At 56.5% G+C, this 820667-nt stretch carries 723 protein-coding genes, 3 tRNA genes, 9 pseudogenes and 3 riboswitches (1 of these 738 cut by a window edge); of the genes and pseudogenes, 400 read left to right on the top strand and 335 right to left on the bottom strand.

Going from position 1 to position 820667, the window contains the following annotated elements; all coding sequences use genetic code 11:
- From ACR0KG_RS11380 to pedF, 4 genes and pseudogenes are all read right to left on the bottom strand, one after another.
- Positions 1-106, bottom strand: a pseudogene (locus ACR0KG_RS11380) ((2Fe-2S)-binding protein); the annotation flags it as partial.
- A 24-nt stretch (positions 107-130) separates the two neighbouring features.
- The gene (locus tag ACR0KG_RS11375) at positions 131-670 is read right to left on the bottom strand and encodes an SRPBCC family protein (protein WP_480827312.1); all 540 of its coding nucleotides are present in this window, start codon (positions 668-670) and stop codon (positions 131-133) included.
- Between the two features lie 70 nt (positions 671-740).
- Positions 741-1637: a substrate-binding periplasmic protein gene (locus tag ACR0KG_RS11370; RefSeq protein ID WP_480827311.1), complete on the bottom strand. Its 897-nt coding sequence runs from the start codon at positions 1635-1637 to the stop codon at positions 741-743.
- 18 nt (positions 1638-1655) lie between these two features.
- On the bottom strand, positions 1656-2336 hold the full coding sequence (pedF, locus tag ACR0KG_RS11365; protein WP_480827310.1) for a cytochrome c-550 PedF: 681 nt from the start codon (positions 2334-2336) through the stop codon (positions 1656-1658).
- Positions 2337-2494: 158 nt separating this feature from the next.
- Here pedF and ACR0KG_RS11360 point away from each other — a divergent pair, with 158 nt between their 5' ends.
- From ACR0KG_RS11360 to ACR0KG_RS11335, 6 genes are all read left to right on the top strand, one after another.
- Entirely contained in the window at positions 2495-3661 is a 1167-nt protein-coding gene (locus ACR0KG_RS11360) for an ABC transporter substrate-binding protein (RefSeq protein WP_480827309.1), read from the top strand.
- A 5-nt stretch (positions 3662-3666) separates the two neighbouring features.
- Positions 3667-4629 carry a YVTN family beta-propeller repeat protein gene (locus ACR0KG_RS11355; RefSeq protein WP_480549878.1) on the top strand — a complete coding sequence of 321 codons (963 nt, stop codon included), beginning with the start codon at positions 3667-3669 and terminating at the stop codon, positions 4627-4629.
- A gap of 20 nt (positions 4630-4649) precedes the next feature.
- Complete coding sequence (locus ACR0KG_RS11350; RefSeq protein ID WP_480549876.1) at positions 4650-5102, top strand: cupredoxin domain-containing protein; 453 nt, start codon at positions 4650-4652, stop codon at positions 5100-5102.
- Entirely contained in the window at positions 5099-5818 is a 720-nt protein-coding gene (locus ACR0KG_RS11345) for an ABC transporter ATP-binding protein (RefSeq protein ID WP_480827308.1), read from the top strand. Before ACR0KG_RS11350 ends, ACR0KG_RS11345 begins: the two co-directional genes overlap by 4 nt.
- Positions 5815-6606, top strand: coding sequence for an ABC transporter permease (locus ACR0KG_RS11340; RefSeq protein ID WP_480827307.1), 792 nt, complete (start codon positions 5815-5817; stop codon positions 6604-6606). Before ACR0KG_RS11345 ends, ACR0KG_RS11340 begins: the two co-directional genes overlap by 4 nt.
- Before the next feature lie 75 nt (positions 6607-6681).
- Positions 6682-7221 (top strand): SEL1-like repeat protein, encoded by a 540-nt coding sequence (locus tag ACR0KG_RS11335; protein WP_480549870.1) that lies wholly within the window; start codon positions 6682-6684, stop codon positions 7219-7221.
- A gap of 3 nt (positions 7222-7224) precedes the next feature.
- Here the strand turns inward: ACR0KG_RS11335 and ACR0KG_RS11330 are convergent, their stop codons facing one another.
- Entirely contained in the window at positions 7225-7779 is a 555-nt protein-coding gene (locus tag ACR0KG_RS11330) for a hypothetical protein (protein ID WP_480549868.1), read from the bottom strand.
- A gap of 173 nt (positions 7780-7952) precedes the next feature.
- Between ACR0KG_RS11330 and ACR0KG_RS11325 the strand changes: the two genes are divergently transcribed.
- The 4 genes from ACR0KG_RS11325 to ACR0KG_RS11310 all read left to right on the top strand — a co-directional run bounded on the left by ACR0KG_RS11325 (position 7953) and on the right by ACR0KG_RS11310 (position 13985).
- Positions 7953-9719, top strand: a complete 1767-nt coding sequence (locus tag ACR0KG_RS11325; RefSeq protein ID WP_480544508.1) for a PQQ-dependent methanol/ethanol family dehydrogenase — start codon at positions 7953-7955, stop codon at positions 9717-9719.
- Positions 9720-9864: 145 nt separating this feature from the next.
- The gene (locus tag ACR0KG_RS11320) at positions 9865-10542 is read left to right on the top strand and encodes a response regulator (protein ID WP_480827306.1); all 678 of its coding nucleotides are present in this window, start codon (positions 9865-9867) and stop codon (positions 10540-10542) included.
- A gap of 53 nt (positions 10543-10595) precedes the next feature.
- Entirely contained in the window at positions 10596-11765 is a 1170-nt protein-coding gene (locus ACR0KG_RS11315; protein ID WP_480549865.1) for an FIST N-terminal domain-containing protein, read from the top strand.
- 3 nt (positions 11766-11768) lie between these two features.
- Complete coding sequence (locus tag ACR0KG_RS11310) at positions 11769-13985, top strand: hybrid sensor histidine kinase/response regulator (protein WP_480827305.1); 2217 nt, start codon at positions 11769-11771, stop codon at positions 13983-13985.
- 25 nt (positions 13986-14010) lie between these two features.
- On the opposite strand, the gene ACR0KG_RS11305 is transcribed toward ACR0KG_RS11310, so the two are convergent.
- Positions 14011-14568, bottom strand: coding sequence for a tetratricopeptide repeat protein (locus tag ACR0KG_RS11305; RefSeq protein ID WP_480544512.1), 558 nt, complete (start codon positions 14566-14568; stop codon positions 14011-14013).
- A gap of 276 nt (positions 14569-14844) precedes the next feature.
- Complete coding sequence (locus ACR0KG_RS11300) at positions 14845-15240, bottom strand: RidA family protein (protein ID WP_480827304.1); 396 nt, start codon at positions 15238-15240, stop codon at positions 14845-14847.
- 86 nt (positions 15241-15326) lie between these two features.
- Between ACR0KG_RS11300 and ACR0KG_RS11295 the strand changes: the two genes are divergently transcribed.
- Both ACR0KG_RS11295 and ACR0KG_RS11290 read left to right on the top strand, forming a co-directional pair.
- Positions 15327-16046, top strand: coding sequence for a helix-turn-helix transcriptional regulator (locus ACR0KG_RS11295; protein WP_480827303.1), 720 nt, complete (start codon positions 15327-15329; stop codon positions 16044-16046).
- Positions 16047-16264: 218 nt separating this feature from the next.
- Positions 16265-19216, top strand: a complete 2952-nt coding sequence (locus ACR0KG_RS11290; protein WP_480827302.1) for an NAD(P)-dependent oxidoreductase — start codon at positions 16265-16267, stop codon at positions 19214-19216.
- A gap of 166 nt (positions 19217-19382) precedes the next feature.
- On the opposite strand, the gene ACR0KG_RS11285 is transcribed toward ACR0KG_RS11290, so the two are convergent.
- From ACR0KG_RS11285 to ACR0KG_RS11275, 3 genes are read right to left on the bottom strand one after another with little or no spacing between them, the layout of a single operon-like run.
- Positions 19383-19583 (bottom strand): DUF2783 domain-containing protein, encoded by a 201-nt coding sequence (locus tag ACR0KG_RS11285; RefSeq protein WP_480544516.1) that lies wholly within the window; start codon positions 19581-19583, stop codon positions 19383-19385.
- Between the two features lie 3 nt (positions 19584-19586).
- Complete coding sequence (locus ACR0KG_RS11280; RefSeq protein ID WP_480827301.1) at positions 19587-21203, bottom strand: FAD-dependent oxidoreductase; 1617 nt, start codon at positions 21201-21203, stop codon at positions 19587-19589.
- Positions 21204-21209: 6 nt separating this feature from the next.
- Complete coding sequence (locus ACR0KG_RS11275) at positions 21210-22160, bottom strand: MBL fold metallo-hydrolase (protein WP_480549853.1); 951 nt, start codon at positions 22158-22160, stop codon at positions 21210-21212.
- A 137-nt stretch (positions 22161-22297) separates the two neighbouring features.
- Between ACR0KG_RS11275 and ACR0KG_RS11270 the strand changes: the two genes are divergently transcribed.
- Positions 22298-22786 carry a MarR family winged helix-turn-helix transcriptional regulator gene (locus ACR0KG_RS11270; RefSeq protein ID WP_480827300.1) on the top strand — a complete coding sequence of 163 codons (489 nt, stop codon included), beginning with the start codon at positions 22298-22300 and terminating at the stop codon, positions 22784-22786.
- A 15-nt stretch (positions 22787-22801) separates the two neighbouring features.
- Here the strand turns inward: ACR0KG_RS11270 and ACR0KG_RS11265 are convergent, their stop codons facing one another.
- From ACR0KG_RS11265 to ACR0KG_RS11200, 14 genes are all read right to left on the bottom strand, one after another.
- A complete protein-coding gene (locus ACR0KG_RS11265; RefSeq protein ID WP_480827299.1) occupies positions 22802-23563 on the bottom strand; it encodes a Phenylacetic acid catabolic protein in 762 nt (253 codons plus the stop codon).
- A gap of 13 nt (positions 23564-23576) precedes the next feature.
- Positions 23577-24650, bottom strand: coding sequence for a 2Fe-2S iron-sulfur cluster-binding protein (locus tag ACR0KG_RS11260; protein WP_480549847.1), 1074 nt, complete (start codon positions 24648-24650; stop codon positions 23577-23579).
- A 13-nt stretch (positions 24651-24663) separates the two neighbouring features.
- Positions 24664-25125, bottom strand: coding sequence for a 1,2-phenylacetyl-CoA epoxidase subunit PaaD (gene paaD / locus ACR0KG_RS11255; RefSeq protein WP_480544525.1), 462 nt, complete (start codon positions 25123-25125; stop codon positions 24664-24666).
- A gap of 6 nt (positions 25126-25131) precedes the next feature.
- Positions 25132-25890 (bottom strand): 1,2-phenylacetyl-CoA epoxidase subunit PaaC, encoded by a 759-nt coding sequence (paaC, locus tag ACR0KG_RS11250; protein ID WP_480544527.1) that lies wholly within the window; start codon positions 25888-25890, stop codon positions 25132-25134.
- Entirely contained in the window at positions 25890-26174 is a 285-nt protein-coding gene (gene paaB / locus ACR0KG_RS11245; RefSeq protein WP_480544528.1) for a 1,2-phenylacetyl-CoA epoxidase subunit PaaB, read from the bottom strand. The genes paaC and paaB overlap by 1 nt, the downstream gene beginning before the upstream one ends.
- A gap of 23 nt (positions 26175-26197) precedes the next feature.
- Positions 26198-27175 carry a 1,2-phenylacetyl-CoA epoxidase subunit PaaA gene (paaA, locus tag ACR0KG_RS11240; RefSeq protein WP_480544530.1) on the bottom strand — a complete coding sequence of 326 codons (978 nt, stop codon included), beginning with the start codon at positions 27173-27175 and terminating at the stop codon, positions 26198-26200.
- A 68-nt stretch (positions 27176-27243) separates the two neighbouring features.
- Entirely contained in the window at positions 27244-28446 is a 1203-nt protein-coding gene (pcaF, locus tag ACR0KG_RS11235; RefSeq protein WP_480549845.1) for a 3-oxoadipyl-CoA thiolase, read from the bottom strand.
- Positions 28447-28616: 170 nt separating this feature from the next.
- Entirely contained in the window at positions 28617-29432 is an 816-nt protein-coding gene (locus ACR0KG_RS11230; RefSeq protein WP_480549843.1) for a PaaX family transcriptional regulator C-terminal domain-containing protein, read from the bottom strand.
- Positions 29433-29481: 49 nt separating this feature from the next.
- Entirely contained in the window at positions 29482-31512 is a 2031-nt protein-coding gene (gene paaZ, locus ACR0KG_RS11225) for a phenylacetic acid degradation bifunctional protein PaaZ (RefSeq protein ID WP_480549841.1), read from the bottom strand.
- Positions 31513-31630: 118 nt separating this feature from the next.
- Positions 31631-32818 (bottom strand): cytochrome P450, encoded by a 1188-nt coding sequence (locus ACR0KG_RS11220; RefSeq protein ID WP_480827298.1) that lies wholly within the window; start codon positions 32816-32818, stop codon positions 31631-31633.
- Positions 32818-34170, bottom strand: a complete 1353-nt coding sequence (locus ACR0KG_RS11215; RefSeq protein ID WP_480827297.1) for a TRAP transporter large permease — start codon at positions 34168-34170, stop codon at positions 32818-32820. Before ACR0KG_RS11215 ends, ACR0KG_RS11220 begins: the two co-directional genes overlap by 1 nt.
- A complete protein-coding gene (locus tag ACR0KG_RS11210; RefSeq protein ID WP_480549835.1) occupies positions 34167-34673 on the bottom strand; it encodes a TRAP transporter small permease in 507 nt (168 codons plus the stop codon). Before ACR0KG_RS11210 ends, ACR0KG_RS11215 begins: the two co-directional genes overlap by 4 nt.
- A 57-nt stretch (positions 34674-34730) precedes the next feature.
- On the bottom strand, positions 34731-35750 hold the full coding sequence (locus ACR0KG_RS11205) for a TRAP transporter substrate-binding protein (RefSeq protein ID WP_480827296.1): 1020 nt from the start codon (positions 35748-35750) through the stop codon (positions 34731-34733).
- Between the two features lie 68 nt (positions 35751-35818).
- A complete protein-coding gene (locus ACR0KG_RS11200) occupies positions 35819-37852 on the bottom strand; it encodes an FAD-dependent oxidoreductase (protein ID WP_480827295.1) in 2034 nt (677 codons plus the stop codon).
- Positions 37853-37955: 103 nt separating this feature from the next.
- Here ACR0KG_RS11200 and paaG point away from each other — a divergent pair, with 103 nt between their 5' ends.
- From paaG to ACR0KG_RS11175, 5 genes are all read left to right on the top strand, one after another.
- The gene (gene paaG / locus ACR0KG_RS11195; protein WP_480549829.1) at positions 37956-38741 is read left to right on the top strand and encodes a 2-(1,2-epoxy-1,2-dihydrophenyl)acetyl-CoA isomerase PaaG; all 786 of its coding nucleotides are present in this window, start codon (positions 37956-37958) and stop codon (positions 38739-38741) included.
- 2 nt (positions 38742-38743) lie between these two features.
- A complete protein-coding gene (gene paaI, locus ACR0KG_RS11190) occupies positions 38744-39169 on the top strand; it encodes a hydroxyphenylacetyl-CoA thioesterase PaaI (RefSeq protein ID WP_480549827.1) in 426 nt (141 codons plus the stop codon).
- Positions 39170-39192: 23 nt separating this feature from the next.
- The gene (gene paaK / locus ACR0KG_RS11185; protein WP_480549825.1) at positions 39193-40503 is read left to right on the top strand and encodes a phenylacetate--CoA ligase PaaK; all 1311 of its coding nucleotides are present in this window, start codon (positions 39193-39195) and stop codon (positions 40501-40503) included.
- Between the two features lie 3 nt (positions 40504-40506).
- Positions 40507-41103, top strand: coding sequence for a TetR/AcrR family transcriptional regulator (locus tag ACR0KG_RS11180; RefSeq protein WP_480827294.1), 597 nt, complete (start codon positions 40507-40509; stop codon positions 41101-41103).
- Between the two features lie 135 nt (positions 41104-41238).
- Positions 41239-41877 carry a DsbA family protein gene (locus tag ACR0KG_RS11175; protein WP_480549821.1) on the top strand — a complete coding sequence of 213 codons (639 nt, stop codon included), beginning with the start codon at positions 41239-41241 and terminating at the stop codon, positions 41875-41877.
- Positions 41878-41896: 19 nt separating this feature from the next.
- Here the strand turns inward: ACR0KG_RS11175 and ACR0KG_RS11170 are convergent, their stop codons facing one another.
- From ACR0KG_RS11170 to ACR0KG_RS11155, 4 genes are all read right to left on the bottom strand, one after another.
- A complete protein-coding gene (locus ACR0KG_RS11170) occupies positions 41897-42850 on the bottom strand; it encodes an NAD(P)-dependent oxidoreductase (protein ID WP_480544545.1) in 954 nt (317 codons plus the stop codon).
- The gene (locus ACR0KG_RS11165) at positions 42847-43299 is read right to left on the bottom strand and encodes a cupin domain-containing protein (protein ID WP_480827293.1); all 453 of its coding nucleotides are present in this window, start codon (positions 43297-43299) and stop codon (positions 42847-42849) included. Before ACR0KG_RS11165 ends, ACR0KG_RS11170 begins: the two co-directional genes overlap by 4 nt.
- 117 nt (positions 43300-43416) lie before the next feature.
- Entirely contained in the window at positions 43417-44859 is a 1443-nt protein-coding gene (locus tag ACR0KG_RS11160) for an aldehyde dehydrogenase family protein (RefSeq protein ID WP_480544772.1), read from the bottom strand.
- Between the two features lie 62 nt (positions 44860-44921).
- Complete coding sequence (locus tag ACR0KG_RS11155) at positions 44922-46541, bottom strand: GMC family oxidoreductase (protein WP_480827292.1); 1620 nt, start codon at positions 46539-46541, stop codon at positions 44922-44924.
- Positions 46542-46677: 136 nt separating this feature from the next.
- Here ACR0KG_RS11155 and ACR0KG_RS11150 point away from each other — a divergent pair, with 136 nt between their 5' ends.
- From ACR0KG_RS11150 to ACR0KG_RS11115, 8 genes and pseudogenes are all read left to right on the top strand, one after another.
- A complete protein-coding gene (locus ACR0KG_RS11150; protein ID WP_480827291.1) occupies positions 46678-47562 on the top strand; it encodes a LysR substrate-binding domain-containing protein in 885 nt (294 codons plus the stop codon).
- Between the two features lie 263 nt (positions 47563-47825).
- Positions 47826-48182, top strand: a pseudogene (locus tag ACR0KG_RS11145) (ATP-binding cassette domain-containing protein); the annotation flags it as partial.
- 38 nt (positions 48183-48220) lie between these two features.
- Entirely contained in the window at positions 48221-49180 is a 960-nt protein-coding gene (locus tag ACR0KG_RS11140) for a dihydrodipicolinate synthase family protein (RefSeq protein ID WP_480827290.1), read from the top strand.
- On the top strand, positions 49171-50103 hold the full coding sequence (locus ACR0KG_RS11135; protein WP_480549813.1) for a 4-hydroxyproline epimerase: 933 nt from the start codon (positions 49171-49173) through the stop codon (positions 50101-50103). The genes ACR0KG_RS11140 and ACR0KG_RS11135 overlap by 10 nt, the downstream gene beginning before the upstream one ends.
- A gap of 62 nt (positions 50104-50165) precedes the next feature.
- On the top strand, positions 50166-51416 hold the full coding sequence (locus tag ACR0KG_RS11130) for an NAD(P)/FAD-dependent oxidoreductase (RefSeq protein WP_480827289.1): 1251 nt from the start codon (positions 50166-50168) through the stop codon (positions 51414-51416).
- A gap of 63 nt (positions 51417-51479) precedes the next feature.
- Positions 51480-52505, top strand: coding sequence for a trans-3-hydroxy-L-proline dehydratase (locus tag ACR0KG_RS11125; protein WP_480827288.1), 1026 nt, complete (start codon positions 51480-51482; stop codon positions 52503-52505).
- A 177-nt stretch (positions 52506-52682) separates the two neighbouring features.
- The gene (locus ACR0KG_RS11120; protein WP_480544553.1) at positions 52683-53366 is read left to right on the top strand and encodes a GntR family transcriptional regulator; all 684 of its coding nucleotides are present in this window, start codon (positions 52683-52685) and stop codon (positions 53364-53366) included.
- 230 nt (positions 53367-53596) lie between these two features.
- Positions 53597-53794 carry a TRAP transporter large permease subunit gene (locus tag ACR0KG_RS11115; protein ID WP_480544773.1) on the top strand — a complete coding sequence of 66 codons (198 nt, stop codon included), beginning with the start codon at positions 53597-53599 and terminating at the stop codon, positions 53792-53794.
- An 85-nt stretch (positions 53795-53879) separates the two neighbouring features.
- Here the strand turns inward: ACR0KG_RS11115 and ACR0KG_RS11110 are convergent, their stop codons facing one another.
- Both ACR0KG_RS11110 and ACR0KG_RS11105 read right to left on the bottom strand, forming a co-directional pair.
- Complete coding sequence (locus ACR0KG_RS11110) at positions 53880-54752, bottom strand: isocitrate lyase/PEP mutase family protein (RefSeq protein WP_480827287.1); 873 nt, start codon at positions 54750-54752, stop codon at positions 53880-53882.
- Positions 54753-54851: 99 nt separating this feature from the next.
- Positions 54852-55523, bottom strand: coding sequence for an IclR family transcriptional regulator (locus ACR0KG_RS11105; RefSeq protein ID WP_480827286.1), 672 nt, complete (start codon positions 55521-55523; stop codon positions 54852-54854).
- A gap of 87 nt (positions 55524-55610) precedes the next feature.
- On the opposite strand from ACR0KG_RS11105, the gene acnA reads away from it, so the two are divergent.
- The 6 genes from acnA to ACR0KG_RS11075 all read left to right on the top strand — a co-directional run bounded on the left by acnA (position 55611) and on the right by ACR0KG_RS11075 (position 62963).
- On the top strand, positions 55611-58199 hold the full coding sequence (gene acnA / locus ACR0KG_RS11100) for an aconitate hydratase AcnA (RefSeq protein WP_480827285.1): 2589 nt from the start codon (positions 55611-55613) through the stop codon (positions 58197-58199).
- A complete protein-coding gene (locus ACR0KG_RS11095; RefSeq protein ID WP_480827284.1) occupies positions 58199-59353 on the top strand; it encodes a PrpF domain-containing protein in 1155 nt (384 codons plus the stop codon). Before acnA ends, ACR0KG_RS11095 begins: the two co-directional genes overlap by 1 nt.
- Positions 59350-59841, top strand: a complete 492-nt coding sequence (gene rraA / locus ACR0KG_RS11090) for a ribonuclease E activity regulator RraA (protein WP_480827283.1) — start codon at positions 59350-59352, stop codon at positions 59839-59841. The genes ACR0KG_RS11095 and rraA overlap by 4 nt, the downstream gene beginning before the upstream one ends.
- A gap of 36 nt (positions 59842-59877) precedes the next feature.
- Positions 59878-60864: a tripartite tricarboxylate transporter substrate binding protein gene (locus ACR0KG_RS11085; RefSeq protein WP_480827282.1), complete on the top strand. Its 987-nt coding sequence runs from the start codon at positions 59878-59880 to the stop codon at positions 60862-60864.
- Between the two features lie 73 nt (positions 60865-60937).
- Positions 60938-61441 carry a tripartite tricarboxylate transporter TctB family protein gene (locus tag ACR0KG_RS11080; protein ID WP_480827281.1) on the top strand — a complete coding sequence of 168 codons (504 nt, stop codon included), beginning with the start codon at positions 60938-60940 and terminating at the stop codon, positions 61439-61441.
- A gap of 1 nt (position 61442) precedes the next feature.
- The gene (locus ACR0KG_RS11075) at positions 61443-62963 is read left to right on the top strand and encodes a tripartite tricarboxylate transporter permease (RefSeq protein WP_480827280.1); all 1521 of its coding nucleotides are present in this window, start codon (positions 61443-61445) and stop codon (positions 62961-62963) included.
- 122 nt (positions 62964-63085) lie between these two features.
- Here ACR0KG_RS11075 and putA read toward each other — a convergent pair whose 3' ends face one another.
- Positions 63086-66559 carry a bifunctional proline dehydrogenase/L-glutamate gamma-semialdehyde dehydrogenase PutA gene (gene putA, locus ACR0KG_RS11070; protein WP_480827279.1) on the bottom strand — a complete coding sequence of 1158 codons (3474 nt, stop codon included), beginning with the start codon at positions 66557-66559 and terminating at the stop codon, positions 63086-63088.
- Positions 66560-66701: 142 nt separating this feature from the next.
- Between putA and ACR0KG_RS11065 the strand changes: the two genes are divergently transcribed.
- Entirely contained in the window at positions 66702-67166 is a 465-nt protein-coding gene (locus ACR0KG_RS11065; protein WP_480827278.1) for an Lrp/AsnC family transcriptional regulator, read from the top strand.
- A gap of 234 nt (positions 67167-67400) precedes the next feature.
- Here the strand turns inward: ACR0KG_RS11065 and ACR0KG_RS11060 are convergent, their stop codons facing one another.
- From ACR0KG_RS11060 to ACR0KG_RS11045, 4 genes are all read right to left on the bottom strand, one after another.
- Positions 67401-68180, bottom strand: a complete 780-nt coding sequence (locus ACR0KG_RS11060) for an IclR family transcriptional regulator (RefSeq protein ID WP_480827277.1) — start codon at positions 68178-68180, stop codon at positions 67401-67403.
- 11 nt (positions 68181-68191) lie between these two features.
- Positions 68192-69550 carry a TRAP transporter large permease gene (locus ACR0KG_RS11055; protein ID WP_353009741.1) on the bottom strand — a complete coding sequence of 453 codons (1359 nt, stop codon included), beginning with the start codon at positions 69548-69550 and terminating at the stop codon, positions 68192-68194.
- Positions 69550-70215 (bottom strand): TRAP transporter small permease, encoded by a 666-nt coding sequence (locus ACR0KG_RS11050; RefSeq protein WP_480827276.1) that lies wholly within the window; start codon positions 70213-70215, stop codon positions 69550-69552. The genes ACR0KG_RS11055 and ACR0KG_RS11050 overlap by 1 nt, the downstream gene beginning before the upstream one ends.
- Positions 70216-70283: 68 nt before the next feature.
- Complete coding sequence (locus tag ACR0KG_RS11045; RefSeq protein WP_480549788.1) at positions 70284-71522, bottom strand: TRAP transporter substrate-binding protein; 1239 nt, start codon at positions 71520-71522, stop codon at positions 70284-70286.
- A 109-nt stretch (positions 71523-71631) separates the two neighbouring features.
- Between ACR0KG_RS11045 and ACR0KG_RS11040 the strand changes: the two genes are divergently transcribed.
- The gene (locus tag ACR0KG_RS11040; protein ID WP_480827275.1) at positions 71632-73227 is read left to right on the top strand and encodes a GMC family oxidoreductase; all 1596 of its coding nucleotides are present in this window, start codon (positions 71632-71634) and stop codon (positions 73225-73227) included.
- A 52-nt stretch (positions 73228-73279) separates the two neighbouring features.
- Here ACR0KG_RS11040 and ACR0KG_RS11035 read toward each other — a convergent pair whose 3' ends face one another.
- Both ACR0KG_RS11035 and ACR0KG_RS11030 read right to left on the bottom strand, forming a co-directional pair.
- Positions 73280-76000, bottom strand: a complete 2721-nt coding sequence (locus tag ACR0KG_RS11035; RefSeq protein ID WP_480827274.1) for an ATP-binding protein — start codon at positions 75998-76000, stop codon at positions 73280-73282.
- Between the two features lie 36 nt (positions 76001-76036).
- A complete protein-coding gene (locus ACR0KG_RS11030) occupies positions 76037-76429 on the bottom strand; it encodes an adenylate/guanylate cyclase domain-containing protein (protein ID WP_480827273.1) in 393 nt (130 codons plus the stop codon).
- Positions 76430-77251: 822 nt separating this feature from the next.
- Between ACR0KG_RS11030 and ACR0KG_RS11025 the strand changes: the two genes are divergently transcribed.
- The 6 genes from ACR0KG_RS11025 to ACR0KG_RS11000 all read left to right on the top strand — a co-directional run bounded on the left by ACR0KG_RS11025 (position 77252) and on the right by ACR0KG_RS11000 (position 85549).
- Positions 77252-78073, top strand: a complete 822-nt coding sequence (locus ACR0KG_RS11025; protein WP_480827272.1) for an FHA domain-containing protein — start codon at positions 77252-77254, stop codon at positions 78071-78073.
- A 250-nt stretch (positions 78074-78323) separates the two neighbouring features.
- Entirely contained in the window at positions 78324-79223 is a 900-nt protein-coding gene (locus ACR0KG_RS11020) for a type IV pili methyl-accepting chemotaxis transducer N-terminal domain-containing protein (RefSeq protein WP_480827271.1), read from the top strand.
- A 141-nt stretch (positions 79224-79364) separates the two neighbouring features.
- Positions 79365-80981, top strand: a complete 1617-nt coding sequence (locus tag ACR0KG_RS11015; RefSeq protein WP_480827270.1) for a phosphate ABC transporter substrate-binding/OmpA family protein — start codon at positions 79365-79367, stop codon at positions 80979-80981.
- Between the two features lie 157 nt (positions 80982-81138).
- Positions 81139-82707, top strand: a complete 1569-nt coding sequence (locus ACR0KG_RS11010) for a phosphate ABC transporter substrate-binding/OmpA family protein (protein WP_480827269.1) — start codon at positions 81139-81141, stop codon at positions 82705-82707.
- A gap of 101 nt (positions 82708-82808) precedes the next feature.
- Positions 82809-84650: a serine/threonine protein kinase gene (locus ACR0KG_RS11005; protein ID WP_480827268.1), complete on the top strand. Its 1842-nt coding sequence runs from the start codon at positions 82809-82811 to the stop codon at positions 84648-84650.
- A gap of 80 nt (positions 84651-84730) precedes the next feature.
- On the top strand, positions 84731-85549 hold the full coding sequence (locus tag ACR0KG_RS11000; protein WP_480827267.1) for a PP2C family protein-serine/threonine phosphatase: 819 nt from the start codon (positions 84731-84733) through the stop codon (positions 85547-85549).
- A gap of 192 nt (positions 85550-85741) precedes the next feature.
- Here ACR0KG_RS11000 and ACR0KG_RS10995 read toward each other — a convergent pair whose 3' ends face one another.
- Positions 85742-86362 carry an HD domain-containing protein gene (locus ACR0KG_RS10995; RefSeq protein ID WP_480549770.1) on the bottom strand — a complete coding sequence of 207 codons (621 nt, stop codon included), beginning with the start codon at positions 86360-86362 and terminating at the stop codon, positions 85742-85744.
- A 189-nt stretch (positions 86363-86551) separates the two neighbouring features.
- Complete coding sequence (locus ACR0KG_RS10990) at positions 86552-86863, bottom strand: hypothetical protein (protein ID WP_170535406.1); 312 nt, start codon at positions 86861-86863, stop codon at positions 86552-86554.
- A 126-nt stretch (positions 86864-86989) separates the two neighbouring features.
- A riboswitch (cobalamin riboswitch) is annotated at positions 86990-87195 on the bottom strand.
- A gap of 168 nt (positions 87196-87363) precedes the next feature.
- Here ACR0KG_RS10990 and speB point away from each other — a divergent pair.
- The 3 genes from speB (at position 87364) to ACR0KG_RS10975 (ending at position 90186) form a co-directional block, all read left to right on the top strand.
- Positions 87364-88326: an agmatinase gene (gene speB, locus ACR0KG_RS10985; RefSeq protein WP_480827347.1), complete on the top strand. Its 963-nt coding sequence runs from the start codon at positions 87364-87366 to the stop codon at positions 88324-88326.
- Between the two features lie 111 nt (positions 88327-88437).
- Positions 88438-89856, top strand: coding sequence for a tyrosinase family protein (locus ACR0KG_RS10980; RefSeq protein ID WP_480827266.1), 1419 nt, complete (start codon positions 88438-88440; stop codon positions 89854-89856).
- Between the two features lie 18 nt (positions 89857-89874).
- A complete protein-coding gene (locus tag ACR0KG_RS10975; protein WP_480549766.1) occupies positions 89875-90186 on the top strand; it encodes a hypothetical protein in 312 nt (103 codons plus the stop codon).
- A gap of 19 nt (positions 90187-90205) precedes the next feature.
- Here ACR0KG_RS10975 and ACR0KG_RS10970 read toward each other — a convergent pair whose 3' ends face one another.
- A complete protein-coding gene (locus ACR0KG_RS10970; RefSeq protein WP_480827265.1) occupies positions 90206-91000 on the bottom strand; it encodes a maleate cis-trans isomerase family protein in 795 nt (264 codons plus the stop codon).
- Positions 91000-92142 carry a M24 family metallopeptidase gene (locus tag ACR0KG_RS10965; protein ID WP_480827264.1) on the bottom strand — a complete coding sequence of 381 codons (1143 nt, stop codon included), beginning with the start codon at positions 92140-92142 and terminating at the stop codon, positions 91000-91002. The genes ACR0KG_RS10970 and ACR0KG_RS10965 overlap by 1 nt, the downstream gene beginning before the upstream one ends.
- Before the next feature lie 360 nt (positions 92143-92502).
- On the opposite strand from ACR0KG_RS10965, the gene ACR0KG_RS10960 reads away from it, so the two are divergent.
- Positions 92503-92952 (top strand): Lrp/AsnC family transcriptional regulator, encoded by a 450-nt coding sequence (locus tag ACR0KG_RS10960; RefSeq protein ID WP_353009789.1) that lies wholly within the window; start codon positions 92503-92505, stop codon positions 92950-92952.
- Positions 92953-93007: 55 nt separating this feature from the next.
- Here the strand turns inward: ACR0KG_RS10960 and ACR0KG_RS10955 are convergent, their stop codons facing one another.
- Genes ACR0KG_RS10955 through ACR0KG_RS10945 form a run of 3 tightly spaced genes read right to left on the bottom strand, consistent with a single transcriptional unit; the run spans position 93008 to position 96508 of the window.
- Positions 93008-94177 carry a M24 family metallopeptidase gene (locus ACR0KG_RS10955; protein ID WP_480549759.1) on the bottom strand — a complete coding sequence of 390 codons (1170 nt, stop codon included), beginning with the start codon at positions 94175-94177 and terminating at the stop codon, positions 93008-93010.
- A complete protein-coding gene (locus ACR0KG_RS10950; RefSeq protein ID WP_480549757.1) occupies positions 94167-95360 on the bottom strand; it encodes a diaminopropionate ammonia-lyase in 1194 nt (397 codons plus the stop codon). Before ACR0KG_RS10950 ends, ACR0KG_RS10955 begins: the two co-directional genes overlap by 11 nt.
- Positions 95357-96508, bottom strand: a complete 1152-nt coding sequence (locus ACR0KG_RS10945) for an amidohydrolase (protein ID WP_480827263.1) — start codon at positions 96506-96508, stop codon at positions 95357-95359. Before ACR0KG_RS10945 ends, ACR0KG_RS10950 begins: the two co-directional genes overlap by 4 nt.
- A gap of 519 nt (positions 96509-97027) precedes the next feature.
- Here ACR0KG_RS10945 and ACR0KG_RS10940 point away from each other — a divergent pair.
- A complete protein-coding gene (locus tag ACR0KG_RS10940) occupies positions 97028-98191 on the top strand; it encodes an iron-containing alcohol dehydrogenase (protein ID WP_480827262.1) in 1164 nt (387 codons plus the stop codon).
- 28 nt (positions 98192-98219) lie between these two features.
- Here the strand turns inward: ACR0KG_RS10940 and phnX are convergent, their stop codons facing one another.
- The 3 genes from phnX to ACR0KG_RS10925 form a co-directional block, all read right to left on the bottom strand.
- Positions 98220-99005 carry a phosphonoacetaldehyde hydrolase gene (phnX, locus tag ACR0KG_RS10935; protein ID WP_480827261.1) on the bottom strand — a complete coding sequence of 262 codons (786 nt, stop codon included), beginning with the start codon at positions 99003-99005 and terminating at the stop codon, positions 98220-98222.
- Between the two features lie 256 nt (positions 99006-99261).
- Positions 99262-100152 (bottom strand): amidohydrolase family protein, encoded by an 891-nt coding sequence (locus ACR0KG_RS10930; protein WP_480827260.1) that lies wholly within the window; start codon positions 100150-100152, stop codon positions 99262-99264.
- On the bottom strand, positions 100149-101150 hold the full coding sequence (locus ACR0KG_RS10925; protein ID WP_480827259.1) for a nuclear transport factor 2 family protein: 1002 nt from the start codon (positions 101148-101150) through the stop codon (positions 100149-100151). The genes ACR0KG_RS10930 and ACR0KG_RS10925 overlap by 4 nt, the downstream gene beginning before the upstream one ends.
- Positions 101151-101296: 146 nt before the next feature.
- Here ACR0KG_RS10925 and ACR0KG_RS10920 point away from each other — a divergent pair, with 146 nt between their 5' ends.
- From ACR0KG_RS10920 to ACR0KG_RS10850, 15 genes are all read left to right on the top strand, one after another.
- A complete protein-coding gene (locus ACR0KG_RS10920; RefSeq protein ID WP_170535381.1) occupies positions 101297-102346 on the top strand; it encodes an ABC transporter ATP-binding protein in 1050 nt (349 codons plus the stop codon).
- 84 nt (positions 102347-102430) lie between these two features.
- Positions 102431-103657, top strand: a complete 1227-nt coding sequence (locus tag ACR0KG_RS10915; protein WP_480549745.1) for an ABC transporter substrate-binding protein — start codon at positions 102431-102433, stop codon at positions 103655-103657.
- Between the two features lie 65 nt (positions 103658-103722).
- A complete protein-coding gene (locus ACR0KG_RS10910; protein WP_480549743.1) occupies positions 103723-104751 on the top strand; it encodes a carbohydrate ABC transporter permease in 1029 nt (342 codons plus the stop codon).
- Between the two features lies 1 nt (position 104752).
- The gene (locus ACR0KG_RS10905) at positions 104753-105634 is read left to right on the top strand and encodes a carbohydrate ABC transporter permease (RefSeq protein WP_170535375.1); all 882 of its coding nucleotides are present in this window, start codon (positions 104753-104755) and stop codon (positions 105632-105634) included.
- Between the two features lie 135 nt (positions 105635-105769).
- On the top strand, positions 105770-106300 hold the full coding sequence (locus ACR0KG_RS10900) for an ester cyclase (RefSeq protein ID WP_480827258.1): 531 nt from the start codon (positions 105770-105772) through the stop codon (positions 106298-106300).
- 11 nt (positions 106301-106311) lie between these two features.
- A complete protein-coding gene (gene hisD / locus ACR0KG_RS10895) occupies positions 106312-107643 on the top strand; it encodes a histidinol dehydrogenase (protein WP_480827257.1) in 1332 nt (443 codons plus the stop codon).
- Positions 107640-108692, top strand: coding sequence for an ester cyclase (locus tag ACR0KG_RS10890; RefSeq protein WP_480827256.1), 1053 nt, complete (start codon positions 107640-107642; stop codon positions 108690-108692). Before hisD ends, ACR0KG_RS10890 begins: the two co-directional genes overlap by 4 nt.
- 1 nt (position 108693) lies before the next feature.
- The gene (locus ACR0KG_RS10885; protein ID WP_480549735.1) at positions 108694-109461 is read left to right on the top strand and encodes an SDR family NAD(P)-dependent oxidoreductase; all 768 of its coding nucleotides are present in this window, start codon (positions 108694-108696) and stop codon (positions 109459-109461) included.
- On the top strand, positions 109461-110480 hold the full coding sequence (locus tag ACR0KG_RS10880) for a LacI family DNA-binding transcriptional regulator (protein WP_480544596.1): 1020 nt from the start codon (positions 109461-109463) through the stop codon (positions 110478-110480). The genes ACR0KG_RS10885 and ACR0KG_RS10880 overlap by 1 nt, the downstream gene beginning before the upstream one ends.
- On the top strand, positions 110477-111451 hold the full coding sequence (locus ACR0KG_RS10875; RefSeq protein ID WP_480544597.1) for a nuclear transport factor 2 family protein: 975 nt from the start codon (positions 110477-110479) through the stop codon (positions 111449-111451). The genes ACR0KG_RS10880 and ACR0KG_RS10875 overlap by 4 nt, the downstream gene beginning before the upstream one ends.
- A gap of 150 nt (positions 111452-111601) precedes the next feature.
- Positions 111602-112561 (top strand): cupin domain-containing protein, encoded by a 960-nt coding sequence (locus ACR0KG_RS10870; protein ID WP_480549733.1) that lies wholly within the window; start codon positions 111602-111604, stop codon positions 112559-112561.
- Complete coding sequence (locus ACR0KG_RS10865; protein ID WP_480827255.1) at positions 112558-113160, top strand: class I SAM-dependent DNA methyltransferase; 603 nt, start codon at positions 112558-112560, stop codon at positions 113158-113160. The genes ACR0KG_RS10870 and ACR0KG_RS10865 overlap by 4 nt, the downstream gene beginning before the upstream one ends.
- 9 nt (positions 113161-113169) lie before the next feature.
- Positions 113170-114291 (top strand): cobalamin-independent methionine synthase II family protein, encoded by a 1122-nt coding sequence (locus tag ACR0KG_RS10860; protein ID WP_480827254.1) that lies wholly within the window; start codon positions 113170-113172, stop codon positions 114289-114291.
- Positions 114288-114983: an alpha/beta fold hydrolase gene (locus ACR0KG_RS10855; RefSeq protein ID WP_480549727.1), complete on the top strand. Its 696-nt coding sequence runs from the start codon at positions 114288-114290 to the stop codon at positions 114981-114983. The genes ACR0KG_RS10860 and ACR0KG_RS10855 overlap by 4 nt, the downstream gene beginning before the upstream one ends.
- Positions 114980-115675 carry an RraA family protein gene (locus ACR0KG_RS10850; RefSeq protein WP_480544605.1) on the top strand — a complete coding sequence of 232 codons (696 nt, stop codon included), beginning with the start codon at positions 114980-114982 and terminating at the stop codon, positions 115673-115675. The genes ACR0KG_RS10855 and ACR0KG_RS10850 overlap by 4 nt, the downstream gene beginning before the upstream one ends.
- Before the next feature lie 83 nt (positions 115676-115758).
- Here the strand turns inward: ACR0KG_RS10850 and ACR0KG_RS10845 are convergent, their stop codons facing one another.
- Positions 115759-116781 carry an AraC family transcriptional regulator gene (locus ACR0KG_RS10845; RefSeq protein WP_480549725.1) on the bottom strand — a complete coding sequence of 341 codons (1023 nt, stop codon included), beginning with the start codon at positions 116779-116781 and terminating at the stop codon, positions 115759-115761.
- Positions 116782-116895: 114 nt separating this feature from the next.
- On the opposite strand from ACR0KG_RS10845, the gene ACR0KG_RS10840 reads away from it, so the two are divergent.
- The 10 genes from ACR0KG_RS10840 to ACR0KG_RS10795 all read left to right on the top strand — a co-directional run bounded on the left by ACR0KG_RS10840 (position 116896) and on the right by ACR0KG_RS10795 (position 127389).
- A complete protein-coding gene (locus ACR0KG_RS10840) occupies positions 116896-118659 on the top strand; it encodes an acyl-CoA dehydrogenase family protein (protein ID WP_480827253.1) in 1764 nt (587 codons plus the stop codon).
- 22 nt (positions 118660-118681) lie between these two features.
- Positions 118682-119491 (top strand): methylthioacryloyl-CoA hydratase, encoded by an 810-nt coding sequence (gene dmdD / locus ACR0KG_RS10835; protein ID WP_480827252.1) that lies wholly within the window; start codon positions 118682-118684, stop codon positions 119489-119491.
- A gap of 16 nt (positions 119492-119507) precedes the next feature.
- Complete coding sequence (locus ACR0KG_RS10830) at positions 119508-121121, top strand: AMP-binding protein (protein WP_480827251.1); 1614 nt, start codon at positions 119508-119510, stop codon at positions 121119-121121.
- A gap of 397 nt (positions 121122-121518) precedes the next feature.
- Complete coding sequence (locus ACR0KG_RS10825; protein WP_480549717.1) at positions 121519-121980, top strand: hypothetical protein; 462 nt, start codon at positions 121519-121521, stop codon at positions 121978-121980.
- Positions 121977-122645: an ABC transporter ATP-binding protein gene (locus ACR0KG_RS10820; protein WP_480827250.1), complete on the top strand. Its 669-nt coding sequence runs from the start codon at positions 121977-121979 to the stop codon at positions 122643-122645. Before ACR0KG_RS10825 ends, ACR0KG_RS10820 begins: the two co-directional genes overlap by 4 nt.
- A complete protein-coding gene (locus tag ACR0KG_RS10815) occupies positions 122642-123811 on the top strand; it encodes an ABC transporter permease (protein ID WP_480827249.1) in 1170 nt (389 codons plus the stop codon). Before ACR0KG_RS10820 ends, ACR0KG_RS10815 begins: the two co-directional genes overlap by 4 nt.
- A gap of 16 nt (positions 123812-123827) precedes the next feature.
- The gene (locus ACR0KG_RS10810; protein ID WP_480827248.1) at positions 123828-124598 is read left to right on the top strand and encodes a DUF4198 domain-containing protein; all 771 of its coding nucleotides are present in this window, start codon (positions 123828-123830) and stop codon (positions 124596-124598) included.
- Positions 124595-124930: a hypothetical protein gene (locus tag ACR0KG_RS10805; RefSeq protein ID WP_480827247.1), complete on the top strand. Its 336-nt coding sequence runs from the start codon at positions 124595-124597 to the stop codon at positions 124928-124930. The genes ACR0KG_RS10810 and ACR0KG_RS10805 overlap by 4 nt, the downstream gene beginning before the upstream one ends.
- A gap of 2 nt (positions 124931-124932) precedes the next feature.
- Positions 124933-125826 (top strand): metal ABC transporter substrate-binding protein, encoded by an 894-nt coding sequence (locus ACR0KG_RS10800; RefSeq protein ID WP_480827246.1) that lies wholly within the window; start codon positions 124933-124935, stop codon positions 125824-125826.
- A 69-nt stretch (positions 125827-125895) separates the two neighbouring features.
- The gene (locus ACR0KG_RS10795; RefSeq protein WP_480827245.1) at positions 125896-127389 is read left to right on the top strand and encodes a cryptochrome/photolyase family protein; all 1494 of its coding nucleotides are present in this window, start codon (positions 125896-125898) and stop codon (positions 127387-127389) included.
- A gap of 66 nt (positions 127390-127455) precedes the next feature.
- On the opposite strand, the gene betA is transcribed toward ACR0KG_RS10795, so the two are convergent.
- From betA to choX, 5 genes are all read right to left on the bottom strand, one after another.
- The gene (gene betA / locus ACR0KG_RS10790) at positions 127456-129099 is read right to left on the bottom strand and encodes a choline dehydrogenase (RefSeq protein ID WP_480827346.1); all 1644 of its coding nucleotides are present in this window, start codon (positions 129097-129099) and stop codon (positions 127456-127458) included.
- An 11-nt stretch (positions 129100-129110) separates the two neighbouring features.
- Positions 129111-130562, bottom strand: a complete 1452-nt coding sequence (gene betB / locus ACR0KG_RS10785) for a betaine-aldehyde dehydrogenase (RefSeq protein WP_480549703.1) — start codon at positions 130560-130562, stop codon at positions 129111-129113.
- A 33-nt stretch (positions 130563-130595) separates the two neighbouring features.
- Entirely contained in the window at positions 130596-131618 is a 1023-nt protein-coding gene (gene choV / locus ACR0KG_RS10780) for a choline ABC transporter ATP-binding protein (protein ID WP_480549701.1), read from the bottom strand.
- A 2-nt stretch (positions 131619-131620) separates the two neighbouring features.
- Positions 131621-132451 carry a choline ABC transporter permease subunit gene (gene choW / locus ACR0KG_RS10775; RefSeq protein WP_170535328.1) on the bottom strand — a complete coding sequence of 277 codons (831 nt, stop codon included), beginning with the start codon at positions 132449-132451 and terminating at the stop codon, positions 131621-131623.
- 81 nt (positions 132452-132532) lie between these two features.
- A complete protein-coding gene (gene choX / locus ACR0KG_RS10770) occupies positions 132533-133450 on the bottom strand; it encodes a choline ABC transporter substrate-binding protein (protein ID WP_170535326.1) in 918 nt (305 codons plus the stop codon).
- Positions 133451-133563: 113 nt separating this feature from the next.
- Here choX and betI point away from each other — a divergent pair, with 113 nt between their 5' ends.
- Both betI and ACR0KG_RS10760 read left to right on the top strand, forming a co-directional pair.
- Positions 133564-134148 carry a choline-binding transcriptional repressor BetI gene (betI, locus tag ACR0KG_RS10765; RefSeq protein WP_480544621.1) on the top strand — a complete coding sequence of 195 codons (585 nt, stop codon included), beginning with the start codon at positions 133564-133566 and terminating at the stop codon, positions 134146-134148.
- A gap of 184 nt (positions 134149-134332) precedes the next feature.
- The gene (locus tag ACR0KG_RS10760) at positions 134333-136132 is read left to right on the top strand and encodes a vanadium-dependent haloperoxidase (RefSeq protein ID WP_480827244.1); all 1800 of its coding nucleotides are present in this window, start codon (positions 134333-134335) and stop codon (positions 136130-136132) included.
- A 39-nt stretch (positions 136133-136171) separates the two neighbouring features.
- On the opposite strand, the gene ACR0KG_RS10755 is transcribed toward ACR0KG_RS10760, so the two are convergent.
- Entirely contained in the window at positions 136172-136597 is a 426-nt protein-coding gene (locus ACR0KG_RS10755; protein ID WP_480827243.1) for a VOC family protein, read from the bottom strand.
- Between the two features lie 108 nt (positions 136598-136705).
- Here ACR0KG_RS10755 and ACR0KG_RS10750 point away from each other — a divergent pair, with 108 nt between their 5' ends.
- The gene (locus ACR0KG_RS10750) at positions 136706-137416 is read left to right on the top strand and encodes a helix-turn-helix transcriptional regulator (protein WP_480827242.1); all 711 of its coding nucleotides are present in this window, start codon (positions 136706-136708) and stop codon (positions 137414-137416) included.
- Here the strand turns inward: ACR0KG_RS10750 and ACR0KG_RS10745 are convergent.
- From ACR0KG_RS10745 to ACR0KG_RS10730, 4 genes are all read right to left on the bottom strand, one after another.
- A complete protein-coding gene (locus tag ACR0KG_RS10745) occupies positions 137413-137877 on the bottom strand; it encodes a GFA family protein (RefSeq protein WP_480544625.1) in 465 nt (154 codons plus the stop codon). The genes ACR0KG_RS10750 and ACR0KG_RS10745 overlap by 4 nt on opposite strands.
- 36 nt (positions 137878-137913) lie before the next feature.
- The gene (locus ACR0KG_RS10740) at positions 137914-138285 is read right to left on the bottom strand and encodes a VOC family protein (RefSeq protein ID WP_480549688.1); all 372 of its coding nucleotides are present in this window, start codon (positions 138283-138285) and stop codon (positions 137914-137916) included.
- Between the two features lie 71 nt (positions 138286-138356).
- The gene (locus ACR0KG_RS10735) at positions 138357-138650 is read right to left on the bottom strand and encodes a DUF1330 domain-containing protein (protein ID WP_480544627.1); all 294 of its coding nucleotides are present in this window, start codon (positions 138648-138650) and stop codon (positions 138357-138359) included.
- 1 nt (position 138651) lies between these two features.
- A complete protein-coding gene (locus tag ACR0KG_RS10730; RefSeq protein WP_480827241.1) occupies positions 138652-139755 on the bottom strand; it encodes an NmrA family NAD(P)-binding protein in 1104 nt (367 codons plus the stop codon).
- Positions 139756-139838: 83 nt separating this feature from the next.
- Here ACR0KG_RS10730 and ACR0KG_RS10725 point away from each other — a divergent pair, with 83 nt between their 5' ends.
- Positions 139839-140507, top strand: a complete 669-nt coding sequence (locus ACR0KG_RS10725; RefSeq protein WP_480549686.1) for a winged helix-turn-helix transcriptional regulator — start codon at positions 139839-139841, stop codon at positions 140505-140507.
- A gap of 25 nt (positions 140508-140532) precedes the next feature.
- On the opposite strand, the gene ACR0KG_RS10720 is transcribed toward ACR0KG_RS10725, so the two are convergent.
- Positions 140533-141303: a helix-turn-helix domain-containing protein gene (locus ACR0KG_RS10720; protein ID WP_480549684.1), complete on the bottom strand. Its 771-nt coding sequence runs from the start codon at positions 141301-141303 to the stop codon at positions 140533-140535.
- 121 nt (positions 141304-141424) lie between these two features.
- Here ACR0KG_RS10720 and ACR0KG_RS10715 point away from each other — a divergent pair, with 121 nt between their 5' ends.
- Entirely contained in the window at positions 141425-141865 is a 441-nt protein-coding gene (locus ACR0KG_RS10715; protein ID WP_480827240.1) for a hypothetical protein, read from the top strand.
- A gap of 37 nt (positions 141866-141902) precedes the next feature.
- Here ACR0KG_RS10715 and ACR0KG_RS10710 read toward each other — a convergent pair whose 3' ends face one another.
- Positions 141903-142475: a hypothetical protein gene (locus tag ACR0KG_RS10710; RefSeq protein WP_480827239.1), complete on the bottom strand. Its 573-nt coding sequence runs from the start codon at positions 142473-142475 to the stop codon at positions 141903-141905.
- Positions 142476-142763: 288 nt separating this feature from the next.
- On the opposite strand from ACR0KG_RS10710, the gene ACR0KG_RS10705 reads away from it, so the two are divergent.
- Complete coding sequence (locus ACR0KG_RS10705; protein WP_480549678.1) at positions 142764-143615, top strand: MipA/OmpV family protein; 852 nt, start codon at positions 142764-142766, stop codon at positions 143613-143615.
- Positions 143616-143683: 68 nt separating this feature from the next.
- Here the strand turns inward: ACR0KG_RS10705 and ACR0KG_RS10700 are convergent, their stop codons facing one another.
- Together ACR0KG_RS10700 and ACR0KG_RS10695 are read right to left on the bottom strand one after the other, a co-directional pair.
- The gene (locus ACR0KG_RS10700) at positions 143684-144847 is read right to left on the bottom strand and encodes a helix-turn-helix domain-containing protein (protein ID WP_480827238.1); all 1164 of its coding nucleotides are present in this window, start codon (positions 144845-144847) and stop codon (positions 143684-143686) included.
- Between the two features lie 183 nt (positions 144848-145030).
- Positions 145031-146158, bottom strand: coding sequence for an aminotransferase (locus tag ACR0KG_RS10695; RefSeq protein WP_480549674.1), 1128 nt, complete (start codon positions 146156-146158; stop codon positions 145031-145033).
- Positions 146159-146379: 221 nt separating this feature from the next.
- Positions 146380-146583: riboswitch (cobalamin riboswitch) on the top strand.
- Positions 146584-146695: 112 nt separating this feature from the next.
- Here ACR0KG_RS10695 and ACR0KG_RS10690 point away from each other — a divergent pair.
- Positions 146696-147919 (top strand): aromatic ring-hydroxylating oxygenase subunit alpha, encoded by a 1224-nt coding sequence (locus tag ACR0KG_RS10690; protein ID WP_480827237.1) that lies wholly within the window; start codon positions 146696-146698, stop codon positions 147917-147919.
- Positions 147920-147924: 5 nt separating this feature from the next.
- The gene (locus tag ACR0KG_RS10685) at positions 147925-149004 is read left to right on the top strand and encodes an FAD-binding oxidoreductase (protein WP_480827236.1); all 1080 of its coding nucleotides are present in this window, start codon (positions 147925-147927) and stop codon (positions 149002-149004) included.
- A gap of 48 nt (positions 149005-149052) precedes the next feature.
- Here the strand turns inward: ACR0KG_RS10685 and ACR0KG_RS10680 are convergent, their stop codons facing one another.
- Positions 149053-150522 (bottom strand): multicopper oxidase domain-containing protein, encoded by a 1470-nt coding sequence (locus tag ACR0KG_RS10680; protein ID WP_480827235.1) that lies wholly within the window; start codon positions 150520-150522, stop codon positions 149053-149055.
- Positions 150523-150584: 62 nt separating this feature from the next.
- Between ACR0KG_RS10680 and ACR0KG_RS10675 the strand changes: the two genes are divergently transcribed.
- On the top strand, positions 150585-151034 hold the full coding sequence (locus ACR0KG_RS10675) for a MarR family winged helix-turn-helix transcriptional regulator (protein ID WP_480549666.1): 450 nt from the start codon (positions 150585-150587) through the stop codon (positions 151032-151034).
- A gap of 30 nt (positions 151035-151064) precedes the next feature.
- On the opposite strand, the gene ACR0KG_RS10670 is transcribed toward ACR0KG_RS10675, so the two are convergent.
- The 7 genes from ACR0KG_RS10670 to ACR0KG_RS10640 are packed head-to-tail and all read right to left on the bottom strand — an operon-like array spanning position 151065 to position 158752.
- Complete coding sequence (locus ACR0KG_RS10670; RefSeq protein WP_480827234.1) at positions 151065-152210, bottom strand: iron-containing alcohol dehydrogenase; 1146 nt, start codon at positions 152208-152210, stop codon at positions 151065-151067.
- Positions 152207-153586 (bottom strand): aldehyde dehydrogenase family protein, encoded by a 1380-nt coding sequence (locus ACR0KG_RS10665; RefSeq protein ID WP_480544642.1) that lies wholly within the window; start codon positions 153584-153586, stop codon positions 152207-152209. The genes ACR0KG_RS10670 and ACR0KG_RS10665 overlap by 4 nt, the downstream gene beginning before the upstream one ends.
- Positions 153587-153589: 3 nt before the next feature.
- Positions 153590-154951 carry a glutamine synthetase family protein gene (locus ACR0KG_RS10660; RefSeq protein WP_480827233.1) on the bottom strand — a complete coding sequence of 454 codons (1362 nt, stop codon included), beginning with the start codon at positions 154949-154951 and terminating at the stop codon, positions 153590-153592.
- A 57-nt stretch (positions 154952-155008) separates the two neighbouring features.
- Positions 155009-156040, bottom strand: a complete 1032-nt coding sequence (locus ACR0KG_RS10655) for a TRAP transporter substrate-binding protein (protein ID WP_480827232.1) — start codon at positions 156038-156040, stop codon at positions 155009-155011.
- A gap of 53 nt (positions 156041-156093) precedes the next feature.
- Positions 156094-157419 carry a TRAP transporter large permease gene (locus ACR0KG_RS10650; RefSeq protein ID WP_480549660.1) on the bottom strand — a complete coding sequence of 442 codons (1326 nt, stop codon included), beginning with the start codon at positions 157417-157419 and terminating at the stop codon, positions 156094-156096.
- Positions 157416-157985 carry a TRAP transporter small permease subunit gene (locus ACR0KG_RS10645; RefSeq protein WP_480827231.1) on the bottom strand — a complete coding sequence of 190 codons (570 nt, stop codon included), beginning with the start codon at positions 157983-157985 and terminating at the stop codon, positions 157416-157418. Before ACR0KG_RS10645 ends, ACR0KG_RS10650 begins: the two co-directional genes overlap by 4 nt.
- Entirely contained in the window at positions 157982-158752 is a 771-nt protein-coding gene (locus ACR0KG_RS10640; protein ID WP_480549656.1) for an N-formylglutamate amidohydrolase, read from the bottom strand. The genes ACR0KG_RS10645 and ACR0KG_RS10640 overlap by 4 nt, the downstream gene beginning before the upstream one ends.
- Before the next feature lie 155 nt (positions 158753-158907).
- Here ACR0KG_RS10640 and ACR0KG_RS10635 point away from each other — a divergent pair, with 155 nt between their 5' ends.
- Complete coding sequence (locus tag ACR0KG_RS10635) at positions 158908-159765, top strand: MurR/RpiR family transcriptional regulator (RefSeq protein WP_480549654.1); 858 nt, start codon at positions 158908-158910, stop codon at positions 159763-159765.
- 325 nt (positions 159766-160090) lie between these two features.
- Entirely contained in the window at positions 160091-160504 is a 414-nt protein-coding gene (locus ACR0KG_RS10630) for a CHAP domain-containing protein (RefSeq protein WP_480827230.1), read from the top strand.
- A 101-nt stretch (positions 160505-160605) separates the two neighbouring features.
- On the opposite strand, the gene ACR0KG_RS10625 is transcribed toward ACR0KG_RS10630, so the two are convergent.
- The 4 genes from ACR0KG_RS10625 to ACR0KG_RS10610 all read right to left on the bottom strand — a co-directional run bounded on the left by ACR0KG_RS10625 (position 160606) and on the right by ACR0KG_RS10610 (position 164846).
- Complete coding sequence (locus tag ACR0KG_RS10625; RefSeq protein ID WP_480827229.1) at positions 160606-161739, bottom strand: CobW family GTP-binding protein; 1134 nt, start codon at positions 161737-161739, stop codon at positions 160606-160608.
- A 157-nt stretch (positions 161740-161896) separates the two neighbouring features.
- Positions 161897-162574, bottom strand: coding sequence for a hypothetical protein (locus ACR0KG_RS10620; protein WP_480544649.1), 678 nt, complete (start codon positions 162572-162574; stop codon positions 161897-161899).
- A gap of 6 nt (positions 162575-162580) precedes the next feature.
- Positions 162581-163981 (bottom strand): selenium-binding protein SBP56-related protein, encoded by a 1401-nt coding sequence (locus ACR0KG_RS10615; RefSeq protein WP_480499126.1) that lies wholly within the window; start codon positions 163979-163981, stop codon positions 162581-162583.
- A 67-nt stretch (positions 163982-164048) separates the two neighbouring features.
- Positions 164049-164846: an IclR family transcriptional regulator gene (locus tag ACR0KG_RS10610; protein WP_480544651.1), complete on the bottom strand. Its 798-nt coding sequence runs from the start codon at positions 164844-164846 to the stop codon at positions 164049-164051.
- 229 nt (positions 164847-165075) lie between these two features.
- Between ACR0KG_RS10610 and xylB (ACR0KG_RS10605) the strand changes: the two genes are divergently transcribed.
- From xylB (ACR0KG_RS10605) to ACR0KG_RS10595, 3 genes are read left to right on the top strand one after another with little or no spacing between them, the layout of a single operon-like run.
- On the top strand, positions 165076-166533 hold the full coding sequence (gene xylB / locus ACR0KG_RS10605; RefSeq protein WP_480827228.1) for a xylulokinase: 1458 nt from the start codon (positions 165076-165078) through the stop codon (positions 166531-166533).
- Complete coding sequence (locus tag ACR0KG_RS10600; protein WP_480827227.1) at positions 166530-167462, top strand: aldose epimerase family protein; 933 nt, start codon at positions 166530-166532, stop codon at positions 167460-167462. Before xylB (ACR0KG_RS10605) ends, ACR0KG_RS10600 begins: the two co-directional genes overlap by 4 nt.
- Complete coding sequence (locus tag ACR0KG_RS10595) at positions 167459-168760, top strand: cytochrome-c peroxidase (protein ID WP_480549646.1); 1302 nt, start codon at positions 167459-167461, stop codon at positions 168758-168760. Before ACR0KG_RS10600 ends, ACR0KG_RS10595 begins: the two co-directional genes overlap by 4 nt.
- On the opposite strand, the gene ACR0KG_RS10590 is transcribed toward ACR0KG_RS10595, so the two are convergent.
- On the bottom strand, positions 168761-170272 hold the full coding sequence (locus ACR0KG_RS10590; RefSeq protein ID WP_480544655.1) for a CRTAC1 family protein: 1512 nt from the start codon (positions 170270-170272) through the stop codon (positions 168761-168763).
- Positions 170262-171479, bottom strand: a complete 1218-nt coding sequence (locus ACR0KG_RS10585; RefSeq protein ID WP_480549644.1) for an ROK family protein — start codon at positions 171477-171479, stop codon at positions 170262-170264. Before ACR0KG_RS10585 ends, ACR0KG_RS10590 begins: the two co-directional genes overlap by 11 nt.
- Before the next feature lie 153 nt (positions 171480-171632).
- On the opposite strand from ACR0KG_RS10585, the gene xylF reads away from it, so the two are divergent.
- The 4 genes from xylF to xylA all read left to right on the top strand — a co-directional run bounded on the left by xylF (position 171633) and on the right by xylA (position 176134).
- The gene (gene xylF, locus ACR0KG_RS10580) at positions 171633-172652 is read left to right on the top strand and encodes a D-xylose ABC transporter substrate-binding protein (protein WP_353009964.1); all 1020 of its coding nucleotides are present in this window, start codon (positions 171633-171635) and stop codon (positions 172650-172652) included.
- A 62-nt stretch (positions 172653-172714) separates the two neighbouring features.
- Positions 172715-174013, top strand: a complete 1299-nt coding sequence (locus ACR0KG_RS10575) for a sugar ABC transporter permease (protein WP_480544657.1) — start codon at positions 172715-172717, stop codon at positions 174011-174013.
- Positions 174013-174816, top strand: coding sequence for an ATP-binding cassette domain-containing protein (locus tag ACR0KG_RS10570; protein ID WP_480549642.1), 804 nt, complete (start codon positions 174013-174015; stop codon positions 174814-174816). Before ACR0KG_RS10575 ends, ACR0KG_RS10570 begins: the two co-directional genes overlap by 1 nt.
- Before the next feature lie 10 nt (positions 174817-174826).
- Entirely contained in the window at positions 174827-176134 is a 1308-nt protein-coding gene (gene xylA, locus ACR0KG_RS10565) for a xylose isomerase (protein ID WP_480827226.1), read from the top strand.
- Between the two features lie 17 nt (positions 176135-176151).
- Here the strand turns inward: xylA and ACR0KG_RS10560 are convergent, their stop codons facing one another.
- The 6 genes from ACR0KG_RS10560 to ACR0KG_RS10535 form a co-directional block, all read right to left on the bottom strand.
- Complete coding sequence (locus ACR0KG_RS10560) at positions 176152-177147, bottom strand: ABC transporter ATP-binding protein (protein WP_480827225.1); 996 nt, start codon at positions 177145-177147, stop codon at positions 176152-176154.
- Positions 177144-178178 (bottom strand): Gfo/Idh/MocA family protein, encoded by a 1035-nt coding sequence (locus ACR0KG_RS10555; protein WP_480827224.1) that lies wholly within the window; start codon positions 178176-178178, stop codon positions 177144-177146. The genes ACR0KG_RS10560 and ACR0KG_RS10555 overlap by 4 nt, the downstream gene beginning before the upstream one ends.
- Positions 178175-179014 (bottom strand): carbohydrate ABC transporter permease, encoded by an 840-nt coding sequence (locus ACR0KG_RS10550; protein WP_170393445.1) that lies wholly within the window; start codon positions 179012-179014, stop codon positions 178175-178177. Before ACR0KG_RS10550 ends, ACR0KG_RS10555 begins: the two co-directional genes overlap by 4 nt.
- Positions 179015-179024: 10 nt before the next feature.
- Complete coding sequence (locus ACR0KG_RS10545) at positions 179025-179939, bottom strand: carbohydrate ABC transporter permease (RefSeq protein ID WP_480827223.1); 915 nt, start codon at positions 179937-179939, stop codon at positions 179025-179027.
- A gap of 67 nt (positions 179940-180006) precedes the next feature.
- Positions 180007-181260 carry an ABC transporter substrate-binding protein gene (locus tag ACR0KG_RS10540; RefSeq protein ID WP_480827222.1) on the bottom strand — a complete coding sequence of 418 codons (1254 nt, stop codon included), beginning with the start codon at positions 181258-181260 and terminating at the stop codon, positions 180007-180009.
- Entirely contained in the window at positions 181257-182180 is a 924-nt protein-coding gene (locus ACR0KG_RS10535; RefSeq protein ID WP_480827221.1) for an N-acetylmuramic acid 6-phosphate etherase, read from the bottom strand. Before ACR0KG_RS10535 ends, ACR0KG_RS10540 begins: the two co-directional genes overlap by 4 nt.
- 159 nt (positions 182181-182339) lie before the next feature.
- Here ACR0KG_RS10535 and ACR0KG_RS10530 point away from each other — a divergent pair, with 159 nt between their 5' ends.
- From ACR0KG_RS10530 to nagA, 4 genes are read left to right on the top strand one after another with little or no spacing between them, the layout of a single operon-like run.
- Entirely contained in the window at positions 182340-183227 is an 888-nt protein-coding gene (locus ACR0KG_RS10530; protein WP_480827220.1) for a glucosamine kinase nucleotide-binding domain-containing protein, read from the top strand.
- Positions 183214-183969, top strand: coding sequence for a GntR family transcriptional regulator (locus tag ACR0KG_RS10525; protein WP_170535234.1), 756 nt, complete (start codon positions 183214-183216; stop codon positions 183967-183969). Before ACR0KG_RS10530 ends, ACR0KG_RS10525 begins: the two co-directional genes overlap by 14 nt.
- Before the next feature lie 12 nt (positions 183970-183981).
- Complete coding sequence (locus ACR0KG_RS10520; RefSeq protein WP_480549626.1) at positions 183982-185010, top strand: SIS domain-containing protein; 1029 nt, start codon at positions 183982-183984, stop codon at positions 185008-185010.
- The gene (gene nagA, locus ACR0KG_RS10515) at positions 185007-186137 is read left to right on the top strand and encodes an N-acetylglucosamine-6-phosphate deacetylase (protein ID WP_480827219.1); all 1131 of its coding nucleotides are present in this window, start codon (positions 185007-185009) and stop codon (positions 186135-186137) included. The genes ACR0KG_RS10520 and nagA overlap by 4 nt, the downstream gene beginning before the upstream one ends.
- Before the next feature lie 42 nt (positions 186138-186179).
- Here the strand turns inward: nagA and ACR0KG_RS10510 are convergent, their stop codons facing one another.
- From ACR0KG_RS10510 to ACR0KG_RS10490, 5 genes are all read right to left on the bottom strand, one after another.
- The gene (locus ACR0KG_RS10510; RefSeq protein ID WP_480549622.1) at positions 186180-187004 is read right to left on the bottom strand and encodes a metallophosphoesterase; all 825 of its coding nucleotides are present in this window, start codon (positions 187002-187004) and stop codon (positions 186180-186182) included.
- Positions 187005-187074: 70 nt separating this feature from the next.
- Entirely contained in the window at positions 187075-188334 is a 1260-nt protein-coding gene (locus ACR0KG_RS10505; RefSeq protein ID WP_480544672.1) for an extracellular solute-binding protein, read from the bottom strand.
- 102 nt (positions 188335-188436) lie between these two features.
- A complete protein-coding gene (locus ACR0KG_RS10500; protein ID WP_480544674.1) occupies positions 188437-189372 on the bottom strand; it encodes a carbohydrate ABC transporter permease in 936 nt (311 codons plus the stop codon).
- Positions 189365-190285, bottom strand: a complete 921-nt coding sequence (locus ACR0KG_RS10495) for a carbohydrate ABC transporter permease (protein ID WP_480544675.1) — start codon at positions 190283-190285, stop codon at positions 189365-189367. Before ACR0KG_RS10495 ends, ACR0KG_RS10500 begins: the two co-directional genes overlap by 8 nt.
- Entirely contained in the window at positions 190285-191406 is a 1122-nt protein-coding gene (locus tag ACR0KG_RS10490; RefSeq protein WP_480549620.1) for an ABC transporter ATP-binding protein, read from the bottom strand. Before ACR0KG_RS10490 ends, ACR0KG_RS10495 begins: the two co-directional genes overlap by 1 nt.
- A gap of 78 nt (positions 191407-191484) precedes the next feature.
- On the opposite strand from ACR0KG_RS10490, the gene ACR0KG_RS10485 reads away from it, so the two are divergent.
- A complete protein-coding gene (locus tag ACR0KG_RS10485) occupies positions 191485-192378 on the top strand; it encodes a LysR family transcriptional regulator (protein WP_480544677.1) in 894 nt (297 codons plus the stop codon).
- Here the strand turns inward: ACR0KG_RS10485 and ACR0KG_RS10480 are convergent.
- The 4 genes from ACR0KG_RS10480 to ACR0KG_RS10465 form a co-directional block, all read right to left on the bottom strand.
- A complete protein-coding gene (locus tag ACR0KG_RS10480; RefSeq protein WP_480549618.1) occupies positions 192369-193187 on the bottom strand; it encodes a sulfotransferase domain-containing protein in 819 nt (272 codons plus the stop codon). The two genes, ACR0KG_RS10485 and ACR0KG_RS10480, sit on opposite strands and share 10 nt — an antisense overlap.
- Positions 193188-193397: 210 nt before the next feature.
- Positions 193398-193991 carry a GNAT family N-acetyltransferase gene (locus tag ACR0KG_RS10475; protein WP_480827218.1) on the bottom strand — a complete coding sequence of 198 codons (594 nt, stop codon included), beginning with the start codon at positions 193989-193991 and terminating at the stop codon, positions 193398-193400.
- Between the two features lie 70 nt (positions 193992-194061).
- Positions 194062-194727, bottom strand: coding sequence for a hypothetical protein (locus ACR0KG_RS10470; protein ID WP_480827217.1), 666 nt, complete (start codon positions 194725-194727; stop codon positions 194062-194064).
- A 35-nt stretch (positions 194728-194762) separates the two neighbouring features.
- Positions 194763-195707, bottom strand: a complete 945-nt coding sequence (locus ACR0KG_RS10465; RefSeq protein ID WP_480827216.1) for a homocysteine S-methyltransferase family protein — start codon at positions 195705-195707, stop codon at positions 194763-194765.
- Positions 195708-195895: 188 nt separating this feature from the next.
- On the opposite strand from ACR0KG_RS10465, the gene ACR0KG_RS10460 reads away from it, so the two are divergent.
- Positions 195896-196507 carry a TetR/AcrR family transcriptional regulator gene (locus tag ACR0KG_RS10460; RefSeq protein WP_480549610.1) on the top strand — a complete coding sequence of 204 codons (612 nt, stop codon included), beginning with the start codon at positions 195896-195898 and terminating at the stop codon, positions 196505-196507.
- Between the two features lie 42 nt (positions 196508-196549).
- Here the strand turns inward: ACR0KG_RS10460 and ACR0KG_RS10455 are convergent, their stop codons facing one another.
- Genes ACR0KG_RS10455 through ACR0KG_RS10435 form a run of 5 tightly spaced genes read right to left on the bottom strand, consistent with a single transcriptional unit; the run spans position 196550 to position 202365 of the window.
- Complete coding sequence (locus ACR0KG_RS10455) at positions 196550-197560, bottom strand: Ldh family oxidoreductase (protein ID WP_480549608.1); 1011 nt, start codon at positions 197558-197560, stop codon at positions 196550-196552.
- 12 nt (positions 197561-197572) lie between these two features.
- Positions 197573-198202 carry a DUF3726 domain-containing protein gene (locus tag ACR0KG_RS10450; RefSeq protein ID WP_480827215.1) on the bottom strand — a complete coding sequence of 210 codons (630 nt, stop codon included), beginning with the start codon at positions 198200-198202 and terminating at the stop codon, positions 197573-197575.
- Positions 198199-199887 carry a hypothetical protein gene (locus tag ACR0KG_RS10445; RefSeq protein ID WP_480827214.1) on the bottom strand — a complete coding sequence of 563 codons (1689 nt, stop codon included), beginning with the start codon at positions 199885-199887 and terminating at the stop codon, positions 198199-198201. The genes ACR0KG_RS10450 and ACR0KG_RS10445 overlap by 4 nt, the downstream gene beginning before the upstream one ends.
- A gap of 4 nt (positions 199888-199891) precedes the next feature.
- The gene (locus ACR0KG_RS10440; RefSeq protein ID WP_480544778.1) at positions 199892-200866 is read right to left on the bottom strand and encodes a membrane dipeptidase; all 975 of its coding nucleotides are present in this window, start codon (positions 200864-200866) and stop codon (positions 199892-199894) included.
- Complete coding sequence (locus ACR0KG_RS10435; RefSeq protein WP_480827213.1) at positions 200866-202365, bottom strand: aldehyde dehydrogenase family protein; 1500 nt, start codon at positions 202363-202365, stop codon at positions 200866-200868. Before ACR0KG_RS10435 ends, ACR0KG_RS10440 begins: the two co-directional genes overlap by 1 nt.
- A 45-nt stretch (positions 202366-202410) precedes the next feature.
- On the opposite strand from ACR0KG_RS10435, the gene ACR0KG_RS10430 reads away from it, so the two are divergent.
- The 5 genes from ACR0KG_RS10430 to ACR0KG_RS10410 all read left to right on the top strand — a co-directional run bounded on the left by ACR0KG_RS10430 (position 202411) and on the right by ACR0KG_RS10410 (position 208472).
- The gene (locus ACR0KG_RS10430) at positions 202411-203283 is read left to right on the top strand and encodes a LysR family transcriptional regulator (RefSeq protein WP_170535202.1); all 873 of its coding nucleotides are present in this window, start codon (positions 202411-202413) and stop codon (positions 203281-203283) included.
- Between the two features lie 116 nt (positions 203284-203399).
- On the top strand, positions 203400-204650 hold the full coding sequence (locus ACR0KG_RS10425) for a sarcosine oxidase subunit beta family protein (RefSeq protein ID WP_480827212.1): 1251 nt from the start codon (positions 203400-203402) through the stop codon (positions 204648-204650).
- A 12-nt stretch (positions 204651-204662) separates the two neighbouring features.
- Positions 204663-204950: a sarcosine oxidase subunit delta gene (locus ACR0KG_RS10420; RefSeq protein WP_480827211.1), complete on the top strand. Its 288-nt coding sequence runs from the start codon at positions 204663-204665 to the stop codon at positions 204948-204950.
- Complete coding sequence (locus ACR0KG_RS10415; RefSeq protein WP_480827210.1) at positions 204947-207907, top strand: sarcosine oxidase subunit alpha family protein; 2961 nt, start codon at positions 204947-204949, stop codon at positions 207905-207907. Before ACR0KG_RS10420 ends, ACR0KG_RS10415 begins: the two co-directional genes overlap by 4 nt.
- Positions 207900-208472 carry a sarcosine oxidase subunit gamma gene (locus ACR0KG_RS10410; protein WP_480827209.1) on the top strand — a complete coding sequence of 191 codons (573 nt, stop codon included), beginning with the start codon at positions 207900-207902 and terminating at the stop codon, positions 208470-208472. Before ACR0KG_RS10415 ends, ACR0KG_RS10410 begins: the two co-directional genes overlap by 8 nt.
- 7 nt (positions 208473-208479) lie before the next feature.
- On the opposite strand, the gene ACR0KG_RS10405 is transcribed toward ACR0KG_RS10410, so the two are convergent.
- Complete coding sequence (locus ACR0KG_RS10405) at positions 208480-209514, bottom strand: GlxA family transcriptional regulator (protein WP_480827208.1); 1035 nt, start codon at positions 209512-209514, stop codon at positions 208480-208482.
- A gap of 165 nt (positions 209515-209679) precedes the next feature.
- Here ACR0KG_RS10405 and ACR0KG_RS10400 point away from each other — a divergent pair, with 165 nt between their 5' ends.
- The 5 genes from ACR0KG_RS10400 (at position 209680) to glnT (ending at position 214803) form a co-directional block, all read left to right on the top strand.
- The gene (locus tag ACR0KG_RS10400; protein ID WP_480549592.1) at positions 209680-210324 is read left to right on the top strand and encodes a helix-turn-helix domain-containing protein; all 645 of its coding nucleotides are present in this window, start codon (positions 209680-209682) and stop codon (positions 210322-210324) included.
- A 149-nt stretch (positions 210325-210473) separates the two neighbouring features.
- Positions 210474-211370, top strand: coding sequence for a class II glutamine amidotransferase (locus ACR0KG_RS10395; RefSeq protein WP_480827207.1), 897 nt, complete (start codon positions 210474-210476; stop codon positions 211368-211370).
- Between the two features lies 1 nt (position 211371).
- Positions 211372-212049 carry a protein GlxC gene (locus ACR0KG_RS10390; RefSeq protein ID WP_480827206.1) on the top strand — a complete coding sequence of 226 codons (678 nt, stop codon included), beginning with the start codon at positions 211372-211374 and terminating at the stop codon, positions 212047-212049.
- Between the two features lie 10 nt (positions 212050-212059).
- Positions 212060-213397, top strand: coding sequence for an FMN-binding glutamate synthase family protein (locus tag ACR0KG_RS10385; protein WP_480827205.1), 1338 nt, complete (start codon positions 212060-212062; stop codon positions 213395-213397).
- A 77-nt stretch (positions 213398-213474) separates the two neighbouring features.
- A complete protein-coding gene (glnT, locus tag ACR0KG_RS10380) occupies positions 213475-214803 on the top strand; it encodes a type III glutamate--ammonia ligase (RefSeq protein ID WP_480549584.1) in 1329 nt (442 codons plus the stop codon).
- A 43-nt stretch (positions 214804-214846) separates the two neighbouring features.
- On the opposite strand, the gene ACR0KG_RS10375 is transcribed toward glnT, so the two are convergent.
- The gene (locus tag ACR0KG_RS10375) at positions 214847-215524 is read right to left on the bottom strand and encodes a GntR family transcriptional regulator (protein WP_480544698.1); all 678 of its coding nucleotides are present in this window, start codon (positions 215522-215524) and stop codon (positions 214847-214849) included.
- A 103-nt stretch (positions 215525-215627) separates the two neighbouring features.
- Here ACR0KG_RS10375 and ACR0KG_RS10370 point away from each other — a divergent pair, with 103 nt between their 5' ends.
- The 5 genes from ACR0KG_RS10370 to ACR0KG_RS10350 are packed head-to-tail and all read left to right on the top strand — an operon-like array spanning position 215628 to position 220483.
- Positions 215628-216230, top strand: coding sequence for an amino acid synthesis family protein (locus tag ACR0KG_RS10370; RefSeq protein ID WP_480544699.1), 603 nt, complete (start codon positions 215628-215630; stop codon positions 216228-216230).
- Complete coding sequence (locus tag ACR0KG_RS10365) at positions 216202-217029, top strand: alpha/beta fold hydrolase (protein WP_480827204.1); 828 nt, start codon at positions 216202-216204, stop codon at positions 217027-217029. The genes ACR0KG_RS10370 and ACR0KG_RS10365 overlap by 29 nt, the downstream gene beginning before the upstream one ends.
- Positions 217026-217961 carry a flavin reductase family protein gene (locus tag ACR0KG_RS10360; RefSeq protein WP_480827203.1) on the top strand — a complete coding sequence of 312 codons (936 nt, stop codon included), beginning with the start codon at positions 217026-217028 and terminating at the stop codon, positions 217959-217961. Before ACR0KG_RS10365 ends, ACR0KG_RS10360 begins: the two co-directional genes overlap by 4 nt.
- A 6-nt stretch (positions 217962-217967) precedes the next feature.
- The gene (locus ACR0KG_RS10355; protein ID WP_480549574.1) at positions 217968-219005 is read left to right on the top strand and encodes an LLM class flavin-dependent oxidoreductase; all 1038 of its coding nucleotides are present in this window, start codon (positions 217968-217970) and stop codon (positions 219003-219005) included.
- Positions 219006-219019: 14 nt separating this feature from the next.
- A complete protein-coding gene (locus ACR0KG_RS10350; protein WP_480549572.1) occupies positions 219020-220483 on the top strand; it encodes an aldehyde dehydrogenase in 1464 nt (487 codons plus the stop codon).
- 31 nt (positions 220484-220514) lie between these two features.
- Here the strand turns inward: ACR0KG_RS10350 and ACR0KG_RS10345 are convergent, their stop codons facing one another.
- From ACR0KG_RS10345 to ACR0KG_RS10335, 3 genes are read right to left on the bottom strand one after another with little or no spacing between them, the layout of a single operon-like run.
- Positions 220515-222047: a sensor histidine kinase gene (locus ACR0KG_RS10345; RefSeq protein ID WP_480827202.1), complete on the bottom strand. Its 1533-nt coding sequence runs from the start codon at positions 222045-222047 to the stop codon at positions 220515-220517.
- The gene (locus ACR0KG_RS10340; RefSeq protein ID WP_480827201.1) at positions 222032-222724 is read right to left on the bottom strand and encodes a response regulator transcription factor; all 693 of its coding nucleotides are present in this window, start codon (positions 222722-222724) and stop codon (positions 222032-222034) included. Before ACR0KG_RS10340 ends, ACR0KG_RS10345 begins: the two co-directional genes overlap by 16 nt.
- A gap of 13 nt (positions 222725-222737) precedes the next feature.
- On the bottom strand, positions 222738-224261 hold the full coding sequence (locus tag ACR0KG_RS10335) for a DUF4153 domain-containing protein (protein WP_480827200.1): 1524 nt from the start codon (positions 224259-224261) through the stop codon (positions 222738-222740).
- Positions 224262-224663: 402 nt separating this feature from the next.
- On the opposite strand from ACR0KG_RS10335, the gene ACR0KG_RS10330 reads away from it, so the two are divergent.
- Genes ACR0KG_RS10330 through ACR0KG_RS10310 form a run of 5 tightly spaced genes read left to right on the top strand, consistent with a single transcriptional unit; the run spans position 224664 to position 232833 of the window.
- A complete protein-coding gene (locus ACR0KG_RS10330) occupies positions 224664-227894 on the top strand; it encodes an adenylate/guanylate cyclase domain-containing protein (protein ID WP_480549564.1) in 3231 nt (1076 codons plus the stop codon).
- 25 nt (positions 227895-227919) lie between these two features.
- A complete protein-coding gene (locus tag ACR0KG_RS10325; RefSeq protein ID WP_480549562.1) occupies positions 227920-228798 on the top strand; it encodes an encapsulin in 879 nt (292 codons plus the stop codon).
- Positions 228799-228811: 13 nt separating this feature from the next.
- Positions 228812-229642: a DUF3237 domain-containing protein gene (locus ACR0KG_RS10320; protein WP_480549560.1), complete on the top strand. Its 831-nt coding sequence runs from the start codon at positions 228812-228814 to the stop codon at positions 229640-229642.
- Positions 229635-231758: a hydroxysqualene dehydroxylase gene (locus ACR0KG_RS10315; protein ID WP_480549558.1), complete on the top strand. Its 2124-nt coding sequence runs from the start codon at positions 229635-229637 to the stop codon at positions 231756-231758. Before ACR0KG_RS10320 ends, ACR0KG_RS10315 begins: the two co-directional genes overlap by 8 nt.
- A 4-nt stretch (positions 231759-231762) precedes the next feature.
- The gene (locus ACR0KG_RS10310; protein WP_480827199.1) at positions 231763-232833 is read left to right on the top strand and encodes a polyprenyl synthetase family protein; all 1071 of its coding nucleotides are present in this window, start codon (positions 231763-231765) and stop codon (positions 232831-232833) included.
- 9 nt (positions 232834-232842) lie between these two features.
- On the opposite strand, the gene ACR0KG_RS10305 is transcribed toward ACR0KG_RS10310, so the two are convergent.
- The 3 genes from ACR0KG_RS10305 to ACR0KG_RS10295 all read right to left on the bottom strand — a co-directional run bounded on the left by ACR0KG_RS10305 (position 232843) and on the right by ACR0KG_RS10295 (position 234610).
- Positions 232843-233307, bottom strand: coding sequence for a hypothetical protein (locus tag ACR0KG_RS10305; RefSeq protein WP_170535157.1), 465 nt, complete (start codon positions 233305-233307; stop codon positions 232843-232845).
- Between the two features lie 107 nt (positions 233308-233414).
- Entirely contained in the window at positions 233415-234104 is a 690-nt protein-coding gene (locus tag ACR0KG_RS10300; protein WP_480827198.1) for an RES family NAD+ phosphorylase, read from the bottom strand.
- Positions 234101-234610 (bottom strand): antitoxin Xre/MbcA/ParS toxin-binding domain-containing protein, encoded by a 510-nt coding sequence (locus tag ACR0KG_RS10295; RefSeq protein WP_480544713.1) that lies wholly within the window; start codon positions 234608-234610, stop codon positions 234101-234103. Before ACR0KG_RS10295 ends, ACR0KG_RS10300 begins: the two co-directional genes overlap by 4 nt.
- Before the next feature lie 143 nt (positions 234611-234753).
- Here ACR0KG_RS10295 and ACR0KG_RS10290 point away from each other — a divergent pair, with 143 nt between their 5' ends.
- Positions 234754-235539 (top strand): ABC transporter permease subunit, encoded by a 786-nt coding sequence (locus ACR0KG_RS10290; RefSeq protein ID WP_480827197.1) that lies wholly within the window; start codon positions 234754-234756, stop codon positions 235537-235539.
- An 11-nt stretch (positions 235540-235550) separates the two neighbouring features.
- Here ACR0KG_RS10290 and ACR0KG_RS10285 read toward each other — a convergent pair whose 3' ends face one another.
- The 4 genes from ACR0KG_RS10285 to ACR0KG_RS10270 form a co-directional block, all read right to left on the bottom strand.
- Complete coding sequence (locus tag ACR0KG_RS10285) at positions 235551-236189, bottom strand: nucleoside/nucleotide kinase family protein (RefSeq protein ID WP_480544715.1); 639 nt, start codon at positions 236187-236189, stop codon at positions 235551-235553.
- Complete coding sequence (locus ACR0KG_RS10280; protein ID WP_480827345.1) at positions 236186-236962, bottom strand: ATP-binding cassette domain-containing protein; 777 nt, start codon at positions 236960-236962, stop codon at positions 236186-236188. The genes ACR0KG_RS10285 and ACR0KG_RS10280 overlap by 4 nt, the downstream gene beginning before the upstream one ends.
- The gene (locus ACR0KG_RS10275) at positions 236962-238035 is read right to left on the bottom strand and encodes an ABC transporter permease (protein ID WP_480499063.1); all 1074 of its coding nucleotides are present in this window, start codon (positions 238033-238035) and stop codon (positions 236962-236964) included. The genes ACR0KG_RS10280 and ACR0KG_RS10275 overlap by 1 nt, the downstream gene beginning before the upstream one ends.
- Positions 238036-238147: 112 nt before the next feature.
- On the bottom strand, positions 238148-239164 hold the full coding sequence (locus ACR0KG_RS10270) for a substrate-binding domain-containing protein (protein ID WP_480549545.1): 1017 nt from the start codon (positions 239162-239164) through the stop codon (positions 238148-238150).
- Between the two features lie 254 nt (positions 239165-239418).
- On the opposite strand from ACR0KG_RS10270, the gene ACR0KG_RS10265 reads away from it, so the two are divergent.
- The 16 genes from ACR0KG_RS10265 to ACR0KG_RS10190 all read left to right on the top strand — a co-directional run bounded on the left by ACR0KG_RS10265 (position 239419) and on the right by ACR0KG_RS10190 (position 258332).
- Complete coding sequence (locus tag ACR0KG_RS10265) at positions 239419-240543, top strand: ROK family transcriptional regulator (RefSeq protein WP_480549891.1); 1125 nt, start codon at positions 239419-239421, stop codon at positions 240541-240543.
- A 133-nt stretch (positions 240544-240676) separates the two neighbouring features.
- Positions 240677-241678, top strand: a complete 1002-nt coding sequence (locus tag ACR0KG_RS10260; protein WP_480827196.1) for a Gfo/Idh/MocA family protein — start codon at positions 240677-240679, stop codon at positions 241676-241678.
- Positions 241678-243249: an acyl CoA:acetate/3-ketoacid CoA transferase gene (locus ACR0KG_RS10255; RefSeq protein ID WP_480549542.1), complete on the top strand. Its 1572-nt coding sequence runs from the start codon at positions 241678-241680 to the stop codon at positions 243247-243249. Before ACR0KG_RS10260 ends, ACR0KG_RS10255 begins: the two co-directional genes overlap by 1 nt.
- Positions 243246-244013 (top strand): enoyl-CoA hydratase/isomerase family protein, encoded by a 768-nt coding sequence (locus tag ACR0KG_RS10250; RefSeq protein WP_480544720.1) that lies wholly within the window; start codon positions 243246-243248, stop codon positions 244011-244013. Before ACR0KG_RS10255 ends, ACR0KG_RS10250 begins: the two co-directional genes overlap by 4 nt.
- Positions 244014-244018: 5 nt before the next feature.
- The gene (locus ACR0KG_RS10245; RefSeq protein ID WP_480827195.1) at positions 244019-245542 is read left to right on the top strand and encodes an aldehyde dehydrogenase family protein; all 1524 of its coding nucleotides are present in this window, start codon (positions 244019-244021) and stop codon (positions 245540-245542) included.
- A gap of 65 nt (positions 245543-245607) precedes the next feature.
- Entirely contained in the window at positions 245608-246849 is a 1242-nt protein-coding gene (locus tag ACR0KG_RS10240; RefSeq protein ID WP_480827344.1) for an ABC transporter substrate-binding protein, read from the top strand.
- A gap of 98 nt (positions 246850-246947) precedes the next feature.
- Positions 246948-247841 (top strand): carbohydrate ABC transporter permease, encoded by an 894-nt coding sequence (locus ACR0KG_RS10235; protein ID WP_480499057.1) that lies wholly within the window; start codon positions 246948-246950, stop codon positions 247839-247841.
- Positions 247841-248722: a carbohydrate ABC transporter permease gene (locus ACR0KG_RS10230; protein WP_480827194.1), complete on the top strand. Its 882-nt coding sequence runs from the start codon at positions 247841-247843 to the stop codon at positions 248720-248722. Before ACR0KG_RS10235 ends, ACR0KG_RS10230 begins: the two co-directional genes overlap by 1 nt.
- A 6-nt stretch (positions 248723-248728) precedes the next feature.
- Complete coding sequence (locus tag ACR0KG_RS10225) at positions 248729-249841, top strand: ABC transporter ATP-binding protein (protein WP_480827193.1); 1113 nt, start codon at positions 248729-248731, stop codon at positions 249839-249841.
- A complete protein-coding gene (locus tag ACR0KG_RS10220; protein WP_480549536.1) occupies positions 249838-251328 on the top strand; it encodes a GMC oxidoreductase in 1491 nt (496 codons plus the stop codon). The genes ACR0KG_RS10225 and ACR0KG_RS10220 overlap by 4 nt, the downstream gene beginning before the upstream one ends.
- Positions 251325-252083, top strand: coding sequence for a 3-ketoacyl-ACP reductase (locus ACR0KG_RS10215; RefSeq protein WP_480549534.1), 759 nt, complete (start codon positions 251325-251327; stop codon positions 252081-252083). The genes ACR0KG_RS10220 and ACR0KG_RS10215 overlap by 4 nt, the downstream gene beginning before the upstream one ends.
- 17 nt (positions 252084-252100) lie before the next feature.
- On the top strand, positions 252101-253693 hold the full coding sequence (locus ACR0KG_RS10210) for a GMC family oxidoreductase (protein WP_480827192.1): 1593 nt from the start codon (positions 252101-252103) through the stop codon (positions 253691-253693).
- Positions 253690-253998, top strand: a complete 309-nt coding sequence (locus tag ACR0KG_RS10205) for a Dabb family protein (protein ID WP_480827191.1) — start codon at positions 253690-253692, stop codon at positions 253996-253998. The genes ACR0KG_RS10210 and ACR0KG_RS10205 overlap by 4 nt, the downstream gene beginning before the upstream one ends.
- 4 nt (positions 253999-254002) lie before the next feature.
- Positions 254003-255172, top strand: a complete 1170-nt coding sequence (locus ACR0KG_RS10200) for a dihydrodipicolinate synthase family protein (protein ID WP_480827190.1) — start codon at positions 254003-254005, stop codon at positions 255170-255172.
- 5 nt (positions 255173-255177) lie between these two features.
- Positions 255178-256185 (top strand): LacI family DNA-binding transcriptional regulator, encoded by a 1008-nt coding sequence (locus ACR0KG_RS10195; protein WP_480827189.1) that lies wholly within the window; start codon positions 255178-255180, stop codon positions 256183-256185.
- Positions 256186-256313: 128 nt separating this feature from the next.
- On the top strand, positions 256314-258332 hold the full coding sequence (locus ACR0KG_RS10190; RefSeq protein ID WP_480827188.1) for a CocE/NonD family hydrolase: 2019 nt from the start codon (positions 256314-256316) through the stop codon (positions 258330-258332).
- Between the two features lie 15 nt (positions 258333-258347).
- Here ACR0KG_RS10190 and ACR0KG_RS10185 read toward each other — a convergent pair whose 3' ends face one another.
- Entirely contained in the window at positions 258348-258731 is a 384-nt protein-coding gene (locus ACR0KG_RS10185; protein ID WP_480827187.1) for a carboxymuconolactone decarboxylase family protein, read from the bottom strand.
- A gap of 79 nt (positions 258732-258810) precedes the next feature.
- Positions 258811-259899 carry an aromatic ring-hydroxylating oxygenase subunit alpha gene (locus ACR0KG_RS10180; RefSeq protein WP_480827186.1) on the bottom strand — a complete coding sequence of 363 codons (1089 nt, stop codon included), beginning with the start codon at positions 259897-259899 and terminating at the stop codon, positions 258811-258813.
- 154 nt (positions 259900-260053) lie between these two features.
- Here ACR0KG_RS10180 and ACR0KG_RS10175 point away from each other — a divergent pair, with 154 nt between their 5' ends.
- The 3 genes from ACR0KG_RS10175 to ACR0KG_RS10165 all read left to right on the top strand — a co-directional run bounded on the left by ACR0KG_RS10175 (position 260054) and on the right by ACR0KG_RS10165 (position 264578).
- Positions 260054-262540, top strand: coding sequence for an FAD-dependent oxidoreductase (locus ACR0KG_RS10175; protein WP_480827185.1), 2487 nt, complete (start codon positions 260054-260056; stop codon positions 262538-262540).
- Position 262541: 1 nt separating this feature from the next.
- Positions 262542-263645 (top strand): mandelate racemase/muconate lactonizing enzyme family protein, encoded by a 1104-nt coding sequence (locus tag ACR0KG_RS10170; RefSeq protein WP_480827184.1) that lies wholly within the window; start codon positions 262542-262544, stop codon positions 263643-263645.
- A gap of 99 nt (positions 263646-263744) precedes the next feature.
- Entirely contained in the window at positions 263745-264578 is an 834-nt protein-coding gene (locus tag ACR0KG_RS10165; protein ID WP_480827183.1) for an HTD2 family dehydratase, read from the top strand.
- Positions 264579-264598: 20 nt separating this feature from the next.
- On the opposite strand, the gene ACR0KG_RS10160 is transcribed toward ACR0KG_RS10165, so the two are convergent.
- From ACR0KG_RS10160 to ACR0KG_RS10145, 4 genes are all read right to left on the bottom strand, one after another.
- Positions 264599-265159 carry a TetR/AcrR family transcriptional regulator gene (locus ACR0KG_RS10160; RefSeq protein WP_480549516.1) on the bottom strand — a complete coding sequence of 187 codons (561 nt, stop codon included), beginning with the start codon at positions 265157-265159 and terminating at the stop codon, positions 264599-264601.
- Complete coding sequence (locus ACR0KG_RS10155; RefSeq protein ID WP_480827182.1) at positions 265159-266247, bottom strand: flavin monoamine oxidase family protein; 1089 nt, start codon at positions 266245-266247, stop codon at positions 265159-265161. The genes ACR0KG_RS10160 and ACR0KG_RS10155 overlap by 1 nt, the downstream gene beginning before the upstream one ends.
- A 13-nt stretch (positions 266248-266260) precedes the next feature.
- Positions 266261-266929 carry a cupin domain-containing protein gene (locus tag ACR0KG_RS10150; RefSeq protein WP_480827181.1) on the bottom strand — a complete coding sequence of 223 codons (669 nt, stop codon included), beginning with the start codon at positions 266927-266929 and terminating at the stop codon, positions 266261-266263.
- Between the two features lie 139 nt (positions 266930-267068).
- Entirely contained in the window at positions 267069-267956 is an 888-nt protein-coding gene (locus ACR0KG_RS10145) for a LysR family transcriptional regulator (protein ID WP_480827180.1), read from the bottom strand.
- A 104-nt stretch (positions 267957-268060) separates the two neighbouring features.
- Here ACR0KG_RS10145 and ACR0KG_RS10140 point away from each other — a divergent pair, with 104 nt between their 5' ends.
- From ACR0KG_RS10140 to ACR0KG_RS10105, 8 genes are all read left to right on the top strand, one after another.
- A complete protein-coding gene (locus ACR0KG_RS10140) occupies positions 268061-268684 on the top strand; it encodes a glutathione S-transferase family protein (RefSeq protein WP_480544741.1) in 624 nt (207 codons plus the stop codon).
- 38 nt (positions 268685-268722) lie between these two features.
- Entirely contained in the window at positions 268723-269694 is a 972-nt protein-coding gene (locus tag ACR0KG_RS10135) for a pyridoxamine 5'-phosphate oxidase family protein (protein WP_480827179.1), read from the top strand.
- 217 nt (positions 269695-269911) lie between these two features.
- Positions 269912-272005 (top strand): hydantoinase/oxoprolinase family protein, encoded by a 2094-nt coding sequence (locus ACR0KG_RS10130; RefSeq protein WP_480827178.1) that lies wholly within the window; start codon positions 269912-269914, stop codon positions 272003-272005.
- Positions 272005-273657, top strand: coding sequence for a hydantoinase B/oxoprolinase family protein (locus ACR0KG_RS10125; RefSeq protein ID WP_480827177.1), 1653 nt, complete (start codon positions 272005-272007; stop codon positions 273655-273657). The genes ACR0KG_RS10130 and ACR0KG_RS10125 overlap by 1 nt, the downstream gene beginning before the upstream one ends.
- Positions 273654-274721, top strand: a complete 1068-nt coding sequence (locus ACR0KG_RS10120) for a pyridoxal phosphate-dependent aminotransferase (protein ID WP_480549500.1) — start codon at positions 273654-273656, stop codon at positions 274719-274721. Before ACR0KG_RS10125 ends, ACR0KG_RS10120 begins: the two co-directional genes overlap by 4 nt.
- Complete coding sequence (locus ACR0KG_RS10115; protein ID WP_480544746.1) at positions 274718-275458, top strand: maleate cis-trans isomerase family protein; 741 nt, start codon at positions 274718-274720, stop codon at positions 275456-275458. The genes ACR0KG_RS10120 and ACR0KG_RS10115 overlap by 4 nt, the downstream gene beginning before the upstream one ends.
- A gap of 134 nt (positions 275459-275592) precedes the next feature.
- Positions 275593-276012 carry a hypothetical protein gene (locus tag ACR0KG_RS10110; RefSeq protein ID WP_480827176.1) on the top strand — a complete coding sequence of 140 codons (420 nt, stop codon included), beginning with the start codon at positions 275593-275595 and terminating at the stop codon, positions 276010-276012.
- A 119-nt stretch (positions 276013-276131) separates the two neighbouring features.
- The gene (locus ACR0KG_RS10105) at positions 276132-276602 is read left to right on the top strand and encodes a Dps family protein (RefSeq protein ID WP_480549496.1); all 471 of its coding nucleotides are present in this window, start codon (positions 276132-276134) and stop codon (positions 276600-276602) included.
- Between the two features lies 1 nt (position 276603).
- Here ACR0KG_RS10105 and ACR0KG_RS10100 read toward each other — a convergent pair whose 3' ends face one another.
- Positions 276604-276858 (bottom strand): DUF1289 domain-containing protein, encoded by a 255-nt coding sequence (locus ACR0KG_RS10100; protein ID WP_480549494.1) that lies wholly within the window; start codon positions 276856-276858, stop codon positions 276604-276606.
- Positions 276859-277121: 263 nt separating this feature from the next.
- Here ACR0KG_RS10100 and ACR0KG_RS10095 point away from each other — a divergent pair, with 263 nt between their 5' ends.
- Positions 277122-278375, top strand: coding sequence for an aminotransferase class V-fold PLP-dependent enzyme (locus ACR0KG_RS10095; RefSeq protein ID WP_480544750.1), 1254 nt, complete (start codon positions 277122-277124; stop codon positions 278373-278375).
- Between the two features lie 56 nt (positions 278376-278431).
- On the opposite strand, the gene ACR0KG_RS10090 is transcribed toward ACR0KG_RS10095, so the two are convergent.
- From ACR0KG_RS10090 to ACR0KG_RS10080, 3 genes are all read right to left on the bottom strand, one after another.
- Entirely contained in the window at positions 278432-281221 is a 2790-nt protein-coding gene (locus ACR0KG_RS10090) for a bifunctional aconitate hydratase 2/2-methylisocitrate dehydratase (protein WP_480544751.1), read from the bottom strand.
- A gap of 134 nt (positions 281222-281355) precedes the next feature.
- Complete coding sequence (locus tag ACR0KG_RS10085; RefSeq protein ID WP_480827175.1) at positions 281356-282099, bottom strand: FHA domain-containing protein; 744 nt, start codon at positions 282097-282099, stop codon at positions 281356-281358.
- Entirely contained in the window at positions 282099-282647 is a 549-nt protein-coding gene (locus tag ACR0KG_RS10080) for a hypothetical protein (protein WP_480544753.1), read from the bottom strand. Before ACR0KG_RS10080 ends, ACR0KG_RS10085 begins: the two co-directional genes overlap by 1 nt.
- A 162-nt stretch (positions 282648-282809) precedes the next feature.
- On the opposite strand from ACR0KG_RS10080, the gene ACR0KG_RS10075 reads away from it, so the two are divergent.
- The 13 genes from ACR0KG_RS10075 to ACR0KG_RS10015 all read left to right on the top strand — a co-directional run bounded on the left by ACR0KG_RS10075 (position 282810) and on the right by ACR0KG_RS10015 (position 296985).
- On the top strand, positions 282810-283514 hold the full coding sequence (locus ACR0KG_RS10075) for a hypothetical protein (RefSeq protein ID WP_170535074.1): 705 nt from the start codon (positions 282810-282812) through the stop codon (positions 283512-283514).
- A 58-nt stretch (positions 283515-283572) separates the two neighbouring features.
- On the top strand, positions 283573-284040 hold the full coding sequence (locus ACR0KG_RS10070) for a hypothetical protein (RefSeq protein WP_353010189.1): 468 nt from the start codon (positions 283573-283575) through the stop codon (positions 284038-284040).
- A 76-nt stretch (positions 284041-284116) separates the two neighbouring features.
- Positions 284117-285634 (top strand): FHA domain-containing protein, encoded by a 1518-nt coding sequence (locus ACR0KG_RS10065; protein WP_480827174.1) that lies wholly within the window; start codon positions 284117-284119, stop codon positions 285632-285634.
- A 32-nt stretch (positions 285635-285666) separates the two neighbouring features.
- Positions 285667-286287: an FHA domain-containing protein gene (locus ACR0KG_RS10060; protein WP_480499025.1), complete on the top strand. Its 621-nt coding sequence runs from the start codon at positions 285667-285669 to the stop codon at positions 286285-286287.
- Between the two features lie 5 nt (positions 286288-286292).
- Complete coding sequence (locus ACR0KG_RS10055; RefSeq protein WP_480827173.1) at positions 286293-287522, top strand: PP2C family protein-serine/threonine phosphatase; 1230 nt, start codon at positions 286293-286295, stop codon at positions 287520-287522.
- 14 nt (positions 287523-287536) lie between these two features.
- Positions 287537-288625, top strand: a complete 1089-nt coding sequence (locus tag ACR0KG_RS10050) for a serine/threonine protein kinase (protein WP_480827172.1) — start codon at positions 287537-287539, stop codon at positions 288623-288625.
- 53 nt (positions 288626-288678) lie between these two features.
- The gene (locus ACR0KG_RS10045; protein ID WP_480827171.1) at positions 288679-289881 is read left to right on the top strand and encodes a trypsin-like peptidase domain-containing protein; all 1203 of its coding nucleotides are present in this window, start codon (positions 288679-288681) and stop codon (positions 289879-289881) included.
- The gene (locus tag ACR0KG_RS10040; protein ID WP_480544761.1) at positions 289862-290593 is read left to right on the top strand and encodes an ATP-binding cassette domain-containing protein; all 732 of its coding nucleotides are present in this window, start codon (positions 289862-289864) and stop codon (positions 290591-290593) included. The genes ACR0KG_RS10045 and ACR0KG_RS10040 overlap by 20 nt, the downstream gene beginning before the upstream one ends.
- Positions 290593-291783, top strand: coding sequence for an ABC transporter permease family protein (locus ACR0KG_RS10035; RefSeq protein WP_480544762.1), 1191 nt, complete (start codon positions 290593-290595; stop codon positions 291781-291783). The genes ACR0KG_RS10040 and ACR0KG_RS10035 overlap by 1 nt, the downstream gene beginning before the upstream one ends.
- A complete protein-coding gene (locus tag ACR0KG_RS10030) occupies positions 291776-293407 on the top strand; it encodes a formylglycine-generating enzyme family protein (protein ID WP_480827170.1) in 1632 nt (543 codons plus the stop codon). Before ACR0KG_RS10035 ends, ACR0KG_RS10030 begins: the two co-directional genes overlap by 8 nt.
- A gap of 17 nt (positions 293408-293424) precedes the next feature.
- Positions 293425-293685 carry a hypothetical protein gene (locus ACR0KG_RS10025; RefSeq protein WP_170535048.1) on the top strand — a complete coding sequence of 87 codons (261 nt, stop codon included), beginning with the start codon at positions 293425-293427 and terminating at the stop codon, positions 293683-293685.
- A gap of 8 nt (positions 293686-293693) precedes the next feature.
- The gene (locus ACR0KG_RS10020) at positions 293694-295031 is read left to right on the top strand and encodes a serine/threonine-protein kinase (RefSeq protein WP_480544764.1); all 1338 of its coding nucleotides are present in this window, start codon (positions 293694-293696) and stop codon (positions 295029-295031) included.
- A 10-nt stretch (positions 295032-295041) separates the two neighbouring features.
- Positions 295042-296985 carry a vWA domain-containing protein gene (locus ACR0KG_RS10015; protein WP_480827169.1) on the top strand — a complete coding sequence of 648 codons (1944 nt, stop codon included), beginning with the start codon at positions 295042-295044 and terminating at the stop codon, positions 296983-296985.
- A gap of 58 nt (positions 296986-297043) precedes the next feature.
- Here the strand turns inward: ACR0KG_RS10015 and ACR0KG_RS10010 are convergent, their stop codons facing one another.
- Positions 297044-298828, bottom strand: coding sequence for an ABC transporter ATP-binding protein (locus ACR0KG_RS10010; protein WP_480827168.1), 1785 nt, complete (start codon positions 298826-298828; stop codon positions 297044-297046).
- A gap of 386 nt (positions 298829-299214) precedes the next feature.
- On the opposite strand from ACR0KG_RS10010, the gene ACR0KG_RS10005 reads away from it, so the two are divergent.
- Positions 299215-300015 (top strand): glycosyltransferase family 25 protein, encoded by an 801-nt coding sequence (locus ACR0KG_RS10005; RefSeq protein ID WP_480549464.1) that lies wholly within the window; start codon positions 299215-299217, stop codon positions 300013-300015.
- Positions 300012-300899, top strand: coding sequence for a hypothetical protein (locus ACR0KG_RS10000; RefSeq protein WP_480827167.1), 888 nt, complete (start codon positions 300012-300014; stop codon positions 300897-300899). Before ACR0KG_RS10005 ends, ACR0KG_RS10000 begins: the two co-directional genes overlap by 4 nt.
- Before the next feature lie 14 nt (positions 300900-300913).
- Here ACR0KG_RS10000 and ACR0KG_RS09995 read toward each other — a convergent pair whose 3' ends face one another.
- On the bottom strand, positions 300914-301756 hold the full coding sequence (locus ACR0KG_RS09995) for a 6-hydroxymethylpterin diphosphokinase MptE-like protein (protein ID WP_480544769.1): 843 nt from the start codon (positions 301754-301756) through the stop codon (positions 300914-300916).
- Positions 301757-302430: 674 nt separating this feature from the next.
- On the opposite strand from ACR0KG_RS09995, the gene glf reads away from it, so the two are divergent.
- Together glf and ACR0KG_RS09985 are read left to right on the top strand one after the other, a co-directional pair.
- Positions 302431-303600, top strand: coding sequence for a UDP-galactopyranose mutase (glf, locus tag ACR0KG_RS09990; protein ID WP_480544770.1), 1170 nt, complete (start codon positions 302431-302433; stop codon positions 303598-303600).
- A 78-nt stretch (positions 303601-303678) separates the two neighbouring features.
- Positions 303679-307245: a glycosyltransferase gene (locus ACR0KG_RS09985; RefSeq protein ID WP_480827166.1), complete on the top strand. Its 3567-nt coding sequence runs from the start codon at positions 303679-303681 to the stop codon at positions 307243-307245.
- Between the two features lie 31 nt (positions 307246-307276).
- Here the strand turns inward: ACR0KG_RS09985 and ACR0KG_RS09980 are convergent.
- The 9 genes and pseudogenes from ACR0KG_RS09980 to ACR0KG_RS09940 form a co-directional block, all read right to left on the bottom strand.
- A pseudogene (locus ACR0KG_RS09980) lies at positions 307277-308119 on the bottom strand (integrase core domain-containing protein).
- A 203-nt stretch (positions 308120-308322) separates the two neighbouring features.
- Positions 308323-309081: a TylF/MycF/NovP-related O-methyltransferase gene (locus ACR0KG_RS09975; RefSeq protein WP_480547922.1), complete on the bottom strand. Its 759-nt coding sequence runs from the start codon at positions 309079-309081 to the stop codon at positions 308323-308325.
- A gap of 100 nt (positions 309082-309181) precedes the next feature.
- Positions 309182-310081, bottom strand: a complete 900-nt coding sequence (locus ACR0KG_RS09970) for an SMP-30/gluconolactonase/LRE family protein (protein WP_480545504.1) — start codon at positions 310079-310081, stop codon at positions 309182-309184.
- Positions 310082-310141: 60 nt separating this feature from the next.
- Positions 310142-311062: a phosphoglycerate dehydrogenase gene (locus ACR0KG_RS09965; RefSeq protein WP_480545502.1), complete on the bottom strand. Its 921-nt coding sequence runs from the start codon at positions 311060-311062 to the stop codon at positions 310142-310144.
- 10 nt (positions 311063-311072) lie between these two features.
- A complete protein-coding gene (locus ACR0KG_RS09960) occupies positions 311073-311750 on the bottom strand; it encodes an acylneuraminate cytidylyltransferase family protein (protein WP_480545500.1) in 678 nt (225 codons plus the stop codon).
- A gap of 14 nt (positions 311751-311764) precedes the next feature.
- Positions 311765-312562 (bottom strand): inositol monophosphatase family protein, encoded by a 798-nt coding sequence (locus ACR0KG_RS09955; RefSeq protein ID WP_480545498.1) that lies wholly within the window; start codon positions 312560-312562, stop codon positions 311765-311767.
- Between the two features lie 2 nt (positions 312563-312564).
- Entirely contained in the window at positions 312565-313191 is a 627-nt protein-coding gene (locus ACR0KG_RS09950; protein ID WP_480545496.1) for an SIS domain-containing protein, read from the bottom strand.
- Positions 313192-313218: 27 nt separating this feature from the next.
- The gene (locus tag ACR0KG_RS09945) at positions 313219-314202 is read right to left on the bottom strand and encodes a class I SAM-dependent methyltransferase (RefSeq protein ID WP_480545494.1); all 984 of its coding nucleotides are present in this window, start codon (positions 314200-314202) and stop codon (positions 313219-313221) included.
- Positions 314199-315245: a Gfo/Idh/MocA family protein gene (locus ACR0KG_RS09940; protein WP_480545492.1), complete on the bottom strand. Its 1047-nt coding sequence runs from the start codon at positions 315243-315245 to the stop codon at positions 314199-314201. The genes ACR0KG_RS09945 and ACR0KG_RS09940 overlap by 4 nt, the downstream gene beginning before the upstream one ends.
- A gap of 233 nt (positions 315246-315478) precedes the next feature.
- Here ACR0KG_RS09940 and ACR0KG_RS09935 point away from each other — a divergent pair, with 233 nt between their 5' ends.
- Positions 315479-316201: a hypothetical protein gene (locus tag ACR0KG_RS09935; RefSeq protein ID WP_480827165.1), complete on the top strand. Its 723-nt coding sequence runs from the start codon at positions 315479-315481 to the stop codon at positions 316199-316201.
- Between the two features lie 157 nt (positions 316202-316358).
- On the opposite strand, the gene ACR0KG_RS09930 is transcribed toward ACR0KG_RS09935, so the two are convergent.
- The gene (locus tag ACR0KG_RS09930) at positions 316359-319844 is read right to left on the bottom strand and encodes a M10 family metallopeptidase C-terminal domain-containing protein (RefSeq protein WP_480827164.1); all 3486 of its coding nucleotides are present in this window, start codon (positions 319842-319844) and stop codon (positions 316359-316361) included.
- Between the two features lie 407 nt (positions 319845-320251).
- Positions 320252-321196, bottom strand: a complete 945-nt coding sequence (locus ACR0KG_RS09925; protein WP_480547926.1) for a c-type cytochrome — start codon at positions 321194-321196, stop codon at positions 320252-320254.
- A gap of 54 nt (positions 321197-321250) precedes the next feature.
- Here ACR0KG_RS09925 and ACR0KG_RS09920 point away from each other — a divergent pair, with 54 nt between their 5' ends.
- The 4 genes from ACR0KG_RS09920 (at position 321251) to ACR0KG_RS09905 (ending at position 324762) form a co-directional block, all read left to right on the top strand.
- Positions 321251-321817, top strand: a complete 567-nt coding sequence (locus ACR0KG_RS09920) for an RNA polymerase sigma factor (RefSeq protein ID WP_480544112.1) — start codon at positions 321251-321253, stop codon at positions 321815-321817.
- Positions 321814-322560, top strand: a complete 747-nt coding sequence (locus tag ACR0KG_RS09915) for an anti-sigma factor family protein (RefSeq protein WP_480827163.1) — start codon at positions 321814-321816, stop codon at positions 322558-322560. The genes ACR0KG_RS09920 and ACR0KG_RS09915 overlap by 4 nt, the downstream gene beginning before the upstream one ends.
- 45 nt (positions 322561-322605) lie before the next feature.
- Positions 322606-323685, top strand: coding sequence for a helix-turn-helix domain-containing protein (locus ACR0KG_RS09910; RefSeq protein WP_480827162.1), 1080 nt, complete (start codon positions 322606-322608; stop codon positions 323683-323685).
- A 207-nt stretch (positions 323686-323892) separates the two neighbouring features.
- On the top strand, positions 323893-324762 hold the full coding sequence (locus ACR0KG_RS09905; RefSeq protein ID WP_480827161.1) for a phytanoyl-CoA dioxygenase family protein: 870 nt from the start codon (positions 323893-323895) through the stop codon (positions 324760-324762).
- Positions 324763-324780: 18 nt separating this feature from the next.
- On the opposite strand, the gene ACR0KG_RS09900 is transcribed toward ACR0KG_RS09905, so the two are convergent.
- The 5 genes from ACR0KG_RS09900 to ACR0KG_RS09880 all read right to left on the bottom strand — a co-directional run bounded on the left by ACR0KG_RS09900 (position 324781) and on the right by ACR0KG_RS09880 (position 331710).
- Complete coding sequence (locus ACR0KG_RS09900; protein WP_480827160.1) at positions 324781-326085, bottom strand: UDP-glucose dehydrogenase family protein; 1305 nt, start codon at positions 326083-326085, stop codon at positions 324781-324783.
- 497 nt (positions 326086-326582) lie between these two features.
- The gene (locus ACR0KG_RS09895) at positions 326583-327662 is read right to left on the bottom strand and encodes a DUF2793 domain-containing protein (protein ID WP_480827159.1); all 1080 of its coding nucleotides are present in this window, start codon (positions 327660-327662) and stop codon (positions 326583-326585) included.
- Between the two features lie 204 nt (positions 327663-327866).
- Positions 327867-329303, bottom strand: coding sequence for a mannose-1-phosphate guanylyltransferase/mannose-6-phosphate isomerase (locus ACR0KG_RS09890; protein ID WP_480827158.1), 1437 nt, complete (start codon positions 329301-329303; stop codon positions 327867-327869).
- Between the two features lie 72 nt (positions 329304-329375).
- Positions 329376-330269, bottom strand: a complete 894-nt coding sequence (gene galU, locus ACR0KG_RS09885) for a UTP--glucose-1-phosphate uridylyltransferase GalU (RefSeq protein WP_480827157.1) — start codon at positions 330267-330269, stop codon at positions 329376-329378.
- Positions 330270-330480: 211 nt separating this feature from the next.
- Positions 330481-331710: a lytic murein transglycosylase gene (locus ACR0KG_RS09880; RefSeq protein WP_480827156.1), complete on the bottom strand. Its 1230-nt coding sequence runs from the start codon at positions 331708-331710 to the stop codon at positions 330481-330483.
- 189 nt (positions 331711-331899) lie between these two features.
- Here ACR0KG_RS09880 and ACR0KG_RS09875 point away from each other — a divergent pair, with 189 nt between their 5' ends.
- From ACR0KG_RS09875 to ACR0KG_RS09860, 4 genes are read left to right on the top strand one after another with little or no spacing between them, the layout of a single operon-like run.
- A complete protein-coding gene (locus ACR0KG_RS09875) occupies positions 331900-332862 on the top strand; it encodes a cytochrome ubiquinol oxidase subunit II (RefSeq protein WP_480827155.1) in 963 nt (320 codons plus the stop codon).
- Positions 332859-334946, top strand: coding sequence for a cbb3-type cytochrome c oxidase subunit I (locus ACR0KG_RS09870; RefSeq protein ID WP_480827154.1), 2088 nt, complete (start codon positions 332859-332861; stop codon positions 334944-334946). Before ACR0KG_RS09875 ends, ACR0KG_RS09870 begins: the two co-directional genes overlap by 4 nt.
- Entirely contained in the window at positions 334943-335575 is a 633-nt protein-coding gene (locus ACR0KG_RS09865) for a cytochrome c oxidase subunit 3 (protein ID WP_480547936.1), read from the top strand. Before ACR0KG_RS09870 ends, ACR0KG_RS09865 begins: the two co-directional genes overlap by 4 nt.
- Positions 335568-335894 carry a cytochrome o ubiquinol oxidase subunit IV gene (locus ACR0KG_RS09860; protein ID WP_353011352.1) on the top strand — a complete coding sequence of 109 codons (327 nt, stop codon included), beginning with the start codon at positions 335568-335570 and terminating at the stop codon, positions 335892-335894. The genes ACR0KG_RS09865 and ACR0KG_RS09860 overlap by 8 nt, the downstream gene beginning before the upstream one ends.
- Before the next feature lie 18 nt (positions 335895-335912).
- Here ACR0KG_RS09860 and crcB read toward each other — a convergent pair whose 3' ends face one another.
- Both crcB and ACR0KG_RS09850 read right to left on the bottom strand, forming a co-directional pair.
- Positions 335913-336275 carry a fluoride efflux transporter CrcB gene (gene crcB, locus ACR0KG_RS09855; protein WP_480547937.1) on the bottom strand — a complete coding sequence of 121 codons (363 nt, stop codon included), beginning with the start codon at positions 336273-336275 and terminating at the stop codon, positions 335913-335915.
- On the bottom strand, positions 336268-336639 hold the full coding sequence (locus ACR0KG_RS09850; RefSeq protein WP_480547938.1) for a FluC/FEX family fluoride channel: 372 nt from the start codon (positions 336637-336639) through the stop codon (positions 336268-336270). Before ACR0KG_RS09850 ends, crcB begins: the two co-directional genes overlap by 8 nt.
- Before the next feature lie 235 nt (positions 336640-336874).
- Here ACR0KG_RS09850 and ACR0KG_RS09845 point away from each other — a divergent pair, with 235 nt between their 5' ends.
- Positions 336875-338455 (top strand): FMN-binding glutamate synthase family protein, encoded by a 1581-nt coding sequence (locus ACR0KG_RS09845; RefSeq protein ID WP_480827153.1) that lies wholly within the window; start codon positions 336875-336877, stop codon positions 338453-338455.
- 5 nt (positions 338456-338460) lie between these two features.
- On the opposite strand, the gene ACR0KG_RS09840 is transcribed toward ACR0KG_RS09845, so the two are convergent.
- The 4 genes from ACR0KG_RS09840 to ACR0KG_RS09825 are packed head-to-tail and all read right to left on the bottom strand — an operon-like array spanning position 338461 to position 342377.
- The gene (locus tag ACR0KG_RS09840; protein ID WP_480827152.1) at positions 338461-339117 is read right to left on the bottom strand and encodes an ABC-type transport auxiliary lipoprotein family protein; all 657 of its coding nucleotides are present in this window, start codon (positions 339115-339117) and stop codon (positions 338461-338463) included.
- Complete coding sequence (locus ACR0KG_RS09835; protein WP_480827151.1) at positions 339114-340430, bottom strand: MlaD family protein; 1317 nt, start codon at positions 340428-340430, stop codon at positions 339114-339116. The genes ACR0KG_RS09840 and ACR0KG_RS09835 overlap by 4 nt, the downstream gene beginning before the upstream one ends.
- 5 nt (positions 340431-340435) lie before the next feature.
- Positions 340436-341251, bottom strand: coding sequence for an ABC transporter ATP-binding protein (locus tag ACR0KG_RS09830; RefSeq protein WP_480544096.1), 816 nt, complete (start codon positions 341249-341251; stop codon positions 340436-340438).
- A 1-nt stretch (position 341252) separates the two neighbouring features.
- Positions 341253-342377, bottom strand: coding sequence for an ABC transporter permease (locus tag ACR0KG_RS09825; RefSeq protein ID WP_480827150.1), 1125 nt, complete (start codon positions 342375-342377; stop codon positions 341253-341255).
- A gap of 206 nt (positions 342378-342583) precedes the next feature.
- On the opposite strand from ACR0KG_RS09825, the gene ACR0KG_RS09820 reads away from it, so the two are divergent.
- The 6 genes from ACR0KG_RS09820 to ACR0KG_RS09795 all read left to right on the top strand — a co-directional run bounded on the left by ACR0KG_RS09820 (position 342584) and on the right by ACR0KG_RS09795 (position 349253).
- Positions 342584-342988 carry an SxtJ family membrane protein gene (locus ACR0KG_RS09820; RefSeq protein WP_353011338.1) on the top strand — a complete coding sequence of 135 codons (405 nt, stop codon included), beginning with the start codon at positions 342584-342586 and terminating at the stop codon, positions 342986-342988.
- Positions 342989-343005: 17 nt separating this feature from the next.
- The gene (locus ACR0KG_RS09815; RefSeq protein WP_353011336.1) at positions 343006-343155 is read left to right on the top strand and encodes a DUF5989 family protein; all 150 of its coding nucleotides are present in this window, start codon (positions 343006-343008) and stop codon (positions 343153-343155) included.
- A 4-nt stretch (positions 343156-343159) separates the two neighbouring features.
- Complete coding sequence (locus ACR0KG_RS09810; RefSeq protein WP_480544094.1) at positions 343160-344995, top strand: carbamoyltransferase family protein; 1836 nt, start codon at positions 343160-343162, stop codon at positions 344993-344995.
- 72 nt (positions 344996-345067) lie between these two features.
- Positions 345068-346600, top strand: coding sequence for a sulfatase-like hydrolase/transferase (locus tag ACR0KG_RS09805; protein ID WP_480827149.1), 1533 nt, complete (start codon positions 345068-345070; stop codon positions 346598-346600).
- A 56-nt stretch (positions 346601-346656) separates the two neighbouring features.
- Positions 346657-348552, top strand: coding sequence for a hybrid sensor histidine kinase/response regulator (locus ACR0KG_RS09800; protein ID WP_480827148.1), 1896 nt, complete (start codon positions 346657-346659; stop codon positions 348550-348552).
- The gene (locus ACR0KG_RS09795; protein ID WP_480827147.1) at positions 348552-349253 is read left to right on the top strand and encodes a response regulator transcription factor; all 702 of its coding nucleotides are present in this window, start codon (positions 348552-348554) and stop codon (positions 349251-349253) included. Before ACR0KG_RS09800 ends, ACR0KG_RS09795 begins: the two co-directional genes overlap by 1 nt.
- Positions 349254-349287: 34 nt before the next feature.
- On the opposite strand, the gene ACR0KG_RS09790 is transcribed toward ACR0KG_RS09795, so the two are convergent.
- From ACR0KG_RS09790 to ACR0KG_RS09770, 5 genes are all read right to left on the bottom strand, one after another.
- Positions 349288-350598, bottom strand: a complete 1311-nt coding sequence (locus tag ACR0KG_RS09790) for an HlyD family type I secretion periplasmic adaptor subunit (RefSeq protein ID WP_480827146.1) — start codon at positions 350596-350598, stop codon at positions 349288-349290.
- On the bottom strand, positions 350582-352726 hold the full coding sequence (locus tag ACR0KG_RS09785; protein ID WP_480827145.1) for a type I secretion system permease/ATPase: 2145 nt from the start codon (positions 352724-352726) through the stop codon (positions 350582-350584). Before ACR0KG_RS09785 ends, ACR0KG_RS09790 begins: the two co-directional genes overlap by 17 nt.
- Positions 352723-354051, bottom strand: coding sequence for a TolC family protein (locus ACR0KG_RS09780; RefSeq protein ID WP_480827343.1), 1329 nt, complete (start codon positions 354049-354051; stop codon positions 352723-352725). The genes ACR0KG_RS09785 and ACR0KG_RS09780 overlap by 4 nt, the downstream gene beginning before the upstream one ends.
- Positions 354044-354868, bottom strand: a complete 825-nt coding sequence (locus ACR0KG_RS09775; protein WP_480547947.1) for a SapC family protein — start codon at positions 354866-354868, stop codon at positions 354044-354046. The genes ACR0KG_RS09780 and ACR0KG_RS09775 overlap by 8 nt, the downstream gene beginning before the upstream one ends.
- A gap of 61 nt (positions 354869-354929) precedes the next feature.
- On the bottom strand, positions 354930-358832 hold the full coding sequence (locus ACR0KG_RS09770; protein WP_480827144.1) for an Ig-like domain-containing protein: 3903 nt from the start codon (positions 358830-358832) through the stop codon (positions 354930-354932).
- A gap of 157 nt (positions 358833-358989) precedes the next feature.
- On the opposite strand from ACR0KG_RS09770, the gene ACR0KG_RS09765 reads away from it, so the two are divergent.
- Positions 358990-361041 (top strand): dockerin type I domain-containing protein, encoded by a 2052-nt coding sequence (locus ACR0KG_RS09765; protein WP_480827142.1) that lies wholly within the window; start codon positions 358990-358992, stop codon positions 361039-361041.
- A gap of 32 nt (positions 361042-361073) precedes the next feature.
- On the opposite strand, the gene ACR0KG_RS09760 is transcribed toward ACR0KG_RS09765, so the two are convergent.
- Positions 361074-361158, bottom strand: a tRNA-Leu gene (locus ACR0KG_RS09760).
- A gap of 749 nt (positions 361159-361907) precedes the next feature.
- On the opposite strand from ACR0KG_RS09760, the gene ACR0KG_RS09755 reads away from it, so the two are divergent.
- The 12 genes from ACR0KG_RS09755 to ACR0KG_RS09700 all read left to right on the top strand — a co-directional run bounded on the left by ACR0KG_RS09755 (position 361908) and on the right by ACR0KG_RS09700 (position 377753).
- Positions 361908-362321: a hypothetical protein gene (locus ACR0KG_RS09755; RefSeq protein WP_480544083.1), complete on the top strand. Its 414-nt coding sequence runs from the start codon at positions 361908-361910 to the stop codon at positions 362319-362321.
- Positions 362322-362324: 3 nt separating this feature from the next.
- Positions 362325-364337: a dynamin family protein gene (locus ACR0KG_RS09750; RefSeq protein WP_480544082.1), complete on the top strand. Its 2013-nt coding sequence runs from the start codon at positions 362325-362327 to the stop codon at positions 364335-364337.
- 8 nt (positions 364338-364345) lie between these two features.
- Complete coding sequence (locus ACR0KG_RS09745; RefSeq protein ID WP_480827141.1) at positions 364346-366094, top strand: dynamin family protein; 1749 nt, start codon at positions 364346-364348, stop codon at positions 366092-366094.
- 52 nt (positions 366095-366146) lie between these two features.
- Positions 366147-366545 (top strand): NUDIX hydrolase, encoded by a 399-nt coding sequence (locus ACR0KG_RS09740; RefSeq protein WP_480547955.1) that lies wholly within the window; start codon positions 366147-366149, stop codon positions 366543-366545.
- Between the two features lie 23 nt (positions 366546-366568).
- The gene (locus ACR0KG_RS09735) at positions 366569-367441 is read left to right on the top strand and encodes a hypothetical protein (RefSeq protein ID WP_480827140.1); all 873 of its coding nucleotides are present in this window, start codon (positions 366569-366571) and stop codon (positions 367439-367441) included.
- Positions 367442-367502: 61 nt separating this feature from the next.
- Positions 367503-369542 (top strand): dynamin family protein, encoded by a 2040-nt coding sequence (locus tag ACR0KG_RS09730; RefSeq protein ID WP_480827139.1) that lies wholly within the window; start codon positions 367503-367505, stop codon positions 369540-369542.
- Positions 369539-370825 carry a dynamin family protein gene (locus tag ACR0KG_RS09725; RefSeq protein WP_480547958.1) on the top strand — a complete coding sequence of 429 codons (1287 nt, stop codon included), beginning with the start codon at positions 369539-369541 and terminating at the stop codon, positions 370823-370825. The genes ACR0KG_RS09730 and ACR0KG_RS09725 overlap by 4 nt, the downstream gene beginning before the upstream one ends.
- Positions 370826-371163: 338 nt before the next feature.
- Complete coding sequence (locus ACR0KG_RS09720) at positions 371164-373341, top strand: serine/threonine-protein kinase (RefSeq protein ID WP_480547959.1); 2178 nt, start codon at positions 371164-371166, stop codon at positions 373339-373341.
- Positions 373342-373552: 211 nt separating this feature from the next.
- Positions 373553-374530: an FHA domain-containing protein gene (locus ACR0KG_RS09715; protein ID WP_480827138.1), complete on the top strand. Its 978-nt coding sequence runs from the start codon at positions 373553-373555 to the stop codon at positions 374528-374530.
- A 3-nt stretch (positions 374531-374533) separates the two neighbouring features.
- Entirely contained in the window at positions 374534-375319 is a 786-nt protein-coding gene (locus ACR0KG_RS09710) for a PP2C family protein-serine/threonine phosphatase (protein ID WP_480547961.1), read from the top strand.
- Between the two features lie 19 nt (positions 375320-375338).
- Positions 375339-376601: a substrate-binding periplasmic protein gene (locus ACR0KG_RS09705; protein WP_480547962.1), complete on the top strand. Its 1263-nt coding sequence runs from the start codon at positions 375339-375341 to the stop codon at positions 376599-376601.
- 45 nt (positions 376602-376646) lie between these two features.
- Positions 376647-377753 carry a peptidoglycan-binding protein LysM gene (locus ACR0KG_RS09700; protein WP_480544071.1) on the top strand — a complete coding sequence of 369 codons (1107 nt, stop codon included), beginning with the start codon at positions 376647-376649 and terminating at the stop codon, positions 377751-377753.
- 49 nt (positions 377754-377802) lie between these two features.
- On the opposite strand, the gene ACR0KG_RS09695 is transcribed toward ACR0KG_RS09700, so the two are convergent.
- Positions 377803-378657, bottom strand: a complete 855-nt coding sequence (locus ACR0KG_RS09695) for a polysaccharide deacetylase family protein (RefSeq protein ID WP_480547963.1) — start codon at positions 378655-378657, stop codon at positions 377803-377805.
- 4 nt (positions 378658-378661) lie between these two features.
- Positions 378662-380434, bottom strand: a complete 1773-nt coding sequence (locus ACR0KG_RS09690; RefSeq protein ID WP_480547964.1) for a carbamoyltransferase family protein — start codon at positions 380432-380434, stop codon at positions 378662-378664.
- A 536-nt stretch (positions 380435-380970) separates the two neighbouring features.
- Here ACR0KG_RS09690 and ACR0KG_RS09685 point away from each other — a divergent pair.
- The 3 genes from ACR0KG_RS09685 to ACR0KG_RS09675 all read left to right on the top strand — a co-directional run bounded on the left by ACR0KG_RS09685 (position 380971) and on the right by ACR0KG_RS09675 (position 385229).
- The gene (locus tag ACR0KG_RS09685; RefSeq protein WP_480827137.1) at positions 380971-382542 is read left to right on the top strand and encodes a carbamoyltransferase C-terminal domain-containing protein; all 1572 of its coding nucleotides are present in this window, start codon (positions 380971-380973) and stop codon (positions 382540-382542) included.
- Between the two features lie 99 nt (positions 382543-382641).
- On the top strand, positions 382642-384168 hold the full coding sequence (locus ACR0KG_RS09680; RefSeq protein WP_480827136.1) for a hypothetical protein: 1527 nt from the start codon (positions 382642-382644) through the stop codon (positions 384166-384168).
- Positions 384169-384233: 65 nt separating this feature from the next.
- On the top strand, positions 384234-385229 hold the full coding sequence (locus ACR0KG_RS09675; RefSeq protein ID WP_480547967.1) for a glycosyltransferase family 2 protein: 996 nt from the start codon (positions 384234-384236) through the stop codon (positions 385227-385229).
- Between the two features lie 19 nt (positions 385230-385248).
- On the opposite strand, the gene ACR0KG_RS09670 is transcribed toward ACR0KG_RS09675, so the two are convergent.
- Together ACR0KG_RS09670 and ACR0KG_RS09665 are read right to left on the bottom strand one after the other, a co-directional pair.
- Positions 385249-386409 (bottom strand): glycosyltransferase family 4 protein, encoded by a 1161-nt coding sequence (locus ACR0KG_RS09670; protein ID WP_480827135.1) that lies wholly within the window; start codon positions 386407-386409, stop codon positions 385249-385251.
- A 76-nt stretch (positions 386410-386485) separates the two neighbouring features.
- Positions 386486-387793, bottom strand: coding sequence for a lipopolysaccharide biosynthesis protein (locus ACR0KG_RS09665; protein ID WP_480544064.1), 1308 nt, complete (start codon positions 387791-387793; stop codon positions 386486-386488).
- A 584-nt stretch (positions 387794-388377) separates the two neighbouring features.
- Here ACR0KG_RS09665 and ACR0KG_RS09660 point away from each other — a divergent pair.
- A complete protein-coding gene (locus tag ACR0KG_RS09660) occupies positions 388378-389088 on the top strand; it encodes a sulfotransferase (RefSeq protein WP_480547970.1) in 711 nt (236 codons plus the stop codon).
- Between the two features lie 256 nt (positions 389089-389344).
- Here ACR0KG_RS09660 and ACR0KG_RS09655 read toward each other — a convergent pair whose 3' ends face one another.
- From ACR0KG_RS09655 to ACR0KG_RS09595, 13 genes are all read right to left on the bottom strand, one after another.
- Positions 389345-390526, bottom strand: a complete 1182-nt coding sequence (locus ACR0KG_RS09655) for a glycosyltransferase family 4 protein (RefSeq protein WP_480547971.1) — start codon at positions 390524-390526, stop codon at positions 389345-389347.
- A gap of 128 nt (positions 390527-390654) precedes the next feature.
- Positions 390655-391713 carry a glycosyltransferase family 4 protein gene (locus ACR0KG_RS09650; RefSeq protein WP_480547972.1) on the bottom strand — a complete coding sequence of 353 codons (1059 nt, stop codon included), beginning with the start codon at positions 391711-391713 and terminating at the stop codon, positions 390655-390657.
- A 6-nt stretch (positions 391714-391719) separates the two neighbouring features.
- On the bottom strand, positions 391720-392721 hold the full coding sequence (locus ACR0KG_RS09645) for a glycosyltransferase family 2 protein (protein ID WP_480544060.1): 1002 nt from the start codon (positions 392719-392721) through the stop codon (positions 391720-391722).
- The gene (locus ACR0KG_RS09640) at positions 392718-393674 is read right to left on the bottom strand and encodes an NAD-dependent epimerase/dehydratase family protein (RefSeq protein ID WP_480547973.1); all 957 of its coding nucleotides are present in this window, start codon (positions 393672-393674) and stop codon (positions 392718-392720) included. Before ACR0KG_RS09640 ends, ACR0KG_RS09645 begins: the two co-directional genes overlap by 4 nt.
- Positions 393675-393676: 2 nt before the next feature.
- A complete protein-coding gene (locus tag ACR0KG_RS09635) occupies positions 393677-394573 on the bottom strand; it encodes a class I SAM-dependent methyltransferase (RefSeq protein WP_480827134.1) in 897 nt (298 codons plus the stop codon).
- Positions 394573-395787, bottom strand: coding sequence for a DegT/DnrJ/EryC1/StrS family aminotransferase (locus ACR0KG_RS09630; RefSeq protein ID WP_480827133.1), 1215 nt, complete (start codon positions 395785-395787; stop codon positions 394573-394575). The genes ACR0KG_RS09635 and ACR0KG_RS09630 overlap by 1 nt, the downstream gene beginning before the upstream one ends.
- Before the next feature lie 27 nt (positions 395788-395814).
- Positions 395815-396942, bottom strand: a complete 1128-nt coding sequence (gene rfbG / locus ACR0KG_RS09625; RefSeq protein ID WP_480827132.1) for a CDP-glucose 4,6-dehydratase — start codon at positions 396940-396942, stop codon at positions 395815-395817.
- Positions 396943-396949: 7 nt separating this feature from the next.
- Positions 396950-397756 (bottom strand): glucose-1-phosphate cytidylyltransferase, encoded by an 807-nt coding sequence (gene rfbF, locus ACR0KG_RS09620; RefSeq protein WP_480547977.1) that lies wholly within the window; start codon positions 397754-397756, stop codon positions 396950-396952.
- Positions 397757-397858: 102 nt separating this feature from the next.
- Complete coding sequence (locus tag ACR0KG_RS09615) at positions 397859-399490, bottom strand: hypothetical protein (protein ID WP_480827131.1); 1632 nt, start codon at positions 399488-399490, stop codon at positions 397859-397861.
- Complete coding sequence (locus ACR0KG_RS09610) at positions 399487-399909, bottom strand: GtrA family protein (RefSeq protein WP_480827129.1); 423 nt, start codon at positions 399907-399909, stop codon at positions 399487-399489. Before ACR0KG_RS09610 ends, ACR0KG_RS09615 begins: the two co-directional genes overlap by 4 nt.
- Before the next feature lie 89 nt (positions 399910-399998).
- Positions 399999-402110 carry a polysaccharide biosynthesis protein gene (locus ACR0KG_RS09605; RefSeq protein ID WP_480827128.1) on the bottom strand — a complete coding sequence of 704 codons (2112 nt, stop codon included), beginning with the start codon at positions 402108-402110 and terminating at the stop codon, positions 399999-400001.
- A gap of 472 nt (positions 402111-402582) precedes the next feature.
- The gene (locus tag ACR0KG_RS09600; RefSeq protein WP_480547980.1) at positions 402583-403440 is read right to left on the bottom strand and encodes a sulfotransferase family protein; all 858 of its coding nucleotides are present in this window, start codon (positions 403438-403440) and stop codon (positions 402583-402585) included.
- A 54-nt stretch (positions 403441-403494) separates the two neighbouring features.
- Positions 403495-404700 carry a polysaccharide biosynthesis/export family protein gene (locus ACR0KG_RS09595; RefSeq protein ID WP_480544050.1) on the bottom strand — a complete coding sequence of 402 codons (1206 nt, stop codon included), beginning with the start codon at positions 404698-404700 and terminating at the stop codon, positions 403495-403497.
- Between the two features lie 476 nt (positions 404701-405176).
- Between ACR0KG_RS09595 and ACR0KG_RS09590 the strand changes: the two genes are divergently transcribed.
- The 6 genes from ACR0KG_RS09590 to asnB are packed head-to-tail and all read left to right on the top strand — an operon-like array spanning position 405177 to position 411668.
- Positions 405177-405803 carry a sugar transferase gene (locus ACR0KG_RS09590; RefSeq protein ID WP_480544049.1) on the top strand — a complete coding sequence of 209 codons (627 nt, stop codon included), beginning with the start codon at positions 405177-405179 and terminating at the stop codon, positions 405801-405803.
- Positions 405800-406714 carry a methionyl-tRNA formyltransferase gene (locus tag ACR0KG_RS09585; protein ID WP_480827127.1) on the top strand — a complete coding sequence of 305 codons (915 nt, stop codon included), beginning with the start codon at positions 405800-405802 and terminating at the stop codon, positions 406712-406714. The genes ACR0KG_RS09590 and ACR0KG_RS09585 overlap by 4 nt, the downstream gene beginning before the upstream one ends.
- A complete protein-coding gene (locus ACR0KG_RS09580; protein ID WP_480827126.1) occupies positions 406711-407406 on the top strand; it encodes a PIG-L deacetylase family protein in 696 nt (231 codons plus the stop codon). Before ACR0KG_RS09585 ends, ACR0KG_RS09580 begins: the two co-directional genes overlap by 4 nt.
- A gap of 14 nt (positions 407407-407420) precedes the next feature.
- Positions 407421-408599 (top strand): DegT/DnrJ/EryC1/StrS family aminotransferase, encoded by a 1179-nt coding sequence (locus tag ACR0KG_RS09575; RefSeq protein WP_480827125.1) that lies wholly within the window; start codon positions 407421-407423, stop codon positions 408597-408599.
- Positions 408600-409721, top strand: a complete 1122-nt coding sequence (locus ACR0KG_RS09570; RefSeq protein ID WP_480827124.1) for a glycosyltransferase — start codon at positions 408600-408602, stop codon at positions 409719-409721.
- Between the two features lie 12 nt (positions 409722-409733).
- Positions 409734-411668, top strand: coding sequence for an asparagine synthase (glutamine-hydrolyzing) (asnB, locus tag ACR0KG_RS09565; protein WP_480827123.1), 1935 nt, complete (start codon positions 409734-409736; stop codon positions 411666-411668).
- 97 nt (positions 411669-411765) lie between these two features.
- Here asnB and ACR0KG_RS09560 read toward each other — a convergent pair whose 3' ends face one another.
- The gene (locus ACR0KG_RS09560; RefSeq protein ID WP_480547985.1) at positions 411766-413193 is read right to left on the bottom strand and encodes a pectate lyase family protein; all 1428 of its coding nucleotides are present in this window, start codon (positions 413191-413193) and stop codon (positions 411766-411768) included.
- Positions 413194-413440: 247 nt separating this feature from the next.
- Between ACR0KG_RS09560 and ACR0KG_RS09555 the strand changes: the two genes are divergently transcribed.
- Together ACR0KG_RS09555 and ACR0KG_RS09550 are read left to right on the top strand one after the other, a co-directional pair.
- A complete protein-coding gene (locus ACR0KG_RS09555) occupies positions 413441-413863 on the top strand; it encodes a GtrA family protein (protein ID WP_480547986.1) in 423 nt (140 codons plus the stop codon).
- 104 nt (positions 413864-413967) lie between these two features.
- Complete coding sequence (locus tag ACR0KG_RS09550) at positions 413968-415101, top strand: alginate O-acetyltransferase AlgX-related protein (RefSeq protein WP_480827122.1); 1134 nt, start codon at positions 413968-413970, stop codon at positions 415099-415101.
- Here ACR0KG_RS09550 and ACR0KG_RS09545 read toward each other — a convergent pair.
- The 4 genes from ACR0KG_RS09545 to ACR0KG_RS09530 all read right to left on the bottom strand — a co-directional run bounded on the left by ACR0KG_RS09545 (position 415098) and on the right by ACR0KG_RS09530 (position 420263).
- Positions 415098-415826 (bottom strand): formyltransferase family protein, encoded by a 729-nt coding sequence (locus ACR0KG_RS09545; RefSeq protein ID WP_480544040.1) that lies wholly within the window; start codon positions 415824-415826, stop codon positions 415098-415100. The genes ACR0KG_RS09550 and ACR0KG_RS09545 overlap by 4 nt on opposite strands.
- A gap of 130 nt (positions 415827-415956) precedes the next feature.
- Positions 415957-418170, bottom strand: a complete 2214-nt coding sequence (locus tag ACR0KG_RS09540; protein WP_480827121.1) for an NADP-dependent isocitrate dehydrogenase — start codon at positions 418168-418170, stop codon at positions 415957-415959.
- 231 nt (positions 418171-418401) lie between these two features.
- On the bottom strand, positions 418402-419460 hold the full coding sequence (locus ACR0KG_RS09535) for an ABC transporter ATP-binding protein (protein ID WP_480547989.1): 1059 nt from the start codon (positions 419458-419460) through the stop codon (positions 418402-418404).
- Positions 419457-420263 carry an IclR family transcriptional regulator gene (locus ACR0KG_RS09530; RefSeq protein WP_480547990.1) on the bottom strand — a complete coding sequence of 269 codons (807 nt, stop codon included), beginning with the start codon at positions 420261-420263 and terminating at the stop codon, positions 419457-419459. The genes ACR0KG_RS09535 and ACR0KG_RS09530 overlap by 4 nt, the downstream gene beginning before the upstream one ends.
- A 140-nt stretch (positions 420264-420403) precedes the next feature.
- Here ACR0KG_RS09530 and ACR0KG_RS09525 point away from each other — a divergent pair, with 140 nt between their 5' ends.
- From ACR0KG_RS09525 to ACR0KG_RS09480, 10 genes are all read left to right on the top strand, one after another.
- A complete protein-coding gene (locus ACR0KG_RS09525) occupies positions 420404-421663 on the top strand; it encodes an ABC transporter substrate-binding protein (RefSeq protein WP_170534866.1) in 1260 nt (419 codons plus the stop codon).
- A gap of 94 nt (positions 421664-421757) precedes the next feature.
- Entirely contained in the window at positions 421758-422684 is a 927-nt protein-coding gene (locus tag ACR0KG_RS09520) for a carbohydrate ABC transporter permease (protein WP_170736103.1), read from the top strand.
- 1 nt (position 422685) lies between these two features.
- Positions 422686-423534: a carbohydrate ABC transporter permease gene (locus tag ACR0KG_RS09515; RefSeq protein ID WP_480547991.1), complete on the top strand. Its 849-nt coding sequence runs from the start codon at positions 422686-422688 to the stop codon at positions 423532-423534.
- 23 nt (positions 423535-423557) lie between these two features.
- On the top strand, positions 423558-424898 hold the full coding sequence (gene melA / locus ACR0KG_RS09510) for an alpha-galactosidase (RefSeq protein WP_480827120.1): 1341 nt from the start codon (positions 423558-423560) through the stop codon (positions 424896-424898).
- Positions 424899-424910: 12 nt separating this feature from the next.
- Positions 424911-426620, top strand: a complete 1710-nt coding sequence (locus ACR0KG_RS09505; RefSeq protein WP_480827118.1) for an IlvD/Edd family dehydratase — start codon at positions 424911-424913, stop codon at positions 426618-426620.
- The gene (locus ACR0KG_RS09500; protein WP_480827117.1) at positions 426620-427387 is read left to right on the top strand and encodes an SDR family NAD(P)-dependent oxidoreductase; all 768 of its coding nucleotides are present in this window, start codon (positions 426620-426622) and stop codon (positions 427385-427387) included. The genes ACR0KG_RS09505 and ACR0KG_RS09500 overlap by 1 nt, the downstream gene beginning before the upstream one ends.
- 4 nt (positions 427388-427391) lie before the next feature.
- The gene (locus ACR0KG_RS09495; protein WP_480827116.1) at positions 427392-428285 is read left to right on the top strand and encodes a 2-dehydro-3-deoxygalactonokinase; all 894 of its coding nucleotides are present in this window, start codon (positions 427392-427394) and stop codon (positions 428283-428285) included.
- The gene (locus ACR0KG_RS09490; RefSeq protein ID WP_480827115.1) at positions 428282-428887 is read left to right on the top strand and encodes a 2-dehydro-3-deoxy-6-phosphogalactonate aldolase; all 606 of its coding nucleotides are present in this window, start codon (positions 428282-428284) and stop codon (positions 428885-428887) included. Before ACR0KG_RS09495 ends, ACR0KG_RS09490 begins: the two co-directional genes overlap by 4 nt.
- Positions 428884-429744 carry an SMP-30/gluconolactonase/LRE family protein gene (locus ACR0KG_RS09485; protein WP_480827114.1) on the top strand — a complete coding sequence of 287 codons (861 nt, stop codon included), beginning with the start codon at positions 428884-428886 and terminating at the stop codon, positions 429742-429744. The genes ACR0KG_RS09490 and ACR0KG_RS09485 overlap by 4 nt, the downstream gene beginning before the upstream one ends.
- On the top strand, positions 429741-431657 hold the full coding sequence (locus ACR0KG_RS09480) for a beta-galactosidase (protein ID WP_480827113.1): 1917 nt from the start codon (positions 429741-429743) through the stop codon (positions 431655-431657). The genes ACR0KG_RS09485 and ACR0KG_RS09480 overlap by 4 nt, the downstream gene beginning before the upstream one ends.
- A 38-nt stretch (positions 431658-431695) precedes the next feature.
- On the opposite strand, the gene ACR0KG_RS09475 is transcribed toward ACR0KG_RS09480, so the two are convergent.
- From ACR0KG_RS09475 to ACR0KG_RS09435, 9 genes are all read right to left on the bottom strand, one after another.
- Positions 431696-432964, bottom strand: a complete 1269-nt coding sequence (locus tag ACR0KG_RS09475; RefSeq protein ID WP_480827112.1) for an ABC transporter permease — start codon at positions 432962-432964, stop codon at positions 431696-431698.
- The gene (locus tag ACR0KG_RS09470) at positions 432961-433881 is read right to left on the bottom strand and encodes an ABC transporter permease (RefSeq protein ID WP_170534845.1); all 921 of its coding nucleotides are present in this window, start codon (positions 433879-433881) and stop codon (positions 432961-432963) included. Before ACR0KG_RS09470 ends, ACR0KG_RS09475 begins: the two co-directional genes overlap by 4 nt.
- A 12-nt stretch (positions 433882-433893) precedes the next feature.
- On the bottom strand, positions 433894-435006 hold the full coding sequence (locus ACR0KG_RS09465) for an ABC transporter ATP-binding protein (RefSeq protein WP_480548000.1): 1113 nt from the start codon (positions 435004-435006) through the stop codon (positions 433894-433896).
- Between the two features lie 116 nt (positions 435007-435122).
- A complete protein-coding gene (locus ACR0KG_RS09460; protein WP_480544024.1) occupies positions 435123-436247 on the bottom strand; it encodes an extracellular solute-binding protein in 1125 nt (374 codons plus the stop codon).
- A 561-nt stretch (positions 436248-436808) separates the two neighbouring features.
- On the bottom strand, positions 436809-437900 hold the full coding sequence (locus tag ACR0KG_RS09455) for a sn-glycerol-3-phosphate ABC transporter ATP-binding protein UgpC (protein WP_170534840.1): 1092 nt from the start codon (positions 437898-437900) through the stop codon (positions 436809-436811).
- Positions 437901-437903: 3 nt separating this feature from the next.
- Positions 437904-439559, bottom strand: a complete 1656-nt coding sequence (locus tag ACR0KG_RS09450) for an alpha-glucosidase (RefSeq protein ID WP_480827111.1) — start codon at positions 439557-439559, stop codon at positions 437904-437906.
- Positions 439560-439568: 9 nt separating this feature from the next.
- On the bottom strand, positions 439569-440717 hold the full coding sequence (locus tag ACR0KG_RS09445) for a carbohydrate ABC transporter permease (protein WP_480827110.1): 1149 nt from the start codon (positions 440715-440717) through the stop codon (positions 439569-439571).
- A gap of 12 nt (positions 440718-440729) precedes the next feature.
- Complete coding sequence (locus tag ACR0KG_RS09440) at positions 440730-441737, bottom strand: carbohydrate ABC transporter permease (RefSeq protein ID WP_480499858.1); 1008 nt, start codon at positions 441735-441737, stop codon at positions 440730-440732.
- A gap of 66 nt (positions 441738-441803) precedes the next feature.
- Positions 441804-443162 carry an ABC transporter substrate-binding protein gene (locus tag ACR0KG_RS09435; protein WP_480827109.1) on the bottom strand — a complete coding sequence of 453 codons (1359 nt, stop codon included), beginning with the start codon at positions 443160-443162 and terminating at the stop codon, positions 441804-441806.
- A 290-nt stretch (positions 443163-443452) separates the two neighbouring features.
- Between ACR0KG_RS09435 and ACR0KG_RS09430 the strand changes: the two genes are divergently transcribed.
- From ACR0KG_RS09430 to ACR0KG_RS09390, 9 genes and pseudogenes are all read left to right on the top strand, one after another.
- Entirely contained in the window at positions 443453-444484 is a 1032-nt protein-coding gene (locus ACR0KG_RS09430; RefSeq protein WP_480827108.1) for a LacI family DNA-binding transcriptional regulator, read from the top strand.
- A 2-nt stretch (positions 444485-444486) separates the two neighbouring features.
- Positions 444487-445791 (top strand): annotated as a pseudogene (locus tag ACR0KG_RS09425) (GH1 family beta-glucosidase); the annotation flags it as partial.
- Positions 445792-445854: 63 nt separating this feature from the next.
- Positions 445855-446814: a glucokinase gene (locus ACR0KG_RS09420; protein ID WP_480827342.1), complete on the top strand. Its 960-nt coding sequence runs from the start codon at positions 445855-445857 to the stop codon at positions 446812-446814.
- A gap of 34 nt (positions 446815-446848) precedes the next feature.
- Entirely contained in the window at positions 446849-447775 is a 927-nt protein-coding gene (locus tag ACR0KG_RS09415) for a carbohydrate kinase family protein (protein ID WP_480548363.1), read from the top strand.
- Between the two features lie 19 nt (positions 447776-447794).
- Positions 447795-448460, top strand: a complete 666-nt coding sequence (locus tag ACR0KG_RS09410) for a D-lyxose/D-mannose family sugar isomerase (protein ID WP_480544020.1) — start codon at positions 447795-447797, stop codon at positions 448458-448460.
- A 58-nt stretch (positions 448461-448518) separates the two neighbouring features.
- A riboswitch (cobalamin riboswitch) is annotated at positions 448519-448735 on the top strand.
- Between the two features lie 98 nt (positions 448736-448833).
- Positions 448834-449190, top strand: coding sequence for a DUF1636 family protein (locus ACR0KG_RS09405; protein WP_480827107.1), 357 nt, complete (start codon positions 448834-448836; stop codon positions 449188-449190).
- Entirely contained in the window at positions 449187-449963 is a 777-nt protein-coding gene (locus tag ACR0KG_RS09400; protein WP_480827106.1) for an ABC transporter ATP-binding protein, read from the top strand. The genes ACR0KG_RS09405 and ACR0KG_RS09400 overlap by 4 nt, the downstream gene beginning before the upstream one ends.
- A gap of 12 nt (positions 449964-449975) precedes the next feature.
- Positions 449976-450929 carry an ABC transporter substrate-binding protein gene (locus tag ACR0KG_RS09395; protein WP_480827105.1) on the top strand — a complete coding sequence of 318 codons (954 nt, stop codon included), beginning with the start codon at positions 449976-449978 and terminating at the stop codon, positions 450927-450929.
- Position 450930: 1 nt separating this feature from the next.
- Positions 450931-451941 (top strand): iron ABC transporter permease, encoded by a 1011-nt coding sequence (locus ACR0KG_RS09390; RefSeq protein ID WP_170534819.1) that lies wholly within the window; start codon positions 450931-450933, stop codon positions 451939-451941.
- Position 451942: 1 nt separating this feature from the next.
- Here ACR0KG_RS09390 and ACR0KG_RS09385 read toward each other — a convergent pair whose 3' ends face one another.
- Positions 451943-452962 (bottom strand): LacI family DNA-binding transcriptional regulator, encoded by a 1020-nt coding sequence (locus tag ACR0KG_RS09385; protein ID WP_480827104.1) that lies wholly within the window; start codon positions 452960-452962, stop codon positions 451943-451945.
- Between the two features lie 227 nt (positions 452963-453189).
- Between ACR0KG_RS09385 and ACR0KG_RS09380 the strand changes: the two genes are divergently transcribed.
- The 5 genes from ACR0KG_RS09380 (at position 453190) to ACR0KG_RS09360 (ending at position 458418) form a co-directional block, all read left to right on the top strand.
- Entirely contained in the window at positions 453190-454494 is a 1305-nt protein-coding gene (locus tag ACR0KG_RS09380; RefSeq protein WP_480548012.1) for an extracellular solute-binding protein, read from the top strand.
- A gap of 72 nt (positions 454495-454566) precedes the next feature.
- Entirely contained in the window at positions 454567-455448 is an 882-nt protein-coding gene (locus ACR0KG_RS09375) for an ABC transporter permease subunit (protein WP_170534813.1), read from the top strand.
- Positions 455449-455459: 11 nt separating this feature from the next.
- A complete protein-coding gene (locus ACR0KG_RS09370; RefSeq protein WP_480827103.1) occupies positions 455460-456353 on the top strand; it encodes an ABC transporter permease subunit in 894 nt (297 codons plus the stop codon).
- 11 nt (positions 456354-456364) lie between these two features.
- Positions 456365-457411 carry an ABC transporter ATP-binding protein gene (locus tag ACR0KG_RS09365; RefSeq protein WP_353011176.1) on the top strand — a complete coding sequence of 349 codons (1047 nt, stop codon included), beginning with the start codon at positions 456365-456367 and terminating at the stop codon, positions 457409-457411.
- On the top strand, positions 457411-458418 hold the full coding sequence (locus ACR0KG_RS09360) for an endonuclease/exonuclease/phosphatase family protein (RefSeq protein WP_480827341.1): 1008 nt from the start codon (positions 457411-457413) through the stop codon (positions 458416-458418). The genes ACR0KG_RS09365 and ACR0KG_RS09360 overlap by 1 nt, the downstream gene beginning before the upstream one ends.
- Positions 458419-458462: 44 nt before the next feature.
- Here ACR0KG_RS09360 and hutU read toward each other — a convergent pair whose 3' ends face one another.
- From hutU to hutI, 4 genes are read right to left on the bottom strand one after another with little or no spacing between them, the layout of a single operon-like run.
- Positions 458463-460145: a urocanate hydratase gene (gene hutU / locus ACR0KG_RS09355; protein ID WP_480827102.1), complete on the bottom strand. Its 1683-nt coding sequence runs from the start codon at positions 460143-460145 to the stop codon at positions 458463-458465.
- Positions 460142-460936 carry an N-formylglutamate deformylase gene (gene hutG / locus ACR0KG_RS09350; protein WP_480548016.1) on the bottom strand — a complete coding sequence of 265 codons (795 nt, stop codon included), beginning with the start codon at positions 460934-460936 and terminating at the stop codon, positions 460142-460144. Before hutG ends, hutU begins: the two co-directional genes overlap by 4 nt.
- Positions 460933-462471, bottom strand: coding sequence for a histidine ammonia-lyase (gene hutH, locus ACR0KG_RS09345; protein ID WP_480827101.1), 1539 nt, complete (start codon positions 462469-462471; stop codon positions 460933-460935). Before hutH ends, hutG begins: the two co-directional genes overlap by 4 nt.
- Positions 462468-463676 (bottom strand): imidazolonepropionase, encoded by a 1209-nt coding sequence (gene hutI, locus ACR0KG_RS09340; RefSeq protein ID WP_480827100.1) that lies wholly within the window; start codon positions 463674-463676, stop codon positions 462468-462470. The genes hutH and hutI overlap by 4 nt, the downstream gene beginning before the upstream one ends.
- A gap of 79 nt (positions 463677-463755) precedes the next feature.
- On the opposite strand from hutI, the gene ACR0KG_RS09335 reads away from it, so the two are divergent.
- Entirely contained in the window at positions 463756-465120 is a 1365-nt protein-coding gene (locus ACR0KG_RS09335) for a formimidoylglutamate deiminase (protein ID WP_480548019.1), read from the top strand.
- 81 nt (positions 465121-465201) lie between these two features.
- The gene (locus ACR0KG_RS09330) at positions 465202-465903 is read left to right on the top strand and encodes a UTRA domain-containing protein (RefSeq protein ID WP_480548020.1); all 702 of its coding nucleotides are present in this window, start codon (positions 465202-465204) and stop codon (positions 465901-465903) included.
- A 14-nt stretch (positions 465904-465917) separates the two neighbouring features.
- Here ACR0KG_RS09330 and ACR0KG_RS09325 read toward each other — a convergent pair whose 3' ends face one another.
- A complete protein-coding gene (locus ACR0KG_RS09325; protein WP_170534794.1) occupies positions 465918-466535 on the bottom strand; it encodes a TetR/AcrR family transcriptional regulator in 618 nt (205 codons plus the stop codon).
- Positions 466536-466722: 187 nt separating this feature from the next.
- On the opposite strand from ACR0KG_RS09325, the gene ACR0KG_RS09320 reads away from it, so the two are divergent.
- From ACR0KG_RS09320 to ACR0KG_RS09300, 5 genes are all read left to right on the top strand, one after another.
- On the top strand, positions 466723-467652 hold the full coding sequence (locus ACR0KG_RS09320; RefSeq protein WP_480544005.1) for an AEC family transporter: 930 nt from the start codon (positions 466723-466725) through the stop codon (positions 467650-467652).
- 102 nt (positions 467653-467754) lie between these two features.
- Complete coding sequence (fghA, locus tag ACR0KG_RS09315) at positions 467755-468588, top strand: S-formylglutathione hydrolase (RefSeq protein WP_480548021.1); 834 nt, start codon at positions 467755-467757, stop codon at positions 468586-468588.
- A gap of 3 nt (positions 468589-468591) precedes the next feature.
- Positions 468592-470040 (top strand): Si-specific NAD(P)(+) transhydrogenase, encoded by a 1449-nt coding sequence (gene sthA, locus ACR0KG_RS09310; protein ID WP_480827099.1) that lies wholly within the window; start codon positions 468592-468594, stop codon positions 470038-470040.
- On the top strand, positions 470037-470492 hold the full coding sequence (locus tag ACR0KG_RS09305) for a YaiI/YqxD family protein (protein ID WP_480827098.1): 456 nt from the start codon (positions 470037-470039) through the stop codon (positions 470490-470492). Before sthA ends, ACR0KG_RS09305 begins: the two co-directional genes overlap by 4 nt.
- Positions 470493-470634: 142 nt before the next feature.
- Entirely contained in the window at positions 470635-471255 is a 621-nt protein-coding gene (locus ACR0KG_RS09300; protein WP_480827097.1) for an HAD family hydrolase, read from the top strand.
- On the opposite strand, the gene ACR0KG_RS09295 is transcribed toward ACR0KG_RS09300, so the two are convergent.
- Positions 471252-472493 (bottom strand): MFS transporter, encoded by a 1242-nt coding sequence (locus ACR0KG_RS09295; RefSeq protein WP_480827096.1) that lies wholly within the window; start codon positions 472491-472493, stop codon positions 471252-471254. The two genes, ACR0KG_RS09300 and ACR0KG_RS09295, sit on opposite strands and share 4 nt — an antisense overlap.
- A gap of 151 nt (positions 472494-472644) precedes the next feature.
- On the opposite strand from ACR0KG_RS09295, the gene zapE reads away from it, so the two are divergent.
- The gene (gene zapE / locus ACR0KG_RS09290; protein ID WP_480827095.1) at positions 472645-473703 is read left to right on the top strand and encodes a cell division protein ZapE; all 1059 of its coding nucleotides are present in this window, start codon (positions 472645-472647) and stop codon (positions 473701-473703) included.
- Positions 473704-473779: 76 nt separating this feature from the next.
- Here zapE and ACR0KG_RS09285 read toward each other — a convergent pair whose 3' ends face one another.
- The 4 genes from ACR0KG_RS09285 to ACR0KG_RS09270 are packed head-to-tail and all read right to left on the bottom strand — an operon-like array spanning position 473780 to position 480034.
- Positions 473780-475054: a bifunctional folylpolyglutamate synthase/dihydrofolate synthase gene (locus ACR0KG_RS09285; protein WP_480827094.1), complete on the bottom strand. Its 1275-nt coding sequence runs from the start codon at positions 475052-475054 to the stop codon at positions 473780-473782.
- On the bottom strand, positions 475051-475983 hold the full coding sequence (gene accD / locus ACR0KG_RS09280; RefSeq protein WP_480827092.1) for an acetyl-CoA carboxylase, carboxyltransferase subunit beta: 933 nt from the start codon (positions 475981-475983) through the stop codon (positions 475051-475053). Before accD ends, ACR0KG_RS09285 begins: the two co-directional genes overlap by 4 nt.
- Positions 475984-476043: 60 nt before the next feature.
- Positions 476044-476937 (bottom strand): CPBP family intramembrane glutamic endopeptidase, encoded by an 894-nt coding sequence (locus ACR0KG_RS09275; protein WP_480827091.1) that lies wholly within the window; start codon positions 476935-476937, stop codon positions 476044-476046.
- A complete protein-coding gene (locus tag ACR0KG_RS09270) occupies positions 476927-480034 on the bottom strand; it encodes an ABC transporter transmembrane domain-containing protein (RefSeq protein ID WP_480827090.1) in 3108 nt (1035 codons plus the stop codon). Before ACR0KG_RS09270 ends, ACR0KG_RS09275 begins: the two co-directional genes overlap by 11 nt.
- Before the next feature lie 248 nt (positions 480035-480282).
- On the opposite strand from ACR0KG_RS09270, the gene ACR0KG_RS09265 reads away from it, so the two are divergent.
- From ACR0KG_RS09265 to ACR0KG_RS09255, 3 genes are all read left to right on the top strand, one after another.
- Positions 480283-481044 (top strand): DUF6478 family protein, encoded by a 762-nt coding sequence (locus tag ACR0KG_RS09265; RefSeq protein ID WP_480543994.1) that lies wholly within the window; start codon positions 480283-480285, stop codon positions 481042-481044.
- A gap of 11 nt (positions 481045-481055) precedes the next feature.
- Positions 481056-481415 (top strand): hypothetical protein, encoded by a 360-nt coding sequence (locus tag ACR0KG_RS09260; protein ID WP_480543993.1) that lies wholly within the window; start codon positions 481056-481058, stop codon positions 481413-481415.
- Between the two features lie 78 nt (positions 481416-481493).
- Complete coding sequence (locus ACR0KG_RS09255; RefSeq protein ID WP_480548034.1) at positions 481494-483020, top strand: MFS transporter; 1527 nt, start codon at positions 481494-481496, stop codon at positions 483018-483020.
- A gap of 48 nt (positions 483021-483068) precedes the next feature.
- Here ACR0KG_RS09255 and ACR0KG_RS09250 read toward each other — a convergent pair whose 3' ends face one another.
- The 3 genes from ACR0KG_RS09250 to gpmI are packed head-to-tail and all read right to left on the bottom strand — an operon-like array spanning position 483069 to position 487054.
- The gene (locus ACR0KG_RS09250; RefSeq protein ID WP_353011140.1) at positions 483069-484409 is read right to left on the bottom strand and encodes a S41 family peptidase; all 1341 of its coding nucleotides are present in this window, start codon (positions 484407-484409) and stop codon (positions 483069-483071) included.
- 6 nt (positions 484410-484415) lie between these two features.
- The gene (locus tag ACR0KG_RS09245; RefSeq protein ID WP_480827089.1) at positions 484416-485543 is read right to left on the bottom strand and encodes a murein hydrolase activator EnvC family protein; all 1128 of its coding nucleotides are present in this window, start codon (positions 485541-485543) and stop codon (positions 484416-484418) included.
- Positions 485540-487054 (bottom strand): 2,3-bisphosphoglycerate-independent phosphoglycerate mutase, encoded by a 1515-nt coding sequence (gene gpmI / locus ACR0KG_RS09240; RefSeq protein ID WP_480827088.1) that lies wholly within the window; start codon positions 487052-487054, stop codon positions 485540-485542. Before gpmI ends, ACR0KG_RS09245 begins: the two co-directional genes overlap by 4 nt.
- Before the next feature lie 182 nt (positions 487055-487236).
- Between gpmI and ACR0KG_RS09235 the strand changes: the two genes are divergently transcribed.
- Together ACR0KG_RS09235 and ACR0KG_RS09230 are read left to right on the top strand one after the other, a co-directional pair.
- Positions 487237-488370, top strand: coding sequence for a DUF819 family protein (locus ACR0KG_RS09235; RefSeq protein ID WP_480827087.1), 1134 nt, complete (start codon positions 487237-487239; stop codon positions 488368-488370).
- Positions 488371-488373: 3 nt separating this feature from the next.
- Complete coding sequence (locus tag ACR0KG_RS09230) at positions 488374-489795, top strand: pyridoxal phosphate-dependent decarboxylase family protein (RefSeq protein WP_480548042.1); 1422 nt, start codon at positions 488374-488376, stop codon at positions 489793-489795.
- Positions 489796-489805: 10 nt separating this feature from the next.
- Here ACR0KG_RS09230 and nqrM read toward each other — a convergent pair whose 3' ends face one another.
- From nqrM to ACR0KG_RS09215, 3 genes are all read right to left on the bottom strand, one after another.
- Entirely contained in the window at positions 489806-490042 is a 237-nt protein-coding gene (gene nqrM, locus ACR0KG_RS09225) for a (Na+)-NQR maturation NqrM (protein ID WP_170534755.1), read from the bottom strand.
- 14 nt (positions 490043-490056) lie between these two features.
- Positions 490057-491082, bottom strand: coding sequence for an FAD:protein FMN transferase (locus tag ACR0KG_RS09220; RefSeq protein ID WP_480543985.1), 1026 nt, complete (start codon positions 491080-491082; stop codon positions 490057-490059).
- A gap of 66 nt (positions 491083-491148) precedes the next feature.
- Positions 491149-491334: a hypothetical protein gene (locus tag ACR0KG_RS09215; RefSeq protein ID WP_480543984.1), complete on the bottom strand. Its 186-nt coding sequence runs from the start codon at positions 491332-491334 to the stop codon at positions 491149-491151.
- Between the two features lie 123 nt (positions 491335-491457).
- On the opposite strand from ACR0KG_RS09215, the gene ACR0KG_RS09210 reads away from it, so the two are divergent.
- Complete coding sequence (locus tag ACR0KG_RS09210; protein ID WP_170534749.1) at positions 491458-491982, top strand: CBS domain-containing protein; 525 nt, start codon at positions 491458-491460, stop codon at positions 491980-491982.
- 6 nt (positions 491983-491988) lie between these two features.
- Here ACR0KG_RS09210 and ACR0KG_RS09205 read toward each other — a convergent pair whose 3' ends face one another.
- Positions 491989-492750 (bottom strand): metallophosphoesterase, encoded by a 762-nt coding sequence (locus ACR0KG_RS09205; protein ID WP_480543983.1) that lies wholly within the window; start codon positions 492748-492750, stop codon positions 491989-491991.
- Between the two features lie 178 nt (positions 492751-492928).
- On the opposite strand from ACR0KG_RS09205, the gene ACR0KG_RS09200 reads away from it, so the two are divergent.
- Entirely contained in the window at positions 492929-493942 is a 1014-nt protein-coding gene (locus ACR0KG_RS09200; protein ID WP_480543982.1) for an SDR family NAD(P)-dependent oxidoreductase, read from the top strand.
- A gap of 14 nt (positions 493943-493956) precedes the next feature.
- Positions 493957-495240 carry a Vi polysaccharide biosynthesis UDP-N-acetylglucosamine C-6 dehydrogenase TviB gene (tviB, locus tag ACR0KG_RS09195; protein WP_480827086.1) on the top strand — a complete coding sequence of 428 codons (1284 nt, stop codon included), beginning with the start codon at positions 493957-493959 and terminating at the stop codon, positions 495238-495240.
- Positions 495241-495292: 52 nt separating this feature from the next.
- Here the strand turns inward: tviB and nqrF are convergent, their stop codons facing one another.
- The 6 genes from nqrF to ACR0KG_RS09165 are packed head-to-tail and all read right to left on the bottom strand — an operon-like array spanning position 495293 to position 501153.
- Entirely contained in the window at positions 495293-496516 is a 1224-nt protein-coding gene (gene nqrF, locus ACR0KG_RS09190) for an NADH:ubiquinone reductase (Na(+)-transporting) subunit F (protein WP_480827085.1), read from the bottom strand.
- Positions 496517-496526: 10 nt separating this feature from the next.
- The gene (gene nqrE / locus ACR0KG_RS09185) at positions 496527-497135 is read right to left on the bottom strand and encodes an NADH:ubiquinone reductase (Na(+)-transporting) subunit E (RefSeq protein WP_039526851.1); all 609 of its coding nucleotides are present in this window, start codon (positions 497133-497135) and stop codon (positions 496527-496529) included.
- On the bottom strand, positions 497135-497788 hold the full coding sequence (locus tag ACR0KG_RS09180) for an NADH:ubiquinone reductase (Na(+)-transporting) subunit D (protein ID WP_152460184.1): 654 nt from the start codon (positions 497786-497788) through the stop codon (positions 497135-497137). The genes nqrE and ACR0KG_RS09180 overlap by 1 nt, the downstream gene beginning before the upstream one ends.
- A complete protein-coding gene (locus ACR0KG_RS09175; RefSeq protein ID WP_480827084.1) occupies positions 497788-498603 on the bottom strand; it encodes a Na(+)-translocating NADH-quinone reductase subunit C in 816 nt (271 codons plus the stop codon). The genes ACR0KG_RS09180 and ACR0KG_RS09175 overlap by 1 nt, the downstream gene beginning before the upstream one ends.
- Positions 498596-499804, bottom strand: a complete 1209-nt coding sequence (locus tag ACR0KG_RS09170) for an NADH:ubiquinone reductase (Na(+)-transporting) subunit B (RefSeq protein ID WP_480548052.1) — start codon at positions 499802-499804, stop codon at positions 498596-498598. The genes ACR0KG_RS09175 and ACR0KG_RS09170 overlap by 8 nt, the downstream gene beginning before the upstream one ends.
- Positions 499805-499809: 5 nt before the next feature.
- Complete coding sequence (locus ACR0KG_RS09165) at positions 499810-501153, bottom strand: Na(+)-translocating NADH-quinone reductase subunit A (protein ID WP_480544124.1); 1344 nt, start codon at positions 501151-501153, stop codon at positions 499810-499812.
- 297 nt (positions 501154-501450) lie between these two features.
- Here ACR0KG_RS09165 and ACR0KG_RS09160 point away from each other — a divergent pair, with 297 nt between their 5' ends.
- Together ACR0KG_RS09160 and ACR0KG_RS09155 are read left to right on the top strand one after the other, a co-directional pair.
- Entirely contained in the window at positions 501451-502566 is a 1116-nt protein-coding gene (locus tag ACR0KG_RS09160; protein WP_480827083.1) for a THUMP domain-containing class I SAM-dependent RNA methyltransferase, read from the top strand.
- A gap of 73 nt (positions 502567-502639) precedes the next feature.
- Positions 502640-502716: transfer RNA gene (locus tag ACR0KG_RS09155), tRNA-Pro, on the top strand.
- Between the two features lie 71 nt (positions 502717-502787).
- Here the strand turns inward: ACR0KG_RS09155 and ACR0KG_RS09150 are convergent.
- From ACR0KG_RS09150 to ACR0KG_RS09140, 3 genes and pseudogenes are all read right to left on the bottom strand, one after another.
- A complete protein-coding gene (locus ACR0KG_RS09150; protein ID WP_480827082.1) occupies positions 502788-503771 on the bottom strand; it encodes a tyrosine-type recombinase/integrase in 984 nt (327 codons plus the stop codon).
- A 17-nt stretch (positions 503772-503788) separates the two neighbouring features.
- Positions 503789-503938, bottom strand: a pseudogene (locus tag ACR0KG_RS09145) (MerR family transcriptional regulator); the annotation flags it as partial.
- A gap of 338 nt (positions 503939-504276) precedes the next feature.
- Positions 504277-504741 (bottom strand): very short patch repair endonuclease, encoded by a 465-nt coding sequence (locus ACR0KG_RS09140; RefSeq protein WP_480827080.1) that lies wholly within the window; start codon positions 504739-504741, stop codon positions 504277-504279.
- A 57-nt stretch (positions 504742-504798) separates the two neighbouring features.
- On the opposite strand from ACR0KG_RS09140, the gene ACR0KG_RS09135 reads away from it, so the two are divergent.
- The 5 genes from ACR0KG_RS09135 to ACR0KG_RS09115 are packed head-to-tail and all read left to right on the top strand — an operon-like array spanning position 504799 to position 513639.
- Complete coding sequence (locus ACR0KG_RS09135; protein WP_480827079.1) at positions 504799-506397, top strand: DNA cytosine methyltransferase; 1599 nt, start codon at positions 504799-504801, stop codon at positions 506395-506397.
- Entirely contained in the window at positions 506394-507878 is a 1485-nt protein-coding gene (locus tag ACR0KG_RS09130) for an ATP-binding protein (RefSeq protein ID WP_480827077.1), read from the top strand. Before ACR0KG_RS09135 ends, ACR0KG_RS09130 begins: the two co-directional genes overlap by 4 nt.
- Positions 507875-510583, top strand: coding sequence for a Z1 domain-containing protein (locus ACR0KG_RS09125; protein WP_480827076.1), 2709 nt, complete (start codon positions 507875-507877; stop codon positions 510581-510583). Before ACR0KG_RS09130 ends, ACR0KG_RS09125 begins: the two co-directional genes overlap by 4 nt.
- On the top strand, positions 510567-511562 hold the full coding sequence (locus ACR0KG_RS09120) for a PD-(D/E)XK motif protein (protein WP_480827075.1): 996 nt from the start codon (positions 510567-510569) through the stop codon (positions 511560-511562). The genes ACR0KG_RS09125 and ACR0KG_RS09120 overlap by 17 nt, the downstream gene beginning before the upstream one ends.
- 4 nt (positions 511563-511566) lie before the next feature.
- Positions 511567-513639, top strand: a complete 2073-nt coding sequence (locus ACR0KG_RS09115; RefSeq protein WP_480577281.1) for an AIPR family protein — start codon at positions 511567-511569, stop codon at positions 513637-513639.
- 546 nt (positions 513640-514185) lie between these two features.
- Here the strand turns inward: ACR0KG_RS09115 and ACR0KG_RS09110 are convergent.
- The 6 genes from ACR0KG_RS09110 to ACR0KG_RS09085 form a co-directional block, all read right to left on the bottom strand.
- Positions 514186-514701, bottom strand: coding sequence for a hypothetical protein (locus ACR0KG_RS09110; RefSeq protein ID WP_480577278.1), 516 nt, complete (start codon positions 514699-514701; stop codon positions 514186-514188).
- A 504-nt stretch (positions 514702-515205) separates the two neighbouring features.
- The gene (locus tag ACR0KG_RS09105; RefSeq protein ID WP_480827074.1) at positions 515206-516102 is read right to left on the bottom strand and encodes an EamA family transporter; all 897 of its coding nucleotides are present in this window, start codon (positions 516100-516102) and stop codon (positions 515206-515208) included.
- Between the two features lie 58 nt (positions 516103-516160).
- Positions 516161-516784: an NAD(P)H:quinone oxidoreductase gene (gene wrbA, locus ACR0KG_RS09100; RefSeq protein WP_480827073.1), complete on the bottom strand. Its 624-nt coding sequence runs from the start codon at positions 516782-516784 to the stop codon at positions 516161-516163.
- A 106-nt stretch (positions 516785-516890) separates the two neighbouring features.
- Entirely contained in the window at positions 516891-517778 is an 888-nt protein-coding gene (locus ACR0KG_RS09095) for a LysR family transcriptional regulator (protein WP_480827072.1), read from the bottom strand.
- Positions 517779-519112: 1334 nt separating this feature from the next.
- A complete protein-coding gene (locus ACR0KG_RS09090; protein WP_480827071.1) occupies positions 519113-519514 on the bottom strand; it encodes a helix-turn-helix domain-containing protein in 402 nt (133 codons plus the stop codon).
- A gap of 139 nt (positions 519515-519653) precedes the next feature.
- Positions 519654-520109, bottom strand: a complete 456-nt coding sequence (locus ACR0KG_RS09085) for an Lrp/AsnC family transcriptional regulator (protein ID WP_170554944.1) — start codon at positions 520107-520109, stop codon at positions 519654-519656.
- Between the two features lie 115 nt (positions 520110-520224).
- Between ACR0KG_RS09085 and ACR0KG_RS09080 the strand changes: the two genes are divergently transcribed.
- The 6 genes from ACR0KG_RS09080 (at position 520225) to ACR0KG_RS09055 (ending at position 528330) form a co-directional block, all read left to right on the top strand.
- Positions 520225-521424, top strand: a complete 1200-nt coding sequence (locus ACR0KG_RS09080; protein ID WP_480827070.1) for a methionine gamma-lyase — start codon at positions 520225-520227, stop codon at positions 521422-521424.
- 14 nt (positions 521425-521438) lie between these two features.
- Positions 521439-523811: a 1-deoxy-D-xylulose-5-phosphate synthase N-terminal domain-containing protein gene (locus tag ACR0KG_RS09075; protein ID WP_480827069.1), complete on the top strand. Its 2373-nt coding sequence runs from the start codon at positions 521439-521441 to the stop codon at positions 523809-523811.
- 612 nt (positions 523812-524423) lie between these two features.
- Positions 524424-525842, top strand: coding sequence for a circularly permuted type 2 ATP-grasp protein (locus ACR0KG_RS09070; protein ID WP_480548056.1), 1419 nt, complete (start codon positions 524424-524426; stop codon positions 525840-525842).
- 2 nt (positions 525843-525844) lie between these two features.
- Positions 525845-526786 (top strand): alpha-E domain-containing protein, encoded by a 942-nt coding sequence (locus tag ACR0KG_RS09065; RefSeq protein ID WP_480543940.1) that lies wholly within the window; start codon positions 525845-525847, stop codon positions 526784-526786.
- 3 nt (positions 526787-526789) lie between these two features.
- Positions 526790-527587, top strand: a complete 798-nt coding sequence (locus ACR0KG_RS09060) for a transglutaminase family protein (RefSeq protein ID WP_480548058.1) — start codon at positions 526790-526792, stop codon at positions 527585-527587.
- 11 nt (positions 527588-527598) lie between these two features.
- Complete coding sequence (locus ACR0KG_RS09055) at positions 527599-528330, top strand: proteasome-type protease (RefSeq protein ID WP_480543938.1); 732 nt, start codon at positions 527599-527601, stop codon at positions 528328-528330.
- 295 nt (positions 528331-528625) lie between these two features.
- Here ACR0KG_RS09055 and ACR0KG_RS09050 read toward each other — a convergent pair whose 3' ends face one another.
- The 10 genes from ACR0KG_RS09050 to ACR0KG_RS09005 form a co-directional block, all read right to left on the bottom strand.
- A complete protein-coding gene (locus tag ACR0KG_RS09050; RefSeq protein ID WP_480543937.1) occupies positions 528626-529012 on the bottom strand; it encodes a hypothetical protein in 387 nt (128 codons plus the stop codon).
- Complete coding sequence (locus ACR0KG_RS09045) at positions 529013-529387, bottom strand: hypothetical protein (RefSeq protein ID WP_480543936.1); 375 nt, start codon at positions 529385-529387, stop codon at positions 529013-529015. It abuts the gene before it with no gap.
- Between the two features lie 13 nt (positions 529388-529400).
- The gene (locus ACR0KG_RS09040; RefSeq protein WP_480543935.1) at positions 529401-529835 is read right to left on the bottom strand and encodes a DUF3995 domain-containing protein; all 435 of its coding nucleotides are present in this window, start codon (positions 529833-529835) and stop codon (positions 529401-529403) included.
- A gap of 476 nt (positions 529836-530311) precedes the next feature.
- On the bottom strand, positions 530312-530602 hold the full coding sequence (locus tag ACR0KG_RS09035) for a putative quinol monooxygenase (protein WP_480543934.1): 291 nt from the start codon (positions 530600-530602) through the stop codon (positions 530312-530314).
- Between the two features lie 105 nt (positions 530603-530707).
- Positions 530708-531604 carry a helix-turn-helix domain-containing protein gene (locus ACR0KG_RS09030; RefSeq protein WP_480543933.1) on the bottom strand — a complete coding sequence of 299 codons (897 nt, stop codon included), beginning with the start codon at positions 531602-531604 and terminating at the stop codon, positions 530708-530710.
- A 326-nt stretch (positions 531605-531930) separates the two neighbouring features.
- Positions 531931-532395, bottom strand: a complete 465-nt coding sequence (locus tag ACR0KG_RS09025; protein WP_480543932.1) for a GNAT family N-acetyltransferase — start codon at positions 532393-532395, stop codon at positions 531931-531933.
- A 431-nt stretch (positions 532396-532826) separates the two neighbouring features.
- A complete protein-coding gene (locus ACR0KG_RS09020; RefSeq protein WP_480548073.1) occupies positions 532827-533483 on the bottom strand; it encodes an SDR family NAD(P)-dependent oxidoreductase in 657 nt (218 codons plus the stop codon).
- A 92-nt stretch (positions 533484-533575) separates the two neighbouring features.
- Positions 533576-534118 carry a nuclear transport factor 2 family protein gene (locus ACR0KG_RS09015; protein WP_480827067.1) on the bottom strand — a complete coding sequence of 181 codons (543 nt, stop codon included), beginning with the start codon at positions 534116-534118 and terminating at the stop codon, positions 533576-533578.
- Between the two features lie 16 nt (positions 534119-534134).
- Positions 534135-534581, bottom strand: a complete 447-nt coding sequence (locus tag ACR0KG_RS09010; RefSeq protein ID WP_480827066.1) for a nuclear transport factor 2 family protein — start codon at positions 534579-534581, stop codon at positions 534135-534137.
- 11 nt (positions 534582-534592) lie between these two features.
- A complete protein-coding gene (locus ACR0KG_RS09005; protein WP_480827065.1) occupies positions 534593-535492 on the bottom strand; it encodes an alpha/beta hydrolase in 900 nt (299 codons plus the stop codon).
- 102 nt (positions 535493-535594) lie between these two features.
- Between ACR0KG_RS09005 and ACR0KG_RS09000 the strand changes: the two genes are divergently transcribed.
- Positions 535595-536497, top strand: a complete 903-nt coding sequence (locus ACR0KG_RS09000) for a LysR family transcriptional regulator (protein WP_480548081.1) — start codon at positions 535595-535597, stop codon at positions 536495-536497.
- A gap of 1 nt (position 536498) precedes the next feature.
- On the opposite strand, the gene ACR0KG_RS08995 is transcribed toward ACR0KG_RS09000, so the two are convergent.
- Genes ACR0KG_RS08995 through ACR0KG_RS08980 form a run of 4 tightly spaced genes read right to left on the bottom strand, consistent with a single transcriptional unit; the run spans position 536499 to position 540258 of the window.
- Positions 536499-537278, bottom strand: coding sequence for a heme ABC transporter ATP-binding protein (locus ACR0KG_RS08995; RefSeq protein ID WP_480827064.1), 780 nt, complete (start codon positions 537276-537278; stop codon positions 536499-536501).
- A 3-nt stretch (positions 537279-537281) separates the two neighbouring features.
- On the bottom strand, positions 537282-538358 hold the full coding sequence (locus tag ACR0KG_RS08990) for a FecCD family ABC transporter permease (RefSeq protein WP_480827063.1): 1077 nt from the start codon (positions 538356-538358) through the stop codon (positions 537282-537284).
- On the bottom strand, positions 538355-539206 hold the full coding sequence (locus ACR0KG_RS08985) for a heme/hemin ABC transporter substrate-binding protein (RefSeq protein ID WP_480827062.1): 852 nt from the start codon (positions 539204-539206) through the stop codon (positions 538355-538357). Before ACR0KG_RS08985 ends, ACR0KG_RS08990 begins: the two co-directional genes overlap by 4 nt.
- Positions 539203-540258 (bottom strand): hemin-degrading factor, encoded by a 1056-nt coding sequence (locus tag ACR0KG_RS08980; RefSeq protein WP_480827061.1) that lies wholly within the window; start codon positions 540256-540258, stop codon positions 539203-539205. The genes ACR0KG_RS08985 and ACR0KG_RS08980 overlap by 4 nt, the downstream gene beginning before the upstream one ends.
- 236 nt (positions 540259-540494) lie before the next feature.
- Between ACR0KG_RS08980 and ACR0KG_RS08975 the strand changes: the two genes are divergently transcribed.
- From ACR0KG_RS08975 to ACR0KG_RS08930, 10 genes are all read left to right on the top strand, one after another.
- The gene (locus ACR0KG_RS08975; protein WP_480827060.1) at positions 540495-542507 is read left to right on the top strand and encodes a TonB-dependent receptor domain-containing protein; all 2013 of its coding nucleotides are present in this window, start codon (positions 540495-540497) and stop codon (positions 542505-542507) included.
- A gap of 28 nt (positions 542508-542535) precedes the next feature.
- Positions 542536-542976 (top strand): hypothetical protein, encoded by a 441-nt coding sequence (locus ACR0KG_RS08970; protein ID WP_480548093.1) that lies wholly within the window; start codon positions 542536-542538, stop codon positions 542974-542976.
- Between the two features lie 4 nt (positions 542977-542980).
- A complete protein-coding gene (locus ACR0KG_RS08965) occupies positions 542981-543646 on the top strand; it encodes a MotA/TolQ/ExbB proton channel family protein (RefSeq protein ID WP_480548095.1) in 666 nt (221 codons plus the stop codon).
- Positions 543636-544007, top strand: coding sequence for a biopolymer transporter ExbD (locus ACR0KG_RS08960; protein ID WP_480548097.1), 372 nt, complete (start codon positions 543636-543638; stop codon positions 544005-544007). The genes ACR0KG_RS08965 and ACR0KG_RS08960 overlap by 11 nt, the downstream gene beginning before the upstream one ends.
- Positions 544004-544399 (top strand): ExbD/TolR family protein, encoded by a 396-nt coding sequence (locus tag ACR0KG_RS08955; protein ID WP_480827059.1) that lies wholly within the window; start codon positions 544004-544006, stop codon positions 544397-544399. Before ACR0KG_RS08960 ends, ACR0KG_RS08955 begins: the two co-directional genes overlap by 4 nt.
- Complete coding sequence (locus ACR0KG_RS08950) at positions 544396-545211, top strand: energy transducer TonB (protein ID WP_480827058.1); 816 nt, start codon at positions 544396-544398, stop codon at positions 545209-545211. The genes ACR0KG_RS08955 and ACR0KG_RS08950 overlap by 4 nt, the downstream gene beginning before the upstream one ends.
- A gap of 105 nt (positions 545212-545316) precedes the next feature.
- Positions 545317-545532, top strand: coding sequence for a hypothetical protein (locus ACR0KG_RS08945; protein WP_480543918.1), 216 nt, complete (start codon positions 545317-545319; stop codon positions 545530-545532).
- Between the two features lie 91 nt (positions 545533-545623).
- Positions 545624-546637, top strand: coding sequence for an Ldh family oxidoreductase (locus ACR0KG_RS08940; RefSeq protein WP_480548103.1), 1014 nt, complete (start codon positions 545624-545626; stop codon positions 546635-546637).
- A 228-nt stretch (positions 546638-546865) separates the two neighbouring features.
- Complete coding sequence (locus ACR0KG_RS08935) at positions 546866-548590, top strand: type I secretion system permease/ATPase (protein ID WP_480827057.1); 1725 nt, start codon at positions 546866-546868, stop codon at positions 548588-548590.
- On the top strand, positions 548587-549903 hold the full coding sequence (locus ACR0KG_RS08930; RefSeq protein ID WP_480827056.1) for an HlyD family type I secretion periplasmic adaptor subunit: 1317 nt from the start codon (positions 548587-548589) through the stop codon (positions 549901-549903). The genes ACR0KG_RS08935 and ACR0KG_RS08930 overlap by 4 nt, the downstream gene beginning before the upstream one ends.
- A gap of 8 nt (positions 549904-549911) precedes the next feature.
- Here the strand turns inward: ACR0KG_RS08930 and ACR0KG_RS08925 are convergent, their stop codons facing one another.
- Positions 549912-551603, bottom strand: a complete 1692-nt coding sequence (locus tag ACR0KG_RS08925) for a thiamine pyrophosphate-binding protein (protein ID WP_480827055.1) — start codon at positions 551601-551603, stop codon at positions 549912-549914.
- 240 nt (positions 551604-551843) lie between these two features.
- On the opposite strand from ACR0KG_RS08925, the gene ACR0KG_RS08920 reads away from it, so the two are divergent.
- Positions 551844-553490 (top strand): sulfatase-like hydrolase/transferase, encoded by a 1647-nt coding sequence (locus tag ACR0KG_RS08920; RefSeq protein ID WP_480827054.1) that lies wholly within the window; start codon positions 551844-551846, stop codon positions 553488-553490.
- A 12-nt stretch (positions 553491-553502) separates the two neighbouring features.
- On the opposite strand, the gene ACR0KG_RS08915 is transcribed toward ACR0KG_RS08920, so the two are convergent.
- Entirely contained in the window at positions 553503-554693 is a 1191-nt protein-coding gene (locus ACR0KG_RS08915; protein ID WP_480827053.1) for a sterol desaturase family protein, read from the bottom strand.
- Positions 554694-554956: 263 nt separating this feature from the next.
- On the opposite strand from ACR0KG_RS08915, the gene ACR0KG_RS08910 reads away from it, so the two are divergent.
- From ACR0KG_RS08910 to ACR0KG_RS08860, 11 genes are all read left to right on the top strand, one after another.
- Positions 554957-555907 carry a helix-turn-helix domain-containing protein gene (locus ACR0KG_RS08910; protein ID WP_480548117.1) on the top strand — a complete coding sequence of 317 codons (951 nt, stop codon included), beginning with the start codon at positions 554957-554959 and terminating at the stop codon, positions 555905-555907.
- A 234-nt stretch (positions 555908-556141) separates the two neighbouring features.
- Positions 556142-557230 (top strand): ABC transporter ATP-binding protein, encoded by a 1089-nt coding sequence (locus ACR0KG_RS08905; protein ID WP_480827340.1) that lies wholly within the window; start codon positions 556142-556144, stop codon positions 557228-557230.
- Positions 557231-557332: 102 nt separating this feature from the next.
- A complete protein-coding gene (locus tag ACR0KG_RS08900) occupies positions 557333-558424 on the top strand; it encodes an extracellular solute-binding protein (protein WP_480827052.1) in 1092 nt (363 codons plus the stop codon).
- A gap of 72 nt (positions 558425-558496) precedes the next feature.
- Positions 558497-559771 carry an ABC transporter permease gene (locus tag ACR0KG_RS08895; protein WP_480827051.1) on the top strand — a complete coding sequence of 425 codons (1275 nt, stop codon included), beginning with the start codon at positions 558497-558499 and terminating at the stop codon, positions 559769-559771.
- Between the two features lie 5 nt (positions 559772-559776).
- Positions 559777-560988, top strand: coding sequence for an ABC transporter permease (locus ACR0KG_RS08890; protein ID WP_480543907.1), 1212 nt, complete (start codon positions 559777-559779; stop codon positions 560986-560988).
- Positions 560989-561153: 165 nt separating this feature from the next.
- The gene (locus tag ACR0KG_RS08885; protein WP_480827339.1) at positions 561154-562374 is read left to right on the top strand and encodes an aminopeptidase P family protein; all 1221 of its coding nucleotides are present in this window, start codon (positions 561154-561156) and stop codon (positions 562372-562374) included.
- Between the two features lie 315 nt (positions 562375-562689).
- The gene (bhcA, locus tag ACR0KG_RS08880; RefSeq protein ID WP_480548123.1) at positions 562690-563880 is read left to right on the top strand and encodes an L-aspartate--glyoxylate aminotransferase BhcA; all 1191 of its coding nucleotides are present in this window, start codon (positions 562690-562692) and stop codon (positions 563878-563880) included.
- 11 nt (positions 563881-563891) lie between these two features.
- Positions 563892-564866: a beta-hydroxyaspartate dehydratase BhcB gene (bhcB, locus tag ACR0KG_RS08875; protein WP_480827050.1), complete on the top strand. Its 975-nt coding sequence runs from the start codon at positions 563892-563894 to the stop codon at positions 564864-564866.
- Between the two features lie 10 nt (positions 564867-564876).
- A complete protein-coding gene (gene bhcC, locus ACR0KG_RS08870; protein ID WP_480548127.1) occupies positions 564877-566040 on the top strand; it encodes a 3-hydroxy-D-aspartate aldolase BhcC in 1164 nt (387 codons plus the stop codon).
- 15 nt (positions 566041-566055) lie between these two features.
- Positions 566056-567045, top strand: coding sequence for an iminosuccinate reductase BhcD (bhcD, locus tag ACR0KG_RS08865; protein WP_480548129.1), 990 nt, complete (start codon positions 566056-566058; stop codon positions 567043-567045).
- 62 nt (positions 567046-567107) lie between these two features.
- A complete protein-coding gene (locus tag ACR0KG_RS08860; RefSeq protein ID WP_480827049.1) occupies positions 567108-567746 on the top strand; it encodes a LysR family transcriptional regulator in 639 nt (212 codons plus the stop codon).
- Positions 567747-567780: 34 nt separating this feature from the next.
- Here ACR0KG_RS08860 and ACR0KG_RS08855 read toward each other — a convergent pair.
- Positions 567781-568443, bottom strand: a pseudogene (locus tag ACR0KG_RS08855) (IS6 family transposase); the annotation flags it as partial.
- A gap of 145 nt (positions 568444-568588) precedes the next feature.
- Between ACR0KG_RS08855 and ACR0KG_RS08850 the strand changes: the two are divergent.
- From ACR0KG_RS08850 to ACR0KG_RS08835, 4 genes are all read left to right on the top strand, one after another.
- Positions 568589-570085 (top strand): glycosyltransferase, encoded by a 1497-nt coding sequence (locus tag ACR0KG_RS08850; RefSeq protein ID WP_480827048.1) that lies wholly within the window; start codon positions 568589-568591, stop codon positions 570083-570085.
- 219 nt (positions 570086-570304) lie between these two features.
- Complete coding sequence (locus ACR0KG_RS08845; RefSeq protein WP_480827047.1) at positions 570305-571597, top strand: glycosyltransferase family 4 protein; 1293 nt, start codon at positions 570305-570307, stop codon at positions 571595-571597.
- A 16-nt stretch (positions 571598-571613) separates the two neighbouring features.
- Positions 571614-573092: a glycosyltransferase gene (locus ACR0KG_RS08840; protein WP_480548135.1), complete on the top strand. Its 1479-nt coding sequence runs from the start codon at positions 571614-571616 to the stop codon at positions 573090-573092.
- A 61-nt stretch (positions 573093-573153) separates the two neighbouring features.
- The gene (locus ACR0KG_RS08835) at positions 573154-573951 is read left to right on the top strand and encodes an FkbM family methyltransferase (protein WP_480548137.1); all 798 of its coding nucleotides are present in this window, start codon (positions 573154-573156) and stop codon (positions 573949-573951) included.
- 2 nt (positions 573952-573953) lie between these two features.
- Here the strand turns inward: ACR0KG_RS08835 and ACR0KG_RS08830 are convergent, their stop codons facing one another.
- Positions 573954-575255: a hypothetical protein gene (locus ACR0KG_RS08830; RefSeq protein WP_480827046.1), complete on the bottom strand. Its 1302-nt coding sequence runs from the start codon at positions 575253-575255 to the stop codon at positions 573954-573956.
- Positions 575256-575330: 75 nt separating this feature from the next.
- On the opposite strand from ACR0KG_RS08830, the gene ACR0KG_RS08825 reads away from it, so the two are divergent.
- Positions 575331-576767 (top strand): hypothetical protein, encoded by a 1437-nt coding sequence (locus ACR0KG_RS08825; protein WP_480827045.1) that lies wholly within the window; start codon positions 575331-575333, stop codon positions 576765-576767.
- A 13-nt stretch (positions 576768-576780) separates the two neighbouring features.
- On the opposite strand, the gene ACR0KG_RS08820 is transcribed toward ACR0KG_RS08825, so the two are convergent.
- Positions 576781-577761 (bottom strand): NAD-dependent epimerase/dehydratase family protein, encoded by a 981-nt coding sequence (locus ACR0KG_RS08820; RefSeq protein ID WP_480543895.1) that lies wholly within the window; start codon positions 577759-577761, stop codon positions 576781-576783.
- Between the two features lie 118 nt (positions 577762-577879).
- Positions 577880-578527, bottom strand: a complete 648-nt coding sequence (locus tag ACR0KG_RS08815; RefSeq protein WP_480543894.1) for an IS6 family transposase — start codon at positions 578525-578527, stop codon at positions 577880-577882.
- Positions 578528-578723: 196 nt separating this feature from the next.
- On the opposite strand from ACR0KG_RS08815, the pseudogene ACR0KG_RS08810 reads away from it, so the two are divergent.
- A pseudogene (locus ACR0KG_RS08810) lies at positions 578724-579710 on the top strand (aldehyde dehydrogenase family protein); the annotation flags it as partial.
- A 440-nt stretch (positions 579711-580150) separates the two neighbouring features.
- On the opposite strand, the gene ACR0KG_RS08805 reads toward ACR0KG_RS08810, so the two are convergent.
- The 4 genes from ACR0KG_RS08805 to ACR0KG_RS08790 form a co-directional block, all read right to left on the bottom strand.
- Entirely contained in the window at positions 580151-582007 is a 1857-nt protein-coding gene (locus ACR0KG_RS08805; RefSeq protein ID WP_480827044.1) for a CHASE2 domain-containing protein, read from the bottom strand.
- Entirely contained in the window at positions 582001-582615 is a 615-nt protein-coding gene (locus ACR0KG_RS08800) for a FecR domain-containing protein (protein ID WP_480827043.1), read from the bottom strand. The genes ACR0KG_RS08805 and ACR0KG_RS08800 overlap by 7 nt, the downstream gene beginning before the upstream one ends.
- Positions 582616-583486: 871 nt before the next feature.
- Entirely contained in the window at positions 583487-584593 is a 1107-nt protein-coding gene (locus ACR0KG_RS08795) for a ParB/RepB/Spo0J family partition protein (RefSeq protein ID WP_480827042.1), read from the bottom strand.
- The gene (locus tag ACR0KG_RS08790; RefSeq protein ID WP_480501703.1) at positions 584590-585897 is read right to left on the bottom strand and encodes an AAA family ATPase; all 1308 of its coding nucleotides are present in this window, start codon (positions 585895-585897) and stop codon (positions 584590-584592) included. The genes ACR0KG_RS08795 and ACR0KG_RS08790 overlap by 4 nt, the downstream gene beginning before the upstream one ends.
- Before the next feature lie 467 nt (positions 585898-586364).
- Here ACR0KG_RS08790 and ACR0KG_RS08785 point away from each other — a divergent pair, with 467 nt between their 5' ends.
- On the top strand, positions 586365-587048 hold the full coding sequence (locus tag ACR0KG_RS08785; RefSeq protein ID WP_480548163.1) for a DnaA N-terminal domain-containing protein: 684 nt from the start codon (positions 586365-586367) through the stop codon (positions 587046-587048).
- A gap of 96 nt (positions 587049-587144) precedes the next feature.
- Here the strand turns inward: ACR0KG_RS08785 and ACR0KG_RS08780 are convergent, their stop codons facing one another.
- Together ACR0KG_RS08780 and ACR0KG_RS08775 are read right to left on the bottom strand one after the other, a co-directional pair.
- Entirely contained in the window at positions 587145-588611 is a 1467-nt protein-coding gene (locus ACR0KG_RS08780) for a uracil-xanthine permease family protein (protein ID WP_480548165.1), read from the bottom strand.
- A 240-nt stretch (positions 588612-588851) separates the two neighbouring features.
- Positions 588852-590483: an alpha-D-glucose phosphate-specific phosphoglucomutase gene (locus ACR0KG_RS08775; protein ID WP_480548167.1), complete on the bottom strand. Its 1632-nt coding sequence runs from the start codon at positions 590481-590483 to the stop codon at positions 588852-588854.
- A gap of 355 nt (positions 590484-590838) precedes the next feature.
- On the opposite strand from ACR0KG_RS08775, the pseudogene ACR0KG_RS08770 reads away from it, so the two are divergent.
- Positions 590839-591254, top strand: a pseudogene (locus tag ACR0KG_RS08770) (DDE-type integrase/transposase/recombinase); the annotation flags it as partial.
- A 76-nt stretch (positions 591255-591330) separates the two neighbouring features.
- Here ACR0KG_RS08770 and ACR0KG_RS08765 read toward each other — a convergent pair.
- The 10 genes from ACR0KG_RS08765 to ACR0KG_RS08720 are packed head-to-tail and all read right to left on the bottom strand — an operon-like array spanning position 591331 to position 601214.
- On the bottom strand, positions 591331-592152 hold the full coding sequence (locus ACR0KG_RS08765; protein WP_480827041.1) for a 3-oxoadipate:acetyl-CoA acetyltransferase: 822 nt from the start codon (positions 592150-592152) through the stop codon (positions 591331-591333).
- Between the two features lies 1 nt (position 592153).
- Entirely contained in the window at positions 592154-593038 is an 885-nt protein-coding gene (locus ACR0KG_RS08760; RefSeq protein ID WP_480827040.1) for an intradiol ring-cleavage dioxygenase, read from the bottom strand.
- A gap of 39 nt (positions 593039-593077) precedes the next feature.
- A complete protein-coding gene (locus ACR0KG_RS08755) occupies positions 593078-594835 on the bottom strand; it encodes an FAD-dependent oxidoreductase (protein WP_480827039.1) in 1758 nt (585 codons plus the stop codon).
- A 26-nt stretch (positions 594836-594861) separates the two neighbouring features.
- Positions 594862-595443 (bottom strand): VOC family protein, encoded by a 582-nt coding sequence (locus ACR0KG_RS08750; RefSeq protein WP_480543871.1) that lies wholly within the window; start codon positions 595441-595443, stop codon positions 594862-594864.
- A gap of 3 nt (positions 595444-595446) precedes the next feature.
- The gene (locus ACR0KG_RS08745; protein WP_480827038.1) at positions 595447-596514 is read right to left on the bottom strand and encodes a branched-chain amino acid ABC transporter permease; all 1068 of its coding nucleotides are present in this window, start codon (positions 596512-596514) and stop codon (positions 595447-595449) included.
- Positions 596514-597377: a branched-chain amino acid ABC transporter permease gene (locus ACR0KG_RS08740; RefSeq protein WP_480827037.1), complete on the bottom strand. Its 864-nt coding sequence runs from the start codon at positions 597375-597377 to the stop codon at positions 596514-596516. Before ACR0KG_RS08740 ends, ACR0KG_RS08745 begins: the two co-directional genes overlap by 1 nt.
- A complete protein-coding gene (locus tag ACR0KG_RS08735; protein ID WP_480548179.1) occupies positions 597374-598084 on the bottom strand; it encodes an ABC transporter ATP-binding protein in 711 nt (236 codons plus the stop codon). The genes ACR0KG_RS08740 and ACR0KG_RS08735 overlap by 4 nt, the downstream gene beginning before the upstream one ends.
- On the bottom strand, positions 598084-598803 hold the full coding sequence (locus ACR0KG_RS08730; RefSeq protein WP_480548181.1) for an ABC transporter ATP-binding protein: 720 nt from the start codon (positions 598801-598803) through the stop codon (positions 598084-598086). The genes ACR0KG_RS08735 and ACR0KG_RS08730 overlap by 1 nt, the downstream gene beginning before the upstream one ends.
- 49 nt (positions 598804-598852) lie before the next feature.
- Entirely contained in the window at positions 598853-600127 is a 1275-nt protein-coding gene (locus ACR0KG_RS08725) for an ABC transporter substrate-binding protein (protein WP_480543866.1), read from the bottom strand.
- Positions 600128-600152: 25 nt separating this feature from the next.
- On the bottom strand, positions 600153-601214 hold the full coding sequence (locus ACR0KG_RS08720) for a maleylacetate reductase (protein WP_480548183.1): 1062 nt from the start codon (positions 601212-601214) through the stop codon (positions 600153-600155).
- A gap of 105 nt (positions 601215-601319) precedes the next feature.
- Between ACR0KG_RS08720 and ACR0KG_RS08715 the strand changes: the two genes are divergently transcribed.
- Positions 601320-602249: a LysR family transcriptional regulator gene (locus ACR0KG_RS08715; protein ID WP_480827036.1), complete on the top strand. Its 930-nt coding sequence runs from the start codon at positions 601320-601322 to the stop codon at positions 602247-602249.
- 642 nt (positions 602250-602891) lie between these two features.
- Here the strand turns inward: ACR0KG_RS08715 and xylB (ACR0KG_RS08710) are convergent.
- The 3 genes from xylB (ACR0KG_RS08710) to ACR0KG_RS08700 are packed head-to-tail and all read right to left on the bottom strand — an operon-like array spanning position 602892 to position 606159.
- The gene (gene xylB, locus ACR0KG_RS08710; protein WP_480548185.1) at positions 602892-604355 is read right to left on the bottom strand and encodes a xylulokinase; all 1464 of its coding nucleotides are present in this window, start codon (positions 604353-604355) and stop codon (positions 602892-602894) included.
- Positions 604356-604405: 50 nt separating this feature from the next.
- Positions 604406-605131, bottom strand: a complete 726-nt coding sequence (locus tag ACR0KG_RS08705; RefSeq protein WP_480827035.1) for an HAD family hydrolase — start codon at positions 605129-605131, stop codon at positions 604406-604408.
- Between the two features lie 11 nt (positions 605132-605142).
- A complete protein-coding gene (locus ACR0KG_RS08700; protein ID WP_480548189.1) occupies positions 605143-606159 on the bottom strand; it encodes an ABC transporter ATP-binding protein in 1017 nt (338 codons plus the stop codon).
- 147 nt (positions 606160-606306) lie between these two features.
- Between ACR0KG_RS08700 and ACR0KG_RS08695 the strand changes: the two genes are divergently transcribed.
- From ACR0KG_RS08695 to ACR0KG_RS08655, 9 genes are all read left to right on the top strand, one after another.
- On the top strand, positions 606307-607650 hold the full coding sequence (locus ACR0KG_RS08695) for an ABC transporter substrate-binding protein (RefSeq protein WP_480548191.1): 1344 nt from the start codon (positions 606307-606309) through the stop codon (positions 607648-607650).
- A gap of 69 nt (positions 607651-607719) precedes the next feature.
- Positions 607720-608586, top strand: coding sequence for a carbohydrate ABC transporter permease (locus ACR0KG_RS08690; protein WP_480543859.1), 867 nt, complete (start codon positions 607720-607722; stop codon positions 608584-608586).
- 3 nt (positions 608587-608589) lie between these two features.
- Positions 608590-609408 carry a carbohydrate ABC transporter permease gene (locus ACR0KG_RS08685; protein ID WP_152460809.1) on the top strand — a complete coding sequence of 273 codons (819 nt, stop codon included), beginning with the start codon at positions 608590-608592 and terminating at the stop codon, positions 609406-609408.
- A 64-nt stretch (positions 609409-609472) separates the two neighbouring features.
- Positions 609473-610444 carry a sugar-binding transcriptional regulator gene (locus tag ACR0KG_RS08680; RefSeq protein ID WP_480827033.1) on the top strand — a complete coding sequence of 324 codons (972 nt, stop codon included), beginning with the start codon at positions 609473-609475 and terminating at the stop codon, positions 610442-610444.
- A 12-nt stretch (positions 610445-610456) separates the two neighbouring features.
- Positions 610457-611500 carry an NAD(P)-dependent alcohol dehydrogenase gene (locus ACR0KG_RS08675; protein ID WP_480543857.1) on the top strand — a complete coding sequence of 348 codons (1044 nt, stop codon included), beginning with the start codon at positions 610457-610459 and terminating at the stop codon, positions 611498-611500.
- Positions 611497-612063 carry an SIS domain-containing protein gene (locus ACR0KG_RS08670; RefSeq protein WP_480548195.1) on the top strand — a complete coding sequence of 189 codons (567 nt, stop codon included), beginning with the start codon at positions 611497-611499 and terminating at the stop codon, positions 612061-612063. The genes ACR0KG_RS08675 and ACR0KG_RS08670 overlap by 4 nt, the downstream gene beginning before the upstream one ends.
- A 3-nt stretch (positions 612064-612066) precedes the next feature.
- On the top strand, positions 612067-612834 hold the full coding sequence (locus ACR0KG_RS08665; protein ID WP_480548197.1) for an SDR family NAD(P)-dependent oxidoreductase: 768 nt from the start codon (positions 612067-612069) through the stop codon (positions 612832-612834).
- 120 nt (positions 612835-612954) lie between these two features.
- On the top strand, positions 612955-613680 hold the full coding sequence (locus ACR0KG_RS08660) for an SDR family oxidoreductase (RefSeq protein ID WP_480543854.1): 726 nt from the start codon (positions 612955-612957) through the stop codon (positions 613678-613680).
- Complete coding sequence (locus ACR0KG_RS08655; protein ID WP_480827031.1) at positions 613677-615296, top strand: FGGY-family carbohydrate kinase; 1620 nt, start codon at positions 613677-613679, stop codon at positions 615294-615296. Before ACR0KG_RS08660 ends, ACR0KG_RS08655 begins: the two co-directional genes overlap by 4 nt.
- 85 nt (positions 615297-615381) lie before the next feature.
- Here ACR0KG_RS08655 and ACR0KG_RS08650 read toward each other — a convergent pair whose 3' ends face one another.
- Complete coding sequence (locus tag ACR0KG_RS08650; RefSeq protein ID WP_480543852.1) at positions 615382-616440, bottom strand: LacI family DNA-binding transcriptional regulator; 1059 nt, start codon at positions 616438-616440, stop codon at positions 615382-615384.
- Between the two features lie 139 nt (positions 616441-616579).
- On the opposite strand from ACR0KG_RS08650, the gene ACR0KG_RS08645 reads away from it, so the two are divergent.
- The 7 genes from ACR0KG_RS08645 to ACR0KG_RS08615 all read left to right on the top strand — a co-directional run bounded on the left by ACR0KG_RS08645 (position 616580) and on the right by ACR0KG_RS08615 (position 624137).
- The gene (locus ACR0KG_RS08645) at positions 616580-617566 is read left to right on the top strand and encodes a substrate-binding domain-containing protein (protein WP_480548201.1); all 987 of its coding nucleotides are present in this window, start codon (positions 616580-616582) and stop codon (positions 617564-617566) included.
- 63 nt (positions 617567-617629) lie between these two features.
- Positions 617630-619135 (top strand): sugar ABC transporter ATP-binding protein, encoded by a 1506-nt coding sequence (locus ACR0KG_RS08640; protein WP_480543850.1) that lies wholly within the window; start codon positions 617630-617632, stop codon positions 619133-619135.
- A complete protein-coding gene (locus tag ACR0KG_RS08635) occupies positions 619128-620135 on the top strand; it encodes an ABC transporter permease (protein ID WP_480827030.1) in 1008 nt (335 codons plus the stop codon). Before ACR0KG_RS08640 ends, ACR0KG_RS08635 begins: the two co-directional genes overlap by 8 nt.
- Positions 620132-621124, top strand: a complete 993-nt coding sequence (locus ACR0KG_RS08630; RefSeq protein ID WP_480548207.1) for an ABC transporter permease — start codon at positions 620132-620134, stop codon at positions 621122-621124. Before ACR0KG_RS08635 ends, ACR0KG_RS08630 begins: the two co-directional genes overlap by 4 nt.
- Positions 621121-621975: a sugar phosphate isomerase/epimerase family protein gene (locus tag ACR0KG_RS08625; RefSeq protein WP_480827029.1), complete on the top strand. Its 855-nt coding sequence runs from the start codon at positions 621121-621123 to the stop codon at positions 621973-621975. Before ACR0KG_RS08630 ends, ACR0KG_RS08625 begins: the two co-directional genes overlap by 4 nt.
- 61 nt (positions 621976-622036) lie before the next feature.
- A complete protein-coding gene (locus ACR0KG_RS08620) occupies positions 622037-623464 on the top strand; it encodes an FGGY family carbohydrate kinase (RefSeq protein ID WP_480827027.1) in 1428 nt (475 codons plus the stop codon).
- Complete coding sequence (locus ACR0KG_RS08615; RefSeq protein ID WP_480543844.1) at positions 623457-624137, top strand: class II aldolase/adducin family protein; 681 nt, start codon at positions 623457-623459, stop codon at positions 624135-624137. The genes ACR0KG_RS08620 and ACR0KG_RS08615 overlap by 8 nt, the downstream gene beginning before the upstream one ends.
- A 489-nt stretch (positions 624138-624626) precedes the next feature.
- Here the strand turns inward: ACR0KG_RS08615 and ACR0KG_RS08610 are convergent, their stop codons facing one another.
- The gene (locus ACR0KG_RS08610; protein ID WP_480544118.1) at positions 624627-624827 is read right to left on the bottom strand and encodes a TRAP transporter large permease subunit; all 201 of its coding nucleotides are present in this window, start codon (positions 624825-624827) and stop codon (positions 624627-624629) included.
- Positions 624828-625030: 203 nt separating this feature from the next.
- On the opposite strand from ACR0KG_RS08610, the gene ACR0KG_RS08605 reads away from it, so the two are divergent.
- From ACR0KG_RS08605 to ACR0KG_RS08575, 7 genes are all read left to right on the top strand, one after another.
- Entirely contained in the window at positions 625031-625402 is a 372-nt protein-coding gene (locus ACR0KG_RS08605) for a YciI family protein (RefSeq protein WP_480543843.1), read from the top strand.
- A gap of 3 nt (positions 625403-625405) precedes the next feature.
- Positions 625406-626641, top strand: a complete 1236-nt coding sequence (locus ACR0KG_RS08600) for an RNA polymerase sigma factor (RefSeq protein WP_480827025.1) — start codon at positions 625406-625408, stop codon at positions 626639-626641.
- A 68-nt stretch (positions 626642-626709) separates the two neighbouring features.
- Positions 626710-627096 carry a VOC family protein gene (locus ACR0KG_RS08595; protein WP_480543841.1) on the top strand — a complete coding sequence of 129 codons (387 nt, stop codon included), beginning with the start codon at positions 626710-626712 and terminating at the stop codon, positions 627094-627096.
- 24 nt (positions 627097-627120) lie between these two features.
- Entirely contained in the window at positions 627121-627519 is a 399-nt protein-coding gene (locus ACR0KG_RS08590) for an MAPEG family protein (protein ID WP_480548217.1), read from the top strand.
- Positions 627519-627863 carry a TfoX/Sxy family protein gene (locus ACR0KG_RS08585; RefSeq protein ID WP_480827024.1) on the top strand — a complete coding sequence of 115 codons (345 nt, stop codon included), beginning with the start codon at positions 627519-627521 and terminating at the stop codon, positions 627861-627863. Before ACR0KG_RS08590 ends, ACR0KG_RS08585 begins: the two co-directional genes overlap by 1 nt.
- Positions 627864-627875: 12 nt before the next feature.
- The gene (locus ACR0KG_RS08580; RefSeq protein WP_480827023.1) at positions 627876-628535 is read left to right on the top strand and encodes a DUF2461 domain-containing protein; all 660 of its coding nucleotides are present in this window, start codon (positions 627876-627878) and stop codon (positions 628533-628535) included.
- 274 nt (positions 628536-628809) lie between these two features.
- Positions 628810-629187, top strand: a complete 378-nt coding sequence (locus ACR0KG_RS08575; RefSeq protein ID WP_480548223.1) for an AAC(3) family N-acetyltransferase — start codon at positions 628810-628812, stop codon at positions 629185-629187.
- A gap of 81 nt (positions 629188-629268) precedes the next feature.
- Here the strand turns inward: ACR0KG_RS08575 and ACR0KG_RS08570 are convergent, their stop codons facing one another.
- A complete protein-coding gene (locus tag ACR0KG_RS08570; RefSeq protein WP_480827022.1) occupies positions 629269-630255 on the bottom strand; it encodes an aldo/keto reductase in 987 nt (328 codons plus the stop codon).
- An 81-nt stretch (positions 630256-630336) separates the two neighbouring features.
- Here ACR0KG_RS08570 and ACR0KG_RS08565 point away from each other — a divergent pair, with 81 nt between their 5' ends.
- Positions 630337-631164: a LysR family transcriptional regulator gene (locus tag ACR0KG_RS08565; protein WP_480827021.1), complete on the top strand. Its 828-nt coding sequence runs from the start codon at positions 630337-630339 to the stop codon at positions 631162-631164.
- Positions 631165-631184: 20 nt separating this feature from the next.
- Here the strand turns inward: ACR0KG_RS08565 and ACR0KG_RS08560 are convergent, their stop codons facing one another.
- The gene (locus tag ACR0KG_RS08560; protein WP_480548229.1) at positions 631185-632552 is read right to left on the bottom strand and encodes a dipeptidase; all 1368 of its coding nucleotides are present in this window, start codon (positions 632550-632552) and stop codon (positions 631185-631187) included.
- Positions 632553-632937: 385 nt separating this feature from the next.
- On the opposite strand from ACR0KG_RS08560, the gene ACR0KG_RS08555 reads away from it, so the two are divergent.
- Positions 632938-633270 (top strand): hypothetical protein, encoded by a 333-nt coding sequence (locus ACR0KG_RS08555; RefSeq protein WP_480827020.1) that lies wholly within the window; start codon positions 632938-632940, stop codon positions 633268-633270.
- 127 nt (positions 633271-633397) lie between these two features.
- On the opposite strand, the gene ACR0KG_RS08550 is transcribed toward ACR0KG_RS08555, so the two are convergent.
- The 5 genes from ACR0KG_RS08550 to ACR0KG_RS08530 all read right to left on the bottom strand — a co-directional run bounded on the left by ACR0KG_RS08550 (position 633398) and on the right by ACR0KG_RS08530 (position 638471).
- The gene (locus tag ACR0KG_RS08550; protein ID WP_480827019.1) at positions 633398-633793 is read right to left on the bottom strand and encodes a sulfotransferase; all 396 of its coding nucleotides are present in this window, start codon (positions 633791-633793) and stop codon (positions 633398-633400) included.
- Positions 633793-634995 carry a glycosyltransferase gene (locus ACR0KG_RS08545; RefSeq protein WP_480827018.1) on the bottom strand — a complete coding sequence of 401 codons (1203 nt, stop codon included), beginning with the start codon at positions 634993-634995 and terminating at the stop codon, positions 633793-633795. Before ACR0KG_RS08545 ends, ACR0KG_RS08550 begins: the two co-directional genes overlap by 1 nt.
- Positions 634996-635028: 33 nt before the next feature.
- Positions 635029-636117, bottom strand: a complete 1089-nt coding sequence (locus ACR0KG_RS08540) for a glycosyltransferase (RefSeq protein WP_480548235.1) — start codon at positions 636115-636117, stop codon at positions 635029-635031.
- Between the two features lie 58 nt (positions 636118-636175).
- On the bottom strand, positions 636176-636883 hold the full coding sequence (locus ACR0KG_RS08535; RefSeq protein WP_480548237.1) for a sulfotransferase family protein: 708 nt from the start codon (positions 636881-636883) through the stop codon (positions 636176-636178).
- 67 nt (positions 636884-636950) lie between these two features.
- Entirely contained in the window at positions 636951-638471 is a 1521-nt protein-coding gene (locus ACR0KG_RS08530) for a lipopolysaccharide biosynthesis protein (RefSeq protein WP_480548239.1), read from the bottom strand.
- Positions 638472-638830: 359 nt separating this feature from the next.
- Between ACR0KG_RS08530 and ACR0KG_RS08525 the strand changes: the two genes are divergently transcribed.
- The 3 genes from ACR0KG_RS08525 to ACR0KG_RS08515 all read left to right on the top strand — a co-directional run bounded on the left by ACR0KG_RS08525 (position 638831) and on the right by ACR0KG_RS08515 (position 643661).
- Positions 638831-642016, top strand: coding sequence for a glycosyltransferase (locus tag ACR0KG_RS08525; protein ID WP_480548241.1), 3186 nt, complete (start codon positions 638831-638833; stop codon positions 642014-642016).
- A gap of 208 nt (positions 642017-642224) precedes the next feature.
- Positions 642225-642473: a hypothetical protein gene (locus tag ACR0KG_RS08520; RefSeq protein ID WP_480548243.1), complete on the top strand. Its 249-nt coding sequence runs from the start codon at positions 642225-642227 to the stop codon at positions 642471-642473.
- A 180-nt stretch (positions 642474-642653) separates the two neighbouring features.
- Positions 642654-643661: a glycosyltransferase family 2 protein gene (locus ACR0KG_RS08515; protein WP_480548245.1), complete on the top strand. Its 1008-nt coding sequence runs from the start codon at positions 642654-642656 to the stop codon at positions 643659-643661.
- On the opposite strand, the gene ACR0KG_RS08510 is transcribed toward ACR0KG_RS08515, so the two are convergent.
- A complete protein-coding gene (locus ACR0KG_RS08510; RefSeq protein ID WP_480827017.1) occupies positions 643620-644963 on the bottom strand; it encodes a glycosyltransferase family 2 protein in 1344 nt (447 codons plus the stop codon). The two genes, ACR0KG_RS08515 and ACR0KG_RS08510, sit on opposite strands and share 42 nt — an antisense overlap.
- 70 nt (positions 644964-645033) lie before the next feature.
- Positions 645034-645750, bottom strand: coding sequence for a sugar transferase (locus tag ACR0KG_RS08505; RefSeq protein WP_480548249.1), 717 nt, complete (start codon positions 645748-645750; stop codon positions 645034-645036).
- A 639-nt stretch (positions 645751-646389) separates the two neighbouring features.
- Here ACR0KG_RS08505 and ACR0KG_RS08500 point away from each other — a divergent pair.
- Positions 646390-647511 carry a glycosyltransferase gene (locus ACR0KG_RS08500; protein ID WP_480827016.1) on the top strand — a complete coding sequence of 374 codons (1122 nt, stop codon included), beginning with the start codon at positions 646390-646392 and terminating at the stop codon, positions 647509-647511.
- Here ACR0KG_RS08500 and ACR0KG_RS08495 read toward each other — a convergent pair.
- The 4 genes from ACR0KG_RS08495 to ACR0KG_RS08480 all read right to left on the bottom strand — a co-directional run bounded on the left by ACR0KG_RS08495 (position 647466) and on the right by ACR0KG_RS08480 (position 653318).
- The gene (locus ACR0KG_RS08495; RefSeq protein WP_480827015.1) at positions 647466-648815 is read right to left on the bottom strand and encodes a polysaccharide biosynthesis/export family protein; all 1350 of its coding nucleotides are present in this window, start codon (positions 648813-648815) and stop codon (positions 647466-647468) included. The two genes, ACR0KG_RS08500 and ACR0KG_RS08495, sit on opposite strands and share 46 nt — an antisense overlap.
- Positions 648816-648831: 16 nt before the next feature.
- Positions 648832-651048 carry a Wzz/FepE/Etk N-terminal domain-containing protein gene (locus ACR0KG_RS08490; RefSeq protein ID WP_480827014.1) on the bottom strand — a complete coding sequence of 739 codons (2217 nt, stop codon included), beginning with the start codon at positions 651046-651048 and terminating at the stop codon, positions 648832-648834.
- Positions 651045-652325, bottom strand: coding sequence for an O-antigen ligase family protein (locus tag ACR0KG_RS08485; protein WP_480827013.1), 1281 nt, complete (start codon positions 652323-652325; stop codon positions 651045-651047). Before ACR0KG_RS08485 ends, ACR0KG_RS08490 begins: the two co-directional genes overlap by 4 nt.
- Positions 652326-652544: 219 nt before the next feature.
- The gene (locus ACR0KG_RS08480) at positions 652545-653318 is read right to left on the bottom strand and encodes a family 16 glycosylhydrolase (protein WP_480827012.1); all 774 of its coding nucleotides are present in this window, start codon (positions 653316-653318) and stop codon (positions 652545-652547) included.
- 292 nt (positions 653319-653610) lie between these two features.
- Here ACR0KG_RS08480 and ACR0KG_RS08475 point away from each other — a divergent pair.
- A pseudogene (locus ACR0KG_RS08475) lies at positions 653611-654293 on the top strand (IS6 family transposase).
- Between the two features lie 153 nt (positions 654294-654446).
- Here the strand turns inward: ACR0KG_RS08475 and ACR0KG_RS08470 are convergent.
- Positions 654447-655088: a TetR/AcrR family transcriptional regulator gene (locus ACR0KG_RS08470; RefSeq protein WP_480548258.1), complete on the bottom strand. Its 642-nt coding sequence runs from the start codon at positions 655086-655088 to the stop codon at positions 654447-654449.
- Between the two features lie 87 nt (positions 655089-655175).
- Here ACR0KG_RS08470 and ACR0KG_RS08465 point away from each other — a divergent pair, with 87 nt between their 5' ends.
- The 16 genes from ACR0KG_RS08465 to ACR0KG_RS08390 all read left to right on the top strand — a co-directional run bounded on the left by ACR0KG_RS08465 (position 655176) and on the right by ACR0KG_RS08390 (position 672923).
- Positions 655176-656336 (top strand): efflux RND transporter periplasmic adaptor subunit, encoded by a 1161-nt coding sequence (locus ACR0KG_RS08465; RefSeq protein WP_480827011.1) that lies wholly within the window; start codon positions 655176-655178, stop codon positions 656334-656336.
- A gap of 12 nt (positions 656337-656348) precedes the next feature.
- Positions 656349-659492 carry an efflux RND transporter permease subunit gene (locus tag ACR0KG_RS08460; protein WP_480548262.1) on the top strand — a complete coding sequence of 1048 codons (3144 nt, stop codon included), beginning with the start codon at positions 656349-656351 and terminating at the stop codon, positions 659490-659492.
- 358 nt (positions 659493-659850) lie between these two features.
- Positions 659851-662145 carry a bifunctional salicylyl-CoA 5-hydroxylase/oxidoreductase gene (locus ACR0KG_RS08455; RefSeq protein ID WP_480548264.1) on the top strand — a complete coding sequence of 765 codons (2295 nt, stop codon included), beginning with the start codon at positions 659851-659853 and terminating at the stop codon, positions 662143-662145.
- Positions 662142-662861 carry an SDR family NAD(P)-dependent oxidoreductase gene (locus tag ACR0KG_RS08450; protein ID WP_480827010.1) on the top strand — a complete coding sequence of 240 codons (720 nt, stop codon included), beginning with the start codon at positions 662142-662144 and terminating at the stop codon, positions 662859-662861. Before ACR0KG_RS08455 ends, ACR0KG_RS08450 begins: the two co-directional genes overlap by 4 nt.
- Positions 662858-663322 carry a MarR family winged helix-turn-helix transcriptional regulator gene (locus ACR0KG_RS08445; protein ID WP_480827009.1) on the top strand — a complete coding sequence of 155 codons (465 nt, stop codon included), beginning with the start codon at positions 662858-662860 and terminating at the stop codon, positions 663320-663322. The genes ACR0KG_RS08450 and ACR0KG_RS08445 overlap by 4 nt, the downstream gene beginning before the upstream one ends.
- Entirely contained in the window at positions 663322-664125 is an 804-nt protein-coding gene (locus ACR0KG_RS08440; RefSeq protein ID WP_480827008.1) for an enoyl-CoA hydratase family protein, read from the top strand. Before ACR0KG_RS08445 ends, ACR0KG_RS08440 begins: the two co-directional genes overlap by 1 nt.
- Positions 664125-665276: an acyl-CoA dehydrogenase family protein gene (locus ACR0KG_RS08435; RefSeq protein WP_480827007.1), complete on the top strand. Its 1152-nt coding sequence runs from the start codon at positions 664125-664127 to the stop codon at positions 665274-665276. The genes ACR0KG_RS08440 and ACR0KG_RS08435 overlap by 1 nt, the downstream gene beginning before the upstream one ends.
- On the top strand, positions 665276-666910 hold the full coding sequence (locus tag ACR0KG_RS08430; RefSeq protein WP_480827005.1) for an AMP-binding protein: 1635 nt from the start codon (positions 665276-665278) through the stop codon (positions 666908-666910). The genes ACR0KG_RS08435 and ACR0KG_RS08430 overlap by 1 nt, the downstream gene beginning before the upstream one ends.
- 111 nt (positions 666911-667021) lie before the next feature.
- The gene (locus tag ACR0KG_RS08425; protein ID WP_480827004.1) at positions 667022-668152 is read left to right on the top strand and encodes an ABC transporter substrate-binding protein; all 1131 of its coding nucleotides are present in this window, start codon (positions 667022-667024) and stop codon (positions 668150-668152) included.
- A gap of 64 nt (positions 668153-668216) precedes the next feature.
- Positions 668217-669137, top strand: a complete 921-nt coding sequence (locus ACR0KG_RS08420) for a branched-chain amino acid ABC transporter permease (RefSeq protein ID WP_480548276.1) — start codon at positions 668217-668219, stop codon at positions 669135-669137.
- The gene (locus ACR0KG_RS08415) at positions 669134-670117 is read left to right on the top strand and encodes a branched-chain amino acid ABC transporter permease (protein WP_480827003.1); all 984 of its coding nucleotides are present in this window, start codon (positions 669134-669136) and stop codon (positions 670115-670117) included. Before ACR0KG_RS08420 ends, ACR0KG_RS08415 begins: the two co-directional genes overlap by 4 nt.
- Entirely contained in the window at positions 670110-670859 is a 750-nt protein-coding gene (locus ACR0KG_RS08410) for an ABC transporter ATP-binding protein (RefSeq protein WP_480827001.1), read from the top strand. Before ACR0KG_RS08415 ends, ACR0KG_RS08410 begins: the two co-directional genes overlap by 8 nt.
- Positions 670856-671542, top strand: a complete 687-nt coding sequence (locus ACR0KG_RS08405; RefSeq protein ID WP_480827000.1) for an ABC transporter ATP-binding protein — start codon at positions 670856-670858, stop codon at positions 671540-671542. Before ACR0KG_RS08410 ends, ACR0KG_RS08405 begins: the two co-directional genes overlap by 4 nt.
- A complete protein-coding gene (locus ACR0KG_RS08400; RefSeq protein WP_480548284.1) occupies positions 671542-671955 on the top strand; it encodes an acyl-CoA thioesterase in 414 nt (137 codons plus the stop codon). Before ACR0KG_RS08405 ends, ACR0KG_RS08400 begins: the two co-directional genes overlap by 1 nt.
- Entirely contained in the window at positions 671945-672337 is a 393-nt protein-coding gene (locus ACR0KG_RS08395; RefSeq protein WP_170537414.1) for a RidA family protein, read from the top strand. The genes ACR0KG_RS08400 and ACR0KG_RS08395 overlap by 11 nt, the downstream gene beginning before the upstream one ends.
- A gap of 295 nt (positions 672338-672632) precedes the next feature.
- Positions 672633-672923 carry a TFIIB-type zinc ribbon-containing protein gene (locus ACR0KG_RS08390; protein ID WP_480548286.1) on the top strand — a complete coding sequence of 97 codons (291 nt, stop codon included), beginning with the start codon at positions 672633-672635 and terminating at the stop codon, positions 672921-672923.
- Positions 672924-673280: 357 nt separating this feature from the next.
- Here the strand turns inward: ACR0KG_RS08390 and ACR0KG_RS08385 are convergent, their stop codons facing one another.
- Positions 673281-673544, bottom strand: a complete 264-nt coding sequence (locus ACR0KG_RS08385; RefSeq protein ID WP_480826998.1) for an ATP-binding protein — start codon at positions 673542-673544, stop codon at positions 673281-673283.
- 248 nt (positions 673545-673792) lie between these two features.
- On the opposite strand from ACR0KG_RS08385, the gene ACR0KG_RS08380 reads away from it, so the two are divergent.
- From ACR0KG_RS08380 to ACR0KG_RS08350, 7 genes are all read left to right on the top strand, one after another.
- Positions 673793-674953 carry a LacI family DNA-binding transcriptional regulator gene (locus ACR0KG_RS08380; protein WP_480548290.1) on the top strand — a complete coding sequence of 387 codons (1161 nt, stop codon included), beginning with the start codon at positions 673793-673795 and terminating at the stop codon, positions 674951-674953.
- Positions 674950-676305, top strand: a complete 1356-nt coding sequence (locus ACR0KG_RS08375) for an extracellular solute-binding protein (protein ID WP_170537420.1) — start codon at positions 674950-674952, stop codon at positions 676303-676305. The genes ACR0KG_RS08380 and ACR0KG_RS08375 overlap by 4 nt, the downstream gene beginning before the upstream one ends.
- Positions 676306-676370: 65 nt before the next feature.
- A complete protein-coding gene (locus ACR0KG_RS08370; protein WP_480543800.1) occupies positions 676371-677603 on the top strand; it encodes a carbohydrate ABC transporter permease in 1233 nt (410 codons plus the stop codon).
- Positions 677603-678811: a carbohydrate ABC transporter permease gene (locus ACR0KG_RS08365; RefSeq protein WP_480543799.1), complete on the top strand. Its 1209-nt coding sequence runs from the start codon at positions 677603-677605 to the stop codon at positions 678809-678811. Before ACR0KG_RS08370 ends, ACR0KG_RS08365 begins: the two co-directional genes overlap by 1 nt.
- Before the next feature lie 5 nt (positions 678812-678816).
- On the top strand, positions 678817-680064 hold the full coding sequence (locus ACR0KG_RS08360; protein ID WP_480826997.1) for an MGH1-like glycoside hydrolase domain-containing protein: 1248 nt from the start codon (positions 678817-678819) through the stop codon (positions 680062-680064).
- Positions 680064-681131 carry an ABC transporter ATP-binding protein gene (locus ACR0KG_RS08355; RefSeq protein ID WP_480826996.1) on the top strand — a complete coding sequence of 356 codons (1068 nt, stop codon included), beginning with the start codon at positions 680064-680066 and terminating at the stop codon, positions 681129-681131. Before ACR0KG_RS08360 ends, ACR0KG_RS08355 begins: the two co-directional genes overlap by 1 nt.
- 143 nt (positions 681132-681274) lie before the next feature.
- A complete protein-coding gene (locus ACR0KG_RS08350; protein ID WP_480826995.1) occupies positions 681275-682321 on the top strand; it encodes a GlxA family transcriptional regulator in 1047 nt (348 codons plus the stop codon).
- Here the strand turns inward: ACR0KG_RS08350 and ACR0KG_RS08345 are convergent.
- Genes ACR0KG_RS08345 through ACR0KG_RS08315 form a run of 7 tightly spaced genes read right to left on the bottom strand, consistent with a single transcriptional unit; the run spans position 682281 to position 689755 of the window.
- On the bottom strand, positions 682281-683213 hold the full coding sequence (locus ACR0KG_RS08345; protein ID WP_480543795.1) for a 3-hydroxyacyl-CoA dehydrogenase NAD-binding domain-containing protein: 933 nt from the start codon (positions 683211-683213) through the stop codon (positions 682281-682283). The genes ACR0KG_RS08350 and ACR0KG_RS08345 overlap by 41 nt on opposite strands.
- On the bottom strand, positions 683213-683953 hold the full coding sequence (locus tag ACR0KG_RS08340; RefSeq protein ID WP_480826994.1) for an SDR family NAD(P)-dependent oxidoreductase: 741 nt from the start codon (positions 683951-683953) through the stop codon (positions 683213-683215). Before ACR0KG_RS08340 ends, ACR0KG_RS08345 begins: the two co-directional genes overlap by 1 nt.
- The gene (locus ACR0KG_RS08335; protein ID WP_480826993.1) at positions 683953-685371 is read right to left on the bottom strand and encodes an aminobutyraldehyde dehydrogenase; all 1419 of its coding nucleotides are present in this window, start codon (positions 685369-685371) and stop codon (positions 683953-683955) included. Before ACR0KG_RS08335 ends, ACR0KG_RS08340 begins: the two co-directional genes overlap by 1 nt.
- 10 nt (positions 685372-685381) lie before the next feature.
- Complete coding sequence (gene kce / locus ACR0KG_RS08330) at positions 685382-686314, bottom strand: 3,5-dioxohexanoate:acetyl-CoA acetone transferase (protein WP_480826991.1); 933 nt, start codon at positions 686312-686314, stop codon at positions 685382-685384.
- Positions 686314-687108 carry an SDR family NAD(P)-dependent oxidoreductase gene (locus ACR0KG_RS08325; RefSeq protein ID WP_480826990.1) on the bottom strand — a complete coding sequence of 265 codons (795 nt, stop codon included), beginning with the start codon at positions 687106-687108 and terminating at the stop codon, positions 686314-686316. Before ACR0KG_RS08325 ends, kce begins: the two co-directional genes overlap by 1 nt.
- Positions 687105-688640, bottom strand: a complete 1536-nt coding sequence (betC, locus tag ACR0KG_RS08320) for a choline-sulfatase (protein WP_480826989.1) — start codon at positions 688638-688640, stop codon at positions 687105-687107. The genes ACR0KG_RS08325 and betC overlap by 4 nt, the downstream gene beginning before the upstream one ends.
- Entirely contained in the window at positions 688637-689755 is a 1119-nt protein-coding gene (locus ACR0KG_RS08315) for an aromatic ring-hydroxylating oxygenase subunit alpha (RefSeq protein ID WP_480826988.1), read from the bottom strand. The genes betC and ACR0KG_RS08315 overlap by 4 nt, the downstream gene beginning before the upstream one ends.
- A 282-nt stretch (positions 689756-690037) precedes the next feature.
- On the opposite strand from ACR0KG_RS08315, the gene ACR0KG_RS08310 reads away from it, so the two are divergent.
- The 9 genes from ACR0KG_RS08310 to nadC all read left to right on the top strand — a co-directional run bounded on the left by ACR0KG_RS08310 (position 690038) and on the right by nadC (position 700001).
- Positions 690038-691084 (top strand): helix-turn-helix domain-containing protein, encoded by a 1047-nt coding sequence (locus ACR0KG_RS08310; protein ID WP_480548313.1) that lies wholly within the window; start codon positions 690038-690040, stop codon positions 691082-691084.
- 369 nt (positions 691085-691453) lie between these two features.
- A complete protein-coding gene (locus tag ACR0KG_RS08305) occupies positions 691454-692272 on the top strand; it encodes an efflux RND transporter periplasmic adaptor subunit (RefSeq protein ID WP_480548315.1) in 819 nt (272 codons plus the stop codon).
- Positions 692269-692982, top strand: a complete 714-nt coding sequence (locus ACR0KG_RS08300) for an ABC transporter ATP-binding protein (protein WP_480826986.1) — start codon at positions 692269-692271, stop codon at positions 692980-692982. The genes ACR0KG_RS08305 and ACR0KG_RS08300 overlap by 4 nt, the downstream gene beginning before the upstream one ends.
- A complete protein-coding gene (locus tag ACR0KG_RS08295; protein WP_480826984.1) occupies positions 692979-694121 on the top strand; it encodes an ABC transporter permease in 1143 nt (380 codons plus the stop codon). Before ACR0KG_RS08300 ends, ACR0KG_RS08295 begins: the two co-directional genes overlap by 4 nt.
- Positions 694122-694156: 35 nt before the next feature.
- Positions 694157-695329: an ABC transporter permease gene (locus ACR0KG_RS08290; protein ID WP_480826983.1), complete on the top strand. Its 1173-nt coding sequence runs from the start codon at positions 694157-694159 to the stop codon at positions 695327-695329.
- A gap of 303 nt (positions 695330-695632) precedes the next feature.
- Positions 695633-696517: an NUDIX hydrolase gene (locus ACR0KG_RS08285; protein WP_480826982.1), complete on the top strand. Its 885-nt coding sequence runs from the start codon at positions 695633-695635 to the stop codon at positions 696515-696517.
- 77 nt (positions 696518-696594) lie between these two features.
- Positions 696595-697566 (top strand): quinolinate synthase NadA, encoded by a 972-nt coding sequence (gene nadA / locus ACR0KG_RS08280; protein WP_480826981.1) that lies wholly within the window; start codon positions 696595-696597, stop codon positions 697564-697566.
- Positions 697563-699101, top strand: coding sequence for an L-aspartate oxidase (locus tag ACR0KG_RS08275; RefSeq protein WP_480826979.1), 1539 nt, complete (start codon positions 697563-697565; stop codon positions 699099-699101). The genes nadA and ACR0KG_RS08275 overlap by 4 nt, the downstream gene beginning before the upstream one ends.
- A 3-nt stretch (positions 699102-699104) precedes the next feature.
- Positions 699105-700001 (top strand): carboxylating nicotinate-nucleotide diphosphorylase, encoded by an 897-nt coding sequence (nadC, locus tag ACR0KG_RS08270; RefSeq protein ID WP_480826978.1) that lies wholly within the window; start codon positions 699105-699107, stop codon positions 699999-700001.
- Between the two features lie 14 nt (positions 700002-700015).
- Here the strand turns inward: nadC and ACR0KG_RS08265 are convergent, their stop codons facing one another.
- The 11 genes from ACR0KG_RS08265 to ACR0KG_RS08215 all read right to left on the bottom strand — a co-directional run bounded on the left by ACR0KG_RS08265 (position 700016) and on the right by ACR0KG_RS08215 (position 710882).
- The gene (locus ACR0KG_RS08265; RefSeq protein WP_480826976.1) at positions 700016-701749 is read right to left on the bottom strand and encodes a SulP family inorganic anion transporter; all 1734 of its coding nucleotides are present in this window, start codon (positions 701747-701749) and stop codon (positions 700016-700018) included.
- 105 nt (positions 701750-701854) lie between these two features.
- A complete protein-coding gene (locus ACR0KG_RS08260) occupies positions 701855-703534 on the bottom strand; it encodes a bifunctional protein tyrosine phosphatase family protein/NAD(P)/FAD-dependent oxidoreductase (protein WP_480826975.1) in 1680 nt (559 codons plus the stop codon).
- 10 nt (positions 703535-703544) lie between these two features.
- Complete coding sequence (locus tag ACR0KG_RS08255) at positions 703545-704426, bottom strand: MBL fold metallo-hydrolase (protein ID WP_480826974.1); 882 nt, start codon at positions 704424-704426, stop codon at positions 703545-703547.
- A gap of 22 nt (positions 704427-704448) precedes the next feature.
- Positions 704449-704877, bottom strand: coding sequence for a DUF6691 family protein (locus tag ACR0KG_RS08250; protein ID WP_480826973.1), 429 nt, complete (start codon positions 704875-704877; stop codon positions 704449-704451).
- 1 nt (position 704878) lies between these two features.
- A complete protein-coding gene (locus ACR0KG_RS08245; RefSeq protein WP_480826972.1) occupies positions 704879-705310 on the bottom strand; it encodes a YeeE/YedE family protein in 432 nt (143 codons plus the stop codon).
- A gap of 4 nt (positions 705311-705314) precedes the next feature.
- Positions 705315-705527 (bottom strand): YgaP family membrane protein, encoded by a 213-nt coding sequence (locus ACR0KG_RS08240; protein WP_480548339.1) that lies wholly within the window; start codon positions 705525-705527, stop codon positions 705315-705317.
- Between the two features lie 90 nt (positions 705528-705617).
- Entirely contained in the window at positions 705618-706280 is a 663-nt protein-coding gene (locus tag ACR0KG_RS08235; RefSeq protein WP_480826971.1) for a Crp/Fnr family transcriptional regulator, read from the bottom strand.
- Between the two features lie 377 nt (positions 706281-706657).
- Entirely contained in the window at positions 706658-707440 is a 783-nt protein-coding gene (locus ACR0KG_RS08230) for a dimethylarginine dimethylaminohydrolase family protein (RefSeq protein WP_480826969.1), read from the bottom strand.
- A 3-nt stretch (positions 707441-707443) separates the two neighbouring features.
- On the bottom strand, positions 707444-709048 hold the full coding sequence (locus ACR0KG_RS08225; RefSeq protein WP_480826968.1) for a 5-guanidino-2-oxopentanoate decarboxylase: 1605 nt from the start codon (positions 709046-709048) through the stop codon (positions 707444-707446).
- A complete protein-coding gene (locus ACR0KG_RS08220; protein WP_480548345.1) occupies positions 709045-710229 on the bottom strand; it encodes a pyridoxal phosphate-dependent aminotransferase in 1185 nt (394 codons plus the stop codon). Before ACR0KG_RS08220 ends, ACR0KG_RS08225 begins: the two co-directional genes overlap by 4 nt.
- Positions 710226-710882: a TetR family transcriptional regulator C-terminal domain-containing protein gene (locus ACR0KG_RS08215; RefSeq protein ID WP_480543769.1), complete on the bottom strand. Its 657-nt coding sequence runs from the start codon at positions 710880-710882 to the stop codon at positions 710226-710228. Before ACR0KG_RS08215 ends, ACR0KG_RS08220 begins: the two co-directional genes overlap by 4 nt.
- A gap of 77 nt (positions 710883-710959) precedes the next feature.
- Here ACR0KG_RS08215 and ACR0KG_RS08210 point away from each other — a divergent pair, with 77 nt between their 5' ends.
- The 4 genes from ACR0KG_RS08210 to ACR0KG_RS08195 are packed head-to-tail and all read left to right on the top strand — an operon-like array spanning position 710960 to position 714113.
- Positions 710960-711757, top strand: a complete 798-nt coding sequence (locus ACR0KG_RS08210) for an ABC transporter ATP-binding protein (RefSeq protein ID WP_480548347.1) — start codon at positions 710960-710962, stop codon at positions 711755-711757.
- Positions 711758-711798: 41 nt separating this feature from the next.
- A complete protein-coding gene (locus tag ACR0KG_RS08205; protein WP_480543767.1) occupies positions 711799-712563 on the top strand; it encodes a transporter substrate-binding domain-containing protein in 765 nt (254 codons plus the stop codon).
- Between the two features lie 9 nt (positions 712564-712572).
- Positions 712573-713325, top strand: coding sequence for an ABC transporter permease (locus ACR0KG_RS08200; RefSeq protein WP_480826966.1), 753 nt, complete (start codon positions 712573-712575; stop codon positions 713323-713325).
- Entirely contained in the window at positions 713322-714113 is a 792-nt protein-coding gene (locus ACR0KG_RS08195) for an ABC transporter permease (protein ID WP_480826965.1), read from the top strand. The genes ACR0KG_RS08200 and ACR0KG_RS08195 overlap by 4 nt, the downstream gene beginning before the upstream one ends.
- Positions 714114-714486: 373 nt before the next feature.
- Here the strand turns inward: ACR0KG_RS08195 and pqqE are convergent, their stop codons facing one another.
- Genes pqqE through pqqA form a run of 5 tightly spaced genes read right to left on the bottom strand, consistent with a single transcriptional unit; the run spans position 714487 to position 717593 of the window.
- On the bottom strand, positions 714487-715566 hold the full coding sequence (gene pqqE, locus ACR0KG_RS08190) for a pyrroloquinoline quinone biosynthesis protein PqqE (RefSeq protein WP_480548353.1): 1080 nt from the start codon (positions 715564-715566) through the stop codon (positions 714487-714489).
- Positions 715563-715850 carry a pyrroloquinoline quinone biosynthesis peptide chaperone PqqD gene (gene pqqD, locus ACR0KG_RS08185; RefSeq protein ID WP_480548355.1) on the bottom strand — a complete coding sequence of 96 codons (288 nt, stop codon included), beginning with the start codon at positions 715848-715850 and terminating at the stop codon, positions 715563-715565. Before pqqD ends, pqqE begins: the two co-directional genes overlap by 4 nt.
- Positions 715847-716575 (bottom strand): pyrroloquinoline-quinone synthase PqqC, encoded by a 729-nt coding sequence (gene pqqC / locus ACR0KG_RS08180; RefSeq protein ID WP_480548357.1) that lies wholly within the window; start codon positions 716573-716575, stop codon positions 715847-715849. Before pqqC ends, pqqD begins: the two co-directional genes overlap by 4 nt.
- Positions 716572-717459, bottom strand: coding sequence for a pyrroloquinoline quinone biosynthesis protein PqqB (gene pqqB / locus ACR0KG_RS08175; protein ID WP_480543761.1), 888 nt, complete (start codon positions 717457-717459; stop codon positions 716572-716574). Before pqqB ends, pqqC begins: the two co-directional genes overlap by 4 nt.
- Before the next feature lie 26 nt (positions 717460-717485).
- Positions 717486-717593: a pyrroloquinoline quinone precursor peptide PqqA gene (gene pqqA / locus ACR0KG_RS08170; RefSeq protein WP_170537497.1), complete on the bottom strand. Its 108-nt coding sequence runs from the start codon at positions 717591-717593 to the stop codon at positions 717486-717488.
- A 200-nt stretch (positions 717594-717793) separates the two neighbouring features.
- On the opposite strand from pqqA, the gene ACR0KG_RS08165 reads away from it, so the two are divergent.
- Positions 717794-719857, top strand: coding sequence for a 4Fe-4S binding protein (locus tag ACR0KG_RS08165; RefSeq protein ID WP_480826964.1), 2064 nt, complete (start codon positions 717794-717796; stop codon positions 719855-719857).
- Positions 719854-720741 (top strand): FAD:protein FMN transferase, encoded by an 888-nt coding sequence (locus ACR0KG_RS08160; protein ID WP_480826963.1) that lies wholly within the window; start codon positions 719854-719856, stop codon positions 720739-720741. Before ACR0KG_RS08165 ends, ACR0KG_RS08160 begins: the two co-directional genes overlap by 4 nt.
- Before the next feature lie 49 nt (positions 720742-720790).
- On the opposite strand, the gene ACR0KG_RS08155 is transcribed toward ACR0KG_RS08160, so the two are convergent.
- From ACR0KG_RS08155 to ACR0KG_RS08135, 5 genes are all read right to left on the bottom strand, one after another.
- The gene (locus ACR0KG_RS08155) at positions 720791-721582 is read right to left on the bottom strand and encodes an FAD binding domain-containing protein (protein ID WP_480826962.1); all 792 of its coding nucleotides are present in this window, start codon (positions 721580-721582) and stop codon (positions 720791-720793) included.
- Between the two features lie 99 nt (positions 721583-721681).
- A complete protein-coding gene (locus ACR0KG_RS08150) occupies positions 721682-724042 on the bottom strand; it encodes a xanthine dehydrogenase family protein molybdopterin-binding subunit (protein ID WP_480826960.1) in 2361 nt (786 codons plus the stop codon).
- 25 nt (positions 724043-724067) lie between these two features.
- Positions 724068-724553 carry a (2Fe-2S)-binding protein gene (locus ACR0KG_RS08145; RefSeq protein WP_480826959.1) on the bottom strand — a complete coding sequence of 162 codons (486 nt, stop codon included), beginning with the start codon at positions 724551-724553 and terminating at the stop codon, positions 724068-724070.
- A 152-nt stretch (positions 724554-724705) separates the two neighbouring features.
- The gene (locus ACR0KG_RS08140; RefSeq protein ID WP_480542962.1) at positions 724706-725707 is read right to left on the bottom strand and encodes a molybdopterin-binding protein; all 1002 of its coding nucleotides are present in this window, start codon (positions 725705-725707) and stop codon (positions 724706-724708) included.
- Positions 725704-726672 (bottom strand): XdhC family protein, encoded by a 969-nt coding sequence (locus tag ACR0KG_RS08135; protein ID WP_480826958.1) that lies wholly within the window; start codon positions 726670-726672, stop codon positions 725704-725706. The genes ACR0KG_RS08140 and ACR0KG_RS08135 overlap by 4 nt, the downstream gene beginning before the upstream one ends.
- Positions 726673-726842: 170 nt before the next feature.
- On the opposite strand from ACR0KG_RS08135, the gene ACR0KG_RS08130 reads away from it, so the two are divergent.
- Positions 726843-727343: a hypothetical protein gene (locus tag ACR0KG_RS08130; RefSeq protein ID WP_353007241.1), complete on the top strand. Its 501-nt coding sequence runs from the start codon at positions 726843-726845 to the stop codon at positions 727341-727343.
- Positions 727344-727346: 3 nt separating this feature from the next.
- On the opposite strand, the gene ACR0KG_RS08125 is transcribed toward ACR0KG_RS08130, so the two are convergent.
- Together ACR0KG_RS08125 and ACR0KG_RS08120 are read right to left on the bottom strand one after the other, a co-directional pair.
- Positions 727347-728603, bottom strand: coding sequence for a vWA domain-containing protein (locus ACR0KG_RS08125; protein WP_480826957.1), 1257 nt, complete (start codon positions 728601-728603; stop codon positions 727347-727349).
- Positions 728604-728661: 58 nt separating this feature from the next.
- A complete protein-coding gene (locus ACR0KG_RS08120) occupies positions 728662-729570 on the bottom strand; it encodes an AAA family ATPase (RefSeq protein ID WP_480826956.1) in 909 nt (302 codons plus the stop codon).
- A 121-nt stretch (positions 729571-729691) separates the two neighbouring features.
- On the opposite strand from ACR0KG_RS08120, the gene pyrC reads away from it, so the two are divergent.
- A complete protein-coding gene (pyrC, locus tag ACR0KG_RS08115) occupies positions 729692-730729 on the top strand; it encodes a dihydroorotase (RefSeq protein ID WP_480826955.1) in 1038 nt (345 codons plus the stop codon).
- On the opposite strand, the gene ACR0KG_RS08110 is transcribed toward pyrC, so the two are convergent.
- Both ACR0KG_RS08110 and ACR0KG_RS08105 read right to left on the bottom strand, forming a co-directional pair.
- A complete protein-coding gene (locus ACR0KG_RS08110) occupies positions 730726-732021 on the bottom strand; it encodes an MmgE/PrpD family protein (RefSeq protein WP_480826954.1) in 1296 nt (431 codons plus the stop codon). The genes pyrC and ACR0KG_RS08110 overlap by 4 nt on opposite strands.
- A 38-nt stretch (positions 732022-732059) precedes the next feature.
- Positions 732060-732506: a type II toxin-antitoxin system RatA family toxin gene (locus tag ACR0KG_RS08105; RefSeq protein ID WP_480826953.1), complete on the bottom strand. Its 447-nt coding sequence runs from the start codon at positions 732504-732506 to the stop codon at positions 732060-732062.
- Positions 732507-732579: 73 nt separating this feature from the next.
- Here ACR0KG_RS08105 and hpt point away from each other — a divergent pair, with 73 nt between their 5' ends.
- Positions 732580-733125 (top strand): hypoxanthine phosphoribosyltransferase, encoded by a 546-nt coding sequence (gene hpt, locus ACR0KG_RS08100; protein ID WP_480826952.1) that lies wholly within the window; start codon positions 732580-732582, stop codon positions 733123-733125.
- 9 nt (positions 733126-733134) lie between these two features.
- Here the strand turns inward: hpt and ACR0KG_RS08095 are convergent, their stop codons facing one another.
- Positions 733135-734277 (bottom strand): amidohydrolase, encoded by a 1143-nt coding sequence (locus ACR0KG_RS08095; protein ID WP_480826951.1) that lies wholly within the window; start codon positions 734275-734277, stop codon positions 733135-733137.
- Entirely contained in the window at positions 734274-735224 is a 951-nt protein-coding gene (gene lipA, locus ACR0KG_RS08090) for a lipoyl synthase (RefSeq protein ID WP_170530077.1), read from the bottom strand. Before lipA ends, ACR0KG_RS08095 begins: the two co-directional genes overlap by 4 nt.
- Positions 735225-735487: 263 nt before the next feature.
- Between lipA and ACR0KG_RS08085 the strand changes: the two genes are divergently transcribed.
- Positions 735488-736036 (top strand): redoxin family protein, encoded by a 549-nt coding sequence (locus ACR0KG_RS08085; protein ID WP_480826950.1) that lies wholly within the window; start codon positions 735488-735490, stop codon positions 736034-736036.
- A gap of 46 nt (positions 736037-736082) precedes the next feature.
- Here ACR0KG_RS08085 and ACR0KG_RS08080 read toward each other — a convergent pair whose 3' ends face one another.
- Both ACR0KG_RS08080 and ACR0KG_RS08075 read right to left on the bottom strand, forming a co-directional pair.
- Entirely contained in the window at positions 736083-737006 is a 924-nt protein-coding gene (locus ACR0KG_RS08080; RefSeq protein ID WP_480547257.1) for a LysR substrate-binding domain-containing protein, read from the bottom strand.
- 50 nt (positions 737007-737056) lie between these two features.
- Positions 737057-738127 (bottom strand): DUF6456 domain-containing protein, encoded by a 1071-nt coding sequence (locus ACR0KG_RS08075; protein ID WP_480827338.1) that lies wholly within the window; start codon positions 738125-738127, stop codon positions 737057-737059.
- Positions 738128-738369: 242 nt separating this feature from the next.
- Between ACR0KG_RS08075 and ACR0KG_RS08070 the strand changes: the two genes are divergently transcribed.
- On the top strand, positions 738370-738669 hold the full coding sequence (locus ACR0KG_RS08070) for a DUF6477 family protein (RefSeq protein WP_480826949.1): 300 nt from the start codon (positions 738370-738372) through the stop codon (positions 738667-738669).
- On the opposite strand, the gene ACR0KG_RS08065 is transcribed toward ACR0KG_RS08070, so the two are convergent.
- Together ACR0KG_RS08065 and ACR0KG_RS08060 are read right to left on the bottom strand one after the other, a co-directional pair.
- Positions 738670-740214 carry a trimethylamine methyltransferase family protein gene (locus tag ACR0KG_RS08065; RefSeq protein WP_480826948.1) on the bottom strand — a complete coding sequence of 515 codons (1545 nt, stop codon included), beginning with the start codon at positions 740212-740214 and terminating at the stop codon, positions 738670-738672. It abuts the gene before it with no gap.
- A gap of 142 nt (positions 740215-740356) precedes the next feature.
- Positions 740357-741079: an MgtC/SapB family protein gene (locus ACR0KG_RS08060; RefSeq protein ID WP_480826947.1), complete on the bottom strand. Its 723-nt coding sequence runs from the start codon at positions 741077-741079 to the stop codon at positions 740357-740359.
- Positions 741080-741210: 131 nt separating this feature from the next.
- Here ACR0KG_RS08060 and guaA point away from each other — a divergent pair, with 131 nt between their 5' ends.
- From guaA to ACR0KG_RS08010, 10 genes are all read left to right on the top strand, one after another.
- On the top strand, positions 741211-742785 hold the full coding sequence (gene guaA / locus ACR0KG_RS08055) for a glutamine-hydrolyzing GMP synthase (protein WP_480826946.1): 1575 nt from the start codon (positions 741211-741213) through the stop codon (positions 742783-742785).
- A gap of 229 nt (positions 742786-743014) precedes the next feature.
- Positions 743015-744031 (top strand): hypothetical protein, encoded by a 1017-nt coding sequence (locus ACR0KG_RS08050; RefSeq protein ID WP_480826945.1) that lies wholly within the window; start codon positions 743015-743017, stop codon positions 744029-744031.
- Between the two features lie 99 nt (positions 744032-744130).
- On the top strand, positions 744131-745036 hold the full coding sequence (locus ACR0KG_RS08045; RefSeq protein ID WP_480547247.1) for a DMT family transporter: 906 nt from the start codon (positions 744131-744133) through the stop codon (positions 745034-745036).
- Between the two features lie 126 nt (positions 745037-745162).
- Positions 745163-746269, top strand: a complete 1107-nt coding sequence (locus ACR0KG_RS08040) for an OmpP1/FadL family transporter (RefSeq protein WP_480547245.1) — start codon at positions 745163-745165, stop codon at positions 746267-746269.
- A gap of 102 nt (positions 746270-746371) precedes the next feature.
- Positions 746372-747268, top strand: a complete 897-nt coding sequence (locus tag ACR0KG_RS08035; protein ID WP_480547243.1) for a DMT family transporter — start codon at positions 746372-746374, stop codon at positions 747266-747268.
- A 50-nt stretch (positions 747269-747318) separates the two neighbouring features.
- The gene (locus ACR0KG_RS08030) at positions 747319-748191 is read left to right on the top strand and encodes an ATPase (protein ID WP_480826944.1); all 873 of its coding nucleotides are present in this window, start codon (positions 747319-747321) and stop codon (positions 748189-748191) included.
- Positions 748192-748228: 37 nt separating this feature from the next.
- Positions 748229-749146: a homoserine O-acetyltransferase MetA gene (gene metA, locus ACR0KG_RS08025; protein ID WP_480542924.1), complete on the top strand. Its 918-nt coding sequence runs from the start codon at positions 748229-748231 to the stop codon at positions 749144-749146.
- Positions 749136-750089 carry an alpha/beta fold hydrolase gene (locus ACR0KG_RS08020; RefSeq protein WP_480542922.1) on the top strand — a complete coding sequence of 318 codons (954 nt, stop codon included), beginning with the start codon at positions 749136-749138 and terminating at the stop codon, positions 750087-750089. The genes metA and ACR0KG_RS08020 overlap by 11 nt, the downstream gene beginning before the upstream one ends.
- Positions 750090-750137: 48 nt before the next feature.
- On the top strand, positions 750138-751007 hold the full coding sequence (ppk2, locus tag ACR0KG_RS08015; RefSeq protein ID WP_480826943.1) for a polyphosphate kinase 2: 870 nt from the start codon (positions 750138-750140) through the stop codon (positions 751005-751007).
- Positions 751008-751119: 112 nt separating this feature from the next.
- Positions 751120-751734, top strand: a complete 615-nt coding sequence (locus ACR0KG_RS08010) for a TetR/AcrR family transcriptional regulator (RefSeq protein WP_170530110.1) — start codon at positions 751120-751122, stop codon at positions 751732-751734.
- A 5-nt stretch (positions 751735-751739) separates the two neighbouring features.
- On the opposite strand, the gene ACR0KG_RS08005 is transcribed toward ACR0KG_RS08010, so the two are convergent.
- The 12 genes from ACR0KG_RS08005 to pyrH all read right to left on the bottom strand — a co-directional run bounded on the left by ACR0KG_RS08005 (position 751740) and on the right by pyrH (position 764381).
- On the bottom strand, positions 751740-752798 hold the full coding sequence (locus tag ACR0KG_RS08005; protein ID WP_480826942.1) for an adenylate/guanylate cyclase domain-containing protein: 1059 nt from the start codon (positions 752796-752798) through the stop codon (positions 751740-751742).
- Positions 752795-753163 carry a group I truncated hemoglobin gene (locus ACR0KG_RS08000; protein ID WP_480542917.1) on the bottom strand — a complete coding sequence of 123 codons (369 nt, stop codon included), beginning with the start codon at positions 753161-753163 and terminating at the stop codon, positions 752795-752797. The genes ACR0KG_RS08005 and ACR0KG_RS08000 overlap by 4 nt, the downstream gene beginning before the upstream one ends.
- A 137-nt stretch (positions 753164-753300) precedes the next feature.
- Positions 753301-754167, bottom strand: coding sequence for an urea carboxylase-associated family protein (locus tag ACR0KG_RS07995; protein WP_480547235.1), 867 nt, complete (start codon positions 754165-754167; stop codon positions 753301-753303).
- A 147-nt stretch (positions 754168-754314) separates the two neighbouring features.
- Positions 754315-754404, bottom strand: a tRNA-Ser gene (locus ACR0KG_RS07990).
- A 90-nt stretch (positions 754405-754494) separates the two neighbouring features.
- Positions 754495-756915, bottom strand: coding sequence for a DUF3772 domain-containing protein (locus tag ACR0KG_RS07985; protein WP_480826941.1), 2421 nt, complete (start codon positions 756913-756915; stop codon positions 754495-754497).
- Complete coding sequence (locus ACR0KG_RS07980; RefSeq protein WP_170530120.1) at positions 756915-757949, bottom strand: cysteine synthase A; 1035 nt, start codon at positions 757947-757949, stop codon at positions 756915-756917. Before ACR0KG_RS07980 ends, ACR0KG_RS07985 begins: the two co-directional genes overlap by 1 nt.
- A gap of 68 nt (positions 757950-758017) precedes the next feature.
- Positions 758018-759133, bottom strand: coding sequence for an NUDIX domain-containing protein (locus ACR0KG_RS07975; protein WP_480826940.1), 1116 nt, complete (start codon positions 759131-759133; stop codon positions 758018-758020).
- 28 nt (positions 759134-759161) lie between these two features.
- Positions 759162-759602: a TrgA family protein gene (locus tag ACR0KG_RS07970; protein ID WP_480542910.1), complete on the bottom strand. Its 441-nt coding sequence runs from the start codon at positions 759600-759602 to the stop codon at positions 759162-759164.
- Positions 759603-759617: 15 nt separating this feature from the next.
- The gene (locus ACR0KG_RS07965; protein ID WP_480542908.1) at positions 759618-760826 is read right to left on the bottom strand and encodes a class I SAM-dependent methyltransferase; all 1209 of its coding nucleotides are present in this window, start codon (positions 760824-760826) and stop codon (positions 759618-759620) included.
- A gap of 69 nt (positions 760827-760895) precedes the next feature.
- The gene (locus ACR0KG_RS07960) at positions 760896-762320 is read right to left on the bottom strand and encodes a cryptochrome/photolyase family protein (RefSeq protein WP_480826939.1); all 1425 of its coding nucleotides are present in this window, start codon (positions 762318-762320) and stop codon (positions 760896-760898) included.
- A gap of 48 nt (positions 762321-762368) precedes the next feature.
- Entirely contained in the window at positions 762369-763595 is a 1227-nt protein-coding gene (locus ACR0KG_RS07955; RefSeq protein WP_480547223.1) for an aminotransferase class V-fold PLP-dependent enzyme, read from the bottom strand.
- 42 nt (positions 763596-763637) lie between these two features.
- Entirely contained in the window at positions 763638-764381 is a 744-nt protein-coding gene (pyrH, locus tag ACR0KG_RS07950) for a UMP kinase (RefSeq protein WP_353007164.1), read from the bottom strand.
- A gap of 97 nt (positions 764382-764478) precedes the next feature.
- Here pyrH and miaA point away from each other — a divergent pair, with 97 nt between their 5' ends.
- The 5 genes from miaA to ACR0KG_RS07925 all read left to right on the top strand — a co-directional run bounded on the left by miaA (position 764479) and on the right by ACR0KG_RS07925 (position 772243).
- Positions 764479-765372 (top strand): tRNA (adenosine(37)-N6)-dimethylallyltransferase MiaA, encoded by an 894-nt coding sequence (gene miaA / locus ACR0KG_RS07945; RefSeq protein ID WP_480547221.1) that lies wholly within the window; start codon positions 764479-764481, stop codon positions 765370-765372.
- A 369-nt stretch (positions 765373-765741) separates the two neighbouring features.
- The gene (locus ACR0KG_RS07940; RefSeq protein ID WP_480826938.1) at positions 765742-767412 is read left to right on the top strand and encodes an ABC transporter substrate-binding protein; all 1671 of its coding nucleotides are present in this window, start codon (positions 765742-765744) and stop codon (positions 767410-767412) included.
- A gap of 124 nt (positions 767413-767536) precedes the next feature.
- Positions 767537-768583: an ABC transporter permease gene (locus ACR0KG_RS07935; protein WP_480826937.1), complete on the top strand. Its 1047-nt coding sequence runs from the start codon at positions 767537-767539 to the stop codon at positions 768581-768583.
- Between the two features lie 13 nt (positions 768584-768596).
- On the top strand, positions 768597-770060 hold the full coding sequence (locus tag ACR0KG_RS07930; RefSeq protein ID WP_480826936.1) for an ABC transporter permease: 1464 nt from the start codon (positions 768597-768599) through the stop codon (positions 770058-770060).
- 95 nt (positions 770061-770155) lie between these two features.
- The gene (locus ACR0KG_RS07925; protein ID WP_170530142.1) at positions 770156-772243 is read left to right on the top strand and encodes an ABC transporter ATP-binding protein; all 2088 of its coding nucleotides are present in this window, start codon (positions 770156-770158) and stop codon (positions 772241-772243) included.
- A 123-nt stretch (positions 772244-772366) separates the two neighbouring features.
- On the opposite strand, the gene ACR0KG_RS07920 is transcribed toward ACR0KG_RS07925, so the two are convergent.
- The 3 genes from ACR0KG_RS07920 to ACR0KG_RS07910 form a co-directional block, all read right to left on the bottom strand.
- Complete coding sequence (locus tag ACR0KG_RS07920; RefSeq protein ID WP_480826935.1) at positions 772367-773353, bottom strand: MBL fold metallo-hydrolase; 987 nt, start codon at positions 773351-773353, stop codon at positions 772367-772369.
- A gap of 130 nt (positions 773354-773483) precedes the next feature.
- Positions 773484-774446, bottom strand: a complete 963-nt coding sequence (locus ACR0KG_RS07915; protein ID WP_480547213.1) for a LuxR C-terminal-related transcriptional regulator — start codon at positions 774444-774446, stop codon at positions 773484-773486.
- Between the two features lie 99 nt (positions 774447-774545).
- Positions 774546-775124 carry a lytic transglycosylase domain-containing protein gene (locus ACR0KG_RS07910; protein ID WP_480547211.1) on the bottom strand — a complete coding sequence of 193 codons (579 nt, stop codon included), beginning with the start codon at positions 775122-775124 and terminating at the stop codon, positions 774546-774548.
- Between the two features lie 205 nt (positions 775125-775329).
- On the opposite strand from ACR0KG_RS07910, the gene ssb reads away from it, so the two are divergent.
- Positions 775330-775821, top strand: a complete 492-nt coding sequence (gene ssb / locus ACR0KG_RS07905) for a single-stranded DNA-binding protein (RefSeq protein WP_480542891.1) — start codon at positions 775330-775332, stop codon at positions 775819-775821.
- 18 nt (positions 775822-775839) lie between these two features.
- On the top strand, positions 775840-776910 hold the full coding sequence (locus ACR0KG_RS07900; protein WP_480547209.1) for a site-2 protease family protein: 1071 nt from the start codon (positions 775840-775842) through the stop codon (positions 776908-776910).
- 8 nt (positions 776911-776918) lie between these two features.
- On the opposite strand, the gene aroB is transcribed toward ACR0KG_RS07900, so the two are convergent.
- Positions 776919-778031, bottom strand: a complete 1113-nt coding sequence (gene aroB / locus ACR0KG_RS07895; RefSeq protein WP_480547207.1) for a 3-dehydroquinate synthase — start codon at positions 778029-778031, stop codon at positions 776919-776921.
- Positions 778032-778619 (bottom strand): shikimate kinase, encoded by a 588-nt coding sequence (locus tag ACR0KG_RS07890; protein ID WP_480542885.1) that lies wholly within the window; start codon positions 778617-778619, stop codon positions 778032-778034. It abuts the gene before it with no gap.
- A 79-nt stretch (positions 778620-778698) separates the two neighbouring features.
- On the opposite strand from ACR0KG_RS07890, the gene ACR0KG_RS07885 reads away from it, so the two are divergent.
- From ACR0KG_RS07885 to ACR0KG_RS07845, 9 genes are all read left to right on the top strand, one after another.
- Positions 778699-778848, top strand: coding sequence for a hypothetical protein (locus ACR0KG_RS07885; protein ID WP_170530159.1), 150 nt, complete (start codon positions 778699-778701; stop codon positions 778846-778848).
- Positions 778838-780355, top strand: a complete 1518-nt coding sequence (locus ACR0KG_RS07880; protein ID WP_480826934.1) for a hypothetical protein — start codon at positions 778838-778840, stop codon at positions 780353-780355. Before ACR0KG_RS07885 ends, ACR0KG_RS07880 begins: the two co-directional genes overlap by 11 nt.
- Before the next feature lie 5 nt (positions 780356-780360).
- Positions 780361-781314, top strand: a complete 954-nt coding sequence (locus ACR0KG_RS07875; RefSeq protein ID WP_480547203.1) for a site-specific tyrosine recombinase XerD — start codon at positions 780361-780363, stop codon at positions 781312-781314.
- A gap of 63 nt (positions 781315-781377) precedes the next feature.
- Positions 781378-782694 (top strand): HlyC/CorC family transporter, encoded by a 1317-nt coding sequence (locus tag ACR0KG_RS07870; protein ID WP_480542879.1) that lies wholly within the window; start codon positions 781378-781380, stop codon positions 782692-782694.
- A 122-nt stretch (positions 782695-782816) separates the two neighbouring features.
- A complete protein-coding gene (locus ACR0KG_RS07865) occupies positions 782817-785234 on the top strand; it encodes a GcvT family protein (protein WP_480826933.1) in 2418 nt (805 codons plus the stop codon).
- Between the two features lie 31 nt (positions 785235-785265).
- A complete protein-coding gene (locus ACR0KG_RS07860) occupies positions 785266-785883 on the top strand; it encodes a nucleotidyltransferase family protein (protein WP_480547200.1) in 618 nt (205 codons plus the stop codon).
- Between the two features lie 742 nt (positions 785884-786625).
- Positions 786626-788062, top strand: coding sequence for a Do family serine endopeptidase (locus tag ACR0KG_RS07855; protein WP_480826932.1), 1437 nt, complete (start codon positions 786626-786628; stop codon positions 788060-788062).
- A gap of 193 nt (positions 788063-788255) precedes the next feature.
- Positions 788256-788936 carry a response regulator transcription factor gene (locus ACR0KG_RS07850; protein WP_170530173.1) on the top strand — a complete coding sequence of 227 codons (681 nt, stop codon included), beginning with the start codon at positions 788256-788258 and terminating at the stop codon, positions 788934-788936.
- Positions 788929-790299, top strand: a complete 1371-nt coding sequence (locus tag ACR0KG_RS07845) for an ATP-binding protein (protein WP_480826931.1) — start codon at positions 788929-788931, stop codon at positions 790297-790299. The genes ACR0KG_RS07850 and ACR0KG_RS07845 overlap by 8 nt, the downstream gene beginning before the upstream one ends.
- Here ACR0KG_RS07845 and ACR0KG_RS07840 read toward each other — a convergent pair.
- The 3 genes from ACR0KG_RS07840 to ACR0KG_RS07830 are packed head-to-tail and all read right to left on the bottom strand — an operon-like array spanning position 790296 to position 793027.
- Positions 790296-790763, bottom strand: coding sequence for a CYTH domain-containing protein (locus tag ACR0KG_RS07840; protein WP_480826930.1), 468 nt, complete (start codon positions 790761-790763; stop codon positions 790296-790298). The two genes, ACR0KG_RS07845 and ACR0KG_RS07840, sit on opposite strands and share 4 nt — an antisense overlap.
- Positions 790760-791515, bottom strand: a complete 756-nt coding sequence (locus ACR0KG_RS07835) for a ParA family protein (RefSeq protein WP_480826929.1) — start codon at positions 791513-791515, stop codon at positions 790760-790762. The genes ACR0KG_RS07840 and ACR0KG_RS07835 overlap by 4 nt, the downstream gene beginning before the upstream one ends.
- A gap of 3 nt (positions 791516-791518) precedes the next feature.
- Positions 791519-793027, bottom strand: coding sequence for a CHAD domain-containing protein (locus ACR0KG_RS07830; RefSeq protein WP_480547188.1), 1509 nt, complete (start codon positions 793025-793027; stop codon positions 791519-791521).
- A gap of 97 nt (positions 793028-793124) precedes the next feature.
- Between ACR0KG_RS07830 and ACR0KG_RS07825 the strand changes: the two genes are divergently transcribed.
- Positions 793125-793472 carry a TfoX/Sxy family protein gene (locus tag ACR0KG_RS07825; RefSeq protein WP_480826928.1) on the top strand — a complete coding sequence of 116 codons (348 nt, stop codon included), beginning with the start codon at positions 793125-793127 and terminating at the stop codon, positions 793470-793472.
- Between the two features lie 53 nt (positions 793473-793525).
- Here ACR0KG_RS07825 and ndk read toward each other — a convergent pair whose 3' ends face one another.
- Together ndk and ACR0KG_RS07815 are read right to left on the bottom strand one after the other, a co-directional pair.
- Positions 793526-793948, bottom strand: coding sequence for a nucleoside-diphosphate kinase (gene ndk, locus ACR0KG_RS07820; protein WP_008757405.1), 423 nt, complete (start codon positions 793946-793948; stop codon positions 793526-793528).
- Positions 793949-794051: 103 nt separating this feature from the next.
- Positions 794052-795254 carry a multidrug effflux MFS transporter gene (locus ACR0KG_RS07815; RefSeq protein WP_480826927.1) on the bottom strand — a complete coding sequence of 401 codons (1203 nt, stop codon included), beginning with the start codon at positions 795252-795254 and terminating at the stop codon, positions 794052-794054.
- 109 nt (positions 795255-795363) lie between these two features.
- Between ACR0KG_RS07815 and ACR0KG_RS07810 the strand changes: the two genes are divergently transcribed.
- The 6 genes from ACR0KG_RS07810 to ACR0KG_RS07785 all read left to right on the top strand — a co-directional run bounded on the left by ACR0KG_RS07810 (position 795364) and on the right by ACR0KG_RS07785 (position 801268).
- Entirely contained in the window at positions 795364-797217 is a 1854-nt protein-coding gene (locus ACR0KG_RS07810) for an ABC-F family ATP-binding cassette domain-containing protein (RefSeq protein WP_480826926.1), read from the top strand.
- A complete protein-coding gene (locus tag ACR0KG_RS07805; protein WP_170530189.1) occupies positions 797214-797834 on the top strand; it encodes a MarC family protein in 621 nt (206 codons plus the stop codon). Before ACR0KG_RS07810 ends, ACR0KG_RS07805 begins: the two co-directional genes overlap by 4 nt.
- A 41-nt stretch (positions 797835-797875) precedes the next feature.
- A complete protein-coding gene (locus ACR0KG_RS07800; RefSeq protein ID WP_170530191.1) occupies positions 797876-798457 on the top strand; it encodes a TIGR02281 family clan AA aspartic protease in 582 nt (193 codons plus the stop codon).
- A gap of 48 nt (positions 798458-798505) precedes the next feature.
- Complete coding sequence (locus tag ACR0KG_RS07795) at positions 798506-799132, top strand: ImuA family protein (protein WP_480826925.1); 627 nt, start codon at positions 798506-798508, stop codon at positions 799130-799132.
- 230 nt (positions 799133-799362) lie between these two features.
- Entirely contained in the window at positions 799363-799959 is a 597-nt protein-coding gene (locus ACR0KG_RS07790) for a YceI family protein (protein ID WP_480497953.1), read from the top strand.
- An 82-nt stretch (positions 799960-800041) separates the two neighbouring features.
- Positions 800042-801268 (top strand): MFS transporter, encoded by a 1227-nt coding sequence (locus ACR0KG_RS07785; RefSeq protein ID WP_170530197.1) that lies wholly within the window; start codon positions 800042-800044, stop codon positions 801266-801268.
- A 14-nt stretch (positions 801269-801282) separates the two neighbouring features.
- Here ACR0KG_RS07785 and ACR0KG_RS07780 read toward each other — a convergent pair whose 3' ends face one another.
- Positions 801283-801726, bottom strand: coding sequence for a MarR family winged helix-turn-helix transcriptional regulator (locus tag ACR0KG_RS07780; RefSeq protein WP_480826924.1), 444 nt, complete (start codon positions 801724-801726; stop codon positions 801283-801285).
- A 102-nt stretch (positions 801727-801828) separates the two neighbouring features.
- On the opposite strand from ACR0KG_RS07780, the gene ACR0KG_RS07775 reads away from it, so the two are divergent.
- Positions 801829-802050, top strand: a complete 222-nt coding sequence (locus tag ACR0KG_RS07775) for a hexameric tyrosine-coordinated heme protein (RefSeq protein ID WP_480542849.1) — start codon at positions 801829-801831, stop codon at positions 802048-802050.
- A gap of 45 nt (positions 802051-802095) precedes the next feature.
- On the opposite strand, the gene ACR0KG_RS07770 is transcribed toward ACR0KG_RS07775, so the two are convergent.
- A complete protein-coding gene (locus tag ACR0KG_RS07770) occupies positions 802096-803778 on the bottom strand; it encodes a flotillin family protein (RefSeq protein ID WP_480826923.1) in 1683 nt (560 codons plus the stop codon).
- A gap of 32 nt (positions 803779-803810) precedes the next feature.
- On the bottom strand, positions 803811-804527 hold the full coding sequence (locus ACR0KG_RS07765; protein WP_480826922.1) for an OB-fold-containig protein: 717 nt from the start codon (positions 804525-804527) through the stop codon (positions 803811-803813).
- A gap of 256 nt (positions 804528-804783) precedes the next feature.
- Here ACR0KG_RS07765 and metG point away from each other — a divergent pair, with 256 nt between their 5' ends.
- The 3 genes from metG (at position 804784) to ACR0KG_RS07750 (ending at position 811094) form a co-directional block, all read left to right on the top strand.
- On the top strand, positions 804784-806502 hold the full coding sequence (metG, locus tag ACR0KG_RS07760; protein ID WP_480826921.1) for a methionine--tRNA ligase: 1719 nt from the start codon (positions 804784-804786) through the stop codon (positions 806500-806502).
- Between the two features lie 284 nt (positions 806503-806786).
- Entirely contained in the window at positions 806787-807953 is a 1167-nt protein-coding gene (locus ACR0KG_RS07755) for an efflux RND transporter periplasmic adaptor subunit (protein WP_480826920.1), read from the top strand.
- Positions 807954-807956: 3 nt separating this feature from the next.
- Positions 807957-811094, top strand: a complete 3138-nt coding sequence (locus ACR0KG_RS07750) for an efflux RND transporter permease subunit (RefSeq protein WP_480826919.1) — start codon at positions 807957-807959, stop codon at positions 811092-811094.
- A gap of 61 nt (positions 811095-811155) precedes the next feature.
- On the opposite strand, the gene ACR0KG_RS07745 is transcribed toward ACR0KG_RS07750, so the two are convergent.
- Entirely contained in the window at positions 811156-811713 is a 558-nt protein-coding gene (locus ACR0KG_RS07745) for a DUF2087 domain-containing protein (protein ID WP_480826918.1), read from the bottom strand.
- Between the two features lie 192 nt (positions 811714-811905).
- Positions 811906-813483, bottom strand: coding sequence for a glycerol-3-phosphate dehydrogenase (gene glpD / locus ACR0KG_RS07740; RefSeq protein WP_480826917.1), 1578 nt, complete (start codon positions 813481-813483; stop codon positions 811906-811908).
- 179 nt (positions 813484-813662) lie between these two features.
- On the opposite strand from glpD, the gene ACR0KG_RS07735 reads away from it, so the two are divergent.
- The 4 genes from ACR0KG_RS07735 to ACR0KG_RS07720 all read left to right on the top strand — a co-directional run bounded on the left by ACR0KG_RS07735 (position 813663) and on the right by ACR0KG_RS07720 (position 817613).
- Positions 813663-814430, top strand: a complete 768-nt coding sequence (locus tag ACR0KG_RS07735) for a DeoR/GlpR family DNA-binding transcription regulator (protein WP_480826916.1) — start codon at positions 813663-813665, stop codon at positions 814428-814430.
- A gap of 88 nt (positions 814431-814518) precedes the next feature.
- On the top strand, positions 814519-814875 hold the full coding sequence (locus tag ACR0KG_RS07730) for a DUF3302 domain-containing protein (RefSeq protein ID WP_480826915.1): 357 nt from the start codon (positions 814519-814521) through the stop codon (positions 814873-814875).
- A 21-nt stretch (positions 814876-814896) separates the two neighbouring features.
- Positions 814897-816042 carry an HlyD family secretion protein gene (locus ACR0KG_RS07725; protein ID WP_480826914.1) on the top strand — a complete coding sequence of 382 codons (1146 nt, stop codon included), beginning with the start codon at positions 814897-814899 and terminating at the stop codon, positions 816040-816042.
- A gap of 11 nt (positions 816043-816053) precedes the next feature.
- Positions 816054-817613 (top strand): efflux transporter outer membrane subunit, encoded by a 1560-nt coding sequence (locus ACR0KG_RS07720; protein WP_480826913.1) that lies wholly within the window; start codon positions 816054-816056, stop codon positions 817611-817613.
- A 3-nt stretch (positions 817614-817616) separates the two neighbouring features.
- On the opposite strand, the gene mprF is transcribed toward ACR0KG_RS07720, so the two are convergent.
- Together mprF and ACR0KG_RS07710 are read right to left on the bottom strand one after the other, a co-directional pair.
- A complete protein-coding gene (gene mprF, locus ACR0KG_RS07715) occupies positions 817617-820226 on the bottom strand; it encodes a bifunctional lysylphosphatidylglycerol flippase/synthetase MprF (RefSeq protein ID WP_480826912.1) in 2610 nt (869 codons plus the stop codon).
- Positions 820227-820316: 90 nt separating this feature from the next.
- A protein-coding gene (locus ACR0KG_RS07710) for an Lrp/AsnC family transcriptional regulator (protein ID WP_480826911.1) crosses the window boundary here: on the bottom strand, positions 820317-820667 show its 3' portion. 78 nt of this gene lie beyond the right edge of the window; only the last 351 of its 429 coding nucleotides appear in the window; the start codon falls outside the window, past its right edge; it ends in the stop codon at positions 820317-820319.

Genomic DNA, 820667 nt, shown 5'->3' with positions numbered 1-820667 from the left:
TCCCAGTCAAACTCAAATGATCCCGCAAAAAACCAGACAATAACGTCCGACCCTCTACATCGCCACTCACAGCCTTACCGTTCACAGTCATTGAAATCTCGGCCATAACATCCTCCCTAAAACTCTCTGCTCAAACGCCCAGAACGCGTTTGAGCCAGCCTTTCTTTTCTTCTGTCTCTTGAACTGGCTCAATCGGCTCTGCCGTGGCCTCATCTTTCGCAGCAACCGGTTCGACTTCGACCGCGCCCTGGAAATTCTCGAAGAACTGGTCGGCCATCTTCTTGGCCACACCGTCGATGATCCGGCCACCCAGTTGCGCCAGCTTGCCACCCACCCGGGCATCAACACTATAGGCCAACAACGTCCCTTCCGGTGTGTCGGACAGGGTGACATCGGCAGAACCCTTGGCGAACCCCGCCGCACCGCCCTTGCCTTCACCTGTTAGTTTGACGCTTTGCTGATCGACCATGTCAGACAATGTGACCGAGCCTTTGAACGTGGCTTTGACAGGACCGACCTTCTGCACAACTGTGGCCTCAAATCCGTCTGCGGCCGTGCCCGACATTTCTTTGCAGCCCGGTACACAGTCTCTCAATACTTCTGCAGATAACAACGCATCCCAGACCTTGGACCTTGGTGCCGCTATGACGCGGCTATCCTGTAGCTCCATGTCATTCCCTCCAAATTTCTTGCTACGCTACGCGGTGAATACCGTGCTGCCTATTCGACCTTGGGAGTAGTCAGCGAAGTTTCGGAGGGGTGTGGGTCAGGCCGTAGGTTTCAAAGATCTTTTGAATCCGCCCATCTTGCAAAGCAGCATATATGGCGTCATCGACCGCGTAGCTGAGACCCCGATAGGCAAAATGAACGGCGACGCCGCTGGTCCAGGTGCTGACGGCAAAACCCGGCAGCGGCGGAGTATGAATGTCCAGATCCTGAGTGAGACCGGCCTCCAACTGCGCGCGGGGGGCCATGGCTGCCATCGTTTCCCCTTCGGCCAGCGCGGTCATCGCCTGTTCGGCGGACGGGAACCTGTGTAAATTTTGCGAAAGCTGGCCGCCCGGAAAGGAAGACAGGTAGAAATCTGCGATCGAGTCGTTTTCCACGGCCACCGTATCGAACCGGAAATAAGCTGGGACCGGGGGGTCTTCGGGGTAGGCGTCGCGGCGATAAGCGATGGCGATCTCTTCATCGTGATATTGTCCGGTAAAGACAACCTGCTCGACGCGGCAGGCGAATTCACTGTCATAGGGAATATGCAGCATCACATTTGCCACGCGACCATTGATCAGCGGGCCTTTCCAGATCCAGTTGCGCAAATCTGCTTCTAGGTTCTCTCCTGCGGCGACCAGTTTGAACCTAGGTTCGACCCCCAGATCCTCGGCGATCAGCTTGCCGATTTCGATATCTACGCCCTGTATCTTGCCATCTTTTTCGAACGACCAGGGTGGGAAGTCCTCGTAGGCGGCAAAGTCGATATAGCCGCGCTCGACAATGGTATCGAGATCGGCGCCGACAATATCCCGACTGGCATTTTGAGGTTTAGGTTGAGGCACATGATCTTCGCATCTAGCCAGAGCCGACCCGGACGTAAGGGCGGCAACCAACAAGGAGAGTAAAAAGAGCGATCTGATCATGCGCCTCAGTCTGCCGCGCTATTGCGCTGCAGACAATCCGATAGTTAGTTGTTCGGCGGCTTCTGCGAAATCCGGGCTATCACCCGATATCAAGACAGCCGCGCGCAGGGCGACACTGTCTGCGACCGGCGCGCCCGATCCTGTCTCGATCGAGCTGGCAATCTCGTCTAGCTCTGCCTGCAAAGCGCTTGCATCCCCATCGCCACCATCTGCCATTCCCGCGAGTGTATCTCTGATCTCTTTCAGTCTCTCGGAATGATCATCCAGGGCACCGTCATCGGGACGGGTTTCGATATAGGTCCTGATCGCCCAGGCCGCTTTTTGACCCAGCAGGTCTCCGAAAGCGGGCATTTTGGTGATCCCATTCTGAGTATAGCCTTCGCGGAAGCGCTCGATATACCATTCATCGCCGTACTCTTCGGCTTCCAGGTAACGTAGGTCTGGGGCCAACCCGCCCGAGACACCGCCCAGCCCGTGGCACCGGGCGCAGTTCTGGTTGTAGCCCGAGTCTCCGATTTCGATGGCCGCTTGCCAAACCTCTTCCCCCTGACTGCGATAGGGGTTTTCGATCAGCCACTCTTCGCTCACGTCGGGCAGAACATCCGTGTTCACCGGTTGCGGTGCGACGTCGCCATGGGCCAGCGCTATGCCCCCGGCGGTAACGGCGCCCAGCACTGCACTATAAAAACCAAGACGCATCTTCTCCTCCTTATGATGCTTTCCTCGGTCATAGCCCAAGCATAATCACCGCGAAATTCGACCTTGGTTGCACATCCGCCTCGATTTTCGACTAAGGTCTAATAGGTGTTCGCAAGCGCCACCTGCTTTAGTCTGAGCCAGAGGGAGGAGGCCAATACATGTTCAGGATTTTCCGTGTTTTTGCGGTGTTAACCCTGCTACCCGGTATGGCCATGGCCGAACTGGAGATCTCAGTTACGTATCTGCAGCTTCAGACAGCCAGACCGCCGGTTCTGTCCAATCTGGACCCGGTGCCAGAGGATCTGGGTATTGCCGGGGCCGAGCTGGGGCTTGCAGACAATCTGACAACGGCGAAGTTTTTGGGGCATAAGTATTCCCTGACGATCCAATCGGTGCCTGAGGATGGCGATTGGTTGGCCGCCGCGCGGCAGGCGCTGGTCGAAACGCCCTACCTTATACTAGATGCGCCTGCACAGGCGCAGCTTGATGTGGCGGATTTACCCGAGGCGGCAGGGGCTGTTCTGTTTAATGCCTCTGCTTCTGGAATTTCAATCCGGGATGAAGCTTGTCGGGCGAATTTGCTGCATACGTTGCCGTCAAACGTCATGAGAACGGATGCGCTTGCGCAATTTCTGGTCAAGCGCCGGTGGCAGAGGTTGGTTTTGGTGTCGGGGGATCATCCAGGCGATCAGGCATTTGCAAACTCGATCAAACGTTCGCTTGAGAAATTCCGACTGGAACTGAAAGCAGAGAAGACCTGGGCTTTTGATGCTGACCTTCGCCGCAACGCCGCGCAGGAAGTGCCGCTATTCACGCAGGACTTCGGCGACTATGATGTTTTGCTGGTCGCGGATGAGTTGGACGATTTTGGACGCTATATCCCGTTCAACACATGGGAAGCACGGCCCGTGGCCGGATCCGAAGGCTTGCAGCCCGTCACCTGGTCTCGGGTGGTTGAGCAATGGGGTGCGGTGCAGATGCAGAACCGCTTCTTTGAACAGTCCGGTCGGGCAATGATGCCGAAAGACTACGCCGCATGGGCTGCGTACCGGTCCTTGGGCGAAGCCGTCACGCGCACCAATTCTGCGGATCCGGCAACACTGCGGGCGTATATCCTATCGGACGATTTCGAACTGGCAGGTTTCAAAGGGCGCGCAATGAATTTTCGCCATTGGAATGGTCAGTTGCGCCAACCGATCCCTCTGGTGACGGATCGGGCGGTAGTGGCGATGGCCCCGCTTGAAGGATTTTTGCACCAACGTACCGAGTTGGACACGTTGGGAATCGATCAAGCCGAAAGCCAATGCCAGGCATTCAAGGAGTGACACGGATGAGACTAGCAGCACTTTTGGCAGCAACCGCGCTTTGCGCTCCGGCGGCTGCGGATGAGATTTGGATAAGCAACGAGAAAGACGACACGCTGAGTGTAATCGATATTGAAACACTTGAGGTGATCAGAACCATCGAGACGGGAGAGCGCCCGCGGGGCATTACGTTCTCAAAGGATTACTCGGTCCTCTATATCTGCGCATCCGACAGCGATGCCGTGCAGGTTATGGACCCTGAGACCGGCGAAATCTTGCATGATTTACCATCGGGTGAAGACCCGGAACAATTCGTGCTGCATCCCAATGATCGGCATTTGTACATTGCTAACGAAGATGACGCGATAACAACTGTTGTTGACACCGAGTCGCGCGAAGTGATCGCCCAGATTGATGTTGGGATTGAGCCAGAGGGTATGGCCGTCTCACCGGATGGGAAGATTGCCATTACCACGTCCGAGACGACGAATATGGCACATTGGATCGACACGGAAACGCGTGAGTTGTTTGCCAACACGTTGGTCGATTCGCGCCCGCGCCACGCGGAATTCCTGAAGGATGGCGCCGAGCTGTGGGTGAGTTCCGAGATCGGAGGCACGATCACAGTGTTTGATGTCGCCTCGCAGACGGAAAAAGCCAAGATCGAGTTTGAGGTTGAAGGTGTACACCCTGACAGGGTGCAACCCGTCGGATTCGAGCTGTCGAACGATGATGAGATCGCCTTTGTCGCCCTTGGGCCGTCGAACCACGTGGCGGCGGTGAATGCCGAAACCTACGAAGTGGAAGACTACATTCTGGTCGGGCGCAGGGTTTGGCATATGGATTTCAACGCGGACAAATCGCTGTTGTTCACCACCAACGGCGTGTCAGGCGACGTGACTGTGATCGACGTTGCCAAACGCGAACCGATCAAGACGATCAAGGTCGGCCGGTTCCCGTGGGGCGCGGCTTTCCGCCCAACCAATTGAGCAAAACAGGGAGATGTAAGATGGTTCGACTAACAACGCTGGTCGCGATGTTGGCTTTGGCTGTGCCGACGGCGGCTTTGGCGGATGATGACGACGATGATGATGGGTTTGGCCTCGCGGGTTTGCTGTCAGCCAAAAATAAAGAGGACCTGCCGCCAATCACCTTGTCTGCTGGCGTCCCATTGTCTGAAGCGCCTTGGGAGTTGAAATCTGGCACCTATTATGAGTTCGAAATTCAAGGCGATGGCAGTCAGGAACTTGCCATTGTCGGGCCAGAGTTTTTTCGCGCAATCTGGGTGGATGAGATTGTGGTCGAAGGGCTGGAAATCCGACCACTTGGTGTCGATTCAATCGAGTTCGATGAGGCGGGCGAGATGGAAATAGGCTTTGTCGCCATCAAACCAGGCAGTTACTATCTGAAGGTGCCGGGTAGCACTGGCGAAACACAAAGGCTGGAGATTACCATTAAGTGACAGGGCTTTCAGTCCGGAATGTCAGCTATGACTATGGCGAAAAGCGTGCCCTTGACGACGTGAGTTTTCACGTTCCACAGGGCGCGTTTTGCGCGCTTTTGGGGCCTAATGGCGCAGGTAAATCCACACTTTTTTCCCTGCTGACCCGTTTGTTTACCACTGCAAAAGGCGTCATTGAGATTGCCGGGTTCGATATGTCCCGACGGCCTCGCGAAGCCCTTGCGCAGATCGGTGTGGTGTTTCAACAGCCTACCTTGGATCTGGATCTGACCGTCCATAGAAACCTCAGTTACTTTGCTGCGCTTCATGGGCTTTCAGGCCACAAGGCTCAGGCGCGGATCATTGATGCTCTGGAACGGCTGGATATGCGCGAACGTATGGATGAACGGGCGCGCGACCTGAACGGTGGGCATCGCCGACGCTTGGAAATTGCCCGGTGCCTGATACATGAGCCCTCGGTCCTGTTACTGGACGAGCCAACCGTGGGTCTGGATGCGGCGGCACGCAGTTCGATTACGTCGCAGGTTCATGAGCTGTCGGCGCGTAGTGGTCTGACCGTGCTCTGGGCCACCCATTTAACCGATGAGATCGAACCCGATGATCAGATCGCGGTGCTTCACCGGGGGCAGTTGTTGCATCAGGGGATCTGTCGGGATGTGACAGGGGCAAAGCCATTGCAACAGGTGTTTCTGTCCATGACTGGATCAACCGAATGAAAGGCGCCTTTGTTGCTTTGCACGCGATATTGATCCGCGAGGCGTTGCGTTTCGTGAGGCAACGCAGTCGGTTCATTGCAGCTTTGGTCCGCCCATTGGTCTGGCTGATCGTATTCGCAGCCGGGTTCCGCGCGGCTTTGGGTTTGTCGATCACGCCGCCTTATCAGACATATATTACTTATGAGATCTACATCGTACCAGGCCTGTGCGGGATGATCATGTTGTTCAACGGGATGCAAAGCTCACTCAGCCTTGTCTACGATCGTGAGATGGGTTCGATGCGGTTGCTATTGACCAGCCCCTTGCCTCGGTGGTGGCTATTATTCTGCCGTTTGCTGGCCAGCACATCAATTTCCATTCTGCAGGTTTACACCTTTCTCGCTGTTGCAGCGATATATGGAATCGACATGCCGATTATCGGGTATTTCTATGTGTTGCCTGCGCTTATCATCGCCGGGCTTATGCTGGGTGCGTTGGGGATGGCATTATCTTCGACCATCCGGCAGCTTGAGAATTTTGCGGGAGTGATGAATTTTGTCATCTTCCCGATGTTCTTCCTGTCTTCGGCTCTGTATCCATTGTGGAAGATGGCGGAAAGTTCGCGTCTGCTGAGAGATATCTGTTCCCTCAATCCGTTTACTCATGCGGTAGAGCTAATTCGTTTCGCGCTTTACGGGCAGCTCAATCTTGCCGCTTTGGGTTGGACGATCCTCGCTGGCATTGTCTTTTTGGGCTTCGCACTTTGGGGTTACGACCCGGCACGTGGAATGAAACGACCGGGGCGATAACCCATATACGACCATAGCAGGGATGAAATACACCACCCAATGCGATAGTCTTATCTTCAATCGGAGGGTTTGATCATGATCCGCATTGCTTACTGCCTGCTGTTTTTCGGCACGTCTGTCACGGCGCAGACCGTCGAGGATGAATTTGGGACACTTAATCCCCAAGACACCGGCTTTGGCCGTGTTATGAGTAATATTGAAAACGGTGTGACAGACATGACCACCTGCGCCACCGGCTATTACATCACCAAGTCTGGTCGGCATGAAATGGCCCGCACACTTTTTAGAAGCTGTGCCGAAGCGGGATATACAGGCGCGATGACTTGGATGAGCCAATTGGACAACAACGGTCTTGGTGCGGAATACGACCCGGACGCGGCCGCCGCGTGGGATAAGCGCGCCGCAGATCTTGGAGATCCGGTTGGCAAGTTCAACTACGGGCTCAATCTACTGCGCGGGCACGGTGTGCCACAGGATGAACGGTTGGGCCGTGACTATGTAGATAGCGCAGCGCAGGACGGGCTTAAAATTGCAAAGCGTCTTCAGGAGTCGGGCTATGATCCAAACGAGGTCACGCCTGATGCGGATGAATGGAAGTATGCACCGCTGTTCTAAACGTCATTCGATTATTAGCTGGGGCAGCCAATGACTATCCGCATCGGATACGTGAATATCCTGTTCTGAAACAGGTCTTAGATTTCCGTCTTCGGGTGGCGCTGACAGCAGGCCCATATCCATTTCATGCAGGGTGCCGACAAGGTGGTCGCCGTCAATGCGCAGTTGGTAGTAGACACCGTTCCACATATCGATCCCGTACTCGGTGGCCCCCTTGTGGATGAACAGAAGATCGTATTCCAGATCTGTCAGATCGTTTTGCGACACCTGACGTCGCAAGGTGTAGGGGTAGGGGACGTGACACCAGTGCTTTTCTGGCCCCTCCAGACATCGAAACGGGCGCATCGATAAGAAGTGCTCGGCAAAAGGGCCGGAACTCAAATCGATCGTGTATGAAACAGCCCCTTCAGACTCCATGAAATTTAGGCGACCGATCAGTATCTTATGATCTGAGCTGTCCAGCGCGTAGATTTGTTTTTGTCCGTCCAACGGCGCGGCGGACGCACTTGTTTCAAATCCCAAAACGCTGATCAGTATGAACGGAATGAACCTCGACACTGTAGCCTCCTGACAAAAAAGTTGCGTCAATCTAGTTGAAATCCGGCGGTTGCCCCCTACGACCATTGTGCAATTTCGCTCATGGTCCGGTCCGCGAATAATACACTCGCCAACAATTCCGACGCGTCGGAGATTCGGCGTGGAGGAAAGACACAAGTCTAGGGAGGATACCGATGAGCCGGTTTATCATGGCGGCGGTTGCAAGCGTCATCGCGACGAGCGCAGCCTATGCAGAAGTTACCGAAGACGATCTGGCCAATGACCAAACGATTACCAATCAAATCGTTACGAATGGCATGGGACGTCACCTACAGCGCTACAGCCCGCTGGACATGCTGAACAAGGACAACGTCAAGAACCTGCTTCCGGCTTGGGCCTTCAGTCTTGGCGGAGAAAAGCAGCGCGGTCAGGAAACCCAGCCGCTGATCTATGACGGGATGATGTACATCACCGGGTCCTATTCACGCCTCTATGCGATTGATCTGGAGACCGGCAAAGAGGTCTGGCAATACGATGCGCGCCTGCCCGAAGGCATTCTGCCCTGCTGTGACGTGGTCAACCGGGGTGCTGCCATCTATGGCGACAAGGTCATTTTCGGCACGCTGGACGCACGGATCGTAGCGCTGAACAAGGACACGGGCGACGTGGTCTGGCGCGACAAGATTGCCGACTATAAGGCAGGCTATTCTTATACCGCTGCTCCGCTGATCGTTGATGGTCTGGTCATCACCGGCAACTCGGGCGGTGAGTTCGGCATCGTTGGTGCGGTCCAGGCGCGGGACGTCAATACTGGCGATCTGGTCTGGGAACGCCCGGTGATCGAAGGCCACATGGGCACGCTGAATGGCGAAGAAAGCACCATGACGGGTGAGCTGAACGCAACCTGGCCTGGTGACATGTGGAAAACCGGGGGCGGCGCGACATGGCTTGGCGGGTCTTATGACGCCGACACCGATACGCTGGTCTTTGGTGCCGGTAACCCGGCCCCCTGGAACAGCTGGTTGCGCGATGCGGGTACCCCGACTGAAGGCAACAAGGGCGACAACCTCTATGCCGCCAGCCGCATCGGGATCGACCCGAAAACCGGCGAGATCAAGTGGCATTTCCAGACTACCCCGCGTGAAGGCTGGGACTATGACGGTGTGAACGAAGTAGTTGCCTATACCGATCGCGAGGGAAACAAGCGGTTCGCAACCGCCGACCGGAACGGGTACTTCTATGTTTTGAACCGTGAAGATGGCGCCTTTGTCTCGGCTACACCTTTCGTCAAGGACATCTCATGGGCCGACGGTATTGATGAAACGGGTCGACCAATCTTTGTCGAAAACAACCGCCCTGGTGATCCGGCCGCGGCCGCTGATGGCAAAAAGGGTGAGGTGATCTTTGCCTCGCCGTCCTTCCTGGGCGGCAAGAACTGGATGCCGATGGCCTTCTCGCAGAACACCGGCAATTTCTATGTGCCTTCGAACGAATGGGGCATGGATATCTGGAATGAGCCGATCACCTACAAGAAGGGTGCCGCCTATCTGGGTGCGGGCTTTACCATCAAGCCGAACTACGAAGATCACATCGGCTCGCTCAAGGCCATCGACCCCGATACCGGTGAGTGGAAGTGGGAATACAAGAACGACGCTCCGCTGTGGTCGGGCGTGATGACCACGGCTGGTGGGCTTGTCTTCTTCGGCACCCCCGAGGGCGAATTCATCGCGCTGGATGACGAGACCGGCGAGAAACTGTGGTCGTTCCAGACCGGTTCCGGCATCGTCGGTCAGCCTGTGACCTGGGAACAGGATGGCGAGCAGTATGTCTCGATCATCTCCGGCTGGGGCGGTGCGGTTCCGCTTTGGGGCGGTGAAGTAGCCAAGAAGGTCAACTACCTGAACCAGGGCGGTACCTTGTGGACGTTCCGTCTGCCGAAGGAACTTGCCTCAGCAAACTGAACTGCTGGCCAAGTGGAAGAAAAACGCGCGTCAGGTTTGGCGCGCGTTTTTTAACGCATGTACGACTTTCCGACAGTAGGCGGGGTCCGGTCGACTTGCTAGGATTGGTCAGGTTGGGGCAATTTGATTGCAGAGGCCAGAATACATGCTTGCTGAAGCGACTAGAGAAAACGATTTTGAGAAGGTTCTAATCGTAGACGACCATCCGCTGTTTTGCGACGCGTTGTCCATGACGTTGCAAAGTGTTGCGCGGATTGGCGAAATCCACACAGCAGATCGGCTTGAAGACGCAATCGAGCTGATCGCGAAAGGGTTTAGGCCTGACGCGGTGATGCTGGATCTGAACTTGCCGGATGTAGATGGGCTTGAAGGGCTGATACGCCTCAAATCTGTCGCGAATGCCCCGGTTATCGTGGTGTCTTCGCTCTCAGAGAATCGGGTTGTCAGTCAGGTCATAAATGCCGGAGCGTCGGGCTACGTTCCCAAGCACAGTCAGCGAGAAATCTTTCGCGCCGCAATTGAAACCGTCCAAACCGGAGGCGTCTTCGTTCCCGATGGATGTGTGCTGATTAACGCGGATGAAGATAGCGAACACAGCGCTGCAGTAAGCAAGTTGATGACCTTAACGAACCAGCAGTCTCGGATACTGCAGTTGATCTGCGAAGGCAAACTGAACAAGCAGATCGCATACGATCTTTCGATTGCTGAAACGACTGTAAAGGCACATGTTACTGCAATAATGCGCAAACTTGGCGTCCAAAGCCGGACCCAGGCCGTGCTGATCGCCAACAAGGCCTCGTTTGCCAGCGTCTTGCAAGAATAGGGTCTAACAGCATACTTTCATAGAAAGTCGCGCCTTTTAGGGAGGATGGCTCGATGAACCAAGCTGTCGGGTGGGCAACGGCCCAGACCCGTTCGCCAGGTATTGTGAGAACAGAATTCGTCCACTGCGACACAGATGATGCAGCGTCTGTGTTGGCGGGCGCGTTTGATGGTGACCCTTTTGCGCTGGTTATCCTTTTTGTAAGCGCCAACGCCGATGCTGGTGCAGTGATCTCGGATGCGCGCGCCGTGTTTGCGCCGGCACCTGTCGTTGGCTGCACCACAGCAGGTGAGCTTGCCGACTGTGGATATAGTGAAGATCTGATTGTCGCGATTGGATTTCCGCAAAGTCATTTCGAAGCCCGTACAGTGTTGGTGCCCGATCTTGATGATTTTTCGTCCAAAGACATCATCAATGAGATGATCGACAACCGAAATCAGATGATGACTGCTGCACCGGATTGGCGACATGAGTTCACGTTTTTGATGATAGATGGTTTGTCCACCAAAGAAGATGCGCTGACTTCAGAGCTTGCCGTTGGCTTAGGCCCTGTGCCGCTGTTTGGTGGGTCCGCCGGAGACGGAACGCGTTTTGATAGCACCTTTGTGCTGTCGGATGGGCAGGCCTTGCAAAATGCGGCCGTCCTTTGCCAACTGCGCACGCGGTGTCCGATCAAGGTGTTCAAAACCGATCACTTTATCCCCAGCGCCCAACGCATGGTTGTGACAAAGGCCGACCCCGTCAAACGCATCGTTCAGGAAATCAACGCCGAGCCCGCTGCGCGCGAATATGCCCGCATCCTTGGTAAAGACCCTGAACAACTGACAACCTTCACCTTTGCGGCCCATCCTGTAGTGGTACAGATAGGCGGGCAGCATCACGTAAGATCCATTCAAAGGGTCGATGAAAACGGTGATTTGGTGTTTTTTTCCGCGATTGACGAAGGTTTGGTTCTGACCTTGGCGGAACCCAGAGATATGGTGGAACATCTCAAGGAAGAGATTGGGCTGTTAACGCGGGATCAGGTGCCAGATACCATTTTGGGTTGTGATTGTATTTTGCGCCGTCTGGAGGCTCAGGAGAAGCAAAAGACAGGGGCGATCTCTCGAGTTTTACGCGAGAACCACGTTGTTGGGTTCTCAACATATGGCGAACAATACAACTCGATCCATGTAAATCAGACACTGACCGGAGTTGCGATTTATCCCCCGGACAAAGGATAAGCGATGATTGAGGCCCTCATCAATCCAGCTGACACGCTCACGCGTCAAAACGAAAAACTCTTGAAGATCGTGGCCGCGTTGATGAAGCGGGTGGAAGAGTCCACGGACGAATCCGGAGCAGCATATGCACAGTTTCAAAGGGCCGCGATGCTGGAGCAGGAGGTGCGCGCCCGCACAGACGACTTGGAACGGGCGCTAGAGCTGCTGAACGATTCGAATGCCCGCCTGGCCACCGCAAATCAAGAAACCGAGGCTGCACGGGCAAACCTAGCCAATGCGATTGAAACCGTGCAAGAAGGATTTGCTCTGTTCAACATCGAAGAAGAGCTGGTTTTGTGCAACAGCCGTTTCGGACTTCATATGCCGGACATCCAGGATCAGTTGCTTCCTGGATTGCGTTTCACTGAATATGTCGATTTGGTCAGCAGATCGAAATACCTGTCTCTTCCGGAAACGGTCACGACTGAAGAATGGGCACAGCGCAGGTTGGCGCGCCATGCGGATGATCACGTTGTATTCAACGTCCGGCTTAGCGGAAATCGCTGGTCACAGGTTTCAGAACACCGCACACCGGATGGTGGGACTGTTGTTCTGCAAACCGATGTCACAGATATCATGCGGATTGAGCGCAAAGAGCGGGACCGCATTTTGGATGACAAAGCGCGCCTGATCCGTGCCACTTTGGAACATATCGATCAGGGTGTCTGTATATTCGATAACAAACTGCGACTGGTTGGCTGGAATAATCGCGCCAGCGAGTTGTTGGCCATTCCTATATTTCAGTTTCAGATGGGTGCAAGGTTCAAATCCCTTTTCGACCGTCTGAGCACGACAATCAGCCTGGAAGGTGGTGTGGCAGACACCGACTTGCTGGCCTGGGTCAATCGTCCGACCAACCGGCCTCCGCTAAAGTTTCAGATGCAAAGCGGCGGGTCAAAAATCCTTTCCGTGTTTGCCCAGGAAATGCCGGACCGGGGCTTTGTGATTTCGTTTACGGATGTAACCGCCGAACGACAGTCCGCGCAGGCTTTGTACGAGGCTAAGGAGCTGTTGGAGCAGCGCGTTGCCTCACGAACGATGGAACTTGCGGATGCGTTGAACGATGCAGAGCGTGCAAATGCATCGAAATCCCGGTTTGTTGCTGCGGCAAGCCACGATCTGCTGCAACCTTTGTCGGCTGCAAAGCTATATGTCGCTGCATTGGGCGGTGGATTGGAACCGTCCGAGGCTGGTATCGTCGCGTCTAAGGCCGAAAGCGCGCTAAACAGCGTCGAGCATATTCTCGAAGCCTTGCTCGATATTTCCAAGCTGGATTCTGGTCGCGCATCGGTACACATGTCGACTGTTTCAATCAAAGAGCTTTTCTCGCAGATGGAAGACGCATTCGGGCCGGTGGCCCAAGCCAAAGGGCTGGATCTACGTTTCGTCGCGACCGATGCGTTGGTCAGAAGCGACGCCACCTATTTGCGTCGAATTCTGCAGAATTTGTTGTCAAATGCGATCCGTTACACTGAAACCGGCAAAGTACTTGTAGGTGTACGGCGGCAGAGGAATAGTTTTTCGATCGAAGTTTGGGATACCGGTATCGGGATCGCGACCGATCAGCAAAATATTGTTTTTCAGGAGTTTCGGCGCTTGAACTCCGACGCGAGTGCGGCCGAAGGAATGGGCTTGGGGCTTGCCATTGTAGAACGCGCCTGCGGATTGCTTAAACATCCTATTCAGCTTCGCTCTGAGCTTGACCGTGGAACTGGTTTTTCAATTGGCGTACCGTCGGCCAAGGTCATAACTCAACAACAACCAGATCCGGCGGATGTCGGCGCACCAGAATCCAATATACTGGCCTCGAAAATCGCATTGCTGATCGAAAACGACGAGAGTCTGCGTGGAGCCCTCAGCATGACCATGGAAGCATGGGGTCTACACGTTCTGGAATGCGATAGCGAAAGTCAAGCTTTCCACCTGTTGCAAGAGATTGATATTTTGCCTGATGTGATCGTTGCGGATTTTCAATTGAGTGACGGAAAGACAGGAACCGATGCGGTCGTCGCGTTGACCGGAAGGTTCGGTAACTTACCCGCCTGCATTGTTTCAGCCAATCGTTCAGCGGAGCTGACAGAGCTATGTAAATCGGCAAACCTGCCACTGCTTCACAAACCAATCGATGCGCAGCTGTTCAGGACGACGCTAGAGACCATCATGGGCTCATCGCGATCTTGAGAGAGATGAGCCCTGTTTCCCGACTTTAGAACAGGGGCTTGTACTTCCACTCGTCAGCATCGGGCGTTACTTCGTCCAGATCATAGTCGGCGCTCTGTAACCTTTTCGCAATTGCCAAGCCGTCCTTTGCTGCCTGATCTATGTAGCTGCGCCCCAATGCCTCATCCTGTTTGATGCCGTGACCTCGCATGAGGTTTAGGCCGTGGTTGAACCTGCCGACCGGATCCCCGAGTTCAGCGGCACGACGGTCCCATTCGGCAGATGCATCCGGGTTATAGTCGCCTCCAAGACCGTTGTTCTCCAATTGGCTCATCCACGTCATGGCTTTGGTGTAACCAGCCTCTGCGCATTTGCGGGTTAGCTTTCTTGCAAGCTCATGGTTGTCGTTTTTTGTAACATTAATGCCCAAGGAGCAGGTTACCGAGTCGATTACACCCATTTCGATTTTGCGGGTCAGCATCTCACGGCCTGTATCCTGTGGGTTTAGAACACCAAGTTCATCTTCTTTGAACACAGGCGGTTCTTCCGCATGCGCACCGAACGACAGGGCAAGGATTAGGATTGGATACGTAAAGTGTTTCACGAAGCTATCCTCCGATCCAAAGACTATCACGCGATACTAGCTCGTGTCACTTGGACTTTGGTGGTGGAATGGTTCAGTTTGGTCCAGACAACGACCAGTGTCCAATTGGATAGTGTCGGGGCGATCACTCTGCCACCAATAAGCAAACGACGACCAGCCTATCTGTGATCCGATGGGGATGATTTGTCTGGTGATCAATAATTCACAAGCTGAGAAAATTTGTGGGATTCGTAATTGAAACGACCACAGGGCGTAGCACCATAGCCGTTTTAGAATTCACGCTGCCGCTGTTGCTTCGATTTCGAACAACAATCCGGGGATAGCGAGGCGCGTTACACCCAAGAGCGACATTGGCGGAGCCACTTGATGCGAACCGAACCGCATTCCCAGCAAGTCAAAATTCTTGAGCGCCTCGTCAACGTCGGTCGCATAGATCCCAAGCTTGATGACATTGCTCAGGTTCATGTCTGCCGCGCTGAGAACGGCTTCCAAATTATCGAGTGCAAGATTTATCTGCGCGCGCATGTCGCCAAGGTGCTGGGGATTGCCATCCCCGTCCACTGCCGTTTGTCCCGCACATATTACCTGACGTGACACCCCGTCAATGATCTCAGCCTGGTTATAGCCAAGCTTGATCGACCAGTCCCAAGGGTTCACAGCTCTCCGTTTCATATCACTATCTCCTCAGTTTTGTTTCCAAAGCCTTGGTAAGATGAAACGGTGACAAAATTTGTCACTATTGATGTTAGAATGCTCCTATGAACATTCGAAGCAGACATGACGCCATCGTGCGAAACCTTCGTCGGAATGGTACATCTACCGTCGACGCGCTTGCCAAACAGGTCGGAGCTTCGCGCCGAACAATATTGCGCGATATTTCTGCACTGCGGGATGAAGGCTATGTAATCTACTCTGATGTAGGGCGGGGTGGGGGGCTGCAGCTTGATCCACGCTCTATACAGACAACAGCAAAGCTATCGGTGTCCGAGGTTTTTGCGTTGTTAATTAGCGTCGCAACAACACGTGCCGCCGGAAGCTTACCCTTTTCAGCTCTTGCCGATGCGGGCCTTGCGAAAATCGAAAAGGCGCTACCGGCAGAAAAAGTGAAAGACCTACGCAGGTTTTTGGACTGTCTCCATATTGGGCAGCTTTCACCGTTGCAGGACTCGTCAGATGTAAGAAAAACCGAGCCTGAACTTCTTCCTGCATTCGAAGCCGCGTTTCTTCAGCGACAGTTCGTCCGATTTGTTTATTATGACGCCAAAGGTCAGAAAACGCAGCGCGAAGTCGAACCTCAAGCCATGCTCATACTACCGCCATTGTGGTATCTGGTGGGCTGGGACCGGTTGCGCAAAGACTTTCGTCACTTCAGAATGGACCGGATTGCTGATCCTACGGTCGTTCCTGATACTCAATTCCGCCGGCGCCATGTTCCGTTTGAGGATGATGTCTGTCCTTATCGTGAAATGATCCGCTGAACTTAAACCCGCGTCGCAAAATAGGCTTCGAGCCCGCAGATGTTATGCTTTTATCGATGCAATAGCTCCGCCTCATTCCTCAACAAATACGGAAAGTTCATGTTGGCGCGAACTTGACGTTTGGCAGCGCCAAAACTTCGCAATTTGATGTTTCCTATAGTGAGCAAGGGCGTACGATGTGCGCAAATCGGATGAAGTTGAAATGAGACAGATAGACCATGAGCGAACTTGAAGCGCAGCGCAAAATCTCCATCGAAGCGACACAGAGCGGACCTCCGCCTCGGACAATCAACCCGTTCTTTGGCGTGGGGCCCATCACCGACGTGATTCAAGATGAGGCTGAAGGGCGCAAAAACCGTTTCGACTTTGACCGTTGGTTAGAAGCCACCTATCGCAAGCTTGACGACAACGGTAACGATCTGGGGCCGTTCACCACCGCAGAAATAGGCCGTTCGATGCACCGTGGCTATCCTGCGGATGCAATCCTGCGGGACATGATGTTCCATATCCATCGGTATTTTGGCTTCCCCAAATCAAACCCAATGGCTGTGGGTCTTGGCGGCGGCCATAGTGGATTTACCGTCGCCATCATGCATTTGATGAACCCAAATCTGGATGGTCAGAAACTGTTTGTCGACACCCCGCGGCCGGAATCGGATGAAGCCACCAAGGGTGGGTTCTTCCGTCAAAGCTGGGGCACGCAGATCCTGGAGCTGCAACAGTTTGCCGTCAATGGGTACGAAGACAAAGTGGTCTTCGCGGACGCCGAAGGCACGATCCCGTCAGTGGACGAGCTGGAGGCTATGGGTATCACCCTGTTTGTCGGCGTTGGGCACGAAACCACCGGGGCGACCACATATACCACCGAAGAAGTCACCTCGCTTCTGGACTGGTTGGACCGCGACCCGGCGAACCGCCATGCGATGATCGATGCGACCTCGATGCTGGGCGGGATGCCCTGGCCGCAAGACGTGGTCGAGGCCTTCATGGCGAAATGCAACATCTTCACCCCGTTTCAGAAAGCCATCGGTGGGATTTCGGGCTACTTCCTGGCGTCGTTCACCCCAGCAGCAATGCAGCTGATCGAAGACAACCAGAAGAACCCGGCCTGGGCGATTGCGCGCCAGTTGAAGCTGGTTGTTCCGACCGATACCAAAAAGCCGCTGACCGGTGAAAAGACAGTGGGTCTTGGCCCGTTCTATGATGCTGCAGCGGATAAGATGACGGGTGGAGTGATCAATACATTCTCGTCGCTGGCTTTCGCTGAAACGACCTATGGCCTGCTACGTGTCGAAAAGATGTTTGGCTCGGTTGGGGTGATGAACCAGCGCTCGGCCGCCAATCGCGCGCAGATCGATACGTGGCTGGCCGGCCAGGACCTGCTGGTTGCCGGTGTTAGCGATGCTCAGAAACGGGGCGCGGCGGTGACCCTGCTGGCGGTCAACGATCCCGGCATCACCGATCCTGCCATTCACGCGCGCATCATTGCCCGGTCGAAGCAGCTGCTGGGTTACGAAGGGCTGACTCATCCAAATGGCGACTATGAACCTGGCCTGGATGCGGCCCGCTACGTAAATGCCTTCCCCGGCACCCCCGGTGACTATCGCGCCTGGATCGGCGGCATTCGCGAGCCCGAGGATATCGTGCGTCTGCTGGACAACATCTCTTACGCCTATCACCGTGCCAAGGTTGTGGTGCTGGAAGAGGAACTGGCCGCGCAAGGCACCACTTTTGAAGCCGCAGCAACAGGCGGCGCGGACCAGCGTAAAGATGACCCGAACCGCGCCTATCGCATTCTGGTCGCGGATCTGGTCGGCCTGAAGTTTGGCGCGGACGGGCAGCCGGATGCTTCGGCGGTTAAGGCCTATGTCGAGGAACAGGGCGCAACCTTCACTTATGGTGGCTGGGATGGGTCCGATCTGCCTGCTGGTCAGCATTTCTTCTATCTGCCAGACCTATCCACGCACGAAGAACTGACGGCAGCGTGCTGCGGCAACCAATATGATGCGGTCATCGCGGCGGCGACCTTCTTCCCCGAGAATGCAACGTTCCCCGAAGGCGGCGTGCGTATCGGTGCCGGAACCGGCAACATGGCTTGTGCCTGCTGGGGCGGCGGTGATGGCGTGGGCGGTTCTGCCCCGCTGATGAACACCCCCAGCTTCAACAGCCGCGCGACGGCGCAGACCGCGATGAAGGCTTTGTTGCGTGTTTTGCCTGATCTGAAGGTTGATGAGATGCACAAGCGTGTTGTTGACGGCGACTTTGACACCGGCAAGCACCTGCGCGATTACCCGACCGAAAAGCTAGAAGGCAAAAGACTGGGCGTGATCGGCTACGGCAATATCGGCCGCGAAGTAGCGAAGCTGGGCAAAGCCTTTGGAATGACCGTCGCCATACATGCGCGCGCGCGGCACCGTCAGTGGATTGAAAGCGAAGGTTTCATCTACGCTGCAACTCCGGAAGAGGCTGCCGCAGGCGCTGATGTGTTGTCGCCTCATACCGGCCTTGGTGCCAGGGGTGCGGATGGTGTCTTTGCCAATGCGGGGCTTGTTGGCGCGTCGGTTCTGAATGCCCTGAATGACGGCGCGGTTCTGGTCAACTACGACCGTGGCGAGGTTGTCGATGCAGACGCGCTGAACGATGCGATGGCATCAGGCAAGGTGGCCTATGCAGCGATCGATGCCGATCTGTTCATCGCAGAGGATGGCAGCCTATTTGGCCCGATGGTGCCTTACCGTCCGCTGATCGACGCCTATCCGGGGCGATTGGAGCTGCTCCCCCATGCGGCAGCGGATACCGAGCACACCTCACGCGTTGAAGGGGCCAAGCAAGCGGTCGATCAGATCCTGTCGGCTATTCGCTATCGCAAAGTGATCAACTGCAAGGGTGATATCCCCGAGGGCTATACCAGCGGCGGCGCACATACTGTCGCCGGGGTCGGAAAAGTATCCGCCTCTGCGATCGTATCGGCAGCAGCAGATGCGGACACGTTGACCCGTCTGCGTGATGCGGCTGAAACACTGGCTGCGATCTGGGGCGCAATTGAAACAACCCGCGACCCGGCCCGCCGGACGGAATTGATCGAACGTCACGGAGAAGCGTTGACGCTGGCGTCGAACACGCTGCACCGAGACTTTGACGCCTGGGGTCTGGTCGGCGGTTACGACTGATTTGGCTCGGAAAGTCGACAGGCTGTGCGCAATGCAATAGCCGTGGATCTATTGAAACGTATCAAGCAAACCATCCAATGGGTGGTTTGCTTCCCGGTGCAGGATGATCTTTCAAGCAAAGCGCCTTTCTGTGCGTCCGGACATTGCGCAGTTTGCGTCTGAGCACCTATCTACTAGTAGCTTTTTGGGCCGCAAGCAATGCAGCCTCCAGTGTCGACTGATCGCCAATGTGATTGGCCAGAATCAGGATCAATCGGGCGTTCAGTGCGTGGACGCCAGCCTCGTCTAGCCCGTCATGGGCATTCAGCAGCGCCTCATAGAAATCGTCGCCATTGTCGAAGTTTGGGGTCAGGATCAGGTGTGACATGTCTCAGCTCCTCCCCAAGGCTTTGTGCATTGCTGCTTCAAGGGCAATTGGATCAAACTGTGGCCAACGGCCGGCGACATGCTGATCGGGGCGGATCAACAAAACGGCTGATTGAGCCTCGCCCAAATAGCGTTCAGCCAAATGGCCCGTGACGTTCTGAAGGGTAAGACAATCCAGCGACTGCTCAGCTACATCTATCCGCGTGGGCAGATCGCAGTTCAGTGCGAGGATCGAAAATGCACCAGTGTTAAGGCGATCCAGTAGAAACTCGTTTTCCAAAGGCGCATCAGGTAGCGGGCTGCCGGGTCGTGTGCAAGCTGGCCCATCGGGCATCCCGTCGTCACTATTTAGCGGCGAAAGATCATAGGTGCAGGGCACCGACAGGCGACCCGAATTCACCAAAGGGCGCGCGAAATCAAAATCGGTTACCAGATCAAGCACCGCATCGCGGAACAGCGCGTGTGCAGGGTTCCGAGGCGTCAGAAAATCAGCGCTGCGGCTGGAATTTTTGATGTTCTCCATCGCGCCATGCTTGCGTTCGGTATGGTAGCTGTCGAGCAGCGCATCTGGTGCATCGCCTTGGATCACTGCGGTCAGTTTCCACCCAAGATTGTCGATATCCTGAATACCGCCGTTGCAGCCGCGGGCACCAAAGGGGCTGACCTGATGGGCGCTGTCGCCTGCGAAGAATATCCGACCATGGCGATACTCTTTCATCGTGCAACAGCGGAACGTGTAGATTGATGACCAGACCGGCTCGAACTCTACGTCTTCCCCGATCATCGCTGATACTCGGGTGGCGACCTTATCAGGGTCCAGTTCGGCCTTGCGATCAATGTCCCATCCAAGCTGGAAATCAAGTCTCCAGACATTATCAGGCTGCTTGTGCATTAGGGCGGTTTCACCGCGATTGAACGGCGGATCGAACCAGAACCGACGCTCAACTGGGAAATCCGCCTTCATCTTGATATCCGCGATCAGGAAGTTGTCTTCGAACACGCGGCCTTCGAAACCAAGCCCAAGCATCTCGCGCGTGGGCGAGCTCGCGCCGTCACAGGCTACAAGGTAGTCGGCTTCGACTTGATAGGGTCCACCCGGCGTATCGACGTCCAAAAGGACGTGATCTTGGTTTTGTGTCAGCGCTGTAAGTTGGTTCTGTCCACGAATCTCAATCGGCGCGCCCAAAGCTTGCTGGCGGCGAATTTCCTCGACGATGAATTGTTCGAAATAGGGTTGTTGCAGGTTGATGAAGGCCGGGCGCTTGTGGCCTTCCTCTGGCAGCAGGTTGAACGAGTATATCTCTTCCGTGTCACGGTAGACCCGGCCCAGATTCCAGACCACGCCTTTCTCGACCATGGGTTCCCCGCAGCCTAGACGGTCGCAAATTTCCAGTGTTCGTTTGGAAAAGCAAATCGCGCGGCTACCCATGCCCACGCCGTCATGGTCATCCAGCACAAGGCACCCAACGCCTTTCTTACCAAGATCCAGTGCAAGCGCCATTCCAACGGGACCACCACCCACGATAACAACCGGATGGCGGCTGGGTCTGGTTGCATCCTGATCGGGGACCCTTTCATAAGGATAAAGCTGAAATGCCGTTTGATATCGTGCTGTAACCATGGCGGTTTACCCCTGCAGGGCCTCCCACATGTCCAAATCGCGCTGAGCGGTCCAGATCCGGGGTGTGTCGATGCCGCGGGCCTCGTCATAGGCGCGTGCCACATTGAAGGGCAGGCAGTGTTCATAGATGGCGTAGTCTTTGAACTTGGGATCGCATTCTGCGCGGACCGCGTCCCATGCATCTTTGAGGGAGCCGCCCTTGGCGGCAATAGGTTTCACCGCATTATAGGTGCTATCCACAAAGTCGCGCGTATTGGCCAAGGCTGCGTCGACCATCTGACGCCCGACAAGCGCATCCCCACGTCCGGGGGCAATGCTTTGCGGATCGTAAGACTTGACTGCATCCAGTGTTGCGCCCCAATCTTCGAAATGGCCATCACCGCAGTAGCAGGCTGAATGATATTCGACGATATCACCGGTGAACATCGTCTGGCTATCGGGAACCCAGATGACGCTGTCACCCGCCGTATGCGCGCGCCCGATCTGCTTGATCACAACCTTACGATTGCCCAGATAGACGGTCATCTGATCGTCGAAGGTTGTTGTGGGCCAGGTCAAACCGGGGATGCTTTCATGCCCTTCAAACAGGCGCGGAAAACGCTGAAACTCGCTGTCCCAGTCTTCCTGTCCGCGCTCCACCACCATGGCGCGCGCCGTATCGGACATGATGATCTGATCTGCGCCAAAGGCTGAGGCCCCCAACACACGCACAGCATGATAATGGGTCAGAACCACATGAGAGATTGGCTTGTCGGTCACGCCGCGCACGCAGTCGATCACCTTTTGTGCAAGGCGCGGGGTGGCCTGAGCCTCAATGATCATGACACTATCGTCACCAATGATCACGCCCGAGTTCGGATCGCCCTCGGCGGTGAATGCGTAAAGCCCTTCGCCGATCTCGGTGAATGAGATATTCTTTTCAGACATATCCCCTTGGCTTGCGAATGCTTTGGCCATGATCGGCTTCTCCCTGATACGGCCGCCCGTTTGCATGCGAAGCGACAGTTTGTTTCATCTGCAACGAGCTGTTTGTCTTTGCAAATGAGGCAAAAGTCAATATCGTTCTAGATGCAACGACCTTGGATATTGCCTATATGTCTGACGAATTTAACCTGTCTTCCTTCTTGCCATACCGGCTAGCGATATTGTCCGAGCGGGTCAGCCGCCGCTTGTCGGTCGAATATGACCGGACACATGGGCTGGTTGCTGCAGAATGGCGGGTGTTGGTGCATCTTCAGCGCTGTGTAACTGCATCGGTCCGCGATATCCGAACCTATGTGAACCTTGAAAAGCCACGGGTCAGTCGCGCGGTTTCCAAACTCGAGGCGGACGGGCTTGTCACAAAGGTGCCGGGTGATACGGATGCGCGGCTTGTTTCGATTTCGCTGACCGATGCAGGGCACCAAGCTCTCGCCGAGATATTGCCCGCCGCCCGAGAGATCGAAGACCGTTTGCTGGCGGTTGCAAGCCCCTACGAATTGGCAACATTTTATACAGTCATGGAGCGCATGCATCATGTTCTGGACAAGGACCCGCAGGCCAAGGCGCGCTCGGCCATGGATCTGGACGGTGTTGAGACCTGAAGCCATCCCCCTGATTTAGGAAGGTGCCGACAATCCCAGCGTTTTCAGGGTCTCAGCCGTCGTCTTGTGCCAACGGTCGCGCAACGAAGCGTTTGTGGTTCGCCGCAGCCCAAGTGATTTCAAAAGCGCGAACCGCCTTTCATCGTCACCACCGAATGAGCCAGCAACGCGGGGCCACCAGTAGGTGACTGAAGCTTGCATAAGCTCAGCCTCGCCTTGTTCAATCAGTTTGATCGCCCCCTCCTTCGCCAATTCACCATGATGCGCTTCGATTGGAGCGATTGCGCGAAAAGCTTCGGCCAGCGGCTGATATGAAATTGTTGAGTATTCGGCAAGTTGTTCGGCCACAGCACCGCTCATGAGCAGGTTCATGATCACCGCGTCCGACCAGCCCGAAAACGGATAGTTGAACACAGCCAGACGCATGTCATGTTCGGACCGGGTGGCCCCGATATCAGCATCCCGGTTCAGCCGCGCTGTCCAGGGGTGATGATTGGCATAACGGTCCGTATCGACGCCAAACTCGCCCATGATGTTCAAAACGCGATCTGCATGATCCGTTTTTTCAAGCACGATCTTTGAGGCGGCGATGCGTTCCTTGATACCCGGTCCAAGGTTGATCACATCTGCAAAACCTGCTGCCCCTGCCAGCTCACTGTCGACAAATGTTGCCATCAGTTTCAACAGCTCCGCGCGATAGCGTGGCGGAACGTTTGACGGGTTGGTCAGCACACCGCCCGAGGCAAGATAGGTGTCGAGGGTCATGGCGTCGTTCATATCGGGTTCCTCGCTACTGATCGTAATCCACGACCACGCGGTCTGTCAGCGGATAGGCCTGACAGCTGAGCACGTAGCCCTTCGCAACCTCGTAATCCTCAAGCGCGTGGTTGGCGAGCATCTCAACCTCGCCTTCCAGCACCTTGCAGCGACAGGTTGAACACACGCCGGCCTTGCAGGCGTAAGGGGCGTCCATCGCGTTTTCCAGGGCGGCATCAAGCACGGACATGTCCTTGGGAATGGTCAGAGTCTGGGTCGAGCCGTCTAATGTAATGGACGCACTGGTCTGATTGTCCGTCCGGCTGGCATCCGCCGCTCTTGCCTTGCGCTTTGCGCGACCGGGCTGCGCGCTGGCGAACAACTCGAACTTGATCTGGCTTTCATCCAGCCCGTGGTCGCGCAGGGCGGCGGCAATGCCCAGCATCATCGGTTCCGGCCCGCAGATGAACGCCGTATCGACGTTTTCGATGTCGACCCAGTGCTTGAAAAGGTCCGCGCATTTTTCCTGCGTGACCAACCCGGTGAACAGGTCGATTTCCTGAGAATCCGTTTCCAGAATATGAATCACATTCAAACGGCCCATATAGAGGTTCTTGAGGTCCTCCAACTCCTCGCGGAACATGATCGTGTTGATGCCTTTGTTGGCATAGATCAGCGTGAACCGCGATTGAGGTTCACGGGCGAGGGTGGTTTTGAGGATCGACAGAACCGGTGTCACGCCAGAACCACCCGCAAAGCCGAGATAATGCTTTTCAGCATTTTCATTGATCGGAGCGTGGAAGCTGCCCATGGGCGGCATGGCCTGCACAATGTCACCGACACTCAGCTCAGCGTTGGCCCAGCCTGAGAACGCGCCGCCATCAACACGTTTGATGCCAACCTGCAGAACGCCATCGTCTTTGCCTGCACAGATCGAATAAGACCGGCGCAGTTCTTCGCCCTCAAAATCGCGCCGGAATGTCAGGTACTGACCGGCGATAAAGTCGAATTCTTCCGTTGCACCATTCATAGGTTCGAGCGTCACAACCACCGCATCGCGGATCGTTTTGTGGATATCGGTAACTTTCAGATCGTGGAAACGTGCCATCCGGTGCTTCTCCTCAGATGCACTTGAAATAGTCGAAGGGTTCCAGACAGTCGGTACAACGCCAATGCGCCTTGCACGGGGTCGAGCCAAACTGGCTGACTTTTTCAACTGCCTTGCTGCCGCAGTGTGGGCAACGCTCGGGGCCGCCTGCCGGTTGCGGCGGGGCGATCCCGTATTCTTCCAGCCGGGCGCGGCCTTTGTCGCTGAGCCAATCCGTGGTCCAGGCGGGCGCGATGGTGGTTTCGATCTTCAGATCCTTGATCCCCTGATCCCGCAGCGCCGTTTCGATGTCCATGCTGATGACTGAGGTCGCAGGGCAACCGGAATAGGTTGGGGTAACCGTCACAGTCAGTGTGCCCGCATCCCAGTGCACATCGCGCACGATCCCAAGATCGACCACTGAAATCACAGGGATTTCGGGGTCAGGAACAGCATCCAGCCATTCCCAAATCTGGTCCGTTGGCACCCGTTCCATGTGGGCCTACCAGCTAGCGCCGGGATAGGCGCGTTGCAGCCATTGCATCTGAGTCAGCAGATGCCCCAGATGTTCCGTATGCATCTGCCCGTTGCGTCCGCCCTTATGCGCAAATGCGCTGTCGGGGATGGTCAGCGTCGCATCTGCCAAAACCCGCTGGACCAATGTGTCATACTCGGCGCGCAGATCAGCGGGATTGGGCGCGATACCTGCTGCCACCATCTCGGCATCCACCTCATCGCTGGCGAACATCTCACCCACATAGGGCCACAGATAGTCCAGCGCCGCCTGCATCCGGTCATGACTTTCGGTTGTTCCGTCGCCCAATCCAACAACCGTGTCGCTTGAGCGTTCCAGGTGATAAGCGACCTCTTTGCTGGCCTTCGCAGCGATGGCCGCAACACGGTCGTCTGAAGACTTAATCAGGCGCCCCAGCATGATCGAATGCCACGAATCGAACAGGAATTGGCGCATCAGGGTCCGGCCGAAATCTTCATTCGGAACCTCGACCATAAGAACATTGCGGAAATCCCAAGCATCACGCAGAAAAGCCATGTCATCAGCGCTCTTATTGCCATCGATTTCGCCAGCAAGGCCCAGCCACATCTGGGTTTGGCCGATCAGGTCCAACGCGGTATTGGCCAGCGCGATATCTTCTTCCAGCACGGGTGCATGACCGCACCATTCGCTGACGCGATGACCCAGGATGAGTGTATTGTCACCCATTCTGAGCAGAAACTGCAGGAAGGCTTCGTCGCGACTCATTACATCGCCCCCACTTCATCGGGAATGTCGAAGAATGTCGGGTGACGGTAAACCTTGCTTTCGCTGGGCTCATATAGCGGGCCTTTGTCACTGGGGGATGAGGCCGCAATGTTGTTCGCCTCGACCACCCAGATCGACACGCCCTCGTTGCGGCGCGTATAGACATCGCGTGCGTTCTTGATTGCCATTTCCGCGTCAGCCGCGTGCAGCGAGCCGACATGGCGATGGCTCATCCCGTGTTGACCGCGGATAAAGACTTCCCAAAGGGGCCATTCGTTTTTCATCGGGTTTCCTCCTCAGGTCAGGCTTATTCAGCGGCCACTTGACCGGCGCGTTTCTTCTTTGCGTGCGCCAGCAGGCCGTCCCGCACCCATTGCCCGTCGTCCCAGGCCTTATTGCGGGCGGCCAGACGGTCGGTGTTGCAAGGGCCGTTGCCTTTGATGACGTCAAAGAACTCGGACCAGTCGGGTTCCGAGAAATCGTAGTGGCCGCGTTCTTCGTTCCATTTCAGGTCCGGGTCGGGGACGGTCAGGCCCAGGAATTCGGCCTGCGGCACGGTCTGGTCGACGAATTTCTGACGCAGCTCGTCATTTGTGTTCATCTTGATCTTCCAGGCCATCGATTGGGTCGAATGAACCGAGTCCTTATCCGATGGCCCGAACATCATCAGCGATGGGTACCAGAACCGGTTCAGGGCATCCTGTGCCATCTTCTTCTGCTCGGGCGTGCCTTCAGCCATCTTGCGAATGGCGTCGTATCCCTGACGCTGGTGAAAGCTTTCTTCCTTGCAGATGCGGATCATGGCGCGCGAATACGGCCCGTAAGACGTGCGCTGCAACGGCACCTGGTTCATGATCGCGGCACCATCGACTAACCAACCAACCGCGCCGATATCGGCCCAGTTCAGCGTGGGATAGTTGAAGATCGATGAGTATTTCATGCGGCCGTCCAGCAGCATTTCGGTCAACTCGTCCCGGCTGACGCCCAGTGTTTCTGCCGCGCAATACAGGTACAGCCCGTGCCCGGCCTCGTCCTGCACCTTAGCCAGCAGGATCGCCTTGCGTTCCAGCGTCGGCGCTCGGGTGATCCAGTTGCCTTCGGGCAGTTGTCCAACAATCTCAGAGTGGGCGTGCTGACCAATCTGGCGGATCAGAGTTTTGCGATAGCCTTGCGGCATCCAATCCTTCGGCTCGATCTTGATGTCCGCGTCGATTTTTGCCTGAAATTCGGCAAGCTTTTCGGGGTCATCATTTGTGGCCTCGGATTTAACCATTTGTGCGTACATCTTGTGTCCTCCGTTCAGGTTGACCCAGACTTGAACCGATCAGCACGGTTCGTTCTGTGATCTGCCCGTCAAACCCGTTCCAAAATCAAAGCGGCACCCTGTCCGACGCCCACGCACATAGTGCATAGCGCGTAACGACCGCCTGTCCGGCGCAGTTGATACGCAGCCGTTAGCACCAATCGCGCGCCAGACATGCCAAGCGGGTGACCCAAGGCAATTGCGCCTCCATTTGGGTTCACATGCGCTGCGTCGTCGGGCAGGCCCAACTCTCTGAGCGACGCCAATCCCTGGGAGGCAAAGGCCTCGTTCAACTCTATCACATCCATCTGTTCGATGGTTAGCCCGGCCCGGGCCAGCACCTTGCGACTGGCCGGTACTGGGCCAATCCCCATGATGCGCGGTTCAACCCCGGCAACAGACATGCCCACGACGCGCGCGATTGGGGTGAGGCCGTTCTTTGCGGCCGCTCCCTCATTCGCCATCAATATGGCTGCGGCGCCGTCGTTGACGCCCGATGCATTGCCCGCCGTTACTGTATTGTCTGGTGCATTCACCCCTTTAAGGCCCGACAGTTTTTCTGCCGTTGTGCCCGGGCGTGGGTGCTCATCGGTATCGATCACAACCGGATCGCCTTTGCGCTGTGGAACCGAGACCGGGGTGATCTCATCCGCGAACAGACCTGCTTTGTGTGCGGCGGCCCACCGGGCCTGACTGCGCGCGGCGAAACTGTCCTGATCTGCGCGGCTGATACCGTAGTCTTCCGCCACGTTGTCAGCGGTTTGCGGCATTGAATCAATGCCATAGGCTTGCTTCATCTTTGGATTTACAAAGCGCCAGCCAATCGTTGTGTCATAAACCGCATTGCTGCGCGTAAACGCGGATGTCGCTTTGGGCATCACAAAAGGCGCGCGGGACATGCTTTCGACCCCGCCCGCGATTGCCAGGTCATAGTCTCCTGCCTTGATCCCGCGAGCCACCATCCCAACCGCATCCATCCCGCTGGCGCACAGACGGTTCAATGTGGTTCCTGGCACCTCGACCGGCAATCCGGCCAACAAGGCAGCCATCCGCGCTACGTTCCGGTTGCTTTCACCAGCCTGATTGGCATCCCCATAGATGACGTCATCCACGCTGGGCCAGTCCACTTGCAGGTTCCGCTCTTTCAAAGCAGCCAGCGGAATGGCCGCCAGATCATCCGTGCGGATCGAGGACAACGCACCTCCATACCGCCCGATCGGAGTGCGCGTCGCATCGCAAATGAATGCATCCATCCGTGAGGTCTCCTAGGTGTTCACGTTATTCATAGACCGTATGGTCGGTTTATAGGGTTTCTACCGATTCGAGGCAAGTATCATGTTACCAAAAAATATCGATTTCGGACATATCGGTAACATATCGAAGCGTCACCACCGATGCTTGGCACGGTTGGCCGTGATCCAGCTTAGCTGCTCAATTCAGCTTCCAACGCAGAGAGCTTTGGCCGGGGCAACCGGTCCAGAAGGTCAGAAACGGCCGCTCGGCATTCTGACCCTTTCCAATCGAAGGGAAGGAAATCTGATGGAAACACCGGGTGGCGCAGTACGATGCGGCGCCAATTGTGTACGACGAGGACGCGTAACATCGCGGTTTCCATCGGATCGTCCACACCGGTTCTAGGTAGAAGGCCATCGACGATATGAACAGATTCTAGGAAATCAGCATATGCTGTTTTCAACGGCTGCGGCCCGAACAGGTCTTGCAACCAGTCAGGAACAGAAATGGCGCTGGTCTCATAGCCCAGCAATTCCTCCAGACCATCCGGCATAGGTCCCGAAGCCATAGCTGTTGCCGGATTGAGTGACACATAATCCCCGGTCAGCAATAGGTCAGCCAGTTCTTTTCGGGATGTGTCGGAGTTGTTTGCAATCAGCACGTGCCAGATATCCGGCATACTGACTTCACGCCCATAAATGCGCGGTGCGGCTGCAGCGCTTTGATTGCGCCCATAGTCCGTGAGGTGATGGGTGCTTGCGCGCCCGATGCGGGTGCTTTCGATCCACCCGTCTTTGCGCAACCGATGCAAGGCAACCCTTGTTGCCTCAGCCTTGATGCCAACGCGACCCGTCAACGCCGTAATAAGTGAGCCGCTGATCTGGTCCGATCTGTTTTGCGCAAGATCGCCAAAAATTGTCACCAAAACCGACCACACCCGCAGGGAGTCGGTGGATGTCAGTCGACCGATACAGGAGTCAAACCAGTCGTTGGGCGCGTCTTTCATGACCGCAGTATAGGCGGGCCGGGCTGAATTGCCATCCGGCCCGAAGCCTTTAGTAGGCCACCATGGTCAGCAGCTCGTATTCAGCGACAAGTTCATCATCCTGCTGAGTCAGCGTGACGTGCCAGCGAACCTCGCCATACTGATCATTGCGTTTCGTCTTTGACTTGACGGTCAAGCGCACCTTGATGGTGTCCCCCGGCACAACCGGCTTCATAAAGCGCAACCCGTCAAGACCGGTATTGGCCAGGACAGGGCCCTCGTTCGGTTCGACAAACAACCCGGCGGCGAAGGACAACAGCAGGTATCCGTGCGCGACGCGACCGGGGAAGAACGGGTTCCTCTCCGCCGCGGCCTGATCCATGTGCGCATAGAACGTATCGCCCGTGAATTCGGCGAAATGTTCGATATCATCCATCGTTACAACGCGCGGCGCAGTGTGGAGTGTCTCGCCGATTTCAAGATCGTTATAGCGTCGGGTGAAGGGGTGGGCGGGTCCTTTGATTTCGGTTGCGCCCGGAACCCATTTGGACCCGATCGCGGCCAGGATGTCCGGAGACCCTTGAATGGCCGTGCGCTGCATATAGTGTTTCACGCCCCGCACGCCGCCCATTTCCTCGCCACCACCCGCGCGGCCGGGACCTCCATGCACCATATGGGGCAGAGGGGAACCATGGCCGGTAGATTCTTTCATCGAGTCGCGGTTGTTGAAGTAAAGCCGCCCGTGATAGGCCCCGGCGCCCATGGCGAATTTGCAAGCGACATCCGTGTCATGCGTGATGACCGACGCAACCAAAGAGCCCTGTCCCTTATTCGCCAGCTCAATCGCGTGATCGGTATCGCGGTATCCCATTATGGTGCTGACCGGGCCGAAGGCCTCGGTGTCATGGACGCGCGTTGCCGCATCCGGATTGGCGCAATGGAACAGCATCGGCGGCAGGAATGCCCCTTTTTCGGCATCTGCACCGTCAAGGGCAAAGTCATTCGGATCGCCAAACACACGCTCGGCTTCTTGCCCAATGACCGCGGCTTTTTCCAGCACATCCCGTTTTTGACCATTCGAGACCAGCGCTCCCATGCGCGTGGTTTCAAGTTTCGGGTCCCCGATGACCGTTTTGGACAGGCGTGCGGAAAGGGCTTCGATCACCGCCTGGACCTGTGGTTCAGGCGCGATGATCCGGCGGATTGCAGTACATTTCTGACCCGCCTTTGTTGTCATCTCCCGCTGAACTTCTTTGATGAACAGATCAAATTCCAGCGTTCCCGGTTCTGCATCGGGGCCCAGAACCGAACAATTCAGGCTGTCTTGTTCAGCAACAAACCGCACCGAATTCCCAAGAATGACAGGGTTGGAGCGCAGTTTTAATGCCGTGTCTGCCGAACCAGTAAAACTGACCACATCCTGTAAGGTCAGACGATCCAGCATATCCCCCATACCGCCTGAAACAAGCTGCAGTGCCCCGGCTGGCAGAATGCCCGAGTCCAGGATCAGCCGCACGCACAGTTCAGTGACATAGCAGGAGTTTGTCGCCGGTTTGACGATCGCTGGAACACCAGCAAGCAGAGTCGGGGCGAGCTTTTCCAGCATGCCCCAAACCGGAAAGTTGAACGCATTGATGTGGACCGCCACGCCTTGCAGTGGGGTGCAGATGTGCTGGCCCAGAAACGTGCCGTTGCGCGATAGCTGCTCGACGTCACCGTCCAGATATACATGTCCGTCCGGCATCTCGCGGCGGCCCTTTGATGCGAAAACGAACATGGTGCCGATCCCGCCATCGATATCGATCAGGTGATCTGATTGCGTGGCGCCCGTATTAAACGACAGGTCATACATGGCCTGCTTATGCTGCCCCAGATGCAGAGACAGCGCCTTGAGCATCTTGGCGCGTTCGTGAAAGGTCAGCTTACGCAGCGCAGGCCCGCCAACTTTTCGGGCATAGTCCAGCATGCCCTGCACATCCAAGCTGTTGTTGCCAGCGGTTGCGATCACCTCGCCCGTTACGGCGCTGGCAATAGTGCGGGCCCCGTCGCCCGGGGCAATCCATTCGCCCGCTGCGAAACTTGAAATCTGCTGGATTGTCATGAGCCACTCCTCAGTCCTGAGATGATCTGCGCGGGCTTGCGCGCGATGAAGACAAGCATATTATTAACCGTATGGTCGGTCAATGTTTAACGGCTGCCTATTTGTTGTTCTGGTCAATTCAAACCTCTGCCGGTAATTGGGCGAAGCCGCGAAAACGGATACGCCCGCCGCGTATTGCGCCGTCTTTGATCTGATAGTTTGGAAAACGGTTCAAAAAACGGCTGACCGCGATCTTGCCCTCCATCCGGGCAAGTGTCAGGCCGACGCAGGTATGTGGACCACCGGCAAACGCATGATGTTTGTTGGGCCTGCGGTCCAGCTGCATGTCATCAGGCCGGTCAAACTGCCTTGGGTCCCGGTTGGCGGCCCCGATGCATAGATGAATATCGGTACCCGCCGGGATGGCATGACCATGAAACGTGACCTCTTCGGTCGTCAGGCGGTTACCAAACTGGTTTGGGCTTTCCAGTCGCAGGAACTCGTCCACGGCTGGGGTGATGAGGTTAGGGGAGGTTAGCAACTCGGCCCGTTTATCCGGGTGTTGGTGCAGCAGCTCCAGCGCGTTGCCGATCAGGTTTGTCGTGGTTTCGTGCCCTGCGTTCAGGATGAAAATGCAGTTCTGATACAGCTCAATGTCGGTCAGGCCACCTTCCGCGTCGTCCTCCATCAACCGGGTCAGAACATCCGTGTCCGGGTTGCCGGGATTGCGTCTTCGGTCGTCAACGACATGGCGCAGGAATTCTTTGAACTCGGTAACCGCACGATTACCCCAGTTTTCCTGTTCGGGTGTCAATTGGGGCTCTAGCGCACCAAGGATGGCCAGAGACCAATCGCGCAAGGGTCCGCGTTCGGATCGGGGAATGCCCAGCAGGTTGCCTATGATTTCAATCGGGATTGCCCCGGCAAAATCCTGGATTAACTCGACGCTGCCCTTGGCCTGCATCTGATCCAGCAGAGCATCGACCAGCTCGATCAAACCCGGCTCCATCTGCGCCAAAGCGCGCGGGTTCATCGCCCCGACTATCACCTTGCGGACACGGGTATGCAAGGGTGGATCATTGAACACCAGGCTGGTGGTGTGGTGTTCGTATAGGGGGCTGTCGACCCCATATTTTGGGCCAAACACCGCCTTCTTGTCCGAGATGAACCGCGTTGTATCCCGATAGACCAGATCCAGATCCTCGTACCGCGACAGGATCACTGAGCCGTCGGGTTGAGGGCAAACCGGCATGTCCTCGCGCAATGTTGCATAGGCTGGGTAGGGGTCCCGGTGAAACCCGTCAGGAAGCGCGGTCAGGGAAAACATCAGTGACCCATCGCCCCCATATGCTCGGGCAGGACCAGTACAAGCCACGGCACCAGAACGATCAGGGCCAGACGGAAGATATCGGCGATCCAGAAAGGCGTTACACCTTTGAAAATCGTTGCGGTCGAGACATCTCCGACCACGCCTTTCAGTATGAACACGTTCAGGCCAACTGGCGGGGTGATCAGGCTGATCTCGGTCACGACAACAACCACGATGCCGAACCAGATCGGATCATAGCCCAGCGATGTCACAAGCGGGAAAAAGATCGGCACGGTCAGCAGGAGCATCGACAGCGATTCAAACACGCAGCCTAAGATGATGTAGATGCCTAGGATCATTAGGATCACAACAAAGGGTTCTACATCATATGCGGTGACCAACGCGATCAATGCTTCGGGCAAACCGGCGAGGTTGATGAAGTTCGAAAATATCTGCGCCCCGATCAGGACCGAGAACAAGGCCGCAGCGGTAAACGTGGTTTCCTTCAGGACTTCAAATGTGGAACTGAGGCTCAACCCGCCACGCGACAGGGCAATCAGGAAGGCACCCATGGCCCCCATACCTGCGGCCTCGGTCGGGCTGAATGTCAGGTTTAGTGGGTGAAAATCAAAGGCACCATAGAGGCCGCCAATGACCAGAAAGAACAGCAGTAACACGGCCCAGACCGAGCGCAGGGCATTCAATCGCTCCCCCCAGCCATGCTTTTCACCGGCCGGTCCCGACTCTGGCTTGCGCCAGACGGTCCAGCGGACTGCAAACAGGTATAAAAGGATGCCCAATACACCTGGGATGATCCCGGCGACGAACAGTTTGCCGATAGATGTTTCGGTCAACAAACCGTAGATCACAAGGATCACAGAGGGCGGGATCAGGATACCCAGCGTGCCGCCTGCCGCGATTGAGGCAGTCGACAGCTCATCTGAATAGCGATAGCGGCGCATTTCCGGCATGGCGACCTTGGACATCGTCGCGGCCGTTGCCAAAGACGACCCGCAGATCGCGGAAAACCCACCACAGGCCGCGACCGTAGCCATTGCGATCCCACCTTTGAAATGGCCAAGAAACGCATTTGATACGGCGTAGAGCTCACGCGCCAGACCGCCTTTGTTCACGAACAGTCCCATCAGGATAAAAAGTGGGATAACTGACAGGCCGTAATCCTGTGCTGTGTCGGTGATCTGACGACCGACCATCGACATGGCCGCTTTCAAACCGCGTTCGGACAGGATGCTGCCACCACGCTCATATGCAAAGCCCAACGTTCCGACCAAGCCCATCGCGAACACGATGGGCAGGCGCAGAAGCACAAGAACAAGAACAAGGCCAAAACCGATCAGCGCAGCAGTCATTGCTGGTTCTCCGTCAGAACTTGGGGCGCGAAGATGTACAGCAAACCGGTTGTGATCATTGCAACGGCAGTGACCGCAGTGGATGCAGCGATAAACCAGCCGATGTAGAAAACGGGGATCGACAGGTACTCGGTCACATCTCCATAGTCCCGTGCCCGTTCGGCAAGGATCCAGACTCGCTGAATCGGCCAGAACAGCATGATGCCCGAGATCAGATAGACAATCGCATCCCTGGCGCGGCTAAGCCGGAATCGTGAAAACAGCCCGTCGGTCAGATCAACGGCAATCTGGCCCTTTCCTGCGGACACCATTGGCAGGACCGAAAAAACGAGGATGGCCATCAGAATGCGCGTCAGTTCGGTTGCCGCCTCAATCGGTGCATTGAAGATTGATCGCAACAAGACGTCGAAGAACGTCATCACCATCAGCACGAATAGCGCCAGACAGGCAAGTATCGTCGGGGCGACGCTGACGCGACGCGCGAAGGTCACAAAGGATTGCATGTATAGTTCCCGCAGGCTGAGGGTGGCTGGCGGTTCGTTCCCGCCAGCCAGGCTTGGTTACTGCGACGCCATTTCGTTGACGATCATGTCATACGCGGCTTGTGCGTCGACACCTGCACCATTGACTTCGTCAATGACCTTGGCGCGGACATCGACAGCAATCGCGTTGAACTTTTCCAGGTCTTCGGCAGATGCGGTGTTGATCGCGTTGCCGTCGGTGCCCTCGGTGGCTTCGCGCCCGATGGCATCAATCTCATCCCAGATTTTACCGATTTCACGGCTCAGCGGTTCACCAAATACCTGCTCTTCCAGCGCTTGCTGCAGCTCAGCAGGCAGATCAGCAAATGTGTCTTCATTCATGATGAACGCGAAGGATCCACGGTACAGACCGCCAGGAACTTCATAGACGTTCTGCGCGACTTCGGTCAGCTTAAAGCCTTTGCGAGATTCAAACGGCATCACAACGCCATCGGCCGCTTTGGATGCCAGTGTCTCGTACACTTTCGGGGCTGGCACCTGGATGCCGGTTGCGCCAAGTGCTGCACCGACATCGCCGCCAACACCGCCCGGGATGCGAACCTTAAGGCCCGAAACCTCGTCCAGCGAGGTAACTGGGTTGCTGGAATGCAGCTGCGCCGGTCCGTGGGTGTGCAGGGCAATCACTTTTACGCCGCGATGTTCGTCTGCGGCTTTCAGGTGCGTGTCATAGGCGCGCCAATAGGCAACCGATGCGGCCTCGGCTGAGCCCTCATAGCCGGGCAGTTCGATCATTTTGGTGGTGACAAAGCGACCGGGCTGATAGCCGTGGAAGATGATCGACGCATCCGCCGCCCCGTCCATGATCAGGTCCATTTGGGCGGGTGGGGGCGCAATGCCCAGCTTCAGTTCCGCTGTGACCTGGCCGTCTGTCGCTTCTTCAACCATCTCAACGAATTTTGGCCACATCTTGGCGTTGATGCCGTGGGTCGGCGGCGCCCAGCTGGAAATCGTCAGCGTATAATCTGCGGCCAGTGCCACGGTGCCTGAAACGGCCAAAGCGGCCGATGCCAGCAAGGTGCTTAACTTGGTGAGTTTCATGTTCAGTGCCTCCCTTTGAAACATGCATTCAGAATGCGCTAATGGTTACTTTTGTAACTATCAACATGTTATTGGCGTTTTGCTTCGGTCGCTAAGACCCAAGACGCGGGGCTTTCTTCCGCCACAACCCGCATGGTCGCCGCTGACGTGCGGCTTCCGATTTCATTGCGATAGTTCATGGGTCCTCCGCGCCAGCGCGGGAAGCCATAGCCGTGGATTTGAACCATATCGACGGCCTCGGCGTTTTCGGCGATGCCTTCTTCAATGATCCGCTCGCCCTCATTCGCCAACACGGCCAGAAGACGCGAAGAAATATCCTGAGCGCTATAGCTACGCCGGGTAATGCCTTCGGCGGCAGAGTATGCTTCGATCAGTGTCTCTACTTCGGGGTCGCGGATCGGTTTGCGATCCCCGGCATCGTATCGATACCAACCTTTTCCCGAGCGCTGGCCAAGCCGCTCCATCTCGCAGAGTTGATCGGCGATGGTCACATAGCGTTCGTTCGGATCGCGCGTTGCCGCATTGCGTTTTCGATTGGCCCACGCGATCTGTAGACCGGTCAGATCCTGCAGCTCATATGGGCCCATGGGCATTCCGAACCCACGCATCGCCTCATCCACCTGATAGGGCAGGGCGCCATCTGCCAGCAGATAGTCGGCTGCGCGGCGATAGGCTGCCAGCATACGGTTGCCGATGAACCCGTCGCAAATGCCTGACAGGACGGAAATCTTGCGCAGCTTCTTACCCAGCGCGAACCCTGTGGCGACAACCTCTGGTGCCGTTTGAGGTGTATGCACAATTTCGAGCAGTTTCATCACATGAGCCGGGCTGAAAAAATGCAAGCCAATGCAACGCGCCGGGTTTTCGATGCCTGTGAAGATTTCAACCGGGTCAAGATACGAGGTGTTGGTGGCCAGAATGGCTTCGACGCTCATGTGCTGCACCAATTCGGCAAAGACCTGTTGTTTGACCCTGATATCCTCGAACACAGCCTCAATTGCCAGTTGCGCGTCGGCCGCCTCAGCATAGCTGTCAACGGCGCGAAACCGGGACAGGGCGTTCTGGAATTGAGCCTCGGTCATCTTTCCGCGTTTGACAGCACCGTTCAACAGACCGTTAACCCGGTCATGAGCGGCTTTTGCAGCCTCGGTATCCTGCTCAATCAACGTAACGGATAGTCCACTGCTGAGCGCGGCAGTTGCGATCCCAGCCCCCATCAATCCGCCGCCGACAACCGCAATGCGATGAATTTCGCGTGCCTCGACACCCTTGATCATGGCGGGTTTTGAGACTGCGCGTTCAGCAAAGAATGCGTGGCGTAAGGCACGGCTTTCCGCACTTTGTCGCAGCGCCATATGAAGTGCGCGTTCTTTCTGTTGCCCCGCCGAAAATGGTTCTGTCGCCCAGCCTAGTGCGGTCAGGTTTTCCATTGGTGATTGCTGCCCCTTGGCGCGCTTCTCCAATTTACTGCGCAAGGCCTCGATTAGGTCAGGCGCAAAATCAGCAACAGGGCGCTGGCTGACGGGTACGGGGCGTTCTGGCAAATCAGAGACAAAGCGATCAACTGCATCTTCCAAAGGATCTGCCACCAGATCGATGGCACCGTGCTGTTGCATAACCTCGGCTTTCAGGATCTTGCCCGAACAGGCCAGGTCAATCGCCAGGTCCATCCCCACAAGGCGCGGCAGACGCTGCGTGCCGCCCGCGCCGGGGATCAGCCCGACATTGACCTCGGGCAGTCCGAAGCCCGTGCCGGGTGCCGCAATGCGCCACGCGCAGGCCATCGCAATCTCAAACCCACCGCCCAGAACATTGCCATGCATGCAGGCGATGAACGGAACCTCGCTGTCTTCAATCATCTGAATGACATCGGGCAGATGTGGCTCGACGGGCGGCCTGTCGAACTCGGACATGTCGCCACCTGCGACAAAGGTTCTGCCAGCGCATCGCAGCACTGCAACCCGTGCGCCTTTGACTGCGGCAACGGCATCGACCAGCCCCTGACGAACGCCGACCGAGGTCGCATTCACAGGCGGATTGTCAATGGTGATCCATGCGACATCGCCCCTTAGTTCAACGCTCACAGTTGACGAATGCGGCATGTCTGCGCCCTTCAGATGGTTCGGATTCGAAATTGAATCATATATTGACCAACCGTTCGGTTAATGCAATGCTTTAATTCAACGGGCACCAGACGGGACAGTCATGAGCGATACGATTCTAGTGGGAAATCACGGGCATTGGGTGGAAATCACACTGAATCGGCCCGACAAGCTGAATGCGTTCAATGACGAGATGCATGAGGCGTTACAGAATGCTCTGAAGTCCGCCCGCGACGGCGGCGCGCGCGCGATCCTGCTGACAGGCGCGGGTCGTGGGTTTTGCGCCGGCCAGGACCTTGGAGATCGCGATCCGTCGAAAATGGATGGTCCCCCTGATCTGAGCGTGAGCGTCCGGACATACTACGCCCCGTTGGTGCGTTTGATCCGCTCGCTGAATTTTCCCGTTGTCTGTGCAGTGAACGGGGTCGCCGCCGGGGCCGGGGCCAATCTGGCACTGGCCTGCGATATTGTCCTCGCCAGTGAAAGTGCCAAGTTCATTCAAAGCTTTGCCAAGGTCGGTCTGATCCCTGACACGGGTGGCAGTTGGCATTTGCCACACCTAGTCGGAGAAGCGAGAGCCAAAGGCCTGGCGCTAACCGCTCAACCCTTGTCCGCACGCCAAGCGGAGGAATGGGGTCTGATATGGAAGGCGCTTCCTGATGAGGAGTTGCTGAGCGAAGCGCGTTCCTTGACCAGCCAATTGGCCAATGGCCCAACCGTTGGGTTGGGCAAAACCAAACAATGCATTCAGGCTGCTGCAACAACCACGCTTTCGGATCATCTTGAAATCGAAGCAGATGCCATGAAAATCTGTGGGGAAAGCGCGGATTATGCCGAAGGAGTATCCAGTTTCCTCGAAAAGCGTGCTCCGCGGTTTTTGGGCAAATGACAATGACCCCTCAAGAACGCGCAGCCAAATCCGCTGCCGCCATGTGGGCCCATGATGCGGCCAGCAAGTGGTTTGGCATGGAGCTTGTCGAAGTTGACGAAGGCCGCGCCGTTCTGGCGTTGACCGTCGCGCCGCATCATTGCAACGGGCATGGGATTTGCCATGGTGGCGTGACCCACGCTTTGGCAGACAGCGCGTTTGCATTTGCGTGCAACAGCCGCAATGCGACGACGGTCGGACAGCACACCATGATGAGCTATCTGGCGCCAGGGCAATTGGGTGACCGGTTGACCGCAACGGCCACCGAAACCACGATTGCGGGTCGTAGCGGTGTGTATGACGTGCGCGTCACCAACCAGGATGACACCATAATCGCCGAGTTCCGGGGTATGTCCCGTGCAATTGGCGGGCAGAATTTTGAAGAATAGAACGACGTCGGAGGAGCAACACCATGGATGACCTCTCACCGAGCAAAGCGGATTTGGATCCGATAGAAATTGCCTCGATTGATGAAATCCGTGCAACACAACTTGAACGCCTGAAATGGTCCGTTCGACATGCCTATGACAACGTCGCGATGTACAAGCAGCGTTTTGACGAGGCGGGCGTGCATCCCGATGATCTGCGGCACCTCTCGGACCTGTCGAAATTCCCGTTCACCTATAAGAACGATCTGCGCGACAACTACCCGTTTGGTCTTTTTGCGGTGCCACGTTCAGACGTGATCCGGCTGCATGCGTCATCCGGCACGACCGGAAAACCAACTGTCGTGGGCTATACCCAACGGGATATCGACAATTGGGCGGATCTGGTTGCGCGTTCGCTGCGCGCCGCAGGTTTGCGAAAAGGCGATATGATCCATAACGCCTATGGCTATGGCCTGTTTACCGGTGGTCTGGGGGCCCATTATGGGATCGAACGGCTGGGCGCGACCGTTGTGCCGATGAGCGGCGGGCAAACCGAAAAACAGGTCGGCTTGATCACCGATTTCCAACCCGACGCGATCATGGTGACCCCGTCATACATGCTCAATATCCTTGAACAGTTTCACAAAGCGGGGCTCGACCCCCGGCAAAGCTCTCTCAAGGTTGGTATCTTCGGCGCGGAACCCTGGACCGATGCCATGCGCGCTGAGGTCGAAGCCGCATTCGATATGCATGCAGTGGACATCTATGGCCTGTCCGAAATCATGGGGCCTGGCGTGGCCAGCGAATGTGTTGAAACAAAGGATGGCCCGGTGATCTGGGAAGATCACTTCCTGCCCGAGATCATCGACCCTGCGACTGGAGAGGTGCTGCCAGATGGCGAAACGGGCGAACTGGTCTTTACCACATTGACCAAAGAAGGGCTGCCGATGATCCGCTATCGCACGCGCGATCTGACCTGTCTTTTGCCCGGAACAGCACGTTCAATGCGGCGGATGGCCAAGATCACCGGGCGCAGTGATGACATGATGATCCTGCGGGGTGTCAACGTGTTCCCCAGCCAGATCGAAGAGCAAGTCATGGCGACAGGCGGTCTGGCCCCTCACTATCAGATCGAGCTGTACAAATCCGGTCGCATGGATGCGATGCGGGTGTTTGTCGAGGCAACTGAGGGGTCGACAGATGAAATGTCCAAAACGGCAGCGGCCCGTATGCTGACAAAGCGCATCAAGGACATGGTTGGTGTCTCAACAGAAATTGTTGTAGGTGATCCCGGCGAGGTCGAACGCTCTCAGGGCAAGGCAAAGCGCATCATCGACAACCGCGACAAGGAATAGGCCATGGCCCGAACAATCGCCAAAGACCATGACCAGAAGCGGGAACAGATCCTGAAACGCGCTGCAAAGATTTTTGCGGATCAGGGATTTGACCGCGCCTCCATGACTTTGTTGGCAAAAGAATGCGGGATATCAAAGGCGAATATATACCACTACTATGATAGCAAGGATGCCATTCTCTATGACATCCTTGAAACCTATCTTCGCGAGCTACGTGATCGCATCTGCAGTGTCGAGCTAGGCGGGCTTACCCCCGAGGAAAAACTCCGCAAGGCGGTGCGCGAAATCCTGTATGCCTATCAAGGGGCCGATGACGAACATCGCGTGCAGATCAGCGGCATGGGGTCCTTGACCCAAGACCAGCAGAAAACACTGCGTGCCTACCAGCTGGATATGGTGAGCTTTATCCGCGAGCTCCTGACGGAGCTTTCCCCAGAGACCTTGCGTGATGACAAAGACAAACTGCGCGGCGCCACCATGTCGGTCTTCGGGATGCTCAACTGGTACTACATGTGGAACACCGGGGCCGGAACCAAGGCGCGTACCGAATATGCTGACCTCGTCTGCACCCTGACAGTCCACGGTATTCGAAAGCTTTAGGCGCAAGTCTAATGGGGGCCAATATTCGGGTTTCGTCTAACTATAGCAGCCTCATCTTTAGATCTGCGCGTCCGCGTAGAAACGCCACGCGCAATCGCGCTATACATTTCCGTGGGCTTTCCACATAAAAGCGATATGTCAGTAATCGAATATGTCTATTCCGCACATTCCGCCTTTGCCTATCTGGGCTCTGCCGAACTTGCCCGAATATGCGCCAAGTACGATGTCACTCTAATCCACAAGCCGGTCCTGTTGTCACCAGTAGTTGAGGCGCAGGGAAGTTTGCCTTTCCATGCGCGCACGCAGGCTCATGTGGATTACTTCTTCGGGCGTGAAATCGAACGCTGGGCCGAGTATCGCGATGTCCCGGTTATCCGGTTCAGGCCGACATATCACGATGCGGACTACAGCTTGGCATCTGGTATAATCATCGCGCTGGGTGAGACAGGGCCGGAGACTGACGCCATGGCTCATAGACTGCTCGAGGCCCATTGGCGCGACGACGCAGACCTTTCCGATGCCGGGACGCTTGCGGCCGTGGCGGCAGAGTTGGGTCACAATCCAACCACGCTGCTGGATCAGGCCGGATCGGAGCAGGTCCAACAAAAACTGCGCGATAACTCGGCCTGGGCGCGAGCTTGCTACGTCTTTGGGTCACCAACCTATATCGTGGAAGGCGACCCGTTTTATGGGCAGGACCACCTGAGCCTTGTGGAACGCGCTCTTGAGCGACCGTTTCAGCCATCGACATGGACCAATCCATCGGTTGATTGAACCAAGCTCCTGCTCGTTTTTAACGTCCCAGTCCGGTTGGCGTGACCTCGTAGCCGGGTTCCTCAGGCTCATCATCTGTCATCTCGGCTGGGAAGCCAGGGGCGCGGATGTCCAGGCTAGTTGCGTCTTCCAAACGGCGGATAATGTTTGGCGAAAGCTCTCGGTCGCCGTAGCGCGCGATGCCATCGTCGAAGATTTTGCAGATCAGCGGCGAGATTTCCAGTGGCACATTGTTGCGCTCGGCAATCTCCTGAAACAGCCCGATATCCTTTTTCACAAGGTCCATAGTGAATGAGATATCACGCGACCCGTTCAGGATGACCTGGCTCTCGGTTACGTGACTAAAGGAGTTGCCAGACGATATCGCGATGGCCTCATAGGCGGTGTTGAGGTTCATCCCGGCGGCTTTGGCCACGACCAGCGCCTCGGCATTGGCCACCAGATGAACGGTGGCCAGATAGTTGGTCAGCACCTTAAGCATCGAGGCCGAACCCAACTCTCCCGTGTGCAGCACGCGGCGACCAAGGGTTGTCAGCAAGGGCAGAACCCTTTCGAACGTGACGCGATCACAGCCCGCAAAGATCGAGATATTGCCTGTATCTGCGCGATGGCAGCCACCCGAAACCGGGCAGTCCACCGCAGCCCCTCCGGCTGCGATGACAAGATTTCCCAGACGAACAGCCTCGGCCTGATCGGTGGTGGACATCTCCATCCAGATCTTTCCTTCGCGTACCTCGGGCAGCATCTGTTGCAGCACGGTTTCGCAGGCCGCAGGCGATGGCAGGCACGTGATGACCACGTCACACTCCCGCATCATCTGAGCCGGGTTGGCCCCGGCTGTCGCGCCCTGCGCAACTTTTTTAGCTACGAATTCGGCGTTCAGGTCGTGGACCATCACATCGTGCCCATTGCGGATCAGGCTGCCGCTCAGCTTGCCACCGACATTGCCAAGGCCGATAAATCCGATTTTCATTGTTTTGCGTCCTGTTGTTCTGAGAAGTTGTAGACCACATCGCCAAAACGATGCTGGGCGAAGCCATAGACAAACTCAAGGCTTTCATCGCTGGCGGTCACGCCATGTTCGGCCCCAGCGGGAACGAATACCGCCATGCCCGGGTATACAGCGGTTGCTTTGCCTTCGATGGTAACTTCGCCGTGGCCCGAAATGAAATAGTAGAACTCGGCCGGATCGTGACGATGAAGCGGCAAGCGACCGAACGCCGGAAGATGGGCTGTGCCCAGCACGATATCGTCCGAGCTCATTCGATCTTTGCAGATCAGTGTTCTCCAGGTGACATCTCCGAATTTGGGGTCGAAACCGCCCTCAATCGGGGCATCATCACGAAACGCAAACCAAGGGTTTTGCGGCGTGTCACTTGCGGGGCTTGGCTCTAGAGCCAGGTTGAGGTCCATGTCGGACATATTGCTTCCTCCCAAGCAAAAAAGTTTCTTTGACCGAAGTTGCCCGCAAGCTGTGTTCGGCGATTTAAGCCAGCCCCCTAAGCGGAAAGTGCCGGGGGCTGGCCTGTTGCGTATGGGTTAGACAGGCAGGCCAAGCCCACCCCGGACCTTCAGTTCCAGATAGTCTTCAAGCCCGAAGGTCCCGCCTTCACGTCCGTTTCCGGATTGTTTGTACCCACCGAATGGCGAGCCATAGTTTGTGCTTTGTCCGTTTATGGTGACAGTACCTGCCTGCAATGCGGCACAGACACGTTCGGCACGTTCGGCGTCGCCCGTCTGAACGTAAGCCGCCAGGCCATAGACAGTGTCATTGGCAATCTGAATGGCCTCGTCCTCGGTCTCGAACGGGATCAGGACGAGAACCGGGCCAAAAATCTCTTCTCGCGCGATGGCCATCTGGTTTGTCACATCTGCGAAAATCGTGGGCTGCGCATACCAACCGCTTTCAAATCCATCCGGTTTGCCGAGGCCACCGGAAATCAGGCGCGCGCCTTCGTCAATGCCGATCTGGATCATCCGCTGCACGCGGTCATATTGGATCTGATCAAAAAGCGGACCGATATGATCGCCGGGCTGGGCCGGGTCCCCCACCGTCTGCGCCTGTGCCGCCGCAGCGGCGATGTTAACGACCTCATCATAGCAGATGCGTTCGACAATCATCCGTGTTGGGGCGTTGCAGGATTGGCCAGTGTTATGGAAGCAGCTGATAACAGACGCTTCGACGCGCGCTTTCAGATCGGCGCCATTGTCAGCAAAGACCAGATTGGGGGATTTGCCTCCCAGTTCCAGCGCCACGCGTTTGACTGTATCTGCGGCGTCTTTCGACACCAGGATGCCCGCGCGGGTCGAGCCGGTGAAGGACATCATTGCGATGTCCGGATGCCGCGACATTGCAGAGCCGACTTCGGCCCCATCGCCAAACACAAGATTGAAAACGCCCGCAGGGTAACCGGCCTCATGAACGATCTCGGCAAAGATCGCGGCGGATAGGGGCGTGTGTTCCGAAGGTTTCAACACGCAGGTGGCCCCGACGGCAAGCGCAGGCAGGACCTTAAGGGCGATCTGGCTGATCGGCCAGTTCCAGGGCGTGATCAGACCACAAACGCCAATCGGCTCTCGATACAGTACATCACCACTGGGCAGAGTTTCGCGCGCGTCGTGGTCTTTGAGCACACGGATGAAATCCTTGATGTGCTCGATCCCGCAGCCTGCCTGCTCTTGGCGTGACATATCGATAGGTGCGCCCATCTCGCTTGTGATGGCCCAAGACATGTCCTCAAGACGTGCGGTGTAGACCTCTAGCAAACGCTCCAGCAAGGCAAGCCTTTCGGCCTTGGAGGTTCTCGAGAAGGTTGCAAAGGCACGCGACGCGGCGGCTACAGCGCGGTCTACATCCGCAGCCGATCCCAGCGCAACCGTGCCGATCACAGAGTCATTTGCCGGGTTCCTGATCGGGAAGCCTGTGCTCGACAGGGGTGCGACCCAGGCACCGTCGATATAGTGGGTGTTCAGGTTTTTCATATTGATTTTGCCTTTCGAAAGACCTTGGTCCTGCGTTGGTGCGCCTGTCGGCCGATCGCGTTTCATGCCGGGCGCCTGTGCACGCCCGAGATTTTTGCATCTGCCAGGATCATCTCGGCCCCGCGCGCGGCCAGCATCATGACAGGCGCGTTGGTGTTGCCAGAGGTGATGTTTGGAAACGAAGACGCATCGATCACGCGCAGCCCGGTCATGCCATGGACCCGCAGGCGCGAGTCGAGAACTGAATCTGCGGCCGAGTTCCCCATCCGGCAGGTGCAACTGGCGTGATACACCGAATTGGCGCGTGCTTGGAAATCCTTTAGCAACGCGTCATCGGAACATTCCGTGAGTTCGGCCCGGTCGCGGATTACAGCACGGATCGCAGGCGTGTTCGCGAGCTTCTGGATATTGCGCCCTGCGGCGATTGCCATGACGCAATCTTCATTCGTCGACAGCGAGTGTGGCCGGATTTCGGGCGCTTTATTCGGGTCCGCTGATGTGATCAGAACCGCGCCACGGCTCGTGGGGCGGCAGGGCTGCGCGCAGATCAAAAAGCCGGCCTTCTTGTCCACATCGGGCTTTCCGGCGGCATTCACGCGATAGGACATCGGATTGCAATACATCTGCAAATCGGCGTGCCTGTTGCGCCCGGACCGCACAAAGCCGCTGACCTGATTGATGGGTACGGCCAGGGGGCCTTGCCGCATCAAAGCATATTGCGCCCCGGCAATGATCTTGCCTGGCCAGTTGCCCAAGCGATTGTTCAGTGTCGGCTCAGTGGCCTGAAACTGATAAGAGACTGCCAGATGATCCTGCAAACCCTGACCCACCTGCTCAAGTTGATGCTGCACATCGATACCGTGCTTTTTCAGCAATGCTACAGGGCCGATGCCCGACCGCTGCAGGATCTGCGGCGAGTTCACGGCCCCGGCGCAGACGATTACTTCACACGCGGCGTGCGCCACGATGCTGCAGTCGCCCTGTCGATACGTGACCCCTGTTGCGGTACCGTTTTTGATGGCTATCCGTTCGACCAGAGCGTCAGTGACAATGTGCAGATTGGTTCGGCCTCGGGCCTTATGCAAAAACGCGTCTGCTGCCGACCAGCGCCTGCCGTTTCTGACGGTGCTGCGTAGGCGCGCCATGCCCTCGCGCGCTGACCCGTTCAGATGATCCAGAATGGGCCAGCCCGCCTGTCGCGACGCGGCCAGAAAGTGGTTCGAAAACGGATGCATCTTTTGGCTCAGATCAGAGACGTGAATTGGGCCGTTTCCGGTATCACCCGTCTCGGTATGCTGCGTTTCGAGCGCGGCAAAGGTTTCTGAAACAGCGGCCCAATTCCATCCCTTAGCACCTGCATATTCCCAATCGTCATAGTCATGCGGCAAGCCCTGAACATAGGCCATTGCATTGATCGAGCTTGACCCGCCGATCACACGCCCGCGCGGCCAAAAGGCCCGTCGCTGGTTCAAGCCCGGATCAGATGCGGCTGTGTAGCACCAGTTAACCTTTGGGTCGTCATAGGTTTTGCCATAGCCCAAAGGCATTTTGATCCAGAAACGACGATCCGATCCGCCCGCTTCGATCAGCAAGACCTTGTGACCTCCGCAAGCTGTTAGTTTATCAGCCAAAACGCAGCCCGCAGACCCGGCGCCGATAATGATGAAATCATAGCCGCCCATCGCGACAACCTGCCTCCCTTTCGTGGCGTGCAACAGGCATCCACGATCCTTGGGGGCATCTTTCTGGCAGAAGTATTGTTAAATCAAACAATGGATTTTAGGATATAGGCTAAAATTTACTTAACGGTTATGTGACATGGACCTGCCTCATCCAACTTGGCTGCGAACCTTCGAGGCTGCCGCTCGGCTTGCCAGTTTTTCTGCTGCGGCTGACGAGCTGGGCCTGACCCCTGCCGCTGTCAGCCAGCAGATGCGTTTGTTGGAAGATCACCTGAAGACCACTCTGTTCGAACGCTTGCCGCGTGGTGTTGCACTCACCGATATGGGCGAAGCCTATGCGCAACCGGTGCGTCAAAGCCTTGCCGACATGCGCACCGCTACAGCCGGGTTGTTTGGTGCTGCCAGGAAGCGACAGATCAAGGTCAGGGCCTCGATCTCATATGCCACCCTCGTCATTGCGCCCCGCCTGAACGAATTTCTAGCCGAACATCCAGACATTGATGTTGAGCTTTCAACCTTTGTCTGGGCAGGCCGTTTTCAGCAGGGTTTAGGGGATGTCGACATCCGGTTCGGCCATGGCGATTGGGCAGACGGTCACGTTACGCATCTAGGCCATGAATATGCCATACCCGTCTGCCACAGCGACCATCTTGCGCGGTTTGGAAACGCGCCCACCTTTGATCAGCTTGCAGCCGATCACATCACAACCATCCATGGCTCCGAAACAGATTGGCCGCAGCTGATGGAACAGTTGGGCTTAACCTCGCCGGTTCCGCAAAAGGTGACGCGCTTTGATTCGTCGTTGATGGCTTTGCAATTTGTAAGTGCCGGGTACGGGACGGCCATTGTTGTCGAAAGCTTTGCCAGCGCGTTTCTTGATCGCGGCGCCGTCGTAAGGCCGATTCCAGAAAAGCTTGCGATCCGACCGGCTCATTTCATTGTCGAACGTGAGGGGGCGGAAAAGCGCGACGAGGTGCGTGCGTTTTCGGATTGGGTGAAGTCAATCCACAACTGGTCCTAAGCTGAACAGTGCGCATCGTTGATGACACTATCTCAGGTCAAGTTGATCTGAGCGATCATCGGTGCGGCTCTGAGTTCGGTTCCTGCTTTTGAGCAGTATTGGTGTATCTGAGCCATTCTTTTCCGCTTCTTTGCTTTCCCAAGTTTAGCGCCCGCACAAAGGTATTTGCCTGTCTGATGCGCCAAAATCCGATAATGCCATTCCCTGTTGACAGTTAGAAATGTATAATGGATACATTATTCAAGATAAAACTGCCGCGCTGGCATAATGAGGCAGGCGAAAAGCTCAACGTTTACCCGTCGGCCCTATCAAGCGGTCAGCAGCGGCGCCTGGCCATCGCGCGGGCCTTAGCGATGGAGCCGGAATACATGCTGTTTGACGAGGCGACCTCGGCCCTTGATCCTGAATTGGTGGGTGAGGTTCTCGATACCATACGTCTTTTGGCCGAAGAAGGTATGACGATGATCTGTGTAACACATGAGATGGGTTTCGCACGGGATGTGTCGGGCAAGGTTGCTTTTTTTCATCAGGGCGTAATGGAAGAGATTGGCCCACCCGGTCAGATCTTTGCTAATGCACAGTCCGAGAATACACGCAAATTACTGGCCAATGTACGCTAAACAGTTGGCCAAACGACACGTTAAGGAAGGTTACGTTCATGTCCCAGAACATTTTTACCGGCACGATGCCGGCCCTGATGACCCCGTGCGAACCGGATCGGACACCGGATTTTGATGCGCTGGTGAAAAAGGGCAAGGAAATGATCGCGGCTGGAATGTCGGCTGTTGTGTATTGCGGTTCGATGGGCGATTGGCCGTTGCTGTCTGATGCCGAGCGCATGGAAGGGGTTGAGCGTTTGATCGACGCCGGGCTGCCCGTTGTCGTCGGAACTGGTGCGATCAATTCCAAATCTGCGGTTGCTCTGGCGGCACATGCGCAAAAAGTCGGGGCGGCCGGGCTTATGGTGATCCCGCGCGTGCTGTCGCGCGGCTTGTCGATTGCGGCACAGAGGAACCATTTTAAGGCGATCCTGTCAGCGGCTCCGGATATACCTGCAATTATCTACAACAGCCCGGTCTATGGCTTTGCAACCCGTGCCGATCTGTTTCTGGAACTGCGCTCTGAACACCCCAGCCTTGTGGGATTCAAGGAATTCGGCGGCAAATGCGATCTGCGTTATGCAGCAGAACACATCACATCCAAAGATGATCAGGTCACTTTGATGGTTGGTGTGGACACCGAGGTTTACCATGGCTTCGTCAATTGCGGTGCAACCGGTTCGATTACAGGCATTGGCACAGCCTTACCGCGCGAGGCGCTGTTGCTGGCGGCGCTATGCCAAAAGGCAGCCGTAGGTCATGCCGAGGCGCGTCAGCGTGCGCTGGAACTGGAAGAGGCTTTTGGAGTGCTGGCCAGCTTTGACGAAGGCACAGATCTGGTGCTCTACTACAAATACCTTCTGGTGCTAAACGGTGAAGAGGAATACCGCTTGCATTTCAATGAAACAGACGAACTGACGGACGCGCAACGCAACTATTGCGAACAGCAATATGCCCTGTTCCGCGCTTGGTTCAAAGATTGGTCCAAACAGGGCGGGATCATCGCTGAATGCATGTGATCGACAGCCACACAGGCGGGATGCCCACACGTGTAATCCTGGATGGTGGCCCTGATCTGGGTTCAGGGTCTCTGGCTGAACGTGCCCACCGTCTGGCGACCGAGCATGAGGCGTTCTACAAATCCGTTCTCCTGGAGCCGCGCGGTCAGCCTGGGATGGTTGGGGCGCTGCTGGTTGATCCGCAGGACCCGGGTAGTGAAACAGGTGTGATCTATTTCGACTCTGATGCGGTTCTGGGCATGTGCGGCCATGGCACTATTGGGCTGGCTGTTACGCTGGCCTATCAGGGCCGGATCGCCCCAGGCAGGCACATTCTTGAAACCCCGGCCGGTCTGATTTCGGTTGACCTGTTAGATGCAAATACCGTGCGTGTCACCAATGTTGAAAGTGGCCGGGTGCGGGCCTCTGTTGCGGTTGAAGTTGCGGGCCATGGGCAGGTGACTGGTGATTTGGCCTATGGCGGGAACTGGTTCTTTATCGTTGACCCAAGTCCAGTCGCTGTGGAGCCGCGCAACATCCGTGACCTGAGCGATCTGGCGATCGCCATTCGTAAAGCGTGCATCGCGCAAGGTGTGACGGGCGAAAAAGGTGAGCTTGTGGACCATGTGGTGTTGCAGGGACAATCCGATATCGCAGGTATCCACAGCCGTAATTTTGTGCTGTGTCCCGATGATGAATATGACCGTTCGCCCTGTGGAACTGGCAGTTCCGCCCGCCTGGCTTGCCTTGCGGCCGATGGGGTATTGGCGCCGGGTGAAGAGATCGTGCAGGAAAGCGTTATCGGCAGCCCTTATCGGCTGAGCTATCAACCGGGCGCAAATGGCGGCGTCATTCCCAGCCTGACCGGGCAGGCCCATGTCATGGGGGAAGGTAAGTTGATTTTCGCGCAAGAAGACCCGTTTCGGGCAGGCATATCCTTTTGATAGGCTCTTTCGGGGCAGAGCAATCTGGCCCTATGGGAAACGCAATGTGAAAGCACTCAATCATGCAGTCTAGTACTCCACCGGATATCGTTGTGATCGGAGCAGGCCTGATCGGGATCAGCACGGCACTGGTATTGCAAAAACGCGGCAAACAGGTGTTGGTGCTGGATCGGGAAGGGGTTGGGGCGGGGGCCTCGAAAGGCAATGCCGGGGCGTTTGCCTTTACTGAAATCGAACCGCTGGCCACGCCAGGGATTATGCGCAAAGCGCCGAAGTGGCTGATTGACCCGCTTGGGCCATTGTCGATCCCGCCTTCCTACGCGCTGAACATAGTTCCATGGATGCTGCGGTTTTGGCGGGCCAGCTGGCGGGATCGTTATATCGCGTCGCTAAATGCGCAGGCAGAGCTGATGAACCACTGTCGTGCCGCTTTGGAGCGTCAGGTTGCAGATGTAGGCGGAGAGGCATTCATCCAGCGCGATGGTCAGTTGCAGCTGTTCGAAAGCGAGGCCGAGTTTCGGTCCAGTCTGCCCACATGGGAGCTGCGCAAAGAACACGGTATTCCTTTTGACCTGCTTGAGAACCCGGAGGCGATCGCGGAGATTCAGCCGGGTCTGGATCGCAGATTCACCCATGCAGGGTTCACGCCAACCTGGTTGAACACCATAGACCCGGCCCTCTGGACCAGCCATTTGGCCAAACAGTTCACATCGCGCGGAGGGCAGATCGAGATTGCGGGTGTTTCTGCGCTGACACCCATTGAAGCCGGAGTAAGGGTGACAGCCAGCACGGGGGAGCTGACAGCGGGGCAAGTCGTTGTCTGTGCAGGCGCATGGTCGCACCGATTGGCCGCAACCCTGGGAGATCGCATCCCGTTGGAGACCGAGCGCGGATACAACACGACTCTACCCGAAGGGGCCTTTGATCTGCGGACGCATCTGACTTTTGGCGGGCATGGCTTTGTCGTGTCACGTATCAATGGCGGTGTGCGCGTTGGTGGCGCGGTCGAGCTGGGGGGGCTGCAACTGGCGCCCAACTTCAAACGGGCTGATACGTTGCTGAACAAGGCAAAGCGCTTCATACCTGGCTTGAACACAGACGGTGGCACGCAATGGATGGGTTTTCGCCCGTCGCTGCCTGACAGCCTTCCGGTCATTGATCGTTCGGCCCATGTTCCGCAGGTTCTTTACGCTTTTGGCCATGGTCATCTGGGGCTGACCCAATCGGCAGGCACAGCTGAGCTGGTCGCCGATCTGGCGATGGGCAGTGAACCGATGATTGATATGCAGCCTTACGCGTCGACGCGTTTCTAATCCGAAGGACGCCTCGATTTGCGACACTTTAGGTCAACCCGTCGCTTGGTAATTGAGGGACAGATGCGCAGCAGCAAAACGATTCACGTTATTTCTGCCCATGCAGAAGGAGAGGTGGGGGATGTCATCGTAGGCGGCGTGGCCCCGCCGCCGGGCGAGACACTCTGGGATCAGCGCAGATTTATTTCTCTGGACCAAACCCTTCGCAATTTCGTGCTGAACGAGCCCCGTGGCGGTGTGTTCCGGCACGTCAATTTACTGGTGCCGCCCAAGCATCCCGAGGCTGATGCCGCCTGGATTATCATGGAGCCGGAAGACACGCCGCCGATGTCTGGATCAAACTCGATCTGTGTTGCAACGGTGTTGTTGGATGGGGGGATCATTCCCATGCGCGAACCCGAAACCCGAATGGTGCTTGAAGCGCCTGGAGGGTTGGTGCGAGTGCGGGCAGAATGTCGTGAAGGCAAGGCACAACGTATCTTTGTGCAGAACTTGCCTAGCTTTGCGGATAAACTCTCGGTCCCGCTGGAGGTTCCGGGCCTGGGCACACTCACAGTCGACACGGCATATGGGGGCGACAGTTTCGTCGTGGTCGATGCCCAGGCGCTGGGTTTTGAGATCGCCGCACACGAAGCGCGCGACATTGCCCGGACGGGCGTGCGCATAACCAATGCGGCCAACGAACAACTTGGGTTCTCGCATCCCGAAAACCCGGATTGGAACCATATCTCGTTCTGCGCATTTTGTGGCCCTCTGTCGTCTACAGAGACCGGGTTGACCAGCAAATCTGCCGTCGCCATCCAGCCGGGCAAGGTGGATCGCTCGCCGACAGGTACGGCAGTTTCCGCACGCATGGCGTTGATGGCGGCCAAAGGGATAATGGCGCCCGGTCAAACCTTCGAGGCAACTTCGATCATCGGGTCCAGCTTTACCGGTCGCATTCTGGGCAAGGCTACGGTCGGTGGTCGTGACGCGATCATCCCTGAAATCGGTGGCCGAGGTTGGATCACAGGTATCCACCAACATATGTTAGACCCCGATGACCCATGGCCCGGGGGCTACCGTCTGTCCGACACCTGGGGCGTCTGAGGAATGCCGGTCCGATTGTGCCGGTGCATTGATCACTTGATCTGCTAAGATGTTGGATACAAAATAAAAGCTAGAATATTCAAAGCTATGCGAGGATACCGGATATGCGGCTTTGCTTGGAAAAACCACCACTAGTCGCTACGCGTATCTTCAGAGCGTAACTGGGCAAGGGCGGAAATGGCGGGAAAACGCGCGATCACAAGGCAAAGCCTTCCAGACGTCATCGCAAATGACCTGCGTGAACGTATCCTCAGCGGCGAGCTGGCAGAAGGCGAAACAATTCGACAAGAGGCGCTGGCCGAAGACTATGACGTGTCCCGGATGCCGATCCGAGAGGCGTTGAAACGCCTGAATGCTGAAGGTCTTGTTCAGTGGACCAACAATCGTGGCGGGTCGGTCACCAAACATTCCCTCAGTGAAATCGGAGAGATATTCGATCTGCGCAGCCTGATTGAAGTCGACCTTTTTCGCCGATCCATCCCCAAAATGGATGCCAGCGACTTCGCCCGCTGTGAAGAAATTCTTAAGCAGATGGAAACATCTTACGACGACAACGACGTCAGTAGATGGGGAATTTTGAACCACGAATATCACTCGGCGCTTTATACAGCCTCGGATCGCAAGCTCACCCAAGAGCTGCTGGACCGCATAAATATGCAATCAGACCGCTATGTTAGGATGCATCTGAGTGTCATGAAACAGCGTGAACCGGCAAAGATGGAACACCGCGACCTTCTGCAATTGGCCCGGGACGGCAAGGTGGAAGACGCCTGCGAGCTTTTGACCTCGCATATCCGGCGGACCAAGGAACAGTTGCTTGAGATGATTGCCTCAAAGCGTGCTGTTGAGGCCCAAAGATGAATTGAAGGGGTACACACCCCGCTATTTCCAGATGGCAGTACAAGCCGTTTCGGCCCAGTCCAAACCCTCAGGTGACAATTCTGAACGCAGCCCGTTCAAAATGCCGGCGTGTGCCTGGCCCAAGCCAATCCTGCTAATCTGTTCCAGAGACGCCTTCAAACTGTGTTGTTTGCAAATTCATAGCGGCACATCGAGGCCAGTAAGGGCATTTACCTTCAGAAACGGTCTTTATCCAGAACTCATATCTGACACCGCCCATGGCCCTTTTGATATTTTATCTACGCTCAATCGCGCCACGTGACATGACCTATGGCCAAATGTATCGCGGGGTATTGCCTTTTGTCGAGGCGCAGATGTTGGTGCTGGTGGCGATCATTCTGTTCCCCGAAGTCGTAACCTGGTTGCCCGATATGCTTGTAGGTCTGTAATTTGGCGTGCAGCAACTGGTGATTCAGGACGACACTTGCAGCTCGGTGCAGTTAAATACGTGGTCAGCAACCGGAGTGCGAGATGTCATTCCGTGTATCGCTTTTCCATTTCGTCATAATAGGCTTTCTGAACTGCGCCCTGCCGTACCTCGAAGCTCGCCACCGGTCCGTTTTCGTCCATCCGACCATCTGATTTCAGCAGGGACAGCGCATCATGCATGCCTTTCAATGCACCCTGCAACGCGACATTGGCATATAGCACAAGGCCGTAGCCCATCTCATCCAGTGCCGAAAAGTCGACGATTGGGGTTTTGCCGCCAACGACTAGATTGATCAATTGCGGAGTGCCATTCAAGCGCATTGGGATGCTGCGAATATCTTCCATGCTTTGGGGCGCTTCGACAAATGTGATGTCGGCGCCATCTTCGATGAACGCCTCAGCGCGTTCGATCGCGGCATCGAACCCTTGCGTGGCGCAGGCATCCGTGCGGCCAACCACAAGGAAATTTGGATCCTGACGTGCGTCCACGGCGGCCTTGATCCGGTTGCGCGCTTCGACCATATCGACAACATCCTTGCCCGCGAAATGGCCGCATCGTTTTGGATTGATCTGATCTTCCAGCTGAATTGCGCTGGCGCCTGCACGCTCCAATGTGCGCACAGTGTGATGAACGTTCAGGGCATTGCCGAACCCGGTATCTGCATCGACCACGATAGGCAGTTCCGTGATGTTGCGAATGGCCGATGTATGCTGCGCAAGTTCGGGGAGTGAGATAAAGCCCAGATCTGGCATGCCCAGATTGGTGTTAGTCAAGCCCGCACCTGAAATATACACTGCCTCAAATCCCAACTGATCAATGACGCGTGCGGCCAGGGCGTTGGCTGCACCGGGCATCAGAACCGCTTTGCCTGTGTTTAGGCGTTCGCGGAATGCTTTGTTGATCTCATGGTTCATCATCGGCGCGCCCTCCGGCTTGTGGCGTTACCCAAATGCCTATCGAAGCCCGGTTAGTGTGGCAAGTTGAGCGACCTTGCGTTCTGTCTGGTGAAATATCCGTCAACTTGTGGTCAGACTACGCGCCAGACTTTCAAGCAAAGGGATCGTGTTTGCCCTTGTTTCGGCGTCGAACCTATTGGCCAGACCCGAGACCGTCAGCGCGCCTATGAGGTGCCCTTCGGCATCGAAGACTGGAGTGGCCACCGATGAGATGTTTGGATTGGTTTGGCCTTCGGAACTGGCTGTGCCGTTTTTGTTGAACTTCGCCAGGTCACCAACATCCTCGCCCGAGAAGTGTCGCAGCACCAGCCCTGAGGCCCCGGTCGACAATTGCAGGCGCATGCCTTCTTCGACGTGAAAGCGCAGCAGGTTGGGTGAGTTTTCTCTGTATAAACAAATGCGTTCATTGCCAGAGCGCACATAGAACGAGGCCGTTTCCCCCGTCGCTTCAGCCAGGATTTTCAGCGACGGGGCGACATGTTCGCGCTTGGTAAAATCACGCCGGAAAATCAATCCAAGCCGCCAGACACTGGGCCCCACACTGAACCGGCCGTCCTCGTCACGCTGGATGAAACCATAGATGCTCATGGAATTCGTTAGGCGCAGGATGGTGCTTTTGTGCAGCCCGGTTTCCTCGGCCAACTCGGCAAGAGACATGATGGGGTTCTGTGTCGAAAATGCGCTGAGGATTGACATGGCACGCTCGACGGATTCCGTTCTGTTCGATGGCATGGCGTTCTATCAGATGAAACAATACTGGATCAACCTTGCTGTATCTCTTTGCTATTGTCTAGCTTGGTGGCAATTCTGGAGGCCACCGTGACAGACGCTATACACAAACCAATCGCCAATACGTCGTTCCGGGCCGTGGATTATTGTGCCTTGCTGGGGCGCGACTATCGGACGCTTCCCTATTCGTTGCGGGTTTTGGCGGAGAATGCAGCGCGTCATTCCGAGGGTGGTTCAGCGGCGCTGGACGTACTCGCGCGGGCCGGGGATGCGGTTCCGTTTCGCCCTGCACGCATGTTGCTGCATGACATGCTGGGTATTCCCGCGCTGATCGATATCATGGCGATGCGCAACCGTTTGGAAGAGGTGGGTGGCGACCCGAACGTGGTTGATATGAGTTTGCCGGTCGATTTGGTGATCGATCATTCCATGTCCATCAATCATTGGGCTGAAAAGCTTGCGCTGACCAAGAACATGGATCGCGAGTTTGAGGTGAACCGCGAACGCTTTGCGTTTCTGAAAGCCTGTGAGGCGAGGTTCCCAAAGCTGCGGGTTATCCCACCCGGAGGGGGCATTTGCCACCAGGTCAACCTTGAATATCTTGGGCAGACGGTTCTGCCGTCCAATGAGAACCCGGATATACTGATCCCGGATTCTAGCTTGGGCACTGACAGCCATACCCCAATGATAAACGCGCTTGGGATCATGGGCTGGGGTATTGGCGGGCTCGAGGCCGAGGCGTTGCTGTTCGGTGAAACCACGCCGGTCAACGTGCCTCGCGTAGTCGGGCTTGAGGTCACGGGTAAGCTGTCAGACCATGTAACCGCAACGGATATTGCGCTGGTCATCGCCGAGAAGCTGCGTGCGATTGGGGTTGTCGACACTTTCGTTGAGCTGTTCGGCAGCGGCTATGCTGAACTGAGTGTGGCCGACCGCGCCACCATTGCCAATATGGCCCCAGAATATGGCTCGACCATGGTATTTTGCCCGGTGGATGAGCGTACAATCGGATATCTGCGTCAGACCGGTCGCAACGGCAGTGCCAAACTGGCCGAGCTGTATTGCCAAGAGCAGAACCTGTGGGTCGAGGGTATGGATGCTTCGGTTGACTATGAACAGGTTGTCGAACTCAATCTCGATCAGATTGGCCGCTCGGTTTCAGGCCCGTCGCGCCCCGAACAGCGGATCGACCTCTCGGCGGCAACGGACCGCCTGAGTTTCGAAGGTGAGGTTGAGCGCAGAGTGCCCGTGCCTAATGCGGCACATGACATTGGCGATGGTGATGTGATCATTGCGGCTATTACCAGCTGCACTAACACAGCGAACCCCCGCAACATGGTTTTGGCTGGCCTTGTCGCCCGCAACGCAGTTGCGCGTGGGTTGACTGTCAAACCGCATGTCAAAACCTCGTTGGCGCCGGGCTCGCGCGTAGTGGCCAAATACCTGTCTGAAAGCGGCCTGCAAGATCCGTTGGATGCGCTTGGCTTTGAGGTTGCCGCGTTTTCCTGCTCGACCTGCAACGGAATGTCCGGCCCACTCGACCCCGCGCATGAAGAGGCGATCAAGGCACATAATGTCAGAGGCATTGCGGTCTTGTCAGGAAACCGGAATTTTGCCGGGCGGATTCATCCGCTCGCATCGCGAAACATGATCGCCTCGCCGCCTCTGGTTGTGGCCTTTGCCTTGATGGGAACGATCCTGAAAGACATAACAACCGAACCGCTGGGAACCGATCAAGATGGCAACCCCGTGATGCTGGATGATTTGTGGCCCTCGGCGGATGAGGTGACGCGGATTGTTGAGACCTACGTGACGCCTGACGAATTCCGCGACAATTACGCGGCCATCGGGGATGTCAACGATCGGTGGAATGCCATGGATGTTGGGACAGGGACCTATGCATGGGAGCCTTCGACCTATGTCTCTTTCCCGCCTTTCGTAAAAGACATCAGCCCCAACAAGATTGGGCTTGAACCCCTGCGGGATCTGCGCCCGTTGGCCATTCTGGGCGATAGCGTGACAACCGACCATATTTCGCCTTCGGGTATCATCACACCCGAGTCAGAAGCGGGCCAGTTTTTGGAGGCACAAGGCGTCGCGCAACGCGACTTTAATTCTTTCGGAACCCGACGCGGTTGTTCTGACGTTGTTATTCGCTCGACATTCGCGAACTATCGCCTGCGCAATGAAATGACCCCCGACAAAGAAGGGTCCTGGACCAGGGTGGAGCCCGGGGGGCAGGTAACATCGATTTTCAAGGCGATCGAAACCTATCTGGACCGGGATCAGAAACTCGTCGTTATCGGGGGCAAGGAATATGGCTGCGGCTCCTCCCGGGACACAGCGGCCAAAGCCCCTTGGTTGGCTGGCATTCGTGCCGTCATCGCAGAAAGTTTCGAACGTATTCACCGCTCGAATCTTGTGAATATGGGGATCGCGCCGCTGTGTTTCCCGGATGGTGTAGACCGCAAAAGCCTGCAACTGGACGGGTCCGAGACCTTTGATATCGATTTCAGTGAGGACCTGAACACAGCCTCTCTGACCATCCATCGAAAGGATGGTCGTACCCAAACCACGCCGCTGGACCTTCGGCTGTATAATGACGGCGAACGCGCGACCTTTGCCGAGGGCGGGTTGTTGCCGCGCGCGTTTCGCGGTTTTCTGGCGGGGGCGGCCTGATGGCGGAGCGGTTGCGGGCGGCATTCTATCGGGGCGGGACCTCGAAGGCGGTTGTGTTCAACGGTGCAGATTTGCCCAAGGATCAGTCGGTGCGTGATCGCATATTCCTGCACGTCCTGGGTAGCCCGGACCCCTATGGCCGACAGTTGAACGGAATGGGCGGGGGGCTTTCTTCGCTGTCCAAAGTGGTGATTGTTGAACCGTCGAGCCGGAACGATGCGGATGTGGAGTACACCTTCGTACAAATTGCGGTGGATGAGCCGGTTGCCGATTACGGCTCGGCCTGCGGAAACATGTCATCCTGTGTAGGGCCCTTCGCTGTCGAGGAAGGGATAATTCCGGTTGCATCGGATCAAAACGAAGCACTTGTTCGCATCTACAGCACCAATACCGACAGTATTTATCACGCGCGTTTTCCCGTGTGCGATGGTCACCCAGTGGAAGAAGGCTCGTTTGAGATTCCCGGTGTGTCCGGGGCTGGGGCAAAGGTAACAATAGACTTTCTGGCCCCCGGTGGTGCGGGCACCGGGATGCTGCTGCCAACAGGTAATGTTGTTGATGTTCTTCAGATCGACGGGTTCGGGGCGCTTGAGGTCTCCTTGATCGATGCTGCCAATCCGGTGGTGTTTTGCCGTGCTGCGGATCTGAACAAAACGGCCACCGAACCTCCGCAGGATTTGGATGGTGATCCTGAATTCATGGCGCTGGTTGAACAGATCCGTGCAACAGGGGCCGTTGCGATGGGGATGGCGTCATCCATTGGCGACGTGAGACGCTCAAGCCCGAAGGTCGCCATGCTTGGTGACTCCAAGGAATTCACGGCCCTTGATGGACGTGTGCATGGAGCGGAAAGCCATGACGTGAATGTACGGCTTGTCTCGATGGGGAATTTTCATCGTGCCATTACACTGACTGGAGCAATGTGCACTGCAGTTGCTGCCCAGATACCGGGCACGCTGGTGCAAAAGATCGCGCAACCCACAACTCGGGACCTGCGCATCGGCAACCCGTCGGGCAATTTGCCGACAATCGCCAATGTCGAAACCGGCCCCACTGGACTCGAGGCGATATCTGCCGGAACGTTTCGAACCCAAAGGCGCCTTATGGAGGGTGCGGTGCTGTATCCGGCCGAATTGGCGGAGGGTGCGCTTTGATCAATGCGAATGATAAACCCACAGCAGACCTGAGCGATGCACATCCCAACAAGCTCTGGCCGGTGCGGCAACAGTTCACGGATTATGGAGCAAAACGAAGCTTTGCGGGGCGTATCCACACCGCAGTCACGGCTGAAGATTCCAAGCTGGTTCAAGAGAAACTCTTTACTTTGCAGGGAAATGGCGGTGTCATTGTTCTGGATGGCGGCGGATCACTGCGCACGGCATTGCTGGGAGATATGATGGCAGAACGGCTGATTGCCAACGGCTGGTCTGGGATCGTCATAAACGGGGCGGTTCGTGACAGTGAATGTCTTGCGCGTCTTGACCTTGGGATCAAAGCGCTTGGGACGACGCCGGTTCGATCAGGCAAAAGCGGCATTGGGGCAATTAATGTTCCTGTCGCCTTCGGAGGAACGCTGTTTGAGCCGGGGCAATACATCTACTGTGATCAAGACGGAATTCTGGTGGCACAGAATCCGATCTAATAAAAATAACGAAATGCCAACCAATGGGAGGAAACAATGGCAAAATTTCAACTTACACGCCGGACCTTTGCGGCTGCTGCGGTGGCAGCGATGTCGCTGGGGTCGCCGACGCTTGCTCAAGCGCAGGAAGTCGTGGATAGCATTCACTTTCTCATTCCTGGCGGCGCTGGCGGCGGCTGGGACGGCACAGCCCGCGGTACTGGCGAGGCACTGACAAAGTCGGGGTTGGTCGGAACTGCGAGCTACGAGAACATGTCGGGCGGTGGTGGCGGTAAGGCCATCGGCTATCTGATTGAGAACGCAGAAAGCAATCACGGCACCTTGATGGTCAACTCAACGCCCATCGTGATCCGGTCGCTGACAGGCGTGTTCCCACAGAACTTCCGCGATCTAACGCTTGTGGCCGGAACGATCGGTGACTATGCGGCGCTGGTGGTTGCTGCGGACGGGCCAATTCAGGACCTGAACGGGCTGATCGAAGCGTTCAATGCTGATCCAAATTCGACAGCCGTTGGTGGCGGATCAGTTCCCGGCGGGATGGACCATCTGGTTGCAGCCATGGTTTTCCAGGCGGCGGGCGCTGATCCCGTGGCCATGAAATACGTCCCTTATGATGGCGGTGGTGCCACTATGGCAGGCCTGCTGTCGGGCGAAGTTCAGGCAGTCTCAACCGGCTTCTCTGAGGCGGTCGAACTGGCCAAGGCCGGTGAGGTGCGCATCATTGGCGTGACCTCGGATGATCGAGTGGACGCCTATCCAGATGCTCCAACTATGAAAGAGCAGGGCAATGACACTGCGTTCGTCAACTGGCGTGGGTTCTTCGCGGCCCCTGGTCTGCCTGACGACAAGCTGGCGGCTTATCAGGACGCTTTGACCCAGATGTACGGTACGCCGGAGTGGGTGGAAGTTCGTGATCGCAACGGCTGGGTCGACATCCACAACAACGGTGATGACTTCCGTACCTTCCTGGAACAGCAGGAACAGGAAATCGGCGATCTGATGAAGAAGCTTGGCTTCCTCTAAGTCGACTGTTCACAGCTAAGAAAGGCGCCCGGCCCTAAGCCGGGCGCCTCAAGCAATTTGGGGAGGGGATGAAATGGCACTGGATCGCTGGATTGCGCTTGTCATTCTTTTGATCTGTTTGGCCTATGGCTACGCGGCTTTTTTTACGATGGATGATTTGCTGCCGCCAATCATGCGGCGCAGCCCGATATGGCCTTCGAGCTTTCCCAAAGTGCTGGTTATTGGCGCCATTCTGATGGCCCTTTCGATCATTCTGGGTTTGGAAAAGACGCCCGAGAAAGAAAAACCGGCAGATATCAATCTTGCGAAACTGCATGAATACAAGGTCGGCCAGGCTGTGATGTTACTGGCGCTGATGGTAGCCTATGCGCTGCTGTTGCGCCCTCTGGGATTTCTGGCGTCGACCTTCCTGTTTCTAAGCATTGGCAGTTTCATACTGGGGGAACGGCGATACGTCCTGATGGCTGTTGTAGGTGGTATTGCTGCCGGTGTTGTCTGGTATCTTGTTGATGTAGTGCTTGGGATTTTCCTAAGCCCGTTCCCCGGATTTCTGACCGCTATGGCAAACGGAGGCTGATATGCTTGAGGGACTTATGACAGGCCTCGCAACGGCCTTTACACTCACAAACATCCTGATGGTGATCGGTGGGTGTTTGATCGGAACCTTCATTGGCATGTTGCCGGGTTTGGGGCCGATGTCGATCATTGCGATCATGATCCCGGTCGCAATCACGATCGGCGACCCGTCGGCGGCACTGATCCTTCTGGCAGGGGTTTATTACGGCGCAGTCTTTGGTGGCTCGACTTCTTCAATCTTGATCAACGCGCCGGGGGTGGCATCGACAGTGGCCACCAGTTTCGATGGCTATCCGCTGGCTCGTTCGGGCCAAGCGGGTAAGGCGCTGACCGTTGCCGCGATCTCATCCTTTGCGGGTGGTACGATTGGGGCGATGTTGTTGATGGTCTTTGCCCCGGCTTTGGCCTCGGTGGCGTTGCTGTTCCATTCCTCAGAGTATTTTGCGCTAATGGTCGTCGGCTTGTCCGCCATTGCAGCATTTGCAGGTACAGGACAGGTTGGCAAAGCGCTGTTGATGACGTTTTTAGGTCTGATCATGGCCACGGTGGGCGAAGGCGTTCTGTTCAATGCGCCGCGTTTCACCATGGGGATCATGGACCTGCAATCAGGGTTTGGCTTTATTACGCTTGCGATGGCCATGTTTGCCTTGCCCGAGGCGATTTACCTGGTGCTTGATCCCGATCGTTCCAAAACCGGCGATGGTGACAGCGGAAAGATCAGCAATCTGCGCATCGACCGGGAAGAGGCCAAAAAGATTGCACCGGTGATTGGACGCCAATCAATTCAAGGCTTCTTTATTGGCGTTTTGCCAGGGGCAGGCGCGACCATTGCCTCGTTTCTTGGGTATGCGGTCGAACGGAATATTGCACCGAAGGAAGAACAAGAACGCTTTGGCAAGGGTGAGATCAAAGGCATTGCCGCACCGGAAAGTGCCAACAATGCCGCCTGTACCGGATCGTTTGTGCCTTTGTTGACGCTGGGTATTCCCGGGTCGGGCACGACCGCTATTCTGCTTGGGGCTTTGATCGCCCTGAATGTCAGCCCGGGCCCACGGCTGATGATCGATGAGCCGCAGATTTTCTGGGCCGTGATCATTTCGATGTATCTGGGCAATCTGGTTCTGCTGATCCTGAACCTGCCGCTGATCCCTTACATCGCCAAGGTTTTGGCGGTGCCGCGCAATTTCCTGATCCCGTTCATTTTGTTCTTTACGCTGATGGGGGCGTATATCGGGCAGAACAACGCGACAGAGCTGCTGATGCTGGTCGGCTTCGGCGTCTGCGCGACGATCTTGCGCTTTGCAGACTATCCGCTGGCGCCGCTGCTGATCGGGTTCATCCTTGGGCCGCTGCTTGAAAACAATTTTTCGCGGGCGATGCAGCTTTATGATGGCATGAGCTTTATTTGGGAGCGGCCGATGACTTTAGGCCTTCTGGCGATCGCCGTCATACTGGTTTTGCTTCCAAGCTACCGTCAGCGTCGGGCCGTCGCGCGCGCCAAAGGGGTTGCTGACGGCGACTGATTTTCAACCTTGGTGTTGTGGGTATCGCGGATCACGCGCCAGACAGAGTTAAGTCTGGCGCGTGATTATCTATCGTCTTTGTTAAGCATTGCCGTAGCTTTAGCCGCCTGAGAACACAAACATCAGCTGGCCTCTGCAAGTAGGCTTGCATTACCGCCTGCGGCCGTGGTGTCAACACAGACGTGGCGCTCCACTACGCAGCGTTCGCCGAAATCGCTTTCAGTAGCCAACGGGATAAGGGCGCCGTCGCGATCTGCCAGCGCTTTTCTTATGGCACGCTGTTCAACCTCTGATCCCCAGTAAACGACGAGGTCAAAGCCACGGAGCGCGGTCAGAGAAGCCGGATCCAAAACGCCGTCTATTGCTCCGGTGCCTTGTGCCCCGGGTGCGACCGTTATTGGAGCGCAGCCATGTGCGCGTACAATCGACGCCTGCTGCTGCGCTGCAACAAGATTTGGCCCCAAGCACAGAACCTTACCACGACCATAGGTCGACAGAACGTTGGATTCTCCGGTTGGTCCTGGCAACTCAGAAGTACTGAGCGCCAGTCGTTCAGGGGCCGCTGTTGCGTCAATCACCTTCTGAACATCGGCTAGTGTCGCCATGGTTCCGATTTCGGCTGGAAGCTGGCTGGAGGTGCCTTGGGTAAAGCGTTTGACATAAGAGGGGCCACCTGCTTTTGGCCCGGTTCCCGAAAGACCCTCGCCCCCGAACGGTTGCGATCCAACGATCGCGCCAATCTGATTGCGGTTGATGTACATGTTGCCTGCGTTCACACGCGATGTGACCTGCTCGATCCGATCATCAATCCGCGAATGCATGCCAAAGGTCAGACCGAACCCGGTTTGGTTGATCGCATCGACAACCTGGTCCAGCTCGGAGGCTTTGAAGGCCGCGACATGCATGACCGGGCCAAAGACCTCTTTTTCCATGTCGCCGATACCCGAAACGCGCAGAACGGTGGGCGGCACAAATGTGCCTGTGTTGGGAACAGCAAGCTGTTTGAGGACACGGCCCTGAACGCGTGCAACCTCGATATAGTCCAGGATTTCTTTCTGAGCACCACTTTCGATGACCGGGCCGACATCTGTGCGTAGATCCCACGGGTTGCCGATGACCAATTCGTCCATCGCGCCATAGAGCATTTCCAGAACCGTATCTGCGACATCTTCCTGAACATAGAGGATACGCAGGGCCGAACAGCGCTGACCAGCGGACTGGAACGCCGATGCGACAATGTCCTTGATCGCTTGCTCGGGCAGCGCCGTGGAGTCGACGATCATGGCGTTCAACCCGCCAGTTTCTGCGATCAGCGGGGCACCGGGTTCGATCTTTTGGCTCATTGCGCGGTTGATGGTCTGGGCTGTGAAGGTCGAGCCTGTGAAGCACACACCGTTGACGCGGGGGTCAGACGTCATTTTGGCGCCGACAACGGAACCACGGCCGGGGATCAATTGCAGATTGCTGATAGGCACACCCGCCTGATGCATCAAGCGAACTCCGATTGAGGCGATGATTGCCGTCGGTTCGGCGGGTTTTGCAATCACGCCGTTACCTGCTGCAAGTGCCGCCGCGATTTGGCCCGAGAAAATCGCCAGAGGGAAGTTCCAGGGCGAAATACACGCGATCACCCCGCGCGCCGGGCGGTTCAGCTCCAATGCGCGCGCTGCGTAGTAGCGTAGGAAATCGACGGCCTCGCGCAGCTCGGCAATGGCGTCCATCGGGGTTTTACCGGCTTCTCGGGTCAGGGCTGCGAAGATTTCGCCGAAGTTCTCCTCGTACAGATCCGCAGTCTTATTCAGAACCTCTGCGCGCGTTTGGGCATCCGCGCTCCAGGCCTTTGCCGCGCTCAGCGCTGTTTCCATGTCTTCTGCAGCGGCCTGCTTTGCAGTTCCCAGCTTGTCCGCGTGATCAGCCGGGTTGATTACGTCAAGAACGCGGTCACCGGTGACCTCACCTTCGATGATCGGGCCGACATTCCAAACGGTGTTTCGGAAGGGGGTGCGGGCCTGTTCAATCTCTGCCAGATCGGTTGTGTCATGCAAATCCCAACCGCGCGAGTTCGGGCGTTCGGTCCCGTACAAGGCATTCGGCATCAGCACAGATGAGTTGCGGTCGGGGGTGGCAATTGTTTCGAACGGATCGGTGGCGATGGCTTCGGCCGGAACAGCCTCATCTACGATCTGGTTTACGAAGGAAGAGTTTGCGCCGTTTTCCAGCAACCTGCGGACCAGATAGGCCAGAAGATCGCGATGCGCGCCAACCGGAGCATAGATACGGCAGCGGGTGCCTTCGCCTTCCAGCACCAGATCGTGCAGTGAATCCCCCATGCCATGCAGGCGCTGGAATTCAAACGCGCGCTTGTCATCAGCCATTTCCAGAATGGCCGCGACCGAATGTGCATTGTGCGTGGCAAATTGCGGATAGATGCGATCCGTCATCTCAAGCAGTTTTTTGGCGCAACAGATATAGGAGACATCGGTTGCTGCTTTTCGGGTGAACAGGGGGAACCCGCCAAGCCCTTCGACCTGTGCCCGTTTGATTTCGGTGTCCCAATAGGCGCCTTTGACCAGACGCACCATGATCTTGCGATCAAGTTCGGTGGCCAGCGCGTTCAGCCAGTCCAGCACATGAGACGCACGTTTTCCGTAGGCCTGAACCACAACCCCAAAGCCATCCCAGCCTGCCAGCGATGGATCACGCAGAACGGCTTCGATCACGTCAAGCGAAAGGTCGAGCCGGTCAGCCTCTTCCGCGTCAATATTCAGGCCCATGCCGGCGTATTTCGCTTGCTGTGCAAGTTTCAGTGTCAACGGCACCAGCTCGGCCATGACCCGGTCTTTCTGACCAACTTCATAGCGGGGATGCAGCGCTGACAGCTTGATCGAGATGCCCGGGTTTTCGCGAATATCCTTGGAGCGGCATTCCCGTGCCAGAGCGGCAATGGCGTCCTGATAGGCGATAAAGAACCCCTTTGCATCTGCTGCCGTCAGTGCAGCCTCACCCAGCATGTCGTAAGAATAGGTGTAACCCTGCGCTTCTTTCTTCTCGCCGCGCTTAACCGCCTCTTCGATGGTTTGACCCAGAACGAATTGAGCCCCCATTTCTTTCATCGCACGTCCGACAGCCGCGCGGATCACCGGCTCACCCAAGCGTTTTACGGCGCCTTTCAGGGTCGCAACAAGGCCGCTGCCTTCCTGAAGAACCTTGCCGGTCAGCATCAGCGCCCATGTCGACGCGTTGACCAGTGAGGAAGAGGAGTTGCCAAGGTGCTGGCCCCAGGCCGAAGGTGCAATTTTGTCTTCGATCAGGGCGTCGATCGTATCTGCATCCGGCACGCGTAACAGCGCCTCGGCCAGACACATCAGGGCAACGCCTTCGCTGGTGGACAGGCCGTATTCGGCCAGAAAAACCTCCATCAAGCCGGGTTTGTCGTCGGCCCGGATCGATTTCACCAGAGCAATTGCACGGTTGCGCGCTGCTGCACGATCAGATGCCGTCAGTTCAGCCGCTTGGGTGAGTTCTCTCAGAACCTCGGATTCGTCACGCAAATGGTTCTGGCGAATTCGGTTCCTGATTGTAGCCAACTCTGACATTGCAGCTCTCCTGAGTTCTTTGCGCTTTGACGCTTGCCGCGTAGGATATCAGAGTTCCAGAATTCGTGTTGCCTAAAGAAGGGTATGGAGGTAAAAAAAAGTACTGAAATTACTGAAATATGCAGGCATAACGGCGGCAATAGTGGACAAGAATAGGCAATTAGATCGCCATGATCGCGCAATCATTGCGATTCTTGCGCGGGAAGGTCGAATACCTGTTACAGAGTTGTCTGTGCGGGTTGGTTTATCAAAAACCCCATGCCAGATCAGGCTGAAACGCTTGCAGGAGGATGACATCATCCTTGGTTTTCAGGCCGTCATCAATCCGGCCAAGATGGACCTGGAGCAAGTGGCCTTTGTCGAGGTCAAGCTGTCCGACACGACCGAGCCCGCTTTGTCCGCGTTCAATGCTGCGGTGCGCAAGGTGCCAGAGGTTGAACAGTGCCACATGATTGCGGGGGCATTCGATTACTTGATCAAGATCCGTACATCGAACATGCGGACATTTCGCGAAGTCCTGGGAAAAACCATCTCGTCCCTGCCTAACGTCGCCAGCACGTCGACCCATGTCTCAATGCAATCTGTCAAAGACAGCGAAACATTTTAGGCACAGCTGTAAACGCGACACTGGTATACGTGATATGTGGCTTTGAAATTTTCCGATTTGCTGGCGTTTGAGTCGGTTTGTCAAAAGATGATGAAACCAAAACTGATGGCCTTTCGCTCATCGATTGCGGCGATTGATCTGCACCGTATCAGATCGGTGGATCAGGCCCATCAGCGGTTCACGTTGACAAATCAGTAGATCAACTGGCGTCGTGATGGGTGTTTATGAAATGGATCATTCTGCCAGAAGCGCCGAAAGATCAGCCGCGCCTTTCTGCAAAGTCTGCAAGAAAGACATCAGGCTTTCTACGTCATGACGCTGAGTTGGCGCATGAACGGAAAGTGTTGCAACCAACCTGTCCTGCCCATCCTGAACAGGCACCGCAAGAGCAGTCATCCCGGTCATGAACTCTTCATCATCGGTGGAATACCTGTTGTCGGCGATACGTTGGATTTCAGAGCGTAAAGCGTCGGGGTCCGTCAAAGAGCGTTCGGTTTGCGGTTGAAGATTGCCGGCGGAAAGAAAGCCATCCAGCGTTTTTTGCCGCAATGTAGACAGGTACATCTTGCCGCTGGCGGTGCAATGAAAGGGTACTTGTGTACCGACGGGCAATTGAATGCGCAAAGGCCATTTGGTTTCGATCCGGTCGAGATAGATCATGCCTTCGCGGTCCGGGGTGGCGAGATTGCAGGTTTCACCCACTTGTTCGGCCACGCTGCGCAAGATCGCCAGACGCGCCGTACGCAGGTGCTCGGAAGACATCGTATTGACTGAAAGCAACCTTAGCCGGTGGCCGGGGCCGTATGAGCGGCCATCCAGATCGCGTTGTAGAAACCCTTCGGCCTCGGCGGTTTGAAGCAGGCGGTGGACCGTTGGTTTTGCCAATCCCAATGCGTCGATAAGATCAGATGGTTTTACGGCAACCCCGCGCCGCGCCACCTCCTCTAGTATGAGGAGAAGGCGCAAGTTGGTCGGGATCTGAGTTTCTTTTTCTTGTGTTTCCGTCAGGGCCATCCCGCAACAGTCTAGTTATTTGGCAGCAGGATCAAGGCCAGATCGGGCACAAGTGAAACCAAAATCCATACTGACAGCAAAGATACCAGATAAGGCACGGTGTATCTGAGCAGCCGGAAATAGGGCACTCCGGTCACACCTGAAGCGACATACAGGTTCAACCCGTAAGGGGGTGTGATGAAGCCGATGGACGCGCCGACCAGGAAGATCACCGAGAAGTGGATCGGATCAATGCCAACCGAGGCCGCGATGGGGGCCAAGATTGGGGCCAAGATAATCGTGACCGGCAGGCTTTCCAGCACCATACCCGAGAAGAAGACGATTACCATTGAGGTGAACAGAACTGCGTAATAGCCACCCATTGAGGTTACGAAATTGCCGATAGTCTCCTGTGCGCCAAGCAAAGACAGGATTTGCTGCATCACGACTGAAATTGCGATCAGTGGTGCCAGGATACCTGTGATCTGAGCCGATCGGATCACGATCGAAGGGATTTCTGGAATCGTGAACCCTTCGACCACGAACATCTCGGCAAAGGTTTTTTCGGTGGGTGAAATGTCGTTCCGTGCACCCATGATGCGGTTGATCGGATAGCTGACGAGGCCCGCAATGACGCAGAAACCTACGGTCACGCCCGCCGCCTCAGTAGGGGAAAATTTGCCAGTGTAGATGCCCCACAGCACCAGGCCAATGGCGAAGAAGCCAAGCCAAGCTCCGAACGCGGTTTTTAGCACCCGGTTCAGTTGCAGCGGGATCAAGTGGCCCCAGCCATTCATGCGGCAGATGATCCAGCAGGCAAACTGCATGCCAAAGACCATCAGCGCGCCGGGCAGGATACCTGCGACGAACAGCTCAGAAATCGGCAGGTTCATCAGGAATCCGTAGACGATGAAGATAATCGAGGGAGGAATGATAATCCCCACCGTGCCGCCCGCCGCAGCGGTTGCCGCGCTGAACCGTTCGTCATAACCACCCTTGACCATCTCCGGGTGCAACATGGAACCAATCGTAGCGGTGGTTGCGGAATTTGATCCTGAGATTGCAGCGAACAATCCGCAAGCGCCCAGTGACGCCATCGCAAGCCCGCCACGTATCCATCCGAGACAGGCATAGGCGAAGTCGCTAAGCCTTCGGGCGATACCAGACTTGTTAATCAGGTCACCGGTCAGAATGAAGAGGGGCATCGCCAGAAGGGCAAAGCCTTTATTGAAAACATTCAGAAGCTCTGCGCCCATGTTGTCCAGCGTCAGGCCAAGGACAAAGGAACAGCCGATGACCCAGTAGCCGATGACCAGCAGAACGGGCACGCCCAGCATGAAAAGGAAGGTGACCCCCAGCGAGATCAGTGTAACCATGGTTCCATCTGTCATCAGTCTGCTCCGATCACGGCTTGCTTGATCAGCGGCTCGCCTGTTTTCCAATTGTTCAGATCGTCGGCGAGGTTTTGAAACACCCGTCCAACCATCAGAAAGAACGAAAGCGGTGCGGCCAGAAGGAACCACCACTGCATAATGTTGTCAGTCCCCAGGACAATCTGGAAGTTCGAAGCCGACAGCGCCACCAACCGCGTGGTGGTCACGATGACGATCACTGCGAAGATGAACCAAAGGACCGCATCCAGGATCAAACAGGCCAGTTGACCGGCGCGGGGCATGGAGGTGCGGAATTCACTAAAGCTCAGATGTGTACGCAGGCGAACATTGTAGGAGGCACCGAACCATGCCATCACCATGAACAGCAGGGGCGGAATGGTCGTTGACCAAGGTTCTTGATCGTTGAACACAAATCGATCAATCACGCCCCAGAAGATGATGAAGGCAATCGCCAGGTAGGAATAGACCATCACGGACCGTTCAAAATGGCGTTCGACAAAGGGAACTTTCTGGTAAATCCACATGATGAGAAGCCCACCCAAGGCCGCGACGATTGCGCCCAAAACCCATGTCGCGTCGGATTCCAGTGCAGATTGTATCTCGAATGAATCAAAGGTGAGAAGAGCGCTAAAGATAGCGCCTATGTCTGCCCAAAATGACATGAGCCCCGTCCTCCCAGTCGGTGTTTTGTGGAACCGGCCCAAACGGGCCGGTTCTTGAAGAGCTTAAATTAGGCTTGGCCCATCCACCAACGGCGTGGCTCGACATTTTCGGGCAGAGTGTCAGCCGGAATTTCACGCGCGATGTCGTAGATTTCCTGATACGTATCGATGCCACCAGCCCATTTATTCAGACGTTCACGCCACTGCGCCCAAGGCTCAGGGTTGTAGTTGGGCGCGCACATCTCTTCGGCCAGTTTGATCTGGTCGTCTGGCAGGAAAGCCGGGCGGACGCCGTTCTCGGCGAAGATCGTATTCGGCAATTGCGGCTCTGAGAAGCCAACCGTGTTCAACAATGCAGCTTCATTGGCGCCCTGAATCAGAGCCTGCGTAAAATACGAGGACTCCATGACTGCGTCCTGCAAATCACCACCCAGGCTGTCGAACACCTTGGCCGACATCGAGGTATGCTCGGTACCGCAGAAGAACTTCAGGTTCACCGACTGTGAAACCACCGGTGCCATGTTGGCGTAGGCCACGGCTGAGGCCCATGTCTCGGCCCCGTCAATTAGGCCGGTCTTCAACGCGTCCAGGGTTTCTTCCCAAGCGACAGGCACAGGGTTCAGATTCAGCAATTGCATGGCAATCCGGCCCAGCTGTGTACCTGTTACACGGTTTTTTGTGCCAAACAGTTCTTCCAGCTTGGTAACGGTTGGCTTGTCGGCAAAGTTCGAACCCATTTGCAGACCACGCAACTCGCAATGGGTGAACAGGAATTTCAGCCCATGCCGTTTCTCAAGCGGATCGCGCAGGATGCGCTGGCTCGCGGGGCTGTAGAAGAAGTGATACTGCGCTGCGCGGCTTGGGAACATATAGGCATAGTCCAACACGTTCAGATAGGGTGCGCCACCTGCAGAGTTCTGAGTTGAGGCTGCATAGATGTCGACGATACCCTGCTGAGTCTTCTCGACACAGCTCAGCTGACCGCAGATTTGGTTATCGCCGATGAACTCAATGCGAATCTCACCGTCCGTACGCTCTTCCAGATCACGCGCAAACTCGATGGCTCCGGCGCGTTCGATCAGAAGGTTGCGGGTGTTGAAGCCAGAAGCGCCGAATTTCAGCGTGTGCTTCGGCTCTTTTGAAAAGCGCTTTTCATAGGTTGACTCAGCGGCTTGCGCCAAATTCGCCAGGCTCATCGCGCCGCCGAACCCGCCTGCTGCTAGCAGCGTCGAGCTCATGCCATAGCGTCCGGCCACACGGAAGAAATCCCGCCGCGAAATACCACTTAGTTTCTGACCAATCTCCATTGCTTACCTCCCTGATCGCAAATAATGAGACTATTTGTATCAAAAAATGCTAGTATAATTCTTGCATCTTGCATAGAGTTTTTTTCAGCGACTTTGGGAGGAGGCAGTCATGGAAGTGGATTATGCGGTTGTTGGCGCGGGGTCTGCGGGCTGCGTTATTGCCAATCGGCTCAGCGCTGATCCCAAGAGCACAGTTGCTCTGCTAGAGGCCGGCGGGCGCGATACAAACCCGTGGATTCACATTCCTGTTGGGTACTTCAAAACGATGCACAATCCGTCAGTCGACTGGTGTTATCGCACCGAACCCGACCCCGGCCTGAACGGTCGGTCCATCGACTGGCCGCGCGGCAAAGTCTTAGGTGGCTCATCTTCGCTGAACGGGCTACTATATGTCCGCGGACAAAAAGAAGACTATGACCGTTGGCGCCAGATGGGCAATGAAGGCTGGGGCTGGGACGATGTGTTGCCCTTGTTCAAACGCAGCGAAGATCAGGAACGGGGCGTGGATGAGTTCCACGGTGTTGGCGGGCCATTGTCTGTGTCGAACATGCGCATTCAGCGCCCAATCTGTGACGCATGGGTCGCCGCCGCGCAGGCCGAAGGCTACCCCTTTAATCCCGACTATAACGGCGCCGAACAAGAGGGCGTTGGGTATTTTCAGCTGACCACGCGCAATGGTCGCCGTTGTAGTGCTGCTGTCGCCTATCTGAAGCCCATTCGCGATCGCCAAAACCTGAACATCATCACCAAAGCTTTGGTATCGCGCGTGATCCTGGACGGCAAGAAGGCCGTCGGGTTAGTGTACCGTGATAGATCTGGGGTGGAGCACACTCTGAAAGTGCGACGCGAGATTGTCCTGTCGGGTGGTGCGATCAACTCGCCCCAGATTTTGATGTTGTCAGGGATCGGAGACCCGGATCACCTCAAGGAAAACGGCGTTGAACCGCTGCACGCGCTGCCGGGTGTTGGCAAAGGTCTTCAGGATCATCTTCAGGCTCGGCTGGTCTTCAAATGCAATGAACCTACACTGAATGATGAGGTGCGCAGTCTATTCAATCAAGCGCGTATCGCCTTGAAATACGCCCTTTTCCGCGCGGGCCCGATGACCATGGCGGCCAGCCTGGCCACAGGTTTCATAAAGACCCGCCCAGATGTCGAAACGCCGGATATTCAGTTCCATGTCCAACCCTGGTCCGCCGATAGCCCGGGGGAGGGCGTGCACCCGTTTTCAGCCTTCACAATGTCTGTTTGCCAGTTGCGCCCGGAAAGCCGTGGGGAGCTTAAGTTAAACGGCCCTGATCCATCCACGCACGTAAAAATCATTCCGAACTACCTATCAACAGAAACCGATTGCCGTACCATGGTCGATGCGGTGAACATCGCCCGGCGGATCGCCAAACAGAATCCACTTGCCTCGAAAATCTCTGAGGAGTTTCGACCATCGGCAGAGCTGAGCCTTGACGACTATGAAGGTACATTGGATTGGGCCAGATCGAACACCGCATCAATCTATCACCCTACCGGTACCTGCGCGATGGGACAGGCCGAGACATCGGTTGTTGATGCCAAACTGAAGGTCCATGGAATATCGAACCTGCGCGTCGCGGATTGCTCGATCATGCCCGAAATCGTCAGTGGCAACACCAATGCACCGGCGATTATGATCGGTGAAAAAGCAAGCGATCTGGTAATGGCTGATGCCTGAGATACGGGCTGACCGGAGTTGGAGTTTGCCCCAACAGCCGGGCAGTTCAAAACTACTCCAGAAGTAGCTTGAATGAAGGATGGCGTTCCGCGCCACTTGGCATAATCTCATGGATCGCTGATAGAACTTCATCGGATGAAGACAGCTGCAGGCGTCTGCGGCTGTCCAGAATATGGGCCAACCAGGCAAGTGCCCTGATATCTCGGGCCATTTGTTCTGCGTGGTCCAAATCTCTCACCAGTACATCTGCAGGCGCTTTTGCCAGATAGCGAGATTCCGCGCGCAGCCGCAGAATTTCGGGCCAGATCATTGTGTTACCTTGGGCGTTTTCGGGCGTGTCAATCGTTGCCCACAATCCTTCGGCGTCTTCATGTCGCCCCACGCACGCATAGGCATGCGCGAGCAATGCTTCGTGGTATCTGGTCAAAAATCGAATGCCCAGAGCCTCAGCCCCCGCGATGGCGGCTTCCAAGTCAGCCAGCGCCGCGGCGGGGTTTTCGTTGTGATAGCATGCGGCAGCCATCCAGAGATTTGCGCCGACAATCCAAAAGGGCTGCCCAAATGTTTCAGCCAGCGACTTGGCCTGTTCCAGTTCGTCGCGGATCGGTAGGCCGCTTGGCGCGTAACAACGTGCTGCTGTGCGGAAAACGCGAATATATGGGACAAGTGGCGCAACATCCAACCGTTCCCCATGCGCGCGGGCCGAGGCCAACGCTTGCTCCCAGCCATCAGCATCACCCGCGATAAAGCGCCCGTGCGCCCGGAATAGATGGACCAGTTCCAGACAATCCATCGAATAGGTCATTACATGCAGCTTATGTTGATCAAAGTCATACAGTTCGGCGGTGCGCTGATAGGATGCTTCTTGCTCGGCGAATTCACCAAGGCTGAAGCTCGTAACCGATCGTGCGCAGTTAGAAACAACGCCCAGCTTGGGATCGACTTTGGCGATGTGTTCCATGCGCTCAACCATCCGCACGGTGCCCGACACATCTGACAAGGTGTAAGCGTGAGTCCATATGCCCCACGCAATCTGGAATTCAAGCTCACCACCCCCGGCGATAGCTTCGCACAGTGCCAGTGCATTCCCATAGGCCGCTGCCGCACGAGGGGATCCAAACCCCCCCTGCTGGACCAGCGCGTTGCCAAGTACAAATTCGGTCGACATTTCCAGGCGATTGCGCAGATCCTGATCTTCGATTTTCTCTAGTAGCCCCTTGGCAATTTTCGCGACACGCACGCTTTCGGCGATCTCACCGCGCATGGTTGCGACCTGAGCGGCCTCGGCCAGTTTAGGGATGGCTTGCGCATAGTCTTCGCACCCAATCAAGTGCTTTGCTTCGATGATAGGATTGGCCTTCAGAGATTCAGGTGCGATCGCCCGATAGGCCTGCAGCGCGTCCCCGTGCAGCTTGCGGGCGCGCGTGTTCAACATAGATGTGACCACCGCATCGCGCAGCAGTGCATGATCGAACGCAAGCTCGTTGGTACCCCTTTGCCGAAGCAAACTGCGATAGACAAGCGTGTCCGTAGTCTTTTGGACCTCGTGCACTGGTTTGTTCATCATGGCAGCAGCCACGTCCGTTGTTGCATAGTCTTGCAGGACGGCGACGACCTCGACCAACTGCCTTTCATCCTCATCGACATCCAGCCGTTGCTGCAGTGCTTCTATCAGGGTTTGTGGTATGGCTGCCTCGATACTCGCTTGCGGCTGCTCTAGCAGGGTCATCGTGTAATGGTACACATAAAGCGGTATGCCATTCGCGCGTTCGATTATTTTTTCGCGCGTCGATTGGTTGAGCCGGTTATCTGGGTCGAGAAATCCTATCAGTCTACCCGCATCGTGATCTGCAAGTGGGGTCAGATCGATACGCAAGTCTGCTTCTACCTGCAGATTTCGCCCTTCCAGCCTGTGTGTCGCCAACAAAAACAGCGGCTGGTTGCGAAAAACCTGCGAAAGCACGGTAAGGAATGCAACAGAATCCTCATCAAGCCATTGGGCATCGTCGATGAACAGTATGAGTGGTCCCTTGGCAAGCTCGCGTTCGAGTATTGCTTGTAATGCTTCTGTAATCCGGCCTTGGCGGACGATTGGCGCGACAGGTATTTGCGACATATTCAAGAGGCGCTGAAGACCGTCTAGCATACCTTCCGGGGCCCATTCCTCGAGGGAAGCGGCGGGGTCCTTTCCGTTCTGCTCTTGAGCGATCAACGTACGTATCGCGGCGTTGAAACATGCAAAACTTTGCTCGCTGCGGTGAAGGGATCCCACGACGCGTATGACGTTTGCATTCGGAACTGACGTTAGGAATTGCTCTGCCAGCATTGTCTTGCCATAGCCTCCGGGGGCCATAACGTCTGCAAATGCAAATCGGCCCGAAACAGCGTCTGCATAACAGGTGCTGATCTGGCTTATCAGGTCAGAGCGGCACAGCAATGGCTGTCCGACCGGGTTCAATTCCACTTGCCCGTCCCATAGCGCGGGTTGATCCTGAAAACCTTGTTGGTCATTCAGGATATTGCCTGTCGTCAGCATGGCCTGATCACCTGTCAGGTGCGGAACGTCAATCGCCCAAACATCAATGGGATTGCGAAAGCCTTTGAGCGCTGTCTCGCCAACCTCTCTAAGGTTAAGCGCCGCCTGATCAATGGACCGCCTGACTTCGGATGAAAAGAAGATGCTGCTTGGGCTCGCCAGTGATTGCAGCCGCGCAGCGCGGTTCACCGCGTTACCGATAGCCAATGCTTCCTGAGCCGCCTCGCCAGCGCGCACAGTGTTTACAACGCTCCATCCTGTTGCGACGCCACATCAGGCTTGCAGAAGCTTTCCTTTTATCTTCAGGGCAGAGGCGATTTCGATGATCTTAATTGCGCACGCAACTGCAGTGGCGGCGCTGTTTTTGATCGACCTTGGATAACCAAAATATGCCATGGCGCCGTCGCCCATATATTTCGCAACAAAGCCACCCGCATTCTGGATTTCCTGCTGGCACTGGCTTTGAAAGCTCTGGATCACCTCGAACATGGCTTCATTACCAAAATGCTGTGTTGCATCCGTAGAACCAACGAGATCAACGAAGAGAACGGTCATGTATTGTGATCTTGCTTCGCTGGTTTCTCCGATACGGGCACCGCAGCTTGAACAGAAATTCCCACCAGCCTCGGAAGGAACTCCGCACCGCTTACATACAACTTCACTCATCTGGCCAGCTTCCTCAGGGTCTTTTTGACTCTGCACACAGGGAAACAAGTATTGGTTACAGCGGCGTCGTTCTGAAAAGCATCAAAACCAAGACATTTAGGTATCTAATCCCAATTCGGGGCCAGAATCCGGGAATGAGATATCTGATTGCACGTTCCCCCATTTGTGCGATCTTCCAGATATGCACGGCTCAATCATCGAGGCCAAAGCATAGCGTATTACGATATAATGCTTTAAATTTGATAGATTGTCGACAAATTCGAAACACTGATGAAGGCGATTGTTCGGCCAGTGTATCTATGGTTGCTGTGATCCGATCCGTATCGTGTTTAGAGAACCCGCAACTGAGATTCGAATGTGACACCACGCATTTGGTCAAAACTGTTTCGCCAATAGTAAAGTTTTTTCAAGGATTGCGGACGACGATCCCGCATTTGCAACACCCCAAACCCGCAATGCTGCAGTAGCGCGCAAAGCGCTGCCGGAGCCGAAACATAAGAGGGCGGGTCGTCTGTCATGCTGAAATCAAAAAAAGTGAGAATGCAGACCGTTCTCATTCAGTCTGCTCACCCGCTCCATGGGCGAAAACGGTGATTTCGCGTCGCTTTTTCTATCTTAATCAATTCCGCAATGAAGGCAGGAAGAAAACAAACTTTGGGCACATTGAAAGGATTCTTTGGGTTGGCGCCGGATTCTGGGGTGATTGTTGTACTCGCTAGCTCGTCTGAACTTGGACCTGATGCGAGTTTGCTCCTACGTCCATGCGCGTTTGGCCATCATAGGATTGGCTCAAAAGTTGTGAAAAGTTAGATGGTGAAACAGATGTTCAAATACAAAAGTCCGCTCAGCCGTATTCTTGATGGAACCAATATGCCCAGCGTCGCTGAAGACGAACCGGTCGATTTTGGTGTCATCGTTGCCGAAGATTCAGAATTGACGACTGAACCTACAGAACCTGAAACGCCCGAGGCGGAAGCGGCCCTTCAATCCGAAATACAGTTGGCCGGATCGGATGCGATTGCATCTTTGGCGTTTGCGGAAAGACTGGAGGCGCTGAATACGCCTAACGTGGAAGATGCCCTCGACGCCGCAGCACCTCAGATAGTTGAACCGGCTCCGATGCCCGATCCTCATCCGGGACCCGGCGAAAGTGTCGAAGCCCCTGAAGCTGATGCTTCGAATGCTAAACGCGGCCGGCGCGTCAAAACAACTTTCCTGGGCTTTGGGAACCAGGCGGATCCGATCGAAGATATTCTAAAAACCGCGGAGCCAGTGAAAAACAACTCCCAACAACACGAAGCCTATCCGGTCGGTTGGTTGGTTGTGACCAAAGGCCCCGGTCGCGGTACAAGTGTGATGCTCACAGGTGGATTGATGCAGATCGGTCGGAATGACGATCAAGCCATCCAACTCGATTTTGGCGACAACGGTATCTCTCGCAGTAATCATGCAGTGATCGCTTATGACCCAGAAGCCCGAAAGTGCTATTTGGGTCATGGGGGTAAAGCGAATTTGGTTCGCCTAAATTCGGGGCCTGTGCTTAGCACGGTTCCATTGTCGAGTGGTGACGATATTCGCATCAGTGACACCACAATGCGCTTTACCGCATTTTGCGATGATGAGTTCGACTGGCAGGCCGATTGAGTTGATCTGAAGTAAACTCTCCTTAAAGAAGAGCGCTTCGCATAAATGTGGAGCGCTCTTCTTCTTTACGTGTATCAGTTTGATAGCAACAGTCGAAGAATATTGAATAATTTCAACGCTTAGTTCGATTTTGAAGTTAGTCAAGAAATCAACACAAACTTTTCTTGGGCCAACCACAATACAGCTCGATTTATTGCCATTGTTAACACAATCGGTGGGTAAAAAGTGAGAGAAGGTAAGGTTAGCCACTATGAAAATGAACCGACGAGTATTTCTTAATAGCGCATCGTTGGCGGCCTGTGTCGCTATGGTGCCGGTCGGCGGGCGTGCGCTGGCAATGGCGGCCGGGCAGGTTGCGCATCGGATACTGGCCGCAGACAAGCTGAGTTTCTTGACAGAGAAGGTTGCGAAGGCAGTTGTACTGCTAAGCCTGGGTGCCGAAGTCGAAAAGGATCTGGCTGAACTGCAAGAAGCCCATGATGAGTTTGACGACATTCTGTTGGGCTTTCGCGAGGGTAAGGGATCTTCGGGCGTTGACCGTGAGCGGTTTGTTTCCGTGAACAACGCGCTGAAAGAGGTCGAAAAGCTTTGGATGCCTTACCGCAAGGCGATCGAAGAGATTATCGAGGCAGGAAAGGTGGATGATGAGCATCTGCACCTAATTGTCGGCAATGATGAGGTTCTGGAAAAAACCTGCCACGAAGTCGTTCGTAAGCTGGAAGAGGCCTATGGCGACGTGGATATCGATCTGGCACTGGCATTGGCACTGGACTTTGCAGGACGTCAGAGAATGCTGACACAGAAGATCTGCAAGGAAATCGCGCTGGCAGCAGCAGGTCAGGACACCGAAGAGCACCACAAGAAATTCAAGAAGAACGCCAAGAAGTTCGGCAAGATTGTCGACGTTCTGATTGAAGGTGGAAGCAGTTCGATCACGATGGCCAAACCGCCAAGCAACGCGGCGCTTGAGGCCTTGACCGAAGTTCAGACCCATTGGGCAAAACTGCAGCCGGTTGTCGAGCAACTTGACAGCGTAGACGTGCCAAACGTCGATGACGTAGCTCACTTCTGTGCCGAGATGGATGTGCTTGAGATTGAGTCCGAAAAGGCCGCGCTTCTCTATGAAGAGGCCATCAAGCTGGATTCCTGAACGCCAACCCATGTCTCACGTGATTTGGCCCCAAACTACAGCACCTGAACGGAACTCGTAGCAAAACCAAATTGCGACTACTTTGATGCCTAAAACATGCATCGGAAAAATACTAAATGAGTGCTAACTCGAGGAGTTAAAATGTTAAATTCACCATTCACGCGGCTTTGTGTTGCCGCATCGATCATCTCAGGCGCTGTCACCACCGCGTCATTTGCACAAGAGGTTCGCCTGGTCGGGAAGGACAGCAATATCGACGTGATCGGCAATCTTCTGTCGTCAAAAGACGGGAAGTATCTGGTCGAAACGGATATCGGCGAGTTTGTGATCAATCAGGATCTGGTGACCTGCGAAGGTGAGGCTTGTCCGACCGAGCAGACCTATGTCTACGACCTTGAAATTTCCGCCCCCGATGAGATCGCAGAGGTTCTGGTTCCGATCATCGCAGAAGGATATGCCGCTGCCGCTTTGGAAGCAGAGGCCCAGCTTTATGACGAAAACGGAGAGCCGGTAGATACCGAAACCGTTGACGTGGGCGACCACAAATACGGCGAGGAGCATGACTTTGCATTGCTGCTGACCGATCTGGAAGGCGATGATGTTGCAACATTCGGCATCCATACAGCCAATGGCGCACGCCTGTTCGAGCGTCTTGCCAAGAAAGATGCCTCGATCATCTTTACCGAAACCTCTGCACGTAAGGCTGATCGCTCGATCGTGTCCGAAAGCAGTGGCGGCAATCTGCGCGACTTTGATCAGGAGCGTGTTATCGCGGTGGACGGTTTTGCACTGATTGTGAACCCGCTGAACCAGATCCCTGATCTGAGCGTCAAGCAGGCTCGTGACATCATGTCCGGTGATATCGTGAACTGGTCTGAAGTTGGCGGTTCGGATGCACCCATCCATGTCTACTCGTTCGACCCTGATACCGAAGCGTATCATCACATCGAAAAGCTTCTGTTCAAGAAGTCCGACAAGACGCTGACGAACGAGTCGAGCATTGTGCACGACCGCACGGAGTTGACGACCGCGATCATGGAAGATGTGGCCGGCTTCGGTATCGTCAACTACGCTGCTAAGCGCGATGCACGTGCCGTTCCGCTGCGCACAACCTGCGGGATTGTTCAGGACCCCAGCCTCTTCAATCTGAAGACCGAGGAATACTATCTTCAGGAACGTGTTGTGGCCTATAACCGCTCGGATATCGACGGCTATGCCCGTGAACTGGTTGATTTCCTGGATGATGGCAGCCTGGACGGCCTTGTCGCTAAAGCGGGCTATATCGACCTGTCGATCACTTCGGACAGCCAGGAGCGCGCCGCAGAACGTCTGGTCGCCGAGCTGGAGGAGGGTGAGAATGAGTATGAGGCAGAGCTTGTCGAAGACCTGCTGAAAAACATGAACACCCACGCACGTCTGTCGACAACGTTCCGTTTCGCGCCTGGCTCGAAGCGTTTCGATAACAAAGCCGAGCGCGACCTGATGCGTATGGTGAACTATCTGGCCGAAACCAAGCCGAGCGAAGTTGTGATCGTCGGGTTTACTGACAACAAGGGCCCCTTCGACTCGAACCTGCTGATTTCACAGGAACGTGCTCAGGCTGCGTTGGACCATCTGGTCGAGGTTGCCACCGGTGGCGAACTGGACGGGATCACCCTGAAGGCAGTTGGTTATGGCGAACTTGAGCCTGTCGCCTGCAATGACAGCCCACGTGGCCGCGCGATCAACCGTCGCGTCGAAGTATGGATCGCTGGTTAAGGTGAGTACAGGCAAGCCGCGGCGATCTCGTCGCGGCTTGCGCATCACTGGTGTAGTTTCTTCAGGGTTCGAGGCGAGTATGAAAAGTTGGTCAAAATATGCTGCAGCAATAGCGTTTAGTTGCATCGCGTCTTCGGGGCTTGCGCAGGAAGTAACGTTGACTGCGAAAGACGGCTCTAGGTCAGTGACTGGTGAGCTGGTTACGATCCAACCCGGCAAGTTCATCGTACGATCGAATGTCGGGGTTCTATCCCTCAATACAGCAGAGTTTCACTGCAGTGGCGCGGCTTGCCCAGCAAGCCTGCCAACAGACACCGATCTCGTTGTGGCTGGTGGCGCCGGTTTGGCCGACATCCTTCTTCCGTTGCTTGCCGAAGGTTTTGCCGCTGAACAGGAGCTCTTCTCGGATGTTTTTGATCTGCAAGGCGTCCCCCTGGGCGAACAACATGCGTTTGGGCAAGACGATACAGTTTCTGACGCGATCGGATCTGAGGCTTTCGACATTCTGATCATGGATGAAGAGGCCAGCCCAGTTCATAGCATTCTTGTGAAAGAGGCTTCGGGTCAGAACCTTTTTGAATCCTTGATGACGCGTGAAAGCGATCTGATCGTCAGCGAAGAACCGGTTTCACCCCGGAACTATACGCAGGCCAAAAAAAGTGGTCTGGGCGAGCTGACCTCATTTCAGCAGGAACATGTTCTGGCGGTTGATGGCTATACGGCTACTGTCAATCCTGAGAACGATCTGTTGTCCCTGACAATCGAGCAGATATCGCAAATTCTGTCGGGTGAGATTGTAAATTGGACTCAGTTTGGTGGGCCCGATCACAAGATCAACGTCTACACGTTACCACAAAATTCAGAAGCGTTTCACAGGGTCGATGGGCTTATCCTTTCGCCCTTCGAACGCGATTTTCTGACCGATAGCAACATCGTAAACTCGAACCGAGAGCTTTCCCGAGCGATTGAAACTGACCCATATGGCTTCGCCGTCATGCGGTTTTCGAATATTCGTGACTCACGCCCGGTGCCGTTGCGCAGTGAATGCGGAATCATTCATCAGCCCAACCAGTTTTCAATGAAGACCGAAGAATATGGGCTGCAGAACCGGGTGACCGTCTACAACGGCAGCGATCTTTCGGGTGTGGGTACGGCATTGGTCGAATTTCTGGACAGCCCAAGAATAGATGGGTTTGTGTCCAAATCCGGTATCACCAGCCTTTCGGTTATCGCTCAGAGTGAAGACGAGAAGTTTGCCAGACTAAAATCAGACGTTGCTGAGATGACAGTCTCGGCCAATGCGTCCGAACTCCGCTCGTATGTGAGTGACAAGCTGACAACCACACGTCTGTCGACAACATTCCGCTTCTCGCCCGGGTCTTCGTTTCTGGACAACAAGGCAAAACGGGATATCGAACGGATTGCTGAATACATCCGCGATGTCGAACCCCACAAAATCGTCTTGGCGGGATTTGCGGATGCTGGCGGCAGCTACGGGAAGAATCGTCAGCTCTCGCTCGCCCGCGCCAAGCAGGTCCTGAGGGAGCTTTCATCAAGCATGAAAGCCAATGGTCCTGTTAACACAGTGATCGAAGTGCGCGGTTATGGGGAAATGGCCCCTGTTGCATGCAATACCAACCCAGTGGGTCGCGCAAAGAACCGCCGTGTCGAAGTCTGGAGTGAAGTGAGCAGCCCTGATGCGGAGATACGCGCATGGGGTGGATAATGAAAAGAACTGCGGTTTCTGAGGTCAGTTTCCCTCAAGCTTCGGTCGCAAAAAAAGCACGGGCGCGTCTGCATCCGGCTACAGCAAGGTAAGTGTTTCTTATGGTACAATCAGCCCACACAAACGATCAGTTCCCGGACGAGCTTGCTCCGGGTACCAAATTGCTGTCCGGTCAATACACGATCATGCGGTTTCTCAACAGCGGTGGCTTTGGCATCACCTACCTTGCCAAGGACAGCCTTGAGCGCACGATCGTGATCAAGGAATGCTTCCCCGAGGCGATCTGCCGTCGCAGCCAGACAGCGGTTCGCCCGCGGTCCCAGTCGCATACATCTTCGTACGAAGCGCTGGTGAAATCCTTTGAAAAAGAAGCGCGCAATCAGTCAAAACTTGTGCATCCGAACATTGCCGGTGTCCACCAGGTGTTCAGAGACAATGAGACCGCCTATATGGCGATCGATTTCATCGAGGGCAAAGATCTTCTGGACACGATCGAAGAACGTAAGACGATACCGCCCGAAGAGGTTGAACAGCTGTTGCGCACCACGCTGGAAGCCGTCGGTTTCATTCATAGCGAAGGCATGCTGCACCGGGACATCTCGCCAGATAACATCCTGATCAACCAAGACGGCGAACCGATGATTATTGATTTTGGTGCCGCCCGTGAAAGCGCCGCCAAATCTGACCGTGCAATGTCTATGCTGAGGGTCGTAAAGGAAGGGTATTCGCCGCAAGAGTTTTATCTGCAAGGCGCGGAACAGGATCAGTCGAGCGATCTTTATGCGCTGGCGGCTACGTTTTATCATGTCATCAAAGGGGCTGCCCCGCAGGACAGCCAGACCCGGCTGGCGGCTTTGGCTCAGAATGGCAAAGATTGCTACGAACCACTTGAGGGTGCGGTCGAGGGTTATCCTGTCAGTTTCTTGCGAGCGATTGATCGTGCCCTGAGTGTTCCGCCCGAAGACAGGTTCCAATCTGTTCAGGAATGGCAGGATGCGATTGAAGAGAGGATGCCGATCGAAGCGAAGCCCGAACCGGTCGCTGCGGTCGACTTCAACGATAAGGTCGCGGTCAACAGCAAAGCGCCGCGCAAACGTTCAAACTCTATGCTGATGATAGCGCTGATCGTCGCCGGAGTAATCGGTGGAGCAGGGTACTATTTTAGCCAGGGTGGTGAAGCGGATCAGGATGTGGTCGCGATTGCTGCTACCCAGCAGGCGGCTCCGCAACCAGCCACCGATGAAGAGCCTGAAAGCAGCGGCGCGACGGCACAGGAATCGGAACCGGAACCCCGGCCTGCAGCCGCAGAGCCAGAAGTGGAGAGTGTTGCTTCGGAACCAGCGACGACAGATTCAAACTGGATAGCGTGGACTGGTCCCGCTGTGGATCTGCCGTTTGCGACCGTTACAACATCGCAGCCGCAGGGCAGGTTCTCGATGGTATCGCTGGTGCGATCTGACCTTGATCCCGCGACAACGGATTGGTTGAAATCCGGCACGATCATCTATTCCGTAAATGGTCATTTGGTGGTGGATGACAACTCGATCATTCGCGCAATCCAATCGCGTGAGGCCAATCCCGAAAGTGGTGAAATTCTGGTGGATATGCGGGTCAGAACCGAAGAAGATAGCCCGGTTTCTGAAAAGAACCTGACCCTTCAAACGGGTAAGGTGGTTGAGCTCACAAATGGAGTTCAGTTCATTACGGTCACCAACGGCAATGGGAAATGGATCAGTAAGGTATTGCGTGCTCCGGCGTCGGCCAAATCAGTTCGCGTGGGCGATATTGTCGTATCAGAAACCGCTTCGCAGATTTCCATCGAGGGTGAGAACGGTATTACCCAGTTGTTCGAAGAGCTTAGCAATACAGGTGCAGAGCTTGCGTTGTTGACCATCGCGCGGAATGGCGAACTGCAATCGGTGGATCTGCCACTTACGCATTAATGCTTTGGCGGCTTTTATAGTTAAGAGCCGCCTACATTGCCTTGAAGGAAATTCAAGTGTCTCATTCTGAAAGATCTCTGATGCAAGTTCACGAGCCCAGATTTCAACAGGCGGAGGAACGCCTGCGTGAAGTCTTCGATATTTCAACCGTGCTTAACCAGGGTGCCCGCGAGTATCAGGAAGATGCCATTCTTTCTGAAAAGCCGATCGGATCGGAGTTAGGGTTCGTGGTTCTGGCAGATGGTATGGGTGGCCACGCGGCAGGGGATGTTGCCTCTAACCTGATCGTTTGTGAGGTGATGAAAGGTTGGTTGGCCGCCGGGCTGAACAAAGACTCGTCAAATTCGGAAGTTGTCGCATTCTTACATGACAGTGCCGAGCGCGCGAACAAGCAGATTTTCGAAGCCAGCCGCAACGATCTGAATGTAAAGGGAATGGGAGCTACGCTTCTCATACTGATCTGCATCGAAGATCGCGCGTATTGGTTTTCCGTCGGGGACTCGCCGCTCTATCTCTGGCGGTCTGGCGAGCTAATACAGCTGAACGAGGATCATTCAATGGCGCCTCAAATCGATATGATGGCGAAACTTGGCATGTTGGATCCCGATTTGGCCCGAAATCACCCCGATAGAAACATACTTACGTCTGTCATACATGGTGGCGACATCGCGAAGATCGATTGCCCTTCAGACCCGTTTAAGCTTCTGCCAGATGATATTCTCATTGCAGCTTCGGATGGGCTTCAGTTTCTAGAAGACAAGGACATTCAAGAGGTTGTCACGCGCAATCATGAAGTGAGTTGCGACGCTATTGCGGATAAGTTGATCAGAGCCTTGATTAGCCTTGATGATCCAGATCAGGACAACATAGCTTTCTCTGTTGCAAAGGTTTGTTCTTAGGCGTTGATAGCTGGCGTTGAACTGATGTCGTGGCGCATCTGCACTTATTGTAAGCTGCCTTGTCGCAACTGATTTCTTCGATTTTCGTAGTGGCGATTGGCCCGTTTTTGTGCTGAACGAGTATCAAATCACCTCTACCAACTCCGCATGTTTGAACAAAGCAGGCCGTGATTTGACTAGATCGAATACATCCTACGCCCATCGCATTTCAGCAACGGCGTCATCGGTGAGCGGAACCCGGACGCCAGGTTGAACAACAGCCGGATCATAGGGTGTGCGATCAAACACCTCACGCACCATATCTGCAAAGAAAGACAGTGGTTTGCTGGGATAAGCGGGATCAAAACTCGATTGATCCCAGCGTTCACAGAACTCGGCACAGTCATCGAAATAGATGCTGTCACGATGAGCTTGGCGTTTTTCGGGGTTCGCGCCTACGTGCTCTCCGAAGTAAACAAGCTGAAAATCCCCATGGGTATGCACGCACCACGTGACCTGTTCGCGTAGGAAGGGTTTGAGGATTGAGGCCGCATATTCATCGTGATTATGCGGCGCATAGATGTCACCGATATCATGCAGCAAGGCGCCAACGATCCAATCTATGTCTGCCCCGTCAAACCAGGCGCGGGTTGCTGACTGCACCGAATGGCCAAGACGTGTGACTTGATAGCCGGACAGGCTTTTGTCGAGCCTCTCCATAGCCTCCAGCAAACGATCTGCCGTTCCTTTGCAGTACTCACGCTCCAGAGTATCGAGGAAGGTGTAGTCCTCTTTGTCCCCGTCCTTCATCTGCGTGAATTTCACCTGATCCATAGCATGTCCTTTGGCGTTTAAGTGTGGGTCAGCGGGCGCAAGCAAGCGTGTAATTCCGGACTATCCACGCAAACACCGGACTCGGCAAATGAAACCTGTTGTGCCGGTGAAATTTGTAGTCGCCGGAGGTGGGTATCGACGTCTTTTAAGAGCACAAAGCCGTGCGATAATCCAGCAGCCCGTTCTATGTCACAGCGGCATGCGAAAAGATCGGCGGGCCTGCGCGCCGCCACGCCTTTCACGTTTTGGCATGGCAAGCGGCAAAGGTCTGAATGGTTGCTCCAGCGAAGTCAAAAGCAAGTCGCAGAACGCTGCAACGGCAGGTGAGTGATCTTTAAATGGTGCAGCTGTTTCGTAAGCATGCCTCGCAGCTACTTCATAGCAGGCATTGCCAGGAACACCCGCGATCCATTGCATATAGCCAAGCTGTCCCATCTGACGTGCTTCATCCGCAGGCATGGGGCCTGTATCGAGTTGAATAATCGTCCGTTCCAATAACATCGCGCCCTCCGCGCAAGGGGAGGAGTGTGGCTGGTCACGGTGATGTGCCGGGGACGCTTGGTCCTTCGGTCGTCTCTGCCGTTCCCAAGGCACCCCGCCCGGGTTCAAGTTGACTGCGGCGCATGGCATCACACACCGTAGATGGCAGGTCTCCTGACTTGCGGGTCAACGCTTTCCCGTTCCTTCCCGAACCCTAGGGCTCAGTGGTTTCCAACGGGGTCGCTCGCCGCTTACAGTTGCGGGGGCAGTCACGGAATTGGGTATGAACCCGCACCGTGTTCCCTTTTCAGCCGACTCGAACCGAGCCGGACACCATCGCGTTCACTGTCTCATACGCGATTCACTATGTCCACTGGGTTTGGCGCAATCTGACTACGCTAAAATGTCCGCCAAAGCTGAAACGGCAGTGAGTTCAATCCATGCAAAGACTTTACAGGGCGTGGCATTCGGGTGCCTTAATGTTCACAGAAATTGACGATCTGAACAGAAAGAACACGTATATGTCGAACCATGGCTACGACTCCGGCCGATTGAACCTGCCTTTCGTTGGTATCTGTACCTTTGGCAAGTATCCCTATGTCGAGGATTGGGACGCGATTGACGCCGACGTTGCGGTTCTTGGCGCCCCGTATGATTTTGGCTGTCAATGGCGGTCCGGGGCGCGGATGGGGCCACGCGCGATCCGTGAGGCGTCGACGCTGTTCTCATTCGGCCATGCAGGAGCCTATGATCACGAAGATGATGTCACCTATCTGGATCCGTCCAAAGTAACCATTGTTGATATCGGCGATGCAGACATCGTGCATACCGACACAATGAAAAGCCATGCAAATATCGAGTTTGGGGTGCGCAAAATACTGGAGGCGGGGGCGCTACCGGTCGTCTTGGGCGGCGATCATTCGATCAATATCCCCTGCATCAATGCCTTTGATGATCAAGAACCAATTCATGTGGTGCAAATCGACGCGCACCTGGATTTTGTCGATGAACGGCATGGGGTGCGCTATGGCCACGGAAACCCAATGCGCCGTGCCGCCGAAAAACCCTATGTCACCGGCCTCAGTCAGATCGGCATTCGCAATGTGTCGTCCACCGCTAAGGATGGCTATGCGGATGCCCGCGCCATGGGATCAGACATCCAATCTGTCCGGCAATTCCGCAAAATGGGGGTCGATGGGATGCTGGCCCGCATTCCAGGAGGCGCGCGGTATTATGTGACTATAGACATTGATGCCTTCGACCCATCCATCGCCCCAGGTACAGGTACACCAAGCCATGGCGGATTCATTTACTACGAAGTGCTAGAGCTCATGGCAGGTCTGGCCAAGCGGGGCGACATTGTCGGTCTCGATCTGGTTGAAGTTGCCCCGGATTATGACGCCACCAGCTCCACCCAAATCCTTGCGGCCCAGTTGCTAATGAACATCATTGGGCGCGTGCTGCATGAGAAAGAGCAGCGTTAGATCTGCCAATCGTCATCTAGTTGTGCCGAGCGTTTGAGCGTGCCACCGCCATCGGCGGCGGTTTTATGCTATACTGGGCGCATTGAAGCACTCCTTAAGGGGGATTTTTAGATGACAACGATTGCCAAACTGAACTTTCTAAGAAAACAAGCCGGGTTGCCGCTGATCCGTTTCGACCTGATCAGATTGCGCGAGGAGGATATTCAGGACCTGCGCGACGCCTATGCTGCGATGTACGAAATCTCGGACATCGCGATGGGTGATCGGCGCGGATATTTCGCATTGGCGCGCGGCCACGGTTATGATCAGGACCTTTGTCACGATGATGACCGTACGTTTCTGACCTGGCACCGGTCCTATGTCTATTCATTCGAAAAAGCGCTCAACAGCGCGCTTCAGTGGAAGCGCGGGGACGACGAACTCGAACTTACGCTTCCTTATTGGGATTGGACGCAGTTTGCTACCGCGACGCACGCCACGAACGGGCTGCCGAAAGTAGTGGACGATGCGACCTACACAAACAGTGCCGGGGACGAAGTTCCCAACCCGCTGGCCCGCGCGCGCAGTCTCTATCGCAGCATTGCCCTGGGTCTGACCGGCGATGAGGTCTTTACACGCAGATACACGACGCGCCTGCGTAGCAATATCCCGTTGCTGGAGGATGAGGTTGAGCGCTATTTGACCAACCCAAACTTTGAAGCCTTCCAAGCCGATTTCAACTTCGCGGCTCATGGCGGTATCCACGTCCTGACGGGGGGCACGGATACATCGTCGCCCTTGCCCCGCTCGATTGGAGATATGGGTAGCACAGTGTCTGCCTCATATGACCCGGTATTCTGGCTGCACCATGCGATGTGCGACAAGGTTTGGGCAGATTGGCAGGCGCTATGGCCCGGGGCCAATGTTCCACAGCATGTTCTCGACACAGTCGTATATGACGGTCGGGTGGGCCGCGATTTGATCGACGCGGAAACCTCGCTCAGATACATCTATTCCGAGGATTCCGTTGAAGCCGCGATTGGTGCTTTGGGAACCTCGGACAGCGCACCCGTGGCCACATTGTCAGCGGCAGCAAGTCATGTCACCGAGGTTCGGCTGGGCACAGTGAAAGCCGGATTTGTCAGGGCCGAACTTGAATTCCATCGCATGCGACCGCCGACCGAAAGCTTTGAGCTGCGTGCCTATGTCGACAACGCCAATTGCGATGCCTCAACTGGGTACAAAGACAAAAGCTATGCGGGGCGCCTTGTGTTTTTTGGCCATGGCACCTGTCCGGGCGCGCCGGGTCACTGTAACCCTGCCTTAGCCGTCCGTGATGACTATGATCAAAGATACAAGCATCCGCTTAGATATGAACACACGCGGTATCGGCTGGACATCACACGCGGTTTGCGGCGCTTTATTGGTCGAAAGAAGACGGTAAAAAACCTGAAGATTTACCTTGTGACGCTGGATGACAAAGGTGAGTCCGTCGCGCCCGAGACGCTGGTCTATGATCAATGTTCGCTAAGAACCTATGCCAAAACCTAAACTGCTGGGGTCGGATCCTTGGACGTTAGACTTACGGATAAAGCTGTCAAAGACAGGGTTCTAAGGATCTGGCTGCGCCGTGTCCCAGAAGCGGGTGGTTTTCTTCAGGCCTGGCATATTGATGCAAACGAGAATGAGCGGCAGATCGGCAGCGCAACTTTGTATGGCAGAGGGGTCGGATCGACGGCGCAGGAACGCGCAATGCTGTTGTTTCGCCTGCCTCCGGATACCGATGATCTGAAGCTTTCAGTTGGGGATCGCGTTCAAGTTCGTATTGAAGAAGGAAGCGACTTCAAAGAGCTGAATCTCGATGTATCTGAGGTCGAGTAGTGTTTGGAATTTGAAGAACTTAGCCAGTTTTGCTTAGATGCCTACCAGGGTGTTCGAAGATTTGTCCGAATCCTTCAAGCTTATCCATAATTCCTGCGCGGCGTAGACAGGACCAGAATTGCGCCTGGTTCGATGTGATGACCGGTTTGCCTGCTGCCTGTTCAATCTCATCCACCACTTCCAATGATCTGATACCCCCACAGGACAAGAAGATTGCATCGGCTTCGGGCCGGTCGATCTCTAGGGCAAATTCTTTCCAATAAGATGGCTCGACCTTGCCGAACTCAATACCGGTTGCAAGACACAGGCCTTGAATGTCCAGAACATCGAACCCTGCGGCCAATAGATATTCGGCCTCGGCGGTGTTAACGTCATCCAGATAAGGTGTGCCAACGACGATCTGTTTGGCACCAACCTCACGCAGGGCGTCCATGACGCCAGTGACAATGCACATCGGTTGCGCATATGGCGCGCCTTTGCGGATTTCTCGAAAGACGTTCTCTTCGCGGCAAACAATCGACCCCGACGTGCAGCTGTAGCTGATAACGGATGGTTTCACATCGGGCTGTAGGCGCGAAGCGGCGTCGGCCATGTGATCGATGTGGCGGGCCAGAGTTTCATTTGTTGTATAGTCGTCAGTCTTCAGGCGGGTGATATGAATGCCGACGCCTTCGGGGGCCATCGCATTCAAATCCGCCTCGCTGGCAAGATCGGTCGACATCAAAATGAATCCCAAGCTGCCACGATGAGCGATACCGCCACCCATAAGCGGCGTGCGAGGTATCGAGTGCACAATATCTCCGGTCTTAAACATCAGACGATGACCTCCTCAATTGCCTTGGGGTGATGTGTAACCTGTTCCCAGCCGGTTTCGGTAACGATGAACGTATCGCCAACCTGTGCGCGAAAGTCATTGGTCGCAACCGCGCCATCGACGGCAAAGACCATACCGGGCTGAATGACGGTTTTGTCCCCGGTTACCAGCTGCGGTGCCTCAAGAAAGCTGAAACCTGTAGCCCGGCCGCAGCGAAACGGATATTCAAACCCGGCGTCCTGAATGACTTCGGCATAGGTGGCATGCACAGTTTCTGCGGTCACACCGGGTTTGAGCGCATCCAGCGCAGCTTGTTGGCTTGCGACGGCGACCTCGTAGATTGCGACCTGCTTTGGGTCGGGATCGCCGATCCAGAACATGCGGTCAAAGCCAACCTTGAACCGGTGAAAATTGGTCAACCCGCAGAAGCACAAGAACACCGGCTCGCCATGGCGCATGATACGGTTGGTCGCGCGATGATGGGTCTTGGTCAGTTGATCGCCTGAGGCCAAAATCTGCAGGAAATGCATGTTGGGTGACATGTCGCTGTCTTCATAATGCGCCGCCAAAAGTTCTGCTGCTTTGCGGGTTCCTGCTTGCGAGGTGGCAATCGCAACCTCATATTCGGGCACCCCATCCCCAATGGCTGCACGACCCGCCGCCACCATGGTCGAAGCGACCTCACCCGCGTGACGGGCCAGTTGCAGCTCGTAAGGTGATTTGATCATTCGCATATCGGTCAGGATCGGGGTCGCACTGGCCAATCGGTCTGTTCCGACAAGCTCATCCACGTATGCGCGTACAATGGGCGGCATATGGTCCGGTTCAATCCCAACCTTGGTGGCGCTTTTGACTGCGTTGGGCAGTTCCGCGCGCCATTCTTCGCCCATCCCATCATTCCAGGCTGCGATCCGGTCCACACGCGCAGAATACCTGGCCGCATTCAGATCAATCGTCGGTGTGATCAGTAGCGAAGGACCATCTTTTGGAACTGCCAATATGGTTGGACGGCCAAACTCCATATGCAGATAGTCATAATATCCAGTCAGGTAGTAGACATTGTCGTCATCGGTGATCAGCGCGATGTCGATTCCCGCCTTGGCCAGTTTGGTTTGAAACCGGGACAGCCTTTCGTCAAACATATATGGCTTCCTTGCGTGTTTGGTTTTTTGGCATCGTTCCACAGATGGTTCGGCGACGTGCATGTCTCATGAGCCAGCATACAATTCGCAAAGCAACCTTTGATATGAATTCATCATGGTGGTGGAGTTGGAAACACGCTTTTTGTTCAGGACAAAACCGTCCCTCAGATGCAAAGACGTAACTGCATTTTTTGGGTTTGTTTCTGCCAACATGGCTTCCGTGGTGCGCTGGATTGAGCATTTATTCAAGAAACATTCTGTCGTCATCTTAGACAATGATGGCGAGGTTTGACGTCGAACACTATTCGTTAGGTGAGGTTTCGCGTTGCTAGTGGCGCCAAGTAAGAGCATTGTGATCGTATGGATGACAAAGACTTAGAGCTGCTCGCGCTGGTGCAGAAAAACGCACGTCAAACCGCCGAATCCTTGGGTTTGGAAATCGGTTTGTCGACCCCGGCGGTTCAGAAACGTTTAAAAAAGCTACGCGAAACGGGCGTGATCGAGAAAGAGATTGCGGTTCTCTCGCCGCCCAAGCTTGGGCGGGAACTGACGGTTATCGTCGAAGTTAAATTGGTTCGGGAAAGCCGTTTGCATCTGGACAATTTCAAGCGGTTGATGCGGAACAGCCCGGCGGTCCAGCAATGCTACTATACGACAGGTGAGGCAGATTTTGTTGTGATCGTCGTTGTAGCGGACATTAAGGAATATGAGGCGTTTACACAGGAATATTTCTTTGACGATTCCAATGTGAACGGGTTCACCTCTTCCATTGTTATGGATCGTGTAAAAGTATCGCTTGATATCCTGTGACGGCGCGATTGCGCCCCCAGACGTTGAAGTCGGGAAGCGCGTCGATAGTAAATCTCTAGATCACGATTAGGCTCTGCGGTGCGCGGGTGGTCAAAAGCTCTGCGCCGTGTTTGCGGATAACGATGTTTTCTTCATGCACCATCATCAAGCCGGACCCGTAAGACAGCGATGGCTCAAGCGTCAGCACCATGTCGTCTTCAAGAACTGTTTCATCGAAGGCCGCGTGCGAAGGTTGTTCAGTCAGTTGCAGTCCCAACCCATGTCCCAGGCGGCCAATATCGCCGCCCGAGGGGTCGATTTCAGCGATCACCTCTGACATGGCCCGAAACAGATCTTTGCAAGTGTTTCCGGGTATTGCGGCCTCTAACCCGGCTTCGGTCGCGCGCCAGAGCGTATCATAGGCCTGGCGGGTCGCATCATCGGCGTGACCGATGGCCCAGTTGCGGTCAAAGTCGCAGAAATATCCATCCCAGACGCAGCCGGTATCCAGCATCACCACATCACCCGCCTGAAGCGGGCGGCGAGAAGGAGGCGAGATGACATCTGCATATCCGCCAGATGCGGCTGCCCCCACGAGATAGGGCGCATTATCTGCACCCTGTGCCAGCGCTTCGCGGCGAAAGGCGCGGAATACATCTTCCAGCGGCATGCCCTCGGACACGAGTTCGGGCACCCGTGCAAAGGTGGCTGAGCCGATGGCGCAAATATGGGCGAGTTTTTCGATCTCGGCCTCGGATTTCACCATGCGCAGATGTTGCATCAGGCGGGTTGCGTCGGCGATGTGCAAGCCGGGCAGGGCGGCAACCAGCCGCTCCCAATCCCCAAGAGGCATGCGCAGCTGCGTCTCATGCCCTTTCAGGACACCGATCCTGTCACCAGCTTTTGCCAGCGGCGCAAGAAGATCGGTTAGCAGGCTGATGCCATCATCTTCGGGGCAGGGTGCGCTCCATGTGCGGATATCATCCAGCCAGGTTTGACGCATCAGCTCTGCCCCAATCTCGGGGATGATCGCGATAGGTTTGCCCGCAGCGGGGACGAATAGAAACCAGGGGCGCGTTGGGCTTTGCCAAAACAATGTCTGGAAGCCGGTAAAGTAGGCGACTTCGGGTTCCGTCATCAAAAGAAGACCGGCAAGGCCGTCTTGGATCATTCGGTCCTGGGCTTTTGCGGTGCGCGCCGCGAATTCTGCTTCGGGGAAGCCGCGTTCGGGGGCGCTAGGCTGCATCGCGGCCCTCCATAATCATCTGGAAAATGGCCGGATCTGTCACACCTTCGGACCCGATCAGCAACACGCGAGACTCGCCGTCCAGACCCAACTGCGCCGATACATCGTCATCCGTGCGTGCCATGATCAAAGCCGCCAGACCGGCAACCGCGCTCTCACCTGCTTCAAGCGCTGTGTCTCCGGGCAACGGCCGCGCCAACAGCCGTACTGCCGGTGCAACAACGCTTTCCGGGATCGTCAGGAAATCGGTGGCTTCCTCGGCGAGGATCTCCCACGCCAGAGGCGAAGGTTCGCCGCAGGACAGACCCGCCATGATCGTCTCTTCAGCGATCGCGACAGAGGTGGCGGCACCCGCCTTTGCGCTTTCGAACAGGCAGGCCGCCAGTTCTGGTTCAACGATGATCACGCGCGGAGAGCTCTCGCCCCAATATTGGCGCAACGCGGCGGCAACACCTGCTGCAAGCCCGCCAACACCACCCTGCAAGAAAACATGGGTCGGTGCCTGATCCAATGCCTCACAGATTTCGCGAGTCATTACCCCGTAGCCCGCCATGACATCGCGTGGCGGTAGGGAATAGCCGGGCCACGAGGTGTCGGAGACCACAAACCACCCGTTCTCGTGGGCCTCGGATTTCGCCAGAACGACCGATTCATCATAATCGCCCGCGATCCGGATCACGTCCGCCCCCAAATCGCGCATGGCTTCGGCACGGCCTTCGCTGACCTCCGCGTGAATATAGATGCGGCAGGGCGCGCCAAAGCGCTGACACCCCCAGGCAAGCGAGCGTCCGTGATTGCCGTCGGTGGCCGAAACCAGCGTGATTTTGGCCACTTCATCGCTGTATTTACCCTGACGGATGTCCGACAGGCTAGCCTCGGCTCCAAGGCGCTTTGAAATCTCGCGCTGCAGCACACGCAGGGCCGCATAGGCCCCGCCAAGGGCCTTGAAGCTACCAAGGCCAAAGCGCGGGCCCTCATGCTTGTACAAAACCTCGCCAACACCGATCTGCTTGGCCAGGGTTTTCAGGGACACAAGGGGCGTCGGCGCATAGCTGTCCCAGGCCATGATCTCGGATTGGGCTGTGGCGAAATCTGCGGCGGTAAGGACTCTGTCTGATGCATCACCGGTTTTGCGGGTCACAGCGACATGGCCCAGATGGGCTTTGGGAAGAAGGTCGGTCACGGTTTGTCCTCTTTGGCAGGTAGGCGATCCCGCACCAGCGCGGCCCAGAAGGCTGCGCCGATTGGCAGAAGTGCGTCGTTAAAGTCATAATCCGCGGCATGCAGCGGTTGGCCATGCGCACCCTCGGTGCCATTGCCAAGCAACAGAAAGCAGCCCGGCACAGTGGCAGAAAAATGCGCGAAATCTTCCGAAAAGCTCATCGGTGGGCGCTGACCATCGGCTTCAAGCCCGGCAGCCTGCGCGGCGCGCAGAACCGCATTGACGGGTTCGGGCGCGTTTATCGTTTCGATGAATTCCGTGTTGAATTGCAGCGTCGCCGTCACGCCATGTGTGGCCGCCACACCATCGACGATCTGGCGCATGAAGCGTTCGACGGCTTCACGATCCTCGGGCAGACGTGCCCGAACATCGCCTTTCAAAACTGCGTTCCCCGGCAGGACATTTCTTTGCCCATCGGTCGTGAACTCGGTCACCGACACCACGGCGCCCGCACTGGGGGCCAGTTTGCGCGAGACGATTGTCTGAAGGGCCAACACCATTTCAGCACCCACTGTGATCGAATCCACACCCACCTGCGGCATGGATGCATGACCGCCTTTACCAGTGATCTGAATTTCGAACAGGCTTTCCGAGGCGCATATTTGACCTGGACGGGTTGAAACCTGCCCCACAGGGGCACCGGGCAGATTGTGGATGGCGTAGACCTCTTGAATCGGGAACCGCTCCAGCAGCCCTTCTTCAATCATCGCTTGCGCCCCCAGCCCGTGTTCTTCGTTTGGTTGGAAGATGAACACGACCGTGCCGTTGAAATCCTTGTCACTGACCAGCATCTCTGCGGCCCCCAACAGCATCGCCATATGGCCATCGTGACCACAGGCATGCATGACGCCGGGATTGGCGGATACATAGTCATGAGTGCTTTGTTCCGCGATTGGGAGGGCATCGATATCGGCCCGTAACCCGATGGCGCGGTTTCCGGTTCCGGCCTTTAGAGTTCCCACGACCCCAATACCTTCGTGCACTTCGAGCCCCAACTCGCGCAAACGAGCAGCAATGACCGCCTTAGTGCGGTGTTCATCAAAACCAAGCTCTGGGTCCCGATGGAATGCTTGTCTGAGCCTGATGAGATTCTGTAGATGCACGTTCAAAATGACTCCTGTAAACCGCTACTCAGACGATAGCCTGGGCGATGAATTCTTGGCGTCGATCATTCGACAATGTGTGATTAAAATTGTCACAAACCTCGCAAATCATGAGGCTTTCCCGAGAGTATGGCAAGTTGTGCCAGCGAATAGGTGGCGAATCGGATTGCTGATATTGAGCCGTTTCCAACAGTTCAGACTCGTGGGGTTGCTTCCTGCGCTTTTCTACGATGAAGCCACTGATATTGGCAGGCAGGTTGCGTGCTCTCGGTAGGGGGATGGCGAGGTGTTTAAGGGTTAGAGTTTGATGCTCAAGCCGGTCCAAAAAATGAATCGATGACTTCAAAACAGCAAGATACCGCCGTGGTTTTGCAGAGGTCAGGCCCGGACATTTAGGCTCCGATGCGCATTTACACTGGTTGAATAAAAAATTTGTCGGTTCAGGTACATCTGTGTCGTTTCTTTCTACCCAGATGAAGGTGCGTCGTTACACTCTGTTGGAAACACAGACGGCAGGAGATGCATATGCCACCATTCAACGTAGGCCGGGTTCCTCCGGCAACTTTCGGTGCGGGCAGGATTGCGAAAGTACCCAAAATCGTCAGCGAGTTGGGTGGCGGTCCGGTGCTGATTGTATGCGACGCCTTTCTTGCTGAAATCGGGGCTACCGAAAAGCTGACCAAAGGGTTGTCTGCCGAGGGCATTGCCTTTGATTTGGCAGCCAATGTGTCCGGTGAGCCAAAAGAAGCGTTGGTGGATAGTCTGAGTGCGCGTGCACGCGATATTGAGGCCGGTGTGGTTGTTGGCCTCGGCGGCGGTGCGGCGATGGATGCAGCCAAACTGGTGGCTGCGATAGCCCGGTCCGGTCGAACTGCTGCCGAGTTTGCGCTGGCGGCTCAGCCGTTGCCCGCAGGTGGCATCCCGGCAATAGCGATCCCGACGACCGCCGGTACCGGTTCAGAGGTGACTAGAACGTCGGTTATATCGCAGGCAGATGGCAGCAAGACTTGGTTCTGGGGCGAAGAACTTATGTTCGCGCAGGCCGTGCTGGATCCTGAACTGACGCTTAGCTTGCCAGCGACCCTCACAGCTTGGACTGGCATAGATGCTGTTGCGCATGCGCTTGAGGGTGCAACAGCGCGCAACACCAGCCCGGCAGGCCAGCTTTACGGTTTGGAAGCGCTTCGTATTCTAACCGATGCCTTGCCGCGGGTCGTGGCAGACGGCACCGACCTTGAGGCACGCGGACGTGTTCTTTGGGCCAGTATGGTTGCGGGTCTTGCGCTGCACAACTGCAACACGCATATGGGCCACAATATCAGCCACGCTCTGGGGTCTTTGGTGCGTATCCATCATGGGCTGGCGACGGGTCTGGCGTTAGAGGCCAGCCTGCCGTGGCTGGTTGCACATCCTGAAGGTGCTGAAAACTATGCGCGCACAGCGAAGGCGATGGGAGCAGCAGAAAGCGCCGAGGCTTTGCCAGAGGCTTTATCGAACCTGATGCGCAGGTGCCAGATATCGCCAGATCTGCCAGCAGAATGCGCCAGCGTGACAGTGGAGGCCTTGGCGACCGAAATGCGGAACCCTGCCAATATTGGTATGGCCCAAAACGCGGCCTGCGCGGTCAACGACGATGATCTGGATCAGATGGCCTCACTGATGCTGCGTAAAACAGTAGTGAACGCATGACAGTGGGGCCGCACCGATTGACTTCATGCTAAGCGGAGCTGCTTAGCTGCCTGACCAATGCTGGCAAATCAGCAACTGTGTCGATGACATAGTTGGCCCCGGCGTCCGTGAGGATCTTGGTCGCCTGAACGCGAAGATGATCGACTTCTGCATCGGATAGCGCATTCAACTCTTCCGCCGTTTTGCCGACAGCATTGCCCGAAAGGGATACTCCGACAGTGACACAACCGGCTGCAACGCCTTCCTTGATACCCGGTTCGGTATCGTCAACTTTGATGATCGCCGAAGGTGGGTAGGCCACCAGATCAACCATGCATTTGTACATGCCCAGAGGGCCGGGGCGACCTTCGGGTAAGTCGTCTGAACACACCAGATTGTCGGGTGAGTACCCCTGACGTGCCGCAACAGGGAGCACGTGCTCCATGATGGAGCGCGTATAGCCTGTGGTCGAGCCGATCTTCAGGCCCATGGCACGTAGCTCATCAATTGCAGTTTTTCCGCCCGGTACAAGATCAGCGTAATCTGCAGCGACCTTTTCATTCATGGGCACAAAAACCTCATAAACTTTGTCGACATCTATATCAGAGGGCGCAGCACCATATTGACTTTCCCACTGAGCAGCGATGTCGGGCATGTCCATCATCTGACGAATGTGATCCCATTTCGGTGCGCCCATCGGTGCGCGGGCCTGTTCAATTGTTGCCTCGATACCGAATTGAGCGAATGCTTTGACAAATACACCCATGGGCGCGAAGGAGCCAAAATCGACCATGGTTCCTGCCCAATCAAAAACAACAGCTTTGAAGGTGTTCATTAGAATTCCTTGTGTTCGAGGAGTTGGCCGTTTTGTGGCATAGAACGACTATAGTTGCACTGTTTGAATGGGATGTGACGGCTGGTGGTGTTGCAGAAGCAGAGAACCCCTAAAATCCCAGGTTCAGAAGACAAATGAAACCCGACTGCTTTCTAACTCACATCCATTGTGAAACTTAAGCTTGGATCGTGCTGGGCATCGTGCATAGGCCCCTTAAAGTCGGCCCATTCTGACCCCGTTGTTTCATACAGGAAGTTCATTTGGCCGACGTATCAAGACCATAGAAGTGCGCGGCTGTGTCCCGAAATACGGGCGCATGCGCGTCGACTGGGATCAGCTTCTGATATGCCCGCATCAACGTGGCGTAGTCGCCGTAAAGCTTATCGACGGGGAAGTTCGACCCGAACATGACCCGCTTGGGTCCGAATTGATCCAGACATTCTTCAACAATCGGACGAATGCCATCAACGGTGCAGCCATGATCGAACATTCCCAATCCAGATAGTTTGCAGGTGACATGGGGTAGCTCGGACAGGCTGCGCAGTCTCTGGGCCCAGTCCTTCAGACCGGCCGAGCTTCGGTCATGGGGTGATCCTGCGTGGCAAAGGGCGACAGGTGTGTCAGGCGCTTGTTCCAACACGCGGGCGGTCTTGTCCATCAGCTCGGGAATAAGCTGCAGGTCAAAGCTGAGGTCACGCTGACCGGCCTCTGTCAGGCCACTCAAAAAGCCAGGGTGATCCAGCAGAGTGTTGGTGCCGGTCTGCGCATCCTCTCCTGGCGCGCGTCCAATGATTTGGCGAACACCCCGGACCGTCGGCAAGGTCTGAAACGTATCCAGTTGCGTAGACAAATCCGCTGAGATGAGATCACAAAACACCACCTGCGCCATGGGCCAGTCGGGATTGGCATCAGCGACGGATTGCACCCACCGGGCTTCCTGTAACCCGCTTTCAGCGCCCACCTGAATATGAACCGAGGCGCGAATACCGCAATCTGCGGCCTCCGACCGGAATTCGGATAACAGATAGTCGCGCTGAATAGGTGTCGGGTCGCCAAAGAACCGTTTCACCCCGCGCGCCATAAGCCAGGGATAGTGGACAGCGCTCAGGTCCCAAAGATGATGATGGGCGTCGATCCAATCGGTCATGTTCTGGGCACCTCGGCCATTCGGGCCAGAATATCGACCCCTTGTTGCTTCCAGAAGTGAAGAAGGTCGATGAATATCCAGTTTTCGGCCAGTTTATCCCCGGAGCGCCGATAGATGTCGATCACCCGGAACTCACCCGCCTTATCGGTCGCAGGCATGCCCATGAAACCGCCGGTGGGACGTGCAGTGAAGTTCGGCCAGCCAAAGAACCCACCATAGTGCCCTTCAGCCATACGGCAGATGTGATTGGTCTTGGAACGCTCAGCGAACGATGCCCGGAACGGTCCTGCATGTTGTTTCGCATAGCGTTCGATCGTGTAAGTCGCGCCGATGCCAGAGGGGCCCCACCAGATCATATCCTCACACCATGTGCGGCGCAGCTCGTCCTCAAGGCTCAGGCCGCTGTCCCAACGGCCAAGATCGGAGATCATTGCGTTGATTATGGCAAGGGTCCGGTTGCCTTCTTCGGTGGGCTGCGGGCCGAACATCAGGCCATCATGTGTCATCGGTCCCGGCTGAACCAATTGGGCGGCGGTTTGCGGCGGGAAGGGGTGCAGACCGGCCTGCATCATCAGATGAGGGATGTCGAAATACATCGCTGTTTCGGTGATTTTGCCGTTCTCAACCCTGTTGAACTCGCAATATCGCAGAAAGGCCATCTTGCCGGTGGGCGGGATGCCCAGCCAGCTTGTGTCGAACAAGCCCATCAGATGACCCATTGAGACGACCCAAACCGAGTTGAACCCGTCGATCTCGTTTGCGCCTGCCATGAACACATCCATTCGGCGCTGTAAACCGGTCAGGCTGGCGCTGAGTGGTTGCCAGAATGCACGGGCGACTTCATCGATTCCCTGTAGTTCGTTGAAGGGGTGGAATCCCCGCCAAACAAGCCCGTCAGCGCAGTATCTTGAGAGTGTTCCCACGACGGTTGCGTCCTCGCATCGACTCAGCGCTTCGTAAAAACCGAGGACGAGTTTCTTCTCGGATTCATATGGCATTCTGTTATCTTTCAATGTGTTAATGAGGGCTTGGTGGTGCTGTCCACAGAGTTTGCATTCGCATGCAAAAAAAGCTTGCCATAGGCTTTTCTGAATGTCTATGCTTCTGCAAGCGTATGCACAATGAATGCGCAAGGGAGGACAGAATGGCCGAAATCCAACTTCGCAATGTCGGTAAACGTTGGGGATCATTTGTCGGCGTGGACAATTTTGATCTGACAATTGCCGACAAGGAGTTTCTGGTTCTTCTTGGCCCGTCAGGATGTGGCAAAACCACGACCATGCGCATGATTGCAGGGCTTGAAGATGCCAGCGAAGGTGACATTCTGATTGACGGTGCACGCGTCAATGACATGGAGCCCAAGGACCGTGATGTCGCCATGGTGTTCCAGTCTTATGCGCTCTATCCGAACATGAATGTCTATGAGAACATTCGCTTTCCGCTGAAAGTTCGCGGCATTGACCCCGCCACCCATGATGAAAAGGTGCGTCGCGCTTCGGCGATGGTTGAGTTGGACGATTTCCTGCACCGCAAACCGGCCGAACTGTCCGGTGGTCAGCGTCAACGGGTTGCCCTGGCGCGTGCTATTGTGCGGGAGCCGAACGTGTTCCTGATGGATGAGCCGCTGTCGAACCTTGACGCCAAGCTGCGCGTTTCGACGCGCGCTCAGATCAAGAACCTGAGCCATGAGCTTGCAGTCACCACCATCTACGTGACCCACGACCAGATTGAGGCGATGACGCTGGCGGATCGCGTGGTGATCATGAAGCAGGGTGTGGTTCAGCAGGTTGGCTCACCCACCGATATCTACGATGAACCCGCCAACACATTTGTGGCCAGCTTTATCGGCAACCCGGCGATGAACCTTGTCGATGGTGAGGTTCAGGGCGGCGTGTTCCGCGCCCAAAGCACCGAGGTGCACGGGCTGAACGCGCCTGATGGCCCCATCACACTGGGTTTTCGCGCCGAAGACGCAAATGTTGTGGAAAGCGGCGGTGAGATCAACGCGCCAATCTACACGCAAGAGCTTTTGGGCGACAGCACCATGGTCTCGGTTCGGATCGGTGGTGCGCTGGTCTCGGTCAAGGCTGACAAGACCTATCGGGCTGAAATCGACGATCAGGTTTCGATCCACATCCATACCGATCACTGCCATCTGTTCGATGCACAAACAGGTGCGCGCCTGACCGGCTAAACGGTGAAATCAAGCCCGCAACGACGGGTCAAACCCGGGTGCAGACTTCGAAGATGCACCCATTCCATCTAGGGAGGAATACTCATGTTTCTAAAGAGAATTGCATTGGCTGGCTCAGTCGCCGCCTTTGCCGCAAGCGCAGGATATGCCTGCGAAATCGGCGGTCGGGTCAACATTGTTGGCAACGAATTTGCGGCCATTCAGGCGGTTGCGGCCGGTGCCAAGGAATGTACCGGCGCGTCGGTTGAATCCAACCTGACATCCGAGCACCAGACGATCAACGTGGCTGGTCTTTCGGGCAACCCGTCGGAATACACAAGCGCCATTATCGCCAACAGCTCGATTGTGGCTTTGATGAACGAAGATGTCATTCGTCCGCTGAACGATCTGGTGGAAAAGCATGGTCAGGATCTGCAGCCGGGACAGCTGATCAAGATCGGCGATGACATCATGGCCGTCGCCTTCATGGCGAACGCGCAGCACCTGATGTACCGCAAGGACGTGCTGGAGCAAGCGGGTGTCGAAGTGCCGACGACCTATGAGGAACTGCTTGAGGTGGCCGAGGCCATTCGTGAGCAGGGCATCATGCAGAACCCTGTTGGCGGTGCTTACCAATCCGGTTGGAACCTGGCGCAGGAATTCAACAACATGTTCCTTGGCTATGGCGGTCAGCACTTCCAGCCCGGCACAGCCGAGCCCAATGTGAATTCTGAGGCTGGTGTGAATGCGCTGAACATGATGAAGGCGCTGTCGGAATACATGAATCCCGACTTCCTGACCCATGATTCCAACGCCACCAACGCTGAATACCGCGCCGGCAACGTTGCGATCATGAACATGTGGGGATCGCGTGCCTCGCAGCAGACCACCACCGAAGGCGTGCTGCAAGAGGTGATCGATGGTCACGCAATTGGTGCACCGCTGACAGTGGGCGGCGGGGAAACCCCGGCATCGACCCTATGGTGGGATGGCTGGACCGTCGGCAAGAACATCTCGGATGAAGAGGCCGAGGCCACCTTCATCGCCATGAAACACGGCATCCGTCCGGACATGCTGAATGATGAGACCACGCCGCTGGCGGTTTGGCTGATCGAAGGCTACGAGCCCGCTGCTGATGCAGAAGGCGTGTTTGCAGCGGCTAAAATGGGCACACCCGCCTATCCGATGCTGCCGTACATGGGTCTGATGCACAGTGCGCTTGGCAACGAACTGGCCGACTTCATGCAGGGCAAGGAAAGCGCTGAACAGGCCCTCGCCGATGTCGAGGCCGCCTATCGCGCCGCAGCCATCGAGCAAGGCTACCTGCAGTAAAACGCAGCTTGTGCGGGCGCCTCTGGTAGCCGCCCGCACAAACACACCGATGCAAGGATTGCGACATGCGCCATAAGACATTCCTTTGGTTCTTCCTGCCCACAGGACTTGCGATGTTGCTGTTCATCGCGATGCCCATCGTGTCGGTCGTGATCCAATCGATCTTTGCACCACATCCCGCCGTTCTGTTGGAAGTAGAAAACTGTACACCGCTGATCGGCTGCACAACAGAAACGACCATCGACCAAGAGGCCACTGCCGCCCTGCGGGAGGCTCAACCTTTGGGTCGGTTTGTTGGGCTGGGCATCTATTTTGACCGCGGTCACCTGGCGATCCAGGAAATCAGCCAGATGTGGGCGGCCAATGAGACTTTTGGCGGCTTTTTCTCGGACCTAGGTAACCTGCCATTCTATCGTGCAATGGCGTTTACGCTGACGTTTACCTTCATTGTAACGCCGCTGACGATCCTGCTGGGTCTGGTCATTGCACTGGCTGTGAATTCGTTGCATCGGCACCTCAAAGGGCTGATGATCTTCTTCTCTCTTCTGCCCATGATCGTCACTCCGCTGATCGGTTCGCTGATCCTGTTCTGGATGATCGACAGTCGCGGTGTCATCGGAAACGCCCTTGTGTACATGGCAGGAGACCCGAATTTCAGCCTCAAGGCCTCGACCGGGCTGATGTGGGTGGCCTTGATGGTTTATGGCGTCTGGAGCTCGGCCCCATTTGCCTTCGTCGTGTTCTATGCCGGGCTGCAAACGCTGCCACAGGATCAGATCGAAGCTGCACAGATTGATGGCGCAACCCGCTGGCAACAGGTCAAGTTCGTGGTCGTCCCGCACCTGATGCCTCTGGTCACGTTTGTGGCTCTGATCCAGCTGATGGATAACTTCAAGGTGTTTGAACCAATCATCGGCTTCAGCGCTCAGGCACACGCGCAATCTCTCAGTACCTTCATATTTGATGACCTTGGCGGTGAAACCCGCCAGCTCTCATCTGCCGCCGCAACCTCTGTGATGACGATAATCGGCGTCGCCATTCTTCTGTCGCCCGTGCTTGTCCGCACCTGGCGCGACTTTAAAGGAGCACGATAACATGGCCAGTCGCGCACAAAGAATGCCAACAAGCCTTCGGGTCGCCTCGTCCCTGTTCGTGCTCCTTTGGTTTGTCCTAGCGGCCTTTCCGTTCCTGTGGACGGTATGGGGGTCGTTTAAGGTTGAGCTTGATTTCTTCTCAATCGCAGATTGGACCAATGCCCTAACCGGTGCCCGGACTGAGGCTGTCTATGGCTCGCCCTTTACCACCACCGGGTACGAGGGCGCGTGGATCCAAGAGGAGTTCTGGCGCAATGTTCTGAACACAGGGATCGTCTGTTTCTTTGTGGTAACCATCTCGCTGACGATTGGCACGCTGGGAGGTTATGCCCTGTCGCGGTCGTCCTACAATTACACCTTCTGGTTGCTGATTACCGCGCTAATCTTCCGTGCCATGCCGCCGATCACGCTGGTTTCAGGGTATCTGCTGCCGTTCTTTGAATGGAACATCTGGGGCATTCTACCGACCACGATCATCGTACTGGTGGCGATCAACCAGCCGTTCACCCTGTGGATGTTGCATTCCTTCTTCAAGAACATTCCAAGCGAGTTGGACGAAAGTGCCAAGGTTGATGGCTGCAACCAATTCCAGGCGTTCCGCCGCGTGATCATTCCGGTGATGTGGCCGGGTGTGATTACCACGGGGCTGTTCTCATTCCTGCTGGCCTATAACGACTTTGCCGTCGGCGCGATGCTGCTGTCTGAAAGCAACCGCACCATGGTGCCCGCCATCGCGGCGTTCCTCGGGACCACGCAAACCGAAGGCAATGTGATGTTTGCGGTCGCCGCAGTGGTTTCAGCCACCGTGCCTCTGTTCATCCTGGTCATGTTCTTCCAGCGCCAGATTGTCGGCGGCCTGACCGCCGGGGCGGTCAAGGGCTGATGAGCGCGAGTGCAAGACATACCGCCGTTGCGCGCCACCCGGCACTCAACCGGATGCCCAGGGATTTTCTGCTAGCCCATTGACCCTCCCATTTGACGCAGAAAACCTCTTGGCAACCAAATAAGGAATAGAAACATGAAGGGTTCGCGCCCCGAACAAGCCGTGCTGACCAAAAACACGGATATGAGCAAAACCGAAGAAACCCGCGCTGTCATCGAAGGCATGGTTGACGGGCTGAACGATCACCGCATCGACGACATCGGCGAATTCTTCGCCCAAGGCTTCCGCTGGATGGGCAATCAGGGCTGCGGCACCAAGATCGGCCTGCAGGAATTTCAGAACAACTGGCAGCGCCCGTTTCAGGCCGCGTTCTCGGACAAGACCTGCATTGATGAGGCGCGTCTTTACATGGGGGAATGGGCGGCCGCCTTTGGCCGTCAGGAAGCCACCCATTCCGGTGAGTTTCTGGGAATCGCCCCCACAGGGAAAAGAGTTGAAATCCGGTACATGGATTTCTGGAAAGTCGTCGACGGCAAGATCGTCGACAATTGGGTGAATGTCGATTTCGCCCATGTTGCTGCTCAGCTTGGCGTTGATTTGTTCAACGGGCAGGGCTGGGAAACATTCGACCGGGGAGAGAGAATTCCGCCCCGGCCCGACAACTGAGGATCAGGACAATGGCTATCGAATATCTCAAACGCGGCAAACCCGAAGCTGACAGAGCAGAGGATGACGCCAAAACACGCGCAGTCGTCGAGGCAACGTTGAAGGATATCGAAACGCGCGGCGATGCGGCCGTGCGCGAGTTGTCCGAGAAGTTCGACAATTACTCGCCGGAAAGCTATCGCCTGAGTCAGCAGCAGATCGATGACCTGATCGCCTCGCTGTCTGATCGCGAGCTGGCGGATATCAGGTTTGCGCAAGAGCAGGTGACGAACTTTGCGCAAGCGCAGCGGGATTCGATGCTGGATATCGAGGTTGAGACGCTACCGGGTGTGATCCTTGGCCATAAGAACATCCCGGTTCAATCCGTGGGTTGCTATGTGCCTGGCGGCAAGTTCCCGATGGTGGCCTCGGCGCATATGTCGGTGGCCACAGCCAAGGTGGCAGGTGTGCCACGGATTATCGCCTGCACCCCGCCGTTCAATGGCAAACCAAATGCAGCCGTGATCGCGGCAATGCATCTGGGTGGCGCGCATGAGATCTATGTGATGGGCGGTATCCAGGCCGTCGGTGCAATGGCGATCGGGACTGAGACGATCGAGCCTGTGCATATGCTGGTGGGCCCCGGCAACGCATTTGTCGCCGAAGCCAAACGTCAGCTCTTTGGCCGTGTGGGTATCGACCTGTTCGCAGGGCCGACCGAGACTATGGTCATCGCCGATGAAACTGCCGCCGATGCGGAACTTTGCGCGACCGATCTGCTGGGTCAGGCTGAGCACGGATATAACAGCCCCTGTGTATTGCTCACCAATTCGCGCAAGCTGGCCGAAGATACGCTGGCCGAGGTTGAGCGCATTCTGGGTATCCTGCCAACCTCGGGCACCGCGCGGGTCAGCTGGGATGAGTATGGCGAGGTGATCGTCTGCGACACGTATGACGAGATGCTGCAAGTGGCAGATGACATCGCGTCCGAGCACGTGCAGGTGATGACAGACCGTGATGACTGGTTCCTGGAGAACATGACCTGCTATGGCGCGCTGTTCCTCGGGCCGCGCACCAATGTGGCAAATGGCGATAAGGTAATCGGCACCAACCATACCCTGCCTACCAAGAAAGCCGGGCGCTATACCGGTGGTCTCTGGGTCGGTAAGTTCATGAAAACTCACAGCTATCAGAAGGTCACAACCGATGAGGCCGCGACCATGATTGGCGAATTCGGCTCGCGCCTGTGTATGCTCGAAGGCTTTGTGGGTCATGCCGAGCAATGCAACATCCGGGTACGCCGCTATGGCGGGATCAATGTGCCCTATGGCGAAGGCGCACCCTATCGCGAGGCCGCAGAATGAGTGATGTGCATTCAGCGAACAAAGCGCTGATTGCGCCGCTTCGTGCGGCGATGCACGATTTTGATGATGTGCGGGTGCAGGCAACGCTAAACGGCGCGTTTGCCCCGGACGCCATGGTTCACATGCCGCATCCTTTCGGGGATCTTAAGGGGCCGCAGGCGCTGTATCAGATCTGCCATGCGCCACTGTTGAAGGCGATGCCTGATCTGGAACGGCGCGATTGGATCGTAGTTGGCGGGTGCACCGAACATGGCGATGACTGGATCGGGTGCGGGGGCCACTACTACGGCACTTTTGTCGCCCCTTGGCTGGACATTCCGCCAACAGGTCACTTGACCCATATGCGGTTCCACGAATTCTACCGGATCGTCGATGGTCAGGTGGTCGAGCTTCAGGCGATCTGGGACATTCCCGAGGTCATGATGCAGGCCAGGGCCTGGCCGATGGCTCCATCTTTGGGGCTGGAATTCTGCGTGCCGGGCCCGGCAACTCAGGATGGTATCGTACCGGGCCCGTGGAATGAGGCGCAGTCGAAGTCCTCCTGTAATCACATTATCGACATGCTGGACCATCTCAAGAAACATCCAAGCCAGGGTGGGCCAGAAGTGATGGAGATGCAGCGGTTCTGGCATCCACGCATGAATTGGTACGGCCCCGCCGGAATCGGCACCGGGCGCGGGATCGCCGGGTTCCGCTACTGGCATCAGATACCGTTTCTCAACGGCATGCCGGATCGCGGAAAATACGTCGACGACATCACGTATCATTTCTTTGGAGATGCGGATTACGCCGCCGTGACAGGTTGGCCAAACATGATCCAGACCGTCACCCATGATGGGTGGATGGGTATCGCGCCGTCGAATAGGCGGATCAGTCTGCGATCGCTTGATTTCTGGCGGCTTGAGAATGGCTTGATCCGCGAAAATTGGGTATTGGTCGACCTGTTGGATGCCTATCGGCAGCTGGGTGTTGACGTCTTTGCGCGTCTGCGCGAATTCAACAAGGCCCGCGTTCCGGGTGAAATACCATTCCCGGTTGGCGAGGTTTAAAATGGCTCAATTCCCCACGACACCCAGTTTCAAGTTGACCGGCAAACACGCACTGGTCGCCGGGGCCTCATCCGGCATAGGCCTAGCCTGCGCCGTGGCACTGGCCGAACACGGGGCCGAGGTGACCCTTGCTGCGCGCCGCACAGATGCCCTGAAAGAGATCGCCGCAGATATGACCGCGCGCGGGTGGTCTGCCAAAGTGCTCGAACTGGATGTAACCGATATCGAGGCGACAACTGCGGCCGTGGCCGAACATGGCCCCTTTGACATCCTTCTGAACTCTGCCGGTTCGGCGCGCCACAGCAAGGCGGTCGACACACATGCCGAAGATTTCGATGCGGTGATGAACATCAACGTCAAAGGCGCTTATTTTCTGACGCAAGCCGTGGCCAAAGGGCTGTTGGCCGCAGGGCGTCCCGGTTCCCTGATCAACATATCCAGCCAGATGGGCCATGTCGGCGGGCGCGAGCGGGCGGTCTATTGCGCATCGAAATTCGCGGTCGAGGGGTTCAGCAAGGCGATGGCGTTGGAATTCGCACCCGCAAAGATACGCGTCAACACAATCTGCCCGACCTTCATTCTGACCGATCTGACGCGCCCGACTTTCGATGACCCGGACAAGCGCGCCTGGATCCTCGACAAGATCAAACTGGGCCGTCCGGGCGAAATCGAAGATATCATGGGCGCGGTTGTCTATCTGGCCTCGGATGCATCGGGGCTGGTGACCGGAACATCTATGATGGTGGATGGAGGTTGGACAGCGGATTGATGGCAGTGCAAAAAGTCACATCGATGGATGTCGCGCGACTGGCCGGTGTAAGCCAGTCCGCCGTCAGTCGTGTGTTCACGCCAGGTGCGTCCGCATCCGCAAAAACCATTGCGAAAGTCCGCAAAGCTGCGGACCAATTGGGGTATCGACCCAATGTTTTAGCCCGCGCGGTGGTCTCGGGCAAAAGCCGCATCATCGGGCTTGTTGTCGCGTATCTGAACAATCAGTTCTATCCTGAAGCGCTTGAGAAGCTAACCAACACGTTGCAGGAGCGCGGCTATCATGCGTTGGTGTTCATGGCCTCGAACTCGGCTCAGAACATAGACAAGGTTGTCGGAGAAATTCTGGATTTTCAGGTTGACGGGATCATCGCCGCCTCGGTTGCGCTTTCATCCGATCTGTCTGCGCGCTGCCAGTCAGCCGGGGTGCCCATGGTTCTGTTCAACCGGGGGCAGGACGATCCGTCCATGTCGTCAGTGACATCGGACAATCTGGCCGGAGGTCGGAAAGTGGCCGAGTTCTTGTTGGCTGCCGGACACAAGAAAATCAGCTACATCGCCGGGTGGGAAGGCGCTTCGACCCAGCGAGATCGTGAGACAGGGTTTGTCGCGGCTCTGAACGAGGCACGCGTGACACTACACAGCCGCGAGATCGGCAACTTTGGTACAGAAGAGTCCAAAGAAGCCGCCCGCCGAATGTTCGCCTCAGACCCACCCGATGCTGTCTTTGTGGCCAATGACCATATGGCGATTGCCGTGATGGACACGCTGAGGTTCGAGTTGGGTTTGAAGATCCCTGAAGACGTTTCCGTAGTGGGGTATGACGATGTCGCCGTCGCGGCCTGGCCCAGCTATGACCTGACAACGGTCCGGCAGCCCGCCAACCGCATGGTGGCTGAAACCGTGGACATATTGCTCAGCAAAATCGACGACCCGGAGATAGAACCCAGGCAGCTTGAGATTGACGGACCGCTGATCATTCGCGGGTCTGCCCGCATACCTGAAGGATGGAAGACATGAAGGGATTTGATCCCAAATTCAAAGACTTTCCCGACTATATTATCGGGATCACCAAAGAGATCTGGGAAGATCGCGGCATTGCCACGCTGCATGACTACTACGGTGCGGATATCGTTGTGCGCACCCCCGGTTCTGTGGTCGTCGGCAATCAGGGCGTGATTGCGGCCACGATGGCAACGCTGGCCGAATTTCCCGACCGCACGCTGCTGGGCGAAGATGTCATCTGGTCGGGTACGCCGGAACAAGGGATGTTGTCGTCGCATCGCATCATTTCGACGGCGACCCATTTGGGCAATGGTGTCTATGGCAATGCAACAGGCAAGAAACTGGTCTATCGTATCCTGGCTGATTGTCACGCGATCAACAATAAGATCGACGATGAATGGCTGATCCGGGATCAGAGCGCCATCGTGCAGCAAATGGGTTGGGACCCCAAGGACTATGCCCGCGACTTGATCATGCGTGAGGGCGGCCCCGAGGCCTGTGTGCAGCCCTATACCCCTTTAAATGAGCAGCCGGGACCGTACAAAGGCAGCGGCAATGACAACGAATGGGGTGAGAAATACGCCGATATCCTGAACCGGATCATGAACGCAGATATGGCCGCAGTTGAGGCCGAATACGACCGGGCCGTTCAGTCGGAATATCCCGGTGGTGTAACTGGACACAGCTGGGGCCCGGTAGATCGGTTCTGGATGGGACTGCGCGCCTCATTCCCAAATGCCGAATTCGCCATTCAGCATCAGATCGGTCGAGAGGACCCGATGATGCCTCCGCGTGCGGCGATCCGCTGGACCTTGCACGGCACGCATGACGGCTGGGGCGTGTTTGGCAAACCAACCGGTGCCGAGGTCTTTATCCTTGGCATCAGCCATGCAGAGTTCGGCCCCTGGGGCCTGCGCCGCGAATACACTCTGTTCGACGAAACATCTGTCTGGAAGCAAATTCTTTTGAAAACCGGCGATCTGTAACATGCGACATCTGATGTCAAATCTGGACGCACGACAGTCGATGCGGCGCTACCACGCCCATCGGGCCAGTCTGCGCGCGCGGCGGTTAAATAACCGCCCGCCCGGATTTGGGGTTTTGAACCAGAAACCCCAAACAAAAGGAAGACAGAGATGAGTACAATTCAAAGCCGCATTGTTCGCTATGGCGAGTTGCAACCCTGCAAAACCGCGTTCATTGACGCACATACGCCGGGCTCGGACCAGAAAGAGAACTTTACCATTGTGGGCGGTGGTGTTTCAGAAAGCCCGGACCAGCATGTCCACATCACCGACAAGATCGGGTTCAATATCGGCGCGGCGGGGCAACCGCCGAAATGCCGCAACTCGCTGCACAGCCACACGACGGCCGAGGTGTTCTTTGTCGCCAAAGGCCGTTGGCGGTTCTTCTGGGGCCGCTATGGCACGGCGGGTGAGTTCATCGCAGAGGAAGGCGACATCTTCAACATCCCAACGGGCATCTTCCGTGGGTTTGAAAATGTGGGTCAGGATTATGGAATGATCATGTCGATCCTTGGCGGCGACGATGCGGGCGGAGGCGTAACATGGGCCCCTCAGGTTATCGAGGATGCGCAAGCCCATGGTTTGATGCTGGGCAACAACGGGGTTCTGTACGACAGCAAGAAAGGCGAGGAACTTCCTCATAACGTGCAGCCTATGCCGTTGCTGACCGAAGAGGAACTGAAGGCTTACCCGGAGGTTCCGGTTGGGGAAGTGATCGGCAAATATGTCGCCCGGTATTGGGACCTGATGGCTTTGGCGGCCAATGAACCTGCGGTGGTGATTGGCGAAAACGGTCTGATCAAAGATAAGCCGGGTTTTGAGGTCGATTTCCTGACCCGTGGATCGGCAGTGAACGGCCCGTTGAAAGCTGAAAAACCTGTGGTTCTGATGCCCGCAAGCGGTCATTGGCGGATAGCGATCAACGATGTTGAGACCACATTGTCCAACGGTGATACCGCGCTGGTCTTACCCGGCGAAACCTATAGCGTCGCACCGTCCATGACCGGGCAGGCGGGCCTGTACCGGATCACAGCCACCGACGATCCGGCCGGTGCCACCTGGGTCGGATGACGGTAAACCCCGACGATACCCATGCCGTCTATGAACGGCAGGCCAGGGCCTATGACGAGCAACGCTCGCGGGCCCTGTTCGAAGCGCGCTGGCTGGCGCGCTTCACCGCCAACCTGAAACCCGGTGGTCATGTGCTGGACCTGGGGTGTGGTGCGGGCGAGCCAATTGCGCGTTGGTTCATGGCCGAGGGGTTTAACGTCACGGGTGTTGATTTTTCTGAGGCTATGCTTGAAATCGCCCGCAGCCGTTGGCCCAAAGGGGATTGGCTACAGGCCGATATGCGGGATTTTGAGCTGAGCCAAAGGTTCGACGGGATTATTGCCTGGAACAGCTTTTTCCACCTAACCGCGGACGAACAAAAAGCCTGCATTGCGCGAATGGCGCGCCATCTGCGCAGCGGCGGTATGTTGATGCTGACTGTGGGGCATAGCGCGGGTGAGGCGCAAGGGACCGTTGGCGATGAACTCGTTTACCACGCCTCGCTTTCTCCGGCTGGCTATGCCGCCTGTCTGGAAGATAACGGGATGATCCTAAGCGGATTTCTGGCGAAAGATCCCGAAACCCAAAGCCATACGGTGCTGATGGCACACAAGATTTAAGGAGGTTTCATGACCGTCAAAACAACACATGTCGGGTCTCTGCCGCGATCTCAGGAGGTTGTGGATTTCATTTTCGCACGAGAGAATACAAAAGAGTTTGACCAAGCCGAATTTGATGCGTGCATGACGTCAGCGGTGGCTGAAACCGTCCGCAAGCAGGTCGAGGCTGGGGTCGACATCGTGTCGGATGGCGAAACCTCGAAGATTTCATACGCGACCTATGTCAAAGACCGCTACACCGGATTTGCGGGGGATAGCCCTCGCAACGCACCAGCGGATCTGAAGATGTTCCCAGGATTTTTGAAACGTCTGGCCGATGATGGCGGCACCCCTCAATATGCGCGCCCTATGTGTGTGGGCGAGGTGCGCTCGAAAGGGCAGGGAGAGTTGCAGAAAGATATAGCGAACCTTAAGGCGGCAATGGCGCAGCATGGAGTTGATCGCGGGTTCATGAATGCAGCGAGCCCCGGCGTGATCTCGCTATTCCTGCAAAATGATTTCTACCCCACGCGCGAGGCCTATCTGTCCGCGCTCGCCGATGCGATGAAGGACGAGTACGAGACCATTGTCGCTGCCGGTTTGGACCTGCAGCTGGACTGCCCCGATTTGGCCCTGTCTCGCCACATGCTGTTCACCGAGCTTTCTGATGAAGAGTTCGTCAAGGTTGCCGATATGCATGTCGAAGCCCTGAACCATGCGCTGCAGAACGTGCCCGCAGACAAGGTGCGCGTGCATATTTGCTGGGGGAATTACGAAGGGCCGCATTGCTGTGACATCGGCATGGACAAGGTGTTCACAACGCTGATGAACACCAAATCGCGATATGTGCTGTTTGAAACCTCGAACCCGCGCCACGCGCATGAATGGACCGTGTTCCGTGACCGCAAGGATGAGATACCGGACGACAAGGTGCTGGTGCCTGGCGTGGTCGATACCACGACCAATTTCGTCGAACACCCCGAAGTGGTCGCCCAACGTACCCAACGCTTTGTTGATATCGTTGGCGCTGATCGTGTGGTGGCCGGCTCGGATTGCGGCTTTGGGACCTTCGCCGGGTTCGGCGCGGTTGATCCCGACATCGCCTATGCCAAGCTGGGGGCGCTGTCCGAAGGGGTTTCCCTGCTCAAATGACCCCGCTTGTTCTATTGCCGGGTATGATGTGCGATGCACGCCTGTTTGCGCCACAGATCGCGGCGTTGTCAGGACACAGGCCAATCATAACCGCCCCAATTGGCGCGAGCGACACGGTGGAGGCGCTGGCTGCCGAAGTACTGTCCTTCGCCCCCCCGCGCTTTGCCATAGCAGGGCTGTCCATGGGCGGGATCGTTGCGATGGAGGTTCTGCGTCAGGCTCCCGACCGCATTTGTGGGCTGGCCCTATTGGACACCAACCCTTTGGCAGAAAAAGACGAGGTCAAAGCCAGACGCCAACCTCAGATCGACGTCGTCTTGGGTGGCCAGTTGCGCGCGGTAATGGCCGAGGAGATGAAGCCCAACTATCTGACTGACGGGCCAAATCGCAGCGCTATTCTGGACCTTTGCATGGAGATGGCAACCGACCTCGGGCCTGAGGTTTTTGTCAATCAGTCCAAGGCACTCCGAGATCGTCCGGATCAAAGCGCGACCTTGCGGGCCTATGACGGCGCTGCGCTGGTGCTATGCGGGCGAGAGGACACTCTGTGCCCAGTATCACGCCACGAGCTGATGCATAGTCTGATGCCCCAAAGCCGGTTTGAGATCATCGAAGATGCGGGCCACCTGCCCACATTGGAACAACCCGAGAGAACAACAGCGGCGTTGACCCGCTGGTTGGAGGCGATATGAAACAAACCCTTTTGGACCTGCTCAGATCGGTCGATACCCCGACAGTCTGCAACGCAATCGAAGTGGCGCAAGGCAAGCGTGGCTTCAACGCATTTACCCGCGGGACCATGCAGTGTTCTGACCCTGAAGCGAAACCCATGGTCGGATATGCCCGCACCGCAAAGATTGCCGCCGTGAACCCACCTACGGAATCGCCCGAGGTGATCCGAAAACGCCGGATGGAGTATTATCGGCATATGGCAACCGGGACCGGCCCGGCTGTTACTGTGGTGGAGGATCTGGACTATCCCGATTGCATTGGCGCCTATTGGGGCGAGATCAACACCACCGTCCATAAGGGGTTCGGCATCAGCGGCGCGCTGACCAATGGCGTGATGCGTGATCTTGGCGATCTGCCCGATGATTTCCCGGTTGTTGCTGGGTCAATCGGACCCAGCCATGGGTTCGTGCATGTGTGCGAAATCGGTACTCCGGTGTCCATATTCGGCCTTGAGATTCAGAACGGCGATCTTGTTCACGCCGACCGCCACGGCGCTTTGGTGATCCCGCCCGAGGTTGTGGACCGGCTCGAACAGGCAATCCTCAAATTGCTTGAAACCGAAAAACTGATCCTTGCCCCTGCACGCGCAGCAGGATTTGATTTTGAAGCCTTTGAAACAGCCTGGGCTGCGTTCGAGGCGTCGCGCACTTAGCGTCGCGACCGTGTGGTTCCGATCAGGACGTGTGTTGCAAAGCCTTTGGTTCTGGGCCAGATGGGTAAAGAAAGTTAGCGCATTTATGGAGTGTGCTTCTTGTAGGACCCAGGGGTCCGGTTTGTCCATTTCCGAAAAGCCCGGTAAAAATTCGCTGGGGCGGAAAAGCCGGTCTCATAGGCGATCTGCTCGATGCTATCTTGTCCCTGTAGCAAGGCACGTATGGCGATGTCGCGGCGCAAAGCGTCTTTGATATCCTGAAAGGATGTGCCTTCCTCGTTCAATCGCCGGTTCAGTGTGCGGGGTGTCATCTGAAGGGCAAGGGCAGCATCCGGCAGCTGACAGGTTTGCCAGGACGCGCTGTATAGAAAGGCGCGGACCCGCAGGCTGCAGGTATGCGCGCGTGAACCGGTGAAAATCCAATCAAGCGGCGCGCGCAGAAGAAAAACCGAAGCTTCGGTAGAACTGCGTGCAATCGGACGGCTGAATTTGCTGGGATCAAATAAAATGCTTGTATACGGTGCGTCAAATTCGACGGGGCAGGGGAAGACCACGGCATAGTCGGCTGCAAAATCGGGACGGGGAAAGGCAAAGTTCACAGCTTTGACCGGTGTCTCCACCCCGCTGAGCCAAGATAAAAGTCCATGCGCCAGTTTCAGCAATAGCATATGACCAAAGCGTTGCGGTCGGGTATGATCCAGATAGGGGATCAGCTTCAACTCCACCTGATCGGATGCGGTATCCAGGACCAGCCGGAAATCATCAAGCAACAGGTTCCAGAATGTCGTAAACCGATACAGGGCCGAAGTCAGACTGCCCGCCTCACGCTGCACGGTCACCAGATGTTGCAGCGCGCGGGGGCGGATTGGGCGGCTCCACAATCCCATCATCTCGTCGCCGGTCTCGGGCGCGGCTAACTGATAGAGCTGTGCGATCTCGTCGAGCGTAACGCGCTGGGTCGATGCCATTGGGCCGGGTTGCAGGCCCGAGCGCCGTAGCAGAGAGGACATCTCCGGCGGGGTGCAACACGATGTCAGAGCGTCCAGCCAATCTTGGATAAAACCCGCCGATACGGTGGTCAGAGAGATGGGGTCGGGACGAGTCATAGCAACTATAGTTTGGCGCAATCGGATACAAGCTTGTCAAGATATGAGCTTATCTGCAAGTCTTGGCACAGATATATGACGTGAAACCATAGTTGCCGAGAGGAGGAGGCAGTCATGTCCTATCAACCGCCCGTGCAGGACTTGATGTTTTGTATTGAACACCTCTCGCATTGGGATCAGGTGTCCTCTTTGGCGGTGTATTCGGACTATGATCTGGCGGACATTGGGGCTGCTTTGGATGGTTACGCCCGGTTCTGCAGTGAACAAATCGCGCCTTTATCTCATATCGGAGATACATTGGGTGCCCAGTTCGACAACGGGCGGGTAACGATGCCTGAAGGGGATGCGCAAGCTTATGCACAATTCGTCGAAATGGGTTGGCAGGCCCTGACCCATCCTGTGGAATACGGCGGCATGGGGCTTCCGAAAACAGTTGGCGCAGCGGCAGTCGAGATGCTGAACGCTGCCGACATGAGCTTTGGCCTGTGTCCCTTGCTGACCGATGGCGCGATCGAAGCGCTGCTGCTGACAGGCTCGGACGCGCAGAAAGCTATTTATTTAGAGCCTTTAATTGCTGGGCGCTGGTCGGGCACGATGAACCTGACCGAACCGCAGGCGGGCAGCGATCTGGGTCGTGTCTCGACCAAGGCGGTGCGGCGCGAAGATGGCAGTTATGGCGTGTCCGGCACCAAGATCTTCATCACATATGGCGCGCATGACCTGACTGAGAACATCATCCATCTGGTTCTGGCGCGCACCCCTGACGCGCCCGCCGGACCGAAGGGTCTGAGCCTGTTCATCGTCCCGCAAAAGATGGTGGCAGAGGATGGCTCGGTCGGGGCTGAGAATTCAGTCAACTGTGTCAGCATCGAACACAAGCTGGGCGTGCGCGCCAGCCCAACGGCGGTGTTGGAATACAAAGACGCCACGGGCTTCCTGATCGGTGAGGAAAACCGCGGGTTGGAATATATGTTCATCATGATGAACGCCGCGCGCTTTTCGGTTGGTGTTCAGGGCATCGCGACATCAGAACGCGCCTATCAGCGCGCCTTGGCTTATGCGCGGGACAGGGTCCAGAGCCGCCCTGTGAATGGTCAAGTCAAGGAGGCGGTGGCGATCATCGAACACCCCGACGTGCGCCGCATGTTGATGCGGATGCGCAGCCTCACCGAAGGCGGGCGTGCCATGGCGGCGGCCACAGCCGGGTTGCTGGACATTGCACATCATCAGGATGATCCGGACGTGGCCGCCCTGGCCGAGTTCATGGTTCCGCTGGTCAAGGGCTTCTGCTCGGAACGCGCGGTCGAGGTCGCCTCTCTGGGTGTTCAAATCCACGGCGGCATGGGCTTCATCGAAGAAACCGGAGCCGCTCAGCACTATCGTGACGCTCGCATTCTGCCGATTTACGAGGGCACCACCGCCATTCAGGCCAACGACCTTCTGGGCCGCAAAGTCATGCGCGACGGGGGCGGGACCGCCCATCGGTTCGCCGCCCGCATTGCGGCAACCGAGGCCGAGCTGGCAGAAGGCGATGCCACCGCGCAAGCCATCGGCGCAAGCCTTGCGCAGGCACGCGCCGCGTTTGAAGCCGCCTTGGAATGGCTATTGGAACACAGCCGCAAAGATATCGACGCCGCTTTTGCGGGCTCGGTCCCGTTCCTGATGTTGGCAGGTACGCTTGCGGCGGGTTGGAAACTGGCAAAAGGTGTCACCCCGGCGCAAGCGGCGTTGAACGATGGGCAGAACACGCAGTTCATGACCCAAAAGATCGCCACCGCGCTGTTCTTTGCCCAGCATATCCTGCCGGAATGCAGTGCCGAACACGCCCGCATCTTACACGGCGCGCGCAGCCTGCTTGACGCGGCCTTCCCCGAATAACGCCTTTAAAAGGATCCGCAAAATGAATGATGTCGTGAACCCCGCCACCTATGAGAACCTCGCGATTTCCGAGCGTGACAATGGCCTCTATGTCGTGACCCTGAACCGCCCGACCAAGCGCAATGCCTTGGACGTGGCCACGATCGAAGAACTAATCCGCTTTTTCAGCGGCGCACGCATGGCCGGCGTTCGGGCTGTTGTGCTGACCGGCGAAGGCGACCACTTCTGCGCAGGTCTGGATCTGGTGGAACACTGGAAAGCCGACCGCAGCCCCGATGACTTCATGCATGTCTGCCTGCGCTGGCATGAGGCGTTCAACAAGATGGAATATGGTGGTGTGCCGATCATCGCCGCCCTGAAAGGCGCGGTGGTTGGCGGCGGGCTGGAGCTTGCCAGCGCCGCCCATATCCGCGTCATCGATCCCGGCACCTATTTCGCCTTGCCCGAGGGACAGCGCGGGATTTTCACGGGCGGAGGCGCAACCATCCGTGTCTCGGACATGATCGGCAAATACCGCATGATCGACATGATCCTGACCGGCCGCGTCTATCAGGGGCAAGAGGCCGTCGATCTGGGGCTGGCGCAGTACATCACCGAAGACCGTGGTAGCATGGCCAAGGCAATGGAACTGGCAGACCAAATCGCGCAGAACCTGCCTTTGACCAATTTTGCGATCTGTTCGGCGATCAGCCATTTGAACAACATGTCCGGCATGGATGCAGCTTATGCCGAAGCCGTGGTCGGCGGCGTGGTTAACACCCAGCCCGCCGCCCGCGAACGGCTGGAAGCTTTTGCCAATAAGACCGCCGCCCGCGTGCGGCCCAACAGCTAAGACAGGCGGGACCCGGATGCGTCACCATTTCGAAGCTCTTCAGAAGACACAGGCCAATCATGTGCCTTTGTCCCCTTTGTCCTTCCTGCGTCGCGCCGAATCGCTGCATGGCGCGCGCACCGCTGTTATCTATGGTGACATCCGACGAAGCTGGGCGGAAACCGCCGCCCGCATTCGCGCGGTGGCCAGCGGGTTGGCCGCGCTTGGCGTGCAGAAAGGCGATACGGTCTCGGTCCTCAGCCCGAACATCCCGGAACTGTTCGAGTTGCATTTTGCCCTGCCCCTGACCGGAGGCGTGCTGAATACGCTCAACACCCGGCTCGAGCCCGAAACCATCGCCTATATTCTGGATCATGCGGACACCAAACTGGTGATCGTGGACCGGGAACTGGTGCCGCTTTTGTCCAAAGCCTTTGATCTGCTGGGCCGCACAATAGCTGTGGTCGAAATCGCCGATCCCGCTGCCACTGGTCAAAGCCTCGGCGGCCAGACCTATGAGGCACTGACCACAGCTCCGCCCCTGCCGGTCGATCTGCCCGATGATGAGTGGGACGCGATTGCGCTGAACTACACTTCGGGCACCTCGGGCCGCCCCAAGGGCGTTGTCTATCACCACCGTGGAGCGTACCTGATGGCGTTAGGTACGGGCACCGCGTGGCAGATGCCGCCCTATCCGGTCTATCTGTCCGTCGTACCGATGTTCCACTGCAATGGCTGGGGGCATCCCTGGTTGATGGCGATGCTTGGTGGGACGGTTGTCTTTACACGCATCCCCGCCGCAGACCCTATTCTGGAGGCGATCCGCACCCATGGCGTGACCCATTTCGGTGCCGCCCCCATCGTGCTGCAAATGCTGGCAGAGGCCGAAAGCGACGCTGGCCCCTTTGATCCCGCAATCCGCGTGTTGACCGCCGGCGCGCCTCCGCCTCCTTCGGTTTTGGAAAAGACCCGCGCGATGGGGTTTGACGTCATGCAGGTCTATGGTCTGACCGAGACTTACGGCCACATCTCGCAATGCCTCTGGCAGGAAGAGTGGAACGATCTCAGCCCAGCGGAACAGGCTGAATTGCAGGCACAACAGGGCATCGCCTTCCCGATGGTCGAAGAGGTCACGGTGATCGACCGTGACAGCGGCGCACCGGTACAGCGCGATGGTGCCACACAAGGTGAGATCGCCATTCGGGGCAACACGGTCATGGCCGGGTATTACAAAGACGCCGAGGCGACCTCGAACGCCTTCGAGGACGGCTGGTTCTGGTCCGGCGACGGAGCTGTGATGCATGAGAATGGATACATTCAGATCCGCGACCGCCTGAAGGACGTGATCATCTCGGGCGGCGAAAACATCTCATCCGTCGAGGTCGAAGCGGTGCTGTATCGCCATGACGCGATTCAGGCCGCCGCCGTGGTCGCAATGCCGCATGAGAAATGGGGCGAGGTCCCCTGCGCCTTTATCGAATTACGCGACGGGGCCGAGGTAACCGCTGAGGATATCATCGCTTTCTGTCGCGATCATCTGGCCGGGTTCAAAGCCCCAAAAGCAGTTGTTTTCGAGGCACTTCCGAAGACCTCGACCGGTAAAATCCAGAAATTCCAACTGCGCGGCCGCGTCAAGACACTCGGTCTTTGAGGCCGGTTACGTGCAGCAGCTAATGATCGCAGTCCAACGAGAGATGGAATCTTTGATCAGCGGCGAAGGTCGCTGATCAGAACCACTTGACCCCAGCCCTAGCTTTGCCAATGACTGGTTTCAGCCATAGATGCGCGCCGCTTCGATGGTCGCTGGGCAGCGCGGTCGATAAGAAAGCCAAGCTGTGCAATACCCGATACGGGTCAGGGCTTTTATTATCGATCCAATCGATGTTCTGGAACGTAATTGGATTAAGCTGGGATTTGGATACATGGGTCAGAACGTTCTGTTAACCATAGTTTTTGCATTGGGCGTTGGCGGAATTGCTGGCTTTATTTTTCTATCGTCCGAAAGATCGGCAGATGCATTGCCTCCCGGGGCTTATTCGGTACCAAACATGCCCGGAATGACGGTTCCGGTCGCCTATGAGCTATCAGATGAGTTGATTCCGGCGTTATTGATCGTGATCTACGAGGCCTTCGCGCAGACCCAAGAAGATACCATTTATGACCAGTTGGCAAAGGTCACGCATGGCGACGCGCTGGAGTATCTTTACCTCGAACGGGTTGGTGCGATGGAAGGGAATGGGCTGGATCAAGCGGATCAGACCATCCACGAAATCAGCCTATTGGACAGCCTCGTGACGCAAAGCGATGAGACGCTTGAGGTCGATGCAACATGGCAGGTTATTGGGACGGTCGGTCACGCTGAACACCTTCATGTACGAGGTAATACCTATTATGCCGCCTTGTCGATCTCTCCGATTGAGGGTGCATGGCGGATTACAGATTTCGACTTGCTTGAGGTCAGCCGGGACAGCGCAGGTGAGGTTTTTCAGGTTTCGGAAGAAAATCAATGATCCGCGTCGAAGACCTTAGCTTTAGTTACAGTTCCGGCGCGTTTCGCTTGCGGGTGCCGCAGCTATCCCTGAGGGAGGGCGAACGTCTGGCCATCGTTGGGCCAAGCGGAAGTGGAAAGACAACCCTGCTGAACCTGATCGCGGGTATTCTGACACCTGAAACAGGGTGTATCGAGGTGGCCGGAACAAATGTCTCGGGATTGCCAAATGCGGCGCGTCGTCGGTTTCGCGCCAGTCATATCGGTTTCGTTTTTCAGGATTTTGCTCTGCTGGATTACCTGAGCGCACGGCAAAACATCCTGTATCCCCATCGCATTACACCCGCGCTCAAACTCGATTTCGCGGCGCGGAGCCGGGCAGAGGCTTTGGCGGAGGCCTGTGGTATTGGTGATAAGCTGGACAGGCATCCCGAGGCCCTTAGCCAGGGGGAACAGCAACGCGTTGCCATCTGCCGTGCTTTGGTGACCCAACCCAAGCTTATCCTGTCTGACGAGGCGACCGGCAATCTGGATCCGGAAAGCAAAGGACGCATCCTGGATTTGCTGTTCGAGCAAGCCGCAAGCGCGGGGGCGACGGTTCTGGCCGTGACCCATGATCACGAACTTTTGCCGCGTTTTGAGCGAGTTATCGACTTTGCGCAATATCGCGAGGCGGCCGAGCTATGAATGCGCTCTACCTCGCCTTTTCCTATCTGCGTTATCATTGGGCGCGCAGTCTTATATTAGTGATCGCGACGGCGCTGATCTTGTTTGTGCCGGTTGCCACACAGATCTTGCTTTCCACAAGCCAGACCGCCTTGGTCGCGCGGGGTGAGGCGACGCCACTGCTGTTGGGCAATCGTGGATCGCGGTTGGATCTGACAATGGCTGCCCTGTATTTCTCAGATGAACGCCCTGATCCCATCGCGATGCGAGAGGTGGATGTGATCTGGGACAGCAATTTGGCTCTTCCCATCCCGGTTCATACTGCGTTTTCGTCTGGCGGGTTCCGGATCGTAGGAACGACACTCGATTATTTTGAGTTCAGGGATTTGGCACTCGCAGATGGGCGGGGCCTGTCCTTTCTGGGTGAAGCGGTGATCGGGGCGCAAGTGGCCCAAGACCTGGGGAAGGGCGTAGGCGATGTGTTAGTCTCCGCGCCCGAGAATCTGTTCGACCTTGATGGCGTTTACCCTCTAGAGATGCCAATCGTCGGGGTGTTGGCTCCGACCAACACGCCAGACGATCAAGCGATTTTTGTTGATATCAAAACGGCTTGGGTGATCCAAGGGATTGGGCATGGCCACGAGGATGTGGTGACCGCCGCGGATATTGCAGCTGGGACTGATGCGCTGGCGAATGCAGCTGTGGTGCAATATCAGCGTATCACGCCGGACAATATCGATAGCTTTCATTTTCATGGGGCACAGGCTGAGTTTCCAGCCACTGCTGTGATCTTAGTCCCGAATGACCGGCGGTCGGCCACGATCCTGAAAGGGCGGTATCTGGACAGCGAAAATCCCAGCCAATTGTTTGAACCGGCGCAGGTCATACAAGGGCTGGTCGATCGGATATTTCGGATCAAATCATTATTGGACGTGGTGACGGCGATCATCGCAGTGGCGGCTGTTGCCGCCGTTGGGCTTGCCGTTTTCCTAAGCTATCGGCTGCGCGCAAAAGAGATTGCGACAGCCGTCAAGTTGGGGGCCAGGCAGGGCATGGTTTTGCGTCTGCTGGCAGCCGAAACAGTCACTCTGCTGTTCATTTCAGGGTGTATCGCAGCCTTTGGTGCTGCGTTGGTGTCACGACATGCTGAGACTTGGGTGGGCTGGCTGCTCTCGCTCGGCACATGATCAGAAAGGAATGACTATGAAAAAGCATATTCTTCTGGCGGCATTGGCAGGCAGCGTTTCTGTCACACCTGCGCTTGCCCACTACGGAATGATCATCCCGAATGATCCGATGATCAGTCAGGAAGATGGCCGCAGCTTATCCTTGACCATGTCCTTCTCACATCCGTTTGAACTGGACGGGATGACACTGGAAAAACCTGCAGCCTTTACCGTCACACATGAAGGGCAAACAACAGACATCCTGAGCAGCCTTGAGGGTGCCACTGTTATGGATGAACAGGGATATACGCTCGATTTTCCGCTTGAACGCCCGGGCACTTACATCTTTGCGATGGAGCCCAAACCTTACTGGGAACCCGCTGAAGATGCTTTCATTATTCACTACACCAAAACCTATGTAACGGCTTACGGAGATGATGAGGGTTGGGATGCCGAGCTTGGTCTCAAGACCGAGATTGTGCCCTTGTCTAAACCGTTTGGTTTGTGGGAGCACAATGTCTTTCAGGGTATTGTCAAGATGGATGGGACACCCGTACCTTATGCCGAAGTTGAAGTAGAGTTCTTTAACAATGGCGCCGGTGCAACCGCGCCGGATGAGTTGATGATCACGCAAACAGTGAAGGCAGACGCCGATGGTGTCTTTACCTATGCGGCGCCATCCGACGGTTGGTGGGGTTTTGCTGCGCTTAATACGGCGGACTATACCTTGCCTCAGGATGGTGAAGACAAGGCTGTCGAACTGGGCGCAGTTCTGTGGGTGCATTTCGAGGAATGGACAGGTCAGTGATCCGAACACTTGGTTTAGCCGCCCTATGCGCCGCTGCCCCCTTGGCTGCGGCTGCACACAAACTTGTCGTTTTCGCCTCGGTCGATTGCAAAATGGTGACGGTTGAAGCGAAGTTTTCGAACGGCAAACCCGCCCAAAAAGGTGAGGTGCGCGTACTGGATGGGCAGAATGCTTTGCTGCAAACCCTCTCGGTTGACAGCGATGGCATGGCGTATATCCCCCTCAGCAGTGTTGATCATTCAACCGGTCTGGTGATTGAGGTTGATACCGGAGACCACGATAACTACTGGATTGTCACGCCCGAAGATATCGCGCGGAAATGCGGGAGTTGATCATGAAAAGGATGCTCACGTGTGGTGCGCTGATGGTTCTGGGTCTGCTCGTGGCCACGTTTGCGACCGCACAAGAACGGTCAAAAATTGTAGCAGTTAACTACCCGTTGCAGTATTTCGCCGAACGCCTTTTAGGGGATGCCGCAGATGTGGTGTTTCCCGTACCCGCGGATGTCGATCCTTCGTTTTGGCGGCCCTCTATCGCTGATATCAGCATGATCCAATCGGCAGACCTGATCCTGCTGAACGGTGCCGCCTTTGCCACTTGGATTGATCGCGTGTCTCTGCCGCGATCCCGGTTGGTCAACACCTCTGCCGCGCTTGAGGACCGATACATCGCTACCGAAAGTATCACCCACAGCCATGGTGAGGGTGGAGAACACTCGCATGAGGGATTAGCATCCTACATCTGGCTTGACCCAACTTTGGCGATTAAGCAGGCGGAGGCAATTGCGAAGGCCGCAACTCAGCGTGCGCTTGCCCCGCCTGAAGAGATTGCTGCCCGGCTCGATACACTCCGCGCTGAATTGCTGGCGTTGGATCAAACAGCCCAATCGCTGCTTGTGGGCGGCACAAATGTCACTCTGATCGCGACGCATCCAAGGTATCAGTATTTCGGTCGCCGCTACGGTCTGGAAATCGCATCGCTTGAGTGGGAGGCTGGGGCCGCTCCAAATTCGGAGCAATTGGCCGAATTGCTTGATCTCAAACAACAGACAAGTGCAGAGGTATTGATCTGGGAAGCAGATCCACCAATGGCAGCGTTGCGAGCTGTGGAAGAGCTGGGGATGCAGAATGTGGTCTTCCCACCTCTTGTCCATAGGCCGGAGGGTGCAGATTTCGTAAACAGCTACGAAGATTCGGTTCTTGCCCTATCGACGGCATTGGCGAACTGACACGCCTTTCTGCGCCTGTGCAGATGTGCGCGAGCTAGGCCTAATGACTTTCTAGCTTGGAGATATGGATTGACCGCGGCGACACTCATTCTTCCCAATCAGCTTTATGCCGATCACCCCGGATTAGTCGACGCTTCGACGCGTGTGATCTTGTTTGAGGATCCTCTGTTCTTTGGCGACGCGCAGTACCCGGCAAAGATGCACAAGCAAAAGCTTTGGTTGCATCGTGCAAGCATGTCCCGATACCACCGCAACCTGCTGGATAAAGGCCTGAATGCCGAAATCTTTTCTTATGAAATGCGAACAGATGCGTGCGGTCTCTTGTTCCAGGGGCTGTCACAGGACGGTGTCAGTTCGGTTGTGATGGCTGACCCGGTAGATTTCATTGCAGAGAAGCGCCTGCAAAAGGCCGCGCTTCATGCGGGTATCGCGCTTGAAATTCGTCCATCTCCCGGTTTTCTGAATACTAAGGCAGACAATGAAATTTGGCGAAGTGGTCACAAACGCTGGTTCATGGCCGACTTCTATAAGCATCAGCGGCGCCGGCTGGGTGTTTTGATGGACGGCGATGAACCAATCGGTGGACAATGGAGCTTTGATCACGACAACCGCAAGAAAGTTCCCAAAGCTCTTCTGGGATGTTTGCCTTGGATCGACTGGCCGGAACATGGCGCGCTGGATTACGCTGCAAGAGAGAGTATAAATACAGATTTCCCAAATGCTTACGGCTCACTGGACAGGCTGTATTACCCGACATCTCATAAGGCCGCCGAGATTTGGTTGAACCAATTTCTCGAGCGCCGTTTTGATCGGTTCGGCGACTATGAAGATGCAATTGTAGAAGGCGAAAACTGGCTCTGGCACGCGGTCCTGACGCCCGCGCTGAACATCGGGTTGTTAACTCCAAGACAAGTAATCGACGCAACTGTTGATTATGCGCAGTCCCGAGACGTTCCGCTCAATTCCATAGAAGGTTTTGTCCGCCAGATCATTGGTTGGCGAGAGTTTATGCGCGCCACGTATGAAGACCTTGGCGTACCTATGCGGACGACTAACCATTGGGGACACAGCCGAAGGATGCCGACAGCGTTTTATGATGGCACAACAGGGATAGGCCCAATCGACGATACCATCACGAGGGTTCTTCAGACCGGATATTGCCATCACATTGAACGGCTGATGGTTTTGGGTGGGTTCATGTTTCTGTGTGAAATTGATCCAGACGACGTGTACCGCTGGTTCATGGAGATGTTCGTGGACAGCTACGATTGGGTCATGGTTCCAAATACGTATGCCATGAGCCAGCACGCAGATGGCGGGCTTATCACGACCAAACCTTATTTCTGTGGCTCAAACTACATCCGCAAAATGAGCCATTGGGCCAAAGGGCCTTGGTCAGAGGTCTGGGATGCCTTGTATTGGCGGTTCATAGTCAAGCATCAGGACAATCTCGGGCGAAATCCACGCTGGGCCATGATGTGCCGAACTGCGGCCCGAATGAAGCCAGAGAGAAGAGATCGATACGTTGCGACTGCGGATGCCTTTCTTGCGCGTCTATCCTGATCCAGTAGTAACCTTGCTTCTACCAATCAATTCTATGCGTACCGATGCCGGCGCGCATTCTGACTTTCAACTCGTGTGCAACCATGGCTTAGCATTTGAGGGCGGCAGGGGCGTCTGACCCAGGATATGGTCAGACGCTTTTTCCCCCACCATGATCGATGGCGCATTCAGGTTCCCGTTGGTAATGCGCGGGAAGATCGAACTGTCAGCAACGCGCAGCCCGTCCACTCCGATCACGCGGCATTCCGGGTCAACTACGGCTGTTTTGTCGTCGGCTCGGCCCATTTTGCAGGTCCCGCAGGGGTGATAGGCGCTCTCGGCATGTTCGCGGATGAAACCGTCCAGATCGTCATCGGATTGCAGCGCCGAACCGGGCTGGATTTCAGATTTCACATAAGGTTTGAACGCGTCCTGCGCGAAAATCTCGCGTGTCATGCGGATGCACCTGCGGAAATCGATCCAGTCTTGTTCGGTGCTCATGTAGTTGAACCGGATTTCCGGCGCAGCCAACGGATCCGCAGACCGTAGTTGGATCGACCCGCGCGAAGGCGATCGCATTGGGCCGACATGTGCCTGAAACCCATGGCCTTCGGCAGCGGCTTTGCCGTCATATCGCACCGCCATGGGCAAGAAGTGATATTGCACATCTGGATAGGTTTTTGAAGGGTCAGACCGCAAAAACGCAGCCGATTCAAACTGGTTCGACGCCCCAAGACCCTTTTTGAAAAACAGCCATTGCGCCCCGATCACTGCCTTGGAGAACAGGTTCCAGTGTTTGTACAGTGTGATCGGCTGCTTGCTGGCCATCTGGATATAGAGTTCGAGATGATCCTGCAGGTTCTGCCCAACCCCAGGTCGGTCGGCGACGACCTCGATCCCATGCTGTTTCAGATGCGCGGCTGGCCCAATGCCGGACAGCATCAGCAGTTTCGGAGAGTTGATGGACGAGGCCGCAACAATCACCTCTCGGTTTGCATGCAGAACCTCGGTTTTTGATCCGTTGATCACTTCGACGCCGGTCGCGCGTCCGTTTTCGATCACGATCCGCTTGGCAAAGGCGCGCACAAGCTGGCAGTTCTCGCGTTTCAAAGCCGGTCGCAGATAGGCGTTCGCAGCAGACCAGCGCCGACCTTTGTAGACGGTCTGCTCCATCGGGCCAAAGCCCTCTTGCTTTTCGCCGTTATAGTCCTCGGTTAACTCGTATCCGGCCTGATGACCAGCCTCGACAAAGGCGTGAAACAGCGGGTTTTTTCGTGGGCCGCGCGTTACATGAAGCGGCCCGTCCGTACCCCGCCACATCGGGTCGCCCCCGTGCCCGGCGCTGTTCCAGGTTTCCATCCGCTTGAAATAGGGAAGAACGTTCTTGTAGGCCCAGCCATCAGCACCGGCATCTTGCCAATGGTCATAGTCAAGCGCATGGCCACGCACATAAACCATCCCGTTGATCGACGATGATCCACCGATGACCTTGCCGCGTGGCGTCGCCAAACGTCGGTTGTTCAACTGTGGTTCCGGTTCGCTTTGGAACCCCCAATCGTATAGGGGCATGTTCATCGGGTAGGACAGCGCCGCGGGCATTTGAATAAATGGCCCAACATCCGAGCCGCCAAATTCGATCACCAGAACCGAATGTTTGCCATTTTCTGACAGCCGATAGGCCATCGCACACCCGGCAGAGCCTGCGCCGACGATGATGTAATCTGCATTCAGCTTGGTCATGATCAGTACGGAGCCTCAACCGGTGTCATGCGCACGAAAACCGTCTTGAGTTGGCTGTAGTGCTCGATTGCAGCCTTCGAGTTCTCGCGCCCAACGCCCGATTTCTTCATTCCGCCAAAGGGTATCTCGACGGGTGCGTCGTTGTAGGAGTTGATGAAACAGGTGCCCGCATCCAAGCGGTCAATCACCCGATGCGCGCGCGTCAGGTCCGAAGTGAACACACCCGCTGCCAGCCCCAATTCGGTGTCGTTAGCACGGGTGATCACCTCGTCTTCGGTTTCGAATTCAAGGATCGACATGACCGGGCCGAAAATCTCTTCCCGCGCGATGGTCATGTCATCGTGCACATCCGAGAAGATGACCGGTTCAATAAAGAACCCATCTCTGTCGATCTGCGCGCCGCCATAGGCGAGGGTTGCGCCTTCTGCTTTGCCTTTGGCGATGTAGCCTTCGACGATCTCAAGCTGGCGGGCCGATACCATTGGACCCATCTGGGTTTCTTCGTCCCTGGGATCGCCGATGATGATCTTAGATGTCCGCTCGATCAGGCACTCCAAAAAACGGTCCTTGATCCCGGATTGTACAAAGACACGTGTTCCATTCGAACAGACCTGGCCGGTCGAATAGAAGTTGCCCAGCAGCGCGCCGCCAACCGCGTCTTCAAGCGACGCGTCGTCGAAGACGATCAGAGGAGATTTTCCTCCCAGTTCCATCGTCACATGTTTCATGCCCGCTGCCGCAGAGGCATAGACCTTGGCCCCGGTCGCAGCCGACCCGGTCAGCGAGACCTTGTCGATATCAGGATGCTGGGTCAGCGCCGCGCCGACATCTCCATAACCCTGTATGACATTGAACAACCCTGCCGGTGCACCGGCCTCGATCAGAATCTCGGCAATTTTCAAGGCGCTCAGTGGCGTGAATTCGGACGGCTTAAAAACCATCGCGTTTCCGCAGGCCAAGGCAGGAGCCCCTTTCCAGCACGCGATCTGAGTGGGGTAGTTCCACGCCCCGATACCGGCACACACGCCCAGAGGGACGCGTTTTGTATAGGCCCAATCTTCACCCAGCGGGATATGTTCGCCGGTCAGGCTAGCGGCAAGCCCGCCGAAATACTCCAGTGCATCCGCGCCCGAGGTTGCATCGGCGCAGATTGTCTCCTGCAGCGGTTTGCCCGTGTCATGGGTCTCCAACCAGGACAGATCATGATTGCGCGCGCGGATCAGATCTGCGGCGCGTCGCAGAACCCGGCCCCGCTCGGTTCCGGTTTGTTTGGCCCACTGGATTTGCGCTGCGCGCGCCGTTTTGACGGCAAGTTCAACAATCTCGGCTGTGGCTGAATGCAGGCGGGCGATCTCTTCGCCATTTGCCGGGAAGACACAGGAAATCGGGGTTCCGTTTGCATCCTCGATATAGGCGCCATTCACGAAATGGCTGGCCTTTGGTTGAAAGTCCATCTTGATATTCCGTTATGTCACCGGGGCTAATGCTCAGCACCGCTCGGACAGGTTTTTGACCAGTGAGGTGTTCGAAATCTCGCCCAGGCGCGATCCGTCGCGCATGACGATCAAAGGCGTTCCGTCATCGGGCAGAATTGACATGACGTCTTTGACGGCCATTTCTGCCGGAATCTCGCGCCCTTCCGCCTGACCGGGTGGCCCCATGACATCTTCGGCAGTCAGTACGCCCAGAGGATTCATGTGATTGACAAATTCCGTCACATACTCGTTCGCGGGGTCCGTATAGATTTCCTTTGGTGTCCCGCTTTGCACGATGCGCCCGCCTTCGAGGATGGCGATTTTGTCGCCCAGCTTGAAGGCTTCATCCAGATCGTGGCTGACAAAAACGATCGTGCGTTTGAGTTTGCGCTGAAGCTCCAGCAACTCATTTTGCAGATGGTTGCGGATTAGCGGGTCCAAGGCCGAAAACGGCTCGTCCATCAACAGGATCGGCGCCTCGGTGACAAAGGCACGCGCCAGCCCAACGCGTTGCTGCATGCCGCCTGACAGTTCTGAAACCTTCAGATCGGCCCATTCGGACAGACCAACAAGCTCCAGTTGTCGGTCCACGCGCTCCATGGTTTCTTTTTGCGGCGTGCCGCTCAGTTCCAGCCCAAGGCCAACATTTTCACGGACGCTGCGCCAGGGCAGCAGGCCGAATTGCTGAAACACCATCGCAACGCTGCTTTGGCGGATGGAGCGCAGGGTGGACGCATCTGCGCGGTTTACGTTGACCAGTGATCCTTGATGGCGCAATTGCACATCGCCGCGCACCACGGGGTTCAGGCCATTCACACTGCGCAGCAGGGTTGATTTACCGGATCCGGACAGGCCCATTAAGACTAGGATTTCGCCCTCATCCACCGTCAGCGAGCAATCATGGACCCCCAGAACCTGACCGGTCAGATCGCGGATTTCAGCGCGATCCTTTCCCTGATCCATCTCGGGCAGGGCGCGCTTTGGGTTGTCCCCAAACACAATCGAAACATTGTCGAACTTGACTGCGGTTGTCATGGTCAGCGCTCCATTCTCAGCATGCGGTCAAGCGCGATGGCGATGACCACGATGACCAAGCCGCTTTCGAACCCAAGCGCCGTGTTGACCTGGTTCAGGGCACGCACAACCGGAACACCCAGACCGCTGGCCCCGACCAGAGCCGCGATCACCACCATCGACAGCGACAGCATAATGGTCTGGTTCAAACCAGCCATGATCTGCGGAAAGGCCCACGGGATTTCAACTTTGACCAGCTTCTGAAACGGGGTCGCGCCAAAGGCATCCACAGCCTCGAGCAGAGACTCGGGCGTCGAAGACACGCCCAAATGGGTCAGGCGGATCGGGGCGGGCAGAACGAAGATAACCGTCGCTATCAGTCCGGGCACCATTCCGATGCCAAAGAAGACGATTGCCGGGATCAGATAGACAAAGGTTGGTAAGGTCTGCATCAGGTCCAGCACCGGTCGCAAAAAGCTGAAAAATCGCGGACGATGGGCTGCAGCAATGCCAATTGGCACGCCGATTGACATACAAACCACACAGGCCGACAAAACCAGCGTCAGGCTTTCGGTGGTTTCTTCCCAATAGCCTTGGTTGATCACAAACAGGAAGGACAGAAACACCAACAAACTGGTCTTCCAATTGCGCTGCAAAAGATAGGATATTGCGGTAAATGCAAGCACCGTAATCAGCGGGTTGGGGGTTTGAAGAACCCACAAAATACCGTCAATCAGCGCCTCAAGGCCTGTTGCCAGGGCATCAAAGAAGAATGCACCCTTGTTCTGCACCCATAGGAAAATCTGTTCGAGAAACTTCCCGACCGGGATTTTCGAACCCTCTAGCCAATCCATGGTTTCCCTTTCGCATCACAAAAAATCTCCGACCCCCACGGAGAAATAAGGGCCGGAGACAGAGTTGGTTTTTAGCTGAGATCAGAGACCCAGAGCGCTTTTGACAGCGGCATTCGCGTCACCGCCATCCAGCGTTGTGACCCCGTCCAGCCAAACCTCGACAGTGTCCATATTGCCTGCGAGCCAAGCCTTGGCCGCATCTGCTGGATCCTGACCATCTTCCAGAATGGCAGCCATGATTTCGTTTTCCATCGGCAGCGTGAACTCAAGATTGGTCAGTAACGCGCCAACGTTGGGGCATTCGGTGACATAGCCACTGCGGGTGTTGGTATAGACGTCGCCCTCGGCGCCGAACCATTCCTCACCGCCCGTTAGGTAGGTTAGCTCCATATTCGAGTTCATCGGGTGTGGTGCCCAGCCCAGGAACACCACGGGTTTGCCGCGGCCGTCGATGCGCGATGCTTGCGCCAGCATGCCCTGTTCCGAGCTTTCGACCAGGTTCATCGCGGACAAGCCAAACTTATCTTCGGCAATCAGGTCCAGAACAATGCGGTTACCGTCATTGCCCGGTTCGATCCCGTAAATTGTACCATCCAGAGCATCTGCGTGGGTGGCGATATCGGCAAAAGTGGCAATGCCCAGATCACGGCCCGCCGCGTTGGTGGCCAGCGTGTACTGAGTGCCCTTCAGGTTGGCGCGAACCGTGTCGACGGTGCCCGCTTCGCGGTAGGGGGCGATGTCGGCTTCCATCGTGGGCATCCAATTGCCCAGGAAGACATCCACATCCCCAAGTTCGAGCGATTTGTAAGTCACCGGCACGGACAGGACTTTGACATCCGTTTCATAGCCCAGCGCTTCAAGAATGGTTGTGGTCGTCGCTGTGGTCGCGGTGATGTCTGTCCATCCCACATCCGAAAATGTAACCTTGTCGCAGGCGGCATAAGCTGCGTTTGCGCTCAGAAGCGCCGCCAGCGCCGTTGCAGTCACTTTAAAAGACATCATGTTCTCCCGTTGGTTTCTTGTATATTTGTTGACGTATAATCAAAAAATTGATTCATTAGTCAATAATCAATTTATTTGACCCTGTTTCTATGATGAACTAGGCGCTGGATATGCCAAGAACAAAAATCAAAGACATACGCAAAAACGAGATCATCGAAGCCGCCATTGCCGAGATTGGTCGGACCGGATCAACCGATATTACGGTTGCAAAGATCGCGGATGTTGCCGGAGTGTCCAGCGGGTTGGCGCATCATTATTTTGGCAGCAAGGAACAGATCTTGATCTCGGCCATGCGGCGTATTCTGACGATCTTTGGGGCCGATGTACGCAAAGGGTTAGCGCGATCACAGTCGCCTGAACAGCGCCTGGAAGCCATTGTTATATCGTGTTTTTCCAGCCAGAACTTCCGTCCGGGGATCACCAATGCCTGGCTGAGCTTCTATGTGCAGGCGCAATATTCCAAAGACACTGAACGCCTGTTGCATATCTACTATCACAGGCTGCAATCCAATCTGAAAAGCAATCTGAAACCACTTGTCGGCACGCGGGCTGAAGAGGTTGCGGTGGCGCTGGCATCGTTGATTGATGGGCTCTACATTCGATTGTCGTTCAAGGGCGGCAACCTCAGCCCGGATGACGCAACCGATATTGCCTTAGGCTTTCTGCGTCAGAGCCTTTCAGCCACTTCCGCATAACATCATCTGTGCCTGATACGGTTATTTCCCGGTAGGTGAACTGCCAATCTATAGGCGAATGTGATCTGTTTCACGGCGTACAAAAGCGCTCTGTGATAAAGACCGGCACGCGGTGACGTTATTTTCGCGTCAGCGTTCTAAGACCAATTCAATTTAAAATTTTTGTTTTAAAGGAGTGTTAGACATGGCAGTCAACCGCCGAGAGGCCGCATTTGAAGGCCGGGTTTCCGCTGCACGCATGGCGCGTGACCGGGTGCATCCAGACCATACCGCCAATGGCGACGAGCAGAGATACGCCACTGCACATTATCCGATGAGTTTTACCAAAGGGCTTAATCATAACTCTGCGACCGGGCTTGTCGATGACAAAGGGCATTTCGAAGCGTTTCGTCAGGCCATTGATGAAGGCTGGATCGAGCCGTTCACATCCCGGGTTCCTGTACCGACCCCGCCTAGGGGAAAGGGGCGCAGAAAGTGGGAAGCACCGACCGCCGGAGTGGTCTACGACCTTGAAGGACCCGATGCGCAGGCCGTAACTATGCCGCCGGCGCCCGAACTCTGTAGCGACGAGCTGACCTTTGAGATGGCCGAAGTCTACGAGTTGGCCATTTTGCGCGATGTGTCATTTTCACAGTTTCAAACTGGTGGTGCTCAGCTGTCCAACTCCGTTGCGCGGCTGAATGCGCTTGGTTTTGCCCAAGCCGGTTTCCCAGGTGGCAGAGGTCGCACGAGTGCGACAACAACTACGCTGGATGCTCAAACTGCCTTCAGAGGCTCGTCCCCGGGCTGTGATAAGGGACCGTACCTGTCACAGCTCATGTTGATTGGTACCCGCGATCAGGCTGGATCCGTTGATCTAGAGGACGGGTTGATCAGCTTTGGTGCTCAGCAGGTAGACCAGCGTGTTTTGGTTGCCGCGAAAGGCGATGACTACATGAAGACATGGAAAGAGTGGCTTGATGTTCAACAGGGCTATGACGTCAATATGTGTGGCGCTGGTCAGGATTTTAGCGAGAAGAAGCGCTGCTTCATAAAAACACCGCGCGATCTGGCTACGTATGTGCACTACGACGCGCTCTATCAGGCCTATCTCAATGCTTGTCTAATCCTACTGGGCATGGGCACGCCGTTTGATCCGGGGTTTGCAAATCTCTCGGGCATGCGCGATGTCTACGATCCTAGCTCGGGTCAGCCACAGAATGCTGGCGGGTTTGCCCTTTATGGTGGTCCACATATTCTGACTCTGGTGACCGAAGTGGCGACACGCGCGCTGAAGGCGGTTCGGTTCCAAAAGTTCAATAACCATCTGCGTCTGCGTCCTGAAGCATTGGCCGCGCGGCTCGCAAAGGCCGACGTGATCGAGCAATATCACCCCAGTCTTTGCGGGGCTTTCAGCAAGATGTGTGATGATCTGATGTCGAACAAAGGGCGCGATGGTAAATCGACCCTCGACAAGATCGCGCACGGCAACCCAAGGCAGCCAAAGCAATTCAACAAAGGTAACTTTTTGCTGCCTATGGCATTCGGTGAAGGTTCTCCGATGCATCCAGCTTATGGTGCCGGGCATGCGACCGTTGCGGGTGCCTGTGTAACGGTGTTGAAAGCCTATTTTGACACCAGCACAGTTCTGGGCAAAAACGCTGATCGCGATAGCTGCAATTGTGGCAAGGACGGGTTCTACCGTTCTATTTCTGAGTCGAGCGAATATACAGCGCCAAAGAAAGGCTGCGACAAGCTTGACCGCAAGGTCGTCAAGTGCCCACTGACCCTGGAAGGTGAGCTGAACAAGCTTGCCGCTAATATCTCAATCGGGCGCAATATGGCCGGTGTGCATTATTACTCTGACTACTATGACAGCCTGCGCATGGGTGAAGAAATCGCGATTGCCATGCTCGAGGAACAGGCGATCTGCTACCCGACTGATCCCTTTGTCCTGTCGGTTCCCACGTTCGACGGTCCGGTGCGCCGGATTGGAAACCGGTAACCAGAAGAAGGTGCCCCCGTTTTTTTCGGGGGCACTGTTTCATTGGCCGATAAGTTGAAAAAACTCAACAAGTTGGCCGTTTGGGTCAGTGATCTTGAGCAAATGTATGCCTGGTTCTTCAATAATCTCGGGTGCCTCAGCGCCTGTGTTTTGAATGCGGGTACGTAGCGTGCTTAAGTTGCCTGAACGAATATACGGGACCGCGCCGGTGCCTGCTTGGGCGTCAGGCGCGTATTTATTGCGTGACACGATCGCAAACCAACCGCCCGATATATCGAAGGCGACAAACCCCTCTAGTTGGATCATCGGATCCCGCGCGAATAGCGTGCGATAGAACGTTTCGGATTTTTGCATGTCATCGGTGTGCACATAAACACCCATGGCCAAGAGCGCCACGTCTTGTGCAGCTGAACCACCGCTGCCCGCACAGAGCATTGCAAGTGTCATAGATAGGATGTGCTTCATTCATTTATCTCCTGTATCAGGTCTGATCTGATATCTACACACCCTCTGCTGACAGCATATTGTCACCATGGTGTCAGCATGGATATCTTACCCCACAAGGAGAGTGGAATGAGACGCGGTGACAGGCTGTTTGAGATCATTGAAATTCTGCGACGAGCTAAGGTTCCGATCTCGGGTCAGGCGATTGGCGCTGAGCTTGGCGTGACCAAAAGAACCATCTATCGCGACATCGCTGCCCTGATGGCCCAGGGCGTACCAATTCAAGGCGAAGCAGGCGTTGGCTATGTGCTGGAGGCGGGCTTTCACATGCCGCCTCTAATGCTGACTTCGGACGAGATCGAAGCGGCAATTCTTGGCGCGCAATGGGTGCGAACGCGTGGCGAGCCAGAGCTGGCGCTGGCTGCGGAAAAGTTGTTGTCAAAGATCGAAACGGTCAGCCCGGCACGGTTCGAGGCGTCGTTTGCTGCCCCCATCCTAAGCGTCGCGCCCGTTGATCCTGTGTCAGAGGTCTTGTCAGCGGCTGACATTCGCAAGGCCATTCGGCAACGAGCGAAGATTTCGCTGACCTATCGTGACAGCAAGAATACTCTGACGGACCGGGTGATCTGGCCGATCCTACTGGGCTATCGGGACGCGGGCCGGATCATTGCAGCTTGGTGCGAACTTCGAGAGAGGTTTCGATACTTCAGAACCGAACTGATCGTTCAAGGACAGATTTTGTCGGACAAAGTCCCTCGTCGGATGGACCTCTTGCGGGCCGAATGGCGCGCAGTGATGGAGGCTGAGCGCAAGCGGTACACCCTGGGGTCAAGCAGTTAGCCACCGGGTGTGCACCAGGTCGAGTATGCTGACATCAATGCCTGCAACTCTTCGGGGCTGGTCGGATACCTGTCGTAGCGATGGACAGAGGGAGTGTTGGACCATTCCAACTTGTCTTCGCGCATAACCTCAAGAAAAGGTTCAAACTTGTCTGCCTCGTCCAACACGGATGTGCGCAGGTTGATCCGGTCTGTTTGGCCGACCTCGGAATAGACAAAGCAAAGGCAGGAACGGCAGTAGAAATGCCGTCGCTCAGCCGAGTGTCGCCCGCCTGTTACCAGCGCGCCGGTGCATTCAAAGCTGTCGCGCGGAAACATCGTGGTCAACGAAAATGCGCTGGCGGTGAGTTTCTGGCAGTCGGCGCAATGGCAAGCCACTGTCAGCAGGGGCGGGGCCGTGATGTTTACACGCACTGCGCCGCAAAGACACTGGCCAGTATATGGGGGTTTTGGAATGCCCATATCAAACGGTTCCTTTTTCTAGGGTGAGGGTGCCCGCTAGCGAATGGGAGAGCTGATATCCACGGCTGTTCCGGTGGGGTCGCGCAACATCAGGCGTCGCTGGCCGTAGAACAGATCGGTCGGGGGCTGGATAATCTCGGCCCCGTTTGCAATGGCTTTGCGATACAACTCCTCGACGTCGTCGACGACGAAGGTGAGGATCGCACCAGCGGGCGGCCACGCCAGAATATCTGGAACCGACTCGTGATCTTTGTCAAGAATGCCCAGCTCGAATCCGGGCAGACCATCATCGGACAAAATGATGAACCATCCAAAATCACCGCTGCGTGTCAGGCCAAGCAGATCTTCGTAGAACGCGGCCGTCGCAGCGACATCATGGGTCAGGATGTTGGTAAAAGCTCGTTTCATCAAAAGGACCTTATGCAAATAGTTCAATCTAAATGGATTTGATCCCACCCATTAAAGGGTGGGACCGTGTATCATTCAAAAGCACTATAGGCCGTCATCACCTGACTGGAACTGGTATCTCGCAGGGCTACGATCTTCTTGTACTCGTCCGAGGTATTCCACCGTTCCAAGGTTTCGATGTCAGGGAAGCTAACAACAACGACCATGTCACCCTCGGTATCCGTACCGTTGAGTGTGGCACTCCGCATCCCTTTGAACAGGGCTTTGGCGCCGTATGGGCGGGCGATCTCTTGAGTCTTGGCCATATAGTCCCGAAATCCGGCAGGATCGGTTACTTTGATGGTCGATATCATTAGTGCAGTCATGTCAGGCGACCTCTCTGGAGCTTAGAACATTGGAAACGGCATGGGTGCGGCGCCAGGCGGGGTCGTCCTGACTGAATTTAGGGATTGCGATCGAAACAAAATCACGGTCATTCGCAACCTGGTCCAGATCGGGTGGCTGGGTGAGCAACATTCTGACAAAGCCGCCCATTGCCGCGATTGTACGTGATGTGCTGCGGAGCAAATCCGGGCGTGCAGCGACTGTTCGCTTTGCGATGGTCAAAAAACTCTCAGGCTCTCGTCCACCTAACCGTGCGACAGCGTCCGTTGGCGCGTTCACAGCAAAAGTTCCTCGCCTGTATTCTTCGCAATAAAGAGCGAGCTGCGAGGCCGCGGCTTCGGAGTAATTTGACGGGGGCATCGCTTTGAGCGCTTTCAGCATCATTCGTTCCGAGATATCCATGTACCGCACGCGACGCCCAAGTGCTTCACCAATGTCATTAGCAATCTGGTTTGGAGAGATCAGCTCGGGCCCCGTGGGTCGATAGGTTTGACCACTATGTGTTTCTGGATCCAACAAGGCAGCAACAGCGACACGCGCAATATCCTCGTTCGAGGGTGGGGCGTTTTTGCAGGTCTCTCCGTCGCCCAACGGCATCGCGAGTATCCCGAGATAGGCTGCCAGCCCAACACCCATAAGATAGTTGTCCGCAAACCAGCCCGGATTGATCGTGGTCACGCTCATTTCTGGGCGCATGCCAATCAGTATGTCGCTGATATACACCTCGCGCGTGAACAGAGATGGATGATCAACGCTTGAAAGCCATTGCCCAAGTGTGACCACATGCTCGATCTTGGCTTCAAAGGCTGCCGCAGTGAAGGCAGCATTGAAGTGTAATCCGTTAGGAGCGGTCGGGGCACATTGATAGGCGCGTTGCACACCTTGCATGGCTGTGCGCAAATCGCTCATATCATACTGATTACCAACGAAAACCTCAGCGCCAGCCGCTTTCAGACGATCTGCGCGATGATCTCTGGAACGCACAAAGGCTCGGACGCGGACACCCTTGGTAAGCAATTGAAGGGCTACGGGCAGGCCGGTTTTTCCAGCAGCACTTGTCACCAAAATCCTGGGCTGTGTTGACATTGCATCGACTCCATTCCATTCGATAGTTAAGGGAATAAAGCTGTTACTTTAAAAAATAAAGTAACGAAATCGTGAGGTGTGCAATGGCTAAGCCACGCTCATATAAACTGCTCTGTCCAATCGCACGCGGTTTGGATCGCGTGGGTGACAGATGGACGTTGTTGATCTTGCGAGACCTGCATGCCGGACCAGCGCGATTTACCGACCTGCAAAGCGGGCTCAGCGGGATCGCTGCAAACCTGCTGACCGATCGGCTTGCAAAGCTGGTCGCAGATGGGCTGGTTGCCAGACGCGATGGCCCCCATGGTGCGATGCTGTATGAACTGACAGATTTAGGGCGCCGGACAGGCAACCTGATTTTTGAGCTGGCGATGTTTGGTGCACTGTTTCCCAATACGGGCGAAATTGTCCGACCCGGAAACCTGCGTACAGTCGCGGTAACGCTCAACGCTGCCGCACAACGTGTTCACACTGGGGATTTGAGTGTGGTGGCAAGCCTTGTCGTGGATGGCGAAGCGTTTGAACTGAAGGCCTCAGACGGATCTGCAAGTGTATCTTATGCAGAAGCAACAAACCCTGATGTCGAGCTGCGTACCAACTATGCCTCTTTGCTGGCGCTGTCAGAAGGTGAAATGACCCGGCAATCCTTTCTAACCGACCATTCCGCGATTGAAGTAAACACAACCGGAAAGGATCAGGCTTTGCTAGAGCTTATGAGTTTGATTCTGGGCGTGTTTCAGCAACATGCTTAGTCCGCTAGTAGATCGTACCCCGCAGTCAGCTGACAGAAGCGAATGCATTCAAGGTGCCGCGCGTTTCTTCATCTGCGGGAAACAACAGCTCGATATTCAGATCGGCGACCACAATGTCTTCTGCGGTGCGAAACTGGGAAAAGGTGGAAAACAGGCTGAGGCGCAAGCCACCAGCTCGATATATTGTGGGGATCACAGGTGGCAAAGGTCCGGTAGGTCGCCAAGCTGCAATGGCCGGATCGGCGGCCAACCGCGCAACAGCTTCGTCCAGTTCGGATACTCCGCCAGCTTGTAAACTCTCGGATCGTAGACGGACCATCGTATGATGGCCAACCTCTCCCCAGTTTTCGATAATACTGGGTCCCCAATTAGGGTCGCAAATTGCTTTAAGCAAGCTATCGCCCTCGGACAGTCCAGCAACCTTCAACAACGCTCTTGCCGCTGTATTGAGATGTCGCAATCGCCAAAGCCCATCCAGAACTATCGCGGGGTAGGGATCGTGTCTGAACAGAAGATGTGTGATTGCATCATTGATGGGTTTCAGCAAGGCGCTGTCGGGGGATTCCTGCCTATAGAGGGCGGCAAATCCGGCCCCGTACAACAGGCGATTTCGCTCGGGTCTGGGGACATCCAGAACCTCGGACAGATGCAGAACCATATCGCGGCTGGGTCGGGCGCGACCGGTTTCCAGAAACGAAATATGACGCGCTGAAACATCCGCAAGACCTGCCAGTTGCAGCTGGCTTAGTCCACGGGTGCCGCGCCAGCCTTTCAGCAGCGAACCGAACTGTGCCAAAAACTGTCCTCCTTCGCTGTTATGCGCCGACTAAATCACAACCCTTACCTAACAGGTAATTGCTTACATTACCTGTGCGGACTTAGATCTCAATCATCGATTTAGAAAGAAAGGACATGCCATGGACCTGCAAGAGAAGCTTTTGAAAACCGGGGCCGGGTTGGTGATTTTGTTCGGCGGCGTCATCTGGATGGGGGCACATCCCGCTATGGATGCTGTGCCAACCTTTTTTGGCGATCTGATCTTTTGGCCGCTCGATGGCGCGCAGAGACTTACGTCCGAGGGGGCAAGACTGCTCAGCGCGATCGGCGGGGGGATCATGGTCGGTTGGGGTATCCTGCTCTGGGTGCTCGCGGGCGAGGGGATGCGCATTGCGCCTGCATTCTCAAAACGGGTCATCCTTCTATCGATCTGGACATGGTTCTGCGTCGACAGCCTGGGGTCTGTGCTGGCGGGCGCGCCGTTCAATCTGATCGGCAACCTGGTGTTCCTGGGGATGTTCACCATTCCGTTTCTGGACCGTTTCGCCTCAAAGGGTGCATCGACAGCAAAAGTCAGCTAAGGGCGTTTCCAGCCGAGGGCCTCATGAACGTTCTGTTTCATGGGCCCAGATGCCGGTGGGTGATATCGATATCAACGACGCACGGCGCAGAAACCCCAAGTTTTTCTGCCAGCCGGCGCGAAAATGAAACGGTCATGACGGCAGTTTGATTGATCCGCGTGTCACTGGCGACAAGGGTCTTCAGCTCAGTGGTACTGGTTACTGCGCCGAACATAGTACGCTCGGTTTCGACCACTTTGCCGTGCCACTGATTTGGGCCTTGTTTGGTCCAGCTCACATCTGCATCCAGCACGCGGTTAAACTGTTTGAAATCGAACGGGGCCTTAAAGGTCATCGAGTCGTGATACAGGATTTCGGTCTGGGGCCCGCTTTTGATCTCTTGCTGAATCTCAGGTGTGCAGCCGTTGACCTGACGAACGGTTGTTGCGCCTTGCCAGACACCATCTTTGGGCCGGATATCAGCAGCTAAGGCCTTTTGTGCCGAGGCGATGCCAAAAGCCAGCAGCATTGCAAGCAACAGCAGCAGGGCTTTTTTGGTGTCCGTATCCAGAACACGACCGGATTTGTAACGTCTTTGAATGAAAATGCGTTTTCTGTGCTTATGTTGCACGTTTCTACTCCTTTGTTTCATGGCCCCTGCGTAATCACGCAGTGGTGGGGAAACGCTAAGCCGAACAACATGTTTTAAGCGTCTCGACCCATCGGCGAGAACAGTTCGGGATGTCCCGTTCGACCGGACGGGACGGCAATCATTCGGATGAAGGATAGTTTGATGCTGCGTCTGATCAGGGCGTTTTGCCGATGCGCCTGCGATGGGGTGCATTTCGAAACGCTTTATCAGTCACAAGCCCGACGGTGCCTGACCGTCATCAAAACAGTAAGAAGATTGAGGAAATTCATGACATTGAATTCTCGTAGTTGCGGAAGGTTTGCCGCAATTGGATTTGGCGTTGTGCTGAGCAGCACGCCACTTTCCGCCCAGGTCGCCAACACTCTATCGGCTTCGGACAAAGACTGGGCATTTTACATCGGCGCAGGCGGTGGATTGGTCCCCGAATATCAAGGATCGGATGAATACGAACTGGCACCGCTGGTCACCTTTGAAGGCGTCTGGCGAGATAGGATTGTAATCTCGGATCAGGGGCTGGGCGCCTTTCTGTACGATCAGAATGGGTTTCGTGTGTCTGCGGCTGTTGGCTATGGCGGCGGACGGGACGAAGACGATAGCAACGATCTGAAAGGATTGGGCGATATCGACAATAGCGCTGTGCTGTCGCTGGGTACTCAGTTCGATCTGGGTCAAAGCCTGACCGCGACGGCGGATGTCAGGAAGTTTCTGGGTGGCTCGGAAGGTACTGTTGTGTCACTGGGTCTGCAAACGCAGGTGCCGTTTGGCGTGATCCGTGGTGCGCTGGCCCCCACAGGCCGACCCTATAGCGACGAAACCAGCCAAAACGGCGTTGTTCTGATCGGCGGGGTCTCTGTCGATTGGGCGGATGAGGACTACAACCAAAGCTTCTTTGGCGTGACCTCAGCGCAATCTGCCCGTTCAAGTCTGCGCCAATACAGGGCGGAGTCTGGTGTAAATGCGCTGAATGTCGAACTTGGCGTCAGCAAACAGATCGGCAGAAGCTGGGGTGTTACCGGCCTATTGGCCTATTCGCGCCTGCTGGGAGACGCGGCGGACAGCCCGATTGTGAAATCCAAAGGAAACTATGCAGCCGTCGTGTCAGTCGCCTACCAGTTCTAAGACCTGATAAACGATACCTCGTCGACTGAGCCAGCGCGGTGATCGTGCTGGTTCAGTTGCTTCCCAGACTAGTTGCGTACGTCAGAAGGCGTTTTCCCAGTCTCGCGCTTAAAAGCCTTGTAAAAGGCTGAGCGCGAATTGAAGCCAACATCATACGCGATGTTCAGAATAGTCTCGTCGGTCGAGGTCAATTGCTCGATTGCGTCATTTATCCGCCACCGGTTTATATAGTCGAAGAACGTGCTGTTCAGGTTTGCGTTCAACGTTTGCGAAACATAATGTGATGTGACGCCGATTTGTTTGGCCAGATCCCACAAGCTGAGGTTCGGTTCGCGATAGAGCAGGTCCTGTCTCATCGCCGTTTCGATTTTTTTCGCAATCCGTGCAGCGCGTTCTTCGTCAAGGGCAGATTTCTTGTATTTGCGCTCGGATGGCTCATCCGGGTCCGGCGGGTCGGAGACAGGTGTTCGGGTCAGGCCGGGACGTTGGCGTAGGCCCCATATGCCAATGACCCAGAATAGAAACAGCAGGGCAAGGCTTTCTAGGAAATCAAGCAGCTCGTCTTGCACCTCGAACCCGACGGCCTCGGACACTGTAAGTATGCTGACAGCAGCCGACAGAAACCAAAATGACATCGCTGCCAAAGTGATCACCCAAACCCAAGTCAGCTCTCGGTTTTCGGTGCTTGCAAACACTTCGCGCAACCGTTTTCGGTAGGTCATCAACATGCGGATGATCAGGATCAGGTAAACGGCCATTATGATCCGAAACAGTACGTCAGCGGTCAAAACCGCCAAGGCGATCAACACAAACCGCAACAACCGGGGATCGTCCTCAGGTAGGTCAACATCGCTCAGATCCGTTGGCAGAAACATCAGCGATGACATGAGCAGCCCGGATATGATGATCGGGGGTAGGTGATACCGCAGCCTAGGCTTGGGCGCTTCATCCGCTTCGCTGGTCAAGGCGCGGACATAAAGCCAGAAAAGAAAGGGGCTTGCGAAATCAAACAGGACGACAAGCACGCTAACGCGCATCACAAGATTGAACTCGTCCTCACTTCCCGACGCGTCGGCGATCAAAGCGCCAATAGAGGACAGGCCTTGTATAAGAAACAGTGCGGCCAGTGGCATGAACACACCGGTATCGCGCTTTCGTAGAAACAGCAGGTTAGCACAAAACAGGCAGAGCCCGATAAAGGCGGTATCAACGAATTGGGTGGCGGATTCCAATATTACTTACTCTCTGAAAATCGACCACGGATGGTCTTGCGCTGCAGCCTCTTCATGCCCTCTAAAGCATGCGATCTGACATCTACCAATTTCATGGGATTTGTCGTCTCTTTTGATCGGACAGGACGTTTGAGACTGCGTTAGACAGGTTTAATCTAAATTCTTGCGCGGCCGTTCGGCGCGCTACGACTTGGCGTGGCGTGCCAGAAACTGCGAGAACCGGGCCAGCCCGGCTTTCAAATCTTCGGTTGGGTTGGTGTATCCAAGCCGCAGCCAGCCCTCCATGTCCATTGCGCTGCCCGGCGTCAGCATCACACCTTCTTCTTGCAACAGCGTCACGCATAGATCGCGCGAAGACATTGGTAGTTCGTATTTCAACAAGGCCGTAGTGCCGGATTTTGGCGGCACCCAGCTAAGCAGCGGTTCGTTTACGATCCAATCCTGAACGATCCGCAAGTTTTGGCGAGTGATCCGGTGCGCCCGCGCCAGTATCTTGTCGCGATGTTCCAGCGCCATGGCGGCTAGCATTTCGTCGATCTTGCCGACCGATATCGTGTTGTAGTCCCGGTGGATCATCACGTCATGCAGCATCTCTTTGGGTCCGGCGATCCAGCCAACCCGTAACCCGGCCAGCGAATAGGCCTTGGACATGCCTGCCGTGCTGATCCCTTTTTCGTACAGGTCTGCGACTGCGGCGGTGAAGCCGTCGCCTGTCTGATCTGTTCCGCGATAGACCTCGTCACAAAGCAACCAGGCATCGACACCACGTGCGATTTCGACGATTTGTTCCAGCAATGTGCGATCCATCAGCGCCCCTGTCGGGTTATTGGGATTGTTGATCACAATCAGGCGCGTATCGGGTCGCACCATCGCCCGCAACTCGTCCAGTTCGGGCAAAAAGGCGTTTTCGGACCGCAGATGCAGCAGTTCGATTTCGGCACCAATGCTTTCGGGAATGGAGTAGTGCTGCTGATAGGTGGGTATCACGGAAACCACGTGATCACCACGCGATACCAGCGTCTGATGCACCAGAGAGTTCGCGCCGATGGTCCCATGCGTTGTTAGGATGTTATCCCGGCCCTGTCTGTCATACAGGCCACAGATCGCATCGCGCAGGCGTTCTGACCCTTCAATTGCGCCATAGGTCATCTTCATGGATGACAGATCGTTCAGAATGCTGTTGTGCTGACCCGCCATGTCGAACAGTTCGCCCAGCGTGATGGACTGGACGCAGGTCTCAGCCAGATTGAGTTCGCAGGTCGTCTCGAACTCATTCATCCACATCTCAACACCAAAGGGTCTGATTTCCATTGGGGCTCTCCTACTTTTAGCATTTGGGGCGATGGCACGTAACGGACGCACGGTTATGAAGATGTCTTATACCGCCAAACCAGCCAAGCGGAAGATTGCGGGTTTGTGCCTGAAATGTATCCCGGGGTTTTACTTCACAAACCCGGATCCGACCCGGACATCGAGATGTCTGTTTTGAAACTGAAAATGTCGCAAGTCTCTCAGCATATGAACTGCGCGACTCTATCCTGTGCATGTGAGGTGCCGCTGTTTGAGTCTCAGACAGCGGAGAATTGGGAAGCCGGTGAAATTCCGGCACTGCCCCCGCAACGGTAAGGAAGGTCAGGTTCGGCAATCAACCACTGGGACGAGGATCCCGGGAAGGTGTCGCAACCGGGCGCAAGCCCCTTTCAAGTCCGGAAACCAGCCTTGCAGATATGTCAAACCGCGGGTGGCGGTGGGGGCACATGTTTCGGACGTGATCCTCGCGCGCCTCCGGACGGTTCCTCCTTGTCATCTGCCCAAGCAATGCCGCGGGGCGCGGCAGGAGAGCCAGAAATGAACAGCATTCAAAGCCTGTTGGCACGTCGCATCCCTGATCACGCGCTCGAGCAGGCGTTTTATACAGACCCCCAGGTATTTCAGGCCGATCTTGAAGCCATCCACTATCGCGATTGGCTGTTTGCCATTCCGGCCTGCGAGCTGGTGAAAGCAGGGGACTACGTAACCTATACTGTGGGTGCCTACCGCGTTGTCATTGTGCGTGGTGCCGACAACCAAATCAGGGCATTTCACAACACCTGCCGCCACCGTGGTTCGATCATCTGCAAGGCTGCAAAAGGCAATGCGCCTAAGCTGGTTTGCCCCTATCACCAATGGACCTACGAGCTCGATGGTTCATTGCTGTGGGCGCGCGATATGGGGCCGGATTTCGATCCGAAACAGCATGGGTTGAAGACCGTCCATTGCCGTGAGCTTGCCGGGTTGGTTTACATCTGTCTTGCGGACAACGCCCCAGATTTCGACATGTTTGCCAATACCGCGCGCCCTTATCTGGAGCCGCATGATCTGGGCAACGCCAAAGTGGCTTTTGAAAGTTCGATTGTTGAGAAAGGCAACTGGAAGCTGGTTTGGGAAAATAACCGCGAGTGTTACCACTGCGGTGGCAACCATCCCGCGCTATGCCGCACATTCCCTGATGATCCTGCAGTCACAGGGATCGAAGGGGGTGAGACGCCGCTGCATATGCAAGCGCATTTTGACAGGTGCGAAGCCGCCGGGATGCCCTCGCAATTCTACCTGCATGATGACGGACAATTCCGTATGGCTCGGATGCCTCTGAAAGAAGGAGCGCAAAGCTATACGATGGATGGAAAATCCGCCGTGCGGCGCTGGCTTGGCCGATCGCCTTTTGCGGATGCAGGTGCGTTGTTGAAATTTCACTATCCAACTACCTGGAACCACTTTCTGGCTGATCATTCCATCGTGTTCCGCGTAACACCAATCAGCCCGACTGAAACCGAGGTCACAACCAAATGGCTGGTTCACAAGGATGCCGTTGAAGGGGTCGATTACGATCTGAAACGTCTGACCGAGGTCTGGATTGCCACCAATGACGAAGACCGTCAGGTGGTCGAGGATAATCAGCTGGGTATCAACAGCCCGGCCTATCTGCCTGGCCCGTATTCGCCGACGCAGGAATCCGGTGTGCTGCAATTCGTGGATTGGTATTGCAACACGTTGGCCGGTCGGTTGGCCCCCGAAACAATGGCGGCGGAGTAACGGTGATGAAAGATCTCAACGCGGTTGTGAATATCTGGCAGGACAGCGAAACACTGGAATGCGTCTCGGTCGTGCCCGAGATGGCAAATACGGCCAGTTTCACCTTTCGCGCTCCGTCTGGGTCGATGTTTGCGTACCATCCAGGGCAGTTTCTGACTTTGGAAATCCCGGCTCCTGGACAGCCGGGTGGGGTTGTGCATCGCACCTATACGATTTCTTCTTCTCCCTCGCGGCCACGGTCGATCACCATCACTGCCAAGGCCCAGCCCGACAGTATTGGAACGCGCTGGATGCTGGACAACCTGCAACCCGGCATGCGGATCAAAGCCATCGGACCAGCCGGGCTGTTTTCGAATGTTGAAAGCACGGCTGGCAAATATCTATTCATCTCTGCTGGGTCCGGGATCACCCCGATGATGTCGATGACCACCTGCATGTGGGACGAGGGGCGTGATCTGGATATTGTCTTTATCAACTGCGCAAAGCGACCGTCCGAGATCATCTTTCGCCAGCGGCTGGAACACATGGCCAGCCGAACCCCTGGCCTAGATCTGAAATTCGTTGTTGAAGAGCCCGACCGCTATCGCCCTTGGACGGGGTATCAGGGGCAGTTCAACCAGTTGATGCTGGGCCTGATGGCGCCTGACTATCTGGAGCGTGAAGTCTATTGCTGCGGCCCGGAACCTTTCATGCAGGCGGTACGCGATGCTCTGGTCGGGCTGGGCTATGATATGGACAACTATCATCAGGAAAGCTTTGGCGCCCCGGTTGAAACCAAGGCCGATCAGCCAGAGCTGGACGATGTTATCCCCGATGATGACAGCAAAGCTGAGATTGTGTTTGCAAGCTCCGGCGTGACTGCCAAAGTTGCCGAAACCGACACGGTTCTGGCAGCCGCGCGGTCGGTTGGGTTGAACATCCCCTCGGGCTGTACGTTCGGCGTTTGCGGGACCTGCAAGGTTAGAAAAACAGCGGGTGAGGTGCATATGGTTCACAATGGCGGGATATCCGAAGACGATATCGAAGCCGGTTACATTCTTGCCTGCTGTTCCAACCCGATCGGTAAGGTAGAAGTAGAGGTTTAGTCTCAAAACCGCCCCGGGATGCGCCCCGGGGCGGTTTGTTTATTCGGTCTATGACACGGTGAACTGCCCCATCATGCCGCAATCTTCATGTTCCAGGATGTGGCAGTGATACATATAGGGCGCGTCAGAAGGCGCATTATGGTCGAACCGCACCAGAACTTCGGACCAGCCATCCTCGACATGGACCATATCTTTCCAGCCTTGCGCATAGGCGGGGGCGGGGCCTCCGTTTTGTGCGAGAATGCGGAAGGAACAACCGTGGATGTGAAAGGGGTGAAGTTGATCATCAACTGAGATACGCCAGATTTCGGTATAGCCTTTTCTGACCGTCTCATCAATCCGGTCCATTTTCATTGGTAGCCCGTTTATGGCCATCGCTCCGGCATCGCCGCAGAAATTGTCCCAAGCCAGCGCAAGTGCGGCAAGATCGGCCCCGACATTCATGTTCAACTCAAAGGATCGCGTGACTGTCGCCTCAGAGGGTTGGGCAGGGGAGAGATTGGCAAGTTTGGTCGGCATTGACCCGGTGAAACCGGTCTGTGCGGTTCTCGCCAACCGCAAAGCAGTCACTGTTTGGTTCCCTCCAAAAAGGTTGGCAAAGAACCCACCACCGTTCCCGTTCAGATTGACATTCAAGGCGTTCGCCTCAAGCGCGCTCATATCCACGAGCACCTCATACCTTTCACCAGGCGACATCAGGATGCTCTCCGCCTCGACCGGTGCGGGCAGAAACCCTCCGTCCGATGCGATCACAGTGATTGGCCCGGTTTCCATCGACAATCCAAGGAAACGCGCGTTACAGGCATTCAGAATGCGAAGCCGCACAAGGCCGGTCGGAACCGCTTGCGCAACGGGTGCGACGGCGCCGTTGACGATAAGGGTATCGCCTTCAAAGCCATCCTCAAAAACGGCAGCAGATACACTGTAGCTCAAGCGCCCTTCTGCATCGAACATCTTATCCTGAAGGATCAGCGTGAAATCATCCACGCCATAGGTCTGCGGTAAATCGGCTGAAAGGCTGCCGTCGTCTTCGACCAACAGGACACCAGCAAGCCCTTGATAGGTCTGGCGCGCGGTTTTGCCATGCATATGCGAATGAAACCAGTTCATCGAAGCGTGTTGAACAATCGGCACATCCGGCGACCAGACGCTGCCATGCGCGATCTCTTGATGCGGCCCGCCATCCACATCGCCCGGAATGTGCAGCCCGTGCCAATGAAGGGTCGAGGTGTCACCTATGTTGTTAACTACGTCAAAGGGCAGCGTTTGGCCTTGTTTAACCTTAAGAACCGGACCGAGATAGCTGTTATTTATCCCGAAAGTCGCGCTTTGTGCACCTGTGCCAAAGTCATGCGTCGATGGGTTCAGCGTCAGCGCAATACGCTCTTCGATCCCATTTGTAAGGTCCGTCATTGGAATTAGTGGCAGGGCGCGCAGGACAGATTGGGCCCAGGCCATGCCATCGCCTGCAGCCAAGGCAGTCGCCCCAGACGTTTTCAGAAATGTTCTGCGATCCATTGAAGTCACCAATCAATATCAACTAAGATTGATGAAATAGGTGCGAAGGCAAATTGTCAACCGTGATTGATAAACATGACAATGACTTTCTGGGCCAGAACATCAAAGGCATGATGATGACTTTGATCGCCCATTGGAACGCGCGTATGGATGATGCGCGGGCACAGACAGAGTTTGCCGCGATACGGCCCGCAGATATGCAGGTCTTTGCCCAGCTGCGCGGGCGCACGGTCAAACTCTCTGTCATTCATCGAGAGATGGGGTTTTCCCGTCAGGCTGCACAGCAGGCGGTTGACCGGTTGGTCGTGCAGGGCATGGTTAGGGTTGATGCGGGGCCTGACAGTAAGCGCGACAAAGTAGTAACGATAACTGAAAAAGGTCACCGCTGGCGCAAATGCGCCGCAGATCAGATCAGAGAGATTGAGGCGGAAATCGCCGAGACCTTGGGGGCCGATAGCAAAGAGCATTTGCGCACTTTGCTAAAGGAGCTTGTCGCAACCACCCAAGCTTAGGGGCGGCCATTCCGGGCAATAGCTAGCGCCTTATCTGGTCGCTTCGAACAAGCCTCGGATATCTTGTGCCGTGAGCGGGACTGGATTGCCGCCTACGCTTGGGTCGCGCAAAGCGGCCTCGGTCAGCGCATCGAAATCCGGGTCTTTGACACCCAGTTCGGTCAGCGTAAGCGGAATGTTGAATGACGCATTGAAGTCGTCGACAAAAGCACAGAACCCGTCAAACCCGCCGTCAATCCCCAGATAGGCGGCCGCCTGATCAAACCTCGTGCGGATGGCGTCGGCGTTGAACTTCAAAACAGCGGGCATAAACACGGCATTGGTCGTGCCGTGGTGAGTATGATGAACTGCGCCAACGGGATGGCTGAGCGCGTGGATCGCTCCCAAGCCTTTCTGAAACGCCGTCGCGCCCATAGCCGCCGCGCTCATCATCTGGCCGCGTGCTTCCAGATCGCTACCGTCTGCATAGGCACGGGGCAGATACTCTTTGACCAGACGCATCCCCTCCAGCGCGATGCCTTGGCTCATGGGATGATAGTGCGGGCTGGAATAGGCCTCGACACAATGGGCGAAGGCATCCAGCCCCGTCCCGGCGGTGATGAATTTTGGCATGCCAACGGTCAATTCCGGGTCCATGATGACCTGAGCAGGCAGCATCTTGGGGTGGAAGATGATCTTCTTTTCATGGCTTTCTGAATTGGTGATCACGCTGGCACGCCCAACCTCTGATCCGGTTCCTGCCGTGGTGGGCACAGCCACAACGGGCGCGATCGCATCTTCATCCGCGCGAGTCCACCAATCGCCGATATCTTCGAAATCCCAGATGGGTCGTGTCTGACCTGCCATGAAGGCAACGGTTTTGGCCAGATCAAGGCCGGATCCACCGCCAAAAGCGATCACCCCGTCATAGCCGCCCGCATTATAGGCTGCCACACCGGCTTCGGCATTTAGATCCGTGGGGTTGGCGTCAACTTCGGCGAAAAGCCCAGTGCCCAAACCGGCGCTTTCCATCAGCGTCAGGGTTCGCTTGGTGATCTCATTCTCGGCCAGGCCCCGATCTGTGATCAGCAGGGGTTTCATAATGCCAGCCGCCGCGCAGGCCTCGCCAATCTCGGCGATGCGGCCAGCACCAAAGCGGATGGGATTAGGATAGCTCCAATTGGCGGTTTGGGTCATGATTTCAGCTTCTTCAAGTGGTAGGATTTGGGGCGGGTGACAGCGTGAAAGCCGAGAGCTGACAGGCCTGCACCGCGCCCGGTGTCTTTGCATCCGGTCCAGCACAAAGCAGGGTCCAGATAATCGCAACGGTTCATGAACACGGTGCCGGTTTCCAACTGGCGACCAATCGCCTCTGCTGCGTCGGCATCGCGGGTCCAGAGCGAGCAGGTCAGGCCAAACTGACTGTTATTCATCAGTTCAATGGCTTCGGCGTCATTTTGCACGGGCATGATACCCACTGCAGGTCCAAAGGTCTCATCCCACATGATCCGCATCTCGTGGGTCACGTCCGTTAGGATTTGCGGGGTCAGATAGGCGCCGCCATCATCGGCGGGCATGGTTGGGATATGGGCCGTTGCACCTGCTGCGATTGCCTCATCAATCTGGGCGCGCGCCTCCTGGGCGAACCGTATGTTGGCCATTGGGCCCAGTGTGGTTTCCGGGTTGCGCGGATCACCCAGCACATAGGTTTTCACCAACGCAACCGCCTTTTCGACGAAAGCATCAAACAGGCTGTGATGCACATATATCCGTTCAATCCCGCAGCAGCACTGACCCGAGTTGAACATCGCCCCGTCGATCAGCGTCTCAACCGCTGCATCGAGGTCCGCATCGGCACGCACATATCCGGGGTCCTTGCCGCCGAGTTCAGTTGCAACTGCCGTGAACGTTCCCGCTGCAGCGCGTTCCATGGCGCGGCCCCCGCCGACTGAACCGGTGAAGTTGACCAATCCGAAATGGCCTTCGGCAATCAGGGTCGAGGTTGTATCATGATCCAACACCACATTCGTAAACACGCCTTCGGGCAGACCAGCGACCGCGAAGGCCTCGGACAGATGTTCCCCAACCAAAATGGTTTGCGACGCGTGTTTCAGAACCACCGCATTGCCAGCAATCAGCGCGGGTGCAATCGTGTTGATTGCGGTCATGTAGGGATAGTTCCAAGGGGCCACGACGAAGACAACACCCTGCGGTTCCCGCTCGATCTTGCGCAGGAACTCATCCGAGTCTTCGATCACAACTGGGGCCAGCGCATCTGTGGCAATCGACGCCATGTAATAGGCGCGTTCTTCGAACCCGCCGAACTCACCACCATAGCGTACCGGGCGGCCCATTTGATGCGCAAGCTCAGTCACCATGCGATCGGTGGTTTCACCGATGTAAGCAACGGCTTTGTTCACAAAGGCGATGCGATCCTGCAAAGGCAACGCGGCCCAATCCCGCTGCGCCGCCTTCGCGCGCGCAATGGCATCCCGTGCGGCGTCTGCGGATAAGCATTCCCGTTCAGCATAGACCGAGCCGTCGATGGGAGAAGTACAAGTGATCTTGCTCATCTGTCAGGCCTTCTCAAAACCACGGGCGATTTCCCAGTCGGTGACAATACGGTCAAATTCTTCCTGCTCCCATTCGGCCGCGCGGGTGTAGTGATCGATCACATCATCCCCCATTGACGCGCGTAGCATGGATGAGTTGCGCAGAGTTTCGGTGGCTGCTCGCAAGGTGCGTGGGATTTCGGGAACGCTGTCATCCTCGTACATGTCACCTGTCGCGGCATCGGCTAGGGTCAGCTTGTCCTCGACCCCTTTCAGCCCGGCGGCCAGCAATGCGGCTTGGGTCAGATAGGGGTTAATGTCCGATCCTGGGATGCGACATTCAACCCGAACGGCCTTGGTATCTGCCCCACAGAGCCGGAAACCGGCAGTGCGATTGTCCACGGACCAGGCGGTTTTGGTCGGCGCAAAGGTGCCTTTTGCGAAGCGCTTGTACGAGTTGATGTAGGGCGCGAAGAAATAGGTACAGTCTGGCGCATAGGCGATCAGCCCGGCCATGAACTGCCGCATCAGGTCAGACATCCCATGAGCGCCATCGCCTTGGAACGCGTTCTCCGCGCCTTGCCAAAGCGACATATGCACATGCGAGGCGCTTCCGACGCGATCTTGATGCCATTTGGGCAGGAAACTGGCGGAATGACCCTGTTGCCAGGCGATCTCTTTCGTGGCGTGTTTTGCAATCGTGTGGTGATCAGCGCAGAGCAGCGCCTCGGCATATTTGATGTTCAGTTCTTCTTGACCAACCTCGGCCTCACCTTTGGAGTTTTCGATAGGAATTCCAGCGGCATACAAGTGATTGCGAAGGGGGCGCATCACATGTTCTTCCTTGGTGGTCTGAAGGATATGGTAGTCCTCATTATACGGCCCCAGAGTGGTCAGGTCGCGGTAGCCTTCGGCGCGCATCTCATCAAGCGGTTTTTTGAAGATAAAAAACTCCAGCTCGGTGGCCATTTTGGGGGTCAGGCCCATACTTTCCGCACGGGCGATTTGTTGTTTCAAAACCTGTCGGGGTGCGTGTGACACTGGTGCGTGGCTGTGGTGATCCAGAATATCACACAGAACCATTGCCGTTCCCTCCAGCCACGGCACAGGCCGTAGAGTCTTCAGGTCAGGCTTCATCACATAATCGCCATACCCCTGGCTCCAACTGGTCGAGGCGTAGCCATCCGGTGTCGCCATCTCAAGATCAGTGGCCAGAAGGTAGTTGCAGCAATGTGTTTCCTCATGGCCGCTTTCAAGGAAGTTCGACACATGGAACCGTTTACCCATAAGCCGGCCTTGCATGTCGACAAAGCACACCAGAACAGTGTCAATCGCGCCAGAAGCGGCCTGTTCTTTCAGTGCATCAAAGGTGAGCGGAGAGGTCATTTGGCAATCCTTGAATAGGGCAGGCAGCGCCCCGAACCTGTCGGGGCGCCGGTTGGTTTAGCCGTAGCGATAGGGACGTCCGGCTTTTTGCATATCCGCGTTATACTTGCGGAAAATGTCAACGATCTTGGCCTTGGTCGGGCTTTCGGCTGCAATCTCATCCCAGAACTCGACGGCAGAGTTTTCGACCTGCGCCCATTCCTCATCGGGGATTGAGGTCAGCTCCATCTTGGTGCCGTTGACCCGTAGGTTGGCTTCGCCGCCCCAATACCACCATTGACGGTAATAATGGCTTTGCTCCATGCAGACCGCAAGCAGGGCTTGCAGGTCTTCGGGCAACTCGTTCCAGCGATCCATATTGGCGAAGAAGTGGCCGATCCACGCGCCCGAGATGTTGTTGGTCAGGAAGTAGTTGGTCACATCAGCCCAGCCAACTGTGTAGTCCTCGGTGATGCCGGACCACGCGATACCATCCAACTCACCGGTTTGCACTGCAACTTCGATATCTTCCCAAGGCAGCGTCACGGGGACCACGCCAAACTGGCTTAGGAACCGACCCGCAGTTGGGAAGGTAAAGACCCGCTTGCCCTTGAGATCTTCGAGCGAGCGGATCGGGTCTTTTGTGGCAAAGTGGCACGGATCCCAAGCCCCAGCCGAGATATGTTTGACGCCGACTTTGGAGTATTCCTCGTCCCAGATCTCTTTCAAACCATACTGGTTGAACAGAACCGGCACATCCAGTGAATAGCGCGAGCCAAACGGGAAATAGCCGCCAAACACGGTCACTTCGGTGGGTGACGCCATCGAGTCATCATCGGACTGCACAGCATCGATTGTACCGCGCTGCATCGCCTGGAACAGCTCACCTGTAGGGACCAGCTGATCTGCAAAGAACAGCTCGATCTGCATGCGGTCGCCTGCGATTTTGTTAAAGGTCTCGATTGCCGGAACCACCACCTCGGCCGCCAGTGCAGCGCCCGCATAGGTCTGCATCCGCCATGTGATCGTCGATTGCGCCAGAGCCGGAGCAGCCAGCGCGGCAGGTGCGGCAACGGCGGCACCTTTGATAAACTTGCGTCTTGTGGTCATGTGAACCTCCTTGTTCAGTTGCACTCGATCTTGCAGTGCGCTCTTGTCGGCGCTTAATTTCCGTAAACTGTTTGTGGCAGCCAAAGGGCGATCTGGGGGAAGATCATGATGATCGTCAGCGCCCCCACCATCACCGCCACAAAAGGTATGATGGATCGATAGATATCATTCAGCGTGATGCCCGGGGGCGACATCGCCCGCATCAGGAACAGGTTATAGCCAAAGGGCGGTGTCATATAGGCGATCTGCGTAGTGATCGTGTACAGCACGCCGTACCATATCAGATCGAACCCAAGCGCACCCACCAGCGGGATATACAGTGGCGCTACAATCACCAGCATCGCTGTGTCGTCCAGAAACGTGCCCATCAGAATAAAGCTGAGCTGCATCAGGATCAGGATCATCCACGGGGACAAGCCCAGACGTTCGGTAAACAGGCTTTCGATGGCCTTGACTGCGCCCAACCCGTCGAACACGGCCCCGAAGGCCAGGGCGGCAAGGATGATCCACATGAACATGCAGGTGATCCCAAGCGTGTTACGCACCGAAGTTTCAAACACCGTCCAGTTCATACGCCCTTTCAGAACTGCAGCGACAAAGGCAGTGATTGCCCCAATGGCAGAGCTTTCGACCAGAGAAGTCCAGCCATTCACAAAGGGGATCATCATGGCGAAGAAAATCCCGAACGGTAGAAGACCGGATAGCAACAAGCGATACTTCTCGGCCTGCGGCATCGCACGCTCTTCTTCCGATAGGACCGGTCCAAGATCAGGGTTCATGCGGCACCGCACGGCGATGTAGATCACAAACATAGCGGCCATCATCAGGCCGGGGATCACACCTGCCAGCCAAAGCTGGCCAACCGGCTGCCGTGCGATCATCGCATAAAGGACCAAAACGACCGAAGGCGGTACTAGAATCCCGAGGCTCGAACCAGCCTGAACAACGCCCGTGACCATACGTTTGTCATACCCGCGACGCAAAAGCTCGGGCAGGGCGATGGTGGCTCCGATGGCCATGCCCGCAACCGACAGCCCGTTCATCGCCGAAATCAAAACCATCAGACCGATGGTTCCGATGGCCAGACCACCGCGCAGACCGCCCATCCAGACATGGAACATCCGATACAGATCGTCGGCGATGCGGCTTTCCGACAGGATATAGCCCATGAACACAAACATCGGCACGGTCAAAAGCGGATACCAGCGCATCAGCTTGATGGATTGCGAAAAGGCGATATCGAACCCGCCCCGATCCCCCCACAACATCAACGCGGCAATCACCGCGACAAATCCGATTGCCCCAAAGACACGCTGACCGCTGAACAGCAGCACCATCATCGAGGCAAACATCATCAGGGCAATGAACTCGTAACTCATGCTGTTTCTTCGCCCTTAAGTCGCAAGATATCCTTGGCCAGTTCCGACAGTGCCTGCAGCAGCATCAGAATGATCCCGGCACACATCACAGTCTTGATGGGCCACAGATACGGGCGCCAGATCGTGCGGCTGCGTTCAAGTGTTCCAACCTCTTCCGAGCCGGTCACAAGACCCGCGAAGAAAGCGAGGGGTTCGGTGCCCCAATAACCTAGTGAATACGCGGTCGAACTGATCCCACCCCACAGCAGAACCAGCAGATACGCGATCAGGCAAAGCACCATGATCGCATCGGTTGCGGCCTTTCGGCGAAGCGACCAGTTGTCATAAAACAAGTCCATCCGCACATGGCTGCCCATCTGGATGGCGTAAGGCCCGCCCAGAAAAAAATAGGCAATCATGGCGAATTGAGCGACTTCGAGTGTCCAGAGTGATGGCTGGTCAGAAAACTTGCTGATGGTCGACCACAAAAGGACGGCCATCATGGCAAAGATGCCAAACATGATCACACGGCCGATACCGTAGTTCAGCCGGTCGATCACTGCGATATAGGCCTTTAGAAGCTTCATCGCGAGGCACTCTCGACCGAGGATTCCGAGCAGATTTTCATCACTTCGCGCAGCCAATCCGCCAACACATTGCCCATCTGTTCGCATTGTTCAGGTGTTGCGATCAGATCATTTCGGATTTCGATCATGACGTTCAGCAGACCCCGGGGCAATGCATGATGCCGCAGCGTATGTGTGACGCCATCCGCCGGTCCGTAAGGCGCATTGCGCTGAACATCATACCCAGTTGCCACGTCGAGCATCGCATCCGCCAATCGGCTGTCTGTGTCGTGCAGGATTCCGATTTCAACTGATCTGCTCTGGCCCCTGTAGACCGGTGTGAAACTGTGGATGGTCACAATCGCCGTGTGATGATCACGAGCATTCAAGGTTCTGGTCAACAACGCCTCGAAGGGGCGATAGAACTGAGCGGTACGCGCCTGTTTTTGCGCCGCAGTCAATCCCTTGTTCCCTGGTACTAACGTATCTTCGCTACGTTCGGGCATCGCGCTTGCTGCCTCAGGCGGACGATTGCAATCGTAGATCAGTCGCGAGACGGTGCTGTAAACCAAAGACGCGTCCAGACGCTCTGACATTGATCGCGCGGTCTGCAAGGCACCGGGATCCCAGGCGATGTGGCTTTGCAGCGCATTCTTATCCAGCCCGAGGGAGTGAAACTCAGATGGCATGTGCGCGCTGGCATGTTCACACACCAATAGGACAGATGACGACCCTTCGGGTTTTTCGACCCGCGGTGCAAACTCAGCATCTGTGGTGCGCTGTTCCAATCAGAATCCCCCGTTCTTTGTAAAGTTTTCTTCAACAGCGTTTCCTCTGTCAACAAATTTATGTAAATATTCGTACAGGATGAGGATGAGTGGTAATATTTTGACTATGTCGAATGCTGTAGATACGATGGACAGAAGAACCAGTCAGGGTGACCATGCAGACCATCGCTGAACGATTGCAGGATAAAACCGGCGACCTGACCCGGTCGGAGCTTCAATTGAGGGATGTGATCCTCAGAAACTATCCGGCGTCCGGGCTTGGAACTATCACCTCACTGGCGGAGGAGGCCAAGGTTTCCACCCCCACAGTTGCGCGCTTGGTGCAGAAGCTTGGTTTCGCGGGCTTTCCCGAGTTTCAGCGCGGGTTGCGGGATGAGCTGAACGAAAAGATTTCCAGCCCGCTTACTAAGCGTGAAAAATGGGTTGATGACGCGCCTGACGCGCATTTGTTGAACCGGTTCACCAAGGCCATCATCGACAATATCGGCCAATCCATGGCCAAGATTGACCCCGCTGCGTTTGACACCGCCTGCGATATGCTAAGCGATACGAAGCGAAAGGTCTTTATCGTCGGCGGTCGGATTACACGTACACTGGCAGACTACTTCTTTCTGCATTTTCAGGTCATCCGGCCCGATGTGACCCTGATTGCGTCAAACTCAAATGCCTGGCCGCACTATGCGCTGGAATTTGACGAAGATGATGTGGTCGTCATCTTTGATGTGCGGCGATACGAAAACAGCACGCTGAAACTGGCCGAGCTTGCCCGTGAGCGGGGGGCACAGATTATCCTGTTCACGGACCAATGGATGTCACCAATTTCGGACTTGGCACATGTTGCGTTTAGCAATCAGATTGCAGCGCCGTCAGCCTGGGATAGCAACCTGACAACCATGTTGATATCCGAGATCGTGATCGCCGAAGTGCAGGAGCGTAACTGGGACACCACCCGCGCCCGTATGGAAGAGCTCGAGGAAATGTTCGATCGAACAAAGTTCTTCCGTAAGTTTTGAAGGCCAGAGCATTGTGTTGGGCCACTTACAGGCCACATCACGCGTATCAAACGGGCTATATGTGCGTCTTTTGTGCAAGCCATTGGCAGATTTTCGCCAGAGGGTTTGCAGAGCTCTTTTCTTTACAGCTCGGATCGCCCAGAAATCTTAAGGGATTCTAAACAGGTGATGAAGTTTCGTGCAGGACAACGCCCGGAATATGAATGCGATCTGGCAGTATATTTCCGTTCCCACTCGGGCAATTGCAGCGCTCGGGCTTGTTGTCCTGGTCTCAGCCTGTTCTCAAAACTCACCTTATAGCGGTCTCAATCCTGAACGTCAGTTCATGGCACTCCAAGAAGTCGAACGAAAACAGGCTCTGGGGCACAGAGTTTGGTGCGTTCCCTATGCACGAAACCTGAGTGGTATCCAGATTCGCGGCAACGCCAAGGACTGGTGGGGTAAGGCGCACAAGACTTACGATCGGGGTGCAGACCCGACTGTGGGTGCGGTAATGTCATTTCGGGCGACGCGCGGAATGTCTTTGGGCCATGTCGCGGTTGTGTCAGAGATCGTTGATGATCGGCAAGTTATTATAAATCACGCCAATTGGCACCGCAACAAAGTGTCGTTGAAAATGGGTGTGCGGGACGTGTCTAAGAATAACGACTGGACACTGGTCCGTGTCGAAAGCCAGCCCGGTCGCTACGGCAAACCATATCCGGTGAACGGATTCATATATCCGAAAGCTGACGAGTAGTTTAACCTACACTGATTTTGAAACTGCGGGCAGCCTTTGCTGTATTTGCCCTGGGCGTCAGTCGCTCATAGCCAGTCGAAAATCTGAGACGTTGAAATCAATCAATCCGACATCTCGGTGACGTGGGTCATCATGCCGTCTAGGCGCGTATCAAGGCTCTGAGAATGCAATCGCAGCATTTCCAGGCTGGCTTTTAGATCGCCCTTTTCGATATCACGTGCGATCACGACAATGCGGCTTGTCGTGTCGCCTCCGGTCCATGATTTTAGCGGCACCGGAGCGTCGAAAATGTGCTGCACCCCATGAAAAACAAAGGGCCATTCCATGCCTTGAACATGAATGATGCCTTTCATGCGCAGAATGTCTGGGCCTTTGAGTTCGACCAGCGTTTCCAGCCAAAGATCAAAAACACGTGCGGGTATAGGATCGGCGACCTCGATTGAAGCTGAACCTATACGACTGTCATGGTGGAAATGAGTGCCCGAGGGGGGCAGGGGTATGGGCTCAGATGTGATCACCTTTGGTGCAAACCCTGACAACCCAGCCAACGGGTCGGGCTTTGGTTTTTCTGACCCAAGCCAATCCGAAAGATCATCCGGTGTGGCGCTGCCGCGCATCGCAGATAAGCCGAACAGCGCGCCGATCGGAACCTGCCCATGCCGGGCGGTTATGCGTTGGGCGGTTCCGTTGATCCCTCTCAACCTAGCTGTGAACCGTTTGAGGTCGGTCGGGGTTACAAGATCGGTTTTGGTCAGGACGATCAGATCGGCCATCGCGATCTGGCTGACCGCTTCAAACTGCGCATCAAGGGTGCGAGGGCCGGTTGCTGAGTCAGCTAATGAGACGACGCCATCCAAGCGGAAGTTTGGTGCGATTAAGTCGTCGATAACCATTGTATGCAAAATCGGACCCGGATCAGCGATCCCGGTGGTTTCGATGACCACGCGATCAAAGCTGAGTTCGCCCCGTTCTCGGCGGACGAACAGGCGGGCGAACGTATTCGCCAAATCGCCCCGGATCGAACAACACAGGCAACCGGATTGCATCAACACCACGTCCTCGGTCGATTCCTCGATTAGATCATGGTCCAGTCCCGCATCGCCAAACTCATTCATGATCACCGCTATGCGACCGGCTTCTGGGTCGCGTATAAGATGGTTCAACACTGTCGTTTTGCCCGCGCCCAGAAAGCCGGTGAGCAAGGTGACTGGTATGCGATTGTCAGGGGTCGCCATCTGAGATGTTCCAATTGTCAACGGATGCGGATTCTGCAATTGACAGATATGAAATATTATAACGTTCGACAAGCGGCGTGATCATAAAACGCGCCGGTCACATGCGGCTCAAGAGGCTAGAAAACGGGTGGCTAAACAGGGGTGCATACATATCATCTCAATGTCCTGCATAGGCCGACCAGATGCCGAATGCGCCCACTATGATCAGGCTGATCGCCCAGGCAACATCCAGATTAAACCAGCTTTTCGAGATGAATTTGAGGCCGAGCCAATGATAGACGAACACAGCGATCAACGCTCCGGCTGACGTCATGGCAAGGGTATGAACCGCAGCCACTGTGAAGGCCGTAAAGACATCATTGCTCATCAGGGTTTGCGCTGCAGCATGGCCCGTCGTGGCCACATTGCCCGGCTCAAGCAAACCACAAATTCCCAGATATATCGGAACCAGCATCAGCCCTGCGCCGTGTGCCATCGCGGCCAGAAATGACCAAAGCGCCAAACGCGCCGGATGAACACGGGCCAATATCTTGGGGTGTTTTCGATTGATCAACAGGTAAATACCCATAGCAATCACGATCACGCCGGCACCCAGGCGGATTTCGGTTTCGCGCTCGACGAGAATGATCATCAGCGAGAACGGCAGCAGAATACCGATCATCGCCAGGAAATGCCCCAGCGCTAGCATCAAAAGCGCCTTGGCCATGGCCGTGGGCTTACGCTCCATCAACGCAGCGGACACTGCTAAGGGCCAGCCCATGCCGGGGTTTATTCCATGATATAAGCCAGAGAAAATGACGGCCCACCAAAGGGCCGTCAAAGTCAGATCTTCCATCCGAACTTACACGGAAGGATAGCAGAAGCTGTCAGTCGAGCAGTCGCCGCCTTCCAGACGAATCTGGTGCGCGCGCGTGTTCTCGGGGAAGTTGATGTAGAAATCTGGATCCAACGCAAAGCTGCCATCGTCTCCCACGTTGGCCATCACCATCTGGCCGCCTTCCTGATGCGGATAGAACTGGTTATCCCAAGTTGAATAGAGCGAGTTGGTCCAATACACACGTTTGCCGTCCCGGCTGATCTCAACCATTTGCGGGCCGTAGATAAAGTCTTTGCCATTGGGATGCTTGGTCTCGCGCGCGATCCCACCCAGTTCGACCTTGCCGTTTAGAACTGGATTGAACGGATCAGAGACATCGTATTGGTGCATCTCACCCAGACCCCAGCACGCGACATAGAGGTATTTGTCATCCAGGCTGAGGTCGATATCGGTGACCAGAGGCGGCACAGCACTGAACCCTTTCAGTAGTTCGGGCAGATTGTCCGGGTCTTCGGGGCGGGGATCAATGGTGATCACCTTCTTCGAGTTCCAGGTCCCGTCATCTTCGCGCCACCATGTAAAGATCGCCCCTTGCAGATTGGTGGTATCCACCACAACACCGCAGAACCCATAAGACTTTGTCGGATCATGGGCCGGGCGGATTTCCAGAGCCATCTGGTAGTTCTCGCCAAAGTCGATGGTCTGGATGTTCTTGCGTGCCCGCAGGTCCCAGAAATGGATCGAATGCCCGTATTTGTTACTCAGCAAATCCTCGGGTACAACGCCGCCTTCAAACTGTGGCGGCAAGCCCCATTCTGAACTGACCATGTAGTCTTGCGGCAGGTTCCACCAGAAATCATAGTGCTTATCTTGCTTGCCACGATCCATCTCGTAGCGCCCGATGATATCGAAGGTTTCGCAGTCCATGATGAAAATGCCCGGAGGTCCATCTATGCCATCGGGGCCAGCGCCACCCAAGGTTGAGACATAAATCCCCTCAGGACCACAATGGATCGTGTGGGGCCGCGAGTAGCCGGTTTTGGCAAAGACTTCCTCGGGCTCTATGATTTTGTGAATTTTGGCCTTCAGCGGCTCTTTGACGTCGAAGATGTAGATGCGGCTTGATCTGATACCTGGCACGATCAGATAGCGCCGCTCCAGAAAGGCATGACCTGAGAGCGGGGACAAGGACGAAGAACAGGCGTTCCAGCCGAAATGATGAAACTCGTCTCCGGTCGTGGGCGTCATGACCGTATGCACAATTTGTCCATAAGTGTCCGAGCCATTTCGAAGATCGATCACGGCCAGCCCATCGTGATGGCTGGCGTCTTTGCCCAGCATAATGGTGAAGGCAAAATTTTCGACCGGCGCTTCCATCGCCAGTTTGGGTGACGCGTGAAACGTCGGATCTGGTCGTAAGTTCATGGTAGTCCTCCCTTTTGTTTACCCCACCTCACTGGGGTTCGCCTGTAGGTCTTGATGAATCTCTGCTCTAGACACCTCCAACATTGCACAGTTGGATCGCGCCGCTGACCTTTGTGGCTAGGTCTTTGAGTTGCTCCCCAATTTCTTGTCTGTAGTCAGTTCCAAATCGTCGTACCGGCCCAACGGCGCCGACGCTGAATGTGACCCCGATCCGGCCAACAGCCACTGGGGCCGCAACGCTGGCGATGCCAATATCAATTTCCTGGTCGCAATCGGCAAAACCCTGTTGCTGGATCACCTTGAACGCCTCAATCAGCTCTTCGCGCGTCGTTTTGGTATGATCTGTAAAGGCCCTGAGCGCGCCGTTCAGGATGGTGTCCTGAAAACCCGGCTCGGCAAAGGCCGCTATCGCCATCGAGCAGGAACACGCATGCAAAGGGCGTTCCCCGAGGCCAGGATGCACAAATGCACGGGCCGGGTCTTCTGGGGTTTCGACATGGATGATTTCGATCTTGCTGTCTCGAAATCGGGCCAGAAAAACCGTTTCGTTGAAGGTCGTAGCCGCCGCGCGCAATGCCGGGGCGGACACGCGGCGCACATCGATATCGGACTTGCCGAGCAACGCGATGCGGATCAGGCGATCACCAATCACATAGCGCCCATCTCCGATTGGATCCTCAATCAGGCCCTGGTCTAAAAGCGATTGTACCTGCCGGTAGCATGTTGGTTTGGGAAGGCCGCTGGCCATCTGCACCTCAGCAACCGAAACAGGCCGACCGATGACGGCGATAGTTTCTAGCAAGCTGATCAAACGCTCTAGGTGCATATAGTCGGGATACCATCGAATGGTGAGACTCGTTCTCATTTAACGAGACATCACCCACCGAGATCAAGCTTTGTTTGCCATATGATCAAAAACCGGTTTGTGAATGTTCGAACCGAACGCCCTGAAACCGGTTGATGCTAGTTGATACGCAACAAAAGCTTAGGCTTGTCGTAGTCGGCATGCGATATAGCATCTGTCAAAGACCGATGTTGACAACGCGCGCATAGGTAATAATTTTAGTTAATAAAATAATAAGGGGGAGATCGCCGTGTATCTCGGTCTGGACTTGGGCACCTCAGGGCTCAGGGGTGTTCTTATTGAGGAGGCTGGCACCGTCATCGGCAGTGCCGAACACGAGATTGCTACCTCCTATCCGCAATCCGGATGGTCCGAGCAGGCGCCTGAGGATTGGATCGATGCCTGCAGAGCGGTGATTGCCCAGATCTGGGCAGAGCATGAAACTGAGTTTTCCAAGCTGCGCGGGATTGGCCTAAGCGGTCATATGCATGGGGCAACCTTGTTGGATAACGATCTGAATGTGTTGCGCCCCTGTATTATGTGGAACGACACGCGTGCCGCGCAGGAAGCAGCCAAGTTGGACCAGATCGCAGACATGCGGGCCATATCCGGCAACATTGTCTTTCCGGGCTTTACGGCGCCCAAGCTGGACTGGGTGCGGACGCATGAGCCGGATGTCTATGCCAGAGTAGCTAAGGTGCTCCTGCCCAAAGACTATCTAAGGCTTTGGCTGACTGGTGAGTGCATCAGTGACATGTCTGATAGCGCCGGCACGTCATGGCTGGATGTCAGCACCCGCACCTGGTCAGAAACCGCACTGCGGCTAAGCCATATGCGTTTGGACCAGATGCCCCGGCTGGTTGAAGGCAGCGAAGCGGGCGGAGAACTCAGGTCAGAGCTGAGGCAAGACTGGGGTCTTTCGGGGCAGGTGGTTGTTGCCGGTGGGGCAGGAGACAATGCGGCCGCGGCCTGCGGGATTGGCAGCGTTGAAGATGGGGCGGGTTTTCTGTCGCTTGGCACTTCGGGCGTTTTGTTGGTGGCCCGCGACAGATACGCGCCCAAGCCCGAGACGGCGGTCCATTGCTTCTGCCACGCAGTGCCCGACCGGTGGATTCAGATGGGGGTCATTCTGTCTGCGACCAACTGCATGAACTGGTTATCTCGAAATCTTGGGCAATCCGTAACTGACCTGGCCGGCGCGTTGCCCAAGTCCCCGGAAGGGCCATCCGCGACGCGTTTCTTGCCCTATCTGTCCGGAGAGCGAACGCCCCACAATGACAGCGCCATCCGAGGCGCTTTTCTGGGCCTTGATGTCTCCTCGGGACCCGTTGATCTGACACAGGCGGTTATGGAAGGCGTCGGTTTTGCTATGCGGGATTGCCTTGAAGCGCTCAGAAGCACGGGAACCGAGCCCAGCAGCCTGATGGCCGTTGGCGGCGGGGCGCAATCCCCGTATTGGCTGGAAACACTGGCGACCGTGTTGCAAATACCCCTGGCTCTGCCACGTGGGGGCGAATTCGGCGCGGCAATTGGGGCTGCACGCCTTGCAATTTGTGCAGCCAGTGGTTCTGAACCCACCGATGTTATGTCGCCGCCCGAGGTGGGCAGCACTATCGAACCACGCGCCGATCTATTTGCCGCATACGAGCAGGCGTATCAAAGCTATCGCCAATATTATGCAGCGCTGGCTCCGCTTGCGCAAAGATGACCGGACAAGTGATCCAGCAAGTCACTCTCGAAAGTGGTGAAATGCGCGCATGCCTGCTGAGCTATGGGGCGATCACCCAAGGCTGGTGGTACAAGGGCATCCCTATGATCCTGGGCTATGATGATCCGATGGACTACCTGTCGGATCGTAACTATCTGGGCGCCATCGTCGGTCGCGTTGCCAACCGCATCGCAGGCGCGTCATTTGCGTTAGACAAGGGGCTGTTCGCGCTGGATGCGAATGAAGGCCGGAATACTCTGCATGGCGGGCGCTTGGGCCTTTCGCATCAACATTGGACCCTCACTCAGGTTGCCGAGAATGAGGCAGTGTTGTGCCTAAACTCACCTGATGGAGATTGCGGCTTTCCGGGGCAGGTGCAATTCGAACTGCGCGTCACACTCGAATATCCACGTCTGACCTATTCGGTAACCGCTCAGACGGATCGTCCAACACCGATCAGTATCGCGCAGCACAATTACTATTCGTTGGGCAGCACAACTGGCGTTTCCGATCACCTTCTAAAATTGGCCTCAGATCGGTATCTGGACACCGACGATCAGGGAATAGCGTTTGGTCCGGTGTCTAAAACCGTGGGGGGAGCGATGGATTTCAGCTCTGCCAAACCTATCAAGGAAGCGGGGGTAGATTTGGATCATTTCTTTGTGTTCGGAACGGGCGCCAAACAACCTGTCGCCGAAGTCACCGCGCCGAATGGTTTGAAACTGAAGCTCTGGTCCGATCAGCCCGGTGCTCAGATTTACACCGGCGGAGGTCTGTCTGACCCTTTCGCTCCCAGAACGGGCCTGTGTATCGAGCCATCGGGATACCCCAATGCGCCGAACGTTACGGCCTTTCCGTCAATCCTATGTACTCCAGAACGCCCCTATCGACAGACCCTGACCTTAGAAATCACCGAGGGCGCAGCATGAGATTGATCGCAACACTGGCTGTCGGGGGTTTTGTCTTCGCATCAGCCGCAAACGCAACATCGCTCGATTTGGGTCCGCGCCCAGTATTTGTTGAACCCGGTCTCGAAGCCGTCGAATTGGGCCAACTACTGTTCTACGACCCGATCCTGTCGGGCAATAGAAACATAAGCTGTGCGACCTGTCATCATCCTGACCTCGGAACATCCGATGGTTTGTCGCTGGGGATCGGCGAAGGGGGTGTGGGTCTAGGGCCCGAACGCGCGCTTGATCCGAACAACTTACCCGAACAGCGCATTCCACGAAATTCGCCCGCGCTTTGGAACCTCGGCGCGGCCGAATTCAAGACGTTCTTTCATGATGGTCGGCTTGAGGCTGATCTGACTCAGCCAAACGGCATCCGCACTCCACTGGGCACGAATATGCGACCCGGGTTCCAATCGGCATTGGCTGCGCAGGCGATGTTTCCTGTGCTGTCACCGGATGAGATGGCAGGTCACTATTCTGAGAATGATGTCAGTCAGGCTGTGCGTCTTGGCCTGATAACTCAGGAAGGCGGGGCGTGGGACCTGATCGCAGCCCGCGTTGCGGCGATACCAGAATATCAGGCGCGGTTTGATCGGGTGTCGCCCGGAGAGGAAATCACCTTCACCGCCATCGCCAATGTGATCGCGAATTTCATCGCCTTCGAATGGCGCGCTGACAACAGCCCCTTTGACCGGGCCATGCGTGGTGAGGAACCTCTGACACCAGATGCGCAACTGGGGGCCGATCTTTTCTACGGTCAGGCAGGATGCAGCACCTGCCACGCGGGCTGGTTTCAAACGGATCACAGCTTTCATGCTATTGCCATGCCTCAGATCGGGCCTGGAAAAAGCGCGCGATTTGAAAGCCATGTCCGCGATGACGGTCGGTTACGTGTCACAGGGGGCGAAAGTGATGCCTTCGCCTTTCGCACGCCGTCGCTGCGCAATGTGACACTGACGGCACCTTATGGTCATAGCGGTGCCTATGCGCGACTCGAAGATGTGGTGCGTCACCACCTTGATCCGGAAAGAGCCTTGCGCAGTTACTCGGCTGATATGGCTCTGCTGCCGACGTTTCCCGGGGCGTCTGATCAAAAGGCTTTGCTGGACCCGGACCACGTAGACGCGATAGCCAGCGCAAATGAATTGGCAGAGGTCAGCCTGACGGATGAGGAGCTCAATGCAATTCTGGCCTTCCTGACCAGTCTTGAGGACCCTGCGGTGCGGCTCGGTATCCCGGATCAGGTACCCAGCGGGTTGCCAGTCGACCGCTGACTAACGTTCGATCCGAATGCTCTGGTTGGCTTCAAACGCTTGCCAGTCTCCGATCTGCCCATCTGGCCAGATAACTCGCGCTTTGACTGTGTTGGTCGCGCCCAGACCAAAGTGATGCGGTCCGGCGATACCGCTGGCATGCCCGCCGCCGACGGTAATTTCACGGGTCTGTAGGCCTGCAGGCGTCTTTATCTCGATAAACCCCCCCACAGCAAACCGGTTTGAACGGTCCTGAGAAACCTCGACCAATAGCCAATTTCCGTTCTGGGTTTGGCTCTCATACAGCTCAAGCGCCGAGCCTCGATTGACAACCACCAGATCTAGCCAGCCGTCCATGTTGAGATCCGCCAAAGCCGCACCGCGCGACTTTGCCATCGAGGCGATGCCTGCCGCCACCGACGCTTCTGCGAACTGACCCTGCGGTTCCTGCAGAAGCAGGTTGTTTGGGTCGTTCAGAGCCGCATCGGGCATCTGTTCCACATTGCCTTTGGCCACGAAAATATCATCCCGTCCGTCGTTGTTGACGTCCCCGAATTGTGCGTGCCATCCGGTTGAAGGGCGACCATCCCCACCCGTATGGGGCCGATGGGCCGTTGTGCCTCGATCATAGGTCGCGTCGCTCCAGGTCGGCCCCTTGGCTTCGGGGTCGAACATCTGCAATTTCTGATCACCCATTGAGGTGAGATAGACTTCTGGGAAGCCGTCTCCGGTCAGATCACGCGACGCGATGCCCATGCCCCAGATTGAATAGGGCAACCACCCATCCTCGGCAGAGTAGAGTGTGGGGTCTGGTTCCATTGCCCATAGCTGCTCCTGACCTCCCTTTACATAGTAGTGGCGATCATTGCTGACACGCAGGTCCGCGCGTCCGGCCCGAGACCAGTCGGAGAACAGAACTGATAGAGAACAATAGCCCGGCTCCAGATGCGCCGGTGGCAGATAGCTGTCGCCCTGTGGTCGGTACAAAACCGTTGGGCCGCAGGCTTCGAACGGACCATCTGGATTGCTGCGGTCGACATATGTGCCAAAGGCAAGGGTTGGTAGGCTTTGCCCATCCTCCCAAGTCGCTGAAAACCCGGTTGTCCAATGATCGTCTGATTGGAACCCAAGCGTGGTGAAAGGGCTGAATCGACAATCCGCCGCGCCCTTCAACAGCAGATCGGGGCCGACTCGCAGTATGGCGAGGTCCAGAATGCCATCGCTGTCGATATCCAGCGGATAGGCGCCAGTTACACCCGTTAGTTTCAGTTCTTCGGGCGTATTGGCATCGTATGAAATGCTGCCTGATGAAATATTTCGAAACAGCTGCGACGGGTTCTCGCCCCCTGCTGCGAACAGCTCAGGAAGTTGATCCCCATCGCAGTCAACGACGGCCACTCCGCCACCTACAAAATGCTCCCACCCGCCATCGTAGATATGGTTTGCAATCTCGACCGGTGTGAAATGCGGGGTTTGCACCTCCGCCTCTAGTGCCGAGGGCAACATCAGAAGGACAAACAGCTCAGGACGCATGTGCAGGGATGTCCTTGACCTTGAGAATCGAGACCTGCTCGATCGCATAGGCCGCTGCGCCCTTGGCCCACATCTGATCACCCCAATGGTGTACTTTGATCTCGGGCAGAGGGGTATCCACATTCACAACGCCGCTGCGGATACGGGCCATCACCTCATCCGAATAGAGATGCTCCAGCCCTTTTTGACCGCCAGACAGAATGATGCATTCGGGGTCAAACAGATTGATCAGATTGGAAATCCCCAGGCCAAACATCTGGCCCGCACGTCCAAGAACCGAAGCGGCCATTACATCACCGCTTCGCGCTTTGTCGTAGATATCGGCAACAGTCTTTGGGCTTTGGTTTTGATCCACAACTGTCATCTCGCGGATCAGTGCGTAGTCGCCTACATAGGCCTCAAGGCACCCGCGCTGGCCGCATTGGCATAGCGCACCGTCTAGCTGCACTTTGGCATGCCCGAATTCCGCCCCGCAGCCCCTTTCTCCGCGATAGAGCTTGCCATCTAGAACGATGCCAAGACCCACACCATGTTCGATGGTTACGACAAGGAAGTTCCTTAAGCCTTTGCCGTAGCCAAAATGCTGTTCGGCCTTGGCGACAAGATTGGCGTCGTTTTCGATAAAGGCTGGGCAGGGGATCTCCTTTGGGAGGATCTGACTGAAATCGATGTTTCTTTCCGTCAGGGATGACGACCAATGGACAAAGTTGTTTTCTGCATCAACAAGCCCAGCAACGCCAATTGAGACCCCGGACAAATCCTCTAGCGTTTTGCCAATTTGTGCGCTGGCTTCTTGCAGTGCGTCGCGAATAGTCCTGACAAAAACCTCGGGCGCCATCTGTGCGTCGGCCAGCGGATGGTTGTACGAAGCCAAAGGCGTGCCCTGAAAATCAACCAGGATCACCGACATCGCATGACGCGCAACCTTGAGCCCCGCCACAAGGTAAGATCCTCCATCCAGTTGCAGCAAAACCCGCGGGCGGCCCCGCTTGGACGATTTCAAGGGTGGATCGCCTGGAACCTCTTTGATCAAACCGGCTGAAATCAAGTCTGCAGTGGCTGATGTAACCGTGGCAGGGCTGGTCTGAAGCGCACTGGCAATATCGATGCGCGAGACTGAATCCCGGCTTCGGATATGGTCGAGAACCCGCATGCGGGTCGTGTTTCGCTGTTCTATCGAAGTTTGAGAAGCTTTGCTTTTCAGCATCTTGCCCATCCGAATCTGATCTTCCTATCAATTTATGGGCATTTTTGAGTTTCGAACAGACTAAATATTTTACTGACTGAAATAAATATGCTACTCCCGATTCTGAAAGCCACGAATCGACTTCGAGATGGCTTGGAAAAACGGGAGGAAATCATGAAAAAACTTCTCAGCCTTTCGGCTGCGGTTGCATTGATGGGATCGGCGGCCTTCGCTGAACCGGTTGTCGGCGTAAGCTGGTCCAACTTTCAAGAAGAACGTTGGAAGACCGACGAAGCTGCCATCAAGTCGGCGTTGGAAGCCGGTGGTGCTGAATACATCTCGGCTGATGCACAATCGTCTTCGGCAAAACAGTTGTCTGATATCGAAAGCCTGATCGCTCAGGGTGTAGACGCTCTGATCATTCTGGCGCAGGACGCACAGGCCATCGGCCCCGCCGTTCAGGCCGCCGCCGATGAAGGTATTCCTGTGATCGCCTATGACCGACTGATCGAAGATGATCGCGCCTTTTATCTAACCTTTGACAATGTCGAAGTGGGTCGGATGCAAGCACGCGCGGTTTTCGAGGCAATGCCCAAGGGCAACTATGTCATGATCAAAGGCTCGCCGACCGATCCAAACGCAGACTTCCTGCGTGGCGGTCAGCAAGAAATCATTGGCGCGGCTGTCGACAGCGGTGACATTGTGATCGTGGGTGAGGCCTATACAGATGGCTGGCTGCCCGCAAACGCGCAGCGGAACATGGAGCAAATCCTGACCGCCAACGAGAACAACGTTGACGCGGTCGTCGCCTCGAATGACGGTACTGCTGGTGGTGTTGTCGCGGCACTGACAGCGCAAGGGATGGAAGGTATCCCTGTCTCAGGTCAAGATGGCGACCACGCTGCGCTAAACCGCGTTGCCTTGGGCACACAAACTGTATCAGTTTGGAAAGACGCCCGTGAGCTGGGTAAAGCAGCCGGTGAAATCGCTGTTGCGCTCAGCAGCGGAACTAGCGCTGGGGATGTCGACGGCGCAGTTAGCTGGACCTCGCCCGGTGGCACCGAAATGACATCTGTCTTTTTGGCCCCGGTTCCGATCACCAAAGACAATCTGAGTGTTGTTGTGGACGCCGGTTGGATCTCGCAGGACGCCCTATGCCAGGGTGTCGAGAACGGACCTGCACCTTGTAACTAAACCTAAATTCCCTGGCCCTTTTGCTTGGGCCAGGGACCTTTGCTGATATTGAAAGATCGGAAATGACCGAAACTTCGTCTCAGCCGGTACCCCAAAAAAACAAGCCCAACCTGTTCCAGCAACTGGAACTGGATATGCGGCTTTTGGGTATGATCGGCGCCTTTGTCATCCTGTGTATCGGGTTCAACATCGTCACGGATGGGCGATTTCTGACACCCCGAAACCTGTTCAACCTGTCGATTCAGACCGTCTCGGTCGCCATCATGGCCTGCGGCATGGTATTCATCATCGTGACCCGCCATATCGATCTATCTGTCGGTGCGCTGCTGGCGACAACTTCGGCTGTAATGGCAATGACCCAGACGGAGCTGTTGCCGCATATGTTGGGGTTGGGGCTGAACAACCCGCTGACATGGGCGATTACGATCGTTGTTGGGCTTCTTGTAGGTACGCTGATCGGTGCTTTTCACGGATGGATGGTTGGCTATCTGACCATACCGGCATTTATCGTAACACTGGGCGGCTTTCTGGTTTGGCGAAACGTGGCTTGGTACATGACCAGTGGCCAGACCATCGGACCGCTGGACAGCACCTTCCTGATGTTTGGCGGAACCAATGGGACCTTGGGCACGACTGTCAGTTGGCTGTTCGGACTGTTTGCAACTGTCATCGCAATTTGGGCCTTGTGGAGCGGGCGTCGCGCCAAAGCAGCGCATGGGTTCCCAGTCAAACCAGTCTGGGCGGAATCAACCCTCGCTGCGATCATTGCCATCGCCATTCTGGGATATGTGTTCATCGTAAACAGCTATGCCATCCCGACCCGCAGGCTGGAGCGTATGTTCGAAGCACGCGGAGAGATCATGCCAGAGGGGCTGGTTGTTGGATATGGCATCCCGATCTCGGTCCTTATTCTGATCATCGTCGCGGTCAGCCTGACTGTAGTAGCGCGCAAAACACGGTTCGGTCGATACATCTTTGCCACCGGCGGCAACCCGGACGCGGCCGAGCTTTCCGGTATCAACACCCGGTTGCTGACTGTCAAAATCTTTGCCCTAATGGGGTTTCTGTGCGCCGTCTCGGCGGTCGTCGCCTCGGCCCGGCTGGCAAACCACTCAAATGATATCGGCACGTTGGATGAACTGCGCGTCATTGCCGCCGCCGTGATCGGAGGTACGGCATTGTCTGGTGGGATCGGTACCATCTATGGCGCCATTCTTGGGGCCTTGATCATGCAGGCGCTTCAGTCTGGCATGGCCATGGTGGGCGTCGATGCGCCTTTCCAAAACATCGTTGTCGGCAGCGTGTTGGTGCTGGCGGTCTATATCGACATCGTCTATCGCAAGCGATTGGGGGCTAAGTGATGCAAGCTCAGGAAACGCAAAAAACGACCCCGAATACCGGTCGTGGATCCGGTGCCGCACCCTTGGTCGAGATGCGGGATATCTCCATCTCGTTCGGTGGGATCAAGGCTGTCGATCAGGTCTCGGTCGATCTTTATCCCGGAGAAGTTGTTGGACTGTTGGGCCATAACGGGGCCGGAAAATCGACTCTGATCAAGGTTTTGTCCGGTGCTTACCAGATGGACCACGGTGAGATTTTGATTGACGGCAATTCCGTCGAGATCGGCAATCCACGGGACGCGCGGGCCAACAATATCGAGACGATCTACCAGACGCTGGCTTTGGCCGACAACCTGGATGCCACCTCAAACCTGTTCCTTGGGCGTGAAATGGTAACGCCTTTGGGTCTGGTCAATGACGCGGCGATGGAAGCAGAATGCCGCAAGATCATGGCGCAGCTCAACCCGAACTTTCAGAAGTTCAACGATCCGGTTTCGGCTCTGTCCGGTGGGCAGCGTCAATCCGTGGCTATCGCGCGCGCTGTATACTTCAATGCTCGTATTTTGATTATGGACGAGCCGACCGCCGCACTGGGTCCGCATGAGACTCAGATGGTGGCCGATCTGATCCACCAGCTCAAGGCCCAGGGGATCGGGATTTTCCTGATTGACCATGATGTGCATGCAGTCATGGACCTGTGCGACCGCGCATCGGTTATGAAGAACGGCAAGCTGGTCGGAACCGTGGATATTGCGGATGTCACCGATGACGATCTGCTGTCGATGATCATTCTGGGCAAGAAACCCGGCGAAAAGGCAGAATGAGGTGAAGGATATGACAAGCGGATTCTTCGACGGGATCGGGCCGGTTGAGTTTGGTGGTCCGGACAGCACAAACCCGCTGGCCTTCCGTCACTACAATCCAGACGAAATTGTCCTGGGCAAGCGGATGGAAGATCACCTTCGCTTTGCGGTCGCCTGGTGGCATTCCTTTGCTTGGGAGGGCGGTGACCCCTTCGGCAGCGCTACCTTCACACGACCCTGGCACCCGCAGGACGATATGGGCCGAGCCCGCCTGAAAGCGGACATCGCATTTGAGATGTTTGATATCCTTGGTCAGCCCTATTTCTGCTGGCACGATGCAGATGTCAGGCCCGAGCAGGGGAATTTCGCCGATAATCTGAGAACGCTTGAAGAGATCACGGACTATATCGGTGAAAAGATGCAGGCGTCGGGCACGAAGCTGCTGTGGGGGACCGCCAATATGTTCAGCCACCGGCGCTGGATGTCGGGGGCAAGCACGAACCCTGATCCTGAGGTGTTTGCCTTTGCCGCAGCCACAGTGAAATCCTGCATCGATGCAACCCACAAACTGGGCGGAGAGAACTATGTGCTGTGGGGGGGACGCGAAGGGTATGAAACCCTGCTGAACACCGACATGGGCACCGAGCTGGACCATATGGGCCGGTTCCTGAACATGGTGGTCGAGTATAAGCACAAGATCGGGTTCAAAGGTGCGATCCTTGTCGAGCCCAAACCTCAGGAACCTTCAAAACATCAGTATGATTACGATGCGGCCACCTGTATCGGGTTCCTAAGGAAATATGGTCTCGAAGATGAGGTGAAGCTTAACCTTGAACAGGGTCATGCCATTCTGGCCGGTCACAGCTTGGAGCACGAGATTGCAGTTGCGACGGCAGAAGGGATGTTGGGCTCCATCGATATGAACCGGAATGATTATCAGTCAGGCTGGGACACGGATCAGTTCCCCAACAACACGCCCGAAGTTGCGTTGGCCTATTACTACATCCTGAAATCAGGCGGGTTCACTTCGGGTGGTACGAATTTCGACGCTAAAATTCGCCGTCAATCTATCGATGCCGATGACCTGATTGCCGCACATGTAGGGGGGATGGACATCTGTGCCCGCGGCCTGAAGGCCGCAGCTGCGATGCTCGAAGATGGCGGGCTGGAGGCGGCCTTGTCCGAAAGATATGCGGGTTGGGACGCACCCGAAGCCCAAGCCATGCTGACCAGTACTCTGGACGACATCACCGCGCGTGTTTTGTCTGATGGCGTTAATCCGGCCCCAAGGTCCGGGCGTCAGGAGAAGTTGGAAAACTACGTCAATCGGTTCGTTTGAAACCGAAACAGTGCGCGTCACATAAGGCGCGCACCATCGGCATCAAAGCGATAAACTCGACCGGGTTCATATCCGAAGCGGATCGTTTGACCTGCACCAACCTGGTGCTGGCCGAACAGGCGCGCGGTGATCTGGTGGTCTTGCATCATCGCGATGACATTGGTGTCGCCGCCCAAATGCTCGACATGGGTGACATCTGCGGTAACCGGGCCGTCATCTGACAAGAAAAGATCCTCAGGCCGGATACCCGTTGTCACATCCGCGCCCTCGCCGATCAGGCTGGCTGGGAAGAAGTTCATCGACGGCGCGCCGAGGAAACCAGCCACAAACTGGTTCGCCGGATTGTTATACAGTTCCATCGGACTGCCAATCTGTTCAACACGCCCGTCGCGCAGGACCACGATCTTGTCGGCCAGCGTCATCGCCTCGGTCTGGTCATGGGTGACGTAGATCATCGAGGCATCGAGTTGTTGGTGCAGGTTGGCGATTTCCAACCTTGTGTTCATGCGCAGGGCGGCATCCAGATTGGATAGCGGCTCGTCAAACAGGAACAGTTTGGGTTCGCGAACGATGGCGCGACCGATGGCCACCCGTTGGCGTTGACCGCCAGACAGCTCGGACGGGTAGCGGTCGATATAGGGTTCAAGGTTGAGCATCTTGCTGGCTTTGGAGACACGCTCTTCGATGACCTGCTTGCTCTGACCTTCCTGTTTCAAAGCCAAAGACATGTTCTTGCGCACATTCAGGTGGGGGTAGAGCGCGTAGCTTTGGAACACCATCGCGATGCCGCGTTTTGAAGGTGGGGTTAGGTTCATCAGCTCTCCGCCGATGCGCACTTCGCCCGAGGTCACATCCTCCAACCCTGCGATCACGCGCAGCAGGGTGGATTTGCCGCAGCCCGATGGGCCGACGAAAACGACAAATTCGCCGTCTTCCACCTCGATATTGATGTCCTTCAAGACCTCAACAGTGCCGAAGGACTTGTTCACGTTTGTAAGCGTCAGGGCGGTCATGGGCGTGCCTCTTTCAGCGAAATAGGTTGGCCGGTGCGGATGCTTTCATCTGCAGCGAGGCAGATGGCCAGCGATTGCACGGCGTCGTTCATGTGGCGGGTCAGGTCGATGTCTTCAGCAATGGCGCGCAGCATATAGGCTTGTTCCGCATCGCAGAGTTCCTGATGGCCGGGTTCATCGGGCATGTTGATTGTCTGGTCGCCCTCGGGGCGGTGGACCAGAAGGCCGCCCACCTTGGTGTGACCGTCTATATCGGCCGATGCGCCCTTATTGCCATCGGTGATCGAGACCGATCCGTTGGGCGACACTATGTCTTTCACGAAGAACGCCGTTTCCGACATCATTGGACCCCAGCCTGCTTCGTACCAGCCGACTGAGCCGTCCTCGAAGACCACCTGAAACTGGCCGTAGTTATACATGTCTTCGGCGATCTCATCGCTAAGGCGCAGGCCCATGCCATGCACGCGCACGGGATCGGAGTCGGTGATCTGGCACATCACGTCGACATAGTGCACACCGCAATCGACGATGGGTGAGGTTGTCTCCATGAGCGCCTTGTGTGTCTCCCACTCAGCGCCTGACGATTGTTGGTTCAGGTTCAGGCGGAACACATATGGTCCGCCAAGGTCGCGCGCCTCGGAGATCAGGCGCATCCACGACGGGTGGTGACGCAGGATGTAGCCGACGACCAGTTTACGTTTGGTTTCAATGGCTTTCGCGACGACGCGTTTGGCATCAGCCACCGTGGTCGCCAGTGGTTTTTCAACAAAGACATGTGCGCCGGCTTCCATTGCGGCGCAAGCAAAATCGGCATGGCTGTTGGAATAGGTGGCGACAACCACCAGATCCGGGTTTGTATCGGCCAGAGCAGCCTGAAAATCCGAATACGCGGGATAACTCGCAAGATCGGGATGGTCCACGTGACCGGAACGGTTCACCAGACCTACGATCTGCGGGTCCGGGTGGTGGTGATGGGCCAGGGCGTGGCTCAGGCCCATATTGCCGAGACCGGCGACCAGAACCCGGGTCATTTGACAGCTCCTGACGTGATGCCCCGGATCAGCTGGCGCGAGAAGATAACGTAGAGCACCAGTACCGGCAGGATCGCCATGGATAGTGCCGACAAAACCGCGTTCCAGTCGGTGACGAATTGGCCAATGAAGACTTGGCTGCCCAGTGTCAGGGTCTTGGTCTCCTCAGCCGGGGCAAGGATCAACGGGAACCACAGGTCATTCCAGATCGGGATCATGTTGAACACGGCGACCGTCGCCATGGCGGGGCGGACAAGCGGCAGGACCAGCCGGAAGAAGATCGTGTATTCCGACAGTCCGTCGACACGGCCCGCGTTTTTCAGGTCGTCCGAGACCTGCCGCATGAACTCGGATAAGATGAACACGGCCAGCGGCAGGCCTTGTGCGGTGTAGACCAAGATCAGCGCCCAAAGCGTGTTCACCAGCCCAGTCGCCACCATCATCTCGAGGATAGCAACGGTGCCAATGCGGATCGGGATCATGATCCCTAGCGCTAGGTATAGGCCCATCAGGGTGTTGCCCTTGAACTTGTACTCGCTCAGCGCAAAGGCGGCCATGGCCCCAAACAGCAGGACAAAGGCAAGCGATACAACGGTGACGATCAGCGAGTTCTGAAAGTAGAGGAAGAAATCCCCCTGTTTCATCACGGTCTGATAACCGATCAGCGAGAAACTCTCAGCGTCGGGCAGGGCGAGAGGCTCGCGAAAGATCGAGCGGCGGGTTTTGAAGCTGTTGATGATGATCACAAAGACCGGGAACAAGGCGATCAACGTGTAGAGGATCAGCGCCCCGTGCATGGCGGCTGTGTTCAGCGGGTTATGGCGTGCTTTGTTCATCCGTTCGCCCTCACAGCTGATACCGGCGCATCCGGGTCTGGATGCCGAAGAGGTAGATACAGACCCCCACAAGGATGATCGCGAACATGGCCCCAGCGATGGCCGATCCCATGTGCGGATCACCCAGTTGCAGCTGGAAGCCAAAGAAGGTGCGGTACATGAAGGTACCAAGGATGTCGGTTGAGAAATCCGGCCCCGCCAGCGCGCCTTGCGAGACGTATATCAGGTCGAATGCATTGAAGTTGCCCACGAAAGTGAGGATCGAGATGATCCCGATCGACGGGATGATCAGCGGTAGCTTGATTTTCCAGAAGGCTGAGGCTCCGGTGATGCCGTCGATTTCTCCGGCCTCGAGGATTTCTTCGGGGATCGAAAGCAGGGCGGCATAGATCAGCATCATCGGGATGCCAACGAATTGCCAGACTGAGACCAGCGCCAACGTGGTGAGGGCGTATTCTTCCTTGCCCAACCATGGCGCAAACAACGACTTAAGGCCAATAGCGTCCAGCATCGAAGGCGCGATACCCCACAGTGGCGACAGGATCAGTTTCCAGGCAAAGCCCACGATCACAAAGCTGAGGATCGTCGGGATGAAAATCGCAGACCGGTAGAGCGCCGCAAACCGCAGGCGGGGATGCGAAAGTAGTGCTGCCAGAGCGATACCGATGGGATTCTGAACCAGCATGTGGATCAGGAAGAACCAGAAATTGTTGCCCAACGCATTCCAGAATTGCTCGGACCAGATCGGGTCAAAGAATAAGGTGCGGAAATTCTGCAGGCCCACGTAGACGCGCGTCTGATCAACCTCGGTGAACAGTGCAAGGCGCAATGTATTGAACAAGGGGAAGATCATCACCGCCGTGTAGACCAGCACCGCAGGGGCGAGGAAAACGGCGATGTGCCAGCGAATGCGGCGGGTTTGCATGAGATTCTCCGGGAAAAGGTCCGGACGCGACGCGGGCCGCGCCCGGTTAGAGTGAGTGGCTTAGAGCTTACTGGTGCGGTGCGTACCAGCTGGCCAAACCGTCCTGCAGTTTCTGACCAAGTGCTTCTGGTGTTTCGGCGCCTTTGATAGCGGCCACGGATGCACCCCAGGTCTCGTTTTCGAGGTTCGGCGTGCCGCGCGACAGGATCTGGTAAGTTGAACGGATGGTGCTTTCACATTCCTCACGCCAACCGACAATTTCCTTTGCCAGCGGATCTTCCAACTCAACCGGAGTGCTGGAGAGTGGGAAGAAACCGGGCAGGGCGTTTCCGAAGATGCTGGCAAATTCAGGGCTTGCGACCCAGGCCAGGAATGTGCGTGCCGCTTCCTGGTTTTCGCTGGCCGCGTTCATACCGATGCCGATATCGGTGTGGTCCGAAATATAGCAGGTGTCGCCTGCATTCTGGACCGGCGGCTTAAATGCACCCATTTCGAAGTCGGCCTGCGTGTTGAAGCCTGAAATTTCCCAGCTGCCCGCAGGATAAACCGCAGCGCGGCCCAGCGTGAACAGGTTCTGGCTGTCGGGATAGGTTTGTGCTTCGTATCCGTCTCCCAGATAGTCGGCCCACTTGGCCAGCGTCGCATAGGGGGCAACCCACTGGGGATCAGTCAGTTTCTGGTCACCCTTGATCAGGGCAAGACGACCTTCTTCACCTTTCCAGTAGTTCGGGCCGATGTTGTTGTAGCCCATGGTGGCGGCTTCCCACTGGTCGTTGGTCCCCATCGCCATTGGGATGTAGGTGCCGTCTTCCTTGATCTTGTTGAGGGCAGCAAAGAACTCGGCCTCGGTGGTCGGGACTTCGATGCCCAGCTCATTGAACGCATCTTTGTTATAGATGAAGCCGTGGATCACCGACGCCATCGGAACACAGAAGCTGGCCGATGCATCATCGGTCTGCCATGCAGATTTCGCCACATCCGAGAAATTGCTCATCGCGTCCAGATCGGACAGATCAGTCAGATGACCCGCTTCGTAAAGCGCCAGCGATGCATCGAACGGGCGACAGGTGATCAGATCACCGGCAGAGCCGGCTTCGAGCTTCGAGTTCAGAACAGCGTTGTATTCCGCGGGGGCCGACGGGGAAAACACGACTTTGATGCCGGGATTGGCGGCTTCAAAAGCTGGGATGATCTTTTCCTGCCACAGGGCAAGGTCATCGTTGCGCCAGCTTTCAATCGTGATTGTTGCATCCTGCGCGAAAGCGCCACTTGCGACAAGCGCGGTGCTCATCAGGGCAAGGCTTAGGGCATTACGTTTCATTTGGATTCTCCCAGGTTGATAGTTTCATCATTTTGCTTCAGTCGGTTCATGGCAGGGCGCAAATGGCCCCCTGTTTCCTCCAACAACGCCTCTGCGGCCTCGATCGATCCGGCTCCGGCAGCAACAAGTGCGGCGCTTTTCAGCGCGCCATCGGTGGATCTGAGGGCCGCACCGGCGCGTTCAGATGTCACGCCCGTCAACTGGCAGACGATCCCATTGGCACGAGCACGCAGCTTGTCATTGTCTGCACGCAGGTTGATCATCATGCCGTCCTGAATATGTCCAAGCTCCACAGCCATCAGTGTCGACAACATGTTCAGCGCGATTTTCTGCGCGGTTCCCGCACCCATTCGGGTTGAGCCGGAGATCAATTCGGGCGGCGTAGACAGCAACACGGCATGATCCGCCAGTTGCAGCAATAGTGATCCCGCATTATTGGCAATCCCGATGACTGGCACGTCTTTGGCCAGCGCCATCTTGGCCGCGGCAATCGTATAGGGTGTCGTTCCGCTGGCCGACACCGCTATCAGAGTGTCATTTTCGTGTAGGTCGGCCAATTCATCTTCAAGCGCATCAACCGCATCCTCGACGTCACCGGGCATTTCAGCCGTTGTCGGCAGGCCGCCGGCCATATGGATGGTGATTTGTGATGCTGGGATTGAGAATGTGCCCCCCAGTTCCAACGCATCTGACGCGGCCATCAGGCCGGAAGACCCCGCCGCAAGATAGCGAAGCTTACCGCCCGACCGGATGGAATTAGCCATCGCCTGTGCGCCACCACACAATGGCGCCAAGGCCTCCAACGGAGCCTTCGCCGCCGATGCCTGCGAAGTTGCCAGCAGATTTGCCACCTCGATCAGCGGACGGGTATCCAGCCCGCGTGCATCCTGATGCAGTTGTTCCGTTACTGGCGTGTTCACGTGATTCTCCCCCAAGAGTTCCCGTAATCATACCTTTTAAATACCATTAGTCTACCATTTATTTTGTTACCCTGTTTGCAAGTATTATTTGGCCATAATTGCGCGTTTGGTTATAATTGGGACTTTGTTTTTGGACATAGGTATTATATAGGTCTTTATATGACTCGATCTTCAAAATCTCTGATTCTGGCTGCCGACGGGGGTGGAACACGCTGTCGCCTTGCCCTTTGCGACGGGGAAACGCGCCACAAGGTCGAGGTTGGCGCGGCTAATGTGTCTACTGATTTCGACGCCGCCCTTGGTGAATTGCGGCGGGGACTAGAGGTCCTGATATCTCAGTCCGGCCTCTCCGTTGATGACATCATGAACGCGCCAACCTATCTGGGCCTGGCCGGGATCACGGGGGATGCGATCGCGCAAAAACTGGCGTCGGCTTTGCCTTGCCGCCACGTGCGTATCGAAGATGACCGCGGCGCCGCCTTGCGCGGGGCACTAGGTCCGGCAGACGGGTTTGTTGCGCATTGCGGAACGGGGTCGTTCATCGCGACTCAACAGGCTGGCACAGTCCGATTGGCCGGAGGGTGGGGGCCGGTGCTGGGTGATCAGGCCTCGGCGCAATGGATCGGAAAACGCGCGCTGTCCAAGGCTTTGGATCATGTCGATGGCGTAAGTACATCTTCGCAGCTGGCGCAGGATTTACTATCTCACCACGGGGGCGCACCGGGGTTGGTCAAAGCAGCGGCTCAGATGACGCCAACCGAATTCGGCGCAATCGCCCCTAAGGTGACGGAACTGGCCAGCCACAAGGATGCGCTTGCGGTCGCACTTTTACAGGACGGCGCCGATTATCTGGCAGGCATGATGAGAAAGATGGGCTGGCGCCCGGGTCTGCCAGTTTGTCTGACCGGGGGCATCGGACCGCACTATGCATCCTATCTGCCTCAGGACATGCAAGCCGCGCTGACCCAGCCTTTGGGCGATCCATTGTCTGGCGCATTGGCTTTGGCGCGTGCCTTTCAGGAGGAGATCGAACATGAATGTAGCTGATTTCCTAAGACCCGAAGGATGGCTGGGCCAAAACGCAGGCCCGCGCTATGTGCAGCTACGCCAACGATTGGAACAAGGTATTCAGGATGGTATCCTAGCGCCTAACAGTTCACTTCCGCCCGAACGAGAGATTGCTGAACTGACCGACCTATCGCGCGTGACCGTGCGCAAGGCCATTCAGGAGCTGGTGCGTAAAGGTGCGGTTGAACAGCGGCAAGGTTCGGGCTCATTCGTGCGCGAACCCGTTGCGCGGGTCGAACAGTCCCTGTCTCATCTGACCTCTTTCACCGAAGACATGGAAAGGCGCGGCCTCAAGACCACCTCGACCTGGCTGGAGCGCGGGATTTTCCTGCCATCGCCCGAAGAGATGATGGCCCTTGGCCTGTCAACCAACGAACAGGTTGCCCGCATCCACCGCCTGCGCGCAGCGGGTGGGCGGCCAATGGCGCTGGAGCGCGCGGCGCTGCCGCTGGACATCCTTCCAAATCCGACCGAGGTGACCGGATCGCTCTATGCTGTTCTCGAACAAACCGGGTTTCGACCGGTGCGCGCGATCCAGAAAATCTCGGCTATCAACCTCGAAGCGCCCGAGGCCGAGCTGCTGGATGTTGCCGAAGGCACCGCCGGGCTTCGGATTCAACGTACCTCTTATCTGGAAAGCGGGCGGGTCGCTGAATTGACTCGCTCAATCTATCGCGGCGACGCCTACGACTTTGTAGCCGAATTGCGCCTGTCTAATTGAAAGCCTGGGATCATGTCTGACAAAACCACTCAAATGCGACGGGAAATCAACGAGATACCCGACGCCGTTGATCGCCTTCTGACCGAAGGCGCAAGCCGGATTGCACAATCGGCTGACGAAATCCGGGCCCGTGATCCACGGTTCCTGATCTCAGTCGCGCGGGGGTCTTCGGATCACGCCTGTAGCTATCTGAAATACGCATCCGAGCTGCTGTTGGGCTTGCCCATGGCCTCGGTCGGGCCATCGGTCAAATCGATCTACGGCGTCGATATGCGTTGCGAGGATTCAGTTTGCATTGCGGTCTCACAATCCGGGCAAAGCCCCGACATCGTACAGCTCACACAATCCGTGACATCCGGCGGTGCCTATTCGGTCGCCATCACCAACAACACGGCCTCCGCTCTGGCCGAAGCGTCCACCGCGACGCTACCGATCCATGCGGGTCCCGAGCTGAGTGTTGCTGCAACCAAGACATTCGTCACTTCTTTGGTCGCAGGCCTGTGGCTGATCGCGCAGGTGAAACGCGACGAGCCATTGTTGCGCGCCATTCATGGCCTGCCGGACAGCCTGTCAGCGGCGATTGCATGTGATTGGAGCGCGGTAGCTGATGCGGTGGATGGCCGTTCGCTGTTTACGCTGGGGCGCGGCCTGTCGCTGGCGATCTCGAACGAAGCTGCTTTGAAATTCAAAGAGACCTGCCAGATTCACGCTGAAAGCTATTCGGCAGCCGAAGTTCTGCATGGCCCTGTTTCCATTGTCGATCAGGGCTTTCCGGTGCTGGCCTTGTCCTCAGGGGATGCGGCTGAATCCAATCTGGCAGAGGTTGCGGATAAGCTTGCCGCTAAAGGGGCGGAAGTTTTCGCCACCACCAGCCGCGTAAAGCAAGCAACGGTGCTTCCGCATGTCAGAACTTCGCATTGGATGACTGACCCGATCCCCACAATTGCGTCTTTCTATGGAATGGTCGAAAGCGTGGCCACCCGGCGTGGGGTCGACCCCGATATGCCACGCCACCTGAAGAAAGTTACGGAAACGGTATGACCGACGCTTCGATCACCTTTTCAGGCGGCCCGATCTTCGACGGAAGCGACCTGCATGTCGGTTACGCTGCGCGGTTCCGCAACGGTGTGTTGGACGCATTGATCCCCGAGGCGCACGCCACCGAAGACCAAATCGAGGATTTGGCAGGGCGCATCCTTAGCCCCGGTTATGTGGATCTGCAGGTCAATGGCGGTGACGGTGTCATGTTCAACGACGATCCATCCGTTGACACACTCAGCCGGATCGCAAAGGCGCATCGTGGATTGGGCGCGACCCGTATCCTGCCTACCCTGATCACGGATACGGCCCAGAAAACGCGGGCTGCAATTGAGGCCGCAATCAAAGCCGTTCAGGCGGGTGTTCCGGGTATCGCTGGCCTGCATCTGGAAGGCCCGCATCTGTCGGAACGGCGCAAAGGGGCGCATGACGCAGCCCTGATCCGCCCGATGGAGCAAACTGATCTTGAAGCCATCGTTTATGCGGCAGGACATTTGCCCGCTTTGATGGTTACGGTTGCCCCCGAAACGACAACGCCTGAACAAGTCAAGGCACTGGCGCAGGCTGGCGTGATTGTCTCGCTCGGCCACAGCGATGCGTCCTTTGACACCTGCATGGCTTATGCCAAAGCAGGCGCGCGCTGTGCCACACATCTGTTCAACGCGATGAGCCAACTTGGCAACCGAGAGCCGGGCCTGGTCGGTGCCGCCCTGGCCAGTGGAGCGATGTCAGCGGGGTTAATTGCGGATGGCGTGCATGTTCATCCCGAAACCATGCGCGCCGCCTGGGCTGCCAAGCAGGGGCCGGGCTGTATTTTTCTTGTCAGCGACGCGATGGCTGTTGCAGGGACAGATCTGACAGAATTCCAGTTGGAAGGCCGCCCGATTCAGCGTAGAGATGGCAGGCTGACCTTGCAGGATGGAACTCTGGCCGGGGCCGACCTGTGTCTGACGCAAGCGGTGAAGGTTCTAACTGAACAGGTCGATATCCCATTGCCACAGGCTTTGGCCGCAGCCACCAGCGTGCCGCATCAGTTCATTGCGAAGCAGGGCGACAGGATATCGATGGACCTATCACACATGATCCTGATCGCGCCGGATTTGTCGGCGGCCCAGCCGGTTCTGGCTTGATCGACCCTTTCAGGGGTCGATCACCGACCGACTATCAGCCCATTACCGCACCATCGTGAGCTTATTCCAATCGGCATAATCGGGGGTGCCTTCGCCCTTGATCTCACCCGCGTATCCGAACTCAACCATATGGGTCATCGTTGTGGTCTCGGTTGCAAAGATCACCGCGTAGCTTTCCGGCAGGTCCGAAGACGACAGAAAACGCGTCGCCGAGAAATCAGCCCATCCGGCGTGATTGGTGCCTCGGGGGGCCGAGAAAGGCACACCCAGCAGGGACCCCGTCAGCGGCAAATGGCAATGCCCGTGGAATATATGCCGGATTTTAGCCTTATGCGGCGCGATCGTTTCCGCAAACAAATCTGCATCCAGCAACATGATCTCATCCATCGGCGCAACTTCGATTGGAACCGGGTTATGATGCATGAAAATCCAGATCGGACCTGGCAAGGTTGCCAACTGACGAGAGAGCCAATCCGCTCGTTTCGCGCAGAAATGACCTGCATGCGTGTTCGGGCCCCAGGTGTCCAAAAGCACCGCGTGGCCCAGGCTCAACGGGACAGTGCGATGCACAAATCCGCCTTCCCCTTCCAGTTCAGGGAAACAGCGTAGAAAGGTCGAACGGTCGTCATGGTTGCCGATCAACAGCTCGACCGGAAGTGGGATGCTTCCTATCCGTTCCTTGAGCAAGGCATAATCAGCGGCTTCGCCCCAATCGGACAGATCACCCGTGATAAACAGCGCCTCTGCATCGCTGTGGCTTTGCATCGCGTGATCCAGCGCTTTGTTCAGATTGGCCAATGGATCGCGGCCGCTGATGGTATCGCCCGGCGTTGTCAGGTGGATATCGGTGAACTGAAGCAGCTTCATAGTTGGCGCCTTTTAAGTGATATTGTAAAAAGAAGTGGCCCGCGCCAGCCTATGGCGCGGGCCTTGAGTTTTAGGACCCGGAGGGCAGCAGATCCTGCACTTCTTCAGTCAGGTCTTGCTGCAACTCTTCCATGTCATCATATTCGCCGGTCACGATGCCTTCGATCCCGTCATAGATGACCTGCGTTGCGGCCAGACCGTTGTCGCCCGGATAGGCCTGCCATTCACGCAGCAGGGGCAGCTGACGTACAGCTGTCGCCTTGGCCGGGTTCTCGGCGTAGAAATCGGCCAGAATGATCTCATTGGCGGCCTGGTTCGGTGGCATGTAACCGGTGGTCCGCGCCACATCGGCGGCACCTTCACCCGATGTGATGAATTTCAGCCATTTCCAAGCGGCTTCCAGCTGGGCTGGGTCTTCAGATGTCGACACCAGCAGGGCCGAGTTTCCGCCCGCGGGCAAACCCATTGGCCCCTCGGCTGTGAAACCCGGATACTCGTTCGTTACCAGAGTGAAATCACCCATCGCGCGCTCAACCGCGCCAACGGCTGATGTGGACCAGTACATCATGCCAATCTCACCGGCCGAGAAAGAAGCTAACGCGCCTTTCCATTCCAGGTTCTGCATTTCGCAGCCCTGAAACAGGTCTTTCATCGTGTTCAAGGCTTGCAGGCCTTCGGGTTCGTCCAGAGTGAAGTCGGTGCCCATGACGGTGGGTTTGTCCTGGCTCCACATCATGGCTTGCAGGAACCAGTTGCCGGTGATGTTCCAGCCCCAGAACATGGGGTTTTCGACACCGGCTTCTTTCAGGCGGCCACAGGCTTCGATCACTTCGGCCCAGGTTGTGGGCAGGTTGGTTTCGTCATAGCCAGCCTTGGCCATGGTCTCCATGTTGTAGTAGCCAACCGGCAGCGAGATCGAGAAGGGCAGGCCGTAGACATCTTCGTTGAAAGTGCCAAGGTCCAGCATCGCCTTGTGATAGCCGTCTTTGGCAAAGTCGGCCTCTTGCGCGATGAAAGGCTCTAGCGATTTTGCGATGCCTTTTTCCACCAGGATCGCCTGACGGTTCAGGCCTTGCATGGTCACGTCTGGCAGCGTGCCGGCAACGGCTTCGCGCAGGATCGTGTTGGTGCCGTCTTCATAGCTTTCGTAAGTAGCCCGCATCTTGATTTCGATGTTCGGGTTTTCAGCATAGAATTTCGGCAGGATTTTTTCGTAAGTGACGTCAAAGAGATGGCTATAGGGATAGGCGAACTCGACGACGATCTTGTCTTCAGCGGTGGCTGCCCCTGCGGCAAGTACCAAAGCCATTGCAGTTGTGAGGGTTTTCATTACTCTCTCCAGTTGAACTGAGGGGTCTGACGGTTTGGCGATTGGCAGCCCCTGGTGGGTATCCCGATTTGGGATGTCGTGGTGGGGCGGGAATTTCCCGCCCTACTTCATTCCGGATAGTGTTATCCCTTCGATAAAGCGGCGCTGCGCCAGTAGGAAAACAACGATCAGCGGGGTTACGATAATGCAGGCCGTGGCCATCATCGGGCCAAAGTTGTCGCCATCCGCATCCCCCTTGAATTCTCGCAGGCCCAGCGGTGGCGTGAACAGCTCGCGATTGCCGGTGATTACGATGCGGGGCCAGAAATAATCATTCCAATGCGCGACAACCGAAAAGATGCCAAAGGCCAACAGGGCCGGGATGGCCGTAGGCAGCATGACGTTCCACACGATGGAATATTCGCTCATCCCGTCCATCCGGGCGGCATCGATCAGATCGTCCGGAACGGTCATAAAGAACTGGCGCATCAGAAAGATCCCGAAGACCGAGATGGTCCAGGGCACAATCAGCGCCGCATAGGTGTTCGTCAGTCCCACCTTGGCCAGCATGATGTACAGCGGCAAGGCGATTGCGTGCACAGGGATCAGAAGGCAGAACAGCACCAGCGCAAACACCGCCTCGCGCCCCCAGAACCGTAGCTTGGCCAAAGCATAGGCGCAGGGCAGGGCGACGATAACCTGGATCAGAAAGATCGACAGGGTCACGAAGATTCCATTGGCCAAATAGCGCAGCAAAGGCGCTTTGGCGAAAGCGGTTGTGTAGTTGTAGATGGTTGGATTGACCATGCAATCCGCCGCAGCATTGCCAAGCTTGACGCAGAAATCATCCCGGAACGGTTGCTGGCTACCTAAGAAACCACCCAGGTTCTGCATGATCTCATGCGGCGCTTTGAACGAGTAGCTGACCATCACGTAGAAGGGCAGCAAGACAACGATTGCACCCAGGATCAGGATGACATGTTTGATCGTCTCGGCGGTGGAAAACCGAAACCCGATCTCGGGTAAGGCGGTGGTGGGGGTGGAAGTTGTATCAGACATAATGGGTCCTCCGGTCCACCAGCCAGCGCTGCACCAGCGTCAGGAACATGACAAAAGCCAGGAACACCACGGTGATGGCAGCGCCGATCCCCATCAGGTTTTGCTGGATCGCTTTTTCGTAGATCGCGAACATCATCACATAGACCGATTTCGACGGCCCACCGCCTTGCGGATAGAACGCCTCGACAGTGTCAAAGACCTGAAAGGATCGGATGAATGAGATTGTGACGACAAACACTGTTGTGGGGCCCAGCATCGGCCAGGTCACCAGTCGGAAACGCTCCCACCCAGTGGGTGCGCCATCCATTTCGGCCGCGTCATAAAGCGATGGCGGGATCGAGCTGAGCCCGGCCAGATACAAGACCATGTTAAAGCCGAAACCCTGCCAAACGCCGATGAACGCAACCGTCCAGATCGCATAATCCCGATCAGTCAGCCAAAGCGGGAAGGTCTTGGCGCAGCCTTGCGCGTACCAGCCCCAGGCCTCAAGCCAGGTGCCGCATCCTTTTTCCAGCGTGGCATTCACAATGCCGATGGTCGGGTGCAGGGCAAATTCCCACACGATGGCCATGGCGATCAGCGCGGCCATGACCGGCAGAAAGTAGATCGTCTTATAGAGGTTCCCAAAGCGGGTGAGCGAATGGATTAGGAGAGCTGCACCCAATCCCAGCAGGACTGTCAGTGGTACAACAACAAAGACGTATCGGAACGTAGCCCCGAACATCTTTTCATAGCTACGCCGGGTGAAGATTTTCTCGAAATTCTCCCATCCAACATAGTCCATGCCTGCATTGCCCAACGAGTAATTGGTAACGCTCAGCACACCCGCGATGCCGATAGGCACAATCAGGATCACGATCATCAAGATCAATGCCGGGGCGATGAACCAAAGATAAGCGCGCGAACCGGGCATCAGGCGACCTCGAGCATTGTCTGCTCAGGCAGTCGTGCACCGCTGCCGTCAAACATCATGATTTTGTCCCGGATCGCAGAAAACCGGAGGGTTTGCCCAATCTCAGCGCGCGTGTCCGGAGCGGCCCGTACCACGATCTTTTGCTCTAGCCCGTTGACACCCAGATGGATGAACAGATCAGAGCCTAAGTTTTCCCGATGGGTCACGACCCCAGAGAACGCGCCTGCGGGATCAATGCTTAGGTGTTCAGGCCGGATACCCAGTGTGACTGGACCTGCCTGGGCGTTGGTGCCCAACAAACTGACATCAAGTGCCCGCAATGCACCGGCGCCGTCGATCTCGGCAGGCATGGTGTTGATTGCGGGTGATCCGACAAAGCGGGCAACGGCTAAGGATTGTGGATTGCGGTAGATATCATCTGGTTTGCCAAGCTGCAGAATATGACCATCCATCATGACGGCCATCCGATCCGACATGGTCAGCGCCTCGGCCTGATCATGGGTGACATAGACAAAGGTTGTTTTCAGACGGCGGTGCAGATCAGACAGTTCTGCCCGCATATGAACCCGCAAGGCTGCGTCCAGATTGGACAGTGGTTCATCCATCAAAAAGGCAACCGGATTGCGCACCATGGCCCGTCCCAAAGCCGCGCGCTGACGTTGACCACCCGACAACTGGCCCGGTTTGCGATCCAACAGGTTTTGGATCTGCAAAGTTTCAGCCGTTTCATTGACCTTGGCCCGAAGCCCGCGGTAAGCCGAGCGGGCAATCAAGGGCCCCAGCACAGGCAATCGCCCGGCTGTCCCGATGTCCCGCAGTTTGAGCGGGGTCATCATGTTTTCCGCAACCGTCAAATGCGGATAGAGCGCATAAGATTGGAACACCATCGCCAGATTACGGCTGGCCGGGCGCATCCGGGTTACCTCCTGCCCGTCAATCATCACCTGGCCCGCCGTTGGAGCCTCGAGCCCCGCAAGAATGCGGAGCAAGGTGGATTTACCGCAGCCGGACGGTCCCACAAGGGTCAGGAACTCACCCTCTTCGATTTCGAGATCGACACCCTGAAGCACAGGTGTTTGCCCGAATGTTTTCTGAATACCTTGAAGGCTAATTTGACCCATAGCGCGGCTACCCCAACTGACCGCGCGCAGCTTAAGAAGTTCATGTCTCGATTCTGTGACGACATATAAGTGTTGCTTATGCAGGCTAAACTGCGCGGCGACATGAACATAAATCCGTATCAGTTCAAAGCCTTCGCCTATGTCGTGCGAGAAGGCAGCCTGACCAACGCGGCGCGCGCGCTGGGTGTGTCGCAATCCGCTGTTTCACAGCATATTGCCAAGCTTGAGGCACATGTGGGTGCACGTCTGCTGGTGCGGGCTCGCGATGGGATCGAGTTAACCGCAACAGGGCAAGAGTTCTTTGATCTCGCCGACAGGTTTGCGACGCTGCACACGATCATAGAAGAAAAGGTTCAGGGCTTTTCGGAACTGGAACGCGGCCATCTGAAGATAATCGCAAACGCTCCGCAACCAGCATTGGGTTTGATCGCCCGCTTCGCCGACACATACCCCAATGTCGATATCGACTTTGCGCTATGCGATTGGAGCAGCGCCATTGAGTTGCTACAGAAACGCAAGGTGGATTTTGGCGTCATCACCGAACCTACAATCAGCACGGAGTGGTATCTTCAACCGCTCTGCACATCTCGCTTTGTGCTATATGTAAGGGAAACGCATGACTGGTCGCGGCGCAAAGTGCTAAGCCTCACCCAGATCGTGGATGAAACGCTTTTGTTACCAGAAAGCGGATCGCTAACGCAAAGGGTCGTAACCAGGGCGTTGGACAAACTGCAACTGGCACCGCGCCGGATTGTCAAAACCACCACATTTCCGGTGATGAAAGAGGCGATCATGGCCGGATTGGGCGTTGGCATCTTTCTGGAAAACAGCGCAGGGTCCGAGGCCGGGCTGACTCAGGTCCCGATCCGGGAGTTGGAGAAGTACTACGAAACCAGCCTGGTCGTGCCACGTCATAGAATGGATTTGAAACTGGTGCGAAGTTTCTGTCAGGTTTCCGAAGATCAGCCTTGACCATTTTCAAGCCAAAACCGGTCTTCCCGGTTCAGGTGTTCGTCCATGATGGCGTCGTAAGCGGCAAGTTCCTGATCCGATAGTTGGCCATGCCATTTACCGCTGGAACCGCTGTGAAAAAACTCTGTATCTGACTTGAAGAAGCCTTTTCCCCCGCTGGGGGCATACCGTTCGGCATTCTCTTTCATATGGTCGAATGTCGCGGCCGCGATGAGCTGTTGCATCACCGAGTTTGAATGCGGCGTATTCAGAAGTTCCGAAAGCCGCGCGAACACACCTGCCAAATCTCGTTTCATATCAGAATAGTGAAACAAAGAGACATTTGGCCGACCAGACATGGCCTTTGCCGCTTTGTAGTGTTGCAGGATATGCGCAAGCGGCATGGCGTCTGTATCGAACCCTTCGGCACCACCATCCAGAAACCGGCGGAATGTGATACCGTCGTCATCATGTTCAGGATACCAGTGATCGAACCACGGTATGGGAATGTTCCGAATGTGATTCCGGAATGAAAAATGCGCGTCCAGCGGATGCCGGAACACGCAGAAATAATGCGCGTGATCATCCAGCGGCAGGCCATCCAGTGGAGTATGGCTTTTCATACTGCGGCGGCAGGTCATTGCCTCAAGCCGTGCGGCAATCTCGGGCATTTCGCGCAGGCGGATGTCGACCCAAGGCATCTTGATCGACAGCTCTGTTTCGACCTCGGAATCGCCCGAAAGCAACAAGGCCACGATGGTCTGCATCCAGGTTGTGCCGCATTTCGGGGGTGTCACAACAAACACATCATCAGGTCGAATATTGACCATATCCCAGCGCCTGTTGTCTGTCAGGGGACCTAGATAAAGCTTTCGATGCGTCAAGCGTGCTACCTCCGCCTAATGACTTGGCTAATAGAACCGGTCTGCGACCCATACCGGTGCGATCAAATGGAGCGTACCAAATCTAGAAGCTCCGATAGGTCCCGGCAACACGTTCGCGGTTTGGGCCCGCCAGGGCAACCAAACACAAGTCATGACCTAGATGTTTTTCATCAACAGCAGAACATCCCCAGAATAGTAAGGCGGGCAGGGGTGCAGACGCACGGGCTCGCGCGCCACCAGCGTATATCCCAGCCTGTCATACAGTCGAACCGCGCCCGTGTTCTGGGCGTAAACCTGAATGCTCATCTTGCTGAACCCTTGCCTCTTCGCCTGGTCTTCGGCTGCGGCCATCAGCTGCGTCCCAATGCTCTGGTTTCGTCCTTCAGGGAAAACCGCCAGCGCATTGATGAACCAGGTATCGATCGATAGCTTTTCAAGCGCCACAAACGGCGCAATCGGGGCAGGTAGGTCGTCTGGGTTGTCGGTTGGCGCCTCGGCAATCGCGTAGCTAAGAACCATGCCTAGGGTCTGTCCCACACGATCCGCAACCAGCGCATTTATATAGGAAAAGCCACCGGTTTTGCGTTTGGCACGTTCGATACCAACTTCTAGCGGTGTTTGCCCTTCGATGCAGGAACGGGTCCACAGCCAATTAGGGATACCTTCGCCCGCAAGGTTGATCAGCTTGGCGAGGTGTTCCGCATCAGAAACATCCGCTTGGCGGATAAGGGTTTGATTTTGAATATTCATCTTAGCGCTCATTGTGAAACAATAGATTAAATCGGGCCGGCATTTGGCCCGATCGTTCTTTTTGGAAAGGCTAGGTCGATGGGCTCAGGCGGTCGTCAAAGATTGGGCCCACGGGCAGGCCTGAGTCCCATTCCAGATGATCCGTTTTATCAATCTGGTCAGTGCCATAGCTGGCATGATCCGGCCCCGATGCGGGATCAGGTGTGCGGTCTTCAAACACATAGGTCGCACTCAGCCCCCAAAAATCGTTGAAACCAAGCGTTGTCTGGATCAACCCACCATCGATGTTGGCGAATTCACCTGTCGCGCCGGTCACAGGCCGCAGGTTGGGCTGCCCTATATCCGCGATCTCGGTGCCTTGGGTCACGACTGTTGCGCCATCATCGAAGGAAAAGGTTTGGCGACTGATGATCCAGACTCCGGTGGTGGCATTGGCACCTTCGCCAACGAAATACCCGTCACATGTCCAAGTGCCCAGAACCAGATCGGGAAAGGCAGGGCTGCCATCTTCAAGAACACCAACAGTGCCTTCGGCAAGCGTGCCCGCAGGATAGATATAGCCCTGGCTGACAAAGGCATTGCCATGTGCAGGCATGCCGTTTTCGTGCAAAGGCGCAGTTGCCATATGGATACGTGTGTGATCCTCGGCCACGTCAAAGGCCATGGGCGCTTCGGCCTTGGCATAGGTGGCCAGCGACAGCATCAGCGCGGTCGAGGTTAGAAATGTCTTAAACATTGGTTTTCCTTTCAGGGAGGTAGATTTGAGAAAGCTCAGGCCGCAGGACGCGATGGATCATGCCCCGCAATGCAACCAACATGCCGGTGGTCGGTGCCACAGCAGCCGCCCAAAACCCGGATGTTCGGAAGTTGCGCCAACAGATCGGCGCTCAGCTGGCCCAGTTCGACCGGATCGCCATCGTCGAGAACCTCTGCCGCGTCGAGCTCCGCGTGACTTTGACGAGAGGCATTGGCGCGAACGCCACCGATCCGAAGCGCCCAGTCTGCACCCGCATCGAGCACGTCGCGAAAATGGTCCGGATGCGCGCAATTAATCATGTAGTAAAGCGGGCCCTCGTTAGTTGCCGCATCCACTTCGGCAATCGCGTCTTGCAGCCTTTGTCCGGATGGCAGCCGGCCATCCGTTTCCAGCGTAAACGCGATGACGACAGGTAGATCGATTTCCTTTGCAGCTTGCACGATCCCGATGGCCTCAGCGGCGTGGGTCAAAGTCATCGCGCTGATCATGTCGACCCCGGCCTTGCCCAAAACCTGAATCTGAGGCGCGTGGATCAGCAGCGCCTCTTGCGCCGAAATCTCGGTATCTGGCGCATAAGCATCGCCTGCTGGCCCAACTAAGCCGTTGATCAGAATGGGGCAACTCTCGGTCTCGTGCCGCGCGCGCAGGTTGGATACGAAGGAAACCGCGCGGGTATTTGTATCCATCACCTGTTTCAGCGTCTGACCCAGCGGTCCGGCCCATGCGGTTCCTGCACGCCAGGTTGGCGCATCCAGAATGAATCCGCGCCCAGTTGATTTCGCAATATCGATGAAACGGGTGAAATATGCGGCCAGATCCGCACGCCCCTGTTCTGTATCCAACAATACGGCAGCAGAAAAACAGGGCAGGTCATAGCCTTTGTCGAAAATCAAAAAAGTCTCCAACCCTCCATCTGAAAGGAAGAAGCGTTGCGTGTCTTTGAAAGCGTTCAGTCGCATCGAAGCAATCCTTGTCCGTTGATGCGAAAGTGGTACTCTTGAACCCGACCGGGCTGATAGTTGCCGCGTGGTTCGGTTGCAGTGGCTAATTTTTTGCTGTCATTTCAGGCAGTAACCCAAAATGTGACCGCCAGGCCAAGCTTGAAGGTCCAGTGAACTGGACTCGCAGTACAGTAGGGAGGGGCGCAATGGATCAAAAACTGGACACACGCAGCCGAATCCTCGACATTGCTGAGGCTTCGGTGCTGGAAAAGGGGTTCGAGGCGACCTCGATCGAAGAAATCGTCGCCGGTGCAGAGATCTCGCGCGGTGGGTTTTTCTATCACTTCAAGGATAAGAACGCTTTGGCGCGGGCCATGCTGGAGCGCTATATCGAAGTCGAGAACAAGCTTTATGATGATCTGTTCGCCCGCGCGCGCGAGTTGAACGACGACCCGCTGCATTGCATGCTGATTGGTCTGAAACTCTTGGCGGAGATGCTGGAAGAAATGCCATCCGGTCACCCTGGATGCGTTATTGCATCAACCGCCTATCAGGATCGACTGTTCGATGAGGGCGTGCGCGAGCTAAACCGTCAGGCCATCCTTGGCTGGCGCAAACGGTTTCGGGCAATGTTCGAAGAGATTGCCGAGATTTACGAGCCGCGTGAAACCGTCAACATGGATGCGCTTGGCGATATGGTCTCTGGCGTGGTCGAGGGAGGGCTTGTGCTGCAACGGGCCTTGCGAGAACACAACAACGCCTCGGAACAAATCATGCTGTTCAGAACTTATCTGAAGCTGCTGTTTGCTCCCAATTAGTGCAGAGGCTAGAGCGTCCAACCTCCGCTCAGCACCATTTGCTCATCCCAGAATTGCTTCGACCTTAGCCAGTGTTGCCGCGTTCACCGCAACACCCTCGGTCTGAGCGACGATACGTTTTGAACCGCGACCGTCCCCTGGCAGATGCGCTCCTTCTTGCGACCGTATCGCCTCGATCAGATTTGAGATCCCGGCATCGAACGCGCCACCTGCGGTTGCGACAGGATCAATCGCTATAAAGAACTGACCGGTTTTTGGCGGGCCGCCTGCGGTTCCTGAAAACGGTGAGGCGTTGATGCCCAGTGTGGCGCCTGTCATTGCGGCGGCCAGAAGCTCGACCATCAGCGCGACGCCAACGCCTTTGTAGCCGCCCGAAGGCGCCATGGACCCCTTGAGGCCGACTTCTGGATCGGTGGTTGGATTGCCGTCGGAATCCAGCGCCCAGCCGACCGGGATCGGCTTGCCTTCGCGTGCGTGTTTCATCACCTCACTTTTGGCGATGGTGCTGGCGCTTTGGTCGATCAATAATGCAGGCTGGCCATCTGGGCCCGGTGCCGCGATTGAGAACGGGTTGGTGCCGACAACGGGTTTTGAGCCTCCTGATGGCGCGATTGATGCCGGGGCGTTGGTAAAGCCCAAACCAACTAGACCAGCCTGAGCCAGACGAAGCGTATGATAGCCCAGAACCCCGCAGTTATAGCTGTTTCGAATGGCCAAGACCGCGACGCCCTGTTCGCGGGCAGCAGGGATCAGCGCCCCGAACCCCGTGTCTATCGCGGAATGCGCAAAGCCGGTGGCGGCATCTACCGCCACAACACCCGGTTTCGGACGCGACAATATCGGCACCGCCATCCCATCGACCTTCCCACATTGCACATGTTCGCAATAGATCGGGATATAGGCCAGCCCGTGACTGGCAACACCATCCGCTTCGGTCGCTGCCGTGGCTTGCGCCAGGGGACGGGCATTCGCCTCAGAGGTCCCGGCTGCCACAAGGGCGCGGAACGACAGGTCTTCGATTTCTGCGAGGGTCAGGGTGCGAGTTTCGGTCACGTGTATCTCTCTTTAGTCATTGTCGGAAAGCCCGGCACCGGCCCCCAGCAAACGGGATTCCTCGGTCGCTGGGGCATAAGTGCGGTGGGCGAAGGTAAGTAGCGTCTCCCAATCCTTTTGGGTCGGAACAGCGCGCGTATGCGGATCGCGGTGTGAAACCGGTTCTGTGCTGCGTTGAACCATAACGCGTTGTGCCGGGGCCGCAGGCATGTCGAGTGCCGATAGAGCAGCGCCATCTGTGATGGAGTGGACCCGATCAATCTCAACCGCGATCACACAATTCAGCGCTCGTGCGGCATAAGACGCAAAAGGCAATATCAAGGCAGGGGCTGCAAGATCATGAATCTCAATCGGGCCTTCGTCCAACATGTGAACACAGTCTGAAAGCAAGGGACCGACTGAAAGCGGACAGAGGGCTGCGTCGCCTGCCCAAACACCCTCGATTTGCTTAGGGCGGTGTAGATCGGGATTGAATGCGTAACCAAGACACAACAAGGTTGCGAGCGATCCGGCCCCATCCAGGCCTTTTTCACAAAGCCATCTTGTCGCCTTAGCCGCTTCCTCGGCCTGACCCCAAGAATAGCCCGCGCCACGGGTGGCGCGTTTGGCGGTCGCCTCCATCTCGTTCAGTGAAAAGCTCATGCAGGTTCCTGCGGATAAACCCAAAGATCAGCGTTTTCAGCCGTCAGCTCTTCGGGATAAGGCGCGCCGGAATACATGCAGATGCGCACCCACCGATCCGAGCGCGGATCGAAATGCGTCGCGCCAAAGAAAGACAGTTTGGCCCGCAACATATCGATGGGCAACACTGCGTCTCCGATCGTATTGTCGCGGATTTCCCCATACGGTGTGGAACGCGCCAGTTGCGCGCGACGGATCGTGTGGCGGTGTTCGGGGTGGCGCAGCAAAAACTCGGCAATGGTCTGGCTGTCATCCCAATCGTTCAGCGCTGCATAAGCCGCAGCGGCATCGCGCGCTGGGGCAAGGGGTTGTTCATACGCCTCGATAGGTTCTTCGAACCGTTCACCCAGTCGGGGTTCCAGCTTTTCTTCGGACACGTACCAGGCGCGGGCACAGTGTTCCCGAGCCGTCCAATCCAGATCAAGCGCCCATCCATATGTTTCTTGGATTAGACCACAGGCTTGGCCGATGGACATTCTGCCATTGATCACAAAAGCCTCGGTCCGGCTGTCCGCCATGCAGGATGTCAACCCGTCAACAAGACCCGGATAGGGTTCGAGGATAAGCGAAGCCACAAACTCCTGCCCTTCCTCACTCAGCGCGGTTTCAGACCAACTGACGAGTCGATCCCACGGACTAACGCCACTCAGGTCATCATCGTCCAGATAGGCCGCAATCGCCTTAAGATCGGCGTTCAAATGCGCGAGTTTTTTGATCTGTATCGGATGTTCAGACTGCCACCATGAAATCGACAGCTGGCTACGACGGAACAGGTTGCGGAACTGATCTACTTCGTCCCGCGTTGCTGTAGCGACCGAGCGGACACGAGCGATCGCCTCTTCCCGTGCCATGATCCAGTTGTTGAACAGAACCGGGTGGTTGACGATGAAGGGGGCCATGCCCAACCCGGTGGAGTTCCCGATCCCCAGCCAACGCGCGATCTCGGGGTCCAGTTGCGCGGCCTGATCGCCGCCTTTGGCATTGGCCATATGCTGTACCAGATCACGCACAAAGGTACGGGTCAGAAACACGGACAGCATCTCAACCTGAAACGGTGCCTGCGCCTCGGGGCGATTGGCGACCCTTTCCCGATCAGCCGCGCCGAATTTGCCCGATCCGTAGACAGCAGTTGTACGCATCAAGTAACCGACCTGATGTATCTGCGACAAATCGGGTTGCTGCCCAGCTGCCAGGGCATCCACAACATGTTTCCACAGCCGGACAGACCGGTTGGCGCGGGACAGGGACAATTCGCTCTCGCTGACGCGTCCGGCCTCTTGCAAGGGCACGTTTCGAGACAAACGGTCGATATCGGCCTGGGTCGGGATGCCATCAAACAGGGTGAAGGTGGCGTCCCAGGCTTCGGCGATTACGCGGTCGGATCGTTGTTCCGGAGGCAGATCATGGGCAAAGGCCACCAGAGAATAGGCCCGTTCCGGCCCCTGCGCTGTATAGACGGCACGGCCAACCCCATTGGCGTCAATGTCAAAAACCGGACGTGTGAAAGACCAATTCTCCTGCGCCAGACGGCGCGTCAGCTGTCGCATGAAGCTTAATCGGCATTGATGCAGCGACCCCAGCCGCGACAGGCGCATGACCGTTGCTGGGTCTCGTCTTTCGATCTGTGTCTCGGTCTGAGTTTCCATCCCATCACCCCTGAGCGACGAAGTTTTCGGCAAAGAACCGGTACCAGTTGCCTCCCATGATCCCGGCCACTTCGTCGCTATTCAAGCCGGTTGCACGCAACCCGTCCTCGATATTGCCAAAGTCACGGTTGTCGTTGAACCAGTGTGGCATCGGGGGGAAACCTGCATTGCTTGCCGACCCTTCGCCATAGTCAATTTCTTTGGTCCAGCGTCCAACGCGCATCCATTCGACCACGCTGTCGGGCTGATCCTGGCACAGGTCCGTGCCGATCCCCAAATGTTCGGCGCCGAACTTCTCAGCCGTCCGTGCGATCATTTCGCAAAAGCTTTCCAGCGTGCAGTCAGACTTGTCTTTCAGGTGATGAGGATAGACCGAAAACCCGAGCATCCCACCATTTTCTGTCACCGCACGGATCACCTCGTCACGCTTGTTGCGCAAAGCGGGTGACCATTCGTGCGGATTAGCGTGAGTGATGGCGATGGGACGCTCGGACAGGTCGGCAGCCTCGATGGTCGACCGATCCGCAGAATGGCTCATGTCGACAACAAGACCTACACGATTCATCTCTTTGATCACCTGCTTGCCCATGCGGGTAATGCCGGTGTCCTCGGCTTCATAGCAACCCGTCGCGAGCAGGGATTGGTTGTTATAGGTCAGCTGCATGAACCGCGCGCCTAGATCATGCAGGATTTCCACCAGGCCGATATCATCTTCGATGGGTGAGGGGTTCTGGAAGCCAAAGAAAACCGCCGTCCTGCCAGTTTCTCGCGCTATGTCGATATCGCTGGCCCAGCGGCCTTTCATGATCAGGTCCGGGTATTGTTCGAACCAGCGGTTCCACTTTTCAAAGTTCAGAACCGTTTCGCGGAAATTCTCATGATAGGCGATGGTGACATGGATCGCGTCCACGCCACCTTCGCGCAACTGCCGAAAGATCTTTTCGGACCAATTGGCGTATTGCAGCCCGTCGATCCGCATCACATCGGCTTTCCAGCGCTGATATAAGCGGTTTTGACCGTGGTGTAGAACTCGGCCGCGGCCTTGCCCTGCTCGCGGGGGCCATACGAGCTATCACCACGGCCACCGAAGGGCACGTGATAATCTGTGCCTGCGGTGGGCAGGTTCACGGTCACCACGCCAGTGAGCGCGTTGCGGCGGAAATGGGTGGCACGCGCCAGGTTCTGCGTGACGATGCCTGAGGTCAGTCCGAAATTGGTGTCATTGACGGTGGCCAGTGCCTCATCATAGCTACCCACCTTGATGACCGATGTCAGCGGCGCAAACATCTCTTCCCGGTTGATGCGTATGTCATTGGTTGTGTTCAGGAACACGCCGGGTGACATGTAATAGCCGTCATGGGGCATGTCCAAACGTTGGCCGCCACAGGCCAGTTCAGCCCCTTCGGCTTTACCCAGATCGACATAAGCCAGGTTTTCTGAGAGCTGCTGTTCGCTGACAACCGGGCCCATCTGGGTGCCATCTTCGAGCGCATGACCAACCTTCATCGCCTGTGTACCAGCGACCAGTTTTTCAACAAAGACATCGTGAATGGCCGAATGCACAATCAGTCGCGACGATGCAGTGCATTTTTGGCCGGTGCCCCCAAAAGCCCCACCCAAAGCCAGCGAGACGGCAAGGTCGAGATCGGCGTCATCCATCACAGCCAGCGCGTTCTTGGACCCCATCTCCATCTGCACTTTGGTAAGGTTCTGAATGGCTGCCGAGGCGATTCCTTTGCCCACCGGAACCGAACCGGTGAACGAGATGGCGTTGACCTTGGGGCTTTCGACCAACCGCTGACCAATCGACCGACCCGAGCCCATCACGAGGCTGAACAGGCCCTTGGGAATGTCCTGACGGTTGATGATTTCGGCCAGGGCGACGGCCGAGGCCGGGGTGATGTTGGCAGGCTTCCAGACCACAGCGTTGCCATAGCACAGCGCCGGGGCGATCTTCCATGACGCGGTTGCGGTCGGGAAGTTCCAGGGGCTGATCACGGCGACGACGCCAACGGCCTCGCGGCGCACATCAATTTCGATATCCGGGCGCACGGAATCGGCGTTCTCACCAATCTGGCGCAGGCATTCGGCGGCATAGTAGGTAAAGAACTGACCGGCCCGGAATACCTCGCCCTTGCCTTCGGCGAGCGGCTTTCCTTCCTCGCGGCTAAGAAGCGTGCCCAATTCTTCGGCGCGGGCCATCAGTTCATTGCCGATATTCATCAGAACGGTCTGCTTGCGCTCCAGCCCATAGGCGGCCCATTCGGCCTGCGCTACACGCGCCTGGTCCAGCGTCGCTTCCAGCTGATCAGCACTGGCCTGTGCGTAGTGTCCGATCACGTCGGACAGATCAGACGGGTTGCGGTTTTCGATTTCGCTTTCGCCGGCCAGCCATTCGCCGGCGATCAGGTTCAGATTGGTCACAATGGGCCCCAGCTCAAAGAAAGTTTGATGCAGAATGGACTCGGCGGGCAACATCAGTCAAACTCAAATAAGTTAACCTGACTTCAGAAAAGCTGAAATATGGCCATAAAAATTGAAATGCTGCGCTGTTTCTGTGCCGTTGCGCAAACCGGCAACCTGTCCGAAGCCGCCGACAGGCTGGGGCGCACGCAATCGGCTGTTTCGATGACCCTCAAGCAATTCGAAAGCCATCTGGGCAAGAAGCTGTTTGTCGGTGAACGTAAAAACCACCTGTCCGCACTGGGTGAGCAGGTATTCGAGATTGCCCAGAAACAGGTGCGCCAGTTCGACCAGACCGTGCAGTCGATCGAGGCCGCGGCAGATGCCTCTCACGGGTTGATCCGCATCGCATCGGTCCCTTCGGTTGCGGCGCTGATCTTCCCTTCGGTCCTCGAACACATGACACAGCGGTTTCCGGGCGTGAAGGTCGAGCTGCGGGATACAGACACGCAACAGGTCCTGGACGCGCTATCGGAAGGCAAAGCCGATATAGGCATAGCATCGGGCTTCCATCCGCTCAAAGGCATCAACGCGATCCCCTTGTTCGAAGACCAGTTTGGTCTGGTCTGCGCCTCGGACCATCCCTTGATGGCGCAACCTGAACTGCCGACTGTTGAGGATGTGATTGCCGCCTCATTCGTTCGCAATGCACTCTGCGATCTGATCCAGACGCCAAAGTTTGTGACGGCCATTGCCGACGCCGAGGTCACCATTCACAACACCCATTCGCTGATCACCATGGTTCGCACTGGCAAATGGGTCACCATATTGCCCCAAACCGTTGCGCGCTTCATCCCGGAAACCACAGCGTTCCGCTTGCTGTCTGACCTGCCGGACAAGCGACAGGTGTATCTGTACAAAAAAGAAAAATCACGGTTCAAACAGCTGACCAACGAATGCAGCGCCTTCATTCTAAGCCAAAAACTGGGCTGAGACGCTAACACGGCGATCCGACATCAGGTCGCAAAAAGACAAGTCTAGACCGCATTTCATCTAAGCCATCCTCTCTCGAATCGCGCATGTTGTTTTCAAACTGACACGAGTGAGCCATGCAATACTCCGGATTTCGGATCATCAAAGAAGCGTTGACTGGGCACAAAGGCTGGCGATCAGCCTGGCGCGATCCCGAGCCCAAAAGCGAATATGACATCATCGTCGTGGGTGGCGGCGGCCACGGGTTGGCCACCGCTTACTATCTGGCCAAGGAATTCGGCGAGGCGCGGATCGCCGTGCTGGAAAAAGGCTGGATCGGCGGCGGCAACGTTGGGCGAAACACAACCATCATCCGCTCGAATTATCTGCTGGATGGGAATGAGCCTTTCTATGAATTCTCGCTGAAACTGTGGGAAGGGTTGGAACAGGATTTCAATTTCAATGCCATGGTCAGCCAGCGCGGTATTCTGAACCTTGTGCATACCGACGCGCAAGTCGATGCGGCGCGGCGGCGGGGCAATGCGATGATCCTGAACGGCTCGGATGCCGAGTTGTTGGACACCGAAGGCGTTCGCGCCATGTACCCGTTCTTGAACTTCAACAACGCGCGGTTCCCGATCAAAGGTGGCCTGCTGCATCGGCGTGGCGGCACAGTGCGCCACGACGCGGTGGCCTGGGGCTATGCGCGCGGCGCAGATATGCGTGGCGTGGATATCATTCAGAACTGCGAGGTCACGGGCTTTCGCATTGAAAATGGCCGGGTATTGGGGGTTGAGACCTCACGCGGGTATATCGGGGCCAAGAAAGTCGGCGTGGCCGTTGCGGGCTCGTCCAGTCGGGTGATGCAGAAGGCGGGGATGCGTTTGCCCATCGAAAGCCATGTGCTGCAGGCGTTTGTGTCCGAAGGGCTGAAACCGATAATCCCGGGTGTGATCACCTATGGTGCCGGGCATTTCTACCTGAGCCAATCCGACAAGGGCGGTCTGGTCTTTGGCGGCGATATCGACATGTACAACACCTATGCACAACGCGGTAACCTTCCGGTGATCGAGCATGTCGTGGAAAGCGGCATCTCACTGATCCCGGCCCTGGGCCGGGTGCGTCTTTTGCGGGCCTGGGGCGGTGTGATGGACATGTCGATGGATGGTTCACCATTCATTGATCGCACCGGGATCGATGGGCTCTATTTCAATGGCGGCTGGTGCTATGGAGGCTTCAAGGCTACGCCAGCCTCGGGCTGGTGCTTTGCGCATTTGCTGTCGACAGACCGCCCGCATGAGGTGGCGACAGCCTATCGTCTGGATCGGTTCCGCACCGGGCACATGATTGATGAACGAGGGGCGGGCGCGCAGCCCAACCTGCATTGAGGGAGCCGACATATGATTATCGAACATCCTCTTCTCGGCCCCCGCGATGCGCAGGAATTCGTGTATCTGGGCGACGCGGCGTTGATCAACCGACCCGACTGGCAGGCCGATAACGCGGACGAAGCGTTTCATGACTATCTCTACTTGCGCGATAACCCGGCGGGTGAGCATCGGGAGCTTTGGTATCATGAACAAGGTGACCGGTCGTGGCTGGTGGTCACGCGCAACACGCTGACTCATGAAATTACCAAAGTTGAACTGGCCCGCGACGTGGCCCGGGCACAGGGGCGCGGCAGATGAGCAGACAGATCAATCGATTGAAGGGTGGTCTGGTCGACCACGGGCAGAGCCTGAGCTTCACTTTTGATGGCAAAAACTATCAGGGGCTTGCAGGCGATACGCTGGCCTCGGCCTTGCTGGCCAATGGCGAGCGCCTGATGGGCCGATCCTTCAAATACCACCGTCCGCGCGGTGTGCTGACCGCCGGGTCAGAAGAACCCAACGCGCTGGTCGAACTGCGCCAAGGCGGGCGGCAGGAGCCAAATACACGCGCGACTGTGGCTGAGCTATATGATGGGCTTGAGGCGCAGTCTCAGAACCGGTGGCCGTCACTGCAACGCGACGTGATGGCGGTCAACGATCTGTTCAGCAACTTCCTGACGGCGGGCTTTTACTACAAAACCTTCATGTGGCCCAAGGCGTTTTGGGAGAAGCTGTACGAGCCCATCATCCGCCACGCCGCCGGGCTGGGCAGCGTGTCGGGCGAAGATGATCCAGACCTATATGACAAAGGCTTCCTTCATTGCGATCTGCTCGTGATCGGCGCAGGTCCTGCGGGTCTATCTGCCGCCCTGACGGCAGGCCGTGCCGGGGCGCGGGTCATTCTGGCGGATGAAGATTTTGCCCTGGGTGGACGGCTGAACTCCGAGAGTTTTGCCATCAGTGACATAGCGGGGTCAGCTTGGGCGGCTCAAACCGTGGCCGAACTCATGTCTATGGACAATGTCCGCTTGTTGCCGCGCACCACGGTGATCGGGGCATTCGACCACGGCATCTACGGCGCAGTTGAACGGATCGCGGACCACAAACCGCAGCCCGGAGCGGCCGAGCCGCGTCAGATCTTCTGGCGGATCTATTCGAAACGGGCGGTTCTGTGTGCAGGTGCTACCGAGCGCCCCATCGCTTTCCCGAACAATGATCGACCAGGCATCATGATGGCGGCTGCTGTGCGCTCGTATGCCAATCGCTGGGCGGTGACGCCGCATGAACGGGTGGCGGTCTTCACCAATAACGATGACGGGCATCGCACCGCTGCGGACCTTATGGCAAAGGGCGTTAATGTTGCCGCGGTGATCGACACGCGAGCCGATGCGCCAGCGGTCACGGGTGCCGAGCTGTTTGCCGGGGCTCAGGTCATTGGCAGCAAAGGGCGGCTCGGCCTTGAGACCATTACGATCCAAACGCAGCAAGGCTTTACCACGGATGTTATCTGCGGTGCGCTTGCTGTTTCGGGCGGCTGGAATCCGAACGTTCATCTGACGTGCCATCAGCGTGGGCGGCCTGAGTGGAACGAGGCTCTGGCTGCGTTTGTGCCGGGTGAATCTCTTCCGGTTGGCCTGTCTGTGGCTGGTGCAGCCGCAGGCGCACTGTCGACCCATGGCGCGCTGGAAACCGGGGCCGCCCGTGCAGTCGAGGCGCTGGCTGATCTGGGCATTCAGACCACGCCGGGCGATCTGCCGGAAGCCGAGGATGCGCCGGTCAACCTGGAGCCCTTCTGGTATGTGAAAGACGGCAAAGGCCGGGCCTGGATCGACCAGCAGAACGACGTGACCGTCAAGGATGTGAAACTGGCGCATCAAGAGAACTATGTCTCGGTCGAGCATCTGAAACGCTATACGACCCTTGGGATGGCAACCGATCAGGGCAAGACCTCGAATATGGGCGGTCTGGCGGTGATGGCCGAGATGACCGGCAAGTCGATCCCCGAGACCGGGACGACGATTTTCCGACCACCCTATACGCCGGTGGCCATGGGGACGCTAGCCGGACGCGCCATTGGCAAGCATTTCCATCCAACCCGCGAGACCCCAAGCCACAAATGGGCAGTCGAGCAGGGCGCGGTATTCACGGAAGCGGGCGACTGGCTGCGTGCGCAGTGGTATCCGCGCAAGGGCGAAACCCATTGGCGGCAGTCGGTGGATCGCGAGGTTCTGGCGACCCGCAACTCGGTCGGCATCTGCGATGTGACCACGCTGGGCAAGATCGACGTGCAAGGTGCGGATGCGGCGGAGTTTCTGAACAAGATCTACTCGAACGGTTTCGCCAAACTGCCTGTCGGCAAGGTGCGTTATGGTCTGATGTTGCGTGAGGATGGGATCGCCTATGACGACGGCACCGCCGCGCGGTTTTCCGAGGATCATTTCGTTGTCACCACAACCACGGCAAACGCAGTTTTGGTCTATCGCCAGATGGAATTTGCGCGGCAATGTCTGTGGCCCGATCTGGATGTTCAACTGATCTCAACCACCGAGGCCTGGGCGCAATATGCTGTTGCCGGGCCAAATTCGCGCAAGCTGCTGCAAAAACTGGTTGATGCCGAGTTCGACATCTCAAACGACGCCTTCCCGTTCATGGCCTGCAGCGAAATCACGGTCTGCGGCGGCTGCCGCGCGCGGCTGTTCCGTATCTCGTTCAGCGGTGAGCTGGCCTATGAGATCGCGGTGCCGACCCGCTATGGTGACGCCCTGATCCGGGCGCTGATGGAGGCAGGAGAAGAGTTTGATGTGACCCCCTATGGCACCGAAGCCCTGGGTGTTATGCGGATCGAAAAAGGTCACGCGACAGGCAATGAGATCAATGGCACGACAACGGCGCTGAACCTCGGCCTTGGGCGGATGGTCAGCAAGAAGAAAGACTGTATCGGCAATACGCTCAGCGAACGGGGCGGGTTGAATGAACCGGACGCGTTGCGATTGGTGGGGCTGAAACCGGTCAATGCCACACAACCCGTCACTGCGGGTGGGCATCTGATGAACAAGGATGGGCCGGTCGATGCAGCTCATGATCAGGGCTATGTCACCTCGGCGGCGTATTCGCCAAACCTGGGTTCCTCGATTGGGCTTGGTTTCCTGAAAAACGGGGCTGACCGGATAGGAGAAGTCATCCGTCTGGTTAATCCTCTGGAAGGGTCCGAGACTGAGGTTGAGGTCGTCAGCGCCCATTTTGTTGATCCGCAAGGGGAGCGTCTTCGTGCATAAACTGAAAGCCATCACCGCACTGGGTGCGCGTGAACCAAAGGTGTCGACCATTGGCGATATCACCCTGAGCGAGGTTGCCGACCGCGCTTTGGCTTCCGTGTCAATGCGATTGGGTCAGGATGCCAAATTCGCCAAACGGGCAAAAGACACGCTAGGGATCGAACTCCCTAACCCTGGGGGCGCAGAGGTCGGTTCGCCGTACTCCGCCTTTTGGATTGGTCCTGACAGTTGGATGATCGACGCGAGCTATGCTTCACATCACGCCATTGCCGCAGACCTCAAATCTGCCTTGCAGGACACGGCCTCGGTGGTTGAACAAACCGATGGCTGGTGCCGGTTTGATGTAGCAGGCGCCTCTGTCTGCGATCTGTACGAGCGGCTGTGCAACGTAGATATTCGCGTTATGCAGGCCCAGAAAGCGACCCGTTGCGCCATTCATCACATTGGCTGCTACCTGTGGTGCATCGAAGCCGGAACACGCTTTGCGGTTTTGGGGCCAAGGTCCTCGGCAGGTTCGCTGTATCACGCATTGGAAGAGGCGGCGCAGTCGATCGGGGGGCGCTAAACCGCATTCAGTGCAGGAAGCTGTCGCGCGTATGCCGGAACTGATTACGCGCCTGACGATCCTGGCGGGGTGAGGCGCCAAATTGCTCGGCATATTGCCGCGACATCGAGGTCGGGTTGGTATAGCCAACCGCCTGCGCGATGGATGTGAGCGAATCCTGCGTATAGATCACCAGTTGCCGTGCCGCGCGCAGGCGCAGCTGCCGATAGTATTCACCAGGGCTTTGGCCCACCGCTTGGCGAAAGCTGCGCTCAAGATGGCGGGCCGATACGCCAACCTGCTGCGCGATTTCGCGCGTTGTCAGCGGAAACTCAAGGTTCTCGGAAAACAGTCGAACCGCATGTGAGACCACGGTTGGTAGATGATCAGCGGTTTCATCGGTCTGAAAGGTCGGGGTTTTCTGGCGGATATTCGGGCTGCGGATCGCGGGATGCTGGAACCAGCACGCAACCTCGGTCATGATTGCATCACCCAAAGTGGTTTCTATCATATGCAACGTGAGATCAAAGGCCGCTGCCGCGCCTGAAGCGGTAAAGCTGCGTTGGTTCACGGCAATCACATCATTGCTGACCTCGATCTGAGGAAAAGCGTGCTCGAACGCGGTGCGATAAAGCCAATGGACCGAACAGGTTTGTCCGTCCAGCACACCGGACTTGGCCAGTGGAAAGACTCCTCCGCTGATTGCGCATAGCCTGGTGCCGTGGCGCGACAGGTAGCGCAGCTTGGCGGACACGTCATTTGGCGCATTAAACTGTCCGTCGGGTTCGGACAAGACAACAAGAAAATCAACGCTTTCTATAGCGTTCAACGCGCCGCCAGCTTGAAACTGAATGCCTGCACTACAATCAACCGACGCGCCATCCTCGGAATACAGTGTCCAAACAAACAGTTTTCTCTGTGCGATTTCATTGGCCGCGCGCAACGGTTCGATCACTGATGACAGACAGGCCATCGGAAAGCTGGGCAGCAGAAGAAAGCCGACGGAAATCTCTTCGCGCCCTTCCAGGCCCAGGTCTTTCAGGGGTGGCGCTGTTTGGGGCATGTCAGCCTCCGTTACTCGTAGTCTGGGCCTAAACGTCACAAGACTGTGTCGGCTTTATACCTAGATGCAAAAAATATTCCCCTCAAGACCATCTACCCAAGGTAGACCACTATGTGACATGGTTGGGCGTGGCTAACAAATAACATCAATGGAGCGGAAATAACTTTGGCTAAGATAAGCGAAGACAACGCGACCCTTTCGCAGAATCCGCACCGGCTGCGCGACAGCGGTGAGAAGAACCTCGAAACCGCGATTGGCCGCGAAATCAAAGCGCTTCGATTGCAACAGGGAACTACGATATCCGAGTTATCTGCCCTGACAGGCTTGTCGATCAGTATGCTGTCCAAGATTGAAAACGGGGCAACGTCGCCTTCTCTGAGCACATTGCAAGCACTGGCAGATGCGCTGAGTGCCCCGATTACGTCGTTCTTTCGCCGCTACGAGGAAACCAGAAACGCCGTGCACACCAAAGCAGGCGAGGGGGCCGAGACCGAGCGGGCCGGAACGCGGGCCGGGCATCAGTATAACCTGCTGGGACATCTGGGCGCGAATGGCAGCGGCGTTGTGGTTGAACCCTATTTGATTACGCTGACCGAGGAATCAGACCGTTTCCCAACCTTTCAGCATGACGGGATCGAGATGCTGTACATGCTGGAGGGTGAGGTCGACTATCGCCATGGCGATGAAATCTACCCACTCAAACCCGGCGATACGTTGTTCTTTGATGCCGATGCACCTCATGGGCCGGAGGTTCTGGTGAAACTACCCGCGAAATATCTGTCGATCATCTCATATCCTCAAACCGGCTAAATCCGGCCTTCAATTTTCGTGGATCGCGTTGAAGCGTCTGAGATTTTAGCAACTCAATTATTCCTGTCAGGAATATTAATTTCTTGGTGTTGCTATTAGTGAGGCGCGCTGCTATCTTCCGTTCGACAGAATTTCGGAGGATCAAGCGGATGTGCGGAATTGTCGGTCTGTTTCTCAAAGACAAAACGCTGGAACCTGAGCTGGGGACAATGCTGACGGATATGCTGGTCACAATGACCGACCGCGGCCCGGACAGTGCCGGTATCGCCATATACGGAACCGAGGCCGATGGGCGCGCAAAGCTGACGGTTCAGTCGGATGTACCTGATCAGGATTTTCCAACCCTGGCCGCCGATCTTGGTACCGCAATCGGCACCGATATCTCGCTGCGGGCGAATGACACTCATGCGGTTCTGAGCCTTGAGAGCGCTAAAGTCGAACAGGCCCGCCAAACCGTGCGAGAGCTGCGTCCGGGCCTGCGCGTCATGTCGGACGGCGAAGCGATTGAGATCTATAAAGAGGTTGGGTTGCCTCAGGATGTTGCGGATCGTTTCGGGCTTACAAAAATGGGCGGCAGCCACGGTATCGGGCATACTCGTATGGCCACCGAATCCGCCGTCACCACGGAAGGGGCCCATCCCTTCAACACGGGCGCAGATCAGTGCCTTGTTCATAACGGCTCACTGTCCAACCACAACGCGCTGCGCCGAAAGCTGAAGCGTGAAGGCGTGCGGGTCGAGTCGATGAACGATACCGAGGTTGGCGCGGCCTACCTGACCTGGAAGATGCAGAACGGGGCAACGCTGGGCGAAGCGCTGGAAAGCAGTCTGCAAGACCTCGATGGGTTCTTCACCTTTGTTGTTGGAACCAAGGACGGGTTTGGTGTCGTCCGCGATCCGATCGCGTGCAAACCTGCAGTGATGGCCGAGACCGATCAATACGTGGCCTTTGGCAGCGAATATCGCGCGCTGGTAAACTTGCCGGGCATCCAAGCCGCCAAGGTCTGGGAGCCTGAACCCGCAACCGTCTATTTCTGGAGCCACTAGCATGCAGGTCTATGATGTCGAAGAAAGCGGTCTGCGCGGCTTGAACGCGGCCTTGCAGGCACAAAGCACTGAGACCAACCAGACCAGCTGGGAGGTGCAGAACCCCAAGGGCAGCCACGCTATTGCGGTGGGTCTGGATGCCCCGATTGAGGTCACGGTCAAAGGGTCCACAGGATATTATTGCGCGGGCATGAACCAGCAGGCGACCATTTTGGTCGAGGGCTCTGTAGGGCCGGGCGTCGCTGAGAATATGATGTCAGGCACCGTGATCATTGACGGCGATGCCAGCCAATATGCGGGCGCAACCGGGCATGGCGGGCTGCTGGTGATCAAGGGCAACGCGAGCTCACGCTGCGGGATCTCGATGAAGGGCATCGACATCGTGGTGCATGGCAATATCGGCCATATGTCGGCCTTCATGGCGCAGGCGGGGAACCTCGTGGTTTGTGGTGATGCGGGCGATGCGCTTGGCGATTCACTCTATGAAGCAAGGCTGTTCGTTCGTGGCTCGGTCAAAAGCCTGGGCGCGGACTGCGTCGAGAAAGAGATGCGTCCTGAACATCTGGAGATTCTGAAGGATTTGCTGGACCGCGCAGGCAGTGACGCCAAGCCCGAAGAGTTCAGGCGCTATGGCTCGGGTCGCAAGCTCTATAACTTTGACCTCGACAACGCCTATTAAGGAGATCGGAATGAAAGACACGGATCAAAACACCCCGCGTACCATGCCGATCCGATCGGCGACGTTTTCAAATGAGGTCAACGCTGAAATCCGGCGTGCAGCAGCCACCGGTATCTATGACATTCGCGGCGGTGGAGCCAAACGCAAGGTGCCGCATTTCGACGATTTGCTGTTTCTGGGCGCATCGGTCAGCCGCTATCCGTTGGAAGGCTATCGCGAACACTGCGATACCTCGGTCACCTTGGGCACGCGCTTTGCCAAGACCCCCATTCAACTGGACATTCCCGTCACCATTGCGGGTATGAGCTTTGGGGCGCTGTCCGGCCCCGCGAAAGAAGCCTTGGGCCGTGGCGCGTCGATGGCAGGCACGTCCACCACGACCGGCGACGGGGGTATGACTCCCGAAGAACGCGGTCATTCCTCGAAACTGGTCTATCAGTATCTGCCCTCGCGCTACGGCATGAATCCCAACGACCTGCGTAAGGCGGATGCGATTGAAATCGTTGTGGGGCAGGGTGCAAAGCCCGGCGGCGGCGGCATGCTATTGGGTCAGAAGATCAGCGACCGCGTCGCCGAGATGCGCACACTGCCCAAGGGGATCGACCAGCGCTCAGCCTGTCGTCACCCGGACTGGACCGGGCCGGATGATCTTGAGATCAAAATCCTTGAACTGCGCGAAATCACCAACTGGCAGGTGCCGATCTACGTCAAGGTCGGCGCGACACGTCCCTACTATGACACCGCACTGGCGGTGAAGGCTGGGGCCGATGTGGTTGTGATGGACGGGATGCAGGGCGGTACCGCTGCCACGCAGGACGTGTTCATCGAACATGTCGGCATCCCGACGCTGGCCTGTATCCGCCCCGCCGTTCAGGCGCTGCAGGATCTGGGCGTGCATCGTGAGGTCCAGCTGGTGATCTCGGGCGGTATTCGCTCGGGTGCAGATGTGGCCAAGGCGATGGCTCTGGGCGCTGATGCGGTGGCCATTGGCACAGCGGCCCTGATCGCTTTGGGCGACAACGATCCCAAATGGGAGGCCGAGTATCAGAAGCTCGGCACTACCACCGGGGCCTATGATGACTGGCATGAAGGGCAGGACCCGGCGGGCATCACCACGCAGGACCCGGACCTCGCCGCACGGCTGGACCCCGTCGAGGCTGGGCGACGGCTGCGCAATTATCTGAACGTCATGACCCTTGAGGCGCAGACCATTGCCCGCGCCTGTGGCCATAACAGCCTGCATAATCTGGAGCCCGAGGACCTCTGCGCCCTGACGATGGAGGCAGCGGCCATGGCAAAGGTGCCGCTGGCGGGCACCGACTGGTACCCCGGAAAGGCCGGGTTCTGATTGAACAAACACCAAGGCGCGGCCCCAACGGGCGGCGCCTTTCTTCTTTTGATCCAACAGGGAAAGGAAAGCCGACCATGACGACAGATCTGGCTGCTTTCGCCGCAAAAAAAGGCGTCAAATATTTTATGATCTCGTTCACCGACCTGTTCGGTGGGCAGCGGGCCAAACTGGTTCCGGCACAGGCCATAGCCGAGATGCAGGAAGAGGGCGCAGGTTTTGCCGGCTTTGCCACTTATCTCGACATGACCCCCGCGCACCCGGATATGCTGGCCGTGCCCGATCCGACCTCAGTGATCCAACTGCCCTGGAAGCCCGAGGTCGCTTGGGTCGCCGCCAATTGCGTCATGGAAGGCGAGGATGTCGCCCAGGCCCCGCGTAACGTGCTGCGCCGCCTAATCAATGAGGCCGCTGCCGAAGGTATGCATGTCAAAACCGGCATCGAGGCTGAGTTCTTCCTGCTGACCCCCGATGGTGAACAAATCAGTGACCCGTTCGATACGGCCGAAAAACCCTGTTACGATCAGCAAGCTGTCATGCGCCGCTATGACGTGGTGCGCGAGATCTGCGACTACATGCTCGACCTCGGTTGGGGCCCGTACCAGAACGACCACGAGGACGCCAATGGCCAGTTCGAGATGAACTGGGAATTTGATGACGTTCTGCGCACAGCCGACAAGCATTCTTTCTTCAAGTTCATGACCAAATCTGTGGCAGAAAAGCACGGCTTCCGCGCCACCTTCATGCCCAAGCCTATCGAAGGGCTGACCGGTAATGGCTGCCATGCTCATATCTCGGTCTGGGACGCGCCGGGGGCAGGTTCGAAAACCAACGTGTTTGCGGGTGAGGGCGACGGTCCGACGGGAGAGGTTGGCCTCAGCGAGAAAGGCAAGCACTTCCTCGGCGGTATCATGAAGCACGCCAGCGCTCTGGCGGCGATCACCAACCCGACGGTGAATTCGTACAAACGCATCAACGCCCCACGCACCATGTCGGGCGCGACCTGGGCCCCCAATACCGTGACCTGGACCGGCAACAACCGCACCCACATGGTCCGGGTGCCCGGTCCGGGCCGGTTCGAACTGCGCCTCGCTGACGGTGCCACCAATCCCTATCTGCTGCAGGCGGTCATCATAGCGGCAGGCTTATCAGGTCTTCGCTCCAAAGCCGATCCGGGACCGCGCTATGACATCGACATGTATGCCGAAGGTCACACAGTCGAGAACGCACCAAGATTGCCACTGAACATGCTGGATGCTCTGCGCGAGTATGACAGGGACGCCGATTTGAAAACCGCGATGGGCGAAGAGTTTTCTGCAGCATACCTGAAGATGAAACATCAGGAATGGACCTCATTCGTCAGCCATTTCTCTCGCTGGGAGAAAGAGCATACGCTGGATATCTGACCAGAAGCGTGCCGCACCAATCATCCAAACCAATGGCTGTGGATCATGGACCTGACGCGAAAAGCCGTTCCGCGATTCTCGTGGTGTCATCCAGATGCCGCTCGACCGCCTTGCGGGCGGCGGCAGGATTGCCCGAGATGATGGCCTCGCAAATCTGTTCCATATGCGCGATACCGGGCTGATCTCGGTCTTTAGACGACAGGGTCATCATGCGTAGGCGGCTGATCCGCCCATTCAGGCGCTGGACGATGTCCCAGGCGATATGATGCCCCGCGCCGTCAAAAATCTCGGAATAAAAATCCGCCGTGGCGCGAAACACGGCGCCAGAGGTTTTGCCCTTGAACCCGCGTCTAAGGCGGTCCAGAGCATGCCTTAGTGCCTTTTCACGATCCGGGGTCATGTTGCGTGCGCAGTTCTCGGCGGCTGCGGTTTCCAGCATGCGGCGGATATCATAGATTTGGCGCGCATCCTCCCAGGTCATGATCGCGACGATCGGTCCGCGTCCCGGCAGAATCTCTACCAGACCTTCCGCTTCGAGATATCGGATGGTCTCGCGAACCACCGTCCGGCTGACACCCAACTGGTCACAAAGCGGACGTTCCACCAGCCGCTCGCCGGGCTCGAACGCACCTTCGATGATCGCCTCGCGCATCCGTTCTTGCACCATGTCGCGCAAGGTGGCCGGAGGGTGATCTATCTTCGTCAGTTTCGATGCTGCCATAGCCAAAGCAGTAGCGGTTTGGTGATTTCTGCACAAGGTATGATTGACAGATTGTATGATGGTATACCATCTTCTTCTATATCGAATCGCAAGGACCTGCCAAATGCCCGCCGAAATCCGCAAAACCCTGCTGCATGTTGAAAACACCCTGATCGAAGGGGGGAAGGTGGCGGAAACTCCGCTTAAGATGATTGCTGCCGTTGCAGTCATCAGAAACCCCTGGGCCGGGCGCGGTTTTGTTGACGACCTAAAGCCCGAAATCCACGATTGCGCGCCGGGTCTAGGCAAGATGCTGACCGACATGGTGCTGGAGGCTGCTGGCGGTGGCGACAAAGTCGAAGGCTATGGCAAAGCCGCCATCGTTGGTGTGAATGGCGAGGTCGAGCACGGCTCGGCCCTGATCCACACGCTGCGGTTTGGCAATTTCTACCGCGAGGCTGTAGGCGCGAAATCCTATCTGGCGTTCACCAACACACGCGGTCCGGCCAATGCGGCGATGCAAATCCCGCTGATGGACAAGAACGATGGCGGGCGGCGTAGTCACTATCTGACCATTCAACTGCAGGTGGCGGATGCCCCCGCACCTGATGAGATCATGATCGCATTAGGGGCCTCCATCGGGGGCCGCCCGCATCACCGCATTGGTGACCGGTATCAGGATCTGAAGGAACTCGGTCATGACGTTGACAACCCTGCAGCTGTCTGAGCCGTTCGGACAGGTCGCATACCGCGAGGCCGGGCAGGCCCATGCGGGGATCCGCGCACCCGTTGTGCTGATCCACGGGGTTGGCATGCAGTCGGCGGCCTGGACCCCGCAGATCCAAGCGCTGTCGAAGACGCACCATGTGGTCGCTCTGGATATGCCGGGACACGGGGGCAGCGACCCGATCCCCGCAGGCTCGGAGCTTCCGGTCTTTGTTGATTGGTTGCGCGCCGTTGTCGATGCGCTTGAGCTAAAGCAGGTGAACCTGACCGGTCACTCGATGGGTGCCCTGATTGCAGGCGGTTTTGCAGTTTGCCACCCCGATCGCGTTGCGCGCGTTGCACTGCTGAACGGCGTATTCTGTCGCGACACAGCGGCCAGTGATTCAGTCGTCGCACGGGCTGAACAGATCAGGGCTGGATCGTTCGATCTGGAAACACCCTTGCAACGCTGGTTTGGGGATACCCCCATGGAAAAACAGGCCCGAAAGGATGTGGCAGGGTGGCTGTCGGAGGTGGATATCGCCGGCTACGCAACAGCCTACGATGCGTTTGCCCGTGGCGATGTGCTTTATGCGGAACGGTTTGACAAGATCACATGCCCTCTGCTGGCTTTGACCGGTGAGAGCGACCCGAACTCCACCCCCGCAATGTCGCATGCGATGGCCAGTGCGGCCCCCAATGGCCGCGCCGTGATCATCAAAAACCACAGACATATGGTAAACCTCACGGCACCGGATGAGGTCAACGCAGCCCTGACCGACTGGTTGCATATGCCCACCGAGCAGGACGTGCTGACATGATTGAATTTAACCCAATCACACTCGATGACCCGCGTGCCTTGCGCAACGCCTTTGGCAGTTTCATGACAGGGGTGACTGTTGTCACCACCCATGACGATGCAGGGGAACCGTTGGGCTTCACCGCGAACTCGTTCACCTCAGTCTCTCTGGATCCGCCCTTGGTTCTGGTCTGTCTGGCCAATACCTCCAGCAACTACGAAACCTTCGCCGCAACCAAGCAATTTGCCATCAACATCCTGTCCGAGGCACAAATCGAGGTGTCCAACACCTTTGCCCGCCCGGTCGAGGATCGGTTTGCAGCCGTTGACTGGCAGCCGGGACCCCATGGTTCGCCCATTCTGAGCGATGTCTCTGCCTGGTTCGACTGCGTCATGCATAAGACCGTTGATGCTGGCGATCACCTGATCCTGATTGGTCAGGTCAAAGCTTTTGATCAGGATATCGCGCCGGGTCTGGGTTATGCGCGTGGCGCCTATGTCACACCAGCGGCCGAGGCGCGGGCACTCAGCAAACGGTCTGACATGGTGGTTTCCGCCTTGATCGAGAGGGATGGCGAAATCCTGTTGCAAGATGATGGCAATGGTCACCTGACCATTCCCAAAACCGATGATGTGGCGGGCGGTGCAAATGCTGCACTCGCGCAGCTGATCCGGGAAAGCGGCATCCACGCCGAGCCCGGGTTCATTTACTCGGTTTTTCAGGATGAAGCGCGCAAACAGCAACATATCTCGTTCTTGTGTCAGGCAGACAGCGGCGACCCGGCAAACGGTGTGTTCACCGAGATCACAGCCTCGACGCTGATGGATGTCTCTGATCCGGCACTCTGTACCATGCTGGAGCGGTTTGCGGCGGAAAGCCCGCTCGGGAACTTTGGGGTGTATTACGGCAACGAGGTCAGCGGTGAGGTCAAGCCGCTGTCCGGCAGGAGGTAAAGGCGCATGAAATTCTCGCTCTTTGCGCATATGGAACGGATCTCGGAAGATCAGGACCAGAAGCAGCTTTATGATGAGTTCATCCAGCTGTGCAAAATCGCTGATGATGGTGGCATGCACGCGGTCTGGACCGGTGAACATCACGGGATGAATTTCACCATCGCGCCGAACCCGTTCCTGAATCTGGTCGATGTGGCGCGCCATACCAAAAACGTGCGGCTTGGTACGGGTACGATCATCGCCCCGTTCTGGCATCCGATCCGACTGGCGGGTGAAGCGGCAATGACGGACATCATCACGGATGGCCGTCTGGATCTGGGTATCGCGCGGGGCGCTTACAGCTTTGAATATGAACGGCTGATGCCCGGTATGGATGCCTGGGAAGCCGGGCAGCGGATGCGCGAGTTGATCCCGACCGTTCAGAACCTTTGGCAAGGGGATTACGCACACAAAGGTGAGTTCTTTGAGTTCCCAAAAACAACCTCAGCCCCGCAGCCGGTGCAACAGGATGGACCCCCGATCTGGGTTGCGGCACGCGATCCGAACAGCCACGAGTTCGCAGTGTCAAATGGCTGCAATGTGCAGGTGACCCCGCTGTGGAACGGCGATGAAGAGGTCACAAGCCTGATGTCCAAATTCAACGACGCCTGCGCCAAATTCCCCGACATTCCGCGCCCGCGTATCATGCTGCTGATGCACACCTATGTGGCCAGCGATGAGGCGGATGTGAAACAGGCGGCGATCGAGTTGAACCGGTTTTACAACTATTTCGGTGCCTGGTTCATGAACAAGCGCGAGATTACACAAGGCCTGATCGATCCGCTGACCGAGGAAGAGATCGCAGCGCATCCGTTTTATTCCCCTGAAAACATCGAGCGCGATCTGGTCATCGGCACGGTTGACAGTGTTATTGACCGTCTGCGCAATTATCAGGCGTTGGGGTATGACGAATACTCGTTCTGGATCGATTCCAGCATGCCGTTCGAGCGCAAGAAAGCCTCGCTTGAGCGGTTTATCAAAGACGTCATGCCGACGTTTCAATAAAGAGGTGCCGAAAAATGCAGCGGTTTCAACAGTATATTGATGGCGCATTATCGGACGGTGCGGCACAGTTTGACAGTCTGGACCCGGCAACCGGCGCGGTTTGGGCAAAAATGCCCGAGGCCAGAGCGGAAGATGTCAATCAGGCTGTCGAAGCCGCAGATCGTGCGTTTTGCGCACCTGACTGGGCGGGGATAACAGCCACTGCTCGGGGTAAATTGCTGTATCGGCTGGCTGATCTGATCGCAGAAAACGCCTCGCGTCTGGCCGAACTGGAGACTCGCGATACCGGCAAGATTATTCGCGAAACCTCGGCCCAGATTGCCTATGTCGCCGATTACTATCGCTACTACGCCGGACTGGCCGACAAGATCGAAGGGGCGCATCTGCCCATCGACAAACCGGATATGGAGGTCTGGCTGCGCCGCGAACCCATCGGCGTGGTGGCGGCTGTGGTGCCCTGGAATTCGCAACTGTTCCTGTCGGCGGTCAAGATCGGCCCTGCCTTGGCGGCAGGCTGCACGGTTGTTCTGAAAGCCTCGGAAGAGGGGCCAGCCCCGATGCTGGAATTTGCCCGCATCTTCGATCAGGCGGGCTTTCCGAAAGGCGTGCTGAACGTCATCACCGGCGGGCCGGTCGTCGGCGCCACCCTGACCGGCCATCCGAAAGTGGCGCATGTTGCCTTTACCGGCGGGCCGGAGACCGCGCGCCATATCGTGCGAAACTCGGCTGAAAACCTGGCCTCGACCTCTCTGGAGCTGGGTGGAAAATCACCGTTCATCGTGTTCGAAGATGCCGATATCGAAAGCGCCGTAAACGCGCAGGTTTCGGGGATTTTCGCGGCAACAGGGCAGAGCTGTGTTGCCGGTTCGCGGCTGGTGGTGCAGGCCTCGATCAAGGACGAATTCCTGTCGCGGCTCAAGGCCAAAGCCGAAGCGGTCGTGATCGGCGCGCCCGATGACATGAGCACAGAGATTGGCCCGCTTTGCACCCTGCGCCAGCGCGATCACGCGGTCGACCTGATCCAGCGCTCAATCGCACAGGGGGCCATGCTGATCACTGGAGGGCACCCGATTGACCGGGATGGGTTCTATTTTCCACCCACTATTCTGGATTGTTCGGACGTGCCGGACGCCGATAGCCTGACAAACGAATTCTTCGGCCCGGTCTTGTCGGTTGTTTCGTTCGAGACCGAGGCCGAAGCCATCAACATTGCCAACGATACACAGTTCGGCCTGGCCTCGGGCCTGTTCACGCAGAACCTGACACGTGCGCATCGCATGATCCGCGCCATTCGTTCGGGCATCGTCTGGGTCAATACCTATCGTGCCGTCAGCCCCATCGCCCCGTTCGGAGGCCACGGCCTGTCCGGTCATGGGCGCGAGGGCGGCCTGCAAGCGGCGCTGGATTATACCAAGATCAAATCCGTCTGGCTGCGCACCAGCGACGACCCGATCCCGGACCCGTTTGTCATGCGCTGATGGCGAATGCGCCCAAATGCCTCTGTCACTTTCAGGCAGATTTCTGATCGAATGTGATCAGGAAACAGGCCCCTTCCTGGCTTGGACCCACGCTCAACTCTGCCTCAACCGCCTCGGCGGTGGCTTTGACGATATTCAGGCCCATGCCGGTGCCGCCACTGTTCCGGCGCGTTGTGAAAAAGGGTTGCAGCACCTTCTCGACATTCCCCTCGCTGATCCCCGGACCATCATCCTCGATTCTAAGACCCGCCTGATTGATACTCAGGCGCACACGGCCTGCGCCATGTTGATGCGCGTTCTGCAACAGGTGGGTCAGCATGATCGACAGGGTGCTTTTATCGACCGGCAGAGACTGAGTGCTGTTTTCAATCTCCAGCGTCAGTTGCGGAAAGGCCTGCCTCAACTCGGCGGCGATATCTTCCAGACAACAGGTTCCGGTCAGGGCGCTCTGATCGGCCAGGCTGAAGGCGCGCATGTTTGACAGCAAATCCTCCATCCGCGTGCTGCTTTTGTCCACAGCATCCAAGAGCCTGTGCTTTTGGGATTTGGGCAAACCGTCGTCGCGCAACAGCTCAGCCGCGCCTTTCAGCGCAGTCAGCGGCGATTTCAGCTCATGGGTCACATGGGCCGTATAGGTTTTCAGCGCATCCTGTTTACTTTGCAGACGCTCAGTCAGAGACTGAAAGCTGCGGCTCAGATCCTCAAGCTCACGCGTGCCCAGTTGATCGGGCGGCTCCCACGGTTGGCCTCCGTACCCGGCGGATTGGCTGCGCTGAATCAACAGCCGAATGGGCTGCGTGATGAAGCGCCAGAAAACATAGCCGATCAGCGCGGTCGACAGCGCGACAAAGGCCGCCGCCTTGATCAGATTGAACCGCTCACCATAGAGGAAACGGAAAATATGGTTCGGTGTCCGGCTGAGATAGACAGCACCAATCAGCGTTTCGCCGTTGAATACCGGCATGGCAACAAACACCCGCACACGCGCGCCGCGGCTCAGAGTATAAAGGGCAGGGGGCCGGTCCTCGCGCAGTCGTGTCCGCGCGACCGAGGCCGTTTCGCCAGACAGGGCAAGCTGCACCTCAGCCACATGGCCCAGTCCCTTGTCGATCTCGGCGGTACCGGCAAAAACATTGCCATCGGTGTCCAGAAACCGATACCCGACCAGCGTGCGCGCCTGTGCCGCGTCAGAGATACGGGTCAGTGGCGCAGCGATCGCCTGATATACCCGTCCGGATGACGCAGAAACCTGCGTCGCATCCGGGCGCGGCGGCAGGATCGTCTCTCGATTGACCGACAGCGACGGGAAGACCGGGTCATAGCTTGCGCCTGGCCCCGTGTCGGACGTTTGCGACCCTGTTTGCTCGGCATAAAGCTCGGCAAAGGTGGCAGACATCACCGCCGCTTGGGACAGCAGGCTTTCCTCGGTTTGTTGTACCAGCTGACTGTCGTAGAACCGGAACAGGATCAACCCGGCAAACGGTAAACACAGGACTATTGCCAGCACCAGCAGAACCACGGTCCAAAGGCGGGGGCGCCATCTGCGCGCTAACCGGAGGTGCATGAACCCATCCTGAGGCCGACACCATGCACCGTCACGATCCCCTCGGCGCATCCGACAGCAGTCAACTTGGCCCGGATGTTGCGGATATGACTGTCGATGGTCCGATCCGAGACGTGAATGTTATAGCCATAAAGCGCGTCCACCAATTGCGCGCGCGACAGAACATGATCGGGACGGGCCATCAACGTCGCCAGCAATCTGAATTCCGACCCGGTCAACGCCACGTCAGTCGCGCCAAACCGACAGAGATGCCGGTCAGGATCAAGCGCCAGATCACCGTGCACCAGCCCCTGTTCCGTCGGAGCGCTGGACGATCCAGTGCGCTTCAGGATGGCCCGGATGCGCGCCACAAGCTCCCGCGGCGAGAATGGTTTGGTCAGATAGTCATCAGCACCAATTTCCAGGCCGACAATCCGGTCAACCTCATCATCACGCGCCGTCAGGAACAGGATCGGCACATCCGAGGTTTTGCGGATTTCGCGACACACTTCTAACCCGTCTTTCTCAGGCAGACCAATGTCCAGAACGATCAGGTCAGGGTTTTCTGTTTGGCTGCTTTGAAGCGCTGTGACGCCATCAGTGGCAAACAGGGTCTCATAACCGGCTTTTTCAACCGCGATCCCGGTCACGTCCAGGATATTGGGGTCGTCATCGACGACAAGAATGCGAGAGGGCATCAAACGCGGTCCTTTAGATGTGTTGCTGATAATAGGCTTGGATTCGCCATCTCCGAAAGCCCCATTCGCGCCATGTGTCGATACGGTTTCGGTTTAGGGCGTAGCGCATAGATCTGCCACACAGCTGTTGGTTGGTCTCAAGCTCGTAGGCGTGGATGACGGGGTAAGCGTCAGTGCCCAGGTTGCAAATGTAGTAACCATCGCGTGAAGCAACATCTCCGTGACGCAGGTTGTAGTTGGCAATGATTTCAGCAAAATTTACAAAGCAACAGGCATATAATGTGACCAGCGTCGCCACAAAGCACCGCCGCAGTAGCCAGACACGGGTTTGACCCAGGTGGATTTGCAACAGGGTCAGAACCAGCCCAATCATCACCAGCGCCATCCAGATGAAGGCGGCGACCCGCAAATGGGTCAGTGCGTAGGCCTCAACATAGAATTGCAATCGAAAGGCTGCGGTCACCACCAGAAACACGTTCTGCGCAAGCCACAAATAGACCAGCGCCCGCAGCGTTGCGTCGGTTCTGATCATGGAGTGGGTTGCCAAGGTGAACAACCCTGCCAGCAAGGCGGTCACGACCAAGGGATAGGCGCCCCGGTGGGCATAGGTCGCATAGCTCATTCCCTCGGGCAGCGCGACGCCACCGGTCAGGATGCCAAGGTCCATGACCGTCTGCGCAAGAAACAGAAGATTGAACAGCATCAACGAATTGCGCACAGACGCCGGGTTGATCAAGAAAGCGGATCGGGCAGGCCCGGCCATCGGAGCAACAGGTTGGCGGGTCCTTGGACCCAGCCACGGGTCGCTGAGGTTCAGGTAAGGCCAGATCAGACAGGCACATATGCCCCAGAACAAGGCGCGAAACCAGAACTCGCTTGCAAGCAGATACCCCGGATCAAGCGCCTCAATCACGTTTTCAAGCACTGGGTTTGCGATGGCCAACAAGGCCAGAAACACCACCCCCATGATCAGCGGCAACAGCAATGACGCTGCGTGGCTTCGCAGACCCGTGCCCAAATTGACATCGTGTTTTTCCGACAGGACGTCTCGGATCAGCATAGCAGCGCCAATAGTCGGCAAGCGGAACGCCAACCGCACTGCTGCGCCTTCATTCGACTTTCCACCATAAACAACCCAAACCGCCAGACAGATAACGCCGCCCAGACTGAACAGCACCGACAGGAATTGAAGATCAATCGCCACCGGCAGATTGCATAACGCAGTAAATCCGATTGCCCAAATCCATTCCGATCTGCTGGGCCGTTCGCGTTTGGCAAACATGATCGCAGCTGACAGAACCACCGCAAACACCGCAATCGAAATGCCCAGTGGCTGCTTCCAAAACAACCAATCCGCTAATGTGATCAGCGCCGCCAACACCGGGATCGCGTGCTGAATACGAACCGCGCTAAGCAATGGGCCGTTTGGTTTTGTGCTGCGAGGGTGATCCTGCTGCGTTGTGGTGATCGTTTCCAACCACCACGCATCACGTTTGATGCGGTCGGGAACGCCTTGGATGATCAGCTCTTGCCTCATGTTCTGCCCCTTGTTTGCCAGTCTGATTGTTGGCAAACCTGCCCATGCCAAATGCAGCTTTACCGATCTGTGCGCGTAGGGATCGGGGGGCTTTCGTGCAGGTTTCGTGCAGGTTGGGAAAGACGGTCCGGCGTAGAACAAACCCTGTCATCCAGAACCGGACTTGCCGAAGAATCGGCATCGATCCCGAAATATCGAGTAACGTCGATACATAAGTCACTAATATTTAGTGAATTGACGTTCGCGTAACTTAAAGTCTGGAAATTTCCTGTAACTTCTGCAAGATACGTCGACACGTTTGGAAATACGCTCTTCCAAAAATATGGATTCGGTGGGGTATTGCCGATATTCTGGCGCAAAGAGCGAGCGTCAGCAGGGGGACACTAACATGGGCGAGGGGTCATGACAAAACTTGTCACCCATTCAACCCGTCTTGGCAAAGTCCTTGCCCAGGCTGGGCTGGAAGAGTTTTTACCCCGATTTGCCGAAGAAGAAGTCTCGGATGATATTATCGATGATCTGACCGACCCTGATCTGCGCGATCTGGGCCTGACGGTTGGTCAGCGAAAGCGCTTTCGCCAAGCTCAGATCGCATTGAAAACATTGGATATTGCGGATGACCCGCAGGTTTCTCGCGTGGCCGAACGGCGCCAGTTGACGCTGGTATTTTGCGATCTGGTGGGGTCAACCCAACTGGCTCAGCGTTATGATCCAGAAGAACTGATGCAAATCATGACGCTGTATCTGGATACGGCCATCGGTACGATGAAACGGCATGGTTGCCATCTGGCGTATCGCCAGGGCGATGGGATCATGATGTATTTCGGCTACCCCAAAGCGATGGAAGATGATGCCGAACGCGCGGTTCGGGCCGTCCTGGAAACCATCGAAGCTGTGCAGAATCTGGATACGAAGTTTGGCGAAAACCTGAATCTGCGCGCCGGGATTGCCACGGGCCTTGTCGTTGTGGGTGTCGTCACCTCAAAAAGCCTGGGTACAGAGGATTTTCTTGTCGGTGAAACTGCAAACCTGGCCTCGCGCCTACAAGGGCTTGCGAATCCGGGCGAGGTAATCGTTTCTTCGGAAACGCAGCAGCTGACCAAAGGCACGTTCGAATTCGAGCCGCGCGGCAGTCACGAACTCAAAGGGTTTCAGAACGAACGCACCGTGTATCGCGTGGTATCCGAGACACTGTCATCCAGCCGCTTTGATGCGCGTTCAGGGCCATCGGCTGTGACGCTTGTTTCTCGACAGAACCATCTGTCGACACTGACGGACCTGTGGGAGCGCGCCAAGGCTGGCACCGGTCAATTGGCCTTTGTTGGCGGTGCGCCAGGAATTGGCAAGTCGCGTTTGATAAAGTCACTGTCCGAGACGCTGGGCACTGAACCCATTACGTTGCAATGTGTGCCCCATCTGGCCAGTTTGCCGCTACATCCGCTTCAGGGAAAGCTGCGCAGCCTGTCACGCCATGGGTCTGACGAAACAGACGTTCGCGCTGCGATCTCGAAGTTTGCTGAACGCTCGTCCCGGCTGACCGAAGCAGATGTTCCCCTGTTGGTGGACCTTGCGGGACTTACTACGGAAACACCAATCGAATCCGACCCGATGAAAAAGGCGCGCATGTCGTTGGACATGTTGATCCGATGCACGGCCAGCATCTGCGACTACAACGGCTCGATGCTGCTGGTATTGGAAGATGTGCATTGGGCGGACGCCACAACACTAGACGCGCTGGATGCGCTGTTCGGCGTTTTGGAACAATTCCCGATCCTTGTGGTCATGTCACACCGCCCGGAATACCAACCGCCCGAGCATTTCACTGGTCGGGCAGAGTTCATTGACTTGACCCCGCTGGGCAAAACCGAAGCATCTGAACTGGTGCGCCGCGTAGCGGAACCGCGCAGCCTGCCGGTGATCCTGATCAGGCAGATCATCGAGAAGGCGGATGGCGTTCCGCTCTATATCGAGGAAATGACCAAGGCCGTTCTGGATCAGCTGCCACAGGACGCGCCGATCGATACCGCTGTTCTGGATGCACTGAGCATCCCGACGACCCTGCAAGATTCGCTGATGTCACGTCTTGACCGCATGGAAAATGCGAAACCGATTGCACAGCTTGGGTCGGTGATCGGCCGCAGCTTCACCGCGCCGATGATCCGTGCTGTTGCACCGGATGATACCGATGTGGATGCGGCTCTGATCCAGTTGATGGCCGCCGGGCTGGTGCTGGCCACAAGCAAGGCAGGCACCGCCACATATACATTTAATCACGCGCTTGTTCAGGATACCGCCTATAGCTCGTTGCTGCGTGATGACCGCGAGAAGATCCATCTGAAGATTGCTCGGGCTCTGTTGGACGGTAACAAGGCCTTTGGCACACCCGCCCCCGATACGGTTGCCCACCACTGCGATCTTGGCGGGCTGAATGATGAAGCGGTGACGCATTGGGTCACCGCCGGGGAACAGGCGCTGTCGCGGCTTGCGAACCTACCTGCCATATCGGCCTTCCGGGCCGCACTGCGGAACATCGAAACGCTGCCCGGCGCCGCCGAACGGGATGGGCTGGAATTGCGCGTTCAGATGAACGTACTGCCTGCCTATATGGCGATCTACGGCTGGTCCTCGGATCAGGTTGCCCAAACCGCCGCACGCGCCATGGAACTAGCGCAGGCGCTTGGCGACGGCGAAACGCTGTTTGCGGCCACCTTCTGCCGCTGGACCCATTTCTTCGTGGCTGGCGAAATGAATCGCGCGATGGAAATGGGGCAGGCGCTTGATGGGATGGCAAGCGTGGCAAAGGACCCCGTTACCAACGTTCTTGCGGCGCGCGCACTGAGTTTCACACACTACTTTCAAGGTGATTTCGAAGCGTGCCAGGCTCAGGTCGCACGGGGGCTTGATCTGATCTCGCCGGAACTGGATGCTGCGACGCTTCCAATGACGCAGTCCTCGACCGCCGCGTCCCTGCATGCGATCCGGGGCTGCCTGTTGTGGCAATTGGGCCAGTTTGACGAGGCCGAAGCCGCCCGTCTGGAATCTATCGAGATTAGCCGATCCCTGAAACACGCGCCCAATCTGGTTTACATCATGGGCGCTTGTTCGATGTTCCTGCCTTATGCGGGTGAATGGGAACGGATGGACAAAACGATGAAAGAAGCCCGTCAGATAGCGGATGAAGAAGGGTTTCTGTATCTGCACGCGATGCAGGACATCTATATGGGCCTTGCGCAGGCGGGAATGGGCGATGTCGACGGCGGTGCAGCGCGGGTTGAGACCTATATGGACATGGTCTCGAACGCGGGTGGCAATTTTACCTTCCCGCAAAACCAGATCGTTTTGTCAGAACTGCAAATCGATCAGGGCAATATCGAACAGGCGCTGGACCGGCTTGAACGTGTTTGCCAGCCCGGATGGACCCGTGGTGAGCTGTTGAACAAGCCTGAATATCACCGCGTCCGGGCCAAGGCCTTTGCCGCTCTGGGCGATATAGACAAAGCTATGTCCGAAGCGGAAACTGCGCTACAATTGGCCCAAGATACTGGTGCCATTGTATTAGAAGATCGTGCCCGGCGGCTGTTGGAAACGCTGAGCGCTGAAACAACAATTGATAAAGCTGCCAATATTAGTTGAGCAGTCCCAACAGGAGGGATTTTTGATGACCGAAGCACTTGATTGGAGTCAAGAGCAGTGGAGCACTGTTAGTCAGGTTGTTCACGATGAAGCGCTGCGCGCGCGTGTTGCGGCCAGCTTCCTGCCGCTCTATGGGCCTCTGCCTGCCGACACTCAAGCTGTTCCCTTGAACAGTCTTGAACTTGCCGCATCGCCGGGTGGGGCGGCGAAGCGCTTTGTCGTGAATGACTACGACACAACCCGACTGTCGACAGTGTCAGTTAATGTTTATCTTAAAAACGCCCAGATGTCGGATCCTGAATTGTCGGCAGCTCAGATCATGTTCCGCCGCGCTGCCGCAGTAGTTGCCCGCGTAGAAGATCAGATTGTTTTCAACGGCCAACCCGGCACCGGTAAAGGCCCGACCCCGGCAGGTCCCGAAAAGCTGCCCGAAGTTTATACGGTCAGCGGTGGCGGCAAGTATGATGGCCTGCTGCAGGAAGGGGTAAAAAACCCGACCACAGGCACCAAAGCCGGGGCCACCCCGACTGGGGACGAAGTCTTTCAGGCGGTTGTTGCCGGGATCAACAAGCTGGAGACCGAAGGGCATCTGGGGCCATTTGCCTGTGTGATGGGCAACACTCTGTTCCGGGCGGTCACGACGCCTTTGCCAAACTCGATGGTTTTGCCGCGCGACAGCATTCTGCCGTTCCTGGATGGTCCACTGCTGCGCTCGGGCGCTATTCCAGAGGACAAGGCCATTCTGGTCTCGCTGCAAGGTGCACCGATTGAGATCGTCGTGCCATCGGATATCTCGGTGAAGTATCTGCAAACTTCGGCCGATGGTGACAATATCTTCCGTGTCCAGCAGAAGTTCCGCCTGAGGGTCAAAGAAGGCGAGGCCGTCACCACAATCTCGTTCTGATCTGGACATGGTCATGCGCGAGTTCACCGATAAAGGGGTTACTCTGCGTTGGTCCGAGGCGGTCACGCAGGTGGCCAGTGGTGTACAACGGGTTCTGGTTGAGGCCGGACCCGCCGTGTCATCGCATGACACGCTGCGTCTGATCTTCTCAGAAAACGGCGGGACTGAACGCGCGGTCCGGGGGTGGCCTGTAGGCTGTGATCCGCAGACTGGAATGCAGCAATTTGCGGCAGCTTTGCCAATGGCTATGAAAGGGCACCCTTTGGCGTGGCGACCGGTTCTAACCGCGAGTGGACGAGAGATCGACCCGGGCCAACAAACGATGACGAAGCCTGAACCTGCCAAGATAACAAAGGTCGATCAGCCGTCACCGTCTCTGGAACATATTGCGCATTTCGTTGTGCCCTTTGAGGCGAATTTCCATGCAACGGGCGAAACTCCGGATGGCATTTGGCTGCATTTTGCCATCCGCGAAGGGGGCACCGTAACAGGCCTAAAGCTGAACGGCACAATAGAACCCGTTGGCGGTGATTGGATGCAGGTCCGACCAGACGGTGTTGGGAGCCTGCATGCCAAAGCGATGATCAAACCCTCAGATGGTGGCGCGCCGATCATGTTCGATGACAGCGGCATCTGTGATTTTGGGCAATCTGGGTTCGCTGCGCTTTGCAAGGGGCAGTTGCCCGCCACCGCCCCCGTGCGCATCGCCTCACGATATCTGACGTCAAACGCGCGCTATACCTGGTTGAACCGGGTGCAGGGATTTGGGATTGGACAGGCCAGCCTGTCTGATGTGACTCTACGTTTTGACGTCTATTCCGCGAAAGGAACATCCGATGACTAAGAAGGTCGTCATACTGGGCGGAGGCGTGGGCGGGATGAGCGCCGCGCATGAGCTGATCGAACGTGGCTTTGAAGTTGAGGTTCACGAACGTCAGCTGATTGCAGGCGGCAAGGCTCGCAGCATTCCCGTGATGAAAAGCGAAGATGATCGCGGATCAAAGGCCAAGCATATCAAAGCGCTGCAGCAATGGGTTGATATGGATGGCGCTGATTTCCCGCCCGGCGTCAAACGACCATGGCTACCTGGGGAGCACGGGTTCCGGTTCTTTCCAAATTTCTACCGGCATATCACCGATACGATGGCGCGCACGCCCTACTACGACAAGGGGACCTGTTACGACAATCTAATGCCGACAACCCAAGTTCTTGTCTGCCAGTTTGACAAGCCCGGCATCATCGTACCCGAGCGGTTTCCACGATCTTTGAAAGAATTCGCCGACGCGCTTAAGACGTTCGCCTACACGATCTCGCCTCGAGACCAGATTGGTTTCGAAGATGTCGAGCATTTCCTTAGCTGCATGTGGCGGATCGCCACTTCGTGCAAAGAGCGCCGCGATGACGAATATGAGCGCACCGGCTGGTGGGATTTCATAGGGGCCGAGGAACGGTCAGAGGCGTATCAGAAATTCCTGGCCATCGGCCTGACGCGATCACTGGTGGCGGCCAAGGCGAACACGGCCAGCACAAAGACCGTCGGTGATATCGCCATCCAATTGCAGATGGGCATTGCCACACCCGAGCCTCATTGTAACAGGCTGCTGAATGGGCCGACCAATCTAGTCTGGATACAACCCTGGCTCAACTACCTTGAAAGCAAAGGGGTGGTCTACAAGTTCGACTCGAAAGTAACTGGGATCGAATGCCAAGACGGGCGCGTTGTCAGCGCAACGGTCGAACGCGATGGGCGGCAGGAAACCGTGACCGGAGACTGGTTCATTAGCGCCTTGCCGATCGAACGGATCGCCCCACTTGTGACCCCTGCCATGACAGCCATTGATCCCGCCTTGGCCAAGTTGAAATTGCTGGCCGAAAACGTGCAGTGGATGAATGGCATCCAGTATTACCTGACAAAAGATGTCGAACTGACTCATGGTCATGTGATCTTTATCGACAGTCCTTGGGCTTTGACCGCCGTGTCGCAAAAACAGTTCTGGCCCGATATCAACTTCGAGAATTGGGCCGAAGGTAAAACCAAGGGCTTGCTGTCCATCGATATCTCGGAGTGGGATAGGCCCGGGATGAACGGCAAGACCGCGCGCAACTGTACCCGCGACGAAATTGCGGATGAGGTCTGGGCCCAACTCAAGCGCAGCCTCAATGTGGATGGCCAGACCATTCTGCGGGACGAGGATATGCACTATTGGTTCCTCGATCCCGATATTGTGGCCGACCCGGAACATCCCTCTCGCATGACCAATGTCGAGCCATTACTGGTCAACCGTATCAATACATGGCGCCTACGCCCGAACGCGGCCACGCTGATCCAGAATTTCTTTTTGGCGTCAGACTATGTGCGTACCTATACCGATCTCGCCACTATGGAAGGCGCGAACGAGGCAGCTCGGCGGGCGGTCAACGGCATATTGCGGCGCAGCGGTTCGGATGCCGAACGCTGCAAAATTTGGGATCTGCATGAACCTGACATCCTGCGCCCGTTGCGTGCCTATGACTACGCGCGGTATCAGGCCGGCTTACCGTGGGATGAGAGGTTTTCAGAGGCAGTTCAAGCCTCGTTGCGGTCTGCACAGGATACTACCGGCACGACCGGCGGTGGCGAGGGACCGTTGGCTGCGGTGGGACCAGCGGCCGGTGAGTACTCGAAACCTGGTGGAATTGTCGAAGAACCTGCCGTGGCAGACGCGCTGCGTATGGTCTGCCCACCAGAAGCACTATACGATCTGATGGCGTCTTATGTGCCCGGCGTCGACATTCCGATACCCGGTGCTGAACAGGCTGAAACAGCGGCCCTGGATGTCGTCGGAAATAGTGCCGAACCCTCGTCTTTGCCCGGGGTCAATCGCGTTATGGGAACGTCTTTGAACTCAAAGTCTAACCCGAAGGGCGGCCGCGCAGGTGGCACCTCAGGTCGCAAAGTCACTATTACGCAGAAGGGTTGAACCCGTGGGCGCATCAACCGCGCAATTGGATCCGGCAGCAACGCAGGGCTTTCTGGAACAGCTGACCCAATATGGGGTTCAGGCACGTCAGGCATTGCTGGCGCGGTTGCCCATGACCGAGCCGCAGGATTATCTTTACGGCCCGATGCGCGACTATATCGAGACCTCGGGCAAAGGCTTGCGCCCCGCGTTGCTGCTGGCGACATGCGAGGCGTTTGGCGGTAAAACCGACGACGCTATGGTCTCGGCTGCGGTGATCGAGCTGCTGCACAACGCCTTTCTGATCCATGACGACATCGAAGATGTCAGCGACTTTCGGCGGGGCAGGGAGTGCATGCATAAACGCCTTGGCGTACCGATGGCCATCAATACCGGCGACGGTATGCAGGCGATGGCCTTACGCCTGCTGCGCGACAATCTTGACCCCCTAGGCCCCGAAACCTCGGCTCGGGTTCTGGACGAATTCGACCACCTGTTGATGCAATCCATTGAGGGTCAGGCGATTGAACTGGGCTGGATCCGCGACAACCGGCTGGATGTGACCCCGGCCGACTATCTGAATATGTGTTTGAAAAAGACCTGCTGGTACAGCTTCATTCACCCAATGCGGATTGGGGCGCTGATCGCACGACCGGAAGATGTCGCCTCGGGCAAGCTCAATCTGGACGATTTCAACGCGTTTGGCTTCTTTCTGGGTGCTGCCTTTCAGATACAGGATGATGTTCTGAACCTTGTCGGCAGTCAGGACAAATATGGTAAGGAAATCGGCGGCGATATCTATGAAGGCAAACGGACCTTGATGCTGAGCCAGTTGAGCCAGCATGGTGAAACGCGCGAGAAAGACCGGCTGACTCAATTCCTGTCCAACCCCAGGCAAAACAGGTCACCCCATGATGTAGACTGGGTACTGGATCGGATGCATCACTATGGATGCGTCGAATATGCGCAACGTGGCGCAGATGATCTGTTACAATCCGCCCGTCAGGAATTCGAACATGTCTTTGATGGAGCTGAGGGCGGGCCGCGCGCATTCCTGGGTCAGTTCATGGACTACCTTGTCGCAAGACAGGTCTAGCGGGCAAGATCACCCGTCAACAATCTCGAAGATCACCACCATGGCAGACGTCTCTGACCCGAAGCTGTGAACACGCCCGTGATAGCGGCCCGGTTCGGCCAGATCATGCACCGTCAGTATGACGCGCACTTCACCCACTTCGCCCGGTGCAATCCGCACCGCTGGTGGGTCGACACGCAGCCGGTCTGCAGGGATCACAGCTCCTTCCTCATTGGTCAGGTCACCGGGTTCAAACCGCAACTCCACCGTTTCACCATCAGCAGGGGCGGCAACCGACAAAACAATTGTTCCTTTGCTGCCGGGAGTGCAAACTGTGCGGCATTGAAACGGCCCGTCCAGCGGCAGTTTCTGACCACTTTCAGCATCCAATACGCGCCGGGCCAGTTCAGATATCGGTGTCTGATCCAACACAGGCGCAGTCGGGGCGACGGCGTCAATCATGCTGGCATAGGGTTTTCGCTCAAAATAAGGCATGCCTAAATGTGCACCGGCCGCGACGCTCAGTAAATAGGATTCTCGCTGAATTTACATGGGAATTGCGGTTTTCAAACGTGCTCGATCAGTCCAGTCTGACGTGACAATTACCGCAGTTCTTCAACGGTGACTTTACCGCTTGGCCGCACATCGATCTCAAAATGGCGGGCTTGCACAACATCCTGCACGGCGGGCGGCACAAAACAAACCCAGTTCTCATGGCCCGGTCGGCGTACACTTTCGTACCGGATACCCACGCGCTCGATTGTGGGCCCTGTCTGGCGGACATATTCGCCAAAACGTTGAGGGGTAGGATAGGTCGCATCATCGGGGTCATGAAACTCGGGGTGTCGACCGAAAACATTGACAAAGGTTCCAACCAACCGTGCCTCATACTCCCGATAGGCTTCGCGCTTGTGTGTCAGACCAGACAAGGCGATTTCCTTGCGCAGACCATTGGCAACCTCGAGCACCGCGGTCATCAGATCAGTTGCAGCATACCATGCCCCCAAAACCGCTGAGGTAAAGCGCATGCCCGTGACCGACCCGTGCAGAAACGAGGACATGACAATGCTGGCATTCGGTCGACCATAGACCCATTGTGACCGATCCAGCCGCGATAGTCGCGTGGCCACCAGCCGGTCATTGGTCCAACCTTCAAGCTCAAAGATATCCGCCAGATCGTCCTCGCTGGTCACGGCCTCGAAGGCTGGAACAGGGGGAAACCGGGTTGGGATGATACGACGGGTTGATGTTGGGGCTTGCGCGCCGGGATAGGCGGTCAAATCCCAACTCACAGAAAGACCACATCGTCTTCGGTAACCGGCTCGAAACTGCCCTCGGGCGCACCATGACCCATTTCACCCCCGCGCCAGGCATCCAGATACCGGCGCACATTCATCATTCCGTCCTGCCCGCCGCCGACGATCAGGTCCAGCGGCGAGGACCCGGCAAAGATCGTGCCCTGATGCGGGCTGCTCAGCCATTTCACGGCCTGATCCTGATCTAGAAACAAGATCGCCAGGGCCTTGTAGATTCCTAGAACAGCTGAAACGCGCACCAGAGTGTCAAAGGGCAAAGAAATCGGTTTGTGATCCACAGCTTTCTTGATCCACGCATGATAGGTCGACCGACCAGGATGCCCCAGCGCCGCGATCCTTTGTGCCTCGCTCAGCCCCCAAGCATCGGCGATGTTACGAAATGTACGCAGCCCTGGCCCGCTGAGACGCGCGCGATCAGCCGTGCCAACCGGGATCAGTAGCGGGGCTGTTGCAATATCTTGCGGTAGGGTTGCGATTTCCATGGCTCAGTGTCCAATCTTGGATATATTGTCTATATATAGACAATTTGTTTGGAAATCAACCATCGCGCGCGTTGACCACGCAGGCCGGTTTGTCTATCCCGTCTAGGCCGAAGGACGCAAATACAAAGAAATTGGGCGATCGCTTGAACAAAATCAGCCTTCTGGACCATGCAATCCTGATGATCGGCGCGGTTGTGATGACTGGTCCAATTGTGGTTTTGGGCTGGCAACTGGTGGCCAGCGTCGGTGTGGAACAGCTGGGCGTGTTATTCACGAATCTGTGGGTCAACGGCGTCAGTAGCAATGCGATCAGCGCCGGCGCAATGCTGTGGAACTCGTTGGTTGTGGCCATTGGCGTTGCCATTCTGAAATGCGTTGTTTCCATGCTGGCGGCCTATGCTTTGGTGTTTTTTCGCCTGAGGTGGAGCAACCTGATCTTCGGAGCAATCCTGTTGGCTATGTTCTTTCCAATCGAAAGCCGTATGCTACCTACTTTTGCGGTGGCCAACGATTTGGGACTTCTTAACTCCTACGCCGGGATGATCCTGCCCGTCACCGCCAGCGGGCTGGGCGTGTTGGTTCTGAACCAGTTCCTGCGGCAGATTCCTGTGGAATTGATGGAGGCTGCCCGAATGGACGGTGCAGGGCCAATGCGCTTTTTTCGCGATACGGTTCTGCCCCTGTCCCTGCCTATGATTGCTGCTCTGTTTGCGATCCTGTTTGTATTCGGCTGGAACCAATACGCCTGGCCAATCATCATCACGACCACCAGCCTGACACATAGCACTCTGGTCAGCGGGATGACCTATGCCGGGGTGGGCAGCCCATCCGGAATGGCACTGGCCTTGATGGCCTTGGGGCCACCGGCCATTATCCTGCTACTGGTTCAGCGCCAGCTCGTGCGGACCCTAACCGCCGGAATTCACTGACATAAGGCGACCTAGCTTAGAACCAGATCAGCGCGGCGCGAGTTTGATAGAATGCGTTTTGCATTCGGGATGTCATTGGCGAATGCCCGATCTCTGGCCGCGTCTGGCGGCAGACCATGATCCAGCCAACGCTGTTGCAGTCGCATTTCGAGAGTTTCGAGATCAATATCGAGGAAAACACTCAGCGCCCAGTGCTCGGACAGATCGGACCAGCCGGGTTCTTGCAGCAACAAATAATTGCCTTCGACCAGAATAAGCTGCTGACCAGGTGTCACCAATGCACGGGCGGCGATGGATTTGTCGATCTCGCGGTCGAACTCCGGGACGGCGACCTCGCCCTCGGCCAGCAATCGCTGCAACAAGGCTTTAAACCCCGCAACATCAAATGTCTCAGGCGCCCCTTTGCGAGGAAGCAGATCGCGAGCAGAAAGAATGGCGTTGTCATAGTGAAACCCGTCCATCGACACGAGGCCTGTGGCGATCCCTTGTTGTTGCAAAAGGTCACGCGTCAACGCAGCGACAGTTGACTTCCCTGCCCCTGGCGGACCGGCGATGGCGACCAGATCTCGTGTCTGAGACCGTGGTAGCGCCCGGACCGCTTCGGCAATACGATGCGCAAGTGTTAGCGCGCTAGAGCTGCCGTTGCTCACGCCGCCATGCCTTCACGCGGGGGTTCTTTGGCACCGGTCATGAAGGCCACCGCGTCCGACATGGTGTGGTCTTTGGGATCAATAACACAAAGCCGTTTGCCCAGACGATGAACATGAATGCGGTCGGCGACCTCGAACACATGGGGCATATTGTGGCTGATCAGAATGATCGGAATGCCGCGCGATTTCACATCCTGGATCAGTTCCAGAACCCGGCGACTTTCTTTGACGCCAAGTGCCGCTGTCGGCTCGTCCAGAATGATGACCTTCGATCCAAAGGCTGCGGCCCGTGCTACGGCGACGCCCTGACGCTGGCCGCCCGACAGCGTCTCAACCGCCTGATTGATGTTCTGGATGGTCATCAGGCCCAATTCGCTCAGCTTGTCGCGTGCGAATTTCTCCATCGCGGGCCGATCGAGCATGCGAAAGAGCGACCCCATCGGGCCCTTGCGCCGAATTTCGCGCCCCATGAACATGTTGTCCGCAATCGACAGGGCAGGGGACATGGCCAGCGTCTGATAAACCGTTTCAATCCCGGCTTCGCGCGCGTCAATGGGCGAGTGAAACTGGACCTTCTGCCCATCCAACCAAACATCGCCTTCATCTGGAGTGACCGCACCCGAAACCGCCTTGATCAGCGTGGATTTACCTGCGCCGTTATCCCCGATCACCGCCAGGATCTCACCCGGCATCAGGTCAAAGTCACAATGGTCCAGCGCGGTGACCTTGCCGTAGCGTTTGACAAGGTTGCGTCCTTTGAGAATGGGTTCCATCAGGCTGATACCTTTCTGATCCATTGGTCGACCGCGACCGCTGCAATGATGAGGATACCGATCAACAGGAAGGTCCATTGCGCATCTGCCCCTAGCAGGCGCAGACCCAGCGTGAACACCCCAACGATGAGCGCCCCAAATAGCGACCCCAAGATCGAGCCACGTCCGCCGAACAGAGAGATGCCACCAATTACGACCGCTGTTATGCTTTCGATATTCGCGAGTTGGCCCGAGGTCGGCGATACGGAACCGATGCGACCAATCAAGGCCCAGCCCGCGAAGGCGCAGATCAAACCGGATAGCATATAGACGGACATCAGGGTGCGATGCACATTCACGCCAGAAAGCTCAGCCGCTTCAGGATCATCGCCCACTGCGTAAACATGTCTCCCCCACGCCGTATGCCTGAGCGCGTAGGCCAGCACCAATATAAGCACCAACATGAAGACCACGCCGACCGTAAAGACGGCACCGCCTATGTTGAACTTTTCGCCAAATATTTGAAGGATTGGCGCGTTTGCCTCAATCTCTTGCGAGCGGATTGTCTCGTTTTGAGAATACAGAAAATTTGCTGCCAATACGATCTGCCACATGCCCAGCGTTACAATGAAAGGCGGCAGTTTGATCCGGCTGACCAGATAGCCATTGATCGCGCCGATCATCGTCCCTACCGCCAGGCCACAAACAATCGCGACTGTGGGTGGCAGTCCATAGCGAAAGGTGAATTGCCCCATCACCACCGATGACATGACCATGATCGCACCCACGCTCAGGTCAATGCCGGCGGTCAGGATGACAAGGCTTTGCGCAGCGGCGACGATGCCAACGATTTGAACCTGCTGCAGGATCAGTGTCAGCGCGAAGGGTGAGAAGAACTTCGACCCCAAAAGCAACCCGAATATGATAATGGCAACCACAAGGACGATCAGCGGAACAAGTGACGGGTTCACGTGCAGGAAATGCTGGACCGTCCCCACAAAACCCCGGTGATGATCTTCAAACTCAGCAACCTGCTCCGGGCTGCCCTGCGCGGCAGATTCGAAATCATCGGAGTGTCGTGGCGTATCGGACATAAATGGTTCCCCCAAGCGTCAAGAGCCCCTCTGCGGACCACTTTAGCAAGTTTTTGGGTAAGAGTGTGATGAGATGGCAGGAGGCCACGGTACGGCCTCCTGCTTGGTCAAGTTAACCCCAGCAGAGGTTCATGCCTTCTTCGATCGTGATGGACTCAACCCCATCCGCGGCTTCGCCTGTTACAAGCGCCACGCCGGTGTCAAAAAAGTCCTTGCCCGGTGTGTTTTCAGGTTTCACGCCCTCATCGGCCCATTTCTTGACAGCCTCGACACCAAGCGAGGCCATCAGCAGCGGGTATTGCTGCGATGTTGCGCCGATCACGCCATCCGCCACGTTCTGAACGCCAGGGCAACCGCCATCGACAGAAACGATCAGCACGTCATTCTCACGTCCAATGGCTTTGAGCGCTTCATACGCGCCCGCGGCAGCTGGCTCGTTGATCGTATGGACCACATTAATCGTCGGATCTTTGGCCAACAGGTTCTCCATCGCGCGGCGACCGCCTTCTTCGTTACCAGCTGTCACGTCGCTGCCAACCAGACGCGGATCATCCTCATCGCCAATCACATTGGGATCGGCCAGATCAACACCAAACCCCTGCAGGAAACCCTGATTGCGCAACACGTCCACAGTAGGCTGGCTTACAGCCAAATCCAATGTGGCGATCTTGGCGTCATTTGCGGCATCGCCCAGCGTTGCTTTGGCCCATTGACCAATCAGAAGCCCGGCCAGGAAGTTATCAGTAGCAAAGGTCGCATCCGCTGAATCAATAGGCTCCAGCGGGGTATCCAGTGCAATTACCAGAACACCCGCATCCCGCGCTTGTTGTACGGCGGGAACGATCGATGAGGTATCAGAGGCCGTCAGAAGAATGCCTTTGGCGCCGTCCAGAATGCAGGTCTCAATCGCCTGAACCTGGGTCTCGTGGTCGCCATCCACCTTGCCGGCAAAGGCTTTGAGCGTCATGCCAAGTTCTTCCGCTTTGGCAGTTGCACCCTCTTTCATCTTCACAAAGAAGGGGTTGGTATCGGTCTTGGTGATCAAACATACGGTGGTGTCTGCAAACGCACCGCCCGCCGTAACGGTCAACGCCAAAGCTGTCGCGCCTGCGAAAGTCGCAAGTTTCATGAAATATCCTCCCAGTTTCTCCCATGCCGTGTTGGCATATGCGCAATCGGCCGGGTCGGGCCTGATCGTGCCCCAAAACCATCACAAGAATCTCAAAATGAGTCAATAAATAAATCACTCTTATTTATTATTGACAGAATGACCACCTATTCTCATCCTTTGGCAGGGGAGGAATAGCCGTGTCAGTCGAGGTGTCACAAAGCAGCACGCCTTCGGATCGGGTTTCCGAAGTGCGTGGGACCAACCAAAGCGGGATGCGGGCTCGTAATGAGCGTTTGGTCCTGACCCTGGTGCGCAGGCATGAGGCCTTGGCCAAAGCTGAAATCGCGCGCATGACGGGCTTATCCGCACAAACCGTCTCGGTGATCATGCGGCAGCTTGAAAAAGACGGGCTCTTGCTGCGGGGCGAGCCTTTGCGGGGCAAGGTAGGCCAGCCATCAATCCCGATGCGACTCAACCCGGATGGGGCTCTGTTTTTCGGGCTGAAAATCGGGCGACGCAGCACTGAGCTGGTATTGATCGACTTTCTGGGCCGGGTGCTCATGCATGAGCGGCAAACCTATGAATACCCGCAACCACAGGCAACGTTGAGCTTTGCCAAAAAGGCCTTGGACCAGATGATGTCCGCGCTGACAAGCGAAGCCCAAGACCGCATCGCCGGGCTGGGAATCGCCATGCCGTTTTATCTGTGGGATTGGGCCCAGACGTTGCAGGTGCCGCAAGAAGAAATGGACCCTTGGCGCACAGCCGACATCCAGTTGGAACTGGCGGATATCTATGATTTTCCGGTGTTTCTACAAAACGACGCCACTGCCGCTTGCGGGGCCGAGCTTGTATTTGGGCCAACGGGTGGCCCACGTGATTTTCTGTATTTCTATGTCGGATACTTCATTGGCGGCGGCATAGTCTTGAATGGCGCTATCTATTCGGGCCGTGGAAATGCGGGTGCTTTGGGTCCGATGCCAGTTTCAATCGGGACCGGTGACGTGAAGCCTTTGATCGACCTCGCCAGCCTCTATACCCTTGAACGCACCATTGCGGGTGCGGGTCAAGCAGCCGGACTGATTTGGGAGACAACCGATCACTGGGACATCCCAAAGGAAGAGCTGAACAGCTGGCTCCACAATGCGGCGATTGGGCTGGCCCATGCCATTGTGTCATCGTGCAGTCTGATCGATTTTGAATGTGTCAAAATCGATGGCTGGATGCCCGCCGATGTCAAAGAGCAGCTGATTGCAAAGGTCGAATCACAAATCCTGCGCCTCAACCTTACTGGTTTAGAGCGGCCTGTGATTGCAGCTGGTACCGTGGGTCCGAATGCGCGATCGCTCGGTGCGGCCAGTTTACCTTTGTCCGAGCGGTATTTGGTAGAAGCATAGACCTACCAACAAGAAACCAGACTGCAAGCGACACGAAACTTACACCAAAAGAGCCGGATTCAAGATTCAACTTGATCATTATGGAACGTTCCAGTAGACATATTACTGGAACGTTCCAGTGATGAGGATTGCAATGAACTGGGCTTTTGTGGGGGCGAGCACGATTGCGTCACAGCATATGTTGAACGCGGTGAGAAAGCAGCCTGGCAATGATGTCACTTGGGTTGTCAGCACATCACCTGATCGGGTGGGGGGCTGGGCCAAGGATCACAGCATTGCAAACGCCACGACCAGTCTAACCGAAGCGCTCGCTGACCCGGGCATAAAGGCGGTCTACATCTCATCAACCAATGAAAAGCACCATGCCCAGGCTATGGCTGCGATTGCCGCCGGCAAGCATGTTCTATGTGAAAAACCTCTTGGCATGACACAGGCTGAAGCTGTCGAAATGGTCCGTGCGGCAGAAGCCGCTGGTGTCACTTTTGGCACCAACCACCACCTGCGCTGCTCGGGCACCCACCGCGCCATCCGTGATCTCATCGCAGATGGCCGGGTTGGTAAGGTACTTTCACTGCGCATTCATCACGCGGTTCACCTCCCGGGTCATCTTCAGGGCTGGCGGATAAACGACGCAGGTGCTGGCGGCGGAGTAATTCCTGATATCGTCGTGCATGACGCGGACGTAACCCGGTTCTTGCTACAGGAAGACCCGGCGAGCGTTGTGGCGCAAATGATCAGTTCTGGCATGGGGCAGGGGGTCGAGGATTCCTGCATGTCGGTCTGGACCATGCCCTCCGGCGCTATGGTAATGAGCCATGAGAGCTTTACCCATCCCTTCGCGGGATCGGGGCTTGAGGTACACGGCACCGAAGGATCGATCTTTGCCAAAGGTGTCATGACGCAGCAGCCGGTTGGTGAAATAACCCTCGTCACGGAAGCAGGCAGCGAGGGTATCCAATACTCCAACCATGACCTTTACGTGCAGGGCGTTTCCGAATTTGTCGCCGCCTCCGCAGGGAAAGGACGCCCTGCCGCGGATGGCCCGGATGGGGTCAAATCCCTGTCCGTCGCGCTGAGCGTGCGCGAAGCGGCGGCAACCGGTCAGCGCGTTTACGTCAACTATGGTGGCTTCTGATGACCAAGCTTGTTTCTGCATCCGACGCCGTATCCCGCATCCCGGATGAGGCGATTGTTACCGTCTCATCCTCGTCAGCTTTGGGGTGCCCCGATCTGGTTCTGAAAGCCGTGGGTGAGAGGTTTCGGGCCGAGGGGCATCCGCGCAATATCACAACGATGCACCCGATTGCCGCGGGGGATATGTATGGCGTCAAGGGCATGGAATATCTGGCGCAGGACGGGTTGCTGACCCGTGTGCTGGCCGGATCATACCCATCGGGGCCATCCAGCCTTGATATGCCCGAGATCTGGAAGATGATCGTCGAAGATCGCGTGGCCGCCTACAACGTGCCCTCGGGGATCATGTTCGACATGCATCGCGAGGCTGCGGCCCGGCGTCCGGGCGTTCTGACTCAGGTCGGGCTGGATACGTTCGTGGACCCGATCCGCGAGGGTTGCGCGATGAATGCGCGCGGGGCCGCTTCGCCCATCGTCGCGCGCGCCGAGTTTGGCGGCCAGACCTGGCTGCACTTCCCGAACATCATCCCAAATGTTTGCATCCTGCGCGCCACGACGGCGGATGAATTCGGCAACCTGACCTATGAGCATGAAGGAGCCTATCTGGGCGGGCTGGAACAGGCCATCTGCGTGCGCAACCACGGCGGTCTGGTGATCGCTCAGGTTCAGCGGGTGACCGCTGAAGGCAGCCTGCGTCCGCATGACGTGCGCGTGCCGGGCCATCTGGTGGATCTGATCGTCGAGGACCCGGATCAGAAACAGACCACCGAAACGCCCTATGACCCCGCCATCTCGGGCCAGATAATGCGCCCGTGGGACAGTTTCTCATTGGCCGAACACGGGGTTGAGAAGGTAATTGCGCGCCGGTCTGCGATGGAATTGCGCGCGGGGATGAGCGCAAATCTGGGCTTTGGCATCAGCGCCATGGTGCCCCGCGTTCTGCTGGAGGAAGGGCATCCCAAGGCCGTCACATGGGCCATCGAACAAGGGGCCGTCGGGGGTGTTCCGCTGACCGGTTTCGCCTTTGGCTGTGCGTCCAACGCGCATGCCTATGTACCCTCGCCGCAGCAGTTCATCTACTTTCAGGGCGGCGGGTTCGACATGTCCTTCCTGTCCTTCCTTGAGGTTGACGTGGACGGCAATGTGAATGTCTCGAAACTGGGCAAGAAGCCTTATTTGACCGCCGGGTGCGGTGGGTTTGTCGATATCACCGCAGGCGCGAAAAAAATCGTGTTTTCGGGCTGGTTCGAGGCTGGCGCCAAGATCGACCTGGGTTCGGACGGGATCAGCGTCGCGGCCCCTGGCAAGTTCACCAAGATGGTGGATCAGGTGGAACACGTCACCTTCTCGGGCCGCCGGGCGCGCGAGCTTGGGCAGGATGTTATCTACGTGACCGAGCGCTGTGTCATCCGCCTGACCGATCAGGGGTTGGTCGCGACCGAGATCATGCCGGGCATCAACGCGCAGCAGGATATCGTGGCAGCGTCTGAGGGTCGTGTGACAGTCGCCGAGAACGCGACGTTGATGCCAAAGTCGCTGTTTAGCGAAGGCCCAATGGGACTGACGGTATGAGCGGGATAGGCTTTCATATCGACGGGGCGACGGCTGTCCTGACGCTGAACAACCCGTCCAAGCTGAATGCGCTGACCATCGACATGCTGGATGCGCTTGAGGCGCATGTGCAGCAGGTTGAGCGGGACAATTCGATCCGGTCTCTGGTGCTGACAGGGGCCGGGGACAAGGCATTCTGCTGCGGCGCGGATATCGGTGCCTGGGGGGGTCTTAGCCCAGCAGAGTTTGCACGCCATTGGGTGCGGGACGGGCACCGGATTTTCGACCGCCTCGCACGGCTTGGTAAACCAACAATTGCCGCGATCAACGGCCATGCCTTTGGCGGTGGGCTCGAGCTGGCCAGTTGTTGCGACCTGCGCCTGATGGCCCCTCGTGCAACTCTGGCCTTACCTGAAGCACGGATCGGGATCGTTCCGGGTTGGTCAGGGACGCAGCGTCTGGCGCGGTTGATGCCGGAAGGGGCCGTAAAGGAGATGGCTTTGTTTGGTCGTCGCCTTGGTGCCGACCGCGCGGTTGCCCTGGGCTATGCCGCCGAAATGGCCGACGATGTCCTGGCCCGCGCTCTTGAGATCGCAACCGAGGCGCAGGCCCTGTCCCCGCGTGCAACCGAGATAGCCAAGAACATGATTCATGCACCGGTCGGCGAAGACTCGGCTGCGGCAATCGAGGCGCTTGGCAGTGCCGCCGCTGCCGCCTCTGCCGACCGTGACGAAGGCGTCGCGGCCTTCATGGAAAAACGTAACCCTCAGTTTTCAGGGCTTTGACGCATATGAAAGACCTCACGATCAACCCTGCGATCCCCTTCGATCTGCCCCAATTGTTTGAGGGCCGCCACCTGATCAATGGTGAATGGCAGGACAGCGCGTCGGGCGAAACGTTCGAGCGGATATCGCCGTCGCACAGACATGTGGTTAGCCGCTCGGCCTCGGGCAGTCAGGCCGAAGCAGAAGCGGCGATCCTGTCCGCCCGCGCAGCGTTTGACAGCGGCGTCTGGAGCCGCGCTTCGGGCAAAGACCGTGCCGAGGTGCTGCTGAAAGTGGCCGATCTGATCGAACAAAACGTCGACCGCATCGCCCTGATCGAGACACTGGAAAGCGGCAAGCCGATCAGCCAGTCCAAGGGTGAGGTAGGAGGTGCAGCCGATCTATGGCGCTATGCAGCGTCGCTGGCCCGCAGCATCCATGGTGACAGCCACAATACGCTGGGCGCAGATATCATGGGCGTTGTACTGAAAGAACCCATCGGTGTCGTGTCTATCATCACGCCGTGGAACTTCCCATTTTGGATTCTCAGCCAGAAACTGCCCTTCGCGCTGGCGGCAGGGTGCACAGCGGTGGTGAAACCCTCCGAGATGACGCCCTCGACCACCTTGATGCTAGGTGAACTGTTGATCGAAGCCGGCTTACCAGCAGGTGTTTGCAACATTGTTCTGGGCTATGGCCAACCGGTCGGCAGTACACTGTCCAGCCATGAGGCCGTAGACATGGTCAGCTTCACTGGTTCAACCACAGTGGGCAAAACCATCAGCAAGACCGCCTCGGATACTCTGAAGAAAGTTGCGCTGGAGCTGGGTGGCAAGAACCCACAGGTGATCTTTCCCGATGCCAAACTGGATGCAGCCGCGGATGCAGTGGTGTTTGGCGTCTATTTCAATGTCGGTCAGTGCTGCAACTCCAGCAGTCGCATCATCGTGCATGAGGATATCGCGCAAGCCTTTACCGACAAGGTGATCGCGCTGTCGCGGAAGGTGAAATTTGGCGACCCGCTGGACCCGAGCACGCAGGTCGGGGCGATTGTCACGCCCGAACACAACGCCAAGATCGATGCTTATGTCAAAGAGGCTCGATCCGCAGGCGCAACAATTGCCTTGGGCGGCGATCCATTGAACGTTGAGGGGTTGGGCAACCAATTCTATCAGCCGACCATTATCACCGATGTTCAACCTGATATGCCCATCGCACGCGACGAAGTCTTTGGCCCCGTGCTGTCTGTACTGACGTTCAAAACGCTGGACGAAGCCATTGAGATCATGAATGATAGCGCTCTCGGTCTTTCGGCAGGGATCTGGAGCGAGAATGTCCATACTTGCCTCGACTTTGCCCGTCGCGCCCAGGCGGGGACGTTCTGGACCAATACTTGGATGGATGGGTTCCCCGAGGTCGCCTTCGGTGGCTACAAACAATCCGGCCAGGGCAGGGAGATCGGGCAATATGGGTTCGAGGAGTTTTTTGAGGTCAAATCCGTGGTGATGCGCATCGGCGACAGCCGGGCGCCCTGGGTGCCACAGGATTGAAATACGCGCCACGCGGCGCAGGAATAACAAAGATCGCATTAAGGGAGGAAACGAAAATGCGTAACATGCTGAAAACAAAGTCGGTCATTGTGGTCGGGCTTCTGTGCACGTCCAGCCTGGCACAGGCGGAAGAGGTTGAGGTTTTGCACTGGTGGACCTCGGGTGGTGAAGCTGCCGCGCTGAACGTCCTTAAAGATGACCTGTCCGGTCAGGGCGTTGGCTGGACTGACATGCCGGTTGCCGGTGGTGGCGGTGAGCAGGCGATGACCGTTCTGCGCGCCCGTGTGACTGCTGGAAACGCTCCAACCGCCGTTCAGGGTCTGGGTTTTGACATTCAGGACTGGGCCGCACAGGGGGCCTTGGCCGACCTGAACGATGTGGCCGCCAAGGAAGGCTGGGACGCGGTCGTGCCGGATGCGCTGAAGGCCTTTGCCAAGCATGACGGCAAATGGGTCTCGGCCCCTGTGAACGTGCATTCAACCAACTGGGTCTGGGCCAACAAAGCGGTTCTGGATGCAAACGGCATCGCGCAGCCCACCAACTGGGAAGAGTTCGTGGCTGCTGTTGAAGCGCTGAAGGCCGCCGGCGTGACACCGATTGCCCATGGCGGTCAGGCCTGGCAGGACGCGACTGTGTTTGATGCCGTGGCCATGTCGACGCTGGGCCCGGATGGCTACAAAGCGGCCTTCATCGATCTGGATGAAGACACGCTGGGCGGCGATGCCATGAAAGAGGCGTTCGACCGCATGGCATTCATTCGCGACAACGTTGATGAAAACTTCTCGGGCCGCGACTGGAACCTGGCAACTGCGATGGTCATCAATGGTGAGGCCGGTTTCCAGATGATGGGCGACTGGGCCAAGGGTGAGTTTCTGAACGCCGGAAAGGTCCCGGGTCAGGATTTCCTGTGCTTCCGCTTCCCCGGTACGGCTGATCAGGTCACCTTCAACGCCGACCAGTTCATGATGTTCGATCAGGGCGGTTCGGTTTCGGCGGAACAAGCAGCGCTGGCCAGCGCGATCCTGTCCCCGTCGTTCCAGTCGGCCTTTAACGTGGTGAAGGGCTCGGTTCCTGCGCGGACCGATGTCAGCGATGCCGACTTTGATGACTGCGGCAAACAGGGCATGAAGGATCTGGCGGCGGCCGCATCCTCGGGCAACCTGTTCGGATCAATGGCCCATGGCCACGCAGCGCCTGCATCGGTCAAGAACGCGGTCTATGACGTCGTAACGGCGCATTTCAACGGCGAATACGACAGCGAAACCGCTGTAGTCGAGTTGGTCGACGCCGTGTCCATCGCCAAGTGATCACCTGATCCTCCCGACGGGGCGGCGACCGTGCCGCCCTGTCACCAGCGGGCATACCCCGCGCCTCAGACACTTCCCCACTTGCAGGAGGGCGCGCCATGGCTGGTTCAGCCGACGCGGATTTCAAGACACGCCTTCAGAACTGGATCCCTAAACTGGTCCTGTCGCCGTCGCTGGCGATGATGCTGGTCTTTGTGTACGGGTTCATCCTGTTCTCGGTGTACCTGTCCTTTACCGACAGCCGCATTCTTCCAAGCTTTGGCTGGGTCGGCTGGGAAAACTACGACAAGCTCTGGCGGCTCAGCCATTGGGAGACCTCGCTGATCAATATGGGGATCTTCGCAGGACTCTATATCGTGATCTGCACCTGTATCGGGCTGGGTCTGGCGATCTTCCTGGATCAGAAAATTCGGGGTGAGGGGCTTTTGCGCCCGATCTACCTGTATCCAATGGCGCTGAGTTTCATTGTCACCGGGACCGCGTGGAAATGGTTCCTCGACCCGGGCATCGGGCTGGAAAACGTCATGCATACATGGGGTTGGACCAGTTTCGAGTTCGACTGGATCAAAAATCGAGACTACGCGATCTACACCGTCGTTCTGGCGGCTGTCTGGCAGACCAGTGGATTTGTCATGGCGATGTTTCTGGCCGGTCTACGCGGCATCGACAACGAAATCCTGCGGGCGGCGCAGATGGACGGGGCCTCGAACTGGAACCTCTATCGCCGGATCATCATTCCGCAACTGCGCCCGGCCTTCCTGTCGGCCTTCGTGATCCTCAGCCACCTTGCGATCAAGACGTTTGACCTTGTGATCGCCCTGACCGGAGGAGGACCGGGTCGGGCCACGGAACTACCGGCGACCTTCATGTATTCCTACACCTTCACCCGGAACCAGATGGGGATCGGTGCGGCCTCGGCCACGATCATGCTGATGACCATAGCAGCGATCATGATCCCTTATCTGTACGCTGAATTGCGGGAGAAACGCTGATGGCGCAGGCAACTCAGGATACCGCAATTCGAACAGGCCGGATCACGCGTGCGCTGATTTATGTCGTGCTGATCCTCTTCTCATTGTTCTACCTGCTGCCGCTCTACGTCATGCTGTCAAACTCGGTGAAACCGTTGGAGGAGATCACTGGCGGCGGCATGATGAATCTGCCGCAGGTCTTCACCTTGGAACCTTGGATCAAAGCATGGTCCTCGGCTCAGATCGGGGTCGAGCCAACAGGGCTGCGACCCTATTTCTGGAACTCGATCAAGATGGTGGTTCCGGCCGTCATCGTCTCGACCGTTCTAGGCGCGCTGAACGGCTATGTGCTGACCAAATGGCGCTTCAAATACGACACGATCCTGTTTGGTCTGATGCTGTTTGCCTGTTTCATTCCGTTCCAGATCGTTCTGATCCCGATGGCCCGGATGCTGGGCCTGATGGGTCTGGCGGGCACCACCTGGGGTTTGGCGCTGGTGCATGTGGTCTACGGGGTTGGCTTCACAACGCTTTACTTCCGGAACTACTATGCCGTTTTCCCGACCGAGCTGATCCGGGCCGCCCAAATCGACGGGGCCGGGTTCTTCCAGATCTTCTGGCGCATCCTTCTGCCCAGTTCGGGGCCGATCGCGGTGGTGTCGATCATCTGGCAATTCACCAACATATGGAATGACTTCCTGTTTGGTGCCTCCTTCGCCGATGCCAACAGCCAGCCGATGACCGTAGCGCTGAACAACCTTGTTCAGTCGTCAACAGGCGTGAAGGAATACAACGTTCATTTCGCAGGTGCCATTCTGGCCGCCATGCCAACTCTGCTCGTCTACATCGTGGCCGGACGTTATTTCGTTCGCGGCCTGATGGCGGGTTCCGTGAAAGGATAAAGCCTTATGGGTTTTCTGGACATAGATAACGCGACCAAATCCTATGGGTCGGTCGAGGTTCTGCACAAGGTCGATATCTCGGTGCAGGAGGGAGAGTTCCTTGTACTCGTCGGCCCGTCGGGCTGTGGCAAATCCACTCTACTAAACATGATCGCGGGGCTGGAAGAGATCACCAGCGGCGAGATCCGCATCCGGGAGAAGGTGATGAATGGGGTGCATCCGTCGAACCGAAACATCGCCATGGTGTTCCAAAGCTATGCGCTCTACCCGAACATGACGGTCGGGCAGAACATCACCTTCGGGCTTGAGATGCACGGAGTGCCCAAACCCGAGCGCGACAAGGCGATGCACGAGGTCGCCACGCTTTTGCAGATCGAGCAGTTGTTGGACCGCAAGCCCGGTCAATTGTCCGGTGGTCAACGTCAACGTGTTGCCATGGGCCGGGCACTGGTACGGGAACCGGATGTGTTCCTGTTTGACGAGCCTCTGTCCAACCTCGACGCCAAGCTGCGCGTCGATATGCGGACCGAGATCAAAAAACTGCACCAGAACCTTGGCACCACCATCGTCTATGTCACCCACGATCAGATCGAGGCGATGACCCTGTCCAGCCGGATCGCAGTGATGAACGGCGGGTATGTGCAGCAACTGGGAACCCCGCAGGAAATCTACGACACCCCGGCCAATATCTTCGTCGCAACCTTCATGGGCTCACCCGCGATGAACGTGATGCCTGCGAAAGTGGCCGTGCTGAACGGTCGTCCTCATGCCGAGGTTGCCACCCATGACGGAACGATGGCGCAACTGCCGTTCAGCCAGGACAATCTGGCCGAATGGGATGGGCGCGACATCTTGCTCGGCATCCGTCCGGAAACCATCACCGATATGGATGGTGCAGACCGGAAATCCACGAACATCGCGCAGATGACCAACCGGATTGTTGTTACCGAACCCGCCGGGTCGGACACCTTTGTCTCGATGCAATTGGGGGGCCGCGATGTGATTGCCCGGATGCGCTCTGACGCTGAGGTTGCGGCGGGACAGGATTTCGACTTTGCCGTCAATATGGAAAAGGCCGTGGCCTTTGACCCGGAAAGCGAGATGCGGATTGTTCCGTGACAAACCCGGATGTCATAATCATCGGATCTGGGATCGGAGGGGCGACGCTAGCCGCAGCACTTGCCCCCACGGGCCGTCGCATTCTGATCCTAGAACGCGGCGACTATCTGCGCCCTTCGCCCGTGGACCGGGACACCAATGCGATCTTTGCGGATGGGCGCTTCCGCCCCGATGAAACATGGCTGGATGGCGAAGGGCAGCCCTTCAATCCGGGGAACTACTACTGCGTCGGTGGCAACTCGAAATTCTACGGTGCTGCGCTGATCCGTTACCGGGCCGAGGATTTTGAACCGCGACAGCACATGGGGGGTCGCTCTCCCGGCTGGCCTCTCCGTTACGACGATCTGGAACCGGACTACACGGCAGCCGAGCAGCTGTACACGGTGCGTGGGACTGCTGATGAGGACCCAACCGAGCCGCCGCATAGCGGCGCTTACCCGCATCCTCCTGTGGCCGATGAGCCTGACATCGCGGATCTGCGCGCGCGCTTGCGTGGGGCGGGCCTGTCGCCTGCATCGGTCCCTTTGGGGGTGGATATCGATCGCTGGCTCTTGGCCGGGCAAACCACGTGGGATGCATTTCCGAACACCTGCGGTGGCAAAATGGATGCCGAAACCTGCGCTCTGGCGGACGCCCTGAAGCACGAGAATGTCGAACTATTGACGAACGCACCTGCCGAAAAACTGCTGAGCGACAATGACGGGCAAATCACAGGCGTTGAGGTCAAGGGGCATGGTACCCTGCACGCGCCGGTGATCGTGTTATCTGCTGGGGCGGTTCAGTCCGCTGCGCTGTTGTTGAAATCCGCCAATGACAATTGCCCCGCCGGATTGGCGAACCGATCCGATCAGGTTGGGCGCAACTTCATGAACCACAATTGCTCGGCGGTTCTGGCTTTGCATCCGCTGCGCCGTAACCGCTCGGTCTATCAGAAGACATTGATGTTCAACGACTATTACAACACTGACGGGCAGGGCGGCGCGCCTTTGGGCAATATTCAAATGCTGGGCAAGATCACTGGTCCGATCCTGGCGTCTCAGACCGGGCTGCCCGGCTCAATAGCTGCGCTGATCGCAAACCGCAGCTTCGATTTCTACGCCATGTCCGAGGACCTGCCCAACCCCGACAGCCGGGTAACGATCGAAGGTGATCAGATCCGGCTGGACTGGAAACGCTCGAACTGGCAGGCGCATGAGGCACTGGTGGCCAAGCTGAAACAGCACCTGCGACGGGCCGGGTTTCCAATTGTCCTGTCCCGGCCCTTCGACCGGCGCACCCCCTCGCACCAATGCGGAACCGCGCGGATGGGGCAGGACCCGGCCAGCAGTGTTGTGGACCCGTTCTGCCGCAGCCATGACCACCGGAACCTGTTCATCGTTGACGCCTCGGTCCTGCCGACCTCGGCTGCCGTCAATCCCGCCCTGACTATCGCGGCGCTGGCCTTGCGCGCCGGTCGTCACATTATTGAAACGGAGTTAGCGGCATGAGCCGAGTCGCTTTGGTCACCGGAGGGCAGCAGGGCATTGGCCTCGGCATCGCACGCGCATTGATCGCCGCCGGGCACAGAGTTGCGCTTGCCTCGGATGTGAACCCAGAAGACCCGGTCGTGCAAAAGGCACTGGCGGATCTGGGCCCGAATGCAATCTACCTGCAGCATGATGTCTCTGACATCAAATACGTGCCCGCACTTCTGGATCAGGTCGAGGCACAGCTAGGCCCGGTCACCGCGCTGATCAACAATGCAGGCGTCGGCGCGCCGGTCCGCGGCGATATGCTGGAACTGACGCCCGAGAACTGGGATTTCGTGCAAAACATCAATCTACGCGGCGCATTCTTTCTGACGCAAGAGGTCGCGCGGCGCATGTTGGCCGACCCGCAGGACAGCTATCGCTCTATCACATTCATTACATCGGTCAGCGCCGAGATGGTGTCCGTTGAGCGGGCCGAATACTGCGTGTCCAAGGCCGCCGCCGCAATGATGGCGCAGCTGTTTGCGGTGCGGATGGCCCCGCATGGGATTGGCGTGTTCGAACTGCGCCCCGGCATCATCGCCACGGAAATGACGGCGGGCGTGCGTGACACATACACCGCCCGGATCGAAGGCGGGCTGGTCCCTGCCGCGCGATGGGGTGAGCCGCAAGATATCGGCACGGTCATCGTTCCCATCGTGGACGGCCAGATGCAATTCGCCACCGGTGCCGCGATCCCCGTGGATGGCGGGCTTTCGATCTCGCGCCTGTAAGGAACTCAGAGGACAAGATGTCTGAAGGATATGATTTCATCGTGATCGGCGGCGGCTCGGCAGGTTCGGTCATTGCGGCGCGCCTCTCCGAGGAACCCGAGGCCAAGGTATTGCTGCTTGAGGCCGGGTCTTCGGACCGGCATCCGTTTTTCCACCTGCCTGCAGGCTTTGCCAAGATGACCAAAGGCATTGGCAGCTGGGGTTGGTCGACGGTGCCGCAGAAGCACATGCAGAACAAGGTGTTCAACTACACACAAGCCAAGGTGATTGGCGGCGGGTCGGCCATAAATGCCCAGATCTACACGCGCGGCGCGGCGCAGGACTATGACGACTGGCGGCAGATGGGGTGCGAGGGCTGGGGCTATGACGATATCCTGCCCTATTTCAAGAAGTCCGAGGATAACGACAGCTACGACAATGAGTTCCACGGCAAAGGCGGCCCGCTGGGCGTGTCGATGCCGGCCGCGCCTTTGCCGATCTGCGATGCCTATATCAAGGCCGCCGGGCAGGTTGGCATCCCCGAAACGCGCGATGTGAATGGCGCAAAACAGGACGGGGCAGGGTACTACCAGCTGACCCAACGCAACGCACGCCGATCCTCGGCCGCGATGGCGTTTCTGGCACCCAACCGGACCCGTCCGAACCTTACCGTGCGTATGGGCGCACAGGTCCACCGGATCACAGTCGAAAAGGGTCGGGCAACCGGTATTGAGATGATGAGTGGCGAAAAGATCACTGCCGCGCGCGAGGTGATATTGTCCTCCGGTGCAATCGGCTCACCCCGCCTGCTGCAACTGTCCGGGATCGGACCGGCGGATAATCTGGAAAGCCTCGGGATCAAGGCAGTCTATGACCAGCCGCAGGTTGGTGAGAACCTGCAGGACCACCTCGATCTCTATTCGATTTGCGAGGTCACCGGCCCGCACACTTACGACCGCTTCGCCAAGCTGCACCTGTCGGCTTGGGCCGGGCTACAATATCTGCTCACCCGCAAGGGGCCGGTGGCGTCCAGCCTGTTTGAAACCGGCGGCTTTTGGTACGCCGACCCCGACGCCCGTTCGCCCGACATTCAGATGCATCTGGGGCTGGGTACGGGGATCGAGGCCGGGGTCGAAGCGATGCCCAATGGCGGCGTCACCCTGAACGCCTGTTTCCTGCGGCCCCGGTCTCGGGGGACGGTGCGGTTGCAAAGTTCCGATCCGACGGCAATGCCTTTGATCGATCCGAACTATCTGGCCGATCCCTATGACCGAGAGATGTCGATCCGGGGTCTGAAACTGGTGCAGAACATCCTCGCGCAGGATGCGTTGAAGCCATATGTTCTGGCGGAACGTCTGCCCGGTCCGACTGTAAAGACCGAGCAGGAGTATTTCGACTTCATCTGCGTGCATTCCAAAACCTCGCACCACTGCGCGGGCACCTGCCGCATGGGCAATGATGCCGAGGCCGTTCTGGACCCGCGCCTGCGCTTCAACGGGATAGAGGGGCTGCGCGTGGCCGATGCCTCGATCATGCCAACAGTTAATTCTTCGAACACCAACGCGCCCACGATCATGATCGGCGAGAAAGCCGCCGACATGATCAAGCAAGATCAAGGATTTACGCAATGATCCGTCATATCGTTCTGACGAAATTCCGCCCGGATGTGACCGAGGAGACGGTCGCCCAAATCTACAGCGGGCTGGCCAAGGTGGCCGAAGCTCTGCCCGGTGCCAAAGGTTTCACCGGGGGCCGCAGCCAAAGCCCTGAACAGATCGAGCGCGGCTATATGCATGGGTTTGTGATCGATTTCGACGATTGGGACGCTTTGGCGACCTATCAGGACAATGAAGATCACAAAGCCTGTGGTGCGCAACTGGTCGCAAACGCCGTGGGTGGGATCGACGGCATTCTGGTTCTGGATCTGGAGGTCTGAGACAATGACTTTGATATTGCCCAACCGCGACGGTCAGTTGGAACCTTATGCTCTGACCGGAACGCCCTTGATCCCCCGCGCGCCGCAGGTGCCGTTGACGCGCACGGCATTTGCCGCCGCACATGTGGTCTCGGACCCGCTGGCCGAGCGAAACCCGTGGGATGGCCGACCGGCGGTAGATTGGGACGCGACCCTGAACTTCCGCCAGGGTCTGTGGGATCAGGGCCTTGGGCTGGCCGAGGCGATGGACACCGCCCAACGCGGCATGGGCGTGGATTGGGAGACGGCGCTGGAACTGATCCAGCGCACGATGGTGGCCGCCAAAACGCACCCCCTGTCGCCACGCGTTGCCTGCGGGGCCGGGACGGATCATGTGCCGATGAGCGCGCTAAACACGGCAGGGGAAATCCTGTCCGCTTATGAACATCAAGCTGAGGCGATCGAGGCCGCCGGTGGTCAATTGATCCTGATGGCCTCACGCGCCTTCCCTTCCATCAACGCAGGACCCGACACCTATCACGATGTCTACCACGCACTGATCGACGGGGCGGCGGAACCGGTGATCCTGCATTGGCTGGGCGATATGTTCGACCCGGCCCTGACCGGCTATTGGGGCAGCACGGATGTGGATCAGGCCAGCGAGTTTGTGCTGTCTCTGATCTCTGAAAACCCCTACAAGGTCGATGGCATCAAAATCTCACTGCTCGATCAGGCGCATGAAGAGGCGTTTCGCAAGCGCCTGCCGGACGGTGTGCGCCTTTATACCGGGGATGATTTCAACTATGCCGATCTGATTGCCGGGGACGAGGACCATTACTCCCACGCCTTGCTGGGCATCTTTGCGGCGATTGCTCCGGCGGCCTCTCAGGCGCTTGAGGCCCTGGCGCAGGACGACATGGATCGTTACCACGCGCTGTTTGCCCCGACCGTGCCGCTCAGCCGCGAGATCTTTCGTGCCCCGACGCGGTTCTACAAGGCCGGGATCGCCTATCTGGCCTGGCTGAACGGGGCGCAGTCCCATTTCATCATGCCCGGCGGGTTCCAATCCAGCCGCGACATCTGTCATTACGCCGAAGTGTTCCGGCTTGCAGATCAGGCAGGTTTGCTCTCGGACCCGGATCGGGCTACAGCGCGGATGACAACATTGCTGAACCTGCATGGGGTAGATCAATAGACTGAATGCGCAGACCGACGATCATAGATGTCGCCAACAAGGCGGGCGTGTCGAAATCCACGGTCAGCCTTGTGTTGCAGGGAAGCGCGCAGGTCAAAGCGGAAACCCGAACGCTGGTTCACGCAGCGATGAAAGAGATCGGTTATGTTTATAACCGATCCGCGGCCAATCTGAGGTCAACCGGGAACGCGTTGATCGGGTTGGTGATCAACGATCTGACCAACCCGTTTTTCACCGAATTCGCCACCTCCCTGCAAATGGCTTTGGGGTCGCGGGGCTATGCGGTGGTGGTCGCAAACACCAATGAAGACCCCAGTATTCAGGACCAGGTGGTCACCGCGATGTTGGAGCACGGTGTTTCAGCCCTGATCCTGTCCCCTGCTTATGGGGATGTCTCAAAAACACTTGAGGCTGTTGAGCGTGCTGGTATCCCGATGATGCAGGTCCTGCGTCAGGTCGAAAACGAGACGGATAAACACCCCTTCATCGCCCCTGACTACCGCGCAGGCGGGCAGGCCGCGGCCCAGCACCTATTGAACGCCGGCGCACGCCGGGTTGCCTTTGTGGGCGGGCTCGAGGGGCGGCAAGTCACTCAGGAACGCTTCTCAGGCTATCTCGAGGTTATACAGGAAAACGGTTTGGACCCGATTGTCATGACGGGCAAAACCAGTCGCGCGTTTGGGCATTCAGCAGCGATTGACCTGTTCAGGGACCACCCCGATTGCGATGCGGCACTGTGTTTCAACGATTTGGTGGCCTTCGGAATGATAAACGCCTGCCACGAGGCCCGCGTTGAGATCGGAAATTCCTTTCAGATCATCGGGTTCGACGATATTCGCGAGGCATCTGAGTGTTGGCCCGCGTTATCCTCGGTTCACTGCGGCGTCGAGGCCTTTGGGCGACAAGTGGCAGATACGATCTTATGTTGGCTGCAAAAGGACGAGATGCCCGAGGCCGAAACCCGAACAGATGTCCGCCTGATACAACGACAAACGACAAAAGCGCTCGGCTGACAGCACTACGAAGGCGTTTGGCCAGAACCCGGCACAGGTTTTGGGATGACATGCCAACGTATATCGGATTGTAATGAATCAACCGGGGCTATGCTGCCTCTGTCATCCACGGATAGGCTGGTTCAAACATGAAGATTGTCTCGCAATTCCCCAATTCTGTTGAAGAAATCTATCACGTCGAGATTCCAATGTCGGATGGCTGCCGACTGGGTGCGCGCATCTGGATGCCCCAAAGCGCTCCGTCACAGCCAGTGCCTGCGATCTTCGAGTTTCAGCCCTATCGCAAGAATGACATCATGGCCGAGCGGGATGTGACGCTTTACCCCTATCTCGCGGGGCACGGCTATGCGGTTGTCCGTGTCGATTTGCGTGGCAGCGGCGATTCCGAAGGCGTACTAACCGATGAATATACCCCTCAGGAGCTGCAAGACGGGTGCGAAGTGATCGCCTGGATCGCTGAACAAGACTGGTGCGACGGCAAGGTCGGGATCACCGGCAAATCGTGGTCCGGGTTCAATGGGTTGCAGATCGCAGCTCTGCAACCGCCTGCGTTGAAGGCCGTCCTGACCCTGTGTTCAACCGATGATCGCTATGCCGATGATATCCACTACTCTGGTGGCTGCGTGCTGGGCGAGCAATTGACGTGGTCCTCGATCATGTTTGGCAAGAACACCATGCCGCCAGACCCGGCAAATGTGGGTGAACGCTGGCGCGAAATGTGGTTGGACCGCCTGCGTGGCTCGGGGCTTTGGCTGAAAACCTGGATGCAGCACCAAACCCGCGATGCGTTCTGGAAACACGGATCGGTATGTGAAGACTTCTCACGCATCAAAATCCCGGTTTTTGCAGTCTCAGGTTGGGCCGACGGCTATTATCCGGCGGTGTTTCGCATGATGGAACATCTGCAAGGACCGCGCAAAGGGCTGATCGGGCCTTGGGCACATCTGATGCCAAATGCTGGCTTGCCCGGTCCTCAGATGGGGTTCCTGCAAGAGGTTCTGCGTTGGTGGGATCATTGGCTGAAAGGGCATGACACCGGCATCATGGATGAGCCAATGCTGCGCCTTTACATGCAGCACAGCGCCGAGCCGAAGGAGGCGATGACCCATCGCGACGGGCATTGGGTGGCGGAAAGCAACTGGCCATCGCCAACCATAGGATCATCTGACTGGTACCCAAGCGCCGAAGGTACCTTGGCGACCGATGCCCCCGGATCGGGAACCGTATCGGTTAACTCACCTGTCATGTCGGGTGGCTATGCTGGGTTCTGGTGCGCCTTTGCCAGCGATGGCGACTTGCCCGGCGATCAGCGGCGTGACGACGCGCTGTCGGCCTGCTTTGACAGCGCACCGCTCTCGGATTCATTCGACATTGTCGGCCAACCGGTGCTGCGACTGGCCTTTTCATCCGACAAGCCCGTTGCACAAATCGCCGTGCGCTTGAACGAAGTTTTACCCAGCGGGTCATCATCTCGCGTGACCTATGCCGTTTTGAACCTGACCCACCGCAATAGCCACGAAACGCCCGAGGTTTTGGTGCCAGGACAGAACTATGAGATCGAGGTTCCATTACGCGCCATCGCCCACCGGTTCTGCGTCGGCAATCGCATCCGTGTTGCGCTTTCCACCAGCTATTTCCCATTGATCTGGCCCACACCCGAAGCCGCGACCCTGACGCTCAATCTGGATCGTTGTTGTTTGACGTTGCCAGACCGGCAACCAAGTCCGCTAGATGAAACGCTTCACGCCTATCCTGGGCCCGTGCAAGCCGCACCGCTTGAAACAGTGACGTTGGCGGAAGGTGCAGGCGGCCGAAGCATCACCCATGATGTGGTCCGCGATATTGTGACCGTCGACACAAAACATGAGACGGGCCGCTACAGGATCGTGCAAAATGGCCTTGAGATCGAGGTGCAAGGCCGCGAAGTCTTTAGCGCTTCCGCCCAAAACCCGGCAGGCGCAGAAGGCAAGACGCGTTGGGTCTACCAGATGTCACGCGGCGATTGGTCGATCCGAACCGAGACCGAAGTTTGCATGATTGCTTCGCCGCAAAACTGGCAGATCACCGCAACCTTGCGCGCTTTTGAAGGCACCGAATCTGTCCATGAACAACATTGGTCTGAGGAGCTGCCGCGCAATCTGAACTGAACTGATGGCAGCAGGTCAGAGTAGACCGCGCTCCTCCAGCACTTTCCGGGCAACGCGGAAGCACTCCAGCGATTGCGGCACGCCGCAATAGATGCCAATCACGTGGATGATGGCCTGAATTTCTTCTTTGGTGACACCATTGTTCAAAGCGCCTTTGCAGTGAATTTCCCACTCATGCATCTTTCCCAGCGCGCCGATCATGGACAGGTTCATCATCGACCGGGTCTTGGCATCAATCGTGTCATCACCCCAGCCAAAACCCCAGCACCAGGCGGTCATCGCCTCTTGAAACGGGCGGGTAAAGTTATCGGCGGCGGCCAGGTTCTTTTCGACATAATCTGCCCCCAGTGTCGCCTTGCGCTGCTCTAACCCTTTTTCGAACAGATCTTCATCCATCATTTCTCTCCTGTTTCAATGCTTTGATGATGGCGCGACCCTATGCCCGCAACCAGATCACAATTCCAGATTTTCACATAGATCAATCGACTGCGTCGCGCATCCATTGCTGTAGCCGAGCGATTGAATGCTCGCTCATCACCCCGCCATCAGGGTCCAGAACCAGAGGCCCGGGAACATATCCTTTGGATTTCAGGCCGCGATACACGGATTCGACCAGGCGGATATCTTCGGCCACGGTTGTCTCGCGATCCTGAACCGCCAGCCCGCGGATCACATCGCTTTCATGCCCGCCGGTCGTGTACCAGCCGCGCCAGACCGTACAGGTATCAACGGATTCAGCGCGCCAGTGATAGGTGTTCAATACATTGCCTGGATAACACTGGAACGAGAACATCGGCCACAGGAACCAAGACTGGTAGTCGCTCGCATGTGGCACTGACATGTCGATGGGATAAGTCATCTTTTCGAGGCTCTGACACTCGGTCGTGTGGCGCAAAACATAGCCACCGCCCATATCGGGCTGAATATCGTAGGTTTCGGGTTTCACTACGCCTTCCGCAAATGTCGGGTGGTTGGTCGGGCAATGGTAGCATTCCGAATAATTCTCGACCGAGACTTTCCAATTGCAATGCTCCGGGATTTCAACCCATTCCAACGGTGCCAACTCATCAATCTGGGGAACAAACGCGGCAATCTCTTCCCGCACACCGGGATACCAGTGGTCCATTGGCGCGGCATCCTTGTCCAAATTTACAAAGATAAAGCCCAGAAAAATTTCAGTCCGAACCTCGGTCAGGCAGATTTTCTCACGATCAAATCCGGGAACCTTTTTGATGTTCGGCCCCGCGCGCAATCCGCCGGTTAGCTCATAGGTCCATTGGTGATAGGGGCACACGACCACGCGAGTGTTGCCTGTACCAGTTACCATCTCATGCGCGCGATGCTGACAGACGTTGTAGAACGTGCGGATCACCTCATCCCGGCCACGAATGGCAAACAGGTTCTGACCGGCGATCTGAAAGGCAAAATAGTCGCCCACATTTGGAATATCTGCCGCATGCCCTGCAAATTGCCAGGTACGAGACAACAGCCCGTTCATCTCATTCTGGAAGACGGCTGGATCGGTGTAATAGCTGGCCTCCAGCGAATGGGTGAGCGGTTTACTCATTCTCTGACCTCGTAACAAAGCCTTAGCGATAGGCGGCAAGTTTGGTCTCAAAAACCCATGCCGCAATCATTTGTATCATTTATCATTGACCGTGGTACATTTGTTTGAATATCAAATCCACAGAAATCTGCGACTCTCGAACAGGAATTTTGTGATGTCCAAAACAGAACTGCCGCAGCGTGCGAAGGTCGTCATTGTTGGCGGTGGCGTCATGGGTTGCGGCCTGGCCTATCATCTGGGGCATGAAGGCTGGGGCGAAGACACAATCCTGCTGGAAAAGGCTGAACTGACCAGCGGATCGACATGGCACGCAGCCGGGCAGATCACCCATTCGACCAGCTCCTACGGGCTGGGGCGGATGGTCGATTACAATATTGGCCTGTATTCTAAAACACTTGAGGAAGAGACCGGGCAAGCCGTCACCTGGCATGGCTGCGGCTCGTTCCGTTTGGCCTATACCGAGGATGAGATGGACTGGTTGCGCCACACCTTGTCCGTGGGTCGTTCGCTGGGGTTTAACATCGAGCTGGTCGGGCCTGACTTCATCGCAGAAAAGCACCCGTTTTACAATCTGGATGGCGTTCTGGGCGCGCTTTACACCCCGGACGATGGCCACGTGGACCCCTCGAACGTGACCATGGCGATGGCAATCGGCGCGCGTCAGAAAGGGGTGCGTATCTTCCGCCACTGCCGCGCCACCAACATCACTCAGAACGATGTGGGCGAGTGGGTGGTTGAGACCGAAAAGGGCACAATCACCTGTGAGCATGTGGTCAATGCAGGCGGCACCTACGCGCGCCAGATGGGCGAATGGTCGGGACTGCAGCTGCCCATGACCTCGATGACACACCACTATTTCGTCACCGAAAACGTGCCCGAATTTCAGAATCTGGACACTGAACTGCCGGTGATCCGCGATGACAAGATGGTCTCGGGCTATATCCGGATGGAGCAGAAAAAGGGCCTGATCGGGATTTACGAGAAAGAGAACTCGAACTCGGTTTGGCACGACGAATGCCCGTGGGAGTACGAAAACTGGCTGTTCGAGGCTGATTATGACCGCGTCATGCCCTGGCTGGAGAACTCGCTGGTACGTATGCCGATCTTTGCTGAACTGGGCATCACACGCGAAGTACATGGTGCCATCAGCCATCCGCCCGATGGCAACCCAATGGTTGGTCCTGCGCCGGGCGTCAAGAACTACTGGTGCTGCTGTGGGACCCAGATTGGTATCGGTTGGGGGCCCGGCCTGACCCGCGAACTGGCCAAGTGGATGGTCCACGGAGCGGCTGACATTTCGATGCGCGACTACGACCCGCGCCGCTTTGGCAGCTACGCCAAGAAGGACTGGCAGGTCATCAAGGCGCATGAGGATTACAAACTGCGCCATGAAATTCCGTTCCCGCATTTCAACCGCTTGGAGGGGCGCCCGATAAAGCCTTCTCCGCTCTATGAAATTCTCAAGGACAAGGGCGCGGTGTATGAAGAGGTCTACGGGTTCGAGCGCCCCCGCTGGTTTGCGCCGGACGGCGTCGAGCAGCGCGACCACTACAGCTTCCGCCGCAACGTTGTGCATGATGTGATCGGGGCCGAGGTCAAAGCCGTGCGCCAAGGCGTCGGCATCATGGATGTCACCGCCTTTACCAAGGTCGAGGTTTCGGGCCCGGACGCTTACGCATTGCTGGACCGTCTGACCGCCAACAAGATGCCGCAGAAAACCGGCTCGATCACGCTGACCCATATGCTGAACCGCCGGGGTCGGGTCGAGTTGGAAACCACGCTGGTGCGCATGGCGGATGATCGGTTCTATCTGGTCTGTGCCGCCTTCTTCGAACAGCGCCTGCTGGACCATTTGAACCACAACCGCGCCGATGAGGATGTAACCATCACGGCGCTGTCTGCCGAATGGTCGGCCCTGTCGTTGAACGGCCCAAAATCGCGCGATGTTCTGGCGCAATGCACCGATGCGGATCTGTCGAATGCCGGTTTCCGCTGGCTGTCGGCGCAGGAAATCACCGTTGCAGGCCACAAGGTCTGGGCGTTCCGGATGTCCTATGCGGGCGAATTGGGTTGGGAGCTACACATGCCCGACGCGGCTTGTGTTGACGTCTATTCCGCGCTATGGGCTGCGGGTGAGGCGTACGGCATCGTCAATTACGGGTCCTTCGCGATGAACGCGATGCGGATGGAGAAGGCCTTCCCCGGTGCGGGCGAATTGACCAACGAGGTCACGCTGCCCGAGGCCAATGTAGGCCGCTTCATGAAGCTGAACAAAGACTATTTGGGCGTCGAAGCCACGCGTGTCAGTGCGAAACAGGCCGAGACGGGCGAAATGCCGTGGATCTGTGCCTATCTGGAGATCGAACCGGATGGGGTTGAGGACGGCCATGGCGGCGAAGCTGTTGTTGTGGATGGTGAAATTGTCGGCGCAACGGCCTCGGTCGCCTATGGCCACACGGTCGGCAAGATCTTGGCCTTTGCTTATATCAAGCCGCACGCCCATGTGCCGGGCACCGAAATCGAGGTCATCATTGCGGGCACGCCGCGCAAAGGGTGCATCCTGGCTGAACCAGCCTATGACCCGGCCAGCCTTCTGCCGCGCACCGACGCCCCACAGCTTGAGCAAGTAGAGGAAGCCTGACGTGAAGATCACGCGCATCGCGCTGTGGGAAGTTCCCCTGACCAGCCATGAGACCTACTATATGGCTGATGGAAAAACCTGCGACACCACCACCTCTGTGGTTCTGCGAATCGATACGGATGCCGGGCTGCAAGGATGGGGTGAGGTCTGCCCCATTCCCCACTACTTGCCGGCCTATGCCAAGGGCGTCATCCCTGCCGTCATGGAATTGGCCCCGGTTCTGATCGGGGCCGACCCGGTTGGCCCCGAGGCATTGATGGAACGTGCGAACGCCTACCTGCACGGCCATGGCTATGCCAAATCGGCCGTCGATATGGCCCTGTGGGATCTGACTGCGCAGGCGGCGGACCTGCCGCTGCATCGCCTGTTGGGCGGGCGGCAAGTCAAGGACATGCCGCTCTATCACTCGATCACCTGCGTCGCGCCGGATGAAATGGCCCGAATGGCACGCGACGCTTATGACAACGGTATGCGCCAGTTTCAAGTGAAGCTGGGTGCGGACGACGACTGGCAAGCGGATGTGGAACGTCTGGCAAGGGTGCGCGAAGCCGTTGGGTCAGGTCCCCTGGTTTACGGCGATTGGAACTGCGGCTGCGATGCGCTGACGGCCATCCGGGTCGGGCGGGCCGCATCTCATCTGGACGTAATGCTGGAACAGCCCTGCGCCACTTTGCATGAATGCGCCCATGTCCAGCGTACAACCGGCCTGCCGATGAAAATCGACGAAAACGCCCATGACATCACCTCGTTGCTTGAGGCGCATCAATTGGGCTGCATGCAAGCGGCAGCGTTGAAACTGTCGAAAATGGGTGGCCTATCCGCCATGCGGCAAATCCGCGACCTTTGTCTGACGCTGGGCACCCAGATGTGTATCGAAGACACTTGGGGCAGTGATATCACAACAGCGGCCGTGCTGCATCTGGCAGCATCGACACCCGCGCGTGGCATCCTGAACACTTGCGACCTGAGCCACTATGTCGGGCCCCGATTGGCTCCGGATTGCCCCGTGCGTCAGAATGGTAGCATCACTCCGCCCGAGGGGCCCGGTTTGGGTATCACGCCCGATGCTGACACGCTGGGCCAGCCAATTTCTATTGTTGATTGATCCAAATCTTCGCGCGGTTCGGCTTGTCGTTGGCACTGAGCAATCCTAGGCTGCCCCGAACTGCCACGGATCGTAAGTGGCGTAAACTTCGGGCGTAGTATGCCAAATACTTTCGACAATTGGATCGGGCGCAGCGAAAGCCACGGTGACATCCTGCGCCCCGAACCAGCGCGGTTCATGCAGGCCACGCTGGGGCAAGAGCCCGGCTTGGGCATTGGCGATCCGCTCCCCCCGCTATGGCATTGGCTCTACTTTCTCGATGCCAAACCTCTGGATCAGTTGGGGCGGGACGGGCACCCGAAGAAGGGCGGTTTTTTGCCGCCTGTTGCATTGCCTCGGCGCATGTGGGCAGGGGGTCGATTTACGTTTCATACACCCTTGCCGCTGGGGGCGCGTATCAAGAAACGCTCGACCATCAAAGCCATCACTGAAAAAAGCGGGCGCAGCGGGGAGCTTTGCTTTGTCACGGTGGTGCATGAGGTTCTGGCCGAAGATGGCACGCTTGCCCTGACCGAAGAACATGACATCGTTTATCGCGAAGATCCAAAGCCCAACGCATCAAAACCCGCGCAACCTATCGCGCCTGCCGACGCAGAGGTTTCGGAAATGGTTACGCCGTCCGAGGTCATGCTGTTCCGCTATTCGGCCCTGACATTCAATGGCCACCGCATCCACTACGACGTGGACTATGCCCGCACCGTCGAAGGGTACAGTGGGCTGGTTTTTCACGGCCCTTTGACAGCGACACTATTGGCCGCTCTGGCCAGTCGGAGCGTCAACAAACCGCTGAAAACATTCGCATTCAAAGGCCTGTCTCCCATCACAGGGATGGCACCATTTCAACTTCAAGGCAGGGCGAGTGAAGATGGTTTGGACCTTTGGGCCCGCCGCCATGATGGGGTCAACGCGATGCAGGCCCGCGCGACGTTCTGATCCTCAGCTGTTAACCGCACTCAACACCGCGCCTCAAGCAATTCAACAGCCTGATTGAAGCTCGAGGTGTTTTCTTCGGCCCGTGCGGTCAAATGTGCCCCTTCCAACAGGGCAAGGGCCGCGCGGGCCTCGGCTGGGGCGGCACCCAAAGATGAAATGGACCCATCCTGCGCCGCCAGTTCGAACACTCGGATCAGCCAGTTCACCATCATAGCTCGGAACTCAGATATCTTTTGGATCACCTCATCCGACAAGCTTTCGCGGCTGCCGATCAAGGCCACGCACAGACACAACGTTTTGCCACCGCCTAGCGCATCCCGGTAGATATCGATCAGCGCTAGCAGACGCTGGCCCGCAGTTGGCCAGGCGGCATCGATCCGATCACAATCGGCCTTCAGAGCGTCATGGTATCGATCCATCAACGCGGCAGTTAGTGCTGCCTTGGTCGGAAAATGATAGTGGATCGATGCTTTGCGAATGCCGACCGCATCGGCCAGATCTGCATAGCTGAACCCATCAAACCCACGGGTGCGCGCGGCTTGCTCGGCGACGTTCAGAAGGGCTATTTTCGTATCGGTCATCATAACAACTCAATCTTTTGGTAAATGATAAGCCTTGCGGCCTGTTCCGCGGCTTCCAATGCACCTTCAACGTATCCACCGAACTGGGGGGCAACCTCGGTCCCAGCGAAAATCAGCGCCTGGTCCCAAAGACCCTTCAGGGGTGAGGGCAGGCCATAGGTTGGGTGACTGAACAGCGGTTGCTGATCTTCCAATGTTGCCGTGAACGGGTCATTGGCCCAGTCTTTGACAAACAGGTCCAGCGGCTGTGCAGCCTCTGGCCCGAACAGCCGCTTGAGTTGATCCAAGACCAATTGGCGCAGACGCACCCGATCTTTACGCGCCTGCGGCGGCAATCCGACAAAGCCGAATAGCGCATAGGGCCCGTCTTGGGCGGGCGAGGCATCGTGGATTTCAACCATCGGTCCCCGACGGCTCATCGCGTCGCCGGACAGTCCGGCGTCGCGCCAGAAGGGTGATGCGTAGATTGCAACGGCCTTGGCCTGACCCGCCATCCAAGTGGGAACCGCAAGCATCGAACTCAGCGAGTTGTCAGGCAACGCGGGCACAAAAGACAACTGCGCAGCAACCCGCGGTGGCAGGGCGAGCACAACCCTGTCAGCATGAACGCTCCGGCCGTCGGCAGCTGTTGCAATCACACCATTTTCGCCACGCGCAATCTGTTGTATTGGCATTGACAGCTGAACCCGGTCCGGGTGGACGCTTGCCGCCAAAGCGTCGATCAGCACACCAAAGCCGCCGTCCAATCGCAGTGATCCCCGCATGGATGAAAACCCAAGGCCCCGCGACATGCGGCCTTGTTTGTCCTCATAGGTCAGCTCGCCTGCATAATGCTGTTCGAACCAGGATAGACCAAGCTGGCCGATCAAGTCTGCAATCCTTGGCTGACCGGGCCAGAACCAGGCCGGACCCAGATCGTAGCCGTTATCGCCATGATGCCGGGTCAGAATACGACCGCCTAGGCGATCCCGAGCCTCAACCAAAACAAAGTCATGCCCTTGTCGCGTGAGCTCTGCCGCAAGGCTCAGGCCCGAAAGACCGCCCCCGATGATCAGGGTCTGCGTCCGTTGTCTGGGTCGAGAGCTCATGTGCACGGCGCGATCAAGCCGTAGGCGCTTTGGCATAGGGCAGATGGCCAGTCTTTATCCAGACCTTTGCACCATCAGGACCTGCCACAGCTGTCAGGTTTTCACCGTCAGGCAACCGTAGCCATGCATTCTTAGCCAGCGCATCCCCGCCCGCAGTGATCTGGCCACCTATGACCAACAGCTCATGCCCACCAGCTGCATCCGAGGTCAGTTCCGCACCCGGATCAAGATGGCTATAGGTGACGCGTTCGCGGGGATCTTCGTACAGTAGCGCTGTCGCAACGCCCTTCACTGGTGCGCTAAGCTCCTCCGCCATGGTTTTGCGAAACTGCGTTCGATCCTCCATGTCAAACTGCCAGAGTTTGACAAAGATCGTACATCCCGGCTCTGAACCGGGTGTGTGAGACGAGGTTGGTGGATTGCGCACATAGGTACCTTCAGGGAAATCGCCGTGTTCGTCTTGAAATACCCCGTCCAGTACGATGAATTCTTCGCCTCCGGTATGGGTGTGGGCCGAGAACGAACTGCCCGGTGCATAACGCACAATGGTGGTGGCACGGGCCACTTCGCCTCCGATCCGGTCCAGCATCCGACGGTCAACGCCCTTCATTGGCGAGGGCAACCAGTCTAACTGATCCGAGTGGACAACGACGCGGGCGGAGAAATCAGAGTTCAGTTCCATAGGACGTTCCTTCTCGGGAAAGGTAGATTGGCATACAAGTTTCGCAATAACTATCTACTACTAGGTAGGCGGATTTCAACACCAAGTTTTGAACAACGATTTTTTTGTTGTACTTTAGGCATTTAACCGATCAAAACCGCTATGAATGCGCCAGAGCAGTGACCAGATAGTCGATCAACGCGCGAATTCTAGCGGTCAGGTGCCGGTTGGGCGGGTAAGTGGCGTAAAGGCCCAAAATCCGGGCCTCGTATGCCTCAAGGATCAACTTTAGCCGTCCTTCCGCCAAGAACGGCTTCGCAGTGTACAAAGGCACCCGCCCGATCCCCAACCCATCAGCGGCCATGTTCGCGACCGCGCGAGGCGAATTGGCGCGGAAGTTGCCCGAGACTGGTACAAACAGTTTTCCATCCGAGATTTTGAAATCCCAACTGTCGATCAGATTGCCCGTCGTTTGCAGCAGGCAGTTGTGCCATGACAGATCTTCTGGCGTTTTGGGGGCTCCCATTCGGCCCAGGTAATCCGGTGCAGCACAGCAAACGATACGCATATCGGTCAACTTACGCGCCACCAGCGAGGAGTCTTTCTGCGCCCCAAAGCGAATGGCCAGATCAAACCCTTCATCCACCAAGGACACATGGTGATCAGACAAATGCAGTTCGATCAAAACGGCTGGATGTTCATCCTGAAAGGGTTTGAGCAGGTGAACTAACTCGGCCGATCCATAACCAGTCGGGGCTGTGATCCGGATGCGTCCGGCCAGCTCGGTCTGACGTTGCTGGACCAGCCCTTCCAACTCATCGAATTGTTCCAAGAGCGGCAAGCAGCGTTCGAAATAGGCCTTGCCGGTGTCGGTCAGGGTGACACTGCGGGTGGTGCGATGAAGAAGCTGAGCGTTCAGACGCTGCTCAAGTTGCCCTATGTATTTGCTGGCCAGTTTCGTGCTGATGCCGACCTGTCGGGCACCGTCAGTAAACGATGCGTGGCTTGCGACAGCCACAAAAACCCGCATTCCTGCGATGGTGTCCATTATCTACGCCACGTTCATAGTCATTCAATAAGTGAGTATATTATCGCCTGACTGTAAGCAAGTTATCTCTGGCTCCAATGCAATCGAAAAGAAGGAGCCATCTGATGACATATCCCCTCCGCATTCACAGCTTTCCACTGTCTGGCCACGCTCACCGGGCAGTTTTGTTCGCCAGCCTGGCCGATATCCCTTATGACATTGTTGATGTGGATTTGGCGGGCGGGGCGCACAAACAGGATGCATTTCTGGCCTTGAACCCTGCAGGGCAAGTACCGGTTTTAGAGGACGGCGATGTTGTCGTGTGCGACAGCAACGCAATCCTTGTTTACCTTGCCCGCAAATACGCCCCAGACTATCTGCCCAATGATCCGGTGCTTGAGGCTGAGGTTCAGAAATTCCTGACCCTTGCCGCAGGCGAGATCGCCTTTGGCCCCGCAGCCGCCCGGTTGATCAATGTGTTCAACGCGCCTTTGGACATGGCGTTTACCCACGCAACAGCAGCCAAAGTTTTGGGCAAGCTCGATGCACATCTGGACGGGCGTAATTGGCTTGTCGGTGATCGGCCCACAATCGCTGATGTGGCCATCTACAGCTACACCGCCCACGCTCCCGAAGGCGATGTTTCGTTGGAACCCTACCCGAATGTGCGGCGCCTGCTAGCCAATATCGAAGCTTTGGAAGGGTTTGTACCAATGCCCAAAACCGCAGCCGGGCTAAACGCCGCCTAAAGCAGCATCTGAACCCAAAAGACACCGCGAGGTCCGCCATGAACGCGCCCCTTCAAACCGAGCATTCTCCGTTTCACCGCGGCGAGCGCGAAATGCAGCGCCGCATCGGAAAACAAGACAGAATGGAGAAGATAGGTCGGACGGTGATCCGCCCGTTCATGCCGGACCAGCATCGTGAATTCTTTGCACAGTTGCCCTTTGTTTTTCTGGGCAGTGTCGATCAGGATGGCTGGCCCTGGGCATCGATCCTGGCCGGCAAGCCTGGATTTTTGTCCTCACCAAATGAAAGACAGTTGAGGGTACAGGCCAGGCCTCATCCCAACGATCCATTGGCTGACGCTCTGGTACACAACACGCCACTGGGTTTGCTGGGGCTCGAACTATCTACGCGGCGACGAAATCGTCTGAATGCAACAATTGGCGAAGTATCAGAAACCGACATACTGTTGGATGTGACCCAGTCTTTCGGGAATTGTCCGAAATACATTCAAACGCATGTCGTTGACTTCATCCGAGAGCCAGGCAGCGAAGCGAAGCGCTCAAAAATCGAGCGGTTCAATGAACTGGACACTGCCGCGCGTGACATGGTCGCCTCAGCCAACGCATTCTATGTCGCAAGCTATGCAGACACCAATACGGGTCGCAGCGTTGACGTTTCGCATCGCGGTGGGCGGTCGGGGTTTGTGAAGGTGCAAGGCAACAGCCTTCTGGTGCCGGACTTTCAAGGAAACAACTTCTTCAACACGCTGGGCAACTTTCTTGTCACGCCGCGTGCAGGTTTACTATTTCCTGACTATCAAACCGGCGATGCACTGATGCTGACAGGAACGGTCAGAGTTCTGGCGGAACAGCACCCGGAAATCGCGGGGTTTGATGGTGCACAACGTGGCTGGCGGTTTGAGTTGGTCAGCGGCATTCGGATACATGACGCGTTGCCGTTTCGTGCGGAATTGACCGAATATTCACCGAACAGCCTCAGCACGGGGAGTTGGTCGACAGCAGCAAGGTAAGTGGTGGATACCCCGTTGGGTATGTCGTTCCGGGTCATATGTGTCGCAAATGCGCTAGTTCTGGCAGTTATCCAGCGCAACAAATGGCCATGCGCTATGTTTTGACAACCAACCCATTGGATCGCCGGGCAACCGGCTGTGATCTCGTTGTGATGTGCCAATAGAAGCCCGAGGGGCGTTCTGATTGGTCGAAGTCACATGCAAAACGAGATGAAACATGACATATGCGCTGCGCCTGGCCATAGATATTGGCGGCACCTTTACCGACACGGTTCTGGTTGAAGGCGATGAGACCATATTGGCCTCGGACAAAACCCTGACGACCCATCAGAACCCGGCAGATGGGGCGATGGAGGGCGCGCGGCGGGTGATGGCCGCAAGCGGGCGATCTCTGCCGCAGGTGACGGGGTTCATCCATGGCACCACGCTGGCAACAAATGCGCTAATCGAACGGCGCGGGGCCGTGGTGGCGACGATCTGCACCGAGGGGTTCCGTGATATCCTCGATATCGGGTATGAGAGGCGCTATTCCCAATACGATATCAATCTGGAAAAGCCTGATCTTCTTGTCCCGCGAGAGCGGTCTTTTGTGATCCGCGAACGTATGTCCGCCGAAGGCGCTGTGCTGATCCCATTGGATGAGGCGCAGGTCGATGACTTGCTGGCCGAACTGGACGCAAGTGGGGCCGGGGCGGTGGCGATCTGCCTGATGCACGCCTATGCCAACCCGGCGCATGAACGGCGCCTGCGGGATCTGCTGGCTGAGCGCCGTCCAGACCTAACCGTCTCGATCTCATCCGATGTTAGCCCCGAAGCCCGAGAGTTCGACCGGCTCTGCACCACGGTCGCAAACGCTTACATCCAACCCCTGATGCAAAGCTATCTGGCCCGGTTCGCCAAGAAATTCGCAGCCGAAGGTGTGACATGCCCGATCTTGATGATGACGGCAGGCGGAGGCATGTGTACGGTCGAAACCGCAGCCCGCTTTCCAATCCGTCTGGTCGAATCCGGCCCGGCAGGAGGGGCCATTCTGGCCGCACGCATCGCCGCGCAAGCGGGACTCGATCAAGTTCTATCCTTTGACATGGGCGGCACGACCGCCAAGCTGTGCCTGATAGACGATGCACGGCCGCAGACTTCACGTTCTTTCGAAATCGCGCGCGCCGCGCGTTTCATCAAAGGCTCGGGTATGCCGGTGCGAATTCCGGTGATCGAGATGATCGAGATTGGCGCGGGCGGCGGCTCGATTGCCGGGGTGGATCGTCTGGGCCGCCTGACTGTTGGGCCGCAATCTGCAGGGTCAGAGCCCGGGCCGGTGGCTTTTATGCGTGGTGGAACGGAACCGACGGTAACCGACAGTGATATTACATTGGGTTACATAGTGCCGGATACCTTTGCCGAAGGGCATATCCAGTTAGACGCGATTAGCGCCAAGGCAGCGTTGGCCCGTACAATTGGGGAGCGATTGGACTTGGATGCGGTCGGTTCCGCGGATGGGGTTAGCCGCATTGTCGATGAAAGCATGGCCAGCGCCGGGCGAATGCATGCGGTCGAGTCGGGGAAAGACCTCGGCCCACGCACGATGATAGCCTTTGGTGGAAACGGCCCGTTGCACGCCGGTCGCGTCGCCCGTTCTGCCGGCGTGTCTCGCATCGTGATCCCACCCAATCCGGGCGTTGGGTCGGCAGTGGGCTTCCTGTTCGCGCCGGTCTCGTTCGAGATTGTGCGCTCACACTATTCGCTGCTGAACAGCATGGACCTGGATGGGGTGAATGCCTTGTTTGATGCGATGATTTCCGAGGCGGAAGAGGTCGTGGCCAAAGGGGCGGGCGATGCGCGAACTCAAACCCGGTGCACAGCATTCATGCGCTATCACGGGCAAGGGCATGAGATCGAAATTCCTCTGCCGGACCGTGCGGTGACGCTCGAAGACATTGCCCCGCTGACCAACGCGTTTGAGGAGGAGTACCGCAAGCAATTCTCGCGCCCCGTACCTGGGATGCAGATCGAGATCTTGAACTGGGCCGTTAGGGTAGAGACGTTGGACAACACAGTTGCACCTGTGCTCGATACGCCCGAACGCACCATGTTCAACGCAACCGAGACACGCCCGATCACCTGCGATGTGGACGGCACGACAAAAGACGCGGCATTCATCGCGCGTGCCGATCTGGAACCCGGTGACTACGTATCCGGCCCGGCGTTGATCCATGAGCCTCAGACCACCACGCTCGTATCCGCAGATTTCTCAGCCCATATGGATGCAATTGGCAATCTAGTGCTGATCCAAGATCAGAAAGGAGGCGTATGATGAAACCCGAGCTTTCTCCCGCTCGCCTGCAAGTCATGTGGAACCGACTGCTGGCCGTCGTCGAGGAACAAGGACAGACCCTGATCCGCGCTGCCTTTTCGCCCATTGTAAGAGAATGCGGCGACATCTCTGCCGGGATCTTCGACGTCAATGGTCGGATGCTGGCCCAAGCCGTGACTGGAACGCCCGGACATATCAACACCATGGCCGAGGCGGTGCTGCATTTGCGCCAACGCTTTGCCGTTCAGGACATGAGACCCGGTGACATCTACATGACCAACGACCCGTGGCTGGCTTCCGGGCATTTGAACGACTTCTTACTGATGATGCCCGCGTTCAAGGATGGCAAGGTGGTTGGCTTTACCTCCTGCACCTCTCATCTGGTCGATCTGGGGGGATTGGGCATGGGGCCGGAAGGGTCGGATATTTACGACGAGGGCCTGCTGATCCCGCCCTGCAAACTGGTTGAAGAAGGCACACCAAACGCGCTGCTGATGGACATCATCCGCGCCAACTCGCGCGAGCCGATAGTGAATGAGGGCGACATCTACGCCCTGATTGCCTGTTGTGAGGCCGGGGTGAACCGATTGGTGGCGATGATGGATGAGTTCGGGATCGACGATCTGGACCGTTTGGGCAGCTATATCATCGAGACCTCGCGCCAAGGCGCGCTGGAGGCCATCGCTGAGGTGCCAGAGGGTGTTTTCAAGAACGTGCTGCGTATGGATGGCTATGAAAATGAACTGGAATTGCATGCCACCCTGTCCGTCACCAAGGACGGGATGCATGTGGATTTCGCCGGCACATCGGGCTGTTCGAAAAAGGGCATCAACGTACCGCTGAACTATGCCACGGCCTATACGGTCTTTGCCCTGCGTTGCATCGTCGGGCCGGATATTCCCAACAATGCGGGCTCGCTGGGACCGTTCACGGTTGATGGTCCCAAGGGCTGTATCCTCAATGCGCAGCGCCCGGTGCCGGTGGCGATGCGCCATACGCTGGGGCAGGTGACGCCTGATCTGGTATTGGGGTGCCTGCATCAGGCGCTGCCCGATAAGGTTCCGGCCGAGGGTGCAAGCTGCATGTTTGATCTGCCCATGCGCCACGCGCCTGAGGTTACGGCCAATGGCGGGCGTGAGTTTGCCATCGAGCCCGTGCACAACGGCGGCACCGGCGCGCGACCCCATGCGGACGGGCTGTCGGCCACGGCCTACCCCTCGGGTGTCTTCGGCTCTCAGGTCGAGATCACCGAAAGCGTTGCGCCAGTGATCATATGGCGGCGCGAATTGCTGCCGGATTCGGGCGGTGCGGGCAAATATCGCGGCGGGCTGGGCCAGAGGATCGAGATGACCTCGTCCAATGGTGCGCCGTTCATAGTGTTCCTGTCGGTTGAGCGGCTGAAATTCCCCGCCTTGGGCCGGATGGGCGGCCAACCCGGCGCGCCGGGGCGTATCCGGTTTCGGGACGGGGTCAGCGACATTCCCGGCAAGGGTGAGCTAAGGGTCGAAGGCGGAGACCGTCTGATCTTCGACACGCCCGGGGGTGGCGGGTTCGGCGATCCGGCAGATCGGGACCCGGACGCGCTGGCGCTGGATCTAAAGCGCGGATTGATAACACCCGAAGGGGCCAAGGCCTACGGTGTTAAGCCATGATCCGGGCAGTCGATCATATCCGTGCGATGGCTCCTTACGCTTTGGCCGATCTCGGAGACGCAGGCACCGTTTCTCTGGCACAGAATGAAAGCGCCTTTCCGCCCAGCCCAATGGCTGTTGCAGCGGGTCAGGCGGTATTGGATCAGATGCCGCTTTATCCTGATCCGGACTGGTCTGATTTGCGTGCACCGATTGCCGAGGTGCATAACCTCGACCCTGAAATGGTCCTGTGTGGGGCAGGGTCGATGGAGTTGATCGGTTGCCTGATCCGAACCTATGCCGGGTCGGGGGACCGGGTGTTGGGCACGGATTACGGCTATGCCTATGTGGCGTCTGCCACCGCGCAGGTGCAGGCGGATTATGTGCAGGCGCGTGAGGTCGATCTGACCGTTTCGGTAGATGATGTCTTGGCCGCTGTCACACCCAAAACGCGGATTGTTTTTGTCTGCAACCCAGGCAATCCGACAGGCACTCTGATCCCGAATCCTGAAATCATCCGTCTTCGCGACGCCCTGCGAAACGATGTGCTGCTGGTGATCGATCAGGCCTATGCGGAGTTTGCGGATGCAGACCACAACCCGGCTGAAATTTTCGCCTTGGCGAAACGTGGTGATACGGTGGTTTTGCGCACGTTCTCAAAAGCATATGGGTTAGCGGGCGCACGTGTGGGTTGGGGTGTCTTTCCCCCAGAGATTGCATCTGAGGTGCGGAAGGTCCTGAACCCGAACAACGTATCGATTCCCTCTCAGACCATGGCAGCGGCAGCGATGCGGGATCAGGCGCATATGCAGGAAACGGTGAACCGAACGGCTGCGATCCGAGATCGCTTTGCCAATGAGTGCAGGGCGCTCGGCCTGGCTGTGCCACACAGCCATACGAATTTTGTGCTGATCAGGTTCGCGGATGTCGAAACCGCTCAGAAAGTTGATCACGCCCTACTGGCCGAAGGTTTGCTAATGCGGGGCATGGGCGGCTATGGGCTGGGCGATTGTCTACGGGCAACGATCTGCCCGCAGGAGATAATGGATCGCTGTTTGGCCGTGCTCAGAAAGATAACGTCATGACCCACGAGACCCGCACACGAGCAAAGATCGGTGTCTTGGTGCCCTTCACCAACACCAATCTGGAAGCTGACATGATGCTGATGCGGTGCCCGAATACGACAGTGCATTTTCAGCGCATGGGGGGGTATGACGTGGACGAAATCCCCGGCTCTGATCAGATGGCGGGGCTGGGGGCCTCGGATATAAGCCATGACCTGAGAATGATCGCTGGCGTTCGGCCTGATGTGGTTCTGTACGGTTGCACCTCGGCCACGCTGACCCATGGGCCATCTTTTGACGCGCAACTGGTGCGCGATATCAAGGCCGCGTCTGGTGCTATCACCTTCACCGCAGCCGGGGCACTGGTACAGGCGATCAAAGCACTGGGTGTGGGCAAAGTCGGGTTCGCCTCACCCTATTTGGGTGAGATCAACGCGCAGGCTGCAGATTTTCTGGCGCAGAATGACATCACGACGGTGCATTCTGCAGATATCGGGCGGGCGTTGGGAAACTATGGGCAGGGTGAACTGACACCAGATGAGGTGTTTGATCTTGCCTGTCGCGCAGATCACCCCGAAGCAGAAGCCATCGTGCTCAGCTGCACCGACATGCGCGCGGTTGAGGCGGTTGAGCGGATCGAAGACCGACTGGGCAAACCAGTGGTCACATCGAACCAGGCGATGATGTTTGCGCTTGTCAGGGCATTGGATTTGCCACGGCATCACGGCCTTCCCGGTCGTTTGTTCGATCTCATCTGATTGGAAACGCGACGACTCTGACGCAGATGTGGCAAAAAGTCAGTGTCGGACCTCTTGTGATCGGCAATCCTTATTACTATTGTCAGGTTTAAATCTGCAACTCACTCACGCAGACGAACAGGTTTCAGGCAACTATGCACGCAGTCGTTTACAATGCGGTTGAAGAACAGCACCTTGCGCCAGCCCAGCAAATGGCGGATCGGCCCTTGGCGATCATCAACCACTTGCGAATGGTTGCGCTGCGCTGCCGTTCTGCTGAGCGGGTCGATCTGGATCAGGCCTGTGCCTTGCTGTTGTCTGATCCCGCAGATGCACAGATGCGGCATGCGGAAACTTTGATGCGCGGCTTCCGTCAGGCGGTTGAAAAACGCCCCATCTTTCATCGTCCGGGTTCGTCCGAACTGTCCTTTGATGAGGCCTGGCTAGCGCAGTTGTTCGATGCCATCGAGCGCGAGGATGATGACAGTTTCCGGTTTCTGATCCAGTCCCGCGTTTCACGTTGGCGGCAACGAAACTTGGCTTTTCTGGTTCGGGCTGTCTCGGACCAGTTTTAGCTTCTTTAGAATAATTCTAAAAAGGTCTTGGAATCTCTGCCTGATCCTTTAGATAGAGGTAAGATCCCTGTTCTTGATCGACAAAAACATTTCGAACCCCAGGAAAAAAGGTGACTTCCATGACACAAACAGCCGTTGATCTGACCACCGACGCCCGCACCGCCATCGCAGATGCGTTGAACCAGTCAGTTGCTGAAACAGCCGTAACAACCATGTTGGCGCAGAATTTTCATTGGAATGTAACCGGCATGGCCTTTAGCCCGCTGCATGAACTGTTCCAGAAAATCTACGAAGATCACTTTGTTGCACAAGATGATCTGGCAGAACGTGTAAAGGCGTTGGGTGCCCATGCCGAAGGCACGCTGGCAGGGATGCTCAGGCGCTCGAAAGTTGAAGAACATGACGGCCAGGCCACCGACAAAGAAATGATCAAGCTCATGCTGGACGCTCAGGAAACACTGGCGGCCACTCTGGCCGGTGCAGGCGAACTGGCGGCCGAGCACGGTGACACCTTGACCGAGGATCTGTGCATCGGTCGTGGTCAGACACACGAGAAATTTGCGTGGTTCCTGCGCGCCATGCTGCGCTAAGTTAGTTGGCCAGGGGAATACCAACCTTGGCCTTCTTCTTTTTTAGCTTTTTCAGATAGGCCGGTCCCCAATGGGTGTACCGGCCCATTTTTTCCTGCTGGCAGACAAGCATCTGCACAAAAGCCTCTTGCTGATCCGCTCGTTTAATCGATTTGAACAGCTTCTTCTGGGATTTGGTCATCGAGCAGCCGATGCAATGACCCTCGCGCCGGAATTTGCAGACGTCGATACAGGGCGAAGGGACTTTCTTGCTCATCAAGACTACTCATTGAATAGGGGCCAAGGAATCGCCCCTAGCTGGATTTGTGGTTGTCACGTTCCAAATAAGGCGATCTGCTCCAGATTTCGAGAGATGCAGTTCAAAATTGCGCCTCACGGGCAATCAGCATTGTTGTTAAGGTGGGCCAAGACTGATTGCGGCCCTTTCCCCACGCAAAATGTCGTGGAATAAACCACTGAAACTGGTCGGGTGTGCTAGTACCTTATGGGCCCACCCATGAGCAGCGACAGGAACCCCAAATGATCAAAGACAATCCCGATCTGATCGCGGCCATCCGCGACCGTTTCGCCCATGTCGAGAGTTGCCCGTTTCAGGGAGAGCGTATCTTCTTTGAAAACGCAGGCGGTGCGCTGACTTTGAAAAAAGTGGCTGAGACCTCTGCGTTTTATGCTGCGATCCCTGACAATCCTGGGCGGATCAATCCGGCCGGGCAGGGCACGCAGAATGTGATCAACAAGGCCAAGGCCGATCTGGGCGTATTCATGAATGCCAGCTCGGGTCAGTTCTTTGCGGGGGAAAGCGGGACCGAGCTGTTGTTCCGGCTGATCCGCACCGCCTGTCTTGTTGTGCCGAAAGGGGCAAAGGTCATCGGGTCCTCAATCGAACACCCCGCCACCCGCAGCGCCGCGCGCCGTTGGGCTGGGATTGCCGGGCTGGACTATGTCAACGTTCAGCATGACGATGAAGCCGGGCTGGTCACGGCCAAGGATTATGCCGCGCTGATGACCCCGGACGTGGCAGTGGCCACGATCCTGCACGCCTCACCCGTCACGGGGATGGGGATGGATGTGGCGGCGATTTCCGCCGCGATCCGCGCGGTTTCGCCCAACTGTCTGATCATCGTAGATGGTATCCAGCACGCGGCGCACGGGCAGTTGGATCTGGATGCGTATAATGTCGATGGCTATGCGATCTCACCTTACAAAGTGTTCTCGCGCCACGGCTATGGCATCGCGTGGATCTCCGATAAGCTAAGCGCGCTGCCCCATGACATGCTGATCGACGCGCCCGCGACGGGGTGGGAGTTCGGCACCCGTGATGCCGGTTCTTACGCCACAATGTCTGATGTGATTGAATATTTCGTCTGGCTTGGTGGAGAGGTATCGGACGAGGCAGAACCGCAGAAACGAATCGAGGCGGCAGGCCGCGCCATCCACGCCTATGAGACCCACCTGACCAATGCGATGATCAACGGGGTCGGCAACCTGCCGGGTCTACGCGATATGGATCACATTCGCATTCTGGCCGGAACGGACAACACAGCGCGCGAAGGTCTGGTGTCGGTTGTGGTGGATGGCGTCCCGTCCGAACAAGTCGTCGAAACACTCAACCAGCAGGGCATCCGTACCCATGTGCGCAAAGCGGACCATTATTCGGGCAATGTACTGACGCCGCTGGGGCTGTCGGATTGCATCCGTATCTCACTGTGTCACTACAACACCGAACAGGAAGTGGCGCAATTGCTAGCCGTCTTGAAAGACATGGCAGCTTGAGCGCATGAAAAAAGCCCGACCAATGGGCCGGGCTTATCTACACTCAGATCACATCTTTAGAAATGAGCGGAATTGGTCGTCGCAGGTGCCTTTATCGGTGGCGCGAATTTGGTCAAATCAATGCCATCTACCGCCGTCTTGTATTCCTCAATGGTTGGGGTGCGGCCCAGAATGGCCGACAAGACCACAACAGGGGTCGAGGCCAACAGGCTTTCACCTTTCTTGTCAGGCGCATCCGCCACGACGCGGCCCTGGAACAGGCGGGTCGAGGTGGCCAGAACCGTGTCGCCTTTGGCCGCTTTCTCCTGATTGCCCATGCAGAGGTTACAGCCCGGACGCTCAAGGTACAGGATGTTCTCGTATTCTGTGCGGGCTTGCGTTTTGGGGAACAGATCGTCGAATTCAAACCCGGAATAGCGCTGGAGAATCTCCCAATCGCCTTCCTCTTTCAACTCGTCGATGATGTTGTAGGTCGGTGCGGCCACAACCAGTGGCGCATTAAACTCAACCTTACCCGCGCCCTTTTCGAGATTGCGCAGCATTTGAGCGACAATCTTCATGTCGCCCTTATGCACCATACACGACCCGACAAAACCTAGATCCACATACTTTTCAGCATTGTAATACGAGATCGGGCGGATCGTATCGTGGGTGTAGCGCTTGGACACATCAGCATTGTTGACATCCGGATCGGCGATCATCGGTTCGACGATCTGATCCAGATCGACAACAACTTCTGCGAAGTACTTTGCGTTGTCATCAGGGCGCAGCGCCGGTTTTTCACCCGACTTGATTTCGGCAATGCGTGCATCTGCGATATCGATCAGCTTTTGCAGCATGCCGTTTTCATGCTCCATGCCCTTTTCGATCATGATCTGGATGCGCGACTTGGCCAGCTCCAGCGAACCAATCAGGGTCTCGTCATTTGAGATGCAGACCGAAGCTTTGGCCTTCATCTCAGCCGTCCAGTCGGTGAAGGTAAAGGCCTGATCCGCCAGCAGCGTGCCGATATGCACCTCAATCACGCGGCCCTGGAACACGTTGTCGCCATGCTGTTCCAGCATCTGTGCCTGCGTCGCATGCACCACGTCGCGGAAATCCATATGCTCGGCCATGTTGCCCTTGAAGGTCACCTTGACCGATTCAGGGATCGGCATTGAGGCTTCGCCGGTTGCAAGCGCCAGCGCCACAGTACCCGAATCCGCGCCAAATGCCACGCCTTTGGACATACGGGTGTGGCTGTCGCCGCCGATTATGACCGACCAGTCATCTACGGTGATGTCGTTCAGCACTTTGTGAATCACATCGGTCATCGAATGATAGACGCCCTTAGGGTCACGACCGGTAACGAGGCCGAAATCATTCATGAACTTCATCAGGCGTGGGGTGTTGGCTTGTGCCTTCGCATCCCACACAGAGGCCGTGTGACAGCCCGATTGGTATGCCCCATCCACGCTAGGTGAGACCACTGTCGCAGCCATCGCTTCGAGTTCCTGCATGGTCATCAAACCGGTGGTGTCTTGTGAGCCAACAATGTTGACCCGGACGCGCACATCAGACCCGGCATGCAGGGTCTTGCCCGGCGTGGTGCCCAGAGCGTTTTTGTTGAAAATCTTCTCAACTGCGGTCAGGCCCTGACCGTCATGGCTGATCTCTTTAGACGGCGCAAAAACCAGCGGGGCTTCGACGCCCAGTGTTTCGGCCGCGATGGTCTGCAGCTTTTTGCCAAAGACAATGGCATAGGAGCCACCGGCCTTCATGAATTCGACCTTCTGCGGCGTAAAGGATGCCGGCACATCAACCAGTTCTTCGCCATCTTCGCTCAGCAGCTTGTGGGTTTTGGTGTTGATCTTTAGCACCGTACCTGTGGCAACCGAGTATTTCTCTTCAAGGATCGGATTGCCGTCATTGTTCAGGATCGCGTTGCCGTCTTCGTCGACCTTTTTGACCCAGTTCTTCAGGTCAAGACCAATGCCGCCAGTCACGCCCACGGTTGTCAGGAAGATCGGCGAGATGCCATTGGTGCCCGCCACGACCGGGGCGATGTTGACGAAGGGCACGTAGGGGCTGGCCTGCTTGCCGGTCCATAGCGCCACGTTGTTCACACCTGACATACGGGACGAACCCACACCCATCGTGCCTTTTTCCGCAATCAGCATCACGCGTTTACCGGGGTGTTGCAGCTTCAGCGCCTCGATTTCCTGCTGCGCTGCCTCGGAAATCAGGCATTTGCCATGCAGTTCCCGATCAGCACGCGAATGCGCCTGATTGCCGGGCGACAGCAAATCGGTCGAGATATCACCTTCGGCGGCAACATAGGTGACGACCTCAATCTCATCATCAATTTCGGGAAGCTTGGTAAAAAATTCAGCTTTGGCGTAGCTTTCAAGAATGTCTTTCGCGATCGGATTGCCGGCCTCAAAGGCGGCCTTCAGACGGTCGGTATCGGCGTCATAAAGGAACACTTGCGTCTTAAGAACTTCAGCCGCTTCGCCAGCAATCTTTGTATCTTCGCCCAAGGCCAGATCCAGCAGCACCTCGACTGAGGGGCCGCCTTTCATATGCGACAGCAACTCAAACGCAAATTCCTGCGTTATCTCTTCGACATCCGCCTCGCCAAGAATGATCTCTTTCAGAAAGCGAGCCTTTTCACCGGCGGCACTCGTTGTACCGGGCAGCGTGTTGTAGATGAAATAGTTCAGTGAATCGGCGCGATATTCGTTCTGACGGTCGCGGATCTGATCGATAATCTCTTTCGCCAATGCGCCATCATCAATAGGCTTGGGGCTAAGGCTCTGCTCTTTGCGGGTTTCGATTTCACTCAGGTAATCTGTATAGAGGCTCATGGCATTTTCCGACGATTTGGGCGAGAGCGCGAGGTGTGAATTTTACCTCGCCATTCAATTTGTATGCGGCGGTATACGAAAAGCGCACAAGTTGCAAGAGTAGCAGGTGTGGCGCCATGTCTCGGTTTTGTCGTTTAACGAATGATCGCGATCCAGACATCCCCAACACGGAACTGACTGACAGAGCCAAGCCGGACAGGTTTATCCGGTGCAATTTGCCGCCCGCGCACCCAGGTTCCATTCGAAGAACCCATATCCCGAATTTGAAGCTGGTTGCCCTTGGCAATCTGCAAGATGCAATGTTTGCCCGACGCGCCCTTGCTGCGTGTCAATGCCAGATCGGCCCAGCCGGAATCGCGCCCGATTTTGATCTGCCGCGAGGATTTGAGGCCCTTTACCTGATTGAAGACCAGGCTCTTGCCGCGATCCGGCCCGGATTGCACACGTAGCCGCCAAAGAGTCACCGAACGCGGCGCCATCGGGCTGAACCAGCGGATTTCAGCAGCCCTGTCATATCGTGCGGCGGTGTTTGGGTTCAGACCCATCAGACCCAGCGTCATGATCTTTTTCATGGCGCGTGTGGACCGGCGCACGGGTGAAACCGGCTTGCCGCTTTTGTCACGCATCGTCAGGCGCAGGACAAAGCGGCCAAGGGTTGCGCCGCTCAGCACGCCTTCGCAGATCAGCCAGTAGATGAGGACCATCGCCAGATAAAGCCCCGCCGTCAGGGCAGGGCCTGCACGCAGCAGCCCAAGCTCTTGCCGCAACACGGGTTCGATAGTAGCGCAAACAAATGCCAGAAACATGAAATCGAACAGCGCAGCCGCGCTGAGCAGGCGGGCGGCGTTTTTGTCGTCCAAAGGGCCCCCGATCGCCATCACCGTGCCCCCAGCATCGTCAGAATCATGAACAGCGCTGCTCCGATTGAGCACAGCATGAGCGCATCACAATGAAGCCGCAGCGCATGTTTCCCGGCTGCGTTAGAGTTGCGAAAATGAAACCCGGCGACCCACAAGGCAAGACCCATACCGACAATGGTGAACAGCAAGGTCTCGGACAGGATTTGCCGGTTCATGGCAACCGCCAACCAGTCGGCAGCACCCACAATCAATCCACCCCACAGAATGGCAACAACATAGACAGCAAAGCTCAACGCCTCATTCCGGGAACGGCTGAGCCAAGTTACCAACGCCCCCAAACCCCAGCCCAATGCGGCGGCGATGAGAATCACCAAAATCATACGAACGGGCAGCGAAAGTGTTGCCACCTCAACATTAAAGACCACCCTAGAGGTATTGTTCGCGAAATTGGAACTAACACCCAGAATAGCCAATAACGCGCCAATACCGGCGCCGATATTTCCGGCAAATGCAAAAACCTCATTCGCCAGAACCATCTTGTCCCGTAAACCAAAGGGTAATCTCATCTTAAAACTCATCCTATGATCGAATGTTCAAAAGTATTTGGTCGAATGCCAATCGAATCAGTATTCTATCTTTGCAGGTCATTTGCGAATCGTTGATTGAAAATAAAAAATATGTGAGTTCTTAATCAACTAAGAAGAAAAATTGTTTTACGGAGTAACGAGATGCGTACAGTTGCAGTGTCATTTTTTGCTGCTATTTCCCTTCTACTGACAGCATGTACCGATGAGGCTTTCCAATCTGCGTCATCATCTTCAGTAGCTGGAAAAACCCAACAGGAAAAACAGCTGGAAAAGCAGGTTAAAAGCCTGGATCAGGTGTCCAAGGACATCATTGTTAACAATACGGTTCAGGGTGCGCTGGCTGGCGCAGTTGTCGGTTGTGGTCTCGGCCTGTTGCTGGGCGGCGACGCCGGGGATTGTGCGGCTGGTGCCGCCGCAGGTGGCCTGATCGGTGGTGTCGGCGGCAACCAGGTCGGCCGTCAGGCCGCTGCTAAGAATGTTGAAATCGTCAACAGCAAGCAGGTTCTGGCAAACCTGTCGAATGTCAGCAAACAGCTGAGCTCGGTCGAAGCAAACCTGCGTTCGGTATTGGCCTCGCAAAATGCAGAACTGAAATCGCTGCGCCGTCAGCTGGACGGCGGGCAGCTGTCTCAGTCGGCTTACAATCAGCGCGTCAACGCGATCAAATCCAACCGTCAGGTTGTGTCGAACGAGTTGAAGCGCAGCGAAAAGAACATGGACAACACCATCTCGGAGCTGAAGACAGCGTCAAGCAAAGGCCAACCCGGCTTGGGCGGAGCAACAAATGCTGCGGTCAGCAACAAGAACCGGCTGGCACGGACGCGGGCATCCATCAACCTGCTATAAGTTTCAATAACCCGCGCCTAACCTTGGGCGCGGGTTTTCAATTGGTAAGAGTGAGAAAATGACTTCAGATCTTCTTCGTTTTTCAAGACCTTTCGCCCTTGTCGCCGTTACCGCTGTTGCGGGATGTACTGGTTCAACAGATCCAACAACGGCAACTTTGTTTGACAATATTGCTAACCTGAATTCCGGTGAATACGACCGCCAGATCGCCAATAATAAAGCGCAGGCGGACGCTATTATTGCGCAGAACAAAGCGGCAGAGCAGCGCAATGCGCAATTGGCGGCGCAAAGCAATGCCAACAAAGCCGAAATCGACTCGCTGCGCAGGCAGATTGCTGATGTAAAGGCTCAGGGTGCGAAGGCGCGCGCCGCCTCGGCCTCGGACCCTGTGAAATTGCAGCAGGTTCAGGCGCTGGACAATCAGCTGAACGCGGTCGAGCGTGACGTTAACAGCGGTGCAAGTTCCGCCGCCATCTCGTCGGAACTGAGCCGGATCAAGTCGGCGTATCGCGCGCTGTCCATATAATTCTAATCACGTCAGGTCGGCGCTTGTCGGCACATGCGACGACCGGGACGTCTTGCATGAGGGGGGTCTTGGGATCGTGACCTACGGATTTTCACGCAGAATGGTGGCGCTTGCTGCCGCTTTGGTCATTTCGGGCGTAGCCCACGCGCAAGAGGGGAAAACCCGCGCGCCATCCACCGGGCTGGCAATCTTGGATTGTGCGCCCGCCGATCCCGCACCCGAGGACAGCTGCCTCGTTCGCGTTCCGTCTGGCAATCAGCGTGGCGATATGAGCTTCCGCTCGCTTGGTGACGCGCAAGCCGATTTCGAGTTTGTCAAATCTCTGGACGACATCCCAGGCAACCTGACCCTTTCGGCGACAATGGTTCTGATTGACCTGTCGGTCGGTGAGCGCAGCGCGCGTGTGCGCAGCTGGAACCGCGAGCGTGAGCTGATTTCGCGTGTCGTGACCAACCTACCGACGGATGAAAAAGTCGCAATCTATGGCTTCGGCAATGATATTGTTGAGTTGTCGCCCTTTTCGACCAACCGCACTCAGGCAGAAGACGTGGTTGAGGGTCTTGAGATTAAGGAACAGAACACCCGTCTGGTCGCCAACGCGACCAGAGCGATCGAATTGTTAAGCCAGCAAGACGATGTCCTGCTGAAGAACCTGATCCTGATCACCGATGGGGATGAGGAGGGATTGGCCACGGTTGAAGAAATCACCGAGGCCGCCGAGCGCGAAGGCGTTTCGGTCTCAGCCCTTGGAATGTTCTGGCGGGCACAGGGCAACGCCCGCACCACGCGTGGCATTGACGTACTGAAACGACTGACGGACCCGCAAAATGGCCTGATGGAAGAGGTCTTTTTGCAAAATCAGTCTGACGCCAATACCGTGGTGTCAGATTTCATCCGATCCTATGGAAATTCTGTCAAAGGCTCGGGCCTGATTGTGCCGGTCGGAGATCCAGCACCCGCTCGCATTACCATCGAAATGATCGAACCGGTTGTCGGCCAACCGGGACAAACCCAAACCAAGAGCTATTCCGCCGAGTTCCAGCCAGTGGTTGATCCGACGCCGGAACCGGAACCTGAGCCTAAGCCAGAACCGGAGGACGAGATTTTCGGTTTCCCGGCGCTTTATGTCTACATCGCGGGTGGCGTTCTGTTGCTGCTGCTTCTGCTGCTGGCGGTGCTACTGGCGCGGCGCGGTTCGGGGGGTGAGCCCGAGGATGATCTGGAGGCTGGCGATTTCGACGATGGCGACGCAACAGGTATGCCACCACCGCAAGATGAGACACGTACGGTGGCAACCGCACCTCCCCCGATTGCCTTTCTGGTTCGGGTCGACAACGGGCATCGTTTCCCGGTGCCCGCGGGACGCTCGACCATCGGGCGTAGCAGCACTAACGGGGTGGTCATCCCCGATGGCGGTGTGTCGCGTGTGCACGCGGAACTCAGCGGCGCGCCAGACGGACGATTCACCATCAGCGATCTGGACAGTCTGAACGGAACGCTGATCAATGAGCGCAAGATCAAAGGCGCGCAGAGAGTAAATGTGGGTGACACAGTGGGCCTTGGGTCCGTTCGCCTGAAACTGGTCCGGGCATAATCCGGGACCATACACACAGGAAAGGTGAAGACATGGGCAACGACAACAAGACAAGCTGGCTGTTCGACAAGGACGACGAAGAGCTGAACGACGATCTGGATTTTGGAGCAGATGACGGGTTCACCGAAAGCATCTCGCCCTCGGATGACGAGGCGACGCATGCCATGCCAAGCGGATCATCCTTCAGTGAAGCGCCGACTGAATATGTCGAAGACGAAAAGACACAGATTTACCATGGCGGGATGTCCAAGAATTTCTCGGACAAGGCCGAGTTTGATCCGATGGTCGACCCGATTACCGGCTGGTTGGTTGTGGTCAAAGGGCCGGGGTTGGGCCAGTCGGTCAATCTGGGCTCGGGCATGAACACATTAGGCCGCGACAGCGGTGAGCGTGTTTCGCTGGATTTCGGTGACAAGATGATTTCCGGCAAGGACCATCTGCGGGTGATCTTTGACGATGCCAACCGCGTGTTCTTTGCTGCCCCCGGCACGGGGCGCAATATCAGCCGTATAAACGGTCAGATCGTGGCCACCACCATGCCGTTGGAAAACTACGCACTGATCGAGCTGTCGAAACAGACGCATGTGCGCTTTGTTGCCTTCTGTAACGAGGATTTTGACTGGTCGGAGCTGGCCGAAAGCTCTGACGACTGATCCCGATGACAATCATCAGCGGCAAACAAAGCCTGGGCCAGCGCGAAAATCAGGAAGACGCGTTCGATCTCGTCTATCAAAACGAACGCGACCCGAAATCCGACATCCTGATGCTGGTGGCCGATGGGATGGGCGGCCATGCAGGGGGCGAGGTTGCATCCAACCTGGCCCTGTCGGCGTTCAAGAAGCATTTCATCGGGGGCTCGGAGGCGCCGCGCCCGCGGGACCGGTTGCAGGAGTCGTTGACGGCAGCAAATGATGCTTTACGCCAGCGCATTGCCAGCCAGCCCGACCTGAAAGGCATGGGATGCACTCTGATCGCAGCGCTCAAGCTGGGGGATCGGCTGGTTTGGGTTTCAGTTGGTGACAGCAGCCTATTTCTGTTGCGCGACGGACGCTTGAAAAAGCTGAACGCAGATCACTCGCTTTACGGTGAGTTGTTGCAGATGGTTGCTGCGGGCAAGATCACGCAGGAAGAAGCGGACAGCCACCCGCGTCGCAATGCCTTGCGCTCGGCGTTGATGGGGGATCGGATTTCTCTGACCGATGTCAACGCCATCAGCCTGAAACCCGGCGATGTGGTTCTATCCTGCTCGGACGGGCTGGATACACTGTCGCAGCCTGAAATCCGGGATATCCTGCAAGGTGGCAAAAGCCGCGATATGCGCGGTGTCGCCTCGGATCTGTTGAACGCGGTCGAGGCGAAAGGAAAGCCGAAACAAGACAACACCACCGTCGTCGCCTATGCTCATGTCCAGGACGGCATGAGCAGCATGCTGCGGGGAAGCCAATGGGCGTTTCACAACACCGGCGGCAATGGGAATACGCTTAAATTTGCAGCGATTGGTCTTGGAGCTTTGGCCCTTGTTGCGGCAGCTGGCGCATGGCTGCTGCGGCCTGATCCAGTCGAAGTCACGCCAGAGCCTGAGCCCGTCCAAAATCCGCCATCACAAGAAGAACGCAGTATTGGTGACAGCACTGTCGATGATGACCCAATTGCGTCCGACCCCAATAGCGACGAGGAGCCGTTAACAGAGCCTGAAGGCCAGGTGCCAGAAGTTGAAGAATCGCAGCCAGAAGAACCCCTTGCACCCGAGGAAACGACCCCAGAACCCACCGAACCGTCTGCGCCCGAAGAACCAGAAAGCACAGAGCCGGTGGAGCCGGCAACGCCTGCGCAAACTCCGGAAGAAGATGATGTTTCTGTAGAAAATCCTAGTGGCGAAGGAAGGTAGTTCTGACGGTGTCGGTGCATTTGCCAAAAGGAGAAACCTTTGCCGGTTACGTTCTCGGGGACGTATTGGGGCAGGGGGGCTTTGGCATCACCTACCGTTCGCGCAACCGCGAAACCGGCGAGCGTTTTGCGATCAAGGAGTATTTCCCGGCTGACTATGCAGACCGAGGCCCCAACAACGCTGTCTCGCCCACGTCCGAGGGGCGGCAGCTGTTTCACATGGGGTTAGAGGCCTTTCTGCAAGAAGCCAATCTGTTGCGTGATCTGCCACAGCAGCAGGGCCTAATGCGCGTGCGGGCTGCATTCCGAAAACACGGCACAGCCTATTGCGTGATGGAGTATATTCACGGCGATCCACTGGACCGGATGATGGCGCGCATGATTGATGCCCGCGGATCGGTCCCGCCCGATCTTGTCACCACTTTCCTTCACTCGATGCTGAATGCCCTGGATGCGGTTCATGATGTCGGTGTGGTCCACCGCGATATGAAACCGGCAAATGTCATGATCCGTAAAGACGGGCAGCCCATTCTGATCGATTTTGGCGCTGCTCGCCTGATGGGCAAATCCAGCGGTCTGGCGTCAATGTTCACGCGCAAATACGCGGCGATTGAGCAGTTTCCGGCGGACAAAACCGGATTGACCGGCAGCGTTCAGGAAGGCTCTTGGAGCGATTTGTTTGCCCTTTCGGTCATCCTGTATGAGATGGTTTCGCAAAGCCTTCCGCCCAACGCCGAAGAACGCTGGAAAGAAAAACGGGCGACAGGTCGTGACCCCTACGTCCCGGTACGCCACAACCTGAAGCGCAATCGTGTTCAGGAAAAATATGATGATGCCTTGCTGAATGCTATCGATCTTGGCTGCAGGTTGCTGCCGAGTGATCGCATCCGCACAGCGCGTGACTATGCGCGGCTCGCGGGCATTGATCTGCACGGAGCGGTGCCCGGTCCTGACCGGCCAGAACGAGAGCCTCGCGCGAAACCTGTTAGCCGCCCAAGGCCGCGCCCAAAGAAAAAAACCGGAGGCCGCAAGGCTTCAATATTGGTGTTGCTGTTGATCCTGATCGTGGCAGCGGCCGTCATTGCATATGGAATACTGATGTGAAGATTGTAGCTTTAACTCGTTCCCTTTGTTTTACGGCCGCCTGGCTGTTCGGTATGGCCTGCGCTGCCGCTGCGCAAATCGCGCCGGATATCGTTGCGGAAACGGACAAGGCGGTTGGACGAGCGGTCGTGGACGTCAGCGGCGGGCAAGCAACTGGATCAGGATTCGTCCTGTCAGAACTGCCCGAAGGTGGCGGTTACTACTACATCACCAACCATCATGTGATTAACGGTGGCCTGAACATACAGGTCGGGTTCAAACAGGATGACCGGGTCTTTTTATATGATGCGAAGGTTCTGCATGCCTCGCGCGAACTGGATTTGGCCGTACTGCGCATTGTCCCGCAGGAACCTAGCGGACATAGGCCCGGATTTCTGTCTCTGCGCGAAGGCAAGGCACTGAAGGGTGAACAGGTGGCTGCCATCGGCTATCCCGGTTCCTCGGACCAGATCAATGCCGGGCGGGATATGTTGCCTTTTTTTGAAACGACGTTGACCCAGGGTGCGATCAGTAAGGTTGCTCCGGGATCATTCAATGAAACGGGGCGGACCCTCGAAATTGTGCAGCACACAGCATCGGTCAATCCCGGCAATTCGGGCGGACCATTGATCGACTATTGCGGATCGGTACTGGGTATCAACACCGTCATCTCGGTCTGGAACTCGGATGGTCGCACGCCAACGAACAACACATTCTGGGCCTCGTCAGCGAACCCAATATCCGGTTTTTTGCGGGATGCGGGCATTCCCTTTAACGCGCATCAGCAGGAATGTGATCCAGACAACCCGGACTTTGTAGGCGGTGGTGCGAAAGACAACAGCCTGCTGATCATCCTGGCCGTACTGGCTGGCGCCAGTGCAGCCGTGATCGGCGGCATCTATTTCGTAGTTTCGCAAAGCAAAGCCGATGGCGGATCAAAATCCACGCACGGGGGCGGGTCGGCCAAATCCACAGGTCGGGCCATTCTGGCCGTCAGCATGGACGGAAAATCCGAGCGGTTCAGCGCCGCCCAACTCCAATCGGGTGTCACGATCGGGCGCGCCAGCGAGAACACACTGACGATTACCGATCGCAATCTCAGCCGCCGCCATGCCAGCCTGTCGTTGCAGGGGCGCAAGATGATGCTGACGGATCTGGGCTCGTCCAACGGCACTAAGGTCGATGGCCGCCGTCTGAAACCGAATGATCCGGTGCAGATCAACACCAAATCGAAGGTCGAACTTGGGGGGGTTGCGCTTGTCCTCAGACGTCCCTGATACGGTTCTGTCGATCCGCAACCTTGGGATCGAACGCGCGCCCGGTTTCTTTGTGGTGATCGAAGAGCTGGAACTGAGCGCAGGTGAGACCATCGTTCTGGACGCGGTCAGCGGGGCGGGCAAAAGCACAGCGCTGGGGCTGATTGCCGGGGCGCTGCCGCTGACGGACCTGCCGGATATGCTGCATGTGATCGGCGGGGTGACGGTCACGCCGGACACCCCGAGGGCCGAATTTGCCGGGCCCGACAAGCTGGGCTTTGTACTGCAAACCAATACGCTGGTGCCGTATCTGAGTTTGCAGGAGAATATTGAACTGCCCGTTCGTGTCGCCGGGCAGGTGCCGGATGCAGAATGGCAGGATCACCTGATCCGCGCTATGGGGCTAAGGGACCTGACCGCCCGCAAACCGGGTCAGTTGTCGGTGGGCCAACGCCAACGCGCCTCGGTCGCGCGGGCGTTGCTGGGGCAGCCCGCGTTGCTGTTGCTGGACGAGCCGGTCTCGGCCCTCGACCCCGCCAATGTGGCCGAGGTCGAAGGGTTGATCGTACATCTTGCTGCCGAGGCCGGGTCGGCCGTCGTACTGGCCAGCCATCAGGCGCAAACGGGTGAGTTTGCGGACACCCCCCGTGCCGATCACCGACTTCTGGATCATCAAGGGCAATCCTATTCGATTTTCTCGACAGTAGGCCGCGCGGCGGCGAGGGTGGCGTGATGGTGCGGATACCAGCCATGTTGGCCCTGCGCGAATTGCGCCATGACTGGCAGTCGGCTTTGTGTTTTGTCGCCGCCCTGGCCGGCGTTCTTGGCCCTCTGCTGATCATTCTGGCGCTGAAGAACGGGATCATAGGCACCATGGTCGGCCGGTTGATCGAGGACCCGTCGAACCGCGAAATCCTGGCCATTGGGGCCGAGCAGCATGATGCGGCCTTCTTCGCCGCCCTGGGCGCGCGGCAGGATGTCGGGTTCATCGTTCCCGCCACCCGCTCGATCAACACATCCGCCAACGCGGTGCGGCATGAGGCGCAGCGCAAACTGGAGCGCGCGGTGCCTCTGATCCCATCGGCTGCGGGTGATCCGCTGATCGACGGCGAACCCGTTGCGCCGGGTCGCGTGTGGGTCTCGGACAAACTGGCGCAGGACCTTTCGGTCTCGGCCGGGGATACAGTTGACATGATCATCGGGCGCGAAGTGGATGGGCAACGCGAAAACGCCCGTCGCGATCTGCAGGTGATTGGCGTATTGCCCCCCGAAATTTGGCCGCGTCCTGCCATCTTTCTGTCGCTGCCCGATCTTCTGGCGGTCGAGCGGTTTCGCGACGATCTGACCTCGACCCCCGCAAACTGGACCGATCCGGTGGCCGAGCCCGAGACCTATGCCAGTTTCCGCCTTTATGCGCGCTCGCTGGAGGATATCGGAACCTTGTCTGCCAATCTGGCCGAACAGGGGCTGCAATCGCGTCCTCGAGCTGAAAACGCGGCCCTGTTGCTATCCTTCCGGCGCAATCTGAACATACTGTTCACAGCTATCGCCGCGCTGGCCATGTTTGGCTTCTGGGCCGCGATGTCCGCCAATCTACGCGGAATGGTCGAGCGGCAGCGGGTCATTTTCAGTCTGTTTTCCATGCTGACCATGCCCGACCGGCAGCGCTGTGTAATCCCGGTGGTCCAAAGCCTTGCGTTGGTGCTGGGCGGCGTGATCGCAACGCTGATCATCATACTGCCCTTCCTGCTGGCCATCAACGCCACGTTCGAAACCGCCCCCGGCGAATCTGTTGCGCGCCTTTATGCGGGCGATGTGTTTGCAACACTGGTTCTGGGCGCCGTGACGGCGGTAACCGCAGCGATCTGGGCCGTATTTGCCGTGCGCAATGTCGAACCTCAGGAGGTCTTGACCCATGCCTAAATTGACCCGCCTTGCCCTGGCCCCTCTGATCGGTCTGTTGACCTTCTCCGCAACCGCGCAGGCACAAGACATCAGTTGGCGCGAGAAATACTATAATCCGCAGCCTGCGGATGGGGACCTGTCCCTGCCCATGCCCTGCGGCGGGGCGATGACCTTCCGCAAGGTGGCAACGCCCAACACAGATGGCGTGATCGGCGATGTCTCGGTCGTGCTGGGGCAGGAGGGCAGCGATCAACCCTATCTGAACGGCCTGCGCCGCGCCTTTGTCTCGGGCGCGTTTGCCGATCCCGAAGGTGCGGCCAAGGGCTATTTCTACATGGCCAAGTATGAGCTGGCGCAGGCACAGTGGGATGTGGTCATGGTTGGCTGCCCCGACAAGGAGCCGCGTCGCCGTGGCTTTGTTCCGGCGGTTGGGAATACCAAGCTGGACTATCAGCGCTTTGCAGAGGCCTACACCCTGTGGCTGATGGAGAATGCACCCGACAGCCTGCCCCGCGTCGGCGATACGCGGGCCTATCTGCGCCTGCCCACCGAGGAGGAATGGGAGTATTCCGCCCGTGGTGGTTTAGCGGTGGATCAATCCCTGTTCCGCGCTCCTCTGCCGCCCGTGCCGGAAGGCACGCCACAGGATGAATACATCGCCCATGGCGGCACGGCTTCTGCGGGGGGCAAATTGCAGGTGGTCGGTTCTCTGAAGCCCAACCCGTTGGGTCTGCATGACATGCTGGGCAACGCGGCCGAGATCGTGGGGGATCCGTTTGCTCTGGTCCGTCACGGGCGCTTGCACGGTCAGGCAGGGGGGTTCGTGAAACGCGGTGGCGATGCCCGAACGCCTTTGGCGGACATCACATCCTCGACCCGGTTCGAGGTTCCGCCCTTTGACATCCTGTCAAACACTGCCTCGGCGGATCGCTTCACCGGCACAAGGCTGGTGTTGCAGGGTTTGGCCATAACTTCGGCGGATCAGGATCAGGCATTGAAGGACGGGCTGGACCAACTGGCGCGCCCGGATGAAGGGCTGGCCTCGGCCGCCAGCGAGCAAGAGGCGATGGAACTGCTGGATGAGATTTCAGCGGAAACCCTGTCGGACCGCACCAAGACGCAATTGGCGGTGATCAAGGACACGTTGAACAGGGGTCGGGTTGAGCGCAACGCACAAAGGGATCAGTCGGTCCGCCTGATCCTCACCTCGGGCGTTCTGGTCTGCGGTCAAGCTCTGCGCCGCTACCTGAACGCGCTGATTTCAATGCTGACGATACAACCCGAGCTTGATGCCCTCGAACGCGAGGCGCGGGCCGCCGGGGATCAGGAACTGCTGAAAGAAATCGAGATCGCCCGGCAAGAGGCCGCCGCAAAACTCAGAGAAATCGAAGAGAAAGCAAAGGCAGATGTGGTTGAATATGCCAATTTGATCGAAGGGCTGGTCGACCAATACTCGCCCGTGCTGCTGCGCAAACAGATCGATTTCATCTACCCCACCGAAGAAAGCCGGGGGCGCGAACGGGCAAACTGCCTGGCACTGGTGCAAGATCACATCGGCGCGCGCAGCGTCGCGGGCTATTCGGATTTGGATCAAATCGCGGACGATATTCAGGGGCTGGCTCTATCGTTCATGGAAGACTGACTTGGAAAGGTTGAAGAATGCGGGATGTATTGAACAAATCGCTGGAGGTTCTGGTTTGGATCACCACCGCGCTGTCGATTATCTTTTTCTGTTTCACCGCTGTGACCATGCTGCGCCTGTCGCCGCTGGGTCCGGATACAACCACGATCATCGCCGCTTTCCTGACGGTGGTGTTCGGGATCACATCCTCGCTGGTATTTGCGGGCATCTGCTTTCAAATCATGGATATCCGCACCTTTAGCAAGCACAGCGCCATCAGCCTGAAAAACCGGAGGTAAGGACACCCATGGAACACTCGGTACTTGGCCTGAAACCCGGCAGCGTTCTGCAGGATACGTATGAGATCAAATCCCTGCTGGGCGAGGGCGGCATGGGGGCTACCTTTCGTGGCCTGAACCGCGCCAGCGGGCATGAGGTGGCGATCAAGGTCATGACGCCCAGCTTTGCCAAGAACCAAAAGGCCGTTGATCTGTTCCGGCGCGAGGCGAACCTGCTGCGCACCGTGCGCAGCGATGCCGTGGTACGGTTCGAAACCTCGATGCTGGACAAGGATGGTCGTCTTTTCCTGGTGATGGAATTTGTGCCCGGTCACCCATTGGCGCACTACCTGAAAAAGGGGGCAAGGCTGTCCTCGGATGATGTGTTGAAACTGGGTCTGCGCCTGTCGCAAGGGCTTGAAGCCATTCACAAGCTGGGCATCGTGCACCGCGATGTGGCGCCGGATAATGTGATGATCTCGCATGATGATATCAATCAGGCCAAGTTCATCGATTTTGGGTTGGCCTCAGACAGTGTTGGGACGGACAAGTCCATCATCGGCGACAGTTTTGCAGGTAAGCTGCGCTATTGCGCGCCGGAACAGTTGGGCCTGTTCGGCAATGAGGTGTCTACCGCCACAGACGCCTATGCGCTGGGGCTGGTCTTAATGCGGACCTCGGGGCTGGAGCTACCCGGTGAAGGCAAAGGGTTCGCTGCCGTTGAAGACCGGAAGGCGGATGTCAAAATCACCGATCCCAAGGTTGCACCCGGTTTGAAATGGGCGCTGGAGCAGTTGCTGAAAGCCAACCCAAAAGATCGCCCCTCCGACCTGCCCGGATTGTTCCGTCAAGCGCTGAACGGCGAGGTAAAAAAGAAGCCCTCAGCAGGCGCTGCCCAGCCTAAAGATGCAGTGCCGTCCGAGGAAAGCTCTGGCGGCAACAATATGCCCATGATCGCGGCTGGAATCGTCGCTCTGGCCGTCATAGTAGGCGCTGCGTGGTATTTTCTTGTCGGCCCCGGTGGTCAGTCGGCCAAGGTCAATGAATCCGTTGTCGTTGCACAAGAGGCGGTCGCAGCAGACAATCCCTTGACCGCGGCGCGCGATTTGCTGGCGGCGGGTGGGGCTCAGAATCTGGATGCGGCCCTGGGCGCTTTGATTGCCATCAGCAATGATCAAGAACTGTCGGAACAGGACCGGGCAGACGCCAATATCCTGATTGCTGAAATGTATGACCCTGAAACCCATAGTACAGTGACTTCCCCTTTTCCGCGCCCCAACCCCTCGGCGGCGCGGCGATACTATCAGCGCGCAGCTGATCTGGGATCAGACCCGGCGCGCGAAGCCCTGAACAGATTGGGCGAGTGAGGAGACGGATATGATGTTGAGACGGATACTCCTTCTTGTAACGGCGCTGGTGCTGGCCGGGCCGCTGCTGGCGCAATCGAAATCACCATTGCCTATCGAGGGCAAAACCAGCCTGTTCCAGCGCGTGCTGATCCGGGAACGGATCGAAGCGCGCGCTGAGCCGGAAAGCGAAAGCCCCGGCACGGCCCTGTCTCCGCTACAGGTGTTCTTTGTCTATGACCGCAATGGCGATTGGATGCAGATTGGCGCCACTGATCAGGGAGACGACCTGATGTGGGTGCCTCAGGCCGCGACGGTCGACTGGAACCAAAACATCGTTGCGACGCTAGAAGGCAGTGACAATGTGGGCCGGGTTTTGTTCTTCAACGATATCGACCCGATTTACGACATCATCGAAAGCGAAAATCCCGCGGATCTGGCTGCGGATGCGCGGGATGAAGCGCTGGCGGCTGAGCAGGGGGGAGACCCATCGGAAACCGTGATCGCCCTTGGCCCGCGTGAGACTATTGATCAACGGCAGAACCTCTACGTCATGCCGATCCTATCGACCGAAGAGGCGGTGTTCGACATCGGGCCCTTTGTCAATCTATTGCAAGTCGCCGTCGCCAGCGCCAACGCACCGAACCCACCAGCCGCCCCAAGTGGTCAGGCTGCGGGTGATCTGAAAACCGGGGTGGTTTTTGTCGTCGACACGACCATTTCCATGGAGCCCTACATTCGCGCCACCCGCGATGCGCTGCAGGAAGTGTACCGCGAGGCAGCCTCCTCGGATGCAGCCGATGCGGTCAGCTTTGCCCTTGTGGGCTATCGTGACAGCCTGCAAGCCGCGCCTGATCTGGGTTATGACGTTAAGACCTTTGTGGATTTGCAGCAGGGGCTGGATGTCGAGAATTTTCTGGCCGGGATCGACCAGATGCAGGAAGCGAAGGCCAGCAGTAAGAACTTCCGCGAAGACAGTTATCGCGGGATCGAACATGCCCTGCAGGATATGGATTGGAGCGAGTTTGGCAGCCGCTTTATCGTTCTGGTGACCGATGCGGGCCCGCGCGAATTTGATGATGAATATTCCTCGACCGGTCTAAGCGCAGAAAGCCTGAACCGCCTTATCCGCGAGCGGATCGGGGGCGCCATGGCCGTCATGCATCTGCGGACCGCACGCGGCGCCAAGGATCATCCCTCGGCCGAGGCCGCCTATAAGCAGCTGACCGCATTCCCCAACTCGGCCCCGCTGTATTTCCCGATAGAGAACGGTGACCCCACCATCTACAAGGACACAGCCCGCCAATTGGGACAGTTCGTGGCGCAACAGGCGTCGTCTTATCGCGGCAGCGACGGGGACGCCCTGTTGGATGAAGATGCCATCGTCGATGAGGCCGAAGGCGGGTTGTTCAGCGGGCTCAATACCGCCAGCCGCACCATGCAACTGGCCTATCTGGGCCGGACCGAAGGCGCGCAGGCGCCCGATCTGTTCGAGGCTTATGTGGCCGACCGGGATTTTGATCGCACCGGTTTGAAACCACTGTCTATCCGTCTACTGATCTCCAAAGCCGACCTGAGCAATCTGGAAGAGGCGTTGCGGATCATCGTGGATCAGGCTGAACGGAACGTGGTGAATCCTGATCAGTTCTTTACCCAAGTACTCGGTGTGGCGGCTGATATGAGCCGTCGACCCGACCAGGTGTCACGCCAGTCCGATCCAAGTCTGGCCGAGGCTGTGGCTTTGGACGAGTATCTGGCGGATCTACCTTATAAATCACAGATCATGGCCATTACCGAAGATGATTGGGTACGCCTGCCCATTTCGGAACAGCAGACCATCGTCAACGGCCTTTATGACAAGATTGAACGCTATCGCCGTTACAATGAATCGACGGATCAGTGGGTCGATTATCTGGGTGCCGGGCCACAAGCGGGCAATCTGTTGTATCCCATGTTGCTGGACGATCTGCCCTAGAACAGGTGAACAATCCCCAAAAGATCGGGGCATCGGGATCGTTCCGCTGCCCCGGTTTTTATTCTGCGACTTCAGTTTTTTCAGCACCCTTTTTGAACTGTTGGTCATAAAGTCTGCGGAAGCTGCCGTTGCGGGCGATCAGCTGATCCAGATTGCCTTGTTCGACAACGGCCCCGTCCTGAATCACCATGATATTGTCCGCCTCAAGAATCGTGGACAGACGGTGCGCGATGACAACCACTGTCATGTCCTTTGTCAGCACATCCAGCGCTTCGCGCACCAGGTTTTCGGATTCTGCGTCTAGAGCGCTGGTGGCTTCGTCCAGCAACAGAATCTCAGCCTTTCGCAAAATCGCGCGCGCAATGGCCAGACGCTGTTTCTGACCCCCGGAGAGGAAGGCACCGTTCTCACCAACAAGTGTGTCATACCCATCTGGCAACTCGGAGATGAAATCATGCGCATGTGCGGCTCGGGCCGCGTCATAAATTTCCTCATCCGTTGCATCAGGCGCAGCAAAGCGCAGGTTCTGCATCACTGTGGTCGAGAACAAGAAGGTGTCCTGGCCCACGTAAGAGATTTTCTTGCGCAACGACGCGAAACTCGCCTGGCGTACATCCTGGCCATCGATCTCGACCGACCCTTCGTTGGGATCATAAAACCGCATGATCAACCCAAAAATCGTTGACTTGCCGCCCCCAGACTGGCCGACCAAAGCAGTGGTTTGCCGCGCTGCAAAGGTCAGGTTCATGTCTTCAATCACCGAGATTGAACCCTGATAACCAAAGGTCACATTGCGCAGCGTGATCTCACCCTGACCATCTGGAATATCCTCAGCATCTGGGCTTTCGGTCATCGTGTCTTCCTGGTCCAGCAGACCGAACACCAGGCTTACGCCAACCATCGCTGCTTCGATCTGGACGCGCATTTTCGACAGCCGTTTTGCGGGTTCATATGCCATCAATAGCGCAGTAATGAAAGACATCAACTGGCCTGCCGTTGGTTGCTCGGAGCCGGCAATCCCCAACGTGCTGACCACCAAAACACCCGCGATCGCAAGACCGGCCAGAAACTCCATCAGCGGGCTGGCAATGGCTTGCAGGCGCGCGATATCGTTGGATCGCGCCTCAACTTTCCTGATTGCCACATCCATCCGATTAGTCATCAGTTCTTCGAGCGAGAGGACCTTGATAACTTTGATACCGGCAGAGGTTTCCTGGAGAACACGGATAATCTCGGCAAGCGATGTAAACTCCGCCTGCATGATTTTTCGGACGCTCTTCAACAGGTACCGAACCCCCAGTAGCGCCACGGGGCCGACAACTAAAAACATAACAGACAGAAGCGGTTGCTGGTAAACCATTACCGCTATCAAACCAACAAGCGTTAGCAAATCCCTTACAAAGCCTGTTACCAGCACATCAATCAAGGTGCGGGCAGCTTGCGCACCATGCGTCGTGCGCATCAACAGTTCGGATGACTCGTTCTGGCCAAAAAAGTCGACCCCATGCCGAAGAAGCTTGCGGTAAACCTTGTCCTGTTGTGCAGCGACAATCCGGTTTCCAGCCCGTGCCAAATAGATAGCCTGTATGTAAGTTGCCGCCGCTTTTGCAAGAAACAGGCCTACAACAGATAGCGCGATCAACGGCGCCCAGCCACGCATCTCGGGGCTGGTCATGGCATCGACGATATACTCCATCATATAGGCCGCGCCGGCAGTCGTGGCGGCGACCAGTATCATCGCTACGATTGCGATCCCGTACATCCAGCCTTGTGCATAGAAGCTTTCGCCAATCAGGCGGCCCATATAGCCGGACCGCCAGTTATTCCAGGCGCGCTTAATCATTGCATTCTCCAGATCATGAAACCATGCGCTCGCTCAGATAACCTAAAATCATTTTGGCCAAAAGGGCAGATACCCAAGCGTGACTGAGTGACTTTCAATTGGTCGCGTATTGACGACGGTAATACGCCATCGCTTTAGCGTGCTCAGGTAAGTATGATCCAAGTGTTATACAACAGTAAGCAAGAAGAATGATGGCGATCCGACGCCACGAACCTCCTAGTCCCAACCATTACATCCTTGAGAGCATTCACAGTTTTCTTACCTGAGCGGTTATTTGCCACCAGAGCCCTGCTAGTTATTTGCGCAGGTTTCCCCTGCGTTTATGGCTTGTGATTGTTATACTTGACCCCTAGAACCCTGCCAGATTTCGTTTAGGTAAGCCACCCGTGTCGATTAAAGCCGTCATTCTAAGCCTTCCAAGGGACATTGATCGGCGCAACGCATGTGAAGCGGAATGTACGCAGCTGGGGTTGTCACACTCTTTCTTCAACGCCATCTACGGCGATCAACTGTCAGACGCGGATGTATCGCGCGTTTACGATGCCAAAAGGAACCGGCGCGCGTTCAAAAGACCGCTTAGCCGCAATGAAGTAGCCTGTGCCTTGGGCCATCTGAAAATCTGGCAAGCAATCGCTGAGGCCGAAGATTCCCTGACCCTTGTGCTGGAAGATGATGCGACATTTCTTCAGAATCCGATGCCATTTCTGGATGCATTGTCCAAGTCATCGGAGCGTTATCAAGATGTTATGATCAAACTGGATGGTATGGCGGGCAATGGTGGGCAGGTTTTGGCTTCGGTGACAGATCAAAGCCTGATCCTGACGGATCGACTGCCACCTAGGACAACAGGCTATGTCATTGGTCGCAAAGCGGCGGCGCATCTGGCAGCTGTCCATGCCCCGTTTGCCCGCCCCGTCGATATCGACCTGAAGTTCTACTGGGAACACCAAGTGCCAATTCTGACGTTGGCGCATCAAATGGTTGCAGAACGCGGAACTTTTGACAGTACAATCGAGGCGAACCGCAACCGCAAGAAAGCCGGTTCTTCTCTGGGGCGCTTTCTAAGCAATGCGCTATACCAAATCAGATACAGTTATGGGCGGCTTAGTCATCCGCTCAAACCTGCCGAGATTGCGGGACTAACACCCCTTCTAGACAACCGAAGCGGGGCTCAGGACAGATCATGAAGAAAAACCTAGTTGTTGTCCGGGCAGGCGGAAAATCCTTGCATCCGCGCTGGCAAGAGATTTCGTATGAAGATCGCAACTATGATCTGCTGATCAGCTTTTTCTCGGATGAGGCATTTGCTGCGTTCAAGCCCGAACCTGGGGTCGAGGCCGTTCTGGTCAAGGGCGGGAAATGGGATGGTCTGTTTCTGACACTTTCGGGCCGGGACCTGGATGCGTATGACTATGTTTGGCTGCCAGATGACGATCTGGATATTGCAGCCCAGAATGTGAATGACCTGTTCAACGCTATGGATTCCCATGGGCTAAGGATCGCACAACCGTCACTGACACCCGAAAGCTATTTCTCGCATTTTGTCTTCAGCCAATGCCCCGGGTTTGTGCTGCGATACACCAACTACATCGAGATCATGGCCCCTTGCCTTCATCGCGATGTTCTAAAAAAGGCCTTGCCCTTGTTTCAGTCCACCATGAGTGGTTACGGCCTGGATTACATCTGGTGCCGCTGGCAAGAGGCGGGTGCGTTTCGCACAGCCATTCTGGATGAGATTGCTATGCATCACACCCGCCCGGTCGGCAAGAACCTCAAATCCGCTATGGCCGCAAGCGGCAACCAAAGCTCGGAAGAGGAAGAGGCGGTTCTGAAAGAAATGTTCGATCTTTCACGCCGCACGGTTCCGATTGTATTTGCTGGCGTCTTGAACGGTGGCCAGCCAATCTCGGGCCGGGTGCAGGTTGGCTGGCGTATGTGCCGTGCGTGGTGGGCGATGTTGTCGGATTTCCGAAGCAAAAGCGAGGCCCGCGCAGGAATCTTCAAAATCGCCCGCCGCCAGCTGAGCAAACCGCTTGAGATGGGAGCTATTTCACTTAGTTCACCGAGGTAATAAAGCAGAGCGGGTCACGGCATTCTCGCGCCTTTTGACCCACGCGCCAAAACACTCTCGAGGCTTTCACGCCGGAACGTGTTCAACGCAGTTTTTCTAGAACAATTGATAATCTGCACGCCCAAAGCCTGCGTTTCGGCTTGAGCCTTCGCGTACGAGACATCCAGCACGTGAAGGTTTGGCGAATGCCATTTTTCACCTGGTTTCCTGTACTTTGGATGAAAGTGGTTTTGTTCACCATCATGAACCATTACACCCTGTTCACCCTCCACTGTACGACCCAGCGTATATGAATGGTCTAGACCCAATACGCAGACCTCTTTGAAACCCATGGCTATCGCCATTTGTATTTGCGTATAAACGATTGTCGATCCCCACGCGATTCCGGTTTCAAAGCTGGGGCTGAAACTGGGGAAGTCCGGATCTTCTAATGGAGTGTCCCAGTTGTTAGGTGGCAATATTGGGAACTGCACCACATTTGATAAGGGTTCACGATTGTGAAACATCTGTACGGGAAAGAGCTTTTGGCTGCCTTGCAGTTCTTTGATTTCGTCGAGGCATTGCTCAAATACCAACCTGTCTTCAACAGAATAGAAATTCGGGCGCCAATCTGTTTCGTCATAAATTAGAAATATCTTGTTGGAAGCAAATGAGACTTCGCCCTTAATTAGTTCAAGATCCGCAACAGTCAGGCTTGGCCCATTCCCAATAACAAAACACCTCTCGCCATCGTACTTGTTTGCAAGCTGCGCTAGTATTTTCCTATCGGTTTTCCCAATCTCGCTGAAAATTTGTTCCCGGTAATTTGATGAAAACGCCCTTTTGATCTCTCGTTTTATTTTCCAAAGAGGAATCATGCTTCTTGCAGTCCTTAATGTACTTGATCATACGGTCTTAAATTTGTCGCAAGATCATCGGGTGGCGAAACCGACCGTTGTAGTGTGGGCCTACCGACTGACTTACAACAAGACTTGAACACTTGTCCACGCGCCTAAAACGAGAGACTTTGTGCGTGACCGCCGATGGGCTTCGATCGAAGCCTGCACAACACTTGTGCATTTGTCTCAACTTACACGGAATAGATGAGCGAGTTCTTGCTCGTCTATCGTTTGGCTTTCCCAGAACCGCTCATGGAACCGAAACCGTCGAACCATCTGCATTTGGCGAAGGCGGTGAAGATTTGCGCCAAACTGGGTCCGTCCGGCAGGTTATGTGGCCTCGCAAATCGATGCTGGATCGGTAAGCAGTCACAATGAAGACCTTTTGAGACAGCGGTGTTTGTCTTTGAGAACATTAGAGGATTAATGCAGAGTTTGTTGTGTCGCGACGACCGCGGACATGCGACGCGAAAACCGGGGCGACAGTGCTTGCTCTAGGTCGGCCGAACCGCTGCGACATGTGACCTATTCGATCAAAAATGGGGGCGCGCGCCTTTCACATCCGTGTATCGACATGAAACAAAGCCGTGTTGCAACGGGTTAGGCAATCCGATAGTGCTTTGCCGAATTTATGCAGGTAACCTAGGCTAAGAATGTCTGACAAATATTTGATGGTGGGGGCCGGTCTGTCCGGCGCTGTGATTGGACGTCATCTGGCCGAAGCAGGTCACGATGTTGTTGTTGTCGACACCCGTGAACATATTGGTGGCAACTGCCACACTGAACGTGATGAAAACACGGGCGTTATGGTTCACACCTACGGTCCACACATCTTTCACACCGATGATCAAGAAGTATGGGATTATGTCAATCGCTTCGAGACGTTTTTGCCTTATAAAAACCGAGTAAAGACAACGTCGCAATACCCAGATGGGTCGCGCGGCGTGTTTTCTCTGCCAATCAATCTACACACGATTAACCAGTTCTTCGGTAAAACAATGGGGCCAGATGAGGCCAAGCAGTTTGTGTCTGAACAGCAGGCCGACACTACAATTGACAACCCGCAAACCTTCGAAGAACAAGCCATGCGCTTTGTGGGGAAGGACCTATATGAGGCCTTCTTCAAGGGATATACGATAAAGCAGTGGGGCCTGCATCCATCGGAATTGCCCGCGTCGATTTTGAAGCGCTTACCCGTAAGATTCAATTACGACGACAACTATTTCTTTCACAATTATCAGGGAATGCCTGAAAATGGCTACAGCAACATGATTGCAGCCATTTTGGAGCATCCCAATATCACTGTTAAGTTGAATACCCGTTTTACGCGTGAAATGGGATCTGGCTATGATCATGTTTTTTATTCCGGCCCTCTGGATGGGTATTTTGACTACGAGTTGGGGCGCTTGGGATACCGCACCCTGGATTTTGAGCGGTTTGAGTATGAGGGCGACTACCAGGGTTGCGCCGTTATGAATTATGGCGAAAAAGATGTGCCCTATACACGGATAACCGAGCACAAGCATTTTTCTCCCTGGGAACAACACGACAGGTCTGTGTGCTACCGCGAGTATTCGCGCGCAGCCGATGTTGATGACATCCCCTACTATCCGATCCGACAAGTTAAGGAAAAGGAACTGTTGAGTGCGTATGTCGATTTAGCTAACGCGACCAACGGCGTCACGTTTGTAGGTCGACTGGGTACTTATCGATACTTAGACATGGATGTCACCATCCGAGAGGCTTTGGATACTGCTCGTAGTTTTGAAGGTATCGCCGAGAAGGGCGAGCGTGCTCCAGCCTTTTTTGTCGCGCCTCTCTGATCCTAGACAAGGACATAGAATTCCTTTTGCAAGAGGTCCCTCATAGCAAACGGCGCCGCCCATACAAAGGTATATTGAATGACTAGAAATGCGATCGTCTTCACTGCGAACACCATGCACGTGGCGCAGGCAAACTTGATGATTGATTCCCTTTTTGACCCAGAAAGAGGGAACTTCCAGGGCGATTTGTGGGTGATCTCAACGCATTTGAGCGCCCAGTGCCAACGATACTTGGACAGCCGTGGCATTCGCTATCTGATCAACCCTCTAATGAGTTTTCAGCAGTGGAACTACCGCACTGAGATCGCGCGTTCACAACCTGAGTTTCGGGATGGAAGCCTGAACGAGGATGACGCATTCCTGCTCTACCGCAACAAACGTATGAGCAAGCTGATTATCTGTGATTGGGTTGAGAAGTTCGGGCAAAACTACGATGGGCTAGCGCTATGCGACAACGACCTTTACTTCCAGCGAGATGTGAACGAGCTGTTTGAAAAATCGGCACAGGTCGACTCGGACGTGCTGTGGTACTGGCAGGAAGAAAACAAGAACCTACCCGGCACCAATCTTTGGAAGAAAAACTTTCACTACACACGCTTGCACGACACTGACGGAATGGATTTCGGCGAACACGAAATCAACATCGGATTTGTGATTTCTTCGCCAAATCTGATGCGACACGTATTTCAGAGAGTTAACAGCCTCTTTTCAAGCTGCAACATTGAACTTTTTCGGGACTGCAAATGGCACGATCAGGATCTCGTGAGAGTCATTCGTGCTCAGGATCCGCAGATCTTCCGCCTTTTCGAAGAAGGCGATGTATTGCATCTGTGCAATGGCGGCCAAACACTGGTCAGCGAATATTGTCCGCAAGAGTTCTATCACAAGAAAACCGGCGAAAAACCCTACATAGTGCATTTCGCCGGAGGGGCTTGGAAGCCGTTCCAATCAATTTCTGCATCGTACAACGTCGATCATGAAAACTATTTCTTCATGGAAGAACAATCGGAAAGGTTCGATGCGATACGCAGCCTGACTGATTTCGACCCTTTTGATACAGAATCCGAGTACATTTCTGCACACAATATCGCTACCAAAGAAACGGCGCGAAAGCACTGGATGACGCAAACGAACGGCAGCGATAAGAAACGCATGCTGTTTTTCACTTGGCTCGATACAGGCAGCCACCAGCCATTGCGTGAAACGCTTTCAGATTTTCTTAGTAGTGAAGATTTTGATCTTGCTGTCGTCGATGGCAACGTTAAAGCATTGGACCACAGCGGGTTGCAGTTTGAGGATTTGCCTGATCTGCTTTCCAAGGTTTCAAGCACAGTCCACGACAATTATTTTGGCCGCAGCTTTGGATACAAACACGATGATGTGCCCGAGCAGGCCATAGGCAGTGCTATTGCGGCGCTTGTCAAAGAGTATGGGTGTTCGCAGAGAAACGCGCGCGCTGTGGCCAACGCGGCATATATCTACCTTAACAAAACCGTCTCTTTCTACAAACCGGACGTAATCGTCGCATGGGGTACATATCTGCTGTGCTCGCGGATCCTCAAGCAGATCTGTAAGGAACAGGGTATTCCATTCCTGACCATGGAACTTGGTGTGTTACCTCAAACCCTTGCGTTCGATTGCTTGGGACATATGGGGGAAAGCTGGGTTTCTCAAAAATCCGAAGACTTTAATCAGCTTCCGCTGACCCAGACCGACAAGGAAATGGCGGCCCAGTATCTGGAAAACGCACGTCGAGAGAAACCATCCCGCAACAAGAAACTAAAGGTGTCTGCTTCCGCGCGCACTCAACTCGACCGTATCAAGGCATCCGGTAAGAAAGTTGTTGTCTATATTGGAAGCAATTGCGCGTTTTCGGGTCATGTCCCTTACGATGAGGCTGCGCAGAAGTTTCATTCACCATTCTATGTCGACAATGATGAGGTCGTCAGAAATCTATCCCAAGCGTTTGCCAATGACCCGGATATTCAGCTGATCTACAAGCCCCACCCAATCACTATAACACGCGGTCTTGATTTGTGGACAGAGTATCCTGGCGTAACCGTACTAAGCGACGTAAACCTTGGCGACTGCCTCGACATCGCCGATCTCGCGGTGGTGAAGGTTTCGCAAGGGAACTACGAATCTCTCCTGCGCGATATCCCAGTACTGATGCTTGGAAGAAATCAGCTTAATGGGTCTGGAGCTGTCTACGAGTTGAGTAGCAAAGACGATTTGAGGTCTGACATATTCAAAGCGCTCGAGAGCGGCCTCACGGTTGAGCAGAAGGTCGCTTTCCAAGACCACGTTGCCCGGCTGCTGAAGTACTATCTGTATGGCGTGTCTGGCAAGACGCTCGGACGGCCACAAGCACAGGTCACTAAAGATATCTTGTCATTGCTGAACTCTGATGCCGCTAAGCACCTGGAAGTTGAACAAAATGCGTTAGCAAATTATCAGAAACAAAAGCAGACGTTGAGTGCGCAGCCCAAGCTTTCCGTAGTGATGCCTGTCTACAACGGCGCCCAGTATCTGGCCGATTGTATCAGCTCTATTCTCGCGCAAACATTTAGTGATTTTGAGTTGATATGTGTCAACAATGGTTCGACTGACGGATCGCAGGAGATAATCGACTATTTTGCGCGGCAAGATGCGCGGGTGAAACCGCTTTATCAGACCGAAGCAAATCAACGATCCGCCCGCAATCTCGGAGTACAGGAAGCCAAAGGCGAATACCTGCATTTCATGGATTGCGATGATCTGCTAGTCGCCGATGCATATGCTCAACTCATTTCGGCAATGAAACAGACTGATGCTGATGTTGTCTATTTCTTCTTCAATGAACTGCGCAGCGTTCCGCAAACGGCCAAACCTCGGCATTGTGAGTTTAAGAACTATCTGCCTGAACAAGAACTTTTTGCTATGGAAGAAAAGCATAAGCACCTGTTTGCGCAGTACCCCTTCCCATGGGCCAAGTTTTTCAGAACAGATATTGTTCGGAAAAACGAACTATACTTTGATTTGGACTGCTCAAATTTTGATGACAACCCACACAACCTAAGAGCTTTGTTGTCCTGTCAAAACATTCAAGTTTTGAACAAAGCGCTGTATCGGTTCCGGATTAATCAGAATTCGATGACGCAATCGGTGAACGCGCGTGCAACTGGGATGATCGATGCTGTTCGATTGATGAACGAAATTTACAACAAATTCGGTCGCTATGAAGAGTTTCAGAGCAGCTACGTGCCCTACAAGATGCACCTGTTGCATTTTGCCTGGACCCGTTTGCCCGAAGAGCTGAAACAAGACTATTTGGCAAAGGTATCCTCGTTATTCTTGCAAGACGACACGGAATATTTTGAGCGCGATGAGCTAGCCTCAATGTTTTCTTACATGTCACCTGAAAAGGTCGATTTTGCGAGGTCCGCGCTAAACGGTGAGATACCGCAGCCCCCTCTTCAGGCATACAATCCGGAGCCGCGCGTCGAAACGATCAATAAAGACTGGAGCAAAGGCAAGAAGCTGCGAAAGCGTACCTCTAGGTTCTTCAAGAAGAAGGCTCCGGGATTGGTTCGTTCTGTGCATGACTTGCGCGACACACTGCGTTTAGTAAAGAAACGCTTCAAGAAATCAAAGCAGAGCCTATGATCAGCCCCACTTGAGTGGTCCAATTTGATTGTTAGTGCATGATCGGCCTTTGGTCCATCTGGACGATGGTTTCAGGCACCGGCGGCCGGTAGCCTAGAGCACTGTGTGGTCGTTTGGTGTTGTAGTGTTTCCTCCATTCCTCAATCAGGATTTGTGCTTCGCGCAGGCTGTAGAAGATTTCGCCGTTCAGGAACTCATCTCGGAACCGGGCATTGAAGCTTTCGCAGTATCCGTTTTCCCAAGGTGACCCTGGTTCGATGTAGGCGGTCTTCGCGCCAACGGCCTTGATCCAATCTTGGACGGCCTGAGCAACAAACTCCGGGCCATTGTCTGAGCGAATGAATGACGGGATGCCGCGCAGGATGAACAGATCACTCAAGACGTCGATGACATTGCCTGAGTTGAGCTTAGCCGTACCGCCCATATTGCCGAACCAGCTCGATCATATCTGCGATAAGACGCTCTTCGTCAGAACGCCCCACGGGCATTTTGCGTTGCGTGGATCGGTGTTGTCTTAGAACGCGGCAAGCGCGACGCTCCGAGACATTCAGCTCAGCACGAACACGGTCAATGCAAGCTCGGCGGCGAGCGGGGCTTAAAAGTTTCCCTTTGCTGCCTCCGCCAAGATCAGTTTGTCCAGCGTCAGATCCGATACGGCTCTTCTTAGCCGCTCGTTCTCTTTCTGCAGGCGCTTCAGTTCCTTCAATTGGTCCGTGCCCATTCCACCGTATTTCTTCTTCCAGCGGTAGAATGTTTGTTCAGTCACACCAATCTGGCGGATCGCATCCAGACGCGGCATCCCTTGCCCCGTCAGAACCTCAACCTGCCGTAACTTCGTGACAATCTCTTCCGGCTTTGGTCGCTTGTTGGCCATGTGTCTCCTCCGTTTTCCTAAACATAGCGGAAGACCACTTCAGTGGGGGAGGATCACCTAACCTGACTGACTAATCTATGCTCTCGTAGCTAGCCCAGCCGGATACTGATCGAGTTCTCGCTGGGCTAGCGAATATTTTTTGGTTCGAGTTGGAGAACGAGCTAGCTTAATGTCGTGGTCCTTTCAGGGGAGCAGGTCACAAACTAGCTGATTATACATGCAGCTCGCTGTCCGCATACTGCAATCCAGTTTGCCTTGTAACCAGTGTCATCCAAAAACTCTGAAAACGCGAGCCTCTCATGTTTTTCAAAGTTTGGGTAACAGAAGTATTCATCAAAAACGATGACGCAACCAGGTCGGATCTGCTTCTTCAACGTATCAAAAATTGTCTTCGTCGAGCTGTAGATATCGCAATCAACATGCATAAAGCTCAACGCATCGATTTTCGCTGCATAGTCTGGAAGTGTTTCCGAGAACCACCCTTTATGAAGTTTTACATTGTGCTCAACCTCGGGGAACGAGCCCTTGCGATCAAAGTCAAATGGCTGCCATCCAACCCACTCTTCAGGTAGTCCTTCGAAGCTATCAAAACCGTCGAAAACTACGTCGGGACGTTCTTTTGCGAACAGATTAATTGTACGCCCTGAATACACACCAAATTCAGCATGGGCGCCCTGAAGATCTGCTTTTTCAAGCGTGTATTTCAAAAAATCATCTGTCTCAATGAAAACCATCGCATCAGGCATTTCTTTTTGAACGATCGCTACAGTACGTTCTAAGGCCTTCTCGGATATGGCTTTAAATAGTGCCAGATTACTGTTTGGGGGTGTGTCAAGCCAACCACTTACTTTTGGGGGTGGAGGGGTAACAGGATAAGGTCGGGATGTGTTTTGAGTTATGCTTGACAGTTTTTGGATCGTTACATCCAGTTTCTTTTCAATTTTTCTTAGCCTTCTGAACATGAACTCTTTGTTCCTTCCAAATTCCAAACTACCGCCCGTTAGATTGCATGACTCTAAAGCACTAATTCATGCAAAGAGCTATAGTGTTCCTGTTCATTGCTTAGACAAGTTTGATCCTAGGTTCTTTACGCCCAACCACTTTTGCAGTTGTACAAAAAGTACATCCAGCCGTTTCAAACCAGTCTGGTCGTGTTTCGGGTAGTTTCTGACGTGCAGTCGTCACAAAAAGGGTTTGCGCTTCCGCACCCCCAAAAGCCGGGCACGATGTATGTCCGGTTGGAAAGGTCACAGAAGACAGAAATTCACCATCCGGGCTGTAGCGTGCGACGCGCGCTGAGCCCCATTGGGCAACCCATACGCACCCTTCGATGTCAGTAACAGCCCCATCTGGCTTGTATTCCGGAGTGGTTTCGGTCGCATTAAGATCGACAAAAACAGTTTTCGCTCCAAGCGGCCACCCAGAGTTTGGATCGACGGCCATTTTCCAGATTCTCCGCTCTTTTGTATCAGCATAATAGGCCAGATTGCGGTCTGGATCGAAGCAAATTGCGTTGGGTGTGGTCATCCCCTGTTCCAACACGCGCAACTCGTTTTGGCCGTCGGCGCCCGGCATCCATCGATACAACGCGCCCTGATATAGCTCCCCGGTTTTGCTCATGGTTCCAACCCAAAACCCCCCCCAAGGGTCTGCGCGGCCATCATTCGATCGCGTCGCCATGTTGTCCGCTTCGATTGGACACAACATGATTTCTAAACCCGTCTCAAGGTTGAACCGGCTCAAGCCCGTTTCACTTGCGATCAGAAGACTATCCTGATCAATCCAACCCGCTGCGCTGACATTCCTATCAAATTGCCAAGATAAAACTGTTTCACCATCACGCGACAAAAGTTGGCAGTTTAAGATATCAAACCAATACAGCTGTTGGCGTTCAGGATGCCAGAACGGGCCTTCGCCCAATAAACAGACGCGATCGTCAAATATCTGAGCTGTCTTTTGCATGATATCATAGCCTCAGATCACAGGGTGTCAGGTAAAGTAACTCGAATACAAAGCCAGGCGTCACACACCCAAGTGTTGGAAGAGGTTCTTTAGAGTGTTGTCGTGCACATATTCTATCGCCTGAACAGTGCTGTTTGCGTTGTGACTGGAAACGGCGACATTTTCAAAGCCAAGGAGCGGATGATCAACTGGCAGGGGTTCTTTTTCAAAGACATCCAAAGCGGCAGCTGCAACCTTGCCGCTATTCAGAGCATCGATCAAAGCCTGTTCATCGACAAGACCTCCCCGAGCCACGTTGCATATGATCACCTGGTCGCGGGCTTTCTGCAGCGTTTCCGCATTAATCAGGTGATAGTTCTGAGGCGTTTGGTTGCAACAGAGACAGATCACATCAGCTTGATCCAAAAGGTCAGCGAACGAAATAATCTGAGTCCCATCTGGCGACTCTTTTATGTTTGGGTCATGCGCAACGACAGCCATCCCAAGGCCGCGAGCCCGTTGACCCACTCCTTGTCCAATCGCACCATAGCCTACAATTCCCATTGTCTTGCCAGTCATGCCCGGAAAGCGTCCCTTGGGCCATTCGCCCTTACGTATCATGCGATCAGTACGGGCTAGGCGACGTGTCGCTGCCAAAAGCAAGCCAATTGCATACTCGCTTACCGCATCCCGGAATGCACCTGGGGAGTTGCAGATAGGCACACCCAGACGCTCAGCAGCCATCAGATCGATACTGTCAACTCCAGTACCCCATTTCGAGATCACCTTGAGCCGTGGCAAGCAGGCCAAAAGAACTGCTTCAGTTATCTGGTCATCGCCAGCAAGCCATCCATCAATCTGCCCAGCAAAATCCAGGCACTGAGACTCTGACATAAACTGGTTTACTTTGGGCCAGATTGGGACCAGGCCGTTTTGCTTCAACACCGCATCAAATCGATCTTTTTCATTGATCATCATGATATTGGATACCAGTACCTGCATCGTCAGACCCCTAGACAGTTTTGTGCTTGCTCAGAACACCCAACAGCGCCTCAGCGATATCAAGGTCTTCCTGAGTTTTGATCACATGGCCTGATATTGCCCCGACTGGATAGAATTGAATCTTGCCGTTGTAGGTTCCAATTCGGCCAGCTTCGACCGCATCTACATATGGTTTTGCGCGCCAACCGGTGATCGACCATGTCACACGCTGGGTCGGCACGAGATCCTGCGAGTTGGTCTTTTCAGTAAATGTAAAGTTGATCGGTTGATCCTTGTAGGCGACCTCAATCTGGTCCTCGATACAAGACAACATCACATCTGCATCTGACGCTATAAACGCCTCGGCAAAATCCTTGACCTCGCCTGCTGTCAAAAGCGGTGCGATAGAATGTACCTGGATCAATAGATCACAGTCTACGTTTCGCAGAAAATCGTAGACAAATTGTTCGGATGTAGCGACCGAGTTCCCTAACTCTGCCGGACGTTGGTAGAATTTGGCACCATACTCATCGGCGATCTGGGCAAACTCGACATTTTCTGAGTTGACATAAACCGCATCAAAGCAGCCTGCTGCCTTACATTTTTCTATTGCATGCGTGATCAAGGGTTGCCCAGCGAGTGGTGCAAGGTTCTTTTTCTTTAGGCGCTGACTGCCCATGCGGGCCGGGATCATGGCAACTGTTTTCATATTCGTGTCCTGTTCTAGTCCAATACAGGCAGGCTGCGGGCAAAAAGAGATTGGTAGGTGTGAAAAAGCTCCGGCGCGCAGCAGAGGCTTCTTTGGTCCTGATCGAACGCTGCAGCTTCACTCTGTGTCTGGTAGCTACCGTATTGTAGCCCTGCTTCGTTTGCGATCAGCGCACCAGCCATGTCATCCCAAGCTTTAGCTTCGCGACTGGCTACAAGACATACTTTACCTGAAGCCGCATAACATAGGTGAAGCGCCTGACTGCCAAAATTTCGAAGCTTATGTTGAGAAAGTAACTCACCCAACACCTCGGGGCAGGTTTCGGAAAGATCTCTTATCAGGCCCGACGACACGATAGCCAGCTTCGCTTTGTGCGAATGCGGCATCAGCGATGTTCCATTCAGAAAGGCGCCATTGCCTTTCTGTGCGGAAAATGTATCGCCATGTGGGATATCATGTACTGCGGCCAGAATGGGAACACCGTCAATTAACAGAATAACAGCAACGCTGAAAACCGGCAGATTGGCTACAAAATTGACTGTCCCGTCTAGGGGGTCTACCAGCCAAACTGGTCCAGAGTTGCTGTGTGGTTTATAGTCTTCTTCTCCCACCACGGTGGACCCTGGCAGCAAAGCTTGAAGTTCGCGCTCAAGCTTGGCTTGCATCTCGAAATCCAGGCTTGTCACAAGGTCCAACCCATCGTTCCCCTTTGCTCGAACATCCGCCTGTCGAGTAAATACATCGCTCACCCAAACAGGTAAGGCAGAACACAGGCTAGCGCGAAGTTCAGAAGGGAAGGACGCAGCTTCCATAATTAGAATTTACGATTTCTAATCAGGGATTTGTCCATATTTGACATGCGCAAATACTGAGTCAGAATGTGGATGAAGGCCATGTGGATATCTTCTACGATACCGTAGTTATTCGCATTCACATGAGCGTTGATGTCCGCCAGCGATCTTGATCGTCCACCAGAAAATCCTGTGAAGGAAATGGTTTTTAAACCAATCGATTTAGCCGCCTCTAGGGCCTGCACAATGTTCTCGCTGTCACCAGATGAGCTTACCGTCCAGAGTAGGTCGCCGGGGCGGGCCATAGACTGCAACTGATAGGCAAAGACCTGATCATATGAAATGTCATTCGCCAGGGCCGAGTTCATTTCGGTATGCGCCGATAAAGACATAAAACGCGGCATCAGATCAGTATCCGTGCGCACGCATTTTAGGAAATCGCACAACGAATGATTAGCGATACCTGCCGATCCGCCATTTCCGCAGATATAGATAAACTTACCTGCGTTTATCGTATCTGTCAGAGCCAGCGCAACTTCGTCTAGTGCGCTCAGGTTACTCGATTTGGTAGCTTCGGCGAACGTCGCAAAATATGCGCCGGCAAAACCCTCGCATGATTCAAAATCTGTACTGGGGAAATGGTCTTGCATAGATAGTTCATCCTTAGAAGAGGGTGTTCAAGCTTCCAGAACAAATCTCAGAACGCCGGACTTTAGGCTGCGCTGTAACAGAATCTGAAGGTCGCGCAGCCTATTTTTGTCTGCCTCACGGAAAAAACTGGACCAGAATGGCATATCCGCGTTCTCAGTTGTTGTGAAGTATCGATCCAAGATCACCGCATCCAATCGCCCTGGGGTTGAGACTTCGAGCACGTCAAAACCGAGACGCTCGCACAAAAGCTGAAATCCCTTGATCGAAAACACAGTCAGCCGGTCAAGAGGAATGAAGCTAGGAGAGTCCGCACCCAGTATTTCATACTCTAGCCCATCAGCACAGGAACTAGCGATGAAAATGATTGTGCCTGGGGCCACTGATTGCTTGATGGTTTTCATCAGGGCCTCTGGATCAGCCACACGATCAAGTTCAGCAGGAATGAGAACGGCCTTCGGTGCGATCCGAACCAGTTGTTGCCGAATGTGATCAAAATCGATTGTCTCAGGCGTCAGGGGTAGAAACTCCCACCGTCGGTTGTGGCTTAGTCGTTCTGTTGTCTCCGGCCAGTCCAATGCCTGTGACGCAAATCTGATATCAGTCACAACATCGAGCTTTTTCTTCAGACGCGCTTCCGTGAGGCTGACCCAATTCAACAAAGAAGTGAATTCAAATTCTCGGTCCGGGTTCAGCTTCTCATTGTTTTGCGTTTCAATCACTTCAAGCCTTAGAGTGTCCAACACATGCTGTTCCGGCACACGTTGAGCATAAATCGTATTGCATTCCGTACAGCGCAGAGACCCGAGAAGCGTCTGAGAAAAGTTGCGGCTTTTACAAGCTGCAGATCCGCAAGCTGGGCAACTTGTACGGTTAGTCCATATCGCTCTATCGTCCAGCATCAGATCAAGCAGTGCCTTGTTTCGAACAAGGCGGTATCTGGCAGGCTTTTCGCCGGCAATTGAATCGATATCGGGTAAGTGATCAAGAAATACTGGTGTTTGCATGGTCATGAGACCTGATCTGATTGAAAGGCGCGCCCCTTGAGTTCCTGCAACCAATCAGAATCAGCAGCATAGATTTCTTCAACCAATTCCATGACATCCAGCGCTTGCTGCGAAGTGCCGCACTGCAGTGGCTTGCCTTCGACGATTGTATCGTAGAACTCGGCAATCTCTTTGTCCCAGGACCGGTCTTCGGTAAAGCGCAATTCCTGGCTCTCGGGGTTCGGGATAGGGTTACCGCCTTTGTCCAGTCGGTTGAGTGCAACGGTCAAGACTTCGGTTCCATAACTGCCGGAGGCGGAAAGAATACCGTCAACCGAGATAAAACCGTTGCGCAGATAGAGCTCCAGGCGAAACGTATGCTGCCATTGTGTCGCCGAGGAATGGACAGATGCCACCACACCGCTTTGCGTTTTCATTAGTGCAAAAGCGTTGTCTTCAACTGGCGTATCAGTCCAAAAATTACGCTGGACAAAGCTGCGCACATCGCGAAACTTTCCAGCAAACATCAGGAACAGATCAAGCATATGAATGCCTTGATCGATCAAGATTCCTCCACCCGACAAGGCAGGATCATTCCGCCAGTTTTGCGCGTAGTCAGGACCTCCAGCTTTGCCGTAGACACCCCTCATAAAGTAGAGTTCACCCATGGTCCCTGCATCAATCAGCGTTTTGGCTTCTTCAATTGCATCATGCGTACGATGGTTGAAACCGAACTTTAGCACACGGTCCATCGAGGCTTTCTCAGCGGCAATCATACGCTGCACATCGCCTGAATTGCGCCCTGGTGGTTTCTCAGAGAACACGTGCTTGCCTCGGGATAGGGCCTCACAGACGACGTCTGGGATCATGAGATTGGGGACGCTACACACGATGACATCCGGGTTATGATCGTACACCGCCAATGGATCTGTGACCATCGGAATACTTGCAGCAGGATCTATTGCTGTATCACAGGCAACTACGACGTCGAAGCCGCCATGGCGGTTCATCGCCTCGTGGCGAATCCTGCCCATCTTCCCATATCCGATAATGGCCACGCGCAGAGTCATAGTCTGTTTTCTCTTTTCTGGTCAGCATGCTGTCTGCATGACCGTCAGACGGCGCAATAGCCTAGAGTCTCAAGTTCTCGGTAACATAGCTATCACCGTTTTGGGTGCAAGCCGATACTATTCCTCTAGGCCAGAATTCGCGTGCCATTGGATTCTGCATTTTAACAAAACGCTGCCAGCGCTAATGAGAGATAGAGTTTGGTACACATCTTAGGGACTAAAAAAATAGCGCGATGATACTACTAGAGAAACTGGCGCAAGCCAGGGACGAAGGTCGAGCGGCCGACCTGAATAGCGACGATTTACCGACCAAAATCACAAAGGCCTATGAAATAGGTTTGTCGCAAGTCCCCAACGTGGCCGCATGGAAGATCGGAGGAGCCAACCCTTGGTCGCGGAATGTATTCAAAAACACCGAGAGCTTTTTTGGGCCGCTAGGCCAGAACGAAGTCCATTTCGGCGATAATGCTATCCCATTGAATCGGCTGAACGCACCACTCGCCGAGCCCGAAATCATGCTTGAGCTGGTGGTTCCGGATCGATCCGATCAGCAGATCTCATTTTCTCGTATGGGCATTGGCTTTGAAATCCCGGCGAGTGTGCTTCCAGAGGCATTGAAACCAAGCCTTTTTGGCCAGATCGTGGATCGAGCAGGGGCAGGGGCGCTTTGGATAGCGGGCGTTGAAGAATTCAATAAGGCAGCTTTGGAACAGGAGTTCACCTCTGAGGCATCACTGAACAGTAGTCAAATTGTTCAAGGGGGATCGCACAATCTAGTCGGTGGGCCATTGGGGGCGGCGGATGAGTTTTTACGTCTTGCACTTCGCTATGGCGTGTCGCTCAAATCCGGCCAATGGATTGCCACCGGGGGGCTGAGCCCGGCGGTTCCAGTCGGACCCGATGATGTTGTGCGGGTTAAGGCGCGATCATGGGATGTGAGCGTCCGCTTCGAATAGATGTCTGTTTCTTAGTCTCACCTGATGCATTGCCACACCCACTTGAGTGCATAGAGACTTCTTAGTGTTGTCCAGTTTGGGGCAGGGTGTATTCAACCAAAGAACACTCCGGTCCCTTAGAGGGGAACGAGGTATTTTGTACTGATTGAGCTTTTGCCTAGAGCATGAATACGTCATCTTCCAGAAGTGATTGCAAAGCGATCTCGGTGTCTAGCTCCTGCACCACAGCTGAATTCTCTCCGACGACCGAGTCTGATGCGTCTCGGGTTCCCAACAGGTTATACTGATGATCTTCGAAACTGCTGCCCGCTACCAGAGCAATATCTGCTGAAAAGGCAAAGTCATCTTCACTCAATGCGAGTGCAAACGTCTGGGCGAACTCAGGTGCTGGATTCTGATTTGCTGACAGCGACAAAGGGATATTATTTATAACCGGGCCAATATAGGTATCTTCATCAATATCAGCGCCATAGAAGGTCTCGACGGTTTTGACATCGTTGATCAGCGCTCCGCTCAGTTGAGCGCCCTGGCTGTCCAAGACCCATTCAAAATACCTGCCGTCGTCGTGTTTCCAAAGCAGACGGTAACCACCACCGCTTGCTTCGACATGGACGGCACTCCAGCCAGCCAGAGAGTCTGGTCCCATCGCCTCACCCCGAAGAGTAATCTCGGTAGTTCCGTTAATGAGATAGACGCCACGCGTCGACAGCTCGAGATTGGTCGATCCGTCTGTTTCGATCGAAGAGGTCGTATGCCCAACAGTCGCATCATTGTTCAGATCGGCATCATAGAACTGTTCAAGATCCACAACGTTGTCGACAAGAGAGCCGCTGATTTGCTCGCCCCGACTATCAAGCACCCATTCGAAATACCGGCCATCGTCATGCTTCCATAGTACGCGATAGCCACCACCAACGGCCTCGGCTTGGACTGCACTCCAGCCCGCCAACGATTCTGGCCCCATGGCTTCACCCCGAAGAGTGATTTCGGTAGCGCCATTGATTAGATAAGTCAGGCCAGGCGAGCCCTGTGTCGAAATCGACAGCGTCGTCGATCCGTCCGCTTCGACTGAAGATGTCGTATGACCCACGCTAGCGTCATCGTTCAGGTCAGCATCATAGAACTGCTCAACGTCGACAACATTGTCGATAGCAGAACCGCTGATTTGCTCACCCTGACTATCAAGCACCCATTCAAAATAGCGCCCATCATCGTGTTTCCAAAGTACACGATATCCGCCGCCATCGGCTTCAGCCTGAACTGCATTCCAGCCAGCCAAAGAACCTGGCCCCATGGCTTCGCCCCGAAGGGTAATTTCGGTAGTTCCGTTGATCAGATAAACACCGCGCGTCGATAGCTCGAGATTGGTCGATCCGTCTGTTTCGATTGCAGATGTCGTATGACCAACAGTGCTGTCATTGTTCAGATCGACACCATAGAACTGTTCAATATCCACAATATTTTCGACTAGCACGCCGCTGATTTGTTCGCCCTGGCCATTTAGAACCCATTCGAAGTAGCGACCATCGTCATGTTTCCACAGAACGCGATATCCGCCGCCATCTGCTTCCGCGTGGATCGCACTCCAGCCCGCCAGAGAATCAGGCCCCATGGCCTCGCCATTCAGGAATATCTCTGTTGTCCCATCGATTAGATACGTTACGCCCGACGACCCCTGAGTCGAAGTCGCCAGCGTGGTTGATCCGGTGCTTTCTACTGAATTAGTGATGTGTCCAATTGTGCCATCATTGTTCAGGTCGAACCCGTAGAACTGCTCAAGGTCGACAACGTTGTCGACGAGCGTGCCGCCAGTTTGTTCACCTTGGCTGTCGAGAATCCATTCGAAGTAGCTTCCATCAACATTTTCCCACAACACGCGATATCCGCCGCCATCGGCTTCGGCATGTATTGCGCTCCAGTCGCTAAGAGAGTCCGGCCCCATCGCTATGTTGTTAAGTTTGATTTGTGTCGAACCATCAATCAGATAAATCGTACCATTAGGGCCTTCTGTCGTCGTTGTAAGCGTGTTGCTACCTGTGTTTTCGACGACACTTGTTGTATGCCCAATTGTACCATCGCCGTTAAAGTCAGCACCATAGTACTCTTCGCTATCCACAATATTCGTGACCAGCGCACCATTGATTTGCGCACCTTGGCTGTCGAGTATCCATTCGAAGAACTCTCCGTCGTCATTCTTCCACATCAGACGGTAACCACCAAAGATCTGCGCTTGAACGTTGATCGCAGTCCAGCCGTCGATAGTGTCTTCACCTACAACATTCCCATTCAGGGTAACGGCGATATTGGTCGTTGGACCTCCAACCAGATAGAAGCCCTGCTCTGCATGTTGAAGGATCGTGCCCGCGGACTCGATTGTCGTGATCTGCGTGGCCGAAGTCAGTTGCGAAAGGTTGTATCGATAGGCACCATTCAGAAACCAAAACAGTTCCACATCATTCATTACAGTGAATGTCTGGCGTGTAAGAACGTTCAGGAACTCGTATTGACCACCGTTGTTCAAGAACAGGTACTTTTCCAAACCGCTGATGAAGCGGACTGTATCTGTGCCAGATCCACCCGAAAACGAGCCAGAGTTGTTGGTCACGATGGCCATGTCATTGCCCGCATCACCGTAGACCGTATCTTCACCTTGGCCATTAGCGACATGAATGACATCATTGCCGCTGCCACCGAAGATCTTGTTGTTGTTGGACCCGTTAGAGGACGAGCGGATGGTATCGTTCCCGCCATTCCCGCTAATGGTGTTCTGCGCAGTGTTGCCAATGATGGTGTCGTTTCCACTACCCGCGATATACTGTTCGATAATCGTATCGCGCATAATCGCCATATTGCCGATCAGCCCATAAACGTTCGAATAGGTCTCTGCGTTCAGGTTGACGTATTGGTTTCTTGTATCATTAGCGAAGTTGACTATGTCCCAGCCACCATCATCGACAATGTTGAAGGCGACGCGGTAGCCGAGGGAAGCGATCTGATCGTAAACTCCGCCAGCATTCGACCCCACGCCATAAGTAGTGTTACTGGTCCTTAGATCGTTGGGCTTGCCGTAAAGCTCCCACATGGCCAGCACATCCGCGATCATCGGAGTGATCACAAGCGCGTCTGACGCGTTTACATTCGGATTCTCGCCTTGAGAAAAATATGACATGACAGAGGCCTGCCAGCTGTCATTTGGGAAGATCGCACTGTTTCCAAAAGTTACACCAGCGCCGTTATAGGGACCGGGGTGGCCAAGCCCTATGGCATGTCCAATTTCGTGCAAGTAGGTCTGAAACGAATATGTGTCGACACCGATCCCGTAGTTTGCGATCCAATTCGTACTTACGTTCACATCAGCATAGGCCATATCGCGCAATGTGCTGCTATTGTACCAGCCATATTGCGAATAAGCCCCACTGAAATCGTCGTAAAATAGAATATCAGGCCTGGAGCTGCTGCTTAGCTGAAAGTCGATCCCTGTGACAGATTCCCAAGTATCCAGTGCCAGTTGAACCATCCATTGGACACTGGGGTCGACACGCGAATAGTTGACCGTGATTGTATTGGAATCCCACTTTCGAGGCCGACTGTCCTCGCCATATACCAAATAGTCGGCGATCTGATTGTGTGCGCTTGCTGACATTCCGCAGTGACCCTTGATAAAATCGAAAATTAATTCTGTTTTCCAATGATTAACTTCTGGACCCTACATGGTCCATTCGCAACAACCAGAATACGGATACGCGTGTACGAGATGTTGCACGCACGCACCGGTTGCTTTGGACTGCCCAGATCAATGCAAATGAGTGGGTCCTAAAGTTGACTAAATTATGACAATATGAGGCGATGCGTCCTGAGGAAAGCTAATCCCCATCACAATCCGCGACGAACCGAAGCAATGCGCAATATTCTGTCGCAAAATAACTATTATGATTGATTTATTCGTTCAGCCTGAGGCCTAGAACGGGTTTAATTCCCGCTCCGACACGCACATTTCGCAGGCTCGTCAGCAAAGTTTAGCCAACCGATTGATGGTTGGCCCGAGAGCACTCAGCCTTGCGCTTCTTCCAGCAAATAGGCCAGCAGGTTCACGATGTCTTCGTCCTTCTTTAGGCCCGGGAATTGCATCTTGTTGCCTGGAACCGTGCCGCGTGGATCGGCAAGGAACCCAGAGAGCGTTTGGATGTCCCATGTGATACCAGAGTCCTTAAGTGCCGCCGAATATTTGAATCCTTCGACCTGTCCTGCCTGCGCCCCCAGAATACCAAACAGTGTCGGACCAACACCGTTGCGCCCTTCTTTCAACTTGTGGCAGGCGCTGCATTTACGAAAGACTTTCTTACCAGCCTTAGCATCTCCGTCCACGGCCACTGCGGCTACCTCGGTTGCAGCCTCGGGTGCCACACTCGCCTGTTCACCCTCCAGTTCGAACATAAGCCGCGCGGTGACAGGGACGGTGCGGGTGATACCTGGCAGCTCGGCCAGTTCCATCAACTTGTCGACCCCGGCATTCACACCAGCATCTTCGGTGCTGATAAAGACCATATCATTGGTTGTAACCAAAACCGACTTTTCCGACAGGCGAGCCACGAACAGTTCAGCGTCAAATTCAACATCTGCACCAGCCAGGGAAAGCACCGCTTCGCTATCAACCGTTGCGGTTTGCCCGACCTCAAGCGCGCTCAATTCGCTTATGTCGATCTCAGCCGTCAATGTCGCAGTGCCCGCTTTGCGGAAGACGTATTCGAACATGCGTTCATTGCGGATATCGATATTGGTCTCGACCGAAGACAGATCAATTTCAATCATTGCCTGGCCGTCTGGGTTAACCGTCCCACTCAGTGAGGTGAAACTGTTGACCTCACCCACGCTGTCTTTCTTGATGCTACCATAAGCGAGGTGCGAGCCGTCTGGAACCAAAGTCCAGCCTTCGGCCAGGGCAGGGCCTGCAATAATTGCCGACGCGATCGTGACCGCATGTATCAGATGTTTCATTTCATTCCTCCTCGGGTTATGCCAGTCCTGAGCGCGCGGGCCCGGTCCGTGAACATGAAACACACACAGGTCGTATTTTATTCGATGGCGGGTGAAATAAGCTCGGAACAGGCGGTCAGAACCGCAGTGCAGACGCATTCCAAACGCGTCTGGCGTTTTGCTTTGGCGCTGTCGGGTGCGTCGGACGTGGCCGATGATCTGGTTCAAGCCACATGCCTGCGCGCGCTTGAGCGTCATCATCAGGTGACATCGCACGATCGACTGGATTCGTGGCTAATGACAATCTGCCGATCAATCTGGTTGAACGAGATCCGATCTCGCGCTGTACGCAAGGCACAGGCGCTGTCGGTAACGCCCGAATCCGAACTGGTTGCAACAGGTCCGGATTCAGAAACGAATATTTTCGCCACTGAAGTGTTTACCCAAGTGATGCAACTGCCAGAAGCGCAGCGGGAAACGGTCATGCTGGTGTTTGTCGAAGGCTACAGCTACCGCGAGGCCGCCGCGTTGCTGGAGGTTCCCATCGGCACAATCATGAGTCGGCTGTCCAGCGCCCGGCAAAAACTGAAAACCGTAATGCAGCAAGATGCGGCAAACGCCGCACAACGGAGTGGCAAATGACGTTTTCCGACGAGACGCTTCTGGCGTATCTGGAAGGCAATTTGGAAGAGGCCGAGGCCCGTCAGATCGAGCAGGCGGTCGAGGCGGACCCAGAGCTTGAACAGCGTGTGATGGCGCTGGACCCGTTTGCCAGTATGGTGCAGGGGGTTTTCGAAGCCATTCCCGCGCAAGCGCCCGAAGTTGTTCTTCCTGAGCTCGCCGCTCAAACCTCCGGGCCTGCTGGCATAGGTTTGATGCGGCTTGCCGCTGTAGCAGCCAGTGTTGCGGTTATCGCCGCGTCTGCGACCTGGTGGACCATGCGACCCGCACCTTTGGGCTGGGCGCAACAGGCCGCGATTTATCAGTCACTCTATGTGCCAGACACAATCGCCCCGCTGGATGCGTCGACCGAAACACTGGACAAGCAGTTTGCGATGGCCGAAGAACAGCTGGGCCGTTCCTTGAACCGAGATGCGTTGGAGGCATTGCCGGGGCTTGAGCTGAGGCGGGCGCAGGTGTTGTCGTTCAAAGGTAAGCCGCTGATCCAGATCGTCTTTGCAGATGAACAAGGGCAACCCTTGGCCTTTTGCGTGATCCGTCAAGGACCTGATGCCCCGAATAAACCAGCCAAATCGGCGGTTCTAAGCGGTTTGGCCACAGTAACATGGGCTCAGGATGGGTTTGGCTACATGCTTTTGGGCAGCAATCCAAAAACCGATCTGAGTGGTGAACTGGACGCTCTGTCCCAGACATTTACGGGTTAGAAAAATCCACTTGTGAACCGCCCGAAATGTCCAAAGAATACGGGCATGAAGTCCAAGTCTGTCATACCGCTGCCCGAGGATGAGGCCGAAGAGGCCACACCGCCAAGCATCTATGACTCTGATCCATCCGACGAAGATGACCTTTGGTTTCTGTCTCCTGACGACGAGGACGCAGCAGAGGATTTTCTGCCGCCCGGCCCCCGGCAGGACAATCGGGTTTTGTTCGACCCGCGCGACTGGCGGGCGGCGCAGGCGGCACTCTCCGCTGAGCTGGCCGATCTGGCCCTAACCTTTGGCGCGCTGGATGAACGCTTGCGGGCGGGACCCGATGGGTGGACCCACCGTCTGGCATTGATGGACGTCTCGGATCTGGGCTGGTGGACGGGCGACCGGATCGGTGTCGACCGACTGGCCCTGTGGACAGGCTTGCGCATTGGGGCGACCAGCGATGACGCACAAGCCCTGTACCGGGCGGGGTGGGCCGTGCGCCGCCTGACTTCGGGCGCGGGTCCGTCGGTTGGTGGATGGCAGGCCGGGTTAGGCGCATTTCTGGACCGAATGGCCCAGGGGATCGAAGAGGTACCCGAGGCCGTGGCCGATTTGGCCGAGGTCATGGGCAATGTGGAAGGCTTGCATCCGGTGACACAGGCCGCGATTGCCTTTCACGCCTGGCGCGCCGTCTCGGACGGGATCGGACAGGATACCGAAGCTGCGATTATCGCCGCACGGCATGCCGCATCAATGGGTCGTGGCGGGGCCATGTTCATGCCGCTGGCCTTATCCGGGCCCGGCGCGCTGCGCGGGATGGGCGAACCCGAAGAGAAACTCGCGGCATGGATCACCGGGGCAGGGCAGGCGGCCCTAGCCGCATTGCTGCATCTTGATCGGGTCAATGCATGGGAGGTGCGGGCCCGCGAAGCAACAGAAGGTTTATCAGGTCGCACCCCGCCTCTGCTGATTGATGTCCTGACTGCATGGCCTATGGTTTCGGCCCCGTTGGCCGAGGAACTCACAAAAGCGTCGCGTGCTACAGTACAACGCAATATCGACCGGTTCAGTCGCCGCGGCTTGCTGCGCGAAGTGACAGGGCAGGGGCGGTATCGCGTCTGGACAGCGGCTCTGTGATCCAACAGCCACTCCTGCCGGAAAGCGGCCACTGCGCGCCGTGACAAAGACAGTTTCGGTTCTAAGCGCGTGGTTGTTACAGGCAACATAATGTCGCTGAAGCGCTAGGCATAAGGGCCGAACCAAACTTAGCCTTACAGTCAAGAAGCACTGTTTCGGGCCATGCCCCAGCGTGGCTTCTTTCGAAACACAGCGACAGGTGCCTAGATGTCAAATGCGCATGAACTGACCCAAGAACAGTCTGACCGGTATTGGCAGGATGGATTTCTGTTCCCTCTTTCTGTCTTTTCCGAAGACGAAGCTGCGGAGTTCCGTGCTGAACTGGAACAGGTCGAAAAAGACTGGCTGGCGGCAGACCTGCCATTGCCGCTGAACACCTACAAACGGGTCAACGCCCATCTGGTGATCCCCCTTGCAGCCCGGATCGCTCAAGACAAGCGTATTCTGGACGCGGTCGAAGGTGTTCTGGGTCCAGATATCATGATCTGGTCCGCCGAGTTTTTTATCAAGGAACCACGAACACAGCACACGGTTGGGATGCATCAGGATCTAACCTATTGGGGCATGGGCGAGACGCCTGATCAGGTGACGGCCTGGATCGCACTGTCACCGGCCACGGTTCAAAGTGGATGCATGGATTTTGTACGTGGAAGCCACAAGAACCCGATCCTGCCGCATATCGACACCTATTCCGAGACAAACCTGTTGTCGCGCGGTCAGGAGGTGGCCGTCGACGTTTCTGAGGACGATAAAACTCATATCGAACTGAAACCCGGCCAGATGTCACTGCATCACGGGCTGACAATCCATGGCTCTGGCCCGAACGCATCAAATGATCGGCGGATCGGGTTGGCGATCCGCTATCTCAGCCCCGGGGCACAGCAACTGGTGGCAGATCGTGATTATGCCATGTTGGCGCGGGGATCGGATGCGCACAGCAACTTCGTACCCGTCCAGGCCCCAGTCGCACTGTTTTCGCCCGAAGCTCTGGCGCTGTACGAACAAGTGCGGTTGGACCAAAGCAAAGCGTTGGCCGAAGGGGCGGACAGCTCCGTTCCGCTTTATACCAAGATGTAAGCTAGAAGGGTCAGGCGCTTAGCGCCCGACACCTACATAGGTCTCAAAGCCAGATTTCAGCGCTTTGCTTTCAGTGTAGATATTGCGCAAATCGACCATGCGGGGTGTGTTCATCGCTTCTGCCAGATCCGTTAGATTCAGCGCCCGGAATTCATTCCATTCCGTCAGCAGTACGACCACATCGGCGCCTTTAGCTGCGGCATAGGGATCATCAGACCATTCAACGCCGGGCAACAGCGCTTCACCTTCGGATTTGCCCTGAGGGTCCACCACACGCACTTTGGCCCCACCGCCGATCAGGGCAGGGACGATGGTCAGCGATGGCGCATCGCGCATGTCATCGGTGTTAGGCTTGAACGTCACACCCAGCATCGCGACGGTTTTACCGTTGAAACTGTCGCTACAGGCTTCGCGGATTTTTTCGATCATGCGCTTTTTGATCTCGTCATTCACGCGAATGACGGTTTCGGTGATCTGCATCGGATACGCGTGCTCTTGCCCGATCCGCGCCAGCGCGGCAGTATCTTTGGGAAAGCACGACCCACCGTAGCCTGGACCGGCATGCAGGAACTTGTTGCCGATACGACCGTCTAGACCAATGCCGCGTGCGACCTCTTTCACGTCGCCGCCGACCCGCTCGCACAATCCTGCGATTTCGTTGATGAAAGTGATCTTGGTCGCCAAAAACGCGTTGGCTGCGTATTTGATCATTTCAGCGCTTTCCAGATCGGTGGTAAGGATCGGGAAGTCACGCAGATAGAGCGGGCGGTAAATTTCGGCCATGACCTCAGCCGCGCGGTCACTTTCAACGCCAACCACGACGCGGTCAGGGCGCATGAAATCGTCGATTGCGGCCCCTTCGCGCAGGAATTCCGGGTTCGAGGCGACATCGAAATCCGCATCGGGATTGGCTGCGGAAACAACCGAATGCACTTTGCGATTGGTGCCCACGGGCACGGTCGATTTGGTGACAACGACGGTGTAACCAGTCACCGCCTGAGCGATCTCTTCCGCTGCGGCCATCACATAGGTCAGATCCGCATGACCATCGCCACGCCGCGTCGGCGTACCCACCGCGATGAACACGGCATCCGCACCGTCTACGGCGGCCACCAGATCGGTGGTAAAGCTCAGTCGCCCAGCGGCCACGTTCTTGGCCATCAGCACATCAAGGCCCGGCTCATAAATCGGAACGTCGCCAGCCTTTAACATGTCGATCTTTGCTTCGGCCTTATCCACGCAGATCACGTCATGGCCAAAATCTGAGAAACACACGCCCGACACCAGGCCCACATAGCCAGTGCCGATCATCGCAATACGCATTCTAAAAAATCCTTCTCACCAATTACCGCCTGCGGCGCGCATACAATCAAAGAAACTGCGAAGGGATTCAATGCCTGACTCAGGACTGCCCCTGCATTACACAGTTTCTTGCTGATTTTTGAGACGGAATCAGACGATGCGACCCCGTAGGCCACACCCAACAGTCCGCGCTGATGAGCGGAAACATGGAAAGAGTGGGGCCAATCTGGCCGAATTCCTATTGGATCAGAAGCATGAGTTCATGGTTTCAAGCAGCGCGCGCCTTCGTTTGGCACGAACCGCTTGCGCTAGATATCTTGGGAAGCACGCGAAACAAACCCAAATCTCCGCATGCATTATCGCAATCTGGCGGACATTGCTGACCTGCAGCGAATCGATCTGCTACGGCTACCGGACAAGGCGCAGCCCGGCAGCGGTGCCTTGTCCGTTTGATCTTAGACGGGCCAATACACTGGCGTTTGCGCTTGCTTATCTGGCCTGCGCGCGAGCTACTTCAATCAGAACCAGCGGCCTATGGCGGTAACCGTCGGTGATAGTGTCGAAGCGTCAGAGGCGACCGACAGCACCTTGTAGCTGACCTGAGATGCGGACGGCGCATCAAACCCGACAAAGCGCGCTGTGGCCCCGCCGCTACCGCTGAGGGCAGGGGTATCTGCGAATGTGGCAGGAAAGGCCCAGGTGGCAACGGCACTTGAAAACAGCGCACCTTCGGCAGTTGTGCAATCCGTTGCGGGTAAGGCGGCGGTACAGATTTGCGTGCCATCTGCAAAGCGGATGTAGTCGTCATTTGCGGTGCTGCCCCGTTCGATCACGGCCCCTGTCGGGGTGCCCGAAACCTCGGAAACAGTCCCCAACAAATTGCCCGGACTATAGCCATAATCGGCGCGCATCAGGCGTCCGGCGGTTGTGTCGTCCGCACTGATCTGGACCGCCGCGCCTGTGGCGGTACCGGTGGCTGGATCAATGCTCAGCGCATCCGTCCAGCTGCCGCCATCCGGGGAAACCTTGATCGAGAAACCCGTGCTACCGTTCAATCCCATCTCGGCATGGCCGGTCCAGTTGGACTGAAACAGCAGCGACGCGGTGTCCGAAGCATCGGATTTATTGATTTTCAACTGATGACCACCACCATCGTGGCTTAGCAATGTGGCCGGGCTGCGGACGGACAGGCGGTTGGTAGCATCTGAGCTGGTGCCCACACCAACCCCATCCAGATTATGCGTCGGGATCGGAGGTGTGATCCAAGCCTGACCATCCCAGACCTTCTGCAGGTTAGCCGCCAAGTCCCAGGCGCGCCAACCCGTATCTGGCGCGACGAAATGCCAGCTATTGTCCAGCCAGGCTGCTAACTCTCCGCCGTGACCAGCCCAATCGCCTGTTGGGGTTGCGCCCAAGGCGTGTATCTCACCCTGTTCCGGCACCGCCGGAGGCGTGGTTGCATCGGTCGAGGCGACAGTCAGTTGCACCACAAGATCCAGACGGCGCAGTGCCTCGTTATGGGTGACGTGTTTCTGCGCCTGAGAGGGTTGCAGGAAAGGAAGGTTCAATCGGGGTGAGTTTTGTGACACGGGGCGCATCCTCCTATGGCTGTCGGTCAGACATTTCTGTTGCGCGCCACCCTGCCGTATTGCGCATGAATCCCGTCTGACCGGGCAGATCGCCCGATTTACCCAATGTTAGGTCTTTGTTTCCAAAACATGGACAATAGTACGATATGGCGCAGCACGTTCACAAAACAGAGGTTGCAGGCGTGATTCCCCGCCCCGTGCAACGAGCTATGTTCAATTGCGCGCGTAGATATCTTCGTACCGGACGATGTCATCTTCACCCAGATAGCTGCCGGTCTGTACCTCGATCAAAACCATGGGCATTTTGCCCGGATTCTCCATCCGGTGAACCGCACCTAGCGGGATATAAACCGACTGGTTTTCCGAGACCAACTGAACCTCATCATCAATCGTGACTTTGGCCGTGCCCTTGACAACGATCCAATGTTCCGAGCGATGGTGATGAGACTGCAGGCTCAGCGCTGCACCAGGGTTTACATGGATACGCTTGACCTGAAACCGGTCATCAATCACCAGGCTTTCAAACCACCCCCACGGCCGGTGGTCGACAGGCAGAGATTCTGCTTGCCGCGCACCCTTAGCCTTCAGCGCACTTACCGCCTGTTTGACATCCTGCGCCCGGTCCATGCTTGTCACCAAAACCGCATCGGGCATGGCGACTGCGATGATGTTTTCCAAACCCATGGCAACCACCTCTTGCGCCGGAGATTCCGAACGGATCAGAACGTTCTGGCAATCGATGGTTGTAACTTCTCCGGTCGTGGCCACACCGCCTGCGTCGGGAGCGCTCAGCTCATGCACGGCGGTCCAGCTGCCCACATCGGACCAGCCATCGGCATAAGGGACAACACTCAGGTTTGCCGCCTTTTCCATCACCGCATAGTCAATCGAGATATCATCGACCTCGGCCCAGGCGCTGGCATCCAGGCGCAAAAAGCCCAGATCGCTTTGGGCCAGCTCCACCGCTTGCCGGACCGGCTCGATCAGTTCGGCCGCGTGCTGTTCGAAGGCCCCGATGATGTCTCGCACGGCAAACAGGAAGATGCCCGAATTCCACAGATAGCTGCCATCCGCCAGCATCGCCTCAGCGCGGTCCAGATCAGGTTTTTCGACAAACCGGTCCAATGGAATGGCCGCACCAGAGGCGTCTGGCGTCTGGCTGAGTTTCAAATAGCCATACCCGGTTTCAGGTCGGTCGGGCGTGATGCCAAACGTGACGAGATCACTCCGTGCAGAAATCGCTTCGATCCCGCGTGAAACTGCTGCGTGAAAGGCGGTTGTGTCGGGAACCACATGATCAGACGGGGCCACTAGCATGATGGCCTCTGGGTCACTGTCTGACAGCTGCAGGGCGGCGGCCAGAACGGCAGGCGCGGTATTGCGCCCTTCGGGTTCGATTAGGATCGGGCCAGGATCAACACCCACGCCCATCAACTGTTCAGGCACCACAAAGCGGAAGGCTTCATTGGTTAGTATCAAGGGGTTAGCATAGGGTGCAGCCTTCGGCCCGCGAAGCCGCACCGCGCAATCCTGCAGCAAACTGGTCTCACCCACCAAAGGCACAAACTGCTTGGGATAGCTTTTGCGGGACAGCGGCCACAAACGGGTTCCTGACCCACCGCAGAGAATGACGGGATAGACGGTATTCATGATGCGCATGCCTTTGAGCTTCAGCTATCTGAATGTATCGCCTTATTCGCCGTTAAGGGGAAGGGCCAGCGCCTACTGAGCCGCTTTTCCCGTGGCAACGATGTCATTCAGATACTGGCTCAGATCGCCGCGCAAATCGTCACGCGCCAGTGCAAAGGCTACAGTTGCCTGCAGGAACCCGGCTTTTGAGCCGCAGTCAAAGCGCTGACCATCGAATTTGTAACCAAATACCGGGACACCGTTCCGAATGTCTTCGGCGATCGCGTCGGTCAGCTGAATCTCGCCACCGCTGCCGGATTTCATCGAGTTCAGATTATAAAGCACCGACGGACCCAAAACATAGCGCCCAATGACGGCAAGGTTAGAGGGTGCCTCATCCGCTTTGGGCTTTTCCACCATACCACGCGTGCGCACCACGGTGCCCACGTTGTCACCCACGTCCAGCACACCATAGGAACTTGTTTTTTCCTGCGGAACTTCCATCGCGGCAACCATGTTACCGCCGGTTTCCTCATAAGCTTCGATCATCTGCTGCAGGCAGGGTTTGTCGGCTGCGATCACGTCGTCTGGCAGCATCACGGCAAAGGGCTCGTCTCCGATCAGACGACGCGCACACCAGACAGCGTGCCCCAGTCCCAGCGCCTTGTGCTGACGGATATAGGCAATTGCTCCGCTTTCCATATTGGTCGCGTTCAGCGTTGCTAAAAGTTCATCTTTGCCTTTGTTCTTCAACTCTTGTTCCAGAACCAGGTTGTGATCGAAATAATCCTCAAGCGCAGATTTCCCGCGCGAGGTAACAAAGATGAATTCCTTGATCCCGGCGGCGCGCGCCTCGTCGATGGCATATTGCACCAAGGGCCGGTCAACCAAGGTCATGATTTCCTTGGGAACAGATTTCGTCGCAGGCAGGAATCGTGTGCCCAGTCCGGCAACGGGAAAAATCGCTTTGGTGACCTTGCGTGTCATGGTGCCTCTCAAATCGTAACTTAACCGGAGGATTGCAGCCTGACCGGTGTGTCCTCATATGCTGCGAAACCGGATCAATCAATAACGCCCAACAATTCGGGTACTAATAGGTCAAATCGTGCCATCTTGTGGAGGCAGAGTCAAAATCCGATCTATTATCTGGCTGAATTGTCACGCACTGTTCACCGAATGGGCGAAATCCCGATCACTGTCAGTTTTTCAGACGCGATTTCATAGTTTTCTCGGGGAAACAGGTAGGGTCTTGGCCCGTGGCCTCCTGCCATCGCCCGATTGATCGGCGGGTTTTGAACCCCGGCAGCCCGTCGGCCCCGCCGACATCGTGCCCCTGTTGTTCCAGCGCTCGCTGCATTGCTACGATGTCTGATCGATAAAGGCCCCCGACCGCGCCCCAACGGCCCTGGAAGTCTCCGACACCATACTGAATCCGGTCTCCGACATGGCCCACAAACAGGGCATAAAGATCGCTTTTATTGTATTCCTTCAGAACGTAGAAATTTGGTGTCACAAGAAACGCTGGACCGTTGCGACCAGCTGGCATCATCAGATAACCCTCACCTTTGAGCTCATGGTTCGGGAAGGGTTTGCCCGAAACGCGACTGACACCTAGTGCGGCCCAATCCTGTATGGGACGCCCTTGGTCTGGTCCTTCAAGCGCACAGGATAGCGAGGTTGGCACCGTCACCTCGAACCCCCAGTCCCGGCCCGCGACCCAGCCGTGCCGGTCCAAATAGTTGGCAATCGACGCGATCGTGTCATCGGCGGAGCCCCAGATATCAGCCCGCCCATCTCCATTTCCATCTGCTGCATAAGTCAGGAAGTTGGTCGGCATAAATTGTGGCTGCCCCAAAGCACCAGCCCAAGAGCTTTTCATTTCGCGCACATGACCCGCCTCGGCGATTTGCAGCGCAGCGATCAACTCGGTTGTGAAGTACTCAGATCGGGTGCTCATGAACCCTTTGGTCGCCAGAACCTGAAACGCATCATGCCGAATTGGAACCTGACCATACCCGCTTTCGCGGCCCCAGATCGCCAAGATGATGCGGGCTGGGACCCCTGTTTGCGCCTCGAAACGAGACAGGGTAGCCGCATGGCGGCGCGCCATTTGCCGACCCACGGATGTGGCCCCCTGAACGGACCCCACATTAAAGTACCTCCCGGGAGAGCCAAACTCTGCCTGCCTTTGGGCTTTGGGTGTCTTTGCTTTGCTTCCTGGCGGGACAAGATCGGGCAGGTCCCAATTCAATGTTACACCGTGAAAGGCCGCGTTCATAGTTTTGCGCGACACACCCTTAGCGCGAGCCTGTGGCCGAACGGTCTGATCTAGCCAGGATTGGAACTGCCGTTCGATTGATGCGCGATCCTGTGCGGCCACGCCGCTGGCCAAACTTAGGCAAAATAGAAGAAAAAGCACCCTGCGCATCTGAAATCACCTGCTCTGAGCCTGTTTGGGTAATTCGTTGTCATTGAATCTGAGGATGACCGAAACCCGAATCAAAATCCATCGGATTGAATCGCCTCTGCGACATGTCGCCTTGCGGTCGAAAAACCTTGAGAAATGCGCGGTCTCTGCCGATAGTTGTGACCAATGCAGCAGCAAAAGAGGGCAGGCATGACCACGAACAAAATGTCCCTTGCGACAAATGTGGTTCTGGTAGCCCTCGGAATTCTGGTCGCGTCGACGCAATTGGCAGGGGCCAGTGACAGCTTCATGGACCCTCAGGGCCCTATCGCGGCAGTGCAGAAAACGCATTTGCTGCGGGCGACAGGGCTGATCCTTATTGCCGTTATCCCTGTTCTGATTTTGGTTCCGTTGATCGCGCTGCGCTATCGACGTCGAAAAGGAGGGAACGCGGTGTACAGGCCCGATTGGGATTTTTCCGCCCGTCTTGAGATGCTGATGTGGGGCGTCCCGGTGGCCATCGTCGCAATCCTGTCTTTCTATCTGTGGAAAACCACGTATCGGCTCGACCCGTATTCAGCCCCGTTCGGTGACGAGCCTGCCGTGCAAGTGCAGGTTGTTGGCCTCGACTGGAAATGGTTGTTCATCTATCCCGATCTTGGCATCGCCACAGTCGGAGAGCTTGGCATTCCCACCAAACAACAGATCGCCATGACACTGACCACCGATACGGTGATGCAATCTTTCATGATCCCAGCTTTGGCGGGGCAGATTTATGCAATGCCAGGCATGACAACCAAGCTGCATCTGGTTGCGGACCAACCCAAGGTAATGCAAGGCGAAAACACCCAGTATAACGGGCGCGGGTTTACCAAGCAGAAGTTCGAAACGCTTGCGATGGACCCTGAGGATTTCGAGGCCTGGGTCAACAAGGTCCGTCAGGGCGGTATCGTGCTTGACGCGGAAACGTATAAAACCCTTGCCATGCGCACCGACCGGGATGAGGTTCAGGCCGCGCTTGGCACGCCCGAGATGCCAGACCGTGCCGTGTATTTCAAACTGGATGACGGGGATCTGTTCCATACCATTCTCCACCGATACCATGGCGGCAAAGCACTGCCACTGGATCAACAACCCGGAACAGTTGCATATGGGCAGGAGGTCGACCAATGACATCAGAAAGTGGTTTTTTTGGTCGCCTAAGCTGGGATGCATTGCCGATCACCGGCCTGATTCAGGACCCCAACGCTAATGAGATTGTAGCCAATGCCGCCGCAGGTATTGTCATCGTAGGGGCAGTCGCCGTGGTTGGTCTGCTAACCTGGTTTCGGCTTTGGGGGCCCTTGTGGCGCGATTGGCTAACAAGCGCTGATCACAAGAAAATCGGCATCATGTACATCGTCTTCGCCATCGTGATGCTCGCGCGGGGCGTTCTGGAGGGCGTTGTTATGCGCGCCCAGCAAGCCGCCGGACCGGGCGACGGTTTCCTCGAGGCCGAACACTTTGCCGAACTGTTCAGCACCCATGGCACGATCATGATCTTCTTCGTCGCCGTACCTTTTGTGTTCGGAATCGCCAACTATGTTATTCCGCTGATGATCGGCGCGCGGGATGTGGCCTTTCCGGTGATGAACCAGATCAGCCTCGGCCTGACGGTATCGTCCGGTATGATGCTGATGGTCTCGCTGGTGGTCGGAGAGTTCTCGACTGGGGGCTGGACGGCCTATCCGCCCTACACGGGGGCTGCGTTCAACCCTGGCGTGGGGCCGGACTACTGGATCTGGGCCATCGTTGTCTCAGGGATCGGGACAACGCTGACGGGGATTAACTTCGCCGTCACGATCTACAAGCTGCGCGCGCCGGGTATGACCTTTATGCGGCTGCCGATGTATTGCTGGACGATCATCTGCAGTTCTATCCTGATCGTCTTCGCCATGCCGCCCTTGGGCGTTGCAGCGCTGTTGCTTGCAGCGGATCGCTATCTCGACTTCCACTTCTTCACCAACGACCTTGGCGGCAATATGATGAACTACGCCAACCTGTTCTGGCTTTTCGGCCACCCCGAGGTCTATCTGCTGGTTCTGCCCGCCTATGGCATCTATTCCGAAATCTTCGCGACCTTCTCGGCCAAACGGCTTTACGGCTACACCTCGCTGGTCATTGCAACCATGTCGATTGCAGTGCTGTCTTTCACCGTCTGGCTCCATCACTTTTTCACCATGGGCCAAAGCGCTCTGATCAATGCTGTATTCGGCATCGCAACAATGCTGATCGCCATCCCGACGGGCGTGAAAGTCTATGATTGGATGGCGACGCTGTGGCGGGGACGCATCCGCTTCTCAGTTCCCATGCTGTACGGTCTCGCCTTCCTTATGCTGTTTGTTATCGGTGGCCTAAGCGGCGTGATCCTAGCCAATCCAACCATTGACTACCAAGTGCATAACACTCTGTTTCTAGTGGCGCATTTCCACAACGTGCTTCTGCCTGGGGTCCTGTTTGGCCTGCTGGCCGCCTATAACTACTGGTTCCCCAAAGCCTTCGGGTTCCGCTTGCATGAAGGCTGGGGCAGGATAACAGTCGCGCTTTGGACAGTTGGCTTTATGCTGACTTTCATGCCGCTTTACTTTGTCGGCCTGATGGGTATGCCCCGGCGATCCTTCAGCTGGGAGGACCCGAGCTTTCACCCCTACATGATTGTCGCCGTCATCGGTGCGTTGGTCATCACGGCGGCGCTGTTTTCAGTTCTGGTGCAGCTATGGGTCAGCATCCGCAACCGCGATAAAACCCGTGTTCCCGTTGGTGATCCATGGGATGCGCGCACGCTGGAATGGTCTATCCCAGCACCACCGCCACCTTATAACTTCGCCATCATCCCGCAGGTCACTGACCGCGACGACTTCGCCGCCGCCAAGGAACGCGGCGCGGCTTATCCAGCCCCTGATGCCTATGAGGATATCGAGATGCCACGCAACACCGGTATCGGATTTATCCTGTGTGTGGCCAGTGGCATCTGGATGTTTGCATTGGTCTGGTGGGTCTGGTGGCTGGCCGCGCTGATGACCGTTGTTATGATCTTGGCCTTCATCCTCTGGACCTTCGACACCAGTACCGAAATCACCATCCCGGCAGAAGAAGTCCAGCGCGATCATGAGGCTTGGCTGGCATTGGTACGTAGCGAATCCGCCGTGGACCGCGAACATGAGACAGCCCCGGAAAACCGCGGCCTCGCGCGCCCAGACATGGAGGTGGTGACATGAAACGCGCACCAACCCACAGCTATCCGGGCATCAATCTCGGTGACCGCCATGCCAGCGCCCATAAGGCTTCTGAGGTCGTAACTTTCGGCTTCTGGGTCTTTTTGATGAGCGATCTGGTCTATTTCGGCCTGATGTTCGCCATCTATATCACCATGATCGACGCTCAGGCCGGCGGGCCAGGGCCACATGCGCTGTTCGACCTGACCAGCATCTTTGCGCAAACCATGATCCTGCTGACCAGCAGCCTGACCGTTGGATTGGCGATGCTGGCCCTGAAATACAATCTGCCGCGACCACGGATCATCCTTTGGTTTGGGGTGACTCTCTTGCTGGGGATCAGTTTCCTTGTATTGGAGATCCGAGACTTCATGGCCATGGCCGAAAAGGGCGGCATCCCGCAGCGCAGCGGGTTCCTCTCGGCCTTCTACGGCCTTGTGCCGCTACACGGTCTACATGTTGCTGCGGGATGCGTGTGGTTGATTGTGCTGGGTATCCAACTGCGGGTTATGGGCATGACCGATGTCGTCAAATCACGTGTGGTCAGGCTGGCGCTGTTCTGGCACTTCCTTGACCTGATCTGGATCGGCATCATCACGATCGTCTATTTCGGAGGGCTAACCTATGGATAAACGCTCTGAAATGCACCGGCGCGAGCGGCGGCGTTACGTGATCGGCTATGGCGGTTCGTTACTGCTGACTTTCGCGATGTTCGGAGTGGCCTATCGCTGGGGGATAGAAACAACCGGTGTTTATCTAACCATTGGCCTGCTTGGGCTCGCTCAGCTGATCTTTCAACTGGTCTATTTCTTACATATCGACCGCAGACGCAGCAGCCGAGAGGATTTGGACCTGATCCTGTTCTCAACTCTTGTCTTATTGATCATCATCCTCGGCACGGTCTGGATTTTGGGCAACCTCGCGGTTCGCATGCACATGCATCCGATGTAGGAAACGTGGCCCGTTCGGCTATCGGATCAGCTCCAACCCCAGCCACAAAGCACCCCAGCACAGAACAAGACTGACCATGATATTGCCAGCCGCCAGTGCAAGCGTGCGTTCGCGGCGCAATTCCAGCGTTTGATAGGCAAAGCTTGAGAATGTTGTGAACCCACCACAAAAGCCAAAAACCAGGCGCCTCTGCTCTTCCCCCATCTCAACAGGACCGCCCAAATAGCCGATCCAGAGGCCCAGTAACAGGCTGCCGATTACATTCACCATCAGGGTCGACAGTGGCAACGCATGCGTAACCCGCAATGCAAGCCAATGGCGCAACACTGCGCCCAGACCACCACCCAGGCCAAACATTGCGTGCAGGTAGAGATCAGTCACTACCGCTCCTTCCTGCATGAAACCGTCGGCCGAGCGCTTCGCCTGCTAAGGCTGCGGCCAGACCAAATGCAATCTCCAGCCCAGCAGCGGCAGGTGCAGTCCAAAACGTGGTTTCGGCTAAACGCTCTAGCTCGGCCACGAAAGAAGAAAAGGTCGAAAGGCCACCACAAAACCCTACCGCGCCCAGATGTAGAACATGGGCATGAACCCGATGGCGGATCGCGTAGAGCCAGCCCAACACGAAACACGCAAACACATTTATGCCAAATGTTGCGGTCAGCACAGGCGCGCCAGAGACCTCGAATGCGAACGCCTCACGCAGTAACGACCCCAGCGCGCCGCCAACAAACACAGAAAAAAACATCAGGGCTTGTTCGTGTAGTCCGCGTTTGGTGTCTGGTCTCGTCAAGTTAGCTGCCTTTTGCTTTGGCATGATCCGAATACCGCCTGCGAAACGCGGGATCAATCAACGCCTTAACAAGGTTTCACATTCGCGTCCGGTTTGATTTCAATGGGCCGAAGGGCTTGCAATCAAAGGCCAAGCTGTTTCACTTTGGCTTCAACACCTTTGGCACATACTTCACCCACGGAGATCAGAAATGGTTGTACGCAGGCTATATTACTTTCTGAGTTTCGTCTGTCTGCCTTTGGTGGCCGTCTGGGGCTTTTTCTGGTCTCCCGCGCATTGGCTTCTGGTTCTGCTAATCCCTTACGCCGTGGTTGGGATGTATGACATGCTGACCACTAAGCACAACGTACTGAACAACTACCCCGTGCTGGGGCATTTTCGCTATATGCTGGAATTTGTCAGCCCCGAAATCCGCCAGTATTTCGTCGAAACCAACGAAAGCGGGCGGCCGTATAATCGGATCATTCGCAGCCTTGTCTATTCCCGTGCCAAGGGCCAGGTCGACACACAGGCGTTTGGCACTCAATACGATATCACGACCGTAGGTTATCATCGCTCCAACCACTCTCTGGCCCCAAAAGAAGTGGACAAGAGCGAAGAAAGGGTGATGCTGGGCGGCCCGCAATGCGAAAAGCCCTATAACGCATCGCGCTTGAATGTTTCGGCCATGAGCTTCGGTGCGCTCAGCGCCAATGCAATCCGAGCGCTGAACGGCGGAGCCAAGGACGGCGGTTTTGCGCATAACACAGGTGAGGGCGGATTGTCCCCACATCACCTCGCCGAGGGTGGAGATATTATCTGGCAGATCGGTACCGGCTATTTCGGCTGTCGTACACCCGACGGAGGCTTTGACAAAGACCTGTTCGCCGAGAAGGCCAAGAAGGATGTGGTTAAGGCGATTGAGATTAAGCTGTCCCAAGGGGCGAAACCTTCGCATGGCGGCGTTTTGCCCGCCGCAAAGGTCGACAAAGAAATCGCCGAAATCCGTGGCGTGCCAGAGCATCAGGATGTGATCTCACCACCCATTCATTCGGCTTTCGACGGTCCAACCGGGCTGATGGAGTTTGTGCAGCACTTGCGCGAAATGTCAGGTGGTAAGCCCATTGGCTTCAAACTGTGCATCGGCCACCCATCCGAATTCATGGCGATCTGCAAAGCAATGCTGGAAACCGGTATTCTACCCGACTTCATTACCATCGATGGCGCCGAAGGCGGCACCGGCGCCGCCCCGGTCGAGTTCACCAACCGCCTGGGCTTACCCGTAAATGAGGCAGTGGTCTTCGTGAATAACTGCCTTCTGGGGGTTGGGCTACGTGACAAAATACGGATCATCTGCGCAGGCAAAGTGGCCACAGGCTACGACATGATCGAAAAGTTCGCCCTTGGTGCGGATATGTGCAATGCCGCCCGGGCGATGATGTTTGCCGTTGGCTGTATTCAGGCCTTGCACTGCAACACAAACCGATGCCCGTCAGGCGTGGCCACCCAGGACCCGATCCGGGGCAGGGCGGTCAACGTACCGCAAAAACGTCAGCGGGTGCACCGGTATCACGATGCCACACTCGAAAGCTTCCGGGAACTGCTGGGCGCAATGGGCAAAGCCACAGTCTCGGATCTGCATCCCGGCGATATCCGCCGTCGCATGGCAGATGAGACTGAGCGTTCCTATGCCGAAATCTACACTTTCGTCGACGAAGGCGCAATTTTGTCTGGCAAAGCGCCGGACAACTACACAGCAGAATGGGATCGCGCGTCAGCCGCGCATTTCTAGTGGCATCAATTGATCGTCGATCTGGGCTGACTATTGGCATGCGTATTGATCCGACGCACGCTCCATTCCACTGAATCCCGCATTGCTCGACCCAGGGCAAGGTCAAACGCATTGACCAGATCCGGTGTCTGATCGCTGGCTGAAACCACGTTTTCCTGGAACGAACTGGAGGCGATGATCTTGTCCTCGAACGCATCGACGATCTTGATGTTCATCCGAACGTCAACACGCACGGTTTTCGAGTTCTCGGTCTCGGCTGTCACGATGCCCTGAAACTCACGCAAATCCGGCACGATGATATAGTCTGCGCGCAGGCCTACGGTCGACCGCCCGACTGCGGCCACCTTGCCTGAGTTCTCATAGCTTTCGACCAACAGAGCCTGCACAATCAGCGGTGCGCGATCAACCCAGCGGGCGCGGGGCAGATACTGAACCTGCAATGGGGTGGGCTGAACCGCGATCTGGTCGGTATTCACGGCAGCGGTTGCAGTGGGTTCTTCCACCACGATTTGCATCTGGATACGCGGTAGCGAGGAGGCGAATGTACTTTTGGGTGTCAAAAGATACAGGTCATTGGGTTTCGAGGCTTGCTGCAACGTGCCCAAACCCGCGCAACCGCCAAGGGCCACAGCGATCAGAGTAAGAAAGGAAGGCCTGATCATTGACGGAACTCCGATGCTTGGGTGCCCAGCAAAAAGCGTGCCGGGTCGCGTTCGACCTTGTCGACAAGGCGGTCAAGGCTGATGACCAGACGCTGGGATTCTTCAACAAACCGAACGAACTGCGGCAACCCGACCCGCAGGAAATCTGAAACCTGCCGGCGATTGTCCTGAACGATGCTGTCGATGGTTCCCAGAAGTTCTTTCGCAGAATTCGATGCGCTTAGCACATCATCCGAAATCTGGTCGATCTTGACGGTGATGCGCGAGACGGTTTCGGTCACCTGATTGGCGGCGCGGCTGATATCCTGGGCAACCGGGCCGACTTGCGTTTCAATAATACGGTTGGCCGAGTCAAAGGCGCGCTCGGCCGAGGCCAAAGCCCCTTTGGTCGAATCCATCGCTGCGGTGATCGAACCCAACGTCGTATTGGCATTCACAACCGTTTCCGTAATCACGCCCAGTGACACGCTGGCTTCTTCCGACAACCGTGTCAGATGATCCGCAAGGTTCGACCCGCGCTGTATAAATGGGCGCACATCTTCTTCGATGGTCCGGTTCGTGGTTGCCAATGTCACCTTCGCCTCTTCCAGCGCTTCTTTGGCGGTGTCGGACGCTGATTTGACGGATTTCAGCGTCTCACTACCCGTCTGCAACGTGGATTCCGCAGCGCTGATTAGCGGATCCAGCTTTGTGGTAAAATCACCGATTTGCTTGGCGGCCTCTCCAATATTGCCTGAGACGGATTCAAAGTCTGAAAGTGTCTTGTCCAGTCGTCCCGTGGCCGAAGCCAGATTGGCCAAAATGTCAGACACAGCCTTTTGGTTCTTCTCATCAACGATAGAGTTCAGCTCCTGCAACAGGCTGACGGCCTCGTCCAGAACTTTGGGGGCCCCTTCGAACAGGGATTGAATGGTGCTGCGTTTGCTTTTGATCACACTGTCATTGGGTAACCGCTCAGCCGTGCTGGACCCGCCCGTCAATTCCACGTAGCCAACGCCGGTCACGCCCAGAGACTGCAGCTGAGCGATGGTTTCCTTTGTGACAGGGATGTCGGCGTCGACCTCAATCCGGACCCGAACTTTCGATGGATCATCTTCATCAAGATTCAACGAGATCACTTGCCCGACCGGAAGGCCATTATAGCTGACACCACCCGCCGCAGACAGGCCCGAAACGTTGTCGAACAACACGTCATAATATGCGTACTGGCGGGTCACTTCGAACTTCGCGAGCCAAAGAAAAAAGCCAAAAGCACCCAATATCCCCGCGAGAGTGAACGCGCCGATCAGAATGTAATTCGCTCGGGTTTCCATCGCCTCTACCTGTCCTGCCCTTTATCCTGCGCCGCGCGGGCGCGGGGACCTGTGAAATACTCCTGCACCCAAGGATGATCGACCTTGGTCATCTCTTCTATCGGACCTTCAACCAGCACGCGCTTTTCTGCAAGCACAGCGATCCGGTCGCAAATCGCATAAAGACTGTCCAAATCATGGGTCACCATGAAAACGGTCAATCCCAGCGCCTGCTGCAATTCGCGGATCAGATCATCATAGGCGGCGGCCCCGATCGGGTCCAATCCGGCCGTGGGTTCGTCCAGAAACACAATTTCGGGGTCCAGCGCCAAGGCGCGCGCCAAAGCAGCTCGCTTGCGCATGCCCCCTGACAATTCCGATGGGAACTTACCGCAACTCAACTGCGGCAACCCCACAAGACTGATCTTGAGGCCACCCAGCGACTCCATCAGTTTTTCGCTGATCCCCGTATGCTCGCGCAACGGGGCCATCACGTTCTGCAAGACGGTCAGAGATGAAAACAGCGCCCCATCCTGAAACGCCACGCCCCAATGGCGTTCGATGCGCCGACGATCCTGTTCAGGGCCGTTCAAGACATCAACGCCCAGAACCTCGATACTGCCAGCAGCCGGTTTGTTCAGACCCACGATAGTCCGCAACAATACAGATTTGCCGGTACCCGAGCCGCCAACAATGCCCAGAACCTCGCCGCGCCAAACATCGAGGTTTAGGTCGTCATGCACCACCTGTGGGCCAAACTGATTGCGCAATCCGCGCACTCGGATCACGGCCTCTCGCTGCGTGTCTGCCGGGGCTGATTGATGCTGTACCGTGCCGTCCATCTCAGATCCCCATCTGCGAGAAGAAGATCGAGAACAGGGCGTCAATGGCGATCACCATGAAGATCGATTGAACCACCGAGGCGGTTGTGCGCTGCCCGACACTTTGGGCCGATCCCTTGACCTGCATGGCTTGCCAACAGGCTATCACACCAATGACCAGAGCAAAGAACGGCGCCTTGATCAGGCCGATGGCCAGTTGCCAGACGCTGGTGCTTTCGTTCAGGCGGGTCAGGAACATGCCCGGGCTGATGCCCAGATCAATCCAGCTCATCAACGCGCCACCGAACAACCCGGCCATATCGGCCACAAAGCCCAGAATGGGCAGCATGATCAGCAGGGCCAAAACGCGCGGAATGACCAGAACCTCGATCGGGTCCAGGCCAAGGGTGCGCATGGCGTCGATCTCTTCCTGCACCTTCATCGAGCCGATCGACGCGGTAAAGGCCGACCCGGACCGGCCTGCAACGATAATGGCAGTCAGCAGGATGCCCAGTTCGCGCAGGACCGAGATCGAGATCAACTCGACCACAAAAATCTCAGCCCCGAACTGTTTCAATTGCGTGGCCCCCTGAAAGGCCAACACAACGCCGATCAGAAAACCCATCAGCGCCACAATCGGGAGCGCCTTGAAACCGGTTTCCTCCATATGCGTCACAAGCGCGGCGCGGCGCAGCCTCCAGGGCATAACGACGGTTCGGGCCAGACGGTGCAGGGTCAGCCCTAGGAACCCAAGGATCGACATTGTGTCCTGCCACGCCCCGAATGTGCCGCGACCCACACTTTCGACCCAATCTGCAAAGGTTCTGGGCGGGTCCAGCCGACCGGGCTGTTCGGGGATGCTATGCGACACAGTATCAATCAAGGCGGCATGCGCAGGCTTAAGGCCCAGAAACTGGAGCTGCGCGCCCTGAGCGGTGAACCGCTGTGACAAGTCTGCCACGAGCCACGCGCCGCTGGTATCCAGCGCTTCCATCTCGGTCAGGTCGAACGTCACATCGCCGCCAACGGGCTGAATGGCGCTAAAGCCGCGCTCAACGTGTTCCACTGACTGCGTGAGCAATGCGCCCGAGATATGCACAACCGTACGGTCGCTTTCCTGCGAAGACGATATCTGAGGCGGAGTCATGCCTGCATGTGACGGAAAAAGAAGATCGGCTGCAACGGGTTTGTGTATTTGCGCCCTGATTTGACCGGTCGGAATGGCACCCGTGTGACACTGGTTAGCGCCAATGGGCGAATTTCCCGAAGGTGAGTGACCTAATTCACTTGTTTCAACCAAAGGTAATGGTATCTTTATGGACGTAATTGTTTGTTGTTATTCGGTTGTGTTTCATGTCTGACCATCAAGCCAATGTTGATGTCGAAATCGGGTCTGAACGAGGGTTCGGTTTTGTCTTCACGGCAGTCTTTCTGATCATCGCACTCTGGCCCCTTTGGGGCGGCGGTTCTGTGCGGTGGATACCCCTGGCAATCGCGGGGGCCATTCTTGCGGTAACCTTCCTTGCGCCGCAGGTTCTGACCAAGCCCAATCGGCTTTGGTTCAAATTTGGAATGTTGCTGGGGGCCATCGTAGCACCCATCGTCATGTTTCTGGTTTTCATCACGACATTCGTGCCCTTCGGACTGGTGGCGCGCCTGTTGGGAAAAGACCTTTTGTCTGAGAAATTAGACAGTTCCGCAGAAAGCTATTGGGTTGTTCGCAAGGATCAGCCCGGCAGCATGAAACAACAGTTTTAAAGAAGGGAGTACCAGACGTGACATTCGTTTCCGAGCTCTGGTCATTTATGAGGGTCAGAAAAAAGTTCTGGCTACTGCCCATCCTTGTGGTGCTGGGCATCTTCGGTGGCCTGATCGTTCTCAGCCAAGGTTCGGCAATCGCGCCGTTCATCTATACGCTGTTCTGATCACATGACCTACATTTTGGGCATTTCCGCGCTGTATCATGACAGCGCAGCAGCACTGCTGTGCGACGGCAAGATCATTGCCGCCGCGCAGGAAGAACGCTTTACCCGCAAGAAACATGACCCTGGATTCCCGGAAAAGGCGATTGAATACGTACTGGCCGAATCAGGGATCACCCTGGCGGACGTGGACAATGTTGTCTTCTATGACAAACCGTTTCTAAAATTCGAACGCCTGATCGAAACCTACATCGCCGTTGCTCCACGCGGTTTCAACTCGTTCCGAATGGCGATGCCGGTCTGGCTGCGGGAAAAGCTGTTTCTGAAGGATTTGCTGAACAAACAGCTTCGTAGGATTGATCCCGATTTCACCGTCGACAAGATTTTGTTTTCGGAACACCACGTCAGCCATGCCGCCAGCGCTTATTATCCCTCGCCCTTCGACGAAGCGATTGTTCTAACCGTAGACGGTGTTGGCGAATGGGCCACCACAACCGTCGGGATTGGGCGCGGCAACGAACTGACGATGGTGAAAGAGCTGCACTTCCCACACTCGCTGGGGCTGCTTTATTCTGCTTTCACCTACTACACCGGCTTCAAGGTGAATTCCGGTGAATACAAGGTCATGGGTTTGGCACCTTATGGCGTGCCGCAATTTAAGGACCTGATCCTTGAACATCTGGTCGACCTGAAAGAGGACGGCTCATTCCGCCTCAATCAGAAATACTTCAACTATACAGCCGGTCTGACCATGACCAACAAAGCGCTGGAGGACCTGTTCGGCCATCCCGTGCGCAAACCTGAAACCGATCAGCTGACACAGTTCCATATGGACATCGCCGCATCCGTGCAGGCCGTGACCGAAGAAATCATGCTGCGCATCACCCGCAATCTGGCGCAAGAACACGGCATCCGTAATCTGTGCATGGCGGGCGGCGTAGCACTGAACTGCGTGGCCAATGGCAAAATCCTGCGCGATGGTGCGTTTGACAATGTCTGGGTGCAGCCTGCTGCCGGTGATGCAGGCGGGGCACTGGGGGCGGCCTATGCCGCCTGGCACCAGGAGCTGGGCAATCCGCGTCAGGTCACCCCTGGCGATCAGATGCAGGGGTCATATCTTGGCCCGCGTTACGAAGATGGCGCAATCGCCGATGAACTGACCCGTGTCGGAGCCAAATTCACCACTTACGAAAACGGTGAGTTGGTTAACCAAACCGCGCAGGCATTGGCGGACGGTAAGGCTGTTGGTTGGTTCCAAGGCCGGATGGAGTTTGGACCACGCGCCTTGGGCGCGCGCTCAATCCTAGGCGATCCACGATCCGAGTCGATGCAGAAGACCTTGAACCTGAAGGTCAAATACCGCGAAAGCTTCCGCCCATTTGCACCATCTGTTCTGCGCGAAGACGTAGCCGACTGGTTCGAGCTGGATGGCGACAGCCCCTATATGCTGATCGTGGCCGATGTTCAGGACAAAATCCGCCGCAAGATGACGGATGAGGAAAATGCCCTGTTTGGCATCGACAAGCTGAACGTCAAACGGTCGGATATTCCGGCTGTGACGCACGTGGACTATTCTGCCCGTATCCAAACAGTGCATGAAGACACGAACCCGGCCTATCACGCGCTGATCTCGAAGTTCAAAGACCTGACCGGATGCTCGCTGGTGGTGAACACCTCGTTCAACGTGCGGGGTGAGCCAATTGTCTGCACGCCCACGGATGCGTTCCGCTGTTTCATGGGCACCGATATCGAGGTCCTGTCGATCGGCAACTGCCTGTTGCGCAAAGAAGATCAGGACCCCGCGCTCAAGGAAAACTACGAGACCAAGTACGAACTGGACTAAACCCTTGCGAGGGTAGCCGTTCCGCGACACAGTCCGCACCTGAAACTCGGGTGCGGATTCGGAGTGCGCGACATGGGCCAGGCCGGAAAAGTTCTGTTCATTATCATCGATCAGCTACGGGCAGATTGCTTGTTCGGCGCGTTGGCAGATCATGTTGATCTACCGCATCTGTGCGCGTTCATGAACGAATCTGTCTCGTTCAAACGTCACTACTCTGTGACAAATCCCTGCGGTCCTTCGCGCGCTTCATTGCTGACCGGCCAATATGCGATGAACCACCGATCCGTCCGCAATGGCACGCCGTTGCGCCATGACATTCCCAATATCGCCTCCGAGATGCGCAAAGCAGGTTATATGCCAATGCTGTTTGGCTACACCGACACCTCGGCAGACCCGCGTGTTCACGATTTGAATGACCCCGTGCTAACATCCTATGAGCAATCAATGGATGGATTTCTTGAGGTCATCGAGATGCGGCTGGAGGAATCCTATCCTTGGCGGGCGCATCTGATGAAACAGGGCTATGCGTTCGACACCTATATGGATGTCTATAAACCGGTTTCACCCTCTGGGGAGGCGCCAAAGCTGAACGACCCAGCGCTCTATCGCGCTGAGGACAGCGACACCGCCTTTCTGACCGACGCGTTTCTCGACGGCATCGCGCCTTACCAAGATCAGAACTGGTTTGCGCATCTAACCTATATCCGCCCGCATCCACCGCTTGTTGCACCGGCACCCTACAATCGGATGTATGACCCCGTCACTTTGCCTTTGCCGCGGCGATTGGGGACACCCGAGGCCGAAAAAGCGCAGCACCCGTTTTTTGATCCGAATCTCGACCTCTACAAAGCAGTTGATTTTGTTCACGGTTTCGATGAGGTCGAGTCGACAGACGAGAATATTCAGATCCTGCGCTCGATCTATTTTGGGTTGGCGACCGAGGTCGACCATCACATCGGCCGCGTCGTTCAGTTTCTGAAAGACAGCGGGCAGTATGACGACACTCTGATCGTTGTCACCGCCGATCACGGCGAAATGCTGGGCGACCGTCACAGTTGGGGCAAGATGACTGTCTATGATGCGGCTTATCATACGCCGCTGATGATCCGGGTGCCCGGCAATAAAGCGCAGGCCGGGGCCGAAATCACCGTGCCGACGGAATCCATCGATATCGCTCCGACGATCCTGCATTGGGCTGGGCAGTCGATCCCAAATGAGATGGATGGCCGGTCTCTGATCCCCCTGTTGCAGGGCGAAGTGCCCAAAGATTGGAGGGGTTACTCTTTCAGCGAACTGGATTTTGCTGAGCCGGAAAACCCGACCCTATGGCAACAACGTCTTGGCACCAAAAACAGCGAGTCCTGTCTGGGTATCCTGCGCGATGACCGCTTCACCCTGGTTGAATTTGCCGCCGATTTGCCGCCGCTTTTGTTCGATCATCAAGGGAAAGGTGAATTCGAGAACGTCGCAGAAAATCCCACCTTTGCGGCTGACCTTGCGCGCCTGTGTAGGCAGATGTTGCGCCATCGAATGCGGAACATGGACCACACACTGTCACTGCATTCCAATACGCCCGATGGGCCCAAGATGCGCATGCGGCATTGATCCCCTCTACACCTGCTGGTCGTCAGGTGCTACGGGTAGAATAGGGGAGGGTGAATTTGCGCATCACCGAACAACGGATCAAGGCGATGACAACCGCCGGGCTGAACCTGATCGGCCAGGCGCTTTCCATCTATGACAGCCAGTTGCGCCTAGTCCTTAGCAACCGACGGTTTCAAGAAATGTTTGACCTTCCCGATGCACTGGTGCAACCTGGCGCGTTGTTTCGGGACACGATCCACTTTCTGGCGAGCCGTGGAGAGTACGGTGACGAGGGAAGTGTCGATGACATGGTCGAAGTGCGTGTCGAACAGGCGCTGGCGTTCGAGCCACATTACATGGAGCGCGAGCGTGCAAATGGTCAGGTGATCTCGATCGAAGGCGCACCGCTGCCTCAGGGTGGTTGGGTGGCAGTCTATACAGACATAACCAGCGCAAAACGCGCCGAAAACCTGCTGCGCGCGCGGTCCGAGGAATTGTCAGGCCAGCTGCTTACCCATGCCGAAGAGCTTTCGGCCACCAACCGGAAACTGGCAGCAACCATCACCGCGTTGGAAGAGGCCAAGCGCGAGCTGACCGAGATCGAAGCCCGGACCCGTCTGACAACCGAGATGATGCCGGCCCATATCGCGCATCTGAACAGCGAGGGGCGATACGATTATTCGAACCGGCGGCTCAGTTCTGTCATGCCGGGGCGACCATCTGAGATTTTGGGCCTGCACATATCTGAAGCGCTGGGGTCAAACGCCTTTGCCCGGGTCAGTGCTCATCTGCAAAACGCCTATAGTGGCAAAACATCGGTGTTCGAGTTCACCGAAGATCAAGACTCGCGCCGCATCCGCGTGTCTTTCACACCTGACGGGGCAGGGGGCGTTTATGTGATGTCGGTAGATATCACCGAAGAAACCCAAGCCCGTGTCGCCCTGCAACAAACCCGCCGCCGTGAAATGGCTGCACAGATGACAAATGGCCTGGCGCATGACTTTTCCAACCTGCTGACAATCATCCTGGGCATGCAATCCCAGCTCGACAAGATGGCGTTGCCAGAAGACGCACATGCGCTGATCGCGGCAACCCAAAAAACAGCGCGGCGTGGTGGTCAGTTGTTGAACCGGATTGCGGATATGACCGGCCATCGCACACCTCAGCCGAAAGCCACCGATCTGCGCCGCTTGCTCGAGGATTTGCGGATAGTGGCCACCCCGTCTTTGCCACGCGGTGTTGGGCTGTCTGTCGTGAATACTTTGCCGGATCAGGCGCTTATGCTCGATCCAGGGATGCTTCAGGATGCGCTGTTGAACCTTGTTCTGAACGCACGCGATGCTTGTGGCACAACCGGGCAGGTGACGATCAGTGCACATGCAATCGGCGATATCTGGATCGAAATCACAGTTTCCGATACCGGTTCTGGCTTTTCGTCTGAGGCACTGGAGAAGGCTTTGAACCCCTTTTTCACAACGAAAGGCAGTGATGGATCGGGCCTTGGTTTGCCGATGGTTTATGACACCGTAAAGCTGGCGGGCGGTGACCTGAACCTGCGCAATACGCCCTCAGGCGCATCGGTGATCTTGCGCTTGCCCTATCGCCCCGCGCCCCCCGCACAAGAAGGGCTTGTGCTATTGGTCGAAGACAGCGACGATCTGCGCGGCCAATTTCGGGATATGCTGATCGACCTTGGCTTTTCGGTGATCGAGGCGACCTCGACAGATGAAGCACTGGCTCTGACTGAGAACGTTGAAGGGATTGTCATGGTGCTGTCCGATATTCGACTTGAGGGCACGGCGACCGGGCTTGATCTGTTATCGCAACTCAAATCTCGCTTGCCCTGCATACTCATGACATCATTACCATATACCGATCCTCTGCACCGACAGGCATTGGCCATGGCGCCTGTGCTGAGCAAACCCTTTTCCAAGGCACAGTTATCCGCCCTTGTCCGAACCGAGGCCGCCTGATGACCCAGCCATTGGTAACCATATTGGATGATGAACCCGAGATTCGGCATATCCTGACAGATGCTTTGGAAGAGGCTGGGTTTCGAACCCAAAGCTATTCCCGGGCCCGCGAGTTCGAGGCCGCACTGAACCAGATCACACCTGACGTCTGCTTGGTGGATTTATCCCTGCCGGATACGGATGGCCTGGCCCTGGTACACCGACTGGCGCTGGAACAAGGTGCGGCCGTGATCATTGTGTCGGGCCGCGCGCAAGTTCAGGATCGCGTGGCCGGGCTGGAATTGGGAGCGGATGACTACATCACCAAACCCTTTGATCCAACCGAGGTTGTGGCGCGTATTCGTGCTCGGCTACGCGCGCCGCGCGGTCAAACCTCGAACACCAATATCGCCGAGTTCAACGGGTGGACGGCATATTTTGATCGGTATCTTCTGAAGGACAAATCGGGGGCCGAAACACCGTTCAGCCACGCCGAAGGAGAGGTTTTACGCCTGTTTCTGGAAAGCCCCAAACGCCTGATCAGCCGCGCACAAATGCAGGATTCTCTGGGTGGCGCAGCGGGGGACAGCTTCGACCGCGCCATGGATGTGCGCATCTCAAGGCTACGAACCAAGCTTGGTGAAGACCCCAAGAACCCGCGCTTGATCAAGACGATATACGGGGCGGGCTACATCTTTCTCGGCGATGTCGCTTGGAAATAGGCTGCGTACAGGTTGGCCGATCGGGTAGCCCCCGCTACTCTCGTAAGGCCTGGTCTTTGATCTTCACAACGGGCTGCAAGATATAGTCCAGCACCGATTTCTTGCCGGATAAGATATCCACCTCTGCGATCATGCCTGGAATGATTTCAACTGCAATTCCTTGCCCATCGAGCATGGTATTGCTGGTGCGAATTTCAACGACGAACACCTCTTCATCATTTCTTTCGGACCGGGTGATGGTATCTGCGCCGATGCGCAGGATTTCTCCGTCCAACCCACCATAGCGAGCAAAGTCGTAGGCTGTGATCTTCACCTTTACCGGCTGGCCCGCACGCAGGAACGCGATATCCTCGGGTTTGACATAGGCTTCGACCAGCAAGCTATCGTCCAATGGCACAATCTCAATCAGGTCCTCGCCACTTCGGGCCAGCCCGCCAATTGTTGTCCGGTGTATCCGATTCACTATCCCTCGGACCGGCGATTTCACCTGCGCGCGCAGGGCACGGTCGCGTAAAGCGGGCAGGGCAGGCTCAAGTGCCGCAAGCTCGGCGGTCGCAAGGGCCAAATCCGTCAATGCTGCGGTCCGAAAACGGTTGCGTGTGGCCTTTATACGGTCATCGATTTCCTCGAGGCCCGTCTTTATGCGGTTGGTCACGGCCTCGGCACGTACCTTGTGGCCTTGCCACTCAGCCTCGCTACGGCGCAAGGCCAACAGTGTGGTCGCGGGTTCCATGCGCTGTTCAACCAACGGAGCCATAATGGCCCGCTCTTCAGCGAGAACCTTCAGAGTTTCATCAGCGGTAACCTGATCAACCAACCCCTCTTCGTATTCCCGCTGCCGTTGCTGTCTCTGCCGCTCCAGAATGGCAATCTCGGCGCTCAGTTCAGCTTGCCGCCCCTGATAGAGCGCAGTTTCCGAACGCACGACATTTGGCGCGCCTTTGATCAGAGTTGTGTCAAAGCTCAGCTCCGTTCCATCAATTTCAGCCTGCAAGCGCTGAACGCGCGACATGAGACCGTAGGCCCTTTGTTGTTCCTGGCTCAATTGGCTGTCAATCTGGGTGGTATCCAGCTCCATCAACACAGCACCCTGATCAACCAACTCACCCTCGCGTACATGCAAAACCTGCAAAACTCCAGGTTCCGTCGCTTCGATCACCTGCACATCCCCCGACGGCACAATCCGGCCTTCCACGCGGGTGACATCATCCAGTTCTGTAAGGTAGGCCCAAGCACCCGCGCTTAACAAACAGGCCAATATAACAAACAACAACAGCGAACCTTGCAGCGGTGCCCGCCCCTGCATCTCACGCGCAAGTTGGCTCAGATCAGGATGCCGCGACATTCAGATGCCTTCCTGATCTGCGCGCGTGTTGGGTCAACAGGCTTTTGGGGCCATCCGCACCAATCTTCCCGCCTTCGATTACAATCACACGATCGACCAGTTCCAACAGGCTGGTTCTATGGGTCACCACCACGACCGTGGTGTCTGTCGTTGCCTCTTTCAAACGCCGGATCACCTGCGCTTCGGTTTTGACATCCATCGCGCTGGTTGGCTCATCCAGCAATAAAACCGGAGGCCGACCAATCAGGGCCCGCGCCAACGCTATCGCCTGTTTTTGACCACCCGACAGCCCTTCGCCTCGTTCAGCCAATTGTTGATCGTAGCCACTGGGATGTCGGGCAACAAAATCTTCAACGCCTGCGGCGCGCCCAGCCTCAATCAGATCTTCGTCGCGTGGCCTTATCGCACCGCTGAGAATATTATCCCGAACAGTGCCTGAAAACAGCCAGATATCCTGAAGGACTGAGCCGATATTGCGCCGCAGATCACCCGGATCAATCTGACGAATATCCAGCCCATCCAGCATGACCGATCCGACCCGCGGCGAATAGAGCCCCAACAACAGCCTGGCGATTGTGCTTTTGCCCGATCCGATTTGACCCAGGATGGCCACCTTTTCACCTGGTTTGATCGTAAAAGATACACCGTTCAGAGTGTCTTCATTCTGATCTGGATAGGCGAAGTGCACGTTGCTGAACGAAATGGCCCCCTTGAAACCCGCCCTCGTGATCCAGCTTCGGCCTTCAGGACGCTCACTTTCAGCTTGCATCAAGGCGTCCAAATTGCGATAGGCGCTGCGTGCCTGATTGACGCGGGTCAGGGTCTGGGCCAGCTGTCCTAACGGGGCCAAAGCACGCCCCGTCAGCATGACCGAAGCCACAAGCGCACCCATGCTGGCCTGACCTTCGGTGATCAGAAACACGCCATAGAATACAATCAGAACCTGCGCTGCCTGCTGCGTAAAGCCTGTCAAATTCAAGGCAAACTGGGTCACGGCGCGACTGCGCGCGCCATGGGCGGATTGTCGTTCGATCGCCTGCTCCCACCGATTGCGCATTTGTCGACCGGCAGAGGTTGTTTTGATCGTCTCGAGGCCCGAAACCGCCTCAACCAACACCGATTGTTTGGATTGACCATCAGCCAGGCTTTTCTCGGCCATACGCGACAGGATCGGCTGAACCACAAGACCAGCCAGCAAAACAACCGGTACAGCAAGGGCCGGGACCAGAGCCAAATCGCCGCCGACCAGATAGATCACGAAGATGAACAGCGCGATAAAGGGTAAATCTACGACGGCAACCAATGTTGCCGAGGTAAAGAACTCTCGGAGGGTTTCAAATTCACGTACCGTGCTGGTCATCGCACCGGTCGAGCCGGTGCGCGATTTCATCTGAATATTCAGCAACTGATCGAAGACACGGCGCCCCATGAACATATCAGCGTTTTGACCCGCGCGATCGATAAAGCCAGCCCTCAGAAGCTTGAGTATAAAATCGAAGACAAGAGCAATACCAACGCCAAAAGTCAGAGCGATTAAAGACTCGGTTGCTTCGTTCGGAAGGACGCGGTCATAAACCACCATAATGAACACGGATGTCGCAAGGCCCAGCAGGTTGGCAAGCGCGGCGGCCAGTGCCACTTGGACATAGGACCAGCGGTTGGCGGATAGCGCAGACCAAAACCAGTGGCCGCTTCGAACTTGCCCATCATTAGTGACTTCGGCCTTATGATCTCGGCGAAACAGGATCGCAAAGCCCGCATAGACGTCGCTGAGTTCTGTTTCAGACATCTCGCAAAGCCCACCGCCGATCTCGGGATCAAAGATCAACATCTCTCCATCGGGTGCGCGCCCGTGGTAAGTGACGGCCTTACTACCATCCAGCAAAAGCATCGCGGGAACCAGAGCATCGTCAAAATCTTTCAACGGTCGTGCGCCATATCCGGCCCGCAACCCCGTGTGTTGGGCCAACGCAAGAATGTCCCGAACGGTCAAATCTCCATCCACACCCGACTGAGCAGACTGCAAAGTGGCGAGCGTAACGGGCCGTTCAAGACTGCTGGCGATGTTCAAAAAACAGGCTTCATAGGCCGAGATTTGAATATCGGAAGATGGGGAACCTGCCGTCATTGCTGGGCGCTCCAGGTGCCGACCGACAAGCCAAGCAGATCAAGGATATCACCTGTCAGGCTCAATGCGGCATAGTTGGTCAGAAAAAAGCTCTGTTCAGCCAAGATTAACCTCTCCTGCGCGTTCACAAAGTCCCGTTGAGCGTCCAGAATTTCAATCAGGCTGCGCCGCCCGATAGTAAATTGTGCACGAGCGGCTTCGACACTTTCAGCGTTGGCCTGCACTGCCAATTTTGCGGCCCGAAGTCTTTCAGCACCGGCTTTTTGATCAGAACGGATAAACCCAAGCTCTCGGGTTATTTCGCGGATCAGCGCCTCGCGGGAGAATTGGGCGTCCTTCACCCGCGCGTGTGCGGCGGCGATTGCCGCGCGTCTTTGGCCGGTACTGTCAAGTTCGTAATTAAACGACAAGTCCACACCGAAATTGGCATCCCGATCAGTATCTTGATTGGCGAAAGCCGCCACTCGGATATCAGGCTGCCTGCGGGCCTGAGCTGCGCTCCATTCAGCCTTTGCAGCCACCAGGCTTGCATCAGCGCGACGCACCTGAGGGCTGCTCATGACGATTTGGGCATCACTTCGGGTCAGGTTCGGAGCAGGGATTGGTTGCGGAAGGGCGTCTGGTGCGGAATCAAACACTTCGCGATAGCGCGCTTCGGCGCGGTCGACCTGCGCAATCGCATCGGCGTAACGGGTTTGAGCATCCGCCATGCGTGAGCGTGCAGTCAGCAGATCGGCATTTGAGCCTGCCCCGCTGGCAGTTCGATCCGATATCTGCCGTACCAGCTTTTCATGCGCTGCTACGTTCTGCGCGTTGATCCCTTGGATCTTGCGTCTGTCCAACACAACGACATAAGCTTCGATCGCGGATAATGCAGTTGCGGCCGCAGTCTGCAATTGATCCCCTCGGCTTTCATAAACACGGGCTTCGGCGGCAGCCAGTTCACCTGATGCCGCACCGCCATCGTAGACCAGTTGCGAAACGCGAAGGTAGGGCGACACATCTGAGACATCGGAGTCTACGCGCTCAGACCGGGCGTTGATGCCCAGGGAGACCTGCGGCAGAAAAGCGCCTTTGGCAGCATCCTGGTCTGCCGCTGCAGCCTCCAATCTTGTTTCACTCTGAGCAAGGTTCGGACTTGTTTCAACGGCCTGACGGATCTTGCGGCCGAATGCACTTTGTGTCAGCGTTTGAGCAGGCGGCGCTGCGCCGGCACCAGCTGTTCCGCTGGAGAATGAAACCTGGATTCCGGACAACCCGGGCGGTTGCTGACACCCTGAAACCAGGAGCACGAACACCAAAATGCATGCGAAAGCCTTAAGCATATGCATAAGCGCCCCCTTGCTTATCATAGTTGAATGGTAATTCTTCAAGCTGCGCGTTCACGACAGCATCCAGAAACCCGGAGACCTCGGAGGAGGTTTGGAGCTGCGATCTATCGGCCAGTTGATCCTGTATTTGTCTCAACCACTGCACGTGCGACAGTGAAACCTGATGCGCATGAATCAGGCGCATGCCTCGGCTATTGTTCAAAAGCGCCCGGTGAGTGGACCGCAGACCATGTATCGCCTGAAGATGAATGCCAAAAAGACCATGCGGGCCATCAGCCTTCAAAACCTCGCCCAGCGGCGAGAGTAGATTCAAATCACGGATCAGGCGACACAGCTCCGACGTTTCATGCTCAGCTGCTGCGCGCTGAAAGAGAAACGATTTTACTTTGATGAGATCGCAGTTCAGCCTCTTTGCATCATCAAAGAAACGAACATCATCGGGGTTATCGGTGACCAGCCCCATGGTTTCATCAACAAGCAAATGAAACTGTTGCCCTGAGGTTGAAGAGGCAGGGCCCGCACCAAAGGGTGGGCATCGTAGCGCAGTTGGCAAATATCGCGCCAACCAAGTGCCATTTGAGGCGACAAAAGGAGTGGTGGAATCGACCTGCATCGACAACAGAGCAACGGGTTGGCAACCCACCGGGGTCATTCGGAAAGCGATCGGAAACATGGCGGCGACCTGCAGGATTTCCGCTTCTACAACAGCGCACTCCGTCAGATGTCGAGCAAACTCGAAAGATGTGAACCGCCGCCAAAAGCGATGTCCATGCCGTTCGAAAGAGACCGGTGTCAGGCCGTTCTGTAGCATAGCTTTCCCCTCACGCTGTCTGATTAAAAAGTCGAATCCAAATGCATGACTGCGAGTCGGGTTACGCCGTCGCACCTGTTGGATCGGTATGCAGGATGTTGTCGGTGGACAGCGCGCTTAGATCATCAAGCCCGTCAAAAATGGCCACGGTTTCAACATTCGCGTCACTCGATCCTGAATAGTCCACCCTGATCAACGCACTGTCTGTACCGTCAGTCGCCAGTACATAGACCGCATCACCAGATTGTGCGCCCGTGAGACTTTCGACAGCCGTTTCAAGCGACGCTGCCGTGAGATCGGTCAGTACTGTCGTCAGACCGACAAAGCCAGTGTCGAGACCCAACGCGTCACCAACTGCCAGGGTTTCAAATCCGGTTCCGTCGCCTCGCAATGTGCTGACATCTAACCCGCTGAACATCAACGCATCCGTCACGTCTGTTGCCGGACCGAGTGTAAAGCCGGTGATCGTATCAACGCCGTTTATTGTCGGGTCAGCTTCGAAGACAACAACATCGCGCCCGGCTGTGTTCAGGTCAATCGTGTCATCCCCTTCGCCGCCACGCACCAGCGTATCGACATCAGACGCCGTCAGCGTGTCATCACCATCCGTTCCCAGGTGCAGCACCATTGGCCCTCCGTCCGGTGTCTTGATCGTCAAAACAATGGGCTGGTTGGAATCCTGTACAGTCATAGTGAACGTAACCAAAGGTTGGGACAGGTCTGTGAAGGTCGTCGCCGCACCCGCAAAACTGACGACATCGCCAGGTCCGGTGTTGGCTAAGAACAGATCGAATTCGCCATTTTCTGTGTCAGAATTCACATCGAACGTGACCACGGAGGAGTCGTATTCCAACTCAGCTGTCATGGCCAAACCAGATGAGATATCCCGATCAGAATCGGCGTGGATTGCGAAGGTGATCGTCGAGCCGGATTGCGCAATCTCGGAAATCACATAGGCTGCAGGCACATAGGCTGCTGTTTCTGTTGTGACAGGCAGCGGATCTGGCCCACCCGAGACGGTGGCTTGCGCAGTGAAGTCGAGATCATCACCCGCTTCGGCACCCGCAAATTCAGACGCCGAAACTGTCAACGACCATGTTCCATCCGGGCCAACAGTTGCAGTACCGACCGAGTTGCCGTTCAACAGAACATCAACGGCTTGGCCTGTGCTAAGACCCGCTGAGCTGCCACTGACAACCACGCCAGAGCTTTGCGCATCGCTTAGGGCTATCGCTTCATTCGTTCCAATTGCGCGCATGCTCAGCGTGGGCCGGAAATCTGTCGTAACCGAAGTGGTTGCCGCAGGAGAAATGTTTCCAGCGCTGTCCGGAACGGTGGCCGAGATTGGATAGCTGGTCATGTCTGACAATGCGGCCAGATCAGATGTCGGGACAGTGACTGTCCAAGTCCCACCTGAGGCAGTGGCGACATAGGTCTGCCCGCCGAATGTGACGGATACGGTTTGCCCATCCCCGGCGGTTGTGGTTCCAGAGATTGCAAGGTCGCTGTCACGTTCGGTGACATCTAGAACCACTCCCACAGGCAAGGCATCGATTGTGATGGATGGTGCGGAGAAGTCGGTGTCAAAGCTGGTATTTGTTTGACCTCTATTGCCAGCGCTGTCGATTACGGATGCACTGACATCATATGTGATGTCAGGCTGTAGCCCGCTCAGATCAGACGATGGTGCGGTAAGGGTCCAATTGCCACCGGACACGGTTGCGGTTCCAGTGACATCCACCGTTCCATCGGGCCGCGCAATCTCGACCGTTACAACCGTCCCGTCTGGTGCATCTGAAGTGCCTGAAATGGTCAGATCCGTAACCTGTTCAGCCGCATTCATCACCGCACCGTCCGATAGATTGGTAATAGCGACACTGGGTGCGGTGAAATCGGTATCAAAGCTGTTCGTTGCCTGAATAGCCGGGTTGCCTGCAGCGTCTGACACGTCAGCTGTCACCGATATGGTGGACGCATCTGACAATGCTGCCAGATCGCCAGTGGGGACAGTGACGCTCCAGCCGCCGCCGCTGGCGGTTCCGGTATAGGTTTGACCATTCACCTCAACCGTAACAACCTGCCCATCCTCAGCCGACGTTGCGCCGGTAATCGTCAGATCAGTCGCTTGCTCAGCAGCGTTCATGACTGCGCCATCCGAGAAGCTATCGATGCTGAGTGTGGGTGCGCTGGCATCTTTGGTGAGGGGCGTATCTGCTTGAGGAGCAGCAAGCCCATCAACATCTGAAACGTCCGCCGTGATAGAGAAGCTGCCTCCATCTGCAAGGGCCGCAAGATCACCGGCTGGAACAGTGACGCTCCAACTATCGCCCGAGACGGTCCCAGTGTAGGTTTGCCCATCGAGCGTGACGGTGACAGTTTGACCGTCCTGCACATTTCCAGTGGTGCCGGAAATGGTCAAATCCGACCCTGCCTCGGCCGCATTCAGTATCGAACCTATTGTAGGAGGTGCAATGCTGATCGAAGGGCCTGTCAGATCGACAGGTACCGCAGACGTCGCGGCAATAGCCGGGTTTCCTGCCGCATCATCAACGGTGACGCTGATCACCGCAGGCGTCCCGGTTGTCAGACCCGAAAGATCAGCGTTTGGGACTGTCACGCTCCAGCTGCCACCCGAAGCGGTGCCGGTAAAGGTTTGGCCATCCATCGTAACCGTAACGGTCTGCCCATCTTCGGCACTGGTGTTGCCGGTCAGGATCAAATCGCCGCTGACATCAATAAGCTCGATCGAACCGCCAGCGACCGGGTCCAATGAAATGGACGGAGCGCCGAAATCGGTATCGAAACTGCTACCTGCTTGGGGGGCAGGGTTGCCGGCCCCATCCGAAACATCGGCAGTAACCGATATAGTTGTGCCATCCGGCAATGAGGCAAGATCAGCAGCCGGGACAGTCACGCTCCAATTGCCGCCCGAGACAGTGCCTGTATAGGTCTGACCATTGAGCGATACGGTGACAGTTTGCCCGTTCTCGGCATCGGTTGTTCCGGTGACGATCAAATCTGTTGCTTGTTCGGCAGTGTTCATCACCGCCCCATCCGAGAAGCTGGTGATAGCCAGGGTCGGGGGTACTGTATCAATGTCGAATGTAACAGTTTCAACCGACAGCTCATCCCCCATGTCATCGAGATGTCGAATGGTGATGTCCGTCACGCCCTGAGGCACGCCGCTGGCCTCTGACGGGGTCAAAGAGACACTCCAGTTCCCATCTGAGTCTGGGGTCACGGTTTTGACCACTGATCCAATGGTGATCTCGACACTGTCGGTGCCCGCTGGGGCGACGGAATTGATGGTCGAACTGCTGAGCGTTGTTCCCTGTAACTGAGCCAGGTTCAGGCTTGGATGGCTTGGAGCAGGTGGAGGTGTTGGGGTCGGCGCAGGGCTGGCATCATCGCCACCACCACCACCGCCACCAGCAGCGGCGGCGGCCCCCGCCAGGCCCAAACCGCCCAAGGCCGCTCCAGCCCCACTGACACCGCCTGCAGCAGCAGCGCCCGCTTCAGCCAGGCTGAACTGCGCGATCTCGGCAACCGCCGCTTCGGCGATCATGATGGCGCCGCTGTCCAGAACCTGAATATTCTCGGCCGCGACAATCATGCTGCGCCCATCGGTCATCTTGAGAAGAACATCTCCATTTTTCAGAAGCTTGGCCGATTGCACGCCGGGAATAGTTTCAGCGAACTGGTAGGCATACAGCTCTTCAATCGTGGCCTGAGCAAACGCGGGCAGCGCCAACAGAGATGACCCCAGCCCACCTGCCAAACCACGCCCGGCCCAGCGGCCCATTTTGCGATCTATCCACTGGCGAATGCGGCGCGAGCGGTCCGTTTCTGATTGATCCGCTGCAGGATTCGTATTGGTCTCAGGTGCTTTGGTCATCTTACCCTCACATGTATTGCCGGCGATCTTGGAATGGGGACAATCCGCACCGTTTAGGCTTTTGCTCATCTGTCTTACCCTTTGACTGCGTCGGCGATCGGACCCGAAAAAATTGAACTAAACTCAAGCCGAACTCCTCGTTTTCACCACATTCTTGCTATGGTTTCGGTCTGGGCATCGGATCATCTTTGAGCTCAACGCCAGGGGTGGCGGTGGGGTAATGACTATGATGCTGCAATTCGAAACATTGGTTGCAACGGGAAGCACGGCGCTCGATTCAGGTATCGGCGATACGGCTTTAAAAACGTTTAACGGGGACACGTATCTCTACACATTGACCGGCCCAACCGGGGGCATCGCGGTATGGAGGCTGGTTGACGGCGCAATCCCGCAACTGGTGGATACCCAGTATTACAGCGGGTCGATCATGTTTCAGGTGGGCGACACGGGAACGCCTGTTTCGCTGGCGGGCACAGATCATCTGGTACTTGATATCGATACGGCCACTGGACTTGTCAGTTATGATCTGAACACCGACGGCACGGTCGGAGATTTGCGGGAAACCGGAACGCTGAGCGGCGGTGGCGATCTGTCTGCCGTGACCCAGTTTTCTGTCGCATCGACCAACTATCTGGCGCTCGCGCATGAAGATACCGGCCAAATCGGAACCTATATCGTCAACGGTGACGGCAGCTTGTCGCTAGCCGGGCTCATCACCGGAACAGCCGATTCGATGCAGGCAATTCAGTCTGGTGCCGGGCAGTTTATTGTTGGAACAGATGCAGCAGGCGACGGCATCACTGTGTATCACATCGATCCGGCAAACGGGACGCTCAGTGCGGTCGACAACAGCGACGCCATTGCAACCCTTGGCATTTCGACTCCAACTGCGGTTGAAACTGTCGAGGCGTATGGCGAATCCTGGATCGTGGTCGCCGGATCGGGCAGCAACTCGCTCAGCGTTATGCGAGTGAACAGTAATGGTACACTTTCTCCGTCCGATCATGTGCTGGATACGTTGGACACCCGGTTCCAAGACGTACAGGACATCGCGGTTATAGAAGTCGACGGGCGGGTCTTTGTGGTCGCTGGCGGTGGCGATGATGGCATCACGCTTTTCACCATGAGCCCGAACGGACAACTGATCCATATGGATAGTTTCGCGGACACGGTGCTGAGCGGGTTGCAAAATGTCGAAAACCTGAGCGTGGCCCAAATCGGCGATGAGCTGCAGATTTTGGCGACCAGCCAGATTGATGCAGGCGTGAACCTTCTGACCGTCGACGTTGCAGATCTGGGGGATGTCAGGGAAGGCTTCGGCACCGTCACGGGCACCGCTTTGGATGATATGCTCAGTGGTGGCGTGTTGAATTCAAACCTGCTGGGCGGGGCAGGGGATGACATCCTGATTGCCGGGGCAGGGGCCACCACGATGACGGGGGGGGCAGGGGCGGATATATTCGTGATGCAATCCGGCAGCGGCGTTACAACCATCACAGATTTTGAGGCAGGAACAGACCGGCTTGATCTGTTTGACTACTTGCTGCTGCGATCGCCAACCCAGCTGACCGTTACCAGCACGGCAGACGGTGCGGATATCACCTATCGAGACGAAGTCATCCACATCACCTCTGCAACCGGAGGACCACTGACCAACACCGAGATCTTTGGCGCAGGATTTGGCGGCGCCGACCATATTCCTGTTGATTTCAGTGATTTTGGTGTGTCCGAACCACCCAGTTCAGGTGGGATACAAGGCGATATCTCGATCAGCTCCGAGACCGGTAATCCGGGTCTAGGGGATGCTGAAATCCAATTCACACCAGACGGTAACAGCCCGATTACCACAACCGCAGACGAAGACGGAAATTTCGATCTCGGCCTGCCCTCGGGGACTTACTCCGGGCATCTGGACATCACCAAATCCTATTCGACGGTAAGTGCCGAGATCACCGCACTTGACGCACTGCAAGTGTTGCGGATCGCGGTTGGGTTGGACCCGACCTTCGGGCCCGCTGCGCCGGAAAACCTCATCGCTGCGGACATCACGCAAGACGGTACAATCAACGCACTAGACGCATTGGCAATCTTGCAAGTGGCCGTTGGGCAGACACCTACGCACGAAGCCGAATGGGTTTTTCTGGACGCTAATGCAGATTTGTCAGGGATCACCGCGTCCAATGTCGATTATGATACGGGAATTGATGTTGTCGCAATCGACGGCGTGATCGAAGCGGACATGACATCCATCCTGTTGGGCAACCTCGAGGCTGTGTAAATACTCATAATGATGATTATGTTAAATATAATTGGTGCGGGTGGAGGGACTTGAACCCCCACGCCTTGCGGCGCCAGAACCTAAATCTGGTGCGTCTACCAATTTCGCCACACCCGCAACCGGGCACCTATGTGCCGGACTGGAGCGCTCCATAACAAAGCTTTACTCGGGACGCGAGAGGTAAAATTCACCCCGGCTCAAGATTTTGATCGGCAGGTTTCGCGCGATTTCCCTACCCTTGGGCAAAGTCGCTGGCAAAACACCAGCGTCGGGATGTCTCGGCTCATATAGTATGAGTGCTGGAAGGCTGATTTTTCGGGATTAGACTTACACGATCCGAGACCCGGATATTGGGTACCAATTCGCTCGATGAGACAGAGATTTCTCGGCCAGCAAGAAAAACGCGCTTACGTTGTATCGGTTGGACCGCGAAGTTCAAAACGTGTCGAGCTGGCTTTGTCAGTTCGACCTTTTCTGCAATCGGGCCATTGGCAAAAAATCCAGATCGCTCACAGAACAGCACCAGCGGTACCGGAAATAATATGGCAAATACAAAGTGTTAACGCGATCTCAAAAACCGCAACAGACAGTCTGTGAAATGCGCTCAATGCGACACTCGCTCAATCTTCAAACCCAAAAACACTGCGCACCTGTTAATCATACACCTCAAGGTTGAGGCATTCCTATGCACGCCACTTCATATTTACGCCACAATTCAAGCACCAAAATATCTTATTCGCGTCAAAATAACACCGCCTTGGCCGGGCTTCTTGGTCATAGGAGTTAATGAGTCCTTTTTCGCCGTTTTGGCACCTGTACGAGTCTTCCGCTCAACTCCAGTAACAAGGGTCTTTGATGTGACCAGCATGAACAACTCCGCCGCTGCCGAGCAAGAGGCTGTCTTCTTCGCTCGCGAAAGCTTCATAGGTGAGCTGAAGTCTTTGAACCGGGACTATCCTGATACAGGCTTTGGTATCTCTCTTCGCACCCACTCGGGTGAACATTACCTGCTGGCAAACGCACGTATGCCCCTGCCAGCAGCTAAATCGGACGGGTTTCCAACAGGTCGGCGTTTGGCCTGCCTCGAAAATGGGGATCGCTTCAGCGCAATTGAGGTGCTGGCTGATTCCCACGCATATGAAACCATCTCTCCTCGGGACGAGGCAGAAATTCTGGGTAATGCTCTGGATCTGATCGCCCGTATCGACACCCTGACCAACATGCCCGCAGGCTGCGTTTCGCAGGCCCAGCAAATCGCTGCGACTGGCACCGGAGGCTAACACATGGCGCGCAACGACCACCTTTTGTCTGTCGGAAACGAGGCGCTTGCCCCGATGACGTCGGCAATGTCGTCATTAACGACTCAGATCGACCAATTGACAGAAGTGGCCGATGCGCGGTCAACGGCCCGGCTTGCGACGCTGAAAACGCGGATCGAGAACTTTTCTGCAAGCATCACCATGGTTGGGCAGGTCAAAGCGGGCAAATCCTCGCTTGTGAATATCCTAGCCGCTCGCCCTGCCCTGTTGCCCTCGGATGTGAACCCATGGACTTCGGTTGTGACCACGCTGAACATCAACACCCGGACACCGGGCGATACGCGGTCCAAGTTCACCTTCTTCGAGCAAGAAGAATGGGACAACCTGATGGTTGGCGGTGGACGTCTTGGTGAGTTGGCCAATCGCGCCGGCGCGGATGATGAGATGGAAGACATCCGCCGTCAGGTCGCAGAAATGAAAGCCAAATCAGAGGAGCGGCTGGGCAAGCATTTCGATCTGATCCTGGGACAAAGCCACCAATATGACTATTTCGATGAAGAGCTGATTCAGCGCTATGTCTGTCTGGGCGACGAAGACGACCCGGATATCGACCCAAAAACCGGCCGTTTTGCAGATGTGACGAAATCCGCGGAACTATTCATGGATATTCCGCAATATCCGATCTCGCTGAAGCTGTGTGACACACCTGGTGTAAACGATACCTTCATGGTGCGTGAGCAGATCACCCTGCGCAGTCTGCGCGGGTCCGAGGTCTGTGTGGTGGTTCTGGCGGCAAGCCAAGCATTGACCACGATGGATATGGCGCTGATGCGGATCATTGCGCAGTTCGAAAACCGGCAGATCGTTTTGTTCGTGAACCGGATTGATGAACTGGCTGATCCGGTCAATCAGGTCCCAGAAATACGCGATCGCATCCAAGAAACTCTGAAGCAGAACAATATCGATGCTAATACGAGCATCGTGTTTGGCAGCGCACTCTGGGCCGAGGCCGCTCTGACAGGCAATCCAGACATCCTGACCGATGAATCCCGCAAGGTTTTGAACACCTTCTATCTGGCGGCGGGCTTTGGCGATCAGGCCGCCTCTTTGGACAAAATCTGGGCGCTGTCCGGGCTTCCTGATTTGCTGCTGGCGATGAACGAACGGATAGCAGATGGCGCAGGCGCACGTTTATTAGATCGCGTCCGCCACCGTGCACGCAATATTGCTAGCCAAATTCGCGCAACGGCCGTTGCCAAAACCCTATCCGGCAACGAAGGCGTTGTCCGAGATCTAGGTGGCGCGTCGCCGGAAGAAGCGATTTCGACTGTTTCAGACGAATACGAGAAGAAGGCCGCCGAACTGACCGCTGCTCTGCGCGACAAGGTAATCGAGCGTTTGAATTCAGCCGAGGCAAACTTTGTCAAACGCGCCACCGACTCGTTGATTGCTCATCTCGAGGAGAATGGCGAAGAGGGCACTTGGCACTATGATCCGGCGGGTTTGCGAACCCTCCAAAAGGCAGCCTATTTCAGCTTTGCCCGGTCGATGAAGAAAGAGGCGGGCGCGCTCTATACCACTGCTGCAGCTGACGTGGAAGCGCTCTATCACAAGCTGTTAGGTAACCATCTTGGCGAATTCAGCATCGAAGCCCCCATCGTTCCGCGTGTCCCGCCGCCCTTGGGGATCGGGCGCACCATTGCGCTGGACCTACAAAGCACATGGTGGCGCAGGTGGTGGCAAAAGCGCAAAGGCTTCGAAGCCTATGCGGCGGATTACACAAGATTGATCGCATCCGAAGCGAATTCGATCACCAAGGATATCGAGGAAAATCAGGTCGCAGCGGTTCTGGAAAACGTCCGAGCCGGGCTGACCGATTTCATGCGCGAGCAGAAAGAGACGCTGCTGAATATTTCGGCCTCAGCGGAGAATGGCAACAAACAGGCCCCCGCTCTGGCGGCGAATCTGCAGTTGCAGAAGTCGCGCGATGAGATTCTGGGCGACATCCTGAAAAACCTTAGCAACGAAGCGGCGTGAGAAGAAAAATGGCAAAAGACACACAGAACCGTTTCGTTTCCCCCAAGGCATGGGAGCGTATCGAGCAATGGTCACGCCGGAAGCCCGTTTTCGCCCTTATGGGTGAATTCAGCGCCGGGAAATCCACCCTGATGAACTTTCTGCTGCGCACCCATACGCTGCCAACGCAGGTTACAGCAACGCAATTGCCACCCGTCTGGTTCAGCTGGGGAAATCAGTCAGCCTATGTGAAGCGCCATGATGGCAGCAAAGATCTAATCGAATTGGATCAGCTTGAAACAGTAGGTGTGAATGATGCGCAGTTCATTCGCATCTTTCTGGAAGCGGATATTCTAGAAGCGGTCGATCTGATCGATACACCGGGTATTTCCGATCCGAAAATTTCGACCGATGTCTGGCAACGCGCAGTTGGTCAGGCCAATGGCGTTTTGTGGTGCACCCATGCCACGCAAGCCTGGCGTGAAACCGAGCGTGCAACCTGGGTCTCTTTGCCGGAACGGCTGCAACACAACTCTTTGCTGCTGGTCACCCGAGCTGATGCGCTGGGTCAAAAAGACCGGCAAAAAGTGCTGCGTCGCGTGAACCGCGAAGCCGGTCATCTGTTTAATCGCTCAATCTTGTTTTCGGCCCGTGATGCGATTGAGGCCCGCGACAAGACCGGTGATGCCGAGATGTGGTCGCGCAGCGGTGGCGGCAAGATGATCGACAGCTTCCTGGAGATCACTGAAAACATCATGGACCGACGAGCAGATCAACTTGCGCGGTATCAGATCGACAAAGGCCTTTCAAACGGGCCTAAGGTTCAGCCGTTGCGGCCTTCAAGAAACACCGAGTCCCCCACGGCGACCCGACCAGATGCCGAGACACCGGCACCTCTGAAACTGGTAAATCCTGTGGACGCATCGGACGGCGACACCTCTGTGGTAACCAGCTTCCCCGTCCGTCCAGCGCGTGTTGAAAGACGTGCTGAAGAGGACGAGCGCCCCCGTATCGACTCTGCCGAAGCAGATCGCTTACGGGCCGAGATGACACATGAATCTGAGGAACGCCCCCAGGATGCAGAGACAAAAGAGGACGAACTGCGCGCGTATTTCCGTGATACCGCCAAAGATCCAATGGAATTTGATGCGGTTTCGGATCGGACATCTGAGATCGACGAATACGACCTTCTGGATGATGAAGACACTGATGATGAAGTCGAAAACATCCTTATCGTCTCTGATGCTGAGGTTGGATCGTCAGATCCAACAGACGAACCTGATTCTGACGATGTGCTAACATCGCTGAGCACTTCGCTTCATGAGACGCAAGACACGTCTGAAGAAATTGAAGTTGAACAACCTCTGGAAGCCGAAGGTCACGTAAGCGAGGCAACGACCTCTTCCATTGCAGCGTTGATGGCTGAGCAGCACGAGGCAACGTCAGATGAGTATGAACCCGAGCCCGAAACGAACGGGTTGGTCGAACTGTCTTCTGCCACTACCCCTCAAGAAACCGCCGAGCCGCAAGTTGTTGAGCTGGACGCGCTTTCAGAAGGCCATCCTGGCACATCGCTGAGCGCTTTGGCGATGTGGACTGAAGTCACCAAAAACGAAGTTCTGCCCGATGACCCGCGCGAGTTGATGAGAGTGTTCGATGCATTCCTCAAGGAATTCGATCAGATATCTTCCGAGCATAGTGAAAAACAGACCAACGAAGCGTTGCGTTCGATCCCTAAATCCAACGAAAACAGCGGGATGGAATGGCATGTCTTGTAATCGAAACCAAATCCGGATAACCGGCTATTAGCGAAGCAAAACAGTTAGTTACATGTCGATACATGATGCGTTGAACGCTGCTATTGAAACAATACCCGACTGCCTTGCAGCCGGGTATATCGACATGGAAACGGGGATGTTGCTGGGAACCGGCATCAAAGAGTCAGACGACGCGATTGATCTGGATGAACTGGCCATTGCGGTGGCCAACCTGTTCCAGGGGCGCGGCGTTTCCGCCTTTGAAGCGTTGTTGCGCGAAACGGATGCAGATTCTGACGCTGATGGGTTCGGCGAGATCGCGGTGTTTTCGAACGACCGAATGAACATCTTTCTGCGCACGCGTGAATTTCCCGATCACGTGGTTTGCTATGTCTGCCGCAACAGCGCAAATGTGGGTCTTGCCCTCACAAAGTCACACCTCAGCCTTACGTCGATCACGGCTGCGGTCTGAACCAGAGCAATGAGGGTCACGGTATGATGGATACAGACATACTCGAGATGCTTGATGAAATCGGGCGCAAGTCTGTCGCTCGGTTGTCTCCGGTTGTAGTGATTGCAGGCGACACGCCCGAACTGCGTCGGACCGAGGTTCTGCGTGTGATTCGCAATACGATATTGCCTCGCCGACTGGAATTCACCGCAGCCAATGGGGATTGTCTGGCGCTTGAAGTGAACAGCTCACGCGTGACGGATGTGTTCCGCGTTGTATCCGGTGCCGTCCCGGATTTCGAAACTGCCCCGCGTGAGGAATTGATCGACAATCTGGCACAGCTTGTCTCTGATATCGCCCTTGCCCCTGCCCCGCTGGAATTGCTGTCTCTGAAACCCGACAACGTGCTCGAAGCGGATGACGTGGGTGTCACCCTGCGTGAGATCAGAACCGCATGTGCCGCAATTGAACTGACCGCTGAACCCACAATTTCGGTTGTGCCGGAACCACAAGAGCCTGCGCCGGAAACACCTGAAATCGCGCCAAGAACCGATGCCAATGCTTCGCTGGCACAAGCTTTCTTTGACGGTGCAGATCGCTTTGCACAGGGGCGCGTTCTGGCCGCCGCACAGGATGGGGCACTGGCACAGGCCGCTGAGGAGTGCGCGCCAGATGCCAAACTGCATCCCAATCAGGATTTGCTGACTCGCTTTGCGGCTGATCTGGCTGGCTGGTACAAAGATACAAAGACAGGGTTGGGCTTGCCCCAACTGATCGTAATGCGCCCTTCTGGTGGAAAGGGCGCAGGACTGGCCGTTGTAAATGACGGCCAAAGCATCGCCTTCGCTGTACACGAGGCGCGCAAACTGGGGGCCGTGGTCAACTTGTGGACCACGTTGCAGGAGGCAGAAGAATGACTGCCTTCTATGTTGTTAAACCACCGAATTGTTTGAGTAGAGAGTTGTTAGGATACCCAGTATGAGTGAGTCCAATCGTCGTGAGTTAATCCGCATAGCCGAGGACATGAATGAGACGAGCAATGACGAAACCCGTCAGTTCATCTCGCGCATTGTCGGCGATCTTTCAAATCTGAAACCATCCATTGCCTTTGTCGGGCAGATCAAGGCCGGCAAATCCCGCCTTATCAATGGCTTCACCGGTCAGGCAGAATACCTGCCATCCGATGTGAACCCGTGGACAACGGTGATCACCGACATGCATTTCGGGCATCCTTCAGGGCGGACCGAAGGGGCAGAGTTTCATTTCTTCGACAACCACCAATGGCAGTCGCTGATCGCCGAAGGTGAAGAGTTGCGCAATATGTTCCCTGATGATGAGGACAGCTATAAGCGCGAGATGATCGAAGAGCAGGTCGAGGCGATGAAAACGCGCGCGCAGCGGCGTCTGGGCGACAGCTATGAACAATTGCTGGGGCAGCATCACGATCTGGAACAACTGAATTCGGACGATCTGGCCCGCTACGTCTGTGCTGGCGACGACCCAACCGAAGATGGCCCGTTGGACCCCGGCAGCGACCGGGGGCTTTACAGCGACATCACCCGCAAGGCTGAGGTCTATTTTGACATCGGCCATTTCCCGTTCCCATTGACGGTGACAGACACGCCGGGAGTTAACGACCCTCTGTTGATCCGCGAAGAAATCTCGCGCCAGTACCTGAAAGAATCCGATTTCTTTGTGGTGGTTCTGTCGGCGCATCAGGCGCTTTCTCGTGCTGACCTGAAACTGTTCCGACTAATGCAAGCGCTCGAGCTTGGACAGATCGTGGTTTTCATCAACCGCGTGGACGAACTCAGCGATGGTGCAGAGGACGCGACAAAAGTGCGCGCCGATGTTCTGAATGGGTTGGAACAGGCCCTGGGCAACTCGAATATCGACGTGCTAATGGGCAGTGCGCAATGGGCACATTATGCGCTGACGGGCGATGAAACAGGTGTGAATCACGACCATGTGTTGTCCTGGCTGCGGGCGCATCCGGAACAAATGCGGCAGTATCTGGACGGTGTGAAAGAAATCAAGCAGGGCCCCGGCCCTATCAGCCGCGAGGCTGTGCTGCGGTTCGCCGCCATGATCGCCTCAGGCTTGCCTGACCTGCGCCGTCATGTGACGCAGGCCCTGATCGAAGGGCCGCATGACGAACAATTGCGCATGGCTTGGCAGCACCTGAACAGCTTTGCCCAGGCTGAACTGGAACGGTCGCAGGCTGATCTGCGAGTCCTCGAGGCTGATGCAGAAGAAACAGCTGTCAGCGTCGAGAAAAACGACAAGACGCTTGAGGATCTGCGTGCGCTGATTGCCGAGAAGAAACAGACTATTACCCATGAAATGGACGAGGTTTTGTCCAATCTACGCGGGGTGATGGATGACACCGTTTCCGAGGCCGTCTCGGCTGTTGTGCGCGGTCCTGAAGGAAAGTCTCCCTTGCTGGCCAAGGGGGATACCGAACTAAACTTCACGCCTCTGCGGGATCGCATGCGGGAACTGGTTCAAGGCGCCTCGCAAGTGGTGCGGCAACGGGTTCTGAGCGAGCTTTACACAATCGACATGCAAAGCAACGCAGCGTTGCGGGCCCTACCCGGCTGGCAGGAACCGGTGGATAATCGCATGAACACCAGTGCCGTGCGCTGGTTCCGCCCGGACACCACGGCGCTAACCCGTGGCATCACGGTCGAACTGCGTGTAAACTGGTTGTCGAGGCTGATCTCGCGCAACAGCGTTGTCTCGCGCGCGGAACGGATGATCACGCAGGAATTCGAGCTGATGGGTGACGATCTGATCGACACTGCGCGTGACGATCTGCTGGAACGGCTGAACACCGTGTTGGATCATTATCTGGCTTTGCTGGCAGGCCATCTGCAGCATCGCGCAGGTACAGATGATACCAACGCAAAGGCGATAGCACAGGACGCGCTCGACCGTGCACGCCGTATCAGTGATGATCTTGGGGCTATCTTTGGCACCGGACATCAGGAAGACAGACTGGCAGAGGCTGCTGAATGATTGAATTTCCAGGGACCGAGCAGGAAGTGCGTCAACTCGAACGCTTCCTGACCGCGACAGAGAAGATGGAGGCGGACGCCGCGCTAGAGGATCTGCGCGCGCGCGCATTGGCCCATGCCGAACGTCTTTCGAACGCGGTGAACATCGGTTTCGCAGGGGAATTTGGCGCGGGCAAATCTAGCCTTGCCAATATGCTGGCTGGTGCAGACATCCTGCCCACTGGCCCACAACATCTAAAATTGCCTTTGGTGATAGTTGCTTATGCCGAAACGCCCGAAACCACAGTGGGCTGGTGGAACAAAGAGCCCAAGACCTACTCGGGTATCGCACTGGAAAAAGCAGCCGCTGATGAGCCCGATTTCATCTCGGTTGGATTGAACACCCCAGCGCTCAAAGAAATCTCGCTGTTCGATCTGCCCGGATCGGGGGCGCTAGACGATACATATAAGCAGACCCTGGACCTGCTCAAATTCGTGGATTGTGCGATCTGGTGCACCAACGGCACAAACGCCTGGCGCGAAACAGAACGCCATTTGTGGGCGCAGGTACCCGCTGAGCTGCGCCAGAATAGCCTGCTTGCGGTGACCCATGCAGATTTGCCGCCTGTTGAAGAGGCAATCGACCGCGTTCTGGCACGTTTGAAAAAAGAAAAAGACGGGATGTTCCGTGCTGTTGTCCCGATTGGCACACCCGTGGCTGTTCGCGCGATGGCGCAAGAGCCCGAGCCGGACTTTGCTCTGTGGGAAACCTGTGGTGGCCAAACGCTAGCTGAACACGTGCTGAAAGTTGCGTCAAGCCGCCGTCAAAGTGATCTGGACGCCGCGCGAAAGGATATCGAACAAGAGTTTCTGCCTTTCCTTGAAGCTCTGAAAGGGTCTGAACCGAAAGCATCCGGAACAGAAAACGCGGATATGCAATCGACTTTGGGCGCGGTTCTACCCCCGTTGAACAATCCCATCCTCGAAGACTGGCTTGCCGCAATCGCGAGTATCTATGAGGATCTGCGAGAAAACGCGGATATGGAACCAGCGACGTTCCTGCAAAGCTGCCAGGAAATTGTCGAGGATTTTGCCGAGCGTCTGGAACAGGGCGGCGAAATCGACCCCGAGGCCGACTGGATTCCGGCTGAATTCGAGAAAGCCACAGACCTTCTGTTGTTGCTGCAATTCGAAAGCGGCGACGCACCGCTGAAAGATGCTATCAGCATCCTGGCTCAGTTGAGCGACAACCTGGCCTGGGCAGGTAGCACTGTAGTCACGGCGCAGACAAAAACCGGCACCTAAACGACTCCCGCGAAGATTGAGCTGCATCGCAGCGATTCGTTGTCGCCCAAATCCGATTCTTAACAGTTTCGGAATCGTCGACCAGAACGCTCCAATCCGGGTAAGAAGCTTTGGATTGACGATCTTAAAAATCAATATGTTGATCTCTGATATCCTAGTAATCAATATGTTGATAAACGTCCGAAACGATCCATAGTGAAGCCATCGGGCGGCCCCAATAAAGTCTAATTTGAAACGTCTAACCGTTCTCAAGTGACCTGCGGTTGTTTTGGGTTGTCAGTTTCGGGCGCTTTGCCCGGTTGTTTTACCGCAAAAATGTGTAGAACGGGCGGATTGAAATGAGCCACAACCAGGCAGTCGGTGCATCGCACGACGAACCACATATCGAAGGATTGGAACCCGGCGCAAAGCTGTTGCGCGGACAGTACGAAATCCTTCGCTTTCTCAGCAATGGTGGGTTTGGCATTACCTACCTTGCGCGGGATAGCCTTGAACGGGATGTGGTGATCAAGGAGTGCTTCCCGGGCGCCTTGTGCCGCCGCAACGGTGACCTGGTTGAGCCAAACGATCCCGCACTCAAAGAAGACCTGCGCGCTATTATTGACCTGTTCATTCAGGAAGCCCGCAACCATGCCCGCCTTGTGCACCCCAACATTGTCGATGTGCATCAGGTCTTCGAGGACAACGATACAGCCTACATCGCAATGGATCTTATCCGTGGATGCGACCTGCTGGACTATGTAGAAAATCCCGACACCGAAAGCGGCCCTGACTTCATCGTTCAGGTGACCGAAAAGATGCTGTCGGCGGTATCATTCATTCACCAAAGCGGCATGCTGCACCGGGATATTTCGCCCGACAATATCCTGATCGACGAAAACGGTGATCCGGTCCTGATCGACTTTGGCGCCGCCCGCGAACAAGCGGCAAACAAATCCGCAGCCCTGTTGACCCTGCGGGTGATCAAAGACGGGTATTCACCGCATGAATTCTACGTGCGCGGGGCCGAGCAAGACCCAAGCAGTGACCTCTACGTTCTGGCTGCCACGCTCTACCACGCGATCAGCGGGGAACGCCCGGTCGACGGTCAATCTCGGCTGAGCGCATTCAACAATGGTCAGGACGACCCCTATGAACCACTGACCGGTCGCTTCGAAGGTTATCCCGAAGGCTTTTTGGAAGCGATCGACAAGGCGATGGAAGTCCACGCAACGGATCGCTTGCAAACCGCCCTGGATTGGTTGCGGATGTTCCGTGGCCCAGGTGTTATGTTTGACACATTTGCCTATCGCCCAGTTTCAGTGATCGTGGGCATGGATCGCAAGGACAAAGAAGAAGAGAAAGAGCGGATCAAAGCAGAGACCGAGAACGCCGAAGCCGTTGTGACCGCGCTGCTGGCTGGCAACTCTGACATCGCACTTGGCAATGAAGACAAAAAAGAAGACGAACTGGCCAAGTTTACTACAAAGGAAGACGCTCCGGTCGCCGTGGATACCGTTGTGCAAAGCGGGTCGGGCAGCAACGGCAAACTGCTTGCAGGTGTAGCAGTTGTGGCCCTGGCGATTGCCGCGGGTGGTTACTTCGTAATGTCCGGTGGCGACAAAGCGGCCGAAACGACGGCAACAGCCTCGGTGGCAGAGCCCGAGACGCAAGCGGAAGAGACCGCCGTTGTTGCACCGGAAACCACCGCTGAGCCATCAGTGGAAGAGACTTCAGAGGCGCCTGTCGAGCAGGCAACCTCCGTTCCTGCGGGACCGGCTGCCACAGAAGCAGCCGCCGCAGAACCGAATACCGACGTGGCAGAAGAGGTTACAGTCACTGCTGACGCGACTGACACCGAGGTGGCGACCGTTGAACCTGAAGCTTCGGCCGAAGTTTCAGCCTCGGCAGAGCCGACGATTCCTGGTGTGCTTGCTGAGGATCAGGTTGCCTTCGCGCATTGGGATGTTGACATCCCGTTCTCGGTTTCGCGCCGTCGTGCGGTTACCGGAGACACGTTTGCTGTAACCGCCGTAAATCCGGGTCAGGACATGTCGGTTATTGGTGACTGGATCCAGCGTGGCGCAACGATGTTCACACTGAACGGTGACCAAATCCGCTCTGACGCATCTTTTGCGGGCCAGGTTCTGGACGGCTTCAATGTTGATCCCGACGGATACATCCGCGTCGCAGCACGGTATCGCCTGCGGGGTGAAACCCGTGTCCAGAATGGCTTGATGGCTCTGCCCGCAATCCGTGCCCTCGGGCTGCAGAATGGGTATGAATTCACTGTGCGTAGCGATGGAGCGGACGGATGGCAAACCGTTGTATCCAACGTGCCCTCAGATTCGGCGGGCGATCTACGCGACGGAGATGTGTTGCTGAGCGAAGCCCAGACCGAAGCAAATCTGAATACCGCAGAAAGCTTGGATGAAACGCTTGCTACGCTTGTGTCCGAAAACAAACCCATAGCGCGCTTCACTGTGTTGCGCGGCGGGGTTGAAACAGCTGCAACGATGCAGCTTGAACAGGAGTGATCAGACCGGTTCCCAAGTGATCTGCCAGTGTTGTGTTTGCTGAGGATGGCATTTGAGAAAGTCCATTCTGACGGGGGCCGGACCGTCGCAGAGAGTTACAAGTTCCAGTGGTTTTCCAAAATGATAAGTGCCGATGTGCCCACCGCGCAGAGGTAAGTTGTGGTCCCAAGGCGCATAAGTTGTGTGCCGTTCAAATGAAGGTGTCGACGCCATGTTCAAATACAAAAGCCCTCTGAGCCGGCTTCTAGAAGGCGCGGGCAAAACAGAAGAAAAAGACGCTGCCGAAAGCGTTGCACCTGCCGAGGAGACTGCGGAACCCATCGCCGATTTCAACGCACTGCGCCAAGCTTTGGCTGGCGGCAACGCGACATCCGAAACCTACGAGGATTCGGATGAATTGATGCCGGAAGAAAAGATGCCGGACTTCGCCGAAGAGGCTGCAGTTGGAACGCCTGAAGACGTGGTCGAAGAACCTGTCGAGCAACCGCTTCAAGAAGACCATCATAGTGGCACGCAGAACGACGAGGTGTCCCCAGAAGCCCCTGCCGAAGGCGATCCGGTTGTAACAATACGCCTTGGCACCGAGGACAGTGTGGGCGTGGTCGATGAGACGCCCGAAGCACCCACCGCAGAGGTCGAAGAACCGGCTCCAGCAGCGCCAATCGAAGACACGGCGCCAGCAGAAGAGGTTGCAGGGTCTGCACAGACACCCGCTGCTGCGCCTGCCACGGATCGCCGAGCGCGTGTGAAAACAACCTTCCTGGGTTTCGAGCGCGCAGATACCCATGTTCAGGACATGATGGAATCTGCCGATCCCGTCACCAAGACGGAAACCGCGCAGGAAACCTTCCCGGTTGGCTGGTTGGTCGTCACTGCCGGACCTGGTCGCGGGGCCAGCATAACTCTGACCGAAGGCCTGATGCAAATCGGCCGGAACGACGATCAGGCGATCCAGTTAGATTTCGGCGACACTGGCATCTCTCGCGAAAACCACGCGGTGATCGCCTATGACCCGGAGGATCGCAAATGCTATCTGGGTCACGGTGGCAAGGCGAACCTGGTGCGTTTGAACGGCAAACCCGTGCTTAGCACCATCGCCCTGACCAACGGTGATCTGATCCGTATCAGCGAAACCTCGATCCGCTTCATGTCCTTCTGTGATGACGGCTTTGACTGGCGGGATTCGTAACTGATGTTGGCGACTCCGGCATATGACATTGCCCTGATCCTGAATCAGGGTCAGCGCGACTCGCAGGAAGATGCCGTCGCCGCGCGGACCTTCGATGCAGTCGATGCGGGCTATATTGCAGTCGCCGATGGCATGGGCGGTCACGAGGCGGGTGAGGTTGCCTCGGAGCTGGTGATCAATGCCTGGCGCGATGCGCTGGATGATGAGCTGGATGTCGAAACGCTGTCAGAACGCTCACTTGTTGATGCGCTGCCGCTTGCTGCGATGCAGGCCAATGCATCCATTGCCAGCCACAACGAAGAACAGGGCTTGGGCTTTAACATGGGCTCAACGCTACTGGGTGTGCTTTTGCTGGGCCATCGCGTCTACTGGATTTCGATCGGTGACAGCCCGTTCTATCTGTTCCGGGACGGCGCGCTATCACAGATGAACGAAGATCATTCGATGGCACCTGCGATTGACGCACAAGTTGCGCAGGGGACCCTGACCGAAGAACAGGCCCGTGCGCATCCGGATCGAAATCAGCTGACATCGGTTGTTATGGGCGGTGCAATCCCAAAGGTCGATTGCCCCGAAGAGCCGCTGAACCTATCCGCGGCTGACATCGTTGTCCTCGGCAGCGATGGGTTGCAGACCCTTTCAGACAGCGAAATCCAGGATGTGCTGGCTGAACACCAGAACGCATTGGCGCAGGAGATCGCCGATGCCTTGCTGCAGGCCGTTTTGGCCAAGGCAAAACCCGATCAGGACAACCTGACAATCGCGGTCGCGAAACCAAACAAATCATAACAGGCAAAGCAACCAGATCATGAGAAAGCACCTTATAATATCAAGCCTTGCACTTGCCGCTGCCACCGGCGCGGCCTGGGCGCAAGAAGCGTGTTCAACCTATGAAATCCAGCGCGGCGACAGCCTGCGTGAGTTGTCTATTCAGGTCTATTCAACCGAGGATTTCCGCGTCATCTATGATGCCAACCGTGATGTAATCGGATCCAACCCCAACATCATCCGTGTTGGTGATGTGCTGACAATGCCCTGCCTTGAAGATATCGGCCGCACCTCAGTCCTTGTGGACACCGAAGAAGGGCGTCTGGCGACTGAAATGGCGGCTGAGCTTGTAAAAGCGGCGGAGGAACGTGCCGCAAAAGCGATTGCAGAAGCCGAGGCACGGGTGGCCGCCGCTGAAGCCGAAGCCCAAAAAGCCAGTGAAGATGCAGTGATTGCCGCAAAGGCTGCGGCCAAAGATGAGATCGAAGCGGCGCGCGCCGAAGGTGCGGCGTTGATCCGTCAGGCACAAACCGGTGAACGGCCCGAGATCCGCGACCGGCAGCTTCTGCTGATCACGGGCGGTGGTTTCATGCCCTTCACTGATGAATCGCTGCCGAACCGCGGGCTGTACACCCACCTGGTAGAAACCGCGATGCTGCGCGCCGCACCTGAACAGGGTTACAAAATCCAGTTCGTGAACGACTGGTCCTCTCATCTGGACCTTTTGATGCCGACGCTGGCGTTTGATGGCACGTTCCCATGGTCGCGCCCAAATTGCGAACAGGCAGAAGCCTTGTCTGAAAGCGATCGGAACCGGTGCGAAACCTACAACTTCTCGAACCCGTTTTATGAAGTTGTGGATTCATTCTTCGCACGCGAAGGCTCGGGCTATGAACAAACACTGAGCTATGCGGATTTCGCCGGGACAACGATTTGCCGCCCCGAAGGCTGGTCGCTATCGCATATGGATGCCGTCAGCCTATACGAGCCGGTTGTCACCCTGTTGCGCCCGGTCGACCCCGATGATTGCTTTCACGCCGTGATCGAAGGCCGCGCCGATATCGTTGCCATCGAGGCCCATCTCGCGGTCGAGGCGATCTCGCGTCTAGGCTACCAGCACCGCATTATCGAGAACCCCAACCTAGCGGCGGTAAAGTCGCTTAACGTCATGACCCATAAAGATAACCCTGATGGGGAAGCGATCCTTGAGACGCTAAATCAGGGACTGGCAATCATGCAGCAATCCGGAGAGTGGCGCGATATCGTGTCGACCGCTCTGCGACATCAAATGGAAAATGGATAAGGCCCAGCACGGCCTAAGAAACCTACAAGTCTGGAGGAAGTGGACATGTTTGAACTCAATATTAAGAAAGTGGTGATGTCGGCCACTGCCGTCACTGCACTAAGCGCTGGTGCAGCAGCCGCGCAGCAGGCCTGTACGAACTATACCGTTTCGGATGGCGACACGATGGCGACCATCGCGATCGCGGCATATGGCACGTCAAACTACCAGCCAATCTTCAACGCGAACCGCAACATCATCAGCAACCCAAACGATCTTGAGCCCGGCATTGTTCTGGCCCTGCCTTGTGAAGATGGTAGCCTGCCGAACGGCCAGTCCGCGCAGGACATCATCGCAGCAGAAGAACAGCGTGCTGCCAGCGTAAAACGCTCGAATGTCTATGCCCCACCGATCAAGATGGTCGCGGGTAACGGCTGGGAGCCGTTCACCACTGAAAACCTGAGCGGCGGCGGCATCATGACCCGTCTGGCCACCACCAGCCTGCAGCGTGCAGGGAACAGCCGTGAATATTCGGTCAGCTTCGTAGATGATTGGTCCTCGCACCTGGACACACTGTTGCCTCTTGGCGCGTTTGACATTTCTATTGCCTGGACCGTACCCGACTGTACCAACCGCACCTATGAATGGTCGGCGGCCACCGAGGCCCGCTGCACGCAGTTTGTCGCATCGGTTCCGGTATATGACATCGTTGGCGGTTTCTTCACCCTGCCTGATAGCGAATATGCAAGTGCGACGGATTTCAAAGATCTAGAGGGCGCAACGCTCTGCCGTATGGCGGGCTGGAGCATGGTCGTTCTGGAAGAAGTTGGTCTGAACAGCGACAACTTGACTTTGGTCCATCCCAATTCGGCGCGTGAGTGTCTGGATGCGGTCTTGACCGGTTCCGCAGATGTGGCCGCGTTTGAGGTCGACCTGTTCGCATCTACCATGAACGACATGGGTCTTGGCTCGAATGACATTGTCGAAAACCCGTTCGTTTCGACACTGTCGTCTATGGCCTTCCTGGCGCATCGCAGCAACCCGTTTGCCCGTGAATACATCGCGATGATGAACAAAGGTCTGAACGAAATGCGTCAGTCCGGCGAATGGTATGCGATTATTTCGGATTCTCTGCGCGAGCAGAACGAGAAGCTGAATTCAGCTTCGAACTAACCCTCGGTTCATCCGAACAAACTGGGCCGATCCTTTGATCGGCCCTTTTTTATTGAGGGATCAGTTGATCCAATCGACCGGATAGCCCTTCGGGAGGCAACAGCCGGGCAATCTTGCGCAACAACCGCTTGCCACCCAACCGCAGCCACTGATTTTGCCGAAGTCCCCAATAGGCAGCAGTTTTCGCCCCCAAGGCGGCCAGTTCCTGTCGTGATACGCGAAACGCCTGATGGCCTGATATCTCATACGGATGCAGATAGATATGTGGGGCCAACCCGTTGGATTTAGCCTGTTCAATCAGATCCCTGGCCACATTATCTGGTGCGAGTTTCAGGTAAGTTCCGCCCAGACGTATCTGCGGCCCCCTTCCCCTGTATTGCGAGGAAAACAGCGGCAACACATGCAGCGTTGACAGTCGCATCTTATCCGCAAAGTCCCGACATTGATCCGGGGACCCAAAGAAAGACGAACTGTCATAGTCGAAATACTGTTGGATTAACTGGTATTGCTCGGGCGTTTCGCGATTCACATGAAACTTCGGTGCGCGAAAACCTTTAACAGGAGTATTCGCCACCGTTTGTAATTGATCTTTCGCACGCGCCAGCATGGCGTCGACGGTTTGCACCGACTGCCGGTTCATACTGTCATGATAGTGATAGTGGCAGGCGATTTCATGCCCCTGCCCTGCAATATGTGCAATCAGGTCCGGGGCGCGCTCCGCGATCACGCCTGTACAGAAGAAGGTAGCCTTGCTTCCGTCGAGGCCACCGTTTTCCTGTAAAAAGCCATCAATCAGTTCATAGCTCTGCCACAGGGCCTCTGCGCGCAATGGACCGGTTTCCCAGATACCAAGATCGCGCTTCAGGTCGTGGGCGAAATCCTCGAAATCAATGCTCAGATACACGTGGTCACGCCACTGCTTTGCTAGGGCTTTCCTCTTTCAACGCCTCACGCAGCACAACGAAATCCCCGATGACCAGCGCATCTACACCCGAGGCCGCGAAGGTCGCGCAGGCATTGAGTGGCGAATAGACAATCGGTTCCTGAATGTTGAACGAAGTGTTCAGCAGAACCGGCACCCCGGTCTTTTCACCGAACTTCGTCAGCAAAGCGTGGTAGATCGGGTTGGCCGTTGGCGAAACCGAATGCACGCGCGCTGTCTGATCCGTATGGGTGATGGCCGGGATGTCTTTTGCCCGGTCATCGCGCACGCGGGCCACGATGTTCATGTAAGGGCTGGTTTGGTCGATCTCAAAAAAGTCCGCGGCAGCCTCTTCCGCGACGCTGGGTGCGAAGGGGCGGAAATGCTCACGCTTTTTGATCTTGGCGTTGATATCATCACGGATACTGTCCTGCCGAGGATCCGCCAAAAACGACCGCGTGCCCAAAGCTCGTGGCCCAAACTCGGCCCGCCCCTGGAACCAGGCGATGATCTTGCCATCGGCAAGCAGTTTCGAGACCTGTTCGATCAACTCATCCTGCGGCAGCGCGGTTTGAGGCTGCGCGCAATAGTCGTTAAGCGCCATGGTAATCGACGCTTCATCCCATTCGGCACCCAGATAGGGATTGCGGACTGACGCCATGTCGACCTGATCATGCGGGATACAAGCCAGTGCCGCGCCAACGGCACAACCCGCATCATGCGGTGCGGGTGGGATGATGATCTCGTCAAACGTCCCTTTCGAAATCAATGTGCCATTTGCCGTCACGTTCAGCGCACAGCCGCCGGAGATAACCAGTTTGCGCAGGTCGGGATTGGCTTTGCGGACCGGCTCTAGCACGTGGTGCAGCGCGTCTTCAAATGCTGCCTGAACCGAAGCGGCCAGATCGATATGACGCTCATTTGGCACAGTTCCGGGCTCGCGCGCCTTGCCGAACAGTTCTTCCAAACGGGGGTGGAACACACCGCGCAGCGCCGAGTGATAGTCGCACAGCGTTGTGTTCACCCGGTAGCCGCCGTTGTCTTCCAACAGCAGGATCTCTTTCAAGATCGCGTCTCGATAGATGGGTTTGCCATAGGGGGCCAGCCCCATCATCTTGTATTCGCCTTCCAGCATCTTAAAGCCCAGAAAGCCGGTGAAAGCGGAATAGAAGTGACCAAGAGAATTTGGCCAGCGGTGATCGGCGATCTGCTCACGCTTGCCATGGCGCATCGTAGTGACAATGGTCGAGCTTTCTTCGCCACCGCCGTCATAAGACAACGATACAAAACTGTCCCAATCACGCATCGCTTCGGCGTACAACTGATGGGTCAGGTGGTGATTAATGTAATGCAATTTGAAATCGCAAGGCCCGTGTTCCGAGGTCAGAATCTTGCGGATTTTGAACAGGTCCATCCAGCCGCTGTCCTGCGGCGTTTCTCCGCCACTGCCTGACGAGAACAACGCGCCGATTCGCGTTGTCACGCCTTTGGCCGCCGATGGGCTTTGCAAAATCTTGCGCACCGTGCCCATTCCGCGCCCGGCCATGCGCCAGGGCTGCCAATACACGGCGACCTCGTCGATATCTGCGAATTTCAAACCGCCGATCCGAAGCACTTCCGAGATTGCATGATGGGGAAAAGCACCGTCGTTCTTGACCCGAGTCAGACGCTCTTCTTCAACTGCGGCAACCAGTTTTCCGTCTACAAACAACGCCGCTGCGCTGTTGTTCATCGTTGCCAAACCCAAAATTACTGACATAACCTAAAACACCCTTGGCCAAATAAACTGCCGTCAACGCGCACACCGTAACGGCCTTCGTATTCGCTGTGCAAGGATGTAGATCACACAAGCGCCACAGAAATTACGCAAGTCTACGTAAACTGGCTGAACGGTCTGAAAATCAACGTATTTGTCTGAGGTATTGTGCAATCCGCTGCAGATGTCTCTTTGCGCTGACTGGTTTTGAACTGCGAACAATCCCCTGGTTTTGTCGAATCCGTTTACGATTTCCACCCTCACAGGATCAAACACCACGCCCTCGGAAAAGAGTGTTTACAACACCCCTGTTCGGTCTGTTAGGTTGCAGCCGTTGAGTTTGGCATTTGGTTTGGTTTTCGATTTTCAGGTTTGCGTATGTTCCAATCTCGCCAATGTTTCAGCCCGTTCGATTTTGCGGGATCATGGCAAGAGCGCAGCAAGAACAAACTGTTATGACGGGGATAGCCCGAATACTGCCTGTAAAGGCGGCGCATCCTGATGAATGAGATACCGACCCGATTTACGAGGTGCAAGGGATGAAGATTCTGTCGTTCAAATCTGGCCATGACGGCACCGTGGCGGGAATCGATTGTACGAACAAAAGCCTGTTGTTCTCGTATGAGGCCGAAAAGAACAGCTTTCCCCGATACACGCCGGTGACCCCGGATACGTTCATTGATGCGGGGCTGTGGTTCAAGGATCTGCCAGAGATTTTGGCTCTCAGTGGCTGGTCCAGCAGCGGAATGGATCATGTCACCACCTCTGGTGCGGGGTACTTCGGCATAGGCCAGGGCTCGGAAAGCGTGGGCAAACGTACCTTCTTTGGTAAAACGGTCGACTACTACTCATCCACGCATGAACGGGCTCATATCTGGTGCAGCTATGCGCTGTCACCCTTTGCACAGGGTGAGCCCTGCTACGTGCTTTTGTGGGAAGGCGCCTTAGGCGATTTCTATGAAATCGACCGCAATCTGAACATTCATCATCGGGGCCAAGTGATGACCGCACCAGGCAGCCGGTTCGCGTTCCTCTATGCTCTCGCCGATCCCGAGTTTCCGATTTCGGGCGGTGAGATGCGCCCGTCGGACCCAGGTCGCCTGATGGCCGCTTGCGCCTTTGGCGCGGCTGGTCCGGTGGACGAAGATGAACAGGCGTTGATCGATCAGATCCTGTCAGTCGACCTAACCACGCACCCGTTGCGCAAAAGCTCATTCGTAAACTCGCCGTTTTTTAATATTGGCACCGACAGCCAGCGGCTCAAGAATCTGGCAACCAAATTGTCAGACGCCATATTCTCGCGTTTTCATCAGTTCGCGGAAGAGAACCTGAAAGAGGGTTTGCCACTATTGATCGCCGGCGGCTGCGGCCTGAACGGAAATTGGAACGCACAATGGGAGAACAGCGGCTTGTTCCGGGAGGTGTTTGTGCCGCCCACCACAGGGGATTCCGGCTGTGCAATTGGTACGGCTGTCGATGCAATGCGGCACTATACGGGGCAAGCCAAACTGGATTGGTCGGTCTATGCTGGTCAGTCTTTCACTGACGACAAGGTTGAGTTGGAGGGGCTAAAGGCCTCGGAACTCAACCTGAAGACCGTCGCGCAAGCGCTTTACGACGGAAAAATCATTGGATGGACGCGCGGCAATTGTGAAATCGGCCCACGCGCGTTGGGCAATCGGTCGATACTCGCTGCCCCGTTCAACGCAGAGACTCGCGCCAGGCTGAACCGGATCAAGGGACGCGCAGAAAACAGCCCCGTTGCCCCGTCTTGCCTGGAAGAAGACGCCGCGCTGCATTTCGCGATGAAAGGCCCTTCGCCCTATATGCTTAGCTTTCATCAGGTGACCGATCCGAATTTGGCAGCTGTAACACATGTGGACGGCTCGGCCCGCGTGCAGACCGTTCGGCGTGACCAGAACGCGTTTTTCTATGACCTGCTGGCCGAGTTCAAATCGATCTCGGGCACCGGAGTTCTGTGCAATACTTCACTGAACTTCCGAAACTCCGGGTTTATCAACACCTCCAGCGATCTGGCGCATTATGCGCGGCAGGTCGGGCTGGATGGTTTTGTAGCAGGAAACACGTTTTACGAGATTATCGACGGTTGAAGGTATCTAAGTTCGGGCATCCGGACAAACAGTTCAATTCCGAGTATTGTGATGAAGAGTAATGAGTCTGTGTTCAGCACGTATCAAGGGAGGCCGGCAATGAGAACGGCCGATACTATTCATGTAGAAAAACCCGATCTCATGTGGTGCGCAGTGATAGTGCTGCTTGCGGTGGTATTGTTCTTTGCCGCGACCCCGTGGGGTATCGGAGTCCGTCCGGATTCGGCCTCATACCTTGGCTTTCCATTCTATTTTCAGGGGCATTCGCCAGGATACATCTGGGCAATCGATATCGTCGAAAGCCTTGGAATGGGCCCGCTGACTGCGGCCACCGTGGTCAACCTGTCTTTCCTATGCCTGAACGCCTTGATGACGTTTGCACTGGCGCGCGGGCTGGGAACATCCCGTCTGATCGCCGGTTTTGCGGCGCTTTTGATCGTAACGTCTCCTTTGGTGTTTGAACTACATGTGACCGTCCTGTCCGAAGGGATGTTCATCTTTCTGATGCTGCTGACACTGGCACTGCTGAGCGTCTATGTTGGCACGGGTGCTGTGCGGTTTCTAATACTGGCCGGGCTTGTGTCGGTTCTGGTGTTCCTGACCCGTTTCAATGGCGCGCCTATTTGGGTCGTGGGGGTTTTGACACCCCTTTTTCTGGGACCACAGGGTATAAAAACCCGCTTGCTGCATGCCGGAGCCTTTCTGGCCGCGGTGATCGCCCCGCTGATGCTGTGGTCATACATCGAAGCCGCAGCCGGTGGATCGGGACTTGGGCGAGAGTTTGCGTTTCTGGGCAACGCAACATGGGCCATTCTGATACAGGGCGCAAACTCGATCTGGGTGTCGTTCTTCCCGAATGTGGTGCCCGATATCCTGAAGATCGCTGTCAGCCTGGTTCTGATCGGTCTGCTGATCTGGATTGTCTGGCACGAAACCATGACCCGTGTGGTCAGGCGCGCGCCGGATGCGGATGACCGGTTTGCCACGTTCCCGCTGTTGGCGACTGTCTATATATTTGGTCATTTCGCGCTGCTGCTGTTGTCGATCCTGATCGAGCCAAATCTACCTTTGAAACCCTCGTATTTTGCGCCGGTCTATGTGCTGCTGATTATCATGGGATCCCACTACTGCGCACACTTTGTGGCGGGCGACGGCTTGCAGCGCTGGACCGGGCTGGCCCTGTTAGGGCTCGGCGCGTTGGTTCTGATCTCAAATATAGCCAGAACCGGAAATCTGATTACCGAGTTTCGGGAAGAGGGCATCTTTTTCGCAGGTCCAAAATGGTATCAATCGCCGCTGGCGGCTGAGATTAGCAAACTGGACCCCGAAACATTTGTGTATTCCAATGCCCCGGACGTGGTTCATCTGGTCACAGGGTACAAAACCACCTGGTTACCAATGAAATTCAACCGACGCACGGGGTTCGAAATCCCCGAGCGGCCCTATGCCAAAACGCTAGGTGAAATGCGGGAAGGTTTGGCAAATGGAACAGCTGTCGTTGCCTATTTCGATGATGTGACATGGCGGTTCTACCTGCCCACTCAGGACGAGTTAACGCAAGAACTGAACCTGACCGAGGTCATCCGTACAACAGATGGAACTCTTTTGAACACGTTGGGCAATTAACGACGTGCCGACCGGCCTGCCCTGCGGTTACACTTCCTCAACTTAACTAAGCTGAGGGGCGCGTCATGCTTATGACGAAAGCCGAACATGAAGTTGGCACCGGCGAAGCGCTCTGGCTGCAAGAGCTTGAGATTGCGGTGATCCTGCCCTGCTATAACGAGGCAGTTGCCATTGGCGAAACCATCGCGCAGTTTCGGGCAGCGCTGCCCGGCGCGACCATCTATGTTTTTGACAATAACTCGACCGACAACACCTCGCAGGTCGCGGGCGAGGCGGGTGCCGTGGTTCGCACCGAAAATCTGCAAGGCAAAGGCAATGTCGTCCGCCGGATGTTCGCGGATGTCGAGGCTGATGTTTATGTGATGGCGGATGGGGATGCGACCTATGACAGCGCCGCCGCGCCCCAGCTTGTTCAGCTGCTTGTGTCGCAGAACCTGGATATGGTGAACGGCGCACGTGTGAACAAAGAGACCGAGGCCTATCGGCGGGGACACAAGTTCGGCAACGCGCTGTTTACTGGCTTGGTCAAGTTCTTCTTCAGCGACAAGATCAACGATTTGCTGTCGGGCTATCGCGTGTTCAGCCGTCGCTTTGTGAAAAGCTTCCCCGCCCTATCGAACGGATTTGAGATCGAAACGGAACTGACGGTCCATGCCATGCAGATGCGCATGCCCATCGGCGAAGTTCAAACGAGCTATTTCTCGCGCCTGCCGGAATCAACCTCGAAGCTTTCGACTTTCAAGGATGGCTGGCGCATTCTCAAGATGATCAGTCTGTTGATCAAAGAAGAAAAACCTATGGTCTTCTTCATGTCGCTGGCTCTGATCTTCTTTCTTCCATCGTTGTCAGTGTTCCTATCGGTCTTGAACGAGTTCCTGCAAACCGGGATCGTCAGCAGGTTCCCATCTCTGATTGTGGCGGTTGCAGGGTTTGTGGCTGCTATGTTGTCGGTTGTCTGCGCCTTGATCCTGGATTCCTTGGCGCGCGGACGGCGCGAGATTCGGCGCCTGTCCTATCTGCAGTTCCCGGGTGTCACTCAGACAAACGCACCCAAAGAGTGACTTTGGGTGCAGTGCAGGTTCAGCCCAGAAGCTGGTTATAGATCTTGCACACCCCGTCAATGTGAATGGCCATCCCGAAATTCTCTCTGGCATAGCGCTGACCGGCGTCGATGATCCGCTCCTTAAACGCTGTGTCACTGTGCATCTGTTTAACAGGTTCGACAAACGCCTCGGCGTCGAAGGGATCAACAAGAAACCCGTTCTCGCCCTCCACAATCGCCTCGACGTTGCCGCCGTGCCGCGTGGCCACCACAGGGGTGCCTAGATACATGGTTTCAATCAATGTGCGTCCAAAGGGTTCATCCAATGCGGTGACCAGATTGGCGTCCATCGCGGCCATGTAACCGTCGATCGGCTGGCGGAAGCCCATGAAGTGAATCTGGCTATCCATCCAAGCCTCGGATGCCAGGTCTTTACAGGTTTTCTCCAGTTCACCGCCCCGCTCGCCGACGCTGCCAAACAGCAGGCCGTGCACCGGCACATCGGGCATGGCCTTTTGAATTGCAGCGACCGCTTTGACAAAATGATCAGGGCGTTTGCGCGGAACGTAATTTCCGAAATACCCCAGCAATAGCGCCTCGGACGGGAGGTTCAGTTCGGCCAACACGTCCTGCCGTGCTTGCGCGGGATCGGGCGGGTTGGGATTAAAATCGAACGGGCTGCGGATCACGGTGAACTTCTTATCCACCGACCGTACCGGCTTGCTGGGTTTCGAAAAATGAGAAACGCTGATGATATGGTCCGACAGGACCGGGGCCAGCTTGTTGATCCCAAAAGCGGTCGGGTCCTGCCGGTGATGCCAGATATGCTTACGACCGGACAGTTTCGTCGGCAGCGCCCAGTTTGAATGCATCCGACCTTCGTTCGTATGGACGATATCCGGTTTGATCCGCTTCAGAACCGAGATGAACCCCGGGACGCTGGACATCAAATACTTCACGGGCCCGCAATCCCCGTCATATTTGATCTGCCCGGGTGACATTAGAGCAGGCTGTTTAAGTACCTCATAGTCCAGTCCCAGTGATTTGGCGTACTCCCCCGCCAGACCATCCTGATAGTGCACAATAATATAAGGTTCGTATTTTGATCGGTCCAAGCCTGCGGCCAGCTTCATGGCCGAGACATGGCTTCCACCGATGACGGTGTCCCCTTCAAAAGGAAACAGGATTCGTTTGGGCATTTGTCTTCTCGTTAATCTTAAATCACTGGTAAATGCGGGGTTTTCAAACGTGGTTTCTTAGTATGTTGGCGATCCCCTATTGCCGCGCCAGATGTGACCGGATGGCAAAGATGCATCCCGTCGTCCAGACGATGTTGAAAACCACATGGGACAGGGCAACACCCTCGATCCCCAAGACATAAAGCAACGGTATGAACGACAGCGCAAATATGCCGGTCGCCACCATTGTTGTCCGCACCAAAGCCCGATCTAGCCCCATGCTCAGCATGGTTGGATTTAACGACAACCCGCCCAGATAGATCACCGCCGCAAACATCAGAATTGTCATAACCGGAGCAGCGCCCGCAAATTCGGCCCCGAACAGCAAGACCGCGAGATCAGACATTTTCCATGCCAGCGGGATCGAAATCACCAGCGACACGCTCAACATCACCAGCGAGACATAGCGCACAAGTTTCCAGAACTTGGTGAACTCCTCCGCGGACCATAGCCGCGTCATCTCAGGGTACAGGACCTGTCGGATCGGGCCGCCGATACGCACGATATTCGTCATGATACGTTTGCCTACTTGATAGAAACCAACCGAGGTAACATCCAGCAGCGCCCCCACGACAAGCACGTCAAGCCGTTGGGTTGATTGCCGCAGCACCACGTTGAAGTTCGAATTCCACAAAAACCGCAGGAACCGGGGGTTCTGCTTTAGCGCAGTTCTGAGGCTCAACCGCATAAAGCTGTGTACCCCCCGCCGTTTCAGTTCGCGCAGCGCAAGGCAGAAGGCAACAAGGCCAGTCAAAACCTGATGCATCAGCATCAGAGCCAGAAACGCCCAAAGTCCCAGATCCAGCAGGAACACAATGATCGTGCCCACAAGGCGCAAACCGGCGACCACCATGTCTGACACAGCTAGCAGATCAAACCGGTCATGAACGCGCAACACTGCAATACCGGTGGGCCGCAGCGACAGGAACAATCCCAAGGCTACAAGAACGATATAGGTTGAACCGCCGTCTTCGGGCAGGCCGATCAGCGGGGCGAGAAACGGCGCTAGCAAGATGGCGATTGCGCCTGCCAGAAGGCCTCCCAGAATATCTATGACAACCGACAGTTTGATCAGATGCGCAAAGCGGTTTGTATCCTCCTCGGTCAGCGCGTCGCTGCCGTACTTGATCACGGCCTGCCACGGTTCCAGCCGACACAGCCGGTCAAGAACCTGCACATAAGCATCAACCAAAGCCAAAATCCCCACTGCAGCAGGGCCGACCGCACGCGCGGTGATGATCAGAGTCAGCAGCCCAAACACCGCGATGAGTATCTGGGACAAGAACAACCAGGACATGTTCTTTGCAAGCCGCCCGATCAGGGATTTGGCGTCAAAACGGATCATGGTCTTGATGGATGTTCCTTCCGGGTGTTGCCCCGGGCACCTGAACTTAACATGGTGCAAAACAACCTTGGCACTCGTCTCAGGTCAAATACCTTTCATCACTCATTAAATTTCAAATTTTGGCGATTCCAAACTGTTACTTGTTCTATCATTTTGTTTTTTGGACTTGTATCCTTTTACAAAAGCGAAGTTTGATAACGAAATCCAGTCCTGTTTTTGGAATCCTGTTTTCCACAAAGAGAGCTTACAATAGGGGCCGGTGAATGCAGAGGGGAAAAGTCGTGAAGACTTGCCTTTTTGGTGCGAACGCGTTTGGTTGCGATTTGAATTTGGGTATTGATTAACACCATATGGAACAAGCAAAAGTTCTCATACACATTGGGTACCACAAGACCGCGACATCTGCATTGCAAAAGCAGTTGTTTTCGGCAGCTGATGGGCCATTTACCACCCCGCCGGGTGAGCCAAAATATGTCTTGTCGAATAGATTCGTATTACCGCAACCTTTAACATTTGATCCTGACGCGGTTCGTGAACAATACGCTGATTTTCTGGATACTGCCCACGGATCAGGAAAAGTCGCCGTGTTCTCGCACGAACGATTTTCTGGCTATCCGGCGACCGGCGGATTCGACAGCCCGATGATCGCTGAACGCCTGAAGAAGACATTCCCGGATGCGCATGTGCTGATCGTCTTCCGCGAACAACTCTCCAGCATCCTGTCGATGTACAGCCAGTACATCACCGATGGCGGGCATAAATCGTTCAAACGATACATCGCTCAGGTCGAACCAATGATGCGCCGCGTGCCCATGTTCAGCCCGGAATTCTATCACTACCATCGCCTGTTCAAATACTATCAAACGCTGTTCGGAGAAGACCGTGTGCATGGGCTGACATATGAACAGTTCGTCCGGGATTCAGACGCGTTTGTTGCGCAGCTTTGCGGCGGATTGGGTGTTGAAGCCCCAAAACAGCAGTTCGACCGTACCAACACCAAACGATCGCAAAGCTTTCAGGTGCTTCAGCGGGTGGTTAATCGGACGCTTAGCCGAAACCAGCTCAGCGCCGGAGCATTCGTTCCTTTGCCGAACGCATCCCGTAGATTCGGCAAGCTCAGTGGCCCACTCAGCCGGATTTTCCCAACCGCTCTGGATACTATGATCGAACGGCGCACGGCCAAATATGCTGCTGAACAGTTTGATGGGGCCTTCGCCGAGTCCAACGCTGCTTTGCAAGAACTGACAGGGCTGGGCCTTGGCCAATACGGGTATCAGATGCCCGATCGCCAGTAGACCTAACCCTATCCAACCCCTGATAAAGCAAATGACCAGCACCCCAAATGCTGGTCATTTTTTCGAGTGAGTGATAGTGCCCGAAGGCGCCACCGGTATTTATCTCAGGTTGAACCTAACTTACCAAAGCTTGTGGGCCGCGGATATTAGGGGAATCCCGTAGGTTTGATGATTTTCCCCAAAAAAACCGATTATCATGCTGTAAATAGTCAACTATTTACAGCACTCCGTATGACTTTACGCGCAGGTCAGATGTTCACTCGGAAGATGAGTAAAGCTGTTGATCCGGTCGCAGCAGACCCATTTTGCGCAGCAGAATGGTGTTGATACGCCGGACATCAAAAACGGCCTCAGCCCGGCTGCGGGAGGCCTGCCCCATCTGCGGAATCAACTCGGGGCTTTTCAAAAAACGTGCCATGGCTTGGCTCAACGATTGCGGATCACGCATCGGAACCACAAAACCGGTCTCGGCTTCAATCACCGGGTCGGCACATCCAGGCGCGTTTGTTGTTACAACCGCACGCCCTGTCGACATCGCTTCGAGGATCGTGCGTGGTATTCCTTCGCGATAGGCCGATGGCAGCACAAAGACCGAACAATTGCGCAGGTAAGGTCTGACGTCATCTGTTTCGCCCAGATATTCGATCACGCCTTCCCGTTCCCATTGATCGATTTCTTTCTGCCCAACAGAATCCGGATTGGCATCCTTAGGGCCCAGCAACTGGAACCGCGCCTGCGGATAGTCGCGTTTCAAAAGCCGGGCAGCTTCGACGTAGTCAAAAACGCCCTTTTCCTTCAGCAGGCGCGAAATCATAAGAAAGACTGGCGGGCCATCTGGTGGATCAGATGCCGCGTATTTATCAAGATTGACGCCCGACCCTGGCACAACGCTCAGCCGTGTGCCCTGCCCGACCATGCGACGATCTTTGAACTCCTGCTCGTCAACGGTGTTATAGACCAACAGCTCATCCACACCCCGTAAGGACAGTCGGTACATATTGGCAGACAAGGCACGGACGGCACGACGTTTCAAGCTGGTGTTCTGCGCGTTGAACACATAGCCCAAGCCTGTGCACATCGCGTATTTCTGCGGAACCCCAGCCAGGCGCGCGGCCAGACAGCCATAGATGATCGGCTTCATGGTATAGGCAAAAACGGTATCTGGCGCGAAATCGGCAAAGATCTGGCGCAAGCTGCGCAGCGTTTTCAGATCAGCTATCGGGTTCATCCCGGTTCGTGCCAGCGGGAAATGTACGAATTTCACTCCGATCTCGTGCAACGCTTCTTCACTGGGCGCGTGACGTTCCGGGCCGCAGGCGATCACTTCGGCGCGCATCGACAACTCGCGCAGCAGATCATAGCGAAAATTGATCAGCGACGAGGTCAGATTGGCCACAACCGCGATCTTGCGCATCGGAGCGTCTTGTTCAGCTGTCATTGTATTCACAGTTTGCAACACGGCACACTCCGATCCGCCAATGTGACGATCAGGCTGGTCTTGGTTGATTTGGTGCTGAAATAACTCACCCGGAGAAGCCTTCGCTGTGTCAGTGCGCAGAATTGGCCTTAGGCCACATCGTCAATTGTTTCGTCCCACTCTGCAAGGATGTTGTCGGGGGCCAACCAGACCCTGCTTTCCAAATCCGCATCGCGCATCTTCTTCAACAGCTCAGGCGATGAGGACAGGCGCAAAACGGCTTGCGCCAGACCATCCACATCCTCGGGCGGAACCAGCAATCCGTTTTCCTCGGGCCGTATCAACTCGCGCGGGCCATATGGGCAATCGAACGAAACTAGCGGCAAGCCCGTGACTGTGGCTTCGGCCAGCACATTGGGGAACCCTTCATAACGCGATGAGAAAACCAGAATGTCGGCATTGTCCATCCATTCACCCGGCGCAGCACTGGAGCCTGGCATTGAGACGACATCTCCAAGCTGCAGCCTATCCCGCTGCGCCTCCAGCGCTTTGCGCGCGGGGCCTTCGCCATAGATGGTCAGTCTTGCACCGGGATTGCCCGCCAGGATTTGCGGCATGGCATCAAGTAGCAGATCAAATCCTTTTTGGTGATCCAGACGCCCCACCGCGACAAGATTTGACGATCCTGTGCCAAGATGTTCGCGCGCGCCGGTGGGCAATGCGCACGGGTTTGCGATAATCCGCGCCTTGCGCTGTATCGCGCGGGGCAAATCCTCGCTGGCGCGCTGTGTTTGCATTACAACCGCGCGGGCCCGCCGCGCCAGCAGGTTCTGAGCATGACGCCAGACCGGATTGGCGGTCTGCGCGCGCGGGTTGTTTCGTTCGGATATGATTACCGGGGTCGCACGATCCAGCGTTGCAATCAAGGTCAGCACGTTGATCTTGGTCAGGAAGCTAATGATGACATCTGGGGCAACCTGTTGGACCACTGATCGGATGTGGCGCAACCGATCCAATTGCCCGCCACCCGCTTGTGCGACGTGAAGCGTAACCTCGTCGGGAAACGGGAAATACGACCCACCTGGTGGCATGGTCAGCCCAGCCACGTGAACCTCATCCCCACGCTCAGCACGATGCGCGGCCAAAATGGATACGATCTTCTCCGCTCCGCCGGCGCCGAAACCACCCTGAATGATTAGGATCTTCACGCGGTGTTATCCTGACATCTTCTTGCGCGGTTCTTCGGTCTCGCGCAGGGGCTGTGTCAGAGGCTGATCGCTGGGTCCGGGTCTGTTGAGTTCATGTTCGACAATAGGGCGATTCAGATCTTTGGATTGCAGGAAGATACGACCGATGTATTCCCCCAAAATACCCAGGAACATGGCGTTCAACGTCATCGATAACAGCAGCAAGATCGTGGTGGTCGCAAAACCAGCTGGCCATTCGGCACCAAAAACCAGCTTGGCAATCAGATAACCCACCATCAGCAGGAACATCGAAAGACCGACCGTCAGGCTGATCATCGACGCCAGCCGCAGGGGCAACAACGAGTGGTTGATCAACCCATCAACGGCCAAGGACAGCATCGCTCGGAACGGAAATTTGGATTCTCCGGCGGTACGCGCCACGCGATCATATTCAAATCCGACCTGATTAAAACCCATACCGCTGATCAGACCCCGGACATAGGGTGAGCGGTCATCGACCCGGCGTAGCTCATCCAGAATGCGGCGGTCGGTCAGGCGAAACTCACCCGCATTGCGCGGTAGATCATCATCGCTGATCATGTCGATCAACGCATAAAAGGCGCGCCGGGCCCAGGCCACCAATGGGCCATCCGGCAGGCTGCGGCGAATGCCGTAAACCACGTGATTGCCCTGCCGCCAAAGGTCCAGCATCTGCGGGATCAACTCGGGCGGATCCTGCATGTCACAGTCCAGCTGCACCGCACAAGCTCCGTTGGCCGAGCGATAGGCGGTCAGGACCGACGCCTGATACCCCATGTTTCGCGCAAATCGGATGACACGAACGCGCGGGTCCTCTTTGGCGATCTCGGACAGGATCTCGAATGTACGATCTTCCGAATGGTTGTCGGTAAAGATGATCTCGGGCTCATACCCGTCGAGCCCGTCAAACACCTGAATGACTCGGTCATAGGCCGTCCGCACGTTGTCTTCTTCGTTATAGGCCGGGATGAGTATAGAAACGAGTGTCATGAAACCGATCCTGTCAGTGTCGCCTGCGCGCGCATAGCCCATTCGACCGTCTGCTTCAGCCCATCCTGCACATTGGTTTCGGGCCCCCAGTCATAGCTGGATTGCATCAGACCGGGATGGTTGATCAAATCGATTGGCGCACCAGTGGGAGAACCAAACTGTAGCAAATCCTTAGGCGCGTTCGAGAGGCCCTGCACCATCTTGGCCACATCCCGTACCTTTGTCGCCACACCTGTACTGATATTGACGACCGGGCCGGCGGCCTTCGGGTCAGACCCCAGCATCAACAACCCACGCACGGCGTCATCGACATAGAGCAAATCGCGCGCATCGTCGGGGCGGCCGATCTGGGCTGGTTTGTTGGTTAGCAAGCTTTCAATCAGGTAAGGCACCAGCTGCTGCCCGGTTTGACCTGGGCCATAAGTCAGGGACAAGCGCGCCGTCACTGCCGGGAATGGCAGGCGGGGCTGCAACATCTCAAGATATTTTGTGCCGGTCAGCATCGAAGTGCCATAGCTGTCACGAGGCTTTTCACACTGTGTTTCGAGATAGGGAACCGGGTTGTCCCCATATTCTGCAATCGTGCCCAAACGTACAAATGCACCCGGGGGTGATTCACATTCCGCTGCAGCACTCAAAACTGACAGAATGCTGTCGACATTTTCCCTCAGGCTAGCGGACGCATCACTCAGATCCGGAGTATTCGGAATGCGGGTTTTTGCAGCCGCGTGAAACACCAGATCTGGCTGGGCCTCGTGAAACGCTCGCGCGACTGCGGCAGTGTCGGTCAACGCTACCCGAGCCAAATGGATATTCGCAGCCACATCAGCCAACCGATCAATGCCTGATCCCGGGCGGACCAATGTGGTCACCTCATCCCCACGAGCAACGCAGGCCCGCACCAGATGCGAACCGATAAAGCCGTTTGCGCCGGTGATGAGCACACGCATCATGACTACTGTGCGCCTCGGTAATGCGAGACCGCCTCTTTCGGTTGCAGGATCGCATCGGACTTACGCCCAAGGAAAAACACGCCACTGGCCCCGTCAACACGATAGGGTTCAGGGATCAAGCGATCCAGATATTGCGCCCAGAAGACACAAAGCTTGGCAATCTTGCCCGCCGTACGTGACCGGAACAGGCCGCGGAACAGATAATCGACGGACCACATAAACTGCACACCGGGCCCCGCGCTGGCACCCGAGTCGATCCGATCGAATGCGCGGAACAGATAGCGGTGGCCGCTTTCGGTGAAGCGGGTAAAGTCATAGGCTCCTTCGTGGACCTGCTGCAGAAACGGGGTTTCCGCATAGATCAACCCACCTGGCTTGAGCACGCGATGAATCTCGGCCGCGACCTGGCGTGGGTCCAGCACATGTTCCAAAACAGCCTGAACGATCACGCCATCAAACACGTCATCCTGCATCGGGATGTCATGGGCATCGGCAACGAACTGGATGTTCGGCGACTGGTAGATGTCGAAGGCAAAGATCTGAACGTTGGGGTCTTCGTAGAGTTTCCCCATCCCCTGCCCGACACTGCCACCACCCACGATCAGAACGCGCGGGTTTGGGTTCAGTGACTTAATTTCGGACAAGAACCGATCCACATTGCGCAATGTCACCTGTTTGATAGGCGACGCCAGCCGTTTCAACAGCTTCACCGGCCCGCGATAGCTGCGCCGGTGAATCTGCGATTCCACTTCGATATCCGTGGGCTTGGGCGGCTCGATGACCGAGGTTTCATAGTTCACAAAGACCGGCACAGCGCCATTAACAGCGCAAGGGCCGGTGCCCTGTTTGAAATCATCCCGGATCAGATCCCGGATCGCCTCAGTCGGGGCCAGTGGCATCAGGACGCCTCCCGCGAGAGCCCGGCAACATGAGGCTGCAGGAATTCTGTCAGCTTTTCATGCATGTAGTCGATATGCGCTTGCGTCAAACCATGGTGACAGGCAAGCAGAACACCCCCGCGCATCACTTCGTCTGAGACCGCGTAACCCGCAGGATCGGTGCGGTATTCAACACCTTTCATGGCTGGTTGCCGCAGAATGTTTCCGGTGAAGACCGGGCGGGTCTGGATATCGGCGGTTTCCAGGAAGATCTGCATCTCGCGCCGGGTAAAGGGCGCGCCATCGCGGATCGTAACCGGGAAGGACAGCCAGCCTGTACGCGACCCCGGCAGTTGATTGGGCAGGATGAACCATTCTTCATATCGCTTGAAGAATTCCAGATGTGCAGCAAACGCTTCTTCACGCAGACGGATATTGTTGTCCAATTTACCCAACTGCACCAAGCCAAATGCGGCGCTGATTTCCGATGGCTCAAGATTAAAGCCCAGAGCTTCGAACAGGAACTTGGCATCATAATCAATGCCGTCCAGCTGCACGTTGAACCGGTTCTCAATCGCCTCAGATTCAACAAACAGGGATGAGCTACGCCCCCAAGACCGCATCAGCAGCGCCTTGCGCGCCAGTTCGTCATCATTGACACACAGCATTCCGCCATTGCCGGCCCCGTTGATCACGTGGCTGCCATAGAAGCTGGTGGTCGAGACGTCGGAATACACGCCTGTGCTGGCGCCATCCATCTGCGCGTCCAACGTATCGGCACTGTCTTCGATCACTTTCAGTCCATGCGCATCCGCCAACTCGCGGATTTTGCGCCAGTCCGGCAGGTTGCCGATCAGCGATGGGATCATCATGGCCGACGTGTTCGGCGTGATCATCCGTTCGATCTGATCCACATCGATGTTGTAGGTGCCCACTGCGGCATCCACGAATGCCGGGATCAGACCCTTGCGCACCAACGGCGCCACGGTCGTCGCAAATGTCAGGGCGGGCGTAATGACTTCACTGCCTTCCGGCAGGTCCAGAATCTCAACCGCCAGATAATTTGCGGACGAGCCCGAGTTTGTCATGATGCCGTGGTTCTTGGCAAAAAGCTTGGCAACCTTAGCCTGCATCTCGCGCACCTTGGGGCCCATTTGGGTCGATGTTTTCAGAACCTCGACAACGGCGTCGATCTCTTCCTGGCCATGGACGGTTTGCCCGTAGTTCACTCTCATAAAAGGCACTCCTCAAAAATACGCAGTTTACTGTGCGGCGACTGGGGTCGCGTCATGTGTTTCAGATGTTGTCAGGGTTTCGAAGTATTCGATCTGTGTCGCGGTGACCTGTGCCATGTTCTTCCCCGCAGCATGGGCTTTGTACCAATCTGCGGTCAGGTTGATGGCCCCTTGTAGCGTCAACTGAGGACGCCAGTTCAGGCGCGTTTGAGCCTTGGTGCTGTCCAGTCGCAGGATACCGGCCTCGTGCGGCGCATCGGTGATCTGATCGGGGAAGCTGAACATAGGTGCTCCATCACCCCAGGCGCGCTGGATCATGTCAGCCAACTGGCGCACATCTACGGTGCTTGAGACATCCGGGCCGAAATTCCACGCCCCGGCATAGGGCGCACCGTCTGTCAGCATCTTTTCGGCGACGCGCAGATAGCCTGAAACAGGCTCCAGAACATGCTGCCACGGGCGCACGCTGGCGGGGTTGCGGATGACAACTGGCTCGCCGTTGGCCCAGGCGCGAATGATATCGGGGACCAGGCGATCCTCGCCCCAATCACCGCCACCAAACACGTTCCCGGCTCGCACGGTCGCCAGTTGCGGGCCGCTCGGATCGGAAAAGAAGGAATGCGCATAGGACTGGGCAACAAGCTCGGTTGCGGCCTTGGAGGCGCTATAGGGATCCTTGCCGCCCAGCGGGTCGTTTTCACGATAGCCCCAGACCCACTCGCGATTATCATAGCATTTGTCGCTGGTGATCACGATCACTGCCTTAAGCGACGGCATCTTGCGCGCAAGCTCCAGCACATTGGCCGTGCCCTGCACGTTGGTGGCAAAGGTCTCTGCCGGTTCCCGATAGGATTTGCGCACCAGCGGTTGTGCCGCCATGTGGAACAGGACCTCGGCATCGACCCCGTCCAGCGTGCTGGACAGAGCATCAGGCTCGCGAATATCGGCAAACCGGCTGTCGGTGGCCTGAGCCAGATCGCAGCTGTCATAGAAGCATGGGCCGGGCTCGGGCGGCAGCGACAATCCCGTCACCTGCGCGCCCAATCGCTGCAGCCACAACGACATCCAGCCGCCCTTGAACCCGCTATGGCCGGTCACAAGGACACGGCGGCCATTGAACTGGCCGCCGAACATCTGATGCTGATGTGCAGTCATTTTGCCCTCAGATTGCAACCGGGTATTCGGCTGAAGATTGATCGCCGAACTGCATCCAGGGTGGCGTTTCCTCTTCGCTGAGCGCGTTCAGCGCGTTGCGATCACGGATCGTGTCCATCGGATGCCAGAACCCATCATGACGATACGCCATAAGCTCTCCGTCCCGGGCCATTTGCGACAGAGGCGACTGTTCCAGCGGCTCATTGTCGTCGACCATGTAGTCCATCACACCCGGTTCGAACACAAAATACCCGCCATTGATCCAGGTCTCGCGGCGGCGCACTTTTTCGGTGAACGCATCCACCCGGTCACCTTTAAGTTCGATGTTGCCGAACCGCGCAGGCGGCTGCACTGCTGTGACGGTTGCCAGCTTCCCGTGAGATTTGTGGAAGTCAATCAAGGCGTTGATATCGATATTACCCAGACCGTCCGAATAGGTGCACATGAATGTCTCACCGGGGTCCAGCCATTCTTTCAGGCGACGAATACGCCCGCTGGTCATGGTGTGCGCGCCGGTGTCAACAACCGACACATTCCAACCCCCCGGTGCCGACGGCACCAGTTTCAGCTCACCTGTATCCAAAGCAACCGAAATGTTGTTTGCGATCAGGTGATAATTGGCAAAAAACTGTTTCAACAGAAGGGCTTTGTACCCTGCGGCAACAACAAAATCACGGTGGCCGAAATGGCTGTAGATATCCATGACGCGCGCGATGATCGGGCGGCCTCCAACCTCAACCATTGGCTTCGGAATCGCGACCGTTTCTTCGGCCAAACGCGATCCCAATCCTCCTGCCAGAAGTACTGTTTTCATCTGTGCTACTCCCTCAAAATACCTTTAACTAAATTTCAATGTTACGTCGGGGTTAAGGCGGATTGCCCATTGTTGCTCGGGCGGGGTGGGTGGTGCATGCGTTCAATCGGCCACTCCCGCGTGCTTGGAGTATATCACACCTTTTCCGTAACGGTTATTTAACCCGTCTTTTGGCACCGCGGCGTAGCCATTTGTTTGCGCATATCGCAACAATGGTGCCTCAAGTGTGGAATCATATCCCAAAAGGAAAGCGGAGGGCGGATTGGAATCAAACAGGGCGATCAGATCATCTGCACCAGCCATGACATAGTGCTGCGCCAGTTCCGGGTCTGTGTAGGGCGCGATACGATAAGCGAAGGGGCCAGTGGCCAGTTCAGCATAGACCGGCAGGTGGGCTTCCAGTGGATAAAGCGGCATCAGCGTCGCGACCGGACCATCCGGGATCGCACTGTCTGCGACCACGTCCTGCAAGGCTTTAGCGCCTTTTTCAATGCGCGCGGCCGTAAAGCTGTCTGGTTTCGCAAGATTCAGCAGCCCCGGTGCCAATCTCGGTGCTCCCAGCAGTACCATCAATGCGAAACCCGCCGCACAGAGAGGTGCAATAGCCGTACGTTTTTCAGCGGGAACAAGGCGATAGACTAAAGCCCCCAAAAGGGGAACAGCAATCAGCGGCTGGATATAATATTGAGGAAAACCGGGAGTCGGCACAAAGCTGAACAGCGCCGTTATGCCCAGCAGGGCCAGAACCAGTATGATCTGACCAGTTCCATGCCCCAGACGCACTGCATTGGCGCCAGCCAATGCGGCAACGAAGAACACGGCCATCAATCCGACCAACGCCGCACCTCCGAACCAGGTGGCATAGGCCAACAGGACCTTGCCACCGATCCCCATGGCCAGCCCAGGCTCGGACGCGACGTTGGCTTGCCAATAGGCCACGTGCGGGCCGGTGTGAAATTTCAGTATATGCGCCAGAAAATCCGAAGGGTCAGAGGCCAGATACCAGAACAAGGGAATGGCCCCGATCAAACCGCCGATCAGCACCGGCAGAACGACCCCGCGTAGACGAGCTGCTAACGGCAGATGCCAGGGCAGCAAGAACGCGGCGATTGCAACCGGTGGGATGAACATCGCAGCACTAACCTTCATGCCCGCCGCAATTGACAAGCAGAGACCAGACAATACCAACCAATGGAATCCTGGACGATCCTTTAGAGTCTGAACAATGAACAGGCCCAGCCCCCAAGCGGCAAAGGGCAAGGGCAACAAGTTGTTGCTGGCGGCCATCCCGGCCTGAGCTTGCAGCGTTTCGTTCACCATGAGGGCCACAACAAAGAAAACCGCCAGAAGGCGCGAGCCGGAAATCCTCCAGGTCGCCCAGCCGATGCCCGAGGCCAGTAGCAACCAGGCAAAGAACTGTCCGAAACGAGCCGAGGCCAGAAGGCCTTCGCCCCCGAACAACAGGTAGAACCCCCTGTAATACCAAGCAGAATTGGGAACATGGTTATAGAAGAAATCGCTGTAGAGGCTCCAATAGCCCAAAAGTTCAGCTGGGGGCACGAACATCAGTTCGTCCCGGCGCAGGCCATACCCCATGATACGCCCGTAGAGTGCCGCAATTAGGACGACCAAAACGCCAATGGTTACAACCCGCATCAACAGGCTACCACCAGAGCGCACCGTTGCATGGATGTCCGAATCTACGCTCAGGCCTGGGTCAACGGAATGGGTCATTGCTCATCTTTCTGCGGGTTAGGACGCAAAGCACGTGAGATCAGACCATATGACAAAACAACCGTCGGCCCCAGCGCAATGGCCTGCGCCAGATAAGCATCAAACCCGAACTGTAGCAAAGCCCACAGCAGCGCTGCGTTAAACGCATAGACGATGACATAGGACACCGCGTAATGCGGCAGCCGCCCATAGCCCTGTACGTAGAACACGAAGCGACCATGGACCTGAAAGTTCCAAAGAACCCCGACTATGAACTGGATGGCAAGCGCCACCTGAGGGTGAGCGCCAAACCAGACCAGTATCGAAAATACGGCATATCCAAACAGCGTATTGATCACACCGGCCCCGATAAACCGCAGAATCCGGTCCCACCCGTGCTGGGTGGGAGTGATCACGCCAGATTGACTCAGTTCTGACATCTTATGAAACGCTCGTAAGAGCCCTTAGTTACTCGTAACACACACGGCTTGGGTCAAAGCCGACACAACAATAAATTCAAACAATATCTTTAGCGGCCACCGACGGTTTCCAAAGCATCGGAGTTTGCAAAGGCACCGACCATCTTCTCGGTCGGGATCGCGGTGATCTTCGACTTGGTCCGAGGTTTGATCAGATCTTTTGTTTCAATCGGACGCAGACCGTTGACGCCATAACCTGGCACCAGCTCTTTCAGCAGCTTTTTGACGCCCAGATCATCACCATCCAGTGCAGCCTGTTCCAGCTTGAGGATCATAGCACGCAGACGCGCAACCGAGACACCTTCGGGGATCGCTGAAGCCACACCCGGGATGCCGCTTTCGCGATGCTCTTCGGTCACATCAAACAACTCCTCATACAGCTTTTCGCCTTTGCGAATACCGATGAACTTGATGTCGATGTCCTTGTAAGGAACCAGCCCCGCCAGACGGATCATACGCTCGGCCAGATCAACGATTTTCACCGGGCGCCCCATGTCCAGAACAAAGATTTCGCCGTGGCTGTTTTCCAGATTCAATCCTTTGGCCGCCGCAACCAGCGTCAACTGCACGGCCTCACGAATGGTCATGAAATAGCGTTCCATTTTCGGATCAGTGACCGTCAGCGGGCCGCCTTCCGAAATCTGGCGCTGGAACAGTGGGATCAGCGAACCCGACGAGCCCAGAACGTTACCAAACCGGACCGAGAAGAAGCGCGTGGCCTCATCAGTGCCGTTGGTTACACGATCCTGCGCCTGAGCGTAGAATTCCGCAACACGCTTGGTTGCGCCCATGACGCTGGTGCTGTTCACGGCCTTATCGGTCGAAACCTGCACCATCGCAATGGCACCTACGTTGCGCGCAGCATCGGCGACGTTACGCGTACCGATCACGTTGGTCAGAACACCTTCGCACGGATTCAGCTCGACCATCGGTACGTGCTTCAATGCAGCCGCGTTGAAGACCAACTCGGGACGGTGACGTTCGAAGATCTTGTTCACACGGTCAGCGCTTCGAATATCGGCAACATAGATGCGGCGCGAAACTTCGGGGAAGTTCTGGCTCAGGTCCATGTCGATCGAGTAAGCATTGTATTCCGTGTTTTCGATCATGACGATTTCCGCCGGCTCGAACGAGGCGATCTGACGGGTCAGTTCGCTGCCGATCGATCCGCCAGCACCGGTGATCAGAACACGGCGATCCTTAAACATCTCGCGCAGCATAGAACGCTCGACCGCCTTTTGTGGGCGATCCAAGATGTCTTCGGGGTTCACGGTCCGGATACCGTTGCTTTCGGTGCCCAACTCTTCCAAACCGGTCAAGCGCGACACAGGAATGCTGTTGGCTTCGGCCCAACGGGTCAGTTTGCGGATACCATCGCTTTCGAAATGGGTAACCGGCTCAGTCAATAGAATACGCTGAGGCAAGTTGTCATCAAACTTCAGCCGCTCGATCACGGCGTCTGCATCCAGCAGCGAGCCGATGATCTTTACGTCGTGAAAGTACAGGCCTTGCGTGTTGCGGGCGTCATCAATGATGCCAACGGGTTCATATTTTGATTCCGTGTTGCGCAGCGAACGAACAAACAGGTCACTGCTGGCACCGGTGCCAACAAGGATCACCGGGATTTTGCCATTGTCACTTGCGGTGCAGCCCTGAACCTTGCGCTTGAACTCGGTGCTGCGGGCAATGATGCGCAGGCTGCCCAGTGCAGGCACGATCAGGAAGAATTGAATGACATAGACTGCAAGCGGAACTTGGGATGTGACTGCAGCCGCCATGCCAAACAGGGCCAGCGTTGCAACACAGAAGAACGACGCGCGCACGATCAGTACCACATCACGTAGCGACGTGGACCGGGTGTGACGCTTATAAATGCCTGACATCGGCAGGATCGCCAACGCGATCAGGCAGGACATCAATACCAAAGGAATCAGTGCCGCAGACGCTGCCGCAGGCAACGTGCCCCCGTTGGCCAACACCACAGCCATCACAACGGAAATGGCCGAGGCTACAACATCACCAATCACCAAGCGACGGTTTGCGCTCAGCTCAATAAGTTTTTGCTTCAATGTGGATCCGATGTCGCCCAATTTCAGATCGGGTTCGATCGCAGTATCTTTAACAGATCCATTCTTGAGCTTAACCAACTCACGCTCATACATACTCAGTACTCCGGCGTATAAATTGCCCACTACTACCCGACCCAGCAGGACAGATCGAAAACAGCCGATCAGCCGTCAAAGCCGCACTCACACGCCAGCAGAAACCACTTGCCGGCAAGTTCGATTATTTTTGTAAGGTCCCCCTAGACCGGCTCAGGTTTGAAAATCATCAGACCCTTTGCCACAACCCTTTCTCACTCGTACGAACCAAACTACAATATTCAGCAGCCAACATGGCCACTAAGGTTTCAATATGATTAAAATCTAACATAGCCAACACCAGAGCAAAACGCTTTTTTCACGTTTCCGGCATCGTTTGACCAAAGAAATGCCCTATTTCCCAATGTTCGCACAGCATTCGGTCTGTTTGAGAACTTTTTGTAAACATCTGATCGGACAAGACGCGCCCCACGAATTGGCGTCTTTGTTTCCAGACCGGAAACGTAGTGTGACTTATGGCACATAACAAAGCTCAATTGATTCGAGCCATTTCAAGCGGTTTGGCACTGCCCCAGGCCTCAGTGATTCCGGGTTCAATCTCGTCGATCTTGGTCATGTCCTCGCTATAGAACTCAGCAAGGCGGCGCGACAGATCTTCTGACAGCGGCGGATACTGTACCTGACGGGCAACCGCATTGCGCAAAGACCGAACCGGCCAGGTGTGACGAACAGGATCAATGACAGAACGAACCGGTCCAAGGATCTTGCGCAACGGCAAAGGCACCATAGCAGCATTCTTGTCCTTTACCTTTTTCTTAACCGGCGCTTCCAGCTTGCCGGTCAAATTAAGATGCGCGCGTACCTTTTCCAGGTTCCCAATTGGATTGCGGCGAATATCCTCATAGGCCAGCAATAGGATTTGCTCGGCCGGGAACAGATCATAGAACCGTGCCAAATGATGCGCATAACGCCCATCGGACAGGAATCGTTGGTCCGCCGCATACGCGGGATTCAGATAGTCTTCGATACGGTCCGTAACCTCTCCACGACGGAACAGCATGCAATAATCCGAATATGCGCGCTGCACCGGATCACGCATTTGCAGGATCAGCCGCGCATTCGGAGCGAAATCCCGAATGCGCTGCGCGGCCTCGGGCACTGTCAGATAAGAGTTCGACTTCTCGCCGATCAGCGGCGCCTGTTCACATCCATCGAACTGATCCCGATACCAAGCCAATCCTTTGTCGTATTCTCTTGAAAAGAAATGCAGCTCGGGCCCTGGCATATAGATAGCCGGGGTTTGTGTCAGCGAATGCTGCAACCACGTGGTCGCACATTTCGCAGCACCTATGATCAGAAAATCGACCGGTCTGTCAGCGGGCAATGTCATGATGAAACTCGTTAACTAAATTCCCTGGGACCGAGGCCCACTTAGTTTCTATACTCAATTCGACGTAATAACCGTTTTCCTGACAACCTCGATTGTATCCCCCGGTTGCACCGGATCGGTTCCCTTTACACGCTGCGTTTGCGTATTACCCCCACGGGTAACAATAAACTCAATGGTTGTCTCGCTGGCGATGTCATCCTCGCTCAGATACCCGGCGGCAGCCAGTTCACCATGCAGGGTCGACGCGGTTTGCAACCGGGTCTTCAGCGACGCGAGTTGGCTTTCAACCTCATTCAGTTTCACCAATGCATCTGAACGCGCCGTGTCATCCAGTTGTAACTCATCTCGCTGCGCACGGTTGAGGTCCTGCCGCGCGACCAGCAACGCAACCTCCTGATCCAGACGCTTCGACTCCAGGTCGTTCAGCGCATTGGTCATCGCGGTAACTCGGTTCGACGCAGTCAGCCCCTTTTCCCTAAGAGAGTTGAGATTCTCCAGCTCTTTCGAGACGTTAGCGATCTGCGTGTCGCGCAATTCAAGCTGCTGTGTCAGGCTTTCGATTTGTTCTTTAAGAAGGGCTTGCAGGTCCCTGATCCGTTCACCCTGCCCTTCACGTGCGGCCAATGTTGCCTCAAGGATTTCGCCTTCCAGCCCTTCGGGCGCGTTTGCCAGATCAGCGCCTTTGTCATCGCTTTCCAGAACGGTCAGATCCGCGATCAGCCGCTGGCGCTGTTGTTCCAGCTCATCAATCTGCGTGGCCAACAGGCGAATCTCGCCACCCATGCGCAGCACCTGAATGTCATTGCCGGTTGCCAGTTGAATCGGTGGGCGGATAGGCCCTCCGGCCAGCGCTAGAATCTGCTGTGCTGTCATACCCACGTGGAAATCGTAGGCGCCCGGGGAATTCACGTCGCCCAGCACATAAACCGGCAGATGGCCAATCACCTCCAGCGCGATGCGCGGTGGTTCGACCATGCCGATTTGGCGGCGGAATTTCAGCTCTAGCGCCGCTGCCAGCTCAGCCGGGGTGTGACCCTCTGCTTCGACCTGGCCGACAAGTGGAATCATCAGATCACCGTCACCGGTGATGGTGTATTCGCCGGTTACACCTGTCCAGCTTAGGTAAGTTGTTGAATCCGCATCCCAGCGCATCGCTTTCAAAGACAGCCGATCCTGCGGCAGCAGGCGATATCCCTCGGCCCAAACGGCGCTTGCCGCCAGAGTGAACATCACCAACATCACTTTGAAACAGGTTTTCAAACCTCTGTCTCCCAACTCACTAACTCTACGATCTGTACTACAAACCAAACTGGTGGTTCTGTGATCTTCGATACACAAGAAACGCAAGCTTTATTAGCTGTACGTCAAAAAATCTTCGGGCCCGGTTCAAACCTGCACAAGCCCGCGCAATCAAGCTAAGCACTCCTGTATTGCGTGACAAGAGAAACGGCCCATCGTTGCGGCAATCCTATTCCTCGCCCCAAATCCGAAACAATGCTCCACTAGCAGCCAAACCGTTGACGAAACCAGCTGCGATGTCGGCGTTAAATTCCCAGCATTCTGCACAAGCGGCACGATTCGATCAAAGCGCCGCAGACTTCTTGCAAAACACATCCAATTCGAACAGATTGAGGCGGTCTCTGCCCAGGCGATTTAGCTATTGCCTCTGGCGTGTGATTTGTTTGTTGATTTCAAGTGTTGCGGCGCGCCGCGTGTGTTCTGAGTTGGATTGAACTGTGAATAGAGTACCCGAAATTCTACTCTGCATCCTGTTGGGTCTTATCTCTCTGCCCTTCTTTCTTGTCGCGTGTCTGATTGTTGCAACCTCTGTCGGGTTGCCATTGATGTTTTCACAGCGCCGCTGTGGTCTGGGTGGGCGCGAATTCAATCTGTTCAAACTCCGCTCGATGTCAGAAGCACGTGGCCCGGATGGCGCGTTGTTGCCAGATGATCAAAGACAGACCCGCGCGACGGCCCTGATCCGTCGCTTGCGTCTGGATGAAATCCCGCAATTGCTGCTGATCCTGCGCGGTCACATGGCTCTGGTAGGTCCGCGCCCCCTGCTGCCCGAGACGATTGAAAGTTTTGGTCCCGAAGGGCAGTACCGCTGTTCGGTTCGGCCCGGCCTGACCGGTTGGGCGCAGGTCAGTGGCAACACCAATCTCAGCAATTCCGAAAAGCTCAGCCTTGATCTGTGGTATGTGGCACATCGGTCATTGGCGTTGGATTTGCAGATCATGTCAGAAACCGTCGGTGTTGCGCTGCGCGGCGAGAATCGTCGCACAGACCGGATTAAGACCGCCGCGGATTGGTTGCAGCAACATCCGCCACAAAAATCTTCGTTTCAGGGGTCGCCCGCATGAAAACAGTATTTGTCGGGGCTGTCGAAACCTCCCACGCCGCGTTGGTCTCAATTTGTGCCGCCGGGCATGCACCCGATTTGGTCATGACATTGCCGCCTCACCTGTCGCATCGGCATTCCGACTTTGTCGATCTCAGCGTCGTGGCCAATCGCTATGGCGTACCCGTTGAGTATATTGAGAAAACCAACGCACCCGAGACCATCGCGCAGATCGAGGCCCTGAAGCCCGACCTGACTATGGTTATCGGTTGGTCGCAGATCTGCGGCCCGGCCTTTCGCGCCATCCCCAAGCTGGGGTGCATCGGCTTTCACCCCTCGGCCTTGCCGAAGCTGCGCGGACGTGGCGTAATACCCTGGACTGTGCTGTTGCGGGAAAGAAATGTCGGATCGTCTCTGTTCTGGCTCGGCGAAGGTGCTGATGATGGCCCGATTGCGGCCCAGGCGCGCTATGCGGTTGATCCGAACAGCGTCACCGCGCGCGAGCTTTATGATCGCTCGTTGCGTGCCATCTCGGGACTGTTGCCCCCGCTGCTGGAGCAGATCGCTGTCGGGGACATCCCCCGCGAACCTCAACCCACCACCGGGATCAGCATGTGCGCACGCCGCAGGCCCGAAGACGGGCTGATCGACTGGACATGTTCAGCCGAGGATATCGAATGCCTGATCCGTGCCTCGGGCCCGCCCTATCCGGGGGCGTTCACGCATGGGTCGGACGGTCGGCAGATCGTGATCACACAAGCCAAATTCTCGGAACCTGACGGGTACTACATCGGCCTGCCCGGTCAGGTGCAGGACATTGATGGCCAAAACTTTACCGTCGCCTGCGGGGATGGGCGGTGCCTTGATATTCTGGAATGGTCCGGGGCGGATATCCCCCCGGCCATGCATTCGAAATTAGGAAAGACATCATGATAACCACCGATCTCATCAGCGCCGGGGCCGGACCTGCCCTGGTCATCGCCCCTCACCCAGATGATGAGGTGCTGGGCGCGGGTGGTACGATCGCCCGGCTTGCCGATGCGGGCCGCGACGTGCACGTGGTTGTGGTGACGCGTGCAAAGCCGCCGAAATTCCGGGATGAGGATACCGAGGTCACCAGGGCCGAGGCGCGCAAATCTCATGACTATCTAGGCGTGACACAGACGCACTGGATGGATTTCACCGCGGCTGAGCTATCGGAACAACCGCATTCGGATCTGAATGGCGCGTTGGGCAAGCTGGTGCGTGATCTTGGAGCCGATCTGATCCTTGCGCCGCATCCGGGCGATATTCACATGGATCACCAGCTGACATTTCTGTCAAGCCTTGTGGCGAGCCGTCCGCATCAGGACAAGTACCCGGCGACTATCGCAGCCTATGAGACATTGTCCGAGACCAACTGGAACGCGCCGTATCTGACGCCGCCCTTTGTTCCGAATATCTTTGTCGATATCTCGGACACGCTGGAACGCAAGTTGACGGCCTTTGCGATGTTCGAAAGCCAGGCAAAGCAAGCCCCGCACGAACGCTCGGTCGAGAGCTTGCGCGCGTTGGCGACCCTGCGCGGTGCAACCGTCCACCGGCACGCGGCCGAGGGGTTTGTTCTGGTCCGAACTGTGGTCTGACAGGAGAGTTCGAAATGGCATCTTGGCCCATATACGATCAGGAACAGATAGATGCGGTCAGCCGGGTTCTGGCGTCGGGCAAAGTCAACGCCTGGACCGGACCGGATGTACGCGCGTTCGAAAACGAATACCGCGCCTATACCGGTTCTGCGCATGCCATTGCGATGGCCAACGGCACCGTGACACTGGACGCGGCCCTGCACGTGCTGGATCTTGAACCCGGGGACGAAGTGATTGTCACCCCGCGCAGTTTTATCGCCTCGGCCAGTTCCGTGATGCTGGAGGGTGGAGTACCGGTCTTCGCGGATGTCGATCCGGTCACCCAGAACATCACCGCCGAAACCATCGCGCCGCTGATCACGTCGCGCACGCGCGGGATCATACCGGTACATCTGGGCGGCTGGCCTTGCGATATGGATGCGATCATGGATCTGGCGCAAGCGCATGATCTATGGGTGATCGAAGATTGCGCGCAGGCCCATGGTGCGATGATCGGCGACCGCCACGTGGGCACCATCGGCACGTTCGGATCGTTCTCGTTCTGCCAAGACAAGATCATGACCACGGGCGGTGAAGGTGGTTTGTTGACCACGAATGACCACGAACTCTGGTCTCGGGTCTGGAGCTACAAGGATCATGGCAAGGGTTACGATACGGTGTTTAACACCGATCATCCCCCGGGGTTCCGCTGGTTGCACGATTCCGGGCCCGGCACAAACCTGCGTATGACTGGTCCATCGGCGGCTTTGGGCCGCGTTCAATTGCAACGTCTGAACGATTGGCGCGCCCATCGCACGGCCAATGCCCGGATACTGGGCGAAGCTTTGGCCACCTGCCCTGCGTTCATGGTGCCAAGCCCACAGGACAACGTGACCCATGCCTATTACCGGTTCTACGCCTTCGTACGCCCGCAGGCCCTGGCCGCGGGCTGGTCGCGCGACCGCATCATTGCCGAGATCTCGGAGGCGGGGTTCCCCGCCTTCTCTGGCAGTTGTTCTGAAATCTACCTTGAAGATACGTTCCGCAAACATGGGCTCGGCCCGGCAGAACGCCTGCCGGTGGCGCGCGAGTTGGGTGAGACAAGTCTGGCGTTTCTTGTTGATCCGGGCTGGTCGCAAGAAGACATCGCGCGTCTTGCACAGGTCATCGTTGACGTAGGCAACCAGGCCCTGGCTGGGCAGAAGGCGGGATAGATGATCCTGCACGTGGTCACGGATTTCTCGACCCAGGGCGGCGCGCAGGCAATGCTGGCGCGACTGCTGTCACATTCCGGCGAACGCGCAGTTGTGGTGGCGCTGACTGAAGTGTCCGAACGGTGCCGCGCGATGGCAGGGAATGAAAAGGTCGAGTATATCTCGCTGCGGGCCCGGTCGCCTTTGTCTTTTCCCCGCGCCATCTGGCAGATTGCGCGTTTAATCCGGACCAACAAACCCGATGTGGTGCTGTGCTGGATGTATCACGCCATGGTTGTTGGCCTGATCGCGCAGGCTTTGTCACTGCGCCATGTGCCGGTGATCTGGACCGTTCGGCAGGCTTTGGACGACCCGGCGGCCTTTACCCGCAGCACCCGGATCGCCGTGCGCCTTTCCCAAAAACTGTCACGGTATTGCGATGGGATCATCTACAACTCGACCCGCGCGTTGGAACAACACGGCAAGTACGGATTTGCACAAAGCAATGCCTCGGTCGTGCCGAACGGTTTTCTTTTGCCCGACGCGCCGACCCCCAGACCTGGCCCCGCACGCGTGGTTGGACTGGCGGCCCGGTTTCATCCACAAAAGGATTTTGAGACATTTTTCCGCGCTTTCGCCATCGCGCGTCAAACCATCCCAGACCTGACCGCGCGGTTGGCCGGGGATGGTGTGACCAGCGAGAACGAAGCGCTACGCGCGCTGATGGCCCAGGCGGGTATACCCGAAGACAGCGTAACGTTGTGCGGCGATCTGCACGACATGACCGCGTTTTATAACAGCATTGATCTTCTCGTCCTGTCCTCGCGCACCGAAGGTTTCCCGAATGTCATAGCCGAAGCAATGAGCTATGGTCGCCCGGTTGTGACCACTGACGTCGGAGACGCGGCAAAGGTCACAGGCGATATAGGCTATGTCGTAGCAGCCCGTGATGCCGAAGGGCTTGGACAGGCCCTGACAGATGCCGCGAACTGGAGCGCCGACACTTACGCGCAGCGCAGTGTGGCGGCCCGGGATCGCATCGCCTCTCAATACTCTCTCGCCGCGATCGCTGCGTCTTATGATGCGGTTTTGTTTGGCACCACACCAAAGGCCGGGACGTCGACCGCCCCGCATACCGGATAGGAAAACAGGGCCATGTGCGGCATTGCCGGATATCTTGCATTCAAACCAATCGGTCGTGACGCGGGCACTGCTGCGTTGAAGCAGATGTGTGACAGCATCGCGCATCGTGGCCCAGACGCGGATGGCATGTTCGTAGACCCTGAAACGGGCGTGGCCCTGGGGCATCGCCGTCTGGCCATTGTCGACCTGTCCGAGACCGGCGCGCAACCCATGAGTTCGCCCAGCGGGCGCTACTGCATTGTATACAATGGGGAAATCTATGGGTTCCTCGACCTGCGCCAGAAGCTGATTGATCTGGACGTTACGTTCCGGGGCACCTCGGACACCGAAGTTTTGCTGGCCTCGATGGATCAGTGGGGCATACGTAGAACTCTGGAACTGGCCCACGGCATGTTCGCTTTTGCGGTGTTCGACCGGCAACAAAACCGGGTTGTCTTTGCACGGGATCGGCTGGGTAAGAAGCCGCTCTATCTGGGCGTGAAGGGCGGCCATCTGCTGTTCGGCTCAGAACTCAAAGCCCTGCGCGCCCATGCGGCTTTTGGAACACCCGAGGTCGACCGCCGCGCGCAAGAACAATATGCGCGCTATGCCTTTATCCCGGCCCCTTTGACGATCTACCGCGACGTGATGAAACTGCCAGCGGGTACGCTGGTCGAGGTTCAGCTGGATGCACCCCCATCCTCGGCCGAGGATCTGGTGACAGGGCTGCACAGGTTCTGGAACCTGCGGGAACGGGTCGAAACCTCTCAGGCCAATCGATACACGGATGAGGCGCAAGCATTGGAAGGCATCGAAGACGCGCTGATGTCGGCAGTAGGCGAGCGTATGGTGGCTGATGTGACCGTCGGCACGTTCTTATCCGGCGGCATCGATTCCAGCCTGATCACTGCGATGATGCAGCAGCAATCCGAGCGCAAAGTCACCAGCTTCACCGTCCGTTTCGATCATGACGCGACGAACGAGGCCGATTACGCTGCCGCCATTGCCAAGCATCTGGGCACGGACCATCACGAGGTCACCGCGACGCCCGAGATGGCGTTTGATCTGCTGCAGACCCTGCCACAAGTCTATGACGAGCCCTTTGCCGACCCGTCTGCCTTCCCGACGCTATTGGTATCGCAACTGGCCAGTAAAAAGCTGAAAGTGGTGATGTCAGGCGACGGTGGAGACGAGTCGTTCGGCGGTTATGAACGCTATGCCCGCATGATGGCGATGGAGCGGATCAGTGCGAAACTACCCGGTCCAGCAGCCTCGGTTTTGGCGGCCTCACCTGCAGCTGTGACGCAGGCAGCGGCGACGCTGCTGAAACCGCTGGCCCCGGCCTCGATGCGGGATCAGATCACACCGGATCGGCTGTCCAAGGTTGCTGCAATTGCGCGCCACCCGGATTTCCGCAGCCGCTATGATGCGCTGTTCACCCTCTGGACGCCGCCATCTGCGTCCGAACAAGGCCTTTTCCAGTCACATTCCCTGCCGCATGGGCTTGGTCCGGTCGATACAATGATGCTGTTGGATTCCGAGCTCTATCTACCCGAGAGCATTCTGGTCAAAGCCGACCGCGCTTCGATGTCAGTCGGGCTTGAGATCCGTGCACCCCTGTTGGATTACCGCGTGGTCGAGGCCGCATGGCGCGCGCCGGATACGCTCCGATATGACGGTAAATCAGGCAAAGTCGCCCTGCGCCGCATGTTGGACAAACGTGTGCCTAAGGCGTTGTATGACCGGCCAAAACAGGGCTTTGGCATCCCGCTTAACGATTGGTTGCGGGGGCCGTTGAAATCCGTTGCCAGTGATGTCTTTGCGTCAAACAATGGTACTTTCGATGCGGTAGACCGGGCGCAGCTGAAAAAACGCTGGTCCGAGCATCTGTCAGGCAGCCGCAACTGGGGCCCGCATTTGTGGGTGGTTCTGATGTACCATTTTTGGCAGCGGGAATGGATGGCCTAAGGCACTTCCAGTTTTTTGAAGCATCACGTTATCACCAATGTCCCGAGAGCGCGAAGTGCGGCAGGGTATTGGTGATTCAATATGAACTGGAAGGGCTTCAAGGCAGCGGATCGCCTGCCAGAACGCTCAGATATTCCTCAAGGTTTGACCAGCCATCACCATCGCGGTCTTTCCAGCCGTCACTGCGGTCATCCGGATCCAAGCCTTCACGAGCCTCTTCCCAGTCATCCGGCAACCCGTCCAGATCACGGTCATTAAGTGCGGATATCTCGGGCAGGTCTGGCCAGCCTCCGGCCTCATCCGGGTGATTGATCCTGTGCCCGTCACAGCCCCTCACGTTTTCAATGATCGACCGGTCCAGACTGTCCAATTCCCGATCCGGCCCCGTACGTGCGCCAACATTGCTCAACACATGTTCCAAAACACCCGAGACAGGTTCGGGAGTGACCGACAACGGGAACGCGGGGTTTGAGACAATATTGGGACGGGCCGCAACATCCACCACACGACCCTGTTTCGACCTATCACACAGGATGTCCAGTCGATTGTCCAGATAGAGGTTATCGTCGGCAAAAACCTCGAGCTTGTTGTTGGGCTCAACCGGAAACACCTCGATCGCAGCGGGGCGCGGGCGATTTCGTGTACTCGGTCCGGGCAGGATCACGTTGCCCACATAGTTGATCCATGTGTCGCCATAGAGGTTCCGAAACTCGCCAAATTGCGAGGATGCATCATAAAACACGTTATTCACAATATCGACGGGGCCCAGAGCGGTTGAAGATACATCAGGATTGCGGTCGCGGTTATGGGCAAACAGGTTCCCCGTCAGCGTAATCCGCCCACAGTCCGAGACCGCCCCATCCTTCGAGCAAATCAAGGCGCCTTTGGAATGGCGCCGCTCTGTATGGCTCGATTTGTCCAGACCATAGGCCAGGATGGTGTTGGCGATGGTGATATCATGGCTGGCATAGCGCTCGCTGCCGATCCCAAGGTTTTCATCCACACCAAATGAGACCGAGACATGGTCGACATAAACATCCGTGCTGCTTTCAATGCCCAGCCCGTCAACACTCGGCGAGGGTTTCTTGCTAGGACCCGGACGGAATTTCATGAAGCGCAGCAAGACATTATGTGAATCATACACCATCAACGGTGATGATTGCACGTTCCCAACGCGCAGCTGTATCCCCTGTCCTGGCGCAGTTTGCCCGGCGATATAGGTATTGGGCGAAACACGGAGTTGTTTGTCGACAACGATGGTGCCAGAGACAGCAAACACACAGACACGCCCGACACCGGGATGCTGCACGCATTCCCTCAGGCTGCCGCGTCCGGAGTCGGCCAAAGTGGTCACGTAGTACACGCTGCCGCCGCGCCATCCGTTGGCGTATTTTCCGTATCCGATGGCACCGGGAAACGCGATCTGCCCCTTGTCGGCATCATCTGCTATCGCGCCGGGTGCAATCGGCAATATCACTACAAGCAAACTCAGAAACTTAAGGTGGAAACTGCGGAAAATATGCATGCTGGACCTAATCATGTCGAAACCGAAATATGAAACACAAAGGATTGTTCAACCCTCCGGAACAGACCCTAGCGTAGCTTGTCAGGTTTAACACCCCAAACCTATTACATCGGCACTTTCCAGCAAAGAATTGATCGGATTGAGAAACTCCCGCCCCCTCGCTTTGAACTCACTGCGTTTCCAAACCAACCAGGACGCAAGTTCGAGGATTCCGGGCTTTCCCTTTCACCTCGTATCGGTGCAGGATATGGACAAGAATTTTGGGCGGAGCCAGCACGTGATTTCGAATGAGACCTACCGGCATATGCTGACCTTCGCGATCGTAGGGTCACTGGCCTTCGTCGTAGACGCAGGGGTGTTTACGGCCTTGGATACGCTTGGCGCTGGCACGTTTTTGTCGCGCTGCATGTCCATCCTGACGTCTGTGACCTTCACCTGGTATTTGAACCGGACGTTCACGTTTAAAACCCAAACCCCGCCCAGTTTCATTGAATTTCTCAGCTATCTGGGCGGCATGCAGTTGGGCCTGATCACCAACTTCACCACGTTCTTTATAGTGCTCTATATCTCAGAGTTTGCGAATACCTATCCGATCATCGCGCTGGCGATTGCGACACTTGCCGGGATGACGATCAACTTTCTGATTTCGAGAAAGATTTTGCAGAAATAGTCTCACCGCTATAAAACTCAGATATTGCCACGCGAGTACGCTTAATCCACTTGAATACGCCGTTTGTCAGTTGAACTAAATTAATCAGTTGGGGAAACCCGTTCGTGTTTAAAAACTTCTTCCTCATTTGCCTTAGTACGCTGATCAGTCTGGCGGTGCTTGAAGTGGCACTGCGCCTTTTTGACCCCTTGGGTTTTCAACCGCATGTCAGCCGCGATCTGGCAAATGTTCCTCTGGTCAATGACGAGAATTATTTCTGCACAGGTGGGCCAAAGCGTCTGATCCCGCATCCGGTGGTGTACTCACGCGAAACGCCCAACCAGTCCTATTTTGAGTTCCGCAACGAAATCGCCACATTCGTCAAGATCAACGAACAGGGCTTTCGCGGTGTGTTCGACCCAGGTGATGGGCAAGAGCGTGTGATCGTGCTTGGGGATTCCTTCATTCGCGGCAGCTTATCTGACGAGACGGAAACCATCCCTGCCCTATTGTCCGAATGGTCTGCAGATACACATTTTGTCAATCTGGGCACCGGCGGCCACGGCACGCTGCAACACGCGCTGACCTATGATGAGTTCAAAAGCCAAATACAGCATGAAACGGTGCTATTGTTCATCTTCAATCGCAATGATCTGGTCGACAACATACGGTTCCAAAAGTGGCAGCAAAACCCAAAGCCGATCTCGCGTGAGCCGACGGCTACACAGAGACTGAAGCGGGCCTTTGCAAAGCTATACGTCGGCAAACTGGTACTGAGTTTCAAAAACGCGCTGTTTGATCAGAACCTGTACCCGTCGGTACCGAACGAGATGGAAGAGACGCTTTTGCTTCAATCCCTTGCGGACCTTTCGCAGTCCGTCGCAGATCAAGGCGCAGAGTTGATTGTATTTTCACTGCCCGATATCTCGGAATTCCTGGGCAAGGATACAATCACCTTCCGGGATGACCCGGTTGGCTATTCTGACGCGGTGCGTCACCTGATAGCGGAGGCGGCTGAACAGAACGGATTTGCCTATCTGAACCTGAAACCGGGCCTTATAGAGATATCCGAAGATCTGAACCTACCTACAGCAGAGCTGTACGGCACACCGGACCACCATCTGCGGGAAATTGGCAGTTTTGCAGTGGCAAATCTGGTAGCCCAATTCCTTCAGGACAGCAACGTTGCCGCGTTTACCCCGGATGCTGAATTTGTGGATCGCATGCATGTCGATCCAGCCAATGTCGCCTGCCCTTAGGCCTCATCAGCTTCACCCTGCAGCGCAAATTTGCGCCCATGCAAAACGATATGCAGCGGGTATTCCGGCAGATGCATAGAATGCAGGCGGCGCTCGAACTCCTCGGCGTCAATATCCACCGGCAATTGCTGCATGGCTGAAAGCTCTTTCATCCTGCGCGCCTCACCGCGCCAGGCTTCGTTGACCGAGGCTTTGATCTGATCCGCGAGGTAAGTTTCGCCACCGGCTGCGACCCCACCAATCACCTCTTGCAGCAGGTGGTAGAGATAGAGATGCGTACGCGCCAGAACAGATCGCAGCCCATCCTTTGGCAATAACGGAAACCGCAACGCTTTTATGATCGTACCGTTATCGACCTTGGTGTTGATCAGATGGGCCGTCACACCATACTGATCCGCCCCTTCATACAGCGCGAAGTTGATACAACCGCTGCCGGGGTATTCCGGCGGGCCCGGATGGAAGTTTATCGCAGCGACCGAGGCCGCCTCGATCATCGCCTGATCCAGAATAAAGTAGCTGCGAAAACAAAAGATATACTCACCCCGCCAGTCACGCACCCAGGTCGGCAGGCCCTGCCCCAGACCTTTGGATTCAACATAGCTGACGTCAAAGCCTGCAAAGTTCAGAAATTCCAGCGCCTTTTGGGTGCCTTCACAATTCTCGCGGCCAAAGAACAGGACTTTGGCGCCATTGGTATGGGTCTTTTGCTGAGTTTCGTTCGTCATCACGTCCACGCGTCCAAATCACGCCCCGCCTTTGTTGGGGTCTTGTTGGTCGGGACTATGACATACAAAAATCGCCTGCTCTAGGGCAGGTTTGGAAAGGCCCGCACCGGTTTGGCGCGGGCCTGTTTGTTTAGTCAATGATAGCGTTCAGCGTGGCGCTGGGGCGCATTACAGCTGCCGCCGTTGCCGGGTCGGTGTGATAATACCCACCCAGATCAGCCGCAGCACCTTGGGCCGCTGCCAGTTCGGCCAGAATCTGCTCTTCCTTGGCCGCCAGTTCTCTGGCAACCGGTGCAAATTCTGCGGCCAGATCGGCATCGTCACTTTGCGCTGCCAGCGCTTCGGCCCAATAGCGGGCGAACCAGTAATGGCTGTCGCGGTTGTCAGGCTGGCCAACTTTGCGGCTGGGCGACTTGTTGTTATCCAGAATGCCCTGGGTTGCAGCCTCGGCCGCTGCGCCCAACACGCCGGCCTTGGCGTTGCCTTTGCTATCAGCCAGGAAGTTTAGCGATTCACCCAAGGCGCAGAATTCACCCATCGAATCCCAGCGTAGGTGATTTTCCTCGACCAACTGTTGCACGTGTTTCGGGGCCGAGCCGCCGGCGCCTGTTTCGAACAGACCGCCGCCATTCATCAGTTTGACGATCGACAGCATCTTGGCCGAAGTGCCCAGTTCCAAAATCGGGAACAGGTCGGTCAGGTAGTCGCGCAGCACGTTGCCTGTGATGGCAATCGAGTCTTTGCCCGCAGTAATGGTCTCCAGCGACTGACGGGTCGCTTCGCGCGGGGCCATGATCTGGAACTTGTCAGCCACGCCTGCCGCCTCAAGCGCGGGTTTGACGTATTTGATCAGCTCGGCGTCGTGGGCGCGGTTGGCGTCCAGCCAGAAAATAGCTTCGGACCCCGTCAGGCGCTGACGGTCCATGGCCAGCTGGATCCAGTTCTCGATCGGGGCTTTCTTGACAGTGCAGGACCGCCAGATATCGCCCTGCTCGACGTCGTGCGAATGCAGCGTCTCGCCATTTGCCAGAACGATGCGGATGGTGCCATCAGCAGGGGCTTGGAATGTGGTCGGGTGCGAGCCATATTCTTCGGCCTTCTGCGCCATCAGGCCCACGTTGGCCACGGCTCCGGCAGTTGCCGGGTTCAGCGCGCCGTTGGCTTTGAAGAACTTGATGGATTCATCATAAACCGGCGCATAGCAGCGGTCGGGGATCACGCAATTGGTGTCGCCCTTGGCACCGGTCTCGTCCCAGCCCTTGCCGCCCGCGCGGATCACGGCGGGCATCGAGGCGTCGATGATCACGTCCGACGGGACGTGCAGGTTGGTGATGCCTTTGTCGCTGTCGACCATATACATCGATGGCCGGTCGCCCTTGATCGCGTCAATGGCGGCCATGATGTCGGCGTTGCCTTGAACACGCTCCAGCAGATCACCAAGGCCTGAGTTTGGGTTCACGCCCAACGCGTCCAGCTCGGCACCGAATTTCTCGAACACCGGGGCCAGCCAAGCCTTGACCGCATAGCCAAAGATGATCGGGTCGCTGACCTTCATCATCGTGGCCTTCATATGCAGCGAGAACATGGTGCCGTCTGTCTTGGTGTCCTCGATAGCGTCAGCCAGGAACGCGGACAAGGCCTTGACCGACATGAAGGTCGCGTCGGACACGGTGCCCTCAGCCAGCGGCCAGCCGTCTTTCAGAACGGTCACGCTGCCATCCTTGCCGACAAATTCGATCTTCGCATCGCCGGCTTGAGCGGCAGTGATGGTGGCCGATTTCTCGTTTGCATAGAAATCGTTGCCCGGCATGGACGACACTTTGGTTTTACTGTCCGAGGACCACTCGCCCATCGAATGCGGGTTCTTCTGGGCATAGTTCTTCACCGCCCGCGCCGCGCGGCGGTCGCTGTTGCCTTCGCGCAGAACCGGGTTCACGGCCGAGCCCTTGATCGCGTCATAGCGCGCACGGATCGCCTTTTCCTCGTCGGTTGAGGGTTCTTCGGGGTAGTTCGGAATGTCATAGCCCTGCGACTGCAGTTCCTCGATGGCCGCCACCAGCTGAGGGACCGAAGCCGAGATGTTGGGCAGTTTGATCACATTCGCATCCGGCGTCGTCACCAGCTCGCCCAAAGCGGCCAAATCATCGGTGATGCGCTGCGCGTCTGTCAGGTTCTCGGGAAACGTCGCTAGAATACGGCCCGCCAGCGAAATATCCTTGGTGCCAACGCTGACACCCGCCGCCGAGGCAAACTTGCGAATGATGGGCAGAAACGACGCGCTGGCCAATTCGGGCGCTTCGTCTACAATGGTATACAATATGTCGAAGTTCGATTTATCTGCCATATTCTTTTACCTTTTTTAAGCCTTTCGGGGCGTGCGATCCAAGAGTTGTGGCCACATCATCGCGGCGCGAGAGGGGCAGATCAATGCTATCGCCCCTGGGTGACTCTGTTTTGACAGGGCCTCCCATAAATGAGGTTTGGATTGGAATCAATCACCCATGGGCGCGCGTTTTGCCACGGGTGGCAGGATCACGTCGCGGAGGATGTCGGATGCAGGCAACGGGCCGGCTGCTTACCTAAACCGAAGCCCCGTCTCAGGATCAAACACCATAACCCGCTCGGGATCGACCGTGATGCCAACCTGCTCACCGGTGGAGCTGCGCTGGTCGTCGCGTTCTTCGACGATCAGTTTGTCGCCATTTGGCGTCAGCAAATAGGAATAAGAGACCCCACCCAGCGCCTCGGTCAGATCAACCGTACAGGTTTCGGCTGAACGGTCGATCTGGATATGTTCAGGCCGCATACCCAATGTCACCTTGGACAGACCAGCGGGAACCGATGCGGAGACCGGCAAAGGCTGGCTAAGTGCGGGGTGCGTGACATGGCCATCGGCATAGTCGCATACTAGGAAGTTCATTGCGGGCGAGCCAATGAAACCGGCAACAAAGCGGTTATCGGGATCGCGGTATAGGTCCATGGGGGCTCCTACCTGCTCGATCCGGCCGTCGCGCAGAACGACGATCTTGTCGGCCATGGTCATCGCTTCGACCTGATCATGGGTCACATAGATCATCGTGGCCCCGATTTCCTGATGCAGACGGGCAATTTCCACGCGCATTTCAACCCGCAATTCGGCGTCTAGGTTTGAGAGTGGTTCGTCAAACAGAAACACCTCGGGGCCGCGCACGATCGCGCGTCCGATGGCCACGCGCTGACGCTGACCGCCGGACAGGGCCTTGGGTTTGCGTTTCAGGTATTGATCCAGCTTCAGGATGTTCGAGGCTTCCTGAACCTTCTTGTCGATCTCACCCTTGGCCACACCGTTCATGCGCAGGCCAAACCCCATATTCTCGGCCACGGTCATGTGCGGGTAAAGCGCATAGGTTTGAAACACCATTGCCACGCCGCGCTTGGCCGGATCCATATGGGTCACCTCACGCGCACCGATATGGATTTGACCTTCGGACGTTTCTTCAAGCCCCGCAATCATCCGCAACAAAGTGGACTTGCCACAGCCCGAGGGGCCGACAAACACACAGAACTCTCCATCTTCGATCTGCAGATCAATGCCGTGAATGACCTGAGTCTGGCCATATCGTTTGATCGTTTGGTTCAGAGTTACACCTGTCATGTCCCTTGCATCCTGTCGTCCAGAGTGTTCGGGCGGGTCTCGGGGAACCGCCACGCCTGTGCCTCGGCCCCGATCTGTTCGGCAACGCGCCGAACCCGGGGAACCCAGGCTTCCAATTGTTCGAAATTCATACGGTCGGTTGAGCCGGTCACAGAAATCGCACCCAACATCCGCCCACCGGTCGTGAGAATCGGGCAAGCGATACAGATGATGCCAGGCTCATGTTCTTCGTCATCGACGGCAAAACCGCGCGCGCGAATACGGTCGAGATCAGCGCGCAGGGCCGCTTCGGACGTCAACGTCTTGTCGGTGAAACGGTGATAGCTTTGCTGGGACACCGCCTTGTTCAGCGCTTCTTCTCCTAGAAAGGCCATCATCGCTTTACCGACACCTGTGCAATAGGCTGGTCCGACCTTGCCGGCCTGCGAATACATCTCGACCGGCTGCGCGGCGTTGCGTTTGTCGACATACAAAACCTGGCTGGAATCGAGCTGTGCCAGATGAACTGTTTCGCCTGTTTCCCGGCTCAGCGAATCCAGGAATGGCCGCGCGATCGGGGCCAGAGAGCTTTGCGTCCAGGCCACATGGGCCAGACGCACCAGCCGCAAACCGGGCGTGTAGGTCTGCCGATCCGGGTCATAAGACAGCATGCCCTGATTGGTGAGGCTTTGCAGAAACCTGTACAGCGTCGCCTTGGGGAAATCGCTGCGGTCCAGCAGTTCCGCAAACCGAACCGGGCGTTCGAACGACGCCACCTGATCCAGCACATCACATGCTTTGCCTATTGTTCCGTCACCTGCCACGGGTGCGTGATCTCCTCCGTTTGACCCTCTCCATCCTCACGAGGGTCTTGACAAGACTAGCCGAGTCGATGTGTAGTTTTCAATATATAAAACTAGGTTTCAATATATGAAACCAAAATGGAAGCTTAAGGGAGGAAACCATGCATTCCATGTTCAAGCGCACTGCGGCTGCTCTAGCGGCTAGTGTGGCACTTGCTGCGCCCGTAGCGGCCGAGCTGACCGGCGAGCTGCGGATTTTCCTCGATACATCGAACCCGGCGCCTCGCGCGACCATGGAAGCGATGATCGAGCGGTTTGCGGCCGAGCACCCGGGGCTTGAGATCGAGACCACCGTGATCGACCGCGAAGCCTACAAGACCCAAATCCGCAACTTCTTGACGGCGGACACGCCTGATGTGGCAACATGGTACGCGGCCAACCGCATGAAGCCTTACGTCGAAGCTGGTCTGTTCGAAGACGTCTCGGACCTTTGGGCCGAGCCTGAAATTGCTGATAACCTTGCCTCGACCAAAGGCGCGATGACCATCGACGGCAAGCAATGGGGCGTACCCTATACCTACTACCAGTGGGGTGTTTACTACCGCAAAGATATCTTTGATGAGCTGGGCCTGAGCGAGCCGACCACCTGGGAAGAAGAACTGGCGAACTGCCAGAAGATCGTCGACTCCGGCCGTGCCTGCTATACCATTGGCACCAAGTTCCTGTGGACCGCCGGTGGTTGGTTCGACTACCTGAACATGCGCACCAATGGCTATGACTTCCACAATCAGCTGGCCAATGGCGAAATCAGCTGGGAAGACGACCGGGTCAAGCAGACCTTCGCCAACTGGAAGCAGTTGATCGACATGGGTGCTTTCATCGACAACCACCAGACTTATAGCTGGCAAGAGGCCCTGCCCTTCATGGTCAACGGCGAAGCCACTGCGTACCTGATGGGCAACTTTGCTGTAGCGCCGCTGCGCGAAGCAGGTCTGACCGATGATCAACTGGACTTCTATCAGTTCGTTGCCATCAACCCCGATGTCGAATTGGCAGAAGACGCACCGACCGACACCTTCCACATTCCGGCCAACGCCTCGAACAAGGAAGCCGCGCGCGAGTTCCTGCGCTTCGTTGTTTCGGCCGATGAACAGACCGAGATCAACAATGGTGCAAACCTGGGTCAGCTGCCTGTGAATGCGCAATCCTCGGTGGATGACGACAAGTTCCTGCAGCAGGGCTTCACCATGCTGTCGTCGAACAGCCCAGGCGGCGTTGCTCAGTTCTGGGATCGTGACGCGCCTGCGGAAATGGCCAAAGTGTCGATGGAAGGTTTCCAGGAGTTCATGGTCAAGCCGGACGATGCTGACCGTGTTCTGGCCAAACTGGAACGAGCGCGCCAGCGCATCTACGACAACTAAACGGATCAGGCCGGGCTGAAGCCCGGCCTACCCAAAATGCTATCGCAAGGCGGGCGTCGGCCCGCCTTCACCACAACAAGCCCGGAATGCCGACATGACCATCGCCGCAGACGCTCCAGAACAGGAAAGCTGGTTCCACCGCAACCAACAGCGCATCGCGCCGTGGCTGTTTCTGGCCCCGGGTCTGCTGTTCTTTATGGTCTATGTGATCATCCCGGTTTTCCAGTCCTTCAACCTGTCGCTTTATGAATGGGACGGGCTGGGCGCGGCGGAATATGTGGGCTTCCGCAACTACGAGGACCTCTATTGGGAATGGGTTGATCGGGATGCATTCTATATCTCGCTGAAAAACAACCTGATCTGGCTGCTCCTTTACTTGCTGGCAATCCCGGCGGGCCTGTTCATTGCCCTGTTCCTGAACCAGACGGTCTGGGGCATCCGTCTGTATAAATCGTTGTTCTTCTTCCCCTTCGTGATTTCTCAGGTCGTTGTCGGCCTCGTTTTCACATGGTTCTACGACCCAACCTTCGGTCTGCTGAACGAGTTCCTTGGCTTCTTTGGCATGGGCCCGCTCAACGTACTGGGCGATGAGAGGTTTGTGACATACGGCATCATCTTTGCAGGTCTTTGGCCGCAGACGGCCTATTGTATGATCCTCTACCTGACCGGTCTGAATGCCGTCGACCCTGAACAGATCGAGGCCGGACGGCTGGACGGTGCGAAAGGCGGCAGGATGCTGTGGCATATCATCCTTCCGCAACTGCGCCCTGCGACCTTCATCGCCTTTGTTGTCACCATCATCGGCGCATTGCGGTCTTTCGACCTGATCTCGATCATGACCCAGGGCGGTCCCTTTGGATCGTCTCGCGTGCTGGCCTACTACATGTTCGAAGTCGCCCTATCCGAATATGGCTTCCGCATGGGATATGGCGCTGCCATCGCGGTGATCCTGTTCCTGATCATGCTCTGCTTCATCGCCTACTTCCTCTGGTCGATGTACCGCGAAGAAAAGGGGCACTGAGATGTTTCCCAAACCCATCGAAAAACAACCCCGAGCGGCGCAGATTACCTATCAGGCCATGCTGCCATTGGCGTTGCTACTGTGGCTAGGGCCACTTTTGGCGGTTGCCCTGTTCTCGGTCAAACCCGCCGCGGATTTCACCAACGCAAACTACTGGGGTATGCCCTCCAGCTTTGAAGGCGCGTTCAACTACGGGCAGGTTTTCTTCAACTCGGACATGCCACGCTATCTGATGAACTCGTTCCTGATCACCGTTCCAACAGTGATCGGATGTGTCGCGCTCAGCAGCATGACCGGCTTTGCGCTGGGGATCTACAAGTTCAAATCGAACCTCTGGATCTTCTTCATGTTTGTTGCGGGCAACTTCGTGCCCTTCCAGATTCTGATGGTACCTGTGCGCGACCTGACGCTGGAGCTGGGTCTCTACAACACAAAAACCGGGCTTGTGCTTTTCCACATCGCCTTCCAGACCGGGTTCTGTACCCTCTTTATGCGCAACTTCATCCGCGCCCTGCCCTTTGAACTGATCGAGGCCGCACGGGTCGAGGGCATCAGCGAATGGCGCATTTTCTGGTACGTTGTGCTGCCGCTGATGAAGCCTGCAATTGCCGCGCTTAGCGTGCTGATTTTCACCTTCATCTGGAACGATTACTTCTGGGCTGTCGTGCTGACCCAAGGGGCAGAAAGCCAACCTGTCACCGCAGGCATCACCAGTTTCAACGCGCAATTCCGCGCCGCCTATCAATTGATGAGTGCCGGTTCTATCGTAGCGGCCCTGCCGCCGGTAGCCATGTTCTTCCTGATGCAGAAACACTTCATCGCGGGTTTGACCCTCGGTGCCGTAAAATAACGTCAAACCAAAGGTTTGCCTCAATGACAAAGATCGCCTTCATTGGTGCGGGCTCCACGATCTTCATGCAGAATATCGTGGGCGACGCGCTGCTCACCCCTGCGCTGGCCGACAGCCATTTCGCGCTGATGGACATCAATCCAGAACGTCTGGCCGAAAGCGAATCCGTGGCCCGCGCTATGATCCGCTCGGTCGGCACGGGTGCGACCGTTTCCACACACACCGACCGCCGCGCGGCGCTGGACGGGGCGGATTTTGTGATCACCGCCTTCCAGATTGGCGGGTACACGCCTTGCACGGTCGCCGATTTCGAGATCCCAAAACAATACGGTTTGCGCCAGACTATCGCTGATACGCTGGGTATTGGTGGCATCATGCGCGGATTGCGCACGGTTCCGGTTCTGTGGGACGTCGCGCGCGACATGATGCAGCTCTGCCCCAACGCGACACTGCTGCAATATGTAAACCCGATGGCGATCAATACATGGGCGCTGGCTGAACGTTTCCCGACCCTGAAGCATGTTGGCCTCTGCCACTCGGTCCAGAATACCGTCGAAGAACTGGCCCATGACCTGGACCTGCCCAAGGATGAATTCCGCTACAAGGTCGCGGGCGTCAATCACGTCGCGTTCTTCCTGAAACTGGAACATCAGGGCCGCGACCTTTACCCGGCTCTGCGACAAGGATATGCCAGCGGGCGCTTGCCCAAAGCTCCACTGTTGATGCCCCGCTGCCCCAACAAGGTGCGGTACGAGGTAATGGATCATCTTGGCTACTTTTGCACCGAAAGCTCAGAACATCTTGCCGAATACGTTCCGTGGTTCATCAAGGACGGACGCGAAGATCTGATCGAGCAGTTCTCGATCCCGCTGGACGAATACCCCACCCGCTGCATCGAGCAGGTTGCAAGCTGGAAAGAACAAGCCAAGACATTGACCGATGGTCGGGATATCGAAGTCTGCCGCAGCCATGAGTTCGCCGCCGACCTGATGAACGCCATCGTCACCGACGCGCCCTATGTGGCCTATGGCAACTTGCCCAACACTGGCCAAATCCCACAATTGCCCTTGGGTGCCGCGGTCGAAACCCCCTGTCTGGTAGACAGCAACGGCGTGCAGCCTTCAGTGGTTACCGATATCCCGCCTCAATTGATTGCCCTGATGCGGACCCAGATCAATGTGCAGGAACTGACGGTGCGCGCACTGGTTGAGCAAAACCCAGAACACATCTATCACGCCGCAATGATGGACCCGCACACCGCCGCCGAACTGGACTTGCGGCAAATCCGCAGCCTTGTCACCGACCTGCTGACAGCTCATGCCGACTGGTTGCCTGATTGGTGCCGCCCGGCCCGCGCCGCTTGAAAGGCCCCGCATATGACGAAGAAACGCCGTTCACAGCATTGGTACGGAAAACTCGACAAGGATGGCTTCATCCACCGATCGTGGATGAAGAACCAAGGCTTTCCCGACCACGCCTTTGACGGGCGTCCAGTTATAGGCATCTGCAATACTTGGTCGGAGCTAACCCCCTGCAACTCGGGCCTGCGTGATCTGGCCGAAGGCGTCAAACGCGGTGTATGGGAGGCCGGAGGCTTTCCGGTCGAATTCCCGGTCATGTCGCTAGGCGAAACCCAGATGAAGCCCACCGCCATGCTGTTTCGTAACCTGCTGGCGATGGATGTCGAGGAATCGATCCGCGCCTATGGGATCGACGGTGTGGTTCTGCTGGGCGGGTGTGACAAGACCACACCGGGGCAGTTGATGGGCGCGGCGTCAGTCGATCTGCCATCGATTGTTGTCAGTTCAGGACCGATGCTGAACGGCAAATATCGTGGGCAAGATATAGGCTCCGGCACCGATGTCTGGAAGTTTTCCGAGGCCGTCCGGGCCGGAGAGATGACCCTCCAGGACTTCATGAATGCCGAATCCGGGATGTCCCGCAGTGCAGGTGTCTGCATGACCATGGGCACAGCCAGCACCATGGCCTCGCTGGTCGAGGCGATGGGCATGTCCCTGCCCACCAACGCCGCCCTGCCCGCCGTCGATGCGCGCCGTATGGCGCTGGCGCATCTGACCGGCAAACGGATTGTCGAGATGGTGGACGAAGACCTCAAACCGTCGGACATTTTGACGAAGGAAGCATTCGAGAACGCCATTCTGGCGAACGCTGCTGTGGGCGGTTCGACCAACGCTGTGGTCCACTTGTTGGCTTTGGCGGGTCGTGTCGGTGTGGATCTAACCCTGAAAGACTTTGAAATTGGGTCGGAAATCCCACTGCTGGTCAACTGCATGCCTTCGGGAAAATACCTGATGGAGGATTTCTGCTATGCAGGCGGTGTGCCAGTTGTTCTGAACGAGCTCAAATCCTTCCTGCGACCGGCCAAGACAGTTTTGAATAGGGACATCTCGGCCCATTACGATGGGGCTGAATGCTTCAACACCGACGTCATCCGCGCCTTCAACGATCCGGTAAAACCTGCAGCAGGCTTGCGTGTTCTACGCGGCAACCTTGCACCCAACGGGGCCATCGTGAAGCCTTCGGCAGCCACTGACGAACTGCTCGAAACAGAGGCCGAGGCCTATGTGTTTGAGAACATCGAAGACCTCAAAGCCAATATCGACCGCGACGATCTACCGGTGACACCCGAGACCATTCTGGTCCTAAAAGGCTGCGGCCCAAAGGGCTATCCCGGCATGCCTGAGGTCGGCAACATGCCGATCCCGGCAAAGCTGGTGAAAGAAGGCGTGCGCGACATGATCCGCATATCCGATGCGCGCATGTCGGGCACTGCCTATGGCACCGTCATCCTGCATGTCAGCCCCGAAGCGCAGGCGGGCGGCACCTTGGCGCTGGTCAAAACCGGTGACCGCATCCGTATCTCGGCCAGCAAGGGCGAGATGGAACTGCTGGTCGATGAAAAGGAACTGGACGCCCGCCGCGCCGCGTGGCAACCGGACGAACCTCACTATACCCGCGGTTATGCGAAACTTTATGTCGACCACGTTCTGCAAGCCGATCAGGGCGCTGATCTTGATTTCCTTGTCGGCAAAGACACCCGCCTTGTGACCAGAGAGAGCCACTGATGACCCAACCCGCTACATTCCACGATCTGAACGGGGTCTCGGTCTATATCACTGGCGGCGGCTCGGGCGTTGGTGCGGCGCTGACCGATGGGTTTCTTGCGCAAGGTGCAAACGTGGCCTTTATCGGCCGCTCGGATGCCAGCGCCTTTGTTGAGGAGATGCGCGAGAAACACGGGCGCGCGCCGCTGTTTATGCAGGGTGATATGACCGACACAGAACTGCTGCATGCCACGATGCAAAAGGCAGCCGAGGCGCATGGCCCCTTGGACGTTCTGATCAACAACGCCGCCAACGACAAACGTCATTCGCTAGACGAATCCACAACCGAGTTCTGGGACTGGATGATCGAGGTGAACCTCAAAGCCTATTACTTTGCCTGCCAGGAAGCCGCACGCCAGATGCAGGACAAAGGCGGTGCGATCGTCAATTTCAGCTCGATCAGCTATATCATGGGCAATGCGGGCTATCCGATCTACACAACCTCGAATGCGGGCATCACGGGCATGACACGGTCGCTGGCGCGCGAATTGGGCCCGCAAAACATCCGCGTGAACGCGCTGGCCCCCGGTTGGGTCCTGACGCAGAAACAGCTGGATATGTGGGCCACGCCCGAGGATCTGGCCGCCCATCTGGACCGCCAGTGCCTGAAAGAACATCTGACACCAGAGGACATTATTGCACCAACGCTGTTTTTGGCCTCAAACGCAAGCCGCGCCATGACCGGTCAGTGTATGGCCGTTGATGGTGGCGTGGTCGTATCGGGGTGAGGATATGAAGGCTGAATGGATTGCTGTCGATTGGGGAACCTCTCACCTGCGGGCCTGGGCCATGCAGGGCGACAGAGCAGTGGATCAGGCGCAGTCCGATCAGGGCATGTCGCGCGTGGCCAACGGAGGGTTTCAGGCTGCACTTCTGTCTCTAGTCGAGCCATGGCTGGGCGATGCTCCGGTGGACGTCATCGCCTGCGGCATGGTCGGCGCGCGGCAAGGTTGGGTCGAGGCACCTTATGCCGCCGTACCGTCAGAACCGGTGGCCAATGTTCCAGTGCGGGTGCCGGACACGGATCCCCGCATTCGCGCCTTTGTTGTACCCGGCCTGAAACAGACGGAACCGCCAGATGTCATGCGCGGCGAAGAGACACAAATCGTCGGTTTTGTGGCTGCGCGACCCAATTGGGATGGGGTTTTGTGCCTGCCCGGCACGCACACCAAATGGGTACAACTCAGCGCGGGTGAGGTTGTCAGCTTTCGCACCTTCATGACAGGAGAGATGTTTGAACTGCTGCGCGGGCAATCCGTTCTGAGGCACTCAGTCGGTGAAGGGTGGGATGATGCCGCCTTCGCCGAAGCGCTGGCGGACACCCTGTCTAAGCCCGAAAACCTTGCGGGTCGCCTGTTTGGGTTGCGTGCTGCGGATCTGCTGCAAGGGCAAGACGGGGCAATCGCAAGAGCGCGGTTGTCAGGCTTGCTGATCGGCGCTGAACTGGCTGCCACACGAGCCTATTGGCTGGGGCAACAAATGGCCATTATCGGCGCCGATCATATCGCCAATATCTATGCACAAGCCCTGAACCAACAGGGCGCGTTTGTGGAAACCGCCGATGCCACAGAGGTCACCCTGGCCGGGTTGGCTCTGGCCCGCAACCTGACGAGGCAAACCGCATGAGCCGCCCTATCATCGCCATTCTGCGCGGATTGCAACCGTCCGAGGCCGAAGCGGTTGGCCGCGTTATCATCGATGCGGGTATCGACCAGATCGAGGTACCGTTGAATTCGCCCGACCCGCTTGAAAGCATCGGCCAATTGGCATCAGCCTTCGGAGACACAGCGCTGGTTGGCGCCGGGACAGTCCTGACTGTCGAACAGGCCGAAGACGTTGCCCGTGTGGGCGGCAAACTGATTGTTTCACCAAACTACGATGCCGAAGTGATTGCGCGTAGCGTAGAATTGAACATGCAAAGCTGGCCGGGCGTCTTCACCCCCACCGAAGCTTTTGCGGCGCTGAAGGCAGGTGCGACCGGGCTGAAACTGTTCCCCGGCGTGATGGCCGGGACAACGGGCCTGGCCGCATTGCGCCCTGTTTTGCCAAAAGGCACGCTGGTCTACGCTGTCGGCGGTGCGGGTCCTGAGAACTTCGGCGACTGGATCGCCGCTGGTGCGGATGGGTTTGGCATCGGCTCGGCGCTCTATAAACCGGGGATGAGTATCTCAGAAATTGCCGACCGCGCGCAGCAGATCGTCAGCGCCTATGACACGGCCATCGGATGAGTCAGGTATTTGACAACCGCCCCTGTGATTTGGGGGAAGGGCCTTTATGGCACCCGGAACGGCAGCAGCTTTTCTGGTTTGATATCAACAACAAACGTCTGATGACCCGCGAGGCGGACGAACAAAACAGCTGGGATTTCGCGGAACATGTGTCGGCAGCGGGTTGGATAGACAAAGATACTCTGCTGATCGCATCCGAGACCGGTTTATGGCGATTTGCGCTAACCAGCGGCGAGAAGAAACCCGTCTGCCCGCTGGAAGCTGACAACCCGGCGACCCGATCCAATGACGGGCGTGCTGATCCGTGGGGCGGGTTCTGGATCGGGACCATGGGCAAGCAGGCCGAACCACATGCCGGATCAATCTATCGGTTCTGGCGGGGCGAGCTGCGCCGTCTGGTTCCAAACGTCACGATCTCAAACGCGATCTGCTTCGCGCCCGACCGCTCTTGCGCATACTATACCGATACGACGACACAGCAGGTCATGCGTTGGGGGCTAGACACTGAAACCGGTTGGCCTGAGGGTGAGGCTTCGGTTTTTCTGGATCTCCGTAGTGAAGCCCTGAACCCGGATGGCGCAGTTGTCGACGCAGCGGGCCATATCTGGATCGCACAATGGGGCGCGGCGCGGGTTGCGTGCTATGATCCTTCGGGGCGGTTTCAGCACGCGGTGACATTTGACGCCGCGCATACTTCGTGCCCCGCCTTTGGCGGCGATGATTTGAGCACGCTTTTCTGCACAACGGCCCGCGAGGGGCTGAGTGCCGAGGCGCTTCGAGACCAACCCAGAAACGGAATGACCTTCGTTGCGCCGAATGCAGGGCGAGGTCAGACAGAGCACAGAGTCCTTTTATGAAACCCGAACTTGGCGTTTGCTATTACCCCGAACACTGGCCCGAGGCTGTTTGGGCCGAAGATGCCGCGCGCATGGTTGAGACCGGCCTGCGCTGGGTCCGGATCGGAGAATTCGCCTGGAGCCGGATGGAGTCGCAGCCCGGCAATCTTCAGTTCGACTGGCTGGACCGCGCAATCGAAACACTGGGCGCGGCAGGGTTGAAGGTGGTTCTTGGCACACCGACGGCCACGCCACCCCGCTGGATGTTGGACAAACATCCCGACATGCTTGCGGTCGATGTACAAGGTCAGCCACGTAAATTTGGGTCGCGCAGACATTATTGTTTCAGCCATGCGGGCTATATCGACGAATGCGCCCGCATTGCCCAGATCATGGGTGAACGCTACGGGCAAAATCCGCATATCGCGGCCTGGCAGATCGACAATGAATATGGCTGCCATGACACAACGCTCAGCTACAGCGCGTCTGCTCTGGGTGCGTTTCAGCGATGGCTGGCAGATCAGTACGGCACAATCGAAGCGCTGAACGAGGCGTGGGGCAATGTGTTCTGGTCGATGGAGTATAACCACTTCAACCAGATCGACCTGCCCAACCTGACCGTGACCGACCCAAATCCGGCTCATGTGCTCGCCTTCCGCCGTTTCAGCTCGGATCAGGTTGTGGCCTTCAACAAGGCTCAGGTGGATGTGCTTAGGCCGCTAACGGATGCATCTTTGCTGCACAATTACATGGGCCGCGTGTTGGAGTTTGATCATTTTGATGTCGGGGCTGATTTGGATATCGCCACATGGGACAGCTACCCGATTGGGTTCCTTTCGGATCGGCTGGAGGATGATCTGGACCACAAGACCAGATATCTGCAACAGGGTGATCCCGATATGCAAGCGTTTCACCATGACCTGTATCGCACAGTCGGGCACGGGCGCTGGTGGGTGATGGAACAACAGCCCGGCCCTGTGAATTGGGCCCCCTACAACCCCGCGCCCTTGCCCGGAATGGTCCGCCTATGGTCGCTTGAGGCTGTGGCGCACGGGGCCGAGGTGGTCAGCTATTTCCGCTGGCGGCAGGCCCCCTTTGCGCAGGAACAGATGCATGCGGGCCTGTTAACCTCAAACAATGCGGATGCGCCTGCGATGGCCGAAGCGCGCCAAACAGCCGATGATCTCACGGCGTTGGGTGCGCTGGAACAGCAACAGGCGCAGGTTGCCATCCTGTTCGACTATGCCTCGGACTGGGCCTGGACAACACAACCTCAGGGGGCTGGGTTTGATTACTTCCGGCTTGTGTTCTCGGCTTATCGTGCGCTGCGGCGTGCAGGGCTGTCGGTGGATATTGTGTCGGCAAAAGCCATTCCACATGGCTACAAACTGATCCTGGCACCGGGTCTGGCGACAGTGGAAGGTGATCTGGAACAGCGCCTGACCAATGCCTGTGAGTTGGCCATTCTTGGCCCGCGCAGCGGCGCGATTACCCATGATTTTCAGATCCCAACAACCGGACGACCCGGACTGGCCGGTCTGAATTGCGACGTCGCACTGGTCGAAACTCTTCCGCCCAACATCAACCGCCCCGTGACCGGAAGCGGCACCGCGCAGCATTGGATCGACCGGATGACAGGCAGCGCCCCTGATGTGCTGAGTTTCGAGGATGGGACACCCGCCATAAAGGGTGAAGGTGGTCTGTGGTATTTGGCCGGGTTCCCTGATCCAGAGCTCTGGGACCGCATCTTAGCAATGGCCGCTGAGCAGACCGGCCTGATCCTAACGCCCATGCCGGAAGGGCTGCGCCGCCGCGACACGTCGGAACACACGTTCCTGATCAACTACAATTCCGATGCGGTGGAATGGGACGGGCACAAAATCGCGGGTTGCGACGTGGCGATCCTGAAACGCATACCGCCCGAGCAGAGCTAAATCCGTTCGGGCGGCAGCAAGTTTTCTTAGGCGAAAACCTAGTCGTTTTGCAGACTGTTGGGGTCAAAGACCCCACCAAACCCACTGTTGTTCGACGGCTGGCTTTCAGTGTCCGAGCTTTCGTCACCGCTCGCCTCATCATCCCCACCCAGCGTGTTGGGGGCAAAGACATTCCCAAAACCGCTGTTGTTTGACGGCTTCGGTGCGGTTTGAATGCCGCCTTGCTCGGCCTCTTCCGCCTCGCGCTGTTTGCGACGCTCTTCGCGTTCCTGACGCAGCTGCTGGATACGCTGTTCGGCCTCCAACTGCTTCTGCGCGCGCACATCCGCGATACACTGGCCCGGATCATAGGCGGTGGCGGTGCCAACCACAGTGATCGTCGCCACCGCAAACACCACAACCAGGACCGCAGCCATATTCCCCGAGAAGAAGCCGGGCAATTTGATCTTGCCTGCCAGTTCTTCCACCGTGGCCTTTTTGCGCGCTGCTGCCACCAGTTCCTGACGTTTCAGCTTGGCTTCGTTCAGCAAGGCGAAGAACACGGTCAGCGCCACGATGATAAAGGCCAAGGCCGAGATCGAGGGCGTGATGCCATACCGCACCTTCTGAGCCAGCTCGATAGTCAGCGTCGGATATTCACCAAAGGTGAATGTGGTGGTGTTGTAGTTCTCGAACGAAGCGAGGAACGCCAGCACCGCCGCCGATGCAATCGCCGGGCGCATGAAAGGCAATAGGATCTTGCGAAACGCCTGCGCATGGCTGGCTCCCAGGTCCAGGGCCGCCTCGGTCAGCGCGATGTCATAACGCTGCAGCCGCGCCACCAGCACCAGCATGCAATAGCTGGCGATAAAGGTGGATTGGCCAATCACCGTCAGGAAGATGCCATTGGACAGGAAGCTATCCGCCCCAAGCCCCAGCATCCGGTTGATCCGGTCCCAAAAGACCAGTGTCGAGATACCCAAGACAACGCCCGGTATCAGGATCGGTGCGATGATAACCGTGTAATAGGTCGCGCGCAGCTTGGGCCAAATCTGCGTCAACATCAACGCGCCCGCCAGACCCATCGCCACCGACAGAACAACTGTCCCGGCCCCAATGATCAGCGAGTTCTTGATACCGTTCAGGATACGTTGATCCTGAAACAGTTCACTGAACCACTGGAAGGTCAGGCATTCCCACGGGGTCATCCTTGGAAAGCTGGGAGAGTTGAAGGCTGTGATCGACATGATCACCAGCGGACCCAGCAGGTACAGGAAGAAGATGGCCAGATAGACCCAGATGCTTATGCGGAGGAAGGAATTGTTCATTTCCCGATATCCCCCATATTCACCTTGAACAGGCGCATCACAGCCAGCACGAACAGGATACAGGTCACCAGCAGCACGATGGCGTAGGCGGCCCCTTGCGGCCAGTCATTGTTGTCGTTGAACTGCTGATAGATCAGTTGCGTGAACCACAGACTGGACGGCCCGCCCAAGATTTGTGGTGCGGCCAGCGCACCGGCGCTTAGCATGAAGACCATCGTACAGCCCGAACTGATCCCTGGCTTGGCATAAGGAATGACTACACGCCAATGTATCCGCCACCAGGGTGCACCCAGATCGCGCGCAGCCTCGATCTGGTTACCATCGAGGCTTTCGATCACATTATACATCGGGAAGATCATCAGCAGGATGTATGCATAGCCAAGGCCTGCATAGAGCGCGATGTCATTGCGGATGAAATCAAACGGCAAATCCCAAATGCCCAGACCCATGAACAGAGTGTTCAACACGCCGGTTTCACCAAAGATGATACGCAGAGCAAAGGCCCGCAGGATCTCGTTGATCCAATAGGGAATGATCAGCATGATCGCAAATATGCGGATGTGATTACCTTTGGATTGACCCAGATAATAGGCAATCGGATAGCAGATGATCAGGTTAAAGATCGTCACGCAAACCGCCGCCAGCAGCGTGCGGAAAAACACCCTTAGGTCGACTGCGTTGTAATCCTGGCTGCCACCTTCTGGCCCGTAGATCAGGTACTTGTAGTTCTCCAGCGTATAAACGTCCTTGGGCCCACCGATCTCGGGCGGGGGCAGGTTTGGACGGAATGAAAAGTCCAGCATCGATAGCTGAGGCAGAATGATCAGGCCGATGGTCCAAAAGAGGACAAGGCCCAGGATCAACAACCCCATGCCGGTGCCATTTCGGTTGAAGAATTCTTTCAGAAACTGGGGCATCTGTCTGACCCCTTACTCTGCTGCCAATTCACCCGCTGGAACCAGAACCGCGTTGCGGGTCTCGTATTCCAGCGTGATCATCTGGCCGGTGTGATCTTCGAAGGACTGGCCGAGGTTGGGCAGCGAGACTTTGATCTCTTTACCACCATCGCCTTCGGTGAAGATGTTGAAGACATTGCCTTCAAATTCTTCATGCTTCACTTGCGCGGTCACGAAATGATTGCCGGTGCTTCCTTCAGGAGCGATAGCAAACGCCTCGGGCCGGACGAACATCATTGCCTCGTCACCCTCTTTCAGCTTGCCCTGATTGGCGGTCGAGATGCGGGCCACCAGATCGCCGGACCGGTTGGTTGCGATCATCGCCTCATTGCCCATGACCTGCTTGATCTTACCACGGAACACATTGTTTTCGCCCACAAAAGAGGCCGCAAAAGCCGTGTTGGGATCGTTGTAGATGGTCTTGCCATCTGCGATCTGGTCGATCACTCCGGCACGCATGACGGCGATATTGTCAGACATGGTCAGCGCTTCACCTTGGTCATGAGTGATATAGATAAAGGTAATGCCGACGCGCTGCTGAATTTCGCGCAACTCCGTCCGCATATGTTGGCGCAGCTTCAGGTCCAGCGCAGAAAGCGGTTCGTCCAACAGCAGAACATCAGGTTCCGCGCACAGCGCGCGCGCGATGGCAACCCGTTGGCGCTGACCACCGGAAAGCTCACTTGGCAGCTTGTCGCCCTGCCCCGGCAGAGCAATCATGTCCAGCAGCTCATCCGCGCGCTTGCGGCGTTCGGCGGCGCTGGCGCCATTGATCTCCATCGAAAAGGTGATGTTCTCCCAGACTTTCATCAAGGGAAACAGCGCGAGGTTCTGAAAGATCAGAGCGGTCGGGCGCTTGTTTGGCCCGATACCGCGCATGTCATTGCCACCGATCAGAACCTTGCCTTCGCTGGGGTCCAAAAACCCCGAAACCGCGCGCAGGATCGTGGTCTTGCCACAACCCGAGGGGCCAAGGAACGAAAAGAAATCGCCCCCGTTGATATTCACATTGGCATCACGTACGGCGACAAAATCACCGAAACGGATCCACAGGTTTTCCAGATCTACTCCGACCCCTGCACTCATCTTAGATATCTCCGACTGGCGCGCGTCGTGCTGGCACGCGGATAGGGCCTGAGGCGACATTGCGACGCTCAGGGGTTAGTCCCTCGCCCAATGGCGAGGGACCAGATGTTACGCAATCAGGCGCTTTTGAACTTGTTGACGAACTCGGTCCGCGTTTCTGCGTACCAGGGTGCTTCGGCCGGCCACGGGTTAAGGTTAGCAAGTGAGTCACCCGGATAGGCTTCTGCAAAGTTCTTCTTGTAGGTGTCACCCGAATACTGGTCGGCACCCAGAACAGGCGAGTTGTAGCCGTGGCTATCAATCGCAACGCCTGCTGGTTTCGCCTGATAGGCAAAATCGATGAAGGCATAAACCTGTTCGACATTCTGTGCACCGGTCGGCATCGAGATACCATCGACCCAGGCCATTGCACCTTCGACCGGTGCCTGATAATGCACAGGCTCACCTGCGGATTTCAACGCCAGCGGCGGTCCGTCCCAGGTCTGGCCAACGACCACACCTTCGTTCAGTAGGCCGTTCTTTTGGGTATCGGCGTCGTTCCAGATCAGTTTGATGCGATCCTTGCGGGCAACGCACCAGTCCGTGATCTGACCCCAGACCTTGCGCATGGTGTCTTCGTCACCATAAGCCGCCCAGACCGAACCAGGCTCCATCTCGCCCGCGCGCTCCATGTAAAGACCAGCGCCCAGCATCATCGAATGCGCGCGGCCCATGGTTTTGCCCGCATTCGCTTCGGACCAGACATCGCCATAAGATGGCGCATCACCTTCCGGCAGCCACAGGTCGGTGCGGTAAGCGATACCTTCCGTTCCCCAGATATGCGGCAGCCAATGCGCACCGCTGTCGCCGAAGTTCCACGCATCCGTACCAATTTGCGCCATCGCCGGGTTCACCAGATCAACCGGCACCTTATTCATGTCGAATGGCTGCAGCAGCTCCAGCGGCTCCCACTGAAGCGAGCGGTTGTTGGTGGGCGACACGATGTCAAAGCCCTGACCTTTGGTGGCCTTCATCTTGTTGATGATTTCTTCGTTCGATCCGATACCGGTATAGTTCACCTTGATTCCGGTCAGCGTTTCAAACTCTTGAATGAAGCTGGGCGGCAGGTAGTCCGACCACATCAGAATGTTGATTTCGCCCGACGATGCAAGCGCAGATTTGCTGTAAAGCGGGGCAGCCAAAGCAGCAGCGCCTGCGCCTTTCAGCACCGTACGTCTGGAAAGATTTTTCCGATCGACCATTTTGTATCTCCCATGGTTAGTCGTTAGATTTTTTTGTTTTGATTGCAGGCCAGAACTTCGCGGCAGAGCTGTCTACTCAAAAGTGACAGTTGGAAATTTTAATAAGTCCAGTTTGCAACCCCGTCCTGCTTCTTTCGCTTCCGAGTATGAAAATACACCGGACGGCCTCACCTTAGGCTGTGATTGTGAAAGCACCAACAAGATACTTATGTGTTGTAAAAAATGAGGGGTATTGCAGCCTTGATAAAGGTCTGGCACTCGCGCGGGCCATCCCACCATCAAGCTGCCCCGACATATAAACCATTGAAAATAAATGGGTAAATACTATAGTCTGATAGCGCTGCGGCCAGATGCCTCAATCTGCACCGATTTTTCGAATCGATTCACGCGAAAAGCGCTCAAGTGTGGTGGCTCACCATATATTGGTAGCTTTAGTGGGCACATGCTTGAAATCGACCGTGAAGTCTCGTGCCAACAGCTCGCTCCCATGCGCTCGATCTGGCACTATAAAAAAGCGTCGGCACCCCACAAATCAGCGCGCCATCGCGATGCGTTACAAGATCAGGCTGAATGCCGGCGCATCGACACGCCATTGTGGAACAGATGCACCTTGTCCGGTGCCGCTGTTACCGAAACGGACTGCCCACGCAGATTACGCTGCACGCCGGGAAGCTTTGCGATGACAGACTCGACCCCCTCGGATTTCTCGAAATAAAGCAATGTCACCTCACCCAACGCTTCGGTGAAGTCTACGGTACCAGTCAGAATCGGAGACTCTTCGGTCAGCACAAAATCTTCGGGACGTACGCCGATATTCACTTCTCGCCCTTCATCACTGGCCTCAGTCGGGATCGACGAAACCGCAGTGCCGCCGGATGCCAGAGCGATGGTGGTGGTTGCCCCGGTGCCGGTAATCCTACCCGGAAGCAGGTTCATCGAGGGCGATCCAATGAACTGCGCGACGAATTCATTGTCCGGTGTCTCATAAAGCTCCAGCGGCGTACCGACCTGTGCGATACCCTTGTTAGCCAGCACAACGATGCGGCTGGCCAACGTCATCGCCTCAACCTGATCGTGGGTCACGTAGATCATGGTACTGTCGGGCATCGCCTCCTTCAGGCGCGCGATCTCGATCCGGGTGGCTACGCGCAGCGCGGCATCAAGGTTCGAAAGCGGCTCGTCAAACAGATAGACCTTTGGGTCGCGCACAATCGCACGGCCAATGGCAACACGTTGGCGCTGACCACCCGACAGGGCCTTGGGCAGACGATCCAGGAACGGTTCAAGCTGCAAGATCTGCGCGGCACGCTCGACCGAGGCATCAATTTCCGACGCGGGCATCTTGGCGATCTTCAGGGCAAAGGCCATGTTTTCGCGCACCGTCATATGCGGATAAAGCGCGTAGCTTTGAAACACCATGGCAATGCCGCGCTGCGCGGGCGGGACATCGTTCATGACCTGCCCTTCAATTTCCAGCGTGCCGCCAGTGATCTTTTCCAGCCCGGCGATCATCCGTAGCAACGTGGATTTCCCGCAACCCGAGGGACCGACAAAAACGATCAGCTCGCCTTGATCGATATCCAGATCGATATGTTTCAGGACATCAATGGGGCCATAGGATTTGGCAACATCCGTCAGTTTGAGTTCAGACATGGTTTACCCCTTTTCCTTGACCATCAGGCAGAATTGCGCTGCATCCAGTGTGATCTGACCTTCGCCCTCGACCGCGCCCAGATCCTGACCAATGGCGTGCCATTGGCCCTGAGGCAGCGAGATTTCCGCAGCCTCCGATCCCAGATTGAAGGCGCAAAACACCTGTTCAGTCTCATTTTCGCGCAGGAAGGTCAGAACCGTTCCGGTCTGCTCCATCTGTGTCTGTGCGCCGGTCGCCAGGGCCGGATGCGCGTGGCGCAAAGCAATGGCACGGCGATAATGGTTGAGCATCGAGTGCGGATCAGCTTCTAACCGGTCAACAGCCTGTTCGGCCTGTGCAGCGCTGACCGGCAACCAAGGCTCGCCTGCGCTGAACCCGGATTGCTCATCCTGTGACACCCAGACCATCGGTGTGCGGCAGCCGTCACGTCCTTTGTATTCAGGCCAAAATTCGATTCCATAAGGGTCTTGCAGCTTCTCGAATGGAACATCTGCTTCGTGCAGGCCCAGCTCCTCGCCCTGATACAGGCAGGCCGAACCGCGCAGGCACATCATCAGCACCGCATATTGCCGGGCCGCAGCCTCACTGAGGTCCCAGCGCGACGCATGGCGCGCAACATCGTGGTTCGAAAACGCCCAGCAGGGCCAGGCATCCCGCGCCTTTGCGGATAATTGGTCAAAAACCTGCTTGGCATAGCTTGCGGTCAGTGCCCGCTTTTCGAGAAACTCGAACGCGTAGCACATGTGCATCCGCTTATCGCCGGTGGTGTATTCTCCCATAATCTCAAGCCCACGCTGCGCGTCGCCGATCTCACCCAGACAGGCACGGCCCTCGTATTCATTCGTCAAGGCGCGCAGGCGTTCCAGAAACGCGATGTTTTCCGGCTGGCTTTTGGAATACAGATGGTTTTGGTGATTATAGGGGTTTACGGCTGGCGCGATCGAGGCATTGCGTTGCTCGATCGAAAGGGCTGGGTTGTCCCGCAGCTCTTTGTCGTGAAAGTAAAAGTTGATCGTATCCAGACGGAAGCCATCAACCCCCAGTTCCAACCAGAACCGTGCCATATCCAGCAGGGCATCCTGTACCTCACGGCAATGAAAATTCAAATCGGGCTGTGAGGTCAGGAAGTTATGCAGGTAATACTGCAGACGGCGAGAATCCCATTGCCAGGCCGAACCGCCAAAGATCGACAGCCAATTGTTCGGCGGCGTCCCATCAGGCTTGGGATCGGCCCAGACGAACCAATCGGATTTCGGATTGTCTCGGCTGGCACGGCTTTCACTGAACCAAGGGTGTTGATCCGACGTATGCGACAGGACCAGATCGATCATGACCTTCAGTCCCTTGGCATGCGCCTTGTCCAAAAGCTCCTGAAAATCAGCCAAGGTGCCGAACATCGGGTCCACGTCCCGATAGTCACTGACATCATAGCCAAAATCCTTCATCGGAGATTTAAAGAACGGCGATATCCAGATCGCATCCACGCCAAGCGACGCGATATAATCGAGCCGTTGCGTGATGCCTTTCAGGTCGCCAATACCATCGCCATTGCTGTCCTGAAAGCTGCGCGGGTAGATCTGATAGATCACCCCACCGCGCCACCACTCGGACGACACTTTGGTAGCTTTGGAAAGTTCTGTGGTGTTCTGCACGTTCATCAGACGCCTCTATTTGACAGATCCGGCCAGCAGGCCCCGGACCAGGTATTTTTGCATTGCGAAGAAGACAGCCAGCGGAACGGCAATCGAAACAAAGGCCGCCGTGGCAAGAATTTCCCAATTACCGCCGCGTGTGCCCAGCAGCTCGACGATGCGGTTGGTCATCACCGTTGTCTGACCGGATGAGTCGATCAGGAATACCTTGGCAACCAGCAGATCGTTCCATGTCCACAGGAATTGGAAGATCGCAAAGGACGCCAGCGCCGGAAAGCTGAGCGGCAGGATGAGTTTGGTGAAAATCTGGAACTCAGTCGCCCCATCTACCCGCGCATTTTCGATCAGATCGCGTGGCAATCCGGCCATGTAGTTGCGCAACAGGTAGATCGCCAATGGCATCCCAAAACCGGTATGGGCCATCCAAACCCCCAGATATCCTTTGCCGATCCCGATATTGAGGTGCAGTTTCAGCAGCGGGATCAAAGCCAGCTGCAACGGCACCACCAACAGACCAACAACGGCAGCGATCAACAATGCCCGCCCCGGGAAATCCATCCAAGCCAGCGCGTAAGCCGCAAAGGCCGCAACTAGGATTGGGATGATCGTCGCCGGTATCGTCACCGTCAACGTATTGAAAAACGCCTTAGCCATGCTGTCGGAACTGTTCGCGTTGAACAGCACATGAGCGTAATTCTCGGTCGTGAACTCGGGCGGCAGGGTGGTGGTCACAAACACTCGAGGACCGCGACTACCTTCAAACGCTTCGGTGTTTTCCATACGGTAGTCGCCGTTGGCCTGAACCGTTATTGTCCCACCGCGGCGCAGCTCGGCCGTTTCGCCGGGGGCAAAGGCATCGATGGCCCGAGAGTTGACCCCCCATCTGCTGATGTCCGAGGCCTTCTCACCGTCAAAAACATTGCCTTCGATGACATACATCCCGTCGGTTGAGACCTGCGTGTCTGGCCCGGCGGCGCGTAGGGTCAGGTTCTGTTCTGACGGAAACAAAGCCCGCCACCAGCCGCTGCTGGCAATCTGATCCCCCGTTCGGAAAGACGAGATCAGCAAGCCCAGCGTTGGGAACACCCAAAGCACGACAAGAAACACCACCGAGGCATGTACAACCCAGCGAAGGGCTGGCCGGGTTCCCGCAATATCGCTCATATCCCGAACCTCCTACTGCATTTCTTTGCGCGCATTGCGCACGTTCCAGACCAGGATCGGAGTGACCAGCAACATGATCACCATTGCCGAGGCCGACCCCACGCCCCAGTCATTGGCACGGAACATCTTGTCGTACATGTAATTGGCCAGAACCTGCGTCTCCCACTGACCGTTGGTCATGGCAAAGACGATGTCAAAGACCTTGAGAACGACGATTGTGATTGTGGTCCAGACAACCATGATCGTGGTTTTGATCTGCGGCACTTTGATCTTGAAGAAGATCTGGAAAGGGTTGGCCCCGTCCAGAATGGCGGCCTCGATGGTCTCTTCCGGGATACCGCGCAGGGCGGCAGACAGGATCACCATGGCAAAGCCGGTTTGAATCCAGACCAGAACGACCATCAAGAAGAAATTGTTCCAGAACGGAAGCGTCAGCCAGGTGTGCGTCTCGGTGCCACCGAAGAAGATATAAATCGCGTTCAGGACGCCGATCTGATCCTGATCGATGGGCCGCGCATCGTAGACCAGTTTCCAGATCACCGAGGCACCGACGAATGAAATTGCCATCGGCATGAAGATCAGCGATTTGGCGACGTTGCCCCAGCGGATGCGGTCGGTCAGCTGTGCAACCAGCAAACCAAATGCTGTGGACATGGCCGGAACCACAATCAGCCATAGCATATTGTTGCGCATCGCCTCCCAGAACTTGGGTTCGGCAACCATTTGCACGTAATTGTCGAATCCGGCCCATACATAGCCGCCACCCGCAACGCGGTCTGTCAGCGACAGGCGTAGGGTTTCAACAACCGGATAGGCCAGGTACACACCCAGTGCGAGCAAGGCGGGCAACAGAAACAGCCAGGGCCGGATCATGTTGGCGCGGTTGATATTGCGCCCTGCATTTGGGCCACGCGCTGGAAACAGAAATTTATCCAGAACTTGGTTGGATAGGTAGAAGTAGCCCACACATCCCGACACACCAATGGCGATCGTCAGCAGGCCTTGTATTGCCGGATGCATGCTATCCTCCCTCGCGGCGACAGGCATGGGCACCCCGGCGTGCGGGATGCCCAAAGGGTTGTCAGATTATTTGATGGCGTCCCAGGATGACTGGATCTCACCCGTGACCTCTTCGGCGGATTTGCCACCGGTATAATCAACCATGCCAGTCCAGAACGTGCCTGCACCGACAGCACCTGGCATCAGGTCCGACCCGTCAAAACGGAATGTGGTCGCGCCCAGCAGGATGTCGCCGAGACCGCGCAGCGTGTCATCCTTGTAAGCTTCGGTGTTGACGCCCTTGTGCGGTGTCAGGAAGCCGGTCTGCGCCATCATGATCTCATGCGCGATAGGTTGTTTGAGGAACTCCATGAACGCGGTTGTCGCGTCGGAGGGGTTGCTCACAGCCATCAATGTCCCGCCACCCAGAACCGGGTTGCCCAAGTCCTTGTCAGCAAAGGCCGGCATATAGAAGAAATCTGCATCCAGACCAAACTCGACATCTTCCGGGAAGAAGGCCGGAACGAAGGACGCTTGACGATGCATGTAGCATTCAGGCGGTGAGGCAAACATGCCCTTGGGACTGTCGCGGAAATCGGTGGAGGCAACTGCACCTGCACCGCCGGAGACTTTGGCATCATCGCGCGCGAACCAACCGAATTCGTCGATTGCAGCGATAACGCGTGGGTCGTTGAACGGAATCTCGTTGGTAACCCATTGGTCATAGACTTCCGGCGGCTGGGTGCGCAGCATCATATCCTCGACCCAGTCGGTCGCAGGCCAACCGGTTGCGGCACCGGACCCCAGACCGATACACCACGGCGTTTCACCATCGGCGACGATCTGTTCAGTCAGAGCCTTAAGCTCTTCCATGGTCGTCGGCACTTCATATCCGGCGTCTTCGAAGTTCTCGGGGTTGTACCAAACCAGAGACTTGACGTTCACATTGTAGAAGAAGCCGTACATCTTGTCGTTGCCATCAGCGTCTTTATAGGTGCCCAGATCGACCCAGGAATCACCTGCAGCGTAGTTGTCACCAACCCAGGCAGCCATGTCGTCGCCCAGCGGGGACAGCTGTCCTTTGGACGCCATGATCGAGGCCAGACCAGGCTGCGGGAATACTGCAACATTGGGGGCCGAACCTGCCTCGGCATCGATAACGATCTGCTGCTCGAAACTGTCCGAGCCGGTGTAGATCACATCCGCGCCAGTGGCTGCTTCGAAATAGGCGGTCATGTTGTTGAAGTAGCCATCTTCCGGTGTAAGCCAGGGCCCCGCAACAGTAACGGTCTGGCCGCTCAGATCCGGCGCGCTTTCTGCCCAGGCATTGTAGCTGTCCCAATTGAACGGGCCTTCGCCCGGCGTGAATGCCAGATCAGCCTGCGCCAATCCCGTCCCCGCACTCAGCGCCAATGCCGCAGCACTGGCGTAAAACGACTTCTTCATGATGTCCTCCCACAGCTTATCAAGCTTTTAGTTGTTCGGGCCCGACCCGATCCGCGACTTACCTGCCACGCGTTCCGACACGAGAATCACGGCAATATAGCTTACTACCGCAATCCAAAGCGCTTTGGATAGATGTAAAGTTGCGCGTTTACGCATCAAAGTCAACGATTCCGAATACTCTTGGATTTATCACTCAATAACCTTTACTTTTATGGCTCTTTTTATGAGTATGGCAAAACGCAACAGACGAATTCAAAGAATTCAAAGCGCTTGCAGTATATGAGCACCTTATGACGCTAAAAGAACTTTCGGATATGCTTGGGTTGTCGCCGACCACTGTCAGTCGCGCCCTAAACGGCTATCCGGAAGTGAATGAGACCACGCGCGCGCGCGTTCAGGCAGCAGCTGCTAAACATGGCTATCGTCCAAACAGCCGCGCCAAAGGGTTGGCGACAGGCAAATCCATGGTCATCGGTCATGTGATCCCCAGCTCGTCTCAGCACGAGATGGTGAACCCCATCTTTGGAGATTTCGTCGCCGGGGCCGTAAAAACATATGCCGAGCATGGCTACGACATGATGTTCACCAATGCCGATGACACCTCGATCGAAGAGGCCTATCGCAGCCTGTTCCAGCGCGGTGCAGTTGATGGCGTGGTGCTCCAGGGCCCAAAGGTGAATGAGCACCGTATTGCCGTTCTCAGCAAAATGTCAGTTCCGTTCATTGTACATGGCCGCTCGACCGGTGTTGACCTGCCCTATGACTGGATTGATGTGAACAACAAAAGCTCATTCCTGCGGGCGACCCAATTCCTGCTGGATCTGGGCCATCGGCGCATCGCATTGATCAACGGCCTTGAAGACATGGATTTCGCCCAGCGCCGCCGTGATGGCTATCTTGCTGCACTGGCGCAGGCAGGGATCGCACCTGAACCTAATCTGATGCGCAGCGCCGAGATGACCGAAGTCTATGGTCACCACGAAACACGCACGATGCTTGCCCTTGATGATCCGCCAACCGCAATCCTGATTTCTTCGATGATTTCTGCTATCGGCGTTCGGCGCGCGATTGACGAAGCGGGCTTGCAAATGGGGCGCGATATATCCGTCATCGCCCATGACGATGACCTGTCCTATCTCAAGAACGGGCAAGATGTTCCGATCTTCACCGCCACCCGCTCCTCTGTTCGCAAGGCCGGGGAGATAGCGGCCAATATGCTGATCGAACGTATCAAATCCCCGGATGCGCCGACCAAAACTAGATTGCTGGAAGCTGAACTGGTAGTAGGCAGATCAACAGGCCCGGCGCCCAACAGGTACTAGCAATGAAATATACTCGTTCTGACTTTCCCAAAGACTTCCTCTTTGGTGTGGCAACCTCTGCTTATCAGATAGAAGGTCACGCCCAAGGTGGGGCTGGTCAGACCCATTGGGATACCTTCGCCGCCTCGCCCGGTAATGTCGTGCGGCAGGAAAACGGTGATCTGGCCTGTGATCATCTGAACAGGTTTCCGGAAGATTTCGATCTGGTGCGCGAGGCTGGTTTCGATTGCTACCGCTTTTCCACCAGCTGGGCTCGGGTGCTGCCCGATGGACGCGGCTCGGTGAACCAATCCGGGCTGGACTATTACGACCGCCTCACCGATGCCTTGCTAGAGCGCAATATCCGCCCCTGTGCCACGCTTTATCACTGGGAATTGCCCTCGGCCCTTGCTGATCTGGGTGGCTGGCGCAACCGTGATATCGCCGGGTGGTTTGCAGATTTCACCGAGATCATCATGGGCCGGATCGGGGATCGCATGTATAGCGTCGCCCCCATCAACGAGCCCTGGTGCGTCAGCTGGCTGAGCCATTTCGAAGGCCACCACGCCCCCGGCATGCGCGATATCCGAGCTGCTGCGCGGGCCATGCATCACGTGCTGCTGGCACATGGTCGCGCCATTCAGGCGATGCGCGGGCTTGGAATGTCCAATCTAGGTGCGGTGTTCAATCTGGAATGGGCCGAACCCGCCGATGACAGCCCCGAGGCTCGCAAGGCCGCGGATCTGTATGATGGGATTTATAACCGGTTCTTTCTGGGCGGTGCGTTCAAGAAAGCTTATCCAGCGAATGTTCTAGAGGGGCTCGCGCCTCATTTGCCCACGGGTTGGCAGGACGACTTTGACACCATCGGCGCACCTGTCGATTGGTGCGGGCTGAACTATTACACACGTAAGCTGATTGCCCCGTCTGATACCGCCTGGCCCAGCCTGAAAGAGGTTCCCGGACCTTTGCCCAAAACCCAGATGGACTGGGAGATCGAACCAGCCGCCCTCACCCGCTTTTTGACCCGAACGGCGCAGGAATACACTGGCGACCTTCCCCTATTTGTGACCGAAAACGGCATGGCCAGTCCTAAACGGGATCAGGACGATGATCGGATCGACTACCTAAACCAGCATCTTGCGGCCGTTCAGGATGCATTGGATCAGGGCGCCCCAGTCAAAGGCTATTTTGCCTGGTCTCTGCTCGACAACTACGAATGGGCCTTTGGGTATGAGAAGCGGTTCGGTCTGGTCGATGTGGACTTCGAGACGCTGGAGCGTAAACCCAAAGCCTCATATCTCGCCCTAAAAGCCTCGCTGGCCAAAGGGAACCCTGTTGCCCTGCCACTCGCGCAGCCAGCAGGGTCAGTCCACGAGCATTGGAACCTAGTGGCCGATGTCGGTGGCACCAATACCCGGCTTGGGGTTGTCGAGAACGGTGCGCTGACAGAATTGCGCAAACATCCAACCGGCTCCTTGTCCGACTTACTTAACGCATTTCACAGTTTGCGAGATGACGTCGGAACTGATCCTCAGGCAGTTGTTGCCGCAGGTGCAGGCCCGGTTCAGGCTGGCGTGATTCAACTCACAAACGCAAATCTGGACTTGTCCGAGGCTGAGCTGGCCGAAGCCACCGGTGCCCGGCACACTTATGTCATCAACGACTTCACCGCCGCTGCATGGTCGGTGGCCGAGGTTACGTCCGATGATGTTACCGTCTTGCAGGGGGCGCCCACGCCTCCACTCGGCACGCGGCTGGTGGTCGGACCCGGAACTGGGCTGGGCGTCGGGGCGTTGCTGTATTCCGAAGGGCATTATCACACCGTCTCGGGCGAAGGAGGCCATGTCGGCCTTGCGCCGCGCCACCGGGATGAGGTTGATATCTTTGACGCGGCCCGGCGTATTGCACCCGAATGCTTCTTTGGTGACAGCCTGAGTTTGGAAGCTGAGATGTTCCTCAGCGGCACCGGATTACCGATCTTGTATCGAGCAGTGGCAATGGCGGCGGGTCAAACCAATATCTCCGCGCGCCCGGCGCGGGATATCCTGCAGGATGCGCGATCCGGCACTGATCGGCACGCGGTTCAAACCGCATCGCTGTTCACAACGCATCTGGGCGCTTTGCTAGGGGATATGGCCGTCACATTGATGCCAATAGGCGGCGTCTTTCTGGTCGGTGGCGTGGCGGAAAAAAACCGCTGGCTGTTCGGAGACAGTTTTCTGGATGCCTTCAACAATGGTGGCCGGTTCAGCGAGCTGCGGCGCGGAATGGATCTCTATATCTCAGAACAGGTCGAATTTGGCATTGTTGGCGCTAACAACTTCTGCAAAAATGCCCTCATGCGGTAGAACCGCCTGACAATTCTCAATGAAGGAACGCGGGATGATCCTGTGCTGCGGAGAAGCGCTGATCGATATGATCACCGAGCCTACAGTCTCGGGTGCCCAAGGGTATGTACCCCATTCTGGAGGTGCAATTTTCAACACGGCGATCGCGTTGGGGAGATTGGGCGCGCCTGTTGGCATGTTGACCGGCCTGTCGTCCGATATGTTTGGTGAACAATTGGCGGATACGCTGAAAGCGAGCCATGTGGATACCTCCCATGTGATCACCAGCGACCGCCCAACCACTTTGGCGTTTGTGAAACTGGTCGATGGTCATGCATCGTACAACTTCGTTGACGAGAACACCGCCGGGCGCATGCTTCAGCCCGAGGATCTGCCCGACCAACTGCCCGCCATCTCGACCCTGTATCTAGGCGGTATCAGTCTTGCCTGCGAACCCTGCGCCGATGCTTATGCTGCCTTGCTAAGCCATCACGGGACGGATCGAGCGGTGATGTTGGACCCCAACATCCGACCGGGGTTTATCCAGGATCAGACCAGATACCGCACCCGTTTGAATGCCATGATTGCGCAGACCGATATCCTCAAAGTCTCGGATGAAGATCTGGACTGGATCATTCCGGGGCCCGAAACCCATGCCGAGAAAGTGCCTTTGTTGCTGCAAGCCGGTCCCGCGGTTGTGATTGTTACACGTGGGAGCCAGGGGGCTTCGGGTTATCTACGCGATGGCTCGGAAACCACGATACCGGTTAAAGCGGTTCAGGTTGTCGATACGGTGGGGGCGGGCGATACGTTCAACGCTGGCGTGCTGGCGGAACTTCACCGTTCCGGACATCTGACCAAAGCCGGGCTGCGCGATCTGACAAAAGAAAGCCTGCGTGCAGCTTTAGCGTTGGGTGCAGATGTTGCAGCAGTCACCGTATCGCGTGCCGGGGCCAACCCGCCCTGGGCGCACGAGCTCTAGTCCCAAAAAGGGAAGTCACATGAAACGTTCCGACATCAACCACATCAAGACCGATGCACAGGCCTTTATCCAGTCTTTCGGTTTCATCCTGCCCCCCTTTGCCGACTGGTCTCCGGATCAGATGCGCAGCGCCAAGGCCGACACGATCCGCGCCCGGGGACTGGGATGGGACATCACCGACTACGGGCAAGGCAAATTTGATGAGCTTGGCCTGTTCCTGTTCACCCTGCGCAATGGGGATGAGAACGATCTGAGCCAGGGTCGTGGGATGCTTTATGCAGAAAAACTGCTGATCTCGCGCGACAAGCAGCTGTCGCCGATGCATCGTCATATCGTCAAAGCCGAGGATATCATCAACCGGGGCGGCGGCGATCTGGTGATGGAGATCTATGCCTCGAACCCCGATGGCAGCGTAGACCGCGACACACCGGTTGTGGTGCCCAGCGACGGATGCGATATCACCATCACTCCGGGCGAATTGCTGCGCCTGAAACCCGGCGAAAGTGTAACCCTTATGCCCGGAATCTGGCACGCCTTCTGGGCCGAGCGCGGGGATTGCCTGATCGGCGAGGTCTCAACCGTAAACGACGACCGCACCGATAACGTGTTCGAACAACCCATCCCCCGCTTTGCCACGATCGAAGAAGATACCGAGGCCGAATTCCTGTTGGTTGCGGATTACTGATCTACCCCGAGATTGACCCGAGCCTCTCAGCGATTGCTTGACAAGCGTGTCTTGTCCAGAATAGCTGACCTGTGATGGTTCCCGCAGCTTTGGGTGCGGGATGAAAATGGGAATACGGTGCGGCCCCCGGAATATCGGAACAGGCCAAGTCCGTAACTGCCCCCGCAACTGTAAGCGGAGAGCGACGCCAAATCACCACTGGCCCGAGAAGGCCGGGAAGGTTGGCCAAGCAACGACCCGCAAGTCAGGAGACCTGCCATCACCTGTGAAACCAACCCGGGACGGGGCGTCCTGGAAGGAGGATTGATGGCATATTTGCGCCCTTTGGGGACTGGCACTTTCGACACGGGCGTTCTGCGCGTTGAGGGTGGCAATGAACCGCAACGCTGATCACTTTGTGCTGATCTGCTCGACCTGCCAGGGTGAGATCGAAGCCAGCGCCGCCCAAATTCTGCTGGACGCGTCGCTGCCAGACGGGTTCGCTACGCGACTGATCCCGTGCATGGCAGGATGCGAACGTCCCATGGCCATCGGTCTGCAAGCCGAAGGCAAGGCGCAATACCTGTTTGGCGATATTCAAAGCACCGCCGATCTGGATGCGATCGCCACCTTCGCCCATCAGTACCGCGACAGCGAGAGCGGTTGGACCAGCGCAACGGATCGCCCCCCCGCCTTGCTGTTCAAAACTCTAGCACGTCTGCCTCGTCTTCCAAAGGCGGGTAAGGCATGAGCTTTCTGGTCGCGGAGAATCTGGAATACTACGCCCTGAATGGCGATGTGTTGCTACAAGGCGTCTCGTTCTCTTTGGAAGAAGGGGCGATCCTTGCCATCGCCGGTCCGAACGGTGCCGGCAAAACAACGCTGCTGAACCTGCTCTGTGGGGTCGAGCGTCTGGCGCTGGGGGACGTACGGATCAACGGTCAAAGCCTGCGCAGCCTGTCTGCGCAGGAACGCGCCCGGACCATTGCGGTTGTTGGTCAGCAGGAACTGCCCGATGGCCGCCTAAAGCTGCGCGACTACATTGCGCTGGGCCAGATTCCCATTCAAAGCAACCGCTCGGCAGAAGACCACAAGATGGATCTTGCGCGCGTTCTACGCACGACCGAGCTAACCCATCTGGCGGACAAGCCGATGCAGCGGCTCTCGGGCGGCGAACGCCAACGCGCTCATATCGCGCGTGCATTGGCGCAGAACCCCTCGTTGTTGTTTCTCGACGAGCCCACCAATCATCTGGACCCCGATGCCAAAGGGCACATGCTGTCGCTGGTGGCCGAACTGGGCGTGACGGTGGTGATGATCGTGCACGACCTTGTCATGATCCCGGAATTCGCCAGCCATGTCGCGCTGATGAAATCCACACGCATGACGGGCTTTGGGCCAGTCGACCAGATACTAACGCCGGATCATGTGCGCGACACGTTTGGTGTTGACTACCTGTGCTTCCAGCACGAAGGGCGCGTGATCCCGGCGCTGGATATCCGAAAACGAACGCTTTCATCTTAACAGGAGACATTGATGAAACAGAAAATTTGGTCAGCTTTGATGATCACCGGCTTGGCCAGCGGCGCGGCGGCCCATGAAGTAACCGTGGACAATTGCGGCGAACCGCTGGTGTTCGACGCCAAGCCGGAACGGCTGGTTGTGCATGACATGAACATGACAGACATGGCCTTTGCGCTGGGCCTGCAAGAACACATCGTTGGCCTGACCGGTATCACAGGTTGGTATAAGACCAGCCCTGATTTCGATAAGCTGCGCGGTGACATCCCGGAACTGGCGCCGAAATACCCAACCGTCGAAAACCTGGTTGCGGCCGAGCCCGATCTGTTCTTCGCGGGCTGGTATTATGGCATGAAGCCCGGCGGCGACGTGACCCCGGACACTCTGGCCCCGTTCGGCATCAAGACAATGATCCTGACCGAAAGCTGCGTGCATCTAGACAAGGACCGCCCTGAGGCCAGCATGGACCTGCTGTTCAACGATGTGCTGCGTCTGGGTCAGGTCATGCATGTCAAGGAAAAGGCCGAGGAACTGGTAGCAGGCTGGAAAGAACAGCTGTCTGCCATCGAAGCCAAGACCGCCGATCTGGCCAAACCCCGTGTATTCTTACTGGACGGCCCGGCAGATGCGCCCTTTACCGCTGGCAAATTCGCCATCCCCGATGCGATGATCGCAGCGGCTGGCGGCGAAAACGTCACCCATGATATGGACACTAGCTGGGGCCGCACCTCGTGGGAAGCGGTTGCTGCATCGAACCCGGAATTTCTGGTGCTGCTTGACTATCAGACCGGCAACGGGGCAGAGGACACGTTCAAGTTCCTGCAAGAGCACCCAGTGATGTCCCAAACAGATGCGGTCAAAAATGAACGCTGGATCGGTCTGCGTTACGAAGAGTTGACACCGGGACCGGCAAATATCGACGCGATCCAGAAGATGGCGGATGCGATGCACCCGACGGCGACCAACTGATATGGTCCAGACGGGCCGGATAGTTGTGCTGGGGGCGGTCGTTCTGACCGCCCTTTTGCTGCTGTCGACAGTCTACGGTACAACCCCGATCCCGGTGGCGGATGTCATTGCCGCCATCGGCCTGGGCACAGGTCTGTCAGAAGGCGAGATGTCGCCGCTGCATCGGATCGTGTTTGATCTGCGCCTGCCGCGTGCGCTGTTCGCCGCTGTCATCGGTGCGGGGCTTGGTGTTGTGGGGGTGGTTCTGCAAACCACCACGCGCAACGACTTGGCCGACCCATTTCTGTTCGGTCTCTCGTCGGGCGCGGCTGCGGGCGCTGTTCTGGTCATCACGGTCACCGGCGATGTGCTGGGCATATGGACCCTACCGCTGGCTGCGTTTTGCGGCGGCCTGATCGCATCAGGCATCGTGCTGGCCTTGGTCCAGGGGTTGCGCACAAGTGCACCGGAAAAACTGATCCTGGCGGGGCTTGCCGTGTCTTTCCTGTTCTCCGCCATCACCAACTATCTGATCTTTTCCGGAGACAACCGCGCCGCCCATTCGGTGATCTTCTGGATGCTGGGCGGACTGGGCCTTGCCCGGTGGGAGACGTTTCCACTGGTCTTGATCGGGCTGGCCCTGATCCTGGGCTATGCACTCTATCGCAGCCGCTGGCTTGACGCCCTTCTGACCGGAGATTTCACCGCCGCCACGTTGGGTATCCCGGTGCAGGGCCTGCGCTTTCGTATGTTCTTTGTTGCAGCCCTCGCCACGGCAAGCTTCGTGTCAGTCGCGGGTGTCATCGGTTTTGTCGGTCTGATGGTCCCTCATATCGCGCGTGGAATAGCGGGAACGCTCCATCGCAACCTGTTGATCACCTCGGCCATTGTGGGGGCCATCCTGCTGACCGCCTCTGACATTGTGTCCCGACTGTTGCTGGCCCCTCAGGAGTTACCAGTCGGCATCGTGACCACATCGATCGGGTCGCTTTTCGTATTCCTGTACCTGTTCAAATCGGCGCGAAACGTTTGACCTAATGCGTTCCACGCGGGACGAAAAACGGATCGATCATAATGGTTTCGCTTTGCTTGCCCGGCTCTGCCAGCCTGCGTTCAAGCAACGCAATAACTTGATCAACCGCATCATCAATGGGGTTGTTGACGGTACTGAGATCGAAATTTGGCCATCTGGCCATTTCGATATCGTCAAACCCGATCAGTGAAAGATCACCCGGAACGTCCAAACCTAACTCACGCGCGGCGGTCAGCGCGCCGATCGCACTGGCGTCGTTGGCACAGACCAACGCGTCCAACTTGTGCTCGGCAAACAGTTTCAGCGCTATCTCGTGCCCAGTCTCGACAGTGAAATCCCCTGTGGCTTCGGCAATCAGCTTTAACCCCGCTTTGTCCAAAACACCGATCACACCCAATCTACGCTCGGCCGATGACGAGAAACTGGGGGCGCCACCCAGATACCCAAACCGTGTGCGCCCCTTGTCGACCAGCACCTGGGCCGCAAGCCCCGTACCGTCGGCATTGCGGCAACAGACATTGTCGACACCCGGTGCCTGGACGATTCGGCCTGTGGAAATCATCGGCACACCGAACTTGGTGCACCGCGTGACCAATGCGCGCGGCATGCTGCCACCGCGCAGGATCAAGGCGTCCAAAGGATAACGCAAAACCTGTTCGATCGCGTCTTCTGCACGCTGATCCCCGCCATCGATGAGAATCGGCCATTTGTTCAAAGCGTTCAGTTTTCCGACCAAGGCGCTCACGAATTCGGAATCATATGTACTGCGCATATTGCCGACAAAGACGGCCACCAGATGCGAGCGCCCGTCCTTCAACCCGGCAGCCAATGCATTTGGCTGATAGCCCATTTGATGGGCCACTTTCTCGATGATTTTTCTTTTGCTTTCATCAAGATACGCACCTGGCGTAAAAGCGCGTGAAACCGCTGAACGCGACACACCAGCCGCATCTGCAACGGCTTGCGCGGTCACCCGGCGGCGCCTATCGGCAGGTTTATCATGATCCTGAGCCACGCCCATCCTGTCCTTCGATTTGGTAGAATTTGTCAATATTGCTAGAAATCTTTCACTGAACTGTCATACGTTAACAGTATGTGACCACGTGTGCAGAATCCACGCGTGACACGTGATGCGGGTCGGAGGCTGCGCGTGAGACACGCCGCAGGGGGGCCCTGCAAAACAACCTGGCAGAAACCTGCCATCGGGTGCTTCGCTGCAAGTGCCCGAGACCGAACCGGAGGATCAAAATGACCAACCTTAAGTTCTGCGCAACTGCTGCCGCCGTCGCCTTTACCGCGACTGCAGCCTTTGCCGAAACCGAAATCACCTGGTGGCACGCAATGGGCGGCCAGCTGGGCGAGACCGTCAACAAAATTGCAGAGGATTTCAACGCCTCGCAGGACGAATACAAAATCACTCCGGTCTACAAGGGCAGCTACGAAGAAACGCTGACCGCCGGTATCGCTGCATTCCGCGCGGGCGAACAACCCAACGTCATGCAGGTGTTTGACGCCGGTGCCGCCACAGTGATCGGTGCCAAGGGTGCGACCATCCCAGTTCAGGACCTGCTGGCCAACAATGGCGTTGATTTCGACATCAATGACTATATCGCTGGCGTGCGCTACTTCTACGCAGACAGCGATGGCAAGATGATCGGCATGCCGTTCAACTCGTCAACACCTATCATGTACTACAACGTAGACGCACTGGAAGCCGCAGGCGTTACACCCCCGAAGACATGGGAAGAGTTCCAGTCCACCACCGCTCCGGCGCTGAAAGAAGCAGGCTATATCCCGCTCAGCCAGTCGCACCTGCCCTGGATCTTCACCGAAAACTTCATGTCGCGTCATAACCTGCCGTTTGCGACCAACAACAACGGCTATGACGGCACCGACACCGAAATCCTGATCAACAACGACGCCATCAAGGCCCATTTCCAGGCTGTGAGCGACTGGAAAGAAAACGGGTTGTTTGAATGGTACGGCACCGGCTGGGGCGACAATGCCAAGCCGTTCGAAGAAGGCAAAGTTGCCATGTGGCTTGGGTCTTCGGGCTCGTTTGGCGGCCTGCTGCAGAAAGACCTGCCATTTGAGTTCAGCGCGACCGAGCTGCCCTATTGGGAAGCCGTGACAGCCGAGCCGACACAGACCTTCATCGGTGGTGCGGCCCTGTTCGCCATGGCAGGCAAGTCGGATGAAGAAAACAAGGCAACGGCCGAGTTCTTCAACTTCCTGACCGCGCCTGAAACCCAGTATTTCTGGCATCAAGAAACCGGTTATGTGCCGATCACCGAAGCTGCATACGAAGTCGCCAAGAAAGACGGCCACTATGACCGCTTCCCGGCAGCCGAAGTTGGCGTCAACCAACTGTCCGCTAAGGCTGGCGACAACACCAAAGGCTACCGCATGGGCTTTTACGTCCAGATCCGCGACATCATGAACCGCGAATATGGCCGTATCCTGACCGGTGAAACCGACGTGGAAACCGCGTTCCAGAACATCGAAGCAGAAGCCAACGAATTGCTGGCCCGCTTTGCAAAGACTCAGGGTTAATCCCTGGGATCACCCCCAGGATGGTCGCGCCTTCGGGTGCGGCCATCCCCCATTTCTGCAACTGGAAGACCTATGAAACGCGCGGGTTTTGATAATATCTGGCTTCCTGTGGCTTTGCTGCTGCCACAGTTGATGATCATCGCCATCTTCTTTTACTGGCCTGCTGGATGGGCGCTGCAATCGTCCTTCTTTCTGCAAGACCCTTTCGGATTTGGGTCAACCTTTGTCGGGGCCGACAACTATACGTCGTTAATTGGCAATGATCAGTATAAGCGCATTGCCTGGTTCACGATTGTCTTCTCGGTTCTGGTTACTTTCTTCTCACTGGCCATCGCGCTGCTGCTGGCGGTCAAGGCCGATAAGGTTCTGCGCGGCGCCAAGACCTATCGAACCCTGCTGATGTGGGTCTACGCGATTGCGCCGCCGGTTGCCGGGTTTCTGGGCATCCTGTTCTTTGACCAAAGCACCGGTCCAATGACCAAGTTCTTCCAGATGTTTGGCTGGGATTTCAAACTGGGCGTGGACTATAACGCCACCGCGACCGCGATGATCATCGTATCGGTCTGGAAGCAAATCCCGGTCAATTTTATCTTCTTCCTTTCGGGCCTGCAATCGATCCCGCGCTCGGTGCGCGAGGCAGCAATGATCGACAACCGCTCGGCCACGGGGCGATTCTGGCAGGTCACCTTCCCTTTGCTCGCCCCCACCGCGTTCTTCCTGCTGATCATCAATATCACCTATGCGCTGTTCGACACGTTCGGCGTGATTGACGCGCTGATGAAGGGTGAGCCGGGCAATAATCCGATGACTCTGGTTTACAAGGTCTATCTGGACGGGTTCCGAGGCAATGATCTGGGCGGCTCTTCTGCGCAATCCGTCATTCTTATGGGTCTGGTTCTAATCCTGACCGTCTTTCAGTTCCGGCTCGTTGAACGCCGGATTCACTATACGTGAGGGGGCGAACCATGGCTGATACCACTCTTGAGACGACCGAAACCGCCCGCCGCCCCCGCAAAATCCGCTGGGAAACCATCGGCGATCACTTTGTGCTGATCCTGGGATCATTGTTGATGATCCTGCCGCCCCTGCTGGCGCTGACCACAGCCAGCCATGATGCTGTGACCATCCACCGACAGGGCATTCAGGCGGGCCTTGGCGACGATCTGGGCAAGAACTTCCACGCCGCCATGTTCGAGAAAGGCGGATTTACTCAAACCGTTGACGGCACATTGATGCTGATGAACTCGTTTATCCTGGGCATCGGCTTTGCAGTCGGCAAGATCATCATCTCGATGATGGCCGCCTATGCCATCGTCTATTTCCGTCTGCGCTTTGCCACGCTGGCCTTCTGGGTCATCTTTACCACCCTCCTGCTCCCGCTTGAGGTACGAATTCTGCCGTCGTATGAGGCGATCCAGAAGCTGGGCCTGACCAACACCTACACCGGCCTGATCGTTCCCCTGATCGCGTCGGCCACCGGTACATTCTTCTTCCGACAGTTCTTTATGTCCGTCCCCGAGGAATTGGCCGAGGCTGCGCGGATCGATGGTGCAGGTCCGTGGAAGTTCTTTGTCGACATCCTCGTTCCACTCAGCCGGACGATGATCGCGGCGATCTTCATCATCATGTTTGTCTTTGGCTGGAATCAGTATCTGTGGCCAACGCTGATCACCACAGATGAAAGCTTCTTCACGCTGGTCCGGGGCATCAAACAGATCGTGCTGACCTATACTGACAGTCAGATCCCCGAGCATGGACAGGCGCTTGCGCTGGCTATCGTTGCGATGATCCCGCCGGTGGCGATCGTCATCTTCTTCCAGAATTGGTTCGTCAAGGGCCTCACAGAATCCGATAAATAAGGAATACGGGCATGGCTCAGGTATCATTAGAGGGCATCCGCAAGGTCTATCCCAATGGCTTCAAAGCGGTTGAGACCACCAGTTTCACCATTCAGGATGGCGAGTTTGTCGTTCTGGTCGGCCCTTCTGGGTGTGGGAAATCCACCCTGCTGAGGATGATCGCTGGGCTGGAGGATATCACCGAGGGCACGCTGAAAATCGGCGACCGGGTGGTTAACAACGTGGACCCGGCGGACCGGGACATCGCGATGGTGTTCCAGAACTACGCGTTGTATCCGCATATGACGGTCCGCAAGAATATAGGCTACGGGCTGAAGAACCGCGGCACGCCCGCGTCCGAGATCGCAGCCAAGGTCGAAGACGCCGCCAAGATGCTGAACCTGACCGAATATCTGGACCGTAAACCAGCGCAATTGTCGGGTGGCCAGCGTCAGCGCGTCGCCATGGGCCGCGCGGTTGTGCGCGATCCGGCGTTGTTCCTGTTTGACGAACCGCTGTCCAACCTCGACGCCAAGTTGCGCAACCAGATGCGGATCGAAATCAAGGCCCTGCAACGCCGCCTTGGCACGACGGCCGTCTATGTGACCCACGATCAGGTCGAAGCCATGACCATGGCAGACCGCATCATCGTGCTGAACGCCGGCCGGATCGAACAGATCGGCACGCCTTCGGAAATCTATCACAACCCGGCCTCGACCTTTGTTGCCTCATTCATGGGTGCGCCGCCGATGAATTTGATTGAGGCACAGGTCGATCAAGGCCAGGTGCGGATCAACGGCTATGACGGGATCATGACCGCGCCAACATCTGCCAATGGGCCGGTGACACTCGGTATCCGACCCGAAGATATCGAACTGGATGGTCAGGGTTCCGTGCCGTTTCAGGTGGATATCCTTGAAGAACTGGGGGCGCATCGGTTGCTGCACGGTCAGCTTGGTGGCCAGCCCTTCACCGTTCTGGTCAGCAAAGATCACGCGGCCCAAACAGGCGAGACCCAGATCACCCTGAAACCCGACGCGCTGCGTCTGTTTGATGTGGAAACAGGAAAAGTCATTTGATCACAGACGTTTTGGATGTGCTTCCCGCTGTGACACCGGATCAGCGGGCAAGCATCCTGTCCGCCCCGCGAACCGCTGCGGCGCATCGGAAGTTGCTGCACGATATTCCGGCAATGAACGCGCTGCAGCTTGGCGGGCGGGCACAGACCACCATGCTGCCTGCACGGTTCACCGTGGCCGCATGGAATGTGGAGCGCTGCTTGTTCCCCGAGGCAACCGCCGCACATCTTGGTCAGATCAGCCCCGATGTTGTTCTACTGTCCGAGGTCGACCACGGCATGGCGCGTACATCGCAACGGCACACGACCGAGGCGATGGCAGATGCCCTTGGAATGGTCTACGCCTTTGGGGTCGAGTTTCATGAGCTTGATCTGGGCGGCCCGACCGAGCGCCATTTCTGCAAAGACGACTTCAATACACTGGGATGGCACGGCAACGCGATCCTGTCTTCGGTGCCATTTGAACGCACCGCTCTGATCCGGCTGGACGATCATGGCCACTGGTTTTCCTGCGACGAAGGTGCCGCAGATCCCGACCAGCCGCGCGTTGGTGGCCGAATGGCCATTGCTGCTGTTTTGCCAACGGAAAGTGGCCCCGTTTGCGTCGTTTCCACCCATCTGGAAAGCAACGCCGACGCAGCGCATCGCCACACGCAGTTCGATGTCTTGCTAGGTGCTATCGACAGCTTCGCGCCGGGACTGCCGGTTCTGATCGGTGGGGATTTGAACACCGGTAACCACCTGCCGCCGGATTTTAACTGGCAGAACGAGAGTCTTTTTGGTCTGGCCGAAACACGCGGTTATAATTGGGGTTTCACAATCGACGGAACGACCACGCGCCCCAGCCTGATCACCCCACATCCTCAGCGTGTGATGAAGCTGGATTGGCTGGCAGGTCGCGATCTGCGATGTGAAGAGAAGGGGCTTTTGACCTCGATCTCGGATGAGGGAACACCGCTTTCCGACCACGATTGCGTCTGGTGCCGCGCGGCGCTGTCGTCGGTCTGATCACTTGAGCCGGGCCTGGCTCAGCCCGGCTCTCTTGCATGTGATCAATCCAGAATACCCGGCAAACGCAGCCCATGTTCGCGGGCGCACTCCTTGGCGATGTCATACCCCGCATCCGCATGGCGCCACACGCCGGATGCCGGGTCATTCCACAGCACCCGCTTAAGACGTTTTGCTGCTGCGTCGGTGCCGTCAGCACAGATCACTACGCCCGCATGCTGGCTAAAGCCCATACCGACCCCTCCGCCATGGTGCAGGCTGACCCAGGTCGCGCCCGAGGCCGTATTGACCAGTGCGTTCAGCAACGGCCAATCCGACACTGCGTCCGAGCCATCTTTCATCGCCTCAGTCTCGCGGTTGGGCGAGGCGACTGAGCCACTGTCCAAATGGTCCCGACCAATCACCACGGGTGCTTTTAATTCCCCGTTCCGAACCATTTCATTGAAGGCCAATCCGGCCTTGTGACGATCACCCAATCCGATCCAGCAGATACGCGCTGGCAGGCCCTGGAAGGCGATCCGCTCCTGCGCCATATCCAGCCAGTTGTGCAGATGGGTGTTCTCGGGGAACAGCTCCTTCATCTTGGCGTCGGTTTTGTAGATATCCTCCAGATCACCCGACAGCGCGCACCAGCGGAACGGACCGATGCCTCGGCAGAACAAAGGGCGGATATAGGCGGGCACGAAACCGGGGAAGGCAAAGGCGTTCTCCAGACCTTCATCCTGCGCCACTTGCCGGATGTTGTTGCCGTAATCCAAAGTCGGAACGCCTGCATTCCAGAAATCGACCATGGCGGCGACATGTCGCTTCATCGACGCGCGTGAGGCTTTCTCGACAGCCTTTGGATCGCTTTCGCGCTTGTCCTTCCACTGCGCCATGGACCAGCCGATGGGCAGATAACCGTTGACCGGGTCATGTGCGCTGGTCTGGTCGGTGACGATATCGGGACGCATGCCACCGGCACGCATCCGCGCGTAGATCTCGGGGAATATCTCGGCGGCATTGCCCAGCAGGCCAACCGATTTGGCCTCACTCGCCTTGGTCCAGCGGTCGATCATCTCAAGCGCCTCGTCCAGCGTCTCGGCCTTTTCATCCAGGTATTTGGTGCGCAGACGGAAATCGATACTGTCCGGGTTGCACTCGACCGCCAGACAGCAGGCACCGGCGAATACAGCGGCCAGCGGCTGCGCGCCCCCCATGCCGCCCAGACCCCCCGTTAGAATCCACTTGCCGGTCAGGTCGCCGTCATAATGCTGACGCCCGGCCTCGGCAAAGGTCTCATAGGTGCCCTGAACGATGCCCTGCGTGCCAATGTAAATCCACGAGCCAGCGGTCATCTGGCCGTACATCATCAAACCCTTCTTATCGAGCTCGTTGAAATGATCCCAGTTGGCCCAATGCGGCACGAGGTTTGAATTGGCGATCAGCACCCGAGGCGCATCCGTATGCGTCCGCACAATGGCCACCGGTTTGCCGGATTGCACCACCAGCGTCTCATCTTCCTCAAGATCCTTGAGACTGGCGACGATGGTGTCAAAATCCTTCCACGTCCGTGCCGCGCGGCCAATGCCACCGTAGACCACCAGCTCATGTGGGTTCTCGGCCACATCCGGGTGCAGGTTGTTCATCATCATCCGCAGGGGCGCCTCGGTCATCCAGCTTTTGGCGTTCAGCTCAGACCCGGTGGGCGGATAGATATCACGGGTGTTTTTGCGAGGGTCGGTCATCGGGCAAGCTCCAATGCAGTGTCGTGGATAGCGTCGAGTAGGTCTTTGAGCCAACGTCGCAGACGGTCGGCTTTTTGGGTGTCATAGCTCCATGGTGCCGTTTCGGCGCGCAGATAAGTGGACTGGGCCAGTTCCATCTGGATGGCGTGCAGCCCCTCGGCAGGGCGGCCATAATGCCGGGTGGTCCACCCGCCTTTGAAACGTTCGTTCAGGACGGTGCCATAGGGGGACGAGGCGGCAAATTCATGGGCAATGGCCTCAATCTGCGGCGCGCATGTGACGCCGCCATTTGTGCCGAGATTCATGTCTGGCAGAGTGCCGTGGAACAGGAACGGGATGTGGCTGCGGATCGAATGGCAGTCATACAATACCGCCACCCCGTGGATCGCCTTGACCCGCGCCAGCTCAGCCTCAAGGGCGGCGTGATACGGCGCGTGGAACATCGCCCTGCGTTCGGCGATTTCAGGCTCGGACGGCGGCTGATCCCAGATGCCGTGGCCGTCAAAATCCGTAAGCGGCACCAGCGTTGTGGTATTCTGACCGGGATAGAGCGACACGCCCGCCGGATCGCGATTGGCATCGATCACATAGCGATGGAATGTGGCACGCACGATCGTGGCATCGGGGATCAGCCCATCATAGAGCCGGTCAATATGCCAGTCGGTGTCTGCCAGCCCCCTGCCCTGGTTGTTCAGCTTGGCTTCGATCTGAGGCGGCACATAAGTGCCAGTATGAGGCAGGCCCAGCACGATGGGGCTGTCGCCTTGAGTGACCGCAACTGGATCAATCATGCGCCCAGTTCCGGCATATCGACGCCTGTGTTGTGTGCAATCTCACCACTGGCAATCAGTCTATAGGCTACCTCGATATCGGGCGCGGTATAGCGGTCCTCACCAAGCGGCGGCACTAAGGCGCGCAGCCGCGCCATCACGCCCTGCAAGGTCTGGCTGGTGGGCAAAGGCGCGCGGAACTCGACCCCTTGCGTGGCGCATAACAATTCGACACCCAGAATACGTTCCAGATTGGTCACCATCTGCCCCAGGCGCCGCGCGCCATGGGCCGCCATGCTGACATGGTCCTCCTGATTGGCCGAGGTCGGTGTGCTATCCGTCACACAGGGGTTGGCCAGATGTTTGTTTTCACTCATCAGGGCCGCCGTGGTGACCTCGGCGATCATCAGGCCCGAGTTCAGACCCGGATTGGGTGTCAGGAAGGGCGGCAGATCAAAGCTGAGTACCGGATCGACGATCAGCGCGATACGGCGTTGGGCAATCGCCCCGATCTCGGCCACGGCCAGCGCGATCATGTCAGCAGCAAAACCCACCGGTTCCGCATGGAAGTTACCACCTGAAACGATCAGACCAGCCTCGGACAGGACCAGAGGGTTATCGGTGGCTGCATTCGCCTCAATCTCAAGCGTCACAGAGGCCTGACGCAGCACATCCATCGCCGCGCCGACGACCTGTGGTTGACAGCGAATGCAATACGGGTCCTGAACGCGCGTATCGCCCTCGCGGTGGCTTTCGCGGATCACCGATCCAGCCAATAGTGCGCGCATGGTTGCCCCTGCTTCGATCTGGCCGCGATGGCCGCGCAGAGTATGAATCTCGGGCTGCAAAGGCGCCGTCGAGCCCATGATGCCATCGGTGGTGAGCGCCGACGTGACCAACGCGCTTTGCGCCGCCTGCCATGCTCCAAACAAACCCGCCAGTGCAAACGCGGTCGAAAACTGGGTGCCATTGATCAGCGCCAGACCTTCTTTCGGGCCCAGTTCCACCGGCGTCAGACCGGCAGCCGCCAATGCCGGACCGCCCGCCATGACCTGACCGTCAAACTCTGCCTCACCCGCACCCATCATGACCGCCGCCATATGCGACAACGGGGCGAGATCGCCCGAAGCACCGACCGACCCCTGCGCGGGAATCACCGGGGTCACGCCTTTGTCCAGCATCGCCTCCAGCAGATCGATCAGCTCCAGCCGCACGCCAGATGCGCCGCGCCCAAGACTGAGCAGTTTCAGTGCCATCATCAACCGCGCATGCGCCCGCGGGATGGCAGGCCCAACGCCACAGCAATGCGACAGGATCAGGTTGCGCTGGAGGGTCGCCGTGTCCTCGGCCGCGATCTTGACGCTGGCCAGTTTGCCAAAGCCGGTATTGACCCCGTAAACCGCCGCCTCACCCGCCGCCGCATCGGCAATGCGGGCATGGGCGGCTTTGATATCAGGCCGGCACGCCGGGTCCAGCCTGACAGCGCATTCTTCGCGATAGACCTGTTCCAGCTGCGCCAGTGAAACAGCGCCGGGCGTGAGTGTCAGGGTGGTCAAACTGCACCTCCGATGATGCGGGCATGAAGCGGGTTAAATCCGATGCGATAGGCCAGCTCGGCCGGGTGGGCCACATCCCAAACGGCCAGATCTGCGCGCAAGCCGGGGGCAATCTGGCCGCAGTCCTTTAGCCCCAAGGCACGGGCGGCATGGGTGGTTACACCCCGCAATGCCTCTTCGGGTGTCATGCGGAACAGGGTGCAACCCATATTCATGGTCAACAGCAACGAGGTCATCGGAGCCGAGCCAGGATTGCAATCCGTTGCCAGGGCCATCAGCACATTGTGTTTGCGCAGCAAGTCGATGGGTGGGGCCTGCGTCTCGCGCAGGGTGTAGAAGGCGCCGGGCAGGATCACACCGACGGTGCCCGCCTGGGCCATGGCGAGCGCCCCGTCTTCGTCCAGATATTCAATGTGATCCGCCGACAGAGCACCATTTGAGGCTGCCAGCTTAGCCCCGCCTAGATTGGACAACTGCTCGGCATGGAGTTTGATCGGCAGGCCAAGCTCCTGCGCCGCATCGAATAAAGGCACCAGCTGGTAAGGTTGAAAGGCAATGCCCTCACAGAACGCATCCACCGCATCCACCAGCCCTTCGGCTTGGGCCGCACGCAGCGTCGGGATACAGACCTCGGCAATATAGGCGTCGGGGCGTCCGTTATACTCTGCTGGCACAGCATGTGCACCCAGAAAACTGGTCACAACCCTCACTGGACGATGCTGCGGCAATGCACGGGCGGCGCGCAGCATGTTCAGTTCGGTGTCTCGATCCAGCCCATAGCCTGATTTAACCTCGATTACCGCCACACCTTCGCCCATCATGGCGTCCACGCGCGGCAAGGCCTGCGCGATTAGATCGGCAACGCTGGCGGTATGGGTTGCAGTCACGGTCGAAATGATACCGCCACCCGCGCGCGCAACCTCTTCATAGCTGGCCCCGTTCAGGCGCATCTCAAACTCAACCGCGCGATGGCCGCCATGCACCACATGAGTGTGACAATCGATCAGCGCAGGGGTTACCAATCGACCTTCGAGCGCGCGCTGAGGCAGTGCCGCATAGGCATCTGGCACATCCGCTCGCGGACCAACCCAAGCGATTTTTCCCGCCTGAACGGCAATCGCGGCATCGTCAATCAACCCATAGGCATCCGCGCCTGACATCGTCGCGGCACGCAAATCAATCAAAAGATGATCCTGGGGCTGCATGGGACTCTCACATCACAATTTCTCTCTTTTCCAGTATATGCATTTATGTTTATTGTCTATCCATATTTAGGAGAGTCTCATGACTGCCGTTTTCGCACAGAACGCCTTGCTGGGTTCGGGCTGGGTCCGAAATCTGAGGGTGCAGATCAAGGATGGAAGGATCAGAACGCTAACGCAGGACACCACGCCGCAAGCTGGCGACTCGTGTGTCGACACTCTGCTGCCTGCGCTTTCCAACCTGCACAGCCATGCGTTTCAACGCGCCATGGCCGGGATGACCGAATACCGGCTCGCAGGGCGCGACAGCTTCTGGACGTGGCGCGATCTGATGTATCGCTTTACTGCACATTTGAACCCGGATCAGGTTCAGGCGATCGCAGCACTTGTCTATCTGGAGATGCAAGAGGCCGGTTATGCGGCAGTCGGCGAATTCCACTACTTGCATCATCAGCCGGATGGCCAACCCTATGATCACCTGGCTGAGCTAAGCGACCGCATCATGGCTGCCGCCGAAGAAACAGGCATCGGCCTGACTCATCTGCCCGTGCTCTATACCTATGCAGGCGTCGGAGGGCACCCTTTGGAGCAAGGCCAGAAACGGTTTGGCAATGATGTTAATCGGTTCTGCGCACTGGTCGATCAGGCGCACGCGGCGGCCACGAACCTGCCCGGTGATTGCCGGGTTGGCATCGCCCCACACTCTTTGCGCGCCACCAGCCCGCGCGATCTGGCAGAAGTCCTGCAGGCGCAGGGCCAGGGCCCAATCCATATTCATATAGCTGAACAGCCCAAAGAAGTGGCCGAAGTACAGGCCGGGCTAGGCGCCCGCCCGGTCGAATGGTTGCTGGCCAATGCTCCGGTTGATGCCAACTGGTGCTTGATCCACGCCACCCATATGACCGATGCCGAAACACAGGCCATGGCCCGGTCCGGCGCTGTGGCCGGGCTGTGCCCGGTGACAGAGGCCAATTTGGGCGACGGGCCTTTCAATGGCCCAAGCTTTCTGGCAGCGGATGGTGCATTTGGCGTTGGCTCGGATTCGAATGTGCTGATCTCATTGACCGAGGAATTAAGGACACTGGAGTACTCGCAACGCTTGCGCGATCTGTCACGCAATGTGTTGGTGACGGGCGAAGGATCGGTCGGGCAGTCGCTGTATTCCAAAGCCGCTTTAGGCGGGGCGCAAGCGCTTGCCCGTGATGCAGGGCAGATCGCACCGGGTAATCTGGCTGATCTGGTCGCCATTGACAGCCAGCATCCGTCGCTTTGCGCGCTGCGGCCTGATCAACTGTTGGATGGTTTGGTATTTGCCGCCAAAGATCATGTTGTCACTGACCTGTGGTCCGCAGGTCGACATCAGGTTCAAAGCGGGTGGCATGTTCAACGTGACAGGATCATCGCGAACTACCGCAACGCGATGCGCACCCTTTTGGCTGCGCTTTAGGCAATTGACGGCCAAATTCTCTGCCTATGCAAATACACAGACATAAATTACTTATGAATATCACTAAGGACCGAACAAGCTGTGAGCGCACAAAAGAACATGGGATTTCAGGATATTCGGGATGAGGTGCTGAACCGCATTCAAACACGCATCTGGCCACAGGGCAGTCTGTTACCAACCGAACTGGAACTCGCGGCCGAGTTTGGCTGTGCCCGCGCCACTGTCAACCGTGCCCTGCGCGAACTGGCCAATGAGGGCATCATCACGCGTCGGCGCAAAGGTGGTACCCGTGTTGTGACCACCCCAGTCAAACAGGCAAAACTGCCGATCACCGTGGTACGCCAGACCATCGAGGATATGAATGCGGAATACCGCTATGCTCTGGTCAGTCGCAATATGATCAACTGCCCACCCTGGCTGCAGGCCAAGCTGGGGCTGCAAGAGGGGGCACAGGTGTTGCATCTGAACTGCATGCATCACGCGGACAACCGCCCTTTTCAGTTCGAAGAACGCTGGATCAACACGGATACGGTGCCCCATGTGGTCGATCAGGATTTTCTGACTGTCGGCCCGAACGAATGGCTTTTATCCGAAATTCCGTTCTCAAACGCAGAAATCGCATTCTCTGCGGTACCTGCCGCGGGCCAGCTACAGGAGTTTCTGTCAGTGCCGCACGGAACGCCTCTGTTTCAGTTGGAACGCACCACTTGGTTTCAGAACAAACCCGTGACCTTTGTCAGGATGACATTTCATCAGGGCTATCAGATGCGGACAAAATATTGATGCCGGTTTAGCTTTCAGGCTCCGTAGCGCGCAAGGAACATATCGACCGCGTGCAATGCAACCTCATCAATCTCGTCCTGACTGAACTCTTTCTGGATCCCGAAAGCGGCACGCAGCCACAAGCGTACCTTACATAGTTCAGCAAACTGTTCTGCGGCAATCTGAATATCCTCGATCGCCAGCTCGCCCTTGGCCACAGCCTTATCCAGATACTCGGCCATCCTGCGTTGCCCGTTTTGTGGCCCGGCCTCATAAAACGCCCGGCCCAATTCAGGGAAACGATCACGTTCAGCAACGCAGACCCGGAAGACCTGTTGGTTGAAATCGGAAACAAAAAAGCTGACCAACTGAGTTGCCGCAATCGTCAGAACCTCACGTACGGGTTTGGTCTCATCGACCATGGCGATAACGCGCTCTGCCATCCGGCTGCACTCGGTCTGCGCCACTTCGACAAACAGCAGGCGCTTATCGGGAAAATAGCTGTACAGCGTTGCCTTTGATACGCCCGCCGCCCGAGCGATATCATCCACACTGGCCCCTTCAAACCCATCCGCCATAAAAACCTCTCGGGCCCCGCTCAGAACCTGTTCAAATTTTCGGCCTGTGCGCAGGATCGTAGCGGTCTGGGTCATGTCGTCTCCTAGTCTGATGTGCTCCGAGTTTATAAACCGTTCAGTTTAGATACAAGGATTCTCGGCATGCTCAAGTGAATTGACCTCACAATTCTGTTGAAACACTTCCTTGCACGACCCGCTTCACTAAGGGCGGCAAACCAAATGTCCGTACTTGCGACGGGCCGAAACCATGTTAGGACAGGCCATGGTCGAGATCTTTCTGCGCACCCTGCCCTTCTTTGCGATCATCGGCCTGGGCTATTGGGCCGGACGCAGCCGGTTTTTCAGCGCCGAAGCCACGGCTTATCTGACCAAATTTGTGTTCTTCTTTGCCCTCTCGGCGATGCTGTTTCGCTTTGCCGCGACCCTGCCATTTGCTGAGATCTTCAATGGTCGCCTGATCATTGGCTATCTGATCGGGACGCTGGCCGTTTATCTGATTGCGACCTTGATCGCCTGGTTCCGAGGGTTGGACATCCCCACAGCAGCGGTCGAGGCACAATGCGCCGCAATCGGCAATGTCGGGTTTCTGGGCCTGCCGATGCTGGCGTTACTGCTGACCGAAGCTGCTATTGGACCGGTAATGTTGGTTCTGGCCGTTGATCTTGTGGTGTTTTCCTCGCTCATCGTGATCCTGATCAATGGGGGGCGAGATGGTAAACTGACCCCAGCCACTCTGCACCTGATTGGAGTAGGGCTGCTCAAGAATCCCATGATCGTGTCGATTTCCGCCGGTCTGATATGGTCCGCCTTTCAGGTACCAGTCCCAGGTCCGTTGAACGATTTTCTAACCATTCTGGGCGGCGCGGCAACGCCCGGCGCGCTGTTTGCAATCGGGGCGTCTCTGGCTGGCAAATCTGCCGAGCGCATTCAGGTCGCTGCCTGGTTGAGCTTTTGTAAACTGGTAGTCCACCCGGCCTGCGTCGCGATTGCGGTACTCTGGCTGGTGCCCATCGACACGTTCCCGGCTGCCGTAGCAATTGCCGCCGCCGCCCTGCCAGTGGCGGGCAATGTCTACATGCTGGCCGCCCATTATGGCGTCGCACCCCATCGCGCCTCGGCAGCGATCCTGTTGTCGACCGTAGCCAGCATCCTGACCGTACCGCTTGTAATTGCTTGGGTCACTGCGCTCTGATTTTCATCCTTTAAAAAATACGTGCGCCGAACGCACCCGGGCTTTACGTGAAGCCCTTGGATCGTTAGCCCTTAGCCGACCCTAATGCGAGGATAAGACCAGATGGAAACCGTTTCGGAGAACGCCTGTTTCGGTGGCGTGCAAGGCGTCTATCGCCATGCGTCAACAGCTTGCCAATGTGATATGACCTTTGGCCTGTTCCTTCCAGCCGAGGCAAAGGACGGCCCGGTTCCGATCCTGTGGTATCTATCCGGCCTGACCTGCACCCATGAAAACGCGATGACCAAAGCCGGGGCACAGGCCTGGGCAGCCGAGCAAGGGATTGCAGTTATCTTCCCTGACACCTCGCCCCGTGGCGAAGCCGTGGCCGATCACGAAGACTACGATCTGGGTCAGGGCGCCGGGTTCTATGTGAATGCAACGCAATCCCCATGGGCCCCGCATTTCAACATGTGGGACTACGTAGCCGAGGAACTGCCCGCCCTTCTGGCCGAGAACTTCGCCATCGACATGGATCGTCAGGCCATCACCGGTCACTCAATGGGTGGCCATGGTGCCCTGACGCTGGCGATGAACCTTCCGGGACGGTTCCGCTCGGTTTCAGCCTTTGCACCGATCTCGAACCCAACCGGTGCGGATTGGGGTCGCAAACAGCTGGCTGCTTATCTGGGTGAGGATGAAGGGCTTTGGAAAAAGCACGATGCATCCCTGATGATGAAAGAGGTTGGGTTTGACGGCCCGATCCTGATCGACACAGGCGCAAATGACCAATTCATTGATCTGCTGCGCCCCGAAGCTTTGGCCACTGCGATTGCAGAACGCCGCCAGCAGGCCACCTATCGCCTGCAAGCGGGCTATGATCATTCCTATTTCTTTGTCTCTACCTTTATGGAAGACCACATTACCTTCCACGCCGAAGCGCTGTACGGAGAGTAACGCATGAGCAAATATGACTACGACCTGATCATCATTGGGTCGGGCCCTTCGGGGCGGTCTGCGGCAATCCAGGCAGGTAAGCTGAAGCGTCGTGTGCTGGTGATCGACCGCAAAGACCGGCTTGGTGGTGTTTCGGTCCACACGGGCACGATCCCATCCAAGACCCTGCGCGAAACCGTGCTGAACCTCTCTGGTTGGCGTGAACGCAGTTTCTACGGTCGTTCCTACCGGGTCAAAGACCAGATCCGCGCCGAGGACCTTAAGGCGCGTCTGCACATGACACTGGATCATGAAGTTGACGTGTTGGAACATCAGTTCAACCGCAACCATGTGGAAACCCTGAACGGGCTGGCAACATTCACTGGCCCGCACGAGATCGAAGTCGCGACGGATGCGGGCGAAAAAACCCGCCTGACTGCAGCCAAATTCCTGATCGCGACCGGAACCAAGACCTATCGCCCCGACTATGTACCGTTCAACGGCAAGACCGTTGTGGATGGCGATGATTTTCTGGAAATGGCAGAGATTCCACGCTCACTGATCGTGATCGGTGCCGGGGTGATCGGCGTGGAATACGCGACCATGTTCTCGGCCCTGGACGTACGGGTCACGTTGATCGAACCACGCGACAGTTTCCTGGATTTCATTGACAGCCGCCTGATCCATGAATTCACCCATCAGATACGCGAAAACGGTGTCGATCTGCGCCTCGGCTCTGCTGTTGAGACAATCGAGGATGCGGGTGAACATGTCGAGGTCACGCTGGACAACGGTCGCCATGTTCGGGCCGAAATGCTGCTGTTTGCCGCCGGTCGCATGGGCGCAACTTCTGCCCTGAATCTGGACGCGGTCGGGCTGGAGACAGATCATCGCAACCGGATCAACGTGGATCGCAAGACCTATCAGACCGACGTGCCGCATATCTATGCGACAGGTGACGTGATCGGGCATCCGTCACTCGCCTCAACATCGCTGCAGCAGGGCCGTGTCGCTGCTTGCCACGCGCTGGAAACGCCGACACTGCCGGAAAGCCCCTGGTACCCTTATGGCATCTACTCGGTGCCCGAGATCTCCACCTGTGGCATGTCCGAAGAGGAATTACAGGAGCGCGGCATTCCCTACGAGGTTGGCGTGGCGCGATTCCGCGAAACTTCGCGTGGGCATATCATGGGGTTGGAACATGGCATGCTGAAGATGCTGTTCTCGCTGAAAACCCGCCGGGTTCTGGGGGTGCAGATTGTGGGTGAAGGGGCAACAGAGTTGATCCATATCGCTCAGGCTGTGCTGAACCTGAAAGGCACAGTTGACTACTTTGTCCAGAACACCTTCAACTACCCAACGCTGGCCGAAGCCTACAAGATCGCCGGTCTGGACGCGTTCAACCGGATGCCGATCCCGGAAGAATTCAAGGTAAAGAAAAAGCCAACAGCCAAAGAGGCCAAGAAAGCGTGACCACGCTCTATGTCGATGGCGACGCCTGCCCTGTGAAGGCCGAGGCCGAGCGGGTCGCAACCCGCCACAAAGTACCAATAGCGTTGGTCTCGAATGGCGGGCTGCGGCCTTCGGCAAACCCGTTGGTGCAGGTGGTCATCGTCTCGGAAGGGGCCGATGAAGCCGACAAATGGATTGCCGAGCGTTGCGGGCCGGGCGATGTGGTGGTGACCTCCGACATCCCGCTGGCCGCAAAATGTGTTGACGCCGGGGCCCGCGTGCTACGCCCCAATGGTGAGGCCTTCACAGCCGCCAATATTGGCCAGCAATTGGCCATGCGCGACCTGATGGCCGATCTGCGCGCGGCCAACCCTTTGGGCGCAGGTGGTGGCGGTAAACCATTTGGCAAAGCCGATCGGTCCCGGTTTCTGGATACGTTGGAACGGGAACTCAGGGCTGCAAAACGGGCATAAGGCTCCCGCCCGGCGGCGACGCATCACAGATGCATCTTCTCCGGTTGGGCCAGGCAGCGCTGCGCGCTACGTTTGCGCTTGAACCTACGCGCTTGGCTTGGTTCAGTTGTCGCGCAGAACGAATTCAGCGCAGGGTCACGACATGTCCATTCAAGCAGTCATCTTTGATATCGGCAATGTCCTGATCGAATGGCAGCCCGAGCGCTATTATGATCGCGTGATCGGCGAAGATCGCCGTCGAGCCATGTTCGAAGAGGTTGATTTGCATGGCATGAACGATCTGGTGGATCAGGGTCATCACTTCACAGATACGATCTACGACTGGGCCGAGAAATACCCCGAATGGCGCAATGAGATCCGTATGTGGCACGACAAATGGATCGAGCTTGCTGCGCCTGAGATTCCACATTCGGTCCGGTTGCAGCGGACGTTGCGTGCCAAAGGCGTGCCGGTGTTCGCATTAACGAATTTCGGGGTGCAAAATTTCGATTATGCCACCACCGTCTACCCATTTCTAAACGAGTTTGACCGGCAATATGTCTCGGGCCGGATGAAGATGGTGAAGCCTCATGTTCCGATCTATGAGCAGGTCGAAGCGGATTGTGGCCTGCCGCCCGCGTCACTTTTGTTTGCAGATGATCGGATCGACAATATCGAAACGGCACGCGGGCGTGGATGGCAGACGCATCACTTCAAAGGCCCGCAAGGCTGGGCTGATCGACTGGTGGCCGAGAGGTTGCTGACCTCTGACGAAGCCCGCTAGGCTGGAGCGGGTGTCGCGCCTCGATTCTCGCGAATTGGCAAATGAACAATGGCGCTGAAGGCTCCGACCGCGACGCCGATCCACCAGACCATTGTGTAGTCACCATAGACATCGTACATCCGTCCGCCCAACCAGACGCCGAGGAACCCTCCGATCTGGTGGCTGAGGAAGATGAAACCGTAAAGCGTGCCCATGTAGCGCAAGCCGTAGAGGTGTGCGACAAGGCCCGAGGTTAGAGGCACCGTGGCAAGCCACAGCGACCCCATGACAATCGAGAAGACGATCACGGATGTTGGTGTAATCGGCATGAGAATGAACGCCGCCGCCGCGAGGGTTCGGGCCGTGTAGATGGCGGCCAGCAGGTATTTCTTGGGGAAATGATTGCCCGCCCAACCGGCCAGTAGCGTGCCGCCGATATTGGCTAAACCTACCAACGAAATCGCAACCGCACCCAAGGCGGACGTGGTGGTGATACCCAGGGAGTGCAGGACGCCTCCGGGTTGAATCGGGCCGCACATCTCGGTCACGAAGGCAGGAAAATGGGCGGTGATGAACGCCAGTTGATAACCGCAGCTGAAAAAGCCCAGAAAGATCAGCGCATAAGACGGATCTCGGAACGCTTTTCCAAGAATCTGTCTCATGCTTTCTTCCAACTCGGCTTTGCTGACCGGCTGCGGGGCACGCATGAAGGGCAGTGTCAGCACAAGGGCAAGGATTGCGATGGCGAAAACGATGAAGACCTGTTGCCAAGGCAAGAAGGTGAGAAGCCATTCGGCGGTTGGTGCGCCGATCACTTGGCCGAAGCTGCCAGCCGCAGTTACAATCGCCAAAGACATGGACCGGTTCTTGTCTGATGAGGCCCGACCAACCACCGCAAGGACCACGCCGAACCCGGTTCCCGCGATGCCAAACCCCACCAGCCAAGCATACATCTGATGCCCAAACGGGGTGATAGACCAGGCCGACAAAACCATGCCTGCCGCATAGGTCAGCGCCCCAAGAATGATTGCCTTACGATCCCCAATCTTTTCGGCGATCGCGGCGAAGATGGGTTGCCCGATGCCCCAGGCCAGATTTTGAATCGCAATCGCAAGCGAGAAATCCGTGCGCAGCCAGCCGAACTCATCCGCGATCGGGATCTGGAATACCCCGAACGAGGCACGCACAGCGAAACTGACCGTGATGATGATACATCCTACGATCAGGATTGGATTTATTAGGCGGGCAGAATGCTGCATTGGGGCCTCAGTCCAATAAGTGTTTGCCGACGGTACCGGATTCACTCTGCCCGTCAATTCAACAGATTTGCGGTCGAGGATAAGGAATTTTGATGTATCGGCAGAACTGCTTGCTTTTCAAGTCGCCGTCTCATCGGTAAGGCTCTGACTTATGACGGATTTGATCTCGCTTTATGACACTCGCATCGACGCCGGCGAACTGACCCGCGACGATGCGCAAGAGGCCGTGCTGCCGCATTTCGAACGGATCCGTGCAGCGCTGGCAGCCCCTGTAAAGCGTGGTTTGTTTCGCAAAGCACCGCCCGCGCCCAAAGGGTTATACCTGTGGGGCGGTGTTGGGCGTGGAAAATCCATGTTGATGGATATGTTCGTCGACAGTTTGCAGGGCATTCCCGCGCGCCGCGTTCACTTTCATGCCTTCATGCAGGAAATCCACGCAGGTATGCACAAAGCGCGCAAGGACGGTGTTGAGGATGCGCTGGCACCGGTGGCGGAAGATGTGGTCAAATCCGTCCGGTTGCTGGCCTTTGATGAGATGCAGATCACCGACATCACCGATGCGATGATCGTTGGGCGTTTGTTCGACATGTTGCATGCAGGCGGTGTGGTGGTCGTAACGACATCGAACCGGCATCCGGATGATCTGTATGAGGACGGGCTGAACCGGCAGCTGTTCCTGCCCTTTATCGCGCATATCAAAGAGCAGCTGCAGGTGTGGGAACTGGTCTCGCCCACCGATTATCGGCAGAACCGGTTGGAGGGCGCGCCGGTCTATTTCACCCCGATTGGCCCCGAAGCCCGCCAGAGTATTCGCGCGGTCTGGACCGATTTGGCCGGTGGTTCGGCTGATCCGCTGGTGCTGCAGGTCAATGGGCGCGCGGTTGAGCTGCCTCAGTTCCGCAACGGTATTGCCAGGGCGACCTTTTATGATCTGTGCGGCCGGATGCTGGGACCTGCGGATTATCTGTCGATTGCCGAAACGGTTAAGGTTTTGGTGCTGGAAGACATCCCGCGTCTGTCGCGGAACAATTTCAACGAAGCCAAGCGCTTTGTTACTCTGATCGATGCGCTCTATGAAGCGCGGGTGCGGTTGATCTGTTCTGCCGCAGCAGAGCCAGAGATGCTGTATGTCGAAGGTGAAGGGACGTTTGAATTCGAGCGCACCGCCTCGCGCCTGCGGGAGATGCAGGCGGAAGACTGGGGCGTTTAGGGGGCTCTGCCCCCACCGCCTTTGGCGGTTCCCCCGGGATATTTTTGGCCAGATGAAGCCCTGCGGGCGGATGCCCTTAGCCGTTTTCGCGCAGGATATGGCCAGCAAGGTAGAGCGACCCACAGATCAGCACGCGGGCCTGTGGGTCCTGAGCTAAGATGGAACTGAGTGCATCACCAACGTTAGCGGCGGTTGTGGCGTGCAGATTGACCTTCGCGGCGGCAGCGGCGGTGTCTTCCGCGCTGAGAGTTGCCGTTTCACCGGGAATCGACACGGCGGTCAGGCTGTTCGCCTGGGTGGCCAGCGGCGCAAGGTATCCGGTGACATCCTTGGTGTTCAGCATGCCGCAGATCATATGGGTCGGCCGCTTTGGCAGGTTCGACAGCACATCAGCCAGTGCGATACCAGCAGCGGCGTTGTGGCCGCCATCCAGCCACAGCTCGGCTTGCGGCGCGGCCTGAACCAGAGGGCCCGTTTTCAGCCGCTGCATGCGCGCGGGCCATTCGGCGCGGGTGACAGCGGCCTCGTAGGCGGCATCGCCCAGGTTGAGGTCCCGCAGAACGGCCAGCGCCGCGCCAGCGTTCTGAATCTGATGCGCACCCAGAAGGTTGGGCAGCGGCAGGTCACGCAGGCCGGTTTCGTCCTGATAGATCAGGCGTCCGTTTTCTTCGGCCACATGCCAGTGCTGGCCATAGGCGATCAGCGGCGCGCCGAGGCGGGCAGCGGTCTGTTCAATGACCTCCATCGCTTCTTCCGGTTGCGGACCAACGACGCAAGGCACACCGCGTTTGATGATTCCGGCCTTTTCAGCCGCGATCTTGGCCAGCGTGTTGCCCAGAAACTGTTCGTGGTCGATGGAAACCGGCGTGATCACCGTTATCGCCGGAGTATTGATCACATTGGTGGCATCAAGACGTCCACCCAGTCCGACCTCAAGCAACGTGTAGTCGGCCTGCGCGCGTGCAAAAGCCAAAAGGGCCGCGCAGGTGGTAATTTCGAAATAGGTGATATTCTCACCGCTATTGGCGGCGTAGCATTCATCCAGCACTGCCGTCAGATCGGATTCCGAGATAAGTTCGCCCGCCAAACGGATCCGTTCGTGAAACCGCGCCAGATGCGGCGAGGTATAGGCATGGACCAACAGCCCGACCCCTTCGAGGCCGGCGCGGATCATGGCCTGGGTTGATCCCTTGCCGTTGGTGCCCGCGATATGGATCACGGGTGGCAGTTTGGCTTGCGGATTGTCCAGCGCACCCAGCAGACGCCAGACACGATCCAAGGTCAGGTCGATGATCTTGGGGTGAAGCGCCATCATCCGGTCGAGGATGGCGTCGGATGTTTGGGGGGTCATTTCTGATCCGTATCGTCAGCTGTCGCGTCTGCCTTGGCCTCGTCCGGTTCCGGCGCTGGCAGATCGCCCCGTATCGCCGGGGGTTGGTTCATCAGCATCCGGGTAATGGTGATCAGCTCATCCCGCATTTCGGTTCGTTTGGTCACGCGGTCCAGCATACCGTGGTCCAGAAGGTATTCAGCGCGCTGGAAGCCTTCGGGCAGTTTTTCACGGATCGTTTGCTCGATCACACGCGGCCCGGCGAAACAGATCAGCGCGTTGGGTTCCGAGATATGCACATCGCCCAGCATCGCATAAGACGCGGTCACCCCGCCGGTTGTGGGATGGGTCAGCACAACGATATAGGGCAGGTTCGCCTCTTTCAGCATTTCGACCGCAACTGTGGTGCGGGGCATCTGCATCAGGCTCAGGATACCCTCCTGCATCCGCGCGCCGCCTGCGGCGGAAAACAGGACCAGCGGGCGTTTCAGTTTCACTGCCTCTTGCGCGGCGGCGATGATGGCATTGCCAACATACATACCCATCGACCCGCCCATGAATGAGAAATCTTGCGCTGCCGCCACAATCGGGGTGCGCCCGATCTCGCCAACCGCAACCAACATCGCCTCTTTCTCGCCCGTCTTTTTCTGCGCCGCTTTCATGCGATCGGGATATTTCTTCTGATCACGGAAATGCAGCGGATCGTCCTTAGGCGCAGGCACGTCGACCTCAGTGAAAATGCCACCGTCAAACAGATGCTTGAATCGGTCGCGCGGGGTGATCGCCATGTGATGGCCGCACTGAGTGCAGACATTCTGGTTTTCTGCCAACTCGCGATGGAACAGCATGGTTCCGCATTCCGAACACTTGTGCCATAGGTTTTCGGGCACCTCGCGGCGCGAGAAGATCGAGTTGATCCGGGGACGGACGTAATTTGTGATCCAGTTCATATCGGAACCTTGGCTTGTGCGGCTTTGACGTCAAATAAGACGCAACGGAAGGAAATGCAATCAACGCCTGAGTGCAATCCGCGCGGTTAGCCAGCAGACCAGCATCGTTGCGAAATCCACGAACAGCCATTGGCGCAGCGTATCGGTCTCTGACATCTCAAAAGGCAGCAGGTAGAGCGCCAAACCGCTCAGCGAATCCGGCAACGAGATAAACACGAGCGCGATGAGATTGTTGAAAAAATGCAAGGCGATGGCCGGACCCAATGTGCCAGATCGCGCTGTCAGGTCTGAGGCCAGAAGGCCAAACACACAGGACCAGACAGCCACGATGAGTGCGTTGTCCCCGGCCAATTCGGGGGCATAGTGGCCTGCTGCAAACAGGGCCGAGGGCACGCCCATCCAGATAAGGGGCGATTGGAATCTGGCCGCCAGCGATTGCTGAATGTAGCCGCGAAACAGGATCTCTTCGGCGCTGGTTTGAATTAAAACTGCACACGCAGCGAGGGGCAGCAGGATCAGCCAGACTGGCAGTGCCAGGTTTTGGATCAGCGGCTCGCCCATCCCATAGGGTGGCAAAGCAAACATCACCAACCCCAATATCAATAGGGCCAGAAACACACGCCCAAACTGCTGTAGGGCCAAATTGCGTGACCCAAGGATGTGACCTAGAGATCGGTGCTGCATCACCCGCGCCGCCGCCGCGACACCCACGATCAAAAACCCGAAGCTGACCAGCAATAACAACGTGCCTGCCGCAGTCGATCCGCGAAAGAACCCTTCGGCCTGCGCAGGCGGGATCAGGCCGGCGATGAGTGCAAAGATCACCGAATTCAGCGCCATATAAAGCACAGCGACGATGACCAGACCAGCCAAAAACCGCCATAGCTCAGGCCGGGCACGTGCATCAGCGATCAGTGCCTCATGGGCTGCATACGCGCCGGGCTCAGGCGTCATTGGCAACGCTTTTGTCCGAAATTGCCTGAGGCACCTCCGGGAAGATTTCCGAAGGGGTCTGGGCTGTGTTGATCCGCGTCGCCAACGTGGTCAGATAGCCCGCAACCGTTTGCAACAATTGAACTGCAACGGTTGCATCGTTTTCAATGACTGCGCGCAGTTCCTCGGCGCCGATACGCAGGAACGTACAGTCTGACACCGCAGTCAGGTCCAGCTGACGGGGTTCGCCGGTGATAATGGATAAGTCCCCGATCAGGCGCCCGGATTCAACGACCGAAATGGTACGACTGCCGCCCTCGTCATCGACCCAGTTCAGATTGGCCGTGCCTTTGATGCACAGATAGGCCGCATCAGCGGCCTGCCCGCGCGAGAATATCTGCTGCCCCGCCGCCACATCAAACCATTGCGCGGAAAACGCCAACAAGCGCTGGTTACGCGCATCGATGCCAGAAAACAGCTCGGTCGAAGAAATGATCTCGAGCTTGCGGCTTAGATCCGCCGAGGTACTTTCCTCATGCTTTGTTTGTGTGCGTGAGACGCCATCAATCCGGCCATCTTTGATCTCGATGAACAGGTCATAGGCTTCGGGATGCGCGAAGTGATCTTCCATGAAGATCATTATCGAGTCGGGCAGCAACTCGCGCAGTTTCAACCGTGTCCGCAGGCGGCTTTCTGAATCGTGGCTGGCCAGCGCCTTGTCCAGGATCAGAACATCCGGCCGCTTGATGCCAGCCCGGGAAAAAGCCGCGCGTTCCTGAAAGACCGTGGCCAGATTGTTGCCGCCCAGACCGGCTGGCAGATCATAGATGATCGCAGCAGCTCGGCGTCTGAGACCCGCCTCGTTCATGGCTTCTGCAACTACATCCTCAATCTCATCCAGATGCGCGCCCGCCGTTACCGAGACCCGGCCGTATAGCGCATTCACCAACACGGGTAGTATCGGGAAATATGTGTCAGGGGACAGCGGGACAAACATTCCGTTCATCGCCCCACGTAGCTGTTCGGCCTGACCCTGCCGAATTGCAAGAATCTTGTCCTTGTACTCATCCGGGAAATCCGAGCCAATTTGTTCGGCGGTCAACAGGAAGGGAACGGTCAGCAGCAGGGCCTGTTCTTCATCGCTGAGCCCCGCGTCGCCCTTGGCCTTGCGCCGCTCATCTATGTCCAACCAGCGGTGATACATTTCCTTGCTCATACCCAACCGCAGGAACAACGGGTGATCCGTGCCATCCCGGCCGAAGGTCCGGCTGAGCGTATCCAGCACAGCGTTCGATATATTCAGCGCTTCCTCTGCCAGATCATGCGCCCGAAGCATCGACAGAAAATGCCCGTCATTGGCTAGACTTTCGGGTGAAATCTGGCGGGTCGGCGCGGCATAGAGCAGGTTTCCACCCAGCGGAACGGTTGGGTTGAACTGTTCCGGATCAAACCGGTGGACATACTTGTCCAAGCCTTTTTCGCGCAGACGCTTCGCAATCGTATCCCGCAGATTTACAATGTCCTGCGCCAAGTTCGGATGCAGTTTCGGGTCAAAAGACGATCCTAGCGTTCGGCGGAACATGAACTCGTCAATACCCATCGCCTCGACCAGTTGGAACCACCAGTCGCGGATATCGTCGATATCGTCCAGCCCTGCCAAACCGGGATCAATCCACTCATCGCTCAGCAGATCTGTCGGATTGCCCGAGCGCGCAGATTCGATCTGTCGGCGGGTCGGGGCCTTTACACCAGCCTCATCAATCTGCGGATGCGTTCGCAGCGGCATCATCAGGTTGTCGCCCAACGTGCCATCAAACAGATAGGGCCGCGAATAGGCATAGCCGATGCGCGCGGCAATCACCGCCTGATGCAGATTGCGCAGATCATGCCCGGCCATGATCACCTCGCCCTGAACCGGCAGCACCTCTCGCGTCAGCAATTGGCCAAGCGCTGTACGCTCCGCCGAATTGGTCGACTGAATCGCCACTCGCGCGCCTTTCGGGATCTTCAGGTCAAGGTCTTCAAGAATGGTCTTGCCGTCACCATCCCGCACAGTCACATTGCGCAACTCAATATCGCCATTCAAATGCGGGACCGTCTCGGGTTCACCGTCGAATAGCTCCTCTGGGATCATGTTGTCCGGGGCAAAGCGCTCGGTCACGATTTCCCAGCGCAGCGACATATCCTGCACCTGGTTGTAATAGGTCAACAGATCCTTCCACGGGCCGCTCAGGTCTTTGTACGCCCCGAGTGCCGCGACCAGGGCACCTACCGTGATCTCGCCTTTGATCGCCAGATAGCCACCGACCGAATAAAACAAAAACGGCGTCATCTGAGTGATCAGATTGTTGAGGAACTTCATAAAGAATTTCTTGTTGTAAATCTTGAACCGGATCTCGAACAAGGTGCCCAACCGATGGCTGAATTGCGCCAGACGATAGCGCCAGCCGCCATTGGTCCGCAGATCACTGATGCCGGCGGCACTTTCGCCGATCTCAGAGCTTAGGCTGCGCACTTCCTGAATGCGGTCCTTGTTCAGCAGGTTGATCTGGCGTTGCAGCTTGGGGATCAGCCACGCCTGCAACGGGATCAGCGCAATGCTGGCCAGCCCGAACCAGACGCTTTGCATGAACAGGAATGTCACGATGGTCATCATCTGACCAAACTGGAACACGGGCTGGGCAATGGCATCGCCCATCAGTCCGCCCATCGGTTCGGCCTCGGATGTGATCATCGACACCAGCTCTCCCTGGCTGGTGGTCGCGAAATACGATTTGGGAAAGCGCATCGACCTGTTGATCAGAGTGAATCGCAGGCGTCGCAGCATCCGTTCGGCCAGAACCCCCTTCATCGTGTTGATCCGCATTTTCATCACACCGCTGGCGATGACTGTGGCCAGAAAGGCGAAACACAGGATCAGCAGATACTGCACCTGGGTGAATGTGATGCCCCAGACGGCAACCGTATCGCCAGGCGCACCGATGGCATCGTTGATGATCTGCTTGGGCAGCTCAAGCGAAGCATAGAGAAACGGAAAAGACAGAACCGTCAAACCCAACAGCACAAGCTGCTGCTTTTTCGAATATTTCCATATGAATGAAAACAGAGTGGGTTCCATGAACTGGCCTTATCTGTGCTTAATCTGTTGCGCGGAGGTTCCGAGGAAAACCCACCCTCAGCCCGGTGCCAGACGGTAAGCATTGACCCGGCTGATTACAAGAATGCAACGGGTCTTTGTCACGCCGAATTCAGATCCGCACCAACGGGTCTTCAGGATTTTGTGACTATTCACCCCCATACTGCCATTCCGGGTTTGTCCCCTACACCGTCTTTGACTAAAGAGGTGCAACTTGGGACGATAGGACAATGGGCAGGATTCTGGATCGCTACATACACCGCAAGACGTTGCAGCGATGGCGCAAAGTGGCGGAACAGGCGCAAGATGCCCCGCAATCGGCGTTGCGCCTGCAACGCGATCAGGCGCGCGGCTTACGGGCCAGTCTGAACAAGTTGATCCATATTGCAGATAGCCGCCTGACCCGACCTCAGATCGGATCGGCCCAGTTTCCAAAACCCGTTGGCACGGATTGGGCCTGGCGGCCCGATTTGTGGCGTGGACCACTGGCGCAACCCGGGCTTGCCTCAGCTCCGCGCAAGGCGGGTATCGATGGGCAGGTGACCCTGTTTCACGATTGTCCGCGCGCCCAGATCGCCGTGCGCCAAATCCGCAACCGCGACGAAGCCGATCTTGCGCCGTTCAGCCTGTCGGTTGAGGCATTCAGTTTTGCAGGGACCTTCCTGTCCCTGTCGATCGAATTGCCAGCCGACGCCGCGCGCGATCTGACCCTACAGCACCTGCTGCGGCTGGATGCGCTGGTAAACAGCGAGCAGGACACCGGAATTTTCGCGCGACTCAATATCCAGCACGGACCCAACACCGAACAGGTGTTGCGGCAGATCGATCTGTCGAAAACGCCCAGCGCTGTTGATTTTGATCTGGCGCATCTGCCGCTGAATGAACAGCGGATCGAAAAGATCTGGCTGGATGTGATATTTGAAAACCCGCGCATGAACCGCATTCTTCTGCGCGATCTGACCCTGTGCCGCCGCCATCGCGCCGATTTGTGAGACGCCAGACCATGACGCACCCCAGATTGATCCCCCTTCGGTTCGAAAACGGCCTGTGGCAAGGCCATCTTGAGGCCGAAACAAAACCAAATGTTGAGGTGCGCTATCTGGGCAAGCCCCTGCCCCAGGTCACATTGACAGAAGCCCAGGATGGGTGGGCCTTGGCCGTTCCTGTGCCTGCTGCGGCGCTATCCGAAGGCGTACACTGTTTTGTCATCGTTGATACGACGACTACACAAAAACTGGGGAATTTCACCGTGATCGCAGGCGAACCCGCCGCAGATGATCTGCGAACCGAGGTCGAATTGTTGCGCGCTGAGCTGGAGATGCTCAAACGCGCTTTTCGCCAGATTTGCCGGGGCGACGACTGACCGCCAATAGTCCGTCAACCTATCTTTTTGGCTTCATTCATGCATCATTGACCCATTTGGATCACGAAGGATGCGGATATGGATCGCAGCAGCATTGTAAAAGTTGCCGCATTGATGGTGACGGGTTTTGGCATCGGTATCGATTTCACCGGTGCCCTGATGCTGGTGCCCGCAATCGAAAACAGTTTCGACGCTGACATTACCAGCACCCAATGGGTGCTGAACATCTACGCCCTGTTTTTTGCCATGACCATGGTCGCTGGAGGCCGCCTGGGCGATATGTACGGTCATCGAAAGATCATGATAATCGGCCTGACGATCTTTCTGTTTGCATCCGTGATGTGCTTTGTCGCCCCCAGCCTGGACTTTCTGATTGGCGCGCGGGCCCTGCAGGGGATCGGCGCGGGCTGTGTATGGCCCTGCACGCTGGCGTTTGGGGCCACCAAAGTCTCACGCCCGGAACACCGCGCATTGGTGATGGGCCTGATCCTGGCCGGTGTGACCACGGGCAATGTCTTTGGCCCCATGATCAGCGGGCTGGCGGTTAGCTTCGGAGAATGGCGGTATTTCTTTCTGGCGAACATCGTCTTTTCCTGCATCTCCATGGCAACCGCGCTGCTGCTGATGCAACGCGAGACCCAGCACAAACAGGGTGAACATATCGACTACGCAGGCATGGCTATCTTGTCTTTTGCCGTGCTGCTGTTGCTATACGGGTTGGATGTTGGTGCCGATTGGGGCTGGACCTCAGTCCCCCTGCTGCTTTTGTTCTTCGTCAGCGCGGTTTTGTTCTTTCTCTTCCCCAAGGTCGAAAAACGCGTGGTCGAACCGCTGCTGCTGCCTCAGATGATGCAGAACAAACAGTTTCGGATCACGCTGGGGCTGAACATGTTCAATGTGTCTGCCGCCTTTGTCGGCCTGCTGTATTTCCCGCAATACATGCAAAAGGTTTTGGGGTGGTCGACCTTTGAATCTGCGCTGGGGCTGGCACCGCTTACCCTGTTGCTGGCTGTTGGGTCAGTGGTCTCGGGCACGCTCTACAATGATTTCGGCCCCAAACGGCTGCTGTTCTGGGGCTATTTGATCGCCACGATTGGCGCGGCCAGTATCGTGGTTCTTCCCGCCAGTTTCGGATATTTTCAAATCCTGCCCGGCATGGCGATGATCGGGCTGGGTGCAACGCTAACGGTTGGCCCATCGGGCACCGCTGCGGTCTGTGCCGTTAAACCCGAACGCGCCGGACTTGTGGGCGGGCTAAGCTTTATGACCCATCTCGTGTATGGCGCCATCTCGGTCGCCTGCGCTACAGCGATCATGTATGTGGTGTCTTTGTCCAGCCTGCGCGACAAGCTGGCGGCGGCCAACATCCCCCTGACTGACGCCGATCAGCGGGCCATCAACGGCGGAACGCTCAACACCGAATCCGCCCACGCCGTATTGGCCAAACTGAATACCGATCAAGTCGAAACCCTGAAATCCGCGATTGCCAGCGCGTTTGACAGCGGAATGAACATGGCCTTTATCTTTTCCACAGTCTCGGTATCCGTGGGCATCCTGCTGGCGTTGATGCTGGACGAAAGCAAGCTGCATAAGATCGAGGAATAAAAAAAGGGTCGCGCCCTGCGCGACCCTCGTTTCCTTTGGGCAAGCGCCTTACTGAGACGGCCCGTTCGGATTGAAGGCGGACAGGCCCTTGAGGATATCGATGGCATAGGCCAGCTGATAGTCCTCTTCCCGCAGCTCGGCTGTTTCTTCGGCCTTGGCGCGATCTTCTTCAATCTGGCGGATTTCATCCTCGCTCAGGCTGTCATTGTCCAGGCTGCCGCGCAGCTGGGCCTCGGACCGAGTGAAGGGGTTCTCCTCGTCCTCCTCGGCTTCGGGCTGCGGGCGCGGTTGTTCCACGATGATGTCCGGGCTGACGCCCAGCGCCTGGATCGAACGACCCGAAGGCGTGTAATAGCGCGATGTGGTCAGTCGCATCGCCCCGTCGCCACGCAGCGGCATCACGGTCTGGACCGAGCCTTTGCCAAAGCTCTTGGTGCCCACAACGATCGCACGACGATGATCCTGCAAGGCACCCGCAACGATTTCCGAGGCCGAGGCCGAACCACCATTGATCAGCACCACGATGGGCTTGCCTTCGGCCAGATCGCCGGGGGTGGCGTTGAACCGCTCACCATCTTGTGGATCACGGCCTCGGGTCGAGACAATCTCGCCTTCGTTCAGGAACGCATCCGACACGCGGATCGCCTGAGTGAGCAAACCGCCAGGGTTGTTCCGCAGATCCAGCACAACGCCGTTGACCTTATCGATCCCGCCCGCTTCGGCGATCTGTTCCTCAAGACCCGCTTGCAGGTTCGGGAAGGTCTGATCATTGAACGTGGTTACACGCAACACAACGCTGGTGCCTTCGGTACGTGCGCGCACAGCGGTCAGTTTAATCGTGTCACGGATTATGGTGACATCAAAAGGCTCAGGCTCGCCTTCGCGAACAACCGTGATGATGATCTCGGAGCCCACAGGCCCGCGCATCAAGTCAACCGCCTTGTCCAGCGTCAGGCCCAGAATGCTTTCACCATCCACATGCGTGATGAAATCCCCGGCTTCGATCCCGGCTGCCGCGGCGGGCGTATCATCGATGGGCGAGACGACTTTGACAAAGCCTTCCTCTTGCGTCACCTCGATGCCGAGGCCGCCAAATTCACCGCGTGTCTGCACGCGCATCTGCTCAGCGTCATCGGGCGACAGATAGCTGGAATGCGGATCAAGCGATGTGAGCATGCCGTCAATCGCAGCCTCGATCAGCTCCTCGGGCTCAACCTCTTCGACATATTGCGCGCGAATGCGTTCGAAAATGTCACCGAACAGGTCCAGTTGCTGATACACATCGGCCTTTTTCTCGGCTTCCTGCGCCAGTAGCGGGCCTGCAATCTGGGTGGTTGCGATAATCCCTGCCACGGTTCCGGCCAGACCGGCCATCACAAATCTCTTCATACTCGTCTATCCATCCTTGTTGGTCCAAAACCACGATTCCGGGTCCACGGGGCTATTGTCTTCTCTTACCTCTATATAGAGCGTTTCTGACCGGTCAGTTCCAGTGCCATCACCACTTGTTGACAAAATAGCGCCGATTTCGGGCGCCGCACCGGGCATTAGCCCAACTGGTGTGCCTTCGGGGATCACCTGTCCGATATCGCCGTATACCTCCTGCAAACCTGAGAAAACGAATAGAAGTCCGGGCTGGGGTTCCAGAATGATCAGGTTCCCAAGCTCAAGCAAAGGCCCGCGATAGCGGATCGTCGCCGCGGTGGGCGCGGTGACCAAGGCGCGGGGCCGTGTGCCCAAAACCAGTCCGGGGCGCGTCACCCCCGCCGCATCGGTTTCTCCTGCACGGTGCAGCAAGATACCCTGTACCGGAAGCTGTACGTCTCCCTTGCGGCTGGCCACGCTAGCATCGGTCGAAGCAATTTCGCCTTCCGAGATTTCGGACAATCCGCTGGCGAACCCATCCAGCGTCTCCGTGGATGAGATCAGGATTGCTGTCTTGATCGGGTCTTCGACGAAACGCTTGGGCAGATCGGTTCGATCAGCAATTGCCTCACTCAGGCGGGTTCGGGCGGATTGCACAGCGCTCTGTCCCTCGGTCAGAGTCTCAGCAGCGTCCTGTTGCAGCAGACGCAGGGTTTGAACCTCTTGCAGGTCACGTGCCAGATCTTCGGCCTTGGCGTTCAGGCCCGGCGTGACTTCGGACAGCATCATGCCCGTCCGTGCCGCGCCCAGCGGGCCTGAAGGATGCAGCATCAGAACCGGTGGCGCAGTGGTTTCGATTGTCTGCAAAACCCCCAAGAGCTGCGCCACATCCTTTTCCCGTGTTCGTAATTCTGCCGATAGCTGAGCCTCACGCGTTGCGGCCATGCGCAGGCCATCGCGCATCGCAGACAGGCCCGCCTCATAGGCCTGAATGGTCTGGGTCAAAGCCCGTACCCGATCCCGCGCGCTGTCCGCTTCGGTCAGCGAGATCGAGGCCTGCTCCAGCATCTCCGCTGCGTCAAGCGCCGCCCGCGACGGGTTCTGTGCTATGGCCTGACCAGCCAAAGACAGAGCTATGGCAGCGGCCATTACTCTCATGAGATCAAGCTCTCGCCCGTCATTTCAGGCGGCTTAGGCAGGTTCATTAGGTCTAGCAGGGTTGGTGCCAGATCGGACAAGCGCCCGCTGCGCAGCACGGCCCCTTCGGGACCCCCAACCAAAGCCACCGGAACCGGGTTCAGCGTATGCGCGGTATGCGGCCCGCCGGTTTCCGGGTCGACCATCACCTCGCAATTGCCATGATCGGCTGTGACGATCATCGCGCCACCGACGGTGTTCAACGCCTCAACAACTTGCGCCAAGCCCTGATCCACCGCCTCACAGGCTTTGATCGCGGCCTGCAGGTCGCCGGTGTGACCCACCATGTCCGGGTTGGCATAATTGGTGACGATCAGGTCATACCCCGCTTCGATGGCCTCAACAAATTTTTCAGTCACCTCGGCCGAGGACATTTCGGGCTGCAAATCATAGGTCGCCACTTTGGGCGACTTGGGCATGAAACGATCCTCGCCTGCCTCCGACACCTCTTTGCCGCCATTCAGGAAGAAGGTCACATGCGGGTATTTCTCGGTCTCGGCCAGCCGGAACTGGCGCAAGCCCTGTTTGGCCACCCATTCGCCCAGCGTGTTTATGATAGCGCGTTTCGGGAACACTGTGGTCATATAGGCGTTGTGGCTATCCGAGTACTCGACCATCCCCAACAGCGCCGACAAAATCGGGCGCGGACCGGTATCGAAATCAGCAAAGCCCAGCTCGCCAATGGCGCGCAGGATTTCCCGCGCACGGTCGGCGCGGAAGTTCAGGCAAAAGAACCCGTCGCCATCTTTGACGCCCTCATACCCATCCAGAACCGTCGGGATGATGAATTCATCCGTTTCAGATTGGGTATAGGCCTCATCCACCGCCCCATGCGCCGTGCCGGCCGCGCGGCCTTGCCCTTTGATCACGGCATCATACGCCTGTGAGACCCGCTCCCACCGGTTGTCGCGGTCCATGGCAAAATAGCGCCCGCTGACGGAGACTATACGAGCCCCTTCAGGCAGGCGATCCTCCAGCTCTGCGATATAGGTCGGGGCCGATTTCGGGGCCACGTCGCGCCCGTCGGTCACAGCGTGCAGCGCCACAGGAACACCGGCATCTGTGATCGCCTTGGCCGCTGCTAAGATATGGTTCACATGCCCATGTACGCCGCCATCCGAGGCCAGACCCATCAGATGCGCCGTGCCGCCTGCGGCTTTCACCTTGGCGACAAAGGCCTGCAACGCGTCATTGTCGAAGAAGGATCCATCCTCAATCGCCAAATCAATCTGCCCCAGGTCCATCGCGACAACGCGACCGGCACCGATATTGGTGTGCCCGACCTCGGAATTACCCATTTGCCCGCTGGGCAGGCCCACATCCGGGCCGTGGGTGATCAGCGTAGCATGAGGACCTTTCATAATCGCATCAAAGGTCGGCGTCTCAGCCAGATAAGGCGCATTCGCCTGCGTGTCTTCGGACAATCCCCAACCATCCAGAATGCACAAGACTACGGGTTTGGGCGTGGCCATTTCGATCTCCGGTAACTGCTCTTGCCCCATCTTCTAGCCTCTGGTCGCCGGGGGGTGAACCGCCTTTGCAGGAATTGGTGCAGATTTAATCAAACCGTCAGCGCAGAAGAACCTTACGTCAGGTCCTCTTGTGTGATCAGGGCCGGGCCGCCTAGTCTCGGGTCCTGAGGAAGAGGACAGTCATGCAAACAGGACTTTCGGGTTTTGCCCTGATCTATGTGTTGGCGCCCGCCGCACTGATGCTATTGGCCCGGCACTGGGCGTTGGCTGGGCGTATCGGGCCGATTGTTCTGTGTTACATGGCCGGGCTAGCCTTGGGGGTTTCCGGGCTGCAACCCGAAGCCGCACAGCAACTTAGGGAATCCGTGATTGAAGCAAGCCTGGGACTGGCCCTACCCCTGCTGCTGTTTGGCGTCAACCTGCGAGCCTGGGGCCGCGTGGCCGGGTCTGCGTTGCTGTCCATGGCACTGGCTGTTCTTGCGGTTGGGCTTGTCGCCACAGGGCTGTTCTTTGCCTTCAGCGCCACAGGCACCGAACAGGCCGAGCAGCTTTCGGGTATGGCAGTCGGTATGTATTCCGGCGGTCTGGCGAACATGGGCGCGATCAAATTGGCGCTAGATATCCCCGAAGGCCGCTATCTGCTGTTTGCAACCGTCGACACGGTCGTCGGCGCGGCCTATCTGTTGTTTGTCCTGACCCTAGCACCTGTGGTCTTTGGTCTGTTCCTGAAACCCTTCATGGGCGACCGTGACGCAGACCTCCCGCCTGAGTGCGAGGCGACAAAGCCAAACTTATATCTGCACGGCATCATCGCGTTCCTTGCAGCGTCGCTTTGTGTTGCGGCCGCGTTGATCTTTGCGCCGACCTTCAGCTTTGCCGCTCAGCCCGTAGTCATCGTGATCTTGCTGACAACACTTGGCCTTTTGGGATCACTGACGCCGTCGCTGCACCAAAACAGAGCCGCGCCTGAAATGGGCATGTTCCTACTTTACATATTCTCATTCAGTGTTGCCGCTTCGATGGATTTGGCCAAGTTGCAGGACATGGACCTGACGGTGCTGGGCTTTGTCCTGATCGCCACATTCGGCAGTTTCGCCCTGCACGCGCTGTTCGCCCGGCTCGCAGGGATCGACCGGGACACATTCCTGATCACCTCGGTCGCCGCCGTCATGTCGCCCGCCTTTGTCCCCATGATCTCGCGCAGTCTGCGCAACCCCGCGATCTTGATGTCGGGCATGGCTACCGGCATTCTGGGATTTGCGATCGGGAACTATCTGGGCATTTCACTGGCGCTGCTGCTGACCAGAGGGGGATAGGATATGGATCATCAGAAACTGCCTGCGGCGGGTCGTCCCGAGGATGAGATACTGGATCAGCTCAAATCCTTTGCCGAGGATGACCCGAACTATCGAGAGGGCCGCACGTGGAGCCTTGTCTACCACCTGGATGACGCGCACGACGCCTTCACCGCCAAGGCCTACAGTGCGTTTTCTTCGGCCAACGGGCTGAACCCTGCCGCGTTTCAAAGCCTGAAACGGATGGAGACCCAGATCATCTCGACCATGGCAGGGTTGCTGCATGGCGGGCCGGACACGTGCGGCGTGGTCACGGCTGGCGGGACGGAAAGCTGCCTGATGGCGGTCAAAACCTACCGGGATATGGCGCGCAAAAAACGCAAGGTGACGCGGCCCAATATGATCTTGCCAAAGACCGCTCATGTGGCCTGGTTCAAGGCTGCTGAGTATTTCGGGGTCAAAGCGCGCCTGCTGCCGATGACACCGGATCATGCGACAGACATTTCCCGGCTGAAACGCATGATCAACGCGGGCACGGTGATGATCCTAGGGTCGGCCCCCGAGTACCCGCACGGCACCATCGACCCCATTGCCCAGATGGGGGCGATTGCACAATCCAAAGGTATTCCCCTGCATATCGACGCGTGCGTCGGCGGGCTGATCCTGCCGTTTATGGAACGCAACGGCGTTGACCTGCCCGACTGGGATTTCCGCGTTCCGGGGGTCACTTCGATCTCAGCCGATCTGCACAAATACGGCTATGCGGCCAAAGGGGCCTCGACCATCCTCTACCGCAATCTCGACCTGCTTAAGCATCAGATGTTCATCTGTCAGGACTGGCCCGGAGGCGTCTTTGCCTCACCCGCCCTGCTAGGCACCCGGCCAGGTGGGGCCTATGCCGCTGCCTGGGCGGTCATGCAGAAACTGGGGGTCGAAGGTTATTGCCAACTTGCCAAAGACACAACTGAAGCCGTCGAAAAGCTGAAATCCGGCATCGCGGCAATCGATGGCCTGCGCATCCTGGGCAACCCGCAGGGGCCCTTGCTGGCCTATGGTTCGACCGACCCGAAACTCAACATCTATGCGGTGGCGGATCAGCTGGAACGCGCGGGTTGGAGCATCAATCGCGTCCAGAATCCCGATGGCATTCACTGTATGGTCACCGCCAAACATCTGCATGTGGCTGATGAATATCTGGCTGATGTGGCACAGGCGGTTGCCACCGTGCGGGCAAATCCCGATCTGGCCAAGACCGGCGGCGCCGCGACTTATGGCATGATGGCGCATGTCCCACTGCGCGGGATGGTCAAATCTAAAGTGCTGGATGTATTCGCCGAAATGTATCGCGCAGGGGGCGGGGGTTTGCATCTGGATAGTGGCAAAGCGCCAAACCTGCTGGAACGCGGCATGGCCCGGTATGTGCAGTGGAAAGCGCGGCGTAGTTAGAGCCTGACAATCAGGATTGCCGCTCCATCTGCTCCAGCATCTTCTTTGCGCGTTTGCACTGCAGTTGATCCCGCAGCGGGCTGTTCGGGTCGACATCTTTCTGGCAAACCACGCATTTATCCGCACCCGAGATTGCGTTCAGACCACCGCAGCTGCCTTTGATGGTCTTGCCCATCAGCATCACACCCAGTGACATGCCAATCATGACAAGTGCCAGAAGAACAAAAGCCAGAATGAAAGTGCTCATCTCAGTTCCTACCGTCAGTCGGTTCCCAACGCGTCTTTGAAGGCGCTGCTGTGAACCGTAATATAGGCATCATCGCCGCCTGTCACATCCCGCGAGATGAAATACACGGCAAGTTTATGCTCTTCCGCCAGCGCCAACCCTTTTTCCTGCCCCAAGGCCAGCATCGCGGTCGCCCAGGCATCGGCCATCATCGCGTTTTCCGCCAGAACGGTGACCGAGGTTGTCCGATGGGTGATCGGACGGCCCGTGACCGGATCGATGATATGCGAATAGCGCACGCCATCTTGCTCGAAGAAGTTTTTGTAGTCGCCCGAGCTGGCCATGCCACGATCGTTCAGCGGCACGATCAGTTGCACGGTTTGCGATCCGGCTTCGGGCTTTTCGATACCGATCTGCCAGGCCTCACCTTTGTCATTTTGCCCCTTGGCGACCAGATCACCACCAATCTCGACCAGATAGTCCTCAATCCCTGCTTCACGCAGGGTCCCAGCCACCGCGTCGATGCCATAACCTTTTGCGATTGCGGACAGGTTGATCCCCACGGCTGGATCGGATTTCGCCAAAGTACCGGCAGCGCCGTCCAATGTCAGCAACCGGGCCTGACCAACACCGCTTAGCGCTGTCTCAATATCTTCATCCGATGGCACCGGATCTTCGGGTTTCCGTGGGCCAAAGCCCCAAAGCTCAATCAGCGGGCCGAGCGTGACATCAAACGTCCCGCCTGTTTTCGCGTGCACATCGTTGGCCGCGGCCAGTACCAATGCGAACTCTTCCGACACCGCCATAGGGTCCGTGCTGGTCGAGGCCGAGAAAGTTGAAACCTCGGAATTGGGATCCCAGTTCGACATCTTGGCATTGACCTGAGCTAGAGTCTCTTCGACCGCTGTGGCCAGCGCCGCCTCGTCCAAATCCTCACCAATCGCAGTGATGTTGAAGGTTGTGCCCATTGTCTCGCCAGACAGGCGAACAACTTCGGGTTCCTTGTCGAACAGGCAACCGGTCAGAGCGGTCAAAAGGGCCAATGCAGGCAGCAGACGCATGGGGTAGTCTCCGGGAAAATCAGTGCCCGGCATATGCCAGCCACCATTGGCGGAGTCAAACCAGCATCACAGCTTTAGCGGCAAAAAGCCCAGCATCAAAAGGCCAACACCCGCAGGTACGCCAAACAACCAAGCCCGCTTTTGCCATCCTTCGGCCTGTTGTTTCCAAGCCAGGCGAAAATTATGCCCGCAAACGACCACAGCAAAGAAAATCAACGCAGCAACTGGCGGTGTCAGGTAAAGATCGCTCACGTCTTTGGGCTCCTGTTCGGGGTCCGGTTTTTTGCCGATCGGGACAATTGGACCCTATACAGGTCGTTTAGCTGCGCTAAGGTGAAAGGGAAAGACACACAATACCCCGGAAGGAGAATGCCTATGGCTCCAACCTCGTATCAGTCCCCCTCGCGCGGCGATAAGGCTGACAAGTCGACCTACAGCCAGTCTGCGGAATCGAACCTGTCGCATGCACAGACAACAGTGGCAAAACTGTTGACGGGTAAAGGAGATGATGTGTTTTCCGTGCGCCCGAACGAGACCATTCATTCCGTAGTCAACACGCTCAAGGAAAAGCGGATCGGGGCAGTTCTGGTGACGGATCAGAACGGGGCGCTACAGGGTATTCTATCGGAACGCGACATTGTGCGCCGCATGGCAGATACGCCTGGCCAGACCCTGCCACAATCGGTCGAAGACTTGATGACACGCGATGTCAAAACTTGCTCACCTGACGATTATCTGAATGACGTTCTGAAAACGATGACCGAAGGCAAATTTCGCCATATGCCCGTCTTGCGCGACGGTAATCTGTGCGGCGTGATCACTATTGGCGATGTGGTGCATTTCCGGTTACAGGAACTGGAATACGAAGCGCTGCGCATGAAGCAGATGATCGTAGGCTGATCGCGTTCAGGTCGAGGTGAAGCGCACACCGCCATGAAACACCTCTGCCGCCGTGAGGCGATTGGTGACAAACGCGCCGGTGTCTATTGAGATAACTCCGTTCTCTGCCCGCGCCTGATCAACAATGGTATGGCCGTGCAGGACCCATTGACCATCCTCTCTGGGCTCGCGCGTTAGCATCGGATGCCCCCACAGGCAGATATCGCGTGGTTGCGCATTAACAGGATGGCGTGGGTCCAGTGCCGCGTGCACAACAGTGATATTGCCGCTGGTCCAGGTCAGGGGACGATCCCTGAGCCAGCTCAATAGGTCTTCCCCCATAACCCGCTGCAATTTTTCAGCAATCTCGACCGCCGGTTCGCCTAAAATGGCCTCGGCCACACCGGTGATGCCAAACGAGGCGAGCGTTTGAACGCCACCGTTTTGCAGCCACAGGCGGCTGACCCGTTTTGGATCGTCAACGAAGCGCAAAAGCATCTCTTCGTGATTGCCCAGCAGGCAGGTGACCCGTCCGCCCGAAGATTCGCTGAGATGCCGCAACTGATGCAAGACCTGAGCGCTGTAGGCACCGCGATCTACATAGTCGCCAACAAAAACCCAAGGGCAACTGTCGTCCAACCGGGGCAGCAAATCCTGCAACAGATCCAGCCGCCCATGAATGTCGCCAATGGCGATGAACGGTTGATCGGGCGCGATCTCGGGCATTATGGGCGACGGCGCTTGCGCGTCGTGTTTACCGAACAGCCCTTTGATCCAATCCCTAACCATCACGTGCCCTCCCTACCCCGGCTCAGCCTTGGCGACAATCGGCAATTCCCAGTGGCGTTTTCGGCGTGTGCCTAATCGACCAGCTTGGCCGAATAGCCGCAAAACGGGAAAATCTGCTTGACCTCGAAGCGGGGAAAGTATCCCTGATGCGCAGAGTTTTATTGTGTTCGAGGGTTTTATGAAACGTGTTTTGATCACCGGGACCGCAGGGTTCATCGGCTTCCATCTGGCAAAGCTCCTGCTGTCAGAAGGGTTCCGGGTGCATGGCTATGACGGGATGACAGACTATTACGATGTCACCCTGAAACAGCGCCGCCATCAGATGCTGATGCAGACCCCAGGTTTCACCGCGACCGAGGCGATGCTGGAAGATCACGAACAGCTGATGAAAGTCGCTGATGAGTTTCAGCCCGAGATTATCGTTCACCTCGCAGCACAAGCCGGGGTCCGATACAGCCTGGAAGAGCCGCGCAGCTACATAAACTCCAATGTTGTCGGTACGTTCAACGTGATGGAGGCCGCGCGCATCCACAAGGTCGAACACCTGCTGATGGCTTCGACCTCATCGGTCTACGGTGCCAATGAAGAGATGCCCTTTACCGAGGTCGAAAAGGCCGACACCCAGCTGACCATCTATTCGGCCACCAAAAAGGCCAATGAGGCGATGGGCCACTCCTACGCGCATCTTTGGGACTTGCCGACAACGATGTTCCGGTTTTTCACCGTCTATGGCACCTGGGGACGGCCTGATCTGGCGCTGTACAAATTCGTGGATGCGATTCTGGATGACCGGCCCATCGACATCTACAATCACGGTGACATGTATCGCGATTTCACAAACGTGGACGATCTGGTCCGTGGCATCCGATTGTTGATCGATGTGCCGCCCGTGCGCCCCGAAAGCGCTGACCAGATTGAAGAGGGTGACAGCCTGTCCCCCGTTGCGCCCTATCGCGTGGTCAATATCGGCAATGGCGACAAGGTGCGCCTGATGGATTTTGTCGAAGCCATCGAAGAAGCGATAGGCAAAGAGGCCATCCGAAACTATATGCCCATGCAGATGGGCGACGTCCCCGCCACATGGGCCAATACTGATCTGCTGCAACGGCTAACTGGTTACCGCCCGCAAACCGATTTCAAAGATGGGATCGCCCGGTTTGTCGCGTGGTTCCGGGACTATCACGGCAAATAAAGACTGAGACCTGAATGCTGCAAACGAACCCCGATGCCCGCAAGATCGCTGTCATTGGATTGGGCTATGTGGGCCTGCCTTTGGCGGTGGCCTTTGGCAAGATCAGCCCGGTCATCGGGTTCGACATCAACCCGGCCCGCATCGACGCCCTGCGCGCCGGCCAAGATGCCACGCACGAGGTTGAACCGGAAGATCTAGCCGCCGCAACGGGTCTGACCTTCACCACCGATGTCGCAGATCTTGCGGCCTGTGACACCTATATCGTCACCGTGCCCACCCCGATCACGGCTGGCAAACAGCCTGACCTTTCGCCCCTGCTTGCGGCATCGGAAACAGTCGGCGGTGTTCTGAAACCCGGCGATCTGGTGATTTACGAATCCACCGTCTATCCCGGCGCGACCGAGGAAGATTGCGTTCCGGTGCTGGAACGCGCTTCGGACCTGAAATTCAACACGGATTTCTTTGCAGGCTACAGCCCGGAACGCATTAATCCTGGCGACAAGACCCATCGGATTGCGGATATTTGCAAGGTGACCTCTGGCTCGACCTCCGAAGTGGCCGATCTGGTCGATGCGCTATATGCCCGGATCATCACCGCCGGAACCCACAAGGCCGAAAGCATCCGCGTGGCCGAGGCGGCAAAGGTCATCGAAAACACCCAACGCGATCTGAACATCGCGCTGGTCAATGAACTGGCGATGATCTTCGGACGCATGGGCATCGATACCGAGGCCGTCCTGCGCGCCGCAGGCACCAAATGGAATTTCCTGCCCTTCCGCCCGGGCCTGGTTGGTGGTCACTGTATTGGCGTTGACCCGTACTACCTGACCCACAAGGCCGAGGCCGTGGGCCATCACCCCCAGATCATTCTGGCCGGGCGGCGGCTGAACGATCGGATGGGCAGCTACGTGGTATCTCAACTGGTCAAACGCATGACCCGCAACGGCATCAATGTCGGTGCGGCACGGGTCCTAGTTCTGGGCCTTACCTTCAAGGAAAACTGTCCCGACTTACGCAATACGCGCGTCGCTGATATCATTGAGGAATTGCAGAGCTATGGCATCAGCGTTGATGTCCACGATCCCCATGCCGACCCCGCCGCAGCCGAGGCTGAATACGGTCTCTCGCTTTTAGAGGTCCCTCAGGACGGGACCTATGACGCGGTCGTTCTGGCAGTCGCGCATCAGAAATACAAAGACCTCGACCCTGCCACATTCCGCGCCTACGGCAAAGCCAACAGCGTGGTGTTCGACATCAAGTCCTGCCTGCCAAGAGACGCAAGCGACTTGAGGCTTTGACTCAGTTCCGCAAATGAAAACCGGCGCATGTTGCGCCGGTTTTTTTGGTCTCTTACCCGCCGAAATCGTCGAGCATGATGTCTTCGCGGTCCACACCCAAATCCAACAGCATGTTGATGACCGACTGGTTCATGATTGGAGGACCACACATGTAGAACTCGCAATCCTCGGGCGCAGGGTGGTTCTTGAGGTATTCTTCGAACAGAACGTTATGGATAAAGCCAGTATAGCCTTTCCAATCATCCTCGGGCTGTGCGTCCGACAGGGCAACGTGCCAATCGAAATTGTCGAACTCTTCGGCCAGTTGATCGAAATCCTCGACAAAGAACATCTCTTTCTTAGACCGCGCACCGTACCAGAAACTGATCTTGCGATCGCGGTTTTCCAGACGCTTAAGCTGGTCAAAGATGTGGCTGCGCATCGGCGCCATGCCCGCGCCACCGCCGATGAAGACCATCTCTTTTTGGGTATCGCGGGCGAAGAACTCACCAAACGGACCCGAGATCGTCACCTTGTCACCCGGTTTCAGGTTGAAGATGTAAGACGACATCTGACCCGCCGGAATACCCTCGGACCCCGGAGGCGGTGAGGCAACCCGGACGTTCAGCATGATCATGCCTTTTTCATCCGGATAGTTGGCCATCGAATAGGCGCGTTCAATCGGCTCGTTCACAACCGACTCGTACTGCCACAGATTGAAGCGATCCCAGTCTTCGCGATATTCCTCTTCCACGTCGAAATCGGTGTATTTCAGTGCATGCGCAGGGGCTTCGATCTGGATGTAGCCACCAGCGCGGAAGTTCACGTCCTCACCTTCGGGAAGGTCCAGGGTCAGAGCCTTGATGAAGGTCGCCACGTTCTCGTTCGAACGCACGGTGCATTCCCATTTCTTTACGCCAAAGACCTCTTCGGGGACTTCGATATCCATGTCCTGCTTGACCGCAACCTGACAGGACAGGCGGTCACCACAGGCGGCCTCACGTTTTGTGATATGGCTTTCTTCGGTCGGCAGGATCGAGCCGCCACCAGAATGCACGCGCACACGGCATTGCGCGCAGGTGCCACCGCCGCCACAGGCCGACGGGACGAACAGCTTTTCAGCCGCCAGGGTTTGCAGCAGTTTGCCACCCGCCGGGACCGAAACGGTTTTCTCACCGTTGATGGTGATGTTGACATTGCCGGTCGACACAAGGCGCGACCGCGCTGCCATGATGACGGCCACCAGACCCAGAACGATAACGGTGAAAAGGGCTACACCTAAGCCAAAGGTTTCCATTGCGCCCTCCTTACAGTTTCACGCCCGAGAAGGACATGAAGGCCATCGCCATCAGTCCTGCGGTGATGAAAGTGATGCCCAGACCCTGCAAGCCGTCGGGGATGTCCGAGTATTTCAGCTTTTCCCGAACACCCGCCATCGCGGTGATCGCCAGTGCCCAACCAAAGCCTGAAGACAGGCCATAGGTGGTCGCCTCGGCAAAGTTATAGTCGCGTTCCACCATGAACAGCGAACCACCCAAGATGGCGCAGTTCACCGTGATCAGCGGCAAGAAGATCCCCAGCGCGTTGTAGAGCGGCGGGAAATACTTATCCAAAACCATCTCGAGGATCTGAACCATCGCCGCGATCACGCCGATATACGAGATCAGACCAAGGAAAGTCAGGTCCACATCCGGGAACCCGGCCCAGGCCAGCGCGCCCGGTTTCAGCAGGTAGTTCAGCAGCAGGTTATTGGCGGGCACGGTGATGGCCTGCACGACCATGACCGAAATCCCCAGACCCAGCGCGGTCGAGATCTTCTTGGATACGGCGATGAAGGTACACATCCCCAGAAAGAAGCTGAGCGCAAGGTTTTCGACAAAGATGGCCTTTACGGCCAGTGAGATCAGACCTTCCATCAGTGGGCCTCTACCTGCTGAATTTTGTATTCACGCTCTTCCACCTGGTTCGGCTTCCATGTGCGGAAGGCCCAGATGATCAGACCGATGATGAAGAACGCCGACGGGGGCAGCAGCAACATGCCGTTGGGCACGTACCAGCCGCCGTTGTTGACGGTCTCCAGAATGGTGACACCGAACAGCGATCCGGCACCGAACAGCTCACGAATGAAGCCCACCAGCAGCAGGATCAGGCCATAGCCCATGCCGTTGCCCATGCCGTCGATGAAGGACGCAACCGGGGGGTTCTTCATCGCAAACGCCTCGGCGCGGCCCATAACGATACAGTTGGTGATGATCAGGCCCACAAAGACCGACAGGGTTTTTGAAATCTCAAATGCGTAGGCTTTCAGGATCTGGTCCACCAGGATCACCAGCGAGGCGATGATCACCATCTGCACGATGATCCGGATCGAGCCGGGAATCTGATTGCGCAGGCATGAGATGAAGAAGGACGAGAATGAGGTCACGAAGATCACCGCCAGCGCCATCACCATCGACACCTGCAGCGACGAGGTCACCGCCAGCGCCGAACAGATGCCCAGCACCTGCAAGGTGATCGGGTTGTTGTCGACAAGTGGGTCGACCAGCATCTCTTTCTTGGTCTGGGACATCAGAGCTCTCCTGCTTGCAGTTTGGCCAGAAACGGTGCGTAACCCGCATCGCCCATCCAGAATTTCACCAGGTTATCGACACCCACCGAGGTCAGAGTCGCCCCCGCCAGCGCGTCGATATAGAAGTCGGGTCCGGCAGCAGGCTGGGATTTCGACACGGTGATTTGCAGATCACCATTGTCATCGCGCAGCTTCTTACCGTTCCACAGAGCCTTCCAGCGTGGGTTGTCCACCTCGGCCCCAAGGCCGGGGGTCTCACCGTGCTGATAGAATTGCAGGCCGTAGATATCGTTGCCGTTATTCTCCAACGCGATAAAGCCATAGAGCGTAGACCACAGACCATAGCCGTGCAGCGGCAAAATCACCTTGTCCAGACCGCCCGCGTCGTCGCGCAGCAGATAGATTACGCGATACTTCGACTTGCGGCCAATGCCTGCCGGGTCATCGTCCAGCGCGACGCTCAGCTCAGGATCGCTGCCGGCGGCGATGTCGTCGAAGGTGGCCGGATCGAACTGGTCATCGACGAAATCGCCTGTGGACAGTTCCAAAACATGAGGTTCAAACGCGGCGAAGGCTTCTGTCACGTCGATGCCGGGCTCGAACACTCCCGCCACTTGCAAAACGTTGACCTGCTTGTCCTTCAGACGGTTGGTTTCCTGCACCGGGCGCAGGCTGACGGCTGCGGCGGATACGACCATCGAGGCGACCAGACAAACCGCGACTGCGATAAAGATCGTCTTGCCAACTGAGTCTGGCGAAGCAGCCAGGAACCGGGCAATCGCGCCTTTGGGTTCTTGAGGTTGCGGATCAGACATGGCGACGCGCCCTCCGTTTGATGTTGGCTTGCACGACGAAATAGTCGATCAGCGGAGCAAAGACATTGCCGAACAGGATGGCCAGCATCATGCCTTCGGGGAAGGCCGGGTTGATGACACGGATCATCACAACCATGACACCGATCAGAGCACCGTAAATGTAGCGACCCATGTTGGTGTGGCTGGCGGAAACAGGCTCGGTCACCATGAAGGCCAAGCCGAAGGCATACCCACCAATGACCACATGCCAGTACCAAGGCATCGCAAACATCGGGTTGGTGTCCGACCCGATCAGGTTCAACAGCAGGGTAAAGCCGATGGTCCCCGCCAGACAGCCGACGATAAGCCGGTAGTTGGCGATCCGCGTAGCCAACAGGAAGGCCAGACCGATCATACACGCAAGCGTCGAGGTCTCGCCAAAGCTGCCCTGGATCGAGCCGAAGAACGCATTCCACCAGGTGATGCCATCAGCTGCCAGCGCCTGAAAGCCCTGCGACGCGGAGACGGACAGCGCGGTTGCGCCCGAGAAGCCATCAACCGGTGTCCAGACCGTGTCACCGGACATGCTCGCCGGATAGGCGAAATACAGGAACGCACGACCAACCAAAGCCGGGTTCAGGAAGTTCTTGCCGGTGCCACCAAATACTTCTTTCCCGATCACGACGCCGAAGATGATGCCCAAGGCCACCTGCCACAACGGCGCAGTTGCCGGCATAATCAGCGTGTAAAGCATAGATGTCACAAGGAAACCCTCGTTTACTTCATGCCCTCGCACGGTGGCAAAGATGACCTCGAAGATACCGCCTGCAACCAGCGTCACGATGTAGATCGGCAGGAAATACATCAGCCCGTGCATCACATTGGCAAAGATGCTGTTGGGGTCCAGCGAAATCCCAAACATCTGCAACAGCGCAATCCGCCAACCGGTCGCCGAGTCAGGCCCCAATGTGGTGATGGCCGAGTTCGCCTGATAACCGGTGTTATACATCCCCCACAGGATACAAGGGATCGTCGCGATCACGACGTAGGTCATGATCCGCTTCATATCGATGTAGGACCGTGCATGCGGTGCGACGGTGGTTACAGTTTTCGGAGTGTAGATGAAGCTTTCCACCATCTCGTAGATGGGGAAGTACTTCTCGTACTTGCCGCCCTTGGTAAAGTTCGGCTCGATCCGGTCAAAGAAGCTGCGCAAACCCATGTGGCTCAGCCCTCCTTTTCAATCTTTGCAAGGCAGTCGCGCAGCGCCAGCCCGTATTCATATTTCGCCGGGCAGGCAAAGCCCACAAGGCCAAGATCCTCTTCGTCCAGCTCCAGTGCGCCCAATGCCTGAGCGGTGTCGGTGTCCATCACCAGCAAGGCCCGCAACAACTGCGTTGGCAGGTAGTCCTGCGGCATCAGCCGTTCGAACACGCCGGTCGGCACCATCGCGCGACGGCCCCCATTCAGGTTCGACGTCAACGGAAACAGTTTCTTAGACAAAGCGGACCCGAGCACGGGCTGGACCGAATACTTCGATGGCATCGGACGAATCCATCCCAACGGAATCTGGTCGTGATCCTCGCGAATGATCGAAAGCTGCCGCGCGAACCGACCCAGATAGGCAGTCGGCCCATCGGCCTGCATACCCGACAGGATCGAGCCTGAGATAATTCGGGGCGTGCCGTCGACATTGACCTCATCCCGGGTCAGATCGTCGGTCGAGGCACCCATGACGGTACGGATAAGACGCGGCTGACGCGCGCCGGGGCCGCTGATCGCGATCACGATGTTCGGGTCCAGATGTCCAGTCTGCACCAGACGACCGATGGCGATCACGTCCAGATAGCCGATCGTCCAGACCTGTTTGTCGCCTGCCAGAGGTTCCAGGAAGTGGATATGCGTACCGGCCAGACCTGCCGGGTGCGGGCCTGCAAAAGCGGCCGCTTCGACACCGGCTACATCCGCACCGGGAACGCTGTCACCTTCCTTGTGGCACAGATACGTCTTGCCCTCAGTCAGCTTTGCGATGGCTGCAAGACCCGCAGCAAACGCATCCCCTGCATCTGCAATGATCAAAGCGGCATCCCCGGCCAACGGCTCGGACTCCATCGCGGTGACAAAGATGGCTGCCGGCTTTGTACCCGGTGCAGGCATCTTGGAATAGGGCCGCGTGCGGAACGCGGTCCACAGACCGGCGGCACACAGCTTCTCGGTCACGCCTTCTGCGCTGTCGGCATCGCCAATGCCCGAGAAATCGACACCCGTATCATTGGCGTCCGACACCTCGATCACGACGCTTTGCAGCACGCGGCGCGCACCACGGTTGATCGCCACGATCTTGCCGGTCAACGGCGCCACCATCATCGCCTCGGGCGCATCCTTGTGGCAGAACAAGGGCGTGCCGCGTTGAACCGCATCGCCTTCCTGTACCAGCATCTTTGGCTTGAGGCCCAGATAGTCTGCGCCCAGCGCGGCCACGGTTTTGAACTCCGGCCCTGGATGGATTTTCTGCTCAGGTGCACCCTGAACCGGCAATTCCATCCCTTTTTTCAGTTTGAAAGTTTGCATGTCGCTACGGTCTTCCAAGCCTCTTTTCCTGCGCCGACTATCCTGCCCGCTCGTTCGGAGCCAAGATAACACGAACCACGTCACCTGAGGGAGAACGATTGCGCCAAATCCCCAATGCAATCCGCCAGCGTGCTTTCGATCAGGGACCCTTTACGCGCGCCGAGCACGAAACGCAAACCTGTTACCGCCGAAAAACCCGACAACCGCTTCACTTTCTGCTCAGTCCACCAATTCAAGGGCAATCTAGCACAAAAAAACCGTATCGCGCCCGATTTGTATCCGGTGTAAGCAACCCCCATGAAAACACCCGGTATGTTCGAAATTTTCCTAGTGGCCACCCCAGGCCTGGAGGCACCGCTTTGCGAAGAAGCGGTCGAGAATGGATTCGAGAATGCCCATCGCGTTGCGGGTGGTGTCAGCTGCAGGGGAGACTGGGCCGAGGTCTGGCGCGCCAATCTTTCCTTACGCGGGGCCAACAAGGTTCTAGTGCGCATCGGCAGTTTCCCAGCGGTTCATCTTGCACAGCTAGACAAACGGGCACGCAAATTTCCCTGGGCCGATTTCCTGCGTCCCGACATCCCCGTGAAGGTCGAGGCCACCAGCCGAAAGTCTCGTATCTATCACGCCGGGGCCGCGCGCCAACGGATCGAACGCGCAATCACCGAGACATTGGGCGCACCCGTCGCCTCGGACGCTGATCTACGCGTCATGCTACGGATCGAGAAAGATGTTTGCACCCTGTCACTGGACACCTCCGGAGAGCCTTTGCACAAACGCGGACACAAACCCGCAATCGCCAAGGCTCCGATGCGCGAAACCATGGCCGCAATGTTTCTGCGATCCTGCGGTTTTGACGGATCCGAGCCAGTGCTGGACCCGATGTGCGGTTCGGGCACGTTTGTAATCGAAGCGGCAGAAATCGCCCTTGGTCTGCAGCCCGGTCGATCTCGGCGGTTCGCATTCGAGTATCTGGCAGGCTTTGATGCCGCTGCATTTGAAGCGCTGTGTCAAGGCGGGCCCACCACCGAGACATCTCTGATCTTTCGCGGCTCGGACCGCAATGCCGGCGCGGTTGAGGCTGCCAGTGCCAACGCGGCTCAGGCAGGGGTCTCAGATGTCACTCGGTTCGCCCACCGCACTGTCAGCGACATAAAGCCCATCGGCGATCAGCCCGGCCTTGTGATCGTAAACCCACCTTACGGTGCCCGCATAGGTGATGAGAAACGCCTGCGCGCGCTTCACGGCAGCCTGGGCAAAACCCTGATGTCCCGCTTTCAGGGCTGGCGCGTCGGGATCGTCACCAGCAACCCCTCTCTTGCTCGCGCTACACGCCTGCCCGAGTTGTCAGCCGGCCCCGTGGTCGATCATGGCGGCACCAAAGTGAAGCTCTACCAAACCGGTCCCCTGCCCTGAACATACGTCCTGCGCATGTCTCACAATGCCCCTTGCACATCCACCTCACCGCGTATAGACCCCGCGCCACGGTCGGAGTGTAGCTCAGCCTGGTAGAGCACTGTCTTCGGGAGGCAGGGGTCGGAGGTTCGAATCCTCTCACTCCGACCAAATAAAAAAGGCGCCCAAGGGCGCCTTTGCTGTTTGCAAGACAGTGATCCGAGGTTCATTGAACCTGAACGTTAATCGAACTCCAACGCATTGGCAGCCTTACGCAAGTGATCCGGGCTGTAGCGCGCATAGACGGACGCGGTAATACGTGAGTCTGAATGGCCGAGAAACTGGGCGATCTCATCCATCGAGGCGCCAGCCTCAGCCATATGAACTGCAGCTGTGTGCCGCAGCACATGCGGTGACACATCAGGTAGGTCCGCAGCGACTGCGGCCGCCTTGAAGCCTTTCTTGATCGACTTTATCGATCCTCCTGCCCATTCTACGACATAGTCAGACAAGGCCGCTTTCTGAGCGTTCAAAAGCACAGCATACAGGCTCTCTGTCATGGGGACGATGGCCCTGCCCTTCCTCTGTCCTTCGCCATTGCGGAGGTTGATCTGACGGCGATGGAAATCCACCCGATCCCATGTAAGTTCTAACACAGCCGTTACCCTAGCCGCCGTAGATAACATCAGCCAAATAGCGAGCTTGATGTGCGGTGCACATTCGACAGCCAAGAGCCGTGAAATCTCCTGACGCGTCAGAAATCTTTCCTTGGGCGCCGGTTTGCTGGGGCGCTCAATATAGGGTGCCCTATCAATGAGACCGGTTTTCTCAGCCCAATTCAAACAGGTCCTCAGTTTACTGAGCTGAGTCCAGATTGTGCCATCCTGGATACCTGCCTTCCGCCGATCGACGATGTAAGCTTTACAATCCTGCACGCTAATCTGATCCGGACGAAAGGCTCCAAACCAAGGCAGCACAGAACGGCCGGTGTATTTCATGCTTTCATGCGCCGGTCGACCCTCGACTGTTGCACTATACGCCTTCCAAATCGTCGCCACGGTCAGCTCATCCTTTCCTGCTGTCTGGGCAAGGAGGACATCACGAGCTTCGGCCTCCGCGCGTTCGAGGGTGTCCGCGTCAAGACGATACCGGCGTCTGCGTCCATCTTCCTCATACCAGACAACGACGAAGCGGTCGTTGAGCCGACCAATACTATATTCCTGCACTGCTCATATTCCTCAACCTTGTGTGCCGGGATGCGAAACTGGCGTTGAACTCTGAAATATCCGAGCTGGCCGGATTTGCAGAGCTGACGCACAGTCTCAGAACTGCAGCTCCAACGCTCTGCGAGAGTTTTGGGGGTATACGGCGGGGACAAATTGCGCTCCTTCATTTTGGCAAAACTTCTTACCCTATAGCGTTCTCGACGTGGGATGCGTTTGGGATTTCCAAAAATCTTCTAACCCATTGCTAAAAAACAAAAGAAAATTGCGTCTAGTGCACACGAAATTCGAACATCGGCATGGGAGAAACCGTTCCGCTGAACGATTAACCCCGTCTGATCCCGCTAAATACTCTTGTGATTTTCTGCCAATGAACGGGCAATAACCAGCAGGCTACTTGCATCTTCGTTGATAGCCTAAGGATTGATATTCAAGAACCGGGCTAAGCAGCAATTGAAATGTCGACCAATCATTCACGCTTGATCACGCTATTCTGCGCATAGTGTCTCTACTCCAAATCCACAGCGCCTGCATTGGGCAATTCCAGCACAGTTTTGCCGGACCGGACCCAAGACGCTAGGCAAGACAAGTTGTCAGCGAGCATTTTTTTCGCAAGTGCACATTCCCAGACGATCGCTACACGCCAGCCTAAGTCGAGCAGATCAACCTTCGCCCGGCCATCGCGCTCGACGTTTCTATCAAATTTTTTCTGCCAGAACTCGGTATTGCTCTTCGGGATCGTTGCGAACCGGCATCCGTGGTGTCGGTGCCAGTAACAACCGTGGACGAAGATCACCACTTGATGGCGGGCTAGGACGATGTCAGGGCTGCCCGGCAACTTGCGGACATCAAGGCGGAAGCGGAAGCCTTGTGCATGGAGAAATCGGCGGACCAGTAGTTCGGGTTTCGTATCCCTTCTTCTGTTCGCGGCCATCATCTTAGACCTGACATCCGGACTGACGATATCTGCCACGAAACTACCTCCTTTCCCATCTTTCCTTTTGCGATCATGTGGTCCAGTAATTGGAAAATGAAAGAGATATTCGGAATTGTCGATCTGTTCTCGGGGCCCGGCGGCCTTGGAGAGGGCTTTTGCGCCTATAGAAGCCATGGCTGCCGGCAGTTCGAAATTGACGTTTCCGTAGAGAAGGACCCGGTAGCACACGCAACATTACGGTTGCGGGCTTTCCTGCGTCAGTTCGATGGGGGCTTCCCGCCCGAATACACTGACTTTATGAACCAAAGTGGCACTGAGCCGGACTGGGCGGACCTCTACCCGCGGGAATGGGCGCTGGCCGAACGGGAGACATTAAATCTCACGCTGGGGGACGCGGAAACCACCGTCGCACTGGACCAACGTATCGACGAAATACGAAAACGACGCGGTGATCGCATTGTGCTGATCGGTGGCCCGCCTTGCCAAGCCTATTCTCTCGCCGGCAGGGGCAGGAAGCCGAGTGATCTGGGTTACGTCGCGCATGATGAGAATCGCCATCTTCTCTACCAAGAATACATCAACGTGCTCAGGAAGCTGCGCCCGGCAGCTTTTGTGATGGAAAATGTCAAGGGCATGCTTTCGTCCAGCATCGAGAAGCGCAAGGTCTTTGACCTGGTGACCGACGACCTGAGGTCAGGTGGCGGTGCGGCGGAATATCAGTTGTTCCCATTGTCCGGGAGCGCGGACCGGCATGGACATGTGCAGCCGAAGGATTTCGTTGTCGCGGCGGAGGACCACGGCGTTCCGCAGGCGCGTCATCGGGTCATCATCGTCGGCCTAAGGCGTGACCTTATCTCGGGTATGGATGAGTTCGAAGCGCCTAGGCTGGACGGCGTTCCACGGCGAACCTCAGTTCGCGATGTCCTCTCTGAAATGCCACCCCTCCGAAGCGGGATAAGCACTCGGGGCGGATACGTAGATGATCTCATGGGTTGGAAGCGGACAGTCGCGCGAAGTGCGACGAAGATCGCCACCATGTCGCACGGTTTGGAAGGAGATTCCGCAGAAAAATTTGTGAGGGCTCTGGGTGCCGTTGACAGATTGCAAAAGATAACCGTCGAGAAACGCAAGGGAACGAAAGGCGGAACGCTGTTGCCGGAAACCTGCCCTGACGATCTGCGATCGTGGCTGGAGGACAGTCGCTTAACCCGCCTTTCACTTCATGAGACCCGAGGACACATGGTTAATGACATAGAGCGATATCTTTTTGCCTCTTCATGGGCCATGGCGACGGGTATTTCGCCGAAGGCACGGGATTTCCCGGATGAACTTGCCCCGAAGCATAACAATTGGAAATCGGGCAAGTTTAACGACCGATTCCGGGTGCAGCCGTGGGACCTTCCATCGTCCACGGTGACCTGTCACCTGTCGAAGGATGGGCACTATTTCATTCATCCCGACCCAGCTCAGTGTCGGAGCATGACCGTCCGCGAGGCGGCAAGGTTACAGACCTTCCCGGACAATTATCACTTCAAGGGGAACCGGACTCAGCAATATGTCCAAGTCGGCAACGCCGTGCCGCCGTTCCTCGCGCGGAAGATCGCGGCGGCGTTGCACCCAGTATTGGCAAAGGTTTTCGACGCGCCCGCGCAGCCTACCCGGGAATTAGGGAAAGTGACGATACCTGCATGACCGATCGGTTTGGTGACGGAGATGCCTCATATCACGAGGTTCGCCCGAACGCCGGGGCGCTGATCGAGAGCCTTCGAGACATCGGCTACACAATGTCGAGTGCGCTGGCTGACATCGTTGATAATTCGCTAACCGCCAAAGCGACCGAAATTTCGATCCGGGTTCACTCCGACCCGGAGGATGCCGCAATAGGCATCGTCGACAATGGGAACGGCATGTCGCGAGCGGAACTCCTCGAGGCGATGCGTCCGGGGTCCCGATCGCCCACGGAAACGCGGAATACCGAGGATCTGGGGCGGTTTGGGCTCGGTCTAAAGACAGCGTCATTCTCCCAGTGTCGTCGCCTGACGGTGGTGACCCGCTGTGAAGATACCGTTTCAGTGGCTATCTGGGATTTAGACCTTGTCGTCGCCCGAAATGCGTGGGTTGTCGAAACACGCGCGTCGGCTGAGACCATTCGCTTTGCCAACTTGCTGACAAACGACGGCACGCTCATCCTATGGGAGAAGCTCGACAGGGTCGGTTTGGAACTGGGAAGTCAGAACTTCTTACGTATAATGGACGAGGCTTCGAAGCACCTTGAGCTAGTGTTCCATCGGTTCATGAAATCCGAAGATGGGCGAAAAGCCGTTTGCATCAACATGAACGGACGAAAACTGGTGCCTGTCGACCCGTTTGCGGAATGGCATGATGCGACGATCAGGCAGGCGGAGGACCGTCGGATCGCAGGCGGCACGGTCACGATCCAGCCGTTTATACTGCCGCACAGAAACAAGGTTTCCTCAGAAGCGGAATGGAAGAGAATGGGCCTTTCAGAAGGCCACATGAAGTCGCAGGGCTTCTACCTATACAGGAACAAGCGCCTGATCCGCCATGCGACTTGGTTCCGGATGGCGCCACAACACCGGTTGACCCAGCTCGCGCGCGTCCGGGTCGACATTGGAAATGAGAGCGACGCGGCTTGGAAGATCGATGTGCTCAAGGCCTCCGCGTCACCACCACCGGCGCTACGGGATTATCTCAGAAGACTGATCGAGGGTCTCGGCGGAAAGTCCAAGCGAGTTTATCGCAAGCGAGGCGCAAAGCTGACAGATGAGAATCCGCTTCCACTCTGGCAACGGACGAAGACAGACAATCGGATCAGCTATGCGTTGAATGGCGATCATCCTTCAATGGCGGCATTCGCAGATAGCCTGACGGAAGCGCAGGAGAACGCATTTGGAGAAATATTGCGGCTTATCGCGGCGGGATTGCCGATCGAGGCGCTCTATCACGACATGGCCGAGCACTTTTCGGATATCAAACAGGAAATTCTCGATGAGAACGAGCTTCGGTCAAGTGGCCGACAATTGATCGATCAGCTGAGGGAAATGGGACATGGAAACAAAGATATCGCAGCAATGTTGAAGGTTGTCCCGCCCTATGCGGGAAACGAGCAGATAATAACTGAACTACTCGAGCAAGAGAAACTAGCACCATGAACATCCTGACGCTGGACAATATCCGCGGTCTAGTCCGAGATTTTATGATCGAGGCTTACCGGACCCAAGAGGAATTGAGGACCGAGATCGAGAAATATGCTCCGCTCGCGCGTGACGAGGTGAAACGCGAGGATCTTGACGAACTCTACGATGAAATGCGTATTCGTCATGGCGTTCTCGTCGAAACGGGAGCGGCACTTGTGGCTCCGGGTTTCACGCCATGGTTCGACGCAAAGCGGCGTCAGAATACAGACTGGTTCTACTGGGAACGTTACCGGACACAGCTCGCACAATCCGGCTTTCCAGGACCGGTTCTTGAAGCCATGAACGAGAAAACCAACCGGGTCATCGAGCTCTGCGGCGATCCGCAAGGGGACGCTCCCTTTGATCGCCGCGGCATGGTGATGGGCGATGTGCAGGCCGGAAAGACTGGAAATTACACGGCGCTTGTCAGTAAAGCCGCCGATGTAGGCTATAAGGTAATCATCATTATCGCTGGGATTCATGAGAATCTGCGAAGTCAGACCCAGACGCGCATCGACGAAGGCCTAATTGGGCGAAATAGCGATGTCTCGAGGTTGGAGAACATCCGGGACGACGGCCGTGTGGGAGTCGGGTTGATCAATCCCTCTCGGGAACCGAGTGCCATGACTACGCGACAAGCGGATTTCCGGAAGGGACAGGCCGATCAGCGTATTCCGCTTGTGAACATGGAAAAGGAGCCAATCGTCTTCGTCATCAAGAAGAATGCCAGCGTCCTTAAGAACTTCCTAACTTGGCTGAAGGCATTCAACCTTTCCCACGGCGGTGAGACGATCAATCAACCCATGATCTTGATCGACGATGAGGCCGACAATGCCTCGATAAACGTCGCGAAAGGGCCGGAGGCAGTCTCGCGGATCAACGGCCAGATCCGCGCCCTATTAAATCTCTTCAGCAAAAGTTCCTATGTCGCATTTACCGCGACGCCTTTTGCCAACATCTTCATTGATCCTGACCTTCAGCACGAAAAGGCTGGACGCGACCTTTTCCCGGAACACTTCCTCATAGCGCTTGACCGACCCGGAAACTATTACGGTGCAGAAAAGGTCTTCCTAGGCGACCCCGAGGATGAAATTGATCGCCCGACACGCGACATCGAGGATAACGAACCGCATCTACCTTTGAAAATGCCTAAAGGACATCAAGTCCGTGATCTTCCCGAAAGCCTGATGACGGCTATCCGAACATTTATAGTTGTTGGCGCAATACGCGATCTCCGCAAGCAACGCGACAAGCATCATTCGATGCTGGTGAACGTTTCGCATTTGACGGCAGTTCAAACTGACGTTGCGAATCTCATCCGTCATCGCCTCAACGAGATCATTCGCCCGGCACTGAATCTGCATTGTTCGCTTTCAACTAAGGAAGCCGAGGCGAATGCCGAGGTGGCCGCTATGCGAAAGATCTTCGATGAGGAATACGCAAATGCAGAGGTGAAGTGGGACGACGTCCTGCCACTCCTTGATCGGGTTGCCGGACGGGCCGCGGTCTATGAGGTCAATAGCAAATCGGGCGAAAAGCTGGAGTATCCGGATATAAAGGACCCGGAAAACGATCAAGTCACCGCTATCGCGGTGGGAGGGTATTCTCTATCGCGTGGTCTGACGCTCGAAGGGTTGACCATCAGCTATTTCCTTAGAAATTCCAAGGCCTACGATACGCTTCTGCAGATGGCACGCTGGTTCGGCTACCGCCCCGGCTATGAGGATCTTTGCCGCATTTGGATCAAGGATGAGGCCCGGCGCTGGTATTCCCATATTGCTGAGGCTTCCGAAGAGCTGCGTCAGGATCTGCGTTACATGGCGGCATCAGGAGCAAGTCCGCGAGACTTCGGTCTGCGCGTTCAGCGTCATCCGTCGGCCTTGGAGGTAACGGCGCGCAACAAGGCAGGTAGCGGCCAAGAAGTCATTGTTGATGTCAGTTTATCGCGGAGCCGCATCGAGACTACCGTGATCCATGACAACCACCCCGGTGACGAAGCCGAAGAAAACCGGAAAGCGGCGATCCGACTTCATGATCGCCTTGCTGATCGTCCCTCAAGGATGGACGGCGAGAGCAGGGTTTTCGAGGCAGTCCCCTCGGATATCGTGAAGGACTACCTTCAGGATTTCCGAAATCATTCAGATGCCGAACGAACACAGACAGAACCGGTCATCCGATACATCGAGGAGCGAGAGGACGAAAATCTCGATAAATGGGACGTCGTCTTTGTAGGTAGTGAAAAGCCGGATGCGGCTACATGGCACGGTTTTGGCTACCCCATGCGCACGCAGCGCCGGACGCCGGCCTCCCGCGAGGACGGCAAGGTGGTCGCGACCAGTCGCCGCTTCTCCTCGCGCGGGGTGGTCCGGTTCGGTATGAACAAAGAAGTATTGGCCACCGTGCGCGAGGAAGCGAAGAATGAAAATACCAAGAACATCGCGGACAGCGCATATCTCGCCAAACGGTCGCGACCGATTCTCGCGGTTCATATCATTGCACTTCAGGACAAGGATACCGGGAAGTTGCTTGAAGAACCACCTGTGACGGCGTGGACCATCGGCTTCCCGACATCGAGTAAGAAGGGAAAGACTGTGAGTTATCAAGTTAATACGATCTGGTGGCAGCAGAACCGCGGCGAGATCGACGAGGAAGTTGGAGAGGCGCTTGACCGAGAAGAGTGACGATCCGTGGTCGGAAATTCCGACTTCGCCAGCCGGCACGCGTCTGAATGGGCGATTAGTAGCGGAAAGTAGACCTTGGGAGGTTTTTCGTGCGCTCGACCATCGCGGGCGGCGCATCTTATTTCTTGTTCACGAACCGGCCGCGACCTCTGGTATCGCTCTCCCGAAAATTGCCGGGCTGGATATCGAGGCACGGCTGCGCTCTGAAGACGACAAGGTAATTCTCTCGGTCGCCCTGGAAAGCCCGGACGACGCGGACATCTTCACACGCCTTTCGGCTGACATCATCGAAACGGTCGCCAAGGCGGGTGACGAGTCGACAGCGGTCCAGTCTTTCATCGGAAGGATGTGGAAATGGCATGCGCTTTTGAAAGGCGCGCGGAAAACTTTGTTGAGCCGAGAAGCGCAACTCGGCTTGATTGGTGAGCTTTGGACGATCTTGAATGTCATTGTGCCAGTAAGGGGGTTGGACGCGGCAGTTGAAGGATGGCGAGGCTCGCAACGAGCCCCGAAGGACTTCGAGCTCTCCGATCTATGCATAGAATGCAAGGCGCGTGGTGCAGCCGCGCGCAACAAGATCCGGATCACGTCGGAACATCAACTAGCCGATGTGCCCGGTCACAGTTTGATCCTACTCGTTCACACCTTTGCCTCTGCAGCTGAGGATGACGTTGGCGCGATCGATCTGCACGAGATCGTTCGGCAAGTCCGAGCCACCATTGCTTCCAACGCCCCCCAGGTTTCGAAGACATTCGAAATGTCCCTCGAAGAAGCAGGCTACGACGGCACACACGAATACGAAATGAGGGTGCTACATCGCGCAGTAGACGCCTACATGGTCGAGCACGGCTTTCCGCGCATCGTGCCCGGTGTATACCCCAACGGCCCGATCGAGGTAGCCTACGACCTCCCGTTGGCGGACTTGGGTCCATTCCTTTTGGGCGAAGCAGATTTCGCCCGTCTTATAGCGGGAGCATGACAACATGAGCGATGTCGATCAATATCCCGATATGCTACGAGAAGACGTCCGGCTTCTGTCCGAAGCAAACGGGACGTCGATGGAAGAGGCATTTTTCGCACGGGTTACCGATACGATAACCGGTTCAGGCGAGGTCGATACCCTAGAGTATTTTCACCATCGGGGCACACCGCAATCCGGTATCCGGGTGGACGGTTGGGGTGGCGACCCGCGCAAATCGAAGCAATTGACTCTTCTCGTTGTTGATCATGCTGACGATCCGAATGCGCCGACGTTGACTGGCACAGAATTGAACAACCAGTTCAAGCGGCCTCTCCGATATTTGAAGGCGGCCCTGGACGAGGATTGGCGAGATCGGCTCGAGGAGACATCGCCGGGATTCGAGTTAGCCGACATGATCGCAGCGCGTTGGTCAACGGTAAAGAAGATCCGGCTTCTCCTCCTCACCGACCGCAAACTCAGCAGCCGCGTCGATGGTCGTGAGATGACGGAGTTCTTAGAACGTCCGGTCAGTTACAGCGTTTGGGATGTGACCCGCCTCGAGCGTATCGAGAGTTCCGCGATGGGGCGCGAGGACATTATCGTGGAACTCGACCAGCATGGAGGCGCGATCCCTGTGCTTCCCGCTCATATGCCGGACTCCCCCTACGAGGCATATCTCGCCGCACTTCCCGGATCGGTTCTCGCCTCGATTTATGATCGATGGGAAGCTCGCCTTCTCGAACAGAACGTGCGCGTGTTTCTGCAAGCGCGCGGCAACGTAAACAAGGGCATTCGAAAGACGATCGAGGAAGATCCTTCCATGTTTTTCGCCTACAATAACGGGATCACGGCGACAGCCGAGGCTGTCGAGATCGAACATCGCAACGGCGTCCCATTAATGACCCGCCTGACGAATCTGCAGATTGTGAATGGAGGGCAGACCAGCGCATCCATCCACGCCGCTCTACGCGCCGGGACAGATCTGTCAAAGACGTTTGTCCAGATGAAGTTGTCCATCGTCGATGCGGAAAAGGCCGAAAAGATCGTGCCGGACATTTCCCGATATGCAAACAGTCAAAATCGGATCGCGGCAGCGGACTTCTTTTCCAATCACCCCTTCCACGTCCGAATCGAGGAAATATCGCGCCGGCTCTACGCCCCTGCGAAAGACGGCAATTTCACGCAGAGCCGATGGTTCTATGAACGCGCGCGCGGCCAGTTCGCAGACCGCCGCTCCCGCCTGACACCGGCTCAGCGGCGTAAGTTCGACCTCGAACATCCTAGGGCACAACTCTTCACTAAGACCGATCTCGCCAAGGCCGAAATGGCATGGCGTGGCCGCCCTGAAATCGTGAGCCTCGGCGCGCAGAAGAACTTCGCCCATTTCGCGCACGCGATCGGCAAGGAATGGGACAAGAGCGATGAGGCTTTCTCGGAAGAGTGGTTCCGCAACGCGGTATCGAAGTTGATTTTCTTTCGCAAGACCGAACGGATCGTCTCGGATGCAGCCGGTTCATGGTATACCGGTGGCCTCCGCGCGAACACGGTTTGCTACGCGATATCGAAGCTTGTCCGTGACATCGAACAGCAGAAACAGTCGATCGACTTAAAGAAGATCTGGAATGCACAGGACCTACCCGACCCGCTGATCGATATTCTCGATCAATACGGAGAAGCCATGCACATGCATCTCCTGTCTCCTCCGACTGGTGGCAGTAATCCGACGGAATGGGCCAAACGGAAGGCGTGTGTCGAGGCCGCGATGGAAATCGAACTCGATTTCCGCAGCGACATTTCGGACTTTCTGATAGGCACTGCGGAACGTCGCGAAAGAGCTTCGGAAGGCCGTCGCGATCAACGCATGGTTGACGGAATTCAAGCGCAGGCAACAGTTGCAGAAATTGGATCACATGAATGGGCTTCTTTGCGGGACTGGGCACGCAGTTCCAGCATGCGTCTCACTCCCACCGAGAATGGTATCCTAGAGGCGGCTACACAGCTTCGGCTGCGACCTTTGTCAGAAGCGCAGTCGGTCAAGGCGATGGCAGTTATGGAGCGGGCGCGAGAGCAGGGATACGCACCCTCAAGAAAATGACGAAATGTGCAACGCTTGGTAGTTGAATCGCCGGGATGTATTGTTCCCTAGTCAGATGGTGCATCAAAGAGTGCATGCTTCTTAACCGGACTGAGTTTGTCCCGAACAAGTTCCTTATTAGTTGTTCATTGACCCGTTGATTGAGGCGCGGGATTTGCCGAAACGCGTTTCAGATATTGCTAGGACAATTGTTAGTTTGGCCGGTTAGTTTCTTGTGGACGACCTCCGAGTTGCGCCCCTCAAACGACGCAAAGGCGAACCTAAACAGATTGTAGACGCGGATCTCTCATTCTTAGCAGCCTCCTTCCTTCCGATCGCGTTCTCCCTCGCGTGGCCTTCGGCCTCTCTCGGTCCGATGAGCACCTCCCTTCGGTCGGCGCTCAGCCAAGTCACTTTCCTAGCTATAGAGTTCTGATTGCTGGCAACTCGTTCCCTTCCTCCAAGCGATAGAAAAGCATTACGACCCAAGTGCAGGTCGCATTAAGATGGCTTGAAAGGGAAGTAGCTGGTCACCTGCAGCGTTGCAGACAGGCCCCTGGCGGTTACCTAGATGTTCATGAACTCCCGAAACACAACGAATTTTTCGAAGTGCGTCTCCTCTGCGTTCATTTTCGTAATATACCGGATAACTCCAGCAGATTCAATGCTCTGGCAGTCAAAAGACCCCTGACGCACTAGGCTCAGCCAATGCATATTCCCGATCTCGGGCAAGCGCTCGGTGCGAGCGGCTCGTGCGGAAGACTCGATGTCTGGATCCACTTGCACAATCATGTGCCAGTGGGGGTTCACATCCAACTTTTCCGGGAAGGCAAACCATACCAGTCGCTCGTCCGGGCGCTTGCCCCACTTTGGCCCATTAATCTCGCGGTTTACACGTGCATCCCACTCTTTCAGCAACACACGCATTTGCGTATACCCCAAGGGTTGGTAATTAGATGCTAGCGTGATGAAGTGGGTGAAATCGTAGTCGAGCAATTTGGTGCGCAGCTCCCGGCGCATGCGCTGATGCAGGGAATGGCACCTGCTGCGGCCATTTTCGTCCCAAACTGCCCAGTCCTTCATGTATTTGGCTCCTTGGATGATTTTGTTCTATATAAAATTATAGCAAGCTCGTTCTCGGGATGCGCAACCTCAGACAAAAAGTTTCCACATCCCGAGGTGCCGGAACTGACCGAGCAATCGGGAAACTCGCCAGACCTACTGAAGGGCTTTCTAGAAAGCACATTAGGTTACCGTCTGCAGTCACAGGTAGCAATCGTCCCCATGGACCAGACAACTGTCATGCTTTCGCAATCAAATTGGGTCACCTGAATTTTGCCAATCACAGAATGATACATGCACGCTGAGCGTGTTCAGCGTTTGGTTTGTTGTTCCAAAATGCCAAATCGCTAATGGGAGTTTTGGACCATCCAAACGCTGTGGCGCCAGAACCCATCCCCTTTATCATGCGCCGGGAAACCTAGGACATCGATATTGTTGGGCTCTGGCGAACGGTCTAAAGCGAAGCGCTGAACCATTCCTCACTCACTTGAGTGATCGGGCCCATTGTTTGCGAGTCAGCACCCATCAGACAGATCCAGCTGTTGCTGGTGTCCATTTTTTCAAACCCGAATTGCCCCTTCGACTCACGCTCTGGCCGACCACAACAGAGCCAATAACTATGGCTGCTCCTATAGACTGAGTGAGGCTAAGCGTTTGTCCCAAGTATAACCAGCCGAGCACGACAGCTGTTACAGGACTCATCATGCCGAGCATCGAGACTGCACTGGGCTCCAGGCGCGCAATGCCACGAAACCAAAGAGCATAGGTTGCTGCAGCACCAATCAAGCCAAGCCAAATAAGGCCGGCGACATTTGTCGCGCTGAGCGCAGGGAGAGGCGGCTCAAGGAACAGTGCGACTGGCAGCAGTATCAAACCACCGGCTGTTAATTGCCACGCTGTGAAACTCAGCGCCGAGACCGGAGGTTGCCATTTCCGACTGAGAACAGTGCCAGCAGCCATTGACGCGGCTCCTCCCAAACCCGCTGCTATACCGATCCAATCAAGTTGTGCTTCTGGTCCGATCAGCAGCAGGGAAACGCCCATTACGCCAGTCGCGGCGGCGCCGAGAGCACCAAGTCGGATTGGGGTTCCCAGCCAACCCCACGCCATTAAAATCACGATCATCGCTTGCAACGATCCTAGGGTGGCGGCCACACCACCGGGTAACCTATACGCAGCAACGAAGAGGAGCACCCAGAACAGAGCGAAATTGAGGCTGCCTAAGACGAAAACTCGACCAAGCCATTCGCGTGGTGGAACGCGGCGCGTCACTACAAGCAACAACAAGCCAGCAGGCAGTGCTCGTAACGCAGCTAGGGTAATCGGATAGCCAGCCGGGAGCGCTTCGGTAGTTACCAGATAAGTGCTTCCCCATACCGCTGGGGCGAGTGAGGTGAGAAGAACATCGGTTGAGCGTGACATAGTATGTCTCCCGGCTAAGGCGTTTGAGAATTTGAGTGAGACGTCAGAGGCGCGCGGGTTACGCTGCTTCCGCTTGGAGGTTTGATCCAACGAGGCACGCTGCAATCCTTGCAACATGAGCGCCCTGGAACCGCGCTCCGGCCAGGTCAATTTCGGTAGGTGTGCGGGAACCATCAGCACCGGCGATCGTTCCGGCACCATACGGTGCGCCGCCAATGATATCTTCTGATGTAGTCTGGCCAGCAAATGTGTAGGGCATTCCGGCAATCAGCATCCCAAAGTGTTGAAGAGGGACTTGCGTTGTCAGAAGGGTGGCCTCGTGCCCGCCATGTTGCGAACCTGTTGATGCAAAGACCGCTCCGACCTTACCAACCAGTGCATTCCTGGCCCAAAGCCCTCCCGCCTGGTCAAGGAAGGACTTCATTTGGCCAGCCATCATGCCAAATCGGGTCGGTGTTCCAATGATGATTGCATCGTAGTGTTCTAGATCAGCCGGCAAGGCGACAGGCGTATCATCCACGACATAGCCAGCCTGCTGGCGGACTTCCTCAGGGACAGTTTCGGGCACACGCCGAACGTCAACTTCGGTGCCGGGAACACTTCTGGCACCGTCAGCTTCGGCATCGGCCAATGTGCGGACGTGGCCATAGCTTGAATAGTAGAGAACGAGAATACGTGACATAAGGAACCTCTCAGGGCTGTGACTTGTTCCCTAAGAGAATGGAATTTGTTCCGCCGCCAGTTAAGTCGCGCTCTTTGACATCACTCTTAACCTGGATTGAATAATGTCACGACCTGAGCGCCCGACGCAGATGATCAAGAAAGGCTGTGACCTTTGCATCCATTCCCAAGCGAGATGCTGTAACAGCGAATACTTCCGGCGCAGGCAGTTCGTGGTCAGGAAGAACTCTCACCAAGGCCCCGCTGGCTTCAGGAGCATCAGAAACGAACTCGGGCAGAGTTCCGATACCCTGTCCCGCTATCAGCAGATCGCGCAATACGAGGCTGTTGCCGACCCGCACGCGCGGATCAAGCTCTAGTGCTGTGACACCTTCAGCGGCCGAGAGCTTCCAGCTCGTCAAATGATCTGCAAGCAAAAAGCCGATGATTGCGTGGTTTTTCAGATCCGCCGGCTGGGTCGGCGTCCCGCATCGCTCCAAATAGTCAGGAGATGCAAATATTCTTTGCCGCATCACGCCGATCCGTCGAGCAACAAGTGCCGAATCCGGCATGGCAGCGCGGATACGTATCGATAAATCGAACCCGCCCTCGACCATATCGATCACCTTGTCGTCCATCGAAAGAGTAAATCGCAGATCTGGATAGGTTTCCAAGAACTCTGGAAGCATTGGTGCGATAACAGTTTGGCCGAAGGAACTTGACGCATTCACCCGAAGGTGCCCACGCATCGCTTTTGAACCTTCCCTAATGGTTTGCTCCGTTTTTTCGACTGCGTCGAGGATTCCAATTGCGTCCTGGTAATAAAGGCTGCCGGTGTCGGTCAGTGACATGGATCGGGTCGTTCTGGTCAGTAGGACGGTTCCCAGACTTTCTTCCAGAAGCTTGATTTCTCTGCTGAGAAGCGCAGGAGAAACACCAAGGTCTTCCGCCGCACGGGTAAAGCTACCGCGTTCAACGATACGGCGAAAAGCTTGCATGACTGACAGTTTGTCCAACTCCAGGCCCCCGAGCAGTTTTTTGAGCCGCCCAGTTGGGCGTAACGAACTGCAAGTTATACGACTGCGTCACTGGTGCGAAGGGGCGACGCGCCTGTGGTGCTGGCGTTGATCTCCGGGCGGTTGTCAGGAAACAATCATCGGTCTATTTTCGTCGAGGCTAGGAGTTAGTGGCAATGGCAAAATCTAAGAATCCGCATACACCGAAAAACGTTCCAAGCCGGTCGAACAATGAAAAGTCGGATCGCCCTGTCGAGAGCAGGCCCATACCAGTTAGCGACGCTGTTAGTGAGCCAACTCTACAGGAAAGACTCATGGCGATTGCAAAAGATGCGGAACGACGCCTCAAGGGTTCAATGAAGCTGCTCTCCTGAAGTCGCAATAGGATCTTCCAAAGGAATAACAGCACATACAATCGAAGCACTGCCTTCTTTACGCTGCACCGCAAGTTACCGGCTCTCCAATGAGCGCATAGAAGCAACGGAGCATACAAGAGGTCTGGTAAACACAAGCGCAAATTGGGTGCCGCCGCTGAGCACTACATCCTACGATTACCCCTCTACACACGCGCATCTCTTCTCTCTAGGCACACACGCACCTCTTACACGCATTCTCTCTATCGGTCGCTCTTTAGGGTGCTCTTACGTGTGTCCGTTCTCTTAGGGTGTTTCTCTCTAGGTGCATCTATTTCCTGTCTATGAGCAATCGTCGGTATTTCGTCTCCGGAGTAGCTCGAAATACTGCCTGGCCTGATCGGGTGTGTTTGCTCTCTATGAGGTTTTGTCTCAGGAGCTCTCTACGCTGGCCTGAGCTCTATCCTTTCTCTTACGTGTGTCTGGTGTCGTCTGGCCTGTGTTTCGCTCTCTGGTGAGCTTTTCTGGCCTTGGTTCGGATGTGTTGTTTTCAGAGAGCCATGTTTTATTGGGTTTCTCTGGTTCAAAGGTTTACATTTTGGTCTGAAAAACCTGATTCCGGTCCAGATTTGTCAACTTAATGTAAACTTAGTGTAAACCTTTTGGCCTGATTTGAGGTGTTTTTTAGGTCGAAAGGTTTACATTCCGTCGATCCCGGGAAGGCGAATGTAAACCTTTGTCAACCTTGTGCAACCTCAGTTCAATCAGCGAGGGACCCGGCGAGGCAGGGTTCACCAGCCATTCCTCGCCGCAATCTCGAAAACCCATTCCATTTTTCTTTGTGAGGTCGACAAAGGCGCCTCAATAGCTGCACTCTCTGTAAGGTAGGTTCAGGATCTCTGCCGTTGCTAACGTCGCGCAGGAACCGCAACCAGGCGCGCTCATTCAATGTCAGGACATCTTTCTGGTCATACATGGCTCCTACCTCCCGAAGATAGTCTTGATCGCCGTCTCTGACCGGCTGGTCAACCGAGGATCGGTGTTGTTGGAGGCCTTGCGTATTGCTTTCAGCCAGCCAAGTTCATTCGACGTGATAGGTTCTCCGAACACCTCGACGACTGCCTCGGCTGCAGTCAGGCCGATCGACTGCTCAATTGCGAGGCGCATAAGGTAGGCAGCGTCGCATTCCAGAGCTTTCGCCAAAGCCGGGACGCGATCCAATGCTACCTTGGAACCACCCTGCTTGATCATCGTGATCATGTTCGGGTTGACGTATCCCACCTGCGCCGCGATCTCGGCTTGGCTCTTGGTAGGTTTCAGTTCGAGCACCCTCCGTTCGACATACTTCGCCATCCGGGTGTCTCCATACGGTTTGTTTTTCATCGCTATCCTCTCATAAGTGATGCAGCACGCGCTGCATGTCTTTGATATAGCGACGGTGAGAATGGGAAATTGCGGAGGAAAAAATCAATCAACTAAAATGTTTAGCCGATTGGCAACGACTCATTCTAACTCGGCCCATCTATCCGGGCGGAAAAACAGCGGTCTTTTTCACTGTTCCATAGACAAAGCTGGTATCGATCGAAGCTATCCCACCGATCGGATGAATTCGGTGACGAATAAATTCCTCGTAGGCCTCGAGATCCGATACCAAAACCCGCAACTGATAGTCCATCGCCCCGGTCAACACGTGGCATTCAAGAACTTCATCAATCATCCGAACACGCTTTTCGAAGTTCTGAACGTCCGTTTCATTGTGTCGCTCTAACCGGATACGAACGAAGACGGTAATGGCCATCCCATACGCGGCAGCGTCAACGTCGGCGCTGTATCCCTTTATCACTCCGTTGGCTTCAAGGTTTTTGACCCGACGCAAACACGGTGAGGGAGACAGGTTCACTTCGTCGGCAAGATCCTGGTTCGTCATGCGCCCGTCCCGCTGCAGCGCTCGAATAATCTGCCTATCCTTAGCGTCCATTTCACCCTCTTTCTTGGCAGATTATGCCAATATTGCCGATCAAGTTGGCATATTTAGCAACCATTAGCTCAATGTAAAGGCGCAAACTGGCTCCAACATGATTCAGGAGCTTGCAATGACTCGTTCAACCGGATTTGCCACCCGCGCCATTCACCACGCTTACAACCCACTGGAAAATGATGGTGCGCTGACACCACCGCTGCATTTGACGTCCACGTTTACCTTTGAAACCGCAGAGGCTGGTGGAGAGATGTTCGCCGGCGAGCGTGAAGGTCATATCTACAGCCGCATTTCGAACCCCACATGCGACCTTCTTGAACAACGCATTGCCGTGCTTGAGAGGGCCGAGGCCGGGTTAGCTCTATCAAGCGGCATGGGGGCGATCACGGCAGTGCTCTGGACGCTGCTGTCGCCAGGTGACGAAGTTATCGTGGACAAAACGCTCTATGGCTGCACCTTCGCCTTCATGCGCCACGGTTTGGCGAAATGGGGTGTTACGATCACGCATGTCGACATGACAGATCCTGAGAACTTGAAAGCGGCCGTTTCTGACAAAACCCGCGTTGTCTATTTCGAAACACCGGCCAATCCGAACATGCGCTTGGTGGACATCGCCGCCAGCGCAGAGATTGCGCATTCGGTCGGTGCGACGGTTGTCGTCGACAACACTTATGCCAGCCCGTATCTGACCCGCCCGATCGAGCATGGTGCAGATATCGTTCTGCACTCCGCTACCAAATACCTGGGCGGACATGGCGATGTTGTCGCCGGTCTGGTTGTCGGAACTGCCGAACAGATTGCTGAAATCCGCCTTGTTGGGATGAAGGACATGACAGGTGCAGTGATGGCTCCTTTCAACGCAATGTTGATCCTGCGAGGGCTGAAAACACTAAACCTACGTCTGGATCGTCACTGTGCGTCCGCCAAGGTCGTCGCGGAATTCCTCGAAGCGCACCCCGCCGTCGGTGAGGTTTATTTCCCCGGTCTTGAGAGTTTCGCCCAGCATGATGTCGCACAGCGCCAGATGTCCCAACCCGGCGCTATGATTGCATTTGAAATTAAGTCCGGCCTGTCCGGTGGGATTGAGTTCATGAACCGCCTGAACATGATTCAGCGCGCAGTGTCCTTGGGCGACGCGGAAACACTGATCCAGCACCCTGCATCTATGACGCATTCGACGTATACCCCAGAAGAGCGGGCCGAGCATGGGATCAGCGATGGCCTGATCCGCCTGTCCGTCGGGCTGGAGGATGTCGAAGATATCCTTGCAGACCTAGAACAGGCTTTGCCCTACCCTGCTCGCAGCGCCGCCTGAACCCGGAGACCGCCATGCACATTGATCCCACCCAACTGAAGATCGTCGAACAGCGCCTGCTGTGGTTGTCTCATTGGATGATCCACCATGCCAACCATGTCCGACCAAAGGTGGATGGGATCAAGATCGGTGGCCATCAGGCTTCGTCTGCTTCGATGGTGTCGATCATGACCGCGCTCTATTTCTCGGCCTTGCGTCCAGAAGACCGGGTTGCAGTCAAACCCCATGCCTCGCCAGTTTTTCACGCGATGCAATATCTCATGGGCAATCAAACGCGCGAGAAGATGGAGAATTTTCGCGGGTTCGGGGGTGTGCAAAGTTATCCCAGCCGGACCAAGGATATCGACGATGTTGATTTCTCGACCGGGTCAGTGGGTCTGGGTGTCGCGATCACCTCGTTTGCCTCAATCATTCAGGATTACATCAGGGTCAAAAGCTGGGGTTCAGATGCGCCAATGGGTCGTATGGTAGCCCTAGTAGGCGACGCCGAGCTGGATGAAGGCAACGTCTATGAGGCATTACAAGAAGGCTGGAAAAACGACCTACGAAACACGTGGTGGATCATCGATTACAACCGACAGTCGCTGGACGGTATCGTCCGGGAAGGACTGTTTGAACGGATCGAGAAAATCTTCGATGCGTTCAGTTGGGATGTCGTTCGTGTCAAATATGGGGTTCTTCAACGCGCGGCCTTTGAAGAGCCCGGCGGCGACCGACTGTGCGACTGGATTGATGCTTGCCCCAACCAGGATTACTCCGCTTTGACTTTCATGGGTGGTGCGAATTGGCGACAGCGTCTCATGGACGATCTGGGGGATCAGGGGGATGTGACCGCTCTGATCGAAAGGCGCACGGACGCGGAGCTCGCGGCCCTTATGGAGAACCTCGGCGGCAACTGCGTCGAGACCATGGCCCAGACATTTGCCGCCATCGATCATGATCGCCCAACGTGCTTCCTAGCCTACACCGTCAAAGGATGGGGCACCCCCATTGCGGGCCACAAGGACAATCACGGCGGGCTGATGAACAATAGCCAGTTTGCCGCGTGGCAGTCGCATATGGGTGTGCCGAAGGGCGAAGAATGGGAGCCGCTTGCAACAGTGCAGGACCCAGAAAAGCTCAAGGATTTCCTTGCAAATACGCCTTTCTTTGCCAAGGGTCCGCGCCGCTATTTTGATGGCAAGCTGGAAGTGCCGCCAATCGAAATCGACACCAGCCGCGAAATCTCGACCCAGATGGCGTTTGGCAAGATCCTTGACGATCTGTCCAAAGGCGACGGCCCAATGGCCGAACGCATAGTGACGACCTCCCCAGATGTGACAGGCACGACAAGCCTTGGTCCTTGGGTGAACAGGCGCAAGCTATTTGCCCGATCCGAACAATCCGACGCCTTCATAGAACACCGTATCCCTTCGACGGCGAAATGGGAATTCACGCCCGAAGGGCAGCATATCGAGCTTGGTATCGCCGAAATGAACCTCATGTTGCTTCTGGGAGCGGCGGGTCTGTCGCATTCCCTGTTCGGTAAGCGGCTGATCCCAATTGGCACCGTCTATGATCCATTTGTCAGCCGCGGCCTCGATGCGCTGAATTACGCCTGTTATCAGGACGCGCGCTTCATGCTGGTTGGCACACCATCGGGCGTTACATTGGCCCCCGAAGGCGGAGCGCACCAATCCGTTGGAACACCGCTGATCGGGATGAGCCAAGACGGGCTGGCCGCTTTCGAACCCGCCTTTGCCGACGAATTGGCAGTGATCATGGAGTGGGCCTTTGATTACATGCAGCGCGACGGCGAAGGACAGCCCGACGAACGCACATGGCTGCGCGATGAAACTGGAGGGTCTGTTTACCTGCGCCTGACCACCAACCCGATTGAACAGCCCGGCAAACGTGTCGACGGTGAGTTCCGCCATGGCGCCATCGATGGGGCCTATTGGCTACGAAAACCCGGGCCCAATTGCGAAGTTGTAATTGCCTATCAAGGAGCAGTCGCGCCGGAGGCAATTAAGGCCGCCGGTATGATTGGCGAAGGCCGTCGCGACATAGGTGTATTGGCCGTGACATCGGCAGATCGCCTGAATGCCGGATGGACCGCCGCTCAACGAGCACGTTCGCGTGGTAATCGAGCGGCACGCTCTCACATCGAAACCCTGATGTCCGACCTTCCGCCACACTGCAAGCTTGTCACCGTTATCGATGGTCATCCTGCAACTCTATCCTGGCTCGGGGCAGTGCTTGGACATCAGACTATTCCCATGGGCGTCGAGCATTTTGGTCAGACCGGAACAATCGGCGATCTATATCGCCACCACTGCATTGACGCAGACGCTATTCTGGAGAAAGTGAATGGGCTGACCCATGGCAGGGCTCTTCACCGTGCATAAGTGGGCTGGACCTGGGCAATAATGTAGAGAACAAACTAGCACTGAGCATAGACCAAGAAAACTAGCGGACCATGTAGACAGTGCTCTTAGGTTCAATGAACCTGCCGAACCTGAACTTGGCTGGTTTGATTGGCGATAACGCGCGGAAAACAGGGCTCCTTTGACTAAAAATCAATAACTTGGCCCTCTGCACCGGTCTTCGGGAGGCAGGGGTCGGAGGTTCGAATCCTCTCACTCCGACCAATGGAACTGGATCGTTACCCTGCTATCTAAGTGATGCTGTCCTCACTTTGCCCGCAGTTTTGGTTCGCAGTAGGAGGCAAAACGATAGCCCGGTATTCAAGTTGTTCTTCGACCTTGATCAGCTACAGGTACGCGGAAACGCCTAAGTGCGACACAAGGTGAAACGCAGCCTGCCCAGCAAACCCTTTAAATGGCTCCGAACCTGAAAAGGTTCGGAGCTTTGCGATTGCCCCAAGCACTTCCAACTAATGCGTTTCTAAGAACTTCACGTCATTCAACCAGCCCGAAAATTAGACGTTCCGATTGAGCGGATCAATCAAACGCGTGTGAATAGCTTGAACATTCTGGCTAGATCGTGAAACTTCTCTCATGAGTGAATATTTTGATGAGATGTTCAACGGCGACGGATCGCTGAGAGGTCCGTATGAAGAAATCGGCCGTTGGTTCAACGCTGAAGACGCATCAAGATTGCGGGCTAAACAGCGCGAAGCCGAAGAAGTTTTCAGGCTGACAGGGATCACTTTTAACGTTTACGGCAAAGCCGAAGCTGAGGAACGGTTGATCCCATTTGATATCGTGCCACGGGTCATTTCCGCGCGGGAATGGCAACGGCTGGAACGCGGCATCGAACAGCGGGTCCGCGCGATCAACGCTTTTCTCCACGACATTTACCACCGTCAGGAAATTGTCCGGGCCGGGCGCGTACCGGCTGAGATGATTGCCGGAAACGAAGCGTTCCTCCCGCAGATGCTTGGCGTCTCACCACCCGGTCAGGTCTATACGCATATTGTTGGTGTCGATTTGGTGCGAACCGGTCCGGATGAGTTCTTCGTGCTGGAAGATAACGCGCGCACACCGTCCGGGGTGAGCTACATGCTCGAGAACCGGGAAACGATGCTGAAGATGTTTCCCGAACTCTTTAGCGCCACAAATGTTCGGAACGTTTCCGACTATCCACGTAGTCTCAGGCGGTCTTTGGCGGCCTGCGCTCCAACTTGCGCAGAGGGTGAACCCACTGTCGCGGTCCTGACACCCGGCATATATAACTCGGCCTATTACGAGCACGCGTTTCTCGCGGATCAGATGGCTGTCGAGTTGGTCGAAGGGCATGACCTGCGCGTTGTCGACGGGCGCGTCTGTATGCGCACTACGAAAGGCTACAAGCCTATCGATGTTCTCTATCGTAGGGTCGATGACGATTTCCTGGATCCGCTGAACTTCAACCCCGATAGCGCCTTGGGCGTGCCGGGTATTCTGGACGTTTATCGCGCAGGCGGTATCACAATCGCCAACGCGCCTGGAACAGGCATTGCCGATGATAAGGCGATCTATTCCTACATGCCCGAGATCGTAGAGTTCTACACAGGCGAAAAGCCTCTGCTTCAAAATGTTCCCACCTGGCGCTGCAGCGAGCCCCAGTCTCTGTCCTACGTGCTAGACAATCTGTCCGATTTGGTCGTGAAAGAAGTGCACGGGTCTGGCGGCTACGGAATGTTGATCGGTCCAACGGCCAGCAAAAAAGAGATTTCGGCTTTCCGTGACAAACTCAAATCGCGGCCAGCAAACTATATCGCCCAACCGACATTGTCGCTTTCGACGGTTCCGATTTTCGCACGCTCTGGGCTGGCGCCCAGACATGTCGATCTGCGACCGTTCGTCTTAGTGTCTCCCGAGGGGATCAAAATAACGCCTGGCGGTTTGACCCGCGTGGCGCTCAAGAAGGGATCGTTGGTCGTGAACTCAAGCCAGGGCGGCGGGACCAAAGACACCTGGGTTCTGGAGGACTGACCATGCTGGGAAAAACTGCCGGTGGGCTGTTCTGGATGGCTCGATATCTGGAGCGTGCTGAAAATACGGCCAGACTGCTTGAAACAGGGCAAAGGATGGCTTTGACCCGCACCAAGAACTCAGCCGAGGAATGGGGCTCGGTTCTGAAAACAGCCGGAGTTCTGGATGGGTACCATGCGAAATACGAAGACATCTCAAAAGACAATGCTGTGGATTGGATGCTACGCGATGCGGATAACCCATCTTCGATCAAGTCGGTGATTAAACAGGCACGGAACAATGCACGCCTCGTTCGAACTGCCCTGACACATGATGTCTGGAGTGCGGTAAACTCGACCTGGATGCAATTGGATGAGGCTATGAAGCGGCGCGTGAATGAAAGGGATTTGCCTGCGACGCTGGAACTTATTCGGCATCAGGCGGCCTTGGTCCGCGGGGCAATACTGGGGACTATGTTGCGCAACGACATGTTCGACTTCGTTCGCCTCGGAACGTTTGTCGAGCGCGCCGATAACACAGGGCGCATTCTGGATGTGAAGTATTACGTACTTCTGCCTACCGCCTTCTCGGTCGGTTCATCACTGGACAACATCCAATGGGAAAGCATCTTGCGCTCGGTAGGTGCTGGCGGCGGGTACCGAATGACCCATGGCGACAAAACACGGCCTTCTGATATAGCGCAGTTTCTGATCCTGGACCAACGTATGCCACGCAGCCTTCATTTTTGTTGCAGGAAACTGCAAGAGAACCTGTCCTATCTGAAGAAGGACTATGGCTTTGCCGGACCTTCGTGTGAGGCATCAAATGCTCTCTACGAAAAATACCTAGATCAGAAAATCTCCGATATCTTTGAGCTTGGCCTCCATGAGTACATTCAAGATTTTCTTAACGATCTCGTTGGCTTAAGCCGTCAGATCGAGATTGATTACCGGTTTTACGAGTAGCCAATGAAACTGCACATTCGACACGAGACACGATACGATTTTGACGCGCCAGTTCCCTTTGGTCTGCAACAGCTGAGGAAGACACCAAAGTCATTCCGAAATCAGAACATTGAAAGCTGGAACACCGAAATCACAGGCGGGCGCAAAGAACTGACATTTGAAGATTGCCACCGCAACACTGTGGAATTGATCAGCTTCGAAGCCAATACCCAAAGCATTTCGTTGATTTCCGAAGGCGTTGTCGAGGTGGAAGACACCCATGGCGTGCTGGGGCGTCACGAAGGATCCACACCATTATGGCTTTTCGAAAGAAGCACCCCGCAGACGACGCCAGGCAAAGGCGTTACCGACTTGATCAGAGCGTTGCCCGAAGGTGAACCGCTAGAACAGATGCATGCCCTGTCTGAAGGTATTCGAACTCGGGTCGCGTACGAGATTGGAAGCTCGCATCCGGGCTGGAGTGCGGAGGATGCCCTCGATGCTGGACGCGGTGTGTGTCAGGATCACACGCATATTTTCATTACCTGCGCGCGACAGATCGGTCTGCCAGCACGGTATGTATCAGGCTACCTGATGATGAACGAGACGGAACTGCAGGACGCGACCCACGCCTGGGCCGAAGTGTATCTGAACGGGCTGGGTTGGGTCGGGTTTGACGTTTCAAACGGAATATCCCCTGATGATCGTTACGTACGTGTCGCAACCGGTCTGGACTATGCACAAGCCGCACCGGTAATAGGGAACAGAATAGGGACAGCAGGCGAGCAATTGACAGTGCAATTGCAAGTCGCACAGCAGTAACGGAGAAATTGATGACCTATGCTGTGGGCATGCGGCTGAATCGCGGGCTGGTGTTCATGTCCGACACACGCACGAATGCAGGCGTCGACAATGTTTCCACCTTTAACAAGATGTTCAACTGGACAGTCGAAGGGGACCGGTCGATCACAATTCTGACGGCCGGAAACCTGGCGACCACTCAGGCGACCATAAGCCTGCTGGAAGAACGCACAAAAGCACCGGCAGATCGTTCACCGTCGATCCTGGAAGCACCGACAATGTTCCAAGTCGCACAATTGGTGGCCGCCACGCTGAACGACGTTATCGAAGAGCACGCCCGATCCGGTCAGGAAGCCGACAGCGCCTTTCACGCGACACTCATCCTTGGAGGACAGATCAACGGCGGCCCGTCTCGCCTGTTTCTGATTTACCCTGAAGGTAACTTTATCGAGGCCGGAGAAGACACCCCATTCTTCCAGATCGGAGAGACAAAGTATGGTCGCCCAATTCTGGTACGCGCCTATGATCCAGAAATGAACTTTCCAGAAGCTGTTAAACTCTTGCTTGTGAGTTTCGACTCTACAATCAAGGCAAACCTATCAGTCGGGGCTCCGCTTGACCTGCTTCTCTACGATGAAGACAGTCTTGCAGGTGGTACACGATCCAGGTTCGAACCTGACGATCACTACTTTCGCACAATTTCCGAGGGATGGGGTGACGCGCTGAAATCAGCCTTATCTAAATTGCCTGAGTATGACTCGTAAGAAATCTGAACGATTGAATGCCTGATCCGCACAGTGAGCCACGCGGTTCAGTTTGATGATATACGCGACTAGGTTGCATGTTGTTCTAGTCCCAACAATCGAACTGGCACAATTAGATGAGGCGGCCCGCTAAGGCTGCCTAACAATTGCTATTTTAGCTTACGCCCAATTTATGCCGGGATGAGGTCCGAACAAGGTTCTAAATCCAGATGTTGAAAGCCGCATGACCAATTCGAGGCGACCCAATTGTGGGCCCTGATGTTGTGCAACAGAGCAAGAAACACTTGGTTCAGGATTACCTTTTTCTCGCATTCTCAGCGCGCCAAAGAAGCAGCGCCACCAAAGTTTCCGTGGTTATCGCCAGCCACACCCCAGGACCAATCTCACCTCGTGCAAACTCGATAGCACCAAGAATAGCCAGACCAATCAGCAGGAATACAATCGCCAACACGATGCTTCGTCGTGTCGGGCTTGGTGGATGTGTTGCGATTGCCAGCATCAGGAAGGCTAAACCTCCAAACATGATGCCAGCGCGCCGAGCGATCACCGCTGACCCTTGTGAAGCGCCAAGTTCAAACAGTTCAAGGACAACACCTGGTGCAAAGATGAGTGCCAAACTCAGCGCTGTGAATAAGCCCCCGCAAATCTTGCATTGATGCGTGAACGAAAGCGCCTGGATCATTTAGGTCAAACCTTGATAGGCCGCGTAGAATAGCCATCCTATCGTCAGGAAGAACACCCACGACAGATGGCGCCCCCGCCCGGCGATAAGGGCGATCAAACCAATCAGCACAAATAGCCCAACGCCACCCAGCAGGAAGGCGGGAATAAACAGCTCGGGCCTCGTCTCGAGTATAACCAACAAAACGGCAAGTGCGAGCCAAAACAGCGACAAGGCATGCCACCCAAACTGCAATGTTAGAACGGTGTTTCGGCGGCTGCCCAAGATGATTGGCAGATCACTGCGGCGGCAGATTGGGTTGATCAAGCTGATCCCACCCAGCACCGAGTGCATCAGCGAAACACCAACAAGAAGTACGGCTGCGATAACAAGCATCTAAAGCCTCACGTCATAGAAACAGGATCAACGCGCACATTGCCCCCAAAGTCAGGATCAGAGGGCTATAGTAGCGGCGGTTGTTGGTGCGAAATGGCTCATAGATGCCGGCGGGTGCGAGATCTGTATACCCAAGAGCTCCGCGAAGTAGAAACACGATGGTTTGCAAGACCAGAAGCCAGAAAGTGATCGGGGCAGGAAAGGGTGAAGGCAACACTTCGGTTTTCACTAAGGGCAAGAGCCCAGCCGCCGCGATAGCACCGGCTGCCATTATGGTGATGACAAATTTTGCACCCTGACTGATCTTAGGATCCAATGCTGGGCCGCCTACCGCGCGCGCGAGCTGATCCTCGGTTGCGAAGGGCCATGGCTTACCGAAAGCCCAAACCAAGTGTAAACATGCGATCGGAAAAAGGATTCCCGCAACGGCAAGAGCCAATACTGTCATAGCATCATGCTCCCGCAGCTACATTCATTCTGCGTTTTGCCCACAATCTTGATTTGTCGCTGGATTTCAGGTGCCACACGCCAAGGGTAGCGCACAGGTACGCCACAGCCGCGACCAAAGGGAATGACATGTGGCATCCGATCAGAACTCAAGCCTTGTGTATACATTCGCTGCGGGCTTTGGCTCGGACGCTCGCCAGAAACGTGCGCTTGCCTCTTTTGAAACCCATTGCTGAAAGACAGAGACTCCTCCATCGGTTTGCTGAAGAACGTCCACCTTCATACAACCCGGTGTCTGACGAAGTTTGCCGACAAGATCTGCGGCTTGTAGCGCAGTACGAACCTGTACGATTTGCAAAACTGGCACAGCCAAGACGCTTGTGGCGGGGCCCGGCCATGCGGCAAGCTGATTTGCCAGACACAAAGCCGGAACCGCGGCAATCACAGAACGCCGTGTCACAGAAACAGTTTCCGCCATTACATCACCATGCGGTCATAGTAAGTGACCTTAGGCGAGCCTTCCATGAACCCCAGCAAGGCAGCCATCACACCGCGTTCTTCGATGAATGCGATATATGCCTGATGATGATCCCGGCTCATCCACTCTTCGTGAATTAAGAAAGCGCGCGAGGCGGGATCGTAATAAAGTGTAACGCTTAGCGCGCCATCAAAGCCGCGCACGTTCGGCAAGTTTTCCGCAAGGAATGAAGACAGTAAGTCAAACTCACCTTCTTTCACTGTCATTTCTAGCGTGACCCAGGTTGTCATAGTTGATCTCCTTCAATGATGCGGAGATGCTGACACCAAACCCCTTAGCCGCGATAGAAAACGCGCCAAGGAAATCGGGATTACAGGTCAATTTCGACGACTGGATCACGCGATATGCAGTCGATGCTGTTTGGGTGTTTCGTGAAACAGGCCTTTGTACGCTTTGATAAAATGCGAGGTATCCGAAAACCCCGCCTGCAGAGCGATATCTGCTATCGTATCCCGGCTGTTGACAACTTTGTCACGGGCATGCTCAAGCCGTGCACGTCTAAGCCAGACACTTGGAGTTTCACCAAACTCACGCTTGAAATCCCGCTGAAAGGTCGAAACCGAACGTCCCGACAAAGTCGCGTAGTCTGCAATCGACAAATCGGTCAACGCATGCGCGCGCATGATCTGCTTGATATTGCGGCGGGCACGATTGGCATTCTCATGTACCAGAAAGCTATAAAGCTGCCCATCATCATGCAAATGCAGCAGCAAAAGTAGCTCCAGAAGCTTTGCCTTTATAAGCGCGGGTGGGACAGTCAGATCATCATATACTTTTGGTAACGCATCCACATATCCCTGCAGCGAAGGCGAACCTGCAAATAGTGCTGTCTTGCTTTTGGGCGCGGGTGTCAGACCTTTGGACGTTGCCGCGAGATAGTCGGCAATCACCGCGTCGCTAAAGAAAAATAGATAAGCTTCCAACGGGCCATGCGCATCTGAGAAGTCTGAAATCATATGATGATGCCTGGGAACCAATAACGTGTCTCCAGGTTTGACCGTCGTCTCCTCGCCATCCGGGTCAAAGAACGTCTCTTGCCCCTTTAGCACATAGGCAAGGCAGGGTGCGTTCGAAAAAAATTCTGTACCGAAGGCATTTTGGTGCAGAAGCTTGTGAAAGATTCCAGCCCGACCGCTTGCCATAACGGTCTGCGCGCCTGCGAATTGATACAAGCCTTCGGGGATAAGAAGGACATCACTGTTTGATGTCGCGATCGAATTCAGTTGAGCCATTAAGAAGTGCCTCTGCGCGCGGGTGAGCGTAACCTTCGCTGTGTTTTGAGGCAACGGAACACGCGGCGACAGATGGGCGCAGGTGAAAAAGTGAGGAAGCGGCCGGAGGCGCTCAACCGACCACAGCTTTCTTGCCGGATTACATCACGCGTCTCGACCTTGCCTGAGAAACACCGAAAGTCAGAGGCATGCGCACCCTTCCTGCGTATGAAAGCAGCAAACCATCCATCAGTTGAACCAAATGCTGTGCACGGGGCGTTGAAAAACCCCGTGCACTGTTTTCAACCACCAGCGATCTTATGCTGGCCGATGGTAGGGGTATTGTTTCAAAGCGCCTTTCTGAAGATCACTTTGTCGTCCCCTTCAGCCCAGAAATCGCGTATCCGCGCCTCCTTCTCGTAGCCATTTTTTGCGTAGAACCTGCGCGTGGCTGCGAAGTCATCGGTTCCCGAGGTTTCGACGATCAGCATACGTTGTTCCATTTTGATCAAATGCTGCTCCGCGGCTTTGACCAGATGGGTGCCCAACTGATGACCCTGATGCTGCGGATGCACCGCTAAGGCAAGCATGTTCCATGTACCGTCCGCAAGTTCTTCGGGGACGGTATAGCATAGACCAACAGCCTTGCCATTCAGGTGACAGGTCAACCAGAAAGCGCTGGTTTGTTGTGCTAGAAAAGGGGCCAGCATGTCGGGCAGCAGTTCAGCTGGGAACAGCTCTGTCGCGTCCAACACCTGTTGAAGCGCCGGGATCTCTTCGTCTTGTGTTTCTTTGATGACTACATTTTCCATTGTGTGTTTGTCCTATCGATTATCATGGTCAGAACACAGGCCACTGGCAGCGTCTCGATGTGCTGCGGTGTCTGTTTCCGGATCTGTTGAGTGATTGTCTTTCGCCTATCCCTGCAGGGTGAATTGCCGTCCGGCATATTCCCAGACTGGATCGCTCCACTTAAGGTCCGAACAGGCAAAACACTCTGCGGGTGTTTTGAGGTTCTCAACAAAGTCTCTCTTGGGTTTATGGCAACACAAAAGGCTTCCAGCATCGCACTTGGAAGTCCTTTGGTTCAAATTGGCCCAATCCAGTGGGCCTTAGCAGCGGACCGCAATCGTAGACATAAAATCTCCATCACCCGTCGATGCTTGCGGGTGTATCTCTCACCTAGCGTCGTAAACCCAGTCAGGCAAGTAGATATGCGTAAATGGTCAGAAACTGTTCACGCCTACCAGTCAATGTTCTTTCGATCCCGAAAGAACCCACCTGTCGGACCAGCTTCAGGTAGTGTGGCAAGCCAAATTGCCGTGTCTGCGCCGTCCTCGGGGGATCGGTTTGCACCGGCTCCACCCATTCGCGTCCGCACCCAGCCAGGACACATGGCGTTGACCTTGACCGTCTCAGGCAAGGTTCTGGCACTTGCCAGTGTGATGGCATTCAATGCTGCTTTGGCCACCCCATAAGCAGCGGGCCCGGCCAAGCCTTCAGAAAACGCGCCCCAACCTGATGAGACATTTACAACCCGGCCATACCCGCTTGCCACCATATGCGGGGTCAAGTGATGCATCAGCAGGTACGGCCCATGAACCATTGCCGCCATCGACATGTCAAAATCGGTAGGATCGTTCAAAAGATTGCCAGACCCGAGGATACCAGCGTTGTTCACAAGCACATCTACTGGGCCGGCCTGCTCGACCGCGGCGGCAATACTCGCTGGGTTTGCCACATCAAGCAGAAGAGCCGTCGCGCCGACCTGTTGTGCTGCGGCCTGACCAGCATTCAGATCCCGGCATCCAATCAGCACCTCCATCCCCTTGGCTTTCAGACCTTTTGCGATCGCAAGACCAATCCCGCGATTGGCCCCGGTAACAAGTGCACGCTTCATCCCAACCTCCTGCATGACATCGTTTAAGTGCGTGTTATATTTCGGACGTCCAAAAGGTCACTCACGAGATCTGAAACCAACTTAGGCAAAGATCAGTTCTGATTGCTGGCAACGCGTTCCGCCGCAAGTGCAGGCAGGTTCTCATTTCCCAGTTGTGCACGCAGATTCGCGCGCATGAATGTGATTTTCCAGCCAACTTCGGTTTTTACCAACTCATGCTGGTAGTCACCGATAAAAACCCATGTATCCTCGCCATCATTTTCCAGAATGTGCGTGGCATAGATATTGGCCGTTGTTGTTGCAGTATCACCATCGATTTCCACAGATTCCGTGCCCATCAGGTGATGTGTACGATCATATCCCGGCAAGACCGTCTGCCACGCGCCTACAATCTCGGATGGCAACAACTTAGGCAAATCGGCGGAGGTGCCCGCCGAGGCGTTGGCATAGGAGGTATAGTCGAGAACTGTACCCTCGGGATGAAATTGTGCTGCGACCTGATCCCAATCGCCCTGATCGGCATAGTAACCTACGTTGTTGATGGCATTCAGGACCTGCTGTTCGTCCGTCAGGTCTGCAAAAGCAGCCGAAGTAAGCGTCATAGCGGCGAATGCGGCAACGATTGATTTCAACATAAGTCTCCTCCTGAGTTTAAGCTGCGGCCCGGCGTTTTGCCTCGGCGGCAAGGTCCGGGTTTCCCGACGCGTATTTGAAATTGAAGCGCATGGATGACAGCCGCCAGCTTTGCTGTTCGCGGATCAGATCAAACGCGTAGGTCCCAACGATGAACTGCAGATCACCGCCTGGATGGTCAGCGATGAAATGCGTCGCCATACCATGACACTGAACCTCAGCATGGTGCCCATTCTGCTCAATGATCAGATTTCCAATCTGATGATGAACGTGATCGAAGAAAGGTAGCAGCCCTGCCCAGGCCTCTGTCAGCGCTTCGGGTGCTACGTCCGATGCCGGTCCTCCGCCATAAGCCGAATAGTCGACATGAAATGGATCGGTCATCAGCTCTTGCACTGCGGCCCAATCACCACGGTCGACCGCAGCAAAGAACCGCGAAACGGTATTGGCAATATCCGTCATCATTGCTCTGCCCTTCATGCTTTGAAGAAATCTGCCACGGCATCTGCCGAAGCGTTGACCACATCGCCACGGTCGTAGAAGTCGAACTGGGTGACGTCCTCGGCCAACCAAAGCTTCTCTAACGGTGCCTTCGTGCGTGCCTCATAGGTTGCGGCACCGGCAGGCAGTGCGATTGAAGGCGAGCCAACCATGAGGATCGGCTTGGTCAATCGATCTGCCGAGGTCTGAGCATCATAAGTCAGCCAAGGTTTCCAGCTGAGGGCAGAAAACTTGTTGTCGTAAGCGGGGATCAGGCCACGATCTTCTTCGGTATAGTATGGCGCCTGATACATCACTGCGGTCTCATCGGTCGAGCTGGCACCCAACAAAATGGTGTCGGCTGCATCCGCCGCCTCACTGGCAGAAATCAGCGCCATGGCCGCATCTGCGCCACCATAGATACCCTCGGCCATTTTGGGATCGTGCAGCCAAGGCGCGACCAGAGCGAGTTTCGAAAGCCGAGTATCGTCGGCGACCGCCTCGGCCATGTAGCCAGACGACGCACAAATTCCTAAGCCTGAAACGCTGCCAATGTCATCCCGACTGGCCATGAACGTGACCGCAGCTTTGATATCGGCTGTCTTTACCACCGGATCTTCGACATAACGCGGCGCGCCTTCGCTTTCGCCCCAACCGGTAAAGTCGAACGCCAGCGCCGCGACACCGCGCGCCGCCAATTCACGGGCATAGGTGCCTGGCATCTGTTCCTTTACCGTGGTCCAGGCCCCCGTAACGATCGCCCCGGGTAGCGTGCCCACCTTTTCAGCGGGTTGGTACAAAATGCCTTTAAGCGTCGCACCATTGCTGTCAAAGCTGACTGCTTGGGATGTCACGCCTTTTCGATCAGGTTGGTTTTGTAGGTTGATCGTCGCCATTGGGTCTCTCCATCAAGGCCGTTGTTGATGAGAGATGTAACTGTTCACATGAACTGTGATAATATAGCTATCAACCACCACTATAGTGTATGAAATCGAATAATGAGACTGCCTCTTCCGACCTTGGAAATCTTTGATGCCATCGCCCGCGAAGGCTCGTTCAAGGGCGCCGCCAACCGGCTTGGGCTGCAACCTTCGACGGTCAGCCATCAGCTCAAAACGCTCGAGGCGCAACTGGGTACAGCGCTGATAATCCGCACCACGCGGTCGCTAAGTCTGACAGAAGCTGGCCGAGCCTTGCTGCGCGGCGCTGGCCCGGCGTTTGATCAATTGGCGGACGCGGTCGAGACGGCCCGCTCTGTCGGTCATGCCCCGCGCGGTGCGTTGCGCCTGGCGATGACCGATTTCGTCTACGAGCTCTATGTCAGCCATGCGCTGGAAAGCTTTCGAAGCACCTATCCTGACATCGAAATCGAGATGGCGTTTACCGACGCTCTGACCGATCTGTTGTCAGAAGAACTGCATGCGGGTTTCCGTTTAGGAGACCGCATCGCCCCCGACATGGTCGCGGTCCGGCTCAGCCAGTCTGAACCGCTCGCCGTTTTGGCCAGTCCGACATATCTAGAGCGATGCGGAATTCCAAATACACCAGCCGAACTGCTCAAACATGATTGTATTCGCTATCGTTTTCCCACCTCGCGTCAAATCGCACCGTGGACATTCATTGACCAATCTCAGGACTACACAGTCGAGGTCACAGGGCCGTTGATCGTCAATACACTACCAGCAGTCGTTGATCTGGCGCTGAAGGGTCATGGGCTGATATTCACCTTCAGGGATTATTGTGCAGATCAGATCAAACAAGGGACATTGGTGCCCGTGTTGCAGGATCACTTGGGCAATACGCCCGGCACCTACATTTATTTCCCCCGAGAATACCGCAACATGGTTCCGCTACGATTGTTCATCGATCACCTGAAATCTTCGGTTCTGGACCGGCCATAGATCAGCCCGATAGCGCCTGCGGTAACACGAAAGGAATATCTGTTGGCGGCAGAGTGTTGATGGGTAGATCGATGCCATAGACCTGCTTCATGGTTTCAGTGTTCAGAACCTCAGACACTGTGCCCGACATCCACATGTGACCTTCGGACAAGATATAAACCAGATCGGCAAACAGCGCCGTCAGGTTAAGATCGTGCATTACAACAACAACGCCGCCGCCTTTGGCCGCGAAGTCGCGCGCGATACCCAGGACGGTGAACTGATGCGCGATGTCCAGGCTGGCGACAGGTTCGTCTAACAGCAACCAACGGGGTTGGTCCTGATCCCTTGCCTCCCAGACCTGGGTCAACACGCGGGCCAGTTGGACACGCTGCTGCTCGCCGCCCGACAAGTTCTGATAGGATCGGTTTTCAAACCCGGCAAGATCGACATGTGCCAAGGCCTGCGATGGCAAATCCTCTTCCGCAGCGGCCAAGCCATTGGACAGCCCAAGCCGCACAATTTCGTGTACGGTAAAAGGGAAAGCCACCGTCGTTTGCTGCGGCAGCACACCCCGCATCGCCGCCAACTCCCAAGGGCGTAGCTCTGCAATGTCGTGGCCATTCAGCAAAACGGTTCCAGTGCCCACCAGCTCACCGCTCAGTGTCTTCAGCAGGGTTGATTTGCCCGACCCATTCGGACCGATGATTGCCGTGACCTGCCCGGGTTGGGCTGTAAATTCCACGCCGTGCAGAACCTCTTTGCGTCCCAGACAGACACGAATGTTCTTCGCCTTCATCATGGTTTACATCCCCATCTGCCCGTGGCGTCGCAATAAAATCCAGAAAAAGACCGGCGCGCCCAGTATCGCCGTGACGATTCCGATGGGCAGCTCTGCCGGGGCGACGATAACCCGACTGATCATGTCGGCACATAGCAGCAGCGTTGCCCCCAACAGGGCCGAGTTCATCAATAGCCGGTGGTGATTAGGTCCGGTGCTGAGCCGCAGCAGATGCGGCACAACAATACCGATAAACCCAATACCCCCCGACACAGCAACCGCAGCCCCGATGGCCCCCGCAACCGTCAAAACAGCGATGTTTTTGCTGCGCTGCACCGGGATGCCCATGTGATGGGCAATCGCCTCACCCATCGCCAGACCATTCAACGCCCGCGCCAAGAACTGTGTGCAAATGATGGATGCCAGAATGATCGGGGCTGCCGTTGCAACCTTGGCCCAGGTCGCCCCGGCAAGCGACCCCATACCCCAGAAAGTCAGGTCCCTAAGTTGCTGGTCGTCGGCCAGATAAACCATGACGCCTGTCACTGCTCCGAACAATGCAGCCAGCGCGATCCCTGCCAGCAACATTGTTGCGACCGAAGTCTGCCCCTGCCGGGTTGAGACATGATAAAGGATCAGGACAGATGCCCAACCGCCCATGAACGCGGCAAGTGCGATCAGCCCGTCCCCGACCCAGGCCAGCAATGTGACAGGAAGCAAGCCGCCAAAGACAATGGCCGTGATCGCACCCAGCCCAGCCCCCGCGCTGACACCTACTATACCAGGGTCCGCCAGCGGGTTGCGGAACAATCCCTGCATCACCACCCCGGAGACAGCTAGGGCCGCTCCGACCAAGACGCCCATTGCGAGGCGTGGCAGGCGCACATCCCACAGGACGACCCTGTTGAGATCGGATAGGGGACGCCCCTGGATCAAGTCCGAAACGGCCGTGATCAAAGAGGCTTGGGATGCGCCGACAGAAACACTGATCGCACTGGTCGCGATCAGCACCGCTATCAGACCCAGGGTGATACGTCTGGCGCGAACATGGCGATCCTGAAACTCGGCACGCGCTGGCGCGCCATCCAGAGCCAAGGTCATGATCCGTTCACATCCCGCAACGCAGCTGAAAGATCTGCAATTGCCTCGGCAGTGCGCGGACCAAAGCCCAACAGATACGCGCCCGGCATCCGGATCAAAGAGGTGGATCGACCTGCCGGTGTCAACTGGATCGCAGGCAGGGAAAACAGGTCTTCGTCCGAAACCGCATGATTTCCCTGACGCTCCATCATCAGGATCACATCCGGGGCGGTGACGGCAAGCGCCTCGGGCGTGATGGGTTTGAACCCCTCAACCGCGGCGGCGGCATTGATACCACCGGCCATCTTTATGATGCTGTCCGCCTGCGTGCCTGCACCGCCGACAGTTATGTCTCCGTCGCGTGCGTTCAATATGAACAGGACACGTTGCCGATCCTGCCCGGCCAGGTTCTGCGCATTGTTTTCTGCCAGCGCCATCTGCCTAGACGCTTGGGCGGCCAGCGCCTCGGCCTCAGCCTCAACCCCCAAAGCGGCGCCAATGGTCAGGATTTTCTCGACAACCCCACCACGCGAAAAGGTGTCGGCTACCGTGACATAATCCACCCCTGCCTCTTGCAAGACTTTGATCGCATCCGGCGGGCCGGACCCCTCGAGCGCCAAGATCAGATCGGGCTCAACCGACAGCACGCCTTCGGGCGACAAAGCGCGGCGATAGCCCACGTCCGGCAATTCAAGCGCGGCTTTCGGATAAGTCGAAGTTCGATCACGGCCGACAAGCCTGTCTTGCTGGCCCAGCGCATAGATGATTTCCGTGACCGAGCTACCGATGGCAATCACGCGCCGGTCCTCGGCCAGTGTGGTACCGGCAGACAGGATCAGCGCCGCGATAAAGGCGATCAGGGTTCTCATTTCGTGACCTCTTGTTCCGACAAAGTAGGCAGCCCATCAACCAAAGCGTTCCAGGCCGGGCGGTGATCGGTTTCACCCGAGCGACGCCCGAAGATCTGGAAGATGAGCCCGCCTTCGGCATCGAACACCTCGACCGATACGGCCGGGCCACGCTGCGTGGGCTTGTTCACGGCCCAAACCTCGGCAATATGGTCGGTGCGCAGGTGTAGATTGAACTGCGGATCAAGCACGTTGAACCACGGACCCATCTGTTTCAGCGTTTCAACCGGACCACCGTGAATTTCGATGCATCCCCGATTGCCGACAAAAACCATCACCTCAAGACCCTGATCGCGCACCTGCTCGAACATGCCGGCGACAATATCGGTTTGCAGTGGCCGCGTCAGCGGTGCGCCTGCGATCCGATAAGCCCCCAGCCGGTTCATCTTGAGCTTTGAGGTCAGGCGCATGAACTGATGCGTATCCGTCATCTTGGCCCATTCGCCGCGCAGGATATCAGCTTTCTCGGGGTTGGCCTTAGGTGTCTCGGTCGCTTTGCGCGGCTCGACCGATAAAGTTTGCGATTGATCCTCTGACGCCAAAGCCCGCGTCAGATGGGCCCAGTGATCCACATCCGATCCTTCACGCAGGAATATCTTGTGCACGGCATCGCCCGCCGCATCAAACACCTGGATCGAGCGACGCGTTCCCGTGTCGGTCTCGCGCTCAACCGCAAAGGCATGTTTCCAGTGGCTGGGGAACATCCGCAAATCAATTGCTTCGGTCAGCACCATCGCAGCATGAGAACCCGAATGGTAGTTGTCGTATTGACCAACTTTTTCAATGACACAAGACGGATTGCGCGTTAGCGCCATGACCTCGCCCAAACCGTTCAACTGACCAAACAAATCATCCAGATTGGCCGATATCCGGGTCGCCCCCTGCCCCACAAAAGCTGCAACCAGCTGTCCTTCGGTCAAGCCGAGCGATTCCGCCAAGTCCCGATCCCGCTTACCCGCCTTGTTGACATAGGCCTCGCGGATATCCTGAGGGGCCATAAGCACCTGTTCCATAGTCGGTTTCCCATCTTTTGGTGGTTTTGAAGATGCTGGCCCGGTCACTGACGCCGTCAGTGACCCGCTGGCAAAGACTGCATAAACAGTCACGAAATTTGTTGACTGTTTTAGTAAGCTTTATTAACGAGCACAAGTCATCGCCGAATGACGATTCTGAAAGACACTAAAAAAGACTGACTAAGCCAGCGGCTTGCAAGCATTTCCAGTCCTTACACATGCATAGGGGGACAGATATGCGTGCACGAATCTATATGGCAGGCCTGATGGGCACTGCCTCTTGCCTCAGTTTGATGACAGCCGCCGCCTGGGCGCAGGAAGAGGATGACGGTTTCCTGGGCACGCTGGAGCTGGGCGAAAGTAAGCGGGAAATCCAGACTGACACGGCGGTGCCGGTCACCAATATCGATCAGGAAGAGATCAATGACCGTCAGGCCAACACAGTCGCCGAACTGATCGATACCGTACCCGGCGTGACACTGGTGAACGGCTCGACCCCGCAAGGGTCTGGTATAAACATCCGGGGTTTTGGGGCCAACGGAACCTTCGGCACAGATCAGAAAGTTCTGATCCTTGTCGACGGCGCCACCACCGGCGCGGAAGAGCTGTATCGGATCGGCAACCAGTTGTTCACTGATCCGCAGCTTTACAAAAGCGTATCCGTGATCCGCGGTACCGTTGGATCGTTCGAGTTCGGCTCGGGCGTTGTCGGCGGTGTGGTTCAGCTGGAAACTAAGGATGCATCCGACTTCACAGGCGGCGTTCCCGGCGTCAAACTGCGCCAACTGCTCGAAGCGTCTACGAGCGGAAATGGTTTTGTCTCGTCCTCGATCCTGGCCTGGCAACCAAATGAACAAACCGAGTTCCTGTTGAGCTACACCTATCGGGATCAGGACGATCAGGAAGATGGTAACGGCGATACCATCGGCAATAGTGAATTCACGCTTCCGTCCTATCTGATCAAAGGTAAGTACAGTTTTGGCGACAATCTGGAACACTCGATCACCGCGTCCTGGAACAACTCGACCTCGGACGAGAAAGACGTGCCTTACGACTCGTTCAGCGTCACGGCAGACGCCTTTGGCAATGTGGATCGACGGATTGAAAACCGGGTTGCCATACTGCGGTATCAATATCAACCGGCTGGAAATGATCTGGTCGATCTGGATGTGAACCTTAGCTATTCCGACCAGAGGATCGACAACACCTACATCGCGGGTTCATCCCCTCTGGAAGGGTCTCCGTTTTTCCCATCGCTTCTGGACCTTGCCGAGGCCGAACAGCGGTACGAGACGACGAAACTCACAATCAAGAACACGGCCTATTTCCAAACCGGTATCGCGTCACATGATCTGCGCGCCGGGATCGAGTTCATTGATCGCGATCGCTTGGATGGCGGTGATGCTGCCCCCGGCGGGACAGATCGTCGTTTCGCACTGTTTGCGGTTGATGACATCGGGATCGGCGACAGCCTGACCCTCACCCCGGCCATACGCTACGAGAAACAAGATATCTCTGGCGACTCAGATGCGACACCACCGCTGAGCGCAAGCTATGACAACGATGCACTGATGGGCGGCCTGTCTGCGCGGTATGAGTTCAGCAATGGCTTTGCGATCTTTGGCGGCGGAGCCTACACAGAAAACCTTCCGATCATCGATGACCTTGGCACGCCGTTGCTGATGAATCAGTCCGAAAAGGCGCGGACATGGGAAGCGGGCTTTTCTTATAATGCGGGTGATGTATTTGCCACGGGCGATGTCGTGCGCGCCAAGGTAAATGCCTATGAGACGACCTTGTGGGACATCACATCCTACCGCGACGTGGACAATGTCAAAGCTCGCGGCGTGGAAGTTGAGGCCTCATACGCAAATGCCGGTGGTTTCTACATGGATTTCAATACCAACATCGTCCACGCAACCGAGTCGGATGCCGGTGTCGAAACCCGGTGGAGGAACGAACCTGCCGACACGGCTCGTCTGACTGTCGGCCAGCGCTTTGGTGAAACGCTGGATGTCAGCTGGGAAATCCTTGGATCCCGTGCCGGGTTCGATTCGTCAGGCGATCCTTTGGGTGGGTTCGGCGTGAACACGCTCCGCGCCAGCTACTTCCCGCAAGAAGGGGCTTTCAAAGGCTTTGAATTCTATGCCGGGATCGAAAACATCCTGGACAAAGATTATCAGGGCAGCCTTTCGTCGCGCCGCGCACCCGGCCGGAACTTCAAGTTCACCGTCGCCAAAACCTTCTGATCTGACAAACGAAAGGACCATCATGAAAATGGCATCATATAGAAATGCTCGGCTGGTCCTGCTGACCCTGCTCCCAATTCTGGGGGCAGGGTTTGCCAGTGCTGAAGAGCCGGAAAAGCCCAAGGGCATCTCGATCGAGCTCAGCTCGGCCGAAGACAAGGACCAAAGCTGCATGGTCAGCTTTCTGGTCGAAAACTCCTACGACATAGATATCGACGGCGCGGTCTATGAGACTGTGCTGTTCGGTGCTGACGGCAAAGTTGCCTTGCTGACCCTGTTGGATTTCCAAGACCTGCCCGCCGGTCGCCCGCGCGTGCGTCAGTTTCAGTTTGCCGAAATGGCCTGCAACCAGATCAGCCGCATTCTGATCAACGGGGCGCAGGACTGCACCCATCAGGGAGATATGCCAGACGCCTGTATGTCGGGCCTGATGCTAAAAAGCCGCCTCGAAACCGAGATGATTGGATAGGCAAATGGATGCGATCTTGCAGAACCTGAAAGGTATTCTGGCACTCGGCGGACCCGTTGTTGCGATCTTGATCGTCACATCAATCGCGACGCTGTCGTTGATCCTCTACAAGCTATGGCAATATCGGGCAGCCGGGGTGGGCCGACATATCGAACTGTCCCGCGCCATTCTGGCCTGGGATCGTCAGGATCGTGCCAACGCGATGGCGCATCTGAATAAAAGCCGCAGCTATCTGGCCCCGGTGATTGCCATGTCTCTCGGCGGCGATGGAACCGCCTTGTCGGATCGCGTCGATGCCGAGTCTGAGGCGCGGTTTGCCCAGCTTGAACGGGGCTTGAACGTGCTGGACATGGTCGCGCAACTTGCGCCACTTCTGGGCCTGTTCGGCACCGTCCTGGGCATGATCGAGGCGTTCCAAACCTTGCAAGGTGCGGGTAATGCAGTTGACCCTGCGCTTCTGGCCGGTGGTATCTGGGTGGCCCTGCTGACCACCGCCGCAGGGCTTGCAGTCGCCATGCCAACCTCGCTTGTGCTCACCTGGTTCGAAGCGCGGATGACCCGTGAACGCATCTTTGCCAATCAGGCGTTGCGCACGGTCTTTGCCCCTGGCCATGCAGCCCAGGAACATACCGGCACCCTGCCTGAGGTCACCGCAGCGCATGTCGCTTGAGACCCGCCGAAAACGGCGCAGACGCCTGTCGATGACATCCCTGATTGATGTCATTTTCCTGCTGTTGTTGTTCTTCATGCTCACCTCAACCTTCTCGAAATTCGGAGAGATTGAGTTCGCCACCACCTCGCCTGGCGGGTCAGCTTCAGACGCGCCCATGCGATTTGTGAAACTTGAAAGGGATCGCATTCTGGTCGATGGGTCCGAGGTTCAGCTTGGTGCAGTTGCCGCCTTGTTCGACGGCGAGGCCGAGCAATTGGCGCTGATCAGCCTGAGTCAGGATGCAACGGCGCAGCAGTTGATCGACCTTCTGACAGCGCTGCGCCCCGTTGCACAGCTACGCACGCAGGTCATCGGATGATGCAGCTGAAACCCAAAGCCAAGCAGATGCGAGAACCGACGATTGCCCTGATCAACGTCGTCTTTCTGATGCTGGTTTTCTTCATGATCGCGGGAACGCTCGCCCCGCCGCTGAACGGTTCGGTTCAATTGGTCGAAACGCAGGAACTTGAGGGGCGAGAGCCCCCGGATGCTCTGGTCATTCGCGCAGATGGAGTGCTTGAATATCGCGGGGCCGAGCTGACAGATGCCGAGGCCTATGTTGAACGCGCCTCCATCGACTTTCCGCTCGATGACGTGCGCCTCGTGCCCGACAGATCGGTCCCTGCAATCCGCTTGAAAGAGGTCAGCGATGCCCTGCGCACCTTGGGAGCCACGAAAATCTACGTCGTGACAAAGCGAGGTTTGCCATGATCCCCAGATCCCGCGCCATTGCCGCGCTCGCAATTCTGTTGGCCGCCGCTACGCATAGCCTTGCGCTGCATGAGTTTCGCACGGACGAGCCCGTTTTGGTAGAAGGCGGTGGATCTGTTGAAACAGCCGCGCTTGGATCCTCCTTCAAGGATTTCGTCGCCGGAACCGCCCCCTCGGCATCGGCTGAGACGCAGCAACAACCGGTCGAGCCAGACCGGCAAGCTCAAAAAGCAGTGCCTGAGACGCTATCTGTAAGCAGCGCGGCACCATCCGTCACAGCGGCAGTTCCGGCTAAGCCGAACCTAGCAATTGCACAAACCCCACGCTCTCTCGAGAAACCTTTGGTCCAGAAGCCCATCGCCGAACCAGTGACAGCCCCGAAAACGCCACCCGTCCAAAAGCCTGAACCTGAGAAAACAAAAACCGCCGAAACTCCAGCGAAGGCTGGATACGCCGAGCAAGACCGGAAGAAGGGAGCGGCAACGGGCAAGACAGCAAAGGGTGCAGCTACGGCGCAAAGCGCAACGCGACCCACCTCGATCCAGGGCAATGCAGAGGCCAGCAACTACGCCGGTCAGGTCAAGCGCAGAATCCTCCGGGCGCGACGCAAAAGCGTGAACATCAAAGGATCGGTCCTGATCACGTTCCACATTGCAGACAACGGTACGCTTCAATCCGCGCAGGTTTCGCGCAGTTCGGGGTCAAAAAAGCTCGATCAGGTCGCATTAGCCCAAATCCGTGCTGCGGCCCCGTTCCCAGTCCCGCCACCTTCGGCACGACGCCAATACACCTTGGAGATCAAGGGAAAATAGCGCGGCAAGGTGTCCGAAAGCCCCATCACTTTTCCAACGGCTTGATATTGAAGCTTGGCATGCGCCCACCAAAAAGTGTTCAATCGGGGCAGCAAGGGGATCGGCATGCACAAACCGGAGCGTTTCGAAAAGTTTTATTTCGCCAAGGTGGGCATGGGTGAGGCCTGTGGCTGCGCCGAGCGTGTTATCGACGTCTATGAGTTCAATCGCAAAGGTGGAACCCAGTCGAAGCAAGCCCTGAAGAAAGACAAGCGCAAACGTCGGTCATTTCGATCATGGGCAATGAAATACGGGTTGCTCAGCCGGAAGCCTCGGGCTTAAACCTACACCAGAAAAGTCAGGCGCAAACCCAACCGGAGCCCCGTCGATTGGGACCGGATCACCCCGCGCATCAGACCAAAAGGACATGCCCGTGACAGACCCGTCCATGCAAACCCTCTCACTCGCCGATGTGCGGTCGCTTGCAAAATCGACGCTACAAGGGGTGGGGGTGGATGAGGTTGGAAGCGATATTCTGGCCGATATCATCATGCGGTCGGAACGGGATGGGCCGCGCAGCCACGGTTTACGCAATCTGCCAATTTATGCGCAAAGTTTCACCTCCGGCTACGCCAACCCGACGGCCAACCCGGTCATTCGCCGCATTGCCCCCGGCGTTCTGCGCGGGGATGCGGATAATGGTTATTACCAGATCGCGGCCCATGCGGCGCGCGACGAACTGATCGACATGACCCGTGAAAACGGCATCGCCGCCTTCACCTGTGCCAATTGTCACCATTTAGGTGCGTTGCGTTTTGACACCGAACCATTGGCCGAGGCCGGGCTGGTCGCCATCGCCGTTATCAACTCACTGTCACTTGTGGTGCCACAAGGCGGTGTGCGCCCAGTCTTTGGCACCAACCCGATGTCCTTTGCCTGCCCTCGCGACGGGGCCGCGCCCCTGGTGTGGGATCAGGCCTCGTCCGCCGTGGCGTTTATGGACATCAAGATGGCCGCTGCAGAAGGGCATGATTTGCGGCAACCCGCCGGGCTGGATCGCGATGGGACCCCCACAGCAGATCCGGACGCCATTCTGGAAACCCGCAGCCTATTGCCGTTTGGAGGTCACAAAGGTGCGGGAATTGCCCTTTTGGTCGAGGTTCTGGGCGCAGCTTTGGCTGGCGGCACCCTATCCGTCGACAATGCTGAACGTGAAGCACATGGCGCGCTGAACATCAAAGGCGGGGCGACGCTGATTGCCCTGGATCCTGCCCGCTTTGGCAACGACGCCTTCGCCGGTTACATCACCCGCATCTGCGCTGAGATTAAGGATAATGGTGATGCCCGCGTGCCTGGCGACGGTCGGCTTAAAAATCGCGCCGAAGCCGAGGCCAATGGCATCACCGCCAGCCAAGAGGTTTTGGATCAGATCGCAGCCCTGACCTGAGCGCATAGTCGAAGGCTGAACCCCAGCCAAAGACCCACAATACGGTCACTACGATAGACACGCTCAGGACACGTATGGCTGAAAACTGCCTCGTGTCTGCCTTGTTATTCGCGGTTTCTTGCTGGAAAAGAGAAGCATTCTTGGCAATGCAGGCCCGGCTTTCTAAGTCAGAGGCCCGCACCGCCGGACCTGATTGATGTGGAATGCAGCTTGAGACCCGAACACAGAATGTCGCCCGCCCCACGCCATGAATTGCGCATCGTGCGCAATCAGGGGATAACTTTTCTGGCTTTGGCCTTCCTGTTCAGCATCTTCGTCAATCTTCTGATGCTGACCGGACCGTTGTTCATGTTGCAGGTCTATGACCGGGTGCTGAGTTCGCGTGCGGTTGAGACGCTGACAGCCCTGTTTATCCTTGTTGCGCTGCTTTATGCGCTGATGGCGATGCTGGATTTTGCCCGCGGTCGCATCGTGGCGCGTTTTGGCGCGCGGTTTCAATCCAAGCTGGATGAACGGGTGTTCGATGCCACGTTGCGACGGTCACTTAACCCGCAGGCACGCTCGGCCCCAGCCACTGCATTGCGCGATCTTGAGTCGATCCAGAACCTGTGCTCGTCGCCTGTGCTGCTTGCAGTTATGGACATCCCGTGGACCCCGGTGTTCCTGGCAGCGATTTTCATATTCCACCCGCTTCTGGGGTGGCTGGCCGTTGCAGGTGGCGGGCTTCTGATTGTCATTGCCTTGCTGAACCAGGGCTTGACCCGCCGCAAGGTGGCCGAGGCGCAGGCTGCATCGGCGCGGGCCAACTCCTTCTCGGAACATGCCCGACAAGCGGCCGAGGTTGTTCGATCCCAGGGGATGCAACAGGATGTCACCCTGCGCTGGATGAACCAGCGCACTGATGCGCTGCGTCAGACAATTGCGGCCAGTGACTGGACAGGCAGCTTCACCTCACTGACCAAATCGCTGCGGCTGTTTTTGCAATCGGCCATGTTGGCGCTTGGCGCTTGGCTGGTGTTGCAGAACGAGTTGTCGCCCGGTGCGATGATCGCCGGGTCGATCCTGCTGGGTCGGGCGCTGGCCCCTGTCGAACAGGCAGTTGGGCAATGGTCTATGATCGAAAAGGCACGCACCGCCTGGACCTCACTCAACCTGTTTCTGGATCAAACCCCGCCCGAACCCAACCGCACCAAGCTGCCCACGCCTGAGGCACGCCTGGCTGCCAAGGCGCTGACAGTGATCCCACCGGGCGCGGCGGCACCGACCTTGCGCAATGTGACATTGAATCTGGAACCCGGAACGGCGCTTGGGGTGATCGGCAAAAGCGGATCAGGCAAGACCACGCTGGCCAAGGCGTTGCTGGGCCTTTGGCACCCTGCCGCCGGGGAAATTCGGCTGGGCGGCGCGACACTGGATCAATATGACCCCACCGATCTGGGTCAGCATATTGGTTATCTGCCACAGCAGGTGACGCTGTTTAACGGCTCGGTCGCGGAAAACATCGCCCGCATGTCACAAAACCCCGATCCGCAGGCTGTGGTCGAGGCGGCCAAAAAGGCCAACGCGCATGAGCTGATCCTGACTTTGGAGAAGGGATATGACACGTTTCTGGAAGGCAATGACAGCCAGCTGTCGGGCGGTCAGAAACAGCGCATCGCACTGGCGCGGGCCTTGTATGGCGACCCGGTGCTGTTGATCCTGGACGAGCCGAACTCTGCCCTTGATGCGGATGGGACCGAAGCGCTGAACGCTGCAGTGCGCGGGCTGAAAGAGGCGGGAAAAGCAGCCATCATCATGACCCATCGACCGCAGGCCATCTCGGAATGTGATACTTTGGCGGTTGTCGAACAGGGACAGCTGGTCAAGTTCGGCACCCGTGACGAGGTGTTGAACGCGATGGTCCAAAACGCAGGTGCCATCAAACGCAACCTCAATCAGGTGAACGTCGGATGACCGAGCAGACGAAAACCAACGGGCGCACACCCTGGCGGATTACCGTGCCCGCATTAGTGGGTTTCTTGGCCCTTGCCATTCTGGTCGGCGGTCTTGGTATCTGGTCGGTATACACCCAACTGGCGGGTGCAATTGTGTCCTCAGGCTCGATCGAGGTGCAAAGCAACCGTCAGGTGGTGCAGCACCCGGATGGCGGCGTCGTAGGCGAGATTTTTGTGCGCGACGGTGCGGTCGTGTCCAGCGGCGATCTGCTTTTGCGGCTGGACGATACCTTCCTGTCTTCGGAAAAAACCATCGTCGAGGCGCAGCTGTTCGAACTTCTCGCCCGCCGTGCCCGGCTGGAAGCAGAACGGGACAGCGCCACCCCCGAAGACCTGGCCATTCAATTGGACGGCGTTCAGCACGAACATGGCATCCAGCGCGACCTGATCGAAGGTCAACAACGCCTGTTCGAGGCGCGGTTGAATACAATGACTCAGCAAACCGATCAGCTGAAAAAACAGCTGGTTCAAACCGAAAGTGAGATTGACGGCACCGAGGCGCAGCTGGTCTCGCTCCGCCTGCAGGTCGAGCTGATCCGCGAGGAGCTTGAAGATCAACAAAGCCTGCTGAGCCGCGGCCTGACACAGGCCAGCCGGGTCCTGGCCCTGCAACGGGAAGAGGCCAGCCTGAGCGGTGAGATCGGGCGTCTTGAGGCATCCATCGCCCGGCTCAAAGGCCAAATCGCCGCGACCGAAATTCGGATCGTTGAGCTGGACGCCACCCGACGGGAAGAGGCGATTACCACCCTTCGCGACGTGCAATCGCAGGTCGCGGAACTGTCAGAACGGCGGTTGTCTCTGACGGAACGCCTGTCCCGTCTAGACATTCGTGCCCCGGTTTCGGGCACGGTCTATGGCAGTCAGGTTTTTGCCCTGCAATCGGTAATCCAGCCGGCTGAGCCGATGATGTATGTGGTGCCGCAGGACACGCCATTGCTGGTCGCCGCACGGGTAGATGCGATCCATGTGGACCAACTGCATGTGGGTCAGCCCGTCGCCCTGCGCTTTCCCGCCTTCAACCAGCGCGAAACGCCTGAACTTGACGGCCATGTGATCAACGTCTCGGCCGATACATTCACCGACGAACAAACCGGTTTCACTTTCTACCGGGCCGAGCTGGTCCCCGATGAAGGACAGGTCGAGCGGCTGAACGGTCAGGTTCTTCTGCCCGGCATGCCGGTTGAGGCCATGATTAAGACCGATGAACGCACGCCCCTGTCCTATCTGGTCAAACCGATGGCCGACTATTTCAACCGTGCCTTTCGCGAGTGAAACAAGCCCTACGACCCCGCCTTCTGCGCCCCTTCGCGCATCTGGCTGAGTGTCTGCCTTGGGGTCAGCGCCTCAGGCGAAATGTTCAGGTCCAGAACAGCCCCTGTATCCGACGCCAACGCCCTTTCGAACGCGGCCTCGAAATCCTCGGTCCGCTCAACTCGCTCGCCATGATAGCCATAAGACCGGGCGAGTGCTGCGAAATCGGGGTTATCCAGCGTGGTCCCTGAAACGCGGGCGGGATAGGTTTTTTCCTGATGCATTCGAATGGTGCCGTAGGTGCCATTGTTCAGGATCAGCACGATGGGTTGCGCACCCGCCTGCATGGCGGTCCCAAGCTCCTGACAATTCATCTGAAAATCCCCGTCCCCGGCAAAGCAAACAACGGTTCGCTCTGGATGCGCGACTTTGGCGGCAACGGCTGCGGGTAGGCCATACCCCATCGCACCGGATTGCGGGGCCAACAGGCGTTGTTGAGGGCCGTATTTGAAAAACTTGTTTGGCCAGACGGTGAAGTTCCCTGCGCCATTGGTCAGGATTGCATCATCGGGCAGTCGATTCCGCAAATAGGCCGAGACCTTGCCCATATCCACCGGGCTGGGCAGGTCGGGCAGGTCGAAACCAGCCTCATAATCCGCACGAGCCTGTGCGCGCCAATCTGCCCATCCTCCACTCGCCACATGCTCGGACAGCGCGGTTGCAAAGGCATTCGGACCGGATTGAATACCCAGATCGGGAATGTAGACCTTGCCAAGCTCTCGGTCCGAGGCGTGGACATGGATCAGCTTCTGTTCCGGCTTGGGCACGCTCAGCAAAGTGTAGCCTTCGGTTGTCATCTCTCCGAACCGCACGCCGATGGCCAGGATCACATCCGCGCCTTGTATCTGCGCCCGCGTGGCCGGTGTCATCCCGGTTCCGGCATCGCCGACATAGCTGGGGGAATGGTTGTCAAACAGGTCCTGAAACCGGAACGCGGCCACAACGGGGATGTCAGAGCGTTCGGCAAAACGCTGCAACGCGGCACTGCCTTCGGCGCGCCAACCCCCGCCGCCAATCAGGATCAACGGGCGATCCGCACCGGACAGGGCCGACATCACACCATCGATGGCCTCGGGCGTCGGGCCGGGCTCATGTACGACCGCCGGGCCTGTCAGAGCGGGCACATCGGTGACGGCAGTCAGCATATCCTCTGGCAAGGCAACGACGACCGGACCGGGGCGGCCCGAGATAGCCGTGGTCCAGGCGCGGGCGATGATTTCTGGGATACGATCTACCCCCTCGATCTCGGTCACCCATTTGGCGACGGTCCCGAAATAAGCGCGATAGTCGATCTCCTGAAACGCTTCGCGCCCTTTCATATCCGTGCCCACCTGACCCACAAACAGGATCATCGGCGCACTGTCCTGCATCGCCGTATGCACACCGATCGACGCGTTGGTCGCTCCCGGGCCGCGTGTGACGAAACAGATACCGGGCTGTCCGGTCAGTTTGCCATAGGCTGCTGCCATAAAGGCCGCGCCACCCTCGTTCCGGCACAGGATGAAATCCAGCGCACCATTTGCCCCTGCCCGTGCGCTGCCGGTATCATGCAGCGCATCCAGCACCGCCAGATAGCTTTCACCCGGCACACCAAAACTGTGCTGGGCGCCCAGCGCCTGCAAGCATTCCACCAGCACAACGCCACCGTTCCGTTCTGTCATCTCGGGCTTTTCCTTCGAACCGTCTTGTGAAACGCTCGCGTCAGTCCGACATCGAGGGCGTTCCTATCGCGGCCAACTTGGCCGAAGAAGGCGTTGAAGGTAAATCCAGAAATCCATGAAATGGGAAAATTATTCGACTGACCAGGCCAGGATCATCTGATAACCCGCTTATCACCCCTCATTGCAAAGACCAGCCCCCTGATCTGGCAGGATTTAAGGAGAGGATCATTGAAGGCTGCCATGAATATCCTGTTCATCATGTATGACCAGCTGCGGTTCGACTATCTCAGCTGCGCCGGGCACCCTCATCTGGACACACCGAACTTTGACCGGGTTGCACGGATGGGCGTGCGTTTCACCAACACATATGTGCAATCGCCGATCTGCGGGGCCAGCCGGATGAGCTGTTACACCGGGCGCTATGCCTCGTCCCATGGTGCGCAATGGAACGGGTATCCGCTGCGCGTCGGCGAGGTCACGCTGGGCGATCACTTAAGGGGCGCGGGTATGGGGTGCTGGCTGATCGGCAAGACCCATATGAAAGCCGACGCTGCCGGAATGGCGCGTTTGGGCTTGTCGCCCGACAGCATCATTGGCGCACGGCAGGCTGAATGCGGATTTGACGTCTGGGTCCGCGATGACGGGCTTTGGGCCGAGGGGCCCGACGGGTTCTATGACAAAAAACACGCGCCCTATAACGACTATCTCAAATCCAAAGGCTATGACGCCCAAAACCCTTGGGCCAATCATGCCAATGCAGGGGTCGAAGATGGTGAGATCGCCAGCGGCTGGTTGTTCCAAAACGCCGACAAAGCCGCCAATATCCGCGAGGAAGACAGCGAAACCCCCTGGCTGACCGACCGGGCGATTGACTTCATCGATCAAGCCGAGGGGCCCTGGTGCGCCCATGTCAGCTATATCAAACCGCATTGGCCCTATATCGTACCCGCACCCTATCATGACATGTACGGACCGGCCCACGTGCCACCGGCCAAGCGGGCCAAGGTCGAGCGGGACGACCCCCATCCCGTCTACGCCGCGTTCATGAACAACAAAATCGCCGCCGCCTTCCAAAAGGAAGAGACCCGGCAAAAGGTCATCCCGGCCTATATGGGTTTGATCAAGCAATGCGACGATCACCTTGGCCGTCTGCTGGACCACCTAGAAGCCACGGGCCAGATGCAGAACACGATGATCGTGCTGACATCGGATCATGGCGACTATCTTGGCGATCACTGGCTGGGTGAGAAAGATCTGTTCCACGAGCAATCCGTGAAAGTGCCTCTGATCCTCTACGATCCGCGTCCCGAAGCAGACGGAACGCGCGACACCATCTGTGATGCGCTGGTCGAACAGATTGATCTGGCCCCCACCTTCCTTGAGGTCGCAGGTGGGGAACCGGCGGGTCACATTCTCGAAGGCCGCAGCCTGATGCCGTGGGTGCGTGGGGAAGCACCTGACTGGCGCGGCTTTGTGATCAGCGAATATGACTATTGCCTCACACCGATGCGTCAGGCGCTTGGTCTTTCGAACCCGGATGCGCGGTTGTTCATGGTCTTTGACGGACGTTTCAAGATGGTCCATGCCGAAGGCGGGTTCCGCCCGATGCTGTTCGATCTGCAAAACGATCCGGACGAGTTCAACGACCTTGCCAAAACAGACAGCCACACAGATCAGATCGACCGCCTGTATGACATGCTGGCGACATGGGGGCGGCGCATGGCGCAGCGGGTCACCCGGTCCGACGCCGATCTAGATGCGATGCGCGGTCGCTCGCTGCGCCGAGGCATTCTGCCGTTTCTGGTCGATGGGACCGAAGTTCCAGATGAGCTGATGGAAAAGTATCGCGGGCCGGTGTCTCAGGACTTCACCCCAAAAGACAGCTAATCAAGGCTCAGGTCAGGGATCGAGGCGACCCAATACACTTTGAAGATGTCGCGTCGAGTGCCATGTCTGACTGTCGCAGAAGATGCCCGCGCAGCCGCGCAGCTTCAGGCTGACAGCCGAGGCGCTTTGAATCGTTCCCCGATACACACGCCCGGTTTCCGGGTCGCGCAACTGACCCTCCCAGACATCACCGTTGAACTTCAAACCGGTTAGGATCAGATCACCGATCCGCGCATGCGGCGTATCGGCCTGATCCCAGACCCAAAGCAACCGACCACAGGTCGCAGCCGAATCTGAGGGGCAGTTCTCAAACCGGACCACCACGCCCAAACCCGGCGAGGCATAGCTACCGCTCAGGTCAAAGGCTTGCGCCCGGCTGGCCAGGAAACCCGCAATCAGCGCAACGATCAGACCAACCATGCCCAGCCGTACCCGCGACAAACGCGGCGCAGTTTGGGCGAACCACTCGTGATATTGCGGGTGCTCGGTCCCCACCAAGCGATCCCACCATGAGAAGTACAGGCCCAGATTGTACCGCGCATGAGCGTGGTGCAGATCGTGATGCGTGACGGTGGTCAGCCAGCCAAAAACTGGCCGCCCGTCGGGCCGGGCCGGGAATACCTCGACCCCGCAATGCCCCAACGCATTACGCAGCATCATATGGGTCACAAAGATGAACAACGCGACGGGATGCGCGGGCAATATGATCAACACAAGCGGAAGGTAGATCGCGTTCACGACAGCCTCGCCCACGTCAAAACTGTACGAGGTGAAAGGCGTCGGCTGATGCGACCTGTGATGCAACCGGTGAAACCGCCGGAACAGGGGCGGATGGTGCAGCAGGCGATGGCTCCAGTAAAACCATGCGTCGTGCAAGATGATCAGCGCGGCCACGCTGAACAGAAAATACCACCACCCGCGATCTGCGACCTCGGGATATATCGTCATCAAACCAGCCCGCGCGCCCAACGCGATCGACGTCCCGGCAGCCGCGAAGATCAGAACCGTGCGCAGGCTGGCCAGCAATTCGCGCCTGATTTGCCCCTTGGGCGGGTCCGTGGGCCTGATCTTTTGCTGACTTAACCGGCGTGACAGCAACAGATTGATCAGCAGATAAGTGCCCCCAGCACCGATGACATAGCGCAGAAGGTCTGCACCAAACACCTCGGCATAAAGGGTCATGATGTTCGAAAGGGTCAACATAATACGCTCCGTCGTCTGAATAGATACGAGCGAAGGTTTGGCACCCGCCACTGCACATGACCTGCCGATTTCAAAATCCGGCGGGTTTTCTTCAGAATCGGCGAGGGTTTTCTGAAATCGACCAGCCCAAACCGTTGACCCGGGCAGGAAACGCCCGTTCTGTTGGGATCAGAATGCCCGATCTTGCGCTGATTGATATCTTTCTCAGAGGTGCCGCCCTAGGCGCCCTTGTTTTATGCGCCTGTATTTTCGTCAGCAGTCGCGTGAACAGAAAAAGCCTCTCTGTGGCAGCGCTCTGCTTGTGCCTCTGCCCCTATCTGATCGTATCCACACCAGATATCCCGCTGCACCCGATGGCGCAGGCCGCGCTAATCTGGGTGGCCGCGTTGGTGCCGGTTCTGCTGTATTGGGCTGCGCTTGAGCTTTTTCAGGATCATGTAAATGTAAAGCCCTGGCAGATCGGGCTTGCGGTGCTGATTGTCACCTCGGCCTGGTTTTCGCATTTGCATGTCTGGGTCGCAGCACTGCGTGGACTCGCTGCGCTTTTGCTATTTTCACACATGCTCAGTGTGGTGATACGCGGGGATGCGGATGACCTGATCGCCCAGCGCCGCCAGTTCAGGCGGTGGTTCTTGGTCTGGGTTCTGGGTCTTGCCAGCGTCATCACTGCCGTTGAGATCCTGCAACTGGACCGCACAATGCCGCGCGGGCTATTTGCCCTGCAAGCGGGCATCATGTTTCTGTCCGCGGCGGCGTTTCTTGGATGGTCGGTAGACTTGCGCCCGGATATTTGGCGCACCGCACCACGCAACGCTTCGGAAAACATACCGGCCAACCCGGCCCAAGCAGCTTTGGCACAACGTATTCAACACGCCATGGAACAAGGGTTGTGGCGTCAGGAGGGGCTGACCGTGGCTCAGCTTGCGGCGCATCTGCACACGCCAGAGCACCGCATCCGGGCCGCGATCAATCAGGGCATGGGGCACCGGAACTTTCCAGGCTACGTCAACACGTTCCGCATTATCGAAGCGCAGAAACTGCTGATCGAACCCGAAATGGAGGGCCGCACCGTGCTCAGCATCGCCTTTGATGTGGGCTTTTCCTCACTCGGCCCGTTTAACCGTGCTTTTCGGGATCAAACTGGAACAACACCAACTACATTTAGAAAACAACACTTAGAAAGAACAAGAACGTTGGACGCGAACAGTGCCTAGACTGCCACCGCAATAAGCAGTACTCGACTCACCAAGCGTAGTAATTATTCGCAAAAGAAAAGATTTTTGACTAAATTGTTCGCGAGGTCGACATTTGTCGATCACGCCCATTCAATCCAAGATTTGTTGTTGCATTACGTAACCGCCTTGGTCTTAAATCTTTCGGACAGATCAATGAAATCCGCAAAACGCGGATAATCATTTGACGCTACAGGGGGTCTTGTGACCGAATCTATGAACGACGCCGCGTTTGTCGAATTCCAACGCGTTCAAAAATCTTATGATGGCGAAAACCTCGTCGTCAAAGATCTTAACCTCGCCATGCCAAAAGGTGAATTTCTGACCATGCTGGGCCCCTCGGGTTCGGGCAAGACAACATGTCTGATGATGCTGGCCGGGTTTGAAACCGCCACCCATGGTGAAATTCTTCTGGACGGCAAGCCGATCAACAACATCCCGCCGCACAAGCGTGGCATCGGCATGGTCTTTCAGAACTACGCCCTGTTCCCGCATATGACCGTGGCCGAGAACCTCTCGTTCCCGCTTGAGGTGCGCAAACTGGGCAAGTCCGAGCGCGAGGAAAAGGTCAAACGCGCGCTGGATATGGTTCAGATGGGAGCCTTTGGCGGCCGCCGTCCGGCGCAGCTTTCCGGGGGTCAGCAACAGCGGATCGCACTGGCGCGTGCGCTGGTGTTTGAGCCTGAGTTGGTCTTGATGGACGAACCGCTGGGCGCGTTGGACAAACAGCTGCGCGAGCATATGCAGTTCGAAATCACCCGCCTTGCACATGAGCTGGGCATCACGACGGTCTACGTAACCCACGACCAGACCGAAGCGCTGACCATGTCAGATCGCGTCGCAGTGTTCGATGATGGCCGCATTCAGCAGCTGGCCCCGCCGGATCAGCTGTATGAGGAACCCGAAAACAGCTTCGTTGCGCAGTTTATTGGTGAAAACAATACAATGGAAGGCGTGATCAAATCGATTGATGGCGACACCTGCGTTGTGCAATTGGATGACGGGTCCGAGATTGATGCGGTTCCAATCAATGTGAACGCTCCGGGTGATCGGACCAAAGTGTCTATCCGGCCCGAACGCGTCGAATTCAACAAGGACCGCCTGCATGCCGATGCACATACGCTGAAGGCAACGGTCAAGGAGTTCATCTATATGGGTGATGTGTTCCGCTTCCGCATGTCGGTTGCCGGGAATGACGAGTTCATCGTCAAGACGCGCAACGCCCCCGATGCCATTCGCCTTCAGCCCGGCCAAGAGATCGACATTGGCTGGCTGGCAAAGGATTGTCGTGCGCTTGACGCATAGACCAAACCGCGCAGTACAAGCGCGGTTTCACCGAGGGACCGGCTGGCGAAAACCCGTGCGCCAGCTGACACTACAACAAACGGGACTTACTGGGAGTATCATATGAAACCGACAAAGACACTACTGACTGTGGCCGCGCTTGCGACGGCTGCTGGTGCCGTTTCAGCTCAAGAGATGACAATCGTCTCGTGGGGCGGTGCTTATTCGAAGTCTCAGCTAAAAGCGTATCACGAGCCCTATTCGGAAAAGACCGGCGTCACCATCCTGAATGATGACAGCTCGGCCGAAGCGGTCGCGAAACTGCGCGCCATGAACGAAGCGGGCAACATCACATGGGATGTGGTGGACGTGGTTGCCGCTGACGCGATCCGCCTGTGCGACGAAGGTCTGGCATTGGAAATCGACCCCGACACAATGCTGGCACCGGCACCCGATGGCACACCTGCTTCGGAAGACTTCGGTGACCTGCTGGTCAGCGACTGCTTTATCCCACAGATCGTTTACTCGACGACCTTCGGCTATCGCACCGACCTGGTTGGCGACACTCCGCCCACTGATGTCTGCGCGGTTTTCGATCTGGAAACTTATCCGGGCAAGCGTTCGCTTGAGAAGCGTCCGATCAACAACATGGAATGGGCTCTGATCTGTGACGGCGTCGCCAAGGATGACGTCTATGACGTTCTGGCCACCGAAGAAGGTCAGAACCAGGCGCTGGCCAAGCTGGGCACCATCAAAGATAGCGTTGTCTGGTGGTCTGCCGGTGCTGATACACCGCAGCTGCTGGCCGATGGCGAGGTTGTGATGGGTTCGACCTATAACGGTCGTCTGTTCAGCGTCATCGAAGAGCAGAACCAGCCCGTCGCCATGCTGTGGGACGCGCAGGTGTTCGATCTGGACGGCTGGATCATTCCCGCCGGTCTAAGCGAAGAGCGTCAGCAACAGGCTCTGGACTACATCATGTTCGCGACCGATACGCAGCGTCTGGCAGATCAGGCCAAATACATCTCGTATGGCCCGGCCCGCGCCTCCTCGGCGCCGCTGGTTGGTCAGCATGCCGATCTGGGCATCGACATGGCACCGCATATGCCGACCGATCCGGAAAACGCCAAGAACACGTTCCTCTATAACTACGAGTTCTGGGCTGACTACCGTGATGACATCGACGCCAAATTCCAGGCGTGGCTGGCACAATAAGCCGGGCTTGACGTCATAAAATCGTCGGGGGCGGTGCGCCGCCCCCAGACCAAGACAAAACAGGGTACAATGATGACGGACGCAAGCGAAAACGCAGGGCCAATGCTGGCTGCAGACGGTACGCCGCTGAAACAGTCACTGGCGCGGTCATTGCGACGGCAAAAGCTCAGGGCTTTGATGCTGATCGCCCCGCTGCTTCTGTTTGTCATGTTCTCCTTCATCGTTCCTATCGCTTCGATGCTGTTTCGTTCGGTCGAAAACAGCATTGTCGCCGAAACCCTGCCGCTGACGGTTCAGGCCCTGAACGAGTGGGATGAAAAATCCGGTGAATTGCCGGACGAGGCCGTCTATGACGCCTTTGTCCGCGACATGGTTGTCGCCATCGACAACAAAACGCATACCCGTCTGGGCTCGCGTCTGAACTACGAAGAAACAGGCATGTCTTCGATGTTCCGCCGGTCCGGTCGTCAAATCAAAAAGCTGGACCCCGAAACAGACGGGCCGTTCAAAGATCAGATTATTGAAATCCACGACGGCTGGGGAGAGCCCAACACCTGGGCGGTCATCAAGACGCACTCGCCTGCAGTGACGAATGGCTATTTTCTGAATGCGGTTGATATGCGCCGCACGCCCGAGGGCGCGCAATCCCAGCCCGAAGACAAGCAGATCTTGATCAAGCTGTTCGGCCGGACCCTGTTCATGTCGCTGGTGATCACCGCCTCGTGCATCCTGTTGGCCTACCCGGTTAGCTATTTGCTGGCGACCCTGCCGATGCGCGTTTCGAACATATTGATGATATTGGTTCTCCTGCCGTTTTGGACGTCGCTCTTGGTGCGAACCTCAGCGTGGAAGGTCATGCTGCAACAACAGGGGGTGATCAACGAAACCCTTGTCTGGCTTGGTCTGGTGGCCGATGACGCACGGCTGGTGATCATCAACAACCAAATCGGAACGATCATCGCGATGACGCATATCCTGTTGCCGTTCATGATCCTGCCAATGTATTCGGTGATGCAGACCATTCCGCACTCTTACACCCGCGCCGCGAAATCCATGGGGGCCACCAACTGGACAACCTTCTGGCGCATCTATTTCCCGCAATCCATTCCGGGCATTGGCGCGGGCTCGATCCTCGTGTTTATTCTGGCCATCGGCTACTACATCACGCCGGAAATCGTGGGCGGCACCAAGGGCGTGTTCATCTCGAACCGGATCGCCTACCATATCTCGTCCTCGCTGAACTGGGGACTGGCCGCGGCACTTGGGACCATCCTTCTCGCGGTCGTGCTGCTGCTCTACTGGTGCTACGACAAGATCGTGGGCATTGATAACGTGAAGCTGGGATAATCAAGATGGCCGCACTTACTCCGATATCCCGCAAACCGCTTTCGATGGTCCTGCCCAGCTTGGCATTGGCCGGGGCTTTTGCCGGCGTCTTTGTCGGCGCAGGCAATGGGTCAATTTTCCTGGGTATTTTGATCGGCGCCGCCCTGATCGCCGCGCTGGCCTGGGTCTACATCACTGTCCTAAAAAACGAACAACTGGCCCGCTGGATCAACATCCTGGGCTTCGGGATCGGAGGGTTCCTGCTTGCCGGACCCCTTGGCGGCGTCCTGGGCCTGCTGGGCGGGTGGTTTTTTGCCTGGTTCACCTATTGGCTGTATGAAGGCCGGTATCGCCAGAAGTTGCTGCCATACCTGACCGCGAAACAGGTGTTCTATCACTACCTGTTCCGTGTGATCTGTGGTGCGATCTTCGTCTTCCTGATCACACCTATCCTTGTGGTTCTGCCGCTGTCGTTCAACGCCCAGGACTTCTTTACCTTCACGCCGGAGATGCTGCGGCTCGACCCCGAGGGGTATTCGCTCAAGCATTACCGCGATTTCTTCACCAACAATGAATGGCAGCGCAGCTTCAAGAACTCACTGATCATCGCGCCGATTGCGACGGTTCTGTCCGTGACGCTGGGCACGTTGGCTGCCATCGGTCTCAGCCAATCCCACGTGCCGGGACGACGCGCCATCATGGGTATCCTGATTTCCCCCATGATCGTGCCACTGATCATCTCGGCCACAGGCATGTTCTTCTTTTACAGCGACATTGGCCGCTTTCTGGAAGGCACGCTGGGCATGAACAAGAACTTCGTGGGCTATTTGAAGGTCATTCTAGCCCATGCCGTACTTGGCATTCCTTTTGTCATCATCACCGTGACCGCAACACTGGTGGGCTTTGACCGTTCGCTGACCCGTGCGGCGGCAAATATGGGTGCGGGCCCGGTACGGACGTTCTTCAAGATCCAGATGCCGCTGATCCTGCCGGGCGTGATCTCGGGCGGGCTGTTCGCCTTCATAACCTCGTTTGACGAGGTTGTGGTGGTCCTGTTCGTCGGCTCCGCCAGCCAGAAAACCCTGCCCTGGCAGATGTTCACCGGCCTGCGCGAACAGATCAGCCCGACCATCCTGGCGGTCGCCACGATCCTTGTGGTGCTGTCCATCGCGTTGCTGACCACGGTCGAATTGCTGCGCCGTCGTTCGGAACGTCTGCGGGGGCTTTCCCCCGCTTGACGGATCGCATGGTCTGATCTAACGATTTTCCTGTTCACCCCCGCTGCGATGGCGTCGCGGCACTTACGGGGGTGATCGGCTCTCGGACCCCGAGACCGCCTGTCCTGAACGCCGGGACATGTGGCCGGGTTCTTGCGTTTCCCGGCATAGATGAGAGACCGTATGATGAAAGACCTATCCAATCGCCCCGAATTCTTCACCTGCCACAATGGTGAAAAGGCCCCCCTGCCCTTTAGCCAAGGTGAATACGACCGCCGCCTGTCCAAGCTGCGGGCCGTCATGGCACAACGGGACATTCCCGCCGTGCTGCTGACCTCGATGCAGAATATCGCCTATTACTCGGGCTTTCTGTATTGCGCCTTTGGCCGCCCCTATGGCTGCGTCGTCACGCAGGATGCCTGCACAACCGTGTCGGCCAATATCGATGCGGGTCAGCCCTGGCGCCGTTCGGTCGATGAAAATGTGATCTACACCGACTGGCAGCGCGACAATTACTGGCGCGCGGTGGCCAGCCTGATCGGTGGCGCGAAACGCGTCGGCATCGAAGGCGATCACATGACGCTGGCCGCTCGCGATACCGCCCTGCGCATGCTGGATGCGCCTGAACTGGTGGATATCGCACCCGACACCATGGCCGCCCGCATGGTCAAATCCGCCGAAGAGATCGAGCTGATCAAAGGCGGCGCGCGCACCGCCGATGTGGGCGGCGCCGCCATCCACGCCGCGATCCGCGAAGGTGCAACCGAGATCGAGATTGCCATGGCAGGCCGCGACGCAATGGAAGAGGAAATCGCCCGCGCCTATCCGCAGGCCGAATACCGCGACACCTGGGTCTGGTTCCAGTCAGGTCTGAACACCGACGGCGCCCACAATCCGGTCACCAAACGCGCGCTGCAAAAGGGCGATATTCTATCGCTGAACACCTTCCCGATGATCTCGGGCTACTACACCGCACTGGAACGCACCCTGTTCTTGGGCGAGCCCGACGCCGAAAGCCTGCGCCTGTGGCAGGCCAACGTGGCCGCGCATGAGCTTGGCCTCAGCCTGATCAAACCCGGCGCAACTTGTTCTGGCATCACCGCCGAGATCAACCGCTTCTTCGCTCAGGAAGGCCTGCTGGACTACCGCTCCTTCGGCTACGGCCACTCGTTCGGCATCCTCAGCCACTACTACGGGCGCGAGGCCGGTTTGGAACTGCGCGAGGATATCGACACAGTGCTGGAACCCGGCATGGTCGTCTCGATCGAGCCGATGCTGTGGATCCCCGAAGGCCAACCCGGCGCGGGCGGCTATCGCGAACATGACATTCTGATCGTGGGCGACGATGGCGCCGAAAACATCACCGGCTTCCCGTATGGCCCCGGCCACAACATCATCGGTGCCTAAAGCGCTTAGGCGGGGCCCCGGCCCCGCCTATCTTCCCTAACTGCTCTTGCGCAAAAAAGACATTGGACGCGACAGCTATCAAACCACAAACATCACGAACGAATCCGAGATCAATCTCGCGCAGACTTTCTAAAATTTGCTCGCCTCACACGCATTTTTTAATTCACTCAATTTTATCCCATCAAAATGAAAAATTAAGCTTTCTTTCATTTCCAGTGATTTACGCGACTTCCTATCCTCCCAAAAAACATTTTCGAGAAAATTGCAGTTCTGACCACCGGATAGGACACTCTTCTCAAAGCGGAGGAAGCGACAATGTCCAACCAGAACCCGGTCTTTATTCCCGGCCCCACCAACATCCCCGACCGTTTGCGCCTGGCGATGCAGGTACAGACTCAGGACCACCGCGCTCCGGATTTCGTTGAGACCTTCGCGCCGGTTCTGGAAGACACCAAAACAGTCTTCGGCACCACGACCGGACAGATCATTACCTTCCCTGCCAGCGGAACTGGCGGGTGGGAGGCCGCAGTGACCAACACGCTCAGCCCCGGCGATACGGTTCTGGTCGCCCGCTATGGCATGTTTAGCCACCGCTGGATCGACCTGTGCCAACGTCATGGGCTGGATGTTCGGATCATAGAATGCGCCTGGGGTAGCGGCGCGCCGGCGGATAAGTTTGCCGAGGCTTTGGCCGTCGACAAAGCCAATGAGATCAAGGCCGTTCTGGTCACCCATAACGAAACCGCCACCGGTGTGCGATCGGATATCGCCGCCGTACGCAAGGCATTGGACGGCTGCAGTCACCCCGCGATGCTGTTTGTGGATTGCGTCAGCTCTCTGGCCTCAATGCCATTCGCGTTTGATGATTGGGGCGTTGATATCGCAGTGTCAGGCTCGCAAAAGGGCTTCATGCTGGCCACCGGCATGGCGATCCTGTGTGTCAGCCCCAAGGCGCTGGCGGCGATCGAGACCGCGCAACTGCCGCGCACCTTCTTTGATTTCCGCGACATGATGAAGGCCAACTCCTCGGGCGGCTTTCCCTACACCCCACCACTGCAACTGATCTATGGCTTGCGCGAAAGCCTGAAGATGCTGTTCGAAGAAGGGCTCGACAATGTTTATGCCCGCCATTTCCGCCTGGCCGAAGGCGTGCGCAAAGCCATCTCAGCCTGGGGGTTGGATCTGGTGGCGCAGTCACCTGATCTCTACTCAGACACCGTCAGCGCGATTTATGTGCCCGAGGGCTTCGACAGCAATGCGCTGACCGATCATGCCTTCAACGCCTATGGCGTCAGCTTCGGCATCGGTCTGGGTGAGATGAACGGCAAATCCTTCCGTATCGGCCATCTAGGCAGCCTGACAGATGTGATGGTTCTGTCCGGTCTGGCCACAATCGAAATGGCCATGGCCGATCTGGACTATCCGATCAAGCTGGGCAGCGGTGTTGCGGCGGCACAGGAATACTTCCGTGCAAGCCACGCAGCCCCAATGAAATCCGCAGCGTAAGGAGGGCCCCGATGCTTGACGCGATGACCACTGCCGATTGCCTGACCATCGCCGATATGCGCGAGGCGCATGAGCGGATCAGGCCGCATATCAACCGCACACCGCTGCTGCGCTCGGCCTATCTGGACGATCTGACAGGCGCGCAGCTGTTCTTCAAATGCGAAAACTTTCAGGAGGCCGGGGCCTTCAAAGTGCGCGGCGCCTGCAACGCGGTCTTTGGCCTGAATGATGAGGCCGCCCAGCGCGGTGTCTGCACGCATTCCAGCGGCAACCATGCGCTCAGCCTATCTTATGCCGCTGGCCGCCGGGGCATCCCCTGCAACGTGGTGATGCCGCGCACAGCGCCGCAAGCCAAAAAAGACGCGGTACGCCGCTATGGCGGCATCATCGCCGAATGCGAGCCTTCAACCACCTCGCGCGAGGCGGTATTTGCCGAAGTGCAGGCCCGTACGGGTGGTGAGTTCGTGCACCCCTATAACGATCCTCGCGTGATCGCGGGGCAAGCGACGTGCTCGGCAGAACTGCTGGAACAAACCGACAGTCTGGACGCGGTGGTTGCGCCCATCGGCGGCGGAGGCATGATCTCGGGCACCTGCCTGACCCTGTCGAACCTGGCGCCTGAGGTGCAGATCTATGCCTCGGAACCGGAACAGGCCGATGACGCCTATCGCAGCTTCAAGGCGGGTCACATCATCGCCGATGACGCGCCGGTCACCATCGCCGATGGGCTGAAAGTGCCACTGAAGGAAAACACCTGGCACTTCGTGTCGAACTTCGTCAGCGACATCCACACCGCCAGCGAGGACGAGATTATCGCGGCGATGAAGATCACCTGGACATACCTGCGCATCGTGATGGAGCCCAGCTGCGCCTTGCCGCTGGCCACCATCCTGAAACACCCCGAGGTCTTCAAAGGCAAACGTGTCGGCGTGATCATCACCGGCGGCAATGTGGATCTGGACAAACTGCCCTGGATCAAGGGTTGAGGAGGACATCATGAACAAGCCTGTAAACATCGACCAGCTTGAGGTCGGCTTTGACATCCCCGCCGCCATCGGCATGGACGCATCCGACATCCAGACCCCGGCTCTGGTGCTGGATCTGGACGCGCTAGAGCGCAACATCAAGAAAATGGGCGATTACGCCAAAGCCCACGGCATGCGCCACCGGGTGCATGGCAAGATGCACAAATCCGTCGACGTGGCGCGGCTGCAGGTCGAGATGGGCGGCGCCTGCGGTGTCTGTTGCCAAAAAGTGTCCGAGGCCGAAGTCTTTGCCCGTGGCGGCATCAAGGACGTGCTTGTGTCCAATCAGGTGCGTGACCCGGCCAAGATCGACCGGTTGGCGCGGATGCCCAAGCTGGGTGCGCGGACCATCTGCTGCGTCGACGATATCGACAATGTCGCCGACCTGTCCGAGGCCGCGCAGCGCCACGGCACCCAGATCGAATGCCTGGTCGAGATCGATTGCGGCGCAGGCCGGTGCGGCGTGACCACCACGCCCGAGGTCATCGCTATCGCCAAAGCCATCGACGCAGCCCCGGGTCTCAAGTTTGCTGGCATCCAGGCCTATCAGGGTGCGATGCAGCACATGGACCTCTACGAGGATCGCAAAGCCAAGATCGACATCGCCGTGGCACAGGTCAAAGACGCCGTAGACGGGCTCAAGGCCGAAGGGCTGGACTGCGACATCGTCGGCGGCGGCGGCACCGGGTCTTACTACTTCGAAAGCACCTCGGGCGTGTATAACGAACTGCAATGCGGCTCCTACGCCTTCATGGATGCCGACTATGGCCGCATCCTCGATGAACAGGGCAACCGCATCGACCGGGGCGAGTGGGAGAACGCCTTCTTCATCCTGACCAGCGTCATGAGCCATGCCAAGGCCGACAAGGCCATCGTAGATGCCGGTCTCAAAGCCCAGTCCGTCGACAGCGGCTTGCCGGTGATCTTTGGTCGCTCGGATGTGGAATACATCAAATGCTCGGACGAACACGGCGTCGTGTCGGACCCGGACGGGATTCTGAAAGTCAATGACAAGCTGCATTTGGTACCCGGTCACTGCGACCCGACCGCCAATGTGCATGATTGGTATGTGGGTGTTCGGAACGGCAAAGTTGAAGCGCTTTGGCCGGTCTCCGCGCGCGGCAAAGCCTTCTGAACCGGGGAAAGGATCATGAAAGATATGACTGACAAACCCCTGCTGATCGTCGGAGAAGACCTCTGCCAGCAACTGGTTGGCCGCGCTGAGGCATTCGAAGCTGTGCAAGACGTCTTCGCTGCCATGGCGCGCGGCGACGCCTATAACTTCCCGGTCATCCGCGAGGCCATCGGCTATGCCGACGCGCTTTACGGCTTTAAATCCGGCTTCGACCGCGCCGGTCAGGTGCTGGGCGTCAAATCCGGCGGCTACTGGCCGGGTAACATGGACAAGGGGTTGACCAACCACCAGTCCACCGTCTTTCTGTTCGATCCCGATACCGGGCGGCTCTCGGCGCTGGTCGGCGGCAATTACCTGACCGCCGTGCGCACCGCCGCGTCCTCAGCTGTCTCCATCGCCCATCTGGCGCGCAAAGATGCCAAGGTTCTGGGAATGGTTGGCGCAGGCCATCAATCCACCTTCCAGCTGCGCGCAGCCGCCGAACAGCGCGACTTTGAAAAAGTCGTCGCCTGGAACCCGCACCCCGAGATGCTGCCCCGCCTAGGCGCAGTCGCGACCGAGCTGGGGCTGGGTTTCGAGGCGGTCAGTCAAGAAGACCTGGGCGCACAGGCAGATGTGATCATCACCATCACCTCGGCCTTTGAACCGCTTTTGATGAAAGACTGGATCAAACCCGGCACGCATCTGGCCTGCATGGGCACTGACACCAAAGGCAAGCAGGAGGTCGACCCCGCTCTGGTCGCTTCGGCCAGCGTCTTCACCGACGAGGTCGCACAGTCCATCACCATTGGCGAGGCGCAACATGCCATCGCAAACGGCACATTGACCGAGGATCAGATCACGCCCGTCGGGGCCGTCATCAACGGCGATCATCTGGGACGCAGCAGCGATGACGAGATCACGCTGTTCGACGGCACCGGCGTGGGCCTTCAAGACCTGGCCGTCGCCTCGGTCGCAGCGCGGATGGCCGACGAGGCCGGGCTGGCGGAACGCGCCATTCTCTAGATACAAGCCTTTTCAAAACGGCCCCAAAACAGGTTAACCTGTTGGCACCTCTCAGTTCAAAGATGCCGACTGTGACCATCCGAATGCTGCGCACACTTGTGGCGATTGCAGATACCAAAACCTTCAGCGCGGCGGCAGATGTGGTGCATGTCACCCACGCCGCTGTCAGCCAACAGATGCAAGTGCTTGAGGCTGATCTTGGGGTCACCCTGTTTGATCGCAGCACCCGCACGCCCGAGCTGACCCCGATCGCGCATCAAGTGGTCGAAAAAGCCCGCAAGATCATCGCGGATTACGACAGTTTGGTGCCCTCACTTCATGAACAAGGCGAGCTAGCCAGTACCATACGGCTTGGCGTCCTGCGCACCACGCTGACAGGTCTGGCCCCGCAGGCCATGGCCCGACTGAAGGCGCAACAACCTAAACTGGGTTTGCATCTGAAACCCGGCCTCACCGGTACGCTATTGGCGGAACTCGCGCGCGGAAATTTGGATGCAGCTCTGGTTACCAGACCCTCGGTGATGCCTCAGGGCGTCATCTTTCGAACGCTGGTCGAGGAACCGATGCAACTGATCACGGCCCATTCTGTCGCAAACTTTGCTCCCAACTGTCATTCCGACTGCGGTTTTGATAACGCGCGCTCGGATAAGACAGGGGCAAACCGGGATCTGTTGCGAAGTTTTGACTGGCGGCAGCGATAGCATTGTACCGGCGGGCTAAGCGGCCAGCTCTTGCAAATTGCCGAAACGGACAGACTCCGGGCGTGATTTGACCTTTGCGGATCATGTGTGCCACTTCGATTCCGTCGAGGGTTGCCGCCGCTGCAGCGAACGCCTTGAACCCTAGCATTGGCCGGACGCGTCTTTTGATGAAACGATGGTCCTGTTCCAAGATGTTGTTCAGGTATTTCCACCTCACCATCTCAATCGAGATCGGGCAGCCAAAGCCTTTCAGCATATTGTTGATCGCCTTGATACCAGCTGTTTTGGCTCCGCTTTTGTCAACGACAATTTTTTGCAGTAGACCAATGAGCTCCAACATCCGGGTGAAGAATTTGGTGGCGGCAGGCTTGCTCCGACGGTGTGAAAGCATGAAATCGAAAGTTTTGCCGTGTTTGTCGACCCCTCGGTAGAGGTAAACCCATGATCCCTTTACTATAGTATACGTTTCGTCCATTCGCCAGGAGCGGTTGCATTTGCCTTTGCGGCGGCGTGCCGTTTCAGCGATTGCGCAAGAGTACCGTGTCACCCAGCGGTTCAGCGTTGTGTGATCGACGGAAACACCTCGCTCTGCCATGATCTCTTCCAGATCGCGGTAGGAAACGCCGTATCGAACGTAGAAGAATACCGCGAATAGGATCACATCTTTCGGATACTGTGCACCTTTGAAGGAAATCATGAGCGGGCTTTCGACTTGATACGACAGACAGTCATTCACTCGTCAATGGCCGAAAGTTTGCGACGGAACCCCTCGGGGAACCGATTGTCACTGCAGGGTCAAATGTGTTTAGTGGCAGCAGCTTTGGTTTCGATGCAGGTTGTCTATGTCCGAGCGTGGAAAAACACGTGAACTCGCCGCCAATATGTCGTCAGGGCCGCCCATAAAGTTCTTCTTTGATGTTTCAGGTTTGGTCGACTTTTTGCAGCGCAACGCGCATTATTCTGGGATTCAGAGAGCCCTGACCGAAATTGTCAGCGGATTTTCGACTATAGCGCCGTCGCATCAAGTTTATCTAACCTATTGTGAAGGTAAAAGCGGCGCGTTGAAGTGTATGCCTTTTAACGCTCTGACTGCAAATACCTTCACGAATCCAATTAAGGCGCGCCGGTTCTTTCATCCGCACCGTACGTCGATTGAACCCGTAGCACCGTTACGGAAGTACCGCCGGAATAGAGCACGATACCTGTTTCATCGCACGCGATTGGACGTGTTGGGGTGGCTCGGAAAAGACGACAAGCTCCGAAAATACGGGATAACGGCCGCCGACTGGCGAAGCATCAGAACTCGGCAAAAAACTGCGGGTGTCTCAGCGGCCGGAACCGAGAGATTGCAAGACATTGCGACTCCGGACGATCGTTTCATCGTGCTGGATTTCTCAAACCACCCCCGGCACGTTCAGGCCTATGGCGAGGCAAAGAGACTCGGGTTAAAAATCTCTGTTTTCGTCCATGATCTGATACCGCTGGTCCGGCCGCAGCTTTGCTTTGATCACGCGCCCACCTTGTTTTTTGACTGGCTCGAAGGTGCCGCGAGAATCAGTGATCAGTTTCTGGTCAATTCCGAGGCGACATTTAGGGACCTCAGCACTTTTGTTGATCGTCATGAGGTGTCGGTACCAGTCGGGATTGTTCCTCTGGCGCAAACTAAACTGAGTATTCCCAACCAGGCAGATCCGTTGCCCCAGCCCTCAAAACTCGTGGGCACCTATCCAGACGCATATGACTGCCGCGACTTGGCGGATGAAGTCCGCACCATTTTGGCAGGGCCGTTTGTTTTGTGCGTTGGCACGATTGAAGCCCGTAAGAACAACTGGCGTATTCTGATGGCATGGAAATCGCTGTTGGACAGTGGATGTTGCAACCTACCTAAGATCGTTTTTGCTGGCAAACCGGGGATCATGCGGGATGATTTTGAGCAGGCCATGCAGGCGACAGGTCATCTTTATGGCTATGCACAGATTGTCGAAACACCGGATGATGTGCTGCTCGATCTGCTATATCGGCGATGTATGTTCACGGTTATGGCCTCGCTTTATGAGGGCTGGGGGCTGCCCGTCGGCGAGGCGCTGGCTTACGGCAAGACGGCGGTTGTCTCAAACGTCAGTTCTCTGCCGGAGGTAGGCCGGGAGATGGTGGAGTATTGCGATCCGGAGGACATCGCCAGTATTGCCAGCGCTATTGCAAAGATGTTGAATCCGGATCATCGCGCCAGTCTGGAGCGCAAGATAAGCGATTACAACTTACGCAACTGGGGTGATGTTGCTGCAGACTTGCTGAAGGCCGTGGGCACAAACAACTCTCAGGCGCAAAAGTTGCATTGATGTGTCACAAAACCTGGAATTCCGAGACACAACTAACAGGCTTTGAATTCGACATGAAGTTAGGCTTATACTCAACCTGCGCAGCAACGCTCAAAACTGCTTCAAAACCTGCAGGCTTGAACAACGAACCAGTGCTGAAATCTAGATGGATACCATAGGCAATCTGAATCTAGATATTCGCAGAATGCGGACCGCATCTTTAGGAATAGCGTATAATTGATGAGTGGACTGGTGTTTGATCTGACCGAGGTGTTTCGCGCCTCAACCGGGCGATTCCGCATGTATGGAATTTTACGCGTGGTTGAGGAGATTGCTCAGGTCCTGGCTCGACGCAATGACCCTGTTCAATTCGCGGTTTTTTCCTATGCTCATCAAGGATTTATCGAGATACAACCCCAGACGGACCAAAATGGGCAGGTCGATCTAGCGGTGCCCTTGGGGATTTCCGAGTACCGCATTCGGTCAACCCATGATCAATACGGATCTGTGACCCGGAAGCTACTGAAAGCATTGCGGCCCCTGATGCAACAGCGCAACCAGGCAAACTGGCGGCGGGCCAAATTTGCGCCGGACACGATCGATATGACCGACAAAACCCTTGTGTCAGCGTCTCGTCCCAAGATCATTTCGGATGCGATCCAAACCTTGCGGCGAAAAGGTGTTATGCTAGCGGTGGTTCCATTGCTGCATGACCTGATCCCGTTGCACAAAAAGTTCGGTCACAAGACGGCGTATTTTCCAGGCAAGTTTCTGGACGACAACCGAACCATCCTTGCCTGCTCCAGTCTGGTATTGGCGAATTCCGAGTTCACCAAATCCGAGATACTGCACTTTACACAACAGGGCCTGTTGCCCAATGGCCCGGATATTCGCACCGTCCAACTGGCGCATGAATGCAAGGACTATACCGGTGAAAACGTTAAAACTCTGCCCAAGCAGGGTTACTTGCTGACCGTCGGGCTGACGATGGGCCGCAAAAACCTCGAGGTAGTCTTCGAAGCGTTGTTGCAGATGCAGAGCCAGGGCAAACCGGTACCTCGCTTGGTGCTGGCCGGAAGCTTGCGGCGTACCACCCGAAAAACTCTAAAAAGCCCGCGCTTGGCCTCGCTCCGTCCGTTCATTGAGATCTGCAATGAGCCAACGCAGGCTGAATTGATTGCGCTGTACCGGGGTGCTTGTGCCCTCGTTCTGCCGTCGCGGATGGAAGGCTGGGGGTTGCCGGCTGGGGAAGCGCTCTGGTGCGGTACGCCCGTCATCTGCACGGATGTCCCGGCGTTGACGGAGGTTTGCGGCGACCTCGCGCTGTATTTCGATCCTGACGATCCCAGTACTCTGGCCACCCACATCACAGGGTTGACGCAGAACAAGGCCCACAGCCTGGGTTTGCGAGCTCGTATCACTGCGGAAAAGCCGCGATTGCGATCTTGGGAGGATGTGACAGATGACCTGTTGGAACATCTGATCACAGCAGAAAAACCGACCCAGCTCCAACAGGGGCGTGCGGGAAAGTGACCAGAGCAGTCTGCCAATGACCTCCATACCGCAGAGCCAATCCGCCGATGATGGGTCTACCTATTTTCTCGATATCTCGGGGACGGTGGAACATGTTGCAACCCATGATGCACTGTCCGGCATTCAAAGGGTCGTTCTAACTCTCGCGGCTGAGATGGCCGGGAAACTGCCGACGGATCGGTTGTATCTTTCTTGGTGCGACAGGGCTCGAAACGCTTATCGATGCGCGCCGTATGAGGCTATTGCCCAGAGAAGGCCACTGGATACGCGGACCCTGTGGCGGTTGTTTCATACGGATGCCTTCGATGGCCCGATTGGCGCGGTGCTCGGAAGATATCAGCGTAGCCCGGTCAAGTACCTGTTTCATCGCGCGCGCTATGATCTGGCCGCAATGCTGGGGTTTGAGGCCAGATTTAGAAAAGTGAATATAGACTGTGCTCAGTGGAAAAGGCTACGGCGCCGCAGCCCCGAGCAATTGAGGGGTCGCGACTTTAGGGATGTATGCCGTCCCGGGGATCATCTGATCCAATTGGATATGGTGACGCAGGAATGGCAAAAGAACATTCTGAACGCTTTGCGTGATCTGCCGGTGACGAAATACCATCTGATCCATGATCTGATACCGCTTGAGACCCCGGAATTTGTGTCTGGTGAAACCGCCAGAAGCTTCTGGAACTGGATGAACTGGGCAGCCGACTATTCCGATTTCTTTCTGACCAATTCCAATTTCACACATGAAATACTGTCTCACTTTACCAAGTTGATTGGCCATCGGTTACCGATCAGAACACTGCCGCTTGCTCAGGCCCCGCTACCGCTTGGGACGCAGGTTTCTTTGGAACACGACCCGGCAGGGCGAAACCTTGCGATCAACTATCCGGCCGCCTTTGATCTGGACGGACAGGACCGGGTCTTTACCGAGGTGTTCTGCCAGCCTTTTGTTCTGTGCGTCGGCACGATCGAGGCCCGCAAAAACGTCCGGCGCATCGCGATGGCTTGGAAGGCACTGTTCGATGCCGGGCATCGCAATCTGCCTACTTTGGTTTTTGCAGGTCACAGCGGTCACATGCCCTATGATTTTGTCCGCTTTCTGGAAGGAACCGGAGATTGCTACGGGCTTGTCAAGATCATTTCCAGCCCTTCTGACAAGGCGCTTGATCTGCTGTATCGAAGATGTCTGTTCACGGTTCAAGTCAGCCTGTCCGAAGGGTGGGGGCTGTCGGTTGGCGAATCCCTTGCCTATGGAAAGACGGCTGTTGTGTCTCGCGCATCGTCTTTGCCCGAGGTTGGAGGTGATCTTGTCACCTATTGCGCGCCCGAGGATGTGGACAGTATTGCGGACTCGATTCAGAAGCTCCTTAACCAGCAGCACCGGCAAGCGCTGGAACAAAAGATCGCAGAGACCTCGTTGCGCAGCTGGTCCGATGTGGCAGATGACCTTCTGTTTGCGATCTCAAATCAGTCCCGACATAGTGGGCCAGCCCACCCGGAATAAGATCAATCACCACCGCATCGATCCGGACGCGTAACGCGCCGCAGAAGATAGAGGTCACAGCATGAACCGCTCGCATTATCTGGGTGACTATACGGCCCTGACCTACACTTATTTTGATCGGAAGATCTTTGTTGATACGCGCGATATCAGCATCACACCGCATCTGCTAACCGATGGCCGGTGGGAGCCGTGGGTCAGCGCGTATCTGGAGACCGTTCTTACACCCGGCTCAGTGTTTTTCGACATTGGTGCAAACTGCGGCTTCTACAGCCTTCTGGCGGCGCATCATGCCGGGCCAGACGGATATGTTCTGGCTTTCGAGCCACAGGCGCGCATGGTCGATCTATTGCGCAAATCCGCCAACGTGAACGGCTTTGACAGCCATCTGCATATCGTTCCCAAAGGTCTGTCAAACCGCGACGAGAACTTGAGGCTCTATCACAAAGATGAGTTCATGGGTGACGCGTCCTTTTCCGAGCCGACGGACTGGTTCGAAGACGTGTCGGTGGTGGCCGCTCATAGTGAAGTTGCAAAACTGGAAAAGACGCTGGGACGCCGACTGACGCCTGACATCATCAAGATGGATGTCGAAGGTTTTGAGCCTCAGGTCTGGGAAGGTCTGCGCCCCTTGCTGGACCGTTCGGATCAATGTGTTGTGGTAATGGAGTTTTCACCAGCGCGTTATGAAAACCAGCCTATCGATGCGCGCGCCTTTATCGACATGATCGAAGAGGCCGGGTTTGCCATTTATAAACTGAAGCATGACGGATCGGTTGTGCCGATTTGGAATGCTGACCTACTGGACGGATCGGTCCGAGGTTTTGTCGATCTTGTGTTGCTTAAAGGGCGGAGTATCTGATCCTACAGCTCGGACAACCGGATGTTGAGGATGAACAGCTGCGGACCAAAGGTGCAGATGCTCAGTTTTCGCTCAGTCCCCTCATCTGCGGTGAACTCGATAATTGCTGTGGCCTCGCCATCGGCTGTCTGATGCAGTTCGGTGATATGTGGCGGATACATAAGCCTCGCTCCTGAATATCCGCTCAGCCGCACAAACCCGACCTTGGGATCTGGAGCCCCGGGGCAACGATAGGTGACCTCAAGCCGATACGTACGACCGGCGCTGGTCTCAAGAACATCCCGACTCATTAGTGCAAAACCCGGTTCACCCAGACTGTGCCTCGATCCCAGATGATCCTCGACCGGGCAATCGAAGTCCTGATCTGCCGGCAAAATCGTCTGAACGCGCTTCGTGTCACGCAGACTTAGCCCATCATCGATCCAGATATCGGGGTTTTCGAACATATTGGCAAAATCATCTTCCGAGATCCGCAGCAACAAATTCACCATGCGCTGCGCATGAAACCAGTCGCGCTCACTGAGCGACAGACCCAGATAGGCGTGTCCCTCATGGATGAAGAACGAGGTGACATCGTGCAGATGAAAACCCTGTTTGCGAAACGTCGGGAACATCATGGCGTCGCCACACTGAACCTTGCCATCTTGTGTCAGTAGCCATGGGAACGGGGCGTGGCAATAGTTGGAATAGGTGAAATGACCAAAGCCATAGACATCCCCATCGGGTCCGGCCTGACCGTTTGATCCGCCCCGATAGATGGAATAGCCATCATGCGGCGCGGGTTGGTCATAGTTGGTTTGAAGTTCGGTCACAGGTTCGATGCGCCCGTCCCGACACAGTTCGATCACCCGCGCCGGAGCAAAGCTGTGCAAAACAAACAATCGGCCATCTCGCAAAAACGGCTGCCAGTTCTTGCCCATCGGGAAGTCGGTATGTTCATAGACCTGGCTTTGGCGAGAGGGCAGTTCGACCACGCGGAACACCCCGCGAAATCCGTCATCACTCAAGTAGTCGGCATATACCACAAAAGCACGGCTACGATCCGACACAATTCGGGGATCGATGCCCTGTCCCAGCACTTCTTCTCGCGCAGGCTTGAACCAGCCTGATCTCAACACACGCCGGGTTAGGACAACTTCGCTGTCCAGGGATCCACCCTGAAACAACTGATCGGTTCTGTGCAGTCGAAATCGGCGATGCACAGAGATTACCTCATCGCCAAGCACCGCAAAGGCACGAAAGGCCTCGGCCTGCTCACCCAGTGCCGAGAACCGAGCCTGCTGATAGATGATCTCAACGCCCATAGCTTGGCCTGATTTACCTTCGCCACCTATTTCTGCTAAATGCCGGGCAGACGCAACAGCGCGAAGGCCTGGACCTTGAACGATCTTGTAGGACATCTCGGCTGCAGCGCGCTGCAATCCCTGTCTGCCATTGCCCGGCACATGCGCAACACACCAGCGCAGCTGGTATGGCACTACGACCGCGTGGCGAAGTTCGGCGCTTATAACGACTATTTCTATTCCTTCGCATTCTGGCGCGATACGCTCTATTCGCTGAACGCAAGGGATATGACTGCAACACTTGACAGGATCGGGCAGCCCGACTTTCACGACGATCAGATCATACTGACCCAGTACACCCGGTCAGAAGACGGATATCAGATTGTCGAACAGCGTGATCTTGGTTTTGGCGGCGATCCCCGCGTGGTCAGCGACGGGGAAAAGGCCTTTGCCCTGATTTTAGGCACCTATTTCTCCGCAGCCAAAGTCTATTTGTATGATTTCGCAGCGGATCGCCGTGTTCCGATCACGGTGGATGACGACGACTTTGACTTTGGCAAAAACTGGCAGCCTTTCCTGAGAGGCGGTGAGCTGTTTGCTGTTCATCAGCTGGCCCCCATACGGGTGCTGAAGATTGATACCACGTCCGGCCACGCGATCTGTGTTGCCGAGCGTGAGCTCGATTTCAAACTCACTGCATCCTATCAACCGTTCCCGTTGTTTCGTGGCGGCGCCAACGCAATGGCTCTGGGCAATGACATTGTGGGGCTGGGCCGCACCACTGCAAACCGGGTCCATCATACACCGTTTTTTTGGTCACTGGATGATGATCTGCATATCGACATCATCTTCACTGAACTATTCCAGTCTTTTGTCGAGCTGGGATATGGCATCATAGATCCAACCTGTTTTTTCATCCATAACGGTGACCTTTATGTCGGGCTGGCTTGCTCCGAGCGGAACTGGGCTCATACCCAGATAGTCTCCGATTATCTTCTGGTGTTCCCGAGTTCGAGTCAGACACAACATCCATTGTGGTCGGATTATCTGCAGACCCGGCAAAAAGTGGTGCTGGCGGGTAAACCTGATCTGCGACGGCATATGTTTCAATGCACGGACATGCCGCAGACCCGGGATTTCAGACACGATCTGGGTGGGGTAATTTCCGACGGGCAGCCGGGTCACATGATCTATGGGCCTTATGTGCCCATCGACGCTCCCGGCCCCTATGCGGTGGAGTTTTCCTATCTCACCCTGCCCGAGCAGAAAGGGCAGATCGGCATCTTTGAAGCCTCGGTTTTTGATGGCGATGTACTGGGGCAATGCGCGATTCTAGCTCAACCGGAAACAATCGGCACCGCCCGCATTGACTTCGATGTGCCCGAGTCAGGGTCGGGGCGTCTTGAAACTCGGATCGGGCTGGATGCGGGTGCGTTGATCTCGGCCTATCACGTGCGCATCTGGCGCCGGGATCTGGCAGCCAAGGGCGATCCGGATCACCCTTGGGCCGATATTTTCTGGACCCGGATCTGACCGTCGGCTGTGGTCAGGCGGTGACGGCCATGGCGTGCTCTAGCTGACTGCGCACCCACGGGTATGTTCGGGCCAGACCGGCGGCAAGATCCGTCACCGGTTCCCAATTCAGCTCTTTCCGGATCAGTTCATTGTGGGAATTGCGGCCGCGCACGCCCTCGGGCCCGGGCACGTTGCGGATATGCAGGGTCTTGCCGGCAATTCCGGCAACCATCTTCGCCAGATCATTTATCGAGACCATCTGTTCCGAACCAATATTGACCGGCCCGGCAAATGTATCACTGCGGGTCAGACGGACAGTGGCTTCAACACAGTCGTCTACATACAGGAACGAGCGCGTCTGTTTGCCATCACCCCAGATTTCGATCGTGCCACCATCCTCGGCTTCAGCCACCTTGCGGCACATCGCGGCGGGGGCTTTCTCTTTCCCCCCGGTCCAGGTGCCTTCCGGGCCAAATATGTTGTGATATCGGGCGATCCGGCATTCCATGCCGTGATTGCGGCTAAAGCTCAGGAACAGGCGCTCGGAAAACAGTTTCTCCCACCCATATTCACTGTCCGGCAAGGCTGGGTAGACACTGTCTTCTCGAGTGACCGGGGCGGCTGTATCTTCCTGATTGTATTCGGGATAAACACAGGCCGACGAACTGTAGAACACGCGTCCGGCATCGGCTCGCCTGCATGCATCAAGAACGTTCAGATTGATGGCTGCGGAATTGTGCATGATATCGGCGTCGTTGTCGCCGGTGAACAGGTATCCGGCCCCGCCCATATCCGCAGCCAACTGATACACTTCGTCGAATTTGCAGTCGAACAACGCTTGGCATTCCGCCCGCCCGCGCAGGTCATAAATAACGAAGTCGTCTGCATGTGATTCCCCGAACTCAGGATACTTCAGATCCACTCCCCGGACCCAGAAACCGTCCCGTTTCAGCCGTTTAACAAGGTGCGATCCGATGAACCCACCTGCACCACAAACAAGGGCCGTTTTCATGCTATCCGTCTTTCTGCAATCAAGTATCTCGGTTCAGATTGCTATTGCAGGTTGCGATCCGCCGGGCAAGGGTGATGATGCGCGGGTCGCTTCTGATTTGATTGGACAAAGAGATGACCTAGTTCGCGCGCGTGAATTGGCCCTTGCGGATCATGTTCGCGACTTCGATTCCAGCGAGGGTTGCTGTAGCAGATTCGAAAGCTTTGAACCCCAGCATTGGTCGAGTGCGTCTCTTGATGAACCGATGATCCTGTTCGACGATGTTGTTTAGGAACTTCTGCCTCACCATCTCGATTGGAATCGGACATCCAAAGCCCTTCAGCATTTTGTTGATGGCTTTGATACCTGCTGTGTTTGCGCCGCTTTTGTCGATGACAATCTTTCGCGGAAGGCCGTTGATCTCCAACATTCGAGCAAAGAAGTTTGTGGCTGCAGGTTTGTTACGACGTCGAGAAAGCATGAAATCAGGGGTTTTGCAGTGTTTGTCCACGGCCCGGTAGAGGTAAACCCACGCACCTTTCACTTTGATATAAGTTTCGTCCATTCTCCAGTAACGATCACATGACCCTTTTCGGCGACGCGCTGCTTCAGCGATCGCGCCGGAATACCGTGTTACCCATCGGTTCAGTGTGGTGTGGTCCACCGAAACACCGCGCTCGGCCATGATTTCTTCTAGATCCCGATAGGAAACACCGTAGCGGACATAAAAGAAGACCGCGAACAAGATCACGTCTTTCGGATACTGAGCGCTTTTGAAAGAAATCATGGACCAACCTTTAATTGGATAGTGCCGTTCGCCACACAGGCGCTGACGCTACAAAAGTCAATGGTCAAAAGTTTGCAACACAACCTCAAACTCGCATGCGATAGGGGCAGATACTTCGAGGTGCGGAGTTTTTGGATGAGGCCTTTGGTCATTCCGCATTTGGGCGAACGCGAGTGCTACATATTTGAGGATATTCTGGAATTATCCCGCCGCCATGGGCACGCGCAAGATCGCCCCGGCCCTAGCGGCCGGTTGTGCCGTCACTATCAAACCCGCCTCGGAAACCCCGCTGACCATGCTGGCATTGATGCCTTTGTTGGAAGAGGCCGGCGTTCCACCCGGTTTGGTCAACGTGCTACCATCACGGCGCACTGGCGCCTTGGTGGATCACATGATGCATGATCCGCGCGTGCGCGTTGTGAGTTTTACCGGCTCTACTGGTGTGGGCCGAAAGCTTTTGAAAGGCGCGGCAGATCAAGTGCTGAAACCCGCGATGGAGCTTGGCGGCAACGCCCCGGTCATCGTTCTGGAAGATGCCGACATGGAAACTGCAATCGAAGGCACGATGTTGGCCAAGATGCGCAATCTGGGTGAGGCATGCACGGCCGCCAACCGCATTTATGTCCACGTCTCCCGCGCCGAGGAGTTTACGAAGCGCCTATCTGATGAAATGTCCGCCTTGAAAGTCGGCGATGGCACCGACCCTTCCGTTGATGTCGGCCCATTGGTCAACTCTGACACGCGTGACAAGGTGGCCGGGTTTGTCGCCGATGCGGTCGCAAAAGGGGCCCGTGTTGAATGTGGTGGTGCCACGCCTGACGGGACCGGGTTCTTTTACCCGCCGACCGTCCTCTCCAACGTGCCGGAAAGCGCCGATTGCGTGCATGATGAGATTTTCGGGCCAGTCGCCGCCATACAGACCTTCACTGACCAAGAGGATGTGATCCGCCGGGCAAACAACACGGAATACGGCCTTGTGGCCTATGTGTTCTCGGATGACTTCAAACGCGCATTACAGGTGTGTGAACGACTGGAATACGGCATGGTTGGCCTGAACCGAGGACTGGTAAGCGATCCGGCAGCACCGTTTGGCGGTGTTAAACAATCAGGCCTCGGACGCGAAGGCGGCCACGAGGGTATGCTGGAATTCATGGAAACTCAGTATATCTCGGCAAGTTGGTGATTTTGGAATTTTCAAGCTGAGTAAAGCCCGGAAATCGAAACCACCGAGCGTGACCCACCCTTGGAATAACAGGCTAGGGTGAGATCCAGATCCCAGACGCTTGCGATCATGGAAATATCACAATCGCTGCCACTGTATCCTAATATACCAGAATCTGCGGATTCAGAGCGATTTGGGGCAAAGTTGTACCCTTAATTGCAATATTTCCACAGGACTTTCTGCAGGGTGCCACTCAACGTTTCGCCTACCCTGGAAGGCCTGCGTCCGTTTGCGCGCCACAAAAGGCGCCTATGTCTTCCACAGTTTTGACCGTCCGGCAATTAAGGGTGCAGTACTGGAATTAACGGTACGGTATGAAAATTAAAGGTACAAAACACCATTGAAATCGCGAGAAAATTTCAGACGAGAATCTGATTCATTAGGGTACAGTGACAGCTGGGCTAGGTTTGGATTGTACCTGGAGGCAGTCCTGTCCAGATGTCAATCGGCTCCACCCGACCACGAAGCGTATGTTGGCCGGCTGGGTGCAATCCCATTTTCTCTGCTCGTTCGCGCGTTCGCGGATCTGGCTCCAGAAGTGCGCTGGACAGGGCAATGGCGGCGTTTTGAGATTTGGCGAACTCCTGCAGGCGACTAGCTGTGTTGACCACGTCACCGCTCACGGCAAGTTGTTTGTGACGCTTTCCACCGATGATGCTGGTCTGAACCGGGCCCGCATGCCCACCGACCCGTATCCCGAGACCAGGCCAGTCCGGACTTGTGCCAACCGCCGCATACAGCGCCTCGATGAAGCACAGCGCGCGCATAGCATCGTCCGGACTGGGTTCTGGCAGCCCAAAGACGATCATCGCGCCATCTCCTGCAAAATGTGCGATGATCCCGTGCTGCGGCTCCACGGATTGTTCGACAAGCCCGTGGAACAGCCGCAAAAAATCGGCGGTGCCCTCGGGGCCAAGCCTCTCGGAATGTGTCGTGAAGCTAGCGACATCGACAAACAAGACAACGGCAGGTCTTGCCGAGGCTTCGAAGCGAGGGTTGGTTGCATCTGCCAACCGCTCAACAAGCAGGGGCGACTGATAGAGCGCGAGATTCGCCGCGCGTCGACGATGTTGTACAAGCCGTAGCCCGGCGCCGGCACAAGCGCCCAATAGAAGCGAAAAAACCGCCGTGACCCCATCCAGCCACCAACCGACGACGAATGCGGCTTGCAGTACAAGAGCCACAACACTGAATACCGCTGTGGTCGCGAGAACCCCAAGCCAGGGCCGGTCCATTCTTGCCGCGAAGAATCCGAGCGTAGTCGCCATTAGTGCCACTGCGATGTCCAATGACCATGACAGCGCGTTACGACGCAGAAAACGCTGCTCGATAACGTTTGCAGCCAAAGTTGCATGCAGCTCAACGCCGGGAAAGGTGGCATCGTAGGACGTCGCGTGCCGGTCTCCGAACCCGGTTGCGGTGGCCCCGACAAACACGATCTTGCCCCGCAGGTTTGCCTCCCCAAGCTTTGCGAAAGAATAGGTCGGGATCGTCCCTTCATGCCCGTAAAAGTTCAGGGGGATAGCGCCCTGCCTGTCCAGCGCGACCAAGGTGTCCCCAACTGTCAGGTGCCCGCCTGTTTCGGATGACCGCAACTGTAGGTCCAGCTTATCATCCGCCGCCTTGAGGACCGCAAGGGCGAGCGGCGGATACCATGCGTTGCCGTCTTTAGTTGCCAGATACTGCGCAGCAATAAGCCGACGTGCTGCTCCATCGGGATCATGGCGCAGGTTCACATGTCCGATCGATACCACACCGCGCAGAGTTTCAGCCGGTCCCAACGCGGGCAGCGGGTTGTCGAACTCAGGGGCAATCACAACTAAAAAATCGCCGCTCTGGAGATCTTGCAGAGATGCATCAGCGGGCGCCTCGGCTACCCCAAGTACTGCGTCTGCACCTGCCAATGCCTCAGCAAGACCTTCGTCACCCGCACGCGGATCAATCAACAGAAAGTCCAAAGCAATTGCTGCGGCATCCGCCTCTGAGGCAATCGTCACCGCCTCTGCCAAGGCTGATCGAGACGGCGGAAACGTTTCAAGCTGTGCCATGGCAGCATCGTCAAATGCAATGATTGCGACACCATCCGGGGGTGTCACCGGGCCGCGCCAAAAGAATCTGGCGTCGAGCAGTCTGCCTTCAACTCCCTGCCAAAACGTACTTCGGTCTCCTGGGTGCCAGATCGCGATCAACAGGCTCAACAGCAGCACGATCACCCCGGTAATGCGTCGTGCGCGTCGAAACCCGTCGCGTGCTACCATTCCGCCCCGAGAAGTACGTCGAATTCCTCTATGCGCGCCGATCCCCAATCCGTGACCGACCCAAGCTCGCCAGAGGAGGATACATCAATGCCTTTGCCCGGGCTTAGTTGCGCAACGATGTCATCTGCAGAAACAAACACCGTGCCTTCACGTGTGAAGATGGCGCTTGCCCTGTTTTCGACTCGCATCGCCCACTCGGTGGAACGGACCGCGGCGACAGCAGAAGGGGTTCTGACCTGGACGCCATTCCCCTCTTCCGAGGAAAAAAGGAACCCGGCGACGCCATCGATCAGACGCAGTCCAAAGGGGCGCGTTTCATGATCCAATAGACCAAGCACGTCGATCTCGCTTTCCGGGCCTATAACAACTTCAAGCCCAACATAGCAGGCAATGGTAACCCTTGCATCGGCTTCCGTGCGCAGCTTGGCATTCAACCCCAAACCCAAACCAATGACTGCAGGTTGGGCACCTGCTCCTCGGGCAGAAACGACCGCCTGCCCTTCCATACGCGTTATGACACATGTTCCTTGTGTTTGAGCGGCGACCGAACCGGGCAACCCGATCCAGGAATAAATAAGAAGGATAACAAGCAAGCTTTTTTGAATCATTGCGGCCTCGCGGCTGAAGATACTCACAAGAGTGAAGAGTATGACACGAGAGGTCAACCAAAGGCGGCCTTACGTTTCTGTCGCATGGGTGGGAAACTGCTCGTTTCAATCAACGCCCGCCCTCGTCCCCGATTCAGATTGGACACGCAAAACTCAAGAACTGGGGAATGTCTGCGTTCGCGTAGGAATTGATGAAAGAGTTTACAGCAGACTCTTTGATTTCGGGTTTAATAGAAACCACCCTACCCACTTTGTGCTCATAATTTGGCAGTAATGATCGTTACTTTTGCCGCAGCATCAAACCCTCATCATACCCGATAAGTATCCCTTATTCGGTCTAATACGAACTCCGTCAGGAGTTGAAGGCAGAATCGGCGTTTAAGCCGAAGCACCTTAGCTCCCTGCCCTGCCCCCCCTTCCCTCTCACAATAAGTTCGTGGAATGGTCTTTGATCTGTGTACACCTACAATGGCCGCTGGGCCCGTGAACAAGGCGATGGCGTTGGACTTGATTGCCTCCGGCCCTCGCGGCCTCGGCGGCATCTCAAACAAGAACAACGGCGCCAGACAACAATGTTCTCAGTCGCGCAAAGCCTGCGCAAGACACTGGCCTGCCCGTCCGGGCTCGACTTGGACCGGAGCGTAACATCCTGGCGGGAGCTTGCTGGACAAAGTAGCTCGCCTTGCAAGCGGGCACGCCCTAGTTGAAACAAACCAGCGCCTGGATCCAGTTACAGATCCAACGGGTTTGCGTAGATCTTGCAGATGGCCTTGTGATGAATGTGTTGACACTCGCTCTATACGCAAACGCTCTATACGCAAAACACCGGGCTGATAGCCCGGTGCTTGGTCTGGTCTAAGATGTCAGTTTCTTACCCGTGGGTAAGATCATCCTCTTCCTGAAGATTATCAAGCAGCACCGCAACAGCCTGTTCCAGCTTGCTGCGATCTACACGCGTGAAATCCAGATCATATTTCAGCTCTATGCGCCCGTTCGAAGCCGAGCATCGGGCGACCCCTGCCCTTCCCGACACTTGAAACGTCGTTTTCGCGCGGCGCGTTTTTCCTGAACTGCTGGGTGCCGGTTTCTTTTCGGCTCCTGTCTGAACCTCTATAAACGACCGCAAGATCGCCATCTCGCGCGCGCTGTCCCGCTCCGGTTCGCTCATCACGGCGGTGCTCACCTGACGTACCAAACCAGGATCAGCATCGAGCTTGCGTTTCAGCGTGACCCCCAGATTACGCGGGATGTCATTTGGGTGCATCAGCACCTTGTCCAACATCATCAACAAACTGGCAAACGCGCGGATATAACTGCGCTTTGTGTAACTGGCAGATTTGAACAGGATTGCCACCGCCTTATCTACATCTGCACAATCATTTGCCGGATCTTCTGCGTAGGCGCGCGCCAGGGTAGCCATTTCCGCAAATGAGATATCCTTGCGGATGAGGTTTTCATCCACCATGCGCCGGTAGCTGTCGTTGATATCCGCGGCGTCAGATATGCCTGCCGGAATCTCGGAATAAATCTCATCGCCGGTTTCCTCATACAAGGCGCGATAAGCAGACAAGCGCCGCATGCCCTGAATCAGATCAAATCGACCATCCGAGCGACGTTCCAACCGAATTGGGTTCGACAGGCCAATGTCGCGGATCGAATCCTTCAATTCATCCAACTCGTCATCCGGACCAGCCTTCCGATCGCGTGTCAGCTTTTCGGTGACGACATTCGAAAGCGCCACACGCTCGGTCACCAAACCTTCAGACCGTAGCCGCACCAGTTCATGCGCCAATCGGTCATTTTCGGCGCGGATCGTATCTTCGGTTGATTGCTGGTCGCGCAGGGCATCTGCGTTCTCTGAGATCGCTGCAGCCATCGGACCGCGCCTTTTCTCCAGCACCTTGTCTGGAACTTTACCGACGGGGATGTCCTCCATTGCCGGCATATCGATGTCAAACATTCTGCGTTTACGGCTCATGCGTCATCCTCCAGCTTATCCCAGGCCGTCAGCATGACATCCCGGAATTCCTCATAGACGTTATCAAAGGTCGATCGTGCGCGCCGCCAGGTCTCGCGCGTCATCTCTCGGTAATCCATCTCGTAGACGGAACTTAGGAAACGGCCCGATTGCTCTACGGCACGGGTCATTTCCACCGGGTGCTGCGCAACGTTGTCGCCGAAGACTTTGCGGAACGCTTCGAACATCGCAAGGTGCAGAGCGTTGCCCGGCTCGTATCGCGTCAGCAGGAAACGAAGTTCGCAGAAGGTTTTGGGAAGACCGATCTTACCCGTGGGTAAGGTCTTGTCGAACCCATAGGCCAAATCCTCGAGCGCTTCGGCCAGCTGACCAATGAAAGAGGTGGTCGAGTCGTATTCCCAATATCCTGGCCCGGAGGGGATATAGAGCATGTCCGCCGCAAAGACCGCATTCATGGACTGATAGCCAATCGCGGGCGGGCAATCGAAGAGGATCAGATCATAGGCATCGTCGGGGATCTGATCCAGGTAGCGCGATACCGCTGCAAAAAACGACCATTCGGGATTTAGGTGTCGGTACTGGGCCGACGCAAACTCAACAAAAGCAGCGTTCGCACAGGACGGAATCACATCGATCGTCGACCAGGAGGTCTGCCGAATAAAGTCAGCGACCCGCAGATCACCCAGGCCCATACCGGTGATCGACGGTGGCAGCTCGCGGCGGGGCAGGGCGGTGCCGGATTCGGCAGCGGCAGGGCGGTTGTTCATCCGCTCTGTTTCTCGGATAAGATCGCGCGCCATGATACCCCAAACGGTGAAATCTTCGGCCACGTCCGTCAGGCCCATCGAATGGCTCAGGGTCGCCTGCGGGTCGAAATCCACTACTAGTACACGATAGCCATCCAGCGCAGCCGCGTGCGCCAGATGTAAAGCAACGGTCGACTTCCCGGCACCCCCTTTGAAATTGGCAACAGCCGCGCGCATGGCGCGTTTGCCGGCGGGGCGGGGCGGCATCAGGGATTTGCGGTTCACCTTGAGCCTGCGGCGCAGCTCGTTCACCTCTTCGAGGCTGAACCAGCGCTGTCGGCCATCTGGCTCGACCTCACCACCCGGCAGCGAAGGATCAGCGGCAAGCTTACCGCGGAAGGTCGACTGGTTGATCCGAAAGATCAGCTCGGACACTTCCCAACTAGAGAAGCGGCGGAGCGTCTTCTCCATCTCGGGGCTGAAGGTCTGCTGCCGTATCCAGCCCTGCAGTTTCAGCGATTGATTGCGCAATGCGTTTAGATCTTCGTGCGTATACATGCCTCAGCTCTCGTTCCTTCGGACGCTATTTGTTATCTTTTTTCTATTTACGCCCGATTTGCACTTTACGCAAAAGAAAATATCATGAAGATGAAACTTACCCGTGGGTAAGAAAACAAGGGCCAGCGCAACGCTGAGCGATTCGGAGACAAGGGTACTGAAATCCGCGGTAGCGCATCGCTGCTCCGCCCACATTTAGGGGGCCACCAATAGGCGACCAACCCCATTTAGGGGGACAGAATGGCCAAATAGGGGGTCATCCTGTGTGTCCCCCATCACCATTACTTCACCAAATTTCTTTTATTGAATTGATCTGAACCCAAGCCCAAACTGGCCTGAAATGAGACTCTGCTTGACAGAATCGAAGCTTTGGACGCTAATCACTGCAAGATGATGAAAAGCGTTGGCAAACAGCGTGACACGGCGGTAAGAACCGCATGAGGCAGACCAGAGCGGTGAGAACGAGGATGCAGCTTGCAAAACCGGTCGGGCGAAATGCACCGGCCCTCAAGTACGATATTCTATCGGCGCTGACAGTGCATGCGCTGTCGGGCGACAAGCATCGTCAGCGCAGTATTCTACGCATCTTAGCCCTGATCACCACGCGGTATAACTGGCGCAGCAATGAGCTTTCGATTGGACGAGAAGAAATCTCGCGGCTGTGGTCGGTGAATGAACGCACGGTGAAACGAGAAATGGCTAAATTTCGTGCGATGGGCTGGGTTGTGGTCAAACGACCGGCTGCCCGAGGGCGCGTGGCGGTATACGAGCTGGATCTAAAGCAGCTGATGTTGGATACCTCAGAGGTCTGGCCTGTGATTGGCACGGATTTCCAGGCGCGTATGACCAATGAACCCGAAGCGGTTACAAATATTGTGCCATTCAAGGTCAAAGCGGCGTTCCCTGACGGGGCCGAAGATGATGTCTGGACGCAAGTACAGGCCATTTTGCATGGCCGGGACCCTGAGCTTTGGGCAAGTTGGTTCCAACATCTAAGCGAGGCCGACAGGGCAGGGGGCGTGGCCACGTTGATCGCCCCCTCGCGCTTTATGGCTGATTACATTGCCCAGAAATGGAGCGCACGGTTGCTGGCAGCTTACAGCCGGGTTGATCCGGACATACGCAGGCTGCGCTTTGAAACATCGGAATAGTCCGGAGATGCTCGGGGAATGGGCCCTCGATCAAGCTCTATTGTGTAGTCTTGATCGAAGGCAGAGATGCGGTAGTCTCCCGCCGCATCGATTTGCTTAGACGTGATCGTCTTTCACCAGCTCGCCCCGGCCATGTCCTGCCAGACCGCCTGAGACTTCTTCGGTTGCCTCATCGGCCAGTGTTTCGGGCAAGATAAGGTTCAAAACAATTGCAATCAGCGCGGCCGGCAAGATCCCCGAGGCCCCCAGGATGCGCAGCGTATCCGGTAAATGCTGCAGCGCATTGGCTGAGCCCGGTGCGACGTTCATGACTTCAAGCTGAAGACCCAGACCTATGGACAGGGACACCGCAAAGATAACCATATTCCGGCGGTTCCAGACCACGTCTGACAGCATGGAGACACCTGCCGCGACAACCATACCGAACATGACGATCACGCCACCGCCCAGAACCTCAATCGGGACGGTACGGATCAGGCCGCCGACCTTGGGGACAAGCCCGCAAATGATCAGGAAAATAGCGCCAATGGTGACGACATGGCGGCTCATTACGCCCGTCATCGCGATCAGGCCCACGTTTTGGCTGAACGAAGTATTCGGAAAGCCTCCAAAGATACCGGCAAGCGCTGTGCCGAAACCGTCAGCATAGGTTGCGCCCTGAATCTCTTTGTCGGTGGCTTCGCGCCCGGCACCACCCTTGGTGATGCCTGAGACGTCGCCAACGGTCTCGATCGCCGATACAAAGGCCATGAGGCAGAAGCCGATCACAGCGGCCAAAGAGAACTCGAACCCGTATTTGAAAGGCTGCGGCAAGGCGAAGGCGGCAGAGCGTTCCCACGAGCCAGAAATCGCATCGAGTGGCAGTTTTCCAACCAGGATGCAATAGACGTAACCCACTAGAATACCAATCAAAACCGCCGAGATCGACAGCATCCCGCGAGCAAAGAACTTCAGCCCTAGCGTGACAATGATCACGATCAGGGCAGGGGCCCAGCTGGACAAAGAGCCATAGCTTTCCGCGCCCGACGCCTTGGCCGGAACACCACCAGCTGCGTATTCGATACCAACTTTGACCAGCGCCAGACCGATCATGGTAACGACGAGGCCGGTCACCAGCGGCGGCAAAGCAAAGCGTATCCGGCCGATTACCGTGCCCAGAAGCGCATGGAACAGGCCGCCAATGAGTACGCCGCCAAACAAAGCGGCCAGCCCATCCACGCCTTTCCCGGCGACCAACGGGATCATGATGGGAATAAATGCAAACGACGTGCCCTGAACGATGGGCAACGCGGCCCCGACAGGCCCGAGAGTGACGGTTTGCAATAGCGTGGCCACACCCGCAAACAACATCGACATCTGAATCAGATACAGCAGTTCGGGAAAATCAGGGCTGTTCGAACCAAAGCCAAACCCGGCTGCGCCCGCAACGATGATGGCCGGGGTCACGTTTGATACGAACATGGCCAGCACGTGCTGAATACCCAAGGGTACCGCGCGATAGATGGCAGGAAAGTAATTCGGGTCTCGAAGTTGTTCCGGTGTCCCGATTGGTGACGTCGTCATGAGGTTCCTCCTGTAGGACCAATGGAGTCGTCTCTGAGCGGGTGCCGGTTCTGTTTATTCGTGTGTTTGATCTGCAGCCGTTCAAAGTAAGCTATTGATAGTCCACCACGGTGGTGGCGATTATCAAAAATACCCGAAAGGTTCTGCGCGCCCCTTGCAATCTGGGGTGCAAGGGCGCTCTGGCTAAAAACGGAGCAGATCTGGTTGTTGCTGCGGGTTTTGGCAGCGGCAACCGGACGGTCAGGTCACCACATCCGGAGAGGTTCTGCCGCAAATCTCCTGCAATCTGGTGATGGCGGCGATAGCGTCGGCAACCTCACTCAGGGCGCTTTGCGGATCAGCACCCAGGTCGCCGTCCTTTGGCGTGAAACTTTCCAGATAGACCCGGATTGTGGCGTTGTCCGTTCCTGTGCCAGAGAGGCGGATCACACCGCGGCTGCCGTTTTCAAAGACGATGCGAATGCCCTGATTGTGGCTCATCGATCCATCGACCGGATCGTGATAGGAGAACTGATCTGCGGTCTTGACCACGAGCTCTCCCATACCGCTGCCGGGGAGGGTTGGTAGCCGTGCGATAAGCTCTGACATCATCTGATCGGCCTTGGCACTGTCCACGGTCTCGTAGTCATGGCGCGAGTAATAGTTGCGCCCATAGGTTTGCCAGTGGTCTTCCATTATCTGCCGGACGGAAACCCGACGTTTTGCGAGAATATTCAGCCACAGGAGTACTGCCCATAATCCGTCTTTTTCGCGCACGTGATCTGATCCGGTCCCTGCACTCTCTTCTCCGCACAAGGTGATCCGACCGGCGTCGAGCAGGTTGCCAAAGAACTTCCAGCCCGTTGGGGTTTCATAGCAGTCAAGGCCCAGATGGCTGGCCACGCGGTCTACAGCGGTGCTTGTGGGCATGGATCGGGCCACGCCGGACAACCCCTTTGCATAGGCCGGAGCGAGGTGCGCATTGGCGGCTAGTACCGCCAGACTGTCCGATGGGGTAACGTAGATGCCTTTGCCCAGGATCATGTTGCGGTCGCCATCGCCGTCGGAGGCTGCGGCAAAATCCGGGCCATCAGGGGACATGACCAGATCGACCAGAGGCTTGGCCCAGATCGGGTTGGGGTCGGGATGACCTTTGCCAAAATCAACCGAGGGAATTGCGTTCAGCACCGAACCTGTTGGCGCGCCCAATTCCTGTTCAAGGATCGCAGTTGCATAAGGTCCCGTCACCGCATGCATCGCGTCAAAGCGTAAGGAGAAGCCCTCGGACAGAAGCGATCTGATCGCGTCAAAATCAAACAGCTCGCGCATCAGCTCTGCATAATCGGCGACCGGGTCGACGATTTCGACCTGCATCCCCTCAAGCACAGATGTGCCAATCTGGCTAAGGTCGACATCGTCTTTTGTCAGCGTGTGATACTGGGTGATGGTCTGCGACTGCGCATAGAATTTTTCGGTCAGACTTTCCGAGGCCGGGCCGCCATTGCTGCCGTTGAACTTCAGACCGAAATCCGCGTCGATGCCACCGGGATTGTGACTGGCCGAAAGGATGAAGCCTCCTTCGGCCTTTCGCTTTCGGATCAGGTTCGACACGGCCGGTGTCGACAGAAGACCATTCTGGCCGACGATAACACGGGCGATGCCGTTGGCCGCTGACATGCGCAGGATGATCTGGATGGCCTCGGCATTGAAGAACCGACCGTCGCCGCCAATGATCAGCGTTTTGCCCGCGCCACCGTCAATGGCGTTAAAGATCGACTGGACAAAACACTCCAGATAGCCCGGTTCCATAAACACCCGCGTCTTTTTGCGCAGTCCCGAGGTTCCGGGCTTTTGGCCCGCAAAGGCGGTGCAGGGCTGTGTCACGATCGGCATATTTCAAATTCCTTGTTCTGAACAATGACGCAGGTGGTGCGCGCCGGGTCCCAAAATGTGCAAGCCCCACACGGGTCAGGTATCGGGCTTTGATGGAGAAGTGATAGGGCAGGGGGGCTGTAGGTCACAAGCCTGTTGGTTAAAGTTGGGCCATCTGTCTTGATGCGTCTCACCAGGGCCATGCTTCGCCGAGCGTGGCCTGCGTTGCATGACTTGTCGTTGCCAACCATCGTCTTTGCCTAGGTAAGGATGAATCCCTGCACGCGGATGTAGTCGCCGAAGGTCTCGCGTTCCGCGTGGCTGTATTGCCGCGTCCTGTCGTCAATCCAGGCCCAAAGTTTGCGACACATCATCGGTTTATTTTTACCGTGCCGTCGACAAGCACGGCAAAACTCTTGAATTCATGCTGTCGGAGCGCCGAAATAAATCGGCTGCTACAAGATTTTTAGCTCGGACACTGGAGGTCAACGGTCTGCCGCAAAATAGATCGTTGTCGACATAAGCGGAGCCAGCACTGCTGGCACTAAGGCGATCAACAAAATGCTGAAAGGCGTTGGCTGCCTGATCCCGATTGAGATGTTGAGGCGCAAATATCTGAACAACATCGTCGAACAAGACTATCGTTTCATCAAAAGACGAACGCGCCCGATGCTCGGTTTCAAGAGCTTTGCCTGGGCTGCAGCAACACTTACTGGCATCGAGGTGTTACATGAGCCGAAAGGGCCAATTCGGCCCGGACTCTGCCCGTATAAGCAATTAGCTGAACTGTGAGCCTAGCTTCGTCGCGTTCGCCAAGACAGTCCGGCTAGCTCATGACTTTGCAACAAGGCCGGTGCGCAAACCCCGTCTAGAGGCCCAAAATACTTCGTGCCTGGTCGGCTGTCGCAACCGGGCGATTGTACTGGTCACAGATTTCAGCTGTCCGGGTCACTAGAGCCGCGTTTGATGGTGCAAGCGTATTGCGATCCAGTCGCACGTTGTCTTCCAAACCCGTACGCGCATGGCCACCTGACAAAATTGCCCAATGGTTAAGAACCTCCTGCTGCGCACCAATGCCTGCGGCGCACCAGGGCGCACCGGGAAACAGTCGATCAATAGTCTTCACGTAGAAATCGAATACGTCCCGATCCGCAGGCATTGCGTTTTTCACACCCATGACAAATTGCACATAAGGCGTTTCTTTGATTTGACCCTTCTTGTGCATCTCGGCCGCCTTCAGGATATGGCTCAGATCGAAGGCTTCGATCTCTGGCTTGACGTCATATGTTGCCATCTCAGCCGCGAGCCAGTCGACAAGATCGGGTGGATTTTCGTAGACGCGCGTGGGGAAGTTGTTCGACCCTACCGACAACGAAGCCATATCCGGTCGCAACGGCAACATGCCGCCGCGCGTCTTACCCGCCCCCGATCGCCCTCCCGTCGAAAACTGGATGATCATGCCAGGGCAGTGTTTCTCGAGCCCCTCTTTCAACCTTGCGAACTTTTCCGGGTCGCTCGAAGGCGTTTCATCATCGTTTCGAACATGGGCATGGCAGATGGACGCGCCCGCCTCAAAAGCAGCCTGTGTACTTTCGACTTGTTCTTCGACTGTTATGGGCACAGCCGGATTGTTGGCCTTGGTTGGCAAGGACCCGGTTATTGCAACGCAGATGATGCAGGGGTCGGACATTTCAGGTCTCTTTCGGTGCGAGGACAAAGTCGAATTCGACATCCCAATAGGGACCTTCAAAGCCAACTTCCGCAGATCGCGCCGGATCATCAACCCGGTTGAATTCGGCGATCAGGCTTTCTTTGACGCCAAATACAGCATCCGAGTTGATGTACTGATCATCGGGATCAAAGATATGCGTGGTCAGGTCGTCGTAGCCGTCTTTCGAGACAATGTAGTGTAGGTGCGCCGGTCGGTACGGGTGTCGACCAAGACGCTTCAACAGATCGCCAACCGGCCCGTCATCCGGGATTGGATAGTTCTTTGGCCGCACCGCACGGAACCAATACATCCCGTCAGCACCGGTCGTGAAGACGCCGCGCAGGTTAAAATCAGGCTGAATGCCTTTCTGTTGTACATCGTAAAACCCGTCATCATTGGCTTGCCAGACATCAATCTTGACGCCTTCCAACGGGTTGCCGTCCACATCGGTGACACGACCCCGCACCACCATGTCCTCGCCCTTTTGGTCGAGACAAATATTGTGTCCCATCTCGTATTCCGGGGCACCTCCCACATGGAAAGGTCCCAGAACAGTGTTCTCAGAAGCCCCGGTGGGGCGGCGTGAGTTCACGGCATCCACCAGCATCGACACGCCCAGAACATCGGACAGAAGAATGTACTCCTGCCGCCAGTCATCGCACATGTGCCCAACCTTGGTCAGGAACATGATCGCCTCGAACCATTCCTGTTGCGTCGGTTCAATCTCCTTCACGGCCTCATGGAGCTTTCGCGTGATGACCTCCATCACCTGCTTAAGCCGTTCGCTTTCTGCGTTTTTGTTGCGTGCAGTGACAACCTCGGCCGAGTTTTCCTCGGTGAAGTATCCCATCTCATGCGAGTCCATTTTGGCCTCCTGACTTGTGTAAGTTTGCTCCAGATTGGCTCATCGCGAAAGGACTGTGGTCAGCGCGCGACGCAGTTCGGCTTCGGCATCCGCAGCCATATCGGCTGAGCGCCACGCCACATGTTGATCGGGACGGACCAACAAACAGCCCGTATCCGAAATCTCCGACGCGCGCGCCCAATCCCCGTTGTGGTCAACATAAGTCTGGCGCGGACCGATGACGTGACAGCGAATGGGCATGCCCAGTTCGCGAGAAACGGTCTCGGCCGCCGTCAACCAAGCCTCGCCACCAATTCCGGTCAGCAAGGTGAATTCTCCGCGACCGCACAAATCCAGAGTGGAATGTTTGTTCCCAGTATCATGATCAAACACCCAAACATGTGGGATGCGCGCGCCGGGCCAAGTCGTGGGCTGGTAATGCAGCTCAGCATCCTGATCAAAACTGGGATTGGGTTGACCATCCGGTTCAATCGCACAGGAGTCGTAGCGTTGGTTCATTTCAACGCCATGCGCATCGAACTCATATTTCTTGAAGGCAATCGCCTCGCGAATGGCCTGCCTTTGTGCCGCAGCTTCAGGCGTTGATCCCGAGCGTGCCTCAAGGTTGCTTTGCATGACCTCTGGGTCGACACCTTCTGCCATTCCGAGAGATTCAAAGATAGGACCGAATTCACCGATGGATTGATTGGCTCGTGTGACGATCTGCTTTGCTACCGGCGCGCGCTCTTCGCTATAGCTGTCCAGCAGGTTCTCTCCGGCGTGGCCTTTCAGGACTGCCGCCAGTTTCCAAGCGAGGTTAAAGCTATCCTGAATCGAGGTGTTCGAACCCAGCCCGTTTGACGGAGGGTGTCGGTGCGCTGCGTCGCCCATGATGAACACGCGGTCCTTTTGCATATGGGTCGCGTACATATTGTTGACGGTCCAGGTGTTGGCGCTGATCAATTCGATCTCAAGTTCGGGGTCGCCAACAAGTTGGCGCGCCACCTGCGTGGCCATGGCCTCGTCAACTTCGGGGGCGGGTTGGTTTATGTCATAGCCCCAGACAATGAGCCATTCGTTCCAAGGGCGGACCATGCGGACTAGACCCATGCCAATGCCACCGACATTCGCACCCGGTTGCATCACCCAATAGAGGACCGATGGCCGATGCGCCACGTACTTGCTGAGATCGGCCCGGAACAGGATGTTCATGGACCCGCCGACGCCCATCTGACCTTCGAATGGCAGACCGGCATGTTCGGCAACTAGTGAATTGCCCCCATCCGCACCGACCAGGTATTTTGAACGGATCGTGATTTCTTCGCCCGACAAGCGATCCAAACACGTCGTCGTCACACCATCTGCGTCTTGCTCATGTCGCAAGTATTCGGTGCTCATACGTGCTTGAGTCCCACGGCGACAAGCGGTGCCGAACAGGATCGGCTCCATGAATGTCTGCGGAAGGTCGTTCATCATGGTCGGGCTGGACAGCAGGTGCTCGGCTTTGGATAGAGGATGATTGCCCCAGCTTTTCATGCGCCCGATTTCCTCACCGGCCAGGCTTTCGCAGAACACGTTCTCGCCCATCAGATCCTGATGCGCGGCGTGCATGTAGGCTTCGGCCTCGACCTCGTGACCAAGGTCGCGCAAAACCTCCATCGTGCGTTGGTTGGTGATGTGTGCCCGTGGCGTATTGGCCAGCCAGCGATAGCGGTTGATGACCATGTTCTCGACGCCGTAGCTCGACAGCAAAGCCGCCGTTGCAGACCCCGCCGGGCCGGTCCCGATGATCAGGACATCCGTTGTGATGGTGGCCATAAGCTCTCTCCCTTGTTCTTTGATTGTTAGGACCGCGGATCCCAGAGGCGACCGTCATATTCGGCCTCATAGGCTTTGCCGTCCGGGTAGCTGACCAGTTCAAGCTGCATGCCCCAGGGGGCGAGGAAATAGACCCAGGTTTCCCCAGCGCTTGGGCCTTCGGTCATGGTTGTCGGGTTGCCCAGGACCTTAATGCCCTTGTCCTGCAAATAGCTGACGGCACCGTCCATATCGGTGGTATAGAACGCGATGTGATGCCCGCCGATATCCGAGTTACGCGGCAGCTTCGTATCCTGATCCGGCGCGGTGTATTCGAAGATTTCAAAATTGGCGCCGTTGCCACAGCGGACCAGTCGCATCGTCGGGATCTCGGCCTTGGCGTCCACGTTTAGATGGTCCGCCATCCAGGTGCTGTCACCGCCCGAGAACGGGCCCAACGGGTAAAACACATTGCAGCCGATAACGTCCTGAAAGAAGGTGACAGCCTCATCGACACTCGGGACTGTAAATCCCACATGGTCTGTACCCGTCATTCCCGGCAGGGAGTTGCCAGCGAATGCTCCAGTTCCTAATGCTGCGACGGCGGTCGTAAATGCGAGTGCTCTCATGGTTCAATCCTCCTTGTTCGACTGCGCGCCAATCACCAGACGACGGCGCACGGGGAATATTTGAAGCCCGGTTTTTTCAGAGATCAGCCCCCAGATGCCGCGCGGTGCGAAGAGCATGACGGCGATCCCGATCAGCCCAAGCACCATGAGGTACCAGGAGCCGTAGTCGGCCAGCAGGCTTTGCAAGATGAAGAAGATCAGCACGCCCAGGATTGGGCCTTCGATGGTACCGATGCCCCCGATCACCACAATGAAGATCACATAAGCCGTCCAGTCGGTGACCGAGAATGCGGCATCGGGTGAAATCCGAAGCTTTTGAACGTAAATCAGAGCGCCGGTCAGCCCGGTCCCGGCGGCTGAGACGAGGTAGACCAACCACTTCATCCGCACCGCATCGACGCCGATGGATTTCGCTGCTTCGACATTGTCCCGTACCGCAGCCAGTGCCAGCCCACGCTTTGTTCTGAGCAGCCAGTAGATGCCTGCAACCGTTGCGATCACCAGCGCCAAGGCCAGCCAGTAGGTCAGGATATCGCGTGCCGCCGCACCGCGAACATCAAACGTGGTTTGGATCCACTCGGTCGCCCACATCTCGCGCGTTGCTGTGCGCGGCAAAGAGGTGCCGGTGCCGCCGCCGAGCACTTTCCATTGGGCTACCAGCAGGCGCATGACCTCGGCGATGACCCATGTTCCGATGGCGAAGTAAGCTCCTTGCAGCCGGAAGGCGAAGAAAGCCGTGGGTATGGCGACAATCAGGGCTGCAACGCCGCCCAGCAGGATCGCCGGAACCGGGTCCATACCCCAAAGGATGACACCGCCGAACATGGCGTAGGCGCCCATGCCCACGAAGGCTTGCTGGCCGACGGACACAAGGCCACCATACCCCGCCAGCAAGTTCCAGAATTGCGCCAGCACCAGCATGGTGAAGATGAAGAACAGGTCTTGAATCAACCCCCTGCTGGCAAATGTCGGCAGCAGGATGAACAGGATAATCAGAGCGATATAGACGGCTCCGGCACTATAGGACGCGCGGGTCTGCGTTTGGACGCGGTAAATCGAAGTATCTGTCATCAGTCCACCGCCCTTGGAAACAGGCCTCTGGGTTTGATCAGAAGCACGATGAGAAACGCCAGGTGACCGGCCAGGATTTGCCATTCGGGGTTGATTGCTGCGCCGACAGTCTGAGCGACGCCGATGATGACGCCTCCGATCAGAGTGCCCCACAGACTGCCGAGGCCACCAATGATCACAGCCTCAAAAGCGTAGATCAGGCGCGCTGGGCCGATGTTCGGGTCAAAATTCGCCCGCATTCCCAGATAGAGCGCCGCCAAGGTCACGACCAGCATTGCGATCGCGGTCGCAGTGGCGAAGATACGTTCTGGCCGGATACCCATCAGACCCGCTGTCACCGCATCATCCGAGGTCGCGCGGAACGCCCGGCCCAGCTCCGTGCGGTAGAAAAGCTGATTCAGACCGACGATGACAAGGATTGCTGAGGCAAAGGTCAGCAACGGCAGAACGCCGAGGTTCAGCCCGCCCATTTGAACGGACGCAGTTGCGATTTCGCCCGCAGGCAAACGTTGGCTATCGGCTGAGAACCCTTCGAGCAGAGCGTTTTGCAAGACGACCGACAGACCGAATGTCACAAGCAAAGGCGGCAGTATATCTGGACCGAGTACGCGGTTCAGCACATGTCTCTGCAAAGCCCAACCCACGCCGAACATGATCGGTGCGGCAATGATTGCAGCCAGAAACGGTGAAAGCCCAAGCAGCGAGACCAGCAGAAGGATCAGATAGGCGGCAAAGACGATGAGATCGCCATGGGCCAGATTGACCAAACGCATGATCCCGAACACAAGGCTAAGTCCTGCGGCGAACAGCGCGTAGAGCCCGCCCAAAAGAACGCCCTGAATGATGGTGTCGATCCAGATCATGCGGCGGCTCCTCCGAAATAGGCGTCGTGAATGGCCTCGCGGCTGAGCGTGTCTGCGGTGCCTTCCAGCGTGACGCGGCCTTCCATCATGCAGTAGACGCGGTCTGCGACTTTCATCGCTTGACCAATGTCCTGCTCCACCACGATCAGGCTGGCTCCTGCCTCCTGAATGCGGGGGACGGCATCGTAGATGTCTTTGATGACCACTGGCGCGAGACCAAGGCTGATCTCGTCACAGAGCAGAACACGGGGGTTGCTCATCAGCGCACGACCGATTGCAACCATCTGCTGTTGTCCGCCAGACAGGGCCGTGCCCGGGTGGTTGCGGCGCTCTTTCAGGATCGGGAACAGGTCGTAGATTGTTTGCAATGACCAATGGCCAGATACCTTGCGGCCATAGGTTCCGATCAGCAAGTTTTCCTCGACGCTTAGGGAAGGAAACAGTCGACGCCCCTCTGGCACCATGGCCACTCCGCGCGCCATAATTTCGTCGGCGGCCAGGCTTCCTATAGGTTGCCCATCAAAGCGCACTTGGTCGGACCCGTTGGTCAGAACGCCCGAGATTGAGCGCATGAGGGTCGATTTCCCGGCTCCGTTTGCCCCGATGATGGCAACCGTTTCGCCTTCCTCTAGCCGAATATCCACGCCGAACAGGGCTTGGAAATCGCCATAGTGGGCGGTCAGTGAATGGGTCTCTAACAGGCTCATCAGACTTCGATCCCCAGGTAGATTTCTTTGACTTCCCGGCTGTTCATGATCTCATCCGGATCACCGAGGCCGATGACCTTGCCGAAATCCAGAACCAGCAGCCGTTCGACGACCGAGGTGAGCGCATGCAGGACGTGTTCGATCCAGATGATCGTGACGCCGCTGCTATGCAGCCCTTTGATCGTGTCAATCAGCGCGGTGCATTCCGCGTCGGTCAGGCCTCCGGCGATCTCGTCCAGCAGCAACAGCTTTGGATTGGTTGCCATAGCGCGGGCCAACTCCAACCGCTTGCGTTGCAACAGCCGCAAACCACCGGCCGTGTCATTGGCCACGTCCAGCAATTCCGTTTGCTCAAGAATGCGGGCGCAGTCCTGTTCGACCTCATGTTCCGATTTGCTCTGCCCATGGGTCGCGGCCACAAGCAGGTTTTCGAACACCGTCAGATGATCAAACGGCTGAGGGATCTGGAACGAGCGCCCAATACCCGACAAGCAGCGCTGCATGGGCGGCACGCGCGTCACGTCAGCCCCGTCGAAATGGATCGACCCCGCGTCAGAGGTCAGATTGCCTGTTATCAGATTGAACAGCGTCGACTTGCCCGCCCCATTTGGACCAATGATTCCAAGGGCCTGCCCTTGCGCGACATCAAAACTGACATCGTCAGTGACGGTGAGCGCGCCGAAGCTTTTCGAGACGTTTTTGAGAGAAAGAATGGTCATACCGGTGTTCCTGCCCCGGACCGGGTCCGGGACGCTGGTTTCATTGCGATCAGGAGATTTCTTCCATCACACCTGCGGTCGGGATTTCGGGTGCTGAAGAGTTGTCGACGATCACGAGGTCATAGCTGCCATTGTCGAGCAGCCGCCACTGCCCTCCGACCAAGGGTGTTTTCGCAACGTTCTGCGCGGCGAAGGGTGGCAGGCCTGCTCCATCAAAGGCGATCCGGCCAACGATCGAGTCCAGCTGCGTCGCTGCGATAGCCTCGGCTACGGCATCGCCATCACCTGCGTCATCAACACGTCCCATGACGTTGGCGGCCATTTCAAACAGCGCGTGCACAAAGCCGATGGGCTGGGTCCATTGGCGGCTGGTGGCGGCCATGTAACCCTGAGCCAGTTCCGCTGAGCTCGCACCGGTGAGCGACGATGAGAACGGATGCGTCGGTGACCACCACACTTCGGAACTCAGGTTGTTGCCTGCGTTGCCCAAAGCTTCGACGGCCTGCGGGAATAGGATGGCTTTGCCGATGCTCGCCGCCTTAGGGGTGAAGCCTTGCTGCTTGGCTTGGCTCCAGAAGGTGGTGAAGTCAGGCGGGATCGGAACGCCGGTTACAATTTCGACATTTGCCTGGCGGAACGCATTGATCTGGGCCGAGAAATCGTCGGTCAGGTTCTGGTACCGTCCGGGATCTGTCAGGCTATATCCCAACTTGGATAGAACCGGCGGGAAACCTACATTCGGATCGCCCCAGGCATTGCCATCACCGTCATTCGGGAACAGAGCACCGACCTGCTTGTTGGTCTCCAACTGGCCCCACATCGCCGTGAAGACCGAGATCACATCCTCAAGGCCCCAGAAGAAGTGATAGGCGTAGTAGAACGGTTCCCAACTTGCTGGATCGCCGGGGTTGCCCTGCTGGCCGATGAACCACGGCTGCCATGGCGCAACAGTGGAAATACACGGTATTTCCTCCGCCTCACAGGTGGAGGCAACGGGGTTGGTCGTTTCTGGCGTCGAAGCGACCAGCATCAGGTCGATCTCATCGTCCACAATCAGCTCGCCCGCCACGTCTGCTGCACGGTTCGGGTTAGACTGGCTGTCTTTGACGATGACTTCAAAATTCGCACCGGCGTCGGACGCGGCGAAATTGTCGAGAATAAACTTGTCGGCCTCAGAGAACGCGGCCAGAGGACCTGATTGCGGGCTGACATAGCCCAGCTTGATCTTGGCGCCCTGAGCGATAGCGGGCGCAGCGAGCGTGCCGGCGGCTAGGCCGAGGCCGGTTGCAGCGCTGGATTGCAGCAATTTGCGTCGTGTGATCATGTGTCCCTCCCTTGACACGGTGAAGTCAAACGCTTGGGGCGTTGCCCGCCCACGCGTTTTGAAGAAGCGCCCGCAGCCCATCAGCAGTGACCGGTTGCGGGTTCCAATACGGGTTTCTAAGTGCGATTTCGGTGGCACGATCCAGATCGGTCTCCGAGAGGCCAAAGTCTCTAAGAGCCATTGGGGCGCCCATGTTTTTGGCAAAATCCCAAAGGGCTTGCCCGGGTCCAGAACCGCCGAGAACATCTGACACCGGGGCCAGCAGCTCCGGTACACCCGCCGCGTTGTAGGCAATGGCATGGGGCAGAACGACTGCGTGGGTTTCCGCGTGCGGCAGATTGAAGGATCCACCCAGCGTATGGCAGAGCTTGTGGTGCAGGGCCATTCCGACCAGACCAAGTACCGTGCCGCAGGCCCAAGCACCGCGCTGTGTTTCTTCTCTGGCTTTCAGATCGTCGGGGTTTGCCACAACGGTCGGCAGGCCTTCTGCAAACGCCTTCAGGCCGTCGATCGCCAATTCCGTGGTCTGATCCGTGCGATCCTTGGCATAAAGCGCCTCAGTTGCATGAGCCATTGCGTTCAAGGCGCTTGTTACGGTCATTGCAGGCGGCAATGACGCCACAAGTTCGGGATCGTACAGAATGACCTGCGGCAGAACCTTCGGGTCTGTCAGGGTAGTTTTGATGCCATCCTCAGTCTGGCCCAGGATCGGAGTAGCCTCGCTGCCGGCATATGTTGTCGGGATGGCGATTTGTGGCAAACCGGTCCGAAGGGCAATCGCCTTGCCTAAGCCAATCGTCGAACCTCCACCGATAGAAACAATGCTATCGGCATGGACTGACAAAGCGTGTTCAACCGCTTCTTCGGTCACGCCGACCGGAGTGTGCATTGTTGCCCGAGTGAACACGCCTGCAGCACGATCCCCAACGGTTGTCGCAAGCTCCATTGCCATATCGACTTGCTGAGGCGTCGATAGGATCAGCGCCTTATTCGATCCCAGCTCCGCCAACTCCGCGCAGATGTCGTTGCGCAAACCTGCGCCGAACCGGACTTTCTGACCATTGATGCTGGTGGTTCTAAGAGCCATTGGGCGCGTTCCTGACAAGCGATGGATTGCGGGTCTGGATGAAACGCTAGCAGGCAAAGACAGCCCTCTTGATCGAATTATCGACCATCAATATAACTTTGGGTTATGAAGCTTGATCCTAGATATCTCGAGATCCTCGCGGCCATTGTTGAGGCCGGAGGATTGACCGAAGGCGCTGCTTTACTTGGGAAATCTCAACCCAGTGTCTCCAGAAGCGTCTCTCTCTTGGAGGACAGGGTGGGTGAGCCCCTATTCCTGCCGACCCGAAGACCTTTGCAGCCTACTGAGCTTGGTCTTGCGCTTGCTCAGGAAGGTCAAAGAATCCTAAGCGCAGGTCGCCATGCAAGTCGTGTTGTGGACGAGCACCGTCAAGGCATTGCTGGTGCTGTGCGGGTTGCGGGTACGCCGATCTTCATGGACGGTGTCATCTCAAACGTGATTGCGGAGTTTCAGGCCGAGTACCCCAATATTCGGATCGACCAATCCTATGGGTACCCCACTGAACTTTTGTCCCAGTTGTCCGCTGAAACTCTGGACTTGGCCATTCTTCCTATGCGCCCGGCAGACGTGTCTGATGAGTACGAATTTCGTCAAATCCTGCCTGGCCGAAACGTCATTGCGTGCCGCATTGGTCACCCATTGGCGCGCAAAAAAGAGGTTAAGCTGGAAGATATCACCGAGTTTTCCTGGATCGCGCCACCTGCAAACAGCCCGCTGTTTCGTGACTTGCGAAACACGCTGGACGGTATCGGTATGCGAGATCTCAAAATCAGTTTCACAGGCGGGTCTTTGAGTGCGGTTGTGAACGTTCTAACGGGTTCAGATTCCCTTACCGTTTTGCCTTTTTCTGTGGTCTTTATGATGCAACGGCAAAAAACTCTGACAGCACTGCCGATAAAAATCGGTGATCCCGACCGGCACTTGGGTTGCGTTACACTAAGCGCCCGAAGCATGCCGGCTTCGTCAAACCGCGTGCTTGAGTTTATAAAGCAGAAGTTCGAAATGCTTGATCGGTTGATTTGTAGCGCGGGATGACTTCTCTGACCGGTCTAGCCTGTAAAAACACAAGAGATTGAATTGCTTTGTGAAGCCCGTACGAAGTTTGGGGCGGACGTTGTTCAATGCGTGCTGCCTCAGGGGACCTTTCGGTTTGTTGGTCATCTGTATGTTTCAATTGTTCTGGGTCAGAATTGCTTGACGTTTGGGTCAGAAATGAATGACGTAGTTGACCGATTTATCGAGGTTTTGATCGTCGATTGAGTCAACGATGTGTAACGTTCCACAGGGTTTTTATGTGGCGACAAATAGTTTTGCCGTTTGCGACAGAACTTTTCCTTTGCGCCGCATAGCTTGGCCTTCTGCCAAACGGTTACGTTGTGCACTTTTCCCCCTAAAAGCTGGATTTGAGTGAAGCCCTTCAGGGTGCCCGCCTCCAAAACCTGCTCCCGAAGAGAGTAGGGGGATAGCAAGTGCAACACAATTCGACAGGGTGGTGCGGCCCACAGGCGTTCGCCGAGGACACGGCCCTGTCTAGTTGTATTTCGGGTGGGGGACGACTTCCCCTAGTTCCGCTGCCTTTTCCGAGTGGCGCGAAGTATATGCGGCACATAGGAACGCACTATTGGCGTAATTGGAACTGGTCTGAGTTTGTCTTACAGAACTATTTGCCAAGCACGTCTATCGCCGCCTAGACGATATTTCCTGAAGATGTTCGTATGCCGCGCGGAAACGGATTTTTGCCGCGTTGAAAGCCTCTGTCATATTACTGTCCTGAAGCACCCGCTCACCGATTCTGGGAGGTTTGAGGATGTCCTCTGGCGACGCTCCGGATCCAGCGATCATTGCAAGTCGGGCTGCCCCAAGTGCGGCACCGAACTCACTATCCTGCGGCAACTCTATGGGCACATCCAGAACGGTTGCGATCAGTTTTACCCAGTACCGCGATTGCGTTCCACCGCCGATGCCGATCAGACGGTCTATGCGGGCTCCAGTCTGCGCCAGTGCATCATACGAGTCGCTCAATCCGTAGGCGACGCCTTCGAGCACCGCACAGGTAAGGTCGCTCTGGTCGGTATCCTTTCCCAGCCCGGTAAAGCTGCCGCGAATGCTGGCGTCGTTATGGGGTGTGCGTTCTCCGGACAGGTAGGGGTAGAACTGCACGCGACCGGGCGTACACAAAGTGTCGCCCAGATTGCGCGTCAGGTCGGATGGAGTCTTGCCAGTGATCTGACCCAGCCAGTTTAGGCTGTCTGTTGCCGACAACATGACTCCCATCTGGTACCAGCGATCAGGAACTGCGTGGCAGAACGTGTGCAGTGCGGAATCAGGGGCAGGGTAGTAACCATCCCGCGCAGCCAAAAGAACGCCTGAGGTTCCGAGAGACAGAAAGCCATCAGCCTCATTCAAAGCCCCTAGGCCACAGGCAGCTGCCGCATTATCTCCCGCACCACCCGCAACAACGACGCTGCCACTGACGCCCCAGTTTGCCGCTAAATCGGGCCGTAAGGTGCCTGCTGGCTGGCATCCTTCGACAAGCCGCGGCATCTGTGTTTCGCTCATCTGCCCGGCGGTCAACAAGGTGTCGGACCACGCGCGGCCCGACACGTCCAGCCAGGATGTTCCGGCACTGTCCGACATATCGGCGACATAGTCGCCGGTCAGGTAGTAGTTCAAATAAGCCGCAGGAAGCAGGACCTTGGCCACGCGGGCGAAACTTTCAGGCTCATGAGCCTTGACCCAGAGCAGTTTGGGCGCCGTGAAACCGGGAAACACGATGTTGCCTGAAATCTCACGAACGCCGGGCATGGCATCCAGATGCTGTGCCTCAATATCCGAGCGCGTATCATTCCACAGAATGCAAGGCCGGATCACGTCGCCTGCAGAATCCAGCAGAGTTGCGCCATGCATATGTCCTGCGACGCTGACAGCGCGGAGGTCGGTAAACTCGGAGTGACTACCGCGCAATTCGCCAACCGCCATTTCAAGCGCCGTGATCCAATCCGCCGGGTTCTGTTCGCTCCAACCGGGGTGTTTGTGTTCGGATGAGTAAGACTGCTCGGCCGATCCGATCACGCTGCCATCTTCTGCCAGTAGCAGGGCGCGAAGCCCGGATGTTCCCAGATCAATGCCAAGGTAGCTCATGCCACGTTGCCCCCCATTGGTGCCTGTAAATCGTTTACTTTTTTTGCCCGCTACCTGAATAGGGCGGGCGCAAGTGATTCATAGGATGATATGATCAGATCAGCTCCTTGCTGACTAAGAAACTCGCCATGCTGGTCTTCAATACCACGTAGATGCGCCCCACCCACAAATCCGGCACAATACATGTTAGCCGTCTTGGCAGCGCGCACGCCATAAGGTGAGTCTTCGATCACAAGGCAGTTTCTGGGGGGAACACCGACCTGAGCAGCGGCGTATAGAAACAAGTCTGGTGCTGGTTTGCCGTGCTCAACCTGCTCGGCGCTGAAGACGTTATCAAACAACGCGGTCATCTGCATCGCCGTCAGGGCAACACTGATCCGTTCGAACGTCCCGCTGGAGGCGATGCAATACGGAAGGTTCAACGTCGTCAACACCCCCAAAAAATCTTTGACTTCAGCAATAGGTGAGAGTTCCCGCTTGAAACGTCGGAACAACTTGGCCTGCCATGTATGCGCAAAGCCTTTGGCAGAGGTTGTGCTGTGCTCAGCAACAAAAGCTTCAATTGTCGAGAGAGATTTGCCCAGAAATAGGCTTCGGACCTCTTGTGCCTGCAGGTCGATACCATACTCTGTCAGAGTTTCTTTTAATGTGGACAGCGAGATGATCTCGCTATCGGCAATAACTCCATCAAAATCAAAAATAATCAGATCGAACGCCTCAAGCGATATAGGAGGCTGCGCATCCGGCTTGGAACCCTTGGCGTTGTCGCCTGCCATCGCGCGCACCGTTACAATGCGCGCCCGTCGGCACTAAATTGATGCAGTCGATTTTCGGGGACTCGAACACCTACGGTTTGACCAACAGGTGTATCGTCGTCACCGCCGACGCGCGCTACGATCTCGCTATTGTCAGGGAGTGTGAGGTATAGCAAGCTCTCGCCTCCCAGCTGTTCCTTGACCCTGACCATGGCGTCGGTATTGCCCGCGTCTTGTTGCACCAGCTCAAGATGTTCGGGGCGGCAGCCGACGAAAGCCGCCTCCGGCTTGATGGTCAATCCGCTCACTGTGTTACTGGGCGCAAACACATTCATGGCCGGGGAACCGATAAACTCGGCAACAAAGCGTGACCGGGGTGAATGATACAATTCCATCGGAGTTCCAACCTGCTCGACGCGTCCGCCATTCAAAACAACGATTTTGTCGGCCATTGTCATGGCTTCAACCTGGTCATGGGTCACATAGATCATCGTTGCGGCGAGTTGTTTGTGCAGGCCTTCCAGCTCGACCCGCATCTGCACCCGCAGTTTTGCGTCCAGATTGGACAGCGGCTCGTCAAACAGGAAGACCTTTGGATTTTTGACGATGGCCCGACCAATGGCCACACGCTGGCGCTGACCACCCGACAGCTGTGAGGGCTTGCGATCAAGATAATCTTCCAGCTGTAGGATACGGGCTGCTTCGGCGATCCGTTCCTGCCGCAGGGCAGGCGCAAATCCGTTGACTTTCATGCCGAAATCCATGTTTTCGCGCACGCTCATATGCGGGTAGAGGGCATAGGACTGGAACACCATTGCTAGCTCGCGGTCGGCAGGTTCAGCATGCGTCACGTCCCGCCCGTCAATCTCGATATGCCCCGAGTCAGCACCCTCCAATCCGGCCAGTGTTCGCAAAAGGGTTGATTTGCCACAACCCGATGGCCCAACGAACACAACAAACTCTCCGTCCTTGATGTCCAGACCGACATCGAAGAGCGCTTGTGTTTCACCATAAAATTTGTTGAGTCCTTCAATCCTGATGCCAGCCAAGGCAACCCCTCCCCAACGGCGAACGCTGCGGTCCGCAAATTATCTTTTGTTTATCAGTAGAAACAAATGTATTGACTTTCAAGTCGGAAAAATACTTTTGTATTAACTAATATGCAAAAGAATTTTGAACTGGGAGGAGACCTGAGAATGAAAACTCTTAGAAACTTGCTGAGTACCGCAGCCGTCGCCAGCATCATCGCGACCGGTGCGGCCGTTGCAGATGATGACTGGAGCCTGAAAAAGGCTGCCGAACCCTATGCGGGCACAACCATTGACGTCGTATTCCTGCTGCGCCCGGGCTATGAGGCGATCGAAGCCATGCTGCCCGAGTTTGAAGCGGAAACGGGAATTAAGGTAAACGTCATAAAGCATCCCTATGAGAACGCTCTGGGTGAACAGGTGCGGGATTTTGTGGCTGGCGGTGATCTGGATATCGCACTGATTGACCTTGTTTGGATAGGCAACTTTGCAGAGAACGATTGGATCATTCCGCTGGCGGATGTGCAGGCAAAGTTCCCTGACGCAGTTGATCCAGATCTGGACATCGATGACTTTTTTCCGCTGGTGCTGAACGCCTTTGGTGGATGGAATGACACGCTGTATGGCCTGCCGTTCGACAACTATTCCGGCCTGATGTTCTATAATCGCTGCATGCTGGAAGAAGCCGGGTTCGACGGCCCACCGGAAACTTGGCAAGAGCTGAAGGACACATATGGCCCGGCGCTGACAAAAGACGGAAAATACGCCTTTGCGCTGCAGTCCAAGCGGAATGAAACCCAGTCTGCCGACAGCTTTGCAAGGATGCTTTGGCCCTTTGGCGGTTCGTTCCTAGACGATGAATTCAAGTCCAATCTGATGAGTGACGAAAGCCAGGCAGGACTAAAGTTCCGTCAGGAACTGATGGAATACATGCCTGACGGTATCGTGGCTTATGACCATGCCGAAACCGTGAATGGGTTCAGTCAAGGCGACATCGCAATGATCACCGAATGGTCGGCCTTCTATTCGTCGGTCGTCTCGCCCGAGACATCGAAAGTGGCGGATTGCGTTGAAATCGCACCCGAGCCCACAGGCCCTGCGGGCCGTAAGCCAGCACTTGGTGGGTTCTCTCTGGCAGTAGCTTCGCAAGCAGACGAAGCCGAACAAGCGGCAGCCTATTTGTTCATCCAGTGGGCAACCTCGAAAGCCAACGCACGGGAATACCTTGAGCGCGGTGGTGTTCCGGCCCGACAGTCTGTTTATCAGGAAGACGGTCTGGAAGACTTCAAGTTTGTGCCCGCGCTGGTCGAGAGCTGGCAAGACGGCGTGCCGGAATTCCGCCCCCGTTTCGCGGAATGGCCCGAGATCACCGAGATCGTTCAGGAATGGGGCACAAAAATGATGCTGGGTGAGGTCTCGACCGAGGAAGGTGCGCAAGAAATCGGCACCCGGATGGAGGCTGTACTGGACGCAGCCGGATACTATTCTGGCGACAAGCCGCTGGCTCAGTAAAACATAGATTCAGGGGCGCATATTTGGCGCCCCTGTACCCGGTTCGAGAGGGTCAGCTGGAGGACGGATATGCGCGGCCAAGTACCCCGCAGAACAATATTTGCATTCATCGGTCCAGCGGTCATTGGTCTTGCCGCGGTGGGCATCGCGCCATTGCTTTACGCGGCTTGGACTTCAGCGCATTTCTACAACCTTACAAAGCTGAAACGGGTCGAGTTCATAGGTTTCGAAAATTATTGGACCGTACTGACGGATGAAGTGTTCTGGCAGGCGATGGGCCGCACGTTTTTCCTGCTGGGTACGGCCCTGCCGCTGCAAATCGCACTCGGTCTGGGCATTGCGTTGGTGTTGCATCAACCTGGTCTGACACTGGTAAAAACATTGGCGCGCCTAAGCCTCGTTCTGCCGATGGCCACGACCTACGCGGTTGTGGGTCTGCTGGGTCAGGTGATGTTCAACCAGAAATTTGGCGTAGTGAACCAGCTTTTGGGCGGGGCCGACATAAACTGGATCGGTGATCCCCAGAACGCTTTTGCCATGATAGTCTTCTGGGACGTCTGGCAATGGACACCGTTTGTAGCGCTGGTTCTTCTAGCAGGTCTGACCATGGTGCCGGGCGAAGTGGAAGAGGCCGCGCGCCTGGAAACCAAGTCCAAATGGATTGTTCTGCGCCATGTGCAACTGCCCTTTCTGGTGCCGGGTCTGGTTGCGGTGTTGATCCTGCGGACAGCGGACACGTTGAAGCTGTTCGACATGGTGTTCACGCTGACACGTGGCGGTCCGGGATCGTCGACCGAGTTCATTTCGCTGATGATCCAACGGGTCGGGTTTCGCGGCTTCGATCAGGGGCTGGCCTCGGCGCAGGCAATCATCCTGCTGATCATCACCATTATACTGGCGCAAATCTATATCCGCGTCTTCTACAAAGAGGTCTGAGCCATGATGACGACCCGCTCATACTGGTCTCAGATTGCCTTGCTGGCTTTGATCATTCTGGTCTGCGTCTTCCCGTTTTACTGGATGGTCACGACTTCCTTAAAAACGCAGGTGGTAGCGCTTGAATCGCCCCCCGTGTGGCTATTCGAACCGACACTGGCCAACTATCGTGAGGCCCTGTTCGAAGACGGGGTACTACGGACACTGATCAATTCGCTGATCATTGCAATCTCTACGACGCTGCTGGCGCTAGTTCTGGGCGTTCCTGCCGCCTTTGCGCTGGCCAGGTTCGAGTTTCGCGGAAAAAAAGACCTTTGGTTCTGGTTCATCACCAATCGGATGGTTTCCCCCATTGTTCTGGCTCTTCCATTCTTTCTGATCGCCCGTAACCTGTCGCTGCTGGATAAACACATCACGCTGATCCTGATATACCTGACCTTCAACTTGCCGATCGTCATCTGGATCGTGACAGATCAATTCAGAGGCATACCCTATGATCTGGACGAGGCCGCACGGCTGGAAGGGGCCTCGCAGTTTACCATCATGCGTAAAATCTGCCTGCCATTGGCCATGCCTGGTGTAGCCGTATCGGCGATCTTTTCTTTCATCTTTTCGTGGAACGAACTGATGTTCGGTCTGATCCTGACCAGGACCGAAGCCAAAACGGCCCCCGCAATGGCCGTGTCTTTCATGGAAGGCTACAACTTGCCGTATGGTAAGATCATGGCCACATCGACGCTGATCGTGATACCGGTTCTGATCTTCGCGCTCATCGCCTCCAAGCAATTGGTGCGTGGCCTGACGATGGGAGCCGTGAAATGAAGTCTTCGACCACTCCCTTTCCCGTTTCGTTGCGGTAGAACGGAACCAAAAGGAAAGGACATCCATGTCACGCTATATCAAACTCGACCAGATCGACCCGGAAGAACAGCTATTGGTGCGGCTGTGCTGGGCCTGTGAGGTCGAGGGCATGACACAGGCCGACGCGGCCGAGCGGTTTGGAACAACGCGGCTGCGTGTCAACAAAGCGCTCAGCGAGGCGCGGCGGCGTGGCATTTTGCGTGTCAGTGTGGATTCCGTTTTTGCGGCAGCGGCGCAATTTGAATGGGAGCTTGAGCGGCAGTTCAAACTGACCCGCGCAGTTGTGGTGCCTTCGCCTGAGGACCGTGTGTCAGTCACCCCGCTGGTTGCTGCGGGGCTAGGTGCGCATTTGGGCGAAGTCTTGTGCGACCCGAAACTGACTCATTTTGGCATGTCCTGGGGCAACACTTTGAACCTTGCGACGCGCCACATGCAGCCGCTCGACCGTCCTGATCTTGAGATCGTGTCGATCATGGGCGGTGTCTCGCGCGGATCAGACGTGAACGGGTACGAGATCACCACGCGGCTGGCTGATTTATGCAACGCCGAGCACAGCTTTTTCACCGCGCCGCTTTATGCGGGTAGCCCGGAGAGTCAGGCACTGTTCATGGATCAGGACGTGATCCGGGATATGCTGGAAAAGATCCGCTCTTGCGGTGCAATTGCGCTGGCTACGGGGGATCTGGAGAGTTCGCTGCTGGTGCGTGATGCCTTGCCCAACGGGGTCGATCCGGCCGATCTGGTCGCCAAAGGCGGCGTAGGCGATATCACCGGGCACATCTTGAATGCGGATGGTGAGCTGATTGATCATCCGTTGAACCAGTGCGTCATTGGCCTGTCGCTGGATGAGATGGCCGAAATAGACAATGTCATTCTGGCCGCTGGTGGCCTTCATAAAACGCCGATCATTGCTGCGGCCCTGAAGCGCGGTTTTGTCGACACACTTGTTACGGATGAGAACACGGCAGCCGCTTTGCTTGAAACCAACAGAACATAAGGGAGGTGTAGGATGGCCAAAGCTCTGGTTCTGGAAAAAGCCCGCAGCCTTGCGCTGCGCGAGATTGAGCTGGCCAAGACATTGGGCCCTGAGGATGTCCGCGTCGCGATAGATACGGTTGGGGTGTGCGGCAGCGATGTTCACTACTACACCCATGGCAAGATTGGGCCCTTTGTCGTGAACGCGCCTATGGTGCTAGGACACGAGGCTGCAGGTGTGATCACCGAGGTTGGGTCAGACGTAACGGACCTGGGTGTCGGTGATCGGGTCTGTATGGAGCCAGGCATACCCAACACCCGGTCCAAGGCCGCAAAGCTTGGTGCCTACAATGTGGACCCATCTGTGCAGTTTTGGGCCACGCCTCCGGTGCATGGCTGCCTGACCTCCTCGGTCGTACATCCTGCGGCGTTCACCTATCGCTTGCCCGACCACATCAGCTTTGCCGAAGGGGCAATGGTCGAACCCTTTGCAATTGGCATGCAGGCAGCAACCAAAGCGCAGATCAAACCGGGTGATGTGGCGCTTGTCACCGGTGCAGGGCCAATTGGCATAATGGTGGCTCTGGCCGCGCTGGCCGGTGGTTGCGCCAAGGTCTATATCTCTGACCTGGTTGAGGAAAAGCTGTCGGTTGCTGCGCAATATGACAATATCGAACCTGTTCTGATCGGACGCGATGACCCCTCAGCCGTTGTGCGCGACGCGACCGAAGGATGGGGCGCGGATGTGGTTTTCGAATGCGCCGGCGCGGCCACCTCAATTCAAACCGCTCTCGATGCCGTAGCCCCTGCGGGCTGTGTAGTCTGGGTAGGCATGCCGGTCGATCCAGTGCCGGTCGACATTGTTCTGGCTCAGTCCAAGGAAATCAGGATGGAGACGGTGTTTCGCTATGCCAATATGTATGACCGGGCCATAGCATTGCTTGGGTCGGGTAAAGTGGATGTGAAACCTCTAATCTCTAAAACATTTGACTTTGAGAACAGCATCGAAGCGTTCGAGCGTGCAGTTGAGGCGCGACCAACAGATGTCAAAATCCAGATTCGGTTGGACCGAACATGACCGACGTTTTGGACAATTTGGCCGAACAGGTCCTGTCTGAACTACGACCGGGCTTGTCCGGTCACGTTTTGAAACAGATCGCGCCTTTATCTGAGGCTCTTGCCAATTCGCGGCAGATCCTTTGCTACGGTGTCGGTCGCGAGGGCCTGATGATGAAAGCGCTGGCGATGCGGCTGTTTCACTTGGGGTGTGACGCCCATGTGGTCGGCGACATGACGGCGCCACCGGTCGGGGCATCGGACATCCTGCTTGTCAGCGCAGGACCAGGGCATTTTTCGACTGTGGCGGCGTTGGTGGGCGTTGCGCGGGAGGCCGGTGCCAAAGTTGTCTGCATCACTGCAGAACCCGAGGGTGCCGTGCCACAGGCTGTGGATCTGACCGTTCACCTTCCCGCGCAAACCATGGCCGCAGACCAAGGTCCCGATGCCACGTCTGTGCTGCCGATGGGGTCGCTCTATGAGGTGCTCATGTTCCTGTTCTTCGAGCTTCTTGTGCTGGACCTGCGCGACAGGATGGCCGTCACGCCCGAGGATATGCGCGCCAATCACACGAATTTGGAATAGCTCATGCCCTGGGAAACCCGTTTCAGTTTGAAGGGAAAGAAAGCGCTGATCACCGGTGCATCTTCAGGGATTGGAACCTCAATTGCACAGGTTTTTGCGGATGCAGGAGCGGACATCGCGGCGCATGGCCGCGACAAGGACCGGCTTGCGCAATTGGGAACTGAGGTTCAAGCTTTGGGGCGAGATTTTGCAGCAATAACCGGAGACTTGGCTGATGCCGAAGAAACGGCCTTGGTCGCAGCCAGGGCATTGGAGGTTTTTGGGCGGGTCGATATTCTCGTTAACTCTGCCGGAATTGCCCTGACCGGGCCGGTTGTTGACTATGATCTGGCGGATTGGCAGCGCACTTTGGCGGTAAATCTAACAGCGCCCTTTATCCTATCCCGCGCGGTACTGCCTGGCATGATGGAACGCCGACAGGGCAAGATCATCAACATTTCATCGCAGACGGGCGTTATTGCCCTAGCCGATCACGCGGCCTACGCCACCTCCAAGGGGGCGCTCAATTCTCTGACGAAATCGCTCATGACCGAAGCTGCGCCGTACAACGTACAGGTCAACGCGATCTGCCCAACCGTCGTGCTAACCGAAATGGGGAAAGAGCTATGGTCGGCGCCGGAAAAGAAAGATCCGTTTATCGAGCGAACGCCTTTGGGCCGCTTTGGCGAACCTGTCGAGATCGCAGATATGGCCCTGTATCTGGCTGCCCCCGCATCCGATCTGGTGAACGGTGCGATCATGATGATCGAAGGGGGGTATTCAAGCATATGACGCGTTTTGCAAACCAACCCTCTGGGTTTGGGATTGGCCCGTCGATCTGTTTTCGGCACTGCGGAGACTTCCCGGAAGGTGAGGAAAAACGGTACGGTTTGATGTAGAGGAGGCAACTGAATGGTTGATCTGGCGGGCAAGGTGATCGCGATAACGGGCGCTGCGTCGGGGATTGGGCTGGCTTGTGCCAAAGAGTGTATCGCGGCAGGGGCCACGGTTGCTTTGGTCGATCGGAACGAAGCGGCACTAAAGACAGTTTGCGATGACTTGGGGGACGACGCTTTTTCAATCGTTACAGACGTTGCGAGTCCTGACAGCGTGGACCAGATGCTGCCAGAAATCCTCGGAAAAGCGGGGCGTCTGGACGCGTTCCACGCCAATGCTGGCGCTTACATTGGTGGGGACGTTCTGGAAGGCGATCCGGATGCGTGGGATCGTGTTTTGAACCTCAACATAAATGCGGCGTTTCGCTCGGTGCAGGCGGTTTTGCCATATCTGGCCAAACAGGGGTCGGGTGATATCATCATGACCAGTTCCATCGCAGGTGTCATTCCCGTCGTGTGGGAGCCCATCTATACAGCCTCAAAACATGCGGTGCAGGCCTTCACCCACTCTGTCAGACGGCAGGTTGCCAAGCATGGTGTGCGGGTTGGCGCTGTTTTGCCGGGTCCTGTAGTGACCGCTTTGCTGGATGACTGGCCGAAGGAAAAAATGGAACAAGCATTGGCCGAGGGGAGTCTGATGCAACCCAAAGAAGTGGCCGATTGCGTGGTTTTCATGCTCAGCCGCCCCGCGAATGTCACGATCCGGGATCTTGTCATCCTGCCAAACGCGGTGGACCTATGAGCTGTTTCGTAGGCGTAGACGTTGGGACCGGCAGTGCCAGGGCGGGTGTTTTCGACAGCAACGGCACATTGTTTGCCAGCCGAAAGCAAGACATTCAAATGTGGCGCGACACCGGCGATATAGCCGAGCAGTCTTCGACAGACATCTGGCAGGCTGTGTGTGCCTGTGTTCGAGGCGCGGTTGAGGAGAGTGGAATCGAGGCCTCGCAGGTCAAAGGTGTTGGTTTCGATGCGGCGTGTTCAATGGTCGTCCTGGACCAAACCATGCAACCGCTGAGCATCAGCGCCTCGGGTAAGGCCGAGCGCAACGTAATCGTTTGGATGGACCACCGGGCCAAGGATCAGGCCGAGCGTATCAATGGACTGGGCCACCCCGTTTTGGACTATGTTGGCGGGCGGATTTCTCCTGAGATGCAGACGCCCAAGCTGCTGTGGATTAAAGAGAATATGCCGGACTCCTTCCGCAACGCCGGCCAATTCTTTGACCTGCCGGATTATTTGACATGGGCCGCAACTGGGTCACTGGATCGCTCCGCTTGTACGGTGACATGTAAATGGACTTACCTGGCACATGAACGTCGGTGGGATGACAGTTATTTCAACCAGATTGGTCTGTCAGAATTGCCATCTGAGGAGTATGCCCGTATCGGGCAGAAGATCGTGGCCCCCGGGACACCTCTGGCACAGGGATTGACCGCTCAAGCCGCATCGAGCATGGGGTTGCTTGAAGGTACACCCGTTGGCGCAGGTTTGATTGATGCTCATGCCGGGGGTATCGGCACCGTAGGCGCTAATCCCGAAACAGGACCCGAGTCGACGATGGCCTATGTATTCGGAACGTCCGCCTGCACGATGTCGACTTCAAAGACTGCGCACAAGGTTCCGGGTGTGTGGGGGCCATACTATTCGGCCATGGTGCCGGGAATGTGGTTGTCAGAAGGGGGGCAATCCACGGCCGGGGAAGCGATCGCGCACCTAATCACGAGCCATCCATCAAGCAGCGACGCAACCTCCCTCGCGCAAGCAAAGGGGATGTCACTGCAATCGTTTCTTCTGCGCGAGGTCGAACGGCGCGTGTCAGATGCAAGCGATGCGGTCCGACTGGCAGGGTCCCGGATAATTGTCCCGGATTTTCTGGGCAACCGGGCACCTTATGCCGACCCGGACGCAACCGGAATCGTTTCTGGCCTAACGCTGGCAAATGATAGCGATGACCTCATTGCAACCTATGTCGCTGCAGTACTTGGGGTAGGTTATGGGATGCGCCAGATTATGGAGGCGCAAGCCGCACATGGTGTTCATCCTTCGACCGTCGCGATTAGTGGTGGGGCAGGGGAAAGCGCCACGATCAAGCAACTTTTGGCAGATGCTAGCGGCGCTCCTGTTCTATCGACAACCTCACCTGAGCCGGTTCTGTTGGGTGCAGCCATGCTAGGTGCTGTGGCAAGCCAGCCAGAAACGTCTCTTGAGGAGGCAATGGCGAGGATGTCGTCAGAAAAGGAGCGGTTCTCACCAAAATCTGGCGTGACCGCACAACTACATGATGCCCGTTACGAGGCTTTTAAGGGTCTGCAAGACGTTGAACGGCGTCTACGTCAGGAATTGGCAGCACCTTAAGGGCTACGTACATCGCGTTCCGGAAATAGTTTTGAACTTCTTCGGCACAGCATTTGAGCCCAAACGGCGAACTGGGAACTATTCGCTAAATCTGTGACGAGGAGGCGGTGTCGCAGCCTGTTTTGTCAGATATGACAATTGGCGCAATCTGGATGATTTCAGGCTCATGGGGTGGTTCACCATCAATAATCCTGAACATCGTGTCCACCATCGCCGAGACATCCTGTCGAACGGAGAACAGATTCTGCGCCATATACTGAGCAAACGGATCCCAATCAAAGCTTCCAAACAGAATTGTGTCTAGTGCGGCCCTGTCATTCTGCGCCAACCAATCAAATACACCCTCCAACGATATCGTCGAGTTTACGAACATCGCAGTCGGCATTCGGCCCGTTTCTTTCAACTTTGCGGCAAATGCGGCCTTAGACTTGGCGGCTGCGTAGCCGCAGGCCAGTATGTTCTCGTCCAAAGGTCTAGCCCCTGCGTCCGAGACCGCATCACGGAAACCGCGTATTCTTTCGCTTGTGTTGTGATCGGTCGGGCGGCCGCCCAGGAACAGAAACTCGTTCTGCCAATCCCGACCTTTTGCTTGCGCATGTTTTATCAGGGCTGCAGTCAATCTATATGCGCCTGTGTAGTTGTCGGAAATGATGGAAGTCGCTACTGTACCGGGCAGATCAAGGTTGATCGTTGGAACGCCCTGCGCCTTGCAAATCCGGGCGATGGTATCGGGGTCAGAGGCACCGGCACAGACGATCCGGTCTACATTGTACGACAGCATCTGCTTGACCGTCGCAAGTTCCAGCTCTGGTTCACGATGTGTGCAAGAGGTCATGGGCAAAAGCCCTCTGGCACGGGCCGCCATTTCGAAACGTTCGGCGATCGCGCCGAAGTAACGGTTGTCGTACATCGGAATAATCATGCCAATCATGCTTGACCTGACGCTGCGAAGGGCGCGGGCCTGCATATTGGGTGCATAGCCCATTTCGTTTGCGATTTGCTGAATCGTCTTGGCGCGCTTTTCACTGATGCGTCGATTGCGCCATGAGCCGTTCAGAACAGCACCAACAGTACTGGCCGAGGTGCCAGCCCGGTCGGCGATGTCGTAAATCGTGACCTGTTTCTTAGTCTCGGTTGTCGACACCGAAGATTCCCCTTTGACAAGATTAGTGTGTTCCATATAGCCTTTGCACCATCGATTGCGCAACAAAGAACAACCGATGGTGCAGTTTGATTTCTGCTGTGCGCTGTCTTTTCGGCGCTGGCCAACCTGGGAGGAAACTATGAAACTTAGACCGATACTCGCAGCCTCAGTCTGCGCTTTTGCTCTTGGTGCAACCAATGTCGCTGCTGAGACTACTATGGGAATCGTCGTCAAAATTGGAGGGATCCCTTGGTTCAACGCTATGGAAGAAGGAATCAAGGAACGTGCCGGTGAGCTGGGTGTCAGCGCCGAGATGATCGGACCGACCTCAGCCGACCCGGCCCTTCAGGTTCGTGCGATTGAAGATCTCATTGCGAAGGGTGTGGATGTCATCGGCGTGGTGCCCAACGATGAGGCGGCGCTTGAACCCGTGTTGCAGAAGGCCATGGACGCCGGGATCAAAGTGATCGCGCACGAAGGGCCCGGTTTGAACAACGTGGATTGGAACTTCGAACTGGCTTCTGCAGATGGATTCGGTGAAGCGCATGCCAAGCTTCTTTGTGAGAAAACCGAAGAGCCGGGTACCTATGCCGTTTATGTGGGTTCACTGACTGTACCGCTTCACAACGCTTGGGCGGATGCTGGCATCGCCTGGCTGGCTGAGAACTGCTCCGACAAGTTGCAGCCGGTGGGTGATCGTTATGGCGTTGCAGAAAGTGTTGATGACAGCCGTTCGACCGCACTTGACTTGATCGCAGCCAATCCTGATTTGCGTGGCTTCCTTGCGTTTGGCAGCCAAGGTCCGATCGGGGCAGGGCGCGCGATCGAGGAACGTCGCTTGGGCGGCAAGGTCCATGTGCTTGGGCCATTCTCACCCGGTCAGGGCCAGAAGCTGCTGAAAGAAGATGTCATTTCTGGCGGGTTCATGTGGAACCCAGCTGAGGCGGGCCGCGTGTTTGTCACTTTAGGCGACATGCTGGTGAACGGCGAAGAAATCTCGGAAGGAACCGAGATCGAGGGATTGGGTGTTGTCAGTCCGGATGCCGCAACCCGCAACATCATCACCGATAACCTCTTGGAGATTAACAAGAGCACTGTTGACGAGCTGGCTGCCAAGGGGCTCTGATACGATTTAATGTTGATTTGGAGCTCCGCGCATCGCGGATCTCCATTCAGACTAAGAACACACATGAAAACTGATCCAGACAAAGCCCCGGCGCTGAGGCTTCGAAACGTCTCGAAAACCTTCGGTGGCGTAAAGGCGCTGCAATCCGTTGATTTCGAAGTGCGTTCGGGAGAGGTGCATTGCCTTGCCGGAGAAAACGGTTGTGGCAAGTCCACACTGATCAAGCTTGTTACTGGTGTGTATACAGCTGACCCTGGCGCGGAATTGCAACTGTTTGGTCAGCCAGTTGACACGATTTCCCCGACAAAAGCCCGAGCGTTGGGGATCGCGGTTATTTGGCAGGATCTTGCGCTATTTCCGCATATGACCGTCGCGGAAAACATTGCTTTTGATGAGATGGTTGGACTGGTGCCGCGCCTGACGTTCGGACGTCGCTATAAGACCCGCGTACAGGCAGTGCTTGATCGCCTGAAGGTGCCGTTGAACCTGGATACACGACTGGGTGATTTGCCAATTGCGCAACGTCAGATCGTTGCGATTGCGCGGGCGTTAATGGGCGACGCACGTCTGGTGTTTATGGATGAGCCGACGGCGTCGCTAACCCAAAGCGAAACGGATTCATTGCTAGAGGTCGTTCGCACGCTGTCCTCACAAGGTATTGCTGTCGTCTTCGTCAGCCACCGATTGGCAGAAGTGATCGACATTTCAGAGCGGGTCACAGTCCTGCGCGATGGCAAGCTTGTCGGCGTCTATCCGACCGAGGGTATGACGCAATCCCGTCTTGGCGAGCTTATGACCGGGGCGCTTTTGGAGAACACGGTCAGCGCTCAGGACCGTTCTCAGGCGGAACCGGTTCTGGAAACCGTTGGGTTAAGTCGGCACGAAGAGTTCTACGATGTTTCCCTTACCATCCGGCGTGGTGAAGTTCTGGGTTTGACGGGCTTGATCGGAGCCGGCCGCACGGAACTGGCCCTTGCACTAATTGGTATGAAACCACCCGATGCGGGTGAAATCCGGATGGAAGGGTCGTCTGTTCGATTTGCCTCGATCCGCGACTCTATCGCGCGCGGTGTCGCTTATGTGTCGGAAGACAGACTGTCCCTGGGGCTTATTCAGCCGCAATCAATCGCGGATAACACGTCTATTTCAGTGCTTGATCGCATTCTCAATGGGATCGGATTGTTATCCGCCAAACGCCAAGCCGATCTTGTTTGTCACTGGATCAATGAACTTGCAGTCAAGATTGGGCAGCCTAAGGATGCTGTCTCGACGCTGTCAGGCGGCAACCAGCAAAGGGTTGTACTGGCAAAATGGCTGGCAACCGAGCCGCGGCTGTTGATCCTCGACAGCCCAACCGTGGGTGTGGATGTCGGGGCTCGTGCGGGCATCTTTCGCATCGTTAGGCATTTGGCCGAAGAAGGGCTGGCGATCCTTTTGATTTCGGACGAGGTGACCGAAGCGATGTTCAATGCGGACCGTGTGCTGCATATGGCGGATGGGCGTATTGTGGGCGAGTACGATCCACGGGCGACCAGCGTTCCCGAACTTGAGGCACGTATCTATGCGTGACTTGTTTCGTACTTATCCCGTCGAGGCGCGCCTCAGCGTTGTGCTGCTGTTGATGGTCCTTGGTTTGTCGCTTGGTACGGACACGTTCCTGACATTGGGCAACATCACGTCGTTGCTGAACAATAACGCGGTGAACCTGATCTGGGCGGTGGGCCTTCTGGCCGTCCTGATTGCTGGCGGCATCGATATTTCTTTCGCGGTCGCGGCTTCGGTCGTTCAGTATGTGGCCGCGCAGGTTTTCATGGGCATAGGGGGCGGAAACTGGGCGGTGGGGTTTTTGGTCGCGGGTCTGCTTGGGATCGGTCTTGGAATGATCAATGCTCTTTTGATCCACGGGTTTCGGGTGATTTCTATTGTTATCACCATTGCCACCTTCAACGCGTTCTTTGGGTTGCTGATGTTCTTCACGAAAGGTCGAAACATCTACAACCTGCCAGATTGGTGGACTGATCGTATTTTCATTTTTGAACGACAAGCCTCGGATGGAACCTGGTCGGAACTGAATCTTTCAGTTGCCGTCATGATCGTCTGCGTCGTCGCGACTTGGGGCCTCATCCGTCTGACCACTCTGGGCCGCCAGCTTTATGCCTTTGGCGACAACCCCGAGGGAGCAATGCGTGCGGGCGTGAATATCTGGCAGATGCAAATTGTCGCCTTTGGTTGGTGCGGGATGATGGCCGGCATAGGGGGGCTGATGCAGGTGAACATTGCCCAAGAGGTTGTTCCAAATGCGCTATACGGTCGGGAACTGGACGTGCTGGCTGCGGTGGTCCTCGGTGGGGCTCGACTTGGTGGTGGGCGAGGCACTGTTCTTGGATGCATCCTTGGGGTGATGTTTGTTGCGATCACGCAGAACGGTTTGAACCTTCTTGGAATCTCGCCCTTTGCATTCCAAATGATCATCGGCGCGGCGATCCTGCTGGCCATCTCATCATCAAACCTGAGTTTTGGGCGGCTCCCACGCGGCGCTACAGCTGTCGCAAAGGTGGGCACAACATGAGCTTGCGTGACAAACTCAACACGGCAGTTGGTGCGGAAACCCTGCCATTACTTGTCTTTCTTGGCCTGGTCTTTCTGGCGTTTTCCTTTGCGACCCCTTTGTTCCTGACCGGTGCCAACCTGCGCTCGATGGCGTTTCAGATGCCGGTCTTGGGGTTGCTGACACTGGCAATGCTTGTTCCGATTCTTTCGGGTGGGCTGAACCTTGCCATCATCTTTCAAGCCAACATTTCGGGTCTCGCACTTGCTTGGGTTTTGATACAATTCGGGGGGCCTGATGCCGGACTGGGGGCTTTTGTGCTAGGTGTGGTGCTTGCATTACTGGCGGGTGCTGCTTCGGGCGCTGTCATGGGCGTCGTCGTGGCTTATGTCGGTGCACATCCCATTCTGGTATCGCTTGCCATGATGATCTTCCTGCGAGGGTTGGGTGAGTTCCTGACGCGTGGAGGGGACATATCGGGATTTCCAGAGTACATGAACGTACTGGGCCACGGCAGCGTTATGGGCGTTCCAGTTCCGATGATAGTCTTTCTGGTGGCCGCGCTCATTTGGCATATCATGCTAAGACGATCACGACACGGGTTCTCGGTCTACATGATCGGTTCGAATATCCAGGCGTCTGAATATTCCGGCCTGCATACGCGCCGGACACTTGTCTTGATCTACGCGATTTCGGGCGTGATATGCGCCGTTGCCGGGATTTTGATGGCGGCGCGTTTCAATTCTGTCCGAGTTGGCCATGGCGAGGCCCTACTGCTGGTGACAGTGCTGGCTTGTTTCCTGGGCGGTATCGATCCATTTGGCGGGTTTGGGCGTGTTCTACCGGTGGTTCTGGCCTTGACTATCCTGCAAGCACTTTCATCGGGTCTGAACCTGATCGGTGCCAACCAGCATTTGTCGACCGCTGTCTGGGGGTTGTTTCTGATTGGCGTGATGGCGCTGCGCTGGGTTGGTGAACGGTGGCGAGACAAACGACGAAGAGGGACATGATCATGGAAGGTTTCGGCGTACATACCAGCATGTGGACCATGCATTGGGATCGTGATGGGGCCGAGCGGACGATACCCGCTGCGGCGGCCTACCAGATGGATTTCATAGAAATTGCCTTGCTGGACACCGGCGTTGTGGATGCGACTCACACGCGCGACTTGCTCGAAAAACACGAAATGCGAGCAGTCTGCTCGCTCGGACTGCCTGAAAAAAACTGGGCGTCAGTCAATCCAGATGGCGCAATCGAGCACCTTGTCGACGCTATGAACATGGCCAGTAAGATGGGTGCCGAGGCCCTTTCCGGCGTCACATATGGCGGCATCGGTGAACGCACAGGCGTCCCACCCACGCAGGCGGAATACGATAATATTGCTCGGGCTTTGGAGGGGGCCGCGAAACATGCCAAGACCCTTGGGATCGCCTTTGGTATCGAGCCGGTAAATCGCTACGAGAACCATTTGATCAATACAGGTTGGCAGGCGGTCGACATGATCGAAAAGGTCGGAGCCGACAACATCTTCATCCATCTCGATACGTATCACATGAATATCGAAGAAAAGGGCGCGGGCAACGGTATCCTCGATGCACGAGATCACTTGCGTTACATTCATTTGTCGGAAAGCGACCGTGGCACACCAGGCGAGGGGACCTGTGACTGGGACGAAATCTACTCCACGCTGGCCGCGATCGGCTTCAAGGGGGGGCTTGCGATGGAAAGTTTCATCAACATGCCCCCTCAGATTGGGTACGGTCTTGCTGTGTGGCGGCCTGTTGCCCCTTCATTCGAAGACGTTATGGACAAGGGGTTGCCGTTCCTCAGGAACAAAGCGGCCCAGTACCGCCTCATATGAGTGCGGCAGCCGGTTCAATTGGGGATGATAGGGGCGGTGTAAAAGCTGACGTGCCAAGCGTTTGACTGGAAAAGGTGATATCGCTGTTATCGATGTTGGCAAAACCAACATCGAGCTTTGGGTTGCCAGCAAAGACGGCACTTTGCTTGAGAGTCGGTCGACCCCCAACACGGTTCTGGACGGTCAGACCTGGCGATACCATGACCTGGAAGGCACTTCGATCTGGCTGATCACAACGCTTGCAGAGCTTTGCAAGCGGCATCCAATCCGGACGATTATTCCGGTCGGGCATGGGTCAGGCGGGGTACTTGTGGGCTCGGACCCAGACGGCGCCGGTGCGGGACAAGCCTTGCCGATGATCGATTATGAGCAGGCATGCCCTGCTGACATTGATGCAGAATATCGCAAAAAAGCGGGAACGTTCGAGGATCGCGGTAGCCCGGTGATGATGGCATCCACGCATGCGGCGCGTCAGTTGCTTTGGATGGAACGCAAAAACCCGGTACAGTTTGGCAAGGCAAGGCACTTTTTGAACATCGCGCAATTCTGGGGTTGGTGGCTGACCGGAGTCGCGGCCTCTGAATACTCGGCAATGGGGGCGCAGTCGCATCTGTGGAATGTACCGCAGCGACGGTGGACGCCGATTGTTCTGGAGCAAGGTTGGGAAACACTTATGCCAGAATTCAAGGCGGCCTGGAACCCTCTCGGACCGGTACGCGAGGACCTTGTGCAGCGATTTGACTTACCTCAGGACATGGTGGTGTTGACAGGAGCACATGACTCAACGGCCAACTTTTTTCGCTATCTGGCCGCGCAGGTTAAGGATTTTACACTGGTTTCTACCGGAACCTGGGTTGTCGCTTTGTCGCGTGACGTTGAAACCGGAAAACTTGATCAGTCACGTGGCACCACGATTAACGCAGATATGGATGGCAACCCGATCGGTGGGGCACTGACGATGGGTGGGCGAGAGTTTTCGGCCATTGCCGGAGCAGATACAATCAATGAAGTTGCCGAGCAAAAGGTCGTGGCGCGTCTGATCGCACGGGGTACGATGGCCATGCCGAGTTTTGGTGACAATGACGGGCAGTTTCCCGGCTCAGCCAGACGAGGTTATATTGTTGGCGCTTCTCCCGAAAACCAAGCTGAGCGCGCGGCGCTTGCGGTTCTGCATTCGGCATTGCTGACAGTCACCTGCACTGATGTCTTGAACGGAGGCTCAACGCTCATCTTGGATGGCACGTTTCTGAAGGACCCAATGTACGCGCAAATCGTCGCGGCCTTGCGTCCGGGCCTTCGCACAGAAGCGTCGCATGAAACTCATGGTGTTGTCGCAGGTGCGTTGCAACTTGCATGCAGGGCGTCGGGTAGCCCATCGACGCCTCTGACGCTTGAACCGGTCGTACCTATTGTACTGCCGGGTCTGACGGAATACGCGACGCAATGGTGCGAGGCCGCAAATCGACAAGGAGGCCAATCTTATGACTGAACAAGATCTACGCGAGCGTATGGTTGAGACATGTCTGAAAATGAACTCCACGGGGATCAATCAGGGCACGGCCGGAAATCTGTCGGTCCGTTTCGAGGATGGGTTCCTGATAACACCGTCGTCTTTGCCCTATGACAAGATGATCCCCGACGATTTGGTAGAAATGGATTTCGAAGGCACCTATGTCGGGCGCAGGCCATCATCTGAATGGCGTTTCCATCGCGATATTCTGAAAGCCCGTCCGGATATCGATGTCGTGTTGCATTGCCATTCGGTTTACGCAACGACGCTTGCCTGCCATCACCGCCAGATCCCGGCTTTCCACTATATGGTCGGAGTGGCTGGCGGAACGACCATCCCCTGTGCCGAATATGCTACATTTGGGACGCAGGAGCTATCTGAGGCGGTGCTGGCGGTGCTCAAAGGCAGAACAGCGTGTCTGTTGGCTCAACACGGGCAGATCGCGATCGGCAAGACACTGGACAAGGCTCTTTGGTTGGCGACAGAGGTCGAGACTTTGTCGCGACTTTATGTGCAGGCGCTACCGCTTGGGGAACCGCCGGTTTTGTCGAATGAAGAAATGTCACGTGTGATCGATCAGATGCACCGAATGGACTATGGCCTTGGACCAGAGCCTGAAGGCAGCAACGACATCGCACTACCCCGCGGCTAGTGTTTGCGGAGCTCATTGTAGAGCTCTTGTCAGAAGGACTTTCTTTTTGACGTGCAGGAGGCTTTCTCAGCCTGCGTATGTAAGAAAACCATCGGCACCAAAGATATCGATACCAGGTCAGCCTGTCCGTGGCTTAAAAGCGGCGCGCCCATTGGGGTTCTGTTCGACCTGCTTGGGCGGCACTGAGTAGAACCCAACAACGCCACTGCCCGCGTGCCGATCAACAGGCCGCATACATATGAGCGACTTCCGAGAACATGCGAGAAAGCAATTGCCAACAGCAGCTGGCACATACAATTGGGCCGCGTGCGCAAAAGTCATCGGCTTGAAGAAGCAATGTTAGAATGTCCAGCATTGGCAATGTGAAAGCGTCACACATTCGTTTTGAGCACGCCCGATTCTTGGGGGCGATCGTCTTGTTTTCATTTAGCAGTTTATGTGGCATACGTACGCCAATTCGCGACTACCTTCGAGGTAAGCGACGAGTATTTAGCCTCCAATAAGGTTTGGCACAGCCAGCGCTACCGCCGGGATCATCAGGATCAGACCAACGCGAATGATCTCGGCTCCGAGGAAGGGTATCACACCACGAAAGACTGTCGACATAGGTGTGTCGCGCGTCAGGGATGAGATGATGAAAACATTGAGTCCAACGGGTGGCGTGATCAACCCTAGCTCCACAACGACCAGTGCTAGAATTTCAAATCATATCCTGAGGCCATCGTTGTCCATCCGGAATGCGGCTGTTTCTGCGGTCACGAAACCCGCCTAGCATTCGATTAGCGTCCCGGTGTTCTAAGTGGCCATCTTGCGATCTCGTATTGTGGATCAGTTGTCGGATTTGCATATCCTCCCGCGTCCTTGCACCATGCGAATGAAGCATGGAGGCGAAAATGATATACGCAATCACGATTTATGGGGAGCCGGGCGTGTTCGAAGCGCTGCCTAAAGATCGCCAGAACGAAGTGATGTCAGGCCACGGCGCGTTGCAAACGGCGCTATCTGAGCGCGGGGAGTTCGTATCGATGAAGTTGATGCCGCCGACCTCTGCCGTGATGGTCGAGCCCGCTCCAACCGAAGGCACAGCGCCATTGATCACCGACGGCCCATTTGCCGAGACCAAGGAGAACTTCCTCGGGTTTTATGCTGCCGAATTCAAAGACCTTGATGAGGCGTTGGAATACGCAAAAATGATCTCATCCCCTGTAGCAAGGCTTGAGGTGCGACCAGTGGCCTGGGCTGGCGGTGTGATCTCGTCGGAATAGGACATGTCGGACTGGCTCGAGGCCACTTTCACTCTGCACCGACCGCGTGCGCTTGCAGCCCTGACCCGTTTGTTTCGGGATATCGATATGGCGGAAGAAGCATTTGCCGACGCCTGCCTAAAAGCTCTGACGGTTTGGCCCAAAGACGGAGCACCTCGTGACCCGTTGGCGTGGTTGCTGACGACGGCGCGCAACGCGGGTCTTGATGATTTGCGCAAATCGCAGCGCCGCGCGGCAATCCTGTCGCGCCACGGTGAGGAGTTTCAGCCGATGCCTGCCGAAACCCCAGACCCGGACGAATTGCGCGACGATGTTTTGCGGCTTCTGTTCATCTGCTGCCATCCCGAACTGGAACATCGAGATCAGATAGCCATTGCCTTGCGGGTCGTCCTGGGGTTGAGCGTCGATGAAATCGCGAGCGGTTTTCTAATCAAGCCCAAGACCATGGAACAGCGGATTACCCGAGCCAAAAAAAAGATCGCGAGCAACCCGGTTGCTTTCGAAACACCCAGCCCAGCAGAACGGGGTGCGCGATTGGGTGAGGTCTCTCTGATGGTTTACTTGATGTTCAATGAAGGATGGTCAACCTCGGCCGGTCCAACGCAAATCAAGCTTACCTTGTGTGAAGAGGCGATCCGTTTGGCACGTCTGCTTGCGGCACTGTTTCCGGCGATGGGGGAACAGGCCGCCTTGCTGGCACTATTGCTGTTTCAACACGCGCGGCGACATGCGCGCATTGATCCAGAAGGCAAGCTTGTCGCATTGGATGATCAGGATCGCAGTCTTTGGGATCGCGCGAACATCGCCGAAGCGACGGGTCTTTTGCAAAAGGCCCAGCGGATAGGACATCATGGTGTCTATATCATTCAGACTGCAATCGCAGCGACCCATGCCCATTCGGCCTCGGTTGATGACACCGACTGGTCATTGATTGAAAGTCACTACGCTGCGCTTTACGCATTGCAACCAACGCCTGTCGTCCGACTTAACCAGATTGCAGCGCAGGCCAGGCTGCATGGCCCGCATTACGCGCTGAAAGCGATGGAGCCTCTGAAACAGGATTTGTCTGCGTATCGCTGGTTCCACGCAATGCGCGGTGGCTTGTTGCAGGAAACGGGTGATCACCGCGCGGCGATTTCTGCGTTTGAAACCGTTATTGCACTTGGCCCTACGGCTCTCGAACGTGATGCAATTGCAGAGAAAATTGCAATCAGCGAAGAAAGTTTACGCAGCGTGTAGGGATCGCGGTGCGTTGTGCGTCCTTGGATCAGACCCGTATTTGGCGGGCGCAACCAAGGGAGAAGCACATGAGTATTCTTGAGATGACCACTGTCGGGAATTCCGGTTGGATCGGACATTCCGGTCCCGACCAGGGCAAAGCCAAGGCCTTCTATCAAGAGGTGCTAGGCTGGACGATCAACGACATGCCCATGCAGGATGGGTCAAGCTATTCCGCCGCCGTCGTGGAAGAAACCGCGATTGGCGGATTTTCCCCGATGCCGGAAGATCACGGCAGTTGGACGATCTTTTTTACGGTTGCCGACGTGGAGGCCAGTGTCGCCAAGGCTGAGGCCAAAGGGGCCGTAGTTGTTCAGCCGGCGATGGATATGCCGGGGGTCGGCCGCATGGCCACTCTGACTGACCCGCAAGGGGCTCGGTTTGCGCTCATCACATATGAGAGCATGGCGTCTTAAGCGCGATCAAAGAGGAGGCATCACATGGAACAGTTTCCGCAGATCGCGCTGGCCGTTACGGCAGTGTTTGTTTTGATGAGCATTCCGATGGCGATTGCCGTTGGTGTACGTCGCACCAAGACGGGAATTTCTTTGCTTCACGGTGAAGATGAAAGCCTCCTGCGGCTGATGCGGGCGCATGGAAACTTCATCGAATACGTGCCGCTTGCGCTGCTGGCTCTTGCAGGGGCTGAGATTGCGGGAACTGCACCCTGGCTGGTCGCTACCTGCGGTGGCGTGTTGCTGCTTGCCCGTCTTATCCACTATTTCAGCCTCAGCACTTCGGTGAATGGCAAGGGGCGCGCGATTGGCGCAGCGCTCACCACTATGGCAATGCTGGTGCTTGCGCTGGCAATCCTCTGGCAGCTTTGGACCGGCATCTGATGCCCGTGGATGAAACACTCAACGCCCGCATGCGAGACGCTCGGGCCGCGCATGTGGGCATTTCCGAAAAACGAATGATGGGTGGTACGTGCTTCTTCTTGAACGGCAACATGCTTTGTGGTGCGCGCAGACATCAGGATGGCGTGGGTCGGTTCATGTTCAGGGTGGGAAAGGTGAACGAGCCCACGGCATTGCAAGACCCCACGGCCCGCGCTGTGATTCATGGCATCCGCAAGCTGGGCGGTTTTGTTCGCGTTGACGCATCAGATTGCGATGACGCAGTCTTGCAACGGTGGCTGCACTTCTGCCTCGAACATGCCGCGGTGTTGCCCAAGAAAGACTGAACGGAGGATCTTATGGCCCAATTCGATTGTTTTGCTGCCGAGGCAGTAGGCTTCCTGCAAGAACTGAAGGCCAACAATACCAAGGACTGGTTTGCAGCGAACAAGGCGACGTATGAGACTCACATTAAAGCACCCAGCAAGCTTTTCGCCGAAGATATGGAGTTGGCGCTACGCGACTTGACCGGGCAGGATCATAGCAGCAAAATCTTTCGGATTCATCGCGATGTTCGGTTTTCCAAAGACAAGACACCCTATAACGCGCATCTGCACCTTGCGTTCCTACCGACAGGACAGGCGGTTCAGCCGCCAATGTGGTTCTTTGGCTTTTCCCCAGAAAGGCTATCGCTCGGTTGTGGGGTGTTCCAGTACGAAAAAGGGGCTTTGGGCGTTTTCCGCGATGCGATGGCGGGCCCTCTGGGCGCAGAGTTGACCCAGACCACCATAGAGATGCGAAAACAGGGTTTCCGGGTCGGTGACCCGGAGTTGAAGCGCATCCCGCCTGGTTTTGACAAAAATCATCCTTATGAGGAAGCGTTGCGGCGCAAAGGCTTTGCGGTTTGGATGGATGCCATGTCTTCTAACTTTGCCCACGAACCAAACCTAACGGAACGAACAGCAACCAAGCTGGCTGAACTAATGCCGGTGTTTCAACTGCTTTCCCGGATCAAGTGACCCCACTATCGCGAACGCAGCAAATGGCGGATTTGACGAGCACACCGCAACTTGGCTCTGGTTGGATGAACGGCAGGGAAGGGCCGATTACTGCAGCGCGCGACGGTCCCTTGCTGACAATGCTACACTGGCTCTGAGGTCGGCGGTGAGCCCAAAGTTACCGATTTCATTCCCAGAATTGGTTTTAGTCAACAGCATGGATGCAAAATTTCACACACTAGAGAGCCTCGTCGGTGATCTCTTTTCACTTGACGTTCAATAAGGTAACGGAATCTTGGTACACGGATCAATGAAAGCGGTTGGCCCAGTTGTTAGTGGACCAAGAACAGTCATTGAAGCGCTTGTCAGAGCTGTCGGTGAAACAGGTCTGGTAGGAATGCCTAGCTTTTCCGGAGACGCATACTTTCCGGTTGAAATAGACCAGTCTGCATTGGCGCCAGATGAGATCGCTCAATTCGAGGATTCAGTACTTGGGCCGACGTACGAAATCACCGACATCAGACATGGGTGTTATTGCGGAGACATTCAGAACGGCGGTGCATCCAAGCGCTGCTTTGAACCCAGAGTGCCAAATGCTGCGGTTGGCCTAAATACGTGCGAAGCGTGCGTCGCTGCGGTTGGTCGTGCAAGGACGGCCCATAGCAGACCTTGAACAGAAAACGGAGATGCAGCGTCAGCAGCCCGCGTTGTCGACATTCGCGGCAAGCACACAGTTTTGATACTGTTCTGAATACTACCTAGGGCGGTCTGGTTCGTTGGTGTTGCGCGCAATCAAGCTTTCAATTTCGATCATTACTTCATCCGGCAAAGCACCGAAGGTCAGTGCTGCTGAAATACCCTCAATTTGTTCTTCTGTCCGTGCGCCTGGGATCGGTATGTATGTTTCAGATTGGCCCCATATCCACCCGAGAGCCCCCTGCACAAGCGTTCTGCCATTTGTGGTCAGTAAATCGCGAACCGCATCGAGTTTTCGCATGAAATCTGGATTTACCCTGCCATCCGTATAGTACTCCATCCAGCTTTCGCCGGATGCGCGCACATCATCAGACGCCATAATGGTATTCCGATTGTATTTCCCTGTAAGCAGCCCCATCGCAAGGGGTGAGCGGATAAGGGACAACAATCCTTCCTCTTGGACAACCTGTTGCATGCGAGGCGCATCGAAGAAGACGTTCATCACGTATTCAACCGCCTTGAAACCATCCCTCGACGAGGCTGCTCGAGCGTTTTGGGAATAGTCAGTGCTCCAACCGTAGGCACGTAGTTTTCCGGCCTCTTTTAGCCGATCCAGTTCGTCAAACACCGCCTCGGCCTCGTCAATTGGCATATCGTTCACATGCAACAGCAAGAGATCGATTCGATCCCGTTCCAGCCGCGACAGGCACCCATCTAGAGCAGGGCCAACCTGATCCGGGGTGAAGGGGTCAAATGAAATCTGTCTGCTCGCTTCATCGATCCCAACCCCGATCTTTGTGACAATCAGGGCGTCGGGTCGATGCTTTAGCGCTTTGCCCAACAAACGTTCCGAATGCCCAGCGCCATAGGCGGCGGCAGTGTCAAAAAGTGTGATCCCACCGTCCAGTGCCGCGTGGATCGTACGAATGGAGGCACCGTCGTCCGATCGGGTGTAACCCAACGACTGCTCGCCACAGTACATTTTGCCACCAATCGGCCAGCACCCCATGCCAAGGGGTGAGATTTCGGTTTCGAGAAAGTTCATCTGCGGATCTCCTAGCTGATCCTTCAGAAAAAACGCCATCACAGCCTTTTCATCAACAACACAAAATGTAACCTTTATTTCATGGATGAAAGTGACTTTGACTGGGACAACCTGCGGCTTTTCCTTGCGGTTGCCAGAGCGGGCGGGCTTGGGCCAGCAGCTGAACAGACCGGCAAGAGCGCACCCACCTTGGGTCGGCGCATGATTGAGCTTGAGCGCAACCTCGGAAGCGAGCTGTTTCACCGTAATCCGCGAGGGTATGATCTGACTGAGGACGGACAAGCGCTGTTGAAAAAAGTCGAAAGCATCGAAGCGCGTGTCCTACCTGTCACGGAAAGCAGACTTGCTACTGCACCACCGTTGGTCAAAATTTCGGCCGGGACCTGGGTAACAAGAATTTTGATTGGCGCTCTCGCAAGACTTAAGGGATCAATGCCAGTCCGGCTGCGTTTCATCTCGTCAGAAGACCTATTGAACATCGGACACCGGGAAGCCGCGATCGGCATTCGAAACCACCGGCCAGAAGAGATCGGCTTGGCCGGTCGCAAGATCGGGCGGGTTCGGTTTGCGGTCTATGCTGCGGAAGAAGGCATTTCGACCTGGGTGCGCGTCATGTCCAAAACACCCTCGGCCAGATGGGTGAGAGAACATTCGCAAGAGGACGACGCCATCGAAGTTACGGCGCCACAGAATGCGCTTGAGCTTGCAAATGCAGGTCTTGCCAGAGCGGTTCTGCCAACTTTCATTGGAAACACACAGCCGGGCCTGATACCAGTGTCACCTTTGATCGACGATCTGGAACATGATCAATGGCTCGTCACGCATCATGAAGATCGGTTTCTTGCTGAGGTGCGGCATGTCATAGATCGCACCTATGCAGTGATGTCGGAAGCGTGTGAAAACGGTTGAACCGATGTTGGCTGTTAGCACTATTCGCCCAACCGTTCCATCAACCGGGCGTAAGCCGTTTGGCCACGTCTGAAGGTTGGCAGACGGAAGAACTCGTCCGGGGCGTGTTGGTTTTCATCCTCATGTCCAAAGGCAAACATGACCGCATGCAGACCCAACTCATCCAGCAAGGTCGACATGACAGGGATCGAGCCACCAACGCGGGTTTTGTACGCCGGTTTGCCGTAAACCTCTTCGAGAACCTGTCCCGCGATTGCGGTTGCGTTGTGTCCTGCCGGTACAAGGAACGGGTCCGCGCGCCCAGGGTTGCGCGATACCTCAGCAGTGACACCCGGCGGGCAATGAGCCTCAACATGGGCCGAGATCAGATCAAAGATCTTTTCGGGGTTCTGATTGGCGACCAAGCGACACGTGATCTTGGCCGAAGCGACCGCAGGCAAAACGGTCTTTGTGCCTTCCCCTTGCCAACCACTGGTCAACCCGTTGACCTCAAGCGTCGGACGCGCCCACAGATTTTCACGTGTTGAATATCCCGGCTCACCCAAGGTTGCTGGCGCTCCGGTCTGGACCAGATAGGCCGCCTCGTCCCAGGGAACCCGCGCAATTGCCGCGCGGTCTTCATCTGTCAGCTCGACGACATCGTCGTAGAAACCATCCACCGTGATGCGACCATCGGTCGATTTCATACTGGCAAGCAACTGGGCCAGCGCCATCGCCGGGTTTGCGACACCGCCGCCATGCATACCGGAATGCAAATCGGATTTCGCGCCCTGAACCGAGATCTCAAGCGAAGTGAGCCCTTTCAGACCAAGGACCAGTTGCGGCGTCTCGGTATCCCACTGACTACCATCGGCAGAAAAGATCATATCAGCCTGAAGCCGGTCGAGATTTGCCTCGATAAAGGGCGGAAGGTCGGGCGATCCGATCTCTTCCTGGCCCTCAAAGAAAAACCGCACATTGACTGGCAGTTTCCCGGTTTCCGCCAGCAAAGCCTCAGCCGCAAGGATCGGGATGAACATGGCACCTTTGTCGTCGGTCGCCCCACGCCCATAAATCCGATCTCCGCGGATCGTCGGCTCGAACGGAGGCGAAGACCAGAGCTCAAATGGTTCGGCTGGTTGCACGTCAAAATGGCCATAGATCAGAATCGTAGGCACATCAGGCCCGGCATGCAGCCAATCGGCACAGACCACCGGATGACCGGCAGTCTCCATCATCTGAACGTTTTCCATTCCCGCCGCAACCAACCGATCAACCACCCACTGCCCGGCCTTTCGAACATCGCCCGCGTTTTCGGGTTTGGCTGAAACCGATGGAATACGAATGAAGTCGCACAGCTCTTCAACAAAGCGCGATTGGTGTGTGTCGAGATATTCGGTCCAGCTCATTCCATGCCCTCTCTGATGCTGGCGCCTAACTTACGAAACTGGACGTGGCCCGCAAGCCTGCGGAAGACAACCTAATACTTTTAACAACCCTACATGCTTGAGCGATGTTAGTTCGGCCCAGAACTACTTTTGCAACTAGGTTCTGAGGTAGTTAGGTCACAGGCAATGAAGTTGGCCTGGCGCAATGAATTGAACGCTAACAGAGACCATGCGAGCGATAAAAACTTCGACATCGCAAACTGGCTGTTGAGCTGACCGGGTTTCGCGAGGCCGGCACTGGGGTTCTGACCAACGGCGCGATCGAACTTTATAATCACCTTGTCAGTGATATTGTCCGGCGTGTCCGTGACTGGTGATCCGAACTGCCGCGCGGCAGGTATCACCTTTGCAGGCACTGGTTACCGAGATTTATGGGTTGGTTCAGAACGAGGATCTAACGGGTGATGAGCTTCGTGCAAGTATTGTGGCTTTGATCAAGCCTTTCCGCTCGGAACGTTGGCCGTTCGCACGCGAAATGGCGACCCAGTGGGAGCTCTGCGTTGACATCAATGATCTGTCGCGGCTTCTCGCTGTTGCTGCTGATCTGGAACCTAATCTGTCAGCCAACCACCCATTGGCCGAGGTGTTCGCCGTTCTTGACGTTGCAACCAATAAAGAACTCACCTCTCGGTCAGAGGAACGTCTTAGGACGCGCGTGGCTGGGGTTCGCAGCAGATGAGGATTGGGTGGCGTCACACCGTTCCTGGACGGCGGCAACCGTGTTGCTGATCAAACGAAGCCTGTGCAACGGGTCGGCCAGTATCTCTCACAGTCGTGATCACCGTGATCTCGACAAGCATCTGATATCAAACGATGTATGGAAGAAGAACCCGGGCCGTTACCGCGGGGTCCGCCGCCCCGATACGAAAGGCAGCGACATCAGACATCAGATATGTGGTCGTGTCCTCGCCTATAAGACAGCCGTCAGGGGCTTCTGAGAACCGGCTGTGATACCAATCGCGCAAAGCCGGAGCCTTCGGATCACGCCAGACCAGATCCTCACCGTCCATCTGAAAGAAATCGCGATGCGCAATCGGATCATCGGCATCAAAAAAGTACAATTCGTTTTTGGCCATCCAGACACCAGGGTGCTGATCCAGCACCTGATGCAATGAGGTCGTTCCACATTTCGGTGCCCCTCCGATAATGAAATCCGGTGTTTCCAAAGTCATCGACTCCAAAATGGCCAATCGTTCAGGCATTAAGACAGCTTGATGGGGGTGCGGGTGCTTCTAGGTCCAATTGCCGGCGCTTGTTTCAGCAAGGCCTGACAGCGATCCAGGAACTGGATGTTCTGCTGGTCCTCGTTGAACTCGCTCTCCACCTTTTCCCGTGCTGCCTTGGCAAGGGCTTTGGCCAGATCGGGGTTTTGAGCGAGAAGGACGATGTTTTTGTAGAACCCTTCTGCATGGCGCTCATCCGCCAGCAAACCGGTTTCACCGTGGGTCACAAGCTCGGGGATCCCGGAATGGTACGTGGTGCAAACCGGTGTCCCCAATGCCATTGCTTCCATCAGTGTGACCGGGATGCCTTCCTGATCACCATCCCTGGCCGTCAGGCTTGGCACAAACAAAACATCCGCACCCGCTATCCGATGCAACGCATCCATGTGCGGCAACGAGCCTAGAAATTCTATGCGATCCCCGAGCTCTGCATCTTCCACCTGGTCGCGCAGTCGCTCCATTAGAGGGCCATCGCCGCCTATGTCATAACGCCAATCCAGTTCAGGGTGCCTCTGACGCAGCAGTTTCAGCGCCATGATTGCTGTTTCTAAGCCCTTTTTCTCAACCAGCCGACACACGCTAACAAAGCGTAGTGTTGTTCCGAACGATGGAGAGCAAAATTCGTATTCCGAGATCGGGATACCGAGATGCCGGGTTTCAACATGATCTGACGGTGCGCCGCATTCCACAAGTTGCCGGGCAAACTGCTCATTTACGGTGACGTGCAGATCTCCTTCGGCAAGAAGGTCACGATAGCCCGCCAAAGCATCACGCTGGTATTCAACGCTGACATCGCGACCATGGAAAACGGTCACAAGCGGGGGGCGATGTTTCCAGCCACGTTGTGCCCGAGCGACCGCCCTCCCCCGAAACCCGAAATGCGCAACAACAACATCGGCATCGATCTGACGTCGCCACGCAGCTCGGTCCAGCTGTGCGGCGATCCGGCGAGACCACGAACTCGGTAAAACCTTAAGGATACGTGGCTGTTCGCGTGGCCAGATGATCGTCTTCACATAGCCTAGCAAGCTTTCCTGTTCCTCTGAAAGAGCAACGTCCGTGCCGACCGTCTTGCACGCGACAATCACCTCGTGCCCTTGCCGCAAGGCGTGAAGCACCTGCGAGGTCACAAAGGTTTGCGACAGAACCGGAAAGCTGGTGACACAAAAGCAGATCTTCATAGCCCGCTTCCTTGGGTGATCGAAGTCCGCATATCAGGCTGGAACGCGGGCATCTTGCTCAGACACTGCGCGCTTGAGCACCGAAATAAAAGTGTCATGCTGGCGATGGAAGTTCAGCTCGGGCCGTTGAGCGTAGGCCAACGCTTTTTCGGACAGATCGGCATAAGCGATGTCATCGAACCAGAGTTTGCGCAGCGCGGCGACCCAGTCTTCGGTCGGTGCATCATGGGGCAGGACAATACCGCCAGGTCCAATAGCCTGACCCAGCCCACCACTGTCCGAGCCGACAACAGGGATACCACTACAATGGGCCTCGGACGCGACGCGGCCCCAGGCTTCTTCCCACTGGCTTGGGGCCAACAGGACCTTTGTGCGGCCGTAGACCCTCGACATATCCGAGGTTCGGCTCATGTAAGTTACATTCGGTAACTCGGCGATCTCAGCCATGATCTGTTTGAAAAGCCCGTCCCACAAGGTCCAGGCCTCGACAAACAAGAAAGGAATATCGGGACATGCGCGCGCCATGTCGCGAGCCACCTCATATCCTTTCTTGGGGTGGATGTTGATCAGTGTCGCAAACTCTTTTGTCGAATCGCAGCTGTATTCTTCAAAGTTTATGGTCGGGGTGATAACTGTGCAGTCGATACCATAAGCGTCGCGATATGCTCCGGCCGTAAAGTTAGAATTAGCGATGAAACTAGCACCCGGAATGGCGCTGACATCGCCATCATTCTCATTGAATTCTACATTTCGTAGATAAAGCACAACGGGCAGGCCCATCTTTGCGAACTCATGCCCCAGATGGGCCGAATGGCGTGTCTGGATCACAACGACATCGGGCCGGAAATGCCGGGCAGCTGCGGCGATCCGATGCGGATCGGTCGGCTCCCACGTACGCATCACCTCATAACCTTGCCTTTGGTCGATACTGAACGGTCGGCCTGTCATCTTGCGTTGCACGCGCATTCGAAAACCAAAAACCCCGCGCCCGGAAAAGCCGCAATAAACTGCACAATCGTGGCCCTGTGCTATACTCTGTCTGATCAGGTGATCGGTGCTGTTCTGGGTTCCGCCGCTGGCTTCGGGCAACCAGCTATTCCCGCCGGCAAACAGAATTCGCATTGTCAAAACCTTCCAGATTCGTATGAAAACAGCGGGCTCAGTGACGTCTGAGGAAAACTCATGTGCAGGATTCTTGGCATGATTCCGCCTTCCACATTTGGCAGGTTTGTGTGAACAGAGCGGCGTCCTGCGCATAAATACTGCGCAGATGATCGGCCGCTGATTGCGGCAGCTCCGAGCGCCGCCCGTTTGTTTTATTGGCATGTTTAAGGGCACTAGGGGCCACACCGGCAAATTTCTCCAGCCCCTGCGCTATCCTGTGAAACGGGATCAAATGATCTACCTTGACGACATCACCGTCAGAGATGAAGTCGCTTTGGGGGCGGAAGTGAAAATACCGCATGGAGGTAGCCCGAAACGACAGGTTATTGCAGAACCGGTTCAGGAACGCGTCAATTGAGCGATCCCCGATCATACGCGCACCGAATTGTCTGTCCTGCTCGTTCCGTCCGCCAGATTTGAGATAATCGAATGCCGATAGGAACCGATCCACCGGATCACGTAATATCGCGATCTTGGGAAGAGATTGCCAGGCGCGCGGACAAAGCGCCTGAACCTCGCGCCATGTTCGATGACGAACGTGATAGCCATAGATCGCATCCTCGACCGAGGTGCCCGCGTTCTTGGGAATATGAATCAGAATCAGCCCGCGTTTCATATAGACGTCATCAAGGTTTGGATCAGGTTTGGGATGAGACCGCGCAATCATCAGACCGGGCGCGACCTGCCAGCTGATCCGGATTCCGATCTGTTCTAGATAAGTCAACGCAGTTCCCCCGCCATCCAACGGTGAGTGGCACGCTGTTCGACGAGATATGGAGTTCCTATTCGCATCAGGCGTGCTTTCCCGATCTGGGCCGACGGAGGGTTCTTGCCGCCTGAATGAGCAGCTGCTTCACCTCGACCAGAATCTCGCGCCCGTAGGAGCTGAATGTCAAAACAACCACAAAAACCAAATAGCTCAGCGTAGTCCCCATCAGCAGTTTCAGCGACGCAGTATCGGGCAGCGCGTGGTGGCTGCCCCAAACGACTGCATAGGCGGCAAGCCCGGCGCAAAAAACCGGCAAGATATGCTTGCCTAAGCTGTCTCGACCAATTGGTCCTTTTCGGCTGACAAGAGCCCAAAGCGGAAACAGCTTCAGGACCGTGACGGCGGCATAAGCCACTGCAACTTCCCTCACACCGTATTGCACACCCCACAGAAAGGACCCACAGGTCACCACGGCTGACGCGAGGCCCCAAAATGCCATCTCGGTCGTACGCCCCTGACTGACAAACAGCCAGCCCGTTGGATTAGCGAGCGGTTGAGCGAGAGCAGCGATTCCCAAAGCCGCAAAAATTGGCGCGCTGTCGGCCCATTGCGCGCCTAAAAGAAAGGGAACCGCCGTCTCTGCCATACCGGTCATCGCGGCGACGCCGGGCAGGATCGCGAGCTGCATCAACCCAAAGACACGAAAAAATGCACGGGCATAGCGCTCAGGCTCATCCTGCATACGCGAAAGGACAGGCACCATGACCTGCGACAGAGGCTGAGCCACCCGGTTCAGCGGAAACAGTATCAGCTTGTAGGCGCGGTCATAAAACCCAAGCGCCGCGCTGCCCCAGACCCGACCGATCAGAATACTATCCAGATTGCGCGACAGAAAATTCGCCAGCTTGAAGCCGGTGATCCCGGCGCCAAACCCCAACAGGTCGGCGGTCCCCGGCGCAAGGCCGGGTTTTGCGGGACGCCAGTCCACCCAGACCCAGACCATCATAGACCCGACAAACCCGCCCACTAAAGTACCAGCGACCAGAGCCCAGGGTGAGGGCGAACCAAGAGCCCACAGGATCGATGTTGCAAGGGTGGCCAGCGCAACCATTCCGCTGTTTATCGCGATCCGCCCAAACATCATTCGGCGGTTCAGCAGCGCAAAATGCTGCGCCCCAATGGCGGTCAGCATCATGCCAAGCGCCATCGCTCGGATCAGCCAGATCAGGTCTGGTTCATTGTAGAATTGTGCGATCAACGGTGCCATCAAGATCAGGAAAATCGTCAGGACAGCGCTCACGCCCATATTGATCCAGAACAGCGAATTGAGCTGACCGTATGTCAGCGACTTTTTCTGAATAACGGCTTGCAGCAGACCCATTTCCTTGAACATCGACAAGAAGGCGACAACCGGACCAATCATCGCGATACGGCCAAAGTCGGCAGGCATCAGCAGGCGCGACAGAATGAGGACCGAAGCGATCTGACAGCCGACTGTCACACCCTGGCTGAGCCCGGTGTAAAAGCTGCCCTGCAGAACGGTACCTTTGTAACTGTCATGAGCAACAGTTTCGACTGCCTCATGAAGTCCATGTTGAGCCATTGCGAGGTTCTTTCCGACAATCCGACATCGTGCGTTGGGGCGACCTAAGCACAGCCGGATGTGACTCGCCCATCCTTTGCAGTTGCAGCATCCTTTTTAGCAAATTCCCGCCATACGGGTGCCCGACAAAGTGGCAAACCCGCTTATTTCCAACGCGAAAGATTTAAAGCGGACATCTGCGTCCTAAGCCGGCACAGCATTCGACTATTGCCGTAAGATTCCGCACATCGACGGTTTCCTGCTCATTTCAACCCGGACATCGGCTCTGTTTCGCCTGCCGTTGACTCCGGCTTTGACAATCGCCAAAGCGCGCGCCTAGCTACAACCCATAGCTGCATCCGTGGTGGGATGATCGACCGATGATGACTCAGAGCCACCAGTATCATGATAATTTTTCTGCATGTTGCAGGAGCTCCGACGGACAGAGGCGTATCCTTTATCTGGCCCATGATCTGGATGACGCCGCGATCTGGCGTCGGGTTGACATGCTGCGTCTGGGCGGTGCGCAGGTCACGGTTGCCGGGTTTCGTCGCCGCACCGGTACTTTGCCGGAAAATGCTCTGATTCTGGGACAAACCTACAACGCCAGAATGCTGCAACGCGTGCTGTCTGTGCTGCAACAACGCATGCGCTTGAAGGCATCGTTTTCGGACATCCCGCATCCCGACACTATTTTGTGCCGCAACCTTGAGATGCTGGCATTGGCCGTCCCGTTGCGTCGTAACCTTTCGAAGGGTCGGCCCGTTTCGCTTGTCTATGAGGTTCTCGATATTCACCGGCTGATGGTTGGCCCGTCGAAACCTGCACGAGCGATGCGCTGGATCGAGCGACGCCTGTGCCGGGGAATCGATGGCCTGATCGTATCGTCTCCGGCCTTCCTACGCGCCCATTTCGAGGCCTATGAGCAGTGCCAAGCACCGGTCTTTCTAGTTGAAAACAAAGTGGTCAATGCTGCTTCCCCAATACCCGAGCCCAGCGAGCACCAATGTAAGGACGCGCCGTTGCGCATCGGCTGGTTCGGGATACTCAGGTGCCCTTTCTCGCTGCACAGTCTCGATGCGCTGACACGGGCGCGGCCGGGCCGCTATCAGGTCATTTTGCGCGGACGCCCGGCCCTTGACACTCTACCCGATTTTCACCGGATCGTGGAGGCCAACCCGGACCTGCAGTTCGAAGGATCCTATATGTATCCGGACGATCTGGCGCGCATCTATAGCGGAGTCGATCTTGCATGGTTGATCGACCGATATGATACCGGAAGCAACTCCGACTGGCTTCTGCCAAACCGTATGTATGAAAGCGGGATCAATCAAGTCCCACCGATTGCCTTGGCCGGGACCGAAACTGCGCGACGTCTGAACGAACTGGAACTGGGGCTGATCCTGGATCAAGCGGATAACGATGCCGTCATCAATATGATGGATAAACTGTCGTCTGAAACCCTCGAGCATCTACGCCATGCCCAACACACCGCACCCCTCAGCAGTTGGAGGACAACCGATCAAGAGGCCCGCGACCTTGTAGACGCAATAGCAGGCAAAAAAGCCGAGCAACATGTTGATACGTCGCAGGACGCGGTTCTGATCGTTGTGCCGACATTGAACGAAGCCGCGCATATCGCAGCTGTCATCGATGGATTGGCGGGTTTTCTGCAACGCAGGCTGCGTCGCGGTGCTCTGGTGCGTCTCGTGATTGCCGATGGTGGATCAACAGATGGCACACAAGAGATCGTCCGCGACCGGATCGCCGCTTTTTCGCAATTCGACATTCGGCTTTTGGTTAATCCTGCCCGCATCCAGAGTGCAGGGATCAACGCCGCCTGCGCCCGGTTTGGGGATGATATGGATTGGCTGCTGCGCCTGGATGCGCATTCCAGTTATCCTGACAATTTCATTGATATTCTGATGGATGAGGCCCAAAAAAACAGCGTGGCAAGCGTCGTAGTTTCCATGAACGCGGTTGGCACGACCCCAATGCAGCGCATCATCGCACTCACCCAGAACACTCGGCTGGGCAATGGTGGATCGGCCCATCGCCTCGCCGGAACGGGACGGTTTGTCGATCACGGGCATCACGCCCTGATGCGGCTGGATGCGTTCCGGTCAGTGGGTGGATATGATGAGAGCTTTTCGCATAATGAAGATGCGGAACTGGACTTGCAGCTGGCGCAGGCAGGATATCGCATCTGGCTGACATCCCGCACGAGGTTAACCTATTTTCCGCGCCCATCTCTTGTGTCACTTTTCCGACAATACCTAAATTTCGGTCGAGGGCGAGCGCGTACAGTTCTGAAGCACCAGCTGAGGCCACGGCTTAGGCAATTTGCAATGATATCTGTCGCCCCTGCGGTTGCTTTGGCAGCTCTGACCCCGTTTGGGGTGCTCTTCGCCCTTCCCGCTGCTCTTTGGTTGCTTGCCTGTCTGATTGGTGGCACCTCGCTGGCGGTCGGGCGCAGCGATCCAAGTGCGCTTGGTACAGCGCCAATTGCTGCCATGATGCATCTGGGATGGTCTCTCGGGTTCTGGCGGCAGATTCTTCTGCGCCCAGCCAAATCACACTCTAGCCTCGCGCTGGCTCACCCCCCAGAGACTGCACCACTCTCAATCGACCATGTCGCCGTCGGGGTCTGCACTCATCGGCGACCGGAACTGCTCGGGACTTTGCGTTCATTGGAAGGCCAGGTACTGCCATGCGGAACCCGCCTATCAATCATTGTCGTTGACAATGACGATACTCCCACGGCGCGTGACATGGTCGAGAGCTTCGCCTCTGAGTCGCAGCACAACGTGATCTATCGCTTCGCCCCCTCCGGTAACATCTCGATTGCCCGAAACGCAGCCTTGGAAGAGGCCGAGCGTCGCGAATTAAGCGTCTTCGCATTCATTGATGATGACGAGATCGCACCACCCGAGTGGCTCAACACGCTTATAACCCGGCTAAAAAACGCGAATGCGGATGTTGTTGTCGGACCGGTAAGGGCTATCTATTCGACTGATGCGCCGCGTTGGATGCAGCATCTCAGTATCCATGACACGCAACCTGAAACAGACGCAGACGGACGACCCATCGCCGGACACAGTTGTAATGTGATCATGAATCTTGCGAGTGATGCGCTGACAGGACGCCGTTTCGATCTTGAGCGTGGAGTATCTGGCGGCGAGGATACGGCCTTTTTCAGGGCGGCGATGCAGGACGGCGCGCAAATCGCGTTTGCACCAACTGCGTGTTTGGACGAACCGGTACCCCCTGAGAGGGCAACGATTTCATGGCTGCTGAAGCGCCGGTTTCGGATGGGGCAAACCCATGGGAATCTCCTGCGTCAAGAAAACGGAAACCACGGGCGTTTTGTCATGCTGCCGCTCGCTTTTGCAAAAGTGGCATATTGTATGGGTCTGGCGCTTGTAACTATCCCGGTTGCTGCTCGGCGCAACGCCAACCTCTTGCGGGGTGCGTTGCACATGGGCACAATTGCGTCACTGATCGGCTTTCGCGAAATCGCGATATACGGATCATCCTCTAGCAAGGGTCGCGTAACTAGAATCTGACCTGGATTCCCGCCAGGAATCCCGTGTACAGGTATCTAGAAATTTCCTCGATTTTGCTCAATTGACGTCCAGAATAGAATGCAATGTCAGGCAACAAGCGACGATCCTGAGCAAAACACTGTAGCAGGGTCGCGGACTTTTGCTGTAGGCTTTGTCGAACAATGGGCGAATTGAACCTCAATCTGCGTCCGTTTTGCAGGTGAAAACGATGCGATTGCCGATCTTCATAGCGGGTTTCTTTTTCTCTGTTGCTGTGGCAGCAGCGATTGGTATGGCCGCTGGCTTCAGCACCGGAAAGCTCATCCTATTTGTCATTGCCGTAGCGGTTGTTTTGCAGCTGGCATATGTCGCGGTTGTTGCTTTGCTGGCGGCAAACCAGAAGCGCAAACGTCAGGACAAAGAAGGCAAAACGCCATCCGCCCCAACGGCACAAGTGCCTCAAGAGACTGACGCGTGATACCAAGATCGCTCTTTGTAGGTAAACGCTCAAAACTATAGCAATGCAAGCGGTCGACTGCCGAGACGCCAGCGCAGACTTAAATGGCGCTTGGACGCAAACGGCAGATCGCATACGATTTTTACATCAAAGTACCCGTCCTCGGTGCCTTTCGACTTTGCTCAAACCGGTCCAGTCTCGATGCGCCCCAGCGTTGCTGTCCTAATCGCCGCCTACAACGCGCAAGACACGCTGTCACGGGCGATCCAATCTGCACTTGCCGAACCGGAAACGGCGGAAGTGATCGTGGTGGATGATGCCTCGCAAGACGAAACCGTAGCCATTGCCGCTTTCGAAGCGCAACGAGACCCGCGTGTTCAGCTCATCTGTCAGGACAAAAACCAAGGACCTGCGGCCGCACGCAATCGAGCCTTAGAGGTCGCCATTTCCGATTTCGTGGCTGTTCTGGATTCGGACGACCAGTTCTTGCCAGGGCGGTTAAGGCGGTTGTCGTCAGAAACAAACTGCGAGGTGATCGCTGACAACATAGCGTTTGTCGCGCCGGCACAACTGGAAGCGGCAACAACTCAGGATTGGTCGGAAATCGCGTCCGAGTTTTCTTCACTTGGAACCGTCGATTTTGTGCTCGGCAACTTACGCAGGCCCGGTGTATCGCGCGGAGAGCTGGGGTTTTTGAAACCCATTCTTTCGCGCGCGTTTCTAGTCAAACATAACTTGCGCTATGATCCAGCGCTCAGGCTGGGCGAAGACTATGATCTTTACGTAAGAATGTTGCTCGCCGGCGCGCGAATGAAGCTAACGCACAGGCCGGGATATGCCGCAGTTGTGCGGTCAAATTCGTTGAGCGCACAGCATGGCGCTCAAGAGCTGGAGCAGTTCCAGAAAGCGTTGGAGGCGCATTTGCTTATGGGACCTCACGCACCCGACCTGACCAACGCGATGCGGGCGCATCTAAAAGATGTTCGTCAAAAACATGATCACAGGGTCTTTCTTAACCTGCGTCGCACACAGGGTTCGGCCGCTGCAATCCAATATCTTCTGGATGCGCGCGACAGGGCCTGGCCCGTCATACACCAAATCGCACGAGATAAACTTGGGCTCAGTAAAATGGCAGATGAGGCTGCCCCCGAGACCGGTGCGCGGTTGCTATTGAGCCCTGACAGAGCTGTTCCCATCCCGGGACTCTAAGATCTCCAGCATCGCGTTTGAGGGAATGCTAGCGGCCTTCGCTTCTTCTGCGGTAAGAATTATCCGCGCTGAGTTCCAGTCAGGCACGTAGCCCAACCCATCCAAACCTTCCAAACCTATTGCGATAATGTGGACCGGGCCTTTTGCGGCCAGTTCTGTCAGGCGGCACGCCATTGCATATCGGTTTGACTCGTTAGATGGAGACCAAGCTTCGACCGGAACGCTTACCGCATCCTCAGGTGCTTCAGCAGACGAAATCTGCTCGGACAAGGCAAGCACAACGGTTCTAGGTTCCGAGATGTGTCGGTGCGACGCGGCGTGTCGGCGGCGATTCCAACGGTCTGCCAGACTGGCCACCAGATCCATCACAAGCTTGGGGCGCTGCAGCAGTTGGCGGCACGCGCTTAGTGTATCGCGCGTTGTAATCGCAACTACCAGATGCTGATAGTATAAGGTGCGTATAAGACGTTGTCGCCGAGTTGCAAGCGCTGCGTACAAGCCTTCATCGCCCACCGATTTCGACAGCGTCGCTGCCGAGTCGTGAGCTGCAATCAAGTTCTCTAGCGCAGGCACGGACAGACGGTGTGACACAGACCCCGAATGCCGTCGATAGAGATAGGTTGGCTCGGGTGTTACCCAGAACGTGGCGCCGCCGATCAGCAGGCGGCAATATAGATCAAAGTCCTCTCCGATCCGAAGCGTTTCGTCGTAGCGCAGCGCACGCAAGGCATCGCGGTGGATCATTGGTTTAAGATAACCAAGCGATGCCAGCCCTAAACTGGCTGTGTCACTTTTGACCAAATCGACGGCGGTGATGCGTTTAGCGGCATCCGTCGCAGCTTTTCCAAGCAAGGTCTGACCTGCAACATTCGCCGATCCAAAGCTCAGCAGATCATCGGCGATCATATCTGCGTTTAGCTTCGAAGCGGCGCACAGCAGGCGAGCAATCCGCTTGGGATGGATCACATCATCCGCATCCATGATGGCAATCCAATCGCCATTTGCGGCCTCCAACGCACGGTTTCTGGCTCCTGCAGGCCCTAAATTGTTCGATAATGCAATGATTGTAAGCCGACTGTCTGAGGCTGCCAGTATTTGCAATACCGCCACACTGTCGTCGCTTGAGGCGTCATCAACAACAATCAACTCCAGAGTGGAATAAGATTGATTCAGAACCGAAAGCACCGCCGCAGCTAGATAGGCGGAACCGTTGTAATTCGACATGATTACCGAAACCAGTGGCCTGGCCACCCCGGCCTCCGCAGGGCCATCGGCAATCAGGGGTGAGGGTTCTGCTTTCATGTGCGCGTTGCCCAGGTGCATTCAAACCACGCACAGAACAGCTGCGCACCGGTACATTAACCCGCGAGGATTACGCCGTTTCATCCGACCGCAGCGCTGCTGGCAGAGTTTGCACAAGGATGGCAATGTCCGTCGCGGTGTTCACATTGGTGACATAAGCACGGTCATAGGCAACGCGGCGTTTGTAGGTCGTATTGTTGCGACCACTAACCTGCCACAAACCTGTAATGCCCGGGCGCGCTCGCAGATAGTGGCGGCTCGAAGGGCCATAGCGGCGCAGTTCATCAAACAAAACCGGGCGGGGACCAACAAGGCTCATCTCACCACGCAGCACGTTGATCAACTGCGGCAGCTCATCGAGACTGAGCTTACGCAAAACATGACCGACCGACGTGACACGCGGGTCATCACGCAACTTCTGGGTCTGCTCCCACTCCAGCCGCGCCTCCGGGTTGTTTTCTAGATGTTGTTGAAGGACCTCGTCGCTATTCACCACCATTGTCCGAAACTTTAGGCAGCCAAATGACCGTTTGCGATACCCCACGCGACGATGATGATACAGGATTGGACCTGGCGAGGTTGTCAATACCAGCAAAGCCAGTCCAACCATCAGCGGCGAGAACACGACCAGCATGACCAATGCAACCGTTACGTCGAGTGCGCGTTTTGCCAACCCGCCAACAGGGGCGTTATGAGGCTTCGGACGGATCCATATCGCCTGCGCTGGGCCTAGCGCTGACACCATAATGCTCTCAGCAGGAGCCGGTTCTGTCTCTAATGGTTTCATCACATCACATCCTCATTTCCCAGTTGCGTAACGCTGCAAATCAGCGCCGATGCCCCCTTAAATTGAAAAGACGATCGCCAACACGCATCACCCGATGCAGGCGAAAGTGATCTCTACCAGAGTGTCCTCATTACAAAGTTCCTTCTCGCATCTGTAGATAAGAAGGGTATGACAATTGCTGCGATTGCAACTCGATTATCCGTGCGAGCGAAGCATTGCCTACGGATAACGGGTCGTTAACGTGGAATCCGCACATATTGACGCGGTTGCCGAGTATCTTTTGACTTCGGCTGTGCGAGCTGCCTGAATTCGAGGCAGCTACGGAACTTTTCGTGTTCCGATACAATCGGGATGCGCGAATCTGACTCACGCTATGCGAGTGTGCTCAAAGCAAGCAAAGAGCAGTAAATTCATGAAAGCTGGATCGAACCGATGCTCAGAACGAATCGTTCCCGAGCCGCATACTGACGAGGTGGCTCTGGTGTCTTGTGATCCAGTCGTTTCCGCCTTCCGAAATCATCGGGTCCGATTCACCATCAGCGTGCCGGTGAAGTTCTTGTCAAGATATGCATCTGATCGACCCGTAACCACATGCCATAAGCTCCGCTGCTGAAGATTGAAAATGAGGTAAACCTGTCCATGCGCATTCTTTTTGGAAGTGCTCATCCGTATTTGCCGCAGATGTATGGCGGAGCGCAGACAAGTACGCACGAGCTTGTCAAACGTCTGCGCGCACGCGGGAACACTGTTGGAGTTCTAGCAGGTCTGACAGGCGAAGGCTGGCTGGGTCTGCGCAGCAGAGCGCAGCTCAAGTTGCATCGGCGCGGTTATGTACGCGACACTGGGCTTGGTTATCCTGTGTTCCGCGCGTGGTTTGCTCAAGAGGTCGTGGACCGTGTTGTAACTGATTTTGGGGCCGATGTGGCGATCTTCCAATCTCGGTTGCCGGTACAACTCGCCCAGTCGATCAACCGGGAAGCAACACGCACCTTTATCTATCTGCGGAATGTTGAAGATGAGGATCTGGGCGGATCGCCGAGCGACCTAACCAAAACGGGATACATCGCGAACTCTAACTTCACCGCGCGGCGATTTGCCGAAACAGAAGGCATTCATGCCGATGTGATTTATCCGATGATCGAAGCGGAGAAATACCGCGTGACCTCTTCCCGTAGCAATGTGACCTTTATCAACCCGCATCCAAACAAAGGCGTCGATATCGCGCTGCAGGTGGCCGAAGCCTGCCCTGAAATTCCATTTGTCTTTGTACGTGGCTGGGGTTTGACACCCGAACAAGAGGCGCACCTTCAAACCAGCCTTGCCCGCCTGCCCAACGTCACGTTGCGACCATCCACAAACGACATGCGCACGATTTACAAAGATGCCCGCATCGTTTTTGCCCCCAGCCAATGGGAAGAAGCGTTTGGCCGTATCGCCGCCGAGCCGCAGATCAGCGGCATCCCGGTCATTGCTTCCCGAATTGGAGGACTGCCCGAGGCTGTTGGGCCGGGGGGGATGTTGCTGAAACGTAATGCCCCGGTTGAGGAATGGGCAAAAGCTGTGCGTATGCTCTGGAACGACGAACAGGTCTATTCGGCAGCGTCGCAGGCCGCGCTCGATCATGCCGCAAGGCCCGAGATGAGACCGGAGCGTCAAATTGATATATTGCTGGATATTCTGTCCCGACCCATCCCGCTGGACGGGACGCACCGCTGTCAGGAAGGAGGCACCTCGCCAGCCGCTTCCCCTAGAATGGCCTGAGGCGGGTCAAAAGGCAATGTGTTATTGAACGCATCGGGTGCCAGACGGCGTACGGGTATCATATCGTTTGGCGCAGATGTTGAGAGAACGACTTCCAGAACATCTCCACCTTCAATCTTGTCATCTCGATTTGCCGCGAAAGTGGTCGTCCCTTCGGGACCCGTTCTGGTGATCTGCAATCTGGGCGATACGAGGTCCGAAAGCTCGACCAGCCCGTTGCCCGTGCGTGCCGCTTCAGAAAACAACGCGGCTTCTGTCTCCATCTTTACACCCAATTCAGCAATGGCAGCGCGCTGATCCTGCAATCCTTGAACACGTTCGCGGTCACGCGCGTTGGTCAGGTCGAGCCTGTCGCGGCGCGTCTCATTCAGCCGTTGTTCCGCGTTCAACCGCGCGGTTTCGACTTCGAGAAGCCGGACCTGTTGATCTGTAACCGCGCGTTGGAGATTGCTTCCTCGTACAACGGTGGACAAGCCGCGCTCGACAAGGCTGTTTGCGTTTTCAAGCTCTTCATTCAGCAGCTGCAATTGCCGCTCACGCAGATCGGCCTGTTGTTTCAGACTATTAATCCGGTCGAGCAGCAAGGCCTCTAGCTCGTCGATCTGGGCCAAACTAGACGCAAAGGCCGAGTTCTGCGACACCATGATCCGGCGCTCTTGCTCAAGCAGTTCGATCCCCAGCGGTGAGGACTGGAGCTCGGGCGGGGTCTGGATTTCGGTGCCGCTTTCCTCAGCCTCCAGCCGGGCCAGCCGGGCCAGCCGCCGCATCTTTTCAAGCTCCATGACGCGGTAGGTGCCAAGGGCACTCAGCGCATTGCGTTCTCCGCGCACCAACGCGGAGGCCGGTGTGTCGATCCCGCCCGATAGGCTCAGTGCCTGCAGCACTGTCATGCCTGGCACATGCGGGTAAGCACCCGGTGTCCGCACATCGCCCATAACATAGATCGGCGCAAATTCTGTGATCGTAACGATCGTCTGTACATCGCTACGCAAGCCCATCCGATCCTGTATTCGCTGCGAAACATCGGCGCCCAAATCATCGGGCGTCATGCCTGCTGCCTGAACACTCCCGATCAGCGGCAGGGTCACCACGCCGGTCGTGCTGACAGGATATGAGCCACCAACCGCCTCCCAGGATGCAAAAACTTCATTCACCGGGTCCCATCGCCCGATCCGGATTTCAAGCGTTTGCTGCGGACCAATTGTTTCTGCGCCCGCCCGAGGTTCGGGCTGTGATTGCGCGACAGCCTCACTAAGGTGCGTCGCGTTAAGCGTCATAGCAAATGAAACGAGCCAAACAATCATGCGGAAATGCCGGTTTCTAAGCATTGATCTGAAGCTCCTCATAGCTGCCGGGGCCGACATAGCGCCGGGCCTGCGCCAGGTTGGCCTCTTCCAGAACCGTTGTGATCAAGGCCTCCCTGAAGCGGGGATGATCCATTAACGCGTCAGAGATAAAGCTGGGCAACGCCTTACCCCACTGGATGCGAAGCATCGTGGCATCGCACGCTTCCGCTAGAGTATCGGAAGCAGTGGCCTGGCTCAGAGGCCTGAGCGCGAACAGAACAAAGCTGAATTTGCTGCGCAATTCACTGACCAACACCGTAAGGTCTACGCTCTGTAGTTGTGTTTGGTCGTGCCCGAAAACAGTCTCCAACACTTGCCCTAAGCTCGCGATTTCGACAGCTGCTGATCTACTTACCGGTAGCGCTTGCGCAAGCACATCCTGATAGATCACCAATACCTTCCGAGTCCCATCGCAGGACAGGCGCTCAGCAAGGTCCAGCGGCAAATCGGCCTCGGCTTTTAGACCTGATGAAAGCGGTGCGATTGCGATCAACGCGCCTGTTGGTTTCTGTAGAATGGTTTCGCAAGCTCCGGCCAGACGTTCCATTGTAAGGGTCTGAGCCCGCTCCGCACCCGCGTCGTTGCGGCTTTTGGGGCCGGGCAACAAGCCTGCGCAGTTTACTCCGACCTCCTCTCGCAGGGTCGAGACGGTGCGCACGGGTTTAGGCATCAATTCGCGAGTGGCCCCTATCAACGCCCCCAGCAGACCACCCAGAAATAGCCCCGCAAACAGCATTGCCTTCTTCTGCGGGCTGGATGGCGCCTGCGGAATTTCTGCCGGAGATATGATTTTAACCGACGCGATCGGAAAGTCCTGCTGCTGCATGGTGACTTCTAGCCGCGCCAGATAGTCGCGATAGACCTGAGCATAGGTTTCCGAGATCGCCTCGAGCTGTTGCAACCGGCCCCTCAGGGCCACGTTCCAATCCGTTGTTCCTGTTATCGCGGCCAGATCGGTCCGCAACGACTGCTCTCGGCCACGTGCAATATTGTAGGCAACACGCGCGGCTTCAGTCGCCTGCTGCAACTCGATCTTCAGGGCATTCTCCAATACTTGAATACTGCCATTGAGTTGCTGTACCTGCGGATGATCCGCCCCAAATTGGCTGATAATTTCTTGCCGCCTCTGGCGAGCATTCAGATAGTCACGCCGCAGTTCCTCGCTGATCCCGGCCGCGAGTCCTTCGACCAAAGGAACTGCGATGATCTGATCACCATCAGCCGCCCTGGCGCTCAGCGACTCCATGCTTTCAAGGTAAGCTTCTGCCTCTGCCGCCGCCGCTGCGGCTGTCATCAACTCGCTGGCAAGTTCAGATTGCTGCTGCTCGGTCAGCAGATCACCCCGCACTTGCACAAGATCGTTTTCAGTGCGGAACTCCTGCAAGGCCGAAGCGGCTTCGATGCTTTTTTGCTCCAGCTCGTCCAGCCGTTCACGCAGCCATTCCTCGGCCTTGGCCGCCACCTCGTTTGTCGTGACAAGCTGAAAGCTCTCATAAGCTGAGCCGTAGCCGCGTGCGATCTGCGCCGCGCGCATCGGATCAAAATCCGCAAACGCAATTTCAATCACCAGGCTGCGTCCCGATCGTGAAACCGACAGCCGATCACGCAGAATCCGAACCGCACGATCCCGATCCGTCAATTCCAGATCAAAGTCGGGTATTGCGTTGTCATCCGGGCCAGCTTCGCCCGCTACCGAAGTATTATCGTTCGCGCGGGCGGGCGGTTCCGGTGTCAGCAGTCGGGCCAATGGACGTGTCACCGAAGAAATCGCCTTACTGACTTTTTCCGTCAAGCCAACCGGCGGCGACAGAAAATCGGCATCTTTGTCCAGTTGCAACAAATCGACCACCTGATAGGCCAGAGCTCCGGATCTGATGATTTCCATCTCGCTTTGCACCGCCGTATCCGACCGGACGGCATTGGGCAGGGGCGACACCTCATTTAGCAACTCGGCGCGTTCTTCATCCAGCAACACCGTTTCTACAGCTGTGTATTTTGGCACCGATCCAAGTATCATCGTCACGGCAATGGCGATACCGATCATGGCAAAAGCCGCAACCAACAGCGTTTGTCGCCGAACTGCACGTATCATCGCTCCGAAATCGACACGCGGTTCGTCCCGATAACCGGCAAGAAGATGGGCGTTGTCCTTGGTCCAATGGATGCGCCGTTCCTGTACCGGGCCGGTCATATCAGGATCTCCGTTGCGTGTCGGGGGCGTTGCGTTGGCATGGCAAGGCGCGTTGCGTGGCGGACGTTCCGATTGTGATCGAACAACCGCAGAAGCGCGAAGGCGACCAGAAAGGTTCCGACAGTGTGGGGCGTAACAAAATCAACCTCGGCGACCGAACGGACAACAAACAGCACTGACAGACCCGAGATCAGCATCAGAGATCCTACGCCGCCCCGGCCCAATGCGGCGCGAAGCGGCATCAGGATCAGCAAAAGGCAAAGTCCAACCACAAGACCCAACCCTACCAACCCGGTACCCACATAGGTTTCAATCAACAGGTTGTGGAAATGGAACCCCGTTCGGCCGGTGATGTAGAACTCTTGCCAAAGCACCTCAGCCTCGGGGCGTCCGCGTGTCCAGAAAGCGTTATAGCCAAGGCCCAAAACCGGCCGATCAGCGCCAAATTCAAATGCTTTGCTCCAAAGATATGTGCGACCCGTCAGGCTGGAATCCTTGCCAAAGGCTGCAAGCACGGCGTCGAATGCCCCCAAACGATAAGATGCCACCGCCATCGCAGCACCTCCGGTCACAGCCAGAAAAACTGCGGCCCGCCGCAGCCAGGGCGCAAGCAACAGGACAAAGCCAACAAACAGGATCGCGGAAAAAGCAGCAAAGGCGGATAGCAACGATGTTGCTGAATCTGACATCCACAGCATGACGACCCCCATCGCACCGGTGAGGGCCGAGATCGGTATCAATGCGCCACGCGTCCGAAAAACCCAGATCAACGAAAGCGAGAAAATTATGGCGAGCGTGGCGAAATACCCCAGTTGGTTTTTTGATGAAAAGGCGCCGTTAAAAGCATAACTCCCATCAATATAGTCATAGGAGTAGCCGCCATTCATCGCCGAATATGTCAGGATCAGCAGGCTACCGATGGTCCCCCCAAGCGCCAGATTGGCGACAGACGTGATGCGCGCAGCGACAAGGCCTGCAAAGAAGGTAATGCCGTATTGGATTGACGCACGCAGAGTGGTCGACGGCGCATCGCTCCAAAATACGGACAGGGCAAAGAAAAACGGAACCAAAAGCAGTAGGACCACCGGCCCCGGACGCGCCAGCAAAATGCGCGGGGCAAGTGCAAAGGGCAGAATCCAGCACCCGTAGAAGGCGAGGATCACCAAAGGGCCGAAATTCACCGAATAGGCAAAGGTGACCATCGACGCCACGATGGCCGGCACGACATAAGCTGTGTTCCGTTCAGGGTCGATGATTGAGGCCAATCTGACGTTCATACGGTCTTAGCCAATTCCCGTTGATTCCAGGAGGTGAAAACGCGCTGTGCAATGTGCAACCCAAGGGTATGGCGTAGTCTCAGGTGCCGCATTGAGGCGCGCAAAACAACAAAAGCCCGTAAAGCCAGCGCCAACATCGCCGTAACTTGCCCAAAAAATGAACAAGCTACCTCAGCCGAGAGCACCTTGGGCTCACATTTAAAACGAACATAGGCCGGCTCAGGGCACATCAATCCCATCCTGGCACAACAGCGAATGCTCAAAGGCGCAGCCCTGCCCAAGCTTGGTATAAGCGGCCCATTCGACCTCCAGTTCCTGTGGCGCAGAGGCGGCGTCGAACTTTCCCATCCAGCTCACTAGCGTATCGGTCGACCACAGGCTGAGATACATCTTTTGCGGCTCATTCGGTAAAGCATCACCGCGAAGGTCCCGGATAAGTTCTCCGTCAATGAACCAGCGAACGCGCCCAGGCTCCCAAACAAAAGCATAGTCATGGAATGCGTTATCATCCGGTCGTGCGATCAGCTCTGTGTTTTCGCTGTCGCCCCGAAAGTGGACATTCGTCTGGAGTACCGGATTATTCGGCGCAATAAACTCAAAGTCGATTTCATTATGTGGCCGGTCCTGCGGCGGGCCAATGAAGGTGAACATATTTGCGTTCATACCGCGTGCATATGGCACTTTTATCCGCGCCTCAAAGGTTCCGTATCCGAGGCGCGCATATGTCTGGATTTCACCGCAACTAAACTGACGGTCTTTTTTTGCATGATCAGTTAAGGACAACAGCAGTTTCCCATCCTCAACCTTCACGCGGTCCTTGTGCCAAAGACAGCTCTGATGATCGCCATTCGCCCAACCGCTTGAGACAAACCAGCGGCTTTTCATCAGCTCGTCAAACGGATCAAAAAACGAGCCATCTTCCTCTGCCGCTACACCAGAGGTTATCAATAGCGAAATGCCAACGAGACCGGATCGTGCAAGATGCAACGTCATGCCCTGTACCAGATATTGTTCACAGATATGAATCGTCTCGCCCACAGATATCCGGCGCGAATAGACAGGCAAACCACAACCAGAAGGACACGCGGCCTTCCGCCGAAAACGTGGTTTCACCTCTTGTCAGATACGCGGCAAACCGCTCATGCGCAGCAAATCTGCGCTTCTGATAACGACGATGAACCAGCCCGCTGTTTTGGGATGTGTCGCAAACTCTAGGGTCTAGTTGACGATTCTGCGTGATCTAAGGTTTTTGCTGGTCGAAAAATTTCGAACAGGTTAATTGAGCATGATCTCATTAAAGGGTTGTCATTTACCCACGGATGAAGTTTTCTAAGCTGTTTACTGCTATCTGCGGTACACAGTGTCTTATCGTGACTTGGAAGAGATTATGGCTTTGCGTGGTGTGCGAGTTGACTATGCAACACTGAATAGGTGGGTTGTTAAATACTCGCTGATCGTCGCAGTTCGTGCGCAATCAAAGAAGCGTCCAACGCTGAATTCATAGCGTATGGATGAGACCTGTATTCGTGTTCGCGGCAAATGGATGTACCTCGATCGGGCCGTCGATAAAGCAGGGAATACTCTTGATTTCATGCTGTCTGAGAGTAGGAACCGTCCAGCAGCCACACGGTTCTTTGCGAATGCGCTGGCTTCAAATGGAATCCCGAGCAAGATTGTCATCGGCAAAAGTGGCGCCAAAGCGGCGGGCATTCGAGAGGTGAACAAAATCCGCAATCGGCTTGGCTGCCTAGCCAAAATCCAAACGGTTAGGTCCAAGTATATGAATAACCTGATCGAACAGGATTATCGATTTATCAAGCGCCGCTTACGGCACATTTGTGGGTTCAAATCATTCAGATCCGCTTCGGCTACACTGGGCGTCATCGAGCTCGCCAAGATGATCCGGAAGCGGCAATTCCCGGCAATAAGACATCTGGCTTCCAGCTATTCGCCGAGATTGCAGGGTAGGTGTATCCATTAAGTCGCTGACTTTGACCGTTCCAAATATTTGCGACACATCCGCGTTACCAGAACTGCTTTCGATCTAACGGGTGGGGCAAAGATTGCAACAGAACCTGCGATCCCGATAACCCTTATAAAAGTCACAGCTATGTTGAGAGATCAACGCAGCATTCTTTCAGAGATATCTTCGAGTAGGGCATACAGCTCGAAATCTCCGCCTTTCTCAGCAAGCCCTTTGTCATGCAGAATGAAGGATAGCCCGTGCACAAAACTCCACAATAAGAACCCCCGTCTACGTACCTCGTCAGTGATTCCCGGTTCTCCGAGACATTTTGCAACCTCAGTCAAAAGAATCCCAAAGCTTTGTTGACCGCTTTCTTCAAGTCGGGGATCTGCGATGCGATCCGTAAAGCCACCAAATTTCAGCCTGAAAATTCCCGGCTCGTTGAGGGCGAAAGCAACATACTCCATCCCAATTGCGGTGATGCGCTCGGTCGATCCTTCAGGAACGCCCTCCAGTGCGGCAAGCATTTTACTTCGGTGACGCTCCATGCCTTCAAGAACAGTCGCAACCAGCATTTCTGTCTTGTCTTTGAAGTGCTTGTAGGGGGCCGCGGTCGAAACGCCCGCCCGTCTGCACGCCTCAGACACGGAAAATCTATCCGGACCTTTTTCTTCAACCAGCTGTCGGGTTGCCTCGATCAATGCAGCGCGTAGATCGCCGTGATGATAGGCTTTCTTGCTAACAGCATGACCGGTCGCCTGGCGAGTTGAAGGGTGAATTTTTTCTGTGCTGCTCATGATCCAACATGTGCCAGATCACGTATCTCTTGTCAAAGTGAGAACTTCTAACATATGTTAGAGATACTAACTTGATGAGGTCCCCAAATGCCGAATCCTGCGAATTCTTCTACTGAAGCGACCAAACCGAGCCTATTTGCACGTGTGTTCCGCGGCACAGTGCGTCTGGGAGTGACCGTCAGTTTTATAGCCGCTGCGGCGGCCGCAGTTTACTTCGGTGCGTCCGAGCTCACACGCCGGGCAGATGCTGTTCCTTCACCGGACGCTGCGGCAGTAACGCCGGTCTCGGCAACGCCAATCACGTCGGAGAGCGCCTATACAGTCGACCGTGTGTTCATCGGTCAGGTCGAACCACAGCGTTCGGCAGATATTTCATTCGAGCTGAACGGAACGCTAGATCAGATTCTGGTGGACGAGGGTGACGAGGTTGCCAAGGGCCATCTTCTGGCGACGCTGGACACTGCTCTGTTGGAGGTCGAACGTGAGCGTCTGACCGCATCACGCGATGCCATCTCAGCCCAGCTCGCATTTGCCAAGAAAACGGTCGAGAGAAACGCGAAACTCATCGAACAGGGGTTCACCAGCCAAGCCCGTTTGGACGAGGCCATTTCTCAGCAAGATGAATTGTTGTCGAGAATTGGCGAACTGGATGCGGCCATGCGTGATGTGACCGTTCGGATCGAGAAATCCAGCATCGAGGCCCCATTTGCCGGTCAAATAACCGCGCGACACGTGGATGGCGGTGAAACTCTGCGCTCGGGCGAGTTGGTGCTTGGCATGGTTGAGGTTGTGTCACCGCAAGTACGGATCGGTATCCCGCTGGACGTTGACCCGGCGCTGTTGTCAGATGTTGAAATCGAGATCGCGGGACAAAGCTATCGGGCTGAACTTGCAACTTTGCGGCCCGATATTGACCCGGTGACCCGCACAAGAACCGCACTTTTTGATCTGAGGAACCGACCCGACATTGCCTTCGGACAAACCGCTCGTGTGCATGTACTGGATCCCGTCCAGAGTTCGGGGACCTGGGTGCCCACGACATCTTTGAAGGAAGGTACACGTGGGCAATGGACACTTCTGGTTGCTGACGCGCAGAAGATTGTGCGCCTGGCAACGGTCGAAGTTCTGCACGCTGAAGATGACCGCGTTTTCGTACGTGGCGCGTTTCCAGAAGGCACTGTTCTGATCGACCAAGGGCCACAGCGCGTTACCGTTGGCCAGCGCGTCGCCTTCAACACGGGCGAGTAACGGAGCGATTTGATGGAAACCCTTACTTTTCGCCACCCCCGACTGGTTGCTCTTATCATTTTGGTGCTTGTGTCTGCAGGCCTGTCTTCGTTCTTATCGTTGGGCCGGCAGGAAGACCCAACGATTACCAATCTCTTCGCAACCGTGACGACGCAGTTCCCGGGCGCAGACCCGGAGCGGGTCGAAGCTTTAGTCACCGCAGAAATCGAAGAAGAACTGCGGAAAATCTCCGAAGTCGATGAGATCAGTTCTGTCTCACGCTCGGGCGTGTCGGTTGTTTCGGTCGAGTTATTGGAAACGCTCGATGAAGCCACTATTGAGCAGGTTTGGGCCGAAGCGCGCGATGCCGTTGAAGATGCGCGCCAGAACTTCCCGGCAGGAGTTTTGCCGCCAGAGTTTGATGCCGAGGGTATTGCTGCCTATTCCGCTGTCATTGCTGTTGCGGCCGAGGACCCCGACTTCCCGCTCACTTTGTTGTCACGTCATGCCGAAGCATTGGGTGACAGATTGCGTGCGATACCTGCGACACGAGCAGTGGACTATTTCGGTCAGCCGGATGAAGAGGTGCTTGTAAGCGTCGATATGGACAAGGCTGCTGCGCTTGGGCTTAGCGCGGCCGAGATATCCCAGCGGATCGCCGAAGCAGATGGCAAGGTTCAGTCTGGGCGGTTGCAGTCCGATGTCGACCTGACCATCGGTATCAGCGGGGAGATTGAGACTTTGGACCGCATCCGAAGCATCGTCCTGCGTGAAAACGCAGATGGTGCCGTGGTTCAGCTCGGAGATATTTCCAACGTAGACCGGGGTGGGCGCGAACCGCAGTCCTCAATCGCGTTTGCCAACGGAAAACCTTCGGTTCTGGTCGGGGTTCTGGCGCAGGACGGCGTGCAGATCGACCGCTGGACTGGTTTTCTTCGGGATGAGCTTGCGGCAGGCGCCGCATCGGTACCTCTGGGCATACAGGAAATACTACTGTTTGATCAAAGCCAGTATACGACGGATCGTTTGTCAGAGGTCGGGATTAACATGGCCATTGGCGTCGCGCTGGTGGTGTCGGTTTTGTTCATCACCTTGGGGGTTCGGGCTGCCGCGATTGTGGCTTTGGTGCTGCCTGTCGTCTCATTGGCCACTTTGGCGACGATGAACATGATTGGATTGCCCATTCATCAGATGTCCGTGACGGGCCTGATTGTTGCCCTCGGTCTGCTCGTTGACGCAGCCATCGTGATGACCGATGAAATTCGACGCCGTCTGCAGGATGGGATGGAGCGACTTGCAGCCGTGCGAGACGCTGTTCGCCGGTTGGCCGCGCCGTTACTGGCATCGACTGTCACAACGGCGCTCGCCTTCACGCCGATGATCTTGCTGCCGGGGCCCGCAGGCGACTTTGTCGGTGCCATCGCGATCGCTGTGGTGCTTATGCTTGTCTGGTCCCTGGTCGTGGCCTTGACGGTGACTCCGGCGATTGCTGGCTGGTTGCTGTCCGATCGCCCGGATGCAGGAATGTTGAGCCGCGGTGTCAGCATACCGCCGCTTGCCCGTATGTTCGAGGCCTCAATCCGATTGTCCGTTGCCAACCCAGTGCGATCCATCGCGTTGGCGTTGGTCTTGCCCGTGCTTGGCTTTGCGGCCTTTCCAACGCTGACTGCGCAATTCTTCCCGGGCGTCGACCGCAACCAATTCTATATCGAGGTCGACATGCCGGGTGGAACATCAATTGCCACCACCGAAGCAACTGCGCGCCAGATCGATGAAATGTTACTGGCTGATGAAGGCGTCAAAAGTGTCTACTGGACGGTCGGAGAATCCGGCCCCGCATTCTACTACAACATCGTTGGCAACCGTTCACGCGAGCCCGGATTTGCACAAGCCATGATCACAACTGACGCGGCCGATGACGCGGCCCGCCTTGTTGGAGCACTGCAGGGTCGTCTGGATACCGACTTTCCTGACGCGCAGATCATCGTTCGCAATCTTGTGCAGGGCCCTCCGGTTGCGGCACCGGTTGAGGTTAAAATTCAGGGGCAGGACATCACGGTTCTGCGTAATCTGGGCGACGAGGTGAGGTCCGTTATGGCCAATCTCGATTTGGTGACGCAAGCGCGCGCCAGCGTGAACGGCGGCAACCCTCAAATCCGGTTCGAGATTGATGAGGTCAAAGCCCGTCTGCTGGGATTGGACGTGGCGGATATAGCGGGTCAGCTGGACACGGCGCTTGTTGGCATCACTGGTGGATCACTGATCGAAGGGACCGAGCAGTTGCCAGTGCGTGTTCGTTTGGGTGACGAGGTGCGATCAGACCTAAGCGCCATTGTCAGTATGCCCATTCTGTTGCCGAACGCTGCCGCCATATCCGCGACCGGAGTGTTCCCCGCTGTACCTTTGTCGGAACTCGCCAGACCGGTGATCGAACCTGCAGAGAGCGTCATAACCCGAACGGATGGCGTGCGCGAGAACACCATACAAGCGTTTATCGTGCCCGGTGTTTTGCCCGAAGAGGCTTTGCAGGACGTTCTAGAAGCGCTTGATGCGTCCGGGTTTGTGTTGCCGCAAGGCTATTCTATGTCCTTGGGCGGCGACAGTGATGCCCGATCCAACACCGTGGGCAATTTGCTCGCCTCTGTCGGGTTGATTGTCACGCTCTCCATCGCGACCATTGTGCTGACCTTCAACTCGTTCCGGCTGACCCTTGTGACTTTGTTCGTGTGCGTGTTGTCTGCGGGCCTTTCAATGCTGTCACTGGCCGTCATGCAATTCCCGTTTGGCATAACTGCAATTATCGGAGTCATCGGTTCAATTGGGGTTTCGATCAACGCGGCGATCATAATTCTAACCGGGTTGCAACAGGACGATCAGGCCAGCCAGGGTGATCGGGCGGCGATGGCGCGCGTTGTTACTGGTTCCAGCCGACACATCATCTCGACAACAATCACGACTTTCGGTGGCTTCCTGCCCCTTATCTTAGGAGGAGGGGCTTTTTGGCCTCCGTTTGCAGTGGCGATCGCCGGTGGTGTTCTGTTGTCGACCGTAGTGTCGTTCTACTTCACCCCACCGGTGTTCGCGTTGGTGTATCGTGGCAAATTCAAAAATCGGCGGGTAGCCAACCACCAACCATCTGACCGAAACAATCCAGTTGTTGCGCTCGCGGCGGAATGAGGGTCGGAACAATGCCTTCTGACAAATCATTTTTGGCTCAAGGCGATCGTTGTCCGAAGTAAGGGAGTATTTCGTTGAAAAACTCACGCTTGCGCAAGCGGTTTGTCGAACTGCGTGTTATCTAGAGTATATTGCCAGGCGGCAGGCCAGTCCGGCTTGGTGGCCGCAATCAAGACGGGCAGGCTTCACGCTTGCTCGCGTCGTAGCGCAAACGCCGTCTGGCATGAGGGTCCTCTTTTCCCTCGCAACCGAGCCATTCTTTCGGAGTCAAACTGTTCTTATTTAAAATTTCAAGCTTGAAATAAAAATGAGTTGCCCGCAGACTTAGTTCAAGAATCGGGGCAAGGAGAGGGATTGTATGCGTATCGCCTGTCTTGGTGGCGGCCCGGCAGGGCTTTATTGCGCGATCTCGATGAAGCTGCGCGACCCTACCCATGAGGTTGTCGTTGTGGAGCGAAACAAGAGGGACGACACCTTTGGTTGGGGCGTCGTGCTTTCTGATGAAACGCTCGACAACCTCGCGTCAAATGACAGCATAAGCGCTGCGGCAATCCGTGCAAACTTTGCCTATTGGGATGACGTGGCTTTGCACTTCAAAGGTGAACGACTGGTATCGTCGGGCCATGGGTTCTGCGGTATCGGACGCAAGACGCTGCTTCTTTTACTTCAGGACCGCGCGCGAGAACTGGGCGTCGAATTGCGTTTTGAAACCGAGATCGAAAGCGTCGAAACTTACGCGGCCGAGTTCGATCTTGTTGTGGCCAGCGATGGGCTGAATTCCAAAACGCGTGCACATTATGCAGATGTATTCAAACCCGAGATCGACGAACGGCTTTGTCAGTTCGTTTGGCTGGGCACGCATCAGCGTTTTGATGACGCTTTTACCTTCATTTTCGAGGAAACCGACAAAGGTTGGGTCTGGGCCCATGCCTATCAATTCGATGATGAGACTGCGACCTTCATTGTCGAATGTTCGCAATCCACTTTCGACGCGTATCGCTTTGGCGAGATGAGCCAAGACGAAAGCATCGCCGTCTGTGAGCACATCTTCAAAGATCACCTGGGAGGGCATGCTTTGATGACGAATGCCAATCATATCCGTGGTTCTGCCTGGCTACGGTTTCCGCGCGTGCTTTGCGAACAATGGCATCATGAGAATATCGTGTTGATGGGCGATGCCGCAGCCTCGGCGCATTTTTCGATCGGCTCTGGCACGAAGCTGGCGTTGGAGTCGGCGATCGCCTTGGCCGACTTGCTGCATAGCGAGGTGGATACGGACGCTGCCCTTGCGCGCTATCAAGAGGATCGGAGGCTTGAAGTGCTGCGTTTGCAATCAGCGGCGCGCAACTCTCTGGAGTGGTTTGAAACTGTGGAGCGCTACTTCGATCTGGATCCCGTGCAGCTCAACTATTCCATGTTGACCCGGAGCCAGCGGATCAGCCATGAAAACCTGCGCGAACGCGACAAGGATTGGTTGGAAAGCGCCGAGCGTTGGTTCATGACGCGTTCAGGTATGCCAGAGGACGCACCCCTGCGCTCTCCGATGTTCACGCCGTTTAAGCTGAGAGAGATGACACTCAAGAACCGGATCGTTGTGTCGCCCATGGCGCAGTATAAGGCTGTGGACGGCGCACCGACGGATTGGCATTTGGCGCATTATGGAGAGCGGGCCAAAGGCGGGGCCGGGCTGGTCTATACTGAAATGACTTGCGTCAGCGCAGAGGGTCGGATCACACCCGGCTGTCCGGGACTTTACGCACCGGAACACGAGGCCGCCTGGCGGCGGCTGACTGGATTTGTGCACGAACACACCGACGCAAGGATTTGCTGTCAGATCGGGCATTCAGGGTGCAAGGGTTCGACCCAGTTGGGTTGGGAAGTCATGGACGCGCCGCTTGCGGAAGGGAATTGGGACCTGGTCAGTGCTTCGGCCCTTCCTTGGTCGCCAAACAACGCAACTCCCCGCGAAATCACCCGAGCGGAGATGAACGAGATCAAGGACCAGTTTGTTGAAAGCGTACGCATGGCTGATCGGGCCGAATTCGACATGATCGAGCTGCACGCGGCGCACGGGTATCTTGTTTCGTCCTTTATATCTCCCATGTCGAACGCCCGCACCGATGAATACGGTGGCGCACTAGAAAACCGCCTGCGATGGCCGTTGGAGGTATTTGCCGCCATGCGTGCAGCCTGGCCAGAGGCCAAGCCGATATCTGTTCGGATCTCGGCGAATGACTGGGTTGGAGACGCGGGTGTAACACCTGAGGAAGCCGTATTGATCGCAAAAGCCTTCCATTCGGCGGGGGCGGATTTGATTGACGTGTCGGCGGGGCAGACCACAATTGGGGCTCAGCCGGTCTATGGCCGCATGTTCCAGACGCCATTTAGTGACCGTATTCGCAACGACGCGGGTATACCCACGATGGCAGTCGGCAACATCTATGAAGCTGATCACGCGAATTCGATCCTCATGGCTGGGCGCGCTGATCTTGTTGCGGTCGGACGTCCACATCTGGCGGACCCATACTGGACCTTGCACGAGGCTGCACGCATCGGCGACAGGGCGGCTCCTGATTGGCCACTTCCCTATCTGGCAGGGCGGGATCAGGCGTGGCGTTTGGCAGATCGCGAAGCGGAGATGCTTAAAGTATGAGACGGGTCTTGGTCACGGGCGGAGGTACAGGTATCGGGCGTGCGATTGCCCATGCCTTTGCTGACGCGGGCGATGCCGTCACGATTACAGGCCGAAGAAGCGATATGCTTGAAGACGCCAGCGCTGGGCGTTCAATCACTTGGCAGACCGCTGACATCACAAAAGAATCAGAGGTCGAAGCGCTTTTTGACGCGCCCTACGACGTGGTGATTGCAAATGCCGGGGGCGGTTCCTCTGGTAAGGTTTCAAAGACGTCGCTTGCGTCCTGGGAAAAGACTCTGTCGGTCAATTTGACAGGCACATTTCTGACCTTTCGCGCGGCCTTGAACACGATGGGCGCTGGCGGGCGCCTGATTGCAATTGCGTCGACTGCCGCCCTGAAAGGGAATGCATCGGTTCCCGCTTATTCTGCCGCCAAACATGGTGTGGTCGGGCTGGTTCGATCCATCGCTTTGGATGTTGCGAAGTCGGGGATCACGTGCAACGCGATCTGTCCCGGCTTTACGGATACTGCGCTGACAGATGAGGCCATATCCGGGCTGATGAAACGGTTTGATATGAACCGAGGTGAAGCGACGACACTGGTTGCGTCGGGCAACCCCCAGGCACGACTCATTGACCCGAGCGAAGTGGCCGCAACCGCGTTGTTTTTGGCGTCTAAGCAAGCCGCCGCGATCAACGGTCACGCATTGTCAATGTCGGGAGGTGAGATATGAATCCACAACCGCAACCCGACCAGGAACCGCTGTCAAAGGAACGGCTGCGCCTTTGGCTCAGGATTTTGAAGCTTTCGTCTTCGATCCAGGCAGATCTGCGCCGTAGGCTCCGAGATAATCATGATACGACGCTTCCGCGATTTGATGTGATGGCAGCCCTATCGCGCTATCCTGACGGGTTAAAAATGAGCGAGCTTTCCGACTATCTGAAAGTCTCCAACGGTAACATTACTGGAATTATCGACCGCCTGGCGGAAGAAGGCCTTGCGCTTCGTGTTGCGGTGCCCGGAGACCGGCGTGCCATGATCGCGCGCTTAACACCCAAAGGCACCAAAGCATTCGCGGATTTGGCGGAGCACCATGAAGAATGGATAGACGATATGTTGGGCAACCTGACGCGTGAGGACGCAAAAACCCTGACCCGTCTTTTGAACAAAGCCCTGGATGATCGGAACACGTGATGAACCTGCCCCAGCCAAAGCACTTTCGCTGCAAAATTGTCGACGGCATTGCCCGTATTGCCCATGATCGACCAGATCGAAAAAATCCTTTTACATTCGACAGCTATGCTGAAATGCGCGATTGGTTCCGTGCCCTTGCCTATTCGGACGAGGTCCACGCGGTTGTGATCTTGCCAAACGGTGGCAATTTCAGTTCGGGCGGAGACGTGCATGACATCATCGGGCCGCTCACCCGGATGACCATGAAAGAGCTTCTGGCCTTCACGCGCATGACCGGAGATTTGGTCAAGGCGATGATCCATTGCGGCAAGCCGATCATTGCGGCCGTTGATGGGGTCTGCGCGGGTGCAGGCGCGATTATGGCCATGGCGTCTGATCTGCGCATTTCCGGACCGGACACAAAAGTTGCGTTTCTGTTCAACAAGGTCGGGCTTGCAGGCTGCGATATGGGGGCTTGCGCGATGCTGCCTCGGATTATCGGGCAGGGGCGCGCTGCGGAATTGCTTTATACCGGGCGTACCATGCGCGCAGAAGAGGGCGAACGCTGGGGGTTTTTCAACTCTGTAACCTCCGCTGGAGAGCTTGCGGCGGCGGCGATTGCCCTTGCCGAACGGATTGCCACCGGGCCGACCTTTGCCAATGCCATGACCAAGACGATGCTTGCGCAGGAATGGAATATGAGCCTGGATCAGGCGATCGAGGCCGAGGCACAGGCACAGGCCATCTGTATGCAGGGCCAGGATTTTACGCGTGCCTATGCAGCCTTTATTGCCAAAGAAAAACCAGTGTTCGGGGGCGATTGATGGCGGATCAAACCTTTCTCCACTGGCCCTTCTTTGATGCCGAACACCGCGACTGGGCGGCCTATGTGGAAGGGTTTGCGCAAGGGCTGAATATAGATCACGGCGATACGGACGCGGCCTGCCGGGCGCTGGTTGCGGAGCTTGGAAAGGCAGGCGTTCTTGCGCCGACGTCCAATGACGACGGCGTGTTCGACGTCCGGAAGCTGTGCCTGTCGCGTGAAATTCTGGCACGCCATGACGGGTTGGCCGATTTCGCCTTTGCCATGCAGGGGCTGGGGACTGGAGCGATCACGCTGTTTGGAACGCCCGAACAGAAAGCCGCCTGGCTTCCCAAGACGCGCGCAGGGCAAGCGATTTCCGCCTTCGCCCTTACCGAGCCCGGATCGGGTTCAGATGTTGCGGCCAACACCATGACTGCGACGCGCGATGGCGATCATTTCATCCTTAACGGCGAGAAAACCTGGATCTCGAATGGCGGGATTGCTGATGTCTACACGGTCTTTGCGAACACGGGTGAAGCGCCGGGTGCCAAGGGCATGTCGGCCTTTATCGTCACGCCAGACTTGCCGGGTTTTGATGTTGCAGAGCGTCTTGATACCATCGCGCCACATCCTTTGGCGACCTTGCGGTTTACGGAATGCCGTGTTCCCGCAAGCAGCATGATTGGGAATCCGGGGCAAGGCTTCAAAATCGCAATGTCTGTCTTGGATGTGTTTCGTGCCAGCGTGGCAGCGGCGGCTTTGGGCTTTGCGCGCCGCGCGCTGGATGAAGCACTTGGGCGCGTTTCCTCCCGGCACGTGCAAGGGTCTCCGTTGTTTGATTTACAACTGGTTCAGGGGCATATCGCTGACATGGCTTTGGATGTCGATGCGGCGGCTTTGTTGATTTACCGCGCCGCATGGATGCGCGACAGGGGTGCCCCGCGCATCACCCGCGAGGCGGCGATGGCAAAGCTGTTTGCCACGGATCAGGCGCAACATGTGATAGACAAGGCGGTTCAGCTTTTTGGTGGAGACGGCGTAAGATCTGGGTCTTCAGTGGAAACGCTCTATCGCGAAATCCGGGCGCTGCGCATCTATGAAGGTGCGAGCGATGTTCAGAAAATCATCATAGCGCGCCAGACCATGACCGTGTTCGAGGGGGGTGCCTGATGCTCGGACCGACGGCGCATAGTGATGGTTTCGCGCGGGACAACCTGCCTAGGCAGGACAGTTGGCCTGATTTCTTGACGGCTGGATTTGATTACCCAGAATATCTGAATGCCGGTGTGGAACTGACTGATGCGATGGTGGCCAAAGGGTTCGGAGATCACACGGCGCTGATCGGAAATGGTCGGCAGCGGACCTACAAAGAACTGACGGATTGGACAAACAGACTGGCACATGCACTGGTCAACGATCTGGGTGTAAAACCAGGAAATCGTGTGTTGATCCGTTCGGCCAACAATCCGGCCATGGTGGCCTGCTGGCTCGCTGCTACGAAAGCAGGCGCTGTGGTGGTCAACACAATGCCGATGTTGCGTGCGGTCGAATTGCAAAAATACATCGAACTGGCCGAGATCACGCATGCGCTATGCGACACCCGACTGATGGATGAACTGGACCTTTGCGCAAAGGACTGTCCTTCTCTGCGCGTTGTGGCATTTGACGGGACAATGAACCATGATGCCGAGCTCGATGGACTGGCGCTGGAAAAACCGGTGACGTTCGATGCAGTTCAGACGGGTCGTGACGATGTCGCCTTACTGGGCTTTACCTCCGGCTCCACCGGTGCGCCCAAGGCAACCATGCATTTCCACCGCGACCTTCTGATGATTGCCGATGGATATGCGCGTGAGGTTCTTAAGGTGGTGCCCGAAGATGTTTTTGTCGGTTCACCGCCATTGGCGTTTACATTCGGCTTGGGTGGTCTGGCGATCTTCCCCCTCAGATTCGGTGCAACCGCAACGTTGCTAGAAGACGCAACACCGCCGAATATGATCGACATTATCCAGAAATATAAGGCGACGGTATCCTTCACAGCACCAACCGCCTATCGCGTGATGCTCTGCGCTATGGAAGAGGGGGCTGACCTTTCCAGTCTTCGGGCTGCCGTGTCCGCAGGAGAGACCTTGCCTGCACCGGTTTATGAGGAGTGGATCGCTAAAACCGGCAAACCGATGCTGGACGGGATTGGGGCGACTGAGATGCTGCACATCTTTATCTCGAACCGTTTTGACGATCACCGTGCGAGTTGTACTGGCAAGCCTGTAACGGGGTACGAGGCCAAAATTCTGTCACCTGACGGCAGCGAAGCGCCGATTGGCGAGGTGGGGCGGCTGGCCGTGCGCGGCCCCACAGGGTGCCGATATCTGCGGGGCGACCGTCAGGACACCTATGTTCAGGATGGATGGAACGTCACGGGTGACAGTTTTCGCCGTGATGAGGATGGCTATTTCTATTTCGTTGCCCGCAATGACGACATGATAGTCTCCTCTGGTTACAATATTGCTGGGCCCGAGGTTGAAGCGGCCCTTCTGGGGCACGAAGCCGTTGCTGAATGTGGCGTCATTGGTGCGCCAGACGAGGCGCGCGGGTCAATTGTTCAAGCCCATATTGTTCTTGCTGAGAATGTCGAACCATCCGACGAGCTGATCCAAGCTCTTCAGGACCATGTGAAAGCGGCCGTTGCGCCCTTCAAATATCCACGTTCTATCATTTTCCGGGATGACCTGCCAAAAACCCCAACAGGAAAGATTCAACGCTTCAGACTGAAAGAGGCAATTCCGGGACAAGGGTCGACATGAGCGTTATCGGACAATTGTCCCCTCGATTTGGGCGGGATCGAGAGGACAAAGCCACGCTTACAGTGGGAACAAGTTAACCGTCCCGAAACGAAACAGGGAAAGGAAAAACCAATGAAAAAAATATTTGCGATGACGACAGCGCTTGCGCTTGCCGCTACCGGAGCGGTGGCCGAGACCAAGATCGGCATGATCACGACACTTTCAGGCGGAGGTGCCGGGTTGGGGATTGATGTGCGCGATGGCTTCATGCTGGCAATCAAACAATCCGGCCGCGATGATGTAGAGGTTGTGATCGAAGACGATCAGCGCAAGCCGGATATCGCGGTTCAGCTGTCAGACAAGATGATCCAGTCCGAGAAAGTAGACATTATGACTGGAATCATTTGGTCAAACTTGGCCATGGCTGTCGTCCCTTCGGCCGTAAACCAAGACGTTTTCTATCTGTCGCCCAATGCGGGACCTTCGGCATTGGCTGGCAAAGGCTGCCATAAAAACTACTTCAACGTTGCCTGGCAGAACGACAATCTTCACGAGGCTGCTGGCGCGTATGCAAATGGTGCGGGCTACGCCAACAGCTTCATCCTTGCCCCTAATTACCCGGCCGGGAAAGATGCTTTGACCGGATATAAGCGTTTCTTTGAAGGTGAGTTGGCCGGCGAGCTTTACACCGAACTTGGCCAAACAGACTATGCCGCAGAGATCGCGCAGATTCGTGCCTCGGGCGCAGATAGCGTGTTTTTCTTCTTGCCCGGCGGAATGGGAATTTCCTTCTTGAAGCAATATGCAGATAGCGGTGTTGATCTGCCTGTGATCGGTCCGGCGTTCAGTTTTGACCAAGGTATCCTGCAAGCGGTGGGGGGCGCCGCGTTGGGCGTGGTGAACACATCGCAGTGGAACAAGGATATCGACAATCCGACAAATGCCGCCTTTGTCGAGAGCTTTCAGGCTGAATACGGCCGTCTTCCTTCGCTTTATGCAAGCCAGGGGTTCGATACGGCCAACCTGATCCTATCGGCCCTGAACACCACGAGTGTTGACGATGCCGACGCGTTCCGTGCGGCTCTGAAAGCAGCCGAGTTTGACAGCACGCGCGGCGACTTTGCCTTTGGCGATAACCATCACCCGGTGCAAACGATCTATGCCCGTGAGGTGATCCAGGAAGGTGACGTTTTCACCAACAAAATTCTTGGTGCTGCCCTCGAAAACCACGCCGACGCCTACGCGGGTGATTGCAAAATGTAGTGACGATGGCAGGCCTGCCGCGCGTGGTGTGCACGGCAGGCCTGTTTGTTTCCGAGGCGATTGAATGTCAGCTATTCTCATTATTGAGCAGGTTCTGAACGGGCTTCAGTTTGGTGTTATGCTATTTCTGATGGCAGCAGGCCTGACCCTGATCTTCGGTGTTATGGGGTTGATTAATCTGGCCCATGGTTCGCTGTACATGGTTGGGGCCTTCGCGGCCGCAGCCGTTGCCGGATACACAGGCTCTTTCGTTCTGGCGCTTGTGGCGGCGCTGGCTGCCGCGGCCTGTGCTGGCGCGATTGTCGAAATGACCGTTATCCGACGGCTTTATCATGCTCCGCATTTGGATCAGGTGTTGGCGACATTTGCCCTGATTTTGATTTTTTCCGAAGGTACGAGGTGGGTCTTTGGGTCTTTCCCTCTGTTTCTTGACATCCCCGATTACCTGTCAGGCCCGATCACATTACCGGGTGGTATTGAATATCCCTTATATCGTTTGACCCTTATTGGCGTGGGTATTGTGGTGGCCCTGGGGCTGTGGTGGCTTACCGCCCGTACCCGGATCGGTATCCAGATCCGCGCAGGAGAAAATGACCGCGAGATGATCGCAGCGCTTGGCGTCGATATCTCGAAACTCTACACGATCGTCTTTGCCCTTGGCGCGGCCCTAGCCGGGTTTGCAGGTGCCTTGGTGGGCGCCATCCAATCGGTGCAGGTGGGGATGGGAGAACCTGTATTGATACTTGCCTTTGTGGTGATCGTGATCGGTGGAATCGGCTCGATCAAAGGGGCGTTCATCGGGGCTGTCCTGGTCGGATTGACCGATACACTGGGTGGAATATTCCTGCCGGAAGTTTTCAAATTGTTCATGGAAGCAGGCGCTGCGACGCAAACCGGCTCTGCCTTGGCGTCGATGGCTGTCTATATCCTTATGAGCATCGTTCTGATCTGGCGCCCGACCGGTTTGTTTGGGGTGCGGGCATGATCAAGGAACATTATGTCAATTGGGTCGTGCTGGCCGGGCTTTCGGTCGTGCCGCTTTGGGCTCTTGCGGTTGATGAACCATTCACTATCACATTGGCCACACGGACCGTTATTCTGGCACTGGCCGCGGTGGGGTTGAACATCGCGCTTGGGATTGGCGGCTTGGTGAGCCTTGGGCATGCGGTGTTTTTTGGCCTAGGCGGCTATGCGATGGGCATTCTCGCCCATCATGCCCAGACATATACCGCGCTGGAGCTTGGACCATTCAGCATCGAAGGCACAAAATCCATGCCGGTGATATGGTTGACGGCGATTGTCATCTCCGCCCTGGCGGCGTTGTTGATCGGGCTACTGTCTCTGCGTACAACGGGTGTCTATTTCATCATGATCACGCTCGCGTTTGGTCAGATGTTCTTTTTTTTCTCCATTTCCTGGAGCGCCTATGGCGGCGAAGATGGCCTGTCGATCTACGTGCGCAACGGATTTCCAGGCATGAACACGCTAGTCCCGATCCAGTTCTTCGGTCTGTGTTTCGCGGCGCTTTGTGCCGCGCTGCTGCTCCACTGGCGGCTTCGTGCATCTCCTTTCGGCTTGGCTTTGAACGCAGCACGACAGGTGCCGCAACGCGTGGAAACGGTCGGGCTGAATCCGATGCGTCTGAAGCTTTTGGCCTTTGTCATCTCTGGAGCGGTGACCGGACTAGCGGGTGCTCTTTTTGCTGATCTAAATCGTTTCGTGAGCCCGACGATGTTCAGTTGGCAACTGTCGGGCGAGTTGATTGTTTTGATTATCATTGGTGGCGTTGGGCGTCTGATGGGTCCTGTCAGCGGGGCCGCACTATTTGTGATGCTCGAGCATTTTCTGGGCGGTTTGACCGATTTCTGGCATGTTTGGCTTGGGGTGATCCTGCTTCTGATTGTGCTGTTCGCCCGCGGTGGCCTGTTGGGCATTTTAACCGGCAAAGAGGGGCCCCATGTCTGACGTTGTGTTGTCCACGCAGAACCTCAACAAAAGCTTTGGCGCGCTCAAGGCCACGCAAGACGTTTCGATTGATTTGAGGGCTGGGGAAATCCACGCCATCATCGGTCCGAACGGCGCTGGCAAGTCAACGCTGATTGGCCAAATCTGTGGAGGATTGAGGCCCGATTCCGGCCGCGTCTACTTGGACAATCAGGACATCTCGTCCCTATCGACACAGGAGCGTGCCAGGGCCGGTCTAGGGCGAACCTTCCAAATCTCTGCACTTGCGATGGAAGACACCGTGCTTGAAAATGCGCTGCTGGGCGCGCTTGGACATTCCGGAAACCCTTGGCGTTTCTGGCGCGCGGCAAGCCGGGACACCGACTTGCGCGACAGGGCTATGGAGGCGCTTATCCGCGTTGGCTTGGACGGTGCCGCAGGCCAAACCACTGCCAATCTCAGCCATGGGCAACGTAGGCAATTGGAAGTCGCCGTTGCCTTAACCCTGTCCCCTAAGGCCTTTGTCATGGATGAACCGATGGCGGGATTGGGTGCGGAGGGGTCGAAGGAAATGACCGGCTTTCTGGACAAACTGCGCCACGAGGCACCGATTCTGCTGGTTGAACATGACATGGATGCGGTTTTCTCGCTGGCCGATAGGATCAGCGTTCTCGTCTATGGCCAGGTGATCGCGTCCGGAACGGTCGACGAAATTCGATCATCGCCCGAGGTCCGAGAGGCCTATTTGGGGGAGGAGGCATGAGTTTGCTCGAGGTTGAAAACCTGACAGCATCCTACGGTCGTACGCCTGCTTTGTTCGGCGTTGATCTGACCCTGAACGCAGGCGAGGTTTGCGCATTGATGGGGCGGAACGGTATGGGAAAATCCACCACAGTCAAAGCGATCTGCCGAATGATCGACTCATCCGGCGGCCTCACGTTTGGTGGCAAAAACCTGCATAAGATGGCGAGCCATAACGTGGCTCGGCTGGGTGTTGGATTGGTGCCAGAAGGGCGCCGTTGCTTTCGGGACCTGACGGTCGAAGAGAACCTCATTGCCGCGGCACGCTCCGGCGCTTGGGACTTAAAAGCCGTCGCCCGGCTTTTTCCCCGACTTGAAGAACGCAGGGGCCAACGCGCGGCCTCGCTTTCCGGCGGAGAGCAACAGATGCTCGCAATTGGACGGGCATTGATGACCAATCCTCAGCTTTTGGTGTTGGACGAAGCCACTGAGGGCCTGGCCCCGATTGTCCGTCAAGAAATCTGGGCAGCGATCACGCAGATTAAGCGTGAAACCGGCATGTCGATCCTGTTGATCGATAAATCCCTGCGCGAGCTGTCCTCGGTCGCCGACAACGCCGTCATCTTGGCGCGGGGCAAGACGGTTTGGGCTGGCAAAATGGACGCTTTGACGCCCGAATTGACCGCGCAATATGTAGGTGTGTGATGAGCTTTGAACTTACACAGAAGGTCATGTTCAAACACTGCGACCCTGCCGGGATTGTCTTCTACCCACGCTATTTCGAGATGATTAACGACTGCGTCGAGTGTTTTTTCGCGGACGTGCTGGATTGGCCGTTCGAAGACATTCATGGTCAGAGCGGCGTGCCGACGGCACAGATCAACACGCGGTTTGTCGCCCCAAGTCGACACGGGGACAAGCTGATATTGCGATTGAAGATTTCTGCCGTCAGCCGCCGATCAATGACGTTTCGCCTGACTGCGTATTGTGAAGAAGAGCTTAGATTCGCAACCGAGGCAACCTTGGTTCACATCAACGCGACAGGACGTGCAGCGCCCTGGCCGGAACGGATCGCACAACGACTGCAAGACTTGAAGGAGCCCACTGATGCCGCATGACGTAATTCACCCCGAAGGTTGGCTGCCGGCGCTGGGCTATGCAAATGGAATACTGGCTAAAGATGGCACGCTTCATATTGGTGGCCAGATTGGATGGGACGCGAACAAAGAGTTTGTGAGTGACGATTTCATCGGTCAAATGCGTCAGGCGCTGCTCAACATCCGCACAATTGTCGAAACGGCCGGTGGCAAAGTCGAGGATGTGATGCGCCTGACCTGGTTTGTCACCGACAAGGCTGAATATTTGGCCGCTCAACGCGAAGTTGGTCAGGCCTATCGGGAGATTTTTGGCAGACATTTCCCGGCCATGTCGATGGTGGTTGTTGCTGGTCTTGTTGAAGACGCGGCAAAGGTCGAAATCGAAGCAACGGCGCAATTGTGATTTTGGTGCAAGCCTATTTCATCTGCGATATGTAACGAACGCCAATCTGTCGGTATGGCGGCGCACTGCCTTCGATCCGTGCTGACTATCTTGCGCGTTCGCCGACTAGGCCGTGATGGAACATTGGTCCATCAATTGGAGCACATCGGGCCACATTATCCAGGGCGCAGTGAACCAATCCTTTGAAGATATCCGCTGATCCAATGGAGTTCTCAGCCTTGTAAAGGCATCGCTCAACTACAATTTAGGTAAGGTCTGCCCACTGGTAAATCACGCTTAGCAAAGGATATCGCACATGCCCCTGATGACATCTCCAATCGACGGTTCGCCCATGCGTGAGGTGGAACGCTATGGTGTAAAGATGGATATCTGTCCCTCTTCGGGTGGCATATGGTTGGATCGTGGAGAGCTGGAAAAGATCATCATGGCCATCCGCGAAGAAGCGCTCATCGATAGCGGCGTCTCCGCTGACGATGCATATTCCGACGTGCATTATCACGAAAGCCCTCAGCGCACGCCGCAGGATTACCCAAAACGCCGCAAGCGGGGCGGCATGTTCGACAATCTGCTAGAGATTTTCGACTAGGCATGTCACGCTATTCGTGGCCACTACTGCCGTGCTCGTATGTATGACCGATTGCCGGGCCTACCGTGTGACTGCCGGGCAAGTCCGGATTGAGGATTTGGCTTAGGCCTTCAAGCGCTGCCACGCAGCTTTGCAAGACCGGACTTTCGCCACAACTGCAGCGTCTAGGTAGTCGGCCAGGTGCCCCGTTTGGGCCGGCACTCTGCCCTGATCGCCTGAAACTGACGGATCGCTTAAGCTCATAGGAACACGTGTTTTGGTGCGCGTCAAAGCCTGGTTTGGCGTTAATACAGACGATGATTGCAGATAGGGAGAGGCTGCGCCGTGACCGCTGGCGCAATAAGCAAAGCGCTTTGTTCACGTACGAAGCGTTACCTCACAAGCCAAGCGACCTAGGCGTTCCGATGTATTAAGTTCCAGCTTCCCACCATAGGCAGCCAGTAAATCAACGGAAATAGACAGGCCTAAACCAGTTCCTCTTACTGAGGTGTCCAGCTGACTGCCGGACCGAAGGGCTTCGTCTCGGGCGCCTTCCGGAATGCCGGGCCCGTCATCTTCAATACAAAGTTCGATACCGCTTTCAGTACGCATTGCGGTGATTTGGAATGTTGTCTGGCTCAAGAATTGGACACAAGTGGCGTTACGTTGTGATCGCTATCCAAGGTCTTCCTCTCCTCAGTCGCCCTCGTAACGACCATTATCTACTGGTTGTGAATCCTGACCCGAGATCGTCGCGACAGTGTCTCTTCGGATATTAGAGTTTTAGGCGTCTTCCAGGAACCAAGTTGGCTCTGCCAGCAGAGGTTCAAGCTACAGAAGTTCTACAAAATCTGTTGCCGAAACCGGTTTCGGAACCGAAAGTTGGAAAGATGGGAGCGAATCTTACAAATCGGTTGGATGTATCTGTTGCTGAAAATCAGCAGATTTCTGGCCGTGTTAAGATCCATGATCTTGCAGCCCGGCTTGGTCTTTCGAAAAGCACGGTTTCGCGCGCGCTGAACGGATATCCCGATATCTCCGAAACCACGCGCAAGCGCGTCGAAACCATGGCACGTAAGTTGGGGTACCGTCCCCTTAGCCATGCACAAGCTATTCGAACCGGACGTGTTCGCGCCATTGCGATGGTGCTCAACGCTGACGAGCCGGATGGCCACAACCCATTTTTGCAGGAATTCCTAGCCGGAGCTTGCGAGGCCGCAAGCGGATTTGACTGGACCATGACGATATCAACCGCAAGATCCGAGCAGGACACGCTCAAGGTTCTTGCCCGTCTTGTGGAAGAGCACAAGGCTGATGGGTTTATCCTGCCTCGAACTGCGGTCAATGACGCGCGTATTCGATTTTTACGGCATCTGGACGTGCCGTTCATCCTATATGGTCGCACTGGATATGGATGCGCCACTCCGCCTGCAAATACGTCGTGGTTCGATATCTCGGGCGAGACAGCCATCCGCAAGGCGGTGCTTCGGCTTGCAGGTCACAACCATACCCGCATCGGGTATGTCGGCAGTGATCTAAAATTCAACTACAGCCATCTCCGCCGCGATGGTTATGTTGAAGGGCTGGGTATCGCTGGGCTGCCCTTCGATCCAGAGCTTGTGCGGAACGGCGCCCGAACGCGTGAAGAGGGAGCCGCCGAAAGCCGGTCCCTTTTGCGTTTGGATCGGCCACCCACCGCGATCGTTTTTGCCACCGACCTGGCGGCCTTGGGATGTTACGGGGTCGCAACCGATCTGGGGCTGAAGATCGGACAGGATATTTCGATCATTGGCTACGACGGTATCCCTGAATGCCACTATGCCCGTCCAGGCCTGACGACTTTTAACGTCGATAGCCACGCTGCGGGGGCACGCCTTGCAACACTGCTAATCCGCCAAATCCGGGGAGAAGCCCCTGACACTTTGCGCGAGCTTGGCGAAGCATCTTTGACCGAAAGGGCCTCTGACGGCCCGCCATCGCTGACCTCGGAGGAGTTGGCGGAAAAGATCACGAAATCGAATGAACACATCTTGGGAGGAACCTATCAATGAAACTTACACCCAAAGCGGCCAAGCTTATGCTGGGCTCGTCGCTTGCACTCGCGCTGACTGCCTTATCCGTACAGGCGGACACGATCCGTTTCTGGACAACCGAAGAACAACCGGAGCGTCTGGCCAGACAGCAGGAGATGGCTGATCAGTTCAAGGCCCAGACCGGTACAACAGTTGAGGTGATCCCGGTTACCGAAAGCGATCTTGGCACCCGCGCCACCGCCGCCTTTGCTGCCGGCGATCTGCCGGACGTGGTTTATCACCCACTGCAATATGCCCTTCCCTGGGCTGAAGCTGGTATTCTGGACACCGGGGCTGCAAGTGAAGTGATCGAGGATCTGGGCGCTGATACCTTTGCCCCTGGCCCTCTGTCCATGGCTGCCTTTGATGATGAAACTGCTTCGGTTCCGGTCGACGGCTGGACCCAGATGGTAGTCTATCGCAAGGACCTGTTTGATGAGGCGGGTCTGGAAGCACCGAACAGTTTTGCTGACATTCAGGCAGCGCTGGATGCGCTGCATAACCCACCTGAAATGTACGGGTTTGTTTCCGCGACCAAGGTTGATGAAAACTTCATGAGCCAGGTGTTGGAGCATGTCTTCCTCGCCAATGGCGTCAGCCCTGTAGGTTCCGACGGCTTCCAGCCATTGGACGAAGCCAAGACCACCGAGGTTCTGGACTTCTACAAAGCGATCTCTCAGGCCTCGCCTCCGGGTGAATTGTACTGGAAGCAATCGCGTGAGCTGTATTTCGACGGCAAAGCCGCCATGATCATCTGGTCCCCATTCATTCTGGACGAGTTGGCCGGTCTGCGCGACAGTGCGCCGCCAACCATCAACGATGATCCGACCTCGCGCGATTTGGCCAGCAAGACCGGTATCGTGACCAAGCTGTCCGGCCCCTCGAACCCGGATGGAGCTGCTTGGGGTGATGTGCGTTACTTCGGTATTACCAGCGATGCGGATACCGATGCGGCGATCGACTTTGTGAAGTTTGCTATGGATGATGGCTACACCCAAACTTTGGCTATCGCACCAGAGGGCAAGTTCCCCGTCCGTCGTGGCAACGCCGATAACCCGACTGCCTTTGCGGAAGCATGGGCTGAACTGCCCGTTGGTGTCGATCGCAAAGCGCCGCTCGGAGATCTCTATGAACAGGCCATGATCGATGAAATCGTTGGCGGTCTGGACGTTGCCCAGCGCTGGGGCGTGGCTGAAGGTCAGCTGGCACTAGCGTCGAAGATGATCAACAGCCAAGCGATCAATCGGGTCGTTCGTCAGTACATTGATGGTGAAATTGACGCTGCAGCTGCGGTTGCCGCCATGAATGACGAACTCGCCAAGGTCGAATAACGCGACCTCTCTTTGGCATCTGCAGCGGCGTTCGCGCCGTTGCACCCAACCCCTCGAGGTACCTCATGACTTCGGCCACCCCACCGACCGGAACCGGGGCCTTAGCCAAACGCGAGGCGCGTCTGGCCTGGGCGCTGCTGGCTCCAACCATCATAAGCGTGTCGCTGGTTGTGATCTTGCCATTGCTGGCAATCATCTGGATCAGCTTCAAACCCTTCTCGCTGTCAGACCTGCGTCCACCTGCGCCCGTTGTACGCGAGAGCCTGCGAGGATCGGGTGACGATCTGCGTATCGAATATCGACTGCGCAACTCTAGTCAGGAAATCGCTGTCGAAGGTGTAACGCTCAGCGATGTTTTGCCTGATGGTGTCACCGCGGGTGAGGTCGCCACTCCCTGCATTCTGAATGGACAAGACCTATTCTGCGATTTCGGTACGTTGGAGGGTGGTCAACGGGAACGTATTCGCATTCCGGTCACCCTGGATGGCGATAAGGACACATTTGAAGATCTAGTGGAAGGATCCGAACCGGGCATTACCGGCAAAGGACCAAACGTTCTGACCAGTCTGGACTTCAGTCTGGAAAACTTCGCTCGTGTCTTTGACGGATCAGAATTCTGGGGCGTTCTCTGGGTCACCTTGTTTTACACCGTCTTCGGTACAATTGGTGCCTTGGTCATGGGCCTGTTTGCCGCGCTGCTGCTGAACAAAAGCTTCAGAGGTCAGGGCTTCATCCGGGGTCTTTATCTATTCCCCTATGTCGCACCCGTGATTGCCGTGGCCTTCACATGGGTCACACTGTTTGACCCCTTTTCTGGCTCGGCCAATGCGTTGCTGGTGCAAATGGGGCTCAGTAATGATCCGATCAACTTTTTCGGTGAACGACCACTGGCACTGATCATGGTCACGGTGTTCGAAATCTGGCGCTATTTTCCACTGTCCTTCCTGTTCATTCTGGCGCGGATGCAATCCATCGATTCCAGCATGTATGAGGCTGCGGATATGGATGGCGCTTCTCCCTTCCAGAAGTTCTGGCTGCTGAGCATTCCGCAATTGCTGGGCATCCTGTCGGTGCTGTTCCTGCTGCGCTTTATTTGGACGTTCAATAAATTCGACGACATCTTCCTGCTGACCGGCGGCAATGCGGGGACCCGCACATTGACCGTGAACGTCTATGAGCAAGCCTTTGCGATCTCGAATATCGGTGCAGGCGCTGCCGTTGCTGTTGTGATCCTGATGTGCCTGATCACCTTCAGCTTCGTCTTCTTCCGCTTCATCAGCCGTGAGGAGGGTTTGTGATGCGCAATGGATTTATCACTGGACCTGTTCTGGGTGCACTTTGGCTGGTGGTCATTTCCACAACCGTCGCGGTGACCATGTCTTTCGCGACGGGCGCAGCCTTTCGTCCGCAGGTTCTGATGAGCCTGATCTGGGGGGCGGTGGTTGGTCTGACCTACGTTCGCTTTCCGGCGCGTCTTGCCCCGGCACGCCTGGGTGTGACGGCCCTGCTGGGCCTGTCCTGTGTGACAGGTTTTGGTCCGGTTCTGGTCGGGTCAGACACCACGCTGCAGGCCACGATGATTACCGTCATCGCCATGGCTTTGGTGATGCATCTTTCAATGGCAGAAATCTTGAAGGAACTGCCTTTCGGAGAGCTAACCCGCCATGAGTTCGAGGATGCGGTGATCCGCTTCTGCACCGGATTCGGCTATATCTTCTTTACCGCCATTGTCGTCATTCCCTTCTATGTGATGGTAATGACCAGCCTGAAATCGCAACAGGCGCTGTTACAAAATCCGCTGGATTTCTCGGTGGACCTTTCGCAGGGCTGGGCGCTGTTTCGTAGCTATACGGAACTCTTCCGCGATTTTAACTTCGGCACCTATCTTTGGACCTCTCTCTATGTCTCGGTCCTGACAGTTTTCATCACACTGGCGTTTAGCGTTCCAGGTGCCTATGCGGTCGCGCGTTTCCGGTTTCAGGGGCAAAAGGCGTTCTCTCGCTCAATCCTGCTGATCTACATGGTGCCGATGATCGTTCTGGCGCTGCCGATCTATATTGCGTTCTCGCTGACTGGTCTGCGCAACTCTATCCTGGGCATCGTTATGATCTATCCGGTCACGACGATCCCGGTCGCGCTTTACATGCTGCAGGGGTATTTCCGTGGACTCCCGACCGAGGTGGAGGAGGCTGGTCTGATGGATGGCCTCTCGCGCTTGGCGGTGATCTGGAAGATCACGTTGCCGCTCAGCCTGCCAGCCCTAGCCTCGGTCTCACTCTATGTCTTCATGATTGCCTGGAACGAGTTCCTGCTGGCCTTCATGTTGCTGGACGATCCGTCGAAATTCACTCTGACCCGAGGGGTCACCATGCTGAACTCCTCGGAAATTCCCCGACAGCACCTTATGGCCGGCGCGGTGATCGCCACTGTTCCGATCATGGCGCTGTTCCTGGGGCTTGAACGTTTCATGACCAAAGGCCTGACGGCAGGGTCTGTCAAAGGATGACCGAGATGAACCAACATACAAACCCCGACCGCGAGGCACGCAACATTCTGATTGCCAACGATCGCGGCGGTTACACCATCCCAACCGAGGGGCTGTACCCCTATCAATGGAACTGGGACAGTGCCATCGCTGCGCTGGGCTTTGCCGAGTTCGACATCGACCGCGCATGGGTCGAAATCGAAACATTGTTTTCAGGCCAATGGGATGACGGTATGGTGCCACATATCCTGTTTCATAAGCAGGATGAGGGTTATTTCCCGGGCCCTGACGTCTGGGGCTGCAACGGGCCAATTCCCTCCTCAGGTATAATCCAGCCGCCGATCGCCGCAACGATGGCCCGCAAGATCTGGGAAAAAGACCCCGAAGCCGGTGAAGCGCGGATGCGTTCATTGTTCCCGGCGCTGCTGGCCTGGCACCGGTGGATCATGACGTGGCGCCTTGATGACCACGGCGCAGTTTGCACTACCCATCCATGGGAGGCTGGCCGGGACAATGCACCGGATTGGGACAACACGATGGCGCGGATGGATGCCTCGGACGTGGGCGAATATCAGCGTCGTGACACAAAGCACGTGAACAGCGATGACCGCCCGACCAAATACGACTACGACCGTTATATAAAGCTGGTCCAGATCGGGCGGAACGTGCATTGGGATCAGCGTAAGCTGCTCGATGACAATCCATTCCGGGTTGCCGATCCGACCATGTCGTTCACCACTTTGCGCGCTGCACGGGATCTGTTGATCGTCAGTGAAGCATTGGGTTTACCCGCCGACGGTTTGACCGAGGACATCGCAAAATTGGAAGCCGGGGCGCAATCGCTTTGGAATGATGAACTGGGGTCCTTTGATTCTCGCGATGCGCACACTGGCGAGTGGTCCGGTAGCGTTTCAAACGCATCTTACCTGTGCTGGTATGCAGGTGTGGATTCTAAGGGAATGCTGCAGCGCGCACGGTCGGTATTGGAAACCGTACCATACCCCTTCCCAAGCTATGACCCGTCAATGCCGGGCTTCGATCCCCGCCGATATTGGAGAGGGCCAAGCTGGGCGATCATGAACATGCTGGCCGGGTTCGGTCTGGACGAAATGGGCCACAAGGTAGAGGCAGAGTTGTTACGCAGTAAAACAGCAGATCTGATCTCAACCTTTGGCTTTGCAGAATATTTTGACCCAATGACGGGCAGCCCCGCAGGCGGCAAGGCATTTACCTGGACAGCCGCTGTTTGGCTGCATTGGGCTGGGAGGAACTGATGGGCAGTATTGAACTCAAAGGCGTCGAAAAATGGTTCGGCAGCGCACAGGTCATCAAGGGCGTCGATCTTAAGATCGAAGAAGGTGAATTTGTTGTTTTCGTCGGCCCGTCGGGTTGTGGGAAATCCACACTTCTTCGCATGATTGGCGGGTTAGAAGATATCTCGCGCGGTGCGCTTCTGATCAATGACGGCGATGTCACCGACCACCCGCCATCCAAGCGTGGGCTCACCATGGTTTTCCAGTCCTATGCGCTCTATCCGCATTTGACCGTGGGCGAAAACATGGGCTTTTCACTCAAGGTAGCGGGCGTGCCCAAGGCTGAGATTCAGGAACAGGTTACAAAAGCCGCCGAAGTGCTGAAGCTAGAGCCGTTTCTGGAACGCCGACCAAAGGATCTATCGGGGGGACAACGTCAGCGTGTTGCCATCGGACGCTCGATCGTCCGCGATCCCACCGCTTTCCTGTTCGACGAACCGCTTTCGAATCTCGATGCCGCCCTGCGGGTCGAAATGCGGTACGAGATCGCGAAACTGCACCAGAACCTAAAGCGTACGATGATCTATGTGACCCATGATCAGGTCGAGGCCATGACGCTTGCGGATCGGATTGTCGTACTGGAATACGGCAAGATCGCGCAGGTGGGGACACCACGCGAGTTGTATGAGCGCCCGGCCAATCTGTTTGTTGCTCAGTTCATCGGAAGCCCAAAGATGAACATCCTGCCATGTTCGACGCGGGATGGCGCATATCATCTGGACAATGGCGGTTCAGGCGGGTTTCTCCTGACCAGCGAAGCGACCAAAGTCGGAATACGCCCCGAGCATATTGAGATCGCAAACCCCGGTGCCGGTCAATCGGACGGGACAATCGAGGTGGTCGAGTATCTGGGGGCAGACTCGTTTCTGATTGTTGATTGCGGCAACGATGAACGTGTCACGGTGCGTCTGAACGGGGATACTGATCTAAGAAGCGGCGCAAGAATTGGCATGGTCTTTCCACCTGACAAAACACACTTCTTTGATGCCGACGGACAATCGATGACCGAGCAAGCTGCAAAGACATGATCGGTCTTTCGCGTGCTTTTCTGGCTAGATGAAATGGAACGGTCGGTGCACTTAAGCCGATTTTGGGCCGTCAAAGCCAGATCCGATGATCCAGTTCATTCCATGGAAGTTCGTTTGACGAATTCGGACGATGCTTTACAAAAATGGCCATGTCAGGTGCCCAGCTTGAGATCATCGTTTATGTAACGCCGCATTTTAATGTCTCGGCGACTTCTGCATTTATCGATCCGTTCCGCATCGCGAATTATCTGAGCGGAGCGTCGAAGTTCAATTGGGTTTTCGTTTCCAAAGACGGTGGCGAAGTTGAAGCCAGCAATGGGATGGTCGTTTGCACCAAACCGTTGAAAGAGGTCGAACGATCCGAGCCCTGGATGATGCTGGTCAGTTCCAGTTGGACACCCGAACGGCACGCGTCGCGCCAACTTCGCACACTGCTTCAACGATGGGCTGGATCGGGTGTCATCATTGGTGGTTTGGACACCGGCGCGATCATTTTGGCAATGGCGGGATTGCTTAAGGGTAAGACTGCAACAGTTCACTATGAGCACATTGATGCATTCATCGAAATTGCAACCAACACCACGGTTTCTGAGAACATGTTTGTACTGGATGGTCGCATATTCACCTGTTGCGGCGGAACAGCTTCGACGGATTTGGGGCTGAAACTCGTGCACAACGTTGCGGGTGAAAGCGCCGCCAACGCGACAGCACGCTACCTTTTTCATCACAATGTCAGGGGTGAAGATCAGTCACAAAACCCGAAGGTTGTTGAACCCATGGGCTATGTAACATCTGGCGTCGTCCGCGCCGCCATTGATTTGATGGAAGCCCATCTGGAAAACACCCTGTCGATCCCCGAGATTGCGGAGCGTTTACAAACCTCACAGCGGCAACTCAGCCGCCTGTTTCAGCAATATGTACATAGATCACCCGTGGCTTACTATCGTGATATCCGGCTGGATCGGGCACGTGGTTTGGTCACACAGACTGAGTTGAAGCTAAGTGAGATTGCTGCGGCCTCTGGTTTCAACAGCCAAGTGAACTTTAGCCGGGCCTATCATCAACGTTTCGGCTTGGCACCAAGCGCGGATCGGGTGGCTGGGCGGGTGCCGTTCGAGTTCCGTGCTTGGCCCATGTACCAGCCTGACATCAAGAGCGAAGGTGCCGGGTCGCTGTCTGCAACGCAGTGAGCATTCGATCTCGTTGAGCAGATAGGTCTGCGGTGCTTTGGCCCTTGGATTGTGCTGACATTCCATCGACCAAAAGTTCGATAACATCGTCATTGAGTCTGGGATCCCCAAGATCATCCCACCAGCCGTTGAACGTGTCCTTGAAATGCGCGCAAAAGGCCCTGAGCCCACCTTCGCCCGCGCCGAGGTGAAAGAGCGTTGTCGGGCCCATTGCGGCCCAACGCAAACCGGGTCCTGCCCACATGGCTTTGTCGATGTCTTCGACGCTGGCGACGCCTTCGATGGCCATATGTACTGCCTCGCGCCATACAGCGGCCTGCAAGCGGTTCGCAACGTGGCCCGGAAGACCTTTGCGAATTCGGATCGTGACTTTGCCGATATCCTCATAGAACGCTTCTGTTCGGTCCAAGACATCCGCTTTCGTCGCGGTGTTAGCAGTGAGTTCCACCAGTGGGATCAGATGGGGTGGGTTGAATGGGTGGCCAAGGATCAGAGGGCTCGGATCTTGCCAGCCTTCCTGCAATGCTTCGAGCGTCAAACCCGAGGTGGAACTGGAAACGATCACATCTGGTGTGAGAGCGGCTTCGATATCTTTGTAGGTCGCGTGTTTGATGGGCAGTCGTTCCGGGACGTTTTCCTGAACGAATTGCGCGTCGCGCACAGCCTCTTTTACGTTCGCAACAAAGCGAATGGCATCGGGTGTTGCACGCGTCGTCAATCCAAGCTCTTCAAGGGCGGGCCATGCTTTTTCGATATAGTCACGCACGTCAGATTCAACGGTTGGGCTGGGGTCAAAGACAGTGACACTACGACCCGCAGCGAGGAAGAGTGCGGCCCAACTTGCACCGATAACGCCAGCCCCAAGGACGGCGGTATGATTAATCTCTGTCATCAGAATAGTCCCGGATTAAGGGGTGAGGCTGCGGTCATGCCGCCATCAACAGTGAACAGCTGCCCGGTTGCGAAGCCCGCCTCATCAGAGGCGAGCCAAACAGCCATAGCAGCGATATCAGCCGGTCTGCCAAAGCGTCTAACCGCGTGCCGGGCGAGCGCGTCTTGTTTGGCTCGTGCTGGATCATTTGCCAAATCAAAACCGGCATCCAGCATGCCCGTTTCGATCCAGCCGGGGCAGATGGCGTTGCAGCGAATCCCGGGTCCATGATCGACAGCGATTGAGCGGGTCAGCCCATGCACAAAGGCTTTGGACGCATTGTAAAGTGCCATTGATGGGTCCGCGACATTGCCAGAAATCGAACCGATATTGATAATTGAAGACCCCGAAGGCATGTGTGGGATGAAGGCCCGACAACAGTTGAACACGCCGCGCGCATTGACGCCCATCACCCGGTTCCAATCTTCGTCTGTGCTATCGACTACAGTCTTTTCGACCTGCACGCCCGCGTTGTTGACCAGGATATCAGTGCCCCCGATTGTCCAGACGATTTGTGCAATTGCGTCAGGGTCGGACACATCTAGCGTGTGCCAAATTGCATTCTCCGGCAGATCATCAGGTTGTGGGCCGCGCCCGCAGGTCGTAACAGCAGCCCCTTCAGCCAGAAATGCCTCCACAATTCCGCGACCAATCCCTTGCTTGCCGCCCGTAACAAAAGCGCGTTTGCCAGCCAGCCGCATTAGTGCGCCACCATCACATGGCGGATCGCGGTATAGGCGTCCAGCGCATAAACGGACATATCGCTTCCAGTGCCGGACCCTTTCATCGCGGCCCAAGGCATTTCCGGTGTGGCAACCCCATGCGTATTCACCCAAGTGAAGCCATAGCGCAGTTTCGCCGTCATCTGCATGGCCCGGCCGACATCACGCGTCCAGACCGAGGATGCGAGACCGTAGGAACCGCTGTTTGCAATCCTCAGAGCATCGTCCGCATCTGAGAACCGCGAAACTGTCACAACTGGACCAAATACCTCCTTGCAGGCGACCTCGGCATTGTTGTCGACATTGGCGATGACGGTTGGTTGGTAGAAAAAACCTTGTCCGCCGCCCTCGGCACCACCGGTCACGATTTCAGCAGCCCCGCGCGCACGTTCGACGAAGCCTGCAACGCGATCCCTTTGCGCCAAAGAGACCAATGGCCCCATTTCGGTGCCTTCCGCCTTTGGAGCGCCGATCTGAATTTGGCTGACCTGGCCTTCAATGGCTGAGACGAGCTTGTCATAAGCTTTGGCAGCGACCATCACCCGACAGGGTTGGGCACAGTCCTGACCGGCGTTGAAATAGCTCCCAAAGCGAATGGTCTCGGCTACGGCCTCAAGATCAGCGTCATCAAAGACAATCACAGGTGCCTTCCCGCCCAGTTCAAGGTGGACATGCCGGATTTGCTGCGAAGCTGCCCGCATCGCCGCCATGCCCGTTGCGGGGGAACCTGTGACGCTGATGGCTTCCATTTGCGGGCTGTTGATGAGGGCGTCGCCAACAGTTGGGCCGCGCCCGTGGATCACATTCAACACCCCTTTGGGAAGGACGTCTTGCAGCAGCTCCGCCATGCGAAGGGTAGACAGAGGGGTTATCTCGGACGGTTTCAGGACGACCGGGCAACCGGCGGCGATAGGGGCCGCCAACTTCCAGGAGGCCATCATCAAAGGATAGTTCCATGGTGCGATGGCGGCGACCGGACCCACGGGATCACGACGGATCATCGATGTATGCCCGGCCACGTACTCTCCGGCGGCCGAGCCCGTCATTGTGCGTGCGGCACCGGCAAAGAAACGAAAGACATCGATGGTTAGCGGCATTTCGTCATCAAGGGCCGAGGGCCATGGTTTGCCGACATCAAGGCTTTCCAGTTCTGCTAGTTCCTGACTGTGTTCTTCGAGGATATCAGCGATCTGCAGCAAAATGGCGGCGCGATCAGCAGGAGGCATGCCTGCGAAGCTGTCGAAGGCTTCGGCAGAGCTGCGAACAGCCGCTTCGACCTGTTCTGACCCGGCTTCATTCACGGCCCCGATGACCTCACCCGTTGCGGGGTTCACGACATCAAGCGCCTCGCCCGTACCGTCCACCATTTCGCCATTGATCAGCATTTTCGTTTGCATGTTGTCCTCCCTAGAACCCGACCTGATCGCCACCTTTGAGGGCAAGCCGTGCGCGCGCTTCTGCAGGGGATGCAACTGTGAGGCCAAGGCTTTCAACTATCGTGCGGATCCGTGCCACCTGTTCGGCATTCGATTTGGCCAGTTCGCCTCTACTAATAAATAGGCTGTCCTCTAGCCCGACGCGTAGGTTGCCGCCACGCATGGCGCCTTGCGTGGCGAATGGCATCTGGTGGCGGCCAGCGGCCAGCACGGACCATTCGTAGTTTTCTGATCCGAACAGCTTGTCGGCTGTGTTGTGCATGTGGACCAAATGGTCGGGGTCAGCCCCGATGCCGCCCAAAATTCCAAACACCATCTGAATGAAGAATGGCGGTTTGATGATCCCCTGATCGACAAACCATTTAACGTTGTAGAGGTGGCCAAGATCGTAGCATTCAAACTCGAACTTCGTGCCATGATCTCCGCCGAGTTTTTCGATAGCGTAGCGGATCGTCTTGAACGTGTTGGGAAAGATGAAGTCTTCGGTCATCTCAAGGAATGGACGTTCCCAATCATGCTGGAATTCGGTGTATTTCTGAAGCATCGGGAAGATCCCGAAATTCATTGAACCCATGTTCAGGCTAGCCATCTCTGGGCTCGCAGACGTGGCAGCCAACAGCCGTTCGTCGATAGACATTCCCAGCCCGCCTCCGGTCGAAACGTTGATGATCGCATCAGTCGCTTGCTTGATGACAGGCAGGAACTGGCCGAACAGCTCCGGCCGTGGGTCGGGCTTACCCGTCTCAGGGTGACGGGCGTGCAGGTGGATGATCGACGCACCGGCCTCTGCCGCTTCGATGCTTGCTGTTGCGATCTGAGCTGGCGTGATGGGCAGGTGAGGCGACATCGACGGTGTGTGAATGCCACCGGTCGGTGCGCAGGTGATGATAACAGGCCTGGGCATCAGAGCTTCATCTGTTGGACTTGCGCCGACAGACCCCCGTCCAGCACCCATAGTTGGCCTGACGCATAGCGCGCCTCGTCCGAGGCAAGCCAATTTACTAGATTGGCGATATCCGTCGGTGTGCCGTAGGTGCGCATCGGGTGCACGTCGCGCACTGCTTTTTGCAGGGTTTCGATATTGCCACCGCCACCGCCCGAACCATCCCCATTGAAGAAACTTTGCAACATGGGTGTATCGATGTAACCAGGGCAAACCGCATTGACCCGAATGCCTTCAGGGCCGTGATCGCAGGCCATGGCGCGGGTAAGCGCATGGACGGCCCCTTTGGTCGCGCAATAGGCAGCCAAACCAGGGTCAGCTATGAACCCGTCATATGAACCAAAGTTGATAAGGCTGGCACTGCTGCCAGACTTTGCTGCTGCTCGCATCAAAGGCAGCGCGTATTTTGAGGTAAGGAATGTACCTGTGCAGTTCACCGCGAAGCTTTGGTTCCATTCCTCAAGCGTGGTTTCCTCGACTGTCTTTTCGATTTCGATCCCCGCCGCGTTTACGAGGATGTCCAATTTGCCATGGGCCGCGCCGACAATGTCCATTGCGGCGATCGCGTCCGCTTCCAGGGTGACATTGAGTTTCACAAAATGACTGCCGTCGTCGTCGTGCTTGTCCAGTGACCCTTGGGGCGTCAGGTCGGCCGCGTAGACCGTCGCACCCTCTTTCAAGAACCGCGCTACAATCGCGCGGCCAATTCCACCGCGCGCACCCGTCACCAGTGCGATTTTTCCTTTTAACATCATTGATCTTGGTCCTTCCGGGGTGGGAAGCGATACCTGCTGGCCGCAAGCGTCCAATCCTTGTGGTTGCGCACATATTGCTGGCTGGCGTCAGAGGGCGGGTTGTAATCCCAAGCCTCGCAAGCTCCGGCTTCCATAGCAGCGTGCAGAGCCCGACGTGACCTTTGTGTCGCTATGATCTGCTTTCGAAGCGTTTCGCCATTCCATCGATCAGCGACCTCTTTGGCAAAGCGAGCTGCGGCATCTGTGTAACCCGGGTCTGCCGCGACATTTTGCGTTTCCTTGGGATCGCGGCCAAGGTCGTAAAGCTGAGGGGGGTCACTGTCGCAGTGGATGTATTTGAGCAGCCCCCGCCGGATCATAATCACGGGATAGCCGGTCATTTCGGCACAGTACTCGCCAATCGCCTCGTCCACAGGATCGTCTTCTCCCCTCATCAAAGGGATCAAGCTGCGCCCGTCTATCGGTTCGCCCAGCATTGAAAGATCGCCACCTGCGATGTCGATGAAGGTGGGGAGGAGGTCTACAAGCGAGACCGCGTTCTGAGCCGTCCCAATCACTACGCCAGGGCCTGCCATGACAAGCGGCACGCGCGCGGAATGCTCAAAGAAGTTCATCTTGTACCAAAGACCACGTTCACCCAACATGTCGCCGTGATCTGCGGTCACAATCACGATCGTATTTTCAAGTTCCTCCGTTTCTTCGAGGGTCTGAACAAGTTCACCGATCTTGCTGTCAAAGTAGCTGACATTGGCCAAGTAAGCGCGTCTCGCGCGGATCACTTCCTCATCCGTCAGTGGTACGTAAGACGCCTCGATCCCATCCAACAGCCTGCGTGAGAACGGGTCCTGATCTTCAAGCGCGGGCACAAAGTCCGGCATCTCGATATCGTCGTCGGAATAGAGGTTCCACCACTCGGGCCGGGCAACATAAGGATCATGCGGGTGAATGAAACTGGCCACCATCGCAAAGGGTGCCGCGTTGCCCGCCGCCTTGTCGCGCGCTGCATCAAAGAGCCACCGTTTGGCGGCAAAGGCGACCTCATCGTCGTAGTCGATCTGAAATGTTGCATGTGCCAGGCCGCTTTCCTTGACGGTCTGCATATTGTGATACCATTTGTCGATCCTCTCATCGGGTGCTTCCCAGTCCGGGGTCCAGGCAAAATCCGATGGATAGATATCAGTGGTTACGCGATCTTCGAACCCGTGCATCTGGTCAGGGCCAATAAAATGCATTTTGCCTGACAGGCATGTCCGATATCCCAACATTTTCAGATAGTGGGCGAAGGTCGGGATGGATGCCTTGAACTCTGACGCGTTGTCATAGGCCGCAATACGGCTGATATGCTGACCTGACATGAAGGCGAAGCGCGAGGGCGCACAAAGAGGTGAATTACAATAGGCCGCATCAAACCGCATACCACGCGCAGCAAGCGCATCGAGATGCGGCGTTTTAGAGGTTTTGTGCCCGTAAGCTCCGGTGAAGTGTGGCGCCAGTTGGTCTGCCATGATCACGAGTATGTTGGGCTGCGTCACGCGGCACCTTTGGTGTAGGCATCCAGAAGCAGTCCGTGAAAGTGATGCACCGCATGTTCGGATTTTCCCGATCCATCAGGGTCATGCACGATGCGCCCTTGGGTAAAGGCAGGCGTGCTCATACCGCGCTGCACACTTTCGACCAGACCGATGTCTTCGACCTGAAGAACCTCATCCAGATATCGGATGGCATCAAGCTCCATTGCGTCAGGCTCGGGCGTTTCCAGAAAGAAATCGTAGGTTTCCAAAGTCCGATCCGGCCCAACTGGAATGATATTAAGGACGATCATGCTGGACCGCCCGGGATATCGCATCAGGCAGGTCGTTGGATAGAGCCACCACACCGCGTGGGTTTTGACTGTGGCATTGGCAACGTCATACGCTGAATTTGCGTGTTGACCTGCATCGGCCATGTGGCTGGAATAGATGGAGTGGGTTGTTACCTTATAGGTATCCATGTCTACCAGATCGCAGAAATCCTTATGCGCGGTGGGGCAATGGTAACATTCCAGGAAGTTATCGACGACATTCTTCCAGTTCGATTTGATGTCGTATGTCAGTCGGTGGCCAAAGGTCAGCTGATCTACATCAGGGGCCCAATGGCGCACTTCGATCTCAAGATTGCCAGACTGCTCTGCCAACGGGATGGCGTTTGGATCTAGGTTGACGAAAACGAAGCCACAGAACTCTTCAACTTGCACCTCGTCCAAGCAAATTTCGTTCACGTCGAAATCGACGAGATTTTCGGTATGTGGCGCGCGCACCAACTGCCCATCCAGTTTGTAGACCCATGCATGATAAGGGCACATAATCCGTGTTGTGGTGCCTTCGCCTGAAAGGAGTTCATGAGCACGGTGTTTACAGACGTTATAAAACCCACGCAGTACGCCAGTTTTGTCACGTACAACCGCAATTGGCTGGCCCGCGATCTCAACTGTGACATAGGCCCCCGGATCACGTGTTTTTTCAACGTGGCAGACCCATTGCCAAGTCTTGCCGATCACGGACTTTAGGTCAGTGTCGAACCATCTTGGCTCGGTATAGGCTTCTACCCTCAAAGATTTCGAACGCGCTGGATTGTCGTCGTAGCCATCTGAAATTGCCGCGATGTCCATCAATTCATCCTCCCGGATTTGAAAAAACGATATTGAAGCGGTGGAACGAAACTTAGCATTTTTCGCCAAAATAATTACAAAAATAGCCACCCAACAAAGGAAGAGTCTGTGAATTTGGATCAATCCCAATGGGCTTTGTTTACGAGAAGTCTGAAAAATACAGTTGCCAAGATCTGAAGCATCGTCATGAAACATTGTGTTGAGGTCTAGACCATTGGCGCTGGGTGCCTCATCTTTTGTCAGCAATCATTCTATTCAAGCATGACGAGTTATCTCTGCGCTATGATCTTTGTACCGCTGCCTTTTGTTGTCACAATCTTACTGGTACTGCTTTTTGTCAGCATCGCCCGGCGGGAGAATGATCAACCCAAGAACTCAGCATTTATGCTGTTGATCATATGTGCGGCTTTGCAGTCCATGTTGATCGGATTGCGTTTCGGGTATGGTGTTGAATGGGTCCGCTTCCTTTCGCCACTGCTGGCGACCGTAATGGCCCCATTGGTTTACTTCGGCTCGTTGCAACTGGTCGGCCCACGGCGGGTTGGGAAACTCTATCCGATTGCGCCGCACAGTCTTCCACTTTTGATGGTCCTGTTTTCGATGGCTTTCTGGCCCGCTGCGCTGGACGTGATTATTATCGTAACGTTCCTTGTCTATGCAGCTCTTATACTTTTTCTGCTGAGATCCGGGGCAGATGCACTTCGGGTGACGGCGCTGGAATCTGCGGGACTGGTTCACCGTGCTTTGGTTTTTGCGGCACTTGTCTTGATATTCTCTGCAGTGGTTGACACGCTTATCACTGTTGACATCGCGATCATGAATGCCCGTCATTTGCCGCAGCTCGTCTCGGTTGGTAATGTCGCAACTCTGCTCTTTCTTTCAATGGCCACCGCAGTGGCCAGTCGTGGTCGAGCCACGGGTGAAAGCTCAACACACGCCCCAACAACTGCGCCATCGTCACTCTCTGGTTCTGCTGATGATCAAGAGATCATGGCAAACATCGAGAGTTTGATGAGCGAAACACATATCTATCGGGACGCCGATCTAAACCTTGCGCGCCTCGCCCGCCGGGCGGTTGTCCCGTCGAGGCAAATCTCGGGGGCAATCAACCGGATGACGGGAAACAATGTCTCACAATACGTCAACGGCTACCGTATCGCTGAGGCTTGCGAACTGCTGGAGAACAGCACACGTTCGGTAACGGAGATCATGTTCGAAGTTGGTTTTGAGACAAAATCTAATTTCAACAGAGAGTTTCGACGTGTGACAGGCGTAACGCCGCTTGAATGGCGCAAATCAAAAGGGCCCACATCAAAAGAGACGCGCTGACCTCGCTTGGAATTGACTGAATCGCGATTTCGAACGTCCTAGATCGCGTTAGAGGTCGCGGGTTCGCGGGATGCGACAAATTCTGGTGACATGAAAACAGTCACCGACCAAAACAGTAAAATGTCCGAGACGCTGAGAGAGCTTTCAGCGTACCCGGCGCCAATTACAGCGGGCAGGTCATCTCGGCGCTTTTCCAAGCTGTCTCTGGCAAGTTTAACATCTTTATTGTTGTTTGCGGCCGGTCTGGGATTTGCTCTTCTGCCTGATGGCGCGCAGCGCACTTTGTTGCAGCCTGATGTGCCGAATACGTCAGTTGGAGCTGCGCCGCAGCCTTTCGTCTTGGACTCACCTGCGCCTTCTCCAGCACCCATGATCCGAGAAATCACTGGTTCCGGCTACGTCGCCGCAAAATCCTCAGCCGTTGTTTATGCGGAACATAGTGGGCTTATCGCGGATATTCTTGTTGAACCCGGAGACATGGTTCGCTTGGGCCAACCGGTACTTGTTATTGAGGACAAAGACGCCAGATTTGCGTTGGAAAGCGCGCAGCTTTCACTTTATGTCGCCAGACTGGCGCTTTCTGCTGCACGTATTTCCTGGGCGCAGATTGATGCGACACTGCAGAGACAGGCCGAGCTCAGCCGAAGGGGGGCGGTTCCAAGTAGTCGGTTGGAAGATGCACAAACGGCTGCGCGCATGGCGGCCAACCGGGTCGAACACGCCAAAGCCGAGTTTAACAGGGCCGAGTTCGCTGTACGCGTCGCGGAAGAACGCGTTGCCGATCTGACCGTGCGTGCGCCGATCGCGGGAACTGTGACACATCTTTCCGCTCATGTAGGCGATGCCGTTCTGGACCGTATCGATGCGATACATGACGGAATCGGTCTGATGAAAATTGCTGATCTGGGCCAGTTGGTCATCGATGCTGATGTGATAGAAAAAGCGATTACTGACCTAAGCGATGATCTCATCGGTGAGGCGGTTCTGGACGCCTTTCCCAATCAACCCTTCACTTTTTCGGTTCAACGCATAGCGCCATTGGTGAATGCCGCCAAAGGAACGGTTGAGCTGCGCCTTAAACCGATCGATCCGCCAGCCGGGCTGCGGCCAGGCATGGCAGCACGCGTCAACATCACGTTGCCTTCATCATCGATGCACACCCAAATAGAACCGGGAGCTAACCCATGAGTACCAATTCAGAAACCAACAAGTCTTTCATCACACTGCACGGTATCGGCAAGACCTTTCAAACCAGTGGCACGAGCGTTCCAATATTCGAAAACCTCGATCTCACCATCCAAAAAGGTGAATTTGTCGCTGTGATGGGGCCATCGGGTTCCGGGAAATCAACGCTCCTCAACCTTCTGGCAGGTCTTGACGGGCCAGATACTGGTGAGATCTGGATCGCAGGCCAAAGGCTGGACCATATGGGCGAGGCCGCCCGTTCAGCGTGGCGTGCGCACCATCTTGGGATCGTGTTCCAATTCTACAACCTTCTGCCAATGCTAACCGCCGAAGAAAACGTGGAACTTCCGCTGCTGTTGAAACCGATCCCTGCATCTATGCGGCGCGTGCGGGTTGAGAAAATACTCGATCTCGTGGGTCTGGCCGGGCGCGGACGTCAAAATCCTGCACGCATGTCCGGTGGGCAGCAACAACGCGTCGGAATCGCACGCGCAATTGTGTCTGATCCAACTCTTTTACTTTGCGACGAGCCGACCGGGGATTTGGATCGTGCATCCGCCGATGAAGTACTGACAATGCTAGAATACCTGAACCGCGAGCTTGGCAAGACCATCGTGATGGTCACCCATGACCCTGAAGCTGCCGAGGTCGCGGGCCGTACACTGCATCTTGATAAAGGCGTGTTTTTTGAGCGTGAGCGGGTGATGGCATGACATTCTTTGGTCTCACTCGCAAAAGCGCGCTACGCAAACCACTGCGTTCCATATTGCTGGTCATTTCCGTCGTAGTGGCTTTTTTCATCTACGGTCTGACCGCCAGTTTTATTGCCGGATCACAGGGCACGGCCGCCGCCAGCGACGATTTGCTTGGTGTAATGCACTCAGCCGGTCGAAGTCAGCCCTTGCCCGTGGCCTATCTACCGCGCATCGCTGCGGTGCCAGGTGTTGCAGAAGTCAGCCCCATCACACGGTTGCGCGGCAGCGTTCGCGATGAGCGCAATGTGGTCGCGGTCAGCGCAGGTCAGCCCGACAAGTTACTGGCCGTCAGCGGTAGTGATCTCGGGCTGAGCCAGTCTATGATTGATGCGCTGGGCTCCGGGCGGGATAGGGTGCTTGTTGGGCGCGCCCTTGCCGAGGCTCAGGGCTGGAAGGTCGGAGACCGACTGACGGTTTCGGCCTTCCGCACTAAAAGACGTGATGGAAGCCGTGACTGGCCGTTTGAGATTGCCGGAATCTTTAATGGCAAAAGTGCCAGCACAGATACGTATTTTATCCTTGCCCAGTATCGCTACATCAACGAAGGCCGCGCACGCGGCAAAGATACCGTGTCCACCTTCGCGCTTCGTCCAGAACCAGGAGTTGCACCGCAGGAATTGGCACCGGGTATAGACGCGTTGTTCGCCAACTCTGCGGCACCCACGCGCACCTTGTCAGAAAAGCAATTCCTCAGTGCGTTCCTCAGCCAATATGCAGACATCAAACATGTTGTAACGCTGGTTGTGAGCGCCTCTTTCGTGACGCTTTTGATGATCGTGATCAACACAATGGTCTTCGCCTTGCGCGAGCGTCGTTTTGAGGTCGGTGTGCTGAAAACCCTGGGGTTTTCGCAATCCCTTATCCTGCTGATGGTTTTGGCTGAGGCCCTTTTCATATTCCTGCTCGGCGGTACCATCGGATTGGGACTTGCGAAGCTTGCCAGCCTGGCCTTGCCGCCCGCTCTGGGGCTGGTTTTTGATCCGGGTGTCCTGTTGCGCGCAGCCGCACTGGTTTTCCTGCTTGGTCTCGTCGCCGGGGCGCTGCCCGCGCTGACCGCCATGCGAACGCCAATCCTTTCCGCTTTCAGAACGAGGTAAGCCCGATGCCTTCATCCTTTCGACAAATCATTGCAATGAGCCGTGCAACCTTTCTCAGTATTCCGCGCAGGCTGGCCATTTCCTTGTCTATGGTCGGGTCAATCACGCTTGTGGTCTGCGTTCTAAGCGGCTTTCTTGCCATGGCGCGGGGGTTCGAGATCACGTTGCAAAGCGCGGGATCATCAGACGTGGCTGTTATCCTTGGGGGCGGCACACGACAGGAAGGCAACTCTGATATCCCAAATGAAGTTGTGCGAGCACTTCTGGCAACGCGCGTCGATTTGGGCGTCTTGCGCGACGATCGAAATGTACCCGTCCTGTCGCGCGAACTGGTGGTTCCCGTCGAGTTTCGACACAGTCCCGACGCGGTACCTGAAACACTGGCACTACGCGGTATGGATGAAACTGGCCCGGGCATTCGCGCGGGTGTTACGCTCGTTTCCGGCCGCTCGATAAAAGCCGGTGCGCGTGAGATCATGGTAGGTGAGCAACTGGCCGCCCGCTATCCTGGCTTGAACGTCGGTGATCGAGTTCGGCTCGGTCCGGTTGATTGGACGGTTGTCGGACATTTCTCTAACCAAGGAAGTGCTTTGGAATCAGAGATTTGGGGCGACATTGATGCTGTGGCAGCGGCGTTCGACCGTTTGGGTGAGGTGCAAAGTCTTCGGCTCTCTCTCACGGAGGCCAACAAGCTTGAAGGGCTAATCCGCGCCACCTCAGAATTCAATACAGCTCAACTTTTGGTTTTGACCGAGGCTCAGCTCTACGCAGGTCAGGCCGAGGGAACGGCGCGACTCGTCCGGTATTTTGGATGGCCAATGGCGATATTGATGGCGATTGGCGCAACCGCTGGGGCGCTGAATACCATGATGAGCTCGGTATCGGATCGAACCGTCGAAATCGCCATCGTCCGGGCGTTGGGGTTTAGCCGCTTATCGGCTTGTGTAGCGACCTGGTTGGAGGCTGTATTGCTTTCAACCTTGGGCATTGGTTTGGGCATTGCCGCATCATGGCTGGCAATAAACGGCTGGCAGGCAAGTACGATCGGCGCAAATGGCACAAAGCTGGCCTTCCATCTTGTGGTTGGTCGAGATGTTATGGTTGAGGCCGCATTGGTTGGTCTTGCCATCGGAGTCATAGGTGGTGTCGTACCCGCAATGGCTGCAGCTCGGCTGCCGATTGCAGTAGCATTGAGAGGGCGTCGCTAGGTGGCTTCTTCTGTTCTGTGCTCATCAAATGTACCGCTGCTTGATGTCGATGACATAACCTCTCGCTGGTTTGCTAATCTCGTGCATCCTGAAACAAAATTGCCCGTGAAGCCGTTTTTCGAAACCGCCTTAGGTGATAGTTGTTGGGTGCTTCTAACTGCGCTCGGCGAGCACTTGGGTCAGAGCTGAATTCTCTGAATGAGCACGTTTCGCCGGGCATTTTCCACAAGCAAAGGTATTGAATTTGCGTTAGAACGCACATTGAAGCCAATGTGGTCAGACATTCAATACACAGGAATTTCGTTGCCAAGTGGACTAGCCCCTGCCGAACTGATCGCCATCTTAACGGCGGTAACGGATGATCAGCCGCGGGTTATGACCCTACGGGGTGGCGAGGCCTTGCCGTCCGGGCCTTTCGAATCCTCTCATCGCAGTTTGCAAAGCGGATTGCGCGCTTGGATCGAGGCACAGACCGGCCATCCAGTAGGTTATCTCGAGCAACTCTATACTTTCGCAGATAAGGATCGTGATCCACGATCTGAGGAGGTCACCAGCTCGCAGCGTATTTCGATCAGCTATCTCGGGCTGGTGCGTGAGCAGGATGCAGCCGGGGCCAGACGCCCGACATGGCGCAGCTGGTATCGGTACTTTCCCTGGGAGGATCATCGCCGTGACCACAGCCCCAAGGAACTTCCGCTTATCACTGACCGCCTCACAGCCTGGGCAGCGGCGGATGCGCTAAAGGTCCAGCGTGTCGATTATCTGTTCGGTCTAAATGGAAAACCGTGGAACGAAGAGCTTGTTCTGCAACGCTATGAATTGATGTACGAGGCCGGGCTGGTCGATACGCCAGAATTCGGTGTACCCATGGCAGCCGACAACCGTCGCATCCTCGCGACAGGCATTTCGCGCCTGCGGGCCAAGATCAAATACTCTCCGGTGGTGTTTGAACTTTTGCCCGAAAGCTTCACTCTGCTTCAATTGCAGCGCACGGTCGAAGCGTTGTCCGGTCTGCACCTGCACAAACCCAATTTCCGCCGCCAGATTGACCAGCAAGAACTGGTTGAAGAAACCGGTGAAATGTCCAGCGGCACCAGCGGCCGTCCGGCGCGGCTGTTCCGATATCGCCCCGCCATTCTTGAGGCCCGAATGCTGTCGGGTGTCAGATTGCCGCTCTCCAGACCCTAACAATCCATTGACATAATCTCGAAACGAGAATAAGTAGATGCAGAATGTACTCGATTCGAGTATAAATGGAGAGTCCAATGAAAGATTTTCGCCTTCCCGATCTTTATGATCGGGTTAAGCAGGTCATCCCGCCCCCAGAGTGGATGCTGTTCGAAGAGGATTTGGAAGCCATCCTCGAACTGAAGCGCAAAAAGAACGCGGTCATTCTGGCACATAACTATCAGACGCCAGAAATCTTCCACGGAGTTGCCGACATTGTGGGTGACAGTCTGGCTTTGGCGCGCGAAGCCGTTGAGGTCGATGCTGACGTCATCGTTTTGGCGGGTGTGCATTTCATGGCCGAGACCGCCAAACTACTGAACCCTGAGAAAACCGTACTGATTCCGGATTTGGGGGCAGGGTGTTCGCTGGCTGATTCCATCACCCCCGAGGACATCGCCTTGCTGCGCCAAGCCCACCCAGGGGTTCCGGTGATCACCTATGTCAACACGTCGGCAGCGGTGAAGGCGGCATCGGATATCTGCTGCACGTCGGGCAACGCAGTGAAGATCGTGGAGTCCCTCGGGGTGCCACGCGTTCTGATGATACCTGATGAGTATCTGGCAAAGAATGTCGCTAAAGAAACAGATGTCGAACTGATCGCATGGCGCGGGCACTGTGAAGTGCATGAGCTGTTCACACCTGACGACGTGCGCGCCATGCGCGAAGCGTGGCCGGGCGTGACGGTGCTGGCCCACCCTGAATGCCCGCCAGAGGTAGTTGCTGAGGCGGATTTTTCGGGTTCTACCGCCGTGATGTCGGATTTCGTAGACGCCAACAAACCGGCGCGGGTTTGCCTTCTAACGGAATGTTCAATGAGCGACAACGTTGCGCTTAACCATCCGGACGTCGAATTCGTGCGTCCTTGCAATCTGTGCCCGCACATGAAGCGCATTAGTCTGCGCAATATCCGCGAAGCGCTGGAACTTGATCGCTATGAAGTCACCGTCGACCCGGCCATTGCCGAAGATGCGCGCCGCTCAGTGGAACAGATGTTGGCAGTAAAATGATCCAGATCGACGGTCTTCATGGCCAGGTTGCAATAATCGGAAGTGGCATTGCCGGGTTGATCGCTGCGCTGGAATTGGCCCCGCAACCGGTGGTGCTGATCACCCGTGCAGGGCTGGGGCAGGAAAGTTCCAGCGCTTGGGCGCAAGGCGGTATTGCCGCCGCGTTGGGCGCGGATGACGATCCGGCGCAACATTTGACCGATACACTGCAAGCTGGAGACGGGTTGTGCGACAAGACCGTCGCGGCGGACATTCTGGCCGACGCGCAAGAGGCGATCACCATGCTGGAAGGCTATGGTGTTTGCTTCGACCGGAGTGCTGATGGCGCATATGACTTTGGGCACGAGGCTGCACATACCCATCGTCGCATACTGCATGTGGGTGGCGACCGCACTGGCGCCGAGGTCATATCTGCCTTGACACGTGCAGCCCTGAAATGCCCGTCGATCACCTGCCTGACAGATGTCGAGGCTCGGCGGCTGACAACGACTGACGGGCGTGTCACCGGCATTTACGTTCAACAAGGCTGTCAGGCAGAGGTGTTGCATACGTCTCAGGTTGTCATGGCGACTGGTGGGTGCGGCGGTTTATTCGACGCCAGCACCAATCCATCGGGCAGCTATGGGCAGGGTGTCATGATGGCTGCGCGCGCTGGGGCAGCACTGCGTGACATGGAATTCGTGCAGTTTCATCCCACCGCCTTGGATACTCCGCAGACGCCCTTGTATCTGGTCAGCGAAGCCGTGCGGGGTGAAGGCGCCATCCTTGTCGATCAAAACGGCAAGCGCTTCATGGCGCATATGCCGGGTGCTGAACTGGCCCCGCGCGATGTGGTTGCTCGCGCTGTGCATCAAGTCATCGCTGATGGTGGCCGTGTATTTCTGGATACCCGCACAACACTTGGGTCCAGTTTTGCGCAGCATTTTCCCAGTATTTATGGGATATGTAATGCCCATGGTATTGATCCGGTTTGCGAACCGATACCAGTACGCCCGGCGGCGCATTACCACATGGGTGGTATCGCGGTTGATCGGAACGCCCGAACTACCCTGACTGGCCTTTGGGCCATTGGTGAATGCGCAGCCACTGGTCTGCATGGCGCAAACCGGCTTGCAAGTAACTCGTTGCTAGAGGCTGTGGTGATGGGACGTCGCGCTGCCCACAGCATTGCCGGGTGTGAGATTCAAGTTCCTCGGACCGCGCTTGAGCCTGAATGGCTACCTGATCCCGATCTTGGTTTGGTCAGGCAGTTGGTTTCAAGACATCTAGGTGTGATCCGCGATGAGGCCGGGCTGCGCTCTGCCATTTCAAACCTGTTGCCCATGGTTGACTCCGCTGGGTGCGCCTCTGATCCGGCGCTTGTGGCGCTATCTGTCGCGATCTTTGCGCATCTTCGTTGTGAATCGCGCGGCGGACACTATCGCAGCGATTTTCCAAATTCGGAATCCGTGGCGCATGCCAATCAGATGACACTGACCGAAATTCTCACCCATGCAGGTTCGATCTGCCAGGAACCCTTTCTAAGGACTGCTTGAACTATGACCGACACACCCCTAGCCCCGTTGCCCCGGATGATGCTGGAGCCTGTAGTCCGTCGCGCCCTTGAGGAAGACTTGGGTCTTGCTGGCGATGTAACCTCAACGGCTATCATTTCAGGGGATCACAGTTCTGAAGTTGTGGCTCGTGCGCGTCAGTCTGGATGTATTGCCGGACTGGATTGTGCAGAACTGGCCTGTGCATTGGTCGATCCCGCAATCAATGTGACACGTCATGTAAACGACGGCGATCTCGTCGTGCCCGGCGCGGTCATCGCAACGTTCCAAGGTCTCTCTCGCAGCCTTTTGACAGCTGAACGCACAGCGCTCAACTTTATGGGGCATCTTTCTGGCATCGCCAGCGTGACGGCAGATCTGGTGCGCCGGGTGAAAGACACGGGTGCAGCAATCACATGTACCCGCAAGACCACACCCGGTTTACGTGCGCTCGAAAAATATGCAGTGCGTGCAGGCGGTGGTATGAACCATCGCTATTCCTTGAGTGATGCGGTGCTGATCAAGGATAACCACATCGCGATAGCAGGTGGTGTTGGCAAGGCTCTGACCAAAGCAAAACGGAGTGTTGGCCATATGGTCAAAATTGAGATTGAGGTCGACACCCTCGAACAGCTTGCGCAAGTTCTCGAGATTGGTGTTGATGCTGTGCTGCTTGACAATATGGATCCACAGACCCTTCGCAAAGCGGTTGCAATGATTGATGGTCAGGCGATCACCGAAGCCTCGGGCGGGATTACCCCGGCTCGTGTGCGAGCCGTTGCGGAAACCGGCGTCGATCTGATTTCGATGGGCTGGATCACCCACAGTGCGCCTTGTTTAGACATCGGGCTGGATTTTGTCGCTACGGTCAACTCTTCACTCGAGCCCGCGCCGAAAAACTGAACTTGGTCTTTTGGCTATTCTGCAGCGGCGCGTGGGCGTTCCGTGAGCGTTATCCAGGCCTCGTTTTGTGATAGAAAGACATGCCCGTTTAAGTCCTCAATCAGGTGCGAGCGACTTAACCGATCCATTACAGGTCCTTTCACTTCAGAGAAATGCAGCCCAACACCCATGTCTTTTAGACGTGCGTTCACCGCTTCAAGACTTTCGAGCGCGGAGTAATCCACCTCGTTCACCGCAGAGAACATCAGGACAACATGGGCAATGTTGCAGCCTTCGGTAACGCGAGACTGTATCAAATCCTCTAAAAAACGAGCGTTGACGAAGTAGAGGCTCTCATCGATGCGCAGGCTCAACACGCGCGGGTCGGTTTCGACTTTGTGGCGCAGGATGTTGCGAAAGTGTTCGCTGCCGGAAACGCGGCCCACCTCGGCCACATGCGGCTTTGAGGTTTTGTAGAGGTGCAGCAGCACAGAGATGATCACACCCGAAGCAACCCCGACCTCGACCCCCAGCGACAAGGTCAAAACAATCGTCGCTGTAACAGCGACGAAATCGGCGCGGCTGTAGCTCCAGGTTTTTTTCAGGATCGACAGATCAACCAAAGACAGCACCGCAACAATGATTGTCGCTGCAAGCGTTGCCTTCGGTAGGTAATAGACCAGCGGCGTTAGGGCAGTGGCCGCGATGGCGAGACCGATGGCGGTGAATGCCCCCGCAGCAGGAGTTTCCGCGCCTGCGTCAAAGTTTACAACGGAGCGCGAGAAGCCACCTGTAACGGGATAACCGCCGGTGAATGCAGCACCAAGGTTGGCCGCGCCCAGTCCGATCAATTCCTGATCCGGGTCAATCCGCTGCCGTTTCTTGGCCGCAAGAGTTTGAGCCACGGAGATAGATTCAACAAATCCGATGATCGAAATCAAAATCGCTGGCACAAGAAGGGCTTGGATAAGGTCCGGGGAAAAACTGGGCATGGTCAGCGGTGGAAGGCTTTGAGGGACAGCCCCCACGACCTTTACGCCTTCGTCTGTAAGACTGAGCGCCCAAACCGCAACAGTGGTGCCTATAACGGCGACAACGGGACCGGCCTTGGTGGCAAGCTCTGCAACAAACGCCGGAACCCCAAGACGGTTCAACATTAGCGGCAAGCCTTTGCGCACCCAAAACAGGAACGCCGTTGCAGTTGTTCCGATGACAAGCGTGATCCAATTCAATTCATTCAGATGGGATACTGTCGCCACAACCATCTCGGGCAGAGTATGTCCTTGGGCGGGAACGCCAAGAATGTGTTTGATCTGGCTGGCCGCAATCAGAATGCCTGACGCAGTGATGAACCCGGCAATCACCGGGTGGCTGAGGAAATTGGCCAGAAATCCCAGCCGGAACACCCCCAAAAGAAACAAGAATCCACCTGACAAGAAGGCGAGCGTTAGTGCCGCGACCGTATAGCCTGCTGTACCCTGTTCTGCGACCTGTCCAATTGCCGAAGCAGTCAGGAGTGAGACCACCGCAACCGGCCCTACGGCCAGAGCACGGCTTGTCCCAAACAAAGCATAAAGCAAGATTGGCACGATCGACGCATAGATACCCGCCTCCGGTGGGAGGCCCGCCAACAGCGCGTAGGCAAGGCTTTGTGGGATCAACATAATCGTGACGATCAGCGCCGCGATCATATCGTTCGAAAGAGCGCTGTGATCGTAGCTGCGTCCCCAGTCCAGTACTGGCAGGTAGCGGCGTAGAAGTTGGGTCATGGCCCCGTCCAGAAGAAAGAAGATGGGCTCAGCGGTTCACGCATGAGCCAACCCTTTTATGATGCGCATCCAGGAAAAGGTTCCGCTACGCGGGTTATCAGCCGCTTATTCGGCAGCGACCTTGAGTTTTTCGGGCTTGGCCATCCATTCCTTGCCCTTCAGCATGGCTTTCCAATAGATTGGTGGCAGCATCTTTTCCTTGAGAAACCATGCCAAGCGTGTGGGCTTGGTGCCGTCCAGCAGTGCGGGTGGGAAGCTAGGCTTTAACACGCCACCATAACCGAACTCGGCCAGAACGATTTTTCCGCGTTCAACAGTCAAAGGGCATGACCCATAGCCATCATAGGCTGCAGTCGGTGAGCGACCCGCGATATCGGCCACGATGTTTTCCGCCACTGTTGGAGCCTGCTTGCGCGCTGCCGCTGCGGTTTTCGCATTGGGGGCGTTCATGACATCGCCAAGGCTCCAGATGTTTTCGTAGCTCTTGTGGCGGAGGGTACTCTGATCGACGTCAACCCAACCCGCCGCATCGGCCAAAGGAGATACTCGGACAAAGTCAGGGGCCACCTGAGGGGGGCAGACATGCATCATGTCAAAGTCTACTGTGACTGTTTCCGGCTCAGTTTCGGGTTTGGCGACCTTGAATGTTGCCGTCTTTGCCGGGCCATCGACAGACACCAGATTGTGGAAGTAGTTCAGCGTCGCACCGTACTTAGCCACATAGTGTTCCAAAGCAGGTACATAGTCTTTCACCCCGAACAGGACCCCACCCGCGTTCATGAACTGAATGTCGATATCCTTCAGGCGACCGTTTCGGAACCAGGCGTCGCCTGACAGATACATTGCCTTTTGAGGCGCACCTGCACATTTGATAGGCATCGGTGGCTGCGTAAAAAGGGCGCGTCCCTCTTTCATATCCCGCACCAACTGCCAAGTGTAGGGTGCCAAGTCATAGCGGTAGTTTGAGGTTACGCCATTGCGGCCGAGCGTTTCTTCGAGCCCCTCAACTGCTTCCCAATCCAGTTTCAGACCGGGGCAAACAACCAATCGATCGTATTTAACAACACGACATCCATCCAGGATCACCGCATTGTTTTCGGGTTCAAACGCGGCAACCGCTGCCTTGATCCATTTGACTCCATTCGGGATGAGCGAGCCCATAGTTTTTGCGGTTTCGCTGGCCTCGAAGATACCACCGCCGACCATGGTCCATCCTGGCTGGTAGTAGTGAATATCCGCCGGATCGATGATCGCTATCGAAAGGTTCGATTGGCGGGATTGCAGGCTGGCAGCGACAGAAACACCTCCGGCACCCGCACCGACAATCACAACATCAAATTTTGCATCGCCCGTATCCGTTGGGGTCTTACCCCCGTTTGCTATACGTCTGGCGACACCGTTCATATCGTATCCCGCGGCTTTCGTCGCTGCGAGAATTTCGGGGATTGGACGTTTCTTGCTTTCGTGGAACGACCAAAGGGTGGCTGACCGCGTTCCGGTTCGGCAATAGGCAAGGACAGGCCGTGGCAGCTGGGCCAAAGCGTCACCAAATGCCTCGACATCTGCATCGTTTACGATCCCGGATCGAACGGGAACGTAGACGGCGTCAAGCCCAGCCAGCTTTGCTGCAGCCTCGATTTCTTCGAAACTGGGCTGGTCTGCTCCTTCACCGTCGGGACGGTTACAAACTATCGCTCGGAAGCCGGCATCCTTGATTGCGGTTATATCGTCGACCGTGATTTGCGGGCTTACCGAGGTTTTGTCAGTGATTTTTCTGATATCCATTTCGACCTCCTCAGAGTGCATTCACGGGCACTTTGAGCATCGGATTGCCGTCAACGTCTTTTGGCACTTCTCCGGCGCGCATGTTCACTTGCAGTGAAGGAATGATGAGTTTTGGCATGGCAAGCTGTGCATCGCGTTCGGTGCGGAACTTGACGAACTCTTCCTTCGTTTTGCCCCCGCCAACGTGAATATTGTGGGCTTTTTCGTCACCAACTGTGGTTTCCCACTGTATTTCACGGCCGTTTGGACCGTAGTCGTGACACATGAAAAGCCTCATCTCGTTTGGCAGTGACAGCACCTTCTGAATGCTGTCGTAAAGAATGCCGGAATCGCCGCCTGGAAAGTCGGCTCGGGCCGAACCTCCGTCGGGCATGAACAGGGTGTCGCCTACAAACGCGGCATTCCCCATTACATGCACCATACAGGCAGGTGTATGACCCGGCGTATACATGGCAAAGGCTTGCATATTGCCGATCATGTAGGTGTCGCCATCCTCGAACAGCGCATCGAACTGAGATCCGTCGCGCTGGAATTCGGTGCCTTCGTTGAAGACCTTTCCGAACGTGTCCTGCACCACCATGATTTTCGATCCGATACCGATCTTGCCGCCCAGCTTCGACTGAATGTAAGGGGCCGCGCTGAGGTGATCGGCATGAACATGTGTCTCTATGATCCACTCAAGTTTTAGTGCTTGTTCTTCAATTCGGTGGATCAGTTGGTCTGCGTGTTCATAGGTGATGCGCCCTGCAGCATAGTCGATATCCATGACGCTATCGACAATCACGCAGGCATTCGATGTCGGGTCCTTTACGATGTAGCTGATTGTGTTGGTGGCTTCGTCAAAAAACGCTTGAACATCCGGTTTGATGCCCATGCAGACGGGGTAAGTCATATCGTGTCCTCCGAAGGGATTGTCAGGTGGTCGATTTGGCCGGCATAGGGCTGATCAGGCGGCGCAAATAGAATCCGCCAATGACCGACGCGAGAAACAGCGCGACTTCCCAGCGGCCTGTTCCCAATGCAGGGATGGCAGCGCCCGGACAGAAGCCGGCAATTCCCCAGCCAATGCCAAATAGGGCGGCGCCCCCGATGAGTTTGTTATCGATCTGCGTGGAAACAGGCAGCTGGAAACGGTGTTCAAACAGCGGGGCAGGGCGATGCCAAACAAGCCGATACCCAATAAACGTCACGACCAAAGCACCGCCCATGACGAAAATCAAACTTGGATCCCATGTTCCAGCAACGTCAAAGAAGTTCAGAACCTTTGCAGGGTCCATCATCCCAGAGATTGCAATTCCTGCTCCAAAGACAAGTCCGGTCACTAGGGCAAAAAGATGTTTCATTTCAGCCTCCGGCCACATGGCGGATTAGGAATACGGTTAGTGCTGCTGTCGCCATGAAAACCGGCACCGCCACGAACGAACGGATTGATAAGCGCGACAAGCCACAAATTCCGTGACCAGATGTGCAACCAGACCCCAGGCTTGCGCCGAGCCCGACTATCAAACCACCAATGGCAATCATGGCTGGGCTGACGGGGGCGGTGAGCTCGGGCATGGAGCCCGTCACGACATAGATGAACCCCGGAGCAAGTATCATTCCCGCAATCAAAGCGAGCCGCCACATCAGTTCTTCCCGGTTTTGGACGAAGACTATGCCAGACAGAACCCCGGTCGCACCAAGCACCCGCCCCAGGCCAAGCATTAGCAGCACCGCGCTAAGGCCGATCAGCAAGCCACCACCAAAAGAGGTGAAAGGAGTAAACGAAGTTTCCATTGCTTCAGGACCGGCAGGTCTTAAGACCGAAGATAGAGTAGATCGGACAAACACGTGTTGCCGAGACAATCAGCATAACCATACCGACGGCTGCCGCGCCTAATTTCAGAACGTTCCCGTCAAACAAGGGCAAGCCGCTGAAAAGGGCAAGATAAAGCAATCCAAGGCCAAGCGCAGCGCGAAGGACGCGGTCAATGGTTCCAACGTTCGTGTTCATGGTGTTCTCCATCATCATAACTTGGAGAACGGATATAGTTTTGACTTTAGGGGTTCAGTGACATTGTCACTTAACATGCAAAAATTTGAATTAGTTGGATGCAGCGCGTTCTCGTAGCGCTTGTTTGTCCAGCAACAAAATGTGGCCACGTGATTGGGCAATCATTTCACGCTTCTGAAAATCCTGCAGAATTCGGCTAACGACTTCTCGCGCTGTGCCCAGTTCACTCGCCAATTGTTGGTGGGTGGTCGAGATCTCCTTAAACTCGCCTGCCAATGTCAGAAGCCGCTCGGCCAAACGCACATCCATATGCCCAAAGGCAACGTCATCCACGACGCGCAGGAGGTCGATCAGCCGCCTTGAATAGGCTGCGAAGACGAATTTCCGAAACTCTTCTTCTTCGGCGACCAACCTGTCAAAGGCAAGCTTTGGAAGAACGATGGCGGTTATGTCAGTCTCTGCCATACCTTCGGCGTTGTAAGCCTCTTCCGCCAGCATGCAGGCCGTCGTCAGAACACAGCTTTCTCCAGCATCTACGCGATAGAGGACGATATCGCGACCGGTGTCCGAGCTTTGCGAGACACGAATGCATCCATCATAAAGAAAGAAGAGGCTATCTGGCACATTCGCAGGTCCAAATACCTGCGCGCCTTTAGGCATTTCGACTATCCGCGCTTCCTTAAGCAGGCGGTCGCGCACCGAGCGCGGCAAGGCCGCAGTCCCCTGAAAGCGCTCTGTCCAATCAGCGATCATCGTGCTTTGCGCATCGGTGCTACGATACCCTCTTCAATAGTAGCAATGCGAGAGAACAAAAGGGTTGCCCAATTTAACAACACCATTGTGTCTTCTTCGGGTGACCACATACCCCACGAGGCCCAGTTCATGCACGATCTTTTTGATATGCGGTCGTGCAAATCCAAGGGCCTGCATAAACGTCATCGACCCGGATCAATTCAATCGCTTTGAGAGCCGCGCACTGCGTTTTTTTTGGCCAGGCTAAATTAATGCAGGTGTCAGCTTCATCCTATGACCTCGCCTTGAACGATAACCCGTCTCATCAGACGTGATTCAATTGGCGCTGATGCCAGCCACACCTGTACCGATGTTCAAAAGCGACCGAAACGAAACCTTCAGAATCTCAACGAAAGACAGGACATCCCCCCATCCAGCTTTGCGCAGTCGGTGTTGTCGATCTGAACGACCTGGAAGCCTTCACGATCCAGCATCTCTGCAGTGCGTGGGAAGCCCGCGGCCATCAGTACCAGATTGTTAAAGCGGATTGCGTTGGCAGCGGCTTCTTCGCCGTCGGCGACATGCAATACGCGGTAGCCTTCAAAGCAACCCGATGCATCCAACCGACGGGTCGACAGGATTGTCTCGGCATCCATCAATGAGCAATCTGTCTTGAAGTGCAGAACGCCTTCGGGCGTAAATACTTCGCGCAGTTTGTGGCCCCAGTTAGATGTAATTTTTGCGAGCTCGGCGACACCTTCAGCATCCGTTCGCTCGGACCTGCCCACCAAAATCTCGCGTCCGGTGACAAGGATGTCTCCCCCCTCGATATGACCGGGGCCTTTGATCTCAAGAACTGTTTCGTAGCAATTTCGAAGTGCCGGAGCCATTTGGTCCACTTCACCCATCCGCGACGGTGCACCTGGCCGCATCAGTATGGCTCCTTGCGGCAGGCAAAGGGCCGTATCCTCGACAAATTGCGCATCAGGGAATGCGTCGAGGGAATCAAGCTCGATCACCTCCGCTCCGGTACTTTTTAGTGCTGCAACGTAAGCCTTGTGCGCCGCTATCATCCCATCAAAATCCGGGTTTCCGATATCTTCTGCACGTAGCCCTCCGGCTATGGTCGGAGCCGGGCGACGGGTAATGGCACGGGAAAACTCAAAGGTGGGGTCTGACATGTTTCAATCTTTCTGAGGTTCGAATTTCAGAGCGGTGACTTCGATCATGACCGGCCCATCCGTGGCGACTGTGTTGCGCAAGGCCTGCGCGACAGCGTTGGGTTCAGCGGGAATCGAAGTGAATGGAATGCCAAATGACTTGGCGGTGGCGGCGAAATCTGGGGGGGCGGGATCACACCCTATGACGGTCACGCCCACATCTTGCATTGACGTGGCGATTTCCCGATACCCGTGGTTGTTCCAGATCACGAATGTGATGGGTAGGTTTTCATCGACTGCTGCCATAACTTCGGGCAATGAAAACTGCGCGCCGCCATCGCCGGCAATGCAGATTACTCGGGCTGTTGGATCGGCGATTGATGCGCCGATGGCTGCGGGTATCCCATAGCCGAGCGCGCCATACCCCGTCGCTGCATTGAACCAGCCACCAGCCCGGTCGTGATCGTAGAAAAGATTACCGGCATAAATCGGTTGGGTAGAGTCCCCGACCATGAATGCGTTCGGGACAGCCGCGCGCATCGCATTCAGGATTTCTACCTGATGGCGATAATCGGGGCCAATTTCTGCCCAGGCGGCGTCGCGTGTATTGCTGGCACGTTCTGCACCATCGCATTGCTTTGCGTCCAGAGGCAAAGCCTCAAGCAGCTGCGGAATAACCACGTCAACGTCACTTTGAATGGTAAGCACTGCTGCATGTCTGGCCAGTTGATCGCTACACCGATCAACCCGGATCAGGTTTGGCAGTTTCGCAAACTCACCCGTGTCGTACATATCGTAGTCCGTTGGCCCCAGCTCAGTTCCCAAAGCAAGCACGCAATCGGCGCTTTCTATCAGTGCGCGTACCGCGTTCAGGCTCGGGCTTGCTGGAACAGTCAGAGCATGCCCATGCATCAGGCCGCGCGCGTTGACAGTTTGCACTACGGGGGCATCCAGCGCTTCGGCCAAAGCTTGCAGTCCGGCCCCAACACGTTTCGCGCCGCCACCTGCCAAAATGACAGTTTGCTTCGCTTCGACCAGTTGCTTTAAGGCTTGTGTGATCAAAACCGGGTTAACCGGCGGTTCTGGATCGAGCGTCTCGGGAGGCATTTCCTGATATTCAGCCGCGGCGATATCCAACGGAACCTCGATATGCACCGGTCCGGGGCGGCCGTTTGCGAGGTTGCGAAAAACCCGGCTCAAGGTCGGGTCCAGAGCCGTGGTTTCGGAGACTTGTTCCGACATTAGTGCAACTGTTTTGGATAGCTCCAGTTGATCGGGCAATTCATGCAGATGCCCCAAGCCCTTGCCGAGCGATGCGGTTTTGTTCACGCCAGACACCACCAACATTGGTACTGAATCGCCGCGTGCCTGCGCCATCGGCGTTAGCGTATTTGTCAATCCAGGGCCGGTAATCACGAAGGCGACACCCGGTTTGCCAGACACGCGGGCATAGCCATCAGCCATGAAACCTGCACCCTGTTCGTGCCGAGGCGTAACATGGCGAATGCCCGAGGCCGCAAGCCCGCGGTACAGCTCAACCGTGTGAACGCCTGGAATTCCGAAAACGCAGGTCACATTCCTTTGGCGAAGTTTCGAAACCAGAGCTTCGCCGATTGTCATTTTGCTCATGCAACCTCGCGTGATTTGCTGTTGGCGTGATCGATGATGCGAGAGATTGCGGTGGTAAAATCTGTGTCGTTGATCGTCAGCGCGACACGCACCCAGTTCTTCAAGCTGTCCCCAAAGGCGGAACCCGGCATCACAGCGACCCCGGCTTGCAACAGATCCCAGGCATAAGTTTCACCATCTAGCCCGGTGGCTGAGACGTTGATGAGGGCGAACATTCCTGCCTCGGGGCGGTGAACCGTCAGATCCGTTTCCGCTTCAAGACGATCGGCCAAAAGGGTTGCGCGCTTGAAGAAGCGGGTGGTCATTCCGTGGGCAACATCAGACCCGTCGCGGATTGCCTTTTCGGTCATATCCGCAATGAAAGGCTGATTGCCAAAGAGCATGGTCTCGGAATACGGCAGCAGCGCTTCGCAAAATGCTGCGGGTCCAACACACCAACCACTGCGGAACCCCGGTGCGGCATGTGATTTCGAGATGGAGGACACGCCTATGACCCGATCCGCCAGTTCCGGATTCGCTAATGGTGAAACAAACCGGGCACCATCAAAGACTAGTTCTTCATAAACCTCGTCCGAGATGATCCATAAATCATGGGCAATTGCGAGTTTCCCGATCTCGGCAATTTCCGTCGCGGTCAGGATTGCACCCGTCGGGTTGTGCGGCGTGGTTAGAAGAATGGCACGGCTGCGCGGAGAAATCCGCGCTGCGATATCTTTGGCCTGCATGCGAAACCCGTGCTCAGGATGCAGCGGAACGGGCACCATTTCCGCCCCTGAGGCGCGTATGACCCCTTCGTAGGTCGCATACATCGGGTCGCCAATCAGAACTTCATCACCTGCCTCAGCAACCCCAGCCATCGCTGTGAATAGGGCGGTTTGTGTCCCGGGGAAGCACAGAAAGTTCTCGGGCCCAAAAGCTCGCCCGCGCGAGGCTGTATAGCGCGCAGAAAGCGCGTCAAGCAGCCCAGCTTCACCGCGTCCGTTGGAATATCCTGTCCGCTGCGCACGTAGCGAGGTCACTGTGGCTTCGACCAAAGCTTCGGACACGGGAACATCCGGTTCGCCGATCGTCATCTCAACGATATCCGCTCCGGCTTTGATAAGTTCGCGCGCTTTTAGATGGACGCCCCATTTGGCACCCCCCAAACCCGCCAATCGTTCGGTCACTGACGTGGTCTTCATGGCTGTTTTACCTCTTTGGTCAAAGGAATACCGACGATGGCGCTGACAGAATCCAGCCCGATCTGCGCCAACTGGCCTTCAAAAAATGCATCCGGAAGCGCTCCTCCTTCCAACCAGAGGCCGTCGATCACCGCGTTACAGGCAATGGCCAGTTGCGTTGCTTCTGATGCTGCGACTGTGCGCCCGGTTTCTTGCAATGCGGCGACGATCAACTTCTCGAGGTGATCCCGGAAATAGTTATAGGTTTGCTGGTGGATGCGCTGCATTTTCGGATCATGCTGCACCTTGTTCAGGAAGCCGGCCCATAAGGCCACAGCGCTTGTGTTAACGATTGGTGGCCGCAACGATGCGTCAACGAAGTTGGTTAACCGAGAGACTGCGCTGCCCTGACCCGACGAAGCAGCCGTCTGATCGGTCAGCGTGTTCATGTGGTGCTCATATGCCGCCTGAACCAGCTCTTCCTTCGTCGAAAAATAGTGACGGATTAAACCTTGGGTCACGTTCGCGCGGGCTGCAATCTCACGCACAGTAGCACCCCGAACACCCATCTCGGCGATCAGGTCCAATGTCGCCAGGATCAGCGCCTCGCGCCGAACTTCAGCAGACTCACGTGTAAATTTTCGGCTGTCGTCCTGCACGTCCCGGTCATCCATGGCATCGAGTTATTATACACTTGCATAATTGCGAGATTCGGGGCTTACTGCAAGTCGAAATCAGAAGATTCTTGGATATGGACACAGCCAAAGCAACATCATCCACACTCGAAGCAACCGCGACGAACGAGGCAATAAAGGTTGAAGACCTTCATAAATCCTTCGGTACGCTGGAGGTTTTGAAAGGTGTGTCGCTAACAGCCAACAAGGGGGATGTCGTTGCCATCATCGGGGGATCGGGCTCTGGTAAATCCACCATGCTGCGCTGCATCAATTTCTTAGAAACGCCGAGTTCGGGAAATATCACCATAGGTGGCGAACTGGTTGAGATGCATACCGATGGCAGCCCGTCCAACCGCCGCCAGATCGAACGTATCCGAACGCGGTTGGCGATGGTGTTTCAGCAGTTCAATCTGTGGACACATCGCACGCTATTAGAGAACGTAATCGAAGTGCCGGTGCATGTGCTAAAGATACCAAAGTCAGAGGCCATTGCGCGGGCGCATGAACTGCTGGAAAGGGTAGGGCTCGGCGACAAGGCCGATACTTATCCAGCCTATCTGTCAGGTGGCCAGCAACAGCGCGCTGCCATTGCACGCGCGCTTGCGGTCGATCCGTCTGTCATGCTGTTTGACGAGCCCACCTCGGCGCTTGATCCCGAACTGGTCGGCGAGGTTTTGACCGTGATCCGTGATCTGGCCGCCGAAGGGCGCACCATGCTGCTTGTCACCCATGAAATGAAGTTTGCGCGCGAAGTCGCAAACCACGTTGTCTATCTTTTCGAAGGCCGCATTGAAGAGCAGGGGCCACCTGCCGAGGTCTTTGGGAACCCAAAATCAGAACGGTTGAAGCAATTCCTCAGCTCGGTCGCCTGATCCAGTCAAAACTAACGAATGAATCAACAGGGAGTAACAAAATGAACGTCAAGAAACTGCTCGCATCCGGGCTTGCCGCCGCCATTCTTTCGGCTGGTGTCGCCAGTGCCGAAGAGGTCAAGATCGGCATCGCAGCTGAGCCTTACCCGCCATTCGCGTCGCTGGACAGCTCAGGTAACTGGGTTGGCTGGGAGATCGACGTTATCAACGCCGTCTGTGTTGCGGCCGAGCTTGACTGTGTGATCACACCCGTCGCTTGGGATGGTATCATCCCATCGCTGACCGGTCAGCAGATCGATGCGATCATGGCGTCGATGTCGATCACCGAGGAACGCTTGAAGACCATTGATTTCAGCGATCCTTATTACAACACACCTGCCGTCATCGTCGCGGATAAATCGATGGATATCGAAGCAACCCCCGAATCGCTGGCGGGAAAAATTGTTGGCATTCAGGCTTCGACCATCCACCAGGCTTATGCGCAGGAATATTTCAAGGATTCCGAACTGCGCGTCTACCAAACCCAGGATGAGGCCAATCAGGATCTGTTCGCAGGCCGCATTGATGCCACACAGGCCGACAGCATCGCGATGGCTGACTTTGTAAACTCGGATGCCGGCGCCTGCTGCGAAATCAAAGGTGCCGTTGCAGACGATCCGGCCATTCTGGGCCGCGGTGTGGGTGCTGGCGTCCGCAAGGGTCAGGACGACCTGCTTGCGGCGCTGAATAAGGGCATCGCGGCAATTCTGGCCGATGGCACGCACGAGGAAATCACGTCAAACTATTTCTCGGCCAGCATCTACTAAGCTGCCGCTGTGACCGAACTGTTGGACTCACTTGGATTGGCGCAGAGCGCAGAGCTTCTGTCGCTGTCGCCACCGGGGTGGGGGGCCAATCTGCTGCGCGGATTGTCCCACTCATTGCAGATCGCCCTTGGTGCATATGCGCTGGGCCTGGTGATCGGATTGTTCGGAGCTTATGGCAAACTTTATGGCGGGAAGGTCACGCGCGATCTTCTCGCCATCTACACGACGGTCATCCGGGCCGTACCGGAACTGGTTCTGATCCTGATCCTGTACTACGTCGGATCGGACATCATCAACAAAATCTCTGCCACCATGGGCGGTGGCCGGGTCGAGGTTAGCGGCGTTGGCGCAGGCATATGGGTGCTGGGCGTTGTTCAGGGCGCATACGCAACCGAAATTCTGCGCGGTGCCATTCAGGCGGTTCCACCTGGTCAGATCGAAGCTGCCAAATCCTACGGGATGCCTGCCTTCATGACCATGCGGCGTGTGACAATACCTGCGATGATGAGCTTTGCCGTGCCCGGTTTGGCCAACCTGTGGCTGATCGCGACCAAAGACACGGCACTGCTTGCTGTCGTGGGTTTCAACGAGTTGACGCTGGAGACCCGACAAGCTGCCAGCAGCACGCGCGCCTATTTCACGTTCTTTCTGGCGGCGGGCTTTCTTTATCTCATGGTTACCCTGTTCTCCGGCGGTATCTTCGCCCGGATTGAGAAATGGGCGCGTCGTGGCCAACCCTCTCTGACGGGAGGGAGCAGATGATCGATTTCAGATCGCTGATGCAACCACACCGCATCGTGATGATGCTGATCTTCGTCGGGATCGTCATATGGTGCGCCGTATCGCTGCAGTGGGACTGGATCCCGAAATACGCCCCACTGGCCCTTCAGGGCATTTGGACGACAATCTGGCTGTTGGTCGTCACCGTTGTTCTTGGTTTCCTGCTTGCGGTTCCGCTTGGGTTGGCGCAGGCGGTTGGGCCCTGGTATCTTGCCGCCCCTGCCAAGGCATTTTGTACCATCATCCGCGGCACGCCGCTGCTGTTGCAGCTTTGGTTGTTGTACTATGGGCTGGGCTCGCTCTTCCCGCAGTTTCCGTGGATACGGTCTTCAGAGCTATGGCCCTATCTGCGGCAGGCATGGCCATATGCGGTGCTGGCGTTGACGTTGTCTTATGCTGGGTATGAAGGTGAAGTCATGCGGGGCGCGTTCAAGGGCGTTGCCAAGGGGCAGCTTGAGGCCGCCAAATCTTTTGGTATGCCGCGGCTTACCATGTTCCGCCGTATCTGGTTGCCGCAGGCGATCCGCAATGTTCTTCCGACGTTGGGTGGTGAAACCATCCTTCAGTTGAAAGCAACCCCCTTGGTCGCCACTATCACCGTTGTCGATATCTACGCCGTCTCTTCACGTGTGCGCTCTGATACTTTCATCATCTATGAGCCGCTCCTTCTATTGGCTGTATTCTATATTCTGGTCGCGGGTATGATTGCATTGGCGTTCCACTGGTTGGAGGTCCGAGTTCTGGGAACCGGAAAGCGAAGTACGTCTTGATTTTGACCTAGCGAGGGATAGGGGACAGTTGCGTATAACTCTTGCCGTGATCCTGTTGGCCCTGCCTATGTGTTAGCTGTTGTCCTGAACGGGTGGCGAATTGCTGAACGTCACATGTGTCAGCCATCGCGTTTGCAAACGACTTGAATCAAGAAGTTTCGCAGAATTTCTTCGGCGTTCGTCTGGCCAGCGTTCACGGGGCAGGCGGTCCTATCGACCAGATGCCCGAGCCCGCTTTGGTGTCAAAGGCAGCGAGCGGTAAGACGCATTAGTATATAAACTCAAAGGTCAAAAAAGTGCACACCGTGCCACCATCGACCGGCTTTTGCTGTCGCGATGCATGATACCTTAAGCGACAGACTGGGGCTTGAGCTTAGATTTTTCGGTAGACCAGACTGGTGTCCGACGAGATTGGAAGTTGATCCAGAACCGATGCAACCTGGGCATGCATAGGTGACTTCTGGCATACTGGATCAGTCGCGGCGGCATCACCAGACAGTGCAAGCGCTTGACAACGACACCCACCTAAATCCAACTCTTTGCGTTCGCAACTCTGACAGGGTTCCGGTAGCCAATCGGTTCCACGGAAAATGTTGAAAGACTCGCTTTGGTACCAGATCTCTCTAAGCCTTTTTTCTCGTATTGAATCGAAATGAATATGCTTGATCGTCTGGGCCGCATGACATGGTAAAACGGTACCATTGGGCGTGACGTTCAAGCCTGTTGAGCCCCAACCGCCCATACAGGCTTTGGGATAGTCCGAGTAGTAGTCCGGAGGTACAAAATCGAAGGCAAGAACCCCTTTGAGACGCTGTGCGGCATCAGCGACCGTATTCTTTACCACCTGGGTTTGCTCACGGGTCGGTAGCAACGCAGAGCGATTTTCCAACGCCCATCCGTGAAATTGAACACAAGCCACTTCCAGTCGGCGCGCTCCTAGCTCGACGGCCATTTCAATAGTGCGATCCAAATCATCCAGATTTTGACGGTGCATAACAGCATTCAAGGTCAGGGGAATACCCCGCGCGCTGACCTCTTTTGCGAAGGCCATCTTGCGGTCAAACCCTCCGCGATACCCGCCGATCCGATCTGCCAGTTCCGCGTTGGTGCCTTGCAGCGAGAGTTGGATATGATCCAGACCTGCAGCCTCAAGATGATCCAACCGTTTGGGCGTCAGACCAATGCCCGAGGTAATCAGGTTAGTGTAGAGGCCGGTGGCGGCGGCGGCTGCTGTCAACTCTTCCAGATCACGACGCGATGCGGGCTCGCCACCAGACAGATGCAGCTGCAACACGCCCATGTCGTAGGCCTGTTGGAACACGTCTTTCCAGGCGCTGGTTTCCAGCTCGGTTTCTTTGCGCTCTAGCTCGACCGGGTTGCTGCAGTAGGGACAGCTGAGCGGGCAGCGATGGGTCAACTCGGCCAAGAGGGCAATAGGTGCTTGAACACTCATGTTTGCACCATCAGGTACAATCGGCTGCGAAGCGTTTGAAGAAATTGTTGCACATCCTGTGCGATTTGATCCGCAGGTGCGTTATATGTATCGGCCAACTCCGCAATGATCTGATCTAAACTGGCTGCGCCATTGATCCGGCTCAGGATCGCAACGCCGATTTCATCCAGTTCGATCACCTTTTCCGGGGCCATCAGCACTGTGCGGTTGCGAACCTTGTCGTGTTGAACCCGCACGCCGCGTGGCAGATAGGGGCGATCTTGGGGGCGTAGCTTAAGTGTCATGTCAGACCTTCCCCTGGCTGCCAAGACCCGGGGGGGATCAGGCCGGGTTCGACATAGGCGCACCAAAGCGCATCGAGCTGAGCCCAAAGGACATTGGTTTTGAAAATCAGCGCTTCACAGGCCATGTCTTCTTTTTCAGGCGTGTCGGCGTGATCGAGCACCCAGTTTAGACCGAAGGCGACGTCCTTGGGCGCTTGAGTGAGGCGCTTCTGGAAATAGGACAAGCTATCTGGATTGGCGAAGTCGTAGTGCGCCAAAAGTCCCTCAATCCGTTGCTCGTGGATTTTTGGTGCAAACAACTCTGTTAGTGAGGACGCAACCGCCTGTAGAAGCGGTTTTTCGCGGACATAGTGTACATAGGCATCCACTGCGAACTGGGTCGCCGGGAGGATACCTTGGCCGGACGCAACATAGTCAGGGTCTAGTCCCACCGCCTCGGCGAGCTTCAGCCACCTTCGGATACCACCGCCCTCGTCAACGCCACCGTCGTGATCTTCGATCCGTGACCGCCACTCGCGTCGGATATCGGGATCGGTACAACGCGACATAAACGCAGCGTCTTTCATCGGAATGGCTGCCTGATACGCCCATCGATTTATAACCCAGGCCCGTACCTGATCGGGTGTGCACTGCCCGCTATGAAGCCGATGGTGAAACGGGTGTTTATCATGGTAGCGTTCAGCGCCGATTTGGCGCAGGCGAGCTTCCAGCGCTTCGCGGCTCATATCGTGATCTCCTGCCCGTCATAAGCAATGGACCAGCCTGCGTTCTCGACAAAAGTCCGTTCCGGCCCGCCGGGTTGCAGCATCGGGTTGGTGTTGTTGATATGTATGAACGTCTTGGCTGCCGAGATGTCTTTGAGCTGAGCGATTGACCCATCAGGTCCGCTGACCGAGATATGGCCCATGCGTTGCCCGGTTTTGACACCCGTTCCCGTGCGGATCATCTCATCATCGTCCCAAAGCGTGCCGTCAAAGAACAGCTGATCCCCGTCTGCGATCTGGGACAATAGGTCTGGCGTCACCTGCGCGCACCCGGGGATGTAGTAGGCGACCTTGCCGCCTGCGCTAAGCCTTACACCAACTGTTTGTTCCCCGATCAGATCGGTTTGCACTGTGTCACCTTCCATGAACAAAGGTACCTTACCCGGTACGGCAAACAATCGCGCGTGAAGCCCGTTCTGAAGATCGAAGTCTTGTTCCAAAACAATCCGTTTGCGATCTACTTTCGCCCGGTTCACCGCGTCGAAAATCCGGTTGTTGGAAAGCACTTCCAGAATGTCACCGGTCGCAAACAGGGTGAACGGGGTTTGTTCACGCAGGCTGAGTAAACCTGCAATATGGTCAATATCGCCATTGGTCAGCAAAACTGAGACGACCGGTGTATCGCGCAATGACCGGGGGTGCATTTTGGGATTGTCCAGCATTTGCTGGCGAATGTCTGGTGAGGCATTAAGAATGCTCCAATGCTCACCATCTTGCGATACTGCCAATGAAGATTGGCCGGAAGGCGGGATAAGCCCGTTACGGGCATCCTCACAGTTCCGGCAACCACAATTCCACTGCGGCAGTCCACCGCCTGCAGAAGCCCCAAGAACCAGAAAATGCACTTTGGGCCTCCGCTGAGATCAGATGATCAAAACAGGTCGCGTTCGTGCTCGCGGCCTTCATCCTCGGAGGGAGAGTACATGTTGATCTCCATTCCGCAGTTCACTTCTTTCAGCTTCGGTGTGCTCCAAGTCATGATGTCTCCTCCCATGAACAGCTTGTGTTTCCTCAAAACCTACAGTTCGCGCACTCCGTCGAAAATGGTGCTTTGGTCGTAGGGATAGTCGAAGTCTCAAGGTTCGGGCAATTCACGTCAATAGCCTTAGGGTCGTAGATACCTAGCCTAGGACTTTCGTCGAATGTCATGTCAAAGGGTGGAAAGTTAGTCTTTCGCCCATGCGCGTACTTCAGAGTTTGTTGGTGTTCCTTCTTGGCAGTCTTTCGGCTTTGGCCGAGCCTTTGCCACGAGAACAGATTGAACCCTACGTACGGGCTCCGATGTCGCTGGGTGAGGCGTTAAACGAAGATGGTGTCTACAGTTTGTTGAACTCGGGTGGGGCTGAGGTGGGATATGTATTTGAATCCGAACCTTTAGCACCATTGCCGGGCTTTTCAGGGGCGCCGATCAACCTGCTTGTTGTTCTGGATCTTGAAGGTCGGTTTCTGGACGTCCAACTGATCGAACACAATGAGCCGATCTTTGTCTCGGGTCTCGGAGAGGCGCCATTTCACAAGTTTTTTGAACAATATGGCGGGCTGTCGATTTCGGATTCGATCGTAGTTGGCACGCCCTATGGCGATGGCGCTTCGGGGTCGTCTTTGGTGTATTTGGACGGGGTCACAAAAGCGACAGCCAGCGTTCGGATCGCGCATGAATCGGTTATGGGTGCTGCTTTGGCCGTTGCGCGAGAGAAGATGAAGGGCTTGGCAACGGCGCCGCCAGCCTTTCCGAAACCCGACTACGAAGAGGATTTGACCTGGCAGGACCTGGTCGACCAAGGTATCGCGACACGCAAAGTGATCACCAATGCTGAAGTCGACGCCCAGTTCAAAAGCACCTTATGGGAGGATGACGACCCCGAAGCAAAGGATTATCCGGAAGACCCATATCTTGATCTCTGGATTGTGGATCTCGGTCCCAAATCCATTGCTCGCGCAGCTTTGTCTGAAGACAGTTTTAAAGAGCTGCAGAATTTTATGGAGATCTCAGACAATGACGAACCGATCCTGCTGATTGAAACAGCTCGCCATGGATTGGTCAGCGATGAATTTGTGCGCAACACTGCACCGGACTGGATTGCTGCAGAACAAGGCGGGCTTCCGGTCGCATTGCGCGATGCAGATCTGCTGGTCGAGCTTTCAGACACTATGCCCGATGGGGTTGCCATGATCTTGCGCACGGATCGAAGGTTGGGTTTTGATCCCGCAAGCGAATGGGTGCTGAAGGTTCTGGCGGTGCGCGAACATGGCATGTTTCAACCCGAAACAGGCTCGGTGACACTAGAGGTACCTCACAGCACGCCCGAACGGTTTTTTGACAGGCCAGTACAGGTCAAACCAGCGCCGCCCTGGCTGGAAGCGCTGCGGAACCGCCAGGCTGATATGATCGTATTGGGGTTTTTCCTGACCGGGCTCGTCGGCGTTTTAGGTCTGCGGATGAACGCGTTTGCGGCTCGACCGCTGTTTACCCCGTTGCGTCTTGGGGTTCTTGCCATTGTCACAGGTTTCATCGGCTGGTGGGGGCAGGGTCAGCTGTCAATCGTTACGGTTCTGGGGTCTCTGCGCACCGCCTTGGAAGGCGGAAGCTTTGCGTTTCTGCTATACGATCCCTTCTCGCTTTTGGTTTGGGCGGTCGCACTTGCTGGCCTCGTGGCGTGGGGCAGGGGGCTTTTTTGCGGTTGGCTTTGCCCGTTTGGCGCGCTTCAGGAATTTTCCCATCACCTTGGTAAGGCGTTGCGAATCCCGCAGATCGAGCCGTCTCCCAGATGGGACAATCGGTTGAAATGGCTGAAATACGCCATTCTCCTGGCGCTTATTGCCGTCGTTTTCTTCGCCCCGGATCAGATTGACAAAGCAGCCGAAGTTGAACCGTTCAAAACCGCGATCACAACCTTCTTCATCCGCGAGTGGTACTATGCGGCCTACGCGATGTTCTGGCTGGTGCTGAGCATGGTGCTCTTCAAGGGGTTCTGTCGCTACGTTTGCCCCTTGGGGGCCTTTATGGCGATCGGAGGATTGCTGCGCGGTCGGAACTGGATCGAACGCCGCACGGAATGCGGTTCACCTTGTCAGCTATGCAAAGTCAAATGCAAATACGGTGCGATCCGGAAAACCGGTGAAATCCAGTATGACGAATGCTTTCAGTGTCTTGACTGTGTCGCCATTCACGATGACCAAAGCCGCTGTGTTCCGCTGATCATCGCAGCGCGGCGCCAGAGCCGAGGGGTAGCTGCGCGATGATGAACCGACGCCGCTTTCTGGCCATTTCAGCCGCTGCCCTTGCGACCCCGGCACAGGCACGTCCCATTCATTGGCAAGGCTATGCCTTGGGGGCCGAGGTTCACCTGACCCTCGAAGGTGATCCCGACTTAGCTCAGAACGCGATTGTGCATGTGCGATCCATACTTGAGCGGTGTGAGACGCTCTTCAGCCTTTACCGTCCGGATTCGACTTTAGCACAGCTGAATCGTACTGGATTTCTGAGCGACCCTGACCCGGATTTTCACGCTCTGCTTGTGGTCAGCGACACCGCTTACAAACTGACCGGAGGATTTTTTGATCCGACGGTTCAGCCGCTTTGGACGGCCCGCACCTCGCAAGAGATCAAGGTAGCACAGCGGCTCGTTGGTTGGGATCGGGTGCGCATCTCCCGGTCCCGCATTCAGTTGGATCAGGGCCAGTCACTGACCTTGAACGGTATAGCTCAAGGTTACGCCACAGATCTTGTCGCACGCGCATTGCGTCAAGCCGGGTGGACAAAGGTTCTGGTCAATGTTGGAGAGTTCCATGCCGGTGGCCGCACTTGGACTCTTGGTGTCTCCGACCCGATGCATGGTTTGGTTGAAACAATCCAACTGCAGGATCGCGCAGTTGCAACGTCCAGCCCAACAGTATCTCAGTCTCGATCAGGTGGTCCACACATCCTGGACCCAAATGGCGCTCGCGCACCGCAATGGTCCACGGTGAGTGTACAGTCGTCGAACGCAACGATTGCGGATGCCTTGTCGACGGCCTTCTGTTGCGCGAACAAAGCAGAGATTCGTACGGTTCTCTCTCGAACCGATGATGAAACCACAGCTCTTTGTGTGAACCGAAACGGCACTGTAAAAACTCTGACCGGATAGAAAAAAGCCCCGGTTTTCACCGGGGCTTTTGTTTCTTCGGCTGCCCCCCTTAGCTACAAGCTTGGACGGCGCGTTTTGTCATGACGGCGACCAGATGTGCGCGGTAGTCTTTGCTGCCATGCAGGTCGGCGATCATGTTCATCGGGTTGACCTTCAGCCCCATCAACGCGTCGGCGCGGAATTCGGTGTTGAGCGCGGCTTCCGCCTCGGACCAGCGGAACACGCCGTCCTCGCTGGCGCCGGTGACGGCCACGCGAACCCCATCCGCAAACCGGGCCAGATAGACCCCGACCAGGGCAAAGCGCGAGGCGGGCTGCAGGAACTTCTGGTAGCTTGCAGCTTGCGGTACTGGGAAACGGACCGAGGTGATGATCTCGCCCTCATCCAGCGCAGTACTGAACATGCCCTCAAAGAAGTCATCCGCCGCGATCTGGCGCGTGTTGGTCACGATGGTCGCCCCCGATCCCAAAACACCCGCCGGATAACAGGCTGCCGGATCGTTATTGGCCACTGACCCACCAATGGTGCCACGGTTGCGCACCGCCGGATCGCCGATCTGACCCGCCAGCGCCGCCAGCGCCGGATAGCTGCCTGCCGCTTCGCGCGCCACCACCGCATGGGGCGTCGCCCCGCCAATGACGACCGCGCCGTCATCCTCGACACAGACGCCCTGCATCTCGGCAATCCCGCTCATGCTGACCAGCACAGAAGGCGCCGCCAAGCGCTGCTTCAGCGTCGGGATCAGCGTCTGCCCGCCACCCAGCGCCTGCGCATCCTCGGCCCCCATCGCGGCAACCGCGTCGGCAATGGTCGAGGGCTTTTCAAACTCGAAACTGTACATTTCGTCTTCCTTTCCGAAAGGCGCGGATCCGCCCTTCATCTGGCTAAAAATATCCCGGGGAGCGCGAGGGGCTGGCCCTTCGCACCCCAACATCTCCACTCAGCTGTTCATCGCCGCCCAGACGCGCGACGGGCTCACCGGCATGTCGATGTGATCCACTGCCTTGCCGCCCGCGTTCAGCGCATCCAGAACCGCATTGACCACCGCAGGCGGCGAGCCGATCGCGCCGGCCTCGCCACAGCCTTTCACACCCAGCGGGTTATGCGTGCAGGGCGTCTGGCTGGAATGATCCACGCCATAGAACGGAACATCATCGGCACGCGGCATGGCGTAATCCATGAAGGACGCGCTCAGCAGCTGGCCGTTCTCGTCATAGGCGCAGTTCTCCAGCAGCGCCTGCCCGATGCCCTGGCCAATGCCGCCATGCACCTGACCATCCACGATCATCGGGTTGACGATATTGCCGAAATCATCTGCAGCCGTGAACCTTTCGATGCTGACCTGACCGGTTTCCGGGTCCACCTCGACCTCACAGGCATAAGCGCCTGAAGGGAAGGTGAAGTTGGCCGGATCATAAAACGCGGTCTCCTCCAACCCCGGCTCCACCTCCAGCGGGTAGTTATGCGGCACGTAAGCCGTCAGGGTCACATCGCCCCAGGCCACCGATTTGTCGGTGCCTGCCACGCTGAACTGACCGTCCTTCAGCTCGATATCGGCCTCGGAGGCTTCCAGCAGGTGGGCGGCGATCTTCTTGGCCTTGTCGATCACCTTCTCGGTCGCCTTGACCATGGCCGAGCCACAGACCGCCAGCGAGCGTGAGCCATAGGTGCCCATGCCAAAGGGGATTTTCGAGGTGTCGCCATGCACAATCTCGACCATCGACTCGTCGATGCCGATCATGTCGGCCACAACCTGCGGGAACGCCGTCTCATGGCCCTGCCCGTGGCTATGCGCGCCGACCATGACGCTGATCGAACCGGTGGCATTCACCCGCACGGTCGCCGCATCATAGAGACCCGCGCGGGCCCCCAGCATGCCAACGATGTTCGAGGGCGCAATGCCGCAGGCCTCGATATAACAGTTGATGCCTAAGCCCCGCAGCTTGCCCTTGGCTTCACTGGCCGCACGGCGCGCGGCAAAACCTGCCAGATCGGCGGCAGCCTCAAGCTTGTCCATCGTCCCGTGATAGTCCCCGGTGTCATAGGTCAGCGCCACCGGCGTGTCATAGGGGAACTGGGTGATGAAGTTCTGACGGCGCAGGGCAATCGGGTCGACCCCCAACTCGCGCGCGGCCTTGTCCACCACGCGCTCCAACTGGAACGTCGCTTCGGGCCGACCCGCGCCGCGATAGGCATCCACCGGCACCGTATTGGTAAACATCGCCTTCACATTCACCTGAATAACCGGCGTCTTGTAATTGCCAGCCATCAGCGTGCCGTGCAGCCATGTGGGCACGGAACTGGAGAAGGTCGACAGATACGCCCCCAGATTGGCATAGGTGTTGGTGCGCAACCCGATGAAGTTATTGTCTGCATCCAGCGCCAGTTCGATTTTGCTGACATGATCCCGGCCATGGGCGTCCGACATGAACGCCTCGGAGCGGCTGGAGGTCCACTTCACAGGCCGGTTGCAGGCCTTGGCGGCGAAGGTACAGAACGCCTCTTCCGCATAGTGGAAGATCTTGGTGCCAAAGCCGCCGCCCACATCCGGGGCCACCACGCGGACCTTATGCTCGGGCAGGCCCAGCACAAAGGCGCACATCAGCAAGCGGATCACATGCGGGTTCTGCGAGGTGGTATAGAGCGTATAGTCCTCGGTCGCGCGGGAATACTCGCCCACGGCCACACGCGGCTCCATCGGGTTGGCCACCAGGCGGTTGTTGACCAGATCCAGCGTGGTCACATGGGCCGCACCCGCAAAGACCTCATTGACCTTGGCGTCATCCGCCTCACCCAGCTGCCAGTCATAGCAGATGTTGTTCTTCAGATCGTCATGGACCAGCGTCGCGCCCTCTTGCGCGGCGGCCTTCATGTCGATCACGGCGGGCAGTTCCTCGATCTCGAGGTCAATCGCCTCGGCCGCATCACGCGCCTGTTCCAGGCTGTCGGCCACGATGGCGGCGATGGGATCGCCCACATGACGCACCTTGCCTTGGGCCAGAATGGGATGCGCGGGCTCCTGCATGGGCGCACCGTGCTTGTCCGTCACCTCCCAGCCGCAAGGCATGCCGCCCACGCCTTCGAAATCCTTGCCAGTGAACACCTTGACCACACCCGGCATGGCCTCGGCCGCCGAGGTATCAAGGCTGGTGATCCGGCCATGCGCGATATCCGAGCGCAGGAAATGAACATAGGCCTGTCCGGCCACGTTGATGTCGTCGGTGTAATTGCCTGCTCCGGTCAGAAAGCGCACGTCCTCGCGCCGCTTGGAACTGGCTCCGATGCCACTGTCTTTGGGCATTGCTTGTTCTCCTCCCTCGGGCCGCTTATTCGGCGGCGATGCTGCTGACGTCCTGGCCCGAAGCGGCCATGATCGCCTTGACGATGTTATGATAGCCCGTGCAGCGGCACAGGTTGCCTTCCAGATACTTGCGGATCTCTGCTTCCGTCGGGCGCGGATTGTCCTTCAGCAAAGCCGCCGCGCTCATCACCATGCCCGGCGTGCAGAAGCCGCATTGCAGACCGTGGTGATCCTGAAACGCCTGCTGGATCACGTTCAACGACCCATCCGGGCTGGACTGGCCTTCAATCGTGCCAACCTCAGCCCCATCCGCCTCAACTGCCAGCATGTTGCAAGACTTCACCGCCTCACCGTTCACATGCACCACGCAGGCCCCGCACTGCGCCGTGTCACACCCAACATGCGTCCCAGTCAAACTCAAATGATCCCGCAAAAAACCAGACAATAACGTCCGACCCTCTACATCGCCACTCACAGCCTTACCGTTCACAGTCATGGAGACCTGTGTCATGAATTCCTCCCGGTCAAATGTTTCTCCCTGTGGCCGAGTTAAGCACGGGAGCCATTGTTTGAGAACACAAATCTTGTCGTATTCGATGCGTCAAGCGTCGTGTAACGCTCATGATTTCGTGCATTGGCAAAGCAGGTCAAAATACGCTGGCGTCACGGTTTGCGTTGCGCCCTAGGCTGGGGCCGCGTGGGAATTTCCTTGAGCAATCCACCCACTCCCATCGCCGCGATATCGGCGCCGGTGGTTTCAACCCCGCAGGCCACACGGGACAAAACCCAATCCGCCCCGTTCAAAGCCGGCGAGCGCGCGCAACCCGGCAGTCCGATCACAGGACGCTTACCCAACGACCCCAGAAAGAGCAGATTTCCAGGATCAACCGGCATGCCAAACCGATCCACCACCCCTCCGGCTTCACGAATGGCTGACGGGGCCACATCATCCACATCCGAAGTTGCCGAGGCGGTCAGGATCATCAACAGGTCCCCTGGCGTCTGAGCGATTGCCGCAGCGATCTGGCCGCTATCGTGAGGCACGATCTGAACGTCGCTCAGCTCCATCCCCAACAGTTCGACACGCCCTTTTATGGCTGCGATGCCTTTTTCATTCCGTGGGCCACCGGGAATATCAGTGACGATGAGCCCAGCGGTTCTGTGAACCGGTGCAATCAATCGAACCGCGTTTTGTGCGAAGTTTGCGGCGCGCCGAACGTCAGCCTCGGGAACCGCATAAGAGATGATCTTGATCGTTGCGACCATACCCCCATCGCTCATTTGCTGGTGCTGAGGCACGGTGGCGACGGTGATCATCGGGTTGACCCGATTGAACTGTTCCAGCGCGTCGACATCTAGGTTTACGACGCCCGGACCATCAGCCAAAAGGTTCACGCGCCCGGTAAACGCTTCGGTGATCCGCAGATTGGCAGCCTCTGCATCGGGAACCAAAGCGCGCGCCAAAAGACCAGCCGCCTCATCCTCATGGCAATCGCCGGGATCCAGTTGCGCGACGGTGACTTCGGTCAGCCCGGCTTGGGTCAGTCCCGCAATGTGATCATCTGAGAGGGTCAATCCCTTGCGCAGCTTGCGCCCGTTTGCTGAAACTGAATGCGCAAGGATCGTTCCCTTCGCCTGATCAACGGGCAATGGGCCAAACTTCATGCCTTGCCCCGCAGAACAGCCGTCATCTGGGCCAGAATGGCCACTGCAATCTCTGACGGATCAGACGCCCCGATGTCCAGGCCGATAGGTCCATGGATCAGATCGATCTGTGTGTCGGTGAACCCGGCAGCTTGCATCCGCGCGACCCGTTTCGCGTGGGTTCGGGTCGAACCGAGCGCGCCAATGTAGAACACATTCGCCTCAAGCGCGGCTTGCAGTGCCGGGTCATCCAGCTTCGGGTCATGGGTCAGCAACACGACGGCGGTACGCGTATCCAATCCCAGCTTGGCAACGGCCTCATCCGGCCAATCCGTGAGAATAGTCTCGCCAGGAAAGCGGGCGTCAGATGCGAAAGCCTCACGCGGGTCGACAATTGCGGGATCATATCCGGCGATCCGAGCCATCGGCACAAGCGCCTGCGCGATGTGAACCGCGCCGACGACGATCAGCCGAAGCGGCGGATTGTGGACGGCAACAAAGGTTTTGCCATCTTCTTCGAAACCAGACCGGTCCATGCGCAAACGGTCGGGATATTTGTTGCGCCGCAGGGACCGGTGGCCGCTGTCGATATTGACCTCATAGGCCAAGGGCTCGCGCGCTGCCCGCGCGGAGACCAGTTCGGCCAGCATGGGTTCGGGCAAAACCTCGCCCACCGGCTCGACCAAAACCCTGATGGTGCCGCCGCAAGCGAGACCGACGGCAAAGGCGTCCTCGTCGCTGACACCAAATTCCAATAGGCGTGCCTCACCCTCGTCGATAGCTTCCAATGCCTCAACAATCACAGCGCCCTCGACGCAGCCACCCGAGACAGAGCCTTCGATCCGACCATCGCCACCGATGACCAACTGCGCACCGACGCGCCGCGGTGCACTGCCCCAGGTTTCGACAACTGTTGCAAGGGCCGCACCGCGCCCGCTGCGATACCAGTCCAGAGCTGTTTCAGGGCTGTTGTCGAATCTCTGCATCAGAGCCTCCTGCGGTGTATCGGTTCAACATAGTGAGCCATGATACAAAGAAAAGCGTAGGCGGGTTGCTGTGATATCAGATTGATCCTATCTCGCCCGGCTTCTAATCTGTCATCATGCTTGGAATCAAATCCGGCAGACCCCCAGAATTTCAGAACGGAGACACAGAGTTGAAACGCATTCTTACACTCGGCGCCGCAATCGGCATGTTGGCTGCAACCGCAGCCTCTGCGGATACATATGAACGCTACGGTGAGGTCGAAGGCTGGAAAGTCTTCATCGATAATGAGCGTAAATCCTGCCTGATCGAAGCCATTGATGACGCTGAAAACGTGGTCCAGATGGGCCTGACCGAAGATCGCGGCGTTGGCTATGTTGGTGTGTTCACCAAAGCCAAGACAAACATCAAACGCGGCGAGAAAGAAGCCGTGGCAATCCTTCTGGGCGACAACCTGTATCTGGGCGAAGCCACAGGCATGAAAGGCAACATCACCAAAGGCTATTCCGGCGGGTATGTCCTGTCCGATGACCCTCAGTTTGCCGAAGACATCGCGAAGAAGCAGGTGATGATCGTGTTCCCCGAAAAGGAGTTCGCCTTCACCGTCGATCTGACCGGTACCTATAAGGCGATGGAAATGGCGCGGGAGTGCAACGCGAAACAACTTGGCTAAACCCTAGCCTGAAAGCGCGGACATAAGCCGCGCTTTCTCACCCATGTCACCGGGCTCCGAGATGACGTTCGCCAAGTCTTCAAGCGAGGCAATCGAGTGACCGGCCCGAAAACTATCGACATGTGGCAACATCGCGGCCACACCCTGCGCCTTGGGCGCAAACCCATCCCAGCGCAACAGTGGATTGAGCCAGATCAGGCGACGCGCAGACAGGTGCAACCGTTCGGTTTCCTTGGCTAACGCTTCTGCGTCACCCCGATCCAACCCGTCCGAGATCAGCAGGACGACTGCACCCTGCCCCATTACGCGACGCGACCAGTCCCGGTTGAACGCGTGCAGGCACTCTCCGATCCGCGTGCCCCCTTCCCAATCCTGCGCCTCGGCCCCCGCAGCGGCCAAAGCGGCATCCACGTCACGTTGGTGCAGATGACGAGTAATGTTGGTGAGCCGAGTTCCGAAGGTAAAGGCATGGACCTTTGCCCAACCCGCCCCCTTGGCGTTCGAGACCGTGTGCAGGAAGTGCAGGATCAACCGGCTGTATTGGCTCATCGACCCGGATATGTCGCAAAGCACCACAAGGTTGGGCCAACGCGGTCGCTGTTTTTGCCGCGCTATTTCGTGGAGTTCACCCCCTTGTCGCATTGCGGCACGCAGGGTTCTGGCCCGATCTATCCGATGACCAACATGACTCGGCTGTCCACGACGGCTTTCAATAGGTTTAACAGGAAGGCTGAGACGCGCCAAAAGGCGTTTGGCCTGGGCAATCTCTGCCGTGCTCATCTGTTCGAAATCCAGACTTCGAAGCCTTTCTTCGGAGGATGCGGTTTGTGACGCGTCGATATCGAGCTCGGTCTCACCCTCATCATTCGTGCTCTCGGGCTGATCGCGCTCAACCCCATCCAGCAACGCCTCTGCCGCCCGTTTTTCGGCCGCGTCCGCCTTGCGTTCCTCCTGCACGCCACGAATGGCGGGCAGCATCATGGACATCATATGCTCCAGATATCGCGGGTCGCGCCAGTAGAGGCGAAAGACCTGAGCAAAAACGGTGCGATGTTCGGGCCGGTTCACGAAACAGGCGTGCAGGGTCCAATAGAAATCCTGCCTTTGGGTAAAACCGGCAGCCTGTACTGCCCGGATCGCGTCCACCACCCGGCCCGTCCCGATTGGCAGCCCCGCCTTGCGCAAGGCACGGGCAAAATGCGTGATGTTCTGCGCCAGTTTCGGGTTGTCGGGGATATCAAGCGGGAGTTGTTCAGCCATTACCGTTCATGGGGGCTCTGCCCCCAAACCCCCGAGGTATTTTTGATCAGAAGAAGCATCAGGCGGGTTCGAGATCTGCTTTGGCTTCATCCAGAATGCGTTTCGCCTCGGATCCCTGCAGTTTCTGGATGTCATCCTGATACTTCAAGATCGCGCCCAGCGTGTCGCCGATCACCTCGGGGCTGAGGTTGATGACGTCCAGAGCCAACAGGCATTTGGCCCAGTCGATGGTCTCGGCCACGCCGGGTTTCTTGAACAGGTCTTCAGTGCGCAGGCGCTGAACAAAGGCCACAACCTCACGGCTAAGGGCCTCGGCGGCTTCGGGCGCGCGGGCTTGCAAAATTTCAATCTCACGATTGAAATCAGGGTAGTCGACCCAGTGATACAGGCAACGGCGCTTCAGGGCGTCATGCACTTCGCGGGTGCGGTTCGAGGTCACGATGACGATGGGCGGTTCGGGTGCCTTGACGGTGCCGAGTTCCGGGATCGTGACCTGAAAATCGCTGAGTGCTTCCAGCAGAAACGCCTCGAACGGCTCATCCGTGCGATCCAGTTCGTCGATCAGCAATACTGGCGCGCCATGTTCGTCGGGCCTCATCGCCTGCAACAACGGGCGCTCGATCAGGAAATCATCCGAGAACAGTTCTGTTTGCAGCGCGTTTCGATCTGCACCACCGGCAGCCTCGGCCGTGCGGATGGCAACCATCTGGGCCGGGAAATTCCATTCATAGACAGCGGAAGAGGCATCCAACCCCTCATAGCATTGCAGCCGGATTAACCGGCGGTTCAATCCGGCGGCAAGCGCCTTGGCAATCTCGGTCTTGCCAACCCCAGCTTCGCCTTCCAGAAACAGGGGTCGACCCAGTTTCAGCGATAAGAACACCACGGTCGCCAAAGCCCGTCCGCAGACATAACCCTGCTCTCCCAACATGGTCTGAACCGCATCAATTGACTGCATCTTTGACATGGCATCCCTCCGTCCGACCAAAAGGTCACGCTGGGCGCCGGTCGTCAACCCGGCCCGATATGGTCCCTTAGTCGCATTCCAAGCTCTTTCACAGCGGCCCGCGCTATGTTAGCGGGGCGTCATGACCGAAAGCATCACGATCCGCCGCCCCGACGATTGGCATTTGCATCTGCGCGATGGCGCGATGCTGAAGGCCGTCCTGCCCGAAACCGCACGCCATTTTGGGCGTGCGATCATTATGCCCAACCTAGTGCCCCCGGTTGTGACCGGTGCGCTGGCTGCCGCGTATCGGGATCGCATTCTGGCTGTGCTGCCAGAAGGCATGCATTTTGAGCCGCTGATGACTCTGTATCTGACCGAGGATACCGACCCGAGCGATCTGGCTGCGGCCCATGCCAGCGGATTGGTCAAGGCTGTGAAGCTTTATCCGGCAGGGGCAACGACCAATTCAGCCTCGGGCGTGCGAGACTTCGACAAGGTTCGCCCGGTGCTTGAGAAAATGGCCGAGATTGGTCTACCCCTATGTGTGCATGGTGAGGTCACAGACGCCGAGATCGACATCTTCGACCGTGAGGCCGTGTTCATCGACCGCGTTCTTGACCCGATCCGCAAGGCCACACCTGGCCTTCGCGTAGTGATGGAGCACATCACGACCCGCGATGGCGTTCAGTATGTTGCCGCCAATGAGGCCGATCTGGGTGCGACGATTACGGCGCATCACCTGATCATCAATCGCAATCACATTCTGGTTGGCGGGATCAAACCGCACTACTACTGCCTTCCGGTTGCCAAGCGCGAAGAACATCGGCTTGAGTTGCTGAAAGCTGCGACATCGGGTGACCCACGTTATTTCCTGGGCACGGACAGTGCGCCGCATACGGATGACAACAAGGAAATGGCCTGTGGTTGCGCCGGGTGTTTCACCGCGACCAACACGATGTCACTGGTGGCAGAAATGTTCGACCGTGAAAGTGCCATGGACAAGTTGGAAGGGTTCGTCTCGCTGAACGGACCCGCCTTCTATCGCCTGCCGGTGAACGAGGACACCATCACGTTGGCCAAAGGCCACCCGGTCGAATATCCCAACAAGATCGAAACCGAAGACGGCCCCGTTACGGTGTTCGATCCCGGCTTCCCTCTGCACTGGCGCGTGGTTTAACCCGCCAGTTTTGCAGCCAGATCGCGGGCGCGACCTCCGGTGCGCAGCATCGACCAGATCACGTCTGCCTCATCGGCGCCGATCAGCTTGGACGCTTTGGCGCGCACACGATCCTCTCGATCCGGCAGGGATATCGGGGTTATCAGGTCATGCGTTGCCTCAAGCCGGGCCCCATCGCGGCGCAGCAGGGCCAGATGGGCTTGCGTCTCGGACAAAGCCTCGTCTGCTTCGACCACGATACGGTCCTGCAGCGATTTGACACGCGGGTCCGCGCAGACTTTCTGCGAGTAGCTTCCGGGCAAGGCGGTATCATAGCCAAAGGCCTGCATAGCGATCACCGCGCGGTAGGAGAACTTGGCTTCCAGCCCTGTGGTAGGTGACATCTGGTTGCAGACGCTCATCCAGCGCGGATGCGTTTTGACCTTGATCTCAGCGACTTCGGGTTCGGCGATATCCAGATCACGTGCCGCCTCAAGCGCCGCATGCAATCCATGACAACAGGCGTGGAACTTGTGGCTAACGGATTCGAATAGCCATTCATCTCCGAGCCCATCCAGCGCTGCGACCTTATCCGAAGCTCCTTGATGGGTGGCGCCAAAGCCAAGCGGGCCGTCCAAAGCGTCCTCGTTAGGCACAAAACCCTTGTGAATCAGAAGCGCAGCCTCGACGCCCGCAGCAGAGGCCATCCCAGCGTTATAGGGTTTGCCCATTGTCCCGAATTGCGCCTTAAGGCCCGCCGCGCGGGTCGCCGTCAGTCCCAGCACCTGCCGCATCTGACCCGCGCTGAACCCCAGAAGGCGCCCGAGCGCAACCGCTGCCCCAAAGGCCCCAGCTGTGGCCGTTTGATGAAACCCGGTCTGATAGTGACCACGGCCCAGCCACAGCCCGATACGGATTGACGTCTCCATCCCAACCAAAGCCGCTTCGAGAAGATCGACCAGGATACGATCATCCCACTCTGACGCCGCCAATGCAGCGGGTAGGACAGCGACCGAAGGATGGCCGATATGGGCAAAATGGGTGTCGTCATAATCCAGCGCATGGGACACCGTACCATTGACCAAAGCCGCAGTACGCAAGGGGGCGCCGCCGCCACCGAACAGATGCGCCTGCACTGCACCCGCCTCGTCCATAGCCATGTCCCGGACGATCGTCGCAACGGGCTCGTTAATACCAGCCCGGCCAACGGCGACCCAGTCCAGAACAGAAAGCGATGTGACGATCCGCGCCTGCGCGGTGGTCGTGATCGGGCCTGCGGCAAATGCAGCCAGTGTTGAGGTAAAATCTGACATAAGGCGCAGTCTAGCGTGCGCCAAGCGCGGGTAAAGCCTTAGCTGTAAAGCGCGGCGGCGCGCGCTTCGAAGGCGCGTACGATGCGCTGCATGGCTTCGTTAAAAACAACGCCGATGATGCCTTGCAGGATGGCGTTCTTGAACTCGAAATCCACGTGGAATGAGATATTGCACCCACCTTCGGGCGCGTCCTCGAACTGCCAATCGGATTTCATGTATTTGAACGGGCCATCCAGATATTCGGTATCTATCTTCTTTTGGTCCGGATACAGAGTCACCCGGCTGCCAAACCGTTCGCGGAACACTTTGAACGAGATGACCAGATCGGCCTCCATCACCTCGGCCTCACCCATAGCATAGGTTTTGCGAATACGGGCTGCTGCGCACCAGGGCAGAAACTGCGGATACTGGGCCACATCCGCGACCAGATCATACATCTGTCGCGCGGTGTATGGCAGGTGGCGCGTTTCCGAGTGAATTGGCATGGCATTAAGGCATTAAAAGGTGACATTGGCGCGTCATGTCGTATGTTGCGCGCCAAAGATCAAGGGGGCAGCGATGAGTGACCGCGCATATGTGATAGATGAGATGATCTCGGCCAAGGCCATCGCGGCGCGGATCGAAGAGCTATGTCGGGAAATCTCTGACGAATTTGGCGATACTGACAAGCTGGTTGTGGTTGGCCTGTTGCGCGGTAGTTTCGTGTTCATCGCCGATCTGGTGCGCGAGCTGGACCTGCCGATCGAGGTGGATTTCCTTGAGGCCTCTTCCTACGGTGACGCGATGGAGAGCAGTCGGGAAGTCCGTATTCTCAAAGACTTGCGCGGTGCAATTGAAGGGCGTGATGTGCTGGTGGTCGAAGATATCGTCGATACGGGCCACACACTGAACCATGTCACCAAGTTGCTTCAAAGCCGCAAGCCCTCTCGATTGAAGTCCATTGCGTTGCTCGACAAACCCAGTCGCCGCGAAGTGGATTTCCGGTCAGACTGGATTGGTTTTGAAATTCCGGATGAATTCGTCGTGGGCTACGGGATCGATTACGCTCAGCGCAATCGAAACTTGCCGTTTATCGGCAAGGTCCGGTTTACCGAAGGCGAGTAAGCTGCGGGTTCAGCCCAGAATCTGACGGATCGCATTCAGGAAGATACCCGTTCCGACCGGAATCAAGGCATCCGGGAAATCGTAGTCTGGATTGTGGAGTTGCGGGTGATCGCGCCCCGCCCCAAGCCAGAACATCGCCGTTTTCGCACCTTTGCCAAACTGTCCGAAATCTTCGGAGAATCGTTGCGGTTGGTCGGTCAAGTCACAGGTAACGTTTTGTGCCGCGCATGCATGGGATAAAGCATCGACGGCTTCCGCGTGATTGGTGCAAGCCTCAAAGACATCTTCGTAAGTGATCGAGGCGCTAAGCCCTTCGGAACGCGCGATCTTTTGCACCAGCGCTTCGGCGTCTGATACCAGCTTGTCCATGCGTTGATCAGATACCGTGCGTAACGTCACCCACAATTCACCCTGCCCTGGGGCAACGCCAAAGGTTTGCTCTCCTAAACGCGCATGGGTGATGGTTGTGAGCGCGTAGTCCGTGCTCAGGTCACCACCCGTACCAAGACCCGTGAGCTCAGGAATCAGGGCCGATACCGCACCCGCCGGGGACACCCCATCCTGAGGCGCAGCGGCATGCGAGGTTTTGCCCGTCAACCCAATTCGCATCCCACGCGAGGCGCAATTGGCGGGCCCTTTGCACAGCTGGACAGCACCCAACGCAAGCCCAGGCAAATTGTGCAACGAAAACACATAGTCGGGTGCGATTTTTGCAAAACGCGGATCAGCGCGAAAGGCTTCGGCACCCTGCCCTGTTTCTTCCGCGGGTTGGAAAATCAAAGCAACACGTCCGCGCAATGGGCGTTTCTCTTGCAAGGCCAACGCCACGCCCAGGACCATTATCATATGCCCGTCATGGCCACAGAGGTGCCCGTTACCCGGCACTTGCGAACGATATGTCAGATCCGAAAGCTCCTGTATCGGCAACCCATCCAACTCACACCGGATCGCAACGCAAGGACCTGTCTGGTCGCCATCGAAGACAGCGGCAACGCCATGTCCCCCGAGCCCCGTTAGCACCGTGTCCGCGCCCGCATGCCGTAGCTCATCTACCATCCGCGCGGCCGTGGCCTGTTCCTGTCCGGACAGTTCGGGCTGTTGGTGCAGTTCGTGGCGCAACTGTGTGAGCCGCGCCAAATCGTCAGGCGTCACGCCTGCCCCAGCTTCTCTTGCCGGGCGGCGCGCAGGCGGGCGAAATCATCACCGGCATGGTAGGAAGACCGAGTCAGCGGTGTAGCCGAAACCATCAGGAATCCCTTGCCATAGGCCGCCTTTTCATAGGACTCGAACTCTTCGGGTGTCACGAAACGATCCACCGCGTGATGTTTGGGCGTCGGCTGTAGATACTGCCCAATGGTCAGGAAATCGATATCGGCTGCGCGCATGTCATCCATAACCTGGGCAACCTGTTGCTTATCTTCGCCTAACCCAACCATGATGCCGGATTTGGTAAAAATCGACGGGTCCAGTTCTTTGACCCGCTGCAACAGACGCAGAGAATGGAAATACCGCGCACCGGGACGCACCTCGGGATAAAGGCCCGGCACAGTTTCCAGATTGTGGTTGAACACATCCGGTTTTGATTCCACCACAGTCTCCAGAACTTCCGGATCACATTTCAGGAAATCCGGCGTCAGAATTTCGATGGTCGTCTTGGGCGAGCGATGACGCACCGCGCGAATGGTCTGTGCGAAATGATCGGCACCGCCATCCTTTAGGTCATCCCGATCCACAGAGGTGATCACCACGTGGTTCAGACCCAATTTTTCAACTGCATGCGCCACACGGCCTGGTTCGAAAACGTCCAGCGTGTCCGGACGCCCGGTGGCGATGTTGCAAAAGGTGCAGCCACGGGTACAAATCTCACCCATGATCATCATGGTGGCGTGACCCTGGCTCCAGCACTCGCCCACATTGGGGCAGCCAGCCTCTTCGCAGACAGTGACCAGATTGTTTTCGCGCATGATCCGATGAGTTTCGGCATAGCCTTTACCACCGGGCGCCTTGACGCGAATCCATTTGGGTTTTTTCGGCTGCGCATTGTCCGGGCGGTGAGCTTTTTCCGGATGACGTTGTTCTGGGATCTTCAGATCTCGCACGGGCCGCTTTCCTAGCATTGGGTCAACTTTGTGTACCTATAGCATAGTGCAGTGAAGCCGGTTACGCCAGCACTGCATAGCCGCTATGCATGCACACCGCGCAAGCGCAGAATAAGACGGGAATCAAAGCAATATCGCTTTGTTTTTTCGTTTATTTCCTGCTGCTTAGAGATAACTCGCATACGCAGCATTTCTACGATTGAAGGCCCGGATCAACTGTTTTACTCCCAAGCCAATTCAATATGAATCACAGGAGATCCAGCATGAAATCCGGCGCAAAACTGCCTGATGTCACCTTTCACACTCGCGTCCGGGATGAGGCCGTCGAAGGCCCCAACCCCTATCGCTGGCAGGATGTCACCACAGGGGATTACTTCGCTGGCAAGCGGGTTATCCTGTTCTCGCTGCCCGGTGCGTTTACCCCGACCTGCTCGACCTACCAACTGCCGGGTTTCGAGAATGGCCATGGCGACTTCGTCGCCAAAGGCGTTGATGCCATCTACTGTATGTCGGTCAACGACAGCTTTGTGATGAACAAATGGGCGCAGGATCAGGGGCTGAAAAACGTCAAGGTCATCCCGGACGGGTCCGGTGAATTCACCCGCAAGATGGGCATGCTGGTCGACAAAGACAATCTTGGTTTTGGCATGCGGTCCTGGCGCTATGCAGCGATCATCAATGACGGTGTGGTCGAAGCTTGGTTCGAAGAACCGGGCCTGATGGATAACTGCCCCGAAGACCCGTATGGGGTTTCCTCGCCCGAGAACCTGATGAGACACTTGGAACAGGCGGCAGAGCCTGAATTGGCCTAAGCCAACTTCTACACCCACGATCTGGCCCGCCCCTTGGCGGGCCATTTCATGTTCGGGTGGCCGTTACGATCTGTTCACCCACGTCGCGGATCACGTGTTCCAGCCTTTCGGCCCAATCGGCCTTGCCGCTTGAAGCACGGTGGACCAGCCCGACAGTCCGGGCCGGTTGTGGGCTGCCAAACCGCAATAGTCGCAGGCCTGGAACGGCCTCAGCCTCCGCATGGGCAGCGAGCTCAGGCATCAGGGTCAAGCCAAACCCCTCGGCCACCAACCGCGACAGCGTCGCCAGGGATGAGGCCCCCATGTTGATCTGCCCGCTGCCTCGGTCCTGACCGCAGACCTCGAGCGCCTGATCGGTCAGACAATGACCATCTTCCAACAGCATCAATTGAGCCGATTGCAGATCAAGTGGACGCAGCATATCCGGGCTTGCTGATACCTTTTCAAGACGCGCAGCACTGCCTGCCAAAAGGAACTGATCCTGAAACAGAGGTGTTTCCCGGAATTCGGTGCCACCAACTGGCAAGGCCAGCACAGCCGCGTCAATCTCGCCCACACGCAGCAAGGCCAACAGACGCTCGGTTCTGGCCTCACGTATCTGCACTCGCAGCGAAACATCACCCGAACGTAAACCAGCCAGAACGCCAGGCAAAATATAGGGTGCAATCGTTGGGATAATGCCAATGGACAAGGACCTGTGCCCGCCAGAATGGTCACGGGCAAACTGATCCAGCCGGTCGGCGGCGCCTAGGATCAGACGCGCGCGCTCTAGCACATCGCGCCCCAATGGCGTCAGCAGGATATCGCGGGCCTGTCTTTCGAACAGAACACCGCCCATAATCTCTTCCAGCGCCTTGATCTGAACTGACAAGGCGGGTTGGGACACATTGCAGACCTGAGCCGCACGACCAAAGTTACGCTGCTCGGCGACGGCCTGAAAATATTGCAATTGTCTGAGGGTAAAACTCATAACCCTTGCTTATCAATACCGGGCGATTCCGCAAGGGTTGCATATGGTCTTTATCCGATCATCTGGTCCCGCTCCGTCTGATCTTCATAGTGGCGTTTCAAGCGCTGCAAGGCGATGCGCAGAACGATCTTGCCGGACCGTGCAGACCAACCCATTCGCTTCTCTGCTGCCTCTAGCCCTTCGAGGTAACAGCAACAGCGCAGCGCCACGTCGCTCAGCCCCGGTCCCAGATCCGACAATGCCCGCGCAACCCGATCTCGCGCGTCCGAAGATCCACGCCCGCCATGCGATTCACTGTCAAAGCTGCCCCGGCCACCCCCTGTCAGGAACCGATCCCAGTTTTGCGCAACCTGCGGCCCGATCTGTGCCAGTTCGAAGTCCTCGCGCAGGCGCTCTCCGGCGCTGACAAGGGTTTCGTCCAGAAAGGGTTTGCCATCGCGATCCCTGCGTCGCGCCAGCGCGACCAAGGGGCTTTCAGCGGCACAATAGCGAATCCGGCGCGCCCGATCCGTATGTGTCGTTGAAGCTTTGGCCTGAAACGGCATCTGAGCCTCCGCCATTCCAAATTCATTCTTGGTGCGGGCCTCGTTCTCTGCTTCTGCCACCAGACGGTTCAGCGCCGCGCGCCCCGATGCCGAAATCCGGTATCGCGAGATGCGACCAGGATTGTCGCAGCTGATCCAATCCTGCAGCGCAAGCGCCTGCGCAATCTTGCAATCAACAACAGCCGTTCGGGTTGCCGCAGCATCGCCGGTATCCCGAACAACAACCGCCTTATCCATGTCTTCCGCAACGGCAAGAACCGATCCGGTTTCGCACAGACGACGCAGGATGCGCATCGCTTCCTGATCAAAACTCTCTGTGTCTTCTGCCTCTTGCCCAACCCGGTGATCTTCCGTGATCGAGAAATGCGTTTCGGCCAGCGATTGCAACGCGGCATCCACAAGCGGATCATCCCGACGCATTTCAATGCGTCGGATTTGTCGCAGAATAGTTGATGCATGGCATCCCTCGGATCGTGCGATATCTCGTATCGATCGACCGGTCTCGGTATGAGCAAGGTATCTCTGCGCCCCTTCGGGCACCCAAGCCGGAATGGTGAAAGCCATGTAGTTTTCCATATTCATTTGCCCTCGTCGACAAAACAGACTGCCACTTTTCGCCCGCGGAATTTGAGTTAACCAAATCTAACTAGAGGTGCTTTCGTTACTCGTTCGTTAACCCCAACGGTCGCTAACCAGATTTGATTCAAAAAGATAAACAGTCGTGAAACCATCGTTCGGAGGGAGCCCAACACAAGCAACACCCGCTTAGGTTGTGTGACAAACAGGCCAAATCAAAACCGCGTAAAGGAACACGGAAGATGCAGGACCTGATGACCATGATCACAACCCTCCGCCGCCCACGACTGCTGACACGGGCCGCGAAACTTGGGGTGCAGGATTACAATCGGGACAGGCATTTGCAGCGCATTCTGGGCTATGGATCGCTGCCCGGCACAGGCGCGGCGCTTATGCGGTTGATGGATCTTGAGCGAGAGGTAAACGCGCAGCGAAAAGAAGAAGATGCCGCCTATTCGCTGGTGCGGCATCTGGATCTTCTGATCGCGCTGTTGGGTGAGGCGCAGTTGTATCAGGCCAACCGCGCCTCGGCCCTGAAATGATCAGGTAAACGCATCCGGCATCGAGGCTTTCTTCTCAGCGATGTAGGCCTCAAGCGCTGCGGCTGTGTCCGGGTCCATCTGTGGCTGCTGATAGTTGGCCAGCAGATGTTCGACCCGGTTCGACGCCAACTGCTGGGTATCGCGCGACCCTTCGTCCTGCCAGGTCTCGAACGGCTTGTAGTCCAGCACGTCGGATTTCCAGAAGGCTTCTTTGAAATTGGCCTGCGTGTGAGCACATCCAAGATAGTGCCCGCCCGGACCAACCTCGCGGATCGCATCCATGGCCTGGGCGTTTTCATCATAGGCCACGCCTTTGGCCAGCCCATGCAAAACACCCAACTGGTCGGCATCCATGACAAACTTCTCAAAGTCGGCCACCAGACCACCTTCGAGCCAGCCACAGGCATGCAGCATGAAGTTCACACCAGCCATCAGACCCATGTTCAGCGAGTTCGCCGTTTCATAGGCCGCCTGCGCATCCGGCAGTTTCGAGCCGCAGAACGACCCGGCAGAGCGGTACGGCAGGTTCAGGCGGCGGGCCAATTGACCTGCGCCATAGGTGATATGCGCCGCCTCTGGTGTGCCGAATGTCGGCGCGCCCGAGTTCATGTCGATCGAGGTCACAAAGGCCCCAAAAATTGCTGGTGCGCCGGGTCGAATGATCTGGCTGTAAGAAATACCCGCCAGCACTTCTGCCAGAACCTGCGTCAGCGTGCCCGCAACCGAAACAGGCGCCATTGCACCACCCACGATAAAGGGCGAAATGATGCAGGCCTGGTTGTTCTTGGCATACACCTCCAGCGCGCCCATCATCACGTCATCGAATGTCATGGGTGAGTTGATGTTGGTCAGCGAGGTCATGACTGTGTTGTTCTGAACGAACTCTTTGCCGAACAAAATCTCGCACATCTCAACCGAATCCTGCGCACGGCTGGGATCGGTGACTGATCCCATGAACGGCTTATCAGACAGAGTCATATGCGCCTTGAGCATATCCAAATGCCGCTTGTTCACCGGAATATCAGTCGGCTCGCATACGGTACCGCCCGAATGGTGCAGCCACTTGGACATATAGGCCAGTTTCACGAACTTGTTGAAGTCATCCATGGTCGCATAGCGGCGGCCACCTTGGACATCCCGCACAAACGGCGGGCCATAGACCGGAGCCAGCACCAGATTGCGGCCGCCAATCACCACCGATTTCTCGGGGTTGCGGGCATGTTGTGTGAACTCGCTGGGGGCGGTCTTGATCAGCTCACGTGCTAATCCACGGGGGATGCGCACACGTTCACCATCAATATCGGCGCCGGCATCGCGCCAGCGTTCCAATGCAGCCGGATTGTCCACGAAGTTGACGCCGATCTCTTCCAGCACTGTTTCCGCGTTGTGTTCGATGATCTCCAACGCTTCTTCGTTGAGGATCTCGAAATTCGGAATGTTGCGTTCGATATACTTCGCCGTTTCGATTCGAACTGCGGTGCGCTCGGCACGGCGGGCGGCACCACCGCCACCTCTCGCCCTGCGTCGGGTGCTTGCCTCTGCCATGAGAAATCCCGTCTGATGTGTTTAGATTGACAGCTTAGTTACAGGATTGAGCACCCACAGGCATATGGTTTACGGCGCTCTGGGGGGAAAAGCGACATTGGGCGCAGCGTTCGCAACCATCTGTTCCGTCGCGGCGATGGCGCTACGCTTCCGAGATCGTATCCCACTCGATACTGTCGATACTTGGCTCTAACATCAGTGGGGCCACAACCTTATGCTGCAGTTCTTCGGGATGATCCTCCATCGAAACAAGAACAGCAATTGTACGCTTGCCTTCAATTGCGTCGCCTTTTTCAAAGCCCACGATCCGAACATTGTTCTGCGCCAATGCCTTGAGAACAGCGACACGCGCATCTGCCTGCGCCTCTTCCAAGCATTGCAGAACAACCTTGAACTCCTGAGTCAGAGGCACCCCGGCTCGCGTCGTGCGTTTTAGCCACTTCACCAACGGCCTGAGGCCAAGGTTCACGAATATGACAAAGCCCGTCATCATGACGGCAAACACCCAGGCACCCGCCCCCGCCATCATTCCAACTGCTGCCGAGCACCACAGCGTCGCCGCGGTATTGAGGCCATGAATCGTGAACCCGTGCCGGAAGATTATCCCGGCCCCCAAAAAGCCGATGCCCGAAACAACCTGAGCCGCAACACGCGTTGGGCTGACCTCATCCGGAAAAAGCGCTGAAAACACAACAAAGGCGGCAGCACTTAGTGCAACCAGGGCATTGGTGCGCAGCCCGGCCATTCTTTGGCGCACCTGACGCTCTGACCCGATCAAAGCACCACAAAACAGCGCCAATCCCAAGTTCAATGCGGCTATCTCGATGGAAATCGGCAATTTCTGTCCCTTGTCTTTTCGGGGCATTCCTTGACCCAGTCGGGCTGTCATATTTTCGTTACAAAACTTTTACAATTCCCTTTTTTTGGTTCGCAGAACTTACCCGAGGATCAGAGGTTGCTCTTGCGAAACTGATGCGCTTGGCCTAAGGCGCGGATATGACCCAAGACACCCATGACCGCCTTCTGATCATCGACTTCGGCAGCCAGGTGACGCAGCTGATTGCACGCCGCCTGCGCGAGCTGAATGTTTATTGCGAAATTCACCCTTATCAAAATGTCACGATGAACCTTGTGCGAGAAATGGCCCCGCGCGCCGTGATCTTCTCGGGCGGGCCCGACAGTGTGACGCGCGATGGATCACCCCGCGCCCCGCAAGAGATTTTCGACTACGGCGTTCCAATTCTGGGCATCTGCTATGGCCAGCAGGTGATGATGCAGCAACTGGGTGGGAAGGTCGAAGGTGGTAAAATTTCGGGCGGTGGCGGCACAGCGGAATTCGGCCGTGCTTTTGTCAGCCCGAAGGGTGCCTTGTCCCTGCTGGACGATTGGTTTGCCGAGGGTGACGAACAGGTCTGGATGAGCCACGGTGACCATGTCAGCCAGTTGGCCCCAGGGTTCGAGGTTTACGGCACTTCACCCAATGCTCCTTATGCGATCACGGCCGATACCACACGCCATTTCTATGCGGTCCAGTTCCACCCCGAAGTGCACCACACCCCAAAGGGCGCCAAGCTGTATGAGAACTTCGTAAAGCTTGCGGGCTTCAAAGGCGATTGGACCATGGGTGCCTATCGCGAGGAAATGATCCGCAAAATCCGTGAACAAGTTGGCGACAAAAAGGTCATCTGCGGCTTGTCCGGCGGCGTCGACAGTTCGGTCGCGGCGATCCTGATTCACGAAGCTATCGGCGATCAGCTGACCTGCGTTTTTGTCGACCACGGGTTGCTGCGGAAGAACGAGGCCGAAGAAGTCGTCGGCATGTTCCGCGACAATTACAATATTCAGTTGATCCACGCCGACGAATCCGAATTGTTTCTAGGCGAGTTGGACGGTCAATCCGACCCGGAAACCAAACGCAAGATCATCGGTAAGCTGTTCATCGACGTGTTCCAGAAGCATGCCGATACCATCGAAGGGGCCGAATTCCTGGCCCAGGGCACGCTGTATCCGGATGTGATCGAGTCTGTTTCTTTCTCGGGCGGCCCCTCGGTGACGATCAAATCGCACCACAATGTGGGCGGTCTTCCTGAAAAGATGGGCCTGAAACTGGTTGAACCCCTGCGTGAGCTATTCAAGGATGAGGTCCGCGCCTTGGGTCGCGAACTGGGTCTGCCCGCCAGCTTCATTGGCCGTCACCCCTTCCCCGGCCCCGGTCTGGCAATCCGTTGCCCCGGCGAGATCACCCGAGAAAAGCTGGAGATTCTGCGCGAAGCAGACGCCATCTATATCGACCAGATCCGCAAACACGGGCTCTATGATGATATCTGGCAGGCCTTTGTCGCCATTCTGCCCGTGCGCACCGTGGGCGTAATGGGCGATGGCCGCACCTATGACTACGCCTGCGCCCTGCGCGCGGTCACTTCGGTCGATGGCATGACAGCGGATTATTATCCGTTCAGCCATGGGTTCCTGGGCGAAACCGCCACGCGGATCATCAACGAGGTGCAGGGCATCAATCGCTGCACTTACGATATCACGTCTAAGCCGCCCGGAACGATCGAATGGGAGTAATCCCAGACTGAACAGATGACGTACTGAAAACCTCAGTGCCACCATTGGCAATCTACCTCCTGAGCGCGATTTCTTGAGCTCAGGATTGGCTTGCAATCCAATCTCTGTTCACTCACCCTATGTACGTCTTGTCGGGTGCGTATGACCCGGCCAATTGATTTTTTGTTACTAGGTCCCGCCCAAGGCTTTGTTTATGGCACTTATCCGAAACGCTTTTTATATTCTTTTCATGACCATCTTCACACTGATCGCGCTTGAAGTGGTCCTGTTTGCCGCGTTTTCGATACGGGACATAGTCAGTGGAAATGAAGCCCCCAAAACCTCTGACAATCCCAATCAGGATGAAGAGACCCGGCAGTTCCAAAACGACGCTCAGAGTTTTCAGGGCTATCCCTATAAGGCCTTTGTTGGGTGGCAATCGCCCCAAATCGCAAGCGAGACGCTGAATATCGACGACAATCTGCGTCGGATCACAGTCAATTCGAACCCGCCGACGGATCACAAGGTGCATTTCTTTGGCGGCTCCACCATGTGGGGGCACAGTGTTTCCGATAAGAATACAATCCCGTCTCACTTCAGCAATTTGTCAGGAAAAACAGCGATCAACTACGGGGAACAAGCCTATAACTCGCGCCAGAGCCTCAACAGGCTTCTCAACACTCTGGACAGTATCCAACCCGGCGACAACGTCGTGTTTTTTGATGGTGTGAATGACGTCTATCACAACTGTCTCAGCCTGAACTCGCCCGACGGGCATCCGCGCGAAGGGTTTATTAAGGAGAAGCTGCGTGGGAAGTTCGGCGGCATCTCGGGGCTTGTATCATCGACCTCAACCTACCGGCTGGCCCGCCGGATCAGTGAGAAGCTGGGCTCGGGAGACAATAGCAAGCGCTTTGCAGATCTGAACCAATGTGGTGATCCGGCCTATGCCGAGCGTGTCGCCGATTTCCTCGTCAGCAGCTGGGCTGCAACCGAAGCCATTGTAAATTCACGGGGGGCACGTTTCTCCTGCGTCTTGCAACCAAACCCGTATACCCTGCCCGACCGTCCGTTCAGCCACAACGAAACATATGCCGCGCAGATTCAACAGGTTTATCCGCTGATCCGTGAAAAGGCGCAAAAACTCGACTGTTTTCAGGACTATTCAGGCATCCTGCAGCAGGATTTCTATATCGATCATTGTTGCCACGTAAACGCACAGGGAAACCTGGAAATCGCCCGGCGTTTTGCGCAGGACCTCAACTAATCCAGGCATTTCTTCCTACACGGAAAGATTCAGAGTGCCAGAGCGGAAAAAATCCGGTTAGTTCCAGTTGCAGCGTCGAGAAATTGCGAAGGACACCGGGTGGATAAGGGCTCAATTCAAATCGGCAAGGCGGCCCTTTGGATGACAGGGGCCATTCTGTCATTTTCCTCAATGGCAGTGGCCGGGCGAGAGTTAAGCCTGCATCACGACACGTTCGAAATAATGATGTATCGCAGCTTTGTGGGCATCGTAGTGGTCGCTCTGGTGCTGAGCGTATCCGGCAAATGGCATCAGGTTACAACCCAGCGACTGGGCCTGCATGCGGTGCGCAATGTGCTGCATTTCACCGGGCAAAACCTGTGGTTCTATGCAGTCGGAGTGATTCCCTTGGCGCAGGTCTTTGCCCTGGAATTCACGCAACCGATCTGGGTGATCCTTCTGTCGCCTCTGCTGTTGAAGGAGCGTCTGACGCCGCTGAAGATGCTGGCCGCGCTTATAGGCTTTGCCGGTATCTTGATTGTCGCGCGTCCCGGCACCGCACCAATAAGCCCAGGGCTGATAACTGCTGCAGCGTCTGCAATTTTCTTCGCGTTTACAACGATTACCACGAAAAAGCTAACGCGCTTTGCTAGTATCGGCTGCATCATGTTCTGGCTGGCGGTAATGCAGGCCGCACTCGGCGCAGCAGCGGCCGGTTTGGATGGTCAGATCGCACTGCCAAACGCCCAGACCGCACCGTTTCTGGTTCTGGTTGGATTGGCCGGGTTGCTGGCACATTTCTGCATTACCAATGCCTTAGCCATCGCGCCTGCAACGGTGGTCGTACCGTTCGACTTTGCCCGCCTGCCCACAATTGCGGTGGTTGGCATGCTTTTGTACCATGAGCCAATTGATCATTGGACCATGCTGGGCGCCGCAGTAATTTTTTCCGGTATATTTCTGAATGTCTGGTCCGAAAATCGTAACAGTTTAGCAACAGTCCATAAGTCTAGTTGCAATAAGTAACGCTCCGTCACCCGTTGACCTTAAACTAATCGAAAAGAAAGTATCGGGCACCAATCAGCGGGTCAGTGTCAAACACACTCAGTTTTTAATCACGAAAGCCCGCATCGAAAGCAAGGGAGGACAGCAATGAAAAAGGCACTACTCGCCACATGTGCGCTGTGCGTGGGGGCAACGGCAGGCTATGCAGGTGGTCTGGACCGCAGCGGTCAAGGCATCAATCTGATCTTTGAAGAAGGTTCCGTGGTTCAGTTCCGGTTGGGGTACACTGACCCAAGCGTCAGCGGCACGCTCGGTGGCGTAGATTCTGGAAATGTAAGTAACAGCTTCTTTACGCCGCATTTTGGCTACAAGACCTCGCTAAGTGAAAAGCTCGACTTTGCAATCATGTATGATCAGCCATTTGGCGCTGATATCGAATATGCTTCTACATACCCTCTGTCGATCAATCCAGCGGCACCCGGTGACACACTGAACGCCAGCGCGGATACCGATGCGATCACCGGCTTGTTCCGTTACAAGTTCGATAATGGGTTCAGTGCGCTGGCCGGGCTTCGCATTCAGCGTGTCGAAGCCAATGTGAACGTTCCGGTGGTCGCTGGCTACAACGTTCAGACCGATGCAGATACTGCATTTGGTTATGTGGTTGGCGTCGCTTGGGAGAAGCCTGAAATCGCAGCCCGTGTCGCACTGACCTACAACTCAAAAATCTCACATGATTTGTCTCAGACCGAGACCAGTCTTTTGACCGGCTCCGCCGCAACGACCACAGAGATCGAAACACCGCAGTCGGTCAATCTCGATTTCCAAACCGGGGTAGCACCAAAAACACTTTTGTTCGGATCTGTGCGCTGGGTTGACTGGCCTCAGCTGGATTTTGCGCCGCCAACCTATGTAGGCCTTACTGGAAACAGCCTTGTAGACTATGAAGATGATACATTTACCTACACGCTTGGCTTGGGTTACCAATTCAACGACGAATTCTCGGGTGCGGTAACGCTAGGATACGAATCTAAAGGCTCTGAGCCAGTTTCCAACCTTGGACCGACCAACGGCTTCTGGAGCATCGGACTGGGTGGTACGTATTCGCTTGAAAAGGCCAAGATTTCGGGCGGTGTGCGTTACACAGATATCGGAGATGCAATCGTTGACGGTGCTGGTCCCGGCGCTCGGGCCAACTTCACCGGCAACAGCGCTTGGAGCGTTGGATTCCAGGTTACCTATCAGCTGAATTGATCAGTCCAAATCGCAAGTCTAAGGCCCTGCCCACCCGGCGGGGTCTTTCTTTTTCGCAAGAACCGGGTCGCGACGCCTGTCATCAAATGACAAGTAAAGGCAATGGAACCGCAAAAACATCTCTCACCCCGAGCTTGGGCCGAACTGCTGTTGCTCGGTCTGATCTGGGGCGCGTCCTTTGTTGCGATCCGCATCGCTCTGGACACTATCCCGGTTATGACTTCGGTGCTGCACCGGACCTTCTGGGCCATGGCCGTGCTATGGTTGATTGTCTGGATCAAAGGCATTGAGATTCCGAGAAATCCAAAGGTTTGGCTCGCGTTCCTGATCATGGGCCTTTTGAACAACGTCATCCCGTTTTCACTGATGGCCTGGGGGCAGCTTTACATCGACACCGGCCTGACTGCGATATTGAACGCCGCAACCGCAGTCTTCGGCGTATTGGTCGCCGCGCTGTTCTTTAAAGACGAACGGCTGACACCAAACCGGTTGATCGGTGTGGTCCTGGGGTTTCTCGGCGTCTCAATTGCCATCGGATTAAGCAGTTTCACCGGTTTCAATCTGCAAAGCCTTGCCCAACTGGCCGTGCTGGCGGGCACAGTCTCTTACGCATTTGCCAGCGCGTGGGGCCGCAAACACTTGTCAGGTCTGTCTCCTATCCTCGCGGCTGCTGGAATGCTGACGGGGGCAACCTTACTGATCCTGCCAATCAGTATAATACATGACGGGCTGCCCACACTTGCCCTCCCGGCAGTGACATGGGCTGCCATCGGATACTATGCGATCATCGCAACGGCGGCGGCCTATCTGCTCTACTACCGCGTACTTGCCATGGCAGGCAGTGGAAATCTGATGCTGGTAACCCTTGTGATCCCGCCGGTTGCCATCGTTCTTGGCTCGCTTTTGCGGGACGAAGCGCTTGGCGCAAACGCCTATATCGGCTTTGCGATCCTTGCACTGGGTCTGCTGATCTTGAACCGCCACGGCAAGCATGATTGACGCGCCCCCTCGCCCGTTCTAGCAAAGGCGAAACAAAGGGACAGCGGATCATGATCTACGGCTCGGCAAAAGACTGGCGCACAGCTGCGCGCAAGAAAGTGCTGTTTTTCGGCATGTCGGGCTTGGGCAAAACCTACGTGTCCAACATCCTGCGCGATTCAGGCGATTGGTTCCACTACTCGATCGATTATCGGATCGGCACACGATATATGGGCGAATACATCACCGACAACGCCAAGGCCGAGGCGATGAAAGTGCCCTTTCTGCGGGACCTGCTTCTGTCGGATTCCATTTATATTGGCTCGAATATTTCGTTCGAGAATTTAACCCCCGTGGCCGCCTATTTGGGAAAACCGGGCGATCCGGCCAAGGGTGGGCTCGAAATGCCCGAATACCGGCGCCGCCAGGAACAGTTTAGATTGGCCGAAATTCACGCCTTGCTGGATACCGAATATTTTATCGATCGCGCTCAGCGCCTGTATAACTATCCTCACTTCATCTGCGACACCGGTGGCTCGATCTGCGAGTGGGTCGACCCGGACGACCCTTCGGATCAGGTGATGACTGAGTTGTCAAAGCACACGTTGATGATTTGGCTCAAAGGTGATGAAGAGCACACGGCCGAGCTAATACGCCGCTTCGACAAAGCCCCCAAGCCGATGTCCTATCAGTCCGAGTTCCTGAACCGCAGTTGGACTGAATACCTGGATCAGCAAGGCTGTTCCGAGGCTGAGGTCGATCCCGACGCCTTCATCCGCTGGACCTATGCCCAGGCGCTGGCCCACCGCCAGCCAAGATATGCCGCGATGGCCAAAAACTGGGGCATCGCCCTCACTGCAGCCGAGATCGGTGGCGTGCGTGACGCATCTGATTTCGATGAGTTGATCGAAGGCACCCTTGAGGCTCAGCCCAGGAAAGCCTAGTTAGCAGTTTCCGTTACACTTATTGAAGCCTGAACCGATGCCGATCAAAATCCCATCTGACCTGCCCGCCTATGATGTCCTGACTGAGGAAGGCGTCATGGTCATGGCCGAGGATCAGGCGATGCGGCAGGACATCCGGCCCTTACGCATCGGGTTGTTGAACTTGATGCCCAAGAAAATTCAGACTGAAAACCAATTTGCACGATTGATCGGGGCGACACCGCTGCAGATCGACCTGTCGCTGATCCGCATGACGGAACACCGGACCAAGAACACGGCTGCCGCGCATATGGCGGAGTTTTACCGCCCGTTTCAGGAGGTGAAGGATCAAAAGTTCGACGGCCTGATCATTACCGGTGCCCCGATTGAGCATCTGGAATTCAACGATGTCACCTATTGGGACGAAATCAGCGAAGTGTTCGAATGGACGCAAACCAATGTGCATTCCACCTTCGGCGTTTGCTGGGGTGGAATGGCGATGATCAACCATTTCCACGGCGTGAAGAAACACATGCTGGATGCAAAGGCCTTTGGCTGCTTTCGGCACCAGAATTTGAACCCGGCCTCGCCATTTCTGCGCGGGTTTTCAGACGATTGCGTCATCCCCGTCAGTCGCTGGACCGAGATGAAGCAGGCTGAGATAAATGCCGCACCGGGTCTGAACATCCTGTTGGGCAGCGATGATGTCGGCCCCTGCCTGGTTGAAGATCAAAAGCACCGTGCGCTCTATATCTTCAACCATTTCGAATATGACAGCGATACGCTAAAGCAGGAATATGATCGAGACGTGGCCAATGACACGCCAATCAATGTGCCGATCAACTACTACCCGGATGACGATCCTGCACAAACGCCACAGAACAGGTGGCGTAGCCATGCGCATCTTCTTTATGGCAACTGGATCAACGAAATCTACCAGACAACACCGTTCGATATGGATCAAATTGGCCGCTAAAATACTGATATCATTTGCCGTACTCCTGCTGGGCTTCGCCATTTTTACAACTTGGCGCAGCACCCAGATCGAAGCTCGGGCCGAGGCTGCCTTCCCCCCCGAAGGTCAGATACTGGATGTTGATGGGATAGCGGTGCATGCCGTTGTGATGGGCACAGGGCCGGACGTGGTGTTGATTCATGGCTCCAGCGGGAACACTCGTGATATGACCTTTGCGCTGGCTCCGATCCTTGCGCAACAGTATCGCGTGATCGTGTTCGACCGCCCCGGCCTGGGCTATTCGGCCAGCTTCAACCCGGATGGCGAAACTATCATCGAACAGGCCGAAATCCTGCAAAAGGCCGCGGCGCAGCTTGGGGCAGAGAAACCCATTGTCGCGGGGCAAAGCTATGGTGGATCGGTTTCCCTGGCCTGGGCTGTAACACAGCCCGACAACATTTCAGCCCTTGTTCTGATTGCACCTGCCGCAATGCCCTGGGAAACGCCTTTGGATGGCTTTAACCGCCTAGCCTCAACCCCAACTGGCAATGCTCTGGCCTTGCCGTTGATCACATCCTTTGTTCCAAACTGGTATGTGGACCAGGCGATGGATCAAGTCTTTGCCCCGCAATCCACGCCAGAAGGCTATGCTGCGCATTTCGGACCCGAACTGACGATGCGCCGCGCATCTATGCATGCCAATGCCAAACAGCGAGCAAATCTTCTGGACGAAGTCGCCGCGCTACAGCCGCGCTATTCAGAAATTTCGGTTCCGACCGAGATCGTGCACGGAACGGCGGATGACACCGTTGGGCTGGAGTGGCATTCCCACCGTCTGATTGACCAGATACCGGGGGCTGAACTCATCGAACTTCCGGGGATTGGCCACATGCCTCAGGTGGTCGCAGCTGATGCGGTCGCAGCAGCAATTGATCGCGCTGCAAAACGCGCGGGTTTGCGTTAAACGGTCAGCTAATCCATAGTAACTTATGGATTTATCATGAGGTGAGGCATGGCCCGGACCGAAAAAGACGCGATCACGGCCTATTTCAACAAGAAAGCCCCCAAGGACGTACGTACGCTGATCAAGACGGCCGAAAAAGGCGATATCCTGAACCCGACCTACCCGTATGCTCAAAAGATTAAGTCGAAAGACTATGAGTCTCAAATCGATGCGCTGCAGATCGAACTGGTCAAGATGCAGTCTTGGGTCAAAGAAACCGGCGAACGCGTAGCGATTATCTTCGAAGGCCGTGATGCTGCGGGCAAAGGCGGCACAATCAAGCGGTTCCGCGAAAATCTAAACCCTCGGGGCGCACGCAACGTTGCGCTGTCCAAACCCTCGGACGCCGAGCGCAGCCAATGGTATTTTCAGCGCTACATCCCTCATCTGCCTGCCGCAGGCGAAATCGTGTTTTTTGATCGCAGCTGGTACAATCGCGGGGTGGTTGAGAATGTCTTTGGCTTCTGCACGCACGAAGAACGGGAACGCTTTTTTCGTCAGGTCATTCCGCTAGAAACCGGTTTGGTCAATGACGGCATTCGACTGTTCAAATTCTGGCTAAATGTCGGCCGGGCCGAGCAGCTCAACCGGTTTTTGGCAAGAGAAACCGATCCGCTAAAGCAATGGAAACTCAGCCCGATTGACGTGGCCGGTCTGGACAAGTGGGATGCATATTCGGAATCGATCTCCGAAACCTTAACCCGTTCACATACCGAGAAAAGCCCCTGGACCATCGTCCGATCAGACGACAAAAAACGCGCTCGTATTGCGGCCATCCAGACGGTTCTGCATGCATTGGATTATGATCAAAAAGATCGCAAGGCTTTGGGTAAGGTTGACCCAAAGATCTGCGGCGGGGCAGAGATATGGGACGCTTAAACAAAAAAGCACAAATCATCGATATTCGACACCACACCAAGTAGTTGGACGGCAAGCCGCCAGTCGACTATGTCAATGGTTCTGGAATACTGAAAACAACCCTGAGGCCGGGATGACGAAACGCGGGTACCACCACGGAAACCTGAAACAAGCCTTGATCGAGGCCGCGTTGTCCCTGATCGAAGAAAAGGGACCAACTGGCTTTACCCTGTCCGAGGCTGCCAAAACCGCCGGTGTCACACCTGCCGCTGTCTATCGCCATTATCACGGGCGCGAGGACCTGATAGCCGAAGCGGCAAAACAGGGTTTTGAGATGTTCGCGGACCTAATGCAATACGCCTATGACCAGGGTCAACCTTCGGCCTTAGCGGCGTTCGAGGCCACAGGGCGCGCCTATCTGGCTTTTGCCAGAAAACATCCGGGCCACTATATTGCGATGTTCGAAAGCGGCGTCTCATTGAACCGCACGCCCGAGCTGTCGCTGGCAGCGAACCGTGCCAAATCCGTGCTGGAAAAAGCAGCTGCAGATCTGTCTCAGCATATTCCGCCCGAAAAGCGCCCGCCTGCCTCGATGTTCAGCGCGCATATCTGGGCCATGAGCCACGGCGTGGTCGAGCTTTATGCCCGCAACACGGGCGCGACATCACCCTTCCCGCCCGAGGATTTGCTGGAAAGCGGTATCGGCATCTATCTGCGAGGTTTGGGTCTGGTCCCGCAGGACGATTGATTGGTTCAGATGCGCCCGCTGCCCTGAGGAACACTCAGCCCAGACGTGACATTGATCAGGTCCATGTCACCCATTCCCTTGATCGCAACGCGCCCGATATCCGACACTTGAAACTCGTCAATCAACGCGTATTTCATCTCTTCCGGGGCAACAATATGCATCGGGTTTGCAAAGACCTGAAGACGCGCAGCTGTGTTCACCGCAGGCCCGAACACGTCGTAAACATATTTCTGAATGCCTACGACCGACCCGACAGCCGCGCCCATTCCCAGACCAATCCGGGCCTGCCATTTATGCGGATGGCTTTCATTTCGACGCTCGAGATATCGCAGAAAGCGCACGGCGCAATGGGCTACAGAGGTTGCGTGATCAGGCGTGGCGTCCGGCATCCCGGAAACGGCCAGATAAGCATCGCCAATCGTCTTGATCCGTTCACATCCGAACTGCTCGACAATCCGATCAAAGGCCGTGAATATATCGTTTAATTCGCTGAGTGTGACAGTTGGATCGGTTCTGGCGGCGAAATCGGTGAAGCCGACAAAATCCAGCATCACCACCGAGACTTCTTGGTACAACTGAGGCGTCACAACGCCGAAGGTTTTGAACTCTTCATAGACCGCGCGCGGCATGACGTTCAGCAGCAGACGCTCGACCCTCTCTTTTTCACGCTCCAACTCACGGGTATTGCGCTCTACCATGGTCGAGTAGCTGTCGATCATGCTTTCAAGCTCACGAATGCGAGTGATGTTCTGGCATTCAACAATCAGCAGTTGGTCTGACAGTTCATTGGTCAGCGAAACGGTGACCGCAAAGACCAGTGTCCGGCGCTTTGGTTTGATCTTTAACTCAACAGAGTAGCGTAGTCCGGACTGTTTCACATCATCCAGTTCACGCAGATCAAGGTCAGGGATAAGGTCCAAAAGCGTCTGTTTCTTTTCGGGCGTGCCGAACCATTCCGAGAAAGGACCGTTATGAAAGACAAACTTCAGGTCCGACGCCCGCACGATCGCTACGCCGACCCCGATCGCGCGTAAAAGTTGTTCATTGATGGCATGAATGCTCATGCAGCGTGCCGTACCACTATGATTGAACGTTTGTTTTCAATCGCGCCAAGGGCCGTTTGGATATCCTGAGCGGATACACCGTGCATCTCCAAAGCTTCACCAAACAGCGCAGCCATCTCGTCAAAATCCGCATGCGTAATATTGAGATGGCTGTGAACAGCCTTGATCCTGTCATCGCTGAATGAAGCCGGGCCGCCGATTAGTGAGGATACAAACTTGGTCTGATGATCAATCAATCGAGGCATATCGATATCTTCGAAATAGTCCCCGATCTGGTCGGACTCTAACGCCATTTCATAAAATGACATCACCACCCGGCTGATCGTTTTGAAACCACCGTATTTCTCATAAAGCGTCTGTGCCACACGAATACCCGGGTGCTACCTTTGAATAACACCATGAGACTACATCAAATTAATGGTATTGTTAACGTTTAACGGGTCAATGCACCTGCAACCTGTGTATCTGCTGAAAAACGTGACATCGAATTGTGAGTCAGCGCCTATCTGGTTCCGTGTGTTTGATCATATGCGGACACAGCAGGTTGCACATGTGCTGATCGCGCTTCATCGCCCGGATCGTAGATCTCGATCAGCAAGGGATAGCACGCGGCGGTGTCCGACGAATGCTCTGACGAACAATCCCCGCCAGGACAGGCTGACAGGCCAACGGTCACGTCGATTTCGGCATAAAATTCAAGATAATCGCCCGGGCGCACCGGGCTGGCCTTCATGAAATACTGCCCGGTTTCCTGTGTGAATCCGGTGCACATGAAAACGTTCAGTACATCGTGTACAAGCATCTCGGCTTCGTGCAAGGGCAGTTCACGATGCTGGGCCAGCGTGCGTGTCAGGTTCGAATGGCAGCAATAGTGGTAGTCATGGCCCGACAGCAAACGCCCTGTGTACGGATCGCACCGCGTGCCAATCACATCATGGAGAGAGCCACCAAAAGCGTCGAACCCGTACCAATCCAGCGTATCGTCAACGATAGTGGCCATCGGGCGCAGGAAAGGAAAGCTGGACCACATCCGGTCACCCGTCGACAAATGCGTGCCATGCAACGCGCGGGTTTTGCCGGAATAGAACCGCTCTGACAGGTTATGGGTATTCCACAGGTTCAAATCCCCAACCTGCGGGCCTTCGACCGAGACAATCCGGAAAAAGGCACCGGCAGGCACGTCGATACAGGCAGCATCGCGCGGCGCAGCTGTCACCTCAGCCGATTTACGGGCTGTTTCGCGCAGTGCCTTCAACCCATTCAGATTGGGCTGCACCAAGCTGTCAGGCGGGTAGCAAATGACCGGCTGAATGGCCTGACGCGCCGCCGCATCAAAAGGCGCTGCGTGTTTGGGATTGTCAGATTTCATAGGCTACCTCCGGACCAAGTACCGATTGTTCCGTAACTAGTTAGCTTAGTTTCTGATCGACAACCATGCCTGCATCAAGCTGCTGAAAGAAACACATACCCAAAGCCGCCTACACGCCAATCGAAGGTTCCTATCAGCAAGGGATGATGGCGGAGAGACAGGGATTCGAACCCTGGAGACGGTTTCCCGCCTACACACTTTCCAGGCGTGCGCCTTCGACCACTCGGCCACCTCTCCGTGAGCGGGATACTTGAACCATCGTCAGAGGATTTGCAAGGGGCGAATAGCGCGAAAACTCAACCTTTCACAGGCAGCTCTGAAATCGGGCTAAGGCTCATCTCCGTCACCGTCAGACAGGTCCGCCTGGGTCAGATCGGCGGGTTTCGAAGAGGCCTGTCTGAGTTTCTCCTCAGGCTTGGCAACAGGCGATTGCGCTTGCAGCACCTCTGGGTTCCGCAGCCAGAGGTCACGCTGAGCGAACGGAATCTCGATGCCCGCTTCGGTGAAGCGTCGGTTGATTTCGTGGTTCATGTCGGATTTCACCGACAGCACCCAGTTCACATCCCGCAGAATGGCACGGATTTCAAAATCCAGCGAATCCGCACCGAACCCCTGGAAAACGACGCTGGGCGCTGGGTTCGCCAGAACCATGGGATGTGCGTTTGCAATCTCACCCAGGATCGTTTCAACCTGCTGTGTATCGGTGCCATAGGCGACACCCACGGGCACGATAACGCGGCCAATTGTATTGCCTCTTGTATAGTTGGTAACCACGCCGGAAATCAGGTCCGAGTTGGGGACGATCACATCTGTACGGTCAAATGTTTCGATCCGCGTTGACCGGACCGAGATGTCGCGCACATAGCCCATCATTCCGTTTACATCGATCCAGTCGCCTTTGGAGATCGGCCGCTCAACCAACAGGATTATGCCCGAAACGAAGTTCGACACGATAGTTTGCAGACCAAACCCAATACCGACAGACAGGGCACCCGCGACAATAGCAAGCGATGACAGATCAAAACCTGCCACCATGATTGCAACCAAAGCCGCCAGGAAAATCCCAACATAGCCTGAACCTGCGACAATCGCGTTCTGCCCACCCGGATCGATACTGGTTTTGGGCAGCAACGAGTTTCGCAACCCGCTTTGCAACAATCGTGTCAGCCCATACCCGATCACAAATACGGCGACAAAGGTCAGGAAGTTACTGGGCGAAATTGTAATCCCGCCGATGTTGAACCCTTGCAAGAGGCGCGACCAGACTTCCAGCAAGTCCGTTTCACGCGCGCCCCAGTAAATCGCCAAAATCGGCAACGCCAATATCGACAGGGCAAACCCGACCAAAACTGCGAACAAAGAATCCCGCGCGGCATCGCCCTGCCCTGTGATCCAGCCATAAACCTGGCTGATAAAACGTTGGATGATGACCAATGCAGCGATCAGAATGAGTGTCTTAACAGCAGGGAAGACAATGGCCTCGGCTGCGTTGATATAGCCAAAAATCGCCAGAAAAGGCGTTGTGATACCCAACAAGAAAACTGCGCGGCGTAAGAACTCGAGCACTTGGGTGAAACCGGCGCTGCGCACTGTGCCCGCCTGATCGGACCCTTCAGACCGTATGTCATTGGTTCGAATTTGCCGAACACGTAGCAGCAAAAGCGCAGTGACCACGATCACCGGAAAACTGACAACGGCGCGGGTCGCATCAGAAATGTTTTCGATCTGCTCGAACAGCAATGCCAACTCGTGCAGGATCAACATGATCGCTAGAAGATCAATGTAGATGCGCAATTCTGTGATTCTGGCAGGGGAAATACGCTTAAAGTCGTTCGCTGCGCTCATCACGTAGATCTGACGGCCAATCCAATCATAAAACAGAATGATCGCAGCCCAATAGGGAATCTCATCCAGCAGCAAAGTACCCCTCAGACCAAGAACATCGGTCATGTCGATGGCTGTCACGATGGCGACGACCCCGATCCAGGGCAGAACAATCCGAAGCAGAGAAATCACAAAGGTCCATGCGCCTGCACCCCTGCCGCCGAGCCTGCGCAAATAGTCCCCGCCTTTTTCGGACCAATGCTTACCAAAGATCAGCAAAACAGCGGAGAGCACCAGCAATATAAAGATGCCTAAACCACGATCGGTGACCTGTTCGCGAACAACGTCTGTTCGCATGTTCTCGACCGTTTCATTGATGAGGCTGCGGAAGGCCTCTTTGACGTCCACCCACGCCGGACCCCAATAGACCGGATTGATCGGAGACGGCCCTTTTTCAAGCAGTTGTTTTTTCTGACGCTCGCGAAGGATCTGATCAATTTCGCCGATCAGCCCGTTTGCACGACTGAATGCTTCTTCAGATATGATCCTTGGGACCCGCAGCTTGTTGAGCTGGTTTTCGAGATGCTCGCGCAACGCAGCGATGTCTTCAGGTTCTGAGGCATCGCCTTCAGGCTTGGGGCCCAGGGCCTTTAACTGGCTTTCAAGCGTCTGTATCCGCTCTGTGTTGGCGCCACGCGCCCTGTTAAAATCTTCGCGATATCCGTTAATTTCCGAGCGCAAGTTCTCCATTGCGGCATTCGATGCTCGGTTTGCATCAATCACCGCCTCGGCACGGTCCGCCGTTTTAATCCAACCCTGATAATACTCACTCTGCCTGTCGGTCAGTTGCGCGGTAGCCGCGCCAACGAGCCCGAACATACAAAAGATCAGCAGCGTCAGACACAGGCGGACCTGTTGCAGCATTAGATATCCTCGAAAACGCCGGGGATTTTACGGGGAACTTCGGTCATCCAATCAGGCACCGGCAGTTCTTTTTCCCGCAGGAATTCCGGGTTGAACAGTTTCGACTGATAGCGCGTGCCGTAGTCGCACAGAATGGTCACAATGGTATGGCCCGGCCCCAAATCCTTGGCCAGACGCACTGCGCCCGCCATATTGATCGCGGTTGATCCGCCCATGACCAGACCTTCTTCGCGCAGCAGATCGAAGATATAAGGCAAGGCTTCGTTGTCGGTCATCTGATAAGCGAAATCGGGTTTAAACCCTTCGAGGTTCTTGGTGATGCGCACCTGCCCGATGCCTTCGGCGATCGAGCCGCCCTCCATCGCGATTTCTCCGGTGGTGTAGTAGGAATACAACCCCGCGCCCATCGGATCGACCAGACCGATCTTCACGCCTTTGGGCTGCAACGCTTCCGCCACACCGGCCAATGTACCGCCCGACCCGACCGCGCAGACAAAACCATCCACCTTGCCGTCGGTCTGTTCCCAAATCTCGGGCCCAGTGGTTTCCACATGCGCCTGACGGTTGGCGACGTTGTCGAACTGATTGGCCCAGATCGCGCCATTGGGTTCGGTCTTGGCCAGTTCTTCGGCCAGGCGGCGCGAATAGTGGACAAAGTTATTGGGATTGCGATACGGCGCGGCGGGAACTTGCACCAATTGCGCACCCGCAAGGCGCAGCATGTCCTTCTTTTCTTCTGATTGAGTTTCGGGGATCACGATCACCGTCTTGAACCCCATCGAAGCACCGACCAGCGCAAGGCCTATCCCGGTATTGCCCGCGGTACCTTCGACAATCGTGCCACCGGGCTTTAGTTCACCCCGGGCTACCGCATCGCGAATGATGTAAAGCGCCGCGCGGTCTTTGACGGACTGACCTGGGTTCATGAACTCGGCCTTGCCGAGGATCTCGCATCCGGTCTCTTCACTGATGCGTTTCAGCCGGATCAGCGGTGTTTTCCCGACTGCGTCGGCAAGGTCTCGTGCAATGCGCATGGCGCCCTCATGTCATTTGGTATCAGGCAAGATTTACAGCCGCGCTGCCGCAACCACAAGCGCGATAGTCACCCGCGCAGCCGGTCCCGGTGGCGGGCCAACCAATGGGCTAAGGACAGAAGCGGCAAATCCTTGAACGCATGGCTGTCTACAAGGTCGATGAATTCGGAATAAGGCACGATCCGGGTGCGGATATCTTCGCCTTCGCTCGCCAAACCGCCCGTATCCGTGGTTTGGGTCAACTCCCCTAGTCCGACATAAAGATACAGGTACTCGGTCGAGGATCCGCTGGACGAATAAGCCCCGCCTGCAAATTCCAATGTGTCAAAGGTGACACCGGCCTCCTCCAGCGCTTCGCGATATGCGGCTTGTTCCGGTGTTTCACCCGGATCAATCATGCCCGCGACAGGCTCCCACATCCAGGGTTCTGGGTCTTCGATCAGGAAAATCGGTGTCCGAAACTGTTCGACCAGCAGGACCGCATCGCGCACAGGGTCATAAGGTAAAACGACCACCGCACTGCCCTGCAGCAAGCTGTTGCGGTTCAGAACCGGCCCCATTGATCCGTCATGCTGGCGAATTTGAAGCTGGATCTCCTCCATTCCGAAATAATCGACATAGGCCCGGCGGTGTCCGTGGACGATCACGTCCTGCGCGATGTCACGCGGATCACCAGTGCGCCGCTGTCGGGCGAACAGCTTAGCCCAGGCACGGGTTTGGATGGCGGGCATGCTGCGGGTCATCTGCTTTGGGTCGACTCTGCCGAAATAGGCCATCTCCTCTTCGGCGGCGAGGGCCGTAACGGGCCCCAGTCTTTCGGCCCATCTTTCCAACGACCACAAACCCGAAGGAACCCAGACGCCGGGCGCTGGAAAGAACACCTGAGCCTCTGCCGGCGTTCCATCTGGCAAAGCAACGCTCAGCGTTTGCAGATCATAGTCGAAACCGCCTTCGTAGAACGACAACCGCGCCAGATCGACCTCGCTTAGTCCACGTATCAGCAGGCCGTCGGCTTGTGCACCCGATACGCGTTGGATCATCGGGAAATCCTGACCCTGTACCGCGTGAACAGCGTGATCCGCAAGGATTGCTGGTGTGATGCGCAAATCCTCCGCGGAACGGCCCAGGACACACTCCAGCAGCGGGACATAGCGAAGGGTGCCGTAAAAGAACAAATCTGACACGGAGAGGCTTTCTATTTGGAGTGACGGGTCAGCGCCAGCGGCGGCTAGCGATTTCGGTTGCAAGCCCAGACAAAACAGACCCAACGGCTAGGGTGATCAGGATTTCAGGCACCAGCAGAAGCTTTCCATAATCGACTCCGATCACGAAGATCGCCTTTACAGCCTCGAAGGGGCCATCATACCGGTTGCGCATGGCCAGGCGGAACATCTCGTAACAGCCCTGCACAAACAACGCCCAGAACACCAGCGAGGCCACTCCGGTCAGACCATTGTTGATCCCCGCCGTCCATCCGCGCCCGGCGCGCTTGCCCATGATCTTCCACCCACAGGCAACGGCCAGCGCAATGTTCACAAGGGTGAAGTAGCCATAGTCTTTGCCCTCTTCGCCATTCTCGATGATCATGGTCGACACCAGAAAGGCCACCACCACCAGGCAAAGGGCGGCAACTAGACGAGCGGCTGTGGGCATTGCGTATTCCGTTCCTTAACTGGGCTTTGCTATGGTGATCTGTGTCACATCGCAATTGCCTGTGTCAAAGGCAGCGCCACATGCGGTCAAATAATAATTCCACATGCGGCGGAAACGCTCATCAAACCCCATGTCCGAGATCTGATCCCATTTGGCGTTGAACGTGTCATACCAGCGGCGCAAAGTCAGGTCATAGCTTTTGCCGAACTCTTTCGAACGCACCAAGTTTAGTCCCGCCAGATCGATTTGCTCACGTAAAACCGTAGGCGATGGCAGCATACCGCCGGGAAAGATATATTTCTGAATGAAATCAACGCCATTCTTATAGTAGTCCCAGCGGTGATCGCCAACTGTGATAATCTGTAGCGTCGCCTGCGCTCCGGGTTTCAACCGCTCGCGCACCGTATCGAAATAGACAGGCCAGTATTTCTGCCCAACGGCCTCGAACATCTCGATCGAGGCGATACCGTCATATTGCCCGGTTTCATCCCGATAGTCCTGCAGCTTCAGATCAACCATATCGGAAAGCCCAGCCTTTTCCATGCGTTGCTGCGCAAACTTCAACTGTTCTTGACTGATAGTCAGGCCGGTGACCCGAAGGCCACGCTCTTTCGCGGCATATTCGGCAAAACCGCCCCACCCGCATCCGATCTCAAGCACATGATCACCGGGTTTCACGCCCATTTCGTCAATCAGGCTGGCATATTTGGCGGTTTGCGCCTTTTCCAGACTCTCCTGCCCGGTCTCGAACAAGGCGCTTGAATAGGTCATCGTATCATCAAGCCAAAGACCGTAGAAATCATTCCCCAGATCGTAATGATACGAGATGTTTTTCTTGGCCTGAGCCCGGTTGTTCCGATGCAACCAGAACCGCAAACGTTCATAGGCCTGAACAAGGAATTTGCCCGTAAACCCGTCATAAACCGTTTCCGAGCCCAGATGCACCAAATCCATGAAAGAACGTAGGTCCGGCGTGCTCCAATGCCCTTCTAAATAAGCGTCCGAGAATCCAAGCTCGCCTTCGCGGATCAAGCGTGCAAATACATCGGGATCATGAATTTCTACGGCGGCAATAGGGCCCGGTTTTGCACCTTCGGTCCGAAACACACGCCCGTCAGGCAGTGTGATGTCCAATCGCCCGGCCTCCATCTTGCCGAGCATTTTGAAAACTTGAGCAAAATATCTGGGCAGGTCTTTCTGCCCCTCGGTCGATGTCAGGGTCATCCGCTCTCCCCTCTGCGGTGTTTGATGCAGGCTAGGACGGGTTTTTGTTTCTTGCAAGTTTTCAGTTCCTTACTGGTTTTTTCGGCTGTCATACGCAGACAGAGCACGGGCGCGGCCTTCGGCCAGTTCAACAACAGGCGGCGGATAGGATTGCCTTGCATCCAGCCCCCAGGACCGGGGAACCGCATCGAAATATGACAGGGCCGTAGGGGTTGGGTTCGAACGATCTTCGGCGATCCAGCGATCCAGATATTTGCCTTGCGGATCAAACTTTTCCTGCTGGGTCAGCGGATTGAAGATACGGAAGAACGGCGCGGCATCGGGGCCCGATCCGGCCACCCATTGCCAGCCCATCGCGTTGCAGGCCGGGTCCCAATCAATCAGGCAATCCTCGAACCAGCACATGCCAATCTTCCAATGGGTCATCAAATGCTTGGTCAAATAGCTTGCAACAATCATCCGGGCGCGGTTGTGCATTCGGCCTGTCACATACATCTCTCGCAGGCCTGCATCGACCACCGGAATTCCGGTTCTTGCCTTCTTCCACGCTGTCACCTCGGGGTGGTCCGCGTCTGTGTTCCACGAAAAAGCATCCCATTCAGGCCGCCAGTTACCGCTGAGCAGATGCGGCGTGTGGTACATCAGATGATAGGCGAACTCGCGCCACACCAGTTGTCTAAGAAAGCTACCAGTACCCGAAACCCCCAGCATTGCCGCGCGCTGCACCCTGTGCCATGCGCTCCGTGGCCCGATCTCACCCAGCGAAAGGTATTCTGACAGGTTTGAGGTCCCATCGATATCCAGCCGATCCCGGTCATCAGAATAGCGCGCGACACGGTCAAGAAACCCGTCCAAATGATCGAATGCGGCGCTTTCGCCGGGCTGGACATAGGGGCGCACAATCTGCGCACCCTGGTCCATGGGCCTCGCCAAGTTCCAGTCAGCCAGGGTGTCGCTCTGAGGCCAGTGCGACGGTGCGGTCAGGCGCGTGACGGCCGCATCAGACTCTGGCAGGTCTCTCCCCTGCACCGCGCGCCACATCGGCGTGAACACGCGAAACGGTTGTCCGGTTTTGGTGGCAACGGTCCAGGGTTCGAACAACAGATGACCTGAGAAGGACTTCGCGCATACGCCATCCTCGGTGAGCTTCGTCTTTATGTTGGTATCACGTGCAATCGCATCCGGATCGTAAGCGCGAGACCAGTAAATCTCGGACGCCCCTGTCTCGGCAATCACCGCGCGCAACTGCGCCAACGCATCGCCGCGCCGAAAGATCAGACGGCTGCCAATCTGTTCTAAGCTTTGGGAAAAGGCATCCAACCCCAGACCCAAACGCCATTTAGGGGCGGCCCCCAGCGCTTCGGCCAAAGGATCAAGGATGTATACCGGCACCACTGGGCGACCTGTTTGCGCAGCAGCGGACAGCGCCGGATGATCGGACAGGCGCAAATCCCTGCGAAACCAAACGATGATCGGAGAGTGCTGTGACGACATAGCCAGCCTGTTGTTTTCTTCGCACTACGAAACAGGTCTGAAAGTGGATCACAAAACGCGGTCAAGCGCCTCCAGTAATTGATCAATTTCCTGTTGTGAAGTGTAATGCGTGAAGCTGACCCTCAGGACACCCATAGCCGGATCGACACCCATCGCCTGTAACGGGCGCACCGCGTAGAAATCGCTTCCACCAGCCATTACACCATATTTCGCCAGCTCCGCAGCAACAGGCTCTGCTGGCCGTCCTAACGAAAGTGCAACCGTCGGTGCGCGGCGCGTTGCATCCGAGGGGCCGATCAGACGCACGGTGTTACGGGTTTTCAAAGCATCCAAAACCGGTTGCAGCAACGCTTCTTCATGGGCGCGCATCAGGTCATGCACAAATGCACCTTGCTCTGCCGCGCCTTGTTTTGGGCCACCGTGATGCAGACAAAGTTGTTCGATGTAGTCGGCCATCCCGGCGCTCGCTGCAATCTGCGCGTGGTCTGGCCCAGCCGGTGTGAACCGTTTGTACAGGACATCACCGTTGAAATAATGTGCCTGATTGGGCAACAGCTCGCCCAGCCCCCGCCGAATGACCATACAGCCCTGATGCGGGCCATAGGTCTTGTAGGCGGAAAACAGGTAGATATCCGGCCCAAGATCGCCAACATTCGGCAGCCCGTGCGGCGCATAAGAGACGCCGTCGACACAGACAAACGCGCCTGCGGCATGGGCGATCGCGGTGATTTCGGTCACCGGGTTGATTTCACCCACCACGTTGGAGCAATGCGGAAAACAGACAAGGCGCACCTTCTCATCCAGAAGGTTCTCAAGGTCCTTAGGGTCCAGCGCGCCGGTGTTAGGATCGATCTGCCATTCCCGCACCTCGACCCCGGCATCCGCAAGCCGCCGCCAGGGCCCGGAATTTGCCTCGTGATCCTGATTGGTGACCACTATCGCCTCACCCGGTTTCAGCCATTGCCGGAAGGCCTGCGCCAGAACATAGGTGTTTTGCGTGGTCGACGGGCCAAAGCTCAGCTCGTCTGTCTCAACGCCCAGAATGGCGGCGAGTCGGGCGCGCGCCTCGTCCATCTCGGCGCCCGCGAGCTGACTGACCTCAAACGGCGCATAGGGTTGAACCTTGCGCTGGGTGTAGAACCGGGTCAGCCGGTCGATGACGGGCTGGCAGGTATACGACCCGCCCGCGTTTTCAAAGAAAGCCTGCCCCTGCAAACCGGATTCGGAAAAGGCTGGGAATTGCGCCCGCACGAAATCAATATCCAACGGTGGCATGGTCGGTCCCTCCCCTATGTGTTTTCGATTGATCGCGCAGCGTCAGCCCTGAACCTTGGTATAGGTCCCCTCACCGGCCAGAATGCCCCGGAAGCCGCCGGGCTCATCCAGTCCAAACACGATCAACGGCAGGTTATTGTCCCGCGCCAACGCAATGGCCGAGGCATCCATGACCCGCAAGCGTTTCGCCAGAACGTCATCATAGCTGACCGTGTCATAGCGCACGGCATCCGCGTGCTCTTTGGGGTCTTTGTCGTATACACCATCGACCCCGTTCTTGCCCATGAATATCGCCTGACAGGCCATCTCATTGGCGCGCAGGGTCGCGGCGGTATCGGTGGTGAAATAGGGATTGCCGGTTCCGGCGGCAAAGATGCAAACCCGTTTCTTTTCCAGATGTCGCACGGCGCGACGGCGGATATAGGGCTCGCATACCTCATCCATGCGAATGGCAGAGATCACACGGGTGAACACCCCGATCTCTTCCAGCGCCGACTGCATCCCCAGCGCATTCATGACGGTGGCCAGCATGCCCATGTAGTCTGCCGTTGTCCGCTCCATCCCTTGAGCTGAGCCGCTGAGGCCGCGGAAGATGTTACCCCCGCCGATCACCATGCAAATCTCAACGCCCAGATCATGGACCGACTTCACTTCTTGCGCGATGCGCTGCACAGTTGGCGGGTGCAGGCCGAATCCCTGATCCCCCATCAGCGCCTCGCCAGAAATCTTCAGCATAACGCGGTTATACTTGGGTTTCGTGATGTCGGTGGATGAGGTCAGGCTCATATTGCGCTCCGGGCTGGCACGGGTTTATTTTCCGGCGCAAAATGAAGCAAAACCTCCGCAGGTTCAATGCGGTTGGTCAGGAATAAGACACCCCGGTATGGCCCAGCACACCCAAGCACAGATTTGGAACGATTTGCCCCCAATCGAAGACGGCAAACCCGTTCTGATCGCAGGCCCAACCGCATCGGGAAAATCCGAGCTTGCGTTGCGGATTGCCGAAACCTTTGGGGGGGTCATCGTCAATGCGGATGCCAGCCAGGTCTATGACTGCTGGCAAGTCATCTCGGCCAGACCATCGGCTCAGGACGAGGCGCGCGCGCCGCACAAGCTGTATGGTCACGTCGCCCATGACCAAAGTTATTCCACCGGACATTGGCTGCGTGAGGTCACGCCGATGCTTTCGGGCGATGAGCGCCCTATTATTGTTGGCGGTACCGGGCTTTACTTTACAGCCCTGACCGAAGGCATGGCAGAAATCCCTGCTACTCCGCCCGAGGTTCGGCAACAGGCGGATCAACTGCCCCTGTCAGACCTGATCAATGACCTAGATGCGGTTACCTTGGCCGGGCTCGACACCAACAACCGCGCGCGCGTCCAGCGCGCGTGGGAGGTTCAGCGTGCCACCGGTCGCAGCCTGAACTCCTGGCAGGCGGATACTCCGCCGCCGGTCTTGCAGATCGAGGACTGTACCCCATTGGTCTTTGACGTCGATAAAGCGTGGCTGCTGAATCGGATCGTCCTTCGGTTTGATCAAATGCTGGAAAAAGGCGCTTTGGACGAAGTGGCGGCCATGCGCGAACGCTTCGATCCTGCGTTGCCAGCCTTCAAGGCGATCGGCGTACCCGAGTTGATGTCGTTTCTAGAGGATCAGATGACCTTGGACCAAGCCCGCGAGCGCGCCACCATCTCAACCCGACAATTCGCAAAACGACAGCGCACCTGGTTTCGGGCCCGAATGAAGAACTGGAATCGGCTATATATCTCAAAGTGATATGACGCGAGTTTGTCATGGGCCTTCTCGCAGATAGAATCAGCGTCTTCCATGTTGGCCCCTTAGGCCAAACGTCACCTTAAATCGACACAAGCGGCATCCAGAGCCCGCTTGAATCCGGTTATTAACAAAACAATCACCTCCGCCCGTTACCGGAAACAGCCCGTTCCGAAGGGCAAATGATGTCGTTTTTGTACCTTGGATGACGAATTCGAACATTGACGCTGCCATTTTTCTGGTGCCGAATACGCCCATGGGGAGAGACAGAATCCAAAAAACGAGACCCATAGAATTACCTGACGGCGCAAAATGCGCCGCGTAATCTGAATCATCACATCAAAAAAAACTGTAACTCAGGGAGAAGAGTTAATGGCAAATCAATCAACTACCGGAGCAAATGTTCACTGGGCGGCCGAGATGCACGCTCAGGAATGCCGCGACGGTAAACTCAGCCGCCGCGAGTTTATGGCGCGGGCAACCGCGCTGGGTGTTGCCGTACCCACAGCCTATGGCATGATCGGCCTGCAAACACCTGCGGCTGCTCAAGAACCTCCGCGCGGCGGCACCATTCGCTATCAAATGGAAGTGCGCGCGCTCAAGGATCCGCGCACATATGACTGGACACAGATCGCCACGTTCACTGCAGGTTGGTTGGAGTATCTGGTCGAATACAACAACGACGGTACGTTCAAACCCATGCTTTTGGAAAGCTGGGAAGCCAATGACGACGCAACCGAATATACGCTGAACGTGCGTAAGGGTGTGAAGTGGAACAATGGCGACGACTTCACTGCCGACGACGTGGCGCGCAACATCACCGCATGGTGTGATGCAACGGTCGAAGGCAACTCGATGGCCGCACGGATGGCTTCGCTGGCAAATGCGGACACACAGAAAGCAGCCGATGGCGCGATCACCGTCGTCGACAGCCATACGGTTAAGCTGAAATGTAACGCCCCGGACATCACCATCATTCCGGGCATGGCCGACTATCCAGCCGCCATCGTGCACAGCAGCTTTGACGCCAATGACATGCTGAGCAACCCGGTCGGAACAGGCTTCATGCTGCCCGAAAGCCACGAAGTGGGCGTAAAGGGCGTTCTGGTCCGCAACGAAGGCCATGATTGGTGGGGCTACGAGGCCGGCAAGGGCGGCTATATCGACCGGATCGAGTTCATCGACTACGGCACCGACCCGGCCGCCTTCCTGGCCGCGTATGAGGCCGAAGAGATCGACATGAACTGGGAATCGGTTGGGGAATTCGTTGATATCTTCGACGGTATCGGCCTGGTTCGTTCGGAAATTCCGTCGGGCTTTACTATCGTTATCCGCCCCAACCAGTTGGCCGAAGATGGCAATGGCAACAAGATCTATGGCGACAAACGGGTCCGTCAGGCCCTTGCGATGGCCGTGGACAACGAGGTTTGCCTGGAACTGGGTATGTCTGGATACGGTATCCCAGCCGACAACTGCCATGTGGGCCCGATGCACCCCGAGCATGACTCGGCCGTGACCCGTATTCCTTACGATCCGGCAGGTGCCAAGGCGCTGATGGACGAAGCGGGCATGGGTGATTTCGAGCACGAGGTTCAATCCATCGACGACGACTGGCGCCGGAACACCACCGCTGCTGTTGTCGCTCAGCTGAACGATGCGGGCATCAAGGCCAAGCATACCGTTTTGCCGGGATCGACCTTCTGGAACGACTGGACCAAATATGCGTTCTCGTCGACCAACTGGAACCACCGCCCGTTGGGTACACAGGTTCTGGCGCTGGCCTACAAATCAGGTGTTGCCTGGAATGAATCGGGCTTTGCGAATGAGGAGTTCGATACGCTGCTGGCCGAGGCAAACTCGATCGCTGATGTCGACAGACGTCGTGAGGTGATGGCCAAACTGCAGGCGATCATGATCGATGAAGGCGTGACTATTCAGCCTTACTGGCGAACAGCAATGCGCCACCACCGCGATAACATGGTGGGTGTCGAAAAGCACATCGCGGACCTGCCTCAGATCTACAAGTTCGGCCTCTTGTCCTGAGCCAACGCTAAACACAAGGCCGCGCCACATTGGCGCGGCCTTTTCGTCCTGACTGCGGCGACCATAAAAACAGCTACGCGTGAAGCCAAACGGCAATCACGCCAGCCTACCAACAGGGGTTAACATGGGACTATTTATCCTAAGACGCGTGGGCATCATGCTTTTGACTGCATTGTGCCTGACGTTCTTGGTCTTCTTTCTGACGAACCTCTATCCAAATCTCGAAAAGCTCGCGAAAACGCAGGGCAATTTCCGCATGTCGGATGAGCAGGTTGAGAGCTTTTTGGAAAAAGGCGGCTATCTGCAATCCACGCCGATCAAATACGGTGAATGGTTGGGGGTTTTGCCTTCGTACCGGCATACGAATGAGGACGGCACTGTTCAGGGCCGATGCATTCTGCCCGGGAAAACCGCCGAAGAGTCGCCTAATTTCTGCGGTATCCTGCAAGGATATTGGGGATATTCGACGGTCTTCAAAGATGAGGTTTCAGCCGTTGTTGGTAGCCGCCTGGCTTTGACGGGTCGGTTGATGTTCTGGGTGATGCTGCTGATGGTCCCGTCCGCGCTGATCCTGGGTATCCTGGCGGGGATGAAGGAAGGATCGGCCACGGACCGGACACTTTCGACCTTTGCCATCACCACCACAGCGACACCGGAATATGTGTCGGGCGTGATCTTCATCGCCATCTTCACCTCATCCGCTGTTGGATTGAAATGGTTCAAGGGCACGGCCACGCAAGCGATGGAAAACCCGACCTTTGAGAACTTCTTCCTGCCGGTGCTGACCATTGCGCTTTACGGTATGGGCTATATCGCCCGCATGACCCGCGCCTCGATGACCGAGGTGATGACGGCGCAATACATCCGCACCGCGCGCCTGAAGGGTGTTTCGTTCCCGAACATCGTCATGAAACACGCGCTGCGCAACGCGCTGATCGCACCCTTCACCGTTATCATGCTACAGTTCCCATGGCTGCTGAATGGTGTCGTGATCGTCGAGACCCTGTTCAACTACAAAGGCTTTGGCTGGGCGCTGGTGCAAGCGGCAGGCAACAATGACATCCAGCTGTTGCTGGCAATCTCGGTCGTGTCGGTCTTTGTGGTGCTGATAACGCAGCTGATCTCGGATATCGGCTATGTCTACCTCAACCCACGCATCCGCATTTCATAAGGAGGGATAGGATATGGAACCACTAACCTGGACCGGCTCTATCGCCTTCCTGAACCCGCTATTGGCCCTGGCTTTGGGGCTGATGATCTTGTCAATCGTGGTCTGGATGCTGGCCAGCATCGTGCTGCCAGAGGATCAGATGACCGTGAACCCCGATGGTACGCTGACCTCAAGTTCGGGCTTGAGAAACCTGATCGGCGCGTCGTTGCGCTATAGCTTCCTCGCCAGTGTCGGGATCGCAGTTGCCTATATCGTGCTCGGCATTGTGATGGGCACGGGCGCAGGCATCATCGGCGCCATGTCTCAGCAATTTCTACCTGTCTGGCTTTCGCTGATCCTGCTTTATGCCATGTCGATCGCCTTCAAACGCAAGCTGGGTCTTTATGGCAAGCTGTTCGACAGCCCCATTGGCATGATTGGCTTTGGCTTGGTCATGTTCTGGGTCTTTACCGGGATATTCGGGGCCGTCGACATGATCGTCACCCATGATCCGCTGGCACAGTTATCGGGTATGAAAAACAAGGTGCCGGGTACTCCGCTCTCCAGCATCGAGGATGGCCAATACGCCTGGTACCTGCTGGGCGGCGACAATCTGGCGCGCGACGTCTTTAGCCGGATGGTCAAAGGTGCCTGGATCGTGGTGCAGATTGCACCGCTGGCAACGATGTTTGCCTTCATGGTTGGTATCACCCTGGGCCTGCCTGCGGGGTATTACGGCGGTCGGCTGGATACTCTGCTGTCGTTCTTGGCGAACTTGATCCTAGCCTTCCCGGTGATCCTGCTGTTCTACCTGCTGGTCACGCCCGAGATCGTGGCAACAGGTGTTCCGAACTATATGGCAGCCGTCTTGTTCATCTTCCCGATCATCTTCCTGGGTGTTCTGTTGAATTCGCGCTACTACACGCGTCCGAATTTCCGCACACCTCTTCTGATCGGTGTTTTGGGTGTGGCCTTGTGGTTGTATCTGTCGCTGATTTCGACCGGCGGTCATATCATCAATACGGATAGCTATCGCATCTGGGGTCTGCCCACCTATCTGGACCTGTTCGATATTCCGGGCGGCATTCTCGTGGTGTTCGTGTCAGTGGTCTTTGTGAACTCTCCGACCGTATTCCGGATCGTTCGGGGCCTGGCGCTGGATATCAAGACCCGCGACTATGTGGCGGCGGCGCAAACGCGTGGCGAAGGTCCGTGGTATATCATGCTGTGGGAAATCCTGCCCAACGCGCGTGGTCCGCTGATCGTCGATTTCTGTCTGCGGATTGGCTATACAACCATCCTTCTGGGGACTTTGGGTTTCTTCGGGTTGGGCTTGCCGCCCGAAAGCCCGGATTGGGGATCCACGATCAATGAGGGGCGCAAGCTTCTGTCGATCTATCTGCACCCCGCCCTACCGCCTGCGTTGGCGCTGTTGTCACTGGTTCTGGGTTTGAACCTGTTGGCGGACGGTCTGCGCGAAGAAAGTCTGAAGGACTGATGTGACTGTGGCCGGGGGGCCAGCCCCCCGGACCCCCCGGGATATTTATAGCCAGATGAAGGGGATCCCCCGGACTCTCGCGAGGAGAAACACAGATGAATAAATTGGCAGATTATGACGGACCTATCCTAGAGATTGACAAGCTTTCGATTTCGTTTTTCACCCGGCTGAGGGAAATTCCCGCCGTTATGGATTTCTCGGTCTCTGTGCAGCCTGGTGAGGCTGTCGGGCTGGTGGGTGAATCCGGCTGTGGTAAATCTACGGTGGCGCTGGGTGTCATGCAGGATCTGGGCAAGAACGGGCGCATTGTTGGCGGTTCGATCAAGTTCAAGGGGCGTGATCTGTCTGAGATGACCACCGAAGAGCTGCGTGACATTCGCGGCAACGAGATCGCGATGATCTATCAGGAGCCGATGGCCAGCCTGAACCCGGCCATGAAGATCGGCAAACAGCTGATGGAAGTGCCGATGATCCATGAGGGTGTGAGCCAGGAAGAGGCTTATTCCCGCGCGCTGGAAGTTGTGACGGATGTGCGCCTGCCCGACCCCGAGCGGATGCTGAATTCCTTCCCGCATCAGCTGTCCGGTGGTCAGCAGCAGCGGATCGTGATCGCGATGGCGCTGATGTCAAAGCCGGCGCTTTTGATTCTGGATGAGCCAACCACCGCTTTGGACGTGACGGTTGAGGCTGCCGTGGTCGAACTGGTCAAAGATCTGGGTAAGAAATACGGCACTTCGATGCTGTTTATTTCGCACAACCTTGGTCTGGTGCTTGAGACCTGCGACCGGCTGTGCGTGATGTATTCCGGTGAAGCGGTCGAGCGCGGCTCGATCAAAGACGTGTTCGACGAGATGCAGCACCCGTATACGCAGGCGCTGTTCCGGTCGATCCCCCTGCCCGGCGCGGACAAGAACGCGCGCCCGCTGGTCGCCATTCCGGGGAACTTCCCACTGCCGCATGAACGCCCGCCAGGCTGCAACTTTGGGCCGCGCTGTGACTATTTCGAAGAAGGCCGCTGTGACGCGCAGAATATCCTGATGGAGGCGGTGCCCGGCAATGATCGACACCACACGCGCTGCCTGAAGTTCAAAGAGATCGACTGGAACGCGCCGATCACAGTGGGCGAGCAGAAGGAAAAGGCCGAGATTGGCCGAACCGTTCTCAAGATGGACAACCTCAAGAAATACTACGAGGTGGCAGCCAACGCCCTGTTCGGAGGCGGTGAAACAAAGGTTGTGAAAGCCAACGAGACGCTGAGTTTCGAGGCACATGAGTCCGAGACGCTGGCCATCGTCGGTGAATCCGGTTGTGGTAAGTCGACTTTCGCCAAGGTTCTGATGGGGCTTGAAACCGCGACAGACGGACAGATTCTGTTGGACAATCGCAATATCGAAGATGTGCCGATTGAAGAACGCGACGCGAAAACCGTGGGCGAAGTGCAGATGGTGTTCCAGAACCCGTTTGATACGCTCAACCCCTCGATGACCGTGGGGCGTCAGATCATCCGCGCGCTTGAGATCTTCGGCGTCGGCAATTCCGAGGCCGAGCGTAAGAAGCGCATGCTGGAACTGCTGGATCTGGTGAAACTGCCCCGCGCCTTTGCGGATCGAATGCCACGGCAATTGTCGGGCGGCCAGAAACAGCGTGTGGGCATCGCACGAGCTTTTGCTGGCGATGCACGGATTGTGGTGGCGGATGAACCAGTTTCGGCTTTGGATGTGTCTGTGCAGGCGGCGGTCACCGATCTACTGATGGAAATTCAGCGCGAGCACAAGACGACACTGCTGTTCATCAGCCATGACCTGTCGATTGTGCGCTATCTCAGTGACCGGGTGATGGTCATGTATCTGGGTCATGTGGTTGAACTGGGAACAACCGATCAGGTCTTCTCGCCCCCCTATCACCCCTATACCGAAGCCCTGCTGAGCGCGGTTCCGATTGCGGATACATCCATCGAGAAAACGCATATCGTTCTGGAGGGAGACATCCCATCTGCGATGAACCCACCGCCAGGTTGCCCGTTCCAGACCCGCTGCCGCTGGAAATCCGAAGTGCCGGACGGGCGGTGTGAATCGGATGTTCCACCGGTCAGAACACTGGCCGAAGGTCATCAGGTTAAATGCCACCTGGCCGAGGACATTCTGGCACGCATGGAGCCGGTGATCAAAATCGCCGCAGAGTAAACCACTGATCAGAATTGGAAAGGGCCGGTCATCGACCGGCCCTTTCTGTTCGCACCGCGGTTTGTGGGGAGACAGGCGGCACGCATCGGTATGCGTGAGTGGCGGAAGTCTTCCGAGGTCGGCTCAGCCGGTCATGACGTTGTTCCCGAAATGCATGAACTCCTCGCTCATTCCGGCAATTTCACCAGCTTCAAGCTGGAGGCTGGCGCTGTCGAGCATCTGGTAACTCTGCTGTCCTTTGACCCAATCATCGGCGGATTGCAGTGTGGTCAGTGTGTAAGACGTGACCTCGTTCAGGTAATGGGTCGGGATGATGACCTTGGGTTTGAGCTTATAAACGATGTCATTGCCCTGATCAAAGCTGAGAATGTGTTCTGAACCATCCACTGGCAGTGTCAGAACATCGACCTGCCCGATAGCATCCCAGAACTCCTGCGGCGGGTTATGGCGGTTGTCGCCCCAGATCAACGTACGGATGCCGCCGGTTTCGACCAGATAGACCACCATATCCATATGGCCGACATTGTTCGGCGGGCAGGCTTCCACCCCGAACTCGGCGAGCGCATTCGTCCAGTCATACCATCCAGGTGCAACGCAAGCGTGTTTATCGGCAAAGCCCGTGATCTTGACGTCGGCAAACTCGAAATTGCCCACCATCCGGTCCAACACCATGGTCGAGCTTGGACGCTCAATCGCATCATGGTCAAAATGCGCATGGGTCGACAGCGTGATGTCCACAGGGATTTGCGGGAATTCATTGCGGAACCAAAGTCCCCAGGCACCAGACGGATCATCGCGCCAAGGATCAAACAAAACAGTTGCCCCATTGGGTGAAGTGATTTTGATTGCACAATGACCGTAGTAATCGATGCCTACAGCCCCGGTGCTGGCCTGGCCGGTGGACCCCTGAAGATCAATCACATGATTGTTGTTACCCGGCTGTAGCCAGGCCTGCGATTGCGCCTCTGCTGGTTTTGCGCCAAGAACCGAAGCTGTTGCGCCGACGCCCGCTGCGCCCGCTGCCATAAAGAAAGACCGGCGCGACAACCCCGGTGCCAGATGATCCCTGTCCCCTTTCAGGAGCGTGGGTTTCAGATCTTTGCGATCCATTTTGATGTACCTCTCTGTTGGTTGTGTGCAGTTAGTCCGCACCTCTCGGCAGAGGGTAACAAGTCAAAGCATATGGGCTCAGACCGGAAAATTGAGGGTGAAATATGGGGACAAACCCCATATTCGAACATCACGAAATCGAGAGCAGATGGCTGCGTAGGTTCTTATCGCGCCCTTCAAGGCCCAGTTTGCGACGGATGTTGTTGCGGTGAAAATCGATGGTCGACGTTTCCCGCGACAGCGCTTTGGCTATGTCTTTGGTTGTCTTTCCGAACATCACCATCTGTGCGATTTCAATCTCGGTCGGAGTCATCACGGCGAAGGCATCCGTGAGTTCGTCAGAGAGTGATGACGTAATCTCGTTCAGGTTTTTCTCAGCCAATTCAAGGTATACGCATTGCGCTTCGTCCTCTGAAAGCTGAGCACGCACCTTTTCGAGATATGGCAATACGCGGCTACGCACCTGATCGACAATTTCGTGATCTCGGCTTTTACGGTCATCATCCAAACTGGACAACAAAACACGCAATGCTGTGTTCGTTTCTTGCAACTCGCGGGTGCGATCCGAAACGCGGGTTTCGAGCTGCGCCAGTGTCTCGTTCAGTTTTTCTTCCAGGGCGCGGCGCAGGTAAACCTCTTGCAACAAGGCCAAATCCGACTCGACCATACGCGCAAACTGCGTAAGACCTTCGCGGAACAACAACGCGCGCCTGTTTTGCTTGCGGTCCAGAACACAGATTGTGCCGAACAGCGATCCATCCGGCCATTTCAACGGCAAGCCGATGTAAAATGTCATACCGTGTTCAAGGTCGTCATTGTCTGCCCAAACCGGATCGCAGGCGGCATCCTTGACCACCAGTTCTGCGTCGCGTTGTAGAACGCCGTGACAATAGAGTTTCGGATTAAGCTGAAAACTCATACCGACGGGATATGGGTTTTCTGGATGATCTGATGTGATCAAAACCGCATGATCTGGCGCATCGGTTCTCATGATCAGGCTTGCTGGAACATCCGCCAGCTCTGCAACCAGATCCACAAGCTGTTGCCAGTTGGCCAGTGTTTCCTTGGGAATCTGAGGGTGATCAACAGGCATGAGGGGTCTCACCAATTGGTGGGCAATACACCCTTTCAGGTTAGTTGGTCCATCGGTGAAAGATCAAGAATAGGGCGCTCTGCGTCGCAGCATCAGGGCTTAACCGCCCCAGATTACTTTTACATAGTTCTGGGTTTCCTTGTACGGCGGGATACCGCCGTGCTTTTCAACCGCTTTGGGGCCAGCGTTGTAGGCGGCCAGAGCCAAGGGCCAGGATTTGAACTTGCGATATTGCCAGGACAAATACCGCGCGCCGCCTTCCAGGTTCTGTTTGGGGTCATGCGGATTCACGCCCAGCAGTTCAGCCGTTTGTGGCATCAGCTGCGCCAGACCCAGCGCCCCTTTGTGCGACTTTGCATGCGGATTCCAGCCGCTTTCCTGTTGCACGAGACGCAAAAACAGCTCCTCGGGGATGCTATGAAGACGGGCGGCTTGCCGCGCCATGGTCAGATATTGGCCGCGATAGCTGCCGGTATAGCGTTTGGCGAAACTGCCTTGCGGGGTCTTTGGTTTCAAACGTTCGGACCCGCGATACTGCGTGGCAGCGCGGCCATCCAACACTTTGGATTGTTTCAGGAAAATATCCATTCGACTTTTGGTCGACAAGGTATCCGCCTGCGCAGTGCCCGACAGCAGCACAATGCCCAGAACCGTTAAACCAACACACACAGAACGCATCAAAGCTTATCCCGCTCGCTCAAAAATCAGTCGGAGTATAGGTATTCCAGTCAAAAATGAAAGCTTGGTTAAGGCCGGGACGGGATTTCTTGCCGAACGATAGTGTGATCAATCATGTTTTAACCATGACGCAGGCGATATAGGGTCGCAGAGATATCCGGCGTCAGATTCGGCGCATTCAAAGTAATACAGAACGAGGAAATACATGGCGGGTTCAGTCAACAAGGTCATTCTGGTCGGCAATCTTGGCCGCGATCCCGAGGTGCGGTCGTTTCAGAACGGTGGCAAAGTGTGCAACCTGCGCATCGCCACATCCGAGAACTGGAAAGACCGTAATACTGGCGAGCGTCGGGAACGGACGGAATGGCATTCTGTGGCCATCTTCTCGGAACCGCTGGCTCGTATTGCCGAGCAGTATCTGCGCAAGGGCAGCAAGGTCTATATCGAAGGTCAGTTGGAAACCCGCAAATGGCAGGACCAGTCCGGGCAGGATCGTTACTCGACCGAAGTTGTTCTGCGGCCCTATCGTGGCGAACTGACCCTGCTGGACAGCCGTGGCGAAGGTGGCGGTGGTGGCCAGTCGGGTGGTTATGGCGGCGGTCAGGCCGGTGGCGGCTATGGCGATCCCTATGGCGGCCAATCCAATGCCCCTGCCCCGGCATCCGGCGGAATCGACGACGACGAGATTCCGTTCTAAGCAAAACGGAGACAACGCATGACATGGTCCTTTTCGCTCGGCCGACTACTCGGGTCCGAACTTAGGGTCCATGTCACCTTCTTCCTTCTGCTCGCCTGGGTCGGGTTTGCGGCCTATTCCAGCGGCGGCTGGCCAGCGGCCGTCGACAATCTGCTCTTTGTGCTGGCCCTGTTTGCCTGCGTCGTGGCGCATGAGTTCGGTCACGCCCTGATGGCCCGGCGCTTTGGCATCAAAACCCCTGACATCACCCTGTTGCCCATCGGCGGTCTGGCGCGGCTGGAGCGGATGCCAGAAAAACCGATGCAAGAAGTCCTCGTGGCCCTTGCAGGCCCAGCGGTGAATATCGTCATCTGGCTGGTGCTGGTTCTGCTTGGCGCAGGGATGTCGCTTGGGTCCTTCGCCGATCTGGATACGGCCAGTTTTGGGCTTTTGCAGCGGCTGGCTTACATCAATTTGCTGTTGGCGGCATTCAACATGATCCCGGCCTTTCCCATGGACGGGGGGCGTGTCTTTCGCGCCCTTCTGTGTCTGCGTATGGATCGCAGAACCGCCACCCGTATCGCCGCAGTCAGCGGCCAGATCGTCGCGGTTGGCTTCGGGTTCTGGGGGTTGAGTTCAGGCAATCCGGTTCTGGTTCTGATCGCAGTCTTTGTGTTCATCGCGGCCAATTCCGAAAATCAGGACGTCGCGCTTAGGTCAGTGGCACGGCGCGTTCTGGCACGCGACGCCATGATCACCGCGTTTCGCTCTCTATCACCTCAAGATACTTTGAACACAACGGCCGAGGCCGTGATCCACACAACTCAGCATGAGTTTCCGGTGCTGGAATCTGACGGGGCGCTGCTGGGCTTTGTCACACGCGATCGGCTGTTTGCAGCGATGGCCGGGGATCATCCGCGATCCGACCCGGCAACATCGATCATGGAGGCCGATATCCCCCAAGTCGCGCTGACCACAGGGCTGGAAACGGTGTTGGGCGAGTTGCACAAAGGCGCGCCTGCGGTCGCGGTGATGAGCCAAACAGGGAATATGATCGGCTATATCACACGCGAGAACATTGCCGAGTTGATGATTATAGGTGGACGCTGAATAGCGTTTCAGCGCGCTGCCAACGCATCCTGCAACACCGACATCACCGCATCGCGCGGTACGTCCGAGGTGACAAAAGCCTGACCGATCCCATGCGCCAAGATAAAGCGCAACTGACCGTCGATCACTTTTTTGTCCTGCGCCATCAGGTCGACCAGAGCCTTGGCATCCGGAAGCTCTCCGGGGATATCGGACAGGTCGGTTTTCATGCCCATGGCCTTGAGATGCGCCCGAACACGGCTTGGGTCTTCCTGCGAACACAGGCCAAGACGGGATGACAGCTCAAACGCCAGCGCACAGCCGATGGCAACGCCTTCGCCATGCAGCAGACGGTCGGAATAACCCGTCGCGGCCTCTAGTGCGTGGCAGAATGTATGGCCGAGGTTCAGCAACGCCCGGTCACCCTGCTCGGTCTCATCCCGCGCGACGATGTCAGCCTTCATCTGTACCGAGCGTGTGACCGCCTTGACTCGCGCGGCCATATCACCAGTCGAAACATCTGGGCCGTTGGCCTCAAGCCAGTCAAAAAACGCGGCATCGCCCAGCAGGCCGTACTTGACGACCTCACCATATCCAGACAGGAAATCCCTCTGGGTCATCGTGCCCAGAACCGAGGTGTCGGCCAGCACAAGCGAAGGCTGATGAAACGCGCCGATCAGGTTCTTGCCCTGCGGCGCGTTGATCCCGGTTTTTCCACCCACCGAACTGTCGACCTGCGCCAACAGAGAGGTTGGGATTTGAACAAACCGTACGCCACGGCGCAACACGGCGGCGGCAAAGCCCGCAAGGTCTCCGATTACGCCACCGCCCAAGGCAACAACAACATCGCGGCGTTCGACTTTTTCGGCCAGCAGCCATTCAACGGCGCGTTCAAAATGCGGCCAGCTTTTGGTCGCCTCACCTGCGGGTAGTGCAAGCGCAGACATCTGAATCCCGGCAGCAGCCAAACCGTCACGCAGCGCATCCAGATGCAGCGCTGCCACGTTTTCATCGGTCAGAACGGCAACCTTGAGGCGATGCAGCAAAGGCGCGATCCGTGCGCCCGATTGCGCCAGCAGATCGTGGCCAATCTCGACATCATATGCGCGTTCGCCCAGCTCTACATGTACGGTTTGATGCATTTATTTTCGTTCCAAAACATCCGGGCGAGCCAACAAGGCCTCGACCACGCGGTCCACCATATTGTCGATTGAGGTTTCGCCATCCGAGTCCGCGATCAGATCGGCCTTGGCATAAATCGGAACGCGATCCTCGTACAGGGCCTTGAGCGTGGCGTATGGATCGGCGGTGTGCAACAAGGGGCGCGTATCCTTGTGACGCACCCGGTTCCAAAGCACAGTCAGATCCGCGCGCAGCCAAACCGCTGCGCCGCGTTCACTGATCATCCTGCGATTTTCGGCAGACATAAACGCGCCACCACCGGTGGAGAGTATCCCCCGCTTCTCATCCAGCAAACGACCAATGACCTGCGTTTCCTTCTGACGAAAAAACGGCTCTCCATCGCGTTCGAATATTTCGGGGATTGTCATGTTGGCCGCCGATTCGATTTCGGCATCGCTATCGAGGAACGGAACGCCCAGCCGTGCGGCCAAGGCCCGGCCCACAGCTGTCTTTCCGGCCCCCATCATCCCTACAAGCACAACCGTTTTGTGCAGATCATATGATGATCCGTCATCCGCAAGTCGCGTGTTATGCTTAATTTCGCTCATTTCATCGTGAATGACGTGATCTTAGAAAAAATGCCAGTTATAACTTGGCCAAAATCAAAAATTGAGGCAGCGTGACGCCATGGGCCGTCTGATCAAGTTCCTAATATATATAATTTGCCTGTGCTTCATCGGGCTCGTTGGCTATGCCTATATCGGCCCGTTCTTTGGGGCCGATTTCTCGGCCCCTCAAAGCGAAATCCGTGAGCCGGTTACTCTGGATGTCGACTAAGCACATTGCGGTGGCAGTGCTGTTGGCCGGGGCCGCGCACGCGCAGGAGCCCCTGTCGGCGATCGAATGGCTGACCGAACCGCCAGAAAACTTACCCGGCACAGTCCTACTGGAACCGCCCGTAACCCAAAATGGAATTCAGCCCGAGGTCGAGGTGACGCCGCTTGAGGCACTGTCTCAGCCGCTGGGCCTTGTGTCATCCACGGTCACCGGGCTACCGGTCGACCTATGGCAGGGCAGCGATCCCGCGCGTCTGGCTGAACTGATCGCGCGCGTTCCGGTCAAGACCAACCCGGCCATGCAGCGCCTGCTGTTTACGCTTCTGCTGTCGGAATCCCGTGCGCCTGCTGGGCCAGGTGCTGAGGAGGCCCTTTTGCTGGCCCGGCTGGATCGTTTGATACAGCTTGGCGCCGCCGATCCCGCGCAGTCGCTTGTTCAACTGGCCGGCCCTACTGACACGATGGCGCGATTTCAGCGCTGGTTCGATGCCACGCTGTTGACCGGGGATGAGGATCGCAGCTGCACCGCTCTGATCGCGCAGCCGCATCTGTCCTCTGACTATGCGGCGCAGATCTTCTGCAAGGCCCGCCGGGGGGATTGGGCGTCCGCTGCTCTGACGCTTGAGGCCGCACATGCGCTGAGCCTGCTGCCGCCGGAAGAGCTGGACCTATTGGACCGATTTCTCAGCCCCGAACTCTATGAAGACGCGGCTTATCTTCCTCAACCGGACGACCCGAACCCCCTGACCTTCCGCCTGTTCGAAGCGATCGGGGAGCGGTTGCCCTCGGCCCCGTTGCCCCGCGCCTTTGCCAATGCGGACCTGCGCGATGTGGCTGGTTGGAAAGCTCAGATCGAAGCTGCTGAGCGCCTGACCCGGATCGGCGCGCTGACCCCCAACCAGTTGCTTGGGCTTTACACCGAGCGTGAGCCAGCCGCTTCGGGCGCAGTCTGGGACCGGGTGTCAGCGATTCAACAATTCGAAAGCGCTCTGAAAACCGGCAATGCTGAGGCAATCGGCAAGACACTGCCCCCTGTCTGGGACCAGATGCGCGGCGTCGGGCTGGAGGTTCCGTTTGCCGAGCTGTTCGCCGATCAGTTGGCGCGCGTAACCCTGCCAGTGCCCGCAACAGACGCGCTGCGGTGGCGCATTCTGATGCTGTCCGAGCTTTATGAACAGGCCGCTATGTCCCCGCCAGACACATCGACCGAAACGCAGTTCCTGACCGCCCTTGCGCAAGGCGATCCGGGGCGTGCATTCTCTCCGTCACCCTTGGCGGATGCGGTGTCACAGGGGTTCCAATGGGCAGCTCCAGTTCCGCCGGATATCGACGCTTTGCTGGATCAGGGCCAGTTGGGTGAGGCGCTGCTGGAAGCCATGCAGATGTTCGCACATGGCGCACGTGGGAACCTTGTGGACCTGTCTGCCGCCATCGCTGCTTTTCGACGTGTCGGTCTGGAGGACACGGCAAGACGCGCCGCCTTAACCCTTTTGATCCTGCAACGGTGATCGTGATGAGCGCGCCAGCCTCTCATGAATTGTGGATTTCTACCTTTCTACAGGCGCAAGCGGCCGAGCTTGGGGCAGCGACCAACACGCTGCTGGCCTATGGGCGCGACCTGAAGGATTTTGCGGCATGGCTGGAACATCGGAAGATTGCGCTAGGTGACGCAGACCGCGACCAGATCGAAGCCTATCTGATCGATTGCGACGCTCAAGGCCTGTCGAAATCCACCCGCGCACGCCGTCTGTCAGCGATCAAACAACTCTTTCGATTTGCCTTTGAAGAAGGATGGAGAGACGCCAACCCCGCAATTCAGATCAAAGGCCCCGGCCGATCTAAGAGGCTGCCAAAAACGCTGGATGTCGCTGAAGTGGATCGCCTGCTTGAGGCCGCACGTACGACCGGGCGCAGCGCATCAGACCGGATCCGGAACACCTGCCTGATGGAGTTGCTATACGCCACCGGCATGCGCGTGACCGAACTGGTTTCGCTGCCCGTCTCCTCGGCGCGCGGTGACCCGCGTATGCTATTGGTTCTGGGCAAAGGCGGTAAAGAACGCATGGTGCCGCTGTCCCCACCCGCCCGCGACGCGCTGGCCGATTGGCTGGTGCAGCGCGATGAGGCTGAAGAGAGCGCACTTGAGAAAGGCGGGCAGAAATCACGGTTCCTGTTCCCCTCGCGCGGGAAATCGGGGCACCTGACACGGCACCGCTTCTTTCTTCTAGTCAAGGACCTGGCGGTTGCTGGCGGCGTTTCCCCTGCAAAGGTCACGCCGCACACGTTGCGCCATGCGTTTGCGACGCATCTTCTGGCCAATGGGGCTGATCTGCGTTCGATCCAGACCCTGCTGGGCCATGCCGATGTCGCCACGACCGAGATTTACACCCATGTGCTGGACGAACGACTGGCCGAACTGGTGTTAGAGCATCACCCGCTGGCGAAAGACCCCAAAGATCAGGGCTAACCCCTTGATCCATAGGGGCAGCATCCCCATAACGGGTGCAGAAACACGAACAACCAAGGACCGATGGAACCCACATCCTCTCTGATCGACGGCGCATTCTGGTTTACCACAGGCGCCATCTTGCTTTTGCTTTTTCTGTCAGGCTTCTTTTCCGGCTCGGAAACCGCGCTCACGGCCTCATCCCGAGGAAAACTGCGCGCGCAGGCCGACAAAGGCTCTCGCGGCGCGAAAAAAGCGCTGGAAATAACCGAAGATAATGAACGCCTGATCGGATCGGTTCTGCTAGGCAACAATCTGGTGAACATTCTGGCGGCCTCGCTGGCCACGGCCTTGTTCACGCGACTGTTCGGCGAAAGCGGCGTGGCGCTGGCGACGCTTGTCATGACCCTGCTGGTTCTGATCTTTGCCGAGGTTCTGCCCAAGACTTATGCTATCACCAACTCGGAAAAGGCGGCCTCGGCGGTTGCGCCGATCATTGGCGTCGTTGTCACCGTCTTCTCGCCCATCGTGGCCGCTGTACGCTTGTTGGTGCGTGGGGTTCTTCGCCTGTTCGGCGTTCGGATTGACCCCGACAGCAATATCCTTGCTGTAAGGGAAGAGATCGCAGGCGCCCTGCAGCTGGGTCATTCCGAAGGTGTGGTCGAGAAAGAAGACCGCGACCGGATTCTTGGGGCACTCGACCTGGGCGACCGGGTGGTGGAAGAAATCATGCTTCATCGCTCGAACATCGAGATGATCGACGCGGATGCCGCGCCCGAGGCGATCCTGAAGCAATGTCTTGAAAGTCAGCATACGCGCTTGCCCGTCTTTCGGGACGAGCCAGAAAACATCGTGGGCGTCGTCCACGCCAAAGACCTGTTCCGCGCCATGTATGCGCAGGTTGGCGGCACCGATGGTGATGCGGATCGGTTGAAATCCTTTGATATCGCCAAGGTCGCAAATGACCCGTATTTCGTTCCGGAAACCACCACTTTAGATGACCAGATGCGTGAGTTTCTGCGGATGCACAGCCACTTCGCGCTTGTGGTGGATGAATACGGATCACTGAGAGGGTTGATCACCCTCGAAGACATCCTCGAAGAAATCGTGGGCGAGATCGCAGACGAATTCGATATCGAAGAAGATGTGCCAGTGACCCGATCCGAGGATGGGCAATACCTTGTCGAAGGGGCGATGACGATCCGCGACGCGAACCGCGCGCTGGATTGGTCCCTGCCCGACGAAGAGGCCAACACGCTGGCCGGGCTGGTGATCCATGAGGCTCAGATGATCCCTGTTGTGGGTCAGGTCTTCTCGTTCCACGGTTTCCGGTTCGAGGTGACGTCGCGCGAAGGCAATCGGATCACAGAGCTGAAGATCAGACCTCTTTCCACACTGTAACAAGCGCCAATCAGAGCGCATTGGTAAAAACTGATGCGCTCTAACCGACAAACTTTGTCGTATTTTCACATGCAGAACACCACCCTCCGATCAGACTGACCGCAATTCTGACGGAGGTATTCATGAAACTTCAAACCCGTGTGGCCGTGATCGGCGGTGGCGTTGTTGGCTGTTCGGTATTGTATCACCTGACCAAACTGGGTTGGTCAGACGTGATGCTGCTAGAACGGTCCGAGCTGACCTCGGGCTCGACCTGGCATGCGGCGGGCGGATTTCACACTCTGAACGGCGATACCAACATGGCGGCGCTGCAGGGCTATACAATTCGTCTGTACAAAGAGCTGGAAGAGATCACCGGCATGTCATGCGGGCTTCACCATGTGGGCGGGGTGACGCTGGCTGACAATCAGGATCGGTTCGACATGCTGCTGGCCGAACGCGCCAAGCACCGGTTCATGGGGCTGGAAACCGAAATCGTCGGCCCGGATGAGATCAAGAAAATCGCGCCGATCACCAATACCGACGGCATCATCGGTGCGCTCTATGATCCGCTGGACGGGCACTTGGACCCATCGGGCACCACCCATGCCTATGCCAAGGCGGCCCGAATGGGCGGTGCCACGATCGAGACCCATTGCATGGTGCGTGAAACGAACCAGCGTGCGGATGGAACCTGGGATGTGGTCACCGACAAGGGCACGATCCACGCCGAACATATTGTCAACGCAGGCGGCCTCTGGGCGCGCGAGGTCGGCGCGATGGCGGGTGTTTATTTCCCGCTGCACCCGATGGAGCATCAATATCTGGTCACAGACTCGATCCCCCAGATCGAGGCGATCATCGACGCGGGCGGAGAGCATCCGCACGTGATGGACCCTGCAGGAGAAAGCTACCTGCGGCAGGAAGGGCGAGGGTTGTGCATCGGGTTCTACGAACAACCCTGCAAGCCTTGGGCCGTGGATGGAACGCCGTGGGAGTTCGGGCATGAATTGCTGCCGGATGACTATGACAAGATCACCGACAGTATCGAGTTCGCCTATACCCGCTTCCCGGTTCTGGCCGAGGCCGGGGTGAAATCGGTGATCCATGGCCCATTCACCTTTGCGCCCGATGGCAACCCTCTGGTCGGGCCGGTGCCGGGGATGCGCAACTATTGGTCCGCTTGCGGTGTCATGGCCGGATTCAGCCAGGGCGGAGGTGTTGGCTTGATGCTGGCGCAATGGATGATCGAGGGCGAGCCGGAACGCGATGTCTTCGCCATGGATGTCGCCCGGTTCGGCAACTGGATCAGCCCCGGCTATACCCGCCCGAAAGTGATCGAGAACTACCAGAAACGGTTCAGTGTCGCCTACCCGAACGAGGAACTGCCCGCAGCACGCCCCAACCGCACCACGCCGATGTATGACATCTTCAGCGAACTGGGCGCGGTCTGGGGTCAGCAATATGGGCTGGAGGTGCCGAACTATTTCGCGCATGGCGATGAGCCGGGCTTTGAGACCCCCTCTTTCCGCCGCTCGGATGCATTCGAGGCGACGGGCCGCGAGGTCCGCGCCGTCCGCAACGGTGTTGGCATCAATGAGGTGCATAATTTCGGTAAGTACCGGATCGCGGGGCCACAGGCGCGGGATTGGCTGGATCGGATAATGGCCGGGCGGATTCCGCAGCCGGGGCGCCTGTCGCTCACACCGATGTTGTCGCACAAGGGCAAGCTGATCGGGGATTTCACTGTGTCTTGCCTGAGTGAGACCGAATTCCGCCTGACCGCCTCTTATGGCAGTCAGGCCTTCCACATGCGCTGGTTCCAGCAAAACGCAATCGATGGAGTTTCCATCTACACCATCAGCTATCAACTCAACGGCTTCCAGATCGCGGGCCCGAAGGCCGCGCAGGTCTTGTCGGCCTGCACACGTGAGGATATTTCGAACCTCAGATTCATGGATGTGCGCCAGATGACAATCGGCATGACGGACTGCATCGTACAACGGGTCAGCTACACCGGCGATCTGGGCTATGAGATCTATTGCGATCCGATGGCCCAACGACAGCTGTGGTGGACCTTGTGGCAGGCTGGGCAGCCGTTTGGCATAACGCCCTTTGGCATGCGCGCTATGATGTCCCTGAGGCTGGATAAGTTCTTTGGCTCGTGGATGCGGGAGTTCTCGCCCGATTATACTGCGGCTGAGACCGGGTTGGATCGCTTTATCTCATTTTCGAAGAACGCCGATTTCATAGGTCGCGCTGCTGCAGAAGCGGACCGCGCAGCGGGTGCTGCACGCAAACTTGTGGCCTTCGAAGTCGATGCGGCAGATGCGGACGTCAACGCCTATGAGCCAATTTGGCTGGAGGGCGCTGTTGTGGGGTTCTGCACCTCGGGCGGCTATTCCCACCACGCGCAAAAATCCATCGCCCTGGGGTTCCTGCCAACTGACCGTGCGCAGGACGGTCTGGAAGTTGAAATCGAAATCCTTGGGGATCTGCGCAAGGCCCGTGTGATCTCGACCCCGCTGTTTGATGCGGATGGCGCGCGCATGAGGGGATGACTTACCGCCACTGGGGCGGCATGTTGTCCACATGATACAGATACCAATCCTGCTGCTGGCCGCCGGGCAATCAAGCCGTATGCGCGGCGCCGACAAGTTGATGCAAGAGATTGACGGTATTCCCCTGTTACGACGCTCGGCTTCGACCGCGATGGCAGCTGGACCGGTCATTGTCGCGCTACCGCCACGGCCTCATCCCCGATACGAGGCATTATCAGGGCTTGATGTGCAGATCGCACCAATCCCTGATGCAGCCGAAGGTATGAATGCCAGCCTGCGAGGCGCTTTGGCCCTTGTCAGCCTCGATGCGCCTGCGGCCATGATTATGCTCGCAGACCTACCGGACCTGACGCTAGACGATCTGAAGGCGGTGCTGCGCGCTCGCGAGCGGAACCCGGACCATCTGATCTGGCGAGGTGCTACCCAAAGCGGCAAACCCGGTCATCCGGTTCTGTTCGACCAGAGCCTTTTTGCCACCTTATCGCAATTGACCGGAGATACGGGTGCGCAATCCGTCATACGTTCGAACGGTGCGCGCCTGTGCTTGGTGCCCCTTCCCGGTCGAAACGCGCTGTGTGACCTGGATACACCGGAAGACTGGGCGAACTGGCAAAAAGTTCGGGACGGCAATACCCTGTCCCCCAAATAGCTGCGACCCGGTTGTTGCCAACCGGGCCGCGTACCCAATAAAGGACTACCACTTTCTTCAATCTCAAATGCGCGACCTAACGCCAAACGGGCTGGTCGACTATGCTGCGAAACCTAAACAAGACCCCCTCGTTAACATGCAACATACACTACCTGAGATTGAGAACACCGTCGGCACCCCCTAGTGCTTTCGGCTCCCCCTCACTTGGGTAAGGTTATTTACCCCGATCTGATCTCTCAAAACAATATAAAATTGGGCAAAACGAACCAGTTCAGGACTGCTCTTCTGGCTTTTGAGCAACATCCCGCTTTTGTCAACATTACTATAAGTTGTATCCGAGATCAGGCCCTTGCAACGAAACACCATTTATGAGCACGCATAATTGACCCAAAGGCAATAAAAATAGCCGGTTAGTACATGAATTTCTGCACCAGCAAATTCGACGCTCAACCCAAGGAAGATCACATAATTTTCGGATTTTGGGTGGTGCGCATTGTCCTCAAAAGAAAGGCAATGCAATAGATTTGATTGTTTGACGCCGATTTTGGCAACAATCCACTGATTCTTCGACGCGACCACTTAGGACTCAACGAATCCTCGGGCGGCGATGATCTGCACTCAACTGCTCCTTTGTGGCAAAATTAAGTTTTCTTAACGAAACCATCAGGTAACACCCAGATTATCGGCATATCTCCGGCTTTAACGCGCGGTTGCAATCGCGTGAAACACACAGGAGACCTAAATGAGCATCCGTAAATCCTCGCTTCTTTTGCCGCAGAAATCCGGCTGGATCGGCGCAAGCGCACTGGGCGCCGCGTTGCTTGCATCCACTGCCCTGCCCGCGCTGGCGGATGAAGCGCTGGCTGATCTGGTCGAAACCGTATCCCCTTCGGTCGTGACCATCATCGCCGAACAGGACCCGACCACTAGCCCTGCATCCGGCCAAGACTTTGACCTCGACACCCATCCGTTTGGTGAATTTTTCAAGCGCTTCGGTGGGCCCGAAGGCTTCCAGGCACCACAGCGCGGTCCGGCACAGGGTTTGGGATCGGGATTTGTGCTGGATGAGGCCGGGTACATCATCACAAATCACCATGTTGTCGACAATGCCACAACCGTAACCGTGCGCCTGAACGATGACCGGAGTTTTGAGGCCGAAGTGATCGGCACCGACCCGCTGACCGATATTGCCGTTTTGAAGATTGATGCGGGTGAAGCGCTGCAAGCCGTCGAACTGGGCAACAGCGATATCATCCGTGTGGGCGAAGATGTGGTAGCCATCGGCAACCCGTTCGGGCTCAGCTCGACCGTGACCACAGGGATCGTATCGGCAAAGGGCCGCAACATCTCGCAAGGGCCATATGCCGAGTTCATTCAGACAGATGCCGCAATCAACAAAGGCAATTCCGGCGGCCCCCTGTTCAACATGGAAGGCGAAGTTGTTGGCGTGAACTCGGCCATCTATTCGCCAAGTGGCGGGTCTGTTGGTCTTGGCTTCGCCGTGACCTCGAACATCGTTGAACATATCGCAGCCGACCTGCGCGACGATGGTCAGGTCAGCCGTGGCTGGCTGGGTGTTTCGATCCAGAATGTCAGCCCGGAACTCGCGGCTGCCCTTGGCATCGAAAAATCGACCGGTGCGCTGGTTTCAGATGTTGTGGCTGGCAGCCCAGCGGAAGGCGTCTTGCAACAAGGTGACGTTATCCTGAGCTTCAACTACGAAGCCGTTGATAACAGTGGCGATCTGCCGCTTTTGGTTGGCACCACCAAGGTGGGCACTGAAAGCACGCTGACCGTGCTGCGCAATGGGGATACGCAAGAGCTTCAATTGACCATCGGTCAGCATCAGTCGGCATCGGCCGAGGCGGATATTCCGGTCGATCCCGAGGTCTCGGGCACCCAACTGGGTGTGACCGTCGCTCCGCTGACCGATACCGCACGGGCCGAGATGGGTGTGGCACAGGGTGTCGACGGCGTGGTTGTGACTGATCTGCAACCAGACAGCCCGGCGGCTAAGGCCGGTCTGCAGCGTGGTGATGTCATTGTCAAACTGGGCAGCCAGGACACGCTGACACCTGACGCGCTGAAAGCGGCGTTGGACAGCGAAAAAACCGACCCGGCACTGGTGCTGATCAATCGCGGCGGCTACCAGATTTTCGTTGCGGTCGAGATCGCCTGACCCCAAGCCCGCGCACGCCTCATGATGGGGATATTTGGCGTGCGCCTCCCGGCCGGATTGGTTTGTCCGCAATCCGTCGGGCGTGCCGGGTGCGCGAGGCTGCACCCGGCACAGAGTTGTTGAGGCAGCCCCGTCAAAACCATGTGCTTTATACGGAAATTGTGTTTAAATTCCGATAGAAAGGAACACGATCATGAGCCGACGCCTTCTGATTGTTGAAGATGACGAAGACACACGGGACTTCATCGCCAAGGGCTTTGGCGAAGAAGGATATGTGGTCGAGGTTGCCGCCGATGGCCGCGAGGGTCTGTACCACGCGACAGATGGTGGGTTCGACGCCGTCGTGCTGGATCGGATGCTGCCCGGGTTGGACGGGCTGTCGCTGATCAAATCCATGCGCGCAGCCGGTTTGAAGACACCGGTTTTGATGTTGACCGCGATGAGCGCGGTGGATGAGCGTGTGAAGGGGCTCAATTCGGGCGCGGATGATTATCTGGTCAAACCCTTCTCGTTTCAGGAACTACATGCTCGGATCGAGGCACTATTGCGCCGCCCTCAGGAATCGGAAGAGACACCAACGCTGACCTGCAAAGACCTTGAAATGGACCTGCTGACCCGCAAGGTCACCCGCGACGGGCATGAGATCACCCTGACCCCGCGTGAATTCCAGATTCTGGAATTCTTCCTGCGCCGCAAGAACCGCGTCGTGTCACGCACCATGCTGCTGGAAGGCGTTTGGGATTATCACTTCGACCCGAACACCAATGTTGTCGACGTCCATATCTCGAAACTGCGCCGCCAATTGGATGAGGGTGGCGAAGCACCGTTGATTGAAACCGTCAGAGGTTCAGGCTACATGATGTCTGATGGATAACCTTCGGCTTTCCCTGAATAATTCCCGAACACGGCTCGTTCTGGCCAGTATGGTGCTCAGCATATTTTTGACGGCAACCGTACTGGCACTGGTCTATTTCACAGCCAATCGCAGCATTGAATCCGAAACCCGTTCGGTCGTTTCGGCGGAACTGACAGGGCTGGCCGATGAATATGAACGCCGCGGGTTGATCGGTTTGATCACAGCCATCGAACGCCGCCTTCCCAGTGCCTCAGAACGCGACGCGCTGTACCTGCTGACGGATCGGTTCGGCAACAAGCTGGTTGGAAACCTCAAGCAATGGCCCGAACATATTACGGCAGGCAGTGGCTGGGTAGAACTGGAACTGCGCCGTGCTGACAACGACCAACTCGTGCCGGTCTCAGCCGCCTCAATCCGCCTGCCCGGCCAGGAACGCCTGATCGTCGGGCGAGATGCTGTTGCGCGTCAGCAATTTGATCGGGTTCTGCTGCGATCCGTGGCGCTGGCCCTTGTCATCGCAATGGTTCTGAGCGTGCTCACCGGATGGCTGTTCACCCGGTTGGTTTTTTCCCGCCTGTCAGACATTGCCAGCACCGCAGAAAACATCGTCTCGGGTGATCTGTCCCGGCGTATGCCCTTGCGCGGCACCGGGGATGAGTTCGATCAGGTAGCCGGTACGCTAAACAATATGCTTGATCGGATCGAAGAACTGATCAGCAACCTGCGCACAACGTCGAACTCGATTGCCCATGATCTGCGATCCCCCCTGTCGCGTCTAAAACAACGGGTCGAGGCGCTGTCTGACCCGGGCAAAAGCGAGCAGGAGCGCGAGGCTGATATCGCCCGAGCCACTTTGGAAATCGACCACGTTTTGCGCATGCTCGGGCAGTTGACCGAAATTTCACGCGCAGAGGCCGGGCTGGGCCGCGAACAGTTTGAGCAGGTGGATTTGCAGCACCTCGTTGGTGATGTGATTGAACTTTATGATCCGGTTGCCGCCGATCAGAAAATCCAGTTCAAGGTCCAAGGAGGGGCTGCACCGGTTCAGGGCCACCGACCCTTGCTGTCACAAGCGCTGTCGAACCTGTTGGAAAACGCAATGCGATACGCGCCCGAGGACACGACCATTACCATCACAATTGGTGAGGACGATCAGTTTGCTCATCTGAGTGTGCGTGACCAGGGGCCCGGCGTTCCGCCCGAAGACCTGCCCCGCCTGCAGTTGCCTTTTGTCACGCTCGACCCTGCCCGGACCGAGCGCAATGCCGGGCTTGGCCTGGCGCTGGTTGCTGCGATCACGCATATGCATGGGGGGCAGTTCGCGGCCCGCAACTGCGATCCGGGCCTTGAGGTAACGCTGAACCTGTCGCGCCAAGCCTAATCAGGCGCCCCATCAATGGCCAGGTTCTTGTTTTTATAGCGTTTATCTTCGGTCACATCGGCACCAAACCACGCGGGCGGGGTGAAACCAAGTGCCTCGGATTCGCTGGAAAACTCCACTTCGACCAGCCGCAATGGTGCCAAAACGCCTTGAAAGATATCCAGCTCGAACTCCCGCCCATCTGGCAAACTGTTGGTAAAGCGTTCTTTTTCAACCCGTCGACCCTCGGTTTCGGGCCAAAAGGTTTCGAACTGTTCAGCGGACATCTCGGTCTCACGCTCCACCCGAACCAAACCGCCTGCATTTTTGAGTGTCAGGAAATACTGGTCATTCTTTTGCCGCAGGCGCAGTTCGGTCGAATCCTCGGGGGCCGTCAGATAGCCCTGTCGCACCACAGCCTTTTGAGCGCCGCTCAGGTCTGGCAGGTTGTTGACCAGAAACTTACGTTCGATTTCTTTGCTCATTTGGTCGAAACCACCCCGTTTTCCAACTCGTTGTAAAGTGCCTGATAGGCCGCCCCTGCCGCACCGCGCGGGGCATAGGTCACCACCGGTGCGCGATGTTGACCCATCTTTTCGATATCTGCCGCAAATGGAATGCTGCTGCGCATGAAGCGCTTGCGATAGGCTTTGCGCATCTTCTCCATCGTCTGCTGATGTAACGTTTTGCGCTGCTGCACCATTGAAAAGAACGCTTTCAGCTTCTTCTTCGGCAGTTTGTGCTGGTCGAAGAACCCAACCAGCTGCTCAAAGGTACGCTCTGATAACGTTGTCGGGATCACCGGCACAACGATCTGGTCTGCGGCCTTAAAGATGTTTTCGGACAGGGTCGAAAAGTTGGGCGGACAGTCCAGAATGATGACATCATAGTCACTGCCCGCAGCCATCAGCGCCTTCTTCAAGCGCGATCGGCTGTTCCGCATCCGCGACAGAAACACATCAAAATCACGATAGGTCAGGTTCGCGGGCAGAATATCCAGCCCTTCGAAATCACTGGCGCGAATGGCGCTGGTGAAACGTTTAACATCCTCGAAAAACCGCGCATCCGTCAGCTTCTTCGAAGGTTTCACACGGAAATAGAACCCCGAGGCCCCTTGTGGATCGAGATCGCACAGCAAGACCAGCTTGCCCGCCGCTGCATAGGCGTGGGCCAGATTGACCGAAGTGGCGGTTTTTCCAACACCGCCTTTGTTGCTGTAACAGGCAATGATTTTCATTCCTCACTCCTTGGACCGATGAAACAGGTGGCGAAACAACTGGCGCGTTTCTGGGGCATCGAACTGCTGGAAATTGGCGATCACACGGTCACGCTCGGCCCGTTGCCGTTGATCCAGCACCGCGATCAGCCCACCGACCGCTAGACCGATCTTTACATCAACGCGTCCTTGGGCGTTGGATTGCTGCGCGGAGAACTGCTGCAACGCCTCTTGCTGGACCGAGTAGTCATTGAACAGGCCCAGATTATCCTGAAGCTTTTTCAACGGCTTAAGGATCGATTTGAAGTCTCTCGCATCGTAAAGAGGCGCAAAGAACTCCATCAGATAGCGCAGTTTCTTACAATCGATCCGCAGATCATGCACAGTCTCATCCGGTGTTTCAGGCGTGATGCTGCGCGCAATCTTGCAGACCTTACGATAGCGCTTCCAGATCAGGGCGCAAGCGTAGTCATAGGCCCCGCGCTGCGCATTTGGCCCCGGTTGCAGACCCTCGGTGGTGCTAAACAGCGCCGTTAGCTCTGCCATCTGACTTTGATAGGCTTTGCTGCGTAACCTGCGGGTCAGCCGCGAGAGTTCCTGCATGCGTTCCTTCTGGAATTGCCCGAACATGGCATCCAGTCCCGGGTGAAGTGTGTGCGGCACAAGGCTGTAATATATGTCTTTTTCCAGAAGATAGACATCCAAATCCCGCACGCGCCCGGTCGGGGTCATCATATCTGAGAAGGTCTTTTTTAGCGTAGCGGTCTGATCGTCAGAGAAAACCCCTTTGAACAAGCTGATGACAGATCGTATTCGGCGCAGAGAAACACGGTAATCATGCAGGAATTCGGTGTCGATATCAGCGATAGCTCCGTTTTCATTCTGCCGCGCAACTTTCAGAAAAGTAAAGATAATATCAGTAGCCACCTGAAGTGAAGGCTCTGATCGTCCCAAAGTGATCTCGGGCTTTGCCCGATATGGGGCCTCATCCGGCTCCAAGGCTTGAACAATCGCAGACAGGTCAGCTCTGTCCGAGCCAGCCGCCAACATCGCGTCGCAGGCGCGGAGGTAGACCTTGTCATATCCCCGCAATCGACTGAGGCGAATAATCGTCGCCTGCCCGTTTACCGTCGACAAAACCGTGACGCGACCACGCACCTGGGTTTTCTCGAGATCATCCAGAACGGCAAGGCTGCCCTCCTCGACCTCGCCCGAGGCAATTGCCATCAGCGCGCGCAGTTTCGGAAATCCTTTCAAAGCGTCGCGCAGCGGGCCGTCTGGCAAGTCTTGTACAAAACGCCTTTGGCCCTTGCATCTTTGGCTCAAACGCGTGCCTTGGCCATCCAGCAGGTGCAATGACCCGCCGAACTCCAGCAACATCCGACCGGATGCGCGGATCGACTGGTCATGACAATCCAGCAGAACAAAGGGCTTGGAAGCCCGTTCCGGATCATATCGCAGGTTCAGCCCGACAAACTCAGATGGATCAAACGCGCCGCGCAGGACAAACAACGTCTCTGTCTCTAATCTCATGAGGACATGAAATCTTCAGATCCGTCGGAACACAAGCAAAACCGGAATGCGTCAATGCTGGGGTGACAGCGCTTGGTTGGACGTTTAAACCAAACCCATGTCCGAACCTGTGTCCTCGATCAGAAATCTTGGCCCCGCCTTCGAAGAAGCTTGCGCCCGTGCGGGGATACACTCCGCGCAGGACCTACGTGAACTGGGCGCGGATGAGGCCTATACCCGACTGTTACAGGCCGGAACCAAGGCACATTTCATCGGGTACTACGTGTTGGTCATGGGTCTTCAGGGTCGCCCATGGAACGATTGTAAGGGCGAAGAGAAGAAGCAATTACGCGAAAGGTTTGAGGCGATCAAAGCCGGCGCCAAACCCGCAGCGGAAAGCCAGTTGGTCTCAGACCTGAACGCGATCGGGGTGCGCGTGTCCGCAAGTGATCTGAAACAGGTTTGAACGAAAAAGGCCGCCCCAAACGGAGCGGCCCGAAATCAGCAGGAAACGCTGGCTTAGCCGACTAGTTCGATACCCGAGAAGAAATATGCGATCTCAACTGCAGCCGTCTCCGGCGCGTCCGACCCGTGGACCGAGTTTTCACCAACCGATTCAGCGAATTCGGCGCGGATGGTGCCGGGGGCTGCGTCTGCGGGGTTGGTTGCGCCCATGACTTCGCGGTTCTTGGCAATGGCGCCTTCGCCTTCCAGAACCTGAACAACAACCGGAGCCGACGACATGAATTCACACAGTTCGTCATAGAACGGACGCTCGGCGTGGACGTCATAGAATTTGCCTGCCTGAGCTTTGGTCATGTGGATGCGCTTTTGTGCCACGATGCGCAGGCCGGCTTCTTCGAACTTGGCATTGATCTTGCCAGTCAGGTTACGGCGGGTTGCATCAGGTTTGATGATCGAGAATGTGCGTTCCAGTGCCATTTTGGCCTCTCCTTACAATGTGACGCGGGGCCCGCGCCGAAATCCATCGCGCGCCGCGTATCACGGTATTTGCCTTATGAAAAGTGTTATGATGGTTCACGGCTCAGATCGCCTGGGGCAGCGGGTCGATCCTGTCCAACCTGCGGACGTAAAGCACCGCCAAAAGGCCAGCAAAACTGCTGCCGCTCATCATGCTCAGCACCAGATACGGGCCATTTTCGGGGCTGACGAATGCACCCGTCATCGAGGTCAGGAAGGCACCAAGCGCCACGACCATCGCCCCGGACAACCCCGCAGCGCTTCCTGCCAGTTTGGGCCGGACCGACATCGCTCCGGCCGAGGCATTGGCGTTGGTCAAACCATTGCCAAATCCCACACAGATGGCCGACCCGAAAAACACCCAGACTGAGCCGTGACCGCCTACAAACAACAATAAACCGAAGAACGGTCCAACCGAGGCCACGATCCGTCCACATAGGATCATCGTGGTTAGCCGGGTGTGCGCCGCGATGCGTCCAGTGACAAAATTGCCCACCATGAAGCCACCTGTGATGATCCCGATCCCTAAGCCCAGCATCGCCGGGCTGAGGTCGAACCACGCAGCGGCGACCAGGGGCGCGCCAGTGATGAAGCTGTAGAACCCGCCGATCGAAAACGCGGCACATAGTGCATAACCCCAAAATCGACGGGCGCGAAATAAATGCGGGTACTCTTTCAATTGCGCGACCAAGGTTGATGAACGGTCTGTGTTGGTCTCTCCCATGTCGAACCACAGCAAGGCCAACAGCCCTGCCCCCAGAACCGAATACAAAACGAACCCCGCGCGCCAGCCGAACAGCATGTCCAGCGCGCCGCCCAGCATTGGACCCAGCATAGGCGCGAGCGCCATGGCCATCGCAACATATCCTAGCTTGCTGGCGGCTTCGTTGGGCGGATATCGATCCCGGATCGAGGCACTGGACAGAACCGACCCGGCTACGACGACGGCCTGCAACAGTCGGAAACCCAGAAAAACCCAGATCGACTCGGCCAGCGTGCATCCGATTGATGCGATCACGAAGACGGTCATGCAGATCAACAGAACCGGCCTGCGCCCAAACCGATCTGACAGCGGCCCCATGATCAGTTGCAGCACCGCCGAGACGGCCAGATATCCTGCCACTGACAAGTTCACGAGGCCATAGTCGACCGCGAAGTCGTCGCTCATATGCGCCAGCGAGGGCAGGAACATATTCAACGACAACACGGAAAGTGCGGTGGCGAAGATCAGCGTGATCAGATGTGGGGGCGTCCGGGCCGCGCGCATGTCGAAAACCGTGTCAGATAAGCAAACGACACAGCGCTAACACATTGACCGGCGCTTGAACATGCCAAGCCGCTGGCAGCTGCATCACGGCTCTGCTAAGAGCCCCCTCATGCTACGGATCGAAGACATCACTTATGCCGTTGAAGGCCGCCCCTTGTTCGAAGGGGCCAGCGCGACCATCCCCGATGGCCACAAGGTCGGTCTGGTGGGGCGGAACGGCACCGGCAAGACTACTCTGTTCCGTCTGATCCGCGGAGAGTTGGCGTTGGAATCCGGCGCCATCTCGATCCCGAAACGCGCGCGGATTGGTGGGGTGGCGCAAGAAGTGCCCTCATCCGATGTGTCCCTGATCAACACCGTTCTGGCGGCTGACACAGAACGCAGCGCGCTGATGGCTGAGGCCGAAAGCGCCACGGACCCTGCTCGTATTGCTGATATTCAAACCCGTCTGGCCGATATTGACGCTTGGTCGGCTGAGGCACGGGCGGCGTCGATCCTCAAAGGGCTAGGGTTTGATGACGAAGACCAGTTGAAACCCTGCTCCGATTTCTCGGGCGGTTGGCGAATGCGCGTTGCTCTGGCGGCAGTGCTGTTCTCGCAGCCCGATCTGCTGCTACTAGACGAACCGACCAACTATCTGGATCTGGAAGGCGCGCTGTGGCTGGAAAGCTATCTGGCGAAGTATCCGCATACGGTCATCATCATCAGCCACGACCGAGGGCTGCTGAACCGCGCCGTCGGCTCGATCCTGCATTTGGAAGACCGCAAGCTCACCTATTACGCCGTGCCTTATGACAAATTCGCCGAACGCCGCGCGGAACGTCTGGCACAGGCTGAATCTGAGAACGCCAAGGCCAAGGCCCGCATCGCCCATCTGCAAAGCTTTGTGGATCGCTTTCGCTATAAGGCGTCGAAGGCCGTGCAGGCCCAATCCCGCCTAAAAATGATCGAACGCATCCAGTTGGTTTCGACCCCGCAAGAGGCCGCGTTGCGCGCGTTTTCATTCCCCGAACCCGAAGAACTATCGCCGCCCATTATCCAGATCGAAGGTGGCGTGACCGGTTACGGCGAGACTGAAGTGCTGCGCCGTCTGAACTTGCGCATTGATCAGGATGATCGCATCGCGCTGCTGGGCAAGAACGGTCAGGGTAAATCGACCCTGTCCAAGCTGCTATCCGACAGATTACCCCTGATGGCAGGTAAGATGGCCCGCTCCAACAAGCTGCGCATCGGCTATTTCGCCCAGCATCAGGTGGATGAGCTATATGTGGATGAAACGCCGCTGGATCATCTGCGCCGTCTGCGCCCAGATGAGGCTCCGGGCAAGTGGCGGTCGCGTCTGGCTGGGTTTGGTCTGAATTCGGATCAAGCCGACACCGAGGTCGGGCGTCTATCGGGAGGCCAGAAAGCGCGGTTGTCGCTTCTGATCGCCACTATCGACGCGCCACATATGCTGATCCTGGACGAACCGACCAACCATCTGGACATCGAAAGCCGCGAGGCGCTGGTCGAGGCGCTGACCGCTTATTCCGGGGCGGTTGTGCTGGTCAGCCACGACATGCACCTACTGTCGCTGGTGGCCGACCGGCTCTGGTTGGTCTCGGACGGCACCGTAAAGCCCTTCGATCAAGACCTCGAAGCCTATCGAGCGATGCTGCTGGCCCGCGACAAGCCGGTGAAGCAAAAGCCTCAGGCAACAAAGCCCAAGCGCCCCTCGCGGGATACCATGCTGGCACTGCGCGCCGATCTGCGCAAGTGCGAGGACCGGATCGAGAAGTTGACAGATATGCACGAGAAACTCTCGGCCAAACTGGCGGACCCGGCCTTGTACGAAGATGACAGGATCGATGATCTGGAAACCTGGAACCGCAAATTCGCCGAAGTCACCGAGGCCATGCAAAAGGCCGAGGCGCTGTGGGTCGCGGCCGCCGAGAAACTAGAACAGGCCGAGAGTGCCGCATGATTGACGCTGCCTTCTTCATCACCGCTTTCACCACCTTGTTCGTCGTGATCGACCCGTTCGGCACCGCGCCCATTTTCGTCGCCATGACACAGGATATGGACGCGCGCGCAAGGCGGCGCACGGCCTATCGCACCTGTTTGGTTGCAACCGGCATTCTGATTGCCTTCGCCGCCTTTGGTGAGGCGGTTCTGGGCTTTGTCGGCATCTCGATGGAGGCGTTCAAAGTTGCCGGTGGCGCGCTTTTGTTCCTGACCGCGTTGGACATGTTGTTCGAACGCCGCACCAAACGGCGCGAGGATCGGGCTGAGGAAGAGGAACACAATGATCCGTCGGTCTTTCCGCTCGCCATCCCTTTGGTCGCCGGGCCGGGATCGATTGCGACGATTATTCTGTTGTCCGGACAGCATCCGGGTCTTCAAGGAATTGCGGCGGCAGTGGCCGTGATGCTGGCTGTCATGGCGGTGGTTCTGTTGTTCTTTCTGGCAGGTGGCCTGATCGCCCGCATTCTGGGCAAAACGGGCTTGAATGTGCTGACCCGTCTGCTGGGTATGCTGCTGGCGGCTCTGTCTGTTCAGTTCATTCTGGATGGCCTCAAGGCCTTTGGGTTTGCCTCGTAAATCCCCATATAGAGTATAGAATAAACTGTAAGGGCAACGGCATGAATGGCGACGATATCGGGCGTTTGGTGTATCTGGTCGTGCTTGGCGCGGCCATATTGCTGTGGTTTGTCGCCCAGAACCGTCAGTCCCTGAACAAAACCCTGCAACAGGTCATGGCCTGGGTTTTTATCTTCGTGGGGGTCATCGCGGTCATTGGCTTGTGGGAGGATATTCGATCCTCGGTCAGCCCAGCCCCGCAGATGGCGGTCACCGGCGATATGATCGAGGTGCCGCGTGCCCAGGACGGGCATTATTACCTGCCAGTCACCGTGAACGGCGAACCCATTGTGTTTCTTGTGGATACCGGGGCCAGCCAAATCGTGCTCAGCGCGCAGGATGCGGAACGTGTGGGTATCGACCCTGATCAGCTGAACTATTTCGGGCGCGCAATCACGGCAAATGGAGAGGTTCGGACAGCACCTGTGCGGCTGGACAGTTTCGAACTGGGTCCGATTGCGGACCGCAATGTTTCGGCCTGGATCAACGAAGGAGAGCTGCACCAGTCGCTGCTGGGCATGGATTATCTGCACCGATTTTCCAACATCCAGTTCACCGATGGCCGGATGATCCTGTCACGTTAGGCGCGTTCGCAACTTGAGAACAAAGTGAGAACATGATATGTGCATATCATGTCTGCTCAGCTTCTTGGCGCCAAGCCCGCGCGCCCCGCGCCGGGGGTCAAACTTCATGATGAAGTCACCCTGCAACAGGGCCGCGTGCACGAAGCCTGCGGCCCCGCCCGGCGCAGCTTCGCCATGTGGCTTGCCGGGCAGACCCAAGGCCCGGTCTTGTGGATTTCTCCCGCATGGGAGCTGGGCCAGCTGAACCCCCACGGAATGGTCGATTTTGCTGACCCCGGAAGGTTTCTCTTTGCGCGCCCCAAACGGGCCGAGGACCTGCTGTGGTGCATGGAAGAAGCCCTGCGCAGCCGAGCCGTTCCGCTGGTCATCAGCGATTTGCCTGGCGCGCCGGGCCTGACACCGGTGCGGCGACTGCATCTGGCAGCGGAACAGGGTGACATAGGGCAGCCCCCGCTGGGTCTGTTGCTGACCCCCGGCGACGGTGGTGCGCAGGGGGTCGAAACGCGTTGGCACATGGCCGCTGCACATCGGGATGAGGCGAACCGCTGGATCCTGACCCGCCGCCGCGCCCGCGCCCTGCCCCCGGCGAGTTGGCAGGCCACTATGGCAGCCCCTCGCGCACAGATGCATCTGCAACCTGCGAGAAGCGACGAAGACCGTTCACGCAAGATGTGATTGGCCGGGCCAAGGCGATCGCCCTAGCGTTTCCAACAAATAAGCGCGCTCATCGATTGTTGCCGGCGAACCACCCACGGCAATTGATTTGAGATCGGAGCGAATAAGACTGCAAGCTCGCGTGTTAACCAATCATTACGTCCTGCGTTCTAGCGTCAGGACAGCAGATATCAGCACAGCGGCGGATCTGACCACATCCGGCATGGGCAACACAGGCGAAAGGGATCGGCATGACCAGAATGACCAGACGCAGTTTCGTAGCTGGATTGGCACTATGGCCCAGCTTGGGGGCGGCACAATCCGTGATGATCCCCTATGCGCTTGCGCCAAAGGGCACATCGGTGGGGTTCACCTTTGATCTGTCCGGGGTGGCGCAATCGGGCACCATGCCGATCCAATCTGCCAACATTCAGCTGGATACAAAACGCCTGCAAAACAGCAAGGTCGATGTCATCCTGAATGTGGCCGCCGCGCGAACACGTTTGCCCTTTGCGCGCGGACCCATGTTGGGCGAAAGCGTGCTCAATGCTGATGCGCATCCGACCATTCGCTTCACCTCGACCAAAATCCAGCTTGGTCCAGGCGGGCGCATCTCGGATGGGGCCTCGATCAAAGGCGACCTGACCGTACGCGGCATTACCCGGCCGGTGACCCTTAATGCAGCGCTTTATCGTGCGCCCGGCAGCGCTGCGGATGATCTTGATGCCCTGTCGATCCAGCTGACTGGTGCGCTGGACCGTCATGCATACGGAGCCTCCGGCTATCCCGATCTAGTTGATGAGACGGTTGGCCTGAACATCATGGCGCAGATCACACGCCTGAACTAATCCGAGAATTCGCAAAAAACGACACCTAGGCGTCGATAAAACGTGCGCAAGTTCTGCAAGACCGGTAGAGCGTGGTCTCATTATGCGCACGATCATTTCCTTTGCCGCCCTCTTCCTGTCCGTCATTCTGTTGCAACTGTCGACAGGTGGCGTTGGGCCACTGGATGCGATCTCGGGCATAACACTGAACTTCACGACCGAACAGATCGGTCTGCTGGGGTCGGCGCATTTCATTGGCTTCTTCATCGGTTGCTGGTGGGCGCCACGCCTGATGGGCAGCGTCGGGCATTCGCGCGCGTTTGCCGTGTGCACGGCCCTGGGCGCGATGGGCTTGATCGGGCATACCCTGACCGAAAACCCCTATGTCTGGGCCGCGTTGCGGATCGCGTCAGGCACCTGCGTGGCCGGGTGCTATACAGTCATCGAAGCCTGGCTGAACGCCAAGGTTACGAACGAAACGCGCGGGCGGGCGATGGGAACCTATCGCATCGCGGATCTGGGAGCCTCGCTCAGCGCGCAGTTGATCATCGCGGTTTTGCCGCCTGCATCTTATGTTTCGTATAACCTGCTGGCGATCCTGTGCTGTGCATCGCTACTGCCGTTGACATTAACGCGGGCCAGCCAACCTCAGACCCCCAGCGCCCCACGCCTGAGGCCCAAACTGGCCTGGGCCTGTTCACCGCTGGCCGTTGCTGGCGTGATCGTTTCGGCGCTGAGCTCTGCATCCTTCCGCATGGTTGGCCCGGTCTATGGGCAAGAAGTGGGTTTGAGCTTGGATCAGATCGCCTTTTTCCTCGCCTCCTTCGTCTTGGGCGGGGCGCTGGCCCAGTACCCGCTGGGTTGGCTGGCCGACAAATACGACCGGCGCTGGGTTTTGATCTGGCTTTCCGCTGCCGCAGTACTCAGCTGTGGGGTCACAATGGCCGCCAGCGGGGCGGGAACACTGGGCGTGATGCTGGCGGCAGGTTTCTTTGGTCTGACCACCTTCCCTATTTTCTCGCTATCGTCCGCCCATGCCAATGATTTTGCCACCACCGAACAACGGGTCGAACTGTCTGCGGCCCTGATGTTCTGGTACGCGCTGGGCGCAATCGCCTCGCCCTATGTGTCTTCGACATTGATCGAACAATTCGGCCCAGGCGCTTTGTTCGCCTTTGTGGCCGTTGGACATCTGGGGCTGATCGGCTTTGGTTTGGCCCGCATGCGGTCTCGCCCAACACCTGACGCGCGGACCAACTACGTCTATGCCCCGCGCACCTCGTTCACAATCGGAGGTCTGCTAAAACGATCGCGCGAGGGGAAAGAGTAAGCTCGATTGGCATCTCATCGGCCACGATTCAATCCGTCTCTCAGTCGAAATAGCAGCGTTTGCAGTTTTTGCAGTTCCGATTTGTCCAGCCCTGTTTGCTCAATCATGCAAGAGGTGATCTCTGGCGCTTTGTGCTTGAGAGCCAAACCCTGCTCGGTCAAGAAAACCTCTACCGCGCGTCCGTCAGTTTGACTGCGCGACCGGGTTACGTGGCCCAGGTTCTCCAGTCGCTTGACCAACGGTGTTAGCGTGCTGGTCTCCATCCCGAGTTGCTGGGCAAGCGTATTGATCTTTTGTCCATCATGCTCCCACAGCAAAGTTAGCGTGATGTATTGCGGATAGGTCAAACCCAACTTCTTAAGGTGTGGTGAGTAGGCACGGTTAATTGCGTGCGACGCGGTATAAACGCCAAAACAAAACAGATCATCCGCCTGCTTAGGGATATCAAAACTGTCCAATTCAAAGCCTCATTTATATCGCGCACGATATTATCCTTGACATAAACACTGGTTTCGTCAACTTTGCATTTTAGGTCGCGCACGATACAAATGGAGAGTGAAATGTCCTGGCTACCCAGTTTGAAAACTCAAACACCAGAAGAAGGTTATGAGCTTGCAGTGAAATTGTCCCGTATGGCAGTCAAACTGGCGCAACCCGATGATGCAGCCCGCAACCGGATGCGCCCTGAATATGCAAATAACGCGGATAGTTTGATTGGTGTCTCTCACGTTGTGGCCGTCAACTTTCAGACCGTCTCGCATGCAAACAATTTCTGGAAGTAACGCTCAGAAAAGAAAAATGGGCCGGGAAATCCCGGCCCATTTGGTTTATTGGTCGCTACGCGTTTCGTCTTCGACCAGATCGGCAGTGTCTGGCGATGTGATCGCTGGCTCCGGGGTCGCCTCAAGCGCACCGTTCACCACGCCACCAACACCGTTTTCCATAGACAGGCCCAGTTCTTCGCCCAGCTTCTTGAGCGCGGGCATCTGCACCGCCATACCCATGATCGAGTCAAGCGCCTGATTGACCACCGGCTTGTCGCTGTTGGCCGCCCCACCGGTCGCGCCCGCACCGATGCCACCGACCTGATGGATCTTGATCGAGTCGATCTTTTCCGCAGGCTTGACCATTTCCGAAATGATCGAGGGCATGGTTTCGATCCGTGCCATATCGACCTTCATGCGGATTTGTGCTGCGGACAGAGCGTTGTCGGCCTCAACAATCGCGCGCTTACCTTCCGCTTCGGCCAACATGTCGTTCTTCTTGGCCTCGGCCCGAATGTTCAGCGCGTCGGCTTCGGCCTGCGCCTCTTCGCGGCGGGCTTCGGCGCGGTCAGCGGCGGCCTCTTTCTCGGCCTGCGCAGACAAACGGATCGCTGTGGCCTGACGTTCCGCCTCACGCGTGGCTTCGATCAGAACGATTTGCTTCTGACGCTCGGCCTCGGCCACCTCACGGGCGGTTGCCACGGCTTCGGTCGCCTTGGTCGCCTCGGCCCGGGCCAGGTCAGCCGATGCACGCGCGCGGCTTTCCTCTTCGGATTTCTGTGCGATGATGATCTGTCGCTCTTGCTCGGCCACTTCGATCTCACGCTCTTTGGCAATCTCCGCGTCGCGGATCTTGCGTTCGCGTTCGATTTCGGCTGAGCGGATGGCCTCTTCCCGCGCAATCCGCGCCCGTTCGGTTTCCCGCACCGAATCCTCGGTCCGTGCAGCAATCTCAGCCTCCTGCGCGACGCGCAGAGTTTCGACCTGTTGCGTCTGCTCAATCCGCGCCTGTTCTTCATCCTTTTCGATCAACAGCTTCTGACGCTGGGCTTCCATGGCTGCGCGACGCACCTCAACCTCGGCCTCGGCATCGATCTGCGCACGCTCTTTCTTTGAGGTCGCAATCACCTCGGCCAGCTTGCGCATACCCACCGCGTTAAAGGCGTTGTTTTCGTCCAGCGCCTCAAAAGGTGTCTGGTCCAGCGCAGTCAAAGAGACCGATTCAAGCGACAAACCGTTCTTCAATAGGTCCTCGGACACTGCATTCTGAACCTCTTGCACAAAGTCGGCGCGATTTTCATGCAAACCGTCCATGGTCATTTGCGCCGCCACAGCGCGCAGACCGTCGATCAGTTTACCTTCGATCATCTCACGTAGCTGTCCGACATCAAAAGTCCGGTCACCCAAGGTCTGCGCAGCGCGTGCGATCCCTTCTTCGGTGGCCATAACCGAGACGTAGAACTCGACACCCACATCAACCCGCATACGGTCCTTGGTGATCAAAGCAGCCTCGCCGCTGCGTTGCACTTCAAGGCGCAGGGTCTTCATGTTGACCGGGCTGACCTCGTGCAACAAAGGCACGATGATGACGCCGCCATCCATAATGACCTTCTTGCCACCTGCCCCGGTTTTCACCAGGCTAACTTCGCGGGTTGCGCGTTTATAAAGTCGGCCCAGCACCAGGCCGATGAACAGGACGACCGCCAAAATGGTCGCAACTGTGGTGATCAGGAAAGTAAGTTCCATGCAAAATCCTCCGATTTAGGGTTAAATTTTTGTCAGTTCGAAAGGCCGACCAGAACGAACCGGTCTTGCTGTCGGTCGCGCAGCACCAGCACTTCGGTACCCTGTTCCAGCGTGTCGCTGTCTTGCAGCGGCTCGGCCCGCAGGTAGTGCGCATTGCCAAAGCGATCCATGACCCTAACCTCGGCCGGGCGTCCGCGCGATGCGGTGCCTTGCGAGATGAAGCCACGACGACGGGCCAGCATCCGCTCGGACATCGCCTCGGTCTCGGTTTTGGGCAAAAGGCGCGCAAAGACGCCCCCAAAGCCGCGTGCAAACCAAAGACCAAAGGCTCCAGCAGGTAGGGCAGCCACCCAGCCCGGCAGGTCAAAGCCCAACAGATCGCGCAGTGCTAGCTGCAGGCCCATGCCTGACAGGCCGAAACCGGCCAGCAGAACAACAAGCCAGATCATGACCGGTACCCTGCCGATACCCAGCCAGGCCAAAGGACCTGCTGAGGCGACCGTGGTCGCGTCAGGTTCGACATCCGCCAGCTCAAAATCGCCCAGATCGACATCCGCGTCGATGTCGAGGTCAAAACTGCCGACATCCAGATCCGGCCCGTAAGCCATATCCAAATCAAGATCGCTTTCGCCCGCCATAAGGCTAGCCCCCAGCAGCAAAGCTATCAGTTCTAGCGCCAGAAGGCCGAACAGCAATGCAAGCGCCAGGGTAAAGGGCGCAAAAGCACCCTCGAGCAAAAAGTCGAACATAGGGAAATAGCCCTCGTTATTGTATACTTTGGTATACCAATAAGATGGGAGTTCATCGTCGAAATTCAAGAGGTTGTGATTCAATATTACAACCTATGGGTAGTTTAGCGCGCGACACTTCGGGAATCACTGACCTTTGGTCAACCTGTTTTTTCCATATCGTGGCGCCGAAAATGTCATCCAGATGAAAGCCGGGGTTTTTCTGGCCGGTCACATAAGGTAGACGGGCGCGCAGACAGATACGTGGAAACGCAAAATGGCCCGGATTCTTATTACCTCGGCGATCCCCTACATCAACGGGATCAAACACCTCGGCAACCTGATCGGTTCGCAATTACCTGCCGATCTTTACGCACGTTACCAGCGTGGCCGTGGGAATGAGGTTATGTTCCTCTGCGCCACCGACGAGCACGGTACGCCTGCTGAGCTGGCTGCCGCCAAGGCGGGTAAGCCAGTGGCCGAATATTGCGCCGATATGTATGCGGTGCAGGCCGATATCGCCAAACGCTTTGGCCTGAGCTTTGATCACTTTGGTCGCTCCTCAAGTGAACAGAACCGCAAGCTGACCCAGCATTTCGCGGGCAAATTGGATGAGGCCGGTCTGATCCGTGAGGTTAGTGAAAAACAGATCTACTCGAACGCCGATGGTCGTTTTCTGCCGGACCGGTATATCGAGGGCACCTGCCCCAATTGTGGCTACGACCGCGCGCGTGGTGACCAGTGCGAGAATTGCACCAAGCAGTTGGACCCAACCGACCTGATCGAACCGCGCAGCGCCATCAGCGGCTCGACCGATCTGGAAGTGCGTGAAACCAAGCACCTCTATCTGCGCCAATCGGCGATGAAGGATCAGCTGGATGCCTGGATCGACAGCAAGGCCGATTGGCCGATCCTGACCACATCTATTGCCAAGAAGTGGCTGCATGACGGCGACGGCCTACAGGATCGCGGCATCACCCGCGATCTGGATTGGGGTGTTCCGGTCAAGAAAGGCGATCAGGACTGGCCGGGGATGGAGGGCAAGGTCTTTTACGTCTGGTTCGACGCGCCGATCGAATACATCGCTTGCGCCAAGGAATGGGCCGATGCGAATGGCAAGACGGATGCTGATTGGCAGCGCTGGTGGCGCACTGACAAGGGCGCGGATGACGTGCGTTACGTACAGTTCATGGGCAAGGACAACGTCCCCTTCCACACGTTATCCTTCCCGGCCACCATTCTGGGTTCGGGCGAGCCGTGGAAGATGGTCGACCACCTGAAATCGTTCAACTATCTGAACTATGACGGTGGTCAGTTCTCGACCTCTCAGGGTCGCGGCGTGTTTATGGACCAAGCGCTGGAGATCCTGCCAGCCGATTACTGGCGCTGGTGGCTGCTGAGCCACGCACCGGAAAGCAGTGACAGTGAGTTCACGTGGGAGAACTTCCAGCAATCGGTGAACAAGGACCTTGCTGACGTCCTGGGCAACTTCGTCAGCCGGATCACCAAGTTCTGCCGTTCGAAATTCGGTGAAACCGTGCCTGAAGGCGGACGTTTTGGAGAACGCGAGACTGCGCTGATCGAAGACATCTCCAAGCGTATCCGCACCTATGAAACCCATATGGAGTCGATGGAGGTCCGCAAATCGGCGCAGGAATTGCGCGCGATCTGGGTCGCAGGCAATGAATATCTGCAAGCCGCAGCCCCGTGGTCGACCTTCAAGGAAGACCCGGAACAGGCCGCCGCACAGGTGCGTCTGGGCCTGAACTTGATCCGTCTCTATGCCGTGCTCAGCGCGCCGTTCATCCCAGACGCCTCAGCACGGATGCTGAGTGCGATGAACACTCTGAATACAAGCTGGCCCGACAGTGCCGATGACGCGCTGAACGCCCTGCCCGCCGGGCACGCGTTTACGGTTCCGGACGTATTGTTCGCAAAGATCACAGATGAGCAACGCGAAGACTGGCAAACCCGCTTTGCCGGAACGCGCGACTGATAGGCAGGCTGTTTTGGTCTGACAACTGATCAGAGGCGAAGGTTCCAACCTTCGCCTTTTTCGTTCTCTGCGCTCTGATTATCCGCAGGTTCAGCACCCAAATCTACATCTGTTGCACATCTAAGTTGGCCTGCAATCAGAACAATTTCTGGCCCACTCCAACATATGGCACGATTCAAGACGCTTGAGATATGTCTCTAAACGAGCCATCCTGACCCAGACATCAATCGACTCGCCATGGCCGCGCGCCATTACGCAAATTCCTTTTGAACGAGGCGTCCGCCATGCCCCTTGCATTGAAGAACTCTATCCTCCGCTATCAGGGTCCGGCTTTGGCTATCGCCACCTTGGCCAGTTTGGGCGTCAGCTATACTGCGCTGGCGCAAGATCAAAGCGAGGCGCCAGCCCCCAAAGTATCCATCGCGGCGGCTTATACGCAAGAGATCACAGATGAGGCGGCGTTCATCGGACGGGCCGAAGCGATCAACAAGGTCGATATCGTGGCGCGGGTGAACGGGTTTCTGGAAAGCCAGAATGTCGAAGACGGCGCACTCGTCACCAAGGATGAGCTGTTGTTTACCATCGAACCGGACCTGTATCAGGCCACGCTTGAGGCCCGCAAAGCCGACCTGAACCGGGCCCAGGCCAACCTGGAACTGGCTAAGATTGACCTTGATCGTAAAGAAGAATTGTTCAAACGCGACGCCACGCCTGAATCAGAACGCGATACAGCCCGCGCAAACGAATTGGTTGCCGAGGCCGAGGTCAAAGCCGCAAATGCTGCAATTCAACAAGCTGAGTTGGACCTGAGCTATACGCAAATCCACGCCCCGTTTGACGGGCGGATCGGGCGGGTGACCACCAGCGTTGGCGATGTGGTTGGACCCTCGAACCCGGCATTGGTCAATCTGGTCAGCGAAGCCCCGATCTATGTGAATTTCTCGCTGAACGAAAAGCAGTTCACCTCGATCCTTGAGCAGTTTAACGAAAACGCCGCTTCGCTTGCGGAAAGCGGTAAAAGCCCGAATGTCCATGTGACCCTGCCGAACGGCACGGAACTGGATGAGACAGGCGAGATCGTCTTTGTTGATAACCGCATCGATCCGCTGACCGGTGCGATCACCATGCGCGCCCAGTTCGACAATTCCAAACGTCTGATCCTTGATGGCGCTTTCCTAACCGTTCAGATCGAGGCGTTGGAGCCCACACTACAAGTACTGATCCCGCAGGCCGCCCTGCAACGCGACCAGCGCGGTGAATTTGTTCTGGTCGTCAATGACAAGCAAATGGTCGAACAGCGTTACATCACCACGGGCGATACAGTCGATACTGCGATTATCGTATTGGATGGGCTACGCGAAGGTGAAAGCGTGATCGTCGAAGGTTTACAAAGGGTACGCCCGGGCGTCGCGGTTGACGCGGTTGTGGCCTCAGAGCAGCCGGGAGAATAACACATGTTCTCGGCCCTCTTCATCAGCCGGCCCAAGCTGGCGCTTGTCATTTCGCTGGTCCTGACGATCATGGGCGGCATCGGCTATATGGTTCTGCCGGTCGCCCAGTTCCCGGACATCACGCCACCCGTTGTCAGTGTGACCACCACCTACACCGGCGCCAATGCCGAGACGGTGGAAAACACCGTCGCTGCTCCGATTGAGGCGCAGGTGAATGGCGTTGACGACATGATCTACATGACGTCAACGTCGTCCGATAACGGTTCGTATTCGCTGAATATTACCTTCGAGGTTGGCACCGACCCCGATATCGCTTCGGTCAATGTGCAGAACCGCGTGGCGCAGGCCATGTCTTCGCTTCCAACCGAGGTAACGTCCTCTGGCGTGGTTACGCAGAAAGCATCAACCAATATGCTGTTACTGGTGACATTGACCTCGCCAAACGAGACCTATGACAGCGTGTTCCTGTCGAACTACGCGTCGATCAACCTGAAAGACGCGCTGGCGCGGATTCAGGGTGTGGGCAAGGCGGATGTTCTGACCAATCTGGAATATGCCATGCGCATCTGGATGGACCCGGACAAGATGGCGGCCCTGTCGATCACACCCGGTGACGTGATCAACGCCATTCGGGAACAGAATATCGAGGTTTCGGCGGGTTCGATCGGTTCGCCACCCGTGCCCGAGGGGCAAACCTTTCAATACACGATCAAATCCAAGGGTCGCCTGACCTCTGCTGCCGAATTCGGGGATATCGTGATCCGCACCGGCGATGCCGGGTCGATCGTGCGTGTTCGTGACATTGCGCGGGTTGAGCTTGGGGCACAGTTCTATTCGGCCTCGGGCTATTTCCAGGCCGTTCCCGCCACCGTGATTGGCATTTATCAGGCCCCGGGCGCAAACGCGCTGGCTGTCTCCGAACGGGTTCAGGCCGAGTTGGAACGGCTGTCGCGTTCCTTCCCAACGGATGTAGAATATGATGTGCCCTTCAACACCACGGATTTTGTCGAGGCGTCTCTGAACGATGTGGTTTCGACCCTGATCCTGACATTCATCCTTGTGATTTCGGTGGTGTTTGTCTTCCTCGGCAGTTGGCGGGCTACAATCATTCCAGCCGTCGCCATTCCGGTGTCACTGATCGGCACCTTTGCCTTCCTTCTGGCTTTTGGCATGTCGCTGAACACGATCTCACTGTTCGCATTGGTGCTGGCCATCGGGATCGTGGTGGATGATGCCATCGTGGTCGTGGAAAACGTCGAACGGATCATCGCAGACGAAGGCCTGCCCCCGGCCGAAGCCACGCGCAAAGCCATGGGCCAAATCACAGGCCCCGTCATCGCAACCACGTTGGTTCTGCTGGCGGTGTTTGTGCCCGTGACCTTCATGCCCGGCATTTCAGGCCAGCTATATTCGCAATTTGCGGTGACCATTTCGACGGCTGTTGTGATCTCTTCCATCAACGCATTGACCTTATCGCCAGCGCTGTGCGGATTGGTTCTGCGGGCGCGTTCCGGCCCTCCAAAAGGTGTGCTGGCTCTGTTCGAAGGGTTTATCGGAACTGTGCGGAACGGCTATGTCTCGATCGTGCGTAAGTTGCTGATCTTGCCGGTTGTTGCCCTGGGCGTGATCGTAGCGCTTGCGATGGGAACGGGAACGATCATGTCCAACACTTCCAGTGGATTCATCCCGCTTGAGGATAACGGCTATCTGTTCGTCGATGTTCAACTGCCGGATGCGGCCACTTTGGAGCGGACCGAGACGGTGACCGCGCGTCTGGACGATCAGATACGCGAGATACCCGGTGTCGCAAGCACCGTTCTGGTGAACGGCTTTTCCATGCTGAATGGAACCACCACCAACGGCGCTGCGATTTTCGTCAACCTGGACAACTGGAATGACCGGCAAGAGGATGATCTGAGTGCTGATGCCATTCTCGCCAAGATACTGGCGATTGCGAACGGCGAATCCGCAGCCTCGGTCCTGGCATTCAATCCGCCCCCCATTCAGGGCCTCGGTATGTCCGCTGGGGTTGAGATGGAGGTGCAGCAAACCGGAGGTGGCACACCACAAGATCTGGCCTCGGCCGTGGGATCCTTTGTCTACGCGGCAAATCAACGGCCAGAAATCGGCCAAGCCTACACGACCTTTCGCGCCAACGTTCCGCAGTTGTTTGTCGATCTGGATCGGGAAAAGGCCAAGACCCTGCAGGTTTCAGTGGCTGAAATTTTCCAAACCATGCAGGCGCAACTGGGATCGTATTACGTGAACGACTTCAACCTGTTTGGTCGGGTCTATCGGGTGATGATCCAGGCAGATGGAACCTATCGGGACAATGTCGAGGATATCTCGAACCTCTACGTGCGTTCTCAGCAAGGCGAGATGGTACCACTGGGCACGCTGATCGATGTGGAAAACGTGTTGGGCCCGGTTCTGCTGAAACGGCATAACCTGTTCCGCTCGGCCACAGTCACGGCAGTGCCCGCACCAGGGCTATCCAGCGGCGACGCGATCAGCGTGATGACCGAGGAATCCGCCACCGCCCTGCCCCCCGGCTATGCCTTCGAATGGACCGGGACGGCGCAGCAGCAATTGGCCTCGGGCAGTCTGGTGATCATCATCCTTGGGCTGGCCATCCTGTTTGGCTACTTGTTCCTTGTTGGCCAGTATGAGAGTTGGTCGATGCCCGTGTCGATCCTACTATCGGTGATCGTTGCCCTCTTCGGGGCGGTCGCCGCAGTGGCCATCGTGGGCAGTGATATCAACCTCTATACCCAGATCGGGATGATCATGTTGGTTGGTCTGGCCTCGAAGAACGGGATTTTGATCGTGGAATTCGCCATGGAGCAGCGCGCCAAAGGTCTGTCGATCAAGGATGCGGCAGCCGAGGCCGCCTATCAGCGTTTCCGCGCGGTGATGATGACGGCGCTTTCCTTCCTGCTTGGGGTTGTTCCGCTGTTGGCGGCCAACGGCGCTGGTGCCGCAAGCCAGAAGGCCATCGGTGTGGCCGTGTTTGGCGGCATGCTCGCAGCTACCCTGGTCGGCGTGATCCTTGTGCCGGTGCTGTATGCCCTGATGCAGAGACTGCGCGAATGGTTAAAGGGCAGCAAACGTGATCCTGATCCGGCAACTGAGACCAGCTGAGATCACCTGCGATAAAACATGAAAAAGCCCCGTGCTGGCCACGGGGCTTTTTGCTGTTCAGCTATGCGGTGGTCAACTCTGCCCGGCTGCGTCGTCGCAAAGTAACCTCGCGGATTACGGCCTGCGCTTCTGGTGGTGGGGCCTGCTCAATCCGGCGATAGTCACTACCGTCGATTTGTCGCGTCAGCAGCCCACATGAGATCATAGTGCGCCGCAAGGTCGCCGGGTCATCGAACAGGTGCTCTTGCACAAGCCGTTCATTGACTTCGGCCTCTCGCAGGCTGATCCCCGCAGGAATGCTGGCCCACAGGGCCCACAGGGCAAGGGTCTGCACAGAGCGCCTGGACGGCCATCGTTTCAGGCGCCCTGCGGCGTCGAATTGAATGAACGCCCGCTCGACCCTCCGCATGTCCAGCGGCTCTGCATCGGGTCGCGTTTCGATACGCCGCTTGGCCGCGTTGGCGGCCCGCATATGCTGCAGGTTCTGAAACCCGGCCGCGCGGGCTAGCATGTTCATCAGGCTGAGATGAGGTGGGCTGGCCTCACCCAATTGGTGGTTCAAAGCGCGCGCAAACCCGGTCAGGTCATCCACGTGCAAAGGGATCGGAGTTTTGGTCATCATGCATCCATATCGGGCGTTTCATACGCTCGTCGGTCGCTGACTTAACGAAACAACGCCCCTAGGAATTGCGATGTCGTTTCAATCTGAATGGCAGGTTTAGCTCTCCCGCAGGAGCAGCGACGCCTCGGTGTCTGCCGACCGTGCCCAAGGGCTAACATGCTCTGCCCCGGCAGCCAAGCCTTCGATGACCTAAGCTTGCAGACGCTGCGCCATCCACTGATCGATCCGTTCGATCTGCTCAGGCTTCAGTCGCAAACCCAGCTTGTTGCGCCGCCAGACCACATCCTCGGCCCTGCGCGCGTATTCCTTGTCCATGAGCCAGGCAACCTCGCGCCCGGTGAGCGTTGCGCCGAAATTCTCGCCCAGATCGGCAGCCTTTGTTGCATCGCCCAGGATCTCTTGCGCCTCGGTCCCGTAGGCACGGATCAGGCGCGCTGCCCATGCGGTGTCGAGGAATGGATAGTCTGCAACCAGCTTGTCGCTTAGCGCCTGCACGCCATCAACAGGGAAATCCCCGCCAGGCAGAGCCACACCCGCCGTCCAGGGGCCTGGCAAATCCGGGAAATGCTCGCCCACCTTCTCTAGCGCGCTTTCAGCCAGACGGCGATAGGTGGTGATCTTGCCGCCGAACACGTTCAGCACCGGCGCGCCGCCGATTGCGTTCACCTTCAACGTATAATCCCGCGTCGCCGCCGTCGCGCTGCTGGCCCCGTCGTCATAGAGCGGGCGCACGCCGGAATAGGTCCATACGATATCGTCCTTGGTGACTGGTTGCGCGAAGTAGTTGGTTGCAAAGGCGCAGAGATAATCCTTCTCGGCCTCGGTACAAACCGGGTGTTCAGACGGATCCGCATGATCCTGATCAGTAGTGCCGATCAGCGTAAAATCCTGCTCATACGGGATGGCAAAGATGATGCGCCCATCTTCACCCTGAAAGAAATAACACTTGTCATGATCGTACAGCTTGCGCGTCACGATATGGCTGCCGCGCACCAGCCGCACACCTTCGCGCGAATTCACATGGATTTTGGACTGAATGATATCACCAACCCAGGGGCCACCGGCGTTGATCAGCATCTTGGCGCGGATGACCCGCGTTTCATCACTGTCGCGATCCCTGACCGTAACTTCCCAAAGATCGTCAACCCTGTGGGCCGATGTCACCTCGGTCCGAACCATGATCTGCGCCCCACGCGCCTCGGCATCGCGGGCGTTCAACACGACCAACCGCGCATCCTCGATCCAGCAATCGGAATACTCGTAGGCGGTTTCGAACTTTTTCTGCAATGGCGCGCCTTCGGGTGCGCTGCTCAGGTTCAGAGAGCTGGTTCCCGGCAGGATCTTGCGCCCACCGAGATTGTCATACAGGAACAACCCCAACCGGATCAGCCAGGCCGGACGCCGCCCGCGCATCCACGGCATCACGGTGCTGAGTAGTTTTGAGGTTGGCGTTTCGGAATCAAACCGCATATCCTTGTGGTACGGCAGCACAAAGCGCATCGGCCAGCTGATATGCGGCATCGCGCGCAGTAGCGTCTCACGCTCGATCAGCGCCTCGCGGACCAGCCGGATTTCGAAGTACTCCAGATAGCGCAGACCCCCATGAAACAACTTGGTCGAGGCTGACGAGGTGGCTGAGGCCAGATCGTTCATCTCAGCCAAGGCCACCGACAACCCGCGCCCGGCAGCGTCGCGCGCGATACCGCAGCCGTTGATCCCGCCGCCGATGATGAACAGGTCGGTGATATTATCGCTTGTCGACGTCATGGCCTATGATTCCCACTCAAATCCGGTTGCCTGCATTAATCAGAGCACCCTTCGCATGATCAAGCTTTATGCTCGTTTTTCTTCGTTTTGCAACACAGCCATGAATTACACGCAGGAAAACTTGCCAAATCGACGTTAAAGAACATAAACGAAGATACCTGAACCACACGGAAACTCCGATGTCCCTGTCCTTTCGCCAAGCTGATATTCTTGAGATCGCCAGCACCGAAGGGCGCGTTACGGTCGATGGGTTGGCCGAACGGTTTGGGGTCACTGTCCAGACCATCCGACGTGACCTGTCCGAACTGGCAGAGGCCGGCAAGCTAGACCGAGTACATGGTGGCGCGGTTCTACGGTCGAGCCTGGCCAATATCGGATATGAGGATCGCCGCACGCTGAATGCCGACGCCAAGACCCTGATGGCGCAGGCCTGCGCCCAGGATATTCCCGATGGTGCATCGGTTTTCCTTAACATCGGAACCTCAACCGAAGCAGTTGCCCGCCAGTTGCTGAACCACAAGAACCTGATGGTGGTGACCAACAACATGAATGTCGCCAATATTCTGGTCGACAACCCGGATTGCGAAATCGTGGTGGCGGGTGGCATGCTGCGCCGCTCGGACGGGGGGCTGATCGGCAATCTGACCGTTTCGACAATACGCCAGTTCAAATTCGACTACGCGGTGATTGGATGTTCCGCACTGGATGCAGATGGCGATTTACTAGATTTTGACTTCCAGGAAGTCCACGTCAGCCAAACCATTATCACACAAGCGCGGCGGAGCCTTCTGGTTGCAGATCATTCGAAATTCCATCGTTCTGCACCGGCTCGGATCACCTCAATGGCTGAGATGAATACGATTTATACCGATCAGCTGCTGCCCGAGAATTTGGTGCAGAAATGTGTCGCCTGGGAAACCAAGGTTCGTATCTGCGACAGCTCGTAGACTGCCGCGTAAATCCACTACAAATAGATTGACGATCCCCTGCCTAAACCTGAGGATAGGGCCACCGTCCAGAAAAGGAGGCGCGAGCATGGGACTATTGGGGCAACCTCTGGGCTATTATGACTACCTGACCTTTGTTGCACTGATCCTGCTTCTGGCCGCAGTGATGGGCCTCTTTCTGTTCCTTATGGGGCTGCCCGGTCGGATTGCGATCAAACGCAACCATCCGCATGCCGAGGCAGTGAAGATCATGGGTTGGATGGGATTTCTGGCTGTTGTGCCTTGGGTCCATGCTTTTATGTGGGCATTCCATGACGGCATCACGGTCGATATGCGCCGTGGGCCGGATGAAGAAAAAGAAGCCATCCGCAAAGACATTGAACGTCTGGGAGGAACGGTGAAAGAAGAATATCAGGCCGCGTCCGACAAGACGCAGAAAAGCTAAGGCCAAAGGAAACACTCAGACATGTTCGTCGCCCTCGGCATTACGCTGTTTTACATCATTTTTGTCTGGTTCATCTTCTTCAAGATGGAGTGGCTCAAGTTCAACATCGCCTGGGGCATCGTCTCGTTTTGGGTGGGTGCGCACTTGCTGCTGATATTCCTTGTTGCGTTGCGGTTCTTTCAACCCTTCTCGGTCGATAGCCATGTGGTTCGATCCACCATTCAGATCGTCCCGAAGCTGACGCAGCCCACCATCCTGACCGAAGTTCTAGTTGAACCGAACACTCCTGTGACAAAGGGCGATCCGCTTTATCGCTTTGATGACACGGTGTTCTCGCTCGCGGTCGACAATGCACAAGCTCAATTGGTTGCAGCGCAGCAGAATGCCAAAATTCTGGAACAGGACGTGATTGCCAAGACCGAAGCGGTAGAGCGGGCAAATGCGCAGCTGGACTATGCACTGACCGAACAAGCCCGGTACGAAAACCTGGTTCCTGCCGGCGGCGCACGTCAGGATGAGCTGGACCGCTGGAACGAACAGGTGGCCGAGGATACCGCGGGTGTGAAACAGGCGACCGCGAACCTGCAAAAGGCGGTTCTGGCACAAGACTCCCAGATCGATGGGGTGAATACCGGCATTCTGCAAGCACAGGCGCAGCTGGCCGAGGCCGAATACTTCTTGAACAACACGACGATCTACGCCCCTGAAAACGGCATGATCGTCTCGCAACAGGCTCGCCCCGGTCTGGTCGTTGGCGATATCCGTCTGGGCGCGATTGCCAGCTTCGTGACCGAAGATAACCCCTATCTGCTGGCCACGTTCCGTCAGCAGAACCTGAAATTTGTCGAGGTTGGGCAAGAGGTTGAGGTCGCGCTGGACCTCTACCCCGGAGAGATCCTACCCGGCAAAGTCGAGGCGATCTGGTGGGCCACGCGCCAGGGACAGTATCTGCCGTCGGGCCGCCTGCCCGGCTTTGAACTGCCGAAACTGCCGGGTCGGATCGCGGTTCAGATCACGGTCGAGATGCCTGAAGAACATATCCTGCCAGCGGGCGGTCACGCTGCTGTTGCCATCTATACCGGTCAGGGAAAAAGTTTTGAGTTCTTGAGACGCATCAACATTCGCCTCTATTCCTTCGCCAACTTCATCCGACCGCTGGACATTTGAGGACGCAGACCATGAAACGGGCCACCTTTCGCAATTTGATAGGGACGGCCCTGTGCGCGGCAATGTTGGCCGCCTGCACGCCGTTGGGGCCCGATTTCGTGCGCCCGAACTCGCCGGTCGTGAAAGAATGGATCGAGGTCAACAGCCCAAGCGCAGGACAAAGCGGTCTGACCGCGCGCAGCGCGCCGGTTGTGAAGTGGTGGGAGACGTTCAATGACCCCACCCTGAACAAACTGGTGGCCGAAGCCTATGCCCAGAACCTGAGCTTGCAAGTTGCAGGGGCACGCGTATTGCAAGCGCGGGCGCAGCTGGGGATCGCCTTTGGTGAGCTTTATCCGCAATCGCAGGCACTTGGCGGGTCTCTGCAACGGCGCGAGATCAGTGACAATCTTGGCCCGATTGCAGATATCAATAGGATCATCCCGCTGGATACAGAGTTTTCGACCTCGCAAGTGGGTTTTGATGCCCAATGGGAGCTGGACGTCTGGGGTGCACAACGTCGCGGTGTGCAGGCGGCACGGTCGAACCTTGCCCTACAGGTGGCGAATTACGATGACGGGTTGGTCACGCTGACCGGGGATGTCGCGGCGCTCTATGTCAATATCCGCGCGTTGCAGGAGTCGCTGGCCGTTGCCCGTGAAAACATCAAGCTGCAGCAAGACTCGGCGGATCTGACGCAATTGCGGTTCAACAACGGCGTCACCACCGAACTGGATGTTCAGGAATCGACCGCCCTGTTGAACAACACCAAAGCGCTGGTGCCCGAGCTAGAGAGCGATCTGCAGCAGACCAAGAATGCGTTGGCCGTATTGCTGGGCGCGACACCTTCGCGGATGACCGGCCTTCTGGGCAATTCCGGTCGCATCCCTTCGGCGCGCTCCAATGTCGCCGTGGGCGTTCCGGCCGAGTTGCTGCGCCGTCGCCCTGATGTCCGCGCCGCCGAACTGGCCGCGGCCACCCAATCGGCGCAGGTAGGAATCGCCATGGCGGACCTGTATCCACAGTTTGTCTTGTCTGGCTCAATCGGATTGCAGGCTTCGGGCGGGCGCGATCTGTTCAGTTCGAACAGCACGACGGGTCTGGCCAGCGCGGGTGCGGTTTGGAACGTACTGAATTATGGGCGCATCAAGAACAACGTGCGGGCGCAGGACGCGGCCTATCAGGCTTTGATAGCAAACTACCAGAACACCGTGCTGACGGCCTATTCCGAGGTCGAAAGCGCCATGGTCGCCTATGCACAGGCGCGCAAGCAGGTCGGGTTCTATCAGCAAAGCGTCGAGGCCTCGCGCAAGGCTGCAGAGATCGCGATCAGCCAGTATCGTGATGGGATCGCCAGCTATTCTCGCATTCTAAACACCCAGACCGCGTTGCTGCGATCGCAGGCCAATCTGATCGAGGCACGCCAAGAGGTGTCCAGCAATCTGGTCGCTGTCTACAAGGGTCTGGGCGGCGGCTGGCAAATCCGCCAGAACCGGGAATTCCTGCCCGAAACGGTTTTGGCCGAAATGGCGTATCGCACAGATTGGGGTGATCTTTTGCAACAGGCCCCAACCGGTGCCAGCCTGAACTAACCTTTACTTCGTCAACCCGCGCAAACCGCCCGAGATCAGGATGTTCACCTCATAAAGGATGCGTGGCGCAGAGAACCCACCGGGGCTGGCCAAGTAATTTGGGCTCCATTCCGGGTCAAACTTTTGTTTGAACGCCCGCAGCCCTTCGAAGTGATAAAACTGTTCTCCGTGTTCATATACAAACCCGCCAATCCGGTTCCAGATCGAGGCGAGTTGGCGGTTCTCGATACCCGAAAACGGGGCTGCGCCGAGTGAAAACCAATGGAACCCTTGCTCGGACCCCCACACCATCATCTCGGCAAAGAGCGCATCCATGACAAAGCTGGGGCTGTCTGGTTCGTACCGCATCAGGTCCAGCGAGAGCTCGGATTTATTGCCCCCCTGAAACAGATTGGCAAAGGCCTTGATCTGCCCGGTCTCTCCGTTTCTCAGCACGGCATGATCAAAATAGGACAGATAAGTGTCATCGAACCCGCCAAGCGCAAACCCTTTCTCAGCCCCTGCTTTCTGAGCCAGCCAATCATCCGAGATTTTGCGAAGTTCTGGCAGTAGCGGCGCAAGCTTCTCTTTCGGGATGACCTCAAACACATAGCCTTCCCGCTCAGCCCGATTCTTGGCCTGCCGGAACCGCTTGCGGGACTTGCCGTCCAGCGAGAATTCCTGAAGCGGAACGCGGGCCACCTCACCGATTTTTAGAATCGATAGGCCCAGATCGAGGAAGGTCGGCAGGTATTTGGTCGAGACGCTGTAAAAGGCACATAGCTTTCCCTCCCGATCCGCCATTTCGCGCAGTTGCCAGATCAGTTGCTGCCCTGCTTTTTCATCCCCCACGGGTTCACCCTTGGAAATGATGGCGTTGCCCGTATCGGCATAGGCGATAAACGCTGTCTCCTCCGGCGCAATCAGGAACTGTTTATCCCCGGTTAGCGAAATCTGGGACTCCGTGTCTTCGCTCTGCATCACCAGCCGTTCCACGACCTCGGGGATTTCAACGCGCTCTGGCACCGGAATCTCGCGCCCGAACAGCGAGGTGACCGCAACAATGCCCACAATCACCGCTACTATAAGGCTGGAGCGCAAGAAGCGTGAGGCATCGCCGTTCCAAGCAAATTCCCACCACAACGCATTTTGGTATTCGACATGGGAATAGGCAAAAAGGCCGATCCAGAAGATCACCGCCAGCAGAACGACTACGCTGATCAGCCACGGGATATTCAGCCGGAAGATCGACGCCCCGCTGACCCGGTAAAACGCCCCGCGGAACAGTGCCAGAACCGCGATTGTGCCCAACATGCTGATGGCTTCGTGTGTATCCAATCCCTTGGCAAGCGAAGCTGCAAACCCTGCCACCATCAGCAACATGGCCACGACCCAAGCCCGGTAGAGTTTGCGGAACAGGCCCCTAGAGACCAATAACAGCAATACGCCGACGGCACTGCCCACAAGATGCGAGGCTTCGATGAACGACAAGGGCAAGACATCGCGCAAGACGCTGAGGTTTTGCGAATTTGATGGTAACGCGCCAGAAACCAGCAAAATCACACCAGCAATCGCTGTCACACCCGCCGCCACCATCGGAACAATCGGGCGGATCGCTCGATAGACCCAGGTAGCCGCTCCGCCGATCAGGTGGCGTTGCGTCAGGGCCGAGGCGACGGCGATCGACAAGCTTGCGATAGCGAAAGGCAAAAAGGTATAGACAACGCGATACAACAGCAGCGCCGCGATCACATCCGACCGGCCCGATGCGCCCAGCCCTGCGATGATAGTAGCCTCGAACACGCCGATCCCGCCGGGGGCATGGCTTAGGATACCCACCGCTATGGCCCCGACATAAATCGCGAAGAAATACGGGAAACCAACACCCAGATCATCGGGCATTAGAACGTAGAGCACCATGGATGCGCCAAACAGGTCGCCCAAGGCTGCAAGAGTCAGCAGGCTGGCCAGCTTCCCGCCGGGCAGATCGAATTCGAATCCTGCGAATGAAAACCGGCGCCCACCGCTGGACAACCAGGCAAAAACCGCCACCAATCCAACCAGTAAAAACAGGCCAATCGCCGTCTCTACCGTTTCACTGATGGGCAGAACTTTGGATATCCCATCCGGGTGCAACGTCAAAAGCACCCCCAGGATCAAAGTCAGCCCCATCCAGAATGCCACCCAGGACGTGGCGATCACCCCTGCGACCCGTGCCAGATCCAACCCCAGCGAAGCGTAAATACGATACCGGATCGCGGTACCTGTGATGTATGAAAATCCCAGACAGTTCGAAACCGCATAGCCACTGGCCCCGGCCATGCCCGCAACCGGTAATGGTACCTCGCCGTCTGCAACACTTTGGACAGCAAAAACATCGTAGAAGGACAGCGACAAAAAGCTGACAGCGGTCCAGCACAGCGCGATAAAAAACACGGTCCAAGGGGTAGCCGCGATATCAGATTGCACATCCGACCATTTCACATGCGCTGACAGGTCATGCAGTATCGTCAAAGCGACCAGCGTGATCACAACTGGAATGGCAATCCGCACCCACGGCTTTTCCAGAAGGCCTGTGAGCTTTTCAGCCCATTGCAGGGCTTTGGGCTCAACGCCTTGGTCTTGTGCGGTCATGGCTCTGGCCCCTGCCTGTGGATCACCTTTGGCGGAACTGTGTCACAATTTCCTTCCGGTTCAAAGCACTAGGGCGATTAAGATACGGAGTCACAACCGCCCCTTTCGCGTTGACAGCAGCAGGTTGGTTTCGGATCGGGTGATCCCTTCCATCCGTCTGATCTGAAACAGAACTTCATCCAGCTCAACCAGCGTTTCAGTGCCAATCTCGGCAATCAGATCCCAACTGCCATTGGTCGAATGCACGGCACGCACCTGACGCATGGCACCGATACGCGCCATGGTTCGTTCGGTACCGCGCCCTTCGATTTCAAGCATCATCAGGCCCCGCACCGGACTTTGTGCCTCGTCCTGCCGGGTCAACACGGTGAACCCGACAATCTCGCCGGACTGCTTCAATCGCTGCATTCGACTGCGCACGGTCGTGCGGGTCACGCCCAA

Source organism: Ruegeria sp. H4 (genome assembly GCF_056533065.1).
Note: the sequence above shows the minus strand (reverse complement) of the source record. Positions and strands in the feature narration are given on the sequence as shown.

Bases quoted from the DNA above. Each gene is read 5' to 3' on its own strand.
- ACR0KG_RS10705 (WP_480549678.1), top strand. From the start codon at position 142,764: ATGACATTGAATTCTCGTAGTTGCGGAAGGTTTGCCGCAATTGGATTT.
- ACR0KG_RS08675 (WP_480543857.1), top strand. From the start codon at position 610,457: ATGGCCAAAGCTCTGGTTCTGGAAAAAGCCCGCAGCCTTGCGCTGCGC.
- ACR0KG_RS10575 (WP_480544657.1), top strand. From the start codon at position 172,715: ATGACCGAAACTTCGTCTCAGCCGGTACCCCAAAAAAACAAGCCCAAC.
- ACR0KG_RS10960 (WP_353009789.1), top strand. From the start codon at position 92,503: ATGGATGACAAAGACTTAGAGCTGCTCGCGCTGGTGCAGAAAAACGCA.
- ACR0KG_RS11170 (WP_480544545.1), bottom strand. From the start codon at position 42,850: ATGAAAATCGGATTTATCGGCCTTGGCAATGTCGGTGGCAAGCTGAGC.
- ACR0KG_RS09830 (WP_480544096.1), bottom strand. From the start codon at position 341,251: ATGGACGGCACGGTACAGCATCAATCAGCCCCGGCAGACACGCAGCGA.
- ACR0KG_RS10905 (WP_170535375.1), top strand. From the start codon at position 104,753: ATGGCCAGTCGCGCACAAAGAATGCCAACAAGCCTTCGGGTCGCCTCG.
- ACR0KG_RS10480 (WP_480549618.1), bottom strand. From the start codon at position 193,187: ATGGTCAATATTCGACCTGATGATGTGTTTGTTGTGACACCCCCGAAA.
- nqrF (WP_480827085.1), bottom strand. From the start codon at position 496,516: ATGGAAACCTTTGGCTTAGGTGTAGCCCTTTTCACCGTTATCGTTCTG.
- ACR0KG_RS10725 (WP_480549686.1), top strand. From the start codon at position 139,839: ATGGCTAAGCCACGCTCATATAAACTGCTCTGTCCAATCGCACGCGGT.
- ACR0KG_RS09505 (WP_480827118.1), top strand. From the start codon at position 424,911: ATGACGAAGAAACGCCGTTCACAGCATTGGTACGGAAAACTCGACAAG.
- ACR0KG_RS08315 (WP_480826988.1), bottom strand. From the start codon at position 689,755: ATGGACATCGCGGCAATTTCAGATGGCTACGACGACAATCCAGCGCGT.
- ACR0KG_RS08355 (WP_480826996.1), top strand. From the start codon at position 680,064: ATGGGCAGTATTGAACTCAAAGGCGTCGAAAAATGGTTCGGCAGCGCA.
- ACR0KG_RS10550 (WP_170393445.1), bottom strand. From the start codon at position 179,014: ATGAACAAAGCACGCCATAACCCGCTGAACACAGCCGCCATGCACGGG.
- ACR0KG_RS11335 (WP_480549870.1), top strand. From the start codon at position 6,682: ATGATCCGCATTGCTTACTGCCTGCTGTTTTTCGGCACGTCTGTCACG.
- ACR0KG_RS10010 (WP_480827168.1), bottom strand. From the start codon at position 298,828: ATGATTAAGCGCGCCTGGAATAACTGGCGGTCCGGCTATATGGGCCGC.
- ACR0KG_RS10715 (WP_480827240.1), top strand. From the start codon at position 141,425: ATGGACCTGCAAGAGAAGCTTTTGAAAACCGGGGCCGGGTTGGTGATT.
- ACR0KG_RS09090 (WP_480827071.1), bottom strand. From the start codon at position 519,514: ATGAAAAACAAACCGTATGGAGACACCCGGATGGCGAAGTATGTCGAA.
- ACR0KG_RS10610 (WP_480544651.1), bottom strand. From the start codon at position 164,846: ATGAGAACGAGTCTCACCATTCGATGGTATCCCGACTATATGCACCTA.
- ACR0KG_RS10055 (WP_480827173.1), top strand. From the start codon at position 286,293: ATGACAATCATCAGCGGCAAACAAAGCCTGGGCCAGCGCGAAAATCAG.
- ACR0KG_RS10590 (WP_480544655.1), bottom strand. From the start codon at position 170,272: ATGCGTCCTGAGCTGTTTGTCCTTCTGATGTTGCCCTCGGCACTAGAG.
- ACR0KG_RS09630 (WP_480827133.1), bottom strand. From the start codon at position 395,787: ATGAGAGTGAACTACGGGCAAACCGTCCATGGCCAGGAAGAGATCGAC.
- betB (WP_480549703.1), bottom strand. From the start codon at position 130,562: ATGGACTTTCAACCAAAGGCCAGCCATTTCGTGAATGGCGCCTATATC.
- ACR0KG_RS09030 (WP_480543933.1), bottom strand. From the start codon at position 531,604: ATGGCTCAACTGAATTCGATCGCGACATCAAACAGTGATGTCCTTCTT.
- ACR0KG_RS08845 (WP_480827047.1), top strand. From the start codon at position 570,305: ATGAGTGGACTGGTGTTTGATCTGACCGAGGTGTTTCGCGCCTCAACC.
- ACR0KG_RS09785 (WP_480827145.1), bottom strand. From the start codon at position 352,726: ATGACGGCAGGTTCCCCATCTTCCGATATTCAAATCTCGGCCTATGAA.
- ACR0KG_RS10815 (WP_480827249.1), top strand. From the start codon at position 122,642: ATGAATGCGCTCTACCTCGCCTTTTCCTATCTGCGTTATCATTGGGCG.
- ACR0KG_RS11025 (WP_480827272.1), top strand. From the start codon at position 77,252: ATGTTCAAATACAAAAGTCCGCTCAGCCGTATTCTTGATGGAACCAAT.
- ACR0KG_RS09810 (WP_480544094.1), top strand. From the start codon at position 343,160: ATGACCTACATTTTGGGCATTTCCGCGCTGTATCATGACAGCGCAGCA.
- sthA (WP_480827099.1), top strand. From the start codon at position 468,592: ATGAGCAAATATGACTACGACCTGATCATCATTGGGTCGGGCCCTTCG.
- ACR0KG_RS07765 (WP_480826922.1), bottom strand. From the start codon at position 804,527: ATGTTCGACTTTTTGCTCGAGGGTGCTTTTGCGCCCTTTACCCTGGCG.
- paaG (WP_480549829.1), top strand. From the start codon at position 37,956: ATGAGCGATACGATTCTAGTGGGAAATCACGGGCATTGGGTGGAAATC.
- ACR0KG_RS09250 (WP_353011140.1), bottom strand. From the start codon at position 484,409: ATGAAGAGATTTGTGATGGCCGGTCTGGCCGGAACCGTGGCAGGGATT.
- ACR0KG_RS09900 (WP_480827160.1), bottom strand. From the start codon at position 326,085: ATGCGTATTGCGATGATCGGCACTGGCTATGTGGGCCTGGTGTCGGGC.
- ACR0KG_RS10760 (WP_480827244.1), top strand. From the start codon at position 134,333: ATGGCAGTCAACCGCCGAGAGGCCGCATTTGAAGGCCGGGTTTCCGCT.
- ACR0KG_RS11020 (WP_480827271.1), top strand. From the start codon at position 78,324: ATGAAAATGAACCGACGAGTATTTCTTAATAGCGCATCGTTGGCGGCC.
- nadC (WP_480826978.1), top strand. From the start codon at position 699,105: ATGACCGACACACCCCTAGCCCCGTTGCCCCGGATGATGCTGGAGCCT.
- ACR0KG_RS08950 (WP_480827058.1), top strand. From the start codon at position 544,396: ATGATCCCCAGATCCCGCGCCATTGCCGCGCTCGCAATTCTGTTGGCC.
- ACR0KG_RS08165 (WP_480826964.1), top strand. From the start codon at position 717,794: ATGCGCGTACTTCAGAGTTTGTTGGTGTTCCTTCTTGGCAGTCTTTCG.
- ACR0KG_RS08120 (WP_480826956.1), bottom strand. From the start codon at position 729,570: ATGTCAAAGATGCAGTCAATTGATGCGGTTCAGACCATGTTGGGAGAG.
- ACR0KG_RS07795 (WP_480826925.1), top strand. From the start codon at position 798,506: ATGTCTGCTCAGCTTCTTGGCGCCAAGCCCGCGCGCCCCGCGCCGGGG.
- paaD (WP_480544525.1), bottom strand. From the start codon at position 25,125: ATGGAACGGGTGCCAACGGACCAGATTTGGGAATGGCTGGATGCTGTT.
- ACR0KG_RS10745 (WP_480544625.1), bottom strand. From the start codon at position 137,877: ATGGGCATTCCAAAACCCCCATATACTGGCCAGTGTCTTTGCGGCGCA.
- ACR0KG_RS11150 (WP_480827291.1), top strand. From the start codon at position 46,678: ATGGACCTGCCTCATCCAACTTGGCTGCGAACCTTCGAGGCTGCCGCT.
- ACR0KG_RS08195 (WP_480826965.1), top strand. From the start codon at position 713,322: ATGATCGATTTCAGATCGCTGATGCAACCACACCGCATCGTGATGATG.
- ACR0KG_RS08060 (WP_480826947.1), bottom strand. From the start codon at position 741,079: ATGCCCCGAAAAGACAAGGGACAGAAATTGCCGATTTCCATCGAGATA.
- ACR0KG_RS09470 (WP_170534845.1), bottom strand. From the start codon at position 433,881: ATGCCCCAGTTTCTGAAAGAATTCTTCAACCGAAATGGCACCGGCATG.
- ACR0KG_RS09500 (WP_480827117.1), top strand. From the start codon at position 426,620: ATGACCCAACCCGCTACATTCCACGATCTGAACGGGGTCTCGGTCTAT.
- ACR0KG_RS07870 (WP_480542879.1), top strand. From the start codon at position 781,378: ATGGAACCCACATCCTCTCTGATCGACGGCGCATTCTGGTTTACCACA.
- pqqA (WP_170537497.1), bottom strand. From the start codon at position 717,593: ATGACTTGGAGCACACCGAAGCTGAAAGAAGTGAACTGCGGAATGGAG.
- ACR0KG_RS07900 (WP_480547209.1), top strand. From the start codon at position 775,840: ATGACATGGTCCTTTTCGCTCGGCCGACTACTCGGGTCCGAACTTAGG.
- paaZ (WP_480549841.1), bottom strand. From the start codon at position 31,512: ATGACAATCCAGCAGATTTCAAGTTTCGCAGCGGGCGAATGGATTGCC.
- ACR0KG_RS09870 (WP_480827154.1), top strand. From the start codon at position 332,859: ATGACATCAGAAAGTGGTTTTTTTGGTCGCCTAAGCTGGGATGCATTG.
- ACR0KG_RS09580 (WP_480827126.1), top strand. From the start codon at position 406,711: ATGATAACCACCGATCTCATCAGCGCCGGGGCCGGACCTGCCCTGGTC.
- ACR0KG_RS10530 (WP_480827220.1), top strand. From the start codon at position 182,340: ATGACTCGATCTTCAAAATCTCTGATTCTGGCTGCCGACGGGGGTGGA.
- ACR0KG_RS08290 (WP_480826983.1), top strand. From the start codon at position 694,157: ATGAGCCGTGCAACCTTTCTCAGTATTCCGCGCAGGCTGGCCATTTCC.
- ACR0KG_RS09605 (WP_480827128.1), bottom strand. From the start codon at position 402,110: ATGTATGAGCGTGAGTTGGTTAAGCTCAAGAATGGATCTGTTAAAGAT.
- choX (WP_170535326.1), bottom strand. From the start codon at position 133,450: ATGTCTTTTAAAGTGACTGCAACGGCGCTGGCGGCGCTTCTGAGCGCA.
- ACR0KG_RS08730 (WP_480548181.1), bottom strand. From the start codon at position 598,803: ATGACCATTCTTTCTCTCAAAAACGTCTCGAAAAGCTTCGGCGCGCTC.
- ACR0KG_RS08135 (WP_480826958.1), bottom strand. From the start codon at position 726,672: ATGCAGAGATTCGACAACAGCCCTGAAACAGCTCTGGACTGGTATCGC.
- ACR0KG_RS07835 (WP_480826929.1), bottom strand. From the start codon at position 791,515: ATGAAAATCATTGCCTGTTACAGCAACAAAGGCGGTGTTGGAAAAACC.
- ACR0KG_RS09430 (WP_480827108.1), top strand. From the start codon at position 443,453: ATGACGCTAAAAGAACTTTCGGATATGCTTGGGTTGTCGCCGACCACT.
- ACR0KG_RS07790 (WP_480497953.1), top strand. From the start codon at position 799,363: ATGACCAGAATGACCAGACGCAGTTTCGTAGCTGGATTGGCACTATGG.
- ACR0KG_RS08765 (WP_480827041.1), bottom strand. From the start codon at position 592,152: ATGTCCGACCCCTGCATCATCTGCGTTGCAATAACCGGGTCCTTGCCA.
- ACR0KG_RS09160 (WP_480827083.1), top strand. From the start codon at position 501,451: ATGAAAACACCCGGTATGTTCGAAATTTTCCTAGTGGCCACCCCAGGC.
- ACR0KG_RS11005 (WP_480827268.1), top strand. From the start codon at position 82,809: ATGGTACAATCAGCCCACACAAACGATCAGTTCCCGGACGAGCTTGCT.
- ACR0KG_RS08235 (WP_480826971.1), bottom strand. From the start codon at position 706,280: ATGATCGCTGATTGGACAGAGCGCTTTCAGGGGACTGCGGCCTTGCCG.
- ACR0KG_RS09415 (WP_480548363.1), top strand. From the start codon at position 446,849: ATGATCCTGTGCTGCGGAGAAGCGCTGATCGATATGATCACCGAGCCT.
- ACR0KG_RS09125 (WP_480827076.1), top strand. From the start codon at position 507,875: ATGAACATCCTGACGCTGGACAATATCCGCGGTCTAGTCCGAGATTTT.
- aroB (WP_480547207.1), bottom strand. From the start codon at position 778,031: ATGCATCAAACCGTACATGTAGAGCTGGGCGAACGCGCATATGATGTC.
- ACR0KG_RS08245 (WP_480826972.1), bottom strand. From the start codon at position 705,310: ATGGAAACTTCGTTTACTCCTTTCACCTCTTTTGGTGGTGGCTTGCTG.
- ACR0KG_RS10305 (WP_170535157.1), bottom strand. From the start codon at position 233,307: ATGCCTTATTTTGAGCGAAAACCCTATGCCAGCATGATTGACGCCGTC.
- ACR0KG_RS11110 (WP_480827287.1), bottom strand. From the start codon at position 54,752: ATGATGAACCATGAGATCAACAAAGCATTCCGCGAACGCCTAAACACA.
- ACR0KG_RS10370 (WP_480544699.1), top strand. From the start codon at position 215,628: ATGCCCGCCGAAATCCGCAAAACCCTGCTGCATGTTGAAAACACCCTG.
- ACR0KG_RS11210 (WP_480549835.1), bottom strand. From the start codon at position 34,673: ATGCAATCCTTTGTGACCTTCGCGCGTCGCGTCAGCGTCGCCCCGACG.
- ACR0KG_RS08260 (WP_480826975.1), bottom strand. From the start codon at position 703,534: ATGGATATCAGAAAAATCACTGACAAAACCTCGGTAAGCCCGCAAATC.
- ACR0KG_RS08740 (WP_480827037.1), bottom strand. From the start codon at position 597,377: ATGATCTGGATCGACACCATCATTCAGGGCGTTCTTTTGGGCGGGCTC.
- ACR0KG_RS08440 (WP_480827008.1), top strand. From the start codon at position 663,322: ATGAACCTGCCCCAGCCAAAGCACTTTCGCTGCAAAATTGTCGACGGC.
- ACR0KG_RS09450 (WP_480827111.1), bottom strand. From the start codon at position 439,559: ATGAACGTGCAGAACACCACAGAACTTTCCAAAGCTACCAAAGTGTCG.
- ACR0KG_RS07915 (WP_480547213.1), bottom strand. From the start codon at position 774,446: ATGCCTGTTGATCACCCTCAGATTCCCAAGGAAACACTGGCCAACTGG.
- ACR0KG_RS10620 (WP_480544649.1), bottom strand. From the start codon at position 162,574: ATGGAAGATCTGACTTTGACGGCCCTTTGGTGGGCCGTCATTTTCTCT.
- ACR0KG_RS09435 (WP_480827109.1), bottom strand. From the start codon at position 443,162: ATGAAGAAGTCGTTTTACGCCAGTGCTGCGGCATTGGCGCTGAGTGCG.
- ACR0KG_RS09735 (WP_480827140.1), top strand. From the start codon at position 366,569: ATGATGGATACAGACATACTCGAGATGCTTGATGAAATCGGGCGCAAG.
- ACR0KG_RS08005 (WP_480826942.1), bottom strand. From the start codon at position 752,798: ATGAGCATTCATGCCATCAATGAACAACTTTTACGCGCGATCGGGGTC.
- ACR0KG_RS10555 (WP_480827224.1), bottom strand. From the start codon at position 178,178: ATGACCCGGGTTCTGGTCGCCGGTCTCGGCAATATGGGCCTGAGCCAC.
- ACR0KG_RS09370 (WP_480827103.1), top strand. From the start codon at position 455,460: ATGGCTGATACCACTCTTGAGACGACCGAAACCGCCCGCCGCCCCCGC.
- ACR0KG_RS08530 (WP_480548239.1), bottom strand. From the start codon at position 638,471: ATGGCTCAACATGGACTTCATGAGGCAGTCGAAACTGTTGCTCATGAC.
- ACR0KG_RS10865 (WP_480827255.1), top strand. From the start codon at position 112,558: ATGACGGTAAACCCCGACGATACCCATGCCGTCTATGAACGGCAGGCC.
- ACR0KG_RS08255 (WP_480826974.1), bottom strand. From the start codon at position 704,426: ATGACTTACCCCGTCTGCATGGGCATCAAACCGGATGTTCAAGCGTTT.
- ACR0KG_RS10585 (WP_480549644.1), bottom strand. From the start codon at position 171,479: ATGCTGAAAAGCAAAGCTTCTCAAACTTCGATAGAACAGCGAAACACG.
- ACR0KG_RS09175 (WP_480827084.1), bottom strand. From the start codon at position 498,603: ATGTCTGATCCGCAACCTCAAGAACCCAAAGGCGCGATTGCCCGGTTC.
- ACR0KG_RS08695 (WP_480548191.1), top strand. From the start codon at position 606,307: ATGAAAACTCTTAGAAACTTGCTGAGTACCGCAGCCGTCGCCAGCATC.
- glnT (WP_480549584.1), top strand. From the start codon at position 213,475: ATGACGACAGATCTGGCTGCTTTCGCCGCAAAAAAAGGCGTCAAATAT.
- ACR0KG_RS08345 (WP_480543795.1), bottom strand. From the start codon at position 683,213: ATGACAGAGATTAATCATACCGCCGTCCTTGGGGCTGGCGTTATCGGT.
- ACR0KG_RS09835 (WP_480827151.1), bottom strand. From the start codon at position 340,430: ATGGAAACCCGAGCGAATTACATTCTGATCGGCGCGTTCACTCTCGCG.
- ACR0KG_RS11135 (WP_480549813.1), top strand. From the start codon at position 49,171: ATGCATGTGATCGACAGCCACACAGGCGGGATGCCCACACGTGTAATC.
- ACR0KG_RS09325 (WP_170534794.1), bottom strand. From the start codon at position 466,535: ATGACCCAGACCGCTACGATCCTGCGCACAGGCCGAAAATTTGAACAG.
- ACR0KG_RS10505 (WP_480544672.1), bottom strand. From the start codon at position 188,334: ATGAAAACCCTCACAACTGCAATGGCTTTGGTACTTGCCGCAGGGGCA.
- ACR0KG_RS08010 (WP_170530110.1), top strand. From the start codon at position 751,120: ATGACGAAACGCGGGTACCACCACGGAAACCTGAAACAAGCCTTGATC.
- ACR0KG_RS08545 (WP_480827018.1), bottom strand. From the start codon at position 634,995: ATGAAGATCTGCTTTTGTGTCACCAGCTTTCCGGTTCTGTCGCAAACC.
- ACR0KG_RS09270 (WP_480827090.1), bottom strand. From the start codon at position 480,034: ATGGAACCCACTCTGTTTTCATTCATATGGAAATATTCGAAAAAGCAG.
- ACR0KG_RS11030 (WP_480827273.1), bottom strand. From the start codon at position 76,429: ATGAGTGAAGTTGTATGTAAGCGGTGCGGAGTTCCTTCCGAGGCTGGT.
- ACR0KG_RS11320 (WP_480827306.1), top strand. From the start codon at position 9,865: ATGCTTGCTGAAGCGACTAGAGAAAACGATTTTGAGAAGGTTCTAATC.
- ACR0KG_RS08840 (WP_480548135.1), top strand. From the start codon at position 571,614: ATGACCTCCATACCGCAGAGCCAATCCGCCGATGATGGGTCTACCTAT.
- ACR0KG_RS10660 (WP_480827233.1), bottom strand. From the start codon at position 154,951: ATGACCTCTCCGCTCACCTTTGATGCACTGAAAGAACAGGCCGCTTCT.
- ACR0KG_RS07875 (WP_480547203.1), top strand. From the start codon at position 780,361: ATGAGCGCGCCAGCCTCTCATGAATTGTGGATTTCTACCTTTCTACAG.
- ACR0KG_RS09075 (WP_480827069.1), top strand. From the start codon at position 521,439: ATGCACATTGATCCCACCCAACTGAAGATCGTCGAACAGCGCCTGCTG.
- pqqE (WP_480548353.1), bottom strand. From the start codon at position 715,566: ATGAGTGTTCAAGCACCTATTGCCCTCTTGGCCGAGTTGACCCATCGC.
- ACR0KG_RS07830 (WP_480547188.1), bottom strand. From the start codon at position 793,027: ATGAGATTAGAGACAGAGACGTTGTTTGTCCTGCGCGGCGCGTTTGAT.
- ACR0KG_RS08975 (WP_480827060.1), top strand. From the start codon at position 540,495: ATGCGTGCACGAATCTATATGGCAGGCCTGATGGGCACTGCCTCTTGC.
- ACR0KG_RS08465 (WP_480827011.1), top strand. From the start codon at position 655,176: ATGCCGAATCCTGCGAATTCTTCTACTGAAGCGACCAAACCGAGCCTA.
- guaA (WP_480826946.1), top strand. From the start codon at position 741,211: ATGACCCAAGACACCCATGACCGCCTTCTGATCATCGACTTCGGCAGC.
- pyrH (WP_353007164.1), bottom strand. From the start codon at position 764,381: ATGAGCCTGACCTCATCCACCGACATCACGAAACCCAAGTATAACCGC.
- ACR0KG_RS10205 (WP_480827191.1), top strand. From the start codon at position 253,690: ATGATCCGTCATATCGTTCTGACGAAATTCCGCCCGGATGTGACCGAG.
- ACR0KG_RS10160 (WP_480549516.1), bottom strand. From the start codon at position 265,159: ATGACCGATACGAAAATAGCCCTTCTGAACGTCGCCGAGCAAGCCGCG.
- ACR0KG_RS08070 (WP_480826949.1), top strand. From the start codon at position 738,370: ATGCAGGACCTGATGACCATGATCACAACCCTCCGCCGCCCACGACTG.
- ACR0KG_RS09940 (WP_480545492.1), bottom strand. From the start codon at position 315,245: ATGACTCTGCGCGTGGCCATTATCGGATATGGGAAGATGGGCAGGATT.
- miaA (WP_480547221.1), top strand. From the start codon at position 764,479: ATGGCCCAGCACACCCAAGCACAGATTTGGAACGATTTGCCCCCAATC.
- hpt (WP_480826952.1), top strand. From the start codon at position 732,580: ATGAGTGACCGCGCATATGTGATAGATGAGATGATCTCGGCCAAGGCC.
- ACR0KG_RS09705 (WP_480547962.1), top strand. From the start codon at position 375,339: ATGAGAAAGCACCTTATAATATCAAGCCTTGCACTTGCCGCTGCCACC.
- ACR0KG_RS09440 (WP_480499858.1), bottom strand. From the start codon at position 441,737: ATGCATCCGGCAATACAAGGCCTGCTGACGATCGCCATTGGTGTGTCG.
- ACR0KG_RS10330 (WP_480549564.1), top strand. From the start codon at position 224,664: ATGACAAAACTTGTCACCCATTCAACCCGTCTTGGCAAAGTCCTTGCC.
- ACR0KG_RS07725 (WP_480826914.1), top strand. From the start codon at position 814,897: ATGTTCGTCGCCCTCGGCATTACGCTGTTTTACATCATTTTTGTCTGG.
- ACR0KG_RS07880 (WP_480826934.1), top strand. From the start codon at position 778,838: ATGTCGACTAAGCACATTGCGGTGGCAGTGCTGTTGGCCGGGGCCGCG.
- ACR0KG_RS11270 (WP_480827300.1), top strand. From the start codon at position 22,298: ATGTCTGACGAATTTAACCTGTCTTCCTTCTTGCCATACCGGCTAGCG.
- ACR0KG_RS10315 (WP_480549558.1), top strand. From the start codon at position 229,635: ATGACTAAGAAGGTCGTCATACTGGGCGGAGGCGTGGGCGGGATGAGC.
- ACR0KG_RS11215 (WP_480827297.1), bottom strand. From the start codon at position 34,170: ATGACTGCTGCGCTGATCGGTTTTGGCCTTGTTCTTGTTCTTGTGCTT.
- ACR0KG_RS08390 (WP_480548286.1), top strand. From the start codon at position 672,633: ATGCCCCTGATGACATCTCCAATCGACGGTTCGCCCATGCGTGAGGTG.
- ACR0KG_RS11015 (WP_480827270.1), top strand. From the start codon at position 79,365: ATGTTAAATTCACCATTCACGCGGCTTTGTGTTGCCGCATCGATCATC.
- ACR0KG_RS10270 (WP_480549545.1), bottom strand. From the start codon at position 239,164: ATGAAACTTGCGACTTTCGCAGGCGCGACAGCTTTGGCGTTGACCGTT.
- ACR0KG_RS11370 (WP_480827311.1), bottom strand. From the start codon at position 1,637: ATGATCAGATCGCTCTTTTTACTCTCCTTGTTGGTTGCCGCCCTTACG.
- ACR0KG_RS09770 (WP_480827144.1), bottom strand. From the start codon at position 358,832: ATGAGCAAAAGCCTAAACGGTGCGGATTGTCCCCATTCCAAGATCGCC.
- ACR0KG_RS08470 (WP_480548258.1), bottom strand. From the start codon at position 655,088: ATGAGCAGCACAGAAAAAATTCACCCTTCAACTCGCCAGGCGACCGGT.
- ACR0KG_RS08370 (WP_480543800.1), top strand. From the start codon at position 676,371: ATGACTTCGGCCACCCCACCGACCGGAACCGGGGCCTTAGCCAAACGC.
- ACR0KG_RS09890 (WP_480827158.1), bottom strand. From the start codon at position 329,303: ATGAATACCGTCTATCCCGTCATTCTCTGCGGTGGGTCAGGAACCCGT.
- ACR0KG_RS10690 (WP_480827237.1), top strand. From the start codon at position 146,696: ATGAACAGCATTCAAAGCCTGTTGGCACGTCGCATCCCTGATCACGCG.
- ACR0KG_RS09875 (WP_480827155.1), top strand. From the start codon at position 331,900: ATGACCACGAACAAAATGTCCCTTGCGACAAATGTGGTTCTGGTAGCC.
- ACR0KG_RS10730 (WP_480827241.1), bottom strand. From the start codon at position 139,755: ATGTCAACACAGCCCAGGATTTTGGTGACAAGTGCTGCTGGAAAAACC.
- ACR0KG_RS10095 (WP_480544750.1), top strand. From the start codon at position 277,122: ATGATCAAAGACAATCCCGATCTGATCGCGGCCATCCGCGACCGTTTC.
- ACR0KG_RS09025 (WP_480543932.1), bottom strand. From the start codon at position 532,395: ATGGAAAATGTAGTCATCAAAGAAACACAAGACGAAGAGATCCCGGCG.
- ACR0KG_RS08265 (WP_480826976.1), bottom strand. From the start codon at position 701,749: ATGACCCAACTTCTACGCCGCTACCTGCCAGTACTGGACTGGGGACGC.
- choV (WP_480549701.1), bottom strand. From the start codon at position 131,618: ATGACAACCGCAGTCAAGTTCGACAATGTTTCGATTGTGTTTGGGGAC.
- ACR0KG_RS09275 (WP_480827091.1), bottom strand. From the start codon at position 476,937: ATGACGCCTGAGCCCGGCGCGTATGCAGCCCATGAGGCACTGATCGCT.
- ACR0KG_RS09740 (WP_480547955.1), top strand. From the start codon at position 366,147: ATGTCGATACATGATGCGTTGAACGCTGCTATTGAAACAATACCCGAC.
- ACR0KG_RS07840 (WP_480826930.1), bottom strand. From the start codon at position 790,763: ATGAGCAAAGAAATCGAACGTAAGTTTCTGGTCAACAACCTGCCAGAC.
- nqrE (WP_039526851.1), bottom strand. From the start codon at position 497,135: ATGGAAGGTCTGATCTCACTGGCCGTAAAGGCCATCTTTGTCGAAAAC.
- ACR0KG_RS10135 (WP_480827179.1), top strand. From the start codon at position 268,723: ATGAACGCGCCCCTTCAAACCGAGCATTCTCCGTTTCACCGCGGCGAG.
- paaK (WP_480549825.1), top strand. From the start codon at position 39,193: ATGGATGACCTCTCACCGAGCAAAGCGGATTTGGATCCGATAGAAATT.
- ACR0KG_RS08415 (WP_480827003.1), top strand. From the start codon at position 669,134: ATGATCAAGGAACATTATGTCAATTGGGTCGTGCTGGCCGGGCTTTCG.
- gpmI (WP_480827088.1), bottom strand. From the start codon at position 487,054: ATGGCCACGCCCAAACCCGTAGTCTTGTGCATTCTGGATGGTTGGGGA.
- ACR0KG_RS09720 (WP_480547959.1), top strand. From the start codon at position 371,164: ATGAGCCACAACCAGGCAGTCGGTGCATCGCACGACGAACCACATATC.
- ACR0KG_RS09710 (WP_480547961.1), top strand. From the start codon at position 374,534: ATGTTGGCGACTCCGGCATATGACATTGCCCTGATCCTGAATCAGGGT.
- paaI (WP_480549827.1), top strand. From the start codon at position 38,744: ATGACCCCTCAAGAACGCGCAGCCAAATCCGCTGCCGCCATGTGGGCC.
- ACR0KG_RS09970 (WP_480545504.1), bottom strand. From the start codon at position 310,081: ATGCAAAAGACAGCTCAGATATTTGACGATCGCGTCTGTTTATTGGGC.
- ACR0KG_RS10520 (WP_480549626.1), top strand. From the start codon at position 183,982: ATGTCTGACAAAACCACTCAAATGCGACGGGAAATCAACGAGATACCC.
- ACR0KG_RS09905 (WP_480827161.1), top strand. From the start codon at position 323,893: ATGTCAAATGCGCATGAACTGACCCAAGAACAGTCTGACCGGTATTGG.
- melA (WP_480827120.1), top strand. From the start codon at position 423,558: ATGACAAAGATCGCCTTCATTGGTGCGGGCTCCACGATCTTCATGCAG.
- ACR0KG_RS10915 (WP_480549745.1), top strand. From the start codon at position 102,431: ATGTTTCTAAAGAGAATTGCATTGGCTGGCTCAGTCGCCGCCTTTGCC.
- ACR0KG_RS09000 (WP_480548081.1), top strand. From the start codon at position 535,595: ATGAGACTGCCTCTTCCGACCTTGGAAATCTTTGATGCCATCGCCCGC.
- ACR0KG_RS09135 (WP_480827079.1), top strand. From the start codon at position 504,799: ATGAAAGAGATATTCGGAATTGTCGATCTGTTCTCGGGGCCCGGCGGC.
- ACR0KG_RS09210 (WP_170534749.1), top strand. From the start codon at position 491,458: ATGGCTCCAACCTCGTATCAGTCCCCCTCGCGCGGCGATAAGGCTGAC.
- ACR0KG_RS09845 (WP_480827153.1), top strand. From the start codon at position 336,875: ATGGTTGTACGCAGGCTATATTACTTTCTGAGTTTCGTCTGTCTGCCT.
- ACR0KG_RS09615 (WP_480827131.1), bottom strand. From the start codon at position 399,490: ATGACCCATTCCGTTGACCCAGGCCTGAGCGTAGATTCGGACATCCAT.
- ACR0KG_RS09780 (WP_480827343.1), bottom strand. From the start codon at position 354,051: ATGCTTAAGGCTTTCGCATGCATTTTGGTGTTCGTGCTCCTGGTTTCA.
- ACR0KG_RS09700 (WP_480544071.1), top strand. From the start codon at position 376,647: ATGTTTGAACTCAATATTAAGAAAGTGGTGATGTCGGCCACTGCCGTC.
- ACR0KG_RS10995 (WP_480549770.1), bottom strand. From the start codon at position 86,362: ATGGATCAGGTGAAATTCACGCAGATGAAGGACGGGGACAAAGAGGAC.
- ppk2 (WP_480826943.1), top strand. From the start codon at position 750,138: ATGGCCCGGACCGAAAAAGACGCGATCACGGCCTATTTCAACAAGAAA.
- ACR0KG_RS08835 (WP_480548137.1), top strand. From the start codon at position 573,154: ATGAACCGCTCGCATTATCTGGGTGACTATACGGCCCTGACCTACACT.
- ACR0KG_RS08990 (WP_480827063.1), bottom strand. From the start codon at position 538,358: ATGACCTTGGCTCTGGATGGCGCGCCAGCGCGTGCCGAGTTTCAGGAT.
- ACR0KG_RS08995 (WP_480827064.1), bottom strand. From the start codon at position 537,278: ATGATGAAGGCGAAGAACATTCGTGTCTGTCTGGGACGCAAAGAGGTT.
- ACR0KG_RS08905 (WP_480827340.1), top strand. From the start codon at position 556,142: ATGAACGACGCCGCGTTTGTCGAATTCCAACGCGTTCAAAAATCTTAT.
- ACR0KG_RS08860 (WP_480827049.1), top strand. From the start codon at position 567,108: ATGCCGACTGTGACCATCCGAATGCTGCGCACACTTGTGGCGATTGCA.
- ACR0KG_RS09850 (WP_480547938.1), bottom strand. From the start codon at position 336,639: ATGTTTTTTTCTGTGTTTGTTGGCGGCGCGCTGGGGTCGTTACTGCGT.
- ACR0KG_RS10105 (WP_480549496.1), top strand. From the start codon at position 276,132: ATGACACAAACAGCCGTTGATCTGACCACCGACGCCCGCACCGCCATC.
- glf (WP_480544770.1), top strand. From the start codon at position 302,431: ATGTCTGACAAATATTTGATGGTGGGGGCCGGTCTGTCCGGCGCTGTG.
- ACR0KG_RS10880 (WP_480544596.1), top strand. From the start codon at position 109,461: ATGGCAGTGCAAAAAGTCACATCGATGGATGTCGCGCGACTGGCCGGT.
- ACR0KG_RS10420 (WP_480827211.1), top strand. From the start codon at position 204,663: ATGATTATCGAACATCCTCTTCTCGGCCCCCGCGATGCGCAGGAATTC.
- ACR0KG_RS09295 (WP_480827096.1), bottom strand. From the start codon at position 472,493: ATGCAGCATTCTGCCCGCCTAATAAATCCAATCCTGATCGTAGGATGT.
- ACR0KG_RS08945 (WP_480543918.1), top strand. From the start codon at position 545,317: ATGCACAAACCGGAGCGTTTCGAAAAGTTTTATTTCGCCAAGGTGGGC.
- ACR0KG_RS08305 (WP_480548315.1), top strand. From the start codon at position 691,454: ATGATCCGAGAAATCACTGGTTCCGGCTACGTCGCCGCAAAATCCTCA.
- accD (WP_480827092.1), bottom strand. From the start codon at position 475,983: ATGAACTGGATCACAAATTACGTCCGTCCCCGGATCAACTCGATCTTC.
- bhcC (WP_480548127.1), top strand. From the start codon at position 564,877: ATGAACAAGCCTGTAAACATCGACCAGCTTGAGGTCGGCTTTGACATC.
- ACR0KG_RS11125 (WP_480827288.1), top strand. From the start codon at position 51,480: ATGCGCAGCAGCAAAACGATTCACGTTATTTCTGCCCATGCAGAAGGA.
- ACR0KG_RS08630 (WP_480548207.1), top strand. From the start codon at position 620,132: ATGAGCTTGCGTGACAAACTCAACACGGCAGTTGGTGCGGAAACCCTG.
- ACR0KG_RS08955 (WP_480827059.1), top strand. From the start codon at position 544,004: ATGATGCAGCTGAAACCCAAAGCCAAGCAGATGCGAGAACCGACGATT.
- ACR0KG_RS08930 (WP_480827056.1), top strand. From the start codon at position 548,587: ATGACCGAGCAGACGAAAACCAACGGGCGCACACCCTGGCGGATTACC.
- ACR0KG_RS08080 (WP_480547257.1), bottom strand. From the start codon at position 737,006: ATGAGTTTTACCCTCAGACAATTGCAATATTTTCAGGCCGTCGCCGAG.
- ACR0KG_RS08230 (WP_480826969.1), bottom strand. From the start codon at position 707,440: ATGTCAGACCCCACCTTTGAGTTTTCCCGTGCCATTACCCGTCGCCCG.
- ACR0KG_RS10870 (WP_480549733.1), top strand. From the start codon at position 111,602: ATGAGTACAATTCAAAGCCGCATTGTTCGCTATGGCGAGTTGCAACCC.
- ACR0KG_RS10265 (WP_480549891.1), top strand. From the start codon at position 239,419: ATGCGGGCTCGTAATGAGCGTTTGGTCCTGACCCTGGTGCGCAGGCAT.
- ACR0KG_RS10460 (WP_480549610.1), top strand. From the start codon at position 195,896: ATGGATCAAAAACTGGACACACGCAGCCGAATCCTCGACATTGCTGAG.
- ACR0KG_RS09585 (WP_480827127.1), top strand. From the start codon at position 405,800: ATGAAAACAGTATTTGTCGGGGCTGTCGAAACCTCCCACGCCGCGTTG.
- ACR0KG_RS09775 (WP_480547947.1), bottom strand. From the start codon at position 354,868: ATGCTACAGAACGGCCTGACACCGGTCTCTTTCGAACGGCATGGACAT.
- ACR0KG_RS10165 (WP_480827183.1), top strand. From the start codon at position 263,745: ATGCCAAATACTTTCGACAATTGGATCGGGCGCAGCGAAAGCCACGGT.
- ACR0KG_RS10750 (WP_480827242.1), top strand. From the start codon at position 136,706: ATGAGACGCGGTGACAGGCTGTTTGAGATCATTGAAATTCTGCGACGA.
- ACR0KG_RS09715 (WP_480827138.1), top strand. From the start codon at position 373,553: ATGTTCAAATACAAAAGCCCTCTGAGCCGGCTTCTAGAAGGCGCGGGC.
- ACR0KG_RS08680 (WP_480827033.1), top strand. From the start codon at position 609,473: ATGTCACGCTATATCAAACTCGACCAGATCGACCCGGAAGAACAGCTA.
- ACR0KG_RS08645 (WP_480548201.1), top strand. From the start codon at position 616,580: ATGAAACTTAGACCGATACTCGCAGCCTCAGTCTGCGCTTTTGCTCTT.
- ACR0KG_RS11355 (WP_480549878.1), top strand. From the start codon at position 3,667: ATGAGACTAGCAGCACTTTTGGCAGCAACCGCGCTTTGCGCTCCGGCG.
- hisD (WP_480827257.1), top strand. From the start codon at position 106,312: ATGGCTATCGAATATCTCAAACGCGGCAAACCCGAAGCTGACAGAGCA.
- ACR0KG_RS10695 (WP_480549674.1), bottom strand. From the start codon at position 146,158: ATGGAAATCAGACCCTTTGGTGTTGAGATGTGGATGAATGAGTTCGAG.
- ACR0KG_RS10545 (WP_480827223.1), bottom strand. From the start codon at position 179,939: ATGCAAACCCGCCGCATTCGCTGGCACATCGCCGTTTTCCTCGCCCCT.
- ACR0KG_RS08805 (WP_480827044.1), bottom strand. From the start codon at position 582,007: ATGGTAGCACGCGACGGGTTTCGACGCGCACGACGCATTACCGGGGTG.
- ACR0KG_RS07960 (WP_480826939.1), bottom strand. From the start codon at position 762,320: ATGTCGTCACAGCACTCTCCGATCATCGTTTGGTTTCGCAGGGATTTG.
- ACR0KG_RS10255 (WP_480549542.1), top strand. From the start codon at position 241,678: ATGACCAAGCTTGTTTCTGCATCCGACGCCGTATCCCGCATCCCGGAT.
- ACR0KG_RS10075 (WP_170535074.1), top strand. From the start codon at position 282,810: ATGCGTACAGTTGCAGTGTCATTTTTTGCTGCTATTTCCCTTCTACTG.
- ACR0KG_RS10755 (WP_480827243.1), bottom strand. From the start codon at position 136,597: ATGAAGCACATCCTATCTATGACACTTGCAATGCTCTGTGCGGGCAGC.
- ACR0KG_RS08030 (WP_480826944.1), top strand. From the start codon at position 747,319: ATGATCTACGGCTCGGCAAAAGACTGGCGCACAGCTGCGCGCAAGAAA.
- ACR0KG_RS10275 (WP_480499063.1), bottom strand. From the start codon at position 238,035: ATGTCCGATACGCCACGACACTCCGATGATTTCGAATCTGCCGCGCAG.
- ACR0KG_RS08965 (WP_480548095.1), top strand. From the start codon at position 542,981: ATGGATGCGATCTTGCAGAACCTGAAAGGTATTCTGGCACTCGGCGGA.
- ACR0KG_RS10425 (WP_480827212.1), top strand. From the start codon at position 203,400: ATGCAATACTCCGGATTTCGGATCATCAAAGAAGCGTTGACTGGGCAC.
- ACR0KG_RS08690 (WP_480543859.1), top strand. From the start codon at position 607,720: ATGCGCGGCCAAGTACCCCGCAGAACAATATTTGCATTCATCGGTCCA.
- ACR0KG_RS10230 (WP_480827194.1), top strand. From the start codon at position 247,841: ATGGCGCAGGCAACTCAGGATACCGCAATTCGAACAGGCCGGATCACG.
- ACR0KG_RS09680 (WP_480827136.1), top strand. From the start codon at position 382,642: ATGAGAACGGCCGATACTATTCATGTAGAAAAACCCGATCTCATGTGG.
- ACR0KG_RS10570 (WP_480549642.1), top strand. From the start codon at position 174,013: ATGCAAGCTCAGGAAACGCAAAAAACGACCCCGAATACCGGTCGTGGA.
- asnB (WP_480827123.1), top strand. From the start codon at position 409,734: ATGTGCGGCATTGCCGGATATCTTGCATTCAAACCAATCGGTCGTGAC.
- ACR0KG_RS08605 (WP_480543843.1), top strand. From the start codon at position 625,031: ATGATATACGCAATCACGATTTATGGGGAGCCGGGCGTGTTCGAAGCG.
- ACR0KG_RS08655 (WP_480827031.1), top strand. From the start codon at position 613,677: ATGAGCTGTTTCGTAGGCGTAGACGTTGGGACCGGCAGTGCCAGGGCG.
- ACR0KG_RS07750 (WP_480826919.1), top strand. From the start codon at position 807,957: ATGTTCTCGGCCCTCTTCATCAGCCGGCCCAAGCTGGCGCTTGTCATT.
- ACR0KG_RS11290 (WP_480827302.1), top strand. From the start codon at position 16,265: ATGAGCGAACTTGAAGCGCAGCGCAAAATCTCCATCGAAGCGACACAG.
- ACR0KG_RS10625 (WP_480827229.1), bottom strand. From the start codon at position 161,739: ATGGCGACCCCTGACAATCGCATACCAGTCACCTTGCTCACCGGCTTT.
- metA (WP_480542924.1), top strand. From the start codon at position 748,229: ATGCCGATCAAAATCCCATCTGACCTGCCCGCCTATGATGTCCTGACT.
- nqrM (WP_170534755.1), bottom strand. From the start codon at position 490,042: ATGAGCACTTTCATTCTGGCTTTTGTTCTTCTGGCACTTGTCATGATT.
- ACR0KG_RS08505 (WP_480548249.1), bottom strand. From the start codon at position 645,750: ATGAAACCATTAGAGACAGAACCGGCTCCTGCTGAGAGCATTATGGTG.
- ACR0KG_RS08560 (WP_480548229.1), bottom strand. From the start codon at position 632,552: ATGAGCTGGACCGAATATCTCGACACACACCAATCGCGCTTTGTTGAA.
- ACR0KG_RS08760 (WP_480827040.1), bottom strand. From the start codon at position 593,038: ATGGACTCGCATGAGATGGGATACTTCACCGAGGAAAACTCGGCCGAG.
- ACR0KG_RS09010 (WP_480827066.1), bottom strand. From the start codon at position 534,581: ATGATGACGGATATTGCCAATACCGTTTCGCGGTTCTTTGCTGCGGTC.
- ACR0KG_RS10250 (WP_480544720.1), top strand. From the start codon at position 243,246: ATGAGCGGGATAGGCTTTCATATCGACGGGGCGACGGCTGTCCTGACG.
- ACR0KG_RS09690 (WP_480547964.1), bottom strand. From the start codon at position 380,434: ATGTCAGTAATTTTGGGTTTGGCAACGATGAACAACAGCGCAGCGGCG.
- paaA (WP_480544530.1), bottom strand. From the start codon at position 27,175: ATGTACGCACAAATGGTTAAATCCGAGGCCACAAATGATGACCCCGAA.
- ACR0KG_RS10910 (WP_480549743.1), top strand. From the start codon at position 103,723: ATGCGCCATAAGACATTCCTTTGGTTCTTCCTGCCCACAGGACTTGCG.
- ACR0KG_RS10195 (WP_480827189.1), top strand. From the start codon at position 255,178: ATGCGCAGACCGACGATCATAGATGTCGCCAACAAGGCGGGCGTGTCG.
- xylF (WP_353009964.1), top strand. From the start codon at position 171,633: ATGAAAAAACTTCTCAGCCTTTCGGCTGCGGTTGCATTGATGGGATCG.
- ACR0KG_RS08125 (WP_480826957.1), bottom strand. From the start codon at position 728,603: ATGGCTGAACAACTCCCGCTTGATATCCCCGACAACCCGAAACTGGCG.
- ACR0KG_RS11105 (WP_480827286.1), bottom strand. From the start codon at position 55,523: ATGCCATCGAACAGAACGGAATCCGTCGAGCGTGCCATGTCAATCCTC.
- ACR0KG_RS07965 (WP_480542908.1), bottom strand. From the start codon at position 760,826: ATGACCCTGACATCGACCGAGGGGCAGAAAGACCTGCCCAGATATTTT.
- ACR0KG_RS08040 (WP_480547245.1), top strand. From the start codon at position 745,163: ATGAAAAAGGCACTACTCGCCACATGTGCGCTGTGCGTGGGGGCAACG.
- ACR0KG_RS08500 (WP_480827016.1), top strand. From the start codon at position 646,390: ATGCGCATTCTTTTTGGAAGTGCTCATCCGTATTTGCCGCAGATGTAT.
- ACR0KG_RS08625 (WP_480827029.1), top strand. From the start codon at position 621,121: ATGATCATGGAAGGTTTCGGCGTACATACCAGCATGTGGACCATGCAT.
- ACR0KG_RS08365 (WP_480543799.1), top strand. From the start codon at position 677,603: ATGCGCAATGGATTTATCACTGGACCTGTTCTGGGTGCACTTTGGCTG.
- phnX (WP_480827261.1), bottom strand. From the start codon at position 99,005: ATGAACACCTTCAAAGCTGTTGTTTTTGATTGGGCAGGAACCATGGTC.
- ACR0KG_RS10415 (WP_480827210.1), top strand. From the start codon at position 204,947: ATGAGCAGACAGATCAATCGATTGAAGGGTGGTCTGGTCGACCACGGG.
- ACR0KG_RS10490 (WP_480549620.1), bottom strand. From the start codon at position 191,406: ATGGGTCAAATTAGCCTTCAAGGTATTCAGAAAACATTCGGGCAAACA.
- ACR0KG_RS07935 (WP_480826937.1), top strand. From the start codon at position 767,537: ATGGGACTATTTATCCTAAGACGCGTGGGCATCATGCTTTTGACTGCA.
- ACR0KG_RS08155 (WP_480826962.1), bottom strand. From the start codon at position 721,582: ATGTACAGTTTCGAGTTTGAAAAGCCCTCGACCATTGCCGACGCGGTT.
- ACR0KG_RS08750 (WP_480543871.1), bottom strand. From the start codon at position 595,443: ATGAGAGCACTCGCATTTACGACCGCCGTCGCAGCATTAGGAACTGGA.
- ACR0KG_RS07925 (WP_170530142.1), top strand. From the start codon at position 770,156: ATGAATAAATTGGCAGATTATGACGGACCTATCCTAGAGATTGACAAG.
- ACR0KG_RS09930 (WP_480827164.1), bottom strand. From the start codon at position 319,844: ATGTCAGCAAGCGCACACAATCAGATCGCCGACTATTTGGTATATGGC.
- ACR0KG_RS08325 (WP_480826990.1), bottom strand. From the start codon at position 687,108: ATGATGTTAAAAGGAAAAATCGCACTGGTGACGGGTGCGCGCGGTGGA.
- ACR0KG_RS11060 (WP_480827277.1), bottom strand. From the start codon at position 68,180: ATGGCCCTGACGGAAACACAAGAAAAAGAAACTCAGATCCCGACCAAC.
- ACR0KG_RS09130 (WP_480827077.1), top strand. From the start codon at position 506,394: ATGACCGATCGGTTTGGTGACGGAGATGCCTCATATCACGAGGTTCGC.
- ACR0KG_RS09080 (WP_480827070.1), top strand. From the start codon at position 520,225: ATGACTCGTTCAACCGGATTTGCCACCCGCGCCATTCACCACGCTTAC.
- hutG (WP_480548016.1), bottom strand. From the start codon at position 460,936: ATGATTGATCCAGTTGCGGTCACTCAAGGCGACAGCCCCATCGTGCTG.
- ACR0KG_RS10120 (WP_480549500.1), top strand. From the start codon at position 273,654: ATGATCCGGGCAGTCGATCATATCCGTGCGATGGCTCCTTACGCTTTG.
- ACR0KG_RS11085 (WP_480827282.1), top strand. From the start codon at position 59,878: ATGGCAAAATTTCAACTTACACGCCGGACCTTTGCGGCTGCTGCGGTG.
- ACR0KG_RS09945 (WP_480545494.1), bottom strand. From the start codon at position 314,202: ATGACCATGCAAACACCAGTATTTCTTGATCACTTACCCGATATCGAT.
- ACR0KG_RS07720 (WP_480826913.1), top strand. From the start codon at position 816,054: ATGAAACGGGCCACCTTTCGCAATTTGATAGGGACGGCCCTGTGCGCG.
- ACR0KG_RS11175 (WP_480549821.1), top strand. From the start codon at position 41,239: ATGTCAGTAATCGAATATGTCTATTCCGCACATTCCGCCTTTGCCTAT.
- ACR0KG_RS10150 (WP_480827181.1), bottom strand. From the start codon at position 266,929: ATGGAACTGAACTCTGATTTCTCCGCCCGCGTCGTTGTCCACTCGGAT.
- ACR0KG_RS10820 (WP_480827250.1), top strand. From the start codon at position 121,977: ATGATCCGCGTCGAAGACCTTAGCTTTAGTTACAGTTCCGGCGCGTTT.
- ACR0KG_RS10015 (WP_480827169.1), top strand. From the start codon at position 295,042: ATGATGTTGAGACGGATACTCCTTCTTGTAACGGCGCTGGTGCTGGCC.
- ACR0KG_RS08735 (WP_480548179.1), bottom strand. From the start codon at position 598,084: ATGAGCCTGTTAGAGACCCATTCACTGACCGCCCACTATGGCGATTTC.
- ACR0KG_RS07955 (WP_480547223.1), bottom strand. From the start codon at position 763,595: ATGCCACCGTTGGATATTGATTTCGTGCGGGCGCAATTCCCAGCCTTT.
- ACR0KG_RS09495 (WP_480827116.1), top strand. From the start codon at position 427,392: ATGAAGGCTGAATGGATTGCTGTCGATTGGGGAACCTCTCACCTGCGG.
- ACR0KG_RS09180 (WP_152460184.1), bottom strand. From the start codon at position 497,788: ATGTCCCAGACCAAGAAAGAGATGCTGGTCGACCCACTTGTCGACAAC.
- ACR0KG_RS10085 (WP_480827175.1), bottom strand. From the start codon at position 282,099: ATGGCGATCGGGGGCCCTTTGGACGACAAAAACGCCGCCCGCCTGCTC.
- ACR0KG_RS09320 (WP_480544005.1), top strand. From the start codon at position 466,723: ATGGTCGAGATCTTTCTGCGCACCCTGCCCTTCTTTGCGATCATCGGC.
- bhcB (WP_480827050.1), top strand. From the start codon at position 563,892: ATGCTTGACGCGATGACCACTGCCGATTGCCTGACCATCGCCGATATG.
- ACR0KG_RS11265 (WP_480827299.1), bottom strand. From the start codon at position 23,563: ATGAACGACGCCATGACCCTCGACACCTATCTTGCCTCGGGCGGTGTG.
- ACR0KG_RS09485 (WP_480827114.1), top strand. From the start codon at position 428,884: ATGAGTCAGGTATTTGACAACCGCCCCTGTGATTTGGGGGAAGGGCCT.
- ACR0KG_RS09020 (WP_480548073.1), bottom strand. From the start codon at position 533,483: ATGAAGCGTGCACTTGTTACCGGGGCCAATCGCGGGATTGGTCTTGCG.
- ACR0KG_RS09085 (WP_170554944.1), bottom strand. From the start codon at position 520,109: ATGGACGCTAAGGATAGGCAGATTATTCGAGCGCTGCAGCGGGACGGG.
- ACR0KG_RS10390 (WP_480827206.1), top strand. From the start codon at position 211,372: ATGCAGGTCTATGATGTCGAAGAAAGCGGTCTGCGCGGCTTGAACGCG.
- kce (WP_480826991.1), bottom strand. From the start codon at position 686,314: ATGCCCAGGCCTGTTATCATCACCTGCGCACCGACCGGTGGCATTCAC.
- ACR0KG_RS10045 (WP_480827171.1), top strand. From the start codon at position 288,679: ATGGCCTGCGCTGCCGCTGCGCAAATCGCGCCGGATATCGTTGCGGAA.
- ACR0KG_RS10635 (WP_480549654.1), top strand. From the start codon at position 158,908: ATGCAGACCATCGCTGAACGATTGCAGGATAAAACCGGCGACCTGACC.
- hutU (WP_480827102.1), bottom strand. From the start codon at position 460,145: ATGACCGACCCTCGCAAAAACACCCGTGATATCTATCCGCCCACCGGG.
- ACR0KG_RS07995 (WP_480547235.1), bottom strand. From the start codon at position 754,167: ATGAAATCTGACAATCCCAAACACGCAGCGCCTTTTGATGCGGCGGCG.
- ACR0KG_RS08075 (WP_480827338.1), bottom strand. From the start codon at position 738,127: ATGGAAAACTACATGGCTTTCACCATTCCGGCTTGGGTGCCCGAAGGG.
- ACR0KG_RS09260 (WP_480543993.1), top strand. From the start codon at position 481,056: ATGACGCACCCCAGATTGATCCCCCTTCGGTTCGAAAACGGCCTGTGG.
- ACR0KG_RS10210 (WP_480827192.1), top strand. From the start codon at position 252,101: ATGTCTGAAGGATATGATTTCATCGTGATCGGCGGCGGCTCGGCAGGT.
- ACR0KG_RS10060 (WP_480499025.1), top strand. From the start codon at position 285,667: ATGGGCAACGACAACAAGACAAGCTGGCTGTTCGACAAGGACGACGAA.
- ACR0KG_RS08745 (WP_480827038.1), bottom strand. From the start codon at position 596,514: ATGACAGATACTTCGATTTACCGCGTCCAAACGCAGACCCGCGCGTCC.
- ssb (WP_480542891.1), top strand. From the start codon at position 775,330: ATGGCGGGTTCAGTCAACAAGGTCATTCTGGTCGGCAATCTTGGCCGC.
- ACR0KG_RS08565 (WP_480827021.1), top strand. From the start codon at position 630,337: ATGGATGAAAGTGACTTTGACTGGGACAACCTGCGGCTTTTCCTTGCG.
- ACR0KG_RS11275 (WP_480549853.1), bottom strand. From the start codon at position 22,160: ATGGCCAAAGCATTCGCAAGCCAAGGGGATATGTCTGAAAAGAATATC.
- ACR0KG_RS10225 (WP_480827193.1), top strand. From the start codon at position 248,729: ATGGGTTTTCTGGACATAGATAACGCGACCAAATCCTATGGGTCGGTC.
- ACR0KG_RS08485 (WP_480827013.1), bottom strand. From the start codon at position 652,325: ATGAACGTCAGATTGGCCTCAATCATCGACCCTGAACGGAACACAGCT.
- ACR0KG_RS08400 (WP_480548284.1), top strand. From the start codon at position 671,542: ATGAGCTTTGAACTTACACAGAAGGTCATGTTCAAACACTGCGACCCT.
- ACR0KG_RS08540 (WP_480548235.1), bottom strand. From the start codon at position 636,117: ATGCGAATTCTGTTTGCCGGCGGGAATAGCTGGTTGCCCGAAGCCAGC.
- ACR0KG_RS09490 (WP_480827115.1), top strand. From the start codon at position 428,282: ATGAGCCGCCCTATCATCGCCATTCTGCGCGGATTGCAACCGTCCGAG.
- ACR0KG_RS08725 (WP_480543866.1), bottom strand. From the start codon at position 600,127: ATGATCACACGACGCAAATTGCTGCAATCCAGCGCTGCAACCGGCCTC.
- ACR0KG_RS09115 (WP_480577281.1), top strand. From the start codon at position 511,567: ATGAGCGATGTCGATCAATATCCCGATATGCTACGAGAAGACGTCCGG.
- ACR0KG_RS11360 (WP_480827309.1), top strand. From the start codon at position 2,495: ATGTTCAGGATTTTCCGTGTTTTTGCGGTGTTAACCCTGCTACCCGGT.
- ACR0KG_RS09950 (WP_480545496.1), bottom strand. From the start codon at position 313,191: ATGCAAGACCATTTCCCCAGTACAGATTTTGAATCATGCGAGGGTTTT.
- ACR0KG_RS10470 (WP_480827217.1), bottom strand. From the start codon at position 194,727: ATGTTTAAGACATTTCTAACCTCGACCGCGCTGATGCTGTCGCTGGCC.
- ACR0KG_RS08420 (WP_480548276.1), top strand. From the start codon at position 668,217: ATGTCAGCTATTCTCATTATTGAGCAGGTTCTGAACGGGCTTCAGTTT.
- ACR0KG_RS08670 (WP_480548195.1), top strand. From the start codon at position 611,497: ATGACCGACGTTTTGGACAATTTGGCCGAACAGGTCCTGTCTGAACTA.
- ACR0KG_RS08495 (WP_480827015.1), bottom strand. From the start codon at position 648,815: ATGATTGTTTGGCTCGTTTCATTTGCTATGACGCTTAACGCGACGCAC.
- ACR0KG_RS10685 (WP_480827236.1), top strand. From the start codon at position 147,925: ATGAAAGATCTCAACGCGGTTGTGAATATCTGGCAGGACAGCGAAACA.
- ACR0KG_RS08300 (WP_480826986.1), top strand. From the start codon at position 692,269: ATGAGTACCAATTCAGAAACCAACAAGTCTTTCATCACACTGCACGGT.
- ACR0KG_RS10850 (WP_480544605.1), top strand. From the start codon at position 114,980: ATGAAACAAACCCTTTTGGACCTGCTCAGATCGGTCGATACCCCGACA.
- ACR0KG_RS09235 (WP_480827087.1), top strand. From the start codon at position 487,237: ATGCAAACAGGACTTTCGGGTTTTGCCCTGATCTATGTGTTGGCGCCC.
- ACR0KG_RS10445 (WP_480827214.1), bottom strand. From the start codon at position 199,887: ATGGAAACTCAGACCGAGACACAGATCGAAAGACGAGACCCAGCAACG.
- ACR0KG_RS11230 (WP_480549843.1), bottom strand. From the start codon at position 29,432: ATGAAAGACGCGCCCAACGACTGGTTTGACTCCTGTATCGGTCGACTG.
- ACR0KG_RS11280 (WP_480827301.1), bottom strand. From the start codon at position 21,203: ATGGTTACAGCACGATATCAAACGGCATTTCAGCTTTATCCTTATGAA.
- ACR0KG_RS10335 (WP_480827200.1), bottom strand. From the start codon at position 224,261: ATGAGGCAAGAGCTGATCATCCAAGGCGTTCCCGACCGCATCAAACGT.
- ACR0KG_RS09400 (WP_480827106.1), top strand. From the start codon at position 449,187: ATGAGCTTTCTGGTCGCGGAGAATCTGGAATACTACGCCCTGAATGGC.
- ACR0KG_RS10325 (WP_480549562.1), top strand. From the start codon at position 227,920: ATGACCGAAGCACTTGATTGGAGTCAAGAGCAGTGGAGCACTGTTAGT.
- ACR0KG_RS08350 (WP_480826995.1), top strand. From the start codon at position 681,275: ATGGCCATGTCAGGTGCCCAGCTTGAGATCATCGTTTATGTAACGCCG.
- ACR0KG_RS10030 (WP_480827170.1), top strand. From the start codon at position 291,776: ATGCCTAAATTGACCCGCCTTGCCCTGGCCCCTCTGATCGGTCTGTTG.
- ACR0KG_RS07775 (WP_480542849.1), top strand. From the start codon at position 801,829: ATGTCCTGGCTACCCAGTTTGAAAACTCAAACACCAGAAGAAGGTTAT.
- ACR0KG_RS09570 (WP_480827124.1), top strand. From the start codon at position 408,600: ATGATCCTGCACGTGGTCACGGATTTCTCGACCCAGGGCGGCGCGCAG.
- hutI (WP_480827100.1), bottom strand. From the start codon at position 463,676: ATGCAGCCCCAGGATCATCTTTTGATTGATTTGCGTGCCGCGACGATG.
- ACR0KG_RS08105 (WP_480826953.1), bottom strand. From the start codon at position 732,506: ATGCCAATTCACTCGGAAACGCGCCACCTGCCATACACCGCGCGACAG.
- ACR0KG_RS08510 (WP_480827017.1), bottom strand. From the start codon at position 644,963: ATGAAAGCAGAACCCTCACCCCTGATTGCCGATGGCCCTGCGGAGGCC.
- ACR0KG_RS07865 (WP_480826933.1), top strand. From the start codon at position 782,817: ATGAAACTTCAAACCCGTGTGGCCGTGATCGGCGGTGGCGTTGTTGGC.
- ACR0KG_RS10495 (WP_480544675.1), bottom strand. From the start codon at position 190,285: ATGCCCGGTTCGCGCGCTTATCTTTGGTTCATCGCCCCGGCATTGATC.
- wrbA (WP_480827073.1), bottom strand. From the start codon at position 516,784: ATGTCACGTATTCTCGTTCTCTACTATTCAAGCTATGGCCACGTCCGC.
- ACR0KG_RS08900 (WP_480827052.1), top strand. From the start codon at position 557,333: ATGAAACCGACAAAGACACTACTGACTGTGGCCGCGCTTGCGACGGCT.
- ACR0KG_RS09170 (WP_480548052.1), bottom strand. From the start codon at position 499,804: ATGGGTTTGCGCAGCTTCTTTGACCGGATCGAGCCGAACTTTACCAAG.
- ACR0KG_RS08455 (WP_480548264.1), top strand. From the start codon at position 659,851: ATGCGTATCGCCTGTCTTGGTGGCGGCCCGGCAGGGCTTTATTGCGCG.
- ACR0KG_RS10020 (WP_480544764.1), top strand. From the start codon at position 293,694: ATGGAACACTCGGTACTTGGCCTGAAACCCGGCAGCGTTCTGCAGGAT.
- ACR0KG_RS11080 (WP_480827281.1), top strand. From the start codon at position 60,938: ATGGCACTGGATCGCTGGATTGCGCTTGTCATTCTTTTGATCTGTTTG.
- ACR0KG_RS10440 (WP_480544778.1), bottom strand. From the start codon at position 200,866: ATGCGGATCGACGGGCTGCAATACGCCAATTGGTCCGAAAAGATCTTT.
- ACR0KG_RS07745 (WP_480826918.1), bottom strand. From the start codon at position 811,713: ATGACCAAAACTCCGATCCCTTTGCACGTGGATGACCTGACCGGGTTT.
- ACR0KG_RS09395 (WP_480827105.1), top strand. From the start codon at position 449,976: ATGAAACAGAAAATTTGGTCAGCTTTGATGATCACCGGCTTGGCCAGC.
- ACR0KG_RS09985 (WP_480827166.1), top strand. From the start codon at position 303,679: ATGACTAGAAATGCGATCGTCTTCACTGCGAACACCATGCACGTGGCG.
- ACR0KG_RS07985 (WP_480826941.1), bottom strand. From the start codon at position 756,915: ATGCTGCAACAGGTCCGCCTGTGTCTGACGCTGCTGATCTTTTGTATG.
- ACR0KG_RS08085 (WP_480826950.1), top strand. From the start codon at position 735,488: ATGAAATCCGGCGCAAAACTGCCTGATGTCACCTTTCACACTCGCGTC.
- ACR0KG_RS09445 (WP_480827110.1), bottom strand. From the start codon at position 440,717: ATGAGCGATATTGCGGGAACCCGGCCAGCCCTTCGCTGGGTTGTACAT.
- ACR0KG_RS10800 (WP_480827246.1), top strand. From the start codon at position 124,933: ATGAAAAGGATGCTCACGTGTGGTGCGCTGATGGTTCTGGGTCTGCTC.
- ACR0KG_RS11295 (WP_480827303.1), top strand. From the start codon at position 15,327: ATGAACATTCGAAGCAGACATGACGCCATCGTGCGAAACCTTCGTCGG.
- ACR0KG_RS09665 (WP_480544064.1), bottom strand. From the start codon at position 387,793: ATGATCCGTTTTGACGCCAAATCCCTGATCGGGCGGCTTGCAAAGAAC.
- ACR0KG_RS08850 (WP_480827048.1), top strand. From the start codon at position 568,589: ATGTCCGAGCGTGGAAAAACACGTGAACTCGCCGCCAATATGTCGTCA.
- ACR0KG_RS09915 (WP_480827163.1), top strand. From the start codon at position 321,814: ATGACGTTTTCCGACGAGACGCTTCTGGCGTATCTGGAAGGCAATTTG.
- ACR0KG_RS11165 (WP_480827293.1), bottom strand. From the start codon at position 43,299: ATGTCCGACATGGACCTCAACCTGGCTCTAGAGCCAAGCCCCGCAAGT.
- ACR0KG_RS08480 (WP_480827012.1), bottom strand. From the start codon at position 653,318: ATGACGTTGCATCTTGCACGATCCGGTCTCGTTGGCATTTCGCTATTG.
- ACR0KG_RS11315 (WP_480549865.1), top strand. From the start codon at position 10,596: ATGAACCAAGCTGTCGGGTGGGCAACGGCCCAGACCCGTTCGCCAGGT.
- glpD (WP_480826917.1), bottom strand. From the start codon at position 813,483: ATGACGTCGACAAGCGATAATATCACCGACCTGTTCATCATCGGCGGC.
- ACR0KG_RS08780 (WP_480548165.1), bottom strand. From the start codon at position 588,611: ATGACGACGTCACCAATCGGGACACCGGAACAACTTCGAGACCCGAAT.
- ACR0KG_RS10475 (WP_480827218.1), bottom strand. From the start codon at position 193,991: ATGAATATTCAAAATCAAACCCTTATCCGCCAAGCGGATGTTTCTGAT.
- ACR0KG_RS09220 (WP_480543985.1), bottom strand. From the start codon at position 491,082: ATGCGTCTGCTGCCTGCATTGGCCCTTTTGACCGCTCTGACCGGTTGC.
- tviB (WP_480827086.1), top strand. From the start codon at position 493,957: ATGCTGCAAACGAACCCCGATGCCCGCAAGATCGCTGTCATTGGATTG.
- ACR0KG_RS10000 (WP_480827167.1), top strand. From the start codon at position 300,012: ATGAAGAAAAACCTAGTTGTTGTCCGGGCAGGCGGAAAATCCTTGCAT.
- ACR0KG_RS08935 (WP_480827057.1), top strand. From the start codon at position 546,866: ATGTCGCCCGCCCCACGCCATGAATTGCGCATCGTGCGCAATCAGGGG.
- ACR0KG_RS10185 (WP_480827187.1), bottom strand. From the start codon at position 258,731: ATGATGGATGAAGATCTGTTCGAAAAAGGGTTAGAGCAGCGCAAGGCG.
- mprF (WP_480826912.1), bottom strand. From the start codon at position 820,226: ATGACCGCACAAGACCAAGGCGTTGAGCCCAAAGCCCTGCAATGGGCT.
- ACR0KG_RS11045 (WP_480549788.1), bottom strand. From the start codon at position 71,522: ATGGAGATTGGTCAGAAACTAAGTGGTATTTCGCGGCGGGATTTCTTC.
- ACR0KG_RS10680 (WP_480827235.1), bottom strand. From the start codon at position 150,522: ATGGATCGCAGAACATTTCTGAAAACGTCTGGGGCGACTGCCTTGGCT.
- xylA (WP_480827226.1), top strand. From the start codon at position 174,827: ATGACAAGCGGATTCTTCGACGGGATCGGGCCGGTTGAGTTTGGTGGT.
- ACR0KG_RS09385 (WP_480827104.1), bottom strand. From the start codon at position 452,962: ATGGGCGTGGCTCAGGATCATGATAAACCTGCCGATAGGCGCCGCCGG.
- ACR0KG_RS08960 (WP_480548097.1), top strand. From the start codon at position 543,636: ATGTCGCTTGAGACCCGCCGAAAACGGCGCAGACGCCTGTCGATGACA.
- ACR0KG_RS09600 (WP_480547980.1), bottom strand. From the start codon at position 403,440: ATGACATTGCCCGCTGACAGACCGGTCGATTTTCTGATCATAGGTGCT.
- ACR0KG_RS08240 (WP_480548339.1), bottom strand. From the start codon at position 705,527: ATGAACACGAACGTTGGAACCATTGACCGCGTCCTTCGCGCTGCGCTT.
- ACR0KG_RS10280 (WP_480827345.1), bottom strand. From the start codon at position 236,962: ATGGAACCCATTCTCAAAGGACGCAACCTTGTCAAACGCTACGGCAAG.
- ACR0KG_RS08360 (WP_480826997.1), top strand. From the start codon at position 678,817: ATGAACCAACATACAAACCCCGACCGCGAGGCACGCAACATTCTGATT.
- ACR0KG_RS08830 (WP_480827046.1), bottom strand. From the start codon at position 575,255: ATGGGCGTTGAGATCATCTATCAGCAGGCTCGGTTCTCGGCACTGGGT.
- ACR0KG_RS11055 (WP_353009741.1), bottom strand. From the start codon at position 69,550: ATGACAGATGGAACCATGGTTACACTGATCTCGCTGGGGGTCACCTTC.
- ACR0KG_RS09745 (WP_480827141.1), top strand. From the start codon at position 364,346: ATGGCAAAAGACACACAGAACCGTTTCGTTTCCCCCAAGGCATGGGAG.
- ACR0KG_RS09410 (WP_480544020.1), top strand. From the start codon at position 447,795: ATGAAACGTTCCGACATCAACCACATCAAGACCGATGCACAGGCCTTT.
- ACR0KG_RS10070 (WP_353010189.1), top strand. From the start codon at position 283,573: ATGACTTCAGATCTTCTTCGTTTTTCAAGACCTTTCGCCCTTGTCGCC.
- ACR0KG_RS09560 (WP_480547985.1), bottom strand. From the start codon at position 413,193: ATGCATATTTTCCGCAGTTTCCACCTTAAGTTTCTGAGTTTGCTTGTA.
- ACR0KG_RS09365 (WP_353011176.1), top strand. From the start codon at position 456,365: ATGGCTCAGGTATCATTAGAGGGCATCCGCAAGGTCTATCCCAATGGC.
- ACR0KG_RS11220 (WP_480827298.1), bottom strand. From the start codon at position 32,818: ATGTTTTCCCTGACCGCGCTTCCTGACGGGTTTCACCGGGACCCCTAC.
- ACR0KG_RS11260 (WP_480549847.1), bottom strand. From the start codon at position 24,650: ATGGCACGTTTCCACGATCTGAAAGTTACCGATATCCACAAAACGATC.
- ACR0KG_RS10740 (WP_480549688.1), bottom strand. From the start codon at position 138,285: ATGAAACGAGCTTTTACCAACATCCTGACCCATGATGTCGCTGCGACG.
- ACR0KG_RS09245 (WP_480827089.1), bottom strand. From the start codon at position 485,543: ATGAGAGTAATGGCCGCTGCCATAGCTCTGTCTTTGGCTGGTCAGGCC.
- ACR0KG_RS10925 (WP_480827259.1), bottom strand. From the start codon at position 101,150: ATGCCATATGAATCCGAGAAGAAACTCGTCCTCGGTTTTTACGAAGCG.
- ACR0KG_RS09825 (WP_480827150.1), bottom strand. From the start codon at position 342,377: ATGACTCCGCCTCAGATATCGTCTTCGCAGGAAAGCGACCGTACGGTT.
- ACR0KG_RS08580 (WP_480827023.1), top strand. From the start codon at position 627,876: ATGGCCCAATTCGATTGTTTTGCTGCCGAGGCAGTAGGCTTCCTGCAA.
- ACR0KG_RS07810 (WP_480826926.1), top strand. From the start codon at position 795,364: ATGCTACGGATCGAAGACATCACTTATGCCGTTGAAGGCCGCCCCTTG.
- paaC (WP_480544527.1), bottom strand. From the start codon at position 25,890: ATGAGTCGCGACGAAGCCTTCCTGCAGTTTCTGCTCAGAATGGGTGAC.
- ACR0KG_RS09015 (WP_480827067.1), bottom strand. From the start codon at position 534,118: ATGTTGAAATCAATCGTTGCCGCATTCGCCGCTATGACGCTTACTTCG.
- ACR0KG_RS07940 (WP_480826938.1), top strand. From the start codon at position 765,742: ATGGCAAATCAATCAACTACCGGAGCAAATGTTCACTGGGCGGCCGAG.
- pyrC (WP_480826955.1), top strand. From the start codon at position 729,692: ATGACCGAAAGCATCACGATCCGCCGCCCCGACGATTGGCATTTGCAT.
- bhcA (WP_480548123.1), top strand. From the start codon at position 562,690: ATGTCCAACCAGAACCCGGTCTTTATTCCCGGCCCCACCAACATCCCC.
- ACR0KG_RS08660 (WP_480543854.1), top strand. From the start codon at position 612,955: ATGGTTGATCTGGCGGGCAAGGTGATCGCGATAACGGGCGCTGCGTCG.
- ACR0KG_RS09255 (WP_480548034.1), top strand. From the start codon at position 481,494: ATGGATCGCAGCAGCATTGTAAAAGTTGCCGCATTGATGGTGACGGGT.
- ACR0KG_RS11050 (WP_480827276.1), bottom strand. From the start codon at position 70,215: ATGTCATTTTGGGCAGACATAGGCGCTATCTTTAGCGCTCTTCTCACC.
- ACR0KG_RS08525 (WP_480548241.1), top strand. From the start codon at position 638,831: ATGATGACTCAGAGCCACCAGTATCATGATAATTTTTCTGCATGTTGC.
- ACR0KG_RS10155 (WP_480827182.1), bottom strand. From the start codon at position 266,247: ATGAGCTCTCGACCCAGACAACGGACGCAGACCCTGATCATCGGGGGC.
- ACR0KG_RS07890 (WP_480542885.1), bottom strand. From the start codon at position 778,619: ATGAGCGAAATTAAGCATAACACGCGACTTGCGGATGACGGATCATCA.
- ACR0KG_RS09455 (WP_170534840.1), bottom strand. From the start codon at position 437,900: ATGTCTGAACTCAAACTGACGGATGTTGCCAAATCCTATGGCCCCATT.
- putA (WP_480827279.1), bottom strand. From the start codon at position 66,559: ATGTCAGAGTTGGCTACAATCAGGAACCGAATTCGCCAGAACCATTTG.
- ACR0KG_RS07970 (WP_480542910.1), bottom strand. From the start codon at position 759,602: ATGCCCACAGCCGCTCGTCTAGTTGCCGCCCTTTGCCTGGTGGTGGTG.
- ACR0KG_RS08210 (WP_480548347.1), top strand. From the start codon at position 710,960: ATGGACACAGCCAAAGCAACATCATCCACACTCGAAGCAACCGCGACG.
- ACR0KG_RS09880 (WP_480827156.1), bottom strand. From the start codon at position 331,710: ATGCGCAGGGTGCTTTTTCTTCTATTTTGCCTAAGTTTGGCCAGCGGC.
- metG (WP_480826921.1), top strand. From the start codon at position 804,784: ATGGCCCGGATTCTTATTACCTCGGCGATCCCCTACATCAACGGGATC.
- ACR0KG_RS09515 (WP_480547991.1), top strand. From the start codon at position 422,686: ATGTTTCCCAAACCCATCGAAAAACAACCCCGAGCGGCGCAGATTACC.
- ACR0KG_RS09730 (WP_480827139.1), top strand. From the start codon at position 367,503: ATGAGTGAGTCCAATCGTCGTGAGTTAATCCGCATAGCCGAGGACATG.
- ACR0KG_RS09105 (WP_480827074.1), bottom strand. From the start codon at position 516,102: ATGTCACGCTCAACCGATGTTCTTCTCACCTCACTCGCCCCAGCGGTA.
- ACR0KG_RS10435 (WP_480827213.1), bottom strand. From the start codon at position 202,365: ATGTTGCCCGCCGAGTCCATTCTGCATCAAACTTTCTTTGAGCTGGGG.
- ACR0KG_RS07755 (WP_480826920.1), top strand. From the start codon at position 806,787: ATGCCCCTTGCATTGAAGAACTCTATCCTCCGCTATCAGGGTCCGGCT.
- nadA (WP_480826981.1), top strand. From the start codon at position 696,595: ATGAAAGATTTTCGCCTTCCCGATCTTTATGATCGGGTTAAGCAGGTC.
- ACR0KG_RS10890 (WP_480827256.1), top strand. From the start codon at position 107,640: ATGAGTGATGTGCATTCAGCGAACAAAGCGCTGATTGCGCCGCTTCGT.
- ACR0KG_RS09525 (WP_170534866.1), top strand. From the start codon at position 420,404: ATGCATTCCATGTTCAAGCGCACTGCGGCTGCTCTAGCGGCTAGTGTG.
- ACR0KG_RS08775 (WP_480548167.1), bottom strand. From the start codon at position 590,483: ATGCCGATCGTGACACAGCCCTGCACCGCCTTTGCGGGCCAAAAGCCC.
- betI (WP_480544621.1), top strand. From the start codon at position 133,564: ATGCCAAGAACAAAAATCAAAGACATACGCAAAAACGAGATCATCGAA.
- ACR0KG_RS09390 (WP_170534819.1), top strand. From the start codon at position 450,931: ATGGTCCAGACGGGCCGGATAGTTGTGCTGGGGGCGGTCGTTCTGACC.
- ACR0KG_RS08445 (WP_480827009.1), top strand. From the start codon at position 662,858: ATGAATCCACAACCGCAACCCGACCAGGAACCGCTGTCAAAGGAACGG.
- ACR0KG_RS08705 (WP_480827035.1), bottom strand. From the start codon at position 605,131: ATGGCAGGCGACAACGCCAAGGGTTCCAAGCCGGATGCGCAGCCTCCT.
- ACR0KG_RS08160 (WP_480826963.1), top strand. From the start codon at position 719,854: ATGATGAACCGACGCCGCTTTCTGGCCATTTCAGCCGCTGCCCTTGCG.
- ACR0KG_RS08790 (WP_480501703.1), bottom strand. From the start codon at position 585,897: ATGTATACGCACGAAGATCTAAACGCATTGCGCAATCAATCGCTGAAA.
- ACR0KG_RS08885 (WP_480827339.1), top strand. From the start codon at position 561,154: ATGAAAGACCTATCCAATCGCCCCGAATTCTTCACCTGCCACAATGGT.
- ACR0KG_RS10860 (WP_480827254.1), top strand. From the start codon at position 113,170: ATGACCGTCAAAACAACACATGTCGGGTCTCTGCCGCGATCTCAGGAG.
- ACR0KG_RS11205 (WP_480827296.1), bottom strand. From the start codon at position 35,750: ATGAAACTCACCAAGTTAAGCACCTTGCTGGCATCGGCCGCTTTGGCC.
- ACR0KG_RS09840 (WP_480827152.1), bottom strand. From the start codon at position 339,117: ATGATCAGGCCTTCCTTTCTTACTCTGATCGCTGTGGCCCTTGGCGGT.
- ACR0KG_RS11140 (WP_480827290.1), top strand. From the start codon at position 48,221: ATGTCCCAGAACATTTTTACCGGCACGATGCCGGCCCTGATGACCCCG.
- ACR0KG_RS11160 (WP_480544772.1), bottom strand. From the start codon at position 44,859: ATGAAAAACCTGAACACCCACTATATCGACGGTGCCTGGGTCGCACCC.
- ACR0KG_RS10200 (WP_480827190.1), top strand. From the start codon at position 254,003: ATGACTTTGATATTGCCCAACCGCGACGGTCAGTTGGAACCTTATGCT.
- ACR0KG_RS08405 (WP_480827000.1), top strand. From the start codon at position 670,856: ATGAGTTTGCTCGAGGTTGAAAACCTGACAGCATCCTACGGTCGTACG.
- ACR0KG_RS07825 (WP_480826928.1), top strand. From the start codon at position 793,125: ATGTCCGAACCTGTGTCCTCGATCAGAAATCTTGGCCCCGCCTTCGAA.
- rfbF (WP_480547977.1), bottom strand. From the start codon at position 397,756: ATGAAAACAGTACTTCTGGCAGGAGGATTGGGATCGCGTTTGGCCGAA.
- ACR0KG_RS10830 (WP_480827251.1), top strand. From the start codon at position 119,508: ATGCGTCACCATTTCGAAGCTCTTCAGAAGACACAGGCCAATCATGTG.
- ACR0KG_RS08585 (WP_480827024.1), top strand. From the start codon at position 627,519: ATGCCCGTGGATGAAACACTCAACGCCCGCATGCGAGACGCTCGGGCC.
- ACR0KG_RS10665 (WP_480544642.1), bottom strand. From the start codon at position 153,586: ATGAGCAAGATCACTTGTACTTCTCCCATCGACGGCTCGGTCTATGCT.
- ACR0KG_RS07800 (WP_170530191.1), top strand. From the start codon at position 797,876: ATGAATGGCGACGATATCGGGCGTTTGGTGTATCTGGTCGTGCTTGGC.
- ACR0KG_RS10190 (WP_480827188.1), top strand. From the start codon at position 256,314: ATGAAGATTGTCTCGCAATTCCCCAATTCTGTTGAAGAAATCTATCAC.
- ACR0KG_RS09670 (WP_480827135.1), bottom strand. From the start codon at position 386,409: ATGCCCAAACGAATCCTGTTTCCTTTTGAAGGGGACACCGTCATCGGT.
- ACR0KG_RS09750 (WP_480544082.1), top strand. From the start codon at position 362,325: ATGGCGCGCAACGACCACCTTTTGTCTGTCGGAAACGAGGCGCTTGCC.
- ACR0KG_RS10875 (WP_480544597.1), top strand. From the start codon at position 110,477: ATGAAGGGATTTGATCCCAAATTCAAAGACTTTCCCGACTATATTATC.
- ACR0KG_RS07785 (WP_170530197.1), top strand. From the start codon at position 800,042: ATGCGCACGATCATTTCCTTTGCCGCCCTCTTCCTGTCCGTCATTCTG.
- ACR0KG_RS09480 (WP_480827113.1), top strand. From the start codon at position 429,741: ATGAAACCCGAACTTGGCGTTTGCTATTACCCCGAACACTGGCCCGAG.
- ACR0KG_RS10645 (WP_480827231.1), bottom strand. From the start codon at position 157,985: ATGAAGCTTCTAAAGGCCTATATCGCAGTGATCGACCGGCTGAACTAC.
- ACR0KG_RS11155 (WP_480827292.1), bottom strand. From the start codon at position 46,541: ATGGGCGGCTATGATTTCATCATTATCGGCGCCGGGTCTGCGGGCTGC.
- ACR0KG_RS10235 (WP_480499057.1), top strand. From the start codon at position 246,948: ATGGCTGGTTCAGCCGACGCGGATTTCAAGACACGCCTTCAGAACTGG.
- ACR0KG_RS10990 (WP_170535406.1), bottom strand. From the start codon at position 86,863: ATGTTATTGGAACGGACGATTATTCAACTCGATACAGGCCCCATGCCT.
- ACR0KG_RS10965 (WP_480827264.1), bottom strand. From the start codon at position 92,142: ATGTTTGACGAAAGGCTGTCCCGGTTTCAAACCAAACTGGCCAAGGCG.
- ACR0KG_RS08275 (WP_480826979.1), top strand. From the start codon at position 697,563: ATGATCCAGATCGACGGTCTTCATGGCCAGGTTGCAATAATCGGAAGT.
- ACR0KG_RS10650 (WP_480549660.1), bottom strand. From the start codon at position 157,419: ATGAGTTACGAGTTCATTGCCCTGATGATGTTTGCCTCGATGATGGTG.
- ACR0KG_RS09040 (WP_480543935.1), bottom strand. From the start codon at position 529,835: ATGACAGTATTGGCTCTTGCCGTTGCGGGAATCCTTTTTCCGATCGCA.
- ACR0KG_RS09545 (WP_480544040.1), bottom strand. From the start codon at position 415,826: ATGACGAACGAAACTCAGCAAAAGACCCATACCAATGGCGCCAAAGTC.
- ACR0KG_RS10900 (WP_480827258.1), top strand. From the start codon at position 105,770: ATGAAGGGTTCGCGCCCCGAACAAGCCGTGCTGACCAAAAACACGGAT.
- ACR0KG_RS09465 (WP_480548000.1), bottom strand. From the start codon at position 435,006: ATGAGTGCAGGGGTCGGAGTAGATCTGGAAAACCTGTGGATCCGTTTC.
- ACR0KG_RS11075 (WP_480827280.1), top strand. From the start codon at position 61,443: ATGCTTGAGGGACTTATGACAGGCCTCGCAACGGCCTTTACACTCACA.
- ACR0KG_RS09165 (WP_480544124.1), bottom strand. From the start codon at position 501,153: ATGCAAACTTTCAAACTGAAAAAAGGGATGGAATTGCCGGTTCAGGGT.
- ACR0KG_RS08970 (WP_480548093.1), top strand. From the start codon at position 542,536: ATGGCATCATATAGAAATGCTCGGCTGGTCCTGCTGACCCTGCTCCCA.
- ACR0KG_RS09265 (WP_480543994.1), top strand. From the start codon at position 480,283: ATGGGCAGGATTCTGGATCGCTACATACACCGCAAGACGTTGCAGCGA.
- ACR0KG_RS10180 (WP_480827186.1), bottom strand. From the start codon at position 259,899: ATGAGTAAACCGCTCACCCATTCGCTGGAGGCCAGCTATTACACCGAT.
- ACR0KG_RS10840 (WP_480827253.1), top strand. From the start codon at position 116,896: ATGTCCTATCAACCGCCCGTGCAGGACTTGATGTTTTGTATTGAACAC.
- ACR0KG_RS11000 (WP_480827267.1), top strand. From the start codon at position 84,731: ATGCAAGTTCACGAGCCCAGATTTCAACAGGCGGAGGAACGCCTGCGT.
- ACR0KG_RS10145 (WP_480827180.1), bottom strand. From the start codon at position 267,956: ATGGACACCATCGCAGGAATGCGGGTTTTTGTGGCTGTCGCAAGCCAC.
- ACR0KG_RS09960 (WP_480545500.1), bottom strand. From the start codon at position 311,750: ATGAAAACAGTTGCCATGATCCCGGCCCGCATGGGCAGTCAGCGCCTA.
- ACR0KG_RS08570 (WP_480827022.1), bottom strand. From the start codon at position 630,255: ATGAACTTTCTCGAAACCGAAATCTCACCCCTTGGCATGGGGTGCTGG.
- ACR0KG_RS10115 (WP_480544746.1), top strand. From the start codon at position 274,718: ATGACCCACGAGACCCGCACACGAGCAAAGATCGGTGTCTTGGTGCCC.
- ACR0KG_RS07735 (WP_480826916.1), top strand. From the start codon at position 813,663: ATGTCCCTGTCCTTTCGCCAAGCTGATATTCTTGAGATCGCCAGCACC.
- ACR0KG_RS10245 (WP_480827195.1), top strand. From the start codon at position 244,019: ATGAAAGACCTCACGATCAACCCTGCGATCCCCTTCGATCTGCCCCAA.
- ACR0KG_RS08340 (WP_480826994.1), bottom strand. From the start codon at position 683,953: ATGCGGCTGGCTGGCAAACGCGCTTTTGTTACGGGCGGCAAGCAAGGG.
- ACR0KG_RS10595 (WP_480549646.1), top strand. From the start codon at position 167,459: ATGAGATTGATCGCAACACTGGCTGTCGGGGGTTTTGTCTTCGCATCA.
- ACR0KG_RS10615 (WP_480499126.1), bottom strand. From the start codon at position 163,981: ATGAACTTACGACCAGATCCGACGTTTCACGCGTCACCCAAACTGGCG.
- ACR0KG_RS10100 (WP_480549494.1), bottom strand. From the start codon at position 276,858: ATGAGCAAGAAAGTCCCTTCGCCCTGTATCGACGTCTGCAAATTCCGG.
- ACR0KG_RS08450 (WP_480827010.1), top strand. From the start codon at position 662,142: ATGAGACGGGTCTTGGTCACGGGCGGAGGTACAGGTATCGGGCGTGCG.
- ACR0KG_RS07930 (WP_480826936.1), top strand. From the start codon at position 768,597: ATGGAACCACTAACCTGGACCGGCTCTATCGCCTTCCTGAACCCGCTA.
- ACR0KG_RS08425 (WP_480827004.1), top strand. From the start codon at position 667,022: ATGAAAAAAATATTTGCGATGACGACAGCGCTTGCGCTTGCCGCTACC.
- ACR0KG_RS08915 (WP_480827053.1), bottom strand. From the start codon at position 554,693: ATGTTGACCCTTTCGAACATCATGACCCTTTATGCCGAGGTGTTTGGT.
- ACR0KG_RS09655 (WP_480547971.1), bottom strand. From the start codon at position 390,526: ATGACAGCTGAACAAGACGCTCCGATGCGCAAGATCGCGGTTGTGGCC.
- ACR0KG_RS09300 (WP_480827097.1), top strand. From the start codon at position 470,635: ATGTCCATTCAAGCAGTCATCTTTGATATCGGCAATGTCCTGATCGAA.
- ACR0KG_RS08335 (WP_480826993.1), bottom strand. From the start codon at position 685,371: ATGCAAACGAAAATGCTGATCAATGGCGAAATGGTGGACGGTACGGGC.
- ACR0KG_RS10140 (WP_480544741.1), top strand. From the start codon at position 268,061: ATGACATATCCCCTCCGCATTCACAGCTTTCCACTGTCTGGCCACGCT.
- ACR0KG_RS08600 (WP_480827025.1), top strand. From the start codon at position 625,406: ATGTCGGACTGGCTCGAGGCCACTTTCACTCTGCACCGACCGCGTGCG.
- ACR0KG_RS08515 (WP_480548245.1), top strand. From the start codon at position 642,654: ATGCGCCCCAGCGTTGCTGTCCTAATCGCCGCCTACAACGCGCAAGAC.
- ACR0KG_RS11325 (WP_480544508.1), top strand. From the start codon at position 7,953: ATGAGCCGGTTTATCATGGCGGCGGTTGCAAGCGTCATCGCGACGAGC.
- pcaF (WP_480549845.1), bottom strand. From the start codon at position 28,446: ATGGATGCATTCATTTGCGATGCGACGCGCACTCCGATCGGGCGGTAT.
- ACR0KG_RS09405 (WP_480827107.1), top strand. From the start codon at position 448,834: ATGAACCGCAACGCTGATCACTTTGTGCTGATCTGCTCGACCTGCCAG.
- ACR0KG_RS11340 (WP_480827307.1), top strand. From the start codon at position 5,815: ATGAAAGGCGCCTTTGTTGCTTTGCACGCGATATTGATCCGCGAGGCG.
- ndk (WP_008757405.1), bottom strand. From the start codon at position 793,948: ATGGCACTGGAACGCACATTCTCGATCATCAAACCTGATGCAACCCGC.
- ACR0KG_RS07860 (WP_480547200.1), top strand. From the start codon at position 785,266: ATGATACAGATACCAATCCTGCTGCTGGCCGCCGGGCAATCAAGCCGT.
- ACR0KG_RS08635 (WP_480827030.1), top strand. From the start codon at position 619,128: ATGCGTGACTTGTTTCGTACTTATCCCGTCGAGGCGCGCCTCAGCGTT.
- ACR0KG_RS07770 (WP_480826923.1), bottom strand. From the start codon at position 803,778: ATGGAACTTACTTTCCTGATCACCACAGTTGCGACCATTTTGGCGGTC.
- ACR0KG_RS10980 (WP_480827266.1), top strand. From the start codon at position 88,438: ATGACAACGATTGCCAAACTGAACTTTCTAAGAAAACAAGCCGGGTTG.
- ACR0KG_RS08980 (WP_480827061.1), bottom strand. From the start codon at position 540,258: ATGGAACAGGTGCTTATGGCCCCTCAGGATATCCGCGAGGCCTATGTC.
- ACR0KG_RS09865 (WP_480547936.1), top strand. From the start codon at position 334,943: ATGAAACGCGCACCAACCCACAGCTATCCGGGCATCAATCTCGGTGAC.
- ACR0KG_RS10540 (WP_480827222.1), bottom strand. From the start codon at position 181,260: ATGAAACGTAATGCCCTAAGCCTTGCCCTGATGAGCACCGCGCTTGTC.
- ACR0KG_RS11130 (WP_480827289.1), top strand. From the start codon at position 50,166: ATGCAGTCTAGTACTCCACCGGATATCGTTGTGATCGGAGCAGGCCTG.
- ACR0KG_RS10825 (WP_480549717.1), top strand. From the start codon at position 121,519: ATGCCCGGAATGACGGTTCCGGTCGCCTATGAGCTATCAGATGAGTTG.
- ACR0KG_RS09640 (WP_480547973.1), bottom strand. From the start codon at position 393,674: ATGATGCGTGTGCTCATCACCGGCGCAAACGGCTTTATCGGTTCGCAT.
- ACR0KG_RS10855 (WP_480549727.1), top strand. From the start codon at position 114,288: ATGACCCCGCTTGTTCTATTGCCGGGTATGATGTGCGATGCACGCCTG.
- ACR0KG_RS10080 (WP_480544753.1), bottom strand. From the start codon at position 282,647: ATGAGATTACCCTTTGGTTTACGGGACAAGATGGTTCTGGCGAATGAG.
- ACR0KG_RS08380 (WP_480548290.1), top strand. From the start codon at position 673,793: ATGGGAGCGAATCTTACAAATCGGTTGGATGTATCTGTTGCTGAAAAT.
- ACR0KG_RS08685 (WP_152460809.1), top strand. From the start codon at position 608,590: ATGATGACGACCCGCTCATACTGGTCTCAGATTGCCTTGCTGGCTTTG.
- ACR0KG_RS09460 (WP_480544024.1), bottom strand. From the start codon at position 436,247: ATGGTCGATCGGAAAAATCTTTCCAGACGTACGGTGCTGAAAGGCGCA.
- ACR0KG_RS09200 (WP_480543982.1), top strand. From the start codon at position 492,929: ATGAAACGTGTTTTGATCACCGGGACCGCAGGGTTCATCGGCTTCCAT.
- ACR0KG_RS09205 (WP_480543983.1), bottom strand. From the start codon at position 492,750: ATGGTTAGGGATTGGATCAAAGGGCTGTTCGGTAAACACGACGCGCAA.
- ACR0KG_RS09005 (WP_480827065.1), bottom strand. From the start codon at position 535,492: ATGGCGACGATCAACCTACAAAACCAACCTGATCGAAAAGGCGTGACA.
- ACR0KG_RS10735 (WP_480544627.1), bottom strand. From the start codon at position 138,650: ATGACTGCACTAATGATATCGACCATCAAAGTAACCGATCCTGCCGGA.
- ACR0KG_RS09910 (WP_480827162.1), top strand. From the start codon at position 322,606: ATGAAGTCCAAGTCTGTCATACCGCTGCCCGAGGATGAGGCCGAAGAG.
- ACR0KG_RS09380 (WP_480548012.1), top strand. From the start codon at position 453,190: ATGACCAACCTTAAGTTCTGCGCAACTGCTGCCGCCGTCGCCTTTACC.
- ACR0KG_RS10970 (WP_480827265.1), bottom strand. From the start codon at position 91,000: ATGTTTAAGACCGGAGATATTGTGCACTCGATACCTCGCACGCCGCTT.
- ACR0KG_RS10845 (WP_480549725.1), bottom strand. From the start codon at position 116,781: ATGACTCGTCCCGACCCCATCTCTCTGACCACCGTATCGGCGGGTTTT.
- ACR0KG_RS08640 (WP_480543850.1), top strand. From the start codon at position 617,630: ATGAAAACTGATCCAGACAAAGCCCCGGCGCTGAGGCTTCGAAACGTC.
- ACR0KG_RS10385 (WP_480827205.1), top strand. From the start codon at position 212,060: ATGAAAGACACGGATCAAAACACCCCGCGTACCATGCCGATCCGATCG.
- speB (WP_480827347.1), top strand. From the start codon at position 87,364: ATGTCGAACCATGGCTACGACTCCGGCCGATTGAACCTGCCTTTCGTT.
- ACR0KG_RS10360 (WP_480827203.1), top strand. From the start codon at position 217,026: ATGATTGAATTTAACCCAATCACACTCGATGACCCGCGTGCCTTGCGC.
- ACR0KG_RS10920 (WP_170535381.1), top strand. From the start codon at position 101,297: ATGGCCGAAATCCAACTTCGCAATGTCGGTAAACGTTGGGGATCATTT.
- nagA (WP_480827219.1), top strand. From the start codon at position 185,007: ATGACCGACGCTTCGATCACCTTTTCAGGCGGCCCGATCTTCGACGGA.
- ACR0KG_RS09675 (WP_480547967.1), top strand. From the start codon at position 384,234: ATGCTTATGACGAAAGCCGAACATGAAGTTGGCACCGGCGAAGCGCTC.
- ACR0KG_RS08410 (WP_480827001.1), top strand. From the start codon at position 670,110: ATGTCTGACGTTGTGTTGTCCACGCAGAACCTCAACAAAAGCTTTGGC.
- ACR0KG_RS10430 (WP_170535202.1), top strand. From the start codon at position 202,411: ATGGCCATAAAAATTGAAATGCTGCGCTGTTTCTGTGCCGTTGCGCAA.
- ACR0KG_RS08785 (WP_480548163.1), top strand. From the start codon at position 586,365: ATGCAGCTTGCAAAACCGGTCGGGCGAAATGCACCGGCCCTCAAGTAC.
- ACR0KG_RS07815 (WP_480826927.1), bottom strand. From the start codon at position 795,254: ATGCGCGCGGCCCGGACGCCCCCACATCTGATCACGCTGATCTTCGCC.
- ACR0KG_RS09610 (WP_480827129.1), bottom strand. From the start codon at position 399,909: ATGTCAGAACTGAGTCAATCTGGCGTGATCACTCCCACCCAGCACGGG.
- ACR0KG_RS08150 (WP_480826960.1), bottom strand. From the start codon at position 724,042: ATGCCCAAAGACAGTGGCATCGGAGCCAGTTCCAAGCGGCGCGAGGAC.
- ACR0KG_RS10955 (WP_480549759.1), bottom strand. From the start codon at position 94,177: ATGCAGCCTAGCGCCCCCGAACGCGGCTTCCCCGAAGCAGAATTCGCG.
- ACR0KG_RS10035 (WP_480544762.1), top strand. From the start codon at position 290,593: ATGGTGCGGATACCAGCCATGTTGGCCCTGCGCGAATTGCGCCATGAC.
- ACR0KG_RS07910 (WP_480547211.1), bottom strand. From the start codon at position 775,124: ATGCGTTCTGTGTGTGTTGGTTTAACGGTTCTGGGCATTGTGCTGCTG.
- ACR0KG_RS09045 (WP_480543936.1), bottom strand. From the start codon at position 529,387: ATGCTTGTTATCGCAGCCGTACTTCTTGTTGGTGTTTCGCTGATGCAC.
- ACR0KG_RS11040 (WP_480827275.1), top strand. From the start codon at position 71,632: ATGGAAGTGGATTATGCGGTTGTTGGCGCGGGGTCTGCGGGCTGCGTT.
- ACR0KG_RS08310 (WP_480548313.1), top strand. From the start codon at position 690,038: ATGATCTTTGTACCGCTGCCTTTTGTTGTCACAATCTTACTGGTACTG.
- ACR0KG_RS11375 (WP_480827312.1), bottom strand. From the start codon at position 670: ATGGAGCTACAGGATAGCCGCGTCATAGCGGCACCAAGGTCCAAGGTC.
- ACR0KG_RS08050 (WP_480826945.1), top strand. From the start codon at position 743,015: ATGACCATCTTCACACTGATCGCGCTTGAAGTGGTCCTGTTTGCCGCG.
- ACR0KG_RS10485 (WP_480544677.1), top strand. From the start codon at position 191,485: ATGCAGGCTAAACTGCGCGGCGACATGAACATAAATCCGTATCAGTTC.
- ACR0KG_RS10450 (WP_480827215.1), bottom strand. From the start codon at position 198,202: ATGAGCTTTTCACTGAACGAGATGGAGGCGACCGCCAAACGCGCCACC.
- ACR0KG_RS09575 (WP_480827125.1), top strand. From the start codon at position 407,421: ATGGCATCTTGGCCCATATACGATCAGGAACAGATAGATGCGGTCAGC.
- ACR0KG_RS08140 (WP_480542962.1), bottom strand. From the start codon at position 725,707: ATGAAGTTTGGCCCATTGCCCGTTGATCAGGCGAAGGGAACGATCCTT.
- ACR0KG_RS07805 (WP_170530189.1), top strand. From the start codon at position 797,214: ATGATTGACGCTGCCTTCTTCATCACCGCTTTCACCACCTTGTTCGTC.
- ACR0KG_RS10885 (WP_480549735.1), top strand. From the start codon at position 108,694: ATGGCTCAATTCCCCACGACACCCAGTTTCAAGTTGACCGGCAAACAC.
- ACR0KG_RS11350 (WP_480549876.1), top strand. From the start codon at position 4,650: ATGGTTCGACTAACAACGCTGGTCGCGATGTTGGCTTTGGCTGTGCCG.
- ACR0KG_RS08035 (WP_480547243.1), top strand. From the start codon at position 746,372: ATGGAACCGCAAAAACATCTCTCACCCCGAGCTTGGGCCGAACTGCTG.
- ACR0KG_RS09335 (WP_480548019.1), top strand. From the start codon at position 463,756: ATGACTGCCGTTTTCGCACAGAACGCCTTGCTGGGTTCGGGCTGGGTC.
- ACR0KG_RS09935 (WP_480827165.1), top strand. From the start codon at position 315,479: ATGATACTACTAGAGAAACTGGCGCAAGCCAGGGACGAAGGTCGAGCG.
- choW (WP_170535328.1), bottom strand. From the start codon at position 132,451: ATGGATTGGCTAGAGGGTTCGAAAATCCCGGTCGGGAAGTTTCTCGAA.
- ACR0KG_RS08925 (WP_480827055.1), bottom strand. From the start codon at position 551,603: ATGACAGAACGGAACGGTGGCGTTGTGCTGGTGGAATGCTTGCAGGCG.
- dmdD (WP_480827252.1), top strand. From the start codon at position 118,682: ATGAATGATGTCGTGAACCCCGCCACCTATGAGAACCTCGCGATTTCC.
- ACR0KG_RS11310 (WP_480827305.1), top strand. From the start codon at position 11,769: ATGATTGAGGCCCTCATCAATCCAGCTGACACGCTCACGCGTCAAAAC.
- pqqC (WP_480548357.1), bottom strand. From the start codon at position 716,575: ATGAGCCGCGAAGCGCTGGAAGCTCGCCTGCGCCAAATCGGCGCTGAA.
- ACR0KG_RS10810 (WP_480827248.1), top strand. From the start codon at position 123,828: ATGAAAAAGCATATTCTTCTGGCGGCATTGGCAGGCAGCGTTTCTGTC.
- ACR0KG_RS10500 (WP_480544674.1), bottom strand. From the start codon at position 189,372: ATGTCTGATACAACTTCCACCCCCACCACCGCCTTACCCGAGATCGGG.
- ACR0KG_RS09805 (WP_480827149.1), top strand. From the start codon at position 345,068: ATGGGCCAGGCCGGAAAAGTTCTGTTCATTATCATCGATCAGCTACGG.
- zapE (WP_480827095.1), top strand. From the start codon at position 472,645: ATGACGGATTTGATCTCGCTTTATGACACTCGCATCGACGCCGGCGAA.
- bhcD (WP_480548129.1), top strand. From the start codon at position 566,056: ATGAAAGATATGACTGACAAACCCCTGCTGATCGTCGGAGAAGACCTC.
- ACR0KG_RS08375 (WP_170537420.1), top strand. From the start codon at position 674,950: ATGAAACTTACACCCAAAGCGGCCAAGCTTATGCTGGGCTCGTCGCTT.
- ACR0KG_RS08430 (WP_480827005.1), top strand. From the start codon at position 665,276: ATGCTCGGACCGACGGCGCATAGTGATGGTTTCGCGCGGGACAACCTG.
- ACR0KG_RS10215 (WP_480549534.1), top strand. From the start codon at position 251,325: ATGAGCCGAGTCGCTTTGGTCACCGGAGGGCAGCAGGGCATTGGCCTC.
- ACR0KG_RS08435 (WP_480827007.1), top strand. From the start codon at position 664,125: ATGGCGGATCAAACCTTTCTCCACTGGCCCTTCTTTGATGCCGAACAC.
- ACR0KG_RS09975 (WP_480547922.1), bottom strand. From the start codon at position 309,081: ATGTTCAGAAGGCTAAGAAAAATTGAAAAGAAACTGGATGTAACGATC.
- ACR0KG_RS08800 (WP_480827043.1), bottom strand. From the start codon at position 582,615: ATGATTCAAAAAAGCTTGCTTGTTATCCTTCTTATTTATTCCTGGATC.
- ACR0KG_RS10025 (WP_170535048.1), top strand. From the start codon at position 293,425: ATGCGGGATGTATTGAACAAATCGCTGGAGGTTCTGGTTTGGATCACC.
- ACR0KG_RS09895 (WP_480827159.1), bottom strand. From the start codon at position 327,662: ATGCGCCCCGTGTCACAAAACTCACCCCGATTGAACCTTCCTTTCCTG.
- ACR0KG_RS08250 (WP_480826973.1), bottom strand. From the start codon at position 704,877: ATGAAACATCTTTTTGCCCTAGTGACCGGACTTGTCTTTGGAGCAGGA.
- ACR0KG_RS10240 (WP_480827344.1), top strand. From the start codon at position 245,608: ATGCTGAAAACAAAGTCGGTCATTGTGGTCGGGCTTCTGTGCACGTCC.
- ACR0KG_RS09540 (WP_480827121.1), bottom strand. From the start codon at position 418,170: ATGGCAGATAAATCGAACTTCGACATATTGTATACCATTGTAGACGAA.
- ACR0KG_RS09050 (WP_480543937.1), bottom strand. From the start codon at position 529,012: ATGATCCAGGCGCTTTCGTTCACGCATCAATGCAAGATTTGCGGGGGC.
- ACR0KG_RS11120 (WP_480544553.1), top strand. From the start codon at position 52,683: ATGGCGGGAAAACGCGCGATCACAAGGCAAAGCCTTCCAGACGTCATC.
- ACR0KG_RS11095 (WP_480827284.1), top strand. From the start codon at position 58,199: ATGGCGGAGCGGTTGCGGGCGGCATTCTATCGGGGCGGGACCTCGAAG.
- ACR0KG_RS09230 (WP_480548042.1), top strand. From the start codon at position 488,374: ATGGATCATCAGAAACTGCCTGCGGCGGGTCGTCCCGAGGATGAGATA.
- ACR0KG_RS11200 (WP_480827295.1), bottom strand. From the start codon at position 37,852: ATGCCGCATTCGTCAACTGTGAGCGTTGAACTAAGGGGCGATGTCGCA.
- ACR0KG_RS10525 (WP_170535234.1), top strand. From the start codon at position 183,214: ATGAATGTAGCTGATTTCCTAAGACCCGAAGGATGGCTGGGCCAAAAC.
- ACR0KG_RS09645 (WP_480544060.1), bottom strand. From the start codon at position 392,721: ATGACACTCGTTTCTATACTCATCCCGGCCTATAACGAAGAAGACAAC.
- rfbG (WP_480827132.1), bottom strand. From the start codon at position 396,942: ATGACTGCACATCAGCATCAGATGTTCGGCGGCCAGTTCAATGGCCGC.
- fghA (WP_480548021.1), top strand. From the start codon at position 467,755: ATGGAAACCGTTTCGGAGAACGCCTGTTTCGGTGGCGTGCAAGGCGTC.
- ACR0KG_RS10125 (WP_480827177.1), top strand. From the start codon at position 272,005: ATGAAACCCGAGCTTTCTCCCGCTCGCCTGCAAGTCATGTGGAACCGA.
- ACR0KG_RS09755 (WP_480544083.1), top strand. From the start codon at position 361,908: ATGAACAACTCCGCCGCTGCCGAGCAAGAGGCTGTCTTCTTCGCTCGC.
- ACR0KG_RS08220 (WP_480548345.1), bottom strand. From the start codon at position 710,229: ATGAAGACCACGTCAGTGACCGAACGATTGGCGGGTTTGGGGGGTGCC.
- ACR0KG_RS08065 (WP_480826948.1), bottom strand. From the start codon at position 740,214: ATGGCAGAGGCAAGCACCCGACGCAGGGCGAGAGGTGGCGGTGGTGCC.
- ACR0KG_RS07730 (WP_480826915.1), top strand. From the start codon at position 814,519: ATGGGACTATTGGGGCAACCTCTGGGCTATTATGACTACCTGACCTTT.
- ACR0KG_RS09055 (WP_480543938.1), top strand. From the start codon at position 527,599: ATGACCTATGCTGTGGGCATGCGGCTGAATCGCGGGCTGGTGTTCATG.
- ACR0KG_RS08985 (WP_480827062.1), bottom strand. From the start codon at position 539,206: ATGAGAACCCTGATCGCCTTTATCGCGGCGCTGATCCTGTCTGCCGGT.
- ACR0KG_RS08550 (WP_480827019.1), bottom strand. From the start codon at position 633,793: ATGCCTGAACGATTGGCCATTTTGGAGTCGATGACTTTGGAAACACCG.
- ACR0KG_RS09535 (WP_480547989.1), bottom strand. From the start codon at position 419,460: ATGACAGGTGTAACTCTGAACCAAACGATCAAACGATATGGCCAGACT.
- ACR0KG_RS10320 (WP_480549560.1), top strand. From the start codon at position 228,812: ATGCGCGAGTTCACCGATAAAGGGGTTACTCTGCGTTGGTCCGAGGCG.
- ACR0KG_RS10405 (WP_480827208.1), bottom strand. From the start codon at position 209,514: ATGCCCCAAACAGCGCCACCCCTGAAAGACCTGGGCCTGGAAGGGCGC.
- ACR0KG_RS09920 (WP_480544112.1), top strand. From the start codon at position 321,251: ATGAAACACACACAGGTCGTATTTTATTCGATGGCGGGTGAAATAAGC.
- ACR0KG_RS09765 (WP_480827142.1), top strand. From the start codon at position 358,990: ATGATGCTGCAATTCGAAACATTGGTTGCAACGGGAAGCACGGCGCTC.
- ACR0KG_RS09685 (WP_480827137.1), top strand. From the start codon at position 380,971: ATGAAGATTCTGTCGTTCAAATCTGGCCATGACGGCACCGTGGCGGGA.
- pedF (WP_480827310.1), bottom strand. From the start codon at position 2,336: ATGCGTCTTGGTTTTTATAGTGCAGTGCTGGGCGCCGTTACCGCCGGG.
- ACR0KG_RS08595 (WP_480543841.1), top strand. From the start codon at position 626,710: ATGAGTATTCTTGAGATGACCACTGTCGGGAATTCCGGTTGGATCGGA.
- ACR0KG_RS09475 (WP_480827112.1), bottom strand. From the start codon at position 432,964: ATGAACAATTCCTTCCTCCGCATAAGCATCTGGGTCTATCTGGCCATC.
- ACR0KG_RS08755 (WP_480827039.1), bottom strand. From the start codon at position 594,835: ATGGCCACCATCACAACGGATGTCCTGATCATCGGGACCGGCCCGGCG.
- ACR0KG_RS09375 (WP_170534813.1), top strand. From the start codon at position 454,567: ATGAAACGCGCGGGTTTTGATAATATCTGGCTTCCTGTGGCTTTGCTG.
- ACR0KG_RS10340 (WP_480827201.1), bottom strand. From the start codon at position 222,724: ATGCCCTCTCGCATTCTTGTCGTCGATGACGACCCCAATATCCTGGAC.
- ACR0KG_RS08895 (WP_480827051.1), top strand. From the start codon at position 558,497: ATGACGGACGCAAGCGAAAACGCAGGGCCAATGCTGGCTGCAGACGGT.
- ACR0KG_RS10110 (WP_480827176.1), top strand. From the start codon at position 275,593: ATGCACGCAGTCGTTTACAATGCGGTTGAAGAACAGCACCTTGCGCCA.
- ACR0KG_RS10465 (WP_480827216.1), bottom strand. From the start codon at position 195,707: ATGCGACTGAACGCTTTCAAAGACACGCAACGCTTCTTCCTTTCAGAT.
- ACR0KG_RS09635 (WP_480827134.1), bottom strand. From the start codon at position 394,573: ATGCCACTGGCCCCGACTGAGGCGATCCGGGATCTGATCCGGGATGAT.
- ACR0KG_RS09520 (WP_170736103.1), top strand. From the start codon at position 421,758: ATGACCATCGCCGCAGACGCTCCAGAACAGGAAAGCTGGTTCCACCGC.
- ACR0KG_RS10175 (WP_480827185.1), top strand. From the start codon at position 260,054: ATGTCCAAAACAGAACTGCCGCAGCGTGCGAAGGTCGTCATTGTTGGC.
- ACR0KG_RS08815 (WP_480543894.1), bottom strand. From the start codon at position 578,527: ATGATTTCTTTCAAAAGCGCTCAGTATCCGAAAGACGTGATCTTGTTC.
- ACR0KG_RS08615 (WP_480543844.1), top strand. From the start codon at position 623,457: ATGACTGAACAAGATCTACGCGAGCGTATGGTTGAGACATGTCTGAAA.
- ACR0KG_RS08205 (WP_480543767.1), top strand. From the start codon at position 711,799: ATGAACGTCAAGAAACTGCTCGCATCCGGGCTTGCCGCCGCCATTCTT.
- ACR0KG_RS09065 (WP_480543940.1), top strand. From the start codon at position 525,845: ATGCTGGGAAAAACTGCCGGTGGGCTGTTCTGGATGGCTCGATATCTG.
- ACR0KG_RS09035 (WP_480543934.1), bottom strand. From the start codon at position 530,602: ATGACAACCTGGGTCACGCTAGAAATGACAGTGAAAGAAGGTGAGTTT.
- ACR0KG_RS09285 (WP_480827094.1), bottom strand. From the start codon at position 475,054: ATGACCCCCCAAACATCCGACGCCATCCTCGACCGGATGATGGCGCTT.
- ACR0KG_RS09110 (WP_480577278.1), bottom strand. From the start codon at position 514,701: ATGAAGGACTGGGCAGTTTGGGACGAAAATGGCCGCAGCAGGTGCCAT.
- ACR0KG_RS09555 (WP_480547986.1), top strand. From the start codon at position 413,441: ATGGACAAGAATTTTGGGCGGAGCCAGCACGTGATTTCGAATGAGACC.
- ACR0KG_RS07845 (WP_480826931.1), top strand. From the start codon at position 788,929: ATGGATAACCTTCGGCTTTCCCTGAATAATTCCCGAACACGGCTCGTT.
- ACR0KG_RS08520 (WP_480548243.1), top strand. From the start codon at position 642,225: ATGCGATTGCCGATCTTCATAGCGGGTTTCTTTTTCTCTGTTGCTGTG.
- galU (WP_480827157.1), bottom strand. From the start codon at position 330,269: ATGACACGCAAGGTCACCAAAGCGATTTTTCCCGTTGCCGGACTGGGC.
- ACR0KG_RS10375 (WP_480544698.1), bottom strand. From the start codon at position 215,524: ATGGCAGCATCGAAACTGACGAAGATAGATCACCCTCCGGCCACCTTG.
- ACR0KG_RS08890 (WP_480543907.1), top strand. From the start codon at position 559,777: ATGGCCGCACTTACTCCGATATCCCGCAAACCGCTTTCGATGGTCCTG.
- ACR0KG_RS08590 (WP_480548217.1), top strand. From the start codon at position 627,121: ATGGAACAGTTTCCGCAGATCGCGCTGGCCGTTACGGCAGTGTTTGTT.
- pqqD (WP_480548355.1), bottom strand. From the start codon at position 715,850: ATGACACTTAAGCTACGCCCCCAAGATCGCCCCTATCTGCCACGCGGC.
- ACR0KG_RS10600 (WP_480827227.1), top strand. From the start codon at position 166,530: ATGACCGGACAAGTGATCCAGCAAGTCACTCTCGAAAGTGGTGAAATG.
- ACR0KG_RS10510 (WP_480549622.1), bottom strand. From the start codon at position 187,004: ATGAAGCTGCTTCAGTTCACCGATATCCACCTGACAACGCCGGGCGAT.
- ACR0KG_RS10670 (WP_480827234.1), bottom strand. From the start codon at position 152,210: ATGACCCAAACCGCCAATTGGAGCTATCCTAATCCCATCCGCTTTGGT.
- ACR0KG_RS09070 (WP_480548056.1), top strand. From the start codon at position 524,424: ATGAGTGAATATTTTGATGAGATGTTCAACGGCGACGGATCGCTGAGA.
- ACR0KG_RS07850 (WP_170530173.1), top strand. From the start codon at position 788,256: ATGAGCCGACGCCTTCTGATTGTTGAAGATGACGAAGACACACGGGAC.
- ACR0KG_RS09925 (WP_480547926.1), bottom strand. From the start codon at position 321,196: ATGAAACATCTGATACATGCGGTCACGATCGCGTCGGCAATTATTGCA.
- ACR0KG_RS09725 (WP_480547958.1), top strand. From the start codon at position 369,539: ATGATTGAATTTCCAGGGACCGAGCAGGAAGTGCGTCAACTCGAACGC.
- ACR0KG_RS10395 (WP_480827207.1), top strand. From the start codon at position 210,474: ATGTGCGGAATTGTCGGTCTGTTTCTCAAAGACAAAACGCTGGAACCT.
- ACR0KG_RS09955 (WP_480545498.1), bottom strand. From the start codon at position 312,562: ATGGAAGCTGCGTCCTTCCCTTCTGAACTTCGCGCTAGCCTGTGTTCT.
- ACR0KG_RS09790 (WP_480827146.1), bottom strand. From the start codon at position 350,598: ATGTCGCGGCATCCTGATCTGAGCCAACTTGCGCGTGAGATGCAGGGG.
- ACR0KG_RS10090 (WP_480544751.1), bottom strand. From the start codon at position 281,221: ATGAGCCTCTATACAGATTACCTGAGTGAAATCGAAACCCGCAAAGAG.
- ACR0KG_RS08920 (WP_480827054.1), top strand. From the start codon at position 551,844: ATGAATATCCTGTTCATCATGTATGACCAGCTGCGGTTCGACTATCTC.
- ACR0KG_RS08795 (WP_480827042.1), bottom strand. From the start codon at position 584,593: ATGAGCCGTAAACGCAGAATGTTTGACATCGATATGCCGGCAATGGAG.
- ACR0KG_RS07920 (WP_480826935.1), bottom strand. From the start codon at position 773,353: ATGGATCGCAAAGATCTGAAACCCACGCTCCTGAAAGGGGACAGGGAT.
- xylB (WP_480548185.1), bottom strand. From the start codon at position 604,355: ATGAGCTACCTTGGCATTGATCTGGGAACATCCGGGCTTCGCGCCCTG.
- ACR0KG_RS10930 (WP_480827260.1), bottom strand. From the start codon at position 100,152: ATGACCGATTGGATCGACGCCCATCATCATCTTTGGGACCTGAGCGCT.
- ACR0KG_RS10365 (WP_480827204.1), top strand. From the start codon at position 216,202: ATGACGTTGACAACCCTGCAGCTGTCTGAGCCGTTCGGACAGGTCGCA.
- ACR0KG_RS07980 (WP_170530120.1), bottom strand. From the start codon at position 757,949: ATGCGCATTGCACGAGACCTTGCCGACGCAGTCGGGAAAACACCGCTG.
- ACR0KG_RS07885 (WP_170530159.1), top strand. From the start codon at position 778,699: ATGGGCCGTCTGATCAAGTTCCTAATATATATAATTTGCCTGTGCTTC.
- ACR0KG_RS10655 (WP_480827232.1), bottom strand. From the start codon at position 156,040: ATGACCACAAGACGCAAGTTTATCAAAGGTGCCGCCGTTGCCGCACCT.
- ACR0KG_RS08225 (WP_480826968.1), bottom strand. From the start codon at position 709,048: ATGAGCAAAATGACAATCGGCGAAGCTCTGGTTTCGAAACTTCGCCAA.
- ACR0KG_RS11300 (WP_480827304.1), bottom strand. From the start codon at position 15,240: ATGAAACGGAGAGCTGTGAACCCTTGGGACTGGTCGATCAAGCTTGGC.
- ACR0KG_RS08715 (WP_480827036.1), top strand. From the start codon at position 601,320: ATGAAGCTTGATCCTAGATATCTCGAGATCCTCGCGGCCATTGTTGAG.
- ACR0KG_RS09795 (WP_480827147.1), top strand. From the start codon at position 348,552: ATGACCCAGCCATTGGTAACCATATTGGATGATGAACCCGAGATTCGG.
- ACR0KG_RS11180 (WP_480827294.1), top strand. From the start codon at position 40,507: ATGGCCCGAACAATCGCCAAAGACCATGACCAGAAGCGGGAACAGATC.
- ACR0KG_RS09995 (WP_480544769.1), bottom strand. From the start codon at position 301,756: ATGATTCCTCTTTGGAAAATAAAACGAGAGATCAAAAGGGCGTTTTCA.
- ACR0KG_RS08110 (WP_480826954.1), bottom strand. From the start codon at position 732,021: ATGTCAGATTTTACCTCAACACTGGCTGCATTTGCCGCAGGCCCGATC.
- paaB (WP_480544528.1), bottom strand. From the start codon at position 26,174: ATGAAAAACGAATGGCCCCTTTGGGAAGTCTTTATCCGCGGTCAACAC.
- ACR0KG_RS08490 (WP_480827014.1), bottom strand. From the start codon at position 651,048: ATGACCGGCCCGGTACAGGAACGGCGCATCCATTGGACCAAGGACAAC.
- ACR0KG_RS08145 (WP_480826959.1), bottom strand. From the start codon at position 724,553: ATGACACAGGTCTCCATGACTGTGAACGGTAAGGCTGTGAGTGGCGAT.
- ACR0KG_RS08665 (WP_480548197.1), top strand. From the start codon at position 612,067: ATGCCCTGGGAAACCCGTTTCAGTTTGAAGGGAAAGAAAGCGCTGATC.
- ACR0KG_RS08295 (WP_480826984.1), top strand. From the start codon at position 692,979: ATGACATTCTTTGGTCTCACTCGCAAAAGCGCGCTACGCAAACCACTG.
- ACR0KG_RS10630 (WP_480827230.1), top strand. From the start codon at position 160,091: ATGGCACTCCAAGAAGTCGAACGAAAACAGGCTCTGGGGCACAGAGTT.
- ACR0KG_RS08395 (WP_170537414.1), top strand. From the start codon at position 671,945: ATGCCGCATGACGTAATTCACCCCGAAGGTTGGCTGCCGGCGCTGGGC.
- ACR0KG_RS10345 (WP_480827202.1), bottom strand. From the start codon at position 222,047: ATGCACCTCCGGTTAGCGCGCAGATGGCGCCCCCGCCTTTGGACCGTG.
- ACR0KG_RS10350 (WP_480549572.1), top strand. From the start codon at position 219,020: ATGCAGCGGTTTCAACAGTATATTGATGGCGCATTATCGGACGGTGCG.
- ACR0KG_RS09860 (WP_353011352.1), top strand. From the start codon at position 335,568: ATGGATAAACGCTCTGAAATGCACCGGCGCGAGCGGCGGCGTTACGTG.
- ACR0KG_RS10560 (WP_480827225.1), bottom strand. From the start codon at position 177,147: ATGACCGCCCTGACGCTTACAAACGTGAACAAGTCCTTCGGCACTGTT.
- ACR0KG_RS09060 (WP_480548058.1), top strand. From the start codon at position 526,790: ATGAAACTGCACATTCGACACGAGACACGATACGATTTTGACGCGCCA.
- ACR0KG_RS10260 (WP_480827196.1), top strand. From the start codon at position 240,677: ATGAACTGGGCTTTTGTGGGGGCGAGCACGATTGCGTCACAGCATATG.
- ACR0KG_RS08720 (WP_480548183.1), bottom strand. From the start codon at position 601,214: ATGGCTCTTAGAACCACCAGCATCAATGGTCAGAAAGTCCGGTTCGGC.
- ACR0KG_RS08215 (WP_480543769.1), bottom strand. From the start codon at position 710,882: ATGGATGACCGGGACGTGCAGGACGACAGCCGAAAATTTACACGTGAG.
- ACR0KG_RS09820 (WP_353011338.1), top strand. From the start codon at position 342,584: ATGTCTGACCATCAAGCCAATGTTGATGTCGAAATCGGGTCTGAACGA.
- ACR0KG_RS10940 (WP_480827262.1), top strand. From the start codon at position 97,028: ATGCCACCATTCAACGTAGGCCGGGTTCCTCCGGCAACTTTCGGTGCG.
- ACR0KG_RS11285 (WP_480544516.1), bottom strand. From the start codon at position 19,583: ATGTCACACCTGATCCTGACCCCAAACTTCGACAATGGCGACGATTTC.
- ACR0KG_RS08820 (WP_480543895.1), bottom strand. From the start codon at position 577,761: ATGAAAACGGCCCTTGTTTGTGGTGCAGGTGGGTTCATCGGATCGCAC.
- ACR0KG_RS07855 (WP_480826932.1), top strand. From the start codon at position 786,626: ATGAGCATCCGTAAATCCTCGCTTCTTTTGCCGCAGAAATCCGGCTGG.
- ACR0KG_RS09965 (WP_480545502.1), bottom strand. From the start codon at position 311,062: ATGCAGGTACTGGTATCCAATATCATGATGATCAATGAAAAAGATCGA.
- ACR0KG_RS10130 (WP_480827178.1), top strand. From the start codon at position 269,912: ATGACATATGCGCTGCGCCTGGCCATAGATATTGGCGGCACCTTTACC.
- ACR0KG_RS08460 (WP_480548262.1), top strand. From the start codon at position 656,349: ATGGAAACCCTTACTTTTCGCCACCCCCGACTGGTTGCTCTTATCATT.
- ACR0KG_RS10355 (WP_480549574.1), top strand. From the start codon at position 217,968: ATGAAATTCTCGCTCTTTGCGCATATGGAACGGATCTCGGAAGATCAG.
- ACR0KG_RS10295 (WP_480544713.1), bottom strand. From the start codon at position 234,610: ATGGAAATCGCAACCCTACCGCAAGATATTGCAACAGCCCCGCTACTG.